General features: G+C 70.1%; 871 protein-coding genes, 8 tRNA genes, 1 other RNA gene, 1 pseudogene and 4 riboswitches (2 of these 885 only partly in view). Of the genes and pseudogenes, 312 read left to right on the plus strand and 569 right to left on the minus strand.

All coding sequences use genetic code 11. The features are described from left to right. Window positions 1-130, minus strand: the beginning of a protein-coding gene (locus HD557_RS16305) for a hypothetical protein (RefSeq protein ID WP_196874653.1). The gene continues 1,547 nt to the left of window position 1, outside the view; the window shows 130 of its 1,677 coding nt (coding positions 1-130); the start codon lies at window positions 128-130; the stop codon falls past the left edge of the window. A gap of 130 nt (window positions 131-260) precedes the next feature. Between HD557_RS16305 and HD557_RS16310 the strand changes: the two genes are divergently transcribed. From HD557_RS16310 to HD557_RS16335, 6 genes are read left to right on the plus strand one after another with little or no spacing between them, the layout of a single operon-like run. Then, the gene (locus HD557_RS16310) at window positions 261-1,505 is read left to right on the plus strand and encodes a lipopolysaccharide biosynthesis protein (RefSeq protein WP_196876444.1); all 1,245 of its coding nucleotides are present in this window, start codon (window positions 261-263) and stop codon (window positions 1,503-1,505) included. Between the two features lie 49 nt (window positions 1,506-1,554). Beyond that, window positions 1,555-2,883 carry an SWIM zinc finger family protein gene (locus HD557_RS16315; RefSeq protein WP_196874654.1) on the plus strand — a complete coding sequence of 443 codons (1,329 nt, stop codon included), beginning with the start codon at window positions 1,555-1,557 and terminating at the stop codon, window positions 2,881-2,883. After that, complete coding sequence (locus HD557_RS16320; protein WP_196874655.1) at window positions 2,880-4,349, plus strand: DUF5691 domain-containing protein; 1,470 nt, start codon at window positions 2,880-2,882, stop codon at window positions 4,347-4,349. Before HD557_RS16315 ends, HD557_RS16320 begins: the two co-directional genes overlap by 4 nt. Further along, window positions 4,346-5,434, plus strand: a complete 1,089-nt coding sequence (locus HD557_RS16325) for an ATP-binding protein (RefSeq protein WP_196874656.1) — start codon at window positions 4,346-4,348, stop codon at window positions 5,432-5,434. Before HD557_RS16320 ends, HD557_RS16325 begins: the two co-directional genes overlap by 4 nt. Then, window positions 5,431-7,674 carry a DUF5682 family protein gene (locus tag HD557_RS16330; protein WP_196874657.1) on the plus strand — a complete coding sequence of 748 codons (2,244 nt, stop codon included), beginning with the start codon at window positions 5,431-5,433 and terminating at the stop codon, window positions 7,672-7,674. Before HD557_RS16325 ends, HD557_RS16330 begins: the two co-directional genes overlap by 4 nt. After that, window positions 7,671-8,855 carry a vWA domain-containing protein gene (locus HD557_RS16335; protein WP_196874658.1) on the plus strand — a complete coding sequence of 395 codons (1,185 nt, stop codon included), beginning with the start codon at window positions 7,671-7,673 and terminating at the stop codon, window positions 8,853-8,855. Before HD557_RS16330 ends, HD557_RS16335 begins: the two co-directional genes overlap by 4 nt. Before the next feature lie 175 nt (window positions 8,856-9,030). On the opposite strand, the gene polA is transcribed toward HD557_RS16335, so the two are convergent. Then, a complete protein-coding gene (polA, locus tag HD557_RS16340) occupies window positions 9,031-11,718 on the minus strand; it encodes a DNA polymerase I (RefSeq protein ID WP_196874659.1) in 2,688 nt (895 codons plus the stop codon). 61 nt (window positions 11,719-11,779) lie between these two features. Between polA and HD557_RS16345 the strand changes: the two genes are divergently transcribed. After that, window positions 11,780-12,232, plus strand: a complete 453-nt coding sequence (locus tag HD557_RS16345) for a hotdog fold thioesterase (protein WP_196874660.1) — start codon at window positions 11,780-11,782, stop codon at window positions 12,230-12,232. A 51-nt stretch (window positions 12,233-12,283) separates the two neighbouring features. Here HD557_RS16345 and HD557_RS16350 read toward each other — a convergent pair whose 3' ends face one another. Beyond that, entirely contained in the window at window positions 12,284-13,528 is a 1,245-nt protein-coding gene (locus tag HD557_RS16350) for an ABC transporter substrate-binding protein (protein WP_231380326.1), read from the minus strand. A gap of 309 nt (window positions 13,529-13,837) precedes the next feature. Between HD557_RS16350 and HD557_RS16355 the strand changes: the two genes are divergently transcribed. Beyond that, entirely contained in the window at window positions 13,838-14,431 is a 594-nt protein-coding gene (locus HD557_RS16355; RefSeq protein ID WP_196874662.1) for a GNAT family N-acetyltransferase, read from the plus strand. 76 nt (window positions 14,432-14,507) lie between these two features. Here HD557_RS16355 and HD557_RS16360 read toward each other — a convergent pair whose 3' ends face one another. The 5 genes from HD557_RS16360 to HD557_RS16380 form a co-directional block, all read right to left on the minus strand. Further along, window positions 14,508-15,287 (minus strand): ABC transporter ATP-binding protein, encoded by a 780-nt coding sequence (locus HD557_RS16360; RefSeq protein ID WP_008362944.1) that lies wholly within the window; start codon window positions 15,285-15,287, stop codon window positions 14,508-14,510. Then, window positions 15,284-16,225 (minus strand): ABC transporter ATP-binding protein, encoded by a 942-nt coding sequence (locus HD557_RS16365; protein ID WP_196874663.1) that lies wholly within the window; start codon window positions 16,223-16,225, stop codon window positions 15,284-15,286. Before HD557_RS16365 ends, HD557_RS16360 begins: the two co-directional genes overlap by 4 nt. Before the next feature lies 1 nt (window position 16,226). Beyond that, complete coding sequence (locus tag HD557_RS16370; protein ID WP_008362946.1) at window positions 16,227-17,219, minus strand: branched-chain amino acid ABC transporter permease; 993 nt, start codon at window positions 17,217-17,219, stop codon at window positions 16,227-16,229. An 8-nt stretch (window positions 17,220-17,227) separates the two neighbouring features. Continuing rightward, window positions 17,228-18,568: an ABC transporter permease subunit gene (locus tag HD557_RS16375; RefSeq protein ID WP_196874664.1), complete on the minus strand. Its 1,341-nt coding sequence runs from the start codon at window positions 18,566-18,568 to the stop codon at window positions 17,228-17,230. A gap of 167 nt (window positions 18,569-18,735) precedes the next feature. After that, entirely contained in the window at window positions 18,736-19,365 is a 630-nt protein-coding gene (locus HD557_RS16380; RefSeq protein ID WP_008362948.1) for an ANTAR domain-containing response regulator, read from the minus strand. A 92-nt stretch (window positions 19,366-19,457) separates the two neighbouring features. Between HD557_RS16380 and HD557_RS16385 the strand changes: the two genes are divergently transcribed. Together HD557_RS16385 and HD557_RS16390 are read left to right on the plus strand one after the other, a co-directional pair. After that, window positions 19,458-19,533: transfer RNA gene (locus HD557_RS16385), tRNA-Leu, on the plus strand. A gap of 53 nt (window positions 19,534-19,586) precedes the next feature. Then, entirely contained in the window at window positions 19,587-20,330 is a 744-nt protein-coding gene (locus HD557_RS16390; RefSeq protein ID WP_196874665.1) for a helix-turn-helix domain-containing protein, read from the plus strand. On the opposite strand, the gene pyk is transcribed toward HD557_RS16390, so the two are convergent. The 8 genes from pyk to trpC all read right to left on the minus strand — a co-directional run bounded on the left by pyk (window position 20,327) and on the right by trpC (window position 32,896). Continuing rightward, the gene (gene pyk, locus HD557_RS16395; protein WP_008362950.1) at window positions 20,327-21,796 is read right to left on the minus strand and encodes a pyruvate kinase; all 1,470 of its coding nucleotides are present in this window, start codon (window positions 21,794-21,796) and stop codon (window positions 20,327-20,329) included. The two genes, HD557_RS16390 and pyk, sit on opposite strands and share 4 nt — an antisense overlap. Before the next feature lie 317 nt (window positions 21,797-22,113). After that, window positions 22,114-23,580: a glutamate synthase subunit beta gene (locus HD557_RS16400; RefSeq protein ID WP_196874666.1), complete on the minus strand. Its 1,467-nt coding sequence runs from the start codon at window positions 23,578-23,580 to the stop codon at window positions 22,114-22,116. Further along, complete coding sequence (gene gltB, locus HD557_RS16405; protein WP_231380327.1) at window positions 23,573-28,051, minus strand: glutamate synthase large subunit; 4,479 nt, start codon at window positions 28,049-28,051, stop codon at window positions 23,573-23,575. Before gltB ends, HD557_RS16400 begins: the two co-directional genes overlap by 8 nt. A gap of 355 nt (window positions 28,052-28,406) precedes the next feature. After that, complete coding sequence (gene lgt / locus HD557_RS16410; protein WP_231380328.1) at window positions 28,407-29,351, minus strand: prolipoprotein diacylglyceryl transferase; 945 nt, start codon at window positions 29,349-29,351, stop codon at window positions 28,407-28,409. Between the two features lie 41 nt (window positions 29,352-29,392). Further along, window positions 29,393-30,001, minus strand: coding sequence for an SCO family protein (locus HD557_RS16415; protein ID WP_008362960.1), 609 nt, complete (start codon window positions 29,999-30,001; stop codon window positions 29,393-29,395). After that, on the minus strand, window positions 29,998-30,795 hold the full coding sequence (gene trpA, locus HD557_RS16420) for a tryptophan synthase subunit alpha (RefSeq protein WP_196874669.1): 798 nt from the start codon (window positions 30,793-30,795) through the stop codon (window positions 29,998-30,000). The genes HD557_RS16415 and trpA overlap by 4 nt, the downstream gene beginning before the upstream one ends. After that, entirely contained in the window at window positions 30,792-32,081 is a 1,290-nt protein-coding gene (gene trpB, locus HD557_RS16425) for a tryptophan synthase subunit beta (protein ID WP_196874670.1), read from the minus strand. The genes trpA and trpB overlap by 4 nt, the downstream gene beginning before the upstream one ends. Window positions 32,082-32,113: 32 nt before the next feature. After that, window positions 32,114-32,896: an indole-3-glycerol phosphate synthase TrpC gene (gene trpC, locus HD557_RS16430; protein ID WP_196874671.1), complete on the minus strand. Its 783-nt coding sequence runs from the start codon at window positions 32,894-32,896 to the stop codon at window positions 32,114-32,116. Window positions 32,897-33,043: 147 nt separating this feature from the next. On the opposite strand from trpC, the gene HD557_RS16435 reads away from it, so the two are divergent. Continuing rightward, window positions 33,044-33,376, plus strand: coding sequence for a DUF4190 domain-containing protein (locus HD557_RS16435; protein WP_008362965.1), 333 nt, complete (start codon window positions 33,044-33,046; stop codon window positions 33,374-33,376). A 63-nt stretch (window positions 33,377-33,439) separates the two neighbouring features. Here HD557_RS16435 and HD557_RS16440 read toward each other — a convergent pair whose 3' ends face one another. Genes HD557_RS16440 through hisI form a run of 3 tightly spaced genes read right to left on the minus strand, consistent with a single transcriptional unit; the run spans window position 33,440 to window position 34,585 of the window. Beyond that, window positions 33,440-33,640 carry an HGxxPAAW family protein gene (locus tag HD557_RS16440; RefSeq protein WP_008362966.1) on the minus strand — a complete coding sequence of 67 codons (201 nt, stop codon included), beginning with the start codon at window positions 33,638-33,640 and terminating at the stop codon, window positions 33,440-33,442. A 43-nt stretch (window positions 33,641-33,683) separates the two neighbouring features. After that, a complete protein-coding gene (locus tag HD557_RS16445; protein ID WP_008362967.1) occupies window positions 33,684-34,232 on the minus strand; it encodes a Trp biosynthesis-associated membrane protein in 549 nt (182 codons plus the stop codon). After that, window positions 34,229-34,585, minus strand: a complete 357-nt coding sequence (hisI, locus tag HD557_RS16450) for a phosphoribosyl-AMP cyclohydrolase (RefSeq protein WP_008362968.1) — start codon at window positions 34,583-34,585, stop codon at window positions 34,229-34,231. Before hisI ends, HD557_RS16445 begins: the two co-directional genes overlap by 4 nt. Window positions 34,586-34,759: 174 nt before the next feature. Between hisI and HD557_RS16455 the strand changes: the two genes are divergently transcribed. Together HD557_RS16455 and HD557_RS28760 are read left to right on the plus strand one after the other, a co-directional pair. Continuing rightward, on the plus strand, window positions 34,760-35,017 hold the full coding sequence (locus HD557_RS16455) for a CD225/dispanin family protein (RefSeq protein ID WP_008362969.1): 258 nt from the start codon (window positions 34,760-34,762) through the stop codon (window positions 35,015-35,017). Next, window positions 35,014-35,433 carry a DUF2752 domain-containing protein gene (locus tag HD557_RS28760; RefSeq protein WP_008362970.1) on the plus strand — a complete coding sequence of 140 codons (420 nt, stop codon included), beginning with the start codon at window positions 35,014-35,016 and terminating at the stop codon, window positions 35,431-35,433. The genes HD557_RS16455 and HD557_RS28760 overlap by 4 nt, the downstream gene beginning before the upstream one ends. Window positions 35,434-35,446: 13 nt before the next feature. On the opposite strand, the gene HD557_RS16465 is transcribed toward HD557_RS28760, so the two are convergent. Continuing rightward, a complete protein-coding gene (locus tag HD557_RS16465) occupies window positions 35,447-37,264 on the minus strand; it encodes an ABC transporter ATP-binding protein (protein ID WP_008362972.1) in 1,818 nt (605 codons plus the stop codon). Then, window positions 37,261-39,045 (minus strand): ABC transporter ATP-binding protein, encoded by a 1,785-nt coding sequence (locus tag HD557_RS16470; protein WP_008362974.1) that lies wholly within the window; start codon window positions 39,043-39,045, stop codon window positions 37,261-37,263. The genes HD557_RS16465 and HD557_RS16470 overlap by 4 nt, the downstream gene beginning before the upstream one ends. Window positions 39,046-39,131: 86 nt before the next feature. Between HD557_RS16470 and HD557_RS16475 the strand changes: the two genes are divergently transcribed. Next, on the plus strand, window positions 39,132-39,755 hold the full coding sequence (locus HD557_RS16475) for a TIGR03085 family metal-binding protein (protein WP_196874672.1): 624 nt from the start codon (window positions 39,132-39,134) through the stop codon (window positions 39,753-39,755). A gap of 18 nt (window positions 39,756-39,773) precedes the next feature. Here the strand turns inward: HD557_RS16475 and HD557_RS16480 are convergent, their stop codons facing one another. After that, on the minus strand, window positions 39,774-40,292 hold the full coding sequence (locus HD557_RS16480; protein WP_307785641.1) for a Uma2 family endonuclease: 519 nt from the start codon (window positions 40,290-40,292) through the stop codon (window positions 39,774-39,776). Window positions 40,293-40,610: 318 nt separating this feature from the next. Between HD557_RS16480 and HD557_RS16485 the strand changes: the two genes are divergently transcribed. Further along, window positions 40,611-42,038, plus strand: coding sequence for a YncE family protein (locus HD557_RS16485; RefSeq protein ID WP_196874673.1), 1,428 nt, complete (start codon window positions 40,611-40,613; stop codon window positions 42,036-42,038). A gap of 154 nt (window positions 42,039-42,192) precedes the next feature. Here HD557_RS16485 and hisF read toward each other — a convergent pair whose 3' ends face one another. The 3 genes from hisF to HD557_RS16500 all read right to left on the minus strand — a co-directional run bounded on the left by hisF (window position 42,193) and on the right by HD557_RS16500 (window position 44,487). After that, on the minus strand, window positions 42,193-42,954 hold the full coding sequence (gene hisF, locus HD557_RS16490) for an imidazole glycerol phosphate synthase subunit HisF (protein WP_196874674.1): 762 nt from the start codon (window positions 42,952-42,954) through the stop codon (window positions 42,193-42,195). Continuing rightward, window positions 42,951-43,700 (minus strand): bifunctional 1-(5-phosphoribosyl)-5-((5-phosphoribosylamino)methylideneamino)imidazole-4-carboxamide isomerase/phosphoribosylanthranilate isomerase PriA, encoded by a 750-nt coding sequence (gene priA / locus HD557_RS16495; protein WP_008362983.1) that lies wholly within the window; start codon window positions 43,698-43,700, stop codon window positions 42,951-42,953. The genes hisF and priA overlap by 4 nt, the downstream gene beginning before the upstream one ends. A 67-nt stretch (window positions 43,701-43,767) precedes the next feature. Continuing rightward, entirely contained in the window at window positions 43,768-44,487 is a 720-nt protein-coding gene (locus tag HD557_RS16500) for a VOC family protein (protein ID WP_008362984.1), read from the minus strand. A gap of 109 nt (window positions 44,488-44,596) precedes the next feature. Here HD557_RS16500 and HD557_RS16505 point away from each other — a divergent pair, with 109 nt between their 5' ends. Then, window positions 44,597-45,046, plus strand: a complete 450-nt coding sequence (locus HD557_RS16505; RefSeq protein ID WP_040757051.1) for a hypothetical protein — start codon at window positions 44,597-44,599, stop codon at window positions 45,044-45,046. 6 nt (window positions 45,047-45,052) lie between these two features. On the opposite strand, the gene HD557_RS16510 is transcribed toward HD557_RS16505, so the two are convergent. The 8 genes from HD557_RS16510 to hisD all read right to left on the minus strand — a co-directional run bounded on the left by HD557_RS16510 (window position 45,053) and on the right by hisD (window position 50,392). Further along, window positions 45,053-45,523 carry an SRPBCC family protein gene (locus HD557_RS16510; RefSeq protein ID WP_008362989.1) on the minus strand — a complete coding sequence of 157 codons (471 nt, stop codon included), beginning with the start codon at window positions 45,521-45,523 and terminating at the stop codon, window positions 45,053-45,055. A gap of 102 nt (window positions 45,524-45,625) precedes the next feature. Then, complete coding sequence (locus HD557_RS16515) at window positions 45,626-45,961, minus strand: mycothiol transferase (protein WP_008362991.1); 336 nt, start codon at window positions 45,959-45,961, stop codon at window positions 45,626-45,628. Window positions 45,962-45,967: 6 nt separating this feature from the next. Beyond that, on the minus strand, window positions 45,968-46,402 hold the full coding sequence (locus HD557_RS16520) for a DUF1801 domain-containing protein (protein ID WP_231380330.1): 435 nt from the start codon (window positions 46,400-46,402) through the stop codon (window positions 45,968-45,970). A 9-nt stretch (window positions 46,403-46,411) separates the two neighbouring features. Continuing rightward, window positions 46,412-46,744 (minus strand): hypothetical protein, encoded by a 333-nt coding sequence (locus HD557_RS16525; protein WP_196874675.1) that lies wholly within the window; start codon window positions 46,742-46,744, stop codon window positions 46,412-46,414. After that, entirely contained in the window at window positions 46,745-47,389 is a 645-nt protein-coding gene (hisH, locus tag HD557_RS16530; RefSeq protein WP_196874676.1) for an imidazole glycerol phosphate synthase subunit HisH, read from the minus strand. It lies immediately after the preceding gene. After that, entirely contained in the window at window positions 47,386-48,000 is a 615-nt protein-coding gene (gene hisB / locus HD557_RS16535; RefSeq protein WP_196874677.1) for an imidazoleglycerol-phosphate dehydratase HisB, read from the minus strand. Before hisB ends, hisH begins: the two co-directional genes overlap by 4 nt. Next, entirely contained in the window at window positions 47,997-49,094 is a 1,098-nt protein-coding gene (locus HD557_RS16540; RefSeq protein WP_196874678.1) for a histidinol-phosphate transaminase, read from the minus strand. Before HD557_RS16540 ends, hisB begins: the two co-directional genes overlap by 4 nt. Further along, complete coding sequence (gene hisD / locus HD557_RS16545; RefSeq protein ID WP_196874679.1) at window positions 49,091-50,392, minus strand: histidinol dehydrogenase; 1,302 nt, start codon at window positions 50,390-50,392, stop codon at window positions 49,091-49,093. Before hisD ends, HD557_RS16540 begins: the two co-directional genes overlap by 4 nt. 126 nt (window positions 50,393-50,518) lie before the next feature. On the opposite strand from hisD, the gene HD557_RS16550 reads away from it, so the two are divergent. The 3 genes from HD557_RS16550 (at window position 50,519) to ybaK (ending at window position 52,576) form a co-directional block, all read left to right on the plus strand. After that, a complete protein-coding gene (locus HD557_RS16550) occupies window positions 50,519-51,322 on the plus strand; it encodes a hypothetical protein (protein ID WP_196874680.1) in 804 nt (267 codons plus the stop codon). Between the two features lie 91 nt (window positions 51,323-51,413). Next, window positions 51,414-52,076 carry an LON peptidase substrate-binding domain-containing protein gene (locus HD557_RS16555; protein WP_008363005.1) on the plus strand — a complete coding sequence of 221 codons (663 nt, stop codon included), beginning with the start codon at window positions 51,414-51,416 and terminating at the stop codon, window positions 52,074-52,076. After that, the gene (gene ybaK / locus HD557_RS16560) at window positions 52,076-52,576 is read left to right on the plus strand and encodes a Cys-tRNA(Pro) deacylase (protein WP_196874681.1); all 501 of its coding nucleotides are present in this window, start codon (window positions 52,076-52,078) and stop codon (window positions 52,574-52,576) included. Before HD557_RS16555 ends, ybaK begins: the two co-directional genes overlap by 1 nt. Window positions 52,577-52,590: 14 nt before the next feature. Here the strand turns inward: ybaK and HD557_RS16565 are convergent, their stop codons facing one another. Continuing rightward, the gene (locus HD557_RS16565; RefSeq protein ID WP_008363007.1) at window positions 52,591-53,205 is read right to left on the minus strand and encodes a hypothetical protein; all 615 of its coding nucleotides are present in this window, start codon (window positions 53,203-53,205) and stop codon (window positions 52,591-52,593) included. Further along, window positions 53,190-56,774 carry a DNA polymerase III subunit alpha gene (gene dnaE, locus HD557_RS16570; protein WP_196874682.1) on the minus strand — a complete coding sequence of 1,195 codons (3,585 nt, stop codon included), beginning with the start codon at window positions 56,772-56,774 and terminating at the stop codon, window positions 53,190-53,192. Before dnaE ends, HD557_RS16565 begins: the two co-directional genes overlap by 16 nt. A 152-nt stretch (window positions 56,775-56,926) precedes the next feature. Here dnaE and mmuM point away from each other — a divergent pair, with 152 nt between their 5' ends. Continuing rightward, complete coding sequence (gene mmuM / locus HD557_RS16575; RefSeq protein ID WP_307785643.1) at window positions 56,927-57,787, plus strand: homocysteine S-methyltransferase; 861 nt, start codon at window positions 56,927-56,929, stop codon at window positions 57,785-57,787. Between the two features lie 7 nt (window positions 57,788-57,794). On the opposite strand, the gene HD557_RS16580 is transcribed toward mmuM, so the two are convergent. The 22 genes from HD557_RS16580 to mraZ all read right to left on the minus strand — a co-directional run bounded on the left by HD557_RS16580 (window position 57,795) and on the right by mraZ (window position 80,569). After that, window positions 57,795-58,271: a GNAT family N-acetyltransferase gene (locus HD557_RS16580; RefSeq protein ID WP_196874684.1), complete on the minus strand. Its 477-nt coding sequence runs from the start codon at window positions 58,269-58,271 to the stop codon at window positions 57,795-57,797. Continuing rightward, on the minus strand, window positions 58,258-59,199 hold the full coding sequence (locus HD557_RS16585; RefSeq protein ID WP_008363010.1) for an RluA family pseudouridine synthase: 942 nt from the start codon (window positions 59,197-59,199) through the stop codon (window positions 58,258-58,260). The genes HD557_RS16580 and HD557_RS16585 overlap by 14 nt, the downstream gene beginning before the upstream one ends. Continuing rightward, window positions 59,196-59,738, minus strand: coding sequence for a signal peptidase II (gene lspA, locus HD557_RS16590; protein ID WP_307785644.1), 543 nt, complete (start codon window positions 59,736-59,738; stop codon window positions 59,196-59,198). Before lspA ends, HD557_RS16585 begins: the two co-directional genes overlap by 4 nt. Before the next feature lie 29 nt (window positions 59,739-59,767). Continuing rightward, the gene (locus HD557_RS16595) at window positions 59,768-60,196 is read right to left on the minus strand and encodes a TraR/DksA family transcriptional regulator (protein ID WP_008363012.1); all 429 of its coding nucleotides are present in this window, start codon (window positions 60,194-60,196) and stop codon (window positions 59,768-59,770) included. Between the two features lie 462 nt (window positions 60,197-60,658). Further along, entirely contained in the window at window positions 60,659-61,426 is a 768-nt protein-coding gene (locus HD557_RS16600; RefSeq protein ID WP_040757109.1) for a DivIVA domain-containing protein, read from the minus strand. 153 nt (window positions 61,427-61,579) lie between these two features. After that, window positions 61,580-62,065 carry a cell division protein SepF gene (locus tag HD557_RS16605; protein WP_008363014.1) on the minus strand — a complete coding sequence of 162 codons (486 nt, stop codon included), beginning with the start codon at window positions 62,063-62,065 and terminating at the stop codon, window positions 61,580-61,582. A gap of 36 nt (window positions 62,066-62,101) precedes the next feature. Beyond that, entirely contained in the window at window positions 62,102-62,803 is a 702-nt protein-coding gene (locus tag HD557_RS16610) for a YggS family pyridoxal phosphate-dependent enzyme (protein ID WP_008363015.1), read from the minus strand. Continuing rightward, window positions 62,803-63,513 (minus strand): peptidoglycan editing factor PgeF, encoded by a 711-nt coding sequence (gene pgeF / locus HD557_RS16615; protein WP_008363017.1) that lies wholly within the window; start codon window positions 63,511-63,513, stop codon window positions 62,803-62,805. Before pgeF ends, HD557_RS16610 begins: the two co-directional genes overlap by 1 nt. Window positions 63,514-63,522: 9 nt before the next feature. Continuing rightward, window positions 63,523-64,767: a cell division protein FtsZ gene (gene ftsZ, locus HD557_RS16620; protein WP_196874686.1), complete on the minus strand. Its 1,245-nt coding sequence runs from the start codon at window positions 64,765-64,767 to the stop codon at window positions 63,523-63,525. Window positions 64,768-64,992: 225 nt separating this feature from the next. Beyond that, a complete protein-coding gene (locus HD557_RS16625) occupies window positions 64,993-65,949 on the minus strand; it encodes a cell division protein FtsQ/DivIB (RefSeq protein ID WP_196874687.1) in 957 nt (318 codons plus the stop codon). A gap of 17 nt (window positions 65,950-65,966) precedes the next feature. Beyond that, window positions 65,967-67,385 carry a UDP-N-acetylmuramate--L-alanine ligase gene (gene murC / locus HD557_RS16630; protein WP_008363022.1) on the minus strand — a complete coding sequence of 473 codons (1,419 nt, stop codon included), beginning with the start codon at window positions 67,383-67,385 and terminating at the stop codon, window positions 65,967-65,969. After that, window positions 67,382-68,458 carry an undecaprenyldiphospho-muramoylpentapeptide beta-N-acetylglucosaminyltransferase gene (gene murG, locus HD557_RS16635; protein WP_008363024.1) on the minus strand — a complete coding sequence of 359 codons (1,077 nt, stop codon included), beginning with the start codon at window positions 68,456-68,458 and terminating at the stop codon, window positions 67,382-67,384. Before murG ends, murC begins: the two co-directional genes overlap by 4 nt. A 13-nt stretch (window positions 68,459-68,471) precedes the next feature. Continuing rightward, the gene (gene ftsW, locus HD557_RS16640) at window positions 68,472-69,764 is read right to left on the minus strand and encodes a putative lipid II flippase FtsW (RefSeq protein ID WP_008363026.1); all 1,293 of its coding nucleotides are present in this window, start codon (window positions 69,762-69,764) and stop codon (window positions 68,472-68,474) included. Between the two features lie 107 nt (window positions 69,765-69,871). Continuing rightward, complete coding sequence (murD, locus tag HD557_RS16645; RefSeq protein WP_050801016.1) at window positions 69,872-71,320, minus strand: UDP-N-acetylmuramoyl-L-alanine--D-glutamate ligase; 1,449 nt, start codon at window positions 71,318-71,320, stop codon at window positions 69,872-69,874. Then, window positions 71,320-72,438, minus strand: a complete 1,119-nt coding sequence (mraY, locus tag HD557_RS16650; protein WP_040757062.1) for a phospho-N-acetylmuramoyl-pentapeptide-transferase — start codon at window positions 72,436-72,438, stop codon at window positions 71,320-71,322. Before mraY ends, murD begins: the two co-directional genes overlap by 1 nt. A gap of 138 nt (window positions 72,439-72,576) precedes the next feature. Next, window positions 72,577-74,115, minus strand: coding sequence for a UDP-N-acetylmuramoyl-L-alanyl-D-glutamate--2,6-diaminopimelate ligase (locus HD557_RS16655; RefSeq protein WP_196874689.1), 1,539 nt, complete (start codon window positions 74,113-74,115; stop codon window positions 72,577-72,579). A 60-nt stretch (window positions 74,116-74,175) separates the two neighbouring features. Continuing rightward, on the minus strand, window positions 74,176-75,801 hold the full coding sequence (locus HD557_RS16660) for an MFS transporter (RefSeq protein WP_231380331.1): 1,626 nt from the start codon (window positions 75,799-75,801) through the stop codon (window positions 74,176-74,178). Between the two features lie 145 nt (window positions 75,802-75,946). Continuing rightward, window positions 75,947-76,381 (minus strand): MarR family winged helix-turn-helix transcriptional regulator, encoded by a 435-nt coding sequence (locus HD557_RS16665; RefSeq protein WP_196874691.1) that lies wholly within the window; start codon window positions 76,379-76,381, stop codon window positions 75,947-75,949. Window positions 76,382-76,472: 91 nt separating this feature from the next. After that, window positions 76,473-78,296 carry a peptidoglycan D,D-transpeptidase FtsI family protein gene (locus tag HD557_RS16670; RefSeq protein ID WP_008363041.1) on the minus strand — a complete coding sequence of 608 codons (1,824 nt, stop codon included), beginning with the start codon at window positions 78,294-78,296 and terminating at the stop codon, window positions 76,473-76,475. A gap of 12 nt (window positions 78,297-78,308) precedes the next feature. Then, window positions 78,309-78,905: a hypothetical protein gene (locus HD557_RS16675; RefSeq protein ID WP_196874692.1), complete on the minus strand. Its 597-nt coding sequence runs from the start codon at window positions 78,903-78,905 to the stop codon at window positions 78,309-78,311. Beyond that, window positions 78,902-79,912, minus strand: a complete 1,011-nt coding sequence (gene rsmH / locus HD557_RS16680) for a 16S rRNA (cytosine(1402)-N(4))-methyltransferase RsmH (RefSeq protein WP_008363045.1) — start codon at window positions 79,910-79,912, stop codon at window positions 78,902-78,904. Before rsmH ends, HD557_RS16675 begins: the two co-directional genes overlap by 4 nt. Before the next feature lie 234 nt (window positions 79,913-80,146). Beyond that, the gene (gene mraZ / locus HD557_RS16685; protein WP_008363047.1) at window positions 80,147-80,569 is read right to left on the minus strand and encodes a division/cell wall cluster transcriptional repressor MraZ; all 423 of its coding nucleotides are present in this window, start codon (window positions 80,567-80,569) and stop codon (window positions 80,147-80,149) included. Between the two features lie 302 nt (window positions 80,570-80,871). Here mraZ and HD557_RS16690 point away from each other — a divergent pair, with 302 nt between their 5' ends. From HD557_RS16690 to HD557_RS16700, 3 genes are read left to right on the plus strand one after another with little or no spacing between them, the layout of a single operon-like run. Further along, the gene (locus tag HD557_RS16690) at window positions 80,872-81,825 is read left to right on the plus strand and encodes an AAA family ATPase (protein WP_008363049.1); all 954 of its coding nucleotides are present in this window, start codon (window positions 80,872-80,874) and stop codon (window positions 81,823-81,825) included. Window positions 81,826-81,844: 19 nt separating this feature from the next. Continuing rightward, window positions 81,845-83,137, plus strand: coding sequence for a DUF58 domain-containing protein (locus tag HD557_RS16695; protein ID WP_196874694.1), 1,293 nt, complete (start codon window positions 81,845-81,847; stop codon window positions 83,135-83,137). Next, window positions 83,134-85,425, plus strand: coding sequence for a transglutaminase family protein (locus tag HD557_RS16700; RefSeq protein ID WP_196874695.1), 2,292 nt, complete (start codon window positions 83,134-83,136; stop codon window positions 85,423-85,425). Before HD557_RS16695 ends, HD557_RS16700 begins: the two co-directional genes overlap by 4 nt. A 38-nt stretch (window positions 85,426-85,463) precedes the next feature. Here HD557_RS16700 and HD557_RS16705 read toward each other — a convergent pair whose 3' ends face one another. The 5 genes from HD557_RS16705 to HD557_RS16725 form a co-directional block, all read right to left on the minus strand. Next, window positions 85,464-85,835, minus strand: a complete 372-nt coding sequence (locus HD557_RS16705; protein WP_008363057.1) for a DUF3040 domain-containing protein — start codon at window positions 85,833-85,835, stop codon at window positions 85,464-85,466. 145 nt (window positions 85,836-85,980) lie between these two features. Next, window positions 85,981-87,186 carry a DNA polymerase IV gene (gene dinB, locus HD557_RS16710; protein ID WP_196874696.1) on the minus strand — a complete coding sequence of 402 codons (1,206 nt, stop codon included), beginning with the start codon at window positions 87,184-87,186 and terminating at the stop codon, window positions 85,981-85,983. A 138-nt stretch (window positions 87,187-87,324) separates the two neighbouring features. Next, window positions 87,325-88,050, minus strand: coding sequence for a methyltransferase domain-containing protein (locus HD557_RS16715; protein WP_231380333.1), 726 nt, complete (start codon window positions 88,048-88,050; stop codon window positions 87,325-87,327). A 37-nt stretch (window positions 88,051-88,087) separates the two neighbouring features. Continuing rightward, window positions 88,088-88,549, minus strand: coding sequence for an SAV_6107 family HEPN domain-containing protein (locus HD557_RS16720; RefSeq protein ID WP_196874698.1), 462 nt, complete (start codon window positions 88,547-88,549; stop codon window positions 88,088-88,090). Between the two features lie 170 nt (window positions 88,550-88,719). Further along, complete coding sequence (locus HD557_RS16725; protein WP_196874699.1) at window positions 88,720-89,313, minus strand: hypothetical protein; 594 nt, start codon at window positions 89,311-89,313, stop codon at window positions 88,720-88,722. Window positions 89,314-89,457: 144 nt separating this feature from the next. Between HD557_RS16725 and HD557_RS16730 the strand changes: the two genes are divergently transcribed. Continuing rightward, window positions 89,458-90,093: a DUF4126 domain-containing protein gene (locus HD557_RS16730; protein WP_008363064.1), complete on the plus strand. Its 636-nt coding sequence runs from the start codon at window positions 89,458-89,460 to the stop codon at window positions 90,091-90,093. Next, window positions 90,090-91,415, plus strand: coding sequence for a phytoene desaturase family protein (locus HD557_RS16735; RefSeq protein WP_196874700.1), 1,326 nt, complete (start codon window positions 90,090-90,092; stop codon window positions 91,413-91,415). The genes HD557_RS16730 and HD557_RS16735 overlap by 4 nt, the downstream gene beginning before the upstream one ends. A gap of 7 nt (window positions 91,416-91,422) precedes the next feature. Here the strand turns inward: HD557_RS16735 and metF are convergent, their stop codons facing one another. Then, a complete protein-coding gene (gene metF, locus HD557_RS16740) occupies window positions 91,423-92,313 on the minus strand; it encodes a methylenetetrahydrofolate reductase [NAD(P)H] (protein ID WP_196874701.1) in 891 nt (296 codons plus the stop codon). 34 nt (window positions 92,314-92,347) lie between these two features. Between metF and HD557_RS16745 the strand changes: the two genes are divergently transcribed. Beyond that, a complete protein-coding gene (locus HD557_RS16745) occupies window positions 92,348-93,433 on the plus strand; it encodes a polyprenyl synthetase family protein (RefSeq protein ID WP_196874702.1) in 1,086 nt (361 codons plus the stop codon). 18 nt (window positions 93,434-93,451) lie between these two features. On the opposite strand, the gene HD557_RS16750 is transcribed toward HD557_RS16745, so the two are convergent. Both HD557_RS16750 and sigK read right to left on the minus strand, forming a co-directional pair. After that, the gene (locus HD557_RS16750; RefSeq protein ID WP_196876449.1) at window positions 93,452-94,129 is read right to left on the minus strand and encodes an anti-sigma factor; all 678 of its coding nucleotides are present in this window, start codon (window positions 94,127-94,129) and stop codon (window positions 93,452-93,454) included. Continuing rightward, complete coding sequence (gene sigK, locus HD557_RS16755) at window positions 94,119-94,751, minus strand: ECF RNA polymerase sigma factor SigK (protein WP_307785646.1); 633 nt, start codon at window positions 94,749-94,751, stop codon at window positions 94,119-94,121. Before sigK ends, HD557_RS16750 begins: the two co-directional genes overlap by 11 nt. A gap of 101 nt (window positions 94,752-94,852) precedes the next feature. Here sigK and HD557_RS16760 point away from each other — a divergent pair, with 101 nt between their 5' ends. Next, complete coding sequence (locus tag HD557_RS16760) at window positions 94,853-96,388, plus strand: molybdopterin-dependent oxidoreductase (protein ID WP_231380334.1); 1,536 nt, start codon at window positions 94,853-94,855, stop codon at window positions 96,386-96,388. Here HD557_RS16760 and HD557_RS16765 read toward each other — a convergent pair whose 3' ends face one another. The 3 genes from HD557_RS16765 to HD557_RS16775 are packed head-to-tail and all read right to left on the minus strand — an operon-like array spanning window position 96,389 to window position 97,643. Beyond that, window positions 96,389-96,811 (minus strand): barstar family protein, encoded by a 423-nt coding sequence (locus HD557_RS16765; protein WP_008363069.1) that lies wholly within the window; start codon window positions 96,809-96,811, stop codon window positions 96,389-96,391. It abuts the gene before it with no gap. An 8-nt stretch (window positions 96,812-96,819) separates the two neighbouring features. Further along, window positions 96,820-97,239, minus strand: a complete 420-nt coding sequence (locus tag HD557_RS16770; protein WP_008363071.1) for a ribonuclease domain-containing protein — start codon at window positions 97,237-97,239, stop codon at window positions 96,820-96,822. A 32-nt stretch (window positions 97,240-97,271) separates the two neighbouring features. Beyond that, entirely contained in the window at window positions 97,272-97,643 is a 372-nt protein-coding gene (locus HD557_RS16775; protein WP_008363073.1) for an Rv2175c family DNA-binding protein, read from the minus strand. Between the two features lie 113 nt (window positions 97,644-97,756). Here HD557_RS16775 and pknB point away from each other — a divergent pair, with 113 nt between their 5' ends. The 5 genes from pknB (at window position 97,757) to HD557_RS16800 (ending at window position 104,687) form a co-directional block, all read left to right on the plus strand. Continuing rightward, the gene (gene pknB / locus HD557_RS16780; RefSeq protein WP_196874705.1) at window positions 97,757-99,880 is read left to right on the plus strand and encodes a Stk1 family PASTA domain-containing Ser/Thr kinase; all 2,124 of its coding nucleotides are present in this window, start codon (window positions 97,757-97,759) and stop codon (window positions 99,878-99,880) included. 2 nt (window positions 99,881-99,882) lie between these two features. Then, on the plus strand, window positions 99,883-100,791 hold the full coding sequence (locus HD557_RS16785; protein ID WP_008363078.1) for a deoxyribonuclease IV: 909 nt from the start codon (window positions 99,883-99,885) through the stop codon (window positions 100,789-100,791). A 184-nt stretch (window positions 100,792-100,975) separates the two neighbouring features. Further along, a complete protein-coding gene (locus tag HD557_RS16790) occupies window positions 100,976-102,031 on the plus strand; it encodes a hypothetical protein (RefSeq protein WP_196874706.1) in 1,056 nt (351 codons plus the stop codon). A 7-nt stretch (window positions 102,032-102,038) separates the two neighbouring features. Next, the gene (locus HD557_RS16795; RefSeq protein WP_196874707.1) at window positions 102,039-102,506 is read left to right on the plus strand and encodes a GNAT family N-acetyltransferase; all 468 of its coding nucleotides are present in this window, start codon (window positions 102,039-102,041) and stop codon (window positions 102,504-102,506) included. Between the two features lie 135 nt (window positions 102,507-102,641). Next, window positions 102,642-104,687, plus strand: coding sequence for a family 20 glycosylhydrolase (locus HD557_RS16800; RefSeq protein ID WP_196874708.1), 2,046 nt, complete (start codon window positions 102,642-102,644; stop codon window positions 104,685-104,687). Window positions 104,688-104,747: 60 nt separating this feature from the next. Here HD557_RS16800 and HD557_RS16805 read toward each other — a convergent pair whose 3' ends face one another. Both HD557_RS16805 and HD557_RS16810 read right to left on the minus strand, forming a co-directional pair. Further along, window positions 104,748-106,088 carry a class II 3-deoxy-7-phosphoheptulonate synthase gene (locus tag HD557_RS16805; RefSeq protein WP_008363086.1) on the minus strand — a complete coding sequence of 447 codons (1,341 nt, stop codon included), beginning with the start codon at window positions 106,086-106,088 and terminating at the stop codon, window positions 104,748-104,750. A gap of 110 nt (window positions 106,089-106,198) precedes the next feature. Further along, a complete protein-coding gene (locus HD557_RS16810) occupies window positions 106,199-107,617 on the minus strand; it encodes an APC family permease (protein WP_231380335.1) in 1,419 nt (472 codons plus the stop codon). Between the two features lie 190 nt (window positions 107,618-107,807). Here HD557_RS16810 and HD557_RS16815 point away from each other — a divergent pair, with 190 nt between their 5' ends. The 5 genes from HD557_RS16815 (at window position 107,808) to HD557_RS16835 (ending at window position 111,904) form a co-directional block, all read left to right on the plus strand. Then, on the plus strand, window positions 107,808-108,638 hold the full coding sequence (locus HD557_RS16815; protein WP_196874709.1) for a DUF1028 domain-containing protein: 831 nt from the start codon (window positions 107,808-107,810) through the stop codon (window positions 108,636-108,638). Continuing rightward, window positions 108,635-110,104, plus strand: coding sequence for an FGGY family carbohydrate kinase (locus HD557_RS16820; protein ID WP_196874710.1), 1,470 nt, complete (start codon window positions 108,635-108,637; stop codon window positions 110,102-110,104). The genes HD557_RS16815 and HD557_RS16820 overlap by 4 nt, the downstream gene beginning before the upstream one ends. Further along, window positions 110,101-110,571, plus strand: a complete 471-nt coding sequence (locus HD557_RS16825) for a hypothetical protein (RefSeq protein ID WP_196874711.1) — start codon at window positions 110,101-110,103, stop codon at window positions 110,569-110,571. Before HD557_RS16820 ends, HD557_RS16825 begins: the two co-directional genes overlap by 4 nt. Beyond that, window positions 110,568-111,440, plus strand: coding sequence for a metallophosphoesterase (locus HD557_RS16830; RefSeq protein WP_196874712.1), 873 nt, complete (start codon window positions 110,568-110,570; stop codon window positions 111,438-111,440). Before HD557_RS16825 ends, HD557_RS16830 begins: the two co-directional genes overlap by 4 nt. Before the next feature lie 62 nt (window positions 111,441-111,502). Further along, window positions 111,503-111,904 carry a nuclear transport factor 2 family protein gene (locus tag HD557_RS16835; protein WP_196874713.1) on the plus strand — a complete coding sequence of 134 codons (402 nt, stop codon included), beginning with the start codon at window positions 111,503-111,505 and terminating at the stop codon, window positions 111,902-111,904. Here the strand turns inward: HD557_RS16835 and HD557_RS16840 are convergent. Continuing rightward, window positions 111,886-113,172, minus strand: a complete 1,287-nt coding sequence (locus tag HD557_RS16840) for an HNH endonuclease (RefSeq protein WP_196874714.1) — start codon at window positions 113,170-113,172, stop codon at window positions 111,886-111,888. The two genes, HD557_RS16835 and HD557_RS16840, sit on opposite strands and share 19 nt — an antisense overlap. A gap of 433 nt (window positions 113,173-113,605) precedes the next feature. Continuing rightward, window positions 113,606-114,907 (minus strand): endo-1,4-beta-xylanase, encoded by a 1,302-nt coding sequence (locus HD557_RS16845; RefSeq protein WP_307785647.1) that lies wholly within the window; start codon window positions 114,905-114,907, stop codon window positions 113,606-113,608. A 219-nt stretch (window positions 114,908-115,126) separates the two neighbouring features. Here HD557_RS16845 and HD557_RS16850 point away from each other — a divergent pair, with 219 nt between their 5' ends. Further along, a complete protein-coding gene (locus tag HD557_RS16850; protein WP_196874716.1) occupies window positions 115,127-115,660 on the plus strand; it encodes a GNAT family N-acetyltransferase in 534 nt (177 codons plus the stop codon). A gap of 3 nt (window positions 115,661-115,663) precedes the next feature. On the opposite strand, the gene HD557_RS16855 is transcribed toward HD557_RS16850, so the two are convergent. From HD557_RS16855 to HD557_RS16880, 6 genes are all read right to left on the minus strand, one after another. Then, window positions 115,664-116,317, minus strand: coding sequence for a class I SAM-dependent methyltransferase family protein (locus HD557_RS16855; protein WP_196874717.1), 654 nt, complete (start codon window positions 116,315-116,317; stop codon window positions 115,664-115,666). A 19-nt stretch (window positions 116,318-116,336) separates the two neighbouring features. Continuing rightward, window positions 116,337-117,155, minus strand: coding sequence for an NADPH-dependent oxidoreductase (locus tag HD557_RS16860; protein WP_196874718.1), 819 nt, complete (start codon window positions 117,153-117,155; stop codon window positions 116,337-116,339). 61 nt (window positions 117,156-117,216) lie between these two features. Beyond that, a complete protein-coding gene (locus HD557_RS16865; RefSeq protein WP_231380337.1) occupies window positions 117,217-118,110 on the minus strand; it encodes a hypothetical protein in 894 nt (297 codons plus the stop codon). A gap of 25 nt (window positions 118,111-118,135) precedes the next feature. Beyond that, on the minus strand, window positions 118,136-118,981 hold the full coding sequence (locus tag HD557_RS16870; RefSeq protein WP_196874720.1) for an arylamine N-acetyltransferase family protein: 846 nt from the start codon (window positions 118,979-118,981) through the stop codon (window positions 118,136-118,138). Beyond that, window positions 118,978-119,463, minus strand: coding sequence for a flavin reductase family protein (locus HD557_RS16875; protein WP_040757075.1), 486 nt, complete (start codon window positions 119,461-119,463; stop codon window positions 118,978-118,980). The genes HD557_RS16870 and HD557_RS16875 overlap by 4 nt, the downstream gene beginning before the upstream one ends. Beyond that, the gene (locus HD557_RS16880; protein ID WP_008363117.1) at window positions 119,460-120,206 is read right to left on the minus strand and encodes a lysophospholipid acyltransferase family protein; all 747 of its coding nucleotides are present in this window, start codon (window positions 120,204-120,206) and stop codon (window positions 119,460-119,462) included. Before HD557_RS16880 ends, HD557_RS16875 begins: the two co-directional genes overlap by 4 nt. Window positions 120,207-120,304: 98 nt before the next feature. Between HD557_RS16880 and HD557_RS16885 the strand changes: the two genes are divergently transcribed. Continuing rightward, entirely contained in the window at window positions 120,305-120,793 is a 489-nt protein-coding gene (locus HD557_RS16885; RefSeq protein ID WP_008363119.1) for a hypothetical protein, read from the plus strand. Here HD557_RS16885 and HD557_RS16890 read toward each other — a convergent pair. Genes HD557_RS16890 through HD557_RS16910 form a run of 5 tightly spaced genes read right to left on the minus strand, consistent with a single transcriptional unit; the run spans window position 120,790 to window position 124,819 of the window. Further along, window positions 120,790-121,752, minus strand: coding sequence for an ROK family protein (locus HD557_RS16890; protein WP_196874721.1), 963 nt, complete (start codon window positions 121,750-121,752; stop codon window positions 120,790-120,792). The two genes, HD557_RS16885 and HD557_RS16890, sit on opposite strands and share 4 nt — an antisense overlap. A 24-nt stretch (window positions 121,753-121,776) precedes the next feature. Beyond that, window positions 121,777-122,730, minus strand: coding sequence for an ROK family glucokinase (locus tag HD557_RS16895; RefSeq protein ID WP_008363120.1), 954 nt, complete (start codon window positions 122,728-122,730; stop codon window positions 121,777-121,779). 3 nt (window positions 122,731-122,733) lie between these two features. After that, window positions 122,734-123,156 (minus strand): DUF5304 family protein, encoded by a 423-nt coding sequence (locus HD557_RS16900; protein ID WP_008363121.1) that lies wholly within the window; start codon window positions 123,154-123,156, stop codon window positions 122,734-122,736. Window positions 123,157-123,158: 2 nt separating this feature from the next. Beyond that, window positions 123,159-124,376 carry an ArsA family ATPase gene (locus tag HD557_RS28330; RefSeq protein WP_008363122.1) on the minus strand — a complete coding sequence of 406 codons (1,218 nt, stop codon included), beginning with the start codon at window positions 124,374-124,376 and terminating at the stop codon, window positions 123,159-123,161. 11 nt (window positions 124,377-124,387) lie between these two features. Next, a complete protein-coding gene (locus HD557_RS16910; protein ID WP_008363123.1) occupies window positions 124,388-124,819 on the minus strand; it encodes an SRPBCC family protein in 432 nt (143 codons plus the stop codon). A 132-nt stretch (window positions 124,820-124,951) separates the two neighbouring features. Between HD557_RS16910 and HD557_RS16915 the strand changes: the two genes are divergently transcribed. Next, the gene (locus HD557_RS16915; RefSeq protein ID WP_008363124.1) at window positions 124,952-126,745 is read left to right on the plus strand and encodes an AMP-dependent synthetase/ligase; all 1,794 of its coding nucleotides are present in this window, start codon (window positions 124,952-124,954) and stop codon (window positions 126,743-126,745) included. 96 nt (window positions 126,746-126,841) lie between these two features. Here HD557_RS16915 and HD557_RS16920 read toward each other — a convergent pair whose 3' ends face one another. The 4 genes from HD557_RS16920 to HD557_RS16935 form a co-directional block, all read right to left on the minus strand. Beyond that, complete coding sequence (locus tag HD557_RS16920; protein WP_196876451.1) at window positions 126,842-128,065, minus strand: M48 family metallopeptidase; 1,224 nt, start codon at window positions 128,063-128,065, stop codon at window positions 126,842-126,844. Between the two features lie 5 nt (window positions 128,066-128,070). Continuing rightward, window positions 128,071-129,285: a hypothetical protein gene (locus tag HD557_RS16925; RefSeq protein ID WP_196874722.1), complete on the minus strand. Its 1,215-nt coding sequence runs from the start codon at window positions 129,283-129,285 to the stop codon at window positions 128,071-128,073. A 37-nt stretch (window positions 129,286-129,322) separates the two neighbouring features. After that, complete coding sequence (locus tag HD557_RS29040) at window positions 129,323-130,309, minus strand: C40 family peptidase (RefSeq protein WP_008363127.1); 987 nt, start codon at window positions 130,307-130,309, stop codon at window positions 129,323-129,325. A 15-nt stretch (window positions 130,310-130,324) separates the two neighbouring features. Beyond that, window positions 130,325-130,529: riboswitch (cyclic di-AMP (ydaO/yuaA leader) on the minus strand. A 96-nt stretch (window positions 130,530-130,625) separates the two neighbouring features. Continuing rightward, window positions 130,626-130,823: a hypothetical protein gene (locus HD557_RS16935; protein ID WP_008363129.1), complete on the minus strand. Its 198-nt coding sequence runs from the start codon at window positions 130,821-130,823 to the stop codon at window positions 130,626-130,628. Window positions 130,824-130,945: 122 nt separating this feature from the next. Between HD557_RS16935 and HD557_RS16940 the strand changes: the two genes are divergently transcribed. From HD557_RS16940 to HD557_RS16950, 3 genes are all read left to right on the plus strand, one after another. Continuing rightward, a complete protein-coding gene (locus HD557_RS16940) occupies window positions 130,946-132,211 on the plus strand; it encodes an NYN domain-containing protein (RefSeq protein WP_196874723.1) in 1,266 nt (421 codons plus the stop codon). A 198-nt stretch (window positions 132,212-132,409) separates the two neighbouring features. Continuing rightward, complete coding sequence (locus tag HD557_RS16945) at window positions 132,410-134,161, plus strand: DEDD exonuclease domain-containing protein (RefSeq protein WP_374221686.1); 1,752 nt, start codon at window positions 132,410-132,412, stop codon at window positions 134,159-134,161. Window positions 134,162-134,184: 23 nt separating this feature from the next. Further along, complete coding sequence (locus HD557_RS16950) at window positions 134,185-134,463, plus strand: Lrp/AsnC family transcriptional regulator (RefSeq protein ID WP_040757138.1); 279 nt, start codon at window positions 134,185-134,187, stop codon at window positions 134,461-134,463. Between the two features lie 33 nt (window positions 134,464-134,496). Here the strand turns inward: HD557_RS16950 and trpD are convergent, their stop codons facing one another. Both trpD and HD557_RS16960 read right to left on the minus strand, forming a co-directional pair. After that, entirely contained in the window at window positions 134,497-135,534 is a 1,038-nt protein-coding gene (gene trpD / locus HD557_RS16955) for an anthranilate phosphoribosyltransferase (RefSeq protein WP_008363137.1), read from the minus strand. Further along, the gene (locus HD557_RS16960; protein ID WP_008363138.1) at window positions 135,531-135,941 is read right to left on the minus strand and encodes a hypothetical protein; all 411 of its coding nucleotides are present in this window, start codon (window positions 135,939-135,941) and stop codon (window positions 135,531-135,533) included. Before HD557_RS16960 ends, trpD begins: the two co-directional genes overlap by 4 nt. Window positions 135,942-136,080: 139 nt before the next feature. Here HD557_RS16960 and ctaE point away from each other — a divergent pair, with 139 nt between their 5' ends. The 5 genes from ctaE to HD557_RS16985 all read left to right on the plus strand — a co-directional run bounded on the left by ctaE (window position 136,081) and on the right by HD557_RS16985 (window position 141,020). Continuing rightward, window positions 136,081-136,746, plus strand: a complete 666-nt coding sequence (gene ctaE / locus HD557_RS16965) for an aa3-type cytochrome oxidase subunit III (RefSeq protein ID WP_196874724.1) — start codon at window positions 136,081-136,083, stop codon at window positions 136,744-136,746. A 13-nt stretch (window positions 136,747-136,759) separates the two neighbouring features. Next, window positions 136,760-137,641, plus strand: coding sequence for a cytochrome bc1 complex diheme cytochrome c subunit (gene qcrC / locus HD557_RS16970; RefSeq protein ID WP_040757077.1), 882 nt, complete (start codon window positions 136,760-136,762; stop codon window positions 137,639-137,641). Next, a complete protein-coding gene (gene qcrA / locus HD557_RS16975) occupies window positions 137,638-138,801 on the plus strand; it encodes a cytochrome bc1 complex Rieske iron-sulfur subunit (protein WP_008363144.1) in 1,164 nt (387 codons plus the stop codon). Before qcrC ends, qcrA begins: the two co-directional genes overlap by 4 nt. Further along, the gene (gene qcrB / locus HD557_RS16980) at window positions 138,798-140,525 is read left to right on the plus strand and encodes a cytochrome bc1 complex cytochrome b subunit (RefSeq protein WP_008363146.1); all 1,728 of its coding nucleotides are present in this window, start codon (window positions 138,798-138,800) and stop codon (window positions 140,523-140,525) included. The genes qcrA and qcrB overlap by 4 nt, the downstream gene beginning before the upstream one ends. 114 nt (window positions 140,526-140,639) lie before the next feature. Then, entirely contained in the window at window positions 140,640-141,020 is a 381-nt protein-coding gene (locus tag HD557_RS16985) for a hypothetical protein (RefSeq protein ID WP_196874725.1), read from the plus strand. Between the two features lie 4 nt (window positions 141,021-141,024). Here the strand turns inward: HD557_RS16985 and HD557_RS16990 are convergent, their stop codons facing one another. From HD557_RS16990 to ctaC, 10 genes are all read right to left on the minus strand, one after another. After that, the gene (locus tag HD557_RS16990; RefSeq protein ID WP_008363150.1) at window positions 141,025-141,876 is read right to left on the minus strand and encodes a MurR/RpiR family transcriptional regulator; all 852 of its coding nucleotides are present in this window, start codon (window positions 141,874-141,876) and stop codon (window positions 141,025-141,027) included. Further along, window positions 141,873-142,748 (minus strand): phosphonate ABC transporter, permease protein PhnE, encoded by an 876-nt coding sequence (phnE, locus tag HD557_RS16995; RefSeq protein ID WP_196874726.1) that lies wholly within the window; start codon window positions 142,746-142,748, stop codon window positions 141,873-141,875. The genes HD557_RS16990 and phnE (HD557_RS16995) overlap by 4 nt, the downstream gene beginning before the upstream one ends. Beyond that, window positions 142,745-143,566 (minus strand): phosphonate ABC transporter, permease protein PhnE, encoded by an 822-nt coding sequence (gene phnE, locus HD557_RS17000; RefSeq protein WP_196874727.1) that lies wholly within the window; start codon window positions 143,564-143,566, stop codon window positions 142,745-142,747. The genes phnE (HD557_RS16995) and phnE (HD557_RS17000) overlap by 4 nt, the downstream gene beginning before the upstream one ends. Beyond that, window positions 143,563-144,366 carry a phosphonate ABC transporter ATP-binding protein gene (phnC, locus tag HD557_RS17005; protein ID WP_196874728.1) on the minus strand — a complete coding sequence of 268 codons (804 nt, stop codon included), beginning with the start codon at window positions 144,364-144,366 and terminating at the stop codon, window positions 143,563-143,565. The genes phnE (HD557_RS17000) and phnC overlap by 4 nt, the downstream gene beginning before the upstream one ends. After that, window positions 144,363-145,340: a phosphate/phosphite/phosphonate ABC transporter substrate-binding protein gene (gene phnD, locus HD557_RS17010; protein ID WP_196874729.1), complete on the minus strand. Its 978-nt coding sequence runs from the start codon at window positions 145,338-145,340 to the stop codon at window positions 144,363-144,365. Before phnD ends, phnC begins: the two co-directional genes overlap by 4 nt. Next, window positions 145,334-146,056 (minus strand): HAD family hydrolase, encoded by a 723-nt coding sequence (locus tag HD557_RS17015; protein ID WP_196874730.1) that lies wholly within the window; start codon window positions 146,054-146,056, stop codon window positions 145,334-145,336. Before HD557_RS17015 ends, phnD begins: the two co-directional genes overlap by 7 nt. Window positions 146,057-146,260: 204 nt before the next feature. Beyond that, window positions 146,261-147,418, minus strand: coding sequence for a L,D-transpeptidase (locus tag HD557_RS17020; RefSeq protein ID WP_008363157.1), 1,158 nt, complete (start codon window positions 147,416-147,418; stop codon window positions 146,261-146,263). A 302-nt stretch (window positions 147,419-147,720) separates the two neighbouring features. Further along, a complete protein-coding gene (locus HD557_RS17025; protein ID WP_008363158.1) occupies window positions 147,721-148,137 on the minus strand; it encodes a cytochrome c oxidase subunit 4 in 417 nt (138 codons plus the stop codon). Window positions 148,138-148,142: 5 nt separating this feature from the next. Further along, complete coding sequence (ctaD, locus tag HD557_RS17030; RefSeq protein WP_008363159.1) at window positions 148,143-149,825, minus strand: aa3-type cytochrome oxidase subunit I; 1,683 nt, start codon at window positions 149,823-149,825, stop codon at window positions 148,143-148,145. Further along, on the minus strand, window positions 149,822-150,715 hold the full coding sequence (ctaC, locus tag HD557_RS17035) for an aa3-type cytochrome oxidase subunit II (RefSeq protein ID WP_196874732.1): 894 nt from the start codon (window positions 150,713-150,715) through the stop codon (window positions 149,822-149,824). Before ctaC ends, ctaD begins: the two co-directional genes overlap by 4 nt. Window positions 150,716-150,890: 175 nt before the next feature. Between ctaC and HD557_RS17040 the strand changes: the two genes are divergently transcribed. Together HD557_RS17040 and HD557_RS17045 are read left to right on the plus strand one after the other, a co-directional pair. Continuing rightward, window positions 150,891-152,000 (plus strand): cysteine desulfurase family protein, encoded by a 1,110-nt coding sequence (locus tag HD557_RS17040; protein ID WP_307785648.1) that lies wholly within the window; start codon window positions 150,891-150,893, stop codon window positions 151,998-152,000. Then, complete coding sequence (locus HD557_RS17045) at window positions 151,997-152,233, plus strand: sulfurtransferase TusA family protein (RefSeq protein ID WP_008363166.1); 237 nt, start codon at window positions 151,997-151,999, stop codon at window positions 152,231-152,233. The genes HD557_RS17040 and HD557_RS17045 overlap by 4 nt, the downstream gene beginning before the upstream one ends. A gap of 12 nt (window positions 152,234-152,245) precedes the next feature. Here the strand turns inward: HD557_RS17045 and HD557_RS17050 are convergent, their stop codons facing one another. Beyond that, window positions 152,246-153,229 (minus strand): carbohydrate kinase family protein, encoded by a 984-nt coding sequence (locus tag HD557_RS17050; RefSeq protein WP_196874734.1) that lies wholly within the window; start codon window positions 153,227-153,229, stop codon window positions 152,246-152,248. Window positions 153,230-153,348: 119 nt separating this feature from the next. Here HD557_RS17050 and HD557_RS17055 point away from each other — a divergent pair, with 119 nt between their 5' ends. Further along, complete coding sequence (locus HD557_RS17055; RefSeq protein WP_196874735.1) at window positions 153,349-153,564, plus strand: hypothetical protein; 216 nt, start codon at window positions 153,349-153,351, stop codon at window positions 153,562-153,564. A gap of 93 nt (window positions 153,565-153,657) precedes the next feature. Here HD557_RS17055 and HD557_RS17060 read toward each other — a convergent pair whose 3' ends face one another. Then, window positions 153,658-154,269 carry a TetR/AcrR family transcriptional regulator gene (locus HD557_RS17060; protein WP_196874736.1) on the minus strand — a complete coding sequence of 204 codons (612 nt, stop codon included), beginning with the start codon at window positions 154,267-154,269 and terminating at the stop codon, window positions 153,658-153,660. 87 nt (window positions 154,270-154,356) lie between these two features. On the opposite strand from HD557_RS17060, the gene HD557_RS17065 reads away from it, so the two are divergent. Together HD557_RS17065 and HD557_RS17070 are read left to right on the plus strand one after the other, a co-directional pair. Beyond that, window positions 154,357-155,298, plus strand: a complete 942-nt coding sequence (locus tag HD557_RS17065; RefSeq protein WP_196874737.1) for an MFS transporter — start codon at window positions 154,357-154,359, stop codon at window positions 155,296-155,298. Between the two features lie 18 nt (window positions 155,299-155,316). Then, entirely contained in the window at window positions 155,317-155,769 is a 453-nt protein-coding gene (locus tag HD557_RS17070) for a hypothetical protein (protein ID WP_196874738.1), read from the plus strand. Between the two features lie 85 nt (window positions 155,770-155,854). Here the strand turns inward: HD557_RS17070 and erpA are convergent, their stop codons facing one another. Beyond that, on the minus strand, window positions 155,855-156,208 hold the full coding sequence (gene erpA / locus HD557_RS17075) for an iron-sulfur cluster insertion protein ErpA (protein ID WP_008363173.1): 354 nt from the start codon (window positions 156,206-156,208) through the stop codon (window positions 155,855-155,857). A 64-nt stretch (window positions 156,209-156,272) separates the two neighbouring features. Next, window positions 156,273-157,358 (minus strand): glycerate kinase family protein, encoded by a 1,086-nt coding sequence (locus tag HD557_RS17080; RefSeq protein WP_196874739.1) that lies wholly within the window; start codon window positions 157,356-157,358, stop codon window positions 156,273-156,275. Between the two features lie 94 nt (window positions 157,359-157,452). Here HD557_RS17080 and HD557_RS28770 point away from each other — a divergent pair, with 94 nt between their 5' ends. Next, on the plus strand, window positions 157,453-158,502 hold the full coding sequence (locus HD557_RS28770; RefSeq protein WP_196874740.1) for a DUF695 domain-containing protein: 1,050 nt from the start codon (window positions 157,453-157,455) through the stop codon (window positions 158,500-158,502). A 76-nt stretch (window positions 158,503-158,578) separates the two neighbouring features. After that, the gene (gene nadA / locus HD557_RS17090) at window positions 158,579-159,751 is read left to right on the plus strand and encodes a quinolinate synthase NadA (protein ID WP_008363175.1); all 1,173 of its coding nucleotides are present in this window, start codon (window positions 158,579-158,581) and stop codon (window positions 159,749-159,751) included. A gap of 86 nt (window positions 159,752-159,837) precedes the next feature. Here nadA and HD557_RS17095 read toward each other — a convergent pair whose 3' ends face one another. The 12 genes from HD557_RS17095 to HD557_RS17150 form a co-directional block, all read right to left on the minus strand. Next, window positions 159,838-161,259 (minus strand): sensor histidine kinase, encoded by a 1,422-nt coding sequence (locus HD557_RS17095; protein ID WP_196874741.1) that lies wholly within the window; start codon window positions 161,257-161,259, stop codon window positions 159,838-159,840. After that, window positions 161,256-161,981: a response regulator transcription factor gene (locus HD557_RS17100; protein ID WP_445321542.1), complete on the minus strand. Its 726-nt coding sequence runs from the start codon at window positions 161,979-161,981 to the stop codon at window positions 161,256-161,258. The genes HD557_RS17095 and HD557_RS17100 overlap by 4 nt, the downstream gene beginning before the upstream one ends. 54 nt (window positions 161,982-162,035) lie before the next feature. Further along, window positions 162,036-163,886: an HlyD family efflux transporter periplasmic adaptor subunit gene (locus HD557_RS17105; RefSeq protein WP_196874742.1), complete on the minus strand. Its 1,851-nt coding sequence runs from the start codon at window positions 163,884-163,886 to the stop codon at window positions 162,036-162,038. Window positions 163,887-163,924: 38 nt separating this feature from the next. Beyond that, window positions 163,925-164,767 (minus strand): hypothetical protein, encoded by an 843-nt coding sequence (locus tag HD557_RS17110; protein WP_196874743.1) that lies wholly within the window; start codon window positions 164,765-164,767, stop codon window positions 163,925-163,927. A gap of 31 nt (window positions 164,768-164,798) precedes the next feature. Further along, complete coding sequence (locus tag HD557_RS17115) at window positions 164,799-166,028, minus strand: ABC transporter permease (protein ID WP_196874744.1); 1,230 nt, start codon at window positions 166,026-166,028, stop codon at window positions 164,799-164,801. A gap of 56 nt (window positions 166,029-166,084) precedes the next feature. Further along, window positions 166,085-166,795 carry an ABC transporter ATP-binding protein gene (locus tag HD557_RS17120; protein WP_307785649.1) on the minus strand — a complete coding sequence of 237 codons (711 nt, stop codon included), beginning with the start codon at window positions 166,793-166,795 and terminating at the stop codon, window positions 166,085-166,087. After that, window positions 166,792-168,069 carry an efflux RND transporter periplasmic adaptor subunit gene (locus HD557_RS17125; protein WP_307785650.1) on the minus strand — a complete coding sequence of 426 codons (1,278 nt, stop codon included), beginning with the start codon at window positions 168,067-168,069 and terminating at the stop codon, window positions 166,792-166,794. Before HD557_RS17125 ends, HD557_RS17120 begins: the two co-directional genes overlap by 4 nt. 69 nt (window positions 168,070-168,138) lie before the next feature. Further along, window positions 168,139-168,951 carry a class I SAM-dependent methyltransferase gene (locus HD557_RS17130; RefSeq protein ID WP_196874746.1) on the minus strand — a complete coding sequence of 271 codons (813 nt, stop codon included), beginning with the start codon at window positions 168,949-168,951 and terminating at the stop codon, window positions 168,139-168,141. Window positions 168,952-168,967: 16 nt separating this feature from the next. Beyond that, on the minus strand, window positions 168,968-169,555 hold the full coding sequence (gene pspAB / locus HD557_RS17135) for a PspA-associated protein PspAB (protein WP_008363187.1): 588 nt from the start codon (window positions 169,553-169,555) through the stop codon (window positions 168,968-168,970). Window positions 169,556-169,565: 10 nt separating this feature from the next. Beyond that, entirely contained in the window at window positions 169,566-170,474 is a 909-nt protein-coding gene (gene htpX / locus HD557_RS17140; protein WP_196874747.1) for a zinc metalloprotease HtpX, read from the minus strand. A gap of 5 nt (window positions 170,475-170,479) precedes the next feature. Next, window positions 170,480-170,758, minus strand: coding sequence for a PspA-associated protein PspAA (gene pspAA / locus HD557_RS17145; RefSeq protein WP_196874748.1), 279 nt, complete (start codon window positions 170,756-170,758; stop codon window positions 170,480-170,482). After that, window positions 170,755-171,537 carry a PspA/IM30 family protein gene (locus HD557_RS17150; RefSeq protein WP_196874749.1) on the minus strand — a complete coding sequence of 261 codons (783 nt, stop codon included), beginning with the start codon at window positions 171,535-171,537 and terminating at the stop codon, window positions 170,755-170,757. The genes pspAA and HD557_RS17150 overlap by 4 nt, the downstream gene beginning before the upstream one ends. Before the next feature lie 186 nt (window positions 171,538-171,723). Between HD557_RS17150 and HD557_RS17155 the strand changes: the two genes are divergently transcribed. Next, window positions 171,724-172,308, plus strand: a complete 585-nt coding sequence (locus tag HD557_RS17155; RefSeq protein ID WP_008363194.1) for a DUF3043 domain-containing protein — start codon at window positions 171,724-171,726, stop codon at window positions 172,306-172,308. Window positions 172,309-172,407: 99 nt separating this feature from the next. Here HD557_RS17155 and dapB read toward each other — a convergent pair whose 3' ends face one another. Next, window positions 172,408-173,151, minus strand: coding sequence for a 4-hydroxy-tetrahydrodipicolinate reductase (gene dapB / locus HD557_RS17160; protein WP_196874750.1), 744 nt, complete (start codon window positions 173,149-173,151; stop codon window positions 172,408-172,410). 159 nt (window positions 173,152-173,310) lie between these two features. On the opposite strand from dapB, the gene HD557_RS17165 reads away from it, so the two are divergent. Beyond that, window positions 173,311-173,778, plus strand: coding sequence for a class I SAM-dependent methyltransferase (locus HD557_RS17165; protein ID WP_231380341.1), 468 nt, complete (start codon window positions 173,311-173,313; stop codon window positions 173,776-173,778). A gap of 57 nt (window positions 173,779-173,835) precedes the next feature. On the opposite strand, the gene HD557_RS17170 is transcribed toward HD557_RS17165, so the two are convergent. From HD557_RS17170 to rimP, 17 genes are all read right to left on the minus strand, one after another. Then, a complete protein-coding gene (locus tag HD557_RS17170) occupies window positions 173,836-175,206 on the minus strand; it encodes a M16 family metallopeptidase (RefSeq protein ID WP_374221687.1) in 1,371 nt (456 codons plus the stop codon). Beyond that, entirely contained in the window at window positions 175,203-177,464 is a 2,262-nt protein-coding gene (locus HD557_RS17175; RefSeq protein WP_196874751.1) for a polyribonucleotide nucleotidyltransferase, read from the minus strand. Before HD557_RS17175 ends, HD557_RS17170 begins: the two co-directional genes overlap by 4 nt. Window positions 177,465-177,728: 264 nt before the next feature. Beyond that, on the minus strand, window positions 177,729-178,913 hold the full coding sequence (locus tag HD557_RS17180) for a molybdopterin-dependent oxidoreductase (RefSeq protein ID WP_196874752.1): 1,185 nt from the start codon (window positions 178,911-178,913) through the stop codon (window positions 177,729-177,731). 32 nt (window positions 178,914-178,945) lie between these two features. Then, the gene (locus tag HD557_RS17185; protein ID WP_196874753.1) at window positions 178,946-181,024 is read right to left on the minus strand and encodes an MMPL family transporter; all 2,079 of its coding nucleotides are present in this window, start codon (window positions 181,022-181,024) and stop codon (window positions 178,946-178,948) included. Window positions 181,025-181,236: 212 nt separating this feature from the next. Beyond that, on the minus strand, window positions 181,237-181,512 hold the full coding sequence (gene rpsO / locus HD557_RS17190) for a 30S ribosomal protein S15 (protein ID WP_008363208.1): 276 nt from the start codon (window positions 181,510-181,512) through the stop codon (window positions 181,237-181,239). Window positions 181,513-181,812: 300 nt separating this feature from the next. After that, window positions 181,813-183,006, minus strand: coding sequence for an HAAS signaling domain-containing protein (locus tag HD557_RS17195; RefSeq protein WP_196874754.1), 1,194 nt, complete (start codon window positions 183,004-183,006; stop codon window positions 181,813-181,815). Window positions 183,007-183,085: 79 nt separating this feature from the next. Beyond that, a complete protein-coding gene (locus HD557_RS17200; RefSeq protein ID WP_176884102.1) occupies window positions 183,086-183,412 on the minus strand; it encodes a PadR family transcriptional regulator in 327 nt (108 codons plus the stop codon). Between the two features lie 101 nt (window positions 183,413-183,513). Continuing rightward, the gene (locus HD557_RS17205) at window positions 183,514-184,383 is read right to left on the minus strand and encodes a hypothetical protein (protein WP_196874755.1); all 870 of its coding nucleotides are present in this window, start codon (window positions 184,381-184,383) and stop codon (window positions 183,514-183,516) included. Between the two features lie 49 nt (window positions 184,384-184,432). Beyond that, window positions 184,433-185,353: a bifunctional riboflavin kinase/FAD synthetase gene (locus HD557_RS17210; protein ID WP_196874756.1), complete on the minus strand. Its 921-nt coding sequence runs from the start codon at window positions 185,351-185,353 to the stop codon at window positions 184,433-184,435. 38 nt (window positions 185,354-185,391) lie between these two features. Next, complete coding sequence (locus HD557_RS17215) at window positions 185,392-186,420, minus strand: hypothetical protein (RefSeq protein WP_196874757.1); 1,029 nt, start codon at window positions 186,418-186,420, stop codon at window positions 185,392-185,394. 36 nt (window positions 186,421-186,456) lie between these two features. Continuing rightward, window positions 186,457-187,326 carry a tRNA pseudouridine(55) synthase TruB gene (truB, locus tag HD557_RS17220; protein ID WP_196874758.1) on the minus strand — a complete coding sequence of 290 codons (870 nt, stop codon included), beginning with the start codon at window positions 187,324-187,326 and terminating at the stop codon, window positions 186,457-186,459. After that, window positions 187,323-187,778: a 30S ribosome-binding factor RbfA gene (rbfA, locus tag HD557_RS17225; RefSeq protein ID WP_040757153.1), complete on the minus strand. Its 456-nt coding sequence runs from the start codon at window positions 187,776-187,778 to the stop codon at window positions 187,323-187,325. The genes truB and rbfA overlap by 4 nt, the downstream gene beginning before the upstream one ends. Window positions 187,779-187,982: 204 nt before the next feature. Continuing rightward, window positions 187,983-190,889, minus strand: coding sequence for a translation initiation factor IF-2 (gene infB / locus HD557_RS28775; protein ID WP_196874759.1), 2,907 nt, complete (start codon window positions 190,887-190,889; stop codon window positions 187,983-187,985). A gap of 93 nt (window positions 190,890-190,982) precedes the next feature. After that, window positions 190,983-191,345: a YlxR family protein gene (locus HD557_RS17235; RefSeq protein ID WP_196874760.1), complete on the minus strand. Its 363-nt coding sequence runs from the start codon at window positions 191,343-191,345 to the stop codon at window positions 190,983-190,985. A gap of 77 nt (window positions 191,346-191,422) precedes the next feature. After that, the gene (locus tag HD557_RS17240) at window positions 191,423-192,256 is read right to left on the minus strand and encodes an alpha/beta fold hydrolase (protein WP_196874761.1); all 834 of its coding nucleotides are present in this window, start codon (window positions 192,254-192,256) and stop codon (window positions 191,423-191,425) included. Window positions 192,257-192,282: 26 nt separating this feature from the next. Further along, window positions 192,283-193,260: a transcription termination factor NusA gene (gene nusA / locus HD557_RS17245; protein ID WP_008363230.1), complete on the minus strand. Its 978-nt coding sequence runs from the start codon at window positions 193,258-193,260 to the stop codon at window positions 192,283-192,285. Between the two features lie 3 nt (window positions 193,261-193,263). Then, the gene (gene rimP / locus HD557_RS17250) at window positions 193,264-193,746 is read right to left on the minus strand and encodes a ribosome maturation factor RimP (RefSeq protein WP_040757156.1); all 483 of its coding nucleotides are present in this window, start codon (window positions 193,744-193,746) and stop codon (window positions 193,264-193,266) included. Between the two features lie 168 nt (window positions 193,747-193,914). Here rimP and HD557_RS17255 point away from each other — a divergent pair, with 168 nt between their 5' ends. Both HD557_RS17255 and HD557_RS17260 read left to right on the plus strand, forming a co-directional pair. Then, on the plus strand, window positions 193,915-194,352 hold the full coding sequence (locus HD557_RS17255) for a hypothetical protein (RefSeq protein ID WP_196874762.1): 438 nt from the start codon (window positions 193,915-193,917) through the stop codon (window positions 194,350-194,352). Then, the gene (locus HD557_RS17260) at window positions 194,349-194,780 is read left to right on the plus strand and encodes a DUF4439 domain-containing protein (RefSeq protein ID WP_008363234.1); all 432 of its coding nucleotides are present in this window, start codon (window positions 194,349-194,351) and stop codon (window positions 194,778-194,780) included. The genes HD557_RS17255 and HD557_RS17260 overlap by 4 nt, the downstream gene beginning before the upstream one ends. A gap of 223 nt (window positions 194,781-195,003) precedes the next feature. Here the strand turns inward: HD557_RS17260 and HD557_RS17265 are convergent, their stop codons facing one another. The 3 genes from HD557_RS17265 to HD557_RS17275 all read right to left on the minus strand — a co-directional run bounded on the left by HD557_RS17265 (window position 195,004) and on the right by HD557_RS17275 (window position 198,851). Next, a complete protein-coding gene (locus tag HD557_RS17265) occupies window positions 195,004-195,708 on the minus strand; it encodes an HAD family hydrolase (protein WP_008363236.1) in 705 nt (234 codons plus the stop codon). Between the two features lie 20 nt (window positions 195,709-195,728). Then, entirely contained in the window at window positions 195,729-196,973 is a 1,245-nt protein-coding gene (locus tag HD557_RS17270) for an acetyl-CoA hydrolase/transferase C-terminal domain-containing protein (RefSeq protein ID WP_196874763.1), read from the minus strand. A 117-nt stretch (window positions 196,974-197,090) separates the two neighbouring features. Continuing rightward, window positions 197,091-198,851 (minus strand): proline--tRNA ligase, encoded by a 1,761-nt coding sequence (locus HD557_RS17275; RefSeq protein ID WP_196874764.1) that lies wholly within the window; start codon window positions 198,849-198,851, stop codon window positions 197,091-197,093. Window positions 198,852-199,065: 214 nt separating this feature from the next. Here HD557_RS17275 and HD557_RS17280 point away from each other — a divergent pair, with 214 nt between their 5' ends. Together HD557_RS17280 and HD557_RS17285 are read left to right on the plus strand one after the other, a co-directional pair. Further along, window positions 199,066-199,929: a WD40 repeat domain-containing protein gene (locus HD557_RS17280; RefSeq protein WP_231380342.1), complete on the plus strand. Its 864-nt coding sequence runs from the start codon at window positions 199,066-199,068 to the stop codon at window positions 199,927-199,929. Next, a complete protein-coding gene (locus HD557_RS17285; protein WP_196874766.1) occupies window positions 199,926-200,930 on the plus strand; it encodes a hypothetical protein in 1,005 nt (334 codons plus the stop codon). The genes HD557_RS17280 and HD557_RS17285 overlap by 4 nt, the downstream gene beginning before the upstream one ends. Window positions 200,931-200,942: 12 nt before the next feature. On the opposite strand, the gene HD557_RS17290 is transcribed toward HD557_RS17285, so the two are convergent. From HD557_RS17290 to HD557_RS17305, 4 genes are all read right to left on the minus strand, one after another. Further along, the gene (locus HD557_RS17290) at window positions 200,943-201,788 is read right to left on the minus strand and encodes a GNAT family N-acetyltransferase (protein WP_196874767.1); all 846 of its coding nucleotides are present in this window, start codon (window positions 201,786-201,788) and stop codon (window positions 200,943-200,945) included. Window positions 201,789-201,869: 81 nt separating this feature from the next. Next, complete coding sequence (locus HD557_RS17295; RefSeq protein WP_196874768.1) at window positions 201,870-202,529, minus strand: hypothetical protein; 660 nt, start codon at window positions 202,527-202,529, stop codon at window positions 201,870-201,872. A gap of 117 nt (window positions 202,530-202,646) precedes the next feature. Beyond that, window positions 202,647-203,426: an SDR family NAD(P)-dependent oxidoreductase gene (locus HD557_RS17300; RefSeq protein ID WP_008363243.1), complete on the minus strand. Its 780-nt coding sequence runs from the start codon at window positions 203,424-203,426 to the stop codon at window positions 202,647-202,649. Then, on the minus strand, window positions 203,410-205,425 hold the full coding sequence (locus HD557_RS17305) for a hypothetical protein (protein WP_196874769.1): 2,016 nt from the start codon (window positions 205,423-205,425) through the stop codon (window positions 203,410-203,412). Before HD557_RS17305 ends, HD557_RS17300 begins: the two co-directional genes overlap by 17 nt. Window positions 205,426-205,646: 221 nt before the next feature. On the opposite strand from HD557_RS17305, the gene HD557_RS17310 reads away from it, so the two are divergent. Both HD557_RS17310 and HD557_RS17315 read left to right on the plus strand, forming a co-directional pair. Continuing rightward, the gene (locus HD557_RS17310) at window positions 205,647-205,799 is read left to right on the plus strand and encodes a hypothetical protein (protein ID WP_196874770.1); all 153 of its coding nucleotides are present in this window, start codon (window positions 205,647-205,649) and stop codon (window positions 205,797-205,799) included. After that, window positions 205,799-206,212 carry a hypothetical protein gene (locus HD557_RS17315; protein WP_040757087.1) on the plus strand — a complete coding sequence of 138 codons (414 nt, stop codon included), beginning with the start codon at window positions 205,799-205,801 and terminating at the stop codon, window positions 206,210-206,212. Before HD557_RS17310 ends, HD557_RS17315 begins: the two co-directional genes overlap by 1 nt. 187 nt (window positions 206,213-206,399) lie before the next feature. Here HD557_RS17315 and ispG read toward each other — a convergent pair whose 3' ends face one another. From ispG to HD557_RS17340, 5 genes are all read right to left on the minus strand, one after another. Further along, window positions 206,400-207,554, minus strand: a complete 1,155-nt coding sequence (gene ispG, locus HD557_RS17320) for a flavodoxin-dependent (E)-4-hydroxy-3-methylbut-2-enyl-diphosphate synthase (RefSeq protein ID WP_008363250.1) — start codon at window positions 207,552-207,554, stop codon at window positions 206,400-206,402. Window positions 207,555-207,576: 22 nt separating this feature from the next. Further along, the gene (locus HD557_RS17325) at window positions 207,577-208,935 is read right to left on the minus strand and encodes a M50 family metallopeptidase (RefSeq protein ID WP_196874771.1); all 1,359 of its coding nucleotides are present in this window, start codon (window positions 208,933-208,935) and stop codon (window positions 207,577-207,579) included. Then, window positions 208,932-210,041, minus strand: a complete 1,110-nt coding sequence (dxr, locus tag HD557_RS17330) for a 1-deoxy-D-xylulose-5-phosphate reductoisomerase (protein WP_307785652.1) — start codon at window positions 210,039-210,041, stop codon at window positions 208,932-208,934. Before dxr ends, HD557_RS17325 begins: the two co-directional genes overlap by 4 nt. 205 nt (window positions 210,042-210,246) lie before the next feature. Then, window positions 210,247-212,283: an acyltransferase family protein gene (locus HD557_RS17335; RefSeq protein WP_196874772.1), complete on the minus strand. Its 2,037-nt coding sequence runs from the start codon at window positions 212,281-212,283 to the stop codon at window positions 210,247-210,249. A 143-nt stretch (window positions 212,284-212,426) separates the two neighbouring features. Then, window positions 212,427-213,869: a gamma-aminobutyraldehyde dehydrogenase gene (locus tag HD557_RS17340; protein WP_196874773.1), complete on the minus strand. Its 1,443-nt coding sequence runs from the start codon at window positions 213,867-213,869 to the stop codon at window positions 212,427-212,429. A gap of 117 nt (window positions 213,870-213,986) precedes the next feature. On the opposite strand from HD557_RS17340, the gene HD557_RS17345 reads away from it, so the two are divergent. Then, window positions 213,987-215,375, plus strand: a complete 1,389-nt coding sequence (locus HD557_RS17345) for an aspartate aminotransferase family protein (protein WP_196874774.1) — start codon at window positions 213,987-213,989, stop codon at window positions 215,373-215,375. A gap of 7 nt (window positions 215,376-215,382) precedes the next feature. Here HD557_RS17345 and HD557_RS17350 read toward each other — a convergent pair whose 3' ends face one another. Continuing rightward, complete coding sequence (locus HD557_RS17350; protein WP_196874775.1) at window positions 215,383-216,792, minus strand: amidase; 1,410 nt, start codon at window positions 216,790-216,792, stop codon at window positions 215,383-215,385. A 65-nt stretch (window positions 216,793-216,857) separates the two neighbouring features. Between HD557_RS17350 and HD557_RS17355 the strand changes: the two genes are divergently transcribed. Further along, window positions 216,858-217,502, plus strand: a complete 645-nt coding sequence (locus HD557_RS17355; protein ID WP_196874776.1) for a TetR/AcrR family transcriptional regulator — start codon at window positions 216,858-216,860, stop codon at window positions 217,500-217,502. Here the strand turns inward: HD557_RS17355 and HD557_RS17360 are convergent. Then, the gene (locus HD557_RS17360; protein ID WP_196874777.1) at window positions 217,473-218,087 is read right to left on the minus strand and encodes a hypothetical protein; all 615 of its coding nucleotides are present in this window, start codon (window positions 218,085-218,087) and stop codon (window positions 217,473-217,475) included. The genes HD557_RS17355 and HD557_RS17360 overlap by 30 nt on opposite strands. 40 nt (window positions 218,088-218,127) lie before the next feature. Here HD557_RS17360 and HD557_RS17365 point away from each other — a divergent pair, with 40 nt between their 5' ends. Beyond that, a complete protein-coding gene (locus HD557_RS17365) occupies window positions 218,128-218,280 on the plus strand; it encodes a hypothetical protein (protein WP_008363261.1) in 153 nt (50 codons plus the stop codon). A 6-nt stretch (window positions 218,281-218,286) separates the two neighbouring features. On the opposite strand, the gene HD557_RS17370 is transcribed toward HD557_RS17365, so the two are convergent. Then, window positions 218,287-219,675 (minus strand): NAD(P)/FAD-dependent oxidoreductase, encoded by a 1,389-nt coding sequence (locus HD557_RS17370; protein ID WP_307785653.1) that lies wholly within the window; start codon window positions 219,673-219,675, stop codon window positions 218,287-218,289. A 124-nt stretch (window positions 219,676-219,799) separates the two neighbouring features. Here HD557_RS17370 and HD557_RS17375 point away from each other — a divergent pair, with 124 nt between their 5' ends. The 4 genes from HD557_RS17375 to HD557_RS17390 all read left to right on the plus strand — a co-directional run bounded on the left by HD557_RS17375 (window position 219,800) and on the right by HD557_RS17390 (window position 224,083). Continuing rightward, window positions 219,800-220,273, plus strand: a complete 474-nt coding sequence (locus HD557_RS17375) for an Lrp/AsnC family transcriptional regulator (RefSeq protein ID WP_008363265.1) — start codon at window positions 219,800-219,802, stop codon at window positions 220,271-220,273. Further along, on the plus strand, window positions 220,270-221,649 hold the full coding sequence (locus HD557_RS17380; RefSeq protein ID WP_196874780.1) for an NAD(P)/FAD-dependent oxidoreductase: 1,380 nt from the start codon (window positions 220,270-220,272) through the stop codon (window positions 221,647-221,649). The genes HD557_RS17375 and HD557_RS17380 overlap by 4 nt, the downstream gene beginning before the upstream one ends. Before the next feature lie 76 nt (window positions 221,650-221,725). Then, window positions 221,726-223,033, plus strand: a complete 1,308-nt coding sequence (locus HD557_RS17385) for an outer membrane protein assembly factor BamB family protein (protein WP_196874781.1) — start codon at window positions 221,726-221,728, stop codon at window positions 223,031-223,033. Between the two features lie 162 nt (window positions 223,034-223,195). Continuing rightward, window positions 223,196-224,083 (plus strand): serine protein kinase RIO, encoded by an 888-nt coding sequence (locus tag HD557_RS17390; protein WP_196874782.1) that lies wholly within the window; start codon window positions 223,196-223,198, stop codon window positions 224,081-224,083. Here HD557_RS17390 and HD557_RS17395 read toward each other — a convergent pair. Beyond that, window positions 224,080-224,673 (minus strand): TetR/AcrR family transcriptional regulator, encoded by a 594-nt coding sequence (locus tag HD557_RS17395; protein WP_008363274.1) that lies wholly within the window; start codon window positions 224,671-224,673, stop codon window positions 224,080-224,082. The genes HD557_RS17390 and HD557_RS17395 overlap by 4 nt on opposite strands. A gap of 71 nt (window positions 224,674-224,744) precedes the next feature. On the opposite strand from HD557_RS17395, the gene HD557_RS17400 reads away from it, so the two are divergent. Together HD557_RS17400 and HD557_RS17405 are read left to right on the plus strand one after the other, a co-directional pair. Further along, on the plus strand, window positions 224,745-225,623 hold the full coding sequence (locus HD557_RS17400) for an oxidoreductase (protein ID WP_196874783.1): 879 nt from the start codon (window positions 224,745-224,747) through the stop codon (window positions 225,621-225,623). Window positions 225,624-225,641: 18 nt separating this feature from the next. Continuing rightward, on the plus strand, window positions 225,642-226,754 hold the full coding sequence (locus HD557_RS17405; protein WP_008363279.1) for an LOG family protein: 1,113 nt from the start codon (window positions 225,642-225,644) through the stop codon (window positions 226,752-226,754). On the opposite strand, the gene HD557_RS17410 is transcribed toward HD557_RS17405, so the two are convergent. Beyond that, on the minus strand, window positions 226,729-227,889 hold the full coding sequence (locus HD557_RS17410; protein ID WP_231380344.1) for a glycosyltransferase family 4 protein: 1,161 nt from the start codon (window positions 227,887-227,889) through the stop codon (window positions 226,729-226,731). The two genes, HD557_RS17405 and HD557_RS17410, sit on opposite strands and share 26 nt — an antisense overlap. A gap of 202 nt (window positions 227,890-228,091) precedes the next feature. Between HD557_RS17410 and HD557_RS17415 the strand changes: the two genes are divergently transcribed. After that, a complete protein-coding gene (locus HD557_RS17415; protein WP_196874784.1) occupies window positions 228,092-228,526 on the plus strand; it encodes a hypothetical protein in 435 nt (144 codons plus the stop codon). 48 nt (window positions 228,527-228,574) lie between these two features. Here the strand turns inward: HD557_RS17415 and rlmN are convergent, their stop codons facing one another. The 8 genes from rlmN to rpsB form a co-directional block, all read right to left on the minus strand. Further along, window positions 228,575-229,693, minus strand: a complete 1,119-nt coding sequence (gene rlmN, locus HD557_RS17420) for a 23S rRNA (adenine(2503)-C(2))-methyltransferase RlmN (RefSeq protein ID WP_196876462.1) — start codon at window positions 229,691-229,693, stop codon at window positions 228,575-228,577. A 121-nt stretch (window positions 229,694-229,814) separates the two neighbouring features. Next, complete coding sequence (locus HD557_RS17425; RefSeq protein WP_008363290.1) at window positions 229,815-230,213, minus strand: hypothetical protein; 399 nt, start codon at window positions 230,211-230,213, stop codon at window positions 229,815-229,817. A gap of 75 nt (window positions 230,214-230,288) precedes the next feature. Beyond that, window positions 230,289-230,792, minus strand: coding sequence for a histidine phosphatase family protein (locus HD557_RS17430; protein WP_196874785.1), 504 nt, complete (start codon window positions 230,790-230,792; stop codon window positions 230,289-230,291). 14 nt (window positions 230,793-230,806) lie between these two features. Beyond that, complete coding sequence (locus HD557_RS17435) at window positions 230,807-231,709, minus strand: phosphatidate cytidylyltransferase (protein WP_196874786.1); 903 nt, start codon at window positions 231,707-231,709, stop codon at window positions 230,807-230,809. A gap of 131 nt (window positions 231,710-231,840) precedes the next feature. Further along, window positions 231,841-232,395 (minus strand): ribosome recycling factor, encoded by a 555-nt coding sequence (frr, locus tag HD557_RS17440; RefSeq protein ID WP_196876463.1) that lies wholly within the window; start codon window positions 232,393-232,395, stop codon window positions 231,841-231,843. A 63-nt stretch (window positions 232,396-232,458) separates the two neighbouring features. Further along, on the minus strand, window positions 232,459-233,172 hold the full coding sequence (gene pyrH, locus HD557_RS17445) for a UMP kinase (protein WP_008363298.1): 714 nt from the start codon (window positions 233,170-233,172) through the stop codon (window positions 232,459-232,461). Window positions 233,173-233,339: 167 nt separating this feature from the next. Continuing rightward, on the minus strand, window positions 233,340-234,149 hold the full coding sequence (gene tsf / locus HD557_RS17450; protein WP_008363301.1) for a translation elongation factor Ts: 810 nt from the start codon (window positions 234,147-234,149) through the stop codon (window positions 233,340-233,342). Between the two features lie 49 nt (window positions 234,150-234,198). Next, a complete protein-coding gene (gene rpsB / locus HD557_RS17455; protein ID WP_008363303.1) occupies window positions 234,199-235,062 on the minus strand; it encodes a 30S ribosomal protein S2 in 864 nt (287 codons plus the stop codon). A gap of 423 nt (window positions 235,063-235,485) precedes the next feature. Between rpsB and HD557_RS17460 the strand changes: the two genes are divergently transcribed. Next, window positions 235,486-236,109 (plus strand): peptidoglycan DD-metalloendopeptidase family protein, encoded by a 624-nt coding sequence (locus tag HD557_RS17460; RefSeq protein ID WP_196874787.1) that lies wholly within the window; start codon window positions 235,486-235,488, stop codon window positions 236,107-236,109. A gap of 156 nt (window positions 236,110-236,265) precedes the next feature. Here HD557_RS17460 and HD557_RS17465 read toward each other — a convergent pair whose 3' ends face one another. From HD557_RS17465 to rplS, 8 genes are all read right to left on the minus strand, one after another. Beyond that, window positions 236,266-237,228, minus strand: a complete 963-nt coding sequence (locus tag HD557_RS17465; protein WP_196874788.1) for a tyrosine recombinase XerC — start codon at window positions 237,226-237,228, stop codon at window positions 236,266-236,268. 29 nt (window positions 237,229-237,257) lie between these two features. After that, window positions 237,258-238,430 carry a DNA-processing protein DprA gene (gene dprA / locus HD557_RS17470; protein WP_231380345.1) on the minus strand — a complete coding sequence of 391 codons (1,173 nt, stop codon included), beginning with the start codon at window positions 238,428-238,430 and terminating at the stop codon, window positions 237,258-237,260. Then, complete coding sequence (locus tag HD557_RS17475; RefSeq protein ID WP_231380346.1) at window positions 238,427-240,010, minus strand: YifB family Mg chelatase-like AAA ATPase; 1,584 nt, start codon at window positions 240,008-240,010, stop codon at window positions 238,427-238,429. Before HD557_RS17475 ends, dprA begins: the two co-directional genes overlap by 4 nt. Then, on the minus strand, window positions 240,010-240,375 hold the full coding sequence (locus HD557_RS17480; protein WP_008363314.1) for a YraN family protein: 366 nt from the start codon (window positions 240,373-240,375) through the stop codon (window positions 240,010-240,012). Before HD557_RS17480 ends, HD557_RS17475 begins: the two co-directional genes overlap by 1 nt. 140 nt (window positions 240,376-240,515) lie before the next feature. Continuing rightward, window positions 240,516-240,824, minus strand: a complete 309-nt coding sequence (locus HD557_RS17485) for a DUF2469 domain-containing protein (protein WP_045550889.1) — start codon at window positions 240,822-240,824, stop codon at window positions 240,516-240,518. 2 nt (window positions 240,825-240,826) lie between these two features. After that, a complete protein-coding gene (locus HD557_RS17490) occupies window positions 240,827-241,519 on the minus strand; it encodes a ribonuclease HII (protein ID WP_040757094.1) in 693 nt (230 codons plus the stop codon). Continuing rightward, a complete protein-coding gene (gene lepB, locus HD557_RS17495; RefSeq protein WP_196874790.1) occupies window positions 241,516-242,484 on the minus strand; it encodes a signal peptidase I in 969 nt (322 codons plus the stop codon). Before lepB ends, HD557_RS17490 begins: the two co-directional genes overlap by 4 nt. Before the next feature lie 138 nt (window positions 242,485-242,622). Continuing rightward, entirely contained in the window at window positions 242,623-242,973 is a 351-nt protein-coding gene (gene rplS, locus HD557_RS17500) for a 50S ribosomal protein L19 (RefSeq protein ID WP_008363321.1), read from the minus strand. 290 nt (window positions 242,974-243,263) lie between these two features. Here rplS and HD557_RS17505 point away from each other — a divergent pair, with 290 nt between their 5' ends. Next, a complete protein-coding gene (locus tag HD557_RS17505) occupies window positions 243,264-244,475 on the plus strand; it encodes a Fic family protein (RefSeq protein ID WP_196874791.1) in 1,212 nt (403 codons plus the stop codon). A 99-nt stretch (window positions 244,476-244,574) separates the two neighbouring features. Here the strand turns inward: HD557_RS17505 and HD557_RS17510 are convergent, their stop codons facing one another. The 5 genes from HD557_RS17510 to rpsP all read right to left on the minus strand — a co-directional run bounded on the left by HD557_RS17510 (window position 244,575) and on the right by rpsP (window position 248,625). Beyond that, window positions 244,575-245,834 (minus strand): ammonium transporter, encoded by a 1,260-nt coding sequence (locus HD557_RS17510; RefSeq protein ID WP_008363324.1) that lies wholly within the window; start codon window positions 245,832-245,834, stop codon window positions 244,575-244,577. A gap of 133 nt (window positions 245,835-245,967) precedes the next feature. Next, window positions 245,968-247,125, minus strand: coding sequence for a tRNA (guanosine(37)-N1)-methyltransferase TrmD (gene trmD, locus HD557_RS29045; protein ID WP_196874792.1), 1,158 nt, complete (start codon window positions 247,123-247,125; stop codon window positions 245,968-245,970). Then, a complete protein-coding gene (gene rimM, locus HD557_RS17520) occupies window positions 247,122-247,682 on the minus strand; it encodes a ribosome maturation factor RimM (protein WP_196874793.1) in 561 nt (186 codons plus the stop codon). Before rimM ends, trmD begins: the two co-directional genes overlap by 4 nt. Before the next feature lie 212 nt (window positions 247,683-247,894). Continuing rightward, the gene (locus HD557_RS17525; RefSeq protein WP_008363327.1) at window positions 247,895-248,137 is read right to left on the minus strand and encodes an RNA-binding protein; all 243 of its coding nucleotides are present in this window, start codon (window positions 248,135-248,137) and stop codon (window positions 247,895-247,897) included. Between the two features lie 5 nt (window positions 248,138-248,142). After that, window positions 248,143-248,625 (minus strand): 30S ribosomal protein S16, encoded by a 483-nt coding sequence (gene rpsP / locus HD557_RS17530; RefSeq protein WP_196874794.1) that lies wholly within the window; start codon window positions 248,623-248,625, stop codon window positions 248,143-248,145. 211 nt (window positions 248,626-248,836) lie between these two features. Between rpsP and HD557_RS17535 the strand changes: the two genes are divergently transcribed. Further along, complete coding sequence (locus HD557_RS17535; protein ID WP_196874795.1) at window positions 248,837-249,724, plus strand: VanW family protein; 888 nt, start codon at window positions 248,837-248,839, stop codon at window positions 249,722-249,724. On the opposite strand, the gene HD557_RS17540 is transcribed toward HD557_RS17535, so the two are convergent. From HD557_RS17540 to HD557_RS17575, 8 genes are all read right to left on the minus strand, one after another. Then, window positions 249,715-250,788 (minus strand): amidohydrolase family protein, encoded by a 1,074-nt coding sequence (locus HD557_RS17540; protein ID WP_196874796.1) that lies wholly within the window; start codon window positions 250,786-250,788, stop codon window positions 249,715-249,717. The two genes, HD557_RS17535 and HD557_RS17540, sit on opposite strands and share 10 nt — an antisense overlap. Window positions 250,789-250,818: 30 nt before the next feature. Continuing rightward, the gene (locus tag HD557_RS17545; RefSeq protein WP_196874797.1) at window positions 250,819-252,534 is read right to left on the minus strand and encodes an FHA domain-containing protein; all 1,716 of its coding nucleotides are present in this window, start codon (window positions 252,532-252,534) and stop codon (window positions 250,819-250,821) included. 79 nt (window positions 252,535-252,613) lie between these two features. Then, the gene (locus HD557_RS17550; RefSeq protein WP_196874798.1) at window positions 252,614-254,617 is read right to left on the minus strand and encodes a glycoside hydrolase family 3 protein; all 2,004 of its coding nucleotides are present in this window, start codon (window positions 254,615-254,617) and stop codon (window positions 252,614-252,616) included. A gap of 130 nt (window positions 254,618-254,747) precedes the next feature. Continuing rightward, the gene (locus HD557_RS17555) at window positions 254,748-255,110 is read right to left on the minus strand and encodes a hypothetical protein (protein ID WP_196874799.1); all 363 of its coding nucleotides are present in this window, start codon (window positions 255,108-255,110) and stop codon (window positions 254,748-254,750) included. Continuing rightward, window positions 255,110-256,672, minus strand: a complete 1,563-nt coding sequence (gene ffh, locus HD557_RS17560; protein ID WP_008363336.1) for a signal recognition particle protein — start codon at window positions 256,670-256,672, stop codon at window positions 255,110-255,112. Before ffh ends, HD557_RS17555 begins: the two co-directional genes overlap by 1 nt. A gap of 87 nt (window positions 256,673-256,759) precedes the next feature. Then, window positions 256,760-258,973 carry a [protein-PII] uridylyltransferase gene (locus HD557_RS17565; protein WP_196874800.1) on the minus strand — a complete coding sequence of 738 codons (2,214 nt, stop codon included), beginning with the start codon at window positions 258,971-258,973 and terminating at the stop codon, window positions 256,760-256,762. Window positions 258,974-259,016: 43 nt separating this feature from the next. Further along, entirely contained in the window at window positions 259,017-259,355 is a 339-nt protein-coding gene (locus HD557_RS17570; RefSeq protein ID WP_008363338.1) for a P-II family nitrogen regulator, read from the minus strand. A 49-nt stretch (window positions 259,356-259,404) separates the two neighbouring features. Continuing rightward, window positions 259,405-259,743 (minus strand): P-II family nitrogen regulator, encoded by a 339-nt coding sequence (locus HD557_RS17575; protein ID WP_008363339.1) that lies wholly within the window; start codon window positions 259,741-259,743, stop codon window positions 259,405-259,407. A 196-nt stretch (window positions 259,744-259,939) separates the two neighbouring features. On the opposite strand from HD557_RS17575, the gene HD557_RS17580 reads away from it, so the two are divergent. Beyond that, window positions 259,940-260,986: a class I SAM-dependent methyltransferase gene (locus tag HD557_RS17580; protein ID WP_196874801.1), complete on the plus strand. Its 1,047-nt coding sequence runs from the start codon at window positions 259,940-259,942 to the stop codon at window positions 260,984-260,986. Window positions 260,987-261,030: 44 nt separating this feature from the next. Here the strand turns inward: HD557_RS17580 and HD557_RS17585 are convergent, their stop codons facing one another. Next, entirely contained in the window at window positions 261,031-262,599 is a 1,569-nt protein-coding gene (locus HD557_RS17585) for a glycosyltransferase family 2 protein (RefSeq protein WP_196874802.1), read from the minus strand. Between the two features lie 102 nt (window positions 262,600-262,701). Between HD557_RS17585 and HD557_RS17590 the strand changes: the two genes are divergently transcribed. Next, on the plus strand, window positions 262,702-264,588 hold the full coding sequence (locus tag HD557_RS17590) for a rhamnan synthesis F family protein (RefSeq protein ID WP_196874803.1): 1,887 nt from the start codon (window positions 262,702-262,704) through the stop codon (window positions 264,586-264,588). A 6-nt stretch (window positions 264,589-264,594) separates the two neighbouring features. Here HD557_RS17590 and HD557_RS17595 read toward each other — a convergent pair whose 3' ends face one another. The 19 genes from HD557_RS17595 to HD557_RS17685 form a co-directional block, all read right to left on the minus strand. Then, on the minus strand, window positions 264,595-265,560 hold the full coding sequence (locus HD557_RS17595) for a sugar phosphate isomerase/epimerase family protein (RefSeq protein ID WP_196874804.1): 966 nt from the start codon (window positions 265,558-265,560) through the stop codon (window positions 264,595-264,597). Window positions 265,561-265,601: 41 nt separating this feature from the next. Continuing rightward, the gene (locus HD557_RS17600) at window positions 265,602-266,609 is read right to left on the minus strand and encodes a sugar phosphate isomerase/epimerase family protein (protein ID WP_196874805.1); all 1,008 of its coding nucleotides are present in this window, start codon (window positions 266,607-266,609) and stop codon (window positions 265,602-265,604) included. A 25-nt stretch (window positions 266,610-266,634) separates the two neighbouring features. After that, complete coding sequence (locus HD557_RS17605; protein WP_196874806.1) at window positions 266,635-268,005, minus strand: alkaline phosphatase family protein; 1,371 nt, start codon at window positions 268,003-268,005, stop codon at window positions 266,635-266,637. After that, window positions 268,002-269,186 carry a metabolite traffic protein EboE gene (gene eboE, locus HD557_RS17610; RefSeq protein ID WP_196874807.1) on the minus strand — a complete coding sequence of 395 codons (1,185 nt, stop codon included), beginning with the start codon at window positions 269,184-269,186 and terminating at the stop codon, window positions 268,002-268,004. Before eboE ends, HD557_RS17605 begins: the two co-directional genes overlap by 4 nt. Next, window positions 269,183-270,040: a TatD family hydrolase gene (locus HD557_RS17615; RefSeq protein WP_196874808.1), complete on the minus strand. Its 858-nt coding sequence runs from the start codon at window positions 270,038-270,040 to the stop codon at window positions 269,183-269,185. Before HD557_RS17615 ends, eboE begins: the two co-directional genes overlap by 4 nt. Further along, window positions 270,040-270,645: an EboA domain-containing protein gene (locus tag HD557_RS17620; RefSeq protein ID WP_196874809.1), complete on the minus strand. Its 606-nt coding sequence runs from the start codon at window positions 270,643-270,645 to the stop codon at window positions 270,040-270,042. The genes HD557_RS17615 and HD557_RS17620 overlap by 1 nt, the downstream gene beginning before the upstream one ends. Further along, window positions 270,642-271,520: a sugar phosphate isomerase/epimerase family protein gene (locus HD557_RS17625; RefSeq protein ID WP_231380347.1), complete on the minus strand. Its 879-nt coding sequence runs from the start codon at window positions 271,518-271,520 to the stop codon at window positions 270,642-270,644. Before HD557_RS17625 ends, HD557_RS17620 begins: the two co-directional genes overlap by 4 nt. After that, window positions 271,517-272,365, minus strand: a complete 849-nt coding sequence (locus HD557_RS17630; protein ID WP_196874810.1) for an SCO3242 family prenyltransferase — start codon at window positions 272,363-272,365, stop codon at window positions 271,517-271,519. The genes HD557_RS17625 and HD557_RS17630 overlap by 4 nt, the downstream gene beginning before the upstream one ends. Continuing rightward, the gene (locus HD557_RS17635; RefSeq protein ID WP_196874811.1) at window positions 272,362-273,525 is read right to left on the minus strand and encodes an inositol-3-phosphate synthase; all 1,164 of its coding nucleotides are present in this window, start codon (window positions 273,523-273,525) and stop codon (window positions 272,362-272,364) included. Before HD557_RS17635 ends, HD557_RS17630 begins: the two co-directional genes overlap by 4 nt. Then, complete coding sequence (locus HD557_RS17640; RefSeq protein ID WP_196874812.1) at window positions 273,525-274,343, minus strand: ThuA domain-containing protein; 819 nt, start codon at window positions 274,341-274,343, stop codon at window positions 273,525-273,527. Before HD557_RS17640 ends, HD557_RS17635 begins: the two co-directional genes overlap by 1 nt. Window positions 274,344-274,407: 64 nt before the next feature. Beyond that, window positions 274,408-275,583, minus strand: a complete 1,176-nt coding sequence (locus tag HD557_RS17645) for a Gfo/Idh/MocA family protein (protein WP_008358245.1) — start codon at window positions 275,581-275,583, stop codon at window positions 274,408-274,410. Window positions 275,584-275,663: 80 nt separating this feature from the next. After that, window positions 275,664-276,701, minus strand: a complete 1,038-nt coding sequence (locus HD557_RS17650) for a substrate-binding domain-containing protein (protein ID WP_196874813.1) — start codon at window positions 276,699-276,701, stop codon at window positions 275,664-275,666. Window positions 276,702-276,772: 71 nt separating this feature from the next. Next, window positions 276,773-277,831 carry an ABC transporter permease gene (locus HD557_RS17655; RefSeq protein ID WP_196874814.1) on the minus strand — a complete coding sequence of 353 codons (1,059 nt, stop codon included), beginning with the start codon at window positions 277,829-277,831 and terminating at the stop codon, window positions 276,773-276,775. After that, entirely contained in the window at window positions 277,828-279,387 is a 1,560-nt protein-coding gene (locus tag HD557_RS17660; protein ID WP_196874815.1) for a sugar ABC transporter ATP-binding protein, read from the minus strand. Before HD557_RS17660 ends, HD557_RS17655 begins: the two co-directional genes overlap by 4 nt. Then, window positions 279,384-280,658 carry an ROK family transcriptional regulator gene (locus HD557_RS17665; protein ID WP_307785655.1) on the minus strand — a complete coding sequence of 425 codons (1,275 nt, stop codon included), beginning with the start codon at window positions 280,656-280,658 and terminating at the stop codon, window positions 279,384-279,386. The genes HD557_RS17660 and HD557_RS17665 overlap by 4 nt, the downstream gene beginning before the upstream one ends. A gap of 232 nt (window positions 280,659-280,890) precedes the next feature. Next, window positions 280,891-283,020 (minus strand): PQQ-dependent sugar dehydrogenase, encoded by a 2,130-nt coding sequence (locus HD557_RS17670; protein ID WP_196874816.1) that lies wholly within the window; start codon window positions 283,018-283,020, stop codon window positions 280,891-280,893. Window positions 283,021-283,177: 157 nt separating this feature from the next. Then, complete coding sequence (locus HD557_RS17675) at window positions 283,178-284,383, minus strand: ROK family transcriptional regulator (RefSeq protein ID WP_008358254.1); 1,206 nt, start codon at window positions 284,381-284,383, stop codon at window positions 283,178-283,180. A gap of 30 nt (window positions 284,384-284,413) precedes the next feature. Then, window positions 284,414-285,556 (minus strand): signal recognition particle-docking protein FtsY, encoded by a 1,143-nt coding sequence (gene ftsY / locus HD557_RS17680; RefSeq protein WP_196874817.1) that lies wholly within the window; start codon window positions 285,554-285,556, stop codon window positions 284,414-284,416. 17 nt (window positions 285,557-285,573) lie between these two features. Continuing rightward, on the minus strand, window positions 285,574-285,825 hold the full coding sequence (locus HD557_RS17685; RefSeq protein ID WP_196874818.1) for a hypothetical protein: 252 nt from the start codon (window positions 285,823-285,825) through the stop codon (window positions 285,574-285,576). Window positions 285,826-286,000: 175 nt separating this feature from the next. On the opposite strand from HD557_RS17685, the gene HD557_RS17690 reads away from it, so the two are divergent. Then, window positions 286,001-286,993 carry a glycosyltransferase family 2 protein gene (locus HD557_RS17690; RefSeq protein WP_196874819.1) on the plus strand — a complete coding sequence of 331 codons (993 nt, stop codon included), beginning with the start codon at window positions 286,001-286,003 and terminating at the stop codon, window positions 286,991-286,993. Between the two features lie 22 nt (window positions 286,994-287,015). Further along, window positions 287,016-288,059: a methyltransferase domain-containing protein gene (locus tag HD557_RS17695; protein WP_196874820.1), complete on the plus strand. Its 1,044-nt coding sequence runs from the start codon at window positions 287,016-287,018 to the stop codon at window positions 288,057-288,059. Window positions 288,060-288,139: 80 nt separating this feature from the next. Here the strand turns inward: HD557_RS17695 and HD557_RS17700 are convergent, their stop codons facing one another. From HD557_RS17700 to HD557_RS17810, 23 genes are all read right to left on the minus strand, one after another. Next, on the minus strand, window positions 288,140-289,114 hold the full coding sequence (locus HD557_RS17700; protein ID WP_196874821.1) for an FUSC family protein: 975 nt from the start codon (window positions 289,112-289,114) through the stop codon (window positions 288,140-288,142). A gap of 114 nt (window positions 289,115-289,228) precedes the next feature. Then, window positions 289,229-289,849: a maleylpyruvate isomerase family mycothiol-dependent enzyme gene (locus tag HD557_RS17705; protein ID WP_196874822.1), complete on the minus strand. Its 621-nt coding sequence runs from the start codon at window positions 289,847-289,849 to the stop codon at window positions 289,229-289,231. Between the two features lie 48 nt (window positions 289,850-289,897). Further along, window positions 289,898-293,044, minus strand: a complete 3,147-nt coding sequence (locus HD557_RS17710) for a glycosyltransferase (RefSeq protein WP_231380348.1) — start codon at window positions 293,042-293,044, stop codon at window positions 289,898-289,900. Window positions 293,045-293,161: 117 nt separating this feature from the next. Further along, window positions 293,162-293,614 (minus strand): acyl-CoA thioesterase, encoded by a 453-nt coding sequence (locus HD557_RS17715; protein WP_008358262.1) that lies wholly within the window; start codon window positions 293,612-293,614, stop codon window positions 293,162-293,164. An 11-nt stretch (window positions 293,615-293,625) separates the two neighbouring features. Further along, window positions 293,626-295,701 carry an acyltransferase family protein gene (locus HD557_RS17720; RefSeq protein WP_196874824.1) on the minus strand — a complete coding sequence of 692 codons (2,076 nt, stop codon included), beginning with the start codon at window positions 295,699-295,701 and terminating at the stop codon, window positions 293,626-293,628. Next, window positions 295,698-297,464 (minus strand): glycosyltransferase family 2 protein, encoded by a 1,767-nt coding sequence (locus HD557_RS17725; protein WP_196874825.1) that lies wholly within the window; start codon window positions 297,462-297,464, stop codon window positions 295,698-295,700. The genes HD557_RS17720 and HD557_RS17725 overlap by 4 nt, the downstream gene beginning before the upstream one ends. Then, a complete protein-coding gene (locus HD557_RS17730) occupies window positions 297,461-298,561 on the minus strand; it encodes a glycosyltransferase (RefSeq protein WP_196874826.1) in 1,101 nt (366 codons plus the stop codon). The genes HD557_RS17725 and HD557_RS17730 overlap by 4 nt, the downstream gene beginning before the upstream one ends. Before the next feature lie 323 nt (window positions 298,562-298,884). After that, window positions 298,885-299,649: a hypothetical protein gene (locus tag HD557_RS17735; RefSeq protein ID WP_196874827.1), complete on the minus strand. Its 765-nt coding sequence runs from the start codon at window positions 299,647-299,649 to the stop codon at window positions 298,885-298,887. A gap of 130 nt (window positions 299,650-299,779) precedes the next feature. Beyond that, window positions 299,780-303,319, minus strand: coding sequence for a chromosome segregation protein SMC (smc, locus tag HD557_RS17740; RefSeq protein WP_196874828.1), 3,540 nt, complete (start codon window positions 303,317-303,319; stop codon window positions 299,780-299,782). A gap of 162 nt (window positions 303,320-303,481) precedes the next feature. Continuing rightward, window positions 303,482-304,597, minus strand: a complete 1,116-nt coding sequence (locus HD557_RS17745; RefSeq protein WP_196874829.1) for a polysaccharide pyruvyl transferase family protein — start codon at window positions 304,595-304,597, stop codon at window positions 303,482-303,484. A gap of 243 nt (window positions 304,598-304,840) precedes the next feature. Continuing rightward, window positions 304,841-305,038 carry a hypothetical protein gene (locus HD557_RS17750; protein ID WP_008358275.1) on the minus strand — a complete coding sequence of 66 codons (198 nt, stop codon included), beginning with the start codon at window positions 305,036-305,038 and terminating at the stop codon, window positions 304,841-304,843. A gap of 181 nt (window positions 305,039-305,219) precedes the next feature. Then, window positions 305,220-306,017 carry a DUF6576 domain-containing protein gene (locus HD557_RS17755; protein WP_196874830.1) on the minus strand — a complete coding sequence of 266 codons (798 nt, stop codon included), beginning with the start codon at window positions 306,015-306,017 and terminating at the stop codon, window positions 305,220-305,222. 85 nt (window positions 306,018-306,102) lie between these two features. Then, a complete protein-coding gene (locus HD557_RS17760) occupies window positions 306,103-307,302 on the minus strand; it encodes a glycosyltransferase family 2 protein (RefSeq protein ID WP_196874831.1) in 1,200 nt (399 codons plus the stop codon). Further along, on the minus strand, window positions 307,299-308,093 hold the full coding sequence (locus HD557_RS17765; protein WP_196874832.1) for an FkbM family methyltransferase: 795 nt from the start codon (window positions 308,091-308,093) through the stop codon (window positions 307,299-307,301). Before HD557_RS17765 ends, HD557_RS17760 begins: the two co-directional genes overlap by 4 nt. A gap of 83 nt (window positions 308,094-308,176) precedes the next feature. Next, window positions 308,177-310,297, minus strand: a complete 2,121-nt coding sequence (locus HD557_RS17770) for an acyltransferase family protein (protein ID WP_196874833.1) — start codon at window positions 310,295-310,297, stop codon at window positions 308,177-308,179. Between the two features lie 34 nt (window positions 310,298-310,331). Continuing rightward, a complete protein-coding gene (locus HD557_RS17775) occupies window positions 310,332-314,471 on the minus strand; it encodes a glycosyltransferase (RefSeq protein ID WP_196874834.1) in 4,140 nt (1,379 codons plus the stop codon). Window positions 314,472-314,566: 95 nt separating this feature from the next. Next, window positions 314,567-315,640: a glycosyltransferase family 8 protein gene (locus HD557_RS17780; RefSeq protein ID WP_196874835.1), complete on the minus strand. Its 1,074-nt coding sequence runs from the start codon at window positions 315,638-315,640 to the stop codon at window positions 314,567-314,569. A gap of 443 nt (window positions 315,641-316,083) precedes the next feature. Beyond that, window positions 316,084-316,953, minus strand: a complete 870-nt coding sequence (mutM, locus tag HD557_RS17785) for a bifunctional DNA-formamidopyrimidine glycosylase/DNA-(apurinic or apyrimidinic site) lyase (protein ID WP_196874836.1) — start codon at window positions 316,951-316,953, stop codon at window positions 316,084-316,086. A 13-nt stretch (window positions 316,954-316,966) separates the two neighbouring features. Continuing rightward, on the minus strand, window positions 316,967-317,665 hold the full coding sequence (gene rnc / locus HD557_RS17790) for a ribonuclease III (RefSeq protein WP_165110474.1): 699 nt from the start codon (window positions 317,663-317,665) through the stop codon (window positions 316,967-316,969). 20 nt (window positions 317,666-317,685) lie between these two features. After that, window positions 317,686-317,871 carry a 50S ribosomal protein L32 gene (rpmF, locus tag HD557_RS17795; RefSeq protein WP_008358292.1) on the minus strand — a complete coding sequence of 62 codons (186 nt, stop codon included), beginning with the start codon at window positions 317,869-317,871 and terminating at the stop codon, window positions 317,686-317,688. Window positions 317,872-317,939: 68 nt separating this feature from the next. Continuing rightward, window positions 317,940-318,494: a YceD family protein gene (locus tag HD557_RS17800; protein ID WP_008358294.1), complete on the minus strand. Its 555-nt coding sequence runs from the start codon at window positions 318,492-318,494 to the stop codon at window positions 317,940-317,942. Window positions 318,495-318,534: 40 nt separating this feature from the next. Beyond that, the gene (locus tag HD557_RS17805) at window positions 318,535-319,917 is read right to left on the minus strand and encodes a hypothetical protein (protein ID WP_196874837.1); all 1,383 of its coding nucleotides are present in this window, start codon (window positions 319,915-319,917) and stop codon (window positions 318,535-318,537) included. Then, window positions 319,869-320,876: a lysylphosphatidylglycerol synthase transmembrane domain-containing protein gene (locus HD557_RS17810; RefSeq protein ID WP_196874838.1), complete on the minus strand. Its 1,008-nt coding sequence runs from the start codon at window positions 320,874-320,876 to the stop codon at window positions 319,869-319,871. The genes HD557_RS17805 and HD557_RS17810 overlap by 49 nt, the downstream gene beginning before the upstream one ends. Window positions 320,877-320,970: 94 nt before the next feature. Between HD557_RS17810 and HD557_RS17815 the strand changes: the two genes are divergently transcribed. The 5 genes from HD557_RS17815 (at window position 320,971) to HD557_RS17835 (ending at window position 327,866) form a co-directional block, all read left to right on the plus strand. Continuing rightward, the gene (locus tag HD557_RS17815; protein WP_196874839.1) at window positions 320,971-322,077 is read left to right on the plus strand and encodes a glycosyltransferase family protein; all 1,107 of its coding nucleotides are present in this window, start codon (window positions 320,971-320,973) and stop codon (window positions 322,075-322,077) included. A gap of 23 nt (window positions 322,078-322,100) precedes the next feature. Then, on the plus strand, window positions 322,101-322,856 hold the full coding sequence (locus HD557_RS17820) for a class I SAM-dependent methyltransferase (RefSeq protein WP_196874840.1): 756 nt from the start codon (window positions 322,101-322,103) through the stop codon (window positions 322,854-322,856). An 81-nt stretch (window positions 322,857-322,937) separates the two neighbouring features. Further along, the gene (locus HD557_RS17825) at window positions 322,938-325,700 is read left to right on the plus strand and encodes a YfhO family protein (protein ID WP_196874841.1); all 2,763 of its coding nucleotides are present in this window, start codon (window positions 322,938-322,940) and stop codon (window positions 325,698-325,700) included. A 145-nt stretch (window positions 325,701-325,845) separates the two neighbouring features. Next, window positions 325,846-326,898 (plus strand): glycosyltransferase family 2 protein, encoded by a 1,053-nt coding sequence (locus HD557_RS17830; protein ID WP_008358307.1) that lies wholly within the window; start codon window positions 325,846-325,848, stop codon window positions 326,896-326,898. After that, window positions 326,895-327,866: a lysylphosphatidylglycerol synthase domain-containing protein gene (locus HD557_RS17835; RefSeq protein WP_196874842.1), complete on the plus strand. Its 972-nt coding sequence runs from the start codon at window positions 326,895-326,897 to the stop codon at window positions 327,864-327,866. Before HD557_RS17830 ends, HD557_RS17835 begins: the two co-directional genes overlap by 4 nt. Here HD557_RS17835 and HD557_RS17840 read toward each other — a convergent pair. From HD557_RS17840 to HD557_RS17870, 7 genes are all read right to left on the minus strand, one after another. Further along, on the minus strand, window positions 327,808-329,319 hold the full coding sequence (locus tag HD557_RS17840; RefSeq protein ID WP_196874843.1) for a phospholipid carrier-dependent glycosyltransferase: 1,512 nt from the start codon (window positions 329,317-329,319) through the stop codon (window positions 327,808-327,810). The genes HD557_RS17835 and HD557_RS17840 overlap by 59 nt on opposite strands. Window positions 329,320-329,908: 589 nt before the next feature. Then, window positions 329,909-331,633: a hypothetical protein gene (locus HD557_RS17845; protein WP_196874844.1), complete on the minus strand. Its 1,725-nt coding sequence runs from the start codon at window positions 331,631-331,633 to the stop codon at window positions 329,909-329,911. A 61-nt stretch (window positions 331,634-331,694) separates the two neighbouring features. Next, window positions 331,695-332,393, minus strand: a complete 699-nt coding sequence (locus HD557_RS17850) for a class I SAM-dependent methyltransferase (protein WP_008358315.1) — start codon at window positions 332,391-332,393, stop codon at window positions 331,695-331,697. Between the two features lie 90 nt (window positions 332,394-332,483). Beyond that, complete coding sequence (gene coaD / locus HD557_RS17855; protein WP_196874845.1) at window positions 332,484-332,975, minus strand: pantetheine-phosphate adenylyltransferase; 492 nt, start codon at window positions 332,973-332,975, stop codon at window positions 332,484-332,486. A 24-nt stretch (window positions 332,976-332,999) separates the two neighbouring features. Then, window positions 333,000-333,563, minus strand: a complete 564-nt coding sequence (gene rsmD, locus HD557_RS17860; protein WP_008358319.1) for a 16S rRNA (guanine(966)-N(2))-methyltransferase RsmD — start codon at window positions 333,561-333,563, stop codon at window positions 333,000-333,002. A 9-nt stretch (window positions 333,564-333,572) separates the two neighbouring features. Continuing rightward, complete coding sequence (locus HD557_RS17865) at window positions 333,573-335,837, minus strand: ATP-dependent DNA helicase RecG (RefSeq protein ID WP_196874846.1); 2,265 nt, start codon at window positions 335,835-335,837, stop codon at window positions 333,573-333,575. Between the two features lie 13 nt (window positions 335,838-335,850). Continuing rightward, on the minus strand, window positions 335,851-337,485 hold the full coding sequence (locus HD557_RS17870) for a DAK2 domain-containing protein (protein WP_196874847.1): 1,635 nt from the start codon (window positions 337,483-337,485) through the stop codon (window positions 335,851-335,853). A gap of 236 nt (window positions 337,486-337,721) precedes the next feature. Between HD557_RS17870 and HD557_RS17875 the strand changes: the two genes are divergently transcribed. Together HD557_RS17875 and rpmB are read left to right on the plus strand one after the other, a co-directional pair. Further along, window positions 337,722-338,750, plus strand: a complete 1,029-nt coding sequence (locus HD557_RS17875) for a class I SAM-dependent methyltransferase (RefSeq protein WP_196874848.1) — start codon at window positions 337,722-337,724, stop codon at window positions 338,748-338,750. Between the two features lie 121 nt (window positions 338,751-338,871). Beyond that, on the plus strand, window positions 338,872-339,057 hold the full coding sequence (gene rpmB, locus HD557_RS17880; RefSeq protein ID WP_008358326.1) for a 50S ribosomal protein L28: 186 nt from the start codon (window positions 338,872-338,874) through the stop codon (window positions 339,055-339,057). A gap of 61 nt (window positions 339,058-339,118) precedes the next feature. Here the strand turns inward: rpmB and HD557_RS17885 are convergent, their stop codons facing one another. Further along, entirely contained in the window at window positions 339,119-340,075 is a 957-nt protein-coding gene (locus HD557_RS17885; RefSeq protein WP_196874849.1) for a thiamine-phosphate kinase, read from the minus strand. A gap of 154 nt (window positions 340,076-340,229) precedes the next feature. Between HD557_RS17885 and HD557_RS17890 the strand changes: the two genes are divergently transcribed. Together HD557_RS17890 and HD557_RS17895 are read left to right on the plus strand one after the other, a co-directional pair. After that, entirely contained in the window at window positions 340,230-340,466 is a 237-nt protein-coding gene (locus tag HD557_RS17890) for an Lrp/AsnC family transcriptional regulator (RefSeq protein WP_008358330.1), read from the plus strand. Window positions 340,467-340,505: 39 nt separating this feature from the next. Further along, window positions 340,506-341,462: a D-alanine--D-alanine ligase family protein gene (locus HD557_RS17895; RefSeq protein ID WP_196874850.1), complete on the plus strand. Its 957-nt coding sequence runs from the start codon at window positions 340,506-340,508 to the stop codon at window positions 341,460-341,462. Window positions 341,463-341,593: 131 nt separating this feature from the next. On the opposite strand, the gene HD557_RS17900 is transcribed toward HD557_RS17895, so the two are convergent. From HD557_RS17900 to HD557_RS17910, 3 genes are read right to left on the minus strand one after another with little or no spacing between them, the layout of a single operon-like run. Further along, window positions 341,594-342,709 (minus strand): D-alanine--D-alanine ligase, encoded by a 1,116-nt coding sequence (locus tag HD557_RS17900; protein WP_008358334.1) that lies wholly within the window; start codon window positions 342,707-342,709, stop codon window positions 341,594-341,596. A 19-nt stretch (window positions 342,710-342,728) separates the two neighbouring features. Further along, window positions 342,729-344,219 carry a UDP-N-acetylmuramoyl-tripeptide--D-alanyl-D-alanine ligase gene (locus HD557_RS17905; RefSeq protein ID WP_008358336.1) on the minus strand — a complete coding sequence of 497 codons (1,491 nt, stop codon included), beginning with the start codon at window positions 344,217-344,219 and terminating at the stop codon, window positions 342,729-342,731. Window positions 344,220-344,242: 23 nt separating this feature from the next. Next, the gene (locus tag HD557_RS17910) at window positions 344,243-344,980 is read right to left on the minus strand and encodes an alpha/beta fold hydrolase (RefSeq protein WP_196874851.1); all 738 of its coding nucleotides are present in this window, start codon (window positions 344,978-344,980) and stop codon (window positions 344,243-344,245) included. Between the two features lie 88 nt (window positions 344,981-345,068). Between HD557_RS17910 and HD557_RS17915 the strand changes: the two genes are divergently transcribed. Continuing rightward, window positions 345,069-346,136 carry a trans-sulfuration enzyme family protein gene (locus HD557_RS17915; protein ID WP_196874852.1) on the plus strand — a complete coding sequence of 356 codons (1,068 nt, stop codon included), beginning with the start codon at window positions 345,069-345,071 and terminating at the stop codon, window positions 346,134-346,136. Here HD557_RS17915 and ggt read toward each other — a convergent pair. Continuing rightward, complete coding sequence (ggt, locus tag HD557_RS17920; protein ID WP_196874853.1) at window positions 346,133-347,959, minus strand: gamma-glutamyltransferase; 1,827 nt, start codon at window positions 347,957-347,959, stop codon at window positions 346,133-346,135. The genes HD557_RS17915 and ggt overlap by 4 nt on opposite strands. 173 nt (window positions 347,960-348,132) lie before the next feature. On the opposite strand from ggt, the gene HD557_RS28360 reads away from it, so the two are divergent. Beyond that, window positions 348,133-349,773 (plus strand): glycosyl hydrolase family 18 protein, encoded by a 1,641-nt coding sequence (locus HD557_RS28360; protein WP_008358345.1) that lies wholly within the window; start codon window positions 348,133-348,135, stop codon window positions 349,771-349,773. 60 nt (window positions 349,774-349,833) lie between these two features. Here HD557_RS28360 and HD557_RS17930 read toward each other — a convergent pair whose 3' ends face one another. Next, window positions 349,834-350,847: an NAD(P)H-dependent glycerol-3-phosphate dehydrogenase gene (locus tag HD557_RS17930; protein WP_008358346.1), complete on the minus strand. Its 1,014-nt coding sequence runs from the start codon at window positions 350,845-350,847 to the stop codon at window positions 349,834-349,836. 79 nt (window positions 350,848-350,926) lie between these two features. Beyond that, window positions 350,927-351,691: a lysophospholipid acyltransferase family protein gene (locus HD557_RS17935; RefSeq protein ID WP_008358348.1), complete on the minus strand. Its 765-nt coding sequence runs from the start codon at window positions 351,689-351,691 to the stop codon at window positions 350,927-350,929. A gap of 60 nt (window positions 351,692-351,751) precedes the next feature. Between HD557_RS17935 and cofC the strand changes: the two genes are divergently transcribed. Beyond that, window positions 351,752-352,393 (plus strand): 2-phospho-L-lactate guanylyltransferase, encoded by a 642-nt coding sequence (gene cofC, locus HD557_RS17940; protein WP_196874854.1) that lies wholly within the window; start codon window positions 351,752-351,754, stop codon window positions 352,391-352,393. Here cofC and HD557_RS17945 read toward each other — a convergent pair. Continuing rightward, window positions 352,390-353,112: a hypothetical protein gene (locus HD557_RS17945; RefSeq protein ID WP_196874855.1), complete on the minus strand. Its 723-nt coding sequence runs from the start codon at window positions 353,110-353,112 to the stop codon at window positions 352,390-352,392. The genes cofC and HD557_RS17945 overlap by 4 nt on opposite strands. 163 nt (window positions 353,113-353,275) lie before the next feature. On the opposite strand from HD557_RS17945, the gene HD557_RS17950 reads away from it, so the two are divergent. Then, window positions 353,276-354,571, plus strand: coding sequence for a hypothetical protein (locus HD557_RS17950; RefSeq protein ID WP_196874856.1), 1,296 nt, complete (start codon window positions 353,276-353,278; stop codon window positions 354,569-354,571). Between the two features lie 69 nt (window positions 354,572-354,640). Here the strand turns inward: HD557_RS17950 and leuD are convergent, their stop codons facing one another. Together leuD and leuC are read right to left on the minus strand one after the other, a co-directional pair. Next, window positions 354,641-355,246 (minus strand): 3-isopropylmalate dehydratase small subunit, encoded by a 606-nt coding sequence (gene leuD, locus HD557_RS17955; protein ID WP_008358356.1) that lies wholly within the window; start codon window positions 355,244-355,246, stop codon window positions 354,641-354,643. A gap of 5 nt (window positions 355,247-355,251) precedes the next feature. Then, window positions 355,252-356,664, minus strand: coding sequence for a 3-isopropylmalate dehydratase large subunit (gene leuC / locus HD557_RS17960; protein ID WP_008358358.1), 1,413 nt, complete (start codon window positions 356,662-356,664; stop codon window positions 355,252-355,254). 144 nt (window positions 356,665-356,808) lie between these two features. Between leuC and HD557_RS17965 the strand changes: the two genes are divergently transcribed. Then, window positions 356,809-357,531: an IclR family transcriptional regulator gene (locus HD557_RS17965; RefSeq protein WP_008358359.1), complete on the plus strand. Its 723-nt coding sequence runs from the start codon at window positions 356,809-356,811 to the stop codon at window positions 357,529-357,531. A gap of 37 nt (window positions 357,532-357,568) precedes the next feature. On the opposite strand, the gene HD557_RS17970 is transcribed toward HD557_RS17965, so the two are convergent. From HD557_RS17970 to HD557_RS17980, 3 genes are read right to left on the minus strand one after another with little or no spacing between them, the layout of a single operon-like run. Beyond that, window positions 357,569-358,030, minus strand: coding sequence for a hypothetical protein (locus HD557_RS17970; protein WP_008358360.1), 462 nt, complete (start codon window positions 358,028-358,030; stop codon window positions 357,569-357,571). Further along, window positions 358,030-358,509: a methylated-DNA--[protein]-cysteine S-methyltransferase gene (locus HD557_RS17975; protein ID WP_008358361.1), complete on the minus strand. Its 480-nt coding sequence runs from the start codon at window positions 358,507-358,509 to the stop codon at window positions 358,030-358,032. The genes HD557_RS17970 and HD557_RS17975 overlap by 1 nt, the downstream gene beginning before the upstream one ends. Further along, on the minus strand, window positions 358,509-359,996 hold the full coding sequence (locus HD557_RS17980) for an Ada metal-binding domain-containing protein (protein WP_196874857.1): 1,488 nt from the start codon (window positions 359,994-359,996) through the stop codon (window positions 358,509-358,511). The genes HD557_RS17975 and HD557_RS17980 overlap by 1 nt, the downstream gene beginning before the upstream one ends. A gap of 175 nt (window positions 359,997-360,171) precedes the next feature. Between HD557_RS17980 and HD557_RS17985 the strand changes: the two genes are divergently transcribed. The 4 genes from HD557_RS17985 to HD557_RS18000 all read left to right on the plus strand — a co-directional run bounded on the left by HD557_RS17985 (window position 360,172) and on the right by HD557_RS18000 (window position 365,829). Beyond that, window positions 360,172-361,350, plus strand: a complete 1,179-nt coding sequence (locus HD557_RS17985; RefSeq protein WP_196874858.1) for an LCP family protein — start codon at window positions 360,172-360,174, stop codon at window positions 361,348-361,350. A 23-nt stretch (window positions 361,351-361,373) separates the two neighbouring features. After that, on the plus strand, window positions 361,374-362,915 hold the full coding sequence (gene hutH, locus HD557_RS17990; RefSeq protein WP_196874859.1) for a histidine ammonia-lyase: 1,542 nt from the start codon (window positions 361,374-361,376) through the stop codon (window positions 362,913-362,915). Window positions 362,916-363,086: 171 nt separating this feature from the next. Then, entirely contained in the window at window positions 363,087-364,739 is a 1,653-nt protein-coding gene (gene hutU / locus HD557_RS17995) for a urocanate hydratase (protein WP_196874860.1), read from the plus strand. Window positions 364,740-364,842: 103 nt separating this feature from the next. After that, window positions 364,843-365,829 carry a YihY/virulence factor BrkB family protein gene (locus HD557_RS18000; RefSeq protein WP_196874861.1) on the plus strand — a complete coding sequence of 329 codons (987 nt, stop codon included), beginning with the start codon at window positions 364,843-364,845 and terminating at the stop codon, window positions 365,827-365,829. An 89-nt stretch (window positions 365,830-365,918) separates the two neighbouring features. Here the strand turns inward: HD557_RS18000 and HD557_RS18005 are convergent, their stop codons facing one another. Next, the gene (locus HD557_RS18005; protein WP_231380351.1) at window positions 365,919-366,491 is read right to left on the minus strand and encodes a helix-turn-helix domain-containing protein; all 573 of its coding nucleotides are present in this window, start codon (window positions 366,489-366,491) and stop codon (window positions 365,919-365,921) included. A gap of 18 nt (window positions 366,492-366,509) precedes the next feature. On the opposite strand from HD557_RS18005, the gene HD557_RS18010 reads away from it, so the two are divergent. Continuing rightward, window positions 366,510-367,004: an arsinothricin resistance N-acetyltransferase ArsN1 family B gene (locus HD557_RS18010; RefSeq protein ID WP_040755257.1), complete on the plus strand. Its 495-nt coding sequence runs from the start codon at window positions 366,510-366,512 to the stop codon at window positions 367,002-367,004. Window positions 367,005-367,113: 109 nt separating this feature from the next. Here HD557_RS18010 and HD557_RS18015 read toward each other — a convergent pair whose 3' ends face one another. Then, complete coding sequence (locus HD557_RS18015) at window positions 367,114-367,743, minus strand: TetR/AcrR family transcriptional regulator (protein ID WP_196874862.1); 630 nt, start codon at window positions 367,741-367,743, stop codon at window positions 367,114-367,116. Window positions 367,744-367,800: 57 nt separating this feature from the next. On the opposite strand from HD557_RS18015, the gene HD557_RS18020 reads away from it, so the two are divergent. Next, window positions 367,801-368,313 (plus strand): VOC family protein, encoded by a 513-nt coding sequence (locus tag HD557_RS18020; RefSeq protein WP_196874863.1) that lies wholly within the window; start codon window positions 367,801-367,803, stop codon window positions 368,311-368,313. A 21-nt stretch (window positions 368,314-368,334) separates the two neighbouring features. Here the strand turns inward: HD557_RS18020 and HD557_RS18025 are convergent. The 6 genes from HD557_RS18025 to HD557_RS18050 form a co-directional block, all read right to left on the minus strand. Further along, a tRNA-Glu gene (locus HD557_RS18025) sits at window positions 368,335-368,407 on the minus strand. A 207-nt stretch (window positions 368,408-368,614) separates the two neighbouring features. Next, a tRNA-Glu gene (locus HD557_RS18030) sits at window positions 368,615-368,690 on the minus strand. Window positions 368,691-368,753: 63 nt separating this feature from the next. Beyond that, window positions 368,754-368,825 (minus strand) — tRNA-Gln (locus tag HD557_RS18035). 110 nt (window positions 368,826-368,935) lie between these two features. Continuing rightward, window positions 368,936-369,874 carry a CPBP family intramembrane glutamic endopeptidase gene (locus tag HD557_RS18040; protein ID WP_196874864.1) on the minus strand — a complete coding sequence of 313 codons (939 nt, stop codon included), beginning with the start codon at window positions 369,872-369,874 and terminating at the stop codon, window positions 368,936-368,938. 18 nt (window positions 369,875-369,892) lie between these two features. Next, window positions 369,893-371,383 (minus strand): glutamate--tRNA ligase, encoded by a 1,491-nt coding sequence (gltX, locus tag HD557_RS18045; protein ID WP_231381342.1) that lies wholly within the window; start codon window positions 371,381-371,383, stop codon window positions 369,893-369,895. A gap of 50 nt (window positions 371,384-371,433) precedes the next feature. Beyond that, window positions 371,434-372,246 carry a fumarylacetoacetate hydrolase family protein gene (locus HD557_RS18050; RefSeq protein WP_196874865.1) on the minus strand — a complete coding sequence of 271 codons (813 nt, stop codon included), beginning with the start codon at window positions 372,244-372,246 and terminating at the stop codon, window positions 371,434-371,436. A gap of 70 nt (window positions 372,247-372,316) precedes the next feature. Here HD557_RS18050 and HD557_RS18055 point away from each other — a divergent pair, with 70 nt between their 5' ends. The 3 genes from HD557_RS18055 to HD557_RS18065 all read left to right on the plus strand — a co-directional run bounded on the left by HD557_RS18055 (window position 372,317) and on the right by HD557_RS18065 (window position 374,954). Then, window positions 372,317-373,162 (plus strand): 3-methyladenine DNA glycosylase, encoded by an 846-nt coding sequence (locus tag HD557_RS18055; RefSeq protein WP_307785656.1) that lies wholly within the window; start codon window positions 372,317-372,319, stop codon window positions 373,160-373,162. 67 nt (window positions 373,163-373,229) lie between these two features. Continuing rightward, window positions 373,230-374,315, plus strand: coding sequence for an alpha/beta fold hydrolase (locus HD557_RS18060; protein WP_008358384.1), 1,086 nt, complete (start codon window positions 373,230-373,232; stop codon window positions 374,313-374,315). Between the two features lie 30 nt (window positions 374,316-374,345). Beyond that, a complete protein-coding gene (locus HD557_RS18065) occupies window positions 374,346-374,954 on the plus strand; it encodes a pentapeptide repeat-containing protein (protein WP_231380353.1) in 609 nt (202 codons plus the stop codon). Window positions 374,955-374,971: 17 nt separating this feature from the next. Here HD557_RS18065 and HD557_RS18070 read toward each other — a convergent pair whose 3' ends face one another. Then, window positions 374,972-375,541 (minus strand): TetR/AcrR family transcriptional regulator C-terminal domain-containing protein, encoded by a 570-nt coding sequence (locus HD557_RS18070; RefSeq protein WP_196874868.1) that lies wholly within the window; start codon window positions 375,539-375,541, stop codon window positions 374,972-374,974. Between the two features lie 111 nt (window positions 375,542-375,652). On the opposite strand from HD557_RS18070, the gene HD557_RS18075 reads away from it, so the two are divergent. The 3 genes from HD557_RS18075 to HD557_RS18085 are packed head-to-tail and all read left to right on the plus strand — an operon-like array spanning window position 375,653 to window position 377,560. Next, window positions 375,653-376,261 (plus strand): biotin transporter BioY, encoded by a 609-nt coding sequence (locus HD557_RS18075; RefSeq protein ID WP_196874869.1) that lies wholly within the window; start codon window positions 375,653-375,655, stop codon window positions 376,259-376,261. Continuing rightward, window positions 376,254-376,958, plus strand: coding sequence for an energy-coupling factor ABC transporter ATP-binding protein (locus HD557_RS18080; protein ID WP_196874870.1), 705 nt, complete (start codon window positions 376,254-376,256; stop codon window positions 376,956-376,958). The genes HD557_RS18075 and HD557_RS18080 overlap by 8 nt, the downstream gene beginning before the upstream one ends. Further along, entirely contained in the window at window positions 376,955-377,560 is a 606-nt protein-coding gene (locus tag HD557_RS18085) for a CbiQ family ECF transporter T component (protein WP_196874871.1), read from the plus strand. Before HD557_RS18080 ends, HD557_RS18085 begins: the two co-directional genes overlap by 4 nt. A 120-nt stretch (window positions 377,561-377,680) precedes the next feature. On the opposite strand, the gene HD557_RS18090 is transcribed toward HD557_RS18085, so the two are convergent. The 8 genes from HD557_RS18090 to HD557_RS18130 form a co-directional block, all read right to left on the minus strand. Beyond that, window positions 377,681-379,087 (minus strand): amidase, encoded by a 1,407-nt coding sequence (locus HD557_RS18090; RefSeq protein WP_196874872.1) that lies wholly within the window; start codon window positions 379,085-379,087, stop codon window positions 377,681-377,683. 9 nt (window positions 379,088-379,096) lie between these two features. Beyond that, window positions 379,097-380,053 (minus strand): GNAT family N-acetyltransferase, encoded by a 957-nt coding sequence (locus tag HD557_RS28370; RefSeq protein ID WP_231380354.1) that lies wholly within the window; start codon window positions 380,051-380,053, stop codon window positions 379,097-379,099. A 103-nt stretch (window positions 380,054-380,156) separates the two neighbouring features. Then, window positions 380,157-380,696: an NADPH-dependent FMN reductase gene (locus HD557_RS18105; protein ID WP_196874873.1), complete on the minus strand. Its 540-nt coding sequence runs from the start codon at window positions 380,694-380,696 to the stop codon at window positions 380,157-380,159. A 64-nt stretch (window positions 380,697-380,760) separates the two neighbouring features. Further along, entirely contained in the window at window positions 380,761-382,371 is a 1,611-nt protein-coding gene (cimA, locus tag HD557_RS18110; RefSeq protein ID WP_196874874.1) for a citramalate synthase, read from the minus strand. Window positions 382,372-382,536: 165 nt separating this feature from the next. Further along, the gene (locus HD557_RS18115) at window positions 382,537-384,036 is read right to left on the minus strand and encodes a serine/threonine-protein kinase (RefSeq protein WP_196874875.1); all 1,500 of its coding nucleotides are present in this window, start codon (window positions 384,034-384,036) and stop codon (window positions 382,537-382,539) included. A 213-nt stretch (window positions 384,037-384,249) separates the two neighbouring features. Continuing rightward, complete coding sequence (locus tag HD557_RS18120; protein WP_374221688.1) at window positions 384,250-385,329, minus strand: branched-chain amino acid aminotransferase; 1,080 nt, start codon at window positions 385,327-385,329, stop codon at window positions 384,250-384,252. A gap of 118 nt (window positions 385,330-385,447) precedes the next feature. Beyond that, a complete protein-coding gene (locus HD557_RS18125) occupies window positions 385,448-386,503 on the minus strand; it encodes a 3-isopropylmalate dehydrogenase (RefSeq protein WP_008358399.1) in 1,056 nt (351 codons plus the stop codon). A gap of 9 nt (window positions 386,504-386,512) precedes the next feature. Then, entirely contained in the window at window positions 386,513-386,668 is a 156-nt protein-coding gene (locus tag HD557_RS18130) for a hypothetical protein (protein ID WP_008358400.1), read from the minus strand. Window positions 386,669-386,935: 267 nt separating this feature from the next. On the opposite strand from HD557_RS18130, the gene HD557_RS18135 reads away from it, so the two are divergent. Then, window positions 386,936-387,505 (plus strand): O-methyltransferase, encoded by a 570-nt coding sequence (locus tag HD557_RS18135; RefSeq protein ID WP_008358402.1) that lies wholly within the window; start codon window positions 386,936-386,938, stop codon window positions 387,503-387,505. Window positions 387,506-387,551: 46 nt separating this feature from the next. Here HD557_RS18135 and efeB read toward each other — a convergent pair whose 3' ends face one another. The 4 genes from efeB to HD557_RS18155 all read right to left on the minus strand — a co-directional run bounded on the left by efeB (window position 387,552) and on the right by HD557_RS18155 (window position 392,330). After that, entirely contained in the window at window positions 387,552-388,802 is a 1,251-nt protein-coding gene (efeB, locus tag HD557_RS18140; protein WP_008358404.1) for an iron uptake transporter deferrochelatase/peroxidase subunit, read from the minus strand. Beyond that, window positions 388,802-390,007 carry an iron uptake system protein EfeO gene (gene efeO, locus HD557_RS18145; RefSeq protein ID WP_196874877.1) on the minus strand — a complete coding sequence of 402 codons (1,206 nt, stop codon included), beginning with the start codon at window positions 390,005-390,007 and terminating at the stop codon, window positions 388,802-388,804. Before efeO ends, efeB begins: the two co-directional genes overlap by 1 nt. After that, window positions 389,997-391,541, minus strand: a complete 1,545-nt coding sequence (gene efeU / locus HD557_RS18150; protein ID WP_196874878.1) for an iron uptake transporter permease EfeU — start codon at window positions 391,539-391,541, stop codon at window positions 389,997-389,999. Before efeU ends, efeO begins: the two co-directional genes overlap by 11 nt. 93 nt (window positions 391,542-391,634) lie before the next feature. After that, window positions 391,635-392,330: a DsbA family oxidoreductase gene (locus HD557_RS18155; protein ID WP_196874879.1), complete on the minus strand. Its 696-nt coding sequence runs from the start codon at window positions 392,328-392,330 to the stop codon at window positions 391,635-391,637. 159 nt (window positions 392,331-392,489) lie between these two features. Between HD557_RS18155 and HD557_RS18160 the strand changes: the two genes are divergently transcribed. Both HD557_RS18160 and HD557_RS18165 read left to right on the plus strand, forming a co-directional pair. Next, a complete protein-coding gene (locus HD557_RS18160; RefSeq protein ID WP_196874880.1) occupies window positions 392,490-393,407 on the plus strand; it encodes an ABC transporter ATP-binding protein in 918 nt (305 codons plus the stop codon). Beyond that, the gene (locus tag HD557_RS18165) at window positions 393,404-394,222 is read left to right on the plus strand and encodes an ABC transporter permease (RefSeq protein WP_196874881.1); all 819 of its coding nucleotides are present in this window, start codon (window positions 393,404-393,406) and stop codon (window positions 394,220-394,222) included. The genes HD557_RS18160 and HD557_RS18165 overlap by 4 nt, the downstream gene beginning before the upstream one ends. A 129-nt stretch (window positions 394,223-394,351) precedes the next feature. Here HD557_RS18165 and ilvC read toward each other — a convergent pair whose 3' ends face one another. From ilvC to HD557_RS18180, 3 genes are read right to left on the minus strand one after another with little or no spacing between them, the layout of a single operon-like run. After that, window positions 394,352-395,377 (minus strand): ketol-acid reductoisomerase, encoded by a 1,026-nt coding sequence (ilvC, locus tag HD557_RS18170; RefSeq protein WP_008358413.1) that lies wholly within the window; start codon window positions 395,375-395,377, stop codon window positions 394,352-394,354. A gap of 34 nt (window positions 395,378-395,411) precedes the next feature. Beyond that, window positions 395,412-395,975 carry an acetolactate synthase small subunit gene (gene ilvN, locus HD557_RS18175; protein WP_008358415.1) on the minus strand — a complete coding sequence of 188 codons (564 nt, stop codon included), beginning with the start codon at window positions 395,973-395,975 and terminating at the stop codon, window positions 395,412-395,414. Continuing rightward, a complete protein-coding gene (locus HD557_RS18180; RefSeq protein ID WP_196874882.1) occupies window positions 395,975-397,726 on the minus strand; it encodes an acetolactate synthase large subunit in 1,752 nt (583 codons plus the stop codon). The genes ilvN and HD557_RS18180 overlap by 1 nt, the downstream gene beginning before the upstream one ends. A 402-nt stretch (window positions 397,727-398,128) precedes the next feature. Between HD557_RS18180 and HD557_RS18185 the strand changes: the two genes are divergently transcribed. Continuing rightward, entirely contained in the window at window positions 398,129-398,611 is a 483-nt protein-coding gene (locus tag HD557_RS18185; protein ID WP_196874883.1) for a nitroreductase/quinone reductase family protein, read from the plus strand. Window positions 398,612-398,615: 4 nt separating this feature from the next. On the opposite strand, the gene HD557_RS18190 is transcribed toward HD557_RS18185, so the two are convergent. Beyond that, on the minus strand, window positions 398,616-400,754 hold the full coding sequence (locus tag HD557_RS18190) for a prolyl oligopeptidase family serine peptidase (RefSeq protein ID WP_196874884.1): 2,139 nt from the start codon (window positions 400,752-400,754) through the stop codon (window positions 398,616-398,618). Window positions 400,755-400,808: 54 nt separating this feature from the next. On the opposite strand from HD557_RS18190, the gene HD557_RS18195 reads away from it, so the two are divergent. Then, window positions 400,809-402,146, plus strand: a complete 1,338-nt coding sequence (locus tag HD557_RS18195) for an ABC1 kinase family protein (protein WP_008358422.1) — start codon at window positions 400,809-400,811, stop codon at window positions 402,144-402,146. A 4-nt stretch (window positions 402,147-402,150) separates the two neighbouring features. On the opposite strand, the gene HD557_RS18200 is transcribed toward HD557_RS18195, so the two are convergent. From HD557_RS18200 to HD557_RS18210, 3 genes are all read right to left on the minus strand, one after another. Next, window positions 402,151-402,561 carry a VOC family protein gene (locus HD557_RS18200; protein WP_196874885.1) on the minus strand — a complete coding sequence of 137 codons (411 nt, stop codon included), beginning with the start codon at window positions 402,559-402,561 and terminating at the stop codon, window positions 402,151-402,153. 32 nt (window positions 402,562-402,593) lie between these two features. Continuing rightward, window positions 402,594-402,908, minus strand: a complete 315-nt coding sequence (locus tag HD557_RS18205; protein WP_196874886.1) for an SHOCT domain-containing protein — start codon at window positions 402,906-402,908, stop codon at window positions 402,594-402,596. Window positions 402,909-403,040: 132 nt separating this feature from the next. Then, complete coding sequence (locus HD557_RS18210; protein ID WP_196874887.1) at window positions 403,041-404,312, minus strand: multidrug effflux MFS transporter; 1,272 nt, start codon at window positions 404,310-404,312, stop codon at window positions 403,041-403,043. Between the two features lie 58 nt (window positions 404,313-404,370). On the opposite strand from HD557_RS18210, the gene HD557_RS18215 reads away from it, so the two are divergent. Continuing rightward, entirely contained in the window at window positions 404,371-404,832 is a 462-nt protein-coding gene (locus tag HD557_RS18215; protein ID WP_196874888.1) for a MarR family winged helix-turn-helix transcriptional regulator, read from the plus strand. Here the strand turns inward: HD557_RS18215 and HD557_RS18220 are convergent. The 6 genes from HD557_RS18220 to HD557_RS18245 all read right to left on the minus strand — a co-directional run bounded on the left by HD557_RS18220 (window position 404,810) and on the right by HD557_RS18245 (window position 411,626). Further along, entirely contained in the window at window positions 404,810-405,526 is a 717-nt protein-coding gene (locus tag HD557_RS18220; protein WP_196874889.1) for a GNAT family N-acetyltransferase, read from the minus strand. The two genes, HD557_RS18215 and HD557_RS18220, sit on opposite strands and share 23 nt — an antisense overlap. Window positions 405,527-405,560: 34 nt before the next feature. Further along, window positions 405,561-406,820, minus strand: a complete 1,260-nt coding sequence (locus HD557_RS18225; protein WP_196874890.1) for an MFS transporter — start codon at window positions 406,818-406,820, stop codon at window positions 405,561-405,563. A 91-nt stretch (window positions 406,821-406,911) separates the two neighbouring features. Then, window positions 406,912-407,475, minus strand: a complete 564-nt coding sequence (locus HD557_RS18230; protein WP_196874891.1) for a pyridoxamine 5'-phosphate oxidase family protein — start codon at window positions 407,473-407,475, stop codon at window positions 406,912-406,914. 73 nt (window positions 407,476-407,548) lie between these two features. Next, on the minus strand, window positions 407,549-409,396 hold the full coding sequence (gene ilvD / locus HD557_RS18235) for a dihydroxy-acid dehydratase (protein WP_196874892.1): 1,848 nt from the start codon (window positions 409,394-409,396) through the stop codon (window positions 407,549-407,551). 90 nt (window positions 409,397-409,486) lie between these two features. After that, window positions 409,487-410,542 (minus strand): hypothetical protein, encoded by a 1,056-nt coding sequence (locus tag HD557_RS18240; protein WP_196874893.1) that lies wholly within the window; start codon window positions 410,540-410,542, stop codon window positions 409,487-409,489. Between the two features lie 16 nt (window positions 410,543-410,558). Next, window positions 410,559-411,626 carry a WD40/YVTN/BNR-like repeat-containing protein gene (locus HD557_RS18245; protein WP_008358439.1) on the minus strand — a complete coding sequence of 356 codons (1,068 nt, stop codon included), beginning with the start codon at window positions 411,624-411,626 and terminating at the stop codon, window positions 410,559-410,561. Between the two features lie 137 nt (window positions 411,627-411,763). On the opposite strand from HD557_RS18245, the gene HD557_RS18250 reads away from it, so the two are divergent. The 5 genes from HD557_RS18250 (at window position 411,764) to HD557_RS18270 (ending at window position 417,407) form a co-directional block, all read left to right on the plus strand. Beyond that, window positions 411,764-412,525 carry an HAD family hydrolase gene (locus tag HD557_RS18250; RefSeq protein ID WP_196874894.1) on the plus strand — a complete coding sequence of 254 codons (762 nt, stop codon included), beginning with the start codon at window positions 411,764-411,766 and terminating at the stop codon, window positions 412,523-412,525. A gap of 23 nt (window positions 412,526-412,548) precedes the next feature. Next, complete coding sequence (locus HD557_RS18255) at window positions 412,549-415,167, plus strand: glycoside hydrolase family 65 protein (protein ID WP_231381349.1); 2,619 nt, start codon at window positions 412,549-412,551, stop codon at window positions 415,165-415,167. A 32-nt stretch (window positions 415,168-415,199) separates the two neighbouring features. Further along, window positions 415,200-416,081 (plus strand): EamA family transporter, encoded by an 882-nt coding sequence (locus tag HD557_RS18260; RefSeq protein ID WP_307785657.1) that lies wholly within the window; start codon window positions 415,200-415,202, stop codon window positions 416,079-416,081. 148 nt (window positions 416,082-416,229) lie between these two features. Continuing rightward, on the plus strand, window positions 416,230-416,487 hold the full coding sequence (locus tag HD557_RS18265; RefSeq protein ID WP_008358445.1) for a hypothetical protein: 258 nt from the start codon (window positions 416,230-416,232) through the stop codon (window positions 416,485-416,487). Further along, window positions 416,484-417,407, plus strand: a complete 924-nt coding sequence (locus tag HD557_RS18270) for an alpha/beta fold hydrolase (RefSeq protein ID WP_196874896.1) — start codon at window positions 416,484-416,486, stop codon at window positions 417,405-417,407. Before HD557_RS18265 ends, HD557_RS18270 begins: the two co-directional genes overlap by 4 nt. A 40-nt stretch (window positions 417,408-417,447) precedes the next feature. On the opposite strand, the gene HD557_RS18275 is transcribed toward HD557_RS18270, so the two are convergent. The 5 genes from HD557_RS18275 to HD557_RS18295 are packed head-to-tail and all read right to left on the minus strand — an operon-like array spanning window position 417,448 to window position 422,636. Further along, window positions 417,448-418,242 carry an ECF transporter S component gene (locus HD557_RS18275; protein ID WP_196874897.1) on the minus strand — a complete coding sequence of 265 codons (795 nt, stop codon included), beginning with the start codon at window positions 418,240-418,242 and terminating at the stop codon, window positions 417,448-417,450. Then, the gene (locus tag HD557_RS18280; protein WP_196874898.1) at window positions 418,239-419,843 is read right to left on the minus strand and encodes an ABC transporter ATP-binding protein; all 1,605 of its coding nucleotides are present in this window, start codon (window positions 419,841-419,843) and stop codon (window positions 418,239-418,241) included. Before HD557_RS18280 ends, HD557_RS18275 begins: the two co-directional genes overlap by 4 nt. Beyond that, window positions 419,840-420,952 carry an energy-coupling factor transporter transmembrane component T gene (locus HD557_RS18285; RefSeq protein WP_231380356.1) on the minus strand — a complete coding sequence of 371 codons (1,113 nt, stop codon included), beginning with the start codon at window positions 420,950-420,952 and terminating at the stop codon, window positions 419,840-419,842. The genes HD557_RS18280 and HD557_RS18285 overlap by 4 nt, the downstream gene beginning before the upstream one ends. Then, on the minus strand, window positions 420,949-421,569 hold the full coding sequence (locus HD557_RS18290; RefSeq protein WP_196874900.1) for a hypothetical protein: 621 nt from the start codon (window positions 421,567-421,569) through the stop codon (window positions 420,949-420,951). The genes HD557_RS18285 and HD557_RS18290 overlap by 4 nt, the downstream gene beginning before the upstream one ends. Then, window positions 421,563-422,636 (minus strand): prenyltransferase/squalene oxidase repeat-containing protein, encoded by a 1,074-nt coding sequence (locus tag HD557_RS18295; RefSeq protein ID WP_196874901.1) that lies wholly within the window; start codon window positions 422,634-422,636, stop codon window positions 421,563-421,565. Before HD557_RS18295 ends, HD557_RS18290 begins: the two co-directional genes overlap by 7 nt. Window positions 422,637-422,702: 66 nt before the next feature. Further along, window positions 422,703-422,824: riboswitch (cobalamin riboswitch) on the minus strand. A gap of 80 nt (window positions 422,825-422,904) precedes the next feature. Here HD557_RS18295 and HD557_RS18300 point away from each other — a divergent pair. Further along, entirely contained in the window at window positions 422,905-423,570 is a 666-nt protein-coding gene (locus HD557_RS18300) for a glycoside hydrolase family 19 protein (RefSeq protein ID WP_196874902.1), read from the plus strand. 54 nt (window positions 423,571-423,624) lie between these two features. Here the strand turns inward: HD557_RS18300 and HD557_RS18305 are convergent, their stop codons facing one another. The 4 genes from HD557_RS18305 to gatC form a co-directional block, all read right to left on the minus strand. Further along, a complete protein-coding gene (locus HD557_RS18305; protein WP_196874903.1) occupies window positions 423,625-424,383 on the minus strand; it encodes an NYN domain-containing protein in 759 nt (252 codons plus the stop codon). A gap of 140 nt (window positions 424,384-424,523) precedes the next feature. Further along, window positions 424,524-426,017 (minus strand): Asp-tRNA(Asn)/Glu-tRNA(Gln) amidotransferase subunit GatB, encoded by a 1,494-nt coding sequence (gatB, locus tag HD557_RS18310; protein WP_008358459.1) that lies wholly within the window; start codon window positions 426,015-426,017, stop codon window positions 424,524-424,526. Continuing rightward, on the minus strand, window positions 426,014-427,510 hold the full coding sequence (gatA, locus tag HD557_RS18315) for an Asp-tRNA(Asn)/Glu-tRNA(Gln) amidotransferase subunit GatA (RefSeq protein ID WP_196874904.1): 1,497 nt from the start codon (window positions 427,508-427,510) through the stop codon (window positions 426,014-426,016). Before gatA ends, gatB begins: the two co-directional genes overlap by 4 nt. After that, window positions 427,507-427,806, minus strand: coding sequence for an Asp-tRNA(Asn)/Glu-tRNA(Gln) amidotransferase subunit GatC (gene gatC / locus HD557_RS18320; RefSeq protein WP_008358461.1), 300 nt, complete (start codon window positions 427,804-427,806; stop codon window positions 427,507-427,509). Before gatC ends, gatA begins: the two co-directional genes overlap by 4 nt. A 141-nt stretch (window positions 427,807-427,947) precedes the next feature. Here gatC and HD557_RS18325 point away from each other — a divergent pair, with 141 nt between their 5' ends. Both HD557_RS18325 and HD557_RS18330 read left to right on the plus strand, forming a co-directional pair. Beyond that, a complete protein-coding gene (locus HD557_RS18325; RefSeq protein ID WP_008358463.1) occupies window positions 427,948-428,457 on the plus strand; it encodes a SigE family RNA polymerase sigma factor in 510 nt (169 codons plus the stop codon). After that, window positions 428,454-429,572: a hypothetical protein gene (locus HD557_RS18330; RefSeq protein WP_196874905.1), complete on the plus strand. Its 1,119-nt coding sequence runs from the start codon at window positions 428,454-428,456 to the stop codon at window positions 429,570-429,572. The genes HD557_RS18325 and HD557_RS18330 overlap by 4 nt, the downstream gene beginning before the upstream one ends. A 22-nt stretch (window positions 429,573-429,594) precedes the next feature. Here HD557_RS18330 and HD557_RS18335 read toward each other — a convergent pair whose 3' ends face one another. Next, window positions 429,595-431,868, minus strand: a complete 2,274-nt coding sequence (locus tag HD557_RS18335; RefSeq protein WP_196874906.1) for a glycosyltransferase — start codon at window positions 431,866-431,868, stop codon at window positions 429,595-429,597. Between the two features lie 25 nt (window positions 431,869-431,893). Beyond that, window positions 431,894-434,002: an NAD-dependent DNA ligase LigA gene (ligA, locus tag HD557_RS18340; protein ID WP_196874907.1), complete on the minus strand. Its 2,109-nt coding sequence runs from the start codon at window positions 434,000-434,002 to the stop codon at window positions 431,894-431,896. A gap of 248 nt (window positions 434,003-434,250) precedes the next feature. Between ligA and HD557_RS18345 the strand changes: the two genes are divergently transcribed. After that, window positions 434,251-435,795, plus strand: a complete 1,545-nt coding sequence (locus HD557_RS18345) for a hypothetical protein (protein WP_196874908.1) — start codon at window positions 434,251-434,253, stop codon at window positions 435,793-435,795. Here the strand turns inward: HD557_RS18345 and HD557_RS18350 are convergent. The 4 genes from HD557_RS18350 to HD557_RS18365 are packed head-to-tail and all read right to left on the minus strand — an operon-like array spanning window position 435,792 to window position 440,214. After that, window positions 435,792-436,892 carry a hypothetical protein gene (locus HD557_RS18350; protein ID WP_196874909.1) on the minus strand — a complete coding sequence of 367 codons (1,101 nt, stop codon included), beginning with the start codon at window positions 436,890-436,892 and terminating at the stop codon, window positions 435,792-435,794. The two genes, HD557_RS18345 and HD557_RS18350, sit on opposite strands and share 4 nt — an antisense overlap. A 9-nt stretch (window positions 436,893-436,901) precedes the next feature. After that, window positions 436,902-437,900 carry a methionine synthase gene (locus HD557_RS18355; protein ID WP_008358475.1) on the minus strand — a complete coding sequence of 333 codons (999 nt, stop codon included), beginning with the start codon at window positions 437,898-437,900 and terminating at the stop codon, window positions 436,902-436,904. Further along, complete coding sequence (mnmA, locus tag HD557_RS18360; RefSeq protein ID WP_050800774.1) at window positions 437,897-439,015, minus strand: tRNA 2-thiouridine(34) synthase MnmA; 1,119 nt, start codon at window positions 439,013-439,015, stop codon at window positions 437,897-437,899. The genes HD557_RS18355 and mnmA overlap by 4 nt, the downstream gene beginning before the upstream one ends. Before the next feature lie 5 nt (window positions 439,016-439,020). Further along, complete coding sequence (locus HD557_RS18365; RefSeq protein WP_196874910.1) at window positions 439,021-440,214, minus strand: cysteine desulfurase family protein; 1,194 nt, start codon at window positions 440,212-440,214, stop codon at window positions 439,021-439,023. Between the two features lie 81 nt (window positions 440,215-440,295). Between HD557_RS18365 and ppk2 the strand changes: the two genes are divergently transcribed. Beyond that, window positions 440,296-441,186 carry a polyphosphate kinase 2 gene (gene ppk2, locus HD557_RS18370; RefSeq protein ID WP_008358481.1) on the plus strand — a complete coding sequence of 297 codons (891 nt, stop codon included), beginning with the start codon at window positions 440,296-440,298 and terminating at the stop codon, window positions 441,184-441,186. 4 nt (window positions 441,187-441,190) lie between these two features. On the opposite strand, the gene HD557_RS18375 is transcribed toward ppk2, so the two are convergent. Next, window positions 441,191-442,009 carry a phosphotransferase enzyme family protein gene (locus HD557_RS18375; RefSeq protein ID WP_196874911.1) on the minus strand — a complete coding sequence of 273 codons (819 nt, stop codon included), beginning with the start codon at window positions 442,007-442,009 and terminating at the stop codon, window positions 441,191-441,193. Between the two features lie 116 nt (window positions 442,010-442,125). Next, the gene (locus tag HD557_RS18380) at window positions 442,126-443,388 is read right to left on the minus strand and encodes an HNH endonuclease signature motif containing protein (protein WP_196874912.1); all 1,263 of its coding nucleotides are present in this window, start codon (window positions 443,386-443,388) and stop codon (window positions 442,126-442,128) included. A gap of 482 nt (window positions 443,389-443,870) precedes the next feature. Here HD557_RS18380 and HD557_RS18385 point away from each other — a divergent pair, with 482 nt between their 5' ends. Next, the gene (locus HD557_RS18385; RefSeq protein ID WP_196874913.1) at window positions 443,871-444,410 is read left to right on the plus strand and encodes a GNAT family N-acetyltransferase; all 540 of its coding nucleotides are present in this window, start codon (window positions 443,871-443,873) and stop codon (window positions 444,408-444,410) included. Window positions 444,411-444,422: 12 nt separating this feature from the next. Here HD557_RS18385 and HD557_RS18390 read toward each other — a convergent pair whose 3' ends face one another. The 3 genes from HD557_RS18390 to obgE all read right to left on the minus strand — a co-directional run bounded on the left by HD557_RS18390 (window position 444,423) and on the right by obgE (window position 448,141). Further along, window positions 444,423-445,397, minus strand: coding sequence for an endonuclease/exonuclease/phosphatase family protein (locus tag HD557_RS18390; protein WP_196874914.1), 975 nt, complete (start codon window positions 445,395-445,397; stop codon window positions 444,423-444,425). Continuing rightward, window positions 445,394-446,506 carry a glutamate 5-kinase gene (gene proB, locus HD557_RS18395; protein ID WP_196874915.1) on the minus strand — a complete coding sequence of 371 codons (1,113 nt, stop codon included), beginning with the start codon at window positions 446,504-446,506 and terminating at the stop codon, window positions 445,394-445,396. Before proB ends, HD557_RS18390 begins: the two co-directional genes overlap by 4 nt. A 72-nt stretch (window positions 446,507-446,578) precedes the next feature. Beyond that, on the minus strand, window positions 446,579-448,141 hold the full coding sequence (gene obgE, locus HD557_RS18400; protein WP_196874916.1) for a GTPase ObgE: 1,563 nt from the start codon (window positions 448,139-448,141) through the stop codon (window positions 446,579-446,581). Window positions 448,142-448,218: 77 nt separating this feature from the next. On the opposite strand from obgE, the gene HD557_RS18405 reads away from it, so the two are divergent. Further along, window positions 448,219-449,073, plus strand: coding sequence for an LLM class flavin-dependent oxidoreductase (locus HD557_RS18405; protein WP_231380357.1), 855 nt, complete (start codon window positions 448,219-448,221; stop codon window positions 449,071-449,073). Window positions 449,074-449,250: 177 nt separating this feature from the next. Here HD557_RS18405 and rpmA read toward each other — a convergent pair whose 3' ends face one another. Beyond that, window positions 449,251-449,508: a 50S ribosomal protein L27 gene (gene rpmA, locus HD557_RS18410; protein WP_196874918.1), complete on the minus strand. Its 258-nt coding sequence runs from the start codon at window positions 449,506-449,508 to the stop codon at window positions 449,251-449,253. 36 nt (window positions 449,509-449,544) lie between these two features. Continuing rightward, window positions 449,545-449,847, minus strand: coding sequence for a 50S ribosomal protein L21 (gene rplU, locus HD557_RS18415; protein WP_008358499.1), 303 nt, complete (start codon window positions 449,845-449,847; stop codon window positions 449,545-449,547). Window positions 449,848-450,166: 319 nt separating this feature from the next. Here rplU and HD557_RS18420 point away from each other — a divergent pair, with 319 nt between their 5' ends. The 5 genes from HD557_RS18420 to HD557_RS18440 all read left to right on the plus strand — a co-directional run bounded on the left by HD557_RS18420 (window position 450,167) and on the right by HD557_RS18440 (window position 455,711). After that, a complete protein-coding gene (locus HD557_RS18420) occupies window positions 450,167-450,949 on the plus strand; it encodes a DeoR/GlpR family DNA-binding transcription regulator (protein WP_196874919.1) in 783 nt (260 codons plus the stop codon). Window positions 450,950-451,127: 178 nt separating this feature from the next. Next, window positions 451,128-452,447, plus strand: a complete 1,320-nt coding sequence (locus tag HD557_RS18425) for an ABC transporter substrate-binding protein (RefSeq protein WP_231380358.1) — start codon at window positions 451,128-451,130, stop codon at window positions 452,445-452,447. Further along, a complete protein-coding gene (locus HD557_RS18430; RefSeq protein WP_196874921.1) occupies window positions 452,447-453,406 on the plus strand; it encodes a carbohydrate ABC transporter permease in 960 nt (319 codons plus the stop codon). Before HD557_RS18425 ends, HD557_RS18430 begins: the two co-directional genes overlap by 1 nt. Next, window positions 453,403-454,239: a carbohydrate ABC transporter permease gene (locus HD557_RS18435; protein ID WP_008358508.1), complete on the plus strand. Its 837-nt coding sequence runs from the start codon at window positions 453,403-453,405 to the stop codon at window positions 454,237-454,239. Before HD557_RS18430 ends, HD557_RS18435 begins: the two co-directional genes overlap by 4 nt. After that, window positions 454,236-455,711, plus strand: a complete 1,476-nt coding sequence (locus tag HD557_RS18440; RefSeq protein WP_196874922.1) for a mannitol dehydrogenase family protein — start codon at window positions 454,236-454,238, stop codon at window positions 455,709-455,711. Before HD557_RS18435 ends, HD557_RS18440 begins: the two co-directional genes overlap by 4 nt. 958 nt (window positions 455,712-456,669) lie before the next feature. Here HD557_RS18440 and HD557_RS18445 read toward each other — a convergent pair. The 3 genes and pseudogenes from HD557_RS18445 to HD557_RS18455 all read right to left on the minus strand — a co-directional run. Next, window positions 456,670-459,282 (minus strand): annotated as a pseudogene (locus HD557_RS18445) (Rne/Rng family ribonuclease); the annotation flags it as partial. A gap of 413 nt (window positions 459,283-459,695) precedes the next feature. Beyond that, entirely contained in the window at window positions 459,696-460,892 is a 1,197-nt protein-coding gene (locus tag HD557_RS18450) for a winged helix DNA-binding domain-containing protein (protein ID WP_196874924.1), read from the minus strand. Between the two features lie 24 nt (window positions 460,893-460,916). Continuing rightward, window positions 460,917-461,657, minus strand: a complete 741-nt coding sequence (locus tag HD557_RS18455; protein ID WP_374221701.1) for a TIGR03936 family radical SAM-associated protein — start codon at window positions 461,655-461,657, stop codon at window positions 460,917-460,919. An 88-nt stretch (window positions 461,658-461,745) separates the two neighbouring features. On the opposite strand from HD557_RS18455, the gene HD557_RS18460 reads away from it, so the two are divergent. Beyond that, complete coding sequence (locus tag HD557_RS18460; protein ID WP_196874925.1) at window positions 461,746-462,744, plus strand: endonuclease/exonuclease/phosphatase family protein; 999 nt, start codon at window positions 461,746-461,748, stop codon at window positions 462,742-462,744. Between the two features lies 1 nt (window position 462,745). Here the strand turns inward: HD557_RS18460 and HD557_RS18465 are convergent, their stop codons facing one another. Next, entirely contained in the window at window positions 462,746-463,114 is a 369-nt protein-coding gene (locus tag HD557_RS18465) for a nuclear transport factor 2 family protein (protein ID WP_196874926.1), read from the minus strand. A 48-nt stretch (window positions 463,115-463,162) separates the two neighbouring features. Here HD557_RS18465 and HD557_RS18470 point away from each other — a divergent pair, with 48 nt between their 5' ends. From HD557_RS18470 to HD557_RS29050, 3 genes are all read left to right on the plus strand, one after another. Further along, the gene (locus HD557_RS18470) at window positions 463,163-463,585 is read left to right on the plus strand and encodes a GNAT family N-acetyltransferase (protein WP_196874927.1); all 423 of its coding nucleotides are present in this window, start codon (window positions 463,163-463,165) and stop codon (window positions 463,583-463,585) included. A gap of 46 nt (window positions 463,586-463,631) precedes the next feature. Further along, on the plus strand, window positions 463,632-464,015 hold the full coding sequence (locus HD557_RS18475; RefSeq protein ID WP_196874928.1) for a RidA family protein: 384 nt from the start codon (window positions 463,632-463,634) through the stop codon (window positions 464,013-464,015). 156 nt (window positions 464,016-464,171) lie between these two features. Beyond that, window positions 464,172-465,881, plus strand: a complete 1,710-nt coding sequence (locus HD557_RS29050) for an ATP-dependent nuclease (RefSeq protein ID WP_196874929.1) — start codon at window positions 464,172-464,174, stop codon at window positions 465,879-465,881. 590 nt (window positions 465,882-466,471) lie between these two features. Here HD557_RS29050 and HD557_RS18485 read toward each other — a convergent pair. After that, window positions 466,472-468,442 carry a TIGR03960 family B12-binding radical SAM protein gene (locus tag HD557_RS18485; protein WP_008358531.1) on the minus strand — a complete coding sequence of 657 codons (1,971 nt, stop codon included), beginning with the start codon at window positions 468,440-468,442 and terminating at the stop codon, window positions 466,472-466,474. A 97-nt stretch (window positions 468,443-468,539) separates the two neighbouring features. On the opposite strand from HD557_RS18485, the gene HD557_RS18490 reads away from it, so the two are divergent. Then, the gene (locus tag HD557_RS18490; protein WP_231380359.1) at window positions 468,540-469,223 is read left to right on the plus strand and encodes a class I SAM-dependent methyltransferase; all 684 of its coding nucleotides are present in this window, start codon (window positions 468,540-468,542) and stop codon (window positions 469,221-469,223) included. Between the two features lie 81 nt (window positions 469,224-469,304). Here HD557_RS18490 and HD557_RS18495 read toward each other — a convergent pair whose 3' ends face one another. The 8 genes from HD557_RS18495 to HD557_RS18530 all read right to left on the minus strand — a co-directional run bounded on the left by HD557_RS18495 (window position 469,305) and on the right by HD557_RS18530 (window position 479,980). Next, complete coding sequence (locus tag HD557_RS18495; protein ID WP_196874930.1) at window positions 469,305-470,522, minus strand: S8 family peptidase; 1,218 nt, start codon at window positions 470,520-470,522, stop codon at window positions 469,305-469,307. Window positions 470,523-470,796: 274 nt separating this feature from the next. Beyond that, on the minus strand, window positions 470,797-472,488 hold the full coding sequence (locus HD557_RS18500) for a S8 family peptidase (protein ID WP_307785658.1): 1,692 nt from the start codon (window positions 472,486-472,488) through the stop codon (window positions 470,797-470,799). 93 nt (window positions 472,489-472,581) lie between these two features. Next, window positions 472,582-473,805: a rod shape-determining protein RodA gene (gene rodA, locus HD557_RS18505; protein ID WP_008358535.1), complete on the minus strand. Its 1,224-nt coding sequence runs from the start codon at window positions 473,803-473,805 to the stop codon at window positions 472,582-472,584. Window positions 473,806-473,820: 15 nt separating this feature from the next. Continuing rightward, on the minus strand, window positions 473,821-475,923 hold the full coding sequence (gene mrdA, locus HD557_RS18510) for a penicillin-binding protein 2 (RefSeq protein ID WP_008358537.1): 2,103 nt from the start codon (window positions 475,921-475,923) through the stop codon (window positions 473,821-473,823). Between the two features lies 1 nt (window position 475,924). Next, window positions 475,925-476,464, minus strand: a complete 540-nt coding sequence (gene mreD, locus HD557_RS18515; protein WP_008358538.1) for a rod shape-determining protein MreD — start codon at window positions 476,462-476,464, stop codon at window positions 475,925-475,927. Beyond that, window positions 476,461-477,414: a rod shape-determining protein MreC gene (gene mreC / locus HD557_RS18520; protein WP_231380360.1), complete on the minus strand. Its 954-nt coding sequence runs from the start codon at window positions 477,412-477,414 to the stop codon at window positions 476,461-476,463. The genes mreD and mreC overlap by 4 nt, the downstream gene beginning before the upstream one ends. Before the next feature lie 73 nt (window positions 477,415-477,487). Next, window positions 477,488-478,513: a rod shape-determining protein gene (locus tag HD557_RS18525; protein WP_008358540.1), complete on the minus strand. Its 1,026-nt coding sequence runs from the start codon at window positions 478,511-478,513 to the stop codon at window positions 477,488-477,490. 273 nt (window positions 478,514-478,786) lie between these two features. Further along, window positions 478,787-479,980, minus strand: a complete 1,194-nt coding sequence (locus HD557_RS18530) for an FAD-dependent monooxygenase (RefSeq protein ID WP_196874934.1) — start codon at window positions 479,978-479,980, stop codon at window positions 478,787-478,789. A gap of 80 nt (window positions 479,981-480,060) precedes the next feature. On the opposite strand from HD557_RS18530, the gene HD557_RS18535 reads away from it, so the two are divergent. Beyond that, the gene (locus HD557_RS18535) at window positions 480,061-480,771 is read left to right on the plus strand and encodes a TetR/AcrR family transcriptional regulator (RefSeq protein ID WP_196874941.1); all 711 of its coding nucleotides are present in this window, start codon (window positions 480,061-480,063) and stop codon (window positions 480,769-480,771) included. Window positions 480,772-480,897: 126 nt separating this feature from the next. Here HD557_RS18535 and ndk read toward each other — a convergent pair whose 3' ends face one another. Further along, on the minus strand, window positions 480,898-481,302 hold the full coding sequence (gene ndk, locus HD557_RS18540) for a nucleoside-diphosphate kinase (protein ID WP_008358543.1): 405 nt from the start codon (window positions 481,300-481,302) through the stop codon (window positions 480,898-480,900). A 112-nt stretch (window positions 481,303-481,414) separates the two neighbouring features. Between ndk and HD557_RS18545 the strand changes: the two genes are divergently transcribed. Continuing rightward, window positions 481,415-483,838, plus strand: coding sequence for a Tex family protein (locus tag HD557_RS18545; RefSeq protein ID WP_307785659.1), 2,424 nt, complete (start codon window positions 481,415-481,417; stop codon window positions 483,836-483,838). 82 nt (window positions 483,839-483,920) lie between these two features. Here the strand turns inward: HD557_RS18545 and HD557_RS18550 are convergent, their stop codons facing one another. Then, entirely contained in the window at window positions 483,921-484,625 is a 705-nt protein-coding gene (locus HD557_RS18550) for a pyridoxamine 5'-phosphate oxidase family protein (protein ID WP_196874942.1), read from the minus strand. A 72-nt stretch (window positions 484,626-484,697) separates the two neighbouring features. Between HD557_RS18550 and pdxR the strand changes: the two genes are divergently transcribed. Further along, window positions 484,698-486,047 (plus strand): MocR-like pyridoxine biosynthesis transcription factor PdxR, encoded by a 1,350-nt coding sequence (gene pdxR, locus HD557_RS18555; RefSeq protein WP_196874944.1) that lies wholly within the window; start codon window positions 484,698-484,700, stop codon window positions 486,045-486,047. A gap of 6 nt (window positions 486,048-486,053) precedes the next feature. Here pdxR and HD557_RS18560 read toward each other — a convergent pair whose 3' ends face one another. From HD557_RS18560 to HD557_RS18570, 3 genes are read right to left on the minus strand one after another with little or no spacing between them, the layout of a single operon-like run. Further along, complete coding sequence (locus HD557_RS18560; protein WP_040755268.1) at window positions 486,054-486,320, minus strand: competence protein CoiA family protein; 267 nt, start codon at window positions 486,318-486,320, stop codon at window positions 486,054-486,056. Window positions 486,321-486,331: 11 nt separating this feature from the next. Next, a complete protein-coding gene (locus HD557_RS18565; protein ID WP_231380361.1) occupies window positions 486,332-486,730 on the minus strand; it encodes a DUF4233 domain-containing protein in 399 nt (132 codons plus the stop codon). Continuing rightward, a complete protein-coding gene (locus HD557_RS18570) occupies window positions 486,720-488,162 on the minus strand; it encodes a bifunctional folylpolyglutamate synthase/dihydrofolate synthase (protein ID WP_008358557.1) in 1,443 nt (480 codons plus the stop codon). Before HD557_RS18570 ends, HD557_RS18565 begins: the two co-directional genes overlap by 11 nt. Before the next feature lie 103 nt (window positions 488,163-488,265). On the opposite strand from HD557_RS18570, the gene HD557_RS18575 reads away from it, so the two are divergent. Continuing rightward, on the plus strand, window positions 488,266-490,134 hold the full coding sequence (locus HD557_RS18575; RefSeq protein ID WP_196874945.1) for a M48 family metalloprotease: 1,869 nt from the start codon (window positions 488,266-488,268) through the stop codon (window positions 490,132-490,134). On the opposite strand, the gene HD557_RS18580 is transcribed toward HD557_RS18575, so the two are convergent. Further along, on the minus strand, window positions 490,121-491,011 hold the full coding sequence (locus HD557_RS18580; RefSeq protein WP_196874950.1) for a GNAT family N-acetyltransferase: 891 nt from the start codon (window positions 491,009-491,011) through the stop codon (window positions 490,121-490,123). The genes HD557_RS18575 and HD557_RS18580 overlap by 14 nt on opposite strands. A gap of 80 nt (window positions 491,012-491,091) precedes the next feature. Between HD557_RS18580 and valS the strand changes: the two genes are divergently transcribed. Then, window positions 491,092-493,722, plus strand: a complete 2,631-nt coding sequence (valS, locus tag HD557_RS18585) for a valine--tRNA ligase (protein WP_196874952.1) — start codon at window positions 491,092-491,094, stop codon at window positions 493,720-493,722. Window positions 493,723-493,869: 147 nt separating this feature from the next. Here the strand turns inward: valS and HD557_RS18590 are convergent, their stop codons facing one another. From HD557_RS18590 to HD557_RS18610, 5 genes are all read right to left on the minus strand, one after another. Continuing rightward, a complete protein-coding gene (locus tag HD557_RS18590; protein WP_196874954.1) occupies window positions 493,870-494,778 on the minus strand; it encodes a hypothetical protein in 909 nt (302 codons plus the stop codon). A 116-nt stretch (window positions 494,779-494,894) separates the two neighbouring features. Beyond that, window positions 494,895-496,187: an ATP-dependent Clp protease ATP-binding subunit ClpX gene (gene clpX, locus HD557_RS18595; RefSeq protein WP_008358566.1), complete on the minus strand. Its 1,293-nt coding sequence runs from the start codon at window positions 496,185-496,187 to the stop codon at window positions 494,895-494,897. Between the two features lie 100 nt (window positions 496,188-496,287). Then, window positions 496,288-496,893, minus strand: coding sequence for an ATP-dependent Clp protease proteolytic subunit (locus HD557_RS18600; RefSeq protein WP_008358568.1), 606 nt, complete (start codon window positions 496,891-496,893; stop codon window positions 496,288-496,290). Between the two features lie 4 nt (window positions 496,894-496,897). Next, window positions 496,898-497,560, minus strand: a complete 663-nt coding sequence (locus HD557_RS18605; protein ID WP_143055042.1) for an ATP-dependent Clp protease proteolytic subunit — start codon at window positions 497,558-497,560, stop codon at window positions 496,898-496,900. A gap of 89 nt (window positions 497,561-497,649) precedes the next feature. Beyond that, the gene (locus HD557_RS18610) at window positions 497,650-498,636 is read right to left on the minus strand and encodes a hypothetical protein (protein ID WP_196874956.1); all 987 of its coding nucleotides are present in this window, start codon (window positions 498,634-498,636) and stop codon (window positions 497,650-497,652) included. A 209-nt stretch (window positions 498,637-498,845) separates the two neighbouring features. Here HD557_RS18610 and HD557_RS18615 point away from each other — a divergent pair, with 209 nt between their 5' ends. Then, window positions 498,846-499,607 carry a zinc ribbon domain-containing protein gene (locus tag HD557_RS18615; RefSeq protein WP_196874958.1) on the plus strand — a complete coding sequence of 254 codons (762 nt, stop codon included), beginning with the start codon at window positions 498,846-498,848 and terminating at the stop codon, window positions 499,605-499,607. Between the two features lie 59 nt (window positions 499,608-499,666). Here the strand turns inward: HD557_RS18615 and tig are convergent, their stop codons facing one another. The 6 genes from tig to HD557_RS18645 form a co-directional block, all read right to left on the minus strand. Next, window positions 499,667-501,061 carry a trigger factor gene (gene tig, locus HD557_RS18620; RefSeq protein WP_008358575.1) on the minus strand — a complete coding sequence of 465 codons (1,395 nt, stop codon included), beginning with the start codon at window positions 501,059-501,061 and terminating at the stop codon, window positions 499,667-499,669. A 72-nt stretch (window positions 501,062-501,133) separates the two neighbouring features. Further along, window positions 501,134-501,206 (minus strand) — tRNA-Pro (locus HD557_RS18625). A gap of 35 nt (window positions 501,207-501,241) precedes the next feature. Beyond that, window positions 501,242-501,315 (minus strand) — tRNA-Gly (locus HD557_RS18630). A 93-nt stretch (window positions 501,316-501,408) separates the two neighbouring features. After that, the gene (locus HD557_RS18635; protein ID WP_008358577.1) at window positions 501,409-502,485 is read right to left on the minus strand and encodes a PP2C family protein-serine/threonine phosphatase; all 1,077 of its coding nucleotides are present in this window, start codon (window positions 502,483-502,485) and stop codon (window positions 501,409-501,411) included. 66 nt (window positions 502,486-502,551) lie between these two features. Continuing rightward, window positions 502,552-503,412 carry an Fpg/Nei family DNA glycosylase gene (locus HD557_RS18640; protein ID WP_196874960.1) on the minus strand — a complete coding sequence of 287 codons (861 nt, stop codon included), beginning with the start codon at window positions 503,410-503,412 and terminating at the stop codon, window positions 502,552-502,554. A 7-nt stretch (window positions 503,413-503,419) separates the two neighbouring features. Next, window positions 503,420-503,938 (minus strand): ribose-5-phosphate isomerase, encoded by a 519-nt coding sequence (locus tag HD557_RS18645; protein WP_008358580.1) that lies wholly within the window; start codon window positions 503,936-503,938, stop codon window positions 503,420-503,422. Window positions 503,939-504,040: 102 nt separating this feature from the next. Here HD557_RS18645 and HD557_RS18650 point away from each other — a divergent pair, with 102 nt between their 5' ends. Then, window positions 504,041-505,264: an inositol monophosphatase family protein gene (locus tag HD557_RS18650; RefSeq protein WP_307785660.1), complete on the plus strand. Its 1,224-nt coding sequence runs from the start codon at window positions 504,041-504,043 to the stop codon at window positions 505,262-505,264. A gap of 10 nt (window positions 505,265-505,274) precedes the next feature. On the opposite strand, the gene HD557_RS18655 is transcribed toward HD557_RS18650, so the two are convergent. From HD557_RS18655 to HD557_RS18665, 3 genes are read right to left on the minus strand one after another with little or no spacing between them, the layout of a single operon-like run. Beyond that, window positions 505,275-505,847, minus strand: coding sequence for a hypothetical protein (locus tag HD557_RS18655; RefSeq protein ID WP_196874962.1), 573 nt, complete (start codon window positions 505,845-505,847; stop codon window positions 505,275-505,277). A gap of 18 nt (window positions 505,848-505,865) precedes the next feature. Beyond that, window positions 505,866-506,510, minus strand: coding sequence for a class I SAM-dependent methyltransferase (locus tag HD557_RS28795; RefSeq protein WP_008358586.1), 645 nt, complete (start codon window positions 506,508-506,510; stop codon window positions 505,866-505,868). Beyond that, window positions 506,507-507,400 (minus strand): alpha/beta hydrolase, encoded by an 894-nt coding sequence (locus tag HD557_RS18665; RefSeq protein ID WP_196874964.1) that lies wholly within the window; start codon window positions 507,398-507,400, stop codon window positions 506,507-506,509. The genes HD557_RS28795 and HD557_RS18665 overlap by 4 nt, the downstream gene beginning before the upstream one ends. Before the next feature lie 45 nt (window positions 507,401-507,445). On the opposite strand from HD557_RS18665, the gene cls reads away from it, so the two are divergent. The 4 genes from cls (at window position 507,446) to HD557_RS18685 (ending at window position 511,498) form a co-directional block, all read left to right on the plus strand. Then, window positions 507,446-508,894, plus strand: coding sequence for a cardiolipin synthase (gene cls, locus HD557_RS18670; RefSeq protein ID WP_231380362.1), 1,449 nt, complete (start codon window positions 507,446-507,448; stop codon window positions 508,892-508,894). Window positions 508,895-508,965: 71 nt separating this feature from the next. Next, entirely contained in the window at window positions 508,966-510,240 is a 1,275-nt protein-coding gene (locus HD557_RS18675) for a hypothetical protein (RefSeq protein WP_196874966.1), read from the plus strand. A gap of 74 nt (window positions 510,241-510,314) precedes the next feature. Then, a complete protein-coding gene (locus tag HD557_RS18680; RefSeq protein WP_196874967.1) occupies window positions 510,315-510,785 on the plus strand; it encodes a thioredoxin family protein in 471 nt (156 codons plus the stop codon). Then, entirely contained in the window at window positions 510,782-511,498 is a 717-nt protein-coding gene (locus tag HD557_RS18685) for a cytochrome c biogenesis CcdA family protein (protein WP_196874968.1), read from the plus strand. The genes HD557_RS18680 and HD557_RS18685 overlap by 4 nt, the downstream gene beginning before the upstream one ends. Here HD557_RS18685 and HD557_RS18690 read toward each other — a convergent pair. The 6 genes from HD557_RS18690 to HD557_RS18715 all read right to left on the minus strand — a co-directional run bounded on the left by HD557_RS18690 (window position 511,482) and on the right by HD557_RS18715 (window position 516,200). Continuing rightward, window positions 511,482-512,249 carry a 2-phosphosulfolactate phosphatase gene (locus HD557_RS18690; RefSeq protein WP_196874970.1) on the minus strand — a complete coding sequence of 256 codons (768 nt, stop codon included), beginning with the start codon at window positions 512,247-512,249 and terminating at the stop codon, window positions 511,482-511,484. The two genes, HD557_RS18685 and HD557_RS18690, sit on opposite strands and share 17 nt — an antisense overlap. Beyond that, window positions 512,246-512,875 carry an RdgB/HAM1 family non-canonical purine NTP pyrophosphatase gene (gene rdgB / locus HD557_RS18695; protein WP_196874977.1) on the minus strand — a complete coding sequence of 210 codons (630 nt, stop codon included), beginning with the start codon at window positions 512,873-512,875 and terminating at the stop codon, window positions 512,246-512,248. The genes HD557_RS18690 and rdgB overlap by 4 nt, the downstream gene beginning before the upstream one ends. Continuing rightward, window positions 512,865-513,572: a ribonuclease PH gene (gene rph / locus HD557_RS18700; protein ID WP_008358602.1), complete on the minus strand. Its 708-nt coding sequence runs from the start codon at window positions 513,570-513,572 to the stop codon at window positions 512,865-512,867. The genes rdgB and rph overlap by 11 nt, the downstream gene beginning before the upstream one ends. A gap of 9 nt (window positions 513,573-513,581) precedes the next feature. Beyond that, window positions 513,582-514,361 carry an SGNH/GDSL hydrolase family protein gene (locus HD557_RS18705; protein ID WP_196874978.1) on the minus strand — a complete coding sequence of 260 codons (780 nt, stop codon included), beginning with the start codon at window positions 514,359-514,361 and terminating at the stop codon, window positions 513,582-513,584. A gap of 73 nt (window positions 514,362-514,434) precedes the next feature. Then, the gene (locus HD557_RS18710) at window positions 514,435-515,274 is read right to left on the minus strand and encodes a hypothetical protein (RefSeq protein WP_196874980.1); all 840 of its coding nucleotides are present in this window, start codon (window positions 515,272-515,274) and stop codon (window positions 514,435-514,437) included. Further along, window positions 515,271-516,200 (minus strand): ABC transporter ATP-binding protein, encoded by a 930-nt coding sequence (locus HD557_RS18715; RefSeq protein ID WP_008358607.1) that lies wholly within the window; start codon window positions 516,198-516,200, stop codon window positions 515,271-515,273. The genes HD557_RS18710 and HD557_RS18715 overlap by 4 nt, the downstream gene beginning before the upstream one ends. A 133-nt stretch (window positions 516,201-516,333) precedes the next feature. Between HD557_RS18715 and HD557_RS18720 the strand changes: the two genes are divergently transcribed. Beyond that, a complete protein-coding gene (locus HD557_RS18720; RefSeq protein WP_307785662.1) occupies window positions 516,334-517,494 on the plus strand; it encodes a sensor histidine kinase in 1,161 nt (386 codons plus the stop codon). Then, window positions 517,491-518,177, plus strand: coding sequence for a response regulator (locus HD557_RS18725; RefSeq protein ID WP_196874983.1), 687 nt, complete (start codon window positions 517,491-517,493; stop codon window positions 518,175-518,177). The genes HD557_RS18720 and HD557_RS18725 overlap by 4 nt, the downstream gene beginning before the upstream one ends. 141 nt (window positions 518,178-518,318) lie before the next feature. Here HD557_RS18725 and HD557_RS18730 read toward each other — a convergent pair whose 3' ends face one another. Both HD557_RS18730 and murI read right to left on the minus strand, forming a co-directional pair. Beyond that, window positions 518,319-519,089: an MBL fold metallo-hydrolase gene (locus HD557_RS18730; RefSeq protein ID WP_008358613.1), complete on the minus strand. Its 771-nt coding sequence runs from the start codon at window positions 519,087-519,089 to the stop codon at window positions 518,319-518,321. Further along, the gene (murI, locus tag HD557_RS18735) at window positions 519,086-519,943 is read right to left on the minus strand and encodes a glutamate racemase (RefSeq protein ID WP_196874985.1); all 858 of its coding nucleotides are present in this window, start codon (window positions 519,941-519,943) and stop codon (window positions 519,086-519,088) included. The genes HD557_RS18730 and murI overlap by 4 nt, the downstream gene beginning before the upstream one ends. A 118-nt stretch (window positions 519,944-520,061) precedes the next feature. Between murI and HD557_RS18740 the strand changes: the two genes are divergently transcribed. The 4 genes from HD557_RS18740 (at window position 520,062) to HD557_RS18755 (ending at window position 523,801) form a co-directional block, all read left to right on the plus strand. Continuing rightward, complete coding sequence (locus HD557_RS18740) at window positions 520,062-521,060, plus strand: alkaline phosphatase family protein (RefSeq protein ID WP_196874992.1); 999 nt, start codon at window positions 520,062-520,064, stop codon at window positions 521,058-521,060. A 42-nt stretch (window positions 521,061-521,102) separates the two neighbouring features. Continuing rightward, the gene (locus HD557_RS18745) at window positions 521,103-522,116 is read left to right on the plus strand and encodes an alkaline phosphatase family protein (RefSeq protein WP_196875000.1); all 1,014 of its coding nucleotides are present in this window, start codon (window positions 521,103-521,105) and stop codon (window positions 522,114-522,116) included. 74 nt (window positions 522,117-522,190) lie between these two features. Next, complete coding sequence (locus tag HD557_RS18750; protein ID WP_196875002.1) at window positions 522,191-523,426, plus strand: FAD-dependent monooxygenase; 1,236 nt, start codon at window positions 522,191-522,193, stop codon at window positions 523,424-523,426. A gap of 30 nt (window positions 523,427-523,456) precedes the next feature. Next, complete coding sequence (locus tag HD557_RS18755) at window positions 523,457-523,801, plus strand: hypothetical protein (protein ID WP_196875004.1); 345 nt, start codon at window positions 523,457-523,459, stop codon at window positions 523,799-523,801. Window positions 523,802-523,808: 7 nt separating this feature from the next. Here HD557_RS18755 and HD557_RS18760 read toward each other — a convergent pair whose 3' ends face one another. The 3 genes from HD557_RS18760 to HD557_RS18770 form a co-directional block, all read right to left on the minus strand. Beyond that, window positions 523,809-524,105: an addiction module antidote protein gene (locus tag HD557_RS18760; protein WP_008358624.1), complete on the minus strand. Its 297-nt coding sequence runs from the start codon at window positions 524,103-524,105 to the stop codon at window positions 523,809-523,811. After that, the gene (locus HD557_RS18765; protein ID WP_008358626.1) at window positions 524,095-524,418 is read right to left on the minus strand and encodes a type II toxin-antitoxin system RelE/ParE family toxin; all 324 of its coding nucleotides are present in this window, start codon (window positions 524,416-524,418) and stop codon (window positions 524,095-524,097) included. The genes HD557_RS18760 and HD557_RS18765 overlap by 11 nt, the downstream gene beginning before the upstream one ends. Before the next feature lie 177 nt (window positions 524,419-524,595). Continuing rightward, window positions 524,596-525,543 (minus strand): PLP-dependent cysteine synthase family protein, encoded by a 948-nt coding sequence (locus HD557_RS18770; RefSeq protein ID WP_196875005.1) that lies wholly within the window; start codon window positions 525,541-525,543, stop codon window positions 524,596-524,598. A 90-nt stretch (window positions 525,544-525,633) separates the two neighbouring features. Here HD557_RS18770 and HD557_RS18775 point away from each other — a divergent pair, with 90 nt between their 5' ends. Genes HD557_RS18775 through HD557_RS18790 form a run of 4 tightly spaced genes read left to right on the plus strand, consistent with a single transcriptional unit; the run spans window position 525,634 to window position 529,162 of the window. Then, on the plus strand, window positions 525,634-526,569 hold the full coding sequence (locus HD557_RS18775) for an ABC transporter ATP-binding protein (protein WP_008358630.1): 936 nt from the start codon (window positions 525,634-525,636) through the stop codon (window positions 526,567-526,569). Continuing rightward, window positions 526,566-527,309: an ABC transporter permease gene (locus tag HD557_RS18780; RefSeq protein ID WP_008358632.1), complete on the plus strand. Its 744-nt coding sequence runs from the start codon at window positions 526,566-526,568 to the stop codon at window positions 527,307-527,309. Before HD557_RS18775 ends, HD557_RS18780 begins: the two co-directional genes overlap by 4 nt. A 12-nt stretch (window positions 527,310-527,321) precedes the next feature. Then, entirely contained in the window at window positions 527,322-528,536 is a 1,215-nt protein-coding gene (locus HD557_RS18785; RefSeq protein WP_196875007.1) for a sensor histidine kinase, read from the plus strand. After that, window positions 528,533-529,162, plus strand: a complete 630-nt coding sequence (locus HD557_RS18790) for a response regulator (protein ID WP_196875008.1) — start codon at window positions 528,533-528,535, stop codon at window positions 529,160-529,162. The genes HD557_RS18785 and HD557_RS18790 overlap by 4 nt, the downstream gene beginning before the upstream one ends. Before the next feature lie 4 nt (window positions 529,163-529,166). Here the strand turns inward: HD557_RS18790 and HD557_RS18795 are convergent, their stop codons facing one another. The 3 genes from HD557_RS18795 to HD557_RS18805 all read right to left on the minus strand — a co-directional run bounded on the left by HD557_RS18795 (window position 529,167) and on the right by HD557_RS18805 (window position 531,818). Further along, a complete protein-coding gene (locus tag HD557_RS18795; RefSeq protein WP_008358635.1) occupies window positions 529,167-529,442 on the minus strand; it encodes a MoaD family protein in 276 nt (91 codons plus the stop codon). A gap of 32 nt (window positions 529,443-529,474) precedes the next feature. Then, window positions 529,475-529,903 carry a Mov34/MPN/PAD-1 family protein gene (locus HD557_RS18800; protein WP_008358636.1) on the minus strand — a complete coding sequence of 143 codons (429 nt, stop codon included), beginning with the start codon at window positions 529,901-529,903 and terminating at the stop codon, window positions 529,475-529,477. Window positions 529,904-529,985: 82 nt separating this feature from the next. Continuing rightward, window positions 529,986-531,818 (minus strand): ABC transporter ATP-binding protein, encoded by a 1,833-nt coding sequence (locus tag HD557_RS18805; RefSeq protein WP_196875009.1) that lies wholly within the window; start codon window positions 531,816-531,818, stop codon window positions 529,986-529,988. Between the two features lie 73 nt (window positions 531,819-531,891). On the opposite strand from HD557_RS18805, the gene HD557_RS18810 reads away from it, so the two are divergent. Then, entirely contained in the window at window positions 531,892-532,308 is a 417-nt protein-coding gene (locus HD557_RS18810; RefSeq protein ID WP_196875010.1) for a MarR family winged helix-turn-helix transcriptional regulator, read from the plus strand. Here HD557_RS18810 and HD557_RS18815 read toward each other — a convergent pair. Both HD557_RS18815 and clpS read right to left on the minus strand, forming a co-directional pair. Continuing rightward, window positions 532,297-532,887: a DUF2017 domain-containing protein gene (locus HD557_RS18815; protein WP_008358639.1), complete on the minus strand. Its 591-nt coding sequence runs from the start codon at window positions 532,885-532,887 to the stop codon at window positions 532,297-532,299. The two genes, HD557_RS18810 and HD557_RS18815, sit on opposite strands and share 12 nt — an antisense overlap. Then, entirely contained in the window at window positions 532,887-533,180 is a 294-nt protein-coding gene (gene clpS, locus HD557_RS18820; protein WP_040755277.1) for an ATP-dependent Clp protease adapter ClpS, read from the minus strand. Before clpS ends, HD557_RS18815 begins: the two co-directional genes overlap by 1 nt. A 26-nt stretch (window positions 533,181-533,206) precedes the next feature. Between clpS and HD557_RS18825 the strand changes: the two genes are divergently transcribed. The 3 genes from HD557_RS18825 to HD557_RS18835 are packed head-to-tail and all read left to right on the plus strand — an operon-like array spanning window position 533,207 to window position 536,423. Further along, window positions 533,207-534,499: a nicotinate phosphoribosyltransferase gene (locus HD557_RS18825; RefSeq protein WP_196875011.1), complete on the plus strand. Its 1,293-nt coding sequence runs from the start codon at window positions 533,207-533,209 to the stop codon at window positions 534,497-534,499. 48 nt (window positions 534,500-534,547) lie between these two features. After that, window positions 534,548-535,123 carry an isochorismatase family protein gene (locus HD557_RS18830; protein ID WP_008358643.1) on the plus strand — a complete coding sequence of 192 codons (576 nt, stop codon included), beginning with the start codon at window positions 534,548-534,550 and terminating at the stop codon, window positions 535,121-535,123. A gap of 55 nt (window positions 535,124-535,178) precedes the next feature. Beyond that, window positions 535,179-536,423: an MFS transporter gene (locus HD557_RS18835; protein ID WP_008358644.1), complete on the plus strand. Its 1,245-nt coding sequence runs from the start codon at window positions 535,179-535,181 to the stop codon at window positions 536,421-536,423. Between the two features lie 19 nt (window positions 536,424-536,442). On the opposite strand, the gene HD557_RS18840 is transcribed toward HD557_RS18835, so the two are convergent. Continuing rightward, window positions 536,443-537,039, minus strand: a complete 597-nt coding sequence (locus HD557_RS18840) for a TetR/AcrR family transcriptional regulator (protein ID WP_196875012.1) — start codon at window positions 537,037-537,039, stop codon at window positions 536,443-536,445. A gap of 60 nt (window positions 537,040-537,099) precedes the next feature. On the opposite strand from HD557_RS18840, the gene HD557_RS18845 reads away from it, so the two are divergent. From HD557_RS18845 to HD557_RS18855, 3 genes are read left to right on the plus strand one after another with little or no spacing between them, the layout of a single operon-like run. Further along, window positions 537,100-538,038 (plus strand): patatin-like phospholipase family protein, encoded by a 939-nt coding sequence (locus tag HD557_RS18845; RefSeq protein ID WP_196875013.1) that lies wholly within the window; start codon window positions 537,100-537,102, stop codon window positions 538,036-538,038. Beyond that, window positions 538,035-539,525: a flavin-containing monooxygenase gene (locus tag HD557_RS18850; protein ID WP_196875014.1), complete on the plus strand. Its 1,491-nt coding sequence runs from the start codon at window positions 538,035-538,037 to the stop codon at window positions 539,523-539,525. Before HD557_RS18845 ends, HD557_RS18850 begins: the two co-directional genes overlap by 4 nt. After that, entirely contained in the window at window positions 539,522-540,361 is an 840-nt protein-coding gene (locus HD557_RS18855; protein ID WP_196875015.1) for an SDR family oxidoreductase, read from the plus strand. Before HD557_RS18850 ends, HD557_RS18855 begins: the two co-directional genes overlap by 4 nt. A 14-nt stretch (window positions 540,362-540,375) precedes the next feature. Here the strand turns inward: HD557_RS18855 and HD557_RS18860 are convergent, their stop codons facing one another. Then, the gene (locus HD557_RS18860; protein ID WP_008358656.1) at window positions 540,376-540,915 is read right to left on the minus strand and encodes a DUF1697 domain-containing protein; all 540 of its coding nucleotides are present in this window, start codon (window positions 540,913-540,915) and stop codon (window positions 540,376-540,378) included. 56 nt (window positions 540,916-540,971) lie between these two features. Here HD557_RS18860 and HD557_RS18865 point away from each other — a divergent pair, with 56 nt between their 5' ends. Then, window positions 540,972-541,445, plus strand: a complete 474-nt coding sequence (locus tag HD557_RS18865) for a MarR family winged helix-turn-helix transcriptional regulator (protein ID WP_008358659.1) — start codon at window positions 540,972-540,974, stop codon at window positions 541,443-541,445. Here HD557_RS18865 and HD557_RS18870 read toward each other — a convergent pair. The 5 genes from HD557_RS18870 to HD557_RS18890 all read right to left on the minus strand — a co-directional run bounded on the left by HD557_RS18870 (window position 541,442) and on the right by HD557_RS18890 (window position 545,589). Next, a complete protein-coding gene (locus tag HD557_RS18870; protein WP_196875016.1) occupies window positions 541,442-542,173 on the minus strand; it encodes a copper homeostasis protein CutC in 732 nt (243 codons plus the stop codon). The two genes, HD557_RS18865 and HD557_RS18870, sit on opposite strands and share 4 nt — an antisense overlap. Window positions 542,174-542,237: 64 nt before the next feature. Beyond that, the gene (locus HD557_RS18875) at window positions 542,238-544,019 is read right to left on the minus strand and encodes a DEAD/DEAH box helicase (protein WP_196875017.1); all 1,782 of its coding nucleotides are present in this window, start codon (window positions 544,017-544,019) and stop codon (window positions 542,238-542,240) included. Beyond that, the gene (locus HD557_RS18880; RefSeq protein WP_008358664.1) at window positions 544,016-544,294 is read right to left on the minus strand and encodes a DUF3039 domain-containing protein; all 279 of its coding nucleotides are present in this window, start codon (window positions 544,292-544,294) and stop codon (window positions 544,016-544,018) included. Before HD557_RS18880 ends, HD557_RS18875 begins: the two co-directional genes overlap by 4 nt. A gap of 21 nt (window positions 544,295-544,315) precedes the next feature. Then, the gene (locus HD557_RS18885; protein ID WP_196875018.1) at window positions 544,316-544,882 is read right to left on the minus strand and encodes a YqgE/AlgH family protein; all 567 of its coding nucleotides are present in this window, start codon (window positions 544,880-544,882) and stop codon (window positions 544,316-544,318) included. A 176-nt stretch (window positions 544,883-545,058) separates the two neighbouring features. Then, window positions 545,059-545,589 (minus strand): hypothetical protein, encoded by a 531-nt coding sequence (locus HD557_RS18890; protein WP_008358668.1) that lies wholly within the window; start codon window positions 545,587-545,589, stop codon window positions 545,059-545,061. Window positions 545,590-545,714: 125 nt separating this feature from the next. On the opposite strand from HD557_RS18890, the gene HD557_RS18895 reads away from it, so the two are divergent. Next, the gene (locus HD557_RS18895) at window positions 545,715-546,404 is read left to right on the plus strand and encodes a TetR/AcrR family transcriptional regulator (protein WP_040755278.1); all 690 of its coding nucleotides are present in this window, start codon (window positions 545,715-545,717) and stop codon (window positions 546,402-546,404) included. 24 nt (window positions 546,405-546,428) lie between these two features. On the opposite strand, the gene HD557_RS18900 is transcribed toward HD557_RS18895, so the two are convergent. From HD557_RS18900 to ftsE, 13 genes are all read right to left on the minus strand, one after another. Further along, the gene (locus HD557_RS18900; RefSeq protein ID WP_196875019.1) at window positions 546,429-547,469 is read right to left on the minus strand and encodes a DUF3048 domain-containing protein; all 1,041 of its coding nucleotides are present in this window, start codon (window positions 547,467-547,469) and stop codon (window positions 546,429-546,431) included. Between the two features lie 110 nt (window positions 547,470-547,579). Further along, window positions 547,580-548,347, minus strand: a complete 768-nt coding sequence (locus HD557_RS18905) for an SDR family NAD(P)-dependent oxidoreductase (protein ID WP_008358674.1) — start codon at window positions 548,345-548,347, stop codon at window positions 547,580-547,582. Window positions 548,348-548,437: 90 nt separating this feature from the next. Further along, complete coding sequence (locus HD557_RS18910; protein WP_008358676.1) at window positions 548,438-549,592, minus strand: glycerophosphodiester phosphodiesterase; 1,155 nt, start codon at window positions 549,590-549,592, stop codon at window positions 548,438-548,440. 74 nt (window positions 549,593-549,666) lie between these two features. Next, the gene (locus HD557_RS18915; RefSeq protein WP_008358678.1) at window positions 549,667-550,578 is read right to left on the minus strand and encodes a glycerophosphodiester phosphodiesterase; all 912 of its coding nucleotides are present in this window, start codon (window positions 550,576-550,578) and stop codon (window positions 549,667-549,669) included. A gap of 178 nt (window positions 550,579-550,756) precedes the next feature. Further along, entirely contained in the window at window positions 550,757-551,638 is an 882-nt protein-coding gene (locus tag HD557_RS18920; RefSeq protein ID WP_008358679.1) for a hypothetical protein, read from the minus strand. Between the two features lie 87 nt (window positions 551,639-551,725). Then, complete coding sequence (locus HD557_RS18925) at window positions 551,726-552,133, minus strand: HIT family protein (RefSeq protein WP_008358681.1); 408 nt, start codon at window positions 552,131-552,133, stop codon at window positions 551,726-551,728. After that, the gene (locus tag HD557_RS18930; RefSeq protein ID WP_008358683.1) at window positions 552,130-552,957 is read right to left on the minus strand and encodes a hypothetical protein; all 828 of its coding nucleotides are present in this window, start codon (window positions 552,955-552,957) and stop codon (window positions 552,130-552,132) included. The genes HD557_RS18925 and HD557_RS18930 overlap by 4 nt, the downstream gene beginning before the upstream one ends. A gap of 37 nt (window positions 552,958-552,994) precedes the next feature. Then, on the minus strand, window positions 552,995-553,876 hold the full coding sequence (locus HD557_RS18935) for a phenylalanine 4-monooxygenase (protein ID WP_040755280.1): 882 nt from the start codon (window positions 553,874-553,876) through the stop codon (window positions 552,995-552,997). A gap of 334 nt (window positions 553,877-554,210) precedes the next feature. After that, window positions 554,211-554,582, minus strand: a transfer-messenger RNA (tmRNA) gene (gene ssrA, locus HD557_RS18940). 73 nt (window positions 554,583-554,655) lie between these two features. After that, window positions 554,656-555,135, minus strand: a complete 480-nt coding sequence (gene smpB / locus HD557_RS18945) for an SsrA-binding protein SmpB (RefSeq protein WP_045549823.1) — start codon at window positions 555,133-555,135, stop codon at window positions 554,656-554,658. A 48-nt stretch (window positions 555,136-555,183) separates the two neighbouring features. After that, window positions 555,184-556,452: a M23 family metallopeptidase gene (locus HD557_RS29055; RefSeq protein ID WP_196875020.1), complete on the minus strand. Its 1,269-nt coding sequence runs from the start codon at window positions 556,450-556,452 to the stop codon at window positions 555,184-555,186. A gap of 23 nt (window positions 556,453-556,475) precedes the next feature. Continuing rightward, complete coding sequence (gene ftsX, locus HD557_RS18955; RefSeq protein ID WP_008358691.1) at window positions 556,476-557,384, minus strand: permease-like cell division protein FtsX; 909 nt, start codon at window positions 557,382-557,384, stop codon at window positions 556,476-556,478. Window positions 557,385-557,455: 71 nt separating this feature from the next. Continuing rightward, window positions 557,456-558,145: a cell division ATP-binding protein FtsE gene (gene ftsE / locus HD557_RS18960; RefSeq protein WP_008358693.1), complete on the minus strand. Its 690-nt coding sequence runs from the start codon at window positions 558,143-558,145 to the stop codon at window positions 557,456-557,458. Between the two features lie 74 nt (window positions 558,146-558,219). On the opposite strand from ftsE, the gene HD557_RS18965 reads away from it, so the two are divergent. Then, entirely contained in the window at window positions 558,220-558,837 is a 618-nt protein-coding gene (locus HD557_RS18965; RefSeq protein ID WP_196875021.1) for a hypothetical protein, read from the plus strand. Window positions 558,838-559,053: 216 nt separating this feature from the next. On the opposite strand, the gene HD557_RS18970 is transcribed toward HD557_RS18965, so the two are convergent. The 6 genes from HD557_RS18970 to HD557_RS18995 form a co-directional block, all read right to left on the minus strand. Further along, window positions 559,054-559,755, minus strand: coding sequence for an alpha/beta fold hydrolase (locus HD557_RS18970; RefSeq protein ID WP_196875022.1), 702 nt, complete (start codon window positions 559,753-559,755; stop codon window positions 559,054-559,056). Between the two features lie 4 nt (window positions 559,756-559,759). After that, complete coding sequence (prfB, locus tag HD557_RS18975) at window positions 559,760-560,878, minus strand: peptide chain release factor 2 (protein WP_008358700.1); 1,119 nt, start codon at window positions 560,876-560,878, stop codon at window positions 559,760-559,762. Window positions 560,879-561,051: 173 nt separating this feature from the next. After that, window positions 561,052-561,855 carry a C40 family peptidase gene (locus HD557_RS18980; RefSeq protein WP_196875023.1) on the minus strand — a complete coding sequence of 268 codons (804 nt, stop codon included), beginning with the start codon at window positions 561,853-561,855 and terminating at the stop codon, window positions 561,052-561,054. 2 nt (window positions 561,856-561,857) lie between these two features. After that, window positions 561,858-562,019, minus strand: a riboswitch (cyclic di-AMP (ydaO/yuaA leader). 253 nt (window positions 562,020-562,272) lie between these two features. After that, on the minus strand, window positions 562,273-562,953 hold the full coding sequence (locus HD557_RS18985) for a response regulator transcription factor (protein ID WP_040755281.1): 681 nt from the start codon (window positions 562,951-562,953) through the stop codon (window positions 562,273-562,275). 14 nt (window positions 562,954-562,967) lie between these two features. Beyond that, entirely contained in the window at window positions 562,968-563,885 is a 918-nt protein-coding gene (ligD, locus tag HD557_RS18990) for a non-homologous end-joining DNA ligase (protein ID WP_196875024.1), read from the minus strand. Next, complete coding sequence (locus tag HD557_RS18995; protein WP_196875025.1) at window positions 563,885-564,865, minus strand: ATP-dependent DNA ligase; 981 nt, start codon at window positions 564,863-564,865, stop codon at window positions 563,885-563,887. The genes ligD and HD557_RS18995 overlap by 1 nt, the downstream gene beginning before the upstream one ends. A gap of 121 nt (window positions 564,866-564,986) precedes the next feature. Between HD557_RS18995 and ku the strand changes: the two genes are divergently transcribed. The 7 genes from ku (at window position 564,987) to kynA (ending at window position 571,172) form a co-directional block, all read left to right on the plus strand. Continuing rightward, window positions 564,987-565,829, plus strand: coding sequence for a non-homologous end joining protein Ku (ku, locus tag HD557_RS19000; RefSeq protein WP_008358709.1), 843 nt, complete (start codon window positions 564,987-564,989; stop codon window positions 565,827-565,829). 111 nt (window positions 565,830-565,940) lie between these two features. After that, window positions 565,941-566,300: a YciI family protein gene (locus HD557_RS19005; protein ID WP_008358711.1), complete on the plus strand. Its 360-nt coding sequence runs from the start codon at window positions 565,941-565,943 to the stop codon at window positions 566,298-566,300. Next, a complete protein-coding gene (locus HD557_RS19010) occupies window positions 566,297-567,613 on the plus strand; it encodes an RNA polymerase sigma factor (protein ID WP_196875026.1) in 1,317 nt (438 codons plus the stop codon). The genes HD557_RS19005 and HD557_RS19010 overlap by 4 nt, the downstream gene beginning before the upstream one ends. Window positions 567,614-567,621: 8 nt before the next feature. After that, a complete protein-coding gene (locus HD557_RS19015; RefSeq protein ID WP_008358715.1) occupies window positions 567,622-568,449 on the plus strand; it encodes an alpha/beta fold hydrolase in 828 nt (275 codons plus the stop codon). A gap of 34 nt (window positions 568,450-568,483) precedes the next feature. Beyond that, the gene (gene kynB / locus HD557_RS19020; protein WP_008358717.1) at window positions 568,484-569,122 is read left to right on the plus strand and encodes an arylformamidase; all 639 of its coding nucleotides are present in this window, start codon (window positions 568,484-568,486) and stop codon (window positions 569,120-569,122) included. Beyond that, window positions 569,119-570,375 carry a kynureninase gene (gene kynU, locus HD557_RS19025; protein ID WP_196875027.1) on the plus strand — a complete coding sequence of 419 codons (1,257 nt, stop codon included), beginning with the start codon at window positions 569,119-569,121 and terminating at the stop codon, window positions 570,373-570,375. The genes kynB and kynU overlap by 4 nt, the downstream gene beginning before the upstream one ends. Then, window positions 570,372-571,172, plus strand: coding sequence for a tryptophan 2,3-dioxygenase (kynA, locus tag HD557_RS19030; RefSeq protein ID WP_008358719.1), 801 nt, complete (start codon window positions 570,372-570,374; stop codon window positions 571,170-571,172). The genes kynU and kynA overlap by 4 nt, the downstream gene beginning before the upstream one ends. 114 nt (window positions 571,173-571,286) lie before the next feature. Here kynA and HD557_RS19035 read toward each other — a convergent pair whose 3' ends face one another. From HD557_RS19035 to HD557_RS19045, 3 genes are all read right to left on the minus strand, one after another. Then, window positions 571,287-572,207, minus strand: coding sequence for a methylenetetrahydrofolate reductase (locus tag HD557_RS19035; RefSeq protein WP_008358721.1), 921 nt, complete (start codon window positions 572,205-572,207; stop codon window positions 571,287-571,289). 241 nt (window positions 572,208-572,448) lie between these two features. Beyond that, window positions 572,449-573,357 carry an HpcH/HpaI aldolase/citrate lyase family protein gene (locus HD557_RS19040; RefSeq protein WP_196875029.1) on the minus strand — a complete coding sequence of 303 codons (909 nt, stop codon included), beginning with the start codon at window positions 573,355-573,357 and terminating at the stop codon, window positions 572,449-572,451. Window positions 573,358-573,497: 140 nt separating this feature from the next. Next, on the minus strand, window positions 573,498-574,076 hold the full coding sequence (locus HD557_RS19045) for a helix-turn-helix domain-containing protein (protein ID WP_196875030.1): 579 nt from the start codon (window positions 574,074-574,076) through the stop codon (window positions 573,498-573,500). Window positions 574,077-574,158: 82 nt separating this feature from the next. On the opposite strand from HD557_RS19045, the gene HD557_RS19050 reads away from it, so the two are divergent. Together HD557_RS19050 and HD557_RS19055 are read left to right on the plus strand one after the other, a co-directional pair. Further along, on the plus strand, window positions 574,159-575,457 hold the full coding sequence (locus HD557_RS19050; RefSeq protein ID WP_196875031.1) for an MFS transporter: 1,299 nt from the start codon (window positions 574,159-574,161) through the stop codon (window positions 575,455-575,457). A 56-nt stretch (window positions 575,458-575,513) separates the two neighbouring features. Beyond that, a complete protein-coding gene (locus tag HD557_RS19055) occupies window positions 575,514-577,589 on the plus strand; it encodes an MSCRAMM family protein (RefSeq protein WP_196875032.1) in 2,076 nt (691 codons plus the stop codon). On the opposite strand, the gene HD557_RS19060 is transcribed toward HD557_RS19055, so the two are convergent. Further along, window positions 577,549-581,508: an NAD-glutamate dehydrogenase gene (locus HD557_RS19060; RefSeq protein WP_196875033.1), complete on the minus strand. Its 3,960-nt coding sequence runs from the start codon at window positions 581,506-581,508 to the stop codon at window positions 577,549-577,551. The genes HD557_RS19055 and HD557_RS19060 overlap by 41 nt on opposite strands. A gap of 176 nt (window positions 581,509-581,684) precedes the next feature. Here HD557_RS19060 and HD557_RS19065 point away from each other — a divergent pair, with 176 nt between their 5' ends. The 3 genes from HD557_RS19065 (at window position 581,685) to HD557_RS19075 (ending at window position 584,396) form a co-directional block, all read left to right on the plus strand. Then, on the plus strand, window positions 581,685-582,158 hold the full coding sequence (locus HD557_RS19065; RefSeq protein WP_040755283.1) for a DUF2505 domain-containing protein: 474 nt from the start codon (window positions 581,685-581,687) through the stop codon (window positions 582,156-582,158). A 52-nt stretch (window positions 582,159-582,210) separates the two neighbouring features. Further along, entirely contained in the window at window positions 582,211-582,687 is a 477-nt protein-coding gene (locus HD557_RS19070) for a DUF2505 domain-containing protein (RefSeq protein WP_008358730.1), read from the plus strand. 128 nt (window positions 582,688-582,815) lie between these two features. Further along, window positions 582,816-584,396, plus strand: coding sequence for a lysyl oxidase family protein (locus tag HD557_RS19075; protein ID WP_196875034.1), 1,581 nt, complete (start codon window positions 582,816-582,818; stop codon window positions 584,394-584,396). A 32-nt stretch (window positions 584,397-584,428) separates the two neighbouring features. On the opposite strand, the gene HD557_RS19080 is transcribed toward HD557_RS19075, so the two are convergent. Beyond that, entirely contained in the window at window positions 584,429-584,773 is a 345-nt protein-coding gene (locus tag HD557_RS19080) for a DUF6912 family protein (protein ID WP_008358732.1), read from the minus strand. Between the two features lie 14 nt (window positions 584,774-584,787). After that, window positions 584,788-586,242, minus strand: a complete 1,455-nt coding sequence (locus HD557_RS19085; protein ID WP_196875035.1) for a wax ester/triacylglycerol synthase family O-acyltransferase — start codon at window positions 586,240-586,242, stop codon at window positions 584,788-584,790. Window positions 586,243-586,431: 189 nt separating this feature from the next. Here HD557_RS19085 and HD557_RS19090 point away from each other — a divergent pair, with 189 nt between their 5' ends. The 3 genes from HD557_RS19090 to HD557_RS19100 all read left to right on the plus strand — a co-directional run bounded on the left by HD557_RS19090 (window position 586,432) and on the right by HD557_RS19100 (window position 588,500). Beyond that, window positions 586,432-586,776, plus strand: a complete 345-nt coding sequence (locus HD557_RS19090; RefSeq protein ID WP_196875036.1) for a hypothetical protein — start codon at window positions 586,432-586,434, stop codon at window positions 586,774-586,776. Next, a complete protein-coding gene (locus HD557_RS19095; protein ID WP_196875037.1) occupies window positions 586,773-588,116 on the plus strand; it encodes a hypothetical protein in 1,344 nt (447 codons plus the stop codon). Before HD557_RS19090 ends, HD557_RS19095 begins: the two co-directional genes overlap by 4 nt. Before the next feature lie 123 nt (window positions 588,117-588,239). Further along, window positions 588,240-588,500 carry a helix-turn-helix domain-containing protein gene (locus HD557_RS19100; protein WP_008358738.1) on the plus strand — a complete coding sequence of 87 codons (261 nt, stop codon included), beginning with the start codon at window positions 588,240-588,242 and terminating at the stop codon, window positions 588,498-588,500. A gap of 101 nt (window positions 588,501-588,601) precedes the next feature. On the opposite strand, the gene HD557_RS19105 is transcribed toward HD557_RS19100, so the two are convergent. The 3 genes from HD557_RS19105 to sigE form a co-directional block, all read right to left on the minus strand. Next, window positions 588,602-589,933: a S1C family serine protease gene (locus HD557_RS19105; protein WP_196875038.1), complete on the minus strand. Its 1,332-nt coding sequence runs from the start codon at window positions 589,931-589,933 to the stop codon at window positions 588,602-588,604. Between the two features lie 142 nt (window positions 589,934-590,075). After that, window positions 590,076-590,558, minus strand: coding sequence for a hypothetical protein (locus tag HD557_RS19110; RefSeq protein ID WP_196875039.1), 483 nt, complete (start codon window positions 590,556-590,558; stop codon window positions 590,076-590,078). Beyond that, window positions 590,555-591,154 (minus strand): RNA polymerase sigma factor SigE, encoded by a 600-nt coding sequence (gene sigE / locus HD557_RS19115; RefSeq protein ID WP_050800737.1) that lies wholly within the window; start codon window positions 591,152-591,154, stop codon window positions 590,555-590,557. The genes HD557_RS19110 and sigE overlap by 4 nt, the downstream gene beginning before the upstream one ends. 175 nt (window positions 591,155-591,329) lie before the next feature. Between sigE and HD557_RS19120 the strand changes: the two genes are divergently transcribed. Next, the gene (locus HD557_RS19120) at window positions 591,330-591,965 is read left to right on the plus strand and encodes an O-methyltransferase (RefSeq protein ID WP_196875040.1); all 636 of its coding nucleotides are present in this window, start codon (window positions 591,330-591,332) and stop codon (window positions 591,963-591,965) included. Window positions 591,966-592,059: 94 nt separating this feature from the next. On the opposite strand, the gene HD557_RS19125 is transcribed toward HD557_RS19120, so the two are convergent. From HD557_RS19125 to dapE, 6 genes are all read right to left on the minus strand, one after another. After that, window positions 592,060-593,583, minus strand: coding sequence for a leucyl aminopeptidase family protein (locus HD557_RS19125; RefSeq protein ID WP_196875041.1), 1,524 nt, complete (start codon window positions 593,581-593,583; stop codon window positions 592,060-592,062). Next, window positions 593,584-593,757: a DUF3117 domain-containing protein gene (locus HD557_RS19130; RefSeq protein WP_008358749.1), complete on the minus strand. Its 174-nt coding sequence runs from the start codon at window positions 593,755-593,757 to the stop codon at window positions 593,584-593,586. A gap of 146 nt (window positions 593,758-593,903) precedes the next feature. Continuing rightward, window positions 593,904-595,751, minus strand: a complete 1,848-nt coding sequence (locus HD557_RS19135) for a DUF1097 domain-containing protein (RefSeq protein ID WP_196875042.1) — start codon at window positions 595,749-595,751, stop codon at window positions 593,904-593,906. A gap of 15 nt (window positions 595,752-595,766) precedes the next feature. Beyond that, window positions 595,767-596,117 (minus strand): DivIVA domain-containing protein, encoded by a 351-nt coding sequence (locus HD557_RS19140; RefSeq protein ID WP_008358756.1) that lies wholly within the window; start codon window positions 596,115-596,117, stop codon window positions 595,767-595,769. Then, a complete protein-coding gene (locus HD557_RS19145; protein ID WP_008358758.1) occupies window positions 596,110-596,829 on the minus strand; it encodes an LOG family protein in 720 nt (239 codons plus the stop codon). Before HD557_RS19145 ends, HD557_RS19140 begins: the two co-directional genes overlap by 8 nt. Continuing rightward, window positions 596,826-597,911: a succinyl-diaminopimelate desuccinylase gene (dapE, locus tag HD557_RS19150; protein ID WP_196875043.1), complete on the minus strand. Its 1,086-nt coding sequence runs from the start codon at window positions 597,909-597,911 to the stop codon at window positions 596,826-596,828. The genes HD557_RS19145 and dapE overlap by 4 nt, the downstream gene beginning before the upstream one ends. A 147-nt stretch (window positions 597,912-598,058) precedes the next feature. Here dapE and metX point away from each other — a divergent pair, with 147 nt between their 5' ends. The 6 genes from metX (at window position 598,059) to HD557_RS19180 (ending at window position 603,348) form a co-directional block, all read left to right on the plus strand. After that, complete coding sequence (metX, locus tag HD557_RS19155; protein ID WP_307785665.1) at window positions 598,059-599,126, plus strand: homoserine O-acetyltransferase MetX; 1,068 nt, start codon at window positions 598,059-598,061, stop codon at window positions 599,124-599,126. Continuing rightward, entirely contained in the window at window positions 599,123-600,415 is a 1,293-nt protein-coding gene (locus HD557_RS19160) for an O-acetylhomoserine aminocarboxypropyltransferase/cysteine synthase family protein (RefSeq protein WP_196875045.1), read from the plus strand. The genes metX and HD557_RS19160 overlap by 4 nt, the downstream gene beginning before the upstream one ends. After that, window positions 600,415-600,909 (plus strand): CoA-binding protein, encoded by a 495-nt coding sequence (locus tag HD557_RS19165; protein ID WP_196875046.1) that lies wholly within the window; start codon window positions 600,415-600,417, stop codon window positions 600,907-600,909. The genes HD557_RS19160 and HD557_RS19165 overlap by 1 nt, the downstream gene beginning before the upstream one ends. A 72-nt stretch (window positions 600,910-600,981) precedes the next feature. Continuing rightward, window positions 600,982-601,503: an OsmC family protein gene (locus HD557_RS19170; RefSeq protein WP_196875047.1), complete on the plus strand. Its 522-nt coding sequence runs from the start codon at window positions 600,982-600,984 to the stop codon at window positions 601,501-601,503. Between the two features lie 49 nt (window positions 601,504-601,552). Beyond that, complete coding sequence (locus HD557_RS19175) at window positions 601,553-602,107, plus strand: OsmC family protein (RefSeq protein ID WP_008358772.1); 555 nt, start codon at window positions 601,553-601,555, stop codon at window positions 602,105-602,107. Then, on the plus strand, window positions 602,107-603,348 hold the full coding sequence (locus HD557_RS19180; protein ID WP_231380367.1) for an NAD(P)-binding domain-containing protein: 1,242 nt from the start codon (window positions 602,107-602,109) through the stop codon (window positions 603,346-603,348). Before HD557_RS19175 ends, HD557_RS19180 begins: the two co-directional genes overlap by 1 nt. 185 nt (window positions 603,349-603,533) lie before the next feature. On the opposite strand, the gene HD557_RS19185 is transcribed toward HD557_RS19180, so the two are convergent. Further along, entirely contained in the window at window positions 603,534-604,310 is a 777-nt protein-coding gene (locus HD557_RS19185; RefSeq protein ID WP_196875049.1) for a TetR/AcrR family transcriptional regulator, read from the minus strand. 99 nt (window positions 604,311-604,409) lie between these two features. Between HD557_RS19185 and HD557_RS19190 the strand changes: the two genes are divergently transcribed. The 3 genes from HD557_RS19190 to HD557_RS19200 are packed head-to-tail and all read left to right on the plus strand — an operon-like array spanning window position 604,410 to window position 606,609. After that, complete coding sequence (locus HD557_RS19190; RefSeq protein WP_196875050.1) at window positions 604,410-604,865, plus strand: nitroreductase/quinone reductase family protein; 456 nt, start codon at window positions 604,410-604,412, stop codon at window positions 604,863-604,865. Beyond that, window positions 604,862-605,800 carry an ATP-binding cassette domain-containing protein gene (locus HD557_RS19195; RefSeq protein WP_196875051.1) on the plus strand — a complete coding sequence of 313 codons (939 nt, stop codon included), beginning with the start codon at window positions 604,862-604,864 and terminating at the stop codon, window positions 605,798-605,800. The genes HD557_RS19190 and HD557_RS19195 overlap by 4 nt, the downstream gene beginning before the upstream one ends. After that, window positions 605,797-606,609: an ABC transporter permease gene (locus HD557_RS19200; RefSeq protein WP_196875052.1), complete on the plus strand. Its 813-nt coding sequence runs from the start codon at window positions 605,797-605,799 to the stop codon at window positions 606,607-606,609. Before HD557_RS19195 ends, HD557_RS19200 begins: the two co-directional genes overlap by 4 nt. Before the next feature lie 61 nt (window positions 606,610-606,670). Here the strand turns inward: HD557_RS19200 and HD557_RS19205 are convergent, their stop codons facing one another. Further along, the gene (locus tag HD557_RS19205; RefSeq protein WP_196875053.1) at window positions 606,671-607,147 is read right to left on the minus strand and encodes an aromatic ring-opening dioxygenase LigA; all 477 of its coding nucleotides are present in this window, start codon (window positions 607,145-607,147) and stop codon (window positions 606,671-606,673) included. A 181-nt stretch (window positions 607,148-607,328) separates the two neighbouring features. On the opposite strand from HD557_RS19205, the gene HD557_RS19210 reads away from it, so the two are divergent. After that, window positions 607,329-607,796: a DUF6069 family protein gene (locus HD557_RS19210; protein ID WP_196875054.1), complete on the plus strand. Its 468-nt coding sequence runs from the start codon at window positions 607,329-607,331 to the stop codon at window positions 607,794-607,796. A gap of 75 nt (window positions 607,797-607,871) precedes the next feature. Here HD557_RS19210 and HD557_RS19215 read toward each other — a convergent pair whose 3' ends face one another. The 5 genes from HD557_RS19215 to HD557_RS28800 form a co-directional block, all read right to left on the minus strand. Further along, complete coding sequence (locus HD557_RS19215) at window positions 607,872-608,549, minus strand: class I SAM-dependent methyltransferase (RefSeq protein ID WP_196875055.1); 678 nt, start codon at window positions 608,547-608,549, stop codon at window positions 607,872-607,874. A 144-nt stretch (window positions 608,550-608,693) separates the two neighbouring features. Next, window positions 608,694-611,936: an isoleucine--tRNA ligase gene (gene ileS / locus HD557_RS19220; RefSeq protein WP_196875056.1), complete on the minus strand. Its 3,243-nt coding sequence runs from the start codon at window positions 611,934-611,936 to the stop codon at window positions 608,694-608,696. 236 nt (window positions 611,937-612,172) lie between these two features. Continuing rightward, window positions 612,173-612,619 carry a GNAT family N-acetyltransferase gene (locus HD557_RS19225; RefSeq protein ID WP_196875057.1) on the minus strand — a complete coding sequence of 149 codons (447 nt, stop codon included), beginning with the start codon at window positions 612,617-612,619 and terminating at the stop codon, window positions 612,173-612,175. Between the two features lie 8 nt (window positions 612,620-612,627). Next, the gene (locus HD557_RS29060) at window positions 612,628-613,374 is read right to left on the minus strand and encodes an endonuclease domain-containing protein (protein ID WP_196875058.1); all 747 of its coding nucleotides are present in this window, start codon (window positions 613,372-613,374) and stop codon (window positions 612,628-612,630) included. Between the two features lie 114 nt (window positions 613,375-613,488). Then, window positions 613,489-613,926, minus strand: coding sequence for a GNAT family N-acetyltransferase (locus HD557_RS28800; protein WP_196875059.1), 438 nt, complete (start codon window positions 613,924-613,926; stop codon window positions 613,489-613,491). A 78-nt stretch (window positions 613,927-614,004) separates the two neighbouring features. Between HD557_RS28800 and HD557_RS19240 the strand changes: the two genes are divergently transcribed. The 4 genes from HD557_RS19240 to HD557_RS19255 all read left to right on the plus strand — a co-directional run bounded on the left by HD557_RS19240 (window position 614,005) and on the right by HD557_RS19255 (window position 617,829). Further along, window positions 614,005-614,775, plus strand: coding sequence for an enoyl-CoA hydratase/isomerase family protein (locus tag HD557_RS19240; RefSeq protein WP_008358796.1), 771 nt, complete (start codon window positions 614,005-614,007; stop codon window positions 614,773-614,775). Window positions 614,776-614,816: 41 nt separating this feature from the next. Then, window positions 614,817-615,380 (plus strand): DinB family protein, encoded by a 564-nt coding sequence (locus HD557_RS19245; protein ID WP_008358797.1) that lies wholly within the window; start codon window positions 614,817-614,819, stop codon window positions 615,378-615,380. Between the two features lie 89 nt (window positions 615,381-615,469). Further along, window positions 615,470-617,647, plus strand: a complete 2,178-nt coding sequence (locus HD557_RS19250) for a carbon starvation CstA family protein (protein ID WP_196875060.1) — start codon at window positions 615,470-615,472, stop codon at window positions 617,645-617,647. Continuing rightward, a complete protein-coding gene (locus tag HD557_RS19255) occupies window positions 617,644-617,829 on the plus strand; it encodes a YbdD/YjiX family protein (protein WP_196875061.1) in 186 nt (61 codons plus the stop codon). The genes HD557_RS19250 and HD557_RS19255 overlap by 4 nt, the downstream gene beginning before the upstream one ends. Before the next feature lie 4 nt (window positions 617,830-617,833). Here the strand turns inward: HD557_RS19255 and HD557_RS19260 are convergent, their stop codons facing one another. Then, entirely contained in the window at window positions 617,834-618,121 is a 288-nt protein-coding gene (locus HD557_RS19260) for a hypothetical protein (RefSeq protein WP_008358804.1), read from the minus strand. A gap of 151 nt (window positions 618,122-618,272) precedes the next feature. Between HD557_RS19260 and dapD the strand changes: the two genes are divergently transcribed. Beyond that, window positions 618,273-619,202, plus strand: coding sequence for a 2,3,4,5-tetrahydropyridine-2,6-dicarboxylate N-succinyltransferase (gene dapD, locus HD557_RS19265; protein WP_008358806.1), 930 nt, complete (start codon window positions 618,273-618,275; stop codon window positions 619,200-619,202). A 27-nt stretch (window positions 619,203-619,229) separates the two neighbouring features. Beyond that, on the plus strand, window positions 619,230-620,078 hold the full coding sequence (locus HD557_RS19270) for a hypothetical protein (RefSeq protein ID WP_196875062.1): 849 nt from the start codon (window positions 619,230-619,232) through the stop codon (window positions 620,076-620,078). A 115-nt stretch (window positions 620,079-620,193) separates the two neighbouring features. On the opposite strand, the gene HD557_RS19275 is transcribed toward HD557_RS19270, so the two are convergent. Genes HD557_RS19275 through fdxA form a run of 3 tightly spaced genes read right to left on the minus strand, consistent with a single transcriptional unit; the run spans window position 620,194 to window position 622,701 of the window. After that, complete coding sequence (locus HD557_RS19275; protein ID WP_196875063.1) at window positions 620,194-621,225, minus strand: hypothetical protein; 1,032 nt, start codon at window positions 621,223-621,225, stop codon at window positions 620,194-620,196. 46 nt (window positions 621,226-621,271) lie between these two features. Next, window positions 621,272-622,378, minus strand: coding sequence for a succinyldiaminopimelate transaminase (dapC, locus tag HD557_RS19280; RefSeq protein ID WP_196875064.1), 1,107 nt, complete (start codon window positions 622,376-622,378; stop codon window positions 621,272-621,274). After that, the gene (gene fdxA / locus HD557_RS19285; RefSeq protein ID WP_008358813.1) at window positions 622,378-622,701 is read right to left on the minus strand and encodes a ferredoxin; all 324 of its coding nucleotides are present in this window, start codon (window positions 622,699-622,701) and stop codon (window positions 622,378-622,380) included. The genes dapC and fdxA overlap by 1 nt, the downstream gene beginning before the upstream one ends. Window positions 622,702-622,780: 79 nt before the next feature. On the opposite strand from fdxA, the gene HD557_RS29065 reads away from it, so the two are divergent. After that, window positions 622,781-623,674 carry a GNAT family N-acetyltransferase gene (locus HD557_RS29065; RefSeq protein WP_196875065.1) on the plus strand — a complete coding sequence of 298 codons (894 nt, stop codon included), beginning with the start codon at window positions 622,781-622,783 and terminating at the stop codon, window positions 623,672-623,674. Window positions 623,675-623,678: 4 nt separating this feature from the next. On the opposite strand, the gene HD557_RS19295 is transcribed toward HD557_RS29065, so the two are convergent. Beyond that, window positions 623,679-624,068 (minus strand): VOC family protein, encoded by a 390-nt coding sequence (locus tag HD557_RS19295; RefSeq protein ID WP_196875066.1) that lies wholly within the window; start codon window positions 624,066-624,068, stop codon window positions 623,679-623,681. Between the two features lie 66 nt (window positions 624,069-624,134). On the opposite strand from HD557_RS19295, the gene HD557_RS19300 reads away from it, so the two are divergent. Further along, window positions 624,135-624,386 carry a type II toxin-antitoxin system Phd/YefM family antitoxin gene (locus HD557_RS19300; RefSeq protein ID WP_008358816.1) on the plus strand — a complete coding sequence of 84 codons (252 nt, stop codon included), beginning with the start codon at window positions 624,135-624,137 and terminating at the stop codon, window positions 624,384-624,386. Continuing rightward, a complete protein-coding gene (locus tag HD557_RS19305) occupies window positions 624,373-624,774 on the plus strand; it encodes a type II toxin-antitoxin system VapC family toxin (protein ID WP_196875067.1) in 402 nt (133 codons plus the stop codon). Before HD557_RS19300 ends, HD557_RS19305 begins: the two co-directional genes overlap by 14 nt. Window positions 624,775-624,783: 9 nt before the next feature. Here the strand turns inward: HD557_RS19305 and HD557_RS19310 are convergent, their stop codons facing one another. After that, a complete protein-coding gene (locus tag HD557_RS19310) occupies window positions 624,784-625,614 on the minus strand; it encodes an esterase/lipase family protein (protein WP_196875068.1) in 831 nt (276 codons plus the stop codon). Window positions 625,615-625,858: 244 nt separating this feature from the next. Here HD557_RS19310 and aspS point away from each other — a divergent pair, with 244 nt between their 5' ends. Then, window positions 625,859-627,148 carry an aspartate--tRNA(Asn) ligase gene (gene aspS, locus HD557_RS19315; RefSeq protein WP_196875069.1) on the plus strand — a complete coding sequence of 430 codons (1,290 nt, stop codon included), beginning with the start codon at window positions 625,859-625,861 and terminating at the stop codon, window positions 627,146-627,148. 119 nt (window positions 627,149-627,267) lie between these two features. Here aspS and HD557_RS19320 read toward each other — a convergent pair whose 3' ends face one another. The 4 genes from HD557_RS19320 to HD557_RS19335 form a co-directional block, all read right to left on the minus strand. Further along, the gene (locus HD557_RS19320; RefSeq protein ID WP_196875070.1) at window positions 627,268-629,658 is read right to left on the minus strand and encodes a VanW family protein; all 2,391 of its coding nucleotides are present in this window, start codon (window positions 629,656-629,658) and stop codon (window positions 627,268-627,270) included. A gap of 62 nt (window positions 629,659-629,720) precedes the next feature. Beyond that, a complete protein-coding gene (locus tag HD557_RS19325) occupies window positions 629,721-630,065 on the minus strand; it encodes a hypothetical protein (protein WP_008358822.1) in 345 nt (114 codons plus the stop codon). Further along, window positions 630,062-630,973, minus strand: a complete 912-nt coding sequence (mshB, locus tag HD557_RS19330; RefSeq protein WP_008358824.1) for an N-acetyl-1-D-myo-inositol-2-amino-2-deoxy-alpha-D-glucopyranoside deacetylase — start codon at window positions 630,971-630,973, stop codon at window positions 630,062-630,064. The genes HD557_RS19325 and mshB overlap by 4 nt, the downstream gene beginning before the upstream one ends. A gap of 24 nt (window positions 630,974-630,997) precedes the next feature. Next, entirely contained in the window at window positions 630,998-631,702 is a 705-nt protein-coding gene (locus HD557_RS19335) for a (deoxy)nucleoside triphosphate pyrophosphohydrolase (RefSeq protein WP_196875071.1), read from the minus strand. A 112-nt stretch (window positions 631,703-631,814) separates the two neighbouring features. Between HD557_RS19335 and HD557_RS19340 the strand changes: the two genes are divergently transcribed. Then, window positions 631,815-633,389, plus strand: a complete 1,575-nt coding sequence (locus tag HD557_RS19340; RefSeq protein WP_196875072.1) for a D-alanyl-D-alanine carboxypeptidase family protein — start codon at window positions 631,815-631,817, stop codon at window positions 633,387-633,389. A gap of 19 nt (window positions 633,390-633,408) precedes the next feature. On the opposite strand, the gene HD557_RS19345 is transcribed toward HD557_RS19340, so the two are convergent. Continuing rightward, window positions 633,409-634,236, minus strand: a complete 828-nt coding sequence (locus tag HD557_RS19345) for a thioesterase family protein (RefSeq protein WP_008358828.1) — start codon at window positions 634,234-634,236, stop codon at window positions 633,409-633,411. A 45-nt stretch (window positions 634,237-634,281) separates the two neighbouring features. On the opposite strand from HD557_RS19345, the gene HD557_RS19350 reads away from it, so the two are divergent. The 7 genes from HD557_RS19350 to HD557_RS19380 all read left to right on the plus strand — a co-directional run bounded on the left by HD557_RS19350 (window position 634,282) and on the right by HD557_RS19380 (window position 639,342). Continuing rightward, the gene (locus tag HD557_RS19350; RefSeq protein ID WP_196875073.1) at window positions 634,282-634,662 is read left to right on the plus strand and encodes a YidH family protein; all 381 of its coding nucleotides are present in this window, start codon (window positions 634,282-634,284) and stop codon (window positions 634,660-634,662) included. A 23-nt stretch (window positions 634,663-634,685) separates the two neighbouring features. After that, window positions 634,686-636,203 carry an AtzH-like domain-containing protein gene (locus HD557_RS19355; protein ID WP_196875074.1) on the plus strand — a complete coding sequence of 506 codons (1,518 nt, stop codon included), beginning with the start codon at window positions 634,686-634,688 and terminating at the stop codon, window positions 636,201-636,203. A 69-nt stretch (window positions 636,204-636,272) separates the two neighbouring features. Then, the gene (uraD, locus tag HD557_RS19360) at window positions 636,273-636,770 is read left to right on the plus strand and encodes a 2-oxo-4-hydroxy-4-carboxy-5-ureidoimidazoline decarboxylase (RefSeq protein ID WP_196875075.1); all 498 of its coding nucleotides are present in this window, start codon (window positions 636,273-636,275) and stop codon (window positions 636,768-636,770) included. Beyond that, window positions 636,767-637,081 (plus strand): hydroxyisourate hydrolase, encoded by a 315-nt coding sequence (uraH, locus tag HD557_RS19365; RefSeq protein ID WP_196875076.1) that lies wholly within the window; start codon window positions 636,767-636,769, stop codon window positions 637,079-637,081. The genes uraD and uraH overlap by 4 nt, the downstream gene beginning before the upstream one ends. Next, entirely contained in the window at window positions 637,081-637,956 is an 876-nt protein-coding gene (gene pucL, locus HD557_RS19370) for a factor-independent urate hydroxylase (protein ID WP_196875077.1), read from the plus strand. Before uraH ends, pucL begins: the two co-directional genes overlap by 1 nt. 16 nt (window positions 637,957-637,972) lie before the next feature. Then, the gene (locus HD557_RS19375) at window positions 637,973-638,800 is read left to right on the plus strand and encodes a MurR/RpiR family transcriptional regulator (protein WP_196875078.1); all 828 of its coding nucleotides are present in this window, start codon (window positions 637,973-637,975) and stop codon (window positions 638,798-638,800) included. A gap of 62 nt (window positions 638,801-638,862) precedes the next feature. Continuing rightward, on the plus strand, window positions 638,863-639,342 hold the full coding sequence (locus tag HD557_RS19380; RefSeq protein ID WP_045551128.1) for a nucleoside deaminase: 480 nt from the start codon (window positions 638,863-638,865) through the stop codon (window positions 639,340-639,342). 97 nt (window positions 639,343-639,439) lie between these two features. On the opposite strand, the gene HD557_RS19385 is transcribed toward HD557_RS19380, so the two are convergent. Genes HD557_RS19385 through HD557_RS19400 form a run of 4 tightly spaced genes read right to left on the minus strand, consistent with a single transcriptional unit; the run spans window position 639,440 to window position 642,933 of the window. Next, window positions 639,440-640,243, minus strand: coding sequence for an ABC transporter permease (locus tag HD557_RS19385; RefSeq protein ID WP_008358841.1), 804 nt, complete (start codon window positions 640,241-640,243; stop codon window positions 639,440-639,442). Further along, on the minus strand, window positions 640,240-641,037 hold the full coding sequence (locus tag HD557_RS19390; RefSeq protein ID WP_196875079.1) for an ABC transporter permease: 798 nt from the start codon (window positions 641,035-641,037) through the stop codon (window positions 640,240-640,242). The genes HD557_RS19385 and HD557_RS19390 overlap by 4 nt, the downstream gene beginning before the upstream one ends. A gap of 19 nt (window positions 641,038-641,056) precedes the next feature. Beyond that, window positions 641,057-641,890 (minus strand): ABC transporter ATP-binding protein, encoded by an 834-nt coding sequence (locus tag HD557_RS19395; RefSeq protein ID WP_008358845.1) that lies wholly within the window; start codon window positions 641,888-641,890, stop codon window positions 641,057-641,059. 2 nt (window positions 641,891-641,892) lie between these two features. Beyond that, complete coding sequence (locus tag HD557_RS19400) at window positions 641,893-642,933, minus strand: ABC transporter substrate-binding protein (protein ID WP_008358846.1); 1,041 nt, start codon at window positions 642,931-642,933, stop codon at window positions 641,893-641,895. A gap of 387 nt (window positions 642,934-643,320) precedes the next feature. Here HD557_RS19400 and HD557_RS19405 point away from each other — a divergent pair, with 387 nt between their 5' ends. The 3 genes from HD557_RS19405 to HD557_RS19415 all read left to right on the plus strand — a co-directional run bounded on the left by HD557_RS19405 (window position 643,321) and on the right by HD557_RS19415 (window position 646,347). Next, on the plus strand, window positions 643,321-644,031 hold the full coding sequence (locus HD557_RS19405) for a GntR family transcriptional regulator (protein ID WP_008358848.1): 711 nt from the start codon (window positions 643,321-643,323) through the stop codon (window positions 644,029-644,031). 124 nt (window positions 644,032-644,155) lie between these two features. Then, a complete protein-coding gene (locus tag HD557_RS19410) occupies window positions 644,156-645,637 on the plus strand; it encodes an NCS1 family nucleobase:cation symporter-1 (RefSeq protein ID WP_008358850.1) in 1,482 nt (493 codons plus the stop codon). Beyond that, entirely contained in the window at window positions 645,637-646,347 is a 711-nt protein-coding gene (locus HD557_RS19415) for an aspartate/glutamate racemase family protein (RefSeq protein ID WP_008358852.1), read from the plus strand. The genes HD557_RS19410 and HD557_RS19415 overlap by 1 nt, the downstream gene beginning before the upstream one ends. On the opposite strand, the gene HD557_RS19420 is transcribed toward HD557_RS19415, so the two are convergent. Further along, a complete protein-coding gene (locus HD557_RS19420) occupies window positions 646,331-647,056 on the minus strand; it encodes an NUDIX hydrolase (protein ID WP_196875080.1) in 726 nt (241 codons plus the stop codon). The genes HD557_RS19415 and HD557_RS19420 overlap by 17 nt on opposite strands. Window positions 647,057-647,157: 101 nt before the next feature. On the opposite strand from HD557_RS19420, the gene HD557_RS19425 reads away from it, so the two are divergent. Next, window positions 647,158-648,168 (plus strand): SPFH domain-containing protein, encoded by a 1,011-nt coding sequence (locus HD557_RS19425; RefSeq protein WP_196875081.1) that lies wholly within the window; start codon window positions 647,158-647,160, stop codon window positions 648,166-648,168. Beyond that, window positions 648,165-649,058: an NAD(+)/NADH kinase gene (locus HD557_RS19430; RefSeq protein WP_196875082.1), complete on the plus strand. Its 894-nt coding sequence runs from the start codon at window positions 648,165-648,167 to the stop codon at window positions 649,056-649,058. Before HD557_RS19425 ends, HD557_RS19430 begins: the two co-directional genes overlap by 4 nt. Here the strand turns inward: HD557_RS19430 and HD557_RS19435 are convergent. Continuing rightward, window positions 649,050-649,601, minus strand: a complete 552-nt coding sequence (locus tag HD557_RS19435; protein WP_231380368.1) for a TetR/AcrR family transcriptional regulator — start codon at window positions 649,599-649,601, stop codon at window positions 649,050-649,052. The two genes, HD557_RS19430 and HD557_RS19435, sit on opposite strands and share 9 nt — an antisense overlap. Before the next feature lie 84 nt (window positions 649,602-649,685). Between HD557_RS19435 and HD557_RS19440 the strand changes: the two genes are divergently transcribed. After that, the gene (locus HD557_RS19440; protein ID WP_196875084.1) at window positions 649,686-650,009 is read left to right on the plus strand and encodes a DMT family transporter; all 324 of its coding nucleotides are present in this window, start codon (window positions 649,686-649,688) and stop codon (window positions 650,007-650,009) included. 43 nt (window positions 650,010-650,052) lie between these two features. Here the strand turns inward: HD557_RS19440 and HD557_RS19445 are convergent, their stop codons facing one another. Then, window positions 650,053-651,714: an FAD-binding dehydrogenase gene (locus HD557_RS19445; protein ID WP_008358865.1), complete on the minus strand. Its 1,662-nt coding sequence runs from the start codon at window positions 651,712-651,714 to the stop codon at window positions 650,053-650,055. Between the two features lie 137 nt (window positions 651,715-651,851). On the opposite strand from HD557_RS19445, the gene HD557_RS19450 reads away from it, so the two are divergent. Then, window positions 651,852-652,763 (plus strand): hypothetical protein, encoded by a 912-nt coding sequence (locus HD557_RS19450; RefSeq protein WP_008358867.1) that lies wholly within the window; start codon window positions 651,852-651,854, stop codon window positions 652,761-652,763. Here the strand turns inward: HD557_RS19450 and HD557_RS19455 are convergent, their stop codons facing one another. From HD557_RS19455 to HD557_RS19465, 3 genes are all read right to left on the minus strand, one after another. Then, on the minus strand, window positions 652,764-653,060 hold the full coding sequence (locus HD557_RS19455; RefSeq protein WP_040755292.1) for a GNAT family N-acetyltransferase: 297 nt from the start codon (window positions 653,058-653,060) through the stop codon (window positions 652,764-652,766). Window positions 653,061-653,070: 10 nt separating this feature from the next. Beyond that, the gene (locus tag HD557_RS19460) at window positions 653,071-653,556 is read right to left on the minus strand and encodes a methyltransferase family protein (RefSeq protein WP_196875086.1); all 486 of its coding nucleotides are present in this window, start codon (window positions 653,554-653,556) and stop codon (window positions 653,071-653,073) included. A gap of 62 nt (window positions 653,557-653,618) precedes the next feature. Continuing rightward, window positions 653,619-654,197 (minus strand): TetR/AcrR family transcriptional regulator, encoded by a 579-nt coding sequence (locus tag HD557_RS19465; protein ID WP_196875087.1) that lies wholly within the window; start codon window positions 654,195-654,197, stop codon window positions 653,619-653,621. A gap of 137 nt (window positions 654,198-654,334) precedes the next feature. Here HD557_RS19465 and HD557_RS19470 point away from each other — a divergent pair, with 137 nt between their 5' ends. From HD557_RS19470 to HD557_RS19480, 3 genes are all read left to right on the plus strand, one after another. Continuing rightward, window positions 654,335-656,815, plus strand: a complete 2,481-nt coding sequence (locus tag HD557_RS19470) for an MMPL family transporter (protein WP_196875088.1) — start codon at window positions 654,335-654,337, stop codon at window positions 656,813-656,815. 39 nt (window positions 656,816-656,854) lie between these two features. Then, window positions 656,855-658,669 carry a DNA helicase RecQ gene (recQ, locus tag HD557_RS19475; protein WP_231381403.1) on the plus strand — a complete coding sequence of 605 codons (1,815 nt, stop codon included), beginning with the start codon at window positions 656,855-656,857 and terminating at the stop codon, window positions 658,667-658,669. Window positions 658,670-658,730: 61 nt separating this feature from the next. Continuing rightward, entirely contained in the window at window positions 658,731-659,312 is a 582-nt protein-coding gene (locus tag HD557_RS19480; protein WP_196875090.1) for a histone deacetylase, read from the plus strand. Window positions 659,313-659,345: 33 nt separating this feature from the next. Here the strand turns inward: HD557_RS19480 and HD557_RS19485 are convergent, their stop codons facing one another. Beyond that, the gene (locus tag HD557_RS19485; protein WP_196875091.1) at window positions 659,346-660,326 is read right to left on the minus strand and encodes an SDR family NAD(P)-dependent oxidoreductase; all 981 of its coding nucleotides are present in this window, start codon (window positions 660,324-660,326) and stop codon (window positions 659,346-659,348) included. A 54-nt stretch (window positions 660,327-660,380) separates the two neighbouring features. Between HD557_RS19485 and HD557_RS19490 the strand changes: the two genes are divergently transcribed. From HD557_RS19490 to HD557_RS19520, 7 genes are all read left to right on the plus strand, one after another. Further along, entirely contained in the window at window positions 660,381-660,809 is a 429-nt protein-coding gene (locus HD557_RS19490; protein ID WP_196875092.1) for a MerR family transcriptional regulator, read from the plus strand. Window positions 660,810-660,867: 58 nt separating this feature from the next. Next, entirely contained in the window at window positions 660,868-661,344 is a 477-nt protein-coding gene (locus HD557_RS19495; protein WP_196875093.1) for a DinB family protein, read from the plus strand. Window positions 661,345-661,408: 64 nt separating this feature from the next. Further along, window positions 661,409-662,056: a LysE family translocator gene (locus tag HD557_RS19500; RefSeq protein WP_231380369.1), complete on the plus strand. Its 648-nt coding sequence runs from the start codon at window positions 661,409-661,411 to the stop codon at window positions 662,054-662,056. Window positions 662,057-662,121: 65 nt separating this feature from the next. Further along, on the plus strand, window positions 662,122-663,105 hold the full coding sequence (locus HD557_RS19505) for a DUF5829 family protein (RefSeq protein WP_196875094.1): 984 nt from the start codon (window positions 662,122-662,124) through the stop codon (window positions 663,103-663,105). Between the two features lie 88 nt (window positions 663,106-663,193). Beyond that, a complete protein-coding gene (locus HD557_RS19510) occupies window positions 663,194-663,937 on the plus strand; it encodes an IclR family transcriptional regulator (RefSeq protein ID WP_008358889.1) in 744 nt (247 codons plus the stop codon). 75 nt (window positions 663,938-664,012) lie between these two features. Then, entirely contained in the window at window positions 664,013-665,230 is a 1,218-nt protein-coding gene (locus HD557_RS19515) for an MFS transporter (protein ID WP_008358891.1), read from the plus strand. A 24-nt stretch (window positions 665,231-665,254) separates the two neighbouring features. Further along, entirely contained in the window at window positions 665,255-666,718 is a 1,464-nt protein-coding gene (locus HD557_RS19520; protein ID WP_008358893.1) for a benzaldehyde dehydrogenase, read from the plus strand. On the opposite strand, the gene HD557_RS19525 is transcribed toward HD557_RS19520, so the two are convergent. Continuing rightward, window positions 666,706-667,644 (minus strand): SDR family NAD(P)-dependent oxidoreductase, encoded by a 939-nt coding sequence (locus HD557_RS19525; protein WP_196875095.1) that lies wholly within the window; start codon window positions 667,642-667,644, stop codon window positions 666,706-666,708. The genes HD557_RS19520 and HD557_RS19525 overlap by 13 nt on opposite strands. Before the next feature lie 83 nt (window positions 667,645-667,727). On the opposite strand from HD557_RS19525, the gene HD557_RS19530 reads away from it, so the two are divergent. Further along, window positions 667,728-668,267, plus strand: coding sequence for a TetR/AcrR family transcriptional regulator (locus HD557_RS19530; RefSeq protein ID WP_196875096.1), 540 nt, complete (start codon window positions 667,728-667,730; stop codon window positions 668,265-668,267). A gap of 11 nt (window positions 668,268-668,278) precedes the next feature. Here the strand turns inward: HD557_RS19530 and HD557_RS19535 are convergent, their stop codons facing one another. Continuing rightward, the gene (locus HD557_RS19535) at window positions 668,279-669,130 is read right to left on the minus strand and encodes a carbohydrate kinase family protein (protein WP_196875097.1); all 852 of its coding nucleotides are present in this window, start codon (window positions 669,128-669,130) and stop codon (window positions 668,279-668,281) included. A gap of 4 nt (window positions 669,131-669,134) precedes the next feature. Then, window positions 669,135-669,956 (minus strand): helix-turn-helix transcriptional regulator, encoded by an 822-nt coding sequence (locus HD557_RS19540; RefSeq protein ID WP_231380370.1) that lies wholly within the window; start codon window positions 669,954-669,956, stop codon window positions 669,135-669,137. 49 nt (window positions 669,957-670,005) lie between these two features. On the opposite strand from HD557_RS19540, the gene HD557_RS19545 reads away from it, so the two are divergent. Beyond that, on the plus strand, window positions 670,006-670,458 hold the full coding sequence (locus HD557_RS19545) for a DUF2000 domain-containing protein (protein WP_196875099.1): 453 nt from the start codon (window positions 670,006-670,008) through the stop codon (window positions 670,456-670,458). On the opposite strand, the gene HD557_RS19550 is transcribed toward HD557_RS19545, so the two are convergent. Together HD557_RS19550 and HD557_RS19555 are read right to left on the minus strand one after the other, a co-directional pair. After that, window positions 670,433-670,873: a YkvA family protein gene (locus tag HD557_RS19550; protein ID WP_196875100.1), complete on the minus strand. Its 441-nt coding sequence runs from the start codon at window positions 670,871-670,873 to the stop codon at window positions 670,433-670,435. The two genes, HD557_RS19545 and HD557_RS19550, sit on opposite strands and share 26 nt — an antisense overlap. Window positions 670,874-670,951: 78 nt before the next feature. Further along, the gene (locus tag HD557_RS19555; protein WP_196875101.1) at window positions 670,952-671,632 is read right to left on the minus strand and encodes an NUDIX domain-containing protein; all 681 of its coding nucleotides are present in this window, start codon (window positions 671,630-671,632) and stop codon (window positions 670,952-670,954) included. A gap of 47 nt (window positions 671,633-671,679) precedes the next feature. On the opposite strand from HD557_RS19555, the gene HD557_RS19560 reads away from it, so the two are divergent. Beyond that, complete coding sequence (locus HD557_RS19560; protein ID WP_196875102.1) at window positions 671,680-672,438, plus strand: DeoR/GlpR family DNA-binding transcription regulator; 759 nt, start codon at window positions 671,680-671,682, stop codon at window positions 672,436-672,438. A 44-nt stretch (window positions 672,439-672,482) separates the two neighbouring features. Next, entirely contained in the window at window positions 672,483-672,887 is a 405-nt protein-coding gene (arr, locus tag HD557_RS19565) for an NAD(+)--rifampin ADP-ribosyltransferase (protein ID WP_008358909.1), read from the plus strand. A gap of 24 nt (window positions 672,888-672,911) precedes the next feature. Here arr and HD557_RS19570 read toward each other — a convergent pair whose 3' ends face one another. The 4 genes from HD557_RS19570 to HD557_RS19585 form a co-directional block, all read right to left on the minus strand. Next, window positions 672,912-673,310, minus strand: coding sequence for a low affinity iron permease family protein (locus tag HD557_RS19570; RefSeq protein ID WP_008358911.1), 399 nt, complete (start codon window positions 673,308-673,310; stop codon window positions 672,912-672,914). Window positions 673,311-673,343: 33 nt separating this feature from the next. Then, window positions 673,344-673,673, minus strand: coding sequence for a nuclear transport factor 2 family protein (locus HD557_RS19575; protein WP_196875103.1), 330 nt, complete (start codon window positions 673,671-673,673; stop codon window positions 673,344-673,346). 69 nt (window positions 673,674-673,742) lie between these two features. After that, complete coding sequence (locus HD557_RS19580; protein ID WP_008358914.1) at window positions 673,743-674,072, minus strand: branched-chain amino acid transporter permease; 330 nt, start codon at window positions 674,070-674,072, stop codon at window positions 673,743-673,745. Then, on the minus strand, window positions 674,065-674,793 hold the full coding sequence (locus tag HD557_RS19585) for an AzlC family ABC transporter permease (protein ID WP_196875104.1): 729 nt from the start codon (window positions 674,791-674,793) through the stop codon (window positions 674,065-674,067). The genes HD557_RS19580 and HD557_RS19585 overlap by 8 nt, the downstream gene beginning before the upstream one ends. Before the next feature lie 63 nt (window positions 674,794-674,856). Between HD557_RS19585 and HD557_RS19590 the strand changes: the two genes are divergently transcribed. Continuing rightward, window positions 674,857-675,309 (plus strand): Lrp/AsnC family transcriptional regulator, encoded by a 453-nt coding sequence (locus HD557_RS19590; RefSeq protein WP_008358917.1) that lies wholly within the window; start codon window positions 674,857-674,859, stop codon window positions 675,307-675,309. On the opposite strand, the gene HD557_RS19595 is transcribed toward HD557_RS19590, so the two are convergent. Further along, entirely contained in the window at window positions 675,299-676,087 is a 789-nt protein-coding gene (locus HD557_RS19595; protein WP_307785666.1) for a helix-turn-helix domain-containing protein, read from the minus strand. The genes HD557_RS19590 and HD557_RS19595 overlap by 11 nt on opposite strands. Window positions 676,088-676,205: 118 nt before the next feature. On the opposite strand from HD557_RS19595, the gene HD557_RS19600 reads away from it, so the two are divergent. Beyond that, complete coding sequence (locus tag HD557_RS19600) at window positions 676,206-676,556, plus strand: nuclear transport factor 2 family protein (protein WP_196875106.1); 351 nt, start codon at window positions 676,206-676,208, stop codon at window positions 676,554-676,556. Window positions 676,557-676,558: 2 nt separating this feature from the next. Here HD557_RS19600 and HD557_RS19605 read toward each other — a convergent pair whose 3' ends face one another. After that, window positions 676,559-677,011: an Lrp/AsnC family transcriptional regulator gene (locus HD557_RS19605; protein WP_196875107.1), complete on the minus strand. Its 453-nt coding sequence runs from the start codon at window positions 677,009-677,011 to the stop codon at window positions 676,559-676,561. 104 nt (window positions 677,012-677,115) lie between these two features. Between HD557_RS19605 and HD557_RS19610 the strand changes: the two genes are divergently transcribed. Continuing rightward, complete coding sequence (locus HD557_RS19610) at window positions 677,116-678,060, plus strand: SMP-30/gluconolactonase/LRE family protein (RefSeq protein WP_196875108.1); 945 nt, start codon at window positions 677,116-677,118, stop codon at window positions 678,058-678,060. 10 nt (window positions 678,061-678,070) lie between these two features. On the opposite strand, the gene HD557_RS19615 is transcribed toward HD557_RS19610, so the two are convergent. Genes HD557_RS19615 through HD557_RS19630 form a run of 4 tightly spaced genes read right to left on the minus strand, consistent with a single transcriptional unit; the run spans window position 678,071 to window position 681,904 of the window. After that, window positions 678,071-679,318: an MFS transporter gene (locus HD557_RS19615; protein WP_196875109.1), complete on the minus strand. Its 1,248-nt coding sequence runs from the start codon at window positions 679,316-679,318 to the stop codon at window positions 678,071-678,073. After that, a complete protein-coding gene (locus HD557_RS19620; RefSeq protein WP_231380371.1) occupies window positions 679,315-680,655 on the minus strand; it encodes an MBL fold metallo-hydrolase in 1,341 nt (446 codons plus the stop codon). Before HD557_RS19620 ends, HD557_RS19615 begins: the two co-directional genes overlap by 4 nt. 2 nt (window positions 680,656-680,657) lie before the next feature. After that, a complete protein-coding gene (locus HD557_RS19625; protein ID WP_196875111.1) occupies window positions 680,658-681,134 on the minus strand; it encodes an SRPBCC family protein in 477 nt (158 codons plus the stop codon). After that, window positions 681,131-681,904, minus strand: coding sequence for a methyltransferase domain-containing protein (locus tag HD557_RS19630; RefSeq protein ID WP_231380372.1), 774 nt, complete (start codon window positions 681,902-681,904; stop codon window positions 681,131-681,133). Before HD557_RS19630 ends, HD557_RS19625 begins: the two co-directional genes overlap by 4 nt. Before the next feature lie 127 nt (window positions 681,905-682,031). Here HD557_RS19630 and HD557_RS19635 point away from each other — a divergent pair, with 127 nt between their 5' ends. Beyond that, a complete protein-coding gene (locus HD557_RS19635; RefSeq protein WP_196875113.1) occupies window positions 682,032-682,739 on the plus strand; it encodes an ArsR/SmtB family transcription factor in 708 nt (235 codons plus the stop codon). Here HD557_RS19635 and HD557_RS19640 read toward each other — a convergent pair. Further along, a complete protein-coding gene (locus HD557_RS19640) occupies window positions 682,698-683,363 on the minus strand; it encodes a TetR/AcrR family transcriptional regulator (protein WP_196875114.1) in 666 nt (221 codons plus the stop codon). The two genes, HD557_RS19635 and HD557_RS19640, sit on opposite strands and share 42 nt — an antisense overlap. Window positions 683,364-683,463: 100 nt before the next feature. Between HD557_RS19640 and HD557_RS19645 the strand changes: the two genes are divergently transcribed. Further along, on the plus strand, window positions 683,464-684,369 hold the full coding sequence (locus tag HD557_RS19645) for an SDR family NAD(P)-dependent oxidoreductase (RefSeq protein WP_196875115.1): 906 nt from the start codon (window positions 683,464-683,466) through the stop codon (window positions 684,367-684,369). Window positions 684,370-684,397: 28 nt separating this feature from the next. On the opposite strand, the gene HD557_RS19650 is transcribed toward HD557_RS19645, so the two are convergent. From HD557_RS19650 to ychF, 4 genes are all read right to left on the minus strand, one after another. After that, window positions 684,398-685,054 (minus strand): hypothetical protein, encoded by a 657-nt coding sequence (locus HD557_RS19650; RefSeq protein WP_196875116.1) that lies wholly within the window; start codon window positions 685,052-685,054, stop codon window positions 684,398-684,400. A gap of 40 nt (window positions 685,055-685,094) precedes the next feature. Next, the gene (locus HD557_RS19655; RefSeq protein WP_196875117.1) at window positions 685,095-685,598 is read right to left on the minus strand and encodes a hypothetical protein; all 504 of its coding nucleotides are present in this window, start codon (window positions 685,596-685,598) and stop codon (window positions 685,095-685,097) included. A gap of 299 nt (window positions 685,599-685,897) precedes the next feature. After that, a complete protein-coding gene (locus HD557_RS19660; protein WP_196875118.1) occupies window positions 685,898-686,191 on the minus strand; it encodes a DUF1330 domain-containing protein in 294 nt (97 codons plus the stop codon). 51 nt (window positions 686,192-686,242) lie between these two features. Further along, complete coding sequence (ychF, locus tag HD557_RS19665) at window positions 686,243-687,316, minus strand: redox-regulated ATPase YchF (RefSeq protein WP_008358950.1); 1,074 nt, start codon at window positions 687,314-687,316, stop codon at window positions 686,243-686,245. 81 nt (window positions 687,317-687,397) lie between these two features. On the opposite strand from ychF, the gene HD557_RS19670 reads away from it, so the two are divergent. The 4 genes from HD557_RS19670 to HD557_RS19685 are packed head-to-tail and all read left to right on the plus strand — an operon-like array spanning window position 687,398 to window position 691,308. Beyond that, complete coding sequence (locus HD557_RS19670) at window positions 687,398-688,726, plus strand: GH1 family beta-glucosidase (RefSeq protein WP_196875119.1); 1,329 nt, start codon at window positions 687,398-687,400, stop codon at window positions 688,724-688,726. A gap of 27 nt (window positions 688,727-688,753) precedes the next feature. Next, window positions 688,754-689,269 carry a PH domain-containing protein gene (locus HD557_RS19675; RefSeq protein WP_008358954.1) on the plus strand — a complete coding sequence of 172 codons (516 nt, stop codon included), beginning with the start codon at window positions 688,754-688,756 and terminating at the stop codon, window positions 689,267-689,269. Next, entirely contained in the window at window positions 689,266-690,861 is a 1,596-nt protein-coding gene (locus tag HD557_RS19680) for a PH domain-containing protein (protein ID WP_196875120.1), read from the plus strand. Before HD557_RS19675 ends, HD557_RS19680 begins: the two co-directional genes overlap by 4 nt. Before the next feature lie 39 nt (window positions 690,862-690,900). Then, window positions 690,901-691,308 (plus strand): VOC family protein, encoded by a 408-nt coding sequence (locus HD557_RS19685; RefSeq protein ID WP_008358957.1) that lies wholly within the window; start codon window positions 690,901-690,903, stop codon window positions 691,306-691,308. Between the two features lie 3 nt (window positions 691,309-691,311). Here HD557_RS19685 and HD557_RS29070 read toward each other — a convergent pair whose 3' ends face one another. Next, entirely contained in the window at window positions 691,312-692,361 is a 1,050-nt protein-coding gene (locus tag HD557_RS29070) for a WD40/YVTN/BNR-like repeat-containing protein (protein ID WP_196875121.1), read from the minus strand. A 265-nt stretch (window positions 692,362-692,626) separates the two neighbouring features. On the opposite strand from HD557_RS29070, the gene HD557_RS19695 reads away from it, so the two are divergent. Next, window positions 692,627-694,489, plus strand: a complete 1,863-nt coding sequence (locus HD557_RS19695; RefSeq protein ID WP_008358961.1) for a glycoside hydrolase family 3 protein — start codon at window positions 692,627-692,629, stop codon at window positions 694,487-694,489. Window positions 694,490-694,548: 59 nt separating this feature from the next. Here the strand turns inward: HD557_RS19695 and HD557_RS19700 are convergent, their stop codons facing one another. From HD557_RS19700 to HD557_RS19715, 4 genes are all read right to left on the minus strand, one after another. Further along, a complete protein-coding gene (locus HD557_RS19700; protein ID WP_040755296.1) occupies window positions 694,549-695,352 on the minus strand; it encodes a M57 family metalloprotease in 804 nt (267 codons plus the stop codon). Between the two features lie 163 nt (window positions 695,353-695,515). Then, complete coding sequence (locus HD557_RS19705; RefSeq protein WP_196875122.1) at window positions 695,516-696,604, minus strand: ABC transporter substrate-binding protein; 1,089 nt, start codon at window positions 696,602-696,604, stop codon at window positions 695,516-695,518. A 20-nt stretch (window positions 696,605-696,624) separates the two neighbouring features. Beyond that, a complete protein-coding gene (locus HD557_RS19710; RefSeq protein WP_307785667.1) occupies window positions 696,625-697,461 on the minus strand; it encodes an ABC transporter permease in 837 nt (278 codons plus the stop codon). Beyond that, window positions 697,458-698,279: an ABC transporter ATP-binding protein gene (locus HD557_RS19715; protein ID WP_196875123.1), complete on the minus strand. Its 822-nt coding sequence runs from the start codon at window positions 698,277-698,279 to the stop codon at window positions 697,458-697,460. Before HD557_RS19715 ends, HD557_RS19710 begins: the two co-directional genes overlap by 4 nt. A gap of 45 nt (window positions 698,280-698,324) precedes the next feature. On the opposite strand from HD557_RS19715, the gene HD557_RS19720 reads away from it, so the two are divergent. Further along, the gene (locus tag HD557_RS19720; protein WP_196875124.1) at window positions 698,325-699,107 is read left to right on the plus strand and encodes an exodeoxyribonuclease III; all 783 of its coding nucleotides are present in this window, start codon (window positions 698,325-698,327) and stop codon (window positions 699,105-699,107) included. 24 nt (window positions 699,108-699,131) lie between these two features. Here HD557_RS19720 and HD557_RS19725 read toward each other — a convergent pair whose 3' ends face one another. After that, window positions 699,132-699,458: a TfoX/Sxy family protein gene (locus HD557_RS19725; protein WP_008358970.1), complete on the minus strand. Its 327-nt coding sequence runs from the start codon at window positions 699,456-699,458 to the stop codon at window positions 699,132-699,134. Window positions 699,459-699,649: 191 nt separating this feature from the next. Between HD557_RS19725 and HD557_RS19730 the strand changes: the two genes are divergently transcribed. Beyond that, window positions 699,650-700,741 carry a DNA recombination protein RmuC gene (locus HD557_RS19730; RefSeq protein WP_196875125.1) on the plus strand — a complete coding sequence of 364 codons (1,092 nt, stop codon included), beginning with the start codon at window positions 699,650-699,652 and terminating at the stop codon, window positions 700,739-700,741. 84 nt (window positions 700,742-700,825) lie between these two features. Continuing rightward, entirely contained in the window at window positions 700,826-701,275 is a 450-nt protein-coding gene (locus tag HD557_RS19735; protein ID WP_008358973.1) for a DUF6542 domain-containing protein, read from the plus strand. A gap of 18 nt (window positions 701,276-701,293) precedes the next feature. Here HD557_RS19735 and HD557_RS19740 read toward each other — a convergent pair whose 3' ends face one another. Both HD557_RS19740 and HD557_RS19745 read right to left on the minus strand, forming a co-directional pair. Continuing rightward, complete coding sequence (locus HD557_RS19740) at window positions 701,294-701,923, minus strand: L-threonylcarbamoyladenylate synthase (protein ID WP_008358975.1); 630 nt, start codon at window positions 701,921-701,923, stop codon at window positions 701,294-701,296. Between the two features lie 33 nt (window positions 701,924-701,956). Further along, window positions 701,957-702,955, minus strand: coding sequence for a 4-hydroxy-3-methylbut-2-enyl diphosphate reductase (locus tag HD557_RS19745; RefSeq protein ID WP_008358976.1), 999 nt, complete (start codon window positions 702,953-702,955; stop codon window positions 701,957-701,959). A 270-nt stretch (window positions 702,956-703,225) separates the two neighbouring features. On the opposite strand from HD557_RS19745, the gene xseA reads away from it, so the two are divergent. After that, on the plus strand, window positions 703,226-704,458 hold the full coding sequence (gene xseA / locus HD557_RS19750) for an exodeoxyribonuclease VII large subunit (protein ID WP_196875126.1): 1,233 nt from the start codon (window positions 703,226-703,228) through the stop codon (window positions 704,456-704,458). Further along, entirely contained in the window at window positions 704,451-704,660 is a 210-nt protein-coding gene (locus HD557_RS19755; RefSeq protein ID WP_196875127.1) for an exodeoxyribonuclease VII small subunit, read from the plus strand. The genes xseA and HD557_RS19755 overlap by 8 nt, the downstream gene beginning before the upstream one ends. Window positions 704,661-704,663: 3 nt before the next feature. On the opposite strand, the gene HD557_RS19760 is transcribed toward HD557_RS19755, so the two are convergent. Then, complete coding sequence (locus HD557_RS19760) at window positions 704,664-705,290, minus strand: DUF4245 family protein (protein WP_196875128.1); 627 nt, start codon at window positions 705,288-705,290, stop codon at window positions 704,664-704,666. A 130-nt stretch (window positions 705,291-705,420) separates the two neighbouring features. Between HD557_RS19760 and HD557_RS19765 the strand changes: the two genes are divergently transcribed. The 8 genes from HD557_RS19765 (at window position 705,421) to HD557_RS19800 (ending at window position 711,885) form a co-directional block, all read left to right on the plus strand. Further along, a complete protein-coding gene (locus HD557_RS19765) occupies window positions 705,421-705,810 on the plus strand; it encodes a TOBE domain-containing protein (RefSeq protein WP_196875129.1) in 390 nt (129 codons plus the stop codon). Continuing rightward, the gene (gene modA, locus HD557_RS19770; protein ID WP_196875130.1) at window positions 705,807-706,562 is read left to right on the plus strand and encodes a molybdate ABC transporter substrate-binding protein; all 756 of its coding nucleotides are present in this window, start codon (window positions 705,807-705,809) and stop codon (window positions 706,560-706,562) included. Before HD557_RS19765 ends, modA begins: the two co-directional genes overlap by 4 nt. A 58-nt stretch (window positions 706,563-706,620) precedes the next feature. Continuing rightward, window positions 706,621-707,382, plus strand: a complete 762-nt coding sequence (locus tag HD557_RS19775; RefSeq protein WP_196875131.1) for an ABC transporter permease — start codon at window positions 706,621-706,623, stop codon at window positions 707,380-707,382. Next, window positions 707,379-708,077, plus strand: a complete 699-nt coding sequence (locus tag HD557_RS19780) for a sulfate/molybdate ABC transporter ATP-binding protein (RefSeq protein WP_196875132.1) — start codon at window positions 707,379-707,381, stop codon at window positions 708,075-708,077. Before HD557_RS19775 ends, HD557_RS19780 begins: the two co-directional genes overlap by 4 nt. Window positions 708,078-708,120: 43 nt before the next feature. Further along, window positions 708,121-709,140: a class II fructose-bisphosphatase gene (gene glpX, locus HD557_RS19785; protein WP_008358990.1), complete on the plus strand. Its 1,020-nt coding sequence runs from the start codon at window positions 708,121-708,123 to the stop codon at window positions 709,138-709,140. 140 nt (window positions 709,141-709,280) lie between these two features. Then, on the plus strand, window positions 709,281-710,204 hold the full coding sequence (locus tag HD557_RS19790; RefSeq protein ID WP_196875133.1) for an alpha/beta fold hydrolase: 924 nt from the start codon (window positions 709,281-709,283) through the stop codon (window positions 710,202-710,204). A 4-nt stretch (window positions 710,205-710,208) separates the two neighbouring features. Then, window positions 710,209-710,874 carry a TetR/AcrR family transcriptional regulator gene (locus HD557_RS19795; protein ID WP_196875134.1) on the plus strand — a complete coding sequence of 222 codons (666 nt, stop codon included), beginning with the start codon at window positions 710,209-710,211 and terminating at the stop codon, window positions 710,872-710,874. A gap of 33 nt (window positions 710,875-710,907) precedes the next feature. Beyond that, window positions 710,908-711,885 (plus strand): cytochrome c oxidase assembly protein, encoded by a 978-nt coding sequence (locus tag HD557_RS19800; RefSeq protein ID WP_196875135.1) that lies wholly within the window; start codon window positions 710,908-710,910, stop codon window positions 711,883-711,885. 33 nt (window positions 711,886-711,918) lie between these two features. Here the strand turns inward: HD557_RS19800 and HD557_RS19805 are convergent, their stop codons facing one another. From HD557_RS19805 to HD557_RS19820, 4 genes are all read right to left on the minus strand, one after another. Continuing rightward, on the minus strand, window positions 711,919-712,989 hold the full coding sequence (locus HD557_RS19805) for an ABC transporter ATP-binding protein (protein ID WP_008358998.1): 1,071 nt from the start codon (window positions 712,987-712,989) through the stop codon (window positions 711,919-711,921). Window positions 712,990-713,094: 105 nt separating this feature from the next. Then, on the minus strand, window positions 713,095-714,831 hold the full coding sequence (locus HD557_RS19810; RefSeq protein ID WP_196875136.1) for a sulfatase-like hydrolase/transferase: 1,737 nt from the start codon (window positions 714,829-714,831) through the stop codon (window positions 713,095-713,097). 119 nt (window positions 714,832-714,950) lie between these two features. Continuing rightward, window positions 714,951-715,646 (minus strand): DUF1707 SHOCT-like domain-containing protein, encoded by a 696-nt coding sequence (locus tag HD557_RS19815; protein ID WP_008359001.1) that lies wholly within the window; start codon window positions 715,644-715,646, stop codon window positions 714,951-714,953. Between the two features lie 69 nt (window positions 715,647-715,715). Next, window positions 715,716-716,384: a DUF1707 SHOCT-like domain-containing protein gene (locus HD557_RS19820; protein WP_196875137.1), complete on the minus strand. Its 669-nt coding sequence runs from the start codon at window positions 716,382-716,384 to the stop codon at window positions 715,716-715,718. A 138-nt stretch (window positions 716,385-716,522) separates the two neighbouring features. Between HD557_RS19820 and HD557_RS19825 the strand changes: the two genes are divergently transcribed. After that, window positions 716,523-717,425 (plus strand): NAD(P)-dependent oxidoreductase, encoded by a 903-nt coding sequence (locus HD557_RS19825; protein WP_196875138.1) that lies wholly within the window; start codon window positions 716,523-716,525, stop codon window positions 717,423-717,425. 8 nt (window positions 717,426-717,433) lie between these two features. On the opposite strand, the gene thiC is transcribed toward HD557_RS19825, so the two are convergent. From thiC to thiE, 7 genes are read right to left on the minus strand one after another with little or no spacing between them, the layout of a single operon-like run. Further along, window positions 717,434-719,122, minus strand: coding sequence for a phosphomethylpyrimidine synthase ThiC (thiC, locus tag HD557_RS19830; RefSeq protein WP_196875139.1), 1,689 nt, complete (start codon window positions 719,120-719,122; stop codon window positions 717,434-717,436). Next, on the minus strand, window positions 719,119-719,928 hold the full coding sequence (gene thiD / locus HD557_RS19835) for a bifunctional hydroxymethylpyrimidine kinase/phosphomethylpyrimidine kinase (RefSeq protein WP_196875140.1): 810 nt from the start codon (window positions 719,926-719,928) through the stop codon (window positions 719,119-719,121). The genes thiC and thiD overlap by 4 nt, the downstream gene beginning before the upstream one ends. After that, complete coding sequence (locus HD557_RS19840) at window positions 719,925-720,557, minus strand: thiamine phosphate synthase (RefSeq protein WP_196875141.1); 633 nt, start codon at window positions 720,555-720,557, stop codon at window positions 719,925-719,927. Before HD557_RS19840 ends, thiD begins: the two co-directional genes overlap by 4 nt. Continuing rightward, window positions 720,554-721,318 (minus strand): thiazole synthase, encoded by a 765-nt coding sequence (locus HD557_RS19845; protein ID WP_196875142.1) that lies wholly within the window; start codon window positions 721,316-721,318, stop codon window positions 720,554-720,556. The genes HD557_RS19840 and HD557_RS19845 overlap by 4 nt, the downstream gene beginning before the upstream one ends. Next, the gene (gene thiS, locus HD557_RS19850; RefSeq protein ID WP_196875143.1) at window positions 721,315-721,515 is read right to left on the minus strand and encodes a sulfur carrier protein ThiS; all 201 of its coding nucleotides are present in this window, start codon (window positions 721,513-721,515) and stop codon (window positions 721,315-721,317) included. The genes HD557_RS19845 and thiS overlap by 4 nt, the downstream gene beginning before the upstream one ends. After that, complete coding sequence (locus tag HD557_RS19855) at window positions 721,512-722,522, minus strand: FAD-dependent oxidoreductase (RefSeq protein WP_196875144.1); 1,011 nt, start codon at window positions 722,520-722,522, stop codon at window positions 721,512-721,514. The genes thiS and HD557_RS19855 overlap by 4 nt, the downstream gene beginning before the upstream one ends. Continuing rightward, window positions 722,522-723,103: a thiamine phosphate synthase gene (gene thiE, locus HD557_RS19860; protein ID WP_196875145.1), complete on the minus strand. Its 582-nt coding sequence runs from the start codon at window positions 723,101-723,103 to the stop codon at window positions 722,522-722,524. Before thiE ends, HD557_RS19855 begins: the two co-directional genes overlap by 1 nt. 17 nt (window positions 723,104-723,120) lie before the next feature. Continuing rightward, window positions 723,121-723,230, minus strand: a riboswitch (TPP riboswitch). 76 nt (window positions 723,231-723,306) lie between these two features. Here thiE and HD557_RS19865 point away from each other — a divergent pair. Next, window positions 723,307-724,995, plus strand: coding sequence for a fumarate hydratase (locus HD557_RS19865; protein ID WP_196875146.1), 1,689 nt, complete (start codon window positions 723,307-723,309; stop codon window positions 724,993-724,995). Between the two features lie 88 nt (window positions 724,996-725,083). Further along, window positions 725,084-725,383 (plus strand): TFIIB-type zinc ribbon-containing protein, encoded by a 300-nt coding sequence (locus HD557_RS19870; RefSeq protein WP_196875147.1) that lies wholly within the window; start codon window positions 725,084-725,086, stop codon window positions 725,381-725,383. 32 nt (window positions 725,384-725,415) lie between these two features. Here HD557_RS19870 and HD557_RS19875 read toward each other — a convergent pair whose 3' ends face one another. The 7 genes from HD557_RS19875 to HD557_RS19905 form a co-directional block, all read right to left on the minus strand. Then, entirely contained in the window at window positions 725,416-725,643 is a 228-nt protein-coding gene (locus tag HD557_RS19875) for a hypothetical protein (protein ID WP_196875148.1), read from the minus strand. Continuing rightward, complete coding sequence (locus HD557_RS19880; RefSeq protein ID WP_196875149.1) at window positions 725,640-726,206, minus strand: GNAT family N-acetyltransferase; 567 nt, start codon at window positions 726,204-726,206, stop codon at window positions 725,640-725,642. Before HD557_RS19880 ends, HD557_RS19875 begins: the two co-directional genes overlap by 4 nt. A 138-nt stretch (window positions 726,207-726,344) precedes the next feature. After that, complete coding sequence (locus HD557_RS19885; RefSeq protein WP_196875150.1) at window positions 726,345-726,857, minus strand: SPFH domain-containing protein; 513 nt, start codon at window positions 726,855-726,857, stop codon at window positions 726,345-726,347. A 23-nt stretch (window positions 726,858-726,880) separates the two neighbouring features. Continuing rightward, complete coding sequence (locus tag HD557_RS19890) at window positions 726,881-727,909, minus strand: SPFH domain-containing protein (protein WP_008359018.1); 1,029 nt, start codon at window positions 727,907-727,909, stop codon at window positions 726,881-726,883. A gap of 15 nt (window positions 727,910-727,924) precedes the next feature. Beyond that, entirely contained in the window at window positions 727,925-728,371 is a 447-nt protein-coding gene (locus HD557_RS19895; RefSeq protein WP_008359020.1) for an NfeD family protein, read from the minus strand. Between the two features lie 60 nt (window positions 728,372-728,431). Continuing rightward, complete coding sequence (locus HD557_RS19900; protein ID WP_196875152.1) at window positions 728,432-728,932, minus strand: DUF6328 family protein; 501 nt, start codon at window positions 728,930-728,932, stop codon at window positions 728,432-728,434. Continuing rightward, window positions 728,932-729,798: a glucose 1-dehydrogenase gene (locus tag HD557_RS19905; protein ID WP_196875153.1), complete on the minus strand. Its 867-nt coding sequence runs from the start codon at window positions 729,796-729,798 to the stop codon at window positions 728,932-728,934. The genes HD557_RS19900 and HD557_RS19905 overlap by 1 nt, the downstream gene beginning before the upstream one ends. 45 nt (window positions 729,799-729,843) lie before the next feature. Between HD557_RS19905 and HD557_RS19910 the strand changes: the two genes are divergently transcribed. Both HD557_RS19910 and HD557_RS19915 read left to right on the plus strand, forming a co-directional pair. Then, window positions 729,844-730,506, plus strand: coding sequence for a spermidine synthase (locus HD557_RS19910; protein ID WP_008359026.1), 663 nt, complete (start codon window positions 729,844-729,846; stop codon window positions 730,504-730,506). 18 nt (window positions 730,507-730,524) lie between these two features. Beyond that, window positions 730,525-731,913 carry a class II fumarate hydratase gene (locus tag HD557_RS19915; protein WP_196875154.1) on the plus strand — a complete coding sequence of 463 codons (1,389 nt, stop codon included), beginning with the start codon at window positions 730,525-730,527 and terminating at the stop codon, window positions 731,911-731,913. Between the two features lie 219 nt (window positions 731,914-732,132). Here the strand turns inward: HD557_RS19915 and HD557_RS19920 are convergent, their stop codons facing one another. From HD557_RS19920 to HD557_RS19930, 3 genes are all read right to left on the minus strand, one after another. Then, a complete protein-coding gene (locus HD557_RS19920; protein ID WP_196875155.1) occupies window positions 732,133-732,837 on the minus strand; it encodes a lytic transglycosylase domain-containing protein in 705 nt (234 codons plus the stop codon). Between the two features lie 196 nt (window positions 732,838-733,033). Continuing rightward, a complete protein-coding gene (locus tag HD557_RS19925) occupies window positions 733,034-734,425 on the minus strand; it encodes a PhoH family protein (RefSeq protein ID WP_008359032.1) in 1,392 nt (463 codons plus the stop codon). Between the two features lie 360 nt (window positions 734,426-734,785). Next, the gene (locus tag HD557_RS19930) at window positions 734,786-735,562 is read right to left on the minus strand and encodes an isoprenyl transferase (RefSeq protein ID WP_008359034.1); all 777 of its coding nucleotides are present in this window, start codon (window positions 735,560-735,562) and stop codon (window positions 734,786-734,788) included. 247 nt (window positions 735,563-735,809) lie between these two features. Between HD557_RS19930 and trhA the strand changes: the two genes are divergently transcribed. After that, entirely contained in the window at window positions 735,810-736,550 is a 741-nt protein-coding gene (gene trhA / locus HD557_RS19935; protein ID WP_196875157.1) for a PAQR family membrane homeostasis protein TrhA, read from the plus strand. Here the strand turns inward: trhA and HD557_RS19940 are convergent. Continuing rightward, a complete protein-coding gene (locus HD557_RS19940) occupies window positions 736,511-737,776 on the minus strand; it encodes an MFS transporter (RefSeq protein ID WP_196875158.1) in 1,266 nt (421 codons plus the stop codon). The genes trhA and HD557_RS19940 overlap by 40 nt on opposite strands. A gap of 56 nt (window positions 737,777-737,832) precedes the next feature. Here HD557_RS19940 and HD557_RS19945 point away from each other — a divergent pair, with 56 nt between their 5' ends. Further along, the gene (locus tag HD557_RS19945; RefSeq protein WP_196875159.1) at window positions 737,833-738,795 is read left to right on the plus strand and encodes an ArsR/SmtB family transcription factor; all 963 of its coding nucleotides are present in this window, start codon (window positions 737,833-737,835) and stop codon (window positions 738,793-738,795) included. A 50-nt stretch (window positions 738,796-738,845) separates the two neighbouring features. On the opposite strand, the gene HD557_RS19950 is transcribed toward HD557_RS19945, so the two are convergent. Both HD557_RS19950 and HD557_RS19955 read right to left on the minus strand, forming a co-directional pair. Then, the gene (locus HD557_RS19950) at window positions 738,846-740,345 is read right to left on the minus strand and encodes an amino acid permease (protein WP_196875160.1); all 1,500 of its coding nucleotides are present in this window, start codon (window positions 740,343-740,345) and stop codon (window positions 738,846-738,848) included. Window positions 740,346-740,400: 55 nt separating this feature from the next. Next, window positions 740,401-742,071: a tannase/feruloyl esterase family alpha/beta hydrolase gene (locus HD557_RS19955; RefSeq protein WP_008359044.1), complete on the minus strand. Its 1,671-nt coding sequence runs from the start codon at window positions 742,069-742,071 to the stop codon at window positions 740,401-740,403. A 178-nt stretch (window positions 742,072-742,249) separates the two neighbouring features. Between HD557_RS19955 and HD557_RS19960 the strand changes: the two genes are divergently transcribed. The 5 genes from HD557_RS19960 to HD557_RS19980 are packed head-to-tail and all read left to right on the plus strand — an operon-like array spanning window position 742,250 to window position 746,958. Next, window positions 742,250-743,023 carry an ABC transporter ATP-binding protein gene (locus HD557_RS19960; RefSeq protein ID WP_040755298.1) on the plus strand — a complete coding sequence of 258 codons (774 nt, stop codon included), beginning with the start codon at window positions 742,250-742,252 and terminating at the stop codon, window positions 743,021-743,023. Between the two features lie 11 nt (window positions 743,024-743,034). After that, a complete protein-coding gene (locus HD557_RS19965) occupies window positions 743,035-743,727 on the plus strand; it encodes an ABC transporter ATP-binding protein (RefSeq protein WP_040755299.1) in 693 nt (230 codons plus the stop codon). Window positions 743,728-743,776: 49 nt separating this feature from the next. Then, window positions 743,777-745,024 (plus strand): ABC transporter substrate-binding protein, encoded by a 1,248-nt coding sequence (locus tag HD557_RS19970; RefSeq protein ID WP_196875161.1) that lies wholly within the window; start codon window positions 743,777-743,779, stop codon window positions 745,022-745,024. A gap of 27 nt (window positions 745,025-745,051) precedes the next feature. Next, window positions 745,052-745,924 (plus strand): branched-chain amino acid ABC transporter permease, encoded by an 873-nt coding sequence (locus HD557_RS19975; protein ID WP_008359052.1) that lies wholly within the window; start codon window positions 745,052-745,054, stop codon window positions 745,922-745,924. Next, complete coding sequence (locus HD557_RS19980) at window positions 745,921-746,958, plus strand: branched-chain amino acid ABC transporter permease (protein WP_196875162.1); 1,038 nt, start codon at window positions 745,921-745,923, stop codon at window positions 746,956-746,958. The genes HD557_RS19975 and HD557_RS19980 overlap by 4 nt, the downstream gene beginning before the upstream one ends. A gap of 105 nt (window positions 746,959-747,063) precedes the next feature. Here HD557_RS19980 and HD557_RS19985 read toward each other — a convergent pair whose 3' ends face one another. The 8 genes from HD557_RS19985 to HD557_RS20020 all read right to left on the minus strand — a co-directional run bounded on the left by HD557_RS19985 (window position 747,064) and on the right by HD557_RS20020 (window position 759,895). After that, the gene (locus HD557_RS19985) at window positions 747,064-748,959 is read right to left on the minus strand and encodes a helix-turn-helix domain-containing protein (RefSeq protein WP_196875163.1); all 1,896 of its coding nucleotides are present in this window, start codon (window positions 748,957-748,959) and stop codon (window positions 747,064-747,066) included. 99 nt (window positions 748,960-749,058) lie between these two features. After that, on the minus strand, window positions 749,059-751,026 hold the full coding sequence (locus HD557_RS19990) for a thioredoxin domain-containing protein (protein ID WP_196875164.1): 1,968 nt from the start codon (window positions 751,024-751,026) through the stop codon (window positions 749,059-749,061). 113 nt (window positions 751,027-751,139) lie between these two features. Then, the gene (locus tag HD557_RS19995) at window positions 751,140-751,652 is read right to left on the minus strand and encodes a hypothetical protein (protein ID WP_231380375.1); all 513 of its coding nucleotides are present in this window, start codon (window positions 751,650-751,652) and stop codon (window positions 751,140-751,142) included. Window positions 751,653-752,037: 385 nt separating this feature from the next. Further along, complete coding sequence (locus HD557_RS20000) at window positions 752,038-754,359, minus strand: hydantoinase B/oxoprolinase family protein (RefSeq protein WP_196875166.1); 2,322 nt, start codon at window positions 754,357-754,359, stop codon at window positions 752,038-752,040. 10 nt (window positions 754,360-754,369) lie between these two features. Further along, entirely contained in the window at window positions 754,370-756,475 is a 2,106-nt protein-coding gene (locus tag HD557_RS20005; protein WP_196875167.1) for a hydantoinase/oxoprolinase family protein, read from the minus strand. 159 nt (window positions 756,476-756,634) lie between these two features. Further along, window positions 756,635-757,369: a TetR/AcrR family transcriptional regulator gene (locus tag HD557_RS20010; protein ID WP_196875168.1), complete on the minus strand. Its 735-nt coding sequence runs from the start codon at window positions 757,367-757,369 to the stop codon at window positions 756,635-756,637. Window positions 757,370-757,416: 47 nt separating this feature from the next. Continuing rightward, complete coding sequence (locus HD557_RS20015) at window positions 757,417-758,553, minus strand: acetyl-CoA C-acyltransferase (protein WP_196875169.1); 1,137 nt, start codon at window positions 758,551-758,553, stop codon at window positions 757,417-757,419. Continuing rightward, on the minus strand, window positions 758,546-759,895 hold the full coding sequence (locus HD557_RS20020) for an MFS transporter (protein WP_196875170.1): 1,350 nt from the start codon (window positions 759,893-759,895) through the stop codon (window positions 758,546-758,548). Before HD557_RS20020 ends, HD557_RS20015 begins: the two co-directional genes overlap by 8 nt. A 166-nt stretch (window positions 759,896-760,061) precedes the next feature. Between HD557_RS20020 and HD557_RS20025 the strand changes: the two genes are divergently transcribed. From HD557_RS20025 to HD557_RS20040, 4 genes are read left to right on the plus strand one after another with little or no spacing between them, the layout of a single operon-like run. Continuing rightward, window positions 760,062-760,817 (plus strand): maleate cis-trans isomerase family protein, encoded by a 756-nt coding sequence (locus HD557_RS20025; RefSeq protein WP_196875171.1) that lies wholly within the window; start codon window positions 760,062-760,064, stop codon window positions 760,815-760,817. 31 nt (window positions 760,818-760,848) lie between these two features. Continuing rightward, window positions 760,849-761,535, plus strand: a complete 687-nt coding sequence (locus HD557_RS20030; RefSeq protein WP_196875172.1) for a VOC family protein — start codon at window positions 760,849-760,851, stop codon at window positions 761,533-761,535. Continuing rightward, a complete protein-coding gene (locus HD557_RS20035) occupies window positions 761,532-761,780 on the plus strand; it encodes a hypothetical protein (protein WP_008359075.1) in 249 nt (82 codons plus the stop codon). Before HD557_RS20030 ends, HD557_RS20035 begins: the two co-directional genes overlap by 4 nt. Next, window positions 761,777-763,027 carry an alpha/beta hydrolase gene (locus tag HD557_RS20040; RefSeq protein WP_196875173.1) on the plus strand — a complete coding sequence of 417 codons (1,251 nt, stop codon included), beginning with the start codon at window positions 761,777-761,779 and terminating at the stop codon, window positions 763,025-763,027. The genes HD557_RS20035 and HD557_RS20040 overlap by 4 nt, the downstream gene beginning before the upstream one ends. A 68-nt stretch (window positions 763,028-763,095) precedes the next feature. On the opposite strand, the gene HD557_RS20045 is transcribed toward HD557_RS20040, so the two are convergent. After that, on the minus strand, window positions 763,096-764,640 hold the full coding sequence (locus tag HD557_RS20045) for an FAD-dependent monooxygenase (RefSeq protein WP_196875174.1): 1,545 nt from the start codon (window positions 764,638-764,640) through the stop codon (window positions 763,096-763,098). A 104-nt stretch (window positions 764,641-764,744) separates the two neighbouring features. On the opposite strand from HD557_RS20045, the gene HD557_RS20050 reads away from it, so the two are divergent. Together HD557_RS20050 and HD557_RS20055 are read left to right on the plus strand one after the other, a co-directional pair. Continuing rightward, window positions 764,745-766,466, plus strand: a complete 1,722-nt coding sequence (locus tag HD557_RS20050) for a (2,3-dihydroxybenzoyl)adenylate synthase (RefSeq protein ID WP_231380377.1) — start codon at window positions 764,745-764,747, stop codon at window positions 766,464-766,466. Next, complete coding sequence (locus HD557_RS20055; RefSeq protein ID WP_196875175.1) at window positions 766,463-767,203, plus strand: SDR family oxidoreductase; 741 nt, start codon at window positions 766,463-766,465, stop codon at window positions 767,201-767,203. The genes HD557_RS20050 and HD557_RS20055 overlap by 4 nt, the downstream gene beginning before the upstream one ends. Before the next feature lie 117 nt (window positions 767,204-767,320). Here the strand turns inward: HD557_RS20055 and HD557_RS20060 are convergent, their stop codons facing one another. The 4 genes from HD557_RS20060 to HD557_RS20075 all read right to left on the minus strand — a co-directional run bounded on the left by HD557_RS20060 (window position 767,321) and on the right by HD557_RS20075 (window position 772,337). Next, window positions 767,321-769,081, minus strand: coding sequence for a glycoside hydrolase family 35 protein (locus HD557_RS20060; protein WP_196875176.1), 1,761 nt, complete (start codon window positions 769,079-769,081; stop codon window positions 767,321-767,323). An 80-nt stretch (window positions 769,082-769,161) separates the two neighbouring features. After that, window positions 769,162-770,505 carry an ABC transporter substrate-binding protein gene (locus HD557_RS20065; RefSeq protein ID WP_008359082.1) on the minus strand — a complete coding sequence of 448 codons (1,344 nt, stop codon included), beginning with the start codon at window positions 770,503-770,505 and terminating at the stop codon, window positions 769,162-769,164. A 15-nt stretch (window positions 770,506-770,520) separates the two neighbouring features. Beyond that, window positions 770,521-771,393: a carbohydrate ABC transporter permease gene (locus HD557_RS20070; RefSeq protein ID WP_196875177.1), complete on the minus strand. Its 873-nt coding sequence runs from the start codon at window positions 771,391-771,393 to the stop codon at window positions 770,521-770,523. After that, on the minus strand, window positions 771,390-772,337 hold the full coding sequence (locus HD557_RS20075; protein WP_307785668.1) for a carbohydrate ABC transporter permease: 948 nt from the start codon (window positions 772,335-772,337) through the stop codon (window positions 771,390-771,392). The genes HD557_RS20070 and HD557_RS20075 overlap by 4 nt, the downstream gene beginning before the upstream one ends. 111 nt (window positions 772,338-772,448) lie before the next feature. Here HD557_RS20075 and HD557_RS20080 point away from each other — a divergent pair, with 111 nt between their 5' ends. From HD557_RS20080 to HD557_RS20100, 5 genes are all read left to right on the plus strand, one after another. Next, the gene (locus HD557_RS20080) at window positions 772,449-773,489 is read left to right on the plus strand and encodes a LacI family DNA-binding transcriptional regulator (protein WP_196875178.1); all 1,041 of its coding nucleotides are present in this window, start codon (window positions 772,449-772,451) and stop codon (window positions 773,487-773,489) included. Then, a complete protein-coding gene (locus HD557_RS20085) occupies window positions 773,486-775,543 on the plus strand; it encodes a beta-galactosidase (protein WP_196875179.1) in 2,058 nt (685 codons plus the stop codon). Before HD557_RS20080 ends, HD557_RS20085 begins: the two co-directional genes overlap by 4 nt. Next, window positions 775,540-777,045 carry an arabinosylfuranosidase ArfA gene (gene arfA, locus HD557_RS20090; RefSeq protein ID WP_196875180.1) on the plus strand — a complete coding sequence of 502 codons (1,506 nt, stop codon included), beginning with the start codon at window positions 775,540-775,542 and terminating at the stop codon, window positions 777,043-777,045. The genes HD557_RS20085 and arfA overlap by 4 nt, the downstream gene beginning before the upstream one ends. A 31-nt stretch (window positions 777,046-777,076) precedes the next feature. Further along, window positions 777,077-779,233 (plus strand): alpha-galactosidase, encoded by a 2,157-nt coding sequence (locus HD557_RS20095; protein ID WP_196875181.1) that lies wholly within the window; start codon window positions 777,077-777,079, stop codon window positions 779,231-779,233. A gap of 184 nt (window positions 779,234-779,417) precedes the next feature. Then, window positions 779,418-780,239, plus strand: coding sequence for a substrate-binding periplasmic protein (locus HD557_RS20100; protein WP_196875182.1), 822 nt, complete (start codon window positions 779,418-779,420; stop codon window positions 780,237-780,239). A gap of 67 nt (window positions 780,240-780,306) precedes the next feature. On the opposite strand, the gene HD557_RS20105 is transcribed toward HD557_RS20100, so the two are convergent. Genes HD557_RS20105 through amcB form a run of 3 tightly spaced genes read right to left on the minus strand, consistent with a single transcriptional unit; the run spans window position 780,307 to window position 782,374 of the window. Beyond that, on the minus strand, window positions 780,307-780,981 hold the full coding sequence (locus HD557_RS20105; protein ID WP_196875183.1) for a pentapeptide repeat-containing protein: 675 nt from the start codon (window positions 780,979-780,981) through the stop codon (window positions 780,307-780,309). A gap of 40 nt (window positions 780,982-781,021) precedes the next feature. Then, complete coding sequence (gene amcA / locus HD557_RS20110) at window positions 781,022-781,231, minus strand: multiple cyclophane-containing RiPP AmcA (protein WP_196875184.1); 210 nt, start codon at window positions 781,229-781,231, stop codon at window positions 781,022-781,024. Between the two features lie 12 nt (window positions 781,232-781,243). After that, window positions 781,244-782,374, minus strand: coding sequence for a cyclophane-forming radical SAM peptide maturase AmcB (amcB, locus tag HD557_RS20115; protein ID WP_196875185.1), 1,131 nt, complete (start codon window positions 782,372-782,374; stop codon window positions 781,244-781,246). 505 nt (window positions 782,375-782,879) lie between these two features. Between amcB and HD557_RS20120 the strand changes: the two genes are divergently transcribed. Further along, complete coding sequence (locus HD557_RS20120; RefSeq protein ID WP_196875186.1) at window positions 782,880-784,139, plus strand: helix-turn-helix domain-containing protein; 1,260 nt, start codon at window positions 782,880-782,882, stop codon at window positions 784,137-784,139. A 20-nt stretch (window positions 784,140-784,159) separates the two neighbouring features. After that, the gene (locus HD557_RS20125) at window positions 784,160-784,519 is read left to right on the plus strand and encodes a hypothetical protein (RefSeq protein WP_196876482.1); all 360 of its coding nucleotides are present in this window, start codon (window positions 784,160-784,162) and stop codon (window positions 784,517-784,519) included. A 288-nt stretch (window positions 784,520-784,807) separates the two neighbouring features. Here HD557_RS20125 and HD557_RS20130 read toward each other — a convergent pair whose 3' ends face one another. The 4 genes from HD557_RS20130 to HD557_RS20145 form a co-directional block, all read right to left on the minus strand. Then, window positions 784,808-786,586 (minus strand): GmrSD restriction endonuclease domain-containing protein, encoded by a 1,779-nt coding sequence (locus tag HD557_RS20130; RefSeq protein ID WP_196875187.1) that lies wholly within the window; start codon window positions 786,584-786,586, stop codon window positions 784,808-784,810. 362 nt (window positions 786,587-786,948) lie between these two features. Then, window positions 786,949-792,465 carry an ATP-binding protein gene (locus HD557_RS20135; protein ID WP_196875188.1) on the minus strand — a complete coding sequence of 1,839 codons (5,517 nt, stop codon included), beginning with the start codon at window positions 792,463-792,465 and terminating at the stop codon, window positions 786,949-786,951. Between the two features lie 159 nt (window positions 792,466-792,624). Beyond that, window positions 792,625-793,242 (minus strand): hypothetical protein, encoded by a 618-nt coding sequence (locus HD557_RS20140; protein WP_196875189.1) that lies wholly within the window; start codon window positions 793,240-793,242, stop codon window positions 792,625-792,627. Further along, window positions 793,239-793,619, minus strand: coding sequence for an isomerase (locus tag HD557_RS20145; protein WP_196875190.1), 381 nt, complete (start codon window positions 793,617-793,619; stop codon window positions 793,239-793,241). Before HD557_RS20145 ends, HD557_RS20140 begins: the two co-directional genes overlap by 4 nt. A 115-nt stretch (window positions 793,620-793,734) precedes the next feature. Between HD557_RS20145 and HD557_RS20150 the strand changes: the two genes are divergently transcribed. Next, window positions 793,735-794,514 (plus strand): helix-turn-helix domain-containing protein, encoded by a 780-nt coding sequence (locus HD557_RS20150; protein WP_196875191.1) that lies wholly within the window; start codon window positions 793,735-793,737, stop codon window positions 794,512-794,514. A gap of 322 nt (window positions 794,515-794,836) precedes the next feature. Here HD557_RS20150 and HD557_RS20155 read toward each other — a convergent pair whose 3' ends face one another. Continuing rightward, window positions 794,837-795,589 (minus strand): hypothetical protein, encoded by a 753-nt coding sequence (locus HD557_RS20155; RefSeq protein ID WP_196875192.1) that lies wholly within the window; start codon window positions 795,587-795,589, stop codon window positions 794,837-794,839. After that, a complete protein-coding gene (locus HD557_RS20160) occupies window positions 795,586-796,431 on the minus strand; it encodes an IclR family transcriptional regulator (protein ID WP_196875193.1) in 846 nt (281 codons plus the stop codon). The genes HD557_RS20155 and HD557_RS20160 overlap by 4 nt, the downstream gene beginning before the upstream one ends. A 113-nt stretch (window positions 796,432-796,544) precedes the next feature. Between HD557_RS20160 and HD557_RS20165 the strand changes: the two genes are divergently transcribed. Then, window positions 796,545-798,323 carry a sigma-54-dependent Fis family transcriptional regulator gene (locus HD557_RS20165; protein WP_196875194.1) on the plus strand — a complete coding sequence of 593 codons (1,779 nt, stop codon included), beginning with the start codon at window positions 796,545-796,547 and terminating at the stop codon, window positions 798,321-798,323. A 3-nt stretch (window positions 798,324-798,326) separates the two neighbouring features. On the opposite strand, the gene HD557_RS20170 is transcribed toward HD557_RS20165, so the two are convergent. The 11 genes from HD557_RS20170 to HD557_RS20220 form a co-directional block, all read right to left on the minus strand. After that, the gene (locus tag HD557_RS20170) at window positions 798,327-798,473 is read right to left on the minus strand and encodes a hypothetical protein (RefSeq protein WP_196875195.1); all 147 of its coding nucleotides are present in this window, start codon (window positions 798,471-798,473) and stop codon (window positions 798,327-798,329) included. A 6-nt stretch (window positions 798,474-798,479) separates the two neighbouring features. Next, complete coding sequence (locus tag HD557_RS20175) at window positions 798,480-799,784, minus strand: hypothetical protein (RefSeq protein WP_196875196.1); 1,305 nt, start codon at window positions 799,782-799,784, stop codon at window positions 798,480-798,482. Then, window positions 799,784-800,236, minus strand: a complete 453-nt coding sequence (locus HD557_RS20180) for a hypothetical protein (RefSeq protein ID WP_196875197.1) — start codon at window positions 800,234-800,236, stop codon at window positions 799,784-799,786. The genes HD557_RS20175 and HD557_RS20180 overlap by 1 nt, the downstream gene beginning before the upstream one ends. Next, window positions 800,233-800,820: a hypothetical protein gene (locus HD557_RS20185; RefSeq protein ID WP_196875198.1), complete on the minus strand. Its 588-nt coding sequence runs from the start codon at window positions 800,818-800,820 to the stop codon at window positions 800,233-800,235. Before HD557_RS20185 ends, HD557_RS20180 begins: the two co-directional genes overlap by 4 nt. A gap of 5 nt (window positions 800,821-800,825) precedes the next feature. Next, window positions 800,826-801,131 carry a hypothetical protein gene (locus tag HD557_RS20190; RefSeq protein ID WP_196875199.1) on the minus strand — a complete coding sequence of 102 codons (306 nt, stop codon included), beginning with the start codon at window positions 801,129-801,131 and terminating at the stop codon, window positions 800,826-800,828. 76 nt (window positions 801,132-801,207) lie between these two features. Beyond that, entirely contained in the window at window positions 801,208-802,428 is a 1,221-nt protein-coding gene (locus HD557_RS20195; protein WP_196875200.1) for a methane monooxygenase/ammonia monooxygenase subunit B, read from the minus strand. 12 nt (window positions 802,429-802,440) lie between these two features. After that, on the minus strand, window positions 802,441-803,226 hold the full coding sequence (locus HD557_RS20200) for a methane monooxygenase/ammonia monooxygenase subunit A (protein WP_008359136.1): 786 nt from the start codon (window positions 803,224-803,226) through the stop codon (window positions 802,441-802,443). A 38-nt stretch (window positions 803,227-803,264) separates the two neighbouring features. After that, window positions 803,265-804,128: a methane monooxygenase/ammonia monooxygenase subunit C gene (locus HD557_RS20205; protein ID WP_008359138.1), complete on the minus strand. Its 864-nt coding sequence runs from the start codon at window positions 804,126-804,128 to the stop codon at window positions 803,265-803,267. A 36-nt stretch (window positions 804,129-804,164) separates the two neighbouring features. Continuing rightward, the gene (locus HD557_RS20210; protein ID WP_196875201.1) at window positions 804,165-805,202 is read right to left on the minus strand and encodes an NAD(P)-dependent alcohol dehydrogenase; all 1,038 of its coding nucleotides are present in this window, start codon (window positions 805,200-805,202) and stop codon (window positions 804,165-804,167) included. After that, window positions 805,199-805,906 (minus strand): iron-sulfur cluster assembly protein, encoded by a 708-nt coding sequence (locus HD557_RS20215; protein WP_196875202.1) that lies wholly within the window; start codon window positions 805,904-805,906, stop codon window positions 805,199-805,201. The genes HD557_RS20210 and HD557_RS20215 overlap by 4 nt, the downstream gene beginning before the upstream one ends. After that, entirely contained in the window at window positions 805,906-806,919 is a 1,014-nt protein-coding gene (locus tag HD557_RS20220; RefSeq protein ID WP_196875203.1) for an amidohydrolase family protein, read from the minus strand. Before HD557_RS20220 ends, HD557_RS20215 begins: the two co-directional genes overlap by 1 nt. 390 nt (window positions 806,920-807,309) lie before the next feature. Between HD557_RS20220 and HD557_RS20225 the strand changes: the two genes are divergently transcribed. Then, window positions 807,310-807,573, plus strand: coding sequence for a hypothetical protein (locus tag HD557_RS20225; RefSeq protein ID WP_196875204.1), 264 nt, complete (start codon window positions 807,310-807,312; stop codon window positions 807,571-807,573). Here HD557_RS20225 and HD557_RS20230 read toward each other — a convergent pair. After that, entirely contained in the window at window positions 807,548-808,006 is a 459-nt protein-coding gene (locus HD557_RS20230) for an agglutinin cell wall attachment protein (protein ID WP_196875205.1), read from the minus strand. The two genes, HD557_RS20225 and HD557_RS20230, sit on opposite strands and share 26 nt — an antisense overlap. A 147-nt stretch (window positions 808,007-808,153) precedes the next feature. On the opposite strand from HD557_RS20230, the gene HD557_RS20235 reads away from it, so the two are divergent. Then, window positions 808,154-808,735 (plus strand): helix-turn-helix domain-containing protein, encoded by a 582-nt coding sequence (locus tag HD557_RS20235; RefSeq protein ID WP_050800766.1) that lies wholly within the window; start codon window positions 808,154-808,156, stop codon window positions 808,733-808,735. Here HD557_RS20235 and HD557_RS20240 read toward each other — a convergent pair. The 8 genes from HD557_RS20240 to HD557_RS20275 all read right to left on the minus strand — a co-directional run bounded on the left by HD557_RS20240 (window position 808,713) and on the right by HD557_RS20275 (window position 817,138). After that, entirely contained in the window at window positions 808,713-809,951 is a 1,239-nt protein-coding gene (locus HD557_RS20240; protein ID WP_196875206.1) for an amidohydrolase family protein, read from the minus strand. The two genes, HD557_RS20235 and HD557_RS20240, sit on opposite strands and share 23 nt — an antisense overlap. Next, window positions 809,948-810,733 (minus strand): creatininase family protein, encoded by a 786-nt coding sequence (locus HD557_RS20245; RefSeq protein ID WP_196875207.1) that lies wholly within the window; start codon window positions 810,731-810,733, stop codon window positions 809,948-809,950. The genes HD557_RS20240 and HD557_RS20245 overlap by 4 nt, the downstream gene beginning before the upstream one ends. After that, window positions 810,733-812,076, minus strand: a complete 1,344-nt coding sequence (locus HD557_RS20250; protein ID WP_231380379.1) for an FAD-binding oxidoreductase — start codon at window positions 812,074-812,076, stop codon at window positions 810,733-810,735. Before HD557_RS20250 ends, HD557_RS20245 begins: the two co-directional genes overlap by 1 nt. Before the next feature lie 5 nt (window positions 812,077-812,081). Then, the gene (locus tag HD557_RS20255; protein ID WP_196875209.1) at window positions 812,082-813,266 is read right to left on the minus strand and encodes a hypothetical protein; all 1,185 of its coding nucleotides are present in this window, start codon (window positions 813,264-813,266) and stop codon (window positions 812,082-812,084) included. Window positions 813,267-813,297: 31 nt separating this feature from the next. Continuing rightward, complete coding sequence (locus HD557_RS20260; protein WP_196875210.1) at window positions 813,298-814,188, minus strand: ABC transporter permease; 891 nt, start codon at window positions 814,186-814,188, stop codon at window positions 813,298-813,300. Further along, window positions 814,185-814,925 carry an ABC transporter ATP-binding protein gene (locus HD557_RS20265; RefSeq protein WP_196875211.1) on the minus strand — a complete coding sequence of 247 codons (741 nt, stop codon included), beginning with the start codon at window positions 814,923-814,925 and terminating at the stop codon, window positions 814,185-814,187. Before HD557_RS20265 ends, HD557_RS20260 begins: the two co-directional genes overlap by 4 nt. 1 nt (window position 814,926) lies before the next feature. Then, complete coding sequence (locus HD557_RS20270) at window positions 814,927-816,204, minus strand: amidohydrolase family protein (protein ID WP_231380380.1); 1,278 nt, start codon at window positions 816,202-816,204, stop codon at window positions 814,927-814,929. Window positions 816,205-816,310: 106 nt separating this feature from the next. Beyond that, complete coding sequence (locus HD557_RS20275) at window positions 816,311-817,138, minus strand: helix-turn-helix transcriptional regulator (RefSeq protein ID WP_445321543.1); 828 nt, start codon at window positions 817,136-817,138, stop codon at window positions 816,311-816,313. 121 nt (window positions 817,139-817,259) lie between these two features. Here HD557_RS20275 and HD557_RS20280 point away from each other — a divergent pair, with 121 nt between their 5' ends. The 3 genes from HD557_RS20280 to HD557_RS20290 are packed head-to-tail and all read left to right on the plus strand — an operon-like array spanning window position 817,260 to window position 818,954. After that, the gene (locus HD557_RS20280) at window positions 817,260-818,105 is read left to right on the plus strand and encodes an SDR family NAD(P)-dependent oxidoreductase (RefSeq protein ID WP_196875212.1); all 846 of its coding nucleotides are present in this window, start codon (window positions 817,260-817,262) and stop codon (window positions 818,103-818,105) included. Between the two features lie 34 nt (window positions 818,106-818,139). Continuing rightward, complete coding sequence (locus HD557_RS20285) at window positions 818,140-818,502, plus strand: hypothetical protein (protein ID WP_196875213.1); 363 nt, start codon at window positions 818,140-818,142, stop codon at window positions 818,500-818,502. Beyond that, on the plus strand, window positions 818,502-818,954 hold the full coding sequence (locus HD557_RS20290) for a hypothetical protein (RefSeq protein ID WP_008359164.1): 453 nt from the start codon (window positions 818,502-818,504) through the stop codon (window positions 818,952-818,954). Before HD557_RS20285 ends, HD557_RS20290 begins: the two co-directional genes overlap by 1 nt. 17 nt (window positions 818,955-818,971) lie before the next feature. Here HD557_RS20290 and HD557_RS20295 read toward each other — a convergent pair whose 3' ends face one another. Beyond that, complete coding sequence (locus tag HD557_RS20295; RefSeq protein ID WP_196875214.1) at window positions 818,972-819,730, minus strand: SDR family NAD(P)-dependent oxidoreductase; 759 nt, start codon at window positions 819,728-819,730, stop codon at window positions 818,972-818,974. 182 nt (window positions 819,731-819,912) lie between these two features. On the opposite strand from HD557_RS20295, the gene HD557_RS20300 reads away from it, so the two are divergent. After that, on the plus strand, window positions 819,913-821,094 hold the full coding sequence (locus tag HD557_RS20300) for an MFS transporter (protein WP_196875215.1): 1,182 nt from the start codon (window positions 819,913-819,915) through the stop codon (window positions 821,092-821,094). On the opposite strand, the gene HD557_RS20305 is transcribed toward HD557_RS20300, so the two are convergent. The 4 genes from HD557_RS20305 to HD557_RS20320 all read right to left on the minus strand — a co-directional run bounded on the left by HD557_RS20305 (window position 820,981) and on the right by HD557_RS20320 (window position 824,799). Beyond that, window positions 820,981-821,844 (minus strand): helix-turn-helix domain-containing protein, encoded by an 864-nt coding sequence (locus tag HD557_RS20305; protein WP_196875216.1) that lies wholly within the window; start codon window positions 821,842-821,844, stop codon window positions 820,981-820,983. The two genes, HD557_RS20300 and HD557_RS20305, sit on opposite strands and share 114 nt — an antisense overlap. Before the next feature lie 69 nt (window positions 821,845-821,913). Beyond that, window positions 821,914-822,735 carry an alpha/beta fold hydrolase gene (locus HD557_RS20310; protein WP_196875217.1) on the minus strand — a complete coding sequence of 274 codons (822 nt, stop codon included), beginning with the start codon at window positions 822,733-822,735 and terminating at the stop codon, window positions 821,914-821,916. 177 nt (window positions 822,736-822,912) lie between these two features. Then, a complete protein-coding gene (locus tag HD557_RS20315) occupies window positions 822,913-823,290 on the minus strand; it encodes a YdeI/OmpD-associated family protein (RefSeq protein WP_196875218.1) in 378 nt (125 codons plus the stop codon). 9 nt (window positions 823,291-823,299) lie between these two features. After that, window positions 823,300-824,799, minus strand: coding sequence for an alpha/beta hydrolase (locus HD557_RS20320; RefSeq protein ID WP_196875219.1), 1,500 nt, complete (start codon window positions 824,797-824,799; stop codon window positions 823,300-823,302). Window positions 824,800-825,015: 216 nt separating this feature from the next. Here HD557_RS20320 and HD557_RS20325 point away from each other — a divergent pair, with 216 nt between their 5' ends. Then, a complete protein-coding gene (locus HD557_RS20325) occupies window positions 825,016-825,816 on the plus strand; it encodes an HAD-IIA family hydrolase (RefSeq protein WP_196875220.1) in 801 nt (266 codons plus the stop codon). Here the strand turns inward: HD557_RS20325 and HD557_RS20330 are convergent. Further along, window positions 825,810-826,517: an SDR family NAD(P)-dependent oxidoreductase gene (locus HD557_RS20330; RefSeq protein WP_196875221.1), complete on the minus strand. Its 708-nt coding sequence runs from the start codon at window positions 826,515-826,517 to the stop codon at window positions 825,810-825,812. The two genes, HD557_RS20325 and HD557_RS20330, sit on opposite strands and share 7 nt — an antisense overlap. Before the next feature lie 101 nt (window positions 826,518-826,618). Between HD557_RS20330 and HD557_RS20335 the strand changes: the two genes are divergently transcribed. Beyond that, window positions 826,619-827,467 (plus strand): helix-turn-helix transcriptional regulator, encoded by an 849-nt coding sequence (locus tag HD557_RS20335; protein WP_196875222.1) that lies wholly within the window; start codon window positions 826,619-826,621, stop codon window positions 827,465-827,467. A gap of 15 nt (window positions 827,468-827,482) precedes the next feature. Here HD557_RS20335 and HD557_RS20340 read toward each other — a convergent pair whose 3' ends face one another. Then, window positions 827,483-828,499 (minus strand): GlxA family transcriptional regulator, encoded by a 1,017-nt coding sequence (locus tag HD557_RS20340; protein ID WP_008359183.1) that lies wholly within the window; start codon window positions 828,497-828,499, stop codon window positions 827,483-827,485. Between the two features lie 161 nt (window positions 828,500-828,660). Between HD557_RS20340 and HD557_RS20345 the strand changes: the two genes are divergently transcribed. Continuing rightward, window positions 828,661-829,107 (plus strand): MarR family winged helix-turn-helix transcriptional regulator, encoded by a 447-nt coding sequence (locus HD557_RS20345; protein ID WP_008359185.1) that lies wholly within the window; start codon window positions 828,661-828,663, stop codon window positions 829,105-829,107. A gap of 2 nt (window positions 829,108-829,109) precedes the next feature. Here the strand turns inward: HD557_RS20345 and HD557_RS20350 are convergent, their stop codons facing one another. From HD557_RS20350 to HD557_RS20365, 4 genes are all read right to left on the minus strand, one after another. Then, window positions 829,110-830,300: an acyltransferase family protein gene (locus tag HD557_RS20350; protein ID WP_196875223.1), complete on the minus strand. Its 1,191-nt coding sequence runs from the start codon at window positions 830,298-830,300 to the stop codon at window positions 829,110-829,112. Window positions 830,301-830,377: 77 nt separating this feature from the next. Further along, entirely contained in the window at window positions 830,378-830,764 is a 387-nt protein-coding gene (locus tag HD557_RS20355) for a hypothetical protein (protein ID WP_040755306.1), read from the minus strand. An 84-nt stretch (window positions 830,765-830,848) separates the two neighbouring features. Beyond that, window positions 830,849-831,670, minus strand: a complete 822-nt coding sequence (locus tag HD557_RS20360) for an aldo/keto reductase (RefSeq protein WP_196875224.1) — start codon at window positions 831,668-831,670, stop codon at window positions 830,849-830,851. Between the two features lie 29 nt (window positions 831,671-831,699). Further along, a complete protein-coding gene (locus HD557_RS20365) occupies window positions 831,700-832,881 on the minus strand; it encodes an MFS transporter (RefSeq protein WP_196875225.1) in 1,182 nt (393 codons plus the stop codon). Between the two features lie 141 nt (window positions 832,882-833,022). Here HD557_RS20365 and HD557_RS20370 point away from each other — a divergent pair, with 141 nt between their 5' ends. After that, a complete protein-coding gene (locus HD557_RS20370) occupies window positions 833,023-833,469 on the plus strand; it encodes a MarR family winged helix-turn-helix transcriptional regulator (protein WP_008359194.1) in 447 nt (148 codons plus the stop codon). A 191-nt stretch (window positions 833,470-833,660) separates the two neighbouring features. Here HD557_RS20370 and HD557_RS20375 read toward each other — a convergent pair whose 3' ends face one another. From HD557_RS20375 to HD557_RS20385, 3 genes are read right to left on the minus strand one after another with little or no spacing between them, the layout of a single operon-like run. Next, on the minus strand, window positions 833,661-834,269 hold the full coding sequence (locus tag HD557_RS20375) for a response regulator transcription factor (RefSeq protein ID WP_196875226.1): 609 nt from the start codon (window positions 834,267-834,269) through the stop codon (window positions 833,661-833,663). Further along, a complete protein-coding gene (locus tag HD557_RS20380; RefSeq protein WP_196875227.1) occupies window positions 834,266-835,339 on the minus strand; it encodes a sensor histidine kinase in 1,074 nt (357 codons plus the stop codon). Before HD557_RS20380 ends, HD557_RS20375 begins: the two co-directional genes overlap by 4 nt. Before the next feature lie 10 nt (window positions 835,340-835,349). Beyond that, window positions 835,350-835,757: a DUF6069 family protein gene (locus HD557_RS20385; protein ID WP_196875228.1), complete on the minus strand. Its 408-nt coding sequence runs from the start codon at window positions 835,755-835,757 to the stop codon at window positions 835,350-835,352. A gap of 135 nt (window positions 835,758-835,892) precedes the next feature. On the opposite strand from HD557_RS20385, the gene HD557_RS20390 reads away from it, so the two are divergent. Continuing rightward, on the plus strand, window positions 835,893-836,546 hold the full coding sequence (locus HD557_RS20390) for an NAD(P)H-binding protein (protein WP_196875229.1): 654 nt from the start codon (window positions 835,893-835,895) through the stop codon (window positions 836,544-836,546). 9 nt (window positions 836,547-836,555) lie between these two features. Here HD557_RS20390 and HD557_RS20395 read toward each other — a convergent pair whose 3' ends face one another. From HD557_RS20395 to HD557_RS20405, 3 genes are read right to left on the minus strand one after another with little or no spacing between them, the layout of a single operon-like run. Next, window positions 836,556-837,074 carry a mycothiol transferase gene (locus tag HD557_RS20395; protein WP_196875230.1) on the minus strand — a complete coding sequence of 173 codons (519 nt, stop codon included), beginning with the start codon at window positions 837,072-837,074 and terminating at the stop codon, window positions 836,556-836,558. Between the two features lie 23 nt (window positions 837,075-837,097). After that, window positions 837,098-838,171, minus strand: coding sequence for an NAD(P)H-dependent flavin oxidoreductase (locus HD557_RS20400; RefSeq protein WP_196875231.1), 1,074 nt, complete (start codon window positions 838,169-838,171; stop codon window positions 837,098-837,100). A 10-nt stretch (window positions 838,172-838,181) separates the two neighbouring features. Further along, window positions 838,182-838,628 (minus strand): group II truncated hemoglobin, encoded by a 447-nt coding sequence (locus tag HD557_RS20405; RefSeq protein ID WP_196875232.1) that lies wholly within the window; start codon window positions 838,626-838,628, stop codon window positions 838,182-838,184. Window positions 838,629-838,708: 80 nt separating this feature from the next. Between HD557_RS20405 and HD557_RS20410 the strand changes: the two genes are divergently transcribed. Beyond that, window positions 838,709-839,290 (plus strand): dihydrofolate reductase family protein, encoded by a 582-nt coding sequence (locus tag HD557_RS20410; RefSeq protein WP_196875233.1) that lies wholly within the window; start codon window positions 838,709-838,711, stop codon window positions 839,288-839,290. Between the two features lie 18 nt (window positions 839,291-839,308). Here HD557_RS20410 and HD557_RS20415 read toward each other — a convergent pair whose 3' ends face one another. The 4 genes from HD557_RS20415 to HD557_RS20430 form a co-directional block, all read right to left on the minus strand. After that, a complete protein-coding gene (locus tag HD557_RS20415) occupies window positions 839,309-840,634 on the minus strand; it encodes an alpha/beta hydrolase family protein (protein WP_231380383.1) in 1,326 nt (441 codons plus the stop codon). A 105-nt stretch (window positions 840,635-840,739) separates the two neighbouring features. Further along, window positions 840,740-841,156, minus strand: a complete 417-nt coding sequence (locus tag HD557_RS20420) for a limonene-1,2-epoxide hydrolase family protein (protein WP_008359214.1) — start codon at window positions 841,154-841,156, stop codon at window positions 840,740-840,742. Window positions 841,157-841,160: 4 nt separating this feature from the next. Next, window positions 841,161-841,928: an FkbM family methyltransferase gene (locus HD557_RS20425; protein ID WP_196875235.1), complete on the minus strand. Its 768-nt coding sequence runs from the start codon at window positions 841,926-841,928 to the stop codon at window positions 841,161-841,163. A gap of 116 nt (window positions 841,929-842,044) precedes the next feature. After that, window positions 842,045-842,803 carry a DsbA family protein gene (locus HD557_RS20430; protein WP_231380384.1) on the minus strand — a complete coding sequence of 253 codons (759 nt, stop codon included), beginning with the start codon at window positions 842,801-842,803 and terminating at the stop codon, window positions 842,045-842,047. A 105-nt stretch (window positions 842,804-842,908) separates the two neighbouring features. Here HD557_RS20430 and orn point away from each other — a divergent pair, with 105 nt between their 5' ends. The 3 genes from orn (at window position 842,909) to HD557_RS20445 (ending at window position 844,665) form a co-directional block, all read left to right on the plus strand. Continuing rightward, a complete protein-coding gene (gene orn / locus HD557_RS20435) occupies window positions 842,909-843,577 on the plus strand; it encodes an oligoribonuclease (protein ID WP_008359220.1) in 669 nt (222 codons plus the stop codon). Between the two features lie 48 nt (window positions 843,578-843,625). Further along, window positions 843,626-843,701 (plus strand) — tRNA-His (locus tag HD557_RS20440). 88 nt (window positions 843,702-843,789) lie between these two features. Then, window positions 843,790-844,665: a bifunctional helix-turn-helix transcriptional regulator/GNAT family N-acetyltransferase gene (locus HD557_RS20445; RefSeq protein WP_008359222.1), complete on the plus strand. Its 876-nt coding sequence runs from the start codon at window positions 843,790-843,792 to the stop codon at window positions 844,663-844,665. A gap of 54 nt (window positions 844,666-844,719) precedes the next feature. Here the strand turns inward: HD557_RS20445 and HD557_RS20450 are convergent, their stop codons facing one another. Together HD557_RS20450 and HD557_RS20455 are read right to left on the minus strand one after the other, a co-directional pair. After that, entirely contained in the window at window positions 844,720-845,574 is an 855-nt protein-coding gene (locus HD557_RS20450; RefSeq protein ID WP_231380385.1) for a PfkB family carbohydrate kinase, read from the minus strand. After that, window positions 845,574-847,934 (minus strand): phosphoribosyltransferase domain-containing protein, encoded by a 2,361-nt coding sequence (locus HD557_RS20455; RefSeq protein ID WP_196875238.1) that lies wholly within the window; start codon window positions 847,932-847,934, stop codon window positions 845,574-845,576. The genes HD557_RS20450 and HD557_RS20455 overlap by 1 nt, the downstream gene beginning before the upstream one ends. 145 nt (window positions 847,935-848,079) lie before the next feature. On the opposite strand from HD557_RS20455, the gene HD557_RS20460 reads away from it, so the two are divergent. Beyond that, window positions 848,080-849,549, plus strand: a complete 1,470-nt coding sequence (locus HD557_RS20460) for a glycoside hydrolase family 5 protein (RefSeq protein ID WP_196875239.1) — start codon at window positions 848,080-848,082, stop codon at window positions 849,547-849,549. A 56-nt stretch (window positions 849,550-849,605) separates the two neighbouring features. Beyond that, the gene (locus HD557_RS20465; protein ID WP_196875240.1) at window positions 849,606-850,181 is read left to right on the plus strand and encodes a TerD family protein; all 576 of its coding nucleotides are present in this window, start codon (window positions 849,606-849,608) and stop codon (window positions 850,179-850,181) included. Window positions 850,182-850,205: 24 nt separating this feature from the next. Here HD557_RS20465 and HD557_RS20470 read toward each other — a convergent pair whose 3' ends face one another. Beyond that, entirely contained in the window at window positions 850,206-850,994 is a 789-nt protein-coding gene (locus HD557_RS20470) for a HoxN/HupN/NixA family nickel/cobalt transporter (RefSeq protein WP_231380386.1), read from the minus strand. Between the two features lie 210 nt (window positions 850,995-851,204). Between HD557_RS20470 and HD557_RS20475 the strand changes: the two genes are divergently transcribed. Continuing rightward, complete coding sequence (locus HD557_RS20475; RefSeq protein ID WP_196875242.1) at window positions 851,205-855,458, plus strand: LamG-like jellyroll fold domain-containing protein; 4,254 nt, start codon at window positions 851,205-851,207, stop codon at window positions 855,456-855,458. Then, window positions 855,458-856,120 (plus strand): hypothetical protein, encoded by a 663-nt coding sequence (locus HD557_RS20480; protein ID WP_196875243.1) that lies wholly within the window; start codon window positions 855,458-855,460, stop codon window positions 856,118-856,120. Before HD557_RS20475 ends, HD557_RS20480 begins: the two co-directional genes overlap by 1 nt. On the opposite strand, the gene HD557_RS20485 is transcribed toward HD557_RS20480, so the two are convergent. Both HD557_RS20485 and mca read right to left on the minus strand, forming a co-directional pair. Then, window positions 856,101-856,388, minus strand: coding sequence for a hypothetical protein (locus HD557_RS20485; RefSeq protein WP_008359235.1), 288 nt, complete (start codon window positions 856,386-856,388; stop codon window positions 856,101-856,103). The genes HD557_RS20480 and HD557_RS20485 overlap by 20 nt on opposite strands. A 53-nt stretch (window positions 856,389-856,441) precedes the next feature. Beyond that, window positions 856,442-857,428, minus strand: coding sequence for a mycothiol conjugate amidase Mca (mca, locus tag HD557_RS20490; RefSeq protein WP_008359236.1), 987 nt, complete (start codon window positions 857,426-857,428; stop codon window positions 856,442-856,444). A 125-nt stretch (window positions 857,429-857,553) separates the two neighbouring features. Here mca and HD557_RS20495 point away from each other — a divergent pair, with 125 nt between their 5' ends. Next, window positions 857,554-857,946, plus strand: coding sequence for a DUF4307 domain-containing protein (locus tag HD557_RS20495; protein ID WP_040755310.1), 393 nt, complete (start codon window positions 857,554-857,556; stop codon window positions 857,944-857,946). 21 nt (window positions 857,947-857,967) lie between these two features. Here the strand turns inward: HD557_RS20495 and greA are convergent, their stop codons facing one another. The 5 genes from greA to HD557_RS20520 form a co-directional block, all read right to left on the minus strand. Continuing rightward, window positions 857,968-858,477: a transcription elongation factor GreA gene (greA, locus tag HD557_RS20500; RefSeq protein WP_008359238.1), complete on the minus strand. Its 510-nt coding sequence runs from the start codon at window positions 858,475-858,477 to the stop codon at window positions 857,968-857,970. Between the two features lie 215 nt (window positions 858,478-858,692). Further along, window positions 858,693-859,904 carry a threonine ammonia-lyase gene (gene ilvA, locus HD557_RS20505; RefSeq protein WP_196876485.1) on the minus strand — a complete coding sequence of 404 codons (1,212 nt, stop codon included), beginning with the start codon at window positions 859,902-859,904 and terminating at the stop codon, window positions 858,693-858,695. Window position 859,905: 1 nt separating this feature from the next. Further along, window positions 859,906-861,390, minus strand: coding sequence for an AI-2E family transporter (locus HD557_RS20510; protein ID WP_307785670.1), 1,485 nt, complete (start codon window positions 861,388-861,390; stop codon window positions 859,906-859,908). A 10-nt stretch (window positions 861,391-861,400) separates the two neighbouring features. Beyond that, window positions 861,401-862,768, minus strand: a complete 1,368-nt coding sequence (locus HD557_RS20515; RefSeq protein WP_196875244.1) for a glutamate mutase L — start codon at window positions 862,766-862,768, stop codon at window positions 861,401-861,403. Then, window positions 862,755-863,924 (minus strand): cystathionine gamma-synthase, encoded by a 1,170-nt coding sequence (locus HD557_RS20520; protein WP_008359243.1) that lies wholly within the window; start codon window positions 863,922-863,924, stop codon window positions 862,755-862,757. The genes HD557_RS20515 and HD557_RS20520 overlap by 14 nt, the downstream gene beginning before the upstream one ends. Window positions 863,925-864,027: 103 nt before the next feature. Between HD557_RS20520 and msrA the strand changes: the two genes are divergently transcribed. Further along, the gene (gene msrA, locus HD557_RS20525) at window positions 864,028-864,681 is read left to right on the plus strand and encodes a peptide-methionine (S)-S-oxide reductase MsrA (protein ID WP_196875245.1); all 654 of its coding nucleotides are present in this window, start codon (window positions 864,028-864,030) and stop codon (window positions 864,679-864,681) included. A gap of 2 nt (window positions 864,682-864,683) precedes the next feature. Here the strand turns inward: msrA and HD557_RS20530 are convergent, their stop codons facing one another. Together HD557_RS20530 and HD557_RS20535 are read right to left on the minus strand one after the other, a co-directional pair. Continuing rightward, window positions 864,684-865,175, minus strand: a complete 492-nt coding sequence (locus HD557_RS20530) for a GNAT family N-acetyltransferase (RefSeq protein ID WP_196875246.1) — start codon at window positions 865,173-865,175, stop codon at window positions 864,684-864,686. After that, entirely contained in the window at window positions 865,175-865,714 is a 540-nt protein-coding gene (locus HD557_RS20535; RefSeq protein WP_196875247.1) for a DinB family protein, read from the minus strand. Before HD557_RS20535 ends, HD557_RS20530 begins: the two co-directional genes overlap by 1 nt. A gap of 77 nt (window positions 865,715-865,791) precedes the next feature. On the opposite strand from HD557_RS20535, the gene HD557_RS20540 reads away from it, so the two are divergent. Together HD557_RS20540 and HD557_RS20545 are read left to right on the plus strand one after the other, a co-directional pair. Beyond that, window positions 865,792-866,898, plus strand: a complete 1,107-nt coding sequence (locus HD557_RS20540) for an NAD(P)H-dependent amine dehydrogenase family protein (RefSeq protein WP_196875248.1) — start codon at window positions 865,792-865,794, stop codon at window positions 866,896-866,898. Window positions 866,899-867,097: 199 nt separating this feature from the next. After that, window positions 867,098-867,901, plus strand: coding sequence for an SDR family oxidoreductase (locus HD557_RS20545; RefSeq protein WP_196875249.1), 804 nt, complete (start codon window positions 867,098-867,100; stop codon window positions 867,899-867,901). Window positions 867,902-867,936: 35 nt separating this feature from the next. Here HD557_RS20545 and HD557_RS20550 read toward each other — a convergent pair whose 3' ends face one another. Genes HD557_RS20550 through HD557_RS20575 form a run of 6 tightly spaced genes read right to left on the minus strand, consistent with a single transcriptional unit; the run spans window position 867,937 to window position 876,718 of the window. Beyond that, entirely contained in the window at window positions 867,937-868,944 is a 1,008-nt protein-coding gene (locus tag HD557_RS20550; RefSeq protein ID WP_040755312.1) for a GNAT family N-acetyltransferase, read from the minus strand. 19 nt (window positions 868,945-868,963) lie between these two features. Further along, entirely contained in the window at window positions 868,964-869,590 is a 627-nt protein-coding gene (locus HD557_RS20555) for a YigZ family protein (RefSeq protein ID WP_040755313.1), read from the minus strand. Then, on the minus strand, window positions 869,590-870,369 hold the full coding sequence (locus HD557_RS20560) for a TSUP family transporter (protein WP_008359260.1): 780 nt from the start codon (window positions 870,367-870,369) through the stop codon (window positions 869,590-869,592). Before HD557_RS20560 ends, HD557_RS20555 begins: the two co-directional genes overlap by 1 nt. 59 nt (window positions 870,370-870,428) lie before the next feature. Beyond that, complete coding sequence (locus tag HD557_RS20565) at window positions 870,429-872,444, minus strand: vWA domain-containing protein (protein WP_196875250.1); 2,016 nt, start codon at window positions 872,442-872,444, stop codon at window positions 870,429-870,431. An 18-nt stretch (window positions 872,445-872,462) separates the two neighbouring features. Continuing rightward, a complete protein-coding gene (locus HD557_RS20570) occupies window positions 872,463-873,866 on the minus strand; it encodes an AAA family ATPase (protein WP_196875251.1) in 1,404 nt (467 codons plus the stop codon). Further along, entirely contained in the window at window positions 873,863-876,718 is a 2,856-nt protein-coding gene (locus tag HD557_RS20575) for an AfsR/SARP family transcriptional regulator (protein ID WP_196875253.1), read from the minus strand. The genes HD557_RS20570 and HD557_RS20575 overlap by 4 nt, the downstream gene beginning before the upstream one ends. Before the next feature lie 113 nt (window positions 876,719-876,831). Here HD557_RS20575 and HD557_RS20580 point away from each other — a divergent pair, with 113 nt between their 5' ends. Beyond that, complete coding sequence (locus tag HD557_RS20580; protein WP_196875255.1) at window positions 876,832-877,257, plus strand: YchJ family protein; 426 nt, start codon at window positions 876,832-876,834, stop codon at window positions 877,255-877,257. 96 nt (window positions 877,258-877,353) lie between these two features. Continuing rightward, window positions 877,354-879,045, plus strand: coding sequence for a sensor histidine kinase (locus HD557_RS29075; RefSeq protein WP_196875256.1), 1,692 nt, complete (start codon window positions 877,354-877,356; stop codon window positions 879,043-879,045). Window positions 879,046-879,051: 6 nt separating this feature from the next. On the opposite strand, the gene HD557_RS20590 is transcribed toward HD557_RS29075, so the two are convergent. The 4 genes from HD557_RS20590 to HD557_RS20605 are packed head-to-tail and all read right to left on the minus strand — an operon-like array spanning window position 879,052 to window position 885,646. Further along, window positions 879,052-879,714: a response regulator transcription factor gene (locus HD557_RS20590; RefSeq protein ID WP_008359268.1), complete on the minus strand. Its 663-nt coding sequence runs from the start codon at window positions 879,712-879,714 to the stop codon at window positions 879,052-879,054. After that, window positions 879,708-883,133 carry a thiol reductant ABC exporter subunit CydD gene (gene cydD / locus HD557_RS20595; RefSeq protein WP_196875261.1) on the minus strand — a complete coding sequence of 1,142 codons (3,426 nt, stop codon included), beginning with the start codon at window positions 883,131-883,133 and terminating at the stop codon, window positions 879,708-879,710. The genes HD557_RS20590 and cydD overlap by 7 nt, the downstream gene beginning before the upstream one ends. Before the next feature lies 1 nt (window position 883,134). Next, the gene (cydB, locus tag HD557_RS20600) at window positions 883,135-884,136 is read right to left on the minus strand and encodes a cytochrome d ubiquinol oxidase subunit II (protein ID WP_196875263.1); all 1,002 of its coding nucleotides are present in this window, start codon (window positions 884,134-884,136) and stop codon (window positions 883,135-883,137) included. Window positions 884,137-884,146: 10 nt separating this feature from the next. Continuing rightward, a complete protein-coding gene (locus HD557_RS20605) occupies window positions 884,147-885,646 on the minus strand; it encodes a cytochrome ubiquinol oxidase subunit I (RefSeq protein WP_196875264.1) in 1,500 nt (499 codons plus the stop codon). A gap of 732 nt (window positions 885,647-886,378) precedes the next feature. On the opposite strand from HD557_RS20605, the gene HD557_RS20610 reads away from it, so the two are divergent. Beyond that, window positions 886,379-888,943 carry a LuxR C-terminal-related transcriptional regulator gene (locus HD557_RS20610; protein ID WP_196875266.1) on the plus strand — a complete coding sequence of 855 codons (2,565 nt, stop codon included), beginning with the start codon at window positions 886,379-886,381 and terminating at the stop codon, window positions 888,941-888,943. Here HD557_RS20610 and HD557_RS20615 read toward each other — a convergent pair. Both HD557_RS20615 and HD557_RS20620 read right to left on the minus strand, forming a co-directional pair. Further along, window positions 888,904-889,203 (minus strand): hypothetical protein, encoded by a 300-nt coding sequence (locus HD557_RS20615; protein ID WP_196875268.1) that lies wholly within the window; start codon window positions 889,201-889,203, stop codon window positions 888,904-888,906. The two genes, HD557_RS20610 and HD557_RS20615, sit on opposite strands and share 40 nt — an antisense overlap. Before the next feature lie 144 nt (window positions 889,204-889,347). Further along, on the minus strand, window positions 889,348-890,748 hold the full coding sequence (locus HD557_RS20620) for a cystathionine beta-synthase (RefSeq protein ID WP_040755316.1): 1,401 nt from the start codon (window positions 890,746-890,748) through the stop codon (window positions 889,348-889,350). Window positions 890,749-890,835: 87 nt separating this feature from the next. Between HD557_RS20620 and HD557_RS20625 the strand changes: the two genes are divergently transcribed. Next, window positions 890,836-891,852 (plus strand): SGNH/GDSL hydrolase family protein, encoded by a 1,017-nt coding sequence (locus HD557_RS20625; protein ID WP_307785671.1) that lies wholly within the window; start codon window positions 890,836-890,838, stop codon window positions 891,850-891,852. Between the two features lie 123 nt (window positions 891,853-891,975). Here the strand turns inward: HD557_RS20625 and HD557_RS20630 are convergent, their stop codons facing one another. Then, window positions 891,976-892,824 (minus strand): Bax inhibitor-1/YccA family protein, encoded by an 849-nt coding sequence (locus HD557_RS20630; protein WP_008359284.1) that lies wholly within the window; start codon window positions 892,822-892,824, stop codon window positions 891,976-891,978. A 172-nt stretch (window positions 892,825-892,996) separates the two neighbouring features. On the opposite strand from HD557_RS20630, the gene HD557_RS28405 reads away from it, so the two are divergent. Then, complete coding sequence (locus HD557_RS28405; protein ID WP_008359286.1) at window positions 892,997-893,467, plus strand: HNH endonuclease signature motif containing protein; 471 nt, start codon at window positions 892,997-892,999, stop codon at window positions 893,465-893,467. Next, window positions 893,458-893,536, plus strand: a tRNA-Leu gene (locus HD557_RS20640). Before HD557_RS28405 ends, HD557_RS20640 begins: the two co-directional genes overlap by 10 nt. 21 nt (window positions 893,537-893,557) lie before the next feature. Here HD557_RS20640 and def read toward each other — a convergent pair. From def to eno, 7 genes are all read right to left on the minus strand, one after another. Beyond that, entirely contained in the window at window positions 893,558-894,094 is a 537-nt protein-coding gene (def, locus tag HD557_RS20645; protein WP_008359288.1) for a peptide deformylase, read from the minus strand. A gap of 20 nt (window positions 894,095-894,114) precedes the next feature. Continuing rightward, window positions 894,115-894,633, minus strand: coding sequence for a glycine cleavage system protein R (locus HD557_RS20650; protein WP_196875269.1), 519 nt, complete (start codon window positions 894,631-894,633; stop codon window positions 894,115-894,117). An 85-nt stretch (window positions 894,634-894,718) separates the two neighbouring features. Then, entirely contained in the window at window positions 894,719-895,417 is a 699-nt protein-coding gene (locus HD557_RS20655; protein WP_040755318.1) for a hypothetical protein, read from the minus strand. Between the two features lie 100 nt (window positions 895,418-895,517). Then, window positions 895,518-896,441, minus strand: coding sequence for a Ppx/GppA phosphatase family protein (locus HD557_RS20660; RefSeq protein ID WP_196875271.1), 924 nt, complete (start codon window positions 896,439-896,441; stop codon window positions 895,518-895,520). Between the two features lie 4 nt (window positions 896,442-896,445). Continuing rightward, a complete protein-coding gene (locus HD557_RS20665; protein ID WP_008359297.1) occupies window positions 896,446-896,955 on the minus strand; it encodes a DUF501 domain-containing protein in 510 nt (169 codons plus the stop codon). Between the two features lie 4 nt (window positions 896,956-896,959). Beyond that, on the minus strand, window positions 896,960-897,568 hold the full coding sequence (locus HD557_RS20670; protein WP_008359298.1) for an FtsB family cell division protein: 609 nt from the start codon (window positions 897,566-897,568) through the stop codon (window positions 896,960-896,962). A gap of 86 nt (window positions 897,569-897,654) precedes the next feature. Beyond that, on the minus strand, window positions 897,655-898,932 hold the full coding sequence (eno, locus tag HD557_RS20675; RefSeq protein WP_196875272.1) for a phosphopyruvate hydratase: 1,278 nt from the start codon (window positions 898,930-898,932) through the stop codon (window positions 897,655-897,657). 237 nt (window positions 898,933-899,169) lie between these two features. Here eno and HD557_RS20680 point away from each other — a divergent pair, with 237 nt between their 5' ends. Beyond that, window positions 899,170-901,518, plus strand: a complete 2,349-nt coding sequence (locus tag HD557_RS20680; protein WP_196875274.1) for an esterase-like activity of phytase family protein — start codon at window positions 899,170-899,172, stop codon at window positions 901,516-901,518. A gap of 61 nt (window positions 901,519-901,579) precedes the next feature. Here HD557_RS20680 and HD557_RS20685 read toward each other — a convergent pair whose 3' ends face one another. Continuing rightward, on the minus strand, window positions 901,580-901,933 hold the full coding sequence (locus HD557_RS20685; RefSeq protein ID WP_196875275.1) for a winged helix-turn-helix transcriptional regulator: 354 nt from the start codon (window positions 901,931-901,933) through the stop codon (window positions 901,580-901,582). A 93-nt stretch (window positions 901,934-902,026) separates the two neighbouring features. Here HD557_RS20685 and HD557_RS20690 point away from each other — a divergent pair, with 93 nt between their 5' ends. Together HD557_RS20690 and HD557_RS20695 are read left to right on the plus strand one after the other, a co-directional pair. Then, the gene (locus tag HD557_RS20690; RefSeq protein ID WP_196875277.1) at window positions 902,027-902,650 is read left to right on the plus strand and encodes a malonic semialdehyde reductase; all 624 of its coding nucleotides are present in this window, start codon (window positions 902,027-902,029) and stop codon (window positions 902,648-902,650) included. Window positions 902,651-902,785: 135 nt separating this feature from the next. After that, complete coding sequence (locus tag HD557_RS20695) at window positions 902,786-904,252, plus strand: MFS transporter (RefSeq protein WP_196875278.1); 1,467 nt, start codon at window positions 902,786-902,788, stop codon at window positions 904,250-904,252. Between the two features lie 67 nt (window positions 904,253-904,319). Here HD557_RS20695 and HD557_RS20700 read toward each other — a convergent pair whose 3' ends face one another. The 3 genes in view from HD557_RS20700 to HD557_RS20710 are tightly spaced (at most 60 nt apart) and all read right to left on the minus strand, a layout consistent with a single transcriptional unit that may run on beyond the window. Then, window positions 904,320-904,748, minus strand: coding sequence for a MazG nucleotide pyrophosphohydrolase domain-containing protein (locus tag HD557_RS20700; RefSeq protein WP_231380388.1), 429 nt, complete (start codon window positions 904,746-904,748; stop codon window positions 904,320-904,322). Further along, a complete protein-coding gene (locus HD557_RS20705) occupies window positions 904,745-905,326 on the minus strand; it encodes an NUDIX hydrolase family protein (RefSeq protein ID WP_196875280.1) in 582 nt (193 codons plus the stop codon). The genes HD557_RS20700 and HD557_RS20705 overlap by 4 nt, the downstream gene beginning before the upstream one ends. Before the next feature lie 60 nt (window positions 905,327-905,386). Next, window positions 905,387-905,551, minus strand: partial view of a nitroreductase/quinone reductase family protein gene (locus HD557_RS20710; protein WP_196875281.1) — the final stretch only. Its footprint extends 228 nt past the window's final position; 165 of the gene's 393 nt are visible here — the last part of the coding sequence; the start codon falls outside the window, past its right edge — the gene reads right to left on this strand; the stop codon is at window positions 905,387-905,389.

Here is a 905,551-nt window from a genome sequence, read left to right on the forward strand (position 1 = left end):
CGCGGGTCAGCGCGAGGTCGGGCACCCACACCATGTCGTAGCTGAGCACGAACCCCGGCCCCAGCGTCGGCCCCAGCATCAGCACCGCGAGCACGCCCGCCCACAAGGTCGGCACCACCCGCTCGCTCACGCCGCCACCCTAAGCCGAGACGTCACTTCTGCAGGCCGAGACGTCAGTTGTGGCGAACGAGTTCCGGTCCTGGGCGGATGCCGGTGCCGGCATGTGACCTGACGCACCCTAGGCTTTCCAAGTGCCCACGATGACCGCCAGCCCGACCAGCGCCCGCCGGCGCCGGCTGTCTGCGCTCATCCGCAGCAGCGGCTTCCTCGCGGTCTGCATCATGGTCACCAACGTCGCGACCTACGGATTCCAGATCATCGCCGCCCGGATCCTCGGCCCCGGACAGTACGGTGGCGTCGCCTCGATGATGTCGCTGCTCCTCGTCGCCGGCGTGGTCCAGCTCGGCATGCAGGCAACGGCTTCGCGGCGGGTGACCGAGACCCCCGGCCAGGAGCGCGCCATCGAGCGGACGGTGCTGCGAGCGACCTACCGGGCGGCCGTCGTCGTCGGTGCGGTCATGCTCATCGCCTCACCGCTGGTGTGGCGGATGCTGCGCCTGGACTCGATCTACCCGGCGCTGCTGGTCGCGGTGTGCGCCGTGCCGCTGACGATCATGGGCGGCCAGGCCGGGGTGCTGCAGGGCGAGCGCCGCTGGCTCGGCCTGGCGATGATCTACCTGGCGCTCGGCATCCCCCGGGTCGTGGTCGCCACCGCCGCGATGTGGATCCGTCCGACCGAGGGCGCCGCGATGGCCGGTGTCGCGCTGGCCCAGTTCGCACCGGCGATCGTCGGCTGGTGGGTGCTGCGGCGGCGTACGTCCTCCGTGGAGGCGAAGCCCGGTCCGATCAAGCCCGTCGTGGTGGAGATGCTGCACGGGTCGTTCGCGCTGCTCGGCTTCTTCGCGCTCTCCAACGTCGACATCCTGATCGCGCGCAACGTGCTCTCCGACCACGTCTCCGGCCTGTACGCAGGTGGCCTGATCCTCACCAAGGCCGTGCTGTTCCTGCCCCAGTTCGTGGTGATCATCGCCTTCCCGTCGATGTCGGCCGAGGCGAGCCGCCGCTCCGCGTTGCTCAAGTCCCTGGCGCTGGTCGCCGGTCTCGGCGCGTGCGCGACCGCCGGCTCCTGGCTGCTGTCCTGGCTGGCGATGATCTTCATCGGCGGCCCCGACTACGCCGAGATCGAGGGGCTCCTGTGGGTCTTCGCGATCCTCGGCACGGTGCTGTCCGTGCTCCAGCTGCTCGTCTACTCCGTGCTGGCCCGGCGCAGCCGGCTCTCGGCGTACCTCCTGTGGATCGCGGTCGCCGCCGTCCTCGGCCTCGGCGCCGTGCAGTCCACCGCGGAGGGCCTGGTCTGGGCGGTCCTCAGCATCGACGCCACCCTCGCCGCCGTACTGCTGGCGGCCACCTTCTGGCGGCTCAGCCAGACGCCTCACCGCGACTGATCTGCGATTTCACCAAACTGTCGGCGGGGCAGGCTTAGATGTGCGCATCATGCCTCGCTGGTCAATCGATGCCGTGGAGAAGGCCGCTCCCGACGCCGGGTCGCTCAACGCCGCCCGCAAGCTCGCCACGCCCGGACCCTGGTCGGAGACGGGTGCCACCGACGTGCTGGTCTGGGGCAAGTGCCAGGGCTCGGGCAAGAACCCCTACCAGGTGAGCGTCGACCTCACCGGCCCTGCCTACAAGTGCTCGTGCCCGTCGCGGAAGTTCCCCTGTAAGCACGCCATCGCGCTGCTGTTGCTGTGGGCCGGGGCGCAGGTGGGCGAGGTCGACCAGCCGGAGGCGTACGCCTCGGAGTGGGCCTCGCAGCGTGCGGCCCGTGCCGCGGGCGCGGCTGAGCGTGCCGCGGCACCGGCCAAGCCGGTGGACAAGGCCGCCCAGGCACGGCGGGCCGCGGAGCGCCGGGCGCTGATGGACGGCGGCGTCGAGGACCTGGTGCTGTGGCTGGAGGACCTGGTGCGAGGCGGGCTCGCCACCGCGAAGGCGCAGCCGTGGACCTGGTGGGACGCCGCCGCCTCCCGGCTGGTCGACGCGCAGCTGCCCGGGCTCGGCGAACGGGTCCGGGAGATGGCGGCGGCGATCAACCGGCGTGAGGACTGGGCCGAGCATCTGCTGATCGAGGTGGGCCGCTGGTGGACCGCCGCGCAGGCCTGGCGGTCCTGGGACTCGCTGGACACCGAGACCCAGGGCGACCTGCGCGCGGTGATCGGCTGGGCGACACCGACCGCCCAGGTCCTGGAGGCCGGGGTGCACGCGGACGTGTGGACCGTGCTGGGGGCGCATCGCGACGAGCGCGGCAACCTGATCGAACAGCGCACCTGGCTGCGCTCGGACTCGGGTGAGACCGTGCTTCTCCTCGACTTCGCCGCGGGTGGCAACCCGCTGCCGATCGCCCGGCTGGCCGGGGCGCGGCTGGAGGCGTCGGTGGGCTTCTATCCGGGCCACGCGCCACGCCGGGTGGTGCTCGCCTCCGAGCCGGTGGCCCTTCCGGCCACGTCCGACCTGGGGACGGCGACCGATCTGGCCGGCGCGCGAGCCGCGCTGGCGGCGCTCCGGGCCGGCAACCCGTGGGCCGACCGGGCTCCGGTCGTGGTCCGCGTCGCCGCGTCGGTGCCGGAGGGCGACGAGCCGCCGTTCGTGGTGGACGACGCCGGTCATCAGGTGCCGTTGCTCGGCGATCCGGGGACGTGGTGGCGCCTCCTCGCGCTGACCGGAGGCCATCCGGTGACCGCGTTCGGGGAGATCCAGGACGACGGGCTGAGGATGCTGACGGTCGTGAGCGCTGAGGACGGATCCGACGGAGAGCTGGTGGCGCTGTGAGCACGACCGAGGAGTGGTGGGACGCGGTGACGGCGGCTGCGGTGCTGGGCACGGCCCGGCGCGGGCTGCCGTCGGCGCCCGAGACGCTGCCCATCCCGGAGCGGCGGGGCAGCTCGGCGCAGACCGCGCTGCTCGACGCCGCGGCCGTCGGCGGAGCGATGGTGCGCTCGGGCCGGCTGCTTCGCACCGGGTCCGCACCGGCGGCGGCCCCGGCCGACCGGCTTCCGGTCGCGCCGGCTGGTGGCGTACAGCTGCTGGAGCTGGTGCTCAACCAGACCCCCGGCGGTGCCGACCTGCGCGGCGACCTCCTCGCCCACTGGCTGGCCTGTGCCAACGCGGCCGGCTACCGGGTGCCGGCGCGACTGCTCCCCCGGCTCCTGGACCAGGCGCTGCCCCGGCCCGAGCTGCACCGGGACGCGCTGACGGCGGCCGATGCGCGGGGCGTCTGGCTGGTCGCCAACCGGCGCCGGTGGCGCCCGATGATCGCCTCGGCACGAGCTGCTGCCGGTGCGGGTGAAGAGCCTCTCGACGATGCAGCCTGGGCGCGGCAGCCGACCGCCGCTCGTGCCGAGATGCTGACCCGGCTGCGGGCCGTCGACCCGGCCGCTGCCCGGGAGCGGCTCGAGTCGGTCTGGGCCGGCGAGAAGGCGGCCGACCGGGCCACGTTGATCAAGACACTCCGCACCGGCCTGAGCCTCGAGGACGAGCCGTTCCTGGAGCGGGCGCTCGATGACCGGGGTGCGGACGTACGTCTGGCGGCTCGGCATCTTCTCGACGCCCTGCCCGGCTCGGCACGCGGGCAGCGGCTCGGCGCGCTGCTGCGCCCGCTCGTCGGAGTCACCGGGATCGTACGGAAGACGGTGGAGGTCGAGCTGCCCACCGGGGCCGACGCCACGGCCGTGCGCGACGGGCTCGACAAAGCCCCGCGGGGCCGCTCCCAGGGCGGCCACTGGCTGCGGCAGCTCGCGGCGGGTGCCCCGCTCGAGATCTGGACAGACGCCACCGGCCGCGACCCCGACGCGACCTGGGCGATGATCACCGACGCCGACGCCCGCGCCGGCATCATCAGCGCCGTCATCGCCCGCCGCGACCCGGACTGGGCCCGCGCGCTGCTCGGCGACGTCCACCGCGGCGAGCTCCTCGAGATCGTGCCGAGCGCCGACCGGGAGGCGCTCGTCCTGCGCCAGCTCATCACCGGCGCGGGGTCGGGCACGGGCGGGACGACCATCTCGGCCCGGCTCGGCGCCGTTCCGGGTCCCTGGAGCCTCGACTTCAGCCGTACGGTCCTCGATCTCCTCGCCGCCCGGGAACGCGAGCTCGCCAGGTCGGTCGCCGTCCTGGCCGCGCAGATGCCGCCCGAGATCGTTCCCGACCTGCACCGGCTGCCCGACTCGCTCGCCAGGCAGCGCAACCAGCTCATCCAGCACCTCTCCCTCGTCCACGCCATCACGGAGGCCTTCAAGTGACCGACATTCTTCGCGCCCACGCCGAGGACGCCTACGCCGCCGAGCTCACCGCTCTGGCCGCCCACGATGCCGAGACCGGCCGCCCCCGCCCGCCCCGGTGGCGGCTCTCCCCGTGGGCGGTGACCACCTATCTTCTCGGCGGCGAGCTGCCCGACGGCACGACGATCAGCGCGAAGTACGTCGGCGCCCGCCGCCTCATGGAGATCGCGGTCGCCTCGCTGGCCACCGATCGTGCGCTGCTACTGCTCGGCGTTCCCGGCACGGCCAAGACCTGGGTGGGCGAGCATCTGGCCGCGGCGATCTCGGGCGACTCGACGCTGGTCGTGCAGGGCACCGCCGGCACTCCCGAGGAGTCGCTGCGCTACGGCTGGAACTATGCCCGCCTGCTCGCCGAGGGCCCCTCGCGGGACGCACTGGTGCCGAGCCCGGTGATGCGGGCGATGGAGACCGGCGCCCTCGTCCGCATCGAGGAGCTGACCCGCATCCCCGCCGACGTCCAGGACGGGCTCATCTCGATCCTCTCGGAGAAGACGCTGCCCGTCCCCGAGCTCGACGACGAGGTCCAGGCGCGGCAGGGGTTCAACCTCATCGCCACCGCCAACAACCGCGACAAGGGCGTCAACGACCTCTCCTCCGCACTCAAGCGGCGCTTCAACACGGTCGTGCTGCCGCTGCCGGACACCCTCGACGACGAGGTCTCGATCGTCCGCAGCCGCGTCGAGCAGCTCGGTGCCTCGCTCTCGCTGCCCGCCGATCTGAGCCAGCTGGCCGAGATCGAGCGCGTGGTCACCATCTTCCGCGAGCTCCGCTCGGGCGTCACCGCCGACGGACGTACGTCGGTGAAGTCGCCCTCCGCGACCCTCTCGACCGCCGAGGCGATCTCGGTGATGACCAACGGCGTGGCGCTCGCCGCCCACTTCGGCGACGGCGTGGTGCGGGCCGACGACGTAGCGGCCGGGCTGGTCGGCGCGGTGGTGAAGGACCCGGTGCAGGACCGGATCGTGTGGCAGGAGTACCTCGACACCGTGGTCCGCGACCGTCCGAGCTGGGCCGATCTCTACCGCGCCTGCCGGGAGCTGGTGTGACCGACCGGAGCTGCGCCTTCGAGATCCTCGGCGTGCGCCACCACGGGCCGGGCTCCGCCCGGTCGGTCGCGGCCGCGCTCGAGGAGCTCTCCCCCGACCTGGTCGTGATCGAGGGACCACCGGAGCTCGACTCGCTGCTCGGGCTCGCCGCGGACCCGGACCTGGTGCCGCCGGTCGCGGCGCTCGTCTATGCGGTCGAGGAGCCGCGGCGCTCGGCGTTCTATCCGTTCGCGTTCTTCTCCCCCGAGTGGGTCGCCATGCGATGGGCGTTGGAGCACCGCGTCGATGTTCGCTTCGCCGACCTTCCGGCTACCCACTTCCTCGCCCCCGCGGGGCAACCCGAAGAGCGGCCCCGGCCTCGCCCGGTGGGCTCCGACCCGATCTCCCGGCTCGCCCGCGCGGCCGGCTACGACGACCCCGAGCGCTTCTGGGAGGACGCGGTCGAGCACCGGGCCGAGTCCTCGCTGAGCCGGTTCACCGCGATCCGCGAGGCGATGGCCGAGATCCGTGCCCAGGACCCGGCCTCGCCGGGTGATGTTCGCCGCGAGGCCTACATGCGCAAGGTCCTGCGCGCCGCCAGACGAGAAGGACGCGAGCGGGTGGCGATGGTCTGCGGCGCCTATCACGCCCCGGTCCTGCACCCGTCGGCCTGGCCCAAGGTCGCCGACGACAACGCGTTGCTCAAGGGCCTGCCGAGGATCAAGGTCACCGCGACCTGGGCGCCCTGGACCGCCGGCCGGCTCGCCGCCGAGTCCGGCTACGGCGCCGGCGTCACCTCCCCCGGCTGGTATCAGCACCTCTACGCCCACTGGCACGCCGGCACCCCGGCCGACGTCGTCCCCGGCTGGCTCACCCGCGTCGCTCGGGTCCTCCGTTCCGAGGGACTCGCCGCGGCTCCGGCGACGGTCGTGGAGGCCGCACGCCTCGCGGAGGCGCTCGCCGCCGTCCGCGGCCGGCCCTCAGCCGGTCTCGATGAGCTCGAGGACGCCACCGTCGCCGTGCTGTGCGAGGGCTCGCGGCTGCCGCTGGCGCTGGTCGAGCGCACGCTCGTGGTCGGCGAGGAGCTCGGCCAGGTGCCGGAGTCGGCGCCGTTGGTGCCGCTCGCCCAGGATCTCGCCCGCCAGCAGAAACGCCTCCGCCTCAAGCCGTCCGCAGCCGAGACCACCGTGGTGCTCGACCTGCGCCGCGAGGCCCAGCGCGAGCGGTCGCTGCTGCTCCACCGCCTGCGGCTGCTCGGCATCGACTGGGCCACCGAGGCCGACCGGGGCGGCACCAAGGGCACCTTCAAGGAGGCCTGGACGCTGGAGTGGCAGCCGGAGTTCGCGGTACGTCTGGTCGAGGCCGGGCTCTACGGCACCACCGTGGTGGCCGCCGCCGAGGGGCTCGTGGCCGAGCGGGCGGCGCAGGCCGAGGACCTCGGCACGCTGGCCGAGCTGATCGACCAGGCCCTCGTCGCCGACCTCCCGGCCGGGCTCGAGGCCGCGATCACGGCTCTCGCCGAGCGCACCGCGCACCAGCACGACACCCTCTCCCTGCTCCGGGCGATCGAGCCGCTGGCGCGGACCCAGCGCTATGGCGACGTACGCGGCTCCGACACCGGCGTGGTCGCCGGAGTGCTCCACACCGTGGTGCTCCGCGCCGCCGCCGGGCTGCGGGCCGCCTGCACCTCGCTGGACGACGACGCGGCCGCGGCCATGAAGGGCGCGCTCGACGCCGCCCACCGCGGGGTGTCGCTGGTCGGCGAGGAGGGATCCGGGGTCCCGGCGTGGGTGGCGACCTGGGACCAGGCTCTCGTCGCGCTCAGCGCCGACGACCAGGTGCACGGCCTGGTCGCAGGACGGGTCAACCGCATCCTGCTCGACGCCGAGCAGGTGGGCATCGAGATCGTCTCCGCGCGGCTCAGCCGCCAGCTCTCGCGCGGCACCACGCCGGAGCATGCCGCCTCCTGGGTCGAGGGGCTGCTCGAGGGGGAAGCGCTGCTCCTGCTCCACGAGATCGAGCTGCTCCGGCTGCTCGACGAATGGGTCGCGAGCGTCGATGAGGCGACCTTCGAGGACCTGCTGCCGCTGCTGCGCCGCACCTTCTCCCGCTTCCAGTCACCCGAACGCCGCCAGATCGGTGGCCGCGTACGCAACCTCGACGCGGCTACCGACCTCACCCACACCGCCACCCTCGATCTCGACCTCGCGCTGCCCGCCGCCGCGCGGGTCGCCGACCTGCTGCAACTGGAGCCCGCATGAGCCCCGAACGCGACCGCCTGACTCGCTGGCGCCTGGTGCTCGGCGATGACGCCGACGAGCCGCTCGGTGCCGGGACCGACGGAACGCCCATGTCGCTGACCGCCGAGGACCGTGCCCGCGACGAGGCGCTCGAGCAGCTCTACGGCGAGCAGCCGAAGGGCCGCAGCGCCGGGCTCGGCGGGTCCGCTCCCCGGGTCGCACGCTGGCTCGGCGACATCCGCACCTACTTCCCCACCTCGGTCGTGAAGGTGATGCAGGGCGACGCGATGGACCGCCTTGGCCTCCACCAGCTCCTCACCGAGCCCGAGATGCTCGACGCGGTCCAGCCCGACATCCACCTCGTTTCCACCCTGATCGGCCTCGGCCGGGTGATCCCCGAGCACAGCCGTGAGTCGGCCCGCGCGGTCGTACGCACCGTCACCGACGAGCTCGAGGCCCGGCTCCGCTCGCAGACGGTGCAGGCGGTCACCGGTGCCCTCAACCGGGCCGCGCGCACGCGTCGCCCGCGGCCCGCGGACATCGACTGGGGACGTACGATCGCCGCCAACCTCAAGCATTACCTCCCCGAGCACCGCACGGTCGTACCCGAGCGTCTCGTCGGCCACGCCCGCAAGGCCCAGCAGACGCAGCGACGCATCATCCTGTGCATCGACCAGTCCGGCTCGATGGCCGAGTCGGTCGTCTACTCCAGCGTCTTCGGGGCCGTGCTCGCCTCGCTCCGCTCCGTCGAGACCAAGCTGGTCGCCTTCGACACCGAGATCATCGACCTGACCGAGGACCTCGACGACCCCGTCGACGTCCTCTTCGGCGTACAGCTCGGTGGCGGCACCGACATCAACCGCGCCCTCGCCTACTGCCAGAGCCTCATCGAGCAGCCCGAGGAGACGGTCCTGGTCCTGATCAGCGACCTCTACGAGGGCGGCATCCGCGAGGAGATGCTGCGCCGTTCCCGCGAGATCACCGACTCCGGCGCCACCATGGTCGCGCTCCTCGCTCTCAGCGACTCCGGTGCCCCCAGCTACGACGCCGACCACGCCGCCGCCCTCGCCGACCTCGGCATCCCCGCCTTCGCCTGCACCCCCGACCTCTTCCCCGACCTCATGGCAGCCGCCATCGACAAGCGCGACCTCGGCACCTGGGCCAGCGAGAACGACATCACCACCGCCGCCCCCACCGACTGACCCTCCGCCGAGGCGTCACCCGCGTCGGCCGAGACGGCAGTAATGGCGGCCGAAACCGTACTTGTGGGCGACGAAGATCGAGTTTCGTCGCCCACAACGACAGATTCGGCCTACAGAACTACCGATTCGTACGCCACAACTGCCGTCTCGGCCGACGCGGGTGACGCCTCGGCTATCAGTGGGCGGCTTCGTGCCAGGACAGACCGGTGCCGACGGAGACGTCGAGGGGGACGTTGAGGTCGGCGGCGGAGCCCATCTGGGCGCGTACGAGGGACTCCAGCGCCTCGCGTTCGCCGGGCGCCACCTCGAAGACGAGCTCGTCGTGGACCTGGAGGAGCATCCGGGAGGAGAGGCCGGCCTCGTCGATGGCGGCCTGGACCCGCAGCATGGCGACCTTGATCAGGTCGGCGGCGGAGCCCTGGATCGGGGCGTTGAGCGCCATCCGCTCGGCGGTCTCCCGCCGCTGACGGTTGTCGGAGAGCAGGTCGGGGAGGTAGCGGCGGCGGCCCATGATGGTCTCGGTGTAGCCCGTGCGCCGGGCCTCCTCGACCAGGCTGCGCAGGTAGTCGCGGATGCCGCCGAAGGTCTCGAAGTACTCCTCCATCAGCCCCCTGGCCTCCGAAGGCTCGATGCCGAGCTGCTGGGAGAGACCGAAGGCGGACAGGCCGTAGGCGAGGCCGTAGTTCATCGCCTTGATCTTGGCCCGCTGCTCCACCGAGACTGCGTCGGGATCGACGCCGAAGACCCGCGCCGCGGTGATCGAGTGGAAGTCGCGCCCGGAGCGGAACGCCTCGATGAGCAGCTCGTCCTCGGACAGGTGGGCCATGATCCGCATCTCGATCTGCGAATAGTCGGCCGTCATCAAGGACTCGAACCCGCCACCGACGACGAAGCCCTTGCGGATCCCGCGGCCCTCCTCGGTGCGTACCGGGATGTTCTGCAGGTTGGGCTCTGTCGAGGAGAGCCGTCCCGTGGCCGCGATGGTCTGGTTGAAGGTGGTGTGGATCCGGCCGTCGTCCTGCACGGTCTTCAGCAGGCCCTCGATCGTGACCCGCAGCCGGGTGACGTCGCGGTGACGCAGCAGCGCGAGCAGGAACGGGTGCTCGGTCTTCACGTAGAGCTGCTGGAGCGCGTCGGCGTCGGTGGTCCAGCCGGTCTTGGTGCGCTTCGTCTTCGGCATATCGAGCTCGTCGAAGAGCACCACCTGCAGCTGCTTGGGCGAGCCGAGATTGATCTCCTTGCCGATCACGCCGTAGGCCTCGTCGGCCGCCTGCTTCATCTGGCCGGCGAAGTGGCGCTCCAGCGCGTCGAGGTGCTCGGTGTCGACCGCGATGCCGGTCTTCTCCATCCGCGCCAGCAGGTGCAGCAGCGGAAGCTCCACCTCGGAGAGCAGCCGGTGTCCGCCGGCGGCCTCGACCGCCGAGTCGAGCTCAGCGGCCAGGTCGAGCACGGCCCGGGCGTAGAGCATCGAGGTCGTCGCCACCCCGTCACCGCCGACCTCGTCGTCGCCGAAGAGCGACTCCTGGCCGCCGTCGTCCTCCTGCTTGAGCTCACGCTTGAGATAGCGCAGGGTCAGGTCGGCGAGGTCGTAGGAGCGCTGGTCGGGAGCCACGATGTAGGCCGAGAGCGCCGTGTCGGTCACCAGCCCGCGCAGCGACCAGCCGTGGGCGTCGATCGCCAGCTCCGGCCCCTTGGCGTCGTGCATGATCTTGGGCTTCGTGGCGTCGGCGAGCCAGCCGGCCAGCGCCGCCTCGTCCTCGGGGGTGAACCCCTCCACCCCCGCGTACGCCGCACGCTCCTGCGTCGCGAAGCCGAACCCGTCCACGCGGCCGGTGCCGGAACCCCAGGCTCCGCGCACGTGCAGACCGACCGGCGTGGTCCCGAGCTCGGCCAGGAAGGCTCCGACGGCGCCGGGGGCCAGCGTCTCGCCCTCCAGCGCGAACCCGCTCTCGTCGACCGGGACGTCGTCCTCCGGCGCGAGCACGTCGGTGATCCGGGTGCGGATCTCGCCACGGAACTCGAGCTCGTCGAGGAGCTCGAGCGCGGCCGCGCGGTCCCACTCGACCCGGCCGAGATCGGTCGGGCCGACCTCGAGCGGAAGGTCGCGCACCAGCGCGTTGAGCCGCCGGTTGCGCATCACGTCACCGAGGTGGGCACGGAGGTTGTCGCCGGCCTTGCCCTTGATCTGGTCGGCGTGGGTGATCACGTTGTCGAGGCCGTCGTAGGTGTTGATCCACTTGGCGGCGGTCTTCGGCCCCACTCCCGGGATGCCGGGCAGGTTGTCGGAGTCCTCCCCCACCAGCGCGGCCAGCTCGGGATAGCGGTGCGGCGGGACGCCGTACTTCGTCTCGACGGCCTCCGGCGTCATCCGCGCCAGGTCGGAGACGCCGCGCATCGGGTAGAGCACGGTGGAGGACTCGGTGACCAGCTGCAGCGAGTCGCGGTCGCCGGTCAGGATCAGCACCTCCATCCCGGCTTCGAGCCCCTGGGTCACCAGGGTCGCGATGATGTCGTCGGCCTCGTAGCCCGCGACGGACAGGTGGCGGATGTGCAGCACGTCGAGCAGCCGCTGGATCAGCGGCAGCTGGGACTTGAACTCGTCGGGGGTCTTGTTGCGCTTGGCCTTGTATTCGGAGTATTCCTCCAACCGGAACGTCTGCCGCGACAGGTCGAAGGCGACCGCGACGTGGGTCGGGGTCTCGTCGCGCAGCACGTTGACCAGCATCGAGGTGAAGCCGTAGACGGCATTGGTGTTCTGCCCCGTGACGGTCGAGAAGTTCTCCACCGGCAGGGCGAAGAAGGCCCGGTAGGCCAGCGAGTGCCCATCGAGAAGGAGCAGTCGGTCACGCGTCACATCAGCCACGGTCCGACTCTATCCACGACCACCGACAACAGGCTCAACCGCCGCGTGCGAACATGCATCCATGACCGATGCACTCCACACCACCGACCCCGCCGAGATCGCGAAGTTCGTCGGGTCGCTCCCCCAGGGCGCGGGCGCACTCAACGAGAAGATGGGCGTCGAGATCCTCGAGATCTCGGCAGAGAAGGTCGTCGGCACGATGCCGGTCGACGGCAACACCCAGCCCTACGGTCTGCTCCACGGCGGCGCCTCGGTCGTCCTCGCCGAGACCCTCGGCTCGATCGGCTCCGGCATCCACGGCCACTCGCTGAGCAAGATCGCCGTCGGCGTGGACATCAACGCCACCCACCACCGCTCGGCGACATCCGGCGTCGTGACCGGCACCGCGACCGCGATCCACCTGGGGCGGAACTCCGCGGCGTACGAGATCGTGATCACCGACGAGCGCGGCAAGCGGGTCTGCACCTCGCGGATCACCTGCGCGCTGATCGCCGCCCCGCAGATCTCGAACTGATACGCGAAAGAGCCCCGGAGCGTGTCGCTCCGGGGCCCCTCGTCGGCTGGATCAGACCTCGCCAGCGATGTACTTGACGGGCGCGTAGGTCGCCTTGTCGTTGTACTGGTAGATACCGATGGACGCGGCGGTCGGGCTACCGGTCTCGCCGAGCTCGATCGGGCCGGACTTGCCGTCGTAGTCGATGTCCTTGCCGTCCTCGATGAGCTTGACGCAGTCGGCGTACGTCTCGCACTTCTCACCACCGGTGGTGATGTCGACGATCTCCTTGGCGATGGCCTCGCCCGCGTCGCTGTCGGCCTTCACCGCAGCCAGCGCGGAGACGATGGTGGCGTCGTAGGACTCGGCGGCGTAGGAGTAGTCGGCCAGCTTCGGGTCGACCTTGAGGAGCTGCTCCTTGAAGTCACCGGTGGTCTCGGCGCCGGGCAGGGTGCCCTTGACGCCCTTGAGCTCACCCTTGGTGAAGTCCTTGGAGTAGTCCGACAGGTTGCCGTCGACGAAGTAGGTCGGCAGCTTCGAGGGACCGGCACCCGCGGCGATGAGCTGCGGGATGAGCTTCTTGGTCTCCTCGAACGCGATCACGACGACCGCGTCCGCGCCGGCACCGGCGATCTCGTTGATCTGGGCGTCGAACGAGGTGGCGTCCTCGGAGTAGAACGCCGTGGTGGCGACCTTGGAGCCGGCACCCTCGAGGTTGGCCTTGACCTCCTCGGCGAGCGTCTCACCGTAGGCGTCCTGGCGGGCCAGGATCGCGACGTTGGTGCGCTTGTCCTCGAGCAGCAGGTTGGCCATGACGGCGCCCTGCAGGATGTCGGACGGAGCCGTGCGGAAGTAGAGGTCCGGCTTGGCGAAGTCACCCTCGTCGAACTCGGTCGAGGTGTTGGCCGGCGAGAACATCACGGTGCCGGACGACATGATCTTGTCGATCACGGTCATCGACACGCCCGAGGAGGCCGTACCGACGATCACGTCGGACTTGGCGTCGATGAGCTTGTCGGCCTCGGCCGGAGCGATCGCGGAGGTCGTGTCACCGGAGTCGGCCACGACGGACACGACGTCCTTGCCGAGCACACCACCGGCGGCGTTGATGTCCTGGATCGCCAGGTCGGAGCCGGCGAACTCGGGCGGGCCGAGGAACGCGAGGCTTCCGGTCTGCGGGAGGAGCTGCCCGATGGTGAGAGTGCCGTCGCCCTTGGCGGCAGCCTTCTTCTCCGGCTCCTCGGAAGCGGTCTCGCCGCCGCAGGCGGCGAGGGTGAAGCTGAGCGCCAAGGCGCCGGCGCCCGCGGTCAGCTTCATCCAGGTAGAGGATGATGAGTTCACTGCTTTGTCCCTCTTTCGTATGGGCTGGCCCGGCTCACGCCGGACCTTGCGGAGACACATTAGAGACGGTCGGTAGGCGAATCACCCGAGGGACCTGTCTTTTCACCAATCCGTTACATCTCCCCCATGGCATCATTGCCTGGGTTGCCGCCATGATCGGCTCCGTATCATCGGGGCCGAGGTGACCCATGATCACTCGGGGAACCCGATTCCCGCCAGGAACAGGCACGATCGTGGAGGAATTGTGATGATCTGTACGCACGGCGCCCATGGAGGACCGACTCGATGAGCAGGGTGCCCGTGACGGTGCGGGAGGCTCGAGCCGACGACGCGCTCTTCCTCCTCGGCATCTGGCAGGACTCGCTGCGGATGACCGACGCCCAGGAGCAGCTGGGCGACCTCGAGACCATCATCCGTGGCGCCGACGCCTCCCCCGACCAGCGCCTCCTGGTCGCCGAGTGCGGCACCGAGCCCGTCGGCGCGGTCTACCTGTGTGCCACGACCTTCGGTCCGCTCAACCTGGAGCCGACCGTGCAGATCTTCGCGCCCCACGTCGTCCCCAGCTTCCGCCGCCGCGGGGTGGGCCGGATGCTGATGGAGTCGGCCGTCGCCTTCGCGGAAGAGCGCGGGGTCAGGACGATCGCCGCCGCGGCCTCCGCCGGCGGCCGTGACGGCAACCGGTTCCTCGCCCGGCTCGGCCTCGGCGCCCAGGCGGTCATGCGGGTGGCGCCGACCGCGGTCGTACGCTCCCGCCTCAACGTCCTCGGCCGCGCCCTCCCCCACCACGCCCGTCTGCAGCGCAGCCCGAAGCAGTCCAGCGCCGTCGGCGAGCTGCTCGCCGCCCGGCGCTCCCAGCGGCGCTCGCACACCGTCGCCTGAGCCACCCGACGGCAGAAGACGACCGGGGCCCCGGAGCAGCACGCTCCGGGGCCCCGGTCGTTCGGGACGTACGCCCTCAGTCCTCCTTGGCACCCAGGGTGCCGAGGTAGAGCTCGATCACCTTCGGGTCGTCGGCGAGCTCACGGCCGGCGCCGGTGTAGGCGTTGCGGCCCTGGTCGAGCACGTAGCCGCGGTCGCAGATCTGCAGGCAGCGGCGGGCGTTCTGCTCGACCATCACGACCGAGACGCCGGCCTTGTTGATCTTGCGGGTCTGGACGAAGACCTCGTCCTGCATGACCGGCGAGAGCCCCGCGGAGGGCTCGTCCAGCAGCAGGACCGACGGCTCCATCATCAGCGCCCGGCCCATCGCGACCATCTGGCGCTCACCGCCGGAGAGCCCGCCGGCACGCTGCTTGCGCCGCTCCCCGAGCGCCGGGAAGATCGCGGTGACGAAGTCGAACCTCTCCGCGAACTTCTTCGGGGCCTGGTAGCAGCCCATCTCGAGGTTCTCCTCGATGGTCAGGCTCGGGAAGACGTTGTTCGTCTGCGGGACGAACCCGATCCCCCGGCTGACCAGCTCGTCGGCACGCTTGCCGGTGATGTCCTCGCCGTTGAGCTTGACCGTGCCCTCGTGGATCTTGACCAGACCGAAGAGCGCCTTGAGCAGCGTCGACTTGCCGGCACCGTTGGGGCCGATGATGCCGACCAGCTCGCCGGGCTGGCAGTAGAGGTCGGTGTCGTTGAGGATGTTGACCCCGGGCAGGTAGCCGGCGATGAGCCCGTCGGCACGAAGCACCGCACCCTCGGCCTCGCTCAGGTGCTTCTCGCGGAACTGCTCCGCATCGGTGGAAGTCACTTCGCGTCCTCCTCTTGGGCGATCTCGGCCTCGACCTCGGCCTCGAGCCGCTCTTCGTCGAGCTCGCTCAGGTCGGTGTCGTGGTGGGCCCCGAGATAGGCGTCGATGACACGCTGGTCGGCCATGACCGACTCCGGGGTGCCCTCCGCGACGATCTTGCCCTGGGCCATCACGATGACCCAGTCGGAGATGTCACGGACCATGTCCATGTCGTGCTCGACGAAGAGGACCGTGCGGCCCTCGTCGCGCAGCGACTTCACGTGACCCAGCAGCGACTGCTTCAGGGCCGGGTTCACCCCCGCCATCGGCTCGTCGAGCATGACCAGCTCCGGGTCGACCATGAGCGCGCGGGCCATCTCCAGCAGCTTGCGCTGGCCGCCGGAGAGCGACCCGGCGAAGTCCTCACGCTTCTTGTCGAGCAGGAAGCGGGCGAGCAGCTCGTCGGCCTTCGCGGTGACCTCGTCCTCCTGCTTGCCCCACAGGAACTTGAACGGCGCGGTCCAGAACCGCTCGCCCTTCTGTCCGGTGGCGCCCAGGCGCATGTTCTCGATCACGGTGAGCTTCGCCAGCACCTTGGTGAGCTGGAAGGTGCGCACCATCCCGAGACGGGCCACCTTGTAGGGGGCGACGCCCTTGAGCGACTTGCCCTCCAGGCTCCACGAGCCGCTGTTCGGCTGGTCGAAGCCCGTCAGCAGGTTGAAGAAGGTCGTCTTGCCGGCTCCGTTGGGGCCGATCAGCGCGGTGATCGCACCCCGCTGGATCTCGACGTGGTCGACGTCGACGGCGGTGAGTCCCCCGAACGTACGCGTGATGTTGTCGGCGACCACGATCGGGTCGGGCTTCTTGCTGCCCGGCTCGGTGCTCACCCCGACGAGGCCCGCGGGCCCGGTCTTGATCTCGGCGTTCTCTGCGTTATCTGCGTTCGTCTGGTCAGTCATGTCAGCGTCCATCGATCGCGATCTCCCTACGGTCGCCGAAGATCCCCTGGGGTCGGAAGATCATCAGCAGCATGATGGCCAGACCCAGCACGATGTAGCGGATCACGCTGGCCTGGGTGTCGGTCATGATCGCCGACGGGATCCAGCCACCTTCACCGGCCGACTGGCTGAAGAACGAGCCCAGCCCGGCGATCAGGAACCAGAACAGGACCGAACCGACGACGGGACCCATCACCCGGGCGGCACCACCGAGCAGCAGCGCGGCGAAGGCGTAGAAGGTCATCAGCGTCGAGTAGTCGCTCGGCACGACCGAGGCCTGCTTGAGCGCCAGGAACATGCCGCCCAGACCACCGATGACGCCACCGAGCGCGAGCGCCTGCATCTTGTAGGCGAAGACGTTCTTGCCCAGCGAGCGGACCGCGTCCTCGTCCTCACGGATCGAGCGGAGCACGCGTCCCCACGGGCTGCGCATGAGCGCCCACACCAGCACGCAGCACAGGGCGACCAGGATCCAGCCGACGGTCAGGGACCACAGGTCGTTGCGACCGAAGGAGATGATGCCGAGGTCGATGCCGCTGCTGTAGGGGTTGGCCTCCTGGAACGGCCTGGCGAAGCCGTTGAGCCCGTTGGAGCCACCGAAGGTCTCCTTGGTCTCCACGGCGCCGAAGACGAACCGCAGCACCTCGGCCGCGGCGATCGTGACGATCGCCAGATAGTCGGCGCGCAGACGCAGGGTCGGCACACCCAGGATCACGGCGAGCACCAGCGGCGCCACCAGCGCCATGACGATGCCGAGCCAGAACGGGGCATCGAAGGTGACCACCGAGACAGCCAGGCCGTACGCACCCACCGCGACGAACCCGGCCTGGCCGAAGTTGAGCAGCCCGGTGTAGCCGAAGTGGATGTTGAGGCCGATCGCGGCCAGGGCGAAGACGATCGCCTGCGGGCCGAGCGCCTGCTGCAGCGCTGCCCGGAGAATGTCGAGGATATCCATTGTCTCTCCTACCCGAGCCGCTCTTTGCGACCCAGGATGCCCTGGGGCCGCACCAGCAGGATCACGATCATGATCAGCAGCGGGCCGATCTCCTTAATGGAGGTTGGTACGCCGAACAGCGGTCCGAGCTCGTAGACGAGCCCGATCACCATCGAGCCGACCAGAGCGCCCCAGATCGTGCCGAGACCACCCAGGGTCACTGCGGCGAGGATGACCAGCAGGATCCGCATGCCCATGAAGCTGTTGACCTGCAGCTGCATCGCGTAGAGCACACCGGCCAGGGCGGTCAGGGCCCCACCGATCACCCAGGCGTTGGTGATGACGCCGTCGACCCGCAGGCCGGAGGACGCGGCCAGCGCCGGGTTGTCCGAGACCGCGCGCATCGCCTTGCCCATCCGGCTCTTGGCCAGCCACAGGCAGACCGCGGTGATGGTGACGATCGCGATGATGACGATGACCGCCTCGCGGTCGGCGAGCGAGAGACCGAGGTAGTACCAGTGCTGCTCACGCTGCTGGCCGTTGTACTGCGACAGCGAGCGGGTCGAGGAGCCGTAGAAGTACTGGAACAGGTAGCGCAGGAAGATCGCCAGGCCGATCGAGATGATCATCATCGCGATCAGGCCGGTGCCGCGCCGGCGCAGCGGCCCCCACAGGACCTTGTCCTGCACGTAGCCACCGACACCACCGAGGACGACCGCGATGACGCCGGCCACGATCACCGAGACCGAGGCGAGGCCGCCGGTCTTGAAGATCTGGTCGAAGCTCCAGGCCATCACGGCGCCGAAGGTGAGCAGCTCACCGTGGGCGAAGTTGGACAGGCCGGTCGTGCCGAAGATCAGCGAGAAGCCGAGGCCGGCCAGACACAGGATCAGAGCGAAGACGATGCCCGCGCGGAGGTTCTGGGCGAGGTCCTTGGCGAAGTTCGACTGCTCGCCGGCGGTGACACCGATCGGGAAGATGGCTCGATTGTTGGGGCCCTGGAAGCGGACGGTGACGGTGGCCTCGTTCTTGGTGTTCTCGTCGAGGACGGTCCCTTCCGGGAGCGTCTTCTCGTCGAGGGTCACCGTGTACTTGCCGAGCTCGTCGACGACGATGATCGCGACACCCTTGTCGTCGGTGACGCCCTCGCCGGCCTTCTCGCCGTCCTTGCTGACCTCGAGGGTCACTCCCGAGATCGGTTTCGGATTGCCTTGGGCATCCTTGTTGGCCTCGTCCTGAAGCGTCACCTGGATCGCGGTGGCATCCGGCGGTGGGGTGTCGGTTGCCTGTGCGGCACCCGCGCTCCCTACCAACAGCACCATCAGCGCACCGATGAGCGCGACGAGGACTCTGTAGAGCCGCTTGCGCACGTGGGTACTCCTGCCTGTGTGTCCTGAAGACGGATCCTGACACCAGCTGAACTCGCTGGTCCGCCGGATCCGCGCGGGCAGTCTAGGCCGACGTCGCCCACGAACAAGCCACAGGTTGTCCCTCTTCTGAGACCGCAACCGATCTGTGACGTGCCGTTTACACGGATTCAGGTACGCGGTCCGCTGACCCCGTGCTCGATGACTCCCTCGGCGACCTGACGCATCGAGAGCCGCAGGTCCATCGCGGTCTTCTGGATCCAGCGGAACGCCTCGGGCTCGCTCAGGGTGAGACCCTGCTGGAGGATCCCCTTGGCCCGGTCGACGGCCTTGCGGGTCTCCAGCCGGTCGGTCAGACCGGCGACCTCCTTCTCGAGCTGGGCGAGCTCCTGGAAGCGGCTCACCGCCAGCTCGATCGCGGGCACCAGGTCGGTGATGTTGAACGGCTTGACGAGGTAGGCCATCGCACCGGCGTCACGGGCCCGTTCCACCAGGTCACGCTGCGAGAACGCGGTCAGCATGACGACCGGCGCGATCCGGTCGCGGGCGATCGCCTCTGCCGCCGCGATCCCGTCGAGCACCGGCATCTTCACGTCGAGGATCACCAGGTCGGGTCTGTGCTCGGTGGCCAGCTCGATGGCAGCCTTGCCGTCGCCGGCCTCACCGACGACCTCGTAACCCTCCTCGGTGAGCATCTCCTTGAGGTCCATCCTGATCAGGACCTCGTCCTCCGCGATGACGACCGTACGCCGCGCCTGGCTCTCCGGGGTGCTGCTGGGGTTGCTCTCCGTCACGAGCACAGACTAGGCCATCACGGGCACGTCCCGGTGCAGTGATTCCGCCCACGGTCCGGTAAGTTTGGCGAATGCCAGGCCCGCTCGCGGGCCGGAGAGCCCCGGTACTCCAACGGCAGAGAGGGCGGTCTCAAACACCGTATAGTGTCGGTTCGAATCCGACTCGGGGCACCAGATTCGTTCGCACGTTCCATCGTGATGTCGGTGGTCGCAGGCAGACTGCGACCGTGTACACAGCTCGTGTTCGCGCCAATGCGCTCGCACTCCTCCGGCAGGGCGACTCGCTGTCGGCTGTGGCACGCGCGACAGGTGTCGCAAGATCCACCATCCGTGAGTGGAGGGACTGCGAGCCGCGCAACCGACCCGGCGCCTGCCCGCGGTGCGACGACCGTCCGATCGACCAGGAGGCGTACGCCGCGCTTCTCGGTTTCTACCTCGGCGACGGCCACATCGCGAGAGCCGCGCGCTACTACTTCCTCCGGATCACGTGCGACCTAGCCCATCCGCGGATCATCGACGACGTAGTCGACCTGCTCGGCCGAATCAGGCCGGGCGGCAACGTATTCATCGTCAGGAAGCCCGGCTGTGTGGACGTTCAGCTGAATTGGCAGCACTTGCCCTGCCTCTTCCCGCAGCACGGCCCCGGCCGCAAGCACGAACGCAAGATCGTCCTGGAGCCATGGCAGCAGGAGATCGTGTCAGCCCACCCCGGCCCGTTCCTCCGTGGACTGTTCCATTCTGACGGGTGCCGGGTGTCGAACTGGGCGACCCGGATCGTCGCCGGAGAGAAGAAGCGCTACGAGTACGGACGCTGGCAGTTCACCAATCACTCCGACGACATCCGCGGCCTGTGCACCTGGGCACTCGATCTGGCCGGCATCCCGTGGCGCCAGTCCTCCTGGAAGACGATCAGCGTCTCGCGCCGCGAGGCGGTCGCGGCGCTCGACGCGTTGATCGGACCGAAGACCTAGCCCTTGCGCTCGTAGGCGGGCGCGACCTCGTTGATCGCGTCGCCGATGCGGTGGATGCGCAGGGCGTTGGTGGAGCCGGGGATGCCGGGAGGCGAGCCGGCGATGATGACGACGAGCTCGCCCTCCTCGACGCGGCCGAGCTTGAGCAGGTTCTCGTCGACCTGGCGGACCATCTCGTCGGTGTGCTCGACCTCGTCGGTGCGGAAGGTCTCGGTGCCCCAGCTGAGCGCGAGCTGGCTGCGTACGGCATCGGAGGGGGTGAAGGCGAGCAGCGGGATCGAGCCGCGCAGCCGGGAGAGGCGGCGGGCGGAGTCGCCGGAGGTGGTGAAGGCGACCAGGTATTTGGCGCCGACCCGGTCGGCGACCTCGGCGGCGGCCTTGGCGATGACGCCGGAGCGGGTGTGCGGGTCCCAGTCGATACGGCTCAGCTCGGCGGCGGCGGAGCCGTCGCGGGAGAAGGCGTGGCGCTCGGTGGCGGCGATGATGCGCGCCATCGTCTCGACCGTGTGGATCGGATAGTCGCCGACGCTCGTCTCGGCGGAGAGCATCACCGCGTCGGCGCCGTCGAGGACGGCGTTGGCGACGTCGTTGGCCTCGGCGCGGGTGGGCGCCGGGTTGGAGATCATCGAGTCGAGCATCTGGGTGGCGACGATGACCGGCTTGGCGTTGAGGCGGGCCAGCTCGATGATCCGCTTCTGCAGGAACGGCACCTCCTCGAGCGGGCACTCCACGCCGAGGTCACCACGGGCGACCATGAACATGTCGAAGGCGGCGATCACCTCGTCGAGGTTGTCGATCGCCTGCGGCTTCTCGATCTTGGCGATGACCGGGACGACACGCCCCTCCTCGTCCATGATCTTGCGAACGTCCTCGTAGTCCTTCGCGTTGCGCACAAAGCTGAGCGCAACCATGTCGACGCCGAGCTTGAGGGCGAAGCGCAGGTCCTCCTCGTCCTTCTCGGACAGGGCCGGGACGGAGACCGCGACGCCGGGCAGGTTGATGCCCTTGTTGTTGGAGACCGGTCCGCCGACCAGGACCTCGGTGTGGACGTCGGTGTCGTCGACGGCGGTGACCCGCAGGCGCAGCTTGCCGTCGTCGATCAGGATCGGGTCGCCTACCTTCACGTCGCCTGGAAGGCCCTTGTAGGTCGTCCCGCAGATCTTGTCGGTGCCGGTCACGTCCCGCGTGGTGATGGTCCAGGCCTGACCCCGGTGCAGGGTGGTCGACCCCTCCTCGAAGCGCTCCAGGCGGATCTTGGGCCCCTGCAGGTCGGCGAAGATGCCGACGCTGTGCCCGCTCGCCGCAGCCGCCTCCCGCACCAGCGCGTAGTTGCTGGAGTGGTCGTCGTGGGACCCATGGCTCATGTTCATCCGGGCCACGTCCATGCCTGCGTAGACGAGCTCGCGGATGCGACGCTCCGTCCCGACGGCGGGTCCCAGGGTGCAGACGATCTTCGCTCTTCTCACGGGAGCCCAGACTACCCCTCTGGATCGTTCAAACCAGCACCCGGACCACGTCCTGATCAGGCCGTTCGTTCAATGTTTACGCCCTGCTCGGAGTCAGGTGTCGTCCCTCCACGCTGGGCCACGCGCGAGGTCGCCGGCAGCTAGCGGTTCACCGCAGACGCGGGCAATGCACGTGTGCCACAAACTCGTCGCCACAAGTGTGTACGAACTCTGTCGGATCATCCGATCCGAGGGCTGAGACCCGACTGGCCCGACACCCCCGAGGTGGGGGTGCCGGGCCAGTGGTCGGCACGCCGTTGTGCCTAGGCCTGTCGGCCTCAGACGGTCAGCTGCCGGTCCGTCGGACGGATCGGCGCCGGCAGGTTGGTCGAGCCGGTCAGGTAGGTGTCGACCGCGGCCGCGGCGGCGCGGCCCTCGGCGATCGCCCACACGATCAGCGACTGCCCGCGACCCGCGTCACCGGCGACGTACACGCCGGGGACGGAGGTGGCGAAGGAGTCGTCGCGGGCGACGTTGCCGCGGGCGTCGTACTCCACACCCAGCTGGGTGAGGAGGCCGTCCTTCTCCGGGCCGGTGAAGCCCATCGCCAGCAGGACCAGGTCGGCGGGGATCTCCTTCTCGGTCCCCTCCTTCTCGGTCAGCTTGCCGTCGATGAACTCGACCTCGACGAGCTTCAGGGCGCGTACGCGGCCGTCCTCGGTGCCGAGGAACTCCTTGGTGGACACCGAGTAGACCCGCTCGCCACCCTCCTCGTGCGCGGAGGCCACCCGATAGGTCATCGGGTAGGTCGGCCACGGCTGGCCGTCGGGGCGCTCCTCCGGCGGACGCGGCATGATCTCCAGCTGGGTGATCGACTCGGCGCCCTGGCGGATCGCGGTGCCGAGGCAGTCGGCGCCGGTGTCACCGCCACCGATGATGACGACGTGCTTGCCCTCGGCCAGGATCTGGTCGGGGACCGCCTCGCCGAGCGAGGCCCGGTTGGACTGCGGGAGGTACTCCATCGCCTGGTGGATCCCGTCGAGCTCGCGCCCGGGGACCGGCAGGTCGCGGCCGACGGTCGAGCCGTTGGCCAGCACGATGGCGTCGTAGCGGTCCCGGAGCTGCGCGCCGGTGATGTCGGTGCCGACGTTCACGCCCGGCCGGAAGACCGTGCCCTCACGGCGCATCTGCGCCAGGCGCTGGTCGACCTGCGACTTCTCCATCTTGAACTCCGGGATGCCGTAGCGCAGCAGCCCGCCGATCTTGTCGGCCCGCTCGTAGACGGCCACGGTGTGGCCCGACCGGGTGAGCTGCTGGGCAGCGGCCAGGCCCGCGGGCCCGGAGCCGATGACGGCGACCGCCTTGCCGGAGAGCCACTCGGGCGGCTGCGGCTTGACGAAGCCCGAGTCCCAGGCCTTGTCGATGATCGAGACCTCGATGTTCTTGATCGTCACCGCGGGCTGGTTGATTCCCAGGACGCAGGCGGCCTCGCACGGAGCCGGGCAGAGCCGGCCGGTGAACTCGGGGAAGTTGTTGGTCGCGTGCAGACGCTCCGAGGCGCCCTCCCAGTCGTTGCGCCAGACCAGGTCGTTCCACTCGGGGATGATGTTGCCGAGCGGGCAGCCCTGGTGGCAGAACGGGATGCCGCAGTCCATGCAGCGCGAGGCCTGGGTGTTGATGATCGGCAGCAGGGTCTTGCCGATCTTGCCCGGGTAGACCTCGTGCCAGTCCTTGACCCGCTCGTCGACGGGACGACGGGTCGCAACCTCGCGACCGTTCTTCAGAAAACCCTTCGGGTCAGCCATGGAGGACCTCCATAATCCGAGCTGCGGCCTCGTCCTCGTCGAGACCCTCCTCGAGGGCCTCCTCCTGGGCTTCGAGCACGCGCTTGTAGTCGCTGGGCATGACCTGCGTGAAGCGGGTCAGAGAGTTCGGCCAGTCGGCCAGGAGCGCCTCGGCGACGGCCGAGCCGGTCTCCTCGAGGTGGTCGCGCACCAGCTGCTCGAGCTCGGCGGCGTACTTCTCCTCGACACCGGTGGCGTCGACCAGCTCGCCGTTGAGCCGCTGCCCCTCGAAGTCGAGGACCCAGGCGATGCCACCGGACATGCCGGCCGCGAAGTTGCGCCCGGTCGGGCCGAGCACGACGACACGACCACCGGTCATGTACTCGCAGCCGTGGTCGCCGACACCCTCGGTGACGATGCTGGCACCGGAGTTGCGGACCGCGGCCCGCTCCCCCACGCCGCCGCGGATGTGGATCCGTCCGCTGGTGGCGCCGTAGGCCAGCGTGTTGCCGGCGATGATGTGCTCCTCGGCCTTGAACCCGGCCGTACGCTCCGGGCGGATGACCACGCGGCCGCCGGAGAGGCCCTTGCCGACGTAGTCGTTGGCGTCGCCCTCCAGGCGCAGCGTCAGCCCCTTGGGGATGAACGCGCCGAAGGACTGGCCCGCGGAGCCGGTGAAGGTGATGTCGATCGTGCCCTCGGGCAGGCCCTCACCGCGGTAGCGCTTGGTGATCTCGTGACCGAGGATCGTGCCGACGGTGCGGTTGACGTTGCGGATCGGCAGCTGGGCGCGCACGGGCTCGCCGCGCTCGAGAGCCGGGGCCGCGAGCGGCAGCAGCTCGTTGACGTCCAGGGACTTCTCCAGGCCGTGGTCCTGGCCCTTGGTGTTGTAGAGGTCCTGGTCGGCGAACTGCTGCGGCGACTCCACCCGGGTGAAGATCGGCGAGAGGTCGAGCCCGGAGGCCTTCCAGTGGTCGATCGCGTCGCGGGCGTCGAGCGCCTCGGCGTGGCCGACGGCCTCGTCGATGCTGCGGAAGCCCAGCTCGGCGAGGAGCTCGCGGACCTCCTCGGCGATGTAGCGCATGAAGTTGACGACGTACTCCGCCTTGCCGGTGAACCGCTCGCGCAGGACCGGGTTCTGGGTGGCGACGCCGACCGGGCAGGTGTCGAGGTGGCAGACCCGCATCATCACGCAGCCGGAGACGACCAGCGGCGCGGTGGCGAAGCCGAACTCCTCGGCGCCGAGCAGCGCGGCGATGACCACGTCACGACCGGTCTTGAGCTGGCCGTCGGTCTGCACCACGATCCGGTCGCGCAGGCCGTTGAGGAGCAGCGTCTGCTGCGCCTCGGCGAGGCCGAGCTCCCACGGGCCACCCGCGTGCTTGAGCGAGGTGAGCGGGGAGGCACCGGTGCCGCCGTCGTGACCGGAGATCAGGACCACGTCGGCGTGGGCCTTGGAGACACCCGCGGCGACGGTGCCGACGCCGACCTCGGCCACGAGCTTCACGTGGACGCGAGCGCTCGGGTTGGCGTTCTTCAGGTCGTGGATCAGCTGGGCGAGATCCTCGATCGAGTAGATGTCGTGGTGCGGCGGCGGGGAGATGAGCCCCACGCCGGGCGTCGAGTGACGGGTCTTGGCCACCCACGGGTAGACCTTGTGACCCGGCAGCTGACCACCCTCACCGGGCTTGGCGCCCTGGGCCATCTTGATCTGGATGTCGTCGGCGTTGGTCAGGTATTCGCTCGTGACGCCGAAGCGACCGGAGGCGACCTGCTTGATCGAGGAGCGCCGCTCGGGGTCGTAGAGGCGCTCGGGGTCCTCGCCGCCCTCGCCGGTGTTGGACTTGCCACCGAGGATGTTCATCGCGATGGCGAGCGTCTCGTGGGCCTCCTTGGAGATCGAGCCGTACGACATCGCGCCGGTGGAGAAGCGCTTGACGATCGACTCGACGGGCTCGACCTCGTCGATCGAGATCTTCTCGCGGCCCAGCTCCTCGGCGCTCTTGAGCTTGAAGAGCCCGCGCAGCGTCATCAGCCGCTCGGACTGCTCGTTGACGCGGTCGGTGTACTGCTTGAACACGTCGTAGCGGCCGCTGCGGGTGGCGTGCTGGAGGCGGAAGACCGTCTCCGGGTCGAACAGGTGCGGCTCACCCTCGCGGCGCCACTGGTACTCGCCGCCGATGGGCAGCGCGCGGTGGGCGTTGGCGACGCCGTCGCGCGGGTAGGCGGTGGCGTGCCGCTTGGCGACCTCCTCGGCGATCACGTCGAGGCCGATGCCGCCGAGCTTGGAGGTGGTGCCGGTGAAGTAGCGGTCCACGACCTCCTTCGAGAGGCCGACGGCCTCGAAGATCTGCGCGCCGGTGTAGGAGGCGACCGTGGAGACGCCGATCTTCGACATCACCTTGAGGACACCCTTGCCGAGCGCCTTGATCGTGTTGGCCATCGCCTTCTCGGCGTCGGCCTTCACGTAGTAGCCCTCGTAGGCGAGGTCCTCGACGGACTCGACCGCCAGGTAGGGGTTGACCGCAGAGGCGCCGTAGCCGATCAGCAGGGCGACGTGGTGGACCTCGCGTACGTCGCCGGCCTCGACCAGCAGGCCGACCTGCGAGCGGGTGCGCTCGCGGACCAGGTGGTGGTGGACGGCGCCGGTGAGCAGCAGCGACGGGATCGGCGCCATCTCCTGGGTGGAGTGGCGGTCGGAGAGGACGATGATCCGGGCGCCGTCCTCGATCGCCTGGGAGACCTCGGCGGAGATCTCGTCCAGACGGGTGCGGAGAGCCTCCGCGCCGCCGTCGACCTCGTAGAGGCCGCGGACGACGTGGACCGCGAAGCCGGGCATGTCGCCGTCACGGTTGATGTGACGGATCTTGGCCAGGTCGTCGTTGGAGATGACCGGGAACGGCAGCACGATCTGGCGGCACGAGGCCGGTCCGGGGCTGAGCAGGTTGGACTCGGCTCCGATGGTGCCGTTGAGGCTGGTGACGAGCTCCTCGCGGATCGCGTCCAGCGGCGGGTTGGTGACCTGCGCGAAGAGCTGGGCGAAGTAGTCGAACAGCATCCGCGGCTTGTCGCTCAGCGCGGCGATCGGGCTGTCGGTGCCCATCGAGCCGATCGGCTCGGCGCCGGTGTTGGCCATCGGCGCGAGCAGGATGCGGAGCTCCTCCTCGGTGTAGCCGAAGACCTGCTGGCGGCGGGTCACGCTCGCGTGCGTGTGGACGATGTGCTCGCGCTCGGGGATGTCCTCGAGGCGTACGAGACCGGCGTGGAGCCACTCGTCGTAGGGGTGCTCCGCGGCGAGCTCGGACTTGATCTCGTCGTCCTCGATGATGCGGTGCTCCGCGGTGTCGACCAGGAACATCTTGCCCGGCTGGACGCGGCCCTTGCGGACCACGGTGGCGGGGTCGATGTCGTCGAGCACTCCGGCCTCGGAGCCGAGCACGACCAGGCCGTCCTCGGTGACCCAGTAGCGGGAGGGACGCAGGCCGTTGCGGTCGAGGACCGCGCCGATCTGGGTGCCGTCGGTGAACACGACGCTCGCCGGGCCGTCCCAGGGCTCCATCAGGCTCGAGTGGAACTCGTAGAAGGCCTTGCGGGCCGGGTCCATCTCCTCGTGCTTCTCCCATGCCTCCGGGATCATCATCAGCATGGCGTGCGGCAGGCTGCGGCCGGCCAGGTGGAGGAGCTCGAGGACCTCGTCGAAGGAGGCCGAGTCGGAGGCGCCCTCGGTGCAGATCGGGAAGAGCCGCTCGAGGTCGCCCGGGATCAGCTCGGACTCGAGCAGCGCCTCGCGCGCCTTCATCCAGTTGCGGTTGCCCATCACGGTGTTGATCTCGCCGTTGTGGGCGATGAACCGGAACGGGTGGCTCAGCGGCCAGCTCGGGAAGGTGTTGGTCGAGAACCGGCTGTGGACGACGGCGATCGCGGAGGCGACCCGCTCGTCGACCAGGTCGGGGAAGACCTCGGCCAGCTGGGGCGTGGTGAGCATGCCCTTGTAGACGATGGTGCGGCTCGACAGCGACGGGAAGTAGACGTCGGTCTCCTTCTCCGCGCGCTTGCGCAGGCAGAAGGCCAGCCGCTCCAGGGCCAGGCCGGTCACGCGCTGCTTGGCACCGGCGACGAAGAGCTGACGGAAGGTCGGCATGACCGCCTTCGCGGTGGCGCCGAGGGAGTCCGGGTTGACCGGTACGTCACGCCAGCCGAGGACCTCGAGGCCCTCCTCGGTCGCGATGTCCTCGACCAGCTTCGTGGTGCGCTCGACCTGGTCGACGTCGCCCGGGATGAAGGCGGTGCCGACGGCGTAGGCACGCTCGGCCGGAAGGTCGAAGTCGACGACCTCACGCAGGAAGGCGTCGGGGACCTGCAGCAGGATCCCTGCGCCGTCGCCAGAGTTGGTCTCGGCGCCGGCGGCGCCGCGGTGGTCGAGATTCACCAGGGCACGGATGCCCTGCTTCACGATGTCGTGGCTGGCCACACCGGTCAGCGTCGCAACCATGGCGACGCCGCAGGCGTCCTTCTCGAACCGAGGGTCATAGAGGCCCTGGGGGGATGGATACGAGTGCTCGTACGGCACCGGGATCTCCCGTCTGTCCGGGCTCGGGCACGCACCATCCGACGCAGCCCAATAGCCCCGGATTTTCGACTCTGCTTCGAGTCGGGTCCGGAGCGGGGGATGTCTGCGACAGGTGCGCGCGCCCTTGCGGGGATGAAACTGGCAATCTGCAGGGGACAGCGTTGGCCCGCGCGAGTGCGGCTAGGTTACCACTGTGTCACGCGTAGGTTGCGAACGAGGGTCCATCGGCGGACACCCTCCCGCGGGGCGCTACTTTGCGCCTAACATCTGCGTCTGATCAGGCCTTTGTCGAGGATTCCTCGTCGTCGGTCCCGTTGTCGGCGTCATCGCCGACGGAGTCGTTCTCGATCTCGGTGTCGATCGCGGTGTCGTTGGCCGGGGCCTTGGCAGGATCGCTGTAGACCTCATCCTCGACCTTACCTCGGCCGGTGAAGGTGGCGTACGCCCACCAGGCCGCGGCCAGCACGAACAGGATGATCGACATCCACTCGCTCCAGCGCAGGCCGAGCACGTTCGCCAGCTGCACGTTGTCGATGCGCAGGGTCTCGATCAGGCCACGGCCGAGGCAGTAGGCCATCACGTAGAGAGCGACCACGCGGCCGCCGCCCAGGCGCAGCTTCTTCTGCAGGTAGACGATCACGAAGAAGAGGGCGATGTCCCAGAGGAACTCGTAGAGGAACGTCGGGTGGAACGTGGTGCCGACCGGGAACTGGCTGGGGCCGTCGGGGTAGCGCGACGGGTCGATCTCCAGGCCCCAGGGCAGGTCGGTCGGCCTGCCGTAGAGCTCCTGGTTGAACCAGTTGCCCCAGCGACCGATGCCCATCGCCAGCAGACAGGTCGGGGCGATGGTGTCGAGCAGGGGCACGATCTTGATGCCCTTGGTGCGGGCGCCGATGATCGCGCCCACGGCGCCGAGCGCGATCGCGCCCCACACGCCGAGGCCGCCGCGCCAGATGTAGAGCGCCTCGATCGGGTGAGCGCCGTCGCCGAAGTAGAGCTGCCAGTCGGTGATGACGTGGTAGATCCGGCCGCCGACGAGACCGAACGGCACCGCCCACAGCGCGATGTCCTGGATGTCGCCGGCCCGGCCGCCGCGGGCCTGCCAGCGCCGCTCCGAGACCCAGACGGCGACGATGATGCCGAGGATGATCGCGAAGGCGTAGCCGCGCAGCGGGATCGGTCCGAGCCAGAGCACACCTTCGGCCGGGCTGGGGATGGACATCGGGAGCATCATGCGGCGCTCTTCCTACTAACTCTGGCGGGCTAGTTCTGACTGAGGAGGTGGTGGATGTCGTCGGCGAACTGCTTGGGCGAGGTGTTCATCGACCAGACCACGCTGGCGCGTCCGTCGGAGACCGCCGAGACGTGGGTGTCGTGGACCCCGAGATCGTAGCCCCCACTGGGTAGCCGGTCGGCCTCCCCTATGTAGAGCCGCATCGACTCGGCCAGCGTCACGATGTCCTTCAGGTCTCCGGTGAGGCCGATGAAGTCGTCGTCGTAGCGCTCGAGGTACTTCTCCAGCACCTTCGTCGTGTCGCGCGCCGGGTCGGTCGTCACGAACACCACGTCGACCTTCTTGCGGTCGGCGTCGTCGAGGCGGGTGAGCCCCGCGGTCAGGCTCGACATCACCAACGGGCACTCGTCGGGGCACTGGGTGTAGCCGTAGAACACCAGCGTCAGCGGCTTGTCGGCGTCGGTCGCCAGCGAGTACGGCTCGCCGTCGGTGTCGGTCAGGGCGGTGTCGGAGAGCTGGTAGGGCGTGTGCTCCTGCCCGGTCATCGCCGAGGCCGGCGCCTGGCCGGTGCCGGCCGCGCCGCAGCCGCTGAGGACTCCGACGAGAGCGAGCAGGACGGGTAGAACGAGAAACCTCAACGCGCGCGGACTCCCGCGGCCAGGTCCTCGGTCAGGCTCGCCAGCGCCTTGAGCGCCGCCTGCTCGTCGGAGCGGTTGTCCAGCAGCGTACGCACGAAGGCGGAGCCGACGATGACGCCGTCGGCGTAGGCCGCCATCTCCGCCGCCTGGGCGCCGTTGCTGACCCCGAGGCCGACGCCGACGGGCAGGTCGGTGGTCTTCTTCGTGCGGGCGACCAGCGGGGCGGCCAGGTCGGAGGTCTTGGCGCGGGCGCCGGTGACGCCCATGACCGCGGTGGCGTAGACGAAGCCGCGGCACTGGGCCGTGGTCATCGCGATCCGCTCGTCGGTGCTGCTCGGCGCGACCAGGAAGACCTTGTCGAGGTCGCGGGCGTCGGCGGCCTCGATCCACTCCGGCGCGAAGTCGGGGGTGATGTCGGGCGTGATCAGGCCCGCGCCGCCGGCGTCCTGCAGCTGCTGGGCGAAGCGGTCGACGCCGCGGCGCTCGATCGGGTTCCAGCTGGTCATCACCAGGGTCGGCACCCCGGTCGCGGCCACGGCCTCGACGACGCGGAACACGTCGTCGACACGTACGCCGCCGTCGAGCGCCTGCTGCACGGCGTCCTGGATCGTGGGACCGTCCATGACCGGGTCGGAGTAGGGCAGGCCGATCTCGATGATGTCGCAGCCGGCCTCGACCATCGTGGTCAGCGCCTCGATCGAGCCCTCGACCGACGGGAAGCCCGCCGGCAGGTAGCCGACCAGGGCGGCGCGGCCCTCGGCCTTCGCCTTCTCGAACGCTGTCGACGTGCTCACTGTGCGTCTCCCAACCCGCTGTACTTGTCGCTTCGGGCCTGGGCTCCTTCGTCGCCCAACCCGAAGTATTCGATGGCCGTGCCCATGTCCTTGTCACCACGACCGGACAGGTTGATCAGGATCGTGGCGCCCTCGCCGTGGCGCTCCTTGATCTCCGGGGCGATCTTGATGGCGCCCGCGATCGCGTGAGCCGACTCGATCGCCGGGATGATGCCCTCGGAGCGCGAGAGCAGCGCGAAGGCATCCATCGCCTCCTTGTCGGTGATGCTCGTGTAGCTCGCCCGGCCGGACTTGGCCAGCCAGGCGTGCTGCGGCCCGACGCCCGGGTAGTCGAGACCGGCGGAGATCGAGTGGGACTCGATCGTCTGACCGTCCTCGTCCTGGAGCACGTAGGTGCGGGCGCCGTGGAGCACGCCCGGGTCGTTGGCCTGGATGGTCGCGGCGTGGCGGCCGGTCTCGAAGCCGTCTCCCCCGGCCTCGAAGCCGTGGATCTCGACGTCCTCGTCGTCCAGGAACGCCGTGAAGAGGCCGATGGCGTTGGAGCCGCCGCCGACCGCGGCGACGACGGCGTTGGGAAGACCGCCGAACTGGTCGATCGACTGCGCCCGCGCCTCGTCGCCGATGCCGCGGACGATGTCGCGGACCAGCGTCGGGAACGGGTGGGGCCCGGCGGCGGTGCCGAACAGGTAGGCGGTGTGGTCGACGCTGGCGACCCAGTCGCGCAGCGCCTCGTTGATCGCGTCCTTGAGGGTGCCGCTGCCGGAGGGCACCGGGACGACCTCCGCGCCGAGTAGCCGCATCCGGGCGACGTTGAGCGCCTGGCGGTCGGTGTCGACCTTGCCCATGTAGACGGTGCAGTCGAGGCCGAAGTAGGCGGCCGCGGTCGCGGAGGCCACGCCGTGCTGGCCGGCACCGGTCTCGGCGATCACCCGGGTCTTGCCCATCCGCTTGGTGAGCAGGGCCTGGCCGAGGACGTTGCGGATCTTGTGGGCGCCGGTGTGGTTGAGGTCCTCGCGCTTGAGGAGGATCCGTACGCCGAGCTGCTCGGAGAGCCGGGTCGCGTGGTAGAGCGGGCTCGGCAGGTTGGCGTAGTCACGCAGGATCGCGTCGAACTCGGCCACGAACTCCGGGTCGGCCTTCGCCTTCTGCCAGGCGTCGTCGAGCTCGATGAGCGCCTTCATTAGCGCCTCGGGCATGAAGCGGCCGCCGAACCCCTCGGCCTCGCCACCAAACCAGCCGAACTCGTCGGCGTCGTAGGAAGTCGTCTCGTGGATGTGAGTTGTCATGGCTGTATCTGCTCTCGGATCTACTCTTGGCCTTAGCCTTGGATTCCGGTGAACTCGGCGACCGTGCCTTGCGGGTCGCCATGCTTGACCAGCGCCTCGCCGACCAGGACCGCGCGGGCCCCTTCGGAGACGTGGCGCTTGACGTCGGTGGCGGTGAAGATGCCCGACTCGGCGACCTTCACCCGGTCCTCGGGGATGAGCGGGGCGACTCGTCCGAAGACGTCCTGGTCGATCTCCAGGGTCTTCAGGTTGCGCGCGTTGACGCCGATCAGCTCGGCGCCGAGGTCGACCGCCCGGGCGACCTCGTCCTCGTCGTGGGTCTCGACCAGCACGGTCAGCCCCAGCTCACCCGCCTGGTCGTAGAGGCGGCGCAGGGTGTCGTCGTCCAGTGCGGCGACGATCAGCAGCGCCAGGTCCGCCCCGGCGGCCCGGGCCTCGAGCAGCTGGTAGGGCTCGACGATGAAGTCCTTGCGCAGGATCGGCGTCTCGACGGCCGCGCGGACCGTGACCAGGTCGGCGAGCGACCCACCGAAACGGCGTTCCTCGGTGAGCACCGAGATCGCGGCGGCGCCGCCGGCGGCGTACTTCTGGGCGAGCTCGGCCGGGTCGGGGATGTCGGCCAGAGCGCCCTTGGAGGGGCTCTTCCGCTTCACCTCGGCGATCACGCTGCTGCCCGGCGCACGGAAGTGCGGCATCGGGTCGCGCGGCGCGTCGACGTCGGCCAGCCGGGCCCGAAGGTCCGCCTCGGACACCGTCTCCTGGCGCTTCGCCAGGTCCAGACGTACGCCGTCGATGATCTTGTCGAGCACCGACATGTTTAAACCTCTCGTTTCTGGGTAAGACCCACGTGCAAAGCCTCTCACCCGAACCGTGACACGCCCGATTTGGCGCCACAGTGCGGGCGGGAAACGTTAAGTTTCTTTCACCTCAACCCAACTCGCCTGACTTTGGAGGTCAGACACATGAGCTACGGAACTCCGCCGCCGCCACCGCCCCCGTACGGTTCGCCGGCACCCGGGCAGCCCGGTCAGCCTGCAGGCAACAACAAGAAGGCGATCTGGGCACTTGTCCTCGGCATTCTCGGTTGTGTCTGCTGTGGTTTCTTCACCGGTATCCCGGCGATCATCCTGGGCAAGATGGCCCAGAACGAGATCGACGCCTCCGGCGGCGCGCAGGGCGGGCGTGGCATGGCCACCGCCGGCTTCATCCTCGGCATCGTCGCCGTCGTCCTCGGCATCATCGGGATCATCCTGAACCTCTCCGGTGCGCTCGACTTCAGCGGCAGCACCTACTGAGCTCGGCTCCAAATCAGCGAGGCCCCCGGCGGATTCCGCCGGGGGCCTCGCTGTCTCACAGGCTCAGTGTGACTCGACGTTGAAGCCGAGCTTGGCGAGCACGATGAAGAGCAGACCACCGCCGACGGTGACGGCCACGCCGATCCAGAAGACGAACCAGCTGATCGGGTCGAGCATCATGGCGACGCTGCCGATGAGGAAGCCGAGGAGGCCGACCGCGACTGCGATCCAGGCTGCCGGGGTGTTGCCGTGGCTGGCGGACATTCGATGCTCCTCTACGAGTTCTCTGTGCTTGGCTGCAGTGTATTCATTGATCCCCGGCTGTCGGGTCCCGACCCTCGTCCAACGACTTCCAGACGTCGATCGTGGACTGCTCCTCCAGCGGTTTCCGTTCCGGCGTGGCATCGGCGGGGGCGTCGTACCGACGGCCCATCTCGGGCCATGAAGGAGCCAGACGTACGGCGGCGACGGCCGCCGCGACGGTCAGGACCGCGCCGAGCAGCGCGAGATAGGGCCAGGGCGTGGTGGCGTGCTCGGTCTCGCCCCAGACGACCTCGGAGTCGATCGCCCGGCCGAGCGCGTCGATGCCGGCGTGGCCGAAGAAGGTGACGACCACCCCGATCCCGGCCAGGCCGGCGAGGGCGGCCACCAGGCGGCGTACGAGACCTCGGGTGACCAGCACGACGCCCCAGGCCGCGAGAGCGACGAGGGCCAGGCCGGTGGTGGCCGGGGAGTCGTTGAGGTCGGCCGGCATCTGGGCCGGCGCGGTCACCTCGACCCACTCGTTGGAGCCCGCCCAGGCGGCCAGGGCCGCGCCGGCGAGGCCGGCGGTGAGGGTGGGGCCGAAGGACCTCACGAGATCAGGCCGGCGTCGAAGCAGGTGTGGTCGCCGGTGTGGCAGGCGGGGCCCTCCTGGTCGACCTTGAGCAGGATCGTGTCGCCGTCGCAGTCGAGGCGGACCTCCTTGACGTACTGCCGGTGGCCGGAGGTCTCCCCCTTGACCCAGTACTCCTGCCGGCTGCGGGACCAGTAGGTCGCCCGGCCCGTCGCGAGCGTGCGCGCCAGGGCCTCGTCGTCCATGTAGCCGAGCATCAGCACCTCGCCGGTGTCATGCTGCTGCACCACCGCGGGCACCAGCCCGTCGGGGTCGCGCTTGAGCCGGTCGGCGATGGCGGGGTCGAGTCCCGCGCTCGTGGGTCCAGTAGTCACGCCTCCAGTATCCCGCTGGGCAACAGTACGGACACAACCGGCATGTCGTGGCGCCAATCGGAGGCCGTCGAGGCGACGGGCTGCCACACTCTCTCGGTCATCTGGGCCGGGTCTCGGTACGGCCCTGTCAGCCGACCCTCAGGGTCGACTATTCAAACTGGAGAACACCGCATCATGGCTAACCCCACCCCGCAGCCGGCACCGGCGAAGCAGACCGACACCAGCGCCCTCGTGATCGGCATCCTGGTCACGATCTTCTGCTGCCTGCCCTTCGGCATCGTCTCGATCGTCAAGGCCGTCCAGGGCGACGCCGAGGGCGCCAAGAAGTGGGGCATCATCGGCGCCGTCACGGGCGTCGTCGTGATCGTCCTCTACATCATCGCCTCGGTCGTCCTCGGGCTCGGTATGGCCGCCCAGTCGGGGAGCATGTGATCACCACACCCTCACGGGTGCGCGCGGGGCTCGTCCCGCTGGCCGTCGTGGCCGGCGGGGCGGGCCTCGCGGCCGTCTTCGCCACCTCCCCCGGGCTCGTCGTCTACGTTCCGCCGTGCCCGATCCACGCGCTCACCGGCATCGACTGCCCCGGCTGCGGGATGACCCGCGGCACGATGTCGCTGCTGTCGGGCGACGTCGCCGGCGCGGTCGGCCACAACGCGCTGATGTTCCTGCTCGGGCTGCCGATGCTCGCCCTGCTCTGGTTCTTCTGGCTGCGCGGCCGCGTCGTCGGCCGCCCCGCTCCCGGCTGGGCCCGCTCCCCCGCCGCCCTCTACACCTGGCTGGCGCTGACCGTCGTCTTCACGGTCGTCCGCAACCTGCCCTGGGGACCGTTCACCGTGCTGGCCGCCTGAGTCTCCGGGCCCGTCAGCTGCCCTGCTGGGCGACCCACGAGGCGTGCAGGCGTGCGTACGTCGAGCCTGCCTGCGCCACCAGATCGCTGTGCGGCCCGCGCTGGGCCAGGCGTCCGGCGTCGACGACGATCACCTCGTCGGCGGCCTCGGCGGTGGAGAGGCGGTGGGCGATGGTGACCGAGGTGCGGCCGCTCATCAGCCGCTCCAGGGCCCGGTTGATCCGCATCTCGAGTCGCGGGTCGACGGCCGAGGTGGCCTCGTCGAGGACCAGCAGGTCGGGGTCGGCGAGCTGGGCGCGGAGCAGCGCCACGAGCTGACGCTCGCCGGCGGAGAGCGACTCGCCGCGCTGGCCGACGTCGGTCCGGACGCCGTCGGGCAGACCGGCGAGCCAGTCGCCCAGGCCGAGCACCCGGGCGGCCTCGACGATCTCCTCGTCGGTGGCGTCCAGGCGGCCGTAGCGGACGTTCTCGGCGAGCGTGGAGTCGAAGAGGAAGCCCTCCTGCGGCACGAGCACGACGCTGGTGCGCAGCGAGGCGTTGCCGACGTCGCGCACGTCGACGCCGTCGAGGCTGACCTTCCCCGACGTCACGTCCATCACCCGGGTGAGCAGCTTGGCGATCGTGGACTTCCCCGACCCGGTCTCGCCGACCACCGCGACCCGGCTGCCGGGAGCGATCTCGAAGGAGATGTCGTGGAGGACCGGCCGGCCGCCGGGGTAGGCGAAGGTGACGTCGTCGAACTCGATCGAGAGCGGGCCGCGGGGCAGGACCGCACCGGCAGGACCCGGGTCGACGAGGTCGGCGGGCGTGTCCAGGATCCCGATCGTGCGCCGCCAGGAGGCGATCGCGTTCTGCGCATCGGTGAGGATCTGCGTACCCATCTGGACGGGGCCCACGAACAGCGTCACCAGGAAGGCGAAGGCGAGGATCTCGCCGACGCTCAGCGCCCCACCGGTTCCGCGGTAGGCCAGGGCCAGCAGCACGCCACCGACGACCACGCCGGCGTTGGCCAGGCCGCCGGAGAGGCCGCCGAGGCTGAAGAAGATCGAGGTGTAGGCCTGGGCCCTGGTCTGGGCGGCGCTGGTGGCGTCGATCTCGCGGTCGATGCGCTGCTGGGTGCGGTCCTCGACGGCGTACGCCTTGACCACCGCGGCCCCGACGACCGGCTCGGAGACCGCGGAGAGCATCTTGGCGACCTGACGGCGGGAGAGCGTGTAGGCCGCGGACAGCTTGCGCTGGAAGAACCGCAGGCTCAGGAAGAGCGGGCCGAAGCAGAGCCACACCAGCAGCGCGAGCTGCCAGGAGTAGACCACCATCACGACGGTGGCGATCAGCATCTGCCCGATGCTGACGATGAAGAGCAGACCGCCGAAGACGATGAACTGGCTGACCTGGTCGACGTCGCTGGTGACCCGCGAGACGAGGGCACCGCGGTGCTCGGTCGACTGGGTGAGCATCGGGAGGTCGTGGACGTGCCGGAAGGCCTTCGTACGCAGCGTCGCCAGGCCCCGCTCGGCGGCGGTGAAGAGCCGGCTGGTCATCAGGTAGGACGCCACGCCGGTGACCGCGATGGCGACGACCGCGATGAGGCCGGCGCGCAGCACGTAGCCGAGGTCGGGTCCGCCCGGACCGCTCAGGCCGTTGTCGAGGGTCTGCTGGACGACGACGGGCACGACGACCTGGCCGACGCTCGCGATCACGGCCAGCGCGAAGGTGCCGCGGATCCCCTCGACCAGCTCCGGTGAGTGCTTGATGCCCCGGCGGATGGTCTCGAAGGCGCCGAGGTCCTCGCCGCTGCCGACCCGGGTCTCTGGCTCGAGTGTGGCCGTCACTGCGCGGTCTCCGGGGTCTCGTAGGCGTTGACGAGGCGGGCGTAGGACTCGTCGCGGGCGAGCAGCTCGGTGTGGGTGCCGCGGTCGCGGATGCGGCCGTTCTCGAGGTGGACGACCTCGTCGGCGAGCGCGATCGTCGCCTTGCGGTAGGCGACCACGACCAGACTGGTGTCACCGGCGCCGTCGCGCAGCGCGGCGAGGATGCGCTGCTCGACCTCGGGGTCGACCGCCGAGGTGGCGTCGTCGAGGATGAGCAGCCGGGGGCGTCGGACCAGGGCTCTCGCGAGCGCGAGCCGCTGACGCTGCCCGCCGGAGAGGCTCGCGCCACGCTCACCGAGGGTGGTGTCGAGGCCGTTCGGCAGCGCGGCGACGAACCCGTCGGCCTGGGCCGACTTCAGAGCTGACCAGACCTCGTCGTCGGTGAGGTCGGCGCCGAGGGTGACGTTGCCGCGCACGGAGTCGTCGAAGACGAAGGCGGTCTGCGGCACCAGCGCCGCCACCCGGGCCCACTCCCCCGGGCCGAGGTCGCGCAGATCGGTGCCGTCGAGGGTGATCCGGCCCGTCGCCGGGTCGACCAGCCGGGCCAGCAGCATCGTCAGCGTGCTCTTGCCGGAGGCCGTCTCGCCGACGATCGCGACCGTACGACCCGGCTCGACCTCGAAGTCGACGCCGTCGAGGAGGGTCGGGCCGCCGGCGTAGGCGTAGGAGACGCCCTCGACCCGCACGCGCGCGCCGGTCGGCTCGCGGCTCGTGCGCGCCGTCCCGTAGGCGAGACGGCCGGTCGCGTCCAGGACCCGCCGCACCCGCCGGTAGCCGACGACGCTGCGCGGGAACTCCCCCAGCAGCCACCCGAAGGAGCGGATCGGGAAGGCGACGATGGTGAGCAGGAAGCCGATCTGGACGACGTCGCCGGGCGCGGCACCGCCGCTCGAGACGCGGCCGACGCCGACGGCCAGCACCGCCAGGACGCCGATGCTCGGAAGGGCGGCCAGGATCGGGTCGAACGCAGCCCGGAGCCGGCCGGCGCGGATGTTGACGTCGCGCAGCTCCTGCGCCTTGTCGCGGAACCGGGTGGTCTCCTCGGCCTCGCGTCCCAGCGTCTTGACCACGAGGGCGCCGTCGAAGGACTCGTGGGCGATCCCGGAGAGCTCCGCGCGCAGCTGCTGGGCGCGGGTCATCAGCGGCGAGGAGAAGCGCTGGAAGACGAGGTTGGCGACCACGACCGCAGGGAAGACGAGGATCGCGACCGAGGCGAGGACGACGTCGGTCCAGAACATCTGCCCGACCGCGATCACCATCATCGCGAGCGTGCCGACGGCCATCGGCAGCGGCGCGATCGGCGACCAGGACGCCTCGACGTCGGAGTTGGCGTTGGAGAGCAGCTGACCGGTCGGGTGCCGGTGGTGCCAGGCGAGCGGGAGCGCCAGATACTGCCGGGTGACCGCGCGTCGCGAGTGTGCCTGCATCCGGAACTGCATCACTCCGGCGCCCAGCCGGCGCGCCACCACCCCGACCGCTCGCAGGATCGCGACGCCGACGAAGAGTCCGACCACGGCCCACAGCCAGCCGGCGCCGATCTCGCCGTCGCGCAGCGCCGGGACCAGGACATGGTCGGTGGACCAGCCCAGCACCCAGGCGTCGGCGACCGTCAGCGCACCGAAGAGCGCGGACCCGAGGGTCGAGAGCGTGAAGACCGCCCATTCGCGGCGGATGGCGACTCCGAGAACCTTGAACCCGTCGGTCGTCGTCGCCCGCTGGGGTGTTGGATCATCGTCGCTCATCTCGGGTAAAGCCTAGGTCAGTGCGGTGCATGCGACGAATTTTTTTGAACCACCGACCCTGGGTAGGGGTCGATAGGGTGCAGGCCGTGGTCTCCTTCGCGCGCTCCGAGCGCCTCGCCCTGTGTGACACCGCCGTCTCGCTGGGGCCGTCAGCCCCGACGCTCTGCGAGGGTTGGCAGGTCAAGGACCTGCTGGTGCACCTGCTCGTGCGCGAGCGTCGCCCGTGGGCCGCCGCGGGCATCCTCGTGCCGGCGCTCGCGCCCGTGCTGCGGCAGGCCGAGGCTGCGTACGCCACCCAGTCGCTCGACTCGCTCGCGGCCCGTCTCCGCGATCCCAAGGGCACGCCCTTCGCGCTCGGCCCCGTCGAGAAGGCCGTGAACACCGTGGAGTTCTTCGTCCACCACGAGGACCTCCGCCGCGCCCAGCCGGGTTGGGAGCCGCGTACGCTCCCCGCCGCTGTCGAGCGCGACCTCTGGCGCACCCTGAAGCTCCTCGGCAAGGGCCTGGTCCGCTCCGCCGGCACCCCGGTGGTGATCAGCAACGGAACCGACACCGCCACGCTGCGCGCCGGCGACGAGCCCGTCACCGTCACCGGTCCGGTCGGCGAGCTCATGCTCTTCTGCTTCGGGCGTCATGCGGTGCGCGGCTTGTCCTTCGACGGACCGGCCGAGCGGATCACCCAGCTGGAGAACGCCAGTCTCGGGTTCTGAGGGTCCGTGCAGCCAGCCTCAGAGGATCTTGTGAAGATCGATCCGCACCGAGCCGTACCCCTCGACGAGGACCGACCCGACGGGATCGGAGTCGTGCAGCTCGAGCGTGACGTCCCAGCCGGTCTCGGCGTTGCTGAGCACGGTGAGCGAGCGGAGCTCGCGGTCGACGATCCAGTACTGCTCGACGCCGGCGACGCGATACTCCTCCGGTTTGCGGAAGAGGTCCTCGGAGCGGGTCGAGGGTGAGAGCACCTCGACGACGATGAGCGGGGGCTGCTCGGCCCACTGCCCCTTCTCCTCGGCGCGGAGGACGAGCACGTCCGGGATCCGGCGGCTCATGCCGGTGCGGATCCCGCCTTCGGCGATGACGGTCAGGTCCGGGAAGGTGTTGGCGAGCAGCACGAGGATGCGGCTGCCCGTGGCCTGGTGCGGGATCTCGCCCGGCGGACTCACGATGACCTCGCCGTTGACCCATTCGGCGTGGAGGGTGTCGGGGAGGGTCTCGAACTCCGCGAGCGACATGCGTCGTCGCTGCACTCTGTCTCCCACCCCCGTGTCGGCTTGCACCGGCACACCACCCCATCGGACCTCGACACCAGGATTACACCTCCATTGTGACCTCCCCGCCCGGATCGGGAAAGGCTCTTGGTCACAAGGCTCCGGCGCAGTTCGCACATCGTCGCGCAACTGAGGTGAACAGCGGCAACGTTTTGCGACGCCAGCGAAAGAAGAGACGCAGGTACGGCCCCTGGGTGCCGCTCCACGGAACGGCCCGCTCAGGGTGTGACGCCCGTAACCTCCCGGCCTCCCACGACGTTGTGTCACAGATAACCGAATCCCCCAGGAGGTCCCGCGATGCGTCGTGCGGCAGCAGTCACCGTCGCCATGCTCTTCGTCTTCTCGCTCACCGCAGCCGCCCCAGCACTGAGCGCGAGCGCGACCCCGGAGCTGCGGGACGTGATGGTCGTGGGCAACAACTGGGACGGGACCGCCTCGATCGTCGATGCCCGCAGCCTCCAGGTGCTGCGCAAGGGCGTCGACCTGGTGCCGGACAAGGACGAGGAGATCGCCGAGATCCACCGGGATCCCGAGCGGCTGGCCTACTACTACCTGGTCCGCTACGGCCCCGGTGAAGGCAACGACCAGCTCGTCGACGACATGTTCACCACCCGGGACGGCAGGCTGCTGGCGGTCTCGCGCCCCAGCCTGGCCGACGTGGTCTGGATCGACATCGAGAAGGCGCTCGCGGGCTCACCGGACTCCGTCGTGGTCGAGCAGCAGATGGATGGCCACCGCACCGACCACATGGGCCTCTCCCCCGACGGCACCAAGCTGCTGGTCTCCGACTCGACCTCGCGCACGGTGCACGAGTACTGGATGGGTGGTGCGGGTGACCCGCGGACCGGTGAGCGGCTGCGTACGTTCGAGTCAGGTGAGACGCCGCACGAGAACAACTACTCCGAGGACGGCTCGCGCATCTTCCACGCTTCCATCGGCCGCGTCTACCTGCCCGGCGACCAGAAGGAGATCTCCCTCGACTCGCTGCCGCTGATCAACCTCGACCAGCTCGGCCTCGGCACCATCCCCGGCACCGACCTGCTCCCGCCGATCAAGATCGGCCCGGTCCACGACGCGATCAAGGGCGACCGCTGGTTCGAGATCGTCGACGAGTCCTCCTTCGCGATCTCCCAGCGCTGGGAGATGGGCAAGGAGCTGGAGGAGGCCGGCTACCCCTCGGTCTCCTCGGCCGTACGTCCCATGGCGGTCGCCCCCGGCGAGCGGTTCATCTACTTCCAGATGTCGTTCCTGCACGGCCTGGTCGAGTTCGACACCCAGGCGGCCGACATCGACGGGAAGGTCGGCTACTCCACCGGCTCGATCGAGGAGCCGCGCACCGGTGCCGTCACGCGCGTCATCCCGCTCCCCAAGCGCACCCAGCTGCCGCGCGAGCTCTACGTCAACGACTCCGCCCACCACGGTCTCTCGATCGACGCCAAGGGCGAGACGCTGTGTGCGGCGGGCACGATGGACGACTATGTCGCGATGGTCGACCGCGCGACGGGTGACTACACGACCCTCGACGAGGAGACGACCGGCCACTACTACGGCAAGCCCTACTGGACCACCGAGGGCCTCGGCAACACCTGCTGGGCGTCGTTGTCGGACGCCGACGCGGTCGCGGTCATCGACTTCCGCACCGGTGAGGAGCTCGCCTACCTAGACGTCGGCAACCACCCCCAGCGCGTACGCCACGGGCAGATCCCCAGCTCGCTGCTCGGCTAGGCACCCGGGAGCCCGGTCCCGGCCTCGGGACCGGGCTCCTCGCTTCGCGGCGGCTGTGCGATGGCGGCCCCGGCGACGAGGTTGTGCGATAGCGCGCCGGGATATACAGGGCTGAGGAGTCAGTTACCCGCCATGGCGGGAAACTGCCCGACCGTCAGCGAACCGGCGCGCCGGCGCCGGAGAGCGCCTGCTTGACCTCGCCGATCCGCACCTTGCCGAAGTGGAAGATGGTGGCCGCCAGGACGGCATCCGCGCCGGCCTCGACCGCGGGCGGGAAGTGCTCGGCCTTCCCCGCGCCACCGGAGGCGATGACCGGGACGGTCACCTCGCTGCGTACGGCCTTGATGAGGTCGATGTCGAAGCCGTCCTCGGTGCCGTCGGCGTCCATGGCGTTGAGCAGGATCTCGCCGGCGCCGAGCTCGACCGCCTTCGCGGCCCACTCGATCGCGTCGATCCCGGCCGACTTGCGCCCACCGTGGGTGGTCACCTCGAACCCGGAGTCGGTCCCCGGCGCCCGCCGGGCGTCGACGGAGAGCACCAGGACCTGGTTGCCGAAGCGGTCGGCGATCTCGGCGATCAGCTCGGGGCGGACGATCGCCGCGGTGTTGACCGCGATCTTGTCCGCGCCGGCGCGGAGCATCCGGTCGACGTCGTCGACGCTGCGGATCCCGCCGCCGACAGTGAGCGGGATGAAGACCTGCTCGGCGGTGCGGGTGACGATCTCGAGCGTCGTCGCCCGCCCCTCGTGGGAGGCGGAGATGTCGAGGAAGGTGAGCTCGTCGGCGCCTTCCTTGTCGTACGTCGCCGCCAGCTCCACCGGATCGCCGGCGTCGCGCAGTTCCTTGAAGTTGATCCCCTTGACGACGCGACCGGCGTCGACGTCGAGGCACGGGATGACGCGCACGGCAATACTCATGAAAGGTCTCCGCGCGGTCGGCCGAGAGTGAGGTCGAGCGCCTCGGCGAGGTCCAGGGACCCGGTGTAGAGCGCCGTGCCGGCGATCGCGCCCTCCACGCCGATCTCGACCAGGCCCATCAGCGCCTCGATGTCGTCGATGGTGGTCACTCCCCCGCTCGCCACGACCGGCCGGTCGGTGGCCTCGCAGACCGCGCGGAGCAGGTCGAGGTTGGGGCCCTGGAGCATGCCGTCCTTGTTGACGTCGGTGACGACGTAGCGGGCGCAGCCCTCGGAGTCGAGCCGGGCGAGGGTCTCGTAGAGGTCGCCGCCGTCCTTGGTCCAGCCGCGTGCGGCGAGGGTGCGGCCGCGTACGTCCAGGCCCACCGCGACCCGGTCGCCGTAGGTCGCGATCGCCTTCCGGGTCCACTCCGGGTTCTCCAGCGCGGCGGTGCCGATGTTGACCCGGCGGCAGCCGGTCGCCATCGCGGCCTCGAGCGACTCGTCGTCACGGATCCCGCCGCTCATCTCGACCTTGATGTCGAGCTTGCCGACGATCCCGGCGAGGATCTCGCGGTTGTTGCCGTGACCGAACGCGGCGTCGAGGTCGACCAGATGGATCCACTCGGCGCCGGTCTCCTGCCACCTCAGCGCCGCTTGATACGGATCGCCGAACCGCTTCTCCGACCCGTCCACGCCCTGGACCAGCTGTACCGCCTGCCCGCCCTTCACATCGACGGCCGGCAGGAGCTCGAGGTAGTCACCCATGGGGACGATCCTATGTTCTGTACGCCGCCACCCCCGCCCCGCCGTCCGGTTGCGAGACGGTCCGGCCTCAGCGGGGCGCCAGCACCTCGAACTCGTACGCATCGGGGTCGGTCATCCGCGCCCACCGCCGCTCACCGTCGCTCTCGGCGACCAGCGTCGCGCCGAGCTCTTCGAGGCGGCGGATCTCAGCGGCAGGGTCGGTGTCCTCGGGTGCGATCAGGTCGAAGCGGAACCGGTCACGCGGACCGCGCGGCACCGGCGGCGGCCCGCCCCAGGCGACCTTGGCGCTGCCGGACGGGGTCGCGACCGCGGTCTCGCCGTCCTGGTCCCAGACCAGCGGCCAGCCGAGCGCCGCGCTCCAGAACACCCCGTTCTCGCGGGATCCGTCCGCAGCGACCTCGCCGAGGAACCCGGTCCCGGCCAGCCAGCTGTTGCCGGCCGGGATCACGCACAGCTCGTTGCCCTCCGGGTCGCCGAGCACGATGTGGTCCTCCTCCGGCAGCTGGCCGACGTCGAGGTGGGTGGCGCCGAGGCCGAGCAGCCGGTCGACCGTCCGCTGCTGGTCGTCGGGCAGGTTGCTGGTCAGATGGAGATGGTGCGGGTTCGCGAGCGTCTTCGGCGCGTCCGTGGGTAGGAACCGGATCCGGAAATCGTCCTCGGTCCGTGGAGACAACCTGATCTCGTCGCCGGTGTTCTCGATCTCACGCCCCAGCACCGCGGCCCAGAATCCCGCGACGCGCTCCGGATCGTTGGCATCGATGCAGATCCCGAACCGCCGAGGTGTCATGACCGGCAACGTAGGACCTGACCGGTCCCTTGCACAACCGGATTCGGGAGCCACTCGGGAGCCACGTGAATGCCGGGAAAGTCCGCGGCGCGGGACTAGGTTGATGGATGTGACGGACGAGTTCGAGGTGTTTCAGCCGCGGCCCGAGGAGATCAACGACTGGTCCGGGCACCAGCTGGATCCCGAGATCAGGCGGTCGATCGGGCCGGGAAACATCGTGCGCATCCAGATCCAGGCGACCTCGCCTGATGGAGCACCGGCCGCACCGTCCGACCCGGTCGACGCATGGCACAGTGACACTCCCTATCTGAAGATCGTCGAGGTGGACGGCGATCGGCTGACCGGCGAGGTCGACGACCCGTACCGGTCGGACTACAGCTGGATGAAGAACGGCCGCATCATCGAGTTCGACCGCTCGGCCGTCACCGAGATCCCGCTCCAATGGGACGGCAACGAGAAGCTGGCCGAGCAGGCCGAGCTCACCGGACTCGCCCGTCAGATCACGGGCGCGATCGACCCGGACGACCGGGACAGCTGGGCCGACGAGATCGAGTCCTGAGGCAGATCACTCGGCCTCGGAACGGTCCGCACTCACGATCGCGAGCTTGGCCAGCCCCTTCTCCATGTCGGGCGCGATCGCCTTCTCCATCGAGTAGAACTTGAGCATCAGGCCCATCACGCCGCTCACCGTCCCGGTGTGCGTCCAGGTCAGCCGGGTGCCGTCGGCGACAGGGGCCAGGTCGAAGGTCACCGTGCTCTGGCTCTTGAACGGCTTCAGGAACTCCAGTGCGACCTCGATGTGGTCGGGCCTCGACTCGATGATCTCCATCGCGCCGGCGCCCGCCCGCTTGTTGCCCGACCAGGCATAGCGCGCGCCGACACCGGAGTCCGCACCCGAGTAGGTGCGCGTCATGTCCGGGTCGAGCTCCTCCCACGGCGACCACGACGGCCACTCGTGAAAGTCGTCGAGCAGCGCGTGTGCGCGTCCGATGTCGCACGGCAGGACGCCGGACCGGGAGACCTCGTAGTCGGTCATGTGACGACAGTACGCCCGAACCGACGAACGGCGTGGGATCCTGCGAACATTGCAATGGGCCGGCCCATCACCGAGCACTTGGAGAAGCGATGACCGACATCGTCACCGAGAGGGGCGGTTGACGCCGACCGAGCCGTCGATCGTCTCGCGGAGGATGTCGGCTCGGCTCTCGTGCTCCGTGGCCCGGTGGATGTCGTCCCACCACCCGGGGCTGTCCCAGGGCGGGAGGTCGATGGGCGGCGTACGGTCGAAGACCTCGCCGGAGTAGCGGGCGTCGGAGAGGGCGTTGTGCTTGACCAGGCCGAGCAGGTTGGTGCCGCTGGGCGTCATCGGGCGGCGGACCTCATGCTCCGAGAGCCCCTCGAGCTTCCACACCAGCGCGTCCCGGACGCCGCGGAGCTTGTCGTGCAGATGGGCCTTGGCGAGGTCGTCGATCACGGACGCTCATCCCTCCGCGGCGCGCCGACCGTAGGTGTCGCTGGTCAGCGTTGCGTAGGAGCGTCGGACGATCTCCTCGAGAACCTCCAGATCGACCGCATCCAGGTCCTTGAGGTAGAGGCAGCCGACGCCGGTCCGGTGCGGTCCGAGGCGGCCGAGGAGTTCCTCGTGGGCGGCGATCCCGTCGTTGAGGTAGACGACCGAGGCTGCCTTGCGGGGCGCGAAGGCGGCGGCCGGCGCGTCGCCCTCGGTGCCGCTGGCGTACTTGTAGTGATACTCGCCGAAGCCCACGATCGAGGTCCCGAACATCCGTGGCTCGGCGCCGGTGATGCGTCGCATCAGCTCCAGCAGCGTAACTGCGTCCCGACGACGCGGTTCAGGCGAGACGGCCTCGACGAAACCCACCGGGTCCGCGTCGGTCCAGGTCGTCTTGGCCGCCATCCCGCCACTCTAGCGACGGAAGAGCAGCGTGTAGACCACCGGCGCGGCCAGCACCGACGCGATGGCCGCGAAGACCGTCGTGCCGACGTCTTCGGTGACCAGGTAGACCAGCGCGTCGAGGAGAAGAAGGACGACCACCAGGATCCGTACGTTGCGCCGCCGGCGCTCCGCGAGCGCGCTGGTCGGCCGGTTCCGGCGAGCCGGGACCCACCCGAGGAGCCGCTCCCGCCGAGCCCGCCGCGCGGCCACCTTGGCCTGGCGCGCGGCCCGGGACTCGGCGGCGGCCGCGGCGAGCCGCTCACGCTCGGCACGCGCCTTCGCGCGGGCCCCGGTCTGGGCCACCTACGCCGCCTTCAGGGACTGCACCCAGTTCCCCAGCACCGCGGCGCCGGCGTCGCCGGACTTCTCCGGGTGGAACTGGGTGGCGCTCAGCGGCCCGTTCTCGACGGCCGCCACGAACCGGTCACCACCGTGCTCGGCCCAAGTGACCAGCGGGGCGACGGTGCGGTCGTTGGTGACCAGGGTCCAGTCGCGCACGCCGTAGGAGTGCACGAAGTAGAACCGCTCCTTCTCGACGCCGGCGAACAGCGACGAGCCCGCGGGGACATCGAGCGTGTTCCAGCCCATGTGAGGCACGATCGGCGCCTGGATGCGCTCGACGACGCCCGGCCACTCACCGCACCCCTCGGTCTCGACACCGTGCTCGATGCCCGTCTCGAAGAGGATCTGCATGCCGACGCAGATGCCCATCACGGGGCGCCCGCCGGCCAGCCGCCGAGCGATGATCCGTTCGCCGCGGATCGCCCGCAGGCCCTTCATGCAGGCCTCGAACGCACCCACGCCGGGCACCAGCAGCCCGTCGGCCGCCATCGCGGCGTCGAGGTCACCGGTCAGCTCGACGGTGGCACCGGCACGTTCGACGGCGCGCACGGCGGAGCGTACGTTGCCCGATCCGTAGTCGAGCACGACCACCGAAGGAGCACTCACAGCGCACCCTTCGTCGACGGGATCCCGGTCTCGCGCGGGTCGTAGGCGATCGCGTCGCGGAAGGCCCGCGCGAACGCCTTGAACTGCGTCTCCACGATGTGGTGCGGCTCGCGCCCGGCGAGCACGTTGACGTGCATCGTCAGGTGGGCGTGGTGGGCGATGGAGTCGAAGACGTGCTGGGTCAGGGAGCCGAGGTAGGGCACCCCGGAGCCACCGAGCAGCACGTACTGCTGGCCCTCCGGCTCGCCGGTGTGGACCGAGTAGGGACGCCCGGAGACGTCCACGACGCAGCGTACGAGAGCCTCGTCGAGCGGAACCGTGGCGTCGCCGTAGCGGCGGATGCCCTTCTTGTCACCGAGCGCCTCGCGCAGCGCCTGGCCGAGCACGATCGCGGTGTCCTCGACGGTGTGGTGGGCGTCGATGTGCACGTCACCCTCGGAGTGGACGGTCAGGTCGACCAGCGAGTGACGCCCGAACGCGGTCAGCATGTGGTCGTAGAACCCGACTCCCGTCGAGACGTCCACCCGTCCGGTGCCGTCGAGGTCGACCTCGACGACGACCTTGGACTCCGAGGTCTCCCGGTCGATCCGGGCGGTCCTTGCCGAACTCATGCGCGTGCTCCGTTCACATCGGTCAAAGCTTGTCTGAAAGCGTTCATCTCGCGGGGTGTGCCGACCGAGACGCGCAGCCACCCCTCGGGCCCGGTCTCGCGGATCAGCACGCCGTGGTCGAGCAGCCCCTGCCACACCGCGTGCCGGTCGGCGTAGCGCCCGAAGAGGACGAAGTTGGCGTCCGAGTCGGCCACCTCCAGGCCCTCCGCGCGCAGCCAGGTCACGAGCGCGTCCCGCTCCTCACGGAGCGAGGCGACGTAGCCGAGCAGCTCCGGCGCGTGCCGCAGGGCGGCGCTCGCCGCCGCCTGGGTCACTGCGGAGAGGTGGTAGGGCAGGCGTACGACGCGGATCGCGTCGCAGATCGCCGGGTCGGCCGCCAGGTAGCCGAGCCGGAGCCCGGCCCCGGCGAACGCCTTCGACATGGTGCGGGTGACCACCAGGTTGCGGTGGCGGCCGAGCAGCTCGAGCGCCGAGGGCACCCCGGTCCGGCGGAACTCGCCGTAGGCCTCGTCGACCACGACGATCCCCGCGTCACCGACCGCCTCGCACAGTGCGGTGACTGCCTCCGGCGGCAGCGCGGTGCCGGTGGGGTTGTTGGGACTCGGCAGCAGCACGACGTGGGGCCGGGTCTCCTCGACCAGCGCCCGCGCCTTCTCCAGGTCGATCGCGAAGTCGGTCTCGCGGTGTCCGACGACCCACTCGGTGTTGGTGTCGCGGGCGTACTCCGGATACATCGAGTAGGTCGGCGCGAAGCTGATCGCGGTGCGTCCCGGACCACCGAAGGCCTGCAGCAGCTGCAGCATCACCTCGTTGGACCCGTTGGCCGCCCACACCTGGTCGGGTGTGATCTGCGCCTTCGGCACATCCGCCCGCAGGTACGCAGCCAGCCCCTCCCTCAGCGCGACGAACTCGCGGTCGGGATAGCGGTTGAGGTTGCGCGCCGCCGCGCCGACGCTCGCCGCGATGTCGGCGACCGTCTCCGCGGAGGGCTGGTAGGGGTTCTCGTTGACGTTGAGCTGGACCGGGACGTCCAGCTGCGGCGCGCCGTAGGGCTCGATCCCGGCGAGCTCTTCTCGGATCGGCGGCCAGCTCATGAGGAGAACCTCACCGACACGGCGGCACCGTGGCCCGGCAGATCCTCGGCCTCGGCGAGCGTGACGACGTGGTCCTTGACCGCCGCCAGGCCCTCGCGGGAGTAGTCGACGACGTGGACCGACTTGGTGAAGGCCCGCACGGAGAGACCCGAGGAGTGGCAGGCGCAGCCGCCGGTGGGCAGCACGTGGTTGGACCCGGCGCAGTAGTCGCCCAGCGAGACCGGCGCGAACGGGCCCACGAAGATCGCCCCGGCGTTGCGGATCCGCCCGGCCACCGTCAGCGCGTCGGCGGTGTGGATCTCGAGGTGCTCGGCGGCGTAGGCGTTCACGACGTCGACGCCCTGGTCGACGTCGTCGACGAGCACGATGCCCGACTGGGGGCCGCTCAGCGACGTACGGATCCGCTCGATGTGCTTGGTCGCGGCGACCTGCTTCTCGAGCTCGGCCTCGACGTCGGCGGCGAGCGTCTCGGAGTCGGTGACCAGCACCGAGGCCGCGAGGGGGTCGTGCTCGGCCTGGGAGATCAGGTCGGCGGCGACGTAGGCCGCTTCGGCGGTCTCGTCGGCGAGGATCGCGATCTCGGTCGGACCGGCCTCGGAGTCGATCCCGACCTGGCCCTTGAGCAGGCGCTTCGCGGTGACGACGTAGATGTTGCCGGGCCCGGTGACCATGTCGACGCGCTCACAGGGGTCGACGCCGTAGGCGAACATCGCGATCGCCTGGGCGCCACCGACGGCGTAGACCTCGTCGACGCCGAGCAGCGCGCACGCGGCCAGGATGGTGGGCTGCGGCAGCCCACCGAACTCCTTCTGCGGCGGCGAGGCCAGCGCGATCGAGGGCACTCCGGCGACCTGGGCCGGGACGACGTTCATCAGCACCGAGGAGACCAGCGGAGCCAGGCCGCCGGGCACATAGAGCCCCACGCGTCCCACCGGCACCTTGCGGTGCGTCACCCGGGCGCCGGGCGCCAGGTCGGTGACCGCGTCCTCTTCGAGCTCGGCGGCACAGGTCGTACGCAGGCGCGCGATCGACTCCTCCAGCCCGGCGCGGATGTCGGGGTCGAGCTCGTCGAGGGCCTTGGTCAGCGCCGCGGCCGGGACCCGGATGTCGTCGACGCGTACGCCGTCGAACTTCTCGGAGAACTCGGCGATCGCCTCCTGTCCGCGCTCGCGGACCGCGTCGATGATCGGCTGCACCGCATGAGTGGCCGCCTCGATGTCGAACTCGGCGCGCGGCACGGCGGCGCGGTAGTCGACGGTGCCTCTGTCGGCACCCCTCAGGTCGATGCGGCGGATCATGCCTCAAGTCTACGAGTCAGCAGGGTCGGGAGCCGATCTGCCGACGCCACGTGGACGCGGCCGGGAGGCGCATACGGCGGCCCGATCCGGGTACCCGGACGACTGACCCACCAAAGGAGGATCGCCATGGCACGCCCTGGACTTTTCCACCGCGAAGACAAGCATGCCAACGAGAGCTACCCCGAGACCGACGTCAACCACGCGGAGACCCGTGATCCGTATCCCGGAGGTCCCGCGGTCGTCGGCCACGACGACAACGTCGAGCGCCCGCACCAGGCGAACGAGCCGGTCGGCCACGTACGCGACACGAACCGCGACACCTACCGCGACACGGGCTACGACAGGGGTTCCGAGGCGGCCGGCGTCGAGCACTACCGTCACGCCGAAGACAGCCGCCGCGCCGCCCTTCACGACACTTACGGCGGCATCAACTGGGGCGCCTGCTTCTTCGGCTGGCTCGTCGCAGTCGGCGTCACCGTCCTGCTCGCAGCCATCATCAGCGCAGTCGCCTCCGCGGTCGGCCTCAACCAGAACCTCACCCGGACCGACCTGGAGTCGATGGCCGACTCGGCAGGCATCGCGGCCGCGATCACGCTCGCCGTGGTGATGTTCGTCGGCTACTACGCCGGCGGGTACGTCGCCGCCCGGATGTCCCGATTCGACGCGCGTAGGCAGGGCTTGGGCGTGTGGATCGTCGCCATCGTGGTGATGATCATCGCCGCCGTCGCGGGCGCGCTGTTCGGCTCGAGCTACGACATCGTGCGGCAGCTGGACCTGCCCAACGTGGGGCTGAGCGCCGATCAGCTCGGCTGGGGCGCGCTGGTCGCCGGCGTCGTACTCCTGGTCGTGATGCTCGTCGGGGCACTCCTCGGCGCCGCCACGGGCCAGCGCTACCACACCAAGATCGACCGCGCGGCCTACCAGGACTGACAGCTCGGGCCAGGCCCGGAGCGGGAACAGAAGGAGACACGGGGCGGGGGTTCGCGGGCGAACACCCCCGCGGCACCCATAGGTTGGTCCCGTGAATGAGCGACTCCCGATGTTCCCGCTCAATGCGGTCCTGTTCCCCGGCGTGACGCTGCCGCTGCGCGTCTTCGAGGACCGCTACCGCGCGATGGTGCACCACCTGCTCCGCCAGGAAGAGGAGGAGCGCCACTTCGGCTCGGTGGCGATCCGCGAGGGCTACGAGGTCGGCGAGACCGGCGCCCAGTCGCTCTACCGGGTCGGCGTGAGGCTGCTGATCACGGAGGTGGAACAGCACAAGGACGGCTCCTTCGACCTCGAGGTGCTCGCCGTCGACCGGATCCGGATGGACAGCCTGGTCAGCTCGGGCGACTTCCCCGTCGCCGACGTCGAGGATCTCCCCGAGGACCATGTCACCGTCCCGAGCAGCGTCGTCGACACCGCACGCGCGACCTTCACCGCCTACCGGGCCGCGCTGCTGGAGTTCCGTGAGGACCCGTTCACCGGCTCGCTCCCCAAGGACCCGGAGTTCCTCTCCTGGACCATCTCGGCCACCACTCCCCTGCCGATGCCCGACCGGCAGGCTCTGCTGGAGGCGCCCGACGCCGCCCTGCGCCTGGGCATGGCCACCGACCTGCTCCGCGCCGAGCTGAGGGCGATGAACGTCATTCCCTCGCTGCCCGCGACCGAGGTCGCCCGCACGAAGTGGTCGCCCAACTGATGCCGAAGAAAGGTACCGGGAAGAAGGCCGGCGGAGGAACCCCGGCGACCGTCGCGCTCACCGCGGCCGGCATCGACTTCACCCTCCATCCCTACGAGCACGACCCGCGGGCCGAGTCCTACGGTCTGGAGGCCGCCGAGGCCCTCGGCGTCGAGCCCGCGCGGGTCTTCAAGACGCTGATGGCCTCGCTGGACGGGAAGCTCGTCGTCGGCATCGTCCCCGTCACCGGCCAGCTCGACCTCAAGGCCCTGGCCCGTGCGCTGGGCGGCTCCAAGGCGCAGATGGCCGAGGTCTCCGCGGCCGAGCGCGCCACCGGGTACGTCGCCGGCGGGATCTCCCCCGTCGGCCAGAAGCGACCGCATCCGACCGTCGTGGACGAGTCGGCCACGACGTACGAGTCCGTCTATGTCTCCGGCGGCCGCCGCGGCCTCGACATCGAGCTCTCCCCCACGGACCTGATCAAGATGACCAGCGCCACCACAGCCCCGATCGCGAGATAATCCGCCGAGTCGGCTCAGGAGCGGGGCAGATGCGCCGGGTCGGCGTCCTCGTGGGGCGCCCACATCAGGAAGATCACCATCAGCGCGAGCATCGCCGAGCCCGGGACGAGCAGGATGAGCCACGGCGAGGCCAGCTGGAAGCTGTCCTGGAGCACGGTGCCGTCGGCGGCACCCTTGGCGAGACCGTGGGGGTCCTCGGGTGAGAGCAGCGAGGTGACCAGGAGCATCAGGCCGCCACCGACCGCACCCCCGAGCGTCACCGCAGCGAGGGTGACGAGCTCGGAGCGGTTGAGCCAGACCGCGGCCGCGATGCCGACCAGCAGGCCGAGCACGATCGCGCAGACCGAGAACCAGGCGGTCGCCGCGAACACCCCCTGGTCGATGTTCTGCGCGATGGTGGGCGGGTCGACCGAGATGAGCCCTCGGTACCACTTGTCATCGAGCACCATCCCGGTCGGCGGGGTCCACAGCGTCGCCGCGGCGAGACCAGCGGCGAGACCGCCGACGACGAAGGCGACGGCGATGATCGCCACCTGCACCAGCACCGGGCGGGACAGGTCGGGACGGGCGGAGCGGCGGCCGGTCACGTAGAGACTGGGCGGCGGCGGCACGATCAGATTGTCAGGCATCCTGGTCCGAGGAGGTGTTTGAGGTCGGCGAACAGCTCGGGAGTCGGCGTGACCCGCAGCCGGTCATCGAGCTTCATGACCCGGGTCGCGTCCCGTGTCATCAACCGTAGCCTGACCTCGGCAACTCCGGGGTAGGTGGTCAGTACGTCCCGCAGCGACGCGATCACCGGCGGCGTGCACCGCGTCGACGGCAGCGTGATCACCACCGGTCCCCCGGCCGCACCCGGCCCGCCGGTCAGGTCGGGGACGGTGACCTCCTGGCCGCGCAGCTCGGGCTGGTCCTTGTCACGGGAGAGCTGGCCCTTGACCCGGATGATCGAGTCCTCGACCAGGTGCGGCGCGGCCAGCTGGTAGGACGACGGGAAGAGCAGCACCTCGACCGAGCCCTCCAGGTCCTCCAGGGTGACCGTCGCCCAGGCGTCGCCCTTCTTGGTGATGCGCCGGTTGACGTTGGTGACCAGGCCGGAGACCGTGACGGTGGAGTTGTGGGGCCGCGACTCGTCGGTCATCAGCTGGCCGATGGTGCAGTCGGTGCCGTTGGCCAGGACGTGCTCCAGGCCCATCAGCGGGTGGTCGGAGACGTAGAGGCCGAGCATCTCGCGCTCGTGGCCGAGCAGGGTCATCTTGTCCCACTCGTCCATCTCGGGGATGGCGACCGAGACCCCGAACTCGACCCCGTCGCCGTCGTCGAGGCCGCCGAAGAGGGAGTCCTGGCCGATCGCCTCGTTGCGCTTGATGTCGACGTACTGGTCCACCGCGGTCTCGTGGATCGCCACCAGCGAGCGGCGCAGGTGCTTCATGTCGTCGAAGGCGCCCGCCTTGATCAGCGACTCGATCACGCGCTTGTTGCAGACCCGGTCGGGCACCTTGGCGAGGAAGTCGTTGAAGTCCTCGAAGCGGCCCTTGCTGGTGCGCGCCTCCACGATCCCGTCGACCACCTGGGCACCGACGTTGCGGACGGCGGTCAGACCGAAGCGGATGTCGGTGCCGACCGCGGTGAAGTCGTGGGAGGACTCGTTGACGTCGGGCGGCAGGACCGCGATCTTCATCCGGCGACACTCGTTGAGGTAGATCGCCATCTTGTCCTTGTCGTTCTTGACCGAGGTCAAGAGCGCCGCCATGTATTCGGTCGGGTAGTTGGCCTTCAGGTAGGCGGTCCAGTAGGTGACCACGCCGTAGGCCGCCGAGTGCGACTTGTTGAACGCGTAGTCGGAGAACGGGAGCAGGATCTCCCAGATGGTGTCGATCGCACTCTGGGAGTAGCCGCGCTCGAGCATGCCGGCCTGGAACCCGGCGTACTGCTTGTCGAGCTCGGCCTTCTTCTTCTTGCCCATCGCGCGACGCAGGTTGTCCGCCTGTCCCAGCGAGAACCCCGCCAGGACCTGGGCGATCGACATCACCTGCTCCTGGTAGACGATCAGGCCGTACGTCTCCCCCAGCACCTCCGCGAGCGGCTCCTCGAGCTCGGGGTGGATCGGCACGATCGGCTCGCGGCCGTTCTTGCGGTGCGCGTACTTGTTGTGGGAGTCGGCACCCATCGGGCCGGGCCGGTAGAGCGCGGAGACCGCGGTGATGTCGGCGAAACGGTCGGGAAGCATCGACCGCAGCAGGGCGCGCATGCCGCCACCATCGAGCTGGAAGACGCCGAGCGTGTCGCCGCGCTGCATCAGCTCGTAGGTCGGCTTGTCGTCGAAGGGCACTTCCTCGAGCACCAGGTCGATGTCGCGGTTGGCCCGGATGTTGGCGAGCGCGTCCTCGAGGGTGTGGAGGTTGGAGAGGCCCAGGAAGTCCATCTTGACCAGGCCGAGCGACTCACAGGTCGGATACTCGAACTGGGTGACGACCTGGCCGTCCTGCTTGGGCTCCATCAGCGGGACGATGTCGATGATCGGCTCGGAGGCCATGATCACGCCCGCCGCGTGGATACCGGTCTGCCGGATCTGGCCCTCGAGACCGAGGGCGGTCTCATAGATCTTGCGGACGTCGGGGTCGGTGTCGTGCAGGGCGCGGAAGTCGCCGCCCTCGCCGTAGCGCTTGTGGTCGGGGTTGAACAGATCCTTGAGCGGGACACCCTTGCCCATCACGTCGGGCGGCAGCGCCTTGGTGATCCGGTCGCCGATCGCGAAGCCGTGGTCGAGGATGCGGGCGGCGTCCTTGATCGCCTGCTTGGCCTTGATCCGTCCGAAGGTGGCGATCTGGGCGACCTTCTCCGCGCCGTACTTCTCCGTGACGTACTTGATCGTCTCGCCGCGGCGGTGGTCGTCGAAGTCGATGTCGAAGTCGGGCATCGAGGGACGCTCGGGGTTGAGGAACCGCTCGAAGAAGAGGCCGTGCTCGAGGGGATCGAGGTCGGTGATCTTCAACGCGTACGCCACGATCGAGCCCGCACCAGAACCACGGCCCGGGCCGATCCGGATGCCGTTGTTCTTCGACCACTGGATGAAGTCGGCGACCACGAGGAAGTAGCCCGGGTAACCCTTCTGCAGGATGACGTCGATCTCGAACTCGACGCGGTCCTTGACCTCCTGGGTCAGCTTCTCGCCCGGGTAGCGGAGCTCGATGCCGCGCCAGGTCTCCTTGCGCAGCCAGGACTCCTCGGTCTCGCCCTCGGGGATGTCGGCGCGCGCCATGTAGCCACCGGTCGACTCGGTGAACTCGACGTCGCAGCGCTCGGCGATCAGCAGGGTGTTGTCGCAGGCGTCGATCAGGTCCTGACGACCCCACAGCTCGCGCATCTCGGCAGCGGACTTGATGTAGTAGCCGCTGCCCTCGAACGCGAACCGCTTGCCACCCTTGGAGTAGGGCGGCTCGGTCATCCGGCTGCCCGACTGGACGCACAGCAGCGCCTCATGGGCCCCCGCGTCCTCGGGGTTGTTGTAGTGGGAGTCGTTGGTGGCGACCGGGCGGATGCCCATGGTCTTGCCCAGCTTGAGCAGGTCGTCGCGGACCCGCTTCTCGATGGAGATGCCGTGGTCCATCAGCTCCAGGAAGACGTTGTCCTTCCCGAAGATGTCCTGCAGCTCCCCGGCCTCCTTGAGCGCCTCCTCCCACTGGCCCAGCCGCAGCCGGGTCTGGATCGCACCCGAGGGGCAGCCGGTGGAGACGATGATCCCCTTGGAGTGCTCGGCGAGGATCTCCTTGTCCATCCGCGGCTTGAAGTAGTAGCCCTCGAGGCTGGACCGGCTGGAGAGCCGGAAGAGGTTGTGCATCCCCTCGGTGTTCTCGGCCCACATCGTCATGTGGGTGTAGGCGCCACCACCCGAGACGTCGTCGCCGCCCTCCTGGGCCGCGTCGCCCTTGCCCCACCGCACCCGCTTGCGCTCCGAGCGCGGGGTGTTGGGGGTGATGTAGGCCTCGATGCCGATGATCGGCTTGACGTCGTGGGCCTTCGCCTTCTTCCAGAAGTCATAGGCCCCGTGCATGTTGCCGTGGTCGGTCATCGCGATCGCCGGCATCTCGAGCTCGCTGGTCCGCTTGAACAGACCGTCGAGGAGCGAGGCACCATCCAGCATCGAGTATTCGGTGTGGACGTGCAGGTGGACGAATGAGTCCTTGGAGCCGGCCGCCATTGGCGTGGAGCCCTCCTCGAGGTCGAACGGATGGAGCGGGCGCAGGAGCCCGTGCAGACGGACGACCTGGGGGAAGGACTACAGACTATCGGGGACCACCGACAGGATTGGTAGGCGGGCCGAGGGTCTCGAAAGGATATGTTTGAGATGTGGTGACGATCCTCGACGGCGGCCTGTCCAACGCGCTCGAAGCACGCGGTCACGATGTCTCAGGCGCCCTGTGGACCGCCCGGCTTCTCGACGAGTCCCCGGCGGAGATCGCCGCCGTCCACCGCGCCTACTACGCCGCCGGCGCCGACGTCGCGACCACCGCCAGCTACCAGGCCAGCGTGCCCGGTTTCGTCGAGGCCGGGATGACCGAGACGTACGCCACCGAGCTGCTGCGCCGCAGCGTACGCATCGCGCGCGAGGTCGCCGCCGAGGCGCCCGGTCGCCTGGTCGCCGCCTCGGTCGGGCCCTACGGCGCCTACCTGGCCGACGGGTCGGAGTACCGCGGCCGCTACGGGGTCTCCGCGGCGACGCTGCGTGACTTCCACGCGCCCCGGCTGGCGCTGCTGGAGACCGAGGGCCCCGACCTCATCGCGGTCGAGACCATCCCGGACATCGAGGAGGCCGAGGTGCTCGTCGACCTCCTCGACGACATCGGTCTCCCGGTCTGGTTCTCCTACTCCTGCGCCGGCACGCGCACCCGGGCCGGCCAGCCGCTGGCCGACGCCCTGGCGCTGGCCGCCGGGATCCGCTCCGTGGTCGCCGTCGGCGTCAACTGCTGCGACCCGGCCGACGTCCCCGCCGCCGTCCAGCTGGCCACCGCCACCGGCGAGCCGGCGGTCGTCTACCCCAACACCGGCGAGACCTACGCCGACGGCGCCTGGTCCGGCACCCCTCACTTCCGCCCCGGCGAGGCCCTCTCCTGGGTGAGCTCCGGGGCTGCGTACGTCGGTGGCTGCTGCCGCGTCGGCCCCGCCGAGATCGCCCTCATCGCCGCCGAGTTCTCTCACCTGCAGGGCGAGTAGGCCCAGGTCAGGGCCAAGCCATCCGTACGTCGGGGGCCTTCTCCTGGTTGGCGGAGCCGTCGGTGCGCTCGACCTCACGCAGGCCGTGGCGGGCGTAGAAGGCTCGCGCGGGGGTGTTCATCTCGAAGACCCACAGGCCGAAGCCGTCGGGGGTCAACGACTTCACGAGGTCGAGCAGCATGGTGCCGATGCCGGTGCCCTGGGCACGGGGGTGGACGAAGAGGTCGTCGAGCCAGGTCGGGGTGAAGGCGACGAACGCGGAGACCTCGCCGGCGACCTCCGCGACCCAGACCTGCGACCCCTTCTGCGGAGCGAGGACCTTGACCGCGAGCCACTCCCGGATGTCGGAGGCCGGGTAGATCGGCGGCGGCATCGGCGCGGCGGCACGGGCCTCGACGTAGGTGCTGACTATCTCGGCGATGTCCTCGGGCTCGGCCGGACGGAGCACCGCCTCAGTGGGAGTCGCGGATTCAGTGCTGTTCACGAATCCAGGCGAGCGCATGCTGGAGATCGTCGGGATAGGTCGACTCGAACGTGACGTACTCACCGGTCTCCGGGTGATCGAAGCCGAGCTGCACCGCGTGCAGCCACTGCCGCTCGAGCCCGACGCGGCGGGCGAGGGCCGGGTCGGCACCGTAGGTGAGGTCGCCGACGCACGGGTGCTTCAGCGCCGACATGTGGACCCGGATCTGGTGGGTGCGCCCGGTCTCGAGGTGGATCTTCAGCAGCGAGGCGAAGCGGTGCGCCTCGAGCGTCTCGTAGTGGGTCACCGAGTGGCGGCCGTCGGCGCGGACGGCGAACTTGTAGTCGTACTTCGGGTTGCGCCCGATCGGGGCGTCGATCGTCCCCTCGAGCGGGTCCGGGTGGCCCTGGACCAGCGCGTGGTAGGTCTTGTCGACCGTACGCTGCCGGAAGGCGTTCTTGAGGACGGAGTAGGCGTGCTCGGACTTGGCGATCACCATCACGCCCGAGGTGCCGACGTCGAGGCGCTGGACGATGCCCTCGCGCTCCTTGGCCCCCGAGGTGGAGATCCGGAAGCCAGCCGCGGCGAGGTGGCCGACGACGGTCTGGCCCTGCCAGCCCGGCGAGGGGTGCACCGCCACGCCGACGGGCTTGTCGATCACCACGAAGGCGTCGTCGTCGTAGATGATCTTGATGCCCTCGACGATCTCGGGCTTGATCTCGAGCGGGTCGGCCTGGGACGGGATGGTGGCGTCGAGCATCGACCCGGCGCTGACCCGGTCGCTCTTGGCCACCGCCGAGCCGTCCACGGTCACCAGCCCGTCGGCGATCAGCTCCGCGGCCCGGGTGCGGGACAGGCCGAACAGCCGCGCCATGGCGGCATCCACCCGCTCCCCCTCCAGGCCGTCGGGGACGAGCAGCGTGCGCTGGTCGGCGTGACCGAAGTTCACTTCGCCTCGCCCTCGGAGGTGTCCTCGGTCTTGCCGTCGGTCTTCTCCTCGGCGCCGCGGTCGACGGTCCCGTCGAGCCCGATCCCCTTGAACGAGAGGATCACGATCATCACCGCAGCGACGTTGATGCACATGTCGGCGACGTTGAAGATCGGCCAGTTGGGCAGCTGCAGGAAGTCGACGACGTGGCCGACGTAGAACCCGGGCTCACGCAGCAGCCGGTCGATCAGGTTGCCGCTGATGCCGGCGACGAGGATGCCGAGCGCGAACGCCCAGCCCCGGTGGCGCGCCCGGCGCGCGAACCAGAGCACACCGATCGTGGCCACGATCGAGAGCGTCGTGAAGAACCAGGTGAACCCGGTCCCCGTCGAGAACGCCGCACCCGGGTTGCGGATGATGTTGAGCTGCAGCACGGAGCCGATCAGCTCCTGCGGCTGCCCGGGAACGAGCGTCGCGACCGCCCAGAGCTTCGTCAGCTGGTCGATGACCAGCAGAAGCACTGCGACGGTCGCGAACTCTGCCCATCGAACAGGGCGCACGTCGGACTCTGGACCGGTGTGTGCGTCGCTCAGCGACGCTCCTCGCGCTGCTTGCATGTCATGCACAGTGTGGCACGGGGGAACGCCATGAGCCGCATCTTGCCGATCGGCTCACCGCAGGACTCACAGATGCCGTACGTGCCGTCCTCGAGGTATCCCAGGACGCGCTCGATCTGGGCCAGCTTGTCCTTCTCGCTGTTGACCACGGTCAGCTCGTGGTCACGCTCGAAGCTGGTCGCCCCCATGTCGGCCTGGTCCTGGCCGGCGCCGTCGCCGGAGTCCTTCATCAGCCCGGAGAGCTCGGTCTCGAGAGCGGTCAGCACCTCGAGGCTGTGAGCCCTCATCTCGTGGAGCTCGTCGACGACCTCGTTGAGCTCGTCCTTGGTCCACGGGTCCTCGCCGTCCTTGACCTTCAGCTGGTCAGGAGAGACGACGGTCTTGGTTGCTTTCTTAGGCACGGCACTCGCTTTCTGGTGTGATACACGGCCCCCCGGGCCGCACGGTGGTCAAGGTTTGGCTAGGCGCTCGCCGTGGCCACCGACGTGGAAGCCATGACTGCGAGGCTGGTATTCCCAGAAAGCTCGGACGGCATCACGTGGATGCGTCCGACGGTCGCTACGACGCGACCGCTCATCGGTACGGACATGGAGTCCCCTTTCTCCTGCCATCACTCCGCGCCGCCGAGTCGGTGCGGAGTGCGTGCCCGGAATGTAGCCCGGGATCGTGCTCCACTCAACTAACACACCGAAACTCCACTCATATTGGTCCGCAGCGCGGAAAAACCGCACAATCCACGTACAGGACCCACCTCACCTGCTACAACGCGTTTCTGCGCCGTACCCGTCAGAGAGGGCGCGGACATGCGCATCGGCCGGTCCCGCGTCGCGGGACCGGCCGATGGAAGCCTGACTACGAGGGACTCAGCCCTCGTCCTCCCCCAGGATGGAACGCAGGCGCTTCGGCGCCGGGCCCGACTCGTTGACGGCGGCCGCCATGACGGGCGCCTGCGACTCAGCCGAGTTGTTCAGCGCGTCGAGCTGCTGCGTGAAGTAGCTCTTCAGGCGCGAACGGTACTCACGCTCGAAGTTGCGCAGCGTGTCGACCTCGGTGGTCAGGTTGTCCTTCTCACGCTCCAGCTCGCCGAAGAGCTGCTGACGACGCTCGGCGGTCTCGCTGTCGAGCATCTGCGCACGGGTGCGCGCGTCCGCCTCCATGCGGTCGGCCTTCGCCTTCGACTCGGCCTCGAGGCGCTCGGCCTTGGTGCGGGCCTCCCCGACGATCTTGTCGGCGTCGTTCTTCGCCGTGTCGATGAGCGCGTCGTGGTTGCGCGTGGCCAGCTCGAGCAGTCGCGCCGCCGCGTTGGAGGCCTCCGGCACGGTCTCGACCCTGATCGTCTCGATGCCGCCGGTCTGCGGTGCCTCCTGGTACATCGGCATCTGGTGCGAGACCGGCTCGGGGGCCGGCATCGGCTCAGGCGCAGGCGGCTCGGGAGCCATCGGGAAGGACGGACCCCCACCCGACTGCGCAGATGCCAACTTCCCGCGAAGGTCGTCGTTCTCCCGGGTGAGACGTGCCAGTTCGGCCTCGACCTCGTCGAGGAACTGGTCCACCTCGCCCATGTCGTAGCCCTCGCGGAGCCGGACGGGAGTAAAGCGCTTGTTGCTCACGTCCTCTGGCGTCAGCGGCATGACCTCACCCATTCATTACTCGGTTGACTCAGACGTACGGACTGCACCGCCGGGGGGCGGCATCAGGTTAATGCTGTCGAAACTCTAGCGCCTGTCCGTAGACATGCCAGATGCGGACCGCATCCAGGCACCCACAGGCAGGTGTCGAAGGCCTCAGCTCTGGTTGAAGAAGCCGCCCTCAACGATCCTCTGCTTGGCCTCAGCCGTGACCGAAACGTTCGCAGGTGAGATAAGAAACACCTTGTTGGTGACCCTCTCGATGTTCCCATAGGTAGCAAAGATCAAGCCGGCCGCAAAGTCGACAAGCCGTTTTGCGTCCGCATCATTCATCTCGGTGAGGTTCATGATCACCGGCGTGCCGTCGCGGTAGTTCTCGCCGACCTGACGTGCTTCGTTGTAGGACGTCGGAGTCAGCGTGATGATCTTGGAAAGCTCTGCCACTGCAGGCACCACCGTTGCTCGTCGCCGCTCGGAAAGGTCAGCCACCGGGGCGGGACGAGACTGCTTCGACCGCACCGGCGCCTTGACGGCCTGGTGGGAGCGGGTCTCGTCGTCATCACCCTCGTAGACGTCGTCGTCGTACCCGGTGTCTTCCAACAGGCCGAGGTATTCACCGAACCTGCGCATCGCGCCGCTCATGCTGCCACCTTCCCCAAAGTATTGCTGACCGAGACATTACTTGACAGTTGGCCTCTCTCCGAGGACCGCAGACCCGACACGTACGTGTGTCGCGCCATGGGCAATCGCCTGTTCCAGGTCTCCGCTCATCCCTGCCGACAGCACCGTCGCCTCGGGATACTCGACCAGGAAGTCCTCCCGGATCCGCGCCAGCCGGACGAATGCCGGGTCCGGATCCTCGCCGAGGGGCGCCACCGCCATCAAGCCCCGGAGGCGGAGACCGTCGGTCTCCATGACCTCCGCCGCGAGGTCGCGTACGTCACCGGGGTCCGCCCCGGCGCGCCCCTCGCGCCCGGGCGGGTCGAGCGAGACCTGCAGGAGGACGTCGAGGATCTGGCCGCGCTCGCCCGCGCCACGGCTGAGCCGGGACAGCAGCGAGGAACGGTCGACGGACTCGACCACGTCGGCATAGCTCGCCACGGCGGCCGCCTTGTTGGACTGGAGCCCGCCGATGTAGTGCCAGCGCAGCCCCAGGTCGGCGCACTCGGCCGCCTTGGCCGCCGCCTCCTGGTGCCGGTTCTCGCCGACGTCGGTGACACCGAGACCGGCCAGGATGCGTACGTCGGAGGCGGGGAAGAACTTGGTGACCACGACCAGGTGGACGTCCTCGGCGGGGCGACCGGCGGCCTTGGCCGCCACGGCGATCCGCTCGCGGGTCTCGGCGAGGCCGGCGGCGATCTCAGCGACGCGGTCCGCCATCAGGCACCCCGCAGCCGGATCAGCGCGCCCAGCGACATGCCGGCGCCGTCGCGGCGGTAGGAGTAGAGGTCTTCGGACTCGCGGGTGCAGCGGCTGGCGTCGACCGCCTCGACACCCTCGCGGGCCAGCTGCGCGAGCACTCCGGCGCCGACGTCAAGGCTGGGGGTGCCCCAGCTCGTGGTGGCGCGCGTGGCCGGCTCGACCGCGGCGATCTCCTCCTGCATCTCGGCAGGCACCTCGTAGCACTTGCCGCACACGTGCGGTCCGACCCAGGCCTTGATCCGGGTCGCGCCCAGGGCACGCATCCGGGCGATGGTCGCGGGCACGACCCCGACCGCCATCCCCTTGCGTCCGGCGTGGGCGGCGCCGATGACACCGGCCGCCTCGTCCGCGAACAGCACGGGTACGCAGTCGGCGGTGCGGACCAGCAGCACCAGGTCACGCTCCGTGGTGACGATGCCGTCCGCCTCGGGGCGGGCGCCGCACTCCGCGTCGACGACCGCGTTGCCGTGGACCTGGTAGAGGTCGGCGTAGGGCGCGCCGTCGGCGAAGTCGGCCAGCAGCAGCCGGTGGTTCTCGGCCTTGGCCTCCGGCGAGTCCGAGCCGTTGACCGCCAGGTTGAGCTCGGCGTAGGGAGCACGGCTGACCCCGCCGTACCTGTCGGTGAACGCCAGGTCGACGAGGCCTGCGGAGGCTCGGAAGGAGTACAAGCGGGCGCCTTACTTCAAGAAGTCGGGAACGTCGAGCTCATCATCGCTGAACTGGACGCTCGGAGCGGGCTTCTTGGCGACCGGAGCGGGCTCGGCCGGCGGCGTCGCCGGCGGAGGCGTCGCGGGCGCGACCGGAGCGGGCTTGGCGGGCTTGGCCGGCTCGGCCGGGGTCTCCTCGGCCTCCTCGGCGCGCCGGGTCGCGACCGCGGCGGCCACGGGGGCGGTCTCGCCGTTGTTGGCGGACTGCGAGCTGGTGGAGCGGCCCTGCACGCTGCCGAGCGCCGAGGCGCCCTCGCGGCGCTTGGGCATGCCGCCGTCGAAGCCGGCCGCGATCACGGTGACCCGGACCTCGTCGCCGAGCGCGTCGTCGATGGTCGCGCCGAAGATGATGTTGGCCTCCTGGTGGACCGCGTCGGCGACCAGCGCGGCGGCCTCGTTGATCTCGAACAGACCGAGGTCGGACCCGCCCGCGATCGAGAGCAGGACACCGTGGGCACCGTCGATGGACGCCTCCAGCAGCGGCGAGGAGACGGCCATCTCGGCGGCCTCGACGCTGCGGTTGTCACCGCGCGCGGACCCGATGCCCATCAGCGCCGAGCCGGCGTTGGACATGACCGACTTCACGTCGGCGAAGTCGAGGTTGATCAGGCCGGGGGTGGTGATCAGGTCGGTGATGCCGGAGACACCCTGCAGCAGCACCTGGTCCGCCTGGCGGAACGCGTCCATCACCGAGACGTTGCGGTCCGAGATCGACAGCAGCCGGTCGTTGGGGATGACGATGAGGGTGTCGACCTCCTCGCGGAGCTTGCTGATCCCCTCCTCGGCGGAGTTGGCGCGACGGCGGCCCTCGAAGGCGAACGGGCGGGTCACCACACCGATGGTCAGCGCACCGAGGCTGCGGGCGATGCGGGCCACGACCGGGGCACCACCCGTGCCGGTGCCGCCACCCTCGCCGGCGGTCACGAAGACCATGTCGGCGCCCTTGATGACCTCTTCGATCTCGTCGGCGTGGTCCTCGGCGGCGCTCTCCCCCACGCTCGGGTTGGCGCCGGCACCGAGACCGCGGGTCAGCTCACGACCGATGTCGAGCTTGACGTCGGCGTCGCTCATCAGCAGCGCCTGGGCGTCGGTGTTGATGGCGATGAACTCGACCCCCTTGAGGCCGACCTCGATCATCCGGTTGACAGCGTTGACGCCGCCGCCACCGATGCCGACGACCTTGATGATCGCCAGATAGTTCTGTGCAGCTCCCACGGTGGTCGCCCCTTCGATCGCTGGTTGGTCCTTACGGCGGGTTTCTCAACCCTTACCCTCAGGCTGAGGGTTATAGTTATGTCAACCTCGCCGTTCTCAGAACAGTAGGCAGACGTACGTGCTCGAACTGGCGCGACACGCGGGTGCGGATCAGTTGTGCCGATCTCGTGCCGTCCGGTAGGGGCAATGTGGCAAAGCCGTCCGGTAGAGAATGCGCGCTCCGGATCAGCCGACGCTCTTGCTGGTGACCGGCTGGCCGGGCACGGAGACGTCGTAGCGGGCCACGTCGGGCTCCGCCTTCATCAGGGCGACCAGCACGTCGGCCTTGGTGTCGGACTGGGCGCTGCTCCCCCACACCACGCGCTTGTCGTTGCGCAGCTCCAGCGAGATCGAGTCGACGGTGGTCACCTCGACGTGGTCGACCCGCTTGGCCAGGTCGGCCGGGAGCGCCGAGGCCACCGCGGCGGCCTCGCGCAGCGCATCGGAGTTGGTGCCGGTCACGGTGTTCACCATCGGCAGGCCGCGCGGCGCCTTCTCGTAGTCCCAGAAGACGGTGCCGGTCTCGTCCAGGGCCCGCAGCCGGCCGCCGATGGAGACGACCGCCACCGGCGTACGTTCGGTGACGTCGACGCGGATCTTGTCGGGCCACTCGCGGGAGACGTTGACCGAGCGCACCATCGGCAGCCCGTTGAGCACCCGCACCTGCACGGCCTCCAGGTCGGCGGTGGCCAGCGGCTCACCGACCGGTGCCGCGGCGAACTCAACGACCTGCTTGGCGCTGGTCATCTTCATCGTGCCGTGCACCGAGGTGCCCTTCACCTGCAGCCAGGTGGAGAAGTAGACCGCCCAGATCCCGCCGATCAGGAGGGCGATGACCAGGGTGCCGACGATGAGGTAGCGCCAGGCGAGCCAGCGCCGGCGCCACTGGCGACGGGCGAAGGCCTTGCGGCTCTTGAGCGTCGCGGCGTCGACCGCCGGACGCTCCGCGTCAGCCGCCGGATCCAGATCCGGCCGCGGCTCCTCGGTCGACCCGGTCGACTCGGTGCTCTCGTCCGCGCCTGACCCGGAGCCGGCCCTGGCCTCCTCCGAGCCGAGGTCGATCTCCCGCTCCCCGGACGCCGACTGGGCGATCTCCAGGGCCTCGGCGATCTCGGTGTCGACGCCCGACCCCTCCTCCGGCATGCTCGCCTCCCCCAGCGTTACTGCTCAGCCTTACGTAGCCTGGCAAGCACCATCGGGCCCACCTCCGTCACGGTACCCGCTCCGAGAGTCAGAACCAGGTCACCCGGACGGGCGCGGCGGGCCAGCTCGACGGCGGCCTCCTCGAGCCCGGCGACGCTGACCACCCGGTCGGGCGGCAGCGGCACCGCGTCGGCGACGAGCTTGCCGGTGACCTCGGGGTCGTAGTCCTCGCGGGCCAGGTAGACGTCGAGGACGACGACCTCGTCGGCCGCGCCGAGCACGCGGCCCATCTCCTCGCCGAAGATCCGGGTGCGCGAGACCATGTGGGGCTGGAAGGCCACGATCAGCCGCCCCTCCCCCGCCACCGACCGGCCGGAGACCAGGTCGCCGGCGATCTCGGAGGGGTGGTGGGCGTAGGAGTCGTAGACGCGTACGCCTGCGGCCTCTCCCTTGCGCTCCATCCGCCGCCGGGTGCCGGTGAACGACTCCAGGCCCGCCTTGAGCAGGTCGAAGGAGTGGCCGAGGCGCAGGCCCACCGTGAGCGCGGCGAGCGCGTCGGCGACGTAGTGGCGCCCGGGGATCTGCAGCGTGATCCGGCCGAGCTCGTCGAGCCCGTCGACGACGGTGAACGAGGAGGTGGTGCCCTCCAGGACGATGTCGACGGCGCGTACGTCGGCCAGCTCCGACTCACCGACGCCGATGAAGCGGCGGCCCAGGGAGTGGGCGACGTGGCGCAGGTCGGCGGCGCCGGGGTCGTCGATGACCGCGACCAGGAACCCGTCGGGGGCCAGTCGCCCGACGAACTGGGCGAAGCCCTCGCGGTAGGCCTCCTCGGTGCCCCACTGGTCGAGGTGGTCGGCCTCGACGTTGGTGACGACCGCGGCGTAGGGCTTGTAGACCAAGAAGGCGCCGTCGGACTCGTCGGCCTCGGCGACGAACAGGTCGCTGGAGCCCTCGGCGGCGTTGGTGCCCGAGGCGGCCAGCTCACCACCGACCGTGTAGGTCGGAGCGGCGCCGGCGGCCTGCAGGGAGACGGTCAGCAGCGAGGTGGTGGTGGTCTTGCCGTGGGTGCCGGCGACGGCGAGGACGCGGCGGCCCTCCATCACCGAGGCCAGCCCGGCCGATCGCGGGTAGATCCGCAGGCCCTTCTCGACGGCCGCCACGTACTCCGGGTTGTCCTCGCGGATCGCCGTGGAGACGATCAGCGTGTCGACGCCGTCGACCTGGGAGGCGTCGTGGCCGACGAAGACGGTCGCGCCCTCCTCACGCAGCGCCGCGACCATCGAGGAGTCGGCGCCGTCGCTGCCGGAGACCTCGATCCCGCGGGCCAGCATGACCCGGGCGATCGCGGACAGGCCGGCACCACCGATGCCGATGAAGTGGACCCTGCCCAGCCGCTCGGCGGGCAGGATCTGCTCGGGAACCGGAACCCTCATGACTTACCTCCTGCGACGACCTCGAAGATCATCCGCGCCAGCCGCTCGTCGGCGTCGCGCGGGACCAGGTCGCTGGCCGCCTTCGACATGGCCTCGAGCCGGGCACGGTCCGTGACGATCGGGGGTACGTGGCTGGTGACCCACGCGGCGTTCATCTCGGCGTCGGGGACCAGCACCGCGCCACCGGCGTCGACGACCGCCCGGGCGTTGAGCGACTGCTCGCCGTTGCCGATCGGGAGAGGTACGTAGACCGCCGGGACGCCCACCGCGCTCGCCTCGATCACCGAGTTGGCGCCGGAGCGGCAGATCATCAGGTCGGCGGCGGCCAGCGCGAGATCCATCCGGTCGACGTAGTTGAGCACGTGGTAGCCGGGGCCGGGCGAGGCCAGCTCGTTCTTCGGGCCGATCACGTGGAGCACCTGGATCCCGTTGCTGGCCAGGGCCGGGTAGGCGCCGGAGACCGCCTCGTTGATGGTCCGGGCGCCCTGCGAGCCGCCGGTGACCACGATCGTGGGACGGTGCTGGTCGAGCCCGAAGAAGCTGCGCGCCTCGGCACGCAGCGCCCAGCGGTCGAGCGTCGAGATCATCCGGCGGATCGGCAGGCCGATGTACTCGGCCTTCGGGAGCTTGGTGTCCGGGAAGCTCACCGCGACCCGGTCGGCGACCCGGGCGCCGGCCTTGTTGGCGAGCCCCGGCATCGCGTTGCCCTCGTGCACGACGATCGGGATGCGCCTCCGCTTCGCGGCGAGGTAGGCGGGCATCGAGACGTACCCGCCGTAGCCGACGACGACGTCGGGACGGACCCGGTCGAGGACCTCGTAGGTCGCGTCGACCGCGCCCTTGAGGTTGGCCGGCACCTTGAGCAGGTCGCTGCTGAGCTGGCGCGGCATCGGGACCGGCGGGATCAGCTCGAGCGGGTAACCCGCGGCGGGAACCACCTGGTTCTCCAGGCCGCGAGGCGTGCCGAGGCAGGTCACCTCCACGCTGGGGTCGAGACGGCGCAGGGCATCAGCCGTGGCGAGCAGGGGGGATGTGTGTCCAGCGGTGCCACCGCCGGCGAGGAGGGCCTTCATGATGCGTCAGAACTTATCGGTTGCGTTGTGCGGATCGGTAGGCGGCTGCCTGGCGCGCCCGATCCTTTGCCAAGGCTTTACGCTGCTTCAGCGCCGCCGCCGCTGCCGGTTCACGACGGGCGAAGCCGATCACGACGCCGAGCGCGACCATCGACGGGATCAGCGCCGAGCCACCGTAGGAGACCAGCGGCAGCGGGATCCCGATGACCGGCAGCAGCGCGAGCACCATGCCGACGTTGATGATCATCTGGCCGAGCAGCCAGACCAGCACACCGAAGCTGAAGTAGCGTACGAACGGCCGGTCGGTCTGGCGCGCGACCTTGATCAGCGCGAAGGCGAGGGTCAGGAAGAGGCCGACGACGAGCAGGGTGCCGACCAGGCCGAGCTCCTCGCCCAGCACCGCGAAGATGTAGTCGGTGTGGGCCTCGGGCAGGTCGCCCCACTTCTGCTGGGAGGCCCCGATCCCCTGCCCCAGCACGCCGCCCGAGCTGAGCGCGTAGAGACCGTGGGAGGGCTGCCAGCCCTGTCCGTGGTAGTCCTTGAACGGGTCCGCGAAGCTGGTCAGCCGGGCGAGCCGCTCGGTGTCGGTGCTGATCAGGAACAGCACCGAGACGCCGATGATCGAGATCGCTATCCCGAAGAGCCTGCCCGGTGCGCCCACGACCCAGAGCATCCCGAGCGCGATCGCGAAGAAGACCAGGGCGGTGCCGAGGTCCCGGCCGGCGAGGACCAGCCCCGTGGCCACCGCGATGCCGGGCAGGACCGGCATCAGCACCTCGTGGAGGCTGTCGAGACGGCGCTCCTTGAGCGCGTAGACGTGGGCCGACCACAGCACGATCGCCAGCTTGGCGATCTCGGACGGTTGGATCTTGACCGGGCCGGCACCGATCCAGTTCTGCTGCCCGTTGACGTCGTGGCCCAGGAAGATCGTCAGGAAGAGCAGCACGCAGGCCACGACGTATCCCGGCCACGCCAGCCGGCGCAGGTCCTTGGGGCGGATCCGCGAGGCGATGAACGCGCACGGGATGCCGATGATCACCCAGAGCACCTGCCGCCCGACGATCGCGTAGGAGTTGTCCATCTGGGTGTAGGCCCACACGCTCGAGGCGCTCAGCACCATGATCAGCCCGATGGTCAGCAGCAGCGAGGTGCTGGTGAGCAGCAGGTAGTAGGCGGCCAGGGGCCGGTTCAGGGCCACCCGCAGCGCATGGAACCAGGCCTTGAGGTAGCCGAGGACCGACTTCGGGTACGCCTTGGCCTGCTCGGCCGAGCCGGCACCGGTCTGGTCGGGGCTGGTGGTCGTCACGGTCCTACCTCCCCGTTCCTGTCCCAGTACGTCCGTTACATTCTCGCCGCCGTCGCGGCGCTCCCGGCGCATCTCCCCCCGCGTGTCGGCTCCCGGCCGGGCGGCGGTCAGACGGTGCGGCGTACGGCGTCGGCGAACGCGTCGCCGCGGGCCTTGTAGTCGCGGAACTGGTCCTGGCTGGCGCAGCCGGGGGCGAGCAGCACGGTGTCGCCGGGCTTGGCCAGCGCGGCGGCGATCTCGACGGCCTCGGCCAGGGCGGCCTCGCCGTCGGGGTCGTCGAGCTCGACGATCTCCAGGTCACCGGCGTGGGCGGCGAGGGCCGAGGCGATCACGTCGCGGTCCTGGCCGATCAGGATGACGGCCCGCAGCCGCTCGTGGATGGAGGCGACCAGGTCGTCGAAGCGGGCGCCCTTGGCCAGCCCGCCGGCGATCCAGATCACCGGGTCGTAGGCCTGCAGCGAGGCCTGGGCCGCGTGCGGGTTGGTGGCCTTGGAGTCGTCGACCCAGGTGACGCCGCCGACCTCGGCGACGACCTCGATGCGGTGGCCGTCGGGGCGGAAGGACTTCAGCCCGTCGCGTACGGCGGCCTGGGAGACCCCGTGGGCACGCGCGAGCGCGGCCGCGGCCAGCGCGTTCTGGACGTAGTGGGGCGCGGAGGAGGCCAGGTCGGAGATCTGGCACAGCTCGGCGGCGGAGGTCTGGCGCTCCTCGATGAAGGCCCGGTCGACCAGGATGTCCTCGACGACCCCCACCTGACCGACGGCCGGGGTGCCGAGCGTGAAGCCGATCGCGCGAGCACCCTCGACGACGTCGGCCTCCTCGACCAGGTGCATGGTGGCCTCGTCGGCGACGTTGTAGACGCAGGCCCGCTCGACGCCCTCGTAGACGCGGCCCTTGTCGGCGGCGTACTCCTCCATCGAGGGGTACCAGTCGAGGTGGTCCTCGGCGATGTTGAGGACGACGGCGGCCTCGGCGGCCATCGAGGAGGTGTAGTGCAGCTGGAAGGAGGAGAGCTCGACGGCGAAGACGTCGTAGGGCTCGGGGTCCATCACGGCCTCGACGATCGGCAGGCCGACGTTGCCGACGGCCACGGACCGCAGCCCTGCCGTACGCAGGATGTTGTCGAGCATCTGCACGGTCGTGGTCTTGCCGTTGGTGCCGGTGACCGCCAGCCAGGGCGCGGCGTTGTCGGGGTCGCGCAGCCGCCAGGCCAGCTCGACCTCGCCCCAGATCGGGATCCCGCGCTCGCGCGCCTGCGCGAGCAGCGGCGCCGTCGGCCGCCAGCCGGGAGAGGTGACCACGACGTCGACGTCGTCGGGCAGCACGTGGGTGGCACCCTCGCCGAGGCGTACGTCGGCACCCAGGATGCCGAGGAGCTTGGCCTTCTCCTGCCGCTCCTCGTCGCCCGGGGACTCGTCGAGCGCGATCACCGAGGCACCCAGGTGGGTCAGGTTGTCGGCGGCGGCGAAACCGGAGACGCCGAAGCCGGCCACGACCGCCTTCACGCCCTCCCAGGAGTCGTTGCGGCCGAGCTTGTCGAGCTTTTCAAGGTCCATCAGATGGTCGCCACCCATTCGGCGTAGAAGATTCCGAGGCCGGCCGCCACGAACAGGCCGGTGATGATCCAGAACCGGATCACCACGGTGACCTGTTCCCAGCCGAGGAGCTCGAAGTGGTGATGGATCGGTGTCATCCGGAAGATCCGCTTCGGAGTTCCCGTCAGGCGGCGGGAGAGCTTGAACCAGCCCACCTGCAGCATGACCGCCGAGGTCTCCATGACGAAGAGGCCGCCGAGGATGATCAGCAGGAACTCGGTGTGGGACAGGATCGCGAAGCCGGCGAGCACGGAGCCGAGCGCGAGCGAGCCGGTGTCGCCCATGAAGATCTTCGCGGGGCTGGCGTTCCACCACAGGAAGCCGATGCAGGCGCCGCTGATCGCGGCGCCGAGGATCGCCATGTCGAGCGGGTCGCGGACCTCGTAACAGGTGCCGATCTCCACGCTCGGCCGGCCGCAGCGCTGGTTGTTCTGCCAGATCGAGATGATCGTGTAGGCGGCGAAGACGATCGCCGAGGACGCGGCCAGCAGGCCGTCCAGCCCGTCGGTGAGGTTGGTGGCGTTCGAGGTGCCGGTGACCATCACCCAGAAGATCGCCAGCAGCAGCGCGCCGCCGAGCCAGAAGAGCAGGCCGTCGCCACCGAGGAAGTGGGGACCGAAGTCACGGATGAAGGAGAGCTGGTCGGCGGCCGGCGTGATGCCGTCCTCGTTCTCCATCGCCGGATGGATCGCCACCACGCCGAAGCCCACCGCGACCAGCGTCTGCCCGACCATCTTGGACCACGCGCGCAGACCGAGGTTGCGCTGCATGAAGACCTTGATGAAGTCGTCGACGAAGCCGACGGCGGCCATGCCCACCAGGAGGAAGAGCAGCAGGTAGGCCGTCGCGCTCGGGGCGTCGCCGGTCAGCAGCTTGGCCGCGATGAAGCCCACGAGGACCGAGATCACGATCGCGACGCCACCCATGGTCGGGGTGCCGCGCTTGGTGCGGTGGGTCGTCGGCCCGTCCTCGCGGATCTCCTGGCCGTAGCCCAACTTCGTGAACTGTACGATCGCAAATCGGGTGCCGAGCAGCGAGAACAGAAGCGCAATCGCTCCGCTCAGCAAGATCGCTCTCATGTCAGCCGGGTGCCTTCCTTGCCATGCCGTTCGTGGTCCTTGCCCCCGGGCCGGTGTGCATAGCGAAGACACCGGCCCCGGGCATTCTTCCCTACGGGTTCGCCGGCTCTGCGGCACCCCGCCGTATCAGCCCATCGGTCAGTGTGTCGTCAACGCCTCGCGGACGACCTGACGGTCGTCGAACGGGTGGGTGACGCCGTTGATCTCCTGACCCGTCTCATGCCCCTTACCTGCGACGACGACGATATCGCCGGGCTGGGCGAGGCCGATCGCGCGCTCGATCGCGGCCCGCCGGTCGCCGATCTCCTCGACGCTCGCGGAGCCGCCGGTGGTGCCCGCGAGCACCTGCCGCCGGATGCTCGCCGGGTCCTCGGTGCGGGGGTTGTCGTCGGTGACGATGACGTGGTCGGCCAGACGGGCGCTGATCTCGCCCATGATCGGCCGCTTGCCGGTGTCGCGGTCTCCCCCGGCCCCGATCACCACGATCAGCCGGGACTCGGTCAGCGGGCGCAGCGTGCCGAGCGCCGCCTCGACCGCGTCCGGCTTGTGCGCGTAGTCGACCACGACGGTGAACGGCTGGCCCTCGTCGATCCGCTCGAGGCGTCCCGGCACGCCGGAGCCCTTGGCGAGGGCGGTGGCGACCTCGCGCACCACGGTCTCGTCGCCGTAGGCATGGTGGATGCTGGCCAGGGCGGCGAGGGTGTTGCTCACGTTGTAGTCGCCGGCCAGCGGGCTCGCGGCCGGGAACGAGAGCCCGTCGGGGCCGTGGACGGTGAAGCTGGAGCCGTCGGGGCGCAGCTCGATGTCGGTGGCGCGCCAGTCGGCGGTGTCGTCGTGCAGGGCGTAGGTCAGGATCGGGATGGTCGCCTCGGCCGCGAGCCGCCGGCCGTGCTCGTCGTCGATGTTGACGATGCCCAGCTCGGCCCGCTCGGGGGTGAACAGGTCGGCCTTCGCGGCGTAGTAGTCCTCGACCGTCTCGTGGAAGTCGAGGTGGTCGCGACCGAGGTTGAGGAAGACGGCCACGTCGAAGACGACCCCGTCGACCCGTCCCATCACGAGGGCGTGGGAGGAGACCTCCATCGCGCATGCCTCGGTGCCCTCCTCCACCATCCGGGCGAAGAGACCGTGCAGGTCGGGCGCCTCGGGGGTGGTGAGCGGCGTCTTCACGTCGCGCCCGCCGATCCGGGTGCCGACCGTGCCGATCACGCCGGCACGGTGGCCGGAGTCGAGCAGCGCGCTCTCGGCCAGCCGGGTGGTCGTCGTCTTGCCCTGGGTGCCGGTCACGCCGATCAGCCGCAGCCTGCCCGACGGGTTGCCGTAGACGCGGGCCGAGAGGGCGCCGAGCACCTTGCGCGGCTGCTCCACGAGCAGCACCGGCAGCTCGCCGAGGCCCTGGGACTCCAGCAGGGCGGCACCGGCCGCGTCGGTGAGCACCGCCACCGCTCCGGCCTCGACGGCACCGGCGGCGTAGCCGGCTCCGTGGGCCCGGCTGCCGGGGAGCGCGGCGTAGAGGTCACCCGGGAGCACCCGTTGGGAGCTCAGCGAGACCCCGGTGACACGGGCCTCGCCGCGTACGTCCAGGCCGAACTCGCCGGCCAGCTCGGCCAGCGTCACCGGCTCGGTCACTCGCGGGCGGGTCGGGCTCTGTGGATCCGCCGTCTCGTACGCACTGCTCACCTGCGAAGGTTATCCGCCCGGCGGGACGAGGTCCCGCCGGGCCGACCTCAGGCGTGGCGCTCAGGCGTGGCGCAGCTGGGCCAGCGCCGCGGCGCTGAGCTCGTGCGGCTCCTCGCCGGGGACGACGAGCACGACAGGTACGCCGGCGGTGCGCACGACCGCGGAGGTGATCGAGCCGTCGGCGAGCTGGGCGGCGCGGCCCCGGGGTGAGGAGCCGAGCGCGAGGGTGCGGACCCGGGCCTCGGTGGCGTACCGGGCCAGCACCATCCCGGCGCTGGCGTGGTCGCCGACGCTGTGCAGGACCAGGCCGGTCGCGGTCACGCCGCGGGCGGCGAGGCGGTCGAGGTGGGCGCGGACGGTCGCGGCGGCCGTCTCGGGCTCCTCGGCGTCGATCGCGAACTCCTCGACGACCTCGGTCTCGCGGACGTGGACGACCTCCAGCGGGGCGCCCTCGGCCGCGGCCATCTCGGCGGCCCGGTCGACGACCGCGTCGGCGTCGAGGGTGGCGCCGACGGCGACCAGCACCGGCCGGCCCTCACCGCGGACCGGGCCGACGGGCTCCAGCGTCGGCGCGACCGGCTCGGCGGTCTCGGCCGACTCGGCGGCCGTGATCAGCCTGTGGCCGCTGGCCAGGACCGGGATCGCGATCAGGAACGCGGCGGCCCCGACGTAGAAGGCCACCGACTGGTCGGTCGCCTCGGCGATCTTGCCCGCGGCGAACGGCGCCAGGCCACCGCCGATGAAGCGTACGAAGCCGTAGGCCGAGGACGCGATCGGCCGCTCCACCGGCGAGACCAGCATGACCGCCTGCGTGGTCAGGGTGTTGTTGAGGCCGACGAAGATGCCGGACAGGACCACGGCCACGATCACCACGGTCGGCGAGGAGACGCCCAGGCCGATGACGGCGAGCAGGACGCCGAGGCCGAGCAGGTTGACGTAGAGGGTCGGCGCGGTGCCGAAGCGGCGCTGCGCCCACGGCGCGCCCCACACGGCGAAGATCGCGACCAGGATGCCCCAGGCGAAGAAGACCCAGCCGAGCTGCAGCGGGTCGTGCAGCCCCATCGGGTAGGGCGCGTAGCCGAGCAGGGTGAAGAAGCCCCAGTTGTAGAGCAGGGCCATGATGCCCATGGTCAGCAGGCCGCGGTGCCGCAGCGCGGCGATCGGGGCGAGCAGCGAGACCTTCTTCTCGGGCTTCGGCGTGGGCGGCAGGAAGACCAGCGTCGCGACCAGCGCGATCGCCATCAGCGCGGAGACGCCGAAGAACGGTCCACGCCAGGAGATGCCGCCGAGCACACCACCGAGGAGCGGTCCGACCGCGATGCCGAGGCCGAGCGCAGTCTCGTAGAGGATGATCGCCCCCGCGAATCCGCCTGTCGCGGAGCCGACGATGACGGCGAGGCTGGTGGAGATGAACAGCGCGTTGCCCAGGCCCCAGCCGGCGCGGAAGCCGACGATGCCGTCCACGCCGTCGACGGTCCCGGCCAGCCCGGCGAACACGACGATCAGGACCAGACCGAGGATCAGCGTCCACTTCGCGCCGATCCGGCTGGAGACCCAGCCGACGCCGATCATCGCCACGGCGGTCACCACCAGATAGCTGGTGAACAGCAGCGACACCTGTGCGGGCGTCGCCCTCAGCTCCTCCGCCAGCACCGGCAGGATCGGGTCGACGAGCCCGATGCCCATGAAGGACACCACGCACGCGAACGCGACCGCCCACACGGCGCGAGGTTGCTTGAACGGACTTGCGGCAGCTGCCCCTTGGTGGGAGCTCATACTTCTTGCCTCTTCTCAGACGTTGTTTCGTACGCGTCGCCGGCTGGCCGGCGCGTCAGGAATCGAGCACGGCGTCGATGAGCCGGTCGAGCGCGGGCAGCGCCGCCGCGATGGCGGCACGGTCCTCGGCCGAGACCCGGGCCAGGGCGGCGTCGAGCACACCGGCTCGCTGGCCCCTCCTCGCCTCGAGCACCTCTCGCCCGGCGTCGGTGATCTCGACCAGGACCGCCCTGCGGTCGGCGTCGTCGGCGACGCGGGCGAGCATCCCCTGCCGGGTGAGCCGGTTGACCAGCTGCGTCATCGCGGGCTGGGAAACCCCGGCGGTCCTGGCCAGGTCGGTGACCCGCTGCGCCCCGGTCCGGGCCAGCACGCCGAGCACCGTCGCCGCGGTCGGCGAGATGTCTCCTGCGGTCGACACCTCGCGCACCAGCCGCACCACCTTCTCGAGGGAGAGCGACAGGTCACGGCCGGAGGCTGGAGTCGTACTCACCAGAGAAACATAACATATCTATGTTATGTTTTCGGCCTGGAACGTCTGTCTCATCCGTCACAGCGCACAGGCAATGCCTGCACCTAGCCCCTCACCAACCAGTGGGCATCTTCGACGGCTCGGTGCCGGTCGGCGGGACGCCGTAGCGGCGCAGGGCGAAGGACATGATCTGGGAGAAGACCGGACCGGCGACGGAGCCACCACCGCCGCCGTTGCCGGGGTTGTGGATCGCCACGTAGACCGTGAAGCGGGGGTCGTCGGTCGGGGCGAAGCCGCCGAAGGAGACGGTGTTGGTGCCGTCGTAGCACTTGCACTCGGAGTTGACCCGCTGGGCGGTGCCGGTCTTGCCGGAGACGCGGTAGCCGGGCACGGCGGCCTGCTTGGCGGTGCCGTTGACCGGGTCGTTGATGACGCGCTCCATCATCTCCGCGGTCTGGGAGGCGGCCTCCTGCGACACCACGCGGTTGCGCGCGGCGGTGTCGGTGCCGACCTCGGCGCCGGAGTTGTTGGTGGCGCTCCCGACGATCAGGCTCGGGTCGATGTGCACGCCGCCGTTGGCGATCGTGTTGAGCGCCGCGGTCATCTGCACGGCGTTGACCGAGATGGACTGACCGAAGTCGATGCGGTCCTCGTTGGCGTCGTTCCAGGCCTCCGGCGAGGCCAGCAGGCCCGCCGACTCGGTGTCCAGGCCCAGCCCGGTGCGCCGGCCCAGACCGAACGCCGACAGGTACTCGCGCAGCTGGCCGTCGGCGTACTTGTCCGCGGCCATCACGGTGCCGATGTTGGACGACTTCGCGATCACGCCGGCGAGGGTGAGCTTCTCGACGCCGTGGGGATACCAGTCACGGATCGGGGCGCCGCCGGACATGTAGGACTCCGGCACGCGGATCCGGGTCGAGGGCGAGACGAGCCCCTGGTCGAGCAGACCGGCGACGGTGAGCACCTTCTGGACCGAGCCCGGCTCGTAGACGTTGGAGAGCGCGTTGCTCCCCCGCAGCGCCTTGGGCGAGGCCGCCGGGTCGCGGGCGTCGAAGGTCGGGTAGTCGGCCAGGCTGAGGATCTCGCCGGTCTGGGTGTCCATGACGACGGCCATACCCGACTCCGCGCGCGAGCTCTGCACGGCGTCCATCAGGGTCTGCTGCACGTAGTACTGCAGGTCGCGGTCGATGGTGAGGGTCAGGTCGTGGCCGTCGACGGGGTCGACACGGTTGTTGGTGCCCAGCGGCATCCGGGTGCCGCTGACCGGGCTGGTCGCGTCGTACTCGGCATGGCCGTCCTTGCCGGCCAGGTGCTTGTCGAAGGCGGCCTCGAGACCGGCGAGGGGGCCGTCGTTGCCGAGGAAGCCGACCAGGTTGGCCGCGACGTCGCCGTTGGGGTAGTTGCGCAGCGGGTCGCGGCTGGTCCACAGCCCCTGGTAGCCCTCCTTGGAGGCCTTCTCCACCGCCGCGGTCGCCTGCGTCGCGGGCACCTGACGCTTGATGTACTGGAACCGGCTGCCGTCCTTGCGCAGCTTGGCGAGCGCGGAGGCGTAGTCGACCCCGAGCTCCTTGGCCAGGAACGCGGCGATCGCCGGGGCGTCCTTCTTCGTCTGCTTGGGGTCGGCCAGCACCATCAGCCCGTCGGAGGAGTCGGCCAGCGCCTCGCCGTCCCGGTCGAGGATCTCGCCACGCTCGGCCGGCAGCACGACGTCGACGACGTTCTCGGCGGCCGCCATCGCGGCGTACGAGTGCGGGTCGATGCCCTGCAGCTGCACCAGCCGGCCGCCGAAGACCGAGAGCACCATCGCCACCAGGATGAAGCCGACGCGGAGCCGGATGTGCACCGGCCCGCGCCGCCGGGTCGAGGCGGACGCGGGCCGCGGGGCAGGCCGTCGCGCCGGCCGGCGGACCTTGCGCTGGACCTGTCGGCTGGCCATCGCTCTCCTCCCCTACCGAGCGTCGCCCGAAGACGTACGCTGCTGCTCCTCGGCCGCCTGCTTCTCCGCCGCCTCCTGGGCGCGCTTCTTCTCGGCGAGCTCGGCAGCCTTCTTCTTGGCCGCGGCCGCCTCGGCCGCCTTCTGCTCGGCGACCAGCACGCTGTAGGGCTTGGCGACCTTCGGGTGCAGCGGCGGCGTCGCGGACCGGTCGGCCGGGGCCGCCTCGCCCTCGATCTTGGCCTCGGGGACCCGCAGCATGGCCGCGTTCTGCGGCACGACCATGCCGAGGTTCTTCGCCTTGGCGGCGATCTTGTGCGGGTCCTCCATCTTCTTCAGCTCACCGTCGAGCGCCTGCTCGCGGGCGGCCAGGGTGGTCGCCTGCTCCTGGAGACGCTGCTCCTGGAAGGCCGACTGCTGCATGGAGGTGTTGAAGACGAGCAGGCCCACGACGCCACCGACGAGCAGCATCGAGACGAGCACGACGAACGGCAGCCGCGGCGCCATCGGCGCCGGCAGCGGCGCCGGGACGGCGGCGAGCCGTGGCTGGGTCGTCTCGGCCGCCCGGTCCGGGCGGCGCGCAGGCGCCTGTGGCGCGGCGGCGATGCTCATCTGGTTGCTCCAGGGGTTGGCTTGGCTGTCTTGTCTCTGGGGTTGGATCGGGGCTTGACGCGCTCCACCGCGCGCAGCCTCACCGAGGCGGCGCGCGGGTTCTCCTCGATCTCCGCCTCGGTCGCCTGCTCGGCACCACGGGTGAGCAGGCGGAAGGACGGCTCCGCGTCGGGCGGCACGAACGGCAGGTCCGGGGGTACGTCCAGCTTCGTCGCCTCGGCGAAGGCCCGCTTGGTGAGCCGGTCCTCGAGCGAGTGGTAGGACTCCACCACCACCCGGCCACCGACGCCGACGGCCTCGAGCGATGCCGGCAGTGCCGTACGCAGCGCCCCGAGCTCGTCGTTGACCTCCATCCGCAGCGCCTGGAAGGTGCGCTTGGCCGGATGTCCGCCGGTGCGACGGGCTGGTGCCGGGATCTCCGCGTAGAGGAGCTCCACGAGCGGGCCCGAGGTCGTGAACGGCTGCTTCTCGCGACGCTTGACCACGGCATGGGCGATCTTCTTGGCGAACTTCTCCTCGCCGTAGTCCCGCAGGATCCGGGTCAGGTCCGCCGCCGAGTAGGTGTTGAGGACGTCGGCCGCGGTCTGGCCACGGGTGGCGTCCATCCGCATGTCGAGCGGCGCGTCCTCGGCGTAGGCGAACCCACGCTCACGCTGGTCGAGCTGCATCGAGGAGACACCGAGGTCGAAGAGCACCGCCTGGACCTCGTCCAGCCCCTGCTCGGCGACCACGTCGAGGATCTCGTCGTAGACCGCGTGCACACCGGTCCACCGGTCGCCGAAGCGCGCCAGCCGCTCCCCCGCGATGCCGAGGGCGTAGGTGTCGCGGTCGATGCCGATCACGCGCGACCCGGGGATCCGCTCGAGGACCGCCTCGGTGTGACCGCCGTGGCCGGTCGTGCAGTCGACCAGGACGCCGCCGTCGGCGAGCGCGGGTGCGAGCAGGTCGACGATGCGGTCGAGCATCACCGGCACGTGCTTCTGGTTCGTCACCGCCTCGACCCCCATCGCACGGCTTCGTCTGGTGTGTGTTCTCGCCCGCCTCTTCGGCAGAGCCACGGGCTGACAACGCCACGGATCCGCAGAGCCAGGTCTCATGCCCGCTCCGTCACCACCAAGTGCCGTCCGGAACCGGGGAAGGTGCCCCGGATGGCTGGATGAGTGGAGCGGGACTGAGACCTCGTCCTGCGGATCCGCTGTTGACTTGTCTTGTTCTTGTCGCTTTGTCGATCTGTCCCTTTATCAGTCCGTCGACTCGTCGAGGTCTGCGAACTTGGCCTGTGCACCCGCGGAGTACTCCGCCCACTTGGCCGGGTCCCAGATCTCGATCCGGTCCATCACACCGATCACGACGACGTCCTTGACGATCCCGGCGTAGTCGCGCAGGAGCGGCGGGATGCCGATCCGGCCCTGCTTGTCCGGTGTCGTCTGCTCGGCCCCCGCAAAGAGGACACGGGCGTAGTCGCGTGCGTCCCGAGAGGTGAGCGGCGTCTGCTGGGCCCGCTGCGCCTCCTGCATGAAGACGTCCTCGGGCCACACCACGAGGCAGTTCTCCTGACCTTGCGTCACGACAACCCCCTCCGCCAGTCGATCTCGGAACTTTGCGGGAAGGAAGATCCGGCCCTTCTCGTCGAGCTTCGGCGTGTACGTGCCCATGAAGAACATGTGCTCGCCCCCGCGGTCAGCTCAACGTGGATCGTTCCTCCACTTTGCCCCACCGTACCCCACAATCCCCCACATTCAAACCACCTTCCTCCCCCACGGGGTCATTTCCCACCACCGGCCGCTCCCCGCAGCCCGATGCGGCCAGGTCGTCGACCGCCGGCCGCGCGTCCCCCAGGCAGGTCACAGTCGGGTCAATGGCGCAGACGCCCGTAGGCGCTACCCCGTACGGTGTTCCCATAAGCAGGTGTGAGTCGGAAGGACGCGACGTGACGACGCCGTTGGAGGCCCCAGGATCGGGACCGGTGCATGGGGCAGAGATCGAGACATTGGTGCGGGTCGCGGGCCGCATTCGCGACAGCATCGAGAAGGTGATCGAAGGAAAGACCGACGTCGTCGACTCCACGCTCACCGTGCTCCTCGCCGAGGGGCACCTCTTGATCGAGGACGTGCCCGGAGTCGGCAAGACCCAGCTCGCGAAGGCGCTGGCGCGCTCGATCGACTGCTCGGTGCGCCGCATCCAGTTCACGCCCGACCTGCTCCCGAGCGACGTCACCGGGGTGTCGATCTTCAACCAGAACACCCGGGAGTTCGAGTTCCGCCCGGGTGGCATCTTCGCCAACATCGTGGTCGGCGACGAGATCAACCGTGCCTCCCCCAAGACCCAGTCGGCGCTGCTGGAGTGCATGGAGGAGCACCAGGTCACCGTCGACAACGTGACCTACCAGCTGGAGTCGCCGTTCATGGTGATCGCGACCCAGAACCCGATCGAGATGGAGGGGACGTACGCCCTCCCCGAGGCGCAGCGCGACCGGTTCATGGCGCGGGTCTCGATCGGCTATCCCCCGGTCGGCTCGGAGATCGCGATGCTGGCCAGCCACAGCGCATCCAACCCGCTCGACGACCTCGACCCGGTGACCGACGCCGCGGAGATCCGCAAGCTCGTCGGCGTCGTGAACCAGATCTACGTCGCCGACTCCGTGCGCCGCTACACCGTCGCCCTCACCGCGGCGACCCGCGCCAACAACGAGCTCGCCCTCGGTGCCTCGCCCCGGGCCAGCCTGCACCTGCTGCGGGCCGCGAAGGCTCATGCCGCTCTGCACGGACGCGAGTTCGTCCTTCCCGATGACGTACGCAGGCTGACCGGCCCGGTCCTTGCCCACCGTCTCCTCCCCAGCGCCTCCGCGGCGATGCACGGCCGGTCGGTCACCGACATCCTCGAGACCGTCGTGTCCGCCGTGCCGGTGCCGCAGTCCTGATCCACCAAGGAGTCATCCGATGCGTGAGGCGCTGTCCGGACTGACCGTCCGGGGCCGGGCGTTCCTGGCCGCCGGGATCACCGCGATCGTCTGCGGGATCCTGCTGGACCAGTCCACGCTGTCCAGGATCGGGATGCTGCTGGTCGCGCTGCCGCTGGTCACCGCGGTGGTCGCGGCCTGGGGCCGCTACCGGCTCGCCCTCGTGCGCCACATCGAGCCGCACCTGACCGAGGCCGGCCAGCCCGCCAGGGTCGAGCTGACCATCGCCAACGAGGGCCGGATCCCCACCGGCACCCTGCTGCTGGAGGAGACGGTCCCCTACGCGCTGGGCGGGCGCCCGCGCTTCGTGGTCGACCGGATCGGCTTCGGCTGGCGCCACAAGCTCGGCTATCAGATCCGCTCGGAGATCCGGGGCCGCTTCGACATCGGCCCGATGCGGGTGACGGTGGCCGACCCGTTCGGCCTGGTGGAGCTCAACCGCGCCTTCCACTCCACGCTCCCGTTCACGGTCACGCCGCGGGTGATCCCGCTGCCGTCCACCCCGCTGACCGGTAACGCGACCGCGTCCGGCGACTCCCGGCCGCGAGCCTTCCTCGGCGGCAGCGCGGAGGACGTCACGGTGCGGGAGTACCGCCGCGGCGACGAGCTGCGGCGGGTGCACTGGCGCAGCTCGGCCCGTCTCGGCGAGCTGATGGTGCGCCGCGAGGAGCAGCCCTGGCAGGCCCGGGCCACCGTCTTCCTCGACAACCGGCGCTCGGTCCACCGGGGCCAGGGCGCCGGCTCCTCCTTCGAGCAGGCCGTCGTGGTCGCCGCCTCGGTCGCGGTGCACCTGGTCGAGGCCGGCTACTCCGTACGCCTGGTGACCTCCGGCGGCGCCACCCCCGGGACCAACGCGGCCGGCGAGATCAACGCCGGCTGGCACGACCGCGAGGGCCAGGCCGACGCGGCCGCGCTGCTGGAGGCGCTCGCCGTGGTCGAGACCGTTCAGCACCACCACATCGACGCCTCCTGGATCGGCGAGGCCGGGCAGGGCGGCATCACCGTCGCGGTGCTCGGCTCCCTCGACGAGGAGGACGCCCGCGTCCTTCGCCGGGTGCGGCACCACACCGGGGCCGCCCTCGCCTTCTCGCTCGCCGTGGACGGCTGGAGCGCGGTGCACCTGGCCCCCGAGCAGCGGCGGCCCAGCGGCGTACCTCTGCTCATCCAGCACGGCTGGAAGGCGGTCGAGCTCGGCATCGGTGACTCGGTGGCCACGCGCTGGCGCGAGCTCGGCACCCGGGGTGCGGCCGCGGGAGCGGGGGCGGCACGATGATGACCTCCTCCGACGTACGCGGCGTCGTGCCCGCGATGGCGGTGCCGGTGACGTGCTTCGTGACCGTCCTGTTCGCGCTGTCCTCGTGGGGCTCGTTCACCAACACCCGCTTCCCCTACCTCGGCCCGATCCTGGTCGCCGGCCTGCTCGTGGTCGGCACCGGCATCTCCGCGCGGCTGCTGCGCGTGCACGGAGCGGTCGTGGTGCTGCTGCAGCTGCTCCTCGGCACGATCGCGACCAGCCTGCTGGTCGTCCAGCACCCCTTCCCCGTCACCGCCGGCGGCAGGGCGCGGGTCTCGGCCGCGATGACCGAGGCCTATGCCGCCTTCAACCCCTTCGACCTGCCGATGTCCGCCCCGGAGGTGGCCGCCTACCTCGTCCCGGGCGGTGTCGCGGCCGTGTTCCTGGCCGACGTCCTGGCGGTCTCGCTGCGGCGGCCGCCGATGATGGGGCTCGTCGTGCTGGGCGTGTTCACGGTGCCGTTCAGCATCATCGGCGCCGGTGGCTGGGGTGGGGTCTCCTGGGTCGTCTTCGTGCTCACCGCGACCGCGTTCCTGGTGATGCTGCGCTTCGATCGTGCCCAGCAGCTCGGCCGCTGGGGGCGGCGTCTCGACGAGGACCTCCCCGTGGTGCCGGCCGCCGGGCCGGCGGTCATCGGCGTCTCCGCGGTGGCGATCGCGCTCCTCACCCCGGCCTGGATGCCCAGCCCGAGCATCACCCTCCCCGGCCTGGGGCCGGGAGACGGCAGCGGCCAGCTGCGCGTGATCAACCCGACCGTCGGGCTCTACGGCGACCTGCGCAGGCAGTCCGACGAGGTGATGGTCACCGCCACCCCGGTCTACGACCAACCCGTCTCGTCGCCCTCCTACCTGCGGATCCTCACGCTCACGAAGTTCACCGGCACCGAGTGGACGCCTGGCAACCGCGACGTACCCTCCGACCAGACCGGCGTGGCCTCCTTCGATCCGCCGATGTCCGACGAGACGTTGCTGGGCGAGCCCACGACCTACCAGATGCGGGCCAGCGACAAGTTCGAGTCGACCTGGCTCCCGGTCTTCACCCATCCGCTGGAGATCACTGCCAGGGGTCCGTGGCGCTATGACGAGGACACCCTCGACTTCATGTCGACCGAGGGCCGGGACCACACCGTCGCCGGCGAGAGCTGGCGGATGACCGCCGCACCGGTCGAGCCGTCCCAGGCGCGGCTGCTGGCCGCGGGCGAGCCCGGGATCGGGGCGCCGACAGGGATGACCGACCTGCCGCTGCTCCCCGAGAAGATCGAGGAGATCGCCCTGGAGCGCACGGCCGGCCAGGACCGGCCCTTCGCCAAGGCCGTCGCCCTGCAGAACTGGTTCCGTCACAGCGGCGAGTTCGTCTACAGCCTGGAGCGCGACGTCGGCACCGACGGCGCGGCTCTGCTGGAGTTCCTGACGACCAACAAGGTCGGCTACTGCCAGCAGTACGCCACGGCCATGGCCGTGCTCGCCCGCGAGCTCGACATCCCGGCCCGGGTCGCCGTCGGCTTCCTCGACGGAGACCAGGACGAGGACGGCGTCTGGCGGTTCCGCGGCCGCGATCTCCACGCCTGGCCCGAGCTGTGGTTCGAGGACATCGGCTGGGTTCGCTTCGAGCCGACGCCCGCGGCTGCCGACACCAGGGAGCCGGGCTACACCGCCGGTGCGCTGGGCAATGCCCGCAACGAGCCGGAGGCGCCCGCGCCCAGCGCCGGCACGAGCGTGGCTCCGGTGCCCAACCGGCCGCAGCGCGAGGAGCCCGACCTGCCCGAGGTCGCCGACACCGGCACCGAGGAGTCCAACGCGGGGGCGATCTGGACCGGTCTGGGCATCGTGGCCCTGCTCGGAGCGGTCGCGCTCGCTGCGCCTGCGGTGATCCGTCGCCGGCGCCGGAAGTCCCGGCTGGCCGGCGACGCGGAGGCCGGCTGGACCGAGCTCGGCGACACCGCGATCGACCTGGGCCTGCCCTGGACCGGCACCCGCTCACCGCGGGAGGAGGCCACCAGCCTGGCCCCGCACCTGCAGAGCCGCGAGCCGATGCTCGCGCTGCAGCGCATCGTGGCCGCCGTCGAGCGCAACCGCTATGCGGAGCATCGCGACACCGCGGCGGTCGGGGACGACGTACGCCTGGTCTCGGTCGCGCTCAGGGCGCAGGCCGACCGGCGGGCGCGGAGGCGGGCACGACTGTGGCCGGCGTCGGTCTTCCGACGCCCGGCGGCATCGGCCACCGACGGACCGGCGGTGCGGTCCGAGCGGGAGCTGATCTCGTCCTAGAGGCCTCCTTGAGGCCCTAAGCCTCTACAGGTCGGCCTCTACAGGTCGTTGTCGCCGCGGCGGCGTTGCTTCCAGCGCTCGCTGGCCCGGTCGAGGAACGAGCTGCGTGGAGTGTGGTCCCCGTCGTCCTCCTCCACCGCAGCCGCACCGCGCAGGGCGGTGAGCAGCACGGAGGTCGAGGCCAGCATCACCAGGAAGCCGACCACTCCGACGATCCACATCCGTGAGATCACACCGGTCATCAGCAACGCGACTCCACCGGCGAGCACGATGCCCGCGATGACCGCGTGTCGACGTTGGGCACGGCGCAGGGCCGTGCCTCGGAGGGCGGAGGCGAACTTCGGGTCCTCCGCCGAGAGCGCGCGCTCCATCTGCTCGAGCAGGCGAAGCTCCTCTTCCGAGAGTGGCACCGTACCTCCCATGTCCTGTTGGGGCATCTCCAAGTCTAGGCACGCCATCCTGAAGGCGGTAGTGAGCCCGGAAAATTCTTGCCCCTCGACGTTCTGCCACATGGCACAACCACCACCGATTGTGTCAAGCGGATGGGCAGTTGCGTCAACCCCGGCCATGGTCGAGCAGGCTCGCCGGGCGCACCAGGCTGGACCCGAAGCGTTCGGCGACCTGATCGACGGCACGATCGGCCTCGGACCAGCCGCGTTCCCGCTCCCCCAGGACGAGCTGTCGGTCGGTGCCCTCGCGCGCGATCAGGTGCTCGACCCGCACGCCGACCAGGCGCAGCGCCCGGCCACGGAGGTTCAGCTCGTCGTAGAGCCGGACCGCCGTGGCGTGCACCTCCTGGGTGACGTCTGTGGGGTCGGGCAGCGTGCGGGAGCGCGAGATGGTCTTGAAGTCGGTGAACCGGACCGTCAGCGCGACCGTGCGGCCGACCGTGCCGGCCCTCCTCATCCGCCGGGTGACGCGGGCCGAGAGCCGCAGCAGCTCGCGCACGATGTCCTCGCGGTCGCTCAGGTCGTGGCCGAAGGTCTCCTGGGCGCCGGTCGACCGGTCGGGCAGGTCGGGGCCGAGCCTTCCGGTCAGCTCGCGCCGGTCGGTGCCGGTGGCGAGCCGGTGCAGGTGGCCGCCGAGGCGGGGACCGAGGATCTGATGGAGGGTCGGGACCGGGGTGCGGGCGATGTCACCGACCGTCTCGAAGCCGAGCCGGCGAAGCCGCTTGCGCGTGCTCGGCCCGACGCCGTAGAGCTCACCGACGTCGAGAGGATGGAGGAAGCCGGGGACGTCCTCCGGCCGGACGACCACGACGCCGTCGGGCTTCGCCTTGCGGCTGCCGACCTTGGCCACGCTCGGGGTCGGCGCGACACCGACCGAGCAGGTGATGCTCAGCTCCTCGGCGATCTGGCGACGGATCCGCTGCGCGATCTGCTCGGGGCTCCCGAACAGCCTGGTCGCCCCGCTGACGTCGAGGAACGCCTCGTCGACGCTGACCACCTCCACCAGCGGGGTGGCTCGGCGGAAGATCTCCCGGACCTGCTTGGAGACCTCGGCGACCTCGCCGAAGTCGAGGCGGACCGAGACCAGCTGCGGGCACAGTCGCCTCGCCATCGAGCCCGGCATCGCCGCCCGCACGCCGTAGGCCCGGGCCGGATAGTTGGCGCAGGTCACCACGCCGCGGGCGTGTCCCCCGACGACCACCGGCTGGTCCCACAGCTCGGGCTGATGCCTGATCGCCACCGAGACGAAGAAGGCGTCCATGTCGACATGGAGGATCGGGGTGACCTCCGGAGCGCCAGCGGAGGAGGTCACCCCGATCCTCCGAGGACGCGGACCAGCGCTGACTCGGCGCAAATGTCACGCCGGAGCGCTAGCGGAGGTGGGACCTTTGCGCCGCGTCGGCGCCCGTGGGCGAAGCGAAGCGAGCCGAATGCGAAGCGAAGCGAGCCCTCAGCGAAGCGAACCGAGCAAATGCAGCTGCGAAGCGAACGGCAGGTAATCCGGCCGCGTGGAGACAGCCTGCTCGAGATCGACCAGCGCACTGGTCGCCCCCGGCTCGACGTCGAGCAGCGACCCCGGCACATGATCGACGAACACACGTACGCCACGGACGTCCGTGACCTCGAACCCCGCCGCGTCCAGCAGCCCGGTGACCTCGTCGAGGGCGAACCGGCGACCGGAGCGGCCCTGCGGAGCGGTGTCGTCGAGGAGCTCGACGGCCTGCGCGAAGTGGCCGGCCAGGGCTCGGGAGAGGACGGCGGCGGTGCGCTGGGCGACCAGCAGGCTGAGGGTGCCACCGGGGCGGAGCACCTCGCGGATCCCCGCCAGTGCGGCTGCCGGATCGGGGACGACCTCGAGGACGCCGTGGCAGAGGACCAGATCGGCTCCGCCGGGGTCGGCGACGTCGGAGAGGGCGGCCAGGTCACCCTGGCGGGCGTCGACGGAGACACCGGCCTCGCGGGCGCGCCGGTCGAGCGCTGCCAGCGCGTCCGGGCTGGGGTCGACGACGGTGACCCGGTGACCGAGTCCGGCGATGCGTACGGCTGAGGTGCCGGTGCCGCCGCCGATGTCGAGGACGTCGAGCGAGCCGGAGGCCAGGACCGGGTCGAGCGCGTCCCAGACGGCGACGGTCCGGGCGCCTGCCCGACGACTGGTTGATGCGGAGCCAGCTGCCATGGGGCCAAGCGTAGGCCCTGTGCCCACCTCACCTGAATCAGCCCACGAGGCGGTCGTGACGGAGGCGGGTGACGTGGGAGGTGTGGGCCATCAGCCCGAGCGACTCCTCGACGACGGCGAGGAAACGGTCGGCGTCGCGCACCTGGTCGTCGGCCTCCTCGGCGGTGACAGCCCGGATCGAGCCGGCCTCCGCGGCGGCGCGCTTGGCGGCGCCCGCGGCGAAGTAGTCGGCCCACTCGGAGAGCTCGGGCGCGACCTTCTTGAGGCGGACCCAGGCGTTCCACGGACGGCGGCGGCCGGCGCGGCTCGCCGCCTCGACGGGATCGGTGCGGGCGGCGATCAGCGCCGCGGCGGCCTGGAGGGCGGCGACGTGCGCCATGGCGTACCTGCTCGGCACGTCGTCGGCCACGATGGCCTCCGAGAGGGACTCGGTGGCGCGGAAGAGGTAGCTGTGAGTCGTCGCCGGGAGCAGATGCATCGGGTCGTCCTTCTCGCTCAAGGTCGACCCCGCAGTGGACGGCTCCGGCGGGCGTCGGGGGTCGAGGACGACGCCCGCCAGAGCCTGGTTGTTCGAACATTTGTTCGAACACGAGATCAAACTACACCCCGCCACCGACAGTCACAAGACGTTTCGGTGACGGGGCGTGTCGAGGTGGTGCCGGGGGTCGCTCAGTCGTCGGCGACGGCGCCGCGGATCCGGTGCGGCGGGTGGATGTAGCGGGTGTTCGCCGGCAGCCACATGACCGCCAGCAGCCCGGCGGCGATGACGATCGCGATCCCGGTGAGCACGCTGATGGTCACCGGCGGGCCGGTCAGGATGCCGCCGATGCTGGCGACCGCGGAGATGAACACCAGGAACGTGATCACGATCCGGGCCCACTCGAATCCGTTGCGGAGGAAGACCGCGAGCACGCCGAGCATGCCCGCCATCACCCCGAACAGCGTGATCGCGGGGGCGATGAACGCCGGCGCACTGACCCGGTTGTCGGTCGGCGGGTTGATCAGGGCCTCGAGGCCCTCGGTCTCCAGGATGCGCTTGGCCGAGGGGTTGCCCTCCGCCCAGGCACGCACGAGGTCGTCGGAGCGCAGCACCATCACCACGACCACGACCGCGCTGAAGGCGATCAGGCCGACGATGAGCCGGATCGCCCACGTCATCTCGCGCGGCACGGGCTCGGCAGCGAGCGCTGCCACCTCGAAAGCGACCTCCGGGCCCTCGCTCACGACCACACCTTCGTTCTCGTCGGGTGTCGTCATGGTCATCCGGTCTCCTTGCGACGTGGGGGTTCAGTCTCCGTTGATCAGCCCATTCTGCCGTACGGGGTCCAACGTAGGTAAATACGCGAACGCGTGCTCTTGGTCTCGGGCTGGGGCCGAGTTGTCGGCGGCGTAGGCCAAGATGTCCTCATGGAATCTCTAGCGCTGACCTTCTCCAGTGGGTGGGCCAGTGGCATCAACGCCTACCTGGTCGTGCTGGTGCTCGGCGTCGTGCAGCGTACGACGGGGGCAGAGGCGATCCCGGACGTGCTCGGCACGTGGCCGGTGCTGGCTGCCGCGGGGCTGATGTACGCGATCGAGTTCGTCGCCGACAAGGTGCCCTACATCGACTCGACCTGGGACTCGATCTCCACGGTGATCCGCCCCACCATCGGCGCGGTCATCGGCGTCCTGCTCGCCGGTGAGGCCGACTCGCTCAACGAGGCCGTCGGCGGCGTGGTGGGCGGCACGACGGCGCTGATGTCCCATCTGATCAAGGCCAGCGAGCGGCTCGCGGTCAACACCTCCCCCGAGCCGGTCTCCAACTCGGTCGTCAGCGTGGCCGAGGACGGCCTCGTCCTCGGCGTGGTCTGGTTCGCGACCGAGCACCCGCTGGCCGCGGCGGGCGTCGCCGCGGTGCTGCTGGTGGCCGGGCTGGTGCTGGTCTACCTCCTCGTCCGGGCCGTTCGCGGAGGCTGGCGCAAGCTGACCCGGCGCGGACGACGCGGCGCCCCACCCCCTGACGGGCCCTCCGGCGGCGACACCTTGCCCTACCCCGTCCAGTGACGAGCGTCGTCGTCCTCGGGGGCGGGTACGCCGGGATGGCCAGCGCCGCCAGGCTGGCCAAGCTCGGCCACTCGGTGACCCTCCTCGAGGCCTCCGGACAGCTCGGCGGCGCCCTGGTGCCGGTGCGCGAGGAAGGGTTCACCTGGGACGCCTCGGCGACCTCGACGCTGCTGCCCGCGGTGATGCGCGACCTGTTCCGCAAGTCCGGGCGGCCCGCGGAGCGTGAGCTCGAGCTGGTGCCGATGGACGTGGTCCGCGAGCACCGCTTCGCCGACAAGACGTCGGTCTCGGTGCCCGGCGGCACCCGCGGCGCCCAGCTGGCGGCCTTCGACGAGCTGGGTCCGGGCATGGGCCGGCTGTGGACCGACTACGTGGCCCGGTTCAGCGAGGACTGGGAGGTGCTGCGCCAGCACTACTTCGAGGTGCCGTGGGAGCCCTCGGCGCTGCCGTCGGCGGTCGCGGAGCGGTTCCGGTCGCGCGAGACCCTCCACAAGCGGCTGCGCAAGACGTTCAAGGACGAGCGCCTCCGGCTGGTCGCGGCGCACCCGTTCGTCGCCGCGGGGCAGGAGCTGCGTGACGTACCTGCCTGGGCGGGGCTCACCGCCTACCTGGAGCAGCGGTTCGGCGCCTGGCGCGTCGAGGGCGGGATGGGCGTGGTCGCCGAGGTGCTCACCGCCCGGATGGCCACCCGCCGGGTCTCGGTGCAGACCGCGACCCGGGTGGAGGACATCGTCGTACGCGACGGCCGGGCGGTCGCGGTCAGCACCGCCGCCGGCGAAATCGACCTCGGCGCGGACGGAGCGGTCGTGGTCGCCTTCGACCCGCGCTCGCTGCCGGCCCTGCGGCCGCTGGTGGAGCGCACCCTGCCGGCGATCCCGCCGATGACGTTCCACCTCGGGCTCGAGTCGCTGCCCGAGCACCTCACCGACCTGCCCGACGAGCTGGTGCTCCACGGCGAGCCCACCCTGGTCGTACGCACCCGCGGGCTCGCCCCCGAGGGGCAGCACGCCTGGACGATCCACTCCCACGGCAAGCTGATGGAGGACGTCCTGCTGGCGCTGGCGCGCCACAAGATCGACGTCCGCGAGCACGTCGTGCACCGGGTCGACCTGGGCGCCGCCGAGCTCGTACGCCGCTGGCGCGGGTCCCCGCTGGGCGTGAAGTGGGCGGGGCGCGGCACGGTGTTCCAGCGCCTCGGGCCGCGCACCCCGATCCCGAACGTCTACGCCGCCGGCGCCCATGCGACGCCAGGTGCCGGGCTGCCGTTCGCCGGCCTCTCGGCCGCGCTGGTCGCGCAGTCGATCGGGCCCGCCGAGAGGTGAGCGCGGCCTAGACCGTGACGTTGAGCTTCGCGAAGATCTCCAGCGTCGCCTTGGACCGGTTGAGCGTGTAGAAGTGCAGTCCGGGCGCGCCTCCGTCGAGGAGCTCCTGGCACAGCTCGGCGGCGACCGCGATGCCCTCGGCGCGGATGTCGGCGGGGTCCGGACCGGCCGCGGTGATGCGCTCGACGATCTCGTCGGGGACCTCGGCGCCGATCAGCTCGCTCTGGCGGCGGATGGCGGCGAGGTTCAGGATCGGCATGATCCCGGGCAGGATCGGGATGTCGACGCCGCGAGCGCGCACCCGGTCGACGAGGCCGAAGTAGTCCGCGGCCCGGAAGAACATCTGGGTGACCGCGAACTCCGCGCCGGCCCTCGCCTTGGCGACCAGCACGTCGGCGTCGGCCTCGATCGACTCCGCGCTCGGGTGGCCCTCGGGGAAGGCGGCGACGCCGATCCGGAAGTCACCGCGCTCCTTGGCCAGCCGCACCACGTCGATGGCGTAGTCGAGACCGCCGGGGGTCGGGGTCCACGCGGCCCGCGGGCCCTCGGCGGGGTCGCCGCGCAGCGCCATCACGTGGGCGACGCCCTGGGCGGCGTAGGAGTCCAGGATCGCGGCGACCTCGTCGCGGGTGTGGCCGACGCAGGTCAGGTGGGCGACGGGCAGCAGCTCGGTCTCGGCGGCGATCCGGCCGGTGATGGCGACGGTCTTGTCACGGGTCGAGCCGCCGGCGCCGTAGGTGACGCTCACGAAGGTCGGGCGGTAGGGCTCCAGGGCACGGACGGCGTTCCACAGCTGCTCCTCGCCGGCCTCGTCCTTCGGCGGGAAGAACTCGAAGGAGAAGGACCGCTCGCCCTCGTTGATCAGCTCCGCGAGGGAGCGTCCACGTCCAGTCACCATCGGGCCATCCTAGGCAGTGCCCTAGGCTCGGAGAGTGAATGAAACGTGGGGCGCCGATGAATTCCGCAGTCGCGTCCAGGGGGCACTGGACACCTTCCTCGAGACGCAGTCCGAGCGGCTGGCTCCGCTCGGCGACGAGGTCGAACCGCTGCTGCGCCGGGCCCGCGAGTCGATGTCCGGGGGCAAGCGGCTGCGGGCGGCGTTCTGCTACTGGGGCTTCCACGCGGTCCGCCCCTCCCCCTCGCCCGCCGAGGAGGAGTCGCTCGTGCGTGCGGCCGCCGCGCTCGAGCTGCTCCAGGCCTCGGCGCTCGTCCACGACGACGTCATCGACGACTCCGACACTCGGCGCGGCGCACCCGCCGCACACCGCGCGTTCGAGGCCGACCATGCCGCCGCGGGCTGGCCGGGCCGGTCCCGCGCCTACGGCGATGCCGCTGCCGTGCTCCTCGGAGACCTGCTGCTGACCTGGGCGGACGAGCTGCTGCGTACCTCTGGGTTCGGGGAAGCCGAGACCTCCGCCGCGCTGTCGGTCTTCGACCACACCCGCAGCGAGGTCATCGCCGGGCAGTTCCTCGACATCACCGTCCAAGCGCGCGGCGCCGCGGACGTCGAGGCCGCGATGAAGGTGGTGCGCTACAAGGCGGCCAAGTACTCCGTCGAGCGTCCCCTCCATGTCGGCGCCGCCCTGGCCGGAGCCTCCCCCGAGCAGATCGCGGCCCTGTCGGCCTACGGCCTTCCGGTCGGCGAGGCCTTCCAGCTCCGCGACGACCTCCTCGGCGTCTTCGGCGACCCCTCGGTCACCGGCAAGCCCGCCGGCGACGACCTCGTCGAGGGCAAGCGCACCGTCCTGGTCGCCCTGGCCCTGACGGGCTCGGCCCCCGCCGACGCCGACCGCCTCGACCGCGCGCTGGGCCAGCCGCTCACCGAGGAGCAGGTCGCCGAGCTGCGCACCATCATCACCTCCTCCGGCGCCGAGCAGCAGGTCGAGAAGACCATCACCGAGCTCGCCGACCAGGGCCTCACCGCGCTGGACGACGCCAGGTCCGCCGGCACCCTCGACGCGGGCGCCGCCGGCACCCTCCGCGCGCTGGCCACCGCCGCCACCCAGCGCACCGTCTGAGCTCGCCGGCTCGGCCTCTCAGAGGCGCTCGGCGGGCATCTGGAAGAGGACCTTCTCGGACGGCTGGTCGGAGCCGCCCAGGGGCTCCATGGTGACCATCAGCTCGCCGTCCTCGACGGGTACGGCGACGGCCATCTCCTCGTCGAGGACGCCGGCGGACTCCATGCCGGTGTCGGTGTGCCACCAGACCTGGTAGGTCATCCCGTCGGGACGCGAGAGGTGGGCGGTGTCGACGGCCACCATGTGCATCTCGTGGGACATCGCGACCATCAGCTCGCCGTCGGAGGTCTCCTCCTTGTGCATCCTCGCGTCGGGGGCCGACATCACCTGGGCCGCGGTCATCGGCGGCGGGTCGTCCTCGCGTACCACGACTCCGACCGTCACCCCGACACCGACGATCACCGCAGCCGCTGCGGCGACGATGCCCATCAGCCGGCGGCGGCGGGGCCTGCCCGTGGCGACGACGGGCCGCAGCTGCAGCGTCTCCGATGCCGTACGCAGCACCCGGCCGCGCAGCGCCACCGGCGGTGTCGCGGCGACCTCGGTGGCGAGGGAGGCGGTCGCCGACCGCAGCGAGTCGACCTCCTCGCGGCACTCCGGGCACACCGCCAGATGAGCCTCGAACTCCGCCCGCTCCCCGGGCACCAGCGCGTCGAGGAGGTAGGCCCCGACCAGTCCGTGCACATCAGGCGCCATCGCGATCCCCTCCACCCGGTGTCTCGAGCTCCGCTTCGGCCAGACAGTCGCGCAGCCGGATCAGGCCGTCCCGCATCCGCGTCTTCACCGTCGGCAGCGGCCGGCCGAGCAGCTCGGCGACCTCGGGATAGGTGAAGCCCTGGTAGTAGGCCAGCCGGACGGCCTGAGACTGCAGCGGCGTGAGCGAGTCCAGGCAGCGGCGTACGCCCTCGTGCTCGGCCGCGGTGACCACCGCGTCCTCCGGGCCGGCGACCTCCACCGGCTCACGCCGGGCGACGTGCTCCTCCCGCGCACGCGATGCCTGCGAGGAGCGCACCGTGTCGACCGCCCGACGGTGCGCGATCGTCAGCACCCACGTCCGCACCGAGCCGCGCGACGGGTCGAACCGGGCGGCCTGGCGCCACACCTCGGTGAACACCTCCTGGGTCACCTCCTCCGCACGCGAGGGATCGCGCACCACCCGCCGAGCGACACCGAAGACGAGCGGAGCCATCGCGTCGTAGAGGGCTCCGAAGGCGTCCAGGTCGCCACCGGCGACGGCGGCGAGCACCGTCCCCGGGTCCCGGTCGTCCTCGGGGTCCGGCGACGACGAATCGCCCACCACCCGCAGCGCTCGGCGCACACGCACCCCTTCCGACGAATGACAGATCTCACCCCGGGTTCGCAGCCGAGAAGTGGGAGGATTGGTCCCATCCGACCACCGATCGGCCACGAACTCACAGCATGACATCCCGCACCTTCCTCGGACGTCTCCCGAGCGGTCCCGTCGCGGGCATCGCCGCGGGCGTGCTCGGCCTCGGCGTCGCCGAGCTCATAGCCGCCCTCGCGCGCGGCGCCTCTCCCCTGCTCGCGCTCGGCGACCGGGTCATCGACCTCACGCCGCGCTGGCTCAAGGAGGCGGCGGTCGCCACCTTCGGCACCGCCGACAAGCCGATCCTGCTGGCCAGCGTCGCGCTGGTCACGCTGGTGCTCCTCGGTGTGGCCGGTGCCCTGGCCGTACGCCGCCCCGCGCTCGGCGCGGGCATGCTGCTGCTCCTCGGGGCCGTCGACATCGCCGCCCTGCTGGCCGACCGGGCCGGCAACGGCACCATGGGCGTCGTCGCGCTGGTGATCGGCCTGGCGGTCGGCATCGCGGCGCTGGTCCTGCTGACGCGGCGTCTTCGGGAGTCCGGCGAGACACCCACCGAGGCGGTGGCGCCCGACGGCTTCGACCGGCGCCGGTTCCTCGTCGCCGCGGCGGCCGTGACCGCGGTCGGAGCGGCCGGCGGCGTCGGCGCGAAGGTGGTCACCGCCCGCCGTCGCCCGGCGACGAGGTTGGCCATCCCGGCTGCCGTCTCCCCCGCCGCGCCCCTCCCGGCGGGCGCAGAGCTCCGGATCGACGGGCTGACGCCCCACCTGACCCCCGTCGACGACTTCTATCGCATCGACATCGCCCTGCTCACCCCACGCGTCGACATCGCCGACTACCGGCTCAAGATCCACGGCCTGGTCGACAACCCGGTCGAGCTGACCTACGAGGACCTGCTCGCGATGCCGCTCTACGAGCGCCGCGTCACGATCTGCTGCGTCTCCAACGAGGTCGGCGGCGACCTGATCGGCAACGCGACCTGGACCGGCGTACGCATCCGCGACGTCCTCAAGCGCGCTGGCCTCGACCCCGACGCCGATGCGGTGAAGTCCACCGGCGCCGACGGCATCACCATCGGCACCCCGCTCGAGGCGCTCACCGACGGGCGGGACTCCCTCCTCGCGATTGCCCAGGACGGCGAGCCGCTGACGCAGGACCACGGCTTCCCCGTACGCATGGTCGTCCCCGGCCTCTACGGCTACGTCTCGGCGACCAAGTGGCTCACCGAGCTCGAGGTCACCCGCTTCGCCGACTTCCGTGCCTACTGGACCGACCGCGGCTGGTCCGCCGAAGGTCCGATCAAGACCCAGTGCCGCATCGACCTGCCCGGCGAGGACCCGGACTCCGCGGGCGAGGTGACCGTCGCCGGCGTCGCCTGGGCGCAGCACCGCGGCGTGAGCAAGGTCGAGGTACGCATCGACGACGGCCCCTGGCAGCCCGCCACGCTCGCCGCCGAGGACAGCATCGACACCTGGCGGCAGTGGACCTACCGCTGGGACGCGACCGAGGGCGAGCACCGGATCCAGGCGCGGGCCTTCGACCGCACGGGCACCCCGCAGACCGGCAACGAGGTGCCGCCCGCTCCCGACGGAGCCACCGGCTACCCCACCCGCACCGTCACGGTCGGGTGATCAGCCCAGGTCGGCCAGGTCCGTGTCCGGGCCGTCACCGCGCAGCAGCACGGTGAACGCGGGCCGGTCCTCGGAGATCTCCGCCGCGCGTTCCTGCAGGACCCGGACGATCTTGTCGAACCCGGCGCGGTCGGCATAGGCGGCGCACCCCCACGTCTCCCACAGCAGCACCGTGGGTGCGGAGAGGTCGCGCAGCGAGTCCCACAGCGCGTCGAGGTTGCGGCCGAAGTGGGCCGGGAACCCGAGCGCGGCGCCGATGGCGCCCAGCACCTCGTCCTTGGTCTCGGCGACCTCGGCGATCTGCTTCAGCGACCAGCCCGCGCCGGTCACCGACTCGTCGAGGTCGGCGGCCGCCAGCTCCGTGTGCCAGCGGTAGACGCCGGGATCGACCTTCCCGGCCAGGAGACCTGCCAGTCCACTCATCTGCCTCATCACCCCCGGTCGATCCGTGCGAACGACTCGTAGTGGTCCTCGGTGTAGTAGAACTCCCCACCCTCGCCTGTGACGATACGCCGCGCACCCCGGTCATCGGAGCCGGGCGTGGGCACGGTGTACTCGGCGTAGTAGCCCGAGGGCTCCTCGGGCAGGATCCCCTCGCGGTTGCCGAAGGTGCTGCCGTCCTTGCCCGGGTAGGGGAACGGGCCGCCGGCGTCGATCAGCTCGAGCGTCTCCACCCCCTCGGGCGGCAGGTCGGACTCCGCGATCCAGGTGAGCCCGCTGTCGGGATCGGTGCCGGTCTTCCCGCCACCCGCGCCTGCGCCTCCGCCCGATCCGGGATCGCCTCCGCAGCCGGCGAGCAGCGCCATCACCACGGCGAGCAGCAGGGCGACCAGGGCAGACTTCGACCTCACGACGGTCCTCCGAGACGTACGGACTTGGTCGTCTAGAGTGCCATGGCCTGGGCCCGGCGCTTGACCTCCGACCCGCGGTTCTCCCGAAGCGCGTCGATCGGGCGACCCGGGAGGTCGTCGTCGAGGAAGAGCCAGGCGATGATCTCGCGGTCGTCGTAGCCACCGTCGTGGAGCACGTGGAGCAGCCCGCCCAGGCCCTTGACCGGCAGGCCGTCCTGGATGAACAGGGCCGGGATGTGCTGGCCCTTGATGCCCGGAGGCACCGCCGCCGCGAGCTCGTGCTCGCGGATCATGGTGCGCACCTTCCCCACCGTCACGCCGAGCAACGACGCAGCGGTGGCCCAGTCGATCCACTCCTCCACCAGGACACCCAGATCCTGCTCCGCCAACCGCATCTCGCTCATAACGATCACATTACCGGCCCGGGTAGCCGGGCCGGAAAGTCGTGAGTGGGACCCGCTGGTCCGTACCATTGCCCGGTCCGGAATACTTCTCCAACCGGAGACAGGAGGATCGCGTGGCTAGTGAGGCGGACCCCCGCGAGGGCGTGATCGGGCGCCACGGCGGAGGCTCGGCTACCGCATCCGACCCCCTGCTGGGCAAGGTCTTGGGGATGCGTTACCGGATCGTCGAGAAGGTCGCGAAGGGCGGCATGGCGACGGTCTACGTCGCCCACGACATGCGTCTGGACCGCATCGTCGCCGTCAAGGTCATGCACCGGGACCTCGACGAGGAGGGCAACTTCGCCGAGCGGTTCGTCCGCGAGGGCAGGTCGGCCGCGAAGCTGTCCCACCCCAACGTCGTCGCCGTCTACGACCAGGACGAGGACGACGGCGTCGCCTTCCTCGCGATGGAGTACATCGAGGGCCACACCCTGCGCGACACGATCGCCTCGCAGGCCCCGCTGGGCGCGGCGAAGGCGCTCGCCTACATCGAGCCGATCCTGAGCGCGATGTCCGCGGCGCACGCGATCGGCATCGTGCACCGCGACATCAAGCCGGAGAACGTGCTCATCACCACCGGCGCCGCCTCGATCTCGCAGCGGGTCAAGGTCGCCGACTTCGGTCTGGCCCGGGTGATGACCAACAACTCCAACGACGCCACCACCGGCAACCTGGTCGGCACCGTCTCCTATCTCGCGCCCGAGCTGGTCACCGAGTCGAAGTCCGGGCCGCGCACCGACGTCTACGCCGCCGGCGTCGTCCTCTACGAGCTGCTCACCGGCCGCAAGCCCCACAGCGGCCCCTCGCCGGTCGACATCGCCTACAAGCACGTGCACGAGGACGTACCGCCGCCCTCGAAGGCCGCTCCCGGGATCCCGCGCTACGTCGACGCCCTGGTCGCCCGCGCGACCGCCCGCGACCCCGAGCTGCGCCCGGCCGACGCCGGCGTGCTCCTGCGGATGGTCACCCGCGTCATGGCCACCCTGTCCGCGGGCATCTTCGACGACCCCGACCTCACCGCAGACCTGGCGCTCCCGACCGCCGGCGCGCCCGACAGGGGTGCCGCGGCCGGCAACGCCACCGATGCCCCTGTGCGCGCCCACGACGAGTCCGGCGCGGAGTCGACGGCCGTCCTGCCCGCCCTCGGTCTTCCGGCCTCCGGCCCCTCCGGTCCCCCGCCGGGCCGGCCCGCGGGCCCGCCGGGACCGCCTCCCGGTGTCGGCCTCCCCGCGGGCGCGCGGCTCTCGCTCAGCGAGCCCGAGGAGAAGGTACGCATCGCCCCGACCCCCACGCAGCCGAAGCAGCGCTGGAGCATGCCGGCGACGTGGCGGGGCCCGATCGCGATCAGCGCCGCCGTGGTGGCCGTCGCGCTGGTGGCGACCGGGATGTGGTGGTTCGTCGACGGCCGCTACGAGCGGGTGCCCTCGGTGGCCGGTCTGACCAAGGCCGCGGCGACCACGCAGCTGCAGGAAGCGGGCTTCGAGGTCTCGGCCAACACCGAGTTCTCCGACACCGTCGAGGAGGGCGTCGTGATCGACTCCGACCCCGGCCGCGACGACAAGGCGCTGCCCGGCTCGACCGTGGAGATCAGCGTGAGCAAGGGCGTCGAGGAATACTCGGTGCCGAAGGTCAAGGGCCTGGTCGCCGACGAGGCCCAGGACAAGATCCAGGACCTCGGCCTCACCGTCGGTGACCCGATCGAGAAGTTCAACGACAACGTCCCCGAGGGCTTCGTCATCAACTCCCAGCCCCGCGCCGGCACGCTGGTGCGGCCCGGCAAGACCGTGGTGCTGGTGATCAGCAAGGGTCCCGCTCCCGTCGACATCGTCGACTGGACGGGTCGCAACGCCGAGCGCGCCAAGAAGTCGCTGGAGGCCGACGGCCTGGAGGTCGAGATCGAGGAGGAGGAGAACCAGGAGGCCCGGCCGGGCACCGTGCTCAGCCAGAGCCCCAACTCCGGCACCCTCCCCAAGGGCGAGACCGTGACCCTCGTCGTCGCCAAGGGTCCCGCTGCCGTCGCGGTCCCCAACGTCGTCGGCAGCAGCAAGGACGCCGCCAAGCAGACGCTCGAGGCAGCCGGGTTCAAGGTCAAGGAGGAGAAGGACGACTTCCACCTCGGCCTCGACTTCGTGACCCGGCAGGAGCCCGCCGGCGGTGAGGCCCCCTACGGCTCCGAGATCACGATCTGGCTGAACTGACCTTGACCACTTCTCGGACCTCTCTTCGCAACCCGATCGGCACCCACGTACAGGTCGGCAAAGGTCTCGTCGCAGGTGCTCTCGCCAACACCGATGCGGTCGGCGGCGAGACGCTGCAGATCTTCGTCGGCAACCCGCGTGGCTGGGCGCTGTCGGCCGGCAAGCCGGCCGAGGACAAGGCGTTCCGGGCCGAGCTCGAACGGCGCGGGATGCGCGCCTTCGTCCACGCTCCCTACCTGGTCAACCTGGGGTCGCCGACCCCGGCGACCTACGAGAGGTCGGCCGCCCTGGTCGCCCACAACCTCCGCCGCGCCGCCGACATCGGGGCCGAGGGCGTCGTGATCCACACCGGGTCGTTCGTCTCTCCCGAGGGCGACGCCCGGGAGAAGTACGCCGCCGCGATGAAGCAGGTGCGCGAGGCGCTGCTGCCCGTGCTCGACGAGATCTCCGCCGAGGACGCGCCCTGGCTGCTGCTGGAGCCGACCGCGGGCCAGGGCCGGTCGCTGTGCGCCGGCGTGGAGGACCTCCCTGCCTATCTCGAGGCGCTCGACTTCCATCCCAAGGCCGGGATCTGCCTGGACACCTGCCACGTCTTCGCCGCCGGCGCCCCGCTCGACGAGCCCGGTGGCGCCACCGCCTGTGTCGACCGGATCGTCGAGATCGGCGGCGCCGGGCGGCTGCGGCTGATCCATGCCAACGACTCCAAGGACGTACGCGGCAAGAACCTCGACCGCCACGAGCAGATCGGCCGCGGCCACATCGGCACGACGGCTTTCGAGGAGCTCTTCGCCCATCCGGCGACCGCTGGGGTGCCCTTCATCCTCGAGACCCCCGGCTCCCGCGACGCGGAGAACCGCGATATCCCCCTGCTCCGCGATCTGCGGGCTTCGGCGCACCGTCAAGGCGTGTGACCTAGGCTTGTTGACGCACGGGAGTGATCTTCGACGCCATGGGGGTGGCATGACCAGCTGCGCACAGTGTGGACACCGGCTGTCCGATGAGCCGACCTGTCCGGTGTGTGGTCTCGAGGTAGCCACGGAGCCCGACCGAGCAGCCGAGGCTGACTCCATCGATGTAGAGGAAAGGACGCCACCCGTGTCCAGTGCTGAAGCGAAGCCCGAGGCAACGCACGCTGCTGAAGCGGAGCCCGAAGCCATCGACCCCGCTGCGGACGACCTCGACGAGCCCAACGAGGCCACCGTGATCCGCAAGCCCGTCGAGTCGACCGCCCCGGAGGCCGTCGAGGACGTGCCCGACGCGGAGCAGACCTCGCTGAGCCTGCCCCGGATCAGCGCCTACGGCGACGAGGACCGGCCGGGACCGGCGTCGTCGATCGCCGGCACCGACGACGAGCCCGTCGAGCGCACCTCGAGGCGTCAGTCGCCCGATGTCGAGGAGAAGCTCGACACCGACGAGCCCGACGGTTCCACCGCGATCCGCGTGTCCTACGCACCACCGACCGCCCCGCCGCCGACCACTCCCCCGTCGGCGCAGGCGCCGGCCGCCGAGGAGGCGGCCGCCGAGGTCGCGGTGATCCCCGAGCCGGAGCCGAAGCCCATCCCGGACCCCTCGCCCATCCCGGACCCCTCGCCCTTCCCGGAGCCCGAGCCCGTCCCGGGGCCTGACCCTGTCCCCGACCCGGAGCCGACGCCCACCCCGATCCCCGAGCCGGGGCCGATCCCGGAGCCCGAGCCTGTCCCCGGGCCCGATCCTGTCCCCGACCCCGAGCCCGAGCCGGTCTCCGAGGCCACGGTGGAGGCTGCGTACCACCCCTTCGTGCAGCCGTCGGGGAAGCTCGTCCAGGAGCAGCGGAACGGTCAGGCCCGCCGCTGGGCGCCGCAGGAGACGGTCGTGGAGGAGACCGCGGCCGACCAGGTCTACGAGACCGAGCCCGCCTACGCGGCCGGCTACGCCGAGGGGGCCTACGCCACCGACGAGGCGGCCGACTGGCAGAACGGCTACGGATACGCCGGCGAGCAGGAGCCGATCGAGCAGGACTTCGGCGACTACGGCGTCCAGCAGGAGTACGTCTCCTCGCTGATGGCCGCCGAGCCCGAGGACAACCCCTCGACCTGGATCGTGCTGCTGTGGGTCGGAGCGATCTTCATGATCGTGATGTTCGTGCTCGGTGTCTGGCTGATGACGCTGTAACGCCTGTATGCCGAGAATCATCGTCGCCGAGATCGACAGCGACGAGCAGCGCGCCCTTGCCCTCGACGTATGGCGAGCGGCCAACGCCGCTCGCCGCCGCACCGCCACGGAGGCCCGCGTCCGCCGGGTCCGCGAGAAGCTGGCCGGCGCCGAGCTCGCGCTGCTCGCCCACTACGGCACCCGGCCGGCGGGCATGCTGGTCGCCGAGACCTATCTGGTCGACGGCGTGCCCCTGCCCGGCTACGGCCACATCTCGATGGTCTTCGTGGACCCCGCCGTCTGGGGCTCCCACGTCGGCACCGAGATGATCCGCGACCTCCAGGCACGCGGCTGGGAGGGCCTCAGCGTCTGGACCCGCACCGACAACCGCCGCGCCCAGCGCCTCTACGAGCGCACCGGGTTCACCGACACCAACAACCGCAGCACCCTCCACGACGGCGACGAGATCATGCAGCTCGCCTGGGCGAGGAGCTGATGCCCCGGCCCAGAATTAATTTGTTGAGCGAATTTACGAAAACCCCGTCGGGTGCGCGAGCGCGTCACTACGCTCGCCGGGAGCAGCACAACTTCTTGATACTCGCCGCGTCTTCGCGGCAGAGAGGAATGTTGAATGTCTCGCTCGATACTCGCCGCAGCCGCCGCTCTGACCCTCGCCGGCTGCCTGGTCACCATGGCGGCCCCGTCGGCCACCGCTTCCACCCCCACCTCCGCTCCCGACACCCCCGTCCCGGGTCTGGTCCCCCTCCCGGTGCAGGTCACCGAGCAGTCCGGCCCCGACTTCGTCCTCACCCCCGGCGCGCGCATCGTCGCCCGCGGTGCGGCCGCATCGGTCGGGCGCCTGCTCGCCACCACGCTCCGTGCGTCGACCGGCTATGCCCTCCCCGTCATCTCCGCACACCCGAAGCCCACCGATCTGCAGCTGGTCATCGACCCCGGCGCCGACTACGGCCAGGTGGCGGGCAACCCCGAGGCGTACACCCTCTCCTCCGGCCGCTCAGGCCTGCGGATCAGCGGGGCGACCCGGCACGGGCTCTTCAACGGCACCCAGACGCTGCGCCAGCTGCTCCCGGCCTTCGCCGGTTCGTCCGTACGCGTGCACCAAACCTGGAGCGTGCCGGCCGTGAAGGTCCTCGACGCGCCGCGGTTCGGCTATCGCGGGATCATGCTCGACGTCGCCCGGTCATTCCAGACCGTCGACGAGGTCAAGCAGATCATCGACGCCGCCGCCTCCGCCAAGCTGTCGGTGCTGCACATCCATCTCGCCGATGACCAGGGCTGGCGCATCCAGATCACCAACGACGGACGCGCGGCCGGCGACGACATCGACTACACGGCGCTGACACGAGAGTCGGGCGGAACAGCGGTCACCTCCAACTCCTACCAGGCCCTGGACGGCCACACCGGCTACTACACCCAGGCCCAGTTCCGCGACCTGGTCGCCTACGCCGCCGAGCGCGAGATCGAGGTCGTCCCGGAGGTCGACATCCCGGGCCACACCAACGCGGCGCTGCACGCAATCCCGCAGCTCAACACCGCGGGATCGAGCCACACCGGCACCGCCGCGGAGCCGGTGGCGCCGGTCAACAGCACGATCGACGTCGGCTACTCCTATCTCGACCCGTACGCCGAGGTCAGCTACACCTTCGTCCAGCACGTCTTCGCGCAGCTGGCCGAGATGACACCCGGCGATTACCTGCACATCGGTGGCGACGAGTCGCACGCCATGACCGCCCGCTACGGGCACCAGGGCTACGTCGACTTCGAGAAGCGGGCCGTGGACATCGTGCACGACCTGGGGAAGAAGACGCTGGGCTGGAACGAATACTCGGAGACGACCCTCACTCCCGGCGACGGGGTGCAGTACTGGGCCGGCTCGACCGACTTCGCCAAGCGCGCCATCACCGAGGACGGCGCCAAGCTGCTGGTCTCACCGGGCAACAAGTCCTATCTCGACATGAAGTACAACCCCAAGACGCCGATCGGGCTGTCCTGGGCGTGCTCGGGCTCGTGCGACTTCCCCGACTACTACGCCTGGAGCCCCGAGAACGTCGTCCCCGGGGTCGGTGACGCCGACATCCTGGGCACCGAGGCGCCGCTGTGGTCGGAGACCGTCCGTGGCGTGAGCAACGCGGAGTTCATGATGTTCCCGCGGGCCCTCGCGCACGGCGAGGTCGGCTGGACCCAGGAGTCGCTGCGCGACGGGGCCGACTTCGCCCGCCGGGTCGCCGACGTCGGCATCCGGCTCAACACCGCCGACACCAACTTCTACGACGGCCCCCACGCCGCCTGGTCCACCGCCGTGACCGGCACCGATGCAGTCGTACGCCGCGGCTCCTCCGCCACCATCGCGGTCGGTCTGCTCGCCGCACCGGGCACGAAGACGGACGGATCCACGGTCGCCGTCGACGCGGTCGACGACGCCGATGGCCTGGGCGGCTCCGCGCTCACGGGCGCGCTCGGGGCGACGGTCCGCTTCGGTGACGGCACCGCCGGCGTACCCGCGACCTTCACCACGGCCACCCCACGCGACGGGCTCCACGCGGCGGGTGTCTACCGGATCAGCGCGTCGCACCGCTACGCGCGCCCGGGCACCTATCACGGGACGGTGACGACCTCGGACGGACGCACGGCCACATTCACGGTCAGGGTTCGCTGACCAGTCGCCGCAGTCGGCGCGTCCTGCTCCGCAGGGCGCGCCGACTCTGCGTCCGGCGGGCTACTTGTTACGGAGCATCTCGGCGACCTGGAACGCCATCTCGAGCGACTGGACGCGGTTGAGGCGCGGGTCGACCACGGACTCGTAGCGGTGCACGAGGCCGGCCTCATCGAGCTCCTCGCCGCCGCCGATGATCTCGGTGACGTCGTCACCGGTGTTCTCCACGAGGATGCCGCCGGGGACGGTGCCGAGGGAGTGGTGGACGTCGAAGAAGCCCTGGACCTCGTCGAGGACGTCCTCGAAGCGGCGCGTCTTGTAGCCGTTGGAGGTGGAGAAGGTGTTGCCGTGCATCGGGTCGGAGATCCAGGTGACGTTGACGCCCTCGGCAGTGATCTTCTCGACCAGACCGGGCAGCCCGTCGCGCACCTTGTCCGCACCGAAGCGGGTGATGAAGGTGAGCCGGCCCTCCTCGTTCTTCGGGTTGAGCTTGGCGGCCAGCGCGAGCGCGTCGTCGGGGGTCGCGGTGGGGCCGAGCTTGCAGCCGATCGGGTTGTTGAGGTGGCGGAAGTACTCCACGTGGGCGCCGTCGAGCTGACGGGTGCGCTCACCGATCCAGACGAAGTGGCCCGAGACGTTGTAGGGCGTCTCGGTGCGCGAGTCGATGCGGGTCATCGCGTGCTCGTACTCGAGCAGCAGCGCCTCGTGCGAGGAGTAGAAGTCGACCCGGTGGAACTCCTCCGGGTCGGCGCCGATGGCCTCCATGAAGGCGATCGCACGCTCGATCTCGGAGCCCATCGCCTCGTACTTCGCACCGACGGGCGAGTTGCGCACGAACTCGGAGTTCCAGGTGTGCACCTGGCGCAGATCGGCGTAGCCACCGGTGGTGAAGGCGCGCACGAGGTTCAGGGTCGAGGAGGAGGCGTGGTAGACGTCCAGCAGCCGCTGCGGGTCGGGGATGCGGGACTCCTCGGTGAACTCGAAGCCGTTGACCGCGTCGCCGCGGTAGGCCGGCAGGGTCACCCCGTCGCGGGTCTCGGTGTCGGAGGAGCGCGGCTTGGCGTACTGCCCGGCGAGACGGCCGATCTTCACGACCGGGACGGAGGCTGCGTACGTCAGGACCACGGCCATCTGCAGCAGCACCCGGAGCTTGTTGCGGGTGTTGTCGGCGGTCGCCTCGGCGAAGACCTCGGCGCAGTCGCCGCCCTGCAGGATGAACGCCTCGCCGCGGCCGGCGGCGGCGATCGAGCTCTTGAGCTGGTCGCACTCCCCCGCAAAGACGAGCGGCGGCTGCTTCCTCAGCTTCTCGACCGCCGCGGCCAGCGCGGCCGGGTCGGAATAGGTCGGCTGCTGGAGGGCTCCGATGGCGTGCAGCTGCTCGAGGGAGGGGAAGGCGTCGTTCACGTGCCTCAGGGTACGCGGATCGAGCGATTGTTACGAAGTCATCTCAGACACGGCGAGGCCGGCGTACGCCCTGTGCAGAACGTGCGCCGGCCCCGACCGGTTTCACCTCGCTACTGGTCGTCCTCGGGGTTGACGTCCATGTGCTCGATGTCGGTGAAGTGGGGCGGCTCGTCGTCCTTGTTGGCGAACTTGTTGACCAGCCAGGTGATCGCCCACAGGATCACGCCGATGACCATCAGGCCGCCGGCAATCTCATAGACGATCCCGTCGCGGTCGACCCAGGGGCCGGCCAGGTAGATGCACAGGATCGCGGCGATCGGCGGCAGCCACCTCGGCGCGGTGAAGAACGTCTTCTCGGTGTCGGGGCGCCGGTTGCGGAGCACCACGCAGGCGATGTTCACGATCGCGAACACGCACAGCAGGAGCAGCGCGGTCGTCGAGCCGAGGTTGGAGACGATGTTGCTGTCGGGGTCGCTGGAGACGTACCAGATCAGCAGCAGGGCCAGCAGGGTGGTGAAGACGATCGCGATGTAGGGCGTGCGCCGGCCGGGCAGGACCGCGCCCAGCTGCTTGGGCAGCACCCGCTGCTTGGCCATGCCGTAGACCAGCCGGCTGGCCATCAGCATGTTGATCAGCGCCGTGTTGGCCACGGCGAAGACCGCCAGGAACGGGAACACCTTGTCGATCGGGAAGTCGGGAGCGCCCTTGCCGACCACCTCGAGCAGAGCCCGGCCCTCGGACTCGCGGATCGTCTCGAGCTCACCCGGCGTCAGCACGCTGACGACCGAGATCGCCACCAGGATGTAGAGCAGCGCCGCCGCGCCCAGGCCCATCAGCATGGTGCGCGGGAAGATCCGCTCGGGCTCCTTGGTCTCCTCGACCATGTTGACGGCGTCCTCGAACCCGACCATCGCGAAAAACGCGACCGAGGTCGCGGCCGTGACCGCGAAGACCACGCCCATGTTGGAGTAGTCGTCGAAGGAGACCAGCTCCGACATGTCCGCCTTGCCCTGGGCGATCACGTAGAAGCCGACGCCGATGACGATGCACAGCGCGACCATCTCGACGACGGTGAGGATGATGTTGAACTTCACGCTCTCGCCCACGCCGCGCAGGTTGATCAGCGCGAGCAGGACCATGAAGCCCAACGCCAGGAGGGTGACGACGCCCTCGCTGGGCGCATCCATCCAGCCGTTGATCTCCAGGCCGCCGAAGAAGTTCTGCGCCAGCGTGTTGGCCGAGGTCGAGGCGCTGGTGATGCCCGAGCAGGCGACCGCGAAGGTCACCATGAAGGTGAGGAAGTGGAAGCCGAACGCCTTGTGCGTGTAGAGCGCGGCACCGGCGGCGCTGGGGTACTTCGTCACCAGCTCGAGGTAGGAGTACGCCGTCATGGTGGCCACCACGAAGGCGAGCAGGAACGGCAGCCACAGGATGCCGCCGACGTAGCCGGCCATGGTGCCGGTCACGGCATAGACGCCGGCTCCCAGGATGTCACCGACGATGAAGAGCAGCAGGAGCCACGGCCCCATCACTCTCTTCAACTCGGGTGTTTCTTCTTTCGCCAGGGTTGTCATGATGTCCTTCCTGGTCACGATCGAAACTCAGTTCCGAAATTGGGATGAAGGGATCCCTCAATCAAAGCCCAACCACGCCGTCAGGTGTACGACAATTCGTAAACACGCCGTAGCCGGACGAAATTTCGTGGATAGGGTCGCTGCCATGACCTTCTCCATCGTCGCCAGAGCTGTTGATCCAGGCACCGGGGAGCCCACCTGGGGTGTGGCCGTCGCTTCGAAGTTCCTCGCCGTCGGATCGGCCGTCCCGGCCGCCGTCGCGGGGGTCGGCGCGATCGCCACCCAGGCCGAGGCCAACGTCGCCTACAAGGGTCTCGCGCTCGCCCACCTCGACGAGGGTGCGACCGCCGCTGTCGCCCTCGAGAGGCTGCTGGAGGAGGACGAGCGCCGTGACCACCGCCAGGTCGGCATCGTCGACGTCGACGGCAACGCCGTCTCCCACACCGGACCGTCCTGCTTCGACTGGGCGGGCGGCCGCACCGGCGACGGCTACGCGATCCAGGGCAACATCCTCACCGGCCCCGAGGTGGTCGACGCGATGGAGGCCGCCTGGCTCGCCTCCTCCCCCGAGGAGCCGCTGCAGCACCGGCTCTTGGCGGCCCTGGCCGCGGGCGACGAGGCCGGCGGCGACAGCCGTGGGCGGCAGAGCGCAGCCCTCCTGGTCGTGCGCGAGGACGCCGGCTACGGCGGCAACGACGACATCGCGGCCGACCTCCGCGTCGACGACCACGCGGCGCCGATCACCGAGCTCAAGCGACTCCTCGACCTCAGCGACTTCTACCTGACCGCGTCCACCGAGGCCGAGAAGGTGCCGGTCACGCCCGAGATCGAGGCCGAGCTGGAGACGTACGCCGCGGCGCAGGGCGCCACCGGCTTCCTCGCCTGGGTGGCCACCGAGAACTACGAGATGCGGGTGGCCGAGGACCTGTCCTGGCTCGACCGGCGCATCCTCGACATCGTCAGGACGCCCAAGTGAGCTCGATCCTCGCCATCGACGCCGGCACCACCGGCGTCACCGCGCTGATCGTCACCGACAAGGGCGAGGTCGCGGCTCGGGGGTATGAGGAGTTCGACCAGCACTTCCCCAGGCCGGGCTGGGTCGAGCACGTGCCCGAGGGGATCTGGCAGGCCACCCTGGAGGCGTGTCGTACGGTGCTCGCGGCCCACGGCCGCGACGACCTCGTCGGCATCGGGATCACCAACCAGCGCGAGACGGTCGTGCTGTGGGACCGGGAGACGCTGGGCTCGCCGCGGCGCGCAATCGTGTGGCAGGACCGGCGTACGACGGCGATGTGCTCCGCGATGGCATCCCACGACGCCCGGGTCCGCGAGCTGACCGGCCTGCGCATGGACCCCTACTTCACGGCCACCAAGCTGGCCTGGATCCGCGAGAACGAGCCGCACACCTGGACCCATGTGGAGTCGGGGCGCTACGCGATCGGCACCGTCGACTCCTACCTCATCGCCCGGATGACCCGGGGTCTGCACCATGTCACCGACGTCTCCAACGCGTCGCGGACGATGCTGTTCGACCTCGGCGCCAACGACTGGTCCGACGAGCTGTGCGACCTGTTCGGGGTGCCGCGGGACGCGCTGCCGGAGATCGGGCCCAACTGGGGTGAGGGCGTGGTCACCGACCCGCGCTCGTTCCTCGACCTCTCGCTGCCGATCGCCGGTGTGGCCGGCGACCAGCAGGCCGCGCTGTTCGGGCAGGCGGCCTTCGAGGTGGGTGACTCCAAGTGCACCTACGGCACCGGCTCGTTCGTGCTGACCAACACCGGCTCGGAGGCGAAGCGGTCGGACTCCGGGCTGCTCACCTCGCCCGGCTGGATGTCGCCGTCGGGAGAGGTCACCTACGTGCTCGAGGGCTCGATCTTCGTGACCGGCGCCGCGGTGCAGTGGCTGCGTGACGGCCTCCAGATCATCGGCTCGGCCGCGGAGACCGAGGCCCTGGCGAGCACGGTCACCTCGTCCGAGGGCGTCGTGTTCGTGCCCGCCCTGACCGGTCTCGGAGCGCCCCACTGGGACCCCGACGCCCGCGGCACCATCATCGGCATCACCCGCGGCACCACCCGTGCCCACATCGTGCGGGCGACCCTGGAGGCGATCGCCTTCGAGGTACGCGACGTGATGGCCACCATGCCGACGCCGGTCGCCTCCCTCAACGTCGACGGCGGCGCGGCCGCCAACAACCTGCTGTGCCAGCTCCAGGCGGACCAGCTCGGCGTCGACGTCTCCCGCCCTCGCTACGTCGAGACCACCGGCCTCGGCGCCGCGTTCCTCGCCGGCCTCGGGGTGGGCGTGTGGTCGTCCTTCGACCAGATCCGCGAGACCTGGGCCCTGGACCGCACCTTCTCCCCCGACGCGTCGCGCCGGGATGCGGCCGACGAGGCGTACGCGTCGTGGGCAAGGGCCGTCGAACGATCCCGGCAGTGGGCGTGAGCAGTTCCCGGCGCGGGCTTCCGTGGTGGGCGTGGGCGCTGATGGCGGGCGCGGCGGGGCTCCTCGTCGCGGCACTGGCCGGGGGCGTCACGTTCGTCGCCTGGGCGGACACCGACCTGCGCGAGGCGGCCGACGATGTGCCGGCAGACTGCGTCGACCTCGCGCACGCGGTCGGGGCGCCGGGCCTGCCGGAGGGCACCTCGGCCGCGACCTGCACCTACATCGAGTTCCAGGACTGGCAGTACGAGGGCATGATGACGGTCCCCCGAGCCGAGCTCGACGCCTGGCTCGCCGAGCTGCCCGGTTCGCCTGCGCTGGCCGGATCCGGCTGCACCGATGCGATCGCCTGTGTCCAGGTCGACCTCACCCAGGCCGGGGACGAGGTCGACGCCCGCTACCTCGATGTCGCCGTGCGGAGCGAGAAGGACGGCATCGCCGAGGTCCTCATGTCAGCCTTCACGACATGACCCGGATCCTGCATCTCTCCGACACCCATGTCACCGGCAGCGGTCTCGACATGGACGGCGTCGACGCCGTGGCCGCGCTCGACGCGATCCTGCGCGACGCCCGCCACGTGCCCGGCCTGGATGCGGTCGTGGTCAGTGGTGACATCGCCGACGACGGCTCGACCGAGGGCTGCCTGGCAGTCCTGGAGCGGGTCGGGGCGTTCGCTGCCGAGCGCGGCATCCCCCACATCTACTCGACGGGCAACCACGACACCCGCGGACCGTTCCGCGAGGTGCTCGGCAGCGGGCACCTCGATGCCGACGGCAGCGACCGCGGGCGGCTGCTAGACCCGGAGTCGGACCTCTGCGCGTCGGTCAGCTACCTCGGCGAGCTCCGGGTCGTCACCGTCGACAGCCTCGTCCCGGGCAAGACCCACGGCTTCCTGGACGAGGCCCAGCTCGCCCGTCTCGCCGCCGAGCTGGCCACCCCGACGCGCGACGGGACGGTCCTCGTCCTTCACCATCCGCCACTCCACCTCGCCTCCCTCCCCTGGGTCGCCGACGTCGTCCTCCACAACATCTCCGCCCTCGGCCGCGTAGTGCGGAGCAGCGACGTACGTGCGATCCTCGCCGGCCACCTCCACTTCCAGGTCAGCGGCTTCCTCGCCGGCATCCCGGTCTGGGTGACCCCCGGCGTCGTGACCCGCATCGACACCACCGCACCCCCACATCTCGTACGCGGCGTGCTCGGTGCCGGCGCCTCCGTCGTCGACCTCGCCGACCCGGCCTCCCCCACCTTCCACGTGATCACCGCCCGCGACCCCCGAGCGGGCGAGCAGGTCTACGTCTACGATCCCGTCTCCGGAGAAGACACCCTCGAGCCGCTCTGAAGCGCGGGCCCTGCTCCGGAAAACTGTTTGTCACGCTCCCGCAGGCACACCACCCTGTGCGCATGACCCTGCCCACGACAGACGGTGCGAACGCGCCCGCGGACGAGGCCGTCCTGCGTCCGCTCAGCGCCTACGTATCCGGCCACGCCACCGGTGACCCCACCCATTTCCGCGACGCGTTCCTCCCCTCTGCCCACATCGAAGGCATCCGCGACGGCGTCTTCGTCTCCTGGCCGCTCGAGGACTACTGCGCCCTGTTCACCGGCTCCCCCGCACCCGATGAGGAGGAGCGCGTACGTCGCCTCGACTCCGTCGCGGTCCACGGCACCGTCGCCACCGCGACCATGACCCTCATCCACGGCTCCGACACGTTCACCGACGTCTTCCTGCTCGTGCTCGTCGACGGAGCCTGGAAGATCGCGAACAAGGTCTACCACCGGCACGCTCAAGCCGCGGCCGCATAGTCGAGGAGTACGTCGCGCAGTGTGAGCTCTGCCCGGGACAAAGGTGGGTCTTGTGCCCAGGTGTCGGGTGGTGGGCTGGTGTAGGTGTGGCCGGTGGGTGTGATGGTGGTGATGCTGCCGTCAGGCCCGGGTCTGGCTTGCCAGCCGATCGCTTCTTTCGCTTGATTGCAGCGTTCGCACAGCCCTTGGAGGTTCTCGGCGCTGGTGGTGCCGCCGTCGGTGTGGCGTTGGATGTGGTCGATGTTGCGGATCGGGGCGTCGCAGCCGTTGGTGCGGCAGATCCCGCCGTCGCGGGTGGTGATGAACTCGGCGAGTCCGTCGGGTGCCTTCCGCGACCGTGACTCCATCGCCACCAACTGGCCGGCGGGGTCTGCAAACAGGCGCCGGACGAAGACCTCGGCGTCGGTGAGCGCGTCCCGGGCCCAGGCGGCCGGGACAGGGCCGTAGCCCTCCACCAGGGCGGGCTGATCGGCGTCGTTGGTGAGCGAGTCGGCGGTCATCACGATCTTGACCTCGATCCGCGGCTTCGCCCCGGCGCTACTGCGCCCGGTGACCCGGTCGACCAGAGTGTCGGCCATGACCTGACCCCGGGTCCGTTCATCCCCGGCAGCACGGGCGGCGTTCGCCGCCTGGTCCAGGACCGCGAACACAGCGACGCCGTCCTTGACCGGCAACAGCGCACCGAGCCAGGTCATCGTTTCCGGTGCCGGCCGCAGGCTGACGCGCCGGTCTTTCTCGGCGTTGGCGGCGCGGGCGACGACGGAGGCCTGGTCGAGGGTGATGGCGAGTTTCTTGGCGGCGTTCTCGAGCTGGCGGAGCCCCATCGAGACCGCTCGGGCGGGTTCACCGTTCGGCCTGGTGGCGCAGAGTTCGTGGTCGACGACCCGGCGGTCCTCGCGTGAGAGGCAGGCGGTCTCGCGGGCGAGGACGGTGGCCTGCCACTGCGAGAACTGCCCGGTCTTCATCAGGGCGAAGGTGTGGGGCATCTCGGAGAGGAGGATCTTGGCCAGCCCGAGCAGCTTCGCACTCCGATCGGGTGAGATTCGTCGCGCGAGCGCGATCTGGGAGGCCACGCCTTCGCCGAGCTTGCGGGCACCGGCCTCGGCCTGTCGGGCGCGGGCGGCTTCCTCGAGACGTACGGCTGCTTCTGCTTGGACGGCCTCCGCGGCGCACTTCACCTGTTCGAGGCGAGCGATCCAATCAACCAACTCCCGCTCGGACGCACCCGGAGGTGGCCCGTCGAGGAAGCGGTCGATGGTCTCGTACATAGTGCTTATTATATGCGTTCGAGCATCATTCTGCTACTCATTTATGCTGTTCAGAGGCCAGTTACGCAGTCCGCGAACAAGTCACGTAAGCGCTGCGCCACACCCTCGCCGCCGCCCCGATACAGGCGAAATCTTTCTCGATCGGGTGCCGAGTCAAGGATGGCCGAAGGCCACCGGCGAAGCCGGCGGGCGAAGCCCGTCCTTGACGCGGCGCGCGATCGAGAAACACTCAAAGAACGGGTCGGCGGCGAACCCCTGAAACGAGGAGCAGTCGCCAAGCGAGCTCTCCTGATGACGAGAACTGTGTTGGTCTCGACACGCCTCCGCCTAGCGGCTCCGGCGGCTCGACCAGCGGGGACAAGCGGCTCGCCCAGCGGAACAAGCGGCGCGAGCGGGGCCTCGGCCACACGACCGAGACCCCGCCCATTCAAGATCAGACCGCCGTACAGCTAGCAGTCGGAGTCGACGTGTTCCCGCCCGAGTAGAGCGTGATCCCGAACTGGTTCCCGTTGCCGTTGGGCGTGGCAGTGAGAGTCCCCGAGGTCCCCGAGACGGTGGCGTTCCACGAGTTCTGCAGACTCTGCCCCGACCCGGTGCTGATCCGGACGACCCAGTTGTTGGTCCCGCTGACGGCGAACACCGTGTTGAACCGGTCTCCCCACGACTCGGTCCGGGTGACGGTCACCGTGCAGCTCCCCTGTGGCGGCGTGGTGGTCCCACCATCTGCAGTGTTGAGCTGGTTGAGCACGTAGGTGTAGGCCAGCTTCTTGTTGCCGGAGCCGTCGAAGAGCAGCGGCGTGTCGGAGGCACGCCATGAGTCGGTGTCACGGACGCCCCAGACCGTGATGCCCGTGCAGCGAGTGACCGCCATGCAGGCCTGGGTGACACCACGGAACTGCTCGGCCTGCGAGGTGCCGGACCCGGCGATGTCGAGCTCGGTGATCTGCACGTCGACACCCAGATCGGCGAAGTTCTGCAGGGTGACGTGGTAGTTGCTCGGCACCGGGTTGCCGGAGTTGAAATGGGCCTGGAAGCCGACGCAGTCGATGGGTACGCCGCGCGACTTGAAGTCGCGGACCATGTTGTAGACGGCCTGCGTCTTCGCGTGGCTCCAGTTGTCGGTGTTGTAGTCGTTGTAGCAGAGCTTCGCGTTGGGGTCGGCGGAGCGGGCGGCCCGGAAGGCGGCCTCGATCCAGTCGTTGCCGGTGCGCTGCAGGTTGGAGTTGCGGCGAGCCCCCGAGGAGCCGTCCTCGAAGGCCTCGTTCACGACGTCCCAGGCGTAGATCTTGCCCCGGTAGTGTCCCGCGACGCCGGCGATGTGGTTGAGCATCGCGTTGCGGAGCGAGCTGCCCTCCATGTTCTGCATCCAGCCCGGCTGCTGGGAGTGCCAGGCCAGCGCGTGCCCGCGGACTCGCTTGCCGTTCTGGAGGGCCCAGTTGGCGATCTGGTCTCCCGAGGAGAAGCTGAACTGGTTCGGCGACGGCTCGGTCGCGTCCATCTTCATCTCGTTCTCGGCGGTGATCATGTTGAACTCGCGGTTCGCGATGGTCGTGTACTGCGAATCCGACATCCGGCTGGCCGCGATGGCGGTGCCGAAGTAGCGGCCGGACTCGGCAGCAGCGGCCTGCAGGGTGGAGCCGTCGGCCTGGGCCGGAGCGGCCGCAGAGACGACAGCGATGCCACTGGCGATCAGCATGGCGGCGACGTCGGCCCCTCGGGCCATCCGGGCACGCACGGGTCTAACTCGAACTCGGGTCATCATCGATCCTGTTCTCTCGATTGAACGGCGGTCGGTGGTACCTCAGAGCTCGCGCGAACTCGGTCGAAAACGTTATCGACATCGTTTTACAGCGTCAATAGATTGAAGCCGATTTGCGTGACATTCCTCACACAGGAATCCTGTCGGCACAAAACCCGTACGACCCGCAGGCGCCGACATGACAGGCTCACCCGCGTGCCCTTCACCCACCGCGTCGCGACACCAGACGACATCCCGGTCCTGACTGCGATCATGGACGCCTCGATCGCGGAGCTCCAGAAGACGTTCCTGACCGAGGCCCAGATCGCCTCGAGCCGGATGGTGATGGGCATCGACACCCAGCTGATCGAGGACGGCACCTACTTCGTGGTCGAGGAGGGCGACGAGATCGCCGGCTGTGGCGGCTGGAGCAGGCGGGCGACCCTCTACGGCGGTGACCACACCCCCGGCCGGGAGCCGACGCTGCTGGACCCGGCGAAGGACCCGGCCAGGGTGCGAGCGATGTACACCAACCCCGCCTTCGCCAGGCGCGGCGTGGGAAGGCTGATCCTGGAGCTGTGCGAGCGGGCGGCGTCGGAAGAGGGCTTCACCACCCTCGAGCTGATGGGCACGCTGTCCGGCGAGCCGCTCTACCGGTCCTACGGCTTCGAGCCGGTCGAGCGGATCACCGACGACCGCGGCGGCGCACCGGTCCCGCTGGTCCGGATGCGGAAGCCCGTCACCCTCTGAGGCTCAACGCGCGAAGGAGAACAGCCTCTCCGGCAGCGCCGCGTGCGAAGCACCACCGGTAAACCGATGGACCCCGACCCGGAATCCGGCGTCGGCGGGACGTACGAGCCTCTCCTCGGTGAAACCGTGACGAGCGAAGACCTCACGGACAAGGTCTGCCGGGTCTCCGGCGTAGGCGCTCAGCTCTCCGTCGCCGACGCTCGCGCCCCGGGTCCAGATCACGGCACCGCCCGGCACCACGAATGCGGGTAGCGCACCGATCGTCGTCTCGAGGTCCGCGTCGGCGATGTTGCCGAAGACGCCACAGGCGAGGAAGACGTCGGCCGGCGGCAGATCGGCCAGCGTGCTCGAGAGGCCGGCATCTGCGGTATGCACCCGGACCCGGCCCAGGCCGGACGCCGCGGCGGCGGCCCGAGCACGCTCCGCGAGGTCGGCGTCGATCTCGAGAAGGACCGCATCGACATCGCCCTCCGACGACGCCAGGATCGGCAGCAGGTCGCGTCCGTCGCCGGCACAGATGCTGGTGACCCGGATCGGAGCGCCCTGGCGCTCGGCCAGGAGACGCCGGACCTCGTCGCGCACCGTCCCCAGGCGCCGTACGAGATCGGAGTCGGGGTCGTCGTAGTGCTCGTGCCACTGCTGCCAGTCGGTGCCCACGGCGTCGGAGTCTCCCACGTCAGCGACCGGCGAACCCGAGACGCTCGATCTGGGCACGGAGCCGGTGGCGACCGGACATGCTGACGGGCCCGGCGAGGCGGGCCAGGACACGCTCGGACCATCCGCCGCCGAGACCGTAGGTGGCGTTGTAACCGCCGAGCCGGTCGTCGTACGCGGCGAGATCGTCGGCGCTCGGGGGCGAGTAGGTCTCGTGGTGGAGGACGACGGACTGAGGGAGCCGCGGCTTGACCCCGGCAGGCTCGGCAGGGTCGGGTACGCCGACGGCGAGGCCGAAGACGACGAACGCCCCCGACGGCAGGCCGAGCTCGGCCGCGATCTCCTCGGGGTGGTTGCGGGCGCCGCCGACACAGACGGTGCCCAGGCCGAGCGAGGAGGCGGCGACGATGGCGTTCTGGGCAGCGAGGGTGGCGTCGATGACGCCGAGGAGCGTGGTCTCCAGATACTCGGAAGCCTCGACCCTGGTCCCCGCGGCGGCCGCGAGGCCGCGGGCACGGCTGAGGTCGGCGACCCAGAGCAGGAGGAGCGGCGCCGCCTCGATGAACGCCTGGTCACCGGCGAGCTTCGCCAGCCGCGCCTTGCGGGCCGGCTCCCGGACCGCCACGACACTCCAGGTCTGCAGGTTGGACGAGGTCGGCGCCGAGGAGGCAGCCGCGACGATCGCGGTGAGCTGGTCGTCGGTCACCGGGTCACTCAGGAACGAGCGGACCGACCGGTGCCGGAGCTGGTGCTCGATCACCGCACTGGTCGTCGCAAGGGTGGCGAGCGCGGGGTCGCGGTAGCGGGCGGCGACGGCGGCGTCGGTGGCAGTGTCGGTCACCCGACCAGAATAGTCTACTGAACGACTCGACATTGAGGTCGTCCGTGGACGCCGCTCAGGTCTACCCGCCGAGCCGCTCCACCTCCGCGGCCGCCGAGTCCCGGGCTGCAGCCGCCTCCGAGACCGCCGCCTCGGCGGACTCACGCTCCTCCTCCGCCTCGGTGAGCTCGTCCTCGACCCCGAGCGCCGTCTCCTCCAGATCGGCCAGGCGACGGCGGAGCTCCTCGATCTCGGACTTCACCTGGAGCGACCGCGCCTCGATGTCCTTGAACGCCGAGACGGTCTTGTCCCGCTGAGCCTCGGCACCGGACAGCGCCGACTCCGCCTCCTCGAGCGCCTCGCGGGCCTCGTCGAGCGCCGCCGTGTCGGGCAGGTCCGGGACCGCCCGCAGAGGCTCGGGAGGCGGCGGGACGACCTCGGGCACCTCGAAGCCCAACGCGTCCGGCAGTGCGACGGCGGAGGCCGCGTCCACGGCGTCGACGCCGGTGGCCGACAGCGGTGAGACGAGCAGGCCGCTGCGTACGGCCTGGGCGGCGGACCCGTCGATCATCGCCGCGGTCAGCGTCGCCTCGACCTGGGTCGCCACCGCCTCGGTCACCCGGAGGCCGTGCTCGCGCGCCAGGCCGCGGGCACGGGTCGTCACCGCCGCGGTCAGCTGCCGCCGCTGCTTGGTGAGCTCACGCAGCTGGGCGGCGTCCATCCCGGTCTGCGCCTCACGCAGCAGGGCACCGACCGAGATCACCTGCTCCACCTGCTCGGTCTCGTAGCGCACCAGCAGGTTGACCACCCACGCCGCGGTCGAAGGCTTCTTGAGCGCCTTGACCGGGCCGGCGAGCGGCGTGCCCTTCAGCCCCTTGGCACGGGCGTCGCGCTCGGGGGTGAAGTCGCCCAGCGGAAGCCCGTAGAGCTCGGCCGCGATGTCGAGCAGGTCGGGGGCAGGTGCGTCGTCGCTCATGTCCGCCATCTCAGCACGTCGCCGACTATCGCGTCAGCAACCACTCGTCGTACTCGGCGGCCTGTCGCTTGTGGAGCTCGCGCAGCGCGTCGTCCTCGATGCCCCGGAACGACAGCCCGATCCCGGCAAGAGCCGTGCGCCACTGCTCGAAGTCGCGCAGCTCGCGCTCGAAGGCTCCCTCGCCGCTGCGCGCGTGCCGGATCGAGCGGATCGTCTCGGCTCCGGACGCGTCCCGCCGCTGCACCACGAGCTTGCGCGTGAAGTCACCGTCGGGCGGGGTGGAGAGACGCACGTGGGAGGTCTCGATCTCCTCCTGCGTCACGCTCCCGCGCACGAACGAGCCGTTGAAGGAGCCGTGCGGGTCATGGTGGAAGGTCCATCCCGACTCCCCCACACGGGCCAGCCGGTAGACGAACCCGGACTGCCGGAAATGCCCCTCGACCAGCGGCAACGGGTCACGGAAGCCGTCCCCGTAGCCGACGTCGACCACCCATTGGCCGCCAGGGTTGGCCGCGGTCGGCAGACCGCGGATCTCCAGCGCCAGATGGTCCAGGGTCCCCGAGGGACCGGTCGCCTCGAGCATCTGGCCGGTGCGGCGTACGACGTCGAAGCCCAGCTCGGCGAGCGCCAGCGAGAAGACGCCGTTGTTGTGGAAGCAGTAGCCGGCGTTGCCCCCGGCCGCCACCCGCTCGAGCGTCTCCGCCGGGTCGACGGCGTCGGGCATCCCCGTGGCTCCGATGGCGGCGAGCATGATCGAGAGATTCTCGTAGGGCAGCGTGTCGAGATGACGGTGGTGAAGATCGACAAGCGTCTCGTACGTCGCCTCCGGCCGCCCCTCGATACCGAGCCGTCGCAGGTAGCCGTCGATCATCGTTCGTACCTCCCGTGCCGGTGGACCAGCGGGTCGGTGTCGTCACCGACCTCGAGCGACACGATCTCGCACGTCGCCAGGGCCGACCAACCGATTTCCGTCATCGAGACCAGGCGTACGCCGGCCCAGGTCGGGGCGTCGGTGAGGCGGCGGCCGAACTCGGTCGTCTCCCACGACCCCAGCCGGAACGCGCCGCCAGGAGCGGGAGCGGTGCCGCCGAACGCCTCGGCCAGGTCGCGGTGGCGCCAGTGGAGCAGCGAGACGACGCCGACGCCGGTCTCCTCGAGCTCGTCCCGCAGGTCTGAGTCGGGGTCGAGCAGCCCGAGCACGGCTCCCGGCGACCCGTTGGCCATCATCAGCGAGGAGACCGTGAGCCCGGCCGAGCCCGACGTCCACAGCGAGACCCGCCCACCCAGACGACCGCGCCACCGGCGTACCGGATCCTCCGGCGTCGGGAACGGGTGGGACGAGTGGATCGTCAGGCTACGTCCTTGGTCGGCCGCGAAGACTTCGAAGACTTCTTCGCCGGCTTCTCACCGCTGGCCAGCTTCTTGGCGTCGGTGGCGTACATGTCGACGTACTCCTGGCCGGACAGCTTCAGGATCTCGTAGACGATCTCGTCGGTGATCGCGCGCAGGATGTAGCGGTCGTTGGCCATGCCCTCGTAGCGCGAGAAGTCCAGCGGCTTGCCGAAGACGATCCGCGGCCGGACGATCTTGCCGAGCTTCTTGCCCGGGGGCGCGATCACGTCGGTGCCGATCACGGCGACCGGGATCACCGGAGCGCCGGTGTCCAGAGCCAGCCGGGCGATGCCGGTGCGGCCGCGGTAGAGCTTGCCGTCGTGGGAACGGGTGCCCTCGGGATAGATCCCGAAGAGCTCGCCGTCGCCGAGCACCCGCTTCGCGGCGATCAGGGCACCCTCGGCCGCGGTCGCCCCCGACCGGTCGATCGGCACGTTGCCGGTGCCGCTGAAGAACGTACGCTGCAGGAAACCCTTCACGCCCGTGCCGGTGAAGTACTCCGCCTTGGCCACGAACCGCACCATCCGCGGTGAGCCGAGCGGCATGAAGAGCCAGTCGGCGTAGGAGAGATGGTTGCCGGCCAGGATCGCCGGACCCTTGCGCGGGATGTTCTCCACACCCTCCCAGGTCGGACGGAAAACCGCCCGGAGCAGAGGACCGACAGCGACCCACTTCAAGAACGAGTAGAAGAGCTTCGTCGACACCCCATCGCCTTCCCAAATTGCCTTCGACCGATGAGCCTATAACGAGACAGGTACTTCTACTCCCGCACCCTGTCATGAGATCCGGCTAGGCTGGAAGAGTGAGTGACCGAGACGACCGGCCCGAGGACACGACCGGGGCCTCCGACGACGCCTCCGTGCCTGCCGACGGACCGCCGTCGGACGAGGAAGTCTGGCGCGAGATCGTCGAGAACTACGGCGACCGCCCCGCCCTCGAGGAGGAGCCGGTCTCCCGTGGACTCTTCGACAAGAAGGTCGACATCGTCGAGCCCGTCGACGAGCCGGACCCCTACGAGGACATGTGGCGCGACGACGAGGAGGGCTACGTCCCGCCGCCTCCGCCGCCCCTGCCGAAGCCGACTCCGGCGCGTCTGCTGGCGTGGATCGGCGTGCTCGGTGCACCGGTCGCCGTGCTCGTGCTGATCGTGGTCACCCAGGTCACCGACCGGCACTTCGACAGCTGGGTCATCGGCGGGCTGGTCGCAGCCTTCATCGCCGGGTTCGTCTACCTGCTGATCACGATGCCGTCCGAGCCCCGTGACCCCTGGGACGACGGCGCCCGCGTCTAGATCTCGCCGGTGGCCCGGCGGGCCAGGATGCTCGCCCCCACGACCCCTGCCTCGGCCCCGAAAGCGGCCTCCACGATCGCCGGCACCTCGCGGTGGAGGCGTCCGACGAGCGAGGCCTCCAGGGCCGTCCGAGCAGGCGCCAGCAGCAGGTCGCCCGCTGTCGAGACTCCCCCGCCGACGACCAGGAGCTCGGGGTCGAAGGCGGCCACCAGGCCGGCCATCCCGACCCCCAGCCACGACCCCACCGACTCGTACGCAGCCAGCGCGAGCGCATCGCCGTCGGCCGCAGCTGCGGTGATGGCCGGGCCGGTGATCTTGAGCGGGTCGCCCGCGGCCAGCTCGTCGAGCGCGCCGCCGGCGTACTCCTCGGTCTCCACGCGGGCGCGCACGAAGGCGACCAGCGCGTTGCCGGAGGAGTACTGCTCCCAGCAGCCGGTGAGGCCGCACTCGCAGGGCAGCCCGCCGGGCACGACCTGCATGTGGCCGAACTCCCCGGCCATGCCGTTGCGGCCCCGCACCACCCGGCCGTCGAGGATCACGGCACCGCCGATGCCGGTGCCGAGGGTGATGAGCAGGGCCGAGTCGACGCCGCGGGCCGCACCGAGCTCCAGCTCGGCCAGGGCGGCGCAGTTGGCGTCGTTGTCGAGCGCCACCCGGGTGCCCCAGCGGGAGGACAGCCGGGTCAAGGTCGGCTCGCCGCGCCAGGGCAGGTGAGGAGCGAACATGACCCGCTCCCCCGCTGCGTCGACGAACCCCGCGGCGGCCAGCCCGACGCCGGCGACGGGCCGGCCGGCGGCCACCTCGGTGACCGCCTCGGTCAGCGCGTCCTCCACCAGCTCGAGTTCGACCCGGCGCCCGGGTGTGCTGCGGTGAGCGGTGCGGAGCACCTCACCGGACGGCGAGACCTCCGCCGCGAGCACCTTGGTGCCGCCGATGTCGACACCGATGTGCAGGCTCACTGGACCCGGCTCATCGGACGTGGCTCACCTGCGGGCCAGGTCGGCCGCGCCGATCAGGCCCGCCTCGTTGCCCAGCGTCGCCTTGCGGATGTCGAGCATCGGGCGGTGTCCGCGGCCGGTCAGCTGCGCCAGGAAGGCACGCCGGGCAGGCCCGAGCAGCAGGTCGTCGGCCTCGGCCACGCCGCCGCCGATGGCCACCACGGCCGGGTCGAGCACGGCGGCGATCGAGGCGATCCCCTCGCCCAGCCAGATGCCGAGGTCGGTCAGCGCCTCGATCGCGAAGGCGTCCCCGTCGCGGGCCGCCTCGGTGATCAGCGGACCCTTGATCTTGTCGAGGTCACCCTCGGCGCGGTCCAGGACCTCGCGGGCCAGCAGCGACCCGCCGCGCGCCGCGGCGCGGACGTTGCGCACCAGGGCCGACCCCGAGGCGTACTGCTCCCAGCAGCCGCGGTTGCCGCAGCCGCACAGGTGGCCGTTGGGCACGACCCGCATGTGGCCGATCTCGGCGCCGACGCCGAAGGCGCCGCGGTAGAGGTCGCCCTCGAGCACCAGGCCGCCGCCGACACCGGTGCCGACGGTCACCAACATCATGTTGTCGACCTCGGCACCCGCGCCGTACTCGAACTCGCCCCACGCAGCGGCGTTGGCGTCGTTCTCGATCACGACCGGCAGCTCGAGGACCTTCTCCAGGCGCTCCTTGAGCGGCACGTCGCGCCAGGCGATGTTGGGGGCGAAGAGGACCGTCGAGCGGCCCTTGTCGATGTAGCCCGCAGCGCCGATGCCGACGCACTCGATCGGGTGCTTGGTCTTGAGCTCCTGGACCACCTCGACGATGGCGGCCTCGATGGCCTCCGGGCTCTTCGCCGGCGACTCGACCCGGTGGTCCTCGATGATGTTGCCGTCGTGGTCGACGACTCCGCCGAGGATCTTGGTGCCACCCACGTCGACACCGCAGGCCAGCTTCTTCGTCGTCGTCATGCCTCAGCTCCAGCCGTCGAGATCGATCCGTTCGACCTTCTCCGAGCGTCGCGCCCAGTCCCGGGTCGCATCTTCCTCAGCCCGCACGCCATCACTGTGAGCATCCTCGCCTTCACTAGGGCCAGCACCCGGACTCGTGGCCGCCGCGTTGAGCACCGTGGCCGCGGCCTGCATCAACGATGCGGCAGCGCTGGCCAGATGCACCTTGACCTCCGGGCTCGACTCCCGGAGGACATGAACGGTACGGCACAGCGGGCAGTAGGTGCATTCCGGTGCCCCCGTTCCGAGATGGTCTCCGAGCCCTTCGGCGAGGTGGCCGATCCGGGAGTCCTTGGCCCACTCGCCGATGGCCTCCATCAGCCGGCCGAGCTCCTCGGCGGTCGACCCCAACGGCTCGTCCGCCCACTCGTGGCGCTGCTCGCTCACGATTACTCGCTCTCGATGTTCGTCGTCTGCCGAGAAAACGTTACTCGCAGCTCCCCACCCTCGACGCGCGCCCCGCTGACGCGCATCCGGGCGAGTGCGGCGGGCAGGGTCAGCAGCCGCCGGTAGGACCCCACGGTGATCGCCAGCTCGTCGCCGTTGCGGCCCAGCTGGACCTGGTCACGCTCGACCCACTGGGCCAGCCCGGGCAGCGCCAGGTGGACGACGGTGGTCTCGCCGCCGTCGTCGCTCGCCGTCCGGAACGGCGCCGGGGTCTCGGGGACGGCCAGCGGGTCGACGCTGCCGGTCCAGGCGTACGCGGCCTCGGCGACCTCGCGCAGATCCTCGACGCCCACCGGCTCGGAGGGCCGGTAGAACGAGCGCCACACCGGCAGCCCCTCGAAGGAGGCGCCGACGTCGCCGAGCACGTCGTCCTGGGCCTTGACCCAGCCGGCCCGCCAGTCGTCGGAGCCGCCCGCCGGGAAGATCCGGTTGGCGACGACACCGTCGACGCGGTAGCCGTAGAGGGAGAGCGTCGTCCACGACCGTCGCGCCTCGGCGAGCACGACCCGCTCGGGGGTCAGCACGATGCGTACGGACGCCTCGGGGCCGGACAGCAGGGCGCGGACGTCGGCGAGCTCGTCGTGGAGCCGGACGAGCGCGTCGAAGACGGAGTCGCCGGGCATCGGCACCCCGGCAGCCTTGGTGAGCACCGGCTTGAGCGCCTTCACCATCGTGCGCTGGACCGGGAGGATGCGCTCCAGATACCAGCCCAGGGCCTCGGGAAGGGCGAGCAGGCGCAGCGTCTCGGCGGTCGGGGCGCAGTCGACCACGATCGTGTCCCACTCCCCCGAGACGGCCATCCGGCGCAGCTCCAGGAGCGCGAAGACCTCCTCCGCGCCGGGGATGACGGTCAGCTCCTCGGCCGCGATCCGGTCCACCCCGATGGTGTCCAGGACGCTCAGCAGATAGCCCTGCACCTCGGCCCAGGACTCCTCGAAGCGGCGCTGGGCGTCGACGTGCTGGACGTAGAGGTGGTCGGAGACCTGGACGGGCTCCGAGCCGAGCGCCGACTCGAGGCCGAAGGCGTCGCCCAGCGAGTGGGCGGCATCGGTCGAGAGGACCAGCGTGCGCAGCCCGCGGGCCGCGGACATCGCCGCGGTGCCGGCCGAGACGGTGGACTTGCCGACGCCGCCCTTGCCGGTGAAGAGAAGGATTCTCACGAAGGCATGTCCTACTTCTCCACCCGCTGCTTGAGGCCGCGCAGGGCGGTGTCGATCAGGACCTTTTCACCCTTGCGCTTGAGCATGCCGATCAGCGGGATGCTCAGGTCGAGCGCGAGCCGGTAGGTGACCTCGGTGCGGCCGCCGAGGTCGCGCAGCACGTAGGCGCCGTCCATCGACCGCAGCAGGTTGCCCTTCACCAGCGACCAGGTCACCTGACGGTCGTCGTCCCAGTCGTACGCCAGGGTGTATTCGTCCTTGATCGGCGCGACGTCGAGCACGAACCGGACCTGCTCGGCGCGCCCGTCGACGCCGGTCTCGAGGACGCTGACCTCCTGCATGCCCTTGGCCCAGGCTGGATAGGACTTGAAGTCCGCGATCACCGCCATCACTGCCGAGGGCGCGGCCTCGATCACGATCGTCGAGGTGGTCTGATCGGCCATCGGTGGTGTCCTCACTCCCTGACTTGCTAGGTGGCATGGAGCGTACCGGATAGCATCCCGGTGAAATGGTCGGGCTGTGACGGGGGTAACCTCCGGTTCGTACCCACCTACCATCAGTATGCGGAGGCCCTTGTGCGCGAGTTCTCCACGCCCGCGACGTACGTCGTTCCCCCCACCGGCAACCTGAGCGACGATGTCGTCCGCAACGCCGCCGAGGCGCCCGATGTGGCCGTCCTCAGCCGGCCAGGTCCTGACGGCACCTGGGTCGACGTGACGTCCGCGGAGTTCCTCGCCGAGGTCTCCGCGGTCGCCAAGGGTCTGATCGCGGCGGGTGTCGGCGCTGGGGACCGGGTCGCGCTGCTCTCCAAGACTCGCTACGAGTGGACCCTGATCGACTACGCGATCTGGTTCGCCGGCGCGGCGACGGTGCCGATCTACGAGACCTCCTCCGCCGAGCAGATCGAGTGGATCCTGCAGGACTCCGCCGCCGTCGCGATCGTCGCCGAGGACGCCGGGCACATCGGCCGGATCAGCGAGGTCCGCGCGAGCTGCACCGCTCTCAACAACGTCTGGTCGATCAACGACAACGCCGTCGACCTGCTGGTCAAGCTCGGCACCGACATCACCGACGAGCAGCTCGAGGCCCGCCGCAGCGCGGTCACCCCCGAGGACGCCGCGACCCTGATCTACACCTCCGGCACCACCGGGCGCCCGAAGGGCTGCGTGCTCACCCACGGCAACTTCATGTTCGAGCTCGGCGTCGCGGTCGACTCCCTCGACGGCCTGTTCAACATCGAGGGCCGCAGCACGCTGCTGTTCCTGCCGCTCGCGCACGTCTTCGCGCGGATCATCCAGATCGGCTGCATCAAGTCGCGCACCCGCCTGGGCCACACCCCCGACATCAAGAACCTCGTCGCCGACCTCGGCACCTTCCAGCCGACCTTCGTGCTGGCGGTGCCGCGGGTCTTCGAGAAGGTCTACAACACCGCCTCGCAGAAGGCCGTCGCCGACGGCAAGGGCCGCATCTTCGACATGGCGACCGAGGTCGCGATCGACTACTCGCGGGCCACCGAGACCGGCAAGGCCCCGCTTCTCCTCACCGCCAAGCACAAGCTGTTCTCCAAGCTCGTCTACGGCAAGCTGCTCGCCGCCCTCGGCGGCAACTGCTCCTACGCCATCTCCGGCGGCGCGCCGCTCGGCGACCGCCTCGGCCACTTCTACCGCGGCATCGGCGTCACCGTCCTGGAGGGCTACGGCCTCACCGAGACGACCGCCGCGCTGACCGTCAACCTGCCCGAGGCGTTCAAGATCGGCACCGTCGGGCGGCCGCTCCCCGGCACCTCGGTCCGCGTCGCCGACGACGGCGAGCTGCTCTTCAAGGGCGGCCAGGTGCTCAAGGAGTACTGGCAGAACCCGACGGCCACCGCCGAGGCCAAGACCGACGACGGATGGTTCCACTCCGGCGACCTCGGTGAGGTCGACGACGAGGGCTTCGTCAAGATCACCGGCCGCAAGAAGGAGATCCTGGTCACCGCCGGCGGCAAGAACGTCGCCCCGGCCGTCCTCGAGGACCGCCTCCGCGCCCACGTGCTCGTCGACCAGTGCATCGTCGTCGGCGACGGCCAGCCGTTCATCGGCGCGATCGTCACCATCGACCCCGAGGCGCTGCCCACCTGGGCCGAGGCCAACGGCAAGTCGGCCAACATCGACGACCTGGTCGACGACGAGGACCTGCGCGCAGTGATCCAGAGCGCCGTCGACGACGCCAACAAGGCGGTCTCCAAGGCCGAATCGATCCGCAAGTTCGTGATCATCCCCGACTCCTGGACCGAGGAGGGTGGCCAGCTCACCCCCAGCCTCAAGCTCAAGCGCAACGTGGTCATGCGCGAGTTCAGCCACGAGGTCGAGGCGCTCTACGCGAAGTAAAAGCTGTTCCAGTGGCGCCGAGTCGGCGCATCTGACCCCGTGCCTGGCGAAGCGAAGCGAGCCAGAGGGGTCGGATGCGCCGACTCGGCCTTTATCTCAGTCGAGAACGCGATGCGCGATCGCGATCCGCTGCAGCGTCGTCGGGTGGGACCCGAACCACCACTGCGACCAGGCCTGGGGCGACGGGTCGGAGAGCGAGCGTACGCCGAGGGCGTGCTGCAGCCGCGTGAACGACTCCAGGTCGCCGGTGGCGTGGAGCGCGTCGACATCGGCGCGGGCCTCGACGTGCCGGCTGAGCCCGTTCTGGACGGGCATCGCCAACACGCTCGCCAGGGCGAAGACCGCCAGCAGCATCGGGATGCCTTCGGGGGTGGCGTACTGGTCCTGGCGGCGGTAGGAGAGCAGCAGCCCCAGCAGCCCGACGCCGGCGACCGCGCCGGCGGCGCCGATGACGGTGCCGACCAGGACGTCGTCGTGCTTGGCATGGGCGAGCTCGTGGGCGACGACGGAGAGGACCGCCCCGTGCGCCGCCGCATCGCGCTGCGAGTCGACGAGGTTGTCGTAGAGGACGACCCGGCGGGTGGAGCCGAAGCCGGTGACGTACGCGTTGAGCGAGGTCGTGCGCCGGGAGGCATCGACCACCAGGACATCGTCGAGATCGACGCCCTCGCGCTCGGCGATCGCCATCACCTCGGTGCGGAGCTGGCCGCGCGGCAGCGGCTCGAAGTCGTTGAACAGCGGGTCGATGACGACCGGGTAGACGAACGATCCGAGCATCACCAGGGCCGCGACCAGGCCGGCGGCGACGGCCGGCCACCACCGACGGCCGAGGCGGATGCAGGCGAAGAGCGCGAGCAGCGCCAGGGAGGTGATCACGATGCCGACGACCTGGTTGAGCAGCGAGTCGGTCAGCCAGGGCGTCCACCCCTGCCTGGAGAGCCCGTAGCGCACCTGCAGGCGGTGGATCGCCACCCCGAACGGCAGCGTCGCGATCCAGCCGAAGAGCGTGACCACGGCGACCGCGAGCACCACCCGGAGCAGCCACGGCCCCCGCAGCCGGGCCACCAGGCGCCTCCCGAGCGAGGCGAACCCGAGCACGCAGGCGACGACCAGTGAGACGAGCAGCGAGGCCCGGCTGAGCCAGCGTGCGGTGCCGGAGTAGGCCAGCATCCGCTCCAGCTCCTCGGGGGTGAACACGTCACGCTCGTCGGGCAGGTCGAGCGGGCCGCCCGGGTAGGGATGCCACGGGATCAGCGTCCAGGCGAGCACCACGAATGCGACCGCCCCGAGGACGAGAACCACCCAGGACGTACGCCGCATGCCGATCACGACGCAGAGTGTGACAGACGGGCCCGCCAGCGGGCAGTCAGCTCGTCCTCCCCGAAGCCGAAGCTCGCCTGCAATGCCTTCTCCAGCGGAATGCCGCGGCCGGTCTCTTCGTAGAGGTCGACCAGGGCCTGCTCGCCGCCGGCCTCGGCGAGCACCTCGCAGGCCAGCCAGGCGGCCTCGTACTCGGCGCCGAAATGCTCCGAGCGGGTGTTGAACTCGGCCTTGCCCGGCAGGTGGTCGGGGGCCCCGTTCTCGCGGACCTGGGCCAGGATCTGGCCGGCGGTCTTGCTCAGCGGGAGCTTGGTGTCGCGCAGCGCGACGTAGTCGGCGAAGCCCTCGACCAGCCACATCGGCCGGTTGACGTTGGTCGCCGCGTCGGTGGCCGCATGGGTGGCCTCGTGGGTGATGACCACCTGGGCGCCGGGCGCGTCCAGGTCGCCGATGACGCCCTGGTTGACCCACACGTGGAGGGGTGTCCCGGGCTTCGTGGAGCCGTCGACGGTCGCGGTCACGGCGGCGACGGCGGTGTAGGTGCCCTGCTGGGCGCCGAGCGCGGAGTCGAGGCCGGTGGCCGGCACCTCGAGGACCAGGCGCGGCCGGTCCCACGGGATCACCTTGCGGACCTGGGCGACCGCGGTGGCGGCCAGCTCGGCGTAGCGGTCGGCGACCTCCGCGGAGGCCTGGACGATCACGAGGCTGGAACCGGCACGTCGCACCTCGACGGGGCCGCTCAGCCACAGCGGCATCCGGGTGCCCTCGGACGCCGAGAAGCCGGTGATCGCCCCCTGCGCGTCGAAGCCGACCCTGAGCTCCTCGGTCAGCGCCGGGTCGCCCGGGGTGCGCCACGACATCTCCACGTCGGCGGTGAAGGAGCCGTCCTGCTCCACGTTGCCCGCCTCGGCGACGTACCTCGCGGTCACGTCCTCGAGGCCGATGGCGTGCGCGTTGCGCACCGCGACCGAGGCGGCGTCCTCGCCGTCGGGCTCCGCCCCCTCACGTACGCCGCCGACCAGCTGCTCCAGCGAGGCCCGGGCGCCTTCGGTGTCGGCGCGCACGACCGGCGCGGTGGACGGTGTCGGCGCGACGTACTCGCCACCGCCGGTGAGCCGCCACCCGACGAACCCGGCGAGCAGCATCACCAGCACCAGCGCGGCCCCGATCACGGCGGGGTGCGCCTGCAGGCGGGAAAGAAGAGAGCCGACCGTTCGCACCTGCGAACGATCGGCCTCTTCGGGGTCCTGGGTCAACTCAGCCCGGGCGGACGGCGCCCGTGTAGGGCATCTCGTCGATCGGCGAGACCTTCACGCCGGTGCTCGGGTTGGCGGCGTGCACGATCTGGCCGTTGCCGATGTACATACCGACGTGGCTGATCGGGCTGTAGTAGAAGACCAGGTCGCCGGGGGCGAGCTGGTCGCGCGAGACCTGCGGACCGCTGCTGTACTGCGCCGAGGAGGAGTGGGGCAGCGAGACACCGGCCTGGCCCCAGGCACCCATGGTGAGACCGGAGCAGTCCCACGACTCGGTGCCGGTGGCGCCGTAGACGTAGGAGTCGCCGACCTGGGCCAGGGCGTAGTCCACGGCCGCCTTGGCGCGGCCCGAGGGCGGCGGCAGGTTGGACGGGATGCTGGTGTCGGTGGACTGGATCTTCGCGAGCTCATCGGCCTCGAGCTCGTCGAGCTCGGACTGGGCCGCCTCGAACTTCTTGTCGATCTCGCTCTTCTTCTGCTGCATGGTCGTCTTGACCTTGGCCATCTGCGCCTTGGCGTCCTCGGTGGCCTCGCGGCGCACCTGGAGGGCCTCGGCCTCGGTGTTGTACCGAGCCAGCAGGTCGGCCTGCAGCGCGTTGTAGGACGAGACGGTGGCGAGACCGGCGAGGAACTCCTGCGGGTCCTCGGAGGTGATCACCTGGCCGACGGCGGAGACGTCGGAGCCCTCGAACTGCCGCAGCACGGAGTCGCGGAGCTCGGCGCGGATCTTGTCCAGCTCCTTGCTCTGGCGCTTCTCGTCGGCGTTGAGGTCCTCGAGCTGGTCCTTGAGGTCCTGCAGCCGCAGCTTGGCGTTGCTGTAGTCCTCGTTGGCCGCCTCGGCCTGCGTGTAGAGCTTGTCGACCTTCTTGCGAACGTCGTCGATGTCTGGTTCGGCCTGGGCGGGGGTCGCTGCGGGAATGATCCCGGCGACACCGATGGCGGCGATGCCGGCTGCACCGGCAATGAGTCGCTTCCGGTCGCGTGTCACGAGCGGACGGTCTCCTTGTGTAGTCGTTGAACGCCTACCGGGTGAGCTGACGGGTTCAGGCACGACCTGCCCTACCACCGCTCCTCGACCTGGTCTCCCAGATCGACCTTGCGGCGGATGCACCCCAGGTGATCGCACTCCGTCTTGCGGCGTACGACCGGTGTGGTTCCCCGGCTCCTGGCCCGCCCCGAAGCGGGCCTGGACTAAGCGCGACACTCGCGTGAGCCGGTTGACTCACTTCCACGAGCGCCAAGTTCCTGCGCACATTAGCCGACGGGATCCCCCACCTGCCAACCACCCACGCCCAAAAGTTCGGCTACATACCTTCCACTAGTGGCAGAGCCACCATCCGCAGCGGCGGGACGAGCCCGCCGTCGGCGAGCACGTCGAGCGCCCGGCGCTCCTCGTCCTCGATGGTCAGCTCCGGCGGCGGGCCCAGCAGCACGGTGACCACGCAGTCGTGGCACGCCAGTCCGCGCACGAGGCAGGTGTCACAGTCGATTCTCGTCGTCATGATGCGACGGTCTCACCGACCACCGACATTTTTGCTTTCGTACGGTTGCGTGCGGCGTGTCATCGCCATCGCAGCGCGGTATTCGAGGCGGCGATCGCTGGGGTGGTCCCTACACTTGGAACATGGAGGTCTCCGCGTACGCGACGCTCCCCGACACGGTCCGGGGGCGCATCGTCGCGCTCACGGCCGGGGTGCTTCCCGACGTGGTGCGGCTCCCGCCCGCGCTCAAGCGGATCGCCGACTTCGCGCCCGCCCGGCGCGCCAAGGCCGGCGGCGCGATGATCGCCTCGGTGCTCGAGACCGACGACGAGGTGCGGGAGAAGGTCGGGAGCCAGCTGCGCCCGGCGTACGTCTCCGAGGGCTCCGGCGAGGACGTCACGCTGCCGGAGGATCCGGCCGAGGCGGCCGCCGTCGTGTGGCTCGTCCGCCCCGACGGCTGGGAGGTCTCGCTCAAGGAGGCCCTGGACCGGCTGGACGCCGCCGCGGTCCCGGTGGTCGATGCCGAGGTCGCTCGCCTTCGCGGCAAGCTCGCCGCGGCGGAGGACGAGATCCGCGAGGTGCGTGCCGACCGCAAGGCGCGGCTCGACGAGCTCAAGGCCGACAACACTGCGCTGCGCCGCAAGCTCGGCGAGGCGCGGGCCGCCGCCCGCGAGGCCGGCACCGGCCTGGACGAGGCTCTGACCGAGGCACGCGAGGCGCTCGCCCGCGCCCAGGAGGAGCTCGCCTCCCGTGACCGCCAGCTGCGCCAGCTCCGCGGCCAGATCGACAAGCTCGAGCGCGAGGCGGCCGCCGAGCGGCGTACGTCGAAGACGGACCGCGAGGACGCCTCGCTGCGGGCCCGGTTCCTGCTCGACACCCTGCTCGACGCGGCCGGCGGGCTCCGCCGCGAGCTCGCGCTGCCGCCGGTCACCGGCACCCCGGGCGAGCGGGTCGAGGCCGAGCTGGCCTCCGCCGACGCCGCCGCGGGCGTCGGCGTCACCAGCAGCGCCCACCTCGAGCAGTTCCTGGCGATGCCCAGGGTCCGGCTGATCGTGGACGGCTACAACGTCTCCAAGGCCCTGTGGCCCGACTCCGCGCTCGATGCCCAGCGGCTGCGGCTGCTGCGCGCGATCGCCCCGATCGCGGCCCGCACCGGCGCCGAGACGACCGTCGTCTTCGACGCCCACTCCGCATCCGTACGTCCCACCGCCGTGCCCCCTCGTGGCGTCAAGGTCATCTTCTCCCCCGAGGGCGTCATCGCCGACGACGTCATCCGCGACCTCGTCGACGCCGAGCCCGCCGGCCGTGTCGTCCTCGTCGCCACCGACGACGCCGAGGTCATCAAGGACGTACGCCGCGCCGGCGCCCGCACCGTCCCGCTCTCCTCGCTCTCGCCCCTTCTCGGCTGACGGCGCGCTCTCGGGCAACGCGAATTGCGAAGCGATCCCCGACGACCAGCGCCGGAGCGCTCCTCGTCTGGACGCAGCGCAGTGAGGAGCGAAGCGACGAACGGAGCGGAGGAAGACGAGGATCAAGCGCAGGCGCTGCGCGAATTGCGAAGCAATCGCATCGAACACTGTCGGTGGCGCCCGCTAGTGTGTTCGAACATGAGCACGATGGCGGTTCGTGAGGCGCGGAAGGAGATGCGCGCCCGAGCCGTGGCACGCCGGCACCAGGAGACCGCCGGCCGCTGGGAGGCGCAGCGCGGCTTCGACGAGCTCGGCCGACCGCTGCGCGACCTCACCTTCTGCGTGGTCGACCTGGAGACTACCGGCAACAGCCCCGACAACGGCGGCATGATCACCGAGATCGGCGCGGTGAAGGTGCGCGGCGGCGAGGTGCTGGGTGAGTTCCAGACGCTGGTCAACCCGCACACCGGCATCCCGCCGTCGATCGCCGTCCTGACCGGCATCACCAACTCGATGGTCGCCTCCTCCCCCACGATCGAGTCGGTGCTGCCGGCGTTCCTCGAGTTCGCCGAGGGCTGCGTGCTGGTCGCCCACAACGCTCCGTTCGACGTGGGCTTCCTCAAGCACTTCGCGGCGAAGCAGGAGCGGCCCTGGCCGCGTTTCGAGGTGCTCGACACGGTGAAGATCGCCCGGCGGGTGATCACCCGCGACGAGGCGCCCAACCACAAGCTCGGCTCGCTCGCGCGGGTCTTCGGCTCCCCCACGACCCCCAACCACCGTGCGCTCCAGGACGCACGGGCCACCGTCGACGTCCTCCACGGGATGATGGAGCGCCTCGGCAACCTCGGTGTGCTGACCCTCGAGGACCTGGCCGCGTTCTCGACCAAGGTCACCACCGCCCAGCGCAAGAAGCGCCATCTGGCCGAGGACCTGCCGCACGCGCCCGGCGTCTATCTGTTCAAGGACAGCCAGGACCGGGTGCTCTACATCGGCACCTCGAAGGACCTGCGCACGCGCGTACGCACCTACTTCACCGCCTCCGAGACCCGCTCCCGGATGGGCGAGATGGTCGGGCTGGCGGCGACCGTGCAGGGCATCGAGTGCGCCACGGCGCTGGAGGCGGGGGTGCGCGAGCTGCGGCTCATCGGTGAGCACAAGCCGCCCTACAACCGTCGCTCGCGACGACCGGAGAAGATGCACTTCGTCAAGCTCACCCAGGAGCCGTGGCCCAGGCTCTCGCTGGTCAAGCGGGTGCTCGACGACGACGCGGACTACCTCGGGCCGTTCGGCTCCAAGAAGGTCGCCGAGAAGGCGCTCCAGGCCCTCCACGACACGTTCCCGATCCGGCAGTGCTCCGACCGGCTCCCGCTGCTCCCGCGCAAGACCCCGTGCGTCCTCGCCGAGCTCCACCGCTGCCTGAGCCCGTGCGACCAGAGCGTCCCGGCCGAAACGTACGCGACCTTGGTGTCCCGGGTCCGCGAGTCGATCCTCCACCGGCCCGACGAGGTCGTCGAGACGATCACCGAGCGGCTCACCGGCCTGGCCGAGCAGGAGCGGTTCGAGGAGGCGGCCGTCCACCGCGACCGGCTCACCTCCTACCTGCGCGCCGCGGCCCGCACCCAGCGGCTCAGCGCCCTGACCCGGCTGCCCGACCTCACCGCGATCCGGCGGGAGGACGACGGCCGCTGGGCGGTCCACGTCGTCCGCCACGGGCGGCTCGCCGCGGCCGGGGTGATCCCCCGGGAGGCGAATGCGCACGCCTACGTCGCCGACCTCCAGCTCAGCGCGGAGACGGTCCTGGACGCACCGGGACCGGTGCCGGCCGCGAGTGCCGAGGAGACCGAGCTGGTGCTGCGCTGGCTGGAGTCCCCGGGCGTACGCCTCGCCCACATCGAGGGCGAGTGGACCTGCCCGATCGACGGTGCGGGCCGGCGGGCAGCGAGCCTCTAGACCGATCGGCTAACGTGACCTGCGTGATCACAGCGATCGTCTTCATCAATGCCGAGGTCTCCCAGATCCCCGAGGTGGCAGAGGCCGTGGCCGCCATCGACGGCGTCAGCGAGGTCTACTCCGTGACCGGCCAGATCGACCTGATCGCCCTGGTGCGCGTCCGTGCCCACGAGGACGTGGCCACGGTGGTCGCCGACAAGGTCAACAAGGTCCCCGGCGTCCTCGAGACCGAGACCCACATCGCCTTCCGCACCTACTCCCAGGTCGACCTGGAAGCCGCCTTCTCCATCGGCCTGGACTGACTGACGGGCGCGCTCGGTGTGTGATCCGCTACATCAACGCGATGTAGCCGCGACCCACCGGTCGAGCACCGCCTGAGCAGCCCCCGAGTCGATGGCGTCAGCTGCCCGGGCGATACCACCGGAGAGCCGCTCGTCGACACTGCCGGAGCCGGCGTCGTGGACCGCGAGGGCGGCGCCGGCGTTGAGCAGCACCGCGTCGCGTACGGCGCCCTTCTCCCCCGCCAGCAGGCGGCGGACGACAGCGGCGTTGTAGGCGGCGTCGTCGCCGCGCAGGTCCTCGGCGGTGGCGCGGGCGATGCCGTGGTCGAGCGGCTCGACGCTCGCCTCGGTCACGACGCCCTGCGAAACCATCCACACGTGGGACGTCGTGGTGGTGGTGAGCTCGTCGAGGCCGTCGTCGCCGCGGAAGACCCAGGCGTCGACGCCACGGCGGGCGAAGACGCCGGCCATGACCGGCGCAGCGGCGGCATCGGCGCAGCCGATCGCGGAGGACGCGGGTCGCGCCGGGTTGGTCAGTGGGCCGAGCAGGTTGAAGACGGTGGCGATGCCGATCTCCCGCCGGGCGGCGGCGGCATGACGCATCGCGGGGTGGAAGGCAGCGGCGAACAGGAAGGTGATCCCGGCCTCCTCGGCCACCTCGCCGACACGCGAGACGTCGAGGTCGAGCCGGATCCCGAGCGCCTCGAGCACGTCGGCCGACCCCGACTTGGAGGAGGCGGACCGGTTGCCGTGCTTGACGATCTTGGCGCCGGCACCGGCCGCGACGATCGCCGACATGGTGGAGATGTTGACCGAGAACGACCGGTCACCACCGGTGCCGACGATGTCGAGCACGCGCCCGGGCACGAAGATCGGGTTGGCCTTGGCCAGCATCCCGTCGGCGACCCCGGCGAGCTCGTCGACGGTCTCGCCCTTGGCGCGCAACCCCACCGCGAAGGCGGCGATCTGCGCGCTCGTCGCCTCGCCCGAGAGGATCTCCCCCATCGCCCACGCCGACTGGTGCGCGGACAGGGACTGTCCCGCGACCAGCGTGGTGAGGACCTCAGGCCAGGAGTTGGGGGCGGACGTCATGCGCCAACGTTAACGGGCCGCAGCAGTCCCACCACCGTCCGGGCCAGCTCGAACGGGTCGAGCGGGTGGGCGACGGTTGCCTCCGCACGCGACCAGGTGCCGAGCCAAGCGTCCTGGGGACGACCGATGAGGACCACGATCGGCGGAGCGCCCGGCACCTCGTCCTTGACCGCCTTGGCGATCCCCAGCCCGCCGGCCGGCGCGGCCTCCCCGTCGAGCACCGCCAGCGCCAGCCCACCGGCGTCGAGCTGCGCGCGCACGGCGGGCTCGGTCGCCACCTCGACGTACTCCACCTCCGGAAGGGACGGGTGCGGACGGCGCCCCAGAGCGAGGATCACCTGCTTGCGTACGTCGATGTCGTCGCTGTAGACGAGGATCTTCAAGGAATTCGGGGTGGTGTCGGTCACACCCCGATGCTAGCGCCAACACCAGGGTCCGCGGCCATATGTCACACACCGAACCTGAGCGGTGTCCAAGGGATGTGAGAGCACCCTCGAACACGACACACAGGGTCCCAAGAAGACTCTGGGAAAGGGGCAGGACATAATGGCGGGCGTGGCGACAGTATCGACTCTTCCAACAGCCCGCCTGCACGGGCATCACGACCGTCCGAGCATGGTCAGCGTGGGGACGATCATCTGGCTCGCAAGCGAGCTGATGTTCTTCGCGGCGCTGTTCGCGGCCTACTTCACGATCCGCGCGGTCAGCCCCGAGGTGTGGGAGGCAAACACCGAGGGACTCAACATCCCGTTCGCGGCGGTCAACACGACCATCCTCGTGCTGTCGTCGTTCACCTGCCAGTTCGGCGTCTTCGCCGCCGAGCGCGGCCAGGTCGGACGTAAGGGCTCCCTGCTCGCGATCCGTCTGTGGGGTCTGCGTGAGTGGTTCATCCTCACCTACCTCATGGGTGCGATCTTCATCGCCGGTCAGGCGACGGAGTACGCGGCCCTGGTGCAGGAAGGCATCGCCCTCAACCGGGGCATCACCGGTCCCGACGACCCCTACGGCTCTGTCTTCTACCTGACCACCGGCTTCCACGGCCTGCACGTCACCGGCGGTCTGATCGCCTTCCTCTTCGTGCTCGGCCGGACCTACGTCGCCAAGCGCTTCACCCACGAGCAGGCCGTCTCCGCGATCGTCGTGTCCTACTACTGGCACTTCGTCGACGTGGTGTGGATCGGCCTGTTCGCGACCATCTACCTCCTCAAGTGACCAAGGACTGAATGTGCGTCTACTGAACCGCTCCGTCGGTCGACTGTCGCGGCACCGTCGCCGCCCGTTGGCCGGTGCCGCCGTGCTCCTGGTCGCCCTGTTGAGCACCGGCGGTGCGTACGCCGCTCTCGCCCCGGCCTCCCAGGCCGAGCAGGAGAAGGACAACGCCGCCCTCGTCGCCGAGGGCAAAGAGCTCTTCATGATCAACTGCTCCACCTGCCACGGCTCCAACGGTGAGGGCATCACCACCCAGAACGGGAAGCTCTACGGCCCCTCCCTGATCGGTGTCGGTGCCGCCTCCGTCGACTTCCAGGTCGGCACCGGCCGGATGCCGATGGCCCAGCCCGGTGCGCAGGTCGAGGTCAAGGACCCGAGCTTCAACCAGGACGAGATCGACGCCATGGCCGCGTACGTCGCCAGCCTCGGCCCCGGCCCGGCGATCCCGGACGAGGAGCAGTACGACCCGGAGACCTACGCCTCCGAGAAGGAGAAGGAGGAGGCGGTCACCCTCGGTGGCCAGATCTTCCTGACCAACTGCACCGCCTGCCACAACTTCACCGGTGCCGGCGGCGCGATGCCGCGCGGCGGCGAGGCTCCGAGCATCCTCAACACCGACCCGAAGCACATCTACGAGGCGATGCTGACCGGTCCGCAGTCCATGGACACCTTCTCCGACGGCAACATCAGCCCGGAGGAGAAGAAGGCGGTCATCTCCTACGTCGAGTCGATGAAGGAGCAGCCCGACTACGGCGGCTTCAACAACGGTTCGCTCGGTCCTGTGACCGAGGGCATCGTCGCCTGGATCGTCGGTCTCGGCGTCCTGGTGGCCTTCGCCGTGTGGATCGCCTCGCACACCACGCGCACCAACCAGACCAAGAAGGGATCTGCCAAGTGAGCAGCGATCTCAGCGAGATCGAGAAGCACGACGACTCGCACCCCGAGCTCAACGCGCACACGGACGCGCTGCTGCCCGACCCGGGCATGCACGAGCATCACTGGCGTCCTACCGACGTCGACCCGAAGGCGGAGAAGCGCGCCGAGCGTCAGGTGAGCCTCTTCTTCGGTCTCTCCGCGCTGTGCTCGGTGCTGTTCGTGGTCGCCTACTTCACCATCAAGCCGGGCTACGACGGTGACGTCTGGGCCGGTTACGGCGCCTCCAACCTGGCGCTGGGCTCGACCCTCGGACTCGCGCTCCTCTTCCTCGGTATCGGTGTCATCCAGTGGGCCCGCAAGCTCGTCGTCGACATCGAGCACGCCGAGGACCGCCACCCGGCCGCCTCCTCCCCCGCCACCCGCGAGGTGGCCGTCGCCGAGCTCAAGGCCGCGCTCCACGAGTCCGGCATGGCTCGCCGCCCGTTCATCCGCAACGCGATGATCGGCTCGGCCGCCCTGCTGGGTCTGCCCGCGATCGTGATGCTCAAGGACCTGGGCCAGACCAACGCCCAGATCACCGAGGAGCAGCCCTACCCCGGTGCCGGCCTCGAGCACACCGTCTGGGACGCCGGCGTGCGCGTCGTGCGCGACGTGGTCGGCACCCCGATCCGCCCGGGCGACCTGGAGGTCGGTGACCTGGTCAACGCCGAGCCGGCGACGATCTTCGACGGCAGCCTGCACGGTGCGCCGCTGCAGATCGCCAAGTCGAAGGCGGCCACCATCCTGCTCCGCATGGACCCCAACGACATCGCCAACGACGTGACCCGCAACTGGTCGGTCAACGGCATCGTGGCCTACTCCAAGATCTGCACCCACGTCGGTTGCCCGATCTCGCTGAACGAGCGCACCACGCACCACCTGCTGTGCCCGTGCCACCAGTCGACCTTCGACCTCGCCGACCACGGCAAGGTCATCTTCGGTCCGGCCGGCCGTCACCTGCCGCAGCTGCCGCTGGGCGTCGACGCGGACGGCTTCCTCGTTGCCCTCTCCGACTACCCTGAGCCTGTGGGCGTCAGCTACTGGGAGCGCAACACCTACGACATCGACGAGATCTTCGACGACTGGTCAAAGGACCACGCCGCCGATGCTGAGCAGTACGGCTACAAGGAGGGCGGACAGTGAGCACCGACACGTCCAAGGTTGCCGCCAGTAACGGCACCAATCCCGCTGCCCCGGCGGGCAAGCCGACCAAGGCAGGTGCGGCGGCCAACTGGGCCGACGAGCGCCTCGGCCTCGGCGGCCTGAGCAAGTTCCTCTCCCGCAAGATCTTCCCCGACCACTGGTCGTTCATGCTGGGTGAGATCGCGCTGTGGAGCTTCGTGGTCCTGCTGGTCACCGGTGTCTTCCTGACCCTGTGGTTCAAGCCGTCGATGGCCGAGATCACCTACCAGGGCTCCTACGCGCCGCTCCGCGGCATCGACATGTCCGAGGCGATGGCCTCGACGCTGGACATCTCCTTCGACGTACGCGGCGGTCTGCTGCTGCGCCAGGTCCACCACTGGGCGGCGATGCTGTTCATCGCCTCGATGATGATCCACATGATGCGCGTCTTCTTCACCGGCGCGCACCGCAAGCCGCGTGAGATCAACTGGGTCATCGGCGCCACGCTGCTGCTCCTCGGCACGCTCGAGGGCTTCACCGGCTACTCGCTCCCCGACGACCTGCTCTCCGGCACCGGTATCCGGGCCGCGGACGGGTTCATGATGGCGATCCCGATCGTGGGGACCTACATCTCGTTCTTCCTGTTCGGAGGCGAGTTCCCAGGCGATGACATCATCCCGCGCCTGTTCACGATCCACGTGCTGTTGATCCCGGCGCTGCTGCTGGCGCTGATCGGTGCCCACCTGATCCTGCTGATCTACCACAAGCACACCCAGTGGCCTGGACCCGGCCGCACCGAGAAGAACGTCGTCGGCTACCCGATGGTGCCGAACTACATCTCCAAGATGACCGGCTTCTTCTTCATCACCTTCGGTGTGACCGCCCTGCTCGGTGCCTTCTTCTCGCTCAACCCGGTGTGGAAGTTCGGGCCGTACGACCCGACCAAGGTCACCGCCGGCTCGCAGCCCGACTGGTACATGGGCTGGCCCGACGGCGCGCTGCGCATCATGCCGGGCTGGGAGTCGCACTTCTGGGGCTCGACCTGGTCGTGGAACATCTTCTTCCCGGTCATCGTGCTGCCGATGGCGGCCTGGATGGTCGTGCTGATGCTCCCGTTCATCGAGGCCTGGATCACCGGTGACAAGCGCGAGCACCACCTGCTCCAGCGCCCGCGCAACGCTCCGACCCGCACCGCCACGTTCGTCGCGCTGATGACGTTCTACGCGGGCTTCTGGGCCGCGGGCGGCAACGACATCATCGCGATCAAGTTCGACCTCTCGATCAACCAGATCACCTACTTCCTGCGGGCGTTCGTGTTCCTGGGTCCGATCGTGGCGTTCATCATCACGCGTCGTTGGTGCATCTCGCTGCAGCGTCACGACAACGAGAAGCTGCTGCACGGCTACGAGACCGGCACGGTCATCCGTACGCCGGAGGGCGCCTACCACGAGAAGCACCTGCCGCTTCCCGAGGACGAGGCCTTCGCCATGACCGTCCGCGACCGCGGCCGGGCCGGCGAGGAGCCGGAGCTGAAGAAGAACGGCAAGCAGTCGTTCCGCGCCAAGCTCCGCGCCTTCTACTACGACCACGACGTGGACAAGCCCACCGCCCAGGAGCTCAGCGAGGCGCACCACCACGCCGAGCACGAGGCTCACGAGCTGGCCGCCCACGAGGGTCACCAGGTCGACGGTCACGACTTCGACGATCACCGCCACTCGGCGATCGAGGAGCCCCTCAGCCACTGACGCTGAAGCCGTACGCCACGTGGCGCCGTTCCCTCCGGGGGACGGCGCCACGTGCGTTTTCCCGGGCCGAAACCCGGTTGCCCCTCCCCCGGCCGGAAACCTAGGGTCCAGCACATGACCGGCCTCCAGGCTCGCCTCCGAGCCGACCTCCTCACCGCCCGTAAGGCCCGCGACACCACGGCGACGGCCGTGCTGCGCTCGACGCTGGCCGCCATCGCCAACGCCGAGGCGCTCCCGGTGACGGAGACTGCCCTGGCCACGGACGGGACCGCCTCGAGCTCCACGTCGGCACAGGGACCGATCGCCGGCGCCGCGACCGGCGTCGGTGCGACCGAGGCCGCCAGGCGCGACCTGAGCGACAAGGACATCCGCGAGATCATCTCGGCCGAGCAGACCGAGCGTCGGGCCGCCGCGGCAGACATGGAGAGCCACGGAGCGGGCGAAAAAGCGGAGCAGCTCCGCGCGGAGGCGGAGCTGCTCGGGGCCTATCTCTAGAGGATCAGCCCTGCGGGTCGAGCTCGCCGCCGACGACCTCGAGCACCCGGGCGCGTACGTTGGCCGCGGCCTCGGGGTCGCGGGCCGCCACGGCGGCGACGAGAGCGTTGCCGAGGATCAGCTGCGGGATCCGGATGATCGAGTCGAGCTCCTGACGGAACCCGGCCCGGCCGCCCTGCGGGGTGACCAGCTCGACCTCGGCCAGCTTGGTCAGCTGGGTGCCGGTGAAGGAGGTCAGCGCGATCACGGCCGCTCCCCCGGCGACGGCCGCCTGGGCGACCTGGATCGTGGGCGCGGTGGCGCCGGTGCCGCTGACGACGACGCAGACGTCGCCGGGCTGGAGCAGCCGAGCCCGGATGAGCTGGTCGAGGTGGTCGCTGGGCGCGACGGTGCTGAGGCCCTGGGAGCCCAGCCGCATCGCGATGTCCTGGGCCACCGGGGAGGAGACCCCGGTGCCGGCGACGAGGATCGAACGGGCCTCGGCGAGCAGCTCGACGGCCCGGCTGACCTGCTCCTCGGAGAGGAGGCCGACCATGTCGGAGGCGGAGTCGGCGATGTCGGCGAAGAAGGAGCGCACCACCGTCAGCGGGCTGCCCCCCTCGGTCGTCTCGGTCTTGGCCGAACCCAGGTCGCGGGCCAGCAGCACCTTGAGGTGCGGGAAGCCGCGGAACCCGAGTCTCTGCGCGGCACGAACCACGGTCGCGGTCGAGACGGAGGCCTCGGCGGCGATCTCGGCGGTGGTCGCTTCGATGGCCCACTCCGAGCGGGTCAGCACGACCTCGGCGACCGCGCGCTCGGAAGGGTTGAGCCGCGGCATGGCGGCCCGGATGGCGGGAAGAACCGGCGCACTCGTCATGCCGCCACCGCAGTGGCCTCGGCGCCGTGCAGGATCCGGTGACGCAGCGCTGCAGACAGCTGGTCCACCAGGATCGTCACGATGATGATCACAGCTAGCATGATTCCACCCCACTCCCATTCTCTGCCCCGAAGGACACGGTTTAAAAGCGCTCCAATTCCACCGGCGCTCACGACGCCGAGGATTGCGCTTGCCCTGATGTTCACCTCGAAGCGGTATAGCCAGAACGCCACGGTCTCGGGAAGCATCTGCGGGATCACCGCAGCCCGGATGCGCTGCCACCACGACGCGCCGGCGGCGGCGACCGCCTCGACCGGGCGCGGATCGACGGCCTCGATGTTCTCCAGCGTCAGCTTGCCCAGCGAGCCGATCGAGTGGACGCCGATCGCCATCGCTCCCGCCATCGGGTTGAGCCCGAACAGGGGCAGCATGACGATCACCGCGAGCAGGATCTCCGGGACCGCGCGGATGGCGTTGAAGAAGAGCCGCACCGGGACGCGTACGACCAGCGGCGAGGTGTTGGAGGCGGCCAGGAACGCCAGCGGGAAGGAGAACAGCGCTCCGACGCAGGTGCCGATCCAGGCGAGCGCGACCGACTCCCCCATCAGCTTCAAGGACTGCAGCCACCAGTCTCCGTAGGTGAGCTCCGGGTCGGCCTGACCCTCGGGATGGGCTCCCGGCCAGGTCAGCAAGCCGTCGAGCATCTGGCCGGCGTACTGCAGGATCTCTCCCGGGAACTGCGGCAGCCGCTCCCACTTGGCGTCGTCCAGGGACCAACCGGCGATCAGCACGATGCCGATCAGCGTCAGCCCGGCCACGGTGTAGGGCCACTTCGGCGGTGGCTTGGGCCGCGTGGCGGTCGCCTCGGTCACACCAGCCTCCTGCGCAGGATCTGGGAGAGCAGGTCGATCGCGACGACGACCACGAAGATGACGATGACGACCGCCGCGAGCCGCGCGTAGTCGGCCCGGTTGAAGTAGAGCATGATCAGCTGCCCGATCCCGCCGGCCCCGACCGCGCCCAGCACCACCGAGGCGCGGACGTTGAGCTCGAAGACGTACAGGACGTACGAGGCGTAGTTGGGCAGGATCTGCGGCACGATCGCCGCACGGGCCCGCTGCCAGCGGGTCGCCCCGGCCGCGTCGAGCGCCTCCAGGGGCCCCGGGTCGACGGCGTCGATGCTCTCCGCGGTCAGCTTGGCGACGATGCCGATGTTGAAGATGGTCAGCGCCAGGATCCCGGGAAGCGGACCGGTGACGACGGCGACGAACACGAGCGCGTAGGCCATGTCGGGCAGCGACCGGATCACCGACATCACCGGCTTGATGACCCGGTAGACCGCAGGTGGCGCGCTGACCTTGGAGCCCAGCAGAGCCACGCCGAGGGCGATCAGGGAGCCGACGAACGTCGCGATGACCGCGATGGCGGCCGTCTCCATGAGGGCGGTCCACAGCCGCGAGGAGGGATCGGTGATCTCCTGCCACTCGGGACGGACCACCTCCGCGAGGATCGAGGTCAGCATCGGCCACTGCTCGATCACCGGGGCGAGCGAGAAGTCGATCGCCCAGCCCGCCACCACCGTGATCGCGACGGCACCGAGAACGCCGCCGACGAGCAGCGGGCTCGGCGGCGGCTGCTCCGGGCGGACCGGGCGCTGGCCGCCCGGGCGCTCGAGGGTGGCCTGACTCATGCAGATACGTCCTCGGCGGTCAGCGAGCGGCCGTAGATCTTCTCGAAGACCGCGTCGTCGGCCGCGGCAGCGGGGCCGTCGAACACCACCTGTCCCGCGCGCATGCCGATGATGCGGTCGGCGTAGCGCCGGGCGAGATCGAGGAAGTGCAGGTTGACCACGGTAGTGATACCTAGATCCCGGTTGATCCGTTGCAGGTCGCGCATCACCAGGTTGGCTGTGGGCGGGTCGAGCGAGGCGACCGGCTCGTCGGCGAGCACCACGGAGGGCTGCTGCGCGAGCGCCCGAGCGATCGCGACCCGCTGCTGCTGTCCGCCGGAGAGCTCGGAGGCGCGTACCCATGCCTTCTCGACGATCCCGACGCGCTCGAGCGCCTCGAAGGCGATCTCCTTGTCGGCCTTCGTGTGCACGCCGAGAGCCGACCGCAGCCACGACTGGGCGTGCAGCCGGCCGGTGAGCACGTTGCCCATCACCGAGCGACGGGTCACCAGGTTGAACCCCTGGAAGATCATCCCGATCTCGGCGCGCAGCCGCCGCAGCCGGCGGCCGCGGGCCGTGGCCACCTCGGTCCCGCCCACCGAGAGCGAGCCCGACGTGACCGGCACCAGGCCGTTGATCGTGCGGATGAGCGTCGACTTGCCCGCCCCGGAGAGCCCGACGACCACGACGAACTCCCCTGCCGGGATGGTCAGGGAGACCCCGTCCAGGCCCCGGGTGCCGTTCGGGTAGACCACCGAGACATCGTCGAAGACGATGCGGTGACCACCAGCGGGCCCGCCTCCGGGGTTCGAGCCGCTCATTCGCCGAAGTTCTCCTCCACGGACTTCGCCTTCTTCAGGGCTGCCGTGTCGACCTTCTCGAGGCCCTCGATCTCGTAGACCGCCTCCAGCGTCTTGAGCCCCTTGGGGTCCTTCGCCATCGCGGTGAACGCGTCGGTCACCTTCGTACGCAGCTCCTTGGAGAGCCCGCCGGCGACGACGATGCCGTCGTTGGGGATCTCGGTGGAGTAGGCGAAGACCACGACCTCGGAGGCGACCTTCGGCTCGTCGGCCGCGACCTCCTCGCGGGCGTCGTCGAAGCTCACGCCGATCGGGTAGTCGCCGCGCGCCACCGCCAGCACCGCGGCGTCGTGGTCGCCGGCGAACTGCGCGTCGAGGTCGACCAGCGCGTCGCCGCCGGTGACCTGGCTCCACTGGGTGGCCGGGTAGTAGTAGCCCGAGGCGGAGCCCTGGTCGACGAAGGCGATCGAGGTGCCGGGCTTGATCTTGGCGATCGCCTCCTCGCCAGCGGGGCCGGTCTTGGCGGCATCGGTGCCGTTGCAGTACTTGAAGCCCTCGACCACCTTGACCTCGTCGGCGCAGTAGGTCTCGGGGTCGTTGGTGAACCACTGGGTGTGGTAGGTCCCCGAGCCGTAGCGCACCGACTGCAGGACCGGCACCGCGCCAGCCTGGTCCTCGGCCTGGACCATGCCGATCGGGCCGAGCATCGCGACCTGCGCCTGGTCGGACTTCATCGCCACGATCGCGGCGGCGTAGCTCTCGGTGACCTCGGCGCGTACCGGGATCCCGATCTTGTCGCTGAGGAACGACTCCAGGCCCTTCGCGCTCTGCGTGATCGAGTCGACGTCGCCCGAGGGCACCAGCGAGAGCACGATCTCCTCGGGATCCTCCGCGGGCGCGGCGCTGTCCTCACCACTGCCACAGGCGGCGAGCGAGAGGGCGAGCGATGCGGCGGCACCGACCGCCAGCAACCGGTTCCTGGGGGTTCTCAACATTGGACAGACTCCTTGAGGGGGTGAGCTGCGATGAAGGATGACGGGTCACTCGACCAGTCCGAGACTGCGGGGTACAGGTCCACGAGTGATCCTGCACGAACATGAGCTGGTCCTTGCCGGCGGTCGAAGGCATCAACGTACGCAGCAACACAACCACGCTCGACGGCGGGAGCCAGGTCATTGCGCCAGATGTCGCCGACCGACATCAACCACTCGGGGGCGTCGGCGGCGCCCGCGGCATCGAGGAAGGCATCCAGGTGCCCCTTCATCCGGGTCGGCTTGAGCGCGTCGGTGCGCACCTCGTCGACCACGCCGCCCAGGCCGAGGTGCTCCAGGATCGCGTCCAGCCCGCTGCCGGGCGAGTTGGTCAGGATCACCCGGTGCGCGTCGATCCCGGCGAGCAGATCGGTCAGCCCGTCGGGTGTGTGGATGTCCCCCGGGCACTCGCTCATCTCCGCCCTGCTCAGGACGTACGCAGCGCTCAACTGTTCCTCGGTGACCCCGGCGGCCAGGCCCAGGATCTTGACCGCCTCATAGCCGTCCTGAGCGCCTGTGAGCGTCTTCGGGGCACTCTCGGGCAGCCGCTTCCCCAGGAAGGCCTCAGCGGCCTCCAGGAGCGCCTCAGGGACGGCGGTGAGGGCCGCCACCCTCTCGGCGTAGAGAAGCACCGGAGTGTCTCCGAGACACACCGTGCCGTCCAGGTCCAGTACCAGCACCGGCCGAGGCAACGCATCCACCTTCCAGGGGCGCGGGCCGTCGGGGTCAGCCCTGCGCAACGCGATTACGTGATAACTGGAACGTAGGTAAAGACGCTTCAGGACGCAAGCAGCAAACGCTTGATGTCACACGCTATTTACTGCAATGCACGATATCGACTCGGGCCGCCTCACAGGCCCAAGCCGGCTTCGGCGCGCCGCGGGTCAGGCGAGGGCAGACCCGGCCCGGTATTCCTCGTAGGGGGTGTTCCAGTCGCCCCAGCCGTTGCTGAAGGTCATCTCGCGGTTGGTCCCGACGGTCTCGACGACGTCGCCGCGACGGGTCATGTCGTAGAGGAACTTGGCGTTCTCGTCGCTCATCCCGGTGCAGCCGTGGGAGACGTTGGCGTTGCCCTGCTGCGCGACCGACCAGGGCGCGCCGTGGATGAACTCACCGGAGAACGTGAGCCGCATGGCCCACTTCACGCCCTCCATGTTGTAGTACTCCCGGTCGCCCTCGTTGATCCCGATGGTCTCGGAGTTCATGGTCTTGCGCTTGAACTTCTCGATGATCACCTTCACGCCGCTTCGGGTGATGAACCCTTCCTTGCCGGTCGTGATCGGGATGGTCTTGATCTTCTGCCCGTTCTTGAAGACGTCCATCTGGTGGGTCTGCGCGTTGGCCCGGTAGATGTGCGCGTCGCCGGTCTTGAAGGTGATCTCACGGTTCTTCTGGCCGAAGATGCCGCCGCCCGCGGGGACCGAGTTGATGTTGAGCTTCACGTTGATCGTGGAGTTCGCCTGCCAATAGGTGCGCGGACGGTAGTGGACCTCCTTGTCGCTCACCCAGTACCAGGACCCCTCCTGCTCGGGCGTCGACTCGACCAGCATCTTCTTCTCGAAGGCGGCCTTGTTCTTCACCGGCAGGTCGTACGTCACGATGATCGGCATCCCGACGCCGACGGTCTCCCCGTTGAGCGGTGCGATCGACGGGTAGGTCTGGCGGTCCAGGCCGAGGTCCTCGGTGGAGAAGGTGATCTGGCTCTTCTTCTGCAGACCGTCGTCACCGGTCGCGGTGACCGCGAGCGTGTAGGAGGCGGTCGGCTCGAGCACCTCACCTGCGCTCCAGCTCAGGCCGTCCTCGGTGATCGTGCCACGCACCTTGGTGCCCTTGGCCCCGGTCAGCATCACCTCGTCGAGCCGCCCCTTGGCCACGTCGACCTTGACCACCTTGTCGACCGCGACCCCGGTGGCCTCGTTCTCGACGTTGGGCGTGATCTGCACCGTCGGCTCGGCGGGCTTCTTCGGCTCCTTCGACGCCGGGTCGGCCCCGCACGCGGCGAGCACGGGGGTCAGGACCGCGGTCGCGGTGGTCAACAGCACCCCCCGACGGGCCAGCAGGGACGGGCGGCGAAACGGTGACTGCGTTGACACGGTGAGACTGCTCCAGACCTGAAATTGTGAACCCAGCGCTCTGAACCGGGAGGCGGGCGCGATAACCCTATCGGGCATTGCCAAGAGCCGCCCAAGAACGGCAGCGGGGCCCGATCCGTGGTGGATCGGGCCCCGCTGTATAGGCGTCGTCCGGCGCGTGCGATCGCAAGGCGTGGGTGCGAAGGCGACCTTCAGGGCGAAGCCGGTCGTCGAGCGCCCACAACGCAGCGAGCGTGCGTGCCGGGCGGCGCCTAGTGCTTGAACTCGCCTCGGTAGTACTCAAAGTTCCAGCCGGCGGTGGCCAGCATGCCGAGCACGGCGGCGATGATGACCAGCCACCAGGCGGCCATCGCGACGGCCAGGACGACCAGACCGAAGGTGAGGCCGGCCCACAGCGGCCACCAGGAGAACGGCGGGAAGAAGCCGTACTCGCCGGCGCCCTCGGCGATGTCCCCGTCCTCGCGGTCCTCGGGACGCGGATCCATCCGGATGGCGTGGAAGCCGAGGTAGATCCAGATCATGGTGAACAGCAGCGTGCACATGACCAGCGCCGAGGTGCCGGTCCAGTCACCACCCTCAGAGGAGGCCGCAGTGACGAACCAGTAGGCCGGGGTGACCAGCACCATGAAGGCGGTGCAGACCCCGAAGATCCAGGCTTCAGACTTCATCGGGCTCAGCCTTCCTTGTTGGAGCTGGTGGAGACGAGATCGTCCTCATCGTGCTCCAGCGCGGCGATCTCCGGATGGTGGAGGTCGAAGGCCGGGGACTCCGAGCGGATCTTCGGGATGGAGACGAAGTTGTGGCGCGGCGCCGGGCAGGCGGTGGCCCACTCCAGCGAACGGCCCCAGCCCCACGGGTCGTCGACCTCGACGATCGGCGCGTGACGCGAGACGTAGAGGTTGTAGAAGAACGGCAGCATCGACAGGCTGAGCAGGAACGCGCCCACGGTCGAGAACTGGTTGAGGAAGGTGAAGCCGTCGCTGGGCAGGTAGTCGGAGATACGCCGCTGCATGCCCTCGACACCGAGCCAGTGCTGGACCAGGAAGGTCGCGTGGAAGCCGACGAACAGCAGCCAGAAGTGGACCTTGCCCAGGCGCTCGTCGAGCATCCGGCCGGTCATCTTCGGCCACCAGAAGTAGAAGCCGGCGAACATCGCGAACACCACGGTGCCGAAGACGACGTAGTGGAAGTGCGCGACCACGAAGTAGGAGTCGGAGACCTGGAAGTCGAGCGGCGGGCTCGCCAGGATGATGCCGGTCAGACCACCGAAGAGGAAGGTCGTCAGGAAGCCGATCGACCACAGCATCGGGGTGTCGAAACTGACCGATCCGCCCCACATCGTGCCGATCCAGTTGAAGAACTTCACCCCTGTCGGCACCGCGATCAGGAACGTCATGCCGGAGAAGAACGGCAGGTTGACCGCGCCGGTGACGAACATGTGGTGCGCCCACACCGCCACCGAGAGGATCGCGATACCGAGGGTCGCGGCCACCAGGCCGATGTAGCCGAAGATCGGCTTGCGGCTGAAGACCGGGAGGATCTCGGAGATGATGCCGAAGAACGGCAGCGCGATGATGTAGACCTCGGGGTGGCCGAAGAACCAGAACAGGTGCTGCCACAGGATCGGGCCGCCGTGGGCGGCGTCGAAGACGTGGGAGCCGAACTGGCGGTCGGACTCGAGCATCAGCAGCGCGGCGGCCAGGATCGGGAACGCGATCAGCGCGAGCAGGGCGGTGATCAGCACGTTCCACGTGAAGATCGGCATCCGGAACATGGTCATGCCCGGCGCACGCATGCAGATGATCGTGGTGATGAAGTTGACCGAGCCCAGGATGGTGCCCAGACCACCCATGTAGAGACCCATGATCCACAGGTCGCCACCGACACCCGGCGAGTACTGCGCGCTGGACAGCGGCGTGTAGGCGAACCAGCCGAAGTCGGCCGCGCCCGTCGGGGTGAAGAAGCCGCTGCCCGCGATCAGACCACCGAAGAGGTAGAGCCAGTAGCTGAACATGTTGAGTCGCGGGAACGCGACGTCAGGGGCGCCGATCTGCAGCGGCATGATGACGTTGGCGAAGCCGAAGAACAGCGGCGTCGCGAACAGCAGCAGCATGATCGTGCCGTGCATGGTGAACAGCTGGTTGAACAGCTCGTCGTTGACGACCTGCTGACCCGGGAAGGCCAGCTCTGAGCGCATCAGCAGCGCCATCAGGCCGCCGACGAGGAACCAGGCGAACGACGTGACCAGGTACATCTTGCCGATCAGCTTGTGATCGGTGGTGGTCAGCAGCTGGTAGATGTGCTTACCGAGCGGCTTGGGGCCCCCGGTGACCGGGCGCGCAGCTGTGGCGGTCACTCGCCCTCCTCCTCGTTGTGGCTGGCGATGTCGTCGGTGGTGCGGGTGGACTTGCCACCACCGAGCAGCGGGCGCTCGGCCTCGAAGCCCTTCTGCGCCAGCGCGTCGACGTAAGACTTGTAGTCGCTCTCGGAGAGGATCGCGACCTTGAAGATCATCCGGGCGTGGTAGACGCCGCAGAGCTCGTAGCAGGCGCCGCGGAAGGTCTTGCCCTCGATGAGGTCGTTGGCACCCGGGTTGAAGGTGGCCGTGGCCTCCTTCGTGGTGATCGAGTAGTGGTTGACCCGACCCGGGACGACGTCCATCTTCATGCCGAACTCCGGCACGCCGAAGTTGTGGATGACGTCCGCCGAGCGCAGGTTGAAGCGCGTGGTGGTCTTCTCCGGGAGGACCAGCGTCGGGATGTGCGAGCCGGTGCCCACGACATAGCCGTAGCTGTCGTAGGGGAACTCGTCGTCGACGAGGTTGTCGTCCGCGCTGGCGTCCAGCTCGCCGATGCCGTGGTTGAAGGTCCACTGCCACTGCTGGCCGGTGACCTCGATCACGTTGGTCGGCGACCCGTCGTCCAGCATCTCGTTCTGGACCTTGACGGTGTGGTCGAAGAACACGATCACCATCAGGACCGGAGCGATCGTGTAGAAGATCTCCAGCGGCAGGTTGTAACGCGTCTGGACCGGGATGTCGGCGTCGCTGCGGCGCCGGTAGCGCCAGATCGCCCAGAAGATGAGCCCCCAGGTCAGGATGCCGGTCAGCAGCGCGGCGATCCATGCGCCCTGCCACAGGGCGAGGTTGTGCTCCCCCTGCTCAGAACGTGGCTCGGGGAAGCCGAAACGCGCCGCCTCGTCCGAACAACCACTCAGCAGGAGGGCGCCGGCCGTCAGCGTCGCCACCAGCGCACCACGTCGGGCGCGGGCGTGGGACGGAGTCGATCCGGCCCCTGGCAAGTGCAGACCCACTACGAGCCTCTCTCTCATGCGAACACTCAGATGTCGGCAGACTACCGCGAGCGCCTCTGGATTCATCTTCAGGGGTTCCCCATGTCGCGTATGGCTACCGTTGGGTTCTGTGACCGACAGCTTCACCTACCTGGACGCCGCATCGGCCGAACCGCTCCATCCGGCGGCCCGCGACGTGCTTCTCGCCGCGGCCGAGCAGGGGTACGCCGACCCCCGCCGCCTCCACCGGCCGGCCCGTAACGCGGGGCTGCTGCTCGAGAACGCCCGCGAGGTCGTGGCCGAGGCGCTGGGCGTACGTCGCGATGAGGTGCTTTTCACATCGTCGGGCTCCACCGCCGTGCACGCGGGCCTGCTGGGGCTCGGATCACGTGGTATCGGTCACAGTGCCGTCGAGCACCAGGCCGTCATCGACGCCGCGCGCTGGTCGCAACGCTCTCCCGTCACCGAGCTGGCCGTCGACGGCGAGGCGCGGGTCGAGGTCGCCGCCGTACGTGACGCCGTCGCGGCCGGAGAGGTCGACGTGGTCGCCGTCCAGCAGGCCAACCACGAGGTCGGCACGCTGCAGCCGCTCGACGACGTCGCCTCCGCCGCCGGCCCGGCCTCCCTCTTCGTCGACGCGGGCGCGTCGATGGGACGGCTGCCCCTGCCCTCGGTCGGCGACGCGATCGCCGGCTCCGCCCGCAAGTGGGGTGGCCCCGGCGGCGTGGGAGTGCTGGTCGTGCGCAGGTCGGCGCGGTGGCGCTGGCCGTTCCCGGGCGATGAGTGGTCGCGTACGGATCAGGGGTTCACGAACATCCCCGGGGCCCTGGCCGCCGCGGCTGCGCTCCAGGCGGTCGTCGCCGAGCGGGAGGAGGTCAACGCCCGCCAGCACGAGCTGATCTCGCTTGTCCGGGAACGGGTCGGGGCGGAGATCCCGGACGTCGACGTCGCCGGCCCCGCGGAGGACCGGCTCCCCCACCTGGTGACGTTCTCGGCTCTGTACGTCGACGGCGAGGCGCTGGTGACCGCGCTGGACCGCCTCGGCGCCGGTGTCGCGAGCGGCTCCGCCTGCACCTCCGACACCCGCGAGCCGTCTCGTGTGCTTGCTGCCATGGGAGCGCTCACACACGGTAACGTTCGGCTGTCGCTGACCCGCGACACGACGCGAGAGGATGTGGAGCGCGTGCTCGACGCACTGCCCGGGATCGTCAAGGACCTACGCGCCGAGGCCGGGCTGTGAGCGCGCCGGTCGTCACCCTCGACTGCCGGGGCCAGGCCTGCCCCCGGCCCATCATCGAGCTCGGCCGCCACCTCGGCGACGTCGAGGTCGGCGAGGTCATCGCCGTCGCGGCCGACGACGTCGCCGCCCACCACGACGTGCCCGCCTGGGCCCGCATGCGCGGCCAGGAGTTCGTCGGCGAGGTGGAAGCAGAAGACGGCGTACCCGTGTATCGGATACGCCGTCTCAGCTGAGCGGAGGAGGATTCAGGCCTTGATGTGCGAGGCGATCTGGTCGGCGGCGGTGTCGCCGTAGGACTCGCGGACGCGGGCGACGAACTCCTCGGCGGTGAAGGAGTACTCCTGCGGGCCGACGGTCTCGACGCAGTAGGCGGCCAAGACGCAGCCGACCTCCGCGGCCTGCTCCAGCTCGCAGTCCCAGGCCAGCGCGGCCAGGAAGCCGGCGCGGAAGGCGTCGCCGACGCCGGTGGGCTCGACCGCGTTCACGTTCTTCGCCGCGGGCAGCTGGATCGGCTCCTCGCCCTTGCGCTGGATGCGTACGCCGTCCTTGCCGAGCGTGGTGACCTGGGTGCCGACGCGCGCCAGGACCTCCTCGGCCGACCAGCCGGTCTTCTGCTCGAGGACGTGGGACTCGTACTCGTTGGTGAACAGGTAGGCGGCGCCGTCGACGAGATCGCGGATCAGCTCACCGTCGCCGAAGGCGAGCTGCTGGCTCGGGTCGGAGATGAAGGTGTAGCCGCGCTGGCGGGCCTCCTCGGTGTGGCGCCTCATCGCGTCGGGGTCGTCGGGAGCGACCAGGACGAAGGACGGCTCGCCGACCTTCTCCGCGATCGGGCCGAGCTCGATCTCGCGGGCCTCGGCCATCGCGCCCGGGTAGAAGCTGGCGAACTGCGCCATCGCGGTGTCGGTGGTGCACACGAACCGCGCGGTGTGCAGCGTCTCGGAGACGCGCAGGTGGTCGCAGTTGACGCCGTGGCGCTCGAGCCAGGAGCGGTAGTCGGCGAAGTCCTCGCCGACCGCCCCCACGAGCACCGGCGAGAGGCCGAGGTTGGCCAGGCCGAAGGAGATGTTGGCGCCGACGCCACCGCGGCGGATCTCGAGGTCGTTGACCAGGAAGCTCACCGAGAGCTTGTCGAGCTGGTCGGCGACCAGCGAGTCGGCGAACTTTCCACCGAAGCTCATCAGGTGGTCAGTGGCGATGGAGCCTGCGATCAGGAGTGAACCGGACATGCGCGGAACCCTACCGGCGAGACCTCGGGCGACGTTAAGGCTCGACCGTTGCCAGGAGATGAAATGTTACCGCTGAGTCGGCCTTCAACTACCGGTTGGTAGTGCTTACCGTCGTTTGCATGACAGATATGCGCGTTCCGTACGACGACCTCGACAGCCCCGCGCAGCTCTGCGCCGACTGCGCCGCCGCCGACAGCGCGCTGCGCCTGCCCGCACCACGGGTGCGCGAGACGGCCCGCCCCGCTCCGGCGGTGCGGATGCAGTCCCGCGAGCCGCGCGACGCCGCCATGCTCGAGACCTGCGGCCACGTCGCCGACGGCCTCGCCCTGACCTGAGCCGGCGACGCCGCCGCCCTGGTGCGTCGCGGCGACCGGAAGACATGAGAGCCCCTGTCACGGACAGGGGCTCTTGTCATGTCCGCGCCAGGCTCAGCCCCGCGCGATCATCCCGGTCAGCGCGAGGTCGAGGAGCCGGCCGGCGCGGGCGGTGTCGGCGGCACTGTCCCGGCTGATCACCCAGGCGATCCCAGCGGCGAGGTCGAAGAGCTCCTCCATGCGTACGTCCGGCTTGATCTCGCCGGCTTCCTGCGCCCTGGCGAGCAGCTCCTTGGTCGTCTCCTGCATGTGCGCACAGGTCACGCCGAGCAGCGACCCCTCCCGGCCGGCCGCGTCGAGCACGCTGTCCGGGAGTCCGCCGTAGGTCCCGATCTGCGCGATCGTCGCCAGCAGCCACTCCCGCAGAGCGACCAGCGGCTCCTCGGTCTCGGCGAGCTCGGTGCCGCGCTTGTGCACGGCTGCCATGTTCTCCGCGAGCGCCACCGCGATGAGCTCGTCGCGCGTCGGGAAGTGCCGGTAGAGCGTCGCGTTACCGACACCCGCGGAACGGGCGATCTCGTCGATCGAGGTGTCGACGCCGTCGCGCGCGAAGGCCGCGCGGGCCGCCTCGACGACGGCGTCGTAGTTGCGGCGCGCGTCGGCCCGCTTCGGCCGCCTGCTCTCCCAGTCGGTGATCTCGGTGCCGGTGATCTCGGTCGCAGTCATCCCATACCCCTTGACAATAACCGGGGACTGTCCCCACATTTGAACCGGGGAGTCTCCCTGGTTCCGATGATAGCGAGGTACGCAGACATGACAGAGCTTCACGAGGCACGGACCGACAGGGGGGCCGGTGCCCGCGGCGGAGGGTGGGCGGTGGCGGCGGTGGTGACCTGCCAGCTGATGCTGATGGTCGACGGCGTGATCGTCACCGTCGCGCTGCCCTACATCCGCGACGAGTTCAGGCTCGGCGCGGTCGGCCTGTCGTGGGTCGTCTCCGCCTACGCGCTGGCGTTCGCGGGCTTCCTCCTGGTCAGCGGGCGGCTCGGGATGATGTTCGGCCCCCGCCGCGTGCTCCTGGTGGGCGCGGCGATCTTCGTGATCGCCTCGGCAGCCGGCGGGCTGGCCCCCTCCGGTGAGCTGCTGATCGCGGCGCGGGCCGTGCAGGGCATCGGCGCGGCGCTCGCCGGGCCGGCGATCATGGTGCTGCTCGTTGCGAACACCGACGAAGGCCCACAACGGCTGCGCGGGATGTCGTGGTTCATCATCGGCTCCAGCCTCGGCAGCTGCCTGGGCCTGGTCGCCGGTGGCGTACTGACCGTGCTCCTGGACTGGCGCTGGGTGATGCTGATCAACGTGCCCGTCGGGGTCGCGGTCATCGCGGGCACCATGGCCTTCGTACGGGAGGCCGACCGGATGCCCGGGCGCCTGGACATCCCCGGTGCGATCACCTCCGCCGTCACGATGGTCTCCCTGGTGCACGGGCTCACCCGAGCGGGCCAAGAGGGCTGGGACGACCCGGTCGTGCTCGGCTCCCTGGCTCTCGCGCTGCTCGCGCTTGTCGCGCTGATCGCCGTGGAGTCGCGCGCAGCGCACCCGGTCGTGCCGCTGCGCCTGCTCGCGGGCACCCGCCGCGCCGTCCCGTATGCGGGCATGCTCCTGGTCCCGGCGATGATGATCGGGTTCTTCACCTTCTCGGTGCTCTTCCTGCAGGACGTACGTCACTTCGACGCGCTCGAGGCAGGGCTGGCCTAACTGCCGTGGGGAGCATCGGTGATCCTCGGCGCCCGCCTCGTGCCGGCCCTGGTGGCCCGCATCGGGGACCGCGGGACGATCACCCTCGGAATCCTCCTCGGCTTGGCGGGGCTGGTCGCCTTCGCGCTGCTGGCCGCCGATGCGCCGCTGTGGGCCGGCGTCCTGGTGCCGTGCTTCGTCTTCGGCTTCACCGCGCCGTTCTTCTTCACCCCGGCCAGCGCCGCGATCATGGCGGCGGGAGGCGAGGACTCCGGTGCCGCGGCGGGGCTGTTCCAGTCGATGCAACAGCTCGGTGGCGCGATCGGCGTCGCGACGCTCACCGCCGTGTTCACCAGTCGCGCCGGGGACGGCATCGAGCCGGCGATGGAGGCCGCGATGCTCGCCTCCACGGCCTTCGGGCTCGTGCTCCTCCTGCTGGCGCTGACGACGCCGGCGTTCGCCGGCCGCCGGCCGGCGCCGGTGACCACCTGAGCGTCATCCCGAGCGTCGTAGAACGCACGAGCGCCCCCGTCCGAACCGGACGGGGGCGCTCGCGTCGATGCTCAGTGGTGCTGACTCAGTGGAACGAGTCACCACAGGCGCAGGAGCCGGTGGCGTTGGGGTTGTCGATGGTGAACCCCTGCTTCTCGATGCTGTCCACGAAGTCGATCATCGCGCCGTTGAGGTAAGGGACGCTCATCCGGTCGACGACGACGGAGACACCGTCGAAGTCGGTGACGACGTCACCGTCGAGGGTGCGCTCGTCGAAGAAGAGCTGGTAGCGCAGGCCGGAGCAGCCACCAGGCTGCACGGAGATGCGCAGGCTCAGGTCGTCGCGGCCTTCCTGCTCCAGGAGGCTCTTCACCTTCGCGGCGGCAACGTCGCTCAGGTTGATGGAGTCGGCGCGGCGTTCGGTCGTCTGCTCGGTCATGTAGCTGGGCTCCCTGTGCGTGGGTGCGGGTTGTGTCTCTGGGTCAATCGTCGCACATCCTCGGTTATTCCCGGTGGTCGGCGGACCACGTCCGGGCGACCCTGGCGGCGACCTGGACCAGGGATTCGTACGCCTGGCCCAGCGCGCGCTCCTCGCCGACGCTGTCGACGAGCGAGTAGGCGGCGTCGATGCCGAGCGTACGCATCTCCCGACCGCTCATGCTGACCTTCCCGGCCAGCACGATGCAGGGCCGCAGCGCCTGCTCGGCGAGCCTGGCCACCCCGGCCGGCACCTTTCCGGCGGCACTCTGCGGGTCGAAGGACCCCTCGCCGGTGATCACCAGGTCGGCCCGCGAGGCCAGCTCGGGCAGCCCCAGCAGGTCGGCGACGACGTCGAACCCCGGCCGGCGGGTGGCGCCGAGAAGCAGCAGCGCGAACCCCATCCCGCCGGCCGCGCCCGCACCCTTCTCGGTCGCGGTCTTGCGGGAGGTCGCGGCGGCCAGGTCCTGCAGCGCTCCGTCCCAACGGGGCATGGTCTCCTCGGCCAGCCCCTTCTGCGCGCCGTAGACCTTGACCGCGCCGAAGAGCCCGGTCAGCGGATTGTCCACGTCGCTGGCGATGACGATGTCGAGGCCGAGCGGCTCGGGCAGCGTGACCTCGGTGATGCCCTCCAGCCCGGCGACACCGGCATCGAGCGGCCGGTCGGCGGTGGCGCCCAGCGCGGCCAGCAGCCCCGCTCCCCCGTCGCTGGTGCCCGAGCCGCCGAGCCCGACCACGACGGTGCTCGCCCCGGCGTCGCGGGCGGCGAGGAGCAGCTGCCCCACGCCGTACGAGGTCGCCTGCTCGGCCCCCTTCCCGCCGGTCAGGTGCAGGCCGGCGGCCTGGGCCGACTCGACGTAGGCGGTCTCGCCCACGACCAGGACCTGCGCCGACACCGACTCGCCGTGCGGCCCCCTGACCTCGACCTCGCGCAGGTCACCGCCGAGGACGTCGCGGAGCAGCTCGAGGAATCCCGGTCCTCCGTCGGCCATCGGAGCCAGCGAGAGCTCGTCTCGCGGGGCCGTACGCCGCCACCCCTCCGCGATCGCGGAGGCCGCCTGGGAGGCGGTGAGCGTGCCGGCGTACTTGTCGGGGGCGATCAGCACTCGCATGGCCGAAACCTACCCGCGGCCGGACGTCGCCGGGTGCCCGAGGACCGTTATCGATGTCGTAACCAATGCGCATGCGTCGCGTTAAGGTCGTTTCGTGCGGATCTTCGGGCGACGCGAGGCCAGGGACTCAGAGAGCAGGCGGATCAGCGCCTTCTGGACCTGGTGGGCGCAGAAGGGTGCGCTGGCGTGCGGCGCCGCGCTCGACGCCGACGACCAGGACGCCCTGGTGGCCCTGCTGGCCCGGCGGGTCGACGCGATGGAGGCGGGCCTGAGCTGGGAGGTCGGCCCCGGACCCCTGGGCGGACGGCTGCTGGTCGTCTCGGCGGGAGGCAACCCGGACCATCGCGCGCTCGCGCGCCGCTGGCTGCTTGCCGCACCCGAGCCCGACGGCGTCTCGCCCTGGGAGTTCAGCGACCAGCGCCCACCGGTCGACGATCCGGTCGAGGCCGTGCTCACCACCCCCGGTGGCGACGCGATCCGGCTCGCCGACGTGCTGGTCGGTGCCCGGCAGAAGGGCGCCCACTTCGACCTCACGCTCTTCCACCCGGCCTTCCCCGACCTCACCGAGGAAGCCCGTCTCCAGGTCGCCTTCCACGCCCTGGACACCACACTGGGCGAGTCCAGCACCGAGCTGTGGATCGGTGAGGTCGAGACCACCACCGCCCGCCCCCGTGACGGCTTCGGCCTCGACGGGCTGCGCGCCGCGGTGAGGAACCTCCGCAAGGAGTACGTCGACCCCGACGGCAACCCGGCCTGGGTGCTGCTCCACGGGGAGAGCCCCCAGGGTCCGGTGATCGCGAGCGCGGTGGTGCCGCTGCACCCGGTGACGGCACCCAACCTGACCCACCACGTCGGCGTGATGGTGCCCTACATCGGCTTCGCCGAGCGGGGCCTCCCCTCCGCCGACGCCCTGTGCGAGCTCGGGCAGCTCGAGGACCGGCTCGCCTCGACCCTCGGCCCCGACGGCCGGGTCGTGGCCCACGAGACCACCAACGGCGTACGCCTCCTCCACGCCTACGTCGATCCCACCACCTCGGCCCCGCAGCGGCTGGAGGAGACGGTCGACGGCTGGGCCCACGGCGACGTCGTCACCCGGGTCGACACCGACCCGGCCTGGGACGCCGTCCGGCCGCTGCGCGCCTGAGCCGGGCCCGCGGCGAGTACCACCATGTGACCCACGCCACCGGGCCATCGAACCCTCGACATGTATTATCGTCATCATGACGACTGTCGACCTCCCGCTGCTCCCCCTGGGGCGCGGCACCGACCTGAACTCCGAGCGTGGCGTCGAGTGCCCCGGCGACCTGCCGGCCGCCTCCGACCCCGACCTGGTCAAGCGCGCTCTCGCCGCCAAGGAGAAGCTGGGCGAGAAGGTGTTCGTCCTCGGACACCACTACCAGCGCGACGAGGTCATCCAGTTCGCTGACGTGACCGGGGACTCCTTCAAGCTCGCGCGCGACGCGGCCGCCCGGCCGGACGCGGAGTACATCGTCTTCTGCGGTGTGCACTTCATGGCCGAGTCGGCCGACATCCTGACCTCACCGTCGCAGGCGGTCATCCTCCCCGACCTCGCCGCCGGCTGCTCGATGGCCGACATGGCGCGGCTGGGCCAGGTCGAGAAGGCCTGGGAGGCCCTCTCGGAGGCGGGTGTGGCCGAGCAGGTCGTGCCGGTGACCTACATGAACTCCTCGGCCGACATCAAGGCGTTCTGCGGCCGCCACGACGGCGTCGTGTGCACCTCCTCCAACGCGCAGGCCGTCCTGGAGTGGGCCTTCGAGCAGAAGGACGACGCCAAGGTCCTCTTCTTCCCCGACCAGCACCTCGGCCGCAACACCGCGGTCCTGAAGCTCGGTATGTCGCTGGACGACTGCGTGGTCTGGGACCCGCTCAAGCCCGGCGGCGGCGTATCTGCCGAGGAGCTGCGGGCGGCGAAGGTGATCCTGTGGAAGGGCCACTGCTCGGTCCACGGCCGCTTCTCCCCCGACACCATCGACGACCTGCGCGCCGAGATCCCGGGTGTGCAGATCCTGGTCCACCCGGAGTGCCAGCACGAGGTCGTCCTCAAGGCCGACCTGGTCGGCTCGACCGAGTTCATCATCAACACCATCGAGGCCGCTCCTGCCGGCTCCGCCTGGGCGATCGGCACCGAGCTCAACCTGGTCAAGCGCCTGGCCGCCGCCCACCCCGACAAGCGGATCGTCTTCCTCGACCGCACCGTCTGCTACTGCTCGACGATGAACCGCATCGACCTCCCCCACTTCGTCTGGGCGCTCGAGTCGCTCGTCGAGGGACAGGTCGTCAACCGGATCGAGGTCGACGCCGAGACCGAGCACTACGCCAAGCTCGCCCTCCAGCGGATGCTCGATCTCCCGGGCAAGACTCAGGACGACTGACCCCTTCCAGCCGAGGCGTCGGCTACGTCGGCCGAGGTGGCACCGGTGTGCCACCTCGGCCGACGTGCGTGACGCCTCGGCTGCGGTCAGCTGACGGGGAGACGTACGGCGATGGTGGTGTCGCCGGGGACGCTGGTCAGTCTCACGGTGCCGCCGTGGGAGGTGACGATCGCGTGGACGAGGGCCAGCCCGAGCCCGGCGCCACCGTCGCGCTGGCGAGCCTCGTCGGCCCGGGTGAAGCGCTCGAAGGCGTGCGGGGCCAGGGCGGGCGGGAAGCCGGGGCCGTCGTCGTGGACGTCGAAACCATCAGGACGTACGCGGACCGTGACCGTGGTGCCGGCCGGCGTGTGCCGCCGCTCGTTGGTGAGCAGGTTGCTGATCACCTGGTGGAGCCGCTGGGCGTCGCCGGTGACGATCACCTCGGCCTCGCCGGAGTCGGCGTCGGCGGGCAGCTCGAGCCGCCAGGTGTGTGACGGGTCGACGACCCGGGCGTCGTCGACGGCCTCCAGGAGCAGCCGGGTCAGGTCGACGGAGTCGCGCGCCAACGGGCGGCCCTGGTCGAGACGCGCGAGCAGGAGCAGGTCCTCGACCAGCGCGGTCATCCGCAGCGACTCCTCCTCCACTTTGCCGAGCGCCGTCGGGACCGCCTCGGGCCGCTGCTGGGCGAGCTCGGTGTAGCCGCGGATGGTGGTCAGCGGCGTGCGCAGCTCGTGGGAGGCGTCGGCGACGAACTGGCGTACCTGCTGCTCGCTGCGGTGACGCTCGGCCAGCGAGGTCTCGACGTGGTCGAGCAGCGAGTTGAGCGCGGCGCCGACCTGGCCGACCTCGGTGTCCTCGTCGGTGAGCCGCTCGGGGACCCGCTCGGTCACCGAGACCTCGCCCGAGGAGAGCGGGAGCCTGGCGACGGTGTGCGCGGTGGCGGCGACCTCGCGCAGCGGGCTGAGCTGGCGGCGTACGACGAGGTAGCCCGCGCCCGCGGCGCCCAGGACACCCAGCAGGGTCAGCAGGGCCTCCCAGTAGACCAGGCTGTCGATGGTGTTCTCGACCTCGTTGGTCGAACGTCCGGTGACGACGACCACCGTCTGGCCCAGGTTGCGGTTGAACCCTGATTGGGCGATCACGCGGTAGGTGCCGCGATCGGGCAGCTCGACGTCATGGGGGCGTGCGTCGACACGTACCTCGGCCAGCAGATCCAGGTCGGCGGAGCTGAGGGACTCCATCTGGTCGGGGTTGAAGTTGCCGAGGTTGCCTTGGGGCTGACCGTTCTCGGGAAAGGCCGCCAGGACCGAGTCCGGCCCGAAGTTGAGGTCGGTGCCGGGGCCTGGGCCCGGGCCCGCGACGCCGCGCGCCATGTCGTGCACGTCCCGGTCGAGACGCTCCATCAGCGTCTGGCGCAGCGCGATCGTGGCGAAGGTGGCGATCAGCAGCGAGACGACCAGCACCAGGGCGACCGCGGTGATGACCAGCCGCGAGATGAGCGGCGCGACCAGCCGCTTCAGCCGGCTCACTCAGCGGCCTTCAGCACATAGCCCGCGCCCCGCATGGTGTGGATCATCGGCTCCCGGCCGGCGTCGATCTTCTTGCGCAGGTAGGAGATGTAGAGCTCGACGACGTTGGCCTGACCGCCGAAGTCGTAGGACCAGACCCGGTCGAGGATCTGGGCCTTGGACAGCACCCGGCGCGGGTTGCGCATCAGGAAGCGGAGCAGCTCGAACTCCGTCGCGGTGAGGCTGATCTCCTCCCCCGCCCGGCGCACCTCCCGGGAGTCCTCGTCCATCGTCAGGTCCCCGACGTGGATCACGGAGTGCTCCTCGATCCGGGTCGCGCCGGCCCGACGCATCAGGGCGCGCAGGCGCGCGACGAGCTCCTCCAGCGAGAACGGCTTGGTCACGTAGTCGTCGCCGCCCGCGGTCAGCCCGGCCACCCGGTCCTCGACGGCGTCCTTGGCGGTGAGGAAGAGGACGGGTACGGCCGGATTGGTGGACCGTACGCGGCGCAGGACCTCGAGGCCGTCGAAGTCGGGCAGCATCCAGTCGAGCACGATCGCGTCGGGAGTGAAGTCGCGGGCGGCGCTGACCGCCTTGGTGCCGGTGTGTGCCGCCGCCACCTCCCAGCCCTCGTAGCGCAGCGCCATCATGATCAGCTCGGCGATGTTGACCTCGTCGTCCACGACGAGAACACGAAGGGGCGACCCGTCGAGGCGGGTCATGTCGGAGGCGGCAGCGGTCATGTCACTCATGGTGCCCCGAGAGGCTGTGTGAATCCTGTGTGGCTCCTGTGCGTGTCATCTGGACGGAGGACCGCCGGCCGGGAACCCACCTCCCCCGCCGCCTGGGAATCCACCGGAACCGCCCACGTTGGTGAACGCACCATCACCGCCGTCGGAGGAGTCGTCGGTGGTCGGCAGCGCGGTCGAGAGGTCGGCCAGCACGATCTCGTCGCCCGCGTCGATCCCTTCGGTCACCTCGACCGTGGTCCTGCCCGTGAGCCCGGTGGTGACGCGTACCCTCTGCGGGTTCCCGTCCTTGTCGAGAACGGTCACGGTTCCGTCGGAGACGGCGGAGGCCGGAACGGTGAGTACGTCCTCGGCGGACCCCAGGACGACCTCCACCGTCGCGGTGTTGCCGGCGAGCAGATCCAGTCCCTCCTCGTCGAGCGTCACGGTCACCGAGAAGGTGCTGCTGCCCGAGGACGTGTCCGGCACCTTGCCGAGCAGGGTGACCTTGCCGGGCAGGTCCTTGTCGGCACCGGCCGGCGAGACCGTGGCCGTCTGCCCCGCCTGCAGCTTGCTCAGCTGCGCGCTCGTGACCTCGAGCTCGACGCTCGTCAGGCCTGCGGCGATCACGGTGACCGCGGCGGCACCGGCGCTCACCGAGGACCCTTCGGTGACGTCCACAGCGGCGACCGTGCCGGCCGCGGGCGCCTTGATCACGGCGGCCGCCAGCGCTGCCTTGGCGTCGATGACGTCGACCTTTGCCCGGTCGATCTCGGCCTGGTCCTGGGCGATCGTCGCCGCCGTGACCGACTGGCCGGCGCCGCCCACGGCGCCACCGGAGCCGCTCTCCGCGCTGCCCTGACCCGTCATGCCCTCCGGCTGCGTACCCGCGCCGCTCTGACCTTCGATGCTGCCGCCGCCGGCGCCTTCGGGCATCTCCCCTCCGGAGCCGCCTGGCGATCCACCCGGCTTGCCACCTCCCTCGGGGGTTCCGCCGGTGCCGCCTCCGGTGCCGCCGCCCGAGGACCCTCCGGCCGAGGCCGAGGCGAGCAAGGCGTCGAGATCATCGATCGCGGTGGAGAGTGTTCCCTTCGCGCCCGAGAGCGCCTCCTTGGCGCGGCCGACGGCTTCCTGCGCGGAGCTGAGCTGACCGATCGCATCCTGCACGCTGCCCTTGGCCGAACCCTGGGCGGCGAGCGCGTCGTCCAGGTTGCCGGTGCACCTCTCCGAGGAGCCTTCGTCGGTCGAGGTGCAGCTGGCCTTGGCATCGTTCAGCGCTTGGGCGAGGGCGCCACCGTCGTCGAGCGTGCCGCCACCCGAGACGAGCGCGGAGAGCTTGTCGATGGCGGCGGACAGGTCGGTCTGCGCGTCCTCGAGCTCGCCCTCGGCCGTGGAGACCGAGGTCTGGGCGTCGGTGACCTCGGTCTGCAGCGCCTTGATCTGCGTGACGACGTCGCTGTCGCTGACCGCCGTCACGGTGCCGGTGGTGCCGGTGAAGACGGCCGCGATCACACCGCCCGACGAGTCGGACGTCGTGGTGCTCGACTCGGTGGCCGTGCTCGAGGATGAGGACGACGTGGAGCCGGAGGCCTGGGCCTCCTTGTCGGACTCCAGCTGCGCCTTGGCGGAGGCGAGGGAGGCCTTGGCCGTCTTGAGGCTCTTCTTCAGCGAGCTCGTGTCGAGCATGGCCAGGACCTGTCCCTTCTTGACCGTGGTGCCCTCCTCGACGACCGAGGCCACGGTGCCACTGGTACCGAAGCTGAGATCAGCACGGCCGTTCGGCGCGACCGTCCCGGTGAGCGAGAGGGTCTGCTCGACGTCGCCGGTCGAGGCCGACGCGAGACGGTAGCCGTCGGCGGGGTCCGTCGAGGCGGCGTACGCCACGTAGCCGCAGCCGGCGAGGACGGCCAGGGTCGCCACCCCCGACGTGGCTCTGACCCAGCGTGCAGCCGGCCGCCTCACGACGACGCCCCGTCCTGCGAGCCGCCGCCCGGGAACCCACCGCGCCCGAAGCCGGGGGAACACTCCCCGTCGACCGCGTCGGAGACCTCGATCCGCTCGGCGCTCACCGCGCCGGTGTCATCGGCGGTGCCGCTGGCCGTGACGCAGCGGCCGATGCTCAGCGCGGTGGCGTCGGCCGTCTCGGTGGCCGTCACCGTGGTCTCGCCGGTGGTGGTCACGGTCACCGTCGTGGTCTCGGGGTCAACACCCTCCTCGGCCTGCGGGTCGAACCTCGTCGCGGCGACCGTGATCGTGTCGCCGGAGACGGCGGTCACCTCACCCGAGGTGCCGAACCCGCCACCGCCTCCCGGGCCGCCTGAGGGCATCCCGCCCTCCGGCGCACCCGAGGGCATCTCCCCCTCGGGGATGCCAGACGGCATCCCCGACGGACGGCCGCCGCCGAAGCCGCCCTGGCAGGATCCGTCGGTCTTCTCCGTGACCCGGATCGAGCCCGCGGTCACGGCGGTCTCGGAGCTCTCCGAACCGTCGGCCGGGGTGACCACCACGCACACTCCGGCCCTGACGTCGGCGACGCTTCCGGTGACCTGCTGACTGATCGCGGTCTTGTCGGTGTAGGTCACCGCGGTCTGGCTGTCGCTGCCCTGGACCTGGATGGTGGAGCCGTCGGCCGCAGCGATCTTCCCGGTGGCTCCTGGCATGCCGCCGCGCTGTCCGCCGCCCTGCTGACCGGCCCCCTGGCTGTCGCCCGCGGGAGCGTCCTGAGCCGTGTCGTCGGAGCCGCAGGCGGTGAACATGAACAGCCCGCCCACGGCGATGGCTGCCAAACAGATGCGCTTCACAAGAGTTCCTTCGTACGTCGAGACGGGTGCGTCACTCGCTGCGGAGTGCGTCGATCGGGGTCAGGCGAGCGGCACGGGTCGCGGGGTAGACCCCGAAGCCGATGCCGAGCGCGAGGGAGGTGGCCAAGGCGGCCGCGGTGGCCACCAGGGAGAGCGAGACCGGCTGGTCGATCAGGTCCGGCAGACCCCACGCGCCGAGGGAGGCGATGATGATGCCGACCACGCCACCTGCCAGGCCGAGAAGGGACGCCTCGACCAGGAACTGGTTGCGGATCACCGCCGGCGTGGCGCCGAGCGCCTTGCGCAACCCGATCTCGCGGATCCGCTCGGTGACGGAGACGAGCATGATGTTCATGACGCCGATGCCACCGACGAGGAGCGAGATCGCCGCGATGCCGCCGAGCAGGACCGTGAGGGTCTCGTTGGTCGCGTTGGCGGTCTCGACCAGCGAGTCCTGCGACGAGATCGTGAAGTCGGCGTCGGCCGCGCTCACGTCGTGCAGGTTGAGCAACAGCGCGTTGATCTCCTGGTACGCAGCCGAGAGGCCGTCCTCCGAGGCGGCCTCCACATAGATCGTCGAGACGCTCGAGCTGGAGGAGCCGGTCAGGGCCTTCGCGGTGCTGATGGGGGTGACGGCGGTGTCGTCCTCGGTCGAACCCGACGAGGAGGATCCGCTCGAGGCGAGCACGCCGATCACGGTCAGCTGGGTGCCGCCGACGCTCACGGTCTGTCCGACCGGGTTGGCCGGCCCGCTGAACAGCTCCGAGGCGGTGTCGGGCCCGAGCACGACCACCTTCGCGCCCTGAGCGACCTCCTGGGAGGTGAAGAAGCGTCCCGAGGAGAGCTCCCGCTTGCGCACCTCTGGCCAGGAGGTCGTCGCCCCCACGAGCGAGGTGGTCCAGTTGGTCGTGCTGGTGTCGAGCTGGGCGTTGGAGGAGGTCACCGGCGCGACCCCCTTCACGTCCGGTGCGGCCTCGTCGTCCGCGATGGCATCAGCGTCCTGGAGGGTCAGCGTGGACGCCGACCCGAACCCACCGCGTACGCCCTCGGAGCTGGTCGTGCTGCCCGGGGAGACGATCAGCAGATTGCTGCCCAGTGCGCTGATCTGCGACTTCACCTGGTCCTGGGCACCCTGGCCCAGGCCGACGGTGAGGATGACCGAGGCGATGCCGATCACGATGCCGAGCATGGTCAGCACCGACCGCAGCCGGTGGGAGCGGACCGCGTCCCAGGCCGTGCGGAAGGTCTCGGCCCAGCTCATCCCCGTCGCCGCGCGCGCAGTGCCCGACGCGTCGCGACGTCGCCTAGCCGCCCTCATCACGCCCCCACCAGGTCGTCGGCGGTGATCAGGCCGTCACGGATGGTCAGGTTGCGGCTCGCCCGGGCCGCGACGTCGTGCTCGTGAGTGATGAGCACGATCGTGCGGCCGCTGTCGTGGAGCTCGTCGAGCAGCCCGAGCACGGCCGTGGTCGAGCCCGAGTCGAGGTTTCCGGTGGGCTCGTCGGCCAGGATGATGTCCGGCTCGGTGACCAGCGCCCGGGCCACCGCGACCCGCTGCTGCTGGCCTCCGGAGAGCTCACCGGGCCGGTTGTCGACCCGGTCGCCGAGGCCGACCCTCGTCAGTGCCTCGACGGCGCGCTCGTGCCGCTCGGCCCTGCCCATGCCGGCGTACACCAGCGGCAGCTCGACGTTGCGCCAGGCCGCAAGGCTCGGCAGCAGGTTGAACTGCTGGAACACGAAGCCGATCCGGCGGTTGCGGACATGGGCGAGCTCGGTCTCCGACATCGTGGAGACGTCCTCGCCGCCGAGGTGGTAGCTCCCCTGCGTCGGTACGTCGAGGCAGCCGAGGATGTTCATCAGGGTCGACTTTCCCGAGCCTGACGGCCCGACCACGGCGACGTACTCCCCTGCCGTGATCCGCATGTCGACCCCGCGCAGGGCCTCGAACTCGATCGACCCGGAGTGGTAGGTCTTGCGTACGCCGTCCAGCGACACCACGGCGCCGGTGGTCTCGGAGAGCGTGCTCACTGGCCACCGCCGCCCGGGAAGCCGCCACCGGGAAAGGCGCCGCCGCCCTGGAAGCCCTCAGGGAGCTCTCCGCCACCCGGGAAGCCGCCCTGGCCACGCTGGCCACCCTCGTCACCGCCACCACCGCCGGTGGGCCTGGTGAACCCCTGCATCTCGACGCTGTCGCCGTCCTCGAGGCCCTTGGTGATCTCGGTCGTGGCGCCGTACACCTCGCCGATCGTCACCTCGGTCCTGACCGCCTTCCCGTCGACGACCTTGTCGACGTACGTCTTGTCGCCCTCGGTCTGGATGGCCGCGCTGTTGACGGTGAGCACGTTCTCGCGCTGCTTGACCGTGATCGCGGCGGTGACGCTGGTGCCGGGATAGACGTCCTCGACCTCGCCGGTGACCGCGATGGTCACCGGGAAGACCGCGGCGCCGGTCGAGCTCGACTCGGCCACCTTCCCGACGGTGGAGACGGTGCCGAAGATGTCCTCCTCGGCTCCGTTGAGGGTGAGCGTGGCCTGGAGACCCTTCTTCACCTTCGCCGCGTCATCGGCGCTCACGGTCGCCTCGACCACGAACGAGTCGGTGGACACGACCGTGACGGTGCCGCTGGAGTCGCTTGAGCTGGAGTCGCTCGAGGAGTCCGATCCCGAGTCTCCGGGCATGCTCCCGCCGCCTCCCGCAGCGCTGTCGCCCGAGCCTGAGCTGCTGCTGGAGGATGAGGAGCCGGAGCCGACGGTGTCGCCGACCTCGATGTCGAACGCCGTCACGGTGCCGGAGATGGTGGAGCGCAGCACGGCGTCCTCCACCGCCTCGCGGGCGCTGTCCAGATCGGCCTCGGCAGAGACCACGGCGGCCTCGTCGGCGGCGAGCTGTACGTCGGAGGCACCCGAGTCCTGGTCGGTCTCGTACTGTTCCTCGGCGGCGGCCAGCGCGGACTTCGCCGCGGTGCGGGAGGCGATCAGCGACTCGTCGTCGACCTCGGCGAGCGCCTGACCCTTCTTGACCACGTCGCCCTCCGCGACGTGCACCTTCGTCACGGTGCCCGAGACCTGGAAGGTCAGGTCGGCGGTCTCGGCCGCCTCCACGGTGCCGCTGGCCGACACCGTCTCCTTCACCGTTCCCGACGTGGCCTGGACCTGCATCGACTGCGTCTGCCCGGTGTCCTCGCGGGTGAGCGCCCAGGCGCCCGCTCCGCCACCGACCACCACTGCCGCCACCCCGGCGGCGAGCAGGATCCGGGCCGTCCGCCCCAGCCTCCGCCACCGCTCCGTGAGTCTCTTGCGCACCACACTGCCTCTCTCGTACGCCCCGGCGGGGCGCCGGAGGGTCTGACGAGAGGACTGTGGTGAACCCGGCTATGCGGGAGGTCGGCCCCGGCTGTGGGGAGACTGTGAATCCCGTACGTCGCCGACCCGACGGGCGGTGTGGAGCATCAGGTCCGCACGCACCTCCACCCTCTCGGGAAGGCCTCGGGCCAGGTCGGCGAAGAGCGCGGCCCGGTCGTCGGCCGGGAGGATCCGGATCGCGGAGATGGTGTCGAGGTGGCGCACGTAGTCGTCGCGGGCGAGGCTGAACCGGCGCGGCACCTCCCGCTGGCGTACGTCGCTCAGCCGGTCGTCGGCCAGCATCTCGTCCCCGGGGAACAGCATCGGCGCATCCGCCGGGGACGGCGGCGGCAGGTGACGGCCCTCCGGGGCGTACGCCGCGATCAGCTCCTTCTCGATGCCCGCGACCTCGTCGTCGGCGAGCTCGAAGGGACCGCCGAAGAAGGCCACCGCTCCCCCGGCGCGGACCAGCGCGGTGGCAAGGTCCCACCGGGTCACCGGCGCGGTCCAGTGCCAGGCCGCGGCCGCGTAGAGAAGGTCGAACGGTTGGTGGTCGGCCGGGTCGAGGTCCTCCAGAGCGGCCCGCGCGGTGGTCACCGGCAGGCCGGCGCACTCGCGGCGGAGGACGGCGAGCATCTCGGCGTCGGGGTCGGTCGCGAGCACCTCGATCCCGGCGCCCGCGAACGTCCGGGTGGCCTTCCCGGTGCCGGCACCGATCTCGATCGCCCGGCGCACCGGCCCGTCGGCGACCTCGGTCACCAGCGCGACCAGGCTCTCGGGGTAGCCGGGACGGTAGCGCTCGTAGTCCTCCGCGACCGCGCCGAAGCTCCGTGCCCGTTCCATGTCGACCTCCGGTCGGTCAGAGCCCGGGGGCGCCCCAGACGGCGAGCCAGCGGGACAGATCCTTCTCGACCGGGAGGTCGCCCTCGATCGCGGTGCGGACGTTGATCTCGAGGAGGTTGTCGCGCTGCTGCGGACCGGTCGGGACGAAGGGGTAGAAAGTGCCCTGCTTGTAGAGGTAGATCAGGCCGACGCGGCGCCCGTCGGCGCCTTCGAAGGTGATCAGGGAGCACAGCAGTCCGGGGCCGAAGCCGTTCATCTCCAGCGTCGTGTTGACCGCGTGCAGGTCGGTGACCAGGCCGGTGATGTCGGGGTTGTCCGGGTCCAGCGGCTCGCGGTCGACACTGAGCCAGGTGAAGCCGAACTCGTCGACGCTCGTGGTCACCTTCGGCGCGTTCTCGGAGGCGCCGAGCAGCTCCACGACGTCGTTCTGGGTGCCGGCGAACCCGGCCCCGGCGGCGGCCCGGTAGCAGACCGCGCCGTCGCCGGTCGGGACCAGCCCGAGCGAGGTCTGCATGGTGAGCGCGGCCGTCGGCACCGCGAACAGCGCGTCGAGGTTGGCCTGCTTCGGTCGCGTACGACCTGTGATGACGTCCCAGAAGCCCACGAGGGCGACCCTACTGCGCCGGACGGCCCAGCTCGGCCTCGATCCGGGCGAGTTGCTCCAGCCGCTGCTCCAGCGACGGATGCGTCGAGGTCAGCGTACGCAGCGACTGGCCGCTGATCGCCGGCGCGATGAAGAACGCGTTCAGCGCCTGCGAGGACCGCAGGTCCCGGCTCGGGATCGCGGAGATCTCGCCGGTGATCTTCTGCAGCGCGCTGGCCAGTGCGGCCGGCTTCATGGTCAGTTGTGCGCCGGCCCGGTCGGCGGCGAGCTCGCGATAGCGCGACAGCATCCGCAGCAGCAGCCAGGACACGGCGTAGACGGCGAGCGAGACCAGCAGCACCACCAGCCACACCGGAAGACCGTTGTTGTTGTCGCGGCGGCCGCCACCGGCGTACGCACCGTACTGCGAGCCGCGGCTCAGCATGCCGGCCACGATGCCGGCCGAGGAGGCGACCGTCATCACCAGCACGTCGCGGTGGGCGACGTGGGAGAGCTCGTGGGCGATCACGCCCTCGAGCTCCTCGGCGCTCAGCCGCTGCATGATGCCGGTGGTCACCACGACCACGGACCGCTTCGGCGAGCGGCCGGTGGCGAAGGCGTTGGGCATGTCGGTGTAGGCGATCCCGACCCGCGGCTTCGGCATGTCGGCCAGGGCGCACAGCCGGTCGATCATCGCGTGCAGCTCGGGTGCCTCTTCGGCCGCCACCTCTCGCGCGCGCATCGCGCGCATCGCGAGGGTGTCGGAGGAGTACCACTGCCACCAGGCGATGCCGAGCCCGACGATGCCGATGATCGGCGCCCACTGCGCAGGCAGCACGAACATCAGCGCCACGACGAGCCCGACGAACAGCGCGCCGAGCAGGAACATCACCGTGGTCATCCGGACGGTCAGCCCGGCATCACCCTGGAAGCGTGACATGCTGCTCAGCCGGGGATGAGGCCCTCGTCGCCGAGCATCTCGGAGACCTCGGCGAGCGTGGAGCCGGGTCCGGGGAGGATCAGGTCGGAGGAGTCGATCGCGTCGACCGGGTGGGCGGTCCCGAGCGAACGGACGCTGTCGAGCAGCGCGGTGAGAGCCTCTTCGAAGACGGCCTCGTCGGTGCCCTGGCAGGCAGCCTCGACGGCGGCGTCGAGCTCGTTGAGCTTGTCGACGGCGGCGTCGTCGACGTCGTACTGCCCCTCACCCAGGATGCGGACGATCACTGCTCGGCCTTCTTCTCGGTCGACTCCACGTCGATCACCGGCGCGTTGGCGTCGGCGGCCGGCAGCGCCTGCGTCTGCTGCGGAGCGCTGAGGCCCTTGAGCGCGGCGAGCTCGGCCTCGACGTCGTTGGTCGAGCTGAGCGCGTCGAGCTGACGGGTGATGTCGTCGGACGGTCCGGCGGTGAGGTCGTCGAGGGCGCCCGAGGCGAGCAGCTCGTCGACGGCACCGGCACGGGCCTGCATCTCGAGGGTCTTGTCCTCGGCCCGCTGCATCGCCAGGCCGATGTCGCCCATCTCCTCACCGATGCCGGAGACGGCCTCGTTGATCCGGGTCTGCGCCTCGGCGGCGGTGTAGGTCGCCTTGATGGTCTCCTTCTTGGTGCGGAAGGCCTCCACCTTGGCCTGCAGCCGCTGCTGGGCGAGGGTGAGCTTCTCCTCCTCACCCTGGAGAGTGGCGAGCTGCGTGTTGAGATCGTTGATCTGGCTGGTCAGCCCCGACTTGCGGGTCAGCGCCTCGCGAGCGAGATCCTCGCGGTTCATCTCGATGGCCTTCTGGGCCTGTCCGGTGAGCTTGTCGGACTGCTGCTTGAGCCCGTTGATCTGCAGCTCGACGCGCTTGCGGCTGGTCGCGACGTCCGCGACGCCGCGGCGGACCTGCTGCAGCATCTGAAGCTGCTTCTGGTAGCTGTAGTCGAGCACCTCCCGTGGGTCCTCGGCCTTGTCGAGCGCCTTGTTTGCCTTCGCCTTGAAGACCAGGCTCAGCCGCTTCATCACACTCATCGGTTCCCTTTACGCCTCTCATATGCGGCCGACCGCCGGCCGCCCCGCGTCGTCGCTTGCCGCTGGACTCTCGTGTCCTAGGACAAGTGTTGCCTCTCACCTTAGGTCGGGTCCACAAAACTCGCTGTCAAGGCCGCTCGGGATATCCTGTGTGTGTCCCAGCCAACAGGTAAGAGGTCACTTAAGTTGTTCGGTCGTAAGTCCCCCGCCCCGCAGGTCGTCGAGCCCGAGAGCCCGGTCAAGGAGACCGGCAAGGGTCGTCCGACCCCCACGCGCAAGGAAGCGGAGGCAGCTCGCAAGGCGCGCCTCAAGCAGCCGCGTACGCGCAAGGAGATCAGCGCCGCCAACCGCGCCCAGCGCGCCGAGCAGGGCGACAAGATGCGCCAGGCGATGAAGACCGGCGACGAGCGCTACCTGCCGCTGCGCGACAAGGGCCCGGTCAAGCGGTTCATCCGCGACTGGATCGACGCCCGGTTCACCTTCGCCGAGATCGTGCTCCCGGTGCTGATCATCGCGCTGGTGGTGCCCTACGTCAGCCTCGAGCTCGCGATGTACTCCCAGCTCTTCACCCTCGTCGTGATGGCCACCGTGATCGTCAACCTGATCGCGCTGCGCTTCCTCCTCCGCAAGGAGCTCAAGCGCCGGTTCCCCGACAACGACCTCAAGGGCACCACCTACTACGCGATCATGCGGGCCATCCAGCTTCGTCCGCTGCGCCTGCCCAAGCCGCAGGTCAAGATCGGCACCCAGCTCCCCGACGACTACCGCTGAGGCACACCGCGCCGAGAATGCAGTTGTGGCGGACGAAACTAGCGTTTCGTCCGCCACAACTGCATTCTTGGCGCCCACAGGTGCGGACTCGGCGAGGCTTCAGAGTCCGAGGACGTCCTCGAGGCCGATGGTGAGGCCCGGCCGCGAGCCGATGCCGCGGATCGCGGCGAGCACGCCGTGGGCGAAGGAGGCGTGGGAGAGCGAGTCGTGGCGGATGGTCAGGAGCTCGCCGACGCCGCCGAGGACGACCTCCTGGTGGGCGACCGACCCGGACATCCGCAGCGAGTGGACCGGGATGCCCTCCACGGAGGCGCCACGGGCGCCGTCGAGCGCCGAGGTGGTCGCGTCGGGCGCCGGGCCCACGCCGGCCTCCCGGCGCGCCGCAGCGACGAGCTCGGCGGTCCTGCGTGCCGTACCGGAGGGAGCGTCGGCCTTCCGCTCGTGGTGGGTCTCGACGATCTCCACCGACGGGAAGTGGGCCGCGGCGAGCTCGGCGAACCGCATCATCAGCACGGCACCGACCGAGAAGTTGGGCACCACCATCGCGCCGACGCCCGGCGCCTTCGCCAGCCAGGTCTCGAGCTGCTCGACGCGGTCGGGTCCGAAGCCCGAGGTGCCGATGACCGTGTGCACGCCGTGGGACAGGCAGAACTCGGCGTTGCCCATCACCGCCTCGAGGGTGGTGACGTCGACGGCCACCTCGGCGCCGACGTCGGTGATCGTCGACAGCTCGTCGCCGCGGCCGATCCGCGCCACGAGCTCGAGGTCGTCGGCGGACTCGACGGCATCGCAGACCGCCGAACCGAGCTTGCCACGTGCACCGAGAACAGCCACCTTAGTCATGGGGCCCAACCCTATAGATCACGCTGCAGCAACGATCTACCAGCATCCGGTGAACACTGTCCGGCGAGGGTCGTGCGCACAACCGTAGAAGGATCTGGCAGTCTTGGACCCATGGTGGTGCAGACGATCCCTGCTCGGATCCGTTGGGCCGTTGACTTCATGGACATTCAACCGAACGATCATGTCCTTGAGATCGGCTGCGGTCCGGGGGCTGGTGCCGAGCTGATCTGTAGCCGGCTGGAGACCGGAAAGCTGTTTGCGATCGACCGCTCGGAGTCGGGTGTCGATCGTACGAAGCGACGCTGCGCGAAATACCTGGAGGCAGGACGCCTCACGGTTCGCCAGATCGACCTCGCGACGCTGCGGGTGCCGGTCAAGCGGCTGACGAAGGTCTTCGCGTTCAACGTCAACCTGTTCTGGGTGCGTGACGCATCCGCCGAGATCGCGCTGCTCCACGAGCGCGTCCTCCCCGGCGGCACCGTCAACCTCTTCTACGAGGCCACCCAGCGCGAGCAGGTCCCCGAGATGATCGAGAAGTCGAGCAAGGCTCTGGCCGACGCCGGCTTCCGGGTCTCCATCGTCGACTCCAAGGTCCCGGCCGCGGTCGGGATCATCGGTAAGCGGTGAGCCGCCGCCGACCCAGATCACGCGGAGTCGGCTCGTCCTGACGAGCCGACTCGGCGCTCAGGCCGGTCCCACGACAGCGAGGATCTCGGGCCGGGAGAGGATCTCGGCGGCGACCTCGCGACAGTCCTCCAGGGTGACCGCGTCGATGCGCGCCAGGACCTCGTCGATCGAGTAGAGCTCGCGGTGGACCAGCTCGGCACGGCCGATGCGGGACATCCGGGAGGCCGAGTCCTCCAGGCCCAGCACCAGTCCGCCGCGCAGCTGGCCCTTGCCGAGCTCGAGCTCCTCGGCGGTGATGCCGTCGCGGGCGACGGCGGCCAGCTCGGAGCGTACGACCTCGAGGACCTCGTCGAGCTTGGCCGGCAGGCAGCCGACCTGGACCCCGAAGAGACCCGTCTCGGCGTGGCTGTAGGCGTAGGAGTAGACCGAGTAGGCCAGGCCCCGGTGCTCGCGGACCTCCTGGAAGAGCCGCGAGGAGGTCGCCCCGCCGACGGCGGTGTTGACCACCTCGAAGGCGAAGCGGCGATCGTCGCCGCGCTGCAGGCCCTCGCGGGCCAGGATCACGTTGACCTGCTCCAGCGGGCGCTGGGCGCTGATCTCGCCGGCCACGACCTCCAGCGGGGAACCCTCGCGGGGAGGCACGGGCGCGGCCGCGCCGGTCAGGAAGCCCGACCCGGAGAACGCCTTCTCGACCATCGCCACGACCTCGTCGTGCTCGACGTTGCCGGCGACCGAGACGACCATCCTGGGCGCCGCGTAGTGCTCCCGGTAGAAGTCGTCGATCTCCTCGCGGGTCAGCGCGGTGATCGAGGCCTCGGTGCCGGCGATGCCCCGCCCGAGCGGTGTCTCGGCGCCCCACGCCTGGGCGGCGACGAGGTTGTGGATCACGTCGTCGGGGTCGTCGTCGTGCATGGCGATCTCGTCGAGGATCACGTCACGCTCGGCCTCCACGTCCTCGGCGGTGATCAGCGAGGAGGTCAGCATGTCGCCGACGACGTCGATCGCCAGGGGCAGGTCGACGTCGAGCACCCGCGCATGGAAGCAGGTGTACTCCTTGGCGGTGTAGGCGTTGAACTCGCCGCCGACGCGGTCCATCGAGGAGGAGATCTCCAAGGCCGTACGCGACGGGGTGCCCTTGAACAGCAGGTGCTCGAGGAAGTGGGAGCAGCCGTGCTGACGTGCGGTCTCGTCCCGGGACCCGACGCCAATGAAGACGCCGATGGCCGCCGAGCGGACCCCGGCCATCTGCTCGGTCACGATCCGCAGGCCCGAGGGGTGGACCGTGCGGCGCACCAGCGACGTCACCGCCCCGTTGACCTCGGTCTGCTCGAGCGTGACGGTGGTGCCGGGCTCCTGGTTATAGCCGGAGGACCGGCCGACACCCATGTGTCGACCGGTCCCCCAGGTGGTGCGTGACGCCAAGGTCACTCCTCGTCTGCGGCCTCGGTGGCGGTCTCGGCCGGAGTCTCCTCGGCGGGAGCCTCCTCCTCGAGCACCGGGGCGAGCGAGAGCTTGCCGCGGTCGTCGATCTCGGCGATCTCGACCTGGATCTTCTGGCCGACCTCGACGACGTCCTCGACCGACTCCACCCGCTTGCCGCCGTTGAGGGCGCGCAGCTTGGTGATGTGGAGCAGGCCGTCCTTGCCCGGGAGCAGGGCGACGAAGGCACCGAAGTTGGTCGTCTTCACGACCGTGCCGAGGTAGCGCTCGCCGACCTCGGGCATGGTCGGGTTGGCGATCGCGTTGACCGCCGCCCGGGCGGCCTCGGCGGCAGCGCCGTCGGTCGCACCGATGAGCACCGTGCCGTCGTCCTCGATGGAGATCTGGGCGCCGGTGTCCTCCTGGATCTGGTTGATCACCTTGCCCTTCGGGCCGATGACCTCGCCGATCTTGTCCACGGGGACCTTCACGGTGATGATCCGCGGAGCGGTCGGAGCCATCTCCTCGACGCCGCCGATGGCCTCGTGCATGACGTCCAGGATGGTCGTACGCGCGTCCTTGGCCTGGTTGAGGGCCTGGGCGAGGACCTCGGCCGGGATGCCGTCCAGCTTGGTGTCGAGCTGCAGCGCGGTCACGAACTCCGAGGTGCCGGCGACCTTGAAGTCCATGTCGCCGAAGGCGTCCTCGGCACCGAGGATGTCGGTGAGCGCGACGTACTTGGTCTCGCCGTCGATCTCACCGGAGATCAGACCCATCGCGATACCGGCGACCGGGGCCTTCAGCGGGACACCGGCGTTGAGCAGCGACATCGTCGAGGCGCAGACCGAGCCCATCGAGGTGGAGCCGTTGGAGCCCATCGCCTCGGAGAGCTGGCGGATCGCGTAGGGGAACTCCTCGCGGCTCGGGAGCACCGGCAGGAGCGCGCGGCGGGCGAGCGCACCGTGGCCGACCTCGCGGCGCTTGGGCGAGCCCACCCGGCCGGTCTCACCGGTGGAGAACGGCGGGAAGATGTACTTGTGCATGTAGCGACGGTGCTTCTCCGGGGAGAGCGTGTCGAGCTGCTGCTCCATCTTGAGCATGTCGAGGGTGGTGACACCCAGGATCTGGGTCTCGCCGCGCTCGAAGAGCGCCGAGCCGTGGACCCGCGGGATCACGCCGACCTCGGAGTGCAGCGGACGGATGTCGGCCAGGCCGCGACCGTCGATGCGGACCTTGTCGCGCAGGACCTGGGTGCGGATGGCCTTCTTGGTGAGGGCCTTGTACGCCGCACCGATCTCGCCTTCGCGACCCTCGAACTGGGCGCCGATCTTCTCGAGCAGGGCGAGCTTGATCCGGTCGCCCTCCTCCTCGCGCTCCAGCTTGGACAGGACGCGCTCGCGCGAGCCCTTGACGCTGTAGAGGTCGGTGACGTCGGCGCCGACGGTGGCCTCGACGGCCTCGTAGACGTCGTCCTGGTAGTCCAGGAAGATCGGGTACTCCTGCACCGGCTTGGCGGCCTGCTTGGCCAGCTCGGCCTGAGCCTCGACCAGCTGCTTGATGAACGGCTTGGCGGCGTCGAGGCCACCGGCCACGATCGGCTCGGTCGGCGCCTGGGCACCGGACTGGACCAGGTCCCAGGTCTGCTCGGTGGACTCGGCCTCGACCATCATGATGGCGACGTCGCCGGTCTCGGTGACGCGGCCGGCCACGACCATGTCGAAGACGGCGTTCTCGAGCTGGCTGTGGGTCGGGAAGGCGACCCACTGGCCCTCGATCAGGGCGACGCGCACGCCGCCGACCGGGCCGGAGAACGGCAGGCCGGAGAGCTGGGTGGACATCGACGCGGCGTTGATCGCGAGCACGTCGTAGGGCTGGTCGGGGTCGAGCGCCATGACGGTGATGACGACCTGGACCTCGTTGCGCAGACCCTTCTTGAAGGTCGGGCGCAGCGGGCGGTCGATCAGGCGGCAGGTGAGGATCGCGTCCTCACCCGGGCGACCCTCGGAACGGAAGAAGGAGCCGGGGATCTTGCCCGCGGCGTACATCCGCTCCTCCACGTCGATGGTGAGCGGGAAGAAGTCGAAGTGGTCCTTCGGCTGCTTGGAGACGGTGGTCGCCGACAGCAGCATCGTCTCGTCGTCGAGGTAGGCGGTCACGGAACCCGCGGCCTGGCGGGCGAGCAGCCCGGTCTCGAACTTGACGGTGCGGGTGCCGAACTTGCCGTTGTCGATGGTGGTCTCGACGGCAGTGATGACTGGTTCGGTCAAGGAATTCGTCCTTAGTCTTTGTCGCGGAGCGCCCCCGCGCCGGGCGTGTGCGTTCACTGCGCACAGGGCCGGTCTTCGATCGAGACCCTCAGCCTTCTCGGCACGTGCCGAGATCTGGGAGTCACTACCGAGGACCGAGCCGGACGGGCGGGCCGCTCCTGGTGATGATCATTTTTCTTCGTACGCCGGCCGGTGGCCGTAGCACTCTCGGTCCAGCCTATCCGCCGACCGCCCGAAACGTGGAACGCGCGCCCCTCTCGCGTCTCACACGACGGTGACCGGGTGCCGCACGACGGCGTCGAAGAAGTAGCCGCCGGGGTTGTGAGCGGCGACGTCGGGCTGGGTGCGGCCGGCGCGGTCGGTGGCCCGGACGAGGATCTCGTAGGTCCCCGGCGCGGGGTCGCGCCAGGTGAAGTCCCACTGCGCCCACCCGAGACCGTGGCCGCCGGTGGGGCGGCCCGGCGCGTGCGGGATCGCGGGCGCCCAGGTCTCGCCGCCGTCGGTGCTGATCTCGACCCGCGCGATCGGCGCCGCGCCGGACCAGGACCGGCCGCTGAGCACGATCCGCTCCCCCGCCGGGATCTGCGCGTTCCACGCCAGCTCGAGGGCGGAGCGGACAGGGTTGACGGTCAGCGGACCGTCGACGTTGTACCACTTGGTGTCCCACGGCGAGGTCAGCACGCTCGTGGACACCTCCAGCGAGCCGAGCCACTTGATCGACGCGATCCCGATCCAGCCCGGCAGCAGCAGGCGCAGCGGGAAGCCGTGGTCGGGCAGCAGCGCCTCGCCGTTGGCTCCCCACACGAGCAGGGCGTCGTCGTAGGCCTTCTCGATCGGGAACGGCCGGCGCACCCGGCCGTAGTCGACGCCCTTGTCCACATAGCTGGCGTCCAGCCCGGTCGCCTGCACCGAGACCGCGTCGCGGCGGACGCCGACGGCGGTGAGCACGTCCTGGAGGCGTACGCCCTTCCAGCGGACCGCCCCCACCGCACCGAGCGTCCACTTCGTGCCGCTGACCTCCTGGCCCTGCTGGGTGGTGAAGAAGCTGCGGCCGTTGCCGGTGCACTCGTGGACGGAGGTCGTCTCGACGTGCCGGAAGGCCTTGAGGTCGTCGAGGGTGAGCTTCACACCGGCGGGATCGCGCAGGCCGTCGCCGAAGATCTCCAGCTCGTACGTCTCGGGGTCGATCCGCGGGGTCGCGGTGTGGTTGCGCACGAACAGGTCGGCCTGCGGGGTCAGGTAGCGGCGCGGGTCGACCGAGTCCCACCGGGTCTCGGCGTTGGTGCCGTAGTCGATGAACCGCTCCGCGGGCAACGGCTTGAGGATCGCTGGCGCACCCGCCGCCGCACCGGCGACGACCGAGTCAGTCACCTGGGTAGCGCCCACGGAGGCCGCCCCGAGCGCAGCGGTGGTGAGGAACGTACGTCGGTTCAGACCTGGGGGCGTCATGTCCGGATATTAACATGACCAACTTACTGTTGTTAACGCTTCGCCAGTCTGCTCGGCCACCAGATCCGGTCCCCGGCGTCGAGGTTGATCGCCGTGACCAGGATCGACCGGACGATCATCGTGTCGAGCATGACCCCCAGCGCGACGGTCACCCCGATCTCGGCCAGGAAGACCATCGGCAGCGAGCCGAGCACCAGGAACGTCGCCGCCAGGACGACCCCCGCCGACGTGATCACCCCGCCGGTCGAGGTCAGGCCGACGAGCGACCCCTCCCGGGTGCCGCGGACCTCCGCCTCCTCACGCACCCGCGTCATCAGGAAGATGTTGTAGTCGATGCCCAGCGCGACCAGGAACACGAAGGCGAACAGCGGGAACGCCGGGTCCGTCCCGGCGAACCCGAAGACGTACTCGAACAGCAGGACCGAGATGCCGAGGGCCGCCCCGAACGACAGGATCACCGTGCCGAGCAGGATCAACGGGGCGACCAGCGCCCGCAGGAGCACCATCAGCACCAGCAGCACGACCACCAGGACGATCGGGATGATCACGAGGTCGTCGCGCTGGCTGGCCTCGAGGGTGTCGAACATCATCGCCGAGGTGCCCGTGACCAGCGCGCCCGATCCGTCCACGTCGTGCACCGCCGAGCGCGCGGCGCCGACGATGTCGTACGCCTCGGGCGAGGTCACGTCGGCGTCGACCACCGCCGCGATCGCGACGACGCCGTCCTGGGGCGGGCCGAGCGGGAAGCTCTTCATCTCCCCCGCCGGGGTCTCGGTCGGCACCAGCCCCTCCACCCCGTCGAGCGCCTGCTGCACCTGCGTCTGCGTCGCCGCGTCGGCGACCACGAGCAGCTGGTTGGACTGGTCGGCCATGTCGTGGTCGACCAGGACCTGCAGGCCGGTGATCGAGTCGAACTCCTCGGTGTAGGTCTCGTCGGAGGCCAGCCCGTTGGCGTCGAGCCGCAGCAGACCGAGGCACGCGACGAGCAGGAGGCCGGTGGTGACGATCCAGATCACGCGCGGCCGGACCGAGACGATCGCGCCGACCCTCGCCCACAGGCCGGTCTCGGTCGGCTCCGCCGATCCGTACGCCGGGCGCTTCGGCCAGAAGACCCACCGGCCGCAGATGACCAGCAGTGCCGGCAGCAGGGTGACCATCACCAGGTAGGTCACCGCGATCCCGACGGCGACGACCGGCCCCATCCCCGAGGTCGAGTTCATCTCGGCGAAGGTCAGGCACAGCATGGCCAGGATGACGGTCACGGCGCTGGCGAGGATCGCGGGCGCGGCACGGTGCAGCGCGTGCGCCATCGCCTCGTGGCGGTCCTCGAAGTTGCGCAGCTCCTCGCGATAGCGGGAGACCAGCAGCAGGGCGTAGTCGGTTCCGGCGCCGATCGCCAGGATGCTCAAGATGGCCTGGCTCTGGCCGTTCACCGTCAGTCCCGCGTCCTTGGCCAGGAAGTAGACCAGGCCCATCGTCACGCCCAGCCCGACCACCACCGAGACGATCGGGAAGACCCAGAGCACGGGGCTGCGATAGACGAACAGCAAGATGACCACCACCACGACCAGCGCGGCCGCGAGCAGCGTCGTGTCGATGCCGCCGAACGCCTCCGCGGCGTCGGCGGCGGAGCCACCCTGGCCGGTGACGTGCAGCCGTACGTCGTCGTGGTCGGCGATCTCCCGGATGTCGTCGACGATGCCGGGCATCTTGCTCCAGCCGTCCGAACCGAGGTCGAAGGTCACCGTGAGCTGGGCGACCTCGCCGTCCTGCGACAGCAGCGGCGGCGCGATCTCGCCCTCGACCCCGTCGAGCCCGCCGAGCTCGGCGATGTCGCCCGAGGCGACGCCGGCGAGGTCCTCGCCGGTGACCGTGGTCGAGGTGTAGACGAGCGTGGTGGGGATCGCGTTCGGGTTCTGGAAGGGACTCATCCTCTCGAACCCGCGGGTCGACTCCGCCGAGGCCGGCAGCCAGGAGGCGGCCTCGTTGTTCTGCACCTCGGTGAGCTTCCCGGCGAAACCGCCGAAGGCCACCAGCGCGAGCAGCCAGAGCACCACGACGACGTACTTGGTCCTGGGCCCGGTCAGCGTGCCCGCGATCTGTCGATGCACGGTCTCAAGCCTGCGCCCGATGCACCCGCTCGAACGACCCCAAAACAGGCGAACGGGCCGCCCCCGAGTGGGGACGGCCCGTTGCTCACGAAGATCAAGCAGCGTCGCGAGGTGCGTGCGATGACAAGGCGGGGGCGTGAAGGCAACCGTCAAGCGAAGCGGGTTGTCGAACGCCCCCAACGCCGTCAGCGCGCGTGCATCGCGGCGCTGGATCAGCGACGGAGGCCGAGCTTCTCAATGATCGAGCGGTAGCGCTCGATGTCCTTCTTCTGAAGGTAGTTGAGAAGGCGGCGGCGCTGGCCGACGAGCAGCAGCAGACCACGACGGCTGTGGTGGTCGTGCTTGTGCTCCTTGAGGTGGTCGGTCAGGTGGGAGATGCGGTGCGACAGCAGCGCGATCTGCACCTCCGGCGAGCCGGTGTCACCCTCGGTCGTGGCGTACTCGGCGATGATCTTCTTCTTGGTCTCCGCGTCAGTTCCAACTGCCATGCGAAGGCTCCCTTCCGGCCCGTGGGCCTACTCGTTGCGCGGCGCGCCCGGGCCTGTTCACCGGGGCACTCTTGGTCCGCGGCCGATTTCACGGCTTGAGCTGCCGACCCCATGGGACGACAACCCGAGAAGACTAACAGCGAGCCGGGGTGCGCCCCGAATCGCCGCCATATCAGGCCACGAGCACGAGCCGTGCCACCAGCCGCCGCAACCGCCACCAGAGCTTCATCGCTTCCTCACCCTCGTCTCTCCGCCATATGGATCGACGCTGCGGAACGGAGATCGGTTGCATCGGTCGGGTCATGGCTTGTCGGCGGTACCCGCGGACGCGCTCGGAGATGCGCTCGGAGATGCGCTCGGGGATGCGCTCGCGGATGCGCTCGGCGAGCTCGTCGTGACCCCGGGCAGCGACACCTTCGGCACGGTGGCCAGCGGTGGCTCCTGGATCGCCGGCGCGTCCTCACTCCCGTCCGCGAAGGCGTTCGGGTCGAGCGCGGTCTCCGGCTGGACCCGGCTGGGCAGCGGGAAGACGTTGTAGAGCTGCGCGGCACCGTTGGACCACGGGTAGAAGATCCGCGGCTGGAGCGGCTCACCGGTCATCTCGTCGGTGCAGGCCACCTCGGCCATGTCCAGCTCGTCGACGGCCAGCGGCGGCAGTGGCGCGGCACTCGTCGAGGTGCAGTCGGGCTGGGTGACGACGTCGATCGGCTTGCCCTCCTGGTCGAAGAGCTGGACGCCCGTCAGCGGCTTGCCCGAGGCGTCGTACGGGTAGATGTTGCTGACCCACCTGCCGCCGGAGTAGACGCCCGCCTGCTCGTCGATCGGCGCCGCGTAGGCGCCGCCGGCCTCGTTGAAGCCGTCGCTCCAGCCGCGGTCGTAGTCGGCGCCGCCACCACCCCACGTCGCCCAGGTCATGAAGAGCACGAAGGCGGCGAAGACGTTCAGGACCAGGAGCACGACGCGCGCGAGGGTCCCCCGCTCACCACCCGGCCAGACCCGGCCGGCGCCGATGAACATGCTGACCGCAACCGCCGCGATGAGCAGCAGAACCGCCGGTGCGCTCGACATGCTCAGGCCGAACACCGCCGAGACCAGAGCGACCGCCGCCCAGGCACGCACGATCCACCACAGCGGCCGCAGCCAGGCGACCACGGGCCCCAGATCCGTACGCAGCAGCTCACCGAGCCTGGCGACCGCGGCGTCGAAGCGGGCGTGGCCGGCGTCGAGGAACCCGTCGACCTGCTCGCCGAACCCCCGAGGCGCCCGCACGCCCACCGGGATCCCGGCGGCGGCCCGCAGCTCCTTGGCGTACTCGACCGGGTCCCCGAGCGCGTCGGGCCCACGGTCCTCGACCAGCTCGGTGAAGTCGGCCTCGAGCCCGTCGGTGATGTCGCTGACCACCTCCGGGTCGAGATCGGCGAGCTCACGGCGTACGCGAGCCAGGAAGAGCCGCACCTCCGGTGCGACGTTCGCCTCTGCATCTGTGGTCGTCATGCCGCCACCTCCGTAGCGCAGGCGCCAGAATACGGACGCGGCGGCATGATGTTCTTGTTGTTCACTCGCTGACGCTCGTTCATGCGCGTGCCCCTTGGAGGATCTCGGTGACAGTGGTGGAGAAGTGGGACCAGTCCTCGCTCTGCTGCTTGAGCTGGCCTTGCCCGGCAGGCGTGATGCCGTAGTACTTGCGGTGCGGACCCGACTCCGACGGCACGACGTAGGAGGTCAGGGCGCCTGCGGCGTACAGCCGCCGCAGGGTGCCGTAGACCGACGCGTCCCCGACGTCCGTGAGCCCGCTGTCGCGGAGCTTGCGGACGATGTCATAGCCGTACGCATCCTCGCCGTCGACGACGGCCAGAACGGTCAGGTCGAGCACCCCTTTGAGCAGCTGGGTGGTATCCATGCTTCGCACACTACTACGCAGTGCGCACTACTTGCCAGAGCATTGCACCGCGCGCCGCCGAGAAGCTCGGCGGCGGCGAGGACCCAGCCCTCGAGCGGCGTCTAGGAGCGGCCGCGTACGTCCCGGACGAAGTCCTTCCAGGCGGCCGTGTCGCCGGCCGGTCCGGAGCCGCCGCGGACGGGGCCGGTGAAGGTGCGCACCTGGACGGGCTGCGCGGGCCGCCCGGAGGGCGAGGTGGGCGCCAGGCTCGTCTGGGCGGTCGGCACGGCGACGCTGGCACGCAGCTGCTGGCCGTAGCCACCGGGCGCCCCGGGCGTGCTGCCGGGCGCACCGCCCGGCGCGCCCCCGGAACCGGAGATGAGCGAGGACATCGGCGTGTACTCCTCCACCTCGTCCCGCTTGCCGGGCACCGCGAGCCAGATCAGCGCGATCAAGAAGCCGATCGCCCACCCGTACGTCAGCCCGTACGCAGCCCCCGACGCGATCACGTCGTCGAGCGAGGCCACCAGCCACCCGGAGCGGCCGTCGCTGAAGTAGGCGTAGATGCTCTCGGCGGCCTGGCCGGCGGCGGTGGCGACGATCGCGGCGAACCAGCAGCCGAGGAACACCGGCCAGAACGCGCGCGGCCAGATGCCGACGGTGCCGAGCCAGGTCAGCAGCCAGGTGAGCACGAAGACGGTCGCGGTGAGGACCGCGGAGTGCACCAGGGCGTCGCCGGAGAAGAGGTCGCCGAACCCGCTGTTGCCGAAGTAGGTGAGCCTGTCGCCGAGCAGCGAGGCCACCCAGCCGGCCGAGTTGGTGCCGTTCTCGTCGGCCCAGGTCGAGAACGGGGTCGACCCGGAGAGGAACTGCAGGGCCCAGAGCCCACCGGTGACGAGGACCGCGTTGAGGAGGGCCGGGATGCCGCCGCGGGGGCGCTCGGCCTCGACCTCGGTCTCGTAGACGGACGTGGGCGTGGAGTGGGGATCCATAACCAGCAATTCAACCGCACCTGGACGCGGCTGAACAGGCCGCCAGGATCTACGACTCGGTAAGGATCTGGCGCGCCCGCTCCACGTCGGCGTGCATCTGCTCGACGAGCGCGTCGATCCCCTCGAAGGCGACCATGCCGCGCAGCCGCTCGACGAAGGCGACCTCGACCTCGACGCCGTAGAGCTCCAGGTCGTCGCGGTCGAGCACGTAGGACTCGACCCGGCGACCGACCACGCCCTCGAAGGTGGGGTTGGTGCCGACCGAGATGGCGGCCGGGAACCGCTCCCCCGTGTCGCGCCGGGTCAGCCAGCCGGCGTAGATGCCGTCGGGCGGCACCGCGGTCAGCGAGTCGGTGGGCACGTTGGCGGTCGGGAAGCCGAGCTCGCGGCCACGCTGGTCGCCCTTCACGACGACGCCGCGCACGGAGTAGGGACGGCCCAGCGCCTCGGCGGCACCGGTGACGTCACCGGTCGCCAGACACGTACGGATGTAGGTGGAGGACCACACCTGGGGCCCGCCGTCGAGCGGGATCCCCTCGGCGGAGAAGTCGTGGATCTTGCCGTAGGCGATCAGGTCGGCCACGTCGCCGGCGGCCTTGCAGCCGTAGCGGAAGTTGGCGCCGACCACGCACGCCTCGGCGTGCAACGCGTCGACGAGGACCCGCTGGGCGAAGTCGTCGGGCGACCAGTTGGCCATGTCCATGTCGAACGGGAGCGCGAGCACGGCGTCGGCACCGGCGGCGTGCAGCAGCTCGGAGCGCTCCTCCATCGTGGTGAGCACGCCGGGGGCGTGCTCGGGCCGCAGCACCGCCATCGGGTGCGGGTCGAAGGTGACCGCCACCAGGGTGAGGTCCTTGGCGTCCGCCACCTCGCGTCCCCGGCTGATCACGTGCTGGTGCCCGAGGTGGACGCCATCGAAGTTGCCGATGACGACGCACGTGCGCCCCAGGCCGGCCGGCACCTCACTCAAGCTTCGCCACAACACGGCCACAGAATATCGGGGAGTGCTCACTCGGACGTGACCTGGGCCGTCTGTCGGGCACGGAGCGTCAGATAGACCGCGCGCATCCCGACGGCTCGCTCGATCTCGCGCAGCACCGTCCCGAAGAACTGCTCGCGGTAGGTCTCGTCCGTCACGGTCGAGACGGTCAGGTAGAGCGAGGAGAACCCGGCGAGGAACAACGCGACCTTCACCAGCTCGCCCGACACGTTCGGCAGCCAGGACAGGTTGTGCAGCGACTGCTGACCGGTCCAACCCATCTGCACCCCGTCGGTCATCACGATCGCGCCGAAGAGGAGGAAGAACGCGAAGACGGCGACCGCGATCAGCACGACCTGGGTGGCCTGGATGACGAGCAGCGCCAGGACCAGGTTCCACCGCTCGAAGCCCGTCACCTGGGCGAGCTCCGCGGGGTCGGCGCCGCGGCCCTCCCGGGCGTCCTCGACCAGCTCCGCACAGGCGGCCTCCAGGGGCGTTCCCCGGCAGGTGCGCATCAGGAAGGCGGCGTCCACGTCGTCGTCGATCCGGTCCACCTCCTCGGGCAGCCTGACCAGCAGGAACGCCACCGCCGACCCGGCGAACAGCAGCGTGACCAGCCACAACGCGCCCAGGTCGAGGTTGGCCGACATCTCCCAGACCTCGGCGTTGATGAACAGGAACGTCATGAAGAGCAGCAGCAGCGGCAGGGCCCGCAGGGCCATCGGCAGCAGTCTGGTCAGGGACCCGAACGTACGCCCCATCGCCCACACCAGGATCGGCCGGAACCGCATCGCGGTCAGCGCGTACCAGCCGGCAGCGGCGCCGCCCAGGGTCAGCAGCAGCGCCGGCGCCGCACCGAGGTCGCCGGTGGTCCATGCCAGCGCCACCCCGGCAGCCACGGCGACGACCACGACCACCAGACCCACCCGGACCGTACGCCGCGGCCGCATCGCCGCTCGCACCGCGACGCGCTCCTCGGGGACGAAGTAGGTCAGGCCGTTGTGGCGGAACCACGAGTCGGTGAGCCGAAGCGCCTCGGCCGGTCCGTTCTGCTTCACAAGCGCGTCATCCTCGCAGGCTTTACCGTTCCTCGGTCACCCGACGAAGACCGCGCTCGCCTTCGCGGTCGTCGCGCCGACCGGCTCGTAGAGCGCCAGGAACTCGCCGTCGGGGGCGAACACCGCGGTGAGCCCGTCGAGCGCGAGCTCGAGCTTGCGGCCGTAGCGGACGTCCTGGGCCTGCGCCTCGGAGAGGTCGTAGGAGGTGAACGCGGCGCGGGCGGCCTCGGCCAGCGGCAGCGCCGCGAACTCCTCGGCGAGCTCGTCGAGCGTCCTGGCGACGCCGAGATCGTAGGGCCCGACCGCGGTGCGGCGCAGCATCGTCAGGTGTCCACCGACGCCGAGCGCCTCCCCGACGTCGCGGGCGATCGCCCGGATGTAGGTGCCCGAGGAGCAGCGCACCGAGATGTCGACATCGACGACGTCGCCCTCGCGCCGGAGCTCGCCGACGGTGAGCTCGTGCACGGTGACCGGCCGGGCCTTCAGCTCGACCTGCTCCCCGTCGCGTACGCGTTGGTAGGCGCGCTTGCCGTCGACCTTGATCGCCGACACCGCGGTCGGCACCTGGAGGATGTCGCCGACCTGGGCGGCGAAGGCGCTGCGTACGCGCACCTCGTCGAGGCCGGCGGCGGAACGCGTCTCGACGACCTCACCCTCGGCGTCGTCCGTGGTCGTGGCGACCCCGAGCCGCACCGTCGCGGAGTAGGCCTTCTCGGTCAGCATCAGGTGGCCGAGGAGCCGGGTGGCCCGCTCCACCCCCAGGACGAGTACGCCGGTGGCCATCGGGTCCAGGGTGCCGGCATGCCCGACCTTGCGGGTGCCGGCCAACCGCCGGACGCGCGCGACGACGTCGTGGGAGGTGACCCCGGCAGGCTTGTCGACGATGACGAGGCCGGAGGGACTCACTCCTCCTCGTCCTCGTCCCACTCGTCCTCGATCTCGCGGGGCTTCTTGTAGGGGTCGGCCTCGCCGGCGTAGGTCTCCCCACGAGCGGCGGCGACCGCGTCGTCCTGCGCCTTGGCGCGGGCGAGCACGTCGTCGAGGTGGCGGGCCGTCTCCGGCAGCGCGTCGTGGATGAACTCCAGCGTCGGGGCGGTGCGGGTGCCGAGCTGCTTGGCGACCTCGGAACGGATCAGCCCCTTGGCCGACTCCAGCGCCGCGGCCGTGCCGGCCAGCTCGGCCTCCGAGTCGGCGCCCAGCACCGTGTAGAAGATCGTCGCCTGCTGACTGTCTCCGGTCACTCGCACGTCGGTGACGGTGACGAACCCGATCCGCGGATCCTTGATCCGCCGCTCCAGCATCTGCGCCACGATGACCTTGATCCGGTCAGCGATCCGGCGAACCCGTGGGCTACTCATGTTCACACTCTCTCAAACCGCGCCGATTCGGCGCTAATGTCTCAACTCGAAGCGCCGAGTCGGCGCTCATGTCTCACGAACTGGCGCCGAGTCGGCGCGTATTCCCGGGGCAGACACGCCGACTCGACACGTACGTCCGGGACAAACGCGCCGAGTCGACGCATCTGTGCGGGACAGATGCGCCGACTCGGCAGGGGTTGGGGATCAGCCCCGGGGAATCTCCACCATCTCGAAGGCTTCGATGATGTCGCCTTCCTTGATGTCCTGGAAGTTCTTCAGGACCAGACCGCACTCGAAGCCCTCGCGGACCTCGGAGGCGTCGTCCTTCTCGCGGCGCAGCGAGGCCAGGTCGAGGTTGTCGGCCGCCACGGCGCCGTCGCGCAGGACGCGAACCTTGGCGTTGCGGCGGATGAGACCGCTGGTGACCATACAACCGGCGATGTTTCCGGCCTTGGACGAGCGGAAGATCGCACGGATCTCCGCCTGACCGAGGACCCGCTCCTCGTACTCCGGCTTGAGCATGCCCTTGAGGGCCGCCTCGATCTCCTCGATCGCCTGGTAGATGACCGAGTAGTAGCGGATCTCGACACCCTCGCGGTCGGCCATCTCCGTCGCCTTGCCCTGCGGGCGGACGTTGAAGCCGATGATGATCGCGTCGGAGGCAGCAGCCAGGTCGACGTTGGTCTCGGTGATCGCACCGACACCGCGGTCGATGACCCGGATGGAGACCTCGTCGCCACCCACGTCGATCTTGGCCAGTGCGTCCTCGAGCGCCTCGACCGAACCGGACACGTCGCCCTTGAGGATGAGGTTGAGCTCCTGGCTCTCGCCCTTCTCCATGGAGGCCATGAAGTCCTCCAGCGTGCGGCGTACGCGGCGCTTGGCCTGCTGCGCGGCACGCTCGCGTGCCTCGCGCTTCTCGGCGATCTGGCGAGCCATCCGGTCGTCCTCGACGACCAGGAAGCTCTGACCGGCACCCGGCACCGCCGAGAGACCCAGGACCATCGCCGGACGCGACGGGGTCGCCTCGGTGATCTCGTGGCCGTACTCGTCGATCATCGCGCGGACACGACCGTGGGCCGGGCCGGCGACGATGGACTCACCCACGCGCAGCGTGCCGCGCTGGACCAGGATGGTCGCGACCGGGCCGCGGCCACGGTCGAGGTGAGCCTCGATCACGATGCCCTGCGCGTCCTGGCTGGCGTTGGCCTGCAGGTCGAGCGAGGCGTCGGCGGTCAGCACGACGGCCTCGAGGAGGCCATCGATGTTGATCCGCGACTTCGCCGAGATCTCGACGAACATCGTGTCGCCGCCGTACTCCTCGGGGATGAGGCCGTACTCGGTCAGCTGGCCACGGACCTTGGTCGGGTCCGCCTCCGGCTTGTCGATCTTGTTGATCGCGACCACGATCGGGACACCGGCCGCCTTGGCGTGGTTGAGCGCCTCGATGGTCTGCGGCATCACACCGTCATCGGCCGCGACCACGAGGATCGCGAGGTCCGAGGACTGCGAACCACGGGCACGCATGGCGGTGAACGCCTCGTGACCCGGGGTGTCGATGAAGGTGATCTTGCGCTCGGTGCCGTCGACCTCGGTGGAGACCTGGTAGGCACCGATGTGCTGGGTGATGCCACCGGCCTCGCCCTCGATGACGTTGGCGTCACGGATGGCGTCGAGCAGCTTGGTCTTACCGTGGTCGACGTGACCCATGACGGTGACGACCGGCGGACGGACCGTCCAGTCGGACTCGTCGCCCTCGTCGCCGAGCTCGATGTCGAAGGACTCCAGCAGCTCGCGGTCCTCGTCCTCCGGGGAGACGACCTGGACGACGTAGTTGAGCTCCTCACCGAGCAGCTCGAGGGTCTCGTCGTTGACGGACTCGGTCGCGGTGACCATCTCACCGAGGCCGAACAGCATCTGCACCAGCTGAGCCGGGTCGACGTTGATCTTCTCGGCGAAGTCGGTCAGCGAGGCGCCACGGGCGAGACGCACGGTCTCCCCGTTGCCCTTGCGTACGCGGATGCCACCGATCGTCGGGGCCTCCATGGCCTCGAACTCCTGGCGACGCGCCCGCTTCGACTTCCGGCCACGACGCGAGGGACCACCCGGGCGACCGAAGGCACCCTGGGTCGTTCCGCGACCGCCGGGACGACCGGCACCGGGACGACCGCCACCGGGACCGCCGCCGAAGCCGCCGCCACCGGGACGACCGGCACCGCCGCCGCCACCGGGACGCCCACCGGCGCCCGGACGACCGCCGCCACCGGGACGACCCGGGGCACCGGCACGACCACCGGGACCGCCACCAGGACGGGCACCGAACGCGGCCGGGGACTTCGGCATCATCGCCGGGTTGGGACGCGGCATGCCGGGACGGCCACCGGTCTGGCCACCCTCACGGGCGGCAGCAGGACGCGGCGGACGCTGGTCGCCACCGGCCGGGGCACCGCCCTGGCCACCCTGGCCTCCACCCTGGCCGCCGGGACGCGGACGCCCCATGCCCTGGTTGGAGGAGAACGGGTTGTTGCCCGGGCGCGGAGCGCCGGGCTTGCCGACCGGACGCGGTCCGGGACGACCGGTACCGGCGCCGCCGGTGCCACCCGCGCCACCGCGGGCCGCGGGGGCCTGCGGACGGGCGCCGGGCTTCGGGGCGCCAGGCTTGGGCGCACCCGGCTTGGCAGCCGCCGGCTTCGGGCTGGGCTTGGGCGCGGTGGGCGCCGATGCCGACGCCGCAGGCGCGACCGGTGCGGCCTCGGCCTTCTTGGCCGGGGGCTTCGGGCCGGGCTTGGGCGCGGCCGGCTTGGACGCAGCGGGCGCCTCGGCAGGCTTCTCGGGCGCCGTGTCCGCAGCCTTCTTGGGGGCCGCAGGCTTAGGAGCTGCCGGCTTCGGGCCGGGCTTGGGGGCAGGCTTCTCGTCGGTGGACGCGGAACCACCCTTGCCGCCGGCCTTCAGGCCGGGGCCGATCTCCTTGCGGAAACGCATCTCCGCAGGCAGCTCGACGGTCGAGCTCGCCGACTTGACGAACTCACCCATCTCCTTGAACTTCTCGAGAACGAACTTGCTCTCGACTCCGAACTCTTTGGCGAGCTCGTGGACTCGGGTCTTAGCCACGCTTCTCCTTCTGGCCACAGACCCAAATCCGGGTGAAAACTGTGACCACTAGTGGGTGTAGAACACGCTCATCGCGAAGTACTCATCGAGTGCTCATGAGCTTTTGCTCCAATTCCTGGTCAGTTGACCGTCGGCGACGGTCGTGGGTGTCTGGCGCGTGTCGAGGTAGTCCTCCACCGGTGCGCTGGAAAGCCCGCCCTCGGCCCCCTTACCTTTCGGGAACAGGGCCCGGGTGAACGCCTTCCGGCGCACCGCGAGTTCGTAGCACTCACGCGTGGGGTGCAGATGCGCCCCTCGCCCGGGTGCGGTGGCTGTCGGATCGGGCACCACGGCCGGCTGGCCGTTGCGGTCCGAGCCGGCGGTCACCCGCAACAACTCGCGCTTGGCGGCTCGCTTCCGGCAACCAACGCACGTACGGACAGGTCCGTGCTGCGTAGTTTCTTCGAGGCGTTCCACCGATCCTTAACACTACCGCTTCCGGGGTTCGGTAGACGAAACCGGGGCACAGGTCGTTCTTATTCCGTGACCCGCGCTCACAAGATGGCGGCGATCTCCGGCCACGCCAGCAGCCCGAGCTCGCGGTCGGCGCGCTCCGACCCGCCCCAGGCGAGCGTCCGGCTCGGCGGGAGCACCGGCTCCCCCGGCAGCACGACCCGGTGACCGGCCTCCGGATGGGTGACCACGATCGTCTCCAGGTCGTGGGCCGTACGCCGCCGCCGGACCGCCTCGGCGAAGAGGACCGAGGGCCACAGCGCGTCGTCTCCCCCGGCGACCACCACGACGTCACCGGCGATGCGCTCGACCGGGATGGTCGCCGCGGGGACGCGGTCGGCGTACTTCTCCAGGGCCGCGAGGTAGGCCTCGCAGAACGACGGCAGCTCCCCGTCGGCCTCCTTGACGGCATCCTCGATCGCCTCGTCGGCAAAGGGCACGAACGGCACCTGCTCGCCGCGCAGCGTCCACGAGGAGCGCTGCGGCCGCTCGTCGCTGAGGCCGGCCCAGGAGACGTACGTCGGGGAGATCGCCACGACCGCGTCGATCTCGGGATGCAGGGTGCCGAGCAGCAGCGCGGCCTGGGCACCCCAGGACGTCCCGAGCACCACCAGCCGCTCGTAGCGGGAGTGGAGGTCGGTGAGGACGTCGTCGAACGTCTCCAGCGGCACCAGCCGGGCCTCTCCCGGCTGGCCGGGGCCACGGAAGTAGCGGATCGACGCCGCGGCGACCCCGTGGGAGGCGAGCATCCGGCACCGGTCGGTCTCGATCCGTCCCGAGGACCCCGAGAGGACGAGTACGCCGGTGGTGGCCCCCTCCGGCTCCAGCAGGACGCCCTCGGGGTCGGTCAGAGTGGTCTCACGCACGCTGGACATGCGCACAGGCTAACGCCGCGCCGGACTCAGGCGACCGGGGTCTCCTCGTCGGAGCGGATGTCGATGCGCCAGCCGGTGAGGCGGGCCGCCAGGCGGGCGTTCTGCCCCTCCTTGCCGATCGCCAGCGAGAGCTGGTAGTCGGGCACCACGACGCGGGCGGACTTCGTCGCCTCGTCGATGATCTCGACCGAGGAGACCCGGGCCGGCGACAGGGCGGAGGCGACGAGCACCTTCGGGTCCTCGGACCAGTCGACGATGTCGATCTTCTCGCCCTGCAGCTCGGACATCACCTGGCGGACCCGCTGGCCCATCGGGCCGATGCAGGCACCCTTGGCGTTGACGCCGGGGACGGTCGACTTGACCGCGATCTTGGTGCGGTGACCCGCCTCGCGAGCGATCGCGGCGATCTCCACGGTGCCGTCGGCGATCTCGGGCACCTCGAAGGAGAAGAGCTTCTTGACCAGGTTGGGGTGGGAGCGCGAGAGCGTGATCTGCGGTCCGCGCATGCCCTTGCGCACGCTCACGACCAGGGCCTTGATCCGGGTGCCGTGGCCATAGTCCTCGCCCGGCACGCGCTCGGAGAGCGGGATGACGCCCTCGAGCCGGCCCAGGTCGACGAGCACGTCGTCGGGGTTGCGGCCCTGCTGGATGACGCCGGAGAGGATGTCGCCCTCCTTGCCGGAGAACTCACCGAACTTCACGTCGTCCTCGGCGTCGCGCAGCCGCTGCAGCACGATCTGCTTGGCCGTGGTGGCCGCGATCCGGCCGAAGCCCTCGGGCGTGTCGTCGTACTCCCCGACGACGTTGCCCTCGTCGTCGACCTCGGAGGCCAGCACGCGGACGTGACCGGTCTTGCGGTCCAGGTCGACCCGCGCCTTCGTCTGGGCGCCCTCGGTCTTGTGATAGGCGGTCAGCAGCCCCTGCTCGATCGCCTCGACGAGCACATCGAGCGAGATCTCCCGCTCCCGCTCCAGCATCCGCAGGATGCTCATATCGATGTCCATGGCCTACTCCCCCTCGTCGATCCGCTTGAACTCGATCTGCACAAGCGCCTTCTTCACGTCCGCGTACGCCACCTCGCGGCGCTTCCCGCTCACCTCGAGGCTCACCCGATCCTCGTCGGACTCCTTGACGCGTCCGGTGAACGTGGACCCGTCGGTGGCGGTCACCTTGACCAGGCGACCCTTGTTGCGGCGCCAGTGGCGCGGCAGGGTCAGCGGCCGGTCGACACCGGGAGAGGTGACCTCGAGCGTGTAGGGCTGCTCACCCATGACGTCGGACTCGTCGAGGACCCGGTTGACCTCACGGGTCGCCTCGGTGACCTCCTCATGGGTGATCCCACCGTCCTTGTCGACGGCGATCCGCAGGATCCGGCGCTTGCCGGCCGGCGTGATCTCCACGGCCTCGATGTCGAGACCCAGGGCCTGGAGCGGGTCGGCGAGGGCCTTGTCGATGGCACTCGCGATCGCGTCCTTCCGCTCAGCACTCAACGCGATCTCCCCCTGCATCCTGTTGTCCGGTCCTGTTGTCGTGCGCCTCCGAGCACGCGGCGCCTCTGGTGACACCATACCTGTACGCCTCGGGTGTCTCGAACGCCGCGCGGCTGTGTTGGAAAGCCGCTGACGCGGCTCCCGCGGGGTGTCGTTAGGGTTCCTCACGTGACCAGCGCACGTGCCCTCCGGATGCTCTCTCGGCGCACCGCCGTGGGTGCTGCCGTGGTCGCTCCGCTGGCCGCCTCGGCGTGTTCGGCCTCGGAGACGCTGGATCATGTCAAAGCCCCTCCACCCAGCACTCCCCCGGCCCCCGCCAACCCCGACCAGAGTGTGATCGACGCCACGGTCGCGGAGATCCTCGGCGCCGACGACGGGGCTCCGGCGGCGTTCGTCCAGCTCCACCGCGTGCACATCGAGGCGCTGGCGCCGACCAAGGGGGTGACCGCCGCGCCCGCGAGCGGACGCTGGCAGGAACGACAGCTGGCCCTGGTCTCGACGCTCACCGCCGCAGCCGGTCGCGCGGCGGACCCGCAGCTGATCACGCTGCTCGCCTCGGCCGCCGCCGGCCAGCAGCAGCTCCTCCACGGACGGGGGCTGGCATGACGACCGCGGACACCGCCTCGACGGAGGCCGTCCAGGCGGCACTCGCCGTCGAGCACGCCGCGATCTTCGTCCTCGGCGCGCTCGGCGGACTCACCTCCGCCTCCGCCGCACCGGCCCTGGCGCGGGCGCTGACCGACGCCTACGACGACCACGTGAACGCCCGGGAGGCGCTGGCCGCGCACGTGGTGGCCGCCGGGATCGAACCGGTCGCGCCCTCGGCCGTCTACGACCTGCCCGGGCGGATCGGCACCGAGGCCCGCATCGCCGCTGCGGCGCTGCGCCTCGAGAAGGACACCACCGCGACCTACCTGTCGCTGGCCCCGAAGGCGACCGGCACCGACCGGACCCTGCTGATCCAGCTGCTGTGCCGGGCGGCCGCGCGGCAGCTCGATCTGGGCGCGAAGCCGTCCGCGTTCCCGGGGACCTGAGCCACTCAGGCCCGAAAAGCCGAGATGGCCCGCGAACCGTCCGGCGCGGGAGACTCCCGAGATGTCTCCCGAGACCGGGCGGCTCGCGGGCCAGGTTTTGGCCTGGACACGAGGCCTGAGAAGTCGCCTTCGGCTGAACCCCTCTTGCAGAAGTATGCAATCCCCGCTCAGAGTGGCCCAGACCCGCAAAAGCGCATTGCAAGAACTTGCAACTTTTCTGGCGTCATTCCCAGGAGCGGATGATGTGGTGTATGTCGCTCAACCGGTGGGCGACGGCGTCCGGGGAGCCCTCGCTGTGGCCGACCTGGCTGCTCGGGATGTTGCTGTGCGGGATGTGGATCGCCCGAAGACCGGCCTCCTGAGCACCGTACACATCGTCGAAGAGCCTGTCGCCCACGTAGACGCATCGAGACGGATCCGAGACCTTCACGGCCGCCATCGCCGCGTGGAACGCCTCCTCGGCCGGCTTCGTCCACGGGACCTCGGAGGTGTAGACGTCACCGTCGAGCAGATCGAGCACGCCGTCGCGCTCGAAGAACCCGCGGTGCCACGCGCGCGGCCAGATCGTGTTGGACAGCACCCCGACACGTACGCCGTCGGCGCGGAGCGCCTCCCACAGCGGCCCGACCTCGGGGTCGGTCAGCGTGTGCGGCTCCCAGAACTCGTAGTAGGCGTCGAGCAGCTCCGGGTCGTGCTCCAGTCCGGCCTCGGCGAAGAGATCGTCGATCGTGGAGCTCTGCTGGTGGTCGCGGCTCCGGGCCCAGATCGTGTCGCCGGCCTGGTGGAGCCGGGTCGCGTTGACCGGGTGGTCGTCGTCGCAGGCTCCTCTGACCGCCTGGGCGAGCGCCAGCGACTCCGCATGGAAGTCGATGTCGTGCCACTTCGTCAGCGTGCCGCCCCAGTCGAAGATCACCGCGTCGATCGCCATGGCTCGACCCTAGCGGCGCCTCAGCGGGACGGTCGCGCCGTTTCGGCGGCCTCGGTGAGCTGCTCGCGGAAGTCGGGGTGGGCGCAGCGGTCGATGATCCGCCGGGCCCGGGCGGCGGGCGAGAGACCCCGCAGGTCGGCGACGCCCTGCTCGGTGACGATCACCTGGACGTCGTGGGCGGTGTGGTCGACGTGGCGTACGAACGGCACGATGCGCGAGACGGCGCCGTCCTCGGCCGTCGAGGGCGCGACGAAGAAGTTGAGGTGGGCGTTGCTCGCGAAGTCTCCCGAGCTCCCGGCGGCGTTCACGTTGCCGTGGATGTCGGCCTCCGTCATCGAGTCGATCGCGATGAGGCCGAGCCGGCGGATGACCTCGGGGTGGTTGGAGATCTCCTGCGGCCGCAGCAGGAGCCGGCCCTTGTAGTGGTGGATGTCGCCGTTGAACCGGCGCGCACCCGCCTCGGAGAGGCCGAAGGAGGTCGCCGAGACCCCGATCAGCTTCCCGGAGTCGAGCAGGTCGAGGAGACCGTCCCGGATCGTGTCGGTGTAGGCCGTCAGGTGCTCGAACTCGGCCTTCTGCAGGCCGGCGAGGACCGCGTCGCCGACGTCTCCGGCACCGGCGTGGAGCGGGAGCAGGCTGTGGTGGAGTCGGTCGTGGCGTACCTCGTGACGGAGGAAGTCCACGACCAGGTCGGCCATCGCGTGGCTCTCCTCCCCGATCGGGCTCGGCGGCGAGCCCGGATCGGGACGGTCGGTCTGGACGACGGCGACGACCTTGTCGGGATCGACGAGGAGGTACGGGTCACCGATGCGCTGCGTCGGTGTCGTCAGCTGGATCGGCGCCCGCAGCGGTGGCAGCCGGGTGCCGTGATGGATGTCGTGGAACCCCTCGAACCCGCGCGGGTGCCAGCTGTTGACCTCGAGGACCACCGTGTCGGCGAGGTCGAGCCAGGTCTGGTTGTTGCCGACGCTGCTTCCCGGGACGAGCAGCCCGTTGGGCAGCATCGCCGCCACCTCGACCACCGCGACGTCCAGGGCGCCGTAGAAGCCGGAGACCGCGTGCTGGGCGACCCGCGAGTGACGTACGTCGACGTCCTCCGGCCACTCCTGGACCTCGCCCAGCGCCTCCGGCACGGCCTTCGGGTGGCCGGCTCCGGCGAACCCCGAGAGCGCCACGGTCTCCCCCGGGCCGATCTGCGCGGCCGCCTCCGCCGCGCTCGTCACCCGCCCGGCGAGCGTACGGTCAAGAATCCTGTCCCCCGTCATGGGATCGATCTTGCCCCAACCGCCACCGCCGAATCCGCAGAAGTGGCGGCCGAGAATGTAGTTGTGGGCGACGAAACTCGAGCTTCGTCGCCCACAACTACAGATTCGGCGGGTGGGTCAGCCGGCGACGACCTCGGTCAGGTGGGCGACGGCGTCGGCGAGGGCGACCTCGGTCTTCTCGCCGCTCTTGCGGTCCTTGACCTCGATCTTGCCCTCGACCAGGCCCTTGCCGACGGTGACGATGGTCGGGACGCCGATGAGCTCGGCGTCCTTGAACTTCACGCCGGGCGAGACCTTGGGGCGGTCGTCGTAGAGCACGTCGATGCCGGCGGCCTCGAGCTCCTCGGCGAGCGTGGCGGCCGCCTCGAAGACGGCCGAGTCCTTGCCGGTGGCGACGAGGTGGACGTCGTACGGAGCGACGTTGCGGGGCCACGCGAGGCCGATCTCGTCGAGGGTGCCCTCGGCGATCGCGGCCACGGCGCGGGTGACGCCGATGCCGTAGGAGCCCATCGTGACGGTGACCAGCTTGCCGTTCTCGTCGAGCACCTGCAGGCCGAGCGCGTCGGCGTACTTGCGGCCGAGCTGGAACACGTGGCCCATCTCGATGCCGCGGGCCAGCGTCAGCGGGCCGGAGCCGTCGGGAGCCGGGTCGCCCTCGCGGACCTCCGCGGCCTCGATGGTACCGTCGGGGGTGAAGTCACGGCCGGCGACCAGGTCGATGACGTGCTTGCCCTCGACGTTGGCGCCGGTGACCCAGCGGGTGCCGGTGACCACGCGCGGGTCGACGAGGTAGCGGATCCCGGACTCGGACTTCTCGCCGAGCACCTCGGGTCCGATGTAGCCCTTCACGAGCGAGGCGTGCTTCTTGAGCTCGACGTCGTCCATGGGCTCGACCTCGATCGGCTCCAGCTGGCCCTCGAGACGCTTGATGTCGACGTCGCGGTCGCCGGGCAGGCCGACCGCGAGCGGCTCGACGGTGCCGTCGGGGTGGCGCAGCGTCAGCAGCACGTTCTTCAGCGTGTCGCCGGCCTCCCAGGGACGGTCGTCCCGCGGGAACGCCTTGTTGAGGTGGTCGACGAGCGTCTGGATCGTGGGGGTCTCGGGGGTGTCCTCGGCGTGAGCAGCGGGGACGCCGTCGTAGGAGATCGGCTCGGGGGCCAGCGTCGTGACCGCCTCGACGTTGGCGGCGTAGCCGCCGGGCGAGCGTACGAAGGTGTCCTCGCCGGCCTCGGAGACGGCCAGGAACTCCTCGGAGGCCGAGCCGCCCATCGCGCCGGAGGTCGCCTTGACGATGACGTACTCGAAGCCGAGGCGGTCGAAGACCCGGACGTACGCGTCGCGGTGGGCCTGGTAGGCCGCCTCGAGGCCCTCGTCGGAGACGTCGAAGGAGTAGGAGTCCTTCATGATGAACTCACGGCCGCGCAGCAGGCCCGCGCGGGGACGAGCCTCGTCGCGGTACTTGGTCTGGATCTGGTAGATCGACAGCGGCAGGTCCTTGTAGGAGCCGTAGAGGTCCTTGACCAGGAGCGTGAACATCTCCTCGTGCGTGGGGCCGAGCAGGTAGTCGGCCTCCTTGCGATCCTTGAGCCGGAAGATGCCGTCGCCGTACTCCGTCCAGCGGCCGGTCGCCTCGTAGGGCTCGCGGGGCAGCAGCGCCGGGAAGTGCACCTCCTGGGAGCCGATCGAGGCCATCTCCTCGCGGATGATCTGCTCGACCTTGCCGAGCACGCGCAGGCCCAGCGGCAGCCAGGAGTAGATCCCCGGAGCGGCGCGGCGGATGTAGCCGGCACGGACAAGCAGCTTGTGGCTCGCGACCTCGGCGTCGGCGGGATCCTCACGCAGGGTCCGCACGAACAGGGTCGACATACGGGCGATCATGCGGGCAAGCGTACGGCGCGCCGGACCGCTCCCGCGAACCGGTTGGAATTGGCGTTGCAACCGCGGCGGCGGCCCGCGCATCTTAACTTTCATGAGAGGTATCCGAATCCCGGCACTGGCCACGGCCATCCTTGCTGCTCTCATGCTCCCGGTGACACTCCTGTCACCGGCTTCTGCCGCCACATCAGTCAGCGTCCGTCCGCTCCCGCTACCCATGGGAGCGCCGCCGACGGTCCCCTACATCGCCGGCTCGGTGGGCGACTTCGACGTCGTCGACGGGGAGACGAGGCTCTCGATCCCGATGTCGGACTCCGGCCACGCCAATCTCCTCGGTGCCTCGGGCAACGGCTATCTGGTACGCGTCTTCCCGGAGCACCGCATCGTGCGTGTGGGACCGGGAAAGGCCCCGAAGCAGCTCGTCGACCTGAGCCTGGCCGAGGACGCGAGGCTCACCTCCGACGGCCGCTACCTGCTGCTGCTCACCTATCCGAACGACAACGCCGTCGCGCGTGTCCTTGACGCCGCGACGGGACAGCAGATCGCTCGCCGCACGTTCCGGGTCAGCTCTCGCGTGATTCCCCTCGACGTACGCGGAACGACGGTCCTGATGGGCGCCCATTCGCCTGCCCGGACGCTCACCTGGAACTGGAAGACCGGGGCCATCGTCACGATCGGGAACCGGACGGCGTACGTGGCTTCCTACGCCTCCGACCGGCTCGCGACCTATGACGCGTTCTCGGGACAGCCGGAGTGCACGTACGTCTCGAAGATCTCCACCCCTGGCACGACGACCTGGCGCACGTGCACCGAGAAGGTCGCCTCCTTCTCGCCGGACGGCGCTCGGATCGCCACCGAACCGAATGACGGCGGCATCGCGAACGTGAAGCGCCGCAGCCTCAACGGCACCCTGCTGACCACCTACACCAACATGAACGGGGTCTGGGCAGCGGCCTGGGAGACCAACTCCCGGATCCTGCTGAAGTCCTACCCCAACGACCGAACGACCAACTGGCTGGTCCGCTGCGAGGCCGCAGTCTGCGAGCGCGCCGCCAAGGGACACATCGAGGACCTGACATGAAGACGACACTCATCCGCGTCCTGGCAGGCATCACCCTGGCCGCCACCGCGCTCTCACTGCTCACCTCACCGGCATCCGCGGCTCCGACCGTCGACGTACGTCCCCTGCCCCTGCCCGTCGGCGAGCGTCCGACGGTGCCTTACCTGCATCGGCCCTCGTCCGAGTCGGTCTCGGTGGTCGACCCGGCGACCGGCATGAAGACGCCGGTCGCCCTCGTGGGCGACGAGCTCGACGAGTTCACGCTGCTCGGCCGGTCCGGGAAGGGCTTCGTCCTGCGGGTCACCAACCGGGACATCGACCGGATCGTCCGCGTCCAGCTCGACGTCCCGCAGAAGACGCTCGCCAACCTGCACTACTCGGCGAAGGCACGGCTCTCGGCCGACGGCCGCTATCTGCTGCACACGTCCTACCCGAGCACCGGTGGCATCCGAGTCGTCGTGCGCAACGCCACCACCGCGGCCACGGTCGCCGGACGCACCTTCAGGGCGGCGACCCGGCCCGAACCGGTCGACGCGAGCGGCACCCGCGTGCTGATAGGCGGCTTCAGCACTCCGCGCACGTTCGTGTGGGACTGGAAGGCCGGGACGATCCGGACGATCGCGTCCCGCAGCGCATACGCCGGGAGCTTCGCGTCCAACCGGCTGGCGACGTACACGAAGGACCCGTCGAACCTCGACGCCTGCTCGGTGGTCTCCACCGTGTCCGCTCCCGCCACCACGCTGTGGCGCGGCTGCCTCGAGGCGGTGGCGTCGTTCGCACCCGACGGCGCCCGGTTCGCGACCAACGCGATCGAGCACGAGAACCACGCCGACGTCGTGCGCCGCCGCAGCCTCCGCGGCACGCTGCTGACCACCTATCGCAACCCCAACGGGCTGTGGATGTACGCCTGGGAGACCAACACCCGGATCCTGATGCGGTCCTACCCGGGTAACGGCAGCGGCGGATGGCTGGTGCGCTGTGAGGCCACCGACTGCGAACGCGCCTGGCGGGCGTACTCCTAGAACATCGCCGGATCAGAACATGATGGTGGAGAAGCGGGCCGTCTCGAGGAAGCCGGCCCGCTCGTAAGCACGGCGCGCGGGGGCGTTCCACTCGTTGACATAGAGGGAGATACGAGGGGCGATCTCGCTGCGGACGATGTCGCAGACCGCGGCCATCCCGCGGGCAGCGAGACCCTCGCCGCGCCGGTGCGGAGGCACCCAGACGCCCTGGATCTGGGCGGCCTCGGGGGTCGCGCAGGCGACCTCGGCCTTGAAGACGACCTCGCCGTCCTCGATCCGGGCGAACGACCAGCCGCGGGAGATCAGCTGGAGGACTCGGGCCCGGTAGAGGTCGCGGCCGCCGCCGGTCTCGGGCGAGATGCCGACCTCCTCGGTGTACATCGCCACGCACGCCGGATAGAGGACGTCCATGTCGGTGCGGACCGTGCGGCGCACGAACGGGTCGGGCTCGACCAGGCTCTGCAGCTGCTGCTCGAGGTGGGGCTGCTCCCAGCGCTGGTCGCGCGGTGTGCCCCAGGATTCGCCGATCGATCCCCACAACGAGCGCACCGCGGGCTGCCGCCCGACGATCGTCGAGACGGTGCGGACCCGGCTGCGGGCCCGCTCGCCGAAGGCAGCGGCGTCGTCCTCGGTGGCCTGGATGGGGACCAGGTTGGCGCCCACGTGACAGGCCGCGACGAGGTCGCCGCCGTCCCAGCGGCCCCAGATCTCGCCGCCCAGCCAGCGGGGCTCGAGGTTGGTGGTGCGCGCGCGGTACTCGGCGAACACGTTCACCACCGGATCCAGGGCGGTCAGCTCCAGGAACGCGCCGAGATCACCCGCATGCAGCGGGCGGATCCCCTGGCGCGTCGTGAGCATGTCTCCGAGCCTAGGGCCAATCTGGTCGTACGTCGCGCCACGGCTCGCTGGCCGGATCAAGAGACCGCGCCGGAGCGACCGCTAAGCAAAGGCGCGTTCGATCGTGTGCATGCGCTCGCGGATGGTCTTGAGGCGTACGTCCTGGCCGGCCTCGCCGGTGTCTCCCCAGACCGCACGGCCCACCATCACGCCCCGGGCGCCGAGGGTGCGGACCCGCGGCAGGCGTCCGCTGAAGTCGTCCCAGCCCATCCCGTCGGAGCGCGCGACCCAGGGCGCGTCGCCGATCTCGGCGCGCTCGATGGCCGCGAGGCCCTCGTCGTTGACCTTGAGCTTGAGCACGATGCCGCCGCACCGCGACCGCGCGCCGAGGACGGCCAGGTCGTCGAGGCAGCCCGGCGTCGTGCAGTAGGGCTCGAGGAAGACCCGGTCGTAGCTCGGGAGGCGGTCCAGGATGGCCAGCGCCATCGACGCGCACTCGGCCCGGTGGTCGTCGAACCCGACCTTCACCGCGTCCGTCGACCTCTCCGGGACGACGAGATCATCGACGGCGTCGATGTCCGGGAGCCCGGCGCAGGCGAGCTCGCGGCGTACGTCGCCGTGCCCCTGCGTGGGGCGCACGACGATGCCCCAGCCGGGGGTGTGGGCCACCAGATCGAGGAGCTCGGACCTGATGTCGGAGGAGTCCGAGGTGCGGAACAGCGCATCGTCCGCGTGATCGATGGCAAGCCAGAAATTGGTCACTGTTGTCGCCAGTCTGAGAAGGGAAGAAGAAGACGTGTGGAGGCGCTAGGCGAAGCCTAAGCAGTGCGAGCGCGCATCAGCGGCATCTCGGGTAAATTGCGGATTTCGGGTCGCGCCTCAGTACTCGCCGCCGTCGGCGACGATGCACTGGCCGTTGATCGCGCTCGCACCGTCGGAGGCGAGGAAGACACACACTTTCGCGACCGCGTCGGCGGTGACGAACCGGTGTCCGGGGATGCGCGCGGCCCGGTAGGAGATGTACTGGTCGACGGTCACGCCCTCCTTGCGGGCGTGCTTGACGAACACCTGCCGGGAGGACTCGCTCCACATCGGCCCGGGGGCGACGACGTTGGCGCGGACGATGCCCTCCTCCTCCTGCGCGATCGCCTGGGCGAGCCCGGTGAGGGCGTGCTTGGAGACCCCGTAGGCGGCCCGCCGAGACGGCGTACGGATCCCGAAGACGGAGCTGACCAGGACGACCGCGCCGGACCGGGCGGCCCGCAGCTTCGGGAGCGCGAGCGAGGCCGTGCGCCACACCGAGGTCAGGTTGAGGTCGAGGGTGAGCTGCCACTCGTCGCGGTCGATCTCGGCGACCGTGTCGGGGCTGGGGTTGATGCCGGAGCAGTTGATGAGGCCGGACAGCGTGTCGAACCCGGCGAGCGTCTCGGCCAGGGCGTTCACGCCGTCGTCGCTGGTCAGGTCGCCCTCCACACGCGCGACGGCACCGGTCTCGTCGGCCAGGTAGGCCAGCTCGGTGGTGCGGCTGTAGGCGTGCAGGATGACCGGTGTGCCCTCCGCGGTGAGCCGGCGCGCGACCGCGCTGCCGAGGTCGCCGGTCGCGCCCAGGACGAGCACGGGAGGCCGTGGCGGGGTGCCTGACTCAGACGCTGTGCTCATGGCGCTCCTTGATCCGGTGGATCGCCGACCGGACCACGTCCTGATGGGCGGGCGGCAGACCAGTGAGACCTTCGAGATGGCTCAGGCAAGTGATATCACCCATTTGCCCGAGCCGGTACGCGGTAATCGGAATCGCCGGCGCCAGGACCGGGTGGTGGAGCCGGCGGACCAGGGCCGCGGTGATGTCGGTGCCCCAGCCGAGCACGTCGCGCTCGCGGGCGACGGCTCCGGGGTCCTCCTCCCGCTCCAGGATCTCGAGGTAGCCGTCGACCGGCACCCGGCCGCGCAGGATCAGCTGGAACATCGCCGCCTTCCGCAGGAACAGCGACCGGAACGCCTCCAGGACGAACTCCAGCTCGTCCCAGTAGCGCTCCGGTGCCTGGTCGAGGAGGTCGCCGTAGTCCTCGCGCTCCTCGGTCAGGTAGAGGCAGATCAGCCGGTCCATCCAGGACAGGCTCTCGCGTACGCTCAGCCGGGCCACGGCGTCGAGGTCGCCGGGCTGGAACCCGGCCTTGAGGAACGTCATCACCAGCGGGCCCATGTGCATGTCGGCGAACCGGGCGCCGTCGAGCGCCATGCCGTGCCCGTCGCGCAGCCGGTCGCGGATGCCCTCGGCGACGAAGTACTGGTAGAAGGTCTCGTGGGCGAACTCCGCCGACTCCACCGAGTCCTTGGTCCGTCCGGTCACCCCGAAGACCTCGGAGTGGTCGAGCAGGTCGGCGATCCACTCGTACGTCAGGAAGTCCCGTTGCCGGGTGATGTCGAGGTCGCGCTGCAGGTTGGCGAAGAGCCACTCCGAGACGCGTGGAACCGGGATCAGGTCCTGCTCCTGCGAGTCCGGCTCGTCCATCCCGGTGAACAGGTCCCAGGCGATGTCGCGGTAGGTCTGGAACCGCACCCGGCTGGGGATGCGTGAGCTCTTCCGGTCCCACGGCTGCCCGCAGACGTGCTTGAGGTGGACGGTGTAGCCGTCCCACTGCGTCCGAGGAGCAGGAGCGCCCTCCTCGATGGAGGCGTAGAGCTGCTTGAGGACCATCGGAGTCGCGGGGAAGAACCCTCCCCCGCGCTCCATCTCCGCGGCCAGGTTGCGCAGCTTCTCGTCACCGCCGCGCTCCTCGCTGAGGGCTCGCACCTCGACCGGGGAGATCGGCTCGACGCGTACGACCACGGCCGACTCGACGCCGAGGTCCTCCAGCCGGGCCGGGCTGCGCAGCTGCTCGGCGAGCTCGTCGCGCTCGGTCTGCAGGTTGCGCTTGCTGATCACGACGAACCGGCCTCCGCGGCCGAACGCGGAGCGCAGCTCGCTCAGGTCGGGCCGGGTGACGCCGTGCTCCTCGGCGCTGGAGGAGATCAGGTCGAAGTCGTCGATGACGATCGGCGAGCGGTCCTCGCCGACCAGGTCCCCGTAGTCGACCGCACCGTCGCGCAGGCTGATGTAGCGCACCTGCTCCTGCGAGGCGGTCCAGTCCCTGATCTCGATCGTCTTGCCCGAGCCCGAGGGACCGGTGAGGAAGAAGAGGTTGGACTCGGTGTTCTGGAGCCAGCGGCCCAGCGCCTCGATGAGTGGGATCGTCGGTTGCTCGGTCGTCAGCCCGCTCAGCGCCGCCACCCGGGCTCGCGGGAAGGTCAGCCGGGAGCTGGTGGCCGACCCCGTCATCGGGGCCGCCGGAGCGGTAGCCGCGGGGGTCAGCACCGGACCGGGTGGTGCGGCACCCTCGTCGCGCCAGGAGTACGCCTTCCACCACTTCGCCTGCCAGATGCCGGTGTTCTTCCGGATCCACTCCCCGCGATGGGTCGGGTCGAGGGTGCGGGGCACCGCGCCGCCGACGACGCGGATGAGCTCGTCGAGCGGCATCAGCTTCGAGCCGGACGTACGCCGGTAGAAGGTGCTCCGGGCCATCGCCACACCGGCGCCGCCATCAGCTTTTCCGGTCACCTGCCGGACCCAGGCGCGCAATTCGCTGTTGAACTGCTCCGGTGAGAGAGATTCGTCGGCCATTACCCCTCGCCCAGTCGCCCGCGTTCGCGGTTGCGAGTATCCCGCAGGTGTCCCAATTCTGTCCCAGAAACGTCCCAACTCAGCAGGGACTGTCCTCACATCGTCCCCACTCCCGCCCGCCCTCTGGTGAGACACCTGTGGCCTCCGCCACCGTGGAGATGTCCCCAGAGGGACAGCGCCGGCCCCACCTACGGGCCCCACCGCTGAAGGAGATGATGACCATGAGGAACCACAAGTTCAGCATCGCCACCTTCGCCGTCACGCTTCTTGTCGTGTTCGGCTTCAACCAGCTGCTCAGCGCCGAGCCGCCCACGTGCCAGGCAGCCGCCGGCACCTCGTCCGTGTCCGTCGTCCTCACGGAAGGAGCGCTGTGATGACCAGCAACTTCCTACGCCTCGGCGATACCGTCCGGGCCCACGGCGGCGTACGTTCCGGAAAGCGCGGTGTCGTCGTCGCCACCGCCGCAGGCCGCACCAAGGTCCGCTTCAACGGCACCAGCGGCACCCGCTGGGTACGCAGCAGCAACCTGAGGTCCACCGGCAGCGGCTCGCTGTCCTGGATCCTTCCGGTCAAGGCCGCACTCGTCCTGTTCCTGGTCGTGCCGGGTCTCCGGTTCGTCGTCGTCCACCTGTGGACCCACGGCGGGCTCGACGGCTTCGCCACGGCCCTCGGGAACCAGATGGGCCAGGCCGCGCTCGCCTGGGGCCACCTGATCACCACGGACCCGCTCGGAGCCCTGCTCCACCTCGGGTTCCTCGGCGTCGTCTCCAGGCTGATGCACTGGTGAGACGACACAGACCTTCGAGGCGCACGCAGGGGGACGCCTCGGAGCACAAGAAGAAGCCCGGTCCGAGACTCGGACCGGGCTTTCCTGCGTTCTGTGTCAGCTGCTGACTGGGTCTCGACCCGCGGTTGCGGCTTCGCAAGCTCAGCCGCACGCTCGCTCGACCTCCTCGCGTTTGCCCTTCGCAAGCTCAGGGCAAGGCTCGGACCTGCGCGCCGGCGCCCTCGACGGGCTCCATGCCCTCGGCGATCTTCATCGCCTCCTCGATCAGGGTCTCGACGATGGCAGCCTCGGGGACGGTCTTGATGACCTCGCCCTTGACGAAGATCTGGCCCTTGCCGTTGCCGGAGGCGACACCGAGGTCGGCCTCGCGGGCCTCGCCGGGGCCGTTGACGACGCAGCCCATGACGGCGACGCGCAGCGGGACCTCGAGGCCGTCGAGGCCGGCGGTCACCGCGTCGGCGAGCTTGTAGACGTCGACCTGAGCGCGGCCGCAGCTCGGGCAGGAGACGATCTCGAGGCGGCGCGGGCGGAGGTTGAGCGACTCCAGGATCTGCAGGCCGACCTTGACCTCCTCCACCGGCGGAGCGGAGAGCGAGACCCGGATGGTGTCGCCGATGCCCTTGGACAGCAGCGAGCCGAAGGCGACCGACGACTTGATCGTGCCCTGGAAGGCCGGGCCGGCCTCGGTGACACCGAGGTGGAGCGGCCAGTCGCCGGACTCGGCGAGCAGCTCGTAGGCGCGGACCATCACGACCGGGTCGTTGTGCTTGACCGAGATCTTGAAGTCGTGGAAGCCGTGCTCCTCGAACAGGGAGGCCTCCCAGATCGCCGACTCGACCAGCGCCTCGGGGGTGGCCTTGCCGTACTTCTCCAGCAGCCGCTTGTCGAGCGAGCCGGCGTTCACACCGATACGGATGCTCGTGCCGTGGTCCTTCGCGGCGGCGGCGATCTCCTTGACCTGGTCGTCGAACTTGCGGATGTTGCCCGGGTTGACCCGAACGGCCGCGCAGCCAGCCTCGATGGCGGCGAACACGTACTTCGGCTGGAAGTGGATGTCGGCGATCACCGGGATCTGCGACTTCTTCGCGATCGCCGGCAGCGCGTCGGCGTCGTCCTGGCTCGGGCAGGCGACCCGGACGATGTCGCAGCCCGACGCGGTCAGCTCCGCGATCTGCTGCAGGGTCGAGTTGACGTCGGAGGTGAGCGTGGTCGTCATCGACTGCACGGAGATGGGGCTCTCGCTGCCGACGCCCACCGAACCGACCTTGATCTGGCGGGTCTTGCGGCGGGGGGCGAGCACCGGAGCAGGCGCTTCCGGCATACCGAGGGGGATGGACGTCATGTCTACCAATCTTACGTGCGGGTCAGGCCTGGAGATGAAGCGGGACGACGAGGTCGGCGACGATCAGGACAACACCCATCACCAGCAGCGCCGAGGCCACGACGTACGCCACCGGCAGCAGCTTCGCCGGGTCGGCATGTCCCGGGTCGGGCCGACGGAAGACCTTGGCGAAGGCGCGGCGGATGCCTTCCCACAGCGCCGTCGCGATGTGACCGCCGTCGAGCGGCAGGAGGGGTACGAAGTTGAAGATGCCGATGAAGAGGTTGAACCCACCGACCAGGAACGCGAAGCTGGAGACCTTCTCGGCGACGTCGAGACCCTCGTGGGCCGCGATCTCACCGGCGATGCGGCCGCCGCCGACGATGCTGACCGGGCTGTCGGCCGAGCGCTCCTCGACACCGACGATCGCGAGCGCGACGTGCCAGACCTTGACCGGCAGGCGCAGCAACGAGTGGACGGCGTTCTCGGCCATCGCGCCCATCTCCTTCAGCGCGTAGACCGGCCCCTCCTTGGTCGTCACGATGTGCGACTCGGGAGACATCCCGAAGAAGCCGACCTTCGCGGTCTCCGGGTCGGCGCTGGTGTCGTCGACGTCCTTGATCCGCTCCTGGACGACGGTCTGGGTGCGCAGCGTCATCTGCTTCCCGTCGCGCTCGATGACGATGGTGGCCGCGCCGTCCATGTTGTCGCGGATCAGCTTCTGGGCGACCGACCACGAGGTCAGCTCGGTGCCGTTGAACGAGATCAGCTCGTCGCCGGGCTTCAGGCCGGCGTCGGCGGCCGGCGTCGGCTTGTCGCCGGCGCGGCACTCGCGGCCCTGGTCCTCCCAGCTCAGCAGGCACTCCTGCAGGCTGGAGACGACCGGATGGCCCTCGTTGACGACGGGCTCACGGACGCCGTAGATGCCGAAGACGCCCCACAGCACGAAGAACGCGATCGCGATGTTCACCGATGGCCCACCGGCCATCACGATGACCTTCTTCCACCACGACATCTTGTAGAAGAGCCGCGGCTCGTCCTCGGGACGGATCAGCTCCCACTCGGCCGAGCGGGCGTCGCTGATCAGCTGGGTGAACATGCCGGTGTTGGACTTGCGCACCCGCAGCGCGCCGTCCTCGGTGCGCTCCCCCAGCTGCTCGGCGCCGGGCGGCAGCATGCCGACGATCTTGACGTAGCCACCGAGCGGGATCGCCTTGAGCCCGTACTCCGTCTCGCCGACCTGCTTGGACCACACCGTCGGCCCGAAGCCGATGAAGTATTGCGTCACCTTCCCGCCGAACGCCTTCGCCGGGATCATGTGGCCGAGCTCGTGCAGCCCGATCGAGGCCAGGATCGCGACGATGAAGCCGATCACGGCCAGCGTGTAGAGCAGATAGCTCATGAACGGTTCTCCAGCATCCGAGTGGCCTCCTCGCGCGCCCAGGCGTCGGCGGCGAGCACATCCTCGATCGAGAGGCTGCTTTCAGAGCGTACGCCGCCATGGGCTGCCAACACCTCCGCAATCGTGTCCACGATGCCGGTGAACGGGATCCGGCCTTCGTGGAACGCGTCGACGCAGACCTCGTTGGCGGCGTTGTAGACGGCGGGGTGGGTGCCGCCGCGGGTGCCAGCCTCACGGGCCAGCCGCACCGCAGGAAAAGCGGAATCGTCGAGCGGCTCGAACCGCCAGTCGGAGGCCTTGGTCCAGTCGATCGGCGTCTCGGCGTCGGGCACCCGCTCGGGCCAGGCCATCCCCATCGAGATCGGCACCAGCATCGTCGGCAGCCCCAGCTGGGCGACCACGGCGCCGTCGGTGAACTCGACCATCGAGTGGATGTACTGCTGCGGGTGGACGACGACCTCGATCCGGTCGAAGGCTACGTCGAAGAGCAGGTGTGCCTCGATGACCTCGAGGCCCTTGTTGACCAGGGTGGCGGAGTTGGTCGTGATCACCCGCCCCATCGCGAAGTTGGGGTGCTCGAGCGCCTGCGCCGGGGTGACCTGGGCGAGCTCGTCGCGGGAGCGGCCGCGGAACGGGCCGCCGGAGGCGGTCAGCACCAGCTTGCGTACCTCGTTCGCGGAGCCCGCGCGCAGCGACTGCGCGATCGCGGAGTGCTCGGAGTCGACCGGGACGATCTGCCCCTCGCGCGCGACGCGCTTGACCAGCGGCCCGCCGATGATCAGCGACTCCTTGTTGGCCAGGGCGAGCGTGTTGCCGGCCTCGAGCGCGGCCAGCGTCGGGCGGAGACCGACGGCGCCGGTGATCCCGTTGAGCACCACGTCGGCGGGCTGGGCGGCGGCCTCGACCGAGGCCTCCTCCCCCAGCCCGGAGAACTTGGGCGCGAACTCGGCCACCTGGGCGTCGAACAGCTCCTTGTTGGACCCGCCCGCGGTCAGGCCGACGACCCGGAACCGGTCCGGGTTGGCCCGCACCAGGTCGAGCGCCTGGGTGCCGATGGACCCGGTCGAGCCGAGGATCACCACGTCGCGTGGTCGCTGATCGTTCACTCGCTCATTCTCCCAGCAGAGGCTGAGAGGGCGCCAAGCGGCCGGGGCTGCGGCCCGGAAAACTTCACGGGAAATAGCAACAGCCCCGGACTCCCCCACGGGTCCAGGGCTGTGCATGAAACGTTTTGCAACGTCTGGCCACAATTAAGCCACAAAGATGCACGCGAAGGCAAATCCTGAAACCGGCGTCCCAGTTAAATCTGCGTCAGATCAACGGCTCGAGGATGACGCCGAGCCTCGGCGTCACGTGGCGGACCCACGACTCGGTCAGGTGCGAGTCGTCGTAGTAGGTGACCTTCTCCCCCACGACGAGCGGGCAGCGGTCCTCGGCGCACACGAAGCGCTGGGTGTCGACGTACGCCGCCCGGGTGCCCTTCAGGGCCTCCTCGGTGACCTCGTTGCTGCTGGTCTCGCGCGAGTCCCGGTCGCTGAGGCAGGACAGCTGGTCGGCCTCGGGAGCGCTGAGGCAGTCGGCCGGGTTGTGGTCGACCGAGGGCACGTCGCCGAGGACGACCACCTTGCGCGAGATCTCCCGGTAGGCCTGCACCGTGCTGCGTACGGCCTGCGACCACTGCTCGTCGCGGCTCATCCCGTCGTAGGTCTTGGGCATGAAGAGCTGGCCGCGGGCCGTGGAGACGATCGCGTCGGGGTCGAGGCGCTCGAGGAGGTCCGCGGACCAGTCGCGGAAGTCGTCGCACTCCGCCTGGGTCATCTTCTTGCCCCGGTGCTGGACCGGGTAGGGGGCGCAGCCGACCTTCACGACCGGCACGACCCGGAAGCCGTTCTCCTTGCCGAGGTCGTCGAAGGCGGTCAGCCACATCCCGGCGTGGGAGTCGCCGACGACCGCGACGGTCTTCTCCGCGTCGGTGTCACCGAGGGTGCAGTCGGCGCCGCGGGTGTCGCCGTAGTTGGCGTAGCAGTCGCCGTAGGTCTTCTGCCACCGGTCCTCGGTGATGTCCTCGCCGAGCACGGCCGGCGGGATCGGACCGCCGCGGTCGGCGATGTCGAGGGCGGCGCGGAGCTCGCGCTGCACCTGCGGCGGGCCGCCGGTCTCCGCGGCGGTGTCCGGGACCTCGTTGGCGGCGAACCACGCCTGCGCCTGCGCGGCGCGCTCCTTCTCCGCGTACGCCGCGTAGCCGGTCGTCAGCCAGCCGCTGCCGACCGCGAGCACGAGCGCGACCGGCCACAGGACCAGCGAGCGCAGCCCGTGGGAGAGCATCGGCACCTGCTTGTGCTGGAACGGCAGCTCGACGAAGCGGTGGCTCAGCGCGGAGAGCAGCAGCGCGGCGGCGACCGAGACCGTCATCTCGAGGGCGGCGTTGCCGAGCCGGAGGAGCTCGGGGCCGAGCACGACGAGCGGCCAGTGCCACAGGTAGAGCGAGTAGGAGATGTCGCCGACGTAGCGCAGCGGGCGCACGGCGAGCAGCCTCGCCGTCGGGGCGTTCGCGCCGGAGGCCAGCAGCGCGACCGTGCCGAGCGTGGGCACCAGCGCCTGCCAGCCGGGGAACGGGGTGGCCTCGCTGAACACGACGGTCGAGCCGACGATCGCCGCGGCTCCACCGAGCCCGGCGACGACGCTCGCGGCACCCTTGAGCCGGCCGCCCCAGCAGGCCAGCAGCGCCCCGGCGGCGAGCTCGTAGGCGCGGGCGGGCGTGGAGAAGTAGGCGGCGGTGGGGTTCTCGCCGGTCGCGTACACCGACCACGCCAGGCTCGCGACCGCGATCACCGCGGCGACGACCGTGAAGCCCTTGCGACCGAGCCTGGGCATGAGCAGGAGCGCCAGCACCGGCCAGACCAGGTAGAACTGCTCCTCCACCGAGAGCGACCAGTAGTGCTGGAAGGGCGAGGGCTCGCTGGGCTGGAAGTACTGCACCCCCTCGGCGGCGAAGTGCACGTTGGCCAGGAAGAACGCCGCCCAGGTGCCGTCAGCGGCGGCGTCGGTGAGTCGGGTAGTGGGCAGCTGCCAGGCGGCGTACGCCAGGACGACCAGGATCACGAGGGTGGCCGCCGGCAGGATGCGACGGGCACGGCGCGCGTAGAACTGCGGAATGCTGACGGTGCCGCTCTCGCCGGCCTCGCGCAGCAGCAGCGTGGTGATCAGGAAGCCGGAGAGGACGAAGAAGACGTCGACACCGACGAAGCCGCCCTCGGTGTGCGGGATGCCTGCGTGGGCAGCGACGACCAGACCTACGGCAATGGCCCGGAGACCTTGGACGTCTGTCCGCCATTGCTTGGCTGACATGTGGGGTGCACCTCGTGTGGGGGTTCGACTGCTTCCATTGCTGGCACCGGGTCGCGGAGGTACGCGAAACGGCGCTCGATGCTTTCACGGACCCCTCCGGCCCGCACATCGAGGGTCGCACGCTCACATGTTTGTCTAGTGGATTACTCGCCGATGAACGACATCACGTGCTTGATCCGGGTGTAGTCCTCGAACCCGTAGACGGAGAGGTCCTTGCCGTAGCCGGAGTGCTTGAAGCCGCCGTGGGGCATCTCGGAGATGTAGGGGATGTGGGTGTTGATCCACACGACACCGAAGTCGAGGCGCTTGCTGACCCGCATCGCGGTGCCGTGGTCCTTGGTCCACACGCTCGAGCCGAGGCCGTAGTCGACGTCGTTGGCGCACCGGAGCGCCTCGGCCTCGTCGGCGAACCGCTGCACGGTGATCACCGGGCCGAAGATCTCGTTCTGGATCTGCTCGTCGTCCTGGCGCAGGCCGGCCAGGACCGTGGGCTGGTAGAAGTAGCCGTTCTCGCCGCCCTCCACCCGGGCCGGCGCTCCGCCGGCCGCGATCGTGGCGTGGTCCGGGAGCCGGTCGACCATGCCCTTGACGCGGGCGAGCTGGCCGGGGTTGTTGAGCGCGCCGACGTCGGTGTTGTCCGCGGGGAGGCCGACAGTGGTGCTGCGGGCCGCCTCGGCCAGGGCGGCGACGAACTCGTCGTGGATGCCGGCCTGCACCAGCACCCGGGTCGCCGCGGTGCAGTCCTGGCCGGCGTTGAAGTAGCCCGCCGCGGCGATGCCCGCGACCGCCTTCTCGATGTCGGCGTCGTCGAAGACGATCACCGGCGCCTTGCCACCGAGCTCGAGGTGGACGCGCTTGACGTCGGCCGCCGCGCTCGCGGCGACCTCCATGCCGGCGCGCACCGAGCCGGTGATGGCCACCATCTGCGGTGTCCGGTGGCGGATCAGCGCGCGGCCGGTGTCCCGGTCGCCGGTGACCAGGTTGAGCACCCCGGGCGGCAGGAACTCCTGGGCCAGCTCGGCCAGCAGGGACGAGCTCGCCGGGGTGGTGTCGGAGGGCTTGAGCACGACGGTGTTCCCGGCGGCGAGCGCGGGCGCGATCTTCCACGACATCATCGCGAGCGGGTAGTTCCAGGGCGTGACCTGCCCGATCACGCCGATCGGCTCGCGGCGGATCCAGGAGGTGTGGTCCGGCAGGTATTCACCGGCGCTCTTCCCCTCCAGCGTCCGCGCGGCGCCTGCGAAGAAGCGGAAGTGGTCGATCGTCGGGGGCAGCTCCTCCTCCAGGGTCAGCTGGTAGGGCTTGCCGGTGTCCTTGACCTCCACCGCGGTCAGCTCCTGGGCTCGCGCCTCCATCGCGTCGGCGATCCGGAGCAGCGCCAGGCTGCGCTCCTGGGGCGTGGTCTCGCCCCAGGTCTCGAAGGCCGATGCGGCGGCTGCGTACGCCTTGTCGACGTCGGCCTCCCCTGACATCGGAGCCTGGGCGTAGACCTCACCGGTGGCGGGGTCGACGACGTCGTACGTCGCGGCGTCGGCGGCATCGCACAGCTCGCCGCCGATCACGTTCCTGAAGGTCTGGTCAGCCATGCGATAGAGACTAACTCCTTCCTGTAACAGGGATGTCACAACTGAATCCGCAGTGAAATTCGCACTTTGAAACTGATTCGCTTGCGAAAGCGAGATGCAGTGGGTGACCATGGAGTCATGACCGGCAACCACGAGCAGCTGCAGCGCGACGCCAAGGACCACCTCTGGATGCACTTCACGCGGCATTCGAGCTACGCCGAGGCAGACGTGCCGATCATCGCCAGGGGCGAGGGCGCCTACATCTACGACATCGAGGGCAACCGCTACCTCGACGGTCTGGCCGGGCTCTTCGTCACCCAGGTCGGCCACGGGCGCGCCGAGCTCGCCGACGCCGGCGCCGCGCAGGCCAAGCAGCTGGCCTTCCACCCGCTGTGGTCCTACGCGCACGAGCCGGCCATCGAGCTGGCCGCGCGGCTGGCCTCGCTGGCTCCCGGCGACCTGAACCGGGTCTTCTTCACCAACTCCGGCTCCGAGGCCGTCGAGACGGCGTGGAAGCTCGCCAAGAACTACTTCAAGCTGCGCGGCAAGCCGGGCAAGCACAAGGTGATCGGGCGCAACATCGCCTACCACGGCACCACCCACGGGGCGCTGTCGATCACCGGCCTCGCCGACATCAAGGCGCCGTTCGAGCCGCTGGTCCCCTCGACCTTCCGGGTGCCGAACACCAACATCTACCGCGCCTTCGAGATCACCGGCGGGCTGATGGACGGGAGCGACCCGGAGGCGTTCGGCCGCTGGTGCGCCGACCAGATCGACTTCGCGATCCGCGCCGAGGGTCCCGACACCGTCGCCGCGGTCTTCCTCGAGCCCGTGCAGAACTCGGGCGGCTGCTTCCCGCCTCCCCCGGGCTACTTCCAGCGCGTGCGGGAGATCTGCGACGAGCACGACGTGCTCCTCGTCTCCGACGAGGTCATCTGCGCCTACGGGCGGCTCGGCACGATGTTCGGCGCGGAGCGGTTCGGCTACGTGCCCGACATGATCACCTCGGCCAAGGGGCTGACCTCGGGCTACGCGCCGCTCGGCGCCACCATCATCTCCGACAGGCTGATGGCTCCCTTCCTCGAGGGCGAGGAGACCTTCTACCACGGCTACACCTTCGGCGGTCACCCCGTCTCCACGGCGGTGGCGCTGGCCAACCTCGACCTCTTCGAGGCCGAGGACCTGCTCGGCAACGTACGCCGCAACGAGGCCGCCTTCCGCGCCACCCTGGAGAAGCTGAAGGACCTGCCGGTCGTCGGCGACGTACGCGGCACCGGCTACTTCTACGGCATCGAGCTGGTCAAGGACCGCGCGACCAAGGAGACCTTCACCGAGGAGGAGTGCGAGCGCATCCTCTACGGGTACGTCTCCAAGGCGCTGTGGTCCGAGGGCCTCTACTGCCGCGCCGACGACCGCGGCGAGCCGGTCATCCAGCTCTCCCCGCCCCTCACCGTGGGCCAGGCCGAGTTCGACGAGATGGAGCAGATCCTGCGCCGGGTGCTGGAGAAGGCCTCGACGATGCTCTGACCCGGGGTCAGCCCTGGATCCGTGGCCACGGCGACTGCTCCTCGAGCGCATAGCCGAGCTCGAGGAGCGTCCGCTCGTCCCCGTACGCCGCGGAGAGCTGCACCCCGATCGGAAGCCCCTCCTCGCTGAGCCCCATCGGCAGCGAGATCGCCGGAGCGCCGGTGATGTTCTGCAGCGGCGTGAACGCGACGTGGCGCCGCAGCCGGTCGACGAGCTCCTCGAACGGCACGTTCGGGGAGAGGTGGCCCAACGGCGGGGTGACTCCGGCGACGACCGGGCAGAGCACCACGTCGTGGTGGTCGAAGACGGCCGCGTAGGCCACCGCGGCCCGCCGCAGGCGGTGCAGCGCGGCCGGCGTACGGCGCCAGCCACCGGAGGTGAAGGCGCGTCGCAGACCGTCGGTGAGGCCGTCGAGCCGGGCGGTGTCGAGGGTCCGGTCGATGGTCAGGCGGCCCAGGTTGCCGGCGAGGAACGCGAGCAGACCCCAGTATTCGAGGAAGTCGTCGCCGAAGCGTGCGTCGACGGGGATCGGGACCGGCTCGACGGTGTGGCCCTGCTCCTCGAGCAGGGTCGCGGTCCGTTCCACGGCCGCCTTCGTCGGGGTGTCCACGACGGCGTCGGTCACCGACTCCATGATCATCGCGACCCGCAACCGCCGTCGCGCGGGGCCCTCGACCAGCCCGAGCGGCGGCAGTGACGGGTTGCGCCAGTGCCGCTCGAGCGCGGCATGGAAGGTCGCGGTGTCCCGGACGGTGCGTGTCAGCACGCCCTCGCTGACCATGTTGATCGGCAGGGTCCGGGCCATCTCGCCGTCGAGGTGCCGGCCGCGGCTGGGCTTGAGCCCGACCAGCCCGGCGGCCGCGGCAGGGATCCGGATGGACCCGCCGCCGTCGTTCGCGTGCGCGATCGGCACGGCTCCGGCGGCGACCAGGGCCGCCGCGCCTCCGGAGGACGCCCCGACGGAGTGCTCGGTGTTCCACGGGTTGGGTGTCGGCGGCCCGCTGCGGAACTCCGTGGTCGCGTTGAGCCCGAACTCCGGCATCCGGCTCTTGCCCAGCACCGTCATGCCCGTGCTGAGGAACTGCGCCGTGTAGCGCCCGTCGCGGGTGACCGGGCGCGCCCGGAACGCCTCCGAGCCGTGGTTGGTCGGCATCCCGAGCAGATCGGTGTTGTCCTTGAGCAGGGTCGGCACGCCGTGGAGCAGGCCGGTGCCGACATCCGCGCGACGGGGCGCGTCGTAGGCCTCGTACGCCATCGCGTGCAGCGGCGGCGCCACCTGCTGGAGCCGGGCGACCGCCGCAGCCTCGACCTCGGCCGCGGCCAGCTCCCCCGACCGGATGAGGCGGGCGAGCTCGACGGCGTCGTGGTCGCCGAGGGCGTCGTCGGTGAAGGCGTGTACGCGGGTCGGTGCGGTCATGCCGACAGCGTGCTGGATCCGCCTCGAAAAGTTTAGAAGATCTTCCAGACTTTATGCTGGTTCCCATGAAGCGACGGCACGGCGACAGCGCCAGGCAGCGACGCGACGCCCTCGTCCGCGCCACGATCGAGGTGGCCGCGGAGAAGGGCATGGCAGGGGTCACCCACCGCGCGGTCACCGAGCGGGCCGGGCTGCCGCTGGCGACCGTCGGCTACTTCTTCGACTCCATCTCCGACCTGGCCGCCGAGGCGCTGCGCACCGGCGTGGCCGAGGACGTCGCCCGGCTGCGTACGCTCGCCGACGAGCTCGCCGCGACCTCGCCCGGCACCGATGCCATGGCCGAGGCTTTCGCGGCGGCGCTGATGTCGCCGCCGACCGACGCGCTCGCGTTCCTGGAGGGACTCCTCCACGCCGCCCGCGACCCCGAGTTCCGCCCGGTCGTGGCCGAGGTGCTCACCGCCGGCCGCGACGTCGCCGCCCGCGCGGCGACCGTCGCCGGAGCGACCCGGACGGACCCGGCCTCCGTGCTCGCCCTGGTGCACGGCTATCTGCTGCACGCGCTCGCGGCCCCCGACCTGGTCGACCCCGACGCCCTCCTGCGCGGGCTGCGCGCCCTCGTGATCGGCACCCTGGTCGAGAGCGGCGAGATCGATGTCGCCCTGCGGCTCGCCGGCCGTGGGTCAGCCGACGACGCGTACCTCGCTCCCTAGGACCGCGCCGTCCTGCAGGGTCAGGTGGTCACCGGACCAGAAGCGGCCGGGGTCGTAGTAGTTGGTGGGGCGCTCGTCGTCGAGCAGTCCCATCTCCTGGTAGGTGGCCGCGACGACCTCGGCGCAGTAGACCTGCTCGATCCCGGCCTTCGAGCGGACCCTCCCCCGGACCCAGCGCCCGGCCAGGTTCACCGTCGAGGGGAACGGGGTGCCGTCGAGGCGGGCGATCGTGCGGAGCAGGGCATCCTCGCGTGTGCGGTCGATGTCGGCGGTGAGCTGGCGCAGCCAGACCTGCTGCTCGTAGCGGCCGGCCCACTGCTCGACCGCGGCGCGCAGGTCATGGAGTTGTACACCGCGGTGATGGGTGCCGGTGTAGAGGTCGAGCAGCCCCTTGCCGAGCTCGGCGTGCCACATCAGCGGCGGCAGGTCGTCGAGCACGACCGCCATCCCGACGTGGTTGACCGGGGCGTTGCTGAGCATCCGGATGGCCCGGTCGGCGACCGACCGGCCGCGGAAGAGCCACAGATCGCCGGTCCGGGTCTGGTCCACGGCGTCTTCGAGGGAGATAGTGGTGTCGTCAGACATCTCGAGCAGGGGGTCCTCAATGGGTTTGGGCAGTGCACGCGTGTGGAAGATCGTCGGTCTCGCCGGTCTGGCCGGGGTCACCGCGACAGGCGTCATCATCGCGCGCAACCACCGCCAGCGTACGCAGCGCACGCCGGAGGAGATCCACGCCAAGCTCCGCGAGCGGATCGCGGCGGCGCAGGACGCGGCCTGAGCCGGTTCAGGAGTCGAAGCCGAGCCCGAGCCGGTCCATCGTCCGCAGGAACAGGTCGCGACGGCCGCCCTCGGCGTCAGCCTTGCCGAGCGAGCGGACCATCATCGAGATACCGGCGTACCGGGCGGGCTCGGGCGGGAACGGCAGCGGCTTGGAGCGCACCATCTCCAGCGACGTACGTTCCGTCTGCTCGCCGCTGAGCAGGTCGAGCATCACCTGGGCGCCGAAGCGGGTGGCCCCGACGCCGAGACCGGTGTAGCCGAGCGCGTAGGCGACGCGGCCGGCGTACGCCTTCCCGAAGAACGCCGAGAAACGGGTGCAGGTGTCGATGACACCGGCCCAGCGGTGGGTGAAGCGCAGCCCCTCGAGCTGCGGGAACGTCTCGAAGAAGTGACTCGCGAGCTTGTCGTGGGTCGCGCCCGTCTCCAGCTCCGGCGAGATCTTCGAGCCGAAGTGATAGACCGCGTCGTAGCCGCCCCACAGGATCCGGTTGTCCCGGGTCAGGCGGTAGTAGTGGAAGTGGTTGGCGGAGTCGCTGACCCCCTGCCGGTTGGCCCAGCCGATGGCGTCCATCTGCGCCGACGAGAGCGGCTCGGTCATGAGTACGTAGTCGTAGACCGGCACCGTCATCATCTTCAGTCGCCGCAGCAGCGGCGGGAAGGCGTTGGTGGCCAGGGCCACCCGCCCGGCCCGCACCGACCCGGTGAGAGTCGACACCCGCATCCCGGCCCCGTCGCGACCGAGCCCGGTGACCGCGGAGCCCTCGTGGATCACCACACCGGCGTCCAGGCAGGCCTGCCGCAGTCCCCAGGCCAGCCGCGCGGGCTCGACGGTGGCCGTGTCGCCGAGCACCTCCAGCCCGCCGAGGTAGGTCGGCGAGTCGAGCTCGGCCCGCGTCCCCGCCTGGTCCAGCAGCCGGTGCTTGATGCCGTGCTCCGTCAATGCGGCCGACCACTCGGCCAGGTCGTCGACCTCGTGCGGCCTGGTCGCGACGTTCAACGCCCCGGTGAGCCGCCAGTCGCAGTCGATGCCGTGCTCCTGGATGGTGGCCGCCATCTCGTCGAGGTTCTGCTGGCCGAGCCGGTCCAGGGTCGCGAGCTCGTCCGGCCAGCGCTCCAGGCCGTTCCAGAAGCCGTGGGTCAAGGACGCCTCCGCGAAGCCGCCGTTGCGTCCCGATGCCTGGTCGCCGCAGCGGCCGGCCTCGAGCGCGATCACCGACCACGATGGAAACCGCTCCCGGGCCAGCAGCGCCGTCCACAGCCCCGAGTAACCGCCTCCGACGACCACCAGGTCGGCCGACTCCACCCCGAGCAGCGGCGGCAGCGGGGCGGGTCTCGCGGGGTCGTCGAGCCAGTAGACGGCGGGCTTCGCATCGGTCAGCGACACATGGTTCACGAGGCTCACTATGACAACTCACGAGGGCTTCAGCCACACAGAATGTACGGAATCATGGAAATTGTTCGTTACACACGACGGATTTCGTTGCATCCGGCGACGACAAACGGGTTGACTGGGCGCCATGACCACTCGCAAGCGCAACGGGGGCGCTCACCTCGACGAGGTCAACAAGCTGATCATCGAGCAGCTCCAGCAGGACGGCCGGCGCAGCTACGCCGCCATCGGCAAGGAGGTCGGCCTCAGCGAGGCCGCGGTGCGCCAGCGCGTGCAGCGCCTCGTCGACAGCGGCGTCATGCAGGTCGTCGCGGTCACCGACCCGCTCGAGCTCGGCTTCGCGCGGCAGGCCATGATCGGCGTACGCACCTCCGGACCGATCGAGGGCATCGCCGACGAGCTCGGCAAGCTCGACGAGGTCGACTACATCGTCATCACCGCCGGCTCCTACGACCTCCTCGTCGAGGTCGTGGCCGAGAGCGACGAGGCCCTCCTCAACCTCGTCTCCAGCAAGATCCGCGCCATCGAGGGCGTGGTGAGCACGGAGACGTTCATGTACCTCCACCTGCACAAGCAGACCTACGCCTGGGGCGTGAGGTGAACAACTACTCCGGCATCAGCCTGTGGCACGAGACCGCGGGCGACTCCTGGGAGCCGCGTCCCGCGCTGATGGGCGACCTCGAGGTCGACGTCGCGATCGTGGGCGCGGGCTACACGGGCCTGTGGACGGCCTACTACCTGGCCGAGGCCAGGCCCGACCTGAAGATCGCGATCCTCGAGGCCGAGGTGGCCGGTTTCGGGGCATCCGGCCGCAACGGCGGCTGGTGCTCGGCCCTCTTCCCCGCCTCGCTCGACAAGGTGGCGGCGGGCTCGAGCCGGGAGGCCGCGCTCGCCCAGGACCGGGCGATGCGGGAGACCGTCGACGAGGTGATCCGGGTCGCCGCGGCCGAAGGCATCGAGGCCGACATCGCCAAGGGCGGCACGGTCGTCGTGGCCCGTACGCCCGCCCAGCTCGAGCGCGCCCGGCACGAGGTCGAGCACGCCCGGTCCTGGGGACTGGGCGAGGCGGAGCTCTCCCTGCTCGACCAGGCCGATGCCGAGAAGCGGCTCGCCGCGACCGGCACCCTCGGCGCCACCTACACCCCCGACTGCGCCGCGATCCACCCGGCCAAGCTCGTCCGCGGCCTGGCCCGCGCCGTCGAGGCCCGCGGGGTCACGATCTACGAGCAGACCCGGGTCACCTCGATCGAGCCGCACGTCGTGCGGACCGAACGTGACGTGGTCTCGGCCGACGTTGTCGTACGCGCCACCGAGGGCTACACCCCGACGCTGGCCGGTCTCGAGCGCGAGGTCATCCCGGTGCGCTCCCTCATCATCGCCACCGAGCCGCTCACCGACCTGGTCTGGGCGAGCATCGGGCTGGAGGAGCGCGAGACGTTCTCCGACGGCCGCCACCTGCTGATCTACGGGCAGCGCACCGCAGACGACCGGCTCGTCTTCGGCGGGCGCGGCGCTCCGTACTCCTTCGGGTCGAAGATCACCCACGCGGACTCCGCCGACCTGCGCACCCACCGTCGCCTGCAGGAGACCCTGGTCGAGCTGTTCCCGGCCGTACGCGGCCACAAGATCACCCACCGATGGGGCGGCGTCCTCGGCATCCCGCGCGACTGGCACGCCTCGGTCGGCTATGACCCGGCCAGCGGGATCGCCCACGCCGGCGGCTACGTCGGTGACGGCGTCGCGACCACCAACCTCGCCGGCCGTACGCTGCGGGACCTGATCGTCGGCACCGACTCCGACCTCACCGCCCTCCCCTGGGTCGGCCACGTCTCCCCGCGCTGGGAGCCGGAGCCGCTGAGGTGGCTCGGCGTCAACGCCGGGCTGCGTGCCATGACCGTGGCCGACGTGGCGGAGACCGCCACCGGCAAGGGCTCACTGGTCGCCCGGGCCGTCGCCCCGCTCGTCGGCGGCCACTGACGTCCCGCGCCCTTCGCCGTTCCCCCGTGCTCAGGCATTACGCTGCGGCTGTCGCACGAGGATCTCGGGGGAAGTCATGGCTGTCTCGTCCGGCGCCAAGAAGGCGCTCGTCTCTGTCGGCGTGCTGGTCTGCGTCGGCGCACTGCTCGTCGGGATCGGACACTGGCGCGCCCACGACCTGGTCTCCGGCGACGTGGTCTGGCACGTGGCAGCCGAGGACAGCGGCGATGAAGCGGTCGTCGTACGCGATCGGATCTACACCTACGACAACGACCTGTTGACGATTCGTGACCTCGAGTCCGGGAAGGAGGTCGCCGAGGAGTATCAGGACGGCGCGTGGGCGTACGTCGGCGACGGCGGCCACGTCGCGGTCGTCGGCAACGAGAGCATCGCGATGTACGACCGGGACGGCGAAGACCTCTGGCACCTGACCATGGACGATCTGTACCTGCCCATCGCCATCAGCCGCGACGGCACGCTCGACGCAATCGCCTGCTCGGAGGAGAGCCGGTGCGTCGCCGCTCAGTTCGACGTCTCCGGTCGAGTGACATCACGCGACTCCCGCGGATCGACCGATCTCTGGACGCCCGCGCTCATCGGCGTCGACACCTTCGAGGACCACCCGTCCGTCCGGCGAGTCCCGACGATCGCGACCGGCATCGACCCGAAGAAGCGTGCGGCCTTCCAGGTGCGCGACGGCGAGCCGTTCGGTCCCGCTGTCGAAGTCACGGACGACGTCGCCGCCCAGGTCGGCGACCTGCTCGTCGGGATGTCCCGCAAGGACGGGACCTGTCACTTCACCGCCACCCGAGCGGGCAAACGGGCATGGACCACGTCGACTCCGTGCCCCGATCTCGGATACCCGAAGGTGGAAGTCTTCACCGACCGGATCTACGTCACCAACCCGTCGGGTGACGCCTACGACGTCGTCACCGCGGACCTCGAAGGCCGGCGAGCCACGAGCTTCCGGATCAAGACCGGGCCGACCTCGGAGGAGGACAGGACCCAGCTCTCGCCCACCCCGGATGCCATCGTGCTCACCCTGACCGACCAGATCGCCGCGTACTCCCCCACGACCGGGAAGAGACTGTGGAGCCAGAAGCTGTCGCGGACCTCTCATGACGCGCTGGACGAGGCGAAGAAGATCTACCCGGGCGTCGAGGTGAGTGGACCGGTCATCGACCGATACGGGAACGGCCCCCAGGCGTTGGCCACGCTCGCCATCGGGCGCGACGTCCCGGCCTACACGCACACCTATCTCGATGCCACCTCCGGGGAGGAGTCGGCCGAGCTCGCGGCGCCGTACGGAGTCTCCTCCCTCGGACTGGAGGACGGACGTGTCCTGGTCCTCGGGGACGACGACATCTGGCTGGTCGCCGGGTAGGGACCGGATAAACCTGTTGCGTACGCCGGTCGCGGTCCTCCACCATGGACCGCGACCGGCGTTCTCGTCCACGAGGCGCACTGATCGAGAGGAGCAGACCGATGACTGTCGTTGTCCTGTGCCTGCCCACAGACCACATCTCTCGTATCAGGAGCACCCGAAGTGACTCAGGAGAACATCTCCGCTGATCCCGCCGTATCCGACTCTCTGGCAGGGATCGACCCCAATTTCGTCTTCGACTTCCAGGCCTACGACGACCTCGAGGACGGACAGCGCTGGTCCACCTGGCTCTCCGTGGAGCCGCTCTCCCGTGGACCGGAGCCGCGCCCGGACTGGGTGGTGACCTCTCAGGGCGCCATCGACACCGAGCTCGGCATTCTCAAGACCGGCAAGGAGGCCGACGCCTTCCTGATCGTGCGGGCGGACCCGCTCTATCCGGAGCAGGAGGCGCTGATGGTCGCCAAGCGCTACCGCGACACCGACCACCGCACCTTCCACCGGGCCGCGAGCTACACCGAGGGCCGTTCGGTCAAGCGCTCCCGCGACGAGCGCGCGCTGAAGAAGAACTCGACCTTCGGCCGCGAGGTCGCCAAGGCCGAGTGGGCCAACGCCGAGTGGAACGCGCTCGTACGCTGCTGGAACCTCGGCCTCCCGGTCCCCTATCCGGTGCAGATCGACGGGACCGAGATCCTGATGGAGTGGATCGCGGTCGACGACGGCAACGGGGAGCTGGAGACGGCGCCGCGTCTCGCCCAGACCCGCCCGGAGCGCCACGTCCTGGAGATGTGGTGGGACGGGCTCGTCGACGCGCTGGCCACGATGGTGCAGGCGGGACTGGTCCACGGTGACCTCTCGCCCTACAACATCCTGGCCCAGCAGGACCGGCTGGTGATCATCGATCTTCCCCAGATCATCGACCTGGTCGGCAACCCGCTCGGTTTCGACTTCCTGCTGCGCGACATCACCAACGTCGCGAAGTGGTTCCAGGCCCGAGGCCTGGAGGTCGACGAGCAGGAGGTCTACGCCGACCTGATGGCGCACGCCTTCTAACGGGCCAGTCCGCGCATCAGGGTCTCGACGACGTCGCGCACCATCTCCTGCGACTGCTCGGGGGGCACGAAGCCGGACCCGACAAAGGTGGCCAGACCCTGGAGCGCGGCCAGGACGGTGACCCCGATGACCTCGGGGTCACCGTCGACGACCTCACCACGGGCCTGGGCGTCGGTGAGCACGGCGGTGGGCCGGGCGAAGGCGGCGGCGATCGCCTCGGCGATCTCGGCGCCAGCGGTCTCGGTGTGCTTGCGCGCGAACATCACCGAGAGCAGTGCCGGGTTGTCGGTGGCGAAGTCGAGATAGGCCGAGGCGAACGCCACCAGGTCGTCGGTCAGCGAGCCACGAACCGCCAGAGCGGCGTTCATCACCTCGGCCAGCCGCCGGAATCCGGCGACCGCGAGCGCGTCGAAGAGCGCGTTCTTGTCGCGGAAGTGAGCACTCGGCGCGGCATGGCTCACGCCCAGATCGCGGGCGATGCCGCGTAGCGAGAGCGCGTCGGTGCCCGACTCGCGCAGCACCTCCTCGGCGCGGCGGAGCACCGCGGCACGCAGGTCGCCATGGTGGTAGCGGGTCATCGTCTCGGTCATCAGGCACACCTTATCGAGATTTCACCAGTCTAGACGTTGTCAAGATTCTTGGCATCGCCTAGATTGGTGTCATGACCGAACAGAAGTGGACTTCCACCCGGCTGCCGTCCTTCGATGGCCGCACCGTGATCGTCACCGGCGCAACCAGCGGCTTGGGCCGCGTCGTCGCCACCGAGCTGGGCGCGAAGGGCGCCAGGGTCGTCCTGGCCGTACGCAACGTCGCCGCCGGCGAGGAGGTGGCCGCCACGATCGGTGGCGGCGTCGAGGTGCGCTCGCTCGACCTGGCTGACCTGGGCTCGGTGCGGCGCTTCGCCGAGGAGTGGGAGGGCGAGATCGACGTACTCATCAACAACGCCGGGATCATGATGGTGCCGAAGCGGCTCACGACCGACGGCTACGAGAGCCAATTCGCCACCAACCACCTGGGGCACTTCGCGCTCACCAACCTGCTGCTCCCCCACCTCACCGACCGCGTCGTGACCGTCGCCTCCTCGGCCCACCGCTGGGGTGGCTTCGACCTCGACGACCTCAACTGGGAGCGGCGCGACTACCAGCCGGAGAGGGCCTACGGGCAGTCGAAGATCTCCAACCTGCTCTTCACCCTCGAGCTGCAGCGACGCCTGGAAGGCACCGGACTCCGAGCGTACGCCGCACACCCGGGCTACTCCGCGACCAACCTGCAGAGCCACACCGGCAACCCCGTCAAGCACGCCCTCATGGCGCTCGGCAACCGGATCGTCGCCCAGTCCGCGGAGGCCGGCGCGCTCCCGACCCTGTACGCGGCCAGCCAGGACCTTCCGCCGGCAAGCTACGTCGGGCCCGACGGGCTCGGCGAGTATCGCGGCAGCCCGACCCTCGTCGGCCGCACCGCGGTGGCCTCCGACCCCGACCTCGCCCGCAAGCTGTGGACCGAGTCCGAGAAGCTCACCGGATTCTCCTGGCCACTGTGAGTCGGTAGATTTCTCGGTATGAAGCATCACCGGGGACGCCATGTCGACATCGAGTCGGTCGCGGAGCTCGATGGGCACCTGGCGGCCGGCGCGGGCAGCCTGAAGGGATGGCGGCTGCGGGCGCTGGATCTGACCTCGCGCTCCGGCACGCTGCGTGAGACCGAGCTCGCCGGGGCGACGTTCCTCGGATGCACCTTCGCACCCGGGGACGTCGACTACGCCGAGGACGAGGGCGCGCTGGTGATGCCGGTGATCCCGGAGGCACCGGTGGACGTCTACCGCTCCCGGCTCTACACCCCCGAGGAGCTCTACGACGACCCGGTCTACGCGCGGAGCCTGGACGCGAAGGCGTACGCCTGGCTGCAGCAGCCGCTCGACGCCGACGACGAGCTCGCGATCACCCTCCACGACCACGCGATCGACGCCGCGCTCGAGGCGTGGGTGCGCGCTCGGCGGGACGAAGGGACGCGGATCGTCGGCATGATGGGCGGGCACGCGCTGCAGCGCGGCGAGGAGGGCTACGCGACCGCCGCCCGCCTGGCCCAGCACCTGGCGAGCCGCCACGTGGTCGCCACCGGCGGCGGCCCCGGGGCCATGGAGGCCGCCAATCTCGGCGCCTTCCTCGCCGGGGCACCGAAGACGGCCCTGGAGGACGCGCTCGAGTCTCTCGCCGCCGTGCCGTCGTTCCGGCCCTCGATCGGGGCCTGGGCGCAGGTGGCCCTCGGCGTACGCAACCGGGTCGAGGGCAGGCCCGCGCGGTCGCTGGGGATCCCGACGTGGCACTACGGCCACGAGCCGCCCAACGTGTTCGCCGGCGCGATCGCGAAGTACTTCCGCAACGCCACCCGCGAGGCGGTGCTCCTGGAGGTCTGCGACGGCGGGATCGTCTTCCTGCCGGGCGCCGGCGGGACGGTGCAGGAGGTCTTCCAGGACGCGTGCGAGAACTACTACGCCGACACCAGCGCGGTCGCTCCGATGGTGCTGGTCGGACGGCGCTACTGGACCGAGGAGCTGCCGGTCTGGCCGCTCCTGCAGGCACTCGCCCGGGGCCGGGCGATGGAGCACCACGTCCACCTCGTCGACACCGCCGAGGAGGTCCTCGAGGTCATCGCAGCTGGCGTGACCGGATGACGTCGCGGTAGTGGTCGACGAGGGCTGCGTTGACCGCACCCCAGGACTTGTGCGCGACGCTCTTGCGGGCCTCGCGTCCCATCCGCAGCCGCAGCTGCGGGTCGTTGTGGAGCAGCGCGACCTGGGAGCCGAGGTCGTCGCGGCTGCCGGGCTCGTAGAAGAACCCGGTCACGCCCTCGGCGACCAGGTCCAGCGGCCCGCCGGAGCGCGGCGCCACCACCGGGACGCCGGAGGCGAGCGCCTCCTGGACCGCCTGGCAGAAGGTCTCGTGGGAGCCGGTGTGCACGAACACGTCGAGCGAGGCGTACGCAGCCCCCAGCTCCTCCCCCTGCAGCACGCCCAGGAAGGTCGCCTCCGGGAGCAACTGGCGCAGCTCACGCTCCTGGGGACCACCGCCCACGAGCACGACCCTGTACGCCGGGTTGTGCGCCAGCGCGGTCAGCAGATGCAGCTCCTTCTCCTGGGCCAGGCGGCCGACGTACCCGACGATCGTCTCGCCGTTGGGCGCGAGCTGGGCGCGCAGGTCGTGGTCGACGCGGCTGGGGTGGAACAGCTCGACGTCGACACCGCGCGGCCACAGGCCGGTGCGCTGCACGCCGAGGCCCTCGAGCTGGGTGAGGGCCGAGGAGCTCGGTGCCAGGGTGCGGTCGGCGGCCGAGTGCGCCTGCCGGGTGAGCATCGCGGCGGCCTGGGGCCCGCCGACGGCCTTGTACTTGTCCCAGAAGCCCACCAGGTCGGTCTGGTAGATCGCCACGCTCGGGATGCCGAGCTCCTTGGCCACCAGCACCGCCTGCCGCCCGAGCAGCGCGGGCGAGGCGACGTGGACGACGTCGGGGGCGAACCGGCGCATCACCGCGCGCAGCTTGCGCCGCGTCTCGAGACCGACGCGGAAGTCCTTGTAGACCCAGAACGTCGCGCCCCGGGTGCGGGTCACCGGGAACCCGGCGTACTCGGTCGGCCCGGTGGGGGCCACGACCTCGACGGTGTGACCGTCGACCGCGAGATGCTCCAGGACGCGGCGTACGGAGTTCGTCACCCCGTTGACCTGCGGCAGGAACGACTCCGTGACGATGAGGACACGGAGCGGCTCCGAGTTGGCGGCGACCATCGGGACCCGATCGAGGCTGATGCTCATGTTTCTGATCGTGAGCGTCCTCCGGCAACGTGATCCCCGACTTGGTTGACAGGTCGGTGAACCTACCGTGGCCAGAACTCCGTGCCGGACGACAGATAGTCCGGCCGGTGTCATCAGCGGAAACGTTGCGTGACTCTCAGAGATCCGTCACCGCACCCCCGCTGGGTTGCCGCCGGCCCGCTCGTCTTGCCACGATCGCGGCATGACCACCGATGAGGAGCACATCCGGCCCGAAGGCGTCGACGACCTCACCGTCGAGGCGCTCGGCACGATCAGTGAGGCACTCGAAGCGATCGAGATCGCCCGCGGCCATCTGTACGCGCTGCATCGCATCACCGGCACGGCCGACCTCACCCTCGGCAAAGGTGTCCAGCAGCTGCGCGAGGCCGGCCACACCGACCTGGCGGACACCTTCGAGCGCGAGCTCGTCGGACGCAACGTGCTCGACGGCAGGTGGACGTTCCAGATCGTCGAGGAGTACGACGACGGCTACTACGCCACCTTCAAGCGGCTCGAGAAGGAGGCACGCGACACTCTCGTCGAGGGCAAGCGACACCTCTACGAGTCGGAGATGAAGGAAGCCCGCCGCACCCAGGGCCGGCACGGCCACGAGCGCCAGCCCGAGCCAGGGGCTTGAGCCGGTCGGTCGTGTCGTCCTCGTAGCGCGAGGACACGGCCCAAGCGGTTACTCGGCGGCGGCGAGCTGGCCGCAGGCGCCGTCGATCTCGCGGCCGCGGGTGTCGCGGACAGTGGTGGAGATGCCCTTGGCCTCGAGGCGGCGTACGAACTCACGCTCGTCGGCCGGGTCGGAGGCGGTCCACTTCGAGCCAGGGGTCGGGTTGAGCGGGATCAGGTTGACGTGGACCCAGCCCCAGTCGCCGTAGCCGTTCAGGACGTCGGCGAGGAGGTCGGCGCGCCAGGCCTGGTCGTTGATGCCGCGCATCATCGCGTACTCGATGGAGACGCGGCGCTTCGTGACGCGGGCGTAGTTCCAGGCGGCCTCGACGGTCTCGGCGACCGAGAAGCGGGTGTTGATCGGGACCAGCTCGTTGCGCAGCTCGTCGTCGGGGGCGTGCAGCGAGAGGGCGAGGGTGACCGGGATGCCCTCCTCGGTGAGCTGCTTGATCCGGGGCACGAGGCCGACGGTCGAGACGGTCACGTGGCGGGCTGAGAGGCCGAGGCCCTCGGGCGCGGGCGAGGTGAGGCGGCGTACGGCACCCATGAGCGCCTTGTAGTTGGCCATCGGCTCCCCCATGCCCATGAAGACCACGTTGGAGAGGCGGCCGGGGCCGCCGGGGATCTCGCCGCTGGCCATCTGCCGGGCCGCGACGACGACCTGGTGGACGATCTCGGCGGTCGACATGTTGCGCTCGAGGCCGCCCTGGCCTGTGGCGCAGAACGGGCAGGCCATGCCACAGCCGGCCTGGGAGGAGATGCAGACGGTGGCGCGGTCGGTGTAGCGCATCAGCACCGACTCGACCAGGGCACCGTCGAAGAGCTTCCACAGGGTCTTGCGGGTGGTGCCCTTGTCGGCCTCCTGCTGACGGATCGGCGCCATCAGGTCGGGCAGGAACGTGTTGACGAGCTCTTCGCGCTGATTTGCCGGAAGATCGGTCATCTTGGCCGGGTCGTCGACCAGCCGCTCGAAGTAGTGCACCGAGAGCTGCTTGGCGCGGAAGCCCGGCAGCCCGGCCTCCTTCGCCGCGTCCTGGCGGCCGGCCAGGTCGAGGTCGGCCAGGTGGCGCGGCGGCTTTCCGCGACCCTTGGGCGGCGCCATCACCAACGGCAGGCGACGCCCCTCCATCGCGGCGGCCTCTGCCTCGGGGCTGTGCGGGGCAGGTACGGTCACGGGGTCGGGCTCGGTCACGCCTCCAGTGTCCCACCGGGGTGCGGCGTACGGCGAAACCTCGATCCGGCCGGCCCGCTCAGCCCGTCTTGAGCAGGATCCAGAACACCAGCGCGCCGACGCCGACCACGACCAGCACGGTCAGGATGATTCCCAGCCAGACGAACTGGGCCAGGCGGCGGGTCTTGCGCGGGACGAGCAGGGCCAGCGGCACGAGCAGGGTCAGTGCCACCCAGGGAAACAGCTCTTCGGCCCGCTCCTGCCCGACCATCCATGCCAGGAGGGCGCCCCAGGTGCCGGGCACCAGGATCGCGTACGCCAGGCCGAGATAGAACCCGACCAGGGCTGCCACGGTCGGGTGCGAGTCGTGGAGCCACGCCCACAGCCCACCGGACCCCGAGGACTCCTCCTCCGGGCCGTGATCAGCCTCGACGTCTGGATCGGGGTCCACGTCGAGGTCCGCGGGACGCTGGGTCACCCTTCAACCGTAGCGCCGAACCCAGCCTGTCTTTGGTAAAGAATCGCTGCCGTGGCGAACTCGGGGAATCCGCGGTCAGGCGTCGACGGTGATCACGTCGGGGAGGCCGAGGTCTCGCCACCGGGCGAGATCCGGGGCCGCGCCGGTGAGCTCGCTCGCCACGAGAGTCCATGCGGTGCCGTGACCGACGAGCACGACGTCCTCGCCGGCGTGGGCCGAGAGGATCCCGGACACGGCTTTGGTCACGCGGGCCCAACACTCCTCGAGCGGCTCCCAGCCGTCGTACGCAGGCACGGTCGGCTCCGGGAAGGCACGCTCGACCGTGGCGTCGAAGTCATCGACCCAGGCCGCACCACGGCGGTGCTCACGCAGCGCGTCGACCACGCCGACCTCACCATCGGTGAGCAGCTGGGCGGTCTGTTGCGCCTTGGGCTCGGGCGAGGAGTACCACGCGGCACCGGCCGGGAGGCGGTCACGCAGGGCCCAGACGTCGTCGAACCCGGCCGGGTCGAGCTCCCAGTGCTCCGCGGCGACGCCGCGGACCTGGACGGGTCGGCCGTGGCGTACGAGATGGAGCATCAGAAGACGCGCCCTCAGAAAACCGCGTAGTGGAGGATCAGCCAGACCGGGGCGACGGTCGCCAGGAGCGAGTCGAGGCGGTCCATCAGGCCGCCGTGGCCGGGGATGATCTGGCTCATGTCCTTGATGCCGAGGTCGCGCTTGATCACCGACTCGACCAGGTCGCCGAGGACGGCCATCACGCAGGCGACCACGCCGAGCGCGACACCGACCCACCAGGACCCGTCGAGCAGCCACACGACCAGGCCGACGCCGGTCGCGACGGTGAAGACCACCGAGCCGATGAAGCCCTCCCAGGACTTCTTCGGGGAGATCACCGGCGCCATCGGGTGCCTGCCGAAGAGGACCCCGGCGACGTAGCCACCGATGTCGGACATGATCGTGAGCAGGACCCAGACGATGATGCCGCGTACGCCGTCGTCCGAGAGGCCGCCCGAGGTCCAGCCGCCGCCCTCGCCGAGCATGAGGGCGACGAAGGATCCCAGGAACGGCAGGTAGAACAGGGTGAGGACGGCTGCCGCCGACGTACGCACGTAGCCGTCGACCCCACGACGCAGCACCCACAGCATGATCACCAGGGCGGTGACCGCCGTGGCCGTGACCAGCGCGTCGGCACCCAGGAAGTAGGCGACCAGGACCATCACCGTGCCGCCGATCATCAGCGGCTGCTCGGGAACGTCCATGTCCTTGGCCATCAGGCCTCGGTGGAGCTCCCAGGTCGCGGCCACGACCGCGGCGACGACGATCAGCATGAACGCCGTCTTCACGAACATCAGGCTGAGCGCGATGGCCACCAGCAGGACGACGGCGGAGCCGATCGCCGCGGGCAGGTTGCGGCCGGCGCGGCCGTAGTCCTTCTTCGGTGGCTCGGAAGCTGACGGCGACGGCGGCGTCTGGCTCACAAGGGATTCCTTCATGCTCAGGTCCTTATCTGGTCGCGGTCCGAATCGCTCGTGGAACTCGACCGCGTACGGGTAGATCTCGACCCGCTTCGCTCGCTCGATCTCTTCGCGTTGTTGCCCTGCGACTTCGTCGCAGGGCAACAGGCTCAGACCTCGAGCAGCTCGGCTTCCTTGGACTTGAGCAGATCGTCGATCGCGTCGGTGTGCTTCTTGGTGAGGCTGTCGAGGCGCTTCTCGGCGCCGGTGACGTCGTCCTTGCTCGCCTCGCCGTCCTTCTCCAGCTTCTCCAGACCCTGCTTGGCCTTCTGGCGCACCTGGCGCACCGAGACGCGACCCTGCTCGGCCTTCTCCTTGGCGAGCTTGATGTATTCCTTGCGGCGCTCCTCGGTCAGCTCGGGGAAGACCGCGCGCAGGATCTTGCCGTCGTTGGACGGGTTGACGCCGAGGTCGGAGTCGCGGATCGCCTTCTCGACGTTGGCCATCGCGCCGATGTCGAACGGGGCGATGTTGATGATCCGCGGCTCGGGGCTGGTGAAGGAGGCGAGCTGCTGGATCGGCGTCGGGGTGCCGTAGTAGTCGACCAGGATCTTGTTGAACATCTGCGGGGTGGCCCGGCCGGCGCGGATGGTGGCGAAGTCCTCACGCGTTGAGTCCACCGACTTCGCCATCTTGCTGTCGGCCTCGTTGAGGATGTCGTTGATCACCAGATGCTCCTGTGCGCTCGAAAGTGTTGTGGGTGTGGGGTGGCGTGTGGCTCGCGCCGCTCAGCCGGCGGTGACGAGCGTACCGATCTTCTCACCCTGGACGATGCGGTAGATCGCGCCCTCGTCCTCCGCGCCGTAGACCACGATCGGCATCTTGTTCTCCATGCAGAGGGCGAACGCGGTGGCGTCGGCGATCTTGAGCTGCTTCTGCAGCGCCTCGCCGAAGGTGAGCTCATCGTACTTCGTCGCCGTCGGGTCCTTCTTCGGGTCGGCGGTGTAGATGCCGTCGACGCCGTTCTTGGCCATCAGGACGACCTCGGCGTGGACCTCCAGGGCCCGCTGGGCGGCGACGGTGTCGGTGGAGAAGAAGGGCATCCCGGAGCCGGCGCCGAAGATCACGACCCGACCCTTCTCGAGGTGGCGCATGGCCTTGCGCGGGATGTAGGGCTCGGCGACCTGGCCCATCGTGATCGCGGTCTGCACCCGGGTGTCGACGCCCTCCTTCTCGAGGAAGTCCTGCAGCGCGAGGCAGTTCATGACCGTGCCGAGCATGCCCATGTAGTCGGCGCGGGACCGGTCCATGCCGGCCTGCTGCAGCTCGGCGCCGCGGAAGAAGTTGCCGCCACCGACGACGATCGCGATCTGCACGCCGGAGGCGGCGACGGCGGCGATCTCCTTGGCGATCGAGGCGACCACGATGGGGTCGACGCCGACCTCGCCACCGCCGAAGTTCTCTCCGGACAGCTTGATCAGGATGCGCTGGTAGCGGGTCATGCCGTGGCCTTTCCTCGGGCGACGTCGTGCGGGGTGGTGCAGGTGGGGATGGCGTGCGAAAGGGCCGGTCCGATGATCACCATTCGGTTCATCGGACCGGCCCTTTCGTCGTACGTTGCTGCTTAACCTAACTGATCACGCCTCGCGGCGCGGGGATCAGGCTCGGTTCAGGCGCCGACGTCGAAGCGGGCGAACTGCTTCACCTGCGTGTTGGCGGCGTCGAGGACCTGCTTGACGGACTTCTTCGACTCGAAGACCGACTCCTGGTCGAGCAGGACGATCTCCTTGAAGAACGCCTTGATCCGACCCTCGACGATCTTGGCGACGGCAGCCTCGGGCTTGCCCTCCTCAAGCGTCTTCTTGGTGAGGACGTCCTTCTCGGCCTCGACCACGTCGGCCGGGACCTCGTCGGAGGTGAGGTACTGCGCCTTGAGCGCGGCAGCCTGCTGGGCGGCCTGCTTGGCAGCCGCCTCGTCGCCCTCGTAGGCGACCAGGACGCCGAGGCTCGGCGGCAGGTCGGAGGCCTTCTTGTGCAGGTAGACCGTGGTCTCACCCTCGAAGTAGGCGACCTGGCCGAGCTCGATCTTCTCGCCGATGGTGCGGGCGAGCTCCTCGACGGTCTCACCGACGGTCTTGTCGCCGAGCGAGACGGCCTTGAGGGCCTCGAGGTCGTTGATCTTGTTGGCGTTGGCGGCGTCGGCGATCTGCTGAGCAGCAGCGACGAAGCCCTCGTTCTTGGCGACGAAGTCGGTCTCCGAGAGGAGGCTGACCAGCGCGTTGCCCGAGGCGGCGACGAGGCCGGCCGAGGTGGTGCGCTCCGCGGCGCGGGCGGCGGCCTTGGCCGTGCCCTTGACGCGAAGGATCTCGACAGCCTTGTCGAAGTTGCCGTCAGCCTCGTCGAGCGCCTTCTTGCAGTCCATCATGCCGGCCTGGGTCAGCTCACGGAGCTTCTTGACGTCGGCAGCGGTGTAAGCCATGTGTGTCTTCCTCTGACTTGTTATGTGGCTCTTAAGTGGACGATGAGGCTCAGGCCTCGGCCGGGGCCTCGGGGGTCTCGGCGGGGGTCTCCTCGGCGGCCTCGGCAGCCGGGGTCTCCTCGACCTTGGCCTCCTCGGCGGCCGGGGTCGCGAGAAGCTCGCGCTCCCACTCGGCCAGGGGCTCCTCGGCGGTGGCGCCCTCGGTGCCCTCGGTCTTGCCACCGGAGCGGGCGATGAGGCCCTCGGCGACGGCGTCGGCGACCACGCGGGTCAGCAGGCCGACCGCGCGGATGGCGTCGTCGTTGCCCGGGATCGGGAAGTCGACCTCGTCGGGGTCGCAGTTGGTGTCCAGGATGCCGACGATCGGGATCCGGAGCTTGCGCGCCTCCTCGACGGCGAGGTGCTCCTTCTTGGTGTCGACGATCCACACGGCGGACGGGGTGCGACCCATCTCGCGGATGCCGCCCAGGGTCTTCTCGAGCTTGTCGCGCTCCCGCTTCATCTGCAGGAGCTCCTTCTTCGTGCGGCCCGAGCCGGCGACGTCGTCGAAGTTGACCTCGTCGAGCTCCTTGAGGCGGTTGATCCGCTGGTGCACGGTCTGGAAGTTGGTGAGCATGCCGCCCAGCCAGCGCTGGTTGACGTAGGGCATCCCGACGCGCGTCGCCTGCTCGGCGATGGCCTCCTGGGCCTGCTTCTTGGTGCCCACGAACATGATCGTGCCGCCCTTGGCCACGGTCTCCTTGATGAAGGCGTAGCTGCGGTCGATGTAGGCCAGCGACTGCTGCAGGTCGATGATGTAGATGCCGTTGCGGTCCGTGAGGATGAACCGCTTCATCTTCGGGTTCCAGCGACGGGTCTGGTGTCCGAAGTGGACGCCGCTCTCGAGGAGCTGGCGCATGGTCACGACTGCCATGATGTTTTTTTCTCCTAGGTGGTGGCCCGCGTGTGCACCGCTGGTGGCTCGACCTTGCGTTTCTCGAGGTCGGGCGGGTGTTGGCGCGAGCCGGTCGGTTTTCAGTTTCGCGCCCATCGGTGGTGATGGGCCCTGACGTCTGCACGCGGTCCGACCTGAGCGGGATGCTCGGGACTGAGGGCCGCGCCCGCGGGCGACCGGCGTCTCGGAGCGAGGCACCGTCGCGGTCTGCTGGCGTGCGAAGTCAGCCCACAGGGGGCTGCCGGTCCAAGACTAGCCGCCGACGGGGGTCCCAAGCCAATCCCGCGCCGCCGACTCCTTCACGGGCCGGTCGGTGTCCACAGGGGTATCTCGGGACGGGGTTATCCACAGGACGTACGCAGCTCGTTGTACGGGTCCTCGATCCGGGGTTGTCTGCTCGTCATGACCTCGTTCTGCCTCTCCGACCGGGCCCGCGCCCTCGTCGCGGCCCTGTTCCTCGTCGTCCTCATCGCCCCAGCAGACCCAGCCCTCGCATCGCCACGTGCCGAGGTGGCGCCGTCCGGCGCCTCGCTGGGTGGGGCTGGGGGTCTCGACGAGGGTCCGAGTCCGGTCGGAGGCCCTGACGAGGTCCCTCAGGGCGAATGGCCGCTGGCTCCCCGGCCGGAGGTGGTCCGTCGCTTCGACCCGCCGGACGCTCCGTGGGGTGCCGGGCATCGCGGCGTGGACCTGGCCGGCTCCCCCGGCGCGGTCGTTCGCTCCGCGATGGCCGGGACCGTCGGGTTCGTCGGGGTGATCGCGGGCAAGCCGGTCGTGAGCGTCGACCACGGCGCCACCCGGACCACCTATGAGCCGGTGGTCGCGACCGTCGCCGAAGGTGACCCGGTCGCGGCCGGTGCTCCTCTCGGCCGGCTCGGCATCGCCGGCTCCCACTGCTTCCCCGCCGCCTGTCTGCACTGGGGCTGGATCCGCAACGCCGACGACGTCTACCTCGACCCGCTGCTGCTCGTCGACGCACCACGTCCGGTCAGGCTCCTCCCCCTCTGGCGCGGCGACCCGGTCCGGTAGACGCGCTCGCGAATCGGTAGTTGTGGCGGCCGAGAAGTGAGTTGTGGGCGACGAAACTCGAGTTTCGTCGCCCACAACTCACTTCTCGGGCGCCATTTCTGCAATCTCGGCCGCCATTTCTGACGTCTCGGCCGACGCGGCTGACGCCTCGGCAGGTCAGGCGCGGGGGTGGGCCTGGCGGTAGGCCTTGCGGAGCCGGTCGCTGCTGACGTGGGTGTAGATCTGGGTGGTCGCGAGGCTGGCGTGGCCGAGGAGCTCTTGGACCGAGCGGAGGTCGGCGCCACCCTCGAGGAGGTGGGTGGCGGTGCTGTGGCGCAGTCCGTGGGGACCGAGGTCGGGGGCGCCGGGGACATCGGTGAGGCGGCGGTGGACGAGGGTGCGTACGGCGCGCTGGTCGAGGCGGCCGCCACGTGCCCCGAGGAACAGGGCGGGACCGGAGTGCTCGGTGACCAGCTGAGGGCGGCCTCGGACGATCCAGCGGTCCAGTGCCCGCGCCGCGGGGCCACCGAAGGGCACCATCCGCTCCTTGCGGCCCTTGCCGAGCACACGAACGACGCGGCGCTCGTAGTCGACGTCGTCCAGGTCGAGGCCGACGAGCTCGCCGACCCGGGAGCCGGTCGCGTAGAGCATCTCCAGCACCGCGATGTCGCGCATCCCGACCGCGGTGCCGTCCTCGGCGGCCGCGATCGCGGCGGCGATGAGGGACTCGACCTCGTCGGGGCGCAGTACGGGCGGAAGGGTGCGATGCGCCTTGGGTGAGCCGAGTGCGGCGCCGGCGTCGACCTGCGCCCGGCCGGTCCGAACGAGCCAACCGCAGAAGACGCGGGCCGCGGTGGCCCTCCGGGCCAGCGTCGTACGCGAGTGGCCGGTCGTCTGCTGCTTGGCCAGCCAGCTGCGCAGCGTGCGCAGGTCGATCGCCTCCGGATCGGTGCGGCCCATGCGGCCGGCGTGATCGAGCAGACTGCGGATGTCGCCCAGGTAGGCCCGGACCGTGTGGTCGGACAGGCCGCGCTCGGCGCTCAGGTGTCGTTCGTAGTCGCCCAGGAGCGCGGCGTAGGCCTCGGAGAGCTCCGCGTCCGCGGACCCGCCCTCCGCCTCTGCCTCCGGATCAGCGCTCACCCGAGCCAGGATAGTTCTTGACGTTCGGGTCAGGTGCGAGCCGCGCCCGGGGCCAGCTGCCACCCCTCGGGGAACCGCTCGGCGAGGCCGAGCGCCTCGAGTCGGGACAGGGCGGTGCCGGCGGTCTTCGGGTGCAGGCAGGCCGACCTCGCGATGTCGAGCTGTGAGGACGGGCTGCTCACCGGGACGGCGTCGAGGACCTGCTTCTCGACGGAGGTGAGGGCGTCACGCCGGCGGACGGGGCCGCGGGGTTCGACCGGGAGGGCTTCACCCATGTCGCCGACGAGTTCGCGTACGTCGAGACCGTCGGTCACGAGGACACCTCTGCCGCTGCGTACGAGCTCGTGGGTGCCGACCGAGGTCATCGCCCCGACCTGACCGGGCACCGCCATCACGGGGGTGTTGATGCTGTAGGCCCAGTGGGAGGTGTTGAGGGAGCCGCTGCGTGCCGCCGCCTCGACGACGACGGTGCCCCGGGCGAGGGCGGCGATGATCCGGTTGCGGGAGAGGAATCGATAGCGAGTGACCGGGAACCCGGGCGCGATCTCGGAGATCACCGCGCCGCTCTCGGCGATCGCATCCAGCAGACGTCGGTTGCGCAGCGGGTAGGGAACGTCGACACCGCCCGCGAGCACCGCGACGGTGCTCCCCGGCGGACCGGTGAGCGCGCCTCGGTGTGCGGCGGCGTCGATGCCGACGGCGGCCCCCGAGACGGTCACGAAGTCGTTGACCGCGAGGTCCGCGGCGATCCGCGCTGCGGCGTCGGCCCCGTAGGCGGTCGCGTCCCGAGACCCGACGACTGCGACCGAGCGGTCGAGATCGCTGAGCAGGAGCGGTCCCCGGACCCACAGGCCCAGTGGCGTGCCGGTGCGGTGCTGGAGCGGCTCCAGCCCGGCGAGCCGCTCGACCTGGGTCGGCCACTCCTCGTCGCCGGGGATGACGTAGCGGAAGCCGGCGTTGGTCGCCCGCTCCAGATCGCGGTCGGGGTGGATCTGGGACAGCCGCAGCCTCGCCTCGAGCCCGTCGTCACCGAGCTCTGGATCCTCCTCGGCGAAGCGCCGGTAGACGTCGGTCGCGGTGGATCCCACCATGCAGGTGTCGAGCAGCGGGTGGCCGGGCTCGATCAGCTGGGTCAGCGCGATCCTGGCCAGACGCTCGCGCTCGAGGTCGGTGATGGTCGGGGCGACGGGTGCGGCGGTCATGCGGACCTCCCCTCGAACGCCGAGACGGTGAGCGAGCCACCGCCGCGCAGCGCGAGCGCCGTCTCGGTCTCGGTGACGCCCGGCCAGTCGACCCCGGCGAGGTCGGCCACCGTCCATGCGAGGCGGTGCACGCGCACCGCGCCGCGACGGGTCAGGGCACCGGAGAAGATTCGCGAGTCGATGAGCGCCTCGGCCGCCGGTGGCAGCGGCCAGTGATCGCGCAGCGCGATCCCGCTGGCCTGTCCGTTGAGCCGCCACCCGAAGTCGGCGTAGCGCTCGCGCTGGCGGCGCCTGGCGGCGGTGACCCGTTCACGGATGTCGGCACTGGTCTCCGATCCCCAGGGATCGTGGTTCTGCTCGGACATCGGCCGCAGCGTGCGGATGATGTCGATGCGGTCGGTGATCGGTCCGGAGACCTTGCGGTCGTAGGCCTGGCGCTCGTTGGACCGGCAGATGCAGCCGTCCTTGGTGACCGAGGCGTCGAAGTTCCCGCACGGGCACGGGTTGGCGGCGAGCACGACGAGCGCCCGCGCCGGGAGGGTCACCGACTCCTCCCCGCGGGACACGGTGATGTCGCCGCTCTCCAGCGGCTCGCGCAGGCACTCGATGACATCGCTCTTGAACAACGGGAACTCGTCGAGGAAGAGAACCCCCGCATGGGAGAGCGAGACCTGGCCCGGGCGGACCCGGCCACTGCCGCCGCCGACGATGCCGGGTTTCGAGGCGTCGTGGTGCGGAGCCGAGAAGGGCGGCCGGACCAGCAGGCCCCGGTCGACGTCGAGCACCCCGGCCAGGGACTGCACCGCCATCACCTCGAGGGACTCCTCGCGGGACAGGTCGGGCAGGATCGTCGGGATCCGCTCGGCGATCGACGTCTTCCCGCATCCCTTGGGTCCCTTGAGCAGCAGGTGGTGTCCGCCGGCAGCGGCGACCTCGACGGCGTAACGGGTCTCGGGCATGCCACGGAGGTCGGACATGTCCATGTCGTCCAGCCTCCGGTCGCCCCGCCAGCCGAGCAGGCTGCCGCCGGTGCCGGTAGCCACCGGCGGCGCGTCGGGCACCGGCTCACCGCGCAGCTCTGCGACCACCTGGCCGAGAGAGCGGAACCCGAGGATCTCCATCCCCGGCACCATCCGCGCCTCGGCCACCTGCGGCTCCGGGACCACCACCCGGGCGATCCCGGCGTGAGAGGCGGCGAGCACCATCGGGAGCACCCCGGAGGTCGGCCGCAGCCCGCCGTCCAGCGCGAGCTCGCCGATGAAGACCGTACCTTCCAGCCCGATCGTCTCGATCTCGCCGCCGGCCGCGAGGATCGCCAACGCCATCGCCAGGTCGTAGTGCGAGCCGCCTTTGCGCAGGTCGGCCGGCGAGAGCAGCACGGTGATCCGCTTGGTCGCCGGCCAGTCGAGGTCGGAGTTGATGATCGCCATCCGCACCCGGTCGCGCCCCTCGGCCAGCACACTGTCGGCGCGGCCGACCAGCGTTACGCCCACCAGCCCGGGCGAGACATCGGCCTGCACGTCGACGAGGTGACCGACCGCGCCGCGGAGCGCGACGCCATGAGCTCGTGCGTATCCCATCACAGACCCCTGACGTGCTCGACCAGCGCCGATCCGCGGGGCGCATGCATCACCGCGACGAGGTCGATCCGGATCCCCGGAGCCCGCACGTCGTGCTGCTGCAGCCAGGTGATCGCCAGCCTCTTCAGCCGGTCGAGCTTCGTCTTGTCGACCGCCTCGTGCGGGGTGCCGCAGCCGTCATGGCTGCGGGTCTTCACCTCGCAGACGACCAGGGTGTCGCCCTCGCGGAGGACCAGGTCGATCTCTCCGTCGTCGCACCGCCAGTTGCGGTCGAGCAGCGTCATGCCCGCCTCGACCAGATGCCTCTCGGCGACCGCTTCGCCGTAGTTTCCCAGCGCGATCCGCGCCGGTGCCGTTGAACTCATCGTGGACCTCCTGCCCTTCGGCTTCGAGGTCCAGACTCATCGCGAGCACCGACAATCCGGGCTGGTTCCGGAGCGCCTGGGGATAACCCCGGATCGAGATCGCCCTGTGGACAGCAACTGGCCCGCAGAGCCGGGCACGGTCAGTCCAGCGGCTGGTCGATGTCGGTCGGGTTGAGCGTCTCGACGTTGACGTCCTTGAAGGTGAGCACCTTGACCGCCTTCGCGAACCGCGCTGGCCGATACATGTCCCACACCCAGACGTCGTTCATCGAGACCTCGAAGTAGACGTCCCCCGAGTCAGTACGTGCCCGGACGTCGACCTGGTTGCACAGGTAGAACCGACGATCGGTCTCGACGACGTACTTGAAGATGCCGACCACGTCGCGATACTCGCGGTAGAGGGTCAGCTCCATCTCGGTCTCGTACTTCTCGAGATCCTCCGCGCTCATGTTCAGGACTCTAGAGCCAACACCGGCGAAGTGCCGGGAAGACTCCACGAGCGGCGGTGATATGCCGAGGGTCCGAGGCGCTCGAGCGCGGCGATGTGGGCGGGCGCGGAGTAGCCCTTGTTGTCGGCCCACGCGTAGTCGGGGTACTCCTCGTGCAGCGCGACCATCAGCGCGTCGCGCGAGGTCTTCGCCAGGATCGAGGCGGCAGCGACGGCGGCACACTTCATGTCGGCCTTGATCATCGTCGTCACCGGCGGCACCTCGATCTCCTCCACCATCGCCGAGACCTCACCGAAGAGGCCCTCCTGCGCGGGCGGGGTCAGATAGTTGTGGTTGCCGTCGAGCAGCAGCGCGTCGGGACGTACGTCCAAGGCACTCAACGCTCGCTGACCGGCCAGCCGCATCGCGGCCATGATCCCGACCTCGTCGATCTCCGAGGCCAGCGCGTGCCCGACGGCCGAGTCGACGGCCCAGCGGCGCACCTTCGGCGCGAGCGTCTCGCGAGCCTCGGGCGTGAGCAGCTTGGAGTCGCGTACGCCCTGGGGTGCTGTGCGCGTCGCCGCGGAGATCACCACGATCCCGATCGAGACCGGGCCGCAGAGCGCGCCGCGGCCCACCTCGTCGACGGCACCGAGATGGGTGATGCCGTCGCGCAGCATGGACCGCTCGACACGCAGACTGGGCGCAGTGCTCACTGTGACGGCACGCCCTCGAAGCTCTCGGGCCGGTGGATCCACTTCGCCCGGTCGATCGGCCAGCCCAGGGCGACGACCTTGCCGACCACGTTGTCCTCCGGCACCCACGGGACCAGGGCGCAGTCGGTCTCGTTGGCCGTGCACATGTGCACGGTCGAGTCGGCCGAGTTGGCCCGGTTGTCGCCCATCACGAACAGCGAGCCCTCGGGCACCGGACCGACCTCCCAGTGGCGGTTGCCGGGCATCGGCCCGAAGCACTCGCCCTCCTTGTTGGGGCGGCCGCACTTGGTCTCGGAGGGCCGGGCGTACGGCTCGTCGATCGGCACGCCGTTGACGATCAGCCTGCCCTGCTTGTCGCAGCACTCGATGACGTCGCCGGGGACCCCGATGACGCGCTTCACCAGGTGGCCGCCCTCGGGGTAGAGACCGATGATCGCCAGGCCCTTGCCGAGCAGGTTGTCCGGACCGCTGGATTCGTCGACACCGAGCCAGGAGCCCGGGTCGGAGAAGACCACGACGTCACCGCGCTGGGGCGTTCCGGCGAACCAGTAGGACGGCTTCTCCACCAGCACCCGGTCGTCGGTGGCCACCGACGGGCCGCCCTGCAGACCCGGCTCCATCGACTCCGAGGGGATGTAGAAGGCCTGCACGAACAGGGCCTTCACCACGACCGCCACCAGGACGGCCAGCACGACCAGGACGATGCCCTCCTGCCAGGCCGACAGGCGCGGCTTGTGCTCCTCCTCGTGGCCCGGAGCCTGGCCCGGAGCATGGCGCGGGCCGTGGCCGGCACCCGGGCCGGCGCCCGGGCCGTTGCCCGGGTGGCGCCCCGGACCCGGCTGCTGGGGGGTCCAGCGCGGCGCCTGGGAGGAAGACGAGAACGACCGCGATCCCCCCATGTCGGGCCCGTCCCAGCGGGCCTGGGGCCCGACGCCGACGGAAGGATCGCGGTCGTTCGAAGTCACGCGGTGAGTCTAGAGAGTTCCTCCACAACGAGCCTCATCGACTCGCAATGCTCAGGAAACCCTCAGACCTCCGAGGCTCACGCCTCGGCCTGGGGCAGATCGGGCGTCGCTTCGCTCCGCCGATCAAGCCCCAGCCGCTCACGCCTCGCGGCGCTCCTTGATCTTCGCCTTCTTGCCGCGCAGGTTGCGCAGGTAGTAGAGCTTCGCGCGACGGACGTCACCGCGGGTGACGACCTCGATCTGCTCGAAGATCGGGGAGTGCAGCGGGAAGGTGCGCTCGACACCCACGCCGAAGGAGACCTTGCGGACGGTGAAGGTGCGGCCGATGCCGGAACCGTGGATGCGGATCACGACGCCCTGGAACACCTGGACGCGGGACCGGTTGCCCTCGACGACCTTGACGTGCACCTTGACGGTGTCGCCGGCGCGGAACTCCGGCAGGTCGTCGCGCTTGGAGGCGTTGCCGACCTCAGCGAGTACGTTGCTCATCATCTCTCCTCACGCTCGCCACAGGCCGATCGCGGTCATCCATGCCCTGGTCAGGGCGATCTTTGGCGGTGGTCCAGACGCGCTGGCCGGCGGCGCACGGTTCCCCCTGTGGCAGGAGCCCGTCGCGACACCTCCGGGTGTCTTCTTCGGAGCGTGCCTCGGCCGACTGGACCGGCTCACAAGTCTGCCACAGCGCCGCGGGGCGCCGAGAATCGAGACGACCGGGCCAGTGGTAGCACGGAGGGCGGAGACGTACGCAGCAACCCCCGCCCCCGTGCAAGGATTCCCCCGTGACCGACACCGACTGGCCACCGCACACCTACATGACGCGCCCCTACCGGCAGCGGATCCCGCGCGGGCCGCGCGCGGACCGGCTGCTCCGCGAGGTCACCGTGGCGCTGCCACCCCACATCGCCGACCTCGACCTGGTGCTGGAGCGTCCGGTGGCGGCGATGACGACCGCCAGCGCCGGGGCGCTGCGACACCTCGACCTGGTCCACGGCCGGACGATGGACGGGCTCAACCACCTGCAGCTGCGCACCGAGGCGATCGACTCCTCCAAGATCGAGCACGTCGAGGCCAGCCTGGCCGACTACGGGCGAGCCCTGCTCGGTATCGGCGCCAACTCCTCGGCGACCTCGATGGCGTCGGCGACCCAGGCCATGCAGCGTCTGATCAGCGAGGCCGACACCACCCGCAAGATCACCTCCGACGCGATCCTGCGCGCACACCGGGACCTGTTCGAGCGGCACCCCGACGAGGCCGCCAACGCCGGCCGGTTCCGCGTCGTGCAGAACTGGGTCGGCGGTTCCGACTACGCACCGCGCGACACCCTGCACGTGCCACCGCCACCGGAGACGGTCGTCGACTACATCGAGGACCTGGTCTCCTTCGCGAACCGCGACGACCTCTCCCCCATCGCCCAGGCTGCGATCGTGCACGCCCAGTTCGAGTCGATCCATCCCTTCATCGACGGCAACGGCCGGATCGGGCGGGCACTCATCCACGCCGTGCTGCGGCGACGCCGTGCCTCCCGCCACCTGGCCGTCCCGATCGCCTCCGCACTCGTCGCCCACCGCGACCGCTACTTCTCCGCCCTCAACGACTACCGAGCCGGCACGGTGGCCACGATCATCGCCATGCTCGCCGCCTCGACGACCATCGCCACGACGGAGTCGTGGAAGACCGCCGAGACCCTGGAGAGCATCCGGGCAGACTGGGGCGAGGCGGCCGGCGGCCCGCGGCCGGGGTCTGCTGCGTACCGTCTTCTCGACCTGCTCACCGAGGAGCCCATCCTCAACGCCGAGCTCGTCACCGAGCAGCTGGGGATCGAGGACGCCGTCGGGACGATCGAGGGTCTGGAGAAGGTCGGCATCCTCACCCGCGCCAAGCGCACCCGCCGCTCCCCCGTCTGGATCGCGCCGGCGGTGCTGGCCGAGGTGGAGGACCTCAGCGCCCGCATCCAGCACCAGGCGCGGCAGCTGCCGTACGGGCCGCGCTGAGGGCCGGATGTTCACCGAGCTACCTCGGTGAACATCCCGCGCGTACGCCACGAGGCCCGCCCCGGCGAACCGGGACGGGCCTCGTCGAACCTGATGAGGTCAGCCGACCTCTTGGTAACCGGGCTCGTGGATGGCGAGGTCGATACCGGCGACCTCGTCCTCCTCCTTGGCGCGGAAGCCGATGGTCTTCTCGATCGCCAGGCCGACGACGTACGCGACGATGAACGCGAAGGCGATCACGGCGACCGAGGAGCCGACCTGCTTGATGAGCTGGTCGAAGCCACCGCCGAAGAAGAGGCCGGTGCCGCCGACCTGGGCGAAGAAGCCGAGGTAGGCACAGCCGATGAAACCGGCGACCAGGTGGATGCCGACGACGTCGAGGGTGTCGTCGAAGCCGAGCTTCCACTTCAGCTCGACGGCGAGGCAGCACACGACGCCGACGAGCAGGCCGAGGACGATCGCCCAGATCGGGGCGATGTGGGCACAGGCCGGGGTGATCGCGACCAGACCGGCGACGACACCGGAGGCGGCGCCGACGGCGGTGGACTTACCGTCCTTGAACTTCTCCACGATGATCCAGCCGATCAGACCCGCGGCCGGGGCGATCAGGGTGTTGAGGAAGATCAGGGTGGTCTGGCCCTGGGTGGTGCCCGGGACACCGGTGTTGAAGCCGAACCAGCCGAACCAGAGGATCGCGGTACCGATCAGGACCAGCGGTACGTTGTGAGCAGCCGTCTCCTCCTTGGAGAAGCCGACCTTGCGCTGACCGAGCACGAGCGCCAGGGCGAGCGCGGCCGCACCGGCGGCCTGGTGGACGATCGTGCCGCCGGCCCAGTCGAGGGCGCCCCACTTGCCGATCCAGCCGATGTAGTCACCGTCGGCGTTGAGGGCCCACACCCAGGCCTGGCCCGGGAAGTAGACGACGGTCGCCCAGATGCCCGCGAAGAGCAGCCACGGCCAGAACTTGGCCCGGTCGGCGATCGAACCCGAGATCAGCGCGACGGTGATGATGGCGAAGGAGCCACCGAAGGCGAGGCCGCCGAAGAAGTTCGTCGAGTCCTCGACCGCCGTGCCGTCGTCGAACTCCTTGACCAGGTCGCCGAAGGCGCCGGTCAGACCGAAGTCCTGGAACGGGTTGCCGAAGAAGTTGGTGAAGCCGGACTCGGAGATGGTTCCGATGCCGCTGAAGCCGTAGAGCACCCACAGCAGGGTGATCAGGCCGAGCGAGCCGAAGCTCAGCATCATCATCGAGACGACACTCTTGGACTTCACGAGGCCGCCGTAGAAGAAGGCGAGGCCTGGGGTCATGAAGATCACGAGCGCCGTGCACAGCAGCTGCCATGCAAGATCGGTAGTCATTCGTACCTCATATGGTCGGGGTTCGGATCGCGTGAGCCGAGCACACGTTTCGCCGGATCTTGTCGAGCCCCCGTTTCGGTAACAAACTCTTTATGTTACAGACGCGTAACAGACTTCCGATGTGGGTGACTTGTTATCTAACCGCTCGCCTCGGTTTGGTGAGGATCACAGCACCGGTCGGCGCATCGAGGTCACGACGCAGCCGGAAACCGGCCTTCTTGTACATCTTCTGGTTCCGCTCGCTCTTGGCCCCGGTGAAGAGCTGGTGGGTCCTGGCGTCGGCCGGGGCCACCGCCTGGATGTGGTCCAGCAGCTGGCGACCGAGTCCGCGTCCGCGCATGTCCGGGGCGGTCATCAGCCGCCCGATCTCCCAGACGTCGCCCTCGAGCCGGCCACGGACCGAGCCGACCAGCCGCCCGGCGGAGCGGACGACGTAGACGTCGTGGGTCTCCAGCGCGCGCACCGTGTCCTCGAGCGACTCGTGCAGCGGCGGGATCACGACGCCGGGGTTGTCGTGCATCTCCTGCACCCAGCAGGCGAGCTGCAGCGTGTGCAGCTCCGGGGCGTCGGCGCGGACGGCGGGCACGATCTCCCACTCCGTGGCCGCCTGGGACGCGTGGAGCAGGTCGGGGCGGCGTACGGCGGTTCGTTCCACGGCCTGCTGGTGGCGCCACTCGGCGATGCGCTTGTGGTCGCCGCTGAGCAGCACCTTCGGGACCTCGAGGTCGCGCCAGGAGGCGGGCTTCGTGTAGACCGGGTACTCCAGCAGGCCGTCCTCGTGGGACTCCTCCACGAGCGACTCGGCGTTGCCCATGAAGCCGGGAAGCAGGCGTACGACGGCCTCGGTGATCGCCATCGCGGCAACCTCTCCCCCGTTGAGCACGTAGTCGCCCAGGGAGATCTCCCGGACCTCGGCGCGGGTGGCGGCGTGGTCGAGGACGCGCTGGTCGATGCCCTCGTAGCGACCGAGCAGGAAGACCAGCCTCTCCCGGGTCGACAGGTCTCGAGCCACGGCCTGGGTGAACGGCTCGCCGCTCGGGGTCGTGACGATGACGGTCGCGCCGTCGATCGCCAGCTCGTCGAAGGCCTCGCCGAACGGCTCCGGCTTCATCACCATCCCGGCACCACCACCGTAGGGGGTGTCGTCGACCGTGCGGTGCTTGTCGTGGGTCCAGTCACGTACGTCGTGGACGTGCATCTCCAGCAGCCCGGACTCGATCGCCTTGCCCGGCAGGCTCAGCCGCAGCGGCGCCAGGTAGTCGGGGAAGATCGTGAGGTAGTCGAGCCTCACTTCGCCTCGTCCTCGTCCTCGGGGAACGGCGTCACGAGGCCGGGCCGGTCGGCGATGACGACCTTCTTCTCGGTGAGGTCGACGACCGGCACCAGCGCCTTCACGAACGGCACCAGCGCGTCGCGCCGGTCAGGGGTACGGATCGTCAGCAGGTCCTGCGCGCCACCGTGGACCAGCGCCTTGACGGTGCCGAGCTCGCGGCCTTCCTCGTCGAAGGCGGTCAGGCCGATGAGCTGGTGGTCGTAGTACTCGTCGGGGTCCTCCGGCGTCTCCTCGGCCGGGACGTCGGCGAAGAGCAGCGTCCCGCGAGCGGCCTCGGCCTCGTTGCGGTCGGTGATCTCCTCGAAGGCGACCTGAAGCACCTGCCCGTGCCAGCGGGCGCCCTCCACGGTCAGCCGCTTCGCGGCGTACGCCGATCCCTTGGGCGGCTGCGTCCGCAGCACCGTCCCCTCGGCGAACCGCCTGTCGGGCTCGTCGGTGCGCACCTCGACGGTCACGAACCCGCGGATCCCGTGCGGCTTGCCGATCCGTCCGACCAGCACCTCGATCAACTCCACGAGGTGAGCCTAGAGGGTGGCGTACGTCGGGCTGAACTCCTCGGGGCGGGCGGCCCGGCCTGCTGTAACACGCTGTTCGTAGCACTATCCGGTCGTTCACATAGGGCGAGTAGTACTACGAACGACGTGTTACCCGGAGCCGGCCGCCGAAATGAGCAACGGGCGCCACCCCCGAAGGAGTGACGCCCGTTGTGAGTTGGTGCAGCCGGTGCTCAGCGACCGCCGTCGACGTCGACGAAGTCGATCCGCGCGCCGCCCTTGCCGGCCAGCGCGGAGATGACCGTGCGGAACGCGGTGGCGGTGCGGCCACCGCGGCCGATCACCTTGCCGAGGTCGTCGGGGTGGACCCGGACCTCGAGAACGGAGCCGCGACGAAGCTGCTTGTCGCGCACGCTCACCTCGTCCGGGTTGTCGACGACTCCTCGGACGAGGTGCTCGAGAGCTTCGGCGAGCATGCTGCTCAGGCCTCGGCCTCGGCGGCCTGGGCCTCGTCAGTCGACGCAGCCTCGGCCTTGGGCTCCTCGGCCGGAGCCTCCTCAGCCTTGGGCTCCTCAGCCTTCTTGGCGGCCTTCTTGGTGACGGCCTCGGAGCCGGCGGAGGCGTGCGCCTCGGCGAGAGCCTTGTTGAAGAGCTCCAGCTTGTCGGGCTTCGGGGCGGCGTGACGCAGGGTGCCCTCGGCGCCCGGGAGGCCCTTGAACTTCTGCCAGTCGCCGGTCACCTTGAGGATCGCCTCGAGAGCCGGGGTCGGCTGGGCGCCGACGCCGAGCCAGTACTGGGCGCGCTCGGAGTCGACCTGGATGAAGCTCGGCTCCTCCTTGGGACGGTAGAGACCGATCTCCTCGATGACAGCGCCGTCGCGCTTCTTGCGCGAGTCGACGATGACGATGCGGTACTGCGGAACCCGGATCTTGCCCAGGCGCTTCAAGCGGATCTTGACAGCCACTGTTGGTGGTATTCCTTCGGAATCGAATATGGGTGAAGAGGCCCGTGTCGGTGTGGGGACACCCGTCAGGCAACTTCGGCGGGCACTGAGCGCCGGGTGAGAGGGTCCCTGCGCACAGGACACGCGCTCCAGTTTGCCAGACCTGCAGGTCGGGAAGAAATTCCCGTACGCAGCGCGCAACCGCCCCACCCGGCGGGGCGTCTCACCAGTCATGACGATCACCGCACCCGCTCCCAGCCCGGCCGAGCACGACGTGCTCGCGATCGCTGCCCGGCGTACGCCGCTGAGCAAGCGCCACCCCTCGCTGCTTCCCCTCGCTCGCTTCGTCCACCGCGAACGGCGCCACCTCGACTGGCTGCTCTCCTCCACCACCTGGGCGACCACCCGCTCGCAGGAGAACCTCCCGGTGCGCGTCAAGCAGCACGGTTCGCTCCTGCTGCGCCAGCTCGGCGAGGCCGAGATGTGGCTGCAGCACAACAAGATCACCAATCTGCGGCTCGCGGCCGCAGAGACGGACGGGGTCGTGGTCCGGCCCGGCGAGACCTTCAGCTTCAACAAGGTGGTCGGCGACTGCACCGCCCGCAAGGGCTACGTCGAGGGCATGCGCCTGTCCAACGGCGAGGCGACCCCGGGCATCGGCGGCGGGATCTGTCAGCTGGCCAACCTGCTGCACTGGATGTTCCTGCACTCCCCGCTCACCATCGTGGAACGCTCGGAGCACAGCTTCGACCCGTTCCCCGACAACGGTCGGGTGCTCCCCTGGGGCGTCGGCTGCTCGATCGTCTACCCCTACCTCGACCTGGTCGTACGCAACGACACCCCGCACACCTTCCAGCTGCGCACCTGGGTCGGCGAGAAGCACCTGCGCGGCGAGCTCCGCGCCGACACCCCGACCGGCGTCTCCTATCACGTGGACGCCCGCGGCGAGGAGTTCCTCCGCGTCCCCTCCGGCGAGGTCTACCGTCGCAACGAGATCTGGCGCACCCTGATCGACACCCGCACCGGGACCGCGTACGCCGAGGAGTGCGTCAAGCGCAACTGCGCCCTGGTGAAGTACCTCCCCGAGGAGCACCGGATCCGCGACGTCGCTCAGGAGTAGATGGTCCCCCGCAGCACGACGGCGGCCGGGCGGGCCAGGACGGTGAGGTCCTCGAGGGGGTCGGCGTCGTAGACGACGAAGTCGGCGGGATCGCCCTCGGCGAGGCCGGGGTTGTGGCCGAGCCACTCCCGCGCGCGCCAGGAGGCGGCGCCGAGGACGACGTCGGCGGGAAGGCCGAGGCGGTGCATCGCGAGCACCTCCGTCGGGAGTACGCCGTGCAGCTGGTCGCCCGCGCCGTCGGAGCCCGCGTAGAGAGCGACCCCCGCCTCGTAGGCGCTCATGATCGTCTCGCGGCGGCGCGCGTAGAGGTCCTCCATGGTGGCGGCGTACGTCGGGAACTTGGGCGCCGCGGCCGCGGCCAGGTCGGGGAAGATCTCCAGCTGGGCGACGGTGGGGACCAGTGCGGTGCCCTGCTCGGCCATCGCCTCGACGAGGTCCGGGGTCAGCCCGGTGCCGTGCTCGATGCAGTCGATCCCGGCCTCGATCAGGCCCGGCAGGACCTCGCGGCCGAAGCAGTGCGCCGTGACCCGGGCGTCGTTGTCGTGGGCCACCTTGATCGCCTCGGCGAACGACTCTGCCGGGAAGGAAGGCTTGAGGTCTCCCTCGGCGCGGTCGATCCAGTCGCCGACGAGCTTGACCCAGCCGTCGCCGGAGCGGGCCTGCCGCTCGACGGCCTCGGCCAGACCGTCGGGCTCGACCTCGTCGGCGTAGTTGCGCATGTAGCGCTTCGTACGGCCGATGTGGCGGCCGGCGCGGATCAGCCGCGGCAGGTCGTCGCGCGACTGCACCCAGCGGGTGTCGGCGGCGCTCCCGGCGTCGCGGAGGAGCAGGGCACCGGCGTCGCGGTCGGCGATCGCCTGGGCCTCGGCGGTCTCCTGGTCCACGGCGCCGTCGCGCCCCAGCCCGATGTGGCAGTGGGCATCGACGAGCCCGGGGACGATCCAGCCGGACGCACCGGTCTCCGCCCCCGACGGCCGCTCGTAGGTGATGCGGCCGTCGAGAACGTAGAGGTCCCGCACCTCTCCATCGGGAAGGACCGGGCCGGAGAAGCGCAGAGCAGTCATGTGACGCAGGTTACTAGCCCGGCGGGGCGGTCACTTCCTCGCCGCGGACACGTCCACCCCGGCCGCCTCGAGGATCGGGATGTGCTGGGCGAGCGGGATCACCTGGCCGGTGACGACGTTGCTCTCGTCCCACCCGATGGAGGTCGGTACGCCGACGAGCTCGCCGTCGTCGTTGACCGCGGCGCCACCGGAGTTGCCGCTGGAGATCCGGGCGGTGACGTCGAAGACGGCCCGCTCCTCCCCCTCGAAGGAGAGGATGGTCGCCACGTTGCCCTCGGCGACGGTCGGCGGCTGGAAGAGCACGCCGGCCTTGTCGGCGAAGCTCTCCTTCGGCAGCATCGGGAAGCCGATCGTGGCGATGAAGTCGCCGCGGTCGACCGCGTCGGAGTTGCCGAGCGAGATCGTCGGCAGGTCCAGCGAGGACGGGTTCACCTGGTTGCCCTCGCCGTCGGCGACGATCTGCACGACCGCGCTGTCGACCTCACCGTCGGACTCGATGACCTTGGCGACGTAGTCGGGCTCGCCGACCTTGTAGCCCTCGGCCGGGTCGGTCAGGTGGATGTTGACGAACTCGGGCGAGACCTCGCCCTTCGCGGCGTACTCCGGGATCTTCGCCGGGTCGGCGACGTGGGCGTTGGTGAGGATCTTGCCGTCCTCGGTGACGATCGAGCCGGAGCCCATCGCGATGGTGTCCTCGGTCGGCGCGTAGGTGATCCAGACGGCGGCCCGCTGGGCGCTGTTGAGCTCGTCCTTGGTGAGGCCGTTGTCCTGGGCGGCCGAATCACCGCCGGGCACCACGAACATCGCGACGACGAGGCCGATGACCACGATCGCGGCCGCGGCGCCGATCCCGCCCCACAGCAGCAGCTTGTTGCGGCGCCTGGCGGCGGCACGGGCGACCTCCACCTCGGCCGCGTAGATCGGGATGACCTTGAGGATCTCGCCGGCCACCGGGTGGCCGAGACGGATCTCGGTCTCCTCGTCGATCTCCTCCCGCGCCAGCGGCTTGCCCTTGAGGAAGGAGCCGGTCTGGGAGGCGTTCTCGAAGGTCCAGCCGCCAGGCTTGGCGACCAGCCGGGCGTGCTGGCGCGAGACGCCCTGGTCCTCCAGCACGACCGAGTTGTCGGCCGCGCGGCCGATGGTCACCGTGACCGGATGGCGGAAGCGGTGCTCCTTGCCCTCGGCCACCAGCAGCAGGTCGGGACCGGTCGGCGGGGTCGGCGGCTGCCCCGGAGCGCCCGGCCGTGCCATCCCTGGGGCGATCGTCATCTCCGAGATCCCGTCGTCCGCCGACGGAGCCGGAGGCGGCGGCGGGCGGTAGCCGGGAGCTGCGGGGGTCGCTGCAGGCACCCCCGCGGGCGGGGCCACGGTCGCGCCCGGACCGGCGAAGCCGGCCGGCGGAGGCGGAGGAGCCGGGGCCTGGGCACGCGGCGCCCCTGCCGCCACCGGGGCGTCGTCGAGCGTGACGGTGATCGTCGAGCCCGGACCCGCCGGGCCCAGCTGGATCTCGGTCGCCCCGGTCAACGGCACCTCGGTGACGCGGCTGCCGGAGACGTACGTCCCGCCGGCGGAGCCCACGTCGACCAGCTTCCACCCGGTGGGGTCCGGGCGGAGCTCGGCATGAGCACGCGAGACCGAGGAGGACGAGAGCACCACGTCGGCATCAATCGAGCGACCTATTCGGACGATCTTGTCGGGCGGGAAGCTGAGCGCACGTCCCGATACGTCCACGCGAAGCGTCTGCATGCACGAATCATGCACCGAAACGGCCCGATCCAAGCGTCGCGAATCGAAGATTCGCACAACTCGGACCGGGCCAGTTCTCCTATCGGTGGGTCCTCAGGCCGTGGCCGTAGGCGAACAGCGGGTCGTAGTCCGAGTCGCCGATGTTGATCGGCTCCTGGTCGACCGAGCGCGGCCACGTCACCGGGAGCTTCCCGGTGAAGGGACGCTTGCCGAAGAGCACATCGGCGACGCCCTTGCCCTCACTGCCCGGCAGCCAGGAGGCCACCAGCGCATCGATCTGGCCGAGCAGCTCGGGCGGGATGATCATCGGACGCCCGGAGATCACCAGCACCGTGCAGGTCGCCGCGGCCGCGCAGACCGTCTCGATCGCCGCGGTGTCGGCGTCGCTGAGGTGCATCGTCAGCGCCGGCCGCTGCACGCCGTTCTCGCCCGGGTCGTAGCCCCAGCGCGGGCCACCGACGTCACCGAAGCCCTCGGCGTACGGGTGCTCGCCGACGACCACGACACCGTGCGCCCCGGCGGGGACCGGTGCGGAGGCGTCGGGCGAGTGGGTCACCTCGCCGTGGGCCGCGGCCTCGATGCCGTCGAGGACAGTGTCGCCGGGGATCTGGTGGGTCGAGTTGCCCTGCCAGGTGATCGTCCAGCCACCGGCCTGGTCGCCGATGCTGTCGGCCTTGCTGCCCGCGACGTAGACGTCGTCGCCGCCGGCGAGCGGGAGCGTGTGGTGCCCGTTCTTCAGCAGGACCTGCGACTTCGCCACCGCCTCGCGCGCGACGCGACGGTGGGCGGCGCTGCCGATCTCGTCGATGTTGCGCCGGTCGGTGAACGGCTTCTCGAAGAGGCCGAGGTCGAACTTCGCGGTCAGGATGCGGGAGACCGCATCGTCGATGCGGGCCATCGGGACGGCACCGTCCTCGACCGCCGCGGTCAGCGTCTCGATGAACTGCGGGTAGCCGACCGTGTCACCGGAGAACGGCTCCATGAACAGGTCGACACCGGCGTTGACCGAGATCGCCACCTGCTCGGCGTACGTCCCCGGGATCTGGTGGATCGCCCGCCAGTCGGAGATCACCAGGCCGTCGAAGCCCTGCTTCTCCTTCAGCCAGCCGGTGATGAGCTCCTCGTGGGCGTGCATCTTGACCGGGTTGCCGAGGCCGTCCTCGGTCCAGTCGACGCTGGAGAAGGAGGGCATCACGGAGCCGACGTCGTGCTTCTTGATCGCGGTGACGTACGGCGAGAGCGCGAGCTTCGCGAACTCGGCACGCGAGGCCTGGGTGATGCCCTGGTCGATGGTGTAGTCGCCCTCGCCGGTGCCGAAGGTCGTGAACCCGTCGCCGGCGAAGTGCTTGGCGGTCGCCAGGACCCGGTCCGGGTCGTCGAGCTCCCCCTTGTCGCCCTGGAAACCCTCGATCATCTGGGACATCTTGGCGGCGAGCTTGGGGTCCTCCCCGAAGGACTCGTACGTCCTCCCCCACCGGTCGTCGCGAGCGACGCAGATGCACGGGGCGAAGGTCCACTGCGGCCCGGAGGCGCGGGTCTCCTCGGCGGTGATGTGGCCGATCCGCTCGGCGAGCTTCGGGTCGCGGGTCGCGCCGAGGCCGATGTTGTGCGGGAAGACGGTCGCGCCGTTGAGGTTGCCGTGGCCGTGGACCGAGTCCACGCCGTAGAGCAGCGGGATCCCCAGCCGGGTCGAGAGCGCCTGCTCCTGGAAGGCGTCGATCGTGTCGGCCCAGGCCTCCGGGGTGTTCTCGGCCGGGGTCGAACCGCCGCCGGAGAGTACGCTGCCGAGCCCGAGCTCGGCGATCTGAGCCGGGTCGGCGGCGACGTCCGCGCGCTCGGCCTGGGCCATCTGGCCGACCTTCTCGGCCAGCGTCATCCGGGCGAGCAGGTCGGCGACGCGGGTCTTGGTGGGCAGTCGTGGGTTCTTGTAGGGCAGCGCGTGGCCGGCGCGGGTGGCCGCGCTGCTCGCGGTGGGAGTGGCAGAAGCCGCGGTGGACGCGGGAGTGACGAGGAGCGTGGCGCAGAGCAGGCCGGCGAGAGCCGAGGCTCCACCGATCGCGCCGCGCTGTCTGTGTGATCGCACGGGACAGGCCTCCTGAGAGTGATCTGCCGGCGCCTCGGCGGTGAGGCGCCAGGGCTCGTGAGAGCGCTCCCAGCGTGACGGCGATCACATCAGCGGTCAATGGCTACGCGTGCGTAACCCCGCGAGTTCCTCAGATCTGGTCAAGCAACCAGGACGGTCCCAGCGCCGTGGCACCGCCACAGCGCGCCTGCAGCATCCGGTCGGCGCTCACCAGCGTCACCCGGTCACCCTTCTCCAGCGCCTCGCGGACGACCCCGACGATCGCGGCGTCACCGTCCTTCGGCGCGTGCACGGTCTGCACGTGGGCGTCCCGCCCCGGACGTACGCCGCCCTTGGCCTGTCCCTCCAGGACCAGGACGATCCGGTCGTGCGGAAGGTCTGCGACCAGCAGGGCCTCGTGCAACCGGCGCGCGGCGCCGGCGCGGTCCTTCCACCAGCCGTCGGGGCGGGCGCCGACGACGTTGGCCCCGTCGACGACCAGGACCGTGGCCACTACTTCAGGAACTTGGAGAAGTCCGCGGGCAGGTTGAGGTCGGCGGCTGCCTTCTCGTAGTCGATCTCCTCGCCGCCGGGCACTCCGAACGGGTTGGCGGCGGCCGGCTTCTTCTCGGCCTCGGCCTTGGCCTGCTGGGCGGCCTTGGCCGGGTTGCCGGACTTGCGCGCGCCCTTGCCCTTCTTCTTCTGCGCGACCTGCTTGGCGCCGGCGCGCTTGCCGAAGCCGGCACCGGGCGCGCCGGGCATCCCGGGCATGCCGCCGCCGGAGGCGAGCTGCTTCATCATCTTCGACGCCTCGGTGAAGCGCTGGATGAGCTGGTTGACGTCGGAGACCTGGCGGCCGGAGCCCTTCGCGATGCGGGCGCGGCGGGAGCCGTCGAGGATCTTCGGGTTGGCGCGCTCGGCCGGGGTCATCGACTGGATGATCGCCTTGATCCGGTCGATCTCACGGTCGTCGAAGTTGTCGAGCTGCTCGCGGAACTGGCCCATCCCCGGCAGCATGCCCATCAGCTTCGACATCGAGCCGAGCTTCTGGAGCTGCTGCATCTGCTTGAGGAAGTCCTCGAGCGTGAACTCGCCGCTCGCGATCTTGGCCGCGTCCTGCTGGGCCTGCGCCTGGTCGAAGGTCTTCTCGGCCTGCTCGATCAGGGTGAGCATGTCGCCCATGTCGAGGATGCGGCCGGCCATCCGGTCGGGGTGGAACAGGTCGAAGTCGGTCATCTTCTCGCCGTTGGAGGCGAACATGACCGGCTTGCCGGTGATCTGGACGATGGAGAGCGCGGCACCACCGCGGGCGTCACCGTCGAGCTTGGTGAGGACCACACCGTCGTAGCCGACGCCGTCGAGGAAGGCCTGCGCGGTGTTGACCGCGTCCTGACCGATCATGGCGTCGACGACGAAGAGGACCTCGTCGGGGTTGACCGCCGCCTTGATGTCGGCGGCCTGCTTCATCAGCTCCTCGTCGATGCCGAGGCGGCCGGCGGTGTCGACGATGACCACGTCGTGGAGCTTGCGCTTGGCCTCCTCGACGGCGTCGCGGGCCACGTCGACCGGGTTGCCGACACCGTTGCCGGGCTGGGGCGCGTAGACCGGGACGCCGACGCGCTCACCGTTGACCTGGAGCTGGTTGACCGCGTTGGGCCGCTGCAGGTCGGCGGCCACCAGCAGCGGGGCCTTGCCCTGCTCCTTCAGCCACAGCGCGAGCTTCGCGGCCAGGGTGGTCTTACCGGCACCCTGCAGACCCGCGAGCATGATGACGGTCGGGCCGGTCTTGGCGTAGCGGAGCCGGCGGGTCTCGCCACCCAGGATCGTGACCAGCTCGTCGTTGACGATCTTGACGATCTGCTGGGCGGGGTTCAGCGCCTGGCTGACCTCCTCGCCGCGTGCCCGCTCCTTGACCCGGGCGACGAACTCGCGCACCACCGGCAGCGCGACGTCGGCCTCGAGCAGCGCGATGCGGATCTCGCGAGCGGTGGCGTCGATGTCGGCATCGGTGAGGCGGCCCTTGCCCCGGATGTTCTTGAACGTCGTGGCGAGCCGGTCGGAGAGCGTGGCGAACAAAGCGGTCCTTCAGCAGAGTGGTTGTCCTGCCAAGACTAACGAACAGATGTGCGCGGTACGGCATCCGGCGGCAGGGAGAGGAACGGGTCAGTACTCGAGGGCCGCGCGCACCGCATGCGCCGCCTCGGCCGCCCGCTGCTCGGCCAGAGCGCCGGCGTGGGCCTCCTGCAGGTAGAACACGTCGACGGCCTGCGGGCCGAGGGTGGAGATGTGAGCGGAGCGGACGGCGATCTCCATCCGCGCGAGCGCGGCGGCGACGGTGTAGACGACCCCGGGGCGATCGATCGTGCGCACCTCGAGGACGGTGGCCTTGCTGGACGCCTCGGGGCGTACGACGACCGACGGCTCGCTCCCCCGCGCGGCCGCGCTCGGCGCCAGCCGGGCGGCCGGGTCGAGCCGGCCCTCGGTGATGGCCGAGAAGCGGGTACGCAGCACCGCGGCGTCGACGTAGGAGTCGTCGAGGTCCCACACACTCACCCCGAAGCCTGCCTGCTGCCAGGCGCGACACGCCCTGACGGGCAGCCGGGCGACCGCGAAGGTGGCGGCCAGGTCGGCGAGCAGCCCGAGCCGGTCGGGCGCGATCACCCAGACCCGGGCACCGTCGGCGAGCGGCTCGGCGCGGAAGGAGGCCGCCCCGGCACGTACGCTCTCGGGGATCTCGACGGCGGCCTGGGGCCGCTCCCCTGCGGCGATGCCGGTGTCGAGCACGCGCGCGGCCCGGCGGGAGAGGTCGAGGATGAGCCGGGCCCGCCAGCTGGTCCAGGCCTGGGCGCTGGTCGCCCGCGCGTCGGCCTCGGTAAGGGCGGTGAGCAGCGCGAGCGCCTCCGCGTCGCCCATCGTGTCGACCACGAGGTCGACGGTCGCCGGGTCGTCCGGGTCGCGGGTGGTCGCGGTCGTGGAGAGCAGCAGGTGCCAGCGCACCAGCAGCGAGATCAGCTCGACCTCCTCGTCCGGGAAGCCCATCCGGGTGGCGATCCGGCGGGCGATCGGCTCCCCCGCGACGCTGTGCTCGGTCAGCGAGCCCTTGCCGATGTCGTGGAGCAGCGCCGCGACGAGCAGCACGTCCGGCCGGGCCACGCGCGGCAGCAGCGCGACCGCCTCGATGCAGGCCTCGATGGTGTGCCGGTCGACGGTGAAGCGGTGGATGATCGAGGCGTGCGGGAGCAGCCGGATCCGCTCCCACTCGGGCAGGATCCGGGCGACCGCGCCGGTCTCCTCGAGCGTCTCCCAGACCGCGAGAAGGCCACGCCCGGCCCCCACCAGCCGCAGGAAGAGACGACGTGCCTCCTCCGGCCACGGCTCGGGCAGCGCCGGGGTGTCGCGGGCCAGCCGGGCGGCGGTCGGCGGCGCCAGCGCCACCCCGTGCTCGGCGGCGAGCGCCGAGGCGCGCAGCAGCATCAGCGGGTCCCGCGACGGGCGGGCGCCCGGCACCAGCACCACCTCGCCGGAGGCGAGCGCCAGCCCGCCTCCCAGCGGCGAGAGCCGGGGACGGCGCGGCGCTCCGGGACGCGACCGCTCGAGCACCCCGTCCACCCGCCGCCAGGCCAGGCGGGAGAGGTGGGTGATGCGGCGGCCGATGGTGCGTACGTGGGCCTGCGCGGTGCGTGCGTCGGCCAGCTCGAGACGCTCGGCGAGCTGGTCCCACATCTCCGGCACGACCCGGTCGGTGGCCCGGCCGGCGATCTCCTGCACGAAATCACGCACGTCGAGCAGGGCCCGGCGCGACTTCTCCAGGTCGACCGCGGGCACGTCGACCAGCCAGGTCGCCACGATCGCCTTGATCACCACCGCGTCCCGCAGCCCGCCGTACATCTCCTTCAGGTCGGGCACCGAGGCGTGCGCGAGCTCACCGGCGCGCCGGTGTCGCTCCACGCTCATCGTCCTCAGCTCGGGCAACAGGGACCGGGCGTGCTTGCGCCAGTGCGCCAGCATCGTCGTACGCAGCCGCAGCACCAGCCCGCGGTCGCCGGCGAGGTGCCGGATGTCGAGCAGTCCGAGGGCGACGCGGAGGTCGCCGGTCGAGGCGGAGAGCATCTCGGAGAAGGAGCGCACCGAGTGGTCGAGCTTGGGCGCGGCGTCCCAGAGCGGATACCAGACCTGCTCGGCCACCGGCCCGGGCGGGACGGCGTCGTCGTGCACCAGGACGAGGTCCCAGTCGGAGAAGGGCGCGAGCTCCCCGCGCCCGTATCCCCCGACCGCGACCAGGGCGACCCCGACCTCGGGGCCGCCGGCCGCGGCGTACGCCTTGGCGCACTGCTCGTCGGCCTCGGCTGTGCGCGCCGCCCGGCCCTCAGCGGTCACGCCGCTCGCTGCCGCTCACTCATGCGCCAGCCCCGTCCATGAGTCAGATGGCGGCGTCGTCGCGGTCGCCGGTGCGCACGCGCACGATGGTCTCCAGCGGGGAGACCCAGACCTTGCCGTCGCCGATGCGCTCGGTCTTCGCCGAGGTCTCGATGGCGCTGACCACCGACTCGACCTCCTCGTCGGGAACGGCGATCTCGATGCGGATCTTCGGCACCAGGGCGACGTCGTACTCAGCGCCGCGGTAGACCTCGGTGTGGCCCTTCTGCCGGCCGTAGCCGGAGACCTCCGAGACGGTCATGCCGGTGACACCGACAGCTTCCAGGGCGACGCGAACGTCCTCCCACTTGTGGGGTTTGATCACTGCGGTGACGAGCTTCATTTCTCTCCTCCGGTGGGATTCGATGGACCGACACTGCGACGAAGCCTAGTCAGAGCGCCTCTACGTCGCGCGCCCCGGTCCGTACGCGGACGACGGACTCGATCGGGCTGAGCCAGACCTTCCCGTCGCCGATCCGTCCGGTCTGTGCGGTCTTCACGACGATCCCCACGACGTCCGCCGCATCCTCGTCCTCCACCACGATCTCGATGCGGATCTTCGGCACCAGGGCGATGTCGTACTCGGCTCCCCGGTAGACCTCGGTGTGGCCCTTCTGCCGGCCGTAGCCGGAGACCTCCGAGACGGTCATCCCGGTCACGCCGAAGGCCTCCAGGGCCTCGCGCACGTCCTCCCACTTGTGGGGTTTGATCACTGCGGTCACGAGCTTCACGAGAGGGCGCCTCCAGAGGTCCTTGATCCTGCCATCTTCACCGCCACCTTCACCTGGCGAGGTTTCGACACCCCGAGGCATGTGTTTCCACTGTGTAACAGACCATTTCACCGTACGTCGCCGAAGCATCGAAACACCCCGCAAATCACCCGTGCCGCACCCGCGCGACACCACCAAAGGTCGCTACCCTCGTCGCATGTCGCACTACGCCGTCGAGATCGACCTCGATCACCCCAACACCAGCCACGTCCAGGTTCTCGACCTGGCTGGGTCGACCGCCTCGGCGGGCGAGGTGAAACGCGTCCTCGACGTCGGCTGCTGGACCGGCGAGATCGGCCGGATCCTCACCGAGCGCGGCTGCACCGTCACCGGTATCGAGATCGACCGCGAGGCGGCGAGCCTGGCCGAGAAGGTCCTCGACAAGGTGGTCGTCGCCGACCTCGACGCGACGCCGCTGACCGAGATCGTCGAGCCCGGCTCCTTCGACGTGGTGATCTTCGCCGATGTCCTCGAGCACCTCGTCGACCCGCGGGCGGCGCTGGAGCAGGCCCGTGACCTGCTCGCCCCCGGCGGCAGGGTGGTCATCTCGATCCCCAACGTCACCCACGGCTCGCTCCGCCTCGCCCTGCTGCAGGGCCGCTGGCAGACCACCGACACCGGCCTCCTGGACCGCACCCACATCAAGTTCTACTCGCGCGAGGGGCTGCTCGAGCTCTTCGCGGAGGCGGGCTACGCGGTCGAGGACCTGCGCGGCACCACCGCCGACCCGCTCAACGTCGAGGTCGCGGTCGACCCCGACCTGCTTCCCGACGTCGCGGTGGAGTGGGTGCGTCAGCAGCGTGACGCGCTGGTCTACCAGTTCCAGCTCGCCGCCCGGCCGCTCGCCGACGGGGAGGTCCCGCCCGCGCCGCCCGAGCTCGTCCAGGCCGCCCCGGCCGACGAGGTGCGGCTCCGCGACGCCCACACCAGGCAGTTCGAGGAGGTCACCCGCTCCCGGCTGGCCACGCGCGACCACATCCTCGGCATCCAGGCCTCCGCCAACTCCGCCCAGGCCCGGGTCGGCACCCTGTCCAAGCAGCTGCGCGAGTCCCGCGAGGTCAACCGGCGCCGCCGCGAGCGCATCGAGCGCCTCCGCGGCAAGGTCGCCGGCCTCGAGGCCGACCTGACCTACGCCAACCGCCACCCGGTGCGTAACTTCGGCCGCCGGGTCGTCCGCCGCCTCCGCCGCGCCGCCCAGTCGTAGTCACACGGAGGCGCTGCGCGAACTGCGAAGCAAGCGCATTCGGTTCAGCGGATGCCGTTGGAGTAGCGCTCGCGTACGTCCATGTAGTTGCCCCACCGGTTGTTGACGAAGTCCTTCTCCCAGTCGTGGACCGCGTTGTCGCGGCTGACCGACTCGAAGTGGAAGAGGACGACGTCGTGGAGCCAGACCAGGCGCAGGCCCAGTGAGCGACGGACCTTGAGGCACAGGTCGACGTCGTTGTAGTTGACCGGTAGCCGCTCGCTGAACCCGCCGGCGTCGAAGAAGACCTCGCGCCGCATCGCGACGCACGCGCCGGTGAGCGCGGAGGTCTCCCGGTTGATGTGCAGCTCGCCGTGGTTGCCGCGCTCCTCGGGGCGGGCCCGGTAGTAGGCGTGGGTGATGGTGCCGCTGCCGTAGATCAGGCCGGCGTGCTGGATGCGGAGGTCCTCGAAGAGCAGCTTGGGGCCGGTCATCCCGACGTCGGGCTCGCGCAGCGGCGCGATCAGCTGCTCGATGACGCCCTCGGAGTAGGCCTCCATGTCGTCGTTGAGGAAGATCAGCACGTCGCCGCGGGCGTGCGCGGCGCCGACGTTGCACTTGGCGCTGAAGCTGAACTTCTCGGTGAACTCGACGAGCTTGATGTCGGCGCCCTCGATCGCCCTCAGCGCCTCGAGCACCGGGGCTGGGGTGGGGGTGTCGTAGACGATCACGAACTCGACGTCGCGGTGCTTGGTGGCGGCGACCACGGAGCGGACGGTCTCGACGACCATCGCCCGCTTCTCTCCCCACACGATCGCGCTGGTGCCGATGGTCGGGATGATCACGCTGACCGGGGTGTCCAGGTCGGGCTCCCGCTCGACCCGGTAGAGGCCGGGCGAGACGCCGTGGGTGGCCCTCGCCCGGATCCCGAGCCGGTCCAGGTGGGCCTGGACCGCGCGTACGCCGGCGTCCCAGGCGTAGGGCTTGGCGTGGTTGTCCGCGGCGGCCGAGCCCGGCACCTGGCGCCAGTGGTAGAGCACTCCGGGGACGTGGACGATGCGCCGGGCACGCTCGCTGACCCGCAGCACGAGGTCGTGGTCCTGGGAGCCGTCGAAGCCCTCCCGGAAGCCGCCGACCTCCTCCACGACGGAGCGGCGGAACACGGAGAAGTGGGTGCAGTAGTTGTGGTGGCGCAGCCGCTCCGGGGACCAGTCGGGCTTGTAGTAGGCGTCGCGGAGCTCGCCCGCGTCGCTCATCAGGTCCTGGTCGCTGTAGGCGTAGTCGAGGTCGTCGAACCGGTCGTAGGCGGCGACCATCTTCGCCATGGCGTTCGGCTCGAGCACGTCGTCGTGGTCGAGCAGGGCGACCAGCTCGCCGCTCGCCTCGGCCAGCGAGGAGTTCGACGCGGCCACGATGCCGCCGTTCTCGGCGCGCTCCACGATCCGCACCCGCGGCTCCTTCGCGGCCAGCTCGCGCAGCCGCGGCAGCACCCAGGGCTGCGGTGATCTGTCGTCGCTGAGGATCCATTCCCAGTCCTCGTAGGACTGGCCGAGGACCGAGGCGATGGTGTCCTCGAAGGCATCGGCGGGCGGGTTGTAGACAGCGGTGATCAGGGACAGCCGGGGCGATGGCATGGGCTTCAGCCTATGCCGCCCGCGGACGGTACGCAGCACCCGACACGGGCCGGGCGACCGTTAGGGTGATGGCCGACATCACATCGTCTCGGAGGTTTGGCCGTGTCCCGGTTGGCAGTGTTGGCGACGTACGACACCGAGGGCCGGCTGTGGCCGCACGTGCGCCGCCAGATCGAGGCGTACGCAGCAGCAGCCGAGGTCGTGGTGGTCTCCGCCGGCGGCCTGCGCGAGGAGGACCGGGCCTGGGCGCGGGCCAGGGCGCAGGTGATCGAGCGCGACAACGTCGGCTACGACTTCGCCTCCTACCAGGCCGGGCTGGACGCCGCCGGGGACCTGACGCGCTTCGACCTGGTCGTGCTGGCCAACGACAGCTTCATCGGCCCGGTGGTGCCGCTGGAGCGGATCTTCGAGGAGATGGCCGCGCGCGGCGTCGACTTCTGGGGGCTGACCCGCAACGAGGAGATGGGCGACCACGTCCAGAGCTACTTCGTGGGCTTCGCGCCGACCACGATCGCCTCCGCCGCCTTCGCCGAGTTCTGGCGCGACTTCGAGCCGCTCGACGACCGGGCCGAGGTGATCACCCGCTACGAGGTCGGGCTCACCCGACGGCTCGCCGAGGCCGGCCTCACCTACGACGCCTACTTCGTGCCGCGGGCCCACGAGCACCGCCGGGCCCGGGCACGAAGGTCCTGGATGGGCGTCAACATCACCTTTGACCCCGACACCGACCCGCACCTGCTCCCGGACAAGACCGCCGAGTGGAACCTGGTCCGCAACATCGGCGACCAGCCGCCCAACCCGTGCAACACCATGGCCGACAGCGTGCTCGACGACGGCCGGCTGCCGATCGTCAAGATCGAGACGCTGCGCGACGATCCCTACGCCCTCGACGCCGAGGCGCTGCTGCGGCACTGCGAGCGGGCCTACCCGAGCGTGTTCGAGGGGGTGCGCGACTACCTCGACCACACCCGCGAGGCCCGCGGCCGACGGCTCACCAAGGTGACTCCGCTGAGCCCCGAGCGCCGTCTCGACGGGCGGGCGCTGGCCTACTGCGCACCCGCGGCGGGGCCCGACGAAGGGCTCCGACCCTCGAGCCGGTTCCCGCCGGGGTCGCTGGCGGGCGAGAACACTCCCCCGGCGCAGATCGCCGCGCTGGTCGGCTCGGCGCCGAACGTGCTCGAGGTCGGCTGCTGGACCGGTGAGCTCGGCCGCCGCCTCGGCGCCCAGGGCTGTCGGGTGGCGGGTGTCGAGGCGGATCCGGAGGCCGCTGCGTACGCGGGTGAGGCGCTGGCCGAGGTGGTCGTCGCCGACCCGGCCGCCACCGCGCTGAGCGACCTGTTCGACCCCGGCAGCTTCGACGTCGTCGTGCTCGCCGACCAGGTCGAGTACGCCCCGGACCCGGCCGCGGTCCTCGAGGACGCCCACGCGCTGCTCGCGCCCGGCGGGCGGATCGTGGTCTCCGCCCGCAACGCGTCCCACGGCTCGCGGCGGCTCGCCGCCCTGCAGGGGCACTGGTCGATGACGGCGCTGCCGGTGGACCGCACCCCTCGGCGCTCCTACGACCGGGCGGGCCTGCTGCGGCTCCTGGCCGACGCCAACCTGGTGGCGACCGACCTGCGCGGCACCGTCGCCGACCCTCTCGTCTCCGACTACGGCGTCCCGCAGAAGACACTGCCCTACGGCATCGCCGAGTGGGTCCGCGACCAGCCCGACGCCATGGTCGAGACCTTCCAGGTCGCGGCGCGGCCGGCGGTCCCCGGCGAGCGCGTCGAAGCCCCGGAGCTCGTCCCCGCCGTGGCCCCCGAGACCGTACGTCTCACCGACGCCCACACCGAGCGGGCCGAGCGGGTGCGGGCCGAGCGGCGCGCCGGCCGCCGGCTCCCCGAGCGCGTCGCGGAGCTCGAGGAGCACGTCCAGCAGCTGGAGGCCGAGCTGGCCCGCCACCCGTTGCGACGGGTGGCGGGCCAGCTCAAGCGGCGCGTGCTCTGAGCTCGGTCAGTAGCGCAGGCGGCGCAGGTAGGAGTAGCCGACCTCCGCGGTGCGGAGCGGGCTGATCTCCGGGGTGTCGTTCTCGACGATGTACTCCTCGACCTCGTGGGCCTCGAAGACCTTCGCGAAGTCGATGAAGCCGGTGCCGAGGTCGACGTGGTCGCCGGTGGTGGGGTTGCGGTCCTTGACGTGGTACTGCCGCACCCGCTGCGGCCCCGACGTGATGGTGTCGATGGCGAAGTCGATCGCCTCGTCGTTGGACAGACCGCGGTTGACCCCGCCCGTCACCGCCCAGTAGATGTCGATCTCGAGGTGCACCAGCCCGGGGTCGAGCTCGGTGGTCAGGACGTCCCAGGGAGTCACGCCGCCGCCGAGATCGGTCGTGAACTCGTGGGCGTGGTTGTGGTAGCCGTAGGCGATGCCGTAGCGCTTCGCGGCGGCCGCCTCGACGTTCATCTGCTCCGCCCAGGTCTGCCAGTCGGAGAGCGAGCTCGAGGCGAGGTAGGGCACGACCATGTAGCGCTGGCCCAGGGTCGCGGCGTTCTGCAGCTTGGTCTGCAGGTCGGCGGGCGTGGCGCTGATGCCGTCGTGGGAGGAGGAGGCGCGGATGCCGAGACCGTCGTAGAAGGCGCGCAGCTCGGCCGCGGTCTTGCCGAAGTAGCCCAGCGCCTGCTCGACCCGCGGGTAGCCCATCTCCGCGATCTTCGTCATCGTCGCGTCGAAGCCCGCCGCGCCGTTGAGGTCGTCGCGCAGCGTCCACAGCTGGATGCTGATCCGGCCCGGGGGCACCCGGCAGGCGCCGCGCTTGGCCGCCACGGCCGCGCCGGCCGGCGAGAGCAGGCCCGGCACCGCGGCCAGCATGGCACCGCCCGCGACGGCGCCGAGCGCGCCCTTGACCATCGAGCGACGGCTCAGGCCGCGCTCCTCCAGCGAGCGGCGCAGCGCGCCCTCACCATCGAATCCGTAACACATGGCTGTTTCCTCTCGGGGGGTTTCGAACTCTCGGGGTCGAGTCAGTCGTTGGTGCTGAAGGCGGCGTCGAAGGCGGCCTCCGGGGCGTCGAAGGCGAGCCGGCGGACGAACTCCAGCGCCTCGGGCGCGCCCACGAGGCGGTCCATGCCGGCGTCCTCCCACTCGACCGAGATGGGGCCCTCGTAGCCGATGGCGTTCAGCATCCGGAAGCACTGCTCCCAGGGGACGTCGCCGTGGCCGGTGGAGACGAAGTCCCAGCCGCGCCGCGGGTCGGCCCAGGCCAGGTGGGAGCCGAGCCGGGCGTTGCGGCCGTTGCCGGTCTGCAGCTTCGTGTCCTTGCAGTCCACGTGGTAGATCCGGTCGCGGAAATCCCACAGGAACCCGACCGGGTCGACCTGCTGCCACACCATGTGGCTGGGGTCCCAGTTGAGGCCGAACGCCTCCCGGTGCCCGATCGCCTCCAGCGTCGCGACGGTGGACCAGTAGTCGTAGGCGATCTCGGAGGGGTGCACCTCGTGGGCGAACCGCACCCCGCACTCGTCGAAGACGTCGAGGATCGGGTTCCAGCGGTCGGCGAAGTCCTGGTAGCCCGCCTCGATCGTCTCCTGGGAGACCGGCGGGAACATCGCGACGTACTTCCAGATCGCGGAGCCGGTGAAGCCGACGACGGTCTTGACGCCGAGGTTCTTCGCCGCCCTGGCGGTCATCTTCATCTCCTCGGCGGCCCGCTGACGTACGCCCTCGGGGTCGCCGTCGCCCCAGATCTTCGCGGGCAGGATGTCCTGGTGCCGCTGGTCGATCGGGTCGTCGCAGACCGCCTGGCCCTTGAGGTGGTTGGAGATCGTGAAGACCTTCAGGTTGTGCTTCTCCAGCAGGTCCAGCTTCGCCTGGGCGTACGTCTCGTCCTCGGCGGCCTGCCAGACGTCGAGGTGGTCGCCCCAGCAGGCGATCTCCAGGCCGTCGTAGCCCCACTCGGAGGCGAGGCGGCAGACCTCCTCGAACGGCAGGTCGGCCCACTGGCCGGTGAAGAGCGTGATCGGTCGGGTCATGATTGTCCTTCCTCAGGGGGAGCTTTCAGGCGAGCAGGGATGCGAGCAGGTCACGGACCTCTGTGGCCTCGAACCGGTCGCGCTTGGCGGAGGCGTCGGAGCAGACGAGCACGGGGCCGTGCCGCGGGTCGTCCGGCAGCCGGCCGTGGCTGCCCGAGACCGGGGCGGGGTCCAGCGGCACCACGCTCATCGCGTAGCGGAGCCCGGCGGTCTTACGGGCCAGCGTGGCGGCGGCCCGCAGCTTGACCCAGCGGTCCTCGGGGTCGAGGAACAGCTCGGCCGGGTCGTAGCCGGGCTTCTTGTGGATCTCGACGCCGCGGGCGAAGTCAGGCGCGTTCGCGTCGTCGAGCCAGTAGTAGTAGGTGAACCAGGCATCCGGCTCGGCCACCACGACGAGCTCGCCGGCCCGCTCGTGGTCGAGTCCGTACGCCGCCTGGCCGGTGCGGTCGAGGACCTCGGCGACGCCGTCGAGGCCGGTGAGCAGGTCCCGGACCCGTTCCAGGTCGGCGGGGTCCTTGATGTAGACGTGGGCGATCTGGTGGTCGGCGACCGCGAAGGCCCGCGACGTCCACGGGTCGAGCAGGTCGCCGGTGGCGTTGTGGTGGACGTGCAGGAGACCCTCGCGGCGCAATAGCCGGTTGATGTCGACCGGGCGGGAGGCGGCGGTGATGCCGTACTCGCTCAGCAGCACGACGCGCACCCCTGCGGCCTCGGCGTCGTCGAGCAGCGGTGCCAGGGTGGCGTCGACGTCGCGGGCGGCCTGGACGGCCTGGGGGCTGTCGGGTCCGAACCGCTGCAGGTCGTAGTCGAGGTGAGGGACGTAGACGAGGGTGAGGTCATGGTCGGGCATGACCTTGCGGGCGGCCTCGACGATCCATGCCGAGCTCTTGATCGAGGCGGTCGGTCCCCAGTAGGTGAACAGCGGGAACGGGCCGAGCTCCTGGGTGAGCTCGTCGTGGAGCGACGGTGGCCAGGTCCAGCAGTCCGGCGACTTCTTGCCGTCGGCGTGGTAGGCCGGGCGCGGGGTGACGGTGGTGTCGACGTCGGCGCCCATGGCGTACCACCAGCAGATGTTGGCGACCTTCGCGCCCGGGCGCCGGCGGCGTACGACGTCCCAGAGCTTCTCGCCCTGCACCAGCGCGTTGTGCTGGCGCCACAGCAGCACCTCGCCGAGGTCACGGAAGAACCAGCCGTTGCCGACGATGCCGTGGTCGCGTGGCAGCGCACCGGTCAGGAAGGTCGACTGGACCGAGCAGGTCACCGCGGGCAGCACGGTGCCGAGCTCGGCGGTGAACCCCGACTCCCCCACCTGCCGCACCCGCGGCATGTGCTGGAGCAGCTCGGGGGTCATTCCGACCACGTCGATGACCAGCAGCTTCTCGTCGTGCTTGCTCATGCGGAGGCCTCCTGCAGCTGTTCGAGTCCGGCCTCGAGGAGCCGGTCGCGTGTCCAGTCGAGCTCGGCCGCGATGCCCGCGACCAGGCCGGCGTCCCCGTCGGGGCGGACCTGCTCGGGGAGCACGCCCCAGGTGTAGGTCTCGACCTCGAGGTGGTCGGTGTGAGCCACCGGGCCGCCGAGGAGCGCGTCGAGCGTGCCGGCGAGGTGGTCGCGGGTGCTGCGCAGCGGCGGAGCCGGGTCGGCGTGGAGGGGTACGTGGAAGTGCACCCGCCACGGATGCTCGGCCGGCAGCGGCCGATGGCCACCGAGCGCCTCGGGCAGGTCGTCGCGGCTGTCCACCCGCGCCCCGCGGGGTTCGCGGGTCTGGTGGAGGAAGCGGTCCTCGGAGTAGGACGCGAGGGCCTCCCGGGTCGCCTGGTCGCTCGGGTCGTCGGCGTGCAGGGCCGCGGAGACCTGGACCTTGACGACCGGCAGCCCGGCCACCTGCAGCCGGTCGAGCGCCTCGGTGGCGTCCTCGAACTGGGTGGCGAGGTGGCAGGTGTCGACGCAGATCCCGAGGTGCTCCGGGGCCAGCCCGGCGAGCCGCGTGACCGCGTCGCGGGTCGTCTCGACGACGCAGCCCGGCTCCGGCTCGAACCCGACCCGGATCGTCCTACCGTGCTCGGCCTCGATGCCGGCCAGGCCGTCGGCGAGCTCGCCGATCAGCTCCCGGGCGGCCCGGTCGCGGTCGGTGAACCACGGGGTGCGCCAGCCCAGCGGGAGCGTCGAGATGCTGCCGCGGGCGGCATCGTCGGGTAGCAGCGCCGCCAGCACCCGGGCACAGTCGAGGGTGTAGTCGAGGCGGCGCCGGGTCGACCAGTCCGGGGAGTAGACGTCGCGCTTCACGACCGGGGCATGGAACCCGGCGTACGGGAAGGCGTTGAGGGTGACCACCTCCAGGCCGTGGCGGTCCAGCCCGGCGCGGAGCCGGCCGAGGGTGGCCGGGTCGCCGGCCAGCTCGTGGGCCGTCGCCGCCGGGAGCCACAGCCCGAGACCGAGCCGGGGCTCGCCGAGCCGCGCCCGCACCTCACCGGCGTAGCGGCGGAGCTGGTCCAGGATGCCGTCGACGTCCTCGGCCGGGTGCACGTTGCTGCAGTAGCCGAGGTGGACGACGGTGCCGTCGCCGTGCCGGAACCTCATGCCCGCTCACCCCGCAGCAGCGAGTTGCCGGCGAAGGTCGCGCCCTGGTCGGCCTCGGGTACGTCGAGCAGCAGCCGTCCGCTCTGGCCGAAGAACTCCACCGGGTTGCGCCACAGCACCTTGTCGACGTCGTCGTCGGTGAACCCGGCGGCGAGCATCGCCTCGCCGGTCGCCCTCGTCCGAAGCGGATCGGACCTGCCCCAGTCGGCGGCGGAGTTGACCAGCACCCGATCCAGCCCGCGCCGCTGGAGGATCGCGACCATCCGGTCGGGGTCCATCTTGGTGTCGGGGTAGATCGAGAAGCCCATCCAGGCGCCCGCCTCGTCGACGACGTCGACGGTGACCTCGTTGAGGTGGTCGACGACGACCATGCCGGGCTCCATCCCGGCCGCCTCGACCAGGTCGAGGGTGCGGCGGGTGCCGGCCAGCTTGTCGCGGTGGGGCGTGTGCACCATCGCCGGCAGCGCGAACTCTCGGGCCAGCTCGAGCTGCCGGCTGAACGCCTTCTCCTCCTCCTCGGTCATCGAGTCGAAGCCCACCTCGCCGACCGCGACGACCCCGTCCTTGGCGAGGTAGCGCGGCAGCAGGTCGAGCACCGGCGTGCAGCGCGGGTCGTTGGCCTCCTTCGGGTTGAGCGCGATCGTGCAGTGGTGGGCGATGCCGAACTGCGAGGCCCGGAACCGCTCCCAGCCGACCAGTGCGTCGAAGTAGTCGACGAACGAGTCGACGCTGGTCCGCGGCTGGCCGAGCCAGAAGGCGGGCTCCACCAGGGCGCGGACGCCGGCGGCGTACATCGCCTCGTAGTCGTCGGTCGTGCGCGAGCTCATGTGGATGTGCGGGTCGAAGATGCGCATCAGGACTCCCGAGTGGGGTGGAGGGGGACGGGGTCGGGAAGGAAGGGCAGGGCGTCGGCGGGCACCTCGCGGCCGGCGGCGCGCCGCTCGGCGGCGTAGTCGGCGACCATCCGGCGCAGCTCGTCGTCGGCACGGATCTCGAGGCCGTCGACCAGACGAAGAGGCACGCCGACAAAGAGGCACTTGAGGACCGCCTGACGCCACGCGGCGTCGTCGAGACGGGCGGCGTACGTCCCCATGGCGGCGGCCACCAGCCGCGGGTCGTTGGTGCGCAGCGCGTCCTGGAGCAGGTCGACGGCTCGGTCGCCCAGCACCTGCGAGAGGTGTCCGAGGCCGAGCAGGACCGCGCGCCGCTCGTCGGCGTCGCCGAAGCGGTAGAGGTCGTGGATCTCGGCGCTCAGCGCGTCGGCGTCGCCCGCGAGGCCACGGCCGAGCGCGCCCAGCAGCTGCACCCGTATGTCGTCCTCGACCCGGTCCGCACCTGGTTCGGGCGAGGTGCCCGGAGTGCGCCCGATCTCCCTGGCCGCGGCCGGGAAGCGGGTCCGGATCCGGGCCGGGGTGGCCTCGATCTCGGTGCACCACTCGGCCAGAAGCGTCTCGTTCATGCCCGCACCTCCTCGGTGTGTGGGAGCGCCGCCAGCGTCTCGCGCAGGAACGCCAGGGAGCGTTCGGCGACGACCGGGGCGGCGTGGGACTGCCGGGGCAGCTCGAGCGAGGCGAGCCCGGTGTAGCCGATCTCGACGAGGGTGCCGAGCGCGGCGGTGAAGTCGACCTCGCCGGTGCCGAGCTCGAGGTGCTCGTGGACGCCCTCGACCATGTCGTCGACCTGCACGTTGGCCAGCAGCGGACCGGCCCGGCGGATGGTCTCGGCCATCCCCCGCGGCTCGTTGCAGACGACGTGTCCGAGGTCGAGGGTGACCCGGAGCAGCTCGGGGTCGTCGAGCCGGCGGCGCAGCTCGAGAAGGGCGTCGAGGGTGTCGATGAAGTGCCCGGGCTCGGGCTCGACGGCGCACACGACGCCGCGACGCTGGGCGAGGTCGAGGACCCGCCAGACGCCGTCGCACAGACGGCCCCAGGCCCGGTCCTCGTCGACGCCCTCCGGCAGGCTGCCCGACCAGAACGAGACCGCCTCCGCGCCGAGGTCTGCGGCGACCTCGACCGCGCGGTGCAGGTAGTCGACCCGGCGGCTCGCCTCCGGAGCCGGGTGGAGCAGGGTCGGATGGTGCTTGCGGAACGGATCGAGGATGTAGCGGGCGCCGGTCTCGACCACGACGGACATGCCGAGCTCGTCCAGCCGGTCGCCGATCTGCGCCACCCGGCCCGCAAGGTTCGGCCGGTAGGGGTCGAGGTGGAGGTGGTCGAGGGTGAGCGCGACACCGTCGTAGCCCAGGTCGGCCAGGACCGTCAGGGCGTCCTCGAGCCGGTGGCTGTGCATGCCGTTGGTGCCGTAGCCGAACCGCAGCGTGCTGGTCGTGGTCATGTCGGCGACACCACCTTCGAGGCGGCCCTGACGATCGGCCCTGCGGCCAGCAGCCCGAGCGCGGCCAGCGGCGAGCGACGCGCGATCAGGGCAGCCTGCAGCGGGATCATCCCGCGGATCCCGGCGCCGGTGGCCCGCCGGACGGTGCCGGCATCCGGCGAGGAGACCGCGGCCAGCTGGGCGGAGCCGACACTGCCTGCGTACGTCGCGGCGAGGGCGACGGGAAGCGCCGCCCGCCCGTGCCCGGCCGCCATGGCCGCGGTCGCGACCGTGACGCCACCGGCGAGCCCCGCGGTGAGGGGCCGGGTGCCGTGGACCTCGCCCCGGCTGAGCAGGGTGACCCCTGCGGTGTGCGCGGCGAGCAGGCCGGCCGGGACGAGCCCGGCCCGCGTACGTCCGGCAGCACTCGCCCCGAGGAGCACGTCGAGACCTCGTGCCGCGGCCATCGCGAACGGTCCGGCCGGGGTGTCCTTGAGGACGGTGTCGTAGGCCCACACCGCACCGGCCAGGGCCGCCGCCGTGGCGGCGGCCGGACGGCCTCCGGCGAGCGCGGCCAGCCCGACGCCCGCCGCGGTCAGCCCGACGGCCGCCCCCAGCGCCTGGCGGGGGCTGACCCGGCCCGATGGGATCGGCCGCTCCGGTCGCTCGACGGCGTCGAGGTCGCGGTCGGCCCAGTCGTTGAGCGCCATCCCGGCCCAGTAGAGCGCCACCGACGCGGCCGGCATGGCGACCGACCGGGCCCGCAGCGGGCCGGCCGCGGCCGCCCCGGCCAGGGTGTCGCCCGGCACGGTGAGGGCGGCCGGCAGCCGGACCAGCTCGGCGAAGGCTCGGGCGCGAGGCGTCATACGCCCACCTGACCGACGCGACTGCACCACGCGACCAGCTCGTCCCACTGCGTACCGAGCCGGTGCTCGGTGGAGCCGGCCGGGTCCTTGAAGAAGAACCCGAACGGCAGCGGTCCGCTCTCCCCCACCTCGGCCGCCCGCAGGGTGAGCCGGGCCAGGTCGAGCACCAGCGGCGCGGCCAGCGCCGAGTCGCAGCCGCTCCAGGTGAACTGCAGCGACATCCGCACCCCGAGGAACCCCTCGAAGGAGACGTGGTCGATGGCGGTCTTCCAGTCGCCGTGGTCGGGCACGTAGTCGATGTGCATCGGCCCCTCCACCGGGTGGCCGAGCATCGCCTCCAGACCCTGGGCCTTGGTGGCCAGCTTGCTCTGCGCGTTGGCCGGGTCGGCGAGCGTGGCACCGTCACCGCCGCCGAGCATGTTGTAGGACGCCCAGGCGTTGACCTGCAGCGCTCGCGTCGCGAACATCGGCGCCAGCGCCGACTTCAGCAGCGTCTCGCCGGTCTTGCCGTCGGAGCCGGCCCACGGGAGGCCGGCCCGCTCGGCGATCGTGACGAGCACCGGCAACCGCGGCCCCGGGCTCGGCGTGAAGGAGACCACCGGGCAGCCGGCCCGGTAGGCGGCCAGGACGTAGACCGAGCTGGCCGGCAGCGGCGACTCCCCCGCTGCCAGGGCCGCGTCGAGGGCATCGGGGTCGGCCAGCGGCCCACCCTCGATGACCTCGGCCGGCCGCTCGGTGCTCGCGACGTCCACCACGACGACCCGGTCGAGCCCGTTCTCCTCACGGAAGGCGACGAGATCGGCGGTCAGCCGTTCGACGGCGACACCCTGCGGCTCGGCGGCCGCCGGGTCATAGCCCGTACGCAGCCGCCCCTCGACCTCCTCGAGCTCGCCCGTGATCGCCGGCAGGATCCCGGCCGGGAGGACACCGCCCGCGGCGAGCCGCTCGGCCCGCTTCACGAGCGGCTCGGTGCACAGATCGTGCCCGCCGATCACCAGATCGTCGAGAGAGGGCAACCCGGCAGCGGCGATCTCCGGCTGCTCGGCCACCAGCCCGACCCGTCCGGCGAGCCCGGTCCGCACAGCCAGCGCGCCGACCGTCGTGGTGACACCCACCGAGCCGCAGGCACCGACCAGCCAGACGCCGACTCTGCTGCCCATCAGCCCGCCTCACAGCGGAACGGGGCGACCCCCGCGACCATCTGGATGCCGCCGAGCACGTGGGAGAGGAACGCCGGCTCGGTGAACGACTCGTTCGTGTGGCCCATCCCGGTGTAGAACGCCCGCCCGCCGTCGTACTCGTGGCACCAGGCGATCGGGTGCGGGTCACCCATGGCGAACCGGCCGGGGTTGTAGCTCGTCTCGTCGAGGTCGGCGAGGACACGGATCGAGTCGGCGGGACGGTCGCGGAAGCTGTACCACTCGTCCCAGCGCGTCCACCGCTTCGGCAGCTCGGCCGTCGCCGCGGTGTTGCGCGCGTGCACCTTCACGGTCGCGGTCTGCTGCGCGGGGTGTCCGGCGAAGTAGGCGCCGACGAGGCCGCCGTACCACGGCCAGTTGTACTCGGTGTCGGAGGCCGCGTGGACACCCACGTAGCCGCCGCCGTCCTGGATGTAGCGCTCGAACGCGGCCTGCTGCCCCGCGTCCAGCACGTCGCCGGTCGTGGAGAGCCAGAGCACCGCCTCGTACTCAGCCAGGCTGCCGTCGTTGAACACGGCCGCGTCCTCGGTGGCGGTCACCGTGAAGCCGTTCTCGGCCCCGAGCTGCTGGATCGCCGCGATGCCGTTCGGGATGGACCCGTGCCGGAACCCCGCGGTCTTGGAGAACACCAGGACGTCGTACGTCCCCAGCCCCTCGCTCCCGTCGGAGCTGTCGGCGCTCGCGGCCGGTGCCGGCGACAGGCCCGGGGCCATGGCGGCCACGGCCACCAGCCCGATGCTCGCGATCAGCGTCCGGAACCTTCTCGATGCGTACTTCATGGTGCTGTCCCTTCTGTGCTCAACGGTCTGAACAGGCTGGAGGCCGGGGTGGCCCCGGGGTGGATCAGGCAGGGATCTCCTGCCATGTCCTGGTGTCGGAGCTGGTCTCGACGGCGGCGAGCACGCGCTGGACCTGGAGGCCGTCGGCGAACGACGGTGTCGGCTCAGCCCCCTCACCGAGCGCGCGGACGAGGTCGACGACCTGGTGGGTGAAGCCGTGCTCGTAGCCGAGGCCATGGCCGGGCGGCCACCAGCCCTCCAGCCACGGGTGCTCGGGCTCGGTGACGACGATCCGGCGGAAGCCGCCCTCGGTGTCCGGCAGGGTCGCGTCGTGGAAGTGCAGGACGTTCATGTCCTCGAAGTCGAAGGCCAGGCTGCCCTTCGACCCGTTGATCTCGATCCGGATCGCGTTCTTGCGGCCGGTGGCGAAGCGGGTCGCCTCGAACGAGCCGATCGCTCCCCCGGCGAACCGGGCCAGGAAGACCGCGGTGTCGTCGACGGTGACCGGGCCACGACCTTCGCCGGCGGTGGCGGAGAGACCGGACGAGGCCTCGGCCACCGGACGCTCCTTGACGAAGGTCTCCAGCATCCCGGAGACCTCGCGGATCCGGTCTCCGGTGATGTGCTGGGTCAGGTCGATGACGTGGGCGCCGATGTCGCCGAGCGCGCCCGAGCCGGCCTTGGTCTTGTCGAGCCGCCAGCTCAGCGGGGTCTCCGGGTCGGCGAGCCAGTCCTGGAGGTACTGAGCCCGCACGTGGTGGAGCTCTCCGAGACGACCGTCGGCGACCAGCTTCCGGGCCAGGGCGACGGCAGGCACCCGGCGGTAGGTGAACCCCACCATCGCGCGCACCCCTCGCTCGGCGGCCTCGGCGGCGGCCGCGGCCATCCGCTCGGCCTCGGCCACGGTGTTGGCCAGCGGCTTCTCGCACAGCACGTGCTTGCCGGCCGCCAGGGCAGCGATCGCTATCTCCGCGTGGGTGTCGCCGGGGGTGCACACGTCGACCAGGTCGACGTCGTCACGGGCGATCACCTCGCGCCAGTCGGTGGCGCTCTCCTCCCAGCCGAAGCGGGTGGCGGCCTCGGCCACGCGAGTGGCGTCGCGGCCGCAGACGACCTGCATCCGGGGGGTGAGGGGAAGGTCGAAGAAGCGGTGGGCGCTGCGCCAGGCGTGGGAGTGGGCGGCACCCATGAAGGCGTACCCGATCATCCCCACCCCGAGAGTGGCGTTCTGCTCGGTCATCGGAACTCGATCCTGTGTCTCGGTGGTGTCGCCCCGCGCCCGAGCGCGGAGCGACCTTGCGGTCTGGCTTGGGCAGGCGGTCAGGACTCGAAGGCCGTGGGGAGGAACTCCTCCACGTTGTCCTTGGTGACGACCGGCGCGTCCAGCTGGATGGTGCGCGGCACGGTCACCTCGACCAGGTCGGACATCGCCTTGTCCTGGGCCAGGAGCCGGGCGAGCTTGATCCCGTCGGCGGCCTGGGTGGAGGGGTAGATGACCGTCGCCTTGAGGACGCCCTTGTCCGACTGGATCTCGCGCATCGCGTTGGCCGAGCCCGCGCCGCCGACCATGGTGAACTCGTCACGGCCGGCGTTGTTGATCGCGGCCAGGACGCCGACGCCCTGGTCGTCGTCGTGGTTCCACAGGAAGTCGATCTTCGGCGCGGCCTGGAGCAGGTTGGAGGCCGCCTTCTCGCCGCCCTCGACGGTGAAGTCGGCGGCGACCCGGTTGTCGACGTCGAGGTCGCACTTGGCCAGCGCGTCCTTGAAGCCCTTGCTGCGGTCCTGGGTCAGCGGCAGGGAGTCGATGCCGGCGATCTCGGCGACGACGGCGTCCGTCTTGCCGCCGGCCTGCTCGCAGACGTACTCACCGGCCGAGACGCCCATGCCGTAGTTGTCGCCGAGCACGGTGACGCGCGCGGCGTTGGGGTCGTTGAACTCACGGTCGACGTTGATGACCGGGATGCCCGCCTCCATCGCCTTGAGCGCGACCGGCGTCATCGCGGCGCCGTCGAAGGGCAGCAGCACGATGGCGTCGACCTTGTCGTTGATGAAGGTCTCGACCTGGCTGATCTGCAGGCTGACGTCGTTGGTGCCCTCCGCGAGGCGCAGGTCGACGTCGTCGTAGGCCTCGGCGGCGGTCTTGGCCTGCTCGCTGATCGCGCCCATCCAGCCGTGGTCGGCGGCGGGAGCCGAGAAGCCGATGACGACGGTGTCGCCCTTCTCGTCGTTGGAGCCGGCCGCGGCGTTGGACGTACCGCCGACGTTCTCGGACTTCTCCGGGGTGTTGCTGATGCAGGCCGACAGGGCCAGCACCGAGAGCCCGGCGACGAGGATTCTTGCTGTGGACTTCAGTTTCATGGTGGTGGTGCTCCTAGATCGTGCGAGGGTGGTGGAGGGACGAGTCCGAGAGGGTCGAGGACGTACGCCTGTCATGACCCTGGCCGTCGTGCGAACCGCTGCTGCAGCAGCACGGCGGCGACGATGATCAGGCCCTTGGTGAAGACCTGGGCGGAGATCGAGAGGTTGTTGATCACGAACACGTTGGTGAGGGTCGTGAAGATCAGCACCCCGAAGACGGTGCCGACGATGGTGCCGCGCCCACCGGTCAGCAGGGTGCCGCCGATGACGACCGCCGCGATGGCGTCGAGCTCGTATCCCCCGCCGTGCGTGGCACTGCCGGTCGTGGTGCGGCTGACCAGCATGACCGCGGCGATGCCGCAGCAGAGGCCGAGGAGCACGTAGAGGAGCACCGTGTGGCGGCGTACGTTGATGCCGGCCAGCCGCGAGGCCTCCGGGTTGCCGCCGATGGCCAAAGTGCGCCGGCCGAAGGTGGTGCGGTTGAGCAGCACCCAGCCGGTCACGGCGACGATCACGAAGATCCAGATCAGCACCGAGATGCCCAGGATGTCTCGGGAGAACGCGGCGGTGAAGTCCGGCACGCTGACGATCTGGGTCTTGCGCGCGGAGATGATCTCGGCCAGACCGCGGGCGCTGGCCATCATCGCCAGGGTTGCGATGAACGGCACCACGCCCCCGTACGCGATCAGCAGCCCGTTGATCAGGCCGGCGCCCGCGCCGACCAGGACGGCGGTGGTGACGATGAAGATCCAGTGGATGTCGTTGGCCATCGCCTGCGTCGACAGCGTCGTGCACCAGACCGAGGCGAGCGCGACCAGCGCACCCACCGAGAGGTCGATGCCGCCGCCGGTGATGACGAACGTCATCCCGATGCTGACCACGCCGATCACCGCGGCGAGGCGCAGGATCGTCATCACGTTGTCGACCGAGGCGAACCGCTCGCCACCGGAGACGACGCCGACCAGGGCCAGCAGCGCCAGCGCCACGACCAGGCCGAGGTTGTGGCCCGCCGCGCTACGCAGCAGCTGACTGAGACCACCGGGCTCGGCCCGGCGGCCGTTGGCCGCCTCCTTCTCGACCCTGGCCGTGTCCGCCGGGGTCACAGCAGCGTCTGTGGGCGTGTCGCTCATGCGACCTCTCCTTCCATCACGAGGTCCAGGACCTTCGACTCGTCGATCTCGGTGGCGGGTCCCTCGTGGACGACGGAGCCCTCGCTGATGACGAGGACCCGGTCGGCGAGACCGAGCACCTCCTCCACCTCGCTGGACACCACGACCACGGCGACGCCTTCGTCGGCCAGGCGGCGGACGAGGTTGTAGATCTCGGTGCGTGCCCCGACGTCGACGCCCCGGGTGGGCTCGTCGAGGAGCAGCACCTTGCAGTCGCGCAGCAGCCACCGGGCGAGCACGACCTTCTGCTGGTTCCCGCCGGACAGGTTGCGGACCGGCCGGTCCACCCCGGCAGGACGTACGTCGAGCGAGCGACTGAGCTCCTCGGCGGCACGGCGCTCGGCGCCGTTGTCCAGGAAGCTGGCCTTGGAGAACCTGCTCAGGGACGAGACGGTCACGTTGCGGTAGACCGCCTGGTCGAGCAGCAGCCCCTGGCTCTTGCGCTCCTCGGGAGCCAGCCCGATCCCGGCGGCCACGGCGGCGCGGACCGAGCCGCGGCGCAGCCGGCGGCCGTTGACGGTGACCGTGCCGGCGCTGGAGCGGCGAGCGCCGTAGATGGTCTCGAGGATCTCCGAGCGGCCGGAGCCGACCAGGCCGGCCAGGCCGACGATCTCGCCGGCGTGGACGCGCAGGTCGACGTCGTGGAAGCGGTCGCCGGACAGGCCGCTGGCCTCGAGCACCGGGGTGGCGTCCCGACCGGGTCGCGTCGTGGGGCGGTCGGGGAAGACGTACTCGATCTCGCGGCCGGTCATGAGCGTGATCAGCTCCCGGGTCGGGGTCTCCGCGACGGAGAGCCCGGTGGCCACGGTGCGGCCGTCCTTGAGGACCGTGATCCGGTCGCCGATCTGCCGGATCTCCTCGAGGCGGTGGGAGATGTAGATGATCGCGACGCCCTCCGCGGTGAGGCCGCGGACCACCCGGAAGAGGTTGTCGACCTCCTCCTGGTCGAGGACCGCCGACGGCTCGTCGAGGATGAGCAGACGGGTGTCGTGGGAGAGAGCCCGCGCCATGCTGACGATCTGCTGCCCGGCCGGCGAGAGGTCACCGACCAGGCGGTTCGGGTCGACCTCGCTGTGGCCGAGCCGCGCCAGCAGCGTACGCACCCGCTGGGTCGCCTCGGCGCGGCGGCTGAACCCGGCGGTGGCGAGCTCGTGGCCGAGGAAGATGTTCTCGGTCACGGTGAGCCCCGGCACCAGGTCGAGCTCCTGGTAGATCGTCGAGATGCCGAGCTTCATGGCGGCGACCGGGGTGGCCAGCCTGACCGGCTCGCCCTCCCAGAGGATCTCCCCCTCGTCGGGCTGGTACGCCGCCGAGAGCACCTTGATCAGGGTCGACTTGCCGGCACCGTTCTGCCCGAGCAGGCAGTGCACCTCGCCGGCGCGGACGTCGAGGTCGACACCGCCGAGGGCGAGCACGCCGGGGAACCGCTTCACGATCCCGCTCATCTCCAGCAGTACGCCACCCCCTTCCGTGCCGGCGGTGGGGCCGTCGGGCGACGGCGTCGGGGTCTGGGTCATCGGGTTCCTCCGTGCAGTTCGGGCAGGTCGGCGAGGACGGTGGGGTCGGAGAGCACCGTCTCGAGGGAGACCAGTGCGCCGCCGCGGACCGCGGCGGTCGGGCCGAAGACTGAGATCGCCACCCGGGTGCCGCCGGCGCGCGGCGCGAGGACGTCGGCGGCGAGCCGGGCCTCGACCGCCGGCCGCAGCCACTCGCCGAGGACGGCGTAGTAGCCGCTGAGCACGACCGTGCCGGGGTTGAGCGTGTTGACCAGGACGGCGGCGCCGGTCCCGAGCCAGGTCCCGACCTCGTCCAGCGCGGCCAGGGTGCGGCCGTCGGCGAGCCGGGCCCGCTCGACCAGGGTGGCGAGCCGCTCCTCCAGGGTCAGCGCCGGGTCGCGGATCGGGTCGTCGGGGTCGGTGGCGGCCTCGAGCAGCGCCCGCAGACCCACCACGGTCTCCCAGCAGCCCGTGCGGCCGCAGCCGCAGAGGCGGCCGCGTGGGTCGACCGGGAGGTGGCCGATCTCGCCTGCCCAGCCGTGCCGGCCCGGCGCGACCCGGCCGCCGCTGACGACCGCGCCGCCGAGGCCCACCTCGCCGTAGAGCACCACCATGTCGGCGCGGTCGTCGTCTGTGAGGTCGAGCTCGGCGGTGGCCGCGAGGTTGGCCTCGTTGGCCACGCGCACCGGAGGCACCGGCTCGGCAGGGGTGGCGGCCAGCCGCCGGCGTACGTCCTCGACGACGTCGATGTCGCGCCAGCCGAGGTTGGGGGCGAGCGTGACCCGCTCGGTGGTGGCGTCGACGAGGCCGGCGACCCCGACGGTGATGCCGGCGACGGTGGCGCCGGCGGTCCGGGCCTCGGCGAGGGCATCGGCGATGAGGCCGGCGAGCTCGGCCAGCACACCCTCTGGCGGGAGGTTCCGGCCGTCGATGCCGCGGCGGGCCTCGGCGATCACGGTCCCGGCCAGGTCGAGGGCGACGACGGCGAGGTGGTCGACGTTGATCTCCGCGCCGATCCCGCACACCGAGCGGCCGACGAGCCGGACCTGGACGCCGGGGCGACCGGCGCCACGACGGTCGCCGTCCTCGCGGCAGACCAGCCCAAGCTCGGCGAGCTCGTCGACCAGGCCGTTGGCGACCGACCGGGTCAGCCCGGTCTCCTCGGCCAGGCGCCCCCGCGTGCGCGGGCCGCGGTCGCGCAGCGACCGCAGGAGCAGGCCCATGCGGGCGGTCCGCACGGCGGCCGGGTCGGCGGTGGCGGAGACCCGCACGGTGATGTCTGCGTCGCGCACGGTGGCCTCCTGTCCGGGTCGTGATGGGTCGCTCGACGACCACGTCCTGTGATGGCGGTCACAGAATTCCGTGGCCGAGAGACAAACTAGTGACCCGGCTCACGTTGTACAACCCTTTCTCGGCGGTTTCTGCAAAGTTTCTGGCGAACTTTGAAAAGTGATTGGACAAAGTAACCGAAAAGAGGCACCCGGCCACTGCTGGCCGGGTGCCCCTTTCAGGCGATCGCGAGGGTCACTCGCTGGGTGCGATCACCACCTCGTCGCTGCCGGTGAGCGCCGGGATGTCACCCTCGCCCGGGTCGGTGTACTCCGCCACGAAGACGGCGTTCAGGTCGTCCTGGCCGGGGTCGTGGCCACCAGGGACGCTCGTCACGATCGAGCCGCTGCAGCCGTTGGCGGTGGACTGCGGGTGGCCGTGCTCGTCGTGGCCCAGGACGTACGTCACCGAGACCCGGTCGCAGTCGACCGGCTGGTCGTCGGTCACCTCGACCTGGAAGTGCACGGTGTCGCCGAAGTGGAACGCCTCGCCGGGCGCCGGGCTGGTGGTCAGGGTCACCACCGGCACGTCGTTGCCGACGATCACGTCGACGTCGGCCGAGGCGTGCTTGCCGCGACCCGCCTTGCCCTTGTCCGTGACGGTCAGGGTCGCGCGGTAGGCCCCCGGCTCGGCGTAGGTGTGGGTGGCGGTCTTCCCGGTGGCGTCGAAGGTGCCGTCACCGTCGAAGTCCCACTGGTAGACGAGCTTGTCGCCGTCGGGGTCGGTCGTCCCGGCGCTGTCGAAGGCGACGGTCAGCGGCGGCTGGCCGGCGGTCTTGTCGGCGCTGATCACCGGCTTCGGAGAGTGGTTGCCGGTGCGGGCGATGTAGTCGATCCGGGAGACCTGGGCCTCCTCGTTCTCGCTGAAGTACCCGTCGCCGTACTCGAGCATGTAGAGCGAGCCGTCCTTGCCGAACTCCAGGTCCATCACGTTGTCCGTGGCGAAGGTGGAGAGCACCGACTCGATGCCGGTGAGCTCGCCGTCGGCGTCGAGCCGCATGCCCTTGATGTAGTCCCGACTCCACTCCGCGAACAGCGGGATGCCGTCGTAGTACTCCGGCCAGGCACCGGAGAGCGGGTCCTTCGTCGCCGACTTCCGGAAGTCGTACGCCGGGCCGGCCATCGGGGAGATGCCGCCGGTGCCGAGCTCGGGGAACTGCGCGGACTGGCCGTAGGTGTACCAGACGGTCGGCTGCGTCACCGGCGGGAGCTGAGTCAGACCGGTGTTGTGCCGGGAGTCGTTGATCGGAGCATCACAGTCGAACGCCGGCCCGGAGGTCCCGGTCGCGAAGTCGTAGTCGTGATAGGGCAGCTCGGCGGTGGCACACAGCGGCCAGCCGTAGTTGGCCGGCTTCGTGACGACGGTCCACTTGCCCTGGCCGGCCGGGCCGCGGTCCGGGTTCGCGGAGGAGGCGTCGGGCGAGTAGTCGGCCACGAAGATGCGGTCGGTCTCTCGGTCGATCTCGATCCGGAACGGGTTCCGCAGGCCCATCGCGTAGATCTCCGGACGGGTCTTGTCGGTGCCCGGCGCGAACAGGTTCCCGGCAGGGATGGTGTAGCCGCCGCCGGCCTTCGGCTTGATCCGCAGGAGCTTGCCGCGCAGGTCGGCGGTGTTGGCCGCCGTACGCCGCGCGTCGAAGGCCGGGCTGCGGTTCTCCCGGTCGTCGAGCGGGGCGAAGCCGTCGGACTGGAACGGGTCGGTGTCGTCGCCGGTGGCGAGGATCAGGTTGCCCGCGGAGTCGAAGACGATGTCGCCGCCGACGTGGCAGCAGCGCCCGCGGTCCACGGGTACGTCGATGATCTGCTGCTCGGTGGACAGGTCGATCTTGCCGCCCGCGTACTGGTAGCGGGAGAGGCGGATGGCGCCCTTGAACGGCGCGAAGTCGGCGGGCGTGCCGAACTCCGGCGCGTCACCCTCGTTGACGTCCGGCGTGGCCGGGTCGTCGACAGGGGTGTTCATCGGCGGTGAGTAGTAGACGTAGACCCACTTGTTGGTGCGGCCGTTGTATCCGGGGTCCAGAGCGATGCTCTGCAGACCCTCCTCGTCATGCTGGTAGACGTCGAACTCGGCGGCGACGCTGTTGACGCCGGTGTCGGCGTCGTTGAGCCAGACCTTCCCGGCCCGGGTGGTGTGGAGGACGTCCCCGTTGGGCAGGACCGCGAGGTCCATGGGCTCACCGGGACGGTCGTTGAGGGTCACCTTCTCGAAGTCCGTGTCCGGCGGCGGGGCGGCCGTCAGGGCCGCGTCCGCGGACGTCGTGAGGGGGAGAACCAGGAGCCCTGAGACCACGGTCGTGGCGACGCTCCAGAGGGTGAATCTGCGCACGGTCCATCTCCTTCTCTCGCTGTCGTGGGAGGGGAAGCGAGATCGTCCGCGAACGTAGCGATGTGACGCCGGTCACGTCAAGCGACTTGCGTTCTTTCGCAAGAAGATTTCGAAAGGCGGGACGATAGAGGCCCTCTGGAGCGGTCGGGCGTCGGGTTTACGCCTCCGCGCTGCTGGGCGCGTACACCGAGGCGCTGATCAGGTGAGCGGCACCGATGACACCGCCCTCGTCCCCCAGCTCGCTGAGCACGATCGGGAGGTTGCCGGTGGCCAGCGGCAGCGAGCGGCGGTAGGTCACGCTGCGGATCTCGGCGAGCAGCCCGTGGCCCAGCTTGCTGACCCGGCCGCCGATGACGATGAGGCCGGGGTTGAAGAACGAGACCAGGCTGGCGAGCACCTGGCCGATGCGGTGGCCGCTCTCCCGGATGAGCTGGACCGCCTGGGCGTCACCCCGTGCCACCGCGATGGCGATGTCCTCGGCGCTCAGCTCACCCTTCTCGGCGAGCAGCTCGGCCAGCACCGGGGAACGTCCGGAACGGGCCGCGGCGAGCGCCTCGCGGGCCAGCGCCGCTCCCCCGGAGAACGCCTCCAGGCAGCCGGTGTTGCCGCAGGCGCAGGTGGGGCCGAAGTCCTCGACCCGGATGTGGCCGATGTCGCCGGCGCAGCCGTCGACGCCACGGTAGAGCTCGCCGTCGACGACGATCCCGCAGCCGATGCCGGTGCCGATCTTGACGTAGAGGAAGTCGCGGGCGGTGCGGGCGACACCGGCGTGCTGCTCCCCCGCGGCGAGCACGTTCACGTCGTTGTCGAGCACGACCGGACAGCCCAGCTCGCGGGCAACCGCGTCCCGTACGGGATAGCCGTCCCAGCCGGGCATGATCGGCGGCGAGACGGACACGCCGCGGTGGAAGTCGACCGGCCCGGGTACGCCGACCCCGGCACCCATCGGCTGGGTGACACCGTGCTCGTCCAGGAGCGCGCGTACCTCGTCGAGCGCGGTCGCCAGCACCTTCTCCGGGCCGCTGCGGATGTCGCACGTCCGGGTGCGGGTGCCGATCACCGAGAGCCGTCCGTCGGTGAGGCCGACCGACATGCTGGTCGCGCCGATGGAGATGCCGACGAACCGGATGTCCGGCGCGAGGTCGACCAGGGTCGAGCGGCGACCGCCGCGAGAGGCCGCCGGCCCCACCTCGTGGGCCATGCCCAGCTCGGTGAGCCGGCCGACCTCGGCCGCGATCGTGGTGCGGGAGACGTTCAGCCGGTCGGCGAGCTGCACTCGCGACAGTGGGCCCTCGTCACGGAGCTGGGCGAGCAGCCGGGCCTGCATGGAGGTCTCGGCCCTGCCGGCGAGTGAATGGCGCATACCGGCGATCCTGCCATGCGGCACCTGCTGTTAACCCAGAAGCGCGTCGACGAAGGCTTCAGGCGTGAACGGAGTCAGGTCGTCGGGGCCCTCGCCGAGGCCGACGAGCTTGACCGGAACGCCCAGCTCGCGCTGGACGGCGACGACGATCCCGCCCTTGGCGGAGCCGTCGAGCTTGGTCAGGACGATGCCGGTGACGGCGACTGCCTCGCTGAAGACACGGGCCTGGATGAGGCCGTTCTGGCCGGTGGTGGCGTCGAGGACGAGCAGGACCTCGGTGACCGGGGTCTGCTTCTCGATGACGCGCTTGACCTTGCCGAGCTCGTCCATCAGGCCGGCCTTGTTCTGCAGCCGGCCGGCGGTGTCGACGATGACCGTGTCGACGCCGGTGTCGAGACCCTCCTTGACCGAGTCGAAGGCGACGCTGGCCGGGTCGGTGCCCTCCGGGCCGCGAACGACCTCGACGCCGACGCGCTCGCCCCAGGTGGTGAGCTGCTCGGCGGCCGCGGCACGGAAGGTGTCGGCGGCACCGAGGACGACCTTGCGGTCCTCGGAGACCAGGATGCGGGCGAGCTTGCCGGTGGTGGTGGTCTTGCCGGTGCCGTTGACCCCGACCATCAGGACCACACCGGGAGCGCCGTCGGCGCCGCTGACCTGGAGCCGGCGGTCCATGCCGGGGTCGACCAGCTTGATCAGCTCGTCACGCAGCGCCGCCTTCGGGTCGGCCTTGCCGCCCTCGACGCGCAGCCGGGTGCGCAGGCCCTCGACCAGCTCCTGGGTCGGCGCCACGCCGATGTCGGCGGTGAGCAGGAGGTCCTCGATGGACTCCCAGGTGTCCTCGTCGAGCTGGTCGGTCGAGAGCAGGTTGAGCAGGCCGCGGCCCAGCGCGTTGGAGCCGGCCAGCCGCTGGCGCAGCCGCACCAGGCGGGAGGCGGTGCTCTCCGGCTTCTCGAGGACCGGGGCGGCATGCTCCGCCGTCGCGGGCTCGGCCTCCCCGGCCGTCGGCCCCTCGACCGTGGGCTCGGTCGGGCGGGTGATGACGTCGGTCCCCGCCTCGGGCGACAGCGAACGGTCCTTGCGGCGCCGGGTGCTGGTGACCAGTCCGACGATGCCGCCGCCGATGATCGCGACAGCGGCGACCGCGATGATGACGATGAGGGTGACCATTTCCATGGCCTCATCCAATCAAATCACGCGTTGTTTTCCGTAGTTCCTGACTTGCGCTCACCGAACAGCTCGGCGAGATGGTCCTCGCGGCGGGTCTGCAGGCGCGTGGCCGGGCTGAGCGTGGGGGCCGTGTCGACGGCCCGCTCCATCGCCTCACCGAGCTTGGTGGCGTACGGCATCTTCTGTCCGCGGTGGGGGAAGACCGTGTAGACGATCACGAGTCCGGCCAGCGCGACGATGAGAAACATCGCCACGAAGATGACAAGGATGGTCAACACTGGCTCGGCCAGCCCCCTTCTGAATCGCGCACGGACGGCGTCCACCCTTGCACACCCGTCGCCCGAGGCCCACAACGCCACGCGCGCGAGCACCCGCGCGGGTGCCTGGGCGCGTCCCGGCGTACGGCGCGGGATCTCGACAACGTCCACCGTGCCGGTAGTGTTTCACGGCATGAGGATCATCGGGACAATGATGGTCCGGGACGAGGTCGACATCGTCGCCGCGATGATCGAGCACCACCTGGACCAGGGTGTCGACACGTTGATCGTCACGGACAACGCATCGGTCGACGGCACCACCGAGGTACTCGAGCGCTACGCCGCGACGGGACGGGTCGAGCTCCACCACGACCCCGTCCACGAGAAGCAGCAGGGCAAGGTCGTCACCGCGATGGCCCGGCGAGCGCGCACCCACTTCCGTGCCGACTGGGTCCTCAACCTCGACGCCGACGAGTTCCTGGTGCCGAAGGACAAGGGCCTGACGGTACGCCAGGCACTCGAGGCCACTCCCCTCTCCCTCAACGCGTTCACCGTCGAGGTGGAGAACCTCGTCGGCCCGCCCGCCTGGAAGGGCGGCGGCATCAACCGGCTCCAGTGGCGCGACCGGCGCCCCGACGAACGGCTCGAGGCGGTAGGGCTGCACGCCCACCCGACGCCCAACGCGATCCACCGCGGCGAGTCCGACATCAAGGTCGTCCAGGGCAACCACTTCGTCTCGCTGACGAGCAACGGCCAGCCGGCCGACGAGGTCGCCATGGAGGTGCTCCACCTCCCCTGGCGCTCCTGGTCCCAGCTGGAGCGCAAGGTGATCAACGCCGGCAAGGGCTACGAGGCGAGCCCCGACCTCCGGCCGAGCCCGCGCCACCACGGGATGCGCGACTACCAGCGCTATCTCGCCGGAACGCTGCAGGACGCCTATCTCGCGCGCACGCCCACCCGCGCCGAGCTCGCCGCCGGGGCCTTCTCGGGCGACTACTCGTTCGACGACTGGCTCACCAATCACCTGCACATCGTGCTCGGCCGCTCGCTCGTCCCCGACCTGCTCCGAGACGTGCTCGACCCCGAGAACGACAAGGCCGTGCCCGATGACGAGCACGCGCTCGGTGCCGAGCGCGGCCGGGCCGCCCTGGCCGCCGAGCCCTACATCCCACCCCGCAATCGCTGAACTCTTTCCAGGAGGACCTGTCTTGCCCACCTTCAGGGGCGCCGTACGCCGCGGCCTCGCTGCCGCGGGTCTGCAGACCGTCCGTGCCGCCGACGCCGAGGCAGCGCGCCTGCACGACCGGATCGACGAGCTCAAGCAGCGCAACCAGAGGCTGCGTACGAAGGTGGAGGGGTTGCAGGGAGACCGCAACCGCACCACCGCGGTGCCCGCGATCCCGGGCATGGACCGGCTGGAGCTGCGCCGTGAGCAGGTGCTCGCCGGGGTCAAGCCCGACGCCCTGATCCTGGAGATCGGCCCCGCGCACAACGCGATCCTGCCCAAGCGGGACGGCTACGACGTACGCATCGTCGACTATCTCGACCGTGAGGGCCTGGTGCAGCGGTATGCCGGTTTCTCGCAGTACAACCCCGATGACATCGAGGAGGTCGACTACGTCTTCCGGCCGGGAACTCCCTGGTCAGAGGTGATTCCGGAGCGGTTCGACCTGATCGTCGCCTCTCACGTCATCGAGCACACCACCTCGATGATCGACTTCGTCAACGAGTGCGAGAAGCTGCTCAACCCCGACGGCGTGCTCGCCCTGGTGATCCCCGACCACCGCTACTGCTTCGACCGGTTCCGTGAGCGCGCCTCGCTGTCGCGGGTCATCGACGCCTCGCTCTACCCGTCCTCGGTGCACACCATGGGTGCGGTCATCGAGGAGCGGCTCAACGCGGCCAAGCACGGCGGCATCACCGCCTGGGGCCCGCGCCACAAGGGCGACTACACCTTCGCCAACAACCTGGAGACCGTGAAGGCCAACGGCGAGGAGGCCCGCCGCGGGGAGCGCTACATCGACACCCACAACTGGGTCTGCACCCCCCACCACCTCCGCCTGCTCCTCCAGGACCTCGCCGACCTCGGCTTCATCTCGATGCGCGAGACCTCGTTCCACGACACGGTCAAGCACGAGTTCTTCATCAACCTCTCCCCCTCAGGCGAGGGCACCGGCCTCGCCCGCGAGGACCTCCTCGTCCTCGCCGACGACGAGCGGCGCGTGCTCGACCAGGCCGTCTTCGAGAAGTAGGTCGCCACCCGGTCGAATCTGCAGTTGTGGGTGACGAAACTGCAGATTCGTCACCCACAACTGCAGATTCGGCTGGGGTATCAGCGGCGGAACTCGCGGAGCGCGAGAGCCGCGGCGAGACCCACGACGACACCGAGAAGCGTCTCGGCGAAGCGGGACCACAGCAGCGCGTCGACGGGCTGCGGATGGCCGAGCTGCACCATCAGCAGCGAGAGCGGGGTGATGACGACGAGCGCGAGGCCGTAGTGGCGCCCGACGAGCAGCTCGGTGACCGCCTGGAGAGCGGCGACGACCACCGCGACGACGAGGGCCGGCAGCGAGATAGAGAGCAGCACGCCCGCCAGGACGAGACCGATCACGGTGCCCACCACCCGCTGCAGTCCGCGGGTCGTCTGGGCCATCAGCCCGGTGACGCCGAACGGCACGGCCGCGGCCACCATCGCCCAGTAGGTGTGGCTGAGCCCGAGCGCGGTCGAGACCGTACCGGCCACCACGACCGCCACGACGACCGCCGTCGCGTGGTCGATCCGGACCTCGCCACGGTTCGCCTCGACCGAGGCGCCGTTGACGGCGAGCCGCTCCTCGAGCAGCCCGAGGGCAATCGCGATCAGGGCGGCGGCCGCGGCCACCCCGACCGCCACCGCGACCCCGGACATGGTCACCGGAAGCGCCGCACACGTGGCCACCGCGAAGACCAGGAACATCGGCCCCGGAGGCCGCAGCACGAACCGGTCCGACAGCATCGAGCCGGCCGCCGCCCACACCGCGGCGGCGGGGATGACGAGCCAGGCCCGGTGCGAGGAGGTCGCGACGAGCGCGCCGCACAGGACCGCGAGACACATCAGCGCCCCGGCGGCCGCCTGGGTCCGCCACCGTCCCCGCAGCGGCTGCCGGCCGCCGTAGATCGAGGCGAAGGTGCCGAAACAGGCGTACGCGGCCAGCTCGATGTGTCCGGTCATGGCCAGCGCCACGAGCCCGATGAGCAGGGTGACGCTTGCGCGCCAGGCGGGCGAGTGGCTTCCGGGCGCCGGGGAGACCTTTACGGACTCCTGCATCAACCGCTCGAACCTGCTCCGGTCGCTGCCTGACCCGTCTCGTCCCTGCCGTATCGCCCTCATCGCACCAGACACCTTAGGGCCAGGTGGACTTACCAGTTAGTCCAGGCGGGTTCAGCTCAGCCGGCCGAGAAGCTCGGCGACGCCGTCCCCGTCCAGGTCCGCGACCGCCGCGCGACGACCGGCCATCGCCATGACCAGGTCGAGCAGGCGGCCGCTGACCTCAGGACCGTCACCGGCTGCGAAGTCGGCGTCGACCGCCCGCAGACGCAGCCCCGCGACCAGCGACTCGCTGTTGACCGCGAAGTCCTTGGTCGCGAAGAACCTCGCGACGGCGGTGAGCCCTTCGGCGTCGGGGTCGTGCTTGATTCCCAGCGGTCGCCGGATGTCCTCGCCGTGGACGATCAGCTCGCCCAGCCCACCGACGCTCTCCGTACGCGGCAGCCTGATCGGTCCGATCCCGGCGAACCGTGCCAGCGTCTCCTCGGGCGTGGCCCCGCGGAACTCCTCGAGCCGCCGGCGGTTGTGTACGTCCGGATCGAACCGGGCCCCGATCATGCTGCGCAGCCAGCCCGGGAACGAGAGCTGCGAGGCCGCGCCGAGGTGGGCCAGGACCTCCTCCGTGTCCCACTCGCCGCACAGCGTCGCCGATCTCCACTGCTCGGGCGAGAGCGACCTCAGATCCTCCGCCAGTGCGTCTCGCTCGCGCAGCTGGATCGTCGAGAGCTTCGTCATGCGGACACTCTGACAGGTCCGGGCCGCGCGAGGCGTGGCACCGTCGGCCTACGCGCGGTCCCGTCTCGTCCGCTCCTCGAGCGCGATGTCGAGGAGCGTGCGGGCGCGGGCGTCGAAGCCATGGTCGCGGTGGATGCGAGCGGCCTCGGCGCGGATGTGCTCGTCGGTGCCGAAGACGACCGAGGGGTCGGGCATCGAGGACCACTTCACCAGGTCTTCGGGGGTCTCGTAGACCTGCACGGTGTCGCCGAAGACCTCGCGGAGTCCGACGACGTCGTCGGAGATGACCCGGGCACCGGAACCGACCGCGTCGAAGAGCCGGTTGGAGATGAAGCCGTAGTCGCGCATGTCGGCCCAGTGGTCGTTGAGGACGACCCCGGCGGCCCGGTATTCGGCGCCGAGCCGGGTGTTGGACATGTGCTGGGCCTTGACGTAGTGGCGCGGGATGTAGGGCTCCCAGCCGTGGCCGTAGACCGACAGCGGCAGCCCGGCCGCGACGGCGTCGTGGATGATCGGGCGCTCGACGTCGCGCGAGGTGCCGACGAAGAGCACCGCGTGACCGGAGTCGGGCAGGGCCCGGTCGGGGTTGAACAGCTCGGGGTCGGTGGCCTGCAGCAGCGGGTCGATGCGGATCCCCCAGCGTGCCGACATCTGCTCGGCCCACCGCGGGCCGGCCGCCAGCAGCCGGTCGAAGGCGGCCGCCTCGGCGCGGGTGACCGTGTCGGGGTGGGAGATCACCCAGCCGATGTTGATCCGGCCGTCGGGCGCGGGGAAGTAGCGCGAGAGGCCGCGCAGGGTGACCACGACGTCGTCGTCGAGCGAGCTCGGCCGCTCCCACTCGTAGTGGTGGTCGACGACCGCCGACTGGCCGAGCTTGCGCAGTGAACGCGCCAGCGCGCGGGCGAAGTGGGTGTCGCCCCACCGCTCCCCCTCCGGCGCCCCCGGCGCCGAGATCTTGATCGACCAGCGCAGCTGCGGGACGCCCTCCACCACCGACACCCGGGGCAGAGGAGCGATGATCGGGCGGGTGGCGGCGTACGTCTTCGCCGGACCGGTCGGCTCGCCGGCCGTCGCCCGGCCGACGACCTGGTAGCCGCAGGCCGCCCAGGCGGCCACGTCGTCGCGGGGCTCGGTACGCCCGACCCAGCGGTCGAGGTAGATCAGCCGGTTGCGCGGGGCGCGCGCGAAGCGGCCCTTCGACTTCGACTCGTGGTGGACGACCTCCGAGGAGGTCACGACCCGGAAGGATCCCGGCCGCAGCTCGGCGAGCCGGTGGCACAGGTCGACGTCCTCCATGCCGTTGGTGAAGATCGGGTCGAACCCCTGCAGCGCGACGACGTCGCGGTAGCGCATCACCAGCGCCGCCCCGGTCAGCGCCGAGAACCGGTGGCCCTCGAGGCCGGCGGCGTCCTCGGGCGGGTACTCGGCGAGCATGTTGTAGGGCAGCCCGCCGTAGGGCGGGAAGACGACGCCGGCCGACTGCACCGAGCCGCTCGGGTAGAGCAGCAGCGGCTGCACCGCGAGCACCTCGGGGTCGGCGAGCGCCTCGACCAGCGGCTCCAGCCAGCCGTCCAGCGCCGTGGTGTCGTTGTTGAGGAAGACCACGGTCTCCCCGGTGACGTACGGGATGGCGAGATTGTTGCCGAGCGCGAAGTTGTGGTTGACGGTGCTGTGCACCACCTTCACCTCGGGGAAGCGCAGCGGCAGCGAGTCGAGCACGGCCGAGACGCGGGCCGAGGAGCCGTTGTCCCAGACCACGATCTCGAGCCGCTTCTCCCCCGCGCCGTGCTCCATCACGGCCTCGACGGCGCCCACGGTCAGCAGCGAGTCGTCGTAGGTCGGGATGACCACCGAGACCACGTCGGGGTCAGGGGTGCGCGCAGCGAGCGCGGTCCAGTCGACGAAGGTGCGGTTGCGTACGACGTCCTCCCACGACTCCAGGTCGAAGGGGTCGAGCGGGACCCGGTCCTGGCGGGGACGGCGAGGGTTGATGCCCTGCCGTCGCTCGACGCCGACCTCGGGCACGACCGCGACCTCTGCCTTCGAGGTCAGTCGCAGCGCGAGGTCGTAGGCCCAGCCGACCCCGACGTCGTCGCGCGGCCCGCCGACCTCCTGCAGCAGCGGCCTGGCGATCAGCAGTCGCGAGACCAGCGCCCGCATCAGCGGACCCGGGACGTCCGGCCCCGGCGACGCCGGAGGTACGTCGACCGCGAACCGCTGCTCGGGCAGCCACGGCCGCTCCAGCACGTCGGCGACCAGCGGCCTCCCGGTCGCCTCGGCCACCGAGACCAGTCGCGCGAGACGACCGGGCCTCCAGACCTCTCCCCCGGCGACGTACGCGACGAAGTCGCTGCTCACCTGCGCGAACGCGGCAGCGACGCCGGGCTCACCGCGGTCCGGGTCGCCGGGCACGACCCGGGCCGCAGGGACGATGTCGGCGACCGACTCGGCGACCGACGGCGTCAGGCCACGGTCGATGACGATGATCTCGGTGTCCACGCCGTGCTGCGCGGCGACGCTGCCCAGCGTCGCCCGGGCGAGCTCGTCGGAGGAACCGAGGTCGACGATGACGCTGACGGTGCCGACGGGCTGACGACCGGCCGGAACGGCACGCACCGGCTCGATCGCCGGCCGCCAGGTCTGCGGGACACCCTGCCGGGCGTGCCATTCGGCGCGCCGGTCCCGGATCCAGTCGCGCAGGTCGGGGAAGCGGCCGTCGACCTGGGCGAGCCAGTCGTTGGCGCGCCGTCCGTTGCGGGCTCCGCGGTCGACGTAGTGGCCGATCGCGCCGCCGTAGAAGTTCTCGGTCTTGCGCCGCTCGGTGTAGCCGTCGGTGTCGAAGAGCGGGTGGGTCGGCTGCAGCCACAGCTCGGCGCGCAGCCAGTAGAGGAACGGGTCCTGGTCGCCCATCTGCTTGCGCAGCCGCGGGGTCAGACGGGCGACGAAGAACTCCGGGTCGAAGAGCGGGCTGGGCTGGGCCAGCTGCTTGCTGCGGTCCTGCTCGAGGTAGTGGCGGGCGGCCCGTTTGCGGTCGAGTCGCTGACCGACCTGCTCGGCGTACCACTCGTGGTCGAACAAGGGACAGTCGACGAGCAGGCGCACGTCGTCGGCCCGGCTGTAGAGAGGCGAGTCGTTGTAGACCTTGCGGGCCAGGTCTCGCCCTCTGCGCAGGCCGCCACGTGCGATGCGCTTCAACTCTTCGTCCACAGAGGTCCCCCAAGACGCTCTAGATCGTGCTTCGGCAGTGGGTCAGACTGTCACAGTGCCGAGTGGCGGTGAACGGCGCCACGCACGTTCACCCAACTGTCAAGGTCAATTCTGCCGCCACAGCGGCATGACCGCCTCCCGGATCTCATCGGGCATCGGCGTCACCGGACGTGACGGGTCGGTGTTGTCGACGTAGACGTGCACGAACCGGCCTTCGGCCGCGGCCTCCTCGCCCGGCCCCTGGAAGAGACCGATCCGGTAGATCACCGACGAGCTCCCGACCTTGTCGACGACCAGCCCGGCCTCGACCGGCTCGGGGAACCCGATCTCGCGCAGGTAGCGGCACGAGGTCTCCGCGACGATCCCGATCTTCGGCAGCTTCCGTACGTTCACGCCGGTCGTCTCGAACAGGTAGGCGTTGACCGCGGTGTCGAAGTACTCGTAGTAGGTCGCGTTGTTGAGGTGACCGTAGGCGTCGTCGTCGCGCCAGCGGGTCGTGATCGTGCGCCAGTGCACGTAGTCGGCGCGGGTCGGGGCCTTGCGGTCAGGAGTGCTCATCGGGCCCGATCTTAGGAGAGGGCCTCCTCCACGGACCTGACCAGGTGCGGCGCCAGCGTCTTGGAGAAGGTCGCGGTGATGTGGGTTTCGTCGCGGTAGGCCAGCACGTGGCCGACGACCAGCGGGCACCGCTCGTCGGTGCAGTAGGCGTCGGAGAGGTCGACCAGCGAGGCACCCGCGCCGGCGCGGCGGACGGCTTCGGGGAGCGGGTCGGAGGCGGCGTACGCCTCTTGGCGGGTCATCTCGCACGCCGACGCCTCCGCGAACGACTCCGCACCGTCGAGGCACCCCAGGGCCGCCGGGGTGAGCATCGGGTTGTCGGCGAGCGCGACGATCTTCGTGCCGCGCGCCATCACCGGCCGCCAGGCCTCGAGGAGCCGGTCGACCGCCGGGTCGGGCTCGCCGGCCGCCAGGGTCGAGTTGCGCCGCTGGGTCACCAGTACGACGTCGTACGCCTCCCCGCGGGTCAGGCGGGCCAGCAGCGCCTTCCGATAGGCACGGCGCTCGTCGTCGGCGGCGGGCGAGACCAGGCCGCCGCCGTTGGCGACCATGACGTCGATCGACCATCCCGCGCCCTTCGCGACCTGGGACAGGCCGGGGATGAGCGAAGCGGCGTGGGAGTCGCCCACCAGCGCGACCCGCAGCGCGTCCGGCTTGGTCGAGCCGTGGTGGCAGACCTCGGGGCGGGCGTCGGCGGCGAAGGTCTGGCGCTCGGAGAGATAGCAGTAGTAGGCGTTGCCGGTGTCGTCCTTGCGGGCGATCGGCGCGGGGAGGAGCACATCATCGAGAGCCGGGTTGTCACAGAACTCCAGCAGCGCCGACGCACCGAAGCACTCGACGTCGTCCGTCGCCAGCGCGTTGGCCTGCTCGCGGCTCTGCTCGACGAGGTTGCGACCGTGCACGATCCCGGGCACGGCGACCGCGGCGACCAGCGCCATCCCGAGGACGGCGAAGAGGTAGGCCCGCGGCGAGGTCCGCAGGACCGGACCGGTGCGGAACGAGGTCTCCACGAACCGGTAGGAGAGTGCCGAGAGCCCGATCGTGGCGAGCAGGATCAGCGGCTCGCGCAGCCAGGTGCCGAGCACCGGCCCCGTCGTGGGGACCACGACGACGAGCGGCCAGTGCCACAGGTAGAGCGAGTAGGAGACCGTCCCGATCCACTGCACGACCGGGTTGCCGACGATCGCGGCGCCGGACCGGCCCGGGGCGCCGGCCCAGATGACCAGCGCGGTCCCGACGACCGGCAGCAGGGCCACCCAGCCCGGGAAGGGCAGCGACTCGCGGAAGAGGATCAGCGCGCCGAGCAGGCCGGCCCAGCCGAGGATCGCTGCCGGCGCCGCCCATCGCGCCGGGGCTCGGCTCGAGGCGGCAGGCAGGACGGCCAGGAGGCCGCCGACGGCGAACTCCCACGCGCGGGTGTGGGTGACGAAGTAGGCGGCGGCGCCGTCGGTCACGGTGATGACGACCGATGCCGCGAAGCTGGCCACGAGGACGGCCGCGATGACCGTCCGGATCGCGGTGATCCGCCGCTCGGGACGGCGCCGGGTGAGGAACGCTGCCGCGACGATCAGCAGCGGCCACAGGACGTAGAACTGCTCCTCCACCGAGAGCGACCAGTAGTGCTGCGCGGGCGATGGCGGGTCCTCGGCGGCGAGATAGTCGACCGCCGCCCAGGACAGCTGCCAGTTCTCCACGTAGAACGCGGCCGCGACCGTCTCCCGCAGGAACTGCTGCCACAGCGCCTCCGGCACCAGGACGTACGTCGCCCCCGCACTGAACACGAGCACCAGCAGCGCCGCGGGGAGCAGCCGCCGGATCCGGCGGGCCCAGAAGGTGCCCAGCCGCACCCCGCCGGGCTTGGCGGCCTCGCGCACCAGGTGGGAGGTGATCAGGAAGCCCGAGATCACGAAGAAGACGTCGACGCCTGCGTAGCCGCCCCGGATCGCCCCCGGCCAGAGGTGGAAGAGCACCACTCCCAGCACCGCGGCCGTACGCAGGGCCTGGATCTCCAGCCGCTTGTCCCGCACCGGCTGCCCGGTCTGCGCGGGCTGCCCGTCCGTGGCGGGCGCGACCGTGACAGCGGTCACCTGCGCACCCGGCGGACGATCCGGCCCGCCACCCGGCGGGCCTTGCGGACGCCGCGCTCGCCGAAGCTCAGCGGGATCTCGATCCCGTGGCGCGGGCGACCGTCGAGCTCGACGATCTGCGCCCTTTCGCCGATCCGCTCGCCGATGACGTCCTCGTGGATGATCACCGGCCCGTCGAACTCACCCAGCGCGTCACGGCCCTCGAACCGCACCCGCCAGCGACCGCCCGAGAGCGCGGCGGTGGGCAGCGCGACCTCGAGGCTGCCGGAGGCGAGCTCGGTGGCGTCGTAGTCCAGCGTCCGGCGCCGGCGATCGTGGAGAAACACGACGCGGAGCCTAACGGGCTCGACCATCGTGTGGGCCAGGTGGAGGTGCGCGCGGCCGTCGACGAGCGAGAGCGAGGTCGCGGTGACCGGGTCGGTGGCACCGGAGACCACCTGGCGCACCAATTCGGGACCATCCTCGAGGGCGGCCATGATCCGGCCGAGCCGCCAGCCCGGCAGCTCGCCGGCCTCGCCGCTCTCGCCCGTCTCGCCCGCCGCGACGGCCTCGGCGACCGCGGTGAACAGGTCGCGGTGCTTGAGCACCAGGTCGGCGAGGTCGTCCCCGACCAGCGTCTCGTCGCCCAGCGAGATCGTCGCGACGGCGTTGACCAGCGGCCGCTGGAGCGTACGCAGCGGCACCACGCCGCTGTCGGCGACGAGCTTCAGCGTCTCCAGGAGGTCGGCGACCGTCCGGTCGGCCCAGCGGACGTCGTCACCGATCAGCCGCGCGGCGGTCGCCCACTGGCCCGAGGAGACCAGTCGCCAGCCCCACCGCTTGTCGCGCTCCAGGCTGTCGATCAGGTCGTCGATGCCGGCGTCGTCGAAGAGCGCGATCAGCTCGGCGATCAGGAGCCGCGCGGGCTCCAGCGCCACCGGGTCGACCACCGCCATCCCGCGCAGCGCCCGGACGATCGCCATCCAGCCGTCGGCGTCGAAGACCAGCGAGGCGTACTCCGCCCGCACCTGCGGGTCACCGAGCTCGATGATCCGGCGGGCGCAGCGCAGCTCCTGCTCCAGATAGCTGATGATCCCCGCCGGCGAGTGCGACTTCGCCGTCATCGAACCCGGTCCGGGCCGGTCGCGGTAGACGTAGACCGTCTCGGTCACGATGTCGAAGCGGGCCGTGGTCAGCGCGTGCACCATCGGCTCGATGTCGTTGGAGCGCGAGGCGTCGGGGAACTCGATCTGGGCGGAGTCCCAGAAGTCACGCCGGAAGACCCGGTTCCAGCAGGCCCGGTTGCGCAGGGCGGACGGCGCGTCGGCCAGCCTCACCAGGGTGCGCTCCTCGTCGAAGGCCGGCCACGCCCGCACCGGCCACCAGACCCGGTCGCTGAACAGCTTGAAGAACCGGCCGACCACCATGTCCGAGCCGGTCTCCCGCGTCTTGCGCAGCATCGCGGCGTACGCCCCGCGCGGAACCAGGTCGTCCCCGTCCGCGAAGGCGAGGAAGCGGCCGCGCGCCATCGAGACGCCGTGGTTGCGCGCCTGTCCCCCGCCCTTGCCGGGCGAGCGGACCACCGTCAGGCGCGGGTCGCGGGCTGCGTACGTCTCGGCGATCTCGAACGTCTCGTCGGTGGAGGCGTCGTCGACGAGGATCACCTCCAGGTCCACCGGGTCGGCGGCCGAGGACTGATCCTCGAGGATCGAGGAGAGCAGCTCGCCGACCCACAGGCCGACGTTGTGCGTCGGGACGACGACGGAGAGCTCAGGTGTGGTCATCGGGCGGCACCCTCCAGATCGCGGGTCAGATTTCCGGCCAGCTCGTCGAGCAGCCGCAGGTAGTCGCGCGACATGTCGTAGGGCGTGTACGCACGGGTGAACTCGTGCGCGGCGCGGTGTCGCGCCTCCTGCCCGTCGAGGGCCTCCAGGATCGCCGCGGCCAGGGCAATCGGCTCGTCCGGCTCCGGCGCGTACGTCACCACCCACGGCTGGTCGGCGAACTGCCGCGCGACCGGGGTGTCCTCCGGGATCAGGGCGGTGCGGCCGAAGGTGCAGGCGGCCAGCAGCGAGCCCGAGTTGAGGATCCGACGGTAGGGCAGCGCGACCACGTCGCTGGCCCGCAGCCAGTCGGAGAAGTCCGCGGTCTCGACGAACCCGAGCCGCTTGACGATGTTGGGCGCCGAGAGCATCTCCTCGACCGTCTCCAGGTCGGTCGCGGGCACCACCTTGCCGGCCACGACGAAGGTCAGGTCAGGCACCTGCTCGGCGGCGATCTCGACCGCCCGGCACAGCACGTCGAGGCCCTTGTAGGCCCGGATCTGACCGATGAAGCCCACCGTCGGCACACCCTGCGGGACCCCGATGCGCTCGCGCGAGGCGGCGTCGTCACCGCCGTCCGGATAGACGCCGAGGTAGGACGAGTGCGGCAGGTCGACGACCTTGTCGGGCGGGAGGGTGTAGTAGGCCGAGGTCTCCTCGACGGTGGCCGGGTTGAGCTGGATGATCCGGGTCGCGTAGCTCGCCAGCGCCTTGGCGACCGCGAGCTCGACGTCGACGTAGTCGGCCTCGTGGGCGATCGAGTTGTGCACCGTCCAGAGCACGTCGGCGCCCCGGTCGCGCAGGCTGCTCAGCACGTTCTCGAACCGAGCCGCGTTGGCCCACGCCTCCTCGGCGCTCTCGCAGCCGGCGGTCACCGGTGAGGTCCAGTGCACATGGAGCACGTCGCCGCGGCCCAGGTGCGCCGCGCGGGCCTCCACCCGGTGCAGCCCCTGCACTCCCTCGACGACGTCCCAGCCCGCTGCCCGCGGCGCGACGGTGAGCATCGTGAGATACGGGTTGCTCCGGTAGTACGGGAACGACAGCAGGGTCGCAGGCATGTGGGGGGTCCTCGAAATTCTCAACCGTGACGATCCCCCGAACGTCGAGACGATGTCTCGCCGGTGCCCCGGCCCGGCCGGTGACCGCAGGATTCTAGGCAGGCAAATGGACCCACTTTGACCACTCAGACGGCTTCCCCGCATGCCTTCATCACGGGTTCATCGACGGTTCATCGAAGCCACATCGGGGGGTCGCCTAACGAGCGAATTCACCGCGCGGGCAGCGATGCCGGCGACGTAGCCCACGCCGTTGGACTGCCGCGCAGCCGCCGCCAGGCGCCGAGGGCAACGCACGTGCCGCGGTGCTTCCGCGAAGACTCATCTCAAGACACCCGCGTCGACTCGGGCTGAAGATCTCTGGTCGACTTCCGCGCTGCGACGCGAGTCGTCGCCGGCCACATGACGATCGCGGCGAGCACGAGGAGCACACCAGCAGGGGCCTCAGACCACGGGGCGGTGTCGTGGGAGACGTACCCCGCGGCGATTGGGCCGACGACGAAGTATGTCGGCAGCACAGTCGTCGCGGCGATCAGGAGCACCATGACCACCGTGCTCACGGACCGGGCGGTGGACGGCCGGTCTTCGGAGGCCTCTGGCCATCCATCCGGGCTGTACCCACTCGTTGCGATCAGGGCAGAGATGATCAGCGCGCTGGGCCACAGCACCCCAAGGACAATGAGTGCCGTCAGGTCGAAGCCTGGAACGGTGACCGGCCTGCCCGCGATCCCTGACGCTAGGACCAGCACGCCGTAGCCGGCGAGCACAACAGCCGGGATGACGGCGAGCGGCCACAGCGTGTGGCGGCGAAGGACCGGCATCAGCAGAAACGGCAGCGTGAACGCGGCGACGGCCAGCAGGACGACCGACAGCCCGTAGACCTCCGCCGCATGCCCGATCGGGTGCCACGGGCTGGCTGGCCACTGGTAGTCGTAGAGGTGGTCCTGCCGCTCGAGGCAGGCGGGTTCGTCGAAACCGCCACGCGGGCACACCCCGGACCAGCGTTGCCACGCTGCCACGTACGCAAGGACCCCGGACCCGGCGAGTGAGCCTGAGGTCAGCGCGCGTGCGCCGAGGTGTCCCGGGTTCATACACTCATGAAAGCGGGCCGTACATCCGTTTGACCCCAGTGCGGCCGCGCTTCCTCGATGTTGAGGACGGTCTCACAGGCGCTGACCGGCCCCTTCAGGATCAAGCGTCGTTCAACCAGCGATACGACACTCAGGCCGGCTGCGCGTCGCGCAGCCGCTGCGAGATGACGGTGGTGACACCGTCGCCGCGCATGGTGACGCCGTAGAGGGCGTCACCGACCTCCATGGTGCGCTTCTGGTGGGTGATCACCATCAGCTGGGAGTTCTCGCGCAGCTCCTCGTAGATCTCCAGGAGCCGGCCGAGGTTGGTGTCGTCGAGCGCGGCCTCGACCTCGTCGAGGATGTAGAACGGGCTGGGCCGGGCCTTGAACAGCGAGACCAGGAAGGCGACCGCGACCAGCGACCGCTCGCCACCGGAGAGCAGCGAGAGCCGCTTGACCTTCTTGCCCGGCGGCCGGGCCTCGACCTCGATGCCGGTGGTGAGCATGTTCTCCGGGTCGGTGAGGACCAGGCGACCCTCACCACCCGGGAAGAGCCGCGCGAAGACGTGGTCGAAGGCGACGCGTACGTCCTCCCAGGCCTCGGTGAAGACCTGCTCGACGCGGTTGTCGACCTCCTTGACGATGTCGAGGAGGTCCTTGCGGGTCTGCTTGAGGTCCTCGAGCTGCTCGGTGAGGAACTTGTGGCGCTCCTCCATCGCGGCGAACTCCTCCAGCGCGAGCGGGTTGACCTTGCCCAGCGCACGCAGGTTCTTCTCGGCGATCTTGAGCCGCTTGGCCTGCTCCGCGCGGACGTAGGGAATCGGCGCGACCTCGTTGCCGTCCTCGTCGGGGTGCTGCGGGACCAGCTGGTCGGGGCCGTAGTCCTTCACGATCGCCTCGGCGTCGAGGCCGAGCTCCTCGAGGATCCGCTCCTCGAGCTGCTCGATCCGCATCCGCTGCTGGGCACGGGCCATCTCGTCGCGGTGGACGGAGTTGACCAGCTCCTCGAGCTCCTTGCCGAGGTTGCGCAGCAGCGAGCGGCACTCGCGCAGCGCCTGCTCGCGTCCGGCGCGGGACTCCTCGATCTCGGTGCGTGCCTTGGCGGCCTGCTGCACCGAGACCTCCAGCCGGTCCAGGGCGTACGCCACCGCGGTCCCGACCGCTCGCGCGGCCTCCCCCTCGCGGCGCATCTGCTCGCGACGGGCGGCCGCCTTGGCGCGCTGCTCCCGCTCCTGCCGGGCCGCGCGGAGCAGCCCCTCGGCACGGCCGGCCAGCGCGCGGGCGCGCTCCTCGGACGTACGCAGCGCCAACCGCGCGTCCATCTCGCGCTGGCGCGCGTTGCGGGCCGCCTCCGCCAGCTCGTCGCGGGCACCCAGGTCCGGCTCGTCCTCCGGCTCCTCCTCGGCCATCGCGAGGCGCTCCTCGAGCTCGGCGAGCCCGGCGACGGCGTTCTCGCGGGCCTCCTGAGCCTGCTCGACGGCGGCCAGCAGCCGCTCGGCCTCCCCGCGCGCGGCGCGCGACTGGGCACCGAACTGGCCGAGCTCCTCGGCGACGGCGGCCAGGGTGGCGTCGGACTCGTGCAGCTTGGCGAGCGCGACGTCGACCCGCTTCTGCGCGGCCAGCCGCTCGGCCTCCAGCTTGGACGTCTCGAAGGTGGCCCGCTCGGAGACCGCGTGGGCCTCGGCGAGCTGGGCGGTGGCCTCGTCGACAGCGGCCTGCACCTCGATCAGGCTGGGCACGCTCGAGGAGCCGCCGGCGGCGAAGTGGGCGCCGATCAGGTCGCCCTCGCGGGTCACCGCGGTGATCTGGGGCTCCGCAGCCACCAGCGCCTGGGCGGCGGCGAGGTCGTCGACCACCACGACCTTGTCGAGCAGCCGCGCCACCGCGGGCCGCAGCACCGGCTGGCACTCCACCACGTCCAGCGCGTACGCCGCACCAGCAGGCAACGAAGGCCAGCCGCCGGTCTCCTCGGGCGAACCGCCCAGGAGCAGCCCGGCGCGGCCGAGGTCCTCGGCCTTGAGATGCTCGATCGCCCCGATGGCCTCTTCGGAGGAGGAGACGACGACCGCGTCCGACGCGGTCCCGAGGGCGGCGGCCACGGCGGCCTCGTAGCCGGAGCGCACCGCCAGCAGCGACGCGACCGACCCGAGCACCCCCGGGAGCGAGGAGCCGAGCAGCGCGCCGGCGCCGTCCTTGCGGTTCAGCCCCATCTCCAGCGCATCCTTGCGGGCGGCGAGCGTCGAGCGGTCCCGATCGGCCTGCAACGCCTCGGCCTGCAGCTTGGCCAGCCGCTCCTCGATGTCCTCCAGCGCGGCGGCAGCAGCCTCGTGCTCGGCATCGAGGCCCTCCTCCCCCGCGTCCAGACCGGCGACCTTGGTCTCCAGGGCGGTGAAGTCACGCTGGGCCCGCTCCGCGCGCGCCAGCGCCTCCTCACGCGCAGCCGTCAGCCGGCCGACCTCGTCATCGGCGGCAGCGGCGCGCGACTTGAGCGCGTTGACCTGGCCGGCCAGCCGGGCCAGCCCCTCGCGACGGTCGGCGGCGGCACGCTCGAGCCCCTTGACCCGGCGCTCCTCCTCGGCCGCGGCATCCTCGGCCTCCTTGCGGGACTCGACCGCCTCCTCGAGGGAGTAGCGGAGCTCCTCGACCTCGGCGTCAGCGGCCTCCTCCTGCTCGCGCGCGATCTCGGCCTGCGCCTCGAGCTCCTCGGGGTCGCGCCCCTGGCGCACCTCCAGGTCCTCCGAGCCGGCGGCGTTGCGCACCCGCTCGGAGGCCAGCGACTGGGTGCCGCGCAGCCGCTCGCGCAGCGAGTTCAGCGCGAACCAGGTCTCCTGCGCGGCGGCGAGCGCCGGCAGGTCCTCGCGCAGCGCGGCCTCGAGCACCGCCTCCTGCTCACGCCCCTCGGCGATGGTCTCCTCGACCTCGGCGCGGCGGGCCAGCAGCGCACCCTCGTCGGCGAGCTCCTTGTCGAGCTCGGTCTTCGCGGTGACCAGGTCGTCGGCGTAGATCCGGGCCTTGGCGTCGCGTACGTCCATCTGCACGGTCTGCGCCTGCCGGGCGACCTCCGCCTGGCGGCCGAGCGGCTTGAGCTGTCGGCGGATCTCGACGAGCAGGTCCTGGAGCCGGTCCAGGTTGACCTGCGTGGAGTCGAGCTTGCGCAGCGCCTTCTCCTTGCGCTTGCGGTGCTTGAGGACGCCGGCGGCCTCCTCGATGAAGCCGCGGCGGTCCTCGGGGGTCGCGCGCAGGATCGTGTCGAGCTGGCCCTGGCCGACGATGACGTGCATCTCGCGGCCGATGCCGGAGTCCGACAGGAGATCCTGGACGTCCAGGAGCCGGCACGGGCTGCCGTTGATGGCGTACTCCGAGCCGCCGTTGCGGAACATGGTGCGCGAGATGGTGACCTCGGCGTACTCGATCGGCAGCGCGCCGTCGGTGTTGTCGATCGTCAGCGAGACCTCGGCCCGGCCCAGCGGGGCGCGGCCGGACGTACCGGCGAAGATGACGTCCTCCATCTTGCCGCCGCGCAGGCTCTTGGCGCCCTGCTCGCCCATGACCCAGGCGAGCGCGTCGACGACGTTGGACTTGCCCGAGCCGTTGGGCCCGACGATGCAGGTGATGCCCGGTTCGAGCTCGAGGGTCGTGGCGGAGGCGAACGACTTGAAACCCTTCAGCGTCAGACGCTTGAGGTACATCGACTTCTCCCCCGGCTCAGGACCACGTGGTCGTACACAGTTCGCAACACATCAGCGTGGCTGAGGTGAGCCAGCAAATCTAATCGCCGCTGCTCAGGGGAACCCCAGCGGGTCAAGGATAACCCGCCAGGCGTCGCGATCTGTGGACCTGAGAGCAGAGTCTCAGAGCCCCAACGTCTGCTTCACCTCGGCCCGCAGCTCCCGCAGGTGGGCATCCGCGGCCGTACGCAGCCCGGCGACCGCCTCAGGATCCGGCTCGACCCGCTCGGTGAACCTCTCGGCCAGGTCGGCGGCGTCGAAGGCGGAGACGTTGGCGTCCAGGCCGATGCGCTTCATGAAGTTGCGGTTCTTGTTGGTCGCGATCATCACGATCGACGGCACGCCGTACATCGTGGCCACCACCGAGCCGTGGAACTTCATGCTCGCGAACGCGGTGCACTCCCCGATCGCCCGGGTGAGCTCGTCGAGGTCCTCGGTGTAGACGACCTCCTTGCCCGGGATGTCGAGGTCGTCGGCGTTGGCCACGTCGCGACGGCCGACGTCCATCGTGCCGAGGATGAGGTGGCGTACGCGCCAGCCGTCCGCCATCGCCTTGCCTGCCATCTCCTCGACGCGCGAGTAGTCGTCGGGCTCCTCCAGGTTGGGCCGGTAGCGGGTGACCACGCCCAGGATCGGCGCGCCCTCGGGCTTCTCGACGGGTGGCAGGTCGAGAGAGCAGACCATGTCGGGGGCGACCTTGATGTCCAGGTCGGCGGAGATGTTGCCCAGGATCCAGTCGGCGGTCTGCTGGTCGCGGACGCCGATGAACTTCACGTTCGAGTGCTCGAGGAACTTCCGGTGCCTCTCGATGATGTGAGGCTTGATCTCGGTGTTGCGGTAGATCGGCACGCCGATGCCGACGACGAAGACGGGCTTGGCCAGCATCTTGTGGTTGAAGTAGCGCGGGTCCGCCTGCCACGGCTGCAGGATGTCCCCGCCACCGATGAGGATGGCGTCGACCTCGTCGACGATCTCGGGCAGCGGCCGGTCGTAGTAGGGCTTGGTCATGTTGTCGGCGAGCACCCGCAGCTCGAACTCCTCGCCGAAGTACTGCTCGTAGACCGACAGGAACAGCTCGTCGCCGTAGTTGCCGGCACCGAAGAACCCGGCCAGCCCGATGACCTGCTTGCGACCGCGCCGCTCACGGCGGGCCAGCGCCGCCCTGATCTGCTCCTTGAGCGGGTCGGGCAGACGGCGGGCCGCGGAGCGGAGGACCGGGTGATGACGCAACGAGGACAACGGAGAGCTCCTGTGGGGGATCACGAGACGGGTAGCCACCTGCGATGGCGAACCGCGCGAGCGTAGCGACGCCAAGTTGTTCCGGGCGCCCGCCAGCCGAACCCCAGGTGAACACTCGGGGACCAGTGCGTACGACGTCCGAAAAGGTCGAAACCGACCCTGATTACCAGAGTCGGTTCCCCCTGAGCGAGGCCAGCCTTGATCAAGAAATGGCTCTCGCCCGTGGTGTTGCTTGCCCGCAGGTCAGGCGGGCTGCATCTCCTGCATCGAGGTGTCGAGGTCCGCGGTGTGGGCCGCGACCAGTGCGTCGTTCTCCGTCTTCAGGGACAGAACGAGTTCCTCGAGCTCACGCACACGTGCACGCAGCCGAGCGTTCTCGGCTGTGAGGTGGGCGGGAGTCCGCAGGTCGCTGCTCATGTAACCGATCAGCGCCTTCGCCATGAATACGTTTCCTTCGTTGGAATCACTAGAAGTTCCCGCGATACCGGGCCGTCTACAAGGGTGACACCGTTATCGACAAGCGTCAACGTCGCGCGTCCAAAGCCGGGACCTCCGACCGTGCAAACCGCGGATTTCAGGCAGAACTTGAGTTCATCGCACTCAACTTTTGCCCGAACTCGGGTCAGCCGCGGCGACGGCGCTCACGCAGTTGCATGAGCTCCTTCTTCTCCTTGCTGGTCAGCGAGTCGGCGCCCTGGGCGTGGATCTTGTCGAGGAGCTCGTCCATCCGCTGGTCGTCCTTCGAGACGGTCGAGGACTCCCACGGGCCGGTGACCACGGTCGGGCCGGACTTGCGCTTCTTGGCCTTGGCGGGCTTGGCCGCCCTCGGCTGACCGGAGCCGGCCACCTGCGGGATCCAGGCGAACCGGTCGAGCAGGCCGAACTGGCGCGCGACGAACGCGTTGACAGCCAGGCCGACGACGAAGACGAGCAGCATCACCCAGCTGCGGTAGCCCAGGTATTGGATCAGCTGGATGCCGACCAGGATCACACCGAAGAGCCAGGCGGGGATGTTGAACATGAACATCCGGTCGGGCCACTGCGCGATCCACAGCAGCACCACCATCATCTCGAGCATGCCCAGGCCGAAGAGGGCGTAGGAGGGGTCGAGCACCGCGCCGAAGAAGACGGCCAGGACCGAGAGCACCGCGGTGAACGCCACCAGCAGCCAGGCGAACCGGACCCGGCCGAGCTCGTTGCGCTCGAGGTCGGAGCCGAAGTACCAGAAGAAGAAGATCGCGAGTACGTCGAAGATGCCGAACTGCGGATAGGCGAACGGCCAGGTCAGCAGCGTCCACAGCTTGAGCTCGGCGATGTTGGGCTGGACCAGGGCCAGCCCGAGCACGCCCCCACCACCGAGGATGGCGAAGAGCACCAGTCCGACGATGCTCGCGAAGACCACGAGCCATGTCGTGGTCACCCCCAAGGAGCCGATGTGGAACCAAGGCTCGTGGGGGTAGCGACCGCCTGGGGACAACCGGAAACGTTCTCGCACGGGGCCGAGCCTATCCACGCATTGGTTGCCGCGTCAGCAGGGCACTCCCATCGACTTTCTCGATGTCACGCAGCTGCGGCGGTAGCGCCGGATCCTCGCGCCACGGATGTTGGCGAAACGCCTTGCCCGCGCCGTACCTGTCGATCATCCCGATCAGTGCGGCGAGGTCCTCGGCCCGGTCCTGGGCGACCAGCCAGGCCATGAGCCGCTGAACGAGCGGGACCGTCGTGTCCTCGAACGGGACGCCGGCGTCGTACCAGAACTCCAGGACCGCGGCGCGCAGCAGCTCCCAGTAGCGGCACGGATCCTCGGTATCGGGGTGAACCGCCGCGCGGAAGTGCTCCCACATGTCGATCGGCAGGATCTCGACGAGCAGCGTCTCCATCAGCTTCGCCGAACCGGCCGCGCGGACCAGCTCGACGGTCTGGCGCTTGGTGTCGATCCGCTCGACGAGGTTGGCCGTCTGCGCCCGCTTCTGCGTCGCCGAGGACCGGTCGGCGCGGACCTGCCAGTCGTAGACGATCTCGGTCAGGACGTCGAAGGAGTCGGCGGCGAGGAACACCTGCGTGAGCGCGACCTGGTCCTGGTAGCGGGTGCGCTCGGGGAAGGCGATCGAGTTCTCCGTCCAGAACGACCGCCGGAAGATCTTGTTCCACACGAAGATGTCGGCGAGCATCAACGGCGCGTCCTCGATCCGGCACCGGAGCCGCTCCTCCGCGTGGTTGCGGCGCATCAGCGGCGTCATGAACCTCCGCTCCACCCCGCCCTCGACGCTGACCCGCTCCGCGGCCCCGACCGCGAAGTCCGAGCCCGTACGCCGCAACGACCGCACCATCGCCGACCATGCGTCCGGCGGGAGGATGTCATCGGGGTCGACGAACGTCAGCAGCTCGCCGGTCGCCGCGTCGATCCCGGTGTGACGCGCCCTCGACACCCCCGAGTTCGGCTGCGTGATGACGGTGACGCAGGCCTCCTCGGCGGCGATCCGCTGCAGGATCTGCGCCGATCCATCGGTCGAGCCGTCGTCGACGACGATCACCTCGAGCCTCGAGATCTCGCTCCGTGGCTGGTCCAGGACGCTGCGCAGGCTCTTCTCGACGTACTCCGCGACGTTGTAGACCGGCACGACCACGCTGAGCGTGGGCCTGCCTCGCAGCAGCCCTCGTGCCCGACGGACCCCGGCTGCGGTCGTCTGGCGCCAGAACGTCACGCCGATCCGCTTCCTGCGTCCTGCTCCGCGATCTGTGCCCGAAGGGCCACCTTGAGCGAGTTCAGGCGGTAGATCTCCTCGGTAGCCGTCACCAGCGCCGCGACCACCTCTGCCTCCTCGAGCAATCCCGTGGCGGGGCGGAAGACATGGGTCGGAGTGAGGTTGTAGGTGCCCGTCTGGGCGTAGCCCATCCGAATCATCCAGGAGGAGACCTTCTGGTATCCCGTCAGCGTTCCGCACTCGGCATACACGATTGGGCGGTCCCTGGCGATGAGTGCCGCTGCCCCCTCGAGCACATCGATCTCCGCCCCTTCGACGTCGATCTTGAGTGCCGCCACGCGGGCTGGGAACTGCTCGTCGTCGAGAGCGACGACTGCGAAGTCGCCCTCCTCGTCCGCGACCGCGACCGACTGCGCCCCCAGGTTCGTCGCGTCGAGGTCCGCCATCGTGCCGCGTGCCGACTTCGAGTGGACGCCGACGTCACGGACGACGACACGGTCACCGAGGTCGTTCGCCTCCACGCTGGCCCTGATTCCCGCGACCAGCTCGGGGTTCGGCTCGTACGCGACGACCTGGAGGTCTCCGACCACAGCCAGGTACAGCGTGTGGTTGCCGATGTTCGCCCCGACGTCGACCACGAGATCTCCCGGCTCGAGAGCGGCTGCCATCGCCTCGAGCATCTGCTCCTCGTAGGGGCGGCCGGTCTTCACCAGGTTCGACTGGATGTAGTCGGTCGCGGCGTGCGGGACGCAGACCACATAGCTCCGTTCCCCGACCTCGATCGTGGTCATGGGGGCTGGAGATGTCGTGCTGTCAATCATTCGTGATCACTTTCGCAGCGCAAGGACGGGACGGAACAGGTGCCTCGACGCCCTCAGGTTTGTCGCAAGGCGTCTTCGATGGCGCGCCCCAGGTACGGCGCGAGGGTTCGCGTGTAGGTGAGTGTCAGGTGTTCACCGTCGTCACGGTAGACGATGACGTGACCGACGACCGGTCGGCAGACCTTCGGTTCGCAGTAGAGGTCCGTCAGGTCGACCAGCACCGCGTTCGGGTCGATGGCCACAGCCTCTGCCAGGCCCGATGGTGGAAGGACCTTTCTACGAGGCTGAGCACACGCCGATGCTGCGTCCAGCCGCTGCGCCTCCACGCAGGCCATCGTTCCTTCTGGCATCGCCGGGTTGTCCTCGATCGCGATCACGGGCACCTTTCGAGGTGCCGGCCGGTGCGCCCATGCGCGGACCAGCCCGTCAGCAGTCGCACCGACCGAGGTCGTCACGTCGTCACCGGCCAGGATCGGAGAGGAGTTTCGCGCCTTGGAGGTGAGGATCGCATCGAGATCGTCAGCCTTCTCGACGTACGCGCTGATCTGACGTCGCCACTCTTCGCACATCGTCTGGTCTGCGGTGCTGTTCTTCTGGAGATCCGCTTCCGTCCAATAGCAGCCGACCCGGCCGGCAACGTCGATCCGCCACCCGAACTCGTGCGCGATGTCCTCGTACGCCCCGACCAACTGGTCGTTGTGGGAGTCGCCGACCGCGAGCAGTCGCCTGCTGTAGCCGGTCTCCGGACCGAGCCGACACATGACGACGTCGCCGGACTTGGCGGCCGAACTCGACCAGCATTCGGCTCTGTTCGCCTCGTCCGTGGCGAGCTCGGACGGGTCCGGGACCAGGACGCCCTCCAGATCGGGGTCTTCGCAGGTCGGATCAGCAAGCTTGGCTGCACCCAGGCACGACAGGTCCTGGGCGAGCAGGGTGTTCACCTTCCGTTCCGACTCCGCGGCGCCGTTCACCTTGACGGCCAGCCCACCGGCAACGACGGCCAGCACGACGGCCATCGCCGCAGCGCTCCACAGGCCGACCGTGGCCGGGGAGCGTCCGCCAAGAAGGCGTGCGGAGAAACGCACCCGATTCTCCCACTGCGTCGTGCTGAGCCATGCGAGCGGGAACGTCACGCCGAGGATCACCAGCTTCGTCCCCACGTTCAACGGCGCATCGGTGATGTACGGCACCAGGACGATGAGCGGCCAGTGCCAGAGGTAGATCGCGTACGAGGTGTCGCCGACGAGCGACACGGGTCGCCATGACCCGACTCGGGCGAGAAACGTTCCCCGGCCGAGCCAGATGGCGAGTGCGGCGCCGCTCACCGGGACCAGGGCGGCTACCCCTGGAAATGGAGTCGCGCTGGTGTATTGCGTCGCTGCTGTCGCGATCAGCACGAGGCCCAGCGCCACCCCCAGGGCGCGCGCCGTTCTCGAGGCGATCATCGGAAGGAGTCCGACGAGAACTCCGGCGGCGAACTCCCATGCCCGGGTGAAGGTGGAGAAGTATGCCTCCGGGGTGTTCGCGGTGAGCCATACCCCGTAGGTGAAGGAGGCGCAGACGACGAGCGCGAACAGCGACCCGGCGAGACGTCGGGTGGTGACGTACGACCCGGGGCGGATCCACCGGGAGAGCAGCGCCACCAAGAGCAGCAGCACGGGGGTGAACAGGTAGAACTGCTCCTCGACGGAGAGGCTCCAGAAGTGCTGAACCGCGGACGCCTTGTTGTCGGCGGCGAGGTAGTCCACGCTCGCCCAGGCGAGCCGCCAGTTCTCGACGTACAGGCTCGAGGCAGCGATCTCGGTCAGGAACTGCGACCAGAGACTTCTTGGCACCCAGAGGAAGGTCGCGACGGCGCTCACCAGCAGGACGAGGAGCGACGCCGGCAGAAGCCGCTTCGCTCGCCGGGCCCAGAAGGCACCCAAGCGAATGCGGCCGGTCGTCTCCAACTCCCGGAGCAGGTGGCTGCCGATCAGGAACCCCGAGATGACGAAGAACACGTCCACACCGACGTACCCACCACTCAGCCGCCCCGGCGCGAGGTGGTAGGCGAACACCGAGAGGACCGCGATCGCGCGCAGCGCCTGGATGTCCGGTCGATACGCGGCCGCCCGGGTCTGTGTCCTCGTTGCGGCATCCGGATCAGCCGACGGCGTATCCGTCAGGATCGTCATGAAGCTCCCTCGTCCACGTGCACCGTCATCGCCCTCAGAGAAGCGGCGCCGTGTCGACGTCGTCCGGGCCGATCACACGACCGTCGTCCGCGACGCCTCGGATTCGCTGCAGCAGTGCATCACGCGAGACCCCCACGCCGTTCTCGACGTGGTCGAACACCTTCTCCAGCACGAGGTCGTTGTTGCCCTGGAACGCGTTGCGACGCCACAGCGCGACAGCCTGTGCCTCCTGGATCTGCTGGTAGCCGGCCCGCTCGCGCGGCATCCAGACCGGGTAGCCGTTGGCGGTCGCCATGGCCTTGAGCCACAGATCATCGGCGTACAGCGCGGTCTTGGAGATCGCCTCGGTGTCGAAGGCGGCGGCGGGCAGCGAGTGCGGCGGGTAGAGGACGCCACCGATCCCGGTGGGGAGAAGCTGGTAGCTCGCCTTGCCACGCAGGTAGTTGCAGTCGTAGACCCAGCCGTCGTAGGACCGCAGGGTGCCATCGGGCCGGAACAGAGCAAGGTTCGCCCGCTGGCAGATGATGGCGTGCGGGTTCGCCACGTGCCCCTCGTACAAGGAGTCGATGAGGTTCTCGTCGTAGATCACGTCGTCGTCGACCGTGACCACGATCGCGTCGGGGTACTCCTGCATGGCGTAGAAGTACTTCTTGTGAGGCGCGATGTCGCCGTCCACCCAACGGATCCGGAAGCAGTCGCCCTGGCGGTCCAGGACCTCCTTCGGCACATCGGACTCCCGGTTGGGGAAGTTCTCCGTAGAGAGCCACAGGAGCACCTTGTCGGGCCGCCTCGTCTGTTCCACGAGGGAGTCGATGCACTGACCGATGGTGAGCATCCGGTGAGGAATCGAGGTGAGCGACACCACGATCTCCCGCGTGCCTGAGGCAGCTCGTCCCCGCCCTCGATCAGCCGTTGACCTGGCCGGCTGGATCTTCCGACCCGCGCCGGCGGCGATCCGACGCTCGAAGAGGGCTCCGAGGTCCTTGGCGTACGCGTCCATGCTGGCCCGCTCCTCGTACGCCCGCCTGGACGCGATGCCCATCTTCTCGAGGGTCGAGGCTTCCTTGTCCATCATGGCCATGAAGGCGTCGCGCAGCGACATCACGTCACCGGTGTCGACCACCAGGCCGTTCGCGTTGCTGACCATGTACTTCGCGCCGACGTTCTCCGTCACGATCAGGGGCTTGGACAGCATCGCTCCCTCGAGAGCGACCAGGGAGCACGACTCGTCGCGTGACGCGACCACCACGGTGTCCATCTGCGAGAGCAGCTCGATCTTCTTGCGCTCGTCGGAGATCACGCCGTGGTAGTGGATGTTCTCCTCGTCCGCGATCTGACCGAACACGTAGGAGGTCACCGACGTGCCACTGTTGATGAACCCGCCCGCGAAGTGCAGCTCTGCCCGAGCGCGATACTCCTCCGGCATCGCCTTGAAGGCAGCGATGAAGACGTCGTATCCCTTGCGGTGCTCGACGGTACCGAGCTGGACGAACTTGAACGTGCCACCGGCCGCGATCTCGTACGGCTGCGCGTACTCGGACACGTCCACGACGCTGTTGCGGACGATCTCCACGGGACCGTCGGCGTGCTCCGCAACGGCAGCTGCGGCGTACTCGCTGACCACGCAGATGCTGCGGCTCTGGCGAAGCGTCTCCTGACGCTCCGGAGCTGCGGCGAAGAAGTCCGGCAGGTTGGTCGCCTCACGGACGTACCAGACGAGCGGGATCCGACCTTCCAGGGCGCGAACGTAGTCGTCTGTCGCCACGGTGTTGCAGACGACGAGCTCGACACCGCTCTCGATGAGCTTGTTGATCCGCTTCGGGCCCAGCTGACCGGCGCGCACCACCTTCACGGAGATGCCGAGTGCCGCGAACTCCTTCGAGAAAGGACCGGGCTTCGCAGTCCAGACCACCGGCTCGTACCCCAGCGACATCGCGACCTTGCACATCCTGTGAAGGCTTCTGGGCGTACCGGTGTACGTCATCTCCGGCGAGACGAACACGATGCGTCGCGGCCGCGAGAGCTGCGCGGAGTCGTTCGCCGCGTCCGCGGACTCGAGGGCCTGGATCGGCCCGGTGAGGTCGAACAGGTCACCGAAGCGTTCGGTGTGCGTCTCCTCACCGAACAGCGCCGGTGTCGCGTCGTAGAGGAAGTCCTTGTAGACCTCGTGGGAGTACGACTCGTTCTCGATCGCCGCCTTCAGCGGGTTGAACGCGACGTAGGGAGAGATCGGGCGGATGTCCCGATAGTTCTTGGTCCGCGCCTGGTACGCCTCGACGAAGTCGACGATCCCGCGCTGCATCTCGGTGATCTGCTCGACATTGCGCGGAGCGTTGTTCCCCCGGAGGGCGACAGGCCGGCCGTCGTCGTCGAACCCATAACCCACGACGCTGGAAGCAACCTGGGTGAACAGATACTCGAGCGGGTGGTGCAGCAGATCGGTCTTGCGTGCCGCCTTCGGTCCGCCGGGCATCATGAACCTCGCCAGGTCCAGGTTGGACATCGGCGAGTACGCGTAGGCGCTGATGAACCCGTCAGACACCATGTCGGTGACCTGTTCGGTGCGGCTCGTGCACATGAGTGCACCGAGGACCTCGAGTTCACGGTCTGCCAACGCGGTGCGGAAGAAGTGGCGGAGGGTGGTGATGCAGGTGCCGCTCCAGCCGATGTCCACGATCAGAACCCGCCGGGCATCGCCGACGGCCTCGGTGAAGTATGCCTTCGCCGCATCGACGCTGGTGCGGTTGTGCTCCTCGATGACGTGCTTGTGGTCCCAGAAGAACCGCTCCAACCGCCGCCGGGTGGCGCTCGCCGGGAACAGGAACCTCTCGATGTCTGCCTTGTCCAGGTAGGGCAGGAGGTAGTCGAACCCTGTGTCGATCAGCAGCTGCTCGATGGTCTTGGTGTTGTTGGATTCCTTGAACCAGCGGAAGAAGGAGCGCCCGACGAAGTCGTCGAAGTTCAGATCCAGAGTGATCCCAGAAGCTGCATACCGCGAGACGTCGATATAGGCGCTGTCGGCGCTGCCGTAGAAGCGGTCGTAGACGCGCGAGATCACGTCGCAGTCCCGCCCGCAGAACAGAACCCGGTCGATGGCCTTCTCACGAACGACCGTCTCGAGAAACTCGCAGAAGCCGGCTGCCAGGACGCCGCCGACGCGGTAGCCGTGCGTGTAGTGCAGACCTTCGGTCCAGGTGCCGGAACCGATCGTGTTGTTCAGGACCGCGCCGTAGAAGCTGCCGGCCAGGGTCTCCATGTACGGCTCCCGAACCAACCGTCGCTGGTCCTCGTTGTACACCGCCGGTAGACCAACTCGTTCGGACTGCTCGACGTCAGCCTCGAGATTGTCACCGACGTGCACGAGCGACGTCTCGCTGCCGTAGTACTCCAGGAGGACCTGCTGCAGCGTCCCATCGCCCTTGCGGCGGAGGTACTCGTTCGAGAGGTAGATCTTCTCGTAGCCCGTATATCCGTTGCGAACGAGCATCTCCTCGATGACCTCCCGGGGAAGGTACATGTCCGAGGTGAACACGATGGTCTTGCCCTGGGCGAGGAGCCGGTCGAAGACCTCTTTGATGTACGGGTTCGCTTCGGACAGCTCGATCTCGAGGTTCTGCTCGAGCACCTCCCACGCCGGGTCCGCGCCGTACCGCTCGGCCATCACGGTGTAGATGTCACGCAGCGTGACCTCACGAGAGCCCTTGTGGTTGTCGTTCTCCCGCCGCGCGTGGTCCTCGGCCTGCCTGCGGATGCTCGGGAACCTGTCGATGCCGAGCCTCGACCCCATGATCCGGAAGACATCCTTCGGGAACTCAACAGCCCGATACAGCGCCGTGTCGAAGACGTCGAACGAGACGACGTCGTACGCGGCCAGCTTCTCGGTCATCTCGTCGATGCTGAGCCGCTCGACGCTGTCCGGCTTGAGGTAGTAGGGCCGCCCGGTCTCCAGCTCTTCGCCTGGGGTCTCTCCGAGACGGGCACGGAGCCGCTCGATCTTCGCGTTCAGACCGGACTGTCGGTCCAGGAGGCGGGTGTAGCGGGACACGACCGGACCGCCGCTGGTCGGACGACCGAACAGCACCAGCTTGTGCTCCCCGTCCACCTCTGCGACGCGCACCATCCGATGGCGCAGCCCGAGCTTGTTGGTCGGCTGCTCGCCCATACCGGCAGGCATGGTTCCTCCTTGTGTTTCTGGGGTGACGACAGTGCGGGCAGCCCCGCGGTTGGTCTGGTTGTGATCGAGTTGGCTCATGGCCGCGACGGTGCGGGCTACTTCTCGAGGGCGCGGGGCTGTGGCTGCGACGGGCGGACATCCCGCTTGAGCGAGTTGCGGATGACGCGCGGTCCGGACGTCATCAGGGAGCCGATCCTGAACGACACCGACCTGCGGGTGTCGGCGAGCTCCTGGTCACGGCCCTGGAGCTGCTGCTCAAGGCTGACCACCCGGCTCCTCAGCCGCTTGCGGACGGCCGAGGTGACGCCGGCTGCTGCCGCGACCGCGTCCGCGAGGTAGACGGCCACGATCTCGCCGCACATCGGGCTCATCGCCGCGTACTGCCACCACCGCTCCGCGAAGTCGGCCGAGACGTCCATCCACGGCTTGCGCTTGTCAGCGAAGTGGATGATGACCGGCGAGCTCATCGCATCGTCGTACTCGTCCCGGGACCAGACCCGCTGGACGGCCGGCCGGCTCCAGAACTCCTCGACGTTCTTGGGCCCGTACTTCGTCATCAGGTTGAAGCGGAGCGGAAGATGACGGATGCCGTCGTAGCAGACGATGTTGATGATGTCCTGGTCGTCCGAGTCGAACCCCCGGGAGGAGAGCTCGAGGAACTCTTCGACCAGACCGTGCTCACGCATCCGCTTCAGGTTCATCAGCATGACGCCGGAGTTGACGTAGCGGTCGAAGGACGGGAGGCCCATTGCCTGCGCGGCCTCGGCCGAGCGGACGTGGTAGGCGGCGGCGGGCACCGCGGCGACGTAGACGTCGTCCACATCCTGCGTGTAGAGCTGCGACAGATCGCTCTCGATGATCGTGTCGACGTCGAGGTAGATGATCCTGTCGACGTCCGGGAAGAGGTCCGGCAGCTTGAGCCGGAAGTACGCCGGTGCCGTCAGGTGCGAGGTGCTGACCTTGACGTCGGCGAAGCCGTCCACGACGACGAACGAGACCGTGTTGCCCGGATAGCGACCTTCGAAGGAGAGGAACTGGTCGCGCACTTCTGCCGGAAATTCCTCCGCCACCAGGATTCTGAGGTCATATCCGGTGTCGGTGTCCGAGTTCTCCAGCAACGACGTGATCGCCACCGACATCGGCTTGGCGTAGTTGAGGTCGGCGGCCATGGCGACCGGGATGGTCCGGGTCTGCTCGGCCTGGCCGGTGTCTACGCGGGGTTGCGGTAAGTCCAGATCCTGCGGGCGCTTTGTGGGCGCTTGATCGGATACGGCGAGCTTGTGGGGAGCCACCTGTTGTCCTTGTCGAGCTTTGACCGCCCCGGTGGCTGGGAGTGTGGTTCACGCCTGTGCCTGTGGAGGAGGGCCTTGGTTTTTCATCCCCGAGATCCGGGTGACCACGTCGCCACCCGGCTTGAACCGCCGGCCCGAACACAGCGGTGTGTCGTCCGCCCCTTTCGGCGGGTGCAGGCGAACTGCACCCAGGACGAACGACCCGAAGGTTAACTCACCCGAATCCTGAATCCTTAACGAACGATGAGGAATCCGGGAAGTGTCATGCGCCTGCAACATTTGAAGGGCCCGAACAGGCCATGAGCAATAGCCTGAGTGGGCTATTGCGCGGTGATCCTCCGCACCCGAGGGGCTGGTTGGCACTTCGGGCAGAAGTAGGAGGAGCGGTTCATGAAGGCGATGCGGCGCATCGGGGCTCCGCACCGGTCGCAGGGCTCACCCTCACGTCCGTACGCAGCCAGCGACCGCTCGAAGTAGCCCGACTCGCCGTTCACGTTGACGTAGAGCGCGTCGAAGGAGGTGCCGCCCTGGGCGAGGGCCTCGGTCATCACGTCGTGTACGTGGCCGAGCAGCTCGCGCACCTTCGGGGCGGTCAGGCGCTCCCCCGGTCGTTCGCCGTGCAGCTTCGCGCGCCACAGCGCCTCGTCGGCGTAGATGTTGCCGACGCCGCTGATCACGGTCTGGTTGAGCAGGATGCGCTTGATGCCGCTGGCCGACCTCCGGACCCGCCGGACGACCGCCTCGGCGTCGAAGGCGGCCTCGAGCGGGTCGGGGGCGATGTGGGCGATCTCGGGCGGGAGCTCGGCCCCACCGGGGCTGATCGAGAGGCCGCCGAACATGCGCTGGTCGACGAAACGGAGCTCGCGCCCCTCGGCGGCGCCCTCCAGCCGGATGCGGACGCGCAGGTGCCTCTCGTCGGGCGAGGCGGGAGGCTGGACGAGCATCTGGCCGCTCATGCCCAGGTGGGCCATCAGGGCGTCGCCGGAGTCGAGCGGAAGCCACAGGTACTTGCCGCGACGGCGGGCGCCGGTGAGGACGCGGCCCTTCAGCTCGTCGGCGAAGGCCGAGGCGCCGGCCAGGTGGCGGCGTACGGGCCTGGGGTGCAGGACGTCGACGGCGACGATCCTCGTGCCGAGTACGTGGCGCTCGAGGCCGGCGCGTACGACCTCGACCTCGGGGAGCTCAGGCATCCGGGCCGGGCTTCTAGGCCGAGGAGGAGGCGGAGGCCTGGATCTCGCCGTAGGCGGTCTCCGCGGCGGCCTGCTCGGCCTCCTTCTTGGACCGGCCCACGCCGTTGCCGTAGAGCTGGTCGCCGACCCGGACCTTCGCGGTGAAGGTCTTCATGTGGTCGGGGCCCTCGTCGGTGATGACGTACTCGGGCACACCGAGGGCGCGCTCGGCGGCGAGCTCCTGCAGGGAGGTCTTCCAGTCGAGACCGGCTCCCAGGTCGGAGGCCTTCTCGATGAGCGGGTCGAAGAGCCGGTGGACGAGGACCGTGGAGACCTCGATGCCACCGGAGAGGTGGACCGCTCCGATCACCGCCTCGACGGTGTCGGAGACGATCGACGCCTTCTCGCGCCCACCGGTGGCCTCCTCGCCCCGGCCCAGCTTGATGTGCTGGCCCAGGCCGATGGCCTGACCGACCTCGGCCAGGGCGCGGGCGTTCACAACCGCCGCCCGCAGCTTGGCCAACTTGCCCTCGGGCAGGTCGGGGTGGGTGCGATAGAGGGTCTCGGTGACCACGACGCCGAGCACCGAGTCGCCCAGGAACTCCAGGCGCTCGTTGGTGGGCAGGCCACCGTTCTCGTAGGCGTAGGACCGGTGAGTCAGCGAACGCTCAAGCAGCTCGGGGTCCAGAATCGGATCCCCGAGCGCTTTGCGTAGCTCGGCGTAGTTGGTCAGGAGACTAACCGCGTGTCAGATCAGAGGACCTGGCGACGCTCGGCGCGAGCGCCGTACTGGCCGCACTCGCCGCACGCACGGTGCGGGATGTGCTTGGCGCCGCAGGCGGGGTTCGCGCACGTCACCAGGGTCGGCGCGACGGCCTTCCAGGCCGAGCGGCGGTGGCGGGTGTTGCTGCGCGACATCTTCCGCTTCGGAACAGCCACTGTTATCTCCTCATAATTCGACCGGCCGGATCTCGACCGGCTACTGAAGCCTGTTGTGCTGGGTGATCCTAGTTGCTGGAGTCGTCTTTCAACGAAGCCAGCCCCGCCCAGCGCGGGTCGACCTTGTCGCCGTGGTTGTGCCCGGGCTCGTCCGCGAGCCGCGCCCCACACTCGGGGCACAGTCCCGGACAGTCGTCCTGGCACATCGGCTGGAACGGCAGCGCGAGCACCACCGCATCCCTGAGCACCGGCTCGAGGTCGATCAGGTCGCCCTCGGTCCGGCTGGTCTCGTCGTCCTCGTCAGGGTCCTGGCCGTCACGAGAGTCGTCGTAGACGTACAGCTCCTGGATGTCGACCTCGACGTCGTCGTCGATCGGCTCCAGGCACCGCACGCACTCGCCCTCGAGGCCGGCGAAAGCCGTCCCCGTGACCAGCACACCCTCCATGACCGCCTCGAGCCGCAGGTCGAGCTCGACCGGCGATCCCTCGGGGACAGAGAGGACTTCGATACCAAGATCTGCCGGCGCCGGCACCGTCAGCTCGACGTGACGCTCGGACCCCGGGCGGCGGCCGAGCTCGCGGGTATCGAGCACGAGCGGCGCTCTCGGGTCCAGGCTGGTCACGTTTCACTTCCGGATGAGGGCACGACAGATCAGATAGATCTTAACGGGACCGGGCGACGGCGACCAAAAGGACGGTCGCCACGCCGACCGCGCACGCGACCCCCGCGACGCCCGCGGTCACCCAGGCCGCGGTCTGGAAGACCGGAGCGGTGGCCAGGTCGCCGCCGGAGGGGTTCGGCGGGGCGATGTGGGCGACGAAGACGGCGTACGTCGCCGCCGCCCAGACCCCGGCCAACGGTCCTGCCAGGCGAGGCGTGGCGGTGAGGCCGAGCGCGGTGAGCAGGCTGGTCACGATGGTGAGCGGGAGGAGATAGCGCCAGTACGCTCCCCCGCCCCCGGCCGCGTAATCGAGCTGGATGGCGACGATGACGGCGGTGAGGGCGAGCAGCAGCAGCGCCGAGGCGACCCGGACGGGCTCCCGCCGTTCCCGGGAGAGGGCGCGGAGACCGACGACCAGGCCGAGCACGAGCGGCCCGATCGTGAGCACGGCGCCGATGACCACGTGCTCCTGCAGCGCGGGCGGGATCAGGAGCTGGTGCCAGATGTCGGGGTCGGTGGCGACGTCGAGCACGGAACGTACCTCCCGCTCCTGCAGGGGGCCGCCGGGCTTTCCGACGAGGTCGGTCTGCATCCCGGACCAGTTGCCCGTGGCGCGGAAATTGCGGACGTAGAACCACGCGTTGACGGCGACGGCGAGGAGCACGGCGATGCCCAGGCGCAGGACGCCCGCCCAGTCGCGGCGCGGGCCGGTGAACAGCCAGACCAGGCCGAGTGTGGTCGCGCACAGGCCGATGAAGACGACACCGGGCAGCCGGGTGCCGAGGGCCGCGGCGGCGTACAGGCCGAAGAGCACCACCCCGCGGGTACGCGGCCCGTGGCGGAGCAGCCAGACGGTCTGCCCGACCAGGAGGGTGACCCACAGGACGAACAGGTTGTCGTTGAAGACGACGCCGCCGAGCCGGGTGAGCGCCGGGCTGAGTGCGGTGGCCAGGCCCGCCGCGAGGGCGACCTCGGGGCGGCTCGGGACGATCTGCCGCGTCGCCCACATCACCGCCGCCACGACCAGGCAGGTGATCAGGAGAGTGATGCCACGGGCGGCCAGCCCGGCGGCGAGCAGGTGGCCGGCGTCGGTGAGCGGTCCGACCACGGGCGCCAGCAGCAGGTAGAAGAGCGGCGGATGCTGCCCGGTCCAGTCAAAGGGCAGCGTGTAGCCCCAGATCTGCGGCATCCGCATCGGCTCGCCGATGGCGATCAGGGTGCCGTGCCAGAGCTGGTAGGCGTGGTCGACATGGGCCACCTCGTCCTTGGTGCCGTAGAGCGGCGAGGAGAGGGCGTAGCCGGCACACACGCCGGCACAGGTGATGAGGTTGGCGATCAGGCCTGCGGTCCAGAGCTGCGATGCGGTGGGCCGTGGGGTGGGCACAGAGATCTCCCGAGTTTCTCGTTGGCTGGTTGCTGAGCAGGTGGTGGAAGGTCGCCGGCGCGACGGGTCAGGAGAGCGGCGGCGAGAGCGACGACGACATCGGCCAGGACCGCGATCCCGCGGGCCAGCAGGGCGACCAGCAGCGCCAGCCCGGGCGAGAGGACTCCCGAGAGGGCGACGACCAGGACCGCCTCGCGCAGCCCGGCGCCGGCCGGGAGCCCGATCGCGGCCATGCCCAGGCTGAACCCGAGCGCATAGCCGCCGACGCTGGCCAGCAACGAGGGCAGCGGGTCGCCGCCCAGGCCCACCACGACCACCCAGATCTGCAGGCCGAGCAGGAGCCAGACGAGGCCCTGCAGCGCCAGCGCCCTGCCGATCCCCCGCCAGGTCGGCAGCACCTCGAGCGGCTCGCGCCGCAACAGCCGCAGCCCGGTGTCGACGACCTTCGCGAAGACCGGCGGATGCAGGGCGACCAAGATCAGCGGCAGGAGCAGCACCGCCCACCAGTAGCGCGCGAAGGTCTCCCGCCCGAGGAACGGCATCAGCAGCACCGAGACCATCACCCCGGCGCCGACGGCGATCGCCAGCACCAGGACGCCCTGGGTCAGGGACGTACGCCGCGGCACCCGCTCCGCGCGGGCGAGCTCCATCTGCCCGACGATCGTCCACACCGAGCCGGGCAGGTACTTCCCCAGCTGGCTGACGTAGAAGATGCGGGCCGCGGGCACCAGCGGCAGCGGCGAGCCGAGGTCGGCCAGCACCACCCGCCACATCAGCAGCGCGACACCCTGGGCGAGCACGGTGAGGACGAACGCGATGCCCAGGACCCACAGCGGGAGCTCCTGGAAGCCGCGTACGAGCGCGGCCCAGTTGCGGTGGATCGCGTAGGCCGCGACCGCGACGACGATCGCGACGACCACCGCCTTGAGCGGCACCGCCTTCGTCCAGCCTCTGCCCACAGGTCCTCCCAGGCAGCACTTTTCGGGTGCCGACATCTCAGATGCGGGGTGTGCTGCACGATCTCTCCTTGACCTCGACCCTAACGTTGAGGTGATGCACATCGTCGCCTTCGGCACCTATGACGTGGCCTCCCATCCGCGGGTCGCGGTACTCATCGAGGGCTTACGCGCCTGCGGCGCCGAGGTCACCGAGGTCAATCGGCCGCTGGGTCTGGACACCGCGGCGAGGGTGGCGATCCTGCGACAACCGTGGCGGCTGCCGCTGCTCGTGCTCCGGCTGCTGGTCTGCTGGAGCGCGCTGGTGGTGGAGTCGCTGCGACGCCGCCGGCGGGAACGTCCCGACGCCGTCCTGGTCGGCTACCTGGGCCACTTCGACGTGCACCTGGCCCGCCTCCTCCATCCTCGTTCGACCATCCTGCTCGACCACATGGTCTCGGCGGCGGGCGTGGCCACCAACCGCCGGCTGGCCGGCTCCGGCGGCCTCAAGCTGCGCCTGATGAAGGCGATCGACGCGATGGCGCTGAAGCAGGCCGACGTCGTCATCGTGGACACGGTCGAGCAGCAGCAGGCACTGCCCGAGGACGTACGCCTCCACTCGGTCGTGTGCCCGGTCGGAGCCACCACGGAGTGGTTCGATGCGGGCGCCAGGGCGCTCGAGCGGCCGACCGAGGCGCCGCTGCAGGCCGTCTTCGTCGGTCTCTTCTCCCCCACCCACGGCACCCCGGTGATCGCCGACGCGCTCGACCTCCTCGCCGACGACGACCGGATCGAGGTGACGATGGTCGGCCAGGGCCAGCAGTACGAGGAGGCCCGTCGGCTCGCGGCCGGCAACCCACGGGTCTCCTGGGTCGACTGGGTCGACGCCGAGGACCTGCCCGACTTCGTCGCCGGGTTCGACGTGAGCCTCGGCATCTTCGGCACCGTCCCGCAGGCGCGCCGGGTGGTGCCGAACAAGGCCTTCCAGGGCGCCGCGGCGGGCGCGGTGGTCGTCACCTCCGACACCGCACCTCAGCGACGGATGCTGGAGAGCTCGGCCATGCTGGTCTCCCCGGGTAGCCCCGAGGAGCTCGCCTCGGCCCTGACCAAGCTGGCCGACGACCCCGACGAGGCCCAGCGCCTGCGGGAGGCGGCCTATGAGCAAGCCCGGGAGCACTACACCCCGCAGGCCGTCGCCTCCCCCCTCCTCGAACTTCTCAGCTGACCCGACCCCGACCCAGGAACCAGATGTCGCTCACCGCCACCGACCGCCCGCTGCCACCGCTCGCACCCCGCGCCTGGCTGCGCTACGACGTCGTCAGCCGCATCATCGACCGGCTGGCCCCGGCGACCGCGCTGGAGATCGGCTGCGGCCAGGGAGCCTTCGGGGCGCGCCTGGCCACGCGCGCCGACTACCTCGGGGTCGAGCCGGACGCGGACTCGTTCACGGTGGCGTACGAGCGGATCACGGCGCTGGGCGGCAAGGTGCTCAACGCGATGTCCTCCGAGCTGGAGCCGGGATCGGCGTACGACCTCGTCTGCGCCTTCGAGGTGCTCGAGCACATCGAGGACGACAAGGGGGCCCTCGCCGAGTGGGTCACCCATGTCCGACCCGGTGGTCAGCTGGTGCTCTCGGTGCCGGCGTTCCAGGAGCGGTTCGGGCCGATGGACCGGCACGCCGGACACTTCCGCCGCTACAGCCCCGAGGAGCTCACCGCCCGGCTCGAGGAGGCCGGCCTGGGCGACGTCGAGATCACTGTCTACGGCTGGCCGCTCGGCTACGCCCTGGAGGCGGTCCGCAACCGGATCGACTCCCGGAAGCTGGAGAAGGTGGGCGACCTCACACCCGAGGAGCTCACCCGGGCGACGGGACGTACGTTCCAGCCCAGCGGCCGGCTCAAGGGCGCCGCCATCGCCCTCGCGACCAGCCCGTTCATGGCCCTGCAGCGGCTGCGGCCCGACACCGGCACCGGACTGGTGGCCGTCGCGACCCGCCGTGACTGATCCGGTCGCCGTCGAAGACTTGACCGAACTGCCGCGTGCGCTACCGGCGCCCGCTTCCGACTACTCATAGATTTTCGGCTTGTGTTCTCATCGGATCGGTGGCGCTCGGGCGTCGTGCTGGCGCTTCTCGTCCTCTTCGTCGCGGTGACCTTCGGCCCCGCGCTCGTGGGACGCGGGATGCTGCTGGACACCGGCTGGCTGCACGCGATGATGCCGTACGCCGCCGACGGCCCGATCCCGCAGGGAACGCTGTGGTGCCGCGGCGACACCTGGGACTACTACCTGCCCGGTGTCGAGAACATCGTCGAAGGCGTGCGCCACGGCAACTGGCAGACCTGGGCGCCCTACGAGGTGGGCGGCGCTCCCCTGGCCTCGCTGCCGAACCACGCCGTGCTGAGCCCGGTCTCGTGGCCCTACTGGGTGATGCCGATGTGGCTGGCGCCCGCGTGGGTGAAGCTGACCGAGCTGGTGCTCGTGCTGGTCGGGATGGTGCTCTTCCTCGGCCGCCTCGGGGTGCGGCGCAGCATCGCGCTGGTCGCCGGGCTGGTCTTCTTCACCTCCGGGTTCATGATGATGTGGACCAACTGGCCGCACACCAAGGTCGCCTGCCTGGTCCCGCTGCTGCTGTGGGCGCTGGACCGAGCCGTCCACGAGCGCGGCGCGCGCGACCTGGCCGCCGTCGGCCTGGTCGTCGCCTCGATGCTGCTCGGCGGGTTTCCGGCGGTGACGATGTTCGCGCTGACGCTGGGCGGCATCTACGTCGTCGTCCGGGCGCTCGCGCTCCGGGACGTCCGGCGCACGCTGATCGGCGGCGGCATCGCCGCCGGCGGGGTCGGGCTCGGGGTCGCACTCTCCGCGGTGCAGGTCCTTCCGTTCGCGCTCAACATGAGCGCGCTCGGGATCGACGAACGCGTCCCCAACCAGGTCAAGCCCGCCAGCCTCGCGCTCACCACCGTCGCGCCCGACGTCTACGGCACCTGCGTCGACGGGCTCTGGGCGGGCGAGGACAACCCGATCGAGTCGATCGCCTTCATCGGGGTCGCTGCACTGGTGCTGGTCCTGTGCGCCCTGGTCGTCCGCCTGCCCGGCGGACGCCGGCCGTCGACGCCTGTGCTGCTCGCGGTCGTCGTGGCCGCGATCGTCTGGCTGCTGTGGATCGGCGGGCTGCCGCTCGAGCTGCTCCAGAAGCTGCCGGGCTACAGCTCCAACAGCTTCGGGCGGGCCAACTCCATCTTCGGGTTCCTGTGCGCCGTCCTGGCCGGGATCGGGCTGGAGCGACTGGTCCAGCGGGCGGAGGACGCGGATTCGTCGGATCGGGAGGACCGGCCCTGGCGGCCGCGTCTGATGGTGTCGCTGGTCGTGCTGCTGGCGGCCGTCGGGGTGGCGGCCTACTTCCTGTATGCCGCCTACGCCTTCATCGACGGCGCCGAGCGGCCGATCCCGGACGTGGCCGCGAAGCTGCGGGTTCCGGCGCTGCTGCTGGTGGTGTCACTACTCGCCGTCACGGCGACGCTGCTGCTCCGGGGTCGCCTGCGGCTGCTGGGCCCGCTGGTGCTCGCGCTGGCCGTGATCGCGCAGAGCACGATGTTCGCGCGCGAGGTGCTGCCGCTGACCGACCGCGACGACTTCTACCCGGTCACCCCCGCCCACGCGTTCCTGAAGGAGCACCTGGGCGAGGAGCGCTACGGCGCCTCCGGCTGGGAACACTCGGCGGTCGCGGACCACTACCGGCTGCGTACGCCGACCGGCCACGAGTTCACCTCGCCGGAGTGGAAGGAGCTGATCGCGGCGGTCAGCCCGGACGCGCAGCTGTCGACGACCTACAGCGACTTCCCCGCCGGCGTACCCACGCCCGGGCGTCTGCCGGTGCTCGACCAGCTCTCGGTGCGCTACTGGGTGACCCAGCCGCAGGAGGTCATCGGGGCCGCCAAGCCGACGCCGGTGCCTCTCGCACAGCGGCAGCCGCTGACCGTGATGCCCGGCCGGCAGGTGACGTGCCAGGTCCCGAAGGGCGACCTGCGTGGCATCGAGGTCACCGTCCCCGACGGCCTGAAGCCGCGGGCGCAGACGCCGACGGTCGTCCGGGTGAGCGTCGGGGCCGGCGCCGAGAAGGTCACCTCCGAGCGGGCCATCGCCGTGAACCGGCCGCTCAGGCGGGGCGAGAAGCTGCGGGTCGCGGTGCCCGACCACCGCTTCACCACCGGGCCGGTGCCGGTCACCATCACGTTCGCCGGGAAGCGGAAGCCCGTCCACCTGGCCGGCCGCATCGACGGCTCCGCGATCTGCGCACCGGTCCGGCCCGAGAGGGGCGACGGCCTCCGGGTCGTGCACGCCTCGGCCGGCGCGGTCGTCTACGAGCGGGCGAGCGCCCTGCCCCGGATCCGCTGGGCCGGCACCAGCGAGGTCGTCCCCGACGGCGCGACGCGAGTGCAGCGGCTGACCGAGGGGGTCGAACCCGGCACGGTGCTCCTCGACGACTCCTCGACGCCTGCCGCGTCCGGTTCGACCGCCGAGGTCGACGTACGCCGCGACGAGGCCGAGACGATCTCGGCCGATGTCACCGCGGACGGGGCCGGGTATCTGGTCGTCGCCGACTCGATCGCCCGCCCCGGCTGGTCGGCCACGGTCGACGGCCGCCCCGTGGACCTGGTCGCGGGCAACCACGCCTTCGCCGCCGTACCCGTCCCCGACGGCGCCCACACGGTCACCCTGAGCTACGACGCGCCGGGGCTGCGTACGGGTGCGGTGGTCTCGCTGCTCGGCGCCCTGGTGACTCTGGGTCTGCTGGTCGTCCCCGCGCTCGTCGGCCGACGGCGCAGCAGACGCCGTGTGGACCCGTCCTGAACGCCAGGTTTCCTTAGCACATACGCCGGATGACACCCGCGAGGGGGCGTAGGGCCGCGGATTCCACGCGGTAATGTGGCGGGTCAGAAGCCGCTCACTCACCCCCGAACCCGGTGTTCGGTCCCACTACTTGCCTGAGGTCCCTGTGAAGCTTGTCGTTCAAGTCCCCTGCCTCAACGAGGAGGAGACGCTCCCGTCCGTCCTGGAGTCGATTCCGAAGCAGATCCCCGGCATCGACGAGATCGTCATCCTCATCGTCGACGACGGGTGCACCGACCGGACGGTCGAGGTGGCCAAGGAGCACGGCGTGCGCGAGTTCGTGCACCACTCCCGCAACCAGGGTCTCGGCCGGAGCTTCCACGACGGTGTGGTCCGCGCGCTCGAGCTGGGTGCCGACATCGTGGTCAACACCGACGGCGACAACCAGTACCCGCAGGACCGCATCGCCGACCTGGTCCAGCCGATCATCAACGGCCAGGCCGACATCGTCATCGGCGACCGCCAGGTCGACCAGATCGAGCACTTCTCCGGGCTGAAGAAGAAGCTGCAGAAGGTCGGCTCCAAGGTGGTCAACATGGCCGCCGAGACCGACCTGCCCGACGCCGCCAGCGGCTTCCGCGCCTACTCGCGCGAGTCGCTGATGCTGCTCAACACGGTGACCCGCTTCTCCTACTGCATGGAGACGATCATCCAGGCGGGCAACAAGCGGATGAAGATCGCCTCGGTGCCGATCGTGACCAACGCCAAGACGCGTGAGTCGCGGCTGTTCAAGTCGATGCCCGAGCACATCATGAAGTCCGGCGCGGCGATCGTGCGCAGCTACATGATGTACAAGCCGTACGCGATCTTCGTGTGGCTCACCGCCTTCTTCTTCATCCTCGGCGCGATCCCGTTCGTGCGCTACCTGGTGCTGTGGATCAGCGGCGACAACGGCAACCACATCCAGTCGCTGCTGCTCGGTGGCGTGCTGATCAACCTGGCCTTCATGTCCGCGATGCTCGGCGTGATCTCCGACCTGATCCGCACCAACCGGGTGCTCATCGAGGACGACCTGGAGCACACCAAGAAGGCGCGCTTCGGCAAGTCCGGCACCGAGATGCTCCGCGACCAGACCTCGGTCGCCGAGTTCGACCTGCCGCACACCCAGGCCCGTGCGGCCTCGGCCCAGTCCGGCGAGACGTGGACGACCAGCCTGTGACAGCGACCAGCTCCGACCCGGTCTCCGCCACGGAGGCCGGGTCTTCGGCTACGCCGGAGCCTGCGAAGCCCAGCCGTGCGAAGCGGCTCCTCAAGATCGGTCTCGCCCTCGTGGTCGTGCTCGGGGGCGCCTACCTGGTCTGGCGCCAGCGCGCCGACCTGGCCACCGCGGTCCAGGAGCTGAGCCTCGGCCGCTTCGCGGTCGCCGGGGTCCTGGCGATCATCGGCACCATGCTGATCGGCCAGATCTGGGTCGCCCTCCTGCACGGGATGGGCATCCGGCCCTCGCTGCGCGACTCCCACTCGGTCTTCTACGTCTCCCAGCTGGGCAAATACCTGCCCGGCTCGGTGTGGCCGGTGGTCGCGCAGATGCAGTTCGGGCTGCGCTGGGGCGTCGCGCGCCGGACGATGCTCGGCGCCAACATCCTCTTCATGGGCGTGGTTGTCGCCAGCGGCATCGGCGTCGGCGCGCTCCTGCTCCCCTGGTCCTCCTCCGAGGGCCTCAGCCGCTACTGGTGGCTGCTGCTCCTGCTGGTGCCGCTGGCCGTGTGCCTGCACCCGCGCGTCGTCCCGGGCATGCTCGACTGGCTCTTCGCCCGGCTCGGCCGGGAACCTCTCGGCGTACGCCTGACCGCGCGCGGCCTCTTCACCGCGATCGGCTGGGCGGTGCTCGCCTGGGTCGCCTTCGGCCTCCACCTGGCCGTGATGATGCAGTCGTACGCCTCGGTGGGGCTGCTCGAGGTCGCGGCCGCGACCGGCGGGATGGCCCTGGCCTGGGCCGCCGGGATCGCGTTCATCCCCGCCCCGGCCGGCGCCGGGATCCGCGAGGCGCTGCTCGCGCTCACCCTCGGCCCGATCATCGGGACACCCGAGGCGCTCACCGTCGCGCTCGCCTCGCGCGTCCTCCTGCTCATCGCCGACGTGGTGCTGGCTGGTCTCGGAGCGGTTGCGGGGCGGCGTACGTCCTAGCCGGCCAGGCCGCGAGGCAGACGGCGACCAACCCGCACACCACGCCCACGGCCACCACGAGCTCGGCGCCACGTGCGTCGGAGTTCGGAAGTCGGCCGACGTAGGTCTGCGAGCCGATGAACCACCGGAAGATCAGGAACGCGTAGACGCCCAGGGCGAGGGTGGTCGCGGCCGCCGCCAGGTCGGCCCGAGACTCGCGGGAGCCGACCGGGATGACGTCGACGACCGCCATCACCCCCACCGCGAGCACCGTGGCCAGCAGCGGCATGAGCGGCAGCAGGTAGCGGTCGTTCGGGTTCCCACCGCCCGCGACGAAGCCGACCAGGTTCACCAGGACGACCGCCGCGTGGACCGCGAGCAGCAGCCACCCCGGCCGTGCCCAGGTTTGACCCGTCGACCCAGTTCTCGCCCGGCGGACGACCAGCACGAGGAGGCCGATCGCCGCGACGACGGCAAGCAGGTCGGCGACCACGACGTAACCCCCGGCCAGCAGCGGCACCCACAGCCGCTCGTACCAGTCCAGCCAGAGCGAACCGTCCGTCAGCACCTGCCACCAGGTCCCGTTCGGCTCCCGGTCGAACTTCTCCAGCAGCGCACCGGTGGCGGTCGGGTCGCCGTAGAGGACGATGTTGCGGACGTAGAACCAACCGGTCGCGAGCCCCGGAACGCCGGTCGCCACGGCCGCTCCCACCAGTGCCCGGACCACGCCGCGACGCGAACGGTCCTGCAGGAGCAGACCCACTGCGATGGCGGTGCCGCACAGGACGACGGTCAGCACACCGGGCGCCTTCGCACCGGCTGCGGCGGCCCCGGCCAGCGCGACCAGCGCCAGACGCCTCGCGGACAGGCCGCGGTTCAGGATCCGGATCGTGGCCAGCAGGGTCAGCGACGAGGCCGCGACCGCGACCCCGTCGTTGGCGATGTGGCCACCCGCGGTCACCAGCACCGCGCACGAGGCGCTGATCCCCGTGGCCAGGAACGCCGTCGCCGCCCTCCGGGTCACCTCGAAGGCGATCAGGCCCACCAGCAGCACGCACAGCGCGGAGCCGACGGCGTTGATCATCCGCATCCCGACGATCATCACCTGGGGTGCGTCGAGCGCCCCGGCAGCTGCCACGAACGGCAGCGACATCAGGTAGTAGAGCGGCGGGTGGTTGGCGGTCCAGATGTGGCGGTGCGGCTCGTCCACCATGGTCTTCAGCCCCTCGACGACCTGGGGGTAGCGGCGGGCGTCCGTCGTCACGGGTGTGTCGATCGTCGGCAGCCGCCCCGAGGCCAGCTCCACCGCATAGCCGGCGTTCGGCCCCTCGTCGCGGGTCTGGTACTGCAGCGACCGGGTCAGCGCGACGTAGCTGCTCAGGCTCAGCGCGAAGAACGCGACCAGCACCATCGCCGCCAGGAGTCGTCTCGGGAGACGTACGTCGGCGCCGTCCTCGGGTGTGGAGCGGGGCATTCGCTGCTTTCGGGGTGGGCTTGGGGGCTTGGGTTGCGAGCCTATGACGGCTGTGGCTCCTGCGCTGTTTGGCTCGGCGAGTTCAACGATTGTTGTTTGTGGCTGGTCTGGGCCGCCGACCCTGTCCTCGAGTATTTCTCGACCTGCCCCGGAGTCAAGGACGGCCTGCGGCCGCCGGCTGACGCCGGTCGCCTTCGGCGATCCCTGACACCGGACCACGTCGAGAAAGATTTGGCTGGCTATCAGGGGCGGCGGCCCCAGAGTGGCCGGGAGACAGTCGCCCCTCGGGAGGTAGACGCTCCACGATGGACGAAAATTCATTCACCCCCGCGGAAGAAGACGCTCTCCTGGGTGAACGAAAATTCGTTCACCTCGGATCCCAGGCCCCTGCCCAACCCACATCGCCGCGCCAAACCCCTGCCGCCGGCCCGATAGCCAGCCAAAAATTCTCAGCGACGGCCGGTGTCAAGGACCGCGAAGCGGCCGGCGAAGCCGGCGGCCGAAGGCCGTCCTTTACTCCGGACGCCGCTGAGAACACCCTCCCGTAACGGGTCGGCGGCAAACACCAACCAGAAAAACAAAGCAACCCTCAGCGCGTCGGAACAAGCTCCCCACCCCGAACACTCAGATCCCGCCGCTCCACACTCCCCCGAGACTTGTGCGTCCAGATGGTCACGGTCGTCGCCTGCTTCTCGATCCTCACGATCGAGCAGGGGACGTAGTTGGCGTGGATGGCGTCGGTGAGCCAGGGCTGCGGAGTGTGCAGCGGCATGGTCTCGATGATGACTGGGATGGAACCGTCCTCGAGCTGAGGCACGAGCACGGTCTCGTACTGCGCGAAGTCGTAGTGGAACAGGTAGTACGGCGTCGGGTTGGTGATGGCGAGGGTGTCGTAGAGCTCGAGGTAGTTGGGCATCACCAACGCCTCGCGGGTGCCGCCGCTGCAGCGTTCGTACTCCGGGCCCGCCCAGCGGGTGATCGCGTCGGTCACCTGGAACGACTTCGCGTCGCGTCGCATGTCGTTGAGGTGGTCGACGGAGGCGAGGGCGGGTACGCAGCCGAGCACGACCAGCGCGCCGGCGGAGACGGCGGCCGTGGCACCGCGCAGGAAGGTCGAACCGAGGATCGCCCCGGCGACCGCCAAGGCCACGAGCAGCACAGCGCCGGCCATGCTCTGCAGACCGAAGCCGATCCAGAGGGTCGCGGCCGCCCACAGAGCGCCGGCCGCGGCGAGAGGTAGCGCGATCACCGGCGCTCGCGCTCCCTCCGCCGCTGTCTCCGAGGATGTCCGGCGCTCATAGAGCTCGGCCACTGCGAGCACGACGGCGAGCAGGACGAGGGCGGAGACGGTGGTCGTGTGGGGGTTGTCGACGCGCCGGATCGGGACGACGACGAGGACCAGCCCGGCCAGCGCGATCAGCCGGGTCGAGTCGGAGATCTGCTGCCACACCAGCGGTACGAAGGGCAGGAGCAGCGCGAACGGGTAGAGCGCCAGGATGAAGAACCGCCCGGACTCGGTCGGCAGGTCGAAGAAGTTCCAGACGGCGTACTGCGAACCCTCGTGCGTCTCGGTCTGGCCGAGGATCACCTGCCGGTTGAAGTCGGCGAAGGAGAGCCCCCACAGCACTTTGTACGCAGTGGCCTCGACGACCAGCCCGAGCAGGAACCCGCCGGCCAGCTGGACACAGTTCACGATCCGGGTGCGCCAGGCGGCGTCCCGGCGGGCGAAGAGCTCGAAGAGGCCCGAGGCGCCGGTGAGGAGCACGGCCAGCTCGACGTACTGCCAGAAGACCAGCGCCGGGAGCAGCACGCGGGCTGCCGTGGCCAGCCGTGGCCGCGCCTCGAGCCACCCGGTCGGCAGCAGGACGAAGACCCACAGCAGGCAGATCGTGTACTTGATGTGCAGCGGGGTGGCCAGCAGGAGCACCCCGAGCGCGACCGCGACCATCACGGCCGGGTGCAGCCGCAGCCGCAGCCCGATGGCGGCGGCGAGGACCGCGCCGAGGCCGGCGCCGAGGAGGCGGCCCCAGAGGAAGTACCAGATCGTCGGGGACCCGGAGGCGACCGCGTAGAGCGCCGCGTTGACCCAGAAGGAGCCGGCGTTCCAGCCGTGCTCGAAGTCGACCAGCGGGATCGCGCCGTGGGCGGTCATCTTCGCGAGGTGGTACTGCGCGCCGAAGTCCTGGGTCAGGAACGTGCCGTTCTGGGCGCCGACCGAGTAGGCCGACCAGAGCAGCGCCAGCACGCAGACACCGGCGAACGTCGCCCAGCGCACAATCCCCACACGTTCGGTCTGCTCCCCCGATGTCGCCATGGGGAGGACCCTAGGGCGAGCACGTGGCGGCGCGGAAACTCCACGCCGTCACGTACGAGAATCAGCCTTTGGTGAGGACCGAGGTGCGCTCGGGGTAGGGCAGGGTCGGGGTGAGACCGGCGTGGATGGTCTCCTTCAGCCCCGAGGCGGCGATCGCGTCGACGTAGCGCTTGCGGCGGCTGTTGTCGAAGACGATGATCCCGCCGGGAGCAAGGCGGTCCTTGGCCTTCTCCAGGCACGCCTCGCGGGCGCGCCCGTCGATCACCACGAGGTCGAACTCGCCGTCGACGTCGTCGATGGAGTCGACGTACGCCTCGAAGTCGAGGCCCGCGTGGCCCTCCTTCTGCGAGGGGACGACGGGGTTGTCGTTGGGGACCGGCTCGATGACCCGCAGCGAGATCTTCTCCTCGCCGGCGAGCTCGGCCTGCATCATCTCGCCGAAGCCCTTGTGGTGCTCGACGGAGTGGATCTCGTCGGCGCGGCGGGAGAGCCAGATGGTGGAGGCGCCGGAGCCGTACTCGTAGACCCGGATCGGACGCTCACGCTCGCTCAGCCAGGCGTCGACGGCGGTGATCGCGTCGTAGGTCCACCACGGCACGTCCAGCTTCGCCATCGCCAGGGAGTCGTAGACCTTGGTGAGCGAGTGGGCCCAGTGACGCCAGCGCTGCTCGACCGGCGGAGCGGTCTCCTTCGCGAGCCCCGTCTTCGTCAGCCCGCGACCGACGGCCTTGAGGGAAGCGGCGTAGGACTGCTTGGCCAAGGAAAGCGGTGAACGGCCTGAGGTGGACATTGATCTCCAGAGAAAGAATGACGGGCAGCGCTGATAGACGATACCGGCGAACCGTGCCTGTTACTCGGAACGTTCTGCCAAACGCTTGGTGAGTCGTGCAAGAACATCGGGCGGCAGGAAAGCCGACACATCCCCACCGAAAGTGGCCATCTCCTTGATCAGGCTCGAGGAGACCGCGGCCCAGCACGGGTCGTTGAGCAGGAAGACGGTCTCGACCCGGGTCATGTGGGCGTTCATCTGGGCCATCGGCGCCTCGTACTCCAGATCGGGCGCTCCGCGCAGCCCCTTCACGATCGCCTGGGCGTCGATCTCGACGCAGAAGTCGGTCACCAGCCCGGTGAACACCTGCACCCGGACGTTGCCCAGCGGGGCGGTGATCTCGGTGATCATCTCCATCCGCTCCTCGGGCGTGAACAGGCGCTTCGACTTCGACGGGTTGACCCCGACGGCGATGACGACCTCGTCGAAGATCGCCGAGGCGCGGGTGAAGATGTCGAGGTGGCCGAAGGTGGGCGGGTCGAACGACCCCGGGCACACCGCGCGACGCGTCATTGCTTCTCTCCTTGTTGAGTGCGGTCAGTCCGGCGCCGTGCCGTACCAGAGCGTGGTCTCGCCGTACTTCTTCGACCTCTGGTCGGTGAATCCGTCGGGCCAGACCGGCTCGGGGCTGCGCGCGGACCGCTCGACGACGACCAGCGCCCCCGGCACCAGCCAGCCGTGCTTGACCAGCAGGGCGATGTCCTCGGCGACGGCGTCGTCCGAGAGCGGGTAGGGCGGGTCGAGGAAGACCAGGTCGTACGGCGCCGCCGGCGGCGTCACCAGGGTGCTCGCCACGCTCGCCGCGACCACGTTGGCCCGCGGGAAGCCGAGCTCCTTCGCGTTGGAGCGGATCACCCCGGCCGTACGCCGGTCCGACTCGACCAGGGTCACGACCCCGGCGCCGCGGGACCACGCCTCCAGCCCGACCGCGCCGGTGCCGGCGTAGAGGTCGAGGAAGCGCAGCCCGGCCAGGGATCCGTAGGAGGACTCGATCGCCGAGAAGAGCGCCTCGCGGACCCGGTCGGTGGTGGGACGGGTCCGCACCCCTTTGGGAGCGAGTAGGCGCCGCCCTCCTGCGACGCCTCCGATGATCCGAGTCATTGGGACACCTTAGGACTTCTCGAGGTAGTCGGCCGAGGCGGACTCCTCGATCTCGGCGACCCGCTCGGCCAGCAGCGGCGCGGTCGCGAGCTCCACGTCCTTCTCCAGGAGGGACTCGGCCGCCTCGCGGGCCCGCAGGATCGTCTCCTCGTCGCGGAGCACGCGCAGGCTCTCCAAGCTCGATCGCCGGCCCGACTGGGAGGCACCGAGCACGTCTCCCTCGCGGCGCTGGTCGAGGTCGACCCGGGAGAGCGCGAACCCGTCGGTGGTCTCGGCGACCGCGTCCAGTCGGGTCCGGGCGGGGGTGCCGGCCTCGGCGTGGGAGACCAGCAGGCACAGCCCGTGCAGCCCGCCACGGCCGACCCGGCCGCGCAGCTGGTGGAGCTGGGAGACACCGAAGCGGTCGGCGTCGAGGATGACCATGGTGGTCGCGTTGGGTACGTCGACGCCGACCTCGATCACGGTGGTGGCGATCAGCACGTCGATGTCGCCGGCGGCGAAGGCGCTCATGGTGCGCTCCTTCTCCTCGGCGGGGAGCTTGCCGTGGAGCTTGGCGACGTTCAGCCCGCGCAGCGGCCCGTTGGTCAGCTCCTCGGTGACCTCGTCGACGGCGGAGAGCTGGCCCTTGGCGGAGGCGACCTCGTTGCCGTCGGCGTCGAAGTCGCGCTGGTCGCTCTCGCCCTGCTCGGACTCGTCGCCGCTGATCCGCGGGGCGACGACGTAGACCTGATGGCCCTTCTCGACCTCTTCCTTGACGCGCTCCCACACCCGGGCGATCCACGCGGGATGGTCGACCAGGGAGACCAGGTTGGTCTGGATCTCGGCACGGCCGGCCGGGAGCTCGGTCAACGTGGAGACCTCGAGATCACCGAAGACGGTCATCGCGACCGTACGTGGGATCGGCGTCGCGGTCATGACCAGCAGGTGCGGCGGGGTGCCGGCCTTGTCGGTCAGGGCGGCGCGCTGCTCGACGCCGAAGCGGTGCTGCTCGTCGACGACGACGAGGCCGAGGTCGTCGAACATCACCTGGTCCTGCAGCAGCGCATGGGTGCCGACGACGATCCCGGCCTCGCCGGTGGCGATCCGGCTCAGCGGTCCCTTGCGCTGGGTCTTGGTCATCGAGCCGGTGAGCAGCTCGACATGGGTCTGCTCCTGGTCGCCGGCGAAGAGCCCGCCGGCCAGACCGCTGGCGGCCAGGTCGCCGAGCATCGCGGTGATCGAGCGGTGGTGCTGCTGGGCGAGCACCTCGGTCGGCGCCAGCAGCGCGGCCTGGCCGCCCGAGTCGACGACCCGCAGCATCGCCCGCAGCGCGACCAGCGTCTTGCCGGAGCCGACCTCGCCCTGGAGCAGGCGGTTCATCGGGTGGGGCTGGGCCAGCGCGGTCTCGAGCTCCTCCCCGATCGTCTCCTGACCCTTGGTGAGGGTGAACGGCAGCCGCTCGTCGAAGGCCTCGAGCAGGTGGTGGACCCCGCCGGTGCGGGCGGTGGTGCCCAGGGCCTGGAGCGCCCTCCTCCTCCGGCCCAGGACCAGCTGCAGCCCGAGCGCCTCCTCGAACCGGAACCGGTGCTGGGCGCGCTGGACGTCCTTGAGCTCATGGGGCGCGTGGATCAGGTCGAGCGCGTCGCGCAGCCCCGGCACGTCGTACGTCTGCCGCAGCTGTTCCGGGAGCACGTCGGTGACGTCCTCGACGACCTGCCGGGCGAACCGCACCGCGCGCATGACGTCCCAGTGCTGGAGCCCGGCGGTGAGCGGGTAGATCGGGAAGAGCTCGGTCAGCTCCTCCACGGCCATCTGGTTGTCGGCCGCCTCGGCGGCGTTCTCGGAGTCGGAGGGGTCGCCGAAGACGACCATCTGCGGGTTGGCCAGCTGCCACTCGCCGCGGAACGACCCCGCCTTGCCGACGAAGACGCCCCGGACACCGGGGGCGAGCACGCCGCGACGCCACTCGGCGATCCGCTGCGACTTGGAGAAGAAGGTGAGCTGCAGGTCGGCGGTGCCGGCCTTGAGCTGGGTCTCGACGCGGTAGGCGGGCCGGCCGGTACGGCGGTCGGTGTGCTGGCGGACCACGCTGCGGACCACCTCGCCGAGCACGGTGAGCATCTCGCCCTCGTGCAGCTGCGGCGTCTGGCTGAGGTCGGCGGTGCGCAGGTAGCGCCGCGGGAAGTGGTAGAGCAGGTCGCCCACGGTGCGCAGCCCGAGACCCTTGGTGAACTTCGTGGCGTGCTTGCTGTTGCCCAGCACGGCCTCGATCGGCGACTCGAGGGTGATCGCCACCGTCTCTTCTCCTCTACTCGACCGACATCAGGAGGGGGTAACGCTCCTGGCCTCCGTCGTACACCATCACATCAACGGCCGGATGGTTGGCAGCCAGCCACGCCGCGACGCCCTGGGCGAGCTCGCCGTCGCGGTCCTCCAGGCCGGAGACCAGCGTGACCAGCTCACCACCACCGCCGATGAGCCGGGCGAGGACGTAGGTCGCACATCTCTGCAGGTCCTGGCCGACCTTGACGAAGTCTCCGTCGAGCACCCCGAGCGCGTCGCCCGGCATGCACGGCCCCGCCATGGTAATCGCTCGGGTGTTCGAGATCGTGACCGCGCCGTGCCGCGCGTGTCGCGCGGTGGCGGTCATCTCCAGCACGTCCTTGTCGAACTTCCGGCCGGGCTCGTGGACCGCGATCGCCGCCAGGCCCTGCACCTGGCTGCGGGTCGGGATCACCGCGACGCTGATGTCGAGGTCGTCCTCGGCGGTGCGCGCGGCGGCCTCGGCCGACTGCCGGGTGGGCGCGTCGTTGGGGAGCACGATCACCTCGGAGGCACCGGAGGCGGTGATCGCCTCGAGCAGCTCCGAGGTCGTCGGGCGCCGGTGCGGGCCGCCCTCGATCACGATCGCGCCGGCGCCCCGGAAGAGCTCCGCCAGCCCGGGGCCCGCGGCGAACGCGATCACCGCGCGGCCGCTGCGGGTCGCGTGCCGGTGGGCCTGTCCGGCGAGCTGCTCGGCGAAATGGGTGACGTGGATCCGGTGCGGCCGGCCGGCACTGATCCCGGCCTCGATCGCGGCACCGACGTCGTCGACATGGACGTGTACGTTCCAGATGCCCTCGCCGCCGACGACGACCAGCGAGTCGCCCAACGGCTGGAGCCGCTTGCGCAGATCCGGGATCGCCCCGTCCTCGGCGTCGAGCAGGTACATCACCTCGTAGGCCGGGCCGCCCGGCTCCAGAGCATGACCGTCCGCGCCAGCCAGGCCCGCCGTGATCGGGATCGGGATGTGCGGGGTCGGCGCCTGCGGGCTCGGCCGGCGACCGGTCAGGGCGGTCTCGAAGGCGTCGAGGAGCACGCAGATCCCGCGGCCGCCGGCATCGACCACCCCGGCGGCGGCGAGCGTGGGCAACTGCTCCTGCGTACGGGCGAGGGCGGCGCGGGCCGCGCTGGCGGCAACCGACATCACGTCGCGGGTGCGTGCGGACTCGTCGATCTCGACGCACGCCTCGGCCGCGTCCGCGGCGGCGCGGAGCACGCTGAGCATGGTGCCCTCCTGCGGCTCCCCCACCGCGGCGTAGGCGGCGTTGGCGGCGTTGCGCAGCGCGTCGGCGAAGACGACGGCGGTGCGCTCCTCCTCGGTGGCCTGGATCAGGCGGCGCAGCAGGGCGCCGATCATCTCGGCCAGGATCACCCCCGAGTTGCCGCGGGCGCTCAGCAGCGCGCCGCGGGAGAAGGCACGCAGCCCCTCCCGCCAGTCGGAGCCGGTGAACTCGCGCAGCCGGTCACGGGCGGCGGCGATGGTCAGGTAGAGGTTGGTGCCGGTGTCGCTGTCGGGCACCGGGAAGACGTTGAGCGCGTCGATCTCCTCGCGGTGCGACCCGAGCGCGTCGGTCGCCAGGTCGCCGAACCGGCGGAACAGATCGAGCTTGACCTCGGCCACGCCGCTCTCCCTTCCCTCGACACCGTGCAGGCAACCAGACATCGTGACGCCGGACACACTTCCCGGTATCGCGGCCCCAAGGTTAGGCCGTGCCTGGGTACGGGGTAAACGACGGGTGAACAAATCCAAGGCTGCAGCAAAGACACGAGCGAGTAACAAGTTCTGCCGGGTCGCGCCCCGCGCGGGTGACGAATCATCCCTAGTGTGGAGACTTCCCTACGCCGAAGGACTTCCGGATGTCGATCCCGACCCCGTCCCCACGCGCTCGTCGCGTCGCCGAAATCTTCGACTTCTCCACCGGCCACGGCCTGGAGATAGGACCGCTGCACAAGCCGCTCGTCCCCCGCGGCGCCGCAGACGTGTCCTATCTCGACCTCTACGACCGCGACCGGCTCTACGAGACCAACACCGACAACCCCAACGTGACCCGCGAGGCCATCCCCGAGATCGACTATCCGATGTGGGACGGCACCCGGATGCGTACGATCGAGGAGGCCGCCAAGGAGGGCGCCCCCTTCGACTGGGCGCTGGCCAGCCACGTCGTCGAGCACGTGCCCGACCTGGTCGGCTGGCTGGCCCAGGTCGAGGCCGTGACCGCCCCCGACGGGGCGCTGGTCCTGGTCGTCCCCGACAGGCGCTACACCTTCGACGCCCACCGCCCGCCCACCACGATGGGGCAGATCCTGCAGGCCCACGAGGCCGGCGACACCATCCCGTCCGTACGCGCCGTCTTCGACCACCACCGCGCCGCGGTCAGCCACGATCCCAAGCGGCTCCACCACCACGGTCCGAGCGAGGCCGAGACCTGCATCCACGACCTCGGCCACACGTTGGCCCAGGTCGAGCGGGCCCGCCGTGGTGAGTACGTCGACTGCCACGTGTGGACCTACACCGACCGCTCGTTCCCCGAGATCATCGCCGAGCTGCGCCGTCTCGGGCTGACCGGCTGGTCGGTCGAGAAGATCCTGCCGGTGCCGGAGGACGACATCGAGTTCTACGTCGTCCTGCGCCGCGGCCTCTCCCCCGAGCTCCCCTCGGTGCCCGCCATCCCCGACTGGGTCGAGCAGGGCCTGGAGCTGCGCGACGAGGTCGCCCGGCTCCGTGAGGTCGTCGCGGACCAGCGCCGTAGACTCGAGTCGCAGCGCAAGCAGCTGGCCGGTCAGCGCTCCGAGATCGACGATCTGCGCGGGTCGAAGCGGTGGAAGCTGGCCACCGCGCTGGCGGCCCCGCTGGACAGGTGGCGGGATCGCCGCTCCGGGGACTGACGATTTCGTTCGTCACAGCCCCACAGGTTACGCTGGTTCGGTTGTCCCGGCTGGGCAGTCGTCCATCGCACCCCGCCGGCCTATTCGACCTCGATCATCTATTCAACCTCAGGAGTTCACGGTGGCTGCCGTCTGCGACATCTGCGACAAGAAGCCGGGCTTCGGCAACAACCGGCCGTGGTCCAAGAAGGCGACCAAGCGCCGCTTCGACCCCAACATCCAGCGCGTCCGTGCCGTCATCAACGGCACCCCGAAGCGTATGAATGTCTGCACGACCTGCATCAAGGCCGGCAAGGTCGCTCGCTGACCCGAGTTCTTCCTCGTACGAAGGCCGCTGCCCATTCGGGCGGCGGCCTTCGTCGTTCTCCTCAGAAGTGTGTCCAGCCCGCCGGCCCCTCATAGACCTCGCCGTCGACCGTGACCGGCTCACCACCGGGCTCGTCGATCGTCCCGATCACCGTCCACCCCTGCGGCAGCTCGACCTCCGGCGGGAACGCCGCGAGCAGCGAGTGGTCCTCTCCCCCGCCCAGCACGAACGCGAGCGCGTCGGCGCCGGTCGCCGAGGCGACCGCCTTGAGCTCATCGGGGATGGTCAGCGCGGAGGTGTGCACGTCGATGGAGACCTCCGAGGCCTCGGCGATGTGCCGGGCCTCGGACAGCAGACCGTCGGAGACGTCGATCAGCGCCGAGGCACCGGCCGCCGCGGCGGCGGGGCCGGCTGCGTACGGCGGTTGCGGGCGGCGGTAGGCGTCGACCAGCACGCGAGGTGACCGGAACCCCCGCTTGAGGATCGCCAGGCCGGCAGCGGCCCATCCCTGGCGGCCACACAGCGCGAGTACGTCGCCGGGCTCCGCGCCCGAGCGGAGGACCGGGGCCTGGGCGACCGCGCCGATGGCGGTCACGGAGATGACGATCTGGTCGGCGCCGGTGACGTCGCCGCCGACGACGGAGGCACCCACCAGCGAGCACTCGGCGGCGAACCCCTCCGCGAAGTCGACGGCCCACTCGGCCGGGAGGTCCGACGGGAGCGCGAGGCCGAGTGTCATCGAGTGCGCCACGCCGCCCATCGCGGCGATGTCGGCGAGGTTCTGGCCGGCTGCCCGGTGGCCGATGTGGGACGCCTCGGCCCAGTCCCGCCGGAAGTGGCGGCCCTCGACGAGAAGGTCGGTCGAGACCACCACGTGACCCTGCTTGACCCGCAGCAGCGCGGCGTCGTCGCCGGGGCCGACCAGCACCTGCTCCCCCTGGGCGAAGTGCTTGGTCATCTCGGTGATCAGCCCGAACTCACCGACGTCGGCGAGTGTCGTGTCCCTCGGAAAAGCCATACCTGTATCCAACCCTCCCGGCGATGCCCGGAGATACCGGGACACGCATCACCTGTCTTATCCCCAGGGTCGGTGTAGGTCGAGCGACAGATAACGCGATAGGTTACATGCCTGACGTTGTGCCAAGGAAGGCACGGAGAACAGGAGCAGCACCATGGTCGTACAGGCGTACATCCTCATCCAGACCGACGTCGGCAAGGCCGCAGAGGTCGCCACCGAGATCGGCAAGATCCAGGGCGTGACCCTGGCTGAGGACGTCACCGGTCCGTACGACGTGATCGTCCGTGCCGAGGCCCGCAATGTCGACGAGCTCGGCAAGATGGTCGTGGCTCGCGTCCAGAGCCTCGAAGGCATCACCCGCACCCTGACCTGCCCGGTCGTCCACATCTGAGATTGACGGCTCGTCCCAGCCGTCTGTTAGACAGAACTCATGAGTACATCTCCTCTTCCCGGGCCCGTCGCCGTCATCGCCGGCGGGCTGAGCCACGAGCGCGACGTGTCGCTGGCCTCCGGCCGCAACCTCGTGCGCGAGCTGTCGGCACTGGGAGTGGAGGTGGCTGCGTACGACTTCGACCGGGCGCTGCTGCACAACCTCGAGCGCGACAAGGCGGTCGTGGCACTGCCGGCTCTGCACGGCCAGTTCGGTGAGGACGGCGAGATCCAGACGCTCCTGGAGCTGATCGGGATCCCGTACGTCGGCACCGTCTCCACCTCCTGCCGCGTCGCGTTCGACAAGGCCGCTGCCCGCGAGCTCCTGCGCCGCGGGGGCATCCCGGTGCCCGACTCGGTCTCGCTGTCGTCCACGACGTTCCGCGACGTCGGCGCTCCGGTGCTGATGGAGCACGTCATCTCGCGGATGGGCGAGCGGGTCGTGGTCAAGCCCTCGCGCGGCGGCTCGGCGCTCGGCGTCACCGGCGTCGACGGCCTCTCCGCCCTCCCCGCGGCCCTGGTCAAGACCTACGCCTACTGCGACGAGGCGCTCATCGAGCGCTTCTACGCCGGTATCGACGTCTCCGTGGTCGTCCACGAGACCGACGAGGGCACCAAGCCGCTGACGCCGATCGCGATCGACTTCAGCAAGGGCCACGAGTTCGACTTCGCGGCGCGCTACACCGCCGAGTTCGTCGGCTTCGGCCGCCCCGACCTCCCCGACGCGCTGCTCACCGAGCTCGGCGAGACCGCCGTACGCGCCCACGAGCTGCTCGGCATGCGCGACATCTCCCGCACCGACTTCATGGTCACCCCCGACGGCGGCTTCGTCGTCCTCGAGGTCGCCATCACCCCCGGCGCCACCGAGACCAGCGTCTTCCCCTTCGCCGCCAAGCACGACGGCACCTCGATGGGCGAGGTCACCCTCGCCCTCCTGAAGCGCGCTCTCGCCCGATAAAACGCTGGTCGAGCCGCCGGAGCCGCTAGGCGGAGGCGTGTCGAGACCAACACAGTCCCCTCGGCGCTCAACGGGACTGTGTTGGTCTCGACACGCTCGCTAGCGCTCGCGGCTCGACCAGCGGCGTGGGCTCAGCTCAGGCCGGTGAGCTTGCCGGCGATGCCGCCCGCGGCCTTGAGGGCGACGCCCTCCTCGAAGTTCCGGGTGACCTGGGGGACGTGCTTCTCGGCCTCGGCGATGGCGCTGGTGAGGACCTCGGAGGCCGGGGTGTCGGGCCACAGGTAGAGCGAGAGCGCGCCGGGGATCGAGTTGACCTCGTTGATGAAGACCTCGCCCTTGCCGTCGGAGAGGAAGTCGATGCGGAGGATGCCGGTCAGGCCGGTGAGCTCCACGACGCGTACGGCCAGGTCCTTGATCTGCTTGGTGACCGACTCCTCGACCTGGGCCGGGAACTCACGCGGGGACGAGGAGAGACCGTCGGTGTGGACGTACTTGGCGGAGTAGTCGTACATCTTCGCCTCGTCGGAGCGCAGCGGGCGCTCGACGTCGCTCACCGCGATCTCGGGGGCGGTGCGGACCGAGGCGTTGAGGTCGAAGAGGTCGGGACGGTACGGCTCGACGACCGCGCCGGCACGCAGGTGCGGCGAGGTGTTGAGGAGCGCGAGGCCGGTCTCGTAGTCGTCGACGACCTCGATGCCGATCGAGGAGCCACCGAAGCGAGGCTTGACGATGTAGGGCCCCTCGAAGGACGGGGCGGCGTAGCGCGAGAGCAGCTCGCGCTGCAGGGACGGCAGGCCGGCGTTGAGCATGACCGCGCCGAAGGCGAGCTTGTCCATGCCGAGGGCGGCCGAGGCCGGGGTGGCGCCGGTCGCCTTCAGCCCGGCGAGCTCGAAGAGCCACTGGATGCCGCCGGCCTCGCCCGCGCCGCCGTGGAAGGCGGAGAGGATCGGGCCGGTCTCGAGGCGCTTGCCACCGCCGAAGCCGCCGACGGTGTAGAAGCCGTCGCCCTTCTCGGTGCCGAGCCGGAACTCGACGGCCTTGGAGCCCTTCGGCTCGCCGCCGAGGAAGTCGCGCGCCTCCTGCTTGGCGGGCACCAGGAACCACTTGTCCGAGCGCGCCCAGTAGAGGCAGGTGACCTCGACGCCGGCACCGGAGAGGACCCGCTCGGCCTGCAGGCCGGTGAGGATGCTGATGTCGTGCTCGGCGCTGGGACCGCCGAAGACGATGGTGGCCTTGGTTACGCTCATGGTGGAAGCTCCTGGGGTCCTACGCGTAGTGATCGGGGAGGTCGTTCTCGTACAGCACCACGTCGCCCTCCTTGGCCGCGGTCAGAGCATGATCCGCCGCCGCCTTGCGGCTGTCGAACGCAGTGGTTCGCGCAGGGTCCCCCGCCCGCAGCGCTTTTCGGTTGGTGCGACCGACGATGCACAGCTGCATCTTGTCGGAGGCCGTGGCAGCCTGCGCGAACTCGATGTTGCGCGCGGCCTGCTCGGTGCCCAGCTCGACCATACCGGGCGTGATGGTCCACACCGTTCCCGACTCCCCTGCCAGCCGCTTGGCCTTCGCCAGCGCGGCGGCGGCGCCGGTCGGGTTGGAGTTGAAGGTGTCGTCGATGACCCAGACGCCGCCGGGCGTCCTGTTGGCCTCGGCGCGGTGCGGCGTACCCGGGATCGAGGCCAGCCGCTGGGTGATCGTCTCGATCGGGACCTCGACCGCGAGGGCGAGGCCGACGGCGATCGCGACGTTGATCGGGTGCCCGACCTCGTCGGGCAGCTCCACCGCGTACGTCTCGTTGTTGATCGTCAGCTTGCCGTCGGTCACCAGGACCTCGGCGGCGGTGCCCGGCACCGCGGAGCAGGCGATCACGCGCTTGCTGGCGCGGAGGTTCTCGGCGATGAGGGCGAGCTCGGGCACGTCGATGTTCAGCACCACGGTCGAGGCCTTCGGGAGGATCTCCGACTTGGCCTTCACGATGGTCTCGCGGGACTTCATCCGCTCCAGGTGGGCCTCGCCGATCGTGGTGATCGCGGCGACCTCGGGCGGGAAGATCTCGGTCAGCTCGGCGATCTCACCGGGGCCGTAGGTGCCCATCTCGGCCACGAAGATGTCGGTGCCGGGCTGGAGGCGGTCGTTGACCGCCCGGGAGAGGCCCATCGCGTTGTTGAAGCTCGCCGGGGAGGCCAGCGTCGACCAGCGGCCCTGCATCAGGTGGGTGGCGTAGTTCTTCGTGGAGGTCTTGCCGTAGGAGCCGGTGATCGCGACGATCTTCGGGTTGACCTTCTTGATGGTGGCGGCGGCCTGCACCTGCCACTTCTTCGCCATCGCCTTCTCGATCGGCCACATGATCGCCAGCGCCGCCTCCGCCAGCGGGACCGCGAGGATCGGGAGCAGGCCGGCAGCGACCGGGGCGAGCAGCGCGATCAGGACGGTGACGACGGCGTGCAGCACGAAGAGCACACCGGCCAGGCGCTTGACCCGGTCGGTCCAGACGAGCCGCTTCGCGCCGGTGAACGACATGCCCACGGGCCAGCCGAGGAACAGCAGCGCGCCCACGAGCGCACCGTAGGGCAGCACGAACGACGCCAGGCAGACCACGACGACCGCGCCGAGCAGGATCGCCTCGACCGGGCGGGCCTTGATCCAGATCCACTCGATCGCGAACAGTCGCGTCGGCTCGTAGTGCTCACGCTGAGCGACCCGCAGCCAGCGGTAGTAGGAGACCAGGGTCAGCGCGGAGGTGACCAGGACGATCCACATGCTTCTTCTTCAGCCCCTCAGATTCAGTTCGTACGAAGTTCGTCGATGGCGCCTCGAAGGCTCTTGACCAGCCCGGCGTCGAGCAGGTGTGCGGAGCCCGGGACGATCTCCAGGGTCGCGTTGTCCCCCAGGAGGTCCATCGCCTCACCGGGCATCCAGACCGGGGCGGCGGTGTCGTTCTCGCCCCAGATCAGCCGGACCGGGAGGTCCTTCGGGATGGCCGCCAGCTGCTCGGCGTAGGACTCGTTGACGACCTTCACGAAGATGTCGCGGATGATGCCCTTGGCGTTGCGGTAGTCGGTCGAGCCGTACTTCTCCCGCAGCGCCTCCATCCTGGACTCCGGGATCAGCCCCTTGGAGTGGAGCCAGCGGCCGATGCGGTAGGCGAGCTTGGGCTTGCCGGCGGTCTTCGGGCGGAACAGCGGCACCCCGGTGAGGATGACCCCACGGACCAGCTCCGGACGGCTCGCGGCGAGCTGCACGGCCACCCGGCCGCCGAAGCTGTGACCGACGAGCACCGGGCGGTCGAGACCCTCCAGGATCTGGGCGAGCCACGCGGCGTAGTCCGCGGATCCCCAGACCTCGTCCGGCGCCGGGGTCGCGCCGAATCCGGGCTGGTCGAGCGCGAGCGCGTCCAGGCCCTCGAGCGTCGAGCCCCAGTCGCTGCGGTTGCGGGCCCAGCCGTGCAGGGCCACGACGGTGGCAGCATCCTTGCCGTGCTTCTCACCGAAGGCACGTCCATCCAGCAGGGTCGTCAACACGGCCGCAACCTTATCCGGGACCGTGCGCCGACCCGTAACCGCGCGGCGTGTGAGACCCGTCGACGGAGGGGGCAATAGGGTCGAAGGCATGGATCACAAGCCCGCCACGATCGCCGTCCACGCCGGGCGGCCGGCCCACGAGCCCGACCAGCCGCTCAACGTACCGATCACGATGGCCTCGACCTATGTGGCCGGCGGCGACAAGGAGTACGGGCGCTACACCAACGACGCGTGGGTGGCCTTCGAGGAGGCGCTCGGGCGGCTCGAGGGCGGGCGGGCGCTGTCGTTCGCATCCGGGCTCGCGGCGGTCGCGACGCTGCTGGACCTGGTCAACGACTCGGTCGTGGTGGCCACCGAGCAGAGCTACCTGGGGACCATCGGCCAGCTGGCCGACCTCGAGGCCCGCGGCCGGCTGACCGCTCGCCTCACCGACTTCTCCGACACCGAGGCGGTCGTGAAGCTGCTCGAGCGGCTCGACGGCGAGGTCGCGCTGGTCTGGGTCGAGACGCCGACCAACCCGGGCATGCAGCTCGCCGACCTGCCGGCGGTCATCGCCGCGGCCCACAAGGCGGGCGCGCGGGTCGTGGTCGACAACACCTTCGCCACTCCCCTGCTCCAGCAGCCCCTCGCGCTCGGCGCGGACATCGTCATCCACTCCGCCACGAAGTTCATCGCCGGTCACTCCGATGTCGTGATGGGCGCGGTCGTGGTCTCCGACGACGCGCTGTGGGACGTGCTCAAGGCCCGCCGCGACCTCCTCGGCGCGATCCCGGGCCCGTTCGAGGCCTGGCTGGCGCTGCGCGGCCTGCGTACGCTGCACCTGCGCGTCGAGCGCTCCGCCGCCAACGCGGCGACCCTCGCCGAGCGCCTGGCAGCCCACCCGGCCGTCGCGGAGGTCCGCTACCCCGGCTTCGGCGGCATGCTGGCCGCTGTCCTCCCGACCGCGGACCAGGCCGACCACCTCACCCGCTCCACCTCGCTGTGGGTCCACGCGACCTCGCTCGGCGGGGTCGAGTCCACCTTCGAGCGCCGACGCCGCTGGAAGACCGAGTCGTCGACGGTGCCCGAAGGGCTGGTGCGGATGTCGGTCGGGATCGAGGACGTCGACGACCTGTGGGCCGATCTTGCCCAGGCGCTGGACGGTCTCGACAGCTAGTCCTCCGGGTCCACCGGGCTGACCACCAGCGCGGACCCGCCTCCTCGACGCCAGGGCTCGGCCGTCGAGGTCAGCAGCCCGTCGGGGCCGATCTCGATCGCGGTGGCCGCGCCGAGCTCTGCCGTGGAGGCGAGCCGGTGACCCAGCGACGTCAGCGGCCCGCCGTACGTCTCGATGAACGCCGGCTCGGCGCCGGTGTTCGCGGCGTTGCGCTGGGAGACCCGCGGCGCCGCCATCGCCTCGGGCAGGGTCCGGTCGCGGGCGTAGCGCTCGATCAGGATCTGGAGCACGGTGGTGATGATCGTCGAGCCTCCGGGCGAGCCGACCGCCAGCACGGGGCGGCCTTCGGAGAGCACGATCGTGGGCGACATCGAGCTGCGGGGACGCTTGTTGGGCTCGATCCGGTTGGGGTCGTCGGGCCGGTAGGTGGTCGAGAAGTCGGTGAGCTCGTTGTTGAGGATGAAGCCGCGGCCGGGAACGGTGATCCCGGATCCTCCGGTCTGCTCGATGGTCAGGGTGTATTCGACGACGTCGCCCCAGCGGTCGACCACGGTCAGGTTGGTGGTCTCCAGGTTCTCGGTGTCCTTGGCGGTCTCGCCGGTGCCGGCCGGATCGTCGCAGACGCCGTCGTAGTCGTCGACGTCTCCCGCCGCCACCGGCTTCGGCCGGGCTGCCGCGGGATCGATGCCGCAGGCCCGCTCGGCGGCGAAGGCGTCGTCGAGGAGCGCCGCGACGGGCACGTCGACGTGGTCGGGGTCGCCCAGGTAGGCGCCGCGGTCGGCGAAGGCGATCGCGCTCGACTCGATCAGGTGGTGGTAGGCCTGGGTGGCGCTCATCCCGGCCAGCTCGTAGCGCTCGAGGATGTTGAGCGCCTCCCCCACCGTCGTGCCGCCGGAGGACGGCGGTGCCATCCCGTAGACGTCCAGATCACGGTAGGTCGAGTGGGTCGGCTCGCGGCCGGGGGCGGTGTAGGCCGCCAGGTCCTCCGTGGTGACCCAGCCGGGCGGGACCGGCAGGTCGGTGTCGTCGGTCTTCGGCGGCTCGGCCACGGTCGCGGCGATCTCCGCCGCGAGCGGGCCGCGGTAGAAGGCCTTCACGCCCTTGCGTCCGAGCAGGTCGTAGGTCGCGGCGATGTCGGGGTTGCGGAACCGGCTGCCGACCTCGGGGGCTGATCCTCCGGGAAGGAACAGTTCCGCGGTGGATTCGATCGCTGCGAAACGTTCCGCGTTGTCGACGGTCTGCTGCCGGAAGGTCTGGTCCACGACGAAGCCTCGGCGAGCCAGCCGTGCGGCCGGTTCGAGCGTCTGTGCGAGCGAGCGCGTGCCCCACTTCCTCAGCGCCTTGTCCCAGGTCAGCGGGGTGCCGGGAACCCCGACGGAGGCGCCGCTGGTGACCATGTCGGGGAAGAACGGGTACTCCTTCCCGGTCTCCGGATCGATGAACGCGTCGCGCGGCATCGCGGCCGGCGCCTTCTCCCGTCCGTCGATGGTCTCGACCTTCCCGGTGCGCGCGGAGTAGTGCACGAAGAAGCCGCCTCCGCCGATCCCGGCCGAGTAGGGCTCGGTGACCCCGAGCGCGGCCGCCGTCGCGATCGCCGCGTCGGTCGCGTTGCCGCCCTTGCGCAGCACCTCGAGCCCGATCCGGCTGGCATCGGCGTCGACGCTCGCCACCGCGCCGCCGTAGCCCACCGCGGTGGGCACCTTCGGCGGTGGCGTGAGCCGCTCCTCCGGGGCGGCGGTCGCCCCTGCGTACGGGACCAGGGTGGCCAGCGCGAGCGCGCCCCCGGTCAGTGTGGCAACGACTGCAGAGCGGCGTCCGAGCATGGCGATCTCCCAGAATTGGCGGCTCGTCGAACGTACTACTTCCGCGCCCACCTCGAATTACGTTCTGAAATTCCTTAATTAGTACGGGTTGCTTACAAATACGGAGGCTGCCACCATCGAAAGGCGATCGGGCGCCTGGTGCCCGAGCAAGCCATCACCTCGGAGGTGTCACCATGCATGTCGCCTTGCCCCCACGAAGGTCACGCCGGATCGCCGGCCTTCTCATCGGCGCTCTCGCCGGAGCTCTCGCCCTCACCGGCACGCTCGCCCTCACCAGCACCCCGTCCAGCGCATCGCTGCAGGCGGCCGCCGCGGAGACGACCGCGATCAACGGCTACCGCAACGTCGGCTACTTCGTGCAGTGGGGCGTCTACGGCCGCGGTTTCAAGGTCAAGCAGCTCGAGACGTCCGGCGTCGCCGACGACCTGACCCATCTCAACTACGCCTTCGGCAACATCCACCACCAGACGCTGACCTGCTTCGAGGCCAACAAGGCCCAGGGCGAGGGGCCCAACGGCTCCGACGGCGCCGGTGACGCCTACGCCGACTACGGGATGTCGTACGCAGCCGACGCATCCGTCTCCGGCACGGCCGACACCTGGGACCAGCCCCTGGCCGGCTCCTTCAACCAGCTCAAGCAGCTCAAGGCGAAGCACCCGGGCCTGAAGGTCCTGCTCTCGCTGGGCGGCTGGACCTGGTCGAAGAACTTCTCACTGGCCGCGGCGACCCCGGAGTCGCGCCGCAAGCTCGTCTCCTCGTGCATCGACCTCTACATCAAGGGCAACCTGCCGGTGATCGACGGCCGCGGTGGCGCCGGTGCGGCCGCCGGTGTCTTCGACGGCTTCGACATCGACTGGGAGTGGCCGGGCTCGCCCAACGGCAACACCGGCAACCACGTCGACCCGGTCAACGACCGCGCCAACTTCAAGGCGCTGCTGGCCGAGTTCCGCTCCCAGCTGGACGCCCTGGGCGCGACCACGGGCAAGGACTACCAGCTCTCGGCCTTCCTCCCGGCCAACCCGCAGGACATCGAGGCCGGCGGCTGGAACGACCCGGCGATCTTCAACTCGCTCGACTTCGGCAACATCCAGGGCTATGACCTGTGGGGCGCCTGGGACCCGACGCTGACCGGCCACCAGGGCAACCTCTACGCCGACCCCGCCGACCCGCGCCCCGACGGCAAGCGGTTCAGCGTGGACGCGTCGGTCCGGGAGTACCTCGACGCCGGGATCTCACCGGCCCAGCTCGGCCTGGGCATGGCGGCCTACGGTCGCGGCTGGCAGGGTGCGACCTCCGCCAACCCGTGGGGTCCGGCGACCGCCGCCGCACCCGGGACGTACGAGGCGGGCAACGAGGACTACGACAAGCTCAAGACCCGCGGCACCGACCACTACAACGCCGCGACCGGTGCCGCCTGGCGCTACGACGGCAACCAGTGGTGGAGCTACGACAACGTGTCCACCATCAGGCAGAAAGCTGCGTACGCGATCTCCAAGCGCCTCGGCGGAGGCATGTGGTGGGAGCTGTCCGGTGACCGCCAGGGCGAGCTGATCGGCACCTTCGCCGACGCGATGCGCAACGGCACCGGTGGCCCGGTCGAGGAGCCGGACCCGACCGACCCGCCCACCGAGGAACCGACGGACCCGCCGACCGACCCGCCGGGTGGCGCGGCCGCGTGGTCGGCCACGACGGTGTACGTCGCCGGCGACCGCGTCACCTACGGCGGTCACCTGTGGGAGGCCAAGTGGTGGACCCAGGGCAACACCCCGGGCACCGAGGAGTGGGGTCCGTGGAAGGACCTCGGCACCGTCTGAGGCCCTACCAACAGCGACGGCCCCGGAGCACTCGCTCCGGGGCCGTTCCGCCTCGATGTCCTACTCGGTCTCCGCCTTCGTCGGCCGCTCGAGCATCTCGTCCATGATCTCGCTGACCGTCTTGGCGCCGGAGACGACGTCGTCGACGTACTGCGCCAGCGGCACGTCCACGCCGACCTTCGCCGCCAGCTCGCGCAGCGAGTGCGACGACTTGGCGCCCTCGGCGACCTGGTGGCTGGAGGCGAGGATGTCGGCGGTGGTCATGCCCTTGCCGAGCTTCTCCCCGAACGTACGGTTGCGGGAGAGCGGCGAGGAGCAGGTGGCGGCCAGGTCGCCCAGGCCGGCGAGACCCATCAGGGTCATCGGGTTGGCACCCAGCTTCATCGCCAGCCGCGCGGTCTCGGCGAGACCGCGGGTGATCAGCGAGGCCTGGGTGTTGTCGCCGAACCCCATGCCGGCGGCCATGCCGGTGGAGATCGCGACCACGTTCTTGTAGGCCCCGCCGATCTCGCAGCCGACCACGTCGGTCGAGGTGTAGGGGCGGAACGCGGGCGAGTGCACCCGCGCCTGGATCGCCTTGGCGACCTCTTCGTCGGCACACGCCACCACACCGGCGGCCGGCTCACGACGGATGATCTCCTTGGACAGGTTGGGACCGCTGACGACCGCGATCCGCTCCGGCCCGGCGCCGGTGACATGGGCGATGACCTCGCTCATCCGCTCCAGGGTGCCGAGCTCGACGCCCTTCATCAGCGAGACCAGCGGCACGTCCTTGGGCAGGAACGGCGCCCAGTCGGTGAGGTTGGCGCGCAGCGTCTGCGAGGGCGCGGCCAGGACGACCAGCTCGGCTCCGTACGCCGCCTTCTCGATGTCGTGGGTGGCGCTGATGTTGCGGGGCAGCTCGGTGCCGGGGTGGTAGTCGGGGTTCTCGTGGGTGTCGTTGATCGCCGCCGCGACCTCCTCACGGCGCGCCCACATCGTCACGTCGTTGCCCGCGTCAGCGAGGATGACCGAGAACGCGGTGCCCCATGAGCCCGCTCCGAAGACCGCTACCTTGCCGCCACTCACGCTCACGCCGCCACCTCCGTAGCGCAAGCGCCAGAATACGGACGCGGCGACGTGTTGCACTCATGGTTCACTCGCTGACGCTGGCTCAATTGCCGTCCTTCTTCTTGGTCTTGCGGGGGTCGCCGGTCGCATTCACGCCGGCCTTCTTCGGGTCGAAGAGCTCGCTGGGCGGCTCCTCCTGCCGGATGTCGGCCACCAGGCCGACGATCGCCTTCATGATCCGGTCGGTCGCCTGGTTCACGACCGCCGGCGTGTGCTCCTGGACCTCGAGATCCTTCAGGTCGACCGGGTCACCGATCTTCATCTGGATCATCTTGCGGCCGATCAGGTGCGGCTTGAGAGAGTACGCCGGAAGCAGCTCCTGAGCTCCCCACTGTCCCACCGGGTAGACCGGGGCACCGGTCGCGAGCGCGATCCGGGCCGCACCGGACTTGCCGCGCATCGGCCAGCCGGTCGGGTCCTTGGTGATCGAGCCCTCCACGTAGACGACCACGATGCTGCCCTCGTTGACCGCCTTCACGGCCGCGTCGAACGCCGACGCGCCGGCCGTCCGGTCCACCGGGATCTGGCGGGCCGCCCGCAGGAACTTGCCCAACGGGCCCTTGAACAGCGCGGCCTTGGCCAGGTAGCTGGGTCTGCGTCCGTAGTCCCACACGATGTGCGCGGCGGTGAACGGGTCGATCTCGGAGACGTGGTTGAGCGCGAACACCGCTCCGCCACTCTCCGGGATCTTCTCGCCGCCGTCCCACTGGTGCTTGGTGGTGGCGAGAAGGACGGGCTTCACGATGCCGACGGCCACGACCCATGGCCAGCCGAGCTTGCCCTCCTGGAACTTCCGGTACTTTCCCACGCAGGGCAGGCTACCGGGCCGTCACCTCGAGGTTGTGAGATACCTGTCAGGATCTACCCTGTGCCTGCACCTGCACCCGGTTACGTCGTCCTGCTGCCCGTGAAGCCTCCCGCGCGCGGCAAGTCCCGGCTGGTCGGCATCGAATCGCACGAGCGGGCCGATCTGGCTCGCTCGTTCGCCCTCGACACCGCGGAGTCGTGTCTGGCCGCTGCCAGGGTCGGCGCGGTCCTGGTGATCACCGACGACTCGTTCTTCGCCGCCGACGTCGCCCGTCTCGGCGCCGCGGTCATCCCCGACGGGGTCAGCGGGGACCTCAACGAGACCCTCGTGCAGGGTGCGCGTGAGGCCCGGCGCCGCTGGCCGGAGCTTCGCCCTGCGGCGCTGTGCGGCGACCTGCCTGCGCTCCGTGCCGCCGACCTGGACGCGGCGCTGGCCGCCGCGAGCGGGTTCGGGGCTGCGTACGTCGAGGACGCGGCGGGCGGGGGCACCACGCTGTACACCGCGCCCCACGACCGCTTCCGGCCCGCGTTCGGGCCCGGGTCCGCCGCCGCCCACCGGGACGGCGGCGCCCATCCGCTCAAGGGCGACCTGCGCTCGCTGCGCCACGACGTCGATACCCTCGAGGACCTCGAGGCCGTACGCAGGCTGGGGCTCGGGCCGCGTACTGCTCTGGCCTCGGTGCGGGTCGTGCGTCTCGGCTAGGAGTCGCTCGACGGCGTCTCGGCGCCGGTGCTCGGGCGCGGGCTCGGGCTCGGCGAGACCCCGTTCGCGGGCGCCTTCTTGGCTGGTGCCTTCTTTGCGGGAGCCTTCTTCGCCGCCGTCTTCTTCGCCGGGGCCTTCTTGGCCGTCGTCGTCTTCTTGGCCGCGGTCTTCTTGGCCGCGGTCTTCTTCGCCGTCGTCGCCGTCGTCGCCGTCGTCGCCGTCGTCGCCGGGGTCGACGCCGTCGCCGGAGTAGCCGGGCTCACCGGGGTCGCCGCCGTGGCGGTCTTCTTGGCCGCCGGCGTCTTCTTCGCGGTGGTCTTCTTGGCGGCCGTGGCCTTCTTCGCAGCCGGAGCCTTCTTCGCCGCAGGGGCCTTCTTGGCCGCCGTCTTCTTGGCCGCGGTCGTCTTCTTCGCAGGGCTCTTCGTGGCCGTGGTCTTCTTGGCGGCGGCCTTCTTCGCCGGCGCCGGCTTCTCGGCCGGGGCGGCTGTCTCCGCGGGGGCGGGCTCGACCGGCTCAGCCACCGGCTCCGCAACCTTCGCGACGGGCTCGGGCGTGACGACGGGCTCGGCCACCGGCTCCACGACGGGCTTCGTCGCCGGCTCGGCGGGCTTGGCCGGCGCCTTGCGTCCGGGCCTCGGCACCTTGACCTTCGGGATGGAGGGGATCTTGACCTTGCCGGACACCACGTCGGCGACCAGCTTGCCGGCCGTGTCCTTCACCGCCTCGACTACTTTTCCGGCCTGTTTGCTTGCATCAGCTACTCGTTTTCTCACCACCCGTCCGACCTTAGGCCATGTCCGGTTCCTGCGGACATACCGACGGCATGTGAAAACGGATTGTTCACCTGAACTCTCCTGATCCCGACACCCCGGCGTGGTTACCGTGGAGAGACTCGGGGCACGTCCGCAGCACAGCTTCGACATCTCAGCCTTCGGGAGACTGGACGACGAGGAAGGTACGACCATCACCGACGTGCACATCGACGAGGAACAGCCGCCCGTGGTGCTCGACGAGCAGCCGACCACGGTGCGGCACAGCCACGCCGGAATCCTGTTCTCGGCCTGCATCATCCTGGCCCTGATCGCCTCCGTGGCCTGGCTCGCGGTCCACACGACCCGGCTCGCCGAGGGACGCACCGGCGCCAACGCCAACGTGCCCACCCCCGCGCCGCCCGCTCCGACGGTCCGCAACAGCGCTCCCGCCATCCCGGCGACGTACGCCGACCTGCCCGTCGGTCCGGCGACGACCCTGCCATTCGTCGACCAGGCCGGCCGGCTCCAGCTCGGCGCGAAGCCGCAGAAGGTCTACGGCTCCCGGATGAGCGTGGCCGGGTGGACGGTGCTGATGTACGAGCGCGCCGACAAACCCGGTCCGGTGTGGATCGCGCGCCGCGGGAAGACCATCCAGATTCCCGGCCTGTGGATCCAGCCGGTCCTGAGCAAGGACGGCAACCGGCTCTTCGCCCTGCAGCAGACCGGTGACGAGACCTCCGCCCTGGTCGCGGTCGACGCCGCGACCGGCCAGGAGACCGACCGGCTCGACCTCGAGGGCACCCCGGTCGCCACCGCGATCCTCGGCACCGACCGCACCCGCGCCTACTTCCGCACCGGCATCGTCCCGGCCCCTCCGGCCGTACCCGGCAACTACGGCGAGCTGACCGTCTCCCGGCCGCCGGTGACCGCCTGGGATCCGGGCCACGCGACGCAGCGGATCTCGCTGCCGCTCGGCTACCAGCAGCTGATCCCGCTGCGCCGCGGCGTACTCCTCCACAACCCCGGCGAGTGGGAGGCCCGCTTCGCCGCCATCGAGGCCGACGGCAGCCTCACCCAGCCCGGCGTGCACGCGCCGCTGCCCGGCTCCGTCGCGGACTCCCCCGACGGCTCGATCGTCGCCATCGCCCGCAACCCCGGCGACCCCGGGATGATCAGCTTCGGCGCCGAGCGCGGCATCGCGGTCAACATGAGCACCTCCGAGCACATCGACCTGCGCGTACCCGACGCCGTCGAGAAGGTCTACGTCGCCGGCTTCGAGTCCGACCGAAGCGTCGTCCTCTACACCGCGACCGCCACCGAGTCCTGGTACCTCCGCTGCTGGGTCGACACCGGCTCCTGCGACCGCATCACCGGCTCGCAGCGCGGGGCCGACGGCCGCCAGATCCGCCTCCCCGGCCTCCCCTGACAGCCGAAAAAGCAGTTGTGGGCGACGAGAGTGCACTCTCGTCGCCCACAACTACCGATTCGATCTGCCTCAGGCGTGCTGGGTGACCGGCTTGAAGGAGGGCCGGGTGGCCTCGTACGCCGCGATGTCGTCGGCGTGGGACAGCGTGATGCCGATGTCGTCGAGGCCCTCGAGGAGACGCCAGCGGGTGTAGTCGTCGATGTCGAAGGAGTCCTCGATGGCGTCGGCACCCTCGCCGGCCCGGACGGTGCGCGACTCGAGGTCGACCGTGATCTGGGCGCCGGGGTTGTCGTCGAGGTAGTCCCACAGCTTCTGGACGACCTTCTCGTCGACCTTCGCCGCGAGCAGGCCGGCCTTGCCGGAGTTGCCGCGGAAGATGTCGCCGAAGCGGCTCGAGATGACGACCCGGAAGCCGTAGTCCATCAGCGCCCAGACGGCGTGCTCACGCGAGGAGCCGGTGCCGAAGTCGGGGCCGGCGACGAGGACCGAGGCCCCGGCGTACGCCTCGTTGTTGAGCACGAAGGCCGGGTCGTTGCGCCAGGCGGCGAAGAGGCCGTCCTCGAAGCCGGTGCGGGTGACGCGCTTGAGGTAGACCGCCGGGATGATCTGGTCGGTGTCGACGTTGCTGCGGCGCAGCGGCACCCCGGTGCCGGTGTGGGTGGTGAACTTGTCCATGGTGCTCAGGCCTCCACGAGAGTCAGGTCGGCGGGCGAGGAGAGGGTGCCGCGTACGGCGGTGGCGGCGGCCACCTCCGGCGAGACCAGGTGGGTGCGTCCGCCCTTGCCCTGGCGGCCCTCGAAGTTGCGGTTGGAGGTCGACGCGCTGCGCTCGCCGGGGGCGAGGGTGTCGGGGTTCATGCCCAGGCACATCGAGCAGCCCGCGCCGCGCCACTCGGCGCCGGCGTCGAGGAAGATCTTGTGCAGACCCTCCTCCTCGGCCTGGAGACGCACCTTGGCCGAGCCCGGCACCACCAGGAACCGCGTGCCCTCGGCGACGTGGTGGCCCTGGATGATGTCGGCCGCCGTACGCAGGTCCTCCATGCGCCCGTTGGTGCAGGAGCCCAGGAAGACGGTGTCGATGTGCACCTCGCGCATCGGGGTGCCGGCCTCGAGGCCCATGTAGGCCAGGGCCTTCTCGGCCGCGATCTTCTCGTCGGCGTCCTCGAAGTCGTCGGGGCTCGGGACGGAGGCGCCCAGCGGGACACCCTGGCCCGGGTTGGTGCCCCAGGTGACGAACGGGGTGACCTCGGCGGCGTCGAGGACGATCTCCTTGTCGAAGACGGCGTCCTCGTCGGTGACCAGGGACTTCCAGTGTGCGACGGCCTGGTCCCACTCGGCGCCCTTCGGAGCCTCGGGCTTGTCCTTGATGTAGGCGAAGGTGGTCTCGTCGGGGGCGATCATGCCGGCCTTGGCGCCCCACTCGATCGACATGTTGCAGATCGTCATCCGGGCCTCCATGGAGAGCTCGCGGATGGCCTCGCCGCGATACTCCACGATGTAGCCCTGGCCACCACCGGTGCCGGTCCTCGAGATCAGGGTGAGGATCAGGTCCTTGGCGCTCACACCCTCGGGCAGGGTGCCGTTGACGGTGACCGCCATGGTCTTGGGCTTGTCCTGCATCAGCGTCTGGGTCGCCAGCACGTGCTCGACCTCAGAGGTGCCGATGCCGAACGCGATCGCGCCGAACGCGCCGTGCGTGCTCGTGTGGGAGTCACCGCACACGATCGTCATGCCCGGCTGGGTCAGGCCCAGCTGCGGGCCGACCACGTGGACGATCCCCTGCTCGGCGTCGCCGAGGGGGTGGAGACGTACGCCGAACTCCTCGGCGTTCTTGCGCAGCGTCTCGACCTGGGTGCGGCTGACCGGGTCGGCGATCGGCTTGTCCCAGTCGAGGGTCGGGACGTTGTGGTCCTCGGTGGCGATGGTGAGATCCGGACGGCGCACCTTCCGGTTCGACAGACGCAGGCCGTCGAAGGCCTGCGGGCTGGTCACCTCGTGGATGAGGTGAAGGTCGATGTAGAGGAGGTCGGGCTCTCCCGCGGTCGACCGGACGACATGCTCGTCCCACACCTTCTCCGACAAGGTCCTGCCCATGACACGTTCTCCATCTGGCATCTTTAGGTCTGTAGTGGCCGGTGGCGGCTCGAGCGTTGAATCGCGATGTCAGATCCGCCACTTCCAGTCTGCTTCTACGAGCGTAACGTTGCATCTCAGGTTCTGAGAAGTTAGTCTTGCGATATGGACAGTTCCAGCGGTGTGGGTGTGCTCGACAAGGCCGCCCTTGTGCTCACAGCTCTCGAATCCGGCCCGGCGACCCTGGCGGGTCTGGTGGCCGGGACGGGTCTCGCCCGTCCGACCGCGCACCGTCTGGCGGTCGCCCTCGAGCACCACCGCCTGGTCGCCCGCGACATGCAGGGCCGCTTCGTCCTCGGCCCGCGACTGGCCGAGCTGTCCGCCGCCGCCGGCGAGGACCGGCTGCTGGCCACCGCCGGGCCCGTCCTGGCGCGTCTGCGCGACATCACCGGTGAGTCGGCGCAGCTGTGGCGGCGCCAGGGCGACTTCCGCGTCTGCGTCGCCGCCGCCGAGCGCCCCTCCGGTCTGCGCGACACCATTCCCGTCGGCTCGCAGCTCACGATGCGCGCCGGGTCGGCCGCTCAGATACTGATCGCGTGGGAGGACCCCGAGCGCCTCCACCGTGGCCTGCAGAACGCCGCGTTCTCCGCGGCCGCCCTGTCCGGCATCCGCCGCCGCGGCTGGGCGCAGTCGATCGGCGAGCGGGAGGCCGGCGTCGCGTCGGTCTCCGCCCCCGTCCGCTCCCCCGGCGGCAAGGTCATCGCCGCCGTCTCCGTCTCCGGCCCCCTCGAGCGCCTCACCCGCCAGCCCGGCAAGATGCACGCTCCCGCTGTCCTGGCTGCCGCCGACCGGCTCTCGGAGTCGCTGCGGCGCGCGGCTGCGGAGTAGCGGGGCCAGATGCTCACCGAGTTATCTCGGTGAGCATTCAGCCGCAGATCTCCCGCACCGCCTCACGCACGGCCTTGAAGTCCTCGGCCCGGGTCTGGTCCTCGGCCAGCCCGACGATCGCGGCGACGTGGTAGTCGTCGAAGAGCCGGGGCTGGGCGTCCTCGAGGTCACCGGCGACCAGCACGACCACGCCGGCGGCGGTGCTCTCCGCGAACCTCACCGACCAGGTGGGCTGCTGGAGTCCGCCGACGCGTTCGATGGTGTCCTTCGCCTCGTCGCTCGACACGTCCTGGTCGCACGTCAGCTGACCGTTCACGCGCAGCTCGCTCTCCGCCGCCTCGGCCGACCTCGTGCTCTCACCCGTCGCCGGCTCGGCGGGTTCCGCGGCCTCCTCCGCACATCCGGCGGCGACGCCCCCGAGCACGGCCACGAGCGCACAGGCGGCCAGCGGCGTACGCCACGACTGCGGTCTCGGCCGCCACAACTGCGGTCTCGCCATCAGAAGAGGGCACCGCTCTCCAGGCCCAGCAGCGTCGTCTTGCGGTCCAGGCCGCCGGCGTAGCCGGTCAGGGAGCCGTTCGCGCCGACGACACGGTGACAGGGGATCACGATCGGGATCGGGTTCTTGCCGTTGGCGAGCCCGACCGCGCGGGCGCCGTGGCCGGTCAGCTCGAGGCGGCCGGCGATCTGCCCGTAGGAGCAGGTCGTGCCGTACTCGATCTTCAGCAGCTGCTCCCACACCCTCTCCTGGAACGCCGTCCCGGAGGGTGCGAGCGGCAGGTCGAAGGTGGTCCGGTCACCGGCGAAGTACTCGGCGAGCTGCCGGGCGCACTCCATCAGCAGCGGGTCCGAGTCGGATCGTTCCCCGCGCGGCCGGTTCTCGGCGTAGAGAGCCGGCATGAAGTCGATCGCGGTGATCGCGCCGTCGTGCGCGACCAGCCGGAGCTCGCCGACGGGCGAGTCGATGATGGTCCACATCAGAGTTCCTCCAAGGCAGTCAGTGAAGTCCACAGGTAGAGCAGGGCGTACGAGCGCCACGGCCGCCACGCGGCGGCATCCGCCGCGGGCGCACCGAGCACTTCCAGCGCTCGTCGGATGCCGACGTCGGTCGGCAGGAAGACATCGGGGTGGCCGAGGGCACGCAGGGCGACGTAGTCGGCGGTCCAGGGGCCGACGCCGGGCAGGCCGAGCAGCTGCTCGTGCACGACGTCGCGGTCGGTGCCGCGGTCGAGCTGGAGCTCACCGGAGGCGAGCGCCGCGGCCAGACCGGTGACCGCCCGTCCGCGCGAGCGTGGCATCGGCATGCCGGCCGGGTCGGCGGCGGCCAGGGTCTCCGCGGACGGGAACAGATGGGTGAGGCCGTCGATCTCGGTCGTGATCGGGCGGCCGTGCTCGGCGACGATCCCCGCCAGCACCGTGCGCGCCCCGGCGACCGAGACCTGCTGCCCCACGATCGTACGCAGCGCCAGCTCGCCCCCGTCGACGGTGCCGGGCACGCGCAGACCGGGCAGCACCCGGGCGAGCGGTCCGATCACCGGGTCGTCGGCGAAGACGTCGCCGACCGCACGCGGGTCGCAGTCGGCGTCCAGCAGCCGCCGGGCGCGCTCGACCGCCGCGGTGGTGTCGCGCAGGTCGGCGAGCTTGAAGGTCGCGTGGACGAAACCGGTCTCGCCCTCGGGGATGTCGGCGAGCTCGAGGCGCAGCGTGCCCGGGCCGTTGGGCAGATCGAGGGTCCGGGCGAACCACAGCCGCCCGTCGTCGACCCCGGCGACCTCGATGCCCGGCACCAGGTGGTCGCGCAGGAAGGCGTGCAGGGCACGGCCGGCGAACGGGGTGCGGACGGCGAGGCGCAGCGCGATCGTCCCGTCGGCCCGGCGCCGCGAGCCGCGACGCCCGCGGAGCTCGGTCGGCGAGGCCGCGTAGACCTCACGGACGGTGTCGTTGAACTGGCGTACGCTCGAGAAGCCCGCCGCGAAGGCGATGTCCGCGAAGCCGAGCTCGGTGGTCTCGACCAGCGTCCGGGCGGTCTGCGCGCGCCGCGCCCGCGCCAGGGCCAAGGGGCCGGCGCCGAGCTCGGTGGTCAGCAGGCGGGTCAGGTGGCGAGGCGAGTAGCCGACCCGGCGGGCCAGCCCCTCGACACCCTCCCGGTCGACGACGCCGTCGGCGATCAGCCGCATCGCACGTCCGGCCAGGGTCGCGGCCACGTCCCACTCCGGGCTGCCCGGGGTGGCGTCGGGACGGCAGCGCTTGCACGCGCGGTAGCCGGCCGCCTGGGCGGCCGCGGCGGTCCGGTGGAAGGACACGTTGGTCAGCGCCGGGGTGCGCGCCGGGCACGAGGGGCGGCAGTAGATCCCGGTCGAGGCCACGGCCGTGTAGAAGACCCCGTCGAAGCGCCGGTCGCGCGACCGAACGGCGCGGTAGCACGACTCGAAGTCGAGTCCGTTCACGCTCGTCGTCCCATCCATGTCCCCCATGTTGCCGCGTTCGGAACGAAATTACGCGCGGTTTTCGGACAGTGCCTTCCTCATGGTTTCACATTGCCGTTACCTGAAGGAGCAACCTCTCGGCTCACTGGCGCGTACAACCTGTGTGGGCTGCACACGCAGACGGTCTGCTCACGCGGACGGGCGAGGGAGGGTGATGGGGTCGGAGACGAGGTCGGGCACGCGTACGGTCGTGCTCACTGTCGTGGTCACCATGCTGTTCCTGGCCGTCGGCACCGGGATCGGCACCTGGGCGTTCTACGGCCATCTCAACCGCAACCTCGGCTCCGGCGGCGACATCCACCACCTCGTCGAGGAGCCGGACGACGCCGACGAAGGCCCCAAGCAGCCGCTCAACATCCTGATCCTCGGCACCGACGGCCGTGACTGCGACGGCTGCTCGATCGACGGGGAGGGCGGCTCGGGCGGCTCCGACAGCACGATCCTGCTGCACGTCGCCGCCGACCGGAAGTCGGCCTACGGCGTCTCGATCCCCCGCGACGCGCTCGTCGACCGACCCGAGTGCACCGCCCCCGACGGCACCACGATCCCCGAGGCCAGCGGCGTGATGTGGAACCAGGCCTACGCCCTCGGCGGCCCGATCTGCACCGCCCGCCAGACCGAGCTGCTCACCGGCATCCCGGTCGACCACTACCTCGCCCTCGACTTCGCCGGGTTCCGCGGCATGGTCGACGCCGTCGGCGGCGTCACGATCTGCATCCCCGAGGCGATCGACGACGAGGAGCACAACATCTTCCTGCCCGCCGGGACCCACAACCTGCGCGGGAAGCAGGCGCTCGACTACGTACGCAACCGCTCCTCGACCCCCAACGCCGATCTCGGCCGGATGCGGCGCCAGCAGTACTTCCTCACCGCTCTCGCCACCAAGGTCCTCTCCGCCGGCACCCTGACCCGCCCGCGCCGGCTGGCCACGTTCGCCACCGAGCTGTCGAAGTCGATCACCACCGACATCGGCTCCGTCGCCGGCCTGGCCGACCTGGCCGCTCAGATGCGCGACGTCGACCCGGGCAGCATCGAGTTCGAGACGGTGCCCAACCAGGCCTACCCCGAGGGCGACCCCAACTGGGGCCGCCTCCAGATCCTCCCGAGGGCCGACCAGCTGTGGCAGCGGATGCTCGAGGACCGTCCCCTCCACGACCCGACGAGCGCCCCGACAGACCCCTCGAAAAGCTCGCCGCCCAGCTCTCCGACCGGCACCGCCACGCCCGCGAACCCCGAGGTCAGCGCCTCACCGAACGAGGTCCCGGCCGAGTCCGTGACCCCCGAGCAACGGGAGAAGGACGCCGCCGACAACGGCCTGTGCGCACCCGCCTGAGTGTGATGTGATCCACTCACCTCATGACCAACACCACGGTTCCCGTCGGGGTCGGCGCCCTCACCTTCGACCAGGTAGTCGCCGTCGCCCGTCATGACGCCCCCATCACCCTCACCGACGAGTCCCTGACCGCGATGGCCACGAGCCGCGCGCTCATCGAGGACCTCGCCCACGACACCCGGCCCCACTACGGCATCTCCACCGGCTTCGGTGCGCTGGCCAACACCTCGATCCCGCCCGAGCACCGCGCCCAGCTGCAGGCCTCGCTGGTCCGCTCGCACGCGGCCTCCTCGGGCGCCGAGATCGAGAAGGAGGTCGTACGCGGCCTCATGCTGCTCCGCCTCTCGACCCTTGCCACGGGGCGGACCGGGGTGCGCCCCGAGGTCGCCCAGACCTACGCCGCGCTCCTGAACGCCCGGATCACCCCCGTCGTCGGCGAGTACGGCTCGCTGGGCTGCTCCGGTGACCTGGCCCCGCTCGCCCACTGCGCGCTCGCGGCGATGGGCGAGGGCGACGTACGCAACGCCTCCGGTGAGCTGGTGCCCGCGGCCGACGCGCTCGCCGCCGCCGGGATCACCCCGGTCGCGCTGCGCGAGAAGGAGGGGCTGGCGCTGATCAACGGCACCGACGGGATGCTGGCGATGCTCGTCCTGGCCCTTGCCGACCTCGACGACCTGGTGGCCACCGCCGACATCGCCGGCGCGCTCAGCATCGAGGGACTCCAGGGCACCGACAGCGTCTTCGCCGAGGACCTCCAGGCGCTGCGTCCGCACGCCGGCCAGGCGACCTCGGCCGCCAACATCCGCGCCGTCCTCGCGGGCAGCGGCATCGTCGCCGACCACCGCGGCACCGGGTTCACCCGGGTGCAGGACGCCTACTCGCTGCGCTGCGCGCCCCAGGTCCACGGCGCGGTGCGCGACACGATGGCCCACGCGGCCCGGGTGGCCGAGGTCGAGCTCGCCAGCGCGGTCGACAACCCGGTGATCACCCTCGACGGCCGGGTCGAGTCCAACGGCAACTTCCACGGCGCACCGGTCGGCTACGTACTCGACTTCCTGGCCATCGCCACCGCCGACCTCGCCTCGATCTCGGAGCGCCGCACCGACCGGTTCCTCGACAAGGCCCGCAACCACGGCCTGCCGCCGTTCCTCGCCCACGACCCCGGGGTCGACTCGGGGCACATGATCGCGCAGTACACCCAGGCCGGGATCGTCTCCGACCTCAAGCGCCTCGCCGTGCCGGCCTCGGTCGACTCCATCCCGACCTCCGCGATGCAGGAGGACCACGTCTCGATGGGCTGGAACGCCGCCCGCAAGCTCCGCCGCGCCATCTCCGGGGCACGCCAGGTGGTCGCCATCGAGATCCTCACCGCTGCCCGCGCGATCGACATGCGCGCCCCCGAGCGCCCCGGCGCCGTCGGTGCCGCGCTGGTCGAGGAGATCCGCACCCTGGTCCCGGCGCCTGGCCCCGACCGCTTCCTGGCCCCCGACATCAAGGCCGTCGTGGACCTCGTCGCCACCGGCGCGCTCCTGGCCAAGGCACGCGAGCTCGCCGACATCTCCTGACTGCCGCACGGCGCCACTTTCCCGCCATGGCGGGAAGGTGGCGCCGTCCCACCGTAGATCCCGCGACAGATCCCCTCCATGGCGGGAAGATGCACCGACCACTGTCGCCAGAGCGAGCTTTTCGCCGGGTCGGACTGACACCCGATCCCACGATGAGGTGAGATGGACCACATGAGCGAACCACGCACTGTCCGCGCAGCCCGCGGCCCCGAGATCACCGCCAAGACCTGGCAGACAGAGGCCGCCAAGCGCATGCTGATGAACAACCTCGACCCGGAGGTGGCCGAGCGCCCCGACGACCTGGTCGTCTACGGCGGCACCGGCCGCGCCGCCCGGTCGTGGGAGGCCTACGACGCCATCGTCCGCACCCTCGACGAGCTCGAGGCCGACGAGACGCTGCTGGTGCAGTCGGGCAAGCCGGTCGGCGTGTTCCGCACCCATGAGTGGGCGCCCCGGGTGCTGATCGCCAACTCCAACCTCGTCGGTGACTGGGCGACCTGGCCGGAGTTCCGGCGGCTGGAGTCGCTCGGCCTGACCATGTACGGCCAGATGACCGCCGGCTCGTGGATCTACATCGGCACCCAGGGCATCCTCCAGGGCACCTACGAGTGCTTCGCCGCGATCGCGCGCAAGAGGTTCGGCGGCACGCTCGCCGGCACCCTGACCCTGACCGGCGGCGCCGGCGGCATGGGTGGCGCCCAGCCGCTCGCGGTCACGCTCAACGAGGGCGTCGTGATCGTCGTCGACGTCGACGCGGCCCGCCTCCAGCGCCGGGTCGACCACGGCTACATGGACACCGTCGCGTCCTCCCTCGAGGACGCACTGGCCCAGGCCGACGAGGCCAAGAAGGCGCGTACGCCACGCTCCATCGGTCTCCTCGGCAACTGCGCCGCGGTCTTCCCGGAGGTCCTGGCACGTGGGGTCGAGATCGACATCGTCACCGACCAGACCTCGGCGCACGACCCGCTCTCCTACCTCCCGCTGGACTACACCGTCGAGGAGTGGGCCGCGCGGGCCGACGAGGACCCCGACGACTTCACCGAGAAGGCGCAGGCCTCGATGGCCAAGCACGTCGAGGCGATGGTCGGCTTCCTGGACCACGGGGCCGAGGTGTTCGACTACGGCAACTCGCTGCGCGAGGGGGCCCGACTCGGTGGCTTCGCGAACGCGTTCGCGTTCCCGGGCTTCGTGCCCGCCTACATCCGCCCGCTCTTCGAGGAGGGTCTCGGCCCGTTCCGCTGGGCGGCACTCTCGGGCGACCCCGAGGACATCGCCAGGACCGACCGGGCCATCGTCGAGCTCTTCCCCGAGAACGAGGGGCTCAAGCGCTGGATCACCCAGGCCGGTGAGAAGGTGCACTTCGAGGGCCTCCCGGCGCGGATCTGCTGGCTGGGCTACCAGGAGCGCCACCTCGCCGGGCTGAAGTTCAACGAGATGGTCGCCTCCGGCGAGCTCTCGGCGCCGGTCGTCATCGGCCGCGACCACCTCGACTCCGGCTCGGTGGCTTCGCCCTACCGCGAGACCGAGGCCATGAAGGACGGATCCGACGCGATCGCCGACTGGCCGCTGCTCAACGCCCTCCTCAACACCGCCTCCGGCGCGAGCTGGGTGAGCATCCATCACGGCGGGGGCGTCGGCATCGGCCGTTCCATCCATGCCGGCCAGGTCTGCGTCGCCGACGGCACTCCCCTGGCCGCCCAGAAGATCGAGCGCGTCCTGACCAACGACCCCGGGTCCGGCGTCATGCGCCACGTCGACGCCGGCTACGAGCACGCGCGCGAGGTCGCTCGTGAGCGCGGCCTCAACGTACCGATGCTCGACTAGCTCGACAGATGCACACAGCGTGCATCTGTCTGTTGACCGCACCAGCTTCCGCGTGCCCTGCGCGCCGGGGTTGGTCCAGCCCGTGCGTGGGTACCGTCGATATATGGCATCTCAGCGCGTTCGCAGCGGGCCCCCGGGCGTAGACGCGGACTCGCCGGAGGAGATCCCGCGCACAGGCTGGGTCCAGATTGTGAAGCGGGCGTGGGGAGAGGCGAAGTCCGACCAGCTACCTCTGCTGGCGGCCGGCGTCGCCTTCTACTCGTTCCTGGCGGTGTTTCCGGCGATGATCGCGGCGGTGATGCTCTATGGTCTGGTCCGCGACCCCGGGGACGTTCAGCGCGAAGTCGACGAACTGTCCCAGACGCTGCCCTCGGACGCGGCGAGCGTACTGACCACCCAGTTGGAGGCGATCACCTCCACCTCGTCGGGTTCCCTCGGGCTCGGGCTGCTGGTCAGCCTGATCCTGGCACTGTGGAGCGCTTCAGGCGGCGTCGGCAGCATCATGAGCGCGGTCAACATCGCCTATGACGAGGAGGAGACGCGCGGATTCGTCAAGCGCAAGCTGCTGTCCCTCGGGCTCACCGTCGCTGCGATCGTGTTCGTGATCGTGACGATCTCGTTGGTGGCGGTCGCTCCGGCGCTGCTCGACAACCTCGTCGACGCCGGTCCGGTGCGTTGGGGTCTGGAGGCGGCACGCTGGGTGGGTCTGGTGGTCGCGATGTCGATCGCGCTGGCCGTCCTCTACAAGGTGGCCCCGGACCGCGACGACGCCGAGCTCCGTTGGGTTTCCGTGGGAGCCGTCGTGGCGACGGTCCTGTGGCTGGTAGCCAGCGTCGGCTTCTCCCTGTACGTGGACAACTTCGGCTCCTACAACAAGACCTATGGCGCGCTGGCCGGCGTGGTCGTGTTGCTGCTGTGGCTGTGGCTGACGATGTACGTCGTGCTGCTGGGTGCCGAGATCAACGCGGAGGCCGAGCAGCAGACCGTAGCGGACACCACGGTCGGCCCGGATGAACCGCTCGGCGAGCGCGGCGCGGTGAAGGCTGACAGCGTTCCCGATGACCAGACCCCGCGACCGGCCGACCCCTGAGAGGCCCGAAGCCACGGCGGGACCTGAGAAGGCCCGGTGAGTTGCTGGGCAGCCTGCCTCTCAGCGTTGCTCGTCGGGCGTGGTCCGACTCACCCACGCCGCTTGCCGAGCACGACCAGATAGCGGCACGGCTCGTCGGTCGGGTTGACGAAGACGCAGTCGGCCGGTGGCCCCAGCTGCAGGCAGTCCCCCGCGTCGAGCTCGTGGACGAGGTCGCCCTCGACGAACCGCAGGTGCCCCGAGAGCACCCAGATCTGCTGCTCCTTGAAGGCGTACGCCGAGGCCGGCGCGGCCACCGACGCACCCGCCGGGAACTCCACCTCGACCAGCTCCAGGATCTCGCGCGCGGGCGGCGAGACGGCGCGGCGTACGTAACCGGTCTCGGGGTCCGTCCACTCGGGCTGCTCGGCACGCCTGGCCACGCGCACGGCGTCCCCCTCGACCCGCGCGATCAGCTCGGACAGGGTCAGCTCCAGCGCACCGGAGAGGCGGGCGAGAAGCACCGCCGTCGGCTGCGCCTCGCCCCGCTCGATCTTGGAGATCATCGCCCGCGAGACGCCGGAAGCCTCGGCGAGAGCCGCCACGGTCATCCCGGCAGCCTCCCGCGCCGACCTGATGTTGGCAGCCAGGGCATCACCAAACATGTCACTATCGTCAGCCATGTGACTACTATAGGAGACATGCCCTCCTGGACCATCCGCGACGCCACCCCCGACGATGCCGCGGCCTGCGCGGCGATCTACGAGCCGTACGTCCGCGACACCGTCATCTCCTTCGAGACCGAGCCACCGACGACCGAGGAGATGGCCGACCGCATCAAAGCAGCCCAGGCCGAGCACGCCTGGCTCGTCCTGGAGGCCGACGACAGGGTGGTCGGCTATGCGTACGCCACCAGCCACCGCACCCGCGCCGCCTACCGGTGGGCCTGCGACGTGTCGATCTACCTCGAGACCGGCCGCCGCCGCAGCGGCGCCGGCAAGGCCCTGTACGCCGCCCTCCTCCCGATCCTCCGCGAGCGCGGCTACCGCCGAGCCCTGGCCGGGATCGCGCTCCCCAACGAGGCGAGCATCGGCCTCCACCGCTCCTTCGGGTTCACCGACGTCGGCGTCTACCGCCGCATCGGCTGGAAGCTCGACGCCTGGCACGACGTCGCCTGGATGCAGCTGGACCTCTGAGCCTCGGACGGCGCTTGCGCCGACCGAACGCGAAGAGATCGAGCGAGCGCAGCCGCTGAGCCTGCGAAGCCGCGAAGCCGCGAAGCGGTCGAGATCTACGCCACGAGGATCAGGCGGGAGCGAGCACCTCCGTCAACGTCCGCCGCAACCAGTCGCGATACTCCCCCGACCCCCACCCCGTCGTACGCCGCAGCAGCAGGTAGGTCTCCGCCTGGCACGCCAGGGCCACCGTCTCCTCCTGCCACACCGGGTCGGCCACCTCCGCGAGCAGGCCGTCGTCGCGGGCGGTCCGGACGAAGCGCCTCAGGAGATCGCGGGTGTCGACGCGGCCCGACTGGAAGGCCTCGGCCAGCTCCGGCTCGGAGGCCTGCGCCTGCAGGACGACCTCGAACAGATCACCGGCCCGCCCCATCAGGTCGGCGATCCCGCCGATGAGTGCCGCGATGCGGTCCGGAAGAGCCGGCCCCGTGAGGGCCGCCTGAAACCATTCGCGTTCACCGACGCTCCGCTGCTCAGCATCTCCCCCGATGGCCACATCGACGACGCTCCGCAGCAGAGCCGCCTTGGTGCCGAACCGGACATAGACCGTCCGGTGTCCGACCCTGGCGCGGTCGGCGACCGCCGTGAGAGCGGTCGCGTGGTAGCCGTCGCGCACGAACAGCGCTCGCGCGGCGTCGAGGATGCGCTCCTGGGTCTCGGCCACCTTCGCAGCCCGAAGCCCCTTGACAGGTGTGGTCACGAGATGCAGCATAACTGCATGATTGCAGTATGACTGCATCGAATAGGAAGGTGTTCCATGCTCACCACCGACGCTCCCGCCCTGGACGGGGTGCACCACGTGAAGCTGCCGGTCAGCGACCTCGAGCGCTCGCGTTCGTGGTACGCGTCCAGGCTCGGCTACGACACGTTGATCGAGTTCACCAAGGGCGGCCGGACGACCGGCATCACCATGCGTCACCCGAACGGCGGGCCGATGATCGGGTTCGTCCTCAACCCTGAACTCGCCGTCCGGGCGAGCGGCTTCGACTACTTCTCGATCGGCGTACGCGACAAGGCGGATCTCGAGGAGCTGGCCGAGCGTCTCGGCGGGCTCGGCGAGGAGAACGCCGGCGTCCATTTCGCCACCATCGGCTGGATCCTGCCGGGCACGCACGACCCCGACGGCCATGAGGTCCGCTTCTACACCAACGACCATCACACCCACGTTCCCGACGAGGATCTGCCGCTGGTGGTCGACGACCCGATCGGCACCGAGGCCGAGCGCGAACGAGCCCACCACGCGAAAGCGGTCCCTCCCAGCGCTTGCTGAGAGGGACCGCTTCGGTACTTGTACCCCCGACCGGATTTGAACCGGCGTTACCGCCGTGAGAGGGCGACGTCCTAGGCCGCTAGACGACGGGGGCTTGCACCGCCTGCACCGGACCTTTCGGCCCCGCAGGCAGGAGAAACATTACCGGATGACCTGCCGATCCCCCACATCGGCACCACCCTTCCGACGCAGCCCGACGCAGCCCGGACACAGCCCCGCCACAGCCCCGACACCGGCGCGTCCCGGACCGCGGCAGAAATGACGAAGAGCCCCGAGTCAGTGACTCGGGGCTCCTCCTGCGTGGTACCCCCGACCGGATTTGAACCGGCGTTACCGCCGTGAGAGGGCGACGTCCTAGGCCGCTAGACGACGGGGGCTTGCAGCGGGTGAAACCTTAGCGAACCGCTTCGGTGACTCCCAAATCCTCCGGAGAGGATCCGCTGGGCTACTAGGACTCGAACCTAGAATAACTGGACCAGAACCAGTCGTGTTGCCAATTACACCATAGCCCATCGCCTTGCTGGACTAAGCCCCACAAGGACGATCTGGCCCTGGGGATTTCTCCCTCGAACCGAGAGGAAACATTACCGGCGAGGTCCCCCGGCGACGAAATCGGCACGCCCTAGACGCTCTTCGTCGTGGTCGACAGGCCTGCTGATCGCGCCGCCCACACGGTCAGCGCCAGGAAGACGCCCGACTGGACCAGGGTGACCGGGATCCGCCACCACGACCCCTCGGAGGTGTTGAGCACCGCCGAGATGTCGCCGAAGGCGACCGCCATGCCGAGGCTGACGAAGTTGTTGAGGACGTGCATCGCGATGCCGGCCTCGATGCCACCGGTCGCAATCACGCAGATGCCGGCGACGATCCCGAAGGCGAACCGGTCCAGGAACAGCGGGAGGTCCTGGGATCCGTGGGCGGAGGCGAACAGCAGCGCGGTGATCGTCACCGAGACGGTGCGCGCCCAGGCCATCCCGCCGAAGAGCGAGCCGAAGGTCTGGAAGATGTAGCCACGGAAGAGGTACTCCTCCCCCGCCGCCTGCAGCGGGGTGAGCAGCACGATCACGAGCACGAAGTCGCGCATCGTGCTCGTGTAGGGGTTGAGCGTGCTGGGCCCGAGATCGTCGCCGGGGATCGGCAGCCGCGAGGCGATGATGACGGTGACGACCATGGTGATCGCCGCGATCCCGAGACACTGCAGCAGCCACGGCCAGCGGATCCGTCGCTCGACCGAGGCGAGCCACCCCGGCCGAAGCCCGTGCAGCGCCCAGCACAGCAGCATCGCCGCCGGGATCGCCCCGGCGAGCGAGAGCAGCAGGAAGGCCAGCGACTCCGGGGTGACGTTCTCCACGTCGGCGACCCGGGCCATCCCGGTGGCGACGTCGTCGCCGGTGAGCACGAAGAAGACCTCGAAGCCGACCAGCACCACCGCCGGCGAGACGAAGAAGACGCACAGTCCGATCAGGATGAGTCCGACCAGGGGGCGCCCCCAGCCGCTGCGCCCGCTGCGCTGCACCTGGTAGTACGCCAGTCCCGAGGGCGGCTCCATGACCGTGCTCATCCTGCCCGTCCTGCCACGTCAGCTCCTCCCGAGAACCGCCTTCAGGCGCCCCAGCGTACGCTCCCGGCCGAGCAGCTCCATGGATTCGAACAGCGGCGGACTGATCCGCTTGCCGGTGACCGCGACCCGCACCGGGCCGTACGCCTTGCGCGGCTTGAGCCCGAGACCGTCGATCAGGGCCGCGGTCAGTGCGTCCTGGATGGCGGCCGTCGACCAGGTGGAGAGACCGGCAAGGGCGTCGTGCGACGCCCGGACGACACCCAGACCCTCCTCGTCGAGCAGCTTGGCGGCGTCCTCCTCGTCGAGGGCGAAGTCGGCCTCGGGGACGAAGAGGAACCGCAGCATGTCGGAGGCCTCGCCGAGCTTGTTGATCCGCTCGGCGACCAGCGGCATCGCGGCCTCGAGCATCTGCGCGTCGGCGTCGTGCACCGGGTCACCGATGACGCCGTCGGCCTTGAGGTAGGGAATCACCCGGTGGGTGATCTCCTCGACCGGCAGCAGCCGCATGTGGGAGGCGTTGATCGCCTCGGCCTTCTTGATGTCGAAGCGGGCCGGGTTCTTGACCACGTCGGAGATCTCGAAGGCCTCGACCATCTCCTCCATGGTGAAGATGTCGCGGTCGGCCGCGATCGCCCAGCCGAGCAGCGCCACGTAGTTGAGCAGCCCCTCGGGCAGGAACCCCTCCTCGCGGTACTTCAGCGCGTGCGCCTCGGGGTCGCGCTTGGAGAGCTTCTTGTTGCCCTGGCCCATGACGTAGGGCAGGTGACCGTAGGCCGGTGCGCGCTCGGCCAGGCCGATCTCGACGAAGGCGTCGAAGAGCGCGATCTGCCGCGGGGTCGAGGAGAGCAGGTCCTCACCGCGGAAGACGTGGGTGATGTTCATGGTGGCGTCGTCGACCGGCGCGGTGAGCGTGTAGAGCGGGTCGCCGTTGGCGCGCGCGAGCGCGTAGTCGGGGACGTGCTTGGTCTCGAAGGTCACCTCGCCGCGGACGAGGTCGTCGAAGGTGATCGAGCCGTCGGGCATGCGGAACCGCGGGACCGAGGAGCGGCCCTCCGCCTCGTACGCCTTGATCTGGTCCTCGCTCAGGTCGCGGCAGTGGTTGTCGTAGCCCTGAGCGGGCGCCTCGCCCTTCTCGCCGGCGGCCTTCGCGGCCTTGTAGGCGGCGAGCCGCTCTTCGTAGCGGGCGGTGACCTCCTCGCCGGTGCAGTAGCACTCGTAGACGTGGGAGGAGGCGCGCAGCCGGCCGAGGGCGTCGGCGTAGATCTCCGAGCGCTCCGACTGGCGGTAGGGGCCGTAGGGGCCGCCGACCTCGACCCCCTCGTCCCAGTCGAGGCCGAGCCAGCGCATCAGGTCGATGAGCCCGTCGTAGGACTCCTGGGTGTTGCGCGCCTTGTCGGTGTCCTCGATGCGGAAGACGAAGGTGCCGCCGTGGTGGCGGGCGAAGGCCCAGTTGAACAGGGCCGTCCGGACCAGGCCGACGTGGGGCGAGCCCGTCGGCGAAGGTGCCATCCGGACCCGGTAGTCCTTGGGCTCGAGTGTGCCGATCACTTCATTGCCAGTCAACGCTGTGCCACCTTGTTCGTCAGAGCTCCGAGCCCCTCGACGAAGATCTCGATCTCGTCGCCGGGCTCCATGGGGCCGACACCCTCGGGGGTGCCGGTGAGGATCACATCGCCCGGCAGCAGCGTCATCACGCTGCTGATGTGGGCGATCAGCTTGGGGATGTCGTGGACGAGGTCCTTCGTGGACCCGTCCTGGACGACGTCGCCGTTGAGGAATGTCTGGATACGTACGCCGGCCGCGAGCTGCTCCGGCTCGACCTCGGTCTCGATCCAGGGGCCGAGCGGGCAGAAGGTGTCGTAGCCCTTCGCCTGGGAGAAGTGCTTGAGGCGGCGCTGGACGTCGCGCGCGGTGACGTCGTTGGCCACGGTCATCCCGTAGATGACGTCCTTCACCTTCTCCGCCGGGACATCGCGGCAGATCCGGCCGATCACGATCGCGAGCTCACCCTCGTAGTGCAGGTCCTCGACACCCGCCGGCCGCTGGATCGCGTCGTTCGGGCCGCACACCGCGGTGTTGGGCTTGATGAAGAAGAGCGGCTCCTCCGGCACCTCGTTGCCCAGCTCGGCGGCGTGCTTGGCGTAGTTGCGGGCGACCGCGACCACCTTGCTGCGCGGGATCACCGGCGCGAGCAGCTTGACGTCGTCGAACTTGTGGACCTGATCGGTGAGGTTGATGCCCGAGAACAGCGGGTCGCCCTGGAGCGCGACCACGGTCGCGTCCTCGCTGAGCTGGCCGTAGCCGTCTAGGTCCCCCATGACGACGCCGAACTGGGGCTCGCCACCCTTGGTCGTGAATCTGGCGATGCGCACAGGCTGAGCCTATCCGGACCCGTCGCCACGATTCACTTCACGATGCGCCGCCTTCGTAGGCTTGTACGTCGTGGAGGTGCTGTCGCGTTCGGAGTGGACCGCTCGCGCGGCCGCCCACCACGCGCGCCTGGCGCCCTACGTCGAGCCGCATCTCGCCCGCCGCGGCGCCCGGGTCAAGCACCCGGTCAACGACTTCCTCTTCACCTACTACTCCTACCGCCCCGCTCAGCTGCTGCGCTGGCACCCGGGGTTCGGGGTGACGCTGTCGGACGCAGCGGAGTACGCGGATCTGCGCGGCTATTCGAACGGCACGGTCTCTCTTGAGTTCCTCGCCGACAAGCGCCTGCTCGTCGAGACGCTGCTGAAGCTCCTTCGGGCGACCGCTTCGCGCGACGGCAACTTCGGCTGCTTCGGCCTGCACGAGTGGGCGATGGTCTATCGGCTGACCCCGGAGCAGGTACGCCACGCCGACTGGCCCTTGCGGTTGGGAACCGCCGGCACCGACCGCGTCGTCGAGTCCCACCGCATCGCGTGCAGCCACTTCGACGCGTACCGCTTCTTCACTCCCCCGGCCGCACCGCTCAACACCCTCTCGCCACGATCGGACGATCGCGCCGCCTTCGAGCAACCGGGATGCCTGCACGGCAACATGGACCTCTACAAGCACGCCTTCCGGCTCTCGCCGCTGATCTCCTCCGACCTCGTCGCCGACTGCTTCGAGCTCGCCTGGGAGATCCGCACCATGGACATGAAGGCCGCTCCCTACGACCTCGCCGAGCTCGGCCTCGACCCGATCCGGATCGAGACGGCCGCCGGGAAGCAGGAGTACGCCGCCGCCCAGCGCGCCTTCGCCGAGCGTGCCGCTCCGCTCCGGGAGCGCCTGATCGCCGAGTGCGAGCGGCTCCTCGAGGCGTAACGGACGTCACATGCGGAGCACGCTCCTCCCGGCGTGACCTCGATCAACGGGATACGTTAATCCCATAATGGCCATCATTCCCCGCCCCCGAAAAGCTGCCGCCTCGATCACCACCACGGTCGGCGCCGCCGCGGGGAACGTCGCGCACTCGCTGCTCTACGGTGGGCTCGCCGACCTTCGGCCGATGCCGCGCACGCTGATCGACGACGGCACCAGGCGCGAGCTCTACCACTACCGGCCGGTGCGCGGGGCGACCCCGGAGGGCGACCCGGTGCTGCTGGTGACGCCGCTGGCGGCGCCGGCGCTCTGCTACGACCTGCGGCGAGGCTGCTCGGTCGTCGAGCACCTGGTGGAGACGAACCGGCCGACCTATCTGGTCGAGTACGGCGAGGTGAACTTCGCCGACCGCAGCCTCGGCATCGAGCACTGGATCTCCCACGTGGTGCCGGAGGCGGTCCGGTCGGTCTCCGAGCACGCGGGCGGGCGGCCGGTGCACGTGGTCGGCTGGTCGCTCGGCGGGATCTTCGCGATGCTCGCCGCCGCCGACTCCCCCGACCTCCCGATCGCCTCGCTCGCGGTGCTCGGCTCGCCCTGCGACGTACGTCAGGTGCCGTTGATCGCGCCGCTGCGGCCGCTGCTCAACCTGCCTCCGGGCAACCTGGTCACCACCGCCTACCAGGCCTTCGGAGGCGCCCCGAAGCCGCTGGTCAGGTGGGCTTTTCAGCTCTCGTCGGTCGATAAGATGTTCACCAAGCCGGTGGCGAAGCTGTCCAACCTGGCCGACCGCGAGTTCCTCGCCCAGCTCGAGGCGGTCGACCGGTTCACCGACAACATCATCGCCTACCCGGGGCGGACGTTCGGGCAGCTCTACCACCATTTCTTCCGCACCAACGCGCTGTTCGGCGGGAAGATCGATCTCGGCGACCACATCGTCGACCTGCGCGACATCAAGCAGCCCACCATCGTCGTCGCGGGTGCCAACGACGGCATCGGGCCTGTCGCCTCGGTCCGGCCGCTGGTCGATCTGCTCACCAGCGCCAAGGAGCTCCGCTTCGAGGTCGTTCCGGGCGGCCATCTCGGCCTGCTCACCGGCCGTGCTGCGCGTGAGACCACCTGGCCGCTCCTCGACGACTGGTTCGGCCGGCACGACTGAGTGTCGGTGGTCGGTGGCAGGGTGGGCGCCATGTCGAACCCACCCGCCGAGGCGACCGACGAGCACTTCCGCAGCGAGGACTGGTACGCAGCAGATCTCACCGGGGCGAGGTTCGTCGACTGCGTCTTCACCGACGTCGACCTGACCGAGGCGACGACGTCGGCCGCGCTCTTCGAGAACTGCGTCTTCCACGGCGGCCGGTTCAACGCCTCGACCCACGTCGGCTCGGCATTCGTCGGCTGCGACTTCCGGCGGACCAACTTCTTCGACGCGACCTTCGACGGCTGCAAGCTCAGTGGCACCGAGTTCTCGGACTGCACCCTGCGGCCGCTGAAGGTCACCGGAGGCGTCTGGCGCGGGGTCTCGCTGCGCGGAGCCAACCTCGCCCGGCTCGACCTCTCCGGGCTGGATCTTCGCGATGCCGACCTGTCGCTGGCCGACCTCACCGACGCGGTGCTGCGAGACGCGCAGCTCGGCGGAGCCACGGTCCAGGAGACAACGCTGCACGGCGCCGATCTCCGCGGCGCCGACCTCGACCGCGTCGACCTCACCGTGGCATCGCTGCGCGGCACGAAGCTCGACCTCGCCGGAGCCGTGCTGCTCGCCGAGCTGCACGGCGCGGAGGTCGACTCGGTCTGACCGCGAGCGCCGCGACCTCAGCGGTCGGCCGAGGCCTCGCGGACGGCCTTGGCCATGGAGATGCCGGCGGCGATCAGGCCGAGGCCGGTGATGAAGTCGTCGGTGTCGCGTACGTCGTCCTCGATGGCGCCCGCGGCGGCGGCCTGGCGGTGGGTCTGCTCGTCGACGGCGTGGCCGTAGACGAAGTGGAGCAGGGTGCGGGCGGCGGTCGGGGCGAGGTCGCCGAGGCCACCGTCGTTCAGCGCCGCGACGAGGTCGTCGTAGGGCTGTGTGGCGCCGAGCCCGAAGGCCCACACGGTGGCGACCACCTCGGCACCGTCGCGGTAGGCCAGGAGCGAGTCGCGCAGGTCGGTGCAGACACCGGTGACGCGTACGTCCCAGGCTCCCGTCTGCTCGTGGCGTCCCCGGAGCAGGATCTCGTCGGCCACCGCGGCCAGCAGGGACTGCTTGTTGGCGAAGTGGTGGTAGAGCGCGCTGGGACGTACGCCCAGCTCGGTGCCCAGGCGGCGCATGGTCAGGTCGGCGAGACCGTAGTCGTCGAGAACCTCGAGCGCGCGGGCGACGACGTCCTCACGGCGGTATCGCATGTTGCTCCCAGGGGCCGGGTGGTGGGACGAAGTGGACGAAGACGTACGTCGACCTTAACCTGAACACCGTTCACCTGACCAAGGTTCAGGTCTGAGTACGCAGGAGCGAGTATGACCGAGTCCCCCACAAGCACGGACAAGACCCCCGCGGCCAAGGCGTCGCGTCTGGACACCACCGACCTCGCGCTGATCGCCGCGTTCGCGGCCCTGATCGCCGTCTGCTCCTACCTCGCCGCCATCCCGATGGGCGGCGCGGGCGTCCCGCTGACGCTGCAGGGCTTCGCGCTGCTGCTGACCGGTGCCCTGCTGGGTCCGCTGCGCGGCACGGCCGCGGTGGTGCTCTACCTGGTCCTCGGTGTCGCCGGGCTGCCCGTCTTCGCCGGCCACGCCTCCGGCCCCGGCGTCTTCGTCGGGGTGACCGGCGGCTACCTGTGGTCGTTCCCGATCATGGTGCTCGCCGTCGGCATGCTCGTGAAGTACGTCCTGCGCGCCCGCCGCACCAACCCCCTCCTCGTCTTCGCCGCCTGCGTCGTGGGCGTCGTGATCAACCACGTCGGCGGGATCATCGGGATGGCCCTCGTGCTCCACGTCGGCCTGCCCGAGGCGGCGGCGTTCGACGCTCCCTACTGGATCGGCGACTTCATCAAGGCGGCCGTCGCCGCGGTCGTCGCCTCGCAGGTCCACCGCGCCTTCCCGAAGCTGCTCGCCCGACGTGCCTGAGATCCGCTTCGAGGCCGCCGAGGTCCGGGTCGAGTCCCCGGATCTCGGCGGCTCACGCACCATCCTGCAGCCGACCACGCTGTCGCTGACCGAGCAGCGCATCGGGATCGTCGGCAGCAACGGCTCGGGCAAGTCGACCCTCGCCCGTCTCATCAACGGGCTGGTGCTGCCGAGCGCCGGGCGCGTCACCGTCGACGGGCTCGACGTGGCTCGTCAGGGTGCTGCCGTACGCCGCCGCGTCGGGTTCACCTTCACCGATCCCGCCGCCCAGCTGGTCATGCCGACCTGTGTCGAGGACGTCGAGCTGTCGCTGCGCCGGACCGTGAAGGATCGCGTACGCCGCAAGCAGGTCGCCCTCGAGACCCTGGCCCGCTTCGGACTCTCCGAGCGGGCCGAGGTGAGCGTGCATGCGCTGTCCGGGGGCCAGCGTCAGCTGCTCGCCCTCGCCGGTGTGCTCGCCACCTCGCCGGACGTGCTGGTCACCGACGAGCCGACCACGCTGCTCGACCTGCGCAACACCCGGATGGTCGGTGACCTGCTCTTCTCGCTGCCGCAGCAGCTGGTCCTCGTCACCCACGACCTCGACCTCGTACGCCGCTGCGACCGCGTCCTCGTCGTCGAGGACGGCCGGGTGTGCTTCGACGGGGATGCCGACGCCGCGGTTGCGCACTACGTGCAGGCGGTCAGCGCGGGATGAGCATGACCGTCGGCATCTACCGCCCGGGTGACACCGTGCTCCACCGGCTTCCGGTGGGCGCCAAGCTGCTCGGCCTGGCCATCATCAGCGTGGCGATCGTCGCGCTGCGCGGACCGATCCTCGCCGTCGCCTTCCTCGCGGTTGCCGTGGTGCTCGCCCTCGTCGGCCGGCTCGACCTGGCCGCCACCGCGCGGGCGCTGCGTGCCGTACTCGTCATCGCCGTGGTGGTCGCGCTCCTGCAGTGGTGGCTCTTCACCTTGCCACGGGCGGTGGAGTCGCTGCTCGACCTGGTCTCGCTCGCCCTGGTGGCGCTCACCCTGACCGTCACCACGCCGACCACCGAGATGCTCGATGCCGTGGTCCACTGGATCCGCCCGCTGCGCCGCGTCGGGCTCGACCCGGAGCGGGTCGCGCTCACGATCTCGATGGCCATCCAGGCCCTCCCCGGCACCCTCACCCTCGCCCAGGAGACCCGCGACGCCGCCCGCGCCCGCGGCCTCGGCCGCTCCCCCGGGGCCTACCTCACCCCCTTCGTCATCCGCGTCGTCGCGCGCGCCCACGAGACCGGCGACGCCCTCAAGGCCCGGGGTCTCGGCGACTGACCATCCCCAGCCGAATCGGTAGTTCTGGCGGCCGAATCTGTAGTTGTGGGTGACGAAAGTCGACTCTCGTCACCCACAACTACAGATTCGGCTCGCCATTTCGGCGGTCTCGGCGAGGGGTCACCAGCCGGGCGGGAGGCGGTGGTCCCAGAGAGCGGCGTCCTCGATCTGCGCCGAGAGGGAGAGCAGGAGGGACTCCTCGGCGGGACGGGCGGCGAGCATGACGCCGACCGGGAGGCCGGAGGGGGTCCAGTGGAGGGGCAGGGAGATGGCGGGCATGCCGGTGACGTTCCAGGCCGAGGTCCAGGGGGTGAACTCCTTCTGGGCCTGGAAGTCGCCGGCGGGATCGGCGTCGTCACGGATCGCGCCGACCTTCGGCGGCGGGGTGGCGAGCGTCGGCGTCAGCACAGCGTCGTAGGGGGCCAGCGCCTCGAGCGCCATCGCGGCGAAGCGGCGCAGCTCCGCGATCGCCAGGCCGAACTCCGGGCCGCTGACCGCCTCTCCCCGCTCGGTGAGCCAGCGGGTCAGCGGCCGGATCTGAGAGCGCTGGTCAGGGGTGAGGTTCACGACCGCCATCGCGGTCCCGACGGCCCAGACGGTCTCGAAGACCGCGACCGCCTCGACCGGCAGCGGCCGCGGGATGTCGACGATCTCGTGGCCCAGCGACTCCAGCAGCGTGGAGGCGTTCTCCCACGCCGTGACGCACTCGGGGTCGACCGTGGTCGGGGCGATCAGCGGTTCGATGAACCGGGCGATGCGCAGCCGCCCCGGCGGCCGATCACAGGCGTCCAGGAACGGGAGCTGCTCCTCCGGGGCCCAGAACGGGTCCCCCGTACGCCGCCCCGCGAGCACGTCGAGGAAGGCCGCAGCGTCCCGTACGGTCCGGGCGATCGGGCCGGCGGCGGCGAGACCGGCCGCGTCGCCGTACATCGGCGACGGCGAGATCCGCCCGCGGGTCGGCTTCAGGCCGACCAGACCGCAGCACGAGGCCGGGATCCGGATCGAGCCGCCGCCGTCGGACCCCTGCGCGACCGGCACGAGCCCGGCGGCCACCGCCGCGGCAGCACCTCCGGAGGAGCCGCCGGCGATCCGCGCACGGTCCCAGGGGGTGACGGCGGGCGGCGCCACATCCGGCTCGGTGTAGCAGGGCGAGCCGAACTCGGGGGTGTTGGTCTTCCCGAGCGAGATCATCCCGGCCGCCTCGATCGAGAGCGTCACGTTGTCGGACACGTCCGGGACGAACGAGGCGAAGGCCGCCGACCCGAAGGTCGTACGCACCCCACGGGTGAGGTTGAGGTCCTTGATCGCGGTGGGTACGCCCCACAGCGGTGAGGCGCCGACCGGCTTGACCGCGAGCTCACGGGCACACGTCGAGATCCGCTCCTCGGCCACGGTGACGAAGGCACCCACGTCGTCGAGCCGGGCGATCCTGTCGAGATAGTGCTCGGCGAGCTCCCCCGGGGAGACCTCGCATCGATGCAGCAGCTCTCCCTGTTCCAGGGCGGTCAGATCATGAAGCTCGGCCACTCCAGCACACTAACGCCACTCGTCCTCGAGCATCGCGTAGTGCACCAATGTCGTCCACTCCCCCTTGAACCACTCGGCCTCCCGCTCGACCGCCTCCTTGCGCATCCCGAGCCGCTCGATCACCCGCGCGGAAGCCTCGTTGCGCTCGTCGACCCGGGCGGTCACCCGGTGCAGGCCGAGCCCGTCGAACGCCAGCCCCAGCAGCGCCCGGGCGGTCTCGGTGGCGAAGCCCTGTCCGTGGAAATCCGGGTTGAAGGCGTAGCCGATCTCTCCCGACCGCTGCTCCTTGCTGCGCCAGAAGAGCACGACATCACCGATCAGCCGCCCGCTGTCCCGGTGCTCGACGCCGAGGCAGAGCACCTCGCCCTCGCGGCGCAGGACCGAGGGGCGCTTCCACGCCGCGTAGGACTCGCGCAACGCGTCGCGGTCCTTCGGCACCGGCGGGATGTAACGGCACACATCCTCCCGCGACAGATAGGCGTGCAGGTCCTCCAGGTCGCGTTCGACGTCGATCGGACGCAGCAGGAGCCGCTCGGTGGTGATCGGGTAGTCCGGCGCCAGCACGGGCTCGCCCAGCTCCTGGAAGAGGCTCAGGTGCAGGTCGGCGGGGCCGTCCAGGCGCGCGTTGAGCGACTCCCACGGGGTGCGGGTGGGCGGCGCCACCAGCGCGGCACCACCCTCCACAAGCCGGGACGTGACACCGGCGGAGTCCTCGACCTCGAACGCCACGCGTACGTGTCCGGCCACCGGTCGACCGACCTCGACCTCGTCGATGTAGGCGTGCTGGGCGGGATTGGCGAGCTCGAGCGTCGCCCGGCCGGCATCGAGGATCGTCACGTGGGCATCGCCGGGGCCGGAGAAGGCGGCCTGCTCGGGAAGGCCGAGTGTGTCGCGGTAGAACGCCACCGCCTGCTCGTAGTCCTTCGCCTCGACCACCACTCGGAGCTGCTTCACGGGTCCACTCATGCCGGCAACCTAAGGCCGAAACCCCCATCGCGCACGCGATAAATGACGAAGGTCAGGTCTCCCCCCGGAGAGACCTGACCTCGTGGTGCCGCCTGGATGGGGCTCAGGCGGCTGCGGGCTGGAAGCCCGCGAGCTTCTCGACGGCCTCCTTGAAGCGGGCCTGGGCGTCGGCGTCGGTGAAGACGTCGATCTCGTGGACCGGCTGGGAGACGATGGCGTCCTCGACGACGATGGCGCCACCGATGCCGGCCGAGCGGGCGGCGTCGGCGTGGGACCACTTGGCGCCGTAGGGTGTCGGGGCGACGCCGACGACCGACAGGACCTTGCCCTTGAGCACGCCGGCGGCGTACGGGCGGGAGAGCCAGTCGATCGCGTTGTTGATCACGGCGGGCATGGTGCCGTTGTACTCCGGCGTCACGATGAGGACGCGGTCGGCCGCGTCGATCACCTTGCGGAACTGGGTGACGGCCTCGCCCGGGTCGGCCTCGAGGTCCTCGTTGAAGAACGGCAGCTCCGCGAGGCCGTCGACGATCTCCAGCACGACACCCTCAGGCGCCTCGGCGACGAGCTTCTCGGCGAGCTTGCGGTTGATGGAGTCGGCGCGGAGGCTGCCAACGAGTACGGCGATGCGGGTGTCGGTCACGGGTTCTCCTCGTAGAACGCGGAAAGTTCAATGTTGAACTGTCTAACGTCCTCCGTCCGGAGATTCATTCCGAGACAGCGGCCTCCGAGGGTGTGGTCTCGCCCACATGCCGGCGCAGGCCGAAGGTGAGCCCGTCGACCAGCGCCTCCCACGACGCCTCGATCACGTTCGACCCGACCCCGACCGTCGTCCACGACGTCACGCCGTCCGAGGTCTCGATCAGCACCCGCGTCCTGGCGTCGGTGCCGTGCCCCTGGTCGAAGAGCCGCACCTTGAAGTCGATCAGGTCGAAGTCGGCGACGACCGGGAAGGCGCGCGTGATCGCGGCGCGCAGCGCCTGGTCGAGCGCGTTGACCGGACCGTTGCCCTCCCCCGTGGAGACGTGACGTACGCCGGCGGCATGGATCTTCACGATCGCCTCGGTGGTCGAGGCAGCCTCCGGGCCGCCGCCGCGGGCCTCGGAGATGACCCGCCACGACTCGACGTCGAAGAACGAGGGACGCGCGCCCTCGACCTCCTCGATCAGGAGCAGCTCGAAGGAGGCGTCGGCCGCCTCGAAGGTGTAGCCCTGCTCCTCGAGCGCCTTGACCCGGTCGGTCACCCGGGTCACCAGGTCACGGTCGTCGGAGAGGTCGTAGCCGAGCTCGCGGCCCTTGAGCTCGATCGAGGCGCGCCCGGCCATGTCCGAGACCAGCAGCCGCATGTCGTTGCCGACACCGGCCGGGTCCATGTGCTGGTAGAGGTTGGGGTCGACCTTGATCGCGGAGGCGTGCAGCCCGGCCTTGTGGGTGAAGGCGGAGGCACCGACGTACGGCTGCCGGCCGGCGGGCGGCACGTTGGTCACCTCGGCGACCGCGTGAGCAACGCGGGTCGCCTCGCTCAGCAGCCCGGTCGGGAGCACCTCGCGGCCGAGCTTGAGCTGCAGGTTGGCGACGACGGAGACGAGGTCGGCGTTGCCCGTACGCTCGCCGTAGCCGTTGATGCAGCCCTGGACGTGCATCGCGCCGGCGTCCACGGCGGCCAGCGAGTTGGCGACGGCGCACCCGGTGTCGTTGTGGCAGTGGATCCCGACCGCTCCGTGGGTGTGCTCGCGGACGTCGTGGACGACGTCGGCCACCCAGGACGGAAGCATCCCGCCGTTGGTGTCGCACAGCGCGACCACCTCGGCGCCTGCCTCGTAGGCGGTCCTGAGGACCTCCATCGCGTAGTCGCGGTTGGCCCGGTAGCCGTCGAAGAAGTGCTCGGCGTCGAGGAAGACCTGCTGGCCCTCCTGGCGCAGGTGGGAGACGGTGTCGCGGATCATCGCGAGGTTCTCCTCGAGGGTGGTGCGCAGCGCCAGCTCGACATGGCGGTCGTGGGACTTCGCGACCAGGGTGACGACGCTCGCCCCCGAGTCGCGCAGCGCCGCGACCTGCGGGTCGTCGGCCGCCCGCACCCCGGCCCGGCGGGTCGACCCGAACGCCGCCAGCCGCGCGTGCTTGAGATCGAGCTCGTCGACCGCTCGGCGGAAGAACTCGGTGTCCTTCGGGTTCGCACCTGGCCAGCCGCCCTCGATGAACCCGACGCCCAGGCCGTCGAGGTGCCGTGCGATCGCGAGCTTGTCGGCGACGCTGAGATTGAGGCCCTCCTGCTGCGCACCGTCGCGCAGAGTGGTGTCGTAGACGTGGAATTCCATGGCTTCTGTGTCCTCGGGGTCGACCTGGGGCTGGGCAACAAAAAACCCTCTCGGGAACGAGAGGGTGGCGCGTCGGGCAAGGCTCGACGCGCTAGCGAATGATGATGACGTGGTTCGTCATAGCCCTGATACTGCCACGAAATCTCCTCCCGTGGGACGGGCGTCTCACCAGCCGAGGAGCTCGACCCACCACGGCTCGTCGCCGCCGGAGAACTGCGAGCCCTCCTCGGCGAGGGTCTGGATCGGGAAGAGCGCCAGGGTGAGGACCACGGCGAACCCGAGGATCCAGGGCACCCACCGCGCCGAGACCCGGCGCACCACCGCCGTCACCGGGTCGCGCAGCCGGTCACGGCCGGAGCCGGTCCACAACGCGAGCACGAACGCCAGCCCGGCCAGGCCCAGGGCCGCCTCGAGGGAGAGCTGCAGGGCGTAGCCGATCAGCACCGCCGCCACCACGAACCCGAAGCCCCACACCCCGACCACGAACGTCTTCGGCAGCGAGCGGACCAGCCGCCAGGGCGCGCCGATCAGGAGCCGAGGCGCGTCGTGCCACTTGCGGCCGCGATACCAGCGCCAGCGGCGCAGGTCACCGGCGGCCAGAGTGGCGGCGCGGATCAGCCAGGCCGCGCCGAGCACGGTCAGGAAGCCGACGCTCGGGAAGGCGGCGATGACACCGACGGCGAAGGCGAGCAGGCCGAGCCAGATGGCCGCTCGGCGCAGCTTCTCCAGCCGGGGATCGTGTCGCGGGCCCGCCGGCACGGCGATCGGGGCGACCGGCGTGGTCGCCTTCTCCCGCTCGGCCCGGTCGCTCAGCGAGAGCTGCTCGACCGGCTTGTGCACGAACGGCCGGCGCGGCGTACGCAGCCACTCGCGGACCTCGTCCAGCGTCGGGCGGTCGGCGGGGTCGGGCGAGAGCGCCTGGCCGAGCAGTCCGCGCAGCGGCTGCGGCACCCCCTCCAGGTCGTGCTCGCCGCGCCGGGCCCGGTCCATCAGCTTCATCGGGTTGCCCTCGCCGAAGGGCGGGCGGCCGGTCGCTGCGTACGTCACCACCGAGGCCCACGAGTGCACGTCCGAGGCCGGGGTCGCCGGGTCGCCCACCGCGATCTCGGGCGGCAGGTAGCCGGGCGTGCCGATCAGCAGGCCGGTCACGGTGATCTTCGGGTCGTCGGCGACACGGGCCAGACCGAAGTCGATCAGGATCGGGGTGCGGCCCTCCATGATGATGTTGGCCGGCTTGATGTCGCGGTGGAGGACGCCGACGGCATGGCAGTCGGCGATGCCCTCGGCCAGGTCGCTGGCCAGCTGCTCGACGTCCTCGCGCGAGAGCGGCCCGTCGTTGATGATCTGGTCGTGCAGCGTCGGGCCCGGGACGTAGCGGGTCGCCAGCCACGGCACCTCGCCCCACGGGTCGGCGCCGACGACGCCCGCCACCCACCGGCTCCGCACCCGCTGCAGCGAGGAGACCTCGCGCGCGAGGCGCTGGCGGCCCTCCTCGTCACCCACGAACTGCGTACGCAGCACCTTCAGCGCCACCCGCTCACCACTGGTGCGGTGGCTGGCCAGGTGGACCCGCCCCATCCCGCCCTGCCCCAGCAGGGAGAGCAGGTCGTAGTCGCCAACGGTCTCCCGTTGGTTCGCCGGGAGACGGCGAGGGGCTGTCGTCACGTCACAAACCTTATCGGCCACGGCCGACAACAGGCCGAGACGTCACGTACGTCGGCCGAGGTGGCACGGGCATGCCACCTCGGCCGACCGGAGTGACGCTTCCGCGCTACGCGCGGTTACTCCCTCGCTCGGCGCGAGCGGACGAGCAAGCTCGCCGCTCGACCTCGCTCCGGTCGTCTCGGCCGACGCGACTGACGTCTCGGCCGTCGAGGGTCAGACGATCTTGCGCATCCAGCCGAAGGTGTCCTCGGCGCGACCGAACTGGATGTCGACCAGCTGCTTGCGGATGGTCTTCCAGACCTCGCCGTCGCCGGCGGAGGCGATGGAGCCGCCGTTGTAGACGAGCTCACCGACCGGGGTGACGACCGCGGCGGTGCCGCAGGCGAAGACCTCGGTGATCTCGCCGGACTCGACGCCGGACTTCCACTCGTCGATGGCGAACTTGCGCTCCTCGACGGTGTAGCCGAGCTTGCCGGCGAGCTCGATGATGGAGGCGCGGGTGATGCCCTCGAGGATGGTGCCGGTCTCGGGGGTGACGATCCGGCCGTCGGCGTGGACGAAGTAGAGGTTCATGCCGCCGAGCTCCTCGACGTACTTGCCCTCCTGCGCGTCCAGGAACACGACCTGGTCGCAGCCGTTGACCGAGGCCTCGGCCTGGGCGACCAGGGAGGAGGCGTAGTTGCCACCGGTCTTGGCCGCGCCCATGCCGCCGCGGCCGGCGCGGGTGTAGTCCTCGGTGAGCCAGATCCGCACCGGCTTCACGCCGCCCTTGAAGTAGGAGCCGGCGGGCGAGGCGATGACCATGTAGGTGACGTGCTGGGCCGGGCGGACGCCGAGGAACGCCTCGGAGGCGAACATGAACGGCCGCAGGTAGAGGCTCTTCTCATCGGTCTCGGACGCCTCGGGCACCCAGCGCTGGTCGACCTTGACGAGGTCGAACACGGTCTGCACGAAGTCCTCGATCTCGAGGACGGGCAGCGCCAGCCGCTCGCTCGAGCGAGCCATCCGGGCGGCGTTCGCCTCGGGCCGGAAGGACCAGATCGAGCCGTCGGCATGCCGGTAGGCCTTCATGCCCTCGAAGATCTCCTGGGCGTAGTGCAGCACTGCTGCCGACGGGTCCAGGCTGATCGGTGCGTACGCCTCGATGCGACCGTTGTGCCAACCCTGTTCGGGCGTCCACTCGACGGTCAGCATGTGGTCGGTGAAATGGTTGCCGAAGCCTGGGTTCGCCAGGACCTCCGCGAGCTGCTTGTCGGTGGCCGGTTGGGTCGACAATGTGGTGCTGATCTCCATGGGCATGAGATTAGTCCTGTTCTGCGAGAGCTGTGCTAATGCGGGCCGGGTAAGTGATGAGGACAGACGAAGGGCCGGGCGCAGCATCTCTGCGCCCGGCCCCGTCAGGGTTGAGCGTCTAGCTGGTTACGCGCGCGGCGATCGCGTCGCCGACCTCAGAGGTCGTACGCGGCTCGGAGCCGCGCTCGGAGAGGTCGGCGAGCACGGCGGCGTCGATGGCGGCGGCAGCCTCGGGGTGGCCGAGGTGCTCGAGCAGAAGGGCCCCGGACAGGATGGCCGCTGTGGGGTCCGCCTTCTGCTGGCCGGCGATGTCGGGGGCTGAGCCGTGGACGGGCTCGAACATCGAGGGGAACTCCCGGGTGGAGTTGATGTTGCCGGAGGCGGCCAGGCCGATGCCGCCGGTGATGGCAGCGGCGAGGTCGGTGATGATGTCGCCGAAGATGTTGTCGGTGACGATCACGTCGAAGCGGGCCGGGTCGGTGGCGAGGAAGATCATCACCGCGTCGATGTGGAGGTAGTCCACGGTGACGTCGGGGAACTCCTCGGCGACCTGCTGGGTGATCCGCCACCACAGCGAGCCGGCGTTGACGAGGACGTTGGTCTTGTGGACCAGCGTCAGCTTCTTGCGCGGACGCGCCTGCGCGCGGGCGAAGGCGTCGCGTACGACCCGCTCCACGCCGTAAGCGGTGTTGACCGAGGTCTCGGTGGCGACCTCGTGCGGGGTTCCGACCCGCATCGCGCCACCGTTGCCGGTGTAGAGGCCCTCGGTGCCCTCGCGCACGACCACGAAGTCGATCTCGCCCTTGTTCAGCACCTCGGCCGACAGCGGGGAGGTCGCCCCCGGGAAGAGCCGGCTCGGACGGAGGTTGACGTAGTGGTCGAGCTCGAAGCGGAGCTTGAGCAGCAGCCCGCGCTCGAGGATGCCGGGAGGCAGGTTCGGGTCGTTGGGCTTGCCGCCGACCGCGCCGAGCAGGATCGCGTCCTGCTCCTTGATCTCGGCGAGAACGGACTCGGGAAGCACCTCACCGGTGGCGAGATAGCGCTCGGCGCCCAGGTCGTATCGGGTCTGCTCGAACTTCACCGGAGAAGCGACCTCGAGCACCTTCAGCGCCTCGGCGGTCACCTCCGGCCCGATGCCGTCGCCGGGGATCACTGCGAGGTTGGTCGTAGACATACGGCGAGACTAGTTGTCGTCGGGCTGCTGGCCGCCGTTGTCCCGCAGGTCGAGCGCCTGCTGGACCGCGGCGATCGTGTTCTCGACGCTGTGCGGGTTGTCCGGGTTGTGGCTCGCCGGACCCCACTCTCGGTACTCGGGGCTTTCGGGGTACATCGCGTACATGGCTTCTTCCTTCACACTTCGGGAAACAGAGGGGTGTGGGAGAGAAGCCGGGGTCTTTTAGAAGACGGAAGCCACCGCGACGAGGTGGCTTCTCCTGCGGTCGTTACCGCCGGGCCCCGTCGCGGCACTCGAGTACGAGAAAAATGCTCCGCATGGTGTTCTGACGTTAACCCGGGAGACGCCTCCAGGGAGCCGATCTGGACGAATGGTCCGCTATCCGAGACACCCGTGCGCGCGCTCACACGCGATATCGGGAAGACTGGTCCTGTGAGCGCACCTCCAGAGCTGCCAGACATCGTGACCCGCGCCTTCGACGTCTCCCGTCGCGCGGGCTATGTGTCGTTCTGCCGCAACGAGACCGGACGATTGCTGGCGACCCTGGCGGCCACGCGAAGCGGCACGATGGCGGAGTTCGGCACCGGGTGCGGCGTCGGCACCGCGTGGCTGCGCAGCGGCGTACGCGGCGCGGCCGCCCAGATCGTCTCCGCCGAACTCGACGAGCATCTCGCGAAGGAGGCCTCCGAGATCTTCGCCGACGACCCGCAGGTCGAGGTGATCGCTGCCGACTGGGCGATCCTGCGCGACCGTGGCCCGTTCGCACTGCTCTTCCTGGACGCCGAGACCCCGGGCGGGGTCTCCCCCGACCAGCTCGCCGACCTCGTCGAGGAGGGCGGCATCGTCGTCATCGACGACCTCATCCCCACCGACCTGTGGCCGCCGATCGTCTACGGCCGCGTGGACAGCCTGCGCGAGTCGTGGCTCACCGACGAGCGCTTCACCACCGTCGAGGTGATGGTCGCCCCCGACACGAGCGTCCTGCTCGCCACCAAGCGCTGAGGCTGCCGCGATGCTCACCGAGTCACCTCGGTGAGCATCCACCGACCTAGTCGAAGAGCTCCTGGGCCAGGAAGTGGCCTGACTTCGGCGCGCGCGGGACGGCGAAGATCGCCGAGCCGACGTGGGCGATGTACTCGTTGAGCAGATCGACGCGCCCGAGCTTGCGCTGCAGGTCGACGAAGGTCGCGGGGTCCTTCATGAAGGCGATGAAGAACAGCCCGGCGTCGAGCTGACCGAGCGAGTTGAGCCCGTCGGTGAAGTTGTAGCCGCGGCGCAGGATCTTGGCGCCGCCGTTGTTCTCCGAGGCCGCCAGCGCGACGTGCGAGGTCGGATCGATGACCGGCTTGCCGTCGCGTACGGCCTTGAAGTCCGGGGTGTCGAACTCCTTCTCGCCGCCCAGCGGCGCACCCTCGGCCTTGTCGCGACCGATGGTGACGTGCTGGGTGTCGATGGTCGTGCCGTCCCAGACCTCGATGTCCATGTTGATCTTGCGGGTGACCAGGTAGCTGCCGCCCTGCATCCACACCGGCTCGTCCTGATCGGCGACCCAGACGAACTCGTCGAGGTCCTTCTCGGACTTGATGTTGCGGGTGCCGTCCTTGAGGCCCATCAGGTTGCGCGGCGTCTTCTGCCCCTTGCCCGCGGAGGCGCGACCGAAGCCGAGCACGGTCCAGCGGGTGGTGACCAGGCCGCGTCCGATCCGGATCAGGTCGCGGATCGCGTGGTAGGCCACCTGCGGGTCGTCGGCGCACGCCTGCAGCGCGAGATCGCCACCGCACAGCTCGGGCTTGAGCTCGTCGGAGGGCAGCCGCGGGATCTCGGCGAGCAGCTTCGGGCCCCGGCCCGCCAGGCCGAAGCGGTCGTCGAAGAGCTTGGGCCCGAGCCCGAGGGTGACGGTGAGCGAGGCCGGCGAGAGGTCGTACGCCTCCCCCGTGTCCTGCGGTACGCCGTTGCTCCGCGTCGGCTCGACGGAGCCGACCGGGTTGCCCTTCATCATCGTCGCCATCGCCGCCGACCAGCGTGCGAAGAGCACCTTCAGCTGCTCGGCCGTGGTGCCCTCGACGACGTCGAGGGACATGAAGACCAGGTGCCGCTGCGGCGGCGTGGCGATGCCGACCTGGTGGTCGCCGGTGTAGAAGTCGTACGCCTGGGAGAGGTCGAGCCCGTCAGAGGCTGCCGCTTCGGCGGGCGCGGCGACACGGCCACCGAGGAAGCCCGCCGCCGCGCCGGCCGCGACGCCACCCCCGGCGCCGGCGATGAGCCGGCGCCGGGAGAAGCCCTTGCCTTCGGTGGTCATCAGGCCGTCGCTGCCTTCTCCGCCAGCCGGCCGAGCACGTCCTGCAGCGACTGCACCGTGGCCGACAGCTTCTTGCCGTCGGAGGCCTTCAGCTCGGCGGTGTAGGGACGGTAGCCACCCAGCGCCGTCGGGTCCTTGTAGCCCTCGAGGTCGTCGGTGACGGCGGTGAAGCGCCCGTCGATGGTCTTGACCAGCTCGGCGTCGATCTTCTCCAGACCCGGGCGGAGCGCGGCGTAGGCCTGCTGAGCGCCCTCGACGTTGTTGGCGAAGTCGACCAGGTCGATGTGGCTGTAGGCCTCCTCCTCGCCGGTGATCTTGCCCGACTGGACCTCCTCGAGCAGCGCGGCGGCACCGTTGGCGAGGTCCTCGGGCTTGAACTCCAGGGTCTTGCCGACCTCGGCGAGCTTGGTGACGTTGGTGACCAGGTCGGCGGCGTACTTCTTGGTCTGGTCGGTGATCTTCTTCGCCTCGAACAGGTCACGCTCGACGGCGTGGAAGCCGCTCCAGCCGACCGCCTCGTCGAGGTTGGAGGCGCGCATGTCGATCAGGTAGTCGAGGTTGCCCTTGTTGTCGGTCGGGTCGAAGCCCTCCATCACGAAGCCCTCGACGTCGGACTCGATCTTCTCGTAGAAGGGGCGGGCGTCGGCGTAGGCCTTCTGGGCCGCGGCGACGTCGCCCGAGTCGACGGCCTTCTGCAGCTCCTGGACACCGACGACCATCGCATCGAGCTGCGTGTTGACGTAGGTCGTGTAGTCCTTCGCGCCCGCGGCGAGCAGCTCGGCGGTGTCGCCGGTCGGCTCCGCCGCGGCCTCGCCGGTGACCTCGAAGGGGATCCGCTCCTCGGTGGCGCCCGGGCAGTAGACCTCGTAGTCACCACCGCCGAGGGTGAGGGTGAAGGACACCTCGGGCAGGCCCGGGGCGAGGTTCTCCTTCTCGCCGAGGATCTTCTGGCCGTCCATCAGCTCGACCTCGGTGACCCCGGCCGCCGACTCGTTGACGACCGTGAAGGTCACCGGTCCAGCAGCGGCGGTGTCAGTGTCGAGCTCGCAGACGTCACCGTCGGAGCCGCTGACCAGCTTCACCGCGACCTGGCTCGCGCCCTTCTTCTTCGGCGCCGCCGAGTCGTCGGTGTCGCTGCCGCAGGCAGCGAGGCCGGTCAGGCACAGCGCGGTGAGTGCTGCAACGGAGATCGCCTTACGCGACATGGGTGGTTCCTTCCACTGATGACTCCCGAGGCCCTTCGTGGCCGGGGTCGTTGACGGCGCGCGGTTCGGTGGCGCGGCCGGGCCTGCGCAGGGACTGCCACAGCAGCAGCCCGGCGAGGACGATGAGGGCGACCGGCACCCAGTGCTTCCACAGCAGCCGGTCGTGGGCGGCTCGGTCCGCCTCGGCGATCGTCGCCGACAGGTCGGCCGCGTAGGTCTCCTCGACCTGCAGCGCGGCGCCGTCGACGGTGAAGGTGCGCGGCGAGATCAGGCCGCCGCCCTCGATCGTGAGCAGGAGCTTGCCGGTGGTGCGTACGTCGACCAGGCCGTCGTCACGGCTCAGCACCGTGTGACGGGTGGTGTCGGTCCAGCGGGCCTCGTAGGGGCCCGGCGCGGTGGTGAGGTTGAGGCCGACTGGGACCCTGTTGCCGGTGTAGGTGAGCAGGTCCCCCGCGGTGAGGGTGGCCGGCAGGTCGCCGGAACCCTCCGCGTGCCAGGCGGTGTCGGCGTTGCCGGTGTGGTCGGTGGGGTTGCCGAGCTCGATCTTCTCGCCGTCGGCGGTCAGGGTCGCCCGGTCACCCGAGACGGCCAGCACCGCCGTACGTCCGTCCGCCAGCGGTGCCTCGCGGGGCACGTCGACGCCCGGCAGCGGCACGAGGACGAAGAGCACGGCGGCGACGGCCACGGCGGCGACGGCGCCGCCGATCCGCAGCCGTCGCGCGAGCGCGGCGCCCGGGCGCAGCCGGGCGGGCAGGAGCAGCATCGCGAGCATCGGCACCAGGTAGGCGAGCCAGCCGAGCACCTCGATCACGCGCGGGTCGGCGGGGACGCCGAGGATCCCGGTGATCACGGCCGAGCGCACCGAGCCGTTGGGGATGAGCCAGGACAGGTCGACCGTGCGGCCCTGGCCGACGGTCACCCAGCCCGCCTCGTGCCCGGTGCGCAGCGCAAACATCACCAGCCCGGCAGCGACGAAGACCAGGAAGACCCCGGTGACCTGGAAGAACATCTTCAGGTTGAGGCGCAGGCCGCCGGCGTAGATCCCCCAGCCGAGCCCGATGGAGATGGCCAGACCGAGGAGGGCGCCGAGGATCGCGGCCGGGGCGCTGGTGGCGTTCTGGATCGTGGCGAGCAGGAAGACGGAGGTCTCGAAACCCTCGCGCAGCACGGCCAGGAAGCCCATCAGCGCCATCGCGGTCAGCGTGCCGGCGCCCAGCGCCGCGGCCGCCGCCTTCTCGAGCTCGCCCTTGAGGCTGCGGGCGTGGGTGTGCATCCAGCGGATCATCCCGGTCACGAACACGATGGCGATCACGCCGATGACGCACTCGAGCATCTCCTGCTGCCGCTGCGGCAGCGCCTGCTCGAGCAGGCGCAGCGCGACACCGACGGCGACGCTCAGCCCGATGCCGGCGCCGACCCCGATCCACAGCCCGCGCAGCGGGGCGCGGTTGCGGCGCAGGAAGGTGGCGATGATCGACACGATCAGCGCCGCCTCGAGCCCCTCGCGCAGGCCGATGACGAACGTTGGAAGCATTCCCGCAGCCTAACGTTAGGTTAGGCTCACCTTGTAGGGCGGGACCCAGAATTTTTCTGGGCTTGTCCTTCGGTTCGGCTGTTCAGAGCCTCGTCAGATCGCGCAGCCGTCGGGTCCGCAGGCGTCGCCGTCACCGACGATCGTGAGCGCGGGCCTGGTCTCGGCGTGCACCTTCTCCAGCAGCTGGCTGAACAGGTCGGTCGGCTGGGCGCCGGAGACGCCGTACTTCCCCTCGACGACGTAGAACGGCACCCCGGTGGCGCCGTAGGCGCGGGCCTGCTCGATGTCGGCCTGGACGTCGCCGGCGAACTCCTCGCTGGCGAGCACCTCGTCCACCCGGCCGGCGTCGAGACCGACGTTCACGGCGGACTGCTTCAGCACGGCGTGGTCACCCATCGACTCCCCGCGGGTGAAGTACGCAGCGAGCAGCTCCTCCTTGAGCGCGGCCTGCTTGCCCTCGGCCTTGGCGAGGTGGAGCAGCCGGTGGGCGTCGATGGTCCGCGCGTGCGGGGTGTCCTCGTGGCGGAACTCCAGGCCGGCCGCCGCGGCAGGCTCGTTGGCCCGCTTCATCAGCTCGCGGGCCTGGTCGACCGAGGCGCCGAACTTCTTCGCGAGGGCCTCGACGGTGGTCTCCACCGGGACCTCGGGAGCGGTCGGGTCGAGCTCGAAGGAGTGGTAGACGATCTCGACGTCGTCGCTGTGCTCGAAGCGCTCGAGGGCTTCCTCGAGATGGCGCTTGCCGATGTAGCACCAGGGACAGACGACGTCGGACCAGACATCAATACGCATGTGACGGGAACGTTTGGTTCGGTACGAAACATTCCGCAACGGACTGATCTCCCCTGAGATCGTCTCAGGGGAGATCAGGGGTAGGCCCAGGAACCGTCCAGGGATCTGCCAGGGATCTGCCCGACGCGCGTGAGCATGCCGGGGCGCGAGGCTCGGAGCATGATCCAGATCGATGCCCTCACCAAGAGGTACGGCAGGTTCACGGCCGTCGACAACGTGACCTTCACAGCCGAGCCCGGCCGGGTGACCGGCTTCCTCGGCCCCAACGGCGCCGGCAAGTCCACGACCATGCGCATCCTGGTCGGACTCACCGATCCGTCCTCCGGCAGCGCCCACCTCCTCGGCCGCCACTTCTCGCAGCTGCCCAACCCGGGCCGCGAGGTCGGCGTCCTGCTCGACGCCTCCGCCCAGCACGGCGGTCGCACCGGCCGCGAGATCCTGACGCTGGCCGCCCGCACCATGGGCCTGCCGAAGTCCCGCGTCGCCGAGACCCTCGCGCGGGTCAGCCTGACCGAGGACGAGGCCGGGCGCCGCGTACGCAACTACTCCCTAGGGATGCGGCAGCGGCTCGGGATCGCGACGGCCCTGATCGGAGACCCCGAGGTCCTGATCCTCGACGAGCCCGCCAACGGCCTCGACCCGGCCGGCATCCGCTGGATGCGCGACCTGCTGCGCGGCTTCGCCGACGACGGCGGCACCGTGCTGCTCTCCTCGCACCTGCTGCACGAGATCGAGGTGATCGCCGACGACATCGTGGTCATCGGCAACGGCCGGATCGTGGCGCAGGGCACCAAGCAGGAGCTGCTCGCCAGCGGCGAGACGTACGCCCGTTCCAGTGATCCCACCTCGCTCGGCCGGGCCCTCCAGCGGGCCGGGCACACCGCCGAGATCACCTCCGAGGGCGCCGTCCGCAGCGACGCCGACCTCACCACCGTCGGCCAGATCGCCTTCGACGCCGGGCTGGTGCTGGCCGAGCTCCGCGCCGCCGACGGCGCCGGGCTGGAGGAGATGTTCCTCCAGCTCACCGCAGAGACCCAGCGTGACCACCTCCAGACCCCGGAAGGGGAAGCAGCATGACCACCACGACCATCGCCCCGGAGCCGGCCGGCCCGGCTGCGGTACGCCGCCGCGAGCGGCCCGTGCCCGCCCCGATCCCCTTCGGCCGGATCGCCGGCATCGAGCTGCGCAAGATGTTCGACACCCGCTCGGGGTTCTGGCTGATGGCCAGCCTGGTCGTGCTCTCCCTGGCCGCGACCGCGGCCACGATCATCTTCGTGGACGCCGACAACCTCGACTACGAGGGCTTCGCGAGTGCGTGGGGCATCCCGATGTCCGTGATCCTGCCGATGATCGCGGTGCTCGCCGTCACGAGTGAGTGGAGCGCTCGCAGCGCGCTGACGACCTTCACCCTGGTGCCCGGACGTGGTCGCGTGATCAGTGCGAAGGCCGTGGTCACCGCCCTGGTCGGAGTCGTCGCCATCGCGGTCGCAGCACTCGTCGGCGCCCTGGGCTACCTCGGCGTGGCAGCCGTCATGGATCTCGACCCCGTCTGGAACCTCTCCTTCGCCGAGCTCGCCCGGGTCACCCTGGCCAGCGAGATCGGGATGTTCATGGGCTTCATGCTCGGCACGCTCTTCCGCAGCTCGCCGGCCGCGATCGTGGCGTACTTCGTCTACGCCCTCGTCCTGCCCGGCGTCTCCTCGGCGCTCGCCTCGACCAACACCTGGTGGGCCGAGCACGCGACCTGGTTCGACCTCAACTGGGCGACGATGAACCTGTACTCCGAGATGACCGACAAGATGTGGGCCCAACTCGGCGTCGCCGGCCTGATCTGGCTGGTGATCCCGATGCTCGTCGGCCTCCGCCTGGTCCTCAAGTCCGAGGTCAAATAACCCGCCGAGTCGGCGCAACTGTCCCGCTCAAAACCGCCGAGTCGGCGCGTCTGTCCCAAGACTCTGGGACAGACGCGCCGACTCGGGCCCGTTTTCTGGGACAGTCGCGCCGACTCGGCGAACTTCGGGTCAGCGGGCGGCCGAACCCTCGGTGTAGTCGTCGTCGGTCTGGCTCCACGAGAAGTGGGCGCGCAGGGCCTTGCCGGTGGCCTCGATCGGGTGACCGGCCTCCTCCTCGCGCAGCTTCTGGAACTCGACCGCACCGTTGTCCTGGTCGGCGATGAAGCGGGCGGCGAAGGAGCCGTCCTGGATCTCCGCGAGCACCTGCTGCATGGTCTCCTTGACCTGCGGGCCGATGACGCGCGGGCCGGAGACGTAGTCGCCGTACTCAGCGGTGTCGGAGATCGACCAGCGCTGCTTGGCGATGCCGCCCTCCCACATCAGGTCGACGATGAGCTTGAGCTCGTGGAGCACCTCGAAGTAGGCGATCTCGGGCTGGTAGCCGGCCTCGGTCAGCGTCTCGAACCCGGCCTGGACCAGGTGGGACACGCCGCCGCAGAGCACGGCCTGCTCGCCGAAGAGGTCGGTCTCGGTCTCCTCGGTGAAGGTCGTCTTGATGACGCCGGCGCGGGTGCCGCCGATGCCCTTGGCGTAGGACTTCGCGAGGTCCCAGGCGGAACCGGAGGCGTCCTGCTCGACGGCGATGATGTCCGGGATGCCGCGGCCGGCGACGTACTCACGACGGACCGTGTGGCCCGGGGCCTTCGGGGCCACCAGGATCACGTCGACGCCCTCGGGCGCCTTGATGTAGCCGAAGCGCACGTTGAAGCCGTGGCCGAAGACGAGGGTCTTGCCGGCGGTCACGTGGGGCGCGAGCTGGTCGTTGTAGAGACCGCGCTGGTGCTGGTCGGGAGCGAGGATGACGATCACGTCGGCCTCGGCGGCCGCGTCGGCGGGGCTGAGGACCTTGAAGCCCTCCTCCTCGGCCTTCGGGGTCGACTTCGAGCCGGGCTGCAGGCCGATGCGCACGTCCACACCGGAGTCACGCAGGTTGAGCGCGTGGGCGTGGCCCTGGCTGCCGTAGCCGATGACGGCGACCTTCTTCGCCTGGATCAGCGCGAGGTCGGCGTCGTCGTCGTAGAAAATCTCAGCCACGAGGGCTTCTCCTTTAGTTGTGTTTGATAGGGGTTCAGACCGCGGAAGGCGGAGCGGGCACAGCCACGGATCGCAGGCTGCGCTCGGAGATCGACCGGGAGCCGCGGCCCATGCCGACCATGCCGGACTGGGAGAGCTCACGGATACCGAAGGGCTCGATGACCCGGAGGAAGTCATTGAGCTTGCCGGTGTTGCCGGCCAGCTGGACGATGACGGTGTCGGTGGACACGTCGACGACCTTGGCGCGGAAGAGCTGAATGGTGTCGAGCACCTGGCTGCGGGTCTCCGTGGTGGCGGTGATCTTGACCAGCATGAGCGCACGCTGGACGCGCGTCTCGGGCTCGAGCTCGACGATCTTGATCACCTCGACCAGCTTGTTGAGCTGCTTGGTGACCTGCTCGAGGGGGGTGTTCTCGAGGTTGACGACGACCGTCATGCGGGAGACCTCGTCGTGCTCGGTCGGTCCCACCGCGAGGGATTCGATGTTGAAGCCGCGGCGCGAGAAGAGCGCGGCCACACGGGCCAGGACGCCGGGCTTGTTCTCGACCAGGACGCTCAGCGTGTGCTTGCCGCCGGTCTTCACGGGCTGGATGCTCATCAGAGGTCGTCCTCGTCGAACTCGGGCGCGAGGTCGCGCGCGTACTGGATCTCGTCGTTGGAGGAGCCGGCGGCGACCATCGGCCACACCATGGCGTCCTTGTTGACCCGGAAGTCGACGACGACGGGCATGTCGTTGATCTCCATGGCCTTCTCGATGGTGGCATCGACGTCGTCGGCGGAGTCGCAGGCCAGGCCGACGCAGCCCATGGCCTCGGCCAGCTTGGGGAAGTCGGGGATGCGCTTCGGCTGGCCATGGCCCTGCAGGTTGGTGTTGGAGTAGCGCTCGCCGTAGAAGAGCGTCTGCCACTGGCGCACCATGCCGAGGTTGTCGTTGTTGATGATGGCGACCTTGATCGGGATGCCCTCGATCGCGCAGGTGGCCAGCTCCTGGTTGGTCATCTGGAAGCAGCCGTCGCCGTCGATCGACCACACCGTGGAGTCCGGGCAGCCGACCTTGGCGCCCATGGCGGCCGGGACGGAGTAGCCCATCGTGCCGAGGCCACCGGAGTTGATCCAGGTGTTGGGGTGCTCGTAGCCGATGAACTGCGCGGCCCACATCTGGTGCTGGCCGACACCGGCGGTGAAGATCGTGTCCTCGCCGGAGATCTTGCCGAGCCGCTCGATGACGTACTGCGGCGAGAGGCCCTCGGCGGGGAGGTCGTAGCCGAGCGGGTACTGCTTCTTGATCCCGGCGACGAAGGCGATCCAGCCCTCGTAGTCGCCCTCCTTGCCGGCCTCCTTCTCGGCGGTGAGCACCGCGATCAGGTCGGCGAGGACCTCGCGCACGTCGCCCACGATCGGGACGTCGGCGTAGCGGTTCTTGCCGATCTCGGCCGGGTCGATGTCGGCGTGGATCACCTTGGCGTTGGGGGCGAAGGAGTCCAGGTTGCCGGTGACACGGTCGTCGAAGCGGGCGCCCAGGCTGATGATCAGGTCGGACTTCTGCAGGCCGGCGACCGCGGCGACGGTGCCGTGCATGCCCGGCATACCGAGGTGCTGCGGGTGGGAGTCGGGGAAGGCGCCGCGCGCCATCAGCGTGGTCACGACCGGGATACCGGTGAGCGTGGCCAGCTGCAGGAGCTCGCGGTGGGCGCCGGAGCGGATCGTGCCGCCACCGACGTACAGGACAGGCTTCTTGGCCTCCAGCATCAGGCGCGCAGCCTCGCGGATCTGCTTGGCGTGCGGCCTGGTCACCGGGCGGTAGCCCGGCAGGTGGAGCTCGGTCGGCCACCGGTAGGTGGTGGTGGCCTGCAACGCCGACTTGGTGACGTCGACGAGGACCGGACCCGGCCTCCCGGAGGAGGCGAGGTGGAAGGCCTCAGCGACCCGGAGCGGGATCTCCGCCGGGTCGGTGATGAGGAAGCTGTGCTTGGTGACCGGCATCGTGATGCCGCGGATGTCCGCCTCCTGGAAGGCGTCGGTGCCGATCATCGCCGCGCCGACCTGGCCGGTGATGGCCACCATCGGCACGGAGTCCATGTTGGCGTCGGCAAGCGGGGTGACGAGGTTGGTCGCGCCCGGACCGGACGTCGCCATGCAGACCCCCACCTTGCCGGTCGCGGCGGCGTAGCCCTGGGCCGCGTGGCCGGCGCCCTGCTCGTGGCGTACGAGGATGTGGCGGATCTTCGAGTCCATCAGCGGGTCGTACGCCGGAAGGATCGCTCCTCCCGGAATGCCGAAGATGTTCTCGGCCCCCGCTGCTTCCAGCGACTTGATCAGGCTCTGTGCGCCTGTCATCTGCTCGCTCATGTCCGCCGTCCTACTCCTCGGAGCTTCTACTCATGGGATCTCGTGGGGTTGCTTGTGCAACAAAAAACCCTCCGGCCCGGCGGGCAACGGAGGGAGACGCGTCGTCTGGGGCCAGTGGCTCCTAGGCGACGCGCCTGATAAGTACGAGAATGCTGTGCAGCATGCCCACACGTTAACCCCATGTGTCGCGCCGTGTCACCTCACCCTATCGCGCGTCCCATGATCTGAGATCACCGTCCCAGTATCTGTCAGTCGTTCGGTCGGGGCAGCTCGCCGGAGCGGATCCTCGGCGCAGATCCTCGGAGCAGATCTCAGGGATCTCACCGAGGCGCCGGGCCCGCGGGGATCGCTAGCCTGGGCGGACCAGTGGATCTCGGGTCCGTCCGCCCAGTGGAGGCAACGATGTCGACCGACGAGAAACACGGCTCCGCGTGGCTTCCGCCACGCTGGTTCATCCGCGCCGCGTGGTGGTTCCACCGCCGGCTGTACGCAGCGGGCGGCGCCCGCTTCCTGCGCCGTCCACGCCCGGACCGGGCCGGCATGCTCCGGCTGACCACGGTCGGGCGCCGCACCGGGCAGGAGCGCTCGGTCATCCTGTCCTACGTCCCCGACGGGTCGACGTACGTCACGCTGGCGATGAACGGCTGGGCCGACCCGCCACCCGCCTGGTGGCTCAACCTGAAGGCCCGGCCCGAAGCCCTCGCCGAGACCGTCGACGGGCCACGGCAGGTGCGCGCCCACGAGGCCACCGGACCCGAGCGCGAGCGGCTGTGGGCGATGCTCGCCGCCGCCGACGACGGGTGGGGCGACCTCGACGACTTCGCCGCCCGGCGCTCGCACCAGACTCCGGTGGTGGTCCTGGAGGTCACCGAGCCCGCCTCGTGACGGCTCAGCCCAGGCCGAGCCGCTCGCGCAGGAACGTCCAGGCGAAGGCGGAGAGGTGGGCCGACTGCGCGTTGTTGGCGGCGCCGCCGTGGCCACCCTCGATGTTCTCGTAGTAGGTGACGTCCTTGCCGGTCGCGGCCAGCAGCGCGGCCATCTTGCGGGCGTGGCCGGGGTGGACCCGGTCGTCCTTGGTGGAGGTGGTGAGCAGGACCGGCGGGTAGGTCTTCGAGCCGTCGAGCAGATGGTAGGGCGAGAACATCCGGATGTACTCCCACTCCTCCGGCACGTCCGGGTCGCCGTACTCGGCCATCCACGACGCTCCGGCGAGGAGGTGGGAGTAGCGCTTCATGTCCAGCAGCGGCACCTGGATCACGACGGCGCCGAACAGCTCGGGGTAGAGCGTGAGCATGTTGCCGGTCAGCAGCCCGCCGTTGGAGCCGCCCTGGATCCCGAGGTGGTCGGCGTCGGTCACGCCGGTCTCGGCGAGGTGGCGGGCGACGGCGGCGAAGTCCTCGTAGGCCTTGTGCCGGTTCTCCTTCAGCGCCGCCTGGTGCCAGGCCGGGCCGTACTCCCCTCCCCCGCGGATGTTGGCGACCGCATAGACGCCGCCCTCGCTGAGCCAGGCCCGGCCGACGCCGGCGGAGTAGCCCGGGGTCATCGGGATCTCGAAGCCGCCGTAGCCGTAGAGCAGCGTCGGGACCGGGCCGGCGCTGCCGTCGAGGGCGGCTGCGGAGCCGACGATGAAATAGGGGATCCGGGTGCCGTCGGCCGAGGTGGCGAAGCGCTGCTCGGCCCGCAGCCCGTCGGTGTCGAACCAGGCCGGCGCGGACTTGAGCGGCTCGACGGTCTCGGCGCCGATCGTGGTCAGGCCGTACGTCGCCGGGGTCAGGTAGCCGCTGGTCACGACCCAGACCTCGTCCGACTCGACCGCGTCGACGGCACGGGTGCCGACAGCGGCCACCGGGTCGGTCGCCGGGAACTCCGAGCGCACCCACTCCCCCGACGCCGGCGCCGGCGCCGGCGCCGGCGGGGTCAGGACGTGCAACCGGTTCTTCACGTCCTCGAACACGTTGAGGACGAGGTGGTTGCGGGTCCAGGTCGCCCCGGCGAGCGAGGTCTTCGCGGTGGGCTCGAAGAGGACGGTCAGGTCGCGCTCGCCGGCCAGGAACCGGTCGGCCTCGATCGCGAGCAGGGACCCGGCGGCGTACGTCGTCTCCGTCGGGGTCCACTCGTCGCGCAGCTCGATCACCAGCCACTCCCGGTGGAAACCGGCCTCGGCCGAGTCGGGGATGTCGAGCTTGGTGAGCGTCTGCTCGGGCGTGCCGGGGTCGGTGGCGACGTACGTCTCGGACTTGTAGAACGCGATCGAGCGGCTGACCAGGTCGCGCTCGAAGCCGGGGGTGTGGATGCGGCGGGCGGAGATGTACATGTCCTCGTCGGTGCCCTCGTAGACCACCGCCGCGTCCTCGAACGGGGTGCCGCGGCGCCACAGCTTCACGATCCGCGGGTAGCCGCTCGGGGTCAGCGAGCCGGGGCCGAAGTCGGTGTAGACGTAGACCGCGTCCGGACCGCACCAGGAGAGCGCGCCCTTGGCGCCGCCCTGCTCGACGGCACGGGTGAAGCCACCGTCCTCGGGGGCCACGAACGCCTTCTCGACCAGGTCGAACTCCCGGGTCACGTCGGCGTCCGAGCCGCCCGGGGAGAGGTCGACGAGCACCTTGCGCCACGGCTCGCCCGGCTCGGGCCGGAGCACCGAGGCGCCGTGCCAGACCCAGCTCTCGCCCTCCTCGGCGGCGAGCGCGTCGAGGTCGAGCAGGATCTCCCACTCGGGGTCGTCGGTGCGGTACGACTCCGGCGTGGTGCGCCGCCAGATGCCGCGCTCGTGGTCGGCGTCGCGCCAGAAGTTGTAGAGGTGCTCGCCGAGCCGGGAGACCTCGGGCACCCGGTCGTCGGAGTCGAGCACCTCGAGGATCTGGGCCTCGATCTTGGCGAACACGGGATCGGCGCCGACGCTCGCGTGGGCCTCCTCGTTGCGCGCCCGCACCCAGGCCAGCGCCTCGACGCCCTCGACCTCCTCGAGCCAGCCGAACGGGTCCTCCCCGGCGGGGTCGAGCGGGGTCACGATCGTCAGCTCAGAGGTCATGCCGGAAGGCTACTTCGCGGGGTGCAAGTTGCGACCGACCGGCACAATTGCGGCATGAGTGAAGCGGAGGGGTCGTCGAAGGGTCTGCCGCGGCGAGCGGCGACACGGACGGCCAAGCTGGCCGCGCTGCCGATGGGATACGCCGGGCGCAAGGCCCTCGGGCTCGGGAAGCGGATCGGGGGCAAGCCGGCCGAGGCCGTGCTGGCCGACGTCCACCAGCGTACGGCCGACCAGCTGTTCCGCACCCTGGGTGAGCTCAAGGGCGGCGCGATGAAGTTCGGGCAGATGCTCTCGATCATGGAGGCGGCGCTGCCGGAGTCGCAGGCGGCCCACTACCGCGCCCAGCTCACCCGGCTCCAGGACTCCGCTCCCCCGATGCCGACCGGGATCGTACGCGGCCTGCTGGCCCGGGATCTCGGACCGGAATGGTCCGACCAGCTGGTCGAGCTGTCCGAGGAGCCGGCCGCCTCCGCCTCGATCGGACAGGTGCACCGTGGCCGCTGGGCCGACGGGCGTGAGGTCGCGGTGAAGGTGCAGTACCCGGGCGCCGACGAGGCGCTCCGCGCCGACCTGCGCCAGATCGGCCGGGTCGCCGCGATCGGCAACGCCGTCGTGCCGGGGATGGACATCAAGGCGCTGGTGGCCGAGCTGCAGGAGCGGGTCGTCGAGGAGCTCGACTACCCGAAGGAGGCCGAGGCCCAGCGCGTCTTCGCCGAGGCGTACGCGGACCACCCCCTGATCGACGTCCCCGATGTCGTCGCCGTGGGGCCGAGCGTGCTCGTCACCGAGTGGGTGGAGTCGGAGGGATCGATCGCGAAGGTGATCGCCGAGGGCACCCCCGAGGAGCGCGACCACTACGGCGAGCTCCTCGTCCGGTTCTGGTTCTCCGCACCGGAGCTGACCGGGATGCTCCACGCCGACCCGCACCCGGGCAACTTCCGGGTCCTGAGTGACGGCCGCCTGGCGGTGCTCGACTTCGGCCTCGCCGCTCGGCTCCCGGACCGGGGTTTCCCCGAGCCGATGGGCCGGCTGATCCGGATCGCCTCGACCGGCGACGCCGACGCGCTGGTCGCGGGCCTGCGTCACGAGGGGTTCATCCGGGAGGGCATCAAGGTCGAGCCGCAGCACGTGCTCGACTACCTGGCGCCGTTCGTGACGCCGGCGCTGGAGGAGCGTTTCCGGTTCACCCGGGAGTGGATGCGCGAGGAGTTCAAGCGGATCAACGATCCCAAGGATCCCGCCTACACGGTCGGGCTGAAGCTCAACCTGCCGCCGTCCTACCTCCTCATCCACCGGGTCTGGCTCGGCGGTCTCGGGGTGCTCGCGCAGCTCAACGCGGAGGCCCCGTTCCGGGAGATCCTCGAGGAGCACCTGCCCGGTTTCGCGGGCTGACGGCTCAGGGCAGCACGGTCTGCCCCACCGGACCGGGGTTGTAGGCGATCTCCCAGCGGACGCCGTCGGGGTCGGCGAAGTAGCCGGTGTAGCCGCCCCAGACCCGCTCCTCGGCGGCCGACGCCTCACGCCCGAGCGACCGGGCCAGCTCCAGTACGCCGTCGACCTCCTCGCGGGTGGCGACGTTGTGGGCGAGGGTGAACGGCGCGACGCCGTCGGAGACGGCGATCCTGCCGACCTCCTCCTCGAACTCGGCCCGGTCCCACAGCGAGAGGATGACGTGCTCGCCGACGCGGATCATGAGCACCCCGTCGGCCTCCATCTCCGGTGTCCAGCCGAGGCCGTCGACGTAGAACGAGCGGCTCGCCGCCACGTCGGCGGCGGCCACGGTGATGAAGCTGATGCGCTGGTCCATGGCAGCCACACTGCCATGGACCAGCGGGGGTGTCAGGCCCCCTTGGCGCGGCCCGGCTTCTCGCGCAGGACGTCTCGGCGAGCGCGGTACTCGTTCTCGTCGATCTCGCCCGCGGCGTACCTCTCGGCCAACCGTGCCTCACCCGCGCGCCGCGGCCCCTCGGCCACCCGCTTGCGGTTGTAGAGGACGACCGCGGTGATGATCGCCGCGATCACCAGGAACCACAGGATCGGGAAGATCGGCCAGAACGCCGGCGGCCCTCCCCCGTCCTGCCACGGTCCGCCGTCTCGCCACGGACCCCAGTGGTCGTCGGCCACCACCGTGGCCACCGTCTCGTTGATGCTCATCGCTCGTGTCCTATCTGTCGGGCTTGGCTATGCCCTCCAGACTGCTGCGCGCGAGCCGCCGGCACATCGGCTCAGGAGCGGGGGCGGCGTACGCAATCGTGCGTACGCCGCCGCCCCTCCTCGATCCCCGCCTCAGGCGGACTCGAGAACCTGCTCGCCGCCTCGCACGCTCTCGGCAGCCTCGGTGGGGCGCCGCCCGGCGAGCACGAAGGCCACGCACGCCACGACGGCCGCGCTCATCATCACGATCGCGACCGGCACGGCGGTTCCCTCACCGCCGAGACTGACCAGCGGCGAGACAAGCGCGGCCAGACCGAACTGGAGCGCACCGAGGACCGCCGAGGCACTGCCCGCGGCCCGCGGCACGGCCCCGAGCGCTAGCGCGGTGGCGTTTCCGAAGACGAGCCCGAGGGGCACCACCGCCACGAACACGGCCACGGCGAGCAGCCCGACCGGAAGACCGGTGATCGCGATGACCAGGAACAGCACGGTGCCGGCGAGCGACACGGCAAGGCCCAGACCCACCATGCGGCGCGCGTCGACGCGACCGGCGAGATTGGCCGCAGTCCCGCTGACGACCATGAGAGCGAGGGCGTTGAGGCCGAAGAGCAGTCCGTAGGTTATCTCGCTGAGGTCCATCATCTCCTGGTAGAGGAAGGGGGAGGCCGAGATGTAGGCCATCATCACAGCGAATCCGAACGCGAAGGCCAGCGTGTAACCGACATAGCCTCGCGAGCGGAGCTCATCGATGACCGACCCCTGCTCAGCGCGGCTGGCGCGAAGCTCGGCGCGGCGCGCGCGAGACAGCGACTCAGGTACGGCCGCGAGCACGGCGACGAACATCAGCACCGCGATGGCGAGCACGACCGCGAGCACACCGCGCCAGCCGAGCGGCCCGGCGATGAAGCCGCCGACCAGCGGCGCGACGACGGGCGCGACGCCCCCGACGACCATCATCAGGCTCATCGCGCGGGCAGCGGCGGGCCCGTCGGCGCGGTCAGTGACGATCGCCCGGCCAAGGACCATGCCAGCAGCCCCGGACAGACCCTGAACGAGCCGGGCCGCGACCAGGAGCTCGACCGTGGGCGCGACGACGGTGGCGATACTCGCGAGCACGAAGACACCGGCTCCGACGAGCAGGGGTACGCGACGCCCGATCCGGTCCGAGAGCGGCCCGAACACGAGCTGGCCGACCGCGACGCCGACCAGAAACGCCATGAGCGTCAGCTGGATGCTCGTCGCGTCGGTGCCGAGATCGGTCACCATCGCAGGGAACGCGGGCAGGTAGAGGTCGGTCGCGAAGGGCGCGACAGCGGAGAGCAGGGCGAGGACGAGCAGCAGAGCCGGCCCGAGCGCGGAGACGGCAGGCCGCGCCGGCGGCTCGGTGGCAGCGGGAAGGGTCATGTAAGCAATATTAGTTATGTCTTCATAATTATGTAAGAGCAACCATTAGAGTGTGACCATGCTTACCTGCGCCGCCGAAGAGCTCGCCGACCTCGCAGAGATCGTCGCGACGCTTGCCCGCGACATCGAACGGCACCACGCCCGCGATCCCGAGATCACCGAGCTCTCCACGGGCGAGCACGCCGTGATGCGCTACGTCGACCGTCACCCCGGGGCCACGCCCAGCGAGATCGCGCAAGACGTCGGTATGCAGCGACCCAACCTCAGCGCCACGCTACGCAAGCTCGAGGACAAGGGCATGGTCGTACGCTCCGAGGGCATCGGTGACCGACGAGGCAAGGTCGTCACGCCGACCCCCTATGCGGCCGAGAACCTGCGCCGCCTACGCGCGGTGTGGAGCGATGCTCTCGCCCCTGCTGCCGGTGAGCCGGACCTCGCGGGCCTCACCGCTCGACTCACCGCGATCCGCGACCTCCTCGCGGCCGACCGCGGCAGGCTCAGGGCCGGGTCAGCTCGCTGAGCGACACCCGCTGACCACCCTCGGAGTCGAAGTTCGCGGGGTCGAGCCAGCGCTCGTGCGCGTCCTTCACGCCTCGCCACTCCTCCGCCGTCACCGAGAACCAGTCGGTGTCCCGGTTGCGGCCCTTGACGACCATGTGGTTGCGGAACCGGCCCTCGTAGCTGAACCCGAGCCGCTCCGCGGCCCGCCGGGACGGCTCGTTGAGCGCGTCGAGCTTCCACTCGAAGCGCCGGTAGCCCAGCGTGTCGAAGGCGTGCCGCATGAGCAGGTGGATCGCCTCGGTCGCCGCCCGGGTGCGGGCCAGGGCGGGGCCGAAGAGCACACCGCCGACCTCGATGCTGCCGTTCCTCGGGTTGATCGCGTGGTAGCCCGCGATGCCGCTCGCCCGGCCGTCCCGCTCCCCCTCCTTCGGGACGAAGGCGAACGGGACCACGTCCTCGGCGTCGACCATGCCTGCCAGGTGCATCCACAGGTCCTGCAGCGAGGTGGGCATGGCGATCGGCCGGTAGGTCCACAGGTCGGCGTCGTCGGGGCCGCAGACGGCGGCGAAGAGGTCGGAGTACTGCGCCGAGGAGAGCGGCGCGACCCGGACGTAGCGCCCCTCGAGGGTCACCGGCTCGGGCCACGGCCGCGTCTCCCAGCCCTCGACGACGCCACCCACCGGAAAGTCGAACGGTCGGGAGAAATCGGTCACGGCGGTCATTGTCGCCGACCGCCGTGACCGCTGCTCAGGAGACCGCCGCATCCACTGCATCCGCTGCGTCCACCGTGGCGAGCGAGCGCCGGGCGCCGGCGAGGGCGAGCATCCCGATCAGGCATCCCAGCAGGAGTACCCCGGCCAGAACCATCACCGACTCCACCGCGAACCGGTCCGCGAGCGGCCCGAAGACGATCATCGAGACCGGCATCGCCACCGACATCACGATCCCGTAGAACCCGAACACCCGGCCGCGCATCGAGTCCTCGACCTGCTCCTGCAGGACGGTCGCGGCCGGCACCAGCAGCGTCTGGAAGAGGACGCAGATCACCAGGCCGGCGACCGAGAACACCCAGAAGTCGGTCGAGACGCCCAGCCCGACGACGAGCAGCCCGACGCCGACCGAGGCAGCCACCATCAGCCGCACCCGGCGCTTCACCTTCGGCCCGAAGACGGCCATCAACGCGCCGCCGAGGACCATCCCGACGCTCCAGAACAGCTCGTTGACGCTCAGCATCCACACCTCGTCCCCGAAGCTGCGCGTGATCATCAGCGGTGTGAGGTGCGCCGGCGCCCCGGCCATGAACATGACGACGGCCACGAGGCCCATCACCCATCGCACCGAGGCGTTCCCCTTGACGTACCGGACACCGGCGGCGAGGTCGCCGAAGTAGCTCACCGGCCCCGAGGCGCCCGTCGGGCGAACCGTCCGCACCACCGGCACCAGGAGCAGTAGGAGTACGCCGACCGCGGCCGTCACCACGTCGATGAAGAAGACCGCGACGATGCCGGTGCTCGCGTAGACCGCGGCGGCGACCGCCGGTGCGAACAGCATCATCCCCGACTGGATCGTCTGCTGGGCTCCGTTGACCCGCATCAGGTGCTCGGCCGGGACGATCTGCGGAAGCATGGCGTTCACCGCCGGCGCCTGCACCCCTGCCAGCGCCGAGCGCACCGCCATCGCGACGAAGATCATCCACAGGTCACCGACCCCGCTGAGCATCAGCAGGGCGAGGACCAGGGTGGCCACCGCGATCGTCGAGTCGGCACCGATGATCAGCAGCTTGCGCGAGTGCCTGTCGGCCCACACACCGCCGAAGACCGACACCACCGCCTGCGGCAGCATCCCGGCCGCCACGCTCAGGGTCAGCACCGCGGCCGACCCCGTCTCGACGGTGAGGTGCCACATCACCGCGTACGCGACGATCATCGAGCCCAACGACGACACCGTCTGGCCGCCCAGGAAGACCAGCAGATTCCGCTTCCAACGATCCGGCTTCTGATCCGACATCGCAACCACTCCCGCATCCGGTGGGCCGCCGTGCCGGCCCCTCATCCATGCCACGAACGGTCGGCCCCGGTTTCGACAGTCGCGGCGACGGCTATTCGGATACCGGGTCGAAGTCGAAGGCCGGCAGACCGTCGAGACTGGCGAGGTTCTTCCGGCGCCGGTAGTCGGCCGAGCCCTCGACGCCCTTGCGGTCGAAGTAGGCCGGGAGCAGGTCGCGCTCACCGACGTACGACATCAGCGGGACCGCGAAGCCGCAGGAGTCGGAGACCCGCTCGATGTCCACGACGACGACCGCGCGGGCGCCGGGGAGGTCGGTGAAGCGGCCGGCCAGGTCGGCGTACTCCTCGTCGTAGCGGGTCACGACCCGGCCGCGACCGTGGAAGCGGACGATGTTCGGCGCCCCGTCGAAGGCGCAGAACATGACCGTGATCCGGCCGTTCTCCCGCAGGTGCGCGATCGTCTCGCTGCCGCTCCCGGTGCCGTCGACCCACGCGAAGGTGAGCTCGTCGAGCATCCCGAAGGTGCCCGGCATGCCGCGGGGCGACAGGTTGACGTGACCCTCACCGGAGAGCGGCGCGGTGGCCACGAAGAAGACGACCTGACGATCGACGAACTCCCGCAGACGACCCTCGACGCGCGCATGAACCTTTCCCATGCGGCCGATGCTGCCAGCACGTACGCCGGATCCGCCCGCAATATCCAGCGGGCGGACCTCCGGGTCGTTCTGGTTACTCCGGCACGTTGCGGTAGGCGCCGTCGGAGGCCGAGGTGGCCATCGAGGCGTACGCCCGCAGAGCCGCGGAGACCTTCCGGTCGCGATTGAGCGGGGTGTAGGGCTTCTCGCGCTTCTCCTGGGCCACGCGACGCTCGTCGAGGACGATGTCGTCGACGTCGAGGGAGATCGAGCGGTTGGGGATGTCGATGGAGATCTGGTCGCCGTCCTCGATGAGCGCGATCAGGCCGCCACCGGCCGCCTCCGGGGAGACGTGGCCGATGGAGAGCCCCGAGGTGCCGCCGGAGAAGCGGCCGTCGGTGATCAGCGCGCACTTCTGGCCCAGGCCGCGGCCCTTGAGGAACGAGGTCGGGTAGAGCATCTCCTGCATGCCCGGCCCACCCTTCGGACCCTCGTAGCGGATCACCACGACGTGGCCGGCCTCGACCTTCTTGCTGAGGATGCCGTCGACCGCGGCGTCCTGGGACTCGAAGACGATCGCGGTGCCGGTGAAGGTCAGGCAATCCTCCGGCACACCGGCGGTCTTGACGACGCAGCCGTCGGGCGCGATGTTGCCCGACAGGATCGCCAGCCCGCCGTCCTCGGAGTAGGCGTGCTCGAAGTCGCGGATGCAGCCCTCGGCGGCGTCGGTGTCGAGGCTGGCCCAGAGGTTGTCGGTGGAGAACGCCTCGGTCGTACGCACCCCGCCCGGCGCCGCGAGGAAGAGGTCGAGCGCCTCCTGGCTGGGGTTCTCGGCGCGGATGTCCCAGGTGCCCAGCCACTCCTCGACGCTCGCGGAGTGGATGGTGTGGACGTCGGTGTTGAGGGCACCACCGCGGAGCAGCTCGCCGAGCAGGGCGGGGATGCCGCCGGCCCGGTGGACGTCCTCCATGTGGTACTTCGGGCTGTTGGGGGCGACCTTGCTCAGGCACGGCACCCGGCGCGAGATCGCGTCGATGTCGTGCACGTTGAAGTCGAGCTCGGCCTCGCGGGCCGCAGCGAGCAGGTGGAGCACGGTGTTGGTCGAGCCGCCCATGGCGACGTCGAGCGCGACCGCGTTCTCGAACGCGCTGCGGTTGGCGATGTTCCGCGGCAGGACGGACTCGTCGCCCTCCTCGTAGTAGCGGCGGCACAGCTCGACGATGGTGCGGCCCGCCTCCTCGAACAGCGCACGGCGCTTGGCGTGGGTGGCCAGGGTCGACCCGTTGCCGGGCAGGCTCAGTCCGATGGCCTCGGTGAGGCAGTTCATCGAGTTGGCGGTGAACATGCCGCTGCAGGAGCCACAGGTCGGACAGGCGGAGCGCTCGACCGTGTCGAGCAGCTCGTCGCTGACCGCCTCGTTGACCGAGAGCACCATCGCGTCGACCAGGTCGAGCTTGTCGTGGACGATCCCCTCGATGGCGGTCGTCTTGCCGGCCTCCATCGGACCACCGGAGACAAAGACGACCGGGATGTTGAGGCGCAGGCTCGCCAGCAGCATGCCGGGGGTGATCTTGTCGCAGTTGGAGATGCACACGATCGCGTCGGCGCGGTGCGCCTCGACCATGTATTCGACCGCGTCCGCGATCAGCTCGCGGCTCGGCAGCGAGTAGAGCATCCCGGCGTGGCCCATCGCGATCCCGTCGTCGACGGCGATCGTGTTGAACTCCTTGGCTACTCCGCCGGCCTCCTTGATCTTCTCGGCGACGATCTTGCCGAGGTCACGGAGGTGGACATGGCCTGGTACGAACTCGGTGAACGAGTTGGCGATCGCGATGATCGGCTTGCCGAAGTCGTCATCAGTCATGCCGGTCGCGCGCCACAGCGCGCGGGCACCCGCCATGTTGCGGCCCGAGGTCGAGGTTGCGGAGCGAAGAGTGGGCATACCACAAAGGCTAGACCCGCGGGCGTATGTCTTCGCACACAGCGCCACGCGGTGGACGCGTGCCGGTCGATCCGGACCGGTCGGCGAGCGTCAGCGGAACGCCGGCGCCAAGCGCAGCGGGTGGTCGCCCCAACGACCGACGAGCTCGCGATGCAGCGCCTCCGCCCAGGTCACCAGGGGTTGAGGACCGGACAGGCCGGCGGCGAGTCCGAGGCGGGCGAGGGTCAAGGTACGCCGTCCGGGCATCCGGTCGTCGTCGGCGTTGTGAGCGGCGTCCGTGTCGAGGGATGCCGGAAGGAACCAGCTCACCGAGAGAAGGCACCACAGCACGGTGGCCGCCTCCAGGTCGGCCTCGAAGGTCGACGGCGGCCCGACGGTGCCGTACGCCGCGTCGAGATAGGCCTGAAGAGCGAGGCTCGAGACACCGTCCGGCACCTGCCACGCACACCAGCACGACGGCCACGGCACGCGCAGATAGGCGGCCTCCCAGGCACGGTGTCGGATCTCCGCGTGCTCGAAGTCGAGCAGCATGAGTCCGTCCGGGCCGAGCAGATTGTTGTCGGGGCAGGTGTCGCTGGGTGTCAACGCCAGATCCGGCCCCGTACGCAGCGGCGTGAGTGCGTCCTGGATCGCGTCGGGCACGTCGTCGTCCCATGGAAGTCCGTTCGTCGCGCAGAGCGTCGCCAGAGCGGATCCGAGGTCGTCCATCTGGCTGACGGTGAGGTCGGTGCGTACGCCGCTCGCCAGCGCCTCTCGAAAGACGTCCAACCGGTCGGCCGTGTGCGCCTGCAGCTCGCCGACCGCCCGCGCCCAGGCCAGGATCCGATCGCGGCCGAGAACGGCATCGGTGCCGAGCAGCGCATCGGCGACATCGGGTCCCGGACCGAGGTCCGACATCACGACGACGGCCGGGTCCTCGCGGACCCCGAGCAGCCGCGGCGCACGGACACCGTCCGCCGCCTTCAGGCCCGCGGCCTCCCGCGACCAGGTCTTCTCCTCCGGTTCGAGGTACTCCTTGACGATGGCTGTCCCGGTGCCGGCCCGGATCCGGCGTACGACGCTGCGACGGCTTCCGCCGAGCTCCGCCACCTGCTCGACCCGGTCCACCCCGAGGACCTCGGCCGCCACCTCGAGCGCATCAGCCATGCCGCGACGATAGCGGTCACACCTTCGCGGCTCGGACCACCATCACGTCGGGGATGTCGCGGAGGATCTCGCGCCAGGTCTCGCCGGCGTCGGCGGAGGCCCAGACGGAGCCGTTGCGGGCGCCGAAGTAGACCCCGGCGACGTCGTGGTCGTCGGCACACATCGCGTCGCGCATGACACCGACGTAGAAGTGGTCGGGCAGGCCCTTGTCGAGCGCCTCCCAGTGGTCGCCGGCGTCGCGGGAGCGCCACACGATCGGCTTGGCCTCCGGTGGGTAACGGGACTCGCCGGCCCCGATCGGGAAGGTGTAGATCGTGTCGGGCTCCTGCGGGTGGACGACCATCGCGAAGCCGAAGTCGGTGGGCAGGCCGTCGGCGATGGACTTCCACGACAGGCCCTCGTCGTCGGAGCGGTAGACGCCGCCGTGGTTCTGCAGGTAGAGCCGCTCGGGGCGGGAGGCGTGGCGGGCGACCTTGTGGACGCACTGGCCGAACTCGGGATACTGCTGCCCCTCGGGCAGGAAGACCGCGATGATGCCGTTGTTGCGCGCCTCCCAGGTCTCCCCGCCGTCGCGGGTCTGGTAGACGCCGCCGGTCGAGATGGCCGCGGTCACCGAGTCGGGGTCGGTGGGGTGCGGCAGGATCGTGTGGAAGGCCTGTCCGCCGAAGCCCTCGTTCCACTCGGTGCGGTGCGGGTGGTCCCACAGACCGCGGACGAGCTCGAAGGATGCGCCACCGTCACGCGAGCGGAAGATCGCGCCGGGCTCGACACCGGCCCAGATCGTGCCCTCCGGCAGCCCGGGCTGGAGCTGCCAGACCCGGGCCAGGCTGGCGTCGACGTCCTCGGGGAACGACATCGAGGTCTCGGTCCAGGTCTCGCCGCCGTCGGCGGAGGTGCGCACCAGCGCACCCAGCCACAGCGAGGAGCAACCGGCAAGGATCCGCCCGGTACCGGGCTCGATCATGGCGGAGTAGATCTCCTCCATGTCATGGTGCGGACCGGTGAAGTCCCAGTCCTGCCGGGCGTCGTCAGAGCGCCCTATCCACAGACCCTTACGGGTCCCGACAAGCAGCTGCGTACCCATGTTTCCAGCATCCACCCGGTCGCCGTCTGTGGCCAGGAGATTTCGGCGAAAGAACACCGAGGGAAAACATCCCGAGTCAGCGGTACGGGGCCGTCCGGATTCTTCGGCATGGGCGGGCCAGCCCCTAGCCTGAAGGCATGACCAGACCTGTTGCCTGGGAGACGTTCACCGCGATCCTCTTCGACCTCGACGGCGTGATCACGCCGACCGCGGTCGTGCACATGCGTGCCTGGGAGGAGATGTTCAACGCCTACCTGCAGGAGAAGAGCCCCGGAGCGCCGGCCTACACGGACCAGGACTACTTCGCGTACGTCGACGGCAAGCCGCGCTACGACGGCGTGCGTGACTTCCTCGCCTCCCGTGACATCAAGCTTCCCGAGGGCACCCCGGACGACGCGCCGGAGCTGGAGACCGTCTGCGGCCTCGGCAACCGGAAGAACAACGCCTTCAACCTGGTGCTCGAGCGCGACGGCGTCGAGGCCTACCCGGGGTCGGTGCGGTTCCTGGACTATCTCGCCACGCTCGACGTCCGGCTCGGCGTGGTGTCGTCTTCGGTCAACGCGCCGACCGTGCTGAAGGCGGCGGGGCTGCTGGACCGGTTCGAGACGGTCGTGTCGGGAGCCGTCGCAGATGAGCAGGGCTTGCCCGGCAAGCCTGCACCGGACACGTTTGTCTACGCCGGTAAGGTCCTCGGAGCCACCCCGAGCGAAGCCGTCGTCCTCGAGGACGCCGTCTCCGGGGTGCGCGCCGGCAAGGCAGGAGATTTCGCGCTCGTCGTCGGGGTGGACCGTGGCGCAGGCCACGACACCCTCACGGCCGCAGGCGCCGGCCTTGTCGTGTCCGACCTCGACGAACTTGTCCCTGACCAACACAGCCCTGCTCAAGGAGCACAGCAGTGAAGACCAACGTCGGCCCGAACCCCATGGACCGGGCCCGTTACCCCATCGACCCGTGGCGGCTGGTGGAGACCAGCTACTCCCCCGACGACCTCGGTCTGACCGAGACGCTCTTCAGCGTCGCCAACGGCTATCTCGGCATGCGCGGCACCCCCGAGGAGGGGCGGCCGACCTTCGCCCACGGCACCTTCATCAACGGGTTCCACGAGACCTGGCCGATCCGCCACGCCGAGAACGCCTACGGCTTCGCCAAGACCGGCCAGACGATCGTCAACGCCCCCGACGCGAAGATCATGAAGATCTACGTCGACGACGAGCCGCTGACCTTCGGCACCTCCGACCTGGAGGAGTACGAGCGGGTGCTCGACTTCCGCGAGGGTGTGCTGCGGCGGCACCTGGTGTGGCGTACGCCCTCGGGCAAGCGGGTCGCGATCAGGTCGACCCGGATGGTGTCGATGACGCAGCGCCACCTCTCGATCCAGACCCTCGAGATCACGATGCTGAGCGGCTCGGCGCCGATCGTGATCTCCTCCCAGCTGCTCAACCGGCAGGACGGCAAGGACGAGTACCACGTGCCGGCGGCGGCGCTCGGCGAGGGCATGGACCCCCGCAAGGCCTCCGCCTTCGACACCCGCGTCCTGCTCCCGCAGATGTCGGTCGCCGACGAGGAGCAGATGACCCTCGGCTACCGGTGCGCCAACTCCGGGATGACGATCGCGGTCAGCGCGGCCCACCAGATCGACACCCCGGACCCGGTCGAGACCGTCGTCCGTGCCGAGGACGACCTGGCCAAGACGGTCTTCCGGGTCGACGCCACCGAGGGCAGCACGCTGCGGATGCAGAAGACCGTGGCGTACCACACCTCCCGCGGGGTGCCGGTGCGCGAGCTGGCGGACCGCTGCGGACGTACGCTCGACCGGGCGATCCGGCTGGGTGTCGGCCACTTCGAGCGCGACCAGCGCACCTGGTACGACGAGTTCTGGTCGGCCGCGGACGTCGAGATCTCCGCCGCCGTCGAGGGCGACACCGAGGACATCGCCGCGGCCCAGCAGGCGATCCGGTTCAACCTGTTCTCGCTGGCCCAGGCGACCGCCCGCACCGACGGGCTCGGCGTGCCCGCGAAGGGCGTCACCGGCTCCGGCTACGAGGGGCACTACTTCTGGGACACGGAGTGCTACGTCGTCCCGTTCCTCTGCTACACCCAGCCCGAGGTCGCCCGCAACGTGATGCACGCCCGCTCGGTGATGCTTCCCGCGGCCCGGCAGCGGGCGCTGGAGATGGCCGCGAAGGGCGCGCTGTTCGCGTGGCGCACCATCAACGGCCAGGAGGCCTCGGCCTACTACGCGGCCGGCACCGCGCAGGTGCACATCGACGCCGACATCGCCTTCGCGCTGATGAAGTACGTCTACGCGACCGGTGACACCGGCTACCTGATCCGCGAGGGCGTCGACATCCTGGTCGAGACCGCGCGGATGTGGGCCGACCTCGGCTTCTGGCGCCACAACGGCGAGCCGTCCTTCCACATCCACGGCGTGACCGGGCCGGACGAGTACACCACGGTGGTCAACAACAACCTGTTCACCAACGTGATGGCCCGCTACAACCTGGAGAAGGCCGTCGAGACCATCGAGATGCTCCGGGCGGACTACCCGCGCGAGTACGCGCAGGTCATGGGCCGGCTCGACGTCTCCCCCGACGAGGTCGAGGAGTGGGGACGCTGCGCTGCCGCGATGCACATCCCCTACGACGAGGGGCTCGGGATCCACCCGCAGGACGACAACTTCCTCGACCGCGAGGTGTGGGACCTTCCCAACACCCCCGACGAGGTACGTCCCCTGCTGCTGCACTACCACCCGCTGGTCATCTACCGGTTCCAGGTGCTCAAGCAGACCGACGTGGTGCTCGCCCTCTTCCAGCAGGGCAACCGGTTCACCCCCGAGGAGAAGCGGGCCGACTTCGAGTACTACGACCCGATCACCACCGGCGACTCGACGCTCTCGGCGGTCGTGCAGTCGATCATGGCGGCCGAGGTCGGCTACCAGGGCGACGCGCTGCGCTACTTCTACGACGCCCTCTACGTCGACCTGCACAACATGCACGGCAACACCGTCGACGGGATGCACATCGCCTCCACCGGCGGCGTGTGGGGCGGCCTCGCGTTCGGCTTCGGCGGGATGCGCGACTATGACGGCAGGCTCTCCTTCGACCCGCGTCTGCCGGTCGAGTGGGGCTCGCTGATCTTCCGGGTCCAGTGGCACTCGACCCGGATGCAGGTCGCGGTGACCACCGACCAGATCGTCTTCACCGTCGTGGACACTCCGGGCGAGGAGTTCGACATCCCGGTCAGCGTCCGTGGGGAGGAGTTCGTGGTCTCGAAGGGCTCGCCGGTCGTCGTGCCGCTCGCCGACCAGGGGCCGCGGATCGGCAAGCACCTCGACGAGGAGCCGCACGGCGGCGTACGGCAGGACGGGTCGCGGATCATCGCCACCGTGCCCACGCCGATCCCGCCGGAGATCTACGAGCAGGACCACATCGAGCACCCGATGGTCCCGCACGACTCCCCGCGCGGCTCCGAGCGGCTCGCCGAGGAGGCCAACAAGGCCGCCAACCTGTCCAACATCTCGCAGACGGACTCGGCTCAGTAGCCGTCTTTACATGGCCCTAGACTGGCCGGGTGGTGCACGCTTCCTCTCTCCGGGCGAGGCTTGCCCACCCGGTCGTCCTGGTCCTGATCGGGATCGCGTCGGTGCAGGTCGGCGCGACGTTCGCGAAGTCGCTCTTCGACGAGGTCACCCCGACGGCCATGGTCTGGCTGCGGCTGTCGCTCTCCGCGCTGATCCTGCTGGCGATCACCCGCCCACGGGTCCGCGGCCTGTCGCGACGCGACTGGCTGGTCGTGGTCGCCTTCGGGGCCTCGCTCGGGCTGATGAACTGGGCGATCTACCAGTCCTTCGCCCGGCTGCCGATCGGGATCGCGGTCACCATCGAGTTCATCGGCCCGCTCACGATCGCGCTGGTCACCTCGCGGCGGGCGCGCGACCTGGTCTGGGTGGCACTGGCAGCGGCCGGGGTCGTGCTCCTCGGTCTCGAACCCGGCCGGATCTCGATCGTGGGCGTGCTGTTCGCGCTGCTCGCGGGCGCCTGCTGGGCTGCGTACATCGTGCTGTCGAAGGCGACCGGTGCGCGCTGGGAGGGCATCGACGGGCTCGCTCTGGCATCGACCGTCGCGGCGGTGGCGCTGACGCCTGCGGCGATGGCGTACGCCGACGGGCTGGGGTCTCCGCACGTGTGGCTGGTCGGGTTGATGGTGGGTCTGATGTCCTCGGTGATCCCCTACTCCCTGGATCTTGTTGCCCTGCGTTCGATCAAGCCGGGGCTCTACGCGATCCTGATGTCGCTGGAGCCGGCGGCCGGTGCCCTGGCCGCGATCCTGGTCCTCCACGAGGGGCTGTCCGTGCTGCAGTGGCTGGCCATCGCCTGTGTCGTGGTCGCCTCAGCAGGGGCGACGCGCACCGGCAAGCCCGAGCATCACGTGCCGGCGGAGTCGACCCCGGCGTGACGTACGTGGCTCGTTGCACGACGTAGTGGGGCGTTTCACACAAGCGACATCGGATCGTCACTGACTCCGAATGTTCGGGTCACTACAGTTTGGTGACAACTCCCCCCGCCCTCCGCCCGGTCCCCCGCCTGTCTCTGGAGTTGCTCCGTTGTCGACCATCACCGCCCCCGCGCACACCACCGCCGTAGCCCAGATGGCCGCACTCTTCGCCGCACGCACCGCGGGGCGAATGGTGGGCCCGTTCCTCCGTCCGATCCAGCTGCTGCTCGCGTGGCCGGTGGCCTCTCAGCTCGTCGCCCGGCACAACGCCAAGGCGGCCGAGGAGGCGCTCCTGCTGCGGCGAGCCGAGCGTGAAGACGTCCAGCACTATCTCCAGCTGCTGGCATCGGAGAGAATGACCGCATGACGGTTCCCCGGGCGATGGCCGAGTCGACGGTCACGTTCCGTGACGTACTCTCCGACGACGGCACCCTGATCCGTGCCTGGACCAACGATCCCGAGGGCGAGATCGACGGGCCGACGGTGCTGCTGTGCAACGGCCTCGGCACCAGCCCGTGGAACTGGCCGGCGCTGCTGCACACCTCGTGCGGCGTACGCGTCGTGTCCTGGCAGCACCGCGGCACCTCCGGCTCGGCGCGACCGAAGGACCTGGAGCAGACGACATCGAGGCACTTCGCCGAGGACGCGCTGTCGGTGATGGACGCCTTCGCGCTCTCGCGACCGGTGGTGATGGGCTGGTCGATCGGGGTCAACACCGCGTTCGAGCTGGCCGCGGACCACCCCGAGCGGGTATCCGGCATCTTCGGCGTCGCCGGGGTGCCAGGCGACACCTTCAAGTCGATGCTCGGGCCGCTGCCGCTGCCCGCCCCGGCGGCCGCGATCATGACGCGCACCGCCGCGAAGGTGCTGCGCCGCACCGGCTCCCTGATCACCCCCGTGGCGACCCGCCTCGAGCTCGGCCCCCGCGCGATCGAGATGTTCTCGAAGGCCGGCCTGATCGGCAAGGTCCCCGACCCCGAGCTGGCCGCGGCCGCGCTGGCCGAGTTCCTGACCACGCCGGTCGAGTGGTACTTCCACCTCGCGCTGCGCACCTCCCAGCGCCGCTCGGTCTCGCCGCGCCGGATCAAGGTGCCGGTCGTGCTGGTCGCAGGCACCCGGGACCTCATCGCCGGGGCGCGCCACATGTCTCGGGTCGCCGCCGATCTCAAGAACGGCACCTTCGTCGAGCTCGACGGCACCCACTTCGTGCAGATGGAGCAGCCCGACCGCGTCCACCAGCTGCTGCTCGGCTTCCTCGCTCGCGTCGCCGAGCACCAACGCGTCTGACCAGCGCCGAGACGTCACTCCGGTCGGCCGACGGGAGCGACTACTCGACCGACCGGAGTGACGCCTCGGCGGGGGTGATCATGGCTCGGCGGGCGGCTCGGCGCAGAGTGGCGAGGACGGCGGGGCCGAGGAGGGCGATCGCGACGGCGGTGGTGATGGCGCGCACGGTGTCCCAGCTGCTGGTCGAGGTGACCAGGGTGTAACGCAGGAACGTCGCCAGGTTCTCGGCGAGCGCGGCCCCGGGCTCGTAGGACAGGTTGCCGCTCGCGCCGGGCACCGTGACCCCGGTCAGCAGGGGCCACCCCTGCAGGTTGAGGAGGAGCCCGTAGGCGTAGGAGGCGAGGATGCCGTACGCCGCCAGCAACGCGACCTCCGTGCGGCCGCTCGCGCGTGGCAGGAGCCCGGCTCCCATCGCGACCCAGGCGGCGCCGAGCATCTGGTAGGGCAGCCACGGCCCGACGCCGGCGGTGACGAGCGCGGCGACGAACAGGCTCGTGCAGCCGAGCACGAAGCCGAAGGCGGGCCCGAAGACGCGGCCACCGAGGATGAGCATGAAGAAGACCAGCTCCACCCCGCCGGTGCCCGAGGAGACGGCGCGCAGGACGGCCTCGATCGCACTGAGCACGCCGAGGATCGCGATCATGCGGGTGTCGATCCCGCCCGCCGCGAGCTCGCTGAGCAGCACCACCAGCATCAGCGGCAGCAGCGCGAGGAAGATGAACGGCGGCTGTACCCGTTCGTAGCCGTGGAGCAGCAGCGGCCAGGCGAACATCATCAGCCCGGCCACGGAGATGATCACGAGCAGGAGAGCGGTGCGGGGCGAGAACCGGATCATCGCTCCCCCACCGCGTCGACGATCTCGCGCACGTTCAGCCAGCCCGGGCCGAAGACCTTGCTCACCTGGGGCGCGAAGGCGGGCGACTCGGCGGTGACGCTGCGTACGTCGCCGGAGGAGACGACCTCGCCGTCGGCGAGCACCACGACGTCGTCGGCGGCCTCGGCGACGAACTCGACGTCGTGGGTCGCGACCAGGATCGCCTTGCCCGCGTCGGCGAGCTCGCGGAGGATCTCGGACAGAGCGTGCTTGGCGGCGTAGTCGAGGCCGCGGGTGGGCTCGTCGAGGAGCACGACCGGCGGGTCGGCGCTCAGGATCAGCGCCAGCGCCAGGGCGAGGCGCTGACCCTCGGAGAGGTCACGCGGGTGCTGGTCGTCGGGGATGCCCGGCACGAGGCTGTCCAGGATCTCCCTGGTCCGCGGGCCGCCGGCGTCGCACTCCTCGGCCACGGTCTCCAGGTAGAGCAGGTCCGCCGCGCTCTGAGGCAGCAGCCCGACCAGGGTGCGCCGCACGTCGGGGTCGAGGGTCGCCGGATCCTTGCCGCCGACGTCCACCGACCCGGTCAGGCGCTTCTGGGTGCCCTGCAGCGTCCACAGCAGCGTCGACTTGCCCGAGCCGTTGCGCCCCATCAGCGCCGTCACCCGCCCCGCGGGCAGCTCGATCGAGACGTCGTGCAGGACCGGCGTACGTCCTCGGGTGACGGTGAGGCCGGAACTGGACAGGCCCGAACCCGACTGGCGCAGCGTGGACTTGTCGGGTGTTTCAGCGCCCGTCAAGCCGAGGGATATCCGGTCGACCGGGAATCCCACAACCCTCGCCCGCCGCCTGGCATCCCGCACCGTGAGCGGCAGCGGCGACCAGCCGAGCTCACGGCCGAGCTCGACGAGCGGCGGCACGACGGGCGAGTCCGCGAGGATGTCGGCGGGGTCGTCGACCGCGACGGAGCCGTCGCCGACGAGGAGCGCGATCCGGTCGGCGAAGGGTACGACGCGCTCGAGGCGATGCTCGGCGAGGACGACGGAGGTGCCGAGGTCGTGGACCAGCCGGGTGATGGTGGCGAGCACGTCCTCGGCGGCGGTGGGGTCGAGGGCGGAGGTGGGCTCGTCGAGCACGACGACCCGCGGGTGGGTGGTGAGCACGGAGCCGATTGCGACGCGCTGCTGCTGCCCACCCGAGAGCGTACGCAGCGACCGCTGCCGCAGCTCGGCGATGCCGAGCAGGTCGAGGGTCTCCTCGACGCGGCGCCGCATGGTCGCGGGCGGGAGGCCGAGCTGCTCCATCCCGTAGGCGAGCTCCTCCTCGACGGTGTCGGTGACGAAGCCGGCCACCGGGTCCTGCCCGACGTAGCCGATGATCCCGGCGCGCTCGCGCGGCGGCGTACGGATGATCGAGGTCCCGTCCAGCAGCAGGTCACCCTCGAGCGCGCCGCCGGAGAAACGGGGCACCAGGCCGGCGATGACGCCGAGCAGGGTCGACTTCCCGGAGCCGGTCGGGCCGGAGACGAGCAGCAGCTCGCCCTCCTCGACGGTGAGGTCGACGTCCTTGAGCACGTGCTCCGAGGAGTCGGGCGGGGTGAACGTGATCCCTCGCAGCTCGATCATGCGGCGGTCTCCTCCTCGACGAGTGATGCCGGAACCGGCGCGGCGACGGCCGGGAGCAGCCCGACGAGCACGCCTGCCATCGCCGTCAGGGTGACCCCGGGCGCGGCGCTCACACCGGGGAAGGCCACCGGGACCTGTGACCGGGCGACCCACCAGCCCGCGGTCGCGACCACGATCCCGCTCAGCGCCACCACGACCTCCGGCCAGCGCCACCGGTCCGGCCGGTAGACGGTCCGGGAAACCCGGCGACCGGCCAACCTCAGCCCGATGGCCGCGGCCCCGACGCCGAGCACCAGCATGCTGGTCGCCAGCCAGCCCGGCGTGGCCCCGTCCAGCACCGCGTAGACGCCGGCACAGAGCCCGACGAGCGAGACCAGCATGAGCGCCGAGGTGACCCGCCTGGTGGCGACGGGGACCCCGGCCGTACGTCCGTAGCCACGCGTGTCCATGCCGGCCGCGAGCGCCATCGACCGCTCCAGCGCGTCCTCGAGCACCGGGACCAGGAAGCGGCGCAGCCGCTTGACCCTCCCGGTCGCCCCTGCCCGCAGCCGCTGCGCGGCACGGACCCGCTGCACCGACTCGGCCAGCTGGGGCAGCACGGTCACCGCGACCACGACCGCGGTGCCGATCTCGTAGAGCGCCGGCGGCAGCGACCGCAGCAGTCGCTTCGGGTTGGCCAGCGCGTTGGCCGCACCGACGCAGATCACGATCACGCCGAGCCGCATGCCGTCGTAGAGGCCGGCCAGCAGCGCCTCGCGGGTGAGCGGCCCGAGCAGCCGGATCCCCAGCACCCATTCGGGAAGCGGGATCTCGGGCAGGTCGATGAGCACGTGACCCGGCACGGCGCCCAGGAGCACCCGGAAGAGCACCCGGGTCGCCACGATGAACAGGGCGAGGCCGACGTAGAGCCGGAACGCCTTCGCCCACGGTTGCTCCCCGCGGCGGGCCGCGACCACGACCGAGACCACCCCCACCAGCAGCAGAAGCAGCAGCGGGTTGGTGGTGAAGGAGGCGTACGCAGCCAGGCCGATCGCCCACACCCACCACGCGACGGGGTGCAGATCCCGGGGCAGGCGCGCGACCGCGGCTGTGCGGATCAGCGTGCTCATCGCCGACGCCACCACACGACACCGGCGACGGAGAAGAGGGCGAGGATCCCGGCCGGAGCGACCCAGACGGGCAGCTGCCGGGGCTCGGAGGGTGCGTCGTCCGGAGATAACTCCGGCGACGGGCTTGAGGGCGCCCCCACAGCATCCCCAAGCTCCGTCGCCGGAGCGGTAACGACATCGTCGTCTATCCACGTGAACGCAACACCCTGCCCGGAGGTCACGCTGATTTCGGTAACATTTCTGGAGGCATAGCTCCAGGCCCCGGATTCGTCGGTGACCCACAGCGACCAGTAGGCGTCGGCGGGCGGCATCTGGGCGCAACCGGCGGTCTTCGGCCGGCCGTCGACGCGGCAGACGACGCTGGGCATCGCGGTCACGTAGGTGAGCGGATGTCCTGCCTTCTCGAAGAGATCGGCGCCGGTGTCGCCCTCCTCGGGCCGGACGCAGGTGACCGCGGGGTCGCCGCCCAGCGCGTTGGGCTCGACGACGACGGTGACGCCGTCACACGCCTCGTCGGACCGCGAGACGGCGGCCGACGCGGAGGCGGGGGTGACGACGAGTGCGGTGGCTCCGGCGAGGATCGCCAGGGCCACGCGAGCGGACCGCAGGATCAGCACGAGCTCTTCGCGGTCGCGTCCTTGGGCAGGTAGACCAGCGACGGCAGCGCCTGGGCGGCCGCGAGGCGGTACATCCCCTCGGACTCCTTGGTCAGCCCCTTGGTGTTGCCCTCGGTCAGGGCGGCGTCGTCGTAGGCCACCGCGCCGACGTCGTCGCCGCAGGTCACGACGTGCTCGGCGACCCAGGAGGCCGCCTTCTCGGCAGCGTCGGTCTCCCCGGCGCGCCCGAACGCCCACCCGGCCAGGCCGGTGGTGTTGGAGTTGGCGATGTTGCCGGTGGCGGCCTTGAAGGACCCGTCCTCGGCCTGGGTCTCCTTCAGCCACTCGACGCCTGCCTTGACCGCCTTCTCGGCCTCGGGAGAGGCGACCGAGGACAGCGCGATCAGCGCGAAGGCGGTGGCGTCGGCGTCCGGCGCGGCCTTCGGGTCGCCGTCGCAGGTCTGGTCGGCGGCCGCGGGGTCGGCCGTGAACGTGACCCGGAACCAGCCCTCCTCGCACTGCTGCCCGGCCAGGAACTCCGCGGCGGCCGTGGCCTCCTTGCTCTCCGCGTTGCTCAGCGCCCACACGGCGTACGACTGGCCGATGGTGTTGGAGTAGTCGGTCGCCTCCTTGTTCTTGGGGTCGAGCTCGTCGGCGATGCGGCCGTTCTCGGCGACGGTGCCCTCGAGCTGCTTCAGCAGACCGGGGTCGGAGGCGTCGACGTTCTGCTGGAGGACGAGCGCCTTGGCCGTGGCCCCGGCCGAGGTGACCGTGCCGAACCCCGGCGAGGTGTAGGCCTTCTTGTTCTTCATCACGGCCGCGACGATCGTGGCGATCTCCTCGTCGTAGCCGCCGACCTCGGCCAGCGCGATCCCGATGTCGGCGCTGAGGCCGAAGTCGTCGGTGCCGTACTGCGCGTTGTGGGCCACACCCTTCGGGGCCTGGGCGACGAGCCAGTCGGCCACCGAGGTGGACACCTTCGCGTCGTAGGCGGGCTTCTCCCCCTCCTCGACGGCCTTCTCGCCGCAGCCGGCGAGCGAGGTGAGGGCGAGGGCGGCGGCGATGCCACCGAGGACGGTCTTCTTCATGGTTCCTTCCGCGCTGTTCGTCGGGAAGGCCCAGGGCCGACCCGCTGCTTTCCACGACAGCGTCAGGTCAGTACGCGTCCGTCGGCAGGTGCTCCGGCTCGCTCAGGACCCTCGATGTCCTGAGCCTACGGTTGCGGGTCAGCGCCGGGATTCGACCGGCTTCCCCCACCACGGCGTGTGTTGATTGAGGCTCTGCTTTGATGCGGGGCAATCCTATGCCGCGCACGCCCTGCTTGCGGGATCGCCGTCGAGCAGTCACTCTGTCCCCATGCGCCACAGGATTCTCGGCCTTGTCGCAACCTCGATCTCGGCCACCCTTCTCGCTCTCTGCCCGACCACGACGGCACTCGCGGCACCGGATCGGACCTCGGTCACGTACGACGACCTGGTCGCCATGTTCGGCGACAAGGTCGGGAACAAGAAGACCGTCGAGACCGGGCTGCCGACGCTCAACCGCGCCATGGACGACGCCCGGATCACGACCCCCTACCGGCAGGCGGCCTACCTGGCCACGCTCGCCAACGAGAGCTCCTTCCACCACGACGCCAAGGGCCCCCGCGACAAGCGGAAGTACGCCGGCCGCGGCTACATCCAGCTGACCGGCGAGGCCAACTACACCGACGCCGGCGCCTACTTCGGGATCGACCTGCGCCGCCGCCCCGAGCTGGCCCGGTCGCTGGACCACAGCGCGCCGATCTCGCGCTGGTACTGGACCGTCGCCCGCGAGATCAACCCGCTCGCCGACGACCTCGAGATGGGCAAGGTCAACGCGGCGATCGGCTATCCCCGCAACAAGGAGGAGGACGCCGAGCGCTGCCGCGACTTCAAGGCCGCGCTGAAGCACCTCAACGGGTCGGTGCCCAAGGGGATCGACTGCACTCGCCCGAAGCCGAAGAAGGCAGACGACCAGGACCGCGCCGCGGACGCCTCCTAGCAGACGTACGTCACGCCGCCGCGTTGATCTCGTGGTTCGCTCGCTGACGCTCGCTCACTTCTTGATGCGCTTGTCGCTGACCGCGATCGCCGAGGTGCCCTCGTCCTTGAGCTCGAAGAGGTCGATCGCCTTGATGAGCTTGGTCCAGGTGGCGTAGCCGTAGTTGCGGGGGTCCTCGGAGGACTGGTTGCGGATGCGGGAGACGACCGTACCGACCAGGGCCCAGCCGTCGTCGTCGGCGGCCGCGGCGATGGAGTTGCGCAGCAGCTGGATCAACCGGGCGTTGCGCTTCAGCACCTGCCCCGTGGTCGCCGAGGAGGACGGCTTGCGGGCGGGGGTGGCGCCGGCCTCGGCGTCGGTGTCGGTCTCCTCCTCGGAACCACCGAGCTTCTCCACCACGGTGAACCGGGTGCAGGCGCTCTTGAACGGCGCCGGCGTCTTCTCCCGGCCGTAGCCGTAGACCGCGCGACCCTTCTCCCGCAGATAGTGCACCAGCGGGGTGAAGTCGGAGTCGGAGGAGACCAGCGCGAACGCGTCCGGGATCGCCGCGTGCAGCAGCTCGACGGCATCGATGGCGAGCGCCATGTCGGAGGCGTTCTTGTGGGCGGTCAGGTCGAACTGCTGCATCGGCCGGATCGCGGCGTCGTGCAGCTCCTCGATCCACCCCTTCAGCTCGGGCTTGGTCCAGTTCCCGTAGGCCCGGCGGATCGTCACCTCGCCGTACTCGGCCAGGTCGTTGAGGATCGCGTCGATCTTGGCCGCAGGGGCGTTGTCGGCGTCGATGAGCAGGGCGATGCGGAAGGGCTCGGTCACCGGATCAGTGTGGCAGGAAGAGGAATGTGTTGGTCTCGACACGCCTTCGCCTAGCGGCTCCGGCGGCTCGACCAGCGCACGCTGGTCGAGCCGGGAGGCCGGCTGCGGCCGAGCGTGTCGAGACCAACACAGTCGCTACATCAGGCCAGCTTCTCCAGGATCAGCTCGCGCACGCGCTTGGCGTCGGCCTTGCCGCCGGTCGCCTTCATGACCGCGCCGATGAGGGCACCGGCCGCGGCCTGGTTGCCGCCTCGGATCTTCTCGGCGACAGCGGGCTGGGCGTCGATCGCCTCGTCGACGGCTGCGCCGAGCGCACCGTCGTCGGAGACGACCGCGAGGCCGCGGGCGTCGACGATCTCGGCGACGGTGCCTTCACCGGCCAGCAGGCCCTCGAAGACCTGGCGGGCGAGCTTGTCGGTCAGCGAGCCGCCGTCGACCAGCTTCTGCACCTCGGCGACCTGGGCGGGGGTGACCCCGACCTCGGCCAGCTCGACGCCGCGGTCGTTGGCGGCCCGGGAGAGCTCGGCCATCCACCACTTGCGCGCGGCCTGGGCGGAAGCCCCCTCGGCGACGGTCGACTCGATCAGCGTCAGCGCACCGGCGGCCCAGACATCACGCATCTCCAGGTCGGAGTAGCCCCACTCGGCCTGCAGCCGCGCGCGCTTCTCGGCGGGCGGCTCGGGCAGCGTGCCGCGCAGCTCCTCGACCCACTCACGGCTCGGCGCGACCGGGACGAGATCCGGCTCGGGGAAGTAGCGGTAGTCGTCGGCGTCCGACTTCGGCCGCCCGGCCGAGGTGGTCCCGGTGTCCTCGTGGAAGTGGCGGGTCTCCTGGAAGATCGCCTCCCCCGCGTCGAGGATCCCGGCGTGGCGCGACATCTCGAAACGTACGGCCCGCTCGACCGAGCGCAGCGAGTTCACGTTCTTCGTCTCGGTGCGGGTGCCGAGCTTGTCGGAGCCCTTCGGGGACAGCGACAGGTTGACGTCGCAGCGCATCGAGCCCTGGTCCATGCGTACGTCGGAGACCCCCAGACCGAGCAGGATCTCGCGCAGCGCGGCGACGTAGGCCTTGGCCACGAGCGGCGCCTTGGCGCCGGTGCCGAGGATCGGGCGGGTGACGATCTCGATCAGCGGGATGCCGGCGCGGTTGTAGTCGACCAGCGAGTAGTCGGCGCCGTGGATGCGGCCGGTGGCGCCACCGATGTGGGTGGTCTTGCCGGTGTCCTCCTCCATGTGGGCGCGCTCGATCTCGATCCGGAAGGTCTCACCCTCGACCTCGACGTCGAGGTAGCCGTCGTAGACGATCGGCTCGTCGTACTGCGAGGTCTGGAAGTTCTTCGGCATGTCCGGGTAGAAGTAGTTCTTCCGGGCGAACCGGCACCACTCCGCGATCGACCCGTTGAGCGCGAGCCCGATCCGGATCGCCGACTCCACGGCCTTGGCGTTCACGACCGGCATCGAGCCGGGCAGGCCGAGGCAGGTCGGGCAGACCTGGGAGTTGGGCTCGCCGCCGAACGTCGCCGGGCAGCCGCAGAACATCTTGGTGTTGGTGTTGAGCTCGACGTGCACCTCGAGCCCGAAGGCCGGGTCGTAGCGCTCCAGCACCTCGTCGAACGGAACCAAAGTCTCCGTCATCGGGCCACCTCCAGCTTGTCGATCGAGAGCACCGGACCGATGGCGCCCTCGAGCGCGGCACCGACGCGGTAGAGACGGGCGTCCTCCAGGACCGGCGCCAAGAGCTGTACGCCGACGGGCAGCCCGTCCACGTCGGAGACCCCGGCCGGGACGGAGATGCCGGGCGTGCCGGCCAGGTTGGCCGGGATGGTGGCCAGGTCCTGCATGTACATCGCGAGCGGGTCGTCGAGCTTCGCGCCCAGCGGGAACGCCGTCGACGGGGACGTCGGCGAGACCAGCACGTCGACCTGCTCGAAGGCCTCCTTGAAGTCCTCGATGATCAGCGTGCGGATCTTCTGCGCCTGGCCGTAGTAGGCGTCGTAGTAGCCGCTGCTCAGCGCGTAGGTGCCGAGGATGATGCGGCGCTTGACCTCGTCGCCGAACCCCGCGTCGCGGCTGGCCTTCATCACGTCCTCGGCGCTCGGGTCGCCGTCGGGGGTGACCCGCAGGCCGTAGCGCATCGCGTCGAACTTGGCCAGGTTGGAGGAGCACTCCGCCGGCAGGATCAGGTAGTAGGCCGCCATCGCGTGCTGGAAGCTCGGGGTGGAGACCTCGACGACGTCGGCACCCAGCTTGGTGAGGATGTCGACCGACTCGTTGAACTTGGCCATCACGTCGGGCGCCCAGCCCTCGCCGGCCAGCTCCTTGATGACGCCGACCTTGACGCCCTTCAGGTCGCCGGTCGCGCCCGCGCGGGCGGCGTCGACGAGCCCGGTCACCGGGGTCGTGGTCGAGGTGGAGTCGAGCGGGTCGTGACCGCCGATGAGCTCGTGAAGGAGCGCCGAGTCGAGGACGGTGCGGGTCACCGGACCGACCTGGTCCAGCGAGTTGGCCAGGGCGACCAGGCCGTAGCGGGAGACCGAGCCGTAGGTCGGCTTCACGCCGACGGTGCCGGTGACGGCACCCGGCTGGCGGATCGAGCCACCGGTGTCGGTGCCGAGCGCCAGCGGCGCCTCGAAGGCCGCGACGGCCGCGGCCGAGCCACCGCCGGAGCCGCCGGGGATCCGGTCGAGCTTCCACGGGTTCTTCGTCGGGCCGTAGGCCGAGTGCTCGGTCGAGGAGCCCATCGCGAACTCGTCCATGTTGGTCTTGCCCAGGATCGGCAGACCCGCGGCCTTGATCTTCTTGACCACGGTCGCGTCGTAGGGCGGGACCCAGCCCTCGAGGATCTTGGAGCCGCAGGTCGTCGGCAGACCGGTGGTGGTCAGCACGTCCTTGACCGCGATCGGTACGCCGTCGAGAGCGTGCAGCGCGTCGCCGTTGGCCCGGCGCGCGTCGGAGGCGGCGGCCTGGGACAGGGCGCCCTCGGCGTCGATGTGCAGGAAGGCGTGGACGTCGCCGTCGACCGCGGCGATGCGGTCGAGGTGGGCCTGGGTCAGCTCGACCGAGGTGGTCTCGCCCGCGGCCAGGGCATCGGCCAGCTGCGCGGCCGTCTTCAGGATCAGGTCGCTCACTGCTCGTCCCCCAGGATCCTCGGCACGGCGAAGCGCTGCTCCTCGACGCTCGGCGCACCGGAGAGCGCCTGCTCCGGCGTCAGGCCGGGCACGACGACGTCCTCACGGAAGACGTTGGTCAGCGGAAGCGGGTGGGAGGTGGCAGGCACGTCGTCGCCGGCAAGCCCCTGGATCGAGGCGACGGACTCGAGGATCACCTGCAGCTGCGGGGCAAGGTGATCGAGCTCGGCGTCGCTGAGGTCGATGCGGGCGAGGTCGGCCAGGTGCGCGACCTCGTCGCGGGTGATTTCTGGCATGCCGCACATCCTAGGCGGCGGAAGCCCCAACTCTCACCTCGGTAAGGCCCGTTCGCGGCGGAGTTCTGCGCACATACAACCGATCGGTGGCCTCACGGCGTCCTCAACCCTGACAATCGGCTCGAGAGATCGGATGGATCGATGGCGAGACCCCCAACCCAGGAGCAGTTCGACGAGTTCGCCCAGGTCGCCTGGCCGCGGCTCTATCGTTCCGCCTACCTGCTCGTCGGGGACCACGCCAGTGCGGAGGACCTGGTCCAGACCGCACTGGCGAAGACCTACGGAAACTGGGGCCGGGTGCGCACGCTCGAAGCCGCCCCCGCCTATGCCCGACAGGTGCTGTTCAACACCGCGATGAGCTGGTTCCGGAAGGCATCGTGGAACCGCGAGCGGCCCACCGAGGTCCTCCCCGACCTCGGTCACGAGAACGATCCGACCACCCGCTCGGTGCTGCTCGACGCGGTCGCCGCGCTGCCCCCGCGGCAGCGCGCCGTCGTGGTCCTCCGCTTCTACGAGGACCTCGACGTACGCCGCACGGCCGACCTCCTCGGCTGCACGGAGGGCACGGTCAAGAGCCAGACCTCCTTCGCCCTCGACAAGCTCCGCACCATCCTCGGCGACCCGACTCTCACCCTGGAGGCGACCCAGTGACCGACAACGACCTGCGTACGCTGCTCCGCGACGCCGCCGACGAGGTCGCCGTGCCTCGTCTGGCCACCGATGAGCTCCACCTCCGCGCTCGGGCCGTCCGCCGGCGCCGGCGCGCCCGCTGGGTCGCCGGTGTGGCAGCCCTGGCGATGGCCGGCGCGCTCGGGACGTACGTCCTTGGCGGGACGCTCGGCGACGACGATCTCCACATCGCCGCGGCCGAGGGAGACCCCCTGGGCTGGGCGGTCGCGGAGGGCAACAGCGTCCATTTCGGTGACGGGAGCGTGGTGACGTACGGCGGCCGCGTGAACGACATGCGCTACACCTCCGTCGGCCTGCTCACCAGGAGCACGGACACGAACGCGCGCCTCTCGCTGATCACGACGGCCGGCGTCCAACCGCTCGACCTCGGTGACGTGAGCGACCGGCTGATCGGCACCGACCCCGACTCGCCCTACGTCTCCTGGACCGTCGAGCACGGTGACGGCTGGCTGGTACGCGTCGCCGACCTCGTCACCGGCGAGAAGGTCGCCGACGTCCCGATCTCCGGGAAGTACACCTGGGCCGGCTGGAAGACGCCCCCGGTCGCGGTCGACGGCGAGCACGCCTACGTCGCCCTCGACGACCGCACCCTCGACGTAGCCTGGCGTTCCGGGCAGGTCTCCACCTCGAAGGGGCTCCCGGGCGGCTACACCACCGAGGTGATCAACGGCCGCGCGGTGACCCAGGATGCGACCGGCGAGACCCAGCGAGTGGTCGAGGTGGCCACGGGCGAGGTGCTCCTGACCACTCGCTCCACCGACTTCCCCGACGACCTGATCAGACTCAAGCTCTCGCCCGACGGCACCCACGCCTTGGCGGCCCCCTACGCGATGTGCGACGAGAACGACAACTGCCGCTACGACACCCCGACCGCGCCGATCCACGACCTCGGCCAGGGCACCGAGACCGCCGTCGACCTCGGCGACCACATCGGCTGGACCCCTGGGGGGCAGCTGATCCGGGCGTCCGGGACGAAGGTGGAGCTATGCGACCAGGTCGGCAAGGAGTGCGCCGATACGCCGGTCACCTTGAAGAAGCGCGCCGACACGATCAGCGGGACGATGAACCAGTCCTGACCTCTCGCCGGCCCACTGCGCCCTACTGCGCCTTGTTCGGACCACCGCCGTTGGAGGGCTTGTCGGTCGGCCTTCCCCCCGAGCCGGGCTGGGTGGGCGCCGCCTGGGTCGGGTCGGCCCCGCGGGTGGGGTCGGTGGCGGGCGTCGGGTCAGCGGCCTGGGTGGGCCGGGTGCTGGCGGTCGCGGCGGCCGGGGTGGGCGTGGTCTCCGGGGCCCGGGTGGGGTCAGCGGCCGGGTCCTCCGTCGCCTCCGGGCCCCGGCTCGGCTCGCGCGACGGCTCCTCCTCGGCGCGCGGCTTCTTCTCGAGGGCTCCGTGGACGTCGCCGACCTCGGGTACGTCCGGGCTGCCCACCGGCGCCGCGATGGCGACCAGTCCGGCGAGCAGCACCGAGCTGAAGGCCAGCACCAGTCCCCCGCGCCGGGCAGCGGGCGCGGCGGCGGCGCTCCACGCCCAGATCCGCTCCCGGCGGCGGCGCAGGTCGGCGGGCAGGTCGCTGCGGATCGCCGCCCAGCTGTTGATCGGGGCCAGCGCGTAGCCGAACCCCTGGAAGGCGAGCAGCGCCGCGAGGGCGACGCCGGTCGCCCCACCGCTCACCCCGACCACGAGCGCCAGGACCACACACACGGCGGCCGCCAGACTCTCGACCAGGTTGCCCCGCACCACGTCACGCACCCGCGGCTGCCCCTTGATCTTCGGCGTACGCAGGAACGTGCCCTCGCGCGAGACCAGCCCGAGCCAGGAGGCCCGGGCGACGGTCACCCCGAGCGCCAGCCACAGCCCGAAGGCACCGAGCGCGTCGTGCCAGGACGCCCCGCCCCGGAGCCGGACGAGCGCGATCGAGCGGGCCGCGCCGAAGAGCACGAGCGCGACGGTGGCGAACAGCAGGAGCCCGGAGAGGCGGCGTACGACCAGTCCTCCACCCAGCAACAGGTCGAGCGCGCCCGAGATGAGGAAGAAGGTGAACAGCGCGCCGGCGAGGTCGCCGAACCACTGCAGCCCGCCCACGAGGTAGGCCCAGCGCTGGGCCAGGGTCATCTGGTTGTCCTCGGTGCGACGGCCGGGCAGCAGCGAGCGCCAGTGCATCCGCAGGATCTGGATGCCGCCGAAGCACCACCGGAACCGCTGCTTCTTGAGCGTCTCGAAGGTCAGCGGCATCACGCCACGGCCGTAGGAACGGTCGACGTGCATGCCGTTGTAGCCCATCTTCAGCAGCCGCAGCGACAGCTCGGCGTCCTCGGTGATGCACCACTCGTCCCAGCCGCCGGACCGGACCAGGGCGGAGGCCCGGATCAGGCCCATGGTGCCGCCGAAGATGGCGCCGTTGCGCTCGTTGCGCGAGACCTGGCTGACGTCGAAGAAGTAGCCGTAGGAGTGGTAGAGGCGGCGGAAGTAGGGCGAGACGTCCCAGTCCCGGTAGTCCTGCGGCGTCTGCACGAAGGCCACCGACTCGTCGGTGAACAGCGGGGCGTTGTGGGCCAGGAAGTCGGGGGCGACGTGGTAGTCGGCGTCGACGATCCCGACGACCTCGGTGAGCGGGTTCATCCGGGTCAACGCATAGTTGAGCGCCCCGGACTTGAACCCCGGCCAGTTGGTCAGGTGGATGAAGGTGAGCCCGTCGTACTGCTCGCAGAAGTCCTGCACCGGCCGCCACAGCGCCGGATCGTCGGTGTTGTTGTCGATGACCAGGATCTCGTACGCGTCGTAGTCCAGCTCGAGCATCCGCTGAAGGGTCTCGATGACCATCTCCGGCGGCTCGTTGTGGGTGGGCACGTGCAGGCTCACGAACGGCCGGCGCCAGCCGGGGTGGTACTCACCGCGCACCGGCCAGCCACGCCAGCGTCGCCGGGCGAGCACGTCGACCATCTCCCACAGGTAGCCCACGCCGATCAGGAAGACGAAGACCTCCAGCAGCCACAGCAGGCCCGACAGCGTCGTGGTCCACGCTCCGGGGTGGACGGTGACCGTCCACAGGCCGACATAGGTCAGGTAGAGCAGCCCGACGTCGATCGTGAGCGCCCAGGCGACCAGACCGCGTACGTCCCAGTCCCGAACCGCGGGCAGCCAGGCCAGCAGCGAGGCACCGAGGACGATGCCCCCGATCGTCGCCCGGACGGCGCCCTGGCCGAGCAGCAGGCCGACCGCCACCGCGGCCACCGCGGTCAGGGCCGCCGCGAGGACCACCGTGCCCGCGGAGAGCGAGCCGGCACGCGGCGTACGGATCAGGAACAGCAGCACGGTCGCCGGGACCAGAAGGACCGCGGCGACCGTGAGGAGTGGGGGAAGGGCGTCGAGCACGGCCCCACACTATGGGGGGTATTTCCTAGCCGAGTCCAGTCGGCCCGTCCTCGAGCAGGACCTTGAACGCCGCCTCGTCGAGGATCGGCAGGCCCAGCTCCTCGGCCTTGGCCGCCTTGGAGCCGGCGTTGTCGCCGACCACGACGTAGTCGGTCTTCTTGGAGACCGAGCCGGCCGCCTTGCCGCCGCGGCTGATGATCGCCTCCTTGGCACCGTCGCGCGAGAAGTCCTCCAGCGAGCCGGTGACGACGACGGTCAGGCCCTCGAGGGTGCGGGCGACGGACTCGTCGCGCTCGTCGGCGAGGGAGACCCCGGCCGCCCGCCACTTGTCCACGATCTCCTGGTGCCAGTCGACCTGGCGCCACTCGACGATGGCCTCGGCGATGATCCCGCCGACGCCCTCGGTGGCGGCCAGCTCCTCCTGGGAGGCCGCCCAGATCGCGTCGAGGGAGCCGAACTCGGTGGCCAGCGCGCGGGCCGCGGACGGGCCGACGTGGCGGATGGACAGCGCGACCAGCACCCGCCACAGCGGGACCTGCTTGCGCTCCTCCAGGTTGCGCAGGAGACCGAGGGCGTTGGCGTTGAGGACCCGGTCGCCGGCGCCGGCCTCCTTCTCGGCCTTCTTCGCCGCGCGGGTGAAGAACGTCGTGGTGGCCAGGCCGGCCTCGTCGAGGTCGAAGATGTCGCCCTCGTTGGTGATCACCTCGGCGGCGAGCAGCGCGTCGGCCGCCTCGTAGCCCATCCCCTCGATGTCGAAGGCGCCTCGCCCGGAGGCGAAGAAGACCCGCTCCCGGACCTGTGCCGGGCAGCCGCGGTGGTTGGGGCAGCGCAGGTCCTTGTCGCCCTCCTTCTGCTCGGCGAGCGTGGTGCCGCAGGCGGGGCACTCGGTCGGCATCACCCACTCGGGCAGCCCCTCGGGTCGCAGCGGCAGCACCGGGCCGAGGATCTCGGGGATGACGTCGCCGGCCTTGCGTAGGATGATCGTGTCGCCGGGGCGTACGTCCTTCCGCTTGACCTCGTGGGCGTTGTGCAGCGTCGCGCGCTCGACGGTCGAGCCGGCGACCTTGGTCGGCTCCATGACACCGAAGGGCGTGACCCGGCCGGTGCGGCCGACGCCGACGTCGATCGCGAGGAGCTTGGCGTTGACCTCCTCCGGCGGGTACTTGTAGGCGATCGCCCAGCGCGGCGCGCGGCTCGTGGAGCCGAGCCGGCGCTGCAGCGAGATGTCGTCGACCTTGATCACGACACCGTCGATCTCGTGCTCGGTGACGTCGTGGCGGTGCTCGCCGAAGTAGCTGATGAACTCCTCGACCTCCTGGAGCGTCTTGAGCACCTTGACCCGGTTGGAGGTGGGCAGGCCCCACGCCTTGAGGGCGTCGTACGCATGCGACTGGGCGACCGGCTGGAAGCCCTCCCGGGCCCCGATGCCGTGGCAGACCATCCCGAGCTCACGGGTCGCGGTCACCCGCGGGTCCTTCTGGCGCAGCGACCCCGCCGCGGAGTTGCGCGGGTTGGCGAACATCGGCTTGCCCGCGTCGACCAGGGAGGCGTTGAGCTTGTCGAAGGCTTCGATGGAGAGGAAGACCTCGCCGCGCACCTCGACCAGGTCGGGCACCGGGAACTCGTCGGTGCCGTTGAGCCGGTGCGGGATCGACTTGATGGTGCGTACGTTCGGGGTGACGTCCTCACCCGTTCGGCCGTCGCCCCGGGTCAGCGCCCGGACCAGGCGGCCCTTCTCGTAGAGCAGGTTGATCGCGAGGCCGTCGACCTTGAGCTCGCACAGCAGCTCGGCCTGGCCGGCGCCGTCCTTGGCGATCCGGGCGTGCCAGCCGGCCAGCTCCTCGAAGGAGAAGACGTTGTCGAGCGACTCCATCCGCTGCAGGTGGTCGACCGCGGTGAACTCCGTCGAGAACGTGCCGCCGACCTTCTGGGTCGGCGAGTCGGGGGTGCGCAGCTCGGGGAACTGCTCCTCGAGCTCGTTGATCCGGCGCCACTTCTGGTCGAAGTCGGCGTCGGAGAGCGTCGGGTCGTCGAGCACGTAGTAGCGGTAGCGAGCGTCCTCGATCTGCTCGGCGAGCTCCTGGTGCTCGGACTTCTGCTCAGGGCCCGCCTCGGCGGTCAGGTCATCGTTCACGGGCACCATCTTGCCCGGTCGCGCCGACATTTTCTGTCGGCATACCCACCCGGGCGTTTTCGGCGTTTCATGGCCCCAAACGACACTCAACGCCCTCAATATCGACGCAGCCGATCAACACCTGGGTGACGGGGCTCACCACAAGAGGGTAAAGACCGCTACTTTCCTCCCGCGTCGGGAAGGCGGGCCGACACCAATCCCCCATAGACCGCCTTGTGAGGTCTGCAGTGGTTTCTCGGCTCGTGGTGATGCTGTTGACAGCGCTCGCGCTCACCCTGGCTCCGATCGGCGCCACGTACGCGCTCGGGTTGGGAAGCGTCTTCTCCGACGCCGAGGTCGAGGTCTCGATCGTCGAGCAGTCCAAGGACGGCGTGGTCCTCAGCGTCCACGGCACCGACTACAGCGCCAAGGATCCAGGCATCGAGATCGCGCTCAACCCGGTCGGCTACCGCGGATCGGGCACGCGGAGCACCTTCATCAAGTCGGTCGTCTTCAACCCCGACGATCCCGACGACTGGACCTACACGTTCACCCTCGACGCCGCGCAGGTCGCCCGGCTCGACCCCGGCACCGACTACCAGATCATGACCATGCGTGGCGGCGACCGCGACCTCTACGACTCGTCCGACTCGCGGGCGGTGCAGGTCCCCTTCGACTTCGACGCGCTCTCCGAGCCCAGCAGCTCACCGACCCCGGAGGAGCCCTCGGGCGACACCGGCTCCTCGGACGGGTCGGGGTCCGGCTCAGGTTCCGGCTCGGGCTCAGGCTCAGGCTCAGGTGACGGTACGTCCTCGGGCCGGCCCGCAGCCGGTGACTCCGACGAAGGTGCCGCTGCCGGCTCCGGCGACAAGCCGAAGAAGAGGGCGTCGAAGAAGCCCTGGACCGCTCCCGAGGAGCCGCCGACGGCCAAGGGCCTGACCCTCACCGGCCTCGATGACGTCTCGGTCGACGCCGACGAGGTGATCCACGCCCAGGCCTCCGGTTTCAAGCCCCACGAGACCGGCATCCGGGTCGTCGTCTACTCGACCCCGCTGGTCCTCTCGACCAGCGTCCAGGCCAACGGCCGCGGCGTCGCGAAGTGGTCCGGGCGGCTTCCCAAGGACATCGGCCTCGGCAAGCACACCCTCACCTTCCAGGGATCGGTGAACCGCGGGATCAGGTTCGTCGTGACCGGCACGCCCAGCGACGGCGAGTGCGTCCAGAGCGGCTGCGCCCCCAGCACGAGCACCGTCAGGAAGGCGGCATCGGCCGAGGAGGGCGGGGTCGGCCCGCTCACCTGGATCATCGTCGCCACGATGATCGTGCTCGGCCTCGTGGCCGCCGCGGTCGCCATGCTCACCGGACGCCGCAGGCGCGACCCCGAGTGGGACGAGCCGAACTATGCGCAGGCGCCGCCGCGCTATCCCTCGGACCCGCGACAGGCCTCGGGGCCCTACCCGGCTCATCCTCGCCAGCAGCCCCGCAACGAGACCCCGCTCCCCCGCAGGCTCCCTGCCGACCAGCAGCCGATCCGTCGCCAGCCGGGCCCGCGGCAGCCGAGCCACCGCCAGCCGCTTCCCCAGCACCTGCCGCAGCACCGGGAACCCCGGTACCGGGATCCCCAGCACATGGAGCCCCAGCACGTGGAGCCTCAGCACGTGGAGCCTCAGCACGGGGAGCCTCAGCACCTGGAGCCACAGCACGCGGCTCCCCCGCAGCCCGGTGATCGCCGCACGCGCCCGCCGGAGTCGTTCGCTCCGCCGAGCCAGCGAGCCGAGGTCTACCAGGGCCAGCGGATCGCCGGGCGCTCCTAGACAAGCGATTCGCCCCGGCGGGCGGTGTCGGCCGAGACCGTCGGCCACAGCGTCTCCAGGGCCGCCTCGAGGGCGGAGAGGACCGGGTCGAGATCGTCCCCCGGGAACGGGGCCGACGCCTGCTGACGTACGACGGCACAGAAGGCGCGGCTCTCCCCCTCAGCCTCGTGGCAGCGGACGGTCTCGGCGGACCCCTCGGTCCAGCCGTCGTAGCCGTCGGTGTCGCCCTTCGAGCAGGTGAGCCTCGTGGGGCACTTCCGCTGCCCGGCGGGCAGGTTCGGGGCGTGGACCGCGGTGACGGTGCTGCCGTCGGGGCGGGTGCCGACGACGCCGAAGGCGCCCTTGCCGTAGGCCGAGACATCGGCCTTCTCGAAGGAGTCGATGTCGGCGTACGCCTTGGTCTCGAGCAGCCCCGCCGCGATCGCCCCGGCGGTCAGCGCGACCTCGCCGACGCCGTTGGCGCCCTCGGACGGGAATCCCTCGACCTGCGCCTTCGTCATCTTCATGGTCGTCCTCGTGCCGAGGCGTGGGTCGGTGACCAGGGCGACGAGGTCGTCCACGCTCACCTCGAGATCGAGCTCGCGCGGGTCCTCGGTGATCTTCTCGCCCACGTAGGCGGCCCGGCGCTCCTCTCGGCCGGACCGGTGGGAGACCATCAGCTGGCCGGGTGTGCCGTCGTCGGTGGCCAGGTCCCAGGCGACGGTGGCGGTGCCGGACGCGCCCTTCACCTCGACGCAGCCTGACATCCCGTCATGGCACCAGGTCGAGAGCAGGTCGTCGTCGACCGGGCCCGCCTTGACCTCCAGCGAGTGGTCGGCACCCCACCGCAGCACAGTGCCGACCTCGTCCTGCTCGAAGTAGAGGTCGCCGCCGTCGAAGGTCTCCGGCACGACGCGTACGTGCTGGAGCGTGATCGCCGCGAGCGCCTCCGGGGTCGCGGGCCGGTTGCCCGGCTTCAGGTCGGCCGGGTCGATGCTCGCCGAGGGCGCGACCGTGGGCCTCTCGCTGGGCTCGTCGTCCGCCTCGGTCGCGCTGCTGCCGCAGCCGGTGACCAGAAGAGCCGCAGCAGCCAGCAGTGCCATCCCCCGTCGTCGCATGAGGGGAATCTACGCCAGGTGACGCGCGCTTTCGGTGAGGATTCGCAGCGCCGTGCGGGCCCATCGCCAGTCGGCACCGGCGAGACCGCAGGCAGGCGTCAGCACGATGTCGTACGCAGCATCGAGCCCGAGCATGTCGAGCCAGCGCTCCACCGTCTCGGTGACCGTCTTGTCGGTGGGCGTGGCGCCGGCCGGCGCGATCGAGGGGACCACTCCGAGCGCGACCGTGTCGCCCGCCTCCAGCGCGGTGGCGAGGTCGTCGTGGTCGGCGGCGGTGAGCTGGGTCAGGTCGACACCGACCCCCTTCGCCCCGGCCTTGCGGAGCAGGCCGAGCGGGGTCCCGGGCGCGCACGAGTGCACCCACGGGATCGCGCCCTCCTCGGCGATCGCGCCGAACACCCACTCCAGCGACTGGGAGGCCTCGGGGAGGTCGATGCTGCGGTGCTTGCCGAAGCCGGAGGCGGTCGGCACCTGGGCGTTGAGCACGGCGCTCAGCGCGGGCTCGTCGACCTGGACGACCAGGGTGTCCGCGCCGGGGAGGCGGCGGCGTACGTCCCGGACGTGGGTGCGTACGCCCTCGGCGAGCGCCTGCGCGAGATCACGCCGGGCGCCGTGGTCGGCGAGCAGCTTGTCGCCGCGCGGCCGCTCGACGGTGGCGGCCAGGGTCCACGGGCCGGCGACCTGGATCTTGAACGCGCCGCCGCCGGAGGTGAGCGGAGAGTCCTGGACCAGCTCCTCGACGGTGTCGAGGTCCTGGGCGAGCAGGCTCCGGGCGCGCCGGTGGTCGACGCCGGCGGAGCCGGAGGTGCCGGTGAGCCGCCAGCCCGCGGGCTGCAGGTCGGCGTCGAGCCCGTCGAGGACGGCCAGCGTACGGCCGGTCATGTTCGCGATCGCGCCGCGCGCGGGCAGCTCGGGCAGGTGGGGAAGGTCGGTCAGCTCACCGAGGACGATGCGGCAGGCCTCTGCGTAGTCCTCTCCCGGCAGCGACCCGACCCCGGTCGCCCTCACGCGAGAGCCACCCGGCGGGTCGTGGAGATGGTGGCCGACCCGACGACGCGGGTGCCGTCGTAGATGACCGCGGCCTGGCCCGGCGCGATCCCGTAGGCCGGGTCGAGCAGCTCGATCTCGACCTCCGCGTCGGTGGTCGAGCCTGTCGGGACCACGGTCACCCGCGCCCGGTGCTCGTCACCGTGCGCGCGCAGCTGGACGGTGCCCTCCAGGACACCCTCGGGCGCCCGCCCGGCCCAGCGCGGCCGGATCCCGGAGAGACCGTCGACGGCCAGGTGCTCCCTGGGACCCACCGTGACGGTGCCGGAGACCGGCTCGATGTCGAGCACGAACCGAGGCTTCCCGTCAGGCGCGGGCTTGCCGAGGCGCAGTCCCTTGCGCTGCCCGATCGTGTAGGCGTACGTCCCCTGGTGCTCGCCCAGGACCTCACCGGTCTCGTCGACGATCGGCCCGGACTCGTTGGGTGCCCGGTCGCCCAGCTTCTCGCGCAGCCAGCCGGCGTTGTCGCCGTCGGCGACGAAGCAGATGTCGTGGGAGTCGGGCTTGTCGGCGACGAGCAGGCCGCGGCGGGCCGCCTCCTCGCGTACCAGCGGCTTCGGGGTGTCTCCGAGCGGGAACAGCGAGTGGCGCAGCTGGTCCTGGTCAAGCACACCGAGTACGTAGGACTGGTCCTTGCCGCCGTCGACGGCGCGGTGCAGCTCGACCAGCCCGTCGGCGTCCTCGCGCAGGGTGGCGTAGTGGCCGGTCGCGACCGCGTCGAAGCCCAGCGCGAGCGCCCGGTCGAGCACGGCGGCGAACTTGATCTTCTCGTTGCAGCGCAGGCACGGGTTGGGGGTGCGGCCCTCGGCGTACTCCGACATGAAGTCCTCGACCACGTCCTCGTGGAAGCGGTCGGAGAGGTCCCAGACGTAGAACGGGATGCCGATCACGTCGGCCGCGCGCCGGGCGTCGTTGGCGTCCTCGATCGTGCAGCACCCGCGCGCCCCGGAGCGGTAGGACGCCGGGTTGCGGGAGAGCGCCAGGTGGACGCCGGTGACGTCGTGACCCGCCTCCTTCGCGCGTGCGGCGGCGACGGCGGAGTCCACTCCCCCGGACATCGCGGCGACGACTCGCATGCCCATCAGCGGTTCAGTCCTGCCGCGCGGCCGCGCTCGACGGCCGGACCGATGGCCGCGACGAGCCGGTCCACGTCCTCGGCGGTGGTGGTGTGGCCGAGCGAGAAGCGCAGCGAGGAGCGCGCCTCCTCGTCGGACTGGCCCATGGCGAGAAGCACATGGGAGGCCTGGGGTACGCCGGCAGAGCACGCCGCCCCGGTCGAGCACTCCACCCCGGCGGCGTCGAGCAGCATCAGCAGCGAGTCGCCCTCGCAGCCCGGGAAGGCGATCTGGGCGTTGTTGGGCAGCCGGTGGCGACCCAGCGGCTCCAGCGGCGGTCCGTTGAGGTGGGAGTCCGGCACGACCGCCAGCACCTGCTCGACGAGCCGGTCGCGCAGCGCACCGACCCGGGTCGCGTACGCCTCCTGCTCCTTGACCGCGAGCTCGACCGCGGCCGCGAAGCCGGCGATGGCCGCGGTCGCGTGGGTGCCGCTGCGTACGTCTCTCTCCTGGCCGCCGCCGTGGACGAGCGCGGTCAGCTCGAGCTCGCGGCGGACGACGAGGGCGCCGGCGCCCACCGGGCCACCGAGCTTGTGGCCGGTCAGGGAGAGTGCGTCGACGCCGCTGGTGGCGAAGTCGACCGGCACCGCGCCGACCGCCTGGACGGCGTCGGTGTGGACCGGGATGCCGTGCTGGGCGGCCATCTCGGCGATCTCCGCGACGGGCTGCAGCGTGCCGACCTCGTTGTTGGCCCACATCACCGAGACGAGGGCGACCGAGGCGGGGTCCCGCTCGATGGCCTCCTTCATCGCGGCGAGGTCGACCCGGCCGGTCGCGTCGCACGGGATGAGCTCGACGTAGGCGCCCTCGGTCGCCTCGAGCCACTGCAGCGGGTCGAGCACGGCGTGGTGCTCGACGGTGGTGGTCAGGATCCGGGTGCGCGCGGGATCCTGGCCGCGGCGTGCCCAGTAGGCACCCTTGAGCGCCAGGTTGTCGGCCTCGGTGCCGCCGGAGGTGAAGACGACCTCACCGGGCCGGGATCCGAGCACCGCGGCGATCCGTTCTCGGGACTCCTCGAGCACCCGGCGCGCGCGGCGCCCTGATGCGTGCAGCGAGCTCGCGTTGCCGACCAGAGCCAGCTCCGCGGTCATCGCCTCGATCGCCGCCGGGGCCATGGGTGTGGTGGCGGCGTGGTCCAGATAGACGGTCCGGGGGTTCATCGTCTACCAAGGTTACGGCCCGATGGGCGTGCTTGCTGAAACGTCGCCGCCCGTTCACCTCGCCTCCCTATGGTCGGGCCCATGTCCCAGGGATTCCGTGAATACATCGACAACCTGATCACCGAGGGTCACACGATCGGCGAGGATCACGATGACGACCCGGTGCTCCTGGACCCCGCCGGCCGGGCCGTCGACACCTGGCGCGAGAACTATCCCTACTCCGAGCGGATCCCCCGCGAGGTCTACGACGAGCAGAAGTACCTCCTCCAGGTCGAGCTGCTGAAGTTCCAGCGCTGGAACGACCGCGTCGGCGGGAAGCACGTGCTGCTCTTCGAGGGCCGGGACGCGGCCGGCAAGGGCGGCACCATCAAGCGGTTCATGGAGCATCTCAACCCCCGCTACGCCCGCACCGTCGCACTGTCGAAGCCGTCGGACCGCGAGTCGCAGCAGTGGTTCTTCCAGCGCTACGTCCAGCACCTGCCCACCGCCGGTGAGATGGTCCTGTTCGACCGGTCCTGGTACAACCGCGCCGGCGTCGAGCGCGTCATGGGCTTCGCCACCGACGACCAGTACGAGCAGTTCATGGACCAGGTGCCGCTCTTCGAGCAGATGCTCGTCGACTCCGGCATCACGCTCACGAAGTTCTGGTTCTCGGTCGGCCGCTCCGAGCAGCGCACCCGCTTCATCATCCGCCAGATCGACCCGGTACGGCAGTGGAAGCTCTCCCCGATCGACGTCCAGTCGCTGGACAAGTGGGACTCCTACACCGCCGCCAAGGAGGAGATGTTCCGCCGCACCGACACTGACTGGGCACCGTGGACCACGATCCGCTCCAACGACAAGAAGCGCGCCCGCCTCAACGCGATGCGCTACTTCCTCGCCAACCACGACTACGACGAGAAGGACCCCGACGTCGTCGGCAGCCCCGACCCCCTCATCGTGCAGCGCGGCATCGACGCCGTCGGCGACTGACGGATCACGCCGGCCAGGGAATGCGCCTCAGGCACGCCTCGATGGCCTGCTCGAGCGTGCCGACGTCGTCCTCCCCCAACGGAACAACCGACGCGTACGCAGCGACGAACGCCTCACGCACGTCAGCCGGGGTCGGGCGCCAGTCGTGATACCGCGTCCCGAGGAGGACAGCAGCCTGAGCGAGGTCGTCCACCCGACGACGGTAGGTCGCCTCCTCCAGATCCAGGACCGCCACGATCCTTCCGTCCGCCCAGAGGATGTTGGCCGACCTGAAGTCGTTGCCGACCAGCTGAGTGCCCGGTGCGGCTGGCTCGTCGGTGGGAATCGTCTCCGGGTAGTCGGCCATCGCGCTGTGCATCCGCGCGAGCATCTCGCCCGCAGCCCGAACCTGGACCGGGTCGGTGACGTCCAACAGCTCGCCCTCGACAACACCCTGAAGCCCGAGCGAGAACCCGTCGACCTCGACCTGGAGGCTGCCGTCCCGAGCCGCCCGCGGTGCCGAGACAGGTATCCCCCGCTCCTCCAGCCAGACCGTCAGCCGTGCGATCGCCGCCAGCCGCGCGAACAGGCGAGGCCGCATCGACCACTTCGCGATCATCCGGCAACCGTCGACCGTGATCCACGCCAGGCAGTTGGCATCGCTGATCACCAGCCGTTCACACGCGGCCACTCGCAGCCCCCAGTGCTCAGCCAGCACGCCGTCCAACCAGCCGATGGCATCGGCGGTGGATGCAAACCCGAACCGCTCGGTCAGCGCCGCGCCTGGATCGGCAGACTCCCAGAGCATGCTGATCGACGTACTCATCTCTTCGGCTGCGGTCACGGGGCGCAGTCAAGCATGTGGCCTGTGGGGATCTCGGAGTGTCGCGTGCTGATCGAGCCGGAGCAGCAATGGTGAAGAACACGTCCCGGTGACGACGGCCTGTTCGAGGCGCTGGTTCAGGTACGCCGAGCGAACCGGATCCGCCCATCCGGAAGCCGCTCATGGGCATAGTCCGGGTCGTGGATTCGGCGATGGTCGCTGGCACACAACAAGACCAGGTTGGCCATGTCGGTCTTGCCGCCTTGGGACCACGGTTGCAGGTGGTGGGCTTCGGTCCAGGCTGCTGGGGCGTCACAGTCTTCGGCTTGGCAGCCTTGATCTCGTAGCCGCAGAGCTCGGTGTTGGATCGGATGCGCCAACCGGGTGGTGCGGCCCAGGTCGAGGATTTCGGAGTCGGTGCCTAGGACGACGGGGATGAGGTCGGCGTTGCAGGCCATCCGGCGGGCTTCGGCGGCGGTGATCTGGTCGCCGTCAAACCCGAGGGCGGCGGTGCCGAGGTCTTTGCGGAGGTCCGCCACGCTCATGGTGATGAACACCGTGGTCGCGTGCCCACCGTGGCGGGGGAGCTGGTCGACGTCGTAGGTCTCGATCACCCGGGCGAACGCTTGGCCGAGCAGCCGGTCGTAGGGCGCTTTGATGCCTTTGTCCTCGGCGGAGAGCTTCCGGGGCTGGGCCAGCGAGTCCAGGATCGTACGCAACCGCACACCTACCGCTCGGGAGATCCGGGCGTGGATGTCGATGGTGCCGTCGCCGTTGTCACGAGACGTAAAGAAGGTGCGTCGTGCGGCCAACTCTTCCTCGCGGTGGAGGGCTGCGGCCTCAGCCTGCTCGAAGCGTTCCGGGTCGATCTCCGAAAGGATCCGTTTGCCCACGACCTTGAGCTCGTTCGCGGTCAGCCGGGTGGCGTAGTCGACCAGGAGCTTCTCGGCCAGGACCAGGTCCTCGGTGCTGGCGGCCGGGTCGGCCTCGATCGCGTCGAGGGCTTTCGTGATCACCCGGGCCTTGTCTTGGGACACCTCACCTGCAGCGAGACCGGCCGCGACGCGCTCGTACTTCGCCACACTCGCGGCGAGTTTCACCTGGGCTCGGGCGACGGCCTTGTCGACGAGCAGTTCGGTCCGCAGCCAGCCGGACGCGTCCTTGGCGCCGGTCTCCTCGGCGATGTCGCCGGCAGCAGCGAGGACCCGCAGTTTCACCGCGGCCTGTTGGGCCTGGAGTCGCTCCAGCCGCTCGAGGACGTCTTTCTTCTGCTCGGTGCGCCAATAGACAGGGTCGGTCGACAACAAGTCTTCGAGGGAGGTTTCGATGGCGGTCAGGGCGGCGCCGATCGCGTCGCCGGGGTTGGTGTCCCAGTGGTCGATCTCGTGGCCGAGACTCATCGCTTCCCTCCCTTCAGAGGTGTGCTGTGATGGGTCTGATTCTACGCTTCCAGCACGGATATGAACACCTATTTTCGCAGGTCAAGCGCACTTTTCGCGATCAGCGAACGGTCTCGTTTCTGTGGATGGTAAGTGGCCCGAAGGGCCACCATCCCTCCCCGGAACACCCCGGTCCCGTACAAGAATCTCGCTGCGCCACACCCGGGCCGCCGCCCCGATAGCCAGCCAAATCTTTTCTCGATCTGGTCCGGAGTCCAGGACCGCGAAGCGGCCGGCGTAGCCGGCGCCCGAAGGGCGTCCTTGACGCCGGTCCAGATCGAGAAGATCCTCAGGAACGGGTCGGCGGCCCACACCCGCCATGAAGAACGGTTACGTACAGGGTGGTCTCGACAAGCTCGACCACCGGGGCACCACCGATCCAGCAGCCCGACGCACGCCCAAAAGCCCCAGCCCAACCCCGAAACCAGTTACCGTCCACACCCATGAAACCCCTCGGCGACGTCCCCTGGCCCCCAGACCCGATCGTCACCGAGCGCCTGATCCTCCGCCACACCAAGCCCGAGGACAGGAAAGGCCTGGCAGTCCTGCTCTCCGACGCGACCGTGCAGGCCTACCTCGGCGGCCCGCAGCACACCCAGGAAGAGCTGGAAGAGCTCATTCCACCCGATCCGAACACCAGGCCCGGCATCTTCGCCGTCGAGCACGCCGGTGAGTTCATCGGCAGGATCACGGTCCAGCGCCGTGACAGAGCCTGGGCCCACCACGTACGCGAGGAGGGCGACGAGGTCGAGATCGGCTACGAGTTCCTCCCGACCACCTGGGGCCAGGGCATCGCGACCGAAGCCACCCGGGCCGCGCTCGACTGGATCGAGCGGACGCTCCCGGGCGAGCCGGTGGTCCTCACCACGCAGGTGGCCAACGAACGCTCCCTGCGCCTGGCCCACAAGCTCGGGTTCGTCGAGGTCGAACGGTTCGAGGCCTACGGAGCGGAGCAGTGGTTCGGGGTGCTCAAGACCGACTAGGCCGACGAGCGCTCACTCCTCGGGAGTGCCGAGATAGGCGACCAGGGCGAGGTGGTCGGATCCGGACACCTCGACGGTCTCGGTCGCCAGCGCGACGAGGTCATCCCCGAGCAGCACGTGGTCGATGGCGGCCGAAGGCGGAAGAGGTACGCCGGCGAACCCCTCGGTCGGCCAGGTCGGCTGCCATCCGGCGTTGCTGGCGCGGGCGGCGTCCGACAGGTCGGCGTCGTCGAGGAGGCGCCGGACGGTGTGGTGGTCGAGGGAGGCGTTGAGATCGCCCAGGACGAGATCGGGCTTCTCGGCGGCCGCCTCCTTGATGATCAGCTCCTGCTCGGCCGGCCAGGACGCGAGCGTCGGCGGGGCCGGATGCGCGACGACGACCCGCCGCTCCCCCACGTCGGCGACCCACGATCCCATCGACGTGTCGAGACGACGGCCCTTGGTGATCGGCTGGTCGGCGAAGAGCATCGTCCCGGTGGTGCCGGGCGCGGCCTCGCCGATCCGGTAGGGCAGCTGGTCGTGCAGCATGCTCGACAGCTTCGCGAACGCCTCCGGGGTGATCTCCTGGACGGCGAGCACGTCTACCTTGTGCTCACGCACGGTCTCGACGACGGTGTCGACGTCACCCTGGCCCTCGAAGAGGTTGGTGGTCATCACCGTCAGCGGCTCCCCGGCGCTGGTCTCGCGCGACCCGGCGTAGAGCGGCGCCTGCCAGGCGAGATGCACCGCGAGCAGCATGGCGACCACCCCGGCGCCGACCGCGAACCGGATCCTCCCGGGTCCGGCGGCCAGCCACACCAGCACGAGGAGCGCGACCAGGCACAGCGCGTACAACCCGATGCCGAACGGCGCGAACGCGGCCAGCCGCACCGCCCGCAGGTCGGTGCTCGCCAGCGCCCGGGAGAGCGTGATCGCCAGGGCGGGCAGCCCACACACGACCAGCACTCCCCACGCCAGTGCCAGCGGCACCCACCGAGCCCGGTTCACAGCACGACCAGATCGTCGCGGTGGATGACCTCCCGAGCGTACGCAGCCCCCAGGTTGGCCTCGAGATAGCCGGAGGAGCGTCCGGCCAGCCGCGGAATCTCGTCGGCGTCGTAGTTCACCAGCCCACGCGCGACGGCCACGCCGGACGGGCCGACCACGTCGACCGGGTCACCGGCGTGGAACGCGCCCGAGGAGCCGGTGACTCCGGCGGCGAGCAGCGAGGCCCCGCGGCGACTGATCGCCGCGACCGCCCCGGCGTCGATGGTGATCGAGCCGACCGGCTCGGTGGCGTGCTGGAGCCACAGCAGCCGCGCCGGGCGCCGCTTGCCGACGGCGTGGAACAGGGTGCCGACCGCCTCGCCCGCGAGCGCGGCTTCAGCCTGGGCGGCCGAGGTCAGCACGACCGGGACGCCGTCGTCGACCGCGATCCGGGCAGCCTCGAGCTTGGTCACCATGCCTCCGGTGCCCACGCCCGCCGCACCGGCCTTGCCGATCGTCACCCCGGCGAGGTCGGCCAGCGAGACGACCTCGTCGATCCGCCGTGAGCCGGGCTGGGACGGCGGGGCGTCGTAGAGCGCGTCGACGTCGCTGAGCAGCACCAGCAGGTCGGCCTTGACCAGGTGGGCCACCAGCGCCGCGAGCCGGTCGTTGTCGCCGAACCGGATCTCGGAGGTGGCCACGGTGTCGTTCTCGTTGACGATCGGGAGCACACCCAAATCGAGCAGCTTCGACAGCGTCGCGTCGGCGTTGCGGTAGTGCGCGCGCCGGTTCAGGTCGTCGACCGTGAGCAGCACCTGGCCGGCGATGATGCCGTGCCGCGCCAGCTCGTCGGTGTAGCGGTGCACCAGCAGCCCCTGCCCTACGCTCGCCGCTGCCTGCTGCTTGGCCAGCGCCCGCGGACGCTTGGCCAGCCCCAGCGGCGAGAGCCCGGCCGCGATCGCCCCGGAGGAGACCAGCACGACCTCCTGCCCGGCTGCCCGCGTCTTGGCGAGCACGTCGACCAGACCGCTCACCCGGGCCGGATCGATGCCCCCGGCGGCCGTCGTCAGCGACGACGACCCGACCTTGACCACGACCCGGCGTGCCCCGGTCACGACCTCGCGCTGCACCGATCCCCCTCGTACGTCAGCCTGTGCTCTCCGCTGCGCCGGATCCTACCGGCGCCCGAGCCGGCCGAGCCGTCAGTTTCCGCTGGTCGAGCGGGACGACTCGCCCGGGTCGTCCTCGGCCCAGTCGCTGTCCGGGTCGTCCTCGCCACCGATCTCGTACGCCACGGGGCCGGCCCCGTCACGCAGCCGGCGGGCGACGTCGGCCCGGGCCTCGTACTCCGCCTTGGTCTCCATCCCGGCGTCGATCTCGCGCCGCCGGGCGGCGGCGGGCCGCTCCTCGTAGAACCGCTGGTCCTCGCCCCGGCGGCCGAGCATCTCGGCACCGGTCTCGATCGAGGGGCGGAAGTCGAAGACGACCGCGTTGGCCGGGTCGCCGATGATGACGGTGTCGCCCTCCTGGGCCCCGAGCTCGACCAGGCGCTCCTCGACGCCGAGCCGGTTGAGGCGGTCGGCGAGGTAGCCCACGGCCTCCTCGTTCTCGAAGTCGGTCTGCCGCACCCAGCGCTCGGGCTGCGGGCCACGGACGAGGTATTCGCCGTGCTTCGAGACCTTGACGGTGAAGCCGTTCTTGCCCTCGACGCCCTCGGGACGCAGCACGATCCGGGTCGGCGGCACCACCGGGACCTCCTTGCGGGAGGCGGCCACCAGCTCGGCCATCGCATAGATCAGCTGCTGGGTGCCCTCACCCGAGGCGGCCGAGATCTCGAAGACCTTCAGGCCGCGCTTCTCGAACTCGCCGATCGTCATCTCGGCGATCTCCCGGCCGTCGGGGACGTCGACCTTGTTGAGCGCGACCAGCCGGGGCCGGTCCTCGAGGCCGCCGTGGCGGGAGAGCTCGTTCTCGATGACGTCGAGGTCGTCGATCGGGTTGCGGCCCGGCTCGATGCTCGCGGTGTCGATCACGTGCACCAGCGCGGCGCAGCGCTCGATGTGGCGCAGGAACTCATGGCCGAGGCCGCGGCCGTCGGCGGCGCCCTCGATCAGGCCGGGCACGTCGGCGACGGTGAAGGTGATCTCGCCGCCCTTGACGACTCCGAGGTTCGGCACCAGGGTCGTGAACGGGTAGTCGGCGATCTTCGGCCGGGCCCGCGAGATGGCCGCGATCAGCGAGGACTTGCCCGCGCTCGGGAAGCCGACGAGGCCGATGTCGGCGACGACCTTGAGCTCCAGGCCGATCTCCCGCGACTCGCCAGGCTCACCGAGGAGCGCGAAGCCGGGGGCCTTGCGCTTGGAGGAGGCCAGCGCGGCGTTGCCGAGACCGCCACGGCCACCCTCGGCCACCACCAGCTCGGAGCCGGGGCCGACCAGGTCGGCCAGCACGTTGCCGCGCATGTCGGTCACGACGGTGCCGTCGGGGACGGGCAGCACCATGTCCTCGCCGTGGGCGCCGTTCTTGTGGTCACCGGCACCCTGGCCGCCGTTGGGGGCCTTGCGCTTGGGACTGTGGTGGTAGTCGATCAGCGTGGTCACGTCGGGGTCGACCCGAAGGATGATCGATCCGCCCGGGCCGCCGTTGCCGCCGTCGGGGCCGCCCAGCGGCTTGAACTTCTCGCGGTGCACCGACGCCACCCCGTGTCCGCCGCGACCGGCCTCGACGTGGAGGGTGACGCGGTCGACGAAGGTGGGTACAGCCATGGGTCCAGCCTACCGACGGCATGCCCCACACCTGCTATCCGCGCGACGTCCCGCGGTCCCCGGTGCAGACTGTGCGCATGCGAGTAGGAACAGTGATGTGGCCGATCGAGGACTGGCCGGCGATGGGCGAGCGCTGGGCGCAGGCCGAGCAGCTCGGGTTCGAGACGGCGTGGGTCTACGACCACCTGGCGTGGCGCGGGCACAGCCCGTGGGAGGAGGCGTTCACGTCGATGGCGGCCGCAGCCGCCCTCACCTCCACGATCCGGCTCGGGACGCTGGTGACCACCCCCAACTTCCGTACGCCGATCCCCACCGCCGCCGCGATCCGCAGCCTCGACCGCATCTCCGGCGGGCGCATCACGATCGGCATCGGCGCCGGCGGTGACGACCACACCTCCGACGGCGACGTGCTCGGGCGCGAGTTCACACCCCGCGAGCGCGCCGACCGGTTCGCGGAGTGGACGCGCAGCGTCGACCGGCTGCTGCGGGAGTCGCCGGTCACGATCGACGGCGAGCACTGGCAGACCCGCGAGGTCACGGTCTCCCCCGGTCAGGTGCAGCAGCCGCGTACGCCGCTGTGGCTGGCCGGCAACGGCCCGCGCGGGATCCGGCTCACCGCCGAGGTCGGCGACGGCTGGATCGCCAACCCGCAGGGCGACGACCCGAAGGGCTTCGTCGCCCAGCGGCTCGAGATGCTCCGCGAGGCGTGCGAGAAGAACGGTCGCGACTACGACAGCATGCCCAAGCTGTCCATGTCCGGCTTCACCGACGAGCCGTGGACCGAGTCGGCCGACGCGTTCGAGGACCTGGCCGGCTCCTACGCCGAGATCGGGATCACCGACATCGCGCTCCACTGGCCGCGCGCCGGGACCCGGTGGGAGGTCTCGTGGGACACCTTCGAGGCGATCGCGGCTCGCGCGGCGTACGTCTGAATGTTTGTCTAGGCGGTGTCCTGAGCCTGTCGAAGGGTATGTAGCCCAACCGCCACTTCCCGGTTGGAGTTCCACGTGGGAAGTGAGTGTTCGGCTGCATACCTGGACGAACCGCCACCCCACCCGACGACGCCAAAGGGCCCTCTCCTTGCGGAGAGGGCCCTTCGAAAGTCTGGCTCAGGCGTCGCCCGGGACGATGTTGATCACCCGGCGGCCGCGGCGCTTGCCGAACTCGACCGCGCCCGACTGCAGGGCGAAGAGGGTGTCGTCGCCGCCACGACCGACGTTGGTGCCGGGGTGGAAGTGCGTGCCGCGCTGGCGGACGATGATCTCACCGGCGTTGACGAGCTGGCCGCCGAAGCGCTTCACGCCGAGGCGCTGAGCGTTGGAGTCGCGACCGTTCTTGGTGCTTGCCGCACCCTTCTTGTGTGCCATCTTCTCAGTCCTTCAAGTATCTCTGGAACGCCGGAATCAGGCGTTGATCGCGGTGACCTTGACCTGGGTGTACTTCTGACGGTGACCCTGGCGCTTCTTGTAGCCGGTCTTGTTCTTGTACTTCTGGATGATGATCTTCGGGCCCTTGGAGGCACCGACGATCTCAGCCGCAACCGAAGCCTTGTCGAGGCCGGTCGTGGTGACGTTCTCACCGTCGACGAGCATGACGACCGGCAGCGTGACCGCAGCACCGGCCTCGCCGTCGAGGCGGTCGATCTCGATGACGTCGCCGACAACGACCTTCTGCTGCTTGCTGCCAGCCTTCACGATCGCGTACACCGCGGTCTCCTTCATGCTCCGAACTCAAAGTCTTGTGTCTACCCGCGGCAGCTGTGCACATAAGTGATCACTGGACCCCGAAGCGATAGGTGCCAGCGGTTGCCTGCAGGAACGGCGCACTGCGCACGCCGAGGGTCAATATTACGTACGCGACCAGGTAGCCGCAAAACGCCGCGACACCACTCCCCCGGACGCTGTCAGGACACCGTCGGGTCGCCGCCGGGACATTGTGCACCCGAACCCTCGATTCGGGCGATCGGGCGCCCGGTTCGGCCACGTACGCTGCGAACCGGGCACGATTCCGGGCATGATGGCGCCCATGACGTCGACCGAACCGTCGCACGCGAGCGAGACCCGGCAGGAGGAGATCCTGGCGCGCGCACGTACGACCGGACGGGTCTCCGTCACCGACCTGGCGCCCGATCTCGGGGTGAGCGTCGAGACGATCCGGCGCGACCTCAAGGTCCTGGCCGACCGCGGCGTCGTGGAACGCGTCTACGGCGGCGCGGTCGCGCTGGAGAGCGGCAGCTTCGAGACCTCGCTCGAGTTCCGCGCCGGGCGCGATGTCGACGAGAAGCACCGGATCGCCCGCGCCGCCCTCCAGCACCGGCACGGTGCGGAGACGATCTACATCGACGAGGGCACGATGCCGCAGTTCCTGGCCGAGGAGCTCTTCGGCCAGGGGCCGGCGACGGTCATCACCCCCTCGCTCCCGGTGGCCACCCGGCTCTCGGCGGACCCCGAGCTCACCGTGATCGTCCTCGGCGGGCGCGTACGCACGATCACCCGCGGCGTCGTGGACCAGTGGGCGACCCGGATGCTGAACGACCTGGTGATCGACCTGGCCTACATCGGCGCCAACGGGATCTCCCGCGAGCAGGGTCTGACCACGCAGGACCCGTCGGTCGCCGCGGTCAAGCGCACCGCGATCGAACGCTCCCGGCGGCGGATCTTCTTCGGCGCACACACCAAGTTCGGGGCCTCCAGCCTGTGCCGCTTCGCGGGCGTACGCGACTTCGAGCTGCTCATCACCGGCATCGAGCTCCCGGCCTCCGAGGCCCGCCGGTTCGCGGCGCTCGGGCCCCGGGTCGTCCGCGCCTGAGAAGCGCCCGGAGAACGGGCAGCAACCGGGCAACTCGGGCGCCGCGACCGGGCTAGGGGGTCCAGCCCGAATTACGCCATCGTGGTCGTGACGACAGTCACACTGCGAGGAGGCAGATCGAATGCGGGTACGGAGACGGACCTCCGCAGCGCTGACAGCGCTATCACTGGCGACGGTGATGTTGACGGCATGCGGCACCGGCGGCCTGGGCGCCGGCGGGACGAGCGCGGGCGAGCACAGCATCACGGTGCTGATGGTCAACAACCCCCAGATGCTCGAGCTCCAGGAGCTCACCGCGGAGCACTTCACCGAGAAGACCGGGATCGAGGTGAACTTCGTGGTCAAGGTCGAGCAGGACATGCGCGACACCGCGAGCACCGAGTTCGCCAACCAGTCCGGCATCTATGACGTGGCGACGCTGTCCAACTTCGAGATCCCCTACTACGCCCAGGCCGGCTGGATCTCGGACATGGAGAGCATCGCGAACGACCCCGAGTTCGACCAGGACGACATCCTGCCGCCGATGACCGAGGCCCTCTCCGCCAACGGCAAGGTCTACGGCCAGCCGTTCTACGGCGAGTCCTCGTTCCTGATGTACCGCAAGGATCTCTTCGAGAAGCACGGCATCGAGATGCCGGCCGAGCCGACCTGGGACCAGGTCGCCGATTTCGCCGCCCGGATCGACGAGGCCGAGCCCGACATGCGTGGCATCTGCCTGCGCGGGCTGGCCGGCTGGGGCGACAACCTCGCCTCGATCACGACCGTGGTCAACACGATGGGCGGCACCTGGTTCGACGAGGACTGGAACGCCCAGGTCAACAAGGGCGGCTTCAAGAAGGCGGCCAACTTCTACGTCGACCTGGTCCGCGAGCACGGCGAGGCGGGTGCCGCGACCTTCAGCTTCCCGCAGTGCCTCAACGCCATGCAGCAGGGCAAGGTCGCGATGTGGTACGACGCCACCTCCGGCGCCGGGTCGCTGGAAGCGGCCGAGTCGCCGGTCAAGGGCAAGGTCGGCTACGTCGCCGCCCCGCACGACCAGACCCAGAACGCCGGCTGGCTCTACACCTGGGCCTGGGCGATCCAGAAGGCCTCGCGCCACCAGGAGGACGCCAAGGAGTTCGTCGCCTGGGCCTCGAGCAAGGAGTACGAGGAGCTCGTGATGGCCGACACCGAGCACGACACCGGCGGGCCGACCAACGTCCCCGCGGGCAAGCGGGCCTCGACCTATGAGAACCCCGAATACCTCGAGGTGGCCGGCTCTTTCGCCACCCCGACCATGAACGCGATCAAGAACGCCCAGGCCGACAACCCCGGCGTCCAGAAGCGGCCCTACAACGGCATCCAGTTCGTCGGGGTCCCGAGCTTCACCGACTTCGGCACCGAGTGCGCCAAGCAGCTCTCCAGCGCGATCTCGGGCTCGAAGACCACCGACGCGGCGCTCGACCGCTGTCAGTCGCTCGCCCAGGAGTACGGCGAAGTCCAGAAGGAGAAGCAGTGATGGCCTCCGTGACCGCACCTCTACCCACGACAGTGGAGCCGACGGCGACCCGGCCGCCCGCGGCGTACCGGAAATGGGGCCGGGAGTCGTGGAAGCTGCGCGCGCCGCTGCTGCCCGCGCTGGTCTTCCTGATCGTGGTGACCCAGCTGCCGTTCGTGGCGACGCTGGTGATGTCGTTCATGAGCTGGAGCGCCCAGCCCGACGCACCGGGGCGCAGCTTCGCCGGCTTCGACAACTTCAAGACCGTGTTCACGACGCCGGCCTACCGGACGGCGGTGCTCAACACGATCGAGATGACCGTGGTCGTCGTCGGGGTCAGCGCCCTGCTGGCCCTCGGGATCGCACTGCTGCTCAACCACGCGTTCATCGGCCGCGGCTTCGTGCGCACCATGATGATCGCACCGTTCCTGATCGTGCCGATCGCGGCCGCTGTCTTCTGGGGCAACGGCATCCTGATGACCGGGTTCGGCCTGGTCGACGGCGTGCTGGGGCAGCTCGGGGTTCCCGGCGCCCAGGACATCGCGTTCCTGACCGACCATCCCAAGCTCGCCATCGAGATCGAGCTGATCTGGCAGTGGACGCCGTTCATGATGCTGATCCTGCTCGCCGGCCTGCAGTCGCAGGATCCTGAGGTGCTGGAGGCGGCGAGCATCGACGGCTGCAACGGCTGGCAGACGTTCGTGCACATGACGCTCCCCCACGTACGCCGCTATCTCGAGCTCTCGATCGTGCTCGGCACGATCTTCATCGTCCAGAACTTCGACTCGGTCCTGGGCATGACCGGCGGGCTGAACTCCACCAACATCCCGTTCGCCGTGTACGAGACGTTCTACTCCGCCAAGGACTACGGGGTCGCCTCAGCGCTGGGTGTCGTCGTGGTCATCGGCTCCCTGATCATCGCGACCTTCGCGCTCCGCGTCGTGTCGTCCCTGCTGACCGACGAGGAGGCTGCCCGATGAACACCTGGAACCGGCAACGGGTGGCGAAGATCGCCATCCCGATCGCAGCATGGCTGGTCGGCATCATCTTCGTGATCCCGATCCTCTACATGGTCCTGACCTCGCTGCACGCACCGCAGGACGCCCAGACCTACCCGCCCAGCTGGGGTGCCCCGCTGACGCTGGACAACTACAGCGGCCTGTTCACCTCGGCGAACCCGATCACCCCGGCGCTGATCAACTCGGTGATCACCAGCGTGATCTCGACGCTGCTCGTGCTCGCGCTGGCCATCCCCGCCGCGTACTCCCTCTCGATCCGGCCGGTGAAGAAGTGGTCGGACGCGATGTTCTTCTTCCTGTCGACGAAGATGCTGCCGATGGTCGCGGGGATCCTGCCGATCTACCTGTTCACGACCCAGGTGATCAAGATGCCCGACAACGTGATCATCCTGATCCTGCTCTACACCGCGATGAACCTGCCGATCGCGGTCTGGATGATGCGCTCGTTCCTGGCCGAGGTGCCGCCCGCGATCATCGAGGCCGCCTCGATCGACGGCGCCAGCACGTTCCGGATCCTGACCCGCATCGTCGCGCCCATCTCGATGCCGGGAGTCGCGGCCACGTCGCTGATCTGCTTCATCTTCGCCTGGAACGAGCAGCTCTACGCCAAGGTGCTGACCTCGGTCGCCGCGCAGACGGGTCCGGTCTTCGTGAACACGCTGATCCAGACCGAGCACGCCTACCTGGCCGAGCTGGCCGCCGGGGCGACGCTGATCTCCCTGCCCGTGCTCATCGCCGGCTTCGCCGCCCAGGACAAGCTGGTCCAGGGCCTCTCCCTCGGGGCGGTCAAATGACCTACGCACCACTCACGTCAGCTCGGCTCGGCGAGCTGTCTGCGGCCATCGCCGTCCCCGCCTACGACCGCTCCGCCGTCACCCCCGGGATCGTGCATCTCGGGGTCGGCGGCTTCCACCGCGCCCACCAGGCGCGCTACATCGACGACCTGCTCGCCTCGGGCATCACCGACTGGGGCATCGTCGGGGTGGGGCTGATGCCCCAGGACGTACGCATGCGGGATGCTCTCGCCGCCCAGGACCATCTCTACACGCTCGTCGAGCGTGCCCCGGACGGCGGCGTGCACGGGCGGGTGATCGGCTCGATCATCGACTACCTCTTCGCCCCCGACTCCCCCGAGGCCGTGCTGGCGCTGCTCACCGACCCGCGGATCCGGATCGTGTCGCTCACCATCACCGAGGGCGGCTACCACGTCAATCAGGCGACCGGCGGCTTCGACGCCTCCGACCCCGATATCCAGGCGGACCTGGAGCCGGGGGCGGTGCCGTCGACGGCCTTCGGGTACGTCGTGGAGGCGCTGGCTCGCCGACGGGCCGCGGGCGTGGCTCCGTTCACGGTGATGTCGTGCGACAACATCGCCGGCAACGGCGACGTCGCCCGGGCGATGATGTCGGCGTTCGCGTCCCTGCGCGACCCGGACTTGGGAGCCTGGATCGCCTCCGACGTCGCCTTCCCGAGCTCGATGGTGGACCGGATCACCCCGGCCACCACGGACGCCGACCTCGAGGAGGTCGGCTGGCGCTTCGGGATCGAGGACGCCTGGCCGGTGGTCAGCGAGCCGTTCTCGCAGTGGGTGCTCGAGGACCACTTCCCGCAGGGACGGCCGCCGTTCGAGCGGGCCGGGGTCGAGATGGTGCCCGACGTCGAGCCCTACGAGCTGATGAAGCTGCGGCTCCTCAACGCCAGCCACCAGGCGCTGTGCTACCTCGGCTACCTCTCCGGCTACCGCTACGCCCACGAGGTCTGCGCCGACCCGCTCTTCGTCGACTTCCTGCTGGGCTACATGACCCAGGAGGGAACCCCGACGCTGCCGCCGGTGCCCGGGGTGGACCTGGACCGCTACCGGCGCGAGCTGATCTCCCGCTTCGCCAACCCCCACATCCGCGACACCCTCGCCCGGCTGTGCGCGGAGAGCTCCGACCGGATCCCGAAGTGGCTCGTACCCGTCATCTCGGCGCAGCTCGCCTCCGGAGGCTCGGTGCGCCGTTCGGCGCTCGTCGTCGCCTCCTGGGCCCGCTACGCCGAGGGCGTCGACGAGCAGGGCGCGCCGATCGACATCGTCGACCGGCGCCGGGCCGAGGTGATGGCGCGGGCGATCGCCCAGCGCGACGACCCGCTCGCCTTCCTCCGCGACCCCGACCTCTTCGGCGACCTCGTCGACTACCCCGAGTTCACCGAGCCGTACGCCGAGGCCCTGGCGTCCCTGCACGCCATCGGGGCACGCAAGACCCTCGAGAGCTGGGAGGGCTGAGAGCGCGTTCGGAGACAGCACGACGCCCCGGTGACCACGAGGGGGGTCACCGGGGCGTCGTGGTCTGTCAGCTGTCCTGGGTCGGCGTGGTGTCGCGGCTGGCGCCACCACGGGTGCGGGTCACGACCTTCGGCGCCGGGGTGGACGCGGTGCCGTTGCTGACGACCGGCGCCTCGTGCTTGGTCGCGGTCATCACCGCGCCCTCGCCCGTGCTCACCACCTCGCGGCGGGCACCGCGGCGCTGCCGGGTGACCACCTTCGGCTTGGAGTCGACCGGCTCGGCCGCGACCGGCGCAGCGACCGCGGGCTCGGTGGTCTCGGGCTCGGTCGCCTCGGGCTCGATCGCTTCCGGCTCGGTCACCTCGGGCTCAGCCGCCTCGGGCTCGGCCGGCGGGGCCACCGGGGCGGGCTTCTCCGCGGCCGGCTTCGGCTCGGAGGTCGAGCTCCCGACCACCGCGGCCAGGACCGGACGGCCGGTCGTGGCGGCACGACGGGTGCGGGTGCGGGTGGTGACCTTCGGAGCCTCCGGCTCGGCGGGGGCAGCCGCGGGCGCCTCGGCGACCGGCTCGGCGGGGGTCTCGGCCTCGACCGGCTCGGGCGCCGGGGTCGACGCCTTGGACCGGCGCGAACGCGTACGCGTCGTCACCTTCGGTGCCTCGACCTGCTCGGGAGCGGTCTCGACGGGCTGGACGGTCTCGGCCGGCTCGGTGGACTCGGCCGCCGTGGGCTCCTCGGTGGTCGCAGCCTTCGACCGGCGAGAGCGCGTGCGGGTCGTGACCTTCGGGGCCTCGGCGGTCTCGGGCTCGCTCGGAACCGTCTCCTCGGGGGTCTCGACGGACTCGGCCACCGCGGCCGGCTCGTCGACCTTCTCCGTCTGTCCGGCCATCGCGGCGAACTCGGCCGGCGACGGCGTCCTGGCGGACTCCTCGACGGGCTCGGGGCGCTGCTCGCCACCGATCTCGTCGCGGCCCTTACCGCGGCCGCCGCGACCGCCACGACGACGCGAGCGCGGCTCGTCGGGGGCGACACCGGAGGACTTGCCGGGCTCGACCGGGTGCTCGTGGATCACCAGACCGCGGCCGCCGCAGGCGTCGCAGTTCTCCGAGAACGCCTCGAGCAGGCCGGTGCCGATCCGCTTACGCGTCATCTGCACCAGACCCAGCGAGGTGACCTCGGCGACCTGGTGACGGGTGCGGTCACGGCCCAGGCACTCGACCAGGCGACGGAGCACCAGGTCGCGGTTGGACTCGAGGACCATGTCGATGAAGTCGACGACGATGATGCCGCCGATGTCGCGCAGCCGCAGCTGGCGCACGATCTCCTCGGCCGCCTCGAGGTTGTTCTTGGTGACCGTCTCCTCCAGGTTGCCGCCGGAGCCGGTGAACTTGCCGGTGTTGACGTCGACGACGGTCATCGCCTCGGTGCGGTCGATGATCAGCGAGCCGCCGGAGGGCAGCCAGACCTTGCGGTCCAGGCCCTTGGCGATCTGCTCGTCGATCCGGTACGCAGCGAAGGCGTCGGCCTCGCCGTCGTACTTCTCCACGCGCTCCTCGAGGTCGGGGGCCACCGACTGGACGTAGTCCTTGACGGTCTCCCACGACGAGTCGCCGGAGATGACCAGCTTGGCGAAGTCCTCGGTGAACAGGTCGCGGACGACCTTCAGGGTCAGGTCGGGCTCGCCGTAGAGCAGCTGCGGGGCGTTGCCGCCCGCACGCTTCTCGATGTCCTCCCACCGGGCCTTGAGCCGCTCGACGTCGCGGGTCAGCTCCTCCTCGGCGGCGCCCTCCGCGGCGGTGCGTACGATCACGCCGGCCGTGTCGGGGACGATCTCCTTCAGGAGGGTCTTGAGGCGGTTGCGCTCGGTGTCGGGCAGCTTGCGGGAGATGCCGGAGGTGGTGCCGTCGGGCACGTAGACCAGGAATCGGCCGGCCAGCGAGATCTGCGAGGTCAGGCGGGCGCCCTTGTGGCCGATCGGGTCCTTCGTCACCTGGACGAGCACCTTCTGGCCGGAGGTCAGCACCGACTCGATCTTGCGGGGCTGGCCCTCCTTCCAGCCGAGCGAGGCCCAGTTGACCTCACCGGCGTAGAGGACCGCGTTGCGGCCCTTGCCGATGTCGATGAACGCGGCCTCCATCGAGGGGAGCACGTTCTGGACGCGGCCGAGGTAGACGTTGCCGATCAGGCTGGTCTGGCTCTCGCGGGCGACGTAGTGCTCCACGAGGACCTTGTCCTCGAGCACCGCGATCTGGGTGAGGTCCTCGCGCTCGCGGATCACCATGACGCGCTCGACCGACTCGCGGCGGGCCAGGAACTCGGCCTCGCTCACGATCGGGGCGCGACGGCGACCGGCCTCGCGGCCCTCGCGGCGGCGCTGCTTCTTGGCCTCCAGGCGGGTCGAGCCCGACAGCGCGGTGATCTGGTCCTCGCCGGTGCGGCTCTGGCGGACCTTGGTGACGGTGTTCTCCGGGTCGTCGCCGGCCTCGCCCGAGGCCTCGCCCGCACGGCGGCGACGACGGCGACGGCGCGAGGAGCTGCCGCCCTCGCCCTGCTGGTCGGCGTCGGCGTCCTTCTCGTCGCTCTCGCCCTCGGAGTCGTCGGACCCCTCGGCGTCGGTCGTGTCGGAGCCCTCGGCGTCGCCGTTGGCACCCTTGCGGCGACGACGGCCGCCACGGCGGCGACGACGACGGCCGTTGCCGCCACCCTCGCCGTCGTCGGCCGAGCTCTCGTCGGAGTCGGTCTCGGACTCGGTGTCGGTGACCTCAGCCTCGACCTCGGTCGGCTCCTCCTCGGCGGCCGTCTCCTCGACCGGCTCGGCGCGGCGCGCGTTGCGCCTGCGGCCCCGGGCCGGAGCCTCCTCGGCAGCCGGCTCCGCGACCGGCTCGGCGGCGAGCGCCACCTCCTCGGCGGGCGTCTCGACGGCGGCCTCGGCGGGCTCCTCGACGGGCTTCGGCTCGGCTGCCTTCCGCGTACGCCGACGGGTGGTGGTCTTCGTCGGCGCCTGGAACAGCACCGCGGGGGCCACCGGGCCGGCCTGCTCGGTCTCGGTCTCCTCGACGTCCTCGTCGGCGACCTCCTCGGCGGGGGCCTCGACGGGCTCGACGACCGGGGCGGCGGCCTTCTTCGCGGCCGCCTTCTTCGTCGTCCGCTTGGCAGCGGTCTTCTTCGCCGCCGTCTTCTTCGCCGGGACCTCGACGGTCTCGGCGGCTTCGGTGGTCTCGGTGGGGGCCTCGGCGGCCTCACCCTCCGGCGCAGCAGGGATCTCGGTGGTCTCGACCTCGGCCGGCGCCGCAGCGGCAGCCTTCTTGGTCGTACGCTTCCGGGTCGTCTTCTTCGCAGCAGTCTTCTTGGCGGGGGCCTCGGCGGCCTCGCGCGTCTCGGCGGACTCCTCGGTGCCCTCCGTCGGGGCCGCGACAGCCTTCTTGGTCGTACGCTTGCGCGTGGTCTTCTTCGCCGCGGTCTTCTTCGCGGGAGTTGATTCCGCGGTGGTCTCCGCGTCGTTCGTGTCGGTCACCGGGGTCTGCGGCGTTTCAGCGCCGTTCTCGGTGTTCTCGACAGTGGTCTCGTCGGCCATGCCGTTCTCCTCATCCAGGACCTTCACAGGTGCCGGATAGTCAGGTGCCGGGAAACGGGCGCTGCGCAGTATCGAGCTATTTTCCACGTAGCAGCCGCGTCGCGGCGCAAAGCTTGTCAGGGCGGCGGCATCCTCCGCAGTGGTGCGTCACAGGCTGCGGTTCGTCACCTGCCGCGGTCGCTCGGCCGTCCGGGACCTTCCCGGGCGAGTCGCTCTCACTGACCTGCTAGGCCTGCGTCGCGGTCTGGTGACGACCTACCTCCTGTGTGCCGGAGCGAGGCCCCGGAGGGACCCACGCCGGCGAGGCGTCGTCGGACTGTCCATTCCTCGGGTCGGGCCCGATTGTTTGAGCAGTCGTCTCGGAGTATCGCATACACCCTGTCAACAGACCGATATCCGGACGCCAACGAAACTCAGGGAAGGGTCGCTTCTTTCATCTGGCGCGACTTGTAGACGTTCACGATCACGACCCCGTCGAGCCACTCGGTGAGCCGCGCGGCCTCGGTCGCCAGCGCCGCCCGCCCGGCGTCGCCGATGTCGTGGCGCACGATCGGGTGCACCCGGCCGTCGTCGTCCTGCGCCCAGGCGCCCACGATCCGGCCGTCCCACCAGGCGGTGTTGCCGGCGTTGCCGTTGGAGTCGAAGAGGTACGCCACGTCCTCCGCGTCGAGATAGAACCCGCGTTCCCTCCAGCCCATGACGGTGGGGTCGAGGGTGGGCAGCAGCGCGGCCCAGGGCTCGATCTCGGGCTCGGGAGAAGTGGCGATCGGGTCGTCCGGCAGCACCCAGCCGGTGCCGCCGCCCTCCAGCCCGACCTCGACGGCCTCCACCGCGGCGAGCGCCGCTCGCACCGCCGACTTCGTGGACCCGAGCCACCAGACCAGGTCGGCCTCGGTGCCGGGACCGAACGTCCACAGCCAGCGGCGGACGAGCTCGGCGTAGCCCTCCGCCGGGGTGAGCGGGACCGGCATCGCATCGAGCCACGACTCGGTGAGCGTCCATGCCGGCTTGTTCAGCCGCCAGTGGCCGAGGTTGGTCGCCCGCATCAGCCGCCCCTGCGCGGCGAGGGTGCCGATCACCCACCGCCCGATCGCGAACTCGCCGCCCCACTTCTTGCCGGGAGCGCCCATCCGGAAGCGGACGTCGAGCTCCGGGACCAGCTCGCGCAGCTGCGTCGTGGTCCGCGGCTCACCGTCGGCCAGCGCCGCGAGCGTCGCTGCGTACGCCTTCTCGATCCAGCCGTCCTGGTCCTCGACGATGCCGCCCGCGGTCAGCCACTTGTGGAGGTTCTTCTCCTCCTGGGCGGCGACCCGGGCCGACGCGCTCCCCCACGCAGCCGCGACCAGGTCGCGCGGGAAGGCGAAGAGGGTGCGCCGCATCGCCAGCTGCTTGACCAGCGACCGCTCCTCGTAGAGCGCCCGCTCGACGTCCTCGACCCGGAGGTCGCGGACCCGCGCGTGCAGCGCGAGATGGACGGTCGCGGCCTCGGTCGCGTGCCAGGCGGTCATCGCCTCCGTCGCGGCGGCCACGTCGGCGTACCTGTGGTCGGGGGCGAGCCCGTGTCGCCGGGCCAGCCTCGCCCGCCGCTCGCGGTCGGTGACCATTCTCATCGGCAGCGCCTCACCACTCGAACACTAGTGCAGCGGGTCGCCGATCGTGCCGGATTCCTCGTCGAAGATGCCCTGGGTGAGCCGGGTGAGCAGCGGCAGCCCGCCGTGCTCGGGGCCGACCTTCAGGCCGCCGATGCGCTCCAGTCCGGTGACGACGTCGTCGGGACGTACCGACGGGGTGCCGTGCTTGAGCAGCAGCTCCAGGCGCGAGCCGCCCTCGCGGGGCGCCGAGCTGAGACGTACGACCGCGCCTCGGGCGTCGAACTCGCGCATCCCCTTCTTGGTCATCCGCTCCACGATGACCTCCTCGGCGCCGAGGAACGCCGCGACCGCCGCGGCCGCGTCCTCCGGCGCCGTCGGCAGGTCGATGATCCACTCGCTGCCGGTGAGCAGGTCGGCCAGCGCGCCCTTGGGCGAGGTGGCGGTGTCGACGACGTCGAGCAGGTCGAGGCCGTCGGGCATGACCTCGTCCAGTGCACCCTTGGTCGCGGCCGGGTCGACGATCTCGCGCAGCGCGAGCTCGACGTACTCGGCCTCGCTCGCGGCCCCCGTCGGAGCCGCGCCGGCGTAGGAGATCCGCGGGTGCGGGTTGAAGCCCGAGGAGTAGGCCACCGGGATCCGGGCCCGCGCGACCGCGCGCTCGAAGGCGCGGCTGAAGTCGCGGTGGCTGGTGAACCGGAGCCTGCCGCGCTTGGCGTAGCGGATGCGGAGACGCTGGACCGGCGGGGCCTGCTGTTCGGGCTGTTGACGCACGGAGTCGATTATGTCGGTCCTCGGGGGCGATCACCCACCCGGCGAATGGAGGACGAACTGGATGTAACGGTTTGCATACGAAAAATGGGAGACTCGCGCGGTGAGCCACCACAGACGACGAACGATCTCGGTACGCATCGAGGAACTGTTGCCGATCCTCGCGGTCGTTCTCACCGTCGGTGCCATCGCCGCCCTGACCGTCCTCGCGCCCCGGCTGGGCGACGCGCGACAGGCCTCCGCGGACGCCTCCTCGTCGCCGAGCGCCGAGACCCTCGAGGCCTCTCCGTCGGCCCCGGCGTCGGCCTCGGCGTCGTCGGAGCCGCTGCCGAAGTTCACGACGCTGGAGGCGCCTCCGGCGATCGCCAAGGCCCCGAAGAAGCCGAAGATCGACCCCTGCGCCGTCCCGCGCAAGCTGACCGTGATGACCTTCAACATCAAGGGCGGCCGGGTCTCCCCCGGTGAGCTCGACGGGATCGCCGGCGTGATCCGCGGGTCGGGCGCCGACGTCGTACTCCTCCAGGAGGTCGACCGGAACCGCCGCCGCTCAGGCAACGTCGACCAGCCCGCGATCATCGCCTCCCACCTGGGGATGCAGGCGGTCTTCGGCGCCAACGACTACATCACCGACCGCGGCGGCTACGGCAACGCGATCCTGTCGCGCTTCCCCATCGCGGAGTCCGGCAACACCCACCTGCCCAACAGCGACGGCAAGGAGCAGCGCGGGGTGCTGCGGGCCAACATCATCGTCGAGGGCCAGCGCCTGGTCGTCTTCAACACCCATCTCGACCACACCTCCGACTCGCTGCGGCAGGCGCAGATCGGTGCGGTCATGTCCAGGGTGAACGCCTACGACGGCGCCAAGCTTCTCGGCGGCGACCTCAACGCCGGCTCCGGCTCCGGCGTCCTCGGCACCGCCCTGGCCTCGTTGACCGACGCCGGCGCCTCGTTGGGTGCCAGCCACGACGGCGGCGGCCGCGTCGACTACCTGCTCCCCAACTCCTGGCTCGAGGCCGGCGCCGGCAGGGTCACCCCCACCGGCCTGTCCGACCACCACGCGGTCAGCATCGACTTCGCCATGCGTGGCGCCGAGGACTGCTGAGTCAGTAGCGCTCGACCGACACGGCCCTCTCGGGCGGCTCGTACGCCTCCGGCCAGAAGTCCGTCACCCGCGTGATCCGCCCTGCGCCGATCTCGAGAAACGTCTGCGACTCGCCCGATTCGTCGCCCATCGTCCAGTCGAACCAGACCACGGCACGCTCGTCGTCGGCGATCACCACCTTCGGGGTGAGGTGCCACTCCCCGGGGTAGGTCTGGTTGAACTCGAGGAACGACGCGCGCCCGACGATCAGCTCGCGGGTCTGCGGCATGTCGTAGACGACGTTCTCGTCCAGCAGAGCCACCCAGGCATCCCAGTCCCTCCCCTCGAGGAGCTCGAGATACCGGCGTCCCAGCGCGTTGTTGTCCGTCATGGCCGCAAACTATCGGTGGCCGAGTGCCCGCGTGGGACACTTCCGGCCGTGATCGAGCTGCGCCCTGCCACTGTTGCCGACGTACCCGCTCTCATGGCCTTGTGGGAGGTGGCTGCCGAGAACGACGCGCGCCCGACCGACTCCCCCGCGAAGGTCGAGGCGCTGATCGCGCGCGACCCCGACGCCTGCACGGTCGCGGTCACCCCGGACGGCCGGATCGTCGGCTCCCTGATCTCCGGCTGGGACGGCTGGCGCGCCCATCTCTACCGCCTGGCGGTCCACCCCGACGTACGCCGCCAGGGGCTCGCCCGCCGTCTGCTGGCCCATGCCGAGGACCGCCTCGTGGCCCTGGGCGCGAGCCGGATCGACGCGATGGTCCTGGAGGGCAACGACCTGGGGCAGTCGCTGTGGAAGAGCTCCGGGTACGAGTCGCAGTCGGAGTGGCGTCGCTGGGTCCGCCCCGTGGGCTGACCGGTAATCAGTCGCCCGGATCGCGCGGCCGGTCTACCTTCGGCGAGTGGACTTCCTGACCCCCGAAGACCTTCCCGCCCCCGCCGGCTACAGCCACGCGGTGATCACCGACCCCGGCGCCCGGCTGGTCGTCACCTCGGGACAGGTCGGCATCACCGCCGACGGCACCGTCGCCGACGGCTGGGAGGCGCAGACCCGGCAGACCTTCGTGAACCTCGGCATCGCCCTGACCGCCGCCGGCGCGACCTGGGCGGATGTCGTGAAGCTGACCTACTTCGTGGTCGCCACCGACGAGCTGCCGCTGATCCGCTCGGTCCGCGACGAGTTCGTCGACGTCACACACCCGCCCGCCAGCTCGTTGGTGCAGGTCGCAGGCCTGTTCCGCCCCGACGTACTGATCGAGATCGAGGCGATTGCCGCGATCCGCTGAGGGTCAGACGACCGAGAGCGGCAGCAGCTTCCGTCCCGTAGGGCCGATCTGGATCTCGGTGTTCATCTCGGGGAAATGCACAAATTCGCAGATCCGGTCCCGACGCTGCGTTGAACACCCTACGGTGGCTGCGTCGCTGCAGTCGCTAGGAGACCCGTGCCCATCATAAACGAGATTCGAGTCCACAACTTCCGGTCGATCAGGTCCGTCACTCTGCGGCCTCTCAGCGACTATGAACCCGTGGTCGGCCTGAATAGCGCAGGAAAATCCAACTTACTTCGCGCCCTTAAGTTGTTTTTCACAGGCTCGGTGGACGAGAAGGGATCGGCCGTAAGTCTTAGCCGAGACTACTGCGACCAGGGGCCACAGAAGGGCCGCAAGATCTCGGTGGGCTTGGCGTTCGTACTCAAAGGCGATATGAAGTATCCGCGACAGGATGCTTTCCTCAAGAAGCACAGCATCGTCGACCTACTGGCTGTTCAGCAGTCGTGGTCCCTCGACTCACAGACTCGATCTATCACTAGGAACCTGTCCTTCGGGCCCGACTTGGACAATCTGAAACCCGCTACGGATCCGTGGGACATCGCCAACCTTGAAGCCTTCGTGCGTGCCATCGAATTTAGGTACGTACCCAACCATGCTCGTCCCTCCGAGCTAATCAATCAATATGTCGCTCCGCTGAGGAGCGCGTTGATCAGCCGCCTTCAGAAGACGAAGGAGTACAAATCCGGTGAGGTAAGCGAACTGCTTCTAGCGATGTCGCGCCTCGCGGACACACTGTTCAGCGACGTGTCTGACGCCGTCACCACAGGAATCCGCGGTCTGACACTTAAATCAGACCTCCCAACGGACTTCGCCGACCTCGCATTCGATCTCGCCGTTAGATCGGTCGACACCGCTGGACGCGCTCGCGACCCCGAACTTGAGGGGTCCGGAACGCAACAGTTCATGTTCCTTCATCTTCTTGACCTCGCAGACCGAACTGCGCGAGGTGCCGGTTTCGGCTGGCTTCAAGGGCATGTCTGGGCCGTCGAGGAACCCGAATCCTTCCTCCACTCGGGACTGCGGCAACGGTTCGCAGGAGACCTGCTCAACTACAGCACCGATCCGAGGCGCCAGATCTTCCTGACTACACATCAGGATGAGTTCGTCCGTGTCGGAGAGAGTGCGATTCTCGCAAAGTCCTCGCCGACCGGCGGGACTACCCTTGAACGGGTCCCTGCGAAAAAGGCTCTGACCGAGAGCACCAGACTAGCCATCACCTCGTACCGCCACCCATTACTGCAGTATCCCGACCAGCCCCTTGTCCTTGTTGAGGGCAAGTTCGACGCAGACTATCTGCGGGCTGCGCTGGCTTCCAGCAACACCCGTCCGCGCTGGAGACTGGCCGACCCGGATGATCTGACCGGCGACGAAACCGGAGGGGACGCCTTCAAGTCCTACCTGCGATACAACACTGCCGCCATCTCATCGCGCCCAGAGGCAGCACCAATCCTCGTGGTTCGTGATTGGGAGACGAAAGACGTTGATCAATACAAGAGGCACCTGAAAGGCCATGCCTATTCGACCGCGGTCGTCATGCCCGAGAACCTTTGCAACTCCGACCTAGGCAAGTCGTGGGCAGGGATAGAGCGCTACCTACCGACGACCTACATCGAAGCTATGGTCCCTCCTGAAGATCTTCTCCGACGAGGGGACGGAGTAATTGAGGCCGACAAAGCCAAGCTAAGCGGGCACAAGCAGGCTCTCGCTAAGTCCTTTGAGATTTCAGAGCATCCGGCACCCCAACTGCTTGCACTTGCCAGTTGGATTGACGATCAGGTAAACGACGTACTGACAAGAATTCCCACTTCAGCATTCTTGTGAGAGGCAGCAATCCATGGCACCGTAGGACCTTACTCGCCACGCTCAGGCAGATCTGAGCCAGCGCTGAGATCGAATCCTGCCGGAACTGATCGCTGCAGACCTCGCATACCTTCCATTGGTTAGCGGGCCTCCGAGACTCTAGGAGGTTTCGGGAGGCACTTTGATTCCCGCGATTGCTTGAGTGCCTCTATCGCTTCGATCGATACGAGGCACGAGGACGGGCGTCCCAAGTGGTCAAAACTGCGTCAGCGCTGTTCGCGGCGTTGTAGGCCGCAACCACCTCGTGCGCGACACATCTTCGATCCGCCCGTCGTAACCGTTCGCCCTCGCCCAGCGGCGAACCTCGCCATGTCACCTGACCTTCGTAATCGGAAGGCGAGATACGTCGGACGACCGCCCCTGCCAGGCTGGTGTCGCCCCTAGCCAGTCAGTACTCAGCCAATGAACGCTCTCGCCTTGCGATTTCAAACGCAGAGCGGACGTATTCAAGTCGGCCTGTCGGCAGCGAGACCAGATTTAGAACTCTCACTTGCCTGATCACTACCTCGGAGGCAGTTGAATTTGAACGTTCTCAGCGGGTCAGAAGGCAATCAGACGACGGACAGCGGCAGCAGCTTCTGACCCGTGGGGCCGATCTGGATCTCGGTGTTCATCTCCGGGCAGACGCCGCAGTCGTAGCACGGGGTCCAGCGGCAGTCCTCGACCTCGATGTCCTCACCGTCGGCGGCGGCGAGGGCGTCCTCCCAGTCGGCCCAGAGCCAGTCCTTGTCGAGGCCGGAGTCGAGGTGGTCCCAGGGGAGGATCTCGTCGTACTCACGCTCGCGGGTGGTGTACCAGTCGAGGTCGACGCCGGTGCCGGCGAGGCCGGTCTCGGCGGCGGCGACCCAGCGGTCGTAGGAGAAGTGCTCCGACCAGCCGTCGAAGCGACCGCCGTCGCGCCAGACCTGCTCGATGATCGCACCCACGCGGCGGTCGCCGCGGGACAGCAGACCCTCGACGATGCCGGGCTTGCCGTCGTGGTAGCGGAAACCGATCGCGCGGCCGAACTTCTTGTCGGAGCGGACCACGTCGCGCAGCTTCTGCAGGCGCTCGTCGGTGGTCTCGTGGTCGAGCTGGGAGGCCCACTGGAAGGGGGTGTGGGGCTTGGGTACGAAGCCACCGATCGACACGGTGCAGCGGATGTCGTTGCGGCCGGAGACCTCGCGGCCCTTGGCGATCACCTTCTTCGCCAGCTCGGCGATCTGCAGGACGTCCTCGTCGGTCTCGGTGGGCAGGCCGCACATGAAGTAGAGCTTCACCTGGCGCCAGCCGTGGCTGTAGGCGGCACCGACGGTGCGGATCAGGTCCTCCTCGGTGACCATCTTGTTGATGACCTTCCGCATCCGCTCGGAGCCGCCCTCTGGGGCGAAGGTGAGGCCGGAGCGACGGCCGTTGCGGGAGAACTCGTTGGCCAGGGTGATGTTGAAGGCGTCGACGCGGGTCGAGGGCAGCGAGAGCGACACGTTGGTGCCCTCGTAGCGGTCGGCGAGGCCGGTCGCGACGTCACCGATCTCGGTGTGGTCGGCAGAGGACAGGGACAACAGCCCGACCTCCTCGAAGCCGGACTTCCGGATGCCGTTCTCGACCATGTCGCCGATCGTGGTGATCGAACGCTCGCGCACCGGGCGGGTGATCATCCCGGCCTGGCAGAAGCGGCAGCCGCGGGTGCACCCACGGAAGATCTCCACGGAGAACCGCTCGTGGACGGTCTCGGCCAGGGGCACCAGCGGATTGCGCGGGTAGGGCCACGCGTCGAGGTCCATCAGGGTGTGCTTGCGGACCCGCCACGGGATGTCGGGGCGGTTGGGCACCACGGCCTCGATCTGGCCGTCGGCGGCGTAGTTCACGTCGTAGAACTTCGGGACATAGACCGCCCCGGACACGGCCAGGCGCCGCAGCAGCTCGTCGCGGCCGCCGGGACGACCGTCCTGCTTCCACTCGCGCACGACCTCGGAGATCTTGAGCACGACCTCCTCGCCGTCACCGAGCACGGCGGCGTCGAGGAAGTCGGCGATCGGCTCGGGGTTGAACGCGGCGTGGCCGCCGGCGAGCACGATCGGGTCGTCGTCACCACGGTCGACCGCGTGCAACGGGATCTGGGCCAGCGAGAGTGCGTTGAGCATGTTGGTGTAGCCGAGCTCGGTCGAGAAGCTGAGCCCGAAGACGTCGAACGCCTTCACCGGACGGTGCGCGTCGACGGTGAACTGCGGGATCGGACCCTGCTCGTCGCCCTCACGCATGATCTTCTCGAGGTCGGGCCAGACCGCGTAGGTGCGCTCCGCCGCGATCCAGTCGCGCTCGTTGAGCACCTCGTAGAGGATCTGGACGCCCTGGTTGGGCAGACCGACCTCGTAGGCGTCGGGGTACATCAGCGCCCACCGCACCTCGACGTCGTTCCACTCCTTGACGGTCGAGTTGAGCTCCCCACCGACGTACTGGATCGGCTTGGACACCAGCGCCAGGCGCGGCTCCAGCCGAGGGAAGACGGACTCAGGAACGAGGTCGCTCTGGGCGACGGTCACGATGGGCACCTCAAAGCTCGGGAACGATCAACCCCAAGCGTACGCCGCACCGCGACCGCCCGGCCAAACCTCGCGTCGTGGGGGCAGAATGCCGGGCATGGCATTGCGTACGTGGGCGGGAGAGTTTGCCGGCGGGACCGTGGTGAAGGCCATGGCCGAGCTCAACGCCCGGCACCCGTGGAGCCACAACGACCACTTCCACAGCTGGATACTCGCGAACCTGCCGGAACGGCGCCGAGCGGCGCTGGACGTCGGCTGCGGGCGGGGTGATCTCGTGGCCGCGCTGTCGCCGAGATTCACCACGGTGCACGGAAACGACCGCGACGAGGAGATGCGGCAGCACGCCGCCGCACGCTGCGCGGGCCTTCCCAACGTGACGATCGACGGCGGCTCCTGGATCGACGCCACCGGGCCGTTCGACCTGGTCACGATGGTCGCCGTCCTGCATCATCTCGACGTCGCCGACGCGCTCGTACAGGTGCGCCGCCTGCTCCAGCCGGGCGGACGGTTCCTCGCGGTCGGGCTCGCGCCTCCCCGGAGCGCGGCGGACCACCTGTGGGATCTCGCCTCCGCCGCGACCAACCCGGTGATCGGCTTCGTCAAGCATCCGTGGCCGGCGGCCGAGGCGCCCTCCGCTCCGTTCCCCGTCAAGGATCCGACCATGCCTCTCGACGAGCTGCGGGAGGTCGTCCTGGAGACGATGCCGGGGGCCACCATCCGGCGTCGCCTCGGCTTCCGGCACACGATCGCCTGGACCAAGCCGGCCGTCGAACAGAGATAGCCGTTGGGGCCGCCCCTCCCGGACGGCCCCAACGACGTCGGCGCAGAGCTTCAGCTCAGACCTTCAGCACAGAGCTTCAGCTCAGAACACCGTGGTGAGCAGCAGGTTCGGCGAACCGGTGCCCGGGTTGGTGACCACGTCGGGGATGGCGGCACCGGTCAGACCCGTGGCGACGTCGGCCGGGGTGGCCGAGGGGTTCGCCTCGAGGAAGAGCGCGGCGGCACCGGCGACGTGAGGAGTCGCCATCGACGTACCGGAGATGGTGTTGGTCGAGCCGTCGTTCCAGGCCGAGGTGATGTCGACGCCCGGAGCGAACAGGTCGAGGCACTCACCGGTGTTGGAGAAGTCCGCGGCGGCGTCGGCGTTGTCGGTGGCACCGACGGTGATCGCCTCCGGAACGGCGGCCGGCGAGGAACCGCAGGCGTCGGAGCTCTCGTTGCCGGCGGCGACGGCGTAGGTCACGCCGTCGGCGATCGAGGCCTGGACGGCCGCGTCGAGAGCGGCGTCGTTGCCACCGCCGAGCGACATGTTGGCGACGGCCGGGCCGTCGGTGTGGTTCTCGGTGACCCACTCGATGCCGGCGACGACACCCTCGGTGGTGCCGGAGCCCTGGTCGTCGAGGACGCGGACCGGAACGATCGTGGCCTCCTTGGCGACACCGTAGGTGGTGCCCGCGACGGTGCCGGCGACGTGGGTGCCGTGGCCGTTGCCGTCGCTCGGGTCGGTGTCGCCGTCGACGGCGTCGAAGCCCTCACCGATCCGGCCGCTGAACTCCGAGTGGTCGGTCGCGACGCCGGTGTCGATGATGTAGGCGGTCACGCCGGCACCGGTCTGCTCGTAGTGGTAGTTCTTGTCGAGCGGCAGCGCGGCCTGGTCGATGCGGTCGAGGCCCCAGGTCGGGTCCGCCTGGTCGCCCTGGGTGGTGTAGCGGTGGTTGGCCTGCACGTAGGCGACGTCCGGGTTGTCCCGGACCTCGGCGAGCGCGTCCTTGTCGAGCGAGGCGGAGAAGCCGTTGAACGCGGTGTTGTAGACCTCTCGTACGTCGCCACCGGCGTCGCGAGCGTCGCTGCGGACCGACTTGGCCTCGGACTTCGCGAGGTCGCTGCCGCCCTGCTTCTTCATCACGACGATGTACTGACCCTCGATCGCGGTCGAGGCGTCCGCGCCGCGCAGCGGCGCCGGACCGTCCGCGGCACCGGCCGGCACGGTGAAGGCGATCGCCGAGGCTGCTGCTCCGACAGCTACGGCGGAGATGACTGCCGGTGCCTTGTAGGCCCGGTTCTTCATGGTTCGGTTCACGAACTGACTCCCGTCATCGTACGGCCCTGTAGGACCGAGACGAACGCCCTGCGCCCTCCCTGTGGCCGCAGCCCGAAGCGTTCGGCCAACCACGTAATCACGTTACGTAGAACGCGTAACGACCCAACTCTTCGCATTGCAGCAACGTGCAGACAGCGAAGGTGAACACCTATAAACAGTCCATAAACAAGGCGGGAAAGGGGCCCCTTCAACAGCACACCGGGCCGCCCGCGTTACGCGAGCGGCCCGGCGGAGCCGATGACGGTCGGTCAGATCAGGCGATGGAGGTGTCGTCGATCAGGAAGCTGGTCCCGAGCGAGGAGTCCTCGGTGCCGGTGAACGTCAGCGTGACGGTGCTGCCGGCGTAGGCGCCCAGGGAGAACGACTTCAACGAGTACGAGGAGCTCGCGTTCAGGTTGGAGTACGTCGCCAGGGTCGTCGAGCCGATCTTGACGGTCAGCTTGTCGTAGGCCGTCGAGGTGGTCGTCTCGTTGGTGATCACCCGCAGGTAGAACGACAGCGTCTTGCCGGTCGTGGGCAGGGTCACCGACTGCGAGAGCGTGTCGGTGTGGGTCGAGCCGTAGCCGTTCAGCCACGCCTTGTAGGAGCCGGTACGCGCCGGGGCGGAGCTCGAGTTGTCGATCACGCCCGAGGAGGAGCTCCAGCCGGTGGCACCCGACTCGAAGCCCGGGTTGACCAGCAGGTTGCCCGCCGGCGGCGTGGTCGGCGGGTCCGTCGGGTCGGTGCCACCGCTCCACAGGGAGTAGAGGAGGCGGTTGGGCGAGCCGGAGCCCGGCGAGGTGACCACGCCGGTGGTGGCGTTGGAGACGATCGCCGAGGAGACCGAGGAGGGGGAGGCCGTCGGGTTCGCCTGCAGGTAGAGCGCGGCCACACCGGCGACGTGCGGGGTCGCCATCGACGTACCGGAGATCGTGTTGGTCGCGGTGTTGGAGGTGTGCCACGCCGAGGTGATCGAGGAGCCGGGGGCGAACAGGTCGAGGCACGAGCCGATGTTCGAGAAGCTCGACCGGGCGTCGGTGTTGGTGGTCGAGCCGACGGTCAGAGCACCCGAGACACGGGCGGGCGAGCCGTTGCACGCGTCGGCACCGGAGTCGTTGCCCGCCGCCACGGCGTAGGTGACGCCGTCGGCGATCGAGTTCGAGACCGCGGAGTCGAGGGTCGAGGAGACCCCACCACCGAGCGACATGTTGGCGACCGCGGGACCGGAGGTGTGGTTGGAGGTCACCCAGTTCACACCGGCGATCACCCCGGCGGTCGTGCCGGAGCCGGAGGCGTCGAGCACGCGGACGGGCACGAGCGTGACGTTCTTGGCCACGCCGTACGTCGATCCGCCGACGGTGCCGGCCACGTGGGTGCCGTGACCGTTCTCGTCCTCGGTGCTGGACCCGATCGCGGTGTAGCCGGAGGTCACCCGGCCACCGAAGTCGGTGTGCGCGGAGCGGATGCCGGTGTCGATGATGTAGGCCTTCACCCCCGAGCCGGTGTAGTCGTAGTGGTAGTTCGAGTTCAGCGGCAGGTTGCGCTGGTCGATCCGGTTCAGGCCCCAGGTGGGGTTGGCCTGGTCGCCGGTGGCCTTCACGACCTGGTTCGCCTCGATGTAGGCGACATCGGGGTCGTTGCGGAGAGCCTCGAGCGCGTCGGCGTCGAGCGTGGCGGAGAATCCGGTGATCGCCTTGTCGTAGGCGTACTTCACCGAGCCGCCCTTCTCCTTGGCGAGTGCGCGGGCGTCGGCGGCGTTGGCCTTGGCCTCCGAGCCGCTGCCCTTCATCACGACGATGTAGGAGTTGTCGATGGCCGTCGACTTCTGGGCACCGATCAGCGGTGCCGGGTTGTCGGCTGCGCCGGCGGGACCGGACATGGCCAGGATGGTGCCGGCGGCGCCGACGGCGGTCACGGTCGCTGCCGCGAGTGCGCCGAGGCGCTGCATTTTGTGGGGTCGGTTCACGATTACTGCTCCCGTCGTCAAGCAGCCTCGGGATGAGGGCTGCAAGGGGTCACAGATGCCCTGTGGGGCAACCGGGACGGAACGTAATCGAGTTTACTGACGATGAAACGCGACATCTTTTCGCACTGCAGCAACCTGCAGGCGGTCGCGCGAGCGGAGGTCCTGAAGTGGTCCGGACCGGTCCAGACCGGTGCGCCGCGAGCGGCCCGAGATGCCGAGCAGCAGACCCACCGCCAGCAGGGCGGCGATCATCGAGGAGCCGCCGTAGGAGATCAACGGCAGCGGCACGCCGGTGACCGGCATGATGCCCAGGCACATGCCGATGTTCTGGAAGCTCTGGATGCCCAGCCAGCACACGATCCCGGCGGCGGCCACCCGTCCGAAGAGGTCGTCGGTGCGGGCCGCGATCCGCAGCCCGCGCCACAGCACGACCCCGATCAGCCCGATCACCAGCAGCGAGCCGACGAGCCCGAGCTCCTCCCCCACGACCGTGAAGATGAAGTCGGTGTGCTGCTCGGGGACGAAGCCCGCGCGGGCCTGCGAGCCCTGGAACAGACCCTGGCCGAAGATGCCGCCGTCACCGATCGCGATCCGCGCCTGCTGCACGTTGTAGCCGGCGCCACGCGGGTCCAGCGACGGGTCGGTGAACGCCATGAACCGGTTGATCTGGTACTGCTTCAGCACCCCGGTCGCGACCACGGTCGTGGCACCTGCCACGCCGGTCAGCGCCAGCAGGGCGAGCCATCGTCGTGGTGTGCCCGCGGCGGCCAGCACGCAGAAGACCGTCACCCCGAGCACCAGCGTGGTGCCGAGGTCGGGCTGCAGCAGGACCAGCACGATCGGCACCGCCGCGACGAGGATCATCGCGACCACGTCGCCCAGGGAGACGCGTGCCCGCCAGCGGCCCTCGCTGCGCTCGGCGAGCACCAGCGCCATCGCGATGACCACGGCCAGCTTGGCCAGCTCGGAGGGCTGGACCTGCACCGGCCCGAGGTTCACCCAGGACTTCGAACCGTTGATCGTCGAGCCCATCACCAGCACGAGCACCAGCCCGATCACCGCGGCCACGTAGACCACCGGCGTCAGCAGCCGGACCCAGCGGTGGTTGGTGGCGACCACGCCCACCATCAGCACCAGCCCCGCAGCCACGTTGATCGCCTGTTTGCGCAGGTAGGCGGTGGTGTCCCCGCCGGTGATCGCGTCGCGGTGGATGGTCGCGGACCAGACCAGCAGCACCGACAGCGACACCAGGACCAGCACCGCGCCGAGGAGGACCAGGTCGATGCGGCGTACGAAGGCCATCACGTCGTTCTTCATGACTCAGTCCTCCGTTCAGCCCTTGGGCGCGACGATCGAGCCGTCGGCGCCGAACGCCGGCAGGTTCCTCGGCGGGTCGATGCCCTTGATCGCGGCCTTGTCGGGCCGGACCTCGGCACCACCCTCCTCGATCCCGTAGAGCGACTCCCACAGCTTGCGTACGGAATCACCCACCGCGCCGGAGCCGGTGCCACCTTGGGAGATCGTCATGATGACGACGTACTTCTTGTTGTACGTCGCCACCCAGCCGGTCGTCTGCTTGCCGGTGACCTCGGCCGTTCCGGTCTTGCCGCGCACCTTCACCTCGTCGAGCGGGAACCCGCCGAACTTCCAGGCCAGGGTGCCGGTGCGCGGGGTGCCGAGGAGGGCCTCGTTGACGTAGTCGATGCTCTTGGCCGACATCTTGACCTTGCCCGCGACCTTGGGGTCGATCTTCTCGACCACGGTGCCGTCGCCGCTGACGACCGCCTTGCCGATCCTGGGCTCGAACAGGGTGCCGCCGTTGGCCAGCGCCGCGTAGGCGCGGGCGAGCTGGATCGGGGTGACCATCGTGTCGCCCTGGCCGATGGAGAAGTTCACCGCGTCGCCGGTCCGGTAGTAGTTGCCCTCGATGCAGAACTCGTGGGCGAACAGCTGCAGGAACGCGGTCGGTGCGTTCTTCTTCTCGTCCATCCGGCAGTAGTAGCCCTTCATGGCCTCGTAGTACTCGGCCTTCCACTTCCGGTCGGCGATCCGGCCCGAGGACTCCCCGGGCAGGTCGATGCCGGTGCGCTTGCCGAAGCCGAAGGCCTTGGCGGTGTCGACCAGCGGGTCCTTGGCGTTGACGTCGGCCGGGTTGGAGCCGTACTTCTGCCAGTAGTTGACCGCGATCCGGTAGAAGAACGTGTCGCAGGAGAGCTCGAGCGCCTGGGCGAAGTCGATGAACCCGTAGGAGGCCGACTCGTAGTTCTTGAACCAGCGGTTGCCCACCTGGAGACCGCTGGAGCAGTCGAGCCGGGTGTCGCGGCTGTAGCCGTTGTTGAGCGCGCCCACCGTCATGAACGGCTTCCACGTCGAACCGGGTGCGAACTGCCCCTGCGTCGCCCGCGGCAGCAGCGGGTAGCCCGCCTTCTCGGAGTAGAGCCGGTCGAGCTGCTTCTGGGTGATGCCGCCGACCCACTCCTCCGGGTCGTACGTCGGCTGGCTGGCCATCGCGACCAGCCGGCCGGTCTGTGCCTCCATGACCACGACCGAGCCGGAGTCGGCCTCGTAGTTGCGGCCGGTGATCTTGTCGAAGGTGCCGCGGGCGGTCTGGATCGACTCGGCCAGCAGCTTCTCGGCGCGGCCCTGCACCTTGGCGTCGATGCTGGTCACCAGCGTGTCGCCGGGCTGGGAGGCGACCGAGTCACCACGGCCGATCTCACGACCGAGCGAGTCGACGGTGACCGTGTCGTAGCCGGGCATCCCGCGCAGCCACTGGTCGTACTCCTTCTCGACCCCGGACCGACCCACCATCGAGGTGTTGTTGAGCGACTCGTCGCCGCGCTCACGGGCGTCGTCGTTCTCGTCCTCGGTGATCGGCGACAGATAGCCGAGCACACCGGCGGCGTTGATGCCGTAGGGGCTCGGGTAGGAGCGCAGCGTCTGCTTCTCGGCGACCACCCCCGGGAAGTCCTCGGGCTGCTCGAGGATGCGCAGCGCGGTCGACTCGGAGACGTCGGTCGCGATCGGCACCGGCTGGTAGCGGGTGCCGGACCAGCTGCCGATCGCCTCGTTCTGCTTCTTCGGGGACACGTCGACGGCCTTGGCGACGCGCTCCATCAGCGTCTTGCGGTCGTTCTCCGCGAGCCCGTCGAGCACGCTCTGGTCGAGGCTGACCACCCAGGCCGAGCGGTTGGTCACCATCGGGCGGCCCTGGGCGTCGACGATGATTCCGCGCACCGGCTGGCGCACGATCTCCCGCTTGGACTGCGAGGCCGCGGCCGCCTGGTAGGCGTCGCCGTGGCGCACCTGCAGGTAGAAGAGCCTGACCCCGAGCGTGGCCAGCAGCGAGAAGACGAGCGCTTGGATCACGATCAGCCGCAGGCGGCTCACCTGGGCGGTGGAGAGTCGCGCGCCCGAAGACCTGCCCAACGCCATCTCAGACGTCCCCCTTGCCCAGTAGCCACAGCATCGCCGGGATGACCAGCGGCGCCAGCAGCAGGTCGTAGGCCACGCTGATCGCCACCGTCGGCAGCAGCGTCAGCGGCGCCTCACCGAGGATCAGACCGCTGACCGCGAAGATGCTGACGCCGATGAACGCGCAGGTGGCCACCGTGGCCATCACGGTCAGCACGTTGGGGCGGCCGTGGCCGTTCTCGATGCTGCTCTCGCGTACGCGACCGGCGACGTAGCCGACGATGAGCAGCGCGAGCGCCCACCGGCCGGCGGTGTGGTCGGCGGGAGGCGCCAGATCCAGGAGTACGCCGGCCGCGAACCCCGTCACCAGCGCAGCCTGCCCGCCCCGGGTGAGCGCCACCGCGAGCACGACCAGCAGAGCCAGGTCGGGGGTGATGCCGCGGATCGCGAAGGCCGGCGCGACGCTCAGCTGGAGGACGATGGCGATGATGATCAGCAGGCCGACCAGGACGTTGCGCAGCAGCGGGCCGGTGCCCGACGCCCGGGCTTCCATGTCGCTCATCGCAGCTCCCCTTCCGGCGTGACCACGGCGCGGTCGCTCATCGTGTCGCCCGGCACCACCACGCCGACGACGTCGAGCGAGCCGAAGTCGACGTAGGGCTTGATCCGGACCGTCCGCGAGGAGTCGCGGACGCTCGCGAAGGTGTCGGTGACCTCGCCGATCGGCAGCCCGGAGACGTACGGAGCGGCCCGGCCGTCACCCCAGGTGATCACCGTCTCGCCCTTGAGCGGGGCGGCGGTCTGGTCGACGAGCTCGAGGGTCAGCAGACCGGAGTCGGAGCCACCGGCGACCACGCCGGAGCCGCGGACCATGCCGACCTGACCCGACTTCTGGCCGCTGCGGTCGGCACCGCCGACGCGGCCGCCGACGACCGAGGCGGCATCGACGATGAGCAGGACGGTGGCGCTGGTCTTGGTCACGCGCAGCACCCGGCCGACCAGGCCGTCGCCGGTCACGACCGACATGTCGGACCGGATCCCGGCGGCGCTGCCGGCGTCGATGGTGACGGTGCGGTTGAAGGTCTGGGCGGGGCCGTAGGCGGTGACCCGCGCCGGCACCAGGGCGTAGCCGAGATCCTCCGCGGCGCGGGTGATCGACTCGTACTCGGCGAGCTTGGCCCGGCCGTAGTCGGTGACCTCGACCTGGCGGCGGAGCGTGGAGTTCTCCGCCTCCAGCTTCGCGATCCGCTCGCGGAAGTCGTCACGGCTGTCGAACCACTCCGGGATCCCGGTGAAGGGGCGGGCCACCATCGCCGCGCCGGTCTCCAGCGGGGAGAGCACCTCGCCGACCGCGGTGCGGGCCGGCTCCAGGACGGGGGTCTGGTCGAGCGTGGCCAGGGTCGCGCAGCACAGGACCAGCGCGATCAGCCAGGAGCGCTTCGGGCCACCGCCGCCGGCACTCGTCTCGAGGCTGCCGCGGCGGTTGAGCCTCTCCCGCGGCGTACGGACCATGGGTTTGGGGCCTTTGCGCTGTTCCAGCCCTTTGCGCAGACGTTCGCTGGGGCGGGGGCTCAGCAACGACACGTCACCATCTCCTGTTCTCGTTCACCAGGACGGGGCGGAGCACGTCGTAGTCCTCGACGCAGCGGCCGGCGCCCATCGCGACCGAGGTCAGCGGGGACTCGGCGACATGGACGGGCATGCCGGTCTCGTGGCGCAGCCGCTCGTCGAGGCCGCGGAGGAGGGCGCCGCCACCGGTGAGCACGATGCCACGGTCCATGATGTCGCCGGCCAGCTCGGGCGGGGTCTGGTCGAGGGTGGAGCGGACCGCGTCGAAGATGTCGTGCAGCGGCTCCTCGATCGCCTTGCGCACCTCCGCGCTCGAGACCGTCACCGTGCGCGGCAGCCCGCTGACCAGATCCCTCCCGCGGATCTCGGCCTCGGGCTCGTTGGGCAGCGGCCAGACCGAGCCGAGGGTCATCTTGACCTCCTCGGCGGTGCGCTCGCCCAGCAGCAGCGCGTGCTCCTTCTTCAGCCACGTCATGATCGCGTTGTCGAGCTGGTGGCCGGCGGTCCGGATCGACTGGCTCGTCACGATTCCGCCGAGGCTGATCACCGCGACCTCGGTGGTGCCGCCGCCGATGTCGACGACCATGTTGCCGGTCGGCATGTGCACCGGGAGCCCGGCGCCGATCGCCGCCGCCATCGGCTCCTCGATGATGTTCACCATCCGGGCGCCGGACTGGTAGCCGGCCTCCTTCACCGCGCGGATCTCGACCGCGGTGATCCCCGACGGGACGCAGATGACCATCCGCGGCTTGGCGAAGTAGCGGCGGCGGTGGACCTGCTGGATGAAGTAGCGAAGCATCTGCTCGGTCGCCTCGAAGTCGGCGATCACGCCGTCCTTCAGCGGTCGCAGCGCGACGATGTCGTCGGGCGTACGTCCCAGCATCTTCTTGGCCTCATGGCCGACGGCGACCATCTCGCCGGTGTTCTTGTTGAGCGCGACCACACTCGGCTCATCGACTAGGACGCCCTTTCCGCGGACGTAGACGAGTGTGTTTGCGGTGCCGAGGTCCACCGCCATGTCACGTCCAATGATGCTCGCCATACGTCCTCGCGTTCCCGGGGCGCCGCGTCGGGGATCCGTGGTGCTGGATACGGGCCCTGCCGACGAGGCTACGAAGGTCCGAGCCTCAATCCCGAGAGGCTCGCCGAAGCCGCAACGATACGGGGTGCACCCAGGCCGCCGAAGCAGGGGATGCCTGTGTTCACGCGGTGTTGCGGAACGGCTCACGGAGGCCGCGAAAAGTCGTCTCGGCGGTCGTGGACGCTCGAGCCGGCCGGCCTGCGAGGTCGCCCTGAGAGGCGACCTCGTCATCAGTCAGGCGGTCACCCGCCGTCCGCGATCGAGTCCGTAGTCCGGCAGCCCGGCGTCGGTCGCGAACGCCTCGGTGAGGCGCATCATGGCGCGGAAGAGCGGGCCGCTGGCGAAGACGAGGTCACGCATCCGGATCCGGAACGCCGTGGGCGGAGCCAGGAACGGGCCCGCATTGGCGCGGCGGGCGACCTTGGACAGAGCGCCCATCCTGCGGTCGTACGCAGCGAAGGCCGCGCCGTGGTCGCCGCGAGCTGCCTCCAGCTCGCCGGCGAGGACGTAGGCGCCGACGACCGCCAGCCCGGTGCCGAAGCCGCCGAGCGTGTTGGCGTAGCCGGCGTCGCCCAGCAGCGCGACCCGGCCACGCGTGAACGCCGTCATCCGGGTCCGGGCGAGCTCGTCGAGGTAGAACTCCGGAGCGCTCATCGCCGCCGTCACCATCTCCGGCACGCGCCACCGCATGCCGGCCAGGTTCTCCGCCAGGAACGCCTTCTGGGACTCCGTGTCACGACGGTCGTACCTCGCCTCCTCGGCACGGAAGACGAAGAAGAGCGGCGCCTTGGACCCGCCCAGGACGGCGTAGCGGCCGGGCTCGTTGTAGCCGTACTGGATCGCGCGCCCGTCCGCCAGTTCGGTCACCTCGCCGTTCGAGGGCAGCTCGGCGTCGGCCACGGCGTAGTAGTGGCCGAGCCGCTCCAGGTGGGTCTCCTCGGGGCCGAACGCCAGCGTCCTGACCGCCGAGTGGATGCCGTCGGCGCCGACGACGAGGTCGAAACGCTCGGTCGGGCGCCGGGCGAAGGAGGCCGTCACCCCCTCGGTGGTCTCGGTGAGGCCGACGATCTCGTCGCCGAAGACGAAGTCGGCGTGCGGCGCGGCGTGCTGGTGCAGGATCCGGGCCAGGTCGCCGCGGCGGATCTCCAGGTCGCCGCCGAGGAACTCCCCCGGCATCACGGCCTTGACCCGGTGGTCTGCGTCGATCAGGCGGATGTCGGACTTCGCGGTCTGAGCGGCGGCGAGGTCGTCCCAGACGCCCATCCGCTCGAGCACCGTGCGGTGGGTCGGGCCCTTGAAGTCGACCGCTTGGCCGCCCGGCCGGATCCCCGGCGCCTTCTCGACGACGGTGACGTCGGCGCCGTTGCGGCCGAGCCACATGGCCAGCGCCGGGCCGGCGATGCTCGCGCCGGAGATGAGTACCTTCATTGCTTCCCCTTAATTAGCGTCTCTCGGACGCAATTAAATTAGCGTACGTTGGACGCAGTGACAACCCGGAAAGGACTGCGATGAGTGACGGCGTCGCCGATGCCCTCTGGCCCGCCCCTGCCCCCGCCCGCAGACGCGGCCCGCGACCCAAGCTCGCGGTCGAGGACGTCGTGGCCGCGGGGATCGCGGTCGCCGACGCCGAAGGGGTCGCCGCGGTGACCATGCAGCGGGTCGCCGACGAGCTCGGCGCCGCGAAGATGGCGCTCTACCGCCACGTGCGGGGAAAGACCGAGCTCATCGCGCTCATGCTCGACAGCGCCCTGGGCGAGGCACCGGAGACCGATGGCGAGAACTGGCGCGAGCACATCGGCGTCTGGGCGCGCACGCTTCACGAGCGGATGTCGCGCCATCCCTGGACGACCGAGCTCCTCGTGACGCGCACCGTGCCCGGGCCGCAGGAGATGGGGTGGTTCGAGGCCGGCCTCGCCGCGTTGGCGAGGACGCCGCTCACCGGCGCCGAGCGCCTCGACACGCTCGCCCTGCTGAGCAACCAGGTGACCGCCAGCGTGCGTCAGGCCACGGCGTCGGCGAATCCGGAGGCGTCGCTCGCGGCTGCGATCGCGCCGATCCTGGAGACGTACGCCTCGAGGTTTCCGCACACCGTGGCGGCCTTCTCCGAGACCGAGGAGTCAGGAGACCAGGACAACGCGCTCGGCTACGGGATCGAGCGGATCCTCGACGGGGTCGCCTCGCTGATGTCGTGGCGGCACTGGCCGTCGGATCGGAAATGAGAGATCGCGCCGGGAGAAACCACCGGCGCGATCTTCGGGGTCAGGCGCTCCGCGCTTCGCGCGGTCACTCCCTTGCTCGGCGCGACCGGACGAGCAAGCTCGCCGGTCGACCTCACTCCGGTCGTCTCAGGCGCCGAACCAGAGCTTGATCTCGCGGTCGGCCGACTCGGGCGAGTCGGAGCCGTGGACGAGGTTCTCGCGGTTGGAGAGGGAGAAGTCGCCACGGATGGTGCCCGGCGCGGCCTTGCGGCCGTCGGTGGCACCGTTGAGCGCACGGACGACCTCGATCGCCTCGTCGCCCTCGAGGACGGCGGCCACGAGCGGGCCGGAGGTGACGAAGTCGCGCAGGGGCGGGTACCACGGCTGCTCGACGTGCTCGGCGTAGTGCTCGTCGGCCATCCCCGCGTCGATGGTGCGGTGCTCCAGTTTCACGATCGAGAGGCCCTTGGCCTCGTAGCGGGACAGGATCTCCCCCACCAGGCCCCGGCGGACGGCGTCGGGCTTCAGGATCACGAACGTGCGCTGCGTCATGGGGCTGAGCGTATCGGGGAGAGCAGACCCGGGCACCTTCGGGCCCGTCGAGGAAGCGCCTTCTCGGCCTGGTCTGAAACCATGTCGGTGGCATGCGGCAGGATGGCGCCCCGTGACAGCAACTCCACCAGCACCGACCCTCGCAGACTCGATGGCCAGCATCCCGGCCCGCATCGCCGAAGATCTCGGAGTGCGCCCCGCGCAGGTGACCGCCGCGGTCGCCCTGCTCGACGAAGGCTCGACGGTGCCGTTCATCGCGCGCTACCGCAAGGAGGTCACCGGCGGCCTCGACGACGTCCAGCTGCGTACGTTGGAGGAGCGCCTCGGTTACCTGCGCGACCTGGAGGAACGGCGTGCCGCCGTGCTCGCCGAGATCGCGAAGCAGGACAAGCTCACCCCCGAGCTACAGGCCTCGATCCTCGCCGCCGACACCAAGGCGCGGCTCGAGGACATCTACCTGCCGTTCAAGCCGAAGCGGCGTACGAAGGCGATGATCGCCCGCGAGAACGGGCTCGAGCCGCTGGCCGACGGACTGCTGGCGGACCCGTCGCTGGACCCGGCCGTCGAGGCGGAGAAGTATCTCGGGGAGCAGGTCGCCGACGCCAAGGCCGCGCTCGACGGCGCCCGCGCGATCCTGGTCGAGCGGTTCGGTGAGGACGCCGACCTGATCGGCACGCTCCGCGAGCGGATGTGGAAGCAGGGCCGTCTGGTGACCCGCGTCCGCGAGGGCCGTGAGAACGACCCCGCCGCGGCGAAGTTCTCCGACTACTTCGACTTCTCGGAGTCCTACGCGTCGTTGCCGTCGCACCGCACCCTCGCCGTGCTGCGCGCGGAGAAGGAGGAGGTGCTCGACGTCACCCTGTCGCCCTACGCCGAGGAGCCCGAGCCCGGCGAGGTGACCGACTACGAGCGCTCGATCGCGGCGCGCTTCGGGATCGTCGAGTCCGGCCGCCCGGCCGACAAGTGGCTGGCCGAGACGGTGCGGTGGGCGTGGCGTACGCGGATCCTCTTCCGCCTCGAGCTCGACATGCGCACCCGGATCCGCACCGCGGCCGAGGAGGCCGCGATCGCGGTCTTCGCCGACAACCTGCGCGACCTGCTGCTGGCCGCGCCGGCCGGCACGCGGGCGACGATGGGTCTCGACCCGGGCATCCGGACGGGTGTGAAGGTGGCCGTCGTCGATGCGACCGGCAAGGTCGTCGACACCTCGACCGTCTACCCGCACGAGCCGCGGCGCGACTGGGACGGTTCGCTGGCGACGCTGGCGAAGCTGGCCAAGAAGCACTCGGTCGACCTGATCGCGATCGGCAACGGCACCGCCTCGCGCGAGACCGACAAGCTCGCCGCCGACCTGCTGAAGCTGCTCCCGGACCTGAAGATGACCAAGGTGATGGTCTCCGAGGCCGGTGCCTCGGTCTACTCCGCCTCGGCCTACGCCTCCTCCGAGCTGCCGGATCTCGACGTGTCCCTGCGCGGAGCGGTCTCGATCGCCCGCCGCCTGCAGGACCCGCTGGCCGAGCTGGTGAAGATCGAGCCGAAGTCGATCGGCGTCGGCCAGTACCAGCACGACCTGCCCGAATACGGTCTCTCCAAGTCGCTCGACGCCGTCGTCGAGGACTGCGTGAACGGCGTCGGGGTCGACCTCAACACGGCGTCGGCTCCCCTGCTGCGCCGGGTCTCGGGGATCACCGAGTCGCTCGCCTCGGCGATCGTCGCCCACCGCGACGCCAACGGCCCGTTCCGCACCCGACGTGAGCTCACCAAGGTGGCGCGGCTCGGCCCGAAGGCGTTCGAGCAGGCGGCCGGCTTCCTCCGGATCCGTGGCGGCGACGACCCGCTCGACCTGTCCGGCGTGCACCCGGAGTCCTACCCGGTCGTCAACCGGATCCTGGAGTCGACCTCGACCGACATCGGGTCGCTGATCGGCAACACCTCGGTGCTGAAGTCGTTGAAGCCGGCGTCGTTCGTCGACGAGACCTTCGGTCTGCCGACGGTCACCGACATCCTCGCCGAGCTCGAGAAGCCCGGCCGCGACCCGCGCCCCGAGTTCCGGACGGCCACGTTCTCCGACTCGGTGCACGTGATCGCCGACCTGCGTCCCGGCATGGTGCTGGAGGGCACCGTCACCAACGTCGCCGCCTTCGGCGCCTTCATCGACATCGGCGTCCACCAGGACGGCCTGGTCCACATCTCCGCGATGTCGGACAAGTTCGTCGAGGACCCGCGCGACGTCGTCCGCTCCGGCGACGTGGTCCGCGTGAAGGTCCTGGAGGTCGACGAGGCCCGCAAGCGGATCTCACTCACCCTCCGGCTCAACGACGAGGCGCCGTCCGGTGCGCCCGCGAAGGGCGAGTCCGGCGACCGCTCGGGTCGCCCCGGCGGAGGCCAGCGCGGCCAGGGCAAGGGCGGACCCAAGGGCGGCAAGGGCGGCGGGCGGCCCGGTGGAAACCGTGGCGGCCAGGGCGGCGGCCGCGGCTCGTCGGCTCCGGCCAACAGCGCCATGGCCGACGCGCTGCGGCGCGCCGGGCTCAGCTGAGCCGAGCGTCTGTTCACCGAGTCACCTCGGCGAAGCGATGCCTCCTTCGTGGACTCCACGAAGGAGGCGTGCGCTGACCGAGCTAGATCGGTGAGCGTTCCGCCGCCCCGAGCGCTGCGGCGCGACGTACCACATCCTCCGGCACCGGCCCGGTCGCATCCTCGGAGGTGACCGGGGCGCCGGCGACCCGGTGGATCGGGATCACGCCGGCCCAGATCCCGGCCTCGACGTCCTCGGGATCGTCGATCGGCCCCTCGGCGCGCGCCTTCATCGACGCCTCCGCGAGCGGGAGGGCGAGCACGGCGGTCGCGGCGAGCTCCTTGCGGGTCGCCGGACGTAGCGTGTCCCAGCGTCCGGGGATCATCTGGTCGACGACAAGCGCGAGGGCGCGCTCGCGCTCGTCCGGCTCCTCGACCAGGCGGGCGCGGCCGATGACCAGGGCCGAGCGGTAGTTCATCGAGTGGTGGAACCCGCTGCGCGCCGCGACCAGGCCGTCGAGCTCGGTGATCGTCACGCACACGTCGCGCTCCAGCGCCCGCCCGAGCCAGCCGGCGGCGACCGACCCGTGCAGGTAGAGCGAGCCGCCCTCGTCGGGGCCGTCCAGGTCGAAGCCGTACGCCGTGGGCAGGACGACCGGGTGGACGTCCTCCCCCGCTCCGATGGTGACGCCCAGGTGGGCGACGAGGGCGTCACCGAGGAAGGCGTGGAGCCGCTCGCGGTCGGTGACGGCGCGGTTCTTCCCGCGGCTGACCCGGGTACGTGGGGTGGGTGACAACGTCGTGCTCATGGCACCATCGTGCTGGCGAAGTGGCCTGCATGCACGGGCCAATTCCGATCGACTCCGACAGGCCATTTTCGAATGCTCCCCGTGACCCTCGACCGCACCTCCGGCGAACCGCTGCCCGCCCAGCTCGCCGGGCAGGTCCGCTCCCTGGTGCTGTCCGGCACGCTCGCGACCGGTGACCGGCTGCCCTCGAGCCGCGCCCTCGCGGCTGATCTGGGCGTCTCGCGCGCGGTGACCGAGCAGGCCTACGACCAGCTCGCCGCCGAGGGCTGGCTCGAGGCGCGTCGCGGGTCCGGGACGTACGTCACCACGACCCGCCCCTCAGGCGTGACCTCTCGGCCGACAGAGCCGACGCCTCGGCCGACGCGGGTGACGTCTCGGCCGGCGCAGCCGACGTCTCGGCTGGACACCGGCACCCCGTTCTTCGACCCACGGCTGGAGCCGGGGTGGCGGCGGGCGTGGCGGGAGGTCTCGGTGGCCGCTCCCCCGCGCGGCTACGACGATCCACGCGGGCTGGCGGAGCTGCGCGAGGCACTGGCGGCACGGCTCGGCCGCACCCGCGGTCTGGACCTCCATCCGGACGAGATCATCGTGACCGCGGGCACCACCGACGGCCTCCGCGCGCTCCTTCCCGAGCTGCGGCCGGGGCCGGTCGCGGTGGAGGATCCGGGATACCGCGCGGCGGCCGAGACGGTACTCACCTACGGGCGCGAGGTCATCGACCTGCCCGCCGTGGAGACGGTGCGCGACCTGGGGGCGGCGGTCGCGGCGTACGTCACTCCGGCGCACCAGCACCCCCTGGGCCGGGTCATGCCGGCCGCCGACCGGCTGAGCCTGCTGGAGGCCGCCCGGCGGGCGGACGCGGTGGTGATCGAGGACGACTACGACTCCGAGTTCCGCTACGACGTAGCACCGGTGCCGGCGATGGCGACGCTGGACCGCGGCCGGGTCGTCTATCTCGGCACCGCCGCGAAGTCGGTGGTGCCGACCTTGCGGCTGGGCTGGCTGGTCGCGCCGCCCGACCTGCACGAGCTGATCCTGCGCCGCCGCACCATCACCCACGCGGGAGCGGCCTGGCCCTCGCAGCGCGCACTGCTCACGCTGCTGCGCGACGGCTGGCTCGACAAGGCCGTACGCTCCGCCCGACGGGTCTACGCAGAGCGCGCCCCGAGGGTGGCCGAGGCGATGACGCCGTATGCGACCCTCGCCGGCCCCCTGGCGGGCATGTACTCGACCTGGCTGCTCCCGGAGCCGGATGCCCGGTGCGCCCGCGACGCCGCCAGAGCGGCCGGGTTCGAGGTCAACCTGCTCTCGACGTACGCCCGCAGCACCGGCCTGACCGGCCTGGTGATCGGCTTCGGCGGGGTCACCGACGCGGAGCTCGACCAGGCGCTCACCGCGCTCACCGGCGCACTCGCGTGCTAGCGACCGCTAGCGACCCGGCTCGTCGTCCTCGATCAGGTCGAAGAGGTTCTCGAGGCTGTCCGGGTCGTCCTCGCCGCCACCGACGGCCCACCCGGAGCTGGTACGACGCAGCTGAGCGCCCACGAGCCGGCACGACTCCCCGGCCTTGTGCGCGTAGTGCGCCGTACGCGTCCGCGGCCGGCGCAGCACCAGCGCGTTGCCGCACGCCGGACACAGCGCCCAGTCGGTCGCCGCCTCGTCCGTCGCCATCTGCAGCTCGTCAGGCTCCTCCACGGAAGCCAACGCTAGACCTCTTCCTCGGCGTCTTCCTCGGCGACGAGCCGGTCGAACGCCTCGAAGGCGGCGGCCCGCTCACGCTCGATCTTGCGGCCGAGGATGTCGGCCATGCCCCACAGCACCGCGAAGATCACGCCGACCACGAACATGATGGAGATCAGGAAGCCCATCCCGATCGCGACCACCTGCAGCGCCCAGCCGAGCCAGTAGGCCCACGGGCGGCGCAGCAGTCCGGCGACCAGGATGCAGGCCACGAAGAAGCCGAGACCCAGCGGAAGCGCGAGGCCGGCGGAGACCCCGCCGATCGAGATCATCACCGGCGCGGCCAGCGCGACGGCGAGTCCCTCCATCGACACGATCGCGGCGCACATCCCACGCCGCGGCGACTTCTCCCGCTCAGTCGCCATCGGCGTCCTCCTCCAGATAGGCGGCGAGCTCGGGGTCGGCGGTCGGCACGACCCGCGCGGTCGCTGCCGACCCGGCGGCAGAGCCACGGCCGCCCAGCAGCGTACGTGCCTCTCCGGCGGTCACCACCGAGCCGGTCACGAGCACCGCGCCCTCGGAGATGGAGCCGCCCTCGGCGGACTCGGACAGGGCGAGCGCCGCGTCGATCGCGTCGGCGAGGCGGGGCACCACGGAGACCCGCTCCTCGCCGTAGAGGTCGACGGCGATCTTGGCGAGCTCGACGGCGGGCAGGGCACGCTCGGTGGAGTTCTGGGTGACGACGAGATGCTCGAGCGCGGGCTCGAAGGCGGCGAGCAGGCCCTCGACGTCCTTGTCCCCCATCACGCCGATGACACCGACGACGGCGGAGAACGAGAACGAGTCCTCCAGGGCGGCGACCGTCGCCTCGGCACCGGCCGGATTGTGGGCGGCGTCGATCAGGATCGTCGGGGAGGCGCGCACGATCTCCAGCCGCGCCGGCGAGTCGACCTTCGCGAACGCGTCGCGGACGACCTCGTCGGAGAGCACGGTCTCACCGAGGAACGCCTCCACCGCCGCCAGGGCTGCGGCCGCGTTCTGCGCCTGGTGGGCGCCGTAGAGGGGCAGGAAGAGATCCTCGTAGGTCCCGTGCAACCCACGCAGCGTGACGATCTGCCCGCCCACGGCCGGGGTGCGGGAGACGACCGCGTAGTCGGTGCCCTCCCACAGCAGCCGGGCGCCGACCTCGGCCGCGTGCTGGTCGAGCACCGCGGCGACCTCGACGGACTGCTCCGCGATCACGGCGACGGCACCCGGCTTGATGATCCCGGCCTTCTCGCGCGCGATGGCGACGGGAGTGTCACCGAGGTACTTCGCGTGGTCGACCGCGATCGGGGTCACCACCGCCACGTCGGCGTCGGCCACGTTGGTCGCGTCCCAGCCGCCGCCGAGCCCGACCTCGACCACGGCCACGTCGACCGGGGCCTCGGCGAACTTGGCGTAGGCCATCCCGACCATGGTCTCGAAGAACGACAGCGGGTGCGGCTGGTCGTCGTCGACCATGCCGAGGTAGTGGGCGACGTCGTTGAACGCGGCCACGAACTCGTCGTCCGACAGCGGCTCGCCGTCGATCGAGATCCGCTCGTTGATCCGCTCCACGTGCGGCGAGGTGAACCGTCCGACCCGCAGGTCCAGCGACCGCAGCAGCGTGTCGATCATCCGCGAGGTGGAGGTCTTGCCGTTGGTGCCGGTCAGCTGGACGATCCGGAACGCGTCCTGTGGGTCGCCGAGGATCTCGAGCAGGGCACGGATGCGGTCCAGGGAGGGTTCGAGCCGGGTCTCGGGCCAGCGCGACTGCAGCGCTTCCCAGACCTCCTCGATCGTGGCCGCCAGACGCGGCGCGGGAGTCTCACTCATCAGCTCGAGTCTATGCGCCCGGCGCTTCCCAGCGAATCGGCGGACCCGCTACCCTCCCCTTGATCTCTGACTGAACCCCATCCCCCCACAAGGTCCACCATTCATGCGTACGCTCCGGGCTGCTCTCGCGGTCTCGCTCCTGGCCGGTGCCTACGTCCTGGCTGCCTTCGTCCTGGTCGGCCAGCAGGTGGCCCCGCGGCAGCCGCGCTCCAAGACCTCGACCGATCCCGGCGGGCTCCTCCTCACCGAGCAGGAGCAGCCGGGGCTGTGGGCGGAGGCCCGCCAGCTGGCCGCCGCCGCCGGGACCCGCGCACCCGACGAGATCCGCCTGGTGCCGGACGTCAACGCGGCGGTCAGCGAGGAGACCAGCCTCCTCGGGCTCAGGACCGGGACCCGGCGGATGTTCCTCGGCGTACCTCTCCTCCAGGGGCTCTCCCGCAACCAGCTCCACGCGGTGCTCGCCCACGAGCTGGGCCACCACAGCACCACCCACACCCGGCTCGGCGCCCTCATCCACCGCAGCCGCCTGGCGATCGCCGAGGTCGCCGCCGGCCTGTCGAACCCGCTGGTGAAGCGGCCCTTCCGGACGTACGCCCGGATCTTCTTCGCCCTCACCCGCCCGCTCGCGCACGCCCACGAGATCGACGCCGACCGGCTCAGCGCGCAGGTCGCCGGACCGCGGACCGCGGCCGTCACGCTGCGCACCCTGCCGGCGCTGGATGCCGCCTGGCACATCTACCTGGAGCAGTACGTCGAGGCCGGCACCCACTACGGCCTGCGCCCGACGCGCTTCTTCGACAACTTCACCAACCTGATGAGCGACCCCGAGCGCCTCCAGGAGCTGTCCCGGATCAGTGCGGCACCACCCGAGGCCAAGCTGTCGGCCTACGACTCGCACCCGCCGCTGACGGAGCGGATCGAGCGGCTGGAGGCGATGGCCGCCGCGAACGAAGGCGATCCCACCACCGCTGACGGCACGGACAAGTCGGGCAACGCCACCAGCATCCTGCGCTACCCGCAGCAGTCCTTCCTCGCGCTCGAGGACAAGACCTTCGCCGGCTCGGGCCTGACCCCGGCCCCGATGGCCGAGATCGTCATCGTCGCCGGCGCCCGCGCCGCGGCGTACGACGCCGAGACCCTCCTCAACGCCATGCAGGAGAACCAGATCGAGCCGGCCACGGTCCGCGGCGCCCTCGACCTGATCGCCGCCGGCGACCTCGACCGCCTGCTGGACCTGGTCGAGGTCGAGCCGACGGATGCCGAGCAGCCCGGCGGCCCGGCCGACCAGGCCGGCGAGGCGAAGCGGAGGGTCATCGCTCGCCTTCTCGGCGCCGCGATCGCCCACGAGCTCGTCGACGAGGACAAGGCCCGCTACGAGCTCAGCTGGGCGGGCCCGTGGCGCCTGGTCGACATCGCCGGCCACGAGGTCGACCCCGAGGAGCTCGCCTACGAGGCCCTCGGCTCCCCCGGCTACGCGGCCGCGCTGCGCGCCTGGGTGCACCAGCTCGACGCGACGGTCGAGACCGAGGCCCAGGCGCAGCCCGACGACTCCCCCGCCCAGGCGCCGGCGCCCGACGGCTGGATCGGTGCCTTGGCACCGGTCTCCGGCGACGGCTTCCGTACGCTGCTGGTGACCGACTCCGGCCTGATGCTGGTCAAGCCCTCGAGCTCCGACCGCCTCGCCACCGGCCTGGCCTCGGTGACCTCCGGCTCACCGGGCAGGAAGCTGATCCAGCGGGCGCTGGACCGACCGCCCGCCGAGCTCGCCGCGACCGCCAACGCCTCGTTCGTGCCCTGGGACCAGATCCGTGCCCTCCACCTCAAGCACGGCAGCAGCGGCCGCCGCTCGGCCGACATCACCATCGCCGGCGGCACCGGCTGGTCGCTGCGCTGGACCGACGCCGCGGAGGCGGAGGGCCACATCTGGCCCGCCGTCGACCACTACCTCGGCCGCCGTTTCACCGTCGACTGACCGTGTGGTTGGCCGAGTCGACGAGCGGGCGGAAGCCGATCTTGGCGTAGACGTGGTTGGAGACCGGGTTGTCCTTGTCCGTGTAGAGCGCGACCCGCGCGCCGGCGGCCAGCAGCTGCCGGCTCACCTCGGCCACCGCGGCGCTGGCGTAGCCGTGGCCCTGGTGCGCCTTCGGGGTGTAGACCGGGCCGATCCTGGCGACCCCGAACGCGGGGGCGTTGAAGCCGGTGAGGTGCACGACCTCGCCGTCGAGCTCCCACAGCAGGATCCGGCCCTCGTCGATCCGCTTGCGGATGTCGTCGGCGTCGTGGTGCTCCTCGGCCTGTGCCCGGTCGGCGTTGCCGGCCTGCTCACGCGCGGCCCGCCCGAAGTCGTTGAACCACTCCAGGCACACCTCCACGTCGGCGTACGTCGCCTTCCGCGGCCTCCCCAGGACACCGGACGGCACCGCCAGCTCGGCGAGCTCCCACAGCCTCGCCTCCAGCGCGCCCTCGACCGTGCCGCCCCACAGCCTGGCCGACTCCTCGGCGACGATGCGGGACGCCGGCAGCGAGCCGTTGGCACCGCCCGGGTGCTCACCGCGCGCGTGCAACGCCCGGGCCAGCTCGACCGCGGCCTCGTCCGGCATCGGGCAGATGAAGAGCGGGTAGGGAGCGAACGGTGCCGTACGCATCGCGACCCCGACGACCCGGCCGTCCAGGCTCGCGGTGGCCCACCACTCGTACGGATGCCCCTCCGGTCCTCGGCGCGCGGCGCGCTCGGCCACGGTCGCGACCACGCTCACGACCACCGGGTCGGCGGCCAGGTAGCCGCCCGCGGCGTCCAGGAAGGCAGCAGGATCGTCGTAGAAGTCGATACGTGGCACGGCCGGGCTCATGACCGAAGCATGGCGAGTGCGCGACACCGGCCTCAACCGGGTTTCGCGCCACGAACCGTGCGCCCATAGGATTTGGTCCCATGACTGAGACCACGCCCACGCAGACCGCACCGGAGACGAATACGCCCGCTGAGCAGCGCGTAGTCGCCGTACCGGACAAGCCGGTTCTCGAGGGCCTGGAGGCCAAGTGGGCCGAGCGGTGGAAGAACGAGAAGACCTACGCCTTCGACCGCACCCAGCCGCGGGAGAACGTCTACTCGATCGACACCCCGCCGCCGACCGTCTCCGGCAGCCTGCACGTCGGCCACGTCTTCTCCTACACCCACCCCGACCTGATCGCCCGCTTCCAGCGGATGAACGGCAAGTCGGTCTTCTACCCGATCGGCTGGGACGACAACGGCCTCCCCACCGAGCGCCGCGTCCAGAACTACTTCGGCGTCCGCTGCGACCCGAGCCTGCCGTACGACCCCGACTTCACCCCGCCTACGAGGCCGGACCCGAAGCGGCAGATCTCCATCAGCCGGCCCAACTTCGTCGAGCTGTGCAACCAGCTGGTCGTCGAGGACGAGAAGGTCTTCGAGGACCTGTGGCGCACGCTGGGTCTCTCCTTCGACTGGGACCAGCAGTACACGACCATCGGCAAGGTCTCCCAGACCGCCTCGCAGAAGGCGTTCCTGCGCAACCTGGCCCGCGGCGAGGCCTACCTGCAGGAGGCGCCGACCCTGTGGGACGTCACCTTCCAGACCGCGGTCGCCCAGGCCGAGCTGGAGGCCAAGGACTACCCCGGCTTCTTCCACCGCGTCGCCTTCCACAAGGCCGACGGCACCCCCGTCCACATCGAGACTACCCGTCCCGAGCTGATCCCGAGCGTGGTCGCGCTGATCGCGCACCCCGACGACGACCGCTACAAGGACCTGTTCGGGAGCACCGTCACCAGCCCGATCTTCGGCGTCGAGATCCCCGTCCTGGCCCACGAGGCCGCGGAGATGGACAAGGGCGCCGGCATCGCGATGTGCTGCACCTGGGGTGACCTCACCGACGTCCAGTGGTGGCGCGAGCTCAACCTCCCCGCCCGTGCGCTGATCGGCCGCGACGGCCGCTTCGCCCGCGAGACTCCCGAGTGGATCACCTCCGAGGCCGGGGTCGCGGCGTACGAGGACCTGAAGGGCAAGACCGTCCACTCGGCCCGCGAGGCCGTCGTCGCGATGATCCGCGAGTCCGGTGACCTCGACGGTGAGCCGAAGAAGACCCAGCGGATGGCCAACTTCTACGAGCGCGGCGACAAGCCCCTCGAGATCGTCGCCAGCCGCCAGTGGTACATCACCAACGGCGGCCGCAACCCCGAGCTGCGCGAGCAGCTGCTGGCCCGCGGTGGCGAGCTCTCCTGGCTGCCCGAGCACATGCGCCACCGCTACGACAACTGGGTCGGCGGCCTCAACGGCGACTGGCTGATCTCGCGCCAGCGCTTCTTCGGCATCCCGTTCCCGGTCTGGTACGCGCTCGACGACGAGGGCAACCCCGACTACGACAAGCCGCTGCTGCCGAGCGAGGACCAGCTGCCGATCGACGCGTCCACGGACGTCCCGGCCGGCTACGAGGAGGCGCAGCGCGGCAAGCCGGGCGGCTTCCAGGGCGACCCGGACGTGATGGACACCTGGGCGACCTCGTCGCTGACCCCGCAGATCGCCGGCGGCTGGGAGGCCGACCCCGACCTGTTCAGCCGGGTCTACCCGATGGACCTGTGCACCCAGAGCCACGAGATCATCCGCACCTGGCTTTTCGGCCGCATCGTCCGCGCCCACCTCGAGGACGGCACCGTCCCGTGGAGCCACGCGATGATCGCCGGCTGGATCCTCGACCCCGACCGCAAGAAGATGTCGAAGTCGAAGGGCAACGTCGTCGTCCCGACCGAGATCCTCGACAAGTTCGGCGCCGACGCGGTCCGCTGGCGCGCCGCGCTGACCCGCCCGGGCATGGACTCGCCCTTCGACGAGACCCAGATGAAGGTCGGGCGCCGACTGGCGATGAAGATCCTGAACGCCTCCAAGTTCGTCCTCGGCAACGTCGGCGCGGCCACGCTCAACCCGGTCGCGATCACCCAGCCGGTCGACTGCGCGCTGATGGCGCGCCTCAAGGAGACGATCACCAAGGCGACCGACGCGTTCACGGCCTACGACTACTCCACGGCCCTGGAGACCTCGGAGAAGTTCTTCTGGGAGTTCTGCGACGACTACCTCGAGCTGGTCAAGGAGCGGGCCTACGACGAGGACGGCGGCCTCGCCACCGAGTCGGCCCGCGCGACCCTGGCCACGGCTCTCCATGTCCAGCTGCGCCTGCTCGCCCCGTTCCTCCCGTACGTCACCGAGGAGGTCTGGTCGTGGTGGCAGACCGGTTCGATCCACACGTCCTCGTGGCCGCGTGAGCTCGAGCTCGGCACCGCTGCCGCCGCCGACCCGGCGGCGCTCGACGCGGTCGCGGCGACCCTGACCGGGATCCGCGGCGCCAAGTCGACCGCCAAGGTCAAGATGCGCCACCCGCTGGCCAAGGCCGAGGTCACCGGCCCCGCCAAGCTGGTCAAGGACGCGGAGGCCGCCGCCGCGGACCTCAAGCGCGTCGGCAACATCGTCGGCGACCTGTTCTTCACCGTCGACGAGAACGCCACCGAGATCACCGTCACCGCCGAGCTGGCCGAGGTCCCCGAGGAGGCCTGAGCCTCAGCGCGGCGCCCGAACGACGGAGCAGGCCCCGGACCGCGATGCGGTCCGGGGCCTGCTTCGTCCCTCACTCCAGCCCAGCGTCCGGGGGGACTCGCTCGGCCGGTCACTCCGGCGTGGTGCGGGTCGCCATCGGAGTGATCCCTACTGCACCGACTTCTCGGCGCAAGCCTTGTCGTCGTTGCTACCTTCCTTCGGCTCGTGCTCCGGCTCCGGTGCCTCCGTCGTCGCTGCGTCGGACGGCTCGGTGGAGTCGGTGCTGGCCTCGGGGTCGGCTGCGGGCGACGACCCTACCGGGCTCTTCGGCTCAGCGCACGCCTCACCGCACTCCGGCGTGGCCTCCGGCTCCGGACCCTCGCTCGCTCCCGGGAGCGTCTTCACGTCCTCGGCGATCGCGGCGGTGAGCTCACAGGCGTCCTCGGCGATCTGCTCGACCTCCGACTTGCGTGTCTCCGGCTCCTTGGCGGGATCCTTCGTCTCCTCGGTCGCCTCGTCGCGCTCCTGGTCCTTCTTGGGCTCCTCCAGCGGAAGGTCCTCGACCGGGACGCCGGCGTCGGCCGCGATCAGCTGGCGCAGGAACATCGGCACCGCCTCGTCGACGGGCCTGGCGTCCTCCTCGGCCACGAACGGCCACAGCAGCGGAGCCATGATGCCCGGGATCGGGCCCACGGAGGGCACCAGCGTGGGGGGCGTCGCATCGCCCTCGTCCTCGCCGGGGTCGGCGGGTGCTGTCGGCTCCTCGGAAGACGGTGCGTCGGGCTGCTCTGCGGGCGCGGACGGCTTGTCGTCCGGCTTCTGGTCACCCTGCTGGTCCGGCTCGGCGGCGTCCTGATCACCGCGGTCCGCCTCCGCCGCCGTGCTCGGGATCGTCGAGACCCCGGAGACGTCGGGGTCCGGGGCGGGCGGGATCACGGTGAAGTCGGCCTGGCCCGAGAGCGTACGCGGCACCCGGTGCAGCGCCGAGATGTCCGGGCTGAGGGTCTGGACGACCACGAGCAGGCCGATGAGCACCACGGCGGCGTAGGCCATCACCGGGCCCCTCTGGAACCTCACGTGCCCACTTCCCTACCGAGTGACGGAGCTGGAAAGGTACAGACGATCATCAGTGCGTATTGTGTCCGACCGTCCGGGCCGATACCGACCCGGACGGGGAAAATGACCCAAACGGACTAGGCCGACTTCTTCTTGGTCTCCTTCTCGCGCGGCACGAGGGTCGGCATCTCGCCGTCCTCGACCACCTCGCGGGTGACGATCACCTTGCCGACGTCGCCGCGAGAGGGCACGTCGTACATCACGTAGAGGAGGACCTCCTCGATGATCGCCCGCAGGCCTCGGGCACCGGTGCCGCGCTCGAGGGCCTTGTCGGCGATCGCGGTGACCGCGTCGTCGGTGAACTCGAGGTCGACGCCGTCGAGGTCGAAGAGCTTCTGGTACTGCTTCACCAGCGCGTTGCGCGGCTCGGTCAGGATCTTCACCAGGGCCGCCTGGTCGAGCTTCTCGACGCTCGCGATCAGCGGCAGCCGGCCGATGAACTCGGGGATCAGGCCGAACTTGGTGAGGTCCTCGGGGCGGACGAGCTTCAGGAGGTCCTCGGACTCCTTCTCGGCCTTGCCGCGCACCTCGGCGGTGAAGCCGAGGGTCTTCTTGCCGACCCGCTGCTCGATGATGTGCTCCAGACCGGCGAAGGCGCCACCCACCACGAAGAGGATGTTGGTGGTGTCGATCTGGATGAACTCCTGGTGCGGGTGCTTGCGGCCACCCTGCGGCGGCACCGAGGCGGTGGTGCCCTCGATGATCTTCAGCAGCGCCTGCTGCACGCCCTCACCGGAGACGTCGCGCGTGATCGAGGGGTTCTCCGCCTTGCGGGCCACCTTGTCGATCTCGTCGATGTAGATGATGCCGGTCTCGGCCTTCTTGACGTCGTAGTCGGCGGCCTGGATCAGCTTGAGGAGGATGTTCTCGACGTCCTCACCGACGTAGCCCGCCTCGGTCAGCGCGGTGGCGTCCGCGATCGCGAACGGCACGTTGAGCATCCGCGCCAGCGTCTGCGCCAGGTAGGTCTTGCCGCACCCGGTCGGGCCGATCACCAAGATGTTGGACTTGGCGACCTCGACCTGCTCCTCCTTGGCGTGCTTGCCGGGGCCCTGCGGGCCACCGGGCTGCAGGCCGGCCTGGACGCGCTTGTAGTGGTTGTAGACCGCCACCGCGAGCGACTTCTTGGCCTGCTCCTGGCCGATGACGTAGGAGTTGAGGAAGTCGAAGATCTCCTTCGGCTTGGGGAGGTCGGCGATCTCCACCTCGGAGCCCTCGTTGAGCTCCTCCTCGATGATCTCGTTGCAGAGGTCGATGCACTCGTCGCAGATGTAGACGCCGGGACCCGCGATGAGCTTCTTGACCTGCTTCTGGCTCTTCCCGCAGAAGGAGCACTTCAGCAGGTCACCTCCGTCGCCGATGCGTGCCACGAGTGGCCTTCCTTCCCCGACTTGTGCTGCTAGGTCCGAATAGTTACTGACGGTACCCCGCGCCGCGCCTTCGATGTGGGAGCGGCGCGGGGCCCGAGGGTCAAACGAGCGCCGGCGTCTTGAGCGACTCGAGCACCGAGTCGATCAGGCCGTACTCCACCGCCTGCGCGGCGGTGAGGATCTTGTCGCGCTCGATGTCGTGGCTGACCTCGTCCATCGACTTGCCGCTGTGGTCGGCGATCATCTTCTCGAGCAGCTCACGCATCCGCAGGATCTCGTTGGCCTGGATCTCGATGTCGGAGGTCTGGCCGAAGGTGCCCTCGGTGTAGGGCTGGTGGATCAGGATGCGGCTGTTGGGCAGCGCCATCCGCTTCCCCTTGGCGCCCGCGCCGAGCAGGATCGCGGCGGCCGAGGCGGCCTGACCGATGCAGACGGTCTGCACGTCCGGCTTGATGAACTGCATCGTGTCGTAGATCGCGGTGCAGGCCGTGAACGAGCCACCCGGGCTGTTGATGTAGATCGAGATGTCCTGGTCCGGGTTCATCGACTGCAGGCAGAGCAGCTGGGCGATGACCGCGTTGGCGACGTCGTCGCTGATCGGGGTGCCCAGGTAGATGATCCGGTCCTCGAAGAGCTTGGCGTAGGGGTCGATCCGGCGGACGCCGTACGACGTACGCTCCTCCCACTGCGGGATGTAGTAGTTCATGTCCTCAGTCCTTCTTGTGGGCGGGGCGGCCCTCGTCGGAGGCTTCCTTCGCGCTCTTGATGACCTGGTCGACCAGGCCGTAGTCGAGCGCCTCGGCCGCGGTGAACCAGCGGTCACGGTCGGCGTCGACGGTGACCTGCTCGACGCTCTGGCCGGTGTGCTCGCTGATCAGCTCCAGCAGCACCTTCTTGATGTGCAGGGACTGCTGGGCCTGGATCTTGATGTCGGAGGCCGAACCGCCCATGCCCGAGGAGGGCTGGTGCATCATGATCCGCGCGTGGGGCAGCGCGTAGCGCTTGCCCTTCGCACCGGCGCAGAGCAGGAACTGGCCCATCGAGGCGGCCAGACCCATGCCGACGGTGGCCACGTCGTTGGGGATGTAGTTCATCGTGTCGTAGATGGCCATACCGGCATCCACGGAGCCACCGGGCGAGTTGATGTGAAGGAAGATGTCGGCCTCGGGGTCCTCCGCGGAGAGCAGCAGGAGCTGCGCGCAGATCGCGTTGGCGTTCTGGTCGCGGACCTCTGAGCCGAGGAAGACGATGCGCTCCCGCAGCAGTCGGTTGTAGATGTTGTCGTCGAGAAGGCTCAGACCGCCGCCGTTGCCGCCCAGGCTCGGGGAGAGCCCTGGGGCACCGGCGTGAGCGTCAGCCGCGCTGGAGTCGATGTTCACAGGATCGACACTAGCCGCCACAGCCAGTTGTTCCACGGCTGGTGTGCCAATGTTCGCCGACGGCGTATTCGCTCGACCTGGGCTCAGGCCAGCCAGCGCAGCAGGGCGTCGTGGACCGCCGGGTGGTTCGACAATGGCGTCTCCGCGGTCGAGAGCGTGAAGCGCTCCGCGGTCGGGAACAGGTCGCGCACCCGTCGCGACCGCAGCGGCGTCTTGTGCCGCCACCACAGCATCTCCCCGAAGAGACGCCCCACCCGGTTGGGCCGCGAGGTGGCGTTGTCGGTGACCAGCAGATAGTCGACGTCCGGTCGCGGCGGCAGCATCGCCTCGTCGGCGCCGACGACGGCGATCCCCGCGAGGTGCTCGTCGATCTGCTTGCCGACGCCACCCGAGATCGGGGCGGAGGTGACCGCGTAGGGGGTCGTGCCGAGGGCGATCAGCTCGGAGACGTACGTCGTCCACGGCCGGGCCCCGGAGGTGGCCACCCCGAGCGCGTTGCGGGCGATCAGCCCGCCGCCCGCGTAGCCGACCAGGACGATGCGCGGTGTGCCGGGGAGGGCGTCGACGCAACCCTGGATCCGGCTGCTGAGCGCCACCGCGGCGGGCACCGACGTGCTGCCGGCCGTGACGTGCATGTGCAGCGGCATCCAGCCGAGCAGCTCGGCGAGCCGCTCGGCGTACGTCGCGCCGGTGGACCGGGAGCCCTCGACCCAGACGCTCTCGTCCTTGCCCGCCGGCGGGACCAGGACGAGGACACGAGGATTCGTCCCGGTCTGCCGCTGAGCGGCCGCCCACTCCTGCGGGCTGACCATCCGGCCCTCGTGACGGACGGAGACGGCGGGCCCGGAGTCGGTGTTGACGACACCACGGACGATCGGCGCCGCCAGCGCGAAGGGCGCGGCGAAGGGGCGCCGGGCGAAGGCGGTGATGCGCCAGGCGAGCTTGGCCAGGCCGACGAGGCCGGCCACCTTGCCCTGGCCACGGTCGAGCTGCTCCGCGGCTTCGGGGTCCACCGGAACGTCCTCGACGTTGAGGACCACGGCTCGGACGGTCTCGGGACTGGAGGTCACCCTGGAAGCGTAGGGCTTCCACACCGGCGATGCGTCCAGCTGTGCCATCCGAACGTCGTCCCTGTGTCTCAGATCACATGCCCGTACCCGCATCCCGTACGTTTGCGTTCACTCGCGCGTATGGTGTCCGTGATGCTGTTGTTACTGGTGTTGCGTGACGATGGCGGTCTTCGCGGGTTACCGTCGGATGGGGAAGGGGGTGTCGGTACGTGAGCGACGAGAACGAGTCACGCTGCCCGTCGTGCGCCGATCCGGTGCTGCCCGGGGCCATCTACTGCATCGCCTGCGGTGCCCCGCTCCTGGCTCCTCCGGAGCAGCACCGTCCGCTCTTCGTGGACGAGATCGGCGACGAGACGGCCGTCCCCCGCAGCACGCGCATGTTCTTCTTCGGTGAGGATCCACCACCGGCTCCGACGCGAGGCAACGGTCGCACCGCGCCGATCCTGCTGACGATCGCCGTGCTGGTGATCGTCGCCGGCGTGCTCGGCTTCGTCTTCGGCAAGGACGGGCCGGGCGCGACCCTGTCCGAGGCGGACCCGTCTCCCAGCCCGACCGGCACCACCCCGTCGACCGAGCCCTCCCTGGACCCGGACGCGCCTCCGGAGGACCAGCTGCTCCGCATCTCCCGGCTCGACACCGAGGCCGCCAGCAAGCTCATCGGCACCTGGATCCCGCAGCTCGCGGCCGTCGGCGCCGGCGACGGCGACGGCGGCGACCCCGACTGGCACAGGGCGCTGAGCCGCTACCAGGAGATCAAGGCCGACCACCCCGACGTGCTGCTCCTCGACACCGGCGAGTGGCCGAGCTCGTACGTGAAGCCGGGGATGTACGCCGTCGTCGTGCCCTATCCCAGCGACACCTCCGCGCCCGCGCTGGAGTGGTGTGTCGAGCAGGGGCTGTCGAGGACCGACTGTGCGGCCAAGCACCTGGAGGTCTCCGGCGATCCGACCGACAACTTCGACGCGCAGTAGCACAACAACGAAACCGCCCCTGCCCGGTTCGGGCAGGGGCGGCGTACGTATGGGCCTGATCAGGCGTCGGCCTTCTCGGTCTCCTCGGAGACCTCGTCGGTCGCCTCGGCCTCGGGCTCGTCCTCGCCGATGGTGCCGTCGGGACGGAGGTTCTTCAGCTCGACGTGGTTGCCGGACTCGTCGGTGACCTTGGCGGCCTCGACCAGCTGGGCCAGCGCCTTGCCGCGCAGGATCTCCTGGACCAGCTCGGGCACGTGGTTGTGCTCGAGCATGTGGTTGACGAACTCCTGCGGGTCCTGGCCGGACTGCTGCGCACGGCGCATCATGTGCTCGGTCAGCTCCTGCTGCTCGACCCCGATCTCCTTCTCCTTGGCGATCTGGTCGAGGATCAGCTGAGCGGCGACGGCGTCACGGACGCGGCGCTCGAGGTCGGCCTCGAACTCCTCGATCGTCTGGCCCTCGTCCTCGAGGTACTTGTCGAAGGTCAGGCCGGCGAAGCCGAGCTGCTGCTCGATGCCCTGGCGGCGGGCGTTGAGCTCCTCGGTCACGATGGTCTCGGGCAGCGGCACCTCGACCTTCTCCAGGAGCGCCTCCAGCACGGCGTCACGGGCGGCAGCGGCCTGCTCGAGGCGCTTGCCGTTGCCGAGGCGGCCGCGGACGTCCTCCTCGAGCTCCTTGACGGTGTCGAACTCGCTGGCGAGCTGGGCGAAGTCGTCGTCGTACGCCGGGAGCTCCTGCTCCTGCACCTGGTTGACGGTGACGTTGACGTCGACCTCCTGGCCGATCAGCTCACCGCCGACGAGGGTGCTCTTGAAGTCCTTGGACTCGCCGGCCGAGAGGCCGGTGATGGCCTCGTCGAGGCCGTCCAGCATGCCGCCCTTGCCGACCTGGTAGCTCATCCCGACGGCCTCGGCGCCGTCGACGTCCTCGCCGTCCTTGGTGGCCTTCAGGTCGATGACCACGAAGTCACCGTCGGCGGCGGGGCGCTCGACGTCCTTGAGGGTGCCGAAGCGCTCGCGCATCGCCTGGATCTGCTCCTCGACGTCAGCGTCGGTGAGCTCGATGTCCTCGACCTTGGCCTCGATGCCCTCGTAGTCGGGCAGCGTGATCTCGGGCTTGACGTCGACCTCGGCGGTGAACTCCAGCGCCTCGTTGTCCTCGAGCTTGGTGACCTCGATCTCGGGCTGCGCGAGCGGCTCGAGCGAGTTCTCCTGGAGGGCGTCGAAGTACTTCTGCGGGAGGACGTTGTTGACCGCCTCGGAGAGCACCGCACCGCGGCCGACCTGCTTGTCGATCACCTGGGGCGGGACCTTGCCACGGCGGAAGCCGGGGACGTTGATCTGCTGGGCGATCTGCTTGTACGCCGCGTCGAGGCTCGGCTTGAGCTCCTCGAAGGGCACCTCGACGGTCAGCTTGGCCCGGGTCGGGCTCAACGTCTCGACGGCGCTCTTCACAGGGTGTCTCCTGTCGTTTGTTTCTGAGAATGATGTCGCGTGCAGGGGCTGTATGGATTTTCAGGCGAGATGTCGGGGCGACAGGACTCGAACCTGCGGTCTCCTGCTCCCAAAGCAGGCGCGCTAGCCACTACGCTACGCCCCGTCAAGGGCCCCTCCCCAATCAGCGGGAATGGCACTTGGAGCGGATGACGGGAATCGAACCCGCGTAATCAGTTTGGAAGACTGAGGCTCTACCATTGAGCTACATCCGCGCACGCGAGAGCCAGCGCCCTCGTGCGACCCGCGAAATCCTGCCATAGATCTGGCTCACACCTGTAACCGGCTCCCCTACTGGCCGGTTTCCGTCACCGTCTACCGACCGCGACGAGGGCTCGATCGTCCGAGCTGGCGCTCAGTCCCTCGAGCAGACGGCGCGCTCCCCCACCACGTCCGGTGACGGCGAGATGGTCGGCGGTGGCGACCAGGTTGCCGATGCCGTGCTCGAGGTCGACGCCCCGCGCCTCCACGACACCGTCGGTGTAGAGCATCACCATGTCGCCCACCCCGAGCACGCCCTCGCAGGCGTCGAAGTCGACGTCGTCGATGAGGCCGAGCACGGGACCGTTGCTCTCGGCCTCCTCCCAGCGGCCGGTCGAGGCGCGGCGTACGAGGGCGGGCGGGTGGCCCGCGGTGCGGATCTCGTAGGCGCCGTTGCCGAGGTCGATCGAGAGGTAGACCGCGGTGGCGAAGCCCTCCTGCCAGTCCTGGCGGAGCAGGTAGCGGTTGGCGGCGGGGAGGAACTCGCTCGGTGGCAGCGCACCGAGCAGGCCGCCGAACGCTCCGGAGAGCTGGAGCGCCCGGGTGCCGGCACGCACGCCCTTGCCGGAGACGTCGACGACGACCACCTCGAGCCGGTTGTCCACGCGCACGGCCACGACGAGGTCGCCGGCGAACTTGGTGCCGCCGGCCGGAAGGACCGCTGAGTCGGCGAGCCAGCCGGGAGGCATCGGCGGGATCGCCCCCTGATCGAGCCGGGTCGTCAGGTCGAGCAGCATGCGCTCGTTGCTCAGCCCGCCCACACCGAGATCGCTGCGCTTCATCGCGACGTACAGCACGATGAAGCCGAGCAGGAAGTGCACGACGATGGCGGCGGCATCGCGGTCGGACAGCGTCAGCCGGCTGGCGGCGACCACGATCATCACCATCACGAAGACCACGAACCAGCCCAGCGTACGCGGCCCCAGCAGCACCGCACCGAGCAGCAACGGCACCGTGAGGACGGCCACCGGGACCACCTGCAGCCAGCCGGTCTGGGCGGCCGCGAGGATCGTCAGGACGATGGTGAGCAGCCCGAGCCACAGCACCGTCCGCAGCTCCGGGTCACGGAACCTGCGGCGGAACGCGTTGCTCCGCAAGCGGTCTGCGAAGGCATGGCTCGACATGGCCTCACTCTAGGTCTCGAGGTGGGGGCTGCGTGGTCGTTCTCGCAGGCCGGAGACTAGTGCGGGCTACTTCTTTACGGTCGTCCGGGGCCGGTGGGCGCGCTGGCACTTCGGGCACCAGAACAGGTTGCGCTGCTGCAGCTCGGTGGTGCGTACGCTCGTGCCGCACACCAGGCACGGCTGGCCGTTGCGGCGGTAGACGTAGACCTCGCCGCCGTGGTCGTCCTTGCGCGGCGGTCGGCCCATCGCCTCGGGCGTGTGCTCGTCGCGGACGGTGTCGATCCGGTTCTTCTCGACGCCGTCCTTCATGAGCTCGACCAGGTCGTCCCAGATCGCGTCCCACTGCTGCCTGCGCAGGGTGTTGCCCGGGCGCATGGGGTCGATCCGGTGCCGGAAGAGCACCTCGGCCCGGTAGACGTTCCCCACCCCGGCCAGGACGGACTGGTCCATCAGCAGCGCCCCGATGGTGGTCCGGCTTCGGCTGATCCGCAGCCACGCCCGGCCCGGGTCCGCGTCGTCGCGCAGCGGGTCCGGCCCGAGCTTCGCGACCACCGCGTCCCGCTGCGCCGCGGTGACCAGGTTGCAGGTGGTGGCGCCGCGCAGGTCGGCGTAGGTTCCGCCCTCGCCGGTCGAGCTCGTCGAGACCACCCTCAGGCGGACCTGGCCGACCGGGAGCGGTGGCTCGCCCGTGTAGGGCTTCAGGTCGAGCTTGCCGTAGAGGCCGAGGTGGATGTGGACGTACTGCTCCCCCGGGAACTCCACGAACAGCTGCTTGCCCCACGCCTCGGCGCCGGCGACGACCTGGCCGTCGAGGAGGGCGGCGGAGTCGGCGAACCGGCCCTGCGGGCTGCTGACCCGGACCTGCTCGCCGGCGAAGGCATCGCTCAGATCGAGCGCGAGACGGTGGAGGGTGTGCCCTTCGGGCATCCCCGGATCAGTCCTGGTCCTCGGCCGGCCCCAGGCCCTTGGCCGAGTCCGGGAGCGGCGGCCGCACGCCGTCGGCGTCGTAGGCGTGGAGCTGGTCGATGCGGCGTACGTGCCGCTCGTCCCCGCTGAACGGCTCGGCCAGGAAGATCTCGACGAACGTCGTCATGTCCTCGAGGCTGTGCATCCGGCCACCGACCGCGACGACCTGGGCGTTGTTGTGGTCGCGGGCGAGCTTGGCGGTCTCCTCGCTCCACGCGAGCGCACACCGGATCCCGGTCACCTTGTTGGCCGCCATCTGCTCGCCGTTGCCGGATCCACCGATCACGACGCCGAGGCTGTCGAGCCCCTGGTCGCGGTCACGGGCCACACCCTCGGCCGCCCGGATGCAGAAGACCGGGTAGTCGTCGAGTGCGTCGTAGACGAACGGGCCGTGGTCGACAGGCTCGTAGCCGAGCTCCGTCAGACGGTTGATCAGATGGGACTTCAGTTCGAGACCGGCGTGGTCACAGCCGATGTGGACGCGCATGCCACCATCCTCTCTCACGGGCGGCCCATCTTCGGATTCGGTGGGGCGAGCAGCCGAAAAGCACTCCCGGCCACGAGCCGCACACCGATAGATTCCCCCACCGTGACCCAGTGGAAGACGATGGACGAGATCCTCGCGGCACGAACCCGGTTCGAGACGGCCATCGACGGCTGGACTCCCCCACAGGCCCACGGCGTGGGCCTCCGGCCATCGACGGCGACCACCCACGAGCCCGAGCACTTCCCCCTGGTCAACGCCTACGGCCACCGCTTCCCGGCGGTGGTGATCGCAACGGTCGTCGGACACACGAGCGGCACCGCGGCGTATAGGATGACCCGAGAGCAGCTCGAGCGGGCCATCGAGCTGATCTCCCCGGCGGAGGCGTACGTCGACTACGACCACCCCAACCTGTGGAGCTGGCGCGACCGGATCCTGCCCGCGCTGACCGAGGATCCCGAGGCCGAGGTGGTGGCGGTCTTCATCGGCGACGAACCGGAGGAGTCCCCGGATCCGGCGATCGACGCCTTCCGACGAGCATTTCCGGACGAGGCGGTCGCGATCGCCGCGGCGACGGCGGGGGCGGCGGTCGTCCGGGAGATGTACGGCACCGACCTGAGCCACTTCGACAAGTCGCCGACCGACTTCGCCACCGAGGCGGACATTGCCTCGGAGAAGGCGATCCGGGAGACGATCGCGACCTACCGGCCCGAGGACGCCTTCGAGGGCGAGGAGACCGGTCGCACCGGCGACAGCGAGCGGAGGTGGCTGGTGGACCCGCTCTGCGGGACCCTCAACTACGCCGCCCAGACCCCGCTGGCCGCGGTGAACGTCGCGCTGGTGACCCCCGACGGCGTCACGGCGGCGGTCTCGGCCGACCCGATCAGCGAGGAGATCTTCTGGACCGACGGGGTCTCGGCCCGGATCCGTAAGGGCGGCGGCGACACCGTCCTCGCCCCGACACCGCGCACCAGGCTGGTCGACGTCCAGTGCGACGGTCCGCTCGACCGGCCGTTCGTCGGCGGACAGCTCGTCGCCGACCCACGCCTGCGCGCCGAGTTCGGGCCGCGGGTGATGTCCTCGACGCTCGCGGTCGCCTGGGTCGCGGCCGGCCGGCGGGCGGCGTACGTCACCGACGGCCACCTCGAGGGCAGCGTCCACTTCACCGCGGGCATCGCGCTGTGCCAGGCCGCGGGATGCGTCGTCACCGACCTCAACGGCGACCCGATCCACACCGGCCGCGGGATGATCGCGGCAGCCGACGCCGACACCCACCGGAAGCTGCTCGGCCTGGTCCGCCGACATCTGGACCCGGCGGACCGGCCCTGAGCCGACGAGATCAGCGCTGCATCAACGCGTCCATCGCGACCGCGACGGCGGCGGCGACGCGGAAGTCGACGCGAGGGTCGTGGACGGTGACCGTGTACTTGTCGCGGAAGGCGAAGCGGCGCTCGATGGAGATCAGCGGCTGACCCTCGGAGGACACGTAGTCGAAGTGGATCGGCAGGAAGTCGAGCTCGGTGAAGCGACGCAGGATGGCCACCAGCTGGTTGCGCTCCTGACCGGTGCCGGAGTAGCCCGGGCCCTCGACGTGGAAGGTCGAGCGCAGCAGGCTCTTGCCGAAGTCCTTGCGGAAGAAGCCGAGCGGCGCGCCGCTCGCGTCGGTGACGTCGTAGCCCGCGTTGAGGTCCATCACCGCACGCGCCTTGAACGCGAAGACGGCCTGCGACTTCGACTCGTCGGCGTAGAACGTGACCTGCTCCTTGAACGCCAGCCGCTTCTGCTGCGCGAAGGCGAGCACCTGCCCCTCGGAGCCGTCGGCGTTGGCGGCCTGGGCGACGTACTTGTTGGCGAAGGGCGTGACCTTCTGGCGAAGGAAGAAGAGGGGTACGTGGTAGGGCTGCTGCGTCATGGGCGCAACGTACCCTCGTCAGCGCCGCCGCGCGACGAGATATGCCTGCGGCGTCCGCTCCCAGTTCTCGGCCGACCGCACCACCGTCGCGGTGACCTCGAAACCGGCCTCCTCGAGGAGTGCGCTGGTCGCCTCGACAGGGAGCCGGTAGCCGTCGAAGGTGACGTCGTGACCGTAGGCGCCGATGTGGCGGACGTGCTCGTCCCCGACCTGGAAGGCGGTCACGAACCGGCCGCCGCGCCGGGTGACCCGGGCGAGCTCGGCGATGACGTCGGGGCGGCGCGAGGGCGGGGTGTGGATGAGCGAGTACCAGGCCAGCACGCCTGCGAGCTCACCGTCACGGAGCGGAAGACGCGCCATGTCGCCGACCTCGAACCTGAGCGCGGGATGCCGCTCCATCGCCTGCGCGATCATGCCCGTCGACAGGTCGACCCCGAAGACGTCCAGCCCCCGCTCGGCCAGGTAGGCGGTGATCCGCCCGGGCCCGCAGCCGATGTCACCGACGAGCCCGCCCCCGTCCTTGCGTACGTAGGCCGCGAAGGTGTCGAGCACGCCGGCGTCGAAGGAGGTCTCCGTGAGCGTCGGGTCGACGATCTCGGCGTAGGCCTTGGAGACGGTGTCGTAGGCGGCCCTGGTCTCGGTGACGTCGTAGGGCTCGGTCACCGGCGTCCCCTCGGGCTGTGCTGGTTGATGAAGCCGGCCGTCATCGCCATCACCGACTCCGCCGCGGGGAACGTCGTGCCGTGGCGCCAGAACCCGTGGATCTGGCCGACGGCACGGAAGGCGACCACCTCGACGCCGAGGTCGGCGAGGCGCAGCGCGAAGTCCTCGTTCTCGTCGGTGAGGATGTCGCCCTCGGCGCTGACGATCAGCGTCGGCGGCAGGCCGCGGAGCTCCTCGTCGGAGGCGAGGTAGGGGCCGAGGTCGGGGTTGCGGAGGTCGGCCTCGGTGGCGGCGTACTGCTTCCAGTACCAGGCCGCCTCCTCGTTCCAGCCGTCCTCCATGGTGTAGCCCGGGGTGCTCATCGACGGGTCGAGGAACGGGTAGACGAGCACCATCGCGCCGAAGACGCCGGGGTTGCGCAGCGCCGCGACCAGGGCGAGGTTGCCGCCGGCGCTGTCACCGTGCACGTACGCCGGCAGCGTGCTCAGCAGCGGGTCGTTGCCCAGCCACTTGACGACCGTGTCGACGTCGTCGGGAGCCGCGGGATAGGGGTCCTCGGGAGGCCTGCGGTAGTCGACCGACAGCACCCGCAGCCCACTCCGGTTGGCGAGCCGCCGGCACGCGGCGTCGTGGACCTCGACGTCGTTGAAGACGAAGCCACCACCGTGGAGGTGGACGATCAGCCCCTCGCGTACGTCCTCGGGGGTGTAGAGCCGGCACGGAACCCCGTCGGCGTCGATCCCGGTGACCTCCGCGACCTCCTCCTTCGCCTCGGCCGCGGCCAGCCTGCGGGCCTCGGTGCGCTGGGCGGCGACGTCGACCTCCCAGACCGGCGGCGAGGCCTCCTCGGCGGCGATGGCACGGCGGGCGGCGGGGAAGAGTCGAACCATGTCAGAAGATTCCCACACCAGTGGCGGTGGTGCATGCTGAGCCGCATGAACGCGGGGGAAGTGACGAGCACCTCGATCTACGTCATCGACGTGCTGGTGAAGGTGGTCGCGCTGGGCGTGGTGCCGAAGAACAGGCGCCCGAGCAGTGCGATGGCGTGGCTGCTGGCCATCTTCTTCATCCCGGGGGTCGGCCTGATCGGCTACCTGCTGCTCGGTCAGACCCGGCTGGACCGACGGCGGCACGCCCGCCAGCGGGCCCTCAACGACGAGGTGACCGAGTATGTCCGCGGGCTGCCGAGGACCCCGCACCCGAAGACGATCTCCGAGGTCGACGCGGCGACGATCGAGCTGAACGAGCGGCTCGGCTCGCTGCCCGCCAGGCCGGGGAACCGGGTCGATCTGATCGACGACTACACCGCCTCCGTCGAGGCGATGACGGCCGCGGTGGACCAGGCCGAGACGTACGTGCACGCGCAGTTCTACATCACCGCCTGCGACCACGTCACCGAGCCGTTCTTCGACGCTCTGGACCGGGCCGCGGCGCGTGGGGTGCGGGTGCGGCTGCTCCTCGACCATCTGGGCTCGCGCGGCATCCCGGTCTGGCGCGCGCTCAAGAAACGGCTCAACGCCTCCGACATCGACTGGCACCCGCTGCTCCCCATCAACCCCCTGCGCGGCCAGATCCGCCGTCCCGACCTGCGCAACCACCGCAAGCTCCTGGTCGTCGACGGCCGGGTCGCCTTCACCGGCTCGCAGAACCTCATCGAGCCCGGCTACAACAAGCCCAGGAACCACCGCGCCGGCCGGGAGTGGGTCGAGCTGAACGCCCGGATCGAGGGTCCGCTGGTGACCGCGCTGAACGTCGTGTTCGCCAGCGACTGGGACACCGAGACCGGGGAGCTGCTGCGGGCGGAGCTGGCCGCCCCCGCACCGCCCGCCGGCGACGTGACCGGCCAGATCGTGCCCAGCGGGCCGGGTGTCGACGCGGAGAACAACCTGCGCGCGTTCACCCATCTCATGTACGCCGCCAGGAAGCGGATCTCGATCACCAGCCCCTACTTCGTGCCGGACGAGTCGCTGTTGTACGCCGTGACGACCGCCGCCCGCCGAGGCGTCGAGGTCGAGCTCTTCGTCAGCGAGGGCAAGGAGCAGTTCATGGTCTACCACGCCCAGCGCTCCTACTACGAGGCGCTGCTGGAGGCCGGGGTCCGCATCTACCTCTACCCCAAACCCGCCGTCCTCCACTCCAAGCACTTCAGCATCGACGACGAGGTCGCCGTGCTCGGCTCGAGCAACATGGACATGCGCTCGTTCGCCCTCAACTACGAGGTCTCGCTGATGCTCTTCGACGGCGACCCGGTCGCGCAGCTGCGGAAGGTCGAAGACGGCTACCGGGCCATCTCCCGCGAGCTGCTGCTCGAGGAGTGGCTCGCGCGGCCGCGGGTCGCGGCGTACGTCGACAACGTGCTGCGCCTCACCGCCGCTCTCCAGTGAGCCCGGCGGGCACAGCGCTTCGCGCGAAGAATTCCAGGGCGGGATCGCCGGGGGCTCCCTAGACTCCCGCCGTGGACCTCCGAGCACGCGCTGCGGCGCTCGCGCTCGTCGCCCTCCTCTCCGCCGGCTGCGCGGAGCTTCCCGGGGGCGCGGGCGCCGGGCCGTCACCGGCGCCGTCGCATCCTCCGTACGAGCCCGTTCCTGCCGACTACGAGGCGGTCGAGAAAGTGCTGGCCCAGCGCGCGACGGCGGCCCTGCAGGGCGACGAGGAGGCGTTCCTCGCCACTGTCGACCCCCGCGACCGGAAGCTGGTCGACCAGCAGCAGACCATCTTCGGCAACCTCCAGGAGCTTCCGATGACGTCGCTCGCCTACGAGGTGAAGGACACCGAGCAGACCCCGGACGAGGTCCGCAACGACGGTGTCCTCTTCGCTCCGCAGGTCACCGAGGTGGCCCAGCTCGAGGAGGCGCACCGGGCGCCCGTCTCCCACCCGACCGACATGACCTTCGTACGCCACGACGGCGGCTGGGTGATCGGACGGGACCGTGCCGCACCCCAGGAGAGGTACAGCCGGCCGTGGTTCGGCGGCCCGGTCGTGGCGGCGGCCGGGCGTTCGGTCGTCGTGGTCACCGAGCGCGACGGCCCGACCGACGCCGCCGAGCTCCTGGACCGGGTCTCGGCGGCGCGCGCCGAGATCGAGAAGACCCTCGAACCCGTGTGGCGAGGTGATGACCAGAAGGAGGTGCCGCTGCTCGTCGACGCGACGTACAACGGCAAGCCGCCCGGCGACACGTTCGAGGGCGAGGACGGCGCCGCTGCGGTGACCTTCTGGGTCGACGCCGTCGGGCTCCCGAAGACGAGCATCGCCACCTTCGCCGGAGCCGTCATCAAGGACAACCCGGTCGCGGCCAACCGGCTGGCGACCGACGAGCGCACGCTGCGTCACGAGCTGAGCCATGTCTACGGCCCGGCCCTGGTGCCCACCTGGGTCAGCGAGGGGCTCGCCGAGTATCTCTCCGGCTGCGAGGCCAACATCTGTGGCGAGGACGAGGAGCGCGACCAGCTGCTGGCGCACGAGCGAGCTCTCCCGGGCGATGAGGAGTGGGGCGAGGACGGCTCGATCGACTACGCGCTCTCCCACGCCGCGGTCTCGTGGCTGATCGACCAGAACGGCGGGATGAAGAGGTTCCTGGAGTTCTGCAACGACTTCTTCCTCCACCTGCCGAGCGGCACCGAGAACTTCCACGACGGGACCGGCAAGGCACTGGAGGCGAGCTACGGCATCACCGAGAAGCAGCTGGTCGACGGCACCTGGTCGTGGTTCGAGCAGCTGCCCTCCGCTTGACTGGGCCCATGCGCCACCGAACGCCCATCCGCGGGGGCAGCCGCTCCGAACCCAGCCACATGAACCTTCGCATCGTGGCTGTGATCGCTCTCCTCCTGCTCGCCGCCGGGTGTGGCACCGACACCGATCAGGCCGGCGAGGAGGCCGCCGAGCCGGCCTCCTCGCCGGCCTCCTCGACGCCGTCGACCGCCGCGTCCGCTCCGGGCGAGACGCCCGCCGAGGATCCCGCCTGCGAGGGCCGCTACGCGGACTACTCCGCCGAGGCGGTCGCCGAGGAGTGCTACGCCGACACGATCCTCTTCTTCCACGCGCCCTGGTGCCCGGAGTGCCGCGGGTTCGAGGAGGCGATCAAGAGCGGCGAGGTGCCCGAGGGAGCACAGATCCTGAAGGTCGACTACGACTCCGCGACCGAGCTGCGCAAGAAGTACGAGGTGACGATCCAGTCGACCTTCGTGCGAGTCGACTCAACGGGTGAACGGGTCGCGCTGTGGTCGGGCTACGGCCAGGACAAGTCGGTCGACGCCATCCTCGAGAACACCCAGTGACGCTCCTGCTCGCGTCGTTCCTCGCCGGGGCGCTCTCGGTGCTCGCCCCGTGCGTGGTGGCGTTCGTGCCAGCCATGTTCTCCCGTGGCACCGGCGAGCGCCGCCCGTGGGTGGCGGTCGCCGCGCTCGGCGTCTCCGTCATCGTGTTCAGCGTCCTGCTCAAGTCGACGACCCTGCTGATCGACGTCCCGCCCCGGTTCTGGAGCACCGTCTCGGGCGTGATCGTGGCGCTCTTCGGCGTGGTGATGATCTGGCCCCGGCTGTGGGACGCGCTGGCGTTCCGCCTCGGCCTCGGCTCGCGCGCCCAGGAGCGCCTGGCCCGGGCGAGCGTCCGCCGCGGGATCGGTGGCGACATCCTCCTGGGCGCGAGCATGGGGCCGGTCTTCAGCGCGTGCAGCCCGACGTACGCCCTGATCGTGGCGGCGATCCTTCCGGCCGAGCCGTTGCGCGGGCTCGGCTACCTGGTCGCGTACGTCGCCGGCCTGACCCTGCTGCTCGCCGCGGTCATGGTGGGTGGCCGGGCGCTGCTGGCCCGGCTCCGGTGGGCGATCGACCCCGAGGGCACCTTCCACAAGGTGCTCGGTCTCGTCCTGGTCCTCATCGGCGTCGCGATCGCGACCGGTCTCGACAAGACCCTGCTCACGCTGCTGGTCGAGCGGGGGCTCTTCGACTGGCAGATCGGGCTCGAGGGCCGGCTCAGCACCGATCGGTGACCGCGTCCGCGGCGGCCCGGAACGACTCGCCACGCAGGAGCGGGACCACCGACGCGCTGTCCACCTCGGCGGCGACGACGACGTCCTCGGCGTAGCCCTTCGCGGTCAGCTCGCGGCCACCGGCACAGGCGTGGAGCGAGGCCGGGAGGTCGGCGGCACGGAACGCGTCGCGCGCCATCGCCGCCTCGGGCGAGAGGTCGTCGGGGTCGAGCGCGTCGAGGACGGCCCCGGCGCCCCAGAGGTCCTCGACCGCCGGCCGGAGCGTGCCGTCCGGCCAGCGCTCCCCCGAGGCGATGACAGCGATGCTGGCGCCGGCGGCGAAGCGAGGAGCAAGCCACCTGGCGACGGCAGTCCGGTTGCGGAGCGAGGCACCGACGACGGTGGCACCGCCCTCCGCGAGCAGGCTGCTGATCGTCGAGCCGTTGGGCGAGGGCAGGACCAGGCGCCCGACCCCGTCGGCATCGCGTAGCGACGCGGGCGAGAGCGAGGGCCGTCCCGGCACCGCGTCCTGACGCTGCACCGCGAGGACGGCGTCGCGCTCCTGTGCGTACGCCTCCGCCCGGTCGTCCCTCCACCGGAACGGGAACACCTCGATCCCGCGCTCGACCGCGACCGTCAGGGTCGTGGTGAACGAGAGCACGTCCACCACGACGGCGATGTCCGCGGGCCCGATCGCCTCGGCGCCCACCGGGCCCCAGTCGAGCCGGGCCCGGTAGGCGTGCTGGCGATGCTGGTCGTCGACGGCGCTCACGCGCCGAGCGCGGCGGCGATCTGCGGAGCGATCTCGCGCAGCGCACGGCCGCGGTGGGAGATGGCGTCCTTCTCCTCGATCGACAGCTCGGCCGAGGTACGTCCGTCCTCGGTGTCGACCGCGACGAACAGGACGTCGTAGCCGAACCCGCCGTCACCGCGGACCTCGCGGATGATCCGGCCGTCCATGCGGCCCTCGACGACGATCTCGCCACCGTCCCAGACGAAGGCGATCGCGCAGGCGAAGTGGGCGCCGCGGCGCTCGTCGGGGACGTCGGAGAGCTGTGCGAGCAGCAGCTCGTTGTTGCGCTCGTCCGACTTCGGTGGACCGCCCCAGCGCGCCGAGAGCACGCCCGGCATCCCGTTGAGCGCGTCGACGCAGAGACCCGAGTCGTCGGCGACGGTCGGCAGCCCGGTGGCCTTGAACCCGGCCCTCGCCTTGATCAGCGCGTTGCCCTCGAAGTCGGGCGCATCCTCGACCGGCTCGTCGTAGTGGGTGACGTCGTCGAGACCGACGACCGAGACACCGGGCACCAGCGGCGAGAGGATCCGGAACATCTCCCCCAGCTTCTTGGCGTTGCGCGAGGCGACGTGGACGCTGGGCTCGTTCGTGGGCTCAGCCGGCAAGTGCGGCCTCCTGCAGCTTGGTCAGGTCGGCGCAGCCCTTCTCGCCCAGCGCCAGCAGGGCGTCGAGCTCGGCGCGGTCGAAGGCGACGCCCTCGGCGGTGCCCTGCACCTCGACGAACTTGCCCTCGCCGGTCATCACGATGTTCATGTCGGTCTCGGCGCGGACGTCCTCCTCGTAGGGCAGGTCGAGGCGCGGCACACCGTCGATGATCCCGACCGAGATCGCCGCGACGGAGCCGGTCAGGGCCTTCGAGACGCCCAGCGAGGCCACCGCGTCGGCGAGCGCGACGTAGGCGCCGGTGATCGCCGCCGTGCGGGTGCCACCGTCGGCCTGCAGCACGTCGCAGTCGATGTTGATGGTGTTCTCGCCGAGCGCCTTGTAGTCGATGACGGCGCGCAGCGAGCGCCCGACCAGGCGGGAGATCTCGTGCGTACGTCCGCCGATCTTGCCCTTCACCGACTCGCGCGAGGAGCGCTCGTGGGTGGAGGCGGGCAGCATCGCGTACTCCGCCGTCACCCAGCCCAGCCCGGAGCCCTTGCGCCAGCGCGGCACGCCCTCGGAGGCCGAGGCGGCGCACAGGACGCGGGTCTTGCCGAACTCGATGAGGACGGAACCGGCCGCGTGGTCGAGCCAGTTGCGGGTGATCTTGATGGGGCGCAGCTCGTCGTCGGCGCGCCCGTCAGCTCGTGTGGTCACGAGACCACCCTATGCAACGGTCTCCCGCTTGGGTTCACCGCTGGGTCGCGCCCACGCCCGGCGCACGACCCACGGCCCCAGATCCCGTGCCCGGCGCCCCATCCACGGCACTCCCTCGCCCGCCATCCAGGCCAGGTCCTGCCGCCAGCCGGTCGGCAGCCCGCCGCCGGGCTCCAGCGAGGGCGGTTCGAAGGAGAAGCCGTACGCCACCAGCTGCTCCCCGAACGCACGGGCCATCCGCCGGTGGCCGAGCTCGGAGGGATGCAGCCGGTCGGCGGCCCAGAAGCGCCGTTCGTGCAGATCGGGAACGGCCCCCAGGTCGAGCCGCAGACCACCGTAGGTGGCATGGACCTCGTCCCAGATGGCGTTGAGATCGGCCGTACGCCGTTGGATCGACCGCTTCATCCAGCCCGGCATCGGCCACATCACCGAATGGTCGTGGAAGCGCGCCGTCATCAGCAGCGCGCCCTGGCCCGCGAGCGCGTCGGCGCAGGTCATCAGGTCGTTCCGGAGTCTCGCCGTGTCCCACGTCGAGCGCATCACGTCGTTGACCCCGACGATCAGCGAGGCCACGTCCGGCCGGTGCGCCACCGCGTCGGCGAGCTGCTGCTCGACCACGACGGTCGAGGTCGCGCCGATCACCGCGGTGTTGCAGAAGGAGATGTCGTACGTCTGTCCCAGAGCCTCGGCCAGCAGCCGGGCCCATCCTCGCCAACCCTCGACAGTCGGGTCGCCGAGCCCAACGGTGGCGCTGTCGCCCAGCGCCGCGTAACGCAGGTAGGTGCCCACGTCCGACAACGGTGACGGGGGTGGGTGCCGAAGCACCCACCCCCGCGTGTCGTGTCGCGAACAGTCCGATGAACTACTTCACCTCGGACTTGAGCACCCGGTAGGCGCCCAGCACGACCGGGACGACCACCCACAGGAAGATGCTGCAGATGAGCGCGAGCACCTGCTGCGTACCGGGGTCGGGAAGCTGGGTCCCGTCCGGCATCATGCCGCCGGCGCCCATGAACGGGGCCATCGCGTAGCCCATGTCGATGAACGGGATCAGGTCTGCGGCCCAGTCGAAGATGAAGTAGAGCGTGGACCAGACCATGAGCGGCAGGAGCAGCTGGTCGACGTAGACGACCACGATCGAGAACGGGGTGCTGAGCAGGCACATCGCGATGCCGAAGGCGCTCACGAAGTAGAGCAGCTGCTGCGCGATGGACCAGCCCAGGACCTGGCCGTCGATGGACCAGCTCGCGTCGTAGCCGCCGACCGCGGCGGCGAGGGCGTTGCCGACGATGCCGCACAGCAGTGCGACCGCGATCAGGGCGAGGGCGAACGCGACGACCGCGACCAGCTTGGCCGCCATCACCCGGAGCCGGCTCGGCTCGAGGCTGAAGGTCACCATGTTGGTGCGCTGGCCCCACTCCTGGGTGACGATCATGATCGCCAGCACCGGGGTGAGCAGCGAGAGCGGGATCGTCAGGATCGAGGACCAGGCCGAGAGGCCGAGTGAGAAGGTGTCGTTGAGCGCGGCCACCAGGACCACGATGCCCATGGCCAGCAGCAGCATGCCCGCCGAGATGATCAGCAGGGCACGACCGGCCCGGGTGTCGGTCATCTTGCGCCACTCGACCAGCAGGAGCCGGCCGAACGGCACCTTGGTCACCGCGGGGAGCGGGGTGGACGGCGCGACGGATACGGCGCTCATGCGGAGACTCCTTCGGCGTGGATCTGGGTGGTGCTCTCGCGCTGGGTCTCGGCGGTGAGCTGCAGGAAGATGTCCTCGAGGCCGGCGCCACCGTCACGCAGGTCGGTGAGCACGACGTTGGACTCCAGGGCAGCCTTGCCCACCTCGGCCGGTGCGGCCGAGACGCGCATGCCGGTGCCGAGCGGCTCGACGCTGTAGCCCTTGGCCTTCAGCGCGACGGTGAGCGCCTCGTTGTCCAGGGAGGTGACCAGCGACTGGCCGGCGGTGCCCTGGCTGGCGAGGATCGTGTCCTTGGTGCCCTCGGCCACGATGCGACCGTTGCCGATGAGGATCAGCTCGTCGGCGATCTGCTCGACCTCGTGCAGCAGGTGGGAGGAGAGCAGGACGGTGCCGCCGCGGTCGGCGTACTCCTTCAGCAGGCCACGCATCCAGCGGATACCGGCCGGGTCGAGGCCGTTCGCCGGCTCGTCCAGGATCAGGACCTTGGGGTCGCCGATCAGCGCGTGCGCGATGCCGAGGCGCTGCTTCATGCCGAGCGAGTAGTTCTTGATCCGGCGCTTGGCCTCCGACGGCGTCAGCGACACCAGCTCGAGCATCTCGTCGACGCGCGACTTGGGCAGGCCCATCGTCATCGCGGCGAGCGTGAGCACCTCACGGCCGGTGCGGCCGTCGTGCTGAGCGCTGGCGTCGAGCAGCACACCGACGTGGCGGCCCGGGTTGGGGAGGTCGGCATAGAGGCTGCCGTCGATCGTTGCCCGACCCTTGGTGGGGTTGGTCAGGCCGACCATGATGCGCATGGTGGTCGACTTACCGGCACCGTTCGGGCCGAGGAAGCCGGTGACTTTGCCGGCCTCGGCGGTGAACGACACGTCGTCGACCGCGGTGAAGGTCCCATAGACCCTCGTCAGTCCTTCGACTTTGATCATGGCCCACATCCTGCCGTGCTTCCGGCGCGGACTGCATCGGACATACGGATGACCTGCAACCCGACAAAAGTATGGGGCCGGTCCCAACCGCGGGATCCTGTCTGCCCGACCTCGGTTGACTAGCGTGTACGCCGTGCAGCAACCGCCACCCGAGGTCTATCAGCCACGCCTGAGCCTGTGGGGGCACGTGTGGCGGTATCTCCTTGCGCTGGGGATCAGCGCCATCGCCTTGATATCCAGCACCGACGGCTGGCCGGAGTGGCGCTTCCTGCTCGACCTCGGCCTCGGTGTCCTCTGCATGGTCCTGGTCTTCTGGCGCCGCCGTTGGCCGGTGGCGATCGCCACGTTCACCATCGTCGCCGGAGGGTTCTCGATCCTCTCCGCCGGAGCGTCGAGCCTCGCTCTGGTCTCGTTGGCGACCCGGCGCCGCTGGCGCGAGATCATCCCGATCTCCCTGCTCAACGTCGCCGCAGGCATGTTCTGGTTCGCGGTGATGGAGACCACCCCCACCGAGGAGATCCCCGGCATCCCGTTGTGGGGCTTCAACCTCGGCGCCAACGTGGTGATCATCGCCGCGATGGTCGCCTGGGGCATGTACATCGGCTCGCGGCGCGAGCTCATCGCCACGCTCCGGCTCCGTGCCGAGACGGCCGAGGCCGAGCAGTCGCTGCGCGTCTCCCAGGCCCGCGAGACCGAGCGCCGGCGGATCGCCCGCGAGATGCACGACGTGCTCGCCCACCGCATCTCCCACATCTCCATGCAGGCCGGGGCGCTCGCCTACCGCGAGGACCTCTCCGCCGACCAGGTCCGGGCCGAGGTCGGCACCATCCGCGAGGGCGCCCACCGGGCCCTCGAGGACCTCCGGACCGTCCTCGGCGTGCTGCGCGGCAACGGCGAGGACCCCGAGACCGCGCCCCAGCCCACGTACGCCGATCTGGGCCGTCTCGTCGAGGAGGCCCGCACGGGCGGCATGAACATCACCTTCACGGACGACGTCGAGGGCTCGCCGCCGGAGACGGTGGGGCGGTCGATCTACCGGGTCGTGCAGGAGGGCATCACCAACGCCCGCAAGCACGCTCCGGGAGCGCTGCTGGAGGTCGCGCTGAGCGGGTCCGAGGAGCACGGTATCGACGTACGCCTGCGCAACCGGCTCGGCTTCGACTCGAACACGCCCGGCGCCGGCCTCGGCCTGGTCGGGCTCACCGAGCGCGTCGACCTCGCGGGCGGACACCTCACGCACCGTACGGAAAAGGATGTCTTCATTCTCGAAGCATGGCTACCGTGGGGCCAGTGAGCAGCCCAGGGACCAGCCCAGAGACTCCGGTCACGATCAAGGTCGGGATCGTCGACGACGACCCGCTCGTGCGCTCGGCCCTCGGGCTGATGCTCGGCGGCCAGGCCGACATCGAGGTCGTCGGCGAGGCGACCGACGGCCAGGAGGCACTCGCCCTGGTGCGTACGTCAGCCCCTGACGTGGTGCTGATGGACATCCGGATGCCGCGGATCAACGGCCTCGACGCGACCCGTCGGGTCCTGACCGAAGCCCGGCCGCCACGGGTGATCGTGCTGACCACCTTCGGTGCCGACGAGTACGTCGTGGACGCGCTCGCCGCGGGCGCCGAGGGGTTCCTCCTCAAGGACACCCCGCCGCCGGAGATCGTCGCGGCGATCCGCGCGGTCGCGGCGGGCGAGCCGATCCTCTCCCCCAAGGCCACCCGCACCCTGATCACCCGGCTCCGCGCCGAACCGACCGGCGACCGCGCCGCTGCCGCCGGCCGCCGCCTCGAGGCGCTCACCGAGCGCGAGCACGAGGTCGCGCTCGCCGTCGGGCGGGGGCTGAGCAACGCCGAGATCGCCAAGGAGCTCTACCTCTCCATCCCGACCGTCAAGGCGCACGTCTCGCGCCTGTTCGACAAGCTCGGCGCCACCAACCGCGTGCAGATCGCGATCACGGTCCACGACGCCGGGCTGGTCTGAGCCGCCGGCCTAACCGCTGGTCGAGCCGCCGGAGCCGCTAGGCGGAGGCGTGTCGAGACCAACACAGTCCCCTCGGTGCTCGACCAGACCGTGTTGGTCTCGACACGCTCGCTTCGCTCGCGGCTCGACCAACGAGGGCGGTCAGATCTCGTAGATCGACCCCGTCGCCGCCAGCTCCGTCGGACCGTCGTACGCCGAGCGCGCCTCGCGGAGGGCGTCGGCGGAGTCGTGCCAGGGCGGGACGTGGGTGATGACCAGCTTCTTCACATGTGCCTTGGTGGCGTACTCCCCCGCATGGACGCCGGTGATGTGCACCCCGGGCGGGTTCTCGACGCCGTCACGGAAGGCCGCCTCGCACAGGAACAGGTCGGCCTCGGTGGCGATGTCGAGGAGCGCCTCGGTCTCGGCGGTGTCGCCGCTGTAGGCGATGACCTTGCCGTGCGCCTCGATCCGCAGCCCGTACGCATCGACCGGATGCTCCACGGCCGTCGGGGTGATCACGAACGGACCGAGATGGATCGGCCCGGTGTAGGTCGAGAACGCGAACTCCTCGCGCATCCCGGGGCGCTTGGGCAGGTCGTAGGCCTTCGCCAGCCGCCGCCCGGTGCCCTTGGGGCCGTAGACCGGTATGGGCGGCTGCGGGCCGGTCGGGTGCCACTTGCGGAGCACGTAGTAGGAGGTCATGTCGACGCAGTGGTCGGCGTGCAGGTGCGAGAGCAGGACCGCGTCGATCAGCAGCGGGTCGACGTAGCGCTGCAGGACGCCGAGCGCCCCGTTGCCCATGTCGAGCACGATCCGCCAGGTCCGCCCCTCGGAGTCGTCGGCCTCGACGAGGTAGCAGGAGGCGGGGCTGTCGGGCCCGGGATAGGAGCCCGAGCACCCGATGATCGTCAGCCGCATCCCGGAGGTCATCCCATCCCTCCGGCGAACTGCTGGGCAGCCGCCAGCTCCGGGCCGAGGAACCGGGCACCGATCGCCTTGAACTCGGCAGGGTTGCCGGTGGTGAGGAACGTGTAGGTCGGCTCGCCGCCCTCGCGCATGAGGTCGTTCTCGGCCAGGACGCGGTAGACGTCCTTCGCCGACTCCTCGGCGCTGCTGACCAGCGTCACGTTGTCGCCCATCACATAGGAGATCACACCAGTCAGGAGCGGATAGTGGGTGCACCCGAGGATCAGCGTGTCGACCCCGGCGCTGGTCAGCGGGTCCAGATATTCGTGCGCGGCGGCCAGCAGCTCGTCGCCGCCGGTGACGCCGGCCTCGACGAACGGCACGAACTGGGGGCAGGCCCGGGTGTGCAGCGAGACGTGGGGCGCCGCGGCGAAGGCGTCGTCATAGGCCATCGACTCGGCCGTCGCGTGCGTGCAGATGACCCCGATGCGACCGGTGCGGGAGGCGGCCACGGCACGACGCGTCGCCGGCAGGATCACCTCGACGACGGGCAGCGGTTTGTAGCGCTCGCGGGCGTCGCGCAGCATCGCGGCGGAGGCCGAGTTGCACGCGATGACCAGGGCCTTCACGCCCTGCTCGACGAGATGGTCGAGGCACTCCAGGGCGTACTCGCGCACCTCGGCGATCGGCCTGGGGCCGTAGGGGGCGCGGGCGGTGTCGCCGACGTACAGGATCGACTCGTGGGCGAGCTGATCGATCACCGACCGGGCCACGGTGAGACCCCCGAAGCCCGAGTCGAAGATCCCGATCGGGGCGTCGCGGTCGGGCTGGGCTGAGCCCAAGGGCGAGGGCGAACCCAGGGACGAGACGGACTGCACAATCGTCAAGGCTAGGCCCAAACGCCGCGTAATCGCAGTGCTGGGGGTCACTCGAGACATACCCGAGATCCATCTCACGTTCATCAGCAGTGCGGATCGGTGTTGTTAACGTCCGGTCATGACGATTTCTCGGCGCTCGCTGGTGCTGACGGTGCTGATCGCCCTGCTGGCCGTCACCTTCGCGGTCGTGGAGCTGCCCGGGCGTCCCGCGCAGGCGGCGACCACGAAGCGGGTGCTGGCGATCTCCGTCGACGGGCTCAGCGTGACCGCGATCGAGCGGCTCGGCCCGGGACACCTGCCCAATCTCTACCGGCTGATGCGCGGCGGCGCCTCGACCCGCGAGGCGCGCAGCGAGTACGAGCAGAACGTCACCCTGCCCAACCACACCTCGATGGTCACCGGCCGCCGGATCACCCGGTCCGCCCACGGCCACGGCGTCACCTGGAACGACGACCGGCCCTGGATGACGGTGCAGGAGGCCGCCGGGCATCCGGTCTCGTCGGTCTTCAGCCAGGTCGGGCGGGCCGGCCGCAGCAGCGCCCTGTTCTCCTCGAAGTCGAAGTTCGGTCTCTTCGACCGGTCCTGGCCCTCGATCGACCGGTTCGTCGTCGACGGCGACGCCGACCTGGTCGAGCGGGCGGCCGCCGACCTGGTGAGGAACAAGCGCGCTCTCACCTTCGTCCACCTGGGCTCCCCCGACCACTACGGCCACCGCGACGGCGGGATGAGCGCGGCCTACCGCGCCTCGATCATCCGCACCGACGCCCGCATCGGCAGGCTGCTGAGGGCGATCGACTCCTCGACGGCGCTGAGGGGGTCGACGTACGTCATCCTCACCGCCGACCACGGCTTCAGGGCGACCGCCACCGACCACAGCGCCCACCTCTACGCCAACTACCGGATCCCGTTCGTCGTGTGGGGTCCCGGGGTCGCCCGCGGCGCCTCGCTCTACCGGCTCAACCCCGACTACCGCGCGCCGGGGACGACCCGGCCGACGTACGCCGGTGAGCAGCCGATCCGCAACGGCGACCTCGGCAACCTGGCCCTCGACCTGCTCGGCCTGGGCCCGATCCCTGGCAGCACCTTGAACTCAACCCAGTCACTAGACATTCGCTGAGCGTTCGCCCGGGGTGCCATCGGGTTCACTTAGGGTGTGCCGGTGCGTCGCCTCTTCCCTCTGGTCTCCGTCGGCATCTTCGTCGTCGTCGTGCTCGTCGTCGCGTTCACCGCGCTGCCGGACCGTGACGGTGGCGAGCGAGCGGAACGGGAGGCCACCCAGGCCGACCGCAAGGTGCTCGCGATCTCCATCGACGGGTTGAACCCGGATGCGCTGGCGGAGCTCGGGCCGGCGAAGACGCCGAACATCCACCGGCTGATCGACGAGGGCGCCTCGACGCTCAACGCCCGCACGGCCTACGAGAAGAACATCACCCTGCCCAACCACACCGGGATGGTCACAGGCGACCCGATCGACGCCGACGACGGCGGCCACGGCGTCACCTGGAACGTCGGCGACCCGTCGAGGTCGATCGCTCCGGACGAGGAGTCGGTGTTCACCGTGGCCCACGAGGCCGGGCTCAGCACCGGCGTCTTCGTGACCAAGCAGAAGTTCGAGCTGTGGCAGCGGGCCTGGGAGGACGACATCGACCTCTTCGTCCCGATCGACGACCACGACAAGCTGGTCCCGGAGGCGGCCGAGGACCTGGCCGACGAGCAGCGGGACCTCACCTTCGTACACCTCTCGCTTCCCGACGTCGCCGGGCACAAGTCGGGCGGGATGTCGCCGCAGTACCTCGACGCCGTCGAGGAGTCCGACGCGCAGGTCGGCGAGCTCCTCGACGTCATCGACGCCGATCCGGAGCTCGAGAAGGAGCTCGACGTCATCCTCACCGCCGACCACGGTTTCAAGCCCGGGATCACCAACCACTCCGAGAAGGTCTACGAGAACTACCGGATCCCGTTCATCGTGTGGGGTCCCGACGCCGGCGCCGGCGCGGATCTCTACGAGCTCAACTCCGACGACTACCGCGACCCGGGCAAGGACCGCCCCGGCTATGACGGCCCGCAGCCCGTACGCAACGCCGACCTCGGCAACCTGGCCCTGGATCTCCTCGGCCTCGGTCCCATCGAGACCAGCGACATCGGCAAGGACCAGACACTCGACGTCAAATGACGTTCTCGTAACCATCCACGCGCACATCGGGCCCTGAGGTACGTTTCGAACGTAATCTCCCGAAGGAGCGTGCGATGTCAGTCAGCCGGATCGCTCGGGCAGCTCTACGCCGGGACCGTCGTGCCCGGCGGGTCACGATCGTCGGCGCCGGGATCGGCGGCCTGACCCTCGCCGTCGAGCTGCGCCGCCGGGACATCGACGTCGAGGTGTACGAGTCCGCGACCGACCCGCACCCGACCGGCGACGCCGTGCTGCTCACCGCCAACGCGACCAGGCTCCTGGAGCGCCTCGGGCTCGAGCCTCGCCTCGGGGAGGCGTCGGCGACGGTCGACGGACTGGCCTGGCGCGACGGCCACACCGGTGCCGCGATCGGCCGGGTGCTCTCGGCCGAGGAGTACGCCGCGCGCTGCGGCGCGCCCTGCTACGGCATCCGTCACGCGGACCTGCAGGCTCTCCTGACCGAGGCCCTCGGCACCGACGGGCTCCATCTCGGCCACCGTCTGATCGACATCACCGACAGCGACGACGGGCCGGCGAGGCTGGAGCTCGCGGGCGGCGACCCGGTCGAGGCCGACCTCGTCGTCGGCGCCGACGGCGCCGCATCGATCCTGCGTCAGCACGTCGTCGGCTACGACGACGCCCAGTTCTCCGGCTGCGTGGCCTGGCGCGGGACCGTCCCGCGCTCGCGGCTCACCCTGCTTCCCGATCCCGGCCGCCTGCAGCTGTGGACGGGAGCCGACGGCCACCTGATGCATCATCCGGTCGGCGACGGCGACCATGCGTTCCTGCTGGTCAAGCGGCAGCTGGGACCCTGGGCGCCGGACTCGTGGTCGTGGCCGGCCGACCCCGACGAGCACGTCCACGCCTACGCCGGCTGGCATCCGGCCGTCGTCCAGATGATCTCCGCGGCGACGGCCTCCGAGCGCTGGGGCCTCTTCCACCGGCCACCCCTGACCACCTGGTCGCGCGGCCGGGTCACGCTGCTCGGCGACGCCGCCCACCTGATCCTCCCCCACCACGCCCAGGGCGCCGCCCAGGCGATCGAGGACGCGACCGTCCTCGCCGACTGCCTCGCCTCCGACGACGACTGGGACCGCGCCCGCGCGACCTACGAGCTACGCCGCCGCGACCGCACCCGCCGGATCCAGGCCGCCTCGGTGGCCGCCGCCGACGTCCTCCACCTCCCCGACGGTCCCCGCGCGCAGGCCCGCAACAAGCGGCTCGGGTCCCCCGATGCGTACGAGCGCCATCTCGCCTGGATCCACGAGCACGACGCGGCCGACCCTGCCCCGGGGCCCGGCGGCCCGTAACTCCGCGGCCCGCTGCCGCGTTGCCCGGTAGTGAGAGCCATCCTTGGCCCCAAGGGCTTCGTGGCGCTCGGCATCTGGGCGATGTACGCATCGGCCGTCGCCGTAGCGCTGGTGCAGCTCGGCTCCACCTCGGCGTCCGGCGGACTCGACTCCGGACGCCCGCTCGCCCCCGGCAGCCCCGAAGCCCTCATCGAGAGGCACGACTGCTGGAGCGCCGAGGCCCCGCGCGACATGATCGGCAGGCTCCCCGGCCACGCCATCGTCGCGACCGGCTCCACGCCGCGCTACGTCGACGCCCACCTCACCGGCAAGGCCCTCGACCAGGTCTTCTCCGGCGAGGACCACGGCCTCGTCGTCTACGCCTTCTGCCGCTGACGCGTCTCTAGGCGACTGCGTGCAGCTCGAACCGGAGGCCGAGCGCGTTCGTCACCTTGAGGATCGTCGACCAGGTCGGGTTGCCATCAGCGGAGAGCGCCTTATAGAGACCATCGCGGCTCATTCCGACCCGACGAGCGAGCTCGCTCATGTTCTGCGACCTGGCGATCACGCCGAGGGCACGAGGCACTGCAGTCGGGTCCTCCGCCGAGTCCTCGAGGGCGATCTCGAGATATGCGGCGATGTCATCGAGCCCGTTTACGTAGTCGGCAGCGTCGAAGCGCTGGTACTTCTCATTCGCCATCGTGCTCAGCGTCCTTGTCTGCGTGCCACTCTTGAGCCAGAGCGTGCGCTTTCGCGATGTCCTCGCTCTGCGTGGACTTGTCGCCTCCACAGAGCAGCAGGATCAGCTTCTCGCCGTCTTGTAGGTAGTAGACCCGGTATCCCGGGCCGTAGGTCAGCCGCATCTCCGATATGCCGTGGCCAACTGGCTTCACATCGCCGGGGTTGCCGTGGGCAAGCCGGTCGACGCGCGCCACGATGCGCAGTCGGGCTTGGCGGTCCCTCAGCTTCCTCAGCCATCTGTCGAAGTCGCCGGTCCTGACGACCTCGATCATTTGTCGACTATATCTGACACTCGAAGTGATTCCAAGCAATCATTCAAGGTCGAACCCACCCCTGTTGTCCGTCCGGACACCTCGGCGGTCGAGGCACACGGACGCTAGTCGTGCCCACCGACAGTTTGGGTGAGCGCTGGGGCCGGCCGCCAATCGACGCGGCAGATATGTGTGACCTCAGGCCCAGAGCTGGCCCTCGAGGCCTTCCTCGGCCTCGTCGATGGTGCCTTCGTACGCCCCGGTGGAGAGGTACTTCCAGCCGCCGTCGGCGACGACGAAGGCGATGTCGGCCTTCTCGCCGGCCTTGAGGGACTTGGCGGCCTGGGCGAGGGCGGCGTGGAGGATCGCGCCGGTGGAGATGCCGGCGAAGATGCCCTCCAGCTCCAACAGCTCACGCACGCGGCGGACGGCGTCGCGCGGACCGACCGAGAAGCGGGCGTCGATGAGGGACGCGTCGTAGAGCTCGGGGACGAAGCCCTCGTCCAGGTTGCGCAGGCCGTAGACGAGCTCGCCGTAGCGCGGCTCGGCGGCCACGATGCGTACGTCCGGCTTGGCGGCGCGGAAGTAGCGGCCGACGCCCATCAGGGTGCCGGTGGTGCCGAGCCCGGCGACGAAGTGGGTGATCGAGGGGAGGTCGGCGAGCAGCTCGGGGCCGGTGCCCTCCTCGTGCGCGAGCGCGTTGGCGCTGTTGCCGTACTGGTAGAGCATCTCCCAGTCGGGGTGCTCGGCGGCCAGGCGCTTGGCGACCCGGACGGCCTCGTTGGAGCCGCCGGCGGCGGGCGAGGAGACGATCTCTGCGCCCCACATCCGCAGCAGCTGGCGCCGCTCTTCGGAGGTGTTCTCGGGCATCACGCACACGATCCGGTAGCCCTTGAGCTTGGCCGCCATGGCCAGCGAGATGCCGGTGTTGCCGGAGGTCGGCTCCAGGATCGTGCAGCCCGGGCGGAGCCTGCCGTCCTTCTCGGCCTCCTCGACCATGCGAAGAGCCGGGCGGTCCTTGATCGAGCCGGTGGGGTTCCGGTCCTCGAGCTTGGCCCACAGACGTACGTCGGGCGAGGGCGAGAGGCGGGGCAGGCCCACCAGCGGAGTGCCACCGACCGACGCCAGCAGGTTGTCGTAGCGCATGGGGTCCATCGTCGCATCAACCGATCGGCTGATGCCTACTCGCGCCGATCGCCCGATCCGTGAGACCGCGCCACGCACCAGGCTGAACGTATGCATCAGGAGCGAGAACCAGCGGTCGTCGTGGACGGCCTGCGCAAGACCTATGGCGACAAGGTGGCGGTCGACGAGATCAGCCTGAGCGTCCACGAGGGCGAGATCTTCGGCATCCTCGGACCCAACGGGGCCGGCAAGAGCACGACCGTCGAGTCGATCGCCGGGCTGCGGGTCGGCGACCGGGGCCGGATCCGGGTCCACGGCATCGATCCGTGGACGGACCGCGCGGCGGTGACGGAGGTGCTCGGCGTACAGCTCCAGGAGGCGAAGCTGCAGCCGAAGATCACGGTCCAGGAGGCGCTGGAGCTGTGGAGCGCGTTCTACGACGACCCGGAGCCGTGGGCGCCGCTGGCCGAGCGGCTGGGACTCGGGGCCCATCTGCGGCAGCGGTTCGAGAACCTCTCCGGCGGCCAGCAGCAGCGGCTCTCGATCGCGCTGGCGCTGATCGGCCGGCCTCGGGTCGTCGTGCTCGACGAGCTCACCACCGGCCTGGACCCGCGGGCGCGCCGTGAGGTGTGGGACCTGGTCCGGGACGTACGCGACCGGGGTGTGACCGTCCTGCTGGTCACCCACTCGATGGAGGAGGCCCAGACGCTCTGCGACCGGATCGCCATCGTCGACGCCGGCCGGATCCGGGCGCTGGACACCCCGGCGGGACTCATCGACTCCGCCTCCGCCGCCACGATCACGACCTTCGAGACCTCGGTCGCGATCGACCTGGCCTCCCTGCGCGAGCTCGACGGCGTCACCGCCGCGCGCAGCGAGAACGGCACCGTCACCGTCGAGGGCGCCGAAGGGGTCGCGCTCGCGGTCATCGAGGCGCTGCGTACGCAGGGGGTGGCACCGCTTCGGCTGCGGGTCGCCGCCGGCAGCCTCGACGCCGCCTACCTCGACCTCACCGAGACCGTCACCGACATGGAGGTTCTCCGATGACCAGCCCGACCGTTGCCATGATCCGTACGGAGACCCGGCTCTTCGCCCGGGAGCGACTCTCGCTCTTCTGGATCCTCGCGTTCCCGACGTTGCTGCTCGTGGTGCTCGGGGTCGTGCCCGCCTTCCGCGAGTACAACGAGGACTTCGGCAACCGGCGGCTGATCGACCTCTACGTACCGACCACGGTGCTGCTCTCGATGATCATGGCGGCGATCATGACGATGCCGCCGACGCTGACCGGATATCGCGAGAGCGGGGTCCTGCGGCGGCTCGGCACCACCCCGGCCCGGCCGGCCTCGATCCTGCTCGGCCAGGTCCTGGTGCACGCGGTCGCGGTCGCGGCCTCGTCGGTGATCGTGCTCGTGGTCGGCCGGGTGGTCTTCGGGACGCCGCTGCCGGGATCGCTCCTCGGGTACGCGGCGGCCTACCTGCTGGCACTGGCCGTCTCGCTCGGGATCGGGACCGCGATCACCGCGGTCTCCCCCAACGCCAGGACCGGACAGGTGGTCGCGATGGTGGCCTTCATCCCCAGCATGTTCACCGCAGGGGTCTACTTCCCCGTCGAGGTCTTCGGCGGCCCCGTCCGTGACGTCATCTCGCTCACTCCGTACGGCGCGGCGTCGAACGCCCTCAACGACGCCGGCGCCGGGGCCTTCCCGCAGCTGATGGACCTCGCGGTGATGGGCGGCTGGGCGATCGTGCTCTACGTGATTGCCGTGCGCGCCTTCAAGTGGGAGTGAGAGGGTCTGGGCATGGACTCGGTCGTCGAGCACGATCAGCGCTGGGTGCGCAATCTCAAGGTGCTGCCCCTGGCGCTGACCGTGCTCGCCACGACCATCTGCATCGCGACGCTGCCGGTGCTGGGACCCAGCACTCTCGAAGGGCGAGTGGCGTTCGGCGGGCTGGTGGCGGCGGTCGCGGTGTGGTCCTGGTGGTGGGCCTATGTCCACGGCGGCCCGCACCCGGTCGCCTACATCGGGCGCACGCTGCTGATCGCCGTCCTCACCGTGATGCACCCGCTCTTCTGCATCGTCGCGTGGGTCGGCTTCCTGGACGCCTTCGACTCCTTCCGCGGCCGCCTGCGCTGGGTGGCGATGGGGGTGACGGCCGCGATCATGGCCGTCGGTCAGACCGGCGGACCGCCGCCCTACGACAACCCCTGGCAGGCGATGCTGCTGCCGCTGCTGTTCGTGGTCAACTTCGGGCTGGCGACGCTGATGGGCCACTACAGCGAGCACCTCGACGCCATCAGCCGGGAGCGGGGCGAGACGATCGTCCGGCTGGAGGACGCGCTCGCCGAGAACCACCGGCTCCAGGAGCAGCTCCTGGCCCAGTCGCGCTCCGCCGGCGTACGCGACGAGCGCGAGCGCCTCGCCCGCGAGATCCACGACACCATCGCCCAGTCCCTGGCCGGCGTCGTCGCCCAGCTCCAGGCCGCCCAGGGCTCCGCGGACGTCGAGGACGTACGCCGCCGGGTGGCCCGATCCACCGAGATGGCCCGCACCGCGCTGGTCGAGGCCCGCCGGTCCGTGCAGGATCTCGCCCCGGCCGAGCTGGCCGACGCGAGCCTCTCCGACGCGCTGTCGGCCCTGGTCGCGAGCTGGCGTGACGACCACGGCGTCGAGGCCTCCTTCGTCGTCGTCGGCGAGGCCACCGCGCTGCACTCCGAGGTCGAGGCGACCCTGCTGCGGATCGCCCAGGAGGCCCTCGCCAACGTCGCCAAGCACGCCTCCGCACGACGGGTCGGGGTCACGCTCACCTTCGACGGGTCCGAGGTCATCCTCGACGTACGCGACGACGGCTCCGGCTTCGACCCCGCCGCTCCGCGCCGCTCGTCCGCGTTCGGGCTCGGCGTGATGCGCGACCGCGCCCAGCGCCTGACCGGCACCTTCACCCTGGAGTCCGCCCCCGGCTCCGGCACCGCCGTCTCCGCCAGCATCCCCGCACTCCCCCGAGGACCTGCATGAACCCATCGATCAAGATCGTGGTCGCCGACGACCACCCGGTCGTACGCGACGGGGTGGTCGGGGTGCTCCTCGCCCAAGGTTTCGAGGTCGTCGGCCAGGCCGGCGACGGCGAGGAGGCGCTGGCCCTCGTCGAGACGCTCCATCCGGACGTCCTCGTCCTCGACCTCCGGATGCCCGGCACCAGCGGCGTCGAGGTGATCGAGCGGCTCCGCGCCAAGGAGTCGCGGACCGGGGTACTCGTCCTGACGACGTTCGACACCGACACCGACGTGGTCGCCGCGATCGAGGCCGGGGCGACCGGCTACCTGCTCAAGGACGCCCCCACGACAGACCTCGTCGAGGCCGTCCGGGCGACCGCGGCCGGCGAGACCGTCCTCTCCCCCGCGGTCGCGACCCGGCTGGCCTCCCGGCTCCGCTCACCGGGCCCGTCGGCCCAGCTCAGCCCGCGCGAGCGCGAGGTGCTCACCCTGGTCGCCCGCGGCACCACCAACCGCGCGATCGCCGCCACGCTGTTCGTCAGCGAGGCGACGGTGAAGACCCACCTGGGTCACATCTTCGACAAGCTGGGGGTCACAGACAGAGCAGCCGCGGTCGCACGAGCGTACGACCGCGGCATTCTGGGCTAAGAGGTCAGCAGCCGCCGGCGACCGCAGGCAGCACGACGACCTGGTCGCCGTCCTTGAGCTCGGCGTCGAGACCGCCGATGAAGCGTACGTCCTCGTCGTTGATGTAGACGTTGACGAAGCGGCGCAGGTCACCGTTGTCGATGAGGCGCTCCTTGATGCCGGAGTGGTTCGCCTCGAGGTCGTCGATGAGCGCGCTCAGGGTCTTGCCCTCGGCGCTGACTGCCTTCTCACCGGCGGTGTAGGTGCGGAGGATGGTCGGGATCTTGACCTCGATGGCCATGGGTTCGTTCTCCTAGATGTAGGTGGTGCGCGTCACGACAACGTCGGGACGATGTTGATTTCTTCCTCGGTGACGTTGCCGTCGACGATCCGGTAGGACCGGAACTCGACCGGACCCTCGTCGTTTCCGTGCTCACGGGTGCTGACCAGCACGTAGTGGGCGTTCGGCTCCATCGCCAGCCCGATGTCGGTGCGGGAGGGGTAGGCCTCGGTGGCCGTGTGGGAGTGGTAGACGACCACCGGCTCCTCGTCGTTCGCGTCCATCTCCTTGTAGAGCTGGAGCAGATCGGTCGAGTCGAACTCGTAGAAGGTCGGCGAGCCGGCGGCGTTGATCATCTCGATGAACCGCTCGGGCCGGTCGGACCCCTCGGGGCCTGCGACGATCCCGCACGCCTCGTCGGGATGGTCGCGCTTCGCGTGGGCGACGATCGCGTCGTACGTCGCCTGGTCGATGGTCAGCACGGGATCAGCCTAGGCGGACCTGGGCCGGCTCCTGAACGTGACCGGCACTCGGACTCCCGCCGGCCGAGCCCTGCCGACCGTGCTAGGCGGCGACGGTCAGCCCGCCTCGCACGAGGTCGGCATAGGCACCGCCCCGCAGCAGCAGCTCCTCGTGGGTGCCGACCTCGACGACCCGGCCGTGGTCGAGGACGGCGATCTGGTCGGCGTCACGGACGGTGGAGAGCCGGTGGGCGATGGTGATCGTCGTACGCCCCTCCGCCAGGCGGTCCAGGGCAGCCTGCACCTCCCGCTCGGTGGTGTTGTCGAGCGCCGAGGTGGCCTCGTCGAGCACGAGCACGCGCGGGTCGCGCAGCAGGGTGCGGGCGATCGCCAGCCGCTGCTGCTCGCCGCCCGAGAAGCGGTGGCCGCGGGAGCCGACCAGGGTGTCGTAGCCGTCGGGGAGCTCGACGATCAGATCGTGGATCCGGGCCGCACGGGCGGCCGCCTCGATCTCGGCGTCGCTCGCCTCGGGACGGGCGTGGCGCAGGTTGTCCCGGACGCTCGCATGGAGCAGGTAGGTCTCCTGGGTGACCATGCCGACGTTGGCGGCCAGGTCGGCCAGGTCCAGGTCGCGCAGGTCGATCCCGTCGATCATCACCCGGCCTGAGGTCGGGTCGTGCAGCCTCGCGACCATCCCGGCCAGCGTCGACTTGCCCGAACCGGTCGCCCCGACCAGCGCCAGCGAGCCGCCCGCGGGCACCCGCAGCGAGATGTCCTCGAGGACCGGGTGCGAGCCGTCGTAGGTGAACCCGACGTCGTCGAAGACGACCTCGCCGCGAGCCTCACCCAGAGGCACGGGCGAAACAGGGTCGTCGATCTCGACCGGCAGGTCGAGATACTCGAAGATCCGGGAGAAGAGCGCCAGCGAGGACGTGACGTCGACCCCGACGTTGAGCAGCCCCATCAGCGGCCGGAAGAGCGAGCCCTGCAGCGAGACGAAGGCGACCAGCGTACCGATCGTCAGCGCACCGGAGGTCGCCGGGAAGCCGGCCGCGAGGTAGAGCGCGGCGGGAACCGCGGCGAAGACCACCTGCATGGTCGCCATCCGCCACCGTCCGGCGAGCTGGCTGCGTACCTCGAGGCCGACGAGGTCGTGAGAGGTCTGCTCGAAGCGGGCGGCCAGGGCCGGCGCGGCTCCGAGGGTCTTGGTCAGCAGGATGCCGCTGACCGAGAGCCCCTCCTCGACCTGCACGTGCAGGTCGGCCATCCTGGCCTGCCGCTGGGTGGTCACGGCGTAGCGCATCTGCGCCACCTTGCGGGTGGTCCACACCGCAGGCGGCAGCACCACCAGGGAGATCAGCGCGAGCCGCCAGTTGAGCGCCATCATCGCCACCACGGTGCCGGCCACGACGGTGACGTTGGCCGCGATCGAGGTCGCGGTGGAGGTGACCACCGACTGCATCGAGCCGATGTCGTTGACCATCCGCGACTGGACCTCCCCACCCCGCGTACGGGTGAAGAAGTCGAGCGACTGGCGCTGCAGGTGCCCGAAGAGGTCGGTACGCAGCCGGTGCATGACCCGCTGGCCGATCTCGGTCGAGATCAGCGTCTGGGCGACCCCGAGGGCGGCGGAGGCGATCGCGACGAGCACCATCGCGGCGACGCTGAGCAGCAGCAGCGAGGTGTCACGCTCGGGCAGGGCGGTGTCGATGACGTGCTTGACCAGGAACGGCTGCGCCAGCCCGATCACCGAGCTGACCACGATCAGCGCCACGACGAGAAGCAGGCGCCCTCGGTAGGGCGCGAAGAGGCGCGCGATCCGGCGCAGCGAGACCGGCTTGGCCTCGAGCTGGGCGCGGTCGGCGCGCTTGTTCTGGGGGTCACGGCCGTCGCGGCCGGACTCGCGGGAAGACTTGTTGGGGTGCGGGTCACTCATCCGAACACCTCGATCCTGATTACTGAGGTTGACTCACAATGAGGCAAACCCACGATGGGTTAGAGTTATTCCCGTGGACGAGACCGCCGACCTGCTGATGGCGGCAGCCCGCACCCTCCGTCGGCGCTTCGGCGCCGCCACGGCCCGGTGGGGCATCACCCCGTCGCAGAGCCGAGCGCTGCGCATCGTGCTCGCCGCCGACGAGCCGATCCGGCTCTCGGCACTGGCCGAGCGACTGCACATCGTGCCCAGGTCGGCCACCGAGGTCGTCGACGGCCTCGAGGGTCACGGCCTGGTGGCGCGGCAGCCCGACCCGGCCGACCGCCGGGCGGTCTGCGTGGTGGCGACCGAGGAGGGCGTACGTCTCGGCCGGAAGATCGACAAGGCCCGTCAGGAGGCGGCCGACGAGTTCCTGGCCGTCCTTCCCGACAGCGACCGGGAGAGCCTGCGCACGATCCTGGTCAGGCTGACCGCCGACTCACTCCGCTGACCACAGCGCTTCGACGATGGTCTCCTGCAGGATCCCGACCCACTGGTAGATCCCGTAGACCTGGCCGGCGGGGTCGTCCTCGGGCAGGGAGTCCCAGAAGTCCTCGTCGCCCTCCTCGACCCCGAGCCGGGTGGCGAGCGCCAGCCGGATGTCGGTGAAGGAGCGCATCCACGCCTCGGCGTCGGCGATCGGGAGCTCGACGTCGATGACCAGCCCGTCCTCGTCGAGCTCGGGCGGGAGCCCGGCCTCCTCGAGCGAGTCGATGATCGTCGAGGCGGCCCGCGCCTTGCCGTCGCGCAGCCCGCCCTCGGTGAACCGCCGGAACTCCCCGGCCGCCTCGGTGTCGTCGCCGTAGGCACTCGGGAAGAGCCGCTTCAAGACCGGATCCTCCGGCTCCGTGGTCGGTCCCGAGAAGTCGAGCAGCGCCTCGAGCGGGTCGTCGCTCTCGGCGGGCGCGGCGACCTCGTTGCGCAGCAGCTCGACGAGCTGGGAGGCCAGCGAACGCAGCAGATCGGCCTCGAATCCGGAGAAGGTCGCGATGATCTGCTTGCTGCGGCGGTGGTAGCTGAACCCGCCCATCAATCCTGCTTCTCCAAGGTCGCCCAGAGACCGTATTCGTGCATCGCCTGCACGTCGCGCTCCATCTCCTCGCGAGACCCGGAGGAGACGGCCGACTTGCCGTCGTTGTGCACCTCCATCATCAGCTTCTCCGACTTCTTCTTGGAGTAGCCGAAGTACTTCTGGAAGACGAAGGTGACGTAGGACATCAGGTTGACCGGGTCGTTCCAGACGATGGTCACCCACGGGGTCGCGGGCGCGACGAGGTCGTCGACCTCGGGCTCGTCGAGCTCCACAGGGCTTGGCGCGCTCATACAGTCCATCGTGCCACGATGTGCTCGTGGACTCGACAGCGGACTCGACCGCGCTCCTGACAGATCACTACGAGCTGACCATGCTCCAGGCCGCCCTGAAGGCGGGCACCGCGGAGCGCCGCGCCGTCTTCGAGCTGTTCCCCCGGCGCCTGGCCGGCGGGCGGCGCTACGGCGTCGTCGCCGGGGTCGGCCGGGCCCTCGACGCGATCGAGGCGTTCCGCTTCGACTCCGAGCAGCTGGCGATCCTGGAGGGCGTCGTCGACGGCCCCACGCTGGAGTGGCTGGCCGGCTACCGGTTCACCGGCGACGTCTGGGGGTACGCCGAGGGCGAGACCTTCTTCCCGCAGTCGCCGCTGCTCGTGGTCGAGGCCAGCTTCGCCGAGGCGGTCGTCCTGGAGACGGTGCTGCTCTCGATCTACAACCACGACTCGGCCATCGCCACCGCGGCCTCCCGGATGACGCTGGCCGCCGGCGAGCGCCCGTGCATCGAGATGGGCTCGCGCCGCACCCACGAGGCCGCCGCGGTCGCCGCCGCCCGCGCGGCCTACGTGGCCGGCTTCACCGCCACCTCCAACCTGGCTGCCCGGGCCCGCTTCGGCGTACCCACCACCGGCACCTCCGCACACTCCTTCACCCTCCTGCACGACACCGAGGAGCAGGCCTTCCGCGCGCAGGTCGCCTCGCTCGGCAAGGGCACCACGCTGCTGGTGGACACCTATGACATCGCCGAGGCGGTGGCGAAGGCGGTCGAGATCGCCGGTCCCGAGCTCGGTGCGGTGCGGATCGACTCCGGCGACCTGGGGCTGCTCGCCCACGACGTACGCCGCCAGCTCGACGACCTCGGCGCCACCGAGACGAAGATCATCGTGACCAGCGACCTGGACGAGTACGCGATCGCCGCCCTGGCGGCCGCCCCGGTCGACGGCTACGGCGTCGGCACCCAGCTGGTCACCGGCTCCGGCCACCCCACCGCCGGGTTCGTCTACAAGCTGGTCGCCCGCGAGGGCGCCTCCGGCGAGCTGGAGCCGGTCGCCAAGAAGAGCGCGTCCAAGACCTCGATCGGCGGCCGCAAGTACGCCCTGCGCCGCCGCAACCGCAAGGATGTCGCCGACGCCGAGGTGATCGGCATCGGCACCGCTCCTGAGGGCGACAACAACGACCGTCCCCTCCTCACCCAGCTCGTGCGCAAGGGTGAGGTCGTCGGTCGCGAGCCCCTCGACGCGGCTCGCGACCGCCACCGGGCCTCGGTCGCGGAGCTCCCGGTCATCGCCCACTCGCTCCTCAAGGGCGATCCCGCGATCCCTACCCAGTTCATCTGATCGCACGCCGCCCGGCCGGATGTACCGTCACCGTCTACGCTGGCGAGCATGACGCGTGCACTGATCGTGGTCGACGTACAGAACGACTTCTGCGAGGGCGGGTCCCTGCCGGTCGACGGCGGGGCCCGGGTGGCCTACGACATCGGTCAGCTGCTGCGCGAGCGGGCGGCGAGCAAGGAGCCGGACCAGACGTACGGGCTGGTCGTGGCCACCAAGGACCACCACATCGACCCGGGCGACCACTTCGGCAACCCGCCGGACTACGCCAACTCCTGGCCGGCGCACTGCGTGGTCGGCACCGACGGGGAGGCCTTCCACCCCAACCTCGACCCGGTCACCTTCGACGAGATCTTCCGCAAGGGCGAGTACGCAGCGGCCTACTCCGGCTTCGAGGGCGCGGCCACCGGCGGCACCACCCTGACCGACTGGCTCCGCGCCCAGGGCGTCGAGGAGGTCGACGTGTGCGGGCTGGCGACCGACTACTGCGTACGCGCCACCGCGCTCGACGCACGGGCGGCCGGATTCCACACCAGGCTGCTCTCCGACCTGGCCGCGGGAGTGGCCGCAGCGTCGACCGCGACGGCGATCGAGGAGATGCGAGCGGCGGGGATCGCGGTCTCGTGACAGATTTGGGAATTTTCAGCAGATAGAGATCGCCCGAAGGTCTATTGTCTCTCGAATGGCTCGGATCTCGGCGACAGCCCCACTTCGCGAACCCCACTTCCGATGGTTCTTCGCGTCCCGCTCGATCAACATGGTGGGCAACTTCATGGCGCCCGTCGCGCTCGCCTTCGCCGTCCTGGAGGTGAGCGACGCGCCGATCGCGATCGGCGCCGTCCTCGCGGCCCGCACCATCCCGATGATCGTCTTCATGCTCATCGGCGGCGTGCTCGCCGACCGGATGGGTCGGGCCCGGATCCTGTTCGCCTCCAACCTGATCTCCGGCCTGAGCCAGGCGGCGGTCGCCGTTCTGGTCATCGCCGGGGTCGCCGAGCTGTGGCACCTGATCGTCCTCTCCGCCCTCAACGGCATCGTCTCCGCCGCCGGCCTGCCCGCCCAGCAGGGGATCATCCCGCTCGTGGTGCCCCGCACCATGCTGCAGGAGGCCAACGTGCTGATGTCGCTGACGCGGGCGGTGGTCGCGGTCGCCGGCCCCGGCACCGCCGGCCTCCTCGTCCTCAGCGTCGGCGCGGGCTGGGCGCTCGCCCTCGACGCGGCCACCTGGATCATCGCCGCGCTGCTGTTGCTGCCGGTCAAGCTCAGCGGGTCGGTCGGCAAGGCCTCGGTGATCGGCGACCTGCGCCTGGGCTGGGACTACTTCCGCACCACGAGCTGGTTGTGGCTCTGCGTCGGCGCCGCGACGATGCTCAACGCGCTCTACGAGGGTGGGCTGCTCACCCTGGGCCCGCAGCGTGCCGAGGGATCGTCGCTGGGCGCGGGCGGCTGGGGTCTGATTCTCACCTTCCAGGGCATCGGCGTGCTCGCCGCGACACTCGTGCTGATGAAGGTCCGGCTCGAGCGGCCGCTGTTCTACGGCATGATCGGGATGGCCCTGTTCGGGCTGCCGATCGCGGCGCTCGGGTTCTCCACCGACCTCGGCGTGCTGCTACCCGCGGCCACCCTCTCCGGCGCCGGCATCCAGGTCTTCAGCCTCGGCTGGCAGCTGTCGATGCAGGAGAACGTCCCCGGCGAGCTGCTCTCCCGCGCGTCCTCCTACGACCAGCTGGGCACCTATATCGCCATCCCCGTCGGGCAGCTGGCGATGGGGCCACTGGCTGCTGCGTACGGGATCGAGAACATGCTCGCGATCGCCGGCATCGCCTATGTGGTGATCTCGCTGGCGACGCTGCTGAGCCCGGCCGTACGCGGCCTGAACCGGGTCTCGTTCCCCTCCGCCGAGCGCAACGGCGCCCCGGCCCACTGACCCCGGCGCCAAGGGCGCACTAGGGTCTCGCGCTCTCCAGCAACGACCGCAGCAGGTCGACCAGGCTGGCGACCGACAGGTCGGGGTCGAACGCACGCTGCACACCCAGCCCGATGCCGAGGGAGAGCAGCTGGACGGCGGCCTCCTCGGCCGGTGAGGGCAGCGTGAGGCCGAGCTCGTCGGCCTGCTGCTCGATGAGGCCGGCGACCGCCGCGGTCAGCTCGCGGCGCCTGTTGGCGAGCTGCTGGCTCACGCCCGGGACGCGACGGGTGCTGGTCGCGAACTCGACCTCGAGCGCGGTCCAGCCGACGTCACCGATGTTGGCCTCGGCCCACGCCGCGAAGGCGTCGATCCGGCCCTCGACGGTCTCGATCCCGTTGACCGCGCTCGCCAGGGACAGCGCCCGCTCCTGATGGATCACGTCGAGCACGGCCAGGCCGAGATCGTGCTTGGTCGCGAAGTTCGAGTAGACGGCGCCCTTCGAGTAGCCCGCCTCGGCGGCGACCTTGTCGAGCGAGGTCGCGTTGTAGCCGTCCGAGAGGAACAGGCGATGTGCGGTCTGGACGAGTCGCTCCCGCGTCTGCGCGTGCGACTCCTTGCGCGTGATCCGGCCCACGGCCCAGATCTTACCAGCCAGACCTACCGTCGGTATTCAAATACCGTTAGTATCCGAATCATGACGCAACGACGCGCGCTCGCCATCGGCTGCGGCGGCACCCTCGGGTTCGCCTGGACGGCCGTCGCCCTCCGCACCCTCGAGGAGGCCCTCGACTGGGACGCCCGGACCGCCGACGTCCTGGTCGGCACCTCCGCGGGCTCCGAGATCGTCGCGGCCCTCGGGTCCGGCCGTACGCCGCAGGACCTGCTCGACGCTCTCGACGGGACACCGGGCGCCGACCCGGTGCTGGCGGCCCACGTCGCCGTCCACCCCGGCACGGTGCCGCCGATGCCGGCTCCCGCGCTGCCGGCGCTCGGCCTGGTCCGGTCCGGGCTCTCGCGCCGCTCGCCCTACAGCGCGCTGGCCGGGCTGCTCCCCCGGGGCCGCGGGGACGCCGGCTGGCTGCGGGAGTACGGCGACGCGCTGGCCGGTCCCGACGGCTGGGTCGGCCACCCCGCGACCTGGCTGGTCGCGGCCGACGCGACCACCGGCGAGCGGGTGGCGTTCGGCTCCGACGACGCCCCGGCGACTTCATTGAGCGCGGCCGTCGCCGCGTCGTGGGCGATCCCCGGCTGGTTCCCGCCGGTCGAGATCGCCGGCCGTCGCTACGTCGACGGCGGCGCGGTCTCCTCCGTCTCGGCCGACCTCCTCCTCGGCCAGGTGGTCGACGAGGTCGTCGTGGTCGCCCCGATGACCACCGAGGGCGGCGTACCGGCCCGCGGGATCGACCGGGTCGAGCGACTGCTGCGCTCCCAGATGACCGCGGTGCTCGACCGCGAGGTCGCCCGGCTCCGGGCGGCCGGGGTGCGAGTGATCCGGGTCGAGCCCGGTCCCGAGGAGCTCGCCGACATGGGCCCCAACTTCATGGACCTCGGCCGCCGCGAGGCCACCCTCGCCGCGGCCCGCCGACACGTTCCCGGCCGCGTCGCGGCCGCACTCGAAGGAGCAACCGCATGAGCAAGCATCACGAGGTCGTCGTCATCGGCGCCGGCATCTCCGGCATCGCCGCCGCGATCAAGCTGCGCGAGGCAGGCGTCGAGGACGTCGTCATCCTGGAGAAAGCCGACACCTACGGTGGCACCTGGCGGGCCAACACCTATCCGGGATGTGCCTGCGACGTACCGTCCAACCTCTACTCGTTCTCCTTCGCCCCCAACAGCGACTGGTCGCGGGTCTACGGCAACCAGCCGGAGATCCTCGCCTACATCGACCGCGTCGCCCGCGACCGTGGCCTCGAGGACATCACCCGGTTCGGCGTGGAGGTCCTCGGAGCCGCCTGGAGCAGCGAGTCCGCCGAGTGGCGCCTGGAGACCAGCGCCGGTGAGATCACCGCGCGTTTCCTGGTCGCGGCCGCCGGCCCGTGGAACGAGCCGAAGATCCCGGACCTCCCCGGCCTGGCCGACTTCCCCGGCGAGGTCTGGCACTCGGCGCGGTGGAACCACGACGTCGACCTCGACGGCAAGCGGGTCGCCGTGATCGGCACCGGTGCGTCGGCCGTCCAGTTCGTGCCCGAGATCCAGAAGCAGGTCGCCGATCTGCACCTCTTCCAGCGCACCGCCCACTGGGTGCTGCCGAAGGTCGACCACCCGGTGCCGGAGGCGGAGAAGTGGGTCAAGCGCAACGTCCCATTCTTCGAGAAGGCCCTCGGCGCCGTCGAGTACGCCGCGATGGAGACCGTCGGCCTCGCCTTCCACCGCCCCAAGCCGCTGATGCACGGGCTGCAGAAGATCGGTGAGGCCTACCTGCGCGTCGCCGTCCGGGACGAGGAGCTGCGGGCCAAGCTGACGCCCGACTACCTGCTCGGCTGCAAGCGGATCCTCTTCTCCAACAACTACCTCCAGTCGCTGACGAAGCCGAACGTCGAGGTGCACGCGACCGGCGTCCAGCGGGTCGAGGGATCGACCGTGATCGGCTCCGACGGCAGCAGGGCGGAGGTCGACGCGATCATCCTCGGCACCGGCTTCCACATCCTCGACATGCCGGTCGCCGACCTGATCCGCGGGGCCGACGGCCGTACGCTCGCCGAGCACTGGGCAGGCTCCCCCGAGGCCTACCAGGGCACCTCGGTCGCCGGCTTCCCCAACGCGTTCGTGGTGCTCGGCCCGAGCCTCGGTACCGGCCACGGCTCCGCCTTCGCCGTCGCCGAGTCGCAGGTCGCGATGATCACCGACGCCGTCACCACCGCCCGCGAGCAGGGCTGGACACAGCTCGACGTGACCCCACAGGCCCAGGCAGCGTACGTCGCGGACGTGCAGGCCGCGCTCGCCGGCACCGCCTACAGCGGGGCCTCGTGCCACAGCTACTTCATCGACGCCAACGGCCGCAACAGCTTCTCCTGGCCGTGGTCGACCGGCGAGCTGGTCCGCCGGATCAGCCGCTTCGACCCCGCCGACTTCCAGATCACCTCGGTGGTCGAGCCTGCCGAGACCGAGGTGTCCGCATGACCCGCTGCCCCAGGATCGACCTCGACGGCGCGCTGGTCGTCGTCACCGGCGCCGCCCGCGGTATCGGCCTGGCCACGGCGAAGGAGTTCGCCGCGGCCGGGGCGAAGGTGGCCCTCGGTGACCTCGACGACGCGCTGGCGCGGGAGGCAGCGGCAGGACTCGGCCGGGGCGCGAGCGGTCACCGGCTCGACGTCTCCGACAAGGAGTCCTACGCCGACTTCCTCGCCGCCGCGGAGGAGGCCCATGGCAGGCCGGTCGACGTCCTGGTCAACAACGCCGGCGTCATGCCCAACGGCGCCTTCCTCGAGCAGGAGGACCGGATCGACCGGCTCACCATGGACGTCAACGTCTACGGAGTCATTCACGGCATGCGGCTGGCGCTGCCCGGGATGATCGCGCGCGGCCACGGCCACGTGGCCAATGTGGCCTCACTGGCGGGCAAGTTCCCGCTCAAGGGCCTGGCGGTCTACAACGCCAGCAAGTACGCCGTCGTGGGCCTCAGCGCGGCCACGCGCCTCGAGCTCGACGGCACCGGGGTCTCGCTGACCACCGTGCTGCCGAGCGCCGTCCGCACCGAGCTCTCCTCCGGCATCGACCTCGGCGTCCTCCCGACGGTCGACCCCGAGGACATCGCGGCCGCCGTGATGAGGTCGGTGCGCACCCGGGCGGCCGAGATCGCGGTCCCGTCCTACGTCGGCCTCGCCGCCGCCGGCGCTCCGCTCGTCCCCGAGCGGGTGATGCGCCTGATCCGCCGCGCCGTGCACGACGACGCCGCGATCACCCGCGTCGACGACGACGTACGCCGAAGCTATCTCGATCGCATCGAGGCGCAGTAGGGGCGCAGCGGGCCTCAGGCCCAACGGTCGGCGAGGGTGCGGATCACGTTGAGGTTGCGGTTGGTGCTGATGGCGATGTGGCGCTCGACCACGGCGTTGGTGATCTTCGTCTGCTGGAAGCTCTCGGTGAGCAGGTGCACGGCCCGACCGATGACATAGACCCGCTCGCCCTCGCCCGCCCGGGCGACCAGTGCCTCACGCGAGCTGGGATCGCTGTGCTCCTTGCACAGGAACACGAACTGCCGGCCCTCGTGACCCATCCCGACCGCCGCGGCGTCGTTGGCGATCACCTTCAGCTCGGCGGGTGTGACGCAGATCGTCGGCACCTCGAAGAAGCGGTCGGCGGCGAAGGCCTCCTCCAGGATCGCCTCCATCTCGGCCCGGTCGCCGACCGGGTGGTCGAAGCGTACGTTGCCCGTGTTGATGTAGGTCTCGACGTCGGTTCCGCCTGCCCTCACGACCGCTGCGGTGATCGCCTGCTTGGGGAACTTTCGCGTCGCGCCCAGGTTGATGGCGCGCAGGAACGCGATCCAGGTGTGCCGCTCCGTAGTCATTCTCAGATAGTCTCCACCCGTTCACCGCGCCGCAACCCCAACCCTGGAATCCACCGATGCCTTCACAGCAGCTGCTCCCCACAGCAGGCCCGACCGCCTCGGGCTCCGCTTCGGCGAAGACCCTGGACCTCTCCAGCGACCTGGTGGTCTACGCGGCACGCCTCATGCGCCTCGTACGCCGCGCGCTCGACCTTCCGGCCAGCGTCCGCGTCCTCACGATCCTCGACGCCATCGGGCCGCTCGGCATCACCGACCTGGCCCGGGCCGACGGCTGCTCGCAGCCGACCATGTCGGCGCAGATCGCCCAGCTGGTGGAGACCGGCCTGGTCAGCAAGGAGCCCAACCCGGCCGATGCGCGGGCGAGCCTGGTGACGCTCACCGACGCGGGCCGGGCCGATCTGGCCGACGTGCGCGAGCGCATCTCGCACCTCATCGCCGAGCGGCTGGAGTCGCGTCACCGCACCGAGGCCGACCTCGAGGCCGCCGTCTCGGTGCTGCGCGACCTGGTCGAGGGCGACACCCTGGCCTAGGCCAGCGCGGCGGCCGCGGCCGCGACCACGTCCGGATCGGTCACCCAGTGACCACCGTCGTCGGCGACGCCCAGGGCCACCCGGCCGGCGGTGAGGACCCGTCGCTTCGCGGAGAGATGCACGCCCTCGACCCCGAGCGCCGCCAGCGCCGCGATCGCATCGACGGTCACGCCGCCTCCGGCCAGTACGTCCGGTCCCCCAGTTGCGACCATCTCGGCGATCGTCGCGGCCCCCGCGGCGGCGGCCGGCGCACCCCCTGAGGTGAGCACCCGGTCGACCACCCCGGCCAGCGACCGCATCGCCGCGACCGGGTCGGCGCTGAGGTCGATGGCCCGGTGGAACGTCACCGTCGCCTCGTACGCAGCGGCCGCATCCGCCAGGCCACGGACCAGCTCGACGTCGGGCTCCCCGTGCGGAGTGAGCGCGCCGATCACGATCCCGTCGACCCCGGCCGCCAGGACCATCTCGACCTCACGTTCGAGGAGATGCCGCTCCTCGGCGGAGTAGCCGAACCCTCCCGGCCTCGGCCTGACGAGCACGTGGACGCCCTGCCAGCCGTCGGCGGCGTCGGTGCCGCCGACCGCGTCGAGGACTCCCTCGACCAGCCCCTGCGACGGGGTGACACCACCGACCTCGAGGGCCGTGCAGAGCTCGACCCGGGTCGCCCCGGCCGCACGCGCGGCGAGCGCGCCGTCCACCGACGTCACGGCGATCTCGAGTGCTGTCATCGCGTCCTCATGGCAGACAGTGTGCCCGAATCCTCGACCCTCCCGCCGAGTCGGCTCGTCGAAATCAGGCCGAGCCGCGCGCGGCCCAGTCACGCAGGGTGTCGATGCGGGCCTTGAGCTGGTCGGCGTTGGCGACCGCGGCGGGCGGGCCGCCGCACTCCTTCCGGAGCCGGTTGTGGGTGACGCCGTGGGGCGTCTTGGTGCGGTGGTGCCAGGCGGCGACCAGGCCGTTGAGCTCGCGCCGGAGCACGGCGAGCTGCTCGTGGGCGGCAACCGCGGCGACGGGCTCGTCGGCGGCGACCGGTCCCGAGGCCGACTTCTGCTTGCGCGCCCGGTCGCTCTGCCGCTGCTGGAGCAGGGTCTTCATCTGGTCGGCGTCGAGCAGCCCGGGGATGCCGAGGAAGTCCATCTCCTCCTCCGAGCCGACGTGCACCTCACCGGAGTGGCCGAACTCGCCACCGTCGAAGAGCACCCGGTCGAAGCGTGCCTCGGAGCCCATCGCCTCCCAAGCCCCCAGCTCCTCCTCGGAGGCGCCCTCCTCGGCGTTGGCCGCGGCCATCAGGGCGTCCTCGGCGGCGAAGATGTCGTCCTCGCTGGTGACCTTCTTGCCGAGCACATGGTCGCGCTGCAGCTCCAGCTCGGAGGCGAAGCCGAGCAGGTTGGGCACCGACGGCAGGAAGACGGAGGCGGTCTCACCCCGCGTACGAGCACGTACGAAGCGCCCGACCGCCTGGGCGAAGAAGAGCGGCGTCGAGGTGGTCGTGGCGTAGACCCCGACGGCGAGCCGGGGCACGTCGACGCCCTCGGAGACCATCCGGACCGCGACCATCCAGCGGTCGTCGGACTCGGCGAACTTGGCGATCTTCTTCGAGCCGGCCTTCTCGTCGGAGAGGACGACCGTGGCCGACTCCCCCGTGATCGACTTGATCGTCTTGGCGTAGGAGCGCGCCGAGTCCTGATCGGTGGCGATGACCAGCCCACCCGCGTCGGGGACGTGGCGCCGCACCTCGGTCAGCCGCTTGTCGGCGGCCGCGAGCACCGACGGGATCCAGGACCCGGCCGGGTCGAGCGCGGTCCGCAGCGCCTGCGAGGTCAGGTCCTTGGTCAGCGGCTCACCGAGGTGGGCGGCGATCTCGTCGCCGGCCCGGGTGCGCCACTGCATCTGTCCCGAGTAGGCCATGAAGAGGACCGGCCGGACGACGTGGTCGCGCAGCGCCTCGGCGTAGCCGTAGGTGTAGTCGGCCGCCGAGCGCGGGATGCCGTCCTCGCCGGGTGCGTAGGTGACGAACGGGATCGGGTTGGTGTCGGAGCGGAACGGCGTCCCGGTCAGCGCCAGCCGGCGAGCGGCCGGCTCGAAGGCCTCCCGGACACCGTCACCCCAGGAGAGCGCGTCGCCGGCGTGGTGCACCTCGTCGAGGATCACCAGCGTCTTGAACCGCTCCGTGCGGATCCGCATCGCGAGCGGGTTGACCGCGACACCCGCGTAGGTCACCGCGATCCCGACGTAGTCGGCCGAGGTCTTGCCCTGACCGGCCGAGTAGGTCGGGTCGATCGGGATGCCGGCCCGCGCGGCCGCCTCGGCCCACTGCACCTTGAGGTGCTCGGTCGGGGCGACGATGGTCACCCGGTCGACCAGGCGGCGGCCCAGGAGCTCGGCTGCGACCGTCAGCGCGAAGGTCGTCTTACCGGCGCCGGGCGTCGCCACGGCGAGGAAGTCACGGGGGTGGTCGGTGAGGTAGGCGTTCAGCGCCTCCTGCTGCCAAGCACGAAGCTTGGGCGCAGTGCCCCACGCGGCCTTGTTCGGCCACGCGGGTGTGAGGGCGCCGGGGAGGTCGGCGCTACTCACTCGTCGTCGCCCTCGCCACCGCCCGGCGGCATCCCCTCGAAGATCTCCTTGCAGTCGGGGCAGACCGGGAACTTGGACCCGTCGCGGCTCGGCACCCACACCTTGCCGCACAGCGCGACCACGGGAGTGCCCATGACCATCGCCTCGGTCAGCTTGTCCTTCTCCACATAGTGGGAGTAGCGGTCGTGGTCACCCTCCTCGGTGGGGACGTCTTGATGACGAACGTCCTCCCGTTCCTTGACGGCTTCTTTCGTGCCGAATCCCAGGATGCCCATGCCTCCCAGTCTACTGGTCCTCTAGTTGAGTTCCGGATCGGGCGGGCGCGTGGCGTGGAAGGCCAGCTCACCCGGCTGGCGTCGGAGCACCGCGGACCACATCGAGCTCACGTCGTCGAGGAACGAGTCGTAGGGCTCGCTGTCGACGACGTACCAGGACCCCTCCTCGACCTCGCCCTCGAGCTGAGCGGCGCCCCAGCCGGCGTAGCCGGCGAAGATGCGCAGCCGCGACAGGGTGCCGTCGACGAGCTCGACCGGCGTGTCGAGATCGAGCAGCCCGAGGCGTCCCACCACCGGGCGAAAACCCAGCGGCGGGTCGTCGGAGTCGACCAGGAGCGCCACCGCGATCGCGGAGTCCTTGCTCACCGGGCCGCCCTGGAAGAGGACGTCGGGAACGGCCACCGACGTCGCCCACGGATGCAGCACCTCGGCGACCGGCACCGGCGAGGGCCGGTTCAGCACCACACCCAGCGCACCGTCGTCGTTGACCTCGATCAGCAGCACGACGGTGTCGACGAAGTTGGGGTCGCGAAGCTCCGGGGTGGCTACCAGCAGCCGCCCGGCGCGTACGTCCTTCTGCTTCGTCATGACGCCATGATCGCATCACCTGGGGTACGTCAGCCGCAACAAGAACCCAACAAATACAACGGCCCCGGGACCGGTGCCAAGGGAGGTGCGGAAGGGAGTCCGCGGGAGGGAGCACACCGGCCCCGGGGCCTGGCTTGAAGGTCCGTACGCAGCCCTTCGACAAGCTCAGGACAGGCCTAGGCTGCCGAGCGGACCGCCCGGAACATGTCGACGAGGCCGGCGAAGGGCCCGCGCTCGACTACCTCGACGGCGGGCTCGTACTCGGCACGAGCCCGTGCCTCGATCATCGAGCCGAGGCGTACGCACTCGGCGTCGGCGAACGCACCCTTGCCCGCCATGACGGCCAGGGTCAGGTGCTCCTTGGTCTGCGACTTGGCCAGCGCGGTGGCCATCGCGTCGTCGACGGGAAGCGCGTGATAGCGGTCGAGGACCGTGCGGATGCCGGGCAGGTCGTCGGCAGCGCCGTGCCACGCCCGGACGACGGCGTCCTCGAGATCCATCGGCTGGTTGGCGAGCTCGGTCTCGATGCGCCCGGACAGGCGGGTGTGCCAGCGCAGCTGGAGGGCGGCGAGCAGGTCGAGCTCGTCGGTGAAGGTCTCGGTGACGCCGGGAAGATCCATGGGCAGCAGGCCGTCTCGACGCTCGTCGACGGCGGCGACCACGCCGCGGAGGATCTCCCCGCGCTTGTGATGGCTGGTCCAGCTCATTTGTCGGCTCCTTGCGGAAGGTTGGCACTCACATACCGCGAGTACGTACCTATAGTATTGGACATACCAACGGTATGGCCAATAGCCGGGACGGTGATTCCTGACACGGCCGTTAGAGTGGATGGGTGGCAAAGTCGTCCGTGAGCAAGCTCGTCCCCAAGGTTCCCCCGCTTCCGTCGGTGCCGGGGATGTCACGGAGGCAGCAGTTCTCCGCCTCGACCAAGAAGACGCTGGTCGAGGTCGCCGAGAGACTCTTCACCGAGCACGGCTACGCGAGCACGTCGCTGGACGCCATCGTGGCCGGCGCCGAGGTCACCAAGGGCGCGCTCTACCACCACTTCAGCGGCAAGCAGGCGCTCTACGAGGTCGTCTTCGAGAAGGTCGAGGCCGCGACCGCGCAGAGCATCGACGCCGCCATGCGCGAGTCGAAGGACCCGTGGGAGCAGGCCCGGGCCGGGCTGCGGACCTTCCTGGAGGCCGTCCAGCAGCCGACCTACCGCCGCATCGTCGTGCAGGAGGGCCCCGCCGTCCTCGGCTACCAGCGCTACCGCGAGCAGGAGGAGCGTTCCACGTTCACCGTCGTCGAGGACATCGTCGCCGCCGTCCTGCGCGCCGGCGACCGGACCGTCGACGACGAGATGGTCGCCACCTTCGCCCGGCTCTTCTTCGGGGCGATGTCGGCCGCCGGCGAGTCCGTCACCGAGGCCAGCAACCCCGAGGACGCCGCCGAGCGCATCGAGCTGGCCGTCACCTACCTGCTGACCGGGGTCCAGACCCTGGCGAAGCAGGGGGTCAAGGTCGAGGACATGCGCTGAGAGATCGGGCGATCTCTCTGCGCGCTACCTGACGGTCACGCCTCCGGGCTCGACCTGGCCGTTGCCCTTCGGGATCAGGTCCAGCCAGACCTTGCCCGGCGGGATCTCGATCGCGGCGCCCTGCGCGTCGGTGAAGGTGACCGCGCCCTTCTCGCCCTTCTTCACCCAGGTCGCCTCGACGATCTGGCCCTCGCGCAGGATCCACGCCTTGCCCCGGCCGGTGAAGTGGGAGACGGGCACGATCGCGCCGCCCGGGTCCTTGTAGGGGGCGATGGTGGTCTTGGTCTGCGCGACCACGACGGTGTCGGCGAGGAACTGGCCGCTCTTGGCCATGTAGTTGTTCTGCAGGTGGTACTTGCCACCCTTGAAGACCCAGTTGTCGGTGCGCGCCTGGGAGAACTTCACGTCGACGGCCCGGGCCGGCTTGCCGCCGGCCAGCTTCGTGGTCTCGTCGCCCCAGGGCATGAAGTCGCCGGGCCGCTTGGCCTTGCCCTTCCTCTCGGCGGCCTTCCCGACCTTGGCGACCTTGCCGACCACGCTGTGCAGGAAGTCGTGGGGCTTGCTGGTGTCGCGTACGACGTAGGGGGTGGACATGTCGATCCACGAGATGTCGTGCTTCTTCAGCTGCGCGAAGGTGTAGGGGGCCGCGCCGCTGGTCAGGATCTTGGCACCGATCGGCGCGGCGATGCCGGCGTCGGTGGCCCGCATGGAGCGGACCGGACCGGCCTCCTTCGGGAGCTGGGAGTAGTAGGCGACGGCCAGGCGCGTCACGCCACCCTCGACCAGCTCCTGGACGACCATGTCCGCCTTGGCGACGCCGTACTGCGGGTCGCTGGCCGCGGTGTTGTCGATCTTGACGATGTAGGCCGGGTGCTTGCGCGCCGCGCTCTGCCCCTCGGGGAGCTCGACGCCGGTCAGCGGCTCGTGGTCGGGCTCAGCCGGCGCGGACGGCGACGGCTTCGTCTCCTTGGGCTCCTCCGAGGAGCCGCAGCCGGTCAGGACCAGACCCGCGGCGGCCAGTGTTGCCACTGATCGCAGGAGGAACCCCGGGCGGGACGTACGCATCATCAATCTCCATCTGCATCGGCCTGCATCGGCGCTCAGTACCAAGACGAGTGTCAGACGGTAATCGTTGCATCCAACGCGGGCACGCCCGGGGTTCGGTCCTGACCAGATCAGGCGACGGTCGCGCCGCCGTCGACGTAGAGGGTCTGGCCGGTGATGTAGGAGGCCTCGTCGCTGGCCAGGAAGGCAGCGGCGGCGGCGATGTCGCCGGGCTCACCGACGCGCTTGACCGGGTTGGCCTCGGCCGAGAGCTTGCGGAACTCGTCGACGTCGAGGCCGAGGCGGGCCGCGGTCTGGTCGGTCATCTCGGTGGCGATGAAGCCCGGCGCGATGGCGTTCACGTTGACGCCGTAGGGGCCCAGCTCGATGGCGAGGGTGCGGGTGAAGCCCTGCACGCCCATCTTGGCCGCCGAGTAGTTGGCCTGGCCGCGGTTGCCGAGGGCCGAGGTCGAGGAGACGTTGATGATCTTGCCGTACTTCTGCTTCACGAAGACCGCCTGCGCGGCCTTGCTCATCAGGAAGTGGCCCTTGAGGTGGACGTTCATGACCAGGTCCCAGTCGTCCTCGGTCATCTTGAAGAGCAGGTTGTCGCGGGTGATGCCGGCGTTGTTCATCAGGATGTGCAGGCCACCGAGCTCCTCGACGACACGCGCGATCGCGGCCTCGGCGTCCTCGGCCTTGGCGACGTTGGCGCCGATGCCGACCGACTTCGCGCCCTCGGCGAGCGGGAGCTTGGCGGCGGCCTCAGCGGCAGCGGCCTCGTCGAGGTCGATGATCGCGACCGAGGCGCCCTCCTCGGCGAAACGCGTGGCGACTCCGAAACCGATCCCTCGCGCCGCACCGGTGATGACTGCGACGCGTCCGTCGAAACGACCCATGACTCAAGCTCCTTTGGTTGTGACCGGCCCCACGAACACGTGCGGCCCCCGCCGACAATAGCGAGGGCCGTACGTGATGTCGCGAGGTGTCTACTGATTGGTAGCAACCCACTCGTCGCGGGCAGCCACGCCCAGGTCGGGGTGGTCGGTGAAGAACGCGTCGACACCGGCGTGGAGGTAGGGACCGACCTCGCAGCCGAGGTCACCGATCGCGATCGGGTCGGTCCCGACGCGGCACTCGGTGGGCAGGTACTTGTTCTCCGCGCGCATCGTCCAGATGACGGTCGGCAGCCCGACGCGGTGGGCGCGCTGGGCGAGGTCGGTGGCCTCACCCAGGGTGCCGTCGGCGTTGCGCGGGATGAAGTAGAACTTGTAAGGCGCCACCTGGTCGGCGTACTTCTTGATGCTGCGCAGACCCTTGTCGGTGACCAGGTGGTCGTTGGTCACGCCGGTCCCGGCGACGACCTGGTCGTAGGGCGCCCCGCCGAAGTCGACCAGCTGCACCAGCGGCGTGTCAACCATGCGGTTGAGGTCCTTGAGGTTACTGATCTCGAAGGACTGGATCACCGCCGCGGCGCGCTTGCCGCCGAGGCCGTGGCGCTTGAGGCTCTTCGCGAGCGGCTCCTCGAGCGAGAGACCGATGGAGTCGAAGTACGTCGGGTGCTTGGTCTCCGGGGCGACGCCGATGGTGCGGCCGGTCTCGGCCTCCTTGGCGTCCACAAGGTCGAGCACCTCGTCGAGGGTCGGCACCTCGTAGAGGCCGTTGTAGGCGGTGTTAGCGGGGCGGTCGCCCGGGATGCGCTCCTTGGCCCGCAGCGTCTTCAGCTCGGCGAGGGTGAAGTCCTCGGTGAACCAGCCGGTCAGCGCCGTGCCGTCGATCGTCTTGGTCGTCCTGCGGCCGGCGAACTCGGGGTGGTCGGCGACGTCGGTGGTGCCGGAGATCTCGTTCTCGTGGCGGGCGACGAGCACGCCGTCCTTGGTCGAGACCACGTCGGGCTCGACGAAGTCGGCACCCTGCTGGATGGCCAGGTCGTACGCGGCCAGGGTGTGCTCGGGCCGGTAGCCGGAGGCACCGCGGTGACCGAAGACGATCGGGTCGGCGTGGTGGTGCTTGGCCGCCTGGGCGGCGGTCGTGGTGGTGGCCGCCGCGGAGGCGGGGTTCGAGACCAGGACGATCCCGGTGGCGAGCGCCGCGGCGGCAGCAAGCGCGAGAGTACGCATGCGAGTGGGGTTCAGCGTGTTCATGACCCGATCACACCGGCCCCGGGAGTCCCTGGGGCCGGTGTGCGGTGAACGCCGCGTGACGATCTGTCGGCGGCTCAGGCGGCGTCTCGACCGCCCAGCTCAGGCGTACGCCGCTCCGCGATCACGTCTTGGAGGACGTCGGGGTTGTTGGTGATGATGCCGTCCACCCCGCGGTCGAGGACCGAGCTCATCGTGGCGGCGTCGTTGACCGTCCAGGAGTGGATGTCCATCCCGAGCCGGTGGACCCGGGCGACGTAGCCGGCGTCGAAGGAGCCGTGGTGCGGGTTGATCTGGTCGGCCCAGGTGTAGCTGTCCAGGTCGGCGTAGGCCGGGGTACCGAGCAGACCGACCGGCACCTCGGGCTGGATGCTCTTGTAGGTCTTCATGGAGCCGAAGTCGAAGCTCTGCACGGCGAGCCGGCCGGCGGCGACGGCGGACTCGACGTAGCCCGGGAACGAGTCGAACTCGGCAGCAACCTTCTTCTCGATACCCGGGTAGAGCCCGGGCGACTTGAGCTCCATCAGGATCCCGGACCGCGTCGGCCGCACCTGCTCGACCATCTCCTTCAGCGTGGGCACCGGCTCTCCGGCGTACCTCTCGCCGAACCAGGAGCCGGCATCGAGGGTCTTGATCTCGGCGAGGGTGAAGTCCTTGACGTTCCACGGCGAGCGGCCGGGGAAGCGCTGCTCGACGTCGGTGGTGCGCGACAGGGTGGTGTCGTGCATCAGCACGAGCTCGCCGTCCTTGGTGGCCTGCACGTCCGACTCGATCCAGTCGGCGTCCTGCTCGATGCCGACGGCGAAGGCGGCGAGGGTGTTCTCGGGGGCGTACGCGCTCGCGCCGCGGTGGGCGGTGACGGTGATGTCCTCGGCCCGGTGGGCCTCGACGGCGTTGACCGCCACCGGAACGAGCATCGTGCCTGCGGCCAGTGCCACGCCGGCCAGCGTTGAGGTGAAGGTCTTGGACGCGACGGACGACAGCGACATGGCGCACTCCCGGGATCAGTGGATGACGACTGATCTCGAGTGAATCGGTCTCCGCCGACCTCGCCCCGACGCCTCGATGGCCGAAGCCGTACGCCTCGGTGAACTCAGCCAACTGCATTCCTTCGCGGGATCCGCGCTCGTCGGCTACGCCAGACTTGTCTTCACCGGCTGCTCGAGGTCATTGCATGTAGCGCGCGATCGGATGGGTCCAGTCGGCAGTGCAGTAGTAGGTCTGGAGCGCGTACCCACGACCTATCTGCAGGTCAGCAGCGAGTTGGGTACGTCGCCGTAGCTCATACGTTGTGCTCTCAGCGTCCTCGATCGGTCTCCAGATATTGGACCCGTCCCATTCATCATCGAGCTGGACCAGCGCATCGAGCGCCGCACCGCATTCACAACGGAAGTACTCCGGCCCAGCGGGACCCCAGAATGAGGCCGCACCGGCCCACCCACCGACCTTGATGCCTTGCGCGACCGCGAGGGAGTTGTAGGTATATCTCCAGTCTTCACCGAAGATCGCTTCCCACCGCTCTGCAGCGCCCGCGAGCTCCTCCGGCAGCCAGTCGGCCGTGGGGTACTCGGTGATGTGCTCGGGATGCACCACACATGGCGCCGGAACGATATCCGCCCAGATGCGCTCTCTCGGCGCCCGAGGTGGATCGCCCAGCACTGTCGTGATCTCGGTGGACGCCCGCCAGAAAGCTTGGAGATGCCCGTCGGCGGTGTGATCGTCGGAGTCGATGCTCAACGTCGGGCACCACATCAGCTGGAGAAGGTCGGCTCCAGCAGGATGCGGCAGCGCAGGAGCATCGCGAAGATAGAGCTGGATTCCGGGGATCAAAGGCAGCGGCTCCGAGCCATCCTCTTCGAACGCATGGTCGCCAGGACAGAACGGCCATGGCTCGTCCTCAGGCCACAACAACGGTCCGCCGACGGAGCTCTCCAGCACCGTCGGGCTTCCCGGCCGGGGGTGCAACCTGGTGCCGACCCGGGCGAGACGAGCAAGTTCAGGAATCTCATCCGCGAGAGCCACCGGACGCGGCGGAGTGGTGAGCGACAAGACGTTGTCTCCTCTTCTGCAGGCAACACCGGACGCTAGCCGTGCCGACACAAGGCTGGGGCGTTGTTACCCGACCGTGGTGGTCCGTCAGCCCAGCACGGAGCGGAGCCGGTCGGCGTACTCCTTCTGCTCGCCGGCGGCGTACTTGTGGCGCGGCCAGAAGAAGCCCTTGAGCCCGTCGCCGCGGGTGCGCGGGACGACGTGGAGATGCAGGTGTGGCACGGACTGGCTGACCACGTTGTTGACCGCGACGAAGCTGCCCTGGGCGCCGAGGCCCTCGACGACCGCGGCGGCCAGGCGCTGGGCGTTCGCGACGAAGCCTCCGTGCAGGTCGGGCGGGAGGTCGAGGAGCGTCGCGAGGTGCTGTCTGGGGACCATCAGGATGTGGCCCTTCTGCACCGGCCGGTGGTCGAGGAAGGCCAGGAAGCCGTCGTCCTCGAAGACGATCTCGGCCTCGAGGTCGCCCGCGACGACATCGCAGAAGACGCAGCTCATGACTCATCTCCCCACGACAGGGTCGCCACCACGAGGTCGACCGTCGGCAGGACCAGGTCGGCGAGGTCGGGGTGGGGGAAGGAGTAGATCAGCCGTGACTCGTAGAGCCGGTCGGGCGAGGCCACCCACCGCTCCCCCACCGTCGTGGTCTCGGCCTGCAGCGGATGCCGCACCATCCCGAACGGAGCGGGCCGGTTGAGCGCGACCGCCAGCCCGGCCGGGCGCCGTCCGACGCGCTGCAGCCAGAAGGCCAGGAACGCGGCGCCCTGCTTGGCCGCCGCGTCCTTGGCCGCGGCCATCCACCGGGCCCATTCGGGCTGCTCGATCCTGGACCGCTGCACCTTCGGGAGGACCTTGTCGGCCAGGTCGGCGAGCTGGTAGTCGCGGATGTCCTCGTCGGACATGTCGACGACGTACCACTCCTGCGCCTTCGGCAGCCGCAGGTCGACGTGCGGCTTGGGGCCGAGCGTCGTGAGCGCCTCCTTGATGCCCAGGCGGAACCGGTTCGGTCCGGCGGGGTCGAAGGTGACGTACGCGATCTCCTCGATGTTGGCGGTCAGGAAGTCACGCAGGCCGTCGGCGTTGCGCAGCTGCGCGCGCCGCCGGGTGTCCTCGGCGAGGAACGTCTCCAGCGCCTCCTGGGAGGAGAAGATCATCGCCTCGTACGGTGGCCGGTTGCCGCGATCCCCTGGGAAGACCCTGATCCGGGCCTCGTCGAGCTGGGGAACGACAACCTGCCCCGTACGCAGCGCGGCACCGACCGCGTCGACGTCGGCGGCGGCGAGCGCCGCCTCCAGCGCGCGGTTGCGGTAGCCGTCGATCATCGTCCGAGGCTAACCCCTCGGACGTGATCGGATCGGTCTAGACGGCGCCGAGACGCTGTGGCGTGTCGTCGTCGCAGGTCGCGAAGAAGTTGCCGACCTCGTCGACCATGTGGCTGAACGACTCCGCCGCGAAGAGCACCGGCTGATAGTGGGTGATGTCGTAGTCGATCGTCGCCATCTGGGCGAAGTCGATCGGACGCACCTCCACCTCCCGCATCTCCTCGATCTCGCCGTAGGAGGAGAGCAGCCCGGCGCCGTACGCCTTGATCTCGCCCTCCTCGTGGAGCACGCCGAACTCGATGGTGAACCAGAAGACGTCGGCGACGACCTGGAGCGCCTCCCGGGTCTCCACGCGCCGCGCGGCCGCGCCGGCGAGGCGCTTCACCTCGGCGACCTGCGGGTCGGCGAGGAGGTTCCCGTGGCCGATCACCTCGTGGATGATGTCGGGCTCCGGCGTGTAGAGCGGCACCGCGTGATGGCGCAGGTACTGCGTCGAGTGGAACTGCCCGTCCGCCAGGCTCCCGTAGAACTCCTCCAGCGGGACGATCCCCGCGGCCGGGACGTACTCGAACCCGGTCAGCGGCTTCAGCCCCGCGCTCACCTCGTCGAGCTGTGGCACCCGGTCCTGCGGGAGGTTGAGGGCCTCGACCGCCGCGAGGTAGTTGCGGCAGGCATATTTGGCGTGCAGCGGCGCGATCTCACGGCACACCGTGCGCCAGATCTCGTTCTCCGTCTCGGTGTAGTCGATCCGGGGCACTGGCTGCCCCGGCTTCCAACCGAGCGCGGCGCCAGCGATCTCGCTGCGTCGAGCCCGGTAGTCCTGGTCTGCGAACCCGGGGTGGTTGTCCCCCAGATGCACCTCGACCTGCCCGTCCTCGCCCACGGTGACGGGCGAGTAGAGCTGTCCTTCCTCGAACATCCTTACCTCCATGTGACGTACGCCTCACAACCCTATCGCGCACGCAACAGAAGTCATCCCGCCAGGGAGGTGAACAACAGGAAGTCTTCCGCCCACCGAAACATCAGCCACGCCGAACTAAGGGGTCGACGGCAAGGCCCGCCGCGACGCGATCAGCCACGCGCCACATGAACGGGGGTGCGGGTGGCGAAGCCCCCGCCCCCGCGCGAAGCGACGACATCAGCCACGCGGAGCTAAGGGGTGCGGGGATATCCCCGCCGCGACGCGAAGCGTCGCCTGAAAATGACGAACCGACGTGGCCCGCGCGAAGCGCGGGCACACGTCGGCCGAAGGTTCGTGGAGCTGCGGGGAATCGAACCCCGGTCCTCGAGCGCCGTGCCAGGTCTTCTCCGGGTGCAGTCTGTGGGTGGCGTTCTCTCATCCCCGGGGCTCGACGCAGACACGTCCCCGACAGGCTCAGCCGACTAGTTGTCCCTCATGCCCCGTCGGCATGTGCATGAGGTGGAGTCTCCTAGATGACGCCTGGATCCGAGCCGGAGACGGATACTCGGTCAGACGCTTCGATCACCGCGTCAGGCGGCGAGAGCGAAGGAACTGCGCTTAGCGTTGGCAGTTATTGGTTTCCAGCGATCGTTTACGAGATGACGCTGGCTCCTCGACCCGCTTCCCCTGGGAGCAACGTCCCAAGTCGAAACCGATCAGCCCCTTTTGAGTTTTCAATGCCAGCGATGCTGGCAACAGGACAACACTACAGTCCCCTGCCGGCATTCCCCACTCGGTTATCCCTTCATCCCCTTGAGCTTGCGCCCGACCTCGACCTCGGCCTCCCGCTTGGCCGTACGCTCCGCGATGGTGTTGCGCTTGTCCCACGACTTCTTGCCCTTGGCGACGCCGATCTCGACCTTGGCGCGGCCGTTGAGGAAGTAGAGGGCGAGGGGGACGACGGTGAGGCCCTTCTCGGCGACCTTGCGCTCGATCTTGTCGATCTCGGCGCGGTGGAGAAGGAGCTTGCGCTTCCGGCGGGCGGAGTGGTTGGTCCAGGTGCCGTTGAGGTATTCGGGGATGTGGATCCCGTGGATCCAGGCCTCGCCGCGGTCGATGTCGACGAAGCCGTCGACCAGGGACGCGCGACCCTCACGCAGCGACTTCACCTCGGTGCCCTGCAGGACCATGCCGGCCTCGTAGGTGTCCTCGATGTGGTAGTCGTGTCGCGCCTTCTTGTTCTGCGCGATCATCTTGCGCCCCTGCTCCTTCGCCATTCCTCCATTCTCTCAGGCAGGAGGTCATGACCGCGAAACGTTTAGGCCTCAGCCGCCGATGAGTGGCACCGGGTCGACCGGAGTGCCGTCGCGCAGGACGGTGAAGTGCAGGTGGCAGCCGGTGGACCAGCCCGTGGTCCCCGCATAGGCCACGGTCTCACCGCGCCCGACGCTCCCCGAGCGTTTCGCGTAGCTCGAGATGTGGTTGTAGACGGCGGTGTAGGAGTGCCCGTTGACCTTGCCCAGGTAGAGGTAGAGGCGGTTGCCCCACACGCTCGAGTAGGAGGTCGAGATGATCTGCCCGGACTCGATGGCGAGCAGCGGGCGGCCGCAGGGAGCGTGGTAGTCGGTGCCGTTGTGCAGCGCGACGTAGCCGTAGATCGGGTGCTTGCGGATCCCGTAGGGCGAGGTGATGTAGGTGTCGGTCACCGGCATCCCGAAGAGCCCGCCGACCGAGCCGACGTTGCGGTCGGTGCCGGAGCCGGCCGTCGCCAGCGACCGGATCTTCGTACGCAGCGCCGACTCCTCCGCCTCCAGCTTCCGCAGCTCCGCGGCGTCCGCCGCCCGGGCCGCCTCGGCCGACCGCTTGGCGGTGGCCGCCCGCTCGGCCAGGGTCGACATCACGTCGTGGGCCGCGGCGGCCTGGTCCCGGAGCGAGTCGACCTCGGCGACCAGCTCGCGGGCCTTCTTCTCCTTGGCGGCGATCGCGTCGGTCGCCTCCTGCACCTCGGCCTCGCGGACGACCAGCATCGTCTCGGTCGCCTCCATCCGCTGGAGCGTGGCGTCCTGGCCCGCGGCGGCCGCGTCGACGTACGTCTGCTGGCGCATCAGGTCCTCGAGCGAGCCGCCGGAGAGCAGGGCCGCCGCCTGAGCCAGCCGCGGGTCTCCCCCGGTGAACCGGGACAGGATCTCGTCGCGCATCTCCTCGCGCTGCGCCTTCACCTCGGCCTGGCCCTCGGCGAGCTCCTTCTTCGCCTTCGCGAGGAGCACCTTCTGCTCGGCGAGCTCGGCCTTCACCTGGGTGTGGGCGGCCTGCACCTCGACGAGCCGGGCGTTGAGCTCGTTCAGCCGGGTCTGGGCGCGGTCGAGCTTCTCCCGCGCCGCGGCGTACGTCGCCGATGCCTCCCGCAGCCCGGCACTGGAGTGCTCCAGATCCTCGGCCGCGGCCTTCTGGTCGCGCTGGATCTCCCGCTGCTCCTGCTCGAGCCGGTCCCTCTCGTCGGCGGAGGAGGGCAGGGTCGGCGAGAGCAGCACGGCAGCGACCACGACGCAGCTGAGCGCAGCGGCGAGCCTGCCGGCACGGGGGAAGACGTGCACGGCTAGACCGTAGGGGATCTGGATCAGACCTTGATGTATTTGCGGGTGAGCAGGAGTGTCGGGACCAGCGTGAGCAGGATGCCGAGGACCGCGACGATGGCGAAGGAGCTGAAGAACTCCTCCCAGCCGACCCACTGCGTCACCGCGGTGGACGAGAGCCGCTGCTCGACGCCGAAGTACATCACCGAGGCCAGCGCGATGCCGGACAGCGCGATGCCGACCAGGGCCACCACGAGCGACTCGAGGAGGAACGGGAGCGCGATGTAGAGGGTCGAGGCACCGACCAGCCGCATGATCCCGATCTCGCGACGCCGGGCGAAGGCCGCCAGCCGGATGGTGTTGGCGACCAGCAGCAGCGCCGCGACGACCAGCACGATGGCGCCGACCAGCGCCGCACTCTGCAGCCCGTCGACCGCGGCGAGGATCGGCCCGGTGACCTCGTGGACGTCACCGACGTGGTCGATGCCGTCCAGGCCGGCGACGGCCTCGATGATCTCGGCGGAGTGGTGCGGGTCCGTCATCGTGACCCAGTAGGACTCCCACATGTCGTCGGCCCTGACCACCGGGTCGGGACCGCTGACGCCTTCGACGTCGAGAGCCTGCAGCCGCTCGTAGGCCTGCTCCTGGCTCTCCTCCTCGACCTTGTCGACGTACTTGTTGTCGTCCAGGGCGTCGGTGATGACCTTCTTCTGGCTGTCGTCGACGGCGCCCGCGCACTGCGGGTTGCGGTCGTTGGCGCCGTTGCACATGTAGAAGGTGATCTGCAGCTCGTCGCCCCAGACCTCCTCGGTCAGCTGGGCCTGCTCACGCAGCAGCAGGCCGACGCCGGCCAGGGTGAGCGAGACGAGCAGGGTCAGGGCCACCGCGACGTGCATGGACAGGTTGCGGCGTAGCCCCTGGCGGAGCTCGGTGAATACATAACGCAGCTGCATGGCGGGTAGAGGAAACTTTCTCTAGTCGAGAGCCTGGTCAGGGTGAGCGGGGCCGGCCGAGGACTGAAGCCTCAGAACTGAGCCCCGTAGCCGCCCTGGACCTGGTCGCGTACGAGGTGGCCGTGCTCGAGCTCGATGACGCGCTTGCGCATCTGGTCGACCATCTGGACGTCGTGGGTCGCCATCACGATGGTGGTGCCCGACCGGTTGATCCGGTCGAGCAGGCGCATGATGCCGACGGTGTTGCCGGGGTCGAGGTTTCCGGTCGGCTCGTCGGCGATCAGGATCATCGGCCGGTTGATGAACGCCCGGGCGACGGCCACGCGCTGCTGCTCACCACCGGAGAGCTCGTCGGGCATCCGGTCGCCCTTGCCGTCGAGACCGACCAGCTCGAGCGTCTCCGGGACGCGCTCGCGGATCTCGCGGTTGGAGTGGCCGGTCACCTGCATCGCGAAGGCGACGTTCTCGGCGACGTTCTTGTTGGCGAGGAGGCGGAAGTCCTGGAAGATCGTGCCGACCTGGCGACGCAGCCGCGGCACCTTCCAGCCGGCGAGCCGGTTGATCTCCTTGCCGGCGACATAGACCCGGCCGGTGGTCGGCCGCTGCTCGCGCAGCATGAGCTTGAGAGCCGTCGACTTCCCCGAGCCCGACTGGCCCACAAGGAAGACGAACTCCCCCTTCTGGATGTCGATCGAAAGGCTGTTGAGGGCGGGTCGGGCCTGCCCTGGATAGGCCTTGCTGACCTTCTCGAAGCGGATCACCGCACCGAGGGTAGTGCAATGGTGGTGGGCTCAGCACTTCGGCTCTGACATACCTGCCCCTGTACTCTGACGGCGTGCGCTCTGCAGTCCGGATCCTCATCGGTGCCGTAGTCCTCACCGCGATCGCGGTCGGGGTCGGCGTGCTCACCCTCAAAGACGACGAGCCGGAAGCACCCGAGGTGAAGGGCGACCTGAGCACCGCGGACACCACCACGATGCACGTACGCCGCGGCGCGTTCTGCGACCGCGTCCCGACCGAGGACGCGACCGAGGCGCTCGGCGGCGCCGCCACCGAGAAGAAGGCCTACGGCGACGGCGACCAGACCGCCATCTCGGGCGAGGTCAACGACGTCGCCCAGGAGTACGGCTGCATCTGGACCGGCCCGGAGGACGCGGCCACCTCGGCGCGCGCGTGGGTCTTCGCCCCGCCGGTCACGCTGGACTGGGCCACCCAGATGACCAAGAGCGTGCCCAAGGGCTGCAAGGCCGCGTCGACCCCGGCGTACGGCAAGCCGTCGGTCGCCCTCACCTGCACCGACGCGAAGAAGCAGCCGAAGGTCGTCTACCGCGGGCTCTTCGGTGACGCCTGGCTCTCCTGCGAGCTCACCGGCAAGGCCGGCGAGTCGACCGCGGCGCTGCAGAAGCGCGCGTCCCGCTGGTGCCTGGTGACCGCCACCGCGGCCGCCGCCTGACGGCCGGCCCCACACCAGCCCCGTCCCTCGATCGGCGCGTCATTTGCGCCGAAGCAAAGTCTAGTGCTTTAATCGACTTAGTCGCTCGGGCCGGGTAGGCACCTCACCGGGCGGCGCGCGCCGCCGCAGGCACTGAGTCAGAGCAGAGCCGGCTGGCGAGAGCGGGTGGGGTCCTTAGGGATGGGGATCCCACCCGCGACGCGGGACGCGTCGCATTCAGCGCAGCGACGCGAGCCACGCCAGGACGGTGTCGGCGAACTCCTGCGGCTGGTTGCGGTGCACGAAGTGGCCGACGTCGAAGTGGACCAGGTCCGCCTCCGGGATCCGGAGCGCGGCCTTCTCGAGGTCGTCGAGCGGGATGTGGCTGTTGCCGCCGCCGGCCACGAGCAGGGTGGGCATCGGCAGAAGCTCGAGCTGCTCCCACATCCACGCGTCGTACGTCGTCGCCTCGACCAGCAGGGAGGCGATGCACTCCCAGTCGTGCGGCATCGGCCTGGTGGCACGACCGGGCAGCCTCCGCCTGCGCGGCGCGGGCGGCACCACGTCCTCGAGGACCAGCCGGGAGACCAGGTCGGGCCGGTGCATGGCGACCAGGAGGGCGACGTTGCCGCCGGTCGAGTGGCCGACGACCACGGCACCGGAGATCCCGAGCGAGTCCATCGCGACGATGACGTCGTCGGCGATCAGTCGGTGGGAGTAGTCGGAGGCCCAGTCCGAGTCGCCGTGCCCACGCATGTCGAAGGCGTGGACCCGGTGCTCGGCCGCGAACGGCGGCACGACCTCCTGCCACCGCTTCGCACTGCCTCCGAGCTCGTGCAAGAGCACCATCGGCAACCCGTCCTCGGGCCCGTAGACGTCATAGACGTACGCCGCGCCGCGGCCCGGGAGTGGAAGCCTGGTGCGCGTTTGCGCAACCATCAGCTCAGTTCTGTTCGGCCTTCTCGGCACCTCGGCGCCAGCGGATGCCGGCCTCGAGGAACCCGTCGATGTCCCCGTCGAAGACGGCCTGCGGGTTGCCGACCTCGTAGGTCGTACGCAGATCCTTGACGATCTGGTAGGGGTTGAGGACGTAGTTGCGCATCTGGTCGCCCCAAGAAGCGGCGACGTCGCCCTTCAGCTCCTTGAGCTGCGCCTCCTCCTCGGCCTTCTTCAGCGCGAGCAGCTTGGCCTTGAGAACGATCATCGCGGCGGCCTTGTTCTGCAGCTGCGACTTCTCGTTCTGACAGGAGACCACGGTGCCGGTGGGGATGTGGGTCAGCCGGACCGCCGAGTCGGTGGTGTTGACCGACTGGCCACCGGGGCCCGAGGAGCGGTAGACGTCGACCTTGATGTCGTTCTCGTCGATCTCGATCTCGTCGGTCTGCTCGAGCACCGGCACGACCTCGACCGCGGCGAAGGAGGTCTGGCGGCGGCCCTGGTTGTCGAAGGGGCTGATCCGAACCAGGCGGTGGGTGCCGGCCTCGACGGACAGGGTGCCGTAGGCGTAGGGGGCGTGGATCGCGAAGGTGGCGGACTTGAGCCCGGCCTCCTCGGCGTAGGAGGTGTCGAAGACCTCGACGGGGTACTTGTTGCGCTCGGCCCAGCGGACGTACATCCGCATCAGCATCTCGGCGAAGTCGGCCGCGTCGACGCCACCGGCGCCGGAGCGGATCGTGACCAGGGCCTCGCGGGAGTCGTACTCCCCCGACAGCAGGGTGCGGATCTCCAGGCTCTCGACGGCCTTCTTGACCCGGCCCAGCTCGGCCTCGGACTCAGCGAGCGTGTCGGCGTCGCCCTCCTCCTGGGCCATCTCGACCATCAGCTCGAGGTCCTCGATGCGGCTGCTCAGCTCGGTGAACTTGTTGAGCTCACCCTGCAGCAGGGAGAGCCGACCGGTGACCCGGGTGGCGTTGTCCTGGTCGTCCCAGAGATCGGGCGCGGCGACCTGCTCGCCGAGGTCGGCGATCTCCTTGCGCATCGCGTCCAGGTCCAGCACCTGGCCGATGGTCTGCATCGTTGCCTGGAGCTGCTTGATCTCGGTGTCGAATTCGGGGCCTGCCACGTCTTACAGGTTACTTGACCGGTGGTGCGCCGCTCGATTCGCCGACCCCACTATGCCGACCTCCTCGGGCTCAGCTTCGGAAAATATGCGCTCGCCCTCCGGCAGGAGGACCGGAGGGCGAGCGCCAGGGGGATATGTGGGGGTCAGCCCGATCGAACGGGCCCCGAGAAACTTCAGACCTGGTGGGTCGAGCCGGCGAACCAGCCACTCCAGGCCGCCTCTTCACGAACAGCCGCACCCGGCTTGGGGGCGTGCAGCATGATCGCCTCGCCGTTCTCCCAGCGCAGGAAGATGCCGACGTGGTAGACGGGGCTGCCCCAGAACATCAGGTCACCGCGCTGGATCTGGTCGTTCGGGATCGTCGGCAGCGCAGCTGCCTGGTCCCGCGAGACCCGGGGAAGCTCGATGCCGGCGGCGCTGAAGGCGTACTGGGTCAGGCCGGAGCAGTCGAACGCGCTCGGACCGGTGGCACCCCAGACGTACGGGTCGCCGATCTGCTCCGAGGCGACGCTGATCGCCCGCTCGATCTTGCCCTGCTGGCTCGCGGCGAAGGCCTTGGCCTCCGCCTCGGCCTTCTTCTTCGCCTCCGCGGCCCTCTTGGCCGCGATCGCTGCCTTGCGCTTCGCCTCGGCCGCCTTGCGGGCTGCCTCGGCCTTCCGCTGCTGCACCTCGACAGCCCTCTCGAGCTGCTGGATGTCGGTGAGCATCGCCGCGGGGGTGGCCGAGGCCTCCAGGGTCGGAGCCTCCACCACGGGGGCCGACTCGACGGTGGTCACCTCATGGGAGACCGGCGCGGCGTTGGCGGCGGGAACCGCCACCAGAGCACCGGCGGCGATACCGCTGGCGAGAGTGATGCGGCCGGCGAGCTTGCCGTGGCCGCTGAGAGATCCTGTGATGGCCCGCACGAGCGAGACGTTCGGCGACCGGAACGGGCGCGCGTTGCCTCGATGGGCAGGACGGGATACGGACTTGGACATGCGTGAGTTCCTTCCCACGCCTGCGAGGTGAGCTGTCGGGTTCGGGCTAGAAGGTTGCCCGGCCATCCTTGGATGGCTTCACCCCAAGCGACCGTCCGAGTTAGTCGCGTGGAACTTGGGTCCCCCGCTCCTGTCCCATACGTACTGCTGAGTGTGAGGGTAAAGGGGGTTCAGTAGTAGGGGCCGGCTTCCGGAGGGACAGGATTCGGCGTGTACCGGGGCCGGTCGTGCGTTCTGCACGGCTCAACCAAGGTGACATGCGATTTGGACCGGATCCAATCCCGAATGCCCGGTTTCCGAGCACATTCCGCGTGGTCACGCGTGTTTTTGCCGTCGTTTGTGAGTCATCTCACGCACTGAACAACGGTCTGACGCCGTGTTGAACTTGCGGTTGCTCCGACTTCGAGTCGGATGTGACTACTCTCCGGCTTCCAGCCGGAACCCGACTCCGCGGACCGCGACGACCTTCTCCTGCACACCGGCCGCCTCGAGCTTCTGGCGCAGGCGTCCGACGGTGACGTCGAGGGTCTTGGTCGAGCCGTACCAGTTCTCGTCCCAGACCTCGGCCATCAGCCGGTCGCGGGAGACCACCTTGTCGCGGGAGGCGGCCAGCACGGCCAGGAGCGCGAACTCCTTGCCGGTCAGCGTCACCTCGCGCTCGCCGGCGTAGACCCGGTGGGCGGCGACGTCGATGCGCAGGGCGTCGTCGTCGGCGCCGGGCTCGACCGGACCCGAGCGGCGCAGGAGCGCGCGGACCCGGGCCTGGAGGACGGCCAGCGCGAACGGCTTGGCCAGGTAGTCGTCGGCACCGGCGTCGAGCCCGACCACCAGGTCGATCTCGGCGTCACGGGCGGTGAGGATCATGATCCCGCCCTCGTAGCCGTTGTCGCGCGCGGCCTTGCAGACCTCGAGTCCGTCCATGTCGGGAAGACCCAGGTCGAGCAGCACGAGCTCGGCCTCGTAAGGGGGCGCGAGCAGCTCCAGCGCCTTCTTGCCGGAGTCGACCCAGGTGACGTCGTAACCCTCTCGCTGGAGCGTGCGCACCAGCGGAGCGGCGATGTCCTCTTGGTCTTCTACGACGAGCACGGAGTTAGACATGGGGAGAACAATAGTTAGAGGCCTGTAGCCCTTGTGAAGAGATCCCCCGATTCTGACACCCGTGTGACCACATCGTTAGGTCCGAGCTGGTCGATCGCGAGCGGATCCTCGGCTCCTTCCTCGACCTCGTCCCAGCTGATCGGGGCCGCGACCTTCGGGATCTCCTTGCCGCGGAGCGAGTAGGGACAGATGGTCGTCTTCGACCCCGAGTTCTGCGACCAGTCCAGGAAAACCTTGCCTGACCTGCGGCTCTTGGTCATCGTCGCGGTCACCTTGCTCGGGTTGGCCTTCTGCAGGTCCTCGGCGATCTCCTTGGCCAGCGCCGTGGCGAGATCCGGCTCGACGGGCTCGGGCAGGGCGGCGTACAGGTGCAGGCCCTTGCTGCCGCTGAGCACCGGCGCTGCGGTGAGTCCGCGCTCGCCCAGCGCCTCACGCACCAGGAGCGCGACCTGGCAGCACTCCTGGAGCCCGGCCGGCTCGCCGGGATCGAGGTCGATCACGATCCGGTTCGCGCCGGCCGGCGTGCCGTCGGCACCGACGGTCCACTGATGGACGTGCAGCTCCAGAGCGGAGAGGTTGGCGGCCCAGGTGAGCGCCGCCAGGCTGTCGAGGATGGGAAAGGTGAGAGTGCCTTCCTTGTGGTCGGCCGTGCGCGAGCCGGTGGTCGGGACGGTCACCGTGCGGACCCAGCGCGGGGTGCCGGCCGGGGCGTTCTTCTCGAAGAACGACATGTCCCCGATGCCGTGCGGCCAGCGGATCCTGGTCACGGCGCGGTCCTGGAGCTGCGGCAGGAGCACCGGCGCGATCTGGGCGTAGTAGTTGAGCACCTCCCCCTTCGTCATGCCGGTGCGTGGATAGAGCACCTTGCTCAGGCTGGTCAGGGTCAGGACGCGTCCGTCGACCTCGACGCGTACCTCTTCTCGATCGACCATCACAGATCCTCCGGTGAGACGTCGTCCCTGATCCCGATGAAGCTCGGCTGCCGCAGCCGGCCCTTGTAGCTCGGCGCGGCGACGGGGCTGCCGTGGGTCTCCACCTCGACGACGAGGAGCGGCTCGACCCAGTGCGTGCCCTTCGCGTCCAGGGCCGGCACGCCTCCGTCGGGGTCGACGTCGGCCCCGGCGAACGGGCTTCTCGCGGTCTCGCGGAGCAACTCTCCGAGCCGCTGTGCCCGCTTGCCGGTGATGCCGCTGCCGACCCGCCCGCGGTAGATCAGCCCGTCCGGCGTCGGCTGCCCGACGAGCAGGGCGCCGAGACGCTCGGTGCCGCCCTCGGTGCCGACCTCCGGTCGCCAGCCGCCGACCACGAGCGAGGCCCGGTAGCGGTGGGGCAGCTTCACCCAGTCCCTGCTCCGCTCGCCCGGACGGTAGCGGCTACCGCGCCGCTTGGACACGATCCCCTCCAGCCCCTGCGCCTTCGTCACCTCGTGGAGCATCCGGCCGTCGTCGTACGTCGCCGGCACCTGCCACGAGCCCAGGTCGCCCTCGGCGTGGACCGCCTCGAGCAGCTTGCGTCGCTCCGTCCACGGCTCCTCGATGAGCAGCCGCCCGTCGAGCCGCAGAAGATCGAAGACCATGTACGTCGCCGGGATCAGCTCCGCGAACCGCGCCGCCCGACGGACGTCGCGGTTGTGCATCCGGTCCATCAGCACCCGGAAGTCGGGCAGCCCGGCGTCGTTGAGCGCGATCACCTCGCCGTCCACGACGACGTCCCGCTCCGGCCCCGTCGCGATCTCGGGCCAGGCCGGTGTGGCGTCGTTGCCGTTGCGCGTGACGAGCCGGGTCTTCGTACGTCCCTGCTCGGACTCTCCGATGAGCCGGATGCCGTCCCACTTGACCTCGTGGACCCACTCCTCCCCCGGAGGAACGTGGGTGCCGGGCGTGGCCAGCATCGGACGCAGCATCGAGTGCATGGACCCATCTTGCTTCATCTCCCGCACGCGCGGGACGGCTCTGACGTGGGTGAATGGGGTACCGGTATTGGCAAATACGACAGATACTTGGTGAATTCCTACCGACTGACGAGGGGTCCGCATGCGTGCGATCTGGAAGGGCGCTGTCTCGTTCGGGCTGGTCAGCGTGCCTGTGAAGCTCTATTCGGCGACGGAGTCCCACGACGTCTCGTTCCGTCAGGTGCACAAGGCCGACGGCGGCCGGATCCGCTATCAGCGGATCTGCTCCATCGACGGCGAGGAGGTGCCCTACTCCGAGATCGCCAAGGGCTATGAGACCGAGGACGGCGAGATGGTCGTGCTCACCGACGACGACTTCGCCAACCTGCCGACGACGTCCTCGCGCGAGATCGCGGTGGAGAAGTTCGTGCCGAGCGACCAGATCGACCCGATGCTCTTCGAGAAGAGCTACTACCTGGAGCCGGAGAACACCGGGATCAAGCCCTACGCGCTGCTGCGTCAGGCGCTCCTCGAGGCCGACCGGGTCGCCCTGGTGACCGTCGCCCTGCGCCAGCGCACCACGGTCGCGGCGCTCCGGGTGCGGCCGACCGACAACGGCGACGTGATCGTCCTGCAGACCATGATGTGGCCCGACGAGATCCGGGTGCCCGACTTCAAGGTCGAGGCCGGCGAGGTCAAGGACTCCGAGATCAAGATGGCCAACATGCTCGTCGAGACGCTCGCGGGCGACTTCCATCCCGAGGAGTTCTCCGACGACTACGCCAGCGCCGTCGAGGAGATGGTCAAGGCCAAGATCGAGGGTGGCGAGGTCGAGCGCACGCCCACCTCCACCAAGACCTCCGGCGAGGTCGTCGACCTGCTCGCCGCCCTGCAGCGCTCGGTCGCCGCGGCCAAGAAGTCGCGCGGCGAGGAGGTCCCCGAGGAGGCCGAGGAGAAGAAGTCGAAGAAGTCCAAGGCGTCCTGAGGCGACACGTACCGAAATCTCTGGTGCGGGCGTGTCGAAAGGGGCAGGCTCTCCTCGACGCGTAGGCGACGACGCGCAACGGACGCGTCGCCGACCCGCAAGGAGAAGCAGATGCGCTACATGATGTTCGTGAAGATGGCCCCCGACGCCGGACCGCCCCCGGCGGCCCTGATCGAGGCGGTGGAGGCCGAGATCAAGCAGCAGTACGCCGACGGCATCCTGCTCGACGCCGACGGGCTCGGTCCCGCGGTGGAGATCCGGCTGACCGCCGGCGAGGTGACCCACGTCGACGGGCCGTTCGCGGAGGCCAAGGAGGTCGCCGGCGGGTTCTCGCTCTTCGAGGTCCGCTCGCAGGACGAGGCGATCGAGCTCGGGCGCCGGATGATCCAGCTCCACGAGGAGCTCTGGCCCGGGCAGGACGTGGCCGTGGAGATGCGGCCGCTGTTCGGTCCGCCGACGCCTGCTGAATGACCTCGACCACCGAGAGCGCGATCGTCGCGGTCTGGCGCAACGAGTCCGTACGTCTCCTCGCCGGTCTGGCGCGGATGACGCACGACCTCGACCTGGCCGAGGACCTCGCCCAGGATGCCCTCGTCGCGGCCCTGGAGCAGTGGCCGCACGAGGGCATCCCTCGCAACCCCGGCGCCTGGTTGATGTCGATCGCGAAGCGGCGCGCGATCGACGGGTTCCGCCGCGACGAGGTGCTGCGCCGCAAGGTCGCGCTGCTCGGACACGAACTGGAGGAGGGTGAGATGCCTGACCTGGCTGCTGCGGTCGACCACATCGAGGACGATGTGCTGCGGCTGATGTTCCTCTCCTGCCACCCGGTGCTGGCGCCCGACTCCCGCACGGTGCTGACCCTGCGGCTCGTGGGCGGCCTGACGACCGCCGAGATCGCGCGGGCCTACTTCGCCAAGGAGTCGGCCGTCGGGCAGCGGATCTCGCGGGCGAAGCGAACCCTGACCGAGGTCGGGGCCTCGTTCGAGCTTCCCGCCGGCGAGGAGCGGGCGGCTCGGATGCGCGAGGTGATGCAGACGATCTATCTCGTCTTCAACGAGGGCTACGCGGCGACGTCGGGGCCGTCGTGGACCCGCCCCGAACTCTGCCTCGAGGGCATGCGACTGGCCCGGATGCTGGCCGCGCTCGCCCCGGGCGACCCCGAGGCGCAGGCGCTGCAGGGTCTGCTGGAGATCCAGGGGTCGCGGCTCGCGGCCCGGGCCGACGCGGAAGGTCATCCGGTGCTGCTGGAGGACCAGGACCGGACCCGCTGGGACCAGCTGCTGCTGCGCCGCGGCCTGGCGGCGGTCGAGCGCGCCACGGCACTGGCCTCCTCCGGCACTCCCGGCGGGAGCTATCTCGTGCAGGCGATGATCGCCGCGTGCCACGGGCGCGCCCGGCGAGCCGAGGACACCGACTGGGCCGAGATCGCCCGGCTCTACGATCTCCTCGCCTCCGGTGCCCCAGGGGCCGTCATCGAGGTCAACCGGGCCGTCGCGCACGGGCGCGCCTTCGGTCCCGACGCCGGGCTGGCGATCCTGGCGGCACTCCCGGACGGAGCTCTTCCGGGGTCCCATCTTCCCGCCGGCGTACGTGGGGACCTGCTGCACCGCGCCGGGCGTCATCTCGAGGCCGCGGCGGCGTTCGACGAGGCGGCCTCGCTGACCGGCAACACCGGTGAACGCGAACTTCTCGAGAAACGTGCGGCCGCGTGTCGAAGAGCCGAGGCCTCGTCCGACGCGTCAGTATCAACCGGGTCTCGACAGGCTCGACCACCGCTGGACTAGGAGACGCCATGACCACGATCACCACCCAGACCACCACCTCCGCCGACGGCACCACGATCGCCTACGACGTCACCGGCACCGGCCCGGCGCTCGTCCTGGTCGACGGAGCGATGTGCTACCGCGACTTCGGCCCCTCCAAGGACCTGGCCGCCGCGCTCGCGGACCGGTTCACGGTCTACCGCTACGACCGCCGCGGCCGGGGTGAGAGCAACATCGCCAAGCCCGCTGCCGCGGGCACCATGGAGGCCGTCGAGCAGGAGGTCGCCGACCTCGGCGCGGTGATCGAGGCCGCCGGTGGCCATGCCCACCTGCTGGGACTGAGCTCGGGGGCGTTCCTCGCGCTGGAGGGCGCACGGGCCGGGCTGCCGATCGACAAGATCGTCGCCTACGAGGCTCCCCTCATCCTCGACGACACCCACCGTCCCAACGACGCCGACCTGGCGCAGCAGGTCGAGAAGCTGGTGGAGAAGGGCAAGCGGGCCGCCGCGGTCGAGCTCTTCATGCGTACGGTCGGGATGCCGCTGGTCGCGGTCAAGATCATGCGCCTGACCCCGGCCTTCAAGAAGCTCACCCCGGTCGCGCACACGCTGGCCTACGACCTGGGCATGTGCGTGCCGTTCCAGCAGGGTGTCCCGCTGCCGGGCGGCTACTTCAAGAACGTGTCCGTGCCCGTGCTGTCGATGGCGGGCAGCAAGAGCCCGGCCTACATGACCAACGCCCAGCAGGCCATCGCCAAGGCCGTCCCGGGCGCCCGCTACGTCGTCCTCGACGGGCAGAACCACATGGTCGAGGCCAAGGCGCTGGCCCCCGTCGCCACAGAGTTCCTCACCGCCTGAACGACCCCGTCCGAGAGCCGCCTATCCTGGCGCCATGGCGCAGCTCTGGGACATCTCCCCACCGGTCCACGCATCCTCGCCGGTCTTCCCCGGGGACCACGCGACCGAGGTCGGCTGGACCTTCCGGATCGGCCCCGGCTGCCCGGTCAACGTCGCCGAGATCTCGGTGTCGGCGCACGTCGGGGCGCATGCGGACGCGCCGCTGCACTTCACCGACGGCGGCACGCCCGCCGGCGATATGCCCCTGGAGCCGTTCCTCGGCCCGTGCCGGGTGATCGACGTGTCCGGGGTGCGCCCGCTGGTCACCATCGATCACGTCGACGTCACCGACCTGCCGCCGCGCGTGCTGTTCCGGACGTACGAGACCCAGCCGACGACCTGGGACGACTCGTTCTGTGCGCTGGACCCCGCGCTGATCGACCTGCTCGCCTCCCACGGCGTGCGGCTGGTCGGCACCGACGCGGCCAGCCTGGACCCGGCCTCCTCCAAGGATCTGCCAGCCCACTTCGCCACCCACCGTCATGACGTACGCATCCTGGAGAACCTGCTGCTCGACGAGGTGCCCGCGGGCGACTACGAGCTGATCGCACTCCCCCTCAAGCTCACCACCGCCGACGCCGCGCCCGTGCGGGCCGTGCTTCGGGCGATCACCACCCAGGAAGGTGCCGAATGAACCGCGACGACGCTGTCGCTCTCGACCAGGCCGACCCGCTGGCCCCGCTCCGGGACCTCTTCGACCTGCCGAAGGGGACGATCTACCTCGACGGCAACTCGCTCGGGGCGCTCCCCCGCGCCACCGCCGGCCGGGTGGCCGAGGTGGTCACCCAGGAGTGGGGCCAGGGGCTGATCGAGTCGTGGAACACCGCGTCCTGGATCACCCTCCCCCAGCGCGTCGGCGACAAGATCGCCCGCATCATCGGCGCAGGTCAGGGCGAGGTCGTGGTCGCCGACTCCACCTCGCTCAACGTCTACAAGGTGCTCGCCTCGGCACTCTCGATCGCCGCTGCCGACTCCCCCGATCGCCGGATCGTGGTCAGCGAGCGCAGCAACTTCCCGACCGACCTCTACATCGCCTCCTCGCTGTGCCGCGACCGCGGCTACGAGCTGGTGCTGGTCGACTCCCCCTCCGAGATCGAGGGGCTGCTGGACCGCACCGCGGTGCTGATGCTGACCGAGGTCAACTACCGCACCGGCTACCTGCACCCGATGGCCTCGGTGACCGCAGCCGCCCACGAGAACGGCGTGCTGGCGGTCTGGGACCTGTGCCACTCGGCCGGCGCGGTGCCGGTCGACCTTCGTGGGGCCGTCGCCGACTTCGCGATCGGCTGCGGCTACAAGTTCCTCAACGGCGGCCCCGGATCGCCTGCGTTCCTGTGGGTCAACCCGCGCCACGTCGACCGCTTCGAGCAGCCGCTCTCGGGCTGGATGGGTCACGCGGCGCCGTTCGAGATGTCGCCGGGCTACCGGCCGGCCGAGGGAGTCTCGCGCTACCTGTCCGGCACCCCGGCCGTCATCGGCATCTCCGCGCTGGAGTGCGGCGTCGACACGCTGCTCGCCGCCGAGGCGTACGGCGGGATCGAGGGGCTCCGGGAGAAGTCGCTGGCCCTGACCCGGCTCTTCGCCGACCTGGTCGCGTCCCGGCTGCCCGGTTTCACGATCGAGTCGCCGCTGGAGGACGCACAGCGGGGCAGCCAGCTGTCGCTGAGCATCGGCGACGACGGGGCGTACGCGATCGTGCAGGCGCTCATCGAGCGCGGCGTCGTCGGCGACTTCCGGGCAGGATCGCCGGACATCCTGCGCTTCGGCGTCACCCCGCTCTACACCCGCTACGTCGACGTGTGGGATGCCGTCGACCACCTGGTCTCGGTGATGGACAACGACGAATGGCGCGACGAGCGCTTCTGGACCCGAGGAGCAGTGACATGAGCAGCACGCAGGACCTTCCGATGGACTACTCCGACTACCTCCATCTGCCGGAGGTGCTCGGCGCGCAGCACCCGCTCTCGGGCGACCACAACGAGATGCTCTTCATCGTGCAGCACCAGGCGATGGAGCTGTGGATGCGGCTGGCGCTGCACGAGCTCACCGAGGCGCAGCGGCTGTTGGCCGAGGACGCGGTGCGCCCGGCCTTCAAGGGGCTGGCCCGGGTCTCGCGGATCATGGAGCAGCTCGTGCACGCCTGGGACGTGCTCTCGACGCTGACCCCGACCGAGTACGACAAGTTCCGCCCCTATTTGGCCACCGGCTCGGGGTTCCAGTCGTGGCAGTACCGCTGCATCGAGTTCGCGCTCGGCAACAAGGCGGCCTACACGCTCCGTGCCCACGAGGGACGGCCGCACGAGCAGGACGTGCTGGCTGCGTACGGGCGTCCGTCGCTCTACGACGAGTCGCTGCGGCTGCTGGCCCGGCGCGGCTTCGACATCCCGGCCGACCATCTCGACCGGGACTGGAAGCAGGAGTACGCCGCCTCCGACGCCGTCGAGGCCGCCTGGGGCGAGGTCTACCGCGACCCCGAGAAGCACTGGGACCTCTACGAGCTCGGCGAGGAGCTCACCGACCTGGAGACCGCCTTCCGGGTCTGGCGGTTCCGGCACGTGACCACCGTCGAGCGGATCATCGGCTTCAAGCCCGGCACCGGCGGGACCTCGGGGGTCTCCTACCTGCGCAAGCAGCTCGACATCATCCTTTTTCCCGAGCTGTGGGCGATGCGTACTGAGCTATAGGCGATCCTCCGGATCGCGAGCGCTTCGCTATAACCCTCGTCTTCCTCCGCTCCGTCGTCGCTGCGCTCCTCCTACGCTGCGTCCAGACGAGGGACGCTCAGCGCTGGCTGTGACTCAGCGCTCGAGCTTGCCGCGGAGCCGTTCGGCGAGACGTACGGAGGCCTCGATCTCGACCTTGCGGATCGAGACGGACTCGATGTTGATACCGAACGGCACCCCGAGCTGGCGGCAGAAGGACATCAGCTCGATCGCGGTCGCCTCGGCCTGCTCGAGCGAGGCGTCGAGCGTGTCGGTGGCGTGGCGCAGCTCGTTCTCGATCCAGCGCGGGACGTCGACGCCGAGCCAGCGGAGGAACTCCAGGGTCTTCATCGAGCCGCACACGGAGAAGGTGAACACGATCGGCACCGGCTGCAGGCCGCGGGTCTCGCACTCGTAGCGGTAGTCGGAGACGAGGTTCTTGGCGGCGTTGACGTCGTAGACGACCTGGCTCACGAAGTAGGAGCAGCCGGCCTCCTGCTTCGCGATCAGGCGCAGGTGCTCGTCACCCTTGGCGGTGTGTCGCTCGGGGATCGCGACGGCACCGAGGAGCAGGTCGGGGTTGGTCTCCCTGCGGATCTCCTGAGCGCGACGCAGGCTGGTGGAGACCCGCTTCTCGCCCGAGGAGGCGCCGACGAAGACCGACAGCGCCCTGGCCGGGTCCTGGGTCTTGACCCAGTCGCGCAGCGTCGACTCGTCGTACTTCCCGGTGGCGCGGTAGACGACGGCCGGTACGTCGAGACCGGCGAGGTTGCGCTCGAGGAACTCGGCGGGGTCGAGGGTGCGTACGAACGGGAACGGCCGCTCCTCGGGGTTGCGGTCGGACTCGTCGTCGATGTCGTAGAGGATCAGCCCGTCGACATCGAGCGGCCGGATCCGCTCGAGCGTGACCTCTGCGATCTGCTGCACCCTCTCGGGGTCCGTCGTCACCCTCGGCGGGGTGACGGCGAAAAGCAGAATCTCACCGGCCCGGTCACTGATGCGCTGCTGCAGATCCACGACATCAACGCTAGCCGAGCCCAGCCCACTCGGCGCATCTGTCCCACCCCCGTGCGCCGAGTCGGCGCAACTGCCCCGCAGATACATGCTCAGTCGGCGCGTCTGTCCCGAATTCCGAAGCCGAGTCGGCGCACCTGCCCCAACCGCATGGGACAGATGCGCCGACTCGGCACTGATTCGTGGGACATCAGCGCCGACTCGGCATGGATATCTGGGGCAGACGCGCCGAGTCGGCCAGAGGTCAGTAGACGCTCGGGCCGGAGACCGGGGCGTCGTAGGTCTCGGTGTCCGGCTTGATCTTGAACAGCTCGGCGCGACGCTTGATCGTCTCGGCACGAGCCAGGCGGGGCTTGTCGCTGCCGTCGCGGATGACGCGGCCGCCCTCCTCGAACTTGTGGAGGAACTCGTAGGCCCAGGTCACGTCGGACGGAGACGGGCTGAACGACTCGTTGATCACCGCGGGCTGCTCGAGGTCGAGGCAGAGCTTGCCGGTCATGCCCATCGCGACGCCGTCGGCACCCTGCTCACGGAGCAGCGGGTGGCTGCTGCCGACCGTCGGGCCGTCGATCGGGCCCGGAAGGTTGCCGATCCGCGAGGCGAGGACGAGCTTGGTCCGCGGGTAGGCCATGGCGAGGGGGTCGTTCTCCGCACCGGTGTCGCGGCGGTAGTCGCCGGAGCCGAACGCGAGCCGGTAGGCGCCGCGGGCGCGCGCGATCGTCGCGGCGTCCTCGATCCCCAGCGCCGACTCGAGCAGCGGGATCACCGGGGTCGATCCGCCGAGCCGCTGGAACGTGTCGGTCACCTGGTCGGGCGACTCGGTCTTCGCGAGCATCACCCCGGCGAGCGTCTCGATCCCGGCCAGCGCGGCGAGGTCCTCGCTCCAGTCCTCGGTGGTCCAGTCGTTGATGCGTACCCAGGCGCGGCCGCCGCCCTTCAGCCAGCTGGTCACGTTCTCGCGGGCCTGCGCCTTGAGCGAGGTGTCGATCGCGTCCTCCATGTCGAGGATGATCTGGTCGGCGCGGCTCAGCTGTGCGTCGTCGAAGATCTCGGTACGCATCGCGGAGACCAGCAGCCAGGACCTGGCGTTGTGGCCCTCGACTCGGTTGGCTTCGCGCACCTCGCGCTTCTCGGCGATCTGGGTTGTGCTCATCGTTCGCGTATCTCCCTACTGGCGTCCTGGGCTGGGCGCGTTTTGGACGGTAAACCAACGCGTTGGTGACTCGCGAGTAGGAAGCCTGCGGGCAGAGGTCGTTGAGACGTAACCCACATCAGGACCAGATCAGGACCAGATCAGGCCGGGTTCTCGTCCTCGCCGGCGAGGTCCGGCATCGGCTGGATGATCTGATAGACGGAGTAGAGGTCCAGCTCGTCGTCGGACCGGCGACCGGCCTCGCGATAGCGGGCGACGACCTCGTTCAGCTCTTGCTGGAGCCGGACGGCGTCGTCCTCGGAGAGCCGCAGGGAGGTCTCCGAGACGATGCGCTTGGCCGGGTTGTCCTCGTCCGCGGAGATCTGGAAGGCCTGGTCGACCAGGTGGTGGCCCCATGCCACGGAGTTGCGCTGGAACACCGTGTAGGCGGCATCGCCCCCGGGCTGCTCGACGATCTGTCTGGGGTTGAGCGTGATGTCGTCGTCGACGAGTCGCCAGACGCGGTCACGCTTGTCGCGGCCGGCGTCGGGAGCGACCTCGACCAGCCCGTACTTCGCGAGCTGTCGCAGGTGGAAGCTCGCCTGGTTGGCCGGGATGCCGGTGCGCTTCGCGATGTCGGCGGCGCGGAGGGAACCTGCCGCAGACAGCTCGTGCAGCACCCGGTTGCGCGTCGGATGGGCGATCGCGCGCAGGATCCGCGGGTCGTCGTAGGTGGCCATGGCGCCACCCTAGCCGAATCTCGCACCATTTAGTGCGCAAGAACTATTGCGCAATATATGTTGCGCAATCTACGGTGCGGATATGTCCTCCTATCGGGCTCTCGCCCGCAACCACGACTTCACCGCTCTATGGGTCGGCGCCACCGTCGCCGAGCTCGGGACCCGGGTGAGCATCTTCGCGATGCCGCTGGTCGCCTACGCCATGACCGGATCGGCCTTCTGGGCGGCCACCGCCGAGGCGGCCCACCTCGTCGGCATGGTCGGCATGCTGCTCCCCGCAGGAGTGATCGCCGACCGCCACCACCGACTGCGGATCATGCGGCTCGCCCACGGATCGGGAGCGGTGCTGTACGCCTCGCTCGCGATCGCCGGCCTGCTCGGCTCGCTCACCCTCCCCCACCTGCTTCTCGTCGCCCAGCTCACCGGAGCGCTCAACGGACTCTTCCTGCCCGCCGAGAACTCGGCGATCAGGTCGGTGGTCGCCTCCGATCAGCTGCCCACGGCCCTCTCCCAGCAGCAGGCCCGCCAGCACATCGCCGGACTGCTCGGCGGGCCGCTGGGCGGCGTACTCCTCGGCGTTTCCCGATGGGCACCCTTCGCCGGGAACGCCATCGCGTACGCAGCGGGCTGGCTGCTGCTCGCACGCGTCCGCGCCGACCTCTCGGCGCCACCGGCGGCGGCACGGGCGGCCACGAAGCCCCTGGCCGACCTGACCGCGGGACTGGGCTACAGCTGGCGGCAGCCGTTCCTGCGTACGCTGCTCCTCTTCAGTCCTGCCATCAACCTCGCCGTCAACGCGCTCTTCTTCCTGGCCCTGCTGCGGCTGGTCGAAGCGGGCTTCCCGGCGTGGCAGATCGGGCTGGCGGAGGCGGCCATCGGCGCCTGCGGGATCCTCGGTGCCCTCGCCGCGCCCTGGCTCATCGACCGGCTGCCGACCGGATGGCTGACGATCCTCGTCGCCTGGAGCTTCGTGCCGCTCTCGATCCCGCTGGCGTTCTGGACGCACCCCGCGGTCATGGCTCTGGCCGCCTCGGTCGGTCTCTTCCTGAACCCGGCAGGCAACGCCGGCATCGCCGCCTACCGGATGGCGACCACGCCGCAGGAGCTGATCGGGAGGGTGCAGGCCGCCGCGCAGTTCGTCTCGATGCTCTCGATCCCGCTCGCACCGGCACTGGCCGGGGCGCTGCTCGCCGGAGTCGACGGCGCCGTGGCCGTCCTGGTGGTCGCCGCGCTGACCGCCGCAGCAGCCCTCATCCCGACCCTGGCGCGGTCGGTCCGGTCGATCCCGCGCCCCGCGGAATGGCAGTCCGCGACGTCGAACGATGCCAACCTCCGCCACACGCGTGATTCAGAGCGCAAATCTCGACTCCCGCTCGGATAGCCTTCCTAAGTCCCCCAACGCAACGTTTTGCTCCTCGGAAGCAAAGGAACCCCTCCATGTTCAACCGGGCCTGCCTGGCGTTGGCACTATTGGCCGGAGTGTTCGTCACGGTGCTGTCGCCGGCACCGGCCCACGCGATGACCGACTCGTGGGCCGAGTGGGCGCCCGTCTCCGGGACGTCGAACGACTACTCCACGACGATGACCCAGCGGTCGGCAGGTTTCCCGGCGGCACAGATGGCGAGCGACTCCCGCGCCAACGTCGCCCTTCCCAGCGGCGCGTCCACCTTCCTCGACGCCGGCACGCCTCCGGGCGCCAAGTACGGCTCGAGCCGCGGGTCCGCCTACATCAACCTGCGCCCGAAGGCGGACACCCCGAGCGGGGCCTCGACCACGACGTACACCTTCGCCAACCCCACGCCCGACACCGGCTGGGCGTTCGTGCTCGGTGACATCGACTCCGACCAGGTCCAGATCCGGGCGACCGACGAGAACGGCGAGGACGTCCCGGCCGCAGCGATCTCCGCATGGTTCCAGGGCCCGTTCAACTACGCCGGCGGCACCGACCAGCCGACCTGGAACCCGGCCACCTCGACGCTGACCGGCAACCCGACCGCGACCGACACCAACGGAGCCAGCGGCTGGTACGAGCCCGACATCCGGCTCACCAGCCTGACCTTCGTCTTCACCCGCCGTGCCGGTTTCCCGGTCTACCAGACCTGGTTCGTGAGCAGGGCGCGCCCGATCGGCGGCACCGTCACCGACGTGTCGACCTCCGGATCGTGCCCGGTCGAGGACTCGGTGCTCACCCTGGTCTCGCCCTACGGCGAGACGCTGGCCACCACGAGCCCCGCCGCCGACGGCACCTACTCCTTCGGCGAGCTCGCCACCCAGGACGGCTACACCGTCCGGCTGAGCCAGCCCGAGGGGTGTGTGACCGTCGGAGAGACCGAAACGACCGTCAGCAACCGCGGCAACGACGGCGACCCCGCCTCACGAGCCGACTTCGACGTACGCCAGGTGATCCCGCAGCCGATCAGCGGCACCGTACGTGACGACGCCGGTGCCCCGGTCCCCGGCGCGACCGTGACCCTCACCCGTCCTGACGGCACCACCGCGACCACGACCACCGGCACCGACGGCAGCTACCTCTTCGACGACAACGGGGCCGGCACGGGCTACTCGGTGACCCTCACCGTGCCCGCCGGCTACACCGCGGGCCCCGACGGCACGACCCGCTCCGACATCACCGTCGACGACACCCCGATCACCGACCAGGACTTCGTGGTCGACCAGCTGGCCAGCGTCTCGGGCACCGTGACCGGTGGCGGCAGCGGGCTCGGCGGCGTCCAGGTGCGCCTGGTGCCCGCCGGCGGCGGCGACCCGATCACCACCGTCACCGACGGCGACGGCAACTACACGCTCGACGGGGTGCCGCCCGGCGACTACACCGCGGAGATCGACGCGCCCGAGGGCTACTCGGGCGCCACCACGCGACCCGTCACGGTCGCCTCGACCGACGTGACCGGGGTCGACTTCGACCTCACCCGCCCCGGATCGATCGCCGGGCGGGTCACCGACGCCTCGAGCGGCGACCCGGTCGCCGGTGTCACCGTCATCGTCGACGGTCCCGACGGCCCGTTCGAGGTCACGACCGACGACGCGGGTGGCTACATCGTCGAGGACCTTCCGCCGGGCGACTACACGATCACCGTCACCGCGCCCGACGGGATGCGTGTCGTGGGCGAGGCCTCGCGCACGGTCACGATCACCTCCGCCGGGGAGATCCACGGCGGGCAGGACTTCCGGGTCGACGAGGTCGCCTCGCCGAGCCCGACGCCGGACCCGACCCCGACACCGGACCCGACGCCCACGCCGGACCCGACGCCCGAGCCGACCCCGACACCGGACCCGACCCCGGCGCCGGAGCCGACCGACGTCCCGACCCCGGGCGGAGATGAGAATCCGCCGACGGCCCCGAACCCGGGACCGCCGACGGAGAGCTCACCTCAGAGCTCGTTGCCCGACACCGGCGGCCCATCGTGGATCTTCGCCGCGCTCGGCGTCTCCCTCGTGCTCGCCGGCACCGTGCTCACCGTGACGGCTCGTCTACGCACCCGAAGGCACGGTTGACCTCTTCGTTGACCGCCGAGGTCGCCCAGATCTCCCGTCGCAGCGGGTGATCCACGATGGCCTCGGGGAACCGCTCGCGGATCGGGGTCGGGAAGTAGGCGACCAGGCGCTGGGTCATCTCCTCGTCCTCGGCCGGGTCGGGCAGGCCCTCGGCGACCAGCTCACGCCGACGCTCGATCTTGGTCCAGGCGAGGACGACGGCCAGCTCGGGGGCGGTGAGCCCCTCCCCCGCCTCCAGGCGGCGTGCGACCTCGGTCGACGACGGCAGTCCCTCGACATCGCGGTCGAGCACGCCCTCGGTGACCCACTCCGCGATCTGGCGCTCGTGAGCCTCCAGGAGCTGCGGCGCCGAGGCGACCGCACGGGTCAGGGTGACGTTGTGGGCCTCGTTGTCGGCCAGGACCAGCGCCGCGACCTCGTCGGTCATCTCCTCGAGGAGCTCGTCCCGCGCAGCCAGCGTGAGCGAGCCCGCACGTACCTCTCGGTCGAGCAGGATCTTGAGGTTGACCTCGTGGTCGGAGGTGTCGACACCGGCGGAGTTGTCGATCGCGTCGGTGTTGATCAGTCCGCCCTTGCGAGCGAACTCGACCCGGCCGGCCTGGGTGATGCCCAGGTTGCCGCCCTCACCGACGACCCGCACCCGCAGCTCGGCGGCGTCCACCCGGACACCGTCGTTGGCGTGGTCACCGGCATCGGCATCGGTCTCGCTGGACGCCTTGACGTACGTCCCGATCCCGCCGTTCCACAGCAGGTCGACCGGCGCCCGCAGGATCGCGCTGATCAGCTCCTGCGGAGTGAGCCGCTTGACGTCGGTCGCCAGGCCGAGCGCCGTACGCACCTCGGGGCTGATCGGCACCCACTTCAGCTGCCGCGACCACACGCCGCCACCCGCCGAGATCAGCGAGGTGTCGTAGGACTCCCAGGTCGACCGGGGCGTCTCGAAGAGCCGCTTCCGCTCCTGGAAGCCCGTCGCCGCGTCGGGCGTCGGGTCGATGAAGATGTGCCGGTGGTCGAAGGCGGCCACCAGCCGGATGCGGTCCGAGCGAAGCATGCCGTTGCCGAAGACGTCGCCGGACATGTCCCCGACGCCGACCGCGGTGATCTCGTCGACCTGCGGGTCGATGCCGAGCCGCTTGAAGTGGTGCTGCACCGAGACCCAGGCACCCCGCGAGGTGATGCCCATCGCCTTGTGGTCGTAGCCCGCCGAGCCCCCGGAGGCGAACGCGTCGCCGAGCCAGAAGTCGTACTCCGCCGCGACCGAGTTGGCCAGGTCGGAGAACGTGGCGGTGCCCTTGTCGGCCGCGACGACCAGGTAGGAGTCGTCGGCGTCGTGGCGGACCACGTCGGCCGGCGGCACGATCTCGCCGTCCACCCGGTTGTCGGTGACGTCGAGGAGACCGCGCAGGAACGTGACGTAGGCGTCGGGACCGGCCACGCCCTTGGGGACGAAGCCACCCTTCGCGCCACCCGGCACGATCACGGTGTTCTTGACCTGCTGCGCCTTCGCCAGCCCCAGCACCTCGGTGCGGAAGTCGTCGCGCCGGTCGCTCCACCGCAGCCCACCACGGGCCACCGCGTCGAAGCGCAGGTGCACGCCCTCGACGTCGGGTGAGTAGACGAAGATCTCGTACGCCGGCCGCGGCAGCGGCAGGTCGGGCAGCTGCTGCGGGTCGAACTTGAACGAGAGGTAGTCCCGCCCGCGGTAGTAGTTGGTCCGCGTCGTCGCCAGGATCGCGGCGACGTAGCTGCGCAGGATCCGGTCCTGGTCCAGGCTCGCCACGTCGTCGAGAGCCTCGATGATCGCCTCGGCCCGCTTGGTCTCGTCACGCGCGGTGAGCGAGGGGTCGAAACGCGTCTCGAACAGCTCCACGATCTGCCGGGCGATGCCCGGGTTGGTGCACAGCGCGTTGCCGATCGAGAAGAACGAGCTCGGGGTGCCGGTCTGGCGCAGGTAGCGGGCGTACGCACGCAGCATCGTGACCTGGCCGTGGTCGAGCCCCGCCAGGACGAGCGCGTTCAGCCCGTCGATCTCGCTTCGCCCGGACCAGGCCTGGTGCAGCGCTGCGACCAGCTGGGTGGGCGTGCCGGCCGGGGTGCCGGAGTAGGCGAGGCCGAAGTCGTAGATGAACCACTCCTCCGAACCCGACGTGCCGACGCCCTCCAGGTCGTAGGGCCGCTCGTCGGTGACCTCGAAGCCGAACGAGGACAGGATCGGCAGCATCAGCGACAGCGAGAGCGGGCCACCGGTGCGGTAGATCTTGATCCGGAATCCGCCGGGGCTCTCCGGGTCCTTGTAGAAGGAGAAGTCGACCGCCTCGCCCTGGTGCGAGAGCAGCTCCAGGCGGGTCAGGTCGGCGGCGCCGGTGTCGGCGTCGAAGTCCTCCTTGTAGGCCTCCGGGAAGGCGTCGAGCACGTGCGAGAGCCGGGCCGCGCCGTCCTCGCCGGCATGGGCGATGACCGCGCTGACGAGGTCGTCGCGCCAGCTCCGGGCGGCCTTGCGCAGCCGCGACTCCAGGCTGTCGATCAGCCCCGGGGTGTCCAGGGCCTTGCCCAGCGACTCGGTGGTGCCGTGCACCACGAAGTGCACCCGGGCCGTGGTCGACTCGCTGATGCGTACGGTGAACTCCAGGTCGGTGCCGCCGAGGGCTTCGAGGAGCACCTTCGAGAACCGCTCGCGGACCGTCGTGTTGTAGCGGTCACGCGGCAGCGAGACGAGCACCGAGACGTAGCGGCCGTACGTGTCGGGCCGGACGGCCACCCGCAGGATGCGACGCTCGATCGCTCCCAGCGCGGCCTCGGCGAGGTCCATCAGCTCCTCGGTGGAGGCGTGGAAGAGCTCCTCGCGCGGGTAGGACTCCATCGCGTCGAGCATGGCCTTGCCGGTGTGGCTGCGGCGGTCGTAGCCGGTGTGGTCGAGGACCGCGGCGACCTTGCCGCGGACGACCGGTATCCGGGTCACCGACTCCCGGGCCGCCTTGGTGGTGAACAGGCCGAGGAAACGGTGCTCGCCGACCACCTCGCCGGCGCCGTTGAAGATCTTGATGCCGACGTGGTCGAGGTAGGCGGGCTCCCCGACGGTCGAGCGGGAGTTGGCCTTCGCCAGGACGAGCATGACCTTGTCCCGGGCGTGGGCGGCGACCTTCGGCGGCATCTTGCCGTGGTCGGGGGCCTGCGGCGGGTCGGCACGCAGGATGCCGAGGCCGGTGCCGGAGCGGCCGCGCAGGTAGTCGCCGTCGAGGCGGTACTCCCGGTAGCCGGTCAGCAGGAAGTGGTCCTCGGCCAGCCAGGCCAGCAGCTCGGCGGCCTCGGCGGCCTCCTCGCGCGGCACGCTGTTGGGCGGGGTGTAGCGCAGGCCGGCCGCGATCTCCGCCAGCCGGCGGTGCAGCCGCGGCTCGTCCTCGACGACCTCGCGTACGTCCTCGAGGATGCCCTCCAGACCCGCGACGATCTCCTTGGCGGCGTCGGGGGCGAGGCGGTCGATCTCGATGTGCATCCAGGACTCGCGGATGTCTCCTTCGTTCACCCCCTCGAGCGCACCGGTCACGTCACGGGCGACGTCGATGACGGGGTGGACGACGAGATGGACGTCGAGGCCACGACGGTAGAGCTCGGTCTTGACCGAGTCCACGAGGTAGGGCATGTCGTCGACGACGATCTCGACGACGCTGCGGCCTCCGGCGGACCAACCGTCTGCGGCGGTGGTCGGGGTGAGGATGCGCACGGCGGCGGTGCCCTGGGGGCGTTTCGCTGCCAGCGCCAGATGCGATCCCACCGCGCCGGCGAGATCAGCCTCGCTGCGGCCGGTGAGCTCCTCGGGGGCTACGTGGCGGAAATAGGTGGTGCTCGGCAGTCGGTTCTGCAGGACGTTCTGCGGAGCTTGGACAGGTTTGATATGCGTCTCCGTTGACACACCTCTCACGGTATCCCGGCATCACTCCGGATAGGCCGCCGCGTCCAAAGGAATCGCCGATGTGAGTCATAGGCCGATGGCCCGGTCGCCGGCGCCGCGGTAAAGAGCATACCCGGAGAATGTGTCGGTTCTCTCGGTCCCTTCACTGATGACTCTGGCCCGCGTAGGCGTCATGATGTGTGGTCATGAGCAAAAAGCTGTCGGTGGACCTGGCCTACGACGCCCCGATCGCAGCCGTCTCCCGGATGCTCGCCGACGCGACGTTCCGCGAGCAGGTCTGCGACGCGCAGCACGCGCTGTCCAAGAGCGTGGCGATCACCGGGTCGACGGTGAGCATCCGCTACGAGCAGGCGGTCAGCGGCGTGCCCGGGTTCGCGAAGAAGTTCGTGGGCGAGACCATCGAGGTGCACCAGGACGAGATCTGGTCCTCCGACTTCGCCTCCGGCGACCTCAAGCTCACCCTGCCCGGCAAGCCCGGCTCGCTGTCCGGCACCGCCCGCCTGGCCGAGAACGGCACAGGGACCGTCGAGACCGTCACCTTGACCGCTACCGTGAATGTGCCCCTGGTCAGCGGAAAGCTGGAGGACCTCATCCTCTCGATCTTCAAGAAGGCGCTCGAGAAGGAGCATGAGGTGGGCACCCGCTGGCTCGCCGGCTGAGCCCCCTCATCCCCCGTCCCAACCCGCAGAAGAGCCTCAAAGGATTTCGGCAATGACGACGACCCTTCAGCACGAGCTCGTCTACGACGCTCGCATGGGCGAGGTGTCCGCGATGCTCGCCGACCCGGGCTTCCGGGAGCAGGTCGCCGACGCCCAGGGCGCGCTCCGTCGCCGGGTGACCATCGGCGGCGCGCCGCGGGAGGTCCGCATCGACCGCGTGCAGTCCACCGTCGGCGTACCGTCGTTCGCGAAGCGCATCGTCACCGGCGACCTGACCGTCCACCAAAACGAGGTCTGGTCCTCCGACACGGTGGCGGTCGTCGACATCACCGTCCCCGGCGGCCTGGCCACCCTGCGCGGCAACATCTCCCTGTCGGAGTCCGACGGGCGCACCACCGAGAGCGTGCGGCTGAACATCAAGGTGCCGGTGCCCTTGGTCGGGGCCAAGCTCGAGGCGTACGTCGAGGAGCTGATGCTCAAGGCCTTCGACCTCGAGCAGGCCGTGGGCGCGGCGTATCTCTCCCGCTGAAATTTTGTCACCGATCTGGTGCAACCGAACTGAAAAGCCAACCGTCCCCATAGGTGCTCGGCAATAGATTGCCGGGATTCAGGTCTCGGATCAGGAGGGATTCGGGCCACTCATGAGGGGGCATCTCGATGGTAAAACCTCGTACGCGCACGCGGCAGCTGGTCTCGGCCGGCATCGGGCTGGTGGCAGCCGCACTCGTCCTCACCACGACGGTGACGGCGAACTCGGGACCCGCGAGCGGTGCTACCGGCAAGGGAACGCTGAAGCTCGTCGCCGCCGCCGACACCGTCCAGGTGGAGGCGTGGGAAGGGACGGCGTACTTCCAGCCGTCGGTCTGGCTGGCCGCCTATGACGCTGCCTTCGAGTTCCGTGCGAGCCACGCTGCCTACGACGAGCCGGTCAAGCTGACAAAGACCGTCATCCGGGGCAAGAAGCGCACCACCACGACCGCGCCGGCCTCGATCGTCGACGGGATGAAGGGCTTCAAGGACGGCCTGCGGGTCACGCTCAAGACCAAGTCCGGCAAGGTCGTCCTCGACGACACCCGGCCGCTGTGCCCCGGTGGCTACGACCGGCAGCGGGTGCAGACCGACGGCGCCACCGGTCCGGTCTACCCCGAGTTCTGCGGCGGCAACTGGTTCACCAAGGGCGTCCTCTACGGGATCGAGCGGGGCATGGCGGTCCCGGCCGTCTCCGACCTCGAGTTCGAGACCAAGGGCGAGACCCGGCTCACCATGACGATGAGCGTCAGCAAGGCGGTCGCCGACTTCCTCGGTCTGCCGAACGCCAGCCGCACCGCCAAGCAGGATCTGGTCATCGTCGACGGATGCGCCGAGGGTGGCTGCGAGACCGAGGGCGAGATGGGCATCATGGCGGCGCACGGCGCCGATGACGACCAGGGCGCCCGCACCGTGGTGCCGCGAGAGACGCTGGAGGGCGGCGAGAACGGCCGCGGCCGGCTCCCGCTGGGCGGCGCTCTCGGCATCATCAAGCCGGGCAAGCCCAAGAAGGACACCCTGCCCGACCTGGTCTCGCTGCCCGCATGGCAGATCTCGACCGAGGTCGACGAAAGCGGCACCGACCGCCTCAACTTCGCCGCCAACGAGTGGAACGCGGGCCCCGCGCCGATGGTCGTGGAGGGCTTCCGCCGCGGCACCTCGGCGGTGATGGACGCCTACCAGATGTTCTACCGCGACGGTAAGCAGGTCGGGGTGAAGCGCACCGGCACGATGGAGTTCCACGAGGCGCCCGAGCACAACCACTGGCACTTCCTCGACTTCGCCAAGTACGAGCTGGTCGACGCCAAGGACAAGGTCGTCTCCACGAGCGGCAAGCAGTCCTGGTGCCTCGCGCCGACCGACCCGGTGGACCTGACCGTGCCCGGCGCGACGCTGCGGCCCAGCCAGACCGGCCTGCAGTCGGCCTGTGGCGAGAAGTCCGCGCTCTGGCTCCGGGAGACCATGCCGACGGGCTGGGGCGACACCTACAACCAGGCCCAGACCCAGGCCTTCGACCTGAGCAAGGTCAAGAACGGCACCTACCGGATCAAGGTCACCGTCAACCCCGACGGCAACCTCTACGAGCGGACGCGGTCGAACAACGTCAGCTACCGCACCATCACCATCGGCGGCAAGGCCGGTGCCCGCACCGTCAAGGTCCCGCCCTACCAGGGCGTCGACACCGAGACGTGGTGGGGCGAGGAGGAGTGACCCCGGCCTGAGACCGCGCCGCCGACGCCGATCTACCCGATGAGCTGAGGGATCTCCTGGGTCGCGAACCAGCCCAGGTCCTCGTCGGGGTCGGCGTCGGCGGGCCGGTCGGCGAGGTCGGCGTGGACGGCGGCGACGAGCTTCAACGGCACCACCTGGTCGCCCAGGGCGGCCGGCGCGTCCACGACGACCACGACCCGGCGCCCGGGACCGGCCAAGAGCGCCGCCGAGTCGTCGGCGGCGCTCATCAGGGCTGCGTACTCGGCCTCTTCGCTGTCGTCGGGGGCGGCGTAGCCGTCGGCGGTGCCGGGCAGCTCGCCCTTGGCGTACCAGTCAGCGAGCAGCGCGAGCGTGGCGGGTACGTAGATGCGGGTCACGGTGGGATTGTGCCTCACTCGCCGGAGTTCTTGACCACGCGCAGGCCCCGAGGCGCGCGGAAGCGGCGGCCGGATGCGGTGTCGAGCAGCTCGTCGAGGGCCTCGCTGATGCACTGTCCGACCAGCGACGCGTCGGGCACCAGGTCACGGTCGGCGGTGATCGCGAAGAAGACCTGGCCGTCGTAGGAGGTCACCCCGATCGCGAGGGCGTGGCCCTCGGTCAGCGGGTGGATCGGATAGGAGGCCACCAGCCGCGAGCCGGCCGCATAGCGAGCCTCCTGCGGACCGGGCACGTTGCACACCGAGAGCAGGTAGTCGTGCTCGCTCTCGGCGGCCACCCGGGAGCCGACCACGTGGAAGGTCGCCGGGGCGAAGCCGCTGATCCCCGCCAGCCGCTGCGCGCTGACCGTGCGGGCGTTCGCCTTGTGCTGCTCGAAGGAGTAGGACACCTGGTGGAGGCGGACCACCGGCGACGGCTCCGCGACCGGCAGCACCACGAAGTGGGGCGCGACCGCCGAGCCCAGCTGCGTCGGGTCGAGCTCCTCGTCGATCACCGAGACCGGCACCAGCGCCGGCACCTGGCGTACGCCGGCCAGCGACTGCTGCCGGGTCATCAGCCACGCGCGCAGACCGCCGGTGACGGCAGCGAGGATCACGTCGTTGACGGTGCCGCCGTGGGTGTCCCGGATGCGGCGGAAGTCGGCCAGATCGGCCTGCAGCGTGACCACCAGCCGCTGCTGGGAGAGCGCGCCGCTGAGCGGTGTCGGCCGCTCCGGAGTCCGGCCGGTGAGCGCCCGGGCGATCCCGTTGCCCGCGGTCTGGAGATCCTTGGCGACGCTGGTGACCCGTCCCAGGGCGACGCCGCCCAGGCTGCGTGCGGTGCCGGTCAGCCCGCTGACCGAGGTGACCGCGTCGAAGACCGCACCTGCGACCAGACGGGCACTCGACTGCGGCTCCGGCGGCTCCCACAGGTCGGGCACGATCGGCCCGACCTCGGGCTTGTCGTCGAGCAGCAGCTGGACCAGGTCGACCGTCTCGGCACCGTCCACCAGCGCCTGGTGGGTCTTGGTGATCAGTGCGACCCGATCGCCGGCCAGCCCCTCGATGACGTAGAGCTCCCACAGCGGCCGGGAGCGGTCCAGGGGCCGGGAGACGATCCGGCCGGCCAGGTCGAGGAGCTGGTCCATCGAGCCCGGGCGGGGCAGCGCGGAGCGGCGTACGTGGTAGGTGAGGTCGAACCGGTCGTCGTCCGCCCAGACCGGGTAGGCGATGCGACCGGGCACCACCCGGACCCGTTGGCGGTAGCGGGGCACGAAGGACAGCCGGTCCTCGACGTGCTCGAGGAACGCGCCGTAGTCGAAGCCCTCGGACCGGGGCTGGATCAGCTCGATGCTCGCCACCTGGTGCGGCACCGAAAGCGTCTCCCCGTCCAGGAACGCCACCTCACGTGGCCGAAGTCGGTCGCTCATGCTGCCACCTCCATAGCCAAAGCGCCATCGTACGGACGTGGCGGCCTGAGGCCTATGGTCGCTCGCTGACGCTCGCTCATACCCTCTCAGCCCCCTCTTTGGTTCATGTGCGATTGTGGCAGAAGCCAGCTTGAACTTAGCCCACGAAACGGGGGAGCAATGCGCCTCACGGCCCGAATCATCGCGGTCGTGGCAGCAATCTGCGGGATCGCGTCGATCGCGACCGCCTGCGGAAACGACGTCGCCACCGAGCCCAGCACCGACAGCGACCCGGTGGTCGTCCAGATCAACTTCTCCGATGACTCGGTCGACCCGCACGGCACCCAGGTCGACGTCCCGCTCGGCCACAGCGTCGAGCTCGACGTGACCGCCGACGCCGCCGGCGAGATCCACGTGCACACCGACCCGGCGCAGTCCGCCGCCTACGGCGTGGGCACCACCCGGATCAGCCTGGGCGCGTTCGACATCCCCGGTCAGTTCGTGGTCGAGTCGCACACGCTCGGCAAGACCATCGTCACCCTCGAGGTCAGGTGATCCTCACCCACGGCGTGGGCGGTCGCCAGGACCTCCCACTGCCGCTCGAGTACGTCATCGCGGGCGCCGTCCTCGCCCTGGTCGTCTCCTTCGCACTGCTGGTGCTGACCACCAGGCGCGCCGCCGAGGGCGAGCTGGTCGCCGCACAGGGTCCGCAGAGTCGCAACCCCCGAGGTTGGCCGTTGCCGCGGCTCGGGCGTGTCGTCGACTCCCCCGCCTGGAGCGCGCTGTGGCGCGTCGTCGGGCTGCTGATCTTCGCCTACTTCGTGCTGGTCGCCTTCGCCGGCTCCGACAACGCCCTGAATCCCATCTTCGGGATGACGTACGTCTGGATCTGGGTCGGCCTCGTCCCGTTCTCGCTCCTCTTCGGACCGGTCTGGAAGGCGATCAGCCCGGCCCGCACGTTCGTGGCCGGACTGACCTGGCTGCGCGGACCGGGCGATCCCCCGCTCCGGCTGCCCGAGCGCCTCGGCTACTGGCCCGCGGCGTTCACGCTCCTCGCCTTCGCCTGGCTCGAGCTGGTCTACCCGGACAACAACTACCTCGGCCCCGTACGTCTCTGGCTGGCCGTCTACCTGGCCGTCATGATCCTCGGCGGCGTGCTCTTCGGTGAGGAATTCCTGGAGCGCTGCGACCCGTTCGAGGTCTACTCGTCACTGACCGCGAAGCTGTCGGTGTGGGGACGTACGCAGGCCGGCAACCTGGTCCTGCGCACCCCGCTCGGCAACCTCGACACCCTGCGTCCGGCCCCCGGCCTGGTCGCGGTCGTCTCCGTGCTGTTCGGCACCATCGTCTACGACTCCTACCGGGAGTCTCCGCCTTGGCTCCAGATCGTGCAGAGCCCGGAGATCTCGGGCGGCACCGCCTACCTGATCAGCAACCTCGCCCTGATCTCGTTCCCGCTGGTCGTGGCCGGGTTCTACTGCCTCGGGACGATGCTGACCGGCGTCGGTGACGTGCCGCGCCGGGCGCTGCCCGCCGAGCTGGCGCCCTCGATCGTGCCGATCATCGTCGGCTACGTCGTGGCCCACTACCTCAGCTACTTCTGGGAGAGCGGGCTGGCGACGCTGCGCAACGCGTCGGATCCGCTCGGAAACGGAGGCGACTGGTTCGGAACGGCCGACCTCCCGGTCTCCTACTTCTTCGCCTTCCACGCCACGCTGCTGGCCGTGATCAAGGTGGCCGCGGTGATCATCGGTCACGTGCTCGGCGTCTGGTCGGCCCACATCCGGGCGCTCCAGGTGCTTCCCAAGCAGCATCTGGTGACCGGGCAGGTGCCGCTTCTGGTGACGATGGTCGGCTTCACTGTTGGCGGGTTGTATCTCTTGTTCGCTGCCTAGCGCGACTCTGCTTCACGGTTCACCCACCACGCATCCACAAAGCAGCGCAACACTACCTAAAGCGGGCTAACAGGTTTGCGCGATGGTTTACGGCCGCTTGCCAAGTCTGGGAGACTGATCCTTATGTCTGGTACCCCCCGCTTCCTGACTCTTGCCGACGTGGCCGAGGTGCTCAACACCTCGAGCGCACAGGTCTATGCCCTTGTCCGCCGTGGTGAGCTCCCCGCCATCAAGATCGGCGGCCGCGGCCAGTGGCGCGTCGAGGCCAGCGTCCTCGAGAAGTTCATCGATGACATGTACTCGCAGACCAAGGCCTTCGTGGCCGACCACCCGTTCGTCGAGGCCGAGGGCGCTGCGCCCGCCGCCACGCCGGACGCGTCCTGAGTCACAGCCCTCAACCCCCACAACCAAACCTTCCCCACAACAACGCGAAGAGCTGCCGGGCATCGCGCCCAGCAGCTCTTCGCGTCTTCTGCCTCGCGGTGTCAGGCGAGGTTCTCGGTCTGTGCCTCCAGCTTGATCTTGAGCTCGTGGCGGGCGCCGTTGCGCATCACGGTGAACTCGATCGTCTCCCCCGGCTGGTGGGCGCGGATGGCGACGATCATGCCGATCCCGTCGGTGACGGTGACGTCGCCGACCTTGGTGACCCGGTCGCCGTCCTTGAGCCCGCCGGCGGCCGCGGGCGAACCCGCCTCCACCACCGAGATCAACGCACCGTTGTGGTCGACGGCCTGGACGTCGACGGAGGCGCCGACGATCGGGTAGGTGGCCTTGCCGGTCTTGAGGATCTGCGCGGCGGTCACCTTGACCTGGTCGATCGGGATCGCGAAGCCGACGCCGATGCTGCCGCCCTCACCGCCCTCGCCGCCACCAGCGGTCGCGATCGCCGAGTTGACCCCGATGACCTGGCCGACGAGGTTGACGAGCGGACCGCCGGAGTTGCCGGGGTTGATCGCGGCGTCGGTCTGGACGGCGTTGATGTAAGAGGTGTCGTCCTCGGTCTGTCCGGTGCTCACCGGGCGCTGGAGCGCGCTCACGATGCCCGAGGTCACCGTCGAGCTGAGACCGAGCGGCGAGCCGATGGCCACGACCCCCTCACCGATCCTCAGCCTCGAGGTGCTGCCCAGCGACGCGGGCTCGAGCTCCTTGACCTCCGGCACGTCGAGCACCGCGAGGTCGTAGACCGCGCTGCGCCCGACCACGTCGGCCTTGTAGCGACGGCCCTTGTGGTCGACCACCTCGATGCTGCCCTTGGCCTTGGCCGCGTCGGCGACGACGTGGTTGTTGGTCACCACGTGGCCGTTGCGGTCGAAGACGAACCCGGAGCCGGTCGCGGCGTCCTCGACGCCCTGGTATTCGGCGAAGATCTGCACCGTCGAGGGCAGCAGCGTCGCGGCCACCTTCACGATGCTGGCGTCGTCACCCGCCAGGGGCGCGTCGGTCTCGATCGAGCCGGGGTCGAGCCCGCCGCCGGCCAGGCTGGACATGTCGTCCTGGTCCTCGAGCACGCCACCTGCGTATCCGCCCAGCACCCCGAGCAGGAAAGCCACGGCAGCCGCGAGCGCCCAGATCGGGCCCGGAACGCGCCGGCGCTGCGTGGAGTCGGTCCTGACCGCTGACACGGGCGGCGGGACCGGCGGGGCGTCGAACCCGGGCAGCGAGGGACCGGGCGGCGGCGGCGAGGGCGGCATCGGGCCGGTGACGGCGCCCGGGCCCGGCGCGACAGCGGGCCTCGGTACGTCCGGAAGCGGCACCTCAGCCGTGTCGCGCTCGTCGTCGACGACGTTGTCGGGGGACGACTGTCCGGCCGGGGGCACGTTCGGCACGTTGCTCGGCGGTGCCCAACGAGAGATCGGCCGCGACTGGTCGTCTTGTGGTTCCTGCGTCACAGGACCCATTCTTCCCACTCGTCCCAACAATGGGCAGCCGGGGTCTCGTGACGTGTCGCCGTGTCGCCGGTCAGCGGCGTACGTGCGCGACGACCGGGGCGCCCGGGACCTGGGTGACCGAGGTGACCGGAAGATTCCTCGGGACCGGCGCGTCGGCGGGCGCGGCGGCGAAGGTGAACATGCTGAACACCGCGGCGCCGACAGCACCGCCACCGGCGGCGACCATCACCAACGTACGCCGCATGGAACGGGGGTCGGAGTAGCTCTCGCCGAGGCGATGTCCTGAGCTTGTCGAAGGGTCATCGGTGGGCCACATCGAGGCGGCCATCACGCCACCACGGAGAGACCCTTTCAGGTCGGCCGGGGCCGAGACGCCGGGATCGACGCTCAGCCCGGCCAGGCGCCGCTTGAGCCAGCCCTCACGCTCGACGAGGCGGCGGCAGGCGCAGCACTCGTGCACGTGGGCCCAGGCCCGCTCCTCCTCCGCTTCGGGGAGCTGGCCGTCGAGAAGCGCGCTGGTGCGCGCGCCGAGGTGGTTGCCCAAAAAACTCATGAAGCCCCGCCCCACAACACCTTGGGCCCGGAGTGACGCAGCCGTCCGCCGCGCGGGGCGCGGTGGGCGAGAGCGTCACGGAGCATCGCCCGGCCGCGGTGGATCCGCGAACGGACGGTGCCGAGCTTGGCACCGAGGATCTCCGAGATCTCCTCGTAGGAGAGCCCCTCCACGTCACAGAGCACGACCGCGGCCCGGAAGTCGGGCGGCAGCGTGGCCAGGGCGCGCTCGATGTCGTCGTCGAAGCGCTGGTCGGTGTAGGCCAGGTCGGGCGTCGGGCCGTTGCTCGTCAGGCGCGAGGCGCGCTCGTCGGAGAGGGCATCGAAGCGGATCCGCTGCTTGCGGCGGGCCTGGTCCAGGAAGAGGTTGGTGGTGATCCGGTGCAGCCAGCCCTCGAAGGTGCCGGGGCTGTAGGTGTCGAGAGAGCGGAAGACGCGTACGAAGACCTCTTGGGTGAGATCCTCCGCGTCGGGGCGGTTGCCGGTAAGACGGTAGGCGAGCCGGTAGACCCTGTCGGAGTGCTTCTCCACGATCTCGTCCCACGACGGCACACCCGGCTCTGACGTCGGGGTCTCGGTCGTGGGTTCCGCGGTCATGGTGCTCCTGCCTGTCTCGCTGATCGCTGACATCTCCTACGGTAGATCGCCTGGACCTGGAAGGGCTGAGAGTTGCCTGTGAGGCTCCTATTTTTCCTCTTCCTGTCACCGTCCAACGCACAAGTTGGATCAGGCGTTCCCGCACCGTGGAGGGAAACACGTTAGGTTTTGCGGTGTGACCAGCCCTGTCTCGACCGCAAGTTGGACCTACGCCGACGAGTACGTCGCGGAGGACGACCTCCTCGCAGCCGCCCGCTCCCGGGCCGAGGAGGTCGGAGTCGCGCCGATCGGGCCGGGCGGTGGCGCCACGCTCCGCTTCCTCGCCTCCGTCCTGGACGCCAAGAACGTCGTCGAGGTCGGCACCGGCACGGGCGTCTCCGGGCTGTGGCTGCTGCGCGGAATGCGTCCCGACGGGGTCCTGACCACCGTCGACATCGAGACCGAGCACCAGCGGCTGGCGCGGCAGAGCTTCACCGAGGCCGGCTTCGGCCAGCGGCAGGCGCGGTGCATCGCCGGCGCCGCCCTCGACGTGCTCCCCCGGCTCACCGACAACCACTACGACATCGTCTTCGTCGACGGCGACAAGACGGAGTACGCGGCCTACCTCAAGGAGGCCCTGCGCCTCCTCCGTCCCGGCGGCGTGGTCGCCTTCGACAACGCGCTGTGGCACGACCGCGTGGCCGACCCGTCCGTACGCGACGAGGAGACCGCCACCATCCGCGAGCTCAACCAGCAGGTCGCCGACAACGACGACCTGATCCCGCTGCTGCTCCCCGTCGGCGACGGCCTGCTGCTCGCCCGCAAGATCTAGCCGAGCGAGGCGTCAGCCCCGTCGGCCGAGGCGGCACCTGCGTGCCGGCTCGGCCGACGTAGGTGACCTCTCGGCCGACCGGGGTGACCTCTCGTCAGGAACCGACGCCGGCCAGCGGGTCCGCTTCGGCCAGCCACGTCAGCAGCACCCGGGCACCGAAGCCGGTGGGGCCGGGGGTGAGCTCGTGGACGTCGGCGTAGGCGTCACCGCAGGCCACGTCGAGGTGGGCCCACGGGATTCCGCCGGTGAAGTGGTGCAGGAAGAGCGCGGCGGTGATGGCGCCGGGGCCGCCGGGGGCGTTGTCGGCGTCGGCGACCTTCGAGGACAGCTTGTCCTCGTAGTCCGCGACCAGCGGCATCCGCCACAGCGTCTCGCCGGACAGGTCCGAGGCCTCGCTCAGCCGGTTCGCCAGCGCGTCGTCGTCGGCGAAGTAGCCGGCCATCGTCTGCCCGAGCGCCACCCGCATCGCACCGGTCAGGGTGGCGATGTCGACCAGCGCGGCAGGTTTGATCTTGTCCACGGCGTACGCCATCGCGTCGGCCAGCACGAGCCGGCCCTCGGCGTCGGTGTTGGTGACCTCGGAGGTGCGGCCGCCGTAGTGGGTGACCACGTCGCCGGGACGCAGCGCCGAGCCGGAGATGGCGTTCTCCGCGGAGGCGATGAGACCGACGACCTTGACCGGGCAGCCGATCTCGGCGAGCGCCGACATCACCGAGAGCACCACCGCGCCGCCGGTCATGTCGCGCTTCATGTTGATCATGCCGTCACCGGGCTTGATGTTGAGCCCGCCGGTGTCGAAGGTGATGCCCTTGCCGACCAGCACCACGGTCGGCGTCCTCCGGCCGGCCTTGCGGGGCGTGTAGTCGAGCCGGATCAGCCTCGGCGGGGTCGCCGATCCCTGACCGACCGCGACGATGCCCCCGAAGCCCTCCGCGGCGAGCTGGTCCTCGCCCCAGACGGTGACCTTCAGACCGGTCTCCGCACCCAGGGCCGTGGCCTGCTCGGCGAGCCAGGCCGGGTTCTTGAGGTTGCTCGGGACCGTGGCGAAGAATCGCGCGCGCCAGCCGGCGCGCGCGATCGCCTGAGCCCGGTCCAACGCTGCCGCCTGGTCATCGCCTAGGTCGGCCAGGGTGATCGTCTCCACCGGCGTCCACGGCGCTCCCTCGGAGCGCCAGTGGAAGAGGAAGGACCCCAGCGTCGCGCCGGCCACGAACGGCTCCAGCCCGACCTCGGGATCGACTGCCGGAATGGTCGTGACCACCTCCGACCGGTCCCGTACGGCGCGAGCCAGTGCGGCCCCCGCTCGCCGGAAGTCGTCGCGACGTTGCGCGCCGACACCGATCAGTAGGATCCGTCGCAGCGCACCGGAGCCGGCGACGGCGTACGTCGTCACCTCACCGGCACTGCCGGTGGCACCCTCGAACTCGAGGTGACCCAGCAGGTCGTGATCGTCGCCCAGGTCGGCGGCCCCGGGACCGATGACCAGCGCATCCTCGCCGGGGATGACCGGGAGCGCGATGATCTCGGCATCGAGGCTCTCCGGACCGAGAGGGCTGAGCGTGAAGGTGGGCGGCGTGACCTGCGACGGCAGAGCCTGTGACGGCAGCGTTGTGGTCATCTACGCGTTCAGCCCGAGACCTTTGATCTCTTCGCCGAGCGCAGCGGCCTCTTCGGCGTTCAGTTCGACGACCAACCGGCCACCACCCTCGAGCGGGACGCGCATCACGATGCCCCGACCTTCCTTGGTGACCTCCAGCGGACCGTCTCCCGTCCGCGGCTTCATCGCCGCCATGCGGCACCTTCTTCCGTGTCTCGCGTGTCGGCGCTCACCTGCCGGATGGCCTCGGAGCGCGCATTGCGCGTCCATTATCCCTCATCAGGTCAGCAGACCTGACGGCAAGGTGGGAGTTTCGGCGGGTTGACCTGCAATCGAACCTGTCAGATGACCGAGGTCCCGTAGGCCCACGTCAACCAGATCGCCAGGATCACCAGCGTGAGGTGCACCACGATCGCCGCCCCGGAGCCCTCGAGGAACGCTCCGCCACGCTCCCGGTGATCGCCGCCGGCCGACCGGTCGTAGGCGTCGTCATAGCGATCGTCGTAGCGGTCGTCGTAGCCGCGGTCGTACGCCTCGTCGTAGTCGTAGCCCTGGGCGTACGGCTGGTCGTAGCCCTGCTCGTAGGCCTGGTCGTAGCCCTGCTCGTATCCCGCGTAGGCGGGGTCGTCGTAGTCCTGGTCCTGCTGCCGACGCGACCGCCTCTGGGGCGCGCGCGGCGCCTCGGACTCGGCCCGGCCACGGGGACCGTAGGACTCGAAGGAGTAGGGGTCGTACGCCTCGGGCTCCTGCGCCACCCGGCGACCCGACGGCCGGCTCGGCGGCGGTGCGGGTGCGGGCTCGGGCTGCGGCTCGGGCTGCGGTGCCGGGCGTGGCGCGGGCCGCGGGGCGCGCGGCGGGGCCGGCTGCGGCTGGCCCGGCTGCGGCTGACCCGGGTAGCCCGAGTAGCTGCTGTCACGACGGTATCGGCGGTCGGCGAACTCGTCGTGGCTGTCGTTGCGGCGGTCGTCGTAGCGGTTGTCGTAGCCACGGGAGCGGCGCTGCGGCGGCTCCTGCCGGCGACCCCACGGATCCTGGCCGCCCTGGCCACGGCCCGGCTGGGGCTGGCCAGGCTGGGGCTGGCCCGGCTGGGGCTGCTCGGGTGGCGGCGGCTGCGGAGCCTGGTGCTGAGGCGCCGGGCGTTGCGGTGTCGGGCGCTGCGGTGTCGGGCGCTGCGGCGTCGGGCGCTGGGGCGCGGGCCGCTCGCGCACCGGCTGCTCCGGTGCCGGCCGCTCCTGCACCGGACGCTCCTGCACCGGACGCTCCTGCGCGGGCCGCTCCTGGGCGGGGCGTGCGGGCGCCGGCCACTCCTGGCGGGACCGCTCCTGCCGGGATCGCACGGGGGCGTCCGGCGCGGGCGGCTGGGGCGCGGGAGGGCGCTGCGCAGACCGCTGCGGGGCAGACCGCTGCGGGGCGGACCGCTGCGGCGCGGGCGGGGGCTGCGGTGCCGAAGGCTGCTGGGGCGCGGGCTGCGGCGGCGCCTGACGCCCTGCCACGCGACGACCGATCTGCCCGTCCCGCGCCGGCGCGGGAGCAGGAGCGGGTGCGGGAGCCGGCGGCGGTGCGGGCGAGGGGTCACGTTCGACCGGAGCCATCACCGCGGTCTCGTCGAGCCCGGCGGCCGCCCGTCGAGGCTCCGGCCGAGGCTCAGGCCGAGGCTCGGGCCTGCGCTCGGCCGGTCGTCCGGGCTGGGCGACCGGCTGCGGAACGGGCGGGACCGCGGACCGGGCCACCGACTGCTGGGCCGATCGCCGCGGGTCGGCGTAGCCGGCCCGGTCGTCGTACTCGCTGTAGCCGTCGTAGCCGGCATCGTCATAGCCGGACTCGTCGTAGCCGTAACCGTCCTCGGCGGCGTACTCCTCGTCGTAGTCGTCATAGCCGTAGTCGTCGTCGACGGCACCGGCGCGCTGCTCCTTGAGCCGCCGGGCGAGCAGGTAGAGACCCGCGATCGCGGCCAGCCAGATCCCGAAGAGCCCGATCACGCCCGGGAGGTTGCCGCCGAGGAAGAACGACGACGGCGAGGCGAGGAAGAGGACCCAGATCAGCAGGCCGGCGACGCCGGCGTACAGGTGGATCCGGGGCGGCAGTCCCGCCCGCTGCGGCTGCAGGAGATGGGGCTTGAGGTAGGTGAGCGCGACGATCACCGCGACCAGGGCGGTCACGGCGTAGACGAGTACGGCAGCGAAGCTCACGGCAGCGATTCTGTCCTAGACGTCGGGCGAGCCCGAATCGGGCTCGGGCGTGTGTGATGTGAGTCCCCCGACTCCGACCCCGTCACCGGCATCCCCGGCCGCGGTCGACTCACGCCATTCTGCCTCCTCGGCAAGGCGGGCGATCAGAGCGTCCACCTCGTCCATCCGGTAGCCGCGGAGCGCGACCGAGAAACGTACGCGACGCAGGTCTGCTGCCTCCAGGACGCGGTCGCGGGGCACCAGAGCGTCGGGCCGGTCGCCGTACTCCTCCCCCATCGGCGCACCTGATCCGGCGGCTACGAGGGCGACTCCTCCGAGAACCAGCACGATGAGTGCCGCGAAGATCCAGCCCATCGCTTCAGTCACGCGCCTTCAGCATCAGCTCGACCGCCTCGTCCACGTCGTCGGTGAGGGTGATCATGTCGAGGTCGGTCTGCTTGATCCGGCCGTCGGAGAGCATCGTCTCGCGCATCCAGTCGAGGAGCCCCTCCCAGTGCTTCACGCCCATCAGCACGATCGGGAACTGGGTGATCTTCTTGGTCTGGGAGAGCGTCATCGCCTCGAAGAGCTCGTCCATGGTGCCGAGGCCGCCGGGCATGACGACGTAGCCCTGGGAGTACTTGACGAACATCATCTTCCGCACGAAGAAGTAGCGGAAGTTGAGCCCGAAGCTGACGTAGTCGTTGAGCCTGGCCTCGAAGGGCAGCTCGATGCCGAGGCCGATCGACTCGCCACCGGCCTCCAGGGCGCCCTTGTTGGCCGCCTCCATCGTGCCCGGGCCACCGCCGGTGATCACCACGAAGCCGGCCTCGGCCAGTCCGCGGCCGACCGCCTCGGCCTGGGCGTAGGTCGGGTGGTCGTGAGGCGTGCGCGCGGACCCGAACACGCTGATCGCGGGACCGATCTCGGAGAGGTCGTTGAACCCCTCGACGAACTCGGCCTGGATCTTCATGACCCGCCAGGGGTCGGTGTGGACCCAGTCGCCGTGGCCGGAGCTGTCCAGCAGTCGTTGGTCGGTGGTGCTGCCGGCCGGACGCCCCTTGGTGGGGCGCGGGCCGGAGCCGCTGCGTCGCGTCATGCGGTCAACCAATCACGAAGGGCCAGCTCGCACGTGGTGATCTCGGAGATCCGCACGTGCTCGTCGGCTTTGTGGGCGAACATCGGGTCCCCTGGACCATAGTTGACCGCCGGTATGCCGAGAACCGTGAACCGCGCCACATCGGTCCAGCCGAACTTGGGCCCGACCTCGCCGCCGACCGCCTCGACGAAGGCCTTGGCCGCCGGCCGGTCCAGGCCCGGCAGCGCCCCGGGCGCGGAGTCGGTCAGGGTGACCTCGTAGCCCTCGAAGAAGCTCTGCACGAAGGCGAGCGCCTCCTCCTCGGAGCGGTCCGGCGCGAAGCGGTAGTTGACCGTGACCACGCACTCGTCGGGGATCACGTTGCCAGCCACTCCCCCGGAGACGAAGACCGCGTTGAGCCCCTCGTGGTACTCGAGCCCGTCGATGACCGGCTTGCGCGGGACGTACGCCTCCAGGCGGCGCAGCACCTCGCCGGCCTTGTGGATCGCGTTGACACCGCGCCACGAGCGGGCACTGTGGGAGCGCTCGCCGGTGGTGCGCACCTCGACCCGCAGGGTGCCCTGGCAGCCCGCCTCGACGCCGGCGTTGGAGGGCTCCATCAGGATCGCGAAGTCCCCGGCGAGCAGGTCGGGCTCGCTGGCCGCGAGCTTGCCGAGTCCGTTGTGGACGGCCTCGATCTCCTCGGCGTCGTAGAAGACGTACGTCACGTCGCGGTTGGGCGCGTCCAGCGTGGCGGCGAGCTTGAGGATGACCGCGTCACCGGACTTCATGTCGCAGGCTCCGAGGCCGTGCAGGATGCCGGTGGCCTCGTCGAGGCGGCTCGGGAAGTTGCCGTTGACCGGCACCGTGTCGAGGTGGCCCGCGATGACCACGCGCTCGGGGAGACCGAGATCGGTGCGCGCCACGATCGAGTTGCCCCGCCGCTCGACGACGAGGTGGTCGTACGCGGCCAGTGCCCGCTCCACGGCATCGGCCAGCTCCAGCTCGTTGAGGCTCACCGAGTTGATGTCCATCAGCTGCCGGGTCAGCGTCACCACGTCGGTCGTCAGGTCGAGCTCGGGAGTGTCAGCACTGGTTGTCACGGGGGTAAGTCAACCAGCCCTCCCTGAGGGATCGGCCGGGGACCTGGCTGCCTGGATGCCGGACATCCACCGCCGAGCCCGATACACGCGCTAAATTCTGTAGTTACTAACTCGACTTAATGCAGAGAGGGGTGTCGATTGACCGCCGTGCGTCGTGCCCGCCTCTTCGACGAGGCCGAACCGCTGCACCTGTCCGGCGGCCGCACGCTGGCTCCCGTCGAGGTCGCCTACGCGACCTACGGCGACCTCGCGCCCGCCCGGGACAACGTCGTGTTCGTCGCCCACGCGCTCACCGGCGACGCCGAGGCGGCGCAGTGGTGGTCGACGATGGTCGGGCCGGGGAAGCCGGTCGACACGGACCGGTTCTTCGTCGTCTGCGCCAACCTCCTCGGCGGCTGCCGAGGCACCACCGGGCCGTCCTCGACCGATCCCGCCACCGGCCGCGCCTGGGGGCTCGACTTCCCGCTGATCTCGGTCGCCGACCTGGTGACCGTCCACCGCCGGCTGCTGGCCCACCTCGGCGTCGAGCGGCTCCACGCCGCCGTCGGCGGGTCGCTCGGCGGCATGCAGATCCTGCAGTGGGCCGCCGACGCCCCCGGCCAGATCGAACGGGCGGTCCTGGTGGCCACCTCCGCCCGGCTGAGCACGCAGAACATCGCGCTCTCGAACATCGCCCGGCAGGCGATCCTCCGCGACCCCGACTTCCACGGCGGGCGCTACCCGGACCACGGCGTCGTCCCCGTCGACGGGCTCTCGGTGGCACGGATGCTCGGCCACGTCACGTACGTCTCCGAGCCCGGGCTGGAGGCGAAGTTCGGCCGCTCGCGGCGCGACGGTTCGACGCCGGGGTTCGGGATCGACTTCGAGATCGAGAGCTATCTCGACCACCAGGCGAGCACGTTCGTCGACCGCTTCGACGCACTCTCCTACCTCTATCTCTCCCGCCTCCTCGACTACTTCGACCCCTTCGCCGACGACGGTTTCGCGAAGGCGATCCGGAACACCCGGTTCCAGGTGATCTCCTTCGACTCCGACTGGCGCTTCGGGACCTCCCACTCGGTCCTGATCGAGAAGGAGCTGCGGCGCGCGGGGGTCGACGTCGAGCGCCACGAGATCGCCTCGACCTGGGGCCACGACTCGTTCCTGCTCGACCCACCGGGCTACCTCGACCTCGTCGAGGGCTTCCTCAACGATCGAACTGGAGATGGTTCATGAGCGACCACGCGTACGGCTTCAACACCCGTGCGATCCACGCGGGCAACATCCCCGACGCCGCCCAGGGCGCCCGGGCGCTGCCGATCTACCAGTCGGCCTCGTTCGTCTTCGACGACACCGCCGACGCCGCGGCACGCTTCGCGCTGCAGAAGTACGGCAACATCTACACCCGCGTCGGCAACCCGACCGTCGCCGCGTTCGAGGAGCGCCTCGCCTCCCTGGAAGGGGGCATCGGGGCGGTCGCCACCGCGTCGGGCCTGTCGGCGGAGTTCGTCACCTTCGCCTCCCTGGCGGGTGCCGGCGACCACATCGTCGCCTCTGCCCAGCTCTACGGCGGCTCGGTCACCCAGCTCGACGTCACCCTGCGCCGCTTCGGCGTCGCGACCACCTTCGTGTCCTCGACCGACCCCGAGGCGTACGCAGCAGCCATCCGCCCCGAGACGAAGCTGGTCTTCGCCGAGACCGTCGCCAACCCGTCCGGCGACATCGCCGACCTGGCCGGACTGGCCGATGTCGCGCATGCCCACGGCGTGCCGCTGGTCGTCGACTCGACGATCCCGACGCCGTACCTGTCCCGGCCGATCGAGTGGGGCGCCGACATCGTGGTGCACTCGGCGACCAAGTTCCTCGGCGGGCACGGGACCACGCTGGGCGGCGTGGTGGTCGAGTCCGGCCGCTTCGAGTACTCGCCCGAGCGGTTCCCGCTCTTCCACGAGCCGGTCGAGCACTACGGCGGCCTGTCATGGTGGGGCAACTTCGGCGAGTACGCCTTCCTCACCCGGCTCCGCGCCGAGCACCTGCGCAACGTCGGCGCCACGCTGTCGCCCCAGTCGGCGTGGCAGCTCGCCCTCGGCGTCGAGACCTTGGCCCTGCGGGTCCAGCGCCACGTGGAGAACGCCCGGATCGTCGCCGAGTGGCTCGATGCCGACCCGCGGATCGAGCACGTCCGCTGGGCCGGGCTGCCCTCCCACCCGCACCACTCGAGGGCGCAGAAGTATCTGCCCCAGGGTCCGGGCAGCGTCTTCTCCTTCGACATCGCCGGCGGCCGGGCGGCCGGGGAGCGGTTCATCGAGTCGGTCGAGCTCGCCAGCCACCTGGCCAACATCGGCGACGCCAAGACCCTGGTGATCCACCCCGCCTCGACCACCCACCGCCAGCTCAGCGAGTCGCGGCTCGCCGAGGCCGGCGTCTCCCCCGGCCTGGTGCGGATCAGCGTCGGCATCGAGGACGCCGACGACATCATCTTCGACCTCGACCAGGCGCTCACCGCCGCCACGAAGGAACTCTGATGACCATCGCGCAGATTCCCCATGAGCCGACCGCACGCGAGCGGCAGGGGCTGCTCCGGGCAGCGGCGTCGATCGCGATCGTCGGCTTCTCCGCCAACACGGCCCGGTCGAGCTACTACGTGGCGACCTATCTCACCCAGGACACCGACTACCGGCTCTACTTCATCAACCCGAACGCCGCGGGCCGCGAGGTGCTCGGCCGGCCCGTCTACGCCAGCCTGGCCGACCTCCCGGAGACCCCCGATATCGTCGACGTCTTCCGCCGGGCGAGCGACCTGCCCGCGGTCGTCGACGAGGTGATCGCACTGGGCTCGCCGGTGGTCTGGTTCCAGCTCGGGCTGACCAACGACGAGGCCGCGACGACCGCTCGAGCCGCCGGGCTGACCGTCGTCCAGAACCGCTGCCTCAAGATCGAGCACGCCCGCTTCCACGGCGGCCTGCACCTGGCCGGGTTCGACACCGGGTTGATCACCTCACGCCGGATCGCGCGCTGAGACTCCCCCAATAGTCGAGTTAGTTAGTCTATTATCTCGATTAACCTAGTCCCTCGACCCCGGAGTGTTCCCATGAGCCTCGATTCACGGACACAGCTCAACGATGTCGACCTCGCCGCCGTCGGCAACCTCGTCCAGGCGATCCAGGACGATCCCGCCAAGGCGCGCACCACGTGGGCGGCCCACGTGACCTGGAAGGGCGCCTTCGCCTCGGAGGCGAAGATCCGATCCTTCGAGCCGACCCAGTCCGACGAGCCCGCGGGCCTCGGCGGCGGAGACACCGCTGCCAACCCCGTCGAGCAGCTTCTCGGCGCCCTGGGCAACTGCCTCGCCGTCGGCTACGCCGCGAACGCCTCGGTCGCGGGGATCAAGCTCGACGACCTGCGTATCGATCTCAAGGGCGACGTCGACCTCACGGTCTTCCTCGGCCTCGCCGACGGCCACGCCGGCTTCGACGCGATCGACGCCGTGGTCACCATCGCCTCCGAGGCACCCCGCGAGGAGATCGAGGCGCTCCACGCCAAGGTCCTCGCCAGCTCGCCCGTCGGCCATACCCTCCGCAGCGCGGTCCCGGTCGACGTCTCGCTCGCCTGACCAGAGTCCCCACAACCCCATCCACACCCATCGAAACGAGGAACCACCGATGACAGAGACCACTGTCGACAACGGCGTCAACGTCGAGGCCCTGCTCGGCGCACGCGCCGCCCTCCAGGAGACTCCGGAGGCCGCCAAGTTCACCTGGCGCGCCACCAACACCTGGGTGAAGGGCACCCACTCCAAGAGCAAGGTCGAGGGCTTCTTCGGCCTCGGCGAGGAGCAGGAGGCCGGGCGCTCCTTCGAGTCCGACGGCGACCACCCGCCGCAGTTCGCCGCCGACAACCAGGGCCCCACGCCGGTCGAGACGGTCCTCGTCGCCCTCGGCGGCTGCCTGACCGCGGGCGTCGCCGCCGTCGCCCAGCAGCGCGGGATCCAGCTCAACTCCGTCACCGCGACCATCGAGGGCGACCACGACATCCGCGGCATCCTCGGCGCCGACGCGGACGTACGCAACGGCTTCACCGGTGTCCGTGTGAACTACTCGATCGACGCCGACGCCTCCGCCGAGGACATCGAGGCGCTGGTCGCGCAGTCGCAGAAGCGCTCGGCCGTCTTCGACATCCTCACCAACCCGACCGCGGTCAGCGTCTCGGTCTCGTGATGACGAGTGCCCCGTCTCGCCGCACCACCGTCGCGGTGATCGGGGCGGGGCACAGTGGCCTCGCGGTGAGCCACCGCCTCGGCGCCGAGGGGATCGACCATGTCGTCCTCGAGCGCGGGCAGGTCGCTCACTCGTGGCACACCCAGCGCTGGGACTCGCTCCGCCTGCTCACCCCGAGCTGGATGAACCGGCTGCCCGGGCTGGCCGACCCGCTCCTGGGCCCCGCCGAGGCCGACGAGTTCCTCACCGCCGCGCAGGTCGCCTCGCTGGTCACGGGCTACGCCGACGTCATCGGGGCGCCGGTGCACGAGAACGTCGAGGTCCACCGCGTCGCCCCCGGTCCGAGCGGCTATCTGGTCGATACCTCCGCCGGCCCCTGGTCGGCCGAGCACGTCGTGCTCGGCACCGGTTCCGTACGCGGCGTGGTGCCCGCCCTGGCCGCCGATCTGCCGCCCGGCCTGCCCTCGGTGCACGCCATCGACTACCGGCGTCCCTCGCAGCTCCCGACCGGCGGCGTCCTGGTCGTCGGGGCGGCCGCGAGCGGCGTACAGATCGCGGCGGAGCTGCAGGCCTCGGGCCGCCAGGTCACCCTCGCGGTCGGCGAGCACGTCCGAGTGCCGCGCCGCTACCGCGGCCGGGACATCTTCGCCTGGATCGAGGAGGCCGGGATCCTCGACGAGCGTTGGGACGAGCTCGACGACATCACCCGCGCCCGTCGGCTCTCCTCGTTCCAGCTCGTCGGCGGCACCACCACCCTCGACCTCAACACGCTGCAGGAGGCGGGCGTCCGGGTGGTCGGCAAGCTGGCCGGGCTGCGCGACGGTACGGCGCTCTTCTCGGGCTCGCTGGCCAACATGGCGGCCCTGGCCGACCTCAAGGCCAACCGGCTGCTGGCCGGCATCGACCAGACCTTCGGCGGGTCCGGCGAACGGCTCGAGCCCACGCGTGTGCCCGAGCCGCTGCTGTCCCTCTCGCTGACCTCCGGCGAGATCGGCTCGGTCGTCTGGGCGACCGGCATCAAGCCCGACCACGGCTTCCTCGACGCCGACGTCTTCGACCACAAGGGCGCCATCCGCCACCACGGCGGCGTCACCGACCTGCCCGGCCTCTACGTCACCGGCCTCCCGGTCCTCCGCCGGCGCCGTTCGACCTACATCGACGGCGCCCGGCAGGACTCCGCCGACCTGGTCGCGCACCTCTCCGAGCGCCTGGCAACCCCCACCCGCCGCACCGCAGGCTGACCCGAACGCCGAGTCGGCGCAACTGTCCCGAATTCTCCCGCCGAGTCGGCGCAACTGTCCCGGATCCCCACGCCGAGTCGGCGCAACTGCCCCAGCGCCTGGGACTGACGCGCCGACTCGACTCCCATCCGCGGGACAGACGCGCCGACTCGACACTCCGCAGCGGGACAGACGCGCCGGGTCGGCTATCGGTTGACGTGCGCGAGGACCCCGTCGATGATCCGGGCCAGTCCGTAGTCGAGCTCGCGCGCGGGGTCGGTGGCGGCCTGGTAGGCCTCACCGGCGGCGGTGCCGACCCGGTTGGCCAGCGGATAGTGGCTGCCCGCCATGACCTCGGTCAACGTGTCGTAGTTGGCGGCCCACCACTCCGCCTCGGTCATGCCGGTGACCTGCTCGGCACGGCGCTTCATCAGCTCGCCGCGGACGATGTTGCCCGCGAACCCGATCAGCACGGCGACCGTCTGGTCCATCTCCAGATCGGTCAGCCCGAGGCCGTCGACGGCCTGCAGCTGCCACTCGTAGCGGTCGCTCATGTTGGGCCCCAGCCAGGGACGTACGTCCTGCACCTCGAGCAGCCACGGGTGGGCCCGGAGCTCGTCGTGCTGCAGGTTGGCGACCAGCTCGAGGCGCTTGCGCGGGTCCTCGGGCAGCTCCGGGAGCTCGGTGCGGCCGGTCACCTGGTCGGCCATGAGCACCAGCAGCGCGTCGCGGTTGGGGACGTAGGAGTAGAGGGTCATCGCGCCCAGACCGAAGCGCTGGGCGATCGCGCGCATCGTCACCGCCGCCAGGCCCTCCGCGTCGGCCAGGTCGATCGCGGCGTCGACGACCTCGTCGACGCTCACCTTCTGCTTCGGCCCCCGCTTCGCCTTCGGCTCCTCGGGCGTCCCGGTCCGATGGCGCCAGAGCAGGCGCAGGGACGGATCTGGCTGATCACGCTGGTCTGGCTCCGGCACGTGGCTCATCGTAACCTCATCCGAAAAAATTTCGTACGTCGTACGGAACAAATGCTACAGTCGCTCCGTTGTCATCTTCGTACAGCGTACGAAATTGGAGGAACGTGCATGCCGAACGACGCGAAACCGGTGCCGCCGCGCTGGCTCAAGCCGATGAACAAGGTCTTCATGACCCTGTCGAGGACCGGGCTCGGGATGAAGGAGCTGCCCGTGCTCACGGTGCCCGGCCGCACCAGCGGCAAGCTCCGCAGCACCCCGCTCTCGGTGCTGGACCTGGACGGACGGCGCTATCTGCTCGAGGGCTTCCCGGGTGCCGACTGGGCCCGCAACGTACGGGCCGCCTCCGGCCGCGCCACGCTCCGGGTCGGACGGACCACCGAGGACGTACAGCTCGTGGAGGTCGACGGGGACGAGGCGCTGACCGTGCTCCGACTGTGGCCCGAGCAGATGGCGGACGGGGCGAAGATCATGCTCGACGCCGGGGTCGTCACCGCGGTGACGCCCGAGGCCTTCGAGGCCGTCGCCGGGCGTTGTGGGGTGTTCCGGATCGAGGTGGGCCGATGACTCCGTTGTCCGCGCGAGACGTGCGCAAGCGCTACCGCGACACCCAGGCGCTGGACGGCCTCGACCTGGAGGTGGCGGCCGGCACCGTGCACGCCCTGCTCGGGCCCAACGGTGCCGGCAAGTCGACCGCGGTGAACGTCTTCGCGACGCTCACCCGGCCCGACGCCGGCGAGGTGCGCGTCGGCGGCCACGACGCCGTACGCCACCCCGCCCGGGTCCGCTCCACGATCGGCCTGGTCGGGCAGAGCGCCGCCCTCGACGAGGCCCTCCACGGCCGGGAGAACCTGGTGATGTTCGCCCGCCTGCACGGCCTCTCGAAACCCGCTGCCGTACGCCGCGCCGCCGAGCTCCTCGACGCCTTCGGCCTCACCGAGGCCGGCGACCGGAAGGTCTCGGGCTACTCGGGTGGGATGCGGCGACGCCTCGACATCGCCGCCGGCCTGGTCACCCGCCCGCAGATCCTCTTCCTCGACGAGCCGACCACCGGGCTGGACCCGCGCGCCCGCCACGAGGTCTGGGAGATGGTGCGCCAGGTCGTCGCCGACGGGACGACGGTGCTGCTGACCACGCAGTACCTGGACGAGGCCGACCAGCTGGCCGACATGGTCACCGTGCTCGGCGCCGGCCGGGTGATCGCCGAGGGCACGCCGTCGGCCTTGAAGAGCGACCTGGGCGGCGACCGGGTGATGATCACGGCGACCGGGCCGGACGACCTCGCCCGGATGGCCGGCGTCCTCGGCTCCGCCGCCGCCGTCGACCCCGATCGGCTCGAGGTCACCGTCGAGGCCGGCCCGGCCGGTGGCGGCGCCGCGGTCGTCGAGGTCGTACGCAGCCTCGACGCCGCCGGCATCACGGTCGACGACGTGCTGCTGCGCCGGCCGACCCTGGACGAGGTGTTCCTCCATCTGACCGCACCTGAAGGAGTCTCCCGATGACCGATCTGACCCCAGGACTCACCACCACCCTGCGACAGACCGCGACACAGACCTGGGTGATCACGCTGCGCGACCTCAAGCACTGGCAGCGCGAGCCGTGGGGGCCGGTGTTCGGCATCCTGTTCGCGATCATGATGCTGCTGATCTTCGGCTACCTGTTCGGCGGCGCGATCGAGATGCCGGGCGGCGGGACGTACCTGCCCTATCTGCTTCCCGGCGTGCTCGCGCTGACGATGATGTTCGGCATCGACGGCACCATGGCCGTGGTCACCGAGGACACCAAGCGCGGGGTCACCAACAGGTTCCGGTCGCTGCCGATGAGCGGCCTCGCCGTGCCCCTGGGACGGGCGGTCGCCGACCTGGGCAACTCGGCGGTCCAGCTGGGCGTCCTGATGCTCGGCGGGCTGCTGATCGGCTGGCGGATCGAGGGCTCGCTCCTCGAGGCGGCGGCCGCGGTCGGCCTGCTGCTGTGGCTGCGGCTGGCGATGCTGTGGCTGGGCATCTTCCTCGGCCTGACCCTGCGGATGGAGGGCGCGCTGACGATGGTGCAGGTGCTGGTCTGGCCGCTGGGGTTCTGCTCGAGCCTGTTCGTCTCGCCGGAGACGATGCCCGGCTGGCTCGGCTTCCTGGCCGCCTGGAACCCGGTCTCGGCGACCGCGACCGCCTGCCGCGACCTCTTCGGCAACCCGACCGGGATCACCTCCGGTCTGCTCGCCGACCACGCGGTGCTGCTGGCGGTCGCGTGGCCGGCGGTCCTGCTGGCGATCTTCGTCCCGCTGTCCACGCGCGCGTTCCGGCGCCTCGGCTGACTATGGGAGAACGGGCCCGGGAGGCGATGCCTTCCGGGCCCGTTTGCGGATGGGGGGAGAGTCAGGCGGTGGCCGGCTCGAGGCCGTCGGTCGCGTCCGTGGCCTGCTCCTTCGCCGGAGCGACGGCACGGGTCAGCGACCCGAGCGCGAAGGCGACGAACAGCAGCACGACGCCCAGGCCCGCGACCAGCGCCGAGAGACCGAAGGCGGTGACCGCGGTCAGCAGGGAGGCGCGTACGAACGACGACTCGGCCGCGACCGGGCGGATCGGATCCTCCTGGTCGAGCTCGGCGTACGTCTTGCCCTTGGTGATCCCCAAGGCGTGCTTCTCGACGGTGGCCGCCTGGGCGTAGGCCGAGAACGGGCCGTCGACGTGGTCGCCGGCGAGGAACGAGGCGTCGTCGGCGACGGTGATCTCCTGCGCCTTCAGCTGGGTGTGGGCCAGGTAGTAGGTCGTGGCTCCACTGGCGATGAACAGGAGGCCGAACAGCCCGATCAGGGGGCTCAGCAGCTTCGCGATCCGAGGTTTGCGGGTCATGCCGACTAAGGCTCACCTAACTCACCTCCGTTGGAAAGCCCTGGAGGGTGTGATCTTCGCCCCGCGAATTTTTTTCCGGGGAATCTGTCGGATCGGCGTCGAGGCGTTCGTGGAGTGGTTGAGAAGCGGCCGAACGGACCGCGAACAACCACACACGCATCACGAGACGAGAGGCACCATCATGAGCACCAGCACCTACACCGAGGCCACGACCACCACCCGCCAGTTCGCCGGTCGGATGCCGGTCTGGCTGGTCAGCACCGCCGCCGTCCTCGCCGGCGCCCTGGTCACCGGCGTCTACGAGTTCGTCGCCCGCGCGATCGGAGTGCCGTTCAACGTCGCCCTCCCCGGCACCGGCGTCGCCCCCGCCGCGATCCCGGCAACCGGGCTCGCCTGGGCCGTCGCCGAGCTCGGCCTGATCGGCATCGTCATCGCCGTCTGCCTCACCCGCTGGGCCAAGCGTCCGCGCTCGACCTGGAAGCGCACCGCCTGGACCCTGACCGCGCTCTCGCTGGTGCCCAGCCTGATCGCCGTCACCGACTCCTACGCCACCAACATCATGCTGGTGATCTCCCACCTGGTCGCCGCCGCGGTGATCGTGCCGGCCGTCGCCGCCCGGCTGGCGGAGCGCAACCCGCGCCGCGCCTGAGGTCGGCCCCGCCCGGGGGTAGTCCGGGAGCGAACTGCCTATTACTCGCGGGTAAATGGGCAGTTCGCTCCCGGACTACCCCGCTTTTCGCGCCACGATCAGCTCGCCGACACCGGGCATCGGCGACGTCTCGACGGTGAACCCGGCGGCCGCCAGGTCCGCGAGGAGCGCCGGCCGGGGATGGGTGCGGTAGTACATGACGAACTTCGGCCGCCACACCGCGTTGCGCACCCGCATCACCAGGTCGAACCCGGTGAGCAGCCAGTAGGCCGGATGCGTCGGCCCCGGCGCCCGAGCCGCCGGCAGCGCGAACACCCCGCCCGGCCGCAGCGCCCGGTAGATGCCGTCGAAGAGTTGCCCGCGCTCCTCCGGCAGGAAGTGCCCCAGCGCCCCGAAGCTCACCACCAGGTCGTACGCAGCGTCGAACGGCAGCGCGCGCGCATCCGCCCGCACCAGGTCGGCGCCGGGGTGGGCGGCTCGGGCCTGCGCGAGCATCCCGGCGCTGAAGTCGACCCCGGTCGGTGGCTCCGTGGTCGCCTCCTCGAGCAGCTCCAGGCCGACCCCGGTGCCGGTGCACACGTCGAGGCCCCGCTCGAACGGCCCGTGCTCCCGCAGCGCCGTGATCGTCGCGGCGAGCATCCAGTCCGGCGTGCGGAACGGCGTCGCGTCGAACTTCGGCGCCAGCAGGTCGTAGCCGCGCTCCACCGACGACAGCGCCTGGATGGCGAGCTCCTTGAGCGTGGGCCTCTCCACACCTCCACGATAGGTGTCGCCGGCCGCTCCTGCCGGGTATTGCCGACCACGACCCCACAGCGCCGAGGCGCAAGCCCGACCAGGAGAGACCCTAGGAGGGTGAGTCACGCCAGGCGTGACTCACCCTCCTAGGGTTGATGGAGCTCAGGCCTTCGCCACCGCGATCTGGGCCTTCTCGCCGTCACCGAGGTCGACCGGGTTGCCATCGAGCGAGTCGACGACGTCGTAGGTCGTGGCGAGGGTCTCGCGGGCGATCAGGTCGGCGTGGGTGGTGGCAGCCTGGCGTACGGTCTCGGAGCCGGCCACCGCGAGGGTGATGCGGTCCTCGACGTTGAGACCGGAGTCCTTGCGGGCCTGCTGGACCGCGCGGACCAAGTCGCGGGCGAGACCCTCGGCGGCGAGCTCGGGGGTGACGACCGTGTCGAGGACGATGAAGCCCCCGGGCAGCATGGTCACGGCAATGTCGTCGGAGGCGGAGCCGGCGACGGTCTCGAGCGTGTACTCACCCTCGACGAGCGCCAGACCACCGGCGACGACCTCACCGGTGTCGGAGACCGACCAGTCACCGGACTTGGAGCCCTTGATGGCCTTCTGGACGTCCTTGCCCAGGCGCGGCCCGGCGGCGCGGGCGTTGACGCTGAGCTTCTGCTCGATGCCGTAGGTGCCGGCCTCCTCCGAGTCGGCCGCGAGCAGCCGGACGGACTTGACGTTGACCTCGTCGGCGACGATCTCCTCGAAGCCGGCGATGTCGGCCCCGACCACGGTCAGGTTGCCGAGCGGCAGCCGGTTGCGGAGCTTGCGCGCCTTGCGCAGGGCCGAGGTCGAGGAGCAGACCGCGCGGACGGCGTCCATCCGGGCGACCAGGTCATCGTCGGCGGGAAGGTCCTCGACGACCGGGTAGTCGGCCAGGTGCACCGAGCGGCCGCCGGTCAGACCGCGCCAGATCTCCTCGGTGGTCAGCGGCAGCAGCGGCGCGACCAGGCGGGTCACCGTCTCCAGCACCGTGTAGAGGGTGTCGAAGGCGGCCTTGTCCTCGTTCCAGAACCGCTCGCGGCTACGCCGGATGTACCAGTTCGTGAGCACGTCGATGAACCGCTGGGTCGCCTCGCACGCCTCGGCGACGTAGTAGTCGTCCATCGCCGTGGTCATCTCGGCGACGTAGTCGCGCAGCTTGGCCAGGACGTAGCGGTCCAGCGGGTCGGTGGACTCGGTCGAGCCGGTGGTCTCCAGGTTGGCCGCGTTGGCGTAGAGCTGGAAGAAGTACCAGCTGTTCCACAGCGGGATCATCACCTGACGTACGGAGTCCCGGATGCCCTGCTCGGTGACGACCAGGTTGCCGCCGCGCAGGATGGGCGAGGACATCAGGAACCAGCGCATCGCGTCGGCGCCGTCGCGGTCGAAGACCTCGTTGACGTCGGGGTAGTTGCGCAGGCTCTTGGACATCTTCTGCCCGTCCGAGCCCAGCACGATGCCGTGGCTGATGCAGGACTGGAACGCCGGCCGGTCGAAGAGCGCGGTCGCCAGGATGTGCAGGGTGTAGAACCAGCCGCGGGTCTGGCCGATGTACTCCACGATGAAGTCGCCCGGGAAGTGGTGGGCGAACCACTCCTCGTTCTCGAACGGCACGTGGTTCTGGGCGAAGCTCATCGAGCCCGAGTCGAACCAGACGTCGAGCACGTCGGAGACCCGGCGCATCATCGACTTGCCGGTCGGGTCGTCCGGGTTGGGACGGACCAGGTCGTCGACGTACGGCCGGTGCAGGTCGGGGTTGCCGTCCTTGTCGCGGGGCAGGGTGCCGAAGTCACGCTCCAGCTCGGCGAACGAGCCGTAGACGTCCAGGCGCGGGTAGGCCGGGTCGTCCGACTTCCACACCGGCACCGGGGAGCCCCAGAAGCGGTTGCGGGTGATCGACCAGTCGCGGGCGTTCTCCAGCCACTTGCCGAACTGGCCGTCCTGGATGTGCTCGGGAACCCAGCGGATCTGCTGGTTGAGCTCGAGCATCCGGTCCTTGATCTTGGTGACCTCGACGAACCAGCTGCTCACACCCTTGTAGATGAGCGGCTGACGGCAGCGCCAGCAGTGCGGGTAGGAGTGGTTGTAGGACTCGCGGCGCAGCAGGATCGTGCCCGCGGTGACCGACCCGGTCTCCCCCGTGCCCTTCGTCGTGGCCTTGAGGTGGTCGATGATCTGCAGGTTGGCGTCGAAGACCTGGACGCCGGCGTAGTCGACCACCGGCGCGGTGAAGCGGCCGTCCTTGCCGACCGGCATCACCGCCTCGATGTTCTCGCGGTCGGTGACCTCCTTGTCGACCTCACCGAAGGCACCGGCGGTGTGGACGACCCCGGTGCCGTCCGTGGTCGTGACCGCGTCGTCGGCGGCCACGATCCGGAAGGCGTTGGCGTGGCCGGCGTAGTAGGAGAACGGCGGCGTGTAGGTGCGACCGAGCAGCTCGGAGCCCTTGTAGCGCCCCAGGACCGTCGCGTCGTCGGCGTCCGGGAAGAGCTCCTTCTTGTATGCCGCGAGCCGAGCCTCCGCGAGGACGTACCTGGCCGTCTTGTCGGTGCCCGGGACCGGGCCCTCGACGACAACGTAGTCGATGTCGGAGCCGACCATCACCGCGAGGTTGGACGGCAGGGTCCACGGCGTCGTGGTCCAGATCAGGATGTGGGCGCCGTCGAGGACCTCGTCCTCGCCGGTCGCGTCGAGCTCGTAGCCGACCGTGACCGCCGGGTCCTGGCGGTCCTTGTAGACGTCATCGTCCATCCGGAGCTCGTGGTTGGACAGCGGGGTCTCGTCCTGCCAGCAGTAGGGCAGGACGCGGAAGCCCTCGTAGACCAGGCCCTTGTCGTAGAGCGTCTTGAAGGCCCAGATCACCGACTCCATGTAGTCGGGGTTGAGGGTCTTGTAGTCGTTGTCGAAGTCCACCCAGCGCGCCTGGCGGGTGACGTAGTCGCGCCACTCGCCGGTGTACTTCAGCACCGAGGCGCGGCTGGCCGCGTTGAACTTGTCGATGCCCATCTCGACGATCTCGTCGGTCGTCTTCAGGCCGAGCTGGCGCATCGCCTCGAGCTCGGCGGGCAGGCCGTGGGTGTCCCAGCCGAAGCGGCGCTCGACGCGCTTGCCGCGCATCGTCTGGTAGCGCGGGACGATGTCCTTGACGTAGCCGGTCAGCAGGTGGCCGTAGTGCGGCAGACCGTTGGCGAACGGCGGGCCGTCGTAGAAGACGAACTCGTTCTCGCCGTTCTCGCCGGCGTCACGGTTGTCGATGCTCGCCTGGAAGGTCCCGTCCTTCTTCCAGTAGTCGAGAACCTGCGTCTCGATCTCCGGGAAGCGCGGGCTGGCCGGGACGGCACTCTTGTCGGCTGAGGTGACCTTCGGGTAGGCCATCGGCGGCATCTCCTGCTGGGTGGTGTGTGGGTTTCGTCTTCCACAGGGACGATCTTGCGACCGCGGTACCACCCTGCTTGCCCATGCCTGGGCCACTTCGTTCCGGCTGTGACGGGCCACTCCCGCCGGGTTCTACTTGCCGTGGAGGCTTTCTTCCCGGGGCTCGCCGCTGATGACGGCTCGAACGCCTGTAAGGAAGAGGGTACGCCGCCTGCGCCCCGCCGCGCGAACCCGAATCAGACGGCGCGCCACATCCGCACGTGCGGGCCGATCTCGGGGTCGTCCCACGGCTCACCGATCACCTGGAACCCGGCCCGCTCGTAGAACCTGGCTGCCGGCGTACGCGCGTTGCACCAGACCAGCCCGCCACCCGCGCTCGCGACATGGTCGAGCGCAGCCTGCAGCACCTGTGCGCCCACACCCTTCCCGCGCCATCCGTCCGCCGTCGCCATCCCCCGGATCCGCCATCCTCTCCCGGGGTGTCCGGGCAGGTCAGGGCATGGTTGCGGGAAGAGCCCGACGCACCCGATCATGCTTCCGTCCGCGTCCAGCGCGGCGTAGGTCGCGACCTCGGGATCATCGTCCCCGGGCACCCGCGCCGCCTCCGGCGGCCCACCGTTGCGCAGCACCTTCGCCCGCAACGGATACGTCTCCTCGACCTCCACCCGACGCACCGTGATCACGCCGTCCATCATGCAGGCATCGACCTCAACCGGTCGGCGACGGCACCGGAAAGCGCCTCGTGAACGACCTCGGGGTGCAGCATGACGTCCTCCCAGGTGAACCGCAGGACGATCCATCCGGCCGCCACGAACCGGTTGTAGCGGCCCGCGTCCTCGACCAGTGCTCGGCGTGTTCCGTGGAACTCGAACGAGTCCGCCTCGATGATGATCCGGAGCCGCCGGTCGGCGAGGTCGACCCGACCGAGGAAGTCGGGCTCGGCGATCCTCACCTGCGGTTCGACGTCGAGCCCATCGACCCGGATCGCGATCGCGCGCAGACAGCTCTCGAAGGCGTTGTCGGCGCCGCCGTGGGCCATGTGCGCGACCCTGCGCACTCCCCCGGCCCCGGGGCCAAAGGTGCGATCTGCGGCCGAGACCAACTCCTCCCGTGATATCCCCTGGCGCAGCGCGGAGTCGGCGACGCACAGCGCCTCGTCGAAGGGCAGCTTCCGCGAGCAGTCGATGACCGTGCGAAGCCGCGTCGTCACGATGCCATCGACGTCGCAGGCCGGGATATCGAGCCGACGAACCGCGACCCCGCGAGCGACCGTGCGGCGGATCCGCCGGGTTCTCGGGATCGTCACCTCCGGGCGAAGCGGTGGGTGCTTGACGGACCAGCCCCACACCAGCGCGGCACTCAATCCCGAGACGACACCGCGCAACCTCTCCGCAGCGTCGATCGCGGAGAGCGCCGCGGCCTTCTCTTCATCGTTCACGCCAGAGTCATACCCAAACCCATGGCTTCTAAACCGAATGCACACGGTCGTTACGTATGTGACGGATGAGGCGCCTCATCCGTCACATACGTAACGACCGTGTGCAGAACTCCCTCACCCCTTCCGCACCATTCGTACGTTCGGCCCGAACACCGGGTCCTCCCAGGCCTCGCCGACCTGCTCGAAGCCGGCCCGCAGGAACAAGGCGGCGCCGGCGGGGGTGGCGTTGCACCAGACCGTGCCACCGCCATGGGCCTCGACATGTGCCAGGGCCGCGGCCAGGACGGCCGTGCCGACCCCGAGTCCACGCCACTCCTCAGCGGTCGCCAGACGCCGGATCCGCCAGCTGCCGTTCTCAGCAGGAAACAGGCCGACGCAGCCGACGACGACACCATCGGCGTCTCGGGCTGCGAAGGTCGCGACGTCTGGCTGCTCGTCGCCTGCCACCTTCGCCACCTCGGGCGGCGCGCCCCGGTGAAGGACGAGCGCTCTGAGCGGATAGGTCTCGGCCACCGGCACGCGGGTGACGGTGAACCCGATCGGAGATGCCACGTCGCGACCGTAGCGGTCCAGGACCGCTATTGGTGTTGATCGAGCGACGGCCACGGGAGCACCTGGCAGGATGCGCGCATGAGCCTGATTCGCTACGAGTACGCCGACGGTTGCGCACGCATCACGATGACCAACCCGGACCGGGGCAACGTGTTCAAGCCCGAGGCGGGCGCGGAGATGCTGGCGGCGATCCTGCGGGCCAAGGCGGACTCGGCGCGGGTGATCGTGCTCGCCGCGGAGGGGAAGTACTTCTCGGTCGGAGGCGATCTGGCCGGGTTCGCGGCCGCAGACGATCTCGGCCCGTTCATCCTCGAGCTCGCCGAGGGGGCCAACCGGATCATCACCGAGCTCGTACGCTGCGACGCGATCGTGGTCAGCGCGGTGCAGGGCACCGCTGCCGGTGTCGGTTTCCCGCTGGCCGCGGCGGCGGACATCGTCGTGGCCGCCGACCGGGCGAAGTTCAGCCTCGCCTACGCGAAGGTGGGGCTGTCGGTCGACGGCGGCGGCTCCCTCCTCGTGCACACCCTCGGACTGCACCGGGTGCTCCGGCTGACCCTGCTGGGCGACATGCTCTCCGCGACCGAGGCGCTCGAGGCGGGGCTGGTCGCCCGGGTCGTACCGGCCGACGAGCTCGACGCGACGGTCGACGAGGTCGTCGCGACGCTGCTGTCCGGGTCCCCGGAGGCGCTGGCCCGCACCAAGCACCTGATCCGCGACGTCGCCGACCCGAACCCCGAGTCGGCCCTGCGGCGCGAGGCGCAGTCGATCTCCGCGCTCGGCGGCTCGGCGTCCGGGCGCGAGGGCATCAACGCGTTCCTGGAGAAGCGGCCGCCCAGCTTCACGAGCTGAAATCACTGGCTGAAAGGCGCTGGTTCCGCGAGGGTAGGGCCATGAGCAGCGATCAGCGGCAGGTGGGGTTCGGCGGCATCTGGCTTCCCGAGGGCGAGGACCCACGCCTCCAGAAGGAGCAGCCCGTCGGCGAGCTGGCGACCTATCGCGACTACCTGCGCCACTACCGGCTCACCCTCGAGCTCAAGTGCGAGGACCTCGGGCCGGAGGACCTGGCCAAGCAGAGCGTTCCGCCGAGCGACCTGAGCCTGATCGGGCTGATCCGGCACATGGCGCGGGTCGAGCACGGCTGGTTCCAGCGGGTGCTCAAGGAGAACCTCCACATCCCTCGCCTCGACGCCGACGACCCCACCGGCGGCTTCCACAAGGTGGAGCCCACCGAGGAGTCGGTCGCGGAGGCGTTCGCGAGCTGGCGCGAGCAGGTCGCCCTCGCCGACGAGTGGCTCGACTCGATCGACGACAGCGTGCTCGGCGAGCTGCGCGACACGGGCCACGAGCAGACCAGCATCCGCGACATCCTCGTCCACATGGTCGAGGAGTACGCCCGCCATGCAGGCCACGCCGACCTGCTCCGCGAGACCATCGACGGGCGTACCGGGCAGTAGCCCCACCGGCCGTCGGACGACGGTTTCCTGAGACTAGGCTGAGACCGCGGTCACAAGCGACCGCTCACCACGCTGAACCGAGGGAGACCATGTCAACGTCGACCGCCAACCCCACCGGCTCGGGCCCACGGTCCGGGCTCACCATGAAGTCCATCGTCATCTGGGCCGCCGTCGCCGTCGTCGGCGCCGTCTGCTGGGCCATGCTCGCCCTGTCCCGAGGCGAGGAGGTCTCGGCGCTGTGGATCCTGTTCGCCGCGCTGGCCTCGTACGCGATCGCCTACCGGTTCTACTCGAAGTTCATCGCCGACAAGGTGCTGAAGGTCGACGACACCCGGGCCACCCCGGCGGAACGGCTGGAGAACGGGCAGGACTTCGACGTCACCGACCGGCGAGTGCTCTTCGGGCACCACTTCGCCGCGATCGCCGGCGCCGGCCCGCTGGTCGGCCCGGTGCTGGCGGCGCAGATGGGCTATCTGCCGGGCACGATCTGGATCATCGTCGGCGTCATCCTCGCCGGTGCCGTGCAGGACATGGTCGTGATGTTCTTCTCGATGCGACGCGACGGCAAGAGCCTCGGCCAGATGGTGCGTGAGGAGATCGGCACCGTCGCCGGCGTGGCCGCGCTGATCGCGGTCTTCGCGATCATGATCATCATCCTGGCGGTGCTCGCGCTGGTCGTCGTCAACGCGCTCGCGGAGTCGCCGTGGGGTGTGTTCTCGATCGGTCTCACCATCCCGATCGCGCTCTTCATGGGCTTCTACCTGCGCTACCTGCGTCCCGGCCGCGTCAGCGAGGTCACCGTCATCGGCGTCGCGCTGCTCCTGCTGGCCATCATCGGTGGCGGGTACGTCGAGGAGATGGGCCTGGCCGACGCCCTCACCCTTTCCCACGAGACGCTGGTGGTCTGCCTGGTCGTCTACGGCTTCATCGCCTCGATCCTCCCGGTGTGGATGCTGCTCACCCCGCGTGACTACCTGTCCACCTTCATGAAGGTGGGCGTCATCGTGCTGCTGGCCGTCGGCCTGGTCCTCGCGGCCCCGGCGCTGCAGAACGAGGCCGTCACCGACTTCGCCACCAACGGCGCGGGGCCGGTCTTCGCCGGCAAGCTGTTCCCGTTCGTGTTCATCACGATCGCGTGCGGCGCCCTCTCCGGCTTCCACGCGCTCATCTCCTCCGGCACCACGCCCAAGATGGTCGCCAAGGAGAGCCATGTCCGGATGATCGGCTACGGCGGCATGCTGATGGAGTCGTTCGTCGCGATCTCGGCCCTCATCGCGGCCTCGGTCATCGACCAGGGCATCTACTTCTCGATGAACGCCGCCGCCGGCGCGACCGGCGGCACCCCGGAGACCGCGGCCGCCTTCGTCAACGGGCTCGGCTTCACGATCACCCCGGCCGACCTCGAGGCAGCCGCAGCCAGCGTGGAGGAGACGATCATCTCCCGCACCGGTGGCGCCCCGACCCTGGCGTTCGGGATGTCGCTGATCTTCACCGAGGCGTTCGGCGGGGGCCTGGCCGCCTTCTGGTACCACTTCGCGATCATGTTCGAGGCGCTCTTCATCCTGACCGCCGTCGACGCCGGCACCCGGGTGGGCCGGTTCATGCTCCAGGACACGATCGGCAACGTCTGGAAGCGCTACGCCGACACCTCGTGGCGCCCGGCGGCCTGGTCGGCCTCCGCGCTGGTCGTACTGGCTTGGGGCTACATGCTCTGGATCGGTGTCGGTGACCCGCTCGGCGGTATCAACCAGCTGTTCCCGCTCTTCGGCATCGCCAACCAGCTGCTCGCCGCGATCGCCCTGACCCTGGCCACGGTGCTGATGTTCAAGCACGGTCTGGCCAGGTTCGCCTGGGTGCCCGGCATCCCGCTGGTCTGGGACCTCATCGTCACCATGACGGCGAGCTGGCAGAAGGTGTTCAGCGACAACCCCGCCATCGGCTACTTCGCCCAGGCCTCGGCCGCTCGTGAGGCACGCGACGCCGGTGAGCTCTACGGGGTTGCGAAGACCCCCGCGGACGTCGACCAGATCATCTACAACTCGACCCAGAGCGGCATCCTGCAAGCAGCGTTCGCTCTGCTGGTGATCGTGATCGTCGCCGGTGCCGCGGTGACCGTGGTCAAGGCGATCCGCGCCGGCGGGCTGCCGACCACCGAGGTGCCCAAGGTCGAGTCGAAGATCGTCGCGCCCTCCGACTTCTTCGCCACCAAGGAGGAGAAGGAAGCCGTACGCGAGTGGGAGGCGTCCCAGAAGGCGCCGGTCTCGTGAGCGTCCTGACCGAGCGTGTCTCCGGCGCCTGGCGGCTGCTCCGCCAGGCGACCGGGGAGGCGAAGTGGGACGACTACGTCGCCCGGTGCGAGCGGGAGGGCGTCGAGCCGATGACCCGGCGTGCCTTCGAGCGTCACCGGGCTGACGAGAAGGAGCACAACCCGCAGGCTCGCTGCTGCTAGCGACCTAGCGGGGGTTGTCGTCGGCGAAGGCGGCGTCGAGCCAGGCGTACACCTGCGAGTCACCTCGGGTGACGAGCAGGACCACCTGCTTCTCGGCGTCGCTGACCGGCTTGCCGTTGATCCAGCTCCGGACGATGTCGGCGGCGGCGCGGCGGACGACCTCCACGCCCTTGGCCATCGCCCACTCCGGCGCGGGATGGCCCTTGCTGGTCGCCACGCCGGGGATCTCCAGGGTCCAGGTGTCGTCCTCGGCCTGGATCAGCCGGGGCGTCGGCGGCGCGCTCTTCTTCACGCGACCACCTCCGTAGCGCAAGCGCCAGAATACGGACGCGGTCGCGTGATGTTTGGATGGTTCACTCGCTGACGCTCGCTCACGCGACCATGTTCGCACGCCGAGACCGTCGATAAGGGGACGCTCAGGCTCGGCCACTAGACTGCGCCCCGTGACGAATGCAGCTTGGGGCTTCGGCCTCGTGACGTACGCCTCCGACAACTCCGTGCTCGACGTGTGGTTCCCCGCGCCGCAGCTGGGTGAGAAGCCCGCCGACGCGACCGCGCCGGCCGAGCTGACCGCGCTCGAGGGCGCCGACGAGGTGCGTCAGGTGAGCAAGAAGGTCGCGCTCGTGGAGGTCAAGGACCTCGACACCGCACCCGAGAACACCGAGGACGTCTGGCTGCGTCTCCACCTCCTCTCCCACCGCCTGGTGCAGCCGCACGGGCAGAACCTCGACGGCATCTTCGGCCTGCTCACCAACGTGGTGTGGACCAGCGCCGGCCCGTGCGCGGTCGAGGGCTTCGAGCTCACCCGGGCCCGGCTGCGCGCCGCCGGCCAGCACGTGACCGTCTACGGCGTGGACAAGTTCCCGCGGATGGTCGACTACGTCGTGCCTTCGGGGATCCGCATCGGCGACGCCGACCGCGTCCGCCTCGGCGCCCACCTGGCCGCCGGCACCACCGTGATGCACGAGGGCTTCGTCAACTTCAACGCCGGCACGCTCGGCGCCTCGATGGTCGAGGGCCGGATCTCCGGCGGGGTCGTCGTCGGCGACGGCTCCGACGTCGGTGGCGGCGCCTCGATCATGGGCACGCTCTCCGGTGGCGGCAAGGCCGTCATCTCCATCGGCCAGCGCTGCCTGCTCGGTGCCAACTCCGGCATCGGCATCTCCCTCGGCGACGACGCCGTGGTCGAGGCCGGGTGCTACGTGACGTACGGGACGAAGGTCACGCTCCCCGACGGCACCGTCAAGAAGGCCGGCGAGCTGTCCGGCGCTTCCAACATCCTCTTCCGTCGCAACTCGGTCAGCGGCGCCATCGAGGCCGTTCCGTGGAAGGGCGAGGGCATCGAGCTCAACGCCGCCCTCCACGCCAACTGATCCAACACCGAAGAGCAGAGTGCTGAGTTGAAGAAGTTTTTCACCACGTTGGTGGTGCTCAGCGTGATCGCCGGCGGCATCTACTGGGTGGTCCGGGCCGCGACGGACAAGCTGGACTCGTTCCTCCCCGACCTGGAGCATTGCACGGCGGTCGCGGGTGAGTACGAGGCGCGCTTCGACCCCGAGCAGATGGGCAACGCGGCCGTGATCACCGCGCTCGGGCTCAAGCGCGGCCTGCCCGCGCGGGCGGCCACGATCGCGATCGCGACCGCTATCCAGGAGTCGAAGCTCTACAACATCAGCCACGGCGACCGGGACTCCCTCGGTCTCTTCCAGCAGCGGCCGTCGATGGGCTGGGGCACCGAGGAGCAGGTCCAGGACCCCGTCTACGCCACCAACAAGTTCTACGACGCGCTCGTGAAGATCGAGGGCTACGAGGACATGGTGATCACCGAGGCCGCGCAGGAGGTGCAGCGCTCGGCCTACCCCGAGGCGTACGCCGACCACGAGGGTGAGGGCCGGGCGATCGCCTCCGCGATCAGCGGCTACTCCCCCGCCGCCCTGACCTGCCGGATCGACGAGCCCGAGGCCGGCTCCGGCAAGCCCCAGGCCACCAAGACCGAGGTCAACCAGCTGCTCGGTGGCATGGTCGGCCGGGCCCGGGTCGAGGACTCGACCGTGGTGATCCCGGTCAACGCCGGCGAGACCGGCGAGCGCGGCGGCTGGACGGCCGCCCACTACGTACTCGCCCGGGCCAGCGAGTTCGGTGCCACCTCTATCGCGTACGACGGACGCACCTGGTCCGCCGGCAAGGACGAGGAGTGGGCCGAGACCCCCGAGGTCACCGACGACCAGATCGTCGTCACCCTTGCCTGACCCTGCCGAGGCGTCACCCCCGTCGGGCGAGGCGTCACCTCGGTCGGGCGAGACGGCGGCGTGTGACGCTTCGACCGACGTACGTGACGCCTCGGCCGGCGCGGGCGACCTCTCGTCAGTCGGCGACGTCGACGTGGACGTGGTCGCGGTGCTCGAGGATGGCCTGGTCGCCACCGCGGGGCGGGACCTCGTAGTCGCGCCAGCCGGCGGCGGAGCGCCACTTGGTCCAGATGCGGTCGTCGTAGATGACCGTCTCGATGTCGAGGCGGTCGGCGTTGGCGACGAAGTACTGGGCCAGCGACCAGCCCTTGATGTTGTTGCGCGCGTTGATCGGCCGGAAGAAGTAGTCGACCGCGCGGCCCTCGTAGTGGGCCGAGCCGGCCATGTGCCCGGTGGTCACTCCGCCGGGCTGGAAGCCACCGTCGGGGAGCCGCCCGTAAGCCTGGCGTACGTCATCGCGCAGCGCCTCCGCACGCGAGGTGAGCCCGGCGCCACTGAGCTGGTCCGAGACCTCGTCGGCACCGCCCTTGACGACGCAGGAGAACGCCTCGGGGGTGTTGCCGGTCAGCGCCGAGGCCAGGGCCCGTGCCTCCGGCTCGGCGTCGCGGTAGCTGTCGCGCGAGCCGTCGCTGATCTGCTGGGCGACACCCGGCACGGACTGCTGGCGGTAGTCGGCGACGCCGGAGAGCCGGTCGTAGAGGGCGGCCGCCTTGGCCGGGTCCCGTTCGAGCGAGTGGTCGGCGAGCTCGACCGCCAGCACGACGGAGGCCGCGCGGGCGGGGAGCCCGCGGCGTACGGCCTGGGCGGCGATCGCCGAGGCACGTTCGGCCTGGTCGGAGGAGAGGTCGTAGGTCTCGCCCTCGGAGGTGACGGTGCACGACTCGCGGGAGAGGACCGGGATGCCGCCGACCCCTACGCCGAGAAGGCGCAGGCCCGCGAAGACCAGGGCCACGACGATGACGATGCCGAGCACGATGAGGTGCTTGCGTACCGGACGCAGCTGCTTGCGGGCCTCCCGCGCCGACTTCCGCAGCGCCTCGCGCGCCGGCTCCGGGAGCCTCGGCCCGGAAGGGCCCGGCGCAGGAGGCCGCGGGCCCGGGGGCGGGATGGTCGGCGGGCCCGTCGGGGTCCCCGGCTGTGCGCTCACGCCACCCATCTTCACGTACGGGGCAAAACCCGCCCGGCGCGATCTCTCACTCGGCCAGGCGGGCGACGGCCGCGTCGATGCGCTCGTCGGTGGCGGTGAACGCGATGCGTACGTGCTGGCTGCCGGCCCGGCCGTAGAAGGTGCCGGGAGCGGCGAGGATGCCGCGCTCGGCGAGCCATTCGACGGTGTCCCAGCAGTCCTCGTCACGGGTCGACCAGAGGTAGAGCGAGGCCTCGGAGTGGTCGACGCGGAAGCCGGCCGACTCCAGCGCCGCCTTGAGCTTGGTGCGGCGGGCGGCGTAGCGGGCGTGCTGCTCCTTGGCGTGCTGGTCGTCGCCGAGCGCCGTCACCATGGCGACCTGCTGCGGACCGGGCATCTGCAGGCCGAGGTTCTTGCGGACCGCGAGGACCTCGCCGAGGACGGCGGCGTCACCAGCGACGAAGGCGCAGCGGTAGCCCGCGAGATTGGAGCGCTTCGACAGCGAGTGGACGGCGAGGATGCCCTCGTAGGAGCCGCCGCACACGTCGGGGTGCAGGATCGAGACCGGGGACGCCTCCCAGGCACACTCGATGTAGCACTCGTCGGAGATCAGCAGCGTGCCCCGCTCGCGGGCCCACTCCACCGTCTTGCGGAGGTGCTCCACCGGGAGCACCCGGCCGCTCGGGTTGGAGGGCGAGTTGATCCAGAGGATCTTCGGCGCCTTCGGGCCGAGCGCGACCAGCGAGTCGGTGGCGACGGTGTCGGCACCGACGAGAGCCGCGGAGACCTCGTAGGTCGGGTAGGCAAGCTCCGGGTAGGCGACCAGGTCACCCTGGCCGACACCGAGGTGCAGCGGCAGCGAGCCGATCAGCTCCTTGGAGCCGATCACGGGCAGCACGTTGTCCAGTCCCAGACCCGAGACCCCGTGGTTGCGCGCAAGCCAGTCGATCGCGGCCTGACGCACCGCGGGGGTGCCGATCGTGGTCGGGTATCCCGGCGAGTCCGCCGCCCCGGCAAGGGCCTTCTGCACCACCGCCGGGGTCGAGTCGACGGGCGTGCCAACCGAAAGGTCGACCAGTCCGCCGGCGTGCGCCGCGGCCTTCTCCTTGATCGGGACGAGCTTGTCCCAGGGGAAGTCAGGCAGACGCTGCGAGACCGGGATCGAGGCCGGCATCAGTCCTGGTTCTGCGGGGGCAGAGCGGCGACGAACGGGTGGTCCTTGTCGATCTCGCCCATGCGGGCGGCACCACCGGGCGAACCGAGGTCGTCGAAGAACTTGACGTTGGCGTCGTAGTACTCCTTCCACTCCTCCGGGGTGTCGTCCTCGTAGAAGATCGCCTCAGGCGGGCACACCGGCTCGCAGGCGCCGCAGTCGACACACTCGTCGGGGTGGATGTAGAGCATCCGCTTGCCCTCGTAGATGCAGTCCACCGGACACTCGTCGACGCAAGCCTTGTCCTTCACGTCAACACAGGGCTGGGCGATGACGTACGTCATTCGGGGCTCCTCCAAGCGGGGTATCACGAAAGTCAGAGGGGCGCGACTGGCCCTTCAGGGGACAGCCTAGTATCCCCACGTGCCTGCTCATCTCCTGGGACCACATGTCGTCGGCAAGCGGATCGTCATCCGCCGCCTCGTCCCGGGCGAGACCGGCCCCACCGGCGGGCCCGCCTTCACCGACATCCTCGGAGTCTGTACGTCCTGGGCCGACGGCACCGCCGTCATCGAACGCGAGTCCGGGGAGCAGGTGAGCGTGCCGGTCGCCGAGATCGTCTCCGGCAAGCCGGTGCCGCCGCGGCCCAACGTACGTCTGCGGATCGGGGTACGCGAGGCCGAGCTACTCAGCGCCGCGATCTTCCCCGGCACCACCTCCGAGGCCCTCGGCGAGTGGGTGCTCTTCGACCACGAGGTCTCGGTCCGCCGGCGGCCCAACTCGGCGCTGGCGATCGGCGACCCCGGCATCGGGCTGGACGCGGCGATCGACGCGATCGAGACCTTCTACCGGAGCCGGCACAAGCGACCCCGCGCCAAGATCGAGGTCGGCTCCGCGGCCGAGGAGGCCCTGGTCGCGCGCGACTGGGTCGAGGACGTGACCGTCGAGTTCCAGCTCGCCGGCCTCGCCGCCACCCGCCGCATCCTGCCCCCGCCCGTCGAGGACGCCCGCGTCGAGACGGTGGCCGGGACCGACGACGCGCAGGTGCTGATCACCCTCGGCGACACCGCCCGGATCATGGGCACGATGGGGCGCGACTGGCTCGCCATCCACGACCTCGAGGTCGCCGAGTCGCACCGCCGCCAGGGACTCGCCACCAAGGCCCTCGCCACACTGCTCGAGTGGGGCGCCGAGCGCGGCGCCCGAGCCGCCTGGCTGCACGTGGAGACCACCAACGACCCCGGCCTCGCCCTCTACGAGTCCCTCGGCTTCACCGAGCACCACCGCTGCCGCTACTACTCCTCACCGACCCCGTAGGGACTCACCCCGACAGCAGGTCCCACAGGTTCCCGAAGGGATCACGGAACACCTGAACGGTGCCGTAGGGCTCCTCGCGCACGGGCCCGACGAGCTCGATCCCGGCGGCGACCAGCTTCTCGTACGCAGCGCCGAAGTCGTCCACCCGCAGGAAGAACGTCACCCGGCCGCCGGTCTGGTCGCCGACCCTCGCGGTCTGCACCGGGCCGTCGGCCCGGGCGAGCAGGAAGCCGGTGCCGCCGCCGGGCGGACGTACGACCACCCAGCGCTTCGGACGACCGTCGTTCGTGGTCGCCGGGGCGTCCTCGGCGACCTCGAACCCGAGCACGTCGCGAAAGAACACCACCGCCTCGTCGTAGTCGGGAACGACGATCGTGACCAAATCCAGATGCATCCTGTCCTCCTCAGTGCGGCACGGCCATGGGTTGACCAACCTGGTTGACCAACCTACCGTGGAGGCATGGATGCAGCACACGTCGTGAAGGTGCAGGAGGCGAAGACGCACCTGTCGAGCCTGCTCACCGAGGTCGAGGCGGGCGGCCAGGTCATCATCGCCCGAGGCGACCACGCCATCGCGCGCCTGGTGCCGATCGAGCGGCCGACCAGGCGGATCCTCGGCGGCCTTCGCGTGAGCGTCCCCGATGAGTTCTTCGACCCGCTCCCCGACGACGAGATCGCCGCCTGGGAGGGCTCGCTCGATGAGGACCTATGAGCGGGTCCTCCTCGACACCCATGCCTACATCTGGTTGGTGAGCGACCCCGACCGACTCAGCCAGACCGCCTACGAGGCCGTCATCGACATCGACACCGAGGTGTTCGTCTCGGCAGCGAGCCTCTGGGAGATCTCCACCAACACCCGGCTCAGCAAACTTCCCGGCGGAGGCACACTGGCAGCCACCTTCGAGGACCGCACCCGACTTCACGTCCTGGAGCGGCTGCCGATGGACTTCAACCACTCGCGCCTCGCCGGAGAGCTCGACTGGGACCATCGCGACCCCTTCGACCGCATGCTCGCCGCTCAGAGCATGCTCGAGAACCTTCCTCTCGTGACCAAGGACAGCAGGCTGCAGGCGTACGAGTCCATCCACACCATCTGGTGACCGCGACGGTCAGCAGGTCTTCAGCGCCGGGGACGCCGGGCCTTCGTGGGTCAGCGCGTCGAGGGTGAGCGCGATGGCGGAGGCGCTCGTCGGGATGAGCAGGTGCTCGGAGAGGTCGGCGGCGCACGCGTCCTGGATGCGTACGTTGGTGGTGTTCGGACCAACGGCCAGGAAGCCGGAGGTGTAGGGCACGACGACCTCGTCGGTAGCGGTGACGATCTGGGTGTAGGAGATGTCGCCGGGGGTCTCGTCGCCGGCGTTCAGGTCGGCGAGGAACTGGGAGCCGGCGGCCTGCTGGGCGCAGGACAGACAGAGACCGGTGGCCTCGGTCGCGCCCTCGTCCAGGATGAGCGAGGTGCCGTGGTTGGACGGCGCCAGGCCGACGAGGTCCTCGACGTAGGCGGCGCCACCGAGGTTCTTGATGTAGTAGCGCGGCATCATCCCGCCCTGGGAGTGACCGACGAGGGAGACCTTGTCGGCGTCGGTGGCCTCGCGTACGCGTTCGATGAACTCACCCAGATGAGCCGCCGAGTCCCGGACGTCGCCGGTGGCGCGGTTGCCGTAGTCGAACGAGTAGACGCAGAACCCGGCACGCTTCATGGACAGCGAGATCGGGTCCAGCAGCGAGCGGCGGTCACCGAAGGTGCCGTGCACCAGGATCACCGGCGTCGGGCGGTCCGCGGAGGGCGCGCACGCCCAGTCGTTGGACCCGGCGGGGTCGCCGTAGGGCGATCCGGGCAGTGGGATCCCGGTCTGCCTCGGCCCCTCCGCGGCCGAGGCGGAGACCGGGACCAGAACGAGCGCGACGGCAGCGAGCAGGCTCAGCAGGAACGGGCGCATGACCAGCCCAACGAGCGACTGTGAGCCACGTCACGCTCAGAAACCCGTTGGCGAGCGGCCCCGAGCGAGATCTACGCTCGTCAGTGGCACCGCCGAGGAGTGACGACCCTCGGCCGAACGCGGCACGGCGGCGCCCGCGCGTGCGGCGTATCGACGAGAGGCTGATGAGACATCAGCGAAGGTGTGGTGGCACCGCGACCTAGCCCCCGCCCACACCTCCAGGGCCTCGCCACCTGGAGGAACGATGAAACCGATAGACCGTACGCTCGCCGCCCATCTCACCGCGGCCACCCCCGGCACGACCGTCCGGCTGTGCGGCCACGTGCACCGTCGTCGCGAGCTCGCCGCCGTGACGTTCCTGGTGCTGCGCGACCGCAGCGGCCTGGCGCAGGTGGTCGTGCGGCCTGGCGACGGACAGCAGGCACCGCCCGAGGAGACGCCGGTCGAGGTGATCGGTGTCGCCACCCCGAACCCACAGGCTCCCGGAGGTGTCGAGGTCACCTCACCGGCCGTCACGACGCTCTCCGAACCGGCGCTCACCTCGCCGGTCGAGCTGTGGCGCCCCGAGCTCGCGGCCGCCCTGCCGACGCTGCTCGACCATGCGCCGGTGACCTGGCGCCACCCTGCGGTCCGGGCGCGATGGGAGCTGGCCGCTGCTTCCCTGCGCGGCTTCCGCGCAACTCTCGACGCCGCCGGGTTCACCGAGGTCCACTCCCCCAAGATCGTCGACTCGGCGACCGAGTCGGGCGCGAACGTCTTCGAGATCGACTACTTCGGGCGGCCCGCCTACCTCGCCCAGTCGCCGCAGTTCTACAAGCAGCAGCTGGTCGGCGTCTTCGAACGGGTCTACGAGGTCGGGCCGGTCTTCCGCGCCGAGCCGCACGACACGGTGCGCCACCTCGCCGAGTACGTCAGCCTCGACGTCGAGCTCGGCTTCGTCCGCGACCATCGCGACGTGCTCGCGGTCCTCCGCGAGGTGCTCGCCGGGATGGTCGAGGGGATCGAGACGTACGCCGCCGCGGCGGTCGAGCGGCTCGACATGGAGCTTCCCGTCGTCCCCGAGGAGATCCCGGTCATCCACTTCGCCGAGGCGCTGAAGCTGGTCGGGGCGCCCGAGGACGAGCCGGACCTCGCGCCCGAGCACGAGCGTGCGCTCGGAGCATGGGCTCAGGAGGCGTACGGCTCCGACTTCGTGGCCGTCGAGGGCTACCCGATGCGGAAGCGGCCGTTCTACACCCACCCCGAACCCCGCGACGAGCGCTGGAGCAACAGCTTCGACCTGCTCTTCCGCGGCCTGGAGCTGGTGACCGGCGGCCAGCGACTGCACCGGCTCACGGATTACGAGGCGGCGATCCGGGCGCGGGGCGAGGAGCCGGCGGCGTACGCCTCGTACCTGCAGGCCTTCGCGCACGGGATGCCACCGCACGGCGGCTTCGCGCTCGGCCTGGAGCGGTGGGTGGCGCGGCTCGTCCAAGCCGCCAACATCCGCGAGGTCACCCTGTTCCCGAGGGACCTGCACCGCCTCAGGCCTTGACCCGCTGGTCGAGCCGCCGGAGCCGCTAGGCGGAGGCGTGTCGAGACCAACACGGTTCGTACGCGACTGTGTTGGTCTCGACACGCTCGCTGCGCTCGCGGCTCGACCAGCGGGACCCGTCAGTTGGGGTCAGCGGGGGGCGGCGGCTTCTCCGACTCGTCGGTGCACTCGACCTCGTCCTGCGGGATGTAGGTGGTCTTGAAGGTCTGGGTGTCGACCTTCGTGCCCGACCCGGCGTTGTAGAAGTCGCGCCAGACGTTGATCGAGAAGCCCGGGGCGCCGACGGTGTTCTCGCAGTTGCCGTCGGTGATCTTCTGCTTGCCCGGCGACTTGAAGTCGTAGCGCTCACCGGTGCGGGCCTTGATGTCCCAGATCTTGGTGGACCACATCTCGACGGTCACCGAGCCCTGGCCGCTGGTGCTGGCCGGGTTGACCCAGGAGCGGATGAGGACGCCGTACTTGGTGTTGTTCTTGAACTTCAGGTCCAGTGTCGGCCAGGCGACGGTCGCTTCGCGGCCGATCGGGTAGCGGTCGATGTAGAGCGAGTGCGCCTTGTGCTCGACGTCCTGGAGGCCGGCGAAGAACATCGCGTTGAACGTGGTCGTCGCCATCTGCGAGACGCCGCCGCCGTAGTCCTCGCGGAAGATCCCGTTCTGGATCATCCAGCCCTTGGTGAAGCCGTTGGCGGCCGTACGCTCCCCGACGATGCCGTTGAGGGAGAAGGTGTCGCCAGGGGCGAGCACGGTGCCGTTGACCAGCTCGGCGGCGCGGCCGATGTTGACGTTGCGGTATTCGGCGTAGGGGAAGTGGGTGGTGAAGGTCGAGACCTTCTCCTTGATCCCCCAGGACTTGGCCTCCTCGGTGGTGACCTTCGGCTTGGCGACCTTCGACTTCACCTCGACCGTGCGCTCACCGGCGGGAGCCGTGACGACGTCGAGGAAGACCGCCTCCAGGTCCTTCTGGTTGAAGGTGACGCCCGGCTTGGCGGGGATGACCTTCGGGGCGCCGTCGACCATCTCGACGGTGGCGTCGACCGGCTTCGCGGCGTCGTCGGCGAGGGCCTTCTTGAGCACCTTCTTGAGCTTGCTCGGCGCGACCGCGGCCTGCAGCTCGCCGTCCTTGGGGTCGAACCGGATCGCCTCGCCGAACTCCTTCGGGGACAGCTCCACCGGGGTCTTCTCGAACTTCAGCGTGATCGGCCCGGAGACCGCCGGGGTGGCGACCTTCTCGACCGCCTCCTGGACGTCGGCCTCGTCGACGTCGGGGGTGAGCTCCTCGAGAGGTACGTCGGCCTTGCGGTCGCCCTCGACCAGCAGCTGGCCGGCGAGCGCGGTGCGGAGCGCGTCGTCGCCGACGCCCTCGCCCGCGACCGGCTGGGTGGTCTTGATCTTGCCCTTCTTGATGACGACGTCGCCGTCCTTGAACGGCGTGCCGGCGCGCTTGTTCACCTTCGCGGCGACCTTGGCGATCAGCTTGTCGTCGGACTTGATGACGGGCTCGATCTCGCCGCCACCGGTGAAGTGCTTCCACAGCTTCACCGGGCTCCAGCTGTGTCCGGCGTTGGCCTTCTCGATCGTCGCCTCGGCATCGAAGCTCAGGCCCGCCTCGGCCGGGTTGACCTCGGTGGTGCTCTCGCCGGCGGTCACGATGATCGGCTGGCTGTGAGCGGCGGCGAACTTCTCGTTGAGCAGCGGCGTCGCCTCGGCCGCCGTCATGCCGCCGATGTCCACACCGGCGACCGTGGTGCCCTCGGAGATCTTGTCCCCCGCCACGGCGTACGCAGCGGCCCACCCGGCGAAGGCCAGGATGGCGAACCCGCCGGCGACCGCGACGGCGACCTTGGCACCGGTGCCGAGGTGCTTGCTCTCGGCCGGGACCGGCTGGGCGTAGTCGGGCTGCCCGTAGTCGGGCTGGGCGTGATCGTGCTGCCCGTAGTCGTGCTGCCCGTAGTCGTGCTGCTCGAAGGCGGCCTCGAAGGGGGAAGGGTCGACAGGGGCCGACTCGTTCACGACGAACGGCCCGACGCCCATGACGGTCGCCTCGAGCGGCTCGTCGTCGAAGTCGGGGGTCGGCCGGGGCTGCCTGTCGAACGCGACCTCGGTGGCCGCGTCGTCAGCCAGGTCGGGGGCGGCGTCGGCGGCGTCGGGCTCCGGAGCGAACTTCCGATTCTTCGAGACGAACAGGAAGTTGTCCTCCTCGGGCAGCTCCGCTCGCTTCGGCAGCTCCGAGCGCAGCATCGTGCTCCGCAGCAGGGTCTCCTCGGCGACGTCGTCGTCGAAGTCCATCCCGGCGGGGACGATCCTGGTCGCTCCGTCCGGCTCGTCATCGGGCACGTTGGCCACCGGCTTGGCACCGGTGGACTCGGCAACCCGGGCGTCGATCTCGATCTGCGGGATCATGATCGTCTCGATGGCAGCATCGTCCGCGCCAGTCTGGCTGGCGGTGGACCCGGCCGCGTCAGTTCGCTTCGCGGGCTCGGGGGCCTTGAAGGCCTCGGGCTCATGGGACATGCGGGAGAGCCTAGGACCTATACCCCCCTAGGCCGAACCCGTAGCCCATCTTGGGACGTTCGTCACTCTCCGGGGTGGCCCGGTTCCGTCTGCGAAGTGGCCTTCACCACCGTCGCCGCCGCCACCACGATCATCAGCACGGCCCAGAGGATCATCAGGTATCCCTCGAGGTCGCCCGCGACGGCATACCCGCCCGCCGGCCTCGGGGTCGCGGCCAGGGCGACGACGATCGCCCAGGCCGCTGCGTACGAGACCCGGCAGGCTCCGCGCGGCAGCGCCAGCAACGCGGCCGAGGACGCGGCCACCGCGAGCAGCAGGCCCCACCACCACGGATGGACCGCGACCGCTGCCACCCCGACGAGCAGGCCGAGGGGAAGTCCGGCGAGTGTGCCGCCGAGCAGTCTCACAAGCCCGCGAAGAGGTCGGTCAGGCTGTCCCCTTCGATCCGCCCCTTGGCGATCCGGAAGTGCTCGTGGGACCACGCGGTCGTGCCGAGGCTGTTGGTCATCGCGAACATGCCCTGCTCCATGTCCATCTGGGTGGGGTAGGCGCGCATCGCGGCGACCTTCTGGTCGGCGTAGGTGGTGCCGTCGATCGCGGCGGCGATGTCGACGTCGGGGGTGGCCATCGGCAGCGGGCCCTCGGGGTCCATGCCACCGAGCGCGTCCTCGTCACCGGCCGCCCGGGCCGCCCGCAGGCCCTCTCGGAGCCAGCTCTCGGCCAGCGCGGTCCAGAAGATCCGGTCGATCTCGTGGGCCTCGCCGAGCTCCTTCTTGTAGGTCGGGACGGCGGCGAGATGGGCGGCGTACGTCGCGACCCGGTGGGCCTGGATGTGGTCGGGGTGGCCGTAGTTGCCGAACTCGTCGTAGGTGACCAGCACCTGCGGACGCACCTCCCGGATGATCGTGACGAGGTGGTCGGCGGCCTCGGTGAGGTCGGCGTACCAGAAGGCGTTCTCGCGGGCGTCGGGGTCCGGCAGCGCGTGGGTGCGGTCCTCGCTCCAGGTCATCCCGGAGTCGCGGTAGTTGCCGAAGCCGCCCAGCCAGCGGTGGTCGACCTCGCTGCCGTCGGGCGCCTTGAGAGCCGCCATCGCGTTCTCGATCTCGCCCCGGCGGTGCTCGCCCAGGGCGTCGTCGCGGTCGGCGGCGAGATGGGCCAGCTCGGGCACCAGGATCTCGCCCATCTCCCCCGCCGTGCAGGTCACCAGGGTGACGCGAGCGCCCTCGGCGAGATACTTCGCCATCGTCGCCCCCGTCCCGATCGTCTCGTCGTCGGGGTGGGCGTGGACGAGCAGCAGGCTCTTCTCAGAAGTCACGCATCCGATCCTAGGTCGGGCCGCTCAAAGCCCCAGGTCGGGCCGCTTGATCCGCTTGGGGTTGTCGGGGAGCTCGACGGGTTCGGGGGCGATCGAGTCGTCGGGAGCCTCCTCGGGGATGTCGAGCCAGCCGTCGTACGCGTCGACCAGCAGCTCCAGGACCATCTCCGGGGCGTCGGTCTCCACCGACCACGGGTGGTCCTCGTCGTCGTCCTCGCCCTGGTAGCGCTCCCGGTTCACCCGGGCGGTCCAGCCCTCGCGCTCGAGGGTCTCCGCGGCCGAACGGGCGTCCTCCTCCTCGAAGAAGATGCCGCGCAGGGTGGCTCCTTCGGGCATGCCGAGCACGTGGCGGATCGCATCGAGGAACGGGCGGTCGGGCTCCAGCCAGTCGACCGAGTCGAGGTCCTCGGCCGCCAGCCAGAGGACCTGGTCGTGCTCACGCGGCCGCGGCTCCCCCGCGACCACCCGGGCGGTGGCGGCGATCAGCCGGTGGCTCTCGCCGATGGGCGCCTCGCCCTGCATCCAGTCGAGCACCTCGATCAGGCAGCCGAGCTCCTCGCCGACCTCCCGGACGAGGGCGGCCTCGGGCGTCTCCCCCTCCTCGACCTTCCCGCCGGGGAGCTCCCAGCGTCCGGCGGCCTCGGGCGGGGACGTACGCCTCGCGGCCAGCACCTGCTTGCCGTCGGCACTGAGGATCGCCGCGGCCACTACGGTCTTGGGGCTGTTCACGTGTGAGATTGTTCCCTAGACACCCGGAAAGTGGGTTCTCTTGGGTACGCTGCAACGCCGTGCCCCGCCGTCGTCCGCTCATCGCCTGCCTGCCCCCGCCCGGGGCCCCCTCATGAGCGATCAGCAGTGGCCGCCGCGGCAGCCCGGCGAGCCTCGCCGGCCCTACCCGGGACAGCAGCCCTACCCGGGCCCGAGGCAGCCCCAACGCCCACCGACGCAGCCTGGGCGACAGCAGCAGCCGCACCCCGGTCAGCAGCGGCCTCACCCGGGGCAGCACCAGCCTCGACCGGGACAGCCCTACCCGGGTGATCAGCGCTTTCCGGGCCAGCGGCCCTACCCGGAGCAGGAGCGGCGCTACCCGCCAGCCCCGCAGAGGCCGTACCCACCTGAGCAGCAGCCCTACCCGGACCAGCACTATCCCGAGAACCCCTACCCCGAGCAGCCCTATCCCGAGCAGCCCTACCCCGGCCAGCAGCCGCCGGGCTACCCACAGGGATTCGGGCCTGGCCGGTTCGGCCCGGAGCCACCGAAGAAGCGGCGCTGGCCGAAGGTGCTCGTGGCGTTGCTGGTGCTCGCGCTGGTCGGGGTCGGCGGCTACGGGTCGTACGACTTCTACGAGCAGCTGCAGAAGTGGGAGCAGACCACGACCGACGACCTCGAGGGCGTCGGCAGCGATCTGTCGGTCGCGGTGGCGTCGCTGCGCAGCGTCGGCTGGGAGGTGACCGGCGCCGACATCCGCACCTGGCTCGAGCAGCCGGGCGCCTACGGCGACGGCCTGAGGCTGCGTACGCTGCAGGCTGATGAGGCCGGCAGCTTCACGGTCGCGGGCTACCGGACCTGGCAGGACACCTACGCCAAGCGTGACCACACCACCGTCGTGTGCGCGACCATCACCCTCGCGGCCGGCACCCAGAAGCCGCTCAGCGAGACGGTCACGACCTGCCCCGAGGACGTCCCGAAGACGGCACCGGGCTCCACGCCGACCGACACCGAGGCGGGCGGCGTCACCAGTCATCTCGCCGAGCTGGCCGTGAAGGCTCACGAGCAGCGCGCCGCGGGTGCCACCGAGGGCAAGCTGCTCGAGGTCGCCGCGCCGACGAGGCCGGTGGGCGACGTACGCACCGACTCGACCGGGCTCGTGTGCGCGCCGGGCACCAAGGATCTCGGTGAGGGCGAGGGCTACGACGAGGGCAAGCTGATCCCGGTGCGCCTGTGCGCGGTGGAGGGGCTGCCCAACACCGGCACCGAGAGCACCAAGGGCGACGCCTACTACATCGACGGCGCCGACGGCCTGACCGTCGTCAACGCGCGCATCTCCGGCGCCGCGGCGGCGCTGGTCAAGAAAGCCGCGAAGCAGGGCGTCAACCTCGTGGCGAGCAGCTCGTTCCGGACGATGAAGAAGCAGAAGGACCTGTGCCGGGAGGACGTCACCGGCGGCTGCCCGGCCGGCGACTACACCCTGACCGCGCAGCCCGGCTACTCCTCCCACCAGCTCGGCATCGCCATCGACTTCGAGCAGCCCAGCGTGACCGGCGGCAAGACCTGCGCGACGCGGGCCTCCGAGCCGTCCAGCGCGGTGTGGAGGTTCCTCAACAAGACGGCGCTGAGCGTCGGGCTGAAGCAGTACTCCGCCGAGGCGTGGCACTGGGACGCGTACGGCGGGAAGGACCGCTGCGCCCCGATGTGACCCGCCCCGCGCTGAGCCGTCAGGCGCGCGGCAGCCGAGCCAGCTGACGCGCCTGCGCGACCAGCCGGCCGGCGGAGTCCCAGACCTCGCAGTCCTCCTCGAACATGCCGCCGGAGAGGTTGCGCGAGAAGTGGGTGACCTTGAGCCAGCCCGGAGCCGGCTTGTGGCGGATGTGGCAGGTCAGCTCGAGGGTCGGCGCCCAGCCCGGCAGCTCGAGCCCGAAGGTGACCGGCGGGAGCGCGTCGAGCACCTGCAGCAGCGAGAGCGGGTCGGGCTCGCGGTCATGGTGGCGGAACCACCCGGTGAAGACCGCCTCGCCGGTCGGCGCCGCGCCACCCCAGACGAACTGCTCCTTCGGCACGCAGAGCTCGTAGCGGTCCAGCATCGGCACGAACTCCTTCACCTCCTCGGGCGCCGTGGTCGAGGAGAGGCACTCCTCCAGCGGCGGCAACTCCGGCTCGGTCGCGGTGACCCGCTCGAAGCCGCTGCTCTTGGCGTGGAGACCGTCGAGGTCCGCGTACGTCGCCGTGGTGGTGATCCGCAGGTCCTCGCCCTGCCACAGCTCGGCGGTCGCGATGGCCAGCGAGCCCTTGTCCCGCTTGGTCTCGATGCGGACCTCGGCCGGTCCCGGAGTGCTCGCGCTGGCGTAGAACGCGCTCAGCACGATCGGGTCGGGGTGGCTCGGCAGGTGGGCGCGCAGCGCGTTGGCGATGACCGCCAGCAGGTAGCCGCCGTTGACCCCTCCGCCGACGACCCAGCCGGCGGCGAGCTCGGCCGCGTAGGTCTTCTCGTCGGTCCTGCGTACCGCGATGTCACGATCGAACTCTGCCTGTTCCCTATTACCCATGGGTAATAATCTAGATCGGTACCCGATGTGATGGACGATGGGGGCATGACCGACACACCATCGAAAGTGGACGACCCTCGGCACCCGCGCTGGGTCTACGCCCACGGCTCCGAGCCGGACCCACGGTTCACGCTGGCCAACGAGCGTACGTTCCTGGCCTGGGCCCGCACCGTGCTCGGTCTGCTCGCCGGCGCGGTCGCGCTGCACTCGTTCCGGGTGCCCACCGCGGAAGGCGTACGCGTCGGGGTGATCGCCGTGCTGGTCCTCACCGCGATCCTGTGCACGGTCTTCGCGATGGTCCGGTGGGCACGGGTCGAGCGCGCGATGCGGGAACGGCGCCCGCTGCCCGCCTTCTCCGCGGGGTTCATCCTCGCCGGCGCACTGCTGGTGATCGGTGTGTTGTTGGGGTTCTCCCTGGTGCTCTGACCGGATCAGGGCAGACTTCACCCATGACTGAGCTCAAGCCTGTCCCGCACGGGCTGCTGCAGGCCTTCCGCGCGTACGAGAGCGCCCTGATGTCCGACGACGTCGCCGCTCTGGACGCCCTCTTCGCCGACTCCCCCACCACGCTGCGCTGCGACGCCGCCGGGCTGCTCGTCGGCCACGAGCGGATCGCGGCCTTCCGCGGGTCGCGCGGCGGCGCACCCAAGCGCCGCATCGTGCAGACCCACGTGCAGGTGATCGACGAGGACCACGCGCTGATCGTGGCCGTCACCGAGCTCGACCGCGGCGGCCGCGGGCTGCAGACGCAGCTGTGGGCGCGGGACCCGGTGCGGATCGAGTACGGCGGCTGGCAGGTCACCGCCGCCCACGTCTCCGCGCCCGCGCCGGCCTTCGACAGCCGGATCTGGCGCGTCGTCGGCGACCCGCTGGTCTCCTCCCACACCGCCGACGGCGCACTCTCGGGAGAGACCGTGGCGGTCAAGGACCTCTTCGCGGTCGCCGGCTTCGCGGTCGGCGCCGGCAGCCCGGCGTGGCTGGAGCAGGCGCCCGTCGCCTCGACCCATGCCGCTGCGGTCGCGGCGCTGCTCGATGCCGGCGCCTCGGTCCGCGGGATCGCGCGCACCGAGGAGTTCGCCTACTCGCTCTCCGGGCTCAACGCCCACTACGGCGCGCCGCCGAACCCGAAGGCTCCCGACCGGATCCCCGGCGGCTCCTCGTCCGGATCGGCCACCGCCGTCGCCCTCGGCCACGCCTCGATCGGGCTCGGGTCCGACACCGGCGGCTCGATCCGGGTGCCGGCCGCCTACCAGGGCCTCTACGGCATCCGTACGTCCCATGGGGCCGTCTCCCGTGAGGGGCTGCTCCCGCTCGCCAAGGCCTTCGACACCGTCGGGTGGATGACGCGTTCTGCGTTCCTGCTGCAGGCGGTGGGCGACGTACTGCTGCCGGAGGCAGTCCCGTCGTCGCCTGCCTCCGTGGACGAGATCCACCTGGTGCCCTCGCTGGTCGCGCTCGCCGAGGAGGACGTCGCCACCGCGGTGAGCGATGCCCTGCCCGACGCCGAGCCGCTGGCCTGGGAGCCCGCCAGGCTTGACGAGTGGCGCCAGGCGTTCGCCGTCGGCCAGGCCTACCAGGCGTGGCAGGCGCACGGCGCCTGGCTCGAGACCAGGCTGGACACGCTCGGCGAGGCCGTGCGCGGGCGCTTCGAGATGGCTCGGACCGTGACCCGGAAGCAGGCGGACGAGGCACGCGCCGTGCTGTCCCAGGCCCGCGCGGAGATCCTCGACGTCGTCGGCGACCGTGTCCTCGCCTACCCCAGCGCCTCCTCGGTGGCGCCGACGGCGGCCGAGGCCGCCGGCGTCCGCGACGACACCCTGCGGCTCACCTGCATCGCCGGTATCGCCGGTCTCCCCGCCGTCTCGATCCCGGTCCGCACCCCGACCAACCTGCCCGCAGGTCTCTGCCTGGTCGCCGCGCCCGGCCGCGACCGCGACCTCCTCGCGCTTGCCCAGAGCCTGAAGTAGCCGTCCGGTCGTTACACGGAGGCAACCTGCGTTTCGGGCGCCGAAACGCTCGTTTCATAGGCTGTCCTGGTGACGACGCTCGCCGACTTCAACGACCTGCCCGCTGACGAGGCGGAGAGGTTGGTCGCGCCCTGTGTCGCGATCCCCTCGTGGGCGACCGGGCTGGTCGCAGGACGTCCCTACGCCGACATCGGCGACCTGCTCGCGACCGCGGAGGGGCTGGCCGCGGCCTGGACCGACGCGGAGGTCGAGGGGGCGCTGGCCGACCACCCGCGGATCGGCGAGCGGCACGCCGGCGACGGCGAGAGCGCGGCGCTCTCCGCCCGCGAGCAGGCCGGGGTCGACCCGGCCGACGTCGAGGTGCAGGCCCGGCTGAGGGCGGGCAACGCGGCCTACGAGGAGAGGTTCGGGCGGATCTATCTGGTCCGGGCTGCGGGTCGGAGCGCCGAGGACATGCTCGCGCTGCTCGAGGAGCGTCTGGAGAACGACCCGGCTACCGAAATCGCGGTGACCAGGGCTCAGCTCGCCGAGATCGCGTTGCTCCGGCTGCGAGGCTTGGTCGTATGACCACCGTCTCCACGCACGTCCTCGACGCCGCTCTCGGCCGGCCCGCCGCCGGGCTCGCGGTGATCCTCATCCTTCCCGACGACAGCGCACGCACCGCGACGACCGACACCGACGGCCGCGTGCGGTTCGAGGGCGAGGTGCCGCCCGGACCGCACACGCTGACCTTCACGACCGGACCCTGGTTCGCCGGGCAGGACCGCGAGACCTTCTTCCCCGAGGTGAGCATCGGGTTCACCGTCACCGCCGGCGAGCACCACCACGTCGCCCTCCTGCTCAGCCCGTTCTCCTACACGACCTATCGAGGAAGCTGATGTCGATCACTCTTGGCCCCAACCAGCACGGCAAGGCGGAGGTACGCCTGGTCAAGGTCGACCGGGACGGCACCCGTCACACCATCCACGACCTTAACGTGTCCACCCAGCTCCGGGGCGACTTCGCGACCGCCTTCACCGAGGGCGACAACGTGCACGTGCACGCCACCGACACCCAGAAGAACGTGGTCTACGCGAAGGCCAAGGAGCTCGGCATCACCTCGCCCGAGGGGTTCCTGCTCGACCTCACCGCCCACTGGGCCGCGCAGCCGTGGGTCACCGGCTCGGTGATGAAGGCGGAGTCCTACAGCTGGGACCGCATCCCGGCGAACGAGTTCTCGTTCGCCCGGCGCGGGCAGGAGACGCGTACGGCGGTCGTGAACCGTCACGACGAACGAACGTTCGTGCTGTCCGGGCTGACCGACCTGGTCGTGCTCAAGTCGACCGGGTCGGAGTTCCACGGCTTCCCGCGCGACCGCTACACCACCCTGGCCGAGACGACCGACCGCATCCTGGCGACCGAGGTCACCGCCTGGTGGCGCTGGGAGACCCACCCGGAGGACTGGAACGCGGCCTACGACCGGATCCGCACGATCATGCTCGACACCTTCGCCGAGGTGCACTCGCTGGCGCTGCAGCAGACGATCTACGAGATGGGCAAGGCGGTGATGGAGGCCTTCGAGGGGATCGCCGAGTTCAAGATCTCCTGCCCCAACAAGCACCACTTCCTCGTCGACCTCTCCCCCTTCGACCTCGAGAACCCGAACGAGGTTTTCTTCGCCGCCGACCGCCCCTACGGGCTCATCGAGGCGACCCTGCAGCGCGACGGGTCGACCGAGCCGGACGCCTGGGCCTCCGTGCCCGGGTTCGCGTGATCAGGCAGGCATGAGCATGAGCACGTCTCGGGCGGACCAGCGGATCGACCGGCGGATCGCCGCGACCTATCAGACGCTCTCGCCCCAGGAGCGCAAGGCGGCCGACACGCTCCTGGAGCACCTCGACGACCTGGCGACCTACCGCGCGGCCGAGCTGGCCTCGCTCGCGGAGGTCTCCAAGGCGACGATGAGCCGGCTCTTCCGGTCTTTGGGGTTCGACGGGTTCGACGAGGTACGCGACCACCTGCGGGGGCTGCGTACGGCAGGTGAGCCGCGCCGCGTCGAGGGCGCACCGGACCTGAGCGCGCATGCCGAGGACGAGGCGGCCGCGATCGCACGGGTCGTCACGCAGGCCGGCATCGCCGAGGCCATCGGGGCCATCGCCGGCGCGACGGCCGTGATGGTCGCGGGCTGGCGCAACTCCTACCCGGTCGCGCTCCACCTGCGCCAGCAGCTGACCCAGACCCGGGAGCGGGTCACCCTCGCCCCGGCTCCTGGACAGGTCATCGGCGAGGAGCTGGCCGAGCTCGGCGAGGGGTCGGTGGTCGTCGCCGTCGGGCTCCGGCGCCGGCCGCCCGGCTTCGGCGAGTTCGTCGACGCCGCCGCAGGCTCTGGCAGCACCGTGATCGTGATCGCCGACCCGACGGGGACGGTCCACCTCGGCCGCGCCGACATCGCGCTCGAGTGCCCCGTCCAGGGCGGCCTCGCCTTCGACTCGCTGGCGGCGCCGATGTCGCTGGCGAGCGTGCTCGCCGACGGCGTGCTCCACGAACGCGGGCGGGCCGGACGCGACCGCGTCTCGGCCATCAGCGCCACCTACGATCGCCTCCACGAGGTCGAGTGATGGCGGGGAGCAGAATGACAGTGGAAACATCGATTCTCGGGCCTGGGCAAGGGGGAATCGGCATGACCGACACCATGTGGTTGGAGCAGGCGGTCGCGCTGGCGGTCCGCAACGTCAACAACGGCGGCGGCCCGTTCGGCGCCATCATCCTGCGCGACGGCATCCTGCTCGGCACCGGCCAGAACCGGGTCACCCGCGACCTGGATCCCAGCGCCCACGCCGAGATCGTCGCGATCCGCTCCGCGTGCAAGGAGGCCGACAGCTTCTCGCTGGCCGGCTGCACCCTCTACACCTCGTGCGAGCCCTGCCCGATGTGCCTGGCGACCGCCCTGTGGGCTCGCCTGGACCGCGTCGTCTACGCCGCCGACCGCGACGACGCCGCCAAGGGCGGGTTCGACGACCGTGCCTTCTACGACCTGTTCGGCACCGGCCGCGCCAACGAGCACCACGACTGGCCGACCAAGGTCGACGAGCTGCGGATCCCCCAGGCGTACGACCCCTTCGACGCCTGGCTCGCCAAGCAGGACCGCACCGACTACTGACCTGCCGAGGCGTCACGCGCGTCGGCCGAGTCGGCACCAGAGTGCCGACTCGGCCGACGGGAGTGACGCCTCGCGCGACGTACGTGACGCCTCGGCGCTAGCGGGTCATCCCCATCCGCTCGAGCGCGACCGACTCGAGGAGCTGGACGAGGTTGTAGAGCACCAGCGTGACCACGGTGATGATCGCGACGGCGGCCCACAGGTCGTCGAAGCGGGCGGCGGCGGGGAACTTCTGGATGTTGCCGCCGATGCCGTTGCCGGTCGAGAGCCACTCGGCGAGCAGCGCCCCGGTCACCGCGCCGGGCACCGAGACCCGGGCGGCGGCGAAGATCGACGGGAGCGCGCCGGGCAGCGAGACCTTGCGGATCGCGGTGAGCCGCGAGCCGCCGTAGACGGCGACCAGGTCCAGCGACTGCGGTGAGGCCTGGGAGAGCCCGAACAGGACGGCGGCCAGCGCCGGGAACAGCACCACGATGATCCCGAGCACCACGACCGAGGCGGTCGAGGCGCGACCGGTGATCAGCATGACCACCGGGGCGATCGCGACCAGCGGGATCGAGCGCAGCAGCAGCGCCAGCGGCATCACGCCGGCCTCGACCGTACGCGACAGGTTGAACAGCACCGCCGCCACGATCGCGAGCGCCATCCCGGCGAGGAAGCCGAGCCCGGCGTCCTTCAGGGTCACCCAGGTCAGCGGGAACAGCGAGGCGCGGTGGGCGGCCGCGTCCGGCCCCGTGAAGAGGTGGTCGACCACGTCGAGCGGCCCCTTCGCGACGAACTCCGAGACGCTGGAGAACGACACGAACGCCTGCCACAGCACTGCCACGATCGCCAGCGCGGCGACGGTGTGCAGCACCGGTCCCAGGACCGCCCGCGTCAGACCCTTGGCACCCGACCTCATCCGGACCTCCCAGCCACCCACGGCGTCACCAGACGCGAGACCAGCCCCAGCAGCAGATAGCCGGCCAGGGCGACCAGGGCACAGACCAGGAAGACGGCCCAGAGCCGCTCCGGGTCGGGCTTGCCCTGCAGCACGATCAGCGTGCGCCCGACGCCACGGTCGGTGGAGCCGAGATACTCGCCGAGCACGGCGCCGAGGATCGCCGTCGGCACCGCGATCTGGAGCGCGTTGAGGATCGCCGGGACGGCCGCGACGAGGCGTACCTTCACCAGCTGGGTCCACACCGAGCCGCCGTAGACGCGGACGACGTCGAGCGACGCGCGGTCGGCCGACTTGAACCCGAGCACGGCCCCGACGACGGTCGTGAAGAAGACCATCAGCGCGGCCAGGAAGACGGAGGTCTTCGAGGGGTCACCGGGCTGCTCGGCGCCGCCGAGGACGACGATCGAGATGCCGCCGACGGCGACCACGGGCAGGCAGTACGTCGTCACCGCGATCTGCATGATCACCGGCTCCAGCCACGGCACCAGCAGCACCAGCGAGGCCAGCAGCAGCGCGATGAGGTTGCCCCACAGGAACCCGATCGACGCCTCCATCAGCGTCTCGCGGAGCACGCCGCCCCAGAACGCCGACGGGCCGGCGGCCGCCATCTCGGAGAGGACGGTCCATGGCGGCGGCACCGGCGTGAACCCGGTCCCGGCATCCGGCGGGAACCCGACCACGGCCACGACCGCCCAAAGCACGAACAGGGTGACCACGCCGATGATCCCGGCGAGCCACCCCGGCATCCGCATCCGCATCAGGCTCTGCCTTTCAAGACTCCGCCTCAGCGCGCCCGTCGTCGCCGAAGAGCAGCTCGGAGGCCCGGTCGGCGAGCGCGTGGAACTCCGGCGTACGCATCATGTCGGGCGTACGCGGCCGCGGAAGGTCGACCTCGATGATCTCCTTGATCCGGCCCGGTCGCGGCGACATCACCGCGACCCGGTCGGAGAGGAAGATCGCCTCGTTCACGCCGTGGGTCACCAGCAGGGTGGTGGCCGGCTTCTCGGTCCAGATCCGCAGCAGCTCCAGGTTGAGGTTCTGCCGGGTCATGTCGTCGAGCGCGCCGAACGGCTCGTCGAGCAGGAGCACGGAGGGCTTCAGCGCGAGCGCCCGGGCGATCGAGACGCGCTGCCGCATCCCGCCGGAGAGCTGCGCCGGGCGGGCCTTCTCGAAACCCTCGAGCCCCACGAGCTTGATCAGCTCGTGGATGTAGGCCATGTCGGGGCGCCGTCCGGCGACCTCGAAGACGAGCTTGATGTTGCCGACCACCGAGCGCCACGGCAGCAGCGCGTGGTCCTGGAACGCGATCCCCAGCTCGGAGTCACGCCGCAGCTCGGCGGGGGCCTTCCCGTCGACGTACGCCTCCCCGCTCGTCGGGGTCTCCAGGCCGGCGAGGATCCGCAGGATCGTCGACTTGCCGCAGCCGGAGGGGCCCAGCAGGGCCAGGAACGAGCCCTGGTCGGTGTGGAGCTCGGTGTCCTTCAGCGCGGTGACGGCCTTGTTCCCCGAGCCGAAGACCTTGCTGATTCCTGAGATGTGGATGCCGGTGCCACCGGTGGTCTCCGTCGCGGGAGCACCGGCATCCATGAGCTTGTCGTCGGCCATGACTACTTCTGGTAGTCCTTCAGCTCCGGGTTCTCCTCGTAGATCTCGTCGATGATCGAGGTGTCGAACAGGTCCTCGGCCGAGACCTCCCAGCCGGCGGCGGCGAGCGAGTCGACGGTCTGCTGCTGAAGCTCCTCGGAGATGGTGAACAGGCCGTTCTTCTCGGTCTCCGGGGTCGAGATCAGCTTCTGCGACTCCTCGAGACCGCGCTTGGTCTTGACCGGGTCGAGCTCACCGAAGCTGGCCTCGAGACCGTCGGAGTCGCTGGCCGCCTCGTTGTAGTGGGTCGTGATGACCTTGACCACGTCGTCGGAGGGGTTCTTGAAGGTCTCGGTCCAGCCCTTGATCTCGGCGGTCAGGAGCGCCTTGAGGAGGTCGCGGTTCTCGGCGAGGTACTGGTCGGTGACGGTGTAGGTCTCGGCGACGTACGGCACGCCGTTCTCGGCGTAGGGCAGGTTGGTGACCTCGTGGCCGGCGAGCTCGACGGTGATCGACTCGTTGGTCAGGTAGGCCATGAAGCCGTCGACCTGGCCCTCCATCAGCGGCGTCGGGTCGAAGTCGACCGGGACGACGGTGATGTCGTCCTTCTTCTCCTCCAGCCCGTTGGCGGCGAGGATCGCCTTGAAGACGTTGACGTTGGAGTCCTGGACGCCGATCTTCTTGCCCTTGAGGTCGGCCGGCGTCGCGATGTTGCCGCCGTCCTTGAGCGAGAGGATCGTGAACGGGTTCTTCTGGAAGGTCGCGCCGATGATCTTCAGCGGCGCCTCCTGCTCGGCGATCGCGGAGCCGACAGAGGCGGCGTCGTTGATGGCGACCTGCACCTTGCCGGAGAGCAGCTTGGCGACACCGGTGTCGGGGCCCGAGATGCCGTTGACCGCGTCGAAGCCGGCTTCCTTGTAGTAGCCCTTGTCCTCGGCGTAGTACTCGCCGGCGAACTCCTCGTTCTTGATCCACGAGTACTGCATCGAGATGGTGCCGAAGCCCTCCTCGCTGCTGCTGCCTTCGGAGTCGGAGCCGCAGGCGGCCAGCGTCGTGGCGGCCACGACGGACAGGAGGGCCGCGGCGGCCCGGAGATGTACTGACTTACGTCGCGAGGTCCGAGAGGCGGGGGTAGACATCGAAACGAGTTCCCTTCGAGGAGTTGCACGCACAGGTCCCGGGGACCGTAGCGAGCGGAGGTTTCAGGTGCTGGCACCAGCGTTTCGGCGTTGTAACGACCTTTTCAAACGTTGTGTTCGATGCAGGGGTCGGTCCCGAGCCACGGCGTCCGCTGGACAACAATGCCGTGGTTGTTGTCTAGTTACCCAACGCGCGTACGCCGCATCGCATGTGCCGTCCGACACACCGGATCCACCGTTATCGGTTCGTGATCAACCCGAGACCATTCGGTGACCGGCCGGAGGCGCCGGACCACGGCAGGAGGACCTCCGATGCAGGGACCCCGGCGCCGTTCCGTGTTCGCCTCCCGCCTGGTCAGCTCCGCCGGCGACGGGGAGCAGCCGCATGTCATCGAGGACCTCCGGCTGGCGATCCTGTCCGGCGAGGAGCCACCCGGAACGCTCATCCCGATCGCCTCGGTGGCGACGTTCTTCGGCGTCAGCCAGATTCCCGTGCGCGAAGCCCTCAAGGTCCTCACCGGCGAAGGGCTCGTCGAGCACCGCCCCCATGTCGGCTACGCGGTGGCGAAGCTGACCTTCGCCGAGTTCCGCGAGCTCTACGACGTACGCGCCGCCCTGGAGACGTCCGCGCTGCGCGTGGCCGTCCGATCGGCCACCGAGGCCGACGACGAGCGCGTACGCAGCGCCCATTCCGCCATGGCGGCAGCCGTCGCCCGAGGCGACGAGCGCGGCTATCACGTCGAGTCGCGCCGATTCCACCGGGCGCTGATCGCGCCCGCCGGGATGCAGCGGCTGCTGCACATGTACGACTCCGCCTGGAACATGACCGAGCCGGCGCGGCCCATGTCGCGCGTCGCCGAGGTAGACCGGGCGCTCCTCCACGGCGACCACGACGCCATGGTCGCCGCCTTCTGCGCGCGCGACGCGGACCGGCTCGTCACCGAGTCGGCCGCCCACTATGAGCATCTCAAGACCGCCATCGAGGTCTTCCGGAGCGACCCGGACGTGTTCCGGCAGCCCTGAGCGCCACCGGCAGTCGGCGGCGTACGTCGTATATCTTTCGCGTCACATTGCTCTGACACGGCATCTGATCAGGTGAAACACCCGGTCTCCACGATGGGGTGACCCCCACCCGAAGGAGACCGTGATGACCGAGGTGACAGCACCGCCCGCCTACCATCCCCGACTGTCGAACGAGGACCTCGACCCGCTGCCCGAGCAGAAGTGGGGCTGGTACAACATCTTCGCCTTCTGGATGTCGGACGTGCACAGCGTCGGCGGGTACGTCACCGCCGGAGCCCTCTTCGCGCTCGGCCTCACCGGCTGGCAGGTCTTCGTCTGCCTGATCGCCGGGATCGTGCTGGTGCAGATCTTCTGCAACCTGGTCGCCAAGCCGAGCCAGCAGACCGGGACGCCCTACCCAGTGGTCTCGCGGGCCTCGTTCGGCGTGCTCGGTGCCAACATCCCGGCGATCATCCGCGGGTCGATCGCGATCGCCTGGTACGGCGTGCAGACCTTCCTCGCCGCCGGGTCGCTCACCATCGTGATCCTCAAGCTCTTCCCCTCGCTGGCGACCTATGCGACCGCCGACCACTCCTTCCTCGGCCTCTCCTATCTCGGCTACGTGAGCTTCGCGATCCTCTGGGTCGCCCAGGCCCTGGTGTTCTGGCGCGGCATGGAGTCGATCCGCAGGTTCATCGACTTCTGCGGGCCGGCGGTCTACGTGGCGATGCTGGCGCTGTGCGTCTACATGCTCTACCGCGCCGACTGGAACGTCTCCTTCTCGCTGTCCGACAAGGAGCTGACCGTCGGCCAGCAGGTGACGGCGATGCTCGGCGCGATCGCGCTCGTGGTCTCCTACTTCTCCGGCCCCATGCTGAACTTCGGCGACTTCGCGCGCTACGGGAAGTCGTTCAAGGCCGTCAAGACCGGCAACTTCTGGGGCCTTCCGGTCAACTTCGTGCTCTTCTCGCTGCTCACCGTGCTCACCGCATCGGCGACCATCCCCGTCTTCGGTGAGCTGATCACCGACCCGGTGGCCACGATCGAGCGGATCGACACCTACACCGCCGTCCTGCTCGGCGGGCTGACCTTCGTGATCGCGACCGTCGGCATCAACATCGTCGCCAACTTCATCTCACCGGCGTTCGACTTCTCCAACGTCGCCCCGCAGAAGATCTCCTGGCGGATGGGCGGCATGATCGCGGCCGGCGGCTCGGTGCTGCTGACCCCCTGGAACTGGTACGCCAACGACGAGGCGATCTTCTGGACCCTCGGCCTCCTCGGCGCCCTGATCGGGCCGCTGTTCGGCATCCTGATCGCGGACTTCTACCTGGTCAGGGGCCAGAAGATCGTCGTCGACGACCTCTACACCCTCTCCGAGTCGGGCACCTACTACTACACCCGGGGCACCAACCCCAAGGCCGTCTACGCGCTCGTGGTGGCCGCAGCGTTCTCGTTCGCGTCGGTGCTCGTCCCGAAGCTCGGCGGCGTGCTCACCTGGCTGCCCGACTACTCCTGGTTCATCGGCTGCGGCATCGGGTTCGTGGCGTACTACGTGTTCTCCGAGGCCGCTGCCACGGAGCCCTCCTCGGAGCCCGCCACCGAGCCCGCCTCGGAGCCCGCCTGATGCGGGTCCTGGTCGTCAACCCGAACAGCTCGGCGTCGATGACCGCACTGATCGGCGAGTGCGCCCGGGCGAGCGTCGGCCCGGGCGTGGTCGTCGACGCGATCGACCCGGGTGCCGGGCCGGTCTCGCTGGAGTCGCACTACGACGAGGCGATCGCGGTGCCCCATCTGCTCGGCGTCCTGGAGCGGGAGGGCGCGGCGTACGACGGGTTCGTGATCGCCTGCTTCGGCGACCCCGGGCTGCACGCGGCCCGGGAGATCCTCACCGGCCCGGTGGTCGGGATCGCGGAGGCGGCGATGCGCACGGCGGCGTACCTGTCCCGGAGGTTCTCGGTGGTCACCACGCTGCCGCGGGTCATCGCGCACACCTGGTCGATCGCGCGCGACTACGGCGTCGCCGACCTGGTCGGCGGCGTCCATGCCTGCCGGATCCCGGTCGTCGATCTGGAGACCGACCCCGAGGCGTACGCGACGATCCTGGCCGCCTGCCGCCGGGCGCTGGCCGAGGACGGCTCGGAGGCGATCGTCCTCGGCTGCGCCGGGATGGCCGACCTGTGCGCCCGGCTCTCCAAGGAGCTCGAGGTGCCCGTCGTCGACGGCGTCGCCGCGGCGACTGCCGAGGTCGAGAAGCTGGTCCGACTCGGGCTGAGCACCAGCAAGCACGACGGGTACGCCGCTCCCCCAGCGAAGGAGATCAGGGTCCTGCGGTGACGTCCAGCGACGCCGTACGGCGCAGCAGCGGCGGGTGCAGATGCTCAGCCGAGCCGCGGCGGAAGAGCTGGGCCGGGCGGCCGCCGTCGCGGGTCGTGGTGGCGCCCGTGGGCTCGAGGAAGGCCTCGGTCTTGGTGACCTTGCGGTGGAAGTTGCGAGGATCGAGCCGCTCGCCCCAGACGATCTCGTAGACCCGGCGCAGCTCGGCGACGGTGAACTCCTCGGCACAGAAGGCCGCGCCCAGCGGGGAGTACTCCAGCTTGGAGCGGGCCCGCTCGACGCCGTCGCGCAGGATGGCGGCGTGGTCGAAGGCGAGGTCGTCGCCGGCCAGCAGCGCATCGACCCGGCACCACTGCGCGTCGGCCGCGTCCGAGCCCGCCGCGGGCACCGGGAGGTCGGGCGCCAGCGCGAGATAGGCGACCGTCACCACCCGCGCCCGCGGGTCTCGCCCCGGCGCGCCGTACGTCGCCAGCTGCTCGACGTGCACGCTCCCCGGGCGCAGGCCGGTCTCCTCGGCGAGCTCGCGCGCAGCGGCCTCCTCCAGGCCCTCGTCCTCGAGGACGAACCCGCCCGGAAGCGCCCAAGCGCCGGCGAACGGCTCGATGCCGCGGCGGACGACCAGGGCGCAGAGCGCATCGTCACGGACGGTGAGCACGACGAGGTCGACGGTGACGGCGACCTTGCTCACGTGGCCTGGGGGGTGCTCCATGGGGCCGATCTTGCACCAATCGTCATCTTGACGACAAGCGCGCCACGCCTTATCGTCATTGTGACGCTAATAAATCCGACGGAACAGACACGGAGTCCGAGATGGCCGACATCGCCCGCTACCCCTTCCTCCGCCACCTGCGCGGGAGCACCACCACCCACGTCCAGCACCTGCACAACGGCACCGTCCGCCACAGCGGCGTCGGCGTCTCGTTCTGGTACCGCCCGCTCTCCGCGGTCCTCTCCGAGGTGCCTGTCGACGACCGCGAGCTGCCGCTGCTCTTTCACGCGCGCACCGCGGACTTCCAGGACCTGACCACACAGGCCACGGTCAGCTTCCGGATCGTCGACCCGGCCGCGGTCGCCGGCCGCATCGACTTCTCCATCGACCCCGAGAACGGCCGCTGGCGCGGCAGCCCGCTCGACCAGGTCGCCGGCCTGCTGACCGAGACCGCGCAGCAGTACGCCCTCGACCTCATCGCCGCCCAGAGCCTGGCCGACGTGCTCGCCGGCGGCGTCGGGCCGGTGCGCGACGCGATCGCCGCCGGCCTGGGTGGCGACGAGCGGCTGACCGCCACCGGGCTCGCGATCCTGGGCGTGCGGGTCGTCGCGCTGCGTCCCGAGCCCGAGGTGGAGAAGGCGCTCCTCACCCCGACCCGCGAGCGGGTCCAGGCGGACGCCGACAAGGCGACGTACGAACGGCGCGCGACGGCGGTCGAGCGCGAGCGGGCCATCTCCGAGAACGAGCTGCAGAACAAGATCGAGCTCGCCCGCCGCGAGGAACAGCTGGTCGGCCAGCAGGGCGTCAACGCGCGGCGCAGCGCCGAGGAGAAGGCCGCTGCCGCCCGGATCGCGACCGCCGCCGAGGCCGAGCGCACCCAGGTGCTGGCCGAGGCGAACGCCCAGGCCACCCGGGCCACCGGGCTGGCGAAGGCGGATGCCGAGGCCGCCGCCCTGGCCGCCTACCGCGACCTGCCCGAGGCGGTCCTGCTCGGCCTCGCCCTCAAGGAGCTGGCCGCCAACCTGCCCCAGATCGAGCACCTGGCGCTCACCCCCGACCTGCTCGCGCCGGTCCTCGCCAAGCTCGGCGCGCGGAGCACGGAGGCGGCATGAGCGTCGCCCCGCGCGTGGTGCTGGTCCACCGGGCCACCGAGCTGGAGGAGCTCGTCGCCCGGCACGGCACCCTCGGCCAGGTCGGCTTCTTCCTTTCCAGCAGGGGCCGTGATCTGGCCGAGGTGCAGGGCCGTCACGAGACTCTGAAGGCGGCGATCTCGCAGGTCGGCGCCGCGATCCCGCTCGACTGGCGGCAGGGGTCGGTCGAGCGGGGCGATCTCGACCGGTTCCTCTTCGGCCCCGAGGACATCGTGGTCGTGGTCGGCCAGGACGGCCTGGTCGCCAACGTGGCGAAGTACCTCGACGGGCAGCCGGTGATCGGGATCGACCCCGAGCCGGGCCGGAACGCGGGTGTGCTCGTGCGCTACCCGCCGCGCGCCGCCGCCGACCTGATCCGCTCGACCGGCACGTGCGAGGAGCGGACCATGGTCGAGGCGGTCGCCGACGACGGTCAGTCGCTGGTCGCGCTCAACGAGGTGTACGTCGGCCAGGCCACCCACCAGACCGCCCGCTACCGGCTCACCGTGGCCGGCCGGACGGAGTCGCAGGCCTCCTCCGGTCTGATCGTCGCGACCGGCACGGGTGCCACCGGATGGGCGCGGTCGGCGTGGGTCGAGCGGCACAGCACGCTCACGCTTCCCACGCCTTCGGCCCCGGAGCTGGCCTGGTTCGTGCGGGAGGCGTGGCCCTCGCCGGCGACCGGGACGACCCAGACCGAGGGCACGCTGGCCGGCGGCGAGCAGACGGGCGACTGCCTCACGATCGAGGTGGAGTCCGACCGCCTGGTCGCCTTCGGCGACGGCATCGAGACCGACACGCTCGCGTTGTCGTGGGGCCAGCAGGTCGTCGTACGCCGCGCGGAGCGCAGGCTGCGCCTGGTCTCAGGCTGAGGCGATCGCTCCCGCGGCCGCGGCGAGGTCGGCCACGCCCGCGGCGAGCTCGTCGGGCCTGTCGGTGGCCAGGTCGAGATGGAAGCCGAACAGCGAGGAGTCCACCAGCGTGACGATCCGGCCGGCCCGCTCCGGCGGCGCGCCGCACGCGGTGATGTAGTCGCGCAGCGCGGCGTACCAGAGCTCGTTGGTCTCCCGGACGACCGAGCGGTAGGGCTCCATCCCGATCAGCCCGGTCGCGGCCGCCTGCAGGTAGATCTGCAGGCAGCTGTGCAGCGGGTCGCAGCGGTAGGCCCGCCACAGCGCCTCCACCCCGGCCCGTACGTCGGCGGCCGGCGGCAGCGCCGCGACCGCCGCGACGGAGAGCTCGTTGGTGCGCGCCACCACCGCGGCGACCAGCTCGTCGCGGCCGCCGAAGTGGTAGATCAGCATCCGGTCGCTGGTGCCGATCGCGGCCGCCAGCGGACGCAGGGTCAGCCCGATCAGCCCGTGCTTGTGCACGTGCTCGACCACCTGCTCGAGGAGCTCCTCCTTGCGGTCCATGGAAAGCATTATGCCCAACCTGTAGCGACTGCTACATTTCTGCCTGATGTAGCAGTCGCTACACACGCTTCAGGAGGACCCCCCATGTACGCCGCCACCCTGCTCGTCGTCGCGATCGCGATCGAGGTCGCCAGCACCGCGCTGCTCCCCCGCACCGAGGGATTCCGCAACCTCCCGTGGTCCGTCGCCGTCCTGGCCGGCTACGGCGCCTCGATCTGGCTGCTGTCGGTGGTCGTGGAGCGGATGCCGGTCTCGGTGGCGTACGCCATCTGGTCAGGCCTCGGCACCGCCCTGGTCGCGGGCATCGGTGTGATGTTCCTCGGCGAGCACCTCACCGCCGCGAAGGCCGGCTTCCTGGCGATGATCGTCGTCGGCGTGGTCGGGCTGAACCTCTCCGGCGCCCACTGAGTCTCGACGAGCTCGGGGCCGCTCCGCTCAGACCCCGGAGGAGTCAGATCGCCGCAGCCGCGGCCCGACCCGCCGTACGTCCCGAGAACAGGCAGCCGCCGAGGAACGTGCCCTCGAGCGCGTTGTAGCCCATCATCCCGCCGCCGCCGAAGCCGGCGACCTCGCCGGCCGCGTAGAGCCCGGGCAGCGGGGTGCCGGCCGAGGTCAGGCAGCGGCCCGACAGGTCGGTCTCCAGCCCGCCGAGGGTCTTGCGGGAGAGGATGTGCAGCTTGACCGCGATCAGCGGGCCGGCCTCGGGGTCGAGGATCCGGTGGGGCTTGGCGGTGCGCTGCAGCTTGTCGCCGCGGTAGTGGCGGGCGGCGTACAGCGCCGTGATCTGGGCGTCCTTGGTGAAGTTGTTGGCGATCTCGCGGTCGCGGGCCTCGATGATCCGGCGCAGCTCGCCCTCGTTGATCTGCGGGCCGGTCGGGTCCTTCTCGGCGAGGCCGTTCATGCCGTGGACCAGGGCGGTGAGGTTCTCGGCGACCACGAAGTCCTCGCCGTGCTCCATGAACTTCTTCACCGGGCCGGGGCCCTTGCGGGCCCGCTCGGCGAGCAGCTTGAGGTCCTTGCCGGTCAGGTCGGGGTTCTGCTCCGAGCCGGAGAGCGCGAACTCCTTCTTGATGATCTTCTCGGTCAGCACGAACCAGGAGTAGTCGTAGCCGGTCTCGCGCAGGTGCTTGAGCGTGCCGAGGGTGTCGAAGCCGGGGAAGAACGGCGCCGGCAGGCGCTTGCCGGTGGCGTCCAGCCACAGCGACGAGGGACCGGGGAGGATCCGGATGCCGTGGTTGGCCCAGATCGAGTCCCAGTTGCGGATGCCCTCGACGTAGTGCCACATCCGGTCGTCGTTGATGATCCGCGCGCCGGTCGCGGCGGTGATCTCGAGCATCCGGCCGTCCACGTGCGCGGGCACACCGGAGACCATCGACTGCGGCGGGGTGCCGAGCCGCGAGGGCCAGTGCTTGCGGACCAGGTCGTGGTTGCCGCCGATGCCTCCGGAGGTGACGATCACGGCCTGGCCACGCAGCTCGAAGTCCTCCACCTCCGTACGCGAGGAGGCCTGTCCACGCTCGATGTCGCTGGGCTCGAGCACCTTGCCGTTGACGCCGACGGCGGCACCGTCCTCGACCAGCACCTGGTCGACGCGGTGCCGGAAGGCGAAGGTGATCCGGCCGGTGTCGGCATGGGCACGCACCCGCCGCTCGAACGGCTCGACCACACCCGGCCCGGTCCCCCAGGTGATGTGGAAGCGCGGCACCGAGTTGCCGTGCCCGTCGGCGCGGCCGTCACCGCGCTCAGCCCAGCCGACGACCGGGAAGATCCGGTGGCCCATCTGGTGCAGCCAGGAGCGCTTCTCCCCGGCCGCGAAGTCGAGGTACGCCTCCGCCCACCGCCGCGGCCACAGGTCCACGTCACGGTCGAACTGAGCCGACCCCATCCAGTCCTGGAGCGCCAGCTCGGGCGAGTCCTTGATCCCCATGCGGCGCTGCTCGGGGCTGTCGACGAGGAAGAGTCCGCCCAGGCTCCAGAAGGCCTGGCCGCCCAGCGACTGCTCGGGCTCCTGGTCGACGAGCAGAACACTCTTTCCCGCGTCGGCGGCCTCGGCCGCTGCCGCCAGGCCGGCGAGGCCGGCTCCCACCACGATCACGTCGGCGTGCTTCGTCATGTCCGCAGATCCTGCCACCTCCGATACCGGCGGGTACATGGAACCTGTCGCTCGACCGTTCCGCCTGGTGGACAGTTGTCGGACTCGCACCCCGAAGCGGCCGCCGACGAGGGTCGGAGCGGATAGATTTTTTGCTCGTGATCGACCCCAAGGTGACCGCGCGAAGGCAGCAGAAGTGGGTCCAACGCGGCATCGACCGCACCGAGGCCTGGCTGGGCCGCAGCGGCAGCAGACTGGGTCCGCTGATCCCGCACATCGCCACCTCGATGGTGCTCACCGGGGACGAGGACCACGGCTGGATCCCCCAGGGGCTGGCGTACTCCCCCGAGGCCGACCTGCTCCTGCAGGGCTACTACGGCGACAAGCTCGGCTCCGCGCTGGCCCTGGTCGACAAGCCGTCCGGCGAGCTCATCAACGCCGTCTACCTGGGCGGGCCCAAGGGCAGCGTGAGCGGCCCGGTCAACGCCGGTGGGGTCGCGGTGATCGGCGACGAGGTCTTCGTGTGCCGCGAGGGGAACCCGCCCCGTCTCTACCGCTACTCCCTCACCCAGATCGTCCACGCCGAGCCGCTCTCGACCATCTCCACGGTCGCCCCGCTGGTCTCGGTCGCCGCAGGCTCCTACCTCGCGGCCACGAAGGACCTGCTCTACGTCGGGTCGCACGCGAACAACCGCCTCTACAAGTACATCCGCAAGGACGGCTCCTGGCAGATCAAGACCCCGATCGGCGTACGCACCCCGGTCGGCACCCAGGGCGTCGTGGTCCGCGAGGAGGAGTACGTCTTCAGCGTCTCCCGCGGCCCGGGCCGGCGCAGCCAGCTGATCGTGCAGGACCGGGTCACGATCCGGCCCCGCGCCATGCAGTGGCTCCCCAACCTGGCCGAGGGCATCGCCGAGGTCGGCGACGAGTTCTTCGTGACCTACCAGTCGGGCGCCAGGCCCTACTCCCGCGGCTCCTCGACCCGAGGCCAGGCCTGGCCCTCGGCCCACATGACCCGCACTCCCCTGGCCAAGCTCGGCCTGGAGCCGCGGAAGCCGTCGGAGGTCTGATCAGGCCGGCCAGTCGGTGATGTCGGCGTACTCCTCGCCGTGCCGCTTGAGCCACCCCGCGACGTAGGGGCAGTGCGGGATGATCCGCTTCCCCTTCGCCTTCACATCGGCCAGCGCGAACGCCACCAGCTTCGAGGCCAGCCCCTGCCCGTTGTACGCCTCGCCGACCTCGGTGTGCAGGAAGTCCACGTGCTCGTCGTCGGGCAGCCGGTAGACCGCGAATCCGGCGACCGTCTCGCCGTCGCGGATCTCGTAGCGGTGCCTGGACGGGTTCTCTACGTACTCGATGTCGCTCACGCAGACATTCTCACCGCTGACCCCAAGGCTCGCCACGGTGGTCGTCTCGGTGTCGCGTGCCGAGCCAGCGGGGCGTGGCCGCCCGGTAGGAGTCGTACGCCTCGCCGAAGCTCCACGACAGGGCCTTCTCCTCGGCCGGGATCTGGGTGCGGTCGATGACGGCGACGAAGGCGGCGACGGGAAGGAACGGCAGCAGACCACCCCGCAGGACCGCGTGGGCGGCGAGGAGACCGGCCATGCCGACGTACATCGGGTTGCGGGTGAAGCGGTAGGGCCCGTCGGTGACGACCGCGGTGGCGCGCTCGGGCTCGAGCGGGTTGAAGGTGGTGTCCTTGTGCTTGAACGCGCGAGCCGCGCCGCCCGCGAGATAGACCGACCCGGCCGCGACGAGCCCAGCCGCGACGGACCGCACCACCGTCGGCCGGCGACCGCGGGCGAGCAGATGCTGGGCGGCCAGGCCGACGACGACATAGACAGGCGGCGGCACCTTCGGCATGTCCTCCACCGTAGCCCTGCCCCGAGGCTCCACACCCCCTCTTTCTTGGGTAAAGAAAGCGGTCAGTGCAGCAGCGCGCGCACCAGCCGCTCGGCGATGTCCGGAGCGGGCTCGGAGCGCTCGAGGGAGTGGAGCACGAAGCCACCGACCAGGGCGCGTACGAACTCCATGACCGGGAGGTCGGCGGGCAGCTGGCCGGCCGCGACGGCGGCCTCGATGCGGGTGGAGACGGTCGCGGTGATGCCGAGCGCGTCGTTGAGGCGGTTGCCGATGTCGGGGTTCTCGCAGGCGGCCGCGACCAGCGAGCGGACGAGGCCGTCGTTGCCGGGCTGGGCGACGAGGTCGATGAGGCTCTGCATCCACGCGATCAGGTCGGCGCGGATGTCACCGGTGTCGGGGACCACGGGGTGGTCCGGCAGCAGCTTGTCCTCGATCAGCGCGTCGGCCACGACCGCGCTCTTCGAGGACCACCAGCGGTAGATCGTCTGCTTGGAGACGCCCGCCTCCGCCGCGATGCCCTCGATGGTGAGGTGGTCGTAGCCCTGGGTCGCGAAGAGCCGCCCGGTCGCGCCGAGGACCGCGATGCGAGCCTCCTCGCTGCGTACGGCACCTCGACGGCGCACTCCTGCTGACGCTGGCATGAACGGCATCCTAAGAGCCCGTGGCATCTTCTGGCCAAGGCACAGGTGTGACCCATCACTCGCTCATCGACCCTTGTCCAGCGGCGTACAGGTGATTAACTGGACGCACCGTTGCGAATTACCGGAGGGATGCCGCCATGGCGGAGCTGTTGTATCGATTGGGCAAGACGGCCGCGCGCCGCGCCTGGCTTGTGATCCTTGCCTGGGTGCTGGCGCTGTCCGGCGCTGCCGGGGCGTACGTCGCCTGGTCCGGTGAGCTCACCACGAGCTTCGACATCCCGGGGCTGCCCTCGTCCGAGGTGGTCGACGAGCTCCAGCAGGGCCTGCCCGACCTGGCCGGCGGCTCCGGCACGATCGCCTTCCAGACCAAGGACGGCACCCCGCTCAGCGCGACGCAGAAGAAGGAGATCCAGGCGCTGATCACCAGCGCCGAGGACCTCCCCGACGTCGCCGCGGTCACCGACCCGTTCCAGACCGAGGCCCAGCGCGAGGCCCAGGCCGAGAAGGTGGCCGAGGGCCAGGCCCAGCTCGAGGCCGGCCGGACCAGGCTCGACAGCGCCCAGGCAAAGCTCGACAAGGCCCAGGCCGACATCGACGCGGCCCGCACCCAGCTGCAGGCCGCCGGCCTGCCGACCACCGAGATCGACGCCCAGCAGGCCGCCCTCGACCAGCAGCAGGCGAAGATCGACGACAGCTCCGCCGATCTCGAGGCCAACACCGCCAAGGCCGAGAACGGCGCCGAGCTGCTCGCGCTCTCCGAGGAGATCCGGATGGTCTCCGCCGACGGCTCGGCCGCCCTGGTCAACGTCGCCTACTCGGTCGGACGTCTGGAGATGTCCGAGGAGACCAAGAAGGCCACGGTCGACCACTTCACGGACCACCCCATCGACGGGGTCGAGATCGGCGTCTCCTCCGACATCTCTCAGGAGGCACCCAACCCGATGGGACCGGGTGAGATCGTCGGCGTCGGCGTCGCCGCGCTCGTCCTCCTGGTCATGCTCGGCACGATCATCGGCGCCGGCGTCCCGCTGGTCACCGCGCTGACCGGCGTCGGCATCGGCGCGCTCGGCGCGCTCTCCCTCTCCGGGGTCGTCCAGATGGCCTCGATGACCCCGATCCTGGGGCTGATGCTCGGCCTGGCCGTGGGCATCGACTACTCGCTCTTCATCCTCAACCGGCACCGCAAGCAGCTGCTCCACGGCTCCGACGTCACCGAGTCGATCGGGCTCGCCAACGGCACCGCCGGCACCGCCGTCGTCTTCGCGGGCTCCACCGTGATCGTCGCGCTGGTCGCGCTCAACATGACCGGCATCCCGTTCCTCGGCCTGATGGGCTCCGTGGGCGCCGCCTGCGTCGCGATCGCGGTGCTGGTCGCGATCACCCTGACCCCGGCCATCCTCGGCCTGGTCGGCGGCCGCATCGTCTCCAAGCGCGCCCGCAAGAAGGTCACGGAGCAGGACGCCGCCGAGGCCCACGCCCGGCCGATGCCCACCTGGCGCGCCGTGGTCACGGTCGTCGCCTCCGTGGTGGCGCTGCTCGCCCTCGCGATCCCAGCTCTCGACATGCGCCTCGGCCTGCCCGACGGCGGCTCGGAGCCCGAGGGGTCGCTGGCCAAGACCGCCTACACGATCACCGAGGACAGCTTCGGGCCCGGCGCCAACGGCCCGCTGTTGGTCGCCGCCGACCTGCCCGACGGGCTCGACGAGTCCGGCATCCAGCACGCCCAGCTGACGGTCGCCAAGGCGCTGGCAGACCTCGACGACGTACGCGCGGTGGCGCCGGTCGCGGTCTCCGGGGACGGTCGCACCGCCGCCTTCCAGGTCGTTCCCGAGGAGGGGCCCAACAGCGTCTCCACCAACGAGCTGGTCAACGCGATCCGGGACATGCCGGCCGTCAACGGCGACATCACGCTCGGTGTCGCCGGCGCCACCGCGGTCGCGATCGACGTGTCGCAGGGGCTCAACGACGTACTCCTCCCCTACCTCGGCGTCGTCGTCGGTCTCTCCCTGCTGATCCTGATCCTGGTCTTCCGCTCCCTCCTGGTCCCGCTCATCGCGACCGGTGGGTTCGTGCTCTCGCTGCTGGCGACGTACGGCGTCGTGGTCGCGGTCTTCCAGAAGGGCATCGGCGCGGAGTGGATCGGCATCGACAGCACCGGTCCCATCCTGAGCTTCCTGCCGATCCTGCTCGTCGGGATCCTCTTCGGCCTGGCGATGGACTACCAACTGTTCCTCGCCTCCGGCATGCGGGAGGCGTACGTCCACGGTGCCCCGGCTCGCGTCGCCGTCGCCCAGGGCTTCCGGGCCGGGCGTTCGGTCGTGATCGCGGCCGGCCTGATCATGGTCTCCGTCTTCGGCGGGTTCATCTTCGCCGAGTCGGTGATGATCCGCTCGATGGGCTTCGGGCTCGCGCTCGGCGTGCTGCTGGACGCGTTCATCGTCCGGATGTTGCTGATGCCGGCGCTGATGCACCTGCTCGGGCGCTCGGCGTGGTGGCTGCCGAAGTGGCTCGACCGCATCCTCCCGAACGTGGACGTCGAGGGCGCCGCGCTCGAGCGTGCCCACGGCGGCAGCGCCCCTGACGACGCGCCGGTCGAGCGGGAGAAGGTCTCGGTCTGAGGAGGACCGTCGGTGGTCGCCGGTAGGGTCGCTCGCGTGATGGAGTTGACCCCGGAGCTGGAAGTCCTGCGCCGCGTCTTCGGCTACGACGAGTTCCGCGGCGACCAGGCCGAGATCGTCGCGCACGTGGCCACGGGCGGCGACGCCCTGGTCCTGATGCCGACCGGCGGCGGGAAGTCGCTGTGCTACCAGATCCCGTCCCTGGTGAGGGCCGGGACCGGGGTGGTCATCTCGCCGCTGATCGCGCTGATGCAGGACCAGGTCGACGCGCTCTCCGCGCTCGGCGTGCGCGCCGGGTTCCTCAACTCCACCCAGATGCCCCATGAGCGGCAGCAGGTGGAGCAGGCGCTGCTGGCCGGCGAGCTCGACCTGCTCTATCTCGCCCCCGAGCGGCTGCGGGTGCCGGAGACCGGCCGGTTGCTCGACCAGGCCAAGATCTCGCTCTTCGCGATCGACGAGGCCCACTGCGTCTCGCAGTGGGGTCACGACTTCCGGCCCGACTACCTGCAGCTCTCCCACCTCCACGAGCGCTGGCCGGAGGTGCCGCGGATCGCGCTGACCGCGACCGCCACCGCGGAGACCCGCCGCGAGATCGCCTCCCGGCTCAACCTCGAGGACGCCCGCCACTTCGTGGCCTCCTTCGACCGGCCCAACATCCAGTACCGGATCGCGCCGAAGGACAAGCCCGCCAAGCAGCTCGTCGACCTGATCCGCACCGAGCACCCCGGCGAGGCCGGCATCGTCTACTGCCTCTCCCGCGCCTCCGTCGAGCGCACCGCGGCGTCGCTGGTCGGTCAGGGCATCCCGGCGCTCCCCTACCACGCCGGTCTCGACGCCCGGATCCGCGCGGAGAACCAGTCCCGCTTCCTGCGCGAGGACGGCATCGTCATGGTCGCGACCATCGCCTTCGGGATGGGGATCGACAAGCCGGACGTACGCTTCGTGGCCCATCTCGACCTGCCCAAGTCGGTCGAGGGCTACTACCAGGAGACCGGCCGGGCCGGGCGTGACGGGCAGCCGTCGACCGCGTGGCTGGCCTACGGGCTGGCCGACGTCGTCCAGCAGCGGCAGATGATCGAGACCTCCGAGGGCGACCGGGCCCACAAGCACCGGCTCGGGCAGCATCTCAACGCGATGCTCGCGCTGTGCGAGACCGTCGACTGCCGGCGGGTGCAGCTGCTGCGCTACTTCGGGCAGGCCTCGGAGCCGTGCGGCAACTGCGACACCTGCCTGTCGGCGCCGGAGTCCTGGGACGGCACCGTCCCGGCCCAGAAGGTCCTCTCCACCGTCATCCGGCTCGACCGCGAGCGCAACGGGCAGCGTTTCGGTGCCGGCCAGATCGTCGACATCCTGCGCGGCAAGGAGACCGAGAAGGTCCGCCAGTTCCGCCACCACGAGCTTTCGGTCTTCGGGATCGGCACCGACCTCGCCGAGAGCGACTGGCACTCCGTCATCCGCCAGCTGCTGGCTCGCGAGATGCTCGCGGTCGACAACCGCTACGGGGTCTTCTCGGTCGCCGAGCCGGCCGGGCCCGTGCTGCGCGGCGAGCAGCAGCTCATGCTCCGCAAGGAGCCACCCCGGCAGGCCCGTCGCAGCGGCTCCGGGGACCGCAAGCCGAAGGTGGCCGCCGCCGACCTGTCGCCGGAGGCCGCTGAGGTCTTCGAGCGCCTGCGCGCGTGGCGCGGCGAGGTCGCCAAGGAGCAGGGGGTGCCGGCGTACGTCGTCTTCCACGATGCGACCCTGCGCGAGATCGCGACCCGGCTGCCGGCCAGCCGCGACGAGCTCGGCACGATCAGCGGCATCGGCGAGGCGAAGCTCGACAAGTACGCCGACGGGGTGCTCGCCGTCCTCTGACCGTCTCTCAGGCGGCCAGGTCCCGCCGGGTGACCTGCGTCACGTCGGTAGGCTCCCCGCGATGAGCGCAGAGGTCTGGTACGTCAGCTACGGGTCGAACATGTGCCGTGACCGCCTCGCTGCCTACCTCCTGGGCGGCCAGCCGGTGGGCGCCCGCCAGTCCTATGTCGGCGCGCGCACGCCGTCGATGCCGCTCGCCGATGTCGCCGTCGACCTCCCCGGACGGCTCTACTTCGCGGGCGAGTCGCGCACCTGGACGGGCGGGGTGGCCTTCTACGACCACGACGCGCCCGGCTCCTGGACCGCGGCCCGCGCCTACCGGATGAGCGTCGAGCAGTTCGCCGACATCGCCGCCCAGGAGATGAACCGGCTGCCCTCGCCCGGCGACCCGATCGAGAGGGTCGTCATCGACGGCCTGGAGAACGGTCGCCACGAGGCCGGCCCGGGACACTACGAGACCCTGATCGAGGTCGGCCGCCGCGACGGACTCCCGATGCTCACCTTCACCGCGCCGCACGGCTTCGACGCCGTCGCGCACACCCGCCCGTCGGAGGCGTACGTCGCGATGCTGACCCGCGGGCTCCACGAGTCTCGCGGCTGGGACCGGCATCGCGCCGAGGCGTACGTCCTGGAGCGCTGCTGACCGTCTGAGCGTGGTCGGTGGCGTCGGCGTGAGTCACCCTGCGGCTCCGCCATCGAGGTGGACTCCGGTGATCTGGGCCGACACCTGCCAGAGACGTTCGGCGCTTTCGGGGTCGACGGCGTAGCCGCGTACGCCACCGTCGTCCATCGATCCTGCCGGGCCGGCGAGCGGGGCGATGTCACAGTCCTCGCAGTAGACACCGCCACGACCCTCCAGCGCGGGCGACGTCGCCGCCCACAGCCCGGTCGCCGCCCCTTGGCTCGGCGTCTTGAAGCCGGACCCGATGACGTTCCCTTCTGCATCGATCCACCCCCGCTCGACCTGTTCGGCGGCGGTCATGTCGCGCTGCAGGTCGGTGATGATGGCCCCGGGATGCAGGGAGAAGGCACCGATCCCTTCGTTCTTCGCGATCGCGTCGAGGTGCACGGCGAACAGCACGTTGGCCGTCTTCGACTGGCCGTACGCCAGCCACTTGTCGTAGCCCTGGTCGAAGTCGAGGTCGTCCCACCGGATGTCAGAGAGGTGGTGTCCGGCCGAGGAGTACGAGACCACGCGAGCACCGCCGGCGTTCACAAGCAGCGGGAACAGCAGGTTGACGAGGACGAAGTGGCCGAGGTGGTTGATCGCGAACTGGCTCTCCCACCCAGGTCCGACCCGCCGCTTCGGCGATGCCATGACCCCGGCGGCAGCGACCGCGATGTCCAGCCTCGTTTCGGACTCGCGGACCTGCTCGCAGGCCGTGCGCACGCTCGCGAGGTCGGCCAGGTCCATGGGGATCACGGTGACGCTGTCGAGGCCACCGAGCCGGGCACGGGCGAGCTCCGGACGCCGCGCAGGCACGAGCACACGCGCCCCTGCCTGCGCCAGGGCTCGCGTGGTTTCCAGCCCCAGGCCGGAGTATCCGCCGGTGACCAGGGCCGTCTTGCCTCCGAGGTCGACGTCGGCCATCACCTCCTCGGCGGAGGACGCGGCCGTGAATCCTGACTGGAGCGGTGTCTGCTGGCTGATCGTCATGCCCCGAACCTAAAATCTAGAGCGGACTCTAGATCAAGCACGGAAGGGCGTGACATGACCACCGAGGCCCAACAGGAGGAGACCTTCACCATCGGCGAGGTCGCCAAGCGCACCGGTCTCAGCGTTCACGCGCTGCGCTACTACGAGCGACAGGACCTGCTCATCGGCCCGGTCCAGCGAACGTCGGGCGGTCGGCGCATCTACTCCACCGTCGACATCGACTGGCTCCAGATCTGCGTCAAGCTGCGGGAGTCCGGCATGCCGCTCTCGGACCTGACCAGGTTCGCGGCCCTCGTCAGACGAGGGCCGGGCAACGAGGGCGAACGGCTCGAGCTCCTCGACGAACACCGCCGGCGCATCGAGACCCAGATCCACGCGCTCGAAGAATGCCGCGCGCTGATCGATTGGAAGGTCGGTGTCTACAGCGAGCACCTCCAAGCCGGCACCGCGACGGGGCTGTGGGATCCCGCACACCGACCCTGATCGTCCGCCGGCCCGGCAGCGTCATCGACGTCCTGCCCGCAACAGCTAGCCTGCCCCCATGAAGATCGGACAGGCGGACGAGCGGGCACTTCTCGAAGGAATGATCGACATCCAGCGGGAGCAGATCAGCGGCATCCTCGAGGATCTCGACGACGAGGAGGCGCGGCGCAAGCTGGTCCCGTCGCTGACCACGCCGCTGGGGCTGGTCAGGCATGCGACCTTCGTGGAAAAGGTGTGGTTCCACGCGCGGGTCGCGGGCGTGTCGCGCAAGGAGATCGGGCTGCCCGACACGGTCGACCAGAGCTTCGTGCTCGACGCCGAGGACACGGTCGCCTCGATCCGGGCCGCCTATTACGCGGCCTGCGAGCGCTCACGCGAGATCGCCGCCACCCACGAGCTCGACGAGGAGTTCGACTGGCACGGCAACCGGGTGACGCTCCGGTTCGTCTACGTGCACATGATCCAGGAGCTGGCCCGCCATGCCGGACACGGCGACATCCTGGTCGAGCAGATCCAGGCCGCCCGGGCGAGCTAGCCGACGATGACCCGGGCGTACGCCGGCTGAAACCCTTGGCGCCGCGGCCCGCCGATGACGGACAATGGTGGGCGTGCCGACCCTGAGCCAGTTCGCCGCCTTCGCGCTCGCGTCCGTCATCTTCATCCTGATCCCCGGACCGAGCGTGCTCTTCGCGCTCGGCCGCGCCCTGACCGCGGGCCGCCGCGAGGCGGTGCTCGCCGTCGGTGGCAACGCGCTCGGCCAGTTCGGCCAGGTCCTGGCGGTGGCCGTCGGCCTCGGCGCGCTCGTGGCAGCCTCCGCGACGGCGTTCACGGTCGTGAAGCTGGTCGGCGCTGCGTACGTCGTCTATCTCGGCATCCAGGCGATCCGTCACCGTGCCGACGCCCGGGCCGCGCTGCACGGTGAGGATGTCGCGCGGACGACCGCGTGGGGCGCGATCCGCACCGGGATGATCGTCGGCGCGACGAACCCGAAGACGATCGTCTTCCACCTGGCCTTCCTGCCCCAGTTCATCGACGCCTCGGCGCCTGCGGTGCCGCAGATCCTCCTGCTCGGCGCGATCTTCTCGGCGATGGCCTTCGCCTGCGACTCGGGCTGGGTGCTCGCCGCCAGCCGGGCCAAGGCCTGGTTCGCCCGCAAGCCCAAGCGCCTCGACACCCTCGGCGCCGGCGGCGGGGTCATGATGATCGGCCTCGGGGCGACGATGGCCACCGCCTCCCACGGCGCCTGACCGACACGTCGACCGACCGCCGAATTTCCGGGACAGGAGCGCGCCGGTCGCAGAGACTGGGTCCCATGCGGACTCCATGGAGAATCTCGGGCTTCATCGCGGCTGCGATCGCCTCACTCGTCATCACCTCGGGCACCTCGGTGGCCCCCGCTCACGCCGAGGAGGCGAAGCGTCCGGATCCGCTCCTGGCCTTCAACCACGCGTGGGCGATGGTCGACCGGGAGACGGCTGACGCGATCGAGCACTCCGAGTATCTGGGGCAGTTCGCCGACCGCCGGATCAACACCGGCAACGACGGCACCTCCACCTGGACCGGTCGCTACCTGCTCGGCAAGGAGACCTACCTGGAGTTCTTCGGGCCGGGCGACGCCCCCGATGCGGTCGTCGGTGACACCGGGCTCGCCGTCTCGGCGGACAAGGACGGCGACCTGGCCATCGCGACCGACAACCTGCACGAGCTTGGTGTCGACCCGGTCGAGTTCACCCAGGTGACCGACCTCGGCGACGGCGAGCTGATCCCGTGGTTCGACGTCACCTACACGACCGCGACCTACGACACCTTCTTCTCCTGGGCGATGGAGTATCGCGACGAGTTCCTCAGCGACCCACGGCTCTCCTTCCCGCCTCCCGCCTACGAGGGCGACGTCAGCAGGGACCGCTACAACCGCGACCGCTACCTCGACCACGAGATGCGCGACGTCATCGGCATCCAGATCGCCACCACCGAGGCCGACATCGAGAAGATGGTGCCGCTGTGGCGCGCCGCCGGGATCACGATCCGTGTCCTGAAGGACGGCGGCGTCCTCGCCTTCGACGGCATGACCACGATCCGCCTGCAGCCGGTGCCGGTCGAGGAGGCAGGCGTACGCCACATCATCCTCGCCCTCAACGAGCCGGCCGAGGAGCCCCGCACCGAGACCATCGGCAACTCGACGCTGCACGTCGGGCCGGGGGCGTACGCACTGTGGACGTTCGACCCGGTCGAGGGCTCGCCGGCCACCCGGTCCGGCGGGTCGGGCAAGCCGCTCCACCCCGCCTTCGGCGGCTGAGGACTCTCGCACCGCCGGGGCCGCGCTCCTTCCCCTCGAGTCGAGGAGGATGATGGCGTCGAATCCGACGGGGTGAAGGCAGACGACGATGGCGGGCAACAGCCGACAGGCCGGCACGAGCGTGACCAGCCGGGCGCTGGCGATCCTGAGCGCGTTCGACGAGCAGCACCGGGCGATGTCGCTCAGCGACATCGCCACCCGCGCCGACCTTCCGCTCGCGACGACCCATCGTCTCCTGGGCGAGCTCTTCCGCTGGGGTGCGCTCGAGCGGCTGCCGTCCGGTGACTACGTGATCGGCCGGAAGATCTGGGACATCGGCCACCTCGCACCGACCGAGACCGGGCTGCGCCAGGTCGCCGAACCGTTCCTCCACGACCTCTACGGCGCGACCCTGGCCACGGTGCACCTGGCCGTCCGCGAAGGGACCGAGGTGGTCTACCTCGACCGGCTGCGCGGCAACCAGTCGGTCCCGGTGGTGAGCAAGGTCGGCGGGCGCCTGCCGATGCACGCCACCGGGGTCGGCAAGGTGCTCCTCGCACACGCACCCGCCGAGGTCCAGGAGGCCGTTCTCGGCGCGCTCACCCGGATCACCCCCTACACGATCACCCAGCCCGGCGCCCTCCGCAGGCAGCTGCGGCAGGTGCTGGACAAGGGCTATGCCACCACTCACGAGGAGATGAGCCTCGGCGCCTGCTCGATCGCCGTCCCGATCCACCGACGCGACGAGGTGGTCGCCTCCCTGGGCCTGGTCGTCCCCACTCTCAAGGGGAGCGAGCAGAGGTTGTACGGCGCGCTCCGCGTGGCCGCGCAGTCGATCGGGCGTCGGCTCTGAACAATTTCGGCCAGCTTTCCACTGAACGGAAGCTGTGTCGATGCTCACAGGGATGACCGCTCCTAGGTTCGTCCCATGAATGTGTCCGCAACCACATCGCACACCATCGCCGAGGGCAGCCGAAGCCTCTGGCCGGTCATGCTCTGCTGGCTCGCCGTCGCCCTCGACGGCTACGACCTCGTCGTGCTCGGCGCAGTGATCCCCACCCTCGCCGGCACCGGCGACCTCGGCTTCACCAGCGCGTCCTTGACCACGGCGGCCACCGTCGGGCTGATCGGGGTCGGCATCGGCGCCGTGGCCATCGGCCCCCTTGCCGATCGGTTCGGCCGACGCAGGACCCTGATCAGCAGCATCGCCCTGTTCTCGCTGCTGACACTGGCGGTCGCGTTCGCACCGAACGCGACGGTGTTCATCGCGCTGCGCTTCCTGGCGGGCCTGGGACTCGGCGCCTGCCTGCCGACAGCCCTGGCCTTCATGAGCGAGCACGCCCGCCCGGGCCGCTCGGGCACGGCCATGACACGGATGATGACCGGCTACCACGTGGGGGCCGTGATCACCGCTCTGCTGGCGCTGTGGGTCATCCCGAAGCTGGGATGGGAGGCGATGTTCGTGATCGGCGGTGTCGCCGGACTGCTGACCGTCCCGGTGATGTGGGCGAAGCTCCCGGAGTCGCAGGCCTACCTGGAGACCGTCGAGACCGAGAAGGTCCGCCCCTCGGAGGTCGTACGCGGCCGCCTGCTGTGGGTGAGCCTGGGCCTGTGGGCGGCGTCGTTCTGCGGGCTGCTGCTGGTCTACGGCCTCAACACCTGGCTGCCGACGATCATGGGCGAGGCCGGCTACTCCCTCGACGCCGGCCTCGGTCTGCTCCTCACCCTGAACGTCGGCGCGGTGATCGGCCTTGTCCTGGCAGGCCTGATCTCCGACGCCCGGGGCAACAAGCCGACGGTCGTGACCTGGTTCGGCGTCGCGGCGGTGATGCTGGCCCTGCTGTCGATCAAGATGGAGAACAGCCTCCTGGTGTACGGGGCGGTGCTGGCCGCCGGAGTCTTCGTGTTCAGCGCGCAGGTGCTGGTCTACGCGTTCGTCAGCCACCTCTACCCCGCCCGGATCCGCGGCACGGCGCTGGGCATGTCCGCCGGCGTCGGCCGGGTCGGCGCCATCGTCGGACCGTTCCTCGGTGGCGCTCTCCTCACCGCCGGCATCGCCTATCCGTGGGGCTTCTACGCCTTCGCCGGCGCGGCCGTGATCGCCGTGCTCGCCCTGCTGACCGTGCCCGCGCACCCCGACAACTGACCACCCGACATCAAGGAGCACACCATGTCCGTTCTCGACTCCGTCGACTGGTCCGGAAACATCCTCAAGGCCGGCGCCTGGCAACCCGGGCAGGGAGGCGACTACGCAGTCGTCGAACCGGCCACCGGCGCCGAGCTGGGCAGGATGGGTCTGGCCACCGCGGCCGACGTGGCGGATGCCGCCGCGGCGGCCGCCGAGGCCCAGCTCGCCTGGGCCGCACGTCCGCACCCGGAGCGAGCCGCCGTCCTGCGTCGCGCCGGCGACCTGTGGCAGCAGCATGCCGAGGAGATCACCGGGTGGAACGTCCGTGAGGTCGGCGCCGTGCCCGGCATGGCCGGATTCGCGCTCCACGTCGCGGCCGAGGAGTGCTACGAGGCCGCCAGCCTCCCGAGCCGCCCGATCGGCGAGGTCATCCCGTCCGAACAGCCGCGGCTGTCGATGGCCCGCCGCATGCCCGCCGGGGTCGTCACCGTCATCGCGCCCTTCAACGTGCCGATCATCCTCGGCATCCGCTCGGTCGCCCCGGCCCTCGCCCTCGGCAACGCCGTGATCCTCAAGCCGGACCCGCGCACCGCCGTGACCGGCGGCACCCTGATGGCCCGCATCTTCGAGGAGGCGGGCCTGCCCGCGGGCGTGCTCCAGATGCTGCCCGGTGGCGCCGACGTGGGCGAGGCGCTGGTCACGGATCCCCACATCCGGGTCATCTCGTTCACCGGATCGACCGGGGTCGGCCGCCGCATCGGCGAGCTGGCCGGCAGGCACCTCAAGCGTGCCCACCTCGAGCTCGGCGGCAACTCCGCACTGCTGGTCCTCGATGACGCCGACGTCGAGGCCGCCGTCAACCTGGCAGCGTGGGGCTCGTTCTTCCACCAGGGCCAGATCTGCATGACGACCGGCCGGCACCTGGTCGCTGCCGGCATCTACGACGACTTCGTCGAGGCCCTCGCCGAGAAGGCCGGCCACCTGCCGGTCGGCAATCCCGCCACCGACCAGGTCGCCCTCGGCCCCGTCATCGACGCCGGCCAGCGCGACAAGATCCACGGCCTGGTCACGGCATCGGCGGACGCCGGCGCCAAGATCGCGGCCGGCGGCACCTACGAGGATCTCTTCTACCGGCCCACCGTCCTGGCGAACGTCCCGGTCACCGCGCCGGCGTTCGCGGAGGAGGTCTTCGGCCCGGTCGCACCGGTGACCAAGGTCGAGTCCGTCGAGGACGCGATCAAGCTCGCGGGAACCAGCGAGTACGGCCTGTCCCTGGGCATCGTCACGAAGGACGTCATGCACGGCCTCGCGGTCGCGGAGCAGATCCCGACCGGCATCGTCCACATCAACGACCAGACCGTCAACGACGAGGCCAACGCGCCGTTCGGTGGCGTACGCGCCTCCGGCACCGGGTCCCGGTTCGGCGGCGCCGAAGCGAACATCGAGGCGTTCACCGAGACCCGGTGGATCACCATGCGGGGTGAGCCGGCGCGCTACCCGTTCTGAGCTCCCGCGGAGGACAGACCGAAGGTCACGCCGGCCATCTCCTCGAGCGCCTCCCAGACGCGCGCGACGACCTCCCTGCCCGGGTCGATCGTGTGCGGCAGCGGGGCCAGGCGTACGGGAGGGCCGGCGATCTTCGCGGGACCGAAGTAGTCGCCGCCGACCGCGTCCGGGTCGACCAGCGCACGCACGCCGGACCAGGCCGCCGCGTCCTTGCCCTGCGCCCACGGCGTGTACGGGTTACGCCGGTAGCCGACGCTGCCGTCCCGGATCCCGGCGCGCTGGGGCGTCTTCGCGTCGACGCCGACCCCGGGGTGGGTGAGGATCGAGGCGATGGGCAGTCCCGCTGCGCGGAGCCGGCGGTCGAGCTCGTAGCCGAAGATCTCGGTGAGCGTCTTGGCCTTGACGTACGCGGCGATGCCGGTGCGCGGCGTCGCCCGCGGGTCGGACACGTCCACGTGGAAACGTCGCACGAACCCGGTGGAAGCGTGCACGATCCGGAGCGGGTCGGAGGTCCCGGCAGCCCGCGCGGAGAGGAGCCGGGCGACGAGGCCGAAATTGGCGACGGTGTGCGCGCCCGTCATGAGCGGCAGGCCGTCCGTCGTCGTCCCCCGGCCGAGCTGCATCGGGGCACCGTTGAGGAAGATCCCGTCCAGCCGCGGCAACGCGGCGAGCTGCTCGGCGCCCTCCGCGACCGACGCGAGGGAGGTGAGGTCGAACGCGACCGCGCTGGTGACCGCGTCCGGAGCCTGCCCGCGGATCGCCGCCGCGGCGACGGCGATCTTCTCGGGCGAGCGGGAGGCGAGCACCACCTCGGCGCCGGCCGAGGCGAGCTGTTCGGCGGCGAAGTAGCCGATTCCTCCGGTGGCGCCGGTGACGGCGTAGACGTGCCCGCGCAGATCGGGCAGGCGAGTGGGGTCCCAGGTCATGAGTGCTCCTTCAATCGGATAGATCATCCGTTTCAAGATACCCCAAAGCGGATAACTCATCCGAATCAGGTAGGATCTGTCTCATGTCCTCGCTCCGTTCGGACGCCGCCCGCTCCCGCGCCAAGATCCTCGACACCGCTCGCCAGCGGCCGGTGACCGAGCTGCGCCTCAACGAGCTGGCCCGCGCGGCCGGGGTCGGCGTCGCGACGGTCTACCGCCACTTCCCCACGGTCGACGCACTCGTGGAGGCGCTCAACCTCGACGCGCTCGAGCAGCTGGTCGCGCAGGCGCGCACGGCGGCCGCGCTCCCCGATCCCGGCGAGGCGTTCACCACCCTCGTACGCAGCGCCGCGCTCTTCCAGGTCGAGCACGAGGGTCTCCAGGCGATCCTCCTGTCCGAGGAGGTCTCACCGGCCGCACGCGAGCTCCGCGAGGAGCTCCTCCGCCTCGCCGAGACAGCCCTCGAGTCCGCCGTCCGCAACGGCGTCGTTCGTGCCGACGTCACCACCAGCCACGTCCAACGCCTCGTCTGCGGCGTCGAGCACGCTGTTCGCCTGGGCGACGGAACCGATCGTGACCTGCTCCTCGACGTGATGCTGACCGGACTCTCTCGGCACGCCTGACCGCAGCCGGCCTACCGCGCGAGGGCCGGGTGGAGGTGCTCGGTCTCGATCGCGACCCGGGCCTGCTCGGCGGCGGCTCGCAGGGCGATATCAACCGGCCCCGTATGCAGCCGCGCGGCCAGGAAGCCGGCCATGAAGGCGTCACCGGCACCGTTCGTGTCGACCACGGTGGCCGGAGCCGCGGCCACCTCGTGCCGGGCGCCGTCCACCTCCAACGCGATCGCGCCCTGCGCTCCCAGGGTGCAGACCGCGATCCGGGGGCCGCGGTCGAGGCACGAGGCCATCAGCGCCCAGGGGTCGTCGGTGCCGTCGTCGTTCATGAAGACGCCGTCGGCCGCACGCAGGAAGGGCTCGTGGAACGCGGTGGCTCCGTCGTAGTCGTGCAGATCCATCCACAGCGGCGCCCTCCGCTCGGGCAGTGCCTCGAGCACCAGCCGACCCAGCTCGCTCAGGTCGATGACCGCGAGGTCCGCCTCGGCGACCGCATGCGCGGCCGCTTCGACCGCATCGGTGGACGGGGTCGACGGGGTCGAGACGTAGAGCGAGACCCGGCCCCCGTCGGCCATCAGATTGACGTGCCGCTCGGTCTGCTCGCTGGCGATCGCCTCCACGACGACGCCCGCCCGGGTGAGCCGCTCCCGCAGCCGCGCGCCGTCCTCGTCGGCGCCGACGGGAGACCACAGACGTACGTCGATGCCGAGCCCGGCCAGGTGCAGCGCCTTGCCTGCCGAGGTGCCACCGATCGTGTGCCACGACCGCCGCGCGAACTGCATGTGCGGCACCGGCTCGGGCAGACGGTCGAGGCCGATCAGGTGATTCCAGGAAGCAGGGCCGCAGACGACGACGCGGGGCGAGGAAGGCATGCGCCTATTCAGCACCAACAGCCGGAGCGACGCACCCGGTTTGCGTGGGCCGCGGCGAGGCGAAGGCCGCAGGGGTGACGCCGAGGATGCGGCGGAAGTGGCGGGTGAGGTGTGCCTGGTCGTGGAAGCCGGCCAGCGCGGCCGTCTCCGCGGGCCGGTGGCCGTCCACGAGCAGCCGGCGGGCGAGATCGACACGGCGACCGACGAGGTACTGATGCGGGGCGATGCCATAGGTCTGCGAGAACACCCGCACCAGATGACTGGGGTGGGTGCCGAGCTCGGCGGCGGCCGCGGCGATCGTGAACGACTGCGTCAGCCGGTCGTCGAGGAGCGCCCGCAGACGACGGGCCAGCGGTGCGTCGCGAAGCGTCGGCGCGGGGCTTCCGAGGTGCGTGAGCACCTCGTCGCGGACCGTCAGCAGCCAGTGTTCGGCCGCCATCAGGTCACCGGGGTCCTGCAGCGCCGCATGCACGTTCCGGGCAGCGGCGATCGGTGCTGTCGCCGCGAGGGTCGGTCGGCGGACGGCAAGGCCCTGCGCGGTCGCCGGCAGCCAGTCCGGATCGAGGTAGAGGACCCGTTTGCGGTAGCCCTTCCCCTCGATCGCCGAGTGACCGTCGTGCGGCACCCCGGGCGGCAGCAGGGTCAGGGCACCGGGAACGGCATGGTGGTCGGCGCGACCCAGGCCGTAGGCCACCGCCCCGTCGTCGACCAGCATCACCGCCCAGTCGTCGTGGGTGTGCATCGGGTAGGAGTGGTCGAACCTCGCGTGGTAGACCTCGCGCAGCGAAGGCACCGCGGGGTGCCAGGCGCGCACGTGATCGACCATGCAAGAAACGTACAAGACCGTGCTGCGGGCGACGACGGAGACTTCGAGCATGACGGCACAGCTGACTTCCGACGACCCGGCGACCTCACCACGTTTCGACACGAAGGTCGTGGTCGTGCTCAACGAGGATCTGGAGCCCTGGCAGGAGCTCAACGTGACCGCGTTCCTGATGTCGGGGATCGCGACCAGCTCCCCCGGCCTCGTCGGCGAGGCCTACCGCGACGGCGACGACACCGAGTATCTGCCCATGCTCCGCCAACCGGTGATGGTGATGAGCGCCGACTCCGGCCTGCTGGCCAAGGCCCGCGGAAAGGCCGCCGCCCGGGACGACGTCTCCCTCGCCGTCTACACCCGGGAGCTGTTCGGCACCGGGAACGACGAGGCCAACCGAGCGGCCGTGGCCGCGGTCCGCGCGGACGACCTCGACCTCGTCGGCATCGCCCTACGCGGCCCCCGCAACGCCGTCGACCGCATCGTCAAGGGCGCCCGGTTCCACGACTGACCGAGCGGTCGAGGCCGGCGATCAGCACCAGCGCCGCGAAGCCGTCCTCGGTGCCCGGCCACTGCGCCCGTACGGCGTCGATCCCGGCCCGGCGGACGACGCTGCGTAGGACGGCCGCCACGATGATCGCGTCGTCGGCGTAGCCCAGCACCGGGATGAAGTCGGGCACCAGATCGATCGGCAGAGCCAGGTAGACCATGAGCAACCCGAGCCGGATCCGTACGCCGCGGGGCATCGTCTTGTCGGCCGCGAGCCGACGGAGCAGCCGCACCACGTCCGGCAGGATCCGCAGCGCCTCGCGCAGCAGATCGCCGCGCGGGCGGACGACGAGCAGGGCCACGATGAGGCAGATCCAGGTCAGGACCAGGGCTGCGGCGACCCCGATCGCCAGGTCCCACCAGAACGAACCGGTCATCCTCACCCTTCCCGCATCAGCCTCCGCTGTGGAGCCGCGCCTCTGAATTCCATCACGACGCCATGGCGAGGTGGACCCTCAGGCCCTGGCGAAGGGCCCGTCGAGGGCAGCCCACTGCAGGAGCATGATGGTCTTGCCGTCCATGATCCGGCCGTCGCGGGTCATCGCGAGCGCCTCGGCGAAGTCGAGCTCGAGCACCTCGATGTCCTCGCCCTCGTCGGCGACTCCTCCCCCGGCACCGGTACGGCTCGCCGGCGAGTAGGCCGCCACGAAGAAGTGCAGCCGCTCGGTCACCGAGCCGGGGCTCATGTACGCGTCGAAGACGTGGTCGACGTCCGCGAGGCTGATCCCGAGCTCCTCGGCGCTCTCCCGCCGGATCGCGGTGACCGGGTCATCGGCGTCCAGGAGCCCCGCAGCCGCCTCCACGAGGAGACCGTCGGGGTGGCCGTTGACGTAGGCCGGATACCTGAACTGCCGCGTCAGCAGGACGGTGCGGCGCTCGACGTCGTAGGGAAGGAGGACGGCCCCGTTCCCGCGGTCGTACGTCTCGCGCTGCTGCGTCTCCCAGCGCCCGTCCCGGCGGCGGTAGTCGAAGGTGGTGCGCCTGAGCACGTGCCACCCCTGCGAGGTCAGCTCGACGTCGCGGACCACGACGTCGGGGTTGCCGGCCAGGTCCCGTCCGGCGCGGTCGAGGCCGGTGCGGCCGCGATGGTCCGGGACATCGACGCCCGGGCGCGCTTCGGCTTTCGCTGTCGTCATGGCCGCAGCGTACATGCAATAATGTGCAAGAACAGAAAGGAACGTGCATGCTGGTTGGGCAACGCCGCGCTCATCTCCTGCGTCTTCTGGAGGAAACAGGCAAGATCGTGGCCAAGGACGCCGCGAGCGAGCTGGGCATCTCCGAGGACAGCATCCGTCGAGATCTTCGCGACCTGGCCGCGGAGGGGCTGTGTCAGCGCGTCTACGGCGGCGCGCTCCCCGTCTCACCGGCGGTGGTCGACTACACCGCCCGCCACACCGTCGAGCCCGGCGCCAAACGAGCCGTCGCCGCCACCGCCGCCGGCCTCGTACGCCCCGGCAGCACGCTCATCCTCGACGGCGGCACCACCGCCCTCGCCGTCGCCCAAGCGCTCCCCGCGGACCTGGAGTGCACCGTCATCACCAACAGCCCGACCGTCGCCTCGGCCCTCCTCCAGCACCCGAGCGCGGACCTCTTCCTGCTCGGCGGCCGGGTCTTCAAGCACTCCGCCGTCGCCTGCGGCGCCGCGGCCGTCGAGGCCGCCCAGAACGTCTCCGCCGACCTCTGCCTCCTCGGCGTCACCGGCGTCCATCCGGAGGCCGGCCTCACCACCGGCGACGCCGAGGACGCCGCGATGAAGCGCGCCCTGGCCGGGCGAGCCGCCGAGACGTACGTCCTCGCCTCCTCCGAGAAGATCGGCACCGCCTCCCCCTACCGTGTGCTCCCCTGGAGCCGGGTCGCGGGCGTCATCACCGACGCCGACCCGACCGACGACGTCGTCGAGCAGGTCTCGGCGCTCGGCGTCGAGATCGTGCACGCCACCTGATCGAATACCGCGCCGAGGGACAACGGGGCGGATAGCCTGCGGGCATGGGTGAACCGCTGGACGAGGGGCCGTTCTACCACGGCACGAAGGCCGACCTGCGGGTCGGAGACCATCTGACCGCAGGGTTCCGGTCGAACTACCGGCCCGAGGTGGTGATGAACCACATCTACTTCACCGCGCTGCCCGACGGCGCGGGCCTCGCGGCCGAGCTCGCCGCGGGCGACGGGGAACCGCGGGTGTATCGCGTCGAGCCGACCGGGGAGTTCGAGAACGACCCCAACGTCACGGACAAGAAGTTCCCGGGCAACCCGACCCGCTCCTACCGCAGCACAGCGCCGCTCCGGATCGTCGCCGAGGTCGCCGACTGGACCCGGCTCGCACCTGAGGCCCTCCAGCTGTGGCGCGACCGCCTCGCCGCGATGGGCGACGACGCCGAGATCATCAACTAGCGCCGGGCCCGGGCGGCCGTCGGATCAGTGCCGCTCCTCGAGCCCGACGGCCTGGCGCAGGATGCGCACCGACTCGGCGAGGTCCTCGTCGTCGCGGGCCCGCGACTCCATGAGATCGGAGAGGGCCGAGGCGATGACGTTGAGCTTCTCATGAGAAGCCTCCTCCGAGCGTCGCCCGGCGTTCTGGAGCAGCACCAGCAACAGCAGCGAGAGGACCGATGAGCCGGTGTGCACGGCGAGCTCCCACTTGGTGCTCGAGGACCAGAACGGAAAGCTCACCGCCCACACCAGCAGGACGGCCACGATCACGTAGAAGAAGGGCGCGTGGCTGACCACGGAGGTCACCACCTCCACGAAACGCTCGAACCCGTTGCGCCCGTCACCTCGCTGGCGTGACTTCCTGGCCTCGTTCTCTCCGGTCATGCGGTCACGGTAGCCCCGATCCGACGCCGGGTCTCAGCCTTCGCGGATGGTCATCCTGGTGAGCCGGTCACCGTCGACGTCGAAGACGAACTTCGAGCGCCCGTTGGCGTGGGTGGAGCGCCAGTCACCGATGACCGTCACCGTGCCATCCGCGGCCTCGACCTCCTCGACGGCGAGGGTGCCGTGGGCACCGATGAACTCGTTGTCGCTCCAGCCCTTGATCTGCTCGCGTCCGGTGAAGACACGGCCCCAGTCGTCGACCGCCCCGCCTTCGGTGAAGGCGTCGAGGAACGCGGACTCGTCGTGCCGGTTGACGGCCTCGATGAACGCCGCGACCGGCTCGGGGATCGTCTGCTCTGTCATGTGAACTCCTCCATGGACATGTCGGACACCAGGAAGCGTACGTTCCACGCCAGGCCAGCTCAGGCCGGCTCAGGCCGCGAGGACCGAGGTGACCAGGACGTACGCGGCGGTGCCGGCGAAGATGCTGAGCGTCATGCTGCCGCGCCACACGTGCAGGCCGATGGTGAGTGCCAGGGCCAGGACGGCCGGACCGGCGGACGTGAAGGCGGCAGGATCGGTGTCGCGGAGGGTGTACGCGGCGAGGATGACCATCATCCCGACGGGCATGCGCTCGCCGATGTGGGCCATCAGCGCGCTGTGCCGCAGCGGCGCCAGCATCGCGAACGGGACCGCACGGAGCGCCCACGTGACGGCCGCGGAGACGGCGATGGCGGACAGGACGTACCAGGGATCAGTCATCGCGGCTCCTGCGAGTGGCGAGGACGTACGGACCGACGATCGCGGCGACGAACAGGCCCATCGCGATCAGCAGCATGTTCTCCCGCGAGATCAGGGCGGCGACGAGCGCGCAGCCGAGCGCGAGCGCCGGGATCGGCAGCGACCGACGGACCTTGTACGCCTCGAGCCCGAGCACGACGAACAGCGCCGTGACGGCGAACTCGAGCCCGACCACCTGCGGCGGGATCAGGGAGCCGAGGCCGGCGCCGGCAGCGACGCAGAGCACCCAGGCGACGTGGAAGAAGGCCTGGATGCCGATGATCCGCGCCCGCGACCACCCGGCGGACTCCGGCGTGACGGTGAGCGCGTAGGCCTCGTCGGTGAGCGCGAAGGTGCTGTAGGCCTTCCAGCCGGAGCCGTGCACCCGGTGGAGCGGGAACGAGATCGCGTAGAAGACGTGGCGGAAGTTCACCAGCAGGGTGCTGACGGCGATCTGCGCCAGGGGCGCCGCGGCGGCCAGCAGGCCGACCAGCAGGAACTCCATCGTTCCGGCGAACACGATCGCGCCGAGCACCGGCGCCCACCACCAGGCGAGCCCGGAATGAACCACGAGCACGCCGAGCGCGAGCCCCAACGGCACCACGGCGACGCACGCCGGAAGCACGGTCCGCCACCCGGCGACGAGCTCCTCGCGGGTGCTCGCGGGCTCCCGCGACGCTGTCTCCATGTCCATGACCTGCATGCCGCAAGCCTAGGAAAGTTCAGACGTTCATGGGTTGCCCATTGACGCTGCTAAAGTGCCGATATGCGCAATGATCACTCGATCGACGACCTGGATCGAGCAATCATTGCCGAGCTCGAAGACGACGCCCGACTGAGCAACGCCGAGCTGGCGCGACGGGTCGGCCTCACCCCGGCTCCCTGCCTGCGCCGGGTGCAGCGCCTGGAGAGCGACGGAGTGATCAAGGGCTACCACGCCCGCATCGACCCGAAGAGCGGCGGACGCGGCTTCGAGGTCATCGTCGCGATCGACATCGCGGTCAACGACGGCAAGACCATCGAGGACTTCGAGACCGCCGCCGTCGCCATCCCCGAGGTCACCGAGATGCGCCGCATGCTCGGCCAGCCCGACTACTACCTCCGCGTCCAGGTCGCCGACCCCGAGGCGTACGAGGCGCTCATCCTCGGGACCATCTCCCGGCTGCCCGCGGTGAGCCGGGTGCTGTCGCACCAGACGATGCGGCTGGTCAAGGGCTGAGCAGCCGCCGCGTCCGGTCGTCGGCGGGGACGAACGTCTCCAGGTGAAGACCGTGCAGCGTCACGTCGGAGGCGCTCTCGATCTGGCTGGCGACGCTGAAGAAGCGGAGCGTGTCACCGCCCAGGTCGATCTCCAGCGGAACGACCGGATCGGCCAGCGGCCGGGCGGGCGGCTCACCGTCGCAGGGATAGGCGGTGACCTCGTCCCGGAGCGCGACCAGCGCCGGGTCGCCACCGGTGTGCGTGATACGCCGGCCTAGCTGATGGAGCAGGTGGGCACGCCAGACGGGAAGGTTGCGGATCCGCGGGGCGATCCCGCGCGGGTGCAGGCAGAGCCGGATGACGTTCAGCGGGGGCTCGAGCAGGCTGGGGTCGCAGCCGACGAGCAGCGCGTCGACCGACTGGTTGGCATCGACGACGTCCCAGCGGTCGTCGAGAAGCAGGGCCGGGTACGGCGCATGGGCGTCCAGCAGGCCGCGCAGGCCGGCCATCACCGGGGCCAGCGCGTCGTCGTCGGTGGCGCGCTGCGGGTAGCGAGGCGCGAACCCGCCGGCGAGCAGCAGCCGGTTCTGCTCGGCCATCGGCACCCGCAGCACCTCGGCCAGCCGGACGATCATCTCCGGCGTCGGCCGGGCTCGGCCGTTCTCGACGTAGCTCACGTGCCGGGTGCTCACCTCCGCCTGGGTGGCGAGCGCGAGCTGGCTCAGCGACCGCAGCTCACGCCAGCGGCGGAGCTCGCTGCCGACCGACGATGACGGTGACGTCGCGGTTGAGATCACGGCCACGAGGCTAGCCAAGCGCGCATCGGGTCGGCCATGACCTCGGAGGTTATCGACCGGCGCACCCGATGGCGGCGAATCTTCTCCTGGCAACCCGATCCGAGAGAAGGAAGACACCATGAACGACATCGTGACGCGCTACCTCGACACCTGGAACGCCACCGACGACGAGCTCACCGACCTGCTGGCCACGCACTGGTCCGACGACTGCGTCTACGTCGACCCGCTCGCGGAGGTCGAGGGCCGCGAGGCCGTCGCCGCCACCATCCGGGCCGTACGCGCGCAGTTCCCCGGCTTCGTGTTCACCCCCGTGGGGGCCGTCGACACCCATCACCAGCAGGCCCGCTTCCAGTGGGGTCTGGGCCCGGCCGGCGCGGAGCCGGTCATCGTCGGCTTCGACGTGGTCGTCGTCGACGCGGACCAGCGGATCCGGGACGTACGCGGGTTCCTGGACAAGGTGCCCGCCTGAGCTCAGGCCGGACCCGGGGTCAGTGGTGACAGCGGGCGCTCGAAGAAGGTCTCCAGGACCACGGTCGCCTGCGTCCCGCTGACCCCGTCGATCGCGTAGATCCGGCGCAGCACGTCCTGCAGCTGCTCGGTGGTCGCGGTCCTGACCTTCACCAGCACCGACGCGCTCCCCGCGATGACGTGCGCCTCCACCACCTCCGGGAGCGCGGCGAACGCCTCCGCCGAGTCCCCCATCCAGGACGTCGACTCGACCATGACGTACGCCAGGACGCCGCTGCCCACGGCGGCCGGGTCGACCTCGGCGCTGGTGCGCCGGATGACGCCCGCCTCGCGCAGCTTGCGTACGCGCTCGTGGGCGGCGCCGGCGGAGAGGCCGACGGCCTGGCCCAGCACGGCATAGGACTGGGTGGCGTCGCGCTGGAGCTCGGCCAGCAGCTCACGGTCGATCTGATCCACAGCATCTCCGTTCGGAAATATCTTGCCATGACCGTACCTCATCTTGCAGTCTTCGGTTATGGCCGATTGACGTTCGGCTCGGTTGAGGAAGAGGAGTGGGTTCGATGAGCGGTGAGCGCCCCGGCCTGTACGAGATGCTCGATGACCGGTTCCGCACCGGACGGTGCATGAACGGCGATGAGGCGCTGGAGGTCCTGTTCACCGGCTGCCGCTGGGCCGAGGGACCGATCTACGTGCCCGCCTGGCGCCAGGTGGTCTGGAGCGACATCCCGAACGACCGGATGCTGCGCTGGGACGAGGAGACCGGCGACGTGGCGGTCTTCCGTCGCGATGCCGGGCACACCAACGGCAACACCCTCGACCGCGAGGGTCGGCTGATCACCTGCGAGCAGGGCAACCGCCGGGTGACCCGGACCGAGCACGACGGCACCATCACCGTGCTGGCCGACCGCTGGCAGGGCAAGCGGCTGAACAGCCCCAACGACGCGACCGTGAGGTCGGACGGCTCGATCTGGTTCTCCGACCCCGACTTCGGCATCACCAGCGACTACGAGGGATATCGCGCCGAGAGCGAGATCGGCGCCAACAACGTCTACCGGATCGACCCGGCCACCGGCGAGGTGAGCCTGGCGGCGGACTGCTTCGGTGCGCCGAACGGCCTGGTCTTCTCCCCCGACGAGCGGCAGCTCTTCGTCTCCGACACCCGCGCCGGCCGGATCTGGGTCTTCGACGTACGCGAGGACGGCACCCTCTCCGAGGAGCGGGTCTTCGCCGAGGCCGGAGCCCGCGACGACGCCCGCTTCGACAACATCCGCTTCGACGACGGCGGCCGCCTCTGGGTCGCCGCGATGAACGACGGCGTGCACTGCTACGACCCCGACGGCACCCTCATCGGCCGCCTGAACGTCCCCGAGGCAGTCGCCAACATCTCCTGGGGCGGCGCCAAGCGCAACCGCCTCTTCATCACCGCGGAGACCAGTCTCTACTCCGTCGTCATGGGCGTCACCGGCACCCACCCGACCGGCCCCGGACGCCGGCCCTGGCTCTAACCGGCACGCCCTACCCGGCGGCGGGCCGATGCGTCTCCGGCAGCCGCAACACGACCACGAGCCCGGATGCGGCCGTGACGGCGGCGACGGCCCAGACAGCACCTCGCACTCCCCACAGGTCAGCAAGGACACCGGACATCAATGCTCCGGCCGCAAACCCGAGATCCCGCCACAGCCGGTAGACCCCGACGGCACGCGCGCGCCAAGAAGGATGGGCGACGTCGCCGATCACCGCCAGGAGCGTCGGGTAGACCATGGCCGTGCCGAGGCCGAGCAGAACCGCAGCGGCGAGCCACCATGCCGCCGAGCCGACCGCCGCGATCAGCGCCAAGGCCGCGGCCTGGAGCAGCATGCCTCCCACGATGAGCGGCTTCCGACCCCAGCGATCGGACAGCGCACCGGTCGCCAGCTGGCCGACACCCCACACCGCCGGGTAGGCCGCCACGAGCACGCCGATGTGACCGACCCCGAGACCTGCCGAGGCGAACAGGACCGCGAACAGACCCCAGGCCAGGCCGTCGTTGAGATTGTTGACCAGCCCTGCCTGACTGGCCGAGGACAGGGCAGGGTCGCGAAGCGAGGTACGAACCAGCACCTCGCGGTCGCTCATCGGGCTCCCCGTCCGCTCCCCCTGACCTGCTTCGTGGTCGGCATGGCCCCGGGTCTCCCGGACAGCCAAGGTCGAGAGTCCGAGCCCGAGAGCGGCGTACGCGGCGCCGACCAGGAACGGCTCGGGCCGAAGCCCGGCGTCGGCGGCGATCCGTCCGGTCAGCAGGGCGGTGGCTGCGACAGCGAGGTAACCGGCGGACTCGTTGATGCCCAGCGCCAGACCGCGCTGGCTGGGGCCGACGAGGTCAATCTTCATGATCACCGTGGTCGACCAGGTGAGGCCCTGGCTGATGCCGAGCAGGACGTTGGCGCCGACGACGATCCACCAGCTCGGCGCCCAGATGAGCAGGAGCGGCACCGGCAGCGCGACGATCCATCCCGCGACCAGGACCGGCTTACGACCATGGCGCTCGGACCAGATGCCGGCGAGGTAGTTGGTCGCCGCCTTCGCGAGACCGAAGGCGAGGATGTAGGTCAGCGCAGCGGTATAGGACGCGAGCCCGAACACGTCCTCGGCCAGCAGCGGGAGGACCGTACGCTCCTGGCCGAGCATCCCACCGACGAGCGCGTTGACGGCGACTAGCAGCGAGAACTGCGCCGCGTTGGCGCGCAGTCCGAGCCGTGGCGCCGTGCCGAGGTCGTGGCTCACTCGGCGGTCTCCAGCACAACCGACTCGGGGCCGCCGTTCAGCACGGTCAGCCGGGTGAACCCGTGCCGCTGGAGAATGCTGGCAGCGCTCATCGCGCGCTCACCGTGGCCGCACATGACGAGCGTGGGCACGTCGGCGAGACCAGGCGCTGCACTCTCGAGAGACCCGAGCTCGAGGTGCAGAGCCCCGGGAACGTGGCCGGCCTCGTACTCTCGCCTCTGCCGGACGTCGAGCACGCGCTTCTCATCCGGGGTGGCCACCTCGGTCATCGGGAGCGACACGATCGGAAGTCCTGCTTCCTCCCAGGCCGCGAGTCCGCCGGAGACCTCACCGGCGAGGTTCTCGTAACCGATCTTCAGCGCCTGCCAGAGGATCTCGTCGGGGTCCTGGTCCTCGGCCCGAAGCACGATGATCGGCCGGTCGTTCGGCGCGAGCCAACCCAGCCAGCTCGCGAACGCACCCCGCAGCGGGATCGACAGCGCATCCCGGGGATGGGCAGCGGCGAACGCCGCGATCGGGCGTACGTCGACGAGGACGACACCGTCCCGCTGCCCGCCTGCCACGACCTGCGGAGGAACCGCCTCGAGCATAGGCCGCCCGGCGACGACGGCCGGGCCGCGCCGGTTGCGCTCCCCCAGGCGCCGGAAGTAGCTCGGGTAGGTTCCGTGCGAGTCGAGCAGCGCCTGCACGAATCCCGCCTCGTCGAGCTCGAGCAGGGGGTTGGTGGCCCGCTCCTTCCCGATGGTGCTGGTCGAGGTTCCCGTGGCTGCGGTCGAGCAGAACGAGCCCCCGCCATGGGTGGGCCACAGCGCCGCGTCGTCGCCGAGCCCGGCAACGCGACGCACGGAACGGAACTGCGCCCGCGCCAGGCTCTCGGTGCGGGCGGGGTCGACCAGGTCGACGCGGGCGGCCGACCCCACGATGAGGGAGCCACCGCTGAACACGCCGAGCGCCCGATCACCGTCGAGCAGGGCGAAGGACAGGTGCTCGTCGGTGTGTCCCGGCGTGGCGAGGGCCCGCAGGACCAGCCCGCCGTTCAAGGTGATCTCCTGCTCGTCCTCGAGCGCGGTGTGCTCGAACGTACGTCCGCCGGCCTTCGAGGCAAGCACCTCGGCGCCCTCGTCGGCGGCGAGCTGGACGGCCCCGGAGAGGAAGTCGGCATGCAGGTGGGTATCAGCGGCGTGCGTGATCCGCAGTCCGCGGCGGCCGGCCTCGGCGCGCAGCGCCCGGAGGTCGCGGCAGGCATCCACCGCGAGCGCCGCACCGTCGCCGAGATCGACCAGGTAGGCGTTGTTGCCGAGCCCGGAGTCGGGCACGGCGGTCACCAGGTCGTTCATCACTACCGGCCTCCTGGGTGGACGCTTCGCTGTCGATCATCCCTCTGCAGAGCTCCGAGCGCCACGAGCGATGCGGGGACCTCGTGTCGCCTCAGCTGGGTCTTCCTCACCCGAGCGAAGAGCACGCGCCGCCAGAACGTGCGCGGGTTGACCCTCCACGTCACCGCGACCTCACAGCCGCCAGGCGCGGCGGTCACCGTCCACGTCCACGTGGCGTAGGACGGGTTGCCGTCGTCCGTTCCGGATCGATAGGAGAATCGTCGCTTCTGCGGATCGAGCTCCTCGAGCCGCGAGCGGCTCGGCCAGCGCTGACCAAGCGCTCGCACCTCGACGACCCACTCGCTTCCTGCAGCCAGCTCGTCCGGCACCTCGAGCACCCGCGTGATCGCGTGGTTCCAGTCCGGGAGGCCACTCACGTCGGTCACGGTCCAGAACACCTCGTCGGGATCCGCCGCGATCCGCCTTGTCAGCGTGCTCATGACATCCCGGCCTTGCGAGCCAGGAGCGAGATGCTCCGGACGCCGTACGTCTTCGCAGCACCCTGGGCCCGCGCCGACAGGAAGCCGTAGCGGTTGCGGCGCACCACCTCGACGACGAGTCCGGCCTTCTCGATCGCGGCGACGTAGTCATCGATCTGGGCGGCGCCGCCGATGCAGGCAGCCCAGAGGTCGGCGTTGCACACGATGCCTTCCGCGAGCGGTACGTCGGTGACGATGTCGGCGAGCGCCAGCCGCCCTTCCGGCCGGAGCACCCGGGCGGCCTCGGCGAAGACCAGGGCCTTGTCGGGGCAGAGGTTGATCACGCCGTTGGAGATCACGCAGTCGACGGTGCCGTCCTCGACCGGAAGGTCGTCGAGGCGTCCTTCCCGGAACTCGATGGTCGCGGCGTCGGCGTGACCGGCGGCGAGACGACGGGCCTTCGCCAGTTGCTCGGGCGTGAAGTCCACACCGATCACCTTGCCGCTCGTGCCGACCAACGTCGCGGCGTAGAAGACGTCCATGCCGGACCCGCTGCCGAGGTCGAGGACAGTCTCTCCGGGTCGCGGATCGGCGAGGTCGAAGAAGTGTCCGACGCCGGCGAAAGAGGCCACCGCGTCGACGGGCACGAGGTCGAGCCGGGCCGGGTCGTAGCCGACGGACTCGGCCAGGTCTCGCCCCAGCTCGAAGTGGAAGCCCGCGTCGGGATGCAGCGCGACCTCCCGGTACATCTGCTGGACCTTCGCCTCCAGCTCCTGGGTGTCGACGGCCATGTCGACCACCTCCTATTCAATCTATCTCTTGAATAGATGGAACGCCCACCACCTTGTCTTGTCAAGAAAAATCTTGAATACTTGGCCGACGCACGTCGACCGGCGCGCGTCATGGGAGGAGGCGATCATGGGTGACCGCAAGGCCAAGGACGCGCTCTACGACACGCTCGCCGAGGCAGCCAAGGCACTCGCCAACGGGCGCCGCGCCGAGCTCGTCGACGTCCTGGCCCAGGGAGAGCGCCCGGTCGAGGACCTGGCCGGCGAGATCGGGCAGTCCATCGCCAACACCTCACAGCACCTGCAGCGACTGCTGCGCGCCGGACTCGTGACCTCGCGACGCGATGGCAACCGGATCTTCTACTCCCTCTCCAGCCCGACGGTCCTCGCGTTGTGGCAGACCTTGCGCGATACCGCAGCCCAGCACGTCGCAGAGCTCGACCGCGTCGCCGGCGCCTATCTCGGCAACCGCGACGAGCTCAGCACGATCACCAGGGACGAGCTGCGCAAGCGCCTCCGCGCGGGCGATGTGGTCGTCCTCGACGTCCGCCCTCGCCCCGAGTACGACGCCGGCCACGTCCGCGGCGCCCTCTCGATCCCGAACACCGAGCTGCGCAACCGTCTGGCCGAGCTGCCCGACGGCACCACCGTCGTCGCCTACTGCCGCGGGCCCTACTGCGTCTACGCCGACGACGCCGTCCGGACCCTCCGAGCCGCAGGTCGCGATGCCCTCCGACTCGAGGACGGATACCCCGAGTGGGCCGCCTCCCGCCTCCCGATCACCGCCTCTGCGAGATCAGGCGCGAGGCAGCACACCCACGAGCGCCGCGGTGCATGAGGTCCGCAGGCCCTCACGCAGGTCCAGGTGGAGCACGGCGAGCTCGGGCTCGTCCGAATAGACGGCGAGCAGGCTCGGCGGTGGCGGGTCGTACGCCGCCAGGGCACCCGCCGAGATCAGGCTCATCAGGCAGAACGTCTGGGCACCGTCGCCGACCTCGGGCAGGTGACGCCGGACGAGCTCGACCATCGTCTCGAGCTTCGCGTGCGACGAGCGCTTGTGACGTTTGACGACCTCGACGGAGACGTTGTGCTCGAGGACGCCACCCTGGGCGCCGACGAGATCGCACAGCACCGGCCGCTCCGCCAGAGACCGGCTGAGGACCTCGGCCAGCTGGCCGGCGCGTACCTCCGGCAGGGCGTCCGCCTCGATGCCGGCGGCCAGCTCCTCCCCCAGCTCGTCGAGCCACCTGCCGAGGAAGTCGTCCAGCAGCTCGAGCAGCACCGCCTCGCGCGACTCGAAGTAGCGCAGGACGTTCGACTTGGCCAGACCGACCCGGCGGCTGAGCTCGTTGAGGCTCAGCTCGGCCACCGGCATCTCGTCGAGCATCGCCACCGCGGTGTCGAGGATCGCCCGGCGGCGAATCTCCCGCTGCTCATCGCTTCGCGCCCGTTGGAACGTCATCGCCCCAGACTAACTTAAAGACCGCCGGTCCCTTGACATTAGACCGGCGGTCTCTTAAGTTCGATGTCATAACAGACCGATGGTTCCTTAGGAGTGGGCAATGAGCGAGACCTGGACCGAACAGCACATCCCCGACCAGCACGGCCGCGTGGCGGTCGTGACCGGCGCCAACACCGGCCTCGGCTTCGAGACGGCGCGCATGCTCGCCGAGCGCGGCGCCCAGGTGGTCATGGCCGTACGCGACGTCGAGAAGGGCAAGCAGGCAGCGGCGCGCGTCGACGGCGACGTCACCGTCCAGGTCCTCGACCTGGCCTCCCTGGACTCCATCCGCTCCGCGGCGGCCGATCTGCGCGCCAGCCACCCCCGGATCGACCTGCTGATCAACAACGCCGGCGTGATGTACACGCCGAAGCAGACCACCGCCGACGGCTTCGAGATGCAGCTCGGCACCAACCACCTCGGCCACTTCGCCTTCACCGGCCTGCTGCTCGACCAGCTCCTCCCCGTCCCGGGCTCGCGGATCGTCACCGTCAGCAGCGTCGGCCACCGCATCCGAGCCGACATCCACTTCGACGACCTGCAGTGGGAGCGTTCCTACAGCCGCGTCGCCGCCTATGGCCAGGCCAAGCTCGCCAACCTGATGTTCACCTACGAGCTCCAGCGCCGGCTGGCCCCGCACGGCACCACGGTCGCGGTGGCTGCCCACCCCGGCGGCTCCAACACCGAGCTCGCCCGCAACTCCCCCGCCGCGCTGCGGGTGCCCTTCGCCCTGGTCGGGCCGCTGCTCGCCCAGTCGGCCGCGATGGGCGCCCTGCCCACCCTGCGCGCCGCCACCGACCCCGCCGTCCTCGGCGGTCAGTACTACGGCCCCAGCGGCCGCGGCGAGATCCGCGGCTACCCGAAGCTGGTCACCTCCAGCCCGGCTTCCTACGACCTGGCGACCCAGCAGCGGCTGTGGGCCGTGTCCGAGCAGCTCACCGACGTACGCTTCCCGCTCGACAGCTGAGCCGGCAGCTCGACCCCATGGCGCCAGGTCACTCGGGGCCGATGGAGTCGGCCGCCTCGATCCGGTGTGCGTGCCGCACCGACACCGAACCGGCACACCCGTCGACGAAGCCGACCACCACGTCGTACTCATCCCCCGCGGTGGAGCGCAGCGTGAGCGTCCAGGAGTCGTCGGCCGGGTGGTGCTCCTCCGCGCGGAGCGACAGGGCGTCCGGGTCCACGGCGTACGCCGTCGCAGCCGCGCTTCGAGAGCGCTGGACCGCCGACTCCCGTGTGGTCGGCGTCCGCTCCGGCTGACCGACCACCTCCATCACGTCCCGGAAGGCGCGGGTCACGCCGTCGTACGAAGCCTCCGAGAGGGCGGTGGTTCGGGGCCCGGTGTCCACCAGCAGTCCGAACTCCAGGGCGCCCGGACTCGCGCCCCAGCTGGTGTGCCATCGGTGCTGGTGCAGGGAGTAGTGGCGACGCGCGTCAGCGCCTGCGTACAGGACCGGCTCCAGTGCGGCGAGGATCGCCCTCTCCTCGAGCACGTCCTCGCCCTCCGGCTCCGGGACCGACAGATCGAGCAGGTAATGCCGATCCACCCGATCGTCCGGGCTCGCCCGATAACCGACCTGGACCCGCACCGAGTCCACCCGGCCGAGCGTCAGCAGCGAACGCGAGTCATCGACCGCACGGCTAGTCATCCCTCCAGAGTTCTCCTGGTTCCCGCCCGGGTCAAGCACCTCAGCGCTCTACGCTGGCACGCCCCGACCGAGTGCCGAGCGCTTCGCGAAGCTGCCTCGAGGCGGACCGTGGTGTCGCGCCCGCCCGCCAGATGGCGAACAGCAGGTCCGCGCGCGGCCGGCCCGGTTCCGTCCAGCTCGGCCCGAGCTTCGCCTGGTGAAGCGCCTCGATGAGGTCATCGTCGGCCGCTGAGCGCGCTTCGGCCCAGGCCCGTGCGTACGCCTCATCGACCCGTTGCAAGGTCGTCTCGCTCTCCACGATCGCGGGTGAGACAGCAACCTCGGCTCCAGACTCCTGGCGGTGACGCAGGAACGCGATGAGGAAGTAGACCAGGGCACCAGCCCAGCTGAAGACCAGCACCATCACGATGTCGAGGACGTCCAGCCCACTCATGCGCCCCCGGGCAGCGATACCGCGGCCGATCAGGACCAGCGCGACGATCGTCGGCACCCACCACATCGCCACGAGCCCGACGATCCACAACGCCTCGACCTGGTCAACCATCGCAACTCCACTCCGTCAGCCAAAACCTCGGCCGAGAGTAGCCGCGGTTCGTCGGTCATCGACGGCGAACTCAGCAAAGAGGTCGCGGCGTCCCAGGGACCTCAGGACTCAGGACCGGAGAGGGTCACCGAGTCTCCGAGGCGCATCACACCTGAGGTGACTCCGGCGACGGCGCGCTCGCCCGAGTCGGACATCGACGACCGGTGCGCGTCCACGGACAGGCTCAGCTCGAAGCATTCTTCCGGCGTCGCCGGTATCTCCGTCGTGAGCTCGATACGCGGCATCCGACCGGACCTCGGTCAGTCGAGGCCTTCGACGATGCGGAAGTCGCGCTCGACGCCGCCGGCGAGGGCGGCGAGCGCCTCCTGGTAAGCGGGGCTCTCGTGCGTCGCGACGGCCTGCTCGAAGCTGTCGAACTCGATCAGGACGGTGCGCTCGGCGATTCCGTCGTCATACGCCACGACCCGGCTGCCGCGGGTGAGGACCCGGCCGCCCCCGGCCTCGACGGCCGCCGGAGCGAGCTTGCCGTAGGCAGCCAGCTTCTCGGGGTCCGAGATGTTGCGGTAGACGCTGACCCAGTAGCCCTTGGGCATGGAACCTCCAGTGTTGGCGTGAGTGCGGGGACGACAGATGACGGCCGTCGCTCAGACGTTGAAGCGGAACTCCACGACGTCGCCGTCGGCCATGACGTAGTCCTTGCCCTCCATACGGACCTTGCCGAGGTCACGGGCCTTGGCGACGGAGCCGGCGGCGATGAGGTCGTCGTAGGAGACGATCTCGGCCTTGATGAAGCCCTTCTGGAAGTCGGTGTGGATGACACCGGCGGCCTCGGGGGCGGTGGCGCCCTTGGGGATCTCCCACGCACGGACCTCCTTGGGTCCCGCGGTGAGGTAGGTCTGCAGGCCGAGGGTGTCGAAGCCGACGCGGGCGAGGATGTCCAGGCCCGGCTCCTCGACGCCGGCGTCGGCCAGGAACTCGCGGGCCTCGTCCTCGTCGAGCTCGACGAGCTCGGACTCGAACTTGGCGTCCAGGAAGATCGCCTCGGCGGGGGCGACCAGCTCGCGCATCGAGTCCTTGAGGGCCTCGTCGGCGAGCTCGTCGGAGTCGCAGTTGAAGACGAAGATGTAGGGCTTCGCGGTGAGCAGCATCAGGTCGCGGATCAGGGCGCGGTCGATCTTGGTGGCGATGATCGGGGTGCCGGCCTCGAGGGCCTCCTTGGCCTCGACCACGGCGGCGAGGTTCGCCTTGAGGTCAGGAGCCTTGCGCGACTCCTTCTCCAGCCGCGGGATCGCCTTCTCGACCGTCTCGAGGTCGGCGAGGATCAGCTCGGTCTGGATGGTGGAGATGTCGTTGGCGGGCTCGACCTTGCCGTCGACGTGGGTGACGTCGTCGTCGCGGAAGACCCGCGTGACCTGGCAGATCGCGTCGGACTCACGGATGTGGGAGAGGAACTTGTTGCCCAGGCCCTCACCCTGCGAGGCGCCGCGCACGATGCCGGCGATGTCGACGAACTGCACCGTGGCCGGCAGCAGCTTCTGGGATCCGTAGATCTTCGCCAGCTCGGCCAGCCTCTCATCGGGGACCCCGACGACGCCGACGTTGGGCTCGATGGTGGCGAAGGGGTAGTTCGCCGCGAGTACGTCGTTCTTGGTCAGAGCGTTGAAGAGGGTCGACTTGCCCGCGTTGGGAAGTCCCACGATGCCGATGGTGAGTGCCACGATCGACAATCCTAGAGTCGTACGCCGCCTTCCCCCGAAACCACGGACGGCACCCGGGCACAGCGGGCACACTGTGGTCGCGTGAGCGAGCTTCCCGGCACCAGCCTTCCGACCGGCTTCCGCTTCGGCGCCAGCACCGCCGCCTACCAGATCGAGGGGGCGGCCGACCAGGACGGCCGGGGTCCCTCGGTGTGGGACACCTTCTGTGCCGAGCCGGGACGGATCCTCGACGACAGCAGCGGCGAGGTGGCCTGCGACCACTACCACCGCCTCGATGAGGACCTGGACCTGATGGCACGACTGGGGCTGGATGCGTACCGCTTCTCGATCTCCTGGTCGCGCGTCCTGCCGACCGGTTCGGGCGCGGTCAACAAGCTGGGCCTGGACTTCTACGACCGCCTCGTCGACGGGCTGCTCGAGCGCGGCATCGCGCCGATGGCGACGCTGTTCCACTGGGACACCCCGCAGGTGCTGCAGGACGCGCACGGCGGCTGGCTGAGCCGGAAGACGGCGCAGCGCTTCGGAGAGTACGCCGTGGTGGTGGGCGATCGGCTCGCCGACCGCGTCGCCCACTGGTGCCCGGTGAACGAGCCGAACGTCGTGACCGTCCTCGGCCACGCGCTCGGCATCCATGCCCCTGGTCAGGCGCTGGTCTTCGACGCACTGCCGGCCGGTCACCACCTGCTGCTCGGGCACGGTCTGGCGGTCCAGGCGCTGCGGGCCGCGGGCGCGAGCAGCATCGGCACCGCCACCAACCACATGCCGGTCTGGCCGGCGACCGACTCGGAGGCGGACGTCGCGACCGCGGGCCTGCTGGACACGTTGTGGAACCACTCCTTCGCCGACCCGGTGCTGCTCGGTCACTACCCCGAGGATCTCGCCGCGCTCTTCCCGGTGCAGGACGGCGACCTCGAGGTGATCAGCACGCCGCTCGACTTCTACGGGCTCAACTACTACAACCCGACCGCGGCCGCCGCCGCTCCCGAAGGCGCGCCGAACCCGATCGAGCAGCCGCCGATCACGGGCTACCCGACCACCGACTTCGGCTGGCCGGTCGTCCCCGACGGGCTCCACGAGCTGCTGACCGCGCTGCACCGGCGCTACCCGGAGCACCCGCCGTTCGTGATCACCGAGAACGGGGCGTCCTACAACACCGCCCCCGGCGACGGCGACGCCGACCGCATCGCCTACCTCGATCTCCACCTGCGGCAGGTCGAGCGCGCGGTCGCCGACGGCATCGACGTCGCCGGCTACTACTGCTGGTCGCTGATGGACAACTTCGAGTGGGCCGAGGGCTACACCCAGCGGTTCGGGCTGGTGCACATCGACTACGACACCCTGGTGCGTACGCCGCGCGACTCCTTCGACTGGTACGCCTCCGTAATCGCCGACCACAAATCCAGACGGTAAAGGGAGCCGACCCAATAGGCTCGCGCCGTGAATGCCGACGCACCACAGCGACTGCGCGAACCCGCCCATCAGGTCTCCGAGCGAGCACCGGCCTATTGGCGTACGGCGGAGGCGATCGGGGCCGTGATCTGGCTGGCGCTCGCGGTCGGTGCGGTGGTGGCGGCGGTCATGGTGCCCGACGGCTTCTGGACCTGGATCCTCTGGCTCGCCGCGGTGGTCTTCGCCCTGGCGCCGGTCCCGGGACTGACCTTCGTGCCGTCGATCCGGTTCCGGATCCACCGGTGGGAGGTGACCGACATCGCGGTCCACGTACGCCACGGGTGGCTCACCGTCGTCGACGAGATCGTGCCGCTCTCCCGGGTGCAGACGGTCGACTCGACGCAGGGGCCGCTGATGCGGCGGTTCGGGCTGCGTACGGTCAAGGTCTCCACCGCCTCCTCGGCCGGCATCGTCCAGATCGCCTGCCTCGACGACGCGCTCGCGCTCGAGGTGGTCGCGAAGCTCGTCGCGATCACCGCCGCGACGCCCGAGGACGCGACGTGAGCACACCCGAGGTCCCCGAGACCCCCGAAACCCCTGTGATCCCGGACGCGGAGTGGCAGCGGCTGGCCGGCTGGACCGCGATCGTCAGCCCCCTCGCGACGCTGCGCCAGGCGATCATCCCGGCCGCGGTCGGTGCCTTCGGCGCCGGTCAGGCCAACGTCTTCATCGGTCTGCTGGTCGCGCTCGGCATCGCGGTGGTCGCGGCCCTGGCCGGTCTGGTCCCGTGGCTGACCACGACCTACCGGGTGACCCCGACCCATCTGGAGGTACGCAAGGGGCTGCTCAACCGCACCACCCTGACCGCGCGCCTCGACCGGGTGCGCAGCGTCGACCTCAGCTCGACCCTCATCCACCGTGCCCTGGGCGTCACCAAGGTCAACGTCGGCACCGGCGTCGACGAGGGTCAGATCACCCTCGACTCGCTGACCAAGGACGCCGCAGCCCGCCTCCGGCGCGAGCTGCTCCACGCGGCGCCCACATCACCGACGGACGTCGCGCCCGAGGCGTCCGGCGGCGACGCCTCGGCGGCTGTCGCGACCAGCCCGGGGCCACTTCGTTCAGACCCCGGGGGCGAGGTCATCGCCAAGCTCGACTGGTCCTGGATCAGGTACGCCCCGCTCAACCTCAAGAACCTCGCGATCGCGCTCGGTGGACTGGCCGCGTTCTTCGGCGCGTTCTCCGACGTCATCCCGTGGGAGCGGACGATCGGGATCCGGGTCGACGACGGCCAGATCAACGGCCGGTCGATCGACTCCTTCCTGCAGTTGCTGATCATCGCCATCCCGATCGCCCTGGTCGCCGCGGTGGTGGTGTGGGCGGTCGGCTCGTGCGTGGGCTACGCGGTGCGGTGGTGGGACCTCCAGGTCGTGCGTGAGCAGGGCCGCGAGGGCACCACGCTGCGGCGCAGCTTCGGCCTGACCAGCACCCGCGCGACGACGGTGGAGGAGGCGAAGGTACGCGGCGCCACCTCGACCGTCGGCCCGCTGATCGGTCTGGCCGGCGGTGCCGACCTCAACCTGCTGACGACCGGCCTCGACGACAACTCCCCCGCGGTCCTGCCGACGGCCCCGGAGTCGGTCGTGTCGGCCGTCGGCACGGACATCCTCGGCGAGGACGCGTTCTCAGCGGAGCTGACCGGTCACGGGCCGCGGCCGCGGCGGCGCTACTGGTTCCGGGCGGCCGTCGCCACCGTGATCTGGACCCTGGTCGCGCTCGTCCCGACCGTGCTGATCGGCGTCCTCGGCGACACCTGGATCTGGTGGCTCCCGGTGACCGTCATGGTGGTCGCCCTCGTCCTCGGCATGCTCGGCGCCGAGCTGCGCCACCGCCACCTCGGCCACGCCCTCACCGACCGCTACCTGGTGGTCCGCTCCGGCTCCTACACCGCCGTACGCACCGCCCTGCAGACCGACGGCATCATCGGCTGGCGGGTCCGGCAGACCTTCTTCGACCGCCGCATCGGCCTCGCCCAGGTCACCGCGATGACCGCGGCCGGTCAGGAGCACGTCGCCGTCCCGGACGTGCCGCTCGAGACGGCCGTCGCCCTCGCGACGGCGGCCACGCCGCGTACGGTCTCGGGGTTCGTCGAATAACCCGTTTCCCACGGTCCGGCTTTGGAGGATGATCCGCCCATGACGATCCAGATCCGCCACCTCACCTTCGACTGTGCCGACCCTCGCAAGCTCGCCGAGTTCTGGTCGGCGGTCGCCGGCTGGCACCTCTTCTACGACGAGGACCCGGAGGTGATCGTCGCCAGGAGCTTCCCGTCGAAGGAGCTGATGTTCCTCTTCGTCCCCGTGCCCGAGGCGAAGACGGCGAAGAACCGGGTCCACATCGACATCAAGCCGGAGGACACCACCCGCGACGAGCTGGTCGAGCGGGCGCTCTCGCTCGGCGCCACCGTCTTCGGCGACCACCGCAAGGAGGACGGGTCCGGCTTCGTCGCGCTCCGCGACCCCGAGGGCAACGAGTTCTGCATCGAACGCGGCGAGCACGAGATGGCCCCGAGCGGCCCGATGACCATCGGGCTCACGATCTGACCGTCAGCGGCTGAGCACGCCGACCCGTCCACCCGCGCCGGCGGCCCAGCAGGTGTCGCCGACGCAGTCGACGGTGTGGAAGCGGGTCTGGGTCGCGCCGAACGGCTTCCACGAGCGGCCGTTGTCGTGGCTGATGTCGCTGCCGTTGGGGCCGACCGCGATCGCGGTGCGGCCGCCGATCCAGTCCACCGCCTCGCGGTATCCGCCCAGGTCGGAGGAGTTCTTCCAGGTGCGGCCGCCGTCGGTGGAGTAGGCCGCGCGGTCGACCCCGTCGTCCTCGAGGCCGAAGTCGCCACCGACCGCGATCCCCTGGCGAGGGTTGCGGAAGCCGAGACCGAAGACGCCGGCGGCCTCGCCGGTCGCGATCGTGGAGTCGGCCGACGACCAGGAGCGGCCGCCGTCGTGGGTGGCGTAGATCTTCGCAGCGGCACCGCCACCGCCGATCCAGGCGTCGTGCGCCCCCGCGGTGACCAGGCAGGTGCCGCTGGCCGAGTAGCCGAACTCGCCCGGTGCCTCGAGGCCCTGGGTGTCCGCGATCTCCCAGGTGTCGCCGCCGTCGGAGGTGGTGATAATCCGCCACTCGCCACCGACCGGGTCGCTCATCGCGATGCCCCGCTCGCCGCCTGGCCAGAAGTCGACGCAGTTGTAGAACGCCGTCGGCTCCGCGGAGCGGAACGTCTCGGTCCAGGTCGCGCCGCCGTCAATGGTCTTGTAGATCCGGCTCGCCTCGCCCTCGCCGATCGAGAGCACCACGGCCTCGCGCGCCGAGCGCGCCTCGACGTCGCGGAAGAGCAGCCCGTCGGATCCCGGCGGCGAGACCTCGTCCCAGGTGTCACCGCCGTCCGTCGTACGGAACATTCCCCCGCGGTCCCCGCCGACCCACGCGGTCTCCGCGTCGACGGCATCCAGCGCCCGGAACCCCTGCGTCGTATCCACGTTCACAGCCGTCCAGTCGTACGCACCCCCTGACTGCACAGCCTGCGCCGCCGGCGCCAGGGTGAGGGTGGTGAGGGCGAGAGTGGCCGCCGCTGCGGCTCCGACAACGATGCGCACGAAGGTTCACCCTGGCCCTGCGGAGCCGTTCTGTCCACCGATCCGACAAAATTCGTCCGCCGAATCAGTGGTTGTGGCAGGCGAATCTGTAGATGTGGGTGACGAATGTCGAGTTTCGTCCGCCATTGCGACAGTTTCGGTCGCCACAACGACCGATTCGGCGTGTCCACTTGCGCGGAGTCGTCAATTATCTTCCGTGACCGGTTGGTAGCCCCTAAAGTGAATCGCCGTGCCGCACAGCAGCGGCGCAGATGGCGAGGTTGTCATGAGCAGAGCGACACTGACCAGAGGTGCACGGCTGGCGACTGCGGGGCTTGCCGCCGCGGTGGCGGTTGCGATGCCGTACGCAGCAACCCACGCCGTCGAGCCCGACCCGCCCAGGACGACCGCCGGCCAGCCGGCCCCGGACACGGCGTCGCCGCAGCACCGTCAGATCGTCTCGCTGATGCGCCACATGTCACTGCAGCAGAAGATCGGGCAGCTGTTCGTGATCGAGGTCTACGGACGCGACGCCAACAACGTCAGCGACGCCGCGAAGGCCGGCAACCAGAAGCTCTACGGCGTCGACACCCCGGCGCAGGCGATCGCGAAGTACCAGCCCGGCGGGGTCATCTACTTCACCACCCGCGGCCCCGACAACATCGGTGACGCCACCCAGGTGGCGACGCTCTCCAACGGCCTCCAGACCGCCGCGCTGCAGCAGCGCCCCAAGATCCCGCTGAACATCGCGGTCGACCAGGAGGGCGGCGCGCTCGTGGCCCGCTTCGGACCGGCCAGCGGTGCGACCCAGATGCCCGGCCAGATGGCGCTCGGCGCCGACGGCTCGACCGCGGACGCGGCCCGGTCGGCCGAGGTGATCGGCACCGAGCTGGCCGCCGTGGGCGTCACCCAGGACTACGCGCCCGTCGCCGACGTCAACCTCAACCCCAACAACCCGGTCATCGGCATCCGCAGCGCCGGGGCCGACTCCGCCGCGGTCTCCGACATCGTCGCCGCGGAGGTCGGCGGTTTCGACAAGGGCGGCCTCTCCTCGATCGCCAAGCACTTCCCGGGACACGGCGACACCGGCACCGACAGCCACTACGGCCTGCCCGAGGTGACCCACACCCGCGAGCAGCTCGAGGCGATCGACCTGCCGCCCTTCGAGGCCGCGATCGATGCCGGGATCGACGCGATCATGACGGCCCACGTGACCGTGCCCGCGATCGACCCGAGCGGCGAGCCGGCCACCATGTCCGAGCCGATCCTCACCGGCCTGCTCCGCGAGGAGATGGGCTTCAACGGCCTCATCGTGACCGACGCCCTCGACATGCAGGGCGCCAGCGCGACCTACCCGCCCGACGTCGCCCCGGTCGAGGCCTTCCTCGCCGGAGCCGATCAGTTGCTCATCCCGCCGCAGATGGACACGGCGTACGCAGCGGTCCTCGGCGCCGTCAAGAACGGCACCATCTCGCGCCAGCGGCTCGACGAGTCGGTCTACCGGATCCTCAAGCACAAGCTCGACAACAAGATCTTCGAGAGCCCGTACGTCGACCCGGCCGCCGCTCCCGCGGTCTTCGCCGACCCGGTGCACAAGGCCGACGCCCAGGCGATCTCCGACCGCACCACCACCCTGGTGAAGAACGACGACGGCCTGCTGCCGCTGGCCCCCGGCCCGAAGGACGTCCTGGTCGCGGGATGGGGAGTGGACACGACCGCGGGCATCGCGGCCGGTTTCCAGAAGCGTGGTGCGACGACCCAGGTGCTGCAGTCCGGCACCACCCCGACCGACGCGCAGATCGACGCCGCCGTCGCAGCCGCCGCGGGCAAGGACCTGGTGGTCGTGCCGACCAACAACGCCTGGCAGATCAACCCGGCGACCGGCCAGCCGACGCCGGCGTCGGTGGCGCAGACCAAGCTGGTCAAGGCGCTGCTCGCCACCGACACCCCGGTGGTCGTGACCGCGATGCGCAACCCCTACGACGTCACGTCCTTCCCCGAGGCGGCCACGGTCCTCGACACGTACGGCTACACATCCCACCAGCTCGAGTCGCTGGTGCGGGTGCTCCACGGCGAGGTGAACCCGAGCGGCAAGCTCCCAGTCGAGATCCCGGATCTCTTCCCGCTCGGTCACGGACTGTCCTACTAGGCGATACAGGAAGGCGGCCCTCCCGGAACCGGGAGGGCCGCCTTTGTGCTGCTAGATGATCAGGAGCCGTACAGCGCCCGGACCCCGGCCGCGTCGGAGGCCTGGAACTCCAGGTCCGAGGAGCCGCCGTTGCACTGCGGGTAGTGCATGATCGAGGACGAGTCGTACGGGGTCAGCGCACGCCAGTTGTTGTCCTCGAAGCAGGTCGCCGCCTCCGGGCGGGTGTGCTCGTGGCGGAAGCCGAGGGTGTGACCGAGCTCGTGACCGAGGATGTCACCCGGCTCCCAGGCGCCCGACGAGAAGATCGAGTCGTCGATGAGCACGTTGCGCGAGCGCTTCGAGGTCGAGGGGAAGAACGCCCGCGCGATGTACTGCGAGGTGCTCACCGGCTCGACGGAGAAGAGCACGTTGGAGTTACGGGTGTTGCACGAGGCGTCCTGGGTGGGGACGTAGATGAAGTCGACCTTCGAGCTCGCCGCCTCCCACAGACCCGCGCCCTGGCTCATCGCGGTGACGATGGCGGCCTTGTTGGTGCCGAACTTGTCCGAGACACAGTAGGTCAGGTTGAGCGCCTGGGAGGCGGACCACTTGTCGTCCTTGCCGCTGATGGTGTTGACGATGAGGCCGTCCTCCGGGACGTGCTTCGGCGTCGAGACCATCGACTCGTAGAACTTGTGCAGGTCACCCTGGTTGGACACGACCTCGTCGCCGTTGACGATGTACTGACCGTCGACGTCGACATACGTGGACGCCTCGAACTCCTGGTAGCTCGGGGCCTCCTCGGCGAATGCGGGAACCATCGACGCAGTCAGCGCTGCGGCACCCGCAGCCGCGGCGATCATCATGGGAATACGAACTCGCATAGCTCTTTCCTCCTGGATTTGTGAACGGCCGCCGGCGATTGACGCCGACGGCCACAGGAGATTCAAGCGTTACGACCCCGGATGCGACATAGAAACTCCGGCCAAATTGCCGTTGAACAGGCAAAAGTTTCGAGCGAAACTCGTACGTTTGCCATCGGTCGCGTCACGGAGCGGGCCAGATCACCTTGTCGGCGTCGTCGACGACAGCCTCGGCGAACGAGGTGTCGAACCAGGAGGCTGCCTGCTCGGGCGTGACCTTCTGACCTGCGTGCGTCGTCACGACCTCGGCCAGGGCGGCGACGTTGGCGGGGTCGACCGAGCCGAACCTGCCGGGGAGCGGGTTGTCGGCCGCGACCTTCACCTCGGTGCGCCAGATGGCGGTCTCGTGCTTCTCGTCGGACTCGGCGCCGGCCAGGTCGTGCTGGTAGCCGATGCACTCCTCGACGTGCTCGTCGGCGGCGCAGTAGGTGTAGGCCTTGAAGACGGCGCGCAGGACGTCCTCGACCGCGGTGGGGTGCTTCTCCGCCCAGGCGGGGTTGACGGAGTAGGCGCCGAGGGAGCCGGGCACGTCGAAGTCGGTCGGCTCCCAGACCGTGACCTTCTCCCCGGCGTCCTTCAGCTGGTTGGGCTCGTTGGAGACGAAGCCGACCAGCGCGTCGACCTGGCCACGCGGCAGCACGCCGGGGTCGTAGCCGACCTTGACCTGCTTGACCTTGGACATGTCGACCCCGGCCTCGGCGAGCATCGCCTGCACCCCGACCGGCACCCAGCCCTTGTGGCCGAGGGTCTTGCCCTCGAGCTGCTTCAGATCCGTGATCGAGGTGCCGGTCATCAGCACGTCGAGGCCGGCGTTGGAGTAGGAGGAGACGCCGAGCACCTTCAGGCCGCTCGCGTTGGAGGTCATGATGTCCTGCTCGGAGAGCGGGCCGACCTGCACCTTCCCGGCGGCGATCAGCTTGGCGTTCTGGGAGACGTCGCCCGAGCCCGGCTGGAGCTCGACGTCGAGGCAGAGATCGTCGAAGTAGCCGAGCCGATCCGCGGCGATGGCCTCCATGATCGAGGCCGACGCCTGCCAGTAGTAGCCCGACATGTAGGTGATCTTCCCGGCCTTCTCGTTCTGCTCGCAGCGCTCGGCCGAGACGGCGCTCCCCTGCTCGCCGGCGGAGTCCTGCGAGGAGCCGCAGGCGGTGAGCGCACCCAGCAGGACGACCGCCGACGTGAGGGCAGCGGCGATCGGACGTACGCGAGACATGAAGGCTCCTTCGAGTCAGGTCAGGACTGGTGCCAGTGGAGCACTCGCCGCTCGGCGAGCGTCACGAGCCAGAACAGCAGCGAGCCGAGCGCCGCGAGGACGAAGATCGCTGCCCACACCGTAGCCAGTCTGTTCTGCGAGCTGGCCACCTGTATCACGCTGCCGAGACCGTCGGCCGAGCCCGCGGCGGAGAGCTCCGCCACGACGGCACCGATCATCGACAGCGGGAAGACGATCCGCAGCGACGCGAACACGTAGGGCAGCGAGGCCGGGACACGCAGGTGCCGCAGCACCTCCAGCCGGCTGGCGGCCACGGTGCGGTAGACCTGCAGCACGGGGCCGGGCACCGCACGCAGCCCGGTCGCCACGTTGATCAGGATCGGGAAGAAGCAGACCAGCGCGGTCAGCACGACCTTCGGCCCCATCCCGAACCCGAGCGCGACCACGAGCAGCGGCGCGATCGCCACCAGCGGCGTCACCGAGAGCACGACGGCCAGGGGCATCACCGCGCGCCGCACCACGCCGATCTCGCTCACCACCACGGCGAGCACGAACGCGGCGACGAACCCGATCCCGAGCCCCACCAGCGCCTCGCCGAGCGTGACCAGGGTGTTGGAGAGGAAGTAGCCCGGGTCGCCGGTCAGCACGCTCGCGACGTCGCCCAGCGGCGCGAACAGGTAGGGCATCCGCCGCGCCCCCATCTCCCAGCCGAACCCGAGCACCGCGAGGAGGAGGACGAACGGGAGCCAGTACGCCGGCCGGAGCATCCGGGCGCGCTGCCGGAGGCGTCGCGCGCCGACTCTTCCCGTGGCCGTGTCGGGAGCCGGAGCGACCACCTCGCCGATCACCCGGCTCACCGGGTGACCCCGCTGTGGCTGAACGCGTCCCGCAGGCTCTCCCGCAGGGCGAGCTCGTAGGCGTGGAACTCCGGCGAGGTGATGATCTCCTGGTGCCGCGGGCGGGGCAGGTCGATGTCGATGACGTCGGTGGTCCGGCCCGGCCGCGGTGCCATCACCACGACCTTGTCCGAGAGCCTGACCGCCTCGGAGATCGAGTGGGTGACGAAGACGACCGTCGCGCGGGTCTGCTCCCACAGCTCCAGCAGCTGCTCCTGGAGCGCCTCCCGGGTGAACTCGTCGAGCGCACCGAAGGGCTCGTCGAGAAGGAGTACGTCGGGGCGCAGCCCGAAGGCGCGTACGATCGCGGTCCTCTGCTTCATGCCGCCCGACAGCTCGGCGGGGAGCTTGTGGAGCGACTCCCCCAGGCCGACCTCGCGCAGCATCGCCTCGAGGTCGGGGCGTACGCGGTCGTCCTTGTCCCGTGGGCGCTGTCGCCTGACCCCGCGCCGGTTGACCTTGTGGGGCAACGTCACGTTGCCGAGCACGCTCAGCCAGGGCAGCAGCGCCGGCGACTGCGGCACGAAGCCGAAGGCCTTCGCCTCGGCGGCCTCCTTCGGGGTCAGGCCGCACACCGTGATCCTGCCCGCGTCCGGCCTCTCCTGCCCGCTGATCAGCCGCAACAGCGTCGACTTGCCGCATCCCGAGGGCCCGATGACGCTCACGAACGTTCCCGGCTCGATGGTCAGCTCGATGTCGTCGAGGGCCACCAGCTCGGAGAGGTCGGCCTGCTCATAGAGACGACGGACCCCGTGCATCTCGATCGTCGCTCTGCCCACGCCTCAAACGGTAGTCCACGACGGCCAGTCGATAGTCTGACGGGCGTGCGTATCGCCACCTGGAACATCAACTCCATCCGCTCCCGCATCGACCGCGTCGAGGCCTTCGTCGAGCGACACTCGATCGACGTGCTCGCTCTGCAGGAGACCAAGGCCAAGCCCGACCAGATCCCGACGATGGGGCTGGAGGCCCGCGGCTACGAGGTCGCCTCGGTGGGGTACGACCAGTGGAACGGCGTCGCGCTGATCTCCCGCGTCGGGCTGTCCGACATCCAGGTCGGGTTCGAGGGGATGCCCTCGTTCAAGGACGTCGCCGAGGCGCGGGCCCTCACCGCGACGTGCGGCGGCGTACGCGTCACCTCGGTCTACGTCCCCAACGGCCGCAAGCCCGACGACCCCCACTACGCCTACAAGCTGGAGTGGCTCGCCGCGCTGCAGAAGGCCGCGACCGCCTGGTACGACGGCCCCTCGGCGATGGTCGGCGACTGGAACGTCTGCCCCTTCGACGAGGACTGCTTCGACCCCAAGCAGTTCGTCGGCAAGACCCACCTAACCCCGGCCGAGCGCGACGCCTTCTTCGCCATCGAGAAGGACTTCAAGGACGTCGTACGTCCGTTCGTGCCCGGCCCGGAGGCCTACACCTACTTCGACTACTACCGGCAGCGCTTCGAGCGCAACCGCGGCCTGCGCATCGACTTCGTCCTCGGCTCGCCGTCGTTCGCGTCGCGGGTCACGGGTGCCTTCGTCGACCTCGACGAGCGCAACCCCGCCATCGGCACCGGCGCCCCCTCCGACCACGCTCCGGTGATCGTCGACCTGGCCGACTGAGGCGGGCTACTTCGGCTTCTTCGGCTACTTCGGTGGCTTCGGCGGCAGCGACTCGGCCGTCGCCACGCCCCGCCGGACCCAGTCGGCGAGCGCATCGCCGCGGAGCAGGTCGGCGGCGACGTTGACGTAGCCGGACATCGTCCGGGCACCCATGACCATCGGCTCGGCGCCGGCCTCGATCGCGGCCTCGTAGGCCGACTTGCCGGTGCGTACGAGCAGGTCGTCGGCGCCCACCGCGCACGCCATGTTGCCGTTCACCATGAACGCCAGCCCACCGAACATCTTCACCTCGGTCACGCCGGCAGGCATCAGGGCGCGGACACGTTCTGCGAGCTCGGCGTCGTAGGCCATGTCTCCATGCAACCACGAACAAGCTCCTTCCCTCCACGATCAGCGCTGGAGCGCCCCTCGTCTGGACGCAGCGCAGAGAGGAGCGAAGCGACGAACGGAGCGGAGGAAGACGAGGGTCAAGCGCAAGCGCTGCGCGAATTGCGAAGCAATCGCAGACAAAACTGTCGGTGGTGCCTGCGAGGATCTGAGGTATGGAGATCTGGATCCTCGTGCTCGGGCTGATGATCGGTCTTGCTCTGGGCGCTGTGCTCGGGGGGCTCTGGGTGCGCGCGCGGAGCGTGGAGACGGTCGCGGCGGGGATGGTGGATCAGGCCGAGGTGATGCAGGGGCTCGACCGGCTCAGCGACCAGATGCAGCATCTCGACCGCGAGCGGGCGCGCTGGCAGGGGCAGTTCGAGACGGAGGTCGGGCGGCTGCAGAGCGAGACCCGGTCGCTGTCGACGGCGCTGCGCAAGCCCCAGGTCAGGGGCCGCTGGGGCGAGATGCACCTGCGCCGCGCGGTGGAGCTGGCCGGCCTGGTGGACAAGTGCGACTTCTCCGAGCAGGTCCAGCTCGAGGACGGACGGCTCCGTCCTGACCTGGTGGTGCACCTCTCCGGCGGCAAGGAGCTGGTCGTCGACTCCAAGGTCCCCCTCGACGCCTACCTCGACGCCGCGGCTGCGGACAACGAGGACGACTATCGCACCCACCTCCGCCGCCACACCGCCCAGCTGCGTACGCATGTGGACCAGCTGGCCTCGAAGGCCTACTGGCGCTTCCTGGAGGAGTCGCCCGAGTTCGTGGTGCTCTTCGTGCCGGCGGAGTCGTTCCTCTCGGCGGCGCTGGAGACCGAGCCCGGCCTGATCGAGTACGCCGGGGAGCGCCGGGTCGTGCTCGCCTCGCCGACCACGCTGATCGCGCTGCTGCGCACCGTCGCGCACGGATGGTCCCACGAGGCGCTCGCCGAGCAGGCCCGGGAGATCCACCGGCTGGGCCGTGACCTGCACCAGCGCCTCGCCACGATGTCGACCCATCTAGACGGCATCGGGCGCTCTCTCAACACCGCCGTGACCCGCTACAACCAGGCGATCAAATCCCTCGACAACCGGGTCCTCGTGGCCGCCCGTCGTTTCAATGAATTATCGGTAACTGACGATGAACTCGAGACGCCGCGTCCCGTCGAGATCCGCGCCGTGGAGCGGCTCAGCAGCGTAAGGGAGGATGATCGGCGCGCCGCCGAAAATGACGGTGTGCCGGGCCCTACCGTGGGTTCTGATACACAGGCTGCATACGAGAGATCGTGACCCCATGAGCGAGCGCCAGCGAGCGACAATGAGCCTCGGGCCGTCGCGTCCGTATGATGGCGCTTGCGCGACGGAGGCGACGGCATGAGTCAGCGTCAGCGCACCGTTTGGGAGGAAGGACGAGAGTCCGGCCGCCATGTCGTCGCGCTCGGATCCGCCACATCGCTGACCGTGACCTTCGTCGACCTCCTGATCGACGACCAGATCGGCCTGCTCTTCGACCTCACCTTCGTGGCGATCGCGCTGACGCTCGCGCTCATCGTCAGACCCAGCGACTTCTTCGTGGTCGGCGTGCTCCCACCGCTGATCATGCTCGGCATCTTCATCCTGCTGGCCGCGACCCAGCCCGGGTCGATCGCCGATGCCGAGGACGGCTTCGTCCAAGCCGTGGTCAGCGGCCTCGGACACCACGCGATCAGCCTCTTCATCGGCTACGCCCTGTGCCTGGGCTGCCTGGTGATGCGCCGCCGGGTGCTGCGACAGCGCAGCGAGACCCGCGACGAGGTCGAGCGCGAGCGCGCCCTGGCCTCCTGAGCGCTCCGTCCTGAGCGATCAGTCCAGCGCGAGGAACCCGGAGACGTCGCCGGCACCCTGGCGGATGATCTCGGGCTGACCGTCGGACCAGTCGATGACCGTGGTCGGCTCTGCCGGGGTCTCGCCGGCCTCGATCACGATGTCGACCTGGTGGTCGAGCGCCTCCTTGACGTTCCAGCCGAAGACCTCAGGCTCGGTCTCGCCGGGCAGGATCAGCGTCGAGGACAGCAACGGCTCACCGAGCTCCTCGAGCAGCGCCTGCACGACGGCGTGCTCGGGGATGCGTACGCCGACGGTCTTCTTCTTCGGGTGCATCAGCCGTCGCGGCACCTCCGGGGTGGCCGGGAGGATGAAGGTGTAGGGCCCCGGGGTGGCGTGCTTGATCGCCCGGAAGGCGCTGTTGTCGACGTGGACCATCGTGCCGAGCTGCGCGAAGTCCTTGCAGATCAGCGTGAAGTGGTGCCGGTCGTCGAGGCCGCGGATCCGCAGGATCCGGTCGCGGCCGTCCTTGTTGCCGATCCGCGACCCGAGCGCGTAGCCGGAGTCGGTGGGGTACGCGATCAGCTGGTCGTCACGCAGGGCATCGACGACCTGGCTGATCAGACGGGGCTGCGGGTTGTCGGGGTGTACGTCGAGAAATCGGGCCACCCCTCGACCCTAACGCTCTTGGGGCGGGGCCGCTCAACCCCTCGCGGACGCTGCCTTGAGGTCTTTGCGCAGCTCCTTGGGCAGCGCGAAGATCAGCGACTCCTCGGCGCTCTTGTGGGCCTTGGCGTCGGGGAAGCCACGGTCCTTCAGGAACCCGACGACACCCTCGACCAGCTTCTCGGGGACGCTGGCACCGGAGGTGACCGAGACGCTGCGTACGCCCTCGAGCCAGGACTCGTCGATCTCGCTGGCGTCGTCGACGCGGTAGGCCGCCTTGGCGCCGGCCTCGAGCGCGACCTCGACCAGGCGGACCGAGTTGGAGGAGTTGCCGGACCCGACGACGATGACCAGGTCGCTAGCCGCGCCGATCTCCTTGACGGCCTGCTGGCGGTTCTGGGTGGCATAGCAGATGTCGTCGCTGGGCGGGTCGAGCAGCTCGGGGAACTTCACCCGGAGCGCGGCGACGGTGTCCATGGTCTCGTCGACCGAGAGCGTGGTCTGGGAGAGCCAGACGACCTTGGAGGGGTCGGGAACCTCGATGCCGGGTACGTCGTCAGGGCCCTCGACGAGCGTGGTCGCCTCCGGCGCCTCGCCCATGGTGCCCTCGACCTCCTCGTGACCGGCGTGGCCGATCAGCAGGATGCTGTAGCCCTCGCGCGCGAACCGCTTGGCCTCGAGGTGGACCTTGGTGACCAGCGGGCAGGTCGCGTCGATCGTCTTCAGCTCACGCACGGCCGCATCGGCGTGGACCGCCGGGGAGACGCCGTGGGCGGAGAAGACGACGGTCGCCCCCGAAGGCACCTCGTCGAGCTCGTTGACGAACACCGCACCGCGGTTGCGGAGGTCGTCGACGACGTGCTTGTTGTGGACGATCTCCTTGCGCACGTAGACCGGCGCACCGTAGAGGTCCAGGGCCTCTTCGACGGTGATCACGGCCCGATCCACCCCGGCGCAGTAGCCGCGCGGCTCGGCGAGAAGGACGGCCTTCTCGTCGTCGGTGATCAGGCGTGGGGTGCCGAGGTCGATGCTCATGGCTTCAGTCTAGAGACCCGGTGCACGCATGCCGACTCGGCGCGTCAGTCCCACACCACGACACCGACCCGGCGCATCTGTCCCGCCGATCTGCGTCGAGTCGGCGCATCTGTCCCACGGTTGCCCGTCGGACCGGGACAGACGCGCCGACTCGACGCTCTGAGGCGGGGCAGACGCGCCGAGTGGGCATGCGTGTGTGGGGCAGACGCGCCGAGTGGGCATGCGTGTGTGGGGCAAACGGGCCGAGTGGGCGGGCACTAGGGTGGCGCCATGGCCCTGGACACCTCTCCCGAGTCGCCCGCTCCGGTGCGGCAGATCGCGAACGCGATCGGCGGTTGGATCGACAAGCTCGGTGCAGTCTGGGTGGAGGGGCAGGTCGCCCAGCTGAGCCGGCGGCCGGGGATGCAGACGGTGTTCCTGACGTTGCGTGACTCGGTGGCCGACATCTCGGTGCCGGTGACGTGCACCCGGTTCCTTCTCGACAGCCTTAACCCGCCGCTGGTCGAAGGGGCGTCGGTGATCATCCACGCGAAGCCGTCCTACTACGCCAACCGCGGCACCCTGTCGCTGCAGGCCCGCGACATCCGTCCGGTCGGGCTCGGCGAGCTGCTCGCACGGCTCGAGCAGCGCCGGCAGCTCCTGGCCGCCGAGGGGCTCTTCGCCGCCGAGCTCAAGCGGCCGCTGCCCTTCCTGCCGACGAAGGTCGGTCTGGTCACCGCGGCCAACTCCGCGGCCGAGCGGGACGTGCTCGAGAACGCGCGGCGGCGGTGGCCGCAGGTGCGGTTCGAGGTGGCGTACGCAGCGATGCAGGGGTCGCGCAGCGCCGCCGACGTCGTCGAGAAGCTGCAGCGGCTCGACCGCGACCCCGAGGTCGACGTCATCGTCGTCGCCCGCGGCGGCGGCTCCGTCGAGGACCTGCTGCCCTTCTCCGACGAGCACCTGATCCGTGCGGTGCACGCCGCCCGCACGCCGATCGTCTCCGCGATCGGCCACGAGCCCGACTCGCCGCTGCTGGACCTGGCTGCCGACGTACGTGCCTCGACGCCGACCGACGCCGCCAAGCTCGTCGTGCCCGACGTGGTCGAGGAGCAGCGGATCGTCGCGACCGGTCGTGACCGGCTCCGCGGCGGCATCGCCGCGCTGGTCCACCGCGAGCAGACGCTCCTCGACGCGCTGCGTTCGCGTCCGGTGCTGGCCGACCCGCGTTCGCTGATCGACGCCCGGCGTGACGAGGTCACCTCGCTGCGCGACCGCGCCCGCCGCACCGTCGGTCACGCCCTCGACCGGGCCGCCGACGACATCGGCCACCATCGTGCCCGCGCCCGTGCGCTCTCACCCCTGGAGACGCTCAGACGGGGCTACGCCGTCGCCCAGGACGCCGACGGGCACGTGCTCACCAGCGTCACCGACGCCACCGAGGGCGCCGCCGTCAGCATCCGCCTCGCCGACGGTCGCCTGGCCGCCACCATCACCTCGACCGAGAAGGACCCAGCCGATGACTGACTCCGACGACACCGACAAGAACCTCTCCTACGAGCAGGCCCGCGAGGAGCTGGTCGAGGTCGTCCGCAAGCTCGAGGCCGGCGGCATCACCCTCGAGGAGTCGCTGGCCCTGTGGGAGCGCGGCGAGAAGCTGGCCACGCTGTGCCAGGAGTGGCTCGACGGCGCCCGGAAGAAGATCGACGCCGCCATCGGCGACGACTGACCCCTACTTCTTCAGCGGCTCGGTGGTGAGGAGCGCGAGGTAGTCGCGTACGTCGCCGTCCTTGGGGCCCCAGAGCATCAGGGTCTGGCCGTCGACCTCGGTGGAGTAGGCGCTGTCGCCGTCGGAGTCGGACCACTCGGTCCAGGTGGTGGCGACGTCGGTCTCGATGCTGACCTCGTCGCCCTTCGTGGCCTGGGTGTCGACGTTCTTCTGGGCCAGCGCCTGCGCCGAGCGGGCGGAGAGCTCCAGGCCGACGTAGGAGGTCTCGCCCTTGACGAACGACATGGTCCACGCCGGCTCCTCGCCGCCCTTGTAGGACGGGTCGGTGTTGGCGTACCAGCCCGAGGGCAGCTCTCGCGGGTAGACGACGTCGAGGTCGGCGACCTGGGCGCTGCGTACGGCCTCGGCCCAGTCGGCCTTGTAGGTCTCGTTGGCGCCGCTCACCTCGCGCTCGAGGTTGCCCCGCCACTGCACGATCAGCACGATCGGGACCACGAGGACGAGCAGGAAGATCATCGATCCGATGAGAGCACCGAACGTACGCGGGTAGCTGCGCGCCGGGGTCTCCGGCTGCTCGCTCGTCGGCTGATTCGACGGCTGGGCGGGCTGCTGCTGATCGGTGTCGCTCACGTCCTCCATGGTCCCACTCGGCCGATGTTCCCTCGAATCGTGGTCTCGACAGGCTCGGCCACCGAGTCTGCGTGTTCCGCAGATGAGGACAATTGAAGCGGAATTGCTCCGCAGATGCGATACTCCTCCGGTGACCTCGTACCGCATCGCCGAAGCCGCCGATCTCCTCGGCGTCAGCGACGACACCGTTCGCCGCTGGGTGGATGCGGGACGGATCGAGGCGAGCACGGAGAACGGCCGCGCGGTCATCGACGGGATCGTCCTGGCCGCGCTGGCCTCGGAGCTGGCCGACGCGCCCAACCCGGACCGGACGAAGGCGGTCAGTGCCCGTAACCGGATGCTCGGGATCGTCACCAAGACCACCCTGGACACCGTGATGGCTCAGGTGGAGATGGTGTGCGGGCCCTACCGGATCGTCTCGCTGATGAGCGCCGAGGCCGCCATCGAGCTCGGCCTCGAGCCGGGAGTCAGTGCCGTGGCCTCGATCAAGTCGACCAACGTCGTAGTGGAGCGCCCATGATCACGAAGTCCACAGTCTCCGCCGTCGTCGCACTGACGGCCCTGTTCGCGCTCGCCGGCTGTGGGAGCTCGAGCGAGGGGTCGGAGGAGCAGGAGCTGACCGTCTTCGCGGCGGCCTCGCTGACCGACACGTTCACCGAGCTGGCCGAGGAGTTCGAGAAGGACCACCCCGGGGTGAAGGTGACGATGAGCTTCGGCGGCTCCTCGGACCTGGTGGCTCAGATCGAGGACGGTGCCCCGGCCGACGTCTTCGCCTCGGCCGACACCAAGAACATGGACAAGCTCGGCGACCTGGCGCCCGCCCCGGAGGACTTCGCCTCCAACACCCTGGAGATCGCCACGCCGTCGGGCAACCCGGCGAAGATCACCGGCTTCCACGACCTCGCCAAGCCCGGCACCAAGGTCGTCGTCTGCGCGGCCGAGGTCCCGTGCGGCAGCGCAACGGCTGAGATGGAGAAGAAGACGGGCGTCGACATCGAGCCGGTGAGCGAGGAGCAGTCGGTCAGCGACGTGCTCGCCAAGGTCACCTCCGGCGACGCCGACGCGGGGCTGGTCTACGTCACCGACGTGACCGCTGCCGGCGACACCGTGACGGGCGTCGAGTTCGAGGAGTCCGACCAGGTCGTGAACACCTATCCGATCAGCGCCCTCGACGACGCCGACGACGCAGACCTGGCCCAGGAGTTCGTCGACCTGGTGCTGAGCGAGACCGGGCAGAAGGTGCTGAGCGATGCCGGCTTCGGCCAGCCCTGATCTTCTCGGGAGGTCCGGACGGACGGACCGGCAGCGGGGGGCCGGTCCGTCCGTCGGTATGCCGAGCTGGCTGTGGCTTCCGGCGGCCGTCGCGGCGGCGTTCATCATCGTCCCGCTGGCCGCGATCATCCTCCGCGTCGACCTGGCCGGTTTCCCGGCACTGATCACCTCGCCGTCCGCGCTGGAGGCGCTCTGGCTCAGCCTGCGCACCGCGGTGGCCAGCACCGTGCTGTGCATCCTCCTCGGCGTACCTCTCTCCACGGTCCTGGCCCGCACCCGGTTCCGGGGACAGGGACTGCTGCGCTCGCTGGTGCTGCTTCCGCTCGTGCTGCCGCCGGTCGTCAGCGGGCTGGCGCTGCTCTACACCTTCGGCCGTCGCGGGCTGCTGGGGCAGTCGCTGGACCTGGTCGGCATCCAGATCCCGTTCACCACCCTCGCCGTGGTGATGGCGCAGACGTTCGTCGCGCTGCCGTTCCTGGTGATCAGCCTCGAGGGGGCGCTGCGCACCAGCGGCACGCGCTACGAGGCGGTCGCGGCGACGCTCGGCGCCCGCCCGACCACCGTCTTCCGCCGCGTCACCCTCCCCCTGGTCGGCCCCGGCCTGCTCTCCGGCTCGGTCCTCGCCTTCGCCCGCTGCTTGGGCGAGTTCGGCGCCACCATCACCTTCGCCGGCAACCTCCCCGGCGTCACCAGCACGATGCCGCTGCAGGTCTACCTGCTCCGCGTCGACGACCCCGATGCGGCCGTCGCGCTCTCGCTGGTGCTCGTGGTCGTCGCGGTCGCCGTGATCGGCTTCGCGCGTCATGGGAGGGCGCTGTGAGCGCGCTGCACCTCCGTGCCGTGATCGCCCAGCGCGGCATCGACGTCACCCTCGACGTGGCCGCCGGCGAGACGGTCGCGCTCACCGGCCCCAACGGCGCCGGCAAGTCGAGCATCCTCGGCGTGATCTCCGGTCTCCTCCGTCCCGACGAGGGAGAGGTACGCCTCGGCGACCGCATCCTCGACACCACTCCCCCGCACGCCCGCGGGGTCGCGCTCCTGGCCCAGGACCCGCTGCTCTTCCCGCACCTGTCGGTGCTGGCCAACGTCGCCTTCGCACCGCGAGCCCGGGGCGTACGCCGCCACCAGGCCAACGAGCTCGCCACCCGCCACCTCACCGAGGTCGGCGCCGAGAAGCTGGCCGGACGCAGGCCCACGGAGATTTCCGGCGGCCAGGCCCAGCGCGTTGCCGTGGCCCGGGCGCTCGCCGCAGACCCCGAGCTGCTCCTGCTCGACGAGCCGATGGCCTCGCTCGACGTCGACGTACGCCCGGCGCTGCGGCAGACGCTGCGTACCGCCCTCGAAGGCCGGACCGCCATCATCGTCACCCACGACGCCGCAGACGCCCGAGCGCTCGCCGACCGGGTGGTCGTGATCGAGCACGGTCACGTCGTCGAGGACGGCCCGACCGAACAGGTGCTGAACGACCCGCAAACACCGTTCGCCGTGAGACTTGTCTCTGGATCGATCAAGTGACACGGCGGTCACGCCACCGCACGCGGCGGATAGATTGATCCCTATGAACGACACCCAGCCGCTCGGCGTCGCCCCCACCGCCCCTGACCGCAACCTGGCCCTGGAGCTGGTGCGCGTGACCGAGGCAGCGGCGATGGCCGCCGCCCGCTGGGTGGGTCGTGGCGACAAGAACGGCGCCGACGGTGTCGCGGTCAACGCGATGCGCACGATGATCTCCACGGTCGCCATGAACGGCACCGTCGTGATCGGCGAGGGCGAGAAGGACAACGCCCCGATGCTCTTCAACGGCGAGCAGGTCGGCGACGGCACCGGACCCGAGTGCGACGTCGCGGTCGACCCGATCGACGGCACCACCCTGACCGCCAAGGGCATGAGCAACGCCGTCGCGGTGATGGCGGTCGCCCCGCGCGGCAGCATGTACGACCCCAGCGCCGTCTTCTACATGGAGAAGCTGGTCACCGGTCCCGAGGCCGCCGACGTCGTCGACATCCGCCTGCCGGTCGCCGAGAACATCGCCGCCGTGGCCAAGGCGAAGGACACCACGACCTCCGACATCACCGTGATCGTGCTGGACCGCCCCCGCCACGACAAGCTGGTCGAGGAGATCCGCGAGACCGGCGCCCGGATCAAGTTCATCGTCGACGGTGACGTCGCCGGCGCGATCTCGGCGGCCCGTGCCGGCTCCGGCGCCGACCTGCTGATGGGCATCGGGGGCACTCCCGAGGGGATCGTCGCCGCCTGCGCGATGAAGGCGCTGGGCGGCACCATCCAGGGCCGGCTGTGGCCCAAGGACGACGAGGAACGCCAGCGTGCCCTCGACGCCGGCCACAACCTCGACCCCGACTTCGTCCTCCACACCGACGACCTGGTCACCGGCGACGACTGCTTCTTCGTCGCCACCGGCATCACCGACGGCGACCTGATGCGGGGCGTGCAGTACCTCCCCCACGGCGCCGTCGTCACCGACTCCCTGGTGATGCGCAGCCGCTCGGGCACCATCCGCAAGGTCACCTCCGAGCACCAGCTCGCCAAGCTCAAGGCCTACAGCGCGATCGAGTTCTGAGCCTGTGACCCTGCGACGAAGTCGCAGGGTCACAACGCGAAGAGATCGAGCGAGCGCAGCGGGTGAGCTTGCGAACCCGCGAAGCGGGTCGAGATCTACGCGTCCAGGAGACATCTGGTCCCGTCCCGTAAAATCTCGGCATGACCACCTCCGCCGAGACGACCGAGTCCACCGCCTTCCTCCCCGGAGGAGTCGAGCTTGCGTACGACACGTTCGGCGATCCCGGCGCTGACCCGCTGCTGCTGATCATGGGGCTCGGCGGGCCGATGACCTGGTGGGACGTCCGGCTGTGCCAGCAGCTGTCCGAGGCCGGGTTCTACGTCATCCGCTACGACAACCGCGACGTCGGTCACTCCTCGCCCCACCCGAGCGACGAGCGGATCACGCTCGCCCGGCTGGCCCGGGCGTTCGTCGGGCTGCCCACGCGGTCGCCGTACACCCTGACCGACCTCGCCGACGACGCGGCCGCGCTGCTGACCCACCTCGGCATCGAGTCCGCGCACGTATGGGGCGTGTCGATGGGCGGGATGATCGCCCAGACCCTGGCCATCCACCACCCCGACCGGGTGCGCTCGGTCTGTTCCACGATGTCGACCACCGGCCGCCGCGCCGTCGGCTTCCAGCACCCGACCCTGCTGCCGGCGCTGGTCATCAAGAAACCCGGCCTCGAGGGCTACATCGAGCGCCAGATCAAGGGCGGCATCCAGATCGGCTCGCCCCTCTACCCCGAGCCCGAGGACGAGGTACGCCGCCGCGCGATCGACACCTGGAACCGCGGCGTGAACGCCGCGGCCGTCGCCCGGCAGATGCTCGCCATCCTCACCCAGCCCGACCGCACCGAGGACCTCGGCCGGATCAAGGTGCCGTTCAGCGTGATCCACGGCCTGGCCGACAAGATGGTCCACGTCTCCGGTGGTCGGGCGACCGCCGCGGCCGTCCCCGGTGCCGAGATCACCCTGATCAAGGGCATGGGCCACGACCTTCCCGTGGGCCTGTGGCCGACCTTCATCAAGATCGTGCGCCGCACCGCCGACCGAGCCGCCGACCGCACCCTCACGGCCTAGCCGGATGCCCACCACGGTCCCCGAGGACGAGTCGGGGTCGCTGCTCGCGAGGGCGCTCGCGGACGTCGCCGAGCCGATCGAGGACGAGGCGGTGACCGCGAAGCTCCTCGACGCCGCCGCCGAGCAGTTCCGCCGGATCGGGATCAGGCGCACCACCATGGAGGAGGTCGCGAAGCGGGCCGGGGTCGCCCGGATCACCGTCTACCGCCGCTTCGCCAACAAGGACGCCCTGGTCGAGCAGGTCGTACGTCGGGAGTTCCGGCGCTACTTCGACCAGTTCGTGCTCGACATCGCCGACGCCGCCGACGCGGCCGAGCGCGTGGAGATCGGCTTCGCCAGCGCGATGCGGGCGATCCGCGGCAACCCGCTGATCGGCGGCCTGCTCACCGTCGAGACCGACTCGCTGGTGCACTCGATCGTCGGCGACGGCGGCCGCACCGTGGCCACGATCGCGCGCTTCGTCGCCGGCCAGCTGCGGCGCGAGCAGCGGGCCGGCAACGTACCCGCCGCGGTCGAGGTCGACCTCGTCGCCGAGCTGATGGTCCGCACCTCGACCTCGTTCCTGGTCACCCCCAGCGAGGTCGTCGACATCGACGACGAGGCCCAGCTGCGCGCGCTCGCCCGGCTGTTCCTGGTGCCGCTGATCCAGCCCACCGGCCGCCTGGAATAACCTCCGGTCCCGACCCGGAGATACCGTGAGACCATGCACGACCACGGCTCCCTGCCCGCGCTCGGCTGGACCGAGTTCCTCACCACCTGGAGTCTCCAGCCCGGCTGGCTGCTCGCCGTGGTCATCCTCGGCGCGGGCTACCTGACGCTCCGCAACGCCGCCGGAGCGGCGTCGACGGTCAAGGGCTGGCGGGTGGCGTCGTTCCTGACCGGGCTCGGCCTGATGTACGTCGTGGTCGCCTCGGCCATCAACGGCTATGCGATGGCGCTGGCCTGGATGCACATGGTGCTCCACCTGACGCTGATCATGGTCGTGCCCGCACTCCTGGTGCTCGGGCACCCGCTCACCGTCATCGCCGAGACCGGGCCTCGCGCCGAGCGGGCGATGCGCTCGCTCCCGGTGACCGTCCTGGTCCACCCGGCCACCGGCACCCTGCTCTACTCGCTGGTCATCATCGGCACCCACCTGTCCGGGTTCATGGACTCGATGGCGCAGAGCGTGCCGCTGATGGTCGGCGAGCAGATCGCCTACGTCGTCGCCGGCTTCCTCTTCCTCACCGGCACGATCGGCGAGGAGAAGGTACGCCCCGACCTGCCCTACCTGGGCCGGATCTCGCTCCTCGTGGTCGGCATGGTGCCCGACACCATCGTCGGGATCGTGATGCTGCAGACCGAGCGCAACCTCTACCCGGTCTACTCCGCCGCCCGGCCCGAGTGGGCGATGGACGCGGTGCGCGACGTCCAGACCGCCGGCGGTCTGATGTGGGCCGCGGGCGACGCCGGGATGATGTTCCTCGCCATCGGCCTGGTCATCGCCGTGGTCTCCTCACCCGAGCGCCGCACCAAGATGACCGGCCGTTTCCTCGACGGCGTACGCAGCGCCCGGCTCGCCCAGGAGAGCGCCCGGGGCACGACCGAGGGCCCCGCCGAGCCGGGATCCGTGGATCCTGACAGCGACGAGGCCCTCGATGCCTACAACGCGATGCTGGCCAGAATGAACCAACAGCACTGAGTTATCTGCGATTGCTTCGCAATTCGCTGTGAGTCAGTTGACTCGGAGGCCGGACTCGGTGTCGAAGACGTGGACGTCCTCGGGGTCGGTGGTGACGTAGATGGTGTCGCCCTTGCTGACCTGGTCCTTGGAGGAGACCCGGACGATCAGGGTGGACGGGACGCCCTCGACGTCGCTGGTGCCGTAGACGTAGGAGTCGGAACCGAGCTCCTCGACGACGGTCACCTGGACCGGCAGACCGCCCTGGCCCTCACCGATGACCCGGAAGCTCTCCGGGCGCACACCGACGGTGATCTGCTTGGGCAGGTCGCGGCCGCTGATCGGCACGACGTACTCCTCGATCTTGGCACCACCGTCGGCCGAGGTGGCCTTGATGAGGTTCATCTGCGGCGAGCCGATGAAGCCGGCGACGAAGAGGTTGACCGGCTTGCGGTAGAGGTTGAGCGGGGTGTCGACCTGCTGCAGCTCACCGTTGCTCATCACCGCGACGCGGTCACCCATCGTCATCGCCTCGACCTGGTCGTGGGTGACGTAGACGGTGGTGATGCCGAGCTCGGCCTGGAGCTTGGCGATGTCGGTGCGGGTCTGCACGCGCATCTTGGCGTCGAGGTTCGACAGCGGCTCGTCCATGCAGAAGACCTGCGGCTGGCGGACGATCGCACGGCCCATGGCGACGCGCTGGCGCTGACCACCGGAGAGCGCCTTCGGCTTGCGGTCGAGGTAGTCGGTCAGACCCAGGGTCTTGGCCGCCTCGGCGACGAGCTTGTCACGCTCGGCCTTCGGGACCTTGGCCATCTTGAGCGAGAACGCCATGTTCTCGGCGACGCTCATGTGCGGGTAGAGCGCGTAGTTCTGGAAGACCATCGCGATGTCGCGGTCCTTGGGGGCGACGTTGGTGACGTCGCGGTCGCCGATCTTGATGGCGCCCGAGTTGACCTCCTCCAGCCCGGCGAGCATGCGCAGGGTGGTGGTCTTACCGCAGCCGGACGGGCCGACGAGCACCATGAACTCGCCGTCCTTGATCTCCAGGTCGATGCCCTTGACCGCGGGCTCGGCGGCGCCTGCGTACCAACGCTGCGCCTTCTCAAAACTGACTGTTGCCATGATTCCGTTGTCTCCTTCACCGGCAGGTACGTGCCGGACGATCCGTTGTGAAGTGACCGGGGCCACATTTGGCCCCGGCTGGGACACCATAGCCCAGATTCGGAATCAGCGGGTCAAAGCCCGGCATACAGCCGGGGCACAGCCCTCGTAGGCATCGAGCCGGCGCATCAGGTCGCGGGCGTACGGCTTGGCGTGGTCCTCGGCGAAGACGTTGCGGTCCTCCCACGGCCGGTCATAGCGGTAGAGCTCGTAGGCGTAGTCGGTGCCCTTCCAGGACTTGTCCAGGTCGAACCGGACCAGCAGCCCCCGCGAACCACGCACCGCGATGTAGGACGGGATGATGTCGATGGTGCCGCCCGAGCCGTCGTCGAGGTCGACCTCGCCGGGGTGGGACTTGGCGTAGGTGTGCTCGAAGAAGGCGTATCGCCCACCCGGCAGCCGCGGCCGGCTCAGGGTCTCGGCGAACGAGGTGCCGGAGACGTACGCCGGGGTCGGGGCGCCCGCGATGTCCAGGAAGGTCGGCGCCAGGTCGATGTTGTTGACGAACTGGCTGCGCTTGCCGGGCACCACGTCGGGGCCGACGACCACCAGCGGGACCCGGGTATCGGAGTCGTAGGGAGCGCCCTTGCCGCCGTTGAGCTGGTGCTGGCCGAGGTGGAAGCCGTTGTCCGAGGTCAGCACGATGTAGGTGTCGTCGCCGGCGGCCTTACGGACCTGGGTGATCATCCGGTCGATCGACTGCACCATGCGGGCGCGGTCACGGTACTGGCTCAGCGCCGTCTCGTCGCTCAGCGAGACCTTGTTGGTGCGCCAGGCAGGAGCCTGCGACGTACGTCCGGCGCGGCCGAGGTAGGTGGGCGCGTTGTCCCAGCGGTCGTCGCCGTAGCCGACGAGGTCCTTCAGCGTGAGATCGGCACATGCGACCCGGCCGCAGTTGCCGCCCGCGGGGTCGCCGGCGGGCGCCTGGTCGGCGAACGCGGGCGGGAACCAGGTGTCCAGGCCCGGGTAGTGGTGGCCGAGCCGGGAGTGCGGCCCGTAGGCGGCGATCTCGAGGAAGTAGGGGTTCTCGTCGTCGCGGTGCTTCTCGATGAAGTCGAGGGCGTAGTCACGCGTGACGCTGGAGGCGTACGCAGCGTCCTTCTGCTGCACGGTGGCGTTCCGCGCGGGCTGCGGGTGGTTGCGCAGCTGCACCGCGCCGTTCCCGTCGAGGAACGTGCTCTGGTAGCCCCAGCCACCGTAGGCGCCGCCGAGGAGCGCGTTCCAGGAGTCCCAGCCGGGCACCTTGGGCGGCGGGACCCGCTTGCCGTCGGAGCCGAGGGTGGCCTCGTAGGCGTTGATGTACTTCCCCACGAACCCGGTCGTGTAGCCGGCCTCCTGCAGCCCGATGCTGAACTGCTTCTCGACGTTGCCGTAGCGCTGGAACGCCGACCAGCCTCCGACCGGGTGCTCCGGGTCGTTCTGGGTGTTGGTGAGCACCTTGGTGTGGTGCGGCGTCTGCCCGGTCAGCAGCGCGGCCCGCGAGGGGCAGCACAGCGAGTCGATGACGAAGGAGTTCTGGTAGGTCGCTCCCTCGGCGGCCATCCGGGTCGCCTCCGGCATCGTGCGGAGCAGCTCCAGGGAGAAGTCGTCCATCAGGATGAGGACCATGTTGGGGCGCTGGTCGGTCGTGGCGGCCAGCTCTGCCGCGGGCTTCTCGACGGGGTGCTCGACGGGCGCGGCCGACGGGTCGGCAGCGGCGGAGCCGGCGGCGAGCGTCTTCGGGCCGATGACCAGGAGTCCGGCGATCAGGGCCACGACGGCCACGAGTGCGGCGCCCAGCAGTGCGCTCCACTTCGGCTTCATCCCGAGACTCCTTTGTCTATTATGTAACTACACAATAACTTGTTCAGGCGAGGTTAGTGCCTGATTTCCAGGCACGACAAAATCGGTCCGCGGAGCGGACCATCCCCGAGGTGTGCTGCTCAGTGCATCCCGTGTGGCGGGAGCTCGTGCGGCGGCGGCAGCCGCAGCTGCTTGGAGCCCTTGGACTCCTTCAGCGGCTTACGGATGACGGTGACGCCACCCATGAGCGCCAGCCCCTTCACCCGCAGCACCGGACCGCCGGTCGGCTCGATGCCGCGCGGACCGACGTAGCCGCCCATGATCCCGACGCCCTGCATCACGACCTGGACGTCGGGGCCGACGGTGATGTTGACCCCGCCCATGATCGCGTTGGCGTAGATCACGGTCTCCTGCGCAGAGAACTGCGCCTGGCGCATGTCGAGGTCGGCGCCGCCCATCAGCGCGATCACGTTGCCGGTCGCCGGGACCGTCCAGACCCCGCGCCGGTCGACGCCGCTCATGATCGCGACGTAGAGCTGGCTCTCGATCGGGTTGTCGGCGAAGACCGCCGGACTGCTTCCGGTCGCAGGCTTCGTCACCGGCACCGGCGGAGCGGGGGTGCCCGCGGCCGGCAGGTCGACGGTGATCGGGATCAGGTCGGCGTACGTCTTGGCCTTGAAGGTCGCCTCGAGGCGGTCGTCGAGCTCGTCGATCTCCAGGCGTCCCTCACCCGCGGCCTCGCGCAGGATGTCGGCCACCTTGTGGCGGTCGGCATCGCTGATCCGGAGATTCGGATCAGGATTCTGGCCGCGAAATGGCTCGGGGGTCGTTCCCATGGGGCGAATGGTAGTGGGGGCATCGAGCCTGTGCCTCAACAATCCCCCTACCCCATTTCCATAAGCCAGTCACTCCAGGCCGAGATGCTGCTTCAGGGTGCGTTTCGGGCCGCGCGGACCCCGGCGCTTCACGGTCACATCGCCCAGCACCGCGATGCCCCGCACCCGCACCACCGGCGAGTCCGCGGAGAGCACCTCGGGCACCTTCGCGGAGGGCTCCTTGAAGTCGCCGAGCACGCCGTTGCCCTCCACGATCACGTGCACGTGGGGCGGCACGGTGACCTTCACGCTGCCCAGCACCGAGGTGGCGTTGATGACCACCTCGCGCGCGGCGTAGTGCGCCTCGCGCAGGTCGATGTTGGCGTCGCCCAGCACCGCGTTGACCGAGAGGTGCTGCGGGACCATCCACACGCCCTTGCGCTCGACGTTGCTCAGGAACGCGCTGGCGCTGTCGGACGCCTCACCCTGGCCGTAGACGACGGGCACCGCCGATGCGGTGGGCACGGCGGGTGCCGCCGGCATCTGCCCCGCGACCGGGAGGTCCTGCGTGATCGGCTCCAGGTCGGCGTACGTCTTGGCCTTGTAGGTCTCCTCGAGCCGCTCCTCGAGCTCGTCGATGTCGAGACGGCCCTCCCCCGCTGCCTCGCGCAGGATGTCGGCCACCGCGTGACGGTCGGCGTCGCTGACCCGGAGGTCGGCGCGGCGGGGCTGGCCGGGGTGCGGTTCGGGGAGTCCCATGAGTGTTGATGCTATCGGCGCACGCCGGATCCGTCTCTCAGGTTGATCCCTGATCCTTTACCCGCGCGCCGCACTCACCAGATGGTGCGTACCCCAGTAAATAGTGGGTACTCCCGCGTCGCGACGACCTCCTCCAGCATGGAGGGCGTGTCAGAAACCACTCGAAACTCCACCCACGCGACCGACGTGACCGTCCTCGGCCTCGGCGCGATGGGCAGCGCCCTGGCGTCCGCGCTGCTCGACTCCGGCCGTTCCGTGACCGTCTGGAACCGCACCCCCGGCCGTGCCGCGGACCTGGTGGACCGAGGCGCTTCAGCTGCGGGCTCGGTCCGCGAGGCGGTGCAGGCCAGTCCCGTCGTCATCGCCTGCCTGCTCAAGCACGCCTCGGTCGAGGAGACCCTCAGCGGCCCGGTCGCCGACGAGCTCCGGGGCCGCACCCTGGTCAACGTCACGACCACGTCGCCGAACGAAGCCCGTGCGCTCGCCGCTTGGGCGGCCGAGCGCGGTGTCGACTACCTCGACGGCGCCATCATGGCCGTGCCCGCGATGATCGGGTCCCGCGCGGGTCAGATCTTCTACAGCGGGTCACGGGCGGCGTACGACGCCCTCCTGCCGACGCTCGACGTCTGGGCCACCAGCGAGTTCCACGGCGAGGACGCCGGCCGGGCGTCGCTGGTGGACCTGGCGATGCTGTCGGGGATGTACCAGATGTTCACGGGGTTCTTCCACGGCGCAGCGATGGTCTCGTCCATGGGGATGAGCGCGGCCGACTTCGCTGCTCGGCAGGCGCCCTTCCTGGCCGCGATGACCGAGGGTCTCGACGGCTACGCGAAGGTCATCGACGGTGGCGACTACACCGTCGCGGGCCAGCAGAGCCTGGAGTTCTCCGACCTCTCGCACATCGTCCGGGCCAGCGAGGAGGAGGGGGTCGACCCCTCCCCCATCGCTGCCGTCCAGGCACTGATCAGCGGACAGATCGCCGCAGGGCACGGCTCGGAGGCACTCGCGAGGGTCTACGAGAGCCTGCGGTCGGGCTCGTAGCCGATCGCTCAGTCGGCGAGCGGGAGGTACACCCGACTTCCCGCCGCCGCGAACTCCTTCGACTTCTCCATCATCCCGGCCTCGACCTCCTCGGAAGAGGCACCGTCGCCGCCGCCGAAGCGGTCGCGTACGTCCTGGCTGATCTTCATCGAGCAGAACTTCGGGCCGCACATGGAGCAGAAGTGGGCGGTCTTGGCGCCCTCCGCCGGCAGGGTCTCGTCGTGGAATGCCTCCGCGGTGACCGGGTCCAGGGAGAGCGCGAACTGGTCGCGCCAGCGGAACTCGAAGCGGGCCCGGGAGAGGGCGTCGTCGTGGTCACGGGCGCCGGGGTGGCCCTTGGCGATGTCGGCGGCGTGGGCGGCGAGCTTGTAGGTGATCACGCCGGTCTTCACGTCGTCCTTGTCGGGCAGGCCGAGGTGCTCCTTCGGGGTGACGTAGCAGAGCATCGCGGTGCCGTGCATCGCGATCGTGGCCGCGCCGATGGCACTCGTGATGTGGTCGTAGCCCGGCGCGATGTCGGTCGCGAGCGGGCCCAGCGTGTAGAACGGCGCGCCGTGGCACCACTCCTGCTGGAGGTCGACGTTCTCCTTCACCAGGTTGAGCGGGACGTGGCCAGGGCCTTCGACCATGACCTGGACGTCGTGCTCCCAGGCCCGCGTCGTGAGCTCGGCGAGGGTGCGCAGCTCGGAGAGCTGGGCCTCGTCGTTGGCGTCGGCGGTGCTGCCCGGGCGGAGGCCGTCACCGAGGGAGAAGGCGACGTCGTACTGCTTGAAGATCTCGCACAGCTCGTCGTAGTGCGTGTAGAGGAAGTTCTCCTGGTGATGGGCCAGGCACCAGCCGGCCATGATCGAACCGCCTCGGGACACGATGCCGGTGACGCGGTTGGCGGTGAGCGGGACGTAGCGGAGCAGGACGCCCGCGTGGATCGTCATGTAGTCGACGCCCTGCTCGGCCTGCTCGATGACCGTGTCGCGGAAGACCTCCCAGGTCAGCTTGTCGGCCTCGCCGTTGACCTTCTCCAGGGCCTGGTAGATCGGGACGGTGCCGATCGGGACGGGCGAGTTGCGCAGGATCCACTCGCGGGTGGTGTGGATGTCGTCGCCGGTGCTCAGGTCCATCACCGTGTCCGCGCCCCAGGTGATCGCGTGGGTGAGCTTGTCGACCTCCTCGGCGATGGAGGACGTGACGGCGGAGTTGCCGATGTTGGCGTTGATCTTCACCAGGAACCGCTTGCCGATGATCATCGGCTCGGACTCGGGGTGGTTGACGTTGTTGGGGATGATTGCGCGGCCCGCCGCCACCTCCTCGCGGACCAGCTCGGGGTCGCAGCTCTCCCGCACCGCGACGTAGGCCATCTCCTTGGTGACGATGCCCTGCCGTGCGTAGTGCATCTGGGTGATGTTCCTGCCCTTGCGCGGCTGGCGGCGCTCGCCCTGCCACTCCTGGCGGGCCGCGCCGCGGCGTACGGCTGCCTTGCCGTTGTCCAGCAGCTCGGTCCGGCGGCCGTCGTAGGCCTCGGTGTCGCCGCGCTCGTCGATCCACTCGTCGCGACGCGGCGGGAGACCCTGCTCCGGCTGGGATCCCGGGCCCTCGGTGCAGTAGCGGTCGAAGGTCTCGCCGTTGGTCAGCGCGACCCGGGTAACCGGGACCTTCAGGTCACCGAGCTCGAGGCGGGTGTGGGCGGGGTGGACGGTCATGCTGTCTCCTTCGTGCTTGTCGGGCTGGGCTGATCTGTGAAGAGGTGGGCGACCGGGCCCCGGCCGCGGCCGAGGGTCCACTGCCTGCTGGTGGCGAGCTGTCGGGTGACGTACGCCGCGGCCTGCTCGGCCCCCTCCCGCAGCGGTGCGCCGTGGGCGAGACGGGCGGCCAGGGCCGAGCTGTAGGTGCAGCCGGTGCCGTGGTCGTTGCTCGTGAGGACCGCGGGGTGTCTCAGCGGGATCGCGGACTTCCCGGGCTCGGCGAGCCAGTCGGTGCACTCCCCGGTGGCGGCCGGGTCACCTCCGGTGACGATCACCGCCGGCTTCAGCCCGGCGAGCTCCTCGGCGAGCTCCTCGGGTGACCCGTCGCGTCCCGCCAGGGCCCGAGCCTCGTCGAGGTTGGGGGTGACGACGGTGGCGACGGGGAGCAGGTGGTCGAGGTAGGCGCGGCGTACGTCCTCACCACCGAGCACCGCTCCCGAGGTGGCGACGAGGACGGGGTCGACGACGAGCGGGCGGTCGGCGCACAGGCGCGCGACGAGCTCGACCGTCTCGGCGCTGCCGAGCATGCCGGTCTTCACGGCCGCGACGGGAAGGTCGTCGAAGACAGCGTGGAGCTGCGCCTCGATGGTCGCGAACGGGATGGCGTGGATGTCGCTGACGCCGGTCGTGTCCTGGGCGGTGACGGCGGTGATCACACAGGCGCCGTGGACCCCGAGCGCGGCGAAGGTGGCCAGGTCGGCCGCCGTGCCCGCCGCTCCCCCGGAGTCGGTCCCCGCGACGGTGAGCGCGACCGGCGGGTTCATCGGGTCACCCCCGCGGCGAGGGCGGCGAGAAGGTCGCGCACGACCTGTCCCGGCTCGTCTGCTCGCATCACCGCGCCCATCACGGCGACCCCGTAGGCGCCCCCTGCGACCGGGTCGGCGGCGTTGTCCGAGGTGATCCCGCCCAGTGCGTACGTCGGGAGCGGCAGGTCGCCGAAGGTGCCCGGCCCGAGCGGCGGCCCGTAACCGGGCTTGGACTCGGTCACCGCATACGGGCTCAACATCGCATAGTCGAACCCCTGCTCGGCGGCGGTGGCGACCTCAGTGGCGCTGTGGCAGCTGCGGCCGAGGTGTAACACGCTGTTACACCGACTATCCGGTCGCTCCGATAGGGCGAGTAGTTCTACGAACGACGTGTTACAGCTCGCGGAAGCCGGGAGCTGCACCCCGACCGCCGCGGGCAGGGGTGTGTGGGCGGCGATGACGTTCAGGCCGAGCCCGGCGAGCAGCTCGGCCAGCTTCGCCCGATGCTCCAGGGGCTCGTCGAGCTCGCGGAGTACGACGTGGGTCAGGCCCGCCTCGGCGCACGCTGCCATCGTCGCGAGCAGGCTGCGGCCGAGCGGCAGCTGGGAGCGGTCGGTGAGGACGAGCAGTCTCGGTAGCACGGTCATGCGATGCGTCCTTCCATCGGCGAGGAGGCGCGGGCGACGGCCTGGCGTGGGATCCGGCCGGCGGCGCGGGCGGTGTGCCCGGCCTCGACGGCCAGCCGCAGCGCGCGGGCCATCGCGACCGGGTCGTCGGCGCGCGTGACCGCGGTGGCGGCGAGGACGGCGGAGCAGCCGAGCTCCATCGCCAGGACCGCGTCCGAGGCGGTGCCGACCCCGGCGTCGAGCACCACCGGCACGTCGACGGCGGCCACGACGGCCTCGATGGCGTAGGGGTTGAGGATGCCGAGCCCCGACCCGATCGGCGAGCCGAGCGGCATCACCGCGGCACAGCCCGCGTCTTCGAGCCGGCGGGCGAGGACGGCGTCGTCGGTGGCGTACGGCAGGACCGTGAAGCCCTTGCGCACCAGTTGCTCGGCGGCCTCGACCAGCTCGACGGCGTCGGGCATCAGCGAGGTCTCGTCGCCGATCACCTCCAGCTTCACCCAGTCGGTCTCCAGCGCCTCGCGGGCCAGCTCGGCGGTCAGCACCGCCTCGCGCGCCGAGAGGCAGCCGGCGGTGTTGGGCAGGATCGGCACGCCCGCGCTGCGGAGCGTCTCGAGCAGGCCTCCGGACGCCGTCGAGGACGTACGCCGCATCGACACCGTCACCAGACCCGGCTCGGCCGCGTCGATGACGTCCGGGAGCAGCGCCAGGTGGGGCAGGCCGCCGGTGCCGAGGAAGAGGCGCGAGGACAGCTCGCGGCCGGCGATCTTCAGCACGCTCATCCGCCCTGCACCGCCGTCACGATCTCGACCACGTCGCCGTCCTGGAGCGAGCGTTCCGCCCAGTCGTCGCGAGGAACGATCTCCTCGGCGACGGCGACCGCGATGCCGCTCGGCCGCCGGTCGCCGGTCCTGGTCTCGAGCAGATCGGCGACGGTGCCACCGACCTCCATCGGCTCGCCGTTCACGGTGATCCTCATCCGTCCTCCTTCATCCGGAACCGGCGCGGGTCGACCGCGGGCTCCACCGTTCCTGTCTCGATGTGATCGGCGACCAGCCGCGCGATGAGCGGCGCGAGCAGGACCCCGTTGCGATAGGCGCCCGCGGCGAGCACGACCCCCGGCTCCTGGGTCGGACCGACCAGCGGAAGGTTGTCGGCGGTGCCGGGGCGATCGCGCGAGGTCACCTCCACGACGCCGGCCCGGTCGAGCGCGGGCACGACCCGGCGGGCGGAGTCGAGCAGCCGCCAGACGCCCTCGACGGTCGGCAGCAGCGGGCCGTCGCGCTCCTCCGACGTCGCCCCGATGACGACCTCGTCGCTGTCGGTCCGCGGCACGACGTAGACCTGCTCGCCGTGCACCCACGCCCGCACGGTCCGCTCCACCCACTCCTGCGTCCGCACCCGCACCACGTCGCCGCGGACCGGGCGGATGAGGGAGGAGTACGGAGCGGGGAGGTGCGCCCCCGTGGCGATGACGGTCACGTCAACGGCTGTGTTGGTCTCGACACCAACACGGTCGCCGACCCGCGCGAGCAGCGCCGCGACGACGGCCCGCGGGTCGACGGAGTGGTCCTCGGCGAGGAAGGCGCCACCGGCGACTCGGCCGAGCCCGGGTTCGTAGCCGAGCAGATCCCTCCGCCCCAACCGTTCGTAGGACACCCCGGCGAGGTCGAGCACCGCGAGCTGCCGCTCGACCTGCTGGACATCTCCGGCGTCGACGCCGGCCAGCAGCGTCCCGCGGGTGTGCACAGGCACCCCTAGCCGCGAAGCGAAGTCGGGCCACAGCGCGAGCGACGCCAGGCACAGCCGCGTCAGCTCCTCCTCGCCGTGCCAGGCCTCCCCGGCCGGGCTGAGCATGCCGGCAGCGGCGTACGACGCCCCTGAACCCGGCGACGGATCGACCACCGAGACCTCGTGACCACGACGGATCAGCTCGTCGGCCACGGAGAGTCCGACGATCCCGGCACCGAGGATCCGCGCCCGCATCAGCCGACCGCTTCCACGAGCTCCTTCGCGGCTTGGAGTGGATCGGGTTGTCGCCAGAGCCCGCCGATCACGGCGACCCCATGGGCGCCGGCGGCGCGCACCGGCCCGGCAGACTCGGCCGAGATGCCGCCGATCGCGATCAGCGGCAGCACGCCGGCCGCATCGGTGACGGCAGCGACCCCCAGCGGGTCGGGAAGCCCGGCCTTGGACGTGGTCGCGAAGACCGGCCCGAACCCGGCGTAGTCCGCGCCCGCGTCGGCAGCCGCCTCGACGGCGGCACGGTCGCGGCAGGTCGCGCCGATGATCAGCCCCGGGGAGACCGCGTCGGCGATCCGCCGGGCCTCGGCCAACGGCAGGTCGGACGCACCGAGATGGACGCCGTCCGCACCGGCGGCGAGCGCGACGTCGAGCCGGTCGTCGACGACCACACAGGCCTCGTACGTCCCGACCCGCTCGATCACGGTTGCCGTCAGCGCGAGCAGCTCACGGGTCGTCGCGGTCTTGTCGCGCACCTGGAAGCCGGTGACACCGACCTCCGCGAAGGCGGGCAGCAGCGCGAGATCATCGCGCGAGGAGACCAAACAGAAAATATGTGGAAGAAGCACAACCAATCACTTCCTTCGCCGGCATGATCCGGATCAGGTGTAACGGTCGGAGCGGCTCCAGCTCCCTCTCAGCCCGCTGCCGCGGACTCCCGTGTGGACGTCTCCGACCATAGCGCGGATGTCTCGCGCGTGCAGCCTGATCTCAGACGGAGGCGCCCGGCGGCGTACGATTCGCTTCCGTGGCTGACGTTGAGTTCCGGTACTCCGACCTCCTCCCGACCGGCAAGGACGACACTCCTTACCGGCTGATCACCAGCGAGGGGGTGGAAGAGATCGAGGTCGACGGGCGCAAGTTCCTCAAGGTCGACCCCGAGGCGATCCGCCGGCTGACCGCCGAGGCGATGAAGGACATCAACCAGTACCTCCGCCCTGCCCACCTCAAGCAGCTCCGCAAGATCATCGACGACCCCGAGGCCTCCGGCAACGACCGCTTCGTCGCGCTCGACCTGCTCAAGAACGTCAACATCTCGGCCGGCGGGATCCTGCCGATGTGCCAGGACACCGGCACCGCGATCGTGATGGGCAAGAAGTCCGAGGGCGTGCTGACCGGCTCCGACGACGCCGAGACCGTCAGCCGCGGTGTCTTCGACGCCTACACCAAGCTCAACCTGCGCTACTCGCAGCTGGCCCCGCTGACGACGTACGAGGAGAAGAACACCGGCTCCAACCTGCCCGCACAGGTCGAGATCTACTCGACCACCGAGGGCGAGAACGGCCCGGAGTACAAGTTCCTCTTCATGGCCAAGGGCGGCGGCAGCGCCAACAAGTCGTTCCTGTTCCAGGAGACCAAGGCGATCCTCAACCCGGACAAGATCCTCACCTTCCTCGACGAGAAGATCCGGTCGCTGGGCACGGCCGCCTGCCCGCCGTACCACCTCGCCGTCGTCATCGGCGGGACGTCCGCGGAGTTCGCCCTCAAGACGGCCAAGTACGCCTCGGCCCACTACCTCGACAACCTCCCGACCGAGGGCTCGATGAGCGCCCACGGCTTCCGCGACACCGAGCTCGAGGAGAAGGTCTTCGAGCTGACCCAGTCCTTCGGGATCGGGGCCCAGTTCGGCGGCAAGTACTTCTGCCATGACGTACGCGTCGTCCGGCTCCCCCGCCACGGCGCCTCCTGCCCCGTGGCGATCGCGGTCTCCTGCTCCGCCGACCGCCAGGCGCTGGGCAAGATCACCCGCGACGGCGTCTTCCTCGAGCAGCTCGAGACGGACCCGGCGCAGTACATGCCGGACGCCGGGATGGCCGAGGAGATCTCGGCCGGCGAGGTGGTCGACATCGACCTCAACCAGCCGATGTCCGAGATCCTCGCGACGCTCTCCCAGCACCCGGTCAAGACCCGGCTCTCCCTGTCCGGCCCGATGGTGGTGGCCCGCGACATCGCGCACGCGAAGATCAAGGAGCGCCTCGACGCGGGCGAGGAGATGCCGGAGTACATGAAGAACCACCCGGTCTACTACGCCGGCCCGGCCAAGACGCCCGAGGGCATGGCGTCGGGCTCCTTCGGACCGACGACCGCCGGCCGGATGGACTCCTACGTCGAGCAGTTCCAGGCCGCCGGCGGCTCCATGGTCATGCTCGCCAAGGGCAACCGCTCCAAGATCGTCGCCGAGGCCTGCGGCACCTACGGCGGCTTCTACCTCGGCTCCATCGGCGGCCCGGCCGCGCGGCTCGCCCAGGACTGCATCAAGTCGGTCGAGGTGCTCGAGTACCCCGAGCTCGGCATGGAGGCGGTCTGGAAGATCGAGGTCGAGAACTTCCCCGCCTTCATCGTCGTCGACGGCGAGGGCAACGACTTCTTCACCGACCCCTCCGGCACCACCACCGTCCCCCTCACCGGGATCAGGGTGCGGTCGAAGGAGCGCTGAGCGGACGCCCGCCGACGCTGGGCCTCGGCGAGGCGGGACGACCGGATAGGTTGATGGGCGCCGATCCCCGACGACGAGGAGACCCCCCATGCAGTGCCCCATCGACGGCGTCACCCTGGTGATGAGCGAGCGCCAAGGCATCGAGATCGACTACTGCCCGCAGTGCCGTGGCGTGTGGCTCGACCGCGGCGAGATCGACAAGATCATCGAGCGGTCCGTCGGCGCCCCGCAACTCGGCAGCTACCAGCAGCAGCCCCGCCAGGAGCAGCGCGACGAGCGACGCTACGAGAAGCGGGATTACGAGCGGCGCGACTACGACGACGACCACCGCTACGACAAGCGCCGCAGCCACCACCGCGAGTCCTGGTTGGGTGACCTCTTCGGCTGAGCCTGACCCAGCCCGGCCCGCCCGCAGAATCGCTAGACGTCGTTGTCGCGCCGGTTCTCGGGCGGCGCCTCGCTCGGTCCGGACCCCTTCGTGTCCGGGCTGCCCGACTCGGAGTCGGGATAACCCGCCGTCGAGTCCGAGGGCGCGATCGGAGTGTCGCCCTCGTCCTCGTCGAGGCGCTGGGTCTCGGAGACCTGCCCGGACTCGTCGGTGTACTCGGGGTCGTCGGGCCCCTCTGCCGGAAGTTGCTCGTGGCTCATGTCCCTGCGGTACCCCGCTGCCGGGCGAACCACTCCCCGCGGAGCAGTCCGAAGACCCAGGAGTCGGAGACGACCCCGTTCACCACGCAGTCCTCCCTCAGCGTCCCCTCGAGCTTGAACCCGAGCTTCTCCAGCACCCGGGCCGAGGCGGCGTTACGAGTGTCGGCCTCCGCCTGGACCCGGTTGAGGTCGAGCGCGTCGAAGGCCCAGGTCAGCACGGCACCGGCGGCCTCGGTCGCATAGCCGTGACCCCAGGCCGCCTCGCCGAGGCAGTAGCCGAGCGAGGCGCTGCGGAACTCCGGGTTCCACGAGTTGAAGGTGCACCAGCCGAGGAACACGGAGTCCCGTTCGACGGCCACCCGGACGCCGGCCCCCTCCTCCGCCATCTCCTGTGACCTGGCGATGAACCGCCCGGCTTGGGCCGGATCGGTCCACGGCGGTGAGTCCCAGTAACGCAGTACGTGGGCGTCGCTCTGCAACGCGAAGAGGTCATCCGCATCAGCGTCGGTGAACGGCCGCAGCCGCAACCGTGTCGTGACGAGCGTGGGAGTGGGCAGCGACATGGCCCGATGCTGTCAACCCGTGACCGCCCGCCGCATCAGGTTTTTCGGGTCACCGATGCCCGACAGCCCGACCAGTCGGCGTGCCCGTTGCGCGAGGGCACCAGCCGCCTTCGCCGCGAGGTGCCTCGAGGGTCGCGGTCATCGGCCAGGAGCGCCTGGGGCGCCGAGGTCGGTGACCGCGACGCGCTTGACGACGATGCCCCAGTCCTCGCGCGAGCGGCGGGTGGCGTCATAGGCGACATCCGTCAGGCGCTGGGTGGAGTTGAGGAACTCGTCCTGGTCGACGATTCCGGCGAACTCTCGCAGCGCCTCGCGTACAGCGCGTTCGAGCTGCTGCTGGGTGTTGTCGACGCGGTAGGCGATCGACGGGTCCTCGAACTCGAAGTAGACGTTCAGAACCGCCTCGCAGACGTAGTGATCGCGGCAGACGAGCGGTTCCCTCATCGACAGCACCTGCTCGCGCATGTCGAACCGAGCAACGACCCGGTCCAGCAGCGGCACGATGGCGTTGAGGCCCGGCCTCAGCGTCGTCCGGTACCGGCCGCGGCGCTCGACCACGAAGCAGGTCGCCGCCGGGACGATCCTGACACTCATCAGCATCCCGACGACCACCACGACAACGAGCAGCACGACCACGAGACCCGGCGACATGCCGGTCAGGCTACCGACGTACGTCAGCCGACGATGCGATCGGCGCGGGCCGACTCCTCCTTGGCCTCCTCGACGGCCTTGACGGCCTCGTCGTGAGCCTCGCGCTGGGCCTGCTCGATGGCGTTGCGCGGGGTGGGCAGCGGCGGCGTACGTCGTTCCTCGCCGTTGCCGTTCCCGGTGGCCTTCGAAGCGGTGTCCGCGAAGGCCCCCGTGACCGTACGCATCGCCTCGGTGAGCTCGCCGGGGATGACCCAGAACGAGTTGCCGTGCGAGGCGAGCGAGGGCAGCATCTCGAGGTACTTGTAGGCCAGGACCTTGGCGTCGGCGTCGTTGGCGTGGACCGCCTGGAAGACCCGCTCGAGCGCCTTGGCCTCACCGTCGGCCTCGAGCACGCGGGCCTGCTGGTGACCTTCGGCCTCCAGGATCGAGCGCTGCCGCGTGCCCTCGGCCTCGAGGATCAGCGAGGCCCGCTTGCCCTCGGCGTGCAGGATCGCGGCACGCTTGTCGCGCTCGGCGCGCATCTGCTTCTCCATCGCCTCCTTGATCGAGGCCGGCGGGTCGATCGCCTTGATCTCGACCCGGTTGACCCGGATCCCCCACTTCCCGGTGGCGTCGTCGAGCACCTCGCGCAGCCGCGCGTTGATCGTCTCGCGCGAGGTCAGGGTGCGCTCCAGGTCCATCGACCCGATCAGGTTGCGCAGCGTGGTGACGGTGAGCTGGTCGATCGCCTGCAGGTAGTTCGCCACCTCATAGGCAGCCGCCCGCGGGTCGGTGATCTGGTAGTAGAGCACCGTGTCGATGTTGACCACCAGGTTGTCCTCGGTGATCACCGGCCGCGGGTTGGAGGAGTAGACCGTCTCGCGCACGTCCAGCTTGGTGTTGACCCGGTCCACCAGCGGGATCACGAAGTTGAGCCCCGGTTGCAGCGTGACCCGGTAGCGCCCGAACCGCTCGATGTTGTAGCGGCGGGCCTGCGGCACGATCCGCACCGTCGAGGCGACTCCCCCGACCACCAGCCCGATCAGGACCAGCACAATCAGCAGAAGTTCCATGTCGTACGTCCTCCTCTAGGGCGACAGCGACAACGGGTCCCGCGGATGCACGAGCGCCGTCGCGCCTTCGATCTCGAGCACGTCGACCCGGCATCCGACCGGGATGACGAGGTCCTCGTCGTAGGGCCGGGCGGTCCAGTCCTCACCGGCGAGCCGCACCAGGCCGTGGGCGAAGCTGACCTCCGCCAGGACGACCGCCTGACGGCCGACCAGGGCGTCGGTGCCGTCACGCACCGGCGGCGGCAGCGCCATGTGACGGCGTGCGACGGGCCGTACCAGCAGCACGCTGCCACCGCCGGCGAGCGCGAAGACGAGCATCTGCACCAGCACCGGGGCGCCCAACGCGGCGCTCCCGGCGGCAAGCAGCGCCCCGCCGGCGACGAAAGCGAACGCCAGCGTCATCGTGAACGCCTCGGCAAGTCCCAGCAGCACCGCGACGATGATCCAGAAGATCGACCACATAAGCCCACCCGACTCGGTTCCCATCCAGCGTACTCCCGCTGTGGGGGTCATCACACCGGGTCAGTGGGAGTTGTTTCGTCCGTTCACGAGCGGCAGTCCCGCCCACAGCGAGATGAACAGGACGAGCACGGCCGCCGCGGCCACGAGCGCGGCTTCGAGCGAGACCACGACGTCGAAGACGAGCAGCACCACCAGCGCCGAGACGATCGCGAAGCCGACCAGCCCGGCCCGCGCGCAGATGTGCGAGGCCGTGACCAGCCAGGGGCGCTGCCGGCGCCGGAACAGCATCCGGTGGAAGGAGACCGGGGCGATGATGAGACTGGTGGTGATGACCGAGCCGACCAGCACGACGAGATAGATCGTCTGCTGGTGGTCGTTGAGATCGGGGAAGCGTGGCGAGAACGGCACCGTCAGCAGGAAACCGGTCAGGATCTGCACCCCGGTCTGCAGCACCCGCAGCTCCTGGAGGAGCTCGTTCCAGTTGCGGGTGATCCGCTGCTCCGGTCCCTCGTCCGGACCACCGCCGTCGATCTCGTTGCCCTCGTAGCTGCTCGTGGCCATCAGAACACCGGCCGTCCCCCAGTCACCCCGAGGACGGTTCCGGACACGTAGGACGCTTCGGTCGGCGAGGCCAGGAAGACGAACGCCGGGGCGACCTCGGCCGGCTGGCCCGCTCGACCCAGCGGCGTGTTCGCCCCGAACTTCTCCACCTTCTCCGGAGCCTGCGTCGCCGGCTGCAGCGGGGTCCAGATCGGCCCGGGCGCCACCGCGTTCACCCGGACCCCGTCGGGCCCGAGCTCGGCGGCGAGGTTGACGGTGAAGTTGTTGATCGCGGCCTTCGTCGCGGCGTAGTCGAGCAGGCTGGTCGAGGGTTCGTACGCCTGGATGGAGGCGTTGTTGATGACGCAGCCGCTGCTCTTCTTCAGGTGCGGCACGGCCGCCCTGGTCAGCCAGAGCAGGGCGTACAGGTTGGTCTTGAACGTCCGGTCGATCCGCTCGTCGTCCATGTCCGTCAAACCCTTGTCGCGGGCGAACTGGTAACCGGCGTTGTTCACCAGGATGTCCAGGCCGCCGAGCTCCTGCACGGTGCGCTCGACGACCTCGTCGCACGCCTCGCGCTCACGCAGGTCGATCGGGATCGCCAGCGGCGTACGTCCGGCCTCCTCCACCAGCTTCGAGGTCTCCTGCGCGTCGGGCTCCTCCTCGGGGAGGTAGGTGAAGGCCACGTCGGCGCCCTCGCGGGCGTACGCGATGGCGACCGCGCGACCGATGCCGGAGTCGCCTCCGGTGATCAGGGCGACCTTGCCCTCGAGGCGGCCGTGGCCCTGGTAGCTCGACTCGCCGTGGTCGGGCACCGGCTCCATCTCGCCGGTGAGCCCGGGAGGCTCCTGCTGCTGGGCGGGGAACTGGGTGTTGTCTTCGCTCATGGCAGAGCCGGTACCCACATCGGCCACAATGGAGCCGTGAGCGGGATGGAATCGGTGATCGCAGACGGGGGCCTGGTCCTGAAGCACCGGGCGGACGGCCACCTGGAGCTGCGGGCCAACGGGATCTTCGTGATGGACACCCGGGAGACCTCGACCGAGAAGGCGCTCGCGACGCGCGCGCTCGGGCTGCACCCGCAGCCTCGGCACGTGCTCATCGGCGGCCTCGGGCTCGGGTTCACCCTCGAGGCGGTGCTGGCCGACCCGCGGGTCGAAGCCGTCACGGTCGTCGAGATCGAGCCGCGCCTGGTCGAGTGGATGCGCGCCGGCCGGATCCCCCACGGCCCCGGGCTGCTGGCCGACGAGCGCGTCCACGTCGAGGTCGCCGATGTGGCCGTGGTCCTGCGGGAGAGCCGGCCCGAGACGTACGACGTGGTGCTGTTGGACGTCGACAACGGTCCGGGCTACCTGGTGCACGACGCCAACGGGGCGCTCTACGAGGCGCCCGCGCTCGCCGATGCGCGGCGGGCCACCACCCCGGGTGGCAGTGTGGTGGTGTGGTCGGCGGCGGAGGCTCCGGCGCTGCTGGAGGTCATGGCGCAGGTCTTCGACGACGCGGAGGCGCTCTCCTATCCCGTCGACCTGCAGGGGCACTCGGAGACCTACTGGCTCTATGTGGGCACGGTCTCGCAAGGGAATGGCACCAACTAGTCAAAGGTTGAACCAGACATGGACGACATGAGCTTTCGCATCGAGCACGACTCCATGGGTGAGGTCCGGGTCCCGAAGGACGCGCTGTGGCGCGCCCAGACCCAACGGGCCGTGGAGAACTTCCCCATCTCGGGCACTCCGATCGAGCCGGCGCTGATCCATGCGATCGGCCATGTGAAGGCCGCCGCCGCCAAGGCCAACCTCGACCTCGGCGTGCTCCCCGGCGACAAGGCCGCGGCGATCATCGCGGCCGCGGGCGAGGTCTCCGAGGGCCGGCACGACGACGCGTTCCCGATCGACGTCTTCCAGACCGGGTCCGGCACCTCGTCGAACATGAACGCCAACGAGGTGATCGCGTCGCTGGTGGCCAGGGCCGGAGGCGACGTACATCCCAACGACCACGTCAACGCCTCCCAGTCCTCCAACGACACCTTCCCGACCGCGATCCACGTCGCCGCCGCCGTCGCCGTCACCGAGCAGCTGCTGCCCGCGATCGACGTGCTGGCCACCTCGCTCGAGGCGAAGGCCACCGAGTTCGCCGGCCTGGTGAAGTCGGGACGTACGCACCTGATGGACGCGACGCCGGTCACCCTCGGCCAGGAGTTCGGAGGGTACGCAGCCACCATCCGCTACGCGGCCGAGCGGCTCGAGGCCGTGCTTCCGAGGGTGCGTGAGCTGGCGCTCGGCGGCACCGCGGTCGGGACCGGCATCAACACGCCCGCCGGCTTCCCGCAGGCCGTGATCGCCGAGCTGTCCGACCGCACCGGCCAGCCGTTCACCGAGGCCCGCAACCACTTCGAGGCCCAGGGCACCCGCGACTCGCTGGTCGAGCTCTCCGGCGTCCTGAAGACTCTCGCGGTCGGCCTGATCAAGATCAACAACGACCTGCGCTGGATGTCCTCTGGCCCGACCACCGGGCTGGCCGAGATCCACCTGCCCGACCTGCAGCCGGGCTCCTCGATCATGCCCGGCAAGGTGAACCCGGTCGTCCCGGAGGCCACCTTGATGGTGGCGTTCCAGGTGATCGGCAACGACGCCGCCGTGACCGCCGCCGGAGCGTCGGGTGCCTTCGAGCTCAACGTCGCGATGCCGGTGATGGCCCGCAACATCCTGGAGTCGATCCGCCTGCTCTCGACCTCGATGACCGTCCTGGCCCAGCGCACCGTCGACGGGATCGTGCCGATCCCCGAGCGCCTCCGCGCCTACGCCGAGTCCTCTCCCTCGATCGTCACGCCGCTCAACAAGTACATCGGCTACGAGGCCGCCGCCAAGGTCGCCAAGCAGGCCCTCGCCGAGGGCGCCACGATCAAGGACACCGTCATCAAGCTCGGCTACGTCGCCGACGGCACCATCACCGAGGAAGACCTCGACAAGGCCCTCGACGTGGAGTCCATGACCCACCCCTGATCAAGCACCGCCGAGAATGTGGTTGTGGGCGACGAAACATGAGTTTCGTCGCCCACAACTGACGATTCGGCCGCCGGCTGGCACGGTCGGCCACAAGCCAGCGCCGAAGCGCCCCTCGTCTGGACGGAGCGGAGCGAGGAGCGCCAGCGACGAGCGCAGCGGAGGAAGACGAGGGTCAAGCGGAGGTGCTGCGCGAATTGCGAAGCAATCGCAAAAAGCTCAGTACCACCCGACGGACTGGGAGTGGCTCCAGGCGCCGCACGGGGAGCCGTAGCGGTCGTTGATGTAGCCGAGGCCCCACTCGATCTGGGTGGCGGGGTTGGTCTCCCAGTCGTCTCCGGCCGAGGCCATCTTGGAGCCCGGGAGGGCCTGCGGGATGCCGTAGGCGCTGGAGGAGGGGTTAGCGGCGGTCGGGTTCCAGCCCGACTCCTTCTCCCACAGCGGCTCGAGGCAGGAGAACTGGTCCATGCCCCAGCCGAAGTCGCCGAGCATCGACTTGGCGATGTCCTTGGGGTTGCGGAGATCGATCTCGATCTCCTCGACGCCGGCGATGGCGCGGACCTCGTTGCCGGCCGACAGCGCGGCCTGCTTGCCCGGGTCGGCGACCTCACGGCGGTCACCGGCCGAACGCGACAGCGTCGTCTCGCTGCCGCGGGCGGCGGACTCGGCCTCGATCGCGGCGCGCTGGGCGTCGGTCAGCTCGGGGATGCCGGCTGCCTCACCCGCGCTCAGCGTCGGGTCGTCGGTGGCGGGGCCGGTGTAGGCCACCCCACCGGCGACTGCGGCGCCGGTCCCGCCGAGGGCGAGGACGGAGAGGAGGAGGGTTGTCTTGGCGGTCGTACGCGCAGCCTTGTGCGGAACGTCGACAAGCGGATTCGCTGGCGCACCGCGATGTCGCGGGGCACGATGAACAGGCTTGGTCACGGGCTCTCATTCGGGGGCTGAGGCATTACAGACCCGCAAACAATGCATGAGCGCCGTGCCCGTATCAAACCGGACGCACCGTTTGTAGGTCAGAAATGACCGTCCTGAGCATCACTTTCGTAACATGAGTCACAGGAATCACAACGGCCCCAGACCTCACGGGTCTGGGGCCGTTGACGTGACAATGATTACGGCGTCACGGGACGACGTTCTCCAGCATCTCGGTGACGAGCGCCGCGATCGGCGAACGCTCGGAGCGGGTGAGGGTCACGTGCGAGAAGAGCGGGTGGCCCTTCAGCTTCTCGATCACCGCGACGACACCGTCGTGACGGCCGACCCGGAGGTTGTCGCGCTGGGCGACGTCGTGGGTGAGCACGACCTTCGAGTTGGCACCGATCCGGGAGAGCACCGTGAGGAGCACGTTGCGCTCCAGCGACTGCGCCTCGTCGACGATGACGAACGAGTCGTGCAGCGACCGGCCGCGGATGTGGGTCAGCGGCAGCACCTCCAGCATGCCGCGGTCGATGATCTCGTCGATCACGTCCTGCGTGGTCACCGCGGAAAGGGTGTCGAAGACCGCCTGGCCCCACGGCGACATCTTCTCGTTCTCGGTGCCGGGCAGGTAGCCCAGCTCCTGGCCGCCGACGGCGAACAGCGGACGGAAGATGACCACCTTCTTGTGCTGGTTGCGCTCCATCACCGCCTCGAGCCCCGCGCAGAGGGCGAGCGCGGACTTCCCGGTGCCGGCCCGGCCACCGAGGGAGACGATGCCGACCTCGGGGTCGAGCAGCATCTCGAGGGCGATCCGCTGCTCCGCGGAGCGGCCGTGGATCCCGAAGACCTCTCGGTCACCGCGGACGAGGTGGACCTGCTTGTCCGAGCCGACCCGGCCCAGCGCGGTGCCCCGGTCCGACATCAGCACCAGGCCGGTGTGGCAGGGCAGGTCGCGGGCCGCGTCGAGGTCGAGCACCCCGTCGTCGTAGAGCTCGTCGAGGTCAGCGGCGGTGACGTCCAGCTCGGCCATCCCCGAGTAGCCGGGGTCGGAGTCGTTGATCCGCTCGCCGCGGTAGTCCTCGGCCTTGAGCCCGACCGCGGACGCCTTGATCCGCATCGGCAGGTCCTTGGAGACCAGGGTGACGTCGAGCCCGTCGCCCTGGAGGTTGCGCGCGACCGCGAGGATCCGGGTGTCGTTGTCCCCGAGCCGGAATCCGCTCGGCAGCGAGGACGGGTCGGTGTGGTTGAGCTCGACACGGATCGTGCCGCCCTCCTCGCCGACCGGGACCGCCGTGTCGAGGCGTCCGTGGGTGACCCGCAGCCCGTCAAGCTGCCGGAGCGCGGAGCGGGCGAAGTAGCCCAGCTCCGGGTGGTGCCGCTTCCCCTCCAGCTCGGTGATCACCACCACCGGGAGCACGACCTGGTGCTCGGCGAAGCGCGTCATGGCCTTCGGATCCGAGAGCAGGACGCTGGTGTCGAGAACGAACGTCCGCGGGTGCGGTGACTCGCTCTCCGGAGAAGACTCCGACGCCGGTGTCGGAGCGGCCGACGTGTCGGCCTCGGTGACATGCTCGTTCGTGGTTCGGTTGGCCACGCGGATCACCTCTCGCGACCGGCTCATACACCCATGAGTCCGGCCATTTCATCGTCAATCAGATGGACCGGACGGTGGACCGTCAGTCGGGGTGCCGACCGCCTCACACCCGTCAGGATCGATGTGATCCTGACGCAGGTTCGGTTCGTGACTACTCACGTAACGGGCCTCCAGGTGCGACGGGAATTTGTTCCCCGCCGTTGGTACAACGCTACGACGCCGCACCAACGGTCCGTGGCAACACGAACGATTTTTCTTTGTGAACACCTGGTGACACCACCGGTTTGTTCCACCCAGCGGTCAGCGCTGAGCGTCCCTCGAAGCGCTCGCGAACTGCGAAGCAATCGCAGACGATTCAGGTCACCTGCCGAGGCGACGCTCCCGGTGGGCGTAGGCGCGCAGGGCCCGCAGGAAGTCCGTACGCCGGAAGTCGGGCCAGTAGGCCTCGCAGAAGTAGAACTCCGACTTCGCGCTCTGCCAGAGCAGGAACCCGCCCAGGCGCTGCTCCCCCGACGTACGGATCACCAGGTCGGGGTCGGGCTGGCCCTTGGTGTAGAGGTGGTCGGCGATGTGCTCGACGTCGATGATCTGGGCGAGCTCCTCCAGCGAGGTGCCGCGGCTGGCGTGCTCGTTGAGGAGGGCGCGTACGGCATCGGCGATCTCGCGGCGGCCGCCGTAGCCGACGGCGACGTTGACCAGCATCCCGTCGACGTCGCGGGTCGCCTCCTCGGCGGCCTTGAGCCGGTGGGCGAGCCAGTCGGGCAGCAGATCCAGCGCACCGACCGGGTGCAGCCGCCAGCGGCGTTCGTCGGCCAGCGAGTCGACCGCGTCGGCGATGATCTCGAGGAGCGGGGCGAGCTCCTCGGCGGGCCGGTTGAGGTTGTCGGTGGAGAGCAGCCACAGGGTGACCACCTCGATGCCGATCTCGTCGCACCAAGTCAGCAGCGGCTCGATGTTGGCCGCGCCGGCACGGTGGCCGTGGGCGGTCGACTGGCCGACCTCCTTGGCCCAGCGGCGGTTGCCGTCGAGCATCACCCCGACGTGCTTGGGAAGCTTGGAGACGTCGAGCTTGCGCAGCATCCGCGCCTCGTAGGCGGGATACAGAATTCGACGTACGCCGTCCTTCCAGTCTGCCACGGGAGAAGGGTATCGGCGCACGAGATCGCGCGGGTAGCGGCACCTGCTGCGCGCCGCGATACGGGCGCGCTGGCTGCGTTGTCGCCTCTCGACGGTGCAACCAGACCGCCTTCGAGGCTCCGCCTTGCCAGCACACCCGTCTCGCGACGCTCGCGACGGCGCCGCCACCCGCACGATCTCTGCCGAACATCACCCAGCGGGACGGGATTCACCGGATCTTCAGGGTCGACCGATAACCTAACGCTTCATGAGTGAGATGACGGACGCGATGCGCCTCAAGGTCGGCACGATCACCGACTCGGTCTCCTCGACCGTTCACGAGGCCCTCCCCAAGCTGCGCGGCTGGATCCACCTGGCCAGCGCACCGCTCACCCTCGCCGCCGGGATCGTGCTGATCGTGCTCGCTCCGTCGGGCGCGCCACGGCTCGGCGCGGCGGTGTTCACCATGGCCGCGCTGCTGCTCTTCACGGTCTCCGCCGTCTACCACCGCGGCAACGCGATGGGTAAGTGGAGCGCCCGCGCCCACACCATCCTGAAGCGCTGGGACCACGCCAACATCATGCTGATGATCGCGGGCTCCTACACCCCGTTCTCGCTGCTGCTCCTCGAGGGCACCACCCAGATCGTGCTGCTGTCGGTGGTCTGGACCGGAGCGATCCTGGGCGTCTTCTTCCGGGTGTTCTGGCCCGAGGCCCCCCGCTGGCTGTACGTCCCGAACTACATCGCGCTCGGCTGGGCCGCGATCTTCTTCATCCCGTCCTTCTTCTCCGGCGCCGTCGCCCTCGGCGTCGGCATCGGGATCGCCACCTTCACGCTGATCTGCGTGGGCGGGGCGCTCTACACCGCTGGCGGCGTGATCTACGGCTTCAAGCGGCCCAACCCGTGGCCGCAGTGGTTCGGCTTCCACGAGGTCTTCCACACCTTCACGATCCTGGCGTTCATCGTCCACTACACCGGCGTCTCGCTGGCGACGTACTCGCTGCGCTGAGGCACGCCCCGGGCGCGCGCCGCGGCGGCGTGCCGGGCGAGCACGGCGGTGAGGACGCCGGTGACGGCGAAGAGCGCACCGAGCGCCATCCACCCGCCGGTGCCGTGGTCGATCGCGGTGGCGGTCACCACCAGCGGCGCGAGCATGTGGGCGAGCGCGTAGCCCATCTGGCTCACGCCCTGGTACGCACCGGCCCGCTGCTGATCGGCCAGCTCGAAGGCCAGCCCCCAGCTGCCCGCCTCGCCACGGGTCTCGGCGGCCGAGGAGGCGAGCGCGGCCGACAGCAGGAGCACGGTGGCGACCACGGGGCCGGCGTAGGCCGCCGCGGCGAAGAGGACGCAGGCCGCCAGCAGCAGGAACCCCGCACCACGCACGGCCCGCCCGGCCGTGGCGATGTCGTGGGTGCCACGCGAGGCCCGGACCTGGAAGAGCGCCACGTAGACGGTGTTCACCACGAGGAGCAGCGAGACCAGGACGGTCGGTGCGTCGGTGTGGTCGGCCACCCACAGCGGCACCCCGATCGAGGTCACCCCGAAGTGGATCGCCATCACCCCGCTGAGCACGGTCGCGGTCACGTAGGTGCGGTCGCGCAGCGGCGAGGGTCCCTTGGCCACCGTCGGGCCGGAGCCGGCGTCCATCGTCTCGCCCAGCCCGGCGACCCGGCGCCTGAGCCCGACGAGCGGCACCGCCGCGAGGGTGGTGAGCGCCCCGACGAGCACCATGGTGGCGCGGTAGGCCGCCCCGGTGTCCACGGCCAGCGCCACCGCTGCGAGCAGCGTCCCGACCCCGATCATCACGTTCATCACCACCCGCAGCCGGGCGCGTACGGCCACCCGCTCGGGACCGTCGAACCAGCGCGCGACCAGCGTCGACTGCGCGCTCGACTGGAAGCCCCGCGAGGCCGAGACCCAGGTCGCGACCAGCACGAACGCGACCACGTCCCGCGCCAGGGCGTAGGCCAGCAGAGCGATCCCGTAGCTCGTCATCGCCACCAGCTGGACCCGGTCGGCGCCCCATCGGTCGCTGAGCCGCCCACCTGCGTACGTGGCCACGACGCCGACCGCGCCGGCGACGGTCAGGCCGACACCGACGGTCACCGCCGAGAGCCCGATCGTGCGGGTGAAGTAGAGCGCGCTGACGGCGAAGAACATCCCGCGGGCGAGCGAGAGGGCGGCGACGGCGCCGACGAGCGGGCGCTCGACCGGGTCGCTGGGAGGTCGGATCATGAGGCAGTTCTCGCACCTGGCGACCGTGGAACGTTAACGATGTAGCGTATTGCTTCATGATCAGGTACGAGCTGGCCGGTCCCGACCTGAGCGAGGTCAGGTTCGCCATCTCGCCGCTCAACGAGCTCACCCTCTCGCTGCGCGCGCTGCGCGACCCCGGCCGCTTCCCGCTCCACCTGCCCTGGCTCCGCTCGGTCGGCACCGCCGACCTGGACCGCGAGACCCTGCTGGCGCTGACCAACGACCGGCTCTGGACGCCGGACTTCCTCAACCCGCGACCGCGCACGCCGCTCGCGCGGCTCGAGGACGAGCTCGAGGTCGTCGCGGCGACGCCGCCGGACCGCGTACGTGCCGACCTCGCCGCCGTCCACTTCGACGACGGTCCGCCGGCAGTCCTCGCCGGGCGCCCGCAGGAGGTGCTGCGCCGCGTCCTCACCGCGCTCCGCGGCTACTGGGACGCCTGCTTCGAGCCGCACTGGCAGCGGATGCGCGCGGTGCTGGAGGCCGACATCGTCTACCGCGGGCGCACGATCGTCCACTCCGGCATGGCCGCGATGTTCGCCGACATCTCGCCGCGGGTCTCCCTGGCCGACGACGTCCTCTCGATCCGGCTCACCACCTCGAAGGTCGACTACCGGCGTACGACCGCGGGGGTCGGGCTCACCGTGGTCCCCACCCTGTTCACCCGCAACCCGTCGACCCCGATCTCACCGCAGGAGCCGCCGGTCATGTTCTACCCCGCGCGCGGCCTCGGCACCCTCTGGACGACCGACCGGCCGCAGGCGCCGCGGGCGCTGCGCGACCTCATCGGCGAGACCCGCTCCGGGCTTCTCACCCTGCTGGAGGCCCCGGCGTCCTCGACCGAGCTGGCCGTACGTCTCGGGGTCACCACCACGGCCGTCAACCAGCACCTGCGGGCGATGCGCGCGGCCGGCCTGCTCACCTCGGCCCGGCACGGCCGATCGGTCCTCTACCTGCGCTCCGACCTCGGCGATCGCCTTCTGGACGCGGTGAGCTGAGAAGGGGCGCGCGGCCACCGGCCGCGCGCCCCTTCCTGGCAGGCAGAGCGTCACATGTGCAGGGGCTCGACGGCCTTGTCGTCGCCGCCCTTGCCGACACGCGAGTTGCGGTAGCCGTAGACGAAGTAGATCGCGAAGCCGATCGCCATCCAGATCAGGAACCGCAGCCAGGTCTCGACGCTCAGGTTGAGCGTCAGGTAGATGCAGATCAGCGCGGCCACGATCGGCAGCACCGGGTTGAACGGCACCTTGAAGGCGCGCGGCAGGTCCGGGCGACGCTTGCGCAGGATCGGCACGGCGATCGAGACCAGCGCGAACGCGGTCAGAGTGCCGATGTTGACCATCTCCTCGAGCTTGCCGATCGGGGTGAACGTGGCCACGATCGCGACGAAGACGCCGACGGTGAGGGTGATCCGCACCGGCGTGCCGGTCTTCGGGTTGACGTGGGCGAACTTCACCGGGAACAGACCGTCGCGGCTCATCGCGAAGATGACCCGGATCGCGCCGATCATCAGCGTCATCACGACGGTGGTCAGACCGGCGACGGCGCCTGCCGAGATCAGGGTCGCGAAGCCGCCGCGGCCGACGTCACGGAACGCGGTGGCGAGGGCCGCCTCGGGGTCGATCTGGTCGTACCTCACCATGCCGGTGATGACCAGGGCGACGGCGACGTAGAGGATCGTGCAGATCACCAGCGAGCCGATGATGCCGCGGGGCAGGTCGCGCTGGGGGTTGTTGGCCTCCTCCGCGGTCGTGGCGACCACGTCGAAGCCGATGTAGGCGAAGAAGACGACCGAGGCGGCCGAGATGATGCCGAGGACACCGAAGGTCTGCGGCTCGAGGCCGAAGGCCCACTGGATCAGCGGCTGGTGGATGCCCTCGCCGCTGACGGAGCCGGCGCGCTCGGGGACGAACGGGTCGTAGTTGGAGCCGGAGATGTAGAACATGCCGGCGACGATGACGAACAGGACGATGAACAGCTTGACGGCGACGAGCGCGAGGTTGACCCGCAGCGACTCCTTGATGCCGATCGCGATCAGTCCGACGAGGACGATCACGAGCACCAGCGCGGCCAGGTTGGGCTGGCCGAACTCGGCGTTGGCGTCAGGGCCGTAGCCCTCGGGCCAGCCGAGGCCGATCTCCTCGAGGAACGTCACCAGGTAGCTGCTCCAGCCCTGCGCGACCACGGACGCACCGAGCACCATCTCCAGGATCAGGTCCCAGCCGATGATCCAGGCGAGCATCTCGCCGAGGGTGGCGTAGGAGAAGGTGTAGGCCGACCCCGAGACCGGCACGCTGGAGGCGAACTCGGCGTAGCACAGCGCCGCCAGACCACAGCAGATCGCGGCGATGACGAAGGAGAAGACCACACCCGGACCGGCGTACTGGGCCGCGGCCCGACCGGTCAGGGTGAAGATTCCCGCTCCGATGATGACGCCGATCCCGAAGACGGTCAGGTCGACGGCGGTCAGCCGTCTCTTGAGCTTGAAATCAGGGTGGTCGGCATCGGCGAGAGATTGTTCGATGGACTTGGTTCGCCAAACAGACATGAGGGATAGGAAACCATCTCGACTGATGGACTGGGTAGGTCGGGGGTGTAGTCCGTCACATGCCGCACCGGAAGCTGCTCGCCTCGGAGACGGATCCCCCGACGTACGCAGGCCAGGTCGGCCACTCGCACAAGGGCCGCGTGCGGTTGGCCCCGACGTTGCCGTCGGCGACCACCTGATGCCTGTCCGGAGCGACGCCGTCCTCGGCCCACTTCTGCAGCGCCGTGAGGGAGTCGTACGAGGCGGAGAAGGCGACCGGGGCGAAGTTGGCGTGGTTGGCGCCGGGCACCAGGTAGAAGCGCGAGAACTCCTCGGTGGCCCGCTTGCCCATCACCCGCTGGACCCGCTGGTAGTAGTCGATCGTGGAGCGGTGGCTGACCAGCTCGTCGGCGGCACCGTGGACCAGGATCAGCCTGCCGCCGGAGCGGGCGAAGGGGCGTAGGTCGGCGTCGTTGACGTCCTGGAGCGCGGTGAGCTCGCTGATCCGGCGCTGCCACTCCCCCGGGGCGGCCGGGTCGATCGCGAAGGGGCTGATCTGCGGGTCGCGGGCGATGAAGTACTTGGCCCACTGGTTCCAGAACTGCATGCCGTAGCCCGCGGTGACGGGCATCGGGTCGGCCGGTGCGGTGGTGCCGAAGCCGAGGATCGGGGTGGACATCCGCGCCCCTGACAGCAGCGGGAACCCGGGGTAGCCCCACTCCCCGCTGGCCACCCGGTAGGGCAGCCGCCAGCTGCTGTCGGCGGCCACGACCGCGTCGACCTGCTCGCGGGAGAGACAGGTGGCGCCGGGCGTCTCGCCCTCTCCGCACAGCAGGGTCTCCGGGTCGAAGTCACAGCCGGCCTCGTCGGAGACGACGCCGTCCGCGAGCCCGTCGCCACCGTCGCAGGCGGCGAGAACCCGTTGCGCGACCAGGTCCTGCTGGACCTTCGACGGGAACGCACCCGGCTTGGCGAACTCGTGGGTGATCCGGCCGAAGAAGAGGTCGAGGGTGGCGGCGTTCCAGGCGGGGTAGGCCGAGATCACGCCGTCGAAGTCGCGCGGCCAGCGCTGCGCGACGGCGAGGGCCTCGCGCCCGCCGGTCGAGCCGCCGGCGAAGTAGGTCGTGCCGGGCCCGCGGCCGAACGCCTTCGTGATGACGAACCGGGCGGTGTCGTGCACCTTCTTGAGCGCGTCGCCGGAGAAGTTGCGCAGCGCCTCGTCGTTCTGGCCGAACCAGCCGTCCAGGCTGGCGATCGGGTGGCGGGTGGTGTCGGCCTGGTGGCCGGAGTCGCTGGCGTAGGTCGCGTAGCCGCGTCCGAGCGGGGTGCGCCGGTCGACCGGGCCGAAGGGCACGTTCTGGGCGAGGTTGGGGACGGTGCCGTTGTAACCGCCACCGCCGAACATCATCGACCTGCCGTTCCAGCCCTCCGGCAGCGCCAGCCCCATCCGGATGTCGGGTGCTGCGGGGTCGACCGGATGGATCGCGATGTCGGCGCGGCAGTAGGCCGGGATCGCGGTCGGGCCGGTGCCGGAGGCCGGCATCGAGGTCGTCGCCGTCACCTCGGCCCCGGTGGTCGGCAGGCCGATGCGGTGCGCGGGGATCCTCAGCCCGGCGAGCGCCGAGCAGTCGGTGGTGCTCGCCGACGGTGCGGCGCTCGCGGGCACCTGGCCGGCGACCAGGGCCGCGGCGGCGAGAGCCAGCGACGAGCCGAAGGTCAGGAATCTGCGTACGAGGGTGCGGGGCATGGCTCAAGGATCGCGACGCGGTGTGACGTGCGCCATGTGGACTGCGCACACAACTGCGCGGCCGGAGATGTGGCCGGGCCTCGACCGCTCGGCATGGCTCCATGCCACACAACAGACCCGCTCAGTGTGTCCCGAACCCCTATGGCGTACGTCTCACCACTTCCCTAGCGTCGCCCCTGTGACGAGCACCACACCGACCCAGGACTGGGCTCTACGGACCGAGGGCCTCACCAAGGACTTCCGCGGCTTCCGTGCGGTCAGCTCTGTCGACCTCGAGGTCGCCGAGGGCACCGTACACGCGCTCGTCGGCCCCAACGGCGCCGGCAAGACGACCCTGTTCAACCTGCTGACCGGGTTCCTCAAGCCGACCAGCGGGCGGATCAGGGTCTTCGGTGACGACGTCACCGGGATGGCACCGGAGCGGATCACCCGGCACGGGGTGGCCCGCTCCTTCCAGATCACCAGCCTCTTCGAGAACCTCACCCCGCGCGAGCACGTCGAGATCGCGCTCCAGGGGCTCACCAACCAGGGCCTGCGGTTCTGGCGCTCGGAGAAGCTGCTGGGCCGGCGCCGCGAGGAGGTCGACCGGCTGCTGGCCGAGGTCGGCCTGACCGAGCTCGCCGACAGGCCGACCGGCCTGATGGCGTACGGCCAGAAGCGGGCGCTCGAGCTCGCGCTCGTGCTCGCCGTCGAGCCCCGGCTGCTCCTGCTCGACGAGCCGACGGCGGGGATGGGCATCGAGGACGTCGACCGCACCATCGAGCTCGTCCGGCGCATCGCCGCCGGCCGCACGGTCGTCTTCGTCGACCACAACATGCACGTCGTCGCCCACCTCGCCGACCGGGTCACCGTCCTGCAGCAGGGCTCGGTGCTCGCCGAGGGGCCCTACGACGAGGTGCGCGCCGACCCGCGCGTCATCACCGCCTACCTCGGGGAGGCCCACAGTGCTTGATGGAGGTCCCTGTGCTTGAGACAGAGAATCTGAGTGCCTGGTACGGCGAGGCGCAGGCGCTGCGCGAGGCCACCCTGAGCGTGGCCGAGGGCGAGGTGGTCACCCTGGTCGGCCGCAACGGCGCCGGCAAGACCACCCTGGTCCGCTGCCTGATGGGCCTGCACAAGCACCTGACCGGATCGATCCGGCTCGACGGTCGCGACATCACCACGCTGCCGGCGCACAAGCGTGCCCGCGCCGGGCTCGGCTGGGTGCAGGACGACCGCGGCATCTTCGCCAACCTGAGCGTGGAGGAGAACCTGCTGCTGCCGCCCCGCGTCTCGGAGTCGGCGTGGACGCTGGAGCAGGTCTACGACGCCTTCCCGGCCCTCGGCAGCCGCCGCCGGGCCGGCGGGACGACGCTCTCGGGCGGCGAGCAGCAGATGCTCGCCGTCGCCCGTGTGCTCCGCACCGGCGCCCGGGTGCTCCTGCTCGACGAGCCCTCCGAGGGGCTCGCGCCCGTCATCGTCGCCCAGATCGGCGACATCGTGCGGACCGCGAAGCAGTCCGGGATCGGCGTGCTCCTGATCGAGCAGAACGTACGTTTCGCCGCCACCGTCGCCGACCGCCACTACCTGCTCGCCCAGGGCCGCCTGGTCGAGAGCCTCGACAACGACGAGTTCGTCGAACGTCAGGACGAACTGCTCGAACACCTCGGGATCTGACGTACCGCCCCAGCACAACGCAGTCCCAACCCCCGCGAGGAGAGACACGATGAACAAGCGACGCACAGTTGCCACCGCCTCGATGGTGATGGCAGGTGTCCTGGTCACCGCAGGCTGCGGCGCCGGCGGACCGAGCGCGGGCGGAGGCGACTTCACCGACGACAAGGTGGTCCTCGCCCTGCTCAACGACGCCTCCGGTGTCTACAAGGACGTCTCCGGCCCCAACTCGAAGATCGCGATCCAGATGGCGATCGACGACTACAAGAAGAAGTACGGCGACGAGGCCGTCGTCGACGACATCGAGGTGACCTCGGCCGACCACCAGAACGAGCCGGACATCGCCAACACCAAGGCCCAGGAGCTCTACGACCGCGAGGGCGCCGACGTGATCCTCGACGTGCCGACCTCCTCGGCCGCGCTGGCCGTCGCGACGCAGGCCAAGAACAAGAAGAAGCTCTACATGAACGTCGGCGCGGCCACGACCGAGCTGACCGGCGCGCAGTGCAACAAGTACACCTTCCACTACGCCTACGACACCTGGATGCTGGCCAACGGCACCGGCACCGTCGTGACCGAGGAGGGCGGCAAGAACTGGCAGCTGATCTACCCCGACTACGCCTTCGGCCAGGACATGGTGAAGTCCTTCACCGGCGCCATCGAGGCCGGCGGCGGCAAGGTCGCTGGCACGATCGCGACGCCGTTCCCGAACGACAACTTCGCGACGTACATCACCAAGGCGGGAGCCGCGAAACCGCAGGTCATCGGCACCATGCACGCCGGCGGCGACCTGATCAACCTGGTCAAGCAGTACAACGAGTCCGGCCTCAAGGACCAGGGCATCGACCTGGCCGTCGGGCTGATGTTCATCTCCGACATCCACTCGCTCGGCGTCGAGGCGTTCGAGGGCACGATCTTCACCGACGCCTGGTACTGGAACCTCGACGAGGAGTCCCGCGAGTGGGCCGACCGGTTCATGGAGGAGACCGGCGACCGGCCGACGTACGCCCACGCGGGCAACTACTCGGCGGCCACCCAGTATCTGGAGGCGGTCCAGGCGGCCGGCACCGACGACGCCGACAAGGTCGTCGCGGAGCTCGAGGGCAAGGAGGTCGAGGACATGTTCCTGCGCAACGGTGAGATCCGCGCCGAGGACCACCGGGTCATCCACGACGTCTACCTGGCCCGGGTCAAGGGGCCGGCCGACGTCAAGGAGGACTGGGACTACGAGGAGATCATCAAGACCATCCCCGCCGAGGAGGCGTTCCGCCCGGCGGCGGAGTCCGGCTGCTCGATGTAGCTGTACCCGAGGTCTAGAGGGATTCGTATGAACGCGGTTCTGCAGTACACCGTCCAAGGGCTCGCGGCCGGCAGCTTCTACGCGCTGGCCGCGCTCGGGCTGGCGGTCATCTTCGGGGTGCTGGGCGTGGTCAACTTCGCCCACGGCGCCTTCTACATGCTGGGAGCGGTCGCAGCCGCGGTGCTCCTGGACACCGTCGGGATGAGCCTGTGGCTGGCGCTGATCGTGGTGCCGCTGCTGATGCTGGTCTTCGGGATGCTGGTCGAGCGGCTGCTGGTGCAGTGGCTGCTGCCGCTCGACCCGCTCTACAACCTGCTGCTCACCTTCGGGCTGACCCTGCTGCTGGTCGACCTGGTCAAGCGTCGCTACGGGGTCTCGGGGTTGCCCTATGAACGCCCCTCCGCACTGGACGGGCGGGTGCAGGTGGGTGGCGTCGGGCTGCCGGTCTACCAGCTCTTCGTGATCGGTGTCGCGCTGCTGGTCTGCCTCGGCGTCTGGCTGCTGATGACGCGTACGCGGGTGGGGATGATCGTGCGGGCCGCGACCGAGCGGCCGGAGCTCGCCCGTGCGCTCGGCATCAACGTCGGGCGCTGGGTGACGCCGGTCTTCGGCTTCGGGGTCGCGCTCGCCGGGCTGGCCGGAGTCCTGGCCGCACCGTTCCGGGCGATCACCGCCGAGATGGGCAGCGACTTCATCATCATCCTGTTCGCGGTGGTGGTGATCGGCGGGCTCGGCTCGATCGTCGGCGCCGTCGTCGGCGGCTTCCTGGTCGGGCTGGTGGAGGCGTTCGGGCAGGCGTACGCACCGACGTTCGCGCAGGTGCTCATCTTCGTGCTCATGGCCGTGGTCGTCCTGGCCCGGCCGGCCGGGCTCTTCGGTCGAGAGGAGGCGACGGCATGACCCTTCGACAAGCTCAGGACACCGCGTCGATCGCGACCGCTGGCGCGAGCGTCAGCGAACAGCACGCGGCGATCGCCGGAGCACGGCCGTGGCAGCGGCTGTTGCTGCTGGCCGTGGGTCTGGTGGTGGCGCTCGGGCTGCCATGGTTCGTCTATCCGCCGGTGGCGATGGACATCGCCGCCTGGGCGCTCTTCGCGGTGGCCCTCGACCTGCTGCTGGGCTACTGCGGGCTGCTCTCCTTCGGTCACGCCGCGTTCTGGGGCGGGTCGGCCTATGCGACCGGACTGATCGCCATCCACCTCGGCGTCCCGTTCCCGGTGGCGGTGCTCGGCGGGGCGCTCTTCGCAATGGTCCTGGCGGTGCCGATCGGCTACCTGTCGGTGAAGCGGTCCGGGATCTACTTCGCGATGGTCACCCTGGCCTTCGCGCAGATGCTCTTCTTCATCGCCAATCAGGCCTCCTCGCTCACCGGCGGTGAGAACGGACTCCAGGGCGTGCCGCGGTCGTTCTTCGGGATCGAAGCGGTCGAGACCGACTCGTTCTTCTTCTACTACGCCGCGCTGCCGATCATCCTCCTCGGGATGTGGGCCGCCTGGCGGATCGTCCACTCCCCCTTCGGGCGGGTGCTCGTCGCGATCCGCGACAACGCGCCACGGGCCCGGGCGCTGGGCTACGACGTGGAGCGCTACAAGCTGATCGTCTTCGTGCTCTCGGCCGGGCTCTCCGGGCTCGCCGGCGGCGTCTTCGCGGTCTCGCACGGGTTCGTCGCGCTGCCCGAGCTGCACTGGGCCACCTCCGGGGAGGTCGTGCTGATGACGGTGCTGGGTGGCATCGGCACGCTGTGGGGCGGCGTCATCGGCGCCGGGCTGATCGTGATGCTCGCCGACTACCTGGCCTCGTCCGGGTTCGACGGCATCGGGATCGTCACCGGGGCCGTGTTCGTGACCGTGGTGCTGCTGTTCCGTCGGGGCATCTGGGGCACCGCCCGGCACCTGTACCTGATGCGACGCTCCGCGTCGCGAGCGCGACGCTGATAACCCTCGTCTTCCTTCCTTCCGCTCAGTCGCTTCGCTCCCTCGCTCCAGTCAGTCCAGACGAGGGCGCGTCGCGCTGGGCTGAGCCGTCGACGTTCCTGAAACCTAGGCGACCAGCTGATGGAGCCGGAGCGCCAGCTGCACCTCGAGCTGGCGCTCCGGCGCCTGCCAGCCCTTGCCCAACAGACGGGTGACCCGCTCCAGGCGCTGGGTGACGGTGTTGACGTGGACGTGCAGCGCCGCGGCGGTGCGGGTGAGGTTGCGGTCGGCGGCGAAGTAGGCCCGCAGGGTCTCCACCAGCTTCGACCCCTTCGCGGTGTCGTAGTCGATCACCGGACCCAGCCGCGAGGTGACGTACGCCGCCGGGTGGCCGTCGGAGCCGAGCAGCAGCCCCACGAACCCCAGGTCGTCGGCGGTGACCACCTCGCCCTCGCGGCCCAGGGTCATCGCCGCCGCCAGGCATCGGCGAGCCTCGTCATAGCCCTTCACCACCGCGTCGGGGCTGCTCAGCGGCCCCGGCACCGGCCCGGCCGCGCCGACCGTCACCGGCGCGCCGGCCGAGAGCCGCAGCCCCTCGACGACCAGCTCGCCCGCGGCACGGGCGTCGCAGTCGGGGAAGATCAGCACGACCTGCCCCTGCCGCACCGCCGCGAACCCGTCGTGGGTGGCCGCGACGAAGGTCGCCGCCTGGCCGACCCTCGCGCGGTCGCCAGGGACGTTCGCGACCACCACGGCGTAGGGCCTGGACAGGTCCGCCTGCAGCAGGCGCCCGCGCTCGCGCAGCGTCTCCGGGTCCGGGGTGGTGCCCGAGAGGAGCTCGTCGAGGAGCTCGCCCCGCACCCGACCCTCGGCCTCGGCCACGCTGCGGCGGAAGAGCAGCAGCAGCGCCGTCACCAGCGCGGCGCGCTCCAGGATCCGCTGGTCGCCGTCGTCCAGATCACCGTCGTCGCGGTCGACCTCGCGCGGACCGAGGAGCATCGAGCCGAGCTGCTCCGCGCCGGCGAGCACCGGGGTGGCGTAGACGTCGCCGCTGCCCGCGGTGCGGCTCAGGTCGAGGCTCCGCCTGGTCACGGCCGCCTCGTAGTCGGAGACCGGCTGGTCCGGGGCGCTGCTCGCGATCGTCTCGCCGTCGAGGTCGAGCACGACGACCCGGGCGCCGAGGACCTCGGCGACGCTGCGTACGACGTCGTCGACGCCACCACCCTCGACGACGATCCGGGTGAGCCGGTCGTGGGCGTCGGCGGCGCGCTCGACCACCTCGTTGCGCGCCTGCAGCTGACGGGTGGTCACCTCGAGCTCGGCGACCGCGGCGCGGGTCTCCTCCAGCAGCCGGGCCTTGTCGACGGCGATCGCGGCGTGGGCCGCCAGCGAGACGAGCAGCGCGCTCGCCTCGGCGCCGAAGGGACGTACGGTGCGGTTGGCGGCGAAGAGCACGCCGATGACCTGGCTGCCGAGCAGGAGAGGCACGCCGATGATCGCGCGGATGCCCTCGCCGCTGACCGCGGCGTCGATATCGGGGGCGTGCCGGAACCGCTCGTCGGGGATGTAGTCGGCGGTCGAGTAGGGCTTCATGGTCTGCGCGACGAGGCCGCCGAGACCGATGCCGAAGGGGATCCGCGTCGAGCGGAAGGCCGCGGTCAGGATCCCCTCGGTCACCCGCATGTACTCACCGCGACGCTCGTCGTTGAGGGTCAGGTAGGCGACATCGCTGTTCAGCAGCTGCTTCGCCCGGGTCACGATCGCCTGCAGCACCGCCTCCAGATTGGTCAGCATTGCCAGGTCGTTGGCCGACTCGAACAGTGCGCCCAGCTCGCCCTCACGCCTGCGGCGTGCCTCGAGGGTGGCTCTGACCTGGAGCGCGAGGCGCTTGGCGTGGTCGATCCGCTCCTGCTCCTCGACCGTCGCCCCCGCCGCTCGCGCGGCCCGCGACGGTCCCTCGAACTCGGCCTCCGTGGCATCCCCGGCCAGCAGCTCCAGGAACGCAATCACATCGACCGTCATGTGACCGAAGTTACACTTCTACGCCGTCGCCAACATAGGGGATCACCACATAGTTCGCCCCGATCAGGTATGGGTCTCCGCCAGTTCCCTTCGACAAGCTCAGGACATCGCTTCCACCGTGGTGACCGGGCGCTCGCAGACGAAACCCCGGCAGACGTACGCCGCGGCCTTCCCGTCCACGGGAGTCCGGCTGCTCAGCAGCGGGATGTCCTCGCGGGCCTCGTCGGCGACGACCACCACCGCGCCCGGCTTGCGCCGGGCGGCCGCCTCGAGAGCGTCGCGGTCGGGCCCCGGCGGACCGACGACCGCGATCTCCAGCGGACCGTCGGCCATCGCGGCCGCCGCGGCCAGCGACCAGCCGGCGAACCGGGGCGCCTTGGTCATCAGCGTGCTCGTCGCGCCGAGCGCCTCCTCGGCGGCGGTGCGGTAGCGCCCCTCCCCGGTGAGCGCGTGAGCGGTGACGAGCGCATGGACCATGGCACTGGTGCCGCCGGGGCTGGCGTTGTCGGAGGCGTCCCGGGGCCGGGTGACCAGCGCCTCCGCGTCGTCGGCGGTGTCGTAGAAGCCGCCGTCCTCGGCGCGGAAGTGGGTCAGCGCGGTGTCGAGCAGGCTCGTCGCCCGGTCGAGCCAGGTGGCGTCGCCGGTGGCCTGGGTCAGGCTCAGGAACCCCGACGCGACGCAGCCGTAGTCCTCCAGCACGCCTGCGTGCGCGCCGGCCACGCCGTCGCGGCTGACGCGGAGGAGGCGAGCATCCTGGACGTGCACCCGCCACAGCAGCTCCGCCGCCGCAACGGCAGCGTCGATATACCGCGGCTCGCCCAGCAGCAGCCCGGCGTCGACCAGCCCGCTGATCGCGAGCCCGTTCCAGGCGGCGACGACCTTGTCGTCGCGCGCCGGGCGCACTCGCTCCTCGCGCGCGGCCAGGAGTCGCGCCTTGACCGACTCGAGCCGCTCGGTGTCGTCGGGCCGGTGACGCAGCTGCAGGGTCGAAGCCCCCTCCTCGAAGGTGGCGGCCTCGGTCACCTCGAAGACCTCCGCCGCCCAGGCACCGTCCTCGGCACCGAGGACCTCGACGAGCTCGGCCGGGGTCCAGACGTAGAACTTGCCCTCGACCCCCTCGCTGTCGGCGTCGAGCGCCGAGGCGAACCCACCCTCGGCGGTGCCGAGCTCGCGGATCATCCAGTCGGCGCTCTCCCGCGCGACCCGATCGCCGAGCTCGGTGCCGAGCCGGGCGTAGAGCCCGATCAGCTGGGCGTTGTCGTAGAGCATCTTCTCGAAGTGGGGCACGACCCAGCCGCGGTCGACGGCGTAGCGCGCGAACCCTCCCCCGACCTGGTCGTAGATCCCGCCACCGGCCATCGCGGCGACGGTACGCGAGAGCATGTGCGAGACCCGCGAGTCGGCGCCGAGCGCCCCGGCCGCCCGCCGCAGGAACTCCAGCACCATCGACGGCGGGAACTTCGGCGCGCCCCCGAACCCGCCCGCCATCGGATCGAACTCCCCCGCCAGCGTCTCGACCACGGCATCGACGTCCACCTGCCAGTCGCCCACGGACCCGGCCGCCCCGGAGATGTTGGCCAGATGCTGACGTACGTTGTCCGCGACCGCCCCGATCTCCGAGCGCCGCTGCGTCCACGCCTCCGAGAGCGCCTGCAGCACCTGCGTGAACGCCGGCTGCCCATGCCGCGGCATGTCCGGGAAGTAGGTGCCCGCGAAGAACGGGTTGCCGTCGTGGTCGAGCACCACCGTCATCGGCCACCCACCCGACCCGGTCATCGCCGTCGTCGCCGCCATGTAGACCGCATCCACATCCGGCCGCTCCTCCCGGTCTACCTTGATGTTGACGAAGTGCTCGTTCATGTACGCCGCCGTCGTCTCGTCCTCGAACGACTCGTGCGCCATCACGTGGCACCAGTGGCAGGCGGCGTAGCCGACCGAGAGCAGAATCGGCACGTCTCGGCGCCTCGCGTCTTCGAACGCATTGGGTCCCCACTCCCACCAGTCGACCGGGTTCTGAGCGTGCTGCAGCAGGTACGGAGAGGTCGCGGAGGCGAGTCTGTTGGACACTCCCCCAGCCTTGCACGCACTGACACCAGGCTGCAGCCCGCCGCTCAACGTCGAGTCGGCCTTTTGCGGCGCGTCTAAGCACGAGGCTGGTGAGAACCGATCGGTGTCTCGGATTACGCGGACCCGGTTTCGGTCCGTCCGGGAAACGCGGGTTCAGCGTCTGGGTCGTCCGGGTCGTACCCTCCGGTGAGGCCGGAACGGGCCGCGTTGATGTCGCTGGATGCATCAGCCCACTGAAGCTGATAGTCGTCGGTGTTCACAGTGCAGTACCAATCGGTGATGCAGTCGTTCCACTCTTGCGCCGTGGAGGCGTACACGGCGAGTGCGCCGGAGGCCAGGTTGTAGATGGTTTGGCAGCCATCGGCCAGGTCGTACACCTGGACCGTTCCGCGCACGACGGCCGCATCGCCTGCCGCCTCTCGAAGTTCAGCGTTCGTCACACCGACGTCGAGCTGGCTGTCTATCGCATAGACGGCGTCTACGAAGTCGCCGATCTCCTTCTGGCATGTCCTCCAGGCATCCTGCTTGGCCTTCACCTCGGCGGCCGCCGCAGCTTCTTGCCTGTAGTCGATGATCGCCTCGACACCACGCCAGATCCCAACACCGGCTGCGCCGATGACGAACACAGAGACAACCACGAGGATGAGGACCAACCTGCCTCGATGCTTCCCGGGAACAGGAGGTGGCCCGGGGGGGGCGGCATCGAAGGGCCCGGAGGATAGGTCATAGCGGCGATACTCGTGACCGTGGAATCGCCTTGTCGGCGATCCGAACATCGGATACCTGGGATCGGGGACGCGTAGCCGCGTCGGCGATCCACTCCAGGTACGCCGCCCACGCCGCGCACCCGAAGGCGGGTGACGGCGATGGCCCCGCGCGCAAGGGGTGGCGCCAGCCGGACCTCGCGACTCGTGCCTTTGCCGCTAGGCCTCCAGATCTGCCGGTGTCGTCTGCCCACGAACGGCGTCGCAACCCCGACCGCGCACGGCCAGGGTTGCGACGCAGCGACACCTACTGCGTGGCCACGAGACTGCCCCTGACTCCAAGGCGGGAGACATCTCCGGTCGTATCGATGTGGTCGGCCGGGACGATCGACGACGTGATCGCAGTCCAGCAACCAGGGCAGCAGAGCTGGCGGAAGACGATCGCGCCGTCCACGTAGTGCGCCGGATCTGAGGTGACCTGCGGGCCCGCGTCGGTTGACGGTCCGTCATAGATCGCCAGGCCGAGCGACACGTCGCGAGTGACGTCGGCCAGGCCATGGCCGCAATGCGCGCAGCCAACCGTGTCGCCGTCGATGACGAGGTTGTCGTCGATGCGACGCGCTCGCGTCGTGTCGAGCGTGCCGCGGTCCCGGGGTTCTGTCCGCGACCGCTTCCGTCGCTCGTCGCGCAGTTCCACTCGCCGGGTGATGGTCGCCTCTTGATCGATCACGCCGTCGGCGAGAACGACGCCGTAGACGGTGGCAGCAGCGGTGGAGCTGACCTTGTCCTCGATGACGTCGTGGAGGACTGCGTGTGGGTCGCGCAGCAGTGGATCGCCGTACCCGCCGCCGCCCTGCCAGTTCATGTAGAGGATTTCGCCGGGCGCGAGGTATGACTGGGCATAGCAGTTCCCGATCTCCATCTCGCCGCCGAACTCCTCCAGAGACTGGGGGATGCGGCCGACGGCGAGGGCCCGCCCGACGTCGGCTCGACGGACGATGGCGTCCAGCCCGGTGTTGCCTGGATAGCCGCCCGCGAGGCCGTTGTTCTGCGAGACGGCCTTGCCTGCCGAGGCGAGTACAAGACCGGCCGGCTGCGAGGATCCGTGCAGGGTGACAGCCAGCGATGCGCTCACTCCCCCGCGCTGGCGGCCCGGGCCGCCGGAGTCAGGTTCCTCGCGGCGCCACAGGGTGAGCAGTGGGTAGAGGAACTCGGTCATCTCGACGTCGGGGATGCGGCCCATCGGGATGCAGAACAGCCCGCCGGTGTCCATACCGTCCACCTCGGGACGGGCACCGAAGCCACCGGCCATCGGCTCCATCATCACGTTGAGGAAGGGCGTCGGTACCTCACCGCGCTCGTCGAGACCCGCGACGACTGCCGTGTCCCAGGTACCGCAGCAGGCTGCCTGGACGCTCTTGCCGAGATCGGCGGAGCGGTCGAGCATCTGGGACAGGCACTGGGCGACCAGGGTGCCGGTCAGCCACGCCGGCCCGATCGGTCCACGGCTGACTGCGGCCGGGTAAGTCGCATTGTTGATCGTGCCCTCCTCCGACACCAGATCGAAGCAGCGCATCAGGCCGCCGGCCGACCACGGGATGTCGTTGGCGAGGATCGGGAGAAGGGCGAGCATCACGCCGCCACGCATGCCGGCGTAGGTGCAGTTGATCATGCCTGCTTGCGGGTCGGTTCCGGTGAAGTCGAAGGTCAGGTGGTCATCGCGCTTCGTCATCGCCACGGTGATCTTGTGGACACCGCGGTCGCCCTCGTGGGACTGGTCCTGGTAGCCAGTGGCCTCCCATGTGCCGTCGGGCAGGTCGCTGAGCTTGGTACGCAGCCGACCCTCGGCGTCGGCCATCATCCGCTTCATCACGGCCTTGACGGTGTCGGCGCCGTACTGGGAGATGACCTCCTCGAGCCGCTTGCGGCCGACTGTGTTGGAGCCGACCTTGGCGCGCAGGTCGAGGTTGACCAGCATCGGCACCCGCGAGCGGCGGATCCACACGTCGACGACGTCGTCCTGGAGATCGAAGTCCTTGACCACCTTGACCGGCGGGGTCGGGAGCGCCTCGGAGAAGACGTCCTGGGCGGCCGGGCTGAACGAGCCAAGTCCCACGCCGCCGAGGTCCGGTTCGTGGCAGATCGCGCTGGTCCAGGCGAAGAGCTTGCCCTCGTGGAAGACCGGCTGGAAGACGATCACGTCGTTCTGGTGCAGCCCGCCGCCGACCCACGGGTCGTTGCAGAGGAACATGTCGCCCTCGCGGATGCCGGGGTTGTGGGACCGGTTGCGCAGGGTCCAGTAGATCGCGAGGTCGACGGCTCCGGCGAGCATCGTGTTGTAGAGGCCGACCTGTACCTCTTGGCCGAGCTCGTCGCAGATGGCGAAGTCGAAGTCGTTGGCGTCGGTGACGATCGGGGAGCCAGACATGCGCTTGAGCGCCTCGCCCATCTCTTCGGTGACCGACCAGAGCCGGTGGCGTACGACCTCGTAGGTCAGCGGGTCGAGATCGTCGATCTGCTCCTGCGTGACTGTGTGGACCTCGAGGGTCTCGGGCAGTCCGGCCGAGATCTCGTCGAGGTTCGTGGGACGGCTGGAGAAGTGCTCCGAGCCTGGAATCTGCATCGGCATGTCAGTTCCTCTAGTTCCTGGTGGTGATGGTCAGGTTGCCGAGGTGGTCGACGGTGCCGGTCATCTCCGGCGGTACGACGACGGTGGTCGTGGGGACCTCGATGATCGCCGGGCCGACGATCTGGTGGCCGGCGCGCAGCTTGCGGTAGTCGTAGACCGGGGTGTCGGCGTACCCCAGGCGGGGGTCGAGGCAGACCTTCCGGGTCGCGTGGAGCGCGACGGACGGATCGGGGTCGGCGGCCGGTTCCACCTTCGGCAGGGCGGGTGAGAACGGCAGTACGCCGGTGCCGCGAACACGGAACGTGATCGCCTGGACGCCGGCGGCGCTGAAGCCGGTGCCCTCACCGAAGAGCTCGGCATAACGCTGCTCGAAGTCGCCCATCACCTGGGCCATCGCCGCGCTGTCGAGCGTTCCGGATGGGACCTCGACGGCCACCTCCGCGAGCTGCGCTGTGTAGCGCAGATCGAGGGAACGTACGAGCTCGATACGCTCGAAGTCGAGGCCCTGCCGCTCCAGTGCAGCCTGGACCTGTTCCTCCAGCGTGGCAAAGTTCTCCAGCGCTCTGGCCGGGTCGAGCGGCATCTGGCCCGGGTCCGAGAGCTCGGAGGCGAGCACGATGTCGGAGGAGGCGAGGCCGTAGGCCGAGAAGGCAGAGGCAACCGGGCCGAGCGGGACGATGCACTCCTTGACGCCGACCTCGGCGGCGTAGAAGCCGCAGTAGGCGGGGCCGGCCCCGCCGAATGCGTAGAGGACGAAGTCGCGAGGGTCGTGGCCGGTCTCGACCACGGTCTTGCGAAGCAGGTCGCCGGTCTGTGCGTTCTGGATCGCGTAGATCGCAGCGGCGGCGTCCTCGACACTGAGGCCGAGGGGCTCGGCGATCTGTACACGGATGGCTTCACGCGCCGCCTCGAGGTTGAGCGCCTTACGTCCACCCAGCAGACCCGTCTCCGGGAGGATCCCGAGCACGAGGTTTGCGTCGGTGTTGGTCGGTTCGGTGCCTCCGGCGTCGTAGCACGCAGGTCCGGGCACCGACTGCGCGCTGCGCGGTCCGACCTGCAGGTTGCCGCCTTTGTCGAGCCACGCGATCGCGCCACCGCCGGAGCCGATGGCGTGGACCTCGAGGGTCGGCACGTTGATCGGGTGGTGGTTGATGATGGTGCTGCTGGCCCGGACCGGTTCACCCTCGACGACCAGGCCGACGAGGAACGTCGTGCCACCGACGTCGGTGGAGATGATGTTGCTGTGTCCCAGCTGCTCGCCGAGCGAGACGGCGCCGACCACCCCGCCGGTGAGGACAGAGCCCACCGTGCTGATGGCCGTGGCGGGTGCTTCGGCGGCGGCGATGGCGCCACCGTTGCTCTGCATGACAAGGAGCGGACCAACCAGGCCGTGCTCGCGTAGCCGGCCCTCGAGAGAGCCGAGGTAGTCGCGCAGGCCGGGGCCGATCTGGGCGCTCATCACCGTGGTGGAGCTGCGGGCGAACTCGCGGATTCGCGGGCTCACCTCGGAGGAGAGGGAGACGAACATGTCCGGGTCGATCTCGTGGACGATCTCGCGGATCCGCTGCTCGTGGGCCGGGTTCTTGAATGACCACAGCAGGGACACGGCGATCGCCTTGACGCCTGCGTCAAGAAGCTTGCGGACCGAGATACGCACCGACTCCTCGTCCAGCGGAACGACGACCGCGCCGTCACGGTCGATGCGCTCGGTGACCTCCAGTGCGTGGCGCTTGGGCAGCAGGCCGTGGTCCTTGCTCTGGCCCAAGACGTTCTGGAGCTGGTCGGGTGACCCGCCGAGGTAGCGGCCCTCGACGTTCATGATGAAGATCGAGTCGCGGTGCCCCGCCGTCGTCAGGAAGCCGACAGGCGGCACATTGCCCATGACCAGGGCGTTCAGTGACGACGTCGTGCCGTGTGCGATGTGGTGGGTGTCGGCCAGCATCCGCTCCACCGGCATGCCGAGCTGCTCGGCCAGCACTCCCAGCACGTCCATCACGCCTTGGGAGTAGTCCGGCGGTGTCGACGGCGCCTTCGCCGCGACGATGTTCCCTGCGTCGTCGTCGAGCACGGCGTCCGTGAAGGTTCCGCCGACGTCGACACCGATGACGTAAGCCATGAGCATCCTCGTTTCGTTGTGTCCGTTGTCACAGACGCTAGAACGATTCGACAGTAACGTCAATACGTTGACGAAGACGTAAATACGATGATCTTCCGAGACACACCTCAGGCCCCCGCGCTCGCGCGGAGGCCTGAGGGAGGGACGAGTCGCGGCCGGTCAGCCGTCGAGCAGATCCTCCAGGCGATCGAGGTCGCGGCGGATCAGTCGCAGGACGTCTCGCGGCTCGGCGCGAGCGGGGGCGCTGCCGTCAGGGTTGATCAGCGAGGCCACGGCCATGTCGGCCAACTGATCGCAGATCCGGTCAAGGTCATTGCGCTCGTCGGGCTGATACCACCAGGCGACCCAGTTGTTCATGCCCAGCAGCCCGAGCGCCGCCACGCGCGGGTCTACGGGCCGGAACAGACCCTGCGCGACGCCATCCTCGATGACACCGGCCATGGCCTTGAGTACGGCACGGCGACCAGTCGTGTGCGTGGCGGCGACACCTTCGGGCAGGTCGGCCTCAGAGCGAATCAGGAGCTGGAACCGCGCCGCGCTCTCAGCCTGACGCCGCACGCTCATGGCGACGATCTCGTGCACCTTGCGAGTGGCATCGATGTCATCGCGAGCAGCGATCGCCTGGATGCCGGTAGCGGAGTCCTGGGTGATCTCGGCGACCAGCTTGGCGAGGAGCTCGTCCTTGCTGCTCACGTAGTGGTACAGCGCCGGCCGGGTCAGGCCGACAGCGTCGGCGATGTCCTGGAAGCTCGTCCCGGCGAACCCACGTTCCGCGAACAGGCGGGTGGCATGATCGTAGATCTCCTGCTCGACCAGGCTGCGGCGTACGCCGGTGCGGGCCGAGTCGGCGTCCTTGCCGGCTTTGGTCTTCGGGAGGGGTTTGCTGGCGCTCATGACGTTGATGTTATCGATTTGACGCTCATGTCAAGGGTAGGGCGGTGTCACAGCTCAAAGAGGCCGGCAGCGCCCATGCCGCCGCCGACGCACATGCTGACGACGACGTACCGCGCTCCACGGCGACGCCCTTCAAGGAGGGCATGGCCGACCATGCGGGCGCCGCTCATGCCGTACGGGTGTCCGATGGCGATGGCTCCGCCGTTGACGTTGTATCTGTCGGGGTCGATGCCCAGCCGGTCTCGACAGTAGACCGCCTGGGAGGCGAAGGCCTCGTTGAGCTCCCACAGATCGACGTCATCGATGGTCAGCCCGTGTTGGCGCAGCAGTCGCGGGATCGCGAAGATCGGTCCGATCCCCATTTCGTCCGGCTCGCATCCTGCCACCGCCATCCCGCGGTAGATCCCTAGCGGGTCGATGCCGCGCCGGGCGGCCTCGCCGGCCTCCATGAGGACGACGGCGGCGGCCCCGTCGGACAGTTGCGAGGCATTCCCAGCGGTGATCGTCGCCTGGCGCTCGGGACGGTTCGGGAGCACCGGTGGCAGTCCGCGAAGACCCTCGATCGTCGTCGACGGACGGTTGCCCTCGTCTGCCTCGAGACGGAACGGCACGATCTCGTCGGCGAACAGGCCACTCGCCTGTGCCTGGGCCGTACGTCGCTGGGATTCCAGCGCGTACCGGTCCTGGACGTCCCGCGTGATGCCATGGCGTTCCGCGACGGTCTCGGCCGTCTCCAGCATGCTCACATAGATGTCGTGCCCTCGTTCGGCGAGCCAGGAGTCCTGCGCGCGGTAGGTGTTGCGATGGTCGTTCTGGACCAAGGAGATCGACTCGACCCCGCCGCCGACCGTCACCTGCATACCGTCCACGACGATCTGCTTGGCTGCGGTTGCGATCGCCATCAGGCCTGACGCGCACTGACGATCGAGGCTCATGCCCGGAACACTGGTGGGTAGCCCCGCCCGAAGAGCGGCCTGCCGTGCGACGTTGTAGCTGGACGTCCCTTCCTGCATGGCGCAGCCCAGGACGACGTCCTCCACTTCGCCAGTCTCGATCGGCATCCGGCCGAGAGCGCCAGCGATGGCGTGCGCTGCCATTTCCGGTGCGGAGACCTCACTCAACGCGCCTCGGTACGCCTTCCCGATCGGCGTCCGGGCGGTACTGACGACGACAGCTTCACGCATGGCTGCCGGCTTCCGTCGTCGCCTGGTTGCGCTTGGCGCCGGGGATGGCGAGTACGACCAAGCAGCCGAAGAGCGCCGGCATGGCGTAGGCGTAGAACTGGCCGGAGACCGGTAGCCCGGTGGCCAGCAGATAGCCACCGTAGGTGGGACCGAGAACCCCGCCCAGGCGCCCGACACCGAGAGACAGACCCAGGGCCGTCGCCCGGCTGGCGGTCGGGTAGGAGGTCCCGACATAGGTGTTGATCAGGATCTGGGTGCCTGTGGTGCCGACGCCCGCAATGGCTACGAGGAGATAGACGACAGCGGTCGGCGGGCGCAGCGCGAGCAGCGACAGTGACACTGCCGCAGCCAAGAACGCCGCGGCGACGATCGGCTTCGAGCCGAGTCGATCGGCTAACGGCGAGGCAGCCAAGGTCCCGAGGACTGCGCCGAGGTTGAGCACCAGGAGGAAGGACAGCGCCGAGCCGAGGCCGTAGCCAGCCTTGACCATCAAGGCGGGCAGCCATGCATTGGCGCCGAACAGCACCAGCAAGCACAGGAATGTCCCCACCCAGAAGAGCAGTGTGGTCACCAGCAGATCCCTGCCGAAGATCGTGCGAAGCTGTGTCCCTCGTGCGATCGGGACCTCTGCGACGTCGCTGTCGAGCGGTCCATGGACGCTCTCGTGGTCGATCTCGAGGCCATGGCGCTCGATGACCTCGCGAATCTCCTCCTCGCGCCCCCGTGCACGCAGGTACTCGACCGACTCGGGAAGGAATCGGAGCAAGAGCGGCAGCACGATGATCAGCGGGGCGAGGCCGACGGCGAACATGGCCCGGAAGCCGTAAGCGGGGACGATGGCGATGGCGAGCAGGCCGGCGACGGCGCCGCCGATCCCTACGCCGGCGAAGGCGATGGCCGTGTTGAGGCTCCGCCGGCGCATCGGCGAATACTCGACGATGAGCGCGACCGCGGTCGGCATGAGCCCGCCGGCACCCAGGCCCACGACGAACCGAAAGAACCCGAACTGGCCCGGGCTCGTCGCGACGGCGCACAGGCCCATCGCCACAGAGAAGACAGTCACGCTCAAGACCATGGTCCAGCGGCGCCCGATCCGGTCCGTCAGGGCCCCCGACCCCAGGGCACCCAACAGCATGCCGAAGACCGCGAGCGATCCCAGGAAGCCGGCTTGTTCCGGGGTGAGGTCCCAGGCCCGGTAGCTCAAGAGGCTCGGCACCACGGTGCCGTACATGATCAGGTCGTAGCCCTCGAGGGTCAGTGCGGCGAAGCTCAGTGCGAGGACGGGTCGCGGGGTTCGCCGGACATGGATCCCGGCTCCGGTCGTGGTCGTGGGTGTCTGCATGTCGAACTCCTTTGTCGACGCCGACCGTAGATCCGTGTGACGCGTTCGTCAATAGTTCGACATCTTCGTAAATTCGGGAGGCGAGCACTCCGCGTCGTAGTGATTGACGATCGCGTTGACTTTTCGTCGCGTGCGTTGAATCATGAAATGAGACGAAAGGACCCTCATGAACCACGTACGAATCGGCTTGGTCGTCCCAAGCTCCAACGTGACCGTCGAGACGGAGATGCCGGCCATCCTCAACCGCCACCCGCAGGCGAGCTTCTCGTTCCACTCCAGCCGCATGCGGATGGCGAAGGTCTCCCCCGAGCAGCTCGCCGCGATGAACGCGCAGCGCGAGCGTTGCATTCTCGAGCTGGGTGACGCTTCGCCCGACGTCATCCTCTATGCCTGCCTGGTCGCCCTGATGTCTGTCGGCCCAGGTGAACACCAGCGGGTCGAGGGTCTCGTGGCCGAGCAACTTGCGACCGGCGGTGCCGAGGCACGCGTCCGCTCGAGCGCGGGGGCCTTGGTCGAAGGACTCCAGGCACTGTCAGCGCGACGCATCGCACTGGTCACGCCGTACATGAGGCCTCTTGCCGAGAAGGTCGTCGCCTACCTCGAGGCCGAGGGTTTCGAGGTCGCAGACTGGCGGGCGCTCGAGGTCGAGGACAACCGCGAGGTCGGTTGCATCCCGGGCGACCGGGTCATGGAGGCCGCGCGAAACCTCGATCTGACCGGCGTCGACGCACTCGTCATCTCCGCATGCGTCCAGATGCCATCGCTTCCGCTGGTCGAGGCGGCCGAGCAAGAGCTGGCTGTGCCGGTGCTGTCCGCCGCAACGGCTGGCGCCTACAGCATCCTGCGTGCCGCCGGGCTGCCGGTGGACATCCCTGGAGCCGGCTCCCTGCTGCGGACAGACAGCCTGCAGCCCGTCACCTGAAGACCATCCGACCCCAAGGAAACGGAACCCGATGAGCTCACTCTCCGACCAGCACCTGGTCCGCGGCGTCGACCACGCCGCCTTCCCCACCTTCGACCCCGCCGGCACGGTGCGCTTCTACCGAGACACTCTGGGCTTCCCGGTCGTGCACTCGATCTGCGCCGCCGGCTGGGGCCCGGACGACCACCCGGACTTCATCCACTTCTTCTTCGACATCGGCAACGACGATCGGATCGCCTTCTTCTACTACTTCGGCCTGCCGGCGCCGCAGGTGTCGAAGGGCGACGTGTACGCCCAGTTCGGGGATGAGACACCGGAGTGGTTCGTCCGTTCGCGCCACCTGGCGATCCATGTCGACAGCCAGGATCACCTGCTGGAGTACCGCCGCCGGCTCGACGCGAGCCAGTGGCCCGTCGAGATGCAGATCCAGCACGAGACGATCGAGTCGATCTACACCCACGACCCGAACGGCTACATGGTCGAGATCACCCGTGCACTGCGCCCGGTCACCCCCCAGGAGGACCTGGACGCCAACCTCACCATCGACGCCCTCGTCGATATCGTCCAGCGCCCTGGCGCCGGCATGGACGAGCTGCTCGTGCGCAAGGCCGAGCTGATCGTCGAACGAGCCGAGGCCTGGCAGGAGCACCAGAAGGCCCTCGTCGAGGACACCCGGTCCGATCAGGTCGCCGGGCCGGAAGGGCCGGTGGCGCGATGACGCACCGTCTCTTCATGCTCGACGTCCCCGAGAACACCGCAATCGCCGCCGTGGCCAGGGACGTTCCAGGGGTCGAGGTCGACAAGCTCGGACCGTACTTCGTCATCGCATCCGAGGACCCGGTCACCATCGATCGCCGGGCGACGGGCGCCCGTCATGCGGTCTGGTACAGCTGCGTCGGAGGCCTCGACGGTTGCCGCATCGCCCAGTGGGACAAGGACGCGCTCCGGCTGGAGCGGCGATGACCGGCACCAGGTCTGACCGGGCGGGCACCGCCACCCGGCTCGGCGCCGGCCGTTACGTCGATGCGATCGACGCCCCCAACGGCGTGGTCACCTCGATCCACGAGCTCGTCACGGCCGATGATGCCAAGGTCACGGGCGTGCTGCGGATGCCCGTGGGCGCGCAGACCGTCGTGACGATCATGCACCCGCGCCAGGATGTCACCCACCACTCGCTCGTGCCGTACCTCCTTCGCTCGGGCTACGCGGTATGGACCCAAGGGTCGAGGTCGCCCAACAACGACCTCGCTCTCATCCACGAGCAGGCGATCCTCGACTTCGCAGCAGGGCATGCCTTTCTGCGGTCGCGGGGTCTCGGCGTGGTGTCCCTGGGCCACTCGGGTGGCGGCACCCTCGCCGCCTTCTACTGCCAACAGGCCCGCCTCGACCCCGCGCGGCGGCTCGCCACGGCGCCCTCGGGACGCCCGGTCGCGCTGCGCAGTGCCGACATGCCGCTGCCTGATGGTGTCGTCTTCCTGGCGCCGCATCCGGGCCAGGGCGCGTTGCTCCGGCGAGTGATCGACCCGTCCGTCGTGGACGAGGCCGACCCGTTGTCGGTCGATCCGGAGCTCGACCCGTTCGACGCTCGCAACGGCTACCGGGCGGCCCCGGAGCCGACCAGGTACGCCGCCGAGTTCGTCGAGCGCTACCGGGAGGCGCAGCAGCAGCGGCTGCACCGGATCGATGAGGTCGCGCGTGCGCACGTCGCCGCGGCCGTGGCCGCGAACAGCGCCTTCAAGGAGGGCGGCGATCCCGCCGACCGTCGGCGTGCGCTCGCGCCGCGGCTCATCACTGTCCACCGGACGGACGCTGACCTGCGGAACATCGACCTCACCCTCGACCCCAACGAGCGGCCGTATGGCTCGCTGTTCGGGCGACGCCCGGACCTGACCAACTACGGCCTCGTCGGCTTCGGCCGGCTGAGCACGGCCGAGGCCTGGCTCTCGACATGGTCGGCCAACACCACCAACGCCGACTTCGTCCGCTGTGCCCCGGGAGTCACCGTCCCCACCCTCCTGCTGGAGTTCACCGGGGACCAGGCGTCCTTCCCGGCCGACATCACGGCCATGAGCGATTCCCTGGCGGCGAGCGACCTGACCGTCGATGCCGTGCCGGGCACCCACTTCGGTGGGCCGATCCGCTCCGGCGCACCGACCGGCACCTCGCTGGCGGCGACGCGTATCGAGAACTGGCTCCGCCAACGGTTCTGACCCGCCACCAGAGCGAAGGGCCCGATCTCCGAGAAGGAGATCGGGCCCTCGTGCTCGTACCCGGACGATCAGAACGTCGTATGAACGACCAGATCGATGCGGCCGCTGGCCAGCGCGGCGACGGCGTTCTCGGTCCAGCGCTCATCGACCCGCGCCGCCACAACCGAGCCCGTCTCCCGGCGTAGCCGTTCGCCCAGGTCGAACATCGTGAGGGTCGAGCCAAGGTCGTCCTCAGCACGAAGGAGAACGCGGCCAGCGGGCTGGCCGATACCGGTAGCCAGCTGCTTCACCAGCGCGTCGCCTTCCGGGCCCCAGGGGTCGCGTACATCGACAACGACCTCGTCATGGACGCCCAGCTCCTCGACCGAGACCAAGCGCGACGGCCATGCCTTGCCGTCACGAGCAAGGGGTCGAGACAGAATCCACGGCGTCCGAGCGTCGTCGGGCACGTCAGAGACCGCGCAGCCGGCGTACTGACTCAGCCCGCGGCGTACGACATCGTCGGCGAGGACGGCGAAGCGGTCGACGCTCACCTTCCCGGCGCGTGTCATGTAAGCGATCAGCAACTGGTCGACAGGAAGATCAAGCCGGTCAGGGAAGGTGTCCCACCAGCGCATGCTGCGCCGGGCGGTGTCTTGGAGGTGTTCGACCGCGGGCCGGCGTTCCGTCTCGTAGCGGTCGAGAGCCGTCGGCAGGTCCGGCGCCGCGGCGAGGGCCGCATCGAGAGCGATCCCGTCCTCCATGGCGAGCTTCGTCCCGGAGCCGATCGAGTAGTGCGCCGTGTGTGCAGCGTCCCCCAGCAGCACCACATTGCGCTGATGCCACCGCGCGCACCGGACGGTGCGGAACTGAAGCCAGCGGGTGCGGTTGCCGATCAGGGAATGGCCCTCAAGCTCGTCCTTGAACGCGGCACTGAGGTAGGCCAGCGACTCCTCATCGGTCTGGTCGAACCGGGTGCGAGCTGTCGTCAGGTCGAAACCGGCTCGGCGCCAGGTCTCCTCGTCGGTCTCGACGAGGAACGTGCTGCGGTCCGGTGCGTAGGGATATCCGTGCGCAACGAAGGTGCCATGCTCCGTCTCGACAGGCACGAATAGGGCGCTCGGGAGAGCGAAGTCGGTCCCGCACCACAGGTAGAGGGACTCATGAGTATCGACGGTTGCGCCGAAGGCGTCGGCTGCCTCTTCCCGGGTCGCACTACTGACGCCATCGGCTGCGATCACCAACTCGACGTCAAGCTCCGCCGCCGAGACACGCTCGCCGTAGTGCAACCGGACGCCGGCCTCCTCCGCGTACTGACGCAGGACGTCCAGCAGGGTGGAGCGACCGATGGCGATGAGGTTGTCGACGGGTAGCAGCGAGCGCTGCCCGCGGACCTCCATCGCCATCTCGTGTTGAAACGACCGCTCGACGATCGCGGCCAGGCTCGCCGGGTCCGCGGCCTCGAGGTTGCGCTGAGTCCGGGTGGCGAGCCCGACCCCGAAGCCGAACGTTTGGTGTGGCGGACTCTGCTCGTACAGATCCACGGCGCATTCGGGATGGCGCAGCTTGACGAGACGGGCGACGTACAGACCGCCCGGACCTCCGCCCAGGACGGCGACGGAACGCAGTTCCACGGTGATGCCTTTCGGCCGACGACAAGTGTCTCCACGGTAGTCTCGTTCTACACCTACGTCAAGAAGTTGACACTCACGTCGAATCAGCCTTACGGTACAGACTGATGACGACGGTCACAGGGCCGTCGCGGCGAGATGCCGAGGGGCAGAGGATGGGCAGCATCGACTGGTCGGGACGCGTGGTCCCGTTCCCGCAGGAGCTCGTGTCGACGTACCGCGCGGAAGGCCTCTGGGGGACACTCCCCATCGCGGCTGAGTTTCGCGCCGTCGCCGAGAAGTACGCCGCGCGCGACGCGGTCATCACCGCAGAGGGCCGGCTCTCCTATGCTGAGCTCGACGAGCGAGCCGACCGCGTGGCCGCTGGACTTGTCGAACTCGGTCTCGAACCCGGGGATCGCGTCCTGTTCCAGGTCACCAACCGACTCCTGACGGTCGTCGCCTGGTACGCCGTCCTCAAGGCCGGTCTCATCCCAGTCTGCACGCTGGCCGTACACCGCGCCCACGAGATCGGACCCATCGCGGAGCGCACCGGCGCCGTCGCGCACCTGGTCGAGTCGGGGACCCGAGGCTTCGACCTCGTCGCATTCGCCGAGGAGCAGCAGGCCGAACGTCCCCAGCTGCGCCATCTCCTCACGATCGCGGCCGGCCCCGACCAGGCAGGAACTCGGATCGAGGATCTCGGCCAGCACGTGGATGCCGCCAGCGCCCGCACGATCGTTGACTCCATTCAGGCGGGAATCGATCCTGACGAAGTCGCGGTCTTCCAACTGTCGGGAGGAACGACCGGTGTCCCGAAGGTCATCCCCCGCCTGCACGCCGAGTACTGGTACAACGCACGTGCCTACGCCGCTGCTTGGAATTGGGACGAAACCACGCGAAACGGTCACCTGATCCCGCTGATCCACAACGCCGGGATCGTCTGCGGCCTGCACGGTCCCCACAGTGTCGGGGGCGCGCTCATCCTCGCCAGCCCCGATCTCTCCGAGGCTCTTCCACTCCTCGCGGCTTCCCGGGTCACCGACGTACTCCTCGGCCACGGTCATTACAACGCCATCCGCTCCCCCGAGTTCGACGAGCTCGCACCGACCCTCCGGACGGTGGTGCTCTCAGGCGCAAAGGTGCCCCTTCCGATCTTCGAGCGTCTCGAGGGACTCGACATCTGGAGCGGCCAACTGTTCGGGATGGGCGAGGGGTTCTTCGCGGTCACTCCGCTCGACGCACCTCGCGAGGCCCGCCTGACGACGGTCGGCTCTGGACTGTCTCCAGCGGACTCATTCGTGGTCCTGGCCCCGGGATCCGAGGATGAGGTTGCCGACGGAGAGGTGGGAGAGCTCTGCTGCGCTGGGCCCTACACGCTGCGCGGATACTTCGACGCCGCTGAGCACAATCTCGGCGCGTTCACCTCGACCGGGCTCTATCGGACGGGAGATCTGGTCGCCGTGCAGACCTACGGGACCTCACGATTCCTCTCGGTCGAGGGACGACTCAAAGACGTCATCAACCGCGGCGGCGAGAAGATCAACGCCGAGGAGGTCGAGGTCCTACTGCTGCGCCACCCCGACATCATCGGCGCTGCCGTCGTAGCCATGCCCGACGAGCGGCTCGGGGAGCGCTCGTGTGCCTTTCTCGTCGGACGCGGAGAGCCGCTCTCCATGACCGACATCCAACGTCACCTCGACGGCCTCGGCGTGGCCAAGTTCAAATGGCCCGAGCGGCTCGAGTGGATCGAGGAGATGCCCAAGACAGCGGTGGGCAAGATCGACAAGAAGCATCTGCACGCTCAGATCGCGGCTCGGGTCGATGACGAGCGGCGCTCGCTCGCATGAGCGCCCCCGCCGCACTCGTGACCGGTGGCTCGGCAGGCATCGGACTCGCGACCGCTGCCATGCTCGTCGACAAGGGCTGGTCGGTGACCTTGGTAGGCCGTGACCGCGACAAACTGCTGAGCGCCGCTGCCGAACTCGGCACCGACCGGGTACATGTCGTTGCCGCCAACTTGGCGAGCGACGTTGCCAAGGATGTGATCGCCGAACACGTACGCCGTCACGCTCGGTTGGACCTCCTGGTCAACAACGCCGGTGCTGGCCTCATCGGCCCGATCCAGCAGAAGACCTCCAAGGAGCTTGACCTGGAGCTCACGCTGAACCTCCGCAGCGCCGTGAGGCTCATCCAGGAAGCCCTACCTCAGCTGAACGAGGCCGCCAGGAGCAACGGCGCGAGCTGGATCATCAACGTCAGCTCGATGACGGCGACCGAGACGCCCCCTTACGCGTCCGTCTACTCCGCCACCAAGGCAGCCCTGGTTGCCCTCTCGAGCTCCCTCCACGCCGAGCTCAGCCCCGACGGCATCCACGTCACCGCACTGACACCCGGACTCGTCGACACCCCAGGCACCAGCTGGGCACCCGAACAAACGCGTGATCGCATGATCCCAGCCGAAGACGTTGCGGGGGCTGTTCGCTTCCTGCTGGGCCAGACGCCCCGCTGCTTCGTGCCGGTCCTACCACTCGTGGCTGCAGGGGCGGGAATGCACGAAATGGTGAACTGGCGCGCACTGGGTTGATTCGCAATCGCCACGCCGCACCGAATCGGCGACACGGTCCTGGCCGCGTCTGTCGCATTCGACGGGATTGCCTTTGTGCTGCTGGAGCTAAGGGATCGTCGCTGTGCCAAGTCGGACTCAGTCTTCGAGCGGCCCCAGGGAGGGCCCGGCGACGAAACGGGCTGTCGGATCGGCGAGCACGTCGAGCTCCAGGACGACCAGTTCGTTGCCGTCGGGCCGCAGCACCGGGCCCGGCACGAAGAGGGTCTGCTGCGGCCCGCGACGCCAGTAGCGGCCCAGGCAGAAGCCGTTGATCCAGGCGATGCCCTTGCCCCAGGCGGCGGTGTCGAGGAAGAGGTCGACGTCGGGCTCGGCCGAGAAGGTTGCGCGCCACGCGGTGGGCCCGACCCCGGCGCCCTGGCCGGAGGATGGGACGGTCTGCCACAGGCGCGGCACCCGGTCGAGGTCGATGGCCAGGACCTCCCAGTCGGTGAGTGGCATCCCGTCGAACAGGGCCGGCCCGACCAGGCCCTTGTGCTCACCGATACGGGCGCCGTAGTTGACCCGGCCCTGGTCCTCGACGACCAGCTCCAGCCGACCGCGGCCGCGCGGGAGCGCGATCGCCCGCTCGGCGTGCTCCCGCTCGAGGACGCCGACCGGGGCGCCGTCGAGGAAGACGGCGGCACGGTCACGTACCTCGCCGAGGGTGAGGACGCCCGGGCCGCCGCCGTCGCCCGACAGCTCGGTCCGGTAGACGGCCAGACGAGTGTCGGAATCCAGCTCGTCCAGCATCGGGAGCGACTCCCACGTGCTCCAGGAGCCCCAAACCTCCGGGTTGTCGAGCAGCCGGACCGGCTCGCCCAACGCCACCGTCTGCTCGGGGGCGGGGCCAGTCGCGACCGGGACCTCGGCCGGCACCGGGGCGTAGCGGGCGATGACGTCGCGGAACGCGAAGTACTTCGCGGTCGGGTTCCCGGCCTCGTCCAGCGGAGCGTCGTAGTCGTACGAGGTCACCGTCGGCCGGTAGATCCCCTTGTCATTGGCCCCGCTGGTCAGGCCGAAGTTCGTGCCGCCGTGGAACATGTAGACGTTGACGGAGGCGCCGGCCGCGAGCAGGGCGTCGAGCTCATCGGCGGCCTGCTCGACGGGGGTGGTGTGGTGCCGGCCTCCCCAGTGGTCGAACCAGCCGTCCCAGAACTCCATGCACATCAGCGGCCCGGTCGGCTGGTGGTCGCGGAGGGTGCGCAGGCGGTTCGCGCTGTCCGACCCGAAGGAGCTGGTACGCAGCACCCCGTCGAGTCCACCGGCGGCGAGCATGGCATCGACGGGCTGGTCCACGGTGACCAGTGGCACGTCGATGCCGGCGCCGCGGATCATGTCCGCGACGGCCTGCAGGTAGTCCCGGTCGTCGCCGTACGCGCCGTACTCGTTCTCCACCTGGACCAGCAGCACGGGTCCGCCCAGGTCGACCTGGTGCGGTCGCACGAGCGCCAGGACCTGGTGGAGGTACTTCTCGACCTCGTCGAGGAAGCGCGGCTCGTGGCGGCGGATGCCGACGCCCGGCTCCCGGAACAGCCAGGGCGGCAGCCCGCCGTTGTCCCACTCCGCACAGATGAACGGCCCAGGACGCACGATCGCGTGCAGGCCGGCCTCCCCCACCAGGCGCAGGAACCGCGGCAGGTCGAGGATGCCGTCGGTGTCGAAGACACCCGGGCGGGGGCTGTGCGCGTTCCACGGCACGTACGTCTCGATGGTGTTGAGGCCCATGAGCCTGGCCTTCTCGATCCGGTCCGCCCACTGGTCGGGGTGGACCCGGAAGTAGTGCAGCGCGCCGGAGAGGATCCGGAACGGCTCACCGTCGAGAAGGAAGTCGGTCTCGCCGATCGTGAACTCGGGCATGCCTGCCTCTCGCAAGGGACCGACAGCCGCCGCTCTGCGACGTGCGGCGGCTGTCGGTCCTCGTCAGTCGTGGTCGTGGGTCAGTTGACGCTGAAGCCCTGCTCGTCGCCGTACTTCACGAGCGCTTCCTGCCAGGCCGTCAGGCCGCCCTCGAGGGCGGTGTGGGTCTGGTAGGACTTGCCGACGGTGTCGCCGTAGATCGTGTCGGCGTACAGCTGGTAGGGCAGGTACTGCCAGCCCTCGACCACCTGCGTGGCTGCCTCGGTGAGCACCTGGTTGACCTGCTGGCCACCGAAGTAGTCGAGCTTCTTGTCGACGAACGCCGGGTCCTCCAGGTCCGCGACCGTGGCCGGGAAGCCACCGCTCTCCAGGAACGGCTCGACGCCCTCGTCGTGGTTGAGCCAGCGTACGAACGCCGCCGCCAGCGCGGGGTTCTTGCTCTGCTTCAGCACGGACTGGGTGCCGCCGCCGTTCTCGGCGGTCGCCGGCTGGCCGTCGTACGTGGGCATCGGTGCGGCCCGCCACTTGCCCGCACCGTCGGGCACGGACTGCTCGAACACGCCGGGCGCCCAGGCGCCGAGGGGGATGGACGCGATGGTCCCGTCACCCAGTGCCTTGTACCACTCCTCGGTCCAGCCCGGGATGGAGCAGGCCAGCTCGTCCTCGATGAGCTGGTTCCACACGCCCGTCCACTTCAGCGTGCCCTCGTCCTGCAGATCGATCGTGACGTTCTCGCCCTCGGACTCGAACGGCGTGCCACCGGCCTGCCAGATCATGCTGGTGGTGAATCCGGCCTCACCACTGTCGTTGGTGATGCACTGCGACGGGTTCTCCTTCTTGATGGTCCGGGCAGCCTCGACGTACTCGTCCCAGGTCTTCGGCACCTCGAGCTTGTGCTCGTCGAAGACCTCCTGGTTGTAGAAGAGCGCCATCGGGCCGGAGTCCTGCGGCAGCCCGTAGAGGCCCTCGCCGGCCTGCACCGAGGCCCACGTCGACGGCGTGTAGTCCGACTCGAACTCGTCGAAGCCGTACTGGCGCAGGTCGACCAGGTCGCCGGGCAGCGCGAACTGCGGGAGGGCCTTGTACTCGATCTGCACCACGTCGGGGCCGCCGGAACCGGCCTTGATCGCGTTCTGCAGCTTCGTGTAGTGGTCGTTGCCGGTGCCGGCGTTGACCAGCTTCACCTCGACGTTCGGGTACTGCTTTTCGAACGCCGCCACCTGGGCCTCGGCGGACGGGGTCCACGTCCAGTACGTGATGGTGCCCCCTTCCTCGAGAGCGGCGTCGAGGTCCGCGGCCGTGCCTTCGCCTCCGCTGCCGCCACCGTCGCCCGAGCCACAACCGGCGAGCACGGAGGCGGCCGTGAGGGCTGCCGCGACAAGGGCGATCCGGCGGCGGGCTCTGCGCCCACTGATGATCAACATGTCGTTCCTTTCATTTCACTGTTTGACGCTTCCCGCGCTCAGGCCGGACTGCCAGAACCGCTGGAGGAGGATGAAGGCGATGACGAGCGGGACGATGGTCAGCAGGGATCCCGTGACCACGAGGTTGTAGACGGGCTGCGCGTTGGCGCCCGTCGCCTGGGCGCTCCACTGGGTGAGGCCCACGGTGAGCGGGTAGAGCTTCGGCTCGCTCAGCATGATCAGTGGCAGGAAGTAGTTGTTCCACGTCGAGACGACGGCGAACAGCAGCACCGTGACGACGCCGGGAGCGAGCAGACGCAGCGTGACCGTGAAGAAGATCCGGATCTCGCCGGCGCCGTCGATGCGCGCCGCCTCGAGCAGCTCGTCCGGCACGGCGTCCGCGGCGTAGACCCACATCAGGTAGAGGCCGAACGGGCTGATCAGCGAGGGGATGATGATCGCCCAGACCGTGTTGGTGAGCCCCATGTTCGAGAACATCAGGAACGTCGGCACGGCCAGCGCGGTGCCGGGCACGGCCACCGCCCCGATGATGACGGCGAAGACCGTCCGGCGTCCGGGGAAGCGGTACTTGGCCAGGCCGTAGCCGGCCGCGGTGGCCAGCAGAGTCGCGCCGCCGGCACCCACCACGACGTAGAGAAGCGTGTTCGCCAGCCAGCGCAGGAAGATGCCGTCGCGATAGGTCAGCGTGTCGCGGATGTTGCTGAAGAACGCGAAGTCGTCGCCGACCCACAGCCCGGGGCTCGAGAACAGATCCTCCTGTGTCTTGGTGGCGCTCAGGACCAGCCACGCCAGCGGCACCAGCGTGTAGACGAGGAACAGCGCCATCAGCACGGTCAGCAGCGGCGATCGTCGCGGCGTCAGCGGCGACGTGCTCACCCGGCCCGTCATCTCATCGCCTCTCGTGAGCCGCGGAGCTGGACGGCGTACGCGATCACCGCGGTCAGCAGGCCCATCACGATCGCGACCGTCGCCGAGTAGTTGTACTGCTGCCCACCGAAGGACAGGTTGTAGGCGTAGAGGTTCGGTGTGTAGTAGGTCGTGATGACGTTGGGTTCCAGCGTGCGCAGGATGTTCGGCTCGTTGAAGAGCTGGAAGGTCCCGATGATGGAGAAGATCGTGGCGATCAGGATGGCCCCGCGCAGAGCCGGGATCTTGATCGAGAGCACGGTCCGCAGCGGCCCGGCACCGTCGAGCGCGGCGGCCTCGTAGAGCTCGCCGGGCACGGTGCGCAGCGCGGAGTAGAAGATCAGCATGTTGTAGCCCACGAACTCCCAGGTCACGATGTTGGCGATCGAGGCGAGCATCCAGTTGCTGCTCAGCGGCACGATCGAAGTGCCGAACAGGTCATTGAGGTCGGCGGCCAGCCCGAAGTTGGTGCCGTACATGAAGCCCCACATCAGGACGGCCACGACGCCGGGAACGGCGTACGGCAGGAAGATCACGAGCCGGAAGAAGCTCGTGGCGTAGAGCCGGGCGCTGTCGATGGCCAGCGCGGCCACCAGGGCGAGGGCGAGCATGATCGGCACCTGTACGACGAAGAACAGCAGCACTCGCAGCGAACCGTCCCAGAATTTGTCGTCGGTGAACACGTCGACGTAGTTGTCCAGACCGACGAACTCCGTGGTGCCGAAGAACGCCTGCGCGCGGAAGAGGCTGAGGTAGGCGGCGTAGCCGATCGGCGCCAGGAAGGTCAGCGCGAACACCGCCAGGAACGGGCCGACGAAGATCCACCCCTTGGTGTCGCTGCGCGACCACCGGCGACCGGGCACGGGTGGTCGCGGACCACCACCGGCCGCCCGGCGGCCCTCCATCTCGGCCACATCCTGGGACACGGTCCCGCCTCCTTTCACCGCCTTTCGGTGGCGGCCTGTTAACGTCAACAGGTACAGTGACGTACGACACATGTTGACGTCAACAGGTGCGGGGAAGGAATATTGCGATCCATGGCGACAGACAGCACGGCTTCGGGACCGGTGCCACGGCGAGGGGCCTCGCAGGCCGACGTTGCAAGGATTGCCGGCGTCTCGGGACAGACGGTCTCACGGGTCGCGAACGGCGCCCGCTATGTCGACGCGGCCACCCGGGAGCGGGTGCTGTCCGCGATGCGCGAGGTCGGCTACCGGCCCAACCGGGCTGCCCGGGCGCTGCGCAGCGGACGGTTCCAGAGCATCGGGGTGATCGCGTTCGAGCTCTCCAGCGTTGGCACCACCCACACCCTCGACGCGATCGCGGCCGCCGCCACCGAGACCGGCTACGCCATCAACCTGCTCCCGGTGCTGGACGCCACCCAGGACGCCGTGCGAGCGGCGTTCGACCAGCTCGGTGAGCAGGCGGTGGACGGCATCATCATCCTGGTCGAGACGCACCGGTTGGACGGCGTCGTCGTGCCGGAGGGACTGCCGGTGGTCGTGGTCGACTCCAGCGCTCAGTACGACTACCCGATCGTCGACAACGACCAGGCCCTCGGAGCACGGTTGGCGACCGAGCACCTGCTCGACCTCGGTCACGAGACCGTCTGGCACGTCTCCGGACCCGAGCTGTCCTACTCCGCGCGACGCCGCCGGACGTCGTGGCAGGAGACGCTCGAGGCCCACGGCCGAACGGTGCCGCCGGTGCTGCCGGGCGACTGGTCGACCCGGGCCGGATACGAGGCCGGCCTCCGGCTGGCCGACAACGAGGAGGTGACCGCGGTGTTCACCGCGAACGACCAGATGGCCCTGGGGCTCCTGCGAGCCCTGCACGAGCGCGGTCGCCGGGTCCCCGACGACGTCAGCGTCGTCGGCTTCGACGACATGGAGGAGGCGGCGTACTTCTGGCCGCCGCTGACCACCGTCCACCAGTCCTTCGACGAGGTCGGCCGGGGCGCGGTCGACGCCCTGATCCGGGAGATCCGGTCCGGCGAGCACGAGCACCAGGAGGCCCTGGTACGGCCCCGACTGGTGGTCCGGGCCAGCACCGCCGCACCCCGCAGGACGACCGCATGAGCCGGCGACCCCACCGCTGGGTGCGGTGGCCCGAGTCGCTCGCGACCGAGAACCCTCGCGGGCCCCTCGGCTTCGGGGCCGACTACAACCCCGACCAGTGGGACCGGGAGGTGTGGGACGAGGACGTCCGGCTGATGCGCCAGGCCGGGGTAAACATCGTCTCGCTCGGGATCTTCTCCTGGGCCCGCCTGCAGCCGACCCCGGACACCTGGGACTTCGAGTGGCTCGACGAGGTGATGGACCTCCTGCACACCCACGGCATCGCCGTCGACCTCGCCACCGCGACCGCCTCGCCACCGCCCTGGCTGAGCACCAGGCACCCGGAGATCCTTCCGGTCACGCGCACCGGCGAGACCATGTGGCCGGGCGCCCGGCAGCACTGGCGGCCGACGTCACCGGTGTTCCGACAGCACGCCCTGGCCGTCGTCGAGGCGGTGGCGAGCCGGTACGCCGACCACCCGGCGCTCGCCGCCTGGCACGTCTCCAACGAGCTCGGTTGCCACAACCTCTACGACTACTCCGACGACGCCGCGGCCGCGTTCCGCACCTGGCTGTCGCAGAGGTACGGCGACCTCGACGGGCTCAACCACGCCTGGGGCACCGCGTTCTGGTCGCAGCGCTACAGCGACTGGAGCGAGGTGCTGCCGCCGCGGCTGACGCCGACCATCCCCAACCCGACGCACCAGCTGGACTTCCGGCGGTTCTCCTCCGACGCCCTCAAGGACTACCTGCGCGCCGAGCGGGAGGTCCTCGACCGGTTGACCCCCGACGTGCCGGTGACCACGAACTTCATGGTGATGGACAACTTCACCGGCATCGACTACGCCGGCTGGGCGGCCGAGGTCGACTTCGTCTCCAACGACCACTACGTGCTGGTCGACGACCGCGCCCGCGACGAGCTGTCGTTCTCGGCCAACCTGACCGGCGGCATCGCCGGCGGTGAGCCGTGGTTCCTGATGGAGCACTCGACCAGCGCGGTCAACTGGCGGGCGATCAACCCGCCCAAGGCGGACGGCTCGCTGGTGCGGGACTCGCTCACGCACGTGGCCCACGGTGCGGACGCCGTCTGCTTCTTCCAGTGGCGGCAGTCCGTGTCCGGTGCGGAGAAGTACCACTCGGCGATGGTGCCCCATGCCGGCGAGGACAGCGACGTCTATCGGACGGTGGTCCGATTGGGCCAGCACCTCGAGCGGCTCGCCCCCGTCGTCGGGTCGCGGCGCCGGCAGGCTCGGGCCGCGATCCTCTTCGACATCGAGTCGTCGTGGACCCTCGACCTGGAGGCCAACCCGAGCTCCTCGGTGAGCCATCGGGCGGAGGCGCTCGACTGGTACGCCGCGTTCCTGGCGCTCGGTGTCCGGGCCGATGTCCTGCCCGTCGGTGCGCCGCTCGACGGCTACGACGTGGTGGTGGCGCCGGTGGTGCACGTGATGCCGGCCGCGACGGCCGACCGGCTGAGGGCGTTCGTCGACCGTGGTGGCCACCTGATCACGACCTACTTCTCCGGCGTCGTGGACGAGAACAACCACGTGCTGCCGGGTGGCCACCCGGGGGCGCTGCGCGACCTGCTCGGCATCCGCATCGAGGAGTTCGGGCCGCTCCTGGACGGAGACGAGGTCGTTCTCGACGACGGCAGTGTCGGGACGCTGTGGACCGACCGGATCACCGCGACGGCTCCCGAGACACAGATCCTGGCGACGTACAAGACCGGTCTGCAGGCGGGCCGCCCGGCGGTGACGCGACGGGCGGTCGGTCCGGGCTCGGCGACCTACGTCTCCACCCGGCTGGGTGCGGAGAGTCTCGAGGCGCTGCTGGCCAGGCTGATGGAGGCCGCCGGGGTGGACAGCGAGCTGCCCGAGGCGCTTCGTGGCCGGGTGGAGCTCGCCATCCGTACGGACGGCGCGAGGGAGTACTGGTTCCTGGTCAACCGGACCGACGACGTGGTCGACCTCGGCGAGCCGGGCGACCTCGGCGAGCCGGTGTTCTCCTCGGATGCCGATCGCGGCGCCGAGCTGGCGGGCTCCGCGGTGGCCGTGTTCACCCGCGCCGCCCGATGACAGGCACGACCCGCCCCGCGCTCGTCCGGCTGGACCAGCGGCGCGATCGAGGCCCCCTCGACCCCCGGCTGTTCGGCAGCTTCGTCGAGCACCTGGGGCGTTGCGTCTACACCGGGATCTACGAACCGGGGCACCCCTCGGCCGACGAGCACGGGTTCCGGCGCGACGTCGCGGAGCTGGTCGGCGAGCTCGGCCCGACCCTGGTGCGCTACCCGGGTGGCAACTTCGTCTCCGGCTACCGCTGGGAGGACGGCATCGGCCCGCGCGAGCAGCGGCCTCGACGGCTCGACCTCGCCTGGCGGTCGGTCGAGAGCAACCAGGTCGGCACAGACGACTTCCTCGCCTGGGCGGAGCGCAACCGGCTGACGCCGATGATGGCGGTCAACCTGGGCACCCGCGGGATCCAGGCCGCGGCCGACCTCGTCGAGTACTGCAACCTGCCCTCCGGCACGCACTGGTCGGACCTGCGCCGGCAGCACGGCCGCGAGCAGCCGTACGGCGTCGGCCTGTGGTGTCTCGGCAACGAGATGGACGGCCCCTGGCAGATCGGCCACCGGTCCGCCGCGGAGTACGGACAGCTGGCCGCCGAGGCCGGCAAGGCGATGAAGCTGGTCGACCCCAGCATCGAGCTGGTCGCCTGCGGCAGCTCCAACCACACCATGCCGACCTTCGGCTACTGGGAGTCGGAGGTGCTCGAGCAGGCGTGGGACGTCGTCGACCACATCTCCATGCACGCCTACTACGAAGAGCGGGACGGCGACCGGCGCAGCTTCCTGGCCTCCGGCGCGGACATGGACTCGTTCATCGACGGGGTCGTCGCCACCATCGACGCGGTGGCCGCGCGCAAGCACAGCAGCAAGCGGATCGGCATCGCGTTCGACGAGTGGAACGTCTGGTACCAGTCGCGGTTCAACGACGAGGGGCTGCCGCAGATCACCGAGGCGGGTCGGCTGCTCGAGGACGACTACAGCGCCCTCGACGCCGTGGTGGTCGGCGACCTGCTGATCTCACTGCTCAACCACGCCGACCGGGTGCGGATCGCCTGCCAGGCCCAGCTGGTCAACGTGATCGCCCCGATCCGCACCGAGCCGGGCGGCGCGGCCTGGCGGCAGCCGACCTTCCATCCGTTCGCCGCGGTCGCCGCTGCCGCGCGTGGTGCCGTCCTGGCCGCCGAGGTGGACTGCGCGACGCTCGCCACCGACCGGTACGGCCAGGTCCCGACCGTCACCGCCGCCGCCACCCACGACCCGGACACGGGCGCGTGGTCGGTCTTCCTGACCAACCGCTCCCCCACTCCGACCGAGACCTGCCTCGACCTCCACGGGCTCACGGCACCCGTCGCACCGTCCGCGCGCTCCCTCACGGCCGGTGACCCCGCGGGGTCGAACACCGCGTTCACCGCGACCGACCTCTCCTCCGGCCCGGGCGACACGCTCTCGCTGGTCCTGCCGCCGGAGTCCTGGACGGTCGTCGAAGCACGCCCGGACGCCCGGCTCGGCTGACCCGACGTACCACCCAATGACGAGGAGTCCCATGACCCACGCGTCCCCCGCGACCCGCCCCGCCGGCGGGGTGCACCTGCGCCGCGGCGACACCAGCCTGGTCGTCCGGCTCGACTCCACCGAGCTCCCCTGCATCCTCCACTGGGGACCGGATCTCGGCGAGACCGCGGCCGAGCACGTGCCCGACCTTCTCCGCTCCCTGGAGATGCCGAGCCTCGACGGGGCGATCTACCAGCACTCGTGGGCATCGGTGCTGCCGCAGCAGACCAGTGGCTGGGTGGGTCGTCCGGGTCTGCTGGGCAGCCGCGACGGCCAGGCCTGGGCGCTCACCTTCGACGCGGTGGACCACACGGTCACCGAGTCGGCCGACTGCACCCGGCTCACCAGCGTCGCGCTGGATGGGCCGGCCGGCGTGGAGGTGACCACCGAGATCGAGTTGTTGGGCAACGGTCTGCTGCGCCTGCGTGCCTGCGTACGGAACCTGGCGGAGACGCCGTACGAGGTGACGCTGCTCGAGCCGGCGCTGCCGGTGCCGGCCGAAGCCGACGAGCTTCTGGGCATGGCAGGACGGCACGCGCACGAGCGCACCCCGCAGCGCCACGCGTTCACCCAGGGACAGCACGTACGCGAGGCCTGGGGCGGTCGTCCCGGCCACGACTCGGCCACCGTGCTGTGCGCCGGCCGGTCCGGGTTCGGCTTCCGCGGCGGTCGGGTCTGGGGTGTCCACCTCGGCTGGAGCGGCAACCAGGTGCTCTGCGCCGAGAACTCCTTCACCGGCTGGAAGCTGCTGCGCGGAGGCGAGGTGCTCATGCCCGGTGAGATGGTGCTGGGCCACGACGAGACGTACGCCTCGCCCTGGCTCTACGCCTCCTGGGGCGACGGGCTCGACGCCTTCTCCGGTCGCTTCCACGAGCACCTGCGGGCGCGCCCGACCCACCCGCGGCGCGAGCGACCGGTGCTCCTCAACACCTGGGAGGCCGTCTACTTCGACATGGACACGGAGAAGCTGATCGAGCTCGCCGAGCGCGCTGCCGAGCTGGGCGTCGAGCGGTACGTCCTCGACGACGGCTGGTTCAAGGGGCGGCGCGACGCGACGAGCTCGCTGGGCGACTGGGTGGTGGACGAGGGCGTGTTCCCGGACGGCCTCACCCCGCTGGTGAAGACCGTGCAGGGCCTGGGCATGGAGTTCGGGCTGTGGTTCGAGCCCGAGATGGTCAGCCTCGACTCCGACGTGGCCCGGGAGCATCCCGAGTGGATCCTCGGCACCCACGCCGGTCCCGGCATCAGCTCGCGCAACCAGCACGTCCTCGACCTCTCGAACCCGGACGCCTGGGACCACGTGTTCGGCCAGATCTCGGCGCTGGTGGACCGCTACGACATCGCCTACATCAAGTGGGACCACAACCGTGCGCTGACCGGCGCGGGCCGCGGCCGGGACCACCGGCCCGCGGTCCACCTGCAGACGCTCGCCGCCTATCGCCTGATGGACGCACTCCGTGCCGAGCATCCCGGGCTCGAGATCGAGTCCTGCTGCGGCGGTGGCGGGCGCCTCGACCTCGGAGTCCTCGAGCGCACCGACCGGGCCTGGGTCTCCGACTGCATCGACGCGCACGAAGGGCACCGTCTGGTCCGGTGGACCGGCCTGACCCTCCCGCCCGAGCTGATGGGCGCCCACGTCGGATCGGGCACCGACCACACCACCGGACGTCAGCACACCCTGCGCTTCCGCGCCGGCACCGCCATCTGGGGACATCTCGGCGTCGAGTGGGACCTCACCACCATGTCGGACGCGGACCGCGAGGAGCTCCGAGCCTGGATCGCGCTGCACAAGCGGTTCCGTGGGCTGCTCCACTCCGGCCGCGTCGTGCGGGCCGACACCGTGCCCGACGGCCTCCAGGTCGACGGCGTGGTCGCCCCCGACGGGCGCGAGGCGCTGTTCCGGGTGTCGGCGCTCGACCACACCCTGGGTCAGCCGGCCGGCCGCATCCGGTTCCCCGGCCTGACCCCGGACACGGCGTACCGGGTGATGCCGGTGCCTCTCGCGATCTCACCCAAGAACCGCCCGCGACCCGCGTGGTACGACGGCGGCACGGTGATGAGCGGCCGGCTGCTCGACGAGGTCGGCATCATCGCGCCCCTGCTGGAGGCCGACGACCTGGTCATCGTGCACCTGGTCGCGACGCGGTGACCCCGAGCCGGCCATAGCGGTCGGTTGCCGCAGCCCCCGGGATTCACCGACCGTTTGCACCGTGTTGGTCGAGCCACGTTCCCCGTGACGTACGGGTCCGGTTGTCTGGTTCACGCCTCACCGCTCGGGCCTGCATGCCATCCATCGGCAGGTGCCTCCGCCCCCAGCCACAGGATCCCCCCACATGAACCAGATCAAGTTGGTCGTCGCCGGCGCAGTGGTCCTCCTAGGCGCGATCGCCTTCAGCGGATACTTCTCGCAGTCCACGCCGACCGCCACCGACAAGGCCAGCGCCGCGGTCGGCAGCAGCAACACCCTTCGGATCGGTGTCGACAGCACCGAGCCGGTCTACTTCACGAGCGAGGACGGCTCGGCCAAGGGCTTCGACTACGAGATGGCGCGCAGCGTCGCCGAAGGCATGGGCCTCGAGCCCGAGTTCGTGGCGATGGACTTCAACGAGCTCTTCCCGGCCCTGCGAGCGGGGAAGATCGACATGATCGGGGCCCAGGTCACGAACACCTCGGTGCTGGAGCGCGAGTTCGACTTCAGCGCGCCGTACTTCTCGACGTACGTCGCCTTCCTCACCCCCGAGGGATCGACCATCCGGACACGTCGCGACGTCGACGGGAAGAGGATCGCCGTCGTCGACGGCGCGATCCAGGAGTCCTACCTGCGGGACAAGTACCACGACGTCGAGATCGTCAAGGCCCCGAACGTGGGCGCTGCCGTCGAACTGATCGAGCGGGGCGAAGCGGACGCGCTGTTCCACGGAGCTCCTTACGCGCAGTCGATCATCAAGGGCGCCCCCATCGTCCTGGAGGAGCCGATCGTCTACCAGGTCGACAACGCCCCGATCGGGTTCGTCATCCGCTCCGGCGACCAGCGCAAGGCGCAGATCGACGAGGTCCTGAAGGACATGGTCCTCAGCGGTGAGTGGCTGAAGATCAAGACTGCGTACTTCGAGGCCGACCCGCTCTCCGACGTGTTCCGCGACAAGGGAGCCTGACCTTCCGGCCCGAGGGGAACCCGCCGGGCTTTCGACGACGGCGCGCTGGCCATACGAGGCAAGCTGACTACTCCAAGTCGTCCGCGAAAGTGAGATCGAGGTCGTCAGCCAGGGCATCGGTGAGATCAGCCAGCTGGTGACGGTCCAGGAGCGCCTGGCGCAGGTTGACCACCCCGGAGATCGCAGACAGGTCGTTCTCACGAAGGTCCGTGCCGCGGTAGGTGCCCTGCCCGAACCTGGTCTGCGCCAGCCTGTTCTCGGTGAACGCAGCTCGGCTGAGGTCGCTGCCGTCGAACTCGGCCTCGGTCAGCGAGCACCCGACGAACGCGACGGCGCCCTTCGCGATCACATGAGTGAAGGTCGCATAGTCGAGGCGGCACCGCTCGAAGACGACGTCTTCCAAGGTGACCTCGCTGAACCTGGCGCCGAGGAGGCGGCAATTACTGAACCTGACACGTGTGAGTCTGCTGTCGGCGATGACGAGCGAGGCCAGCTCGCAGTCGGCGAGCTCGACCGACGACAGGCGTACGTCAGACATGTGCGTCCGCTCCGCCGTCACCTTCTGAATCAGCCCGTCGTGGAGGCGCGAGTCGACCACCTCCAGGAGACGAAGGGCCCGATCGCGGTAGGAGAAAAAGGTGATCGGGTCATCGGCCGCCTCGAGGGCGGACACCGCCTGGAGATCACGCTCGCCGACGGCCGGCAACGCTACGCGGGTATCGCGGATCGTGAACGTCTCCATGGGCCTTCACCCTATGTGCGAGCAAGTAGGGATCCGCATCTCATCTCTTCTTCCAGTTGTCCCAGGTCGGCCGATTGTCGAAGCGCTTCGGCCCGGTCTTGGCCCAGTTGTCCCAGGACTTCCGATTGTCGAACGCCGTCGGCGACGGGGCCGCTGCATGCGTCGCGGTATCAAGGATCGGATGCCCGGTGCGCAGGAGTCTCGCGAGGTCGGTGTCTGGATCCAGCAGCGTCTGAGGCGAAGTCTTCATGGCTGTTCTCTCCTAGATCGGTGTGGTGTCGACGAGTGCTTTGACGAGCTCTTGCCTGCTCACTCGGCAGTAGTTGGTCTCGGTCGTATCGAAGCGGCCGTTTTCGAAGTACCGGTTTCCCGCCTGGGCGCCCCGGCAGAAGTCAAAGAAGTCGCAGGTGGCAAGGCATCTGTTGAGACCGTCGAGGAACTCAGCGACGTATCGCAAACGGCCCGCCGAGCCGAGAATCTCGCTGATGCTCTGGTCGCGAACATTGCCGGCGATGAAGTCGCCGTAATGCCCGTCCTTGATCCCGGCCAGTTCTGGGGAGAGCAACACGACGTCACCGTTGAATGTCACGGTGGGCAACGGGTCGAACCGGTGCGACTCCCACCGGTCGCGGTGACCGGTACGGATCAGCCGGAGGTAGCTCCCGATCCGCTCGAGTTCGCGCACCTCGGTCTCCGGGTGCTCGAGCGACCACGCGATCGCGCCGGCCCAGAACTCACGTGCGGTGGTAGTTGAAGGAAGTGGCCGATCAAGGTTGACCCCTTCGCGCTCCTCCATGTTGATGCCGACCGATGAGGCACCGAGTTCGGTCGCGAAGTCGAGCACGTCAGGCGCAGTACCACGACTCGGGTCGACAACAGCGATCATCGAGAAGTCGATCCCATGAGCACGAAGCCGTTCGATCCCAGCCATGGCGCGGTCGAAGGACTGGCGACCGCCGCGATCAACCCGCTCCCGGTTGAGGTCTCTCGGCCCATCGAGGCTGACACCGACCTTCACGTCGTACGCGGTGAGCAATTCGCACCACGAGTCGTCGATGAGGGTGGCATTCGTCTGCAGGCTGTGAACCAGTCTCCCGGCGCGACGCAGCGCCTCGAACTCCTCCCAGAGCCCGACCATCTGATCACGACCCGTCGCCAGCGGCTCCCCGCCGTGCCAACACACCTCGACTACGTCGTCGGCCGGTTGCTCCGCGATGCTGCTCGCGACCGCCGCAGCGACCTCGACACTCATCTCACGGCGTCGCATCCGCTCGGGCAGGTAGCAGTAGCTGCAGTCCAGATTGCACAGCGTGGTCGGCTGCATGATCACCAAGCTCGGCCGAGGAGCAATCCAACGCTCGTACGCCGCCAACGACGGATACTGCGACCACATCAGCGCGCCACCTTGCGACGGCATGCAGGGCACAGCGCGTCGTCTCTCACCTCTGCACGGGGGCGCGCCGGCACCAGGTTCCACCGACCCAGGCGACGCCCACAGCGAGTGAAGACGTAACTAGCGCGTCCGATCAAGCCGGGCCGCGCCAAGTGCCAGAACGCGCCGTCACGCGTCTTGTGGACGTACGCCATGCCCGACCGCGGCGTCGCCATGTCCATCTCGGTCATCTCTGTCCCCTTCGTCCGTAGATGGCCCGACGCCCGAGACTCTCTGGCACTGGACCCACCTTGCCGGTTGCTGACCCCAGCACCGGCGAATCCTGCGTTCGATCGATGCCGGGGTCGTTCTCAACTCTCCTCAGCGCGCGGAGCATCGGGAACGCTCGACCGCTGCCCTTCCGCTGCCCTTGCCCTGCCTTTCGGCGTGCAAACCTGATTCAATGCCGGGGGTGGAGACGTGGACGGGGGCAGAGGCGCGGTTGCTGCGTAAGGTGGCACTGCGAATGAGCCTGCGTGACTTCGCTGACCACCTCGGTATCCCGTCGCGCACGGTCAGCAAGTGGGAGCAGGCCGGTGCTACCCGAGTCCCGCGACCGCACATGCAGGCGATTCTCGACACCGTTCTAGAACGCGCCGACGCTGCCGCCCGGATCCGGTTCGAGGCAGCCTTGGCTGAGCGTCAGGTTGCACTCGTGCACCCTGCTGGCATGGTGGACGACGTCGTCGCGGATCAGCCGCAGGGCCTGGAGTTTGACGACCTGAGCCGCCGCGAGCTGCTGCGGCTGATGACGATGGCCGGAACCCTCATCGCGATGGCCGGGCTCGAGGACGGCATCGACCGGGAACGCATCGAGCACGTCGGCCGGATCGGTCCCGAGACTGTCGACGAGTACGCCGCGCTCAACAGCCATCTGTGGCGAGTATTCGCCTTGGCGAAGACGAAGCGCCATGCCTATCCGATCGTGCGAGAGCATCTCGGCGTGCTGGTTTCAGCCCTGCAGCGTACGCGCAGCGAAAAGGTTCACCGAGAGCTCTGCTCCCTGATTGCTGACCTGTTTCAGCTCGCTGGAGAGATCTTCTTCGACAGCAACCGCTACACCGATGCGGCGCACTGCTACACCCTGGCCGCCTCAGCGGGGAAAGAGGCCGGCGCACACGACCTGTGGGCGACCGCGCTGACTCGCCACGCCTTCATCGGGGTATACGAGCACCAGCACGCCGACGCCCACCCGATGCTCGACCTCGCCGCTCGCGTCGCGACCAAGGGCGATCCGAGTCTGTCAACGCGCTACTGGGTGAGCACCGTCCAAGCCCAGGTGCACGCGGGGCTCGGTGATCTCGCCGCCTGCCAGCGCTCCCTCGATACCGCTGAAGACGTCCACCACCTAACCGGCCGGATTCACACCGACGGCTGGCTTCGTTTCGACGGCTCGCGACTACCTGAGGAGCGCGGCGCCTGCTACGTCACCCTGCAGCGCGCCGACCTCGCCGAACAGGCCCTAGATGCAGCCCTGAGAATGGACATCTCAGCCCGCCGACGCGGCGGTGTCCTGACCGATCTCGCAACCCTCGGTCTTCAGCAAGGAGATGTCGATCAGCTCGTCGTCCATGCCGACGCTGCAGTCGAGGTCGCCAAGGGCACAGGCTCGGGATGGGTGGAACGAAAGCTCACCGGACTGAACAAGCAGCTCACGCCTCTGATGGGTGAGCCGAGGGTGAACGAGCTCAGCCAGAAGTTGGCATCGTTCTCGACGACGCCATGACAACAATGAAGGAGAAGACTTTGTCGGTCGACCAGGGACGTGTCTTTCGTGAGGCATGGATTGCCGGAGTCCGGAAGCACTACCCCGGAGAGCCCAAGGCGGGCTACGTGGCCCCTTGGGAAGAGACGCCGGACTGGGAGCGCGCCAGCGCGGCGGCGGTCTACCAGCAGGTCCGTGCCTTCGTCGAGACCTCAGGCGGTACGACGAGCAAGCTCACCCGTGAGCAGAAGGGCCGGTTCGTGGCCATCTGCTGGATTGCCCAGATCTTCAAACACTTCCCCGACCCAAAGCCTTCCTACGTCGCCGACTGGGCGGACATGCCGGAGTGGCAGCGCGAGACGGACGCAGACATCTTCGAGCGCATCGAACGAGATGCATAGTCGGAATCTTCGCGCCGGGTGCTGTTGTGTGCCGCGCTACATCTCGAGCCCACAGAGAGGGCGGTAGCGTCGATGGCCGGGCGCCCGTGTCACTGCGGGGTGAGTCCCAGAAAGTGTTGCAGCCACCTCGTTCTCGCGGAGGTAGGTGCCTGGCCCGAAATGCAACACTCCGCCCACTGTGACGCAGGGCGAGACCGGGCGTGCCAAGGTGTCCTGCATGCACAAGTGAAATGCCGCGGCCGATGCGTTCAGATAAGTGGCGCGCGTGGATGATCGTGAGCGCATCGATCAGGCGAAGCGAGCGAAGAGCTTTCCAACGTCCGCTGCCGCGACTTCCAACGTCTGCGATCCCGATCGCGTGAAGAAGGCATTGTTGACGGTAACTGGTTCTCCGACGTCGGTTACCTTCAAGATGATCACGGTGCGCTCGGCGATTTTCGCCACGCGCACGTCGCGCAAAACCTGTGCCTCAAGCCGTGTGTCGACCTTGCACGCCTTGTACTTGTCGGTGAACCACAACAGAACGTCATCGAGAGTCCCGAGTTGATCCATGTCTGCTTCAACGCCAGTGATGAAGCGGCTCTCTACCTCGGGGCAGTCGCGCCCAGTGACCTTCTTAATCCTCGTAGCATCGTCGTTCTTATCTGCTACGCCTACTAGTACATACCCCTCGAAGCCGTTGCCACCATTGGCCATACCAACCGTCGTCCGAGCGATGTCCTTGACGACATTGGTGTTGAGCGCTGGCGGATCAGACAGAGTCGAGAAGCCTTGCTTCATCTCAAGCGCGGAGACCTCGACCAGTGAGGCCTTGAGGAGCCGCTCAACGACGAGAGCGTTCTTGGTCTGGAACGGACCAGTCGAGATAGTCCCGGCGACGGCGTGCTTTCGCAGGACCCCAGCCACCACGTCGATATTGGAGCGCTTGGAATCGGCAGTCCAGCGACCGCCACCACCTGGAATATCCAAGTGGTTGGTCCCGAAGTCAGCGAGCGCCATACGAATCGCGCCGAAATCCAAGACGTTCAATCCCTCGACGTGCATTACGACGTCGAGGGCCAAGAAGACGACCTCGAAGTAGCGAGGAACTCGCTGCTTCGGCGCGGAGAAGAAGTGAAGCGCAAAGAGGTGGTCTGCGTCGAAAATTTCGTTGAATGCAGCCAGGGTGTCGTCGAATCGCTCTTGTACCTCTTCGGGTGAGTACTTGACGATCGCGGTGTCGATCTTCTCTGGCCGCGACTCTGTTCCCGGCAGCAACCCGTAGAACTCGTCGAGAACGCGGGAGTCGTAGGGCGGAGTGGGATCTGCAAGCATTGTCACGAGCAGATCCGCGACGATCTCCTCATCGCGCGACGTTCGTACCTGCTCCCGGTCCAGGACGCGGTGGCGAACCCAGAAGATGTCATCGACGTAGACGCCACGGCCATCCTCAGTCGACGAGATGCTGATGTTGGGCATGCGCTTCAGGTCGACCATGTCCGACACTGAAAAGTCGCCGCGGATCGCCGCCGAGATCGTCCTGACGCTGTCCGCGTAGGTCGACAGGCAACCGGCCTGCCTGATCTCCTGGCGTGAGAGGTGCCGGCCGTTTGAGTTGATTCGGCGGAACACCTCGTCAACCTTCTCGTTCGAGCTGGTCCGATAGACCGAGATGGGCAATGTATACCCAGCAAGCTCGACCGCCTGAGACCGAGGAAGAACGGGCTCGCTCTGCTCTAGGGCATTCTCGTCGAGTAGCTGCTTCGTTTCTGCAAGAGCGTTCAGATCGAAGTACCCCTCTGGGACACCGAACTCATTCTCAAAGTAACTGAAGATGGCGTTCAGGCGCTGCAGTCCGTCGATCACTTCAAGTCGCTCGACCCCGTCGTCCGTGACCTCGGCAACCAAGATCAAGGGCACCGGCATGTCCTTGAGCAGGGAGTCAATGAAGGCCTGCTTCTCAGCCTCCACCCAGACCAATTTGCGTTGGTAGCGGCGGTTCACGACCAACCGCCCACTGCGGAACTGCGTGTATAGGGATTGAACCGACTCGCCCCGAACGATCAGGCTCGTGCTGAACTCGGCCATGGTCCTCACTCTCGATTCGCGCTGCCTATGTGCCAGAAAGGTACAGGAGGCACAGACGGAAGGGACCACAACAGCACCAGATGCGTCTTACCGCCGCGTTTGTCGCGGGGGTGGCGTAGGTCTCGGTGGGGTGCGCGGTCGGCCGGCCATCACGCTCCTTCTCCGTGGCGCCGAGCGGCGTCCTTCCTCGGGACAAAGCCTTCCGAGGCCATTCAAGACAACCGCCGGCGGTCCCGAGAACAAGTGCCAAAGAAGCGACACACGGGAGATCGAGCCCTGTCCTTGACCTTCGGTGAAGGTTAAGGACAGGGCCCTGATCAGGTGTATTGACCGCGGCAGACTCGAAACCCTGACCGTCTAGGTCACTCCTTGCCCCACGCCCGTTCGATGACCTCGATCACCTTGGGCCGCAGATCGCTGGCCGCGATGACCTCGTCGACCGAGCCCACCTCGACGGCGCGGTGGATGTTGTGCACGTCGTCGAACTCGGCGGCGACCTCGGCGATCTTGTCGGCCCGCAGCTGGGCGCGGAGCTCGGCGAGCTCGACGACGAGCGCGCCGCGTTCGCCGTCCTCGGCGTGGTCGATGCGCTCCTCGAGCGCGGCGACGCGCGGGTCGGCCGCCGCTCGCTTGGAGACCTCGGCGGCGAACACGACGGCGGCCGCGGGAGCGCCACCGAGGACGGAGGCGTACGAGCCTTCGATGGCGAGGACGGTCATCGACGGGTTCAGGTGCTTGGAGAACACCACGAACGCGCCGCCGTGGTAGCGGGAGATGACGCAGAAGACGATGGGGCCCTGGAAGTTGACGACCGCGCGGCCGATCTCGGCGCCGTACTCGAGCTGCAGGTTGCGCATCGACTCCGGGGAGCCGTCGAAGCCGGACAGGTTGGCGAGCACCACCAGCGGTCGGTTGCCCGAGGCCGCGTTGATCGCGCGCGCGACCTTCTTCGACGACCGCGGGAACAGGGTGCCCGCGGTGTAGGTGTCCGGACCGTCGGTGGGAGGGAACCCGGCGCGCGGCACCGGCTTGGACTCGATGCCGACCAGGCTGACCGGGTAGCCGCCGATGCGGGTGTCGACGACCACGGCGGTGTCGGCGTCGGCCATACCGGCCCACCGCTCGAGCATCTCGTGGTCGGCGTCGGCCAGCGCCCGCATCACGGTGCGGATGTCGAAGGGTCGCTTGCGGTCGGGGTTGTGCTCGGCCGAGAAGATCTCGCCGACCGTGGCGAAGTCACCCGGGTGCGGGAAGGACGACACGTCGCGGTCGACCGGGTCGGCCGTTGCGGCGCGCCGCGGGCCGGCCTCGCCGGGGACCACGTACGTGTGCTCGTAGTGAGCCATGAGCACCCGGAAGGCACCGGCCAGGTCGGGGACCCAGTACTGCGCCTGCCCGTTCGGGCCCATCACCCGGTCGTAGCCACCGATGCCGTGGTTGTCCTCGGCGGACACACCACCGGAGAAGTCGAGCGACTGCTTGCCGGTGAGCACCATGGCGCTGTCCGGGGTCATCACCAGGATGCCCTTGGTGTGCATCAGCATCGTCGCTTCGGCGTTCCAGTAGGGCTGGGCGCCGACGTTGATCCCGGCGACGACAATGTTGATCTCGCCGCCGTCCTGGGTGAACTGGACGATCCGGCGCAGCGCGGCGGCGACCCAGTCCATGTTCTCGGTGCCGCTCTCCATCGAGATCCGGGCACCGGCCGAGACCGCGAACCACTCGACCGGGACCTGCATCCGCTCGGCGAGGTCGATGGCCGCGATCACCCGGGCGCACTCGGGCTCCGAGAGGGCACCGAGCGACTTGAGCGGGTCACCGCAGAGTACGACGCGGGTGATGCCGTCGGGGTAGAGCGAGCTCGGGGTGGTCACGACGGCGACGATGATGCCGGCCTTGTTGAGCCCGGGGGCACGGTCGACCGGTGCGAGCTTGCCGGAGTCGTCGAGGTCGTGCTCGACGACCGTGCCGCCAGCGGCCAGGGCGCGCTGGAGCTCATAGGGGTAGACGAGGCCGCGGCGCCGGGCGCGGAGCACCTTGGCGGCGTACTCGTCCAGCGGGGCGAGCGGCTCGGTGGGCGGCTCGATGACGTCGGCCACGACGCCCGCGCCCGGCTGGGCGTGGAAGCGGATCGCCAGGCGGGTCGGCTCGCCGCCGTCCGGCGAGGCCACCCGCCCTTCGGCGAGAACCTCCTCGATCCCGGTGCCCTCGCTGAGGGGTGTGATCTTGCTCTGGAGCGCGGTGATCTGGTCGAGGTCCGCCTCGACGACCGGCCACACCGTCACCCAGACGTGGTTGACGTCGAGCTTGGTGCCCTCGCGACCTCGGGCGGTGCGTACGCGGCGGATCGCCTCGAGGCAGTTCTCCACGGCACGCTCGACGTGCGGCAGCGCGATCACACGGCCCTCGTCGTCGCGGACCACGGCGAGCTGGCGGGCCTGCGCGGCCGCGACGAGCCGGCGGTCGGCCGGGTTGGCCCGGGCGACGCACTCGTAGAGCAGGACGTCGTCGGGCGCGGCGAGCCGGGTGACCTCGAACTCGCTGAGGCGCCACAGGTTGAGCCGGCGACCCACCATCGGGTGCATGCCCCGGACGAGTGTGTCCTCGACCAGCTCGGTGGTCGGGATGTGAGGGGCGCCGTCCGCGTGGTGGCGGTAGGTGAAGTAGTCGATCGGCTGCGGCGCGGGATGGCAGACCGCGACCGAGACGCGGCGGGCACGACGGGCGAACTCCTGCCCGGCGAGCATCGCGGCCAGCTCGGCCGAGGCCTGGTCCGGATCGGTGGGCGCGTCCGTCCAGCGCAGGTAGATCTCGACGACGTCATCGTGGTCGGGCGTCATCGCCGAGGTGATGGCGGTGGCGAGCGGGCCGTCGGGGTCGGCGAGCTCGGTGACGTCGCCGATGGTGGACACCACCCGGGCCGCGCCCTTCTCGTCCGTGGCGTAGTCGGCGTGCGCCACCGGGCGCCCGCCGCCGTTGCCGGTGACGGTCAGGTCGTGCAGGTCGTAGTCGCGGTAGTGGCGCCGGATCAGCACCTCCAGCAGCGGCTCGCGCTCGGGAAGCCCCTCGACCAGCCGGTCCCGGAGGAAGCCGACCAGCGGCTCGGGGACGGCCGCGAGTGCGTCGATGCGGGCAGCCCGGTCAGGGGCGTCCGGGTCGGTGAGGGCGGCGACCTCGGCCGGTACGCCCTCCAGCACCGCGCGACGCTCGTCATCGACCGCCGGCTGGTCGAACCAGCCGAACCGGACCGAGCGGGCCAGGTCGCCGACGACGGCGAACCGGAGCTGCGTGGCGCGTACGATCCGCTCGAGCAGTGCGCGGACGGCGGCAGCGTCCTCGGTGGCCGGCGGCGGGTCGCCGAGCCAGCGCTGGAGCACCCCGATCGCGACGTCGACGTCGGCGGGATGCTGCTGGGCGAGGAAGATGCGGAACACCGCACGCTCGAGCTCCGGCGTACGTTCGAGGTCGGTGACCCCGTAGTGCGCGAGGACCCGCTGCAGCTTGTCCCGGAAGTGGTCCGGGAGGGCACCCCGGTCGGGGTCCAGGCTGCGCAGGTAGGTGTGGAAGTACTCCCGCGAGCTGTGCACGCGCAGCTCGGTGGACGGCTCGTCACCGGCCGGGCGGTTGCGGCTGAGCTCGGCGAAGTCGGTGAACAGCGACAGCAGGCCCATCTCGGTGCGGAGGGTGTCCGCGGGCGCGCCGGTGGAGCGGGAGGCCAGGTGGGCGGCGAGCAGGGCCGGACGCTGATCCTCCTCGACGTCGTAGCCGAGCAGCAGGCTGCTCAGGTCGGCGATCGCGCCGTTGCTGCGGCCGGTCTCGGCGGTGGGCGCGGGCAGGTCGAGGTCGGCCAGGCGGGCACTGCTCGCCTGCTCGCCCTCGGCGCCGCCGGTCGGCTCGAGGCGCAGCAGCGGCGCCGCGGTCTCGACCTGGCTCCCGACCCGGACCAGGAGCTCCTTGACCCGGCCGGTGAACGGCGCGGTCAGCGCGGTCTCCATCTTCATCGACTCGAGCACCAGCACCGGGTGACCCGCCTCCACCTCGTCGCCGACGGCGAGCGGGGTGGAGACGACGAGCGCCGGCGCGGGCGAGCGCAGCATGCCGCCCTCGTCGCGGCTGACCCGGTGCATCACGTCGTCGACCTCGACCAGGTGGACGGGGCCGTGGGTGGCGGTCACCAGCCGGTAGCGGTGGCCGTCGACGGTGAGCCGGCCGTGCACCTCGTCGATCCGGTCGAGGGTGGCGGTGAGGGTGCGCCGCTCTCCCCCGGCGGTGATGGTGACCTGGTAGCGGGCGGGCCCGGACTGCCGCACGGTCAGGGCGTACGTCGCCCCGCGCAGCTTGAGCTCGATGGTGCGAGCAGGGTCGTGCTGGATCTGAGGGCGGCCACCCTGGGCGGTCTGGAGCATGCGGGCGATCTCGCCGCGCTCGGCCTCGTCGTAGCCCTCGATCGCGGCGGCGACGAGCGCGACGCCTGCATGCCGGGCGGCCTGCAGCCGCCCCTCACCGCGCACTCGGTCGATCCAGCCGGTGTCGGCCCAGGCCGGGCTGCCGGTGGTGACCTCGGGCTGGTCGAGGAGGTCGAGGATGAAGCTCTTGTTGGTCGCGCCGCCGTCGATGATGACGGTGGTCTCCCCCATCGCCCGGCGCAGCCGCGCCAAGGCCTGCTCGCGGTCGGCGCCCCAGGCGATCACCTTGGCGATCATCGAGTCGAAGTCGGCCGGGATGGTGTCGCCCTCCGCCACGCCGGTGTCGACCCGGATGCCGGGTCCGGCGGGGAACTCGAGGCGGCTGATCCGGCCCGGAGCGGGCGCGAAGTCGCGGTCGGGGTCCTCGGCGTTGAGCCGGGCCTCGACCGCGTGGCCCCGCTCGGTCGGCCGGTCGCCGGTGAGCGGGACACCGGAGGCGACCTGGATCTGCAGCGCGACCAGGTCGGTGCCGGTCACGACCTCGGTGATCGGGTGCTCGACCTGGAGGCGCGTGTTGACCTCGAGGAAGGCGAACGTCTTCTCACCCGGGTGGTAGAGGAACTCGACGGTGCCGGCTCCGGCGTAGCCCACCGCCGTGGCGAGCCGCTCCGCGGATGCCTTGAGCTCGGCGGCCTGGTCGTCGGTCAGCAGCGGGGAGGACGACTCCTCGATGACCTTCTGGTTGCGCCGCTGCACCGAGCAGTCGCGTACGCCGATCGCCCAGGCGGTGCCCTGGCCGTCGGCGATCACCTGGACCTCGACGTGACGGGCGTCGGTGACCAGCTTCTCGAGGAACACGACGCCGCTGCCGAACGCCCGCTCCGCCTCGTCCCGGGTGCGCTGGTAGGCCTCGGCGAGCTCGGTACCGGAGGTGACCTTCCGGATGCCGCGACCGCCGCCCCCGGCGGTGGCCTTGAGCATGAGCGGGTAGCCGATCTTCTCGGCGCTGGCCAGGGCCTCCTCGAGCGTGTCGACTCCACCGCGGCTCCACGGAGCCACCGGGACGCCGACCTCCTCGGCGATCAGCTTCGAGCCGATCTTGTCGCCCAGCTTGCGCATCGCCTCGGCGCTGGGACCGATGAAGGTGACGCCCAGCCGGTCGCAGAGCTCGGCGAAGGCGGGGTCCTCGGCGACGAAGCCCCAGCCGACCCAGGCGGCGTCCGCTCCGGTGGCGACCAGGGCCTGCTCGAGGACGGCGAGGTCGAGGTAGGGGCGATCCGCCGCCGCTCCCAGCAGGTGGGCCTCGTCGGCCTCGCGTACGAACGCCGCCCCGGCGTCGACGTCGGTGTGCAGTGCGATGGTGCGGATCGTCCCTTCGGACGATCCCCGCGCGTTGAGGTCGCGGACGGCATGGATCAGACGCATCGCGGCTTCACCGCGGTTGACGATGGCAATTCGAGAGACCTGTGGCACGGTGCAGACCTTGTCATCTGGCGCCGCTCCTGTGACCGCTCGACTCCGACAGGCTTCGCGGGGATTCCTTGTGGGCACCGGCCAGCGACACGGCCGAAACGGCGTCCCACCGGGCATCACCGGTGCCGCACGGTCAGATGTGCCGCAGTGTCACGCTGGTCACACCTGCCTGACGTACGCGTCCCGGCAGGCCTGCGCACAGAACCCGACGGTGACGCCGTCGTCCTCGACCGTGATCGCCCCCTTCCCGAGCTTGACCCTCATCCCGCAGATCGGGTCGATGACCGTCCCCTCCGGCAGGTCGACCTGGCCGGCATCGGTCCGGGCCCGGAACTCCGCGGTCATCGTCGCCAGCACGTCGTCGGCCGTGGCCGGCCTGCCGGCGAGGCCGATGCTGCCGTCGGGCACCCCGGCCAGGTCGATCCACAGGTCTCCGACCGACCTCTCCCAGCCGTGCCGGGCATCCAGGCGGCGTACGGCACGCCGCAGCCAGCCGATCGCGTGCCGCGCCGTCTCGTCCCGCCACCGGTCGGGCACCGTCATGGTGATCCACATCGGAGGCGTCACGCCCGGCTGCCAGGGGCCGTCGCCGGTCGTCCACCCGTTGAGCGCCAGGAATCCGACGTGGGTCATCGCGCGCGCCCGCCTCATCGTCTCCTCGGGGACCTCCACGGGTATCTCGTCGCCGACCAGCCCGGCGGTGATGTAACCGGCGAGCTGGGCGCGGTCCTCACCATCCAGTGCGCCGACCGGGCAGCGGATCTCGATCAGGTTCACGCCGCACCGCCATGGTGCTCAGCCGTGAGGACCGGCGCACGGTCGACGAAGGTGGTCACACCGGTGATCCGTCCGTCCGCGTCGGTGACGATCACGTCGGTGCCCTCGGCGAAGGAGGACCCGCCGACGCGGATCTCCCAGGCCAGCCGGGCCCGGTCGTGGTGGGTCTCCGGCTCGGCCCGGGCGAGGAACTCGTAGGCACCCACGTTCTCGACGAACGTCCGGGTGAACCCGACGAGCGCCTCGACGCCGACCAGGTCCGCGTTCGGGGCGACGTAGCTGACGTCCGGGGTGAACACCTGGGCGCCGACCCGGCGCTGCGGCTCGCCCGGCTCGGTGTTCCAGAACCTCACGTACGTCTCGATGGTCTCGGTCATGGTGCTCTCCTGCATCTCGGGAACTGACCTCACCACGGTGGCGCCGGCGCAGGCGGCCTGTCGATTACCTGCCAGGTAGTTGTGATCCGCACCTGCCGACGGCAACCTGAGCGACATGACGGTGGCTGCGGAGGTGCCTGTGGGCGAGCTGGTACGACGCTGGCGCGAGCGGCGGCGCCGCTCCCAGCTGGACGTGTCGATCGCCGCCGAGCTGTCCGCCCGGCACCTCAGCTTCATCGAGACCGGGCGGGCCAGACCGAGCCGCGACATGATCGAGCGGCTGTGCGACGAGCTCGACATCCCCTTGCGGGACCGCAACGCCCTGCACCTGGCGGCAGGGTTCGCCCCGGCGTACCGGGAACGGCCGCTGCCCGACCTGGGCGTTGCCAGGACCGCGGTGGAGACGGTGCTGGCCGGTCACGAGCCCAATCCCGCGCTGGCCGTCAACGTCCGCTGGGAGCTGCTGGCGGCCAACCGGTCCATGCAGCGCTTCCTCGGCGACGTCGACGAGGCTCTGCTCGAGCCTCCGGTGAACGTGCTGCGCACGACGCTGCACCCCGACGGCCTGGCGCCGAGGATCCGCAACTTCGTCCAGTGGCGGGCGCACGCCGCCCGTCGGGTCCGGCGTCAGCTCGAGCGCACCGCCGCCGAGGGCCTGGCCGACCTGCTCGCCGAGGTCGAGTCCTACCCGGTGCCCGCCGGCGCCGACCTCACCGCGCAGGCGGACGACAACGACCTGGTGGTGCCGATGCGCCTCGCCTCCGACGGCGGAGACCTTGCGTTCCACTATGCGTTGACCGTCTTCGGCGCGGCGCGCGACGTGACCTTGGACGAGATCGCCATCGAGACCTTCTTCCCGGCCGATCAGGCGACCGCCGACGCGCTCAGGGCGTAGTGGCCACCGGCACGGGCGACCGCTGGATCCGGCCGATCTCAAACTGAGACGGTGCGAGCTCACGGTTGAGCTGTGATGGGTTGGGGTACCAGAGAGACCAGAGAGGAGGCACAGCCATGTGGGACGTCATCGGAATCAACTCGCTCCATCTGTCGCACGACCTGCCGTGCCCGCGGTGCGGCCACCCGGCACACATCTACTTGGCGTGCGGTGACGGCTGCGACTGCGAGCCGACGTTGCTGCCCGGCTCCGCACTGCCAGCGGGCCACCTCACGCCACGAGTAGAGGCTGCCTGATGACCGTCGCCCTCCGGGCACGGAGATCAGCCGAAGGCGGTCCGCTCGAACACCGCGTGCAGCGGCCGGTCCGCGATCATGACGTCGACCATGAGACGGAAGCGTCCCGGTGACGACGGCGTGCCGCTGAACGTCCCATCCGCCCCCGCCTCGAACCGCACGAAGGCGCCGCTGGCGATGCTGACGCCGGCGACCTCCGCCTCGGCGTACTCGACCTGCTTGCCGGCGGAGGACACCGACAGCACCAGCGTCGACGGCTGAGCGAGCAGCAGGTCGCCCGAGAGCGAGACGTCGTACGCACCGACCTTCTGCGTGTCCCCCTCGGCGACCCGAACCTTCGGCAATCCGTGCTTCGCGCGCGGTGCGTCGACATCGGCACCGAGGACGAGATCACCGATCTCGTCGCCGGTGTCGAAGGCCACCACGAGGTGGCCCGGACCTCCCGGGCTCTCCGGAAACGCCGCCTCCCAGGCGCCATCTCGCGTCGGCTCCGCGACGGCCCGCGCGAAGTAGCGGAGGTCCGTCGACCAGTACCACGAGGTCAGCTCGCCGACGTGTGCCTGCCCGGTCTCGAGCTCGAAGCGGACCCGGCCGGCACGCCCGCCCTCGGCGCGGACGTCTGACAGGCGATAGCCCGCCTGGTGGTCGACGAGCCCATCGCCCCAACCGGCCGTTCCGAGGTTCGGATCGGCGGCGTCCGGCGAGCCGTCCGAGGCGCCGCACGAGGCCGCCGACAGCGACAGCGCCGCGAGAGCCGCGACCAGGGCGCGGTACGTCATGCCCGAGCCCGCTCGCAGACCATCGCCGTGAGCGGGTCGAGGTCGACGTACATCCGGGTCGCGTCCCGCGCTGCCTGCCTGACCGCCGACTCGAGCTGCTCACGCTCGTCCAGGAAACGACGGGACGAGACCGAGACACCGAGGCCGGCGATCACTCGTCCGGCACTGTCCCGCACCGGTGCTGCCACGCACGAGACACCCATCTCGTACTCGTCCACGTCGGTCGCGAACCCGGCCGCCCGCATCCGAAGCACCTCGCGGCGCAGCCGATCGGGGGTGTCGAGGGTGTGGTCGGTGAATCGCCGCAGGCGCGGCTGCCGCAGGTAGTCCGGCCAGCGGTCGAAGCCGATCGAGGCGAGCATGACCTTGCCGAGGGCGAGCGCGTGCGCGCCGCCTCGGTAGCCCGCGGAGATGTCGCGCAGCTCTGCCGCGCCCCGACGTCCTCGCGTGTCTGCGATCTCCAGATCGCCCTGTTTCCACCAACCCAGATAGGCGCGCGCACGAGTCTCGTCACGCAGATCCTGCAGCACCGCCGCCAGCCGCTCCGGCTGCGTCCGATTGGCGACGTAGCCCCGGTACAGCGCGGCGATCTGCGGTCCGAGGGTGTAGAGCCCCGACGTCGTCGGCGCGTGCTCGATCATCCCCACGTCCGTCAGGGTCTGCAGCGCGTAGTAGGTGGTCGACAGGCTCTGCTCGAGGCGACGGGCCAACACCTTGGCCGACACCCCCGCCGGATTCTCGGCGATGATCGCCAACGTGTTGGCGATATGGATCGCCGAGTTGAGGACTCTCTTCTGTGCACGGATGCCTTCGACTGCGTCCAGGCTGGTCGTTTCCGTCATGGTTTCCTCCGGTGTAGAAGTAACCCGCCGATTACCTGCCCTTGATCAAAGCAAACCGGACTACTGTGATGGGTCTCACATTGAGACAGGCTGAGGCAGAATCGAGAAAGCCCATGTCCAGTGCCATGCCGAGCTGGTCCGACGTGCTGACGCACTCCCTCGAACGGCTCAAGGAACGAGCATCGACCGATCCCGATGCCGGGGTCCGCGACGGGATCCTCGCGTCCTGGCGTCGCTCCTACGACAGCCAGGCACTCGGCGACCGCCTCGACCTGCCCTACGACGACAACCTGAACCTCTCGACCAGGCTGGTCCGCGCCGCCCGCCCCGTCATCGAGAAGGTTCAGAGCGATATCGACGGCAGCCCGCTGACCCTGATCCTCGGCGACAGCACCGGCAAGGTGCTGCTGCGGCACTCGGGCGAGCCGTGCCTCGAAGGGCAGCTCGACCGCGCCCTGCTCGCTCCGGGGTTCAGCTATGCCGAGAAGTACGCCGGTACCAACGGCATCGGCACCGCCCTGGAGGATCGGTCGACCGCCCTCGTACGCGGCGCCGAGCACTTCAACGAGCAGCTCCAGGTGTTCGCCTGCGTCGGTGTCCCGGTGCGCGACCCCATCACCCGCCGCCAGCTCGGCGTCCTGGACATCACCACCTGGGCCGACCGTGCGCATCCCGCGCTCACGGCGTTGGTCCGACAGGCCGGTGCCTCGATCGAGGACACCCTTCTCACGATGTCGAGCCGAGGTGCGCGGTCGCTGCTGGAGCAGTATCTCCGCAGCAGCCGGGCGGCCGAGGACCGCGTCATCGCCGTCAGCGACGAGGCGTTCATCGGATCCGCCACCGCGGCCGACCGCATCGGCGGACTGGGACGACCCGAGCTGTGGGCGCTGACCGTGGACGCCCTCGGCAATTCCGACGGTGCCGAGATCTCCCTCATGTCCGGCACCGAGTACGCCACCACCCTGACCGTACGTGCCATCCGCTCGCCCTACGGCCGACTCGACGGCGCGATCATCGAGATCCCCTCCTCCGCTCCGGCACCGCCCGTCCAGCGGTCGAGCCCGGCTCGGCCACGCGGAACCCACCAGCTCAGCCCGCTGGTCCTCGGCCCGATGGCCATGGTCGGCCGCATGGCCGCCGCACGACTGCCCGTCTGCCTCGTCGGCGAGCCGGGCACCGGCAAGCGCACCCTCATCCAGGACATCGCCATGCGCGAGTTCCCGGGGCGTACGGTCGTCGTCATCGACTGCGGTGACGACGACATCGAGGCCAAGCTCGGCTCGGTCGGCGAGCATCTCGCCGATGGTCATCCCGTCATCGTCCGCGACGCCGACGGACTGGCATCCGGCCGTCTGGCCGAGCTGGTCAGCGGCATGGACCTGCCCTCGGCCAGTGGCTGGCTCACCTTCACCACGCGCACCCATCGCAAGAGCGTCGAGGGAGCCGAGGAGGCCGAGGGCGACCTGGCCGCCGCCGGCATCCCGATGATCGCCCTTCCCCCGCTGCGGGCACGTGTCCAGGACCTCCGTGTCCTGCTTCCCGACATGGTGCGCCGGCTGAGCCGCGGACGCGTCACCGCGGTCTCCCCCGAGCTGCTGACCCGCCTGATCCGCGAACCGTGGCCGGGGAACCTCGCCGAGGTCGTCGAGCTGGTCACCACCATGATCCCCTCGGCGACCGACTCCGTCCTGCGCGAGCAGCACCTTCCGGCCGACTTCGGCAGCGGGCTGCGGTATCGGCTCACCCCGCTGGAGTGGATGACCCGCGACGCCATCGTGGAGTCGCTGCGAGCCTGCGACTGGGACAAGGCGCGCGCCGCCGAGGCGCTCGGCATGTCCCGAGCCTCGATCTACCGAAAGATCAAGGCCTACAACATCGAGCCCGGCGCCTGATCCTCAGTCGGCCGCACCGTCGCTGTCGGTGCGCTCCTCGCGCTCGACGGGGGACGGCGCCTTCAGCCATGCGTAGAGGCCGACGACGAGCGCGATGGCCACCATCGGGAACACCCACAGGTAGTCGACGATGTGCAACGGAGCGATCATCACTTCTCACAGTCCTATCAGCAGAACGAGGCCTGTCGAGGTCAGACCGACCATCAACAGGAGGTACGGCAGCTGCCCCACCGCAACCGATCGCGGGCGGAGCTCCTCGAGGGAGCGGTCGTGGGCCGCTACGACGCCGACGACGTGTCCGCAGACCACCGCCGCGAGCTGTACGACGGCGATCGTCCGGGGTGAGACGACCAGGTAGTCGATCGAGGACCGTGCCGAGCCGAAGAGGTCCCATCCCCGCCCGAACGGGTCGGACGCCAGGATCGCGCCGACCTGGCCCTGGAAGATCGCGAACGAGAAGTAGTGGGCCACGGTGTAGCCGACGATGATGGGCACCATGGTGTGCGCGAAGGCCCGCGAGGTCCCGTCGGCGTATCGCGAGAAGGCGTCGGTGGCCCGCATCGCGAGCTGGTAGGCACCGGCGACGAGCAGGATTGCGCCGACCAGGCCGAGGGTGCCGGTGATCAGATAGCCGGGTCCGGCGAGGTCGCGGGTCAGGTCGCCCCAGAGGGAGGTCCGGGTCACCCCGTCGAAGGCCGTCGACCCGAGCAGCGTGCACAGCACGGCGAGCTGCCCCGGCGGGACCGGCATGGCCGCGAGTCCGGCCAGCGGGTGGCGGAGGACCGCCTCGCCGTCCACCGAGCGCCCCCACGGCGCCAGCCGCCCGATGGTCGCCGAATAGACCTCCAGGCCGTCGGCGGCGTCGAACCACCGCGGACCGACCACCGCACCACCGATCCCGTGCACGAGGACGTACGCGGTCACGAACCCGGCCACCACGCGCGGCTCGTCGGAGTGGTCGAAGACGAGCTCCAGCCACAGGAACACGCCCAGCGAGACGACGGCCGGCCATCGGCCCACGGCCGCCGGAAGCCCGGACCGCCGCATGCGCGATGGAACGACCCGGCTCAGCAGCCGCGCCAATGCCCGCACCGGGTTGAGGAACCGCCAGACCGGCCCCAGGAGCAGCGAGCACGGCACCAGGCCGACCCACACCCACACGTAGAGCCAGGTGGGAGCCGGGTTCGCCGCCACGCTGGCCGGACCGAACCAGGCGACCGCGAGGAACACCACGGTCCCGACCAGGGCGACTGCCTGCGCAAGCCGTGAGGCCCGCTCCCCCACCGCGACCTGTACCCACCGCGGGAGAACCACCCCCGCCTCGGTCGCGAACCGGCTCGAGCGCCACAGCAGCCCGAGCGCGAGGAAGGAGAACAGCAGAACTCCCACCGCGACGTACAGGGCGACCCACACCGGGATCGGAAGATCCGAGCGGCCACCCAGCCCGTGGGTCAGGATCATCACTTCACCTCGATCTCGACGAGCAGCGTGCCCGCTCCCTCCAGCTCCACCTCGAAACGGCCGGGGATGTCGGCCGTGAAGGTCAGCGTGCTCTCCTGGCCGGCCACGAGATCGACGTGCGTGTCGTAGCCGTGAACATGCACCTCGTCCGCGACGTCGCTGGTGACGGCGAGCGTCACCGGCTCACCCAGAGCGACGCGCTCGACACGGGCCGGCGGGGACGGCTTCCCGTCCACGACCTCGATCCGGATGACATCGCCCGTTGGCGACGTGTTCGTCGGCCGGGTGTCCGTCGGCGAGGGCGTGGCGGTCCTCGCGGGCTCCGAGGTCTGCGTCGAGCCGTGATCGGCGTGGTCCGCCTCCGCCGCGGTGGAGGTCTCGGCTCCGCACGCGCTCAGAGCTGAGGCGGCGAGGAGCGTCGCGCCGGCAAGGATAAGGCGTGCGCTGATCATGAATGGTGGTTCCTTCCGAGACGGCGTTCGTTGGTCACGAGACGGCTGCTGATGACGAGGGCGAGGACGAGACCGTGCACGACGTGGATCCCGACCATCCACGGCCAGCCGATCAGGCTGCTCAGGCTCGAGGCCTCCGGCTGCGCGCCCACGACGGTCCCGACGACCTGGAGGCAGACCAGGTAGAAGAAGCACATCAGGATGACGCCGTGCAGGGCGGCGACGACGTACAGAGCACGTCCGGCGACCCGATGGTTCCGCGTGCCGAGCGAGAAGATCGCTCCGCTCACGCCACCGAGGACCACGCAGATCCCCAGTCCGCCGACGAACTCCTGCTGGAAGAAGGGTGCTGGCTCACCGGCCGCGGTCGCGGCCTGCGACACCTCGAGGGCACCCGGCGACAGGAACGAGACGATCGCGTAGAAAGGGGTCGCCGCACCGACCCCCTGAACGACGCCGGCCAGGGCGAGCAGCGCGATGATGACCAGGGCCGACAGGCTGCCGGCGACCGCTCCGCGCTCGATCGCGGCGTCGACCGCCCGCCAGCCCGTCGGCGACTCGTCCACCTGAGCAGGGCTTCTCATGCTGGTCACTTCCCGTCCGCCTGGTCTGCGGGCACGGTCTCCCGGGGCCGGGTGGGCTCCTCGGCGTCGCGCTCGAGGAGCTCTTCGAGCTCGAAGTACTTGCCGCTGAAGAGCAGCCGCGCACCCGTCGGACGCTCATCGCGGTAGCCGGACTGGTAGCGCCGCTTCGACGTGCCCGACATGTCGATCGAGAGCATCAGCACGAAGATGCCGATCAACAGCCCTCCGAGGATGACCGGACCGAGCCCGATCAGCATGTCCATGGAGCTCGTGCCGCCCCCGTGCATCGGCAGAATTTTCGGGATGGTCATGGTGTGCACTCCTGGTTCAAGGGTGGAAACCCGGTGGTGCCGAGGGAGAGCGGCACCACCGGGTGAACGTGTTCCGTCAGACCATGGCCGACGGAGTGACGAAGCTCTGGACGGTCACGAAGTTCTCGTGGCCGGCCTCGTCCTGGAGGCGCAGCACGCCGGTGAGCTGCATGCGCGACTCGCCGACCGGCATGAGCCGTTCCTTGGCCCACACCTCGTCCGTGATGCTCATCGTCAGCTCCCGTGTCTCGCCGGGGGCGATCGGCGCGGCCGGAGAGATCTGGACGGACCGCTCCGCACTTCCCGCCTCGGCCACCGGGAAGGTGAGCGTGCTCGTCATGAACGACTCCACCGATGCCGGGGAGGTTCCGGTGTTCGTCACCGTCACCTTGGCCGTCACGGTGTCCGTCGCCGGGTCGAACACGGCATCGGAGGCGTCCGCCGTGACGAACTTGGCATCCACCACCGCGTCCTCCGGGGCGAAGTGAAGCACCTGCTGCGGCATCTTGTCCGGGTAGGCCTGCGCCTGCCACACCATGCCTCCCACCACCAGGGCGATGGTCGCGCCCATCATGATGTTCATGACGCGGTGGTCCTTCTTCGTGATCAGCCCGTACGCCCCACCGTCGGTGTTGAGCGGGATCTGGCTTGTCACCGGCAGACGTGTGACGGTGGGCTTCGGGACGATCCAGTAGAGGAGCCAGGCGAACCCGATCACCAGCCAGAGGACGTTCCAGAAGGTGACGCCGCCCATGCCGATGTTCTCGAGGTCGGCCGTCTTCCCGCTCAGCAGCTTGACCTCGTTGGTGAAGCCACCGGCGGACTCCGTCACGTCGACGTACTGACCCGGGCCGATGAGCGAGCCCGCTCCGTGGATGCCGAAGATGGGATGGACGTGCCAGTGGCCGACCCGCCGCCCCTGGAGCACCATCTTGAACTGGTAGACGCCGCCCTTCTCGATCTCGATCGCCATCGGCGCCGGGGCGCCGTTGATGGTGCGCTCCTTGATGACGACGGTCGGGCCCGGGGCGATCACGCCGATGAAGCCGAGCTTCGGCTCGGCGAGCTGCTCGGGGTAGGTCTCGAGGATCTTCGCCGTGCCCGTGATGGTGAGCTCCTCACCCTGGGCGACCTTGTCGGCGGAGTACTTCACGTCCCAGAAGGCGACCGTGCCCATCCGGAGGAAGGCCTCCTGCGCCGTCTCGCCGTGAGCCGACGCCGGTGCCGGCGGCAGCGCGAGCACCACGGCGACGGCAGCGGCCATCACCGCCCCGATGTACTTCAACTTGCTACGCATGTCGTACTCCTCTCAGAACCGCTTGATGAAGCGGCCGATGGGCCAGATGGCAAGTCCGCGACCGATGGCCTGGCCGACCCAGTAGCCGGCGACCGCGAGGGTGGCCCCGAACGCCAGCGAGACATACTGGGTCTCACCGAGGAAGGTGCGCAGCGACCCGTGCTCGATCATGCGGAGGTACTCGGGGGTCTGACCACGGACGTACTCGATGCCCTGGACGTCGGCGACGGTGACGTGCAGACCCATCCAGTCGATCGGCTGCAGGTACGGCGCGAGCACCGTGTAGTTCGTGAACCAGAGGATCAGCGCGAAGCCGAACGCTCCGACCAGCGATGTCAGCACGAAGCTCTTCGTCTTCAGCAGCACCCAGTCCAGCCAGATGGCGGCGGCCAGGATCATCACCGGCCAGACGAACGCCAGCGGGAACCCGCCGAACATGTCCCAGTTGAAGATGCGGCCGATCCAGGACGCGATCGTCATGCTGATGGCGGTGTAGACGGCACCCGTGGGCATGCGCCAGGCGAGCCACTGGATGTACTGCAGTGCGGACGGGATGATGATCACCGCGAAGGGGGTCACCATCGGCCACCACTGACGGTCCTTCCAGTCCGTCCAGAAGTCCCAGTCTCCTGCGAACAGGAGCTTGGTGATGTCGGCTGCGGCGGCAACCACGAAGGCGGCCGTGACCCAGAAGACGATGTCCCACTTGCGGTCGATGAAGGTGTAACGGCGGTTGAGCAGCTTCCGCAGTGCTTGCGTGCGCTCCTCGGACTCCGGCGCCAAAGCTGTGGCACTCATGAGGGCTCCTTGGTTTGGGGATGTGAACGGTCCACGGGTCAGGCGATCGCGGGATCCGAGGTCGGTACGGCTTGTCGTTCCTCTTCGATCTCGTCCTCGATCTGGAGCAGCCGGCCGAGGGATTCGGCCCAGAGGGCGAAGATCCCGGACGCCAGCCAGCCGTAGGTGACGAAGGGCCAGTGGAACGGTGCGGCGAAGATCTCCTCGGTGATCCAGAGGCTGTGGCCCCACTCGTTCATCGCGACCTGCATCATCTCGGTGACGGAGGCGGAGATGAGGAGGAAGAAGGACCAGGGGAAGCCCTTGTCGGGCGAGTAGACCTTCGGCAGGCGGGTACGTCCGTAGAGGTAGGTGCCCACCGTCATCGTGATGCCGAGCGGGAACGCCCAGAAGAACATCACGATGTGGCTCGGGGTGAGGGCGGTGTCGCGAACAGCAGTCTGGTGCCAGACACCGTCCTGGTTCGGGAAGAAGCTCGCCATGAAGTAGAGCGTCACGCAGGTGGCGCCGATCAGGCCCCAGAAGACCGCGATGCGACGTACCTCCTCGGCCTTGCTGATGGGCCGGGCCTCCGCCTTCGCGGCGAGGTTCTGGCCGGACTTGATCAGCCATCCCCACCAGACGAGCGTCACGATCGTGACGACGACCAGCTCGCCGAGGAACAGGTTGAACCAGTACGTCCGGAAGCCGTCGCTGGCCGCGTCCAGGCCGTACTCCTTGTACCAGGCGAACTTCTGCTGATAGATCCGCAGCCCGATGAACGACCCGGCGAGCAGGAAGCTCCCGATGAACATCCAGCGCCAGCCGCCGTTCCAGTCGATCGGACCGCGGCCCTTGGGGAACTCGTCGGTCGAGTCCCCGCGAGTGTCCTCCCGGGATTCCGGGGTGATGGTTGTGGACATGGTTTTTCCTTCCGGTTGTCGTGCGGAGGTCCGGGGTCAGGGGATGAGGACGGCCCGACCACGCACCCGTCCGTGGTGCAGGTCGTCGAGCGCGGCGTTGGCGTCGTCGAGGGAGTAGATCTGGGAGTGGAGGGTGACCTTCTTGGCTGCCGCCAGCTCCATCAGCTCGGAGAGCTCGGTGTAGTTGCCGACGAGACTGCCGACGACGCTGATCTCGCTGAAGATGACCTGCAGCGCCGGCACGTTGACGTTGCCGCCGTATCCGACGACGTAGTACGTCCCGCCCTGGCGAAGCATGTTCGGGCCCTGGTCGGTGGTGCCGTGCTCGGCGACGAAGTCGATGACGGCCTCGACCCCGTCTCCCCCGGCGAGGTCCTTGACCGCCTCGACGACATCGCCCTCGCCAGCGTTCACGGTGATGTCCGCACCGACCTGCTTCGCGAGCTCGAGAGCGTCCGGGTCCGTGTCGACGACCACGATCTCGGTCGGGCTGAGCGCCTTGAGCGACTGGATCGCGATGTGGCCCAGACCGCCGGCGCCGATCACGACCGTCTTCGTCCCGGCCTGGAGCCGGGGCACGGCCTTCTTGACCGCCCGGTACGCCGTGATGCCGGCATCCGCGAGCGGCGCGACGTCGACCGGCTGGAGGCTCGGATCCAGCTTGATGCAGGCGCGCTCGTTCGTGAGCATGTACTCGGCGTACCCGCCGTCCATGGCGAGCCCGGGGAACCCGGCCGTCTCGCAGTACATGTCCTCGCCGCGACGGCATCCCGCGCAGACGCCACAGGTGATGTGCGGGTGGAGGATCACCGTGTCGCCGGGCGCCACCGTGGTGACCGCCGAGCCGACCTCGTCGACCCAGCCCGCGTTCTCGTGGCCGAGGATGAACGGGAGGAGGGTGCCGTCGGTGTCGAGGGTGTCCTTCCAGACCTTCTCGATGACATGGAGATCCGTCCGGCACACGCCTGCGGCGCCCACCTTGATCACCACGTCGTGCGGCCCGGTGATCCGGGGCTTGGGCACGTCCTCGATGACCAGCTTCGAGTCATAGGTGTAGAGCCGGGCGGCCTTCATGCCACTTCTCCTTTGTCGACGGGGATGAGTTGTGAGGGGTAGCGCTCCGCGAGCAGCGCCTTGCAGAGATGGCCGTTGCCTTCGAAGGACACGGCCATCACGCGGGCAGACCGCCGATGGGCCCGGACCTGCTCCGGACCCACCGGACGGCCATCGGCGGCGATGAGGAAGGGGTCGTCGTGGCGGCAGCCGACCCCGAGCTCCTCTCGCGTGGTCAGGTACTTCCCAAGAGCGGGAAGGTCGAGCCGGACGACGTCTCCCAACACGAGGTCGACAAGACTCTCGGCGTCGACGCCGAACTCTTCCAGCTGGCGACAGACCTGCTCCTGGCGGATCAGCAGGGTCTTGCGCCGGAAGTGGTCACGAAGGTCCTCGAGGTCGCCCTCGGCCTCGCTGGGGAACGCGGTCATGAACCCGCCCCTGCTCTGGACGCCGGACTGGATCCGCTCCGACTCGAAGTGGTCCTCGACGGAGACGGTGACCGCGCCCTTTCCGGCGACGTGCTCCGCCGCCTGGCGTACGTCGTCCACCATCAGCCAGGTGAAGTTCGGCGCACAGAAGTACGTCGGCAGCTGCATGACGATGCGCACCTGACCGGCTTCCTCGGTGACGGAGCGGATGAACCCCATGTCCGTCACCGGGCGGTCGACCTCGGGGTCGTGCACCTCATCCAGCGCAGCGAGGACGTCGGACGCGGTCGACATCAGGCCACGACCTCGGCGAGGGCGTCCACCTCTGCGACTCCGACGACGTCCGCCGGGACCTCGATGTCGTACAGGCGCGCGGCATTGAGGCCGAGGACCTTGGCCTTCTGGACGTCGGTGATGGCGTCGTACTCGCTGCCGTCGGAGAACTGGAAGTCGAGGAACTTCTCGATCAGCCAGCGCGGGGTCCAGATCGCGTAGTCGCTTCCGAAGCAGATCTTGTCCTCGCCGAGCCAGTAGAGAAGCTCGCCCATGATCTGCTCGAAGTAGCGGGGCTTGGCGTGGACGAACGGCATCGCGACCGCCATGCCGGCGTAGACGTTGCGCTCCTGGGTGCCGATCCAGCAGAAGTCCTCAAGCCTGGGCAGGCCGATGTGCTCGACGATGAAGTTGAGGTCCTGGAAGTCGGTGGCCACGTGGTCGACGTCGTGGACGTCGAAGGCGTCCCGGTCGAGCGGCCAGACCGTGGGGCCCTTGTGGATGTGGATGTTCTTGATGCCGAGCTCCTGGGACTTCTCCAGGTAGCGGTAGGCCATCGGGTCGGTGAGCGAGTAGCCGCGGGAGTCGCCCTGCCACTCCGCGGTGTAGAGCTTGACGCCCTGGATCTTCCGCTCGGAGGCCTCCCTCTCGAGCAGCTCGAGGCCTTCCTCGCCGAAGCGCGGGTCCCAGGAGGTGTTGAGGATGAACCTGCCCGGGTTCTCCTCCACCAGCTCGAGCGCCTCCTTCTCACGGCGGAAGCCGGTCTTGTAGAACGCGCCGAGGACCGTCGGGTTGAAGACCGCGACGTCGACACCGCCGTTGTCGAGGACGTCCTTGACGACGTCCTCCTTCTCGATCTTCGCGAAGCGCTCCTTCGACCACTTCTCCTCCTCCGGGGAGAGCCCGTTGTGGTAGTCGAAGAAGCACTGGGTCCAGCCCTTGCCATAGTCGTTCAGGCAGTTCTCGTCCGAGCCGTCCCAGATGTGGATGTGGCCGTCGACGATGAAGTAGTTCTTGCCGTCCCTGGTGATCATGCGGTGTCCTCCTGATGCGAGTTCGGCGTGATGGGGATGCCGACCGTGTCGGCAGCGGTCTGCCGACTCGGGATCGCTTCAGTGAAGGGCTCGGCCCTACCTGTGTCGAGCGTCACACCGGCATCGATCGCCGCTGTTCCACACCCGTCGGAATCCGCGCCGAATACCGGTTGTCAGCGGGGTCGGCGCGGCGTCGCGGTAGCGCTGCGGCCACGAAGTCGGCAGCTGTCAGCCGCCCGATCCGCGAAATCCTCGACGCTTTCCGCAGGGGGTGATGGCGGCCCGGGGTTTACCTCGCCGTTCGCTGTCCAGGCGGTGTGACGGCAGTCACCATTCCGAGACAACGTGCGGCACGAGCCACGCGTTCACCGGAAGAATCGAGGTCGCTCCATGACGTTCGAGACCTTGCTGGTCATGGCGGTCGGTATCGCGGCGCTGACCGGTCTGCGGATCGTTCTGGCCCTCATCGGAAAGGGGCATGCCGCCGACCACTCGACGATCCCGCGCCCGCGGGAAGAGGGTGCGGTCGGCACCAGGCGCCGCGCGGTACGCGGCACGGGACGCAACCGGAACCTGCTGTACTTCGTGCCGAGCCAGGAACCGCAGCCGATGCTGGAAGCTCGGCAGGCTACAGCGTCCGGCGAGCGCCGTTGACCTTCTGCCGGAGCCAGGCGGGGATGCGGTCCTCGTCGCGGGGGAACGTCTCGAGGTCGAGCGCGTACAGCCCCGGATGGGCCGGCCAGCGCCAGACCGGCTCGTCGTCGTAGTTGAACACGACCTTCGTCGAGTTCTTCTCCCCCTCGCCCTCGCCGCTGGCGATGGTCCAGCGGGCGGAGAACCAGGCGCCCCGGCCCGGCTCGTACATCACCCGCCGGAGCTCGTCGGTCAGCGCGAGGATCGTCTCGGGCGGACGGGCGTAGGCGAAGCTGCCGTCCGGCCGGTGCACGTCGATGCGTCCGGTGAAGAACATCGACAGGTTGCGGTGGTTGAAGACCAACGTGGACCAGTCGCCCTCGACCTCGTCGGCGAGGTGGAGGGCGATCTCATCGATGAGCTGTTCCTGTCTGACCACAGGAGGAACGGTCATGACCGCCAACCTACTACCGCTGTCGACCCCAATCCGGGACCAACGTCCCGAGGTCCGGCACAGTGAGGTGTTTCCCACACGTGACGGGACCGTGAGTTTCCGATGGCTCCGTGAACGCCGAGGACCGTTTCGGACTAGGTTGAGCAGATGACTCGGAACCCGCGACAGTCCCTCGATCGCTCCGTGCAGCGGCTGGGTTCCCGCGTGCGCGAGCTGCGCAAGGCGCAGGGGATGACGCTGGTCCAGCTCGCCGAGGCGACCGACCTGTCCCACCCGTTCCTGAGCCAGATCGAGCGCGGGATGGCACGCCCGTCGATGTCCTCGCTGTTCCGGATCGCGCAGACGCTGGGCACCACCCAGCAGGGCCTGCTGGCGGACAGCGTCGAGAGCCCCTCCGCAGGCCCGGCGGCGGTCGTACGCCGCTCCGACCCCGGCACCGCGGAGGCGTCCAACGGCGCGGTGCAGGCGCTGGTCGCCGGGGCCGACCATGCGTTCATCCCGATGGAGTTCGTCGGCGACGAGACGTCCTGGGACCGCTACTGGCAGCACGAGGAGGACGAGTTCGTCTACGTCGTGGGCGGGACGCTGCGGATCGACCTGGACGGCGAGGAGCAGGTCATGGAGACGGCCGACTCGGTCTACATCCCCGGCGGCGTACGTCACCGGTGGGCGAGCGCCGACGGCGAGCTCTTCCGGCTGCTGGTGGTCAAGGAGCAGCGCGGGCGCTGAACCGCGCCAGCTCCGCCACGATCTCCCGCTCGTCGGCGGTGACGAGCACACCGTCGCGTACGACGACCCGGCCGGCCACGACCACGTGCCGCGGGCGCCGCCCGGGCGAGGCCCAGAGCAGCCCGGCCGCCGGGTCGTGGACCCCGGCGTCGGCGACGCCGGAGACGTCCCAGACACACAGGTCCGTCCCCGAACCCAGCCCCGGCCGACCGAGGCCGGACGCTGAGCCGGTGGTCGCCATCTCGAGCACGTCGGCGGCGGCCAGCGGCGGACCGACCAGCGGCGCGACCTGCATGGCCAAGCGGGCGTCGGCGAGCAGGTGGCCGGCGTCGTTGCTGCCGCCGCCGCTGGTGCCCAGGCCGACCTCGACCCCGGCCTCGCGGAGCGCCGCGACCGGCGCGATTCCCCACCCCATCGGCAGGTCGCAGCCGGGTGCGTGCGTGGCGCTCACCCCGGCGGCGGCGAGCCGCCGGATCTCGTCCGGCGTCACGTCGCACAGGTGTGCCAGGGTCACGTCGGGCGCGAGCCAGCCCCACTCCTCCAGCAGGTCGATCGGGCGCCGGCCGTAGCGCTCGGCCGCGACCGCGACGTCGACCTGCTCGTTGGCCTGCGTACGCCGCCGCAGCCCGCGCCGGGCCGCCACCTCCCCCATCAGGCGGAAGGTCGGCTCCGGGTCCGAGTGCACCCCGGCCGGGCCGACGGCGACCTGCAGCATCCCGTCGGCGCTCACCCCGCCGGGCGCATCACCCACCAGCGCCTCGGCGATCAGGTCGGCGCTGCGCGCCGCGGTCTCGGGGTCGTCCCGGGCGGCACCACGGACGAACACCAATCGGGCGCCGAGCTCCGCTGCCGCCCTCGCGGTCCCCTGCGCCAGTGGCACCGTCTCCTCGGGAGTCAGGGCAGCCGGCCAGGTCAGGTGGTGGTCGGCGACCGTGGTGACCCCGCAGAGCAGCGACTCGGCGAGACCGGCCCGCGCCGCGGCGTACGTCAGCTCGGCGTCGACCCCGACCCGGTCGTAGGCCGCGGCCATCGTGGGCAGCCAGGTCGCCATCGGGACACCGCGGGTGCCGGGGAGGGTGCGGAACGCGGTCTGCAGCAGATGGTGGTGGGCGTTGACCAGGCCCGGCGTGACCAGGCATCCCGACGCGTCCAGGTCGTCGTCAGGCCCCTCGACCGAGAGATCCCCCGCGGCCGCGCCTGTGATCCGCAGCGTCATGCCGACGGCGTGAAGCGAGAGGCCTCCACGATGACCTCGGCCAGCGTCGCGACCCCGGCCTCGAAGCGGACCTTGCCGTCCTCGGCGGTGGCGGTGGTCGGGTCTCCGAGGTAGCCGTCGGTGCCGAAGTCGTCCGAGAGCCAGCCGAAGGAGACCGGCTTGCCGAAGCCGATGTGCCGGTAGCCGGCCAGCTGCTCGGGCACCTTCCGCTCCCCGCGCTCCTGGTGCACCAGCTCGGGCCTCAGATGGAGCATCATCGAGGTCTCGCCGTGGCCGCCGTGGATGCCGAGGCCGAGCTCGTCCGCCCGCGAGGAGGTGCCGCCCTGGTCGGGCGGCACGGACAGGTGCGCGAAGAAGGTCGCGAGACCGAACTGCTTGCGCAGCTCGCGGCTGGCGACCTGTCCGAGCGCGGAGTTGCCGCCGTGACCGTTGACGAAGAGCAGCCGGGTGATCCCCGACGTGCTCAGCGAGCGGCCGATGTCGACGAGCACCCGCATCAGGGTGTCCCAGGAGAGCCAGATCGTCCCGGGCGACCAGGAGTGCTCGTCGGACTTCGTGTAGGCCAGCGGCTCCAGCAGCACCACGGAAGCACTGCCCGCCTCGGCCACGGCAGCCACCGCCGCCGAGGCCGCCTCGGCGGCGATCACGTAGTCGGTCGAGACCGGTAGATGGGGGCCGTGCTGCTCGATCGCGCCGAGACCGAGGACCGCCACCGTGTCCGGCGGCAGCTCGGCGATCTCGGGGGCGGTGAGGTCGGCGAAACGAGGCACGCGGTGGGGCATCAGCGGACTCCGATGTTGACGCGGGTGTCGACCAGCGTGTGGTCGGTGAGCTTGCCCTGGTTGAGCAGCCCCTTGGGGTCGCGCTCGCGGGCGACGGCGGTGACGAGCTCGACGTTGCGGTCGACGTACCACTGGTGGGGCGAGTGCACGCCCACGCCGATCTCGTCGAAGCGCGGGATGCCGGCGAGGACCTGCTCCTCGGAGACGTACTCGGCCACCACCATCGCCAGCGGGCCTCGCCCCATCAGCTCCAGATGCAGCCAGACCGGCCCGTCGTAGACCTCGCGCACCCGGTCGGCATCGGTCCAGTAGAGCTCGCCCCCGGTCTCCATGTGGAACCAGGTCCGGTCACGGTGCGCGCGCTGCAGGAAGTAGACCGGGTGGTTGTAGGACATCCCGGAGAGCAGATCGGTCGCGGCGTAGTCCTCCAGACACGCCCGTACGCTGCCCCCGGCCGCCACGACGAGCGACTCGATCTCGGCGACCGTGGAGGCCTCGGCGATCACCCGGAGGCTGTGCTGGGCCGGGTCGAGCGAGACGTTGGTGGTCAGGGTCGGGACCAGCGCGGGCTCGTCGCCCGAGGCCAGCCGCGGCAGCACCGGCAGGTCCAGCAGCCGGCGGTGCACCGACACCATCGCCTCCCAGCTGTCGAAGGCGGCGTAGACCGCCACCCAGTCGCGCGCGGGATCGGTGCGCACCACCACCGAGGTCACGACGCCGGTCACGCCGTAGGCGTGGATGTAGGGCAGCGTCTCCTCGCCCCGCATCGTGAGCAGGCGGCCGCTCCCGTCCATCGGGGCCACGGTCAGCTCGGTGACGAAGCCGTCGGAGGTGGTGCCGTGCTCGATCGTCCCGGTGCCGGCGCTGCCGCCACCGATGAAGCCGCCGATCGTGGAGCCCTTGGTGGAGGGGAAGATCCACAGGTCGCGTCCGGCCTCGCGGGCCACCTTGTCGATCCGGGTCATCCGGGCCCCGGCCCCGGCGCGTACGTCGCCGTCGGGCAGCACCTCGATCGCGTCCAGGCCGCGGAGGTCGAGGATGATCCCACCGGTGAACGGGGTCGCCTGGCCGTAGTTGCCCGTCCCGGCGCCGCGCGGGACGACCGGCACGTCGTGCTCGAAGGCCAGGGCCAGGATGTCGGCGACCTCCTGCTCGGTCCGCGGCCGGACGATGGCATCGGCGACGTACCGGCCGCTCGGCACCTTCTCCTGGAGGATCGGGGACATCCGCGACCAGTCGGAGGAGAGCTTGACCAGCGCGGCCGGGTCGGTCTCGACCCGGTCCGCGCCGAGGCGGTCGGCGACCAGGGCGGTCACCAGGGACGTACGCTGCGAAGTCGTCATCGGCGTCACTTCATCGAGATCGAGTCGTCGATGAACCGGTTGTCGTAGAGCGACTCCGGGTCGATGTCGTCGGAGGTGATCGTGCCGGCCTGCTTCATGATCGGCGCGAACGTCTCGACGATCTCCTTCATCCGCTCGCCGTCGATCTGGCCGAAGACCCCCGACTTCGGGTCGTCGTGGACCAGGTCGAGGTCGGTCATCGTCTCGGCGGCGTACGCAGCCACGCCCTCGCTGTAGGTCCAGCCGGTCTGGTAGCGCTCGACGATGTCGACGATGACGCCGTTGGCCCAGTCCGGGTCCGCCAGGTAGTCGATCTCGGCCTGCTGCATCACCGGGACGAGCTTCTCGAGGCAGTCGGCCTCCTTGTCGACATCCTCGGCGCGTACGGCGATCGGCTCGGGGTAGATGCTGTAGCCGATCTCGGAGAGGAGCTGGTAGCCGATCGGCTTGCCCCAGCTGCTGATCTCCTTCTCGTAGATGTAGGGCTCGGCGGTGGCGAACCCCTGCTGGAGGATCGTCGGCTCGGTGACGAAGCGCTGCGGGGTGCCCTCGTAGGAGAGGTCCGACTGCTTCTTCTCGATCATCCCCTGCGACTCGAGCAGCGCGGGGATCACGTCGCCGGCGGTCACGACGGGGTCGCCGTCCTTCGCGGCGTCGGCGACGGTCTTCGCGCCGTCCTGGCTCTTCGGGTCCCACATCAGGATCTGGGGCGAGACGGTCAGCTGCGAGGTCAGCGCCACGGTGGGCTGCTTCTCCGCGGCCGCGATCGCGGCGTCGGTGTTAACCGCTCCGATGAGGATGTCCTTGTCGAGGTACATCGTCGCCGGGACGGGCTGGAACCCGGTCGCCGGGCCACCCGAACGGACCTCGATCTTCACGCCGGTGTCGACGCCTCCGGAAACGAGCGGACCGGTGACGGTCTTCTTGTCGGTGTCGACGGTGTAGCCCTCGCCGACCAGGCTGTACATGCCGCCGTGCTCGGCCTCGGGCTGCCAGTCCTGCTGCATCACCACGGTCGCGGGGCAGACGTCGGAGAGGTCCTTCGCGCTGCCCTTCTCCGCCTTGGTCACCTCGCCCGCAGAGGCGGTGTTGGTGGCGCCGGCGTCGCTGCCGCAGCCGGTCAGGGCGAGCGGGACGATGGTCGAGAGTGCTACCAGGGTGGCGGTACGCAGGGGTAGGTGTCGGTTCATGCTGGGTCCGTTTCTGGGGTGAGGGAGGGGGTCAGCGCTCGCCGTACCACTTGCCGATGACGGCACGGTCGAGGGCGGCGAAGGCCGAGAAGACGACGACTCCGAAGAGGGCGGTCAGGATGATCGCCATGAAGAGCGGCTCCATGCTGAGCCGCAGCGTGTAGACGCGGAGCAGGCCACCGATGCCGGGGCTGCCCTGCTGGAAGTAGAAGTCACCGACGATCACGCCGATGACCGACAGCCCGGCAGCGTTGCGCAGGCCGGTGAAGATCGCGGGCATCGCGGCGGGCAGCTGCAGCTTGAGCAGCCGCTGCAGCCGGTTCGCCCGGTTGAGGGTGAACAGGTCGTGTGCCGGCGCCGTCGCCGACTGCAGACCGAAGAGGGTGTTGGCGATCATCGGGAAGACGGCGATGATCACGCAGACCACGATCCGGGCGGAGATGCCGTAGCCCATCCAGATCCCGATCAGCGGGGTCAGCGCCAGGATCGGGACGGTCTGCAGGATGACGGCATAGGGATAGAGCACCTTCTCCAGGAGCCGGGTCTGGGCCATCACCATCGCCCAGGCCATCCCGATCACCACCGAGATCACCAGACCGGCCAGCGCGACCTGGACCGACTGCCACAGCGCCGCGAGCATCGGCTGCATGACCTCCGGTCGGCCGAGCGTCTCGCCGAAGACCTGGTGCGGCGGCGGGAGCAGGAACCGCTTGTCCTCGCTCAGGATGACGTACGTCACCAGGTACCACAGCCCCGCCAGGCCGGCGAGCGCCGCGATCATCGGCACCACCTTGGCGAGGAGGCGGCGCAGCACCGAGGGCGTACGCCTCCTGGGCTCTGCAGGCGCAGCCTCGGTCACGGCGGCGATGTCCGGCTCGACGACCGGCCCGGCGCTCAGCCCTGCGCTCAGCTCGGTGCTCATGCGTGCTCCTCCAGTGCCTGGGAGACCTGGCCGACCAGATGGGCGAAGTCGGACTCGAACCGCAGCTCGGGCGGTCGCGGGAACTCCCAGGGCACCGGGATCTCCGCGACGATCCGTCCGGGGCGGCCGCTCATCACCACGACGCGGGTGGAGAGGTAGACCGCCTCGGCCACGGAGTGGGTGATGAAGAGACCGGCGAAGCCCTTGAGCCTGAAGAGCCGCTGCAGCTCGGTCTGCATCGCCAGCCGGGTGATCTCGTCGAGGGCTCCGAACGGCTCGTCGAAGAGGGCGAGGTCGGGTTCGGCGACCAGCGCGCGGGCGATCGAGACCCGCATCCGCATGCCTCCGGAGAGCTGGCGCGGATGCTGCTTCTCGAAGCCGGTGAGGCCGACGAGGTCCAGCGCCTCCTGGGCAGCCCGTTGCCGCTGTGACTTCGGGAGCCCGCTCAGCTCGCCGATCAGCTCGACGTTCTTCCGGGCGCTGCGCCACTCCAGCAGGGTGGGGTCCTGGAAGACGTAGCTGGTGGTGCCGGCGTCGACCTCGACCCGACCGACGGTGGCCTCCTCGAGTCCCGAGGCGAGCCGGAGCAGGGTGGACTTGCCGCAGCCGGACGGGCCGACGACGGAGACGAACTCGCCGGCGTCGACGCTCAGGTCGACCCCGGTCAGCGCGGTCGTGCCGGTCGGGAAGCGCTTGGTCACCCCGGAGAGGGCGAGCGTGGCGGTGGTCGTTTTCATGTCACCTCGGCATGGGATCGAGATCGAGGACGGTGCTGACGCGGGTGTCGGCGACCACCCGACCGCCGTGGACGACGATGCGGGCGGCCTGTGTGCCGGCGACGACCTCGTCGACGGGCACGTCGGGGACGAGCATGAAGTCGGCCCGGGCGCCGGGCCCGGTGCCGGCGGCCAGGAGCCCGAGCACGGTGCGGGTCGTGGTCGTGACGGCGGCGAGGGCCTCGGCGGGCCGGAGATGCCCCGCGGAGACCAGGAGCGAGGTGGTCTCGAACGGGTCCGCCCGGCCGACCGGGTTGAACGGGTCGCGCAGGTTGTCCGCACCGGCCGCGACCGGCACACCCGCGTCGAGCAGCGCCCGGACGGCGGTGAGGCCGCGCGGCACCGCCGCGTCGGCGTCGCGGCCCTGCAGGTAGAGGTTGGTGATCGGGAGGGTCACGATGCCGATCCCCGCCTTCGCGACCAGGTCCACGACGGGTCGGCGCCGATCGTGGTCGAGCATCCCGAGACGTACGCAGTGGGAGGCGGTCACCTGCTGCTGCAGCCCGCGCGCGATGACCTGCTCGGCGAGGTCGGCGAGGTCGAGGTGGGTGGTGGTGGTCTGCTCGTCGGTGTGCAGGTCGACGGGAAGACCGGATCGCTCGGCGTGGTCGAGGATGCGGCTGGTCTCCTTGGCCGGCTCGTCGGCCAGGTGCGGACAGCCACCGATGACATCGATGCCACGGCCGATCGCGTCCTCGATCACGGCGTCCGGGACGTCCTGCCCGGCGAGCAGGCAGACCTGGAGGGTGACCGCTCCGCGGAGCTCCTCGCGCAGGCCGAGCAGGGCGTCGACCCCGCGCAGCGGGTCGCCCGCGAGGAGCGCGTCGGCATGCGTACGGATCGTGGTTATGCCGTTCGCCACGTAACGACGAACCGCCCGCCGGGCGCGTTCGGCGAAGTCGTCGGCGGTGAGCGTGGGGACGAGCGCACGCCACTGCTCGATGGCGGTGACCAGGTCGTTGCCCGCGTGCCGGCCCGGCGTGATCTGCTCCGCGCTCAGCGCCTTGTCGAGATGGGCATGCGGTTCACCCGCACCGGGGACCAGCCGCCAGCCGGTGGCGTCGGTCCCCGGACCGCCCTCGACCGGCTTGACGACGGTGATCTCGCCGGCGGCGAGATCCAGATCGGCGAGGGTGCCGTCCAGGAGACGTACGTTGCGCAGCGCGGTCAGCTCCACGCCGGCCAGCGACGCCGGACCGTCCACCGGCCCGACCTGTCCCGCACCTCGTGCCCCGGTCATCGGCTACCCCTTCCCGGTCAAAAATGTTGATGAGATGAACATTTTTGAGCGTAGGGAGCGGTTGTTTCGGCGGCGTAACCGTTTCGGTCCGCCTCGATGAAACCGTCTAGGACGTCGCGCGCACGGCGTCGGCGAACGCGCCGAGCACGTCGGATCCCGGGGCCGCCAGGTAGGCGACCATGGTCAGCTCGTCGTCGACCGTGCGCATCTTGGTGAGCTCCAGCTCGACCCGCCCGAGGCTCGGATGGTGGACGACACGGGTGTGGGAGCCGATCGCGGCCAGGTCACGGCGGCCCCACAGCGTACGGAACTCCTCGCTGACCGCCTCCAGGTCGGCGACCAGCTTCGCGACCTCCGGGTCGGCCATGTCGACGGCCGTCTGCGAGCGGAAGAAGGCGACCGCCTCGGCCGCCTCGGTCTCCCAGTCCTCCGACATCGCCCGCACCTGCGGCGAGGTGAAGGTCAGCCAGATGACGTTGCGCTCGACCTCGTCGAGCTGGTCGAGGCCCGGGAAGAGCAGCTCCGCTCCCCGGTTCCAGGCGACGATGAAGAAGTGGCGGTCGACCACGAACGCCGGGTTCGGGTCGAGGTGGTCGAGCAGCCGCTGGTAGTGACCGGCATCGGAGCGCTCCGCGCCTCGGGGCGGCAGCTCGCCGGACAGCCGGAAGAGGTGCTGGGTCTCGAGCTCGTCGAGGCCGAGCACCTCGGCGATGCTGGAGAGCACCTGCCGAGACGCCCGTACGTCCTGTCGCCCCTGCTCCAGCCAGGTGTACCAGGTGACGCTGACGGCGGAGAGCGTCGCCACCTCCTCGCGGCGCAGGCCCGGCGTACGTCTGCGCCCACTCACCCGCAGGCCCACGTCCTCGGGGCGCCGGCGCTCGCGGCGGCTGCGGAGGAAGTCGCCGAGCTCGCGGCGCAGGTCGAGGCTGGTCACGACCTCCATTGTGCCCAAGCCTGGTGATCCGACTACCAGCATCGACTGCATCTGGTTGGCCCCCGCCTGGTTCGTGACGATCGTCGTATCGCCTGACAGATCCCGAGGAACGAGGAAAGACATGAGCAACGTGTTCATCACCGGAGCGACCGGCGGCATCGGTGTGCCGACGGTGCGGATGCTCGCCGGCCAGGGCCACCGGGTCTTCGCCGGCGTACGTGACCACAGCCTCGCCCGCGCCTTCGACGACCTCGCCGGCGTGGTTCCGGTGCAGGTGGACGTCACCGACGAGGCCTCGGTGGCCGCGGCAGCGAAGGCGGTCGCAGCGCAGCTCGGCGCCGACTCGCTCGATGCCGTCGTCAACAACGCCGGCATCATCGTGCAAGGACCGCTGGAGCTGGTCGAGGGCGCCGAGCTGGAACGGCAGCTGCGGGTCAACGTGCTCGGTCCCGCGACCGTCATCCGGGCGTTCCTGCCGCTGCTGCGTCCCGGCCCCGGCCGGATCGTCAACGTGTCCGCCCCGACCGCACGCCGGGCCGTGCCGTTGATGGCACCGATCTCGGCGAGCAAGGCCGCGCTCGAGTCGCTCTCCGTCGCGCTGCGCGGCGAGCTGGCACCGTGGGGCATCAAGGTCGTCATCGTCGAGCCGACGGCGACGGACACCCCGATCTTCGCCCGGGCGCGCGCGGCGGCCGAGGAGTCGCTCGAGCGCGCCGACCCGCAGCTCCAGCGGATGTATGCCCCGTCGATCGACGCCGCGGACGAGGCCGCGGCGAAGATGACCCTGGCCGACCCGGACTCGATCGCCAAGGTCCTGGTCACCGCGGTGACGACCGCTCGGCCGCGGACCCTCTACACCGCCGGGCGCGGCGCCGGGATGCTGCCCATGGTCGGCCGCCTTCCCGATCCTCTGGCCGACGCCATCATCGCCCGCGCCATCGGGATCGCAGGAGTGCAGGCCGGGTGACATACCTGGCGGCGTCCGCGGGTACCGACCGAGCATGCAGCCGTCATCCACCTCCGATGCGCCGACCGGGCCCGCGGTCGCCCAGGGCGTGTTCAACATCGTCGGAGGTCTGTGGCCGCTGGTGAGCCTGCGCAGCTTCGAGTGGGTGTTCGGCCCCAAACGTGACCGCTGGCTGGAGTACACGGTCGCCGGTCTGCTCTGCGTCAACGGCGCGGCCCAGATCGCCGCCGCCCGGGCCGGCGAGCCGGTCGCGGCACGCCGGATCGGCCAGGGCACCGCGCTCACCCTGCTCGCGATCGACCTCGTGTTCGTCCCCATGGGACGGATCCGCTGGACCTATCTGATCGACGCCGCCCTGGAGGCCGGCTGGCTGGTCGCCTGGCGAGGTGCTCGCTGATGGTGACGAACGGCGTGGTGCTCGTCTGGCTCTTCACGATGGCCGCCGGGGCCTTCATGTTCGGCACCGCGAGCCGCTTCGGCGCCCCGCCGGCAGCCATCCGCAACTCCCGGCTGCCGGCTCCGGCCCTGCTCTCCCACCCCACCCTGACGGGAGGCGCCTTCGCCGCCTGGCTGGGCTTCCTCATCACCGAGGAGCGCGCCTGGGCCTGGGTCGCCGTCGGCATGCTCGCCGCCGGCATCTGCCTCGGCGCCTTCCTGTTCGTACGCACCATGAAGCCCGAGCACGTCGTCCTCGCCGAGGAGACCGACGAGGTCGTCGGCGAGCCCGTGCGCGTGCCATACGACGTCGCCGAGCACGAGATCCCGCGCCCGGTGATCTACGGCCACGGGATCTTCGCCGCCGTCACCTTCACTCTCGTCCTGCTGGTCGCGCTCGGCGTCGTCAGCTGACGTTCGTCCACAGCTCTCTAGAGGTTGAACCCGCCGGAGGCCTCGATGTCCTGGCCCGTGACCCAGCGAGCGCCGTCGGACAGGAGGAACGCGATCACCCCGGCGATGTCCTCGCCCTCGCCGATCCGGCCCAGGGCCGTCTGGGCCGCGAGCGGGGCGATGACCTCCGGGTGCTTGGCGAACCCGTCGTCGCCCAGCCGGGTCCGTGTGGGTCCCGGCGCGACCGAGTTGACCCTGATCCCCCGCGGGCTGAGCTCCTTGGCCAGGTAACGGGTCCACACCACGACGGCGCCCTTCAGCGCGCCGTACGCCGAGTATCCGGGGGTGAGACCGGTCAGCCCGGCGGCGTTGCTGGAGGTGTTCACGATCGCGCCGCCGTCAGCCAGGAGGGGCAGCAACCGCTGCGTGAGGAAGTAGGGCCCCTTGAGCAGCGCGTCGGAGAGCTCGTCGAACGTCCCGACGTCCATCTGATCGAAGGGCAGGGCCCGCGAGAGTCCGGCGTTGTTGACGAGGCTGGTGAGACGGTCGGTCTGCCAGACGTCTTTCAGACAGCGTCGTACGTCCTCCACGAAACCGTCGAAGGTCTCGACGCTCCCGACATCGAGCGGCAAGGCCGCCGCGGTCCCACCCGACCTCGTGATCTGCTCGACGGTCGCCTCGGCGCCGTCGGGGTTGTTGCGGTAGGTCACGATCACGCCGGTCCCCTGACGTGAGAGCTGGAGCGCCGTGCTCTGGCCGATGCCTGAGCTACCACCGGTGATGAGAGAGATGTTCATGCCTTCGAGCCTGGTGCCTGGCGACCCGATGCCCTAGACCGTTCCTGGTGATCTCTTGCCTGATCCTGCTCGGTTGGCCCCTTGTGGGCAACAGGGACACGTCCTCTCGCCACCGGCCATCCGGTCAAGCACGGGCGACGGATGATCAAGGCGGGCGGTCGGATCGCGGCGACGATCGAAGGGTGACATCGACTTCGCCGGCTTCGACCGCCACCCCGACCACCCCACCGACCACGACCTCCGGGCGCGCCGCGCCGGTGGTCGCGCTCGCCGCCGGGATCGCGATCCTGGTCTCGAGCGAGTTCCTGCCCGCCGGTGTGCTGCCCACGATGGCGCGCGACCTCGGGATCAGCGAGGGGACCGCCGGGCTGGCGGTGGCCGCGACCGCGATCGCCGGGGCGGCCACCGCGCCGACCATCGCCATGGTCTTCCCCCGGCTGGACCGGCGTACGTTGCTGGTCGGCCTGCTCGTCGCCGCCGCGGTCGCCAACCTGGCGGTCGCGGTGGCCCCGGGCTTCGTCGTCCTGCTCCTCGGCAGGCTGGTGCTCGGGGCGGCGATCGCCGGCTACTGGTCCTTCGCCTTCGCCGTCGGGACGTACGCCTCGCCCGGCCGTGACCACGTGATCTCGACCTCGATCGCGCTGGGCGTCACGGTCGCCACGATCCTCGGCCTGCCGCTGGGCTCGCTGCTCGCCGACGGGCCAGGCTGGCGCTGGGGGTTCGCGGCGGCCACGGCGCTGAGCCTGGCCTCCGCCGCCGCGCTGGCGCGGGCGCTGCCGCCGGTGCCGGCCCATCCGGCGGCGGGGCTGACCATGATGCGTCAGGCCCTCCGCAACCCGCTCCTGGTGGCCGGCGTGGTGGTGCTGGTCGTGGTGGTGCTCGGGAACTTCCTGGCGTACCCGTTCATCCGGATCGCCATCGCCGAGACCTCCCCGGGTGCGGGCATGTGGATGCTGGCGCTGTGGGGCCTCGGTGGGCTCTTCGGCAACCTGGCGGCCGGCCGGTTCTCCCACCGCCTGCGTGCGGTCGTGACCGTCGCGCCGCTCCTTCTCGCCGGCGGGCTGCTGCTGACCGTCCTCGCCGAGAGCACGCCGGTGATGGCGCTGGCGATGCTGGTGTGGGGATTCGGGTTCAACATGGTGCCGGTCGGCACCCAGCTGTGGGTCACCCGCGTCGAGCCGGAGCGCACCGAGTCGGCGCTGGCGCTCCAGGTCACCGCCTTCCAGGTGGCGATCACCCTCGGTGCGGCGCTAGGAGGCGCGGTGCTCGACCAGTACGGCGTCGGCCGGGTGCTCCTCATCGGAGCGATCGGGGCGGCCGTCGCCGCGGCAGGCTTCGGCGCGCTCCGCGTGCCGCGCTCCTGAGGCGTCCTCGCGCCACGCCTGCGGACCGATGCCGTGGGTGGCGGTGAAGGCGCGGCTGAACGCCGCGCCCGATCCGTAGCCCACGGCGTACGCCACCTGCTCGACCGGACGGTCACCGCCGGCCAGCAGGTGGCGGGCCGCACGCATCCGGACGTCGCGCAGCGCCTCGCTCGGGCTCTGCCCCAGGCTGCGACGGAAGCGCTCCCCCAGCGCCGACCTGGACAGATGCACCGACTCCGCCATCGCCTCGACCGACCAGGCCCGCCCCGGATCCTCGGTCAGCGCGGACAGCACCTCCGCGACCGACGGGTCCAGGGCGGGCGCGGGACCATCGGTCCCGCGCCCGGTGTCCTCGAGCCAGGAGGCCGTCATCGCGGCGCCGAGCAGCGATGCGTAGCCCGACGCGAACAGCGCCGACGGCCGGCACGGCCCCGCCAGCGGGCACCGGCGGAGCAGCTCGGCCACCCCACCGTGCCTGCCGACGAAGTCGCGCACGACCAGCGGGTTGGCGAGCGGGTAGCCCGCCGCGACCGCCCGCAGGTCGCCCCGGATCAGGGCCGCCCCGTCGTGGGTCGCCACCCGGTGGCTGACCTGTCCCCCGACCAGCGCGGCGTCGCCCGCGCGCAGGAGGTGCGACTGCCCGGCGGCGGTCAGCACCACGGTGCCGTCGTCGACGAGCAACCAGGTGGCGGAGCGTACGTCCTCACCGGCGGAGCCGGCGGACAGCTCCTCCTGGTAGGCGAACGTCATCTCCCATGCCGTACGGTCCTGGTTCACACCTGACGCAGCGCGCGGCCGCCGCCGGGCTATTCCCGAGCCTCAGTCGGCGATGAACTCGAGGATGTCGGCGACGAGGGCGTCCTGGTAGTCGCCGGCGACGCCGTGCGGAGCACCCTCGTAGACCTTCAGGGTGCCGTCGGACACGAGCTTGATCGCCTTGTCGGCGGCGGCAGCGATCGGCACGATCTGGTCGTCGCCACCGTGCGCGATCAGGATCGGCACGTCGAGCGCCTTCAGGTCCTCGGTGAAGTCGGTCTCGGAGAAGACCTTGACGCAGTTGTACGCAGCGACGAGACCGGCCAGCATCCCCTGACGCTGGAAGTCGTCGATGAGGCCCTGCGAGACCTTGGCACCCTCGCGGTTGAAGCCGTAGAACGACACCGCCAGGTCCTTGTAGAACTGCGAACGGTCGGCCAGCACACCGGCACGGATGCCGTCGAAGACCTCGATCGGCGTGCCCTCGGGGTTGGTCTCCGACTGGACCATGATCGGCGGCACCGCGCCGGCGGTGACGACCTTGCGGACGCGACCCTTGCCATGCTGGGCGGCGTAGCGGACGACCTCGCCGCCGCCGGTCGAGTGGCCGATCACGACGAGCTCGGTGAGGTCGAGGTGCTCGATGAGCTCGGCCAGGTCGCGGGCGTAGGTATCCATGTCGTGCCCGAGGTCGGTGTTGGTCGAACGGCCGTGACCCCGGCGGTCGTGGGAGATGACGCGGTAGCCGGCGTCGGCGAGCAGCTTGGCCACGGCCGCCCAGGCGTCCGAGCTCAGCGGCCAGCCGTGGCTCAGCACGACCGGCTTCCCGGTGCCCCAGTCGGTGTAGTAGATGTCGGTGCCGTCAGAGGTGGTGAAGGTAGGCATGGTGGAAGTCCTCGAGGTTCTGCGCCGGTCTGCCGCCCCCATCGCCGGAGCTGTCGCGGACCCGACGCGGTATCCATCATCCGCCTCGGGAACCCCTTTCGGCCCCGCCGTATCTGCCCGATACCCCACGAATCCGGACACCTTCGACCGCACCTCGACCACAACGGCCGAGCCTCGTCAGGTCCAGGGGTTGTCCCAACGCCCGTCGGCCTGCGCCGCCCGGACCTCGGCGATCCCCGCTGGCCGCATCCGACCCTCGGCGGTGAGGCGCTCGACCTTGGAGATGTTCAGCCGGGACCACTTCGAACCCGGACGCCGGCGGGTGTAGCGCTGCAGGTAGGTCTCCTCATCGCCTCGGCGGCGTACGGCCGAGATCCAGCCGAAGCACAGCCCGACGTCGACGAGCTCGTCAGAGGAGAGCGAGGCGGGCTCGACGCCCTTCCGGGTCAGCCGCAACCACACCGCCCGGGTGTCGGGGTCGGCGGCCTCGAACCAGGCCTCGACCTCGGCCACGGTCGGCCGCTCCAGCACCGGCTCGCTGTCGATCATCTCCATCCGGCCAATCTAGTGGTCGGCCGAGCAGTGGTAGTCGCGCGACGGCCGCTCGCCGGTGGTCAGGTAGGTCGTCACCGCGTGGTTCGCACAGCGGTTCCTGCCTGCCGGGTAGACGCCGTGGCCGCTCTGGTCGGCGGTCACCATGGTGGCCCGCTTGCCCAGTGCCGCCCGCATCTCCCGCGCACCGGAGAGCGGCGTCGCCGGGTCGCGGAGGTTCTGCACCATCAGTACGTTGGCCGGACCCCGATCGGAGATCCGGACCGGCGGTTCGACGGGATCAGGCCAGTAGGCGCACGGTGTGGCGTTGGCTCCCGCGGCACCGAACAGCGGATACCTGACTCTGTCGACAGCGACGTTGCGCTGGTAGGTCGTCACCGACGACGGCCAGCGCGCGTCATTGCAGATCATGTAGTAGCGGCCGGAGATGAGGTTGTCGACGTCGGTCGCGGTGTCGCCCCCGGGCAGCGGTGGCGGCGGCTGGTTCGCGTCGACCGCCTGCCAGATGCCCGCCAGCAGCGGCAGCTGGGTCGGGCCGTATAGCAGACCGAAGTTCACCAGCCGGAACGCGACGTGGTCGAAGGGGCCGTCCGGCGTCGGGATCGGCTTCTTCTCCAACCGCTCGGCGAGCTCGAAGTACTTCGCTCGTACCTGCGCCGGTGTCTTGCCCAGGCCGTACTCACGGTGGTTCGCCGCGGCGAACTTCGCGAAGGCCGGGAACGTGTCCTCGACCCCCTGGGACCACAGCCGGTTGCCCGCATAGTCCCAGCCACCCGGGCCCAGGTTGCTGTCGAGGACGATCCGGTCGCTGCGCTGCGGGAACAGGGTGGTGTAGACGGCGCCCAGGTGGGTTCCCCAGGAGGCACCGGCGTACGAAAGCTTCGGCTCGTCCAGCGCTGCCCTGATCCGGTCCATGTCGCGTGCGGTGTTGGCCGGGCTGACGTGCGGCAGCATCCAGGATGTCGTGGACGTCGCGCACTGCTCGGCGATCTGCTTGCTCACGTCGGCGTGCGCGGTCACGTCGGCGGCGTCGAGCGGGTACGGCGGGATGCTCCCGGTCCCCAGCTGGTCCGCGGTGAGGTCGCACGTCACCGGCGTGCTGCGGCCGATCCCGCGCGGGTCGAAGCCGACCACGTCGTAGCTGTCCCGGACGCTCTGCGGAAGACCCATCGCGACGAGCATCGCGGGGTAGCCCTCACCCGCGGACGGGCCGCCGGGATTGGTCACCAGGATGCCGCGCCGCTTGCCGGGCTTCGAGCTCGCCAGCCGCGAGACCGCGATGTCGATCGTCTTGCCGTCGGGGTCGCTGTAATCCAGCGGGACCTTCAGGGTCCCGCACTGCATCTCCTCCGGGATCGGCACCGGAGAGATCTCGGCAGGGCACGTGTTCCACGTGATGCGGTCCGGTGGCACGGCATCTGCCTCGGCCGGACCGGCCAGCGAGACCACCGGGGCCAGTGTGGCCGCCAACAAGACGACGGCGGCGGTGAGCGGTACCGAGATACGTTTCATTTCTTCCTCCCGAGGATGGAGCTGGGTCGGTGTCAGTCTTCGCTGATCGACGGACGGGAACATCCGGCCGAAGACCATTCCCGGGGTGGCCGAAAGCACTATTGACCGGTGGGGAAAGTAGCGGTGGCGCAGATCACCGCCCCTGCTGAAGATGCTTGCCGCACGAGTCGGCGACAACGGATTGGCGGTTGGGCCGCGATCGGCAAGGATGTCCCCGTGATCGACGAGCGCCCCATCAAGACCTGGCTGACCGACATGGACGGTGTCCTGGTGCGTGAGGAGGAGCCGATCCCGGGAGCCGCCGAGTTCCTGAAGAAGCTCACCGAGGCGTCGGTGCCGTTCATGGTGCTGACCAACAACTCGATCTACACCCCGAGAGACCTCCGGGTCCGGCTGCTCCGCTCCGGCCTGGACGTGCCCGAGAAGTCGATCTGGACCTCGGCGATGGCCACCGCGCAGTTCCTCGCTGACCAGCGGCCGGACGGCTCGGCGTACGTCGTGGGTGAGGCCGGGCTGACGACCGCGCTGCACGCGGTCGGCTACGTGATGACCGAGAACGATCCCGACTACGTCGTGCTGGGCGAGACCCGCACCTACTCGTTCGAGTCGATCACCCGGGCGATCCGGCTGATCGAGGGCGGCGCCCGGTTCATCGCGACCAACCCGGACCCGAGCGGGCCGAGCCCGCAGGGCACCCTCCCCGCGACCGGCTCGGTGGCCGCGCTGATCAGTGCCGCGACCAACCGGGCGCCCTACTACATCGGCAAGCCCAACCCGCTGATGATGCGCAGCGCCCTCAACCAGCTCGAGGCCCACTCCGAGACCACGGTGATGATCGGCGACCGGATGGACACCGACATCATCAGCGGCCTCGAGGCAGGGATGCGCACGATCCTCGTCGAGACCGGGTCGACCAAGCCCGAGCAGGTCGAGACCTTCCCGTTCCGGCCGACGCGCGTGGTCGCGTCCATCGCCGACGTACTGCCGCTCGTCGACGGCCAGCAGGACGGTCAGTAGGGCAATGGACCCTGGCCCGAGACGTACGTCCCGGTCGGGCCGTCCGGGCCGAGCTGTGCCATCCGGACGATGATCTCGGCACCCTCCTCGACGGTCTGGGTGCCGGTGTGGCCGTTGAGGTCGGTGTCGGTGAAACCGGGTTCGACCGCGTTGATCCGGATGCTCGGGTAGGCCTTGGCGAGCTGGATGGTGGCGGCGTTGACGGCGGCCTTGGAGGCCGGGTAGCTCAGCCCCCGGTAGAAGTAGGTGAAACCGTCGGGGTCGCTGAGCATGCCGAGCGAGGCCAGGCCGCTGGAGACGTTGACGATGACGGGTGCCGCCGACTTCAGCAGCAGCGGGACGAAGGCCTGGGTCACCCGGAGCCCGCCGAACAGGTTGGTCTCGAAGGTGGCGCGTACGTCCTCGATGCTCTCGTCCGCGGCGGTGGGGATGGCGTTGCCGGCCAGCCGCGGCTCGACGCCGGCGTTGTTGACGAGTACGTCGAGGCCACCGTCGGCGGCGATCTGCTCGGCCGCGGCGGTGACGGAGGCGTCGTCGGTGACGTCGATGCGCACGAACCGGGCGCCGAGCTCGGCCGCCGCGGCTCGGCCACGGGCCTCGTCCCGGGCGCCGATGTAGACGGTGTGCCCGGCGGCGAGAAGGCGTCGGGCGGTCTCCTTGCCGAGGCCCTTGTTGGCCCCGGTGATCAGTGTGGTGGTCATGCCTCCAGGCTGCGTCGGTGACGCGGCCCCAAGAAGCGGTCCGGTTTTCGTAGGACTGGCAGGGCCAGGACATCGGCCCGGACATGTCGGAGACTGGTGGGGTGGAGTCATCGGAGTTCGGCCGGGTGCTGCGGCGCTGGCGTGACCGCGTGGATCCCGCCGCGGTCGGCCTGCCTGCGGGTGGCCGGCGACGAGCCGCCGGGCTGCGGCGCGAGGAGGTCGCCGGCCTGGCCGGCATCTCGGTCGACTACCTGACCCGGCTCGAGCAGGGCCGGGCGACCTCGCCGTCGGCGCAGGTCGTCGAGGCGCTGGCCCGGGCGCTCCGGCTTCCGGACGCCGACCGTGACCTGCTGTTCCGTCTGGCCGGCCACGCCGCTCCCGGCCGGGAGGCGATCTCCACGCGGGTCTCGCCGAGCGTGCAGCGGCTCCTCGACCGCCTGGCGCACACCCCGGTCGTGGTCTACGACGCGGCGTGGAACCTGGTGATCGCCAACGAGGCCTACGACGCGCTCATGGGCGCGACCACGACCTGGCAGGGCCGCGAGCGCAACGCGGTGTGGCGCAACTTCGTCGGCCCGGGCAGCCGGGCGGTCACCTCCCCGGCGGAGACCGAGGCGCTGCAGGCGGGGCTGGTCGCCGACCTGAGGCTCACCGCCGCTCGCTATCCCGGTGACCAGCGGCTGCGACGGCTCCTCGACGACCTGCGCGCCGCCAGCCCACGCTTCGTGGACCTGTGGGAGAGCGCCGACCCTTCCCGGCACCATGAACCGGCCCGGCACAAGGTCATCGACCATCCCACCGTCGGCCCGATCGCGCTCGACTGCGACACGCTCACCGTCGCCGTCGAGGACCTGCGGATCATGGTCTACACCGCCGATCCGGGCACCGAGGACGCCGATCGTCTGGCCCTGGCGACGGTCGTCGGCAACCAGACGCTCGAGGATCGCTGAGCGCCGCGGGCCGCCTCAGTCCGCGAGCTCGAACTCGGCCCGTCCCTTGCGCCGCCCGCGGTCAGCGGGGAACGCCGACCAGAACCGGCGCTGGTACTGCGACGGTGAGATGCCGAGCCGCGCGACGAACGTACGCCGCAGCGCCTCCGGGCTGCCGTATCCCGACCGCGCCGCCGTCTCGGTCACGCTCGCACCGCCTTCGAGGCACACCCGGGCGAGGTCGAAGCGCACCGCGGTGACGTACTCCGAGGGCGTCTGGCCGAGCTCGTCGCGGAAGCGCCGGGCCAGATGGCGCGGGCTGGTCGAGACGAGCCGGGCGAGGTCGGTCACGGTCCAGGCGCGGGTGGGGTCGGCGTCGACCAGATCGGTCGCGCGGCGCACGATCGACGCCGGTTGCGCCCGGGCCCGCAGCGGGACGGAGTACTGCGACTGGCCGCCGGAGCGCTGCAGGTAGACGAGGAGGAGCTGGGCGACCTGCCGGGCGACGTCGGCGCCGTGGTCGTCCTCCACGAGGGCGAGCGCCAGATCGATGCCCGCCGCGACCCCGGCCGAGGTCAGGATGTCGCCGTCACGTACGAAGATCGCGTCGGGGTCGACGCGCACGCTCGGATAGCGCCGCTGGAGCTCCGGCGCGAACTTCCAGTGCGTCGTCGCGCGCCGGCCGTCGAGCATGCCGATCTCGGCGAGCACGAAGGCACCGCTGCAGATCGAGACCACCCGCCGCGCACGCGAAGCCAGCGAGGCCGCCGCCTCGGTGAGCGGGCTGCGTACGAACTCGTGGGGCGGCCGCTCGCTTCCCGGCAGGATCACGGTGTCGAACTCGCCCGCATCGTGGACGGCGCCGTGCACGGAGACCCGGCTGCCGAGAGAGGTCACCACGTCGTTCCCATCCGGTGAGAGCAGCACGATGTCGTAGGCGTCCACCGCCTGGTTGGCCTCCACGAAGACCTCCGCGGGACCGACGTAGTCGAGCATCTTCACGCCGTCGAAGAGCAGGAACGCGATGCGTCGGCGGGCGTGGGACGAGGGCACGTGACCATCGGCAGGGCCGCGGTCGATCAAAGCGGTGCTGGATATGTCGGTTCACTCCTCGAGGCGGATTACCTTGCGTACAAGGAATCTACGCCGCACTTACCTTGCACACAAGGCTTCTTTCCCAAAAGGCTTGCGCGCAAGGGTTGTAGGGTGGACCTATGACAGAGACTCGCCACAGCCTGGAGCTGAGCGAGCAGCTGTGCTTCTCGCTCTACACCGCGCAGCGGCTCGTGACCGCGGCCTACCGACCGATCCTCGACGCCCTTGGCCTGACCTATCCCCAGTACGTCGCCATGCTCGTGCTCTGGGAGAGCTCCCCCGTCACCATGGGCGAGCTCGGCGAGCGGCTGGGCCTCGACTACGGCACCGTCACGCCGCTGGTCAGGCGCCTGGAGGCGGCCGGGCTGATCACCCGCGAGAAGCGCCCCGAGGACCAGCGCAGCGTCCGGCTGCGCCTGACCGACGCCGGCACCGAGCTGCGCAGCCGGGCCGAGGGCGTGCCCGACACCATCGCCGAGGTGATGGCGCTGCAGCCCGAGGAGTTCTCCATCCTCAAGGAGTCCCTCGACCACCTCAGCGACAACGTCGCCCAGCGCCTGCGCTGAGCTCACCGCATCCCGAACAGGAACCGGGTCACCGGCGTACGCCTGACGAGGACGTCGTAGATACCGACCGTGAGCAGCAGCGAGACGGCGACGATGACCACGTACTGGAGGAGCGCCGGGAGGGGCCAGCGGACGACGACGTACGCGACGCCGACCACGACCGGTTGATGCAGGATGTAGATCGGCAGGACCGCGGGGCCGAGATAGCCGGTCAACCGGACTCGCAGCGAGGAGCCGTCCTCTCGCGGTGAGGCCCGCGGGCGGTCCAGCAGCCCGAGGATCGCCACCACCGCGCACCAGCCGACGGCTCCGTAGAACGCCCGGCCGGCCATCGCGAGCGGGCTCGACTCGACGAACGGATCCTCGGTGAGGAAGAACCCCGGGGCGCCACCGCAGAAGAGGAGCACCGCCGCCACGAGTGCCGTCCTGCCGTTTCGCTGCATCGCAGCGCGGAGCCGCTCGTCGGCGGCGATGAGCAGGCCGAAGGAGAAGAAGAGCAGGTACGCCAGCCGGTGCCAGCCGCCGTAGTCGACCTCCAGCCCCCACACCGCGCACACCAGCGCCAGCGGGAGCCCGGCGAGCAGGATCGTCCACGGCCGCCGCTCGACCGCCTCCGCGACCGCCGAGAGCGTTCGCGCGCGCCACCCGTCCGGCAGCAGCGCCACCGGCACCGCCACCACCAACGAGAACGCGAGCAGCAGGACCACGAACCACAGGTGCCCCGACTCGAACTGCTCACCACGAACCAGGAAGGGCAGCCGCCCCAGCGAGAGGTGGACGTCGAAGAAGATCGGGAGGTATTCGACGTACGACTCGGGGTGGCCGTCAGCACGCCACCGCAGCCACTGCGGGAACGGCAGCAGGGCGAAGACGGAGAAGACCAGAGGTACGCCGAGGCGGCGCAGCCGCTCCAGGACGAACCCGCTCCCGCCGCGGCGGCGCAGTGACTGCGCCGCCCCGAACCCGGCGATCACGAAGAGCAGCGGCATCGCCCAGACCACCACCGGGCCGGCCGCCATCGCGAGCGGTGCCGTGGTGTCGTTGTGGACGTAGAAGTCGGTCTCGGAGTCGAAGACCAGCGCGGAGTGGAAGAAGACCAGCCCCACGACCACCAGCGCCCGCAGCGCATCCATCTCCGAACGCCGCTCGGGCCGGGCGGTGCCCTCCGCCTCCCCCGCCGGCACGGTCGTCATGACGCCTCAACGTAGCCTCGCGCGCGTGGCCTGTCGCCCTCAATTGCCGGCGGCTGCGAGGACCGGCGCCGACCTCCTCAGTCGGTCAGGCGCAGGTCGTCCTCAGCCCGGGGCGGCAGGTTGGAGAGGGCGGTCTGGACCAGCGCGACGCGGGCCTTGACCGTGACCGCCCGGCGGAGCCGGCCGACGTCGTCACCGATGTGGCGCTCGACGGACTCGCGGATCTGCTCCTCCGGGAAGGACGGGCGACCACCGACCGGGACGTCGACGTCGGGGAGGTCGGTGAGCACCGGGAAGATCTGGGTGCCGATGCTGTCCAGGAGCTTGAAGCGCTGGAACCGGTCGGTCTCGTCCCAGACCTTGTCGATGTCTGCACCGCCCTTGCGGAACCTCCGGCCGGAGGCCAGGAAGGTCTTCGCCGTCCCGGTCAGGGCCACGGTGAGCTCGTGCTCGGTCAATCGCATGAGCCAAGCATGCCCCCAACCAGGACGGACACCACCCCTGGGCCGATCACCGATCGATAACACCTGCCCCGGCCGACCAGGAGGTCAGGCGGCGTTGAACGTCGCCGGGTCCGGGCCGGTGCGGCCGTCGCTCTCCAGGGCGTCGATCGCGGCGAGGTCGGCGTCGGTGAGATCGAAGCCGAACACGTCGATGTTCTGCGCGATCCGCGACGGGGTCACCGACTTGGGGATCACGATCCGGCCCTGCTGGAGGTGCCAGCGCAGGATCACCTGGGCGGTGGTACGGCCGAGGCGGCCGGCGATCGCGGTGATGACCGGATTCTCGAGCATGGCGCCCTGAGCGAGCGGGCTCCACGCCTCGGTCGCGATCCCGAGTCGGTCGTCGGCGGCCGCCGTCGCGCGCTGCTGCAGCGCCGGGTGCAGCTCGATCTGGTTGACGGCCGGCACCGTGCCGCCGAGGGTCACGATCCGGTCGAGGTGCTCGGGCAGGAAGTTGGAGACGCCGATCGCGCGGGTCTGGCCCGCGGCGTACAGCTCCTCGAGTCCCTGCCAGGCGGCGGCGTACAGATCGCGGCCGGGGGTGGGCCAGTGGATCAGGTAGAGGTCGACGTGGTCGAGGCCGAGGAGCTCGAGGCTCTTCTCGTACGCCTCGGCCGGCCGCTCGTGGTCGGCGTTCCAGAGCTTCGTGGTGATGAAGAGCTCCTCGCGGGCGGTGCCGGACTTCGCGAGGGCGCGGCCGACGCCGGCCTCGTTGCCGTAGACGGCCGCGGTGTCGATGCTGCGGTAGCCGGCCTCGAGCGCCGCGGTCACGGCCGCCTCGGTCTCGTCGTTCGGCACCTGGAAGACGCCGTAGCCGAGCTGCGGCATCTCGACGCCGTTGTTGAGGGTGATGGTCGGGATGGTCATGACTTCCTTCTCTTCGAGGTGGGTGAGGTTCAGGCAGGGACGGGAACGGACGTACGCCGCTCGCCCCCGGGCGCACGGACGGCGACCAGCAGCACGAGGAGACCGAGCGCGGTGACCCCGGCGCCCGCCCACAGCGGCGAGGTGTAGCCGAGTCCGGCGGCGAGGGTGAGGCCGCCGATCCACGCGCCGAGCGCGTTGCCGACGTTGAAGGCGGCGATGTTGGCGCCGGAGGCGAGGGTGGGTGCCCGGTCGGCGTACCCCATCACCCGCATCTGCAGGGCCGGCACCGTGCCGAAGCCGACCGCGCCCATCAGAACCAGCGCGACGACGGTCAGCACCTGGCTGGTGGCGACGAGGGCGAAGACGGCGAGGACGACGGTCAGCGCTGCCAGGAGGACGCCGAGGGTGCGGACCAGGTCACGGTCGGCGGCGCGGCCGCCCACGATGTTGCCGAAGAACAGGCCGACGCCGAAGAGGACGAGCAGCAGCGGGACGGCGCCGGCGGAGAAGCCGCTGACCTCGGTCAGGGTGAAGGCGATGTAGGTGAACCCGCCGAACATGCCGCCGTAGCCGAGCACGGTCAGGGCGATCGAGAACCAGACCTGCGGGCTGGCGAAGGCGGCCAGCTCGGTGCGTACGGCCGGGGCGGCCTCCTCGTTGCGGCCGGTGTGGGCCGGGACCAGGAGCGCGATGCCGATGAAGGCGATGACGCCGATCACGGTGATGGCCCAGAAGGTCGAGCGCCAGCCGGCGGCCTGGCCGAGCAGGGTGCCGAGCGGCACACCGAGGACGTTCGCGAGGGTGAGGCCGCCGAACATGAAGGCGATGGCACTCGCCTTACGCTCCGGGGCGACCAGCTGCGCGGCGACGACGGCGCCGATGCCGAAGAACGCGCCGTGGCATAGGGCGGCGATGATCCGGCCGACCATCATCGTGGCGTAGTCGGGCGAGATCGCCGAGATCAGGTTGCCGATGATGAACAGCACCATCAGGCCCAGCAGGGCGGACTTCCGGGGCACGCGGGTGAGCGCGAGGGTCAGGGCGATCGCGCCGATCGCGACGCTGAGGGCATAGCCGGAGATGAGGTAGCCGGCGGTGGTCTCGCTGACCGCGAAGTCGGTGGAGACCTCGGGCAGCAGGCCCATGATGACGAACTCGGTGAGGCCGATGCCGAACCCTCCGATCGCGAGGGCTAGCAGTGCGACGGGCATGGATGACTCCTGAACGTGGACGGGTTGCGTCTGTCGATAGTCCGCGTGCGCAGTAGTTGCACACGCTTCATATTTATAGTTGCACGCGCGCACTATCCGCGCAACTCGGGTATGCTTGGAAGTGTCCACGAAGGAGGACCCATGGGAATCGCTGACGACGCCGTCGAGATCCGCGCTCAGGGCTGGCGCACGCTGGCCGCCGTGCACGGACTGATCGAGGCCGCGCTCGAGAAGGCGCTGCAGCGCGAGCACGGGCTGTCGGTCGTCGAGTTCACCGTCCTCGACGCGCTCAGCCGCCAGGACGGCTGGCACATGCGCATGCAGCAGCTGGCCCGCGCGGCAGCCCTCTCCTCCTCGGCCACGACCCGCCTGGTCACCCGCCTGGAGAACCGCAACCTCCTCACCCGGATCCTGTGCGCCGACGACCGGCGCGGGATCTACACCGAGCTCACGCCCGCCGGACGGGCGCTGCTGAAGAAGGCGCGTCCGTTGCACGACGAGGTGCTGCGTACGGCTCTGGACGAGGCCGCCGAGATCCCCGAGCTCGCGCCGCTCGTGCACGCGCTCGGAACGTTGTCGCCCGCCTGACCAGGCCGGCGCAGAACCCCACGGGCTTCGCTCGTTGCTAGCTGGCGCCGCTCCGGCGAGGTCGCCGCGCGGGGTGAAGGAAAATTCGTTCGCCGTCGCTGGGTGAACGAACTTTCATTCGCGATCGCCGAGTGAACGAACTTTCATTCGTCCCTCGCGGGTGAATGAATTTTCGTTCACCCGACAGGAGATCAGCTCAGCCAGCCGTTGCGGCGGGCGGTCAGAGCAGCCTCGGTCTTGTTGCGGGTGCTGGTCTTACCGATCGCGGCGGAGAGGTAGTTGCGGACGGTGCTCGGGGAGAGGAACAGGCGCGAGGCGATGTCGGCGATGCTCGACCCGTCCTCGGAGGCCGCGAGCACGTCACGCTCGCGCGAGGTCAGCGGATTCGGGGCGGCGCGAAGCGTGGCGGCGGCCAGATCCGGGTCGAGAACCGTCTCGCCGCGCAGCACCCGGCGGATCGCGTCGGCCAGCTCCTCGACCGGTCCGTCCTTGACCAGGAAGCCGACCGCGCCCGCGGCCATCGCCTCGCGCACATAGCCGGGTCGCGAGAACGTCGTCAGGATCATCACCCGGCACTCCGGGAGCCGCGCAGTCAGCTCGCGTGCGGCCTCGAGACCGCTGATGCCGGGCAGCTCGATGTCGAGCAGCGCCACGTCGGGGCGCACCTCGAGCGCGGTCGGCACGATCTCGGTGCCGGCGCCGACCTGGGCGACCACCTCGAGGTCGTCCTCGAGCCCGAGCAGCACGGCGAGCGCGCCACGCATCATCGCCTGGTCCTCGGCCAGCAGGATGCGGATCACGATGCCGGCACCGTCGCCTCGAGGCGAAAACCTTCGGCCCCAGGAAGCACGTCGAGGCGACCGTCGACGGCACGGAGCCGCTGCCGCAGGCCCTCGAGCCCGCCGGACCTCTCGCTCGCTCCGCTCGGGCCCGCCGGTCCGCCCACCCCGTCGTCGACCACGGCGAGCCGGAACTCACCACCGTCCTCGGTGAGCTCGAAGCGGCAGCTGGCCGCCCCGGAGTGGCGCAGTACGTTGGTGGCCCCCTCGCGCACGACCCAGGCGAGCGCCTGGCCGGCGATGTCGGGCACCTCGCTCGGGGCAGCGGTCACCGACGTACGGATCCCGGCGGCGTCGAGAGCACGGCGTGCGCCGTCGAGCTCCTCGGCCAGGGAGAGCGTCTTCATCTGGTCGACGGCGACCCGGACGTCGGCCAGGGCTGCGCGGCCGACCTCCTCGATGTCCGCCGCGTGCGCGGCGGCCGCCTCGGGATCACGAGCCGCCAGGCGGCGTACGGCCTCGGCCTTGACGACCATCACGCTCAGCGTGTGGCCGAGCAGGTCGTGGAGGTCGCGGGACATCCGGGCGCGCTCCTCGGCCACGGCCGCGCGGGCCAGCTCCTCGCGGGTGCGGCGGAGCTGCTCGACGGCCTCGATGAGGCGCAGGAAGGACGTCGTGGTGATGCCGCTGAGCAGGGTGCCGCCGACGCTGAGCAGGTAGGCGTCGCCGATGCCCTCGATCACCGCGATCGAGACCGCGACCCCGACCGTGGCCACGGCGATGGCGACCAGCAGACGCCAGCCGCGCAGCACCGCCGGGGAGACGATGGCCAGCACTCCCCAGACGGTCTGCCAGCCCTCGCCCTGCATCGCGGCGAGCGCGATCAGAGCGACGAGCGAGGGCAGCAGGACGGGGATGCGCTCGGTGACGACGAGGGCGACCGCGGCCGCCGCGATCGCCAGCACCAGAGCGACCTGGCCGAACGCCGGCAAGAGCCCGTCGGAGAGATTGAGCAATGGGAAGAGCAGCAGCACCGGCAGCCACACCAGCACCACGCCGTGGCGCTGGAGGTGACACCTCAGGCCGGACACGCTCGTCACTTTACCGTCGCCGCAGGCCGGCGATGACCACAACGGCCACGACGACGTGCAGGCTCACGAGCCCCAGCCCGGCGGCCACGGTGAGCGCGCTGGTCGGCGTGATCAGCGAGACCGACGCGATCCCGACGGCGAGCATCGTCCAGCGCCTGGTCCCGCGCTCGGAGCGGCCCTCCCACCACCGCAGCAGCGCGCCGCCGGCGAGCCCGATCAGCAAGCTGCTGAGGATGACCGAGCCGATTCCGATCTGCTGCGCCCCCGACCCCGACTTCACCTCGAGGTCCACTCCCCCGGCCGCGGTCCACAGCACCCAGACGACCGTCGCCGCGACGGCCGCAGCGGCCGCCGTCCCCACGATCCGCGGCCACCCGATTCGGGTGCGCTGCGGGATCTCGTTCGTCACCGTTGTCATGCGAGTCCTCCGTCTCCACCACCCACCGTGGGTGGTGTCTCCAGACTCGCGCCCGAGGGATCTCGGGCGGCAGAGGTGAATGTCCGGACCCGATGGTGACAATTGTCAGTGGCCTCGTATGCCTAGGGTGAGAGCATGCGCATCGCCATCGTCGGCGGCCACGGCAAGGTCGCCCTGCACCTCCATCCGATCCTCGCCGCCGCGGGGCACACCCCGCTCGCGCTCGTACGCAGCGAGAGCTACCGAGCCGAGCTCGAGGCGCTCGGCGCCGAGGTCGGCCTGCTCGACATCGAGAACCAGGACGCCGACGGGTTCGCCGCCGCCTTCGCGGGCTGCGACGCGGTGGTCTTCGCCGCCGGGGGCGGCCCCGACGGCAACAAGGAGCGCAAGCGCACCGTCGACCTGGAGGGCTCGACGAAGTCGATCGCCGGCGCGGAGGAAGCCGGCATCAAGCGCTTCGTGCAGGTCTCGGCGATCAACGTCGACGAGCCGGTCCCGGCCGATGCCGGCGAGGTCTGGAAGGCCTACGTCGAGGCCAAGCGCGACGCCGACATCGCCCTGCGCGACAGCGATCTGGAGTGGACCATCCTGCGTCCCGGCGGCCTCACCGACGAGCCCGGGACCGGGCGGGTGAAGCTGGCCCCGAAGCTCGACCGCGACACCATCCCGCGCGCCGACGTGGCCGCGGTCATCGCCGCGGTGATCGACGACGCCGCCACCGTCGGCAAGCAGTGGGAGCTGGTCTCCGGCGACGCCACGGTCGACGAGGCCATCGCCGCCGTGCTCTGAGGCTCGCTCTCAGCGGAGAGCGAGCAGCCCCTTGACGTACGCCGCCTGGCCGATGTGCTGGGCGGCGTCGTCGACGACGCTGACCAGCCGCACTGCAGCGGTGACCGGCGGGTCCCAGCGCTCGTCGATGACGCGCGCGAGATCCTCGTCGCTCAGCGAGTCGACCAGCTCGAGGGTCGCCGCGTGGACGGCCTCGTAGTAGCCGGTCAGCAGCGTCGGGTCCTCCAGCCGGAAGGCCGCGACCTCTGCGGCCGACTGCCCGTAGCCCATCGCACGCGGCCGATAGGGCAGCCCGAACCGCTCCACCCAGCCGTCCCTCGCCCACACCTCGTCGGTGCCGGCGAGCGGTGCGATCTGGGCATCCTCCATCCGGCCGATGTGCCACAGGGTCCAGGCGATCGAGTTGGCCCCGTCGTACGGCCGCCACAGCAGGTCGTCGACCGAGAGGCCGTCGACGATCGCGGGGAGGTTCTCCGCGATCCGGCCGAAGCCGTCCGCGAGCAGGCGCTGGGAACAGGTTTGGCTCATGCTCTCCGTTCTACACCGCCGTCCTACTCCGCGTCGGGAAGGAGACTTCGGGCCTCGCTCCACATCCGGGTGACGATGTCGGCCGCGGGCTCGGCGACGGCGCGGCCGGCGGCCTGCCCGGCCCAGTGGTTGGCGCGGTCGAGAGCCACCGCCGCGGCCTCGTCGGGCGTGCCCTTGCGCCACCTGCCGACCAGCCGGCGCTGGTGCGGGTAGGGCGCGGGCGAGGGCGAGTCCGGGGCCTGCCAGGAACGCACATAGGGCGTCGGGGCCGCGCGGCCGAGGCGGCCGGAGTAGGCCCGGGTGGCGACCGTGTCCTCCGGCTCGAGCCCGTCCAGCGAGGCCGCCCAGGCGTCGGCGATCCCGGTCTCGGGCGAACGCAGCAGCGCACTGCCGACCTGCACGGCGCTCGCGCCGAGGGTCAGCGCCGCGGCGACGCCACGGCCGTCGGCGATCCCTCCGGTGGCGATGACCGGCAGGTCCACGCCGTCGACGATGTGCGGGAGCAGCGCGAACAGTCCCACGGCCGTACGCTCCGCCGTCTCCGCCTCGAAGACGCCACGATGCCCGCCGGCCTCGAGTCCCTGGGCGACGATGGCGTCCGCACCGGCCTCCTGGGCGGCCCGAGCCTCGGCCAGGGTCGTGGCGCACGCGAACCAGGCGATCCCCGCCTCGTGCAGACGGTCCACGTAGTCGGGCGAGAAGAGACCCATGATCGAGGAGACGACCGTCGGCCGGGCGGCGAGCATCGCCTCGCACTGCTCCTCGAACGAGGGCGCGGGAGGCTGCTCGGGGCCCGGCGTACCGAACCTCCCGAGGAACTCCTCCGCGGCCGCGATCCTGGCCTGGTCGTCGTCGATCGGGTCGGGAATCCAGATGTTCAGCTGCAGCGGACCCGCCGACATCGACCGGAACTCGGCGGTCCATTCCGCGATCCGTTGCGGCGAGTCGAGCACCACGCCCGCCGCCCCCATCCCGCCGGCATCGGCCACCGCGGCCGCCGCGGCGGGCGGACACGCACCCGCCATCGGCGCCTGAAGGATCGGCATCGAGAGGCCGTACGCCTCGCAGAACTCCTGAGCACGTCGTCGGGCGGTCATGCGATCCAGGTTAGTGCGCGATCAGCCCGTCGTGGCCCCAACGGGGCGTCGGCCCGGGGTCGCCGAGATCGGTGCCGGGCGGGTCCTGGGAGACGTCCTTCGCGATCGCGGTGCCCCAGTCGAAGTAGGCCATCAGCGTCTTGTGCAGCTCGGGCCGGTCGGCCAGCACCTCCTCGATGGCGGCCTGCATCAGCTCGAGCCAGCGCTGCCGGTGCTCCTCGCGGATCCCGAGGCCGAGGTGCACCTTCAACAGAGCCTGGTGGCCGCCGAGGGTGGCGGTGAAGTCGGCCGGGCCGCCGAAGATCTCGCCCAGCCAGACCGCCACCCGCTCGACATGCGTGGGTGTGAAGCTCGCGAACACCGGCGCGAGGAGCTCGTCGGCCAGCACCCTCTCGTAGAACGCGTCGCTCAGCCGGCGCAGCGCGGGAGCACCGCCGAGGTCGTCGTACAAGGTCATGCCTCACCATCACGCGCGTCCGGCGGATACGCAACGAAATACTTGTGGCGGCAGGTGGGCCCGCGCGGCAGGATCTGCACATGCGCACCCTCATCTACTCAGCGTTCGTATCCCTCGACGGCGTCGTCGACTCCCCCGGCGGCGGCTCGCCGTCCGAGCAGCACCGCAGCGGTGGCTGGACCTTCAAGGACATCGAGTTCCTGCCGGAGGCCTACGCCATCAAGGGCAGCGAGATGGAGGAGGCCGGCGCGCTGATGTTCGGTCGCCGCAGCTACGAGGCCTTCGCCCCGATCTGGCCCGACATCGAGGACTTCGCGGTGGTCAAGGAGATCCCGAAGTACGTCGTCTCGACCTCCCTCGGCGAGGAGGCTCTGGTCGAGGGCTGGGGCCCGCAGAACATCGTGAGGTCGCTGGACGAGGTCGAGAAGCTCAAGCAGGGCGACGGCGGCCCGATCCTGATCGCCGGCAGCGCCGAGCTCGCCCGCAACCTCTCCGACGCCGGCCTGATCGACCGCTACCACCTGCTCGTCTTCCCGGTGGTCCTCGGCGCCGGGAAGTCGCTGTGGAGCGAGACCGACAAGGACAAGCAGATGCTGACGCTGGTCGAGTCGGAGACCTACGCCAACGGCATCCTCAAGCTCGTCTACGACGTCGTCCGCTGACTCCGGCCAGGACGACGCTCAGGGGCAGCGCGCGTAGAGGCGGCGCGACCCGGTCCCGTACGCACCGGGATCGGTGAACGCGCAGCCGTAGTCGGGTGCGGCGACCGCGGCCCGGTCGAGCACGTCGTCGCCGGCCGGGCGGTCGCCGTGCTCGACCCAGCCGATGAGGTCGCCCCAGGCGGCCGAGGCCTCGGCGGGGCTGAACTCGCAGTGCCCGGCGGACCGGATCGCCCGCTGCACGACCAGACCGTCGCGGTGGTGGCGCTTCACCTCACGCAGGTAGATCTGCTCCAGCGAGAACGGCACGAACATGTCGCCGAGGTTGTGCAGGCTCACCACGGGTGCGCTCGGACGTCCGGAGATCCGCGAGGGCGCGTTGAGCCGGTGGCTGTAGCGCCCGGCCGGGTCGGCGGGGGCGATCCGCTCGATCTCGCTGTTGAGGTCGACCGGCGAGCTCGGCGTGTAGACGGTGTCCTGGTTGGTCGCGACCCGGGCGATGTTGAAGGCCAGCGTGCCGCCGTCGTCGACCGAGGGCAGCGAGAACAGGAAGTCCTTCCACTGCCCGAAGGCCGCGGTGGCGCCCGGCCGGGGGCCACCGCTGCGCTCGATGGTCATCGCCCGCAGCTGCTCGCCCTCCGGCGTCAGCGTGCCGTCCAGCCCCAGCCGCTCCTTGATCACCGGGACGTCGGCGCTCTGGTAGTCCGCGCCGTAGGGGTAGGCGTCGTACCCGGCGAGCGCCTGGGCGCCGAGGTTGTAGTCGACGAAGAAGTCGAAGAGCTCCACGTCGCCCAGCTGCCCGCACATCGGCATCGCGCCGTCGTAGAAGCCCGGATACTGCTCCAGCGAGCGCCCGATCACGTGCCCGCCCATCGACACCCCGGTCACGTACGTGCGGCTGGCGCGGCGGGGCAGCAGCTCGGAGGCGTACGCCGCCAGGTCCCGCGTCGAGCGCACCCCGGCACCCACGTCGTAGCCGTTGGTCGAGTAGCTCGACGCCGCCCAGGCGTAGCCCTGCTCGAGGAACGTACGCCGCAGCCCGAACGCCGGGGTCTCCGGCGTCAGCGTGTAGCTGAGCCCGCGGTAGCCGTGGGCCCACATCACCAGCTCGCCGTTCCAGTCCGCCGGCACCTCGAGGATGTACGCAGCGTGCTCGTGCACGCCCTGACGCACCGTGGTCTCCTCGCCGCCGACGACGATCGGCGCCACCGCCGGGTTGCTGATCGTGTAGCCCGGCAGCGGCTGGTCACCGGGTGGCTCGGGGTCGGCGAGGACCGGGCCGGTCGAGGCGACCAGGGCGGAAGCGGTCAGGAGCAGGGCGAGGAGAGCGGCTGACGCACGAGGCATGCCTCCGAGCGTAGGGCTCGCTGTGACCCGCGTCACAAGAACAGCGCACGAGGTGCCTCGTACGCTGCGCACAACACCGTTCGGCGGGTCAGCGGGGTCAGCGGGTCAGCGCCCGACGGCCTTCCGGATCGCGCCGAACGCAGCCTGGCCGACGCCCTTGATGCCCGCCGCGATGAACGTCGTCCAGTCGAAGTAGTCGCGCCAGAGCACGATCTTGCCGTCGCGCACCTCGAAGGTGCCGCACACCCAGAACTCGGCGGAGACCGAGCCGCGGCTGAGCACGTCGATGCGCTCGGTGAGCACCACCGGGCCGTTGGCCGCGATGTTGATCATCCGGACCTCGAAGCCGGTGGCGTACTTCCCCATGACCCGCAGCTGGCGCCCGACCTCGGACAGGCCACGGGCCGGCGGCAGGGGCACGTTCTGGTAGGTGACGTCGTCCGCGCACAGCGCCAGCGCCGCGTCGACCTCTCCGGTCTCGAGCGCGGCCAGGAACTGCTCGACGATCTGGATCTCGGTCATGCCGTCACGCTATCGCCGATCCGGCGGCAAGGGCAGGGCTCAGCACGACGCAGTCCTGGCGGTGCAGCGTGGGTTCGTCGAGAAGCTCCTCGACGGCGATGCGCTCGCCGGGCACCCGCCGCAGCACGGTCGAGTCCTTCTCCTTGACGAACACGTCGCGGGTCCGCGCCAGCTCGGCAAGGTAGCCGCGGTCCATGTGCTCGATCTCGAGCATCAACGCCCAGCGCTCCGTGCCCTCCAGCGACCCGGCGGCGCCGTCGACGACCTCCCGCTCGAAGCCCTCGACGTCCACCTTCACGCAGAACGACCGCCCCGAGCCGCCGAGCACCTCGTCGAGGGTGGTGACCTCGACGTCGCGGAGCTGCCAGCGGGCCGAGCCGTCGTGGCGCTCGTCGTACAGCGACGACGTCCCCGACCAGGTCCGGTCGACCGCGAACCGCGCCGTGCCGGGCCTGTCGGCGACGGCCTGCGAGCGAAGGTCGATCGCGACGCCTCGGGCCTCGAGGGTCTTGCGCAGGACCTTGTGCAGCGATGTGTTCGGTTCGAACCCGATCAGCTCCGCACCCGCCGGGATCTCCACCCCGACAAGCATCTCGCCGTAGTTCACGCCGATGTCGATCACGGTCTGCCACTCGTGCAGCCCGAGCGCCACCCGCCACAGCTCCAGCGAGCCACGGATGATCCGTCCCTTGTTGGCGATCAGGCCGAGAGCCCGCGGATCGGTCGGCTTCACATAGATCCGATGGCCTTCTTCGGTTGTCGCGTACGCCATCTCGAGCACCTTCGCCTAGGGGTCTTCGGCCCAGCCGCCATGGGCTGTCGCCGAACCGTACGGTGCCTACCGAAACGGCAGCCGAACCCTGGGCAACGCGGATCCGGCCGTAAGCGTCAGGAGAGCTGCTCGGCCAGGTTCGCGGCGATCTCCTCGAAGGAGTTGCCGTCCGCGAACTGCTCACCGTCGAGGAGGATCGTCGGGGTGCCCTGGACGCCGTCGTCGACAGCAGCCTGCGTGGCGGCGTCGGCCCAGGCCTTGCCGTCGAGGTTCTCGATACGGTCCTTGACCGCGGACTCCTCGGCGCCGGCCTCGACGGCGAGGTCGACGAGGTCGGCGCCCTCGGGGAAGGGACCGGACTCGCTGGGCTGGTTCTCGAAGAGCAGGTCGTGGAACTTCTTGGCGACCTCGTCGCCTGCTTCCTCCTGGACGACCGCGAAGGCCGAGGTGGCGAGCTCGGAGTAGGGGCCGATCTGGTCGAGGAGCACGAACGGGCGGTAGTCGACCTGCACCTTGCCGTCGGCGGCGAGCTCGGCGAGATCCTCGCGGGACGCGGCCTCGAAGTCGCCGCAGTAGGGGCACAGGAAGTCCTCGTAGATGACGACCTTGTGGGGCGCGTCGTCGGGGCCGATCACCAGACCGTGCTCGCTGCTGCCGGCTTCGGGCGCGGCGATCTCGCTGTCCCCGGAGCGGCTCAGGCTGAACCAGACGAGGCCGCCGACGATCACGGCGATGGCGGCGCAGACCGCCACGACGGTGAGGATCGACTTGCGGGCCTGCTTCTTGCGCAGAGCCTCCAGCTCCGCGGCGGCCTTGGCAGCGCGGGCCTCACGCTTCTCCTTGCGCGAGGGGCTGCTGGCTGAATCCGTGCTCATGGGGCCAACATAGGTCGGTCTCCTGAGTGCATGCTGAAACCACGCCATGGGAACCGTTATCACATCGTCTCCTAACCCTCCGCGAAGCCGTTGAGCAGCGGCGTTATGGTGCTCTGCGTGGCTTCACTGAACGAACGTCTGGTCTGGATCGACTGCGAGATGACCGGGTTGTCCCTCGAGAACGACGCGCTCATCGAGGTGGCGGCCCTCGTCACCGACTTCGATCTCAACGTGCTCGGCGACGGGGTCGACATCATCATCAAACCCCCGGCCGAGGCGCTGGAGCAGATGGACGACTTCGTTCGCGACATGCACACCAAGTCCGGCCTGCTGGTCGAGCTCGAGAACGGTGTGACGATGCGTGAGGCGGAGGAGCAGGTCCTGGCGTACGTCTGGGAGCACTGCGGCAAGGACTCCCGGCCGCCCCTCGGCGGCAACACGGTGGCCACCGACCGCAACTTCCTCGCCCGCGACATGCCCGAGCTGGAGGGGTTCCTGCACTACCGCAACGTCGACGTCTCCTCGATCAAGGAGCTGTCGCGCCGCTGGTTCCCGCGGGCCTACTTCTCGGCTCCCCCGAAGCGCGGCAACCACCGCGCGCTGGCCGACATCCAGGAGTCGATCGAGGAGCTTCGCTACTACCGCGAGGCGGTCTTCGTGCCGATGCCCGGCCCGGACTCCGACACGGCCAAGGAGATCGCCGCCCGGCACGGCGCCTCGATCACCGGCCTGATCGATCCCGACGAGGTCGCCGATTCCACAGATCCGGCCTGATTCCCCTATGCTTTCTGCTGGCTCGGACATGCGCTGTCCGGGTCGATGGTGGGCGTAGCTCAGCTGGTAGAGCATCGCGTTGTGGTCGCGAGGGTCGCGGGTTCAAGCCCCGTCGCTCACCCCATGTAAACGGCCCGTCCGAGAGGACGGGCCGTTCGTGATTTGCAGGAATTCCCTTGGGTCCACGGAAGTACCTGACTAAAGTCAGATACATGACAGTGGATACCTCGGTGATGCGCAAGTTCAACATGAGCTACGTCCGCCGCGTGGGAGCGCTCGAAGAGTCCTTCCTCGGCAGCGGTCTCCCCTACGGCACGGCGCGGATCCTCTACGAGATCGGCCTCGGCGCCGAATCCGTCCAGGACCTGCGCATTCGCCTCGGCGGCCTGGACTCCGGCTACGTCAGCCGGATGCTGCGGACCCTGGAGAGCAAGGGATACGTCGCGACGAAGCGTGACCCGGCCGACGGCCGGCGCCGGCTCGTGGTGCTCACCGAGGACGGCCTCAAGCAGTGGGACGACCTCGAGCGGCGCTCGGAGGAGCGCGCCCACCTCCTGCTCGACCCGCTGACGCAGCGGCAGCGTGACCGCCTCAACGAGGCGCTGGCCACCGCCGACCTGCTGGTGCGAGCGGCCACGATCACCATCGAGCCGGTCGACCCGCGCGACCCGATGGCCCAGGAGGCGATGGGCCACTACTTCGCCGAGATCGGCGAGCGGTTCGGGTTCACCGTCGGCGACGAGGGGTTCGGCGACGACCCCTCCCTCCGGCCGCCGCACGGCTCTTTCTTCGTCGCCGCCAGCGACGGCGCCCCGGTCGCCTCGGGCGGGGTGCGGGAGTTCGACGGCACCGGTGAGATCAAGCGGATGTGGGTGGACCCCGCCTGGCGCGGCGCCGGCCTCGGCTCACGCCTGCTGCGCCACCTGGAGGCCGAGGCGCTGCGGCTGGGCCACCGGGTCGTACGCCTCGACACCCGTGACGTCCTCACCGAGGCGATCGGCATGTACGAGCGAGCCGGCTACGAGCGCATCGACCGCTACAACGACAACCCGCACGCCACCCACTTCTTCCGCAAGCAGCTGGGCTGAATGCCGACCGAGGTAACTCGGTCAGCGCTCGCCTCCACCGAGTTACCTCGGTGATCATCCCCCGGCCGCCGCGTAGACCTCCAGCCGGTCCAGCGGCGGCTGGGCACTCGGGTGAGCGACGGCGGCCGCACCCACCGCACAGGCCGTACGCAGCGCCTGCTCGTCCGGCGCACCCGAGAGGATCGCGAGGGTGAGCGCCGCCGAGAAGGCGTCGCCGGCACCGACGGTGCTGATCACCTCGGACACGGGCGTGGCGGGCACGCGCGTCGCCTCGACACCGCCGACGAACATGGCCGCGCCCGAGGCCCCGTAGGTCACCGCGACCCGCTCGGCCTCCCGCAGCTCGGGCATCGCGGCGTACTCGGTCTCGTTGACGATGAAGAGGTCGACGCGCTCGACGAGGTCGGCGGGGAGCGGCTGCGCCGGGGCCGCGTTGACCGCGACGAACCCGGTCGCCTGCGCGGCCACGGCCCGGACCACGTCCACAGAGAGCTCGAGCTGCATCAGCACGGCTTCGTCGGGCCCGACCGCGGTCCCGTCGACGCCGACCAGGGCGTTGGCGCCGCCGCACACCACGATCTGGTTCTCCCCCGCCGCGTCGACCGCGATCAGCGCGGTGCCGGTCGGTGCGTCGACCGTGCGTACCGCGGCGACGTCGACCCCCGCGGCCCGGATGGTCTCGACCGCCGCGGCGCCGTCGGCATCGGCGCCGACGGCTCCGACCATCCGCACCCGCGCCCCCAGCCGGCTCGCCGCGACCGCCTGGTTGGCACCCTTCCCGCCGACGTCACGGCGCAGCTGCCCGCCTCCGACGGTCTCACCGGCCCCGGGCAGCCGCTCGACGAGCGCGGTCAGGTCGACGTTGATGCTTCCGACGACGACCAGGGGCTGGGGCGGCCGCACCGGCATCAGGGACGCAGCAGCCCGACGCAGGAGTAGGGCAGGTCGGAGACGCGCTCCACGGGCACCTCGCGCGCCTCGGCGAGCTTCCTGACCTGGGCCAGGTCGGCGTCGCGCGCCGGATCCACCAGGACCATCGCCGGCTCGCCGTGCAGCAGCAGCCGTACGGTCTCGTCGACGCCGGCCACGACCAGGCTGACGTCACCGTCCCCGAACCGCTCGGCCACCTCCTCGACCGCGTCCCAGCCCGCCCACGTCGGGGTGTGGTCACCGCCGAGGTGAGCCTCCAGGTCGAGCATCACCTTGGTGCGTACGATCGGGAACCTCGCCGCGACCGTGTCGATGAACTTCTTGGACACGTCGGCCGGAGCCAGGTCGGCGTGGAACACCGCGCCGTGGAAGTCGTTGGGTCCGACCCGGTCGTCGTCGACGACGGGACGCGAGACGAGACCCGAGACGGTGGCGTCGAGGCACGCCGACGGGATCAGGTAGTCCTCCCGGGTGCCGTAGATCGACACGCTCCGGCCCGGGTCGGCGAGAGCCGCGAGCTCCGGGGAGAACGGCGAGGAGAGATGAGCATCGAGCGTCGAGTTGGCCTTCTCCACCGACGCCGCCAGCTCGCGGGTGACCGCGCCGGTGCCGGTCCACCCGTCGACGAACATCACCCGGGCGGGGTCGTGGTTCGCGGCCAGATAGGCGAGAGCGGTCTGGTCGATGCCGCGTCCGTGCGTCAGCGAGATCGCGTAGTGGGGCAGGTCGAGCCCGTGCACACGCTGCGCCCAGCGCCGCATCAGCACGCCGATCGGAGTGCCGGACGGGGCCAGGGAGACCAGCACGGCATCCTGTCCGCGCCGCGCCAGGACGTGCTCGGTGACCAGGCCGACGGCGTACGCCACGCGCTGGGCCGACGCGCTCAGCGCCTCGTCGAAGAGCTCCGGATGGGCCGGCGCGCTCTCCTCGGCCGGCGTCTCCGCCTCCTCCGAGGAGAGGTCCTTGAGCAGCCAGGCGACGTCGTCCCGCTCGTAGGAGCCGAACGCCGGTCCGTGCAGCGGGTCGGGCAGCTGGAGGGCAGGCTGATCGTGGCGCGGCTCCGGCGCGAACGCCGGGATGGTCACGACCACGACCCGCGGCGCCATCCGGGCGAGCTGGTCGACCAGGCCGCCCTCCGCGTGCAGCGCGGGAGTGTCGGCGGGTTCGTCGACGACGAGCACGATCGCCTCGAACGCGCCCTCACGCAGGTTGTAGGCGAACCGCGGACCGTCACCGTCGGCGGGAGCGTCGTGGGACGGGAAGGTGATCGCGGTGCGGATCGCATAGCCCGGGTCGTCGACGTCGAGCACCGGCGACCGCGTGGTCGTCGAGTAGGTGATCTCGTGGCGGCGACCCTCGGCCGCCCGCCGGTCGGCCAGCGCGGAGGCGATCCGCAGGGGTGCGTACATCAGCTCCTCGGTGCCCAGGACGTGCACCGGGCCGTCGGGGATGCGGCCGGCGATGGCCGCGGCGGTCACCGTGACGGCGGACTCGTAGGTGCCGGCGGCGCTGGGCGCGAAGCCGTGGCGGCCGCCCTCCGGGACGGCCCGCGGCCAGGTCGCGACGACCTGGACGATCTCGCCGCGCGGACGCTGGGTCGGCTCGACGCCGGCCAGCTGGCGGAGGTTCTCGACGGTGTCGATGAGCCGGTTGCCGTTGTCCGCGAGGTCCTCGGGCAGCTCGATCTCGCCGCTGGCGATGGAGACGACGTCCACGGTGGCACGCAGCCGCTTGATCGAGCGCTCCATCCGGCCACGGTCGTCCTCGGAGCGCAGGTCGACGAGGGCGGCCACGACGTAGTGCTTGCGCGGGAACTTCTTGTGCAACGCCCGGATCGTGCTGACGACGGTCTTGCCCGTGATGATCTCGTCGTCGACCAGCACCAGCGTCTCGGCACGAGCGAGGAAGGCCGGGTCGGCGGGGAGCAGCCGGTGAGCGGTGGCGTGCGAGTGCTCCTCGAAGAAGTCGGCGACGGACTCGATGCCGTCGACGACCCGTCGGGTGGAGTGCAGGTAGGGCGCCCCCAGCGCGTCGGCGACGAGGTGGCCGAGCGCGGTCGCGGTCTCGGCGTAGCCGAGCACCACCGCGTCGCCCGTGACCGCGGCGCGAGCCTTGGCCCCCAGGCGCAGCCCGGCGTCGGTCACCAGACGCGGGTCGGTCGGGACGTGCTTGCCGAGGACGGAGGAGACGAGAAGCTGCGCCCGGCGGGGGTTGCGTCGCACCGCCAGACCGACCAGGTCGGTGATCATCATCCCGCTCGGCGCGTCGGTCGTCCGAAGACGCACACCCAGACGTTCGGCCACCCAGGTCCCCGACCAGCCGCTCGCTTCGTCTCTCACAGGTGACATTCTCCCCCAATGTTCCGCACCTGACTCAACCGCACGTGGGTCTTGATGTCCACTGCCGGTCTCGTACGGGCCACCGCGACGCCCAGAATGAGAACACGTTCTTGTCGGTGGCGGCAGAGAGCGCTAGGTTCCGCTCATGTCACGTCGCTCGGGAAGCTTCGGAATCGTTGCCGTCACGGCGGCTGTGCTCGCGTTCGGGACCTCGCTGCTGAGCCCGGTCGGACCGGCCGGAGCCGACCCCGCGGAGACCCCGCGGTTGGCGCGCGAGGGACGCTGGCTGGTCGACCAGCACGGCCGGATCGTGCTCGTGCACGGGCAGAACCTGGTCTGGAAGCACGATCCGTACGTCCCGCCCGACTCGCCCGAGGGCTTCACCGCGGCCGACGCGGAATGGCTGGCCGAGCACGGGTTCAACGGCGCCCGGATCGGCACCCTGTGGGCGGGCGTGACCCCGGACGCTCCCGGGAAGGTCGACGAGGACTACCTCGACGACTGGCAGCGGGTGATCGACCTGCTCGCCGACGAGGGCATCTGGATGCAGTACGACTTCCACCAGGACATGTGGCACGAGACCTACGGTGGCGAGGGCGTGCCCGACTGGGCCGCGAAGCGGCCGGCGCCCTACCACCTGCACCCGCCGATCAAGCTCTCCTTCCCGGCGACCTACATCACCCCCGAGCTCGCCACCGTCTACGACAACTTCTGGGCGAACAAGGACGGCGTCCAGGACGGCTGGGCCGCCGCCTGGGGCGCGGTCGCGCAGCGGTGGGGCGACCAGCCCTACTCGATGGGCTACGACCTCATCAACGAGCCGTGGGCGGGCCGGGAGTGGCTCTCCTGCCCGATCACCGGGTGTGCGAGCTCCTACCGCGACGAGTTCCAGCCTGCGTACGAGAGGGCGACGGCGGCGATCCGCGAGTCCGATCCCGACGGGATCGTCTGGTACGAGTCGCAGCTGCTCGCCAACCAGGTCCCCAACTCCGCCTTCGGACCGGCGAACGACGACCAGGTCGGCTACTCCTGGCACAGCTACTGCCCGTACGGCTACCTCGACTCCCAGGGCATCCCGATCGGGGTCAGCGGGTGCAAGGACTACGACGAGACCCACAACACGAAGGCCCTCGAGCAGGCCGAGACGATGGGCGCGACCAACCTGATGTCCGAGTTCGGCGCGACCGACAACACCGAGCTCCTGGCCATCGACACCGCCTCGGCCGACGACCACTTCACCTCCTGGATGCACTGGGCCTACAAGCACTGGGACGACCCCACCACGGCCGACGGTCGCCAGGGCATGTTCGCCGACGACGCCGATCTGTCGACGGTGAAGCAGGAGAAGCTGCGTACGCTCGTCAGGACCTACCCGCAGGCCACGGCCGGCACCCCGGTCGATCTCTCCTTCGACCCCGGGACCGGCGCCTTCAGCTACACCTATGAGCCGTCCACGGACATCGACGAGCCGACCGAGATCTTCGTCAGCCCGATCCACTACCCGAACGGTCCCGAGATCTCCGTCGCGGGCGGCCGGGTCGTCGGGGAGGCCGAGCACCACCGGATCCTGGTCGAGGCGACCGGAACCGGGCCGGTGACCGTCACGATTGACTAGGCTGGTCTCGTCCCGCCCGCTCCGGCCAGTGTCGGCCCAGCCATCGGAGGATCAGTTTGTCCGTCTCGCTTGCTCGGGGACAGTCGGTCTCGCTCACCACGGGTGACGGCAGCAGCATGACGCACGTGCGGATCGCGCTCGGCTGGGACGCGGTCCGGAAGGGCCTCTTCGGCGGTTTCCGCGGCGCCGACGTCGACATGGACGCCTCCGCGATCCTCTACGACGCGGCCGGATCCCACATCGACCAGGCCTGGTTCCGGCAGCTGAAGTCCCGCAACGGCGCCGTCGTGCACACCGGCGACAACCGCACCGGTGCCGGTGAGGGCGATGACGAGTCGATCATCGTCCACCTCGACCAGGTGCCGCCCGAGGTCGCCCAGATCGTGTTCACGATCAACTCGTTCACCGGGCAGAGCTTCGCCCAGATCCAGAACGCCTTCTGCCGTCTCGTCGACGAGAACACCCGCACCGAGATCGCCCGGTTCGACGTGAGCCAGACCGGCCCGCACACCGCGGAGATCATGGCCAAGGTCAGCCGCTACGACGGCGGCTGGACGATGACCGCGCTCGGCGAGATCGGCAACGGGCGTACGTTCCAGGACCTGCTGCCCTCGATCGCCCCGACCCTCTGACGTCCGGCCGACGCCTGGGCGACCTCAGCCGAGGGAGCCGACGCCGACGACGGTGAGCCCGGCGCCGAGGACCGTGACGCCGAGCGCCGCCAGGATCGGGGTGACCTTCGCCGCGACCTGCAGGTACGCCTGGGACTCGGCGACCCGGACGACGAGGTTGTTGCCGGCCAGGGCCAGCAGGCCGACTCCGAACAGGATCGTCGCCATGCCCAGGCCGAAGGTGATCACCAGCAGCAGCGCGAACGCCGAGCGGCCGGCGAACAGGCCGGTCACCAGCACCAGGAACGCGCCCGGGGACGGCGTCAGGCCGCCGGAGATGCCGAGGAGGACGATGCCGGGGCGGCGTACGCCTGCCTGATCGTGACCATGGGAATGGCCGTGCGAGTGGCCGTGTGAGTGCCCGTGGCCGGTTCCGGCGCGCGCGGAACGCCAGTGCCGGCGCAGCAACCAGAGCCCGGTGCCGACGACCAGCACCCCGGCGACGACCTGCAGGCCGGCGGTGAGGTTCTCCAGGCGTACGAGGTCGGAGAGCGAGAAGAAGGCCCAGGCCACGGCGATGACCAGCACCGAGAAGGTGTGCATCACTGCCACCGAGCCGCCGAGCCAGGCGGCGTCGCGCACGCGGCCCTCGGCGCCGATCAGGTACGCAGCCGCCAGGGTCTTGCCGTGTCCGGGCGCGATTGCGTGCGCGGCGCCGGCGGCGAAGGCGAGCACGAAGGCGGCCGCGGCGATCCCGGGCTCGTCCAGGTAGCCCTGCACCCGCTCGACCAGTGCCGCCGCGCCGAGCCAGTCGCCCGTCAAGAAATCGTTCATGTCAGGCGCAAACGATGGCACAGGGGATTCGTCGGTGGATACGGCTGCGGCAACCGTTTACCAAGTCGACAGCCGGGCGTCGACAGCGCCGCTCGGCCGTGTTCATCCGATCTCAGGATGCTTTCAGACTGGCCGGACACGGGTGTCCGGCTGTTCGGCACCTCGGGCGATGCCGCACGTCTCATTGCCGCATGACCCCCAAGGAGCATCGTGTTCGCCGTAACGAGTGCCAGCTTCGCCCGACCCAGACGAACGCGGCTTCTCGCCGCGGTCGCGGGTCTGGCCCTCGCCGGGGGCGTCGTCGCCGCCCTCCCCGGCGACGCCGTCACACCCGCCAGTGCCGCGACCTACACCGCGGTCGGCGCACCGCTGACCGGGCCGCCGCCGGCGGCCCTGGCGACCGTGGACGCCCCGACGGCCGACCTGCTCGACATCGACTTCGAGGGCGGCGCTCCGCACGAGCGCGCCCGGTCCCTGGAGCCGCGCACCTGGGGCGCGCCGACGTACGGCACCGACGACACGCTGGCCGAGACGCCCACCGGCGTCATGACCGTCGACGGCGTCGATGACGCCGTCTCCGTCGAGCACGACCCGTGGGCCGACCTGCAGCAGGGCTTCACCATCGAGTGCGTCTTCCGGGTCGAGACCACGCTGCCGACCAGCAACGAGAAGGACCTCTGCTCCAACAAGGAGGCGGGCGGCTACTCGGTCTACGTGACCGGCTCCAACCTGGGCACGATGGCCCACATCGGTGGCGGCTACAAGTCGGTGCTGACCCCGATCACGGCCGACCGGTGGTATCACGTGCTCTCGGTCTGGGACGGCCAGACGCTGAGCCTCTACGTCAACGGCACCAAGGCCGGCTCGACCGCGGCCACCGGCACCCTGCAGGCCCCGGCCGCCACCTCGCGCCGCTTCGTCGTCGGCGCCGACTCGGCGCCGAGCGGCATCGGCCAGCCCGCCCCGCCGGCGTCCTTCGCCGGCGCCTCGCTCTTCGCCCGTGCGGTGACCGACGCCGAGGCCGCGGCCCTGGCGGGGGCCTACGACACCGCTCCCCCGGTGCCGGCCGCGGACGTGCTCGACGTCGACTTCGACGACGGCACGCCGTCCGACGACACCGGCCGCGCCGTGACGACGGTCGGCGAGCCGGTGATCTCCGACGACACCGCGCTGAAGGCCAAGGTCGCCTCCTTCGACGGCTCCGACGACGCGTACGCCTATGCGATGGGCTCCTCGGCCTGGGACCTGATCGACGACCAGGTCTCCATCGAGTGCACCTTCAAGGACAACGGCACCTACCCCAACGGGACCGAGCACTCGATCTGCTCCGAGAAGGAGGGCGGCGGCTACTCGATCGTCGTCTACAGCGGCAAGCTGACCTTCGCGGTCCACGCCGGCGGCGCCTACCGCAACGCGCAGGTCGCGATCGAGACCGGTCGCTGGTACCACGCGGTCGGCACCTGGGACGGCACCACCGCCAGGCTCTACGTCGACGGCCAGCTGGCCGCCTCGATCGCCGCACCCGCCCCGCTGACCCGCCCCGGCGGCAGCGCCCTCAACTCCTTCTACGTCGGCGCCGACTCGGTCAACCAGTTCTGGTCGCCGGTCACCGTACGCAACGCCCGCATCTTCACCGACGTGCTCACCGCGGACCAGGCCGAGGCCCTCAACGTGGCTGCGCTCGGTGACGTACGCGACGCCGGCGTGGTCGTCAACGGCACCACTCCTGCGGCCGGTGCGCACCTCACCACCCCGACCGAGTTCGCCGTCGACGTCACCAACCAGGGCAACGCCTCGGGCTGGGCCTACACGCTGGACGGGGACCCGATCCAGCCCGGTCAGGAGATCGGTGCCGGTCTCGCCGCCGGCGAGCACACCATCGAGATCACCGCGAAGGACGTCTTCGGGCGACCGGTCGCGCACACCTCGACCTTCACCTCCGACGCGATCCCGACCGGTGGCGGGACCGACACCGGCCAGGGCGAGGGCACGGTGACCCTCTCCGCGATCGCCAACAGCCCCGACGGCTCCGACGTGACCACGACCTTCAAGGCGGCCTCCGCCTCGGTCGCGGACGGCGGCTTCCAGGGCGTCGTGCCGGTGCTCCCGAGCGCGCTCGAGTTCGACTACTCCTCGCCCGAGACGATCGCCGGAAGGCAGGCACCCGACGGCAAGACCGCCGACAGCGCCTCGAGCAAGCTGATCCCGTTCCAGCGCTACGACGTCACCGTCCCGGCCTCCGACGCGCGTCGCCACGTGGTCTGGACGGGCACGGCCGACCCGGCCCGATCGGTCTCGCTGCGGGTGTGGAACACGGTCGAGAACCGCTGGGACGAGCTCGCCTCCGCCCGCGGGATCGCCGACGGCGACACCACGCTGCGGGGCCGTACGCTGGCGGCGCACGTCGACGACGGCGTCGTGCACGTCCTGGTGACCGGCATCGACCCGTTCGCCGACGACCTCTCGCCGCGCGACGAGTCGGCCGCCGACGACAAGGACCGCTTCGAGAACCCCGAGGACTACGACTTCTCCTTCGCCCACTTCACCGACACCCAGTACATCGCCGAGGGTGCGGCCGGCGGGACGTACGAGAACTTCAACGGGATCGAGGAGCCCTCCGACGTGCAGCTGGTCGAGGAGCAGGCGGTGTGGCAGCGCGCCTACCGCGCCGAGACCGAGTGGATCCGCGACAACGCCGACCAGCGCAAGATCGCCTTCACCTCGCACACCGGTGACGTGACCGAGAACGACACCAAGGACCCGTTGGCCACCGATGCCAACGGCAACCTGCTCTACCCGGGGCTGGACGAGCAGATCACCCGCGAGTTCGAGTTCACCTCGGATGCGCAGTCGACCCTGGACAAGGCCGGCGTGGTCAACCAGGTCGTCGCCGGCAACCACGACAATCAGGGCGGCAAGGAGATCGGGCCGCAGTCGCGGTTCAGCCGCTACTTCAGCCCGTCGCGCTACTACGAGGCGGCGCAGGCCTGGCCCGAGGGTGCCTCCTACCACGCCTGGGACGAGGAGACCGACGCCTCGGGCAACGTGGTCACACCGGGCACGGACAACCAGAACAACTACGTGCTCTTCTCCGCCGGCGGGCTCGACTTCGTCGCGGTCGGCCTCTCCTACGGGGTCACCGAGGAGGAGGCGGCCTGGGCGAGCGAGATCTTCTCCCGCTTCCCCGACCGCAACGGCATCCTGAGCACCCACGCCTACCTGGCGCCGTCCACGGCTCCCGACGGGCGCGGGGCGAAGTTCTCCACCGACGGCTCCCGGCTCTACGACCAGGTCGTGGAGGCCAACCCCAACGTGTTCCTGGTCCTCGCCGGCCACGAGCACGGCGTCGGCACCAACCTCAAGCGCGGCATCGGCGCCACCGTCTCGCACAACGTGGTGGAACTGCTGGCCGACTACCAGTTCTACAAGGTGACCGCCGGGGAGCTCTTCCCCGACTCCGTCGACGCCTCCGGCAACATCGACCTCAACGGTGACGGCACCGTCGACCACAAGGCGACCGACCTGCTGCAGTTCGGCGCCTCCTACCTCCGCCTGCTGCAGTTCGACACCGAGCGCTCCGAGATGTCGATCGACACCTACTCCCCTCACCTGGACGACTTCGGGGCGACGGAGTACGACGACCGCCACCGCTACAACGGCGCCGAGGACAACCTGACGCTCCCGGTTGACCTCTCCACCCGGCGTACGTCGTTCGCGACCGACGCGCTGACGGTGGTCACCCCCACCGACACCGTGATCGGCACGGACACGGCGCGTTCGGGCTGGCCGGCGACGGTGGAGTGGAGCGGGCTGACCGAGGGCGAGGTGTACGCCTGGACCTCGACCTCGCGCACCGGCCAGGCCGGTGAGACCCAGACACTGGGCTCGATCGACCAGTTCGGCGGCGTCTTCCTGGCCACCGCGGCGGGCACCGACACCACACCGCCGGTGCTGAAGGTCCCGGCCTCGACGACGCTGCAGGTGGGGGCCGAGTTCGACCCGCTGGACGGGGTCAGCGCCACCGACAACGCCGACGGTGACCTCACCTCGTCGATCCAGGTCACGGGGAGCGTCGACACCAACACGCCGGGTGCCTACCCGCTGACCTACACGGTCACCGACACCAACGGCAACCAGGCCGTCGCCTCGCGCGCGGTCGTCGTGGAGGAGCCCGAGACGCCCGACCTGAAGCCGGTCACGCTCACCGCGAAGGACGTCACGGTCCGGTTCGGGCGGGACCTGACGCTGCGTACGTCGATCGCGCCGCGCAGCGCCACCGGCACGGTGCAGTTCCTCATCGGCGAGGACGTGCTGTGCGAGGCGCCCGCGCGACGCGGGGCTGCGGAGTGCGACGTGGACGTGCTCCCGCCGCCGGGGCGCCACCAGGTGCAGGTCGTCTACCCGGGCGACTCGGCTCACCAGCCTGCGACCACGAGCTTCACGCTCACGGTGAAGCAGCGCTAGTGGCTCGTCGTTTCCGGGTTCTCGCGGTGGTCGCCGGCTTCGTGCTGGCGGCCACCGCGGGCCTGCCCGCCGACGCTCATCCGTTCGGAGCCCCGCAGACCGCGACGATAGCCGGGAGCACCAGCGCTCCCGAGGTGACCTGGCGGTTCGGAGCCACCGACGACATCGCCTACCTCGCCGTGCAGGTCGGCGCGCTGCCGCCGGACCGGATGACGCTCGACGGCGTCGTCCTCTACGAGTCCGGCGACGAGACGGCGCTGGCGCGGTCGGAGGCCTATGCCGACTACGTCCTCGACCACATCCGGATCGAGGGCTGCGACGGGTCGGTCGAACCGGGCGAGGATCTCATCGCCGACGGCACCACCGTCACCTTCGACTGTCCGTCACCGACCTCGACCAGGAGGATCGAGATCGACATGCTGACCGACCTGCATCCTGCGTACCAGACCCTCGCCTCGGGCCCGAACGGCCAGAAGGCGGCGTACGCAGGCGACGCCCGCTCCCACGGCTGGTCGCTCGACGAGTCCCGGGCCGCGGCGACCGGGCTCAGCGCTTTGGTGCAGCTTGGCGGCACGCTGGGCGTGCTCGCGCTGGCCGGCGTCGCCGCGTGGTGGCTGGTGCGACGCCGCCGCTCCGCGGGGACTAGCGCTTCAGCTTCTTGATCTCGTCCTTGGCGGCCTGCTGGGCGATCGCCTCGGCCTGGGCCTCCTCGCCGAAGACGCCCTCGACCTTGGCCTTCTCGACCTTCTTGAACTGGCGCAGCATGCTCCAGGCGATCACCGCGACCGCGACGCAGAGCGCGATGAAGATGCCGAAGGCGGTCCAGCCCGCCACGACGTCCTCGTCCTGGGGCGGGTTGGGCTCAGGAGCGGGCTGAGAGGTGTGGAACGACTGCGTCGTCGCCAGAGTCGTCATCGGAAGGCCGGACATGGGGACATTGTCTCACCTTCGCCTGAGAATGCTTCAGCCCGGGCTCAGCCCGCTCAGGCGGTGATCACCTTGCCGAAGCTGATCTCGCGGCCGACCGCGGCCTTGCCCTCGTCGTCGGCGGTGGAGCGGTCGAGGCCTGCGAACAGATCGGTCTCCTGGCGCTTCTCGGCCTCGGGCACCGGCACGTAGGAGGTCACCAGCTCGTAGTCCTCGGTCGGCCAGGCCTCCTTCTCGATCTCCCGGGGCACCGCGAACCAGGGGCCGTCGGGGTCGATCTGGGTGGCGTGCGCGAGCAGCGCCTGGTCACGTACGCCGAAGAAGTCGGCGCACTCCACCTTCGTGGTGACCCGCTCGTCCCAGCCCGGGTCAGGCTTCCAGTCCTCGAGGCGCTCCTCGTAGGGCGAGCTGAGCCCGTGGCTCTTCATCGCCTCGTGCAGGGCGACCATGCGCGGGTAGTTGAAGGTGTGGCTGTAGTAGAGCTTCAGCGGCTGCCACGGCTCGCCCGCGTCCGGGAACAGGTCGGGGTCGCCCGCCGCCCGGAACGCCTCCACCGAGACCCGGTGGCACATGATGTGGTCGGGGTGCGGGTAGCCCCCGTTCTCGTCGTACGTCGTGACCACGTGCGGCCGGAACGAGCGGATGATCTCGACGAGCCGGCGCGTGCTCACCTCGAGCGGCATCCGGCCGAAGCAGCCCTCGGGGAGCAGCGACCAGTCCTTGGCCGCCACATCCTTGACCTCCATGAACTCCTCGACCCAGCCCGAGTCGACGAAGCCCAGCCAGTCCTGCTTGATGCCGAGGATGTCGCGGGCGCGATGCATCTCCTCGCGGCGGATCTCGTGGATGTTCTCCAGGATCCCCGGGCGCTCCATCTTCGGGTTGAGGATGTCGCCCCGCTCGCCACCCGTACACGTCGCGACATGGACGTCGACACCCTCGGCGACGTACTTCGCCGTGATCCCGGCGCCCTTGCTCGACTCGTCGTCGGGGTGCGCGTGCACGTGCATCAGGCGGAAGGCCTGCTGGAGCTGCTCTGGCATGGGTTCAATCCTAACCACGCCCCGTCTCACGTTTCGGTTACCCGCTCCCACTCCGCGGACAACTTTCGTGGTAGGCCGCGGGGACGGATGTGCGGTCTGCTCCGGCAGGATGGGACCATGGCCTGGTGAGCACGCCGTCAGCCGAAGATTCCCGCATCGCGACCCGCTACGGTCGCGGCCCGCGCCGTCGTCCCGGCGTACTCATGATCGCGCTGATCCTCGCCCTGGTCGCCGTCGTCGGCTGGTTCGGCTGGGCGCTGTGGCTCGCGCTGCACCCCGAGGTCTCCTCCGGGCTGGAGAAGTGGGAGGCGGTCAGCGAGAACGAGGTCGAGGTGACCTTCGTCGTACGCCTCCACGACAAGGACGCGAAGCCGGTCTGCACCGTCGAGGCCGAGGACGACCAGGAGGAGAAGGTCGGCCACCTCGAGTTCACCGCCGCCGAGGGGCGTCAGACGATCACCGTCCCGACCGAGCGCCGCGCGCTGCGGGTCGAGTGGGGTGACTGCACGGTCGAGTGACCGCGCAGTCACCGATGTGGATCAGCCGGTGTAGACCTCGGTCTTGAGGATCTCGACCTTGAGCGGCCCGCGAGGACCCTCGTAGGTCACCGTGTCACCGACGCGGGCGCCGATGAGGGCAGCACCGATCGGCGAGGCGGCGGAGGAGATCTCGACGCCGCCGGCGTAGTCCTTCATCTCGATCGAGGCGATCAGACGGGTCTCGGCCTCGTCGTCGTCATCGCCCTCGAACTTGAACGTGACCAGCTTGCCGACCGAGACGACGTCGTCGTCCTCGGGGACCGTCGTGTCCGCCTTGCGGAGCAACGCCTCGAGCTGCTGGATCTGACCCTCGAGCTTGCCCTGCTCCTCACGAGCGGCGTGGTAGCCGCCGTTCTCCTTGAGGTCACCTTCGTCGCGGGCGGAGCTGATCTCGGCGAGGATCTCCTGGCGCCGGGGGCCCTTCAGGTATTCCAACTCCGCGGTGAGCTTGTCGAATGCACCCTTGCTGAGCCAGATCGTGGCAGCCGTGGTCTCGGTCGACTGAGTCATAGCGAGTTACTCCTGATGGGTAGTGAATAGGTAAGGGGCGCCGGTCAACCCCCATCAACCGGCGCCTTTTCTCCCTGCTGTGCGGGCGTAGTTCACCCAGCGGAACGTTCTGCGGGAGATTGTCAGAACGTTCAGTTTAACAAGGCAACCACACCCGGAGACAGTTCGCGACCGAAACGTTGCTCAATCTGGCCTCGAGACCGCTCCCCGGAACGTCAGGGACTGACAGCGGGATAGCCCTTGCTGCGCAGCTGTTCGAGGACGCGCTCGGCGTGGTTCTGGCCGCGGGTCTCCAGCTGGAGCTGCACGCCGACCTCGGCCAGCCTCAGCCCGGGGTTGGTGCGCGAGTGCACGACCTCCATGACGTTGGCGCCGGTGTCGCCGATCACCGAGAGCAAGGTGGCCAGCGCGCCGGGCTGGTCGGGGATCGTGACCGCGACCGGCAGATAGCGCCCGGCCAGCGTCATGCCGTGCTGGATCACCTTGCCGAGCAGGAGCGGGTCGATGTTGCCCCCGGAGAGCACCACCACGACCGGCCCCTCGAAGGCCTCGGGCGCGTCCATCAGGGCGGCGACTCCCACGGCTCCCGCGGGCTCGACGACCAGCTTGGCCCGCTCGACGAGCGCGAGCAGCGCGCTCGAGATCGACTCCTCCGAGACGGTGCGGATCTCGTCGACGTAGGACTGGATCATCGGGAAGTTGGTCTCCCCCGGCAGCCCGACGGCGATGCCGTCGGCCATCGTCGGCATCTTGTCGAGCCGGATCGGACGGCCCTCGCGCAGCGAGACCGGGTAGGCGGCGGCGGTCTCCGCCTGCACGCCGATCACCTTCACGTCAGGGTGCTTCGCCTTGATCGCGAGCGCCGCACCGGCCAGGAGGCCGCCCCCGCCGAGCGGGATGACCACCGTCTTCACGTCGGGGGCCTGCTCGAGGATCTCGAGCCCGATCGTGCCCTGGCCCGCGACCACGTCGGGATGGTCGAAGGGGTGGATCATCACGGCGCCGGTGCGCGCGGCGAAGGCCATCGCGGCATCGAGGCACTGGTCGACGTACTGGCCCTCGAAGATCACGTCCGCGCCGTAGGCGCGGGTGGCCTTCTCCTTCGGGATCGGCGCTCCCTCGGGCATGAACACGGTCGACGGGATGCCGAGGGTGGTCGCCGCCAGCGCGACCCCCTGGGCGTGGTTGCCCGCACTCGCGGCCACCACCCCGTTCTTGCGCTGGTCCTCGGGCAGCCGGGCGATGCGTACGAAGGCTCCACGGGCCTTGAAGGAGCCCGTACGCTGCAGGTTCTCGCACTTGAGGACGACCTTGTCGCCGACGATGTCGGTGAGCCAGCGAGACCCCTGGACCGGGGTCTCGGTGATGTGGTCGCGCAGCAGCTCGCGGGCCTCGAGGATCTCGTCGTACGTCGGCTGAGCGTGCATCTCAGGCACCGCCTGCTCCTGGGCTCGGTGGGGGTGGGGACGTCGGGCCGGTGGCCGGCGCCGAGGGCGGTGGCGACGTCGGCGGAGCGGCCGTGGCCGATGCCGCGGTCGACGTCGTGGCCGAAGCCGTGGCCGGGACCGCGGTCAGGTGGTTGGCCACCGCGTTGAGAGCGGCCACGAGCGGCACCGCCACGAGCGCACCGGCCACGCCACCGAGCACGATGCCGGTGGCGACCGCGAGGATGACGCCGAGCGGGTGGACCCGGACCCAGCGGCCGAGCAGGAACGGCTGCAGGCCGTGGGCCTCGAGCTGCTGGACGAGGATCACGCCACCGAGCATCAGCAGTGCCGTCACCGGTCCCTGGGACACCAGCGCGACGAGCACGGCGACCGCGCCCGCGACGGTGGCACCGATCAGCGGCACGAAGGAGCTCAGGAAGACGAGCACGCCGATCGCCACCACGAACGGGATCTGCAGCGCCGCGGCGATGATCATGATGCCGACCGCATCGACCGCGGCGACGATCACCGTGGCGCGGGTGAACTGGGTCAGCGAGACCCATGCGACCCGGCCCGAGCTGTCCATCCGGCTGCGGGCCGCCCGCGGCGCGAGCCGCACCAGCCAGCCCCAGATCCGCTCGCCCTCGGCGCAGAAGAAGTAGGTGGAGAAGAGCACGATGAACAGGCCGGCGAAGACGTCGAGGGCGACCCCGCCGACCTCGCTGACCCGGGAGAACGGGTTGGAGGCGTACGCCGCCGCCCAGTCCTCCACGGTGGTCTGCACCGTGTTGAGCCAGGTGTCGATCTGGGTCTCGCTCGCGTGGAACGGCCCGTTGATCAGCCAGTCGCGGATCTCGTCGAGCGCCTTGACGGTCTGCCCGGCCAGGTCGGTGAAGCCGTTGGCGACCTGGGTGCCGGCGAAGCTGAGCATGGCGATGACCGCCGCGAGCACCCCGATCACCACGAAGAGCGCCGAGATGCTCCGCTTGAGGCCCACCCGGGCCAGGCCGTCGACCACCGGGGAGACGAGCGCGGCGATCAGGAGGGCGATCACCACCGGGACCACGACGATGCTGAGGAAGCCGAGAGCGCGGACGATCAGATAGCCGGCCGCGACGATGACCAGGAACCGCCAGCCCCACTGGGCCGCCATCTCGACGCCGTAGGGGACGTTGGTCCGGCTCGCGGAGGTCGGAGCCGTCACCGGCTCGGGAGCGGCCAGCTGCTCCTGGCGCCCCTCGCGCAGACGCTCGAACTGGTTGACGAGGCGCAGCGCGAAGTTCTCGGCCGACTCGCGAGCCTCGGCGGCGGCCTCCTTGGCCACCTCCGCGGACTCCCGCGCGTCGGCCTCCTCCTGCGCCTGGCGCTGGGCCAGACGATGGGCCTCACGCGCCTCGCGGTTGCGTCTGAACGCACCCGTCATCCGCTCGAAACTCTCCTTCGCGGTCGACTTCTCGCCGCCGGGTGCATCCCCCTGATCCGTCACCTGACAGAGGCTACCGGGAGGGTGTGAGGTGGGTCGCAAGGTGGCGTGCCGTGGCCGGGTGCGACCGCGCGAGCAGGCCCACCGCGGCGAGCACGTAGTCGCTGTCGACCGTCCGCAGCGGCGCCTCCGGAAGCTGCCACCCGCCGCGCGCCGACCAGCGCATGACGCGGTCCTCGATGTGCGGACGCCCATGCCGCAGTACGCCGCCGGAGCCGATCACCACGCCGACCCGGCGCAGGTCGGTGCCGGTGCGCTCGATGACCTTGCCGCTCGGGGACAGCACGACCCGGGACCGTCCGGCGTGGCGCTGCAGCGCGGTGCAGATCGCGATCCTCGCCAGGAGCTCGTCGATGTCCTTGTCCTGCTCGGTGCGCGGCAGCCAACCGGGGTGGTTGCGCCGGTAGTCGACCTCACCGGACAGATCGGACTCGGCCAGGGACGGGTCGCCGTGGTCGGCGGCATCGAGGGTGGTCGGGGCCGACCAGCGCATCCCCAGATCGCCCTCGACCGTGCGGGTCACCGGAGTGACCGCGACGACCTCCTCGCGGACGTGCTCGGCCTCGGGATCGGGGCGGACCACGCTGTGCACGTCGGTCGTGGCGCCGCCGACGTCGACGACGACCACGTCCTCGCCGAGCACCTCGGCCAGCGTCTCGACGCCCTGGAGGACCACATCGGGGGTCGCGCCCTGGACGATCCGCCGGAAGTCCGCCCGGCTGCTGAGGTTCTTGCCGCCGATCACGTGCTCGAGGAACATCTCCCGGACGGCCGCGCGGGCGCTCTCGGGCGCGAGCACGCCGATCTTGGGAACCACGTTCTCGCAGGTCACATGGGGCACGTCGGCCAGGATCTCGTCGATCTCGGGGTTGGCATCGCGGTTGCCCGCCACGACGACCGGCCCGCGCCAGCCGGCCGCGGCCAGCTCGCGCGCGGCGGAGACGATGGCGTCCCGGTTGCCGCCGTCGGTGCCACCCGTCAGCAGCACCAGATCAGGGGTCGTGGAGCTGAGCGTGGCCCCCAGGTCACCCTCGGCCTCACGGCCAGCGGTCGCGATCACCGCGACGACCTTGCCGCCGCTGGACAGCGCCACCCGCCGACCGGCCTCGGCGGTCACCAGCTCCTCGTTGCCGACCACGGCGATCCGCAGCCCGCCGCCCGCCGAGGAGCAGGCCAGGATCTCGGCCGTCGTCGCCCGCGGGTCGGCCTCGGCGAGGGTCACCAGGCAGGCGTCGTACGCCTCCATCACCTCGTGCAGCGACGTCGGCGCGCTCGCGGACCCGAGGACCTCGCCCGAGACGAGATCGACGTGGAGAGCCTTGGTCCAGGTGGAGCCGAAGTCGACGCAGACCGCGGTCTGTGGCGCGTCAGCTCTGGTCAAGGGCCTGCTCGAGGTCCGCGACCAGGTCCTCGGCGTACTCGATGCCGACGGAGAGCCGGACCAGGTCGGCCGGCACCTCGAGGTCGGTGCCGGCGACGCTGGCGTGGGTCATCTTGCCCGGGTGCTCGATCAGGCTCTCGACGCCGCCGAGCGACTCGCCCAGCGTGAAGATCTTGGTGCGCTCGCAGACCGCGAGCGCCTGGGCCTCACCGCCGGTCACCCTGAAGGAGACCATGCCGCCGAAGCGCTTCATCTGCTTCTGGGCGACGGTGTGGCCGGGGTGGGTCTCCAGACCGGGGTAGATGACCTCGCCGACCTTCGGGTGCGAGGTCAGGAAGTCGGCGACGCGCTCGGCGTTGTCGCAGTGGCGGTCCATGCGTACGGCCAGGGTCTTGAGGCCGCGCAGGGTCAGCCAGGCGCCGAACGGGTCGGCGATCGCGCCGGCGGCGTTCTGGAGGTAGCCGATCTTGTCGGCGAGCTCGAGGTCGCGGACGACCACGGCGCCGCCGACGACGTCGGAGTGGCCTCCGACGTACTTGGTCGTGGAGTGCACCACCACGTCGGCGCCCAGGGTGAGCGGCTGCTGCAGGTAGGGGCTGGCGAAGGTGTTGTCGACCACCAGCCGGGCGCCGGCCTCGTGGGCGACGGTGGCCAGGGCCGAGATGTCGGCGATGTTGAGCAACGGGTTGGTCGGCGTCTCGACCCAGACCACCTTGGTCTTGCCGGGCTGGATCGCGGCCGCGACGGCGTCGACGTCGGCGACCTGGGCCGGCGTGTGGGCGATGCCCCACTGGCTCTCGACCTTGTCGATGAGGCGGTGGGTGCCGCCGTAGGCGTCGTCGGGGATGACCATGTGGTCACCGGGGCGCATCAGGCTGCGGATCAGGGTGTCCTCGGCCGCCAGACCAGAGGCGAAGGCGAACCCCTTCTCGCCGTCCTCGACCGCGGCCAGCGCGCCCTCGAGCGCGGTGCGGGTCGGGTTGGCGGAGCGGCTGTACTCATAGCCGTTGCGCAGGCCGCCGACGCCGTCCTGCTTGTAGGTCGTGGTGGCGTAGATCGGCGGGATCACCGCACCCGTCGTCGGGTCGGGCTCGTAGCCCGCGTGGATCGCCTTGGTCTCGAAACCGGCCTTGCCGAGGTGCTGCTGCTCGCTCACGGTCCGAGCCTACGTCCGATCTCGCCGCGCGGCCCATCCGGGAACGTTCGCGCGTCGAACTGTGTTGGAGACTGGTAGACAACCCGACCAATGGAGGTTCCGCATGTTCGGCCGACCGACTCAGCTCTTCCCCGAGGACCGCACGCTCGCCGGGCGCGACCAGGCGCTCTTCGAGCTGCCTGCGAAGCACCGGGTCCTCGGCACTCCCCTGCTCGCCTCCCCTGAGGACGGGACCGCCCCGGAGGGGGCCGAGGTGGCGTACTTCGGTCTCGGCTGTTTCTGGGGTGCCGAGGAGATCTTCTGGCAGACGCCGGGGGTCTACTCGACCGCTGTCGGGTATCAGGGCGGCACGACCGCCAACCCGACCTACGAGGAGGTCTGCAGCGGCCAGACCAACCACACCGAGGCGGTCCGGGTGGTCTTCGACCCCACCGTGGTCTCCTACGCCGACCTGGTGAAGAAGTTCTTCGAGGTGCACGACCCGACGCAGGGCATGCGGCAGGGCAACGACGTCGGTACGCAGTACCGCTCGGCGCTCTACTACGTCTCCGACGCGCAGCGGGAGACCGCTGAGGAGCTCACCAAGGTCTACGGTGCCGAGATCACCAAGCGTGGCTACGGCGAGATCACCACCGAGATCCGCGAGGTGCCCACCTTCTACGCCGCCGAGCCGGCGCACCAGCAGTACCTCGACCGCGTGCCCAACGGCTACCGCTGCCACGCGAACACGGGCATCCCCTTCCCCGCGACGGCCTGAGGTCAGGTCAGCGGCAGATACATCACGTGGAGGCCGACCCGGCCGTGCGACCTCGAGTCGAACGCGTCCGGGACGGTCCCGATGATCTGGAACCCGAGGGACTTCCACAGGCGTACGGCGGTGGTGTTGGTCTCCACGACCGCGTTGAACTGGATGCCGTGGAAGCCGTTGTCCTTGTGCCACTGCACGCAGTAGTCGCCGAGGGCTCGGCCGACGCCCTTGCCGCGGGCTGCCGAGGAGACCATGAACGAGGCGGTGCCGATGTGGCTGCCGCGGCCCGGGCGGTTCGGGCCCATCTTGGCGCTGGCCAGGATCTTCTCGTCCTGGGCATCGCCCTCGACCGCGACGACGACGTGGTCGTACATCCACATCTCTCGGGCCTCCTCGGAGGTGGCACCGAGCGGATAGGCGTAGGTCTCCCCCGCCTCCACGATCTCGGACCAGAACGGGTAGATGTGCGGCCAGTCCGCGGCCGTCGCCTCGCGGATCTGCATCAGATGTCCGTCCTTCCGTCGATGGCCTCGCGAATCAGGTCGGCGTGGCCGCAGTGGCGGGCGTACTCCTCGATCATGTGGACCAGGATCCAGCGCAGGCTGATCTCCTGGCCGTCACGGCTCCTTCCGGCCGCGATGTGGTCGAGAGAGCCGGCGGCGTCGGTGAGCTCGTTGGAGCGAGCGATCGCCTCGCGAAGCAGTGTGCGCAGCTGGTCGGGGTCGTCTTCGGAGGCGCTGGTGAAGTCCCAGTCCTGGTCGTCGTCCCAGGGAGCCGTGTCGAACGGCGGGACCGGGACGTTGCCGGCCAGGCGTACGCCGAACCAGACGTCCTCCACGTACGCCATGTGCTTGAGGAGTCCCGCCAGGGTCATGGTCGTGGGCGGGAAGGGCCGGTTGAGCTGCTCGTGGTCGAGGCCCGCGACCTGCCTGAGCAGGGTCGCCCGATGGAAGTCGAGGAACGTACGCAGCGTCGTGGACTCGTCCGCGACGTAGGGGGCGCCGGTCGGATGGCGGGTGTCCTCGAAGAGTGCCTCGGTCATGGGCGTCAACGTAACGGCGGCGAGTTTCCTCGGCGAATCACTTTCGCGAAACTGTAACGCGTTCTAGATTTGGCGGCATGTCCTTCGCCGCTGGAAGTCCCGAGAAGCCGCTCAGAGTCGTCGTCTGGTCCACCGGGACGGTGGGACGCCATGCGATCGCGGGGGTCGATGCGCATCCGGACCTGGAGCTGGTCGGGGTGTGGACCTCGACGCCGGCGAAGGCCAGGGTCGACGCCGGGGAGCTGGCGGGGCTGGGGCGGACTCTCGGGGTGGCCGCGACCACCTCTCGCGACGAGCTGATCGCGCTCGCGCCGGACTGCGTCGTCCACGCCGCGATGACCGACGACCGGGTCTTCGAGGCGATCTCCGATCTCACCGAGCTCATCCGGAACGGGGTCAACGTCGTCTCCTCCGGACCCGTGATCCTGGTACACCCGCAAGGCACGCTGCCTGACGAGATGATCGCCGGGATCGACGAGGCCGGGCGGGAGGGTGGCGCGTCGCTGCACGTCAACGGCATCGACCCCGGCTTCGCCAACGACGTCCTGCCTCTGGTGCTGACCTCGCTCTCGCAGCGGATCGACCATCTCCGGGTCAGCGAGATCGCCGACTACTCGACCTACTACCAGCCCGTCGTCATGAAGGATCTCTTCGGCTTCGGGGGCTCGCTGGAGGACAAGCCGTTCCTGTGGGAGCCGGGCGTGCTGAGCACCGCCTGGGGTCCCGTCGTCCGGGTGCTCGCCGCCGGTCTCGGGGTGACCCTCGACGAGCCGCTCGTCGAGCACGTCGAGCGCCGCCCGGCGGTCAAGGACACCAAGACCGTGTCGGTCGACATCGCCGAGGGCACCCAGGGCTCCGTACGTTTCACCGTCACCGGCACCGTCGACGGCATCCCCCGCATCACCCTCGAGCACGTCACCCGCACCGACGCCGGCTCCGACCCCGACTGGCCTGTCCCCGCGACCGGCGACGGCTGCTACCGCATCGAGATCACCGGCGAGCCGTCGATGACCGTCGAGTTCAGCCACCACGGCGAGCACGGCGACCACAACGTCTCCGGGATGATCGTCACCGCCCAGCGCCTGGTCAACGCCATCCCCGCCGTCGTCGCCGCCTCCCCCGGCCTGGTCTCCCCTCTCGACCTCCCGCTGATCACCGGCCGCGGCCTCGTCTCAGCCGAGTAGGTGGTTGTGGACGCCGAAACCGCACCTTTGGTGGCCGAGACTGCAGAAATGGCGAGCGAGCCTGCAGTTCTGGCGATCGCCGGAACGACCGACTCGGCCGCCACACCTGCAGTCTCGCCCGCCACTTCTACCGATTCGCCCACCACAACTACAGATTCGGCCGCCGCTTCTACAGATTCGGCGCGACTGAGGAGACAGCATGAGCATTCTTGAACGATTCGAGTTGACCGACCACGTGGCGGTCGTGACGGGGGCGGGGCGCGGGATCGGGGCGGCGACGGCGGTGGCGCTGGCGGAGGCCGGGGCGGACGTGGTGATCGCGTCGCGGACCGAGCGCCAGCTCCGGGCGGTCGCCGAGAGGATCGAGGCGGCGGGGCGGCGGGCGCTGGTGGTGCCGGCGGACCTGGCCGACACGGCTGTGACCGCAGGGCTTGCGGAGCGGGCGTACGAGGAGTTCGGGCGTCTCGACATCGTGGTCAACAACGTGGGTGGGACGATCCCGAACACGTTCCTCGACACCGACGAGAGCTACCTGGAGGAGGCCTTCCACTTCAACGTGACCACGGCGCACGCGCTGACGCGGGCGGCGGTGCCGTACATGGTGAAGAGCCCGGACGGGCAGCAGTCGGTGGTGTCGATCAGCTCGATGATGGGGCGGACGGCAGGCAGGGGCTATCTCGCCTACGGGACCGCGAAGGCGGCGCTGGCGCACTGGACCAGGCTGGCCGCGACCGACCTGGCGCCGAGGATCCGGGTGAACGGGATCTTCGTGGGCTCGGTGCTGACCAGCGCCCTCGAGTTCGTGGCCGGCGACGAGACCATGCGTGGCGAGATCGAGGCGAAGACCCCGCTCAGACGGATCGGGGAGGCCGAGGACATCGCCGCCGCGGTGGTGTACCTGACCTCTCGGGCCGGCCAGTTCGTCACCGGGAAGCTGCTCGAGGTAGACGGCGGCACCGAGGCGCCGACGCTGGACCTCAAGCTCCCCGACGCGATGTCCTGAGCCTGTCGAAGGGTCGGCGCCTGATCGTCAGACAATCAGACCGTGACGTGCTTGTGCCAGGACTCGGTGACGTAGTCGGTCACCCAGCCCATCGACTTGTAGAGCCCGTCGGCCCCGGTGGGGCTGTCGGCGTCGACCTCGAGCGAGACCCGGTCGCGGCCGCGCTCGATCGCGTCGCCGATGACGGCGTGGAGCAGCCCCTTGGCGACCCCGCGCCCGCGGGCGTTGCGGTTGACACCGATGTACTCGACGTACGTCCCCTCGACCCCGGCAGCGTTGGCGGGCAGCACCGAGGCAACCAGTGAGCCGGCGGGCAGCGTGTCGTCCACATAGGCGAGCCACCAGTGGTCCCAACGGTGGCCGGGGTCCTCGCGGAGACGCTGGACGAACTCCGGGAAGCTCTCCCGGTAGGAGTTGAAGTGGTCCTGGAAGGACTCCTCCAGGGTCTGGTGGACCGTCTGCAGGTCGGCTGCGACGGGCATCCCGTTCTCGTGGGTCTCGACCGGTCGGATGGTCACGCCCTCGCGGAGCGGGGGCACGGTCTCGTCGGGCAGCACCGGGCGGCTCATGTGCAGCCAGGTGCGCCTGTTGGTGAACTCCGCCGCCGCCAGCCACTCGCGCTGCACGGTGTCGTCGGCGAACGGGCTGGCGTCGAGGTGGGACTCGGTGATGCCGCGCAGCTCGGCCATCGCCCGCGCCTGCTCCTCGAGCCAGGCGTAGAGCCCGGCGGCGACCTCGGCCGCCTGGGCGATGGTGCGGTCGACGTAGAGGTAGACGAGGGTGCGTCCGGCGGCGCGGTCGTGGGCGATCGCCCAGGCGCGGATGTCGCCGTCGGGGTCGACCGCGACGAGCTGCTGGCGGGTCCAGGAGGCGGGGCCGGCGATCTCGCCGGTGATGGCGTCCGCGTCGACCTTTCCGGACCCTTCGAAGGGTGTCTTGTCGGCTGCTCGGAGCCTCAGAAGTGCGGGTAGATCGTCGAGGTCTGGGACCTTCGTCGTCCATCCGTCGGGGAGTTCCACGGGCGTCTCGCTATGGTCGCTCACCCAGCCATTCTCCCAAACGTCAGGGGAGGTCGACCCACTGGTCCGTGCCCGGGACCAGCGCAGACGCACCCGCGGTGAGCTCTGCGACGAGCGCTGCGAGGCGTTTCTCCTCGGCCGGCGGGGCCCCGATCCGCAGGGTCACGGCAGCGCCGTAGCCGGTGTCCAGGACCGCGACACCGGAGGATCGCAGGTCGGTCTCGAGGCGGCCGGCGGCGTCGTACGGCACCTCGATCTCGTACTCGCGAACGAGCTCCCGCCGGAGCGTCCCGACCTCGTCCAACGCGGCGCGGACGGCGTCAGAGTACGCCCGGACGAGACCGCCCGCGCCGAGCAGCGTCCCGCCGAACCAGCGGGTCACCACCGCGACCGTGTCCGAGACCCCGGCCCCGCGCAGCACCTCGAGCATCGGGGCGCCCGCGGTGCCGGCCGGCTCACCGTCGTCGTTGGAGCGCTCGACCGGCTGCGGCGGCGGACCGATCCGGAAGGCGGAGCAGGTGTGCCGGGCGTCCCAGTGCTGCTTGCGGAGCCGCTCGACCACCGCCCGCGCGTCGGCCTCGTCCTCGACCCGGGCGAGCGTGCACAGGAACCGCGACCGCTTCTCCTCGATCTCGGCTGCGCCGTCGCGGGCGATGGTCAGGTAGTGCATCACCAGACTCCGAGCACGCTGCCGCCGATGCGGATGATGAACCCGGCGACCACGACGATGAAGAAGACGCGTACGAACCCGGCGCCCTTGGCCACCGCCGTCCGGGCCCCGAGGTAGCCGCCGATCAGGTTGCACACCCCCATCACCAGACCGGTCTTCCACAGCACCGCACCCTGCGGGACGAAGACGACCAGGGCAGCGAGGTTGGTGGCGACGTTGGCCATCTTGGCCTTGGCGCTGGCCTCCAGGAAGGAGTAGCCGAGCAGGCCGACCAGCCCGATCACCAGGAAGCTTCCCGTCCCGGGACCCAGCGCACCGTCGTAGAAACCGACCGCGAAGCCAACGACCATCGCCCCGATCACGTGCCGGTGGTCGTCGAACTTCAGCTCCGTCGCCTCCCCGAGCGACGGCTTGAAGAGCACCCACGCCCCCACCAGGATCAGCGCGACCAGCACGATGGGCTCGAAGACCTTCTCAGGAAGGTACGACGCCACCCCCGCCCCCAGCGCGGACCCGACGAACGCGAGGACCATGAGCGGGACGAAGGTCTTCGGGTCCGGCCCGACCCGCCGGTAGTAGGTCGCGGCGCTGATCGAGGTTCCGAAGACCGAGGCCAGCTTGTTGGTCGCCAAGATCTGCACCGGTGCGGCGCCCGGCAGGAACAACAGCAGCGCGGGGAGCTGGATCAGCCCACCTCCGCCGACCACGGCGTCCACGTATCCGGCGGCCAGGGCCGCGAGAGCGAGAAGGGCAAGTACGTTCAGCGTCTCCTCGGGCACGAGCGCAGGCTACGCGGCCGGATGTTCACCGAGTTAACTCGGTGAACATCCCAGCACGCTCAGCCGGCCCACCAGCCACGACCGCCGAACGCATCGGGGTAGCCGCCATAGGTGTTCGACGTACGCCGCGCCGTCCTGTCCCCCAGATACGACCCGACCACGGCGGCGCCGAGGTCGTCGAGCTCGGGCGCGACGACGCGCCCCTCGACGCGGCGGGCCATGGAGTCGATGAACCGGGCCAGGCCGGGATCCTCACCGAGGCGGAAGAAGGTCGTCTGGGCACCGAGGCGCCGTGAGTTCTCCAGCTCCTCGACGGATCTGGCGATCGTCACCGGGTGCGGCGGGTAGGAGAACCAGACGTCGCCGCCCGGCTCCAGGTGGGCGGTGGGCTCGCCGTCGGTCACGATGAGCAGCACCGGCTGGGCACCCGGGTGCTTGCGGAAGTGCCGGTTGGCCAGCAGCAGCGCGTGGTGCAGGTTGGTGCCCTTGTCCCAGATCGCGTCGAGCGCGGTGAGCTTCTCGATCTCCATCGTCTGCGCGTAGCGCCCGAACGAGATCAGCTGCAGGTCGTCGTTGCGGAAGCGGCTCCTGATCAGGGTGTGCAGCGCGAGCGCGGTGCGCTTCATCGGCACCCACCGGCCGTCCATCGCCATCGAGAAGCTGGTGTCGACCAGGAGGGCGACCGCTGCCTGCGTACGCGCCTCCGTCTCCTGCACCTCGATGTCGTCGACGGTCAGCCGGACCCCGGGGCCGCGGCGGCCCTCGCCGACCTCGCGGATGACGGCGTTCGTGATCGTGCGAGGTACGTCCCAGGGTTCCGTGTCACCGAAGGCCCAGGGCCGTGACGAGCCGGAGAGGTCGCCCGCCGCGCCGGCACGCTGCAGGTCGCGTTCGCCCTGTCGGCCGGAGAGCCGCTGCGCGACGTCGCGGAGCAGGGCCTTGCCGAGCTGGCGCATCGCCTTCGGGGTCAGCCTCAGGTCGCCGTCCGAGCCGCGCTCGAGCTGGCCGGAGTCGCGCAGCGCCTGCTCGAGCTCCTGCAGGGTGCGCGCGTCGACCGCGGCCTGGTCGCCGAGCTGCCGGGAGAGCGCGTCGAGGTCGATGTCGTCGAGCCGGCTCCCGGCGTAGGACTGCTGGAGCTGCTCGGAGAGCTGGTCGAGCTCGGCGATGTCCTGCAGCACGCCGGTGCCGTCGCCGAGACCGAGGCCCTCGCCGCCACCGAACTCCTCCGAGCCGTACCAGTCCTCGCCCGGCCGCGCCGCCTGGAGGTTGGCGTCGAGCTGGGCCATCTGCTCCATCAGCGCGGGCGACCCGAACGCCTGCGCCGAAAGCTCCATCAGCTCGCGTCGCTGCTCGGCCGACATCGAGTTGAGCATCCGCTGGGCCGCCGCCGAGCGCTGCGCGAGGGTGTCGAGCAGCTCGTCGATGTTCTGCGGGTTCTCCGGGAAGTACTGGCCGTGCTTGGCCATGAACTCGTCGAAGTCGGCGTCGGTGTCCTCGCCGCGGTTGTGCTTGTCGAGCAGCTGGTTGAGGTCTCGCAGCATCTCCGCGATCGCCTCACGGTCCTCGTCGGTGGCGCCTTCGAGCGCCTGCTTCATCCCGGCGAACCGCTGGTCGAGGATCTCGCGGCCGAGCAGGTCCTTGATCTCCTCGTAGGCCTCGCGGGCCTCGCGTGAGGTCCAGTCGTAGGAGGAGAGCTCGCTGACCGCGGCGGCGGTGTTCGGCGAGAGGCTGTCGATCTGCATCTCCCGGAACGCGCGGTCGCCGTCGTCCATCGTGACGTCGCGGGCGAGCTGCTTGCGCTCCTCGAGGACGGCCTTGTCCAGCAGCTCGCGCACCTGCTCGAGCGTGCCGTCGAGGTTGTGACGCTGCAGCAGCTCACGGCGCCTCTCGGCGACCTGCCGGGCGAGGTCGTCGAGGCCGCGCTGGTCCTGTCCGCCGCGCCGCAGGAACTCCCGCATCGCGCGCTCGGGCGAGTAGCCGGACATCACGTCCTCGCCGATGGCGTCCAGCGCCTCGGCGATGTCGACCGGCGGAGCGAGCGGGTCGCCCCCGGCGTACTTCTTGTAGCGGCTCATGGCCTACCACCTGCCGGATCAGCCATAGATCGTCTCCCCGTCAGCCGTGTCCTTGCCGATCTTCCTCGCCAGGAACAGGCCCTCCAGGGCCAGCTCGATGGCACTGGCCAGCTGGCCGTCGTTCTTGGGGCCGCCGGTGGCCTCGTAGACGCGGTCGCCGATCTGGTCGTAGAGGTCGGACTCGCCCAGGACCGGGAGGCCCTCCAGGAAGGCGCGGGCGGAGACCTTGGTGCCGGTGGTGACCATCCGGCCGTCCTCGATGGCGTCGATGAGCAGCGCGAAGTCGAGGCCGCGGAAGGACTTGCGGACGGTCTCGGCGATGGCCGTACGCAGCAGGTGGGTGAGGATGTCGGCCTCGCGGCCCTCCTCGCCCGACTCGAACTCGATCTTGCCGGAGAGCACCTCGACGGCCGTCTCCAGGTCGACGATGCGGGCGACCGCGTCGGCCTCCCCCTGCACGGTGGCCCGGTGGAGCGCAGCGGCGGCGACGGTCTCCGCACCCGCGATGGAGAAGCGCGCCGACACCCCGGATCGCTGGTCGACCGCGGAGGAGGCACGCAGGTGGCGGGTGAAGACGGCGAGGATCTCGAGGAGGTGGTCCGGTACGTCGGCGACCAGGGAGGCCTCCTGCCGGATGACCGCCATCTCCGCGGCGAGCTCGCGCGGGTAGTGGGTGCGGATCTCGGCGCCGAAGCGGTCCTTGAGCGGGGTGATGATCCGGCCGCGGTTGGTGTAGTCCTCCGGGTTGGCGGACGCCACCACCAGGAGATCCAGCGGCAGCCGCAGCACGTAGCCGCGGATCTGGATGTCGCGCTCCTCCATCACGTTGAGCATCGCCACCTGGATCCGCTCGGCCAGGTCGGGCAGCTCGTTGATCGCGACGATGCCACGGTGGGAGCGCGGGATCAGCCCGAAGTGGATCGTCTCCGGGTCGCCCAGCGAGCGTCCTTCGGCGACCTTCATCGGGTCGACGTCGCCGATCAGGTCGGCGACCGAGGTGTCAGGCGTGGCCAGCTTCTCCGCGTAGCGCTCGGAGCGGTGCTTCCACGCGACCGGCAGCGCGTCACCCTGCTCGGCAGCCGCGCGCTGGGAACCGACCGAGACCGGCTCGTAGGGGTGCTCCCCGAGCTCGGAGCCCGCGATGACCGGGGTCCACTCGTCGAGCAACCCCACCAACGTACGCAGCAGCCTGGTCTTGCCCTGGCCACGCTCGCCCAGCAGGACGACGTCGTGGCCGGCGATCAGGGCACGCTCGAGCTGGGGGATGACGGTGTCCTCCAGCCCGTGCAGCCCGGGCCAGGGGTCCTCTCCGGCTGCCAGCTTGGCCAGCAGGTTGTCGCGGATCTCCTCGCGGAGCGACTTGAACACGTGGCCGCTCGCGCGGAGCTGGCCGAGGGTGCTGATCGTGGGTGCGGCAGTCACGGACGCAACGCTACGCCGCCGCCCAACCCCTGGGCGGCCGTCGCGTCGACGTCCCGATCCTCGGATGGGGCGGGTCCGACGCCGGCGAGCAGCTCCTCGACCCGCTCCCTGGTCAGTGCGGTGCGGTCGAGCTCACCCACCTCGTCCAGGATCGCGACGACCTCGTGGAGCGTCGCGCGGGCCTGGGCGACGCGGTCGGTCTCGCGCTCGATCAGGGCGCGGCGTACGAGGGCGTTGGCCTCGGCCCACCGGTTGCGCTCCTCGACGTGGTGGGCGAGCTCGGGGCGCAGGTGGCTCTCGGCCTCGGCGTAGCGACCCAGGCCGATCAGGGCGTCGATCAGGGTCATCCGTGGTGAGGCGGAGGAGTCGACGTCGACCGGCCCGTGGCCGATCTCCTCCTCAACCAGCCGCACGGCGTCCTCGTAGCGCTCCATCCGGACGTAGACCTCGGCCAGCCCGATCAGGCTGCCGCGGGCACGGTCGTCCATCCCGGCCGCGTCCGCGACGGCGTAGGCCTCCTCGAGGACGGCGACGGCCTCGTCGAGGGATCCGATCATGCTGAGCGCCTGGCCGCAGTTGGACAGCGCCATCTCCAGACCGGCCGCAGTCCCGGCCTCACGGAACACCGCGGCGGCGGCCCGGAACTCCGAGATCGCCCGGGTCAGGTCACCCGCCCGCGCCCGGCTGATCCCGGCCTGGTTGCGGATGTAGGCCGCGTCGACGTGCTCGCCGGCGCGGAGGGCGGCGTCGAGGCCGAGCTCCTGGAGCGGCAGGGTCTCGGCGGGTGGGTGCCGCATCGAGAGGGTGAACATCTTGTTGACCAGCTGGTAGGCGGGTCCGAGCAGGCCCGCGCGCACGGCGAGACGTACGGCGCTGCCCATGGTCAGCCACTCCCGGTCGCCCCAGGCGCGGGCCTGCTGGGTGGTGGCGAAGCTCAGCGGTGTCACCCCGGCGACGACGGGGTCGAGGCTCATCAGCCGGAAGGACCGGCCGCCGGCCTCGGAGGCCGCGACCAGGGAGTGGGTGTACCAGCTCACCAGGCGCAGGAGCGCCTCCCCGGACTCCTCCTCGGAGCCCATCTCCAGCGCGTAGTCGCGGATCAGGTCGTGGAGCACGAAGCGTCCCGGCCGCTGCTCCCGGACCAGGTTGGCATCGACAAGCTTGTCGACCAGACGCCGGGCGGCGGCGATGTCGACGCCGAAGAGCGCCGCCATCGCAGGCATCCCGATCTCGTGACCCGGACGAAGGCCGAGGAGCCGGAAGGATCGCCGCGACTCCTCGTCGAGGGAGTCGTAGGACCAGGAGAAGACCGCGCGCAGGTCGGAGATCGGGTCGAGCGGCGCCTCCAGCGCGGCCAGCCGGCTGGTCTCGCCGTCGAGCTCGGCGAGCAGGTCGGACAGCGAGAGGTCCGGGTAGCGGCTGCAGCGCTCGGCGGCGACGGCGAGAGCCAGCGGCAGGTGTCCGCACCTGTCCGCCAGGGCGCGTACGTCCGCCTCGTCCGCCGCCCGGTCGACGAGCCGCTGCTTCAGGAAGGCCGCCGACTCCTCCGGGGCGAGGGTGTCCAGCGCGAGCCGGCGTGCGCCCTCCCGCGTGGCCAGGCCACGCAGCTGGCTGCGGCTGGTCACCAGCACCAGGGAGTCACCGCCCGGCAGCAGCGGCCGCACCTGGGCGGAGTCACGGGCGTTGTCGAGCACGAGGAGCATGCGCCGCTGCGCGAGGGTCGTACGCAGCAGCGCCGATGCCGCGTCCACCTCGCCCGGAACCGACGCGACGTCGACACCGAGCCCGATCAGCAGGGTCGTGAGCGCCTGCGCGTGCGAGAGCGGCTCACCCGGACCGAAGCCGCGCAGGTCGATGAAGAGCTGGCCGTCGGGAAAGTGCTCGGCCCGGGTCCGCGCCCAGTGCACCGCCAGCGCGGTCTTGCCCACCGCACCGATGCCGTGCACGGCGACCACGCTCGGCCAGCCGGCGTCGTGGGAGATCGACACCGCGTCGAGCAGCCGGAGCTCGGCCGTACGCCCGGAGAAGCTGGAGATGTCGGCGGGGAGCTGCCGCGGCACCAGGTCCTCCTCGGAGACCCGCTGGGCAGGCACCGTCGCCCGGCCCGCGGGCGCCTCGACCTCCGGAGCAAGCGGCGGGGAACCCGCCAGCAGCCGGGTGAACGTCGAGCGCAGCTCCGCGCCGGGGTCGGCGCCGAGCTCGTCGGCCAGCCGCCCGCGGACCTCCTCGTAGGCCTCCAGCGCCTCGGCCGTACGCCCCGCGGCCTCCAGCGCGTCCAGGAGCACGACCCACAGCGACTCCCGCAGCGGATGGTCGCCGATCACCCGGCGCACGTCGGCGACCGCCTTCGTGGCCCGGCCGGCGGCGACGTCGAGCTCGGCACGGCGCTCCAGCGCGGCGAGGTAGCGGTCGACCAGCCACGGACGGGTGCGCTCGGCCAGCGACTCCCCCGCGGCGTCGTCGAACGGATCGGCGCGCCACAGTGCGATGGCCTCCTCGAGCCGTTCGTAGGCCCGCGGCCCCTCCGCCGCGTCGAGCAGGTCGATGAAGGCGAGCACGTCCACCGACGAGCGTGGCAGGTCGAGGATGTAGCCGCCGGCGGCGCGGCGTACGACCTCCTTGCCGAGCACGCGACGCAGCCGCCCGATGTAGGTGTGCAGGCTGCCGCGCGGGTTGTCGGGGAGGTCCTCGCCCCAGATCCGGTCGGCGAGCAGGTCGGCGGAGACCGGGGTGCCGGCCTCCAGGGCCAGCAGGGCCAGCAGCGTGCGGGGACGTCGTCCCGGGACCTCCACGGGCTCGCCTGCACGCGTGACGATCAGAGGGCCCAGCAGACAGATGGTCACATCCGTCACCACAGCACCCCCGCCGTCCCGAGCCGCCTGCGCCTGAGAGCCACCCCCACACAATAGTCGTGTCGCTGCGGGCCCACGAAGGGATTCCAGCCATTCCGGTACACAATGGAGACATGTCCCCCTTCGGCCGCACCTCCGCCGGATCGACCCTCCAGCAGGAGTGCCCGTGCGGCAGCGGGCGGCGTTACGCGCTGTGCTGCCACCGGCTGCACCGTGGCGGAGCACTGGCCGAGACGCCCGAGGAGCTGATGCGCAGCCGCTACGCGGCGTACGCCCTCGGGGACTGGGACTACATCTTCCGCACCTGGCACCCGGGCACCCGCCCCGACGATCTCGGCGTGGCCGCGCCGGACCCGCGGCTGACGTGGACGGGCCTGGAGATCGAGGGATCCGGGCTCGACGACGACACCCACGGCTGGGTGGCGTTCCGGGCCTCGTACGAGACGCCGTCGGGAACCGGCGTGCTCGCCGAGCACAGCCGGTTCGAGGTGCGTGCCGGACGGTGGCACTACGTCGACGGCGAGATCGCCGATGAATGACCAAACGCACGCATTCGCGTGAGTTTGAGGCAGACAGTGGAGAAACTGTTGCCGATATGTGGACGCGAACGGGTGCGGCACGACAGACTCTGACAAGTGACCACCGACGCGACCGAGGACCTGACCGGTCTCGAGCCATCGGCGCGCTCGCTCTTGGACGCGGTCATCGCGATGTCGAGCGAGCTCGACCTGAGTGCCATGCTCGAGCGGATCACGCGCTCCGCCTGCGAGCTGACCGGAGCCGGCTACGGCGCTCTCGGCGTGCTCGACCTCGACGGCAACCTGCAGGACCTGATCACCTACGGCCACCAGCAGGAGCCGACGCTGCAGGTCGTGGGCAAGAGCCGCGGCCGCCGTGCGCGGCTCGATTCCGACGCCGATGCCTACGACAGTGCCTACGACAGCGCCGATGACGGTGCGGATGACGGTGCAGATGACGACGAGCCGGCATCGACGACCCGGCCCCGGGGGATCACCGCTCCCGATCCTCTGCTGCTGGTCGCGTCGCGCGGTTCCGAGGGCGGCAGCCACGCGCTGCGTACGGGCGATCCCGGCAAGCGGAAGTTCATCGAGGTGCCGCTGCGGATCAAGGACCACGACTTCGGCCACCTGCTGCTGTCCGAGAAGGTAGGCGGCGCCGACTTCACCAGCCACGACGAGCAGCTCGTCGTGGCCCTGGCCCGTGCCGCGGGCGCCCAGATCGACAAGGTACGCGAGCTCGAGCTCAGCGAGCAGCGCCGCAAGTGGCTCGAGGCGAGCGCGGAGCTCAGCCGCGTCCTGAGCCCGCCGCTGGACCACATGGTCGCGCTCGAGCGGATGTGCGAGACCGCGCTGCCGCTGATGCGGGCGATCGGCGTCGGCGCCGGCACCCGCATCGAGCACGGTCTCGTCTCCGGGGTCGCGGCCGTCCCCGGTCAGGAGGAGCGCGTCCGCGCGGTGACCGAGAAGGTCCCGCTCCTGATCGACCGCCGCATCATCGAGCCGCTGGACCTCGAGGTCGACGGGCTCTACGTCGTGGTGGCGCCGGTGCGCTCCTCGCTCGCCGGCCGCGGCGCGCTGCTGGCCATCTACGACAAGGCCCGCGCCGCCCACGACGAGCACGAGCGCGAGCTCTTCTTCGGCTTCGCCGGCCAGGCCGCTCTCGCCCTGGACCGCCTCCGCGCGGTCGAGGACCGGGCCGACCTCGCGGTCATCACCGACCGCGACCGGATCGCCCGCGACCTGCACGACGTGGTCATCCAGCGTCTCTTCGCGATCGGGCTCCATCTCGAGACCCTGGGCCGCAACCCGGAGCGGATCGAGAACCTGCCCAAGCGGCTCTCGGAGCAGGTCGACGCGCTGGACCAGACCATCAAGGACGTACGCGGCTCCATCTTCGACCTCAGCAACCACGACACCTCCTCGCTGCGGGCACAGGTGCGCGAGGTCGTCCGGGAGTACGCCGGTTTCATGGACTTCACCCCGGAGATCAAGATCACCGGGCCGGTCGACACCGCGGTGCCCGAGACGGTCCGCAACCACCTGCTCCCGGTCCTGCGCGAGGCGGTCTCCAACCTCGCCCGGCATGCCCAGGCCCACAGCGCCCAGATCGAGCTCACCCTCCAGGACGACGAGATCAAGCTGGTCGTACGCGACGACGGCAGCGGCGTCCCCGAGGAGGCCGAGGAGAGCGGGCTCAAGAACGCCCGCTGCCGCGCGACCCAGCTCGGCGGTCAGCTCGAGATCGGCCCACGCTCCCCCAGCGGCACCGAGCTCGTCTGGCAGGTGCCGATCACCGCTGGGGTCTGACTCCGCTCAGTTCCCCTTGCGGGGGTGGAGCAGCTCCTTGGCCATCAGCGCCGCCTGGGTGCGCCGCTGCACACCGAGCTTGGCGAGGATGCTGGAGACGTAGTTCTTCACGGTCTTCTCGGCCAGGAACATCCGGCCGGCGATCTCGCGGTTGGTCAGGCCCTCGCCGATGAGCGCGAGCAGCCGCTTCTCCTGGGGCGTGAGCGCCTGCATCTGCGGCGACTCTCCGTCGGGGTTGCGCATCTTCTCCATGACCTTCGCGGTCATCAGCGGGTCGAGCAGCGAGCCGCCACCGGAGACGGTGCGGATCGCCTCGACGAGGTCGTTGCCGCGGATGTCCTTGAGGACGTAGCCCTTCGCCCCGGCCATGATGGCCGAGAAGAGCGCCTCGTCGTCGTCATAGGAGGTCAGGATGAGCGCGAGCATGTCCGGGTAGGCCGCCCGGACCTCACGGCAGACCTCGATCCCCGAGCCGTCGGGGAGGCGGGCGTCGAGCACGCAGACGTCCGGCTGGATGCGGTCGATGTCCTCTCGCGCCTGGGCGGCGGTGCCACCCTGGCCGACGACAGCGATGTCGTCATGACTGTCGAGCAGCGTCGTCAACCCCTGACGGACGACCTCGTGGTCGTCGAGCAGGTAGACCCGGATCGTCCTTGTCTCGGTCAACACCGTCTCACTTCCCCCATTCGTTGAAGGGAGACCACGGTATCGGTCAACCCCAGTCCGGTCGATGTGTGAGTCATCCACACTACGGTTTTCGTGCCGCCATGCGGACCAAGCTCCGCGCCGTGTTCTCTGCCGGGCTCTGTGTCAGCTGTCGAGCCATCCTCCCGCGCGAGCACCTCGCGCGCCAGCGACGCGGCGGTCGAGGTGTCCAGATGAGCCAAAGGTTCATCCAGAACCAGGACCTTGTGCCCGGCCAGCAGCGACCTCGCCACCGCCAGCCTGGCCCGCTCGCCGCCGGAGACCTGGGCCGCGCCGTCGCCGAGCCTGGTCTGCATCCCGGCGGGGAGGGCGTCGAGCCACTCGCCGAGGCGAGCGCGCCGGAGCGCCTGCTCGACCTCCTCGTCGGTGGCTTCGGGCCGTGCCAGGCGGACGTTCTCGACGAGGTTGGAGGCGAAGACGTGCGGGTCGTCGTCGACGAGCCCGACGATCTTCCGTACGTCCTGGGGGTCGAGCTCACGCGTCGGCCGGCCGCCGAGCGTGATCGTGCCGGTGTCCGGGTCGAGGAAGCGCAGCAGCAGCGCGGCGAGGGTGCTCTTGCCGGAGCCGGAGGGGCCCACGATGCCGATCCGCGCGCCCGGCTCGAGGTGCAGGTCGGGAAGCTCGACGGCGTGGTGGGCACTCGTGTCGCCGCCGGGGTGGGCGGTGACGCCGGTGAGGGTGATCGTGGTGTCGTCGGTGGGCCGCTCGGGGTGCTCCGGGGCCTCGACCACCGGGCGACGGGTGGTGAGGTCGTCGAGCCGCCGCTGGGCCGCGCGGGTGCGGGCCCGGGCGGCACCGGCGTCGGCGAGGGTCGCGGCCGGCTCGGCCAGCGCCAGCGGGACCAGCGTGAGGAGCGCCAGCATCGGGCCGTCGCCGACGGTGGTGTAGGCGGCGGTCGCGGCGACGGCGGCACCGGCGGTGATCAGCACGAGGGCCTTGGCCGCGGAGGCGGCGACCGCTGCGGCCGTGGTCGCTCGGGTGGCGGTACGGGCCAGGCCGTCGAGGGCGTCCAGCACCGGCTCGCCCGCCTGCCACATCCGGCGCTCGGTCGCCGTCTGGGTCGCCTCGACCACCTGCTCGGACACTCTGGCCCGCACCGTGACCGAGATGTTCTCGGCACGTGCTGCGCCTGCGTACGCGATCCCGAAGGCGGCCCCCGCGGCCACCACCGTGGCCGCCGTGAAGGCCGCGGCCACCGGGTCGATGAGCGCGGTCGCCAGGACCGCGAGGAGGGCCACGACGGCGTACTCCCGGATCGGCAGCCGCACCCTCAGCTCCTCGTCGAGCACCGCGTCGACGTCGTCGACGACGCTGGCCAGGACATCGCCTCTTCGGCCGGGGAGAGCACCTGGCACCAGCGGCACCAGCGCGTCGTAGATCTCCACCCGCCGTCTGGCGAGCAGGCGCAGGGCACTGTCGTGGGACCACAACCGCTCCAGGTAGCGCAGCACCGGCCGCGCGATCCCGAACGTACGCACCCCCACCATCGCCGCGACCAGCGTCATGATCACCGGGTGGTAGGAGGCCTTGATGATCAGCCACCCCGCCAGCGCCGTCAGCGCCACCCCCGACGCCCAGCTCAGCCCGCCGACCACCGCCGACCCCCACAGCGCCACCCGCGCCGAACCGGTAGTTGTGGCAGCCGAATCGGTAGTTGTGGGTGACGAAACTCGACTTTCATCCGCTATTTCTGCAGTGTCGGCCACCGCTTCTACGGTCTCGCCTGCCACTTCTACCGTTTCGGCGGAGAGGGTGATGACCTGGTCGGCGATCTCGATGAGGGCCGGGCGGTGGGCGACGAGGACGACGGCGCGGTCGCGGGCGAGGTCGGTGACGGTGTCGGCGATGATCCGCTCGGTGTCGGGGTCGAGATGGGCAGTGGGCTCGTCGAGGAGCACCCAGGGGCGATCGGAGAGTACGACGCGGGCCAGCGCCAGCCGGGCCCGTTCGCCGGCCGAGAGCGAGCGACCGTCCTCGGCCAGGTCGGCGCCGAGCCCGCCGGGCAGCTCGGCGATCCGGTCGGCGAGCGCGACCCGCTTCAGGACGTGCCACAGGTCGCTGTCCGTCGCCTCCGGCGACCCCAGACGCAGGTTGTCGGCGATGGTCCCGCCGACGAACACCGGGCGCTGCGGCAGGTAGGCGAATCGCCGCCGCCACTCGTCACCCTCGGCCGGGGTCTGTCCGTCGAGCTCGACGGTGCCGACGTACGTCTCGTGGAGGCCCGCGATCGTCGCCAGCAACGTCGACTTCCCGCAGCCGCTCGGGCCGACGATCGCGGTGATCCCCCGCTCCCGGACCGTCGCGGAGACCGGTGCGAGCGCCGGCCGATCGCGGTCCGGATAGGTCAGTCCCACCCCGTCGAGAGACATGCCGAGACGTCGCTCCCGCGAACCGAGATGGCCGTCACTGACCTCTCGGCCGACCGACGTGACGTCTCGGCCGACCGCACCGACCTCTCGGGCGCCGAGGTCGGCGGTGGCCTCGAGCGTGGCGGTTCCCTCGGCGGCGGCGTGGAACTCGGTCCCGACGCGGCGCAGCGGCCAGTAGGCCTCGGGGGCGAGCAGCAGGACGACGAGGGCGGTCTGCAGGTCGACCGAGCCGGCGGCGAGCCGTACGCCGATGATGACCGCGACCAGTGCGACCGAGATGGTGGCGACGAGCTCGAGCACGGCCGAGGAGGCGAAGGCGATCTTCAGGGTCTCCAGGGTGCGGCGGCGGTAGCGGTCGGTGATCGTGGCGATGACCCCCGACTGCGCACGAGCTCGACCGAACGCGACCAGGGTCGGCAGACCCTTCATCACGTCGAGGAAGTGGCCGGCCAGGGCCGACATCGCCCGCCACTGGCCGGCCGCCTGGTCGCGCGTGGCGAGCCCGACCAGCACCCCGAAGATCGGGATCAGCGGCAGCGTGAGTCCCACGATGAGTCCGCTGAGCGGGTCGGTCCAGACGATCACCGCGAGCACCATGACGGGCAGTACGCAGGCCAGCACCAGCGCGGGGACGTAGCGCGTCAGATACGGCTCGGCGGCGGTGACCCCTCGCGTGGCCAGGGCCGACAACGACCCCGAACGACCCGCCTGCCCGCGCAGGATCGCACCGACCACGCGGCGCCGCAGGTCCGCACCGACGACCCCGGCAGCCCGGGCACCCGCCACGTCCGAGACCACCCCGACGAGCGCGCGCCCGGCGAAGACGGCCACGACCGCCAGCGCCCAGCCGCTCACCGACCCGGTGTCGCGGATCGCGGAGATGAGCAGTCCGGTGACGGCGTACGTCTGGACGATCAGCAGCACCGCCCCCACCACGCCGGCCGCCACCACGACGGCGAGCGGCCGCCGGGCTACCGACAGCTGGGCTCGCAGTCGCGGGTCGTTCGGGCGCATCTCAATGAGCGGCGGGGATGTGGTGGATCGAGATCCGCTTGCGGAAGATCCAGTACGTCCAGGCCTGGTAGCCCACCACGATCGGCGTGAACACCGCCGCGACGATCGTCATCAGCTTCAGCGTGTAGGGCGTCGCCGCCGCGTTCGTCGTGGTCAGCGAGTTGGCGACGTCGGTGGAGGAGGGCATCACGTCGGGGAAGAGCCCCACGAAGAGCCCGGCCACGGCCAGCCCGATCGCGAGGAAGGTGCCGGCGAAGGCGAGCCCCTCACGACCGACGTACGCAGCCCCGAGCCCACCCACGAGCGCGAGCGCCGCCAGGACGAAGATCACCGCGGTCGCCAGATTGCCGGTGAGCGCCTGGGTCCAGACCAGGAACACGACGGCGAGAACGGCCGCGACGACCCCGGTCTTGAGCGCCAGCGCGCGAGCCCGGCCGCGGATCTCGCCGTCGGTCTTGAGCGCGATGAACACCGCACCGTGGGTCACGAACAGGGATAGCGTGACCAGACCGCCGAGCAGACCGTAGGGGTTGAGCAGCGTCAGCACCGTGCCGGTGAACTCGAAGTCGGCGTCGATCGGCACCCCGCGCACGATGTTGGCGAAGGCCACACCCCACAGGAACGCCGGGACGTAGGAGCCGAAGATCACCGCACGGTCCCACCAGCCGGCCCAGGTGACCGAGGGTCGCTGGTGGCGGTACTCGAAGGCGACCCCGCGCACGATCAGCGCGATCAGGATGAGGAACAGCGGCAGGTAGAAGCCGGAGAACAGCGTCGCGTACCACTCCGGGAACGCCGCGAAGGTCGCTCCACCGGCGGTCAGCAGCCAGACCTCGTTGCCGTCCCAGACGGGGCCGATCGTGTTGATCATGACCCGCCGCTCGCGGTCGTCGCGGGCCAGCACCGGGAGCAGCATGCCGACGCCGAAATCGAAGCCCTCGAGGACGAAGTAGCCGATCCACAGCACGGCGATGAGGCAGAACCAGATTGTCGTGAGTTCCATCGCAGGCTCCTCAGTACGCGAAGTTCATCGGCTCGTCGGCATCCGAATCGGAGCCGCGCAGGGAGGGTGAGGGAGGCTCGACGAACGGGTCCGGAGCCTTCTTCACGTACTTCATCAGCAGCCCCACCTCGATGACGGCGAGCACCGCGTAGAGCGCCGTGAACCCGAGCAGCGACATCCAGACCTCCCAGGGCTCGACGCCCGGCGAGACACCGTTGGCGGTGGTCAGCACCCCGAAGACCACCCACGGCTGGCGCCCCATCTCGGTGAAGATCCACCCCATCGAGTTGCCCAGCAGCACCATCACCGGCGCGGAGATCGCCAGCGCGGGGAGCACCCGTCCCACGAACCCTGTCGGCGTACGTCCCCTGCGGGTCAGCCACAGCACCGCCAGCCCGACGAGGCCACCGACGACGCCGAGGCCCATCATCCAGCGGAAGGTCCAGTAGGTGACCGGGATGTTGGGGGTGTAGTCGCCGGGCGAGTAGTAGGTCGCACCCGGCGCTGCCCCGTAGGTCTCGCGGTACTTCTCCTGCAGGTCGTAGATGCCCTCGACCTTGCCGTCGAAGGTGCCGGTGCCGAGGAAGGAGAGCACGCAGGGCACCTCGAGGGCCCACTTCTCGTGCTTCCCGTCGCGCGTGCCGATGGTCAGGACCGAGAACGGCGCGCACGAGTCCGAGGTCTCCCACAGGGCCTCGGCGGCCGCCATCTTCATCGGCTGCACCTCGGTCATGATCTTGCCCTGGATGTCACCCGAGACCGCGACCCCGACGCCGGAGAAGACCATGATCCAGGCGGCCAGCACCATGCCACGCCGGTACATCGGACGGTCGTCGTTGGCAGTATCCATTGCCTCGGGCTCCGCTTCGGCAGGCCCCGGCCGGCGCAGGTAGAGCCAGCCCAGGATGCCGAGCATGAAGGCGGCCGAGGTCAGGTACGCCGCGAGGATGACGTGCGGGAACGTACCCAGCTGCACCTTGTTGAACATCACCGCCCAGAAGTCGGTGAGCTCGGCGCGGCCGGTGACCTCGTTGAACTTGTAGCCGACCGGGTGCTGCATCCAGGAGTTGGCCGCCAGGATGAACCACGACGACGCCAGGGTGCCGAGGTGGACGATCCACATGCACGCGTTGTGCAGCGCCCGGGGCAGCTTGTCCCAACCGAAGATCCACAGGCCGAGGAAGGTCGACTCCAGAAAGAACGCCAGCAGTGCCTCGATCGCCAGCGGAGCCCCGAAGACGTCCCCCACGAACCGGGAGTAGTCCGACCAGGTCATCCCGAACTGGAACTCCTGCACGATCCCGGTGACCACACCGAGCGCGAAGTTGATCAGGAAGAGCTTGGCGAAGAACTTGGTCAGGCGAAGCCACTCAGGGTTCTTCGTACGCAGCCAGATCGTCTCCAGCACGGCGACGAGCATGGTGAGTCCCACCGTGAGCGGGACGAACAGAAAGTGGTAGACGGTCACGATGCCGAACTGCCACCTGGCTAACTCCAGGACGCTGTCCACGCCAGTCACTATGACACTTCCGCATCACCGGCCACACCACCCCCTCCCCTAGGCATACGTCCCATGTGTCGTGGCTTACGTCCCTTGTGAATTGCTTCACGAGCTGGACCGCCACCTGCCCAACTCGGCGCCCATCGCCACAAAGCCCAGCGCTGAAGCGCTCCTCGTCTGGACGCAGCGGAGCGAGGGAGCGAAGCGACTGAGCGCAGCGGAGGAAGACGAGGATCAAGCGCAGGCGCTGCGCGAATTGCGAAGCAATCGCCCAAAGCACAGCGCTGAAGCGCTCCTCGTCTGGACGCAGCGCAGTGAGGAGCGAAGCGACGAACGGAGCGGAGGAAGACGAGGATCAAGCGAAAGCGCTCGCGAATTGCGAAGCAATCGCAAACAACTGAGCCCGGCCGCCCTGGGCTCGAGGTCACGACCGCGGGGGGATGATCGCGACCTCGAGTCCGGGACGGCCGGGCTCTCAGCTCTTCGTGCCACCAGGGCCGCAATCAGATGGGGGAGCTGATGCGGCGACCTGGTGGTCACTCAGTGGTGCAGGCCGAGGCGAACCTCAGCCCGTGAGATCACTATCTCATCATCCTGGGCCAGTGGTTGCGGTCGCGGACGGACTGTTTACGTACTGTAAACAGGTAACCTGCGTATCAGTAGACCTAATACGCGGGCGATACAGCGCTCCCACAGAAAATCCGGTATGCATTTGGATGTACCTTGAGGTGGGGGGTGACCATGTCGGATCGCGAAGGTGTCCTCGCGCGGGTGGTCGACGAGGTCGCCGACTACGTCGGTGCGGGCCTGAGCGTGCATCTGGTCGGCCCGCGAGGATCGGGCCGCAGCGAGCTCTGCGCGCTGGTCGCCGACCGGCTCGAGGACGAGGGCCTGTCCGTGTTCCAGCTCAGCGGGCACCGCGCCTGGCAGAACGAGCCGTTCGCCGCGCTGCTCGCCGCGGGCATCGGCGGCGCGACGCCGCCGGGGCCGCGTAGGACCATCGGCGAGATGACCGCGGCGCTGAGCAAGCAGCTCGGCAACGGCACCGTCCTGGTGATCGACGACGCCGACGCCCTCGACACCTACTCGGTCGGCGCCCTGCGCAACATCCACCGCCAGCGGCGCCTGCTGGCGGTGACCAGCAGCCGCCACCAGCACCCGGTCGCCGAGAACACGCTGATGCTGGGCATCGCGCCGTCGGTCCAGGTGCGCTCCCCTGCGCTCGAGGTCGACGAGGTGCACGAGGTGTGCCGGGCGATCCTGGGCGGCCCGGTCGAGGCCGGGTCGCTGGCCCGGATCACGATGGCGACGGGCGGGCTGCTCGGCTTGGTCCGGGCCATCGCCACCGTCGGGCCCCGGGCAGGGGTGCTGGAGCAGCTCGACGGGCTGTGGCGGTTGCCGCGGCGTACGGGCTGGGCTCCTGAGCTGGCCTCGGCCGTCGAGCCGCTGGTCGCCGGGCTCGACCAGGCCGCCTGGGACGGCGCGACCGCGCTCGCGGTGACGGGTCCGGTGCCGCTGGACGAGGCCGAGAAGCTGCTCGAGCGCGATGTGCTCGACGCGCTCTTCGCCCACGGGCTGGCGCGCCACAGCGAGGACGGACCGGGCAGCGGCGTCGTGGGCCTCTACCCGCCGCTCATCGGCGACTACCTGATCACCGAGGGGTCGGCGTTCGGGCTGGTGATCGCACGCAACCACCTCGCCGCCGACCAACGCCTCCTCGACCACGCCACCCACCGGCCCCGCGGCGCCGATGCCGCCCTCCTCCACCAGCGTTCGCTGCGCCAGATGGCCGACGAGGTCGCCCGCGCGCGCCGCGCCTGGACCGAGATGCCCTCGCCCGAGACCGCGCTGCCGCTGCTCGTCGCGCTCCGCAACACCGCCGCGCCTCGTGACCAGATCGACGAGGTCGAGCGGCGCACCCCGCTGACCGACACCCAGGAGTCGGCCTGGATGCTGGCGTGGTTCGCCACCTGGAAGGCGGTCGAGTTGGGTGGCCTGAAGGAGGCCAAGGCCGTCCTCGACGACGGGCTGACGCGACTGCCCGCCTTCGCCGCGACGCTCGAGGCCTCCCGGGCCCACCTGCAGTTCCAGACCGAGTACGTCCCCGAGGTGCCCACCGTCGAGCCCGACCCGCGCGACACGGTCGGCCCGGAGATGCTCGCGGTCGTCGCAGCCGAGCGCCTCCTCTCCGCCGGGATGGTCGAGCAGGCGCGCAACCTGCTGGAGAGCCAGCAGCCGCAGAACCCGCTGCCTGCGGGGCTGCACGCCTTCCTCGTCGGGCTGGCCGACGTGCTCGGCGGTGATCTCGACCGCGGCATCGACTTCGCCCGCGAGCAGCTCGAGGCGGCCACCCAGAGCTCGAGCGCGATGCTCATCCAGGCCCACGCCTATCTGTGCGTACTCGGCCTGAGCATCGCCGGCCGGCTGACCGAGGCGAGCCAGGCGGCCTTCCAGAGCCTCTCGTCCTCGAGCGTCGCCGCCTACCGCGACGTCGCCCACACCGGCATCCTGACCCTCGGCGCCGAGATCGCGATGGCGCAGGGCCGCCCGGAGTACGCCCGCAGCCTCGCCTCCCAGATCGGTGGCGCGAAGGTGGCCTTCGGCCCGTGGCCCGGGATGGTGGCGAGCATCATGGCGCCGGCCAACGGCCGGATGCCCAGCCTCAAGGAGCTGTGCGAGCTCGTCGGCCAACGCCTGGACGCCGGCTACGTCACCGGTGGCATCTTCCTCGCCATCGAGGCGGTCGAGCGCGGCGCCAACGAGAACAAGCACATCACCCGTGCCGCCAGCCTCGCGGCCGGCACCGAGAGCCCGCTGCTGCAGGGCATGGGGGCGTACGCAGCCGCCACCGCCGCCGGCGACGTCGACGCCCTCCGCGAGGCGATCGTGATCCTCGCCGATGCCGGCGCCCTCGTCTTCGTGACCCGGGCCGCCATCTCGCTGGCGATCCTGCAGCGTGAGGCCGGCAATCTGACCGAGGCCGCCGAGACGCTCGACCTCGCCTGGGAACGCTCCGAGATCTCCGGCAGCCGAGCCGGGCTGTTCCGCCGCGCGGCGACCCACATCGGGCTCTCCGGTCGGGAGAGCGAGGTGCTCCGGCTGCTGCCCGACGGCCCCACGACCGCCTCGTTGGCCGCGGACCTCGAGATGAGCACCCGCACGGTGGAGACCCACCTGCACAACATCAGCCGCAAGACCGGGGTCTCCGGGCGCGAGGACCTCGCCCGGGTGGCGAGCACCTGGCTGCGGCCGGCACCGAACGGCGACTACTCAGCCGGGGTCAGGCACTTCACCAGCGGCTCGTAGAGCTCCTTGCTGGCCTTCTGGTCGGCCTTCGACAGGTCCTCCGGGCTGATCTTGGAGACGTCCTCGGCCTCGACCAGGAGCCGCACCGCCTCGTCGGAGAGGTCGGACTCGTAGTAGGTCTTCGCCAGGCACGCGGACTGGTCCTCGGTCACCTGGTCACCGCTGCTCTTGGTGATCTGGCTCTCGATGTCCGCGACGCTGGGACGATCGCTGCCACTGCTGCTGTCCTGGCCGCCGCCGCAGGCAGTCAGCGAGAACAACGCGAGCAGAGAGGCCGCCGCCAGAGCCGACCGGCGAAATCGACGGTCTCGGGCTCCGCTTCGGCGCATGTGGGGGTACGCGATCATGACCACGCATCATGGCGTACGCCACCCTCCCCCGCTAGAGGGGAGGGTATCGCGGCCTCAGGAGCTGGTCAGGAAGAAGAGCAGGTCCTGACGGGTCAGGACACCGACCGGCTTGCCGTCCTCGTGCACCAGCAGCGCGTCGGAGCTGCCCAGGGTGTGGGCGGCATCGTGAGCGTCGGCACCGGAGCCGATCGAGGGCAGTGGCGGCGACATGTGCTCCTCGACGGAGTCGGTGAGCTTGGCCTTGCCGGTGAACAGCGCCTCCAGCAGGGTGCGCTCCGAGACCGAGCCCGCGACCTCGGCGGCCACGATCGGCGGCTCGGCACGCACGACCGGCATCTGCGAGACGCCGTACTCCTGCAGGATGTGCACCGCCTCGGCGATCGTCTCGCCCGGGTGGGTGTGGACCAGGTCGGGCAGCCGGCCGGACTTGCCGCGCAGCACGTCGCCGACGGTCTGCTTCGCGGCCTCGCCGGTCGCGAAGCCGTACTGCGCCAGCCACTCGTCGTTGAACACCTTGGTCAGGTAGCCGCGCCCGGAGTCGGGCAGCAGCACGACGATCACGGCGTTCTCGCCCTCCGGCGTGCCGGCCAGCTCCGCGGCGAGCTGCTTGGCGGCGTACGCAGCCATGCCGGCGCTGCCGCCGACGAGCAGCTGCTCCTCGCGGGCGAGCCGGCGGGTGTAGGCGAAGGAGTCGGCGTCGGAGACCTCGATGATCCGGTCGGCGATGTCGCGGTCGTAGGTGTCCGGCCAGAAGTCCTCGCCGACGCCCTCGACCAGGTAGGGCCGACCGGTGCCGCCGGAGTAGACGCTCCCGGCGGGGTCGGCGCCGATGATCTGGACGTCCGGGTTCTGCTCCTTGAGGTAGCGGCCGATCCCGGAGATCGTGCCGCCGGTGCCGACACCGGCCACGAAGTGGGTGATCCGGCCTTCGGTCTGGCGCCAGATCTCGGGGCCGGTCTCCTCGTAGTGGGAGCGCGGGTTGTTGGGGTTGGCGTACTGGTTCGGCTTCCAGGCGCCGGGCTGCGAGGCGAGCCGGTCGGAGACGTTGTAGTAGGAGTCGGGGTGCTCGGGCGGCACGGCCGTGGGGGCGACGACGACCTCGGCGCCGTAGGCCTTCAGCACGTTGCGCTTGTCCTCGCTGACCTTGTCAGGGCAGACGAAGATGCACTTGTAGCCCTTCTGCTGGGCGACCATCGCCAGGCCGACACCGGTGTTGCCGGAGGTGGGCTCGACGATCGTGCCGCCGGGCTGCAGCTCACCGGAGGCCTCGGCCGCCTCGATCATCCGGGTGGCGATGCGGTCCTTCACCGAACCGCCCGGGTTGAGGTATTCCACCTTGGCCAGAACCAGCGGTCCCTGGCCGGGTTCAGAGGCCCCGGCGCCGTCCAGCGCACGCCCCAGCCGCACGAGCGGAGTGTTGCCAATAAGGTCGAGAAGCGAGTCCACGTACTCCATGGCGACAGCGTATGTCCACTAGGTGAGATCCCCTATATCCCGATACTGAGTGCCCGGTAATGGGCCGAAGACTTTAGAGTGTTCCCCGTGGCGAAGAAGAGTCTGGCTCGCAAGACCGCGTACGCCGGTGGGGGTGTTCTGGCCGCGACAGCCGCGTTCGCCGGGGTCCTCGTCGCGGAAGCGGCGCTTGCCGTCAGGGCGACCCACCAGGTGAAGATGCCCGTGGCACCGTCGCCGACGGGGTGGTACGGAGCGCGTCAGCCGGGGCGTCCGATCAACATCGCGCTGCTCGGTGACTCGAGCGCCGCGGGCTACGGGATGACCGAGGTCGAGGACACGCCCGGCGCCGTCCTCGCCTCCGGCGTCTCCGAGAAGGCACACCGGCCGGTGCGTCTGCACGACCTCTCCGAGATCGGCGCGAAGTCCTCCGACCTGCACCCCCAGGTCGAGAAGGCGATCGCCGCCGACGCCGACATCGCGGTGATCCTGGTCGGCTCCAACGACGTGATCCGCCGGGTGCGCCCGCGGGTCGCGGTGAGCCACCTCGCCCAGGCCGTCATCCGGCTCCAGGAGGCGGGGGTCAAGGTGCTCGTCGGCACCGTCCCCGACCTCAGCACGGCCACCCCGATCCTGCCTCCGCTGCGCTCGATCATGCGGGCCTGGTCGATCCGCATCGCCGCCGGACAGATCTTCCACGTCATCCGCGCCGGCGGCCACACGGTGTCGCTGGGCGACGTCCTCGGTCCGGCCTTCAAGGCCACTCCGGCGTTCTGGTTCGGCGCCGACCTGTTCCACCCCTCCGCTGCCGGCTACCACGCCCTCGGCGAGGTGCTGGTCCCGCCGACGCTCTCGGTGCTGGGCCTCGTCGGCGACGAGAACGCCATCCTGGAGACCTACAACGGCAAGCACGTGATGCCGCTCGCCGCTGCCTCCCTGCGCGCCGTCATCCGGCCGGGAACCGAGATCGACCCGGCGCCGCGTCCGCGTGGACGCTTCGGCAACTGGGCGCGTGCCCGGTCCTTCGAGAACGAGCAGCGCACGCCTCACCGTGGCGAGCGTCCCTCGGAGACTCCCCCGCTCGCCGAGCGGCAGGCCGCCCGCTAGCCCCGCTGGTCGAGCCGCCGGAGCCGCTATGCGGAGGCGTGTCGAGACCAACACTGTTGGCATGCGAAACGAACCGCCCCGCGCCTTGGAGGCGCGGGGCGGTTGTTGCTTGTCAGCGGGCGATCAGTCCTGCTGGAAGATCGCCAGCAGGCGGAGCAGGTTGGTGTAGATCCAGACGAGGCTGACGGTCAGGCCGAAGACGGCGCGCCACGACTCACGCTCAGGGAGCTGGGCGCGGATGCCCTGCTCGATCTGGTCGAAGTCGAGGATCAGCATGAACACACCGAGCGCGAGGCCGGCGATGGCGGTGACCATGCCCAGCGTGCCGAGGCCGAAGAGGCCGAAGCTGGCGCCGAAGAAGCCGAGCACGAGCTCCATCAGGCTCAGGCCCACCATGCCGAACATGGCCGCGATCACGAAGGTGCGGAACTTGTTGCCGACCTTGATGTTGAAGAACTTGTACGCAGCCAGGGTGCCCGCGAACGCGGCGAAGGTGCCGATCACGGCCTGGACGACGATGCCGCCACCGATCATGGCGTCGAACGTCTTGCTCAGCGCGCCCAGGGCGACGCCCTCGGCAACGGCGAAGGCAAGGACCAGCGCCGGGCTGACGACACGCTTGAACGAGTTGACCAGGGACAGGATGAAGGCCGCACCGGCACCGAGGGTCGCGGCCAGGTAGAGCGGCGCGAGGTTGGCGGTGGAGTCGATGGCGGGGGTCATCACCCAGGTCGCGATGGCGGCGAGGAAGACGACACCGAGGGTGATCGCGCCCTTCTGCACCACCGAGTCGATCGTCATGGGGGCGCCCGTGGTGGGCGCCTGGGGGGCGCCGGTCGACCACTGGCTCGGGTCCTGCCCGTAGCCGGCGTACGGAGCGCCGTTGCCACCGTAGGTCGCGTTGCCGTAGGCGTTCTGCGACGGCTGCCCGAAGCCCTCTGCCCTACGGAACACCGGGTTGTTGCTCTGCATCTGGGGGTCACTCCTCGAAAGCGACGTGAAAGGTTCCGCCACGGTGGCGGCTCCTGTGGCCAGCGTACCGGCCCTGTGTCTCACTCAACGTCCGGGACGACCCTGAGGTTCCCGCAGTAACGCGACTGTCGGACGTCAACGGCAGACAGAGAAGGATGCCATACTGTTTGGTATGCCGGGCCGCACGCGCGGATGGACCGCATCGGATCTCGAAAGAGCCGTGTCCCTCTCGTTTTCCATTGCCGAGGTCCTTCGTCGACTCGACCTTCGGGCAGCAGGTGGCAACTACGCCACGATCCGCAACGCGATCGATCAAGCAGGCCTGGATACATCCCACTTCAGCGGCCAGGCCTGGAGCAAGAACGTCGTGCTCGGGGCGCGGCGGACGCTCGACGCCTACCTCTCCAACGACTATCCGATCAGTTCGCATCGCCTGAGACTGCGCTTGATCAACGAGGGCGTCATGCCCGCAAAGTGCAACAAGTGTGGCGGCGTGGAATGGTTGGGCCAGCCGATTCCCCTGGAGCTCGACCACCGAGATGGCAACTCCAAGAACAACCGACTCGAGAATCTTGAGTTGCTCTGTCCGAACTGTCACGCTCAGACACCCACCTACCGGGGAAAGAATCGCAAGCGGGCGTAGGCCAACGGCGAGCCGGGGACCTTAAAAGTCCTGTCGAATGTGTGGGTTCGAATCCCACCGCCCGCACCAACCACCCATCAACCGCAGGCGTCATAAGTACGTCTGGCGCTGGTGGAGCGCGTGGGCGCCGGCGACGCGGTCGATGAAGAGCAGACCGTTGGTGTGGTCGATCTCGTGCTGCAGGCAGCGGGCCTCGAAGGCGTCGGTGACGATCTCGACGGTCTCGCCGGTGACCGGGAGCTGGCCGCGTACCTTCAGCCGGGAGGCGCGCTTCACGTCACCGGTCAGGTCGGGGACGGACATGCAGCCCTCGCGGGCCTTCTCGTTGCGGCTGGCCTCGACGACCTCGGCGTTGCACAGGACGTACGTCCCGTGGTGGGTGCGCGTCTTCACGTGGGTGGAGACGTCGACGCAGAAGATCCGGGCCGAGACCCCGACCTGGTCTGCGGCCAGGCCGACGCAGCCGGGCGAGACCCGCATGGTGGCGATCAGGTCGGCGGCGAGCTGGACGGTCTCGGGGGCGGCGGGGTCGACGTCCTTGCCGGGGACGGAGAGGACGTGGGCGGGGGCGCGTACGACGTCGAGGACCTTGCCCTCGACACCCAGCTCGGCTTCCGTCCAGGACAAGACTCGTTCGTTGATCCCGCTCACAGGTCGTCGGCCTCGATCGGCCGCAGGGTGGCGTCGACGCCGAGCTCCTGGGTGACCCGCTTGATCGACGCCTCGAGCACGGCGACGTCGGCGTCCGCCGGCAGCTCGAGCTCGGCGACGACGACATAGAGGTCGCCGGAGAGACGGGTGGTCAGGTCGGTGATGTTGCCACCGACGGCGGCGATCTCGGCGGTCACCGTGGAGACGATGCCGGGGCGGTCGCCGCCGTGGACGGAGAGGACGAAGAGCTGGCCGGAGCCGGCCGGGGCCTGCTCCTCGGGGAGCTCGTAGACCGTGACCGTCAAGGTGCCGTCGGACGCGATCGGCTCGAGGTCGGCTCGGATGGCCTCCGTGGTCGCCTCACCCGCGCAGAGCAGCGTCATCGCGAAGTGACCTCGCAGCCGGGTCATCGTCGAGTCCTCGAGGTTGAGTCCGAGTCCGGCGAGACGGGCGGTGGTGTCGGCGATGATCCCCGGGCGGTCGTGTCCCAGGACGGTGATGGCGTGGATGGTCACACAACCATTGTCACCCGCGGCCTGCCGAACGCAGACCGCGGGTGACGCAGTTGGCCCGCTATGAGGATCAGCGCCGGAGCGCGGATCAGCCGCGGAACCAGTTGTCGGTCTTCTTCTCCTCCGCGGGGTCGACCGGCTCGGGAGCGTACTCGGGCGTGCCCTCCGGGGTCGGCTTGACCGCGGTGTCGCCGCCGCCCAGGTCGTCGTAGGACGTCTGGTCGGTGTCGGCCGGAGGGGCCGGCGGGGGCGGGACCTCGGTGGCGTAGGGGTCGGCCGGGTCGATCGGGTCGGTGAGCGGGTCACCGGTGACACCGGCCTGCGGAGCGGACGGCGCCGGCGGAGCGGGCGGGTAGCCGCCGTACTCGCTGGTCGAGGACGAGCCCGTGGTCGACTCCGGGGCAGCCGGGGCCTCCGAGACGAACCCGTCGGCGGCAGGCGCCGCGGCGGACTCGGGGGTGGACTCCGGCACCGAGCCGTTCCGGTGCAGCTTGTCGGAGGCGACCCCGGCAGCGGCCGAGACCTTCTCCTTGGCCTGCTCCGCGTAGGGGCCGGCCTTCTCCTTGACGGTGGCCGCGTAGGGCCCCGCCTTCTCCTTCACGGCCTCGGCATAAGGAGCAGCCTTCTCCTTCAAGGGCGCCGCCTTCTCCGAGGCGGTCGCGAGGGCCGACTGGACGCGCGGGTCGCTGGTGACCTTGTTCGCGCCGGCCTTCAGCTGCTCAGACTTGTTCTTGACCAGCACGCCGACACCAGCGGCAGCGATGGCAAGCAGGATGAGCTTTTTCACTTCTTGACCTTCCGAGAGACAGCATTTGGTTCTGTTTGATGGGTACGCCGGTGAACCCAAACCTAGGCGCCAAACACAAAGATCAAGTCCCCCGACATGCCTAGTCTCTAACGGACCAGGCGATTCCGTCGAGGATGTCGGACTCGGAGACGAGGAGAGAGTCGACACGCGTGCGCCTGAGGATCCGGCTGAGGATCACACCGCCCGCGGCGATCACGTCGGCCCGGCCGGGATGCATCCAGGGCAGCGCCAGCCGCTCGTTGACGGTCATCGCCAGCAGCCGGTCGACGAGCCGGTGGACGTCGTCGGGAGAGACCTCGGCATGGTCGGTGGCGGTGCGGTCGTACGCAGCCAGCTCGAGCAGCCCCATGGTCAGCTGGATCATGGTGCCGCCGACGGCGACCACGGTGCGGGCGGCGGCCGGGTCGACCGGGCAGTCGTCGAGGTGGGCGTCGATGTCGCGTACGCAGGCCTCGATCTCCTCCCGCGTCGGCGGATCGGAGCGCAGATGACGCTCATGGAGCCGCACCGACCCGATGTCCATGCTGTCCGCCGCGCTGACGCCCATCGTGGGGCCGTCGCCGAGGATGAGCTCGGTGGAGCCGCCGCCGATGTCGATCACCAGCACCGGCGGCTCCGGGGTGCCACGCAGGTTGCGGGCCGCGCCGCCGAAGGAGAGCGCCGCCTCCTCCGCCCCGGTGACGACCTCGGGCGTGACCCCGAGGCGCTCGCGTACGCCGTCGGTGAAGGTGGCCGCGTTGGCGGCGTCCCGGGTGGCCGAGGTGGCCACGAAGCGCACCCGCTCGACGCCGTGCTCTCGGATCATCGCGGCGTACTCGTCGATGGCGCCGAAGGCCCGCTCCAGGGCCTCGTCGGCGAGCACACCGGTGCGGTCGACACCCTGGCCGAGGCGGACCATGCGGGCCTCGCGTACGTCCTCGGTCAGGCCGTCCGCGGTGACCGTGGCGATCAGCAGCTTGATCGTGTTGGTGCCGCAGTCGATCGCCGCGACCCGTTGCGTCACAGAGTCACTGCTCCTCGTCCTCGAGGTCGAGGTCCACGCACGGGCCGGACCTCCACCACTCACCGAGGCGCTCGAGCACCTCGTCGCCGAGCGGGTTGACGCCGGGGCCCTGGGCCAGCGCCTGGCCGGCGAGGACGTGCAGGCACTTGACCCGATTCGGCATCCCACCTGCGGAGATGCCGTGGATCTCGGGCGGGTCGCCGAGCTCGTAGCGCGCCTCGAGGTAGGCCTCGTGGGCCTTCGCGTAGGCGGCGGCGAGCTCCTCGTCCTCGGCCAGCCGCGCCTCCATGTCCTTCATCACGTGGGTGCCCTCGAGGGTGCCGATCTTCGAGGCGGCCCGCGGGCAGGTGAGATAGAAGGTCGTGGGGAACGGGGTGCCGTTGGGCAGCCGCGGCTCGGTGGTCACCACATCGGGCAGCGAGCACGGGCAGCGGTGCCCGACCTCGTGGATCCCCCGGGGCTCGCGTCCCAGCTGTGCCGCGATCGCGGCCACGTCCTTGGGATCGATGGCCATGTCTTCAGTCTTTCTTCTGCTTGGGCGGGTCGATCTCCGACTCCGGCCCGTCTCCAGTCTGCTCCGGCGGGTCACCGGCCAGCAGCACGGAGCCCCACGCATCGTCCCACCACGCCTTCGGCTGCTCCGCACTGCCCACCGACTTGGGGTCGGTGAGCTCCGGCTCGGTCTGGATGCGCTCGCCGTTCTCGTCGAGGGCGACGTACGCCGTCTCCCCCGGCATCACGAAGCCGAACCGCTCCCGGGCCTGCTGCTGGACGTAGGCGGGGTCCTCCCAGCGACGGGTCTGCTCCTCGAGCTGCTTGATGTGCTCCTTGCGCTGGGCGATCTCGGTCTGGAGCGCGTTGATGTCGTGGCGCTGCTGCAGGTAGGCGCGCAGCGAGGAGGCGTAGGAGATCACCAGCACCGCGGCCACCACGATGATCATCATCGCCCGGCCGGTCAGCTTGGGCCGGCGCAGCCGCTTGCGCAGGGCGTCGATGCCGGCGCCCGACGGTGGCCGGACCGGGAGCGGGGCACGCGGCCGTCGCCCCGGACCCTGTGGGGCCCGAGGACCGCGTACGCGCTTGCTCTGACTCTGCTGCCCCGGTCCCTGCGTTGCCACGTCGCTCATCCTCCCATCCACGACCTACCTCCGGGCGGCAGACGCGCGGCGGCCCGTGTCCTGAGGACACGGGCCGCCGCGGCGTACGGGATTCCCTAGGCCTGGTAGCGCGGGAAGGCGGAGGCGCCGGCGTAACGGGCGGCCTCGCCGAGCTCGTCCTCGATGCGGAGGAGCTGGTTGTACTTCGCGACGCGCTCGGAGCGGGCCGGGGCACCGGTCTTGATCTGGCCGGAGCCGACGGCGACGGCCAGGTCGGCGATGGTGGTGTCCTCGGTCTCGCCGGAGCGGTGGGACATCATCGTCTTGAAGCCGGCCCGGTGGGCCATGTCGACCGCGTCGAGGGTCTCGGTAAGGGTGCCGATCTGGTTGACCTTGACCAGCAGCGCGTTGCCCTGGCCGCCCTCGATGCCGCGGGCGAGCCGCTCGACGTTGGTGACGAACAGGTCGTCGCCGACGAGCTGGGTCTTGGAGCCGATGGCGTCGGTGATCGCCTTCCAGCCGTCCCAGTCCTCCTCGTCGAGCGGGTCCTCGATGGAGACGATCGGGTAGGCGGCGACGAGCTCCTCGTAGTAGGCGGTCATCTCCTGCGCGGTCTTCTTGGCACCCTCGAACAGGTAGGCGCCGTCCTCGTAGAACTCGGAGGCGGCCACGTCCAGCGCCAGCACGACGTCCTTGCCGAGCTCGTAGCCGGCCTTGCCGATCGCCTCGGCGATCAGGTCCAGGGCGGCGCGGTTGGACTCGAGGTTGGGCGCGAAGCCGCCCTCGTCGCCCAGGCCGGTGGCCAGGCCCTTCGCCTTCAGCACGGACTTGAGCGCGTGGTAGACCTCGGCGCCGATGCGCAGCGCCTCGGCGAAGGTCGGCGCGCCGATCGGCGCGATCATGAACTCCTGGATGTCGACGTTGGAGTCCGCGTGGGAGCCACCGTTGAGGATGTTGAGCATCGGCACCGGCAGCACGTGGGCGTTGGGGCCGCCGACGTAGCGGAACAGGGAGAGGCCGGCCGAGTCGGCGGCGGCCTTCGCGACGGCGAGCGAGACGCCGAGGATCGCGTTGGCGCCGGCCTTGGCCTTGTTGGGGGTCGCGTCGGCCTCGATCATCGCCTGGTCGATGGCGCGCTGGTCGTCGGCGTCGAAGCCCTCGATCGCGGGGGCGAGGGTCTCCACGACGGCGGTGACGGCGTTCTGCACGCCCTTGCCGCCGTAGCGCTCCCCGCCGTCGCGCAGCTCGACGGCCTCGAAGGCTCCGGTCGAGGCGCCACTGGGCACCTGGGCGCGGGCGAAGGTGCCGTCGTCGAGGACGACCTCAACTTCCACAGTCGGGTTGCCTCGCGAATCGAGGATCTCGCGGGCGCCTACGGCGTCGATCGATGCCACTGAACTACTCCTGGGTCAGGAATGGATTGATGGAGAGAGGGGGTGATGTCCGTCAGCCTATTACTCGGCCGGATGGGCCTGGCGATTGGAACGTTAACCGGACAGTAGGGGTGCCACCGAGGGCGCCCACCTGGTGTTCATCGGGGAGTCGGCCGGTCGAAACGTACGTGATGCCTCGGCGCGCAGTGCCGCCGAGATCGTTCGTGCCGGCAATGATCTTCCGAGAGGAACCCCGACATGCAGCTCCTGCACAACCGACTCACGCTGGCCGGTATCGGCGCCCTGGCCATCGGGGGCCTGGGCGTCTCGATGATGACCGTCCTCGGCGGCACCGCCGCCGCGGGACCCGGCCGGCACGGCGAGTTCAGCCGGCTCGCGACCTATCCGGTCTTCCAGAACGTGCTGGCCGGGATCGACCCGGCCGCCGCGACCGTCGCCGAGATCTCGGCGGTCTCCGAGGACGGCAAGACCCTTGCCTACACCGACGCGGCCGGCGGCCGGATCGGCTTCCTGGACATCACCGACCCGTCCTCGCCGGAGGGGCTCGGCAGCCACGACGTCTCCGGCGGCAAGGGCGGCTCGCCCACGTCGGTCTCGATCGTGGGCGACCACGCGCTCGTGGTCGTCGACGAGTCGACGTACCCCGGTCTCGAGGACACCGAGTGGGAGGACGAGGAGCCTGCCGTCGGCACCCGTGCCGGGCGGATCGACGTGATCTCGCTGGCCGCCCCGCACGAGGAGGTCGCCTCGTACGATCTCGGCGGCCAGCCGGACTCGATCGCGGTCAGCCCGGACGGGACGTACGCCGCGATCGCGATGGAGAACCAGCGCAACGAGGCCGCCACCCCTGCCGGTGGCGAGGAGGGCGACCTGCCCCAGGCACCGGCCGGGTCGGTCGCGATCGTCCGCCTCGACGGCGGTCCGACCGAGTGGCAGATCACCGACGTGCCGCTGCCCGCCTCGGCGCTGAAGGGACTGGACACACCGGAGGACGCGGAGCCGGAGTACGTCGACATCAACGCCGACAACCAGCTCGCGCTGAGCCTCCAGGAGAACAACGGCGTCGCGATCATCGACCTCCCCTCCGCGACCGTCGAGACGGCGTGGAGCGCCGGGAACGCGGTCGTCCCCGGTGTGGACACGACCAAGGACGGGCGCTTCAACCCGGTCGACACCATCGACGCACCGCGCGAGCCCGACTCGATCCAGTGGGTCGGACCCGGGCTGGTCGCGACGGCGAACGAGGGCGACTGGAAGGGCGGCACCCGCGGCTGGACCGTCTTCCGCGCCGCGACCGGCGAGGTCGTCTGGGACGCCGGATCCAGCTTCGAGGACCTCGCCACGAAGTACGGCCTGCACAACGACTCCCGCGCCGCCAAGAAGGGCGCCGAGCCCGAGGGGCTGGCCTTCGAGACCTTCGGCGGCGTGCCGTACGCCTTCGTGGGCTCCGAGCGCAGCAACTTCGTGGCCGTCTACGACATGCGTACGCCGTCTTCTCCGAAGTTCACGCAGGTGCTGCCGGCGACCAACGGGCCCGAGGGGCTGCTGCCGATCCCGTCGCGCAACCTGCTGGCGGTCTCCTCGGAGGAGGACTCGGCCGAGGACCTGGTGCGTGCCACGGTCTCGCTCTACGGGTTCGGTCGGAAGCGGTCATCGTCCTTCCCGACGGTCGAGTCGGCCTCGCGGAACGGCAAGCCGATCGGCTGGGGCGCGCTGGGTGCGCTCTCGAAGGTCCCCGGTGAGCCCGGCAAGCTCTACGCGGCCAGCGACGCCGCCTACGCCACCGGCCGCATCTACAGCCTGGATGTCCGCCGCTCTCCGGCTGTGATCCGCGACGTCCTCGAGGTCACGACCGCCTCCGGCGAGATCGCCGAGGACCTCGACATCGAGGGCCTGGTCGGGCGCCGCGGCGGCGGCTTCTGGGTGGCGAACGAGGGTGCGACCGGCGCCGGGAACGCGCTGCTCCGCCTCGACCGCGTCGGCCGGATCGCCGAGACGGTCCCGCTGCCCGCGGAGATCGCCGAGAAGGTCGGCAAGTGGGGCCTCGAGGGCGTCACGGTGACTGGCAGGGGTCGCACCGAGAAGGTGTACGTCGCGCTCCAGCGCCCGCTGTGGGCCGACTCGACCGCGAAGAAGCCCGGTGTGGACGGCGCGAGCACGGCCCGGATCGGCCGCTACACCCCGTCCACGGGCACCTGGGAGTGGTTCGGCTACGGCCTGGAGCCGACCGCGGTGGCCGGCGACTGGATCGGGCTCTCCGAGATCACCGCCGTCGACGAGGACACCCTCGCCGTGATCGAGCGCGACAAGCAGAACGGCACCACGGCGGCGATCAAGCGGGTCTACACGGTCGACGTGCCCCGCCACGGCACCACCGGGCTGAGCCCCGTGAGCCCGCTGCGCAAGCGCCTGGCGTACGACCTGCTGCCCGCGCTGCAGAGCACCCACGGGTGGACCCAGGAGAAGCTCGAGGGATTCACCGTCGGCGCCGACGGCCGCGCCTACGCGGTGACCGACAACGACGGCCTCGACGACGCCACCGGAGAGACGGTCTTCCTCGACCTCGGCAAGGCGTTCAAGCGCTGAGAGGCGCCTTCACGCCGGCCCGTCACCGTTCGGTGGCGGGCCGGTGTCGTTCGTGGACCGGTCAGTCCTCGGAGCAGTCGCCGGCCGGCAGGTGGGTGCCGGCCCACTCGGTGAGCGCGCCCAGGGTCGGCGCGAGCGCGGCACCGGAGCCGGTGAGCGCGTAGCGGACCGCCACCGGCGGGCCGGGGTCGACCTCGCGGGCGAGCAGGCCGAGGCCGGCCAGCTCGCTGAGGCGCTCGGAGAGCATCGAGTCGCTGATCCCGGCCACCGCTCGCTTGAGCTCGGCGAAGCCGAGCGGGCCCTGGGTCAGGCTGCCGAGGATCACGCCGTTCCAACGCTTGCCGAGGAAGTCGAAGGCCCGCACGAGCGCTGCGTTGCACACCTGTGGATCGTGTGCGGGCTTCGTCGCGGGCATGCCTCCCAGCCTACAGGACTTGCCTGAATACTGAGGGACTACTATTTTCGAAGTAACCGGAATAATCCTAGTAACCACGGAGTTCAGAGCGACATGACCGAGACCACTGCCCTCGAGACCACCACCCTCGAGAAGCTGGACCCCCGCGGCCGCCAGATCGTCTTCACCGGTGCGCGCACGTCCAACACCTTTGCCGACACCCCTGTCACCGACGAGGAGCTCGCCGACATCTGGGAGCTCACCCGCTGGACTCCGACGATGGCCAACACCCAGCCGCTGCGGGTCGTGTTCGTGCGCACGGCCGAGGGCAAGGAGCGCCTGCTCCCGCACATCGCCGAGGGCAACGTCGAGAAGACGAAGGCCGCCCCGGCGACCGCGATCGTCGCCTACGACAACAACTGGCACGAGGAGATCCCCAACGTCTTCCCGATCCGCCCGGAGATGAAGGACTACTTCCACGCCGACGAGGACGCCCGCCACGGTGCCGGCGGCTGGTCCGCCGGCCTGCAGGCCGGCGCCTTCATCCTCGCCGTCCGCGCGGCCGGGCTCGCCGCCGGCCCGATCGCGGGCTACGACACCGCGGGCGTCGACAAGGAGTTCTTCCCCGACGGCGACTGGACCGCGAAGATGATCGTCAACATCGGCCACCCCGGCGAGAACCCCTGGTTCGACCGCCTCCCCCGCGTCGACGCCGACACCGCCGTCAAGTGGGCCTGACCCGCTGACCTGCCCGGATGAGGCGCTCGCTTGCCGTCACGGCGAGCGAGCGCCTCTGTGTTTCGCGAGCGAGTGGTTTCCGTCACGGACGAAGTGGCCCATGGAACACAGTTAGCCAAGCTAAACTTTACTTCGATGCCTTCGACCCACAGCCCCCGCCTCACGTTCGCGATCGTCGCCATCGGCGTCTGCTCCTACTCCCTGCTGCAGTCGGTCTCGGTGCCGACCATGCCGCTGATCCAGACCGAGCTGGAGACCGACCAGGCGACCGGGTCCTGGATCCTGACCGCCTTCCTGCTCTCCGCCTCGGTGGCGACCCCGATCATCGGCCGGATGGGCGACTCCTTCGGCAAGCGCAGGATGTACGTGTGGAGCCTGGCCGCCCTCACCGCCGGCGCTCTCCTCGCCGCTGCGGCGCCGAGCATCGAGGTGATGATCGGCGCGCGGGTCCTGCAGGGGCTCGGCGGCGGCACCCTGCCGCTGGCCTTCGCGATCCTGCGCGACGAGCTGCCCAAGGAACGCGTCGCCGGTGCGATCGCGGTGACCTCCTCGCTGCTCTCGATGGGGTTCGCTGCCGGGATCGTGCTGGCGGGACCGGTCGCCGAGACGCTCGGCTTCCGGGCGCTCTTCCTGCTGCCCGCGCTGGTCGCGGCCGCCGCCGCGGTCGGCACGCTGTTGATGGTGCCCGAGTCGCCGGTGATCACCCGTGAGTCGATCCCGCTGACCCCGGCCGTGCTCCTCGCCGGCTGGCTGGTCGCGCTCCTCCTCGGGGTCAGCCAGGCGCCCTCGTGGGGCTGGACCGCGCCCGCCACCATCGGCCTGCTCGGCGCCGCCGTCGTGCTCCTGGCGGCCTGGATCCGGGTCGAGTGGACCGTACGCCAGCCGCTGGTCGACCTGCGTCTGATGGGCCGTCGCGGGGTCTGGACCGCCAACCTGGTCGCCCTGCTGATCGGCATCGCGATGTACGCCTCCTTCGGCTTCATCCCGCAGCTGACCCAGACGCCGTCGTCAGCCGGCTACGGGTTCGGCGCCTCGGTCACCGTCGCCGGCTACCTGATGCTCCCGACGGCCGTCACCTCGTTCCTGTGCGGACTGGTCAGCGCCCGGCTCGCCGACCTCATCGGGATGCGCCGCATCCTGGTCATCGGCGGCCTGCTCACCGCGGTCTCCCTCGCCATGGTCGCCTTCGTCCATGACGAGCCGTGGCAGATGTGCGTCGCCGCAGGACTCTCGGGCTTCGGCACCGGCCTGGTCTTCGCGAACCTCGCCAACGCGGTCGTGGCCGCGGTGCCACCCGAGCACACCGGCGTCGCCACCGGGATGAACGCCAACATCCGCACCGTCGGCGGCACCATCGGGTCCGCGGTGATGACCTCCGTGGTCACCGCCCACACCCTGCCGTCGGGCTATCCGACCGAGCAGGGGTACGTCAACGGCTTCGGCTTCCTCGCCGTCGTCGCGCTCGGCGCGGCGCTCGCGGCCATGCTCATTCCCCTGGCACCGCGAAGGGTCGCCCCCGCCGGCCGAGAGGTCGCGTACGCGGGCCGAGACGTCGCTCCGGTCGGGCGAGAGGGCACCGAGATGCCCTGTCGGCCGACGTAGGTGACGCCTCGGCCGACGGGGGTGACGCCTCGGCCGACGGGGGTGACGCCTCGGCCGACGGGGGCGCCTACTCGGCGGGGCGGGCGCGCTCGGCGGCCTTGGCCGCCGACCAGAGCTGCTCGACCTCTTCGAGGGTGTAGCGGCGACCCGACTCGGCCTCGGGGCCGAAGACGTGGGGGTTGCGGCGCTTCATCTTCTCGGTGAGGCCGGCGATGACGTCGTCCATGGTGAACTCGCCGGCCTCCTCGGCGATGGCGGCGTGGAAGTAGACCTGGAGCAGCAGGTCACCGAGCTCCTCCTTGAGGTGCTCGGGGTCCTCCTCGGAGATGGCCTCGAGGACCTCGTCGGACTCCTCGCGCAGGTACTGCGCCAACGACGCGTGGGTCTGCGACGACTTCCACACGCACCGCTCACGCATCAGCCGCATCAGGTCGAGGAACTCGACGAGCCCCTCCCCCGATGCGTACGTCCTGCCCTCGGCGTCGGCTGAGCTCAATCCAGCGCCCCGAACGCACTCAGGCACTGCCGCAGCAGGGCGCCGCGGCCACCCTCCATGTCGCCGACGACCTCGTCGGAGGCCGCCTCGGCGGGCGTCATCCAGGACAGCTCCAGGGCGTCCTGGCGCGGCTCGCACTCGCCGGTGACGGGGATGACGTAGACCAGCGAGACCGCGTGCTGGCGCGGGTCCTGGTAGCGCTCCCCGGGCCACGGGAAGTATTCGGCGACCGTCACCGGCACCGTGGTCAGCGGCAGGGTCGGGAACGCGACGGGTCCGAGGTCCTTCTCCAGGTTGCGCATCAGCGCGTCGCGGATCCGCTCGCCGTGCAGCACACGTCCCGAGACCAGCGACCGGGTGATCGTCCCGGTCGTGGGCGACCCGCGCAGCAGCAGCCCGACCTCGGTGACGCGGCCGTCGGGGTCGACACGAACGGGGACCGCCTCCACGTAGAGGATGGGCACCCGCCCGCGGGTCTCGCCCAGCTCCTCCTCGGAGAGCCATCCCGGCTCGGTGTCCCACTCGTTGCCGAAGGGCTCCTCAGGGAAGGACTGCTCGCCGAACGCCTCCATGGTCATGCGTCGATCCTGCCAGACACAGGCGTACGCCACGGAGCAACGGCGCCGGAGTGTGGACTGTCACCGACGCAGAGCCAGGAAGCTGTCGGCCTTGAACACCTTCTCGACCATCCACCACGAGAAGCCGTCGTAGTAGGGACGCGCCTCCTCGCGGCCGAGGATCCGCGGCTCGGTGGCGGCGTGGTCGCGTCCTTTCCAGGTGATCGTGCACTCGCCGGCCGCCAG

Origin of the sequence: Nocardioides luteus (assembly GCF_015752315.1) — a bacterium.
GTDB lineage: Bacteria > Actinomycetota > Actinomycetes > Propionibacteriales > Nocardioidaceae > Nocardioides.

What these genes read in the sequence shown, in the direction of transcription:
- HD557_RS16310 (WP_196876444.1), top strand. Translation starts at nt 261, where the DNA reads ATGACCGCCAGCCCGACCAGCGCCCGCCGGCGCCGGCTGTCTGCGCTC.
- HD557_RS16315 (WP_196874654.1), top strand. Translation starts at nt 1,555, where the DNA reads ATGCCTCGCTGGTCAATCGATGCCGTGGAGAAGGCCGCTCCCGACGCC.
- HD557_RS16335 (WP_196874658.1), top strand. Translation starts at nt 7,671, where the DNA reads ATGAGCCCCGAACGCGACCGCCTGACTCGCTGGCGCCTGGTGCTCGGC.
- HD557_RS16345 (WP_196874660.1), top strand. Translation starts at nt 11,780, where the DNA reads ATGACCGATGCACTCCACACCACCGACCCCGCCGAGATCGCGAAGTTC.
- HD557_RS16350 (WP_231380326.1), bottom strand. Translation starts at nt 13,528, where the DNA reads ATGAAGCTGACCGCGGGCGCCGGCGCCTTGGCGCTCAGCTTCACCCTC.
- HD557_RS16355 (WP_196874662.1), top strand. Translation starts at nt 13,838, where the DNA reads ATGAGCAGGGTGCCCGTGACGGTGCGGGAGGCTCGAGCCGACGACGCG.
- HD557_RS16365 (WP_196874663.1), bottom strand. Translation starts at nt 16,225, where the DNA reads ATGACTGACCAGACGAACGCAGATAACGCAGAGAACGCCGAGATCAAG.
- HD557_RS16370 (WP_008362946.1), bottom strand. Translation starts at nt 17,219, where the DNA reads ATGGATATCCTCGACATTCTCCGGGCAGCGCTGCAGCAGGCGCTCGGC.
- HD557_RS16400 (WP_196874666.1), bottom strand. Translation starts at nt 23,580, where the DNA reads ATGGCTGACCCGAAGGGTTTTCTGAAGAACGGTCGCGAGGTTGCGACC.
- gltB (WP_231380327.1), bottom strand. Translation starts at nt 28,051, where the DNA reads ATGGTTGCGACGCTGACCGGTGTGGCCAGCCACGACATCGTGAAGCAG.
- lgt (WP_231380328.1), bottom strand. Translation starts at nt 29,351, where the DNA reads ATGTCCATCCCCAGCCCGGCCGAAGGTGTGCTCTGGCTCGGACCGATC.
- trpB (WP_196874670.1), bottom strand. Translation starts at nt 32,081, where the DNA reads ATGACAACTCACATCCACGAGACGACTTCCTACGACGCCGACGAGTTC.
- trpC (WP_196874671.1), bottom strand. Translation starts at nt 32,896, where the DNA reads ATGTCGGTGCTCGACAAGATCATCGACGGCGTACGTCTGGACCTGGCG.
- HD557_RS16435 (WP_008362965.1), top strand. Translation starts at nt 33,044, where the DNA reads ATGAGCTACGGAACTCCGCCGCCGCCACCGCCCCCGTACGGTTCGCCG.
- HD557_RS16440 (WP_008362966.1), bottom strand. Translation starts at nt 33,640, where the DNA reads ATGTCCGCCAGCCACGGCAACACCCCGGCAGCCTGGATCGCAGTCGCG.
- HD557_RS16455 (WP_008362969.1), top strand. Translation starts at nt 34,760, where the DNA reads ATGGCTAACCCCACCCCGCAGCCGGCACCGGCGAAGCAGACCGACACC.
- HD557_RS16470 (WP_008362974.1), bottom strand. Translation starts at nt 39,045, where the DNA reads ATGAGCGACGATGATCCAACACCCCAGCGGGCGACGACGACCGACGGG.
- HD557_RS16485 (WP_196874673.1), top strand. Translation starts at nt 40,611, where the DNA reads ATGCGTCGTGCGGCAGCAGTCACCGTCGCCATGCTCTTCGTCTTCTCG.
- hisF (WP_196874674.1), bottom strand. Translation starts at nt 42,954, where the DNA reads ATGAGTATTGCCGTGCGCGTCATCCCGTGCCTCGACGTCGACGCCGGT.
- priA (WP_008362983.1), bottom strand. Translation starts at nt 43,700, where the DNA reads ATGGGTGACTACCTCGAGCTCCTGCCGGCCGTCGATGTGAAGGGCGGG.
- HD557_RS16500 (WP_008362984.1), bottom strand. Translation starts at nt 44,487, where the DNA reads ATGACACCTCGGCGGTTCGGGATCTGCATCGATGCCAACGATCCGGAG.
- HD557_RS16510 (WP_008362989.1), bottom strand. Translation starts at nt 45,523, where the DNA reads ATGACCGACTACGAGGTCTCCCGGTCCGGCGTCCTGCCGTGCGACATC.
- HD557_RS16520 (WP_231380330.1), bottom strand. Translation starts at nt 46,402, where the DNA reads ATGGCGGCCAAGACGACCTGGACCGACGCGGACCCGGTGGGTTTCGTC.
- hisB (WP_196874677.1), bottom strand. Translation starts at nt 48,000, where the DNA reads ATGAGTTCGGCAAGGACCGCCCGGATCGACCGGGAGACCTCGGAGTCC.
- HD557_RS16540 (WP_196874678.1), bottom strand. Translation starts at nt 49,094, where the DNA reads ATGAGCTGGCCGCCGATCCGAGAAGAGCTCGCCGGGATCGAGCCCTAC.
- hisD (WP_196874679.1), bottom strand. Translation starts at nt 50,392, where the DNA reads ATGATCCGCCGCATCGACCTGAGGGGTGCCGACAGAGGCACCGTCGAC.
- HD557_RS16550 (WP_196874680.1), top strand. Translation starts at nt 50,519, where the DNA reads ATGGCACGCCCTGGACTTTTCCACCGCGAAGACAAGCATGCCAACGAG.
- ybaK (WP_196874681.1), top strand. Translation starts at nt 52,076, where the DNA reads ATGCCGAAGAAAGGTACCGGGAAGAAGGCCGGCGGAGGAACCCCGGCG.
- HD557_RS16565 (WP_008363007.1), bottom strand. Translation starts at nt 53,205, where the DNA reads ATGCCTGACAATCTGATCGTGCCGCCGCCGCCCAGTCTCTACGTGACC.
- dnaE (WP_196874682.1), bottom strand. Translation starts at nt 56,774, where the DNA reads ATGGCGGCCGGCTCCAAGGACTCATTCGTCCACCTGCACGTCCACACC.
- HD557_RS16600 (WP_040757109.1), bottom strand. Translation starts at nt 61,426, where the DNA reads ATGCCGCTGACGCCAGAGGACGTGAGCAACAAGCGCTTTACTCCCGTC.
- HD557_RS16605 (WP_008363014.1), bottom strand. Translation starts at nt 62,065, where the DNA reads ATGAGCGGCGCGATGCGCAGGTTCGGTGAATACCTCGGCCTGTTGGAA.
- HD557_RS16610 (WP_008363015.1), bottom strand. Translation starts at nt 62,803, where the DNA reads ATGGCGGACCGCGTCGCTGAGATCGCCGCCGGCCTCGCCGAGACCCGC.
- HD557_RS16625 (WP_196874687.1), bottom strand. Translation starts at nt 65,949, where the DNA reads ATGCCGGAGGAGGGGTCGGGCGTCGACACCGAGATCGCCGAGGCCCTG.
- murC (WP_008363022.1), bottom strand. Translation starts at nt 67,385, where the DNA reads ATGAGGGTTCCGGTTCCCGAGCAGATCCTGCCCGCCGAGCGGCTGGGC.
- murG (WP_008363024.1), bottom strand. Translation starts at nt 68,458, where the DNA reads ATGAAGGCCCTCCTCGCCGGCGGTGGCACCGCTGGACACACATCCCCC.
- murD (WP_050801016.1), bottom strand. Translation starts at nt 71,320, where the DNA reads ATGGACCTTGAAAAGCTCGACAAGCTCGGCCGCAACGACTCCTGGGAG.
- mraY (WP_040757062.1), bottom strand. Translation starts at nt 72,438, where the DNA reads ATGAGAGCGATCTTGCTGAGCGGAGCGATTGCGCTTCTGTTCTCGCTG.
- HD557_RS16660 (WP_231380331.1), bottom strand. Translation starts at nt 75,801, where the DNA reads ATGGGCATCGGGCTCGTCGACCCGATCCTGCCGGTGCTGGCGGAGGAG.
- HD557_RS16670 (WP_008363041.1), bottom strand. Translation starts at nt 78,296, where the DNA reads ATGGCCAGCCGACAGGTCCAGCGCAAGGTCCGCCGGCCGGCGCGACGG.
- HD557_RS16675 (WP_196874692.1), bottom strand. Translation starts at nt 78,905, where the DNA reads ATGAGCATCGCCGCCGCGCCACAGGCGCCTGCGCGCCGCCCGGACCGG.
- rsmH (WP_008363045.1), bottom strand. Translation starts at nt 79,912, where the DNA reads ATGGGGGTCGAGGCGGTGACGAACCAGAAGCACGTGCCGGTGATGCTC.
- mraZ (WP_008363047.1), bottom strand. Translation starts at nt 80,569, where the DNA reads ATGTTCTTCATGGGCACGTACACGCCGAAGCTCGACGAGAAGGGCCGG.
- HD557_RS16695 (WP_196874694.1), top strand. Translation starts at nt 81,845, where the DNA reads ATGCGTGAGGCGCTGTCCGGACTGACCGTCCGGGGCCGGGCGTTCCTG.
- HD557_RS16700 (WP_196874695.1), top strand. Translation starts at nt 83,134, where the DNA reads ATGATGACCTCCTCCGACGTACGCGGCGTCGTGCCCGCGATGGCGGTG.
- HD557_RS16715 (WP_231380333.1), bottom strand. Translation starts at nt 88,050, where the DNA reads ATGGCAGCTGGCTCCGCATCAACCAGTCGTCGGGCAGGCGCCCGGACC.
- HD557_RS16725 (WP_196874699.1), bottom strand. Translation starts at nt 89,313, where the DNA reads ATGACCATGACGACACCCGACGAGAACGAAGGTGTGGTCGTGAGCGAG.
- HD557_RS16730 (WP_008363064.1), top strand. Translation starts at nt 89,458, where the DNA reads ATGGAATCTCTAGCGCTGACCTTCTCCAGTGGGTGGGCCAGTGGCATC.
- metF (WP_196874701.1), bottom strand. Translation starts at nt 92,313, where the DNA reads ATGGTGACTGGACGTGGACGCTCCCTCGCGGAGCTGATCAACGAGGGC.
- HD557_RS16750 (WP_196876449.1), bottom strand. Translation starts at nt 94,129, where the DNA reads ATGGCGCCTGATGTGCACGGACTGGTCGGGGCCTACCTCCTCGACGCG.
- HD557_RS16760 (WP_231380334.1), top strand. Translation starts at nt 94,853, where the DNA reads ATGACATCCCGCACCTTCCTCGGACGTCTCCCGAGCGGTCCCGTCGCG.
- HD557_RS16765 (WP_008363069.1), bottom strand. Translation starts at nt 96,811, where the DNA reads ATGAGTGGACTGGCAGGTCTCCTGGCCGGGAAGGTCGATCCCGGCGTC.
- HD557_RS16775 (WP_008363073.1), bottom strand. Translation starts at nt 97,643, where the DNA reads ATGAGCGAGATGCGGTTGGCGGAGCAGGATCTGGGTGTCCTGGTGGAG.
- HD557_RS16795 (WP_196874707.1), top strand. Translation starts at nt 102,039, where the DNA reads ATGCCGAGAATCATCGTCGCCGAGATCGACAGCGACGAGCAGCGCGCC.
- HD557_RS16800 (WP_196874708.1), top strand. Translation starts at nt 102,642, where the DNA reads ATGTCTCGCTCGATACTCGCCGCAGCCGCCGCTCTGACCCTCGCCGGC.
- HD557_RS16810 (WP_231380335.1), bottom strand. Translation starts at nt 107,617, where the DNA reads ATGGGGCCGTGGCTCCTGCTGCTCTTCATCGTCGGTGACATCCTGGGA.
- HD557_RS16815 (WP_196874709.1), top strand. Translation starts at nt 107,808, where the DNA reads ATGACCTTCTCCATCGTCGCCAGAGCTGTTGATCCAGGCACCGGGGAG.
- HD557_RS16830 (WP_196874712.1), top strand. Translation starts at nt 110,568, where the DNA reads ATGACCCGGATCCTGCATCTCTCCGACACCCATGTCACCGGCAGCGGT.
- HD557_RS16835 (WP_196874713.1), top strand. Translation starts at nt 111,503, where the DNA reads ATGACCCTGCCCACGACAGACGGTGCGAACGCGCCCGCGGACGAGGCC.
- HD557_RS16840 (WP_196874714.1), bottom strand. Translation starts at nt 113,172, where the DNA reads ATGTACGAGACCATCGACCGCTTCCTCGACGGGCCACCTCCGGGTGCG.
- HD557_RS16865 (WP_231380337.1), bottom strand. Translation starts at nt 118,110, where the DNA reads ATGAGCGACGACGCACCTGCCCCCGACCTGCTCGACATCGCGGCCGAG.
- HD557_RS16870 (WP_196874720.1), bottom strand. Translation starts at nt 118,981, where the DNA reads ATGATCGACGGCTACCTGCGACGGCTCGGTATCGAGGGGCGGCCGGAG.
- HD557_RS16895 (WP_008363120.1), bottom strand. Translation starts at nt 122,730, where the DNA reads ATGACGACGACGAAGAAGCTGGCCTGCGGTGTCGACGTGGGTGGCACC.
- HD557_RS16910 (WP_008363123.1), bottom strand. Translation starts at nt 124,819, where the DNA reads ATGGCCGATCAGACCACCTCGACGATCGTGATCGAGGCCGCGCCCTCG.
- HD557_RS16920 (WP_196876451.1), bottom strand. Translation starts at nt 128,065, where the DNA reads ATGCGGCGTACGTCCTGGGTGGTTCTCGTCCTCGGGGCGGTCGCATTC.
- HD557_RS16935 (WP_008363129.1), bottom strand. Translation starts at nt 130,823, where the DNA reads ATGACGACGAGAATCGACTGTGACACCTGCCTCGTGCGCGGACTGGCG.
- HD557_RS16940 (WP_196874723.1), top strand. Translation starts at nt 130,946, where the DNA reads ATGGAGGTCTCCGCGTACGCGACGCTCCCCGACACGGTCCGGGGGCGC.
- HD557_RS16945 (WP_374221686.1), top strand. Translation starts at nt 132,410, where the DNA reads ATGAGCACGATGGCGGTTCGTGAGGCGCGGAAGGAGATGCGCGCCCGA.
- trpD (WP_008363137.1), bottom strand. Translation starts at nt 135,534, where the DNA reads ATGACGTCCGCCCCCAACTCCTGGCCTGAGGTCCTCACCACGCTGGTC.
- ctaE (WP_196874724.1), top strand. Translation starts at nt 136,081, where the DNA reads ATGGCGGGCGTGGCGACAGTATCGACTCTTCCAACAGCCCGCCTGCAC.
- HD557_RS16985 (WP_196874725.1), top strand. Translation starts at nt 140,640, where the DNA reads ATGACCGGCCTCCAGGCTCGCCTCCGAGCCGACCTCCTCACCGCCCGT.
- HD557_RS16990 (WP_008363150.1), bottom strand. Translation starts at nt 141,876, where the DNA reads ATGACGAGTGCGCCGGTTCTTCCCGCCATCCGGGCCGCCATGCCGCGG.
- phnE (WP_196874727.1), bottom strand. Translation starts at nt 143,566, where the DNA reads ATGAGTCAGGCCACCCTCGAGCGCCCGGGCGGCCAGCGCCCGGTCCGC.
- phnC (WP_196874728.1), bottom strand. Translation starts at nt 144,366, where the DNA reads ATGAGCGGCTCGAACCCCGGAGGCGGGCCCGCTGGTGGTCACCGCATC.
- phnD (WP_196874729.1), bottom strand. Translation starts at nt 145,340, where the DNA reads ATGTTGAGAACCCCCAGGAACCGGTTGCTGGCGGTCGGTGCCGCCGCA.
- HD557_RS17025 (WP_008363158.1), bottom strand. Translation starts at nt 148,137, where the DNA reads ATGAAGTCTGAAGCCTGGATCTTCGGGGTCTGCACCGCCTTCATGGTG.
- HD557_RS17050 (WP_196874734.1), bottom strand. Translation starts at nt 153,229, where the DNA reads ATGTCCGGTTCACTCCTGATCGCAGGCTCCATCGCCACTGACCACCTG.
- HD557_RS17055 (WP_196874735.1), top strand. Translation starts at nt 153,349, where the DNA reads ATGACAGATATGCGCGTTCCGTACGACGACCTCGACAGCCCCGCGCAG.
- HD557_RS17060 (WP_196874736.1), bottom strand. Translation starts at nt 154,269, where the DNA reads ATGACTGCGACCGAGATCACCGGCACCGAGATCACCGACTGGGAGAGC.
- HD557_RS17065 (WP_196874737.1), top strand. Translation starts at nt 154,357, where the DNA reads ATGACAGAGCTTCACGAGGCACGGACCGACAGGGGGGCCGGTGCCCGC.
- erpA (WP_008363173.1), bottom strand. Translation starts at nt 156,208, where the DNA reads ATGACCGAGCAGACGACCGAACGCCGCGCCGACTCCATCAACCTGAGC.
- HD557_RS17080 (WP_196874739.1), bottom strand. Translation starts at nt 157,358, where the DNA reads ATGCGAGTGCTGATCGCCCCCGACAAGTACGCCGGCACGCTCACCGCC.
- nadA (WP_008363175.1), top strand. Translation starts at nt 158,579, where the DNA reads ATGACGACTGTCGACCTCCCGCTGCTCCCCCTGGGGCGCGGCACCGAC.
- HD557_RS17100 (WP_445321542.1), bottom strand. Translation starts at nt 161,981, where the DNA reads ATGACCGCTGCCGCCTCCGACATGACCCGCCTCGACGGGTCGCCCCTT.
- HD557_RS17115 (WP_196874744.1), bottom strand. Translation starts at nt 166,028, where the DNA reads ATGAGCTGGGCCGAGACCTTCCGCACGGCCTGGGACGCGGTCCGCTCC.
- HD557_RS17130 (WP_196874746.1), bottom strand. Translation starts at nt 168,951, where the DNA reads ATGGAACGGGCACGGAGCTTCGGCGCGGTCGCGGAGGACTACGAGCGC.
- htpX (WP_196874747.1), bottom strand. Translation starts at nt 170,474, where the DNA reads ATGTCACGCTTCCAGGGTGATGCCGGGCTGACCGTCCGGATGACCACG.
- HD557_RS17150 (WP_196874749.1), bottom strand. Translation starts at nt 171,537, where the DNA reads ATGAGTGTGATGAAGCGGCTGAGCCTGGTCTTCAAGGCGAAGGCAAAC.
- dapB (WP_196874750.1), bottom strand. Translation starts at nt 173,151, where the DNA reads ATGACTAAGGTGGCTGTTCTCGGTGCACGTGGCAAGCTCGGTTCGGCG.
- HD557_RS17165 (WP_231380341.1), top strand. Translation starts at nt 173,311, where the DNA reads ATGGACATTCAACCGAACGATCATGTCCTTGAGATCGGCTGCGGTCCG.
- HD557_RS17180 (WP_196874752.1), bottom strand. Translation starts at nt 178,913, where the DNA reads ATGACGCCCCCAGGTCTGAACCGACGTACGTTCCTCACCACCGCTGCG.
- rpsO (WP_008363208.1), bottom strand. Translation starts at nt 181,512, where the DNA reads ATGGCAGTTGGAACTGACGCGGAGACCAAGAAGAAGATCATCGCCGAG.
- HD557_RS17195 (WP_196874754.1), bottom strand. Translation starts at nt 183,006, where the DNA reads ATGACGACCACAGATGCAGAGGCGAACGTCGCACCGGAGGTGCGGCTC.
- HD557_RS17200 (WP_176884102.1), bottom strand. Translation starts at nt 183,412, where the DNA reads ATGGATACCACCCAGCTGCTCAAAGGGGTGCTCGACCTGACCGTTCTG.
- HD557_RS17205 (WP_196874755.1), bottom strand. Translation starts at nt 184,383, where the DNA reads ATGGATCCCCACTCCACGCCCACGTCCGTCTACGAGACCGAGGTCGAG.
- rbfA (WP_040757153.1), bottom strand. Translation starts at nt 187,778, where the DNA reads ATGAGTAGCCCACGGGTTCGCCGGATCGCTGACCGGATCAAGGTCATC.
- HD557_RS17240 (WP_196874761.1), bottom strand. Translation starts at nt 192,256, where the DNA reads ATGTCCAGCGTGCGTGAGACCACTCTGACCGACCCCGAGGGCGTCCTG.
- nusA (WP_008363230.1), bottom strand. Translation starts at nt 193,260, where the DNA reads ATGGACATCGATATGAGCATCCTGCGGATGCTGGAGCGGGAGCGGGAG.
- HD557_RS17260 (WP_008363234.1), top strand. Translation starts at nt 194,349, where the DNA reads ATGACGACCGCGGACACCGCCTCGACGGAGGCCGTCCAGGCGGCACTC.
- HD557_RS17265 (WP_008363236.1), bottom strand. Translation starts at nt 195,708, where the DNA reads ATGGCGATCGACGCGGTGATCTTCGACTGGGGCGGCACGCTGACGAAG.
- HD557_RS17270 (WP_196874763.1), bottom strand. Translation starts at nt 196,973, where the DNA reads ATGACGGGGGACAGGATTCTTGACCGTACGCTCGCCGGGCGGGTGACG.
- HD557_RS17275 (WP_196874764.1), bottom strand. Translation starts at nt 198,851, where the DNA reads ATGATCGCCCGTATGTCGACCCTGTTCGTGCGGACCCTGCGTGAGGAT.
- HD557_RS17280 (WP_231380342.1), top strand. Translation starts at nt 199,066, where the DNA reads ATGGGAGCGCCGCCGACGGTCCCCTACATCGCCGGCTCGGTGGGCGAC.
- HD557_RS17285 (WP_196874766.1), top strand. Translation starts at nt 199,926, where the DNA reads ATGAAGACGACACTCATCCGCGTCCTGGCAGGCATCACCCTGGCCGCC.
- HD557_RS17290 (WP_196874767.1), bottom strand. Translation starts at nt 201,788, where the DNA reads ATGCTCACGACGCGCCAGGGGATCCGCCCGCTGCATGCGGGTGATCTC.
- HD557_RS17300 (WP_008363243.1), bottom strand. Translation starts at nt 203,426, where the DNA reads ATGAGCACAGCGTCTGAGTCAGGCACCCCGCCACGGCCTCCCGTGCTC.
- HD557_RS17305 (WP_196874769.1), bottom strand. Translation starts at nt 205,425, where the DNA reads ATGGCCGACGAATCTCTCTCACCGGAGCAGTTCAACAGCGAATTGCGC.
- HD557_RS17310 (WP_196874770.1), top strand. Translation starts at nt 205,647, where the DNA reads ATGAGGAACCACAAGTTCAGCATCGCCACCTTCGCCGTCACGCTTCTT.
- HD557_RS17315 (WP_040757087.1), top strand. Translation starts at nt 205,799, where the DNA reads ATGACCAGCAACTTCCTACGCCTCGGCGATACCGTCCGGGCCCACGGC.
- ispG (WP_008363250.1), bottom strand. Translation starts at nt 207,554, where the DNA reads ATGACGTCCATCCCCCTCGGTATGCCGGAAGCGCCTGCTCCGGTGCTC.
- HD557_RS17325 (WP_196874771.1), bottom strand. Translation starts at nt 208,935, where the DNA reads ATGAGCTATCTGCTCTACACGCTGGCCGTGATCGGCTTCATCGTCGCG.
- HD557_RS17335 (WP_196874772.1), bottom strand. Translation starts at nt 212,283, where the DNA reads ATGTCAGCCAAGCAATGGCGGACAGACGTCCAAGGTCTCCGGGCCATT.
- HD557_RS17340 (WP_196874773.1), bottom strand. Translation starts at nt 213,869, where the DNA reads ATGGCTGACCAGACCTTCAGGAACGTGATCGGCGGCGAGCTGTGCGAT.
- HD557_RS17345 (WP_196874774.1), top strand. Translation starts at nt 213,987, where the DNA reads ATGACCGGCAACCACGAGCAGCTGCAGCGCGACGCCAAGGACCACCTC.
- HD557_RS17350 (WP_196874775.1), bottom strand. Translation starts at nt 216,792, where the DNA reads ATGACCGCACCGACCCGCGTACACGCCTTCACCGACGACGCCCTCGGC.
- HD557_RS17355 (WP_196874776.1), top strand. Translation starts at nt 216,858, where the DNA reads ATGAAGCGACGGCACGGCGACAGCGCCAGGCAGCGACGCGACGCCCTC.
- HD557_RS17360 (WP_196874777.1), bottom strand. Translation starts at nt 218,087, where the DNA reads ATGTCTGACGACACCACTATCTCCCTCGAAGACGCCGTGGACCAGACC.
- HD557_RS17375 (WP_008363265.1), top strand. Translation starts at nt 219,800, where the DNA reads ATGACCACTCGCAAGCGCAACGGGGGCGCTCACCTCGACGAGGTCAAC.
- HD557_RS17385 (WP_196874781.1), top strand. Translation starts at nt 221,726, where the DNA reads ATGGCTGTCTCGTCCGGCGCCAAGAAGGCGCTCGTCTCTGTCGGCGTG.
- HD557_RS17395 (WP_008363274.1), bottom strand. Translation starts at nt 224,673, where the DNA reads ATGACCGAGACGATGACCCGCTACCACCATGGCGACCTGCGTGCCGCG.
- HD557_RS17400 (WP_196874783.1), top strand. Translation starts at nt 224,745, where the DNA reads ATGACCGAACAGAAGTGGACTTCCACCCGGCTGCCGTCCTTCGATGGC.
- HD557_RS17405 (WP_008363279.1), top strand. Translation starts at nt 225,642, where the DNA reads ATGAAGCATCACCGGGGACGCCATGTCGACATCGAGTCGGTCGCGGAG.
- HD557_RS17410 (WP_231380344.1), bottom strand. Translation starts at nt 227,889, where the DNA reads ATGAGCATCAGCCTCGATCGGGTCCCGATGGTCGCCGCCAACTCGGAG.
- HD557_RS17415 (WP_196874784.1), top strand. Translation starts at nt 228,092, where the DNA reads ATGACCACCGATGAGGAGCACATCCGGCCCGAAGGCGTCGACGACCTC.
- rlmN (WP_196876462.1), bottom strand. Translation starts at nt 229,693, where the DNA reads ATGGAGGGGCGTCGCCTGCCGTTGGTGATGGCGCCGCCCAAGGGTCGC.
- HD557_RS17430 (WP_196874785.1), bottom strand. Translation starts at nt 230,792, where the DNA reads ATGCTCCATCTCGTACGCCACGGCCGACCCGTCCAGGTCCGCGGCGTC.
- HD557_RS17435 (WP_196874786.1), bottom strand. Translation starts at nt 231,709, where the DNA reads ATGAAGGAATCCCTTGTGAGCCAGACGCCGCCGTCGCCGTCAGCTTCC.
- pyrH (WP_008363298.1), bottom strand. Translation starts at nt 233,172, where the DNA reads ATGACCCGCTACCAGCGCATCCTGATCAAGCTGTCCGGAGAGAACTTC.
- tsf (WP_008363301.1), bottom strand. Translation starts at nt 234,149, where the DNA reads ATGGCTTACACCGCTGCCGACGTCAAGAAGCTCCGTGAGCTGACCCAG.
- rpsB (WP_008363303.1), bottom strand. Translation starts at nt 235,062, where the DNA reads ATGGCAGTCGTGACCATGCGCCAGCTCCTCGAGAGCGGCGTCCACTTC.
- HD557_RS17460 (WP_196874787.1), top strand. Translation starts at nt 235,486, where the DNA reads ATGACCTCGTTCTGCCTCTCCGACCGGGCCCGCGCCCTCGTCGCGGCC.
- dprA (WP_231380345.1), bottom strand. Translation starts at nt 238,430, where the DNA reads ATGACCGCCGCACCCGTCGCCCCGACCATCACCGACCTCGAGCGCGAG.
- HD557_RS17475 (WP_231380346.1), bottom strand. Translation starts at nt 240,010, where the DNA reads ATGGGATACGCACGAGCTCATGGCGTCGCGCTCCGCGGCGCGGTCGGT.
- HD557_RS17480 (WP_008363314.1), bottom strand. Translation starts at nt 240,375, where the DNA reads ATGAGTTCAACGGCACCGGCGCGGATCGCGCTGGGAAACTACGGCGAA.
- HD557_RS17485 (WP_045550889.1), bottom strand. Translation starts at nt 240,824, where the DNA reads ATGAGCGCGGAGGATCTCGAGAAGTACGAGACCGAGATGGAGCTGACC.
- rplS (WP_008363321.1), bottom strand. Translation starts at nt 242,973, where the DNA reads ATGAGCAACGTACTCGCTGAGGTCGGCAACGCCTCCAAGCGCGACGAC.
- HD557_RS17510 (WP_008363324.1), bottom strand. Translation starts at nt 245,834, where the DNA reads ATGACTACCGATCTTGCATGGCAGCTGCTGTGCACGGCGCTCGTGATC.
- HD557_RS17525 (WP_008363327.1), bottom strand. Translation starts at nt 248,137, where the DNA reads ATGCTCGCCGAAGCTCTCGAGCACCTCGTCCGAGGAGTCGTCGACAAC.
- HD557_RS17535 (WP_196874795.1), top strand. Translation starts at nt 248,837, where the DNA reads ATGACGATCACCGCACCCGCTCCCAGCCCGGCCGAGCACGACGTGCTC.
- HD557_RS17540 (WP_196874796.1), bottom strand. Translation starts at nt 250,788, where the DNA reads ATGACTGCTCTGCGCTTCTCCGGCCCGGTCCTTCCCGATGGAGAGGTG.
- HD557_RS17545 (WP_196874797.1), bottom strand. Translation starts at nt 252,534, where the DNA reads ATGCAGACGCTTCGCGTGGACGTATCGGGACGTGCGCTCAGCTTCCCG.
- HD557_RS17570 (WP_008363338.1), bottom strand. Translation starts at nt 259,355, where the DNA reads ATGAAGCTCGTCACCGCAGTGATCAAACCCCACAAGTGGGAGGACGTT.
- HD557_RS17580 (WP_196874801.1), top strand. Translation starts at nt 259,940, where the DNA reads ATGTCGCACTACGCCGTCGAGATCGACCTCGATCACCCCAACACCAGC.
- HD557_RS17585 (WP_196874802.1), bottom strand. Translation starts at nt 262,599, where the DNA reads ATGCCATCGCCCCGGCTGTCCCTGATCACCGCTGTCTACAACCCGCCC.
- HD557_RS17595 (WP_196874804.1), bottom strand. Translation starts at nt 265,560, where the DNA reads ATGTGTTACGGATTCGATGGTGAGGGCGCGCTGCGCCGCTCGCTGGAG.
- HD557_RS17600 (WP_196874805.1), bottom strand. Translation starts at nt 266,609, where the DNA reads ATGACCCGACCGATCACGCTCTTCACCGGCCAGTGGGCCGACCTGCCG.
- HD557_RS17605 (WP_196874806.1), bottom strand. Translation starts at nt 268,005, where the DNA reads ATGAGCAAGCACGACGAGAAGCTGCTGGTCATCGACGTGGTCGGAATG.
- eboE (WP_196874807.1), bottom strand. Translation starts at nt 269,186, where the DNA reads ATGAGGTTCCGGCACGGCGACGGCACCGTCGTCCACCTCGGCTACTGC.
- HD557_RS17615 (WP_196874808.1), bottom strand. Translation starts at nt 270,040, where the DNA reads ATGCGCATCTTCGACCCGCACATCCACATGAGCTCGCGCACGACCGAC.
- HD557_RS17620 (WP_196874809.1), bottom strand. Translation starts at nt 270,645, where the DNA reads ATGAACGAGACGCTTCTGGCCGAGTGGTGCACCGAGATCGAGGCCACC.
- HD557_RS17625 (WP_231380347.1), bottom strand. Translation starts at nt 271,520, where the DNA reads ATGACCACGACCAGCACGCTGCGGTTCGGCTACGGCACCAACGGCATG.
- HD557_RS17630 (WP_196874810.1), bottom strand. Translation starts at nt 272,365, where the DNA reads ATGACGCCTCGCGCCCGAGCCTTCGCCGAGCTGGTCCGGCTGCCGGCC.
- HD557_RS17635 (WP_196874811.1), bottom strand. Translation starts at nt 273,525, where the DNA reads ATGGGCAGCAGAGTCGGCGTCTGGCTGGTCGGTGCCTGCGGCTCGGTG.
- HD557_RS17640 (WP_196874812.1), bottom strand. Translation starts at nt 274,343, where the DNA reads ATGAAGTACGCATCGAGAAGGTTCCGGACGCTGATCGCGAGCATCGGG.
- HD557_RS17645 (WP_008358245.1), bottom strand. Translation starts at nt 275,583, where the DNA reads ATGACCGAGCAGAACGCCACTCTCGGGGTGGGGATGATCGGGTACGCC.
- HD557_RS17650 (WP_196874813.1), bottom strand. Translation starts at nt 276,701, where the DNA reads ATGAAACTGAAGTCCACAGCAAGAATCCTCGTCGCCGGGCTCTCGGTG.
- HD557_RS17655 (WP_196874814.1), bottom strand. Translation starts at nt 277,831, where the DNA reads ATGAGCGACACGCCCACAGACGCTGCTGTGACCCCGGCGGACACGGCC.
- HD557_RS17660 (WP_196874815.1), bottom strand. Translation starts at nt 279,387, where the DNA reads ATGACCCAGACCCCGACGCCGTCGCCCGACGGCCCCACCGCCGGCACG.
- HD557_RS17675 (WP_008358254.1), bottom strand. Translation starts at nt 284,383, where the DNA reads ATGCGCCATTCACTCGCCGGCAGGGCCGAGACCTCCATGCAGGCCCGG.
- ftsY (WP_196874817.1), bottom strand. Translation starts at nt 285,556, where the DNA reads ATGGAAATGGTCACCCTCATCGTCATCATCGCGGTCGCCGCTGTCGCG.
- HD557_RS17690 (WP_196874819.1), top strand. Translation starts at nt 286,001, where the DNA reads ATGAGGATCATCGGGACAATGATGGTCCGGGACGAGGTCGACATCGTC.
- HD557_RS17700 (WP_196874821.1), bottom strand. Translation starts at nt 289,114, where the DNA reads ATGCAGGAGTCCGTAAAGGTCTCCCCGGCGCCCGGAAGCCACTCGCCC.
- HD557_RS17705 (WP_196874822.1), bottom strand. Translation starts at nt 289,849, where the DNA reads ATGACGAAGCTCTCGACGATCCAGCTGCGCGAGCGAGACGCACTGGCG.
- HD557_RS17715 (WP_008358262.1), bottom strand. Translation starts at nt 293,614, where the DNA reads ATGAGCACTCCTGACCGCAAGGCCCCGACCCGCGCCGACTACGTGCAC.
- HD557_RS17725 (WP_196874825.1), bottom strand. Translation starts at nt 297,464, where the DNA reads ATGACCACACCTGAGCTCTCCGTCGTCGTCCCGACGCACAACGTCGGC.
- HD557_RS17730 (WP_196874826.1), bottom strand. Translation starts at nt 298,561, where the DNA reads ATGCCTGCGACCCTGCTGTCGTTCCCGTACTACCGGAGCAACCCGTAT.
- HD557_RS17735 (WP_196874827.1), bottom strand. Translation starts at nt 299,649, where the DNA reads ATGAACCCGGGACACCTCGGCGCACGCGCGCTGACCTCAGGCTCACTC.
- smc (WP_196874828.1), bottom strand. Translation starts at nt 303,319, where the DNA reads ATGTACCTCAAGCGTCTGACGCTGAAGGGTTTCAAGTCGTTCGCCTCC.
- HD557_RS17750 (WP_008358275.1), bottom strand. Translation starts at nt 305,038, where the DNA reads ATGGCGAAGGCGCTGATCGGTTACATGAGCAGCGACCTGCGGACTCCC.
- HD557_RS17765 (WP_196874832.1), bottom strand. Translation starts at nt 308,093, where the DNA reads ATGACCACGATCGAGGTCGGGGAACGGAGCTATGTGGTCTGCGTCCCG.
- HD557_RS17770 (WP_196874833.1), bottom strand. Translation starts at nt 310,297, where the DNA reads ATGACGATCCTGACGGATACGCCGTCGGCTGATCCGGATGCCGCAACG.
- HD557_RS17775 (WP_196874834.1), bottom strand. Translation starts at nt 314,471, where the DNA reads ATGCCTGCCGGTATGGGCGAGCAGCCGACCAACAAGCTCGGGCTGCGC.
- HD557_RS17780 (WP_196874835.1), bottom strand. Translation starts at nt 315,640, where the DNA reads ATGGCCGCCGACCTCAACTACGCCAAGCCGATGTCGGTGGCGATCACG.
- mutM (WP_196874836.1), bottom strand. Translation starts at nt 316,953, where the DNA reads ATGCCTGAGCTCCCCGAGGTCGAGGTCGTACGCGCCGGCCTCGAGCGC.
- HD557_RS17815 (WP_196874839.1), top strand. Translation starts at nt 320,971, where the DNA reads ATGCACATCGTCGCCTTCGGCACCTATGACGTGGCCTCCCATCCGCGG.
- HD557_RS17820 (WP_196874840.1), top strand. Translation starts at nt 322,101, where the DNA reads ATGTCGCTCACCGCCACCGACCGCCCGCTGCCACCGCTCGCACCCCGC.
- HD557_RS17840 (WP_196874843.1), bottom strand. Translation starts at nt 329,319, where the DNA reads ATGCCCCGCTCCACACCCGAGGACGGCGCCGACGTACGTCTCCCGAGA.
- HD557_RS17845 (WP_196874844.1), bottom strand. Translation starts at nt 331,633, where the DNA reads ATGGCGACATCGGGGGAGCAGACCGAACGTGTGGGGATTGTGCGCTGG.
- coaD (WP_196874845.1), bottom strand. Translation starts at nt 332,975, where the DNA reads ATGACGCGTCGCGCGGTGTGCCCGGGGTCGTTCGACCCGCCCACCTTC.
- rsmD (WP_008358319.1), bottom strand. Translation starts at nt 333,563, where the DNA reads ATGACTCGGATCATCGGAGGCGTCGCAGGAGGGCGGCGCCTACTCGCT.
- HD557_RS17875 (WP_196874848.1), top strand. Translation starts at nt 337,722, where the DNA reads ATGTCGATCCCGACCCCGTCCCCACGCGCTCGTCGCGTCGCCGAAATC.
- HD557_RS17885 (WP_196874849.1), bottom strand. Translation starts at nt 340,075, where the DNA reads ATGGCTTTTCCGAGGGACACGACACTCGCCGACGTCGGTGAGTTCGGG.
- HD557_RS17890 (WP_008358330.1), top strand. Translation starts at nt 340,230, where the DNA reads ATGGTCGTACAGGCGTACATCCTCATCCAGACCGACGTCGGCAAGGCC.
- HD557_RS17895 (WP_196874850.1), top strand. Translation starts at nt 340,506, where the DNA reads ATGAGTACATCTCCTCTTCCCGGGCCCGTCGCCGTCATCGCCGGCGGG.
- HD557_RS17900 (WP_008358334.1), bottom strand. Translation starts at nt 342,709, where the DNA reads ATGAGCGTAACCAAGGCCACCATCGTCTTCGGCGGTCCCAGCGCCGAG.
- HD557_RS17905 (WP_008358336.1), bottom strand. Translation starts at nt 344,219, where the DNA reads ATGTGGATCGTCCTGGTCACCTCCGCGCTGACCCTGGTCTCCTACTAC.
- HD557_RS17915 (WP_196874852.1), top strand. Translation starts at nt 345,069, where the DNA reads ATGGATCACAAGCCCGCCACGATCGCCGTCCACGCCGGGCGGCCGGCC.
- ggt (WP_196874853.1), bottom strand. Translation starts at nt 347,959, where the DNA reads ATGCTCGGACGCCGCTCTGCAGTCGTTGCCACACTGACCGGGGGCGCG.
- HD557_RS28360 (WP_008358345.1), top strand. Translation starts at nt 348,133, where the DNA reads ATGCATGTCGCCTTGCCCCCACGAAGGTCACGCCGGATCGCCGGCCTT.
- leuD (WP_008358356.1), bottom strand. Translation starts at nt 355,246, where the DNA reads ATGGACAAGTTCACCACCCACACCGGCACCGGGGTGCCGCTGCGCCGC.
- leuC (WP_008358358.1), bottom strand. Translation starts at nt 356,664, where the DNA reads ATGGGCAGGACCTTGTCGGAGAAGGTGTGGGACGAGCATGTCGTCCGG.
- HD557_RS17965 (WP_008358359.1), top strand. Translation starts at nt 356,809, where the DNA reads ATGGACAGTTCCAGCGGTGTGGGTGTGCTCGACAAGGCCGCCCTTGTG.
- HD557_RS17970 (WP_008358360.1), bottom strand. Translation starts at nt 358,030, where the DNA reads ATGGCGAGACCGCAGTTGTGGCGGCCGAGACCGCAGTCGTGGCGTACG.
- HD557_RS17975 (WP_008358361.1), bottom strand. Translation starts at nt 358,509, where the DNA reads ATGTGGACCATCATCGACTCGCCCGTCGGCGAGCTCCGGCTGGTCGCG.
- HD557_RS17980 (WP_196874857.1), bottom strand. Translation starts at nt 359,996, where the DNA reads ATGGATGGGACGACGAGCGTGAACGGACTCGACTTCGAGTCGTGCTAC.
- HD557_RS17985 (WP_196874858.1), top strand. Translation starts at nt 360,172, where the DNA reads ATGGGGTCGGAGACGAGGTCGGGCACGCGTACGGTCGTGCTCACTGTC.
- hutH (WP_196874859.1), top strand. Translation starts at nt 361,374, where the DNA reads ATGACCAACACCACGGTTCCCGTCGGGGTCGGCGCCCTCACCTTCGAC.
- hutU (WP_196874860.1), top strand. Translation starts at nt 363,087, where the DNA reads ATGAGCGAACCACGCACTGTCCGCGCAGCCCGCGGCCCCGAGATCACC.
- HD557_RS18000 (WP_196874861.1), top strand. Translation starts at nt 364,843, where the DNA reads ATGGCATCTCAGCGCGTTCGCAGCGGGCCCCCGGGCGTAGACGCGGAC.
- HD557_RS18005 (WP_231380351.1), bottom strand. Translation starts at nt 366,491, where the DNA reads ATGGCTGACGATAGTGACATGTTTGGTGATGCCCTGGCTGCCAACATC.
- HD557_RS18010 (WP_040755257.1), top strand. Translation starts at nt 366,510, where the DNA reads ATGCCCTCCTGGACCATCCGCGACGCCACCCCCGACGATGCCGCGGCC.
- HD557_RS18020 (WP_196874863.1), top strand. Translation starts at nt 367,801, where the DNA reads ATGCTCACCACCGACGCTCCCGCCCTGGACGGGGTGCACCACGTGAAG.
- HD557_RS18040 (WP_196874864.1), bottom strand. Translation starts at nt 369,874, where the DNA reads ATGAGCACGGTCATGGAGCCGCCCTCGGGACTGGCGTACTACCAGGTG.
- gltX (WP_231381342.1), bottom strand. Translation starts at nt 371,383, where the DNA reads ATGGCACCTTCGCCGACGGGCTCGCCCCACGTCGGCCTGGTCCGGACG.
- HD557_RS18060 (WP_008358384.1), top strand. Translation starts at nt 373,230, where the DNA reads ATGGCCATCATTCCCCGCCCCCGAAAAGCTGCCGCCTCGATCACCACC.
- HD557_RS18065 (WP_231380353.1), top strand. Translation starts at nt 374,346, where the DNA reads ATGTCGAACCCACCCGCCGAGGCGACCGACGAGCACTTCCGCAGCGAG.
- HD557_RS18070 (WP_196874868.1), bottom strand. Translation starts at nt 375,541, where the DNA reads ATGCGATACCGCCGTGAGGACGTCGTCGCCCGCGCGCTCGAGGTTCTC.
- HD557_RS18075 (WP_196874869.1), top strand. Translation starts at nt 375,653, where the DNA reads ATGACCGAGTCCCCCACAAGCACGGACAAGACCCCCGCGGCCAAGGCG.
- HD557_RS18085 (WP_196874871.1), top strand. Translation starts at nt 376,955, where the DNA reads ATGAGCATGACCGTCGGCATCTACCGCCCGGGTGACACCGTGCTCCAC.
- HD557_RS28370 (WP_231380354.1), bottom strand. Translation starts at nt 380,053, where the DNA reads ATGAGTGGACCCGTGAAGCAGCTCCGAGTGGTGGTCGAGGCGAAGGAC.
- cimA (WP_196874874.1), bottom strand. Translation starts at nt 382,371, where the DNA reads ATGGAATTCCACGTCTACGACACCACTCTGCGCGACGGTGCGCAGCAG.
- HD557_RS18120 (WP_374221688.1), bottom strand. Translation starts at nt 385,329, where the DNA reads ATGGAGATCAGCACCACATTGTCGACCCAACCGGCCACCGACAAGCAG.
- HD557_RS18125 (WP_008358399.1), bottom strand. Translation starts at nt 386,503, where the DNA reads ATGTCTACGACCAACCTCGCAGTGATCCCCGGCGACGGCATCGGGCCG.
- HD557_RS18130 (WP_008358400.1), bottom strand. Translation starts at nt 386,668, where the DNA reads ATGTACGCGATGTACCCCGAAAGCCCCGAGTACCGAGAGTGGGGTCCG.
- efeB (WP_008358404.1), bottom strand. Translation starts at nt 388,802, where the DNA reads ATGACCACCGAAGGCAAGGGCTTCTCCCGGCGCCGGCTCATCGCCGGC.
- efeO (WP_196874877.1), bottom strand. Translation starts at nt 390,007, where the DNA reads ATGTCGCGTAAGGCGATCTCCGTTGCAGCACTCACCGCGCTGTGCCTG.
- efeU (WP_196874878.1), bottom strand. Translation starts at nt 391,541, where the DNA reads ATGCTTCCAACGTTCGTCATCGGCCTGCGCGAGGGGCTCGAGGCGGCG.
- HD557_RS18155 (WP_196874879.1), bottom strand. Translation starts at nt 392,330, where the DNA reads ATGCGTATTGATGTCTGGTCCGACGTCGTCTGTCCCTGGTGCTACATC.
- HD557_RS18160 (WP_196874880.1), top strand. Translation starts at nt 392,490, where the DNA reads ATGATCCAGATCGATGCCCTCACCAAGAGGTACGGCAGGTTCACGGCC.
- HD557_RS18165 (WP_196874881.1), top strand. Translation starts at nt 393,404, where the DNA reads ATGACCACCACGACCATCGCCCCGGAGCCGGCCGGCCCGGCTGCGGTA.
- ilvN (WP_008358415.1), bottom strand. Translation starts at nt 395,975, where the DNA reads ATGAGCATCCAGCCCGTGAAGACCGGCGGCAAGCACACGCTGAGCGTC.
- HD557_RS18180 (WP_196874882.1), bottom strand. Translation starts at nt 397,726, where the DNA reads ATGAGCGAGCAGATGACAGGCGCACAGAGCCTGATCAAGTCGCTGGAA.
- HD557_RS18185 (WP_196874883.1), top strand. Translation starts at nt 398,129, where the DNA reads ATGTCGACCGACGAGAAACACGGCTCCGCGTGGCTTCCGCCACGCTGG.
- HD557_RS18190 (WP_196874884.1), bottom strand. Translation starts at nt 400,754, where the DNA reads ATGACCTCTGAGCTGACGATCGTGACCCCGCTCGACCCCGCCGGGGAG.
- HD557_RS18195 (WP_008358422.1), top strand. Translation starts at nt 400,809, where the DNA reads ATGAGTGAAGCGGAGGGGTCGTCGAAGGGTCTGCCGCGGCGAGCGGCG.
- HD557_RS18200 (WP_196874885.1), bottom strand. Translation starts at nt 402,561, where the DNA reads ATGGACCAGCGCATCAGCTTCATCACCGTGGCCGCCGCCGACGTGGCG.
- HD557_RS18205 (WP_196874886.1), bottom strand. Translation starts at nt 402,908, where the DNA reads ATGAGCATCAACGAGACGGTGGCCACGGTGGTGGCCGACGACCACTGG.
- HD557_RS18210 (WP_196874887.1), bottom strand. Translation starts at nt 404,312, where the DNA reads ATGACCCTTCCCGCTGCCACCGAGCCGCCGGCGCGGCCTGCCGTCTCC.
- HD557_RS18215 (WP_196874888.1), top strand. Translation starts at nt 404,371, where the DNA reads ATGCTTACCTGCGCCGCCGAAGAGCTCGCCGACCTCGCAGAGATCGTC.
- HD557_RS18225 (WP_196874890.1), bottom strand. Translation starts at nt 406,820, where the DNA reads ATGTCGGATCAGAAGCCGGATCGTTGGAAGCGGAATCTGCTGGTCTTC.
- HD557_RS18230 (WP_196874891.1), bottom strand. Translation starts at nt 407,475, where the DNA reads ATGGGAAAGGTTCATGCGCGCGTCGAGGGTCGTCTGCGGGAGTTCGTC.
- ilvD (WP_196874892.1), bottom strand. Translation starts at nt 409,396, where the DNA reads ATGCCCACTCTTCGCTCCGCAACCTCGACCTCGGGCCGCAACATGGCG.
- HD557_RS18240 (WP_196874893.1), bottom strand. Translation starts at nt 410,542, where the DNA reads ATGGCTGATGCGCTCGAGGTGGCGGCCGAGGTCCTCGGGGTGGACCGG.
- HD557_RS18245 (WP_008358439.1), bottom strand. Translation starts at nt 411,626, where the DNA reads ATGGGTACGCAGCTGCTTGTCGGGACCCGTAAGGGTCTGTGGATAGGG.
- HD557_RS18250 (WP_196874894.1), top strand. Translation starts at nt 411,764, where the DNA reads ATGACCAGACCTGTTGCCTGGGAGACGTTCACCGCGATCCTCTTCGAC.
- HD557_RS18255 (WP_231381349.1), top strand. Translation starts at nt 412,549, where the DNA reads ATGGACCGGGCCCGTTACCCCATCGACCCGTGGCGGCTGGTGGAGACC.
- HD557_RS18270 (WP_196874896.1), top strand. Translation starts at nt 416,484, where the DNA reads ATGACGGTTCCCCGGGCGATGGCCGAGTCGACGGTCACGTTCCGTGAC.
- HD557_RS18275 (WP_196874897.1), bottom strand. Translation starts at nt 418,242, where the DNA reads ATGATCCGGTTCTCGCCCCGCACCGCTCTCCTGCTCGTGATCATCTCC.
- HD557_RS18280 (WP_196874898.1), bottom strand. Translation starts at nt 419,843, where the DNA reads ATGATCGAGCTGCGAGGGATCACGTTCACCCCGCCCGACTCCTCGGAG.
- HD557_RS18285 (WP_231380356.1), bottom strand. Translation starts at nt 420,952, where the DNA reads ATGAGCACGCTGATCCGCACAGCCGCGGTCGCGCGCCTGCCCCGGGAT.
- HD557_RS18295 (WP_196874901.1), bottom strand. Translation starts at nt 422,636, where the DNA reads ATGAAGAAGACCGTCCTCGGTGGCATCGCCGCCGCCCTCGCCCTCACC.
- HD557_RS18300 (WP_196874902.1), top strand. Translation starts at nt 422,905, where the DNA reads ATGCGCCACAGGATTCTCGGCCTTGTCGCAACCTCGATCTCGGCCACC.
- gatB (WP_008358459.1), bottom strand. Translation starts at nt 426,017, where the DNA reads ATGACGGAGACTTTGGTTCCGTTCGACGAGGTGCTGGAGCGCTACGAC.
- gatC (WP_008358461.1), bottom strand. Translation starts at nt 427,806, where the DNA reads ATGCCAGAAATCACCCGCGACGAGGTCGCGCACCTGGCCGACCTCGCC.
- HD557_RS18325 (WP_008358463.1), top strand. Translation starts at nt 427,948, where the DNA reads ATGGCGAGACCCCCAACCCAGGAGCAGTTCGACGAGTTCGCCCAGGTC.
- HD557_RS18345 (WP_196874908.1), top strand. Translation starts at nt 434,251, where the DNA reads ATGCTGTTGACAGCGCTCGCGCTCACCCTGGCTCCGATCGGCGCCACG.
- HD557_RS18350 (WP_196874909.1), bottom strand. Translation starts at nt 436,892, where the DNA reads ATGCGACGACGGGGGATGGCACTGCTGGCTGCTGCGGCTCTTCTGGTC.
- mnmA (WP_050800774.1), bottom strand. Translation starts at nt 439,015, where the DNA reads ATGCGAGTCGTCGCCGCGATGTCCGGGGGAGTGGACTCCGCCGTCGCC.
- HD557_RS18365 (WP_196874910.1), bottom strand. Translation starts at nt 440,214, where the DNA reads ATGAACCCCCGGACCGTCTATCTGGACCACGCCGCCACCACACCCATG.
- ppk2 (WP_008358481.1), top strand. Translation starts at nt 440,296, where the DNA reads ATGTCCCAGGGATTCCGTGAATACATCGACAACCTGATCACCGAGGGT.
- HD557_RS18380 (WP_196874912.1), bottom strand. Translation starts at nt 443,388, where the DNA reads ATGAGTCTCGGCCACGAGATCGACCACTGGGACACCAACCCCGGCGAC.
- HD557_RS18385 (WP_196874913.1), top strand. Translation starts at nt 443,871, where the DNA reads ATGAAACCCCTCGGCGACGTCCCCTGGCCCCCAGACCCGATCGTCACC.
- obgE (WP_196874916.1), bottom strand. Translation starts at nt 448,141, where the DNA reads ATGGCTGTACCCACCTTCGTCGACCGCGTCACCCTCCACGTCGAGGCC.
- HD557_RS18405 (WP_231380357.1), top strand. Translation starts at nt 448,219, where the DNA reads ATGCGAGTAGGAACAGTGATGTGGCCGATCGAGGACTGGCCGGCGATG.
- rpmA (WP_196874918.1), bottom strand. Translation starts at nt 449,508, where the DNA reads ATGGCACACAAGAAGGGTGCGGCAAGCACCAAGAACGGTCGCGACTCC.
- HD557_RS18420 (WP_196874919.1), top strand. Translation starts at nt 450,167, where the DNA reads ATGACGTCGACCGAACCGTCGCACGCGAGCGAGACCCGGCAGGAGGAG.
- HD557_RS18425 (WP_231380358.1), top strand. Translation starts at nt 451,128, where the DNA reads ATGTTGACGGCATGCGGCACCGGCGGCCTGGGCGCCGGCGGGACGAGC.
- HD557_RS18430 (WP_196874921.1), top strand. Translation starts at nt 452,447, where the DNA reads ATGGCCTCCGTGACCGCACCTCTACCCACGACAGTGGAGCCGACGGCG.
- HD557_RS18435 (WP_008358508.1), top strand. Translation starts at nt 453,403, where the DNA reads ATGAACACCTGGAACCGGCAACGGGTGGCGAAGATCGCCATCCCGATC.
- HD557_RS18440 (WP_196874922.1), top strand. Translation starts at nt 454,236, where the DNA reads ATGACCTACGCACCACTCACGTCAGCTCGGCTCGGCGAGCTGTCTGCG.
- HD557_RS18450 (WP_196874924.1), bottom strand. Translation starts at nt 460,892, where the DNA reads ATGAGAATGGTCACCGACCGCGAGCGGCGGGCGAGGCTGGCCCGGCGA.
- HD557_RS18465 (WP_196874926.1), bottom strand. Translation starts at nt 463,114, where the DNA reads ATGACGGACAACAACGCGCTGGGACGCCGGTATCTCGAGCTCCTCGAG.
- HD557_RS18490 (WP_231380359.1), top strand. Translation starts at nt 468,540, where the DNA reads ATGGCATTGCGTACGTGGGCGGGAGAGTTTGCCGGCGGGACCGTGGTG.
- rodA (WP_008358535.1), bottom strand. Translation starts at nt 473,805, where the DNA reads ATGAAGAACGACGTGATGGCCTTCGTACGCCGCATCGACCTGGTCCTC.
- mrdA (WP_008358537.1), bottom strand. Translation starts at nt 475,923, where the DNA reads ATGGCGTTGGGCAGGTCTTCGGGCGCGCGACTCTCCACCGCCCAGGTG.
- mreD (WP_008358538.1), bottom strand. Translation starts at nt 476,464, where the DNA reads ATGAGCGACATGGAAGCCCGGGCGTCGGGCACCGGCCCGCTGCTGCGC.
- mreC (WP_231380360.1), bottom strand. Translation starts at nt 477,414, where the DNA reads ATGGTCCGTACGCCGCGGGAGAGGCTCAACCGCCGCGGCAGCCTCGAG.
- HD557_RS18525 (WP_008358540.1), bottom strand. Translation starts at nt 478,513, where the DNA reads ATGGCGAGCATCATTGGACGTGACATGGCGGTGGACCTCGGCACCGCA.
- HD557_RS18530 (WP_196874934.1), bottom strand. Translation starts at nt 479,980, where the DNA reads ATGAAGGTACTCATCTCCGGCGCGAGCATCGCCGGCCCGGCGCTGGCC.
- HD557_RS18535 (WP_196874941.1), top strand. Translation starts at nt 480,061, where the DNA reads ATGAGTGACGGCGTCGCCGATGCCCTCTGGCCCGCCCCTGCCCCCGCC.
- ndk (WP_008358543.1), bottom strand. Translation starts at nt 481,302, where the DNA reads ATGACGCAGCGCACGTTCGTGATCCTGAAGCCCGACGCCGTCCGCCGG.
- HD557_RS18550 (WP_196874942.1), bottom strand. Translation starts at nt 484,625, where the DNA reads ATGAGCACGACGTTGTCACCCACCCCACGTACCCGGGTCAGCCGCGGG.
- pdxR (WP_196874944.1), top strand. Translation starts at nt 484,698, where the DNA reads ATGCTCCCCGTGACCCTCGACCGCACCTCCGGCGAACCGCTGCCCGCC.
- HD557_RS18565 (WP_231380361.1), bottom strand. Translation starts at nt 486,730, where the DNA reads ATGGCGACTGAGCGGGAGAAGTCGCCGCGGCGTGGGATGTGCGCCGCG.
- HD557_RS18570 (WP_008358557.1), bottom strand. Translation starts at nt 488,162, where the DNA reads ATGAGTGAGACTCCCGCGCCGCGTCTGGCGGCCACGATCGAGGAGGTC.
- HD557_RS18575 (WP_196874945.1), top strand. Translation starts at nt 488,266, where the DNA reads ATGCGTACGCTCCGGGCTGCTCTCGCGGTCTCGCTCCTGGCCGGTGCC.
- HD557_RS18580 (WP_196874950.1), bottom strand. Translation starts at nt 491,011, where the DNA reads ATGAGCCCGGCCGTGCCACGTATCGACTTCTACGACGATCCTGCTGCC.
- valS (WP_196874952.1), top strand. Translation starts at nt 491,092, where the DNA reads ATGACTGAGACCACGCCCACGCAGACCGCACCGGAGACGAATACGCCC.
- HD557_RS18600 (WP_008358568.1), bottom strand. Translation starts at nt 496,893, where the DNA reads ATGAACTACTACATCCCGCAGTGGGAGGAGCGTACGTCGTACGGCGTC.
- HD557_RS18635 (WP_008358577.1), bottom strand. Translation starts at nt 502,485, where the DNA reads ATGTCGAGCCATGCCTTCGCAGACCGCTTGCGGAGCAACGCGTTCCGC.
- HD557_RS18640 (WP_196874960.1), bottom strand. Translation starts at nt 503,412, where the DNA reads ATGCCCGAAGGGCACACCCTCCACCGTCTCGCGCTCGATCTGAGCGAT.
- HD557_RS18645 (WP_008358580.1), bottom strand. Translation starts at nt 503,938, where the DNA reads ATGCGCGTCCACATCGGCTGTGACCACGCCGGTCTCGAACTGAAGTCC.
- HD557_RS18655 (WP_196874962.1), bottom strand. Translation starts at nt 505,847, where the DNA reads ATGACGCAGCAGCCCTACCACGTACCCCTCTTCTTCCTTCGCCAGAAG.
- HD557_RS18665 (WP_196874964.1), bottom strand. Translation starts at nt 507,400, where the DNA reads ATGGTTCGACTCTTCCCCGCCGCCCGCCGTGCCATCGCCGCCGAGGAG.
- cls (WP_231380362.1), top strand. Translation starts at nt 507,446, where the DNA reads ATGAACGCGGGGGAAGTGACGAGCACCTCGATCTACGTCATCGACGTG.
- HD557_RS18710 (WP_196874980.1), bottom strand. Translation starts at nt 515,274, where the DNA reads ATGAGCGCCGTATCCGTCGCGCCGTCCACCCCGCTCCCCGCGGTGACC.
- HD557_RS18715 (WP_008358607.1), bottom strand. Translation starts at nt 516,200, where the DNA reads ATGATCAAAGTCGAAGGACTGACGAGGGTCTATGGGACCTTCACCGCG.
- HD557_RS18730 (WP_008358613.1), bottom strand. Translation starts at nt 519,089, where the DNA reads ATGACCTCCGGGATGCGGCTGACGATCATCGGGTGCTCGGGCTCCTAT.
- HD557_RS18740 (WP_196874992.1), top strand. Translation starts at nt 520,062, where the DNA reads ATGACGATTTCTCGGCGCTCGCTGGTGCTGACGGTGCTGATCGCCCTG.
- HD557_RS18750 (WP_196875002.1), top strand. Translation starts at nt 522,191, where the DNA reads ATGTCAGTCAGCCGGATCGCTCGGGCAGCTCTACGCCGGGACCGTCGT.
- HD557_RS18760 (WP_008358624.1), bottom strand. Translation starts at nt 524,105, where the DNA reads ATGGCGAATGAGAAGTACCAGCGCTTCGACGCTGCCGACTACGTAAAC.
- HD557_RS18765 (WP_008358626.1), bottom strand. Translation starts at nt 524,418, where the DNA reads ATGATCGAGGTCGTCAGGACCGGCGACTTCGACAGATGGCTGAGGAAG.
- HD557_RS18770 (WP_196875005.1), bottom strand. Translation starts at nt 525,543, where the DNA reads ATGCGCTACGACAACCTGCTGGCGTCGGTCGGTGGCACTCCGCTGGTG.
- HD557_RS18775 (WP_008358630.1), top strand. Translation starts at nt 525,634, where the DNA reads ATGCATCAGGAGCGAGAACCAGCGGTCGTCGTGGACGGCCTGCGCAAG.
- HD557_RS18780 (WP_008358632.1), top strand. Translation starts at nt 526,566, where the DNA reads ATGACCAGCCCGACCGTTGCCATGATCCGTACGGAGACCCGGCTCTTC.
- HD557_RS18785 (WP_196875007.1), top strand. Translation starts at nt 527,322, where the DNA reads ATGGACTCGGTCGTCGAGCACGATCAGCGCTGGGTGCGCAATCTCAAG.
- HD557_RS18790 (WP_196875008.1), top strand. Translation starts at nt 528,533, where the DNA reads ATGAACCCATCGATCAAGATCGTGGTCGCCGACGACCACCCGGTCGTA.
- HD557_RS18795 (WP_008358635.1), bottom strand. Translation starts at nt 529,442, where the DNA reads ATGGCCATCGAGGTCAAGATCCCGACCATCCTCCGCACCTACACCGCC.
- HD557_RS18805 (WP_196875009.1), bottom strand. Translation starts at nt 531,818, where the DNA reads ATGAGTGACCCGCACCCCAACAAGTCTTCCCGCGAGTCCGGCCGCGAC.
- HD557_RS18815 (WP_008358639.1), bottom strand. Translation starts at nt 532,887, where the DNA reads ATGGGCGGGTTCAGCTACCACCGCCGCAGCAAGCAGATCATCGCGACC.
- clpS (WP_040755277.1), bottom strand. Translation starts at nt 533,180, where the DNA reads ATGAGCGCGCCAAGCCCTGTGGAGCTCGACGAGCCCGAGGTCGACGAC.
- HD557_RS18830 (WP_008358643.1), top strand. Translation starts at nt 534,548, where the DNA reads ATGACGCGTGCACTGATCGTGGTCGACGTACAGAACGACTTCTGCGAG.
- HD557_RS18835 (WP_008358644.1), top strand. Translation starts at nt 535,179, where the DNA reads ATGGCTCGGATCTCGGCGACAGCCCCACTTCGCGAACCCCACTTCCGA.
- HD557_RS18845 (WP_196875013.1), top strand. Translation starts at nt 537,100, where the DNA reads ATGACGCAACGACGCGCGCTCGCCATCGGCTGCGGCGGCACCCTCGGG.
- HD557_RS18850 (WP_196875014.1), top strand. Translation starts at nt 538,035, where the DNA reads ATGAGCAAGCATCACGAGGTCGTCGTCATCGGCGCCGGCATCTCCGGC.
- HD557_RS18855 (WP_196875015.1), top strand. Translation starts at nt 539,522, where the DNA reads ATGACCCGCTGCCCCAGGATCGACCTCGACGGCGCGCTGGTCGTCGTC.
- HD557_RS18860 (WP_008358656.1), bottom strand. Translation starts at nt 540,915, where the DNA reads ATGACTACGGAGCGGCACACCTGGATCGCGTTCCTGCGCGCCATCAAC.
- HD557_RS18865 (WP_008358659.1), top strand. Translation starts at nt 540,972, where the DNA reads ATGCCTTCACAGCAGCTGCTCCCCACAGCAGGCCCGACCGCCTCGGGC.
- HD557_RS18870 (WP_196875016.1), bottom strand. Translation starts at nt 542,173, where the DNA reads ATGACAGCACTCGAGATCGCCGTGACGTCGGTGGACGGCGCGCTCGCC.
- HD557_RS18880 (WP_008358664.1), bottom strand. Translation starts at nt 544,294, where the DNA reads ATGGGCATCCTGGGATTCGGCACGAAAGAAGCCGTCAAGGAACGGGAG.
- HD557_RS18885 (WP_196875018.1), bottom strand. Translation starts at nt 544,882, where the DNA reads ATGACGAAGCAGAAGGACGTACGCGCCGGGCGGCTGCTGGTAGCCACC.
- HD557_RS18890 (WP_008358668.1), bottom strand. Translation starts at nt 545,589, where the DNA reads ATGAGCTGGACCAGCCATCACAAGCGCGGGGAGATCCTCCGCGGCGTG.
- HD557_RS18900 (WP_196875019.1), bottom strand. Translation starts at nt 547,469, where the DNA reads ATGCGTACGTCCCGCCCGGGGTTCCTCCTGCGATCAGTGGCAACACTG.
- HD557_RS18905 (WP_008358674.1), bottom strand. Translation starts at nt 548,347, where the DNA reads ATGGGTCGTTTCGACGGACGCGTCGCAGTCATCACCGGTGCGGCGCGA.
- HD557_RS18910 (WP_008358676.1), bottom strand. Translation starts at nt 549,592, where the DNA reads ATGAACACGCTGAACCCCACTCGCATGCGTACTCTCGCGCTTGCTGCC.
- HD557_RS18915 (WP_008358678.1), bottom strand. Translation starts at nt 550,578, where the DNA reads ATGTCGCTGTCGTCCGTCGCGTCCAAGACCTTCACCTCAACGCTGGCC.
- HD557_RS18925 (WP_008358681.1), bottom strand. Translation starts at nt 552,133, where the DNA reads ATGAGCTGCGTCTTCTGCGATGTCGTCGCGGGCGACCTCGAGGCCGAG.
- HD557_RS18930 (WP_008358683.1), bottom strand. Translation starts at nt 552,957, where the DNA reads ATGATCGACGGCTACCGCAACCGCGCGCTGGAGGCGGCGCTCGCCGCC.
- HD557_RS18935 (WP_040755280.1), bottom strand. Translation starts at nt 553,876, where the DNA reads ATGTTCGAGGAAGGACAGCTCTACTCGCCCGTCACCGTGGGCGAGGAC.
- smpB (WP_045549823.1), bottom strand. Translation starts at nt 555,135, where the DNA reads ATGGCGAAGGAGCAGGGGCGCAAGATGATCGCGCAGAACAAGAAGGCG.
- ftsX (WP_008358691.1), bottom strand. Translation starts at nt 557,384, where the DNA reads ATGCAGCTGCGTTATGTATTCACCGAGCTCCGCCAGGGGCTACGCCGC.
- HD557_RS18970 (WP_196875022.1), bottom strand. Translation starts at nt 559,755, where the DNA reads ATGGTTGCGCAAACGCGCACCAGGCTTCCACTCCCGGGCCGCGGCGCG.
- HD557_RS18980 (WP_196875023.1), bottom strand. Translation starts at nt 561,855, where the DNA reads ATGTCCAAGTCCGTATCCCGTCCTGCCCATCGAGGCAACGCGCGCCCG.
- HD557_RS18985 (WP_040755281.1), bottom strand. Translation starts at nt 562,953, where the DNA reads ATGTCTAACTCCGTGCTCGTCGTAGAAGACCAAGAGGACATCGCCGCT.
- ligD (WP_196875024.1), bottom strand. Translation starts at nt 563,885, where the DNA reads ATGGTCGATCGAGAAGAGGTACGCGTCGAGGTCGACGGACGCGTCCTG.
- HD557_RS18995 (WP_196875025.1), bottom strand. Translation starts at nt 564,865, where the DNA reads ATGCACTCGATGCTGCGTCCGATGCTGGCCACGCCCGGCACCCACGTT.
- ku (WP_008358709.1), top strand. Translation starts at nt 564,987, where the DNA reads ATGCGTGCGATCTGGAAGGGCGCTGTCTCGTTCGGGCTGGTCAGCGTG.
- HD557_RS19005 (WP_008358711.1), top strand. Translation starts at nt 565,941, where the DNA reads ATGCGCTACATGATGTTCGTGAAGATGGCCCCCGACGCCGGACCGCCC.
- HD557_RS19010 (WP_196875026.1), top strand. Translation starts at nt 566,297, where the DNA reads ATGACCTCGACCACCGAGAGCGCGATCGTCGCGGTCTGGCGCAACGAG.
- HD557_RS19015 (WP_008358715.1), top strand. Translation starts at nt 567,622, where the DNA reads ATGACCACGATCACCACCCAGACCACCACCTCCGCCGACGGCACCACG.
- kynB (WP_008358717.1), top strand. Translation starts at nt 568,484, where the DNA reads ATGGCGCAGCTCTGGGACATCTCCCCACCGGTCCACGCATCCTCGCCG.
- kynU (WP_196875027.1), top strand. Translation starts at nt 569,119, where the DNA reads ATGAACCGCGACGACGCTGTCGCTCTCGACCAGGCCGACCCGCTGGCC.
- kynA (WP_008358719.1), top strand. Translation starts at nt 570,372, where the DNA reads ATGAGCAGCACGCAGGACCTTCCGATGGACTACTCCGACTACCTCCAT.
- HD557_RS19040 (WP_196875029.1), bottom strand. Translation starts at nt 573,357, where the DNA reads ATGAGCACAACCCAGATCGCCGAGAAGCGCGAGGTGCGCGAAGCCAAC.
- HD557_RS19045 (WP_196875030.1), bottom strand. Translation starts at nt 574,076, where the DNA reads ATGGCCACCTACGACGACCCGCGGATCCTGCGCGCGATCGCCCATCCG.
- HD557_RS19050 (WP_196875031.1), top strand. Translation starts at nt 574,159, where the DNA reads ATGTCCTCCTATCGGGCTCTCGCCCGCAACCACGACTTCACCGCTCTA.
- HD557_RS19055 (WP_196875032.1), top strand. Translation starts at nt 575,514, where the DNA reads ATGTTCAACCGGGCCTGCCTGGCGTTGGCACTATTGGCCGGAGTGTTC.
- HD557_RS19065 (WP_040755283.1), top strand. Translation starts at nt 581,685, where the DNA reads ATGAGCAAAAAGCTGTCGGTGGACCTGGCCTACGACGCCCCGATCGCA.
- HD557_RS19070 (WP_008358730.1), top strand. Translation starts at nt 582,211, where the DNA reads ATGACGACGACCCTTCAGCACGAGCTCGTCTACGACGCTCGCATGGGC.
- HD557_RS19075 (WP_196875034.1), top strand. Translation starts at nt 582,816, where the DNA reads ATGGTAAAACCTCGTACGCGCACGCGGCAGCTGGTCTCGGCCGGCATC.
- HD557_RS19085 (WP_196875035.1), bottom strand. Translation starts at nt 586,242, where the DNA reads ATGAGCGACCGACTTCGGCCACGTGAGGTGGCGTTCCTGGACGGGGAG.
- HD557_RS19100 (WP_008358738.1), top strand. Translation starts at nt 588,240, where the DNA reads ATGTCTGGTACCCCCCGCTTCCTGACTCTTGCCGACGTGGCCGAGGTG.
- HD557_RS19110 (WP_196875039.1), bottom strand. Translation starts at nt 590,558, where the DNA reads ATGAGTTTTTTGGGCAACCACCTCGGCGCGCGCACCAGCGCGCTTCTC.
- sigE (WP_050800737.1), bottom strand. Translation starts at nt 591,154, where the DNA reads ATGACCGCGGAACCCACGACCGAGACCCCGACGTCAGAGCCGGGTGTG.
- HD557_RS19125 (WP_196875041.1), bottom strand. Translation starts at nt 593,583, where the DNA reads ATGACCACAACGCTGCCGTCACAGGCTCTGCCGTCGCAGGTCACGCCG.
- HD557_RS19130 (WP_008358749.1), bottom strand. Translation starts at nt 593,757, where the DNA reads ATGGCGGCGATGAAGCCGCGGACGGGAGACGGTCCGCTGGAGGTCACC.
- HD557_RS19145 (WP_008358758.1), bottom strand. Translation starts at nt 596,829, where the DNA reads ATGACGCGACGCAGCGGCTCCGGCCCGCGCCCCACCAAGGGGCGTCCG.
- HD557_RS19160 (WP_196875045.1), top strand. Translation starts at nt 599,123, where the DNA reads ATGAGCGACCACGCGTACGGCTTCAACACCCGTGCGATCCACGCGGGC.
- HD557_RS19165 (WP_196875046.1), top strand. Translation starts at nt 600,415, where the DNA reads ATGACCATCGCGCAGATTCCCCATGAGCCGACCGCACGCGAGCGGCAG.
- HD557_RS19170 (WP_196875047.1), top strand. Translation starts at nt 600,982, where the DNA reads ATGAGCCTCGATTCACGGACACAGCTCAACGATGTCGACCTCGCCGCC.
- HD557_RS19175 (WP_008358772.1), top strand. Translation starts at nt 601,553, where the DNA reads ATGACAGAGACCACTGTCGACAACGGCGTCAACGTCGAGGCCCTGCTC.
- HD557_RS19180 (WP_231380367.1), top strand. Translation starts at nt 602,107, where the DNA reads ATGACGAGTGCCCCGTCTCGCCGCACCACCGTCGCGGTGATCGGGGCG.
- HD557_RS19185 (WP_196875049.1), bottom strand. Translation starts at nt 604,310, where the DNA reads ATGAGCCACGTGCCGGAGCCAGACCAGCGTGATCAGCCAGATCCGTCC.
- HD557_RS19190 (WP_196875050.1), top strand. Translation starts at nt 604,410, where the DNA reads ATGCCGAACGACGCGAAACCGGTGCCGCCGCGCTGGCTCAAGCCGATG.
- HD557_RS19195 (WP_196875051.1), top strand. Translation starts at nt 604,862, where the DNA reads ATGACTCCGTTGTCCGCGCGAGACGTGCGCAAGCGCTACCGCGACACC.
- HD557_RS19200 (WP_196875052.1), top strand. Translation starts at nt 605,797, where the DNA reads ATGACCGATCTGACCCCAGGACTCACCACCACCCTGCGACAGACCGCG.
- HD557_RS19205 (WP_196875053.1), bottom strand. Translation starts at nt 607,147, where the DNA reads ATGACCCGCAAACCTCGGATCGCGAAGCTGCTGAGCCCCCTGATCGGG.
- HD557_RS19210 (WP_196875054.1), top strand. Translation starts at nt 607,329, where the DNA reads ATGAGCACCAGCACCTACACCGAGGCCACGACCACCACCCGCCAGTTC.
- ileS (WP_196875056.1), bottom strand. Translation starts at nt 611,936, where the DNA reads ATGGCCTACCCGAAGGTCACCTCAGCCGACAAGAGTGCCGTCCCGGCC.
- HD557_RS19240 (WP_008358796.1), top strand. Translation starts at nt 614,005, where the DNA reads ATGAGCCTGATTCGCTACGAGTACGCCGACGGTTGCGCACGCATCACG.
- HD557_RS19245 (WP_008358797.1), top strand. Translation starts at nt 614,817, where the DNA reads ATGAGCAGCGATCAGCGGCAGGTGGGGTTCGGCGGCATCTGGCTTCCC.
- HD557_RS19250 (WP_196875060.1), top strand. Translation starts at nt 615,470, where the DNA reads ATGTCAACGTCGACCGCCAACCCCACCGGCTCGGGCCCACGGTCCGGG.
- dapC (WP_196875064.1), bottom strand. Translation starts at nt 622,378, where the DNA reads ATGCCGGCCTCGATCCCGGTCTCGCAGCGTCTGCCTGACTTCCCCTGG.
- fdxA (WP_008358813.1), bottom strand. Translation starts at nt 622,701, where the DNA reads ATGACGTACGTCATCGCCCAGCCCTGTGTTGACGTGAAGGACAAGGCT.
- HD557_RS19295 (WP_196875066.1), bottom strand. Translation starts at nt 624,068, where the DNA reads ATGCATCTGGATTTGGTCACGATCGTCGTTCCCGACTACGACGAGGCG.
- HD557_RS19300 (WP_008358816.1), top strand. Translation starts at nt 624,135, where the DNA reads ATGGATGCAGCACACGTCGTGAAGGTGCAGGAGGCGAAGACGCACCTG.
- HD557_RS19305 (WP_196875067.1), top strand. Translation starts at nt 624,373, where the DNA reads ATGAGGACCTATGAGCGGGTCCTCCTCGACACCCATGCCTACATCTGG.
- HD557_RS19310 (WP_196875068.1), bottom strand. Translation starts at nt 625,614, where the DNA reads ATGCGCCCGTTCCTGCTGAGCCTGCTCGCTGCCGTCGCGCTCGTTCTG.
- aspS (WP_196875069.1), top strand. Translation starts at nt 625,859, where the DNA reads ATGAAACCGATAGACCGTACGCTCGCCGCCCATCTCACCGCGGCCACC.
- HD557_RS19320 (WP_196875070.1), bottom strand. Translation starts at nt 629,658, where the DNA reads ATGTCCCATGAGCCCGAGGCCTTCAAGGCCCCCGAGCCCGCGAAGCGA.
- HD557_RS19340 (WP_196875072.1), top strand. Translation starts at nt 631,815, where the DNA reads ATGAGCGATCAGCAGTGGCCGCCGCGGCAGCCCGGCGAGCCTCGCCGG.
- HD557_RS19345 (WP_008358828.1), bottom strand. Translation starts at nt 634,236, where the DNA reads ATGGGTAATAGGGAACAGGCAGAGTTCGATCGTGACATCGCGGTACGC.
- HD557_RS19350 (WP_196875073.1), top strand. Translation starts at nt 634,282, where the DNA reads ATGACCGACACACCATCGAAAGTGGACGACCCTCGGCACCCGCGCTGG.
- HD557_RS19355 (WP_196875074.1), top strand. Translation starts at nt 634,686, where the DNA reads ATGACTGAGCTCAAGCCTGTCCCGCACGGGCTGCTGCAGGCCTTCCGC.
- uraH (WP_196875076.1), top strand. Translation starts at nt 636,767, where the DNA reads ATGACCACCGTCTCCACGCACGTCCTCGACGCCGCTCTCGGCCGGCCC.
- pucL (WP_196875077.1), top strand. Translation starts at nt 637,081, where the DNA reads ATGTCGATCACTCTTGGCCCCAACCAGCACGGCAAGGCGGAGGTACGC.
- HD557_RS19375 (WP_196875078.1), top strand. Translation starts at nt 637,973, where the DNA reads ATGAGCACGTCTCGGGCGGACCAGCGGATCGACCGGCGGATCGCCGCG.
- HD557_RS19380 (WP_045551128.1), top strand. Translation starts at nt 638,863, where the DNA reads ATGACCGACACCATGTGGTTGGAGCAGGCGGTCGCGCTGGCGGTCCGC.
- HD557_RS19385 (WP_008358841.1), bottom strand. Translation starts at nt 640,243, where the DNA reads ATGAGGTCGGGTGCCAAGGGTCTGACGCGGGCGGTCCTGGGACCGGTG.
- HD557_RS19390 (WP_196875079.1), bottom strand. Translation starts at nt 641,037, where the DNA reads ATGCGGATGCCGGGGTGGCTCGCCGGGATCATCGGCGTGGTCACCCTG.
- HD557_RS19395 (WP_008358845.1), bottom strand. Translation starts at nt 641,890, where the DNA reads ATGGCCGACGACAAGCTCATGGATGCCGGTGCTCCCGCGACGGAGACC.
- HD557_RS19405 (WP_008358848.1), top strand. Translation starts at nt 643,321, where the DNA reads ATGCAGGGACCCCGGCGCCGTTCCGTGTTCGCCTCCCGCCTGGTCAGC.
- HD557_RS19410 (WP_008358850.1), top strand. Translation starts at nt 644,156, where the DNA reads ATGACCGAGGTGACAGCACCGCCCGCCTACCATCCCCGACTGTCGAAC.
- HD557_RS19415 (WP_008358852.1), top strand. Translation starts at nt 645,637, where the DNA reads ATGCGGGTCCTGGTCGTCAACCCGAACAGCTCGGCGTCGATGACCGCA.
- HD557_RS19420 (WP_196875080.1), bottom strand. Translation starts at nt 647,056, where the DNA reads ATGGAGCACCCCCCAGGCCACGTGAGCAAGGTCGCCGTCACCGTCGAC.
- HD557_RS19425 (WP_196875081.1), top strand. Translation starts at nt 647,158, where the DNA reads ATGGCCGACATCGCCCGCTACCCCTTCCTCCGCCACCTGCGCGGGAGC.
- HD557_RS19430 (WP_196875082.1), top strand. Translation starts at nt 648,165, where the DNA reads ATGAGCGTCGCCCCGCGCGTGGTGCTGGTCCACCGGGCCACCGAGCTG.
- HD557_RS19435 (WP_231380368.1), bottom strand. Translation starts at nt 649,601, where the DNA reads ATGGACCGCAAGGAGGAGCTCCTCGAGCAGGTGGTCGAGCACGTGCAC.
- HD557_RS19440 (WP_196875084.1), top strand. Translation starts at nt 649,686, where the DNA reads ATGTACGCCGCCACCCTGCTCGTCGTCGCGATCGCGATCGAGGTCGCC.
- HD557_RS19445 (WP_008358865.1), bottom strand. Translation starts at nt 651,714, where the DNA reads ATGACGAAGCACGCCGACGTGATCGTGGTGGGAGCCGGCCTCGCCGGC.
- HD557_RS19460 (WP_196875086.1), bottom strand. Translation starts at nt 653,556, where the DNA reads ATGCCGAAGGTGCCGCCGCCTGTCTATGTCGTCGTCGGCCTGGCCGCC.
- HD557_RS19465 (WP_196875087.1), bottom strand. Translation starts at nt 654,197, where the DNA reads ATGCCAGCGTCAGCAGGAGTGCGCCGTCGAGGTGCCGTACGCAGCGAG.
- HD557_RS19470 (WP_196875088.1), top strand. Translation starts at nt 654,335, where the DNA reads ATGGCGGAGCTGTTGTATCGATTGGGCAAGACGGCCGCGCGCCGCGCC.
- recQ (WP_231381403.1), top strand. Translation starts at nt 656,855, where the DNA reads ATGGAGTTGACCCCGGAGCTGGAAGTCCTGCGCCGCGTCTTCGGCTAC.
- HD557_RS19480 (WP_196875090.1), top strand. Translation starts at nt 658,731, where the DNA reads ATGAGCGCAGAGGTCTGGTACGTCAGCTACGGGTCGAACATGTGCCGT.
- HD557_RS19485 (WP_196875091.1), bottom strand. Translation starts at nt 660,326, where the DNA reads ATGACGATCAGCCAGCAGACACCGCTCCAGTCAGGATTCACGGCCGCG.
- HD557_RS19490 (WP_196875092.1), top strand. Translation starts at nt 660,381, where the DNA reads ATGACCACCGAGGCCCAACAGGAGGAGACCTTCACCATCGGCGAGGTC.
- HD557_RS19495 (WP_196875093.1), top strand. Translation starts at nt 660,868, where the DNA reads ATGAAGATCGGACAGGCGGACGAGCGGGCACTTCTCGAAGGAATGATC.
- HD557_RS19500 (WP_231380369.1), top strand. Translation starts at nt 661,409, where the DNA reads ATGGTGGGCGTGCCGACCCTGAGCCAGTTCGCCGCCTTCGCGCTCGCG.
- HD557_RS19505 (WP_196875094.1), top strand. Translation starts at nt 662,122, where the DNA reads ATGCGGACTCCATGGAGAATCTCGGGCTTCATCGCGGCTGCGATCGCC.
- HD557_RS19510 (WP_008358889.1), top strand. Translation starts at nt 663,194, where the DNA reads ATGGCGGGCAACAGCCGACAGGCCGGCACGAGCGTGACCAGCCGGGCG.
- HD557_RS19515 (WP_008358891.1), top strand. Translation starts at nt 664,013, where the DNA reads ATGAATGTGTCCGCAACCACATCGCACACCATCGCCGAGGGCAGCCGA.
- HD557_RS19520 (WP_008358893.1), top strand. Translation starts at nt 665,255, where the DNA reads ATGTCCGTTCTCGACTCCGTCGACTGGTCCGGAAACATCCTCAAGGCC.
- HD557_RS19525 (WP_196875095.1), bottom strand. Translation starts at nt 667,644, where the DNA reads ATGACCTGGGACCCCACTCGCCTGCCCGATCTGCGCGGGCACGTCTAC.
- HD557_RS19530 (WP_196875096.1), top strand. Translation starts at nt 667,728, where the DNA reads ATGTCCTCGCTCCGTTCGGACGCCGCCCGCTCCCGCGCCAAGATCCTC.
- HD557_RS19535 (WP_196875097.1), bottom strand. Translation starts at nt 669,130, where the DNA reads ATGCCTTCCTCGCCCCGCGTCGTCGTCTGCGGCCCTGCTTCCTGGAAT.
- HD557_RS19540 (WP_231380370.1), bottom strand. Translation starts at nt 669,956, where the DNA reads ATGGTCGATCACGTGCGCGCCTGGCACCCCGCGGTGCCTTCGCTGCGC.
- HD557_RS19545 (WP_196875099.1), top strand. Translation starts at nt 670,006, where the DNA reads ATGACGGCACAGCTGACTTCCGACGACCCGGCGACCTCACCACGTTTC.
- HD557_RS19550 (WP_196875100.1), bottom strand. Translation starts at nt 670,873, where the DNA reads ATGACCGGTTCGTTCTGGTGGGACCTGGCGATCGGGGTCGCCGCAGCC.
- HD557_RS19555 (WP_196875101.1), bottom strand. Translation starts at nt 671,632, where the DNA reads ATGACGACAGCGAAAGCCGAAGCGCGCCCGGGCGTCGATGTCCCGGAC.
- HD557_RS19560 (WP_196875102.1), top strand. Translation starts at nt 671,680, where the DNA reads ATGCTGGTTGGGCAACGCCGCGCTCATCTCCTGCGTCTTCTGGAGGAA.
- arr (WP_008358909.1), top strand. Translation starts at nt 672,483, where the DNA reads ATGGGTGAACCGCTGGACGAGGGGCCGTTCTACCACGGCACGAAGGCC.
- HD557_RS19570 (WP_008358911.1), bottom strand. Translation starts at nt 673,310, where the DNA reads ATGACCGGAGAGAACGAGGCCAGGAAGTCACGCCAGCGAGGTGACGGG.
- HD557_RS19575 (WP_196875103.1), bottom strand. Translation starts at nt 673,673, where the DNA reads ATGACAGAGCAGACGATCCCCGAGCCGGTCGCGGCGTTCATCGAGGCC.
- HD557_RS19580 (WP_008358914.1), bottom strand. Translation starts at nt 674,072, where the DNA reads ATGACTGATCCCTGGTACGTCCTGTCCGCCATCGCCGTCTCCGCGGCC.
- HD557_RS19585 (WP_196875104.1), bottom strand. Translation starts at nt 674,793, where the DNA reads ATGCAGGTCATGGACATGGAGACAGCGTCGCGGGAGCCCGCGAGCACC.
- HD557_RS19590 (WP_008358917.1), top strand. Translation starts at nt 674,857, where the DNA reads ATGCGCAATGATCACTCGATCGACGACCTGGATCGAGCAATCATTGCC.
- HD557_RS19600 (WP_196875106.1), top strand. Translation starts at nt 676,206, where the DNA reads ATGAACGACATCGTGACGCGCTACCTCGACACCTGGAACGCCACCGAC.
- HD557_RS19610 (WP_196875108.1), top strand. Translation starts at nt 677,116, where the DNA reads ATGAGCGGTGAGCGCCCCGGCCTGTACGAGATGCTCGATGACCGGTTC.
- HD557_RS19620 (WP_231380371.1), bottom strand. Translation starts at nt 680,655, where the DNA reads ATGAACGACCTGGTGACCGCCGTGCCCGACTCCGGGCTCGGCAACAAC.
- HD557_RS19625 (WP_196875111.1), bottom strand. Translation starts at nt 681,134, where the DNA reads ATGAGCACGCTGACAAGGCGGATCGCGGCGGATCCCGACGAGGTGTTC.
- HD557_RS19630 (WP_231380372.1), bottom strand. Translation starts at nt 681,904, where the DNA reads ATGGCCGTCGACACCCAGGAGCTGGAGGCGAAGGTCCAGCAGATGTAC.
- HD557_RS19635 (WP_196875113.1), top strand. Translation starts at nt 682,032, where the DNA reads ATGGGTGACCGCAAGGCCAAGGACGCGCTCTACGACACGCTCGCCGAG.
- HD557_RS19640 (WP_196875114.1), bottom strand. Translation starts at nt 683,363, where the DNA reads ATGACGTTCCAACGGGCGCGAAGCGATGAGCAGCGGGAGATTCGCCGC.
- HD557_RS19645 (WP_196875115.1), top strand. Translation starts at nt 683,464, where the DNA reads ATGAGCGAGACCTGGACCGAACAGCACATCCCCGACCAGCACGGCCGC.
- HD557_RS19650 (WP_196875116.1), bottom strand. Translation starts at nt 685,054, where the DNA reads ATGACTAGCCGTGCGGTCGATGACTCGCGTTCGCTGCTGACGCTCGGC.
- HD557_RS19655 (WP_196875117.1), bottom strand. Translation starts at nt 685,598, where the DNA reads ATGGTTGACCAGGTCGAGGCGTTGTGGATCGTCGGGCTCGTGGCGATG.
- HD557_RS19660 (WP_196875118.1), bottom strand. Translation starts at nt 686,191, where the DNA reads ATGCCCAAGGGCTACTGGGTCAGCGTCTACCGCAACATCTCGGACCCC.
- HD557_RS19685 (WP_008358957.1), top strand. Translation starts at nt 690,901, where the DNA reads ATGACGATCCAGATCCGCCACCTCACCTTCGACTGTGCCGACCCTCGC.
- HD557_RS19695 (WP_008358961.1), top strand. Translation starts at nt 692,627, where the DNA reads ATGAGCAGAGCGACACTGACCAGAGGTGCACGGCTGGCGACTGCGGGG.
- HD557_RS19700 (WP_040755296.1), bottom strand. Translation starts at nt 695,352, where the DNA reads ATGCGAGTTCGTATTCCCATGATGATCGCCGCGGCTGCGGGTGCCGCA.
- HD557_RS19705 (WP_196875122.1), bottom strand. Translation starts at nt 696,604, where the DNA reads ATGTCTCGCGTACGTCCGATCGCCGCTGCCCTCACGTCGGCGGTCGTC.
- HD557_RS19725 (WP_008358970.1), bottom strand. Translation starts at nt 699,458, where the DNA reads ATGGCCTACGACGCCGAGCTCGCAGAACGTGTCCGCGCCCTGATGCCT.
- HD557_RS19730 (WP_196875125.1), top strand. Translation starts at nt 699,650, where the DNA reads ATGGAGATCTGGATCCTCGTGCTCGGGCTGATGATCGGTCTTGCTCTG.
- HD557_RS19735 (WP_008358973.1), top strand. Translation starts at nt 700,826, where the DNA reads ATGAGTCAGCGTCAGCGCACCGTTTGGGAGGAAGGACGAGAGTCCGGC.
- HD557_RS19745 (WP_008358976.1), bottom strand. Translation starts at nt 702,955, where the DNA reads ATGAGCATCGACCTCGGCACCCCACGCCTGATCACCGACGACGAGAAG.
- xseA (WP_196875126.1), top strand. Translation starts at nt 703,226, where the DNA reads ATGGCCCTGGACACCTCTCCCGAGTCGCCCGCTCCGGTGCGGCAGATC.
- HD557_RS19755 (WP_196875127.1), top strand. Translation starts at nt 704,451, where the DNA reads ATGACTGACTCCGACGACACCGACAAGAACCTCTCCTACGAGCAGGCC.
- modA (WP_196875130.1), top strand. Translation starts at nt 705,807, where the DNA reads ATGATCACGAAGTCCACAGTCTCCGCCGTCGTCGCACTGACGGCCCTG.
- HD557_RS19775 (WP_196875131.1), top strand. Translation starts at nt 706,621, where the DNA reads ATGCCGAGCTGGCTGTGGCTTCCGGCGGCCGTCGCGGCGGCGTTCATC.
- glpX (WP_008358990.1), top strand. Translation starts at nt 708,121, where the DNA reads ATGAACGACACCCAGCCGCTCGGCGTCGCCCCCACCGCCCCTGACCGC.
- HD557_RS19790 (WP_196875133.1), top strand. Translation starts at nt 709,281, where the DNA reads ATGACCACCTCCGCCGAGACGACCGAGTCCACCGCCTTCCTCCCCGGA.
- HD557_RS19795 (WP_196875134.1), top strand. Translation starts at nt 710,209, where the DNA reads ATGCCCACCACGGTCCCCGAGGACGAGTCGGGGTCGCTGCTCGCGAGG.
- HD557_RS19800 (WP_196875135.1), top strand. Translation starts at nt 710,908, where the DNA reads ATGCACGACCACGGCTCCCTGCCCGCGCTCGGCTGGACCGAGTTCCTC.
- HD557_RS19805 (WP_008358998.1), bottom strand. Translation starts at nt 712,989, where the DNA reads ATGGCAACAGTCAGTTTTGAGAAGGCGCAGCGTTGGTACGCAGGCGCC.
- HD557_RS19810 (WP_196875136.1), bottom strand. Translation starts at nt 714,831, where the DNA reads ATGAAGCCGAAGTGGAGCGCACTGCTGGGCGCCGCACTCGTGGCCGTC.
- HD557_RS19815 (WP_008359001.1), bottom strand. Translation starts at nt 715,646, where the DNA reads ATGGGAACGACCCCCGAGCCATTTCGCGGCCAGAATCCTGATCCGAAT.
- HD557_RS19820 (WP_196875137.1), bottom strand. Translation starts at nt 716,384, where the DNA reads ATGGGACTCCCCGAACCGCACCCCGGCCAGCCCCGCCGCGCCGACCTC.
- HD557_RS19825 (WP_196875138.1), top strand. Translation starts at nt 716,523, where the DNA reads ATGGAGGGCGTGTCAGAAACCACTCGAAACTCCACCCACGCGACCGAC.
- thiC (WP_196875139.1), bottom strand. Translation starts at nt 719,122, where the DNA reads ATGACCGTCCACCCCGCCCACACCCGCCTCGAGCTCGGTGACCTGAAG.
- thiD (WP_196875140.1), bottom strand. Translation starts at nt 719,928, where the DNA reads ATGAACCCGCCGGTCGCGCTCACCGTCGCGGGGACCGACTCCGGGGGA.
- HD557_RS19840 (WP_196875141.1), bottom strand. Translation starts at nt 720,557, where the DNA reads ATGACCGTGCTACCGAGACTGCTCGTCCTCACCGACCGCTCCCAGCTG.
- HD557_RS19845 (WP_196875142.1), bottom strand. Translation starts at nt 721,318, where the DNA reads ATGAGCGTGCTGAAGATCGCCGGCCGCGAGCTGTCCTCGCGCCTCTTC.
- thiS (WP_196875143.1), bottom strand. Translation starts at nt 721,515, where the DNA reads ATGAGGATCACCGTGAACGGCGAGCCGATGGAGGTCGGTGGCACCGTC.
- HD557_RS19855 (WP_196875144.1), bottom strand. Translation starts at nt 722,522, where the DNA reads ATGCGGGCGCGGATCCTCGGTGCCGGGATCGTCGGACTCTCCGTGGCC.
- HD557_RS19870 (WP_196875147.1), top strand. Translation starts at nt 725,084, where the DNA reads ATGCAGTGCCCCATCGACGGCGTCACCCTGGTGATGAGCGAGCGCCAA.
- HD557_RS19875 (WP_196875148.1), bottom strand. Translation starts at nt 725,643, where the DNA reads ATGAGCCACGAGCAACTTCCGGCAGAGGGGCCCGACGACCCCGAGTAC.
- HD557_RS19880 (WP_196875149.1), bottom strand. Translation starts at nt 726,206, where the DNA reads ATGTCGCTGCCCACTCCCACGCTCGTCACGACACGGTTGCGGCTGCGG.
- HD557_RS19885 (WP_196875150.1), bottom strand. Translation starts at nt 726,857, where the DNA reads ATGTCGCCGGGTCTCGTGGTCGTGCTGCTCGTTGTCGTGGTGGTCGTC.
- HD557_RS19890 (WP_008359018.1), bottom strand. Translation starts at nt 727,909, where the DNA reads ATGGAACTTCTGCTGATTGTGCTGGTCCTGATCGGGCTGGTGGTCGGG.
- HD557_RS19895 (WP_008359020.1), bottom strand. Translation starts at nt 728,371, where the DNA reads ATGTGGTCGATCTTCTGGATCATCGTCGCGGTGCTGCTGGGACTTGCC.
- HD557_RS19900 (WP_196875152.1), bottom strand. Translation starts at nt 728,932, where the DNA reads ATGGCCACGAGCAGCTACGAGGGCAACGAGATCGACGGCGGTGGTCCG.
- HD557_RS19905 (WP_196875153.1), bottom strand. Translation starts at nt 729,798, where the DNA reads ATGAGCGAAGACAACACCCAGTTCCCCGCCCAGCAGCAGGAGCCTCCC.
- HD557_RS19910 (WP_008359026.1), top strand. Translation starts at nt 729,844, where the DNA reads ATGGAATCGGTGATCGCAGACGGGGGCCTGGTCCTGAAGCACCGGGCG.
- HD557_RS19915 (WP_196875154.1), top strand. Translation starts at nt 730,525, where the DNA reads ATGGACGACATGAGCTTTCGCATCGAGCACGACTCCATGGGTGAGGTC.
- trhA (WP_196875157.1), top strand. Translation starts at nt 735,810, where the DNA reads ATGAGTGAGATGACGGACGCGATGCGCCTCAAGGTCGGCACGATCACC.
- HD557_RS19940 (WP_196875158.1), bottom strand. Translation starts at nt 737,776, where the DNA reads ATGATCCGACCTCCCAGCGACCCGGTCGAGCGCCCGCTCGTCGGCGCC.
- HD557_RS19945 (WP_196875159.1), top strand. Translation starts at nt 737,833, where the DNA reads ATGATCAGGTACGAGCTGGCCGGTCCCGACCTGAGCGAGGTCAGGTTC.
- HD557_RS19950 (WP_196875160.1), bottom strand. Translation starts at nt 740,345, where the DNA reads ATGTCTGTTTGGCGAACCAAGTCCATCGAACAATCTCTCGCCGATGCC.
- HD557_RS19955 (WP_008359044.1), bottom strand. Translation starts at nt 742,071, where the DNA reads ATGCCCCGCACCCTCGTACGCAGATTCCTGACCTTCGGCTCGTCGCTG.
- HD557_RS19970 (WP_196875161.1), top strand. Translation starts at nt 743,777, where the DNA reads ATGAACAAGCGACGCACAGTTGCCACCGCCTCGATGGTGATGGCAGGT.
- HD557_RS19975 (WP_008359052.1), top strand. Translation starts at nt 745,052, where the DNA reads ATGAACGCGGTTCTGCAGTACACCGTCCAAGGGCTCGCGGCCGGCAGC.
- HD557_RS19980 (WP_196875162.1), top strand. Translation starts at nt 745,921, where the DNA reads ATGACCCTTCGACAAGCTCAGGACACCGCGTCGATCGCGACCGCTGGC.
- HD557_RS19985 (WP_196875163.1), bottom strand. Translation starts at nt 748,959, where the DNA reads ATGACGGTCGATGTGATTGCGTTCCTGGAGCTGCTGGCCGGGGATGCC.
- HD557_RS20000 (WP_196875166.1), bottom strand. Translation starts at nt 754,359, where the DNA reads ATGCCGATGCAGATTCCAGGCTCGGAGCACTTCTCCAGCCGTCCCACG.
- HD557_RS20005 (WP_196875167.1), bottom strand. Translation starts at nt 756,475, where the DNA reads ATGGCTTACGTCATCGGTGTCGACGTCGGCGGAACCTTCACGGACGCC.
- HD557_RS20010 (WP_196875168.1), bottom strand. Translation starts at nt 757,369, where the DNA reads ATGAGCGCCAGCAAACCCCTCCCGAAGACCAAAGCCGGCAAGGACGCC.
- HD557_RS20015 (WP_196875169.1), bottom strand. Translation starts at nt 758,553, where the DNA reads ATGCGTGAAGCTGTCGTCGTCAGTACCGCCCGGACGCCGATCGGGAAG.
- HD557_RS20020 (WP_196875170.1), bottom strand. Translation starts at nt 759,895, where the DNA reads ATGCAGACACCCACGACCACGACCGGAGCCGGGATCCATGTCCGGCGA.
- HD557_RS20025 (WP_196875171.1), top strand. Translation starts at nt 760,062, where the DNA reads ATGAACCACGTACGAATCGGCTTGGTCGTCCCAAGCTCCAACGTGACC.
- HD557_RS20030 (WP_196875172.1), top strand. Translation starts at nt 760,849, where the DNA reads ATGAGCTCACTCTCCGACCAGCACCTGGTCCGCGGCGTCGACCACGCC.
- HD557_RS20035 (WP_008359075.1), top strand. Translation starts at nt 761,532, where the DNA reads ATGACGCACCGTCTCTTCATGCTCGACGTCCCCGAGAACACCGCAATC.
- HD557_RS20040 (WP_196875173.1), top strand. Translation starts at nt 761,777, where the DNA reads ATGACCGGCACCAGGTCTGACCGGGCGGGCACCGCCACCCGGCTCGGC.
- HD557_RS20050 (WP_231380377.1), top strand. Translation starts at nt 764,745, where the DNA reads ATGACGACGGTCACAGGGCCGTCGCGGCGAGATGCCGAGGGGCAGAGG.
- HD557_RS20055 (WP_196875175.1), top strand. Translation starts at nt 766,463, where the DNA reads ATGAGCGCCCCCGCCGCACTCGTGACCGGTGGCTCGGCAGGCATCGGA.
- HD557_RS20060 (WP_196875176.1), bottom strand. Translation starts at nt 769,081, where the DNA reads ATGCCCGAGTTCACGATCGGCGAGACCGACTTCCTTCTCGACGGTGAG.
- HD557_RS20065 (WP_008359082.1), bottom strand. Translation starts at nt 770,505, where the DNA reads ATGTTGATCATCAGTGGGCGCAGAGCCCGCCGCCGGATCGCCCTTGTC.
- HD557_RS20070 (WP_196875177.1), bottom strand. Translation starts at nt 771,393, where the DNA reads ATGACGGGCCGGGTGAGCACGTCGCCGCTGACGCCGCGACGATCGCCG.
- HD557_RS20080 (WP_196875178.1), top strand. Translation starts at nt 772,449, where the DNA reads ATGGCGACAGACAGCACGGCTTCGGGACCGGTGCCACGGCGAGGGGCC.
- HD557_RS20085 (WP_196875179.1), top strand. Translation starts at nt 773,486, where the DNA reads ATGAGCCGGCGACCCCACCGCTGGGTGCGGTGGCCCGAGTCGCTCGCG.
- arfA (WP_196875180.1), top strand. Translation starts at nt 775,540, where the DNA reads ATGACAGGCACGACCCGCCCCGCGCTCGTCCGGCTGGACCAGCGGCGC.
- HD557_RS20095 (WP_196875181.1), top strand. Translation starts at nt 777,077, where the DNA reads ATGACCCACGCGTCCCCCGCGACCCGCCCCGCCGGCGGGGTGCACCTG.
- HD557_RS20100 (WP_196875182.1), top strand. Translation starts at nt 779,418, where the DNA reads ATGAACCAGATCAAGTTGGTCGTCGCCGGCGCAGTGGTCCTCCTAGGC.
- HD557_RS20105 (WP_196875183.1), bottom strand. Translation starts at nt 780,981, where the DNA reads ATGGAGACGTTCACGATCCGCGATACCCGCGTAGCGTTGCCGGCCGTC.
- amcA (WP_196875184.1), bottom strand. Translation starts at nt 781,231, where the DNA reads ATGAAGACTTCGCCTCAGACGCTGCTGGATCCAGACACCGACCTCGCG.
- amcB (WP_196875185.1), bottom strand. Translation starts at nt 782,374, where the DNA reads ATGTGGTCGCAGTATCCGTCGTTGGCGGCGTACGAGCGTTGGATTGCT.
- HD557_RS20120 (WP_196875186.1), top strand. Translation starts at nt 782,880, where the DNA reads ATGAGCCTGCGTGACTTCGCTGACCACCTCGGTATCCCGTCGCGCACG.
- HD557_RS20130 (WP_196875187.1), bottom strand. Translation starts at nt 786,586, where the DNA reads ATGGCCGAGTTCAGCACGAGCCTGATCGTTCGGGGCGAGTCGGTTCAA.
- HD557_RS20145 (WP_196875190.1), bottom strand. Translation starts at nt 793,619, where the DNA reads ATGACCGAGACCATCGAGACGTACGTGAGGTTCTGGAACACCGAGCCG.
- HD557_RS20150 (WP_196875191.1), top strand. Translation starts at nt 793,735, where the DNA reads ATGACGGTGGCTGCGGAGGTGCCTGTGGGCGAGCTGGTACGACGCTGG.
- HD557_RS20155 (WP_196875192.1), bottom strand. Translation starts at nt 795,589, where the DNA reads ATGACGTACCGCGCCCTGGTCGCGGCTCTCGCGGCGCTGTCGCTGTCG.
- HD557_RS20160 (WP_196875193.1), bottom strand. Translation starts at nt 796,431, where the DNA reads ATGACGGAAACGACCAGCCTGGACGCAGTCGAAGGCATCCGTGCACAG.
- HD557_RS20165 (WP_196875194.1), top strand. Translation starts at nt 796,545, where the DNA reads ATGTCCAGTGCCATGCCGAGCTGGTCCGACGTGCTGACGCACTCCCTC.
- HD557_RS20170 (WP_196875195.1), bottom strand. Translation starts at nt 798,473, where the DNA reads ATGATCGCTCCGTTGCACATCGTCGACTACCTGTGGGTGTTCCCGATG.
- HD557_RS20175 (WP_196875196.1), bottom strand. Translation starts at nt 799,784, where the DNA reads ATGATCCTGACCCACGGGCTGGGTGGCCGCTCGGATCTTCCGATCCCG.
- HD557_RS20180 (WP_196875197.1), bottom strand. Translation starts at nt 800,236, where the DNA reads ATGATCAGCGCACGCCTTATCCTTGCCGGCGCGACGCTCCTCGCCGCC.
- HD557_RS20185 (WP_196875198.1), bottom strand. Translation starts at nt 800,820, where the DNA reads ATGAGAAGCCCTGCTCAGGTGGACGAGTCGCCGACGGGCTGGCGGGCG.
- HD557_RS20190 (WP_196875199.1), bottom strand. Translation starts at nt 801,131, where the DNA reads ATGACCATCCCGAAAATTCTGCCGATGCACGGGGGCGGCACGAGCTCC.
- HD557_RS20195 (WP_196875200.1), bottom strand. Translation starts at nt 802,428, where the DNA reads ATGCGTAGCAAGTTGAAGTACATCGGGGCGGTGATGGCCGCTGCCGTC.
- HD557_RS20200 (WP_008359136.1), bottom strand. Translation starts at nt 803,226, where the DNA reads ATGAGTGCCACAGCTTTGGCGCCGGAGTCCGAGGAGCGCACGCAAGCA.
- HD557_RS20205 (WP_008359138.1), bottom strand. Translation starts at nt 804,128, where the DNA reads ATGTCCACAACCATCACCCCGGAATCCCGGGAGGACACTCGCGGGGAC.
- HD557_RS20210 (WP_196875201.1), bottom strand. Translation starts at nt 805,202, where the DNA reads ATGAAGGCCGCCCGGCTCTACACCTATGACTCGAAGCTGGTCATCGAG.
- HD557_RS20215 (WP_196875202.1), bottom strand. Translation starts at nt 805,906, where the DNA reads ATGTCGACCGCGTCCGACGTCCTCGCTGCGCTGGATGAGGTGCACGAC.
- HD557_RS20220 (WP_196875203.1), bottom strand. Translation starts at nt 806,919, where the DNA reads ATGATCACCAGGGACGGCAAGAACTACTTCATCGTCGACGGCCACATC.
- HD557_RS20225 (WP_196875204.1), top strand. Translation starts at nt 807,310, where the DNA reads ATGACGTTCGAGACCTTGCTGGTCATGGCGGTCGGTATCGCGGCGCTG.
- HD557_RS20230 (WP_196875205.1), bottom strand. Translation starts at nt 808,006, where the DNA reads ATGACCGTTCCTCCTGTGGTCAGACAGGAACAGCTCATCGATGAGATC.
- HD557_RS20235 (WP_050800766.1), top strand. Translation starts at nt 808,154, where the DNA reads ATGACTCGGAACCCGCGACAGTCCCTCGATCGCTCCGTGCAGCGGCTG.
- HD557_RS20240 (WP_196875206.1), bottom strand. Translation starts at nt 809,951, where the DNA reads ATGACGCTGCGGATCACAGGCGCGGCCGCGGGGGATCTCTCGGTCGAG.
- HD557_RS20245 (WP_196875207.1), bottom strand. Translation starts at nt 810,733, where the DNA reads ATGCCCCACCGCGTGCCTCGTTTCGCCGACCTCACCGCCCCCGAGATC.
- HD557_RS20250 (WP_231380379.1), bottom strand. Translation starts at nt 812,076, where the DNA reads ATGACGACTTCGCAGCGTACGTCCCTGGTGACCGCCCTGGTCGCCGAC.
- HD557_RS20255 (WP_196875209.1), bottom strand. Translation starts at nt 813,266, where the DNA reads ATGAACCGACACCTACCCCTGCGTACCGCCACCCTGGTAGCACTCTCG.
- HD557_RS20260 (WP_196875210.1), bottom strand. Translation starts at nt 814,188, where the DNA reads ATGAGCACCGAGCTGAGCGCAGGGCTGAGCGCCGGGCCGGTCGTCGAG.
- HD557_RS20265 (WP_196875211.1), bottom strand. Translation starts at nt 814,925, where the DNA reads ATGAAAACGACCACCGCCACGCTCGCCCTCTCCGGGGTGACCAAGCGC.
- HD557_RS20270 (WP_231380380.1), bottom strand. Translation starts at nt 816,204, where the DNA reads ATGACCGGGGCACGAGGTGCGGGACAGGTCGGGCCGGTGGACGGTCCG.
- HD557_RS20280 (WP_196875212.1), top strand. Translation starts at nt 817,260, where the DNA reads ATGAGCAACGTGTTCATCACCGGAGCGACCGGCGGCATCGGTGTGCCG.
- HD557_RS20285 (WP_196875213.1), top strand. Translation starts at nt 818,140, where the DNA reads ATGCAGCCGTCATCCACCTCCGATGCGCCGACCGGGCCCGCGGTCGCC.
- HD557_RS20290 (WP_008359164.1), top strand. Translation starts at nt 818,502, where the DNA reads ATGGTGACGAACGGCGTGGTGCTCGTCTGGCTCTTCACGATGGCCGCC.
- HD557_RS20295 (WP_196875214.1), bottom strand. Translation starts at nt 819,730, where the DNA reads ATGAACATCTCTCTCATCACCGGTGGTAGCTCAGGCATCGGCCAGAGC.
- HD557_RS20305 (WP_196875216.1), bottom strand. Translation starts at nt 821,844, where the DNA reads ATGACGTTCGCCTACCAGGAGGAGCTGTCCGCCGGCTCCGCCGGTGAG.
- HD557_RS20310 (WP_196875217.1), bottom strand. Translation starts at nt 822,735, where the DNA reads ATGCCTACCTTCACCACCTCTGACGGCACCGACATCTACTACACCGAC.
- HD557_RS20315 (WP_196875218.1), bottom strand. Translation starts at nt 823,290, where the DNA reads ATGGAGATGATCGACAGCGAGCCGGTGCTGGAGCGGCCGACCGTGGCC.
- HD557_RS20320 (WP_196875219.1), bottom strand. Translation starts at nt 824,799, where the DNA reads ATGAAACGTATCTCGGTACCGCTCACCGCCGCCGTCGTCTTGTTGGCG.
- HD557_RS20330 (WP_196875221.1), bottom strand. Translation starts at nt 826,517, where the DNA reads ATGACCACCACACTGATCACCGGGGCCAACAAGGGCCTCGGCAAGGAG.
- HD557_RS20345 (WP_008359185.1), top strand. Translation starts at nt 828,661, where the DNA reads ATGACAGAGACTCGCCACAGCCTGGAGCTGAGCGAGCAGCTGTGCTTC.
- HD557_RS20350 (WP_196875223.1), bottom strand. Translation starts at nt 830,300, where the DNA reads ATGACGACCGTGCCGGCGGGGGAGGCGGAGGGCACCGCCCGGCCCGAG.
- HD557_RS20355 (WP_040755306.1), bottom strand. Translation starts at nt 830,764, where the DNA reads ATGCGATTGACCGAGCACGAGCTCACCGTGGCCCTGACCGGGACGGCG.
- HD557_RS20360 (WP_196875224.1), bottom strand. Translation starts at nt 831,670, where the DNA reads ATGACCATCCCGACCATCACCCTCAACAACGGCGTCGAGATGCCGCAG.
- HD557_RS20365 (WP_196875225.1), bottom strand. Translation starts at nt 832,881, where the DNA reads ATGCCCGTCGCACTGCTAGCCCTCGCGATCGGAGGGTTCGGCATCGGC.
- HD557_RS20370 (WP_008359194.1), top strand. Translation starts at nt 833,023, where the DNA reads ATGGGAATCGCTGACGACGCCGTCGAGATCCGCGCTCAGGGCTGGCGC.
- HD557_RS20385 (WP_196875228.1), bottom strand. Translation starts at nt 835,757, where the DNA reads ATGACAACGGTGACGAACGAGATCCCGCAGCGCACCCGAATCGGGTGG.
- HD557_RS20390 (WP_196875229.1), top strand. Translation starts at nt 835,893, where the DNA reads ATGCGCATCGCCATCGTCGGCGGCCACGGCAAGGTCGCCCTGCACCTC.
- HD557_RS20395 (WP_196875230.1), bottom strand. Translation starts at nt 837,074, where the DNA reads ATGAGCCAAACCTGTTCCCAGCGCCTGCTCGCGGACGGCTTCGGCCGG.
- HD557_RS20400 (WP_196875231.1), bottom strand. Translation starts at nt 838,171, where the DNA reads ATGACCGCCCGACGACGTGCTCAGGAGTTCTGCGAGGCGTACGGCCTC.
- HD557_RS20405 (WP_196875232.1), bottom strand. Translation starts at nt 838,628, where the DNA reads ATGACCTTGTACGACGACCTCGGCGGTGCTCCCGCGCTGCGCCGGCTG.
- HD557_RS20410 (WP_196875233.1), top strand. Translation starts at nt 838,709, where the DNA reads ATGCGCACCCTCATCTACTCAGCGTTCGTATCCCTCGACGGCGTCGTC.
- HD557_RS20415 (WP_231380383.1), bottom strand. Translation starts at nt 840,634, where the DNA reads ATGCCTCGTGCGTCAGCCGCTCTCCTCGCCCTGCTCCTGACCGCTTCC.
- HD557_RS20420 (WP_008359214.1), bottom strand. Translation starts at nt 841,156, where the DNA reads ATGACCGAGATCCAGATCGTCGAGCAGTTCCTGGCCGCGCTCGAGACC.
- HD557_RS20425 (WP_196875235.1), bottom strand. Translation starts at nt 841,928, where the DNA reads ATGGCGTACGCGACAACCGAAGAAGGCCATCGGATCTATGTGAAGCCG.
- HD557_RS20430 (WP_231380384.1), bottom strand. Translation starts at nt 842,803, where the DNA reads ATGAGCACGGATTCAGCCAGCAGCCCCTCGCGCAAGGAGAAGCGTGAG.
- orn (WP_008359220.1), top strand. Translation starts at nt 842,909, where the DNA reads ATGGTGCTCTGCGTGGCTTCACTGAACGAACGTCTGGTCTGGATCGAC.
- HD557_RS20445 (WP_008359222.1), top strand. Translation starts at nt 843,790, where the DNA reads ATGACAGTGGATACCTCGGTGATGCGCAAGTTCAACATGAGCTACGTC.
- HD557_RS20450 (WP_231380385.1), bottom strand. Translation starts at nt 845,574, where the DNA reads ATGCCGGTGCGGCCGCCCCAGCCCCTGGTCGTCGTCGGAAGCATCAAC.
- HD557_RS20460 (WP_196875239.1), top strand. Translation starts at nt 848,080, where the DNA reads ATGTCACGTCGCTCGGGAAGCTTCGGAATCGTTGCCGTCACGGCGGCT.
- HD557_RS20470 (WP_231380386.1), bottom strand. Translation starts at nt 850,994, where the DNA reads ATGAACGATTTCTTGACGGGCGACTGGCTCGGCGCGGCGGCACTGGTC.
- HD557_RS20485 (WP_008359235.1), bottom strand. Translation starts at nt 856,388, where the DNA reads ATGTCCGGCCTTCCGATGACGACTCTGGCGACGACGCAGTCGTTCCAC.
- mca (WP_008359236.1), bottom strand. Translation starts at nt 857,428, where the DNA reads ATGCCAGAGCAGCTCCAGCAGGCCTTCCGCCTGATGCACGTGCACGCG.
- greA (WP_008359238.1), bottom strand. Translation starts at nt 858,477, where the DNA reads ATGACTCAGTCGACCGAGACCACGGCTGCCACGATCTGGCTCAGCAAG.
- ilvA (WP_196876485.1), bottom strand. Translation starts at nt 859,904, where the DNA reads ATGCACGCTCAGCCGACGTACGACGAGATCCTCGAGGCCCGCGAGCTG.
- msrA (WP_196875245.1), top strand. Translation starts at nt 864,028, where the DNA reads ATGTTCGGCCGACCGACTCAGCTCTTCCCCGAGGACCGCACGCTCGCC.
- HD557_RS20530 (WP_196875246.1), bottom strand. Translation starts at nt 865,175, where the DNA reads ATGCAGATCCGCGAGGCGACGGCCGCGGACTGGCCGCACATCTACCCG.
- HD557_RS20535 (WP_196875247.1), bottom strand. Translation starts at nt 865,714, where the DNA reads ATGACCGAGGCACTCTTCGAGGACACCCGCCATCCGACCGGCGCCCCC.
- HD557_RS20540 (WP_196875248.1), top strand. Translation starts at nt 865,792, where the DNA reads ATGTCCTTCGCCGCTGGAAGTCCCGAGAAGCCGCTCAGAGTCGTCGTC.
- HD557_RS20545 (WP_196875249.1), top strand. Translation starts at nt 867,098, where the DNA reads ATGAGCATTCTTGAACGATTCGAGTTGACCGACCACGTGGCGGTCGTG.
- HD557_RS20555 (WP_040755313.1), bottom strand. Translation starts at nt 869,590, where the DNA reads ATGCACTACCTGACCATCGCCCGCGACGGCGCAGCCGAGATCGAGGAG.
- HD557_RS20565 (WP_196875250.1), bottom strand. Translation starts at nt 872,444, where the DNA reads ATGAGCCGCTACAAGAAGTACGCCGGGGGCGACCCGCTCGCTCCGCCG.
- HD557_RS20580 (WP_196875255.1), top strand. Translation starts at nt 876,832, where the DNA reads ATGTCCCCCTTCGGCCGCACCTCCGCCGGATCGACCCTCCAGCAGGAG.
- cydD (WP_196875261.1), bottom strand. Translation starts at nt 883,133, where the DNA reads ATGCGCCCGAACGACCCGCGACTGCGAGCCCAGCTGTCGGTAGCCCGG.
- cydB (WP_196875263.1), bottom strand. Translation starts at nt 884,136, where the DNA reads ATGGAACTCACGACAATCTGGTTCTGCCTCATCGCCGTGCTGTGGATC.
- HD557_RS20610 (WP_196875266.1), top strand. Translation starts at nt 886,379, where the DNA reads ATGTCGGATCGCGAAGGTGTCCTCGCGCGGGTGGTCGACGAGGTCGCC.
- HD557_RS20620 (WP_040755316.1), bottom strand. Translation starts at nt 890,748, where the DNA reads ATGGAGTACGTGGACTCGCTTCTCGACCTTATTGGCAACACTCCGCTC.
- HD557_RS20630 (WP_008359284.1), bottom strand. Translation starts at nt 892,824, where the DNA reads ATGCAGAGCAACAACCCGGTGTTCCGTAGGGCAGAGGGCTTCGGGCAG.
- HD557_RS28405 (WP_008359286.1), top strand. Translation starts at nt 892,997, where the DNA reads ATGCCGGGCCGCACGCGCGGATGGACCGCATCGGATCTCGAAAGAGCC.
- HD557_RS20665 (WP_008359297.1), bottom strand. Translation starts at nt 896,955, where the DNA reads ATGGCCATCGATCCCAAGGACGTGGCCGCGATCGCGGCACAGCTGGGA.
- HD557_RS20670 (WP_008359298.1), bottom strand. Translation starts at nt 897,568, where the DNA reads ATGAGCGACGTGGCAACGCAGGGACCGGGGCAGCAGAGTCAGAGCAAG.
- HD557_RS20680 (WP_196875274.1), top strand. Translation starts at nt 899,170, where the DNA reads ATGCAGCTCCTGCACAACCGACTCACGCTGGCCGGTATCGGCGCCCTG.
- HD557_RS20685 (WP_196875275.1), bottom strand. Translation starts at nt 901,933, where the DNA reads ATGCCCGCGACGAAGCCCGCACACGATCCACAGGTGTGCAACGCAGCG.
- HD557_RS20690 (WP_196875277.1), top strand. Translation starts at nt 902,027, where the DNA reads ATGACCGAGACCACTGCCCTCGAGACCACCACCCTCGAGAAGCTGGAC.
- HD557_RS20695 (WP_196875278.1), top strand. Translation starts at nt 902,786, where the DNA reads ATGCCTTCGACCCACAGCCCCCGCCTCACGTTCGCGATCGTCGCCATC.
- HD557_RS20705 (WP_196875280.1), bottom strand. Translation starts at nt 905,326, where the DNA reads ATGACCATGGAGGCGTTCGGCGAGCAGTCCTTCCCTGAGGAGCCCTTC.